This is a genomic window from Pedobacter jaeyakensis, assembly GCF_054461315.1.
On the sequence record NZ_CM136921.1, the window covers coordinates 2,881,735 to 3,804,480 of the forward strand.

The following is a 922,746-nucleotide window of genomic DNA, read 5'->3' on the forward strand; positions in this document are numbered from 1 at the left end:
ATGTGAATGGTGATGGGTCTATTTGTGTGCATACCCTTCATAGTCCCAATATTGGACAAAAGCTTTTGCTGGATTTTGCTTCATTAAAAGAATGGATGCAGCGATATTTGATCGATAACCAAACGGATGTGCATTATGAACATGTTGTCGTACCTGTAAAAAAGGCACTCGGTATGAATCAGGTGATGTTGTTTACTGACTTGGACTGTAAGCTAAAGAAAGGTGATTTTGGCGAGATTTCATTCTCTCATTTGGATGAAGGAACGGTATGCGATGAGCCTATTGCGACAAATATCCTGCAATCAATAACATTAGGCAAACAAGAGTTTAAGTGTAGTTGGAGTGCAGGGTATAAAGCTTTGGATCAGTACCAAGGCCTATATGTAGTTTTAGATAAGCCCCCAGTCATTAATGGAAGGTTCATGGTCGATGATTGGGATGATCTCAATGGTGTGCTACCGCAGAATTTCGTTGATTTCCTGGATTTTACGGAACGTGCACTTCAAAAAAAAAATTATGGCAAGATCACTATCCTGCTGGGATATCCGATTAAAAACAACCTTTTGCACTGGCAATTAATCAGTATAGAGAAGAGTGACTTTCCGGTATTCATTGACAAAGTTTCCGGGGCAAGAACGCTACATATTGCAAGATTGAAGAAGCAGCCTATCTTATGGGGCGAAACCAGGAATTGCAGTTATGCATATTTCTTTGGCAGGGGTGCGTTTTGTGAACGTTTGACGAAATCTAAAATTCTGATTATTGGTGTAGGCGCAGTTGGGAGCATGGTCGCTCAAACTTTGTGCAGAAGCGGGTGTTTGCGTATTGACCTTATAGATTATGATGCTAAGGAACCTGAAAATGTCTGCCGGTCAGAATATCAGTTCTTAACAGGTGTTAATGATAAAGTTAATGAACTGCGGAGGCAGCTTCAAAATATTTCTCCGTTTATTGAGACTTCCGGTAACTCCATGATTACAGATGGTGCTAAAATATTTTGGAGTGATTCTAATGCCAAACAGGTATTTCAGGAATACTTTAATGGCTATAATATTATTTTCGACTGTTCCGCTGATAATGACCTTGCTTATCTGATCAACCAGTTTGAACTTCAATCAGAAGTCATTAATTTGTCTATAACAAACCATGCGCAAGAGCTTGTTTGTGCGGTAAATCCAAATCTTTATCTTGTTTTGATCCATGTTTTTGGTATGCTGGAAAAGGAAAATGATCAGGATTTATATAACCCTACGGGGTGTTGGAGCCCAACTTTTAAAGCCGGATATAACGATATTGCCGTATTGGTACAACATGCACTTAAACAGATTAATCGCCGGTATATGCAGCAGCAAGCTCAGCGAAGCTTTTATCTGTCGGCGAATACAGCGGGGGATTTTACTATCAAAACCACGATTTTATGAAATTCATTTGTAAAGAGCTGGGTCTGGTCATCGAGATTCAGGCAGAATTAATGGAGCGGATATCTGAAGCCGGACGACTCCATTATCCCAATGAATACGGAGGTTTGCTTACAGGTCATTATTCAGAAGATAATCAGACCGTTTATTTAAATGATACCGTGCTACCAAAGAAATTCAAAGCTTCTCCTGTTAGCTTTGAAAGAGCATCTGATGGTATGTCGAATATATTGGAGGAGTATTTTCGGCAGGAACCACCACAGGTTTACGTAGGGGAATGGCATACACATCCCAACGGCTCGCCAACGCCCAGTATGACCGATGTAAGAGCGTTTGAAACTATTGTCAAGCACCCTGATGTCAATATTAAAAACCCGGTGATGCTTATTTTGGGTTTGACCCGCGATGTAATAAAAGTTGGATTCTATGTATTTTTTAACCAAAAACTTTATAAGTATGAAACAGTTTAAACTTTTTATCGTAGCAATACTGCTCATGTATATGGGAACTGCCTATGCGCAAAAAGGTAAGCCTGATCCGCAAATAGAAAAACTTAAAGCAGATGTTGCCAGTATTAAGGACTACAAGGATAACATCGACAGTTATTCAAAAGCTGTCATTCAAAAGATAGAAAACAAAGCTGATGAAAAGGTACAAACTAAATTGGATGAACTTAAAACAGCAGAATATGGCCTGTTTATTTTAGTCGCTTTAGGCATACCTACCGCTCTTTACACGCTCTATGAGTTGATTTGGGGCTTAAAGAAGAAGACCAGCAAATTGATAATGGAAAAAATAGGGGTGATTGTTGAGAAGAACCGGGAAGATATATTACGTGTTGTTGAAACGGAAATGTTTGATAATCGGATTCGTAAGACGAAGCAGCTTTTGATCATTGGCACAGACGCAGAATCAAACCAAGGTCTGATTACATTTCTTGAAAGGATGAAATTTAACAATGTCATTGCCAGAGTAGAAGGACGGGATGAAAACATGCCCGATCACGATCTTATTATCTTTAATACGCCTGAAGGTGAATTAGATCAAAATATTATCAGCAGTTTCCTTGAAGATGCTGACGAAAGTGACACTTACTTTGTAGCTTACTCTCGTGCAAGGTTGGAACCTCATGCAAGGCTAACCTTTGCCAGTTCACAGATTACCTTATATCACAATATTTTACAGGCATTAAAATTCATGGAAATTTCAAGGGCTTTAAATGATTAATATTTTTTGAGGCTTTCTCAAGTTTTAATATCTGTAGAAGCGTTTCATGCCGGATGCCCTGGATAATAAATTCGGGGCATCTGCTTTTTAACTATAGCCCGTTTCTTGTTATCCTGCAACTATGAAATGGCTGTCTGTGCAGGAAAATCTTTTAGTTCAATACTATTCTATTTTTTTCCGTTTATACCGTTGCCTGCGGCACGCGCTATCCGTTCCAAGTCCTCGCCGCTGATAAAAGCGGCTCCGGGCTTTTTACTGCTATCGCTAACGGGGCTATGTTGTAAATACCGATTCATCCATTCGCCGCTACGCTTGCACCATTACTTCACCCGTATTTACCGCCGTGCCGCAGGAGCATTGCCATGCACCTGCGCTTTTGCAAGATGAATCAAAATGCCATACTATAAGATGGGATATGCTGCTAAGCTTTTAAAAAAAGGGGCAAAAAAGGAAAGCGAAGCTAATGGCAGTTAGCATTCACGCAACCATAATGGCTGCCGCCACCTTTCGGGATTTAGGTTGCTCCGGTTGCCGCCTGCCATGCTTCTGCTACTGTATTTTTTGTCCTTTTTTCTATGGAAAAAAGCTTTGTTGAGGCCGGGACAAGGAGGAAAAGTTAACGGATTTTTAACTTTTTATTCTTCTATTATGAAAGCGCAAATGCAGAATTCCCTTTTAACTTTCTCTTAATCGATATTATTAAGTCCGCTACAGCATTAGATTTAGGAGTTCGATAAATTTCTCTGTCGAACTGAAGTTGTTACTATATAGACAGAAGATAATTCTAAGCTCATCAGCTACATCAGCATTAATATACAACTCGTCAAGCTTAGAAGCCCTTTTTCGACTTTATTGAATAGTTTTTTAATCTCAATCCTCACAAGTGGCTGAGCGGAAATACGTACCATTTTAGCTTCTAAACGGCGTATTCTATCCTCACAGTTGGTTTTTATCGCTCTATCGTCGGATGGATCAATATTAATACTTAAAAGTAATTCTCCAGCTTTGCGTACCAAAAATATAGCAATTCCAAGACTTTTTTGCTTCTTCTCTATCCATTTTGATGCCATTTAGTAAGAATTTCAATAGCATTAAAGCTTTTGACATCTTCCTTTTTTCCACCCTACCTGCCTGATTTGTTATTACACCTTTCAGGATCACACTCAAGCCTGCTGGTTATCTCTGCCCTTTTTCCGCCAACAGTTATCTTAAATAGACTGACACATGGTCGCACAATAGTTTTCTGCTTTTTAAGATAAAAAGCAGGCTAAATTAGTTTTCGTATAAAATGATTAAGGTTAAAAAATAGCCCCGCAGTCTGAAAACATTAAGATGTTGGATGGTAGAAAGTCTTGTTAAACAGTTGGTTAAAAATAATTCGATGAGTTTTTTTATTGCAAAATTACTCGCCGAATCAAACACTTAAATATGAAAATCGGTGAGTAATCTAATTTTTCCGCTACAAAAAAAAAGCTTGCAATCATTTGATTTGCAAGCTTTTACTTAGTTTTTGTACTATCTTCTGTGATCCCGCTGGGATTCGAACCCAGGACCACTACATTAAAAGTGTAATGCTCTACCAGCTGAGCTACGGAATCAAAGTTCTTTGTGGAACTTTACTCTAAGCGTTTCCGTTTAAAGTGGTGCAAATATAGAAGTACATTAATTAATCTGCAAATTATAATGCTACAAATCACTTACCGTACTGATTCTTAGCCTAATTAATTATCCTTAACCGATAAAATTGAGCAATAATTGGTTCAATTCGTCTTTATGAGTGATGAATAGGCCATGCGGACCGCCCTCTATTCTATAATAGGCAGCGTTCGGCAATTGTAGAGAAGTGAGCTCACTTGTCGCACCGATCGGTACGGTTTTGTCATCATCTCCATGCACAATCATCACCGGGATCATGATGGTACTCAAGTCTGTCCTGAAATCAGTTTCTGAGAAAGAACGCACACATTGTGCTGTTGCACGCGGACTAGCTACTATAGCTAAATTCCACATCCACTGCTGAATTTCGTCGCTCACAGGTTTGTTCAATACGCCTTCGCTAAAGAAGCCTTTACCAAATTCTTTTAAGAAAGCTGGTCTGTCTTTATGGATGTTCGCCACAATGCCGTCAAACACTTCTCGCGGCACGCCTTCTTCATGGTCTTCTGTTTGTACCAGTAGGGGCACTACAGAGCTTACCAATACTGCTTTGGTAACTCTTGAAGAACCATACCTGCCTAAATACCTAACCACTTCGCCACCGCCCATAGAGAATCCTACCAGTGTTACATCTGTTAGGTTTAACGTCAACAGTATTTCATGAAGATCATCCGCAAGGGTATCATAATCGTAATTGTCCCATGGCTTATCTGATTGTCCGAAACCACGTCTGTCATAAGATATACAGCGATAACCGGCGCCAACCAACGCATTTACCTGGTATTCCCACATTTCGTGAGATACTGGCCAACCGTGAATTAGGACTACTGGTTTTCCGCGACCTATGTCTTCGAAATAGATATTAACTGAATTGACGTTTTCGGGGTTCTTTTTAATGTATGGCATAATTAGGTTCTTGTTTTTAATGTTTTTATAACAGTTTAGAAGGCCCTTTTGTTTAAATTCCAGAGCAAGACTTTACTATCCTGTTTTATATCCCCATATTTGGGAATCAATAAATTATTAAGTAAGATACATTAAAGAATACATCATGAACAAAGCAATTTTTTTAGATAGGGACGGGGTATTGAACCATGAAATCTACGATTACATTACCAGATTCGAAGATTTTGAAGTTTTGGAATACCAGATCCCACCTTTAAAGAAGCTTTACGATGAAGGTTATTTGCTCATTGTGATTACCAATCAGGGTGGTATTGCTTTAAAGCGCTATACGGAAGAGGAGCTGGCAAAAATGCACAAACTGTTATTTGAGAAATTTGAAGCGCAAGGTGCAGTAATTACTCATGCTTATTACTGTCCGCACCATCCAACGGTTACCGGCGATTGTGCTTGTCGCAAGCCTAAATCTGGTATGTTACTGGAAGCCATTGCGACTTACAACATTGACCCGGCTTTATCTGTCATGATTGGCGATAAGCCCCGTGATGTTGAAGCAGCGAACGGAGCAGGAGTGAAGGGGATTGAGATTGTTCCTGATGAAGCGATAGATTACGATTTCGTAAAAAGTGTGCTGGAAGGCACTGAAATGAAAACCTACTCAGCAGCTGTTCTAAAATTGGTTGAAGACACCAAATAGGAATAGCCACAGATAGTTGTAGGTCTATAACAAAAAAGCCTCGCTGAATAAATCAGCGAGGCTTTTTATATAAAAACAAATGATTAAGCTACAGAAGCAGCTGCCTTTTTGTGATCTGCAAGGAATGTTGCCAAACCGCTATCTGTTAATGGGTGTTTTAACAAACCTAAAATTGCCGACAATGGTCCGGTCATTACATCAGCACCTAATTTTGCACAAGCAATGATATGTAATGGTCCGCGGATAGAAGCTGCCAGGATTTGAGTAGGGTAGCCGTAGTTGTCAAATATCAAACGGATATCTTCAACAAGGGTTAAACCTTCAGTACCTATGTCATCTAAACGACCTAAAAATGGAGATACATAAGTAGCACCCGCTTTTGCAGCCAATAATGCCTGTCCTGCGCTAAATATCAACGTACAATTTGTTTTAATACCTTTCGAAGAAAAATACTTGATGGCTTTGATACCATCTTTGATCATTGGAACCTTAACAACGATCTTCGGGTCTAAGGCAGCAAGTGCTTCGCCTTCTTTAACCATCTCATCAAAAGTTACAGCGATAACTTCTGCGCTCACATTGTCATCAACGATATCACATATCGCTTTGTAATGTGCTGCTACTTTCTCTTCGCCGCTAATGCCTTCTTTGGCCATTAAACTTGGGTTAGTGGTTACACCGTCTAGTATACCAAGGTCTTGAGCCTCTTTAATCTGGTCCAGGTTAGCGGTATCAATGAAAAATTTCATGCTAATTAAATTTAAGTTTTGGTGATTATTGGGGTTACAATCTGCCTGCTAAATAATGATCTACTAAGCAAAGCAAATTAGATAGGGCTAAATTAAGGAATTAGTATGGAAGTGATGAAGAATTTTTTGGAATATCTGTTTGGTGAAAACCATTTTTACTATAGGAAAGTAAAAATGGGCAAGCACCTCTTATCGCATCGCTACAACTTTCTACCCTTGCTTCGTTCCCGACCTGGGGGAGTTCAAAAGGAGCTGATCGTAAAAGACTTGCCCGGCGCAAATGTAGCAATACAATTGAATCTACAAAAACAATAAATACAATTTTTTAGGAAATAAAAGCGTTTGTTAGGTAAGTGATTGATTGTTAGATTAATCTTCGTAAATTTAAATATCATACAGAAAGGAGCGAGGTTTAATTTGTGCTAGTCCGATAAATCAACATTACCCAAAACGCGTTAAAAGCGCTGTTTAGCTAAAATAATTCTAAATAACAACAATCTCATATTCGTAATATATAATCTCTTAAATTACGAATGTGTTAATTATGTACGCTCTTATTTGAAAACTAGTGCATAATTTTTAAAAAAGATGCCAATATTATAATACGTTAATTTTTTTTTATAACTTAGTGTCAGTAATACACTATACCGAATCACTAACTAAACGAGACTTATGGAACCAAACCAAGATAACCAGGGGTTATACGACCAGCGTTTTGAGCACGACGCATGCGGTATCGGATTTGTTGCCCACATCAAAGGCAGAAAGTCACAACAAATCATTTCCGATGCAATAACCATTCTTGAAAATCTTGATCACCGCGGAGCATGCGGAGCTGAAATCAATACTGGCGATGGTGCCGGTATCATGATCCAGATCCCTCATGAATTCCTGTATGACGAATGCCTTAAAATTGGCTTCAGCTTAAACGAATCTGGAGATTATGGCGTCGGCATGCTTTTTTTACCGAAAGATGTGAGAGCAAGAGAAGAGTGCAGGGAGATCATCTACCGTGCAGCAGAAAAACTAAACCTGGAAGTATTAGGCTTTAGAAAAGTGTTGACCAACACCGATGGTATTGGCGACATGGCTTTATCTGTAGAGCCAGAAATGGAGCAAGTATTTATTGCCCGACCAAATAATATCCCGGCAGGAGCAGATTTTGAGCGTAAACTTTATGTATTCAAAAACTACTTGCTTAAAACGATCAACAATACGGTTAAAGGAATCAACCACGAATTTTACATTGCTTCTTTTTCTTCCCGTACTATTGTATATAAAGGTCAGCTTACCTCATTGCAGGTGCGTACCTACTTTACCGAGCTTAGCGACAAGCGCGTGGTTTCTGCTTTTGGCTTGATCCACTCGCGTTTTGCTACCAATACTTTTCCTTCATGGCGACTGGCGCAGCCTTTCCGCTACATTGCACACAATGGCGAGATCAACACTTTGCAAGGAAACCTAAATTGGTTCCGTGCCAGTGTTAAATCTTTTGCCTCGGCTTATTTTACTCAGGAAGAATTAAATATACTGCTTCCGGTTATTGACGAGACCAACTCTGATTCTGGTTGTTTGGATAACGTGGTAGAGTTGTTACTTCATTCTGGCCGTTCTTTACCTCACGTGTTAATGATGCTAATCCCTGAAGCATGGGATGGTAACGAGGACATGGACGAGTTGAAGAGCGCTTTCTATAAATTCCATGCGACCTTGATGGAGCCATGGGATGGACCGGCAGCTGTTTCTTTTACAGATGGTAATTTGATTGGTGCTACGTTAGACCGCAACGGTTTACGCCCTCAGCGTTATGCCATTACCTCTGATGATATCGTCATCATGGCTTCTGAAGCTGGTGCAGTAGCATTGGACCAAAGCAAGATTATCGAAAAAGGCCGTTTAACACCTGGTAAAATGTTCGTGGTGGACATGGAGCAGGGCCGCATCATTTCTGATACGGAAATTAAACAACAAGTTTGTGGCAGTAAGCCATACGCAGAGTGGATCAACAAGTACCAGATCAAACTGGAAGAATTGCCTGAGCCACGCGTGGTATTTAGCGGATTATCTGAAGAGTCGATCTTCCGTTATCAGCAGGTTTTTGGTTACAGCAGGGAAGATATCGATCTATTGCTTAAGCCTATGGCTGTTGAAGGTAAAGAGGCTATTGGTTCCATGGGAACGGATATTCCTTTAGCTGTGCTTTCTCAAAAGCCTCAGCACTTATCTTCTTATTTTAAACAATTGTTTGCACAGGTAACCAATCCGCCTATCGACCCAATCAGGGAAAAAGTGGTGATGAGCCTTGCAGGTTTTATGGGTGCCAATGGTAACCTTTTGGAGGAAACCGCCATGCAGTGTCACTGTGTAGGCATTAAGCACCCGATATTGACCAATACGGAGTTAGAAAAACTAAGAAGTATTGATACTGGAGTATTCCAATCAAAAACTTTGCAGACCTACTTCCGTGCGGATGGTAAAGCTGGTTCTATGGCGAAGGGTATCGAGCGTTTATGCCGCTACGCTGTTGATGCTGTTGAAGATGGTTTCCAGGTAATTATCCTTTCTGATCGTGCCTTAGATTCTGAACATGCGGCAATTCCTTCTTTATTGGCGGTATCTGCAGTGCACCATCACTTAATCCGTAAAGGTTATCGTGGTGCGGTAGGTATTGTTGTGGAAGCTGGTGATGTTTGGGAAGTACACCATTTTGCAACCTTAATTGGTTTTGGTGCTACCGCGGTTAATCCTTATTTAGCATTGGAAACCATTAGAGGTTTTGAAGCTGAATCTGGCGTTAAGGTTGAAAAATTGTTCAACAATTACATCTATTCTATCAACGGTGGTTTGTTGAAGATCTTCTCTAAAATGGGAATTTCTACCTTACAATCTTACCATGGTGCGCAGATCTTTGAGATCTTGGGTATCAATAAATCGGTGGTCGACAAATACTTTACCGGTGCAGTATCGAGAATTGGTGGTTTAGGTTTGGATGAAATTGCCCGTGAGACCCTGATCAAGCACAACAGGATCTTCAAATTGGCTACCCGTCCGGATACGATTTTGCCTACTGGTGGTAAATACCAATGGAAACGTAAAGGTGAGCAACATTTGTTTAACCCGCAAACCATTCACTTGTTGCAAAATGCAACCCGTAAAAATGATTACAACACTTACAAACAATACGCTAAACTGGTAAATGAGCAAACTTTACAAGCTTACACCATCCGCGGATTGTTTGAATTTAAATACAACCGTCCCGCTGTGCCGATTGAGGAAGTTGAACCAATTGAAAACATCCTGAAGCGTTTTGCAACGGGAGCCATGTCTTTCGGTTCCATCTCTCATGAAGCTCACTCCACCTTGGCCATTGCCATGAACCGCATTGGCGGCCGAAGCAATACAGGCGAAGGTGGTGAAGATGAATTGCGCTATGAAGTATTGCCTAACGGCGATTCCATGCGTTCTTCTATTAAACAGATTGCTTCTGCACGTTTTGGGGTGACTAGTTATTACTTAACCAATGCCGATGAACTGCAGATAAAAATGGCCCAGGGTGCTAAACCTGGTGAAGGGGGACAACTTCCTGGTCATAAAGTAGATGAATGGATTGCGAAGGTTCGTCACGCTACGCCGGGTGTAGGTTTGATTTCTCCTCCGCCACACCACGATATTTATTCTATTGAGGATTTAGCGCAGCTGATCTTCGATTTAAAGAATGCCAATCGTGCGGCAAGGATTAACGTAAAACTGGTTTCTAAAGCTGGTGTAGGTACTATTGCTGCCGGTGTTGCTAAAGCGCATGCTGATGTGATTTTGGTTTCTGGTTTTGATGGTGGTACTGGAGCATCTCCTTTAACTTCTATACAGCATGCTGGTTTACCTTGGGAACTTGGTTTAGCTGAAGCACACCAAACATTGGTTAAAAACAGGTTGAGAAGCAGGGTAGTGTTACAAACTGACGGACAGCTTAAAACTGGTAAAGACATTGCCATCGCTACACTTTTAGGTGCAGAGGAATGGGGTGTTGCTACGGCTGCCTTAGTTACTGCCGGCTGTATCATGATGCGTAAGTGTCATTTAAATACTTGTCCGGTTGGTGTGGCTACTCAAGATCCTAACCTGCGTAAATTGTTTACTGGTGAGGCTGATCATGTGGTTAACTTATTCTATTTCTTAGCACAAGAGTTAAGGGAAACAATGGCCGAACTTGGTTTCAGAACTATTCATGAAATGGTCGGTCAATCTGATGCGCTTGGTGTTCGCGCCGTAGCAGAAGAGGATTGGAAACAAAAAGACCTGGATCTGTCTGCTATTTTATTTAAAGCGCCAGACAATGGTTTAAGCTTGTATCAAACTGAAGAACAGGATCATGGTTTGTCTGAGATACTTGATCATGAGTTGGTTAAAGCTGCTGCTCCTGCATTGGCCACTAAAGAGCCGATCTACGCTGAGTTTGAAGTGAAAAATACCAACCGTGCCATTGGAACCATGTTGTCTAACGAGGTTTCTAAAATCTATAAGGGACAAGGACTTCCGGCTGATACCATCAACTTTAAGTTTAAAGGTTCTGCCGGACAAAGTTTTGGTGCATTTGCAACAAAAGGAATCTCTTTGCAACTGGAAGGTGAAGCAAACGATTATGTAGGTAAAGGTTTATCCGGAGCCCGCTTATCTATCTATCCTTTTAGTAACGTAAAATATGTTCCTGAGCAAAATATCATTATAGGTAACGTTGCCTTGTATGGTGCTACAAGTGGTGAGCTGTATGTGCGCGGACAAGCCGGCGAGCGTTTCGCTGTGCGTAACTCTGGTGCTACTGCTGTTGTGGAAGGTTTAGGTGATCACGGTTGCGAGTACATGACCGGTGGTGAAGTACTGGTTATTGGTGGCACCGGCTTTAACTTTGCCGCAGGTATGAGTGGTGGTATTGCATGGGTGTACGATTCTAAAGGTGATTTTGCCAGCAAATGTAATAAGGAGATGGTTGATCTTGATCCGCTTGATGAGCAAGATGAATTGAGAATTAACCACTTGTTGAAAATGCATGTTAAGTTGACTGATAGTAACTTAGCTAAGTTCTTGTTAAGTGATTGGGCAACTCAATCGGCACATTTCATTAAAGTATTCCCTAAAGAATACAAAGCAGTATTATTAAGCAAAGCAAACCAACTAACTATATCTTAAGCAATGGGAAAAGTAACTGGATTTTTAGAATATGAAAGAACGGCTCCTTTAAAAGAAGATGCAAAAGGGCGTTTACAACATTATAACGAGTTCGTAAAGAACTTTGAAATTGAACAGGTGAATAAGGAAGCGGCCAGGTGTATGGACTGCGGTGTTCCTTTCTGTCAATCGGGCTGTCCGCTTGGCAACGTAATTCCTGAATTTAATGATGCCGTATACAAAGCGGATTGGCACCTGGCATCAACTATTTTATTGAGCACCAATAACTTTCCTGAATTTACAGGAAGGATTTGTCCAGCTCCTTGTGAGTCGGCCTGCGTATTGGGTATCAACAAATCACCTGTATCTATCGAGGAAATTGAGAAACACATTATCGAAATCGCATTCGATAAGGGTTATATCAAAGCAGAGCAGCCATTGATCCGTACTGGTAAAAAGGTAGCGGTAATTGGCTCTGGTCCTGCAGGTATGGCGGCCGCTGCTCAATTGAATAAAGCTGGCCACGAAGTTGTAGTTTACGAGCGTGACGATACGCCAGGTGGATTGTTGAACTACGGCATTCCTGATTTTAAATTACAGAAAGACGTAGTTAGAAGACGTATCGCTTTGATGGAAAAAGAAGGCGTGGTGTTCAAGTGTAACTCCAATGTGGGTACTAACGTGGAACTGAATACTTTGTTAAGAGAGTATCAGTCCATCGTTTTGGCTGGTGGTTCTACCATTCCGCGTGATCTTCCTGCTCCGGGCAGAGATGCCAAAGGGGTACATTTTGCCATGGACTTCCTGAAGCAACAGAACAAGCGTGTACGTAATTTTGATATTGGTGGAGAAGCGATCACAGCAACCGGTAAAGATGTAATCGTTATTGGTGGTGGTGATACGGGTTCTGACTGTGTTGGAACTTCTAACCGCCATGGTGCGAAATCTGTAATGCAGTTTGAGATCATGCCAATGCCTGCATCTGCCAGAACACCTAACATGCCTTGGCCAACTTATCCAATGGTGCTTAAAGTTACCTCTTCTCATGAGGAAGGCTGCGAGCGTGGATGGGGTATCAATACTAAAGAATTCCTTAAGGATGAGAACGGTAACTTAAAGGCGGTTAAAGTGGTAGATGTGGAGTGGGAGATTGATCCTTCTGGCCGACCAGTTAGCTTTAAAGAGATAGCAGGTACAGAAAGGGATCTTCCTTGCCAGCTGGTACTGTTGGCTATGGGTTTCTTGCATCCTCAAAAAGAAGGTTTGTTAGAGAAACTTGGTGTAGAGCTTGACGCACGCGGAAACGTGAAAGCAGATGAGGGTAAGTACCAAACCAATATTGCAAAGATCTTTGCTGCAGGTGACATGCGCCGTGGGCAATCTTTAGTAGTATGGGCAATATCTGAAGGTCGCGAGGCCGCTCGTAAAGTAGATCAGTATTTGATGGGACACAGTAGTCTACCTTCTAAAGACGGTATTCCTTATGCATAAATAAAAGACGAGTTCCTTCGTTATTAGAGCGGGTGCCAATGTGAGTTGAGCACCCGTTTTTTGTTCTTATTTCTCGGTGGGATTTTTCTTTTTCATCAGCAACATTTCAATCGTCTTCTGCAGTCTATTTGTCCGCGTCGCTTCTTGTTTTGCAGTTAAGATCCAAAGCACATATTCTTTTTTATGAGAATAGGCAAGAGTTTCAAAAAAGCAGCAGCTGCCGGATGTTGCAAGAATAATTTTGCCAGATCAGCAGGAGGGGTGACCACCTTGTTTTCCACATCAATAAAATCCGCATAGGCATTGGTTTTAATTTCCGTATTTCCTACGCCTGAACGTTTAACGTCGTTTATGGCTTTGATTCTTAATCCCGACCAGATGTCACTTATTGAAGCAGACCCGCATGGCGTCAATTGAAACTCCTCAAGCTCGCTCCATTTTTCCATCTTTAGGTCGGTAGGTATTCCTGATGCTTTTTTAGGATACGCAATCCAAACAATCTTATCAGTCATGACCAATGAAGACCAGGTTAGTAATACCTCTTTCAGCTCCAAACTATTTTTAACAAAAATTAAGAGCCCATTAAAGTTCCCCTGATCGTTCACAAAAGTTAAATCGGCAGTATCTCCCAAAATGGAAGCGCCTTGCTCAGGTGCGTTCACCATAAGCACTTTAAAACCAGGTTTGAAGTACAGCTTTTTTAATAAAGCATTTTCTTGATTGTAAATAAAGGTCTGGATCATGATTCTTGATTATAACCTCAATTTAGCGAAGAAATCCCACAAAACAATACCTGCGGATATGGTAATATTAAAGGAATGTTTGGTGCCAAACTGTGGAATTTCGATGCATTCATCTATTTCTTTCATGACCTCCTCATCCACACCATTTACCTCATTGCCAAAAATCAAAGCGTACTTTTTTTCCTGAGCAGGTATAAAAGTGTTCAGCATGGTACTGCCTGATGCTTGCTCAATAGCAATAATTTGATAGCCTTCCGCTCTCAAAGCTTTTACAGCATTTAGGGTTGTATCAAAGTGTTGCCAGGCAACAGATTGAGTAGCGCCTAACGCGGTTTTCTCTATTTCCCGGTGAGGTGGCTGGGCAGTAATGCCGCAGAGCGCTAACTTCTCAATTGAAAACCCATCTGAAGTCCGGAAAATAGAACCAATATTGTGCATACTGCGCACATTGTCCAGCACCACAACGACCGGAAGTTTTTCCTGCGCTTTGAACTCTTCAACAGAGACTCTATTAAGCTGATCTAGTTTAAGTTTTTCCAAGGGCAAAGTTTTTTTATTAGCATCTTCATCCTGAAATAAATTCAGGATGAAGATGAAGACTCAGCTTAGCGCTATATAGCGCTTGCGCCGTTTCCTATTTCACTGATGTATATCGCTGCCGGATACCCAATACGCTCTACATAATAATCGGTAAGTTGCTTAGAAAAATCTTCTTCTTTCCCTTTCTTCAGCAATGCGATAGCGCAACCTCCAAAACCGGCACCAGTCATACGTGCACCAATCACATGATCGTAATCCCTGCAAAAATCTACTACGGTATCCAGCTCTGTTCCTGTTACCTCATAAAGGTCTTTAAGTGATTGATGCGAGGCATACATTAATCTACCGAATTCTTCCAGTTCTCCGCTATTTAATGCCTTGGCAGCCAGATTAACACGGTCGTTCTCCTTAATTACATGTGTAGCACGTTTCAATACAGTTTCATCTTTGATCAGGTGACTGTGCAAGGCAAATTTTTCATAGGTCAATTCACAAAGATTATTCAGTTTGATTTCTGTATTTAGGTCGGCCAATGCTTCCTGACATTCAGTTACCCTTTCGTTGTATTTAGATTCTGCCAGTTTACGCGGCTTATTGGTATTGATGATGGCCAGGTTGTAATCGCCCAAATCACAATCAACAATCTTATATTTTAAAGTATCACAGTTTAAAACAATTGCTTTGTTTGTTTCACCAAAAGCCACTGCAAACTGGTCCATTATGCCGCAGTTTACACCAATAAATTCGTTTTCAACTTTTTGTGCCAATAATGGAAGTTGAATTTTTTCCAGACCGAGGTTGAAATAATCATTTAATGCGTAGGCCATGATCACTTCAATAGAAGCAGAAGATGACAATCCAGAGCCGATAGGTACGTTACCATAAAACAACATATCTAACCCAGTAGCAATGTCGTGATCTTTCAACAGTTCATTGAAAACACCTAAGGGATAATTAAACCATTCAGACCCAGTTTTTGTGTATTGTTTTTTAAGCTCGATAGCAGTCTCTTCAGGAAAATTCAAACTTTTAAACCGCAATACCTTATCGCTATTGGGCGCCAAAACCAGCCAAGTTCCCATAGTAACCGCACATGGCATCACCAAACCCCCATTGTAATCGATATGTTCACCTATTAAATTTACACGTCCTGGAGTAAAGTAATGAGCAGTTGCTTCGTGATGGTATGTCTCTAAGAATTTTTGGGTTAATTCCGCTTTCATTGTAATTTTTTAAATTAATGTTTTAGTTTTAATAAAGTATTGATAGTATTGCCATCGCTACCGAATCGGTCTCTAATATACAACTATGAACCGAATCGAGTAATTGCAATCCATAATTTATAGCATAAAGTATGAAGACTCACTTAGTAAGAACCGGTAAAATCATTGATGGCAAAGAGGTTTTAGGAATAGAACTCACTAACACTAAGGGCACTTACGTAAAAATATATAATTACGGCGCTATTGTTAGCAAATTTGTGGTAACCAACGCACATGGTGCTAAGCAAGATATCGTTTTAGGCTTTGACGATTTCGATCAATACGTTAGCGAAGATTATTTAGCCAACTATCCTTATTTAGGTGCCATTATTGGACGCTACGCGAATAGGGTAAAAGGCGGAAACTTTCAAATTGATGGTAAAAACTATAACCTTTCTCTTTCTGCAGATGGAAATTCCCTGCATGGTGGCAAGGTGGGGTTTGACAAGAGGGTGTGGGATGTTTTGTCGACCATCGACCCAAGTGTTACCCTTCAATATATTAGTCCGGCAGGCGAGGAAGGGTATCCTGGCAATTTAACCTTACAGGTAACTTATAAGTTATCCGATGAAGACGAGTTGATCATCGACATTAAAGCTTCAACTGATGAGGCTACAGCTGTAAATCTAACGCATCATGGCTATTTTAATTTGTCGGCAAACTTAGGTTCTATAGCCGACTATATTCAGCATATCCCGGCAAGTAAATATTTGGAACAGGATGATACGTACACTGTTACAGGCAGGGAACTTCCTGTAGAGGGAACTATTTATGATTTCCTCGCGCCGAAGCCCATCGGGCAGGATTGGGATCCACAGGAAGGATACGACCAAACATTCGTATTGGACAAACAGTATGGAGAACTAACATTGGCATCGGAAACCACAGCTGCATCGAGTGGCTTAAAGCTGTCTGTTTATACTACTGAGCCGGTAACGCATTTTTATACGGCAAAATACACTGATGTTAAAAACGGTAAAGGCGGGGCTCACTATCAGCCTTTTGAATCCTTTTGTATAGAAACCCAGCACCATCCAAATGCAATAAATGTTCCTGAGTTTCCTTCAACAGTTTTGAGGCCAGGCGAGACCTATCATCAAACCACTATTTATAAAATAGAACAAGTTAAGTAAGGTTTGAATTTTAATCCATTAGAGCCGCTTCGGTAGTTCTTGCATACGCCTGGCATACAAAGAACACTGTTTTTGGACAAAAATCGGCCTTTAAGGGCTATGTTCTGGGTGAATACACCGAGCCGACACCGACCAAACACCGAGCAAACAGCCAGAAAAGACAGATTTTTCTTAGGGCCATATGCAAGGTGTCTAGTCTGGTATAGCTATTTCTCTAGATGCTGTAAAACAGGGAGCGTTAAGCTAATCGTACAACGATCATCTTCACAGTTTTCAAAATGGAATTTAACACTACCTTCATATAATTGATGATAGCTGTTGCCATACTCTTCCAGATCAGCCAAAAGTAGGGGATTGGCGCGTAAGCCATAATCCATTTCCAGCGTAATTTCAGCATCATCAATTAACAAGATCATATTCAGTGCAACCGGTTTGTTAGATGCTGCCTTGCAAAAGGGTTCTACCACGTTGACGATGGCAAGAGGTGCAATGCTCTTATTTTCAACATCGCCTTGCACGTCTAAGTGAATGTTAAGATTGGTTTGATGGTTATTCAACTCAATAAAATGAATGAAGCTCTGTAAAGCTTCAAGCTCTTCTTTCAGCGATGCGGAATGTTTCCTCTTGCTGTAGAGCCTGTAACGTAGCAGGTCTGAAAAGGTTAAGATAGATTCTGGTGTATTGCTATCTTGGTTTGTGGCTGCGATTTTTAGCTGGGAGAGCGAGCGCATCAGGAAATCAGGACTAATATTGGTTTTTAACATATCTAGTTTTACCTGTTCTATTTCCTGTTTCTCTTTTTCCATCTCCACGTTGGTGTGGCTCTCTTCGTTCTTTTCCATAAAGAATAGCATCATAGAAAAGATCATGAAGTTTAGTAAGTAATTGGCCAGGTTGCTGGTATATGCCGCCATGAAACTTAAGTTTGCATGTTGATTAGTACTCAGGTGAACGAAATATTTATTAAAATATACATCAACAGCGGGTATGAACAGGTATGCAGCAAAGACTATAATCCAGAACTGCAGGTTTTTGTTCCGCTTAAAATAGTAGGGGATGATGTACAGGCAATAGATGTAAAAAAATGTGGCAATTAGAAGGTTGTCTAAAATGAAATGATTAAAGAGAACAGAAGGTGTGATTTTAACTTCTAACCGAAACAAAGTACCTACGCACAACACCCAGATCCAATAGCCAACATGAGCCACCCAGCGGTACTTGGTAAAATATACCCAGCGGTTTTTCTTGTTGATTTCTAGCTCTACTATGTTGGACATTTTGTGATTCGTAATTTTTGTTTGGTGTTATTTTTAAATATTGATGGATAGATCTATCTCAAACCTGTCTTTCAGATTATTAATGTGCAGCTGATGGCGCAGTGGATAAAGAATTTCCAATCTGCGACGCACGTTCCTTAAACCTATTCCACCTTTATATTCAGAAATTGCTTGCCCCACCATGTTAAAGGGTTTGCTGTTCTGAAGTTTAAAATGCATCAAATCGTCGCTAACATCTACATCGAGGTTTATCCATGATTTGCCAAAGCTTGCTTTTGTTCCATGCTTAAAGGCATTTTCCAAAAAATTGATCAACAGTAAAGGGGCAATGTACTTGTTTTTAATATCACCATTAACGTTGACGGTTACCGTGCAGCGATCATCCTTATGACGTAACTTTTCTAAAGCAATGTAGCTGTCGGTAAAGGTAAATTCATTTTCCAGCGGTACAAGTTCGGCCTTACATTCGTAAAGCATGTAATGAAGTAAAGATTCCAATCGCTCGATAATGATCTGCGTTTGATCGGACTTTTTCAAGCTCAGTGCGTAGATATTATTGAGCGTGTTAAAAAGAAAATGTGGATTGACCTGTGACTTGAGAAAGCTGGCTTCTAAAGCAATTTTTTGAGTTTTATATTGCTCCAGTTGTCTAAGGCCCTTCTGCTGGTCGTAGATATCTACAAAATAATAAAACGCAATAAATATGGAAAAAAATACGAGATAGTTGGAATAGTGTCTGTTGGCTATCCCAAGAAAAGAGTTGTCTACATTAATAGGTTGGAAAGGGGCGCTTTTGTAAATTAAACAGAACAACGATACTTGTACCAAATACCAAAATAACAGGACACCGAAAAAGCTAAACCAATAAATATATCGTTGCGGTTGCTTGTATAGTGGCACTACAATAAACAAAAAAGAATAACACGCCAACACATACATGCTGAATTTGGTAATAAATATGCCTTCTAATACAAACTTCGGATATGACTTAACTTCAAAGAAGCCGGAAAGGTAATGGCTAAAAAAATAGGCTAAAAATGCACAAAGCCAAAACAGCACATGAAGTACCCAGCGGTAATTTTTAAACGTAGTAGAGGCTTGTTGTTTGAGTGCTAAGTTTGCCATTTGTGGTTATGGCAAATTTATTTGTTTAGTTTGAGATAAGCTAAAGATTTAACGACTTTAACAAATTAAAGCATTTTTGAAACCGACATCCAAATGATGCGGATGCTGGAAATGATCACAATTGCCGCTACGCCAATGAACATCTTCTTGATTGGAAGTCTGCCAACTAATTTGGCTGCAATCGGCGCTGCCAAAACACCGCCAGCTATAAGGCCAAGGATAGATTGCCAGTGACTGACGCCCAAAATAAAGAAGAAGGTTACTGCACTGGCCATGGTTACAAAAAACTCAGTCAGGCTTACAGAGCCAATCACATATTTTGGCGTGCGACCTTTAGCGATTAGTGTAGAGGTAACTAATGGCCCCCAACCTCCGCCTCCAAACGAATCTAAGAAACCGCCTGCACCGGCAAGCCAACCTGCGCGTTTGACTTTTTGTGACTTTTGCTTTTCTTTAAACGCATTTAAAAGGATTCTGATACCCAGCAACAACGTATAAAATGATATTACCGGTCTGATCCATTTAGAAAAAGCCTCGCCGGCGTAGGCAAGCAAGATCGCACCTGCAATTGCACCTAAAACACCTGGAATAAGTAAAGTCTTGAATAATTTTTTGTTGACGTTGCCAAAACGATAGTGGCTAAATCCTGAGGCTCCGCTAGAAAACATTTCTGCGGTATGGATACTTCCTGATATTACGGCGGGATTTAGGCCTCCTGAGAGTAAAAGGGTGGTGGATATTACTCCGTATCCCATACCCAGAGCTCCGTCAACCAACTGTGCAACGAATCCAACAAGCAACATCCAAAAGAACTTGTCGTCCAATTGTGTGTAAAAATCCTTACTAAGGGAAACCAGCAGATCGTAGGAAAGATACGTGTATGCTGCAATGCCCAAAAATAGCCCTGTGAGTATGACCAGGCAATAATAGGCAACCTTTTTCCATTTGCGTTCTTGCACGTTATTAATGATCGCAGTGTTGCTCTGGTTTTCTTGGGGAGTCATAAAATGTTGAATTTATAGCCTAATAAGACGTATATAATAATGTCTATGGATTTAGTAGGCAATATTAACTCAACTTTGTGAATAAATGAAATTATATTTCCAAAAAGATGTAAATAACTAATTACACAACCACATGTGATGCAGCTAGCAATTTGGTTTTGTACTGAAACCGGAAGAATAGGAGGAATGAAGCCGCCAGCAAGCCAAAGGTGAGTCCATACCAAATTCCGTTAACACCAAGGTTTAGGGTTATTCCTAACAAATAGGCCAGAGGTATTCCAATGATCCAGTAGGCAATAAAGGTAATAATGGTGGGTATGTTTACATCACCAATACCGCGTAAAATACCGAGACCAACCACTTGGGTACCATCAAAAAGCTGGAAAAATCCAGCAATGATGAGTAATTGGGCTGCGATATCTATAACAGCTTTATCCTCTGTATAAATATATGGCAGGAACGTATTTGCGAAAGTAAAAAAGACGGCAGTAACACTCATAAATACAATGGTGACATGATAGCTTGCTATTGCAGATCTCCTGAGATCAAGTAGATTGCTTTTTCCCAGGTTGTTACCGGTTTTGATTGTAGCCGCCGAGGCGATTCCGCTGGCCATCATGTAGGTGATAGCTGCCAGATTAATGGCTACTTGATGCGCAGCTTGCTCAACTGCTCCAATAGTACCAATAAGAATTGCTGCGCCACTAAAGGCACTGATCTCAAACGAATACTGCATAGCCACGGGCGCCCCAATTTTTATGATCTGCATTGCCCTGACCTTATCTATAAATGTTATTTTAAAGCTTTGGATGTATTTTTTAAAGTGGACAGATCTCATCACGTAAGTAAACATCACGATAGCCATAAGTGTCCTGTCTATCAGTGTACTCAAGCCCACGCCCTTAACGCCCATTGCAGGTATACCGAACATGCCTCTGACAAAAATTACCCCCAGGATCACGTTAATTACATTTCCCCAAATGGATATGTACATTGCCTGTTTTGTAAAACCGAGCCCTTCGGCAAATTGCTTAAAGGTTTGGAAAATGAGCAGTGGTATGATGGAGAAAGCCAGATAGGCAAGATATGGTTTTGCATAGGCCACTACCTCTGGTGATTGCCCGATATGGTCTATGACAAACAAAGAGCCGATATGCACCAACAGGTAGAGTATGATTGAAGTTCCGAAGTTGATAATTAGGCTGTTAGATAGCAACTTACCGCATTCATAGTAATTGCTGCTGCCATTTTCACGGGCAATCAGCGGCGTTAATCCGTAGGATATGCCAATGCCCATAACCAATATGAGCATAAACACACTGTTAACGAGAGAAACAGCGGCCAGTTGTATCGTCCCGGCAAAATGGCCAACGATTACGCTATCTGCAAGGTGCACCAACGTGTGCCCAAGCTGCGATACCACAATTGGTAATGCCAGATGGAGGTTATCCTTGTAGTATGGTTTATACTTGGTGTAAAAGCTGCTCAACATTGAGGCAAAAGTCGGGTTTTTAGCCTTAATTTTCTTACGCAGTAATGTAATATTCCTCTTTCTCTGAGGTAACAGGCTTTAAAACGCCTCCTAATATCAAATTGACAATTATTTTCTGAGCCTGTCGGTAAGAGCTTCGGGTAAGCTTGCTAAACTCCTTTAAAGTAATTCGCCCCTCCAGCTTCAGGTATTCAAAAAGCTTTTTTTCCTGGTCGGTATATCTGATTAGTGTTCCGTCAGATTTCGCGCTCTTTTTGATCACGTCTACAATAATTTTGCTGGCCAGTATACTTTTGTCGTTGACCCGGTAGTACACCCACCATTTTTTGTGCTCATCGAGCGCATAATGCGGTTTGGTATCACTTGAGGCAATTTTTACCACCAGAACCAACTTATCATCTACATATACTTCTTCAAATTCAGGTTCCAGCGCAGGCTTACAAAACTGATGCGCAGCTTTGGTGATCATGTAACGTTCTTCATCTTCTGATTTTACACCTTTAACACTACCGTCGTCAGCTACACCGATAAGTAATTGTCCGCCTTTGTTATTGGCAAATGCAACCAGGCTCTTTGCAATCTTCTCATTGCTGGTGATCGTTTTTTTAAAATCCAGTGTAGTTCCCTCGCCCTGTAATATTAGTCTCTTGATGTTCATTTGCGTGTTCCTTTAGCAATTAATAAGCAATACGAGGCGCTTCGCCCTGGTGTAAATTCCTGATGTAAACTTCATTCATTACTGTGGCACAGATTTCACCGGCTGGGTTTGTAATTTCCATTGGATACGCTTTAACGAATTTACCTGAAGTGTTTAACGATTCAATGGCTTCATTTAACATATCATCCGTAACAATAACTGTAAAAAAAAGATCACTACGTCCAGGTTTCAGGTATTGTATGGATGCGCTTTTAAGCCAAACACGGACTTTAAACCCCTCGCGTTGAAGCAGCTGATCAAATAATAAGGCATAAAATGGATCTGTTGCAGCATAAATGGTCCCGCCAAAAATGGATTTATTGTAATTTGTATTGAATAGACTCTTATTGATCTTAACATCTACCCCACGAAATCCTTTGTGGAACCTTTTTACCCAAATTCGCTGAAAGAAAAGTGGAGGATACAAGCACAATCCCCATTTGAGGGTATTTTCGGAGACAATCATGATGTTTAAATATCTGAAAGTTTATTGAACATTGAAATGATGTGAATAAATATTGTTTAACAATGGCAAAGCAGAAATTTATGAAGGCTTTTAAAACTTTTATATCTTATTGATGTTGACCTATTTATAAAAACAAAACAATTGATTATGAGAAAACTAGTTTTAAGTCTTGCTTTTGCAGGTTCTTTAATGATAGCCGCAACAGCATGCAATTCGACAAAAAATGTTTCTGAAAATTCGGACAGCACTATGAAGGATTCCACAGTGATGCCGGTTGATACTACTGTGAAAGACACGACGAAAATGCCGGTTATGCCTCCTGATACTACGGTTAAGCCAATGTAATATCGGTTTACTTACTGGAAAAGCGTAAGCAGATAACAATTCAATTTTGATTGTTATAGCTTACGCTTTTTTTGTATTTTCAGCAGCCAAATTAAAACGTATGAGTGCTGTTGAAACAACTACCAATAAAAAAATTTTCTTTTTGATCCTTGTAGCTTCTCTAGGCTATTTTGTTGATATATACGACCTGCTGTTGTTTCTGATTATTAAGAACAAGAGCTTGGCGGCGTTGGGCGTACCTGCCGATAAGATTACCGAAACCGGCTTAAGTTTGATGAACTGGCAGATGGCTGGTCTTTTAATAGGAGGTATTTTCTGGGGTATTTTGGGTGATAAGAAAGGTCGCCTTTCCGTACTCTTCGGGTCTATCATTATGTACTCTATTGCCAACATTGCAAATGGTTTTGTAACTACGATACCCATGTATGCGGCTTTCCGGTTTATTGCAGGCATCGGATTGGCCGGAGAATTGGGAGCCGGTATAACGCTGGTGAGCGAAAGTATGAGTAAAGAAAAACGTGGTTATGGTACCATGATGGTTGCAGGTATTGGATTGATGGGAGCAGTAGGCGCCTATATTGTTGGCGATTTATTTGAATGGCGCACCGCATTTTTTGTTGGAGGCGGACTAGGCATTGTACTTTTGTTGTTGCGTTTTGGAGTTTTTGAATCGGGCATGTTTGAGAAAATGTCGAAAAAGGATGTGGCAAAGGGCAATTTCTTGATGTTGTTTACCAGCAGAAGACGCTTCTTCAAATACCTGAATTGTATTCTCATTGCAGTGCCATTATGGTATGTTGTAGGAATATTGGTTGGAATTGCACCTGTTTTTGGTAAAGCTTTAGGAGCTGTGGATGTACTGGATAACGGGAAAGGTGTCATGTTTACCTACATCGGAATATCATTAGGTGATTTTGCTAGTGGGGCCTTAAGTCAGCTGTTCAAGACCCGAAAGAAAGTGGTATTTGTGTCGATTACATTAACCTTCGCTGCCATGTTATTTTATTTGTTACATACCGGCTGGACTGCCAATCAGTTTTATGTTTTATGCCTGTTCTTTGGATTATTTACCGGCTATTGGGTTGTTTTTGTGACCATGTCGGCCGAGCATTTCGGAACGAATTTAAGGGCGACGGTTACGACGAGTGTGCCGAATATGGTGAGAGGTTCGTTAATATTGGTGACCCTCTTATTCCAGTTTTTAACCAGCAAATTTGGCGTAATCAATTCAGGATTGATACTCGCAGTGGGCACAGTAGCCATAGCGTACATCGCCTTGTACAACCTTGATGAAACCTATGGGAAAGACTTGAACTACACGGAGGAATAATGTCAAAAAAATGTACTATCTCCTTTATTAAGAATGATTACCTCCCGTAAAACTTAACTTTGAGTTCATTTAACTGTTATGGAATTTAAAGATCAGGTGGTAGCTGCGTACCAGGCAATTCAGGATGAAATTTGTGAAGGGATGGTACTTACAGATGGAAAGGGAAAGTTTGAGGAGGAGCAGTGGACAAGGGAAGGCGGTGGCGGCGGCAGAACACGTATTATGCAGAACGGTGATGTAATTGAAAAGGGCGGTGTTAATTTCTCTGCCGTGCACGGAAAGCTACCCGAGGCAGTCAAAAAAGCATTCAAGGTAGACAGTGATGATTTTTTTGCAACTGGTGTTTCTATTGTGATGCATCCGAAAAATCCATTTGTGCCGATTATTCATATGAATATCAGGTATTTTGAGATGGATGAGCAAACACGCTGGTTTGGGGGCGGGATTGATCTTACACCTCATTATGTGGTAGATACTGACGTGAGGTACTTTCACCACCTGCTAAAGCAAACTTGTGATGAGTTTGATGGCTCATTTTATGCTAAGTTTAAACAACAGGCAGACGATTATTTTTTTATAAAACACAGGAATGAAACCAGGGGAGTTGGCGGCATTTTTTATGATCGTTTGAAACCTGAAAGTACCGGACTTTCCTTTGAGCAGATCCTTGATTTCTCTGTGGCAGTTGGCAATACGTTCTTACCCGCGTATACAGAATTGATTGATCGTAATCGTGATCTGGATTATGATTCCGAACACCAGGAATGGCAATATTTACGCCGAAGCAGGTATGCTGAATTTAACCTGGTTTATGATTCGGGCACCAAATTTGGCCTGGAGACAAACGGCAGGATTGAATCCATTTTAATGAGTTTACCTCCAATGGCCAAGTGGATTTATAACCATCAGCCACTTCCTGGAACACCCGAATTTGATACCTTGAGCAAGCTTAAAACGGGCATAGATTGGGCTTAATTTTTTTCCACATTGAAGTCTATATGGGAGTTTTTTAGTAGCTTCGCAAGGTTATAGTAAAACCAAATTTAAACGTTCTTAGGGAACATTAATATTTATGGCTGAAGATTTAGAAAATCAAGAAAACGACAAAATAATTAGAATTGATATTGATGAGCAAATGAAATCCGCCTACATCGATTACTCGATGTCGGTTATCGTATCCAGGGCTTTGCCTGACGTACGGGATGGATTAAAACCGGTACACAGACGTGTACTTTATGGTATGCTTGATCTTGGGTTGAACAATAATAAACCTTATAAAAAATCTGCCCGTATCGTAGGGGAGGTGTTGGGTAAATATCACCCGCATGGTGATGCTTCAGTATACAACACAATGGTGAGGATGGCCCAGGAGTGGAGCCTTCGTTACTTAATGGTTGAAGGACAAGGAAACTTTGGCTCTATTGATGGTGACTCTCCGGCAGCAATGCGTTACACGGAAGCACGTTTTCAAAAGATTGCAGAAGACATGCTGGCGGATATCAATAAGGATACTGTTGATTTCCAATTGAACTTTGATGATTCGTTACAAGAGCCAACTGTCTTGCCTTCAAAAGTTCCTAACTTATTGATCAATGGATCCTCTGGAATTGCTGTTGGTATGGCTACTAATATGCCGCCGCACAACATCACTGAGGTAATTAACGCGACCATCGCATTCATCGAAAACAGTGAGGTTACCATTCCTGAACTCATGAAACACATTAAAGCACCTGATTTTCCGACAGGAGCTATAATATACGGCTATACTGGTGTACAGGAAGCTTTTGAAACTGGAAGGGGCCGTATTGTTATGCGTGCCAAAGCAGAAATAGAGACTCATAAGGACCGCGAAACGATCATTGTAACAGAAATTCCTTATCAGGTAAATAAAGCCATGATGATTGAGCGTACAGCTGAATTGGTTGGTGAGAAAAAACTGGAAGGTATTTCGAATATTAAGGACGAATCAAATAAAGACGGAATACGCATCGTTTATGAGATTAAAAGAGATGCAAATGCATCAATCGTACTGAATAATCTTTTTAAACAGACTGCATTACAAACTTCATTTAGTGTAAACAACATTGCTCTTGTAAAGGGTAGGCCGCAAATGCTTAACCTTAAGGATCTGATCCATTATTTTGTGGAGCACAGGCATGAAGTGGTGGTCCGCCGTACAAAGTTTGAACTTGCAGAAGCTAAGAAAAGAGCTCATATTCTTGAAGGACTATTAATTGCACTCGATCATATTGAGGAAGTAATTAAGTTGATTCGTGCATCTGAGAGTCCGGAAGAAGCCAGAACAGGCTTGATGGAGAAATTTGGCTTGAGCGATATCCAGGCAAGAGCAATTTTGGATATGACGCTTCGCAGGTTAACCGGACTGGAGCGTGATAAGATTAAGGACGAGTATGCGGAATTGATGAAAACCATAGCGTATTTACAATCAATTCTTGATGATGAAGGTTTGCGTATGCAAATCATCAAAGATGAGTTGACTGAGATGCGTGAGAAATATGGTGATGAACGCCGTACGCAAATCGTTCACTCGGCTGAAGATATGAGTATGGAAGACTTTATTGAGGATGAAGATGTGGTCATCACCATTTCTCATGAAGGTTATATCAAACGTACTCCTGCTACAGAATACCGTACCCAGGGTCGTGGAGGAAAAGGTTCTAAGGGTAGTGATTCCAGAAATGAAGATTTTATTGAGCATTTACTGATTGCTTCAAATCATAATTACATGCTTTTCTTCACAGAGGCAGGGCGTTGCTTCTGGTTAAGGGTTTACGAGATTCCGGAAGGTTCAAGATTAAGTAAGGGAAGAGCGATCCAGAACATCATCAACATTCCTAAGGAAGAAAAGATTAAGGCATTCATTAAGGTGAAGAACTTAAAGGATCAGGAATATCTGGAGAACAACTTTATTATTATGTGTACCAAGAAGGGCACAATTAAGAAGACCTCTCTTGAAGCGTATTCTAGACCACGTGTGAATGGTATCAATGCCATCAATATCAATGAAGGAGATCAGCTAATTGAGGCAAGTTTGACTACCGGATCAAGTGAAATTGTAATGGCATTGCGCTCTGGAAGAGCCATCCGTTTCAACGAATCTACAGTTAGACCAATGGGAAGAACTGCTACAGGAGTAAGAGGAGTGACCCTTGCTCATGAAAAAGATGAGGTAGTTGGCATGATTGCTGTAGAGGATTCATCAGCAACTGTACTGGTAGTTTCAGAAAAAGGTTACGGTAAACGTACTGATATAGATGATTATCGCGTTACTAACAGAGGCGGTAAAGGTGTTAAGACCATTAACATTACTGAAAAGACCGGTGATTTGGTTGCCATTAAGAACGTCACAGATGCTGATGATTTAATGATCATTAACAAGTCGGGAATAGTCATCCGGATTGTAGTAAGTGAGTTGAGAGTAATGGGAAGAGCTACTCAGGGAGTTAGGCTGATTAATTTGAAAGGCAATGACGAAATTGCTTCAGTTGCTAAAATTGAGCATGAGGATGAAGAAGTAGTGGAAGAAGTAGCTGAAGGAACTGAAAATGTGAAAGCTGTTAACGCTGAAGGTCAAGAAGGAACCGAGAATAATGACGACCAGGAGGGAACAGCCGATGCTGAGGATACAGAAGGAGAAAACAACGAACAAATATAACTGTAGAACAAATTAGAACTAAAATGAAAAAAATACTTTTAAGTATGTTATTTGCAGGTACAGCGATGCTCGCAAATGCGCAACAAACTGAAGTGGATGCTGCTAAAGAGAAATGGATTGAGTATGCCAAAACACAAAATGTTGTGGAAGTAGACACCAAAGCGCTTGGTGCTTTAGCCAGCAAAATAAAAGTTTCTGGTGAAAAGAAAAAAGAAGAAGCACCAAAGCCAAAAGCCTCACTTGCTGAGCAATTGGTTATTTTAAATGCGGGACTTGCCCATACCGACTTAGCTTTGGTTCATCCTAAGACTAAAGATAAACCTGATGTTTGGGGATGGCGTGCACTAATTTCGTCCAGAATTTGTCTGATCGATACGGTATTAGCTAATTCTATGGCTCAAGAAAAGATTGCTAATGAGGCAATTGCAAAAGCAACAGCATTAGACACAAAGAAAACGCAAACTCAAAATATTACAGATGCGCAATCTTATATTGACAACGCGGTTGCCAACAGAGGAATGATTGCTTTCCAAAAGAAAGACTACGCTACTGCTTACGAAGCTTTTAACCAGATGGTTATCAAAAATCCTAAGGATACAGCTACCTATTTTAATGCCGGTTTAAGCGCTATGCTTGCGCATAAATATCAAGAAGCTTATGATAGTTATAAGAAAGCTTTGGAAGTTGGTTACAAAGATACCTATCCTGTTTATAGTCAGTTAGTCGCAATTACTTCTACTGGTTTGAAAGACAGCGTAAAATATTTAGATGTTCTCAATGAAGCATCTGCAAAATTTCCTGATAGTTCTTTCTTCGTTAGTCGCATCACAGATTATTACATGAAAAAAGGAGATATCGTGAAGTCTCAGGAAATGCTTAATAAGCTTATTTCTCAGGATCCTAAAAACGCTATTTATCCTTACTTGCTTGGTGATACTTACTTCAAACAAGCTCTTGTTGCACAAGAGAAGAGAAATGCCATTGACCAAAAGAACAAGAAAGCTTATGATGACATGACTGCTAAGATGATGGGCTACATCGATCAAGCTTTGCCATTTTATAAAAAGGCACTTGAATTGGATCCAAAGTATGCTGATGCTGTCGACAAACTGAAATCTATCTACGGATTTAAGAGCGATACACCGAACTATGAAAAAATGAGTAAATTGTTGATTAGCTTGGAAGGCAAGTAAATCTGACACATTAGAAAGAGGGATTATTTGATAATCCCTCTTTTTTTTTAAATTTGTTATATGAAGAGATTATCCCTGTTTAGCATTATAGTTCTTTTAGCTTTAAGTTCTAATTCTGCCTTTTCTCAGAAAAGTCAGCTTCAGATTGCACGTAATAGTATAGGTAAATTACAGGCAGCCATCAGTAATAAGAAAGACGAAAAAACCCAAATGGGAATTTTAGGAGAGGGGGTAAGGGCGGCAGAGGCGGCACAGAATGATAAGAAAACAAAAAGATGGCCGGAAACCTGGGCTATCAAAGCCTATTTGAGTTCTTATATATCTATTCTTGATGCTGATGAGGGCAATTCTGACAAATATTTTGGTTTGGCAGTAGATGCAATCGATTCTGCACGAAGGCTTGACAAGTTCCAGGCGAATGCCCGGTTGATTGAAGCTTCCATCTATAACATAAATATTAAGAAACAGAACAAGGCAAATAACGCCTTCAAAAACAATGACTTCACTACATCATTCAATCTATTAAAAGAAGTTAGCGATTTCTTTCCTAAAGATACAGCACTAGCAATCAATACTGCACTTTCAGCTCAAAATATCAGGGCATTTGATAGCGCACTTATTTATTTCAAGAGAGCTAAAGATAATGGTGTTAAAGACCCGGCGATTTTTCAAACGCTTTCCAGGTTATATACTTCAAAGTTTGAGCACGAACAAGCTTTAAAAACCTTAGAAGAAGGAATTGCTTTAAATCCGTATAACACGAACCTAACTAACGATTATATTAATCTACTGTTAGACAATGAAAAATACAGTGAAGCCATCAGGGTAATTGAACAAAATTTGAAAGTCAATACCGGTAACAAACTATTGTATTTCTTGTACGGTTATTTGCACCAGAAGGCCAATACATATTCTACTGCAGAGCTTGCTTATACAAAGGCGTTGGGTATCGATGAAAATTATTTTGATGCGTTGTACCAATTGGGATTGGCTTACGTTGATTCTGCTAATGAATCTTTGAAATTGAAAACGCCAGATGGTAATCAGAAGTTTGCATCATTTATAAACCGCGCTGAAGTTACTTTGCTTCAGGCACACGAGATCAATCAGAATGATAAGTCGACGGTACAGTTGCTTATTGACATCTATACAAGAAAAAACAAACTCGATAAGGTGCAGGAGTTAAAGTCCAAACTAGAAGAGTTCTAACTAATGGGGCAGTGTAAGCTGCCCTTTTCTTTTCATTTACTAGTTAACATAATATTAATTATAGGACACTACTAAATTATCAAAATTACTAATATAACTAATTTACTTACACCGAATAATCTTTATTTAAAAATCATAAAGATAGTTATGCTAAATTTGTGATCATGTTTCATCGCCCTATAAGAAGTGTTCAGGATTTCTTACTCAGCACATATTTCGCTGACGGGTTACGCATTACTTTTGGTGTTCTTTGCCCGTCATTGATCTTGGCTCAGTTCGGATTTCTACAGTATGGAATGACGCTTTCATTGGGTGCACTTTGTGCAAGCGTAGTTGATTCTCCCGGTCCAATTGTACATCGTCGGAATGCGATGTTAATTACCACGGCGTTGATTACTATCATTTCGATTTTAGTGGGTATCACCAACAATAATGTTTATTTCATCGGAATACTGCTGGTTTTGTTCAGTTTTGCCTTTTCCATGTTTTTTGTTTACGGACTTCGTGCCGCATCAATAGGAACTGCTTCGTTACTGATTATGGTATTGAGTATTGATGACATCAGGCCGTGGAATGAGGTTTTGCTGTATGCCGGGCTAGTTTTTACAGGCAGTATTTGGTACACATTATTAAGCTACGTTTTTTATCGCCTTCGACCATTTCGTTTAGTGCAGCAAACACTAAGTGACTCGATATTTGAAATAAGTGTTTTTCTACGGGCGAAAGCGAAATTCTATCATCAGAATACCGATTACGATAAAAATTACGCGGAACTCCTCCAGCTTCAAGTCCTCGTACACGAAAAGCAAGATGCGGTAAGGGAAATTTTATTCAGAACCAGGGAAATTGTTCGTGAATCTACACCGGAAGGCCGTTTTTTGCTACTGGTATTTGTGGATATGGTTGATCTTTTTGAACAAGTTATGTCTACTTATTTCAATTATAAGCAGTTACATGAGCAATTTGACCAGTCGGGAATACTGTCGCATTATGAAATAGTGATCATCAGAATTGCCGATGAACTAGAGGAGATTTCTTTTGCCTTGAAAACGGGGCGTACCCCTATCCTACCTGTAAGTTTGACTGGAGATGTAGCGAAGTTAAAAGCTGAAATTCTTGAGCTGGAAAAAGGTAACAATGGTAATTACAGCACTCTTGGTATCATAGCACTAAAAAACATTGAGGTAAATATTGAGAATATCCTATCAAGGATCAAGACTGTAAACGGTTATTTTAACGAATCTGAAAAGAAGAACTTAATTCCTCGTAAAATTGATGTGGATCGCTTCGTAACACGTCAAAGTTTAGATCCGTCAGAGTTTTTTGAAAACCTCACCTTTGGCTCCTCAATTTTTAGGCACTCGCTACGGGTAGCTATTGTGATGCTGATAGGCTTTTTGGTGTCAAAGTCTCTCGCATTTTCCCATAGCTACTGGATACTATTGACAATACTCGTGATTTCAAAACCTGGTTTCAGTTTAACTAAGCAGAGAAATTATCAGCGACTGATAGGCACCGTCGTGGGTGCCTTGATTGGAATGGGTATTTTGATGTATATTCATGATAAACACGTGCTCTTTGTAATTCTCTTGATCTGTATGGTAGGTTGCTACAGTTTTCAACGTAAGAATTACGTAGTCAGTGTTTTATTTATGACTCCATATATTCTGGTACTTTTCGATTTCTTAGGGATGGGGGGATTGTCCGTTGCAAAAGAACGTATTTACGATACCCTGATCGGGTCAGGCATCGCACTAGTTGCCAGTTATTCCCTTTTTCCCAGTTGGGAATATGAAAAACTCAAGGAAGGTATGATAGATATATTAAAGGCCAATCTCAAATATTTTGAAGAGGTTACACTTTTTTATACAGGAGAAATCAACGACCTGACCAATTACAAGGTGGCCAGGAAAGAAGTTTACGTGATGACCGCCAATCTGGCATCACTATTTCAAAGAATGTTTTCTGAGCCAAAAAGCAAACAGATCATGATTAAGGAGTTGCATCAGTTTACCGCATTAAATCATTTGCTTTCTTCCTATATCGCCACGCTGTCGTTGTATAGCAAGGATCATTCTTTTACATTTAGTAAATTTGAAGAATTGAAACCTATAGTTCAAAATACGACCTATCTACTTACACTAGCCTCAGAAAATTTGTTAAAAAACAACAGCGAACCAAGTAATGTACCGCTCGTTAATGCCAGGTTAAATGAGGCCGATCAACCATTGGGTGAAATGGAAATATCTCAGCAATTTGAGCTTATTCAAAAAGTGGCTTACGATATCTATAAGCTTTCCGAAAAAGTTACTTTTTAGAGCTATACCTCTGCTTCTTGGTTGATCAACGTGTTTGCCGGTCTGCCATTCTTGAAGGCATCACGCGTTTTCAAGCCAAGCAATTCGAACATCGCCATATCATCAACAAACGCCGGATTTGGTGTAGTCAACAATTTATCACCGGCAAATATAGAGCTTGCACCAGCCATAAAACAAAAAGCCTGCTCTAAAGTACTCATCTCATTTCTTCCGGCAGAAAGACGAACGACAGAATTTGGCATTACAATTCTCGCTGTAGCGATCATTCTTACCATATCCCAAATTGGAACTCTAGGCTGATCTTCCAGCGGAGTACCCTTAACAGGAACCAATGCATTCACCGGAACAGATTCAGGATGAACCTCCATGTTCGCCAATGTCTGTAACATAGCCACGCGGTCTTCCGTAGTTTCACCAAGGCCGATAATTCCGCCGCTACAAACTGTCAGTTTTGCTTTACGAACATTCTTTATCGTATTTAAACGATCATCGTAGGTACGGGTGGAGATAATGCGCTTGTAGTCTTCCTCAGACGTGTCAATATTGTGGTTGTAAGCGTATAAACCAGCATCTGCCAATCGCTGTGCCTGATTTTCAGTAAGCATACCTAATGTACAACATACTTCCATGTCCATATCATTTACCGCTTTGACCATCTCAATAACGCGGTCAAAATCCCGGTTATCCCTTACCTCTCTCCATGCAGCGCCCATACACAAACGAGAGGCACCTCCCTCCTTCGCTTTAACTGCAGCACTTACTACCTGGCCCAATTGCATAAGAGGTTGTACTTGTAAATCAGTATGATAACGGGCGGCTTGCGGACAATAAGAGCAATCTTCAGCGCAACCACCTGTTTTTATGGAGATTAGTGAACTAACCTGGACTTCATTATAATCTTTATTTTCTCTATGTATACTCGCCGCTTCGTAGACAAGGTCGAGAAATGGCTTATGGTAGATACTTGAAATTTCTTCTTTGGTCCAGTTGTGTTTAGTTAGTTGCATATGTAAAAGTTTAAAGTAAAAGTTTGCTGGCTAAGCCCAATAAAAGCAAAAATCCGAAAACGTCTGTAAATGTTGTAATAATTATTGAAGAAGCAATGGCCGGATCTATTCCTACTCGCTTTAAAATTAGAGGAATTCCGGAACCAGTTACGCCTGCGATTAGCAAATTGCCTGTCATAGACAGAAATATAACAAGTCCTAACATCGGACTTGAGTCAAAAAAGTACGCAAAAATAAATACGATTGCACCTGTAACCGCACCATTGATCGTGCCTACTGTAAATTCTTTAAGAATAGTCCTGTATGCTTGATTGTCGGTTAGGTCGTTAAGCGAAATCCTTCTAACAGTTACTGCCAATGCCTGTGTTGCGGCATTACCACCCATCCCGGCTATAATAACCATGTATGCAGATAGCAACGGGAAAAGTTTTATGGTAGGATCGAAATGACGAATAACAGCAGATGCAAGAAATGCAGTTCCTAAATTCACGATCAACCAGGGCAATCTCGACTTAACAGCCTCTATCCAGTTACCGCTCAATTCCTCATCCTCTGAAACCCCAGATATCTTCAAAATATCTTCCGTGTTCTCGTCTTCAAGTACATCGATGACATCATCAAAAGTAACCCTTCCAAGGAGCTTATGATCTTTATCTAAAACAGGTATACTGGTAATGTTATATTGAGAAATCAATCTGGCCACTTCCTCCTGGTCAGTATCCGGGTAAACCCAGGCAACCTCAGCTTTAACCAGCTCAGTAATTTCTGCGTTCCCCTTTGCTTTGATGATGTCTTTTAAAGAAACAATTCCTTGAAAGACGTTTTGATCATCAATTACAAAAATGGTGTAAAACTCTTCTATTTCCTCGCTCTGGCGAATGATCTCGTCTATTGCATCTTTTTTTGTCAGCTTCAGATTAATCCTGATGAACTCGGTGTTCATCAATCCACCGGCCGTTTCTTCGTCGTAGCTTAACAGGTTACGGATGCTGCTGGCATCATCCTCATTCAGGTCTTCCAGGATTTCCTGTTGTTCCTGCTCGTCCAACTGAGAGATGATATCAGTAGCATCATCATAATCCAGCTCTTCTACAATCTCCGTACGCTTGTCGGGATGAAGCTGCAATAAGAGTTCTTCCGGGTGAGACTCTTCGTGCATTTCTGAGATCACTTCAGAAGCTAACTCAATAGAGAGTAAATTTATGATCCTTTGCCTGTCGTCAGGCGGTATGCTCTCAAAAAGTATCGCAATTTCAGATGCATGATACTCCCCAAGAATAACCTGAAGTTGCTCATCATCACCACTTAAGGCTTGCTTTATCTTAGAAACATCTGTTTTGTCTAGATCAAAGGATTGCATACAACGCTAAAGGTAAGAATAATCGTACCTATTTAAACCATCCTTTGCGCCAGAAATATATGATTTGTGCCACTGCAATGCCGCCCATAACGATCATCGTGTATAAATAGCCATGTGGACTATACAGTTCAGGCATGTTTTGGGGAAGTATTTTTCCCGTTACCGGATCTTCCCTTGAAAAATTCATTCCATAGATTCCGGCAATAAATGTAAGTGGAATAAAAATAGATGAAATGATGGTCAATACTTTCATAATTTCATTCATCCTGTTGCTGATCACTGAAAGGTACATATCTATATTACTTATAGCTATTTCCTTTAAGGATTCTACAATATCAATAATTTGTATACAGTGGTCATAAGCATCTTTGATATACATTTTAGTCTGTTCGCTAATCAGCGGACTATCCGATCGTAAAATATCGTTAAGTTTATCTCGTTCAGGCCAGACTACCCTCCTAATGCTTATTAAATGACGTTTAATGACCTGTGTATCGTACATAATGGTTTTATCCGGCCTGTCAAACAGCCTGTCCTCAATGGCATCGAGATCTTCTCCCCACTGCTGTAAAATTGTGAAATAAGTATCCACAATGATATCCATAAGCGCATACATCAAATAACTGGATCCGGCTGTACGGATGTTGCCCTTGCCTGCTTTAAGCCGGCTTCGTACGGGTTCCAGGCAATCTTCATATCCTTCCTGAAAGGTGATAATTGTATTTTTGGTCAGGATAAACGACACCTGTGCGTTATCCAAATCCCTGCTTTTATCGAAATCAAGCATCCGGCTGATGGCAAAAACATACCCTTCGTACTCTTCCAGTTTTGGTCGCTGATAGGTGCGCGTAATGTCTTCCAGTACCAATTTATTGATGTTAAAATCTACGTTTAGCGATTCAAACAACTCAGCCGATCCAAAGCCTTTGATCTCTATCCAAAAGGTGTATGATTGATCTGTAATAATTGCTTTCGCCTTTTTGATATGATCAACATCTATAATATCGTAGCTATCTGCACTGTAGCGATATATCTTGATGACCGGCTTGAGGGCGTGCTCATCGATGTACACCAAACCCGGACTGGAACCAGCCTCTGGTAGCGCATACCGCTTCTGATGTTTGCGTTTTTTTGTATTAGCCATTTAAAGGAAAGATCTTGACTGCGGACCCTGATTAAATAACAAGTCTGCCATACTAAGGTTTGGAATAAAACCATGCCTATCATCGAACACTTGGAAATATGGCTTTGCGTCACTTACATCCGCACGGTTTCTGACAGTCATTTTAGTTCTTAAATCAACCATAGGAGCAGGATTTTTAAAATACTCGTCAGAAAACTTAAATTCGGCCGTTTTCTTTAGCTGTTTAAACAGCCAGGCCAAAATATCCAGATTAAGATCTAACAGATAGGTATAGTTTTGGTTATAGAACTGAGCAAATTCATCTTCATAATATTCAAAATATGCGGAATTTCTATAGCAACTCTCCAGGCTTTTCCAATGCAGACGTTGCCAATTAAACTCATTACTTATTTTTACGTCTTTTATAACTGTGTGGACATTAGCCCCCTTAACAACTGGCACGATAAGGTCGAGAATCCCATTGGGAGAATAAACGGAGGCTCGATTTCTATAAGTCTGTTTCGGGAAATGCTCATATTGCTCCAGAACAAAATTGAAATCAACTTCCTTTAGCTTAGAAAAATAACTCACAGGCGGGATATAAAAAATTGGGAATATAGCTGAACTTTCCATCTGATAAATTATGTTTGCATTCTCAACCCGCAAAATAATGATAAAAAAAAGCATTTCTTATATAGGAATTTCTTTTTTAAACCTTTTGTCCAGATTGCCGCTCTCCTTTCTACATGCAATTGCCTGGGTAGGTTATTTTCTACTGTATTATGTTTTGCGTTATCGCCGGAAGGTGGTTAATGATAATTTAAAGAATTCATTTCCTGGAAAATCAGTAGCAGAGATCAAATCGATAGAGAAAAAATATTTCAAATACCTTGCTGACTTAATCTTTGAAGTGGTGAAACTCTCCAGTATTTCCAACGAAGAACTGTTGAAAAGGGTAAAGTTTAACAATTTAGAGCTTGTTGAAAACTACATAAACCGCGGTGAAAGCATTTTAGCCTGTACAGGCCATTATGGAAACTGGGAATTGGGGATGCTTGCATTGGGAATCAGAATCCCTGCGACAGCATATGTTATTTACAAACCTTTGTCAAGCCCTATTTTTGATGCCTGGTTTTACCGCATCCGCACCAGGACTGCCAACTTGTTTATACCCATGCGGCAAACGCTCAGATCAGTTGCAGCCACCAGGAACCAAACCACTATGTTCTGCTTCGCAGGAGATCAAACTCCAGTCAAAGATGAAGCCAGGGTTTGGATCGATTTTCTTCACCAGCCAACCGCTGTGCTCACTGGTATTGAGAAAATAGCCATGCAAACCAACAGACCGGTAATATATTTTAATATGCAGCTGGTTAAACGTGGTTATTACGAAGTAGACTGCTATCTTATGGCCGAAAAACCAAGGGAACTTGAGGAATGGGAACTAACGAAACGAAATTTCAGTAAGCTGGAACAAATAATTAACGAGGAACCAGCATATTGGCTTTGGAGTCATAAGCGGTGGAAACATAAACCAGAAAATACATAATGAGTGCACCGAGTGTAGCGGTAGTGATTTTGAATTGGAACGGAAGGTCGCTGCTTGAGCAGTTTCTTCCTAGTGTTTCACTTTCTGTATATGAAAATTTACAATTGATAGTGGGCGACAATGCTTCTACGGATGGATCGGTAGATTTTATCAAAACCCATTATCCGGCAATTACCATTATTGAAAACGATCAGAATTATGGTTTTGCTGAAGGTTACCGCAGGATCCTCGAGAAAGTTGAAGCAGACTACTATGTGCTGCTAAACTCAGATGTAGAAGTTCCAAGAAACTGGATATCACCGGTAATCAAACAAATGGAACTTGATCCGCAAATTGCTGCAGCACAACCCAAAATAAAGTGGCAAAAGCAAAAAGATGCTTTTGAATATGCAGGTGCAGCAGGCGGTTACCTGGACCTGCATGGCTATCCCTTTTGCAGGGGCCGGATCTTTGATACGGTTGAAAATGACCATGGTCAGTATGACGATGCCATGGAGATATTCTGGGCTAGCGGTGCTGCTCTTTTTATTAAAGCTGAAAGGTGGAGAGAAACAGGTGGCTTAGATCCGGACTTCTTCGCCCACATGGAAGAAATAGACCTTTGCTGGCGGTTAAAAAATCTTGGTTATAAAATAGTATACTGTCCGGATGCCGAAGTTTATCATCTTGGCGGCGGCACATTGAGTTCTAATAATCCTTATAAGACCTATTTAAATTTCAGGAACAATTTGATCATCCTACAGAAAAACCTTCCCTTACAGGACGCTTATTTCAGAATTTTTGTACGGTTCTTTATGGACTTCATTGCCTGGCTGCATTTCATTGCAGAAGGCAAAATAGATTTCGCAATGGCGATAACTAAAGCCCACGTTTATTTTTTCAAACATTTTTGGCACAATGCCAATAAGAGGGCTAAACAACAAATACCTTATTTAAAACATAAGGGTGTGTTTTCTTCCAGTATAGTTTATGCGTATTTTATCAGCAAGATCAAGTACTTTAGCAACCTTAAGAACCTGTAGTTTGCAATAAGCTCTCTATTGCTAAACGGTAACCATCCATGCCAAAGCCCGTTAATACACCTTTGCAGTTTTTTCCGGTTAAGGAAACATGCCTGAATTCTTCTCTTGCGTATATATTTGAAATGTGAACTTCAATCACTGGAGTTTTAATTGCGGCAATTGCATCTGCAATTGCTACAGACGTGTGGGTATAGCCACCAGCATTGATGACAATGCCGTCATACTCAAATCCAACTTCATGGAGCTTGTTAATCAGCTCACCTTCAACATTACTCTGAAAGTATTCAATATCGAGGATAGCATACATACTACGCAAAGTACCCAGATACGCTTCGAAGCTTTGATTTCCATAGATGCCAGGCTCGCGTAAGCCGAGAAGGTTCAGGTTTGGTCCGTTAATAATTTGTATCTTCATCAACTCAAACTTAGAGTTAAAATATTAAAGTAGAAAATTTTTTGTGTGATCGATAAGAGCTATATTAAATCATTTAGGGTATATCTAAAACTGGAACGTTCCCTTTCTGCTAATTCCGTTACTGCGTACCTCGGCGACATCAATAAATTTGAACAATATTTGGCTGCAGCAAACCCAACAAGAAAGATTCAGGAAATCGATGTTTCGGACCTCAAATCTTTCATTACCTGGATCAATGAATTGGGCATGTTGCCAGTAACACAAGCCCGGGTAATATCAGGATTAAAATCTTTTTTTGGATTTCTATTATTGGAAAACCTGATCACTGTTGATCCAACCGCGCAGTTGGAATCTCCACGATTATCCCGAAAACTTCCGGACACCTTAAATATATATGAAATCGATTCTTTAATAGCAGCGATTGATGCATCCAGACCTGAGGGTATGCGTGCTAAGGCGCTGCTAGAAGTACTATATGGATGCGGGTTAAGGGTTACGGAACTGATCACTTTAAAAATCTCAGATATTTCCTGGCAAAATGAGTTTATCAAAGTAGTTGGAAAGGGCAATAAAGAACGACTCGTGCCAATTGGCAGCAGCGCGCTACATTTTATTAAAATTTACCTGGAAGAGGTAAGGGTTCACATTGTGATTAAAAAAGGTTACGAAGATTTTCTTTTTTTAAACAGGTCTGGCAGCGGCTTGTCTAGAATTACGGTATTCAAAATGATTAAAGAACTCGCGCTCAAAGCGGGAATAAAAAAAAGCATTAGTCCACATACTTTCCGCCATTCTTTTGCTACCCACCTGATTGAAGGCGGGGCAGATTTGCGCGCGGTACAGGAAATGCTCGGCCATTCTAGCATTACCACAACTGAAATCTACACACACATAGACCGCGATTACCTAAAAAGTGTAATTAAAGATTTTCACCCTAGAAGCTAGGCCAACTGACAGCAAATCATACGATCGGCGCCCTGCATATCTTTTCTTAATACGATGTTTTTAAATAGTTTACGGTTTAACATATCAACAGTTTGTATACCAAATGCACTGTTTATTTCAAAGAAAAGGAGCCCGTTAGGCTTCAATGCTGAAAGTGCGTAAGTGGCAATGGCCTCATAGAACTCAAGTGGGTTTTCATCATCAACAAATAATGCGAGGTGCGGCTCATGTGCTAAAACATTTTGGTGCATATCTGATTGCTCACGCACGGTTATATAGGGTGGATTGCTCACAATGATATCAAACTGTTCCTTGCTACTGAACCCCCGGATGTCGGCACTAATGAAATTGATGTGAACATGATTAGTTTCGGCATTAGCAATCGCAATTTCAAGGGCGCTTTCAGATACATCTAGGGCAGATACAACACTTTCCGGTAAGTTTTTTTTTAAAGATATTGCGATGCAACCGCTCCCTGTACCAATATCAAGTATTCGTGTCTGAGTTGGTTGTGTTTGCTTATCCTTCTGTAAAGAAATAATCCAGTCTACCAGTTCCTCCGTTTCAGGTCTTGGAATTAAAACTGAAGCATCTACTTTAAATTTAAGTTGGTAAAAGTCGGCTTCCCCAATTACATATTGCAAGGGAATATTCAATTTAAGCTGATTTACCATTTGCTGGAAAACGGCTACCTGTTCTGCAGGAATCTCCTCAACAGATCTGGAATAAGCTTCTGCCCTTTTCCATCCGCTGATGTGCTCGACAACGATATAAAAGATAAAAACAACTTCAGATTCAGGATAAACACCGTTTAGCTCTTCTTTGAAATGACTGAGTAAGTCCTTTAAATTCATGGTAAACAAAAGTAAGCAAATCAAACAATATACCTACTTTTGCTATGATGACGGACGAGCAATATATGCAACGGTGCCTTGAATTGGCCCAAATGGGTATGGCAAGTGTGAGCCCCAACCCAATGGTAGGATGTGTTATTGTACATGAAGATATAATTATAGGTGAAGGCTTTCACGCCCGTTTCGGAGAAGCACACGCAGAAGTTAATGCCATAAATGATGTAATCGCAAATTACGGAGCAAAAGCTGAGGATTTGCTATCAGCCGCCACAGTTTATGTAAGTCTTGAACCCTGTGCCCATTTTGGTAAAACTCCTCCCTGTGCCGATTTACTGGTTAAGCACCGCGTCAAGAAAGTAGTAATAGGCAATAAAGATCCTTTTTCTGATGTAAACGGAAAAGGAATATTAAAGTTAAAAGAGGCAGGTATAACAGTAGTTACAGGGGTACTGGAAGCTAATTGTACCCTGTTAAACAGAAGGTTTTTCACTAGAATATTAAAGCAGCGTCCTTATATTATATTGAAGTGGGCCGAAACAGCAAATGGTTATTTTGCACCAAAAAATACTGTTCAACAATGGATCAGCGGACCGCTCGCAAAAAAAATGGTGCACAAGTGGCGTACAGAGGAAGATGCCATAGTTGTTGGAAAACGTACAGCGCTGGCAGATGATCCAAGCCTAACGGCCAGAGAATGGTCTGGAAGAAACCCAATAAGGATATTAATTGATCAAAAGCTGCATGTACCAACCACATCCAATATCTTCAACTCAGCTGCAAAAACTATTGTATTTAATGAAGTTAAAACGGTGGTTACAGGAAATGTTCACTACATACAAATGGAAGATATGCAATACTATCTGCCACAAAAAATTGCCTTTCAATTGTATTTAATGGATATTCAATCGATCATCATTGAGGGGGGGGCAAATTTGCTCAAACAATTCATCGATGCAGGTTTATGGGATGAGGCAAGGGTATTTACATCTGCTAATTCCTGGGAGGAAGGATTAGTCTCACCGAGGCTCCATGGACAACTTAATGATGAATTGAGTGTAGGTAAGGATACTTTACGCATTTACGAAAACCATATCTAGCATGTTATTTTTAATCATCAGTATTATATGTAGCGTTACGGTATCCGTGATGTTAAAACTAGCAAAAAGATATAAAATAAATATTCTGGAAGCAGTAACCTGGAACTACCTGTTTGCAGTGATACTGGGTTTGTTATTTTTTAAACCTAAGGTAAACGAGCTCATTAGCTTAAAGCCTGAACCAATATATCTGGCTCTCGGCATATTACTTCCTCTGGTATTCTGGTTTCTCGCAGCCTCTGTAAAGAACATTGGAATTGTTAAGACTGATATTGCCCAGCGCCTGTCATTGGTCATTTCCCTTATCGCTGCCTATCTCATTTTTGGTGACCAATTCACGGTGATGAAAATATCAGGACTTTTCATTGGCTTCTTGTCGATCGTATTGGTCTTAAATAAACAGGCAAACAGTCAAAAAAGTAAGGGCAACTGGCTGTATCCCCTAGCGGTCTTCGTAGGATTTGGATTAATAGATATATCGTTCAAAATGGTTGCCCAATTGAAAGCCATACCTTACACCAGTTCACTTATTTACATATTTGTACTTGCATTTATAGTTTCATTATTTTCCATCCTCTACTCCTATTTCATTCACCATAAAAAGCCACAGTTCATCAATGTCATTTGCGGTTGCATCCTGGGCTTTTTTAATTTCTTTAATATACTGTTCTACCTGAAAGCGCATCAGACCATGGCAGATCACCCCTCTACCGTGTTCGCATCCATGAACCTAGGTGTGATCGTTACCGGATGCCTTGCCGGTGTACTCATTTTTAAAGAAAAACTTAGTCCTTTAAATATTGCCGGATTATTATTGGCAATTACGGCCATATCGTTGATAACCATTGCTCAGGTGTATGCTCTTTGATGATACCTATAAAACACTAACATCTGCTGCCGAGGGTTTATTTAAAGATAAGGGCAGTAAATTTATTGGCTACGCCTACCCCATCTTGGCTGAAGCAGAGGTAAAGGAATTGGTTGCTGCATTGCGTACTGAACATGCTAAGGCCAGGCATTTTTGTTGGGCATATCGATTAACTGCCGACAGAAGTATTTTTCGTATTCAGGATGATGGAGAACCTTCCGGTACCGCGGGGCGGCCAATACTAAATGCAATGCTTTCTGCGGACATCACCAACACACTAATTGTTGTTGTACGTTATTTCGGTGGTACGTTACTGGGTGTACCAGGTTTAATCAATGCATATAAGACTGCCGCAGTGGATGCCATTGCAAATGGAGACATCGTCACTAAAACCATCGACGATGTTTACGAAATTCATTTTAGCTATACAGCAATGAATGATGTGATGCGCATTATTAAAGACGAACAACCAAAACTCATCGCACAACATTTCGATAACGACTGCACCATTAAGCTGGCCACAAGACAATCGAATCTGAATATTCTTTTATCTAAACTGGGTAAAATTGATGGCCTAAAGCTGAAGTACCTGTTTACCGATCAATAAAAATTTAATAGGTTTGTTAAAACCAAATTGATATGGAGCAATACCTTTCAGAAGCCGACTTAATCATAAATCCTGACGGTAGCATCTACCATCTTAATTTGTTGCCGGAAGATGTAGCCGAAACCATCATTACTGTTGGCGATCCAGATCGGGTGACCGATGTTTCCAAATATTTTGACCGCATTGAGGTAAAAAAAGGCCGGAGAGAATTTATTACCCACACCGGTTACCTGGGCAAAAAGCGGATCACCGTTATTTCCACAGGCATTGGAACAGATAATATTGATATTGTATTTAATGAATTAGATGCGCTTGCGAATATTGATTTCGGCAAAAGGTTAATTAAACCACAGTTAACCTCCTTGAACATCATTAGGATTGGAACTTCCGGAGCGATACAGAAAGACATTCCCATGGGAACTATTTTAGCTTCTTCTTACGGACTGGGTCTGGACGCCTTGATGAGATACTATGTCCAAAACCCCAGCACAATAGAAACAGGGCTTCTGTCCGACTTTAATATTCATACTACTGGTTTAAGGAATATTGAACCTTATTTAACTGCTGCAGATCCGTATTTGCTACAGCAATTGGGTGCAGGCCTTGCCACCGGTATCACTGTTACGGCTCCTGGGTTTTATGCCCCCCAGGGTAGAAAAGTGCGCGCAGAAAATAGCATACCTGAATTGATCTCTATTTTGAACACCTTCAAATCAGGTAATGAACGGGTAACCAATCTGGAAATGGAAACTGCAGGTATTTATGCAATGGCCAGGATACTGGGACACAAAGCTTTGTCTGTTAATGCCATATTGGCTAGCCGTGTTACTTCAGAATTTTCTAATGAACCAGGTAAAATAGTGGATAAGGCAATCAAAACCATTCTGGAACGTTTGGAAAGTATTTAAACACACATTATCCAAACAAAAAGAATCCAATCTCTGTTCAATTTACAATATAAATATAAGCGATATGTTCAATTCCATAAAAGACAAACTAACATTATCATTTGTAAACACCATACTTAATTCTTACGAAACCGGGGAACTGGACACCGGCAAAAGAATCGTTTCCAGCATAGCTGGCGTTTACCTGCTACAAAAAGCAATACAAGATATACCGGAGCATCCATTCAAAGCTGTACAAAAATTTGCACTGAGTGGTTTATTGCTTTATGCGGCTGCCAGTGGATTAAATAAAAAGATCATCAAGAAACCAAAGGAATTGTCTGATGTAAGAAAAAATCAGATACAAGGTAACGATCCCGACCTTGTACCTGCTTTTGTCTAATATTTTGTGTGCTTATTTCAGCTTAGGCTTAGCAGCCATATAGAACGTTAGTTTTCCACCGCCAGTAATATCAGCATGCTTGATGGTTTGCGTATTTAAAAGCTTACCATTAAGCAATACTTTAGCCACGTATACATTTTTGTCACTCTGGTTAATAGCCTCAACCGTAAACGTTTTGCCGTTCTCCAAAGTTAGGACGGCATTCTTCACAGCCGGACTACCCAAAGAATATTCATCGGAGCCAGGAGCTACTGGATAGAAACCTAGTGTCGAGAACATATACCAGGCACTCATCTGTCCACAGTCATCATTCCCTCCCAAACCATCTGGAGTTGGCTTGTATTGCATTTTCAGAATCATCCTGACGCGCTGCTGAGTTTTCCATGGCTGACCAATCCAATTGTATAAATAAGCCACATGATGCGCAGGTTCATTACCATGCACATACCCACCAATAATACCCTCACGTGTGATGTCTTCAGTTTCTGCAAAGAACTCATCCGGAAGGTGCATGGTAAATAACGAATCCAGTCTTAAACCAACTTTCTTAGGGCCGCCCATTTTAGCAATCAGACCATTGGGATCCTGCGGTACAAAAAAACTGTAGTTCCAGGTGTTTCCCTCGATGAAGCCTTGATCGTGCGTACTCAAAGCGTCAAACTTCACTTTAAATGAACCGTCCGCCAGGCGAGGTCTCATAAATCCTGTCTTCGCATCAAAAACATTTGCCCAGTTACCAGATCTTTTAATAAAGGTGTCGTAGACATCATTTCTGCCTAATTTTTTAGCAAGCTGTGCAATACACCAATCATCATACGCATACTCCAGCACATTGGAAACTGATGTTCCGCTGCGCTCTGCAGGGATATACCCCAAATCTATATAATCTCCTATTCCTTCATAATTGCGGTGGTTAGCGGTAACAATACAAGCTTCTAACGCTGCATTCGCATCACCAGTGTACACACCTTTTATAATTGCATCCGTCAATACAGAGACGCTGTGGTAACCACTCATACACCAATTGTCGTTCGCATAATGCGACCAAATTGGCAACATTTTCAATGCACTTTGGTCGTAATGCGCCATCATTGATTTTACCATATCATTATTTCTGGAAGGCTGCATGATGTTAAAAAATGGGTGCAGCGCCCGATAGGTATCCCATAGCGAAAAAGTGGTATAATTGGTAGATCCTGAAGTCTTATGAATGCCCTGGTCTAATCCTTTGTATTCACCATTTACATCGTTATAAGTAGTTGGGTTTATAAATGCATGATACATTGCCGTGTAGAAGTTGATTTTATCGTCTTCTGAGCAATCAACCTTAATCTTTTCCAATTCCTTTTCCCATTCTGCCTGGGCTTGTTGTTTCACCTGATCAAAATCCCAGCTCTGAACTTCGGCACGCATGTTTTCAAGCGCATTCTCCTGACTCACCGGAGAGATCGCCATCTTGATTTTGATCTTTTCATTCGCTTCTGTATTAAAATCGAAGTACATGCGGAGGTTCTTTCCTGCTATTTCCGGGAAGTTTTTAGTTTGGTCAAATTTCCTCCAGAAACCTTTATATGGCTGTACACCATCGTAGTTTTTTTGTCCGTAATTTTTAAAAGCTTTGGAGAACGACATGGCGAAATAAACGGTGCGCGTACGTGCCCAGCCATTCGTTTGCCTGTATCCGGTAATCAACGTATCATTTACCACCCTAACATAAGTCCAAACGTTCTTGCCATCATAATTGTAAATACCAGACATGAGGTCGAGGATAATATGCGATTGGTCAGATTTAGGAAAAGTATATTGATGCATCCCTACCCTTTTGGTAGCCGTAAGTTCAGCAAGTATTCCGTTGTCGTCCAATTTAACTCTATAGTAACCAGCTTCTGCAGTCTCGTTAGCGTGAGAAAAAGCAGAGCGAAATCCAGATTTAGGATCACTGGCCGTTCCCGGGTTCATTTGCAAGGACCCTTGGGTAGGCATCACCAGGAAGTCGCCAAGATCAGAGTGGCCGGTTCCGCTAAAGTGTGTGTGACTGAAACCGACTATCGTCTTACCTTCATATTTATAACCTGCACAGTAATTGTACACATCCCCATTATATTTTCCACCTACCTCATATGGAATGGTATCCGTTTCCGGACTCAATTGTACTGCTCCAAAAGGTACGGTTGCACCCGGGAAGGTGTGACCCATTTTCTGGGTACCAATAATTGGCTTAACATACTTAACTAAACTCTTTTGAGCATGAACTGCCAGTCCAGGCAATAAAAGGCAATACAATAAGATCTTCTTCATTCTAAAATTTATACAGTTAACGAGGTCTCTAAGGTAAAAAATATTGCATAGACTTTTACAAGCATTTGACTACCAGATGCCATTCTCTTCGCAATTTCTGCTACTTTTGCAACTTATATATAATCACCGGGCTTTGAACCCGCGGCAGTATTAAATAATATGAGTAAAAAAGGTAGAATCCTGGTAGCCATGAGTGGCGGTGTTGACAGTTCAGTAGCAGCAGTAATGTTACACGAACAAGGTTATGAAGTGATTGGTTTAACCATGAAGACCTGGGATTATGCCACCTCAGGCAGCAGTAGTAAAGAAACCGGATGCTGCAGTTTAGACAGTATAAACGATGCGCGCACGTTGGCTGTCAACTATGGCTTCCCGCACTACATCCTTGATATAAGAGATGAATTCGGTGATTTTGTAATTGATAATTTTGTTGACGAATATCTTGCAGGCCGTACGCCCAATCCTTGTGTGTTATGTAACACCCACATCAAATGGGAAGCATTATTAAAAAGGGCCAATAAGTTAGATTGTGAATTTATTGCTACAGGGCATTATGCCAATATCAGGGTTCAGGATAGTGGCAGGTATGTCATCTCGAAAGGAAAAGACGAAAATAAAGATCAATCTTATGTGCTTTGGGGTGTATCCCAGGAAAATCTTGCACGTACCCAATTCCCGCTAGGTTCTTTTGCCAAATCCGAAATCAGGCAAATGGCTTTGGATATGGGTCAGGAAGAATTGGCAAAGAAAAGCGAAAGCTATGAAATATGCTTTGTTCCAGATAACGACTACCGGGCCTTCCTTAAACACAAAGTTGAGGATTTGGAAGAACGTGTTGCCGGTGGAAATTTTGTATTGAGCAATGGAATGATCGTTGGTCAGCACAAAGGCTATCCTTTCTATACCATCGGGCAACGTAAAGGGCTTGGTATTGCATTTGGCGAACCAATGTTTGTGTTACAGATTATGCCAGAAAGCAATACTGTTGTTTTAGGCAGGGCTGATGAATTGGAGCGTCGCGAAGCAATGGTTAGAAACATTAACCTGGTAAAATACGCTGATATTAACGAACCGATGGACAACGTGATTACCAAGATCAGGTACAAAGATGCGGGCATGTTAAGCACAATTGTTCAAGAGAAAGACAGAATGAGGGTAGTATTTGACCATGCGGTATCTGCAGTTGCCCCTGGTCAATCGGCCGTTTTCTACGAAGGAAATGACTTATTAGGTGGTGGTTTTCTTTGTTAACACCCTAGGTATCTAAATGATTTGAAATAAGGTAAGGCGCTGCAGTTTTAAGGCGCTTTCCTTTATACCTTTCAAAATAGTAGTCTATACGTCCAAGATTTATTCCTGCAAATCCAACCTGATTTATGGTGGTGATTTTTCCGGCAAGATTTTGAACATCCTCAGGCTCCTTCATAAATGTATGGGTATGACCGCCAATAATCAGATCGATATTCCTGTTGTTTTTAGCCAATATCTTATCGCAAATCCTATTTGTCTCATAAGTATAACCAATGTGCGAAAGACAAATCACCAGATCGCACTTTAACTCATTTCTTAACAAATCGGCCATTTCATTTGCCTTTTGTACTGGGTCTAAAAATATTGTTGCTCCGTAGTTTTTCGCATCTACGATTCCATCAAGTTGAATACCTATACCGAAAATTCCGATTTTAATCCCTTGTTTTTTAAATATCTGGTAAGGAAGCGTGGATTTTGCCAGTATAGTATCTGAGAAATCATAATTACTGCAAAGAATCGGGAATTTAGCATGTAGAAGTTGTTTATGAAAGCCCTCCAGACCATTGTCGAAATCGTGATTTCCCATAGTTGCAGCGTCGTAACCCATTGCAGTCATCAGTTTCATTTCCAACTCGCCACCGAACTTATTAAAATATGGCGTCCCTTGAAATATATCCCCTGCATCCAGTAACAACACATGCTGTTCCTTCTGGCGAATGGATGAAATTAATGCGGCCCTTCTTGCAGTACCGCCCAAACCCTGATTGGTGGAACCATCCATTGGGAAAGGCTCTATCCTACTGTGTACGTCGTTGGTGTGTAAAATAGTCAGCTTAACGGTATCGCCGGCAGCTATGGCATCTAAACTGGCAAAACCTAATGCAAGTGTGCCGGCTGCTACACTTGTGTTTCTTAAAAACCCACGGCGACTAATTTTTTGTAATTCTTCCATCTAATTTTGGATTGATCGTTTTACCCTGTGCTTCCTGCTCTTTCACATAATTAACCAAAGCATCCCTAACCTTGAGCCCTAGTTTTTTTTTATCAATAGGCTGCTTAAAGCTTTGAAACTTATCGCCGCCTCCGGCGATATAATCGGTAGTCATCACCCTATAGGATTTAGCGGGATCAAATTTCTTCCCAGCAATCCATACATTTTCAGGTTTGCCATTTACAATCGTCATTTTTAACCCTGCAACAGGCTCACCATTGTTAATGGCAATAAAATCTAAAAGGCCCTGCACATCTTTGCCACTTAAGGTAAACACCAGAAACTCGTTCTCGAACGGCATGGTTTCAAATATGTTGGACATAGTGATGTCTCCGGCTGGTATATCAACCCGGATACCTCCTTTTGTGGAAGGCATAGCAAAATCTATCGCAGGATCAATTTTCAGGGCTTGTTGCATGCTGGCATCTGCGAAGAAATTACTGATTAAACTTTCAGGATTCTTATCGTTCTCCTTCTTTGACATCAACACCGCAGAGTGCCCTAATACCTGACTCATTTCTGCTTCCATTTTTGCCTTATAAGGAAGATAAGTCCTAATAATTGAACTGTCGACAGCTAAAGTATTATTAATGTTATACTCCGCTCTGCTGGCCTTGGCTATTTTATAGCTAGATGCGCATCCGGTAGCCAGTAACAGGTAACATGCGAAGGATGATGCTTTAAATAATCTGGAATAGGCCATGTAACACTGTGGTATATAAATCTGTTACAAAGAATGCAAATGGATATTAAAAAAAAGAGAAACCCTGGTTAAGGATTTCTCTTTTTATAGCAATTGATAATATTGTTACAAATTTTTGGTAATGTCTTCGCTCAGCGGTTTAACTGGAGAACGGAAACGATGAACCAATTGTCCTTTTTCATTGATTAAAAATTTCTCAAAGTTCCAACCAATATCACCCTTAAAATCTGGGTTCTCAGCAGAAGTCAAATAAGCAAATAATGGATTAATATCGCTGCCTTTCACGCTCACTTTTTCACTTAGAAGGAATGTTACATTATATTTACCAGTACAGAATTCTTTAATCTCTGCATTGGTAGCTAATTCCTGGTTATTAAAATTTGCAGCAGGAAAACCAATTAACACTACGTTTTTACCGTATTGCTTGTGTAGCTTTTCTAAATCTTCATATTGAGGAGTATAACCACATTTAGATGCGGTGTTAACAATTAAGATCTTTTTACCCTTAAACTTAGAAAGTTTAATCTCTTTACCGTCAATGGTTTTAAAAGAGTAGTCGTAAACGCTTTTAGCCGGAGGCGTAAAAAACAGGCTCAGTAGAATCAATAGTGTATTCATAGTTTTTCTTTTTATGTATGTACGAAGTTAACTACAAAAAGTATTACTTGCTAGCTGTATCATAATTGCTATGTAAAAAGATTGTCCAGTTTACTTCCCTACTTTCTCCCCTACTTCTCCCAATAAAAGTACCTTAAACGAGACTTATCTGGGATAGATCTAGAAAAAAGCTTCCACAAGCGGGAGCCTTGGTCATTGCAAAGACCTAAGGTGCATCGCATTAAGTACAATTTTATGCCATTATAATTGACCTGAAAATTAGGTGTTTTGAAAAATAATTCGTATTAAATTAATGATTGATTTTGATTTTAGCCTTATTTATAGCTTTATTTGCAGAAAAACGTTCTGAATGGCGAAGAATTTACTGATAGTTGAGTCACCCGCAAAGGCAAAAACAATAGAAGGGTATTTGGGAAAAGATTTCCTTGTTAAATCTAGTTACGGACACATCCGCGACTTGGTTAAAGGAGATATGGGGATCGATATCGCTAATAATTTCAGTCAGACATACGAAGTTCCTGCCGATAAAAAGCAGGTTGTTGCTGAATTAAAAAAACTAGCCAAGGATGCAGAAATGGTTTGGCTCGCATCAGATGAGGACCGTGAGGGAGAAGCCATTAGCTGGCACCTGTACGAAACATTAGGACTCAAAGAAGCTAAAACTAAAAGAATTGTTTTTCACGAGATTACCAAGCCTGCCATCTTAAAGGCAATTGATCAGCCACGCACTATAGATTATAATTTGGTACATGCCCAGCAAGCAAGGCGTGTGTTAGACCGTTTAGTAGGATTTGAACTATCTCCTGTTTTATGGAAGAAAATCAAACCCTCACTATCCGCAGGACGTGTACAGTCTGTTGCTGTGCGTCTTATAGTAGATCGTGAGCGTGAGGTAAATAAGTTCAACGCAGTTGCTGCATTTAAAATAACCGCTCAATTCTTAACCGGAAAAGGAAAGGAATTGGTCAAAGCAGAACTTCCACATCGTTTCGATAAAGAAGCTGACGCAGAAAAATTTCTTCAGGATTGTATCAGTGCTGGCTTTAATGTGAGCTCACTTGAAACAAAACCTGCAAAAAGGAACCCTGCTGCACCTTTTACGACTTCCACGCTTCAACAAGAAGCTTCCAGGAAGTTGGGTTATTCTGTTTCCAGAACGATGCAGATTGCTCAGCGTTTGTATGAAAGTGGTAGAATTACCTACATGAGAACTGATTCTGTTAACCTATCTGAAACAGCATTACAGGCAGCAGCAGCAGAGATTAAATCGGCCTGGGGAGAAAAATACCATCACTTAAGAATTTATAAAACTAAGTCGGCAGGTGCACAGGAAGCTCACGAAGCCATTAGACCAACCTATTTTAACCATCATACCGTACCGGGCGACAGTTCGGAGCAACGCCTTTATGATTTGATATGGAAACGGGCGATCGCTTCTCAAATGAGCGAAGCTTTATTTGAAAAAACCACTGCACAGATTGGCATCAGTACCCGAAAAGAGAATTTGATAGCAGAAGGTGAAGTACTAAAATTTGATGGGTTCTTAAAGGTGTACCTGGAATCGAGTGATGATGAGGACATCGAAGATGCGGATGGCAACAGTATGCTTCCTCCTTTGGCTAAAGGTCAGGAATTATTCATCAGGGAAATGAGTGCTACGGAGCGTTTTTCAAGACCTCCTGCAAGATATACTGAGGCCAGTTTGGTCAAAAAGCTTGAGGAACTGGGAATTGGAAGGCCGTCTACTTATGCGCCAACAATTTCAACCATCCAAAACCGCGGATATGTTGTTAAAGAAGAACGCGATGGCAGACAACGCGCTTTCACTTCAATAGTGTTGGCGAATGGTCAAGTTACCAAACAAGTAAAAACAGAGATTACTGGTGCAGAGAAAGGAAAATTGTTTCCAACCGATATCGGTGAAGTAGTGAACGATTTCCTGGTTGAGCATTTCAAGGGAATTGTTGATTTCAATTTTACGGCAAACGTAGAAAAGGAATTTGATGAGATCGCACAAGGCTTACAGGAATGGACAAAAATGCTCCACTCCTTCTACACTCCTTTTCATATTGAAGTTGAGAGTACTTTGGAAAACGCAGATCGTGCCAATGGTGAACGTTTGCTGGGTATAGATCCTGTTTCAGGCAAAAATGTCTATGTAAAAGTTGGTCGTTATGGCCCGCTTGTACAGATTGGGGAACTGAGTGACGACGAGAATGATAAGCCAAGGTATGCTAGTTTAGCAAAGTCGCAAACTGTTGCTACCGTGTCATTAGAAGACGCATTGGAGCAGTTTAAATTGCCATTCCAATTGGATGATTACGAAGGAAAAGAAGTTTCAGTAGGTGTTGGTCGGTTTGGACCATATGTAAAATGGGGCGATGCCTATATCTCTGTTCCAAAAAACGAAGACCCTTTAACCATAAACAGAGAGAGAGCAATTGAAATCATTTCAGAAAAAATCACTGCGGATGCACCAATTGCACATTATAAAGAGCTTGGCGTAACCAAAGGTACAGGCAGGTTTGGTCCATTCATAAAATGGAATGACCTATTTATAAATGTTCCTAAAGCCTACAATTTCGACAATCTGAAGCAGAGTGATATTGAAGAGCTGATTGAGAAGAAACTTGAAAAAGAAGCGAACCGTTTTATTCAAATTTGGGAAAGCGAAAAAATTGCTATTGAGAACGGCAGATGGGGACCCTTTATCAGATTTGGTAAGGAGATGTTAAAACTCCGTAAAAATCCGGCAAGCAATGACAAATATACACCCGAAGAATTGGCTTCACTTAGTCTGGACGATGTTAAAAAGCTGATTGTAGAACAAATTCCGGCTGCTTTTGAGCCTAAGAAGAAGAAAGCTCCTGTTAAAAAAGCAGTGACTGCAGCTAAGAAAGCTCCAGCGAAAAAGAAAGTTGCGGCTAAAAAGTAAGCGCTTATGAAGAAAGACCTTCCTGATAATATTGTAGAGGATGTTGCAATTGCAGTTGTGTTGATTAACGAAACGCCGGAAGTAAAAAACTGGACAGTATATGTGGTCAACTTCAAAGAAACGCAAATTGATAATGTATTAATCAGTTCTAAAGGCTATGGCGAAAAAGACGGAAAAATGGTAAAAACTTCCATTTTACGCCATTTTGTGGGTGATGTGAAGTCGCACGAATTTGCTGGTGTAGAAGCTATTGACACTGAGGTATTTGGCCTGACCAATGAGTATTGGCTCAGTTATTACATCGATGGCGTTATATTCGATAAGAAATTTATCTTCCTGCCTGAGAGTATTGTTGATGAGAACCTCATCAGGATACCATTTATCAATAAGCCTGGAGTGATGATAAAATAAACCTTGCACTCTCGTGCTTTTTTCCTAATTTTCATACGCATCTTATTGTTATAAATTACGTATGGAATCCCCAAAAACCCCCTCTCCTCAAAAAAACAAAACCGCATTAATTTTTGGTGCACTTGTTCTCGCACTGGCCGTGGCTGCTTTTTTTATTTTAATGAAACCAAAGAAGACTGCTGGTTACAATCAGCAGTATGCCAAATATATTGAAGCCTTTACCTCTGGCACAGTCTCTAAAAAAAGTTATATAAGAATACATCTGGCAGCTCAGGCCAAAACCCTATCAGCTGTTGGTATACCTGATAACCGCGACCTATTTAGTTTTTCTCCTTCTTTAAGCGGTAAGTCCTATTGGATTGATGCACAAACGGTTGAATTCAGGCCAGATCATGATATGGAGTCTGATCAAAATTATGAGGCTACTTTTCATCTTGATAAAGTAACCACTGTAGAAGACGGATTAGAAAAGTTCGACTTCGAATTTAAAGTGATCAAACCAGGAATCCATTTATCGCAAAATGGACTAGTGTCACAAAATAGCACCTCTTTTGATTATATGAAATTGAGTGGTGAACTGAGCACTGCTGATGAGGAAGATCCAAAATTATTGGAGAAAACCCTTTCTGCAGATTTTTCACAAAAACTGAAGATCAAGTGGCAGCATGATCCGACAAATAAAGTTTCTACGTTCGTAATAGATAGTATCAAAAAAACGAAGTCGGATAACAAACTCACATTGAAATGGACAGGCACCGAACTTGGGGCTGACGACAAAGGTGAAATAGAAATCACCGTTCCGGCTTTGGATGTTTTTCGTGTTTTGGATGTAAAAGCAATTCAGGATAATGAAGATTATGTTTTGGTACAGTTTTCTGAGCCGGTAAGTGTTTCTCAAGATCTTACTGGTATGATTACAGTGGGTTCACTGTCGGATTTGAGGTACACAATCGACAGGAGTCAGGTTAAGGTGTATTCAGCAGAAACTTTGGAAGGAAACTACGCAGTTACTGCAAGTGCGGGTATTGAAAATTTGCGTACTAAAAAGATGGAGGCCGGTATAACAGCAAATGTGATGTTTGAAAAGAAGTTGCCGTCAGTAACAATAGCAGGAAGTGGAACGATACTGCCTAATTCTGGTAAACTTGTACTTCCCTTTGAAGCAGTTAATTTAAAAGCTGTTGATGTTACCGTTGTGAAGATTTATGAGGACAATATCCCCCAATTCTTTCAATCAAACGGTTATAAAGATGGAAATGAACTTCGCCGAGTGGCGAAGCCGGTGGTAGAGAAAACAATTAGATTGGATGAGGACAAAGCTTTAAACCTGCATAAGAAGAATCGTTTTACCCTGGACCTGGACAAGTTACTGAAAACAGAACTAGGTGCGATGTACAGGATCACCATTGGTTTCCGTAGATCATATAACATTTACAAGTGTGCTGATGACAGCAATGAAAAAGGACAGGTTGCCAATCAGAGTGCTGTTGATGAAGAAGAATATGAGCGTTATGGGGAAAAAATAGATGAGGATGATGATTTCTGGAATAGATACAACAGCTATTATTCAGGAGGTTACAGATGGGAAGACCGGGACAATCCATGTACTCCATCCTATTATACCAGTGAAAGATGGGCCAACCGGAATGTCATGGTTTCCAATATAGGCTTGATCGCTAAACGAGGAAATGACAACAGTATGCTCATTGTGGCTACCGACTTACTTACCGCAAAGCCGATGAGCAGCATTACTGTTGATCTGTTAGACTACCAGAGACAATTAATTAGTCAGGTAGTAACTGATGCCGATGGTATGGTTAAAATAGATCTGAAAAGAAGACCATTTTTGCTTATTGCCAAAAATGGTAAAGAACGTGGTTATCTGAAATTGGACGATGGAGGTTCTCTTCCACTCAGCAGGTTTGATGTGGGTGGAGACGTGGTTCAGAATGGATTAAAAGGCTTTATCTATGGCGAGCGTGGTGTATGGCGCCCAGGTGATTCCTTGTTCCTTTCCTTTATTTTGGAAGACCGGCTAAAAAAATTACCTGATGCCTACCCGGTAACATTTGAACTTTATAACCCTCAGGGACAACTCATTAAAAGAAATATCATTGCGAATCCATTGAATGGCTTTTATGCCTTCAAAACAAAGACTGAGGTCAATTCTCCAACAGGCAATTGGACAGCTAAGGTTAAGGCTGGTGGCTCTGTCTTTACTAAGACAATAAAAATAGAAACCATTATGCCCAACCGGCTGAAAATTAACTTCGACATCGGTAATGCCAGTTATCTGGGATTGGGTGCAAATTCATTTGCTACGGTTACTGCCAATTGGTTATTTGGTGCTCCTGGTAAAAACTTAAATGCCAAAGTTGATGTGAACCTCAATACCATGAAAACTACGTTTAAAGGTTTCGAAGCTTATGAGTTTGATAATCCCACAGTAGTATTCGAGTCGCAACTTAAGAATATTTTTGAAGGCAAACTTGATGAAACTGGTAAAGCGAAGGTAAGTACCAATTTGAACGACAACAATTCGGCACCGGGCATGCTGAAAGCTAACTTTACCACCAGGGTATTTGAAGCCGGCGGTAACTTTAGCATCGATAATTTTAGCGTTCCATACCATGTTTATTCCGATTATCTTGGAATTAAAACACCCGATGGTGAACGATTAAGCGGGATGTTGCTTACTGGAAAAGACCACCAGGTTGACTTGGTAAATGTAAATCGCGATGGCAAATTGTTAAACGGAAACCGTACCGTTGAGGTTGAATTGTACAAAGTTCAATGGCGATGGTGGTGGGAACAAGACAATGAAAATTCTTTTGCCAACTTTACACAGAACTCATATAACAAATTGATTAGTAAGGTTCAGGTAAACCTAATAAATGGTAAAGGTAAATGGAACTTAAGGATAGATGAACCGGAATGGGGTCGTTATTTAATCCTGGTAAGGGGCTTAAACGGAGGACATGTTACCGGTAAATCTGTCTATATCGATTGGCCAGGTTGGGCACAACGTGAGTTGGGGTCCAATCCGACTGAGGCCTCGATGCTGTCGTTTACTTCTGATAAGAAGAGCTACAAAGTTGGTGAAGATGTAATCTTAACTATTCCCTCAGGTAAGGGCGGGAAAGCACTCATATCCATTGAGAATGGCAGCAAGGTAGTCAAAACATTTTGGACGGATACAAAACCCGGACAAACGCAGTTCAAGTTCAAGGCGGAGCCTGAAATGACACCAAATATATTTGCTAATGTTACTTTACTGCAGCCGCATGCACAAACAGTCAATGATCTGCCAATTAGAATGTATGGAGCTATCCCTATTCTTGTGGAAGATCCGGAAACCATCTTAAAGCCCGTTATAGGCATTGCAGATCAAATCAGGCCCGAAACTGAGACAAGTTTATCTGTCGCTGAGCAGAATGGTAAAGCCATGACTTATTCGGTCGCTTTGGTAGATGAAGGTTTGCTTGACCTGACAAGATTTAAAACTCCTGATCCTCATTCCGTTTTTTATGCACGTGAGGGTTTAGGTGTAAAAACATGGGATTTGTTTGACAACGTTCTTGGAGCTTGGGGTGGTAACTTGGAACGGATTTTAAGCATTGGTGGTGATGGGTCCATCAACAGGAACCTGAGTCCTGCCAAGGCCAACAGATTTGTGCCAGTGGTTAAATATTTGGGTCCATTTGCATTAGCAAAGGGTGAAAAAAGAGTACATAAATTTAAGCTTCCGCAATACATTGGTGCGGTGCGGGCGATGGTTGTTGCCGGGCAAGATGGCGCCTACGGATTTGCAGAAAAATCTGTACAGGTTAAAAAACCGCTCATGCTTTTAGCAACACTGCCAAGGGTTATTGGACCTGGTGAGACCTTTACGCTCCCAGTTACCATTTTCTCAACCATTGCCGGTGTAAACAATGTTGCGGTCCAACTACAAGCAAAGAATCTTCAGGTAATTGGGTCGTCTAAACAAAGCCTACAATATAAGGTGCCAGGAGAACAGTTGGCTTATTTCCAGATCAAAGCACCTGACTTGGCCGGTGTTGGAAGAATACAGGTTACTGCACAAAGTGGATCTGAAAAGGCGATTTATAATGCAGAAATTGACATCAGAAATCCAAATCCGTTTATAACTAATGTGATATCAGCTGCATTGCAACCCGGAAAAAGCTGGTCAGCAAAATATGCGCCTATCGGTATGGCAGGCACCAACTCCGGTACTTTGGAATTATCAACCATCCCTCCTATTAATTTAAAGAAAAGGTTGAGCTATTTGATTCAGTACCCGCATGGATGTGTGGAGCAAACCACCTCATCTGTATTTCCGCAATTGTTTTTAGGTCAGATAGCGCTGTTAAGTGAGCAAGATAAAGCCTTAACGGAAGGAAATATCAAATCAGGAATTAACAAATTGAAAGGATTCCAAACTCCGGATGGTGGATTAAGTTATTGGCCTGGTGAGGGGAAATCGGACGATTGGGGTTCTAGTTATGCAGGACATTTTCTTATTGAGGCTCAGAGCGCGGGATATACCCTACCTGTAGGAATGATCAACGAATTGCTGGGATATTTGAAACGCAAGGCGAGTTCATGGGCGCCAAATTCGGATAATTTCTACGGTGGAGATCTTGCACAGGCTTATCGCTTATATGTATTGGCTTTAGCCAAAAAGCCAGATATAGCGGCGATGAACAGATTAAGAGGTTTCCAATATTTGTCAACAACAGCAAAATGGCGTTTGGCAATAGCTTATCAGCTTGCCGGGCAGAACAATGCAGCGCTTGGCTTGATAAAAGGACTACCTCTTGCAGTAAAACCTTACGATCAGTTAGGGGGAACATATGGATCTTCACTAAGGGACGAAGCTATGATTTTGGAAGCATTAGTACTATTGGGTAAAAATGAAGCTGCATTCCAGCAAATGCAATTGGTAGCTGCCAGTTTAGGAAAAGACAGTTGGTACAGTACTCAAACAACAGCTTATAGCATTCTTGCGATTGCCAAATATTGCGGGAAAGGAAATGCAGCCTCAGGATTAAAATACAAGTATGTTATTGATGGTAAATCTGGAAGCAATAATACTAAGCAATTTGTAAGTAGTACACCGTTATCATTTAAAGGTGGTGTATCGGTACAAAATACAAGTAACCGTATATTGTTTGCAAGGTTAATCTTACAGGGACAGCCAGTTGCCGGACAAAATAACTTGTTGCCAGACAACACCAATGCATTGGTGATGGGCGTTAGCTACAAACTGCTTAACGGCAAAGAGATAGATCCTTCCACATTGAAACAGGGACTAGATTTTTATGCAGAGGTGACCATTAAAAATCCCGGAAAGATGGGTTATTACGAACAAATGGCGCTTACCCAAATATTTCCGTCTGGCTGGGAAATTATCAACACCAGGATAAATGACAATGAGAACGCTTTGGCCTCATCTCCATATACTTACAGAAATGTTAGGGATGATAGGGTACTCACCTATTTCAACCTCAGAGAGAATGAAACCGTGGTATACAAGGTGTTATTGAATGCGGCCTACATCGGTAGATATTATTTATCTAACGTGCAATGCGAAGCCATGTATAACAACAACATCAGTGCTACGAAGCCAGGTAAATGGGTACAGGTTATTAAATAGTTTAAAGCCTTGGCCATACGTTGATGATAGGGAATCGAATGAAGCCTAGGGGGAGTCGGATAAAGGTTGGAGAAATGTTGTTCCTAACAGATCTGATTTGTTTGGTATTATTTATCTGGTTTTTGTTTATACTCCCAGGGAAGTTGTTTGATACGCCCGTATCTTTTGTTTTGGAGTCCTCAGACGGACAATTGTTGAGCGCCTCAATTGCTAATGATGGTCAGTGGCGCTTTCCGTCGGCAGTACTTGTACCGGAGAAGTTCAAAAGCTGCATTATCGCATTTGAAGATCAGCGGTTTTATAGACACCCTGGGGTAGATGTTTTTGCATTAGCCAGGGCCATCAGACAGAATATAAAAGCCGGACATGTGGTAAGTGGAGGCAGCACCTTAAGTATGCAGGTGATGCGTCTATCGCGCCAGCAAAAGAGAACGATGTGGCAAAAAATAACTGAAGCTATACTTTCAATACGTCTTGAGCTTAGTTATTCAAAAGAAGAAATTCTAAAATTTTACGCAGAAAACGCACCCTTCGGAAGTAATGTGGTAGGTATTGAGGCTGCGGCCTGGCGGTATTACGGGCGAGGCGCCGAAAGTCTTTCCTGGGGCGAGATGGCAACATTGGCCGTGCTCCCAAATAGCCCATCTTTGGTACGTCCAGGTAAAAATTCTGCATTGCTGATCAGGAAAAGAAACGATTTGTTGGATAGATTGGCAGCATTGAAAATCATTGATGTTGCTACTGCAAATCTTTCTAAGTTAGAGCCCATCCCCGGTCAACCCTTGCCCCTGCCACAATACGCCCCTCATTTGCTTAATCGGTTCAAGAGCGAATTCGCTTCCAAGAAGGCTATAAATGAAAAAGTGTCTCCGAGAATAACTACCACCTTGAATTTTGATTTGCAGTTAACCGTAAATTCATTACTGAAAAGATACAATAACCGCTACCGATCCAATGGTGTAAATAACATCGCAGCATTGGTTCTGGATGTGGAAACAGGACAGGTGCTGAGTTATAATGGTAACATCTATCAACCAGAAAATAAGGAACTGGAAAGTCATGTTGATATGATCAGAGCGCCAAGAAGTCCGGGTAGTACTTTAAAGCCTTTGTTGTACGCCAGTATGATGAGTGATGGATTTTTGCTTCCTAAAACGCTTGTCCCTGACATTCCCACACAAATAGGCGGCTATGCTCCTCAGAATTACGACTTAGGCTACGACGGTGCCATCCCCGCAGATCGTGCCTTGAGCAGGTCATTAAATATCCCGGCAGTTAAAATGCTACAGTCTTATAAGTACCAGCGGTTTTATGATAAATTAAAAACCTTTGGCTTTACTACACTCAATAAACCCGCAGATCATTATGGTTTATCGCTGATACTAGGTGGTAGTGAAGTCACCATGTGGGATTTAGCCGCTGCCTATTTGGGCATGGCAAGAACATTAAAGCATTTTAACAATTATGGGGGCAAATATAATCCTCATGATTATGACAATCCGGAATACATAATGATGAACCGTGATAAGCGTTTTGATCAGTACGAGTATCAGTCGACTTCAATAGTAGATCACGCTTCCATTTGGAATACGTTTAACGCAATGGAGGAATTAATGAGGCCTGGCGAAGAAGGATTATGGGAGCAGTTTTCTTCCTCACAAAGGATAGCATGGAAAACAGGAACGAGCTTCGGGTTTAGAGATGCCTGGGCAATTGGATTGAATTCTAAATACTTGGTTTGCATTTGGGCGGGCAATGCAGATGGAGAAGGACGGCCAAGTTTAACAGGTATCGATGTTGCAGCACCTGTCATGTTTGATGTTTTTAGGCAGTTGCCTGGAGGGGCATGGTTTAAAACACCCCTCAATAAGTTGGAAAAAATGGTGATCTGTAAGCAAAGCGGGTACAAAGCAGGGGAATTTTGCACAGAGAAGCTTGTCCAATTAGGCTCAACTGCTGGTTACAAAACGATATTGTGCCCTTATCATAAATTAATTCACCTTGACCGAACAGGGACTTTACAGGTGACTGATCAATGTGAATCTGTTGGAGATATGGTACACAAACCATGGTTTATACTACCTCCTGCAATGGAATATTATTATAAAATAAAGAATAGTGATTATAAACCACTTCCCCCCTTTAAACAAGGCTGCTTAACCAGCGAAGGAACCGGGGTAATGGAAATGATCTATCCTAAGAACAATGCGGCTGTTTATATCCCAATTGAGTTTGACGGCAGCAGAGGTAAAGTAATTTTAAATGCTAGCCATAGAGATAACAATGCGAAGATTTTCTGGCACCTTGATAATGAATACATTGCGACCACTCAAAATTACCATCAACTTGCGGTTAGTCCGCCTCCGGGCAGGCATTTACTAACCCTTGTCGATGAACATGGAGAAAGGTTATCATTGGTATTTACAGTGATCAATAAATAGCTTACTCGGTCGCTATTAACTTACGCTCAATCCCACCAAGTACAATGAGGTATTGTGCAATTAAATAGCTTATTGCCACGTAGATCGTTGCGTGATCTATCTTCACAAAAAAATGATTTACAGCCAGCGTAGCGTCTGATAGTATAAATAAAAGTGCAGCTGCCAGGATAAGCTTAAAACTTATTTTATTTACCCGAAGGTTTCTAAAGATAGCCATCAGCACCATAAAACTAACAATCAGCGTAAACAATAGCACAGGTATTCTCATGTTGCCGAGATGTGGCCTCAGGAAAAAGAAAAAGCTGGTGCTAAATAGCGCGCAAACAAAAAGCGCTATCCTGGCAGTTTTCTTATCGAGCTCCGGGGCAGATCTAAAATCTAAATAAAAAGCACTGGTATACCACAGGTGGCAGAGCAGAAGCCCCACAAAGCCATAAGAAGAATAATGGCTATCTTTTGAGCTAAGTATCATAAAAACATCACCAATGATCGACAGAAATAAGCCGATTGCCAGTCGTTTATGAAACCTACCTTTTAATTTAGTTTCCACAACAAAAAAAGCAATTAACAAAACCATTAGGAACAGCTGAATGGTCCGCATAACTAACTCGACATGATAATATGCGCCGAATAAATAGGCGACGAGCACAATCAAGCACAGCAAAGTAAAGGTGAGGTGTCTCTTAAGCATTGGGGAAATTTAAAAATAAAAAGGCATTAGCCCAAGCTTAGCTTAGGTCAATGCCTTTGTATATCTCAAATAGTAAGTATAAAATGAAAAACTGGAAAGCTAGTACTAGTAGCTTTTCTCAGTGCGGTTGTTGCGTTTAAATCCGCCGCCACCACCAGCTCCACCTGTGTTAGGCTTCTCTTGTGCTTCCGCTACTTTAATTCTGTTACCATTGTAATCACCGCCATTCATGCGTTTGATCGCTTCTTTTGCCTCTTCATCAACCGGCATTTCCACAAAACCAAAACCACGACTTTGACCAGTCTCACGATCTTTGATAATTCTAAGTGATTTTACTTGACCGAAATCACCAAATACGGCTGTTAATTCATCTTCCCCTACTTCTAAAGGAAGGCCTGTAATAAATATCTTCATTAATGTTTAAAAATTTCCACAAAGTTAAGCATTTTTTGCTTAAAAACCAATGTTAGTGTCAGTTATAAGTATTATTATCACCTTCTATAACAGACGCAAAACGCTTATGTTTAAACAATTTTTAAGGTTATTTAAAAACTGCTATATTCGCGGCATCAACCAAATCTTATAAATGAAACGATTATTCTACCTCTGTGCTTTTGTAGCTTTTGCATTTGTAGCTTGTAACGGAAATAAATCTGGTAACAATAAAGGATTTTTTGCGAGTAATTCAGGAGCTGATACGGTAAGATTAGATGCTGTTAAAAATAGGGATATGCTGATTATCTTGAGTATCCTGCCTGACTCGATTACTAAAACACTGGATTGGACCAGGGCGGATCGTTATAAATTAAGACAGCAATTGGATTCTCAGTCATATTATATTGACAGTGCGCACATATTTTCAAATCTTAAGAAATTTGAAAACAATCAGATCGCTTTTGACACAGATAGTGGTGATTTCACGATGACTGCCTATCAAATTAGTGATGGGCACTACCTGATACTTTGTAAAGATGACATAGACGGCAAACAATACCTAACTTCACATGAGGTCTATAAAAATACTTCCGCCGTGATGGATCTGGATTTAAGTGTTGGTAAATACAAATACATATTCCTGAAAGATGCAAGCAGTGCAACTTGCTTAGGCATGTTCTATGAGAAAAATCCTGAATTTGATTACGATATCACAGATCCGTCGATCTTAAAAATAAAATTGAAGAACTATTCACAAACAGATTCTAAAGATTGTCTTAAAGGAAATGAGCTTACTTTGAAATTTAATCAGCGTAACTATCCTTTTGATATTATTGGAATAAAGTGGTTAGAGTAACTCAATCTGCTCATCCTTTAGATTAGTTCCCGACAACTTTTTGGTAAGCGACTGAACGCTGAGGTAATACAACTTATTAGCTGCCTCAACATAGCTTAATCCCCTATCCCTAATGTTTGAAATACAATTACGAGATTCATCTGTCAAACCGGTTTTAGGCTGATACGTGAGGTAACAGCCCATACTGTTAGGAGAACTCAACCCTGGCCTTTCTCCGATGAACATAATGGAAAGCTGTGCACCTAAAAGCTCTCCGATTGGATCTCCTATGGCAACCCTACCCTGTTCTACAATACAAACTGGTGCAATCGTTAGTTTAGCCTGTTTATACAAATCAGCTATTAGCTTTAATACCGGAACAAAATGCTGTTGTACGGCCGGGGCAGACAAGCCATCTGCTACAGAAATTAGCACATCATAATTCCTGGGATAAGATTCTAGCTCCTCTATGCTTTTATTAGAGAGCTTACGACCGTAGTCCGGTCTTTTTAAATAAGTTTCTCGATCCAATGCCGCACTTTGAAGATCTATTGCTTCTAAACCCAATAATTCAATTTCAGATCTTAACGAACCTACATCCAGGGATGAATATACAGCGTCCCTTGCAAACGCATGTGCAAGTTTAAAATCAAGCGCTTCATTTAAATTTACGCTGTGTCCGGATCTGCCAAGCGCAATTCTTGCTTCTGTATATTCCTTATTTAGAATTGCCATTGTTCATTGAATTTATTTAACATGATATGGTTTTCTCTCTCAGAAATAGCGTTGTTGCGATCAAATATACCATGAGCAACCAACCAGCTCTCAAATTCCGGAGCCGGTCGCAAGCCCAGCACTTTTCTTAGATAAAGGGCATCATGAAAAGAAGTAGACTGATAATTTAACATGATATCGTCTGCTCCGGGAATACCCATTATGAAATTGCACCCGGCAACCCCAAGTAAGGTCAACAGGTTATCCATATCGTCTTCATCTGCTTCCGCATGGTTGGTATAACAAACGTCTACACCCATTGGAATCCCAAGCATCTTAGCGCAAAAATGATCTTCCAGTGCAGCTCTGATGATTTGCTTGCCATCAAAAAGGTATTCAGGTCCAATAAAACCGACCACAGAATTCACCAAAAAAGGATCAAACTTCCTGGCTACAGCATAGCAGCGGGCTTCACAGGTTTGCTGATCTATACCATGGTGGGCATTAGCAGAGAGTTCGCTGCCTTGTCCGGTTTCAAAGTACATCACCTGGTTGCCAACTGTCCCCCTTTTTAGCGATTTGGTTGCATCATGAGCTTCGGCCAATAAGACCAGGTTTACACCAAAACTTGTGTTTGCCTTTTCTGTACCGGCGATAGATTGAAAGCATAAGTCTACGGGCGCGTTTTTATTAACTAGGCGCAGTGTTGTGGTTATGTGGGTTAACACACAACTTTGTGTAGGGATTTGGAATTGTTCCCTTAAGCGGTCTATCAATAATAACAGCTTTAAAGTGGCAGTTTCATTATCTGTAGCAGGATTAATACCAATCATCGCATCACCACTGGCTAACAACAGCCCATCCACAATGCTTGCTGCGATACCCTTCGGATCGTCTATGGGGTGGTTTGGCTGTAATCTGGTGGAGAAATGACCTTTCAACCCAACTGTAGTCCTGAACCTCGTAACCACTTCAATTTTTTTAGACACCGTAATTAAGTCCTGGTTCCTCATCAGTTTGGAAACAGCGGCTGCCATTTCCGGCGTTATGCCCTTGGCAATACCTGATAAAACATTTCCGGTTGTTTCGTTTAATAATAGCCAATCTCGAAACTGTCCGACCGTAAAATGAGAAATCGCGTGGAATGCTTGATGGTCATGGTCATCTATGATCAATCGACTTACCTCATCCTCCTCATAAGGGACGAGCAGCTCCTCCAAAAATCTCTTTAATGGCACATCGGCCAGCGTAATTTGAGCCGCAACTCTTTCTTCGTAAGTGTCAGCGCTTAATCCGGCAAGGGCATCCCCTGTCCGAAATGGGGATGCTTTGGCCAGCAGTACTTTCAGATTTAAAAAGCTGTATGTTTTGCCGCGAATGGTATGCTGATATGGCATCTTATTCCTGATTAATATTAATGGATTGCTTATGTTTACCCAGCGTTATAAAAATGATTAAGCTTACCGCTAAACCAGCGAAGAAGACGAGGCTGATGTTAAAGTTGTAATACATGATGGCGGCCATGCAAACAAATGAAATGACCAGTGCAATTGCCGGAAATACCGGATAAAATGGTGCTTTAAAGGGCCGGTCCAGCGCTGGTTCTTTTGTCCTAAGGATAAACAAGCTGATCATGCTGATCATGTACATAACTACGGCGCCCAGCACGGAGAGGATAATGACCTGACTGGTGGTTCCTGTATATAATGCGATGAAGCTCACAACACCGCTAGCGCAAATTGCAACATGTGGGGTTTTAAAACGCTTGCTCACAAATGACAATTGAGCAGGTAGGTAACCACTCCTTGCCATGGCGAATAACTGTCTCGATGATGCCAAAATGGTTCCGTGGAATGAAGCAATCAGACCAAACAATCCAATACTCGCGAAGATCTTCGTCACATTACTGGATTTACCCAATACAATGGCGATGGCCTCCGGCAATGGATAGTCTAACTTACTGAGAATTCTCCAATCTGTAATGCCTCCTGAAAGTATCATCACGCCAAAGGCCAAAAACACCAAGGTTGCCAGACTGGATATATACCCTTTTGGAATGTTCTTTTTAGGGTCCTTGACTTCTTCGGCTACCATTGCCACCCCTTCAATGGCAAGGTAGAACCAAACTGCAAAAGGTAATGCAGCAAATACCCCACTCCAGCCAAATGGCATGGGATTGCTCAAATAATTGGCGTATTTAAAATGCGGACCTATTATCCCCATAAAAATCAATAATTCTGCAACTGCAAGAATTGTAATAAACACGGAAAAGGCTGCAGATTCTTTCACGCCTAATATGTTGATCAAAATGAATGCGACATTGAAGATCATAGCAGAACTAATCACCCCAATTGCCGGGTATAAAAAATGCAGATAGCTTCCCAGTGCAAATCCGATAGCAGGTGTTGCAAAAAGGAAATCTACAAGAGTGGCGTATCCGGCAATGATACCGCCATATGGACCAATGGCACGATGGGCATAGGCGAAAGCACCTCCAGCATTTGGAATTGAGGTGGTTAATTCAGTAAAACTAAAAATAAACGTTACAAAAAGAATGGTAATGATTACTGTTGCGATTAAAAAACCAATAGTTCCAGATACTGCCCAGCCAAAATTCCACCCGAAATACTCTCCTGATATTACTAATCCAACGGCGATAGCCCAAATATGAACCGGATTTAAAACTTTTCTTAATTTCTGCGTTTGAGATTGTTCCAATTTCCCGTTGTTTGATGTAAATAATGTACAATATAAGGCTTTTAAAGCTATAGCTTAATCATTGACAATATATTCTTACCTTGTTTTCAGAAAAAATATATTTATTCTCAATGAAATCAAGAAGAAAGTTTTTATATCAAGGTATATCGGGAATTGCCGCCGCAACTTTTCTAAATTCTACCGACGTTTTAGCCGGAGTGTCCATAAATGGTATGGAAAGTCCTAAGGATACCTTCAAATTAGGACTGGCAGGTTATAGTTTTGTAAATTTTAAACTGGATGAAGCCTTAGTAATGATGAAGAAAGTTGATGCACATTATTTATGCATCAAAGACTTCCATTTGCCACTCAACTCTACTGTTGATCAAATCGCTGCCTTTCATGCCCAATTAAAGGAGAGCAATGTAACCGGGTATGCTGTTGGCCCTATTTACACCAAAACCAAGAAGGAAATTGATAATGCATTTGATTACGCCAAACGCGTTGGTGTGGATTTGATTATCGGCATCCCTCTACATGCAGATCTAACCTACGTGGATCAAAAAGTAAAAGAGACCAATATTCGCTACGCGATACACAATCACGGACCGGAAGATGAGCTCTATCCTACCGCAGAAAGCATTTACAATTTGATCAGCAAATTAGATAGCCGTGTAGGCATTTGTTTTGACATTGGTCACGACACCCGCGCCGGCAAAAATCCGGTAGAAGATCTTAAAAAATTTAACAGTCGCATATTTGATATGCACTTGAAAAATGTAACAGCTGCCGTTAAATCAGGTACCACTTGCGAATTGGATCGTGGCGTTATAGATATTCCAGCGTTGGTTAAAATGATGAGAAAAGTTAAGTACAGTGGCGTTTGCGCCCTGGAATACGAAAAGGACATGAAAGATCCATTAGCAGGTATAGCAGAATCTGTTGGCTATTTTAGAGGCGTGACGGCTGTAAAGAGTTAATCAATTTTTCAAAAAGTATATTGTCAATTTTCCTAACTTTAACGCTTATCCAAACCATAACAAAAACACACACACATGAACTTGACACGATTACTATTAACCTTTTCTGTAATCTTTTGCCTATCGCCAGCTTTATTGGCGCAAAAGCAGATGGAACTGAAATCGCCTGATGGCAAGATTAAAGTAAAATTGAATTTAGCGGATAAGATCTACTATTCCGTATTTTATGACACCGATGAACTTTTGCAGAAGAACAGCCTATCATTGATGTTAAAGAATAATGCGCTTGGAATAAATCCGAAGTTGGCCAGTAGTAAATTCAGTCAGGGTAACAATATCCTTAAACCCTACCTCCCTGTCAAGTTTTCGGCTGTAAAAAACAGCTATAATTCCTTATTGCTAAACTTCAAAGGCAATTATGCAGTAGAATTTAGAGCCTTTAATGAAGGAATTGCCTATCGCTTTGTTACAAAAATGAAGGATAGCGTGGAGGTGATGAATGAAGAAGTGAACCTTAATTTTCCGTCTGATTATACTTTACATCTACAACAGCCAGGTGGCTTTAAGACTTCTTACGAAGAGAATTACAGCACGGTGAATTCGGCCGACTGGACGGCAGACAAAAAGATGTCCGAGCTTCCTGTACTTATCGATACGAAAAAACAATACAAAATCCTGATCAGTGAATCTGATCTGTCAGATTACCCATGCTTATTCCTTAAAGGAACAGGAAGCGGCATTACAGCAACCTTCCCTAAAGTGCCACTTGCTTTTGGCGAGGATGGTGACAGGAGTCAGAAGTTTTTGAAAGTGGCTGACTATATCGCTAAAACATCTGGAACACGTAATTTCCCATGGCGTTATTTTATGATCAGCACTGAAGATAAGCAGTTGTTGGAAAATACCCTAACCTATAAACTGGCCTCGCCAAGCGTGCTTAAAGATGTAAGTTGGGTTAAACCAGGTCAGGCCAGCTGGGAATGGTGGAATGATGCATCTCCATACGGGCCCGATGTTAATTTCGAATCAGGATATAACCTGGACACTTATAAATATTACATTGATTTTGCCGCCAAATTTGGCCTAAAATACATCGTGATGGATGAAGGATGGGCAAATGACACGAGGGACCCGTACACACCTAACCCAAAGGTTGATCTTCATGAACTGATTAAATACGGTAAAGAAAAAAATGTAGGGATCATTTTATGGCTGACTTGGCTTACCGTACATAACCACATGGATCTTTTCAAAACATTTAGCGAATGGGGAATCAAAGGCGTTAAAATTGATTTTATGGACCGTAGTGATCAATGGATGGTTAATTACTATGAAAACGTAGCAAAAGAGGCTGCAAAATATAAGGTGTTTGTTGATTTCCATGGAGCATTTAAACCAGCCGGTTTAGAATATAAATATCCAAATCTGGTATCCTACGAAGGTGTACGTGGTTTGGAGCAAATGGGCGGAACCAAACCTGACAACAGTTTGTTTCTACCTTTCATGAGAAATGCTGTGGGCCCAATGGACTATACTCCTGGTGCGATGCTGAGTATGCAACCGGATGTTTATAGTGCAGAAAGACCTAATGCGGCAAGTATCGGAACACGGGCATATCAGATGGCTTTGTTTGTAGTTTTTGAGAGCCCGGTACAAATGCTTGCAGATAATCCAACATTGTATTACAGAAACCTGGACTGCACAGAATTTATTACCTCTGTTCCTACCACCTGGGATGAAACAAAGGCCCTAGCCGCAAAAGTAGGCGAAGTTGCTGTAGTCGCTAAGCGTAAAGGTGAAAAGTGGTTTATCGGAGGGATAGCTAATGGGAAGGAAAAAGAGCGGGTAGTATCGTTGGATTTCAGTTTCCTGGAAAAAGGAAAAACATATACCATGACCTATTTTGAAGATGGAATTAATGCTGGAAGACAGGCTATGGATTACAGGAAAAAAACCAGACAAGTGACATCCGCAGATAAGTTCGATATCAAAATGGTCCGTAATGGCGGCTTTGCTGCAGTAATTAATTAATTAATAAAGCAATACCAGATTTTATAAAGGCTCCATAATGGGGCCTTTATAGATTGCATTCCGGCCATCCCTTTATCCAGGTAATGGGCCTCATCAAAAGCTTTGGAGCTCCCCCCTCTGCAGCTGCGTACCCATGGAAAATCAGGTAGTCCTCCTTATCAAAAGAACATACCGCATTATGACCTACCCCATACCATTCTTTATTTCCCTCAAGAACCAGCGTTCCACCACCAGCCTTCATGTCAACCCCATTTTTATCTAAATACGGCCCGTGCAATGCCTTCGATCGTCCAACGATCATTTTGTAAGTGCTTTGCATTCCTCGGCAACAATAATCTATTGAAGCAAATAGATAAAAATAGCTTCCTTTTTTAAATATAAAAGGGGCTTCAATGGGATTGGTTTTGGCATTGTCCTTTTCCCTGCTAGCTAGTAAAACTGGTGCTTCCAGAGGGTTTTTCAGATGCAGTCTGTCGGCCGATAACGGCAATAACTGCAAGCCATCCCAAAACGATCCAAAGGCTAGATAGGGCTTTCCGGCACTATCAGTTATTAAATTTGGATCAATTGCGTTCCAATTTGTAACTCCAGGGGTAGATTCTACGACTTTTCCATGGTCTGTCCACCGGTACATCTCATCGCTTGTGTTTAAAGTAGGATTTGTAGCTACGCCTATGGCAGACTTATTACTCCCAAATGTAGAAACAGAATAGTACAGATAATATAAGCCATTATAGTAGGAAATATCAGGAGCCCAGATGTATCCTTTAAAACCTGGAACGGCAGTTATTGCCCATGGTGGTGCTTTATCGAATATCGGCTTCTCCACCTTCCAGTTTATCCTGTCCGTAGACGATCTTACATTTATCCCGTTCCCGGTATAGAACAGGTAATATGTTTTGTCCTGTTTAATCATTACGGGATCATGAGCACCAATATTGGATTTCAAGTCCTGTCCACCAGCATTAAATGAAATTAAAGCAGAGATCAGTAAAAATGTCGATAGCTTATTTACCATATCTTTCTTTAGTTATTTCTATAGTTCTCCATCAATAAAATATGGGGGAGTAAAACCTCGAATATCGTAAATGAAATGGACTTGCCACCCTTAAACCTTGAAATGATGGTCTGAAAATGAACAAAATGCACGAGCAGTTAATACTAAATATTGGATACATTGTTGCTTTGTTATCAAATTCCTATTTGAAATGACTGAAATTAGTAAATTACACACTCAGGAGCTAATCGACATTAAACACAATTTCGAAAAGAGTGAGAGAAGGTTTAAAGCACTAATACACAGTGGATACGATCTCACTTCGATATTGGACAAAAATGGAAATTATCTATTTGTTAGTGAAAGTGTAGTTCACCTTCTTGGCAGAAATCCGTGTCAAATGCTGGGGGAATGCTCGCTTGATTTTATTCATCCAGACGACAAAACAAGGGTGCAAAGTGAAATGCAAAAACTGCAATCTGCCAAACGGGTTACCATTAAACCATTTAGATTTCTAAATGGCAAAAATGAATGGAGATGGTTGTGCACAACCGCAACAAACATGCTGGATGACCCGGCAATCGAGGGAATAATTACCAACTCGCGGGACGTAACCGAAACGATATTAATCAATAACAAGCAGAAAAAGAGTCTGAACAAAATTCGCCAGCAGAATAAGAAACTAATGGAAATTGCAAGAATTCAATCGCATGACGTACGATCTTCGCTTGCGAAGATTATGGGACTTGTTGAGTTGATAAAATTAGAGAAGCTAACACCTGAGCAACATGAGCTATGTAGATTGCTTTCCAATTCCACAAACGAACTTGACAAGACTATTAGAGACATTATCAGCACTACCCAACTTTAAAACCTGTTGAGGCTATTGTTCTTTTTCAAATAAGAGGAAATGCTGGATAGGCAAAAACTGACCATTCTGTATCAGCTTAAAACCATTTGCAGCCAACTCCTTTTGCACCTGCTTTACGGTCATTTTATGCTCTTCTTTGATATTTACTTCTGGGTCTTCACCTTTGTATTCAATTAGCAAAAGCTTTCCACCCGGCTTTAAGGATTTTTTAATAGACTGTAAAACCTCCTGTGGATACAAAAGTTCATGATACACATCAACCATTAGTGCCAAATCTACCATGCCTTCCGGCAAATTGGTTGACTTGTCACTTCCTTTGACAACAACAACATTGCCAATAGATTTTTCAACAGCTTTTTTCTTTAAGTATACTAGAGCATCATCCTGTATTTCAACTGCATAAACTTTTCCTTTTGGAACTTTTTCCGCAATTCTGAAACTGTAAAATCCTGAACCTGCACCAATATCGGCAACTATACTATTTTGCAACAAAGGGAGTTTCGCGATAGTTAGATTTGTATTTTCTTCCTTAGACCTGGTATTACGCTCCAACCAGTCTACACCTGCAAAATCCATCAATTGTGCAATCTCACGGCCCATGTATACCTTTCCGGTTCCATTAGCACTCGGAGCTTTAGTAGTGTAAGGGCTAGTTTGCTTTTGGGCGTTACAAAGACCAGCAACAAAAATCAGGATAATCAGATATTTAAGACTGTTCATAATGTTGACATAAAGGTGAGTTACAATACTATCGACAACAAACCAAAAAAGGTTTAAACTGTTATTGAAATATACTAAAAATAATATACGATGATCAATCCAGAAGACAAAAAAGAAGAAGTAAAAGGTTCAGAAAATAAAACTGACGAAAAAAAAACATCAACCAATAGCAATTACGATGAACATATGACAATAGATGAAGAAGGAAATGAAGTTGGTCCTGATGATCAAATCTGACAATTAATGCCAAAAAAAAGCGCCGTCAATGTCCATTTATTGTTACTTTCGTTCCACAACACTGAGGTTGTATTTGATTTCCGAAATTGACAGTCGGAATAAATTTGAATTAAAAACAATTATAACAGATGAAAAAAATATATCTGGGTGATGCTGGTGTAAAAGTATCGCCAGCCGTTTATGGATTTTACAGATGGGACGAGGCTTATACTGAAAATGATTTAAAGCAAATTGTTAGTCTTTGCCTTGAGTTGGGTATCAATACTTTTGAACATAGTAATAGTTACGGTTCTTACCAATTGGAAGCATTATTCGGCAAACTGATGGCCGACAAAGTATTTAAAAGAGAAGATGTTGTCTTATTTACAAAGTGTGGTTTGAAAGTCCCTGGACCTCACAATAAAGACATCAGAACGAAATATTACGATACTTCTGCCGCTCACATCTTATCAAGCGTTGATCAATCACTTAAAAGTCTTAAAACAGATTACGTTGATGTTTTTCTTTTGGACAGACTTGATCCTATATCTAACCTTGAAGAAACTGCGCTAACGTTAGATAAATTAAAAGAGACAGGTAAGATTAAGAATATCGGTGTTTCTAATTTCTCGGTGTTCCAGCACCAATTACTAGCCTCCTACTTAACCAAACCAATAGTTACCAATCACATAGAATTAAACTTGCTGAATACCCAGGCGTTGGACAACGGTCAGTTGGATTATATCAAACAACGTTATATGCGTCCCTTGGCTTACGCCCCATTGGCCGAAGGCAGAATTGCAATAGGAACTGATAAACATGCAGTTGCCGTACGCAAAAAGCTGGAAGAGCTTAGTGTAAAATACAACGCAGATATTGAATCTCTCGCGGTAGCCTGGTTGGTTAAATTGGGCGCACTTCCTTTGTTGGGTACTCGGAATGAGCAACGGATTAGAAATGCTGCAAATGCATTCTCAGTTGATCTTGATCATCAAGACTGGTACGAGCTCTACAATTCATCAACTGAAGCGTAGTTTGTGTCTGCCAGGATTTATTTTATCAGTGGTTTAGGTGCTGATAGTCGTGCTTTCCGGAAATTAGTATTACCAAAACGTTATGAAGTAATACACTTGAACTGGATTGAACCCGAGAAAAATGAGTCACTAGAGTCGTACGCTAACCGTTTGTCAAAAGGTATTGACCAGTCTGTTCCCTTCTATTTGGTTGGTTTGTCGTTTGGTGGTATGATTGCTACAGAAATCACAAAGCAGTTAAAACCCCTACATACTTTTTTAATTTCCAGTACACCGATATATAGAGAACTGCCTTGGTATTATAAATTTGCAGGGCAGCTTCGTCTACAAAAGTTAGTTCCGTTTTCTGCCATCAAAACTACAAATGGTCTTGGTTTAAAATTCATGGGTGCTAAAACACAGGATGAATTGAAACTTCTAAAACAACTGATTGTAGATAGTGATCCAAAGTTTATCAAATGGGCCTTAAACTGTATTTTAGAATGGCGAAATTTAGAACGCCCAGCAAATGTGACGCATATTCATGGCAATGCAGACACCGTTCTACCAATTAAGTATAATAAACCCGATATTGTAATAAATGGTGGTGGCCATTTTATGGTCTACGCAAATGGGGATGAAATAACCGAAATAATTTCGAGCTATCTTTCCTAATGATTTTAAATCTGTTAAAAAAACCAAACTTTCCAATGAAAAAAACCTTATTAATTGTTTTTGCAATAATAATTGCCGGTCAGGCATTTGCGCAGCGTCAGGTTATAGATAGTTCAACAGATGGAAAATATATCAAAGTGAACAATGCTAAATTGTGGGTCGTAACAGTTGGTACAGGAGATCCTGTATTCTTTATTGCCGGTGGTCCGGGTGGTGCGCATCCAGGTTTAAGGAGTTTTGATCCTCTGGCAGATAGCGGACATCAGTTGATTTTTTTTGATGGCTTTGGTCGCGGTAAATCAGATACCGCTAAAGTTGTTTCTGAATATTCATTACAAAGGGATATAGATGATTTGGAAGGTTTACGAGTTGCCATGAAACTTCAGAAAATCTCTATTTTGGGTCACTCTTACGGCGGATTAGTTGCACAGGGCTATGCTATTAAATATCCCCAAAATGTGAGTCACCTGATTCTGGCCAATACCTTTCACAGCTACGTCATGTGGCAGGAAAATGATGACAATTCCAATCATGAGATTAAAACCAATTACCCTGAAGTATGGGCTGATCTGATGAAACTAAGGGAAAAAGGGGCAGTTTCCAGTGACGCAGCGCATCAGGATATATACGGAAGAGTTCCTTATGGCTTTTTATATGCCTACAATCCCGACAAATTTGTTTCCAGAGGTAGAAAGCCTTACCCGAATAGTTTTAACAGTAAACTTTATTATCAAATGGTAGGTCGTGATGGCGATTTTTATGTTGGCAGTGATATTGGAACCTTCGATTTTAGGACACAGCTTAAGGATTTAAAAATGCCTATATTAATTGTTGGCGGACGATATGACAGGGTAGCTACACCATGGATGATGGTTAAGTATAAAGAATATTGCCCTCAGGCACAATTTGTTATGTTCGAAAAATCTGGTCACAACCCTCAAGTGGAAGAACCGGAAGCAGAATTCGAATTGATCAACTCCTTTTTAGCGAGATAATTACAATTACAACTTAATAAAGCGGAGTATTCCCCTTAAAAGTGGAATCAACCACCACGAAGCACTCGGGCAGTGTTGCTGGTAACGCCCTATAAATCCCGCACAACATCAGGGTATCCCCTCTGTTTGGTTCAGGTTATCTTCAGGTCTTCTTCAGGTTATGTTCAGGTTATGTTCAGGTTTTAGTGAACCAAACCTGTAGAGAACCTGAACAGAAGGTGTAGATAACCTGAGTCAAGTACAGTAGTTATACGGGAGGTTGACGGGCCTTCTACAGGCATGCCCAGAAGCCAAACCTGTTGCAACTCGAAGCTTTCCAGCGACACCTTGTCATCTACCCTGAAAATTATAAAAATATCCATCTTTAAAGATCTGAAAAGTGATCTAGATATGCTTTGCACATTTTTTCCCAGCTAAAGCGGTTGCTGGTGTAGTTAATAATGTCTTGAGGTAGCAGTTGCTGAGATTCTTGATTACCTTCAGCAAGCAGATGGAGGTGCCGGATCCAACTGGATATGTGCCCGGGTGGCATTAATATCCCATTCTTACCATGATTTATCGCATCGGTGATGCCACCACTTGCAGCAGCTAAAACGAGCGTACCCTGCAAAGCGGCTTCAACGCATACCAAACCAAAACCCTCCATGTCTCCTGCTACTTCAATGTTAGGCATCAAAAAAGCCACAGCTGATTTGAGTATGGCATTTATTTGATCAACGGGTAATTTACCTAGTCTAACCACATTCCTTCGGTCAGCTTTTATGATTAATTTTTCTAAGTCCGCTTCGTCGCTAGGCGCACCAAGAAATAAATCGATTCTTTTCTTTACGAACGGAGGCAATAGATAGTTCAGCCGATTAACGACAGCATTGTTTTTTTTGATAGGTCCAATGATTAATAAGATGTAATTTTTGTCGATCACCGGCATCACGTTTTTAACAAACCAGGAAAAGCCCTTACGTTTAACAGGGCGGCCCATTGCTATCAATAACTTCTTTCCAGTTATATTGAGTTGATATTGGTCTAGCAGGAAATTAGCCACACTAAAGTTGTTGAGCGTATTGCCTTGATTATTAGATACGCCATTATTTACCACTACTATTTTCTGGCTATCAATGCCCCGCTCCACACAGGCATTTGCGGTTGCCCTGCTTACCGCAAATAGGAGATCAAAATTGTTAAATTTTGGAATGATAATTTTCTGGTAGATAATCCCTGGAAAAACAACATCCAAGCCATGCAAGGTCATGGTTTTTTTTAAGTGTGGGTAACCGAAATGAAATAGACTGAAGGCAGCGATTAATCCGTCGTTAAAATGAATAATTGATATTTTAGGATTTTCCTTTATTGCAGCTCTAATTCTTCTCCCGAGTAGCGTAAAAAACGTCACTCTGCTTTCCTGATTGTCGTAGAGGATATGGTGGACTTTAGTCAGCGTCTTCATACCATTTATCAACTCATAACTTTGCTTTTCCATCCCTCCTGTTGCTGGGGGATATTTATGGCTAACAAATAAGATCTCCATATTAGATTTGCAGAATGGCTTTACGCTTATGGAACACCAAAAAATACACGGCAACTCCAAAGGCCACCCAAACTATCTGCCTGGCTCGCCTTAGGATAGATGCGGTAATCCAAATTTCCGCACCAGGAATGCCTATGGTGAGCAGCATTACCTTATTACCATATTCCTCCACTCCCAATTGCCCGGGAATAAATGCCCCGGCGGCCTTGAAAAAAATCACGCCCATATCTACGATCAAAGCCTGGATTATGCTAACCTTAATACCCAGAAATTTTAAGATAAAGTAAAACTCAAATGAACCAAATAACCAATGGAGCAATGCGAAAATACTAGAGATGAGCAACATCTGCTTGTTTTCTTTTAGAATATCGGGTAAGTCTTTTAACAGCAGGCTGAGTTTTGAACGTAAAGTTTTCCATTTTAAACTAATTAGCGGCAACAATCCAGACGCTGATGAATTGCTGTCAGGACTATTTAGGAATAGCGGGTTTTGAAGCCATAGTAACAACAATGCAAAAATAAAAATGAGTAATTGGGTTACAATAAGCAGCAATCTTGATAAGAATACAGAAAAGACCACACTTTTTCTGGACACTCCATAATCTGCCAGCATGATTCCTTTCACCGCATCACCACCAATGATACTTGCCGGATTAAATAAACTTACAGTCTCACCAATATGTCTGATTAGAAAAAGTCTCCAGATGGGTACTTTTGCAAAGTCACTGCCCATGGTGTATTTCCAGCTCATGGTGGCGAAAAGATAGGCGGTAAAAGTGATTAGCAATAAAAAGGCAAATTTATAGCCAACTCTGCCAATAGCATCCATCACTTTATGCAGATCAGTTGCCCGCACAAATGCAAATAGCGAAAGGACGATACAGACTGTTAGTACAACAATGATTACTTTTTTCATTTATTGGCCGATTCCGGGTGACATTGCAATGCCCGTACTTAGTTTTTCCAAATCCTTGAAATAGAAATCAGCCAGTTGGCTCCAACTTAATTGTTTACTATAGTGCAAACCACGGTCTATGAACCGGTTTCTTAAAAGGTCGTTGGAAAGCAACTCTGAAATTCTATTGAAGTAATCTTCCTCATCAAAAGGATCACATTTGAAGCCGTTTTCGCCTTGCTGAATAAAATCTGCAGAACCACCACCATCGGCTATAACACATGGTAAGCCAGATGCCATTGCTTCTAACACCACATTCCCGTAAGTTTCTGAAACTGAAGTAAACAAGAACAGGCTTGAACTTGCATATAAGACTGATAGTGTTTCATGACTTACCTTGCCTGTGAATATTGCATTCTTCATTCTATCCTTGCAAGCTTTGATGCCAATTCCATCTCCCGCAATCATAAAATTTACTTGTAAATCAGAATGTTCTATTCGATCGTAAATTCTGAAAAGCGTTTCAATATTCTTTTCCCAAACCAGCCTGCTGGCGAATATGATTGTAGGGTTGGTATTGCCTGTTAGTTTTTCAATCAATTTAGTATCTCGGTGGTCGGGAGAAAAAAGATGATTATCAACACCTCTCTTCCAGATGGTTATGCGTTGATGCTCGACACCCATTTCCTGGAGTGATGCGCTTATGCTTTCCGCAGGCACATATAACCTGTCGCAATGGTTATAAAATGCTTTTTGTGTTCCTGCAATGGTTTGCTTTACCCTACCGATTAAAAAGGGAGCGTGTTTAAAATAATAATCGATGTAAGAGATAAAATGGGTATGATAAATGGAAATGACGGGAAGGTTTCTTGTGTTTGCATATTTAAGTGCGAAAGCGCCGAGTAGAGATGGTGTTGCGATATGAATTACTTCTGGGTCAAAATCTTTAATTCTCCTCTTTAAACGCTTCTTGGCTAGCACGGGCAAGGCCATGGTATAATTCGTATTTAAAGGAAGGTTAATTACAGGTACCTTAAAAGTTGGAAATCCCATAATGTACTCCGGCCCCACACCACAGATAAAAAGAAAGTCAAACTTCGTTTTATCAATTCTGGTAATTAACTGGAACATCGTACGAGAAGCTCCATCAAAATCGGCAGTTAGAATTTCGGCAAAAAAGGCTACTTTGATTCTTTTCATGAATGGTTAAACTAATTCTTTTCAATGTTTAAATTCAAATTTAACCTACAATGGAGCGCATATCCGACACCAATCGATCATTTAATATAACGTTAACGATTTCTTGTTCTAGCTGGAATTAAGCGATAAATCAGGAATTATAACCACCAATTTTTCATAACAATTTGGTAATGTTAAAAAAACGTTAAGCCAACACTATTTGAGGTTATTTGGTCAACCAGATGAAACACGTCTGTGGGATTTTCTAAAAACATCTATGTTGTTGTCACTCTGTACTGTTATCCCCTTTTTTGGCGAGGTCGGCTTGAGTACCCCTTTGCTTATTGTATTCGCTGTTTGTATTCTGGCAGTAATTGGATTTGAATTTGTTAATGGTTTTCACGACACTGCAAACGCCGTAGCCACTGTCATTTATACCAAAGCGCTAAAACCAGCCATTGCCATACCATGGTCGGGGGTGTGGAATTTCCTGGGTGTATTTACTGGTGGTATTGCTGTTGCAATGGGTATCTTAAAGCTTGTGCCGCTCGATGCAATGATGACTTTACCTATCGGCATCGGGGCTTGCTTTGTATTGGCTGTTCTTCTAGCTTCTATTGCGTGGAACCTGGGTACCTGGTATTTGGGTATACCCTGTTCCAGTTCTCATACTATGATTGGTTCTATGATCGGTGCAGGACTAGCTTTTACCTGGTATTATGGCGGAGCGGGTGTAAATTGGGGCAAGGCAGAAGAAATCGGCCTTTCACTTATACTGTCTCCAGTTATCGGGTTCGGCCTGGCAATGCTCCTGATGTATTTTTTGAAACATGTAGTTAAATATCATGCGTTATTTCACATTCCGCATGGTGAGAACGATAGACCACCGCTGTTGATCAGGGCTTTGTTGATCACCACCTGCACACTGGTTAGCTTTTTTCATGGAAGTAATGATGGACAAAAGGGCGTAGGTTTATTAATGTTGATCTTGATCGCATTTCTGCCAGCTAAATTTGCAGTCAACCATACCATCTCCAATCAAAAGATTCTTGAAGAACTGAATCGCGCCGAACTTGTCGTAAACGGTAGATCAAATAGCCCTGCACATCTTAAAATAATAAGTTTCAAAAACGCGGTGGACGCTACAAAGTCGCATTTGCTAAAGAAAAGCGAAACGAATAAAACAGCTACCTTTAAACTTAGAAAAGAGCTGGAAGGATTGGTGGTGTTGATTAAAGACATCAAGTCTGATGATTCTTTGAATTTTAATAAAGATGAAAAAGTTGTTTTAACTGAAGTTACCCAAGAACTTTCCAAGGTGGTGGAGTTCGCTCCTATCTGGGTAATTGCTTTGATTTCGATTTCCTTAGGATTGGGGACAATGATTGGATGGAAAAGAATAGCCGTAACTATAGGTGAAAAGATAGGTAATGAACACTTAAATTATGCGCAAGGCGCAACTTCTGAAATTGTAGCCGCATCAACTATTGGCTTAAGTACCATATTGGGGCTTCCAGTAAGTACAACGCATGTATTATCCAGTGGTATTGCTGGTGCAATGGTTGCATCAGGAGGCAAGAAGAATCTTAACAATGGAACTTTAAAAAGCATAGGTTTAGCCTGGGTGCTAACGCTGCCGGTATCCATCACATTGGCGGCAATATTGTTTGTATTTTTTCATCTATTTATATAACCACAGTAAGCAAATCTCATTCGATCCTTATATTAAAGAAAATGAAACAGATCCTAGTAGCAACAGATTTTTCAAACAGTGCGGGAAATGCCATGTCTTATGCGCTTGCCCTGGCCAGAACGCTTAACATGGAAGTTGTAGCCATTCATGCCATACACCCTACTGAAGGCATAAACAATAGCACTTATAATGCAATTTTTATTGAGGAGTATTACGCAAAGAAAAGGGAGGCTTTAGCTGAATGGGCAGCAAAAATCAGCTACAAAGGAAATTACTCGGATATTAAGGTGACTACCATTTGCGATGTTGGATTCTTAAAGGCTGTGGTTTCAAACTACATTAAAGAACATCAGGTTGAGCTTTTGGTCATGGGCATTACCGGGTCAACCGGAATTACTGGTATAGTTGGAAGCAATGCCAGTATGATGGTTACCAAAATGCGTATTCCGACCCTTATTGTACCTTTAGAGAGCAATTTTCCAAGTTTCCCCATCATCACCCTCGCCACAGATTATGAAACCACACTTTCGGCAAAGGATGTTAATGCGTTGAAAGAGATGCTCAAAGGTGCTGTCTCTCAAAAAATGCAAGTACTTTATGTTGCGGAAAAGTCTGATAAAAGCCATATCCAAACAGGAGAAAAAGCAATCAGAGACTTGTTTCCAAATACTGGAATTGATTTCAATTATATAAACGATAATAGTGCTCCTAATGGCATTATGGATTTTATACGTTCAAACCATACCGATATTCTTTGCCTGGTAAAACATCACCACAATATTATATACAGGATGTTCACCACAAGTACGGTTAACCAAGTGATGAACAAGTCGGTGAAAGCAATATTGGTATTGCATGAATAATGGGCTTAAACACTTACTGAAATACGCTTTCCTGGTCTTCCTTTTTCTAGTTAATACGATATCAATAAGCTACGGACAAAAGGACGATGATACTGCGATAGAAAAATTAATAAAGAGTAATCCAAATAGCGCATTCATCCAAATAAAAGGTAAACTTGACGAGGCGATACGGACTAATGATCATCTTTTATCAGCAAAGCATTACCAATATTTAGGCCAACTGTTCTATTATCAGGCCGCCTACTCTCAAGCCATAAACTACTATTATAAGGCAAACGAGATCTATAAAAATAGCGGAAACACGGCTAATCTTGCTAATAACCTTAATAAGATTGGTGAATCCTATTACTATGGAAAACAATATGCTGCGGCATTGAGGACGTTTCAGGATGCTTTAAAAATCTATACCAAACTGGGCGATCACAATGGCATAGCCAGCTCCTATGGATTGATCGGTCAAACTTACGAGAAAAATGGTAAGTACCTTACTTCTATGAAGTTACAAAGAATGGCGCTTGCGGAATACCATAAAGCCGGCGACAAGACAGGGCTGGCAAAGATCTACGAAAATATGGGTAGTATTTATGAAGATAAGCTGCCTATGGATTCTGCATTGAAATATTATCGATTGGCCCTCGCATTAAACAGAAAAGACGGTAATGATGCTGCCCAAACAGAAATCGTAAACAACATCGGTGATGTTTACCGTAAAACGGGGAAATTTAGTGAAGCGCTTGGTTTCACCAGGACAGCAAAAGCGATGGCGACTAAAATGAATGATCAGTATCAGTTGAGCGCGGCATATCGAGACCTGTCTAAAAATTTCGACTTGATGAAGCAGTATGACAGCGCCTATCATTACAGCGAATTAGGAAGAAATATCTTTTTGAAAATCTTTACGGAAGACAATAATAAGCAACTTGCTATCCTGCAGACCTTATTTGAAATACAGCAAAAGGATGATGCTATTGTTAGGTTTGAAAATGAAAAGACCGCCAATCACTACATTATTGCTGCTACCATCCTCATCATCATCTTACTCATCTCATTAACATTAGTCACCATAAGCAAGCAGCGTTTAAAACTGCTAAACGAAAAAAAATTAAACGAGCAGAACCAATCGCTTTATGAAAGTCAGAAAAGTGCGATAAAGGCCGAGCTGGAATTAAAAAGTAAGGAGCTGACCAGCAACACGCTTCATGTAATCCAGAGTAATCAATTTTTAGATGAATTAAAGGTAGAAATGCTCAGTATACTACAGGATGATAAAAGGGACCAGAAAAAGCAAATACAGCAAATTGTCCATAAGATTAATCAAAATATAACCCACGATAGTCACTGGAAAGAATTTTCAACCATTTTCGAACAGATTCACCAAACTTTTTTTGACAATTTGAAGGCACATTCCAACGATTTAACAGCAAACGATATTCGTCTTGTTGCGCTGATTAAGATGAACCTGAGCTCTAAAGATATGGCAACACTTTTCGGAATTTCTCAGGACAGTTTAAGAGTAGCCAGATATCGATTACGAAAGAAACTGGACATACCGCAAGGTGATAACCTCAGCACATTTATCCAAGCCTTATAGCCACGCAGAAAATCCATTAATAATACCTTAACATAACGCTAACGGAATGGTAATGTCGTTTTTTGTTATCAATAAATTACTGTAAATGAGTTATTTAATCAAATAATGTTAACGCTGTAGCTGGTTTGTATACACGCAACGTAACGCTGTATACATTTTGTTTACGCGCCAAAATAGGCAGATTGTTTCGCCCAATGCACCTTTGTGAGACAATAAAAAACAAACCCAATTAAACAAACTCTTTAAAAGATGAAATTAATTTTACAAGTTCTTTTTTGCTTATTTATCACTGCATCAACTGCGAGTGCGGCAAGCTTAAAAGGTTATGTTTATGACCAAAATACAGGCGAAGCTTTGGTTGGCGCTACGGTATCCCTTGGCACTTCTGGTAATTCCGTTCTTACAGGCTTAGATGGTTCCTTTGAATTTAAACATCCTACAAAAGGTAAGTATGAACTAACGGTATCCTATGTTGCTTACAAAAGTTTTTCAAAACAAATTGATGTTTTGGATGAGGACAATCCATCACTAAAAGTATACCTATCTCATTCTGGTACTACTGACCTCAGTGAAGTTGTGATTGCTAGCAAAGGGGATGGTTCTTCTGAAAAAACCGCAAGAAGGATTGAACAACAATCGCCGCAACTGATGAACGTGGTGTCTGGAAGAGCTATTGAAACCTCGCCTGACCTTACCGTGGCTAATGTGATCCAACGTGTTTCTGGTGTTTCTGTAGAGAGAAGCAGCAACGGCGACGGGCAGTATGCTATTTTAAGAGGAATGGATAAACGCTATAACTATACCTTGGTAAATGGCGTTAAAATTCCAAGTCCGGATAGCAAGTACAGATATGTCCCATTGGATATATTTCCTGCCGAACTTTTAGACAGGTTAGAAGTATATAAAAGTCTAACTCCAAACATGGAAGCTGATGCAGTTGGGGGTGTGGTAAACATGGTCATGAAAGATGCCCCTTCTACATTACAGGTAAATGCTAATCTGGCGACAGGTTACAGTCAGCTATTCTTCGACAGAAATTTTCAAAGCTTCAAATCAGCTTACATCAATTACCTTTCGCCGTACGAGATAAACGGAAGAACTTATCAGGCAACTCCCTCAGATTTTCCAAAAGGAACAGTTGACTATAAATTCTCTAAACCTTCTCCAAATATTGTTGGGGGCCTTTCAATTGGCCAACGCTTTTTAAATAACAAACTAGGCATATTACTAGCAGGAAGCTATCAGGAAACTTACAGGGGAAGTAATAGTACGTTTTTCTCGTCTTCAGTAGTTGACGCAACAAATAAGTTCGCCACTATAACCAGCGTTGCTGACAGAAAATATTCAGAGCAACAAAACCGCTTCGGACTGCATGCCAAATTAGATTTTCTAATCAGTCCAGATCATAAAATTAGTCTCTACAATGTTTATAGTAATTTGAAAAGCATTCAAACTCGAGATGCTGTATCTACAGATTTTTCTACAGGTTATGCTCCTACTCTAGGTAATGCGGAACTAAGCTATTCTACAAGATCCAGGCTAACGGAACAACAAATCTATAGCAGTACATTACATGGAGATCATGGTTTAATCCCGGAAAAATTAAAACTGCAATGGTCTGCCGTATATTCATCAGCATTAAATGATGTGCCAGACAATACCACGATATCGTTAAGTGGAAAACGTCAAAATTTCGTAGATCGCAGAACGGTTGTCAAAACAAACGGAACAAGTCGCAGGTGGGAACGCAATACTGATGAAGACATCGTCGGCTACCTGGATTTGACTTATTCTATAGCACTTAAAAACAGTAAATTAGATATTACAGCGGGTGGATTATACCGAGACAAACAGCGCAGCAGTTTTTACAACAATTATACGCTAACCCCGGCGAATACTGCTGCACTGTATGGAACTGATTTCCAAAACTACACAGATATCGTCTGGATTGTGCAAAACCCCGGTGGTGGCGTAAACAACTCGTTGACCTACGATGCTTCAGAGAAAATTGCTGCTGGATATGGTATGTTCAAATACGTTAACGGTAAGATCGAAGCAACCGGCGGATTACGTATTGAAGATACGGATCAAGGCTATAATATGTTGTTCCCAGCTGGAGAAACTCGTCCATCTGGCAATCAGAAATATACTGACTACCTGCCAAGTTTAAATCTAAAGTATGAACTTTCTGCTCATCAGCACATTAGGGCGTCATACTTCCGCTCAGTCAATCGCCCCGGTTTCTATGAATTGGTACCAGGCGGTGCTGTACAGGAAGAATACAAAGAACGTGGCAACCCGGATCTTAAACGGGCAATCGCCGATAACTTCGATGTACGTTATGAGCTTTTCCCAAAAGGATCAGACCAATTGATGGCAGGTGTATTTTATAAGAAGATTGAAAACCCAATAGAATATATATACCAGGCTGATGCTGTGCGGGGCCAAGACACCTACTACACGCCGGGCAACTTTGGAAATGCCACTAACTACGGACTTGAAATTGACTACATCAAATTCATTAACAGCTTTGGTATAAAGGCAAACTACACCTACACACACTCTAGAATTACGACACCTAAGGATTCCAGAATATTGGATGCAAGCGGAAACCCACAAAAAATATCAGTAGAACAAACGAGGCCATTATTTGGTCAGTCTGAACAAATCGGTAACTTATCCTTATTGTATAAAAATTCTGCTTACGGCCTTGATGTACAATTAGCAGGTTCATACACTGGTCCACGGATCAATACCGTTTCCCAGTTCGTAGACAATGATCTTTGGCAAAAAGGGTTTGTGCAAATGGATGCATCCGCAGAGAAAAAAGTTGGGAAGCGTTTTAGTGTCTTCGCAAAAGCCGGGAATTTACTGAATACTCCCGCAAAACTATTTATTAAAGGAAGCAATCCAGCCAACACCAGCATCTCGGGTCAGTCTGTAACCGGAAACGAAACTTTGATTCGCACCGATTACTATAAACAGACTTATTTATTGGGCTTACGCTATAAAATTTAATATCTAACTATCAAATAACATGAAAACAAGACATATTTTAATCACAGCATCATTGATGCTATTCACTGTAGCAGGTTGTAAAAAAGCCAATAGCTACGTAGATCTATTTGAAGGCAGCGGTACCGTAACGGGAGAAGTATCGGGCGTTTGGCAAAAAGGAAGTACACAGTTGATAAAGGGCGACATCATTATTCCAGCTGGAAAAACGCTTACTATAGAAGAAGGCGTAACGGTGATCATGGATACGTTAGCCAAGCCAGAGATTATCGTAAAGGGCAATCTCTATTCGCAAGGTACCGCAGAATTTCCAGTCAAATTTACCGTATCAGAATCTTTAAGAACTGCCGCGCACAAATTCGGAAAGCTTTGGGGCGGCATACTCGCTGCACCATCGTGTATGGAGTTATTGCTAGACCATACCATTATTGAGTATGGTGGCTCTACTACTTCAGACGCATCTACCTCTGTTAAACAAGGCCTTTATAAAGCAGTAAGTGGAGAAAACCTACCTGGGTTATGGTTTGCCAACATTAATGGGAAGTTAGTTGTAACCAATAGCATTTTCCGCAACATGCAGGAAGACTGTACTTATATAGAGGGTGGAAAGATTATTTTCAACGACAATAAGTTCTATACAACCGGACTTACCGGTGGCGAAGCAATCAATTTGAAGTCGGGATGTCTGGCTGATGTTTCCAATAATTTAATTTACAGTACCAACACGAATGCACTTAAACTTTCTAACTCGGGCGACAAGACTCCGCAAGCTTATATTATTGTTTACAATAATACTATGGTGAATACCGGCTGGAGAAGACCAACGGCTAAAGGTGGCTCAATTTGGGTTGAGGCCGGCGTGCGTGCTGACGTATTCAATAATCTTTTTGCCAACACACGCTTTGGCATCAAAAGAGATACAAAAAAGCCAGAAGATGCACGCTCTCAGTTTAGCAATAACTTATATTATGGTTATGATCAAACAACCGTAAATCAATTCCAGGCAACCAGCGAAATCATCGCTGGGACAAATGATATCAAGGGAAATACTGCTGGGGCAAACGATCCCAGGTTTGTAAATTATCCTGTAGCTACCCCAGTAAATAATTCGGATTTCAATACCACCTGGGATTTTCATTTAATGGCAGGTTCCCCTGCGCTGAACGCCGGTAAAGTTAACTTTACCCGTCACCATGCTGCGGGACTTACTTTAAACGGAATACTTTATAAATCTCCAGAACCAGCTACCTCAATAGGTGCTTTTGGATTAAACCAATAACAACATGATTGAAAGAAACATCACCATTATATTTTCGGCCGTTTTATTATTGAGTAATGCCTGTAGTCCGAATAAAACAGCCGAGGAACTGGCCGTTAAACCTTTGTATACTACGGATACGGTTCAGTTTGATTCAGATGATCCGGCAATTTGGGTAAATCCAAATAATCCCGCCTTATCCCTGGTTATAGGCACAGATAAAGATGAAAATGGAGCATTATATGTATTTGATCTCAAAGGAAAGTCAGTCGCGGATAAAACAGTCAAGGGCTTGAAAAGACCAAACAACGTTGATATTGCTTATGGACTAATGCTGGGTGGTAACAAAACCGACATTGCCGTAACTACTGAACGGATGACCCATAAACTTAGGATATTTTCATTACCTGATATGAAGCCTGTTGATAATGGTGGCATTCCTGTATTTGAAGGCGAGACTGCAGTTATGCACCGCGACTTAATGGGTATTGCTATGTATACTGATCCAAAGGGTGATATTTATGCAATCGTAGGCAGAAAGACCGGCACCAGTGGCTCCTATTTATGGCAGTATCTGCTTGAAGACAATGGGAATGGTCAGATAAAGGCAACTTTAAAGCGCAAGTTTGGAAATTACAGTGGAAAAAAAGAAATAGAATCTATTGCAGTTGATAATGAGCTGGGATACATTTATTACTCAGATGAGCAATTCGGGGTGCGTAAATATTATGCAGATCCAAATAAAGGGAATCAGGAACTAGCTGTATTTGCAAAAGAAGGTTTTACAGAAGATCATGAAGGAATAAGCATCTACAAAACGACAGATACCACAGGCTATATCCTTGTTTCAGATCAAAGCGCAAATCAATTTAAAGTTTACAGCAGAGAAGGAGTTAAAAACAAGAATGACCACCAGCTGATCACTTCTATAAAAACATCAACCAATCAAAGTGACGGTTCTGATATTTACTCAAAACCATTAAATGATGATTTTAAGCATGGACTATTTGTAGCAATGAGTGATAACAAAACATTTCAATTTTACCGTTGGGAAGACCTGGCTGGTAAAATACTTAAAGTAAACTAATAACAGTTTTACTTATAACAGGTGGTCAGCAGTAGCTGGCCACCTTTTTCAGTTTAAGGAGTATTAAATGATGGTTAAATAGCTAAAAAGCCATAACTTTATGACATAACCAAGTCTAAAAATGAGTTCAAGAAAAGTAATCGTAATCCTCTTCATTGCAGGGATCATCTCATCATCAGTAATTGCGCAGGTTAAATTAAAGCCTTTCAAAAAAGACGAACGGGTAGTATTTGCCGGCAATAGCATCACGGAAGCTGGATTATACGGGTCTTATATCTGGTTATATTACATGACGCACTTTCCCGATCGGAGGATTGAAGTAATGAATGCTGGTGTGGGCGGCGACGTAGCAGAGCAAATTTATGCAAGGTTAGACGGAGATATCCTCAAAAAGAAACCTACAGTATTAGCCGTAACATTTGGGATGAACGATAGTAAGTATTTTGAATACTTAGATAAAAAGAACCCGGTTACAGACCAAAAAAGAGCCGAGATTGTAAAAGTTGCACATGATAGTTACCTTAAGATTGAGCAGCGATTGAAAGCACTTCCAAGCATAACAAAGATTTTGATGGCCTCCTCCCCTTACGATGAGACTGCCAAAATGGAGGGAAATGTATTTTTAGGAAAAAGTAAAACGATGCAGAACATCGTAGACTTCCAGCTCAATTCAGCTAAACAGAACAATTGGGGTTTTGTGGATTTCTTCCATCCTATGACGGAAATTAACAAAAGGGAACAGCAAGCCAATCCGGCTTACACCAATACGGGTACTGACAGGATTCATCCAGGAAGTGCAGGTCACTTTATTATGGCCTACTTATTTTTAAAAAGTCAGGGTTTGGAAAATAGTAAAATTGCAGATGTTAGCATTGATGCAGTAAGGAAGAGGGTAATTAAATCTGATAATGCAACCATTAGTAATTTGCAAGGTTTGCCAAAAGGAATTAGTTTTAATTATCTGGCGAAGTCACTACCCTACCCAATTGACACCGTGCCTCGTGTTTGGATGAACTTTCAGGTACAGACTGAAGCATTAAGTGTCATCCCTTTCGTTAATGAATTTGATCAGGAGTTACTTACAGTTAGTGGATTAAAAGGAAAGAATTATAAGGTTACCATTGGCGGTAAAGTGATTGGAAATTGGACCGCAACCGATTTGGCAAAAGGCATCAATCTGGCTACCATAAAATCTACTCCACAATATATTCAGGCGCTGAAAGTGATGACCTTAAATAATAACCGTAGAGAAATTGAGAGCAAGTTTAGAAATTATTATTGGGTTGAATACGATTTTTTGAAGGACAAAGGTTTGCTCTTTGCAAGAAATCAAGTGGCTTTGGACACCATTCAGGCAAATGTACCTAAGAATGGTTGGTTAAATGTGAAGAAGAACGATTATCAGGAGATTGTTAAGGATGAAGCAGGTGTTCAAAGAAAAATGACAGATCTGGTAGATGAGATTTACAAAATAAATAAGCCTTTAGACCTTAAAATAGTTATTGAGGAAATTTAGAAATGGCGTTTGCATTTTGCTTTTCAAGCAACGAAATGCAAACGCCATGATTGTTAATTACTTGTTATACACATCAACCGCTCGCTCTAGCTTTTTGATACCAGTAAAATAGCTCAGAAGACCTCCACCTGCCAAACCAGTTCCAATACCTAATAGCACAAAGCTTACGGTAAAGTTCTTGCTTTTTGAGGTGGTGAAAGTGTGGCCAAATGGAGTGGTCGTAGTTTCAGTTCCTTTAGGATCAGCCATAAATGATATAAGACCTGCAACTATTGCCGCCCCGCCTGCAGCGTATAACATGGTGCTGGTTTGTTGGCTTTTGCGATAACCTTTTAGTAAATCCATACTTGCTGCGTTATCGGTCATATCCTCCCTTAAGTTTCTGTAGTTTACTCGTCGTAAATCTCCAGTCCCTTTGTTGTAAAAGATTCTTGAGGCAATGGTTGGTTGTCTGTTTTCCCCGTAGCTGTATCTTCTGTCATACTGATAGGGATCGAGCTCGACTTCCGAGTAGAGGTTAATTTTACCTTCTGTAACGCGCTCAGCAAAAGCTGAAATACCAGCAAAGTTCAGATTTCGGGTGTTCGCAAAGAATCCGTCCTTATTGTTAAAGAATTTTACTTTGTCCGTTGGAGTCTTCCGGGAATCTGCCCTTAACTGCCACCCTCCGGATAAATCTGGCCGCATGGTGACCTTGTTGGCATAAATTACAGAGTCTGAATTCAGGTACAAGAAGTCTTTTGAGGTGTCCATTTGGGCACGGGCGTTCAGGCCATAGCAAGCCATCACCGCGATGATTAATTTTTTCATATCGATTTACATTTGTGTGTAATCAATACTACAAAAATGCCATCATCAAATGCAATTGTAAACGATAAAATACATTGAAAATGCAAATAAATATCATTGGCGCATCTCCGGTACATCTTTAGATAAATGTTATATTTATCCCTTCTGAATTTAATACCTATGACCAGCAACAAACAATCAAATGAACAATTTCTTTCAGGTGGTGGGGAAATGGGCGAACTTATCCGTTCTATGGATTGGTCCAAAACCCCACTCGGCCCAATTGAGTCATGGCCGCAAAGTTTACGAACGTCTGTAAGTTTATGTTTGTCTTCCACATTTCCTATCCTTATAGCCTGGGGAGAAGATACTATTCAGCTCTACAACGATAGTTACAGACCGATTTGTGGTGCTAAACACCCGGAATCTATGGGTATGAATTTTAGAATTTGCTGGGAAACTGCACTGGAAGTTGTTGGTGATGCATTTACCCGTGGTCAGCAGGGAGAAGGTACATACATCAAAGACCAAAGGATGTTTCTGGATAGGTTTGGATACTTAGAAGAAGCATTTATGACATTTTCTTTTGCACCCATAAGAGATGAAAGTGGTGGTGTTGGCGGTATCTTTCATCCAATTACGGAAACAACAGAGAAGATACTCAGTGGACGCCGCACTCAAGCAATCAAAGATATTGCTGCGGCGATCGGCAAAGCCAAATCTACAGAGGAAATGGCTACATTAACCAGTGAAAAGTATGTTGAATTTGCTGCTGATTTGCCATTCTGTTTGATATATAGACACAATAATGCAGACGGCAATGCTACTTTACTTGGTGCAACGGGACTTCCTGAAGGTTCTGAAATTACGCCTAAGACACTGAACTATGAAGAAAACTCAGTTGGCTGGCCGTTGTATGAAGTATTAAATACAAATCAACCATTTATAGTTGACGACCTGCAAGCTCGCTTTGGAGATTTTTCCTGTGCACCTTACGAAGAGCCGCCACGTAAAGCCATTGTTCTCCCCTTGAAGATATCCGGACAGGAACAGTTGTTCGGATATATCGTTGCAGGAGTAAGTTCAAGAAGGGCATTAGACAATGATTACTTAAATTTTTACGAACAACTCTCTGCTACCTATCACACTGCTGTTTCTAACATATACGCTTACGAACAGGAACAAAAACGGGCAGAAGCCTTGGCAGAGATTGATAGGTCTAAAACAACTTTCTTTAGTAATGTTAGCCACGAGTTTAGAACTCCTCTAACCCTTATGCTGGGGAACTTAGAGGAGTTATTGAGTAAAGATAATTTAAGCTTTGATCATAAACCAGCTATTGATGCGACACACCGAAATGCGCAAAGATTATTAAAATTAGTGAATAATCTGTTAGACTACAGTCGTGTAGAGGCTGGCCGTGTTCAAGCGATCTACCAACAAATAGATCTATCAGAATTTACGGCAGATTTAGCCAGCTCATTTAGATCACTCATAGAAAAAGCGGGCATGGAGTTGGTTGTAGATTGCGAAACGATCCATCATGATGTGTATGCAGATCATCAAATGTGGGAGAAGATTGTGCTTAACCTGATATCAAACGCCTTTAAATATACTTTATCCGGGACAATTACCGTCAGCTTAAAGCAATTGGATAATGAAGTGCTTTTAAGTGTAGCAGATACAGGTGTTGGTATTCCAAAGAAAGAATTACCAAACATGTTTGACCGATTTCACAGGGTGGAAAATAACGCTGGCCGAACACATGAAGGATCCGGCATCGGTCTTTCTCTGGTAAAGGAATTGGTTTTATTGCATTCTGGTACAATTTCCGTTGAAAGCATTGAAGGATCAGGAAGTACATTTTTCGTCAAAATCCCTATAGGAAAAGATCATCTGCCTGAAGCTCAATTGAGTAAGATACACGCTAAGAAAGAATCACCGTCATTACTTGGCGCTTTTTTAAATGAAGCAAGCAATCTTTTAACAGATTCTGACGAGCACCTTTCACCAGAAGGACAACCTTTTTCAATGCCAGATGAACAATTTCACGAGGAATCTCAAACATTGTCTTCTATACTCGTTGTTGATGACAATGCAGATATGAGGGATTATCTGAAACGCCTGCTAGCGCCTCACTTTTTGATTACAACCGCAGTGAATGGTCGCGACGCCTTAGATAAAATATCCTTGATACGGCCTGATGTAATTTTAAGTGATGTGATGATGCCGGTAATGGATGGCAAAGAAATGCTAAAATACATCCGGAGTAATCCGAAATTGGTAAGCGTACCTGTTATTTTCCTATCAGCGCGTGCCGGTGAGGAAGCAAAAATAGACGGGTTGGAATCTGGTGCTGACGATTATTTGGTGAAACCATTTTCAGCCGTCGAATTGTTGACGAAACTAAAAGCACAAATAAAAATCAGCAACTCCCGTAAGGAGTTGGAAAAAGTTTCTACCACCCTGGCACTTGCTATGGAGGCAGCAGGTATGGGTACATGGACCTTAACTATCGCTACGGGTGAATTGAACATATCTGAAAGATCAAGAATTATACATGGAATTGCTGGTGAAGAATACCTGGATTATTTTAAAACATCCACATTAATTGAAGAACCTTACAGGAAAATTGTGCTTGATGCGATACAATACGCTGTTGATCATCATACCACATTTGATGAAGATTACCGCATTCAACCGGCGGATGGAAGCAAACCAAAGTGGTTAAATACCCGTGGTCAGGCTGAATATGGAGAGTCTGGAGAAGCGGTAAAGGTAATTGGGACAATTTTAGACATCACAGAAACGAAGGAAGATGAGGAAAGAAAAAATGATTTCATCGGCATGGTTAGTCACGAATTGAAAACACCGCTAACCTCGCTCAATGGTTTCACCCAAATCCTCCAAAACAGAGCGAAAAAGAACAATGACCAATTCACTTTTGATATGTTGGAACGCGTTGTTCAGCAAGTAAAGAAAATGAGTGGTCTAATTAATGGTTTCTTAAATCTTTCCAGACTGGAGTCCGGTAAAATACACCTGAATAAAAAGGAATTTATACTCAATGAGCTGGTGGAGGAAGTAACGGCAGAGTCTCAATTTGGAACAGAGACACACGAAATATCATATGATGAGTGCGATGCTGAAATCAGAGTTTATGCAGATAGAGATAAAATAAGTTCCGTGATTTCTAACTTGATTAGCAATGCAGTCAAATATTCGCCGAAAGGTAAACATGTGACAATTAATTGCAAAATAGTAGCGGATAAGGTTCAGGTTAGTGTAAGTGATGAAGGAATGGGAATTAAACAGCATGATGCAGAAAAGTTATTTGAACGATTTTACAGAGTTGATAACCATTATACGACACATATTTCCGGATTTGGTATAGGCCTCTACTTATGTTCTGAAATTATTACAAGACATGAAGGCAGGATCTGGGTAGAAAGTGAGCTTGGCGTAGGATCGACTTTCTATTTTGAACTTCCGCAAGCATAATCCCGATAAGAATTGTGAAAATAGGAGCTAAAACTGAAAAGCAAGTTACTTTAACGTTCAGAGAACGGATCAACGCCTTAAAGAATTTACCTGAGTTTTTTAAGCTGGTTTGGCAAACCAGCAAATGGATGACCATTGCAAATGGTATTTTACGAATTTTCAAATCTGCAATACCACTTGTTATCTTATATGTAGGCAAACTCATCATCGATGAAGTCATTACGCTGAGCCATCATCCGGGGCAAGAATCAACGGTTTATCTATGGCAACTTGTGGCATTAGAATTCGGCCTCGCTATATTGTCAGATACTTTAAGTCGCGGAATTGCGCTAATGGATGGTCTTCTTGGCGACCTATTCTCAAACCATACTTCAGTCAAGATCATGAAGCATGCAGCCACGCTGGACCTTGATCAATTTGAAGATGCCGTCTTTTACGACAAATTGGAAAGAGCAAGGCAGCAAACACTTGGTAGGACTATCCTGCTCTCTCAAGTACTTAGCCAAATTCAAGACCTGATCACCATGGGTTTTCTAGCTGCTGGATTAATGGTTTTTAACCCCTGGCTGATCTTGTTACTATTGATTGCAATTGTTCCAGCATTTCTGGGTGAGTCTCATTTTAATGATAGAAGCTATGCATTGTCAAGAAAGCAAACTCCAGAACGAAGAGAGTTGGACTACGTACGTTTTTTAGGTGCTAGCGATGAAACCGCTAAAGAGGTGAAAATATTTGAGCTATCGGACTTTATAGTAGACCGTTACAAGGTTTTATCTTCTAAATTCTACCGTGATAACCAAAAGTTGGCCTTGCAACGGGCCTCTTGGGGAACTTTTTTTGCGGTTTTGGGCAGTGCTGGTTATTATGGCGCCTATGTTTTTATTATCGTTAAGGCCATAAATGGTAGTATTTCCATTGGCGATTTAACATTTCTGGCGGCTTCATTCAGACAAATGCGCAGCTTGTTGGAAGGTGTGCTCACGAGGTTCACAGTGGTTTCACAAGGGGCTATTTACCTTCAGGATTTCTTTGATTTCTTTAAGATACATGCTAAAATTAAACAAGTCCAATCTCCGCATCCATTTCCAAATCCTATAAAGACAGGATTCACTTTTAAAGATGTGGGTTTTCAGTATGTAAATTCAGAAAGGTGGGCAAATCGCCACCTCAATTTCACACTTGCCCCTGGGGAAAAGCTGGCATTAGTGGGTGAAAACGGTGCCGGAAAAACAACATTGGTTAAATTACTAGCTCGCTTATATGATCCGACGGAAGGTCAGATTTTGCTAGATGGTATTGATTTGAAAGAATATGATCTTGCAGAACTGAGAATGCATGTTGGCGTTATATTTCAGGACTACTTGCGCTACCAGATGACGTTTGCCCAGAACATCGCGGTAGGCAATATTAAAGAAAAAGAAAATAGAAGCTTAATTACTAAGGCGGCACAACTGAGCATGGCCGATCTACTAGCTGATAAATTACCGGACAAATATGACCAAATGTTGGGTAAGAGATTTGCGGATGGTGTTGAACTTTCAGGCGGAGAATGGCAAAAAGTTGCGCTTGCAAGGGCTTACATGAAGGATGCGCAGCTGCTTATTCTTGATGAACCGACCTCTGCATTGGATGCGCGCGCGGAATATGAAGTTTTTAAAAGATTTGCTGATTTAACAAAAGGCAGATCAGCTGTGCTCATCTCCCATCGCTTTTCAACTGTAAGAATGGCCGACCGCATTTTGGTATTGGAGAAAGGCGAATTGGTGGAGATTGGAACACACGAGGAACTCCTGAACAAAAAAGGCAGATACGCGGAACTGTTCGATCTACAGGCAATGGGTTACCGCTAGAAAATCACTTATCGCTCCATTTAACGCAGTTTAGACAGGTATGACGTAAATATGTCGTAAACAAGTCGTAATTCAATATTAATCCCCATATTACCTTTGCTATGTACAAAAAACGTTCAAACATGAAAAATACCGACTTAGCAAAACGCATCAAAGAATTAAGAGCTCGTAAAGGTATGAGCCAGGAAGAACTAGCAGAAAAGTCTCAACTGAGTCTTAGAACAGTTCAAAGAATTGAGGGTGGCGAAACGGAACCACGGGGTGATACCCTACAAAGATTGGCGGAAGCATTAGGCATCACGCCAGATGAATTGATAGACTGGACTGAAACCGAAGATAAAGGTTTTATTACCTTATTAAACTTATCGGCCCTTAGTTTTATCGCTTTTCCAATCTTAGGAATTGTTGTTCCATTGGCGCTATGGATGTTTAAAAAAGATAAGATTAAGAATGTTAACGAGACTGGAAAGAAGCTACTCAACTTTCAAATCTCCTGGTGCATCATTATCTCGTTGTTTTACCTGCTGCCCATCCTTTCGATGTTCTTTCCTTCCGCTGCCTCTGCTTTATTTGGGTGGCTTAAGTTTTCGAATATTGGAGAATTTGGATTGCTTGTAATTTCATTTCCTGCACTGTATTTAATCAATCTCCTTGTAGTGATTACTAATACCATAAGAAGCTACCAGAATAAGAAAGTATACTATCAACCAGCCGTTCCCTTTTTGAGATAAGAAATCTTTGCAATTAAACATTTTCTTGACTTGTCTGTTACACGAGTTGATCGTACCTTCATTTTATTAAACTTTAACCTATTATGAGTACTGAAAAAGCCATTCTCGCAGGCGGTTGCTTTTGGGGAGTAGAAGAATTAATTCGCCATCAGCCAGGAATTACATCAACAGTAGTTGGTTATACCGGAGGCGATGTTCCTAATGCAACATATAGAAACCACGGAACCCATGCCGAAGGCATAGAAATAACATTCAATCCAGAGGAAATTTCCTATAGGAAATTGTTGGAATACTTTTTCCAGATCCATGATCCAACCACCCGTAACAGGCAAGGAAACGATATTGGTACCTCCTATCGTTCTGCCATTTTTTATCTGGATGAAACTCAGAAAGAAACAGCAGAAAAGCTGATTGAAGAAATGGAAGCATCTGGTGTGTGGCCTGGAAAGATTGTCACTGAAATTGTTCCTGCAGGTGATTTTTGGAATGCTGAAAAAGAACATCAGGATTATTTGCAAAAGAACCCTTACGGATATACTTGCCACTTTGAAAGACCAGACTGGAAATTGAGCTAAGATTGTGCAAAGGCTATTGCTACTCTTGTTCTTTTTACCCATGCTGTCATCTGCCCAAAAGGCTTATGAGATGGTGTCTTATTCTGGGAAATTGAATGGGATAATCATAAAACTAAACTTAGCAGATGGCTACATTGGTGCTTCAGAGATTAAGATTAAAGACACAAAAACTGGTAAACCAGTAGTATATATTCCGGAATCAGGGACAGTCGGCGACAGTCGGCAATTAAAATTCAGCCCTTTAGGTACTACAAAAAGTGCCTCAAACGGCTATTTTATTTTAGAGAAAGTCGAGGACGTTTATGACGAATTGCCTGGCACTATTTCAGCTGATTATTATAAAGCGGGTAAAAGGAACCAGATTAAGTTTTATAAAGTTAAGTAATCCGTATGGCTATTAGTTTTTAAACTACAAGTAGATATTAGGTTTCAACATCTGCAATTGGCTTGGCAGTAAGTTAACTTTCCCATTTCACTAATACCATCCATTCTTTCCATTTGCCATCTATCTTATAATAAAAAGCGAGTGAGCCCTCCCCACAACGATTACCGCAATAATATCCATACTCAAAAACGCAAAGCGAATTATTCCTTAAGAATATTGGTTTACAAATCGTGTACGTTTGACTTCGGGTATTTTTTTGGGCATACTTGATCCTATTTTCATTTCTAACAAGCCTGCTGTTCCAGTTAATCGTGTCAAATAACTTCAAACACGCGTTCACTTTTTGCTTTTCCTGAGCTGTAAGCACTATAAAATTGTAACTCTCCTTACGTTTACGTCTATAAGATGCGCCAAGATCAGCAATTGTATCTTGACTAAAGATCTTGTTGTGAAATTCTTTTGTATTGGAGCTACTTTTACTTAAGTAATAATATTTGCTGTCATCCTCTGCCTCTCTTCCTTTGAAGAAATCTACGAGGAATTCAGCCTCCAACTTATTGGGTCTAATGGTTTTTAATATTGTAGATTTGACTTGTGTCTTTTTGGTGATAGTTTTATGGCTACAAGAAATTATAGATAAGACCATAAACAGTAACATTAAGTAAGTTTTCATTATTTCAATAATAGTCAACTTGCTGAATATAGCAATACTATCATTATCTTAGTTCAATGTTATTTAGAAAAACGCTACTCTACTTCGCTTTCTTTACATTATTCCTGGCGGGATGTAAGAAACCAAATCCTATCGTATTGGCCGGAATGCAATTCCAGCTTTTGAAAGTGGCATTTGACAATGTCAAATATAAGGAGACCACATGCCAATTCTATACTGATAGAGTAGAGATTTTCAGTTTTACGGACGCCAGAAAATGGTATGCTAATGTCATTATAGGAAACTACCAAATTAAAAGCAGAAAAATCAAAATGCCCTTCGGAGAATTTGATATTGCTCGTGCTAAAGACGGTTACTACCTTTCTAGAAAAGGTGGCTTAAAATACAAGCTTTTAGAACAAGGTGGCCCAAGAGCAACACCATATTAATAAACTAACTAGATGGCCAATAATTAAAAAATATCAAATGTCACAAATAAGCAAACTCAAACCAATCAAGACAATACACTTAGCATTTTGCGCTGCTGTGCTAACATTTGCTGCTGTAACAGCATTGACTGTTAAAAACAAAATTTATTTCGATGCATCACTAGATCAGAATAATGGACTTTACCCCTTATTCCCAATTCTGGCAATTGTATTTACTGTTATTGGATTATTCTTGTTCAATAGGCAAATCTCAGCAATAGACAATTCCGAAACATTCGACAGCAAATTCGTAAAGTACCAGACCGCATTTTTAGTGCGTTGCGCATTCCTTGAAGGCGCTGCTTTAATGAATATAGTTGGCTTCCTACTTACCGGTAACACAATATTTTCTTTAGCAGCGGCTATCCCATTTGCATTTTTAGTAAGGTTAAGACCAACAAAAGATAATGTCATTGAGCAGCTAAACCTGCAATATCCGGATACCGAAATAGACTAGGTTTACTTCAAGATGTTAATTTGCATTCTTTTTTAACCATTCAAGTCTTCTCTGGTCTGGCAAGTGCTTTACTTTGAAGCCTTCAAATTTAGCATTAAAGCCAGTGCCATCCGGACTGGCGGCCATTAACCCTACCATAACTGGAATATTATCTTGCAGATGCGCGTTCCGAAGCATCACATAAGTTTTGTCATCAAAGGAATAGAAGATTTCCACTGCGTCAAGTCGCCTAACTGCTTTTAGCCAAACAAATGACGGCGTTTTATCTAGAGGAGTTACACTCCAATCGCTGGTTTTATGCGTCACCACTGCGCTGATGTTATATTTACCGTCAACAAATTCAATTCCTGCTTTTATATAATTTTCATGATCGACGCGAAGCATCAAACCCATTTGATCAAAGCGGGCTTTATACGCTCCTATTATCTTAACCTTCACCTCAAATTCTCCACAATAGGTAGCATAGTAAAAAGGTGCATCATCAACCGTAAAACCATAATGAGAAATTCTCCAATAGTCACTTTGGGGTGTAACAAACATATTTAGTGCACCATTACTTATATCCCATTTCTCAGGTTCATTAAACCACTGCATCCTTTCCAAACTCTGAGCGTATCCAAATTGGAAATCCAATATTACCATCACAATTAAAATAAATTTCTTCATCTGTTTTCTAAACTAATAACCATGCTATATTTATAGGAACAAATGTATAATACTGTAAATGGGCAGTCAATACTGAAAAATAACCATATCTAAATGAATATTGCACATTCGCTAAACCAGACTTTACTAAACCAAGTGTTTACAGAGGACCAGGAAAAACCTTTATCACTTTCTCACTTTCAATATATCGCATTTATGTATGCGCAAATAGAAAGTTCTATAGCGGTTTTGAGCGACATGAGCACCAATAAGAGTTATTTATACAATGGTGCGGTGGCGAAAAAGCTAGCATTATCAGAAACCGATGCTAGATCAGAAATTGACTCCATTTGGGAAGATGAAATTCTCAATAGAATCCATCCTGACGATCTGGTAAATAAACACCTCATGGAATTACAATTTTTTAACTTCATTAAGGGTATTCCAGTTTCACAACGTGCAAACTATCATGTTAAAAGTATTATACGAATGCTGGATAAGAGTGGCGAATACATTTACATCAAACACAGAATGTTCTACATGGGTAGTTTACCAAATGGCAGCCTTTGGTTAGCGCTTTGCCTATATAACTTACCGGATGAAGAAAATACAATCCAAAAACCAGACCGTATCATTCTAAATTCCGCTACAGGCGAAATAATCAAAGCAAATGATGAAAAGACAAACAACATCTTGTCGCTCAGAGAAAAAGAAATCTTAAAATTGATAAGGAAAGGTAAAATGAGTAAAGAGATTGCCGCTGCATTTTCCATCAGTATCAATACCGTAAACCGCCATCGGCAGAACATATTGGGGAAACTGATGGTAAATAATTCACATGAAGCATGCCGCATTGCAGAATTACTGGCTCTTATTTAAACCTCTACTTATTTGCAGCTGCTATTTTCTTTCTTGCACTTCCAAAAGCTCCTTTCATGTCACTTCCTTCAAAACTAATGCTGTAACCAGCAGTTGCGTCTGAAGTATAAAATGATACTTTCGCTTTACCCTCTGCGTCAGTCATAATGTTCGGTTCCCAGAAAATCGTTGAACGATAATCTTCCTGTCCCTTATCTGTGCTGGCAACCGTATACTTCGGTGTGTAAAATTGCTGCTGAGACATTACCGGTAATGGCCTGTAATAGACCACATCATTATGAAGAGGTACATACCAGCCTTTTCCATTCGCGGTCGTGATCTCGATCTTAGCAAATTCCCATTCCTTGTATCCCGCAACCCCGTCAACAGTTTGTGCTGTAAATTTCTTACTGTAAATAATTTCAATTCCCTTGAAGGTGGCCATATTATATTGCGCAATAGCATCTTTTAAGTCGTCAACACTCCAATCTTTGTCCACGCTAAGCTGTAAAGGGCGGCCGTCAATATTGATATCTCCGTCTAGCAGTAAGTATTTACCAATTCTGATTGTCGGACTACCCGCTCTAATTTTATTTTCATAATCATAGATTACCTTGAAACCAGGTACTTTCAACTTGAGGAGTTGATAGAGGTTAGCAGCTCCAGATTCCTTTATATCAGCAGCATCGAACGCTAAATCAGACTTGCCCGGGCCATACGGATTTTGCGAGCCTTGTATAATCTTGGTCGCTTTAATACTTACTTCATCCAGTTGTAATCCATCTCCTACATAGCCCTCTTCTATTGCATTTTGTGCTGCTCTATTCGAATAATTCTTTAGCTGCGTACTGTCGCTGTTAACGTACCATGGCATTACTACGTTAGGTAATCCCCTTGGAAGTTTAGGTGCACGGAAACGGTCAACTGTAATCTCCCCAGTAGTCATTGTTTTGCCTTTTGCAGTTCTGGCCTGGATAAAGAAAGAACCTGTATCAATTTGAGGAAGATCTTTAAAAACATACCTTCCTGTAGTATCCGTAAAGGTCGTTTTAAGAAAGCTAGGCTTTTGAGAGGATATCAATACAGGCGCATTAGCTACTGGCTTATCCAGCAGGCTCTTTACAAGTCCGGTAATCCGATAACCATCCTCGACAGCGTACGGGATCTTTTTTGGAAATTTAAATACTGTCTTCCAGTCATAATCTGTCCAACCCTGAGTTAGCATTAGGTTATCCAGGTCAGCGGTAACGTTTTTACCGGTACCCAGATAATAAATAGGCGATTCAATAGTGCCTTTCAAGTCAGATTTCAATAATAAAGAAACAGCGATAGCATTGTTTCCTGCAGTGTCTGCTTTAACCTGGCTGTTATCAGTTACCGACAAAGAAAAGCTACCTTTCACTGGCGAACCGGTTCTATCTTTAACCAGGATGTTTACCTCAACAGGCTCGCGTTTTCCATACGAAGGCTTAGAAGTGGTTAGTGAAATATCCAGTTTCTCTTTATGGTTTATAAAAATAACACGTTCAATTACCGGTTGCGTACCCTTTAATAAAGTAAAGTGAGTCATTCCTGTTGGGAAAGTAGCTTTGGGTATGTTTAAGGTCGTGGCTTCCTGCTTCATCTTTGCAGAGTAATAAACCTTTCCCCGGGTAGTTCCGATCAAATAATAGGTACTATCCTTCACAAATCCTTCTTTAGTATTTGCAAGTTTTAAGGTGATAAATGCGCTCTCCTCAAGATTCTGAATCGTCATGGCTACCCCCTCTTTAGCTGCTTTTGGCAGTTGATAGGGCTTTTTTGACCCCGCCGGATTGGTAATCATAGCAGTATAGCTTTCGCCAGCTTCTGGCGTAAATTCAAATGAGCCCATACCGTTATGGGTAGCCGAAAAACTGCCGACAGCCTTTTCAGACCTATTAAAAATACTTCCTTCTACAAACACGCCCTTGCCATCTTCAGCAATGGCTTTGAATCCAATTACTGAACGTAAACCGGCCACCAGTTTGCCTCCCTCCGGCATAAACTGCAGATCAATCTTCTGTGTGCGATGAATCGTTAACGGTATTTGTAAGATTTGGTTCTTATCAGCTGGATGTAAACTCCTCACCTGAACCCGGATATTCCGGCCATTTGCACGCTGTTTCAACGTCCTGGTGAATTTAAGTGTGCCGTCAGATCCTGTTTGCAGTTTCTCTTTAGACAAGAAATTATCCCCCTCAAACAGTTGAACCTCCACATCTCGCAGGGCAACCGGACTCTTATCCATTCTCAACAGATTGAGGTTTACTTTCAATTCATCACTACTTGCAGTGCTGTCAATCTCCGCGGTAGATTTAACCAACCACCGGTCTCCACGCGGAACTCCAAGATAAAAGCGCTGACTAAAAAAACGATCTTCTGCAAAATTCTGCATCCAATTCGTATATGCCCTTAATGTATATCCACCCTCTTTGAAAATCTTTCCGGAAAGCGGAATCTGGGCCATTGCAACTCCATTCTTAATGGGCACACTAATTCTTCGTACCACTTCAGCACTATCGTTATTTAACTCTACCAATAACACTCCGCTAACTTTGGTGGCCGCTAAGCCTGGCCCACTTACCACATAACCTTTAAACCAAAGCGTATCGCCCACATTATAAGCTGTTTTATCTAAATGCAAGTAGGCCCTTTCTTCTGGTAGCTTGATACCCAAACTGTCCAATTTCAATGTTGCTAGACTCTTTTCGACCTTTGCAAATTCAGTTTGTTGAGTTTGCGGACCAGCCTCTACTTTGTACCTAAATACCTGTCTCCCTAAATCTCCATCCGCATTAATGCCTTCTACAACTACTTTGTAATTGCCAGGTCCATCCCCATTAAAATAGTTTAAGGTTGCCTTGCCGGTACTGCCAGTTTTAACATTGGCGTTCCAATATATGGTAGAACGAAGGTCTGGAATTGCGGCTACATTGCCCGGACCATCATACTTAGGCGAATAGAAGTCACGTACCTTATTAAAGCCTTTCGGACTCAAATTAACCACATTAGGGTTGTAAGATTTTTTAACGTAACCACTTTTGGTAACAATCAGTAAAGATGGATTGCCACCTAACATATTGATCAATGCCATATTGGTCCGAACCACATCAATCTTCCCTATGTCTGATGGATCAATCTGGTTATTGTCGAAAATATCACTAATTTCTTGCGGCTGCAATTTGCGACCGTCAAGATAAACGTCCATGGGTTTGTTTCTGCTGAAGGGATAATTTTGCACCTCTTCAGAAGCCTGAAACACCACTCCTTGCAACATCCCCTGCAAACAAAGACCTAAGGTTGCACAGCCGGCTGCATTTTTAAACATAAAGGTTTGATCGGCACTTCCCTCAGGTACTTTAAACATACCTTGCGTGGTGTACTGCTGACTAGCCCTTTTCTTAGCAGAAATATTTACTTCCATTAGTCGCTGGGTTCTGCCCATTCCACCCATTTTAACCAATAACTCATCTTGTTTCTTTAAATTCGCCACATAGGCTAACATAGAAGTCTGGAATACAACTGAATCAGAAGCCTTGGAAACGCGCTTCTTCAAGCCTACCTTGTCTACGGGGTCTAAAACGACCTCCAACTTATTGCTATTTTTGACGGTAGTGGCCTGAACTGTTAGTTTAATACTATCCGTAAGTACCATATTATCGAAACTAAACCTACCTGCTGAATCAGAAACAGCATCCATCATAATTCCAGACTTTAAGGAATATAGCTTTACTTTAGCACCTGGAAAAACTTTGTTGTTCAATGATTTAACCACACCAGATATGGAGGTACCCAATTGCTCAGCTTTAAACCTAGGTACGTTGGGTGTTGAACTAGTAATCTCTTTCCAGGTAAACCTGCGATAGCCCTGAGTCATCATCAAATCATCAAGTGCCTTGTTTACAACTTCTGTATTTGCGGTAAAGTAGTAATTAGGTTTTTCAATGAAACCCTTCAAATCTGATGTCAGCAATAGGTTAGAGAAAATCGTGCTCTCATCCGCATCATCAACTGGAACTTTACTTTCGTCAACTACGGAAATAGAAAAACTTCCTGAAGCAGCCTCGCCATTCTTGTTCCTGGCATTCAACTGGAGTTCAATTTTTTCCTTGCTTTTATAGGTTTGTTTTGGTGATGAAACCTCGATCTTCAATAAGTCTTTATTCTTTATAAAAGCAATCCGCTCATTTAGGGGTTCACCATTCTCGGCAAATAAGGTGAATTGAGCAATACCCATAGGGAATTCATTTTTCTTCAACCAAATAGATGTTCTTAAGCTGTTGATCGGCACGCTCATGGTAAATATCGACTCGCCGGCACTCTGCACAACCAAACTCACTGGAGTTGGATTTTGCTTAATCTCTTTCAACTTTGTATCTGATACATTAATCCGCACTAAAACACTATCGCCAGCCGGTTGAAATACTGCTAAAGCATAACCCTCGTCCACCGCTTTGGGCAGGGCGATAGTTGTTTCCTTTCCGTCAGGGGTGGCCACTTTTGCAGTATAGGTATGCGCTGCTTCCGGCCTTAACGTAAACTCACCAATTCCAGCATGCTCACTGGCAAAATCAATAACAGTTGTATTATTTTCATCCACCACAGTTCCCTTAATGGCAGCTCCGTAACCGGTTGGTGCCAGCGCTTTGAAAGCGACTTTTGTGATCACCCCATTGATAAGACTTCCGCCTTCAGGGAAAAATTGAATATCGTATCCTTGAGCTCCGTTCTTTTCAGCAGAGGCTGATGGTTTGGCTGACTTTCCTCCACTATTTGTATTTCCAGAACTAGCGCCCGGTTCGTAGGTCGAGCTACCCACCATAAACGTATGGTCGTAGAAATAATCCTCACCAGCGTTTCGCATCCACTGTGTGTAAGCCCGAATGCGATAATTACCTTCATGCCATTCATCTTCAAGTGCAAAATCACCCATCGCTGTACCAGCAGATACTGGCAACTTCAAAGTCCTCAAAATGGAATCCTTTTCGTTGATCAAGTCTACATATAAGGCACCGCTAAGCGCAGAAAGTTGATGGCGACTACCAACAGTAACATAGGCTTTAAACCAAACCGTGTCGCCGAGTGCGTAATAAGGCTTATCCATATGTAAATAAACTTTCTCAACCGGGTTTGTCTTAGCCCAAGTGGCCAAGGAGTTGATCAGGCGGTCTAAGGAATCTTCCTTTGGTATAAACGCAAGAAGTGCAATAATTGGAAGGGCAAAAATGGAACGGAGGGGTCGTTTAAGTTTCAAGCTAAATAAATTTGTTGTTCTAAGTAAAGGCAATTTACCACTTACAAATGGGGACAAGCAAGAAAAATATTTATCTTAGCTCATGAAATATGACCTACCAAACGCTCAAGCGGAAATACTTCCAAACATTCTAAAGCTGACCTCTGTGGAGGAAATTGGATTAGCAGAGTTTGATGGTTTTTAAAAACAGAAATAATACTGTCGGAACGACTTACAAACAAAACAAAACAAAATTTAATATAAAGTACATTCTCGAAATACATAAATTATCTTTAAAACATCTTTATACATTCGCTGGTAAACTTCGTGAAGTTAATATTTCAAAAGGAGGTTTCCCATTTCCATCGGCCAAGTTTCTTCCACAATCTATGCTCTTGTTTGAAGAAGAATTGCTAACGCGATTACCTAATAAATATGCAAATAAGGAACAGCTTGTAAATGACATAGCTATGGTTCATGGGGAACTACTTTTCATACATCCTTTCAGAGAGGGCAACGGTCGTACAGCACGAATTTTAGCTAATTTAATGGCAAGAAAACAAGGTTATGATTCCTTATATTTGAAAAGATAAATGAAAGCAATTTCGATATTTATGTTAATGCAATACAAAAATCAGCCGAAAAAGATTATCAACCTATGATAGAGTTTATTACTTCTATTTTTCCAAACTAAGAGTAATTTTTTTTAATGCGGAAGCCGCGGCAGCTTCGGATATGTCAATACCTTCAATTCTAAAGGATGCCACCATAGACTTAAGAATCTTTTCTCTTAATGAGGCTTTATCTTTCCCTAAGTCCTTAGATTTCTTGTTCATACCACAAAAATATAGAAATTATTGCACAAATACTAGGCCGAGTGATTTTGAGAAGAAAGAACAGGCTTAACTGATATCTTATCAATAGTAAGAACTATTCAGATTGCTATTCTTCTTTTCTGCAGCCTCAATAGGTGCATAATCGGAAAGAATCAATGCCTCGCCCTTTTTAATGCACACATCATGTTCAAAATGAACCGACGGACTTCCGTCGGCAGTTCTAATTGCCCAACCATCATTATCAAGAAATACATCTTTTTTACCAAGGTTGATCATGGGTTCAATCGCGACAACTAAATTCTGATTCAACTTCATGCCCGCGCCTTTTCTACCGTAATTTGGCACCTGCGGATCCTCATGCATATCTCTTCCCAAACCATGCCCTACCAAATCTCTTACTACCCCAAACCCTTGTTTCTCATTATGGTTTTGAATGGCATAACCGATATCTCCAATACGTTTTCCCACCACAGCTTCTTTAATTCCCAGAAAGAGGGATTCTTTCGCTGTTTTTACCAGGTTTAGAATTTCTGGAGAAGTCTCTCCAATGATAAATGTATAAGCATGATCGCCATGGAAACCGTTCTTAATGGTTCCAACATCTACAGAGATGATATCTCCGTCAACCAACTCTGATTTGGATGGCAAGCCATGTACCACAACATCGTTCAAAGAAGTAATAATGTGGAAAGGGAAATTATTATAATTATAAAAAGAAGGTATAGCGCCGTTGTCTGTTATAAACTCATTGGCCAATTTATCTATTGCTAATGTAGTCATACCAGGTTTCAATACTTTAGCTACCTCTGCCAAAGTTTGGCTTACCAATAGCGCACTGATGCGCATCAGCTCTACCTCTTCGTTTGTTTTATACAAAATCATTACTGCAAATTTAACAAAAGAAGTCTTAGGTTCATAAAATTGAAAATAACTTCTTCAAGCACTGTTTCCAACAAATTTCTTGAATGTTGTCTTAACTAAATTTTTGATTAAATATAATCATACAACAACCCTGAAAGTCAAATTTAACCTCGGCCGCATTGGCTTAACAGATTTTGCTATTCTGTGGTCTCATTGCGATTGCAAACTTCCCTTCATTAAAAGTAGCGATCCATGTTCTAATAGTACCGAATACCGCTCCTGATGATTGTCCTTTTTTCTAATCTCGAATGGCCTTACTTGTCCGAAACTTATTGAAGCTATTGTCGGGTTTTCACCTAAAGCCCTTTCATTGTCACTGTGCCAGGCAACTGAATCATTACCATCACGGTAATAATTCAACAAAACACTGTTAAACTCTACTCCTGCCAGTGGCTCAAGCAAATCCTTAATATACAAGAGTTCAGGGGTCCAATCATTTGGAGCAGATTTTCTCAAAGACGTGTAATCCATTGTTTCCGCATTGGCATACCATGCGGTTAGTCTAGGTGTAATCACCTGTTTATCATACATGCTTACCACTTTTTGCTGCCAGGGTGCCTGGGCTACCAATCTATCCATTAACTGATAACCTAGTGGTTCTTTTATAATTTCAGGACGGTAGTCGAGCACCTCAACCGGAAGCCCCCTGCTTTGCCCTTTTGGTGCAAATAATGTCAACTGTTCCATTTCAAAAACTTATGTCACAATTTACTAATATTATTAGTAATCACCAAATAACTGAAAGATTATTCAGACAATAATAACTCTTTGAAAATTTTATTACCTTAGGACTTTAAGATCATGAATGGCCCAAGACAATACTGACATCACCCGTTTCAATGAACTCATTGAAGCTTCCCCTAGTGCAACGGCCATTTACCATACTCGTGATATCGTTATAGGTGCAGCCAATAGCCAAATGCTTACTTTTTTAGGTAAAGATTCTTCCATAATCGGCATGCGGCTAATAGAAGCCGTTCCTGAATTAAAGGATCAACCATTTTTAGGACTTTTGCAACAAGTCTATGATACGGGAAAAACGCATCACAGTCAGCAAGATGCGGCTCAGATATGGGTCGACGGAAAACTACAAACCTTTTATTTCAATTATACATACAAAGCGATATTAGATGCCGCAGGAAAAACTGAGGCAATCATTCATAGTGCGATAAACGTAACGGACCTTGTCAATGCCAAATTAGCGATGAAAGATGCCCAGGAACGATTATCCCTCGCGCTGGAATCTGCCGAGATTGGAACTTGGGATCTTAATCCTATATCTGAAAAGGTATACTGGGATGCTCGCTGCAAGGAGCTTTTTGGATTTGAGGGCGAGGATCGAATTTCTTATGCCCAAGTATTGGATTGCATACATCCGCAAGATGCAGTGAAGGTTGCCGAGGCCGTTAAGCAGGCAATTGATCCGCTGAATAAAAGTACCTATGATATTCGTTACCGAACTGTGGGCAGCAATTCAGGAAAAGTACGCTGGGTGCATTGCAAAGGCCGTGCATATTTTAATGAGGAGCAAATCGCCTACCGGTTTGCAGGTACAGCCCGCGATATCACTGAAGATGCAAAGATCAGATTAAGTGAGCAACGACTGCTCGCACTGGTCAATTACAATGCTGACCACATGTCTATCGCAGATATGCAGGGCAACCTGATCTATATGAACAGAGCAGCCAGACTGCTTTTAGGCGTACCTAAAGAAGTTGATATTACGTTATATTCGGCGAAGGATTTCTACACCCCTGATGAGCTGCAGCGTGTACAGCATACCATCATTCCAAACATAGATAGCCGGGCCGGATGGACAGGTATCATTCATCTTAAGCGTTACCAATCAGATGAGCAGATTCCCTGTCAGGTCAATTATATTTTAATCAAAGATCCCATCACGGGTGAGATTATCGGTCGCGGCGCCACAGCAAGGGACCTTCGACCTGAAATGAAGGCTAAATCTGAACTTCAGCGATTGGCCACTATTGTTGACATTAGCGAAGATTTTTGCAACTATACTGATCTTGAAGGCAATACGATCTACATCAACCGCTCTGGCAGAAAGCTGATCGGTGTAGACGATACAAATATGGCCACTGCCAACATATTCGCGTACCACTCGCCATCTTCATCAACAAAGATCGCTACAGAGATCATGAGGCATCTGCTAAAAGAGGAACAATGGTCTGGCGCTCTGGAACTGAAGAACTTGCAGACAGGAGAGATCATTCCCATCCACAAGCAATTGTTCATTATCCGGGATGAGCTGACCCGACTGCCAATTGCCATCGCTGGTATTGCAAGAGACCTTAGGGCAGAAATCAATGCCAAACGGGCAATGGCCGAAAAGAATGAGGAACTATACCAGTCCATAAAGGAAATGGAATTTTTAGCGGATACTGTACCAGCTGTTGTGTGGACGGCAACTCCTGATGGAATGCTCGATTACATCAATCAACGCTGGTACGAGTGTAGTGACGTGGCTATAGCAGACTCATTGGGTACAAAATGGGCGTCAACGATGCATCCGGATGACGTACCAAACACATTAAAATTATGGCAGAGAAGCATTAATACTGGCGTACCCTACCAAACAGAATTCAGGCTTAAGGACAAAAAGGGTCTCTACCGTTGGTGGCTCGTGAGGGCCTTGGCGCTTACAGATCAAAACGGTCACATTACCAAATGGTATGGAACAAATACTGACATTACCCAACAAAAGGAATTGGAAAAACAAAAAGACAATTTCCTTGGGGTTGCCAGTCATGAGCTAAAAACTCCTGTTACCAGCATTAAAGCTTATGCGCAAGTGCTGGAAATGACACTTAAGCGGTCAGGCGATTTGAAAAATGCTGCCTTAATGACCAAGATGGATAAGCAGATCAACAGGTTAACTTCGTTGATTGGCGATCTGTTAGATGTCACGAAAATTAATTCTGGTCGACTGCAATTGGCTAACGAGCCATTTGATTTCAACCAGCTGGTTGAAGAGATTACGGATGACATGCAACTTACCGCAGAACGGCACCAAATCAAAAAGGAATTGAGCTTTAAAGGAACAGTAACTGGCGATAGAGAACGCATCTGCCAGGTCATCGTTAATCTGCTTTCTAACGCCATCAAGTATTCTCCTGATGCCAATCAGATCATTGTGTACACAGAAGATCATGGTGCAGAAGTACAGCTTTGCGTACAGGACTTTGGAATAGGGCTCACCCGCGATAAACAGGATCATGTGTTTGAACAATTCTACCGCGTATCCGGAACTAAAGAACACACCTTTCCTGGTCTCGGACTAGGTCTTTACATCTCTTCTGAGATTGTAAATCAACTTGGCGGGCGAATTTGGGTAAATTCGATAGCGGGTAAGGGCTCTACTTTTTGCTTTTCTATTCCGGTAAACCAACCAACAATTTAACTTTATATGTCACACCCTAAGCATCGAGATTACCAGTAAGATAAGAATGAGTAAAAAAATATTAATCGCTGACGACGATGAAGCAATAGTTGACGCAACTACCATCATGTTAGAAGCGATGGGATACAATGTGATCCATACCATGTACGGGAACGAGGTTCCAAATAAAATGATTGAACAGCCAGACCTGTTGTTGCTGGACATCTGGATGTCTGGAATAGATGGAAGGGATATTTGTAAGGCTTTAAAATCAGATCCTAAAACCAGAAGTATTCCTGTATTGATGATTTCTGCGAGCAGGCAAATCATGCAGTCTGCTCTGGAATGCGGAGCAGACGACTTCCTGGCCAAACCTTTTGAAATGACAGATCTGCTCGATAAAATCGATAAGCTGATACAGCATTAAATGACCCTGGCCTAAAAATCAGATCTTAGTCCTGATGCAATGTTAAACTATTGCCATCCAGATCATAGAAGGTAGCAAATCTGCCCCAGGCGGTTTGATCAATTGGATCGACTTTGACGCCCTTTTGTTTCAGCTCTTCTGACTCTTTCTCAATATCGTCAGATTTTAACACCAAACCATGAAAAAATCCTGGTTGTAACTTAGCAAACCAATTAACCAAGGTAATTGATGTGGTTTGACCAGGCAAGCCCAGTTGAATCCAGTCGCCGGCATCACCCATAGGCGCTTCAACTATAATCTCAAAACCGATCTTTAAGTAAAATGCTTTTGCAGCCTGTTGATCGCTAACAGGAATCGAAACTACTTCAATTGCTTTCATATATCTAAAATACTGATTTACAAAATGAATTGCAACACGATTCCTGTGACGCTCTGTGATATAATTGCTGCTACCGCTTCAGCGTTTTCCAGATGTATTCTCCAACCTGTCTTCCCTGTATCGCGCCCTGATCTACGCTGTTCTTGAAATGAATACCTCCGTAATACCTACTAATTGAGGTTTCATTCGAAGCTTGTAAGAAGGAAGTAAAATGGCGCTGTATGCCAATATACCTCAGGTCACTCGTATCCATGTACTCAAAATTATCGCCAAAAAGATGGGTTAGCATCACTGCCGCCGATCCACTTATTGCACTATGCCCACTTGGGTATTCTGGAAATGGTGGGGTCTGTAATAACGATACCCAATTTGGATCTATCTTTTCATTGATTACTGTAATGGGCCGGATGTATTCCGTTTTATATTTAGCCTGCCAGCAACTAATGAATGCATCATACAACGCGATGGATGTTAGGGCATAGGCTTGGGCCGATCTTACCGCGTCTGATTTAGTTTTTTTACAGGCAATAGCTGTTATGCCAATCCAGTGTCCACCAGGTGTTATTTTCTTATTGGCAAACATGGTATGCCCTTTATGTTGAATAACGAAAGGATTATCATCCCAAAAGGCAGCAATTTGTAGCTGGTCTGGCGTTAGTATTTTACTTTGCTCGTAAACAGCCATCGCCTGTTTAAAGTATTCACTTTTTTTGTCCTCACTAAAAGCTGGCGGCGCTGGAAGTGGAAAATCGTCGGAAGTCTTCAGCACAAATAACTGCTGTGTACCCCAGCAAAATTCGACGCCTTCCAGGTAATCTGGGGGTGTTGGTCGCCATTTACCATTGTCGTTGCTTCCTAAAAACCTCACTTTACCCCTACTTTTTGCATAACCATCATTGTCAGCACGAGCCAATATTGCTTTACCAATCTGTTCCCCAAAAGCCATAGAACGTAAAAAAGTGCTGTCGTCAAGGTTGGATTGATACATGGCAATCACCTTGTTTTCATATTTTTTTAGCGTATCTACGGAGAATGTAACCTTGTGTGCAACTGTAAAGAATGCTTTTGATGCAGCAAGTGTGTAATTATATTTCTTCCCTTTTTGCGGCTTGGGCATTGTTTTAAAACCTGCCATCTGCGCTGCAATTGATCGATATTTGTCATTCTCAAAGCGTATCGCTTCAAAGGCTGCCAGCGAGGTGTAACCGTAAATGCGACTGGCCACTGGCGGACTAAACGCGTCGTAGATGATCAGCTGCGTCAGGTGATCCACGTTTTCGTGCAGCACTTCGGCATCGGCCATCATTTTTATTTTATCCTTCTTGCTGCAGCCGGCAACACAAAAGACCGCAAGAGCAACTGTCAAAAGTTTAAGGTATTTGATATCAGAATTGCCCATCAATATGCTATTTGTCTAGTGAGGTGATCCAGCTGGCAATCATACGGGCATCTTTTGCAGACACCTGCGGCATGGAGGGCATCGGTGTAGAATACTCCGGCCAATGCTCAGGCTTAGGGTTCTTAATCAATTCCAAAATCTGTTCAATGCTATACTTGCGTTTTGCAATGTCCTTAAAGGCGGGACCAACTTGTTTAACATCAGGATTATGGCAGGAGGAACAGGTATTTTTAACCAGCAAGGCCTTTACTTCGGCATAGGTTGGTGCTTTGCTGGCAACAGTACTTACCGGTTTAACAACGGTCGATTTTCCGGCCTTAACGGGGATCGTCTTCGAATTTTTGATGCTCACATCTTTTAAGTTCAGTTTGTCTCCTTCGGGAATATTATTTAATGTATAATAGGCAGTTGGATGCACCAAATTGAAGTAATTCTCCTGTTCACGCACACCTTCCAGGGTAATCGTATGGATGAAATTTTTGCGTAAATTACTAATGACAATGCGTGCCTTTAAACCATCCGCTGATACTTTGACTCCTGTGATGTTGCATTTTAAGTTGCCAACGGGCGGACTCCCATATACCGCCTGATATTTATAGGTATAACTTTCTACTGAATAGGATCCTATATCCTCGGCAGACTTTTTATCTACAGGTTTGGTAAATTCTATTTCAAAACCGTCCGGCATCGCCCTAACAGCGCGCATCTCAAATGGCATATGGTTGTTCCATACCAGTCGTTGTAAACCCATTGTTGCCTCACCGGCCGAGCCCCAGCCCCTATTGGTTTCGCCTGCGACTAACGATCCATCCGGCAACCAGGCCAAGCGGACAATGCCTGATTGAAAGCCACTCCTAAACGCCCATGAAGCGCCCTGGTACTCGCCATTTACTTTTTCCAGGAAAACCCTGTCTACCATACTCTGACCCTGATCGCCAACCAAAAGCTGACCAGCAAACGGACCAAATACTCCTTCTGGTATCTTTACAATCTCTGAATTGGATATCCCCAAAATACCATGTGGCAACCAAACAGCAGGTAATTGTAATTCTGGTATCTCTTTTTTCGCATCTGCTAGCGTGCGGTATTTCTCGTCAACAATGTTTTGAGGTTTAAAGGGCTCTCCACTTTTATCAAACTCTATACGAGGTTTATTATTGGCGAAAAATTTTTCAGATGTTAAACTCAAAGGAGAATTAGGTAAGTTAGTCCACACCAGGCTTGCCGGATGTCCCATAAAACCACCTTTTTTTACAGGCATGATGCTGCCAGACCCTACCCAGTCGCCCTGGTTGTCGCTATACCAAAGTTCGCCGTCTATCATACTAATTCCACATGGTGATCTAAAACCAGCCGCCCATGGGGTTACTACCCCTTTATCGGTGATGTTAAGTGCCCAACCACGGTAAGGTACCATGCTTTTCGGATGCCACCAGTCGGGCGGAAAACCCAAGTTAAGCGTTACAAAGAATGAACCGTCAGGCGCTAGTTTAGGTCCAAAGCTGTATTCGTGGTAGTTACCAGACAAAGGCCAGGCGTAGATGGTTTCAAATACATCGGCCATGCCATCCATATCCGTGTCAACCAGCTTCGTTAATTCTCCACGTTGTACCACATATAATGCGCCGTCCTTATATGCAGCGCCCAAAACTTCATGCAATCCTGCAGCAAACTTGCGGAAGTAGGGCTGCTGACTGCTTGGGTTCTCTACCATATAGATGTCGCCGCGACGGGTAGTCACCGCCAACACCCCATTCGGTAGTACGCATAACCCACCAACTTCAAGAATGGCTCCTTCAGGTGCGGGCATCCTCATGATCTTAAAAAAGTCGTCCTCTTTTGGAGATTCGGCCTGAGCCATAGCTTGTTTTGTCTGAAGCATTAACAAGCCTGCAGCCAGTATAAAAAGGAATATATGCTGTTTCATTTGTCTAAATAGTGATCTCATACCGGTTCTTATAGAATAATAGAATAGGTTAAATTTTGCTGAATAGGGACAATTAGTTCCTGTGTACTTCCTTGTGTGCGAACAACAGGTTTTTCATTCCCCTCAGCGGGTAAACTAATGTAATAACTATCATCTATACAATACATTCCACTTTTAATCATTTCAATATTTTTCCCGATAGCCAGTCGTACAAATGCATTTGGTATGGCAGTTTCCAGGGCAATCGTTCTTTTAATTCCCTGGCCTTCTGGTAATACAGTGCTGGCATCATTTACCAATGTACCATAAATTAAGTATTTAAAAGCAGGTCGCTTCTCCTTATCCAACTTGTAGCCTTTAGGTTTGAAACCTGTACTAGTGGTATCAGTAACCCAAGCTGCATCTGCACTGGTCAACTTGCTGATCGAAGGGACCGGTTTCCCAAAATATTCTACAGACCCTGCTGGTTTTGATGAGCCGTCGCCGCGTTCATGCCACATCGGTGTTGCATCCAAAAAATCCCCGCGCCATAACTGAACAATCATGCCATTGTCTAAATCATAGGTATAGTGCAGTTGTTCCGGACTTCCCACACCAACCGCATGAACCACTCGGATATTACCCGGTAAATCTGTGAAACTCCTGAGGATGGTATTTTCCCGGGCGTTGATCATGATCTTATCAACGGCGTCAAGGGTGCTTACATTCGCATCGCTTAATAAATATTCACGGACACCGGGGCCAGATACCGTTAATCCTAAAGCGGCTTTCGCCCAGTCTACGTTCTTTGTATAAAATAGCTCAAAAGGAAGCTCACCTGCCGGAAGCACCGCGGACCCTTCTCCCTTAAATTCCTTGGTATCAACTGCTTTAATGCCATTTACTTTTAATGAACTTTTACCTCCGGGAACGTTTAGTTTAAAGTGATATTCGCCTGGCTCGGCAATATGTATGGAGCCAGTATATCTTAAAACAAATTCATTATTCAGCTTAACTTCGTTGGAAGTCAGGACTTGCGGACTACCCTGTGCTTCTGGTTTTAAAGCCTTGTAGTCTGGCTCTTCTGCATAGTTTCCTTTATACACCGCATACTTTAATTGAGACACCGTAGGATGCGGTTTATCGAAGTTTGTATAGCTTATATTCCTAAATGCTATAGCGCCATGGTCTCCTTGTAGTCTAAGAGGTCCGACGGCAACTTCTCTATTGTCAATAGCTCCTCTTGTTGGTCCGGATAGTTCTACGTTTTCCTGTATCAAAATACCATTTAGCCAAACATACAGCATTTTAGCATTTGCTGTTTTCATGCCCTTATCATCAAAACGCGGAGCCTGGAAGGAGATTTTGATGTGCTGCCAAAGGCCAGGTGCCCTGCTTACATTTTGACGTGGCGCATGGCCTTCATAGCCTTTTTCTCCCTCTGGCTTGCTGTCGTCCCAACGTTCATAAATCCCGCCATTGTCGCTTGCATTTGGTTTTTCTGCTCCCCAGCTGTCAAATAACTGTACCTCATACCTTCCTTGTAAATAGATTCCGGAATTGGTACCTCTGGCCATCATATAATCCATTTCTAAATCGATATCTCCATGCTGCAGTGTGAAGTAAAGGTCGCTTCCAGGCTTGCCCTTATCCATCTGATTCACCAAAATTCCCTTACCTTTTGTTAAGGTAAAGTTATTAAGTTGCTTTAAATCAGCATGTATATTTCCTGCTATTGTCCAATTTTTGGAGACATTGGTAAAGGCTTGTAAATCATCCAACGCTACATGGCTCTTTAAAGCTTGCGCGGTAGAATGCTCCATTCCGACTAAACTGACCATCATAAGGGCAAGGCAAAACCGGGTATTAACTCTTCTTTTCATTTGTTGTTCGTTTGGCTATTTATTTTAAACTGCGTTTTTTACCCGCATTATTGGTAACCGTGATGCTTTTAATTTGGTCGTCATCAGTGATAAACCTGGCCGACTGCGATAAAAACGATGCGCCGTAATAGAATTCTTGTCTTGTTGATTTACCGTTTTTATATGCTAGAACAGCGTATGCGTCATCAGGCTGTACAGCTATGGTCTTCGTGGTATCTTTTTTCTTAAATACCTTTAAGAAGTCCTTGTGCTGACTGGCAGCAATCATCACCTCTCCCTTACTATTTCGCAGCTTAACCAAAGCCTTTCCATTTCCAGGGATGTAAATTCCGCTTTGCAGGATACTCAAAGGTTTAAATCCACCCTTACCATCACCTTTCAATATCAAGCCATTTAATGCATCATACCTACCTATAGCAGCATCAGTTCCATAATCGTTACCATTTATCAATACGTCAAGATTGCCATCGCCATCGAAGTCGCCCACCTCCATTCCATTAATTACAGATAGCTGGGCCTGTATAGGTAGCGGGATCAAAGTAAACTTACCATTTCCATCATTGCGCATGTAGCAGGACTGTAATAGATTGGCTTTTAACCTCAATGCGTCCTTTCGCTGTTCCGCACTAAGTACTTCATCCAGGGTTGCTTTTGCATATGATTTGTAATTGGTAAATTTCTTCTTCATGCTGATCATCTGCTTAGCCATATCATCCCGGCCAGCAACTGGAAACTCTTTTAGCACGCCATGTTCATCTTTCAAGAAATAGGAAGGAACTGCGCTGTAACCACTTTTGTCGAAGTTTTTGGCAGTGATGTACACTGGATATTCCTCGCTTGCTTTCATCAGGCTATTTTGACCCAAGTTACCTACAATGTAGTCGGTGCGGCCAGTATGGCGGAAATCACCGGCGACGATAGATGTCCACCAGCCCAACTTACCAGCTATGCCGGTATTCGCAGTCGTGTTCAAAAACTTTCCATGGTTATTTTTTAGAATGGTAATTGGCATCCATTCTCCAGCCATGACCAAATCAGGCCAGCCATCGTTGTCGTAATCGGTAAACAAGGCATCACATACCAAGCCTATATTCTTTAACGCAGGGGCTACTTGTGAAGTAACATCGGTAAACTTAGCAATGCCGTCGTGACTATCATTGCGTAACAGGATACTTGATACGGGCTCCGGGTATTCCCATGGCTTTACCCTACCAGAGATAAATAGATCAAGCTTGCCGTCTTTATTGAAATCAGTTGCCCTTACACATAGTTTACTGGTTAAGTTTGTAGGAATAGCGGCAATATCCAGCTTAAAGTTTCCTTTACCGTCGTTAATGTAAAGTCTGTCCTGGTATTCCGGGCCATTTGCAGCGGCCTCATAGCCACCACTGGCAGCATACAAATCCAGGTTGCCGTCGCCATTGGCATCAAAAAGCAGGATGCCTGCATCTTTAAAATAGGGCGATCCCAGCTTAGCCATTGTAAACAGGTCTTTCTGGATAAATCTGCCGTTGGCCTGCTGAAAAAATACCTGTGTAGGATTGTAGGCGTTACCACCTACTACCATATCGTCTAAACCATTGTGGTCGATGTCGCCAACTGCAATTGCCGGACTGTATTCAGATAGCTTGTGGGGCATCAGTTTCTGCACATTAAAGTCAACAAAGCTGGCGTCTTTACTGGCGTAATGCAGGTTTAAAGAATCTGTAATCTCCTTAAATAAGCCATTAGGGTTGTAACGCGGCATTGGTACTAAACTGCCTTTAGCATCCTTTATGTTTAATTGGAGTGTTTGATTTGTCGATACGTTAGTTAGTCTTTGCTTTCTGCCGTTTGGCCAGGTTACTAAAACCGAATCAACAGTTTTCGTCTTTCCCAATCCGAAATGGGTAATCCCATCCATGGAAGACAGGTATCCCCGGTATGGGTTATTTTCAAAGACTTGCTGCTTATCATGATCATAGTAGATGTTCACAATTGCACCAAGTCCCTTTATATTCCGTTGATCTCCTGTAAAACTAACCTTCAGGTAATGTGTGTTTTCAATTGTTTTTTGATCATCCCTGGAAGTGTTTCTGTAGACTAACGCCTCATCGTTGATATTATTGATGACCATATCCAAGGCACCGTCGTTGTCCAAATCGGCATAAACAGCCCCATTAGAAAAAGTTGGTAATTGTAATCCCCATTCGGTGCTCACATCTTTAAAAGTGAGGTCGCCATTGTTCAGGTAACCATAGTTATGCAGCTTTATTTCAGGGATTTGCTTAATTACCGTCTCCTTTGCAGTTACGGCGAAAGCTTCCTGACGATAGGTCATGAAATCACGATCAGACACGTCACGCGGGAAACCATTGGTAATCACCATATCTCGATAGCCATCGTTATTAAAATCTGCGACTACAGGCGTCCAACTCCAGTCTGTTTGCGCAACTCCGCTTAAAAAGCCGATCTCACTAAATGCGGGAGCTCCTATTTCACCCTGCTGACCAACTCTCGGACCTTGATTCAGTTGTAAAGTATTGCGTACATACTGGTACTGATAGCCGTACTGATCAAAGTTCTGGAAGGTTTGGTAACTATTCGGGCCCAACATCATCTTTTTACGGTAGTTGTCTTCCGGATTCATGTCCAGCTCAACCACATCGGCAAGGCCGTCGTTGTTAATATCAACAACGTCCTGCCCCATGGCATTATATGATGTGTGTTTGAAATATTCTTTCGACCGGTTGGTAAAAGTTCCGTTTTGGTTATTGATGTACAGCAAGTTATCTCCAGAAAAATCGTTTGAGATGTAAATGTCTTTCCATCCGTCATTGTTAAAATCTACAGTAGTGGCCGCGTGTCCAAATCCATCTAACGTTAAGCCCGCTTCTTTGGTCACATTTACGAAATGAGCATGCTTCAGTTTGTCATCCCAATCGTTTCGGTACAGCTGGCCAAGACTATGGTTGTCATTATAGTTTACGGTTCCAAAAAGATTAGGGTTATAGCTGGCGGAAGCACTATTCACCGTTAGGTACATATCAAGGTCGCCATCATTGTCGTAGTCAAAGAAACTCGCCATGGTAGATTGGAAACCGGCTTCTAAACCATACTCGACAGCCATATCTTTAAAATGAGGCTGACCAGCTTTGTCGTTCCCCTGGTTAACGTACAGCAAATTGAGGCGTTTCACCTTATCATTGTAAATCGTGTTGCAAACGTAGAGATCCAGCAAACCATCGTTGTTGATGTCAACCACCGCAACTCCCCTGGCCCATCTGCCCGCACCATTCACACCAGCTGCCTCAGTCACGTCTGTAAACTCAAAATTTCCTTTGTTAAGATAAAGCTTACTGGACACCATGTTGCCGGTAAAATACAGGTCAGTTAAGCCATCCCCGTTGAAATCACCAACACCTACACCACCACCGTTGTAGATATTCACCAGGTCGAGTGGGTTTATCGTATCAGACTCCGTGATCAGGTTGTTAAAATGTATACCAGAATGAGCAGAGGATATTTGCTCAAAGAGTGTCTCCCTTTTACAGGAAACACTCAATAGCACAAATAAACCAAGTAGTATAAAAGGAGTTTTAGTCATGTATAAATCTAACTAACATCGGTTAGTAACCAAAATTCGGTGTCAGGTTAGGATTCAATCCAATCTCGTACTGAGGGATAGGATATAATTCGTGACCGGCTGGTATCGTGATGTCGTAGACCTCTTTGACAAACGCGGTGGCAACCCCTGCTCTGCGTAAATTATAGAACGTTGAATACTCGCCAGTTAGCTCGTGTCTGTATTCATGGTATACCATTTGCAAAGGATCTGTAATCACTTTGCCCTCACTCATAAACACTGCTGGCGCAGTACCACCAAAGGCCCTGTCGCGAAGTATTTTCAAAGTCGCCAAAGCACCTGCGTTATTGCCTGTCCTTGCCTGGCATTCTGCTTTACTCAACAGTACTTCACCATAACGCAGCAGGATTTGATTCTGTGCACCAAAAATATTTGAGTTACCAGAGTTTCCTTCCAGTGTTGGATCGCGCCACATTTTCTCGCAATAGTATCCGCTTCTTGGAATCGCATTATCTGTACCTATCCATGGACGGGCCACAGTACCACAAGTATTAATGATCAGGCCATCTGTACCTGTATATTTAGCTTTAACAGCAGGGTCTGTACTTGCAAAACCAGCAATAACCAGCGGGTAAGACTTAATTCCTCCCCTCGCAATAATAGCCGGACTAGGATTAATATCTCCCGGGCCAATAATTGTTGCTGCTTTACGAAGGTCACCTGCCTGGAAACCATCATACAAGATTTTGTTGCCATAATCGTAACCAAAGTTGGACACCTCCTCTGGCATACCAAAAGAACCTATCCACGCCACTTCATTACCAGCTCCCCAACTTTGAGTGCCCGCAGGTATAAACTGAACTTCAAATATCGATTCGGCATTGTTCTCTTTGTCATATTCATGGATATCGATGAATTTTGGCAATAATGTGTACTTACCATCCAGCTGGTTAAAACTCACTAAAGCCTCCGCATATTTTTTAAGCCACATTTGTGATGCACCTAAATAGGCTAAGGCTGCCCCTTTTGTAGCGCGACCGATTTCAGTTGCCTGATAATCTTCTTTCCACGGCAGCAAACCAGCAGCAGTGGTTAAATCAGACACTACTTGTGTAAATACCTCATCCTGACTGCTTCTAGGCTTCAAACCATCATTTGCGCCGTTTGACAATTCCAAAGGAACCCCACCAAAGCTGGCAGCCAGGTAATAGTAGGTCATGCCTCTTAAAAAATAAACCTCACCAGTAAGGCGATTGGCCAATGCTTCGTTAAGCACACCCTTTTCTTTCATTGTTTTTAAGATCTCGATAGCAGAGTTTGCCCGGGCAATACCGATATAGGCACGTTGCCAAAACACCTGGATTCCGCCAAAGGTACTTGGTATCGCATAGGTATTATAAAACCTGTCGTTACCCCAGTTAAAGAAATCGTGCGATTGGAAATTGGCATAATACCAAAGTGATTTCTTTAACAGATCTGCATTTTGGTAGGTATCGTAAATCGCATTTACCAGGGCAATCCCGTCAGCAGGCTTATTAAACAAGGCTTGCGCTGTTGGATTGGACGAATCTGTTTGATTCAAGAAACCCTTTTTGCAACTGAAGGGAGTCAATACAAGCAGTCCAACTGCCAGTATATATAAATATTTTATGTTTTTCATTATTCGTATCTATTACTTAATCTGGTCTAAAATGTAAAATTGAAACCCAACGTGTAGAACCTGGACGAAGGATAAGTACCTACATCTATACCCGATGCTGTAGGGTTGCTGGCAGAACTGTTGTTGTTATTCGGGTCTGTCCCTGTTGGCTGTCCAATTTCCGGATCAAGACCTGTATACTTCGTAATGGTAAATAGGTTTTGTGCGGCGATGTAGATTCTAACCCTATTTAAAGTTAGTTTTTTAGCTAGCTCAGCTGGAACGGTATAACCCAATGTAATGTTACGTAAACGCAGGTAGCTGCCATTTTCAACGTAAACGCTCGAAGCTACGTTGTTGGCACTTACATCATCGTTATAATTAACCCTTGCATAGCGGTTAGATGGGTTGGTTGGCGACCAATGGTTGTTGTAGTAATCAACGCTTACGTTTTGGATACCTACAAAGCCGGGCGCCTGGAAGCTCTCTAGATTACGTGCCTGGTAATTAAAGATTTTGTTGCCATAACTTCCATAAAAGAAGGCATTGAAATCAAATCCTTTATAAGTCAGGTCAAAGTTTACGCCACCGTAAAACTTAGGGATCGGACTACCCAAACTGGTACGGTCATCTGCTGTAATCTGTCCGTCGCCGTTGATGTCTTTGAACTTACGATCACCAGGTTGCGTTGGTTGAGCCGCATTTCCCTGATAGCTGCCATCCGGTGCTTTCGCATTTAGCGCATCTATCTCCGCCTGGTTTTGGAATATGCCCAAACTTTGGTAACCGTAGAACTCACCAACAGGCTGTCCGATGTTTGTCTGACTAAATTGTTGCCATCCATTTGCCGGAGTTGTCAGGTTAACCAGGTTACCGATGAATTTGGTATTCTTGGTAATGCTTAACAATTCGTTCTTCACGGTGGTCAGGTTAAAACCTACGCCATAAGTAAAATCATTGACTGTGTGCTTGTAATTTAAGGATAGCTCAACACCCTGATTTCTGATACTCCCTGCATTTTGTGCAGATTGGGTAACACCAGATTGTGAAGATGTTGGAATCTGTAATAAGAAATCTTTAGAGTCCTTCCTGTAATAATCCAGCGTTAAAGTAAGGTCGCCGCTCAAAAATGCCGCGTCAACACCGATATCCGTTTGTCTGGATGTTTCCCATGTTAAGCCCTGGTTATCCAGGTTAACATAGGCCAAACCATTCTGGTAAGTTCCACCAAAAGGATACCCTACGTTGCTGCCAGATGTAGCCGGACCGCCAGAACTGTACCTTGCCAAATACTGGAATGGCCTGATCCCTGCCTGATTACCTACTTCACCATAACTGGCCCTAAACTTCAAATCAGAAATAAACTTCACGTTTTGCAGGAAAGGTTCTTGTTTTGCTCTCCATGCTACTGACCCTGAAGGGAACACACCATATTGGTTACCTTCATAAAACTTAGAGGAACCATCACGTCTCACTGTTGCGGTAAAAAGGTATTTCTCGTTAAACTTATAATTCAACCTTGCAAATTGCGAGGCTAGTGTAAAGGTTTGCTGGTTTCCAAAAACTACCAAATTCTGTACTTGAGACAAATCCCTAATGGCATCACTAATTAAGTTATTACCATTACCACCTACCTGACGGAAGTTATTCTCCTGCTGAGAAATACCACCTACAAAGTCGATTGCGTGTGCTCCAAAAGTTTTTGAATAAGAAATGGTGTTCTCCCAAAGCCATTCATAGGTATTGTTCGCGCTTTGCGAATAGGTATTTAAAATATTCGGACTAGCTACACCATATTGGTCTAGAGAACGTGTATCTGAAGGCGTGAAAAAGTATCCTGAATAATCTGAGGTATTGATACCAAAGTTTGTTTTGATTTTCAACCCATCATACAAAGTAGCTTCCAATGAAGTGGTCCCTAAAAAGTAATTTGTATAATTCTTAGCATCCTGGGTTTCAATTGTGTAAAGTGGATTATTCCAGCTTCTGGTATATGTATTAACCGGATCATAAAATCCATAGTTGCCATTGGCATCTTTAGCCTGATTGGTCAGTTTGTTACCGCCAATAGTTGGGATCAGTTCACTTAAAGTGGCCAATGCACCGGTACCGAAAGGATTGTTGGCATTTTGTCTGGAATATTTAGCACTCGAAGAAGATTTCAACCATTTCGTGGCGTTGTAATCGATGTTCATGCCTAAGTTCATTCTTTTAAAGTAGGAACCCAAAACCACTCCCTTTTGGTCAAAGTAACCCGCAGAAAATGCCGACTGTACCTTATCGCTACCACCGCGAACAGCGATGTTATAATTCTGTCTCAGACCAGTACGGTAAACCTCATCCTGCCAGTTTACATTCTGCAAGGCAGATGGATTGGCCCATTCAGGCAAGCGGTCGAAACCAGGTGTCTGATTGGCTAACGTAGCCCATTGTTGCGCATTCAGTACATTATATTTTTTAGGTTCTGTTTGTACAGAACTATAGGCGTCCAGTGCAACTTCCACACTGCCTTCCTTACCTTTTTTGGTGGTAATGATCACCACACCATTTGATGCACGTACACCATAGATGGCAGTAGCAGATGCATCCTTTAATATATCCATTGAAGCAATATCATTGGGGTTGATGTTGTTAAGGCCGCCAGTTATCGGATAACCATCCACTACATATAAAGGATCATTGCTACCCAAACTACCCACACCACGAATTAAAACAGTAACACCGCTTCCAGGTGCACCATCATTGTTAGTTACCTGTACACCTGAAGAACGACCTTGTAAAGCCTGATCTAGTCCGGTAACTGGCACTTTGGCCACTTGTTCAGCCGTAACTGAGCTTACAGAACCCGTAACATCTTTACGTTTCGAGGTACCGTAACCCAAAACTACTACTTCATTTAGTGAACTTACTGTGGCAGACATCATTACTTCATAAGTGCTTTCAGCACCAATTGCCAATTCTTTTGTTTGGTAGCCAACAATACTGACAACCAGGGTTGCATTTGCAGGCACGGCCAGTTTGAATTTGCCGTTAGGATCAGATACTACACCTGTTTTGGTGCCTTTAATAACAACCGTGGCACCCGGTAGTGGCCCGTCGGCAGATGTAATAGTTCCGTTGATTTGCTTTGTTTGTGCATATCCGGATGTGCTTATCATGAAGGATAGGCTGACCAGGATCAATACCACAAAGTTCTTAATGGATAGATTTCTCATCATAGTTCATATTAGTTTAATTGGTTAGATAAATCTGGCCGACGATGTGCACCAGCCGATTTAATTAAAATAAAATTACAGTGCTGCGTTTAGATGGGATAACACAAATGTTAACGTTTATGCAACAAATGTTAACCTACGTTAAATCTCTAATTTTCAGACGTTTATTTTTCTAAACTCATTAATATATTCCGAAGGGAGCTGCCCATACTCTTCTTTGAATACCTTAGCAAAATAGGTAGGGTTATTAAAACCAACCTCATAAGCGATATTAGAAATACTCAGCTGGCTCTTCTGCAACAGCTGCACAGCTCTTTTCAAACGTACCGTACGGATGCAATCTACCGGAGTCTTTCCGGTCAAAGTCAGCAACTTTTTATACAATGAAACCCGGCTCAGGTTTAGCAGTTTGCTCAGCTCCTCAACAGAAAAATTCACTTCGGTAATGTTCTGTTCTATCAGTTCAAAAGCATTCTTCAGGAACTTTTCATCTTCAGAAACAATATGGATGTCCTCCGCCCGCACTTCAATTTGTTTTTGATAGGTAGTTTTCAGCGTTTGCTGCATTTGTAAAGCGTTGTGGATCTTGGACAGGAGTATCTCAAAATTAAAAGGCTTTAGCACATAGTCATTAGCACCACTGGCGGCACCTGCCAGCTGGTCCTCTTCCGTCGTGAGCGCAGTCAGTAAGATCACAGGAATGGTGGCCGTACGTGGGTCGGCCTTTATTTTCCTGCACAACTCAATGCCATTCATTTCAGGCATACTGATGTCACTTACAATAAGTTTAGGATGCATAGACAGTGCCTTTTGCCATCCGTCTTTACCGTTAACCGCCTCTATAATATGGAAGCTGTTTTTCAAATTGTCTTTTAAATAAAACCTTAAGTCATCGTTATCCTCTATCAACAGGATAGTCGCCTTTTTACTTGTCCCCGGCAATTTAGGTGTTGCCTTTGCAGGAATTTGAGTAGCTACTTTCGGTTCCTCAACAGCAGCAATGCTTGGTTCAATTACATCACAAGGCGGTTCAACAGGTAGCGTTACGGTAAAGCAGCTACCATAGTTGGGTTCACTTTCCAGATCAATGGAGCCACCATGCATTTTCACAAATTCTTTGGTGATGGACAGGCCTATACCGCTGCCCTGATTCAACAGGCTCTCCGGCATGTCATCCTGAAAAAAGCGATCAAATACCTTAGACTGATTTTCTGCGGCAATGCCGATCCCGGTATCAATAACCTTTATCTCCAGATGATTTTTGTCTTCAAGATTCGCTGCATGCAGTAAATTAACGATCACCGTAATTTGCCCGCCAGAAGGTGTGAACTTGAAAGCATTAGAAAGGAGGTTAAATAAGATCCGCTCTATTTTATCGTGGTCAAACTTGGTCACATAGCCATCGGCATCACTCTCCATCAAAAATTCTATTTGCTTTTGCTGGGCAATGTCCATAAAAGACGCAGAAACCTCCTTAATAAACTTGATGATATCGCCTTGCTTTCTATTGATCTTTAACTCATTGTATTCCATTTTCCTGAAATCAAGCAACTGATTAACCAGGTTCAGCAAACGTTTACCATTGGTTTTAATGGTCACAAGCTGTTTATACTGATCAGGATTATTGATGGATTTAATCAGGTTATCAATAGGTAGTAAGATTAAGGAAAGTGGGGTTCGAAATTCGTGACTCACATTGGTAAAAAACTTAATTTTCATCAAATCCAGTTGATGCATTCTGCGGGCTTCCGCCCGCTCCTCGGCAATTTTACGCTCCACTTCCAAACTCGCCTGCGTACTTTCAAATTCATGCTTAAGCTTACGGATGCCGCGGTGGCGAATGTAAAGCAAACCACATATGAACAAAATTGCATAGCTTACATAAGCTAAGGGCGACTTAAAAAACGGTGGCAACACCGTAATGTTCATGGAAATTTCGCCCTTCTGAATTTGGTTAGGATCCTTTATTCGCACTTTAAAGGTATAATCCCCACCATCAAGGTTGGTATAGGTAGCCTTCCGCTCATTGCCTGCCACAGTGATCCAGGCATTGTCGAAACCTTCCAGTTTGTATTCCAGCTTAGTTTTGTCCGGGTTAAAATAATCACAAGCAGCAAACTCAATGTCAAACACATTCTGGTCATGCTGCAGGGTAATCTCTTTGGTTTCAGAAAAAGCTTTGGTCAAAATGCCCTTGCCATTTGTGCTGTCGCCAGCAACAACACTTTTGTTAAAAAGTTTGAGATCTGTAAACTGCAGGTTTGGTTTGGGTTTGAAGATATTTAGGGTCTGCGGATCAAAAAGGTTAAAACCGTTGAGCCCACCAAACACCAACTCACCACTTCTTAAACGTTTGGCAGAATACAAATTAAAGGCCCTGCCTTGTAGTCCGTCCAGTTCGTTGTAATTATTGATATCTACTTTGTACTTCCCATTTACCTCGGTCAACAAAATACTTGAAAGTCCATTGGTGGTACTTACCCACATCCGGCCGGAGAAATCTTCAACGATATTGGAAACATTGTTTGCTGGCAGGTTCACCCCTTCCTCTATATTCAGGAACTTGTTGGTTCTGGTATTTAATATGCTCAATCCATCTTTAGTTCCGATCCATATTAGCCCTTTGCGATCTTCAGTAATGGTATTAACATCATTCCCAACAAGGCTATTTGGATTTTTAGGATCTGACAGATAACTCCTAACCTTTCCGTTTTTAAGAATTACATCAACTCCCCTGTCTCTGCCAATCCATTTATTTTGCTGCCTGTCTTCATAGATATAGGAAGTATATTCAGACTTACCCGGGTTTTTAGGATGTCTAAAGCCATTGATGCCGGGATCGAATACGTTCAAACCTCCTGAAAATGTACCTACCCATAACTCGCCCCGAACATCTTCTATAATGGTATATACCCGATCGTCTGTCAAGCTGTTCGGATCATTTTTATTGTGGCGGTAATGTGTAAAGGTCTTCCCATCATAGCAATCTAAACCACCAAAATAGGTGGCGATCCAGAGTTTCTTTTGCTTATCGATAAACAAGCGAACAATAATGTCACTGGCAAGACTGTTTGGATTATTAGGATCGTGCTTATACTGCGTATACGTATTGGTAGCCCTATTGAAATAGATGAGTCCACCGCCGTTGGTGCCAATCCATAAGTTTCTTTTTTCATCCTCTTCAAAAGTATTCACATCTTCGAAGGGCAAACTTTTGGGGTTGGTAGTCAGCTGCTTATAAAGAGGAAACTGCATAATCCCCCTGTGGTAGTAATTTACGCCCTGTTTAAAAGTACCAGCCCAAATGATTCCGGTATTGTCTTTATACAAGTAGAGGCTATTTCCACTTAACGATTTGGCATCATCAGCCCTGCTCAAAATATACGATACTTGATTGGTAGCCGGATCAATCACGTTAATCCCACCATGATCAGAACCCACCCAAATCTTATCATCATCAGTTTGTATGATGCTGGTGATGACATTGGAATTCAGCTTTCCAGTTGGGGTATCCTTACTATAGTGAACTAGCGTATTTGATCGTGTTTTATAGCAATATACCCCAATAGGCCCTTCATCAGAACAAACCCATAGGTTTTGCTTATTATCCATGATCATGATAAAATTCCTGGGCTTGTTGTAAAGGGATTTAGCGAGCCCATCATAACGGCTAATAATTTGATTAGCTTTTGTATCCAGCTGCTCTATCGTGCCGTCACTATAAATAAGCCATACAGAACCGGGTTGGGAGGTCACTATATCAATGACCTGGTTGGAGTGTAACACGGCTACGGATTTTTTTGCAGCGCTATAAAAAACGGTCCTTTTACTTTTAGGATTATACCGGTAGAGTCCCTTTTTATCAGTTGCAAACCAGAACTCACCCTGACGATCCTTCTTTACCCTGGTAATGGGGCTGGTTGGAATGTTAAAGTGAGCAAGCGCTGCCGGGATATCATTGGAAAAACGCTCAACTATTGGGTCGTAAATGCTAATATTGCTGTGTGTAAAAACCCATAACTTATCCCCGGGGCCTTCAGCTACACTCATTACATGGTTTTCTGCCAAGGAATTTGGGTCTTTGGCATCACGTTTAAATACTTTAAACTTATTGCCGTCATAACGATTTAAGCCAGATGTAGTACCAAACCACATAAAGCCCTTTTTGTCTTTATAAACACAATTGACCTGGTTATCGGAAAGACCGTTCGTTATATCTAAATGAGAAAATTGATAGTTCGTGTTGTTCTGTGCAAAAAGGTATGTCGGAATGGAATAAACCCAAATACATAACAGATATATTTTAAGACGCATAATTTATACTTGGTTAACCGACAACCGCACAGCAGAGTTGACGGCTGACTAAAGATAGGATAATATGCGAATACTACCTAAATGCGCGTCTATAAAATTTACTTCAATAGCGTCACTTTGTACTGGGTCATATCGCAACCACCAAAATCAACATCCCCTACCATGGGATCCCAATAACAAGTCTTGGACAGGTTTCCTTTTCTTGTCATATGGCTTTTTGCGTTTTAAAAGTTCAAGAACTTCTTTTATTGATGGTTCCATATTTCTCAGCATACCTGAGTAGTGCTGTGTTGACGTAACCGTGCTAATCGTTTCCCGGTTCTTGCCGGTTTCATAAAAGCGTTCCTGCGATTTGATCAAATAGCGATTGGTTCTATTATAGCTGATTGATCTATCGACTGTTTGTCTGCTCTCGATATTTAAATAAGAATCAATTGAGCTAATTTTAGCCCCATTGTAATGGATTTTCTTAGTAAACCGGGTTTCCTCAGAAGAGCTCGCATTCACCGAGTCCAGCTTATTCGACTTGTTGTAATAATACTGGCATACCCAGGTATCCTGCACATCAGCCTGACTGCGTTGAGTGACAACCTTGGCCTGGCGGATGCGTTTATTTGATTGAGGGTAAAATTCCAATAGCGGCAGCACATTTGAAATAGGATAATCGCCTATAGCATCTGATAAAAGAAATAATAAGGCGGTAATTTGTCCACGAGACTCCACTTGCCGCTTAACCAGTTTATAATAGTCAGGAAATAACGTGTAGTTATCATTATTGTTAATTCGGAGCGTTTGTGTTTTATCTAAAAACGCGATGCGTAGGCTATCTTTCATTTGCTGACCAGGAACTAACGGTTTACAAACTAAAAACAATCCATTATTTGATAGCTGAAGATAATAAGTCATGGCTTCAGAAACCACGCCACTTCTAATTTTATACACCGAAAGTCGTTCATTTGCTTTGTCCATGCAGTACAGCAGTTGACTGGTATCTACGTCTCCGGCGCTGCGCTCTATTCGGTTGATCACTAAAGCGGAATAGGAATCCTTAGCCTGCGAAAAGCAAATAAAACTGAGAAAAACAAAATAAAACAGAAAGCAGGTTTTTATCATGGCGTATCTAAGAAAAGATCTACACCCATATAGACCTTTTTAGGATTGTCGACGAGCATCTTCAATTGACCTTGATACAAAACGATTTTGCCAATTGCGGTTATGCTCGTGTCCAATGGGGATTTAACCTGGGTGTTCAATTTTCTGCGAAATCTTTGATCATCAAGTAATTGCTTCCTTGCTTCGCCAGTTACAACAATGGTCAAAGGTTTTTCCTTGGCAATCACTTTTCTGGATATCAGTAAAGATTTGCCATCATCGACAGTTCTATGCGTTGAGTAATTAACCGACACCAACTTACCAATATACCTTGCAGCATCCTCCACCTTGATTGGGGTAACTTTCAAAGCGGATTGTACTAACTGTGCATCAACCGGATTATTGAAAGCTATACAAATAGAAAGGAAACATGCTATTGAAAATGATTGCATCAATGTAGGGTTAGTAATTATTACATAATTACACCAAAATAATTTAATCAACTTGTATTTATTTACTTACATTTTCCAATTTCTCGTACTTATAAACCAACACTTTGGCACTAGCCCTGTAGATACTATCTTGTTGTTTATCCTTGCGATACTCGGTCAAAACAACAAAGTCTGAGTTTAGAAAGACTGCGGTATGATCTGTTCCAATCTTTCCTTCTCTGTTGTAGAACATCGCTGGGCCTTCCTTATCAACGGGCGCTCTGTACAATTCCCTTTTCCATTTATATAAATTAGTATCATCTTTACTAAATTCTTGTTTTTTACAGCCAATTGCTATAACCAATAAAAATGCGAGTAAAATGTTTTTTTTCATTGTCGGAGTTCGTTTACTGAAAAGACAAAAAAAATACGAGATCAACAAATTTCTCCTCGTTATTTAACATTTATTAACTGATCAAAATAACGCTGACTGGATCTTAAGTAAAGAAGAGAAATCTTCTTCACTCCGTATTCTTTTCGATAAGTTGCTCCATACTCCTATTAAAAGCAAAGAGTTGAGTATCCAAACTTGCAAAAAACTCCAGATCAGCATTTTCAATCTCAATGAGTCCCTTCTGCAATACAACAGCTCCGGAAGAAGTAAGTTCAATTGCCTTTGCCCTTGTATCTGTTTCGTGTTCTTTACGGGTAATGAAACCTTTATCTTCTAAAGTACGCAAAACCTTTGACACCATCATCCTATCAGCATTACTCTGGTTGGCAATGTCAATTTGGGTTACTGACTTACTTTTCTTAGACAGCCAGCCTAATGCAGCCAGTAATACAAATTGTGTTTGCGTTAAGTCCAGCGGGTCCAAAACCTTTTTTTGCTTTCGCTGCCATAACATGGTGACTTGTCCGAGCAGATAACCTGGGCTATCTGCCGGACTTTTAAAATGAAATTCTATTTCTTTAGGCATGATGCATTGATGTTAATCCTTATTTACAGTTGTTGGCTCAAAAAGTGTGATCACGTAACCATCCGGATCTTTGATCATCAATGTTTTGCCGAAAGGGGTATTGTTTATTGTTCCTAAAATCACCACTCCTTTTTCAGACAATTTGGTTTGCAGTGTTTCAATTTTTTCATCAACTGCAAACCAAATTGACGCACCAACCCCCAGTTCTTTACCGTCTAAATCTCCAATAGGTGTTCTAATTGCGAAACTTGCTTCACCTTTGTTGTACTTAAAAATGCAAGCATGTGCGTTTGACATTTCAGACAACTCGAAGCCCAACTTATCTGTGTAAAAGCCTTTTGATACTTCTAAATCCCTAACTTGAAGAGACGCAAAATCTAATTTTCTCATGATAACTATTTATGTTGTCGCAAATATAGTATACACGACAACATAAACCTAATTTATATTTACGAACTTTAATGTAAGTAAGTTGAGCAACCATTAATTTGATGAATAAATGAACGTAAAAGAAGAAATTGAGAATTACCTTCTGAGTTATGATGAACCTAAACGTACTGAGATGCAAACGTTGCATACCCTCCTACTCAATGCACTACCAAATGCCAAGCTCTGGTTTGATGATGGAAAAGATGCTGAAGGAAAAGTGCTCACCAATCCAACAATTGGCTACGGGCAGTACACTATAAAATATGCTAACGTTAAAACAAAGGAGTTTTTTCAAATTGGTTTGAGTGGTAACAAGACTGGAATCTCTGTTTACGTTATGGGGCTTAAAGACAAAAAATACTTAGTCGAAACTTATGGAAATGAGATTGGCAAAGCTAATGTAACGGGGTATTGCATTAAATTCAATAAGCTTAAAGACATCGATACGAATGTACTAACGGAGGCAGTAATATCTGGCGCTGAATTAACAAAGGAAGATTAATTATTTCTTTATGTCTGGCGGTGGTGCTATCCTTACTTCTATCGGACTCTTATCAATATACTCTTGCGTGGTGTGAATAAATATGGAGTTTCTCATCGGCACATAACCCATATAAGCCTTAGTTTCTTCATTAGTAATCATCCTTACATATGCTATGTCCTTTGCCGGCACTGCGCTTAGCGATTTGAAATCAATGGGGAAATTATTTAAATATAACTGATCATCAACAGATGCTATTTGCGTTTTTTTGTACTGATCAATCATGGTAAATAACTTCTGGCGATCAAGGGCATACTTATTTTGGTTGTAATTTTTTGTATAGATGTAATAACATCCGGATTTAAAATTCGTGCCATACATCCTCACAATTCTGGCAGAATCAACAAGATTAACAGTTTTTATTATTGCGGTATCTAGGCCGTTATAAACCAACTGAGGATTGTAGTAATAATCGTCAATTGCTATCATCTCTTTAGGCGGGTTGCGAAAATCCTTTCTATATGCCAAGATGTTATCAATCAAATCCCGCTTTGTTTTTTTATCATTCTCAAGTCCGGCTTTAGTCATCAAAACGACAGTACCAAGCTTCTTTTGGTCGAATGGTCTAGAAACACTGGCAGGGTAAATGAAGATGCTCAGAATACTGTCTTTATTTAGGTATTTGCTCCACTGGTCTAATGGCAAATCCTTATGATATACATTCAATTGTACTTTACTTGTATCAATATTTTGAAGAAGCTTAAATGCGTCTTTGAATTGCGCTTCATCATAACCATTTATGTCGAGGTTAGTTTTATTGAATACTAAAAGCTTTCGCTTATATTTTGGACCAAACACAGCCTGAGTTAAGTTTTCAGGTAAAATAAGATAAGGCATGGTATCAAGAGGTAACTTCGCCACGCGTCTATTATTTTTCAGCAGCTTACCGCTAACCATTACTGCAGCGCCTTTAGAAGAGCTGGTGTCGGAAAAACTAATAGGAATGTTGTATATAAACTTAGCTTTCTTACCTTTTATTGTGGCGGGTATCCATTTAGGACTCTGCGTTACAACACGAACTGCTTGCAGATTAGTATACCTGTCCAGCTTTTTTAATATTTTAACGTTAGTCACATTGCCAACGGTATCAATAACAAATTTTAAATGAACCTTGCCCTGCAATCCATTTAATCTTGAAGCTACCGGATACTTAACATGAGTCTTTAAATACTCGTAGAATAAGTTTATGCCTCCCGGAAAATCTGCCGGTATCGTGTCTTTCTTTGCCGTATCAGACTTTATTAGTTTATCCGATACCTGAAAAGCTAAAGGGCTTTTTGCAAAAGCTGCAGTAATAAAAAAAATTGAAAAGAGAACTGTTAATTTGAAATTCATTTGGCGTTTTTATAAGCCTAAACCTACAAAAATCTTTCGTAGAATTGGTTAAATGATCCTAATCCTTTAACTATCCTACATTTTCTGCCAGACCAACCAAAATACCCTCTACCCCTCTGATATAACATAACCTATAAACGTTTTCATAATTCATTACCTCGCCCACAAGCTCAGCACCTTGTTTAAGTAGCCTTTCTACAAGTTCGTCCAAATGCTCAACGTTGAACATCACACGCAGATAACCCAATGAATTTACTGGCGCAGTGCGGTGATCGGATATAACCTCTGGAGTAAGAAAACTCGAGAGTTCAAGGCGGCTATGTCCGTCGGGAGTGACCATCATGGCAATTTCTACAGATTGATTTCCCAGTCCGGTAACCCGTCCGGCCCATTCTCCTTCAACCATACCCCTGCCTTCCAATGTCAGGCCAACTTCAGTGAAGAATGCAATTGCGTTATCAAGCGATGCTACAACGATGCCCACATTGTGCATTTGCTTTACTGTGCTTTTTTTCATAATCATTATAAGTGGTATGCGTGTAATAATTATACAATATAAATATTTTACTGTTACACTTAAACTTCGCATTCATATTGGGGTTTGCAGTCCGAGATACTCGAGACTCTTTTCTTTACGTAAACGGCAAACCCATACCATATACGGAGTGCAGGAAAGTAATCGCTAACCTTCGTAAGCAGACTATTGGGGGCATAAGTTTCATCTCCTCTGCTGTGCCTGATATTTATTGGGGTCAAAATGCCAGGAATGGATTAGTGAAAATTTGGACACATAAGCATTAATTGTTAAGAGCCTTTTAGGCTTTTTCGGTAACCTTTGCATACGCCCGGCATACAAAGAACACTGTTTTTGGTCTATATTCTGTGTTTACTGGCTGTATTGTTTGTGAATACACAGAGCCGACACAGACCAAAGACAGAGCAAACAGCCAGAAAAGACAGTTTTTTATAAACGCCATATCGAAGAACCCTAAATGCGGCGTAAAACCAATACCAATGGATCAGCTCTTTTTTAATGTGATATGAGGAGCATAGCTTTCCCCTATCGGAAGCTCAATCGTATCTAGCTGTACCTTTTTTTGCTGGATTGATCTAATCTTAGCGGAATTTATGATGTAGCTTCTATGGATTCGTATAAATTGTTTCTGCGGAAGTAGATCTATTACCTTTTTCAGGGTCATCAGGGTTAAAACAGGTTTTGCTTGCCCGCAATGTATTTTCACATAGTCGCTCATGCTTTCTATGTACTCAATATCGCGCAATAAAACTTTAACCAGCCGGTATTCAGAATGTACATAGATCACCTGCTCATCAGCTTCTGCCAAAGGCTGTTCAATAAATTTTTTATAGGCTATTGCTTTTTTAACGGCATTGGAGAAACTATCAAATTCAATGGGCTTTAACAGGTAGTCCACTGCCTCCAGTTGAAATCCTTCATAAGCAAACTCCCGATAGGCTGTAGTGAAAATAATGAGCGGTTTTTGGAGAAGCGCCCTTGCCAAATCGATACCAGAAATATCGGGCATGTTTACATCCAGGAATAGTAAATCAACAGGATATTTGTTCAGGTATTCAATACCGGATATTGCATCCTCAAATGTTTCAACAAGCTGCAGCTGAGGAATGCGGTTTACATAATTCCTGATCAGATCAAGGGCAAGTGGTTCGTCGTCAATCGCTACACATTTAAGCGCCATAAAACATTGTTAACTACTTCCCAATATATCATTTTGATTTTAAAATCAAAAGAACTTTGAAGAAGCCGTCCTTAACATCAATGTCCAAGGTATGGGAATCAGGATAAAGGTGATTTAACCGTTTTTTGGTGTTCTCAATGCCTATCCCAAACCGCGCTTGTTGTTGTTTATGCTCAAACAGTTGGTTCTCAGTGCTGAAGATAATTTTCTCCTGCAGGATTTCAATTCCAATGCGTATGGTGGCTTCCAGGTGATTGCTCAGTCCGAACTTGAACGCATTTTCTATAAAGGTCATCATCAATAGCGGTGTAATGCGATGATTTCCCGGATCACCTGTCACCACGTAGTCCAGTGTGACTTTCTTACCCAAACGGAGTTTTTGCAATGCGATGAAATTGTCGATACACGCGATCTCATCCTGAAGGGGTACAAAATCTGCTGCCGATTCATCGGTTACATACCGCATGATGTTGGAAAGTTTCATCACACTTTCTGCTGCTTTTTCGCTACCAGTTATGCATAGCGTGTAAATGTTGTTGAGCGTATTGAACAAAAAGTGAGGGTTGATCTGAGCTTTGAGAAATGCAAGTTCTGCATTCGCTTTTTCAGCTTCTGCAACAATAGCTCGTTTTTCAAATAATTGGGACTGCCTGATCGATTGAAGTGCTGAGCCAAGACCAATGATCATCACGAAAATAAAAATACTGGTGATGTCAAAATGACGCCCCTCATTTCGCATTGCACTGCCGGGATCATCACCCTCAAAACCTGGTTCTGCCCTGGGAATTGGCGGCGGCATTTGATAACCTTGACCGGATGGTAATGGTGGTGGCGGGCGATGCATCGTCATCTCAGGCCGCGGACCTGAATCAGGTCGGCTTAATTTCATCAAGGCATCAAAGGGCCTTATAAAGAAAACGATGATCAGCATCAGCGCCAGCGACAGCCAATAATTGAGGTATTTTTTTTTAAGGAAATATTGAGGGATCAGCCAGCTGGTATGAAAATAAAAAATCAACATATAAACCACACAGAACTGCAAGTAAGGCAGCAGTGCAGATGAGGGGAAGTTGATCAGGGGCTGACCTTGGGTCATGAAAAGAAGTGGCGTGGCAATAAACAGCAGCCAGGCAGCTGAATGGATCAATACTTGCGATGCCTTAACACGAATCATGATCAAATATAAGGTAATTCGATGGTTAGTATAGTGGCATTGTTACTCAGTGCCTCTATTTCTGCTTCGGAGATATTCCACACTGCAAGCGCGTCTTTAGCATGTAACAACGTTCCTTGAACTTCAAATGCACCTGATATTATAAAACAGAAAATCCCTGAATCAAGTAATGGACAAACTGCCTCCTGCCTGCCCTGGAACTGACCCATACTTAGTTTAAAAGGCAATTCAAATAGAGGGAGAATGTTATTAAGCAGATTCCTCGATTGGTCGAGCTCGAAACTGATGACCTCCCTAAACGGTGGTGTTTTAACATCCGCTTTTATTCTGAAAAGAAGGAAATTGATTTCATGTTCGTCGAATGGGTTTTGCAGTGTTAATTTGAAGGCAGAAGTGCTGCATGTCAATACCGTTTGCCCGGCGTCTGCCTCCAAATCAATCTGCGCGCTATCATCACTATAAATCAATGCACCTGTAACCGGGACAATAACTACACAGGTGTTTGCGGGTACCTCAAAGCTGCAAACGGATGAGGCCGCAAGAACATGGTCTGTAAATAAATCCAGGCCAAAGAAAGTATCATTTTCCGACTGCAAAAAGCTGGAACCCTGTAGCTCCTGCAGAAAGATGCGTGATGACAAGTTTTCCATCTTTACGAAGCATTAATAGTCATTGCCAGTGCAAAACCATCTGCTAAACTACCCGTTACCGTAGCCACTTCTATTTTCAGCATATCGTCGCTAAAGACATTGTCATTTGCATTGGTGGTATAGCCTGACATCCCTTTTTTGTACCCGTTAACAAGCGAAACGGCTGAGCCAGATCCCTCAGGAAATGCAATTTGGGTAATCTTTATAGAGTTGCCGGATGTGCTGTAAACATGCACATGAATGTGGGTAGCCCTTCCAGAATACCAGCCCGGGAAAATAGTAGTAAAATTAACAACGCCTTTATCATCAGTAACTTGCCTGCCTCTAAGAAAATGTACAGACTGATAATTGGTCGCTTGCATGCCGCTGCCTCCATATTCAGAATAATTTCCTTCTGCATCACAATGCCATATGTCTACTATTGCGCCTGCCAGGGGCGAGCAATTGCTATTGATGGTTAGCTTAGCGGTCATCTTGTATCCACTCTTGCCATCCGTAATGTCGGTTCGGGAATACGAGGCAGGAACTTTAGTCGGAAAAGGACCCTCTGTTTCTGTAGGGGCAACCGTACAGCTGGTATTGCTGGTGCCCGTATTGGTCACAGTACCTGTTCCAGATGGATCGTCAACGGGAGTTGCCGTAGATTTTTTGCAGGCTTCCATTACTGAAGGACCTGCGATGGCGCCTATGATTAGGCTTTTCAAGAATCTTTTTCTTTCCATAACTGATACATTTTAAAATTATCCATTACTAATGTTTTCATTAGCATAATTAAAGATGCCGACCAAATGCTCAGTATGTATTGATGTATCGGTAAATAGGTTAATTCTGCCGATGAAGAATAGCAGCATGCTGTTTTTCCTACATCACGTATTGATAAGTTGTTGAAATGAAAAGTTGGGATCACGCATCATTACTTCGTTCTTGCTTGATTCCAGTTGCGCTTCCCTGGCATAAAAAAACATTTGTTGTTCATAATCATCGATCGCGCGTTCAATGCTTTCAAATTTGCCGCTCGTGAGGTTTTCGGACAAAATTAAAGTGTCTATTAGCCCGATGTTTACCCCTTGTCCGGCAAAAGGCGGCATTAAATGGGCAGCGTCACCAATCAAGGTGATGGGTAATGGCCTGCTCGTTTTCCAAGATTTATCCAACGGAAACATTCTTACTGGCAACCCTACAAAAAATGTAGTTGAACGAATGAGCTGTTTATATTCTTCACTCCAGTTTGAAAGCCTGGATAAAAGAAATTCAATACTATTTTCTACATGCTGAAAATCAAATCCTTTTGCGTTGTCCAATTCTATTGGCTTTTCAAAAATGACACCGTAAGATAGTGCGCCGTTGTTGAAAGGATTAGCTACCAAAAGGTTGCCCTCGTGTGCGGTCATTAACCTATTGCCATTACAGAGGTTAAAAAAATCCGGACAGTTGATTTCTGGCTGATAGCTATCTCCCTGAATAATAAAAGTACCAGTCTCTTTCACTTCAGTATCAGCAACAAACTTTCTTGCCTTAGACATTCCGCCATTGGCGATGATTACCAGGTCGGCGGTAGCACTAGATTTACCTTCAAAGTCTAAAGCCCATTTTCCGTTTTTGATACTGATGTCAGTTAATTTACTGTCCCACAACACGGTATCGTTTTTTAAACTGTCCAGCAGCATTTTTCTTAAAGCGTTCCTGTTTATTTCCGGATTGTCAAACTGATTTTCAGACGTGGGATTTCTGGTAGCCAAGATGTTTCCTTTTTCGTCGGCAAAATGTATTCCCATGGGCAAAGCCAGGTCGTAATAAGTTTGAAGCAAGCCGGCCTTTTTCATGGCTTCCTGTCCAGAACCTTTATGTAAGTCGAGCGTTCCACCCCAAATTCTTGCTTCTGGATCCGTATCCCGCTCGTATACGGTGATGTCTATTCCTTTTTGCTGAAGCAAACGTGCCATGGTCAGCCCAACTGGTCCTGCACCAATAACTGCGACTTTCTTATTTTGTAGCAACATAGTTCATTCAAATTATGCTGTAAAATTATTGCTTATCCCCGACCGAAAATTGTAAAAATCGGCTGTTTTCATTTTTGTAAAGTTCTTTCGGCGACACACCTGAATGCTTTCTGATTTCTTTAATGAAATGCGACTGGTCGTAAAAATTGAGTTGCGGAAATAGTTGACCTTCCTTGATTTGAGAAAGTGAAGCCTGGAAACGAAGAATATTGCAATAGGCTTTTAAGGAAAGTCCAAATTGTTGGTTGAAGTACTGATTCATTTGCCTTGCGCTCCAGAACAGTTTTTCGGAAAGTTCTTTAACACTCATTTCGCCGTTGCTTTCAAAGATTAACTTAAACAGTTTGATCTTTCGTTCATCAATTTCTATTGGCAGAAGAGACTGAGTTTTTTCCGATATCTTTTTACAGAAAGCATCAAAATCGTTCAAATCTTCAACACTGAAACCCCAAAAATCATCTTTTAAAACCTTCTCTTTATCTAAAATATCGGCAATTGGATGGTTGAAGATGTATTCAATCGCAATGGGATTAAAACTCACTGAAAAAAACTTTGAGATACTTTGTACGGGTAAAAGTTTAGGCTTTGTTTCTAAACCAAAAAGGGAGATATGAAATTCATTGTCTGCGGTTTTGTAAAACGTCAAATCAACCCTTCCGTTCGGGAAAATCACTCCCTGATTTACATTCGAAAGATCTTTTACTGCCGAAAAACAATAAATATAATCTGAAAGCGATTTATCAGGTTCTGCGAGTTTATGTTCAGCTGCACTCATCGTTGTTGTTTCTTTCCTTTCGACGTATAATATGGCATTTCTAATTGAACTTATTCCTATCTTCATTGATCAAACCAAATATCACCTTGAAAATACTATTATAATCAAGCATTCCTGCATATATGAAGCGCTTCGCCCTCCTCTCTCTTTTGTTTTCTATAGGCTTCCTGTTAATTTGTTGTCCTAATACATCTGCACAAGAATACAAGGTACTCTACGATAAGTACATTCGAAAAAAAGAAACTGATTTTACACTGCCGGCAAAATTCAAAGAAGAGCAGGACGCTTTTAGCTATCAGCATGTGTCAATTCATTCAGAACAAGTAGAAAAGTTAAAACAACTCATCAAAGACCACCATCAGGGAAAAGTGAAAACTGTGTTTTTAATACCACAAGATACTACAGATTTGGTGAAAGTCTTTGAACTATTAAGCCAGTTCCCGAATCTGGAAATGCTCAATTTTACTGAAGAGAGTTATCCAAACCCGCCCAGAAAAACATATCATTTGCCAGATGAATTGCTTAAACTCCGAAATCTAAAATTCATATCAATAAAGGCTTCAGAGTACCTTGATCCGGAAGATACTTTCAAGAAATTAAAAGGTTTACCGAAACTAATTGGAGTAGATTTAACAGGATATACTGCTGATTTTCCGACAAAGATTTCTCTTCCAAACCAAATTAAAATTGTAAAACTATTTACTCCACAGCTGCTCCAGCTAGATACGAGAAACTCTACATGGCGTATGGCCAAGATTGAAGCAGGATATAAAGAATTTATTCGTGATGGCACTGCGCTTAATAAATTAGCATCATTGAATACGCTGGAATTACTCGATTTCCAAGGGTATGTACAAGGTGAAGATGCATTTAAAAAATTTGATAATTTAACATCGCTAAGTCTTTCAGCGACAATGGCGCCTGGCAGTAGGTTGCTTAAATCATTAATTCCATTGAAGGGACTTAAATCGCTGAAGCTCTATCAAAATTACGACACTTCACAATGTATGACTGACCTCGGTCAATTTAAAAATCTCGACTCACTATTTCTTCAGGGAAGTCTTCGGTTCATAAAACATCCAGAAGAACTGATGAGCATTGCAAAGCTCACAAAGCTTCGCAAGCTATACATAGAAAACTGTATAGTCTCTGCCTGGCCTGATTTTTTTAAGCCACTTACAAAGTTGGAGGAAGTTTACATTAGATCAACTACTGGCAGTTATTACGAATATATAAAATCAGCGAGGCTTCCACTTGGTCTATATGAGCTTTCGCAACTACGAAAACTGACTATTTCGAGCTCAATCTCAGAAATACCTTCATTAAACAAGTTAACAAAGCTCCAATATTTAAAATTAAGATCAAACACGCTGACGACTTTGCCTGAAGATTTGGGCTTGCTAGAAAACCTGCAAAGTTTAATCTTAGACAACAATCAACTAACAAATGTACAATCACCAACTTGGGTAAAACTCAAAAACCTAACGCATCTTGATCTCAGTTCAAACAAAATAACAGCTTTTCCTCAAGGCGTCCAGCACCTTCAACGACTTGAATTTTTAAACCTGGCCAAGAACAAAATCACAGACTTTCCGGAACTGGACGATATTAAATATCAGTTAAAGGTATTGGCCATTAATATTAACCTAATTAAAGCTTTGCCTACAAACTTCGGTAACTATCAATTGCTAACAAATTTATCGGCAGGATTCAACAAGCTTGCTAAACTACCAGACGGGTTGGGGAATTTAGCCTTTCTGAAACACCTGGATTTAGAAAATAACTTCATTAAAGAACTGCCGCCAGGTTTAGCCAATAATACAATTTTGAGAGATCTTAATCTGAAAAACAATACGGAAATGGATGGAAATAACATCAACAAGGTCGTTTTCAGCAAACCGAAAAAGCCATTTCTGGAAGCCAATTTATCTAATATAGGATTGAAGTCATTACCAGCTAATGTACCATGGGAACAAACTCAGATTATATTAGACTTGAGTAACAATCAACTGACCACACTACCCATTGAAATGAGTAGAATGAAATGGTTCAACATAAAGCTAAGAAATAACCCTTTAACTATCGATACCGGATTTATTGAAAAAGAAATTAATAGTAATGCAGATGCCAAAATCTTATTTCAGGAGTTTGGCTACCAAGTGCCCTGGTTAAAAGTTTCCGATAAAGAAATGGCCGTCGCACTAAGCAAAACGGTCGGATCTATATCCAGATCAGGGTCTTTTGATAAAGCCGTGGCTTATGCAGAAAAAGCCAAAGTACTCAATCAACAGCTTTACAAGGAAAACGTTTATTGGCTTGGCATTGGCAGGGCCCGTTTTGAAACAAAAGACTTTCAGGGTGCCATTGACGACTTGAATAATTTCATGATTGCGGAACCCCGAAGAATGCGAGGTGGTTCAATAGCAAGAGAAACAGAAGCGCTGATTGCCTCTTCTTACCGGGCATTAGGACAAGAGGTAAAAGCTGCTGATACTCATGCAATATTTGGCAGCAAATGGGAAAACAGAGAAAGTTCTCTGAATGCAGCTTTAAGTTACATGGAACTGGGCGAATTGGCTTTGAGTAAGCGATATATTGACAGTGCGGTAGTGCAGTACCGGAGAGAATTTGAGCGTTTTCCGACTATAGATTTAGCGAACTACGCAGAGATCCTTTTGATGGCCGATAAGCCAGACACAGCGATAAAAATTATTAGGTTATTTAAAGAAAGTAAGCCCAGGTATTCAGACAAAAAATACCTAGACTACCTGGAAACAGCCGCATTGATCATGATTAATCCTGCTGATTTTGAGAAACTTAAGAGAGATTATATTACCAAGATTGCGCAAACTGGCAAGATGACAACCTGGGATTACACTAATTTTAATCGGTACTTAAAATATTCGAGGCGATCTGAAAAGGAAAAACAGCAGCTTCATGAATTAGAATTACTAAACAACTAGAATCCAAAGCACAAGTTAAACTGAACATAACTTGATATTAGACCAGTCAGCTCCATTTATAGGGTAATGCAACATTTTTTTTTGGTTGATGTCTTTTAGATAAACCAATCAAAAATTAGTATGAACTCCCCCTTTTACAAAACCACCGCATTAAGTTGTCTTTTGCTTTTCAGCATAATTTATCAAAGTTCTGCACAGGCTATTTCCGGCAGAATCATAGAAACAGGAGGCAGTGGAATTGAAAATGCAACCATAACCGTATTAAACGCGGCAGACTCAACTGCGGTGAAATATGAGGTAAGTAACAAAGATGGCTATTTCGAGCTCAGTAATTTAAAAAGCGGAGTATTTACCGTCAAAGTTTCATCCATGGGCTATAATAGCCAGTTGTTAAACAATATTACATTTAACGGCTCTTCAGTTAAATTAAACGATATCATTCTCAGCAAGCAATCAACAGCGCTCAAGGAAGTCACGATTGCAAGTAAAGGTCCAGTTTTAGAACGAAAGGTAGATCGATGGATATTTAACTTGAACAACAGTATAGTTGCAAATGGTTCTTCCCTCTTTGAGGCTATGCAGGTGGCACCTTTTTTAAAGGTTTCCGATAATGGCGTTTCTATGGTGGGTAAAGGAGGTATGGGCGTAATGATCAATGAAAAAATAGTCTACTTAAGTGGAGCAGAATTAACCAACTACCTAAAAACCCTCAGATCAGAAAATGTAGAAAAAATTGAGATCATTACCAATCCACCATCAAAATATGAGGCACAAGGGAATGGGGGACTAATTAACATTGTCTTAAAGAAAAATGAATCTTTGGGCTGGCGCGGTTCATTGAGTGCCACATATCGGCAAGGTGTCTACGACTCCTACAACAACAATCTGGCGCTGTTCTTTCGCTCAAAAAAAATTAACGGTTCGTTTACTTTTGGCCAATCACGATTTCACAACATCATGAACAATGCGCTCAATATGGTTGGGAATAGTAGTCAAATACTTAGTGACGAGGAGCGCATATCAATTACACCTGGTTTGCAGGCAGGGTTAAGCATCGATTATGAGTTAAACAAACACAACAACATTGGTTTTATTTATAATATTTCACAAAGTAAAGAAAGAGATGATTTTGTAAATCGTTATAGCTACGGCAAAAGCAATGCTGTTGATTCAGTTTTGAACACTAATGGCGAAATATTCAGGCCTATATTTTCACAGACCATCAATTTATATCACGATTTAAAGATTGATTCGGCTGGAAAGAAATTAAGCAGTTCTGTCAATTTTTTCACGAACAGGCCTGAAGTGAGCAATAATTTTGTTTCAGCATCTGAAAGCACCTATGCAGCAGTTCGCAATAACAACGCTTCAAAATACAACATCTTCTCTATTCAGTCAGATCTAACACTACCATATAAATGGGCTAAAATAGAAACAGGAGTCAAGTTCGCCAATTTTGATAACACTGCAGCCGTGCAGTACTTTAATTTTTTGAACCAGGACTACTTGTTGGATAAGACACGCAGCAACGAATACAATTACACCGAAAAAATCCTGGCTTCCTATTTCAGTTTGTCATCTGAACTTTCAAAGAAACTGACATTCAAGGCGGGATTGCGTTACGAATACACGATGACTGACGGTTATTCGCCTACGTTAGACCAACGCAATAAGCGAGACTATGGATCATTATTTCCAACGGCATATATTGTTTACAAGGCCAATGCAAACCATACGCTGTCTGCTAATTATTCGAGGCGGATTAACCGACCGGGTTTAAGTTCTTTAAATCCATTCGCCTATTACACAAACATTTATACATATTTTACCGGGAACCCATTGCTCCTACCTTCGTACAGTAACAATTTCGAACTTAACTACCTGTATAAAAGCTTGATTTCATTCACTGTATTTAAGCAACGTGCAAGTGATGTAAATTCAGCACTGACAACTATTCAGGGACCGTTAGTGGTTTCAAGCGGAGGAAACTTTATAACAAGGGATAACGTAGGCACCTATCTTTCCATAAACCGTACCTTTTTTAATTGGTGGGAAAATAGCAGTTCAGCCTCTTTTTATTATTCATCTTCAAAATCCAAAATAGCGGCTATTTCAGCTCAGAACGGAACCTCTACATCGTTTAGTGTCAATAACAATTTCAAGGTAACCAGACTGTTAAACTTCTATCTTAACTATAGTCAAAACCTTCCCTCAACCAGCGGAAATACTTACACTTACACTCAACGTGATTTCAGGGTGGGTGCCAGATTAAAGTTGCTTAGGGATAAGTTGATCATCAACCCCTCCTACTTTCTGGGGAGTGTTAACAAATATGAAGCACGCTTTAATGAATTTGTACAGACGGAAAGAACCGATTATCATTATCAAACATTCGGTCTTGGCGTAACCTACTTATTCGGGAGGTCAAAGGTTTCCGGAAATAATAAGAATATATCTTTTGATGAGAAAGGAAGGGCTCAAAGGTAGTTTGAGTCTGGTTCAACGTAACTTACTTTAGTAACAGGCAAGTTTTCCCATGAATATAGGTTGTATAACCTAGGTCACATTAATTCAAAACTTATTTATACATTTAAGCCACCTGACAAGTGGCTTTTTTATGATTGCAATATAAAATGTTTGCATTATTTCATTTTGGCTTCGAAATTTTAAAAATAGCGCTTCAGTCGTCTATATATTCTCTAATCATCATATCGTTGCTAGTAATTCTAGGTAGAATAACAGTAATCAAGAGACTTATGAAGATTAAATTCAAAAGGATATTTTTCACAATAGCAGGCTTGATGCTTGTATTTTCATTTACCTATTATGGAGACCATGGACTTGGTGATGAAGCGAACCTTCCATTAGGCAACGGTAGAACAATGAATAGTAGTGATGGGAATGCCTATTTTTACCTACTACCTGAAACACAAGTCAGCATCGATAGTTTTTTGGTTCGCAACGAACATTTATGCTTTGTTTCAGAGGACGGTTTTTATGACTATCACTTAGAGTCGGGTAAATGGGAAAAGTATAATAGTAGAAAAGAATATGACGCCTTTTCGTCGGCTCACAACTTACCACAGGTCAACGAATTCAAAACCTTCTATCCACAATACAATACATACTGGAATGGATGGCGATTCTGGCTTCTTCCTTAAAATAAAATTGGGACAGTGTGGAATCTCTACAGAAGGAATAGATAATACTTATCTTTATAAAAAGATTTTTGGTCATGACTTTTCCTTTCTCAGTGCGCTATCATAGACAGTTAAGAACAATTGTCACTAGTGATAATCAAGCGGCAATTTTGAATTATATAAGGAAATGCATACTTACTGACCATGCAGACAATGTTGTTGTTGGAGATTAAAAAGTAACTTACAAAGGATCAACGTCTTTTTGGAATACTTCCAAATTTAGAGGTGTGGACGACGGAATCTTTACCTTGATAAACAAAGGAGATACCTGGTGGCTAAATTATCAAATCAATATGGCTCAACTTTTTATTGTCACAAGTATCATGTCAATCGCAGTCACTGTATTCATGCTAGTGGATGGTGGACCGAGGTGGATAGGTATATTCGCGTTTCTATGGCTTTGTGGCATGAATTGGATTGTAAACTTGGTAAGACACGAGGCAGTCGCTACTAATATCGCTTATGGCATTGATGAATTGATTTGTGGCAAATTAGTAGTTCCAGAAAAAGAAGATAAAATGACAGGTAAGCTTAAACATTGGATGTAATGTCATTAATTAAACTTAACTGTCTTTATTAGCTGGCCGTTCTTGGCGTAAATAAAAGCTGTTCTACCAACTTCATATCCCGTTGACGTTACAATGTATGGGACACAAATGAAAGAATCATCTGGTAGCAAGAGCCACATGGCATCCCCCTTCTTAACACTTATGCCAGCAAGTGAGCCTATTTCTATAATAGTTACTTGCTGAGGTGTTATGAATGCAACTGGGCTGTAGAGACGTTTTAAATTTTCTAAAATCCAAAAACTTGTGTCATCGTTATCATATAATTCTTTTACATGTATAAATGCACCTTGATGTGAATTTTGCCTCAGGTATTTAAACAAATAGTTATTACTGCGGTAAAGATTAATAATTCTGGCTTCCAAAAGCTCAAGAGCAGGCAATGCTTTATCCAAATGCTTTAAGCTCTGGCCACCGAGGCTTATTCTAGAAGGCAACTTTGAAGAAGCCAACGTTAGTGTCCAGCCTCTGTTGCTTTTATTAGCTTGTTTTACCTGAAGTGAGCTGCCTGTTTTTTTGAAGTACAATGGATAATCCCTCTTTAGGTTTTCCATATTGAAATGTGTTGCATATTTCCGCCAATAAAATGTTAACATCGATATGCTGTAAAGAAACGTTTTGGCCTGTTTGTCAAATTGCTTGTCGTCAGCCAATTCTGCAAACAACCTACTGATTTCAGGATTATAGACTGGTTTACCATTAACATCCCAAGGTAAATTGTAATAATTTCCGGATAATGCTTGAATAGACTTTGTATGACCATCTTTAGTGGTGACTCTTATAAAAGTTAAGGCTCTGTCGTCATATCCTTCTGGATGTAGCAGACTTCCTTCTAAACTTTCCGGCAATACCTTTGAAAACTTTTTCAAAAATTTAGTTTTTTGCTTTTGATCAAGTTCTAAGAATTCACTTTTATTAATAGAATCGAAAGCAAGCTCCATTTCTGCGTTGTTGAGTTTAAATTGCTCAATATGAATTTCGGTGTCGGTTGCAGCCATGAAACTCAATAGCTCGTTAATCTTTTCAGCGCCTACATTTGAGAAAAATACCTTTCCAGAGGGCCGTAAAATCTTGTTGCTCACCCAAATTCCATTTTCATTGGTAATCTCATATTTATGATAGTCCCTTGGATCACCCAATCCTCCTGGAGTTTTAATTAACTCTATTTTTAGCACGTCATTTAGCGCAATACGCTGTTGGGCCGATAGCCTAAAAGCACATATAGTTAACAGGAAAAATAATAGAATGAGGCGTAAGTTGAGCATATACTTGGTTAATAGTTGAAGTTACGCTAGTTATTTGGTTAGCGTCAAATTGATTTTATGATAACTACTATCTCTATAGCAAGCATACAGTAACCTTCCAAATAAGCATTAACTCATAGGAAAATCTGGCTAGTTATCTAGCCCACCTTTGTGATACCTATACCATACCTTTACCCCACCCAAGGGGTATGGTAAAGGTATCATAAAGGTATGGTAGAGGTATCGTGAAGGTATCATAGATCAAGCAGCAAACATTTAACTTATAGGAAAGTGATATTACTGAATCTTTTTAGACCGAGAGCCTTTGCTTCTTTTTCTGTGGCAGCCATTACGTACAGGCAGACCATCTCCTGCCCTGCGATATGCTCTATGAAATAATTTCCGGCCAAGGCATTTTCTTCGCCCTGTAGGGTATTAGCAATGTAATATTCAAGCACGCTGCCATCTGCTGTATTGATCTCCAAATAATAGCAATCCTGAGTGGGGTATTTTACATATGCTGGGTTTACGGTGATTTCAATAATATCGGGTTGTTGATGGGTTTTAAACCTGCCAGCATAGGCTTCTGCCTCTGCCCTGCTGTCGAATGCAGCATCCAGCAGTTCAATAGCATTAAGGTTCTTTTGTGAGACCAGGTAAATGGTGTAATTTTTCATAGTTGATCGTCTTTATCGGTAATAATGAGGTGCATTACTTCGTTTCGCATTTCCAGCCTGGCCACATATTCTGGGAATTCCAGATTGAGGTTTTGATGCATGGTAACATAAAAGTTGTCAACCTGCTCTGCAGGTACAATGAGCTGATAGCAACGCAATTCCCATAGCTTCTTAGGTTCCCGCACATCCAGTATAATCTGATCTTCGCAGATTTGCTTGCCCATACACAGGGCGATGGCGTACAGCTGCACGATAGGCAAGTTTCTCACGGTAATCATTTTACCTTTGGCGAATACGTCGTTGCTGATTTTTATCCCTGGCTTATAACCAGTCTTATATCCACAGAAACCATACTTAAATAGTTTCATAGCTTGCTCAGCCTTAGGGCTATGCTTGTCTTGACCGTATGCAAAGTTTAGACAAAGCGTTGCCATTACGAATGTTAGTTTCGTTTTTTTCATCGTAGTTCCTATTGAATTTTAATTGTGATGAAGCTGCCTGACGGCGGTTTCATTATCGTTTTTTATGAATAGTTTGTTAAGTTGTTGTTTTGTTTCTTTATGCTAAGTCGTACTAAGGCGCTTTGTCATCCAGAACGCAATGAAGGATCTCCTACCCGATCAATCCGGCGGGCATAGTATCAAAGAAAAAAGTACTACAATTCGTATCTCCATATTTTAATATTCTGTTGCATTCACATAATGAGATTGCTCCAACGGTGCCCGTTTTGCAATGACGGGTGCTTAGCGTAATGCCCGTTCGCAATGACAGGCTGATCAAGTATGGAATCTTTAAAGGAAGGTTGGTTTTCGCAATCAACAAATCGAAAAACCATTAAAACGCAAAAAGCGCGGAACCCCACTTACCGCTCAAGAGGTCCTAGGAGACCGTGCAACGAATAAGCGGAGTCCGCACTTTTTGCAAAGTACGAACACCTTTCACTTATCCTCTCGTTGCTTTTGAAATTCCTAGGTTCCTTGAGCGAGATTCTTAAGTGCTAAATGCTCCAATATTTTGGAGGAAGAAGCAAATTTATAATATTAGCTTGTTACATATCAATTTTGTTTAGGCAAACTTATGTAGAATCCACGAATTCGACCAAGCTTTTACGAAAATTATTATTTTGGAATTTCTGTCAAAATATTGAATATCAAATAGATATATTGGATAGGTCGAATACGAAATTGATCCAAATTATTTATTTATCACTATAATGAAATCGACATTGGACTATTGCGCACTGCTGGTCTTTTCCTTTAGTTCCAGATACTTGGTAAACAAGGCGATGCTCACCTGTAATACGTCTGGACCAAAAGCCTTTTAAACTATGCTTCAAAGCTTCAGGTTTACCCAGGCCATGGAAAGGAGTTCTTTTTATTTCCTTTAACAGCTCTCTAATCTTGTTTGCAGCTTCTTCATCATTATCTATCCAATATTCGAAATCTTCCAAGGCTTCAGGTGTAAAAACGAAATACATGCCTATACTTTAGCTGGAACTTCGTCTTCTAGCGTAAACAATTTAGTATTGCCTTGATTTAGATGTTCGATAGACTGTTCGAGACGTTTACGATTGGCATCTGTGGACATTAAATGTGCAGTTTCAGTAAGCGCATTATATTCTTTAATAGAAATTACCACAACAGCATCATCCTCATTATTATTTCGTGGAATAATTAGAAAATCTTCTGTTTCACTAACTTGATCAAAATATGTTTTCATATTCGTCCTCAGAGAAGAAATAGTCACCGCTTTCATAATTACAGGTTAAGTACATTCAAATGTACGTTATATTGTACATAATTAAAAAATTAATTTTAGTAATTGCACGATAGTGTCAGTATCTATCTTAAGTTTTTGCATTTTGCTATACTTTGACTTCCTATAAAACGCTAAAAAAATAGGCGCAGAAACACATCATAAGCCGCTGTATTTCAGCACATTTAATACAAATAAATCGAAAATTTCAATTGGAAATGTCAACTATTTTTCCGATATTGTATATATAATTTTACGAGCTTTTGATAAGCCACAATTATAAAACAGATCGGGTTAACCGAACAATTTGTGGACATTCCAAACATCTTTTGCCTTCGCTATTGAGCTGAAAACAATAGGCTAGTGTTCTGGTTTAATTCCCTAATTTTTTTCGAACAATTTGATTTCTGCCCGCTGTGATAGCAGGTAGAGGACGCTCTTTGACGTATTAAAAACCCCGGCGGGGTAATCAATTGATGCACCTTTAGCACTCGTGTAGCACTGAAAGCGACTTTAAAGGTATTTTGGTGCGGAAAAGGAGGTGTTTACCGCACCAAGATACCTAGTATCCTGCACTAAGCTCGCTAGAAGTTCTGTATTTGCTTAGCTTGCGGCAGATATCAAACTAACACTATTTTTCGCTTGAATATCTTTCAATGAACCATTTTAACGCCGGACTTGAATTTTCTTTTTTATATGCCATCACTACTTCGGTTGAGATTGGGATATCAGCTAGTGGAAAGAACGACAGGTTTAATCCGCTATATTGCTTTTCTAATGACGATGGAAGAATGGAAACACCTAACCCCGCCTCTACCAACTGTAAAATAGAGTGAACGTTGTTGGCCTCATGCTGAATGTCTGGCTTGAAGCCCATCCTGCTGCAAATCTCTATCAACTTATTGTAGTAATCAGGAGCGTAATCTTTATTGAAAAAGATAAAAGGACTTTTTTTGATAAATTCCACCAGGTTATCTCTGTTTTCAATGGATTGGTCGTCCGGTACAACTACAGTGAAAGGATCAAAGAATAAAAATTTTAACTGCAATTTCTCACTCTTTATTGGCGCCCGTAAAATTCCTACGTCCAGTTTCCCAGATTCTAAGGCTTCAATTTGTTTTACTGTCGGAACCTCGTATAAGCTAGTCTTAACATATGGAAAAACCTGCTTCATTGCTTTTAAAACCTCGCCAAGTTGTCGCTCATAAACAGAACTGATGTACCCAATTTTCAATTCACCACTGTCGCCCAGGTGTATTTGTCGGACTGTGACTTTACTTTCCTCCAACCTGCTAAAAATGGCATCCACCTCATCTCTAAAATACAAGCCGGCATGGGTTAGCGTTACCCGTTTATTTTCACGATTAAATAGTTTTGCACCAAGCTCATCTTCCAGTTCTTTGATTTGCCTGCTAAGCGGTGGTTGTGAAATGAATAGTGCAGCGGCAGCCTTTCTGAAATGCAGATGCGTGGCCACTGCCCTGAAGTATAAAAGATGTCTTATTTCCATATTGATACTCTACAACTATCATTACTTGACAAAATTGATATTTTTCAAATATCATGAATAGCCCTAATTTTATCAAATCAAATTAATTATATATGAAATCAGCGTATTCATCAAAATCAAGTGTAGAAGAGATCAGAGCCAGGTTTGACCAGGACGTAGAACGTTTTTCTGTATTAAGTACAGGGCAGCAGACCACTATGGATGCAGCCTATTGTTTGGAAACGGTAACCGAGGCTGTGGCCAGGTTGACACCTAAAGCAAAGAGTTTGCTGGACCTGGGTTGCGGAGCTGGTAATTATACCTTGAAAATGCTGGAAAAGATACCTGGGCTGGACTGTACACTTATAGATTTGAGTCATCCAATGCTGGAAAGGGCAAAGCAAAGGGTAAGCGCTGCTACTATAGGTAAGGTTGAGGTGATCCAATCTGACATCCGGGACATTGACTTGCCGGAAAATGCTTTTTGTATAGCAGTTGCAGGTGCTACGCTTCATCACTTAAGGGATGATGATGAATGGGAATTGGTTTTTACAAAAATCTATCGCTCGCTGAAGAAAGGCGCGAGTTTTTGGATATGCGATCTTATTACTCACGACCTCCCCCAGATCCAAGAACTTTTTGAGCAGATATATGGCGACTACTTAACTGACATAGGTGGAAAGGAATTTCAACAGAAAGTTTTCGACTATATCGAAAAAGAAGATACACCAAGGTCGTTAGGGTTTCAAATGGATTTATTGAAAAAAGTCGGGTTCAGCCATGTGGAGGTTTTGCATAAGAATGCGTGTTTTGCGGCTTTCGGAGGTATTCGATAAGGCTGGCATATGCCTGTATACTAACTAGCACCTGCTAAGTACCTTAAAAGGTGCTACAGACGTGTCTGACACGTACCAAAGACCTGTCGAACACCTGTATCATACCTAACGGAGACCTAGAAATATTAGGGCCATATTAACCGGTTCCAACCGCTGAACAGCGGCTTATTCCTGATTAGGGTTTACAGGTATGGTGGTTTTCCATTGTTTAAGCTAATGTAAAAACATTCTGAAATATTGCTGAGCTGATTGCCATACGTTCGTTTAATTCTTTTAATTATATTGCATTATGAGAGTTCGGACTAGGCAATTTCCAAAGATTAGAGATTACATTTTTTTATATGCCTTTGCTATGGATATCCTGTGCAGGATAATTTTTATGCTAATTTCCTACACTCTCATTACCAATGTGTCTTTGATTGTAATTTCATCTTACATTTCAATGATAGTTATCGGTTATATCATAGGCAGGTTTGCAAATCGAAGGAAAGTGATTCTCTGTGTTTTATCGCTTGCAGTTTTTAACGGAATAATATTGGCTTTTCAACTTGTTGTATTCAGATTTTCCGGTCTAGATAGAACTGACGGATTTTTGTTGTCAGGACTGTTCATTGCTTGCCTCTCTGCATTAGTTAGTTCAGTTATTTTTTATGGTCTTGGTGGTTTGGTTGGTTATATGGTGAAAAAAAGAGTAAAGAATGTAGAAGTTCTTTAGGTATCTTTCATTATAGTTGCATATGAAACATTTAATGCTCGCACTTTTAGTATTAACAGGCTTTACAGTTAAAGGCCAAATAACAACAACGACTGTCACCAACGCAGATGGGACCAAATCGCCAAGCTTTAGTATGGCCTTAGGCAAGCCCAAAACAACTATTAATTCGCAATCCAGCTATACCTATCCCAATGGGATGCAGCCCGAGCCGTTCATTGCGAAACCAGGTGCTAACAAGAAAACCTATATTTTATTGGCAAATGAGTCGGACGCTAGTGTTGCTAAATTTGAAATAGACATCTACTCTGGCAACAAGACCTTATCAAAGGGCACATTAGCTGTGCGCATATCAGCAACTAGCTTTACTCCGAAATTACTGGGAAATGGAGAATATAAATTCAGCGACAAAAGCCCGGCAGAGCGTTTGAAATATGAATTTTCTGGTACTGTTATGCTTGGTGAAAAGGAAGTGCCTATCTCAGGCGGCTGGTTTTTGGTTGAAAGAACTGGAAAGACTATAAAGTTGAAATATGATTTGATACTTGGCAACGGTGTTAAGACTGTTGGAGAGTACAATATGGAATACCAAACGGAGGATCGCAGCAGCCTAGCGCAAGTTAAATAAATTTTACTTCATCAAGGAGATGGATCCTGATAGGCGCTTATGGTCAAAATCGTTAAGCTCAATTACATAGTAATAGGTACCAACTGGAAGGGGTTTACCATCATGAGTGCCATCCCAGGGTTTTGAATATGACTGGCTTTTGAATACTGGCTGGCCTTTACGGTCGACAATAGTAACTATACTTTGTTTGTAAGAGTCTAAGCCAGGAATCACTAAAACATCATTAATACCATCACCGTTTGGTGTGAAAGCATTGGGTACGCTTAGACCAAAGCGAACATTGATGACCACATCATCACTAACTATAAAACAACCATTCGGCGCTCTAACTGTAAGTCGGTACGTGATAGTTTCTACAGGGCTCGCCATTGGATTGGGTATAGCAGGGTTGTCAAGATATAATGCCGGTGTCCAACTGTAGGTCGCTCCTTCTACATTTGCTACTTGTGCATTGAGCTGAACTTTCTCGCCATTCCTAATTTCCTTATCTACACCGGCGTTTACTGTTGGCTTGTTTACTACATTTACTCTTACTTGTAGCGCAGTAACACAGTTGCCATTAAAAATAGTAACGGTATAGTTTGTGGTTGCGGTGGGTTTTGCTATTGGCGATGCAACATCTGCCGCAGATAGCGTGGTAGCTGGCGACCACACATACCGAATGCCACCGGTAGCGTTAAGTGTTACACCCTCGCCTACGCAAACCGTCTTTTCTGTAGAAACTGACGGCACAGGAACAGAGAGCACGGTAACCTTTACGGTATTACTCGGTATCGCTATACTGCAGGGAAGGTTGGTAATTAGTCGGCGGAAGTAAGTGGTGACATTAACTGCAGGCGGATCGTAGTCTATTCGTGTGGCACCGTTAATATTTACAAAATTTACATTATCTGCCGACTGCTGCCATTGGTAATCAACATCGCCAACGGCTTGCAGTATTGTGCCGCGAATTAAGGTAACATCACCAACGTTGCAAAAACTAAGTTCGGCCGGTTCGGTAATTGTATTTGGTGATGGAGTTGTTGAAAGTATAATGGGAATTACATTACTTACGTTGGGCACCGCACATTCAGACGTAACCAGCCTACGGCGGTAATAGGTTGTGGCAGTTGGAACCGGCGGATCAAAGTCTTTTGATGCCGCATCTGTAATATCTGTGAAGGTTTTATTGTCTAGTGACTGCTGCCATTGATAGGTATAGTTATCGCCAACAGGTATACTACCGGTGATAAGTGCCGGATCTTCGCCAAGGCAAAAGGTGGTTACAGTTGGTGCCGTTGCCGTATTGTTGGTAATTGGATCTTCTATAGTAGGCGAGTAACGTACGATAAACATATCGTTGTATTTTGCTATAGGGTTATTAATGTTGGATGCAGTAAGGCTATTGATCCCGCATCCAGTGCCGTTAAAATTTACCGTTGACGCAAACATGCCTGTTAAAAATATTTTGTCGCTACTGTTTACATACATATCCTGTACTCCAACTAGAGGTAAATTTTTAGAATTGTCAATCTTAATTATATTAGGACCAAAGCCAAAACTGGGTATGCTGAATGACCATTGGTATTTGCCACTGTCATCGTATTTAATCATAAACAGGTCGACAGTTTCATTGGTCTTGAGTTGCGCTACAGCTGCAGATGGATCAACATCCACTGTTCCGTAAAAATTTCCGGTAAGATATAAACTGTTATCTGCCCCTATTGCTATACCTGAATTCATCATCATGGCGCCTTCACCACCAATACTGGTATGGTACAACAAGTTTCCATCCGAAGCATATTTAGCAATAAATATATCTTGAGAACTGTGTGTAGTTAGTATCGGAGGAACTCCAAAATCTATTGTATTAGAAGACGAGCCACTGATATAAATGTTATCCAGACCATCTAAAGTAAGCTTGAGGTTGTTGTTGGTCGCATTAACTTTAAAAGTCTTGGCCCACTGTAAAATACCTGCGGTAGAATATTTAGCTACAAATACAGTATTGTCTGCAGTAATGTTTACTGGCGAACCTAGTGGATTGTAGTCGACCGTGCCATCGGTGTAACCTGCAACTATGATGTTCTGATCTTTATCGACCAGCGCTTCCAATGCATAGTTACTGAAGTTGCCAGTTGGACAACCGAGGTTGAATTTCCAGAGCACATTGCCACTGGGGTCAAACTTCACTACCAAACCATCAGTAAATCCTTTGGCAGTAATTATACCGCCAACATCTGGCGATCCACCAAAACTAAAAGCAGCTATCAAATTTCCGGCATTATCGCTGGTCACCTTATACCCTGTCTGAACATCTGAACGAGGATGAAGTCTTTCAGGATCAACCGGTATATTTCTAGTGCCGCTTTGTATCAGTTTCTCCCATAACAGGTTGCCATTATTGTTGAGATGCATGACTAGAGCGTCCACATACCAATTTCCGTTTAAGGGTTGGTAAGTAGATGACCGCTCGCCTATAATGGTAATATTTCCATTACGGTCTACATCAAGTCCATACGCGTACCCATCATATGGCTTTACCCAAACAAGGGCACCAACTGCGCTGTATTTTGCGATAAAGCTGGTATTAGTTTGCCAAATTTTATACTCGGCTGCAGAAGGATCGAAATCAAGTTTATTGTATTGATTAAAGAAACCACCGGTAACATAAGTATTGCCCTGAGGATCAACTTTAATATGACTCGGAGTGACATTCGCATCCTCGCCACCAATAGCAAACAACATATCTGGTGCTACAGGTACTTTAAGCTTCTTTTGGCCATGCCCGTGTATAGGGATAGCTAGAATGAGAGCGATAACGTAAATTAATATTTGGTTGCGCATGAGGTTGTTAACCTTGAAGTTAACAAGAATATTTGAGATTTGAAGTATGTTTTGAAGTTAGAGTTTAGCTAGTCCTGAATATTCTATTCGACTATCTTAGCACGGTTGTTATCAAAAATTTATTGTCATCACTTAAATTGGCATTCATTTTTGCTTAGCGGTTAGCAAAAGACTTAAAGATTTCATCCGCTTAAGTCCATCTAACTGACTAACCATACTCTTATTCTTAACTAATTGATATATTTTCAGTCTGTCCGTTTTCGATGGCTTAAAGCTATTGGAACTTCTTAAGTGCACTTTTGATCATCAGATTTGAGAAAAAGTTTGTGTCGTGCACGCTGCTACTTACCACATTAAAAGCAGTATTATATCATACTACTTTACGGCGACGGAGTGTCGATTGCCTTACCAAACGTAGAGATCCTAGAAAAAATGAATTGATATGGGTGGTTTTAATGAGTCATTATATGGCCGCTATAAAGTGCTTCAGGAGTACTATCTTTCTTCAACCTGAATGATAAATCAATCGTTCGTGGGTCTATATACTATCAATACGGCAAAGCGAAGGATGAATTGAAGAGCGCATTTAGCAACACGAAAAATGGGTAACGGTCGCAAGAAGCCTCAAAGGCTGGATACTTATCTTTTAAGTAACTTTTAATAAAATTTAATGACTACGATTAAATCATCGTAGTCATTAAAACTATTTATTAAGCAGCAATTACCTTCAGTATATCCGCAGTAGATATCTCCTCTAAACTTTCACTCAACTCAGATTCGAAATCAATGACGGATGTTTTATTATTTACGATCCACTTTTTGACTTCGTCTTTGTGCGGAATTCCTTTGGCTTTCAAGTATGCATCATAATCCTTTTTTCTAACACCCTTGCCATTTTCTTTGGCATCAATTAAAAATTCATACTCGCTATTGTGCTTTACAAAATTTCTGAAACCATACCTTAAAAATCTATTATACGAACTTATCATACTAGTATCACTTGATGCAATAGATTTCGGGATAAATATAATAGGCGCTCCGTCAAAGACTGGTAATTCGTATTTACTATTCTGCCATTCTAGCTTTGTTGCATCAAAAATACTTTTCACTTTTACTTTCTCAGTTGGAATATTATGTTTTGCACATTGTTCCTGAGTAAAATGGATTAATTGAAGTTTTATTATACTAACAATAATATCAGAAATTCTATCCGGCCCAACTTGATCAACACCAAAGAAGAGCGTATTGTATGTAAATTGACCTGTTTTCAACGCTTCAACTAAAAATTCGGTGTTTTGATAAATTAGACCTTGAAGAACTTGCCCAACAGAATTTCCGTGTGGTTCATTTGTTGAGTAACCTAATCTTGTCGCATTACACTCATGCAGCCCTTTTAGAAGTAATTTACTCTCATTCTTTTTTCTGAATACAATGCTTTTAAAAAATCCATCTAAAAAGGCTTCTAAAGAGACTTCCATTTTATTCGTTAAGGGACTTCTGAACTTTGAGATTTTGTTGTAATCAACAAATATCAAATTGTCCTCCTCTAATTTTACGTCTACAAAGTCGACGTCAGCTTGCGATAAACCTAGTTTATCCAAGCCGAAATTACTAATAATTGTTTTTTTCATCTTGTAAAAATTTTCAGTTCCTCGTTCAATAATGTTTATATCAACAGGGATTCTGTAGTCTAAGACAAACTATATGCCATTTATAGAAACAGTTTGTTAAATAAACATTGTGATTTTACATAATTATTCCTAATTTTGCAGTACCGTAATTTTTTTGTTAAATGGACTTTAAAACAGCGCTTGCCCAGATATTAGGAAAAAATATCAAGGAGTTGAGACAGAATCTTGATATGAATCAGGATGACTTAGCTGAAAGAATTGGCTTGACAAGGACATCAATTTCGAATATTGAAGCTGGAAGACAGCTTGCTCCATTAGATTTAATGTATAAATTATTCCACGAATTGGGAACAGAATTGCACTTTATTCTTCCCAGCTATAATGATTTGAGTTCGCAAATTCAAAATTCTGAGAGCACTTTAGATAAACTTAAAACAAAAAATGTCTCCGACAGTTCTATTGAAGCAGTAAAAAATATAATATCGAAATATAAATAGAAAATCGTGAATTATATCGAGGAAAAAGCAGAGAGGCTACTATTGGACTTGCAGATGTTTACTTTGCCAATTGAGCCAGAACAATGTGCAAAAAGACTAAATGTTAATGTTCATTCGTCTCAATTAGATGATGATATATCTGGAATTTTTGTAGCAGAGGATGATGTGTACTATATAATTTATAATGAATTTGAAAATATCCAACGAAGACGATTTACAATTGCACATGAACTCGGCCATTTTTTGTTGCATAAGAATTCAAAGCTATTTGTAGATCGAAAGCAAAATGCTCTATATAGAAATTCTAATTCTTCTACCGGCGAAAGCATAAAAGAGAGAGAAGCTAACGCGTTCGCTGCAGCACTTTTAATGCCTAAATCCTATATTGAAGACGAATTGGCCAAACTTTCTATCGATGACGATATTATAGAAAAGCTCGCAAATAACTTTAACGTCAGTAAAATGGCAATGAGTTTTAGATTATCAAATCTTGGCTACGAGTTTTGGTAATCCGTTTTGGGTTATTATAGCTTGTTCTGTTGATATCTAACCAACAGCCAGCTTACCACTTTCTTTCCAAATGTACGCCGGCATCGGTTCTTCTAATTTCCATTCGATATTCATTGGCTTCTCGCCCGTTGAACTCATGAAGTTAGCCTTGCCTAAAAACACATAGCCCATGGTATTTCCGTACTCATCGTCATTTTGCTCGCGTACAAATAGCAATATATGTTTACCAGTCTGATCCTGCTGAATGTAAGCCTTGCCAGAAGGATTATTAGGAGAAGCAGCATTTTGTGATTGCCAGTGAAATAACACCTCGTTTATAGCGTAGTCATCATATAAAGTTGTTGGAGAGTATTCCTTTTCAGATTTCTTAAGGGTGAATAGCAAAGCTTCCGAATTTAGTGAGTGATTTCTTATTACGCCTTCTCTATTGGACGATTTCTTATCAAACCTATGTTGCCTCATTGCTACAAGTATTTGATCACGCGTATAACGCCCGTGCAACTTTAATGGAAAAGCGTAGGGCAATTCAATGTCTTGCTCAATGAAATCGATCTCGTTTATCTTGATTTCTAAGATTTCCTTGAGTTCAGACAACATGATTGGATTCTTCTTTAAAGAAGTTATACTTGCGTTTAGATCCTTAAATCCTGCAGTTGGCCCAGTAGATTGCTGAACGTCATAGTGGAGCATTAAGCTTAACAAAGCTTTCTCCTGCTCATCTGTGTTTACATTGAAACCGCTGTATATTAAATTTATTATGAATTTAAAGTAACTAATGGAACTGCTTTGGAGGATTCGCTTAATACCGCTAGTTAATTGCTTTTCACCAGGTTCATTAAATTCTGCAATCACTTCCGCATCTGCGCATAACCTTTTCCAGCTACCTTTTTTTAGAATTAATGGCAGTGCAATGCCATAAAATGACATGAAGTTTTGTAAGGTTAATTCTGAAGCGCTGTTATGTGTAAAGTTTCTGATTTTGGTTAGCAGTTGATTCCTATTGAACGAAGTGGCTTCTTTTATATTTTTCAATATGATTTCCTTAGCTTTCCTTTCTAGGAAAATAGAACAACCAAGTGGCAGATGTGGAAAGTCATCCTCAATCTCTTTAATCATAGAGGTGTGTGTTTTTCCGACTAATGCTCTGAACTTATGTTCAAAGTCGTATTCTGGCCTAGAGTTTCCAACAAAATCCAGCACAGTTAAACAGTCTTTACCATCAGCTAACCTCAAACCCCTACCCAATTGCTGCAAGAAGATGGTTAAACTCTCTGTCGGCCGGAGAAACAGCACAGTATCAATCTCTGGAATGTCAATACCTTCATTGAAAATATCTACAACAAATAAATAATTGATCTCCTTATTGCGAAAACGTTGTTTGACGCTATCTCTGTTGTCTCTTGCATTTTCACTTGTCAGATAATCTGCTTGAATGCCAGCTAAGAGAAACTTTTCAGCCATATATTTTGCGTGATCTGTGCTTACGCAAAATCCTATCGCAATGACATCATTGATATCTGTTAGATACGTTTCACAGTTTGAAATGATTTCTCCAACTCTCCTATCATCTTTAGTGTATATCTTAGTTAGCTCTTTGCTTTCATATCTCCCATTCTTCCAGGCTACGTCTTTTAAATCAACGGAATCTGAAATGGCGAAGTATTGGAATGGTGTTAATAGTTTCCGATTTAGGGCTTCTGGTAGTCTGATTTCTGCCGCGATGACATTACAGAAATCTTTTAGGATATTTTCGCCATCCATACGCTCTGGAGTAGCGGTTAATCCTAATAAAATAGATGGACTAAATATGTCAAGCACCGATCTGTAGGAACTTGCGGCAATGTGGTGCACCTCATCTATAATGATATAATCATAGAAATCTGCCGATAACTTTAATTCAGCTTTTCTACTGTTCAGCGTTTGCACAGACGCAAATACATAATCGTATTGAGTTAGTTCTGAACCATCAACCCAGAGCTCACCGAAATTACCGTCTTTTAAAATATGCCTAAAGGTTTCCTGCGCTTGAGCCAGTATTTCTTTCTTGTGCGCTACAAATAGCAAACGGGCACGAGGATTAGCATCTTTAAATCGTTTGTAATCAAATGCAGATATAACCGTTTTTCCTGTTCCCGTTGCTGCTACGATCAAATTTCTATACCTACCGCGCAGTTGTCTTTCTGAATTTAGCTTTTCTAATAGTTCTTGCTGGTAAGGAAACGGCTTTAGATCAAAGAAAGTTAGGATGGTATTTCTATCGGTAGTGTTTTGTTGCCTAATTGCACGTTGCAATTTCTCTTTGTCCCTTCCAGGTTGATAGTATTCAAATTCGTTATCTTCCCAGTAGGTATCAAACGTTTTCTTAAACTTATCTATAATGTGTCCAACTTCTTTAGTAGTGACTTTTAAATTCCACTCCAGTCCGTTGGTTAGGGCTGACCTTGATACATTAGAAGAGCCGATATAACCTGTATCAAACGTGCTGTTTCTAAGAAAAAGATAAGCCTTGGCATGTAAGCGTTCATGCTCAGTATTGTAAGATACCTTAACCTCCGTGTTTTTTAATCCAGCTAAAAACTCCACTGCTTTTAGTTCAGTAGCGCCCATGTAAGTGGTGGTAATAATTCTGAGTTTCTTACCACTATTGGTGAACTGTTCCAGCTCTTCTTTAAATATCCTTATGCCTGAGAACTTAATAAATGATACCAACCAACAAATTTCGTCGGCAGATAGGATTTCCTTTTTGATTTCGCTTTCTAAGGATATCCCAACATTACTGCCTGTAAATAGTTCACTTTGGCTCAGCCTCGTATAAGGCATGATTTCTTTTAAGCGCTTATTCAAATCTGGGTAAGGAGAATCAAGCTTGTTAATAACCGCTTCAAGTATCTTTCCTTCGTTATGAATTAAATTATTTGTAAGCACTACCTCAGGCAGTTCTTTTATAAGCAACTGAATGATCTTATTTGACAGCTCTATTTTTTTTTCAATACTGTCGTCTTTTTCCTTAACAAACTTCAAGGCATTCTTTATGGTTTCAGCAAGATACTGGCTTAAATAACGAGAAGCTTCTGCTTTATCTAAGGCAACGGTTTTAAAAAAAAATTCATCGGCATTGAGTTCATCTAGCCTGCTTGCGATGATTTTGGTAATAAGTTGCTCGTAGATTCCTTGTTCAAATGGCATTTATAGAGGTTAATTAGTAAACTAGTGTAATATATTGCTTTTTTTCCTTTCAAGGAGTAATTCCAAAACCTCCTGTTGGCTGTTCCAAAGTTCTCCTTCAAATAAATATCCTGAATCATCTTCTTGCATTTCTATCAAGGCAAAATCGTCTTGATCTAAATCAATCTCTGTCAGCTTCCCTTTCAGATAAGTTGCCTGGCCGAAAATTTCCATTCCAGATTCTTCGTATTCATGGGTAAATCCAACTTGGAAATAATCAGCAATCAATTTAACATCTTGAATGTTTGGCGCCCATTTGGTTTCATAATAGAGATTTTCATCTTCCCATCTTATTTCAAAGAAATAATTCTCAGGGTCAATAATGAAATCAGGATTTTGTCCACAGCGTTCTGACTGTTCTCTTTCGGAAAGCGTTGTAAATAAGCTTTTTATTTTATCTAATTGTACGGGTTCACCAATGAACTGTACGATATTCATACACCAATTTGCCATGTGATTGAATTAAGCACCATTTATTATGTCTGTAACATTTAATTCTGCGGTGCAAAACTCTTCACTGGTGTGTTTGCCATATCCCTTATAATAAGCAGCATTTTTATGTAGAAGAATCAGCTGCTCTCCATCAAGTCTATTTTCAGGAATAGTAAGTCTTTCTATCTCGTTTTCATCAGTTACGATATAGCACCAATCTTCTTCTCGCGGGAGAAAACTTGCAACTTTAGATTTTGGTGGATAGAGAAAAAATCCCTCTGGCGCATCCCAAAAGGATACATTGAAAAAATCATTTATTTCTGTGAGAGGTTCTAAAAGCTTTACCCTTTTGGCCATATCAGTTTTCCATTCTTCAGTAATATGAACTATGGCGAAATCGCAGGTATCCCATTCACTGGTGGTGTAAGCTTTAACTAAAATGTAGGGTGTCGGTTTATCAGATTTTTTCATAGTAGCAACTGGTGTTTTTTTCTCCAGTGAGACCAAATTCATTAATCCTGGCGACATAGTCCAAGTTTTAGATCAACAATTTTGAAAAAAGCCTATAAATGCTAAAAGAATTGAATCATATTTCAAAAGAAATTGAATTACAGCAATTTAGTGTAACTTACATGTAAAACCTAACCAAACATACATGAAGAAATTACTCCTGATTTTAATAGCATCACTAAGTATACTATTAAATCCATCGCATGCAAGTACCATCCCAGTAAAACTGCCTATTGTCCACAAAGAAGAAACGATTGTTTACATCACCAAAACAGGCACGAAGTATCACCTTGGCGACTGTAGCTACTTAAGACAAAGCAAAATCAAAATTACTTTGAAGGAAGCAAAAGCAGATGGTTACACTGCATGCAGTAGATGTAAACCATAGTATATTCAACTCCCTTAAATATTTTGAAGATAAATGCATAGTTTTATGACATCACCATAAAACTATGCATTTTCGCTCACTTCCTTTTAACTCTTCATTACCAATAAACCTATTAGCTTCCAGCTTTAATTCAACAGTGACTTCATATAAATTTTACTGGTTGATTTCCCTTATTGAAGAAGTAGAGAAAGGAAATTATCATATAAATAAGCACAGTCTTTTTGCTGGTATGATTGCAAATGCTTGGTATACTATAAATTACTTTAACGTTAGTTTTGGGAAGCAGGATCAGTTACAGCGTGCGATCAAACAATTGATTATTGCTGAAAACCTATGCATTGATTCAAAGAAACATGTTATTGTAGATGTACTAAAGTCAAGTAATAATTTGATCACTTCTAGGCTTTTACGCCACTTTGACGGCGAAGTGCCATATCGTTTTCTTAGTCCTTGGTTTCCGGCGGTTAAGGGTAATAAGAAAAGCATTTACAGTTTATCTCAGTCTTTCTTAAATGATTCGCTATACTCGGTAAATGAAACTGAAGTTGTCATAAATCCTAAATGGATAGATTATTTGGCACAAAATAGTGGGATCCTAAAAGCATTCTGTTACTGGCATTTGAGCTTATACTTGCAGAAGCATAACCCTAACGTTCCGGATATCCCAAATAAGCTAATCAGACCGCCATTACGTAATGCGTTAACCAAGCAACGTAAGGATTTTTGGGACGTGGTGATCCATTATACTGGGCCTATAAATTGCATCTACACTCAAAGCCCATTGGATATTGGAAACTATGCTGTAGAGCATTTTGTACCTTACGCTTTTGTTTCTCATGATCTACTATGGAATCTCATCCCTGCTGACAAAAGCTTCAATAGCATTAAATGCGATAAGCTTCCTCCTATTGATCGTTATTTTGACTCATACTTTGACATGCAACACTTGGGACTAAAAACTATCCTCAATCAAGACGTAAGTAAAAATACGGCAAAACTCCTGCAGGACTATCTAACCCTAATTCCAGATATTAATATCTTAAGCAGTTTGGATGATGACGTCCTGAAATCGAGATTTAAAGATAATATTCAACCTTTAATAACCATTGCCAGTAACAACGGATTTGAGTTCATGAGTTAGGTTCAGATTTTTCGTGTCTAATGTATCCCCCTTAGCAATCTATCCCACCTGATTTTATGAAGGAATGACGCATCCTTATCCCAACTCATCCAGATAAAAAGCGCTTTACCTACCACGTGATCTTCGGGTAGGAAACCCCAGTAACGTGAATCAATGGAATTGTGTCGGTTATCCCCCATCATCCAATAATAGTTCATTTTGAAGGTATAGCTGGTGGCAAGCTGATCATTGATGTACCAGCCGTCTAATTTCTTTTCTACTTTATTACCCTCATAGGTTCTTATTGCCCGGTAATATAATGGCATGGTATTGCTGTCTAGTTGAACCGTCCAACCCTTCGCCGGAACTTTAACTGGCCCGAAGTTATCTACATTCCATTTCCTGTTGGTGTCTAGTGGAAAAAGATCGCCATCATCTACCGTGCTTGCTTTCACATCAAGTGTAACAGACTTTATAAAATCTAATGACTTGACTTTCGCCATCATCTCTGCAGTGGCCATTACGACGTAAGTATCCGGGCTTTGCTGTTGCATCTCGCTCACGTTGAATCCAAGCTTAGTGAATACTTCGAAGTTAATATTAGTTGTTTTAAACTTGATTTGGTAAGGCATCTGCCCAGTGTTTGCAAGTGGTTCTACTCTACCGTTAATGCTAATCAGACCGTTCTTCATGCTCACTACATCCCCCGAAATCCCGATACATCTTTTAATGATATTTTCTCTTTTATCTACTGGTCTGCTGGTGATGGTGTATTGATCATGAATTGATTTCCAGCCATATTGCCTTATTAAAGTGTAATAACTGGGTTCTTGGTTTTCCAGTGCAACAGTATCGCCAACTGGCAAGTTAAATACGACGATGTCATTCCGTTTGATGTCTGCAAGTCCTGGCAGCCGACGGTACTTTAATTGAATGCCATCCCAGTATGCTTTTGTGCCGATAATGGGCATGGTATGGTGTGCAAATGGAAAGGCTACTGGTGTGATTGGTACACGGGCGCCATAGTTGACCTTGCTTACAAAAAGATAGTCGCCAACTAAAAGGGATTTCTCCATGGAACCGCTCGGGATAGTGTAAGCCTCTATAAAGAATACCCTGATTAGTGTTGCTGCAACAACAGCAAAGATGATGGCATCAAACCATTCTTTCTTTTTGCTCTTCTTTTTTTGCGCATTATCCTTCTTCGGGAATAACTTCCAGCCGGCCATATTGGTATAATTTAGTCGGATTTTAGATAATGCTGGGGCTGGTTTGTTACAATTGGGGCAAGGCACGGGTAAATTTCCTATATTTCAAAAACATTTAATCTCTTCTATGAATTATCACTTTTCTAAAACTCTTAAAGGAGTGATAGCTCTAGCGCTCTTAGACGTCCTAATGATTTGGATCTGGGCGAAAAGCGAGAACCTTGGTCCCGGATCGGCAATGGTTATCTATTTGGTAGTTCCCTTTGTGTTTATTATAAACCTTGTTATTGGGGGTCTTTTGTTTTTTATAAAAAAACCGTACAGCGCAATGTTTTTTATTAATTGTATTGTGGGTTCGATAATCACCTACTGGATTTTCACCTCGGAATTGAGTAATCAATCGAAAATGCGTTACGGTACATGGACATTTAACTTACAGGATACAGTTTACAGAATCGATAAGTCGAACGAATACAATGAGTTTAGTATGTCATACTCTAATGGTGGTGGAACGTCCACGGAATTTATGACTGGCCATTACGCAAAAAGGAACGATACACTTCAATTAAAAGCAGATTCAATAACGATGTACATACATGATCTTAAGTTATATAATTTTAGGAAGTCAAGGTTTCCAATTAAATTAAAGATTGATCAATAAACCTTTGTCTTATCGTTCTTATGGATTAATCCTTAACACGGTCTTACCCTCTACCGAGATTGCTGATCCTTCGATCAGCATAACAGACGCAGGTTGTTGCTGGTTTAAAAGCGCGAATCTGCTTCCGTAGTTGGATTCAAAATCTGCATCAATATCAAAACTGGTTACAGGATAATGTTCCCATCTGGGATGCCTAACTTCATACTCATTGGTTTTAACAGCGTTACACCTGGCATATCCCCAATAGTGCTCGGTGATGAATTCGATTTCGCTCCCTTCTGTTATTTGTTGGGCTTGTTTATCTGCAATCATATTGATGTGCTGCCATTTGCCTTTACATTTCCAGGAATAGGATACTTCACGTGTGGTATCTGTTTCTGTCCAGCTATGTTTCATCGGAGTAGCCACATAGTTTTCATTGTAAATAGTATTGGCTATAAAAGTTAACGCAACTTTTGGAACTATCTCTTTGATAAACACCGCTCCTCTTTTCCAAACTCCCTTATCGTTATAACGAACGTAAAATCGAAGGTTAACTTCTTCAAAATTGGAATGAAATGGCACACGAACACCCAATAGCTTAGTGTTCTTAAATAGGAAACCGATTAGGCTGACATAACAGTTTCCGTTCCAGAGATCTAGTTCTGTGCCCGCCGGAACATAGGGCTCCAATACTTGTGGGTCTACAATGTAGTTGGCAAATGCCAGTTTTCTCCATTCGGCTGTTAAAAAGCTCATAATGTAAGATTACGGATAAATAATTTGGAAATTTGGTTGGATTGGATTGATTAGCTTATATTTTCAAACTTGTTATTACCTTTAAATATGTTAGAATTAAACGACGCTAGATGGGCTACATTTAATGGCGGTTACAGACAGCCTTTTGATGCCTCCATCCTACTTAAGGAGTTAGAGAAAATAAATGACAAAGGCGAATTAGAACCAATTATAGATGAACTCTGGGAAGAATTATATCATCAAGGTGATGTTGATTTGGCTAGTTACTACGCAGTTCCGCATTTGATTCGAATAGCCGCCTCAAAAACCTTTGCCATTGAAGATATAGTAAGTCTAATCACTTCGATAGATATAGCTAGGCATTCTGCAAACCCACCGCTCCCTAATGATTTAGGGAATGAATACACTTCTGCAATTTTAACTTTGAAAAACCTCGGGTTGGCGTTATTAGACGAAAACTGGAATTTGCAAACTGCTACAGTGTCTCTTTCGGCGATAGCACTTGCAAAGGGTCAGATTGAAATCGCGAAAGCGATCATCAATCTATCAGACCCTTCTACTCTTCAGGAGTTCAATGAGGGTTTCTAAACAATCGCATGAAAGGATGGGCTTGATGCTTGTATTAAGTAAAATATTTATAAAGGTATGAATGAGAGAGATTTTTCAGACCATTACAGTCCTTTGCTGCACCTGATCGCCTGAGAAAATACCATCCATAATTGTAAATCCACCCACTTGAATTTGAGCTTTATTTTGGTTCATAAAAACAAAGATGATAAATTACATTTCTTGTTTTATTACTTTTAGTCTCCTAAATAATCCCCACTATGAAAGTATTTGTTGAAACAGATCGCATCTTAATGCGTGAACTGGTAAGAGAAGATGTGGACGCCTTTTTTGAAATGGATGCTGATCCGGAGGTGCACACTTATCTTGCGAAAAGTCCGATTACATCAAAGCAGGAAGCTCTTGATATGATCGATTTCATTAGGCAGCAGTACCTGGATTTTGGCATTGGTAGATGGGCCATCGTAGATAAAGATACGACTGAGTTTGTTGGCTGGGGAGGAATGAAATATAGGACCGACACGACAAACGGGCACACTGGATATTATGAAGTAGGTTATCGTTTGCTGCGAAAGCAATGGGGCAAAGGTTATGCGACAGAGTCTGCAAAGGCTTCGCTAAGGTATGCGTTTGAAGTGCTTAATTTGGATAAGGTGTATGCAATGGCTCATGTTGACAACGCAGCGTCTAGAAATGCGTTGCAAAAAAGTGGATTGAAGATTACCAACCAGTTTGAATATGAGGGTATTCTTTGCGACTGGTTTGAAATATCTAAGCAAGATTGGGAAGGTATGTAATGCAATTCCTGATTGCAGAACTCTTTAGTTTATAAATCCCGCCCTACAAACTTGCCCTTGCCCAATAGAAAGTCAACTGCCTTTTGGATGTTGCGTTGAATGCTTTCTTCAGATTTTAGGTGACTGATATATCTGATGATCTCATTTTTGAGCGATGGTGTTAATGAATCAAACACTTCTTTGGCTTTCAGGTTTTCTGCTATGGCCTTCAGTAAATCGGGATGTGCGATGATGGTTCTGTCGGCTTTATCGAATACTATGCTCAGCTCGATCATCTCTCCAATTCTTTTCGGTGAGTTCGCCAGCATTTTGGTATTGATGTATAATCTCCATGCACCTTTATACTTCATCAATGTTTGCTTGTAGGGTTTATCGTTAACCTTACCCTTAATAGGTATCGGACTTTTACTCCTCCCCGCTTGCTGAAATAATTTTACCAGGATTTCCTCAGGAACGAAAACAAAAGGATTGATGCCAATGGTTCCTATTGGGGCTTTAAACGAAGTTTCGTTTTCAGAGGCTTTAGTCATTCTCCAGTGTAATGTTACGTTGATCTTTTTTTAGCTTTTCATTTAAAATAAGTGTAATCACACCAGTTCCAATAAGTTTATCACCCTCTTTAAACTGGAAAGTCATGCCTTCAGACAGCTCAATGATACGTGATTCTAATTTTCTACCACCGGCAATGTGAAGAAGAAAGTTGATCCTCTACCCTGTTCACTTTCGACCCATATTTTACCGCCATGGTCGGTTACAATTTTTGAGGTAACGTATAATCCCATCCCTAAGCCGGCATGTGTTTTAAGTACATCTTCTGTGCGGTAAAACTTATCAAAAATTGCTTGTAGGTTTTCGTTGGAGATCCCCATACCTTGATCTGAAATCGCGATAGATACAAAGCCTTGTGATACATGAGCAGTTGATACATGGATTTTAGTTTCCTTTTCTGAATATTTTGCAGCGTTACCAAACAGATTTGAGAAGACTTGTTCTAACCGAATTTCGTCAATGTGAACATGCACATCTTCTGCCAATTCATTGATCAGTTCGTGATGGGGTAAAATCTGTTGCATCACACTGATCTGATTCAGCAAAAAACCATTCAGTTTTACCGTATTGAGATTATATTGCAGGTTGCCATTTTCAATTTTTGAAATGTCCATCAACTGCTGTACGAGTTCCAATAGCTTGTTAGACTGTAAATCAATTTTCCCCAAAAGTGTACGCAGCTGTTCAGAAATTGGCTCCTTGGTGGACTTAGCCATTTGTGTGTAGGCCTTAAGTACCGTCATCGGTGTTTTGATCTCATGACTTGCAACGGAAAGGAATTCTGTTTTTTTCTCGTCGATTAGTTTTGATTGCCTCAGTTCTTCTTCCTGGGCATCAGCTATGCGATTAAGGGTAACGTTTCTTTTTTTGATCTCCTCGTAAGCATTCAACGGCTCTTCTGTATCAAAGTAACGTCTAAGCTCATTGATTTTACCTGGCTCAAGTTTTAGCGACCTGGGTAGGCCAATCTTCATGCTGATTTTGTTGGCATCCTTTTCTTCGCTCAAATCAAACTCCGGAACTAATTTCTGAGCGTAATAAAACCCCGCATCTGAGTTTGTAAAATGAATATTTTTGTCAAACGTTATCGATGCGCACAAGCCATACCTGGTTTTATGCTGATCTACACCAATTTCCAGTAAGCCTTGATCGGTATGTTCAATGACTGTCCGGCAAATTTCTGAAACTGCTGTTGCAAACGTGGTTTGTGTGGATAGTGTGAGGCCCAATTTTTCAGCGACCTTCATGGATCGCTTGTGGGAAAGTACAAGGTCCATCTCATTTTCCAAAGAAATTGTCAATAGAATGCTCATATTACCTTAGCGATTACGACAGACATATCATCAGTTTTTCTAGCATGGTCTTTATAGATTGCCGCAGCAAGGATGGTGAGGTCATATTTATACATCATTGGATACCTTGCCAGGTCTATCCTGGTTTTGATTCCATCAGAGCAAAGTACTGCCTGATTAAATTCATCAACAGAAAATTGCTGATCATTCAATGTGTTGGGGATGTTATGGCCAACGATGCCGTTGTACGACATGTGGTTTTTAAGGTTTACAGGGCCATACATCCTTAAAGCAATGTTGCCAACGCCGACGGACGTCCAGGTTTTTGTTTCATATTCATAACCGAGAATATTAATAACTGCACCCCGGGTTTTTTTAATGGCGCTGTGTATAAATCTTATGGTTTCTGAGGGACTGTATCCAGGAAATACTTTAAACGCGGCGGCGGCTTCGTTAACTGCAAGGTTAGCTTCTGGTCCGTGTCCAAGCCCGTCGGCCAGCATCATTTTAATATACTTATCTGTTTTTTTGAAGGTAAATCCATCGCCACTAGTGGTTTCTCCAGGCTTATAGACAACTATTGGATGCATGATCATCGTGTTTTTTACTGTGGCTTTTTGCGGCTCACTGTATATTCTGCTCAGCACAATAGTGCCCCAACCGATTTGAGAATAGACTTCAAAGGTGTCTGACAACCGCTTCATGCTCCCCAAGCCGTGGCCTAGCGTGTTGCTGGTTGACATTCCATCTTGCATCATCTTTGCTGGGTTCATCATACCTGGTCCGTTGTCTATACTGATGAGCTCGATGTATGGAGAACCGCCATTTGCGAATACGCCTAGCAATATCTCTCCATCATCACTATATTTAAAGATGTTCGAAGTCATTTCTGCAACCACGAGATCGATCTTATTCAGTTTATCTTCTTTAATGCCAGCCTCAACTGCTTTTCGATGTATCTCCTTTTTGATCAGCGAAAAGTAACTCCTATCATCTGCAGTGAAGCTAATATGTGTTGCATCAACCATTTGCCCACTTTAAAATTGTTACCACCGTTCCTTCTCCTACTTTGCTTTTAATATTAAATTCGTTGACAAGTCTTTTGGTTCCAGGTAAACCGAGACCTAGACTTCGGCCGGTGGAAAAACCATCTCTCATTGCTGCATCTATATCAGGTATACCCGGGCCGTTATCTGAAAAGGTTAGCCGTACACCGTTGATGCGGCCACTGGAGACAACTTCTATAATGCAAACGCCACCATCGGCGTACCGCATCATATTACGCACCAATTCGCTGGCAGCAGTAAGTAAACGCGTTTGATTGACCAAACCCATTTTTATTTTTACGGCTACCTCTTTTACACGGTTTCTCAAAAATACAACATCCGTTTCTTTGAGCACCTGTATGGTGTCTTTACTAAGAGATAAGGTCATCATCTTCTGACTCTACTTCTTCGTTATCTTCATCAAGATCAATCATAGACCGAAGCAGGTTCATGCCTTTTTCCATATCTAATGCAGTATGCACGCCTTTTAGTGGCAAACCGAGTTCAATTAGGGTAATGGCTACAGCAGGCTGCATACCCACCACTACTGTTTCTGCATCCAGGATTTTCGACATGCTTGCAATGTTTCCAATGATGCGACCCATAAAAGAATCGACTATAGATACCGCAGAAATATCGATTAATACTCCCTTTGCGCTGGTTTTGTTAACCATTTGTACGAGGTCGGCTTCCAAATTAAGTGCTAGTCGATCATAAAGATCAACCTGTATACTTACCAACAGGAAGGAACCCATCCTGAGAATAGGAATTTTATCCATTAAGTTGAAAATTAAGATTTATTACCTACACCAATTTTTTTAACTTCTAACCTCATTATCTTAAAAGAATAGGCAAGCGCACTAGCCAATGTAGCTTTGGTAATGATATTTGAAAGGTCTATTCCAAGATGCACCACAGTTTGTGCAATTTCTGGACGTATACCGCTAATGATACACTCAGCACCCATTAAACGGGTTGCACTAACTGTTTTAATTAAATGCTGTGCAACTAGAGAATCTACCGCCGGAACACCAGAAATATCAAGAATAGCAATACTGGAACCAGTTTCTACAATTTCTTGTAACAGGTTTTCCATTACCACCTGTGTACGGGCACTATCAAGTGTACCGATGATTGGTAGCGCAAGAATGCCTTCCCAAACACGGATTACAGGCGTAGAGATTTCAGTAATTTCATCAGTTTGGCGTAAGATCACTTCCTCGCGCCCTTTTATAAAGGTTTCAAAAGTAACCACGCTTAGGCTATCCATTAGCTTGTTTACCTTTTGGCTTTCTTTAAATAAGGTTAGCGGATCATTCGAGATTTCCTGTTGAAGCACGTCAAGAATGGCTTCTTTAAGAGAGAATACAAAGTTTCCTGTTTCGCGCGGACTAAAGCCCTGACGCGCACGGGTGATGGCGATGCCACCCAGTATTTCGATTACCGGACTCCATTCGTCTGAATCCAGGTTGGTAAAGTTTTCGCCTGAAAGATTGCCAACAAGTGCGGTAATCAATTCTTCTGACTGACTCCTTAATTCTTCGTTACTGATCAGGTCTTCACGTAAACCTTCATCAGAGAGCTGATTTTTCATCCAAAGCTCAAGGATGTTTTTTTTCTTTTTCTGTAGCAATGTATGCGTATTTAGTGACATGGTTGAAGAATACAGGTTAAACGTTAAGCCATAAGATCCAAGCTTGGCAAGTTGAATTGATTAAATTATGGAGAAAGGTAGAAAATAAGATTTAATTAATAAAATAATATTCTTTTGTGAAGAACGAAATGTGCTTTTCACGTATTTATTTCACTTAAAGTGCACTTAAAACGTGTTTATTAAAGTTTAAAAGGGCACATTAGACCTTTAAGTTTATTCTTCATTCAAGAGTATTGATGTCATTTTTTCTGGATTATCCAGAAAGCCTTTATACAGTTGATAGATATCAGTCTGTTTGTAGTTAACTTGGTGTATGCCGTCTTGCGTCATCTGAAAAATGGTAGCATCTGGATAGGCCAAAACGATTGGCGAATGTGTGGCAATAACAAATTGTGTGCGTTGGTTAACCAAAGTATGGATTCGCGATAGCATCGCCATTTGGCGGGTAATTGACAATGCAGATTCTGGCTCATCAAGAATGTATAAACCTGAGCCACCAAAGCGGTTCATAAACAATGCCCAGAATGATTCGCCGTGTGATTGCTCATGCAATGATTTACCCCCGTAGGAATTGATTATTTTGGAACCGGCCATGGGATCTTTATCCAGTTCTTCTATTTCTGACGCGACATTATAGAAGCTCTCGCCACGCAAAAAGAAGCCATCTTTAATCCGGTGTATGCCCTTGCTAATTCTTAAGTAGTTATGTAAAACAGAATGCGTGGCCTGTGTATTTAAATTGAAGTTTTTGCTTCCTCCTTCTGCATTAAAACCTAAACCTACCGCTAAAGCTTCCAGCAAGGTTGACTTACCCATGCCGTTCTCACCAATTAAGTAAGTGACTTTAGGATGGAAGACTAGTTTATTGAAATTTTTGATGCAGGGTATATTAAAAGGATATTCTAAAGGATTGGTACCCTCTGAATCCAGTTGAACTGTATTGATGTATCCGTAAAAGTCGTTCATTATAGGGTTAGATGAAAGCGTTGGCATCACAAGATATGACAAATTTATTTACTTTTGATTTGTACAGCTCACAACAATGGCTAATCAGGGAAACGAAATACTTATTGACTATAGAATCAGAATAAACAGGGTTTTCAAGTATATAGACGAAAATTTGGATGCTGACATCTCTTTGGCAAATGTTTCGGAAATCGCTTATTTCTCCCCATTTCATTTCCATAGGATCTTCAAATTAATAACAGGAGAAGCGCTGGGTGAATATGTTACGCGACGGAGGATAGAGCGAGCCGCATCGGATCTTTTACACAAGAATGTTCCGCTAAGCGATATTTTTGTTAAGTACGGCTTCAGCAACAATTCTTCTTTTACCAGAACATTTAAAAATTTTTATGGGGTAAGCCCCACTGACTTCAGAAAGCAAAATCCAAACAAGTTTAGCAAGATAAGCCAACTGAGTAGCAAGATTGGTCAAACCTATCCTGACACGGATCAATACATTTGCATCATTGATAACCTTAAAAATTGGATAGAAATGAATGCAAAAATAGAAGTTAGAAACGTGCAAGAAATGAAGTTAGCATGCGTGCCCTGTATTGGTCACCATAACTTACAGCACTCCTACCAAAAACTGCTGCTCTGGGCCACTCCACTCGACTTACTGACTGAGCAGACGAAAATGGTTACTGTGTATCACGATAGCTTTAAGATAACACAGCCAGAACAGGTGCGTATGGATGCTTGCATGCTTTTAAATCAAGTCGTTAAGCCGTCGGGCGAAGTTCAACTGGATACAATTGCCAGCGGGAAGTTTATAGTAGGTAGTTTCGAAATAGGTTTGCAGGATTTTGAAAAATCTTGGACTGGTTTGTTTCTTTGGATGAACGAGAACGGGTACAAAAAAGCGGATAGAAATCCTTTTGAGGTGTATCATAATGATTTCAATAAGCATCCTGAGAAGAAAGCGATAGTTGATTTTTATATACCGGTTGTGTAAAACGTTGATAATATTGCAGATACTTTTAACAATGGTATCGATTGCGTGGATTTCTTATGCCTGGGTGTAACCATAATGGCATAAAGTTGCTAATATAGCATGTCCCTAATCATATATGATGAAGAAGTTATCTACGCTCCTATTTCTTATTCTGTTTTTATTTCAGTCGCCTGCATTTAGTCAGCGGATGCCGCAACTTGGGATTGCTGCTTCATTAGAGAATGACGCGGTTCTTTATCAATCTGGTTTTCGGTTAATTGGGGTATCTGTTGGCAACCTGCTTTCGCCGAGGCTAAGCCATCAGCAATTTCTGCAGAAGGCCGCATCTGTAAAGAGCGCGAAATGTAAGGTTTACATGTGTAATAGTTTTTTTCCCGGAGAACTTAAAATTGCTGGCGATCAAGTGAATGAGCAGAAAGTGCTAAACTATGCAGATACGGTTTTTAGCAGGGCAGCTAAGGCAGGTATTCCTGCAATTGTATTGGGTAGTGGTTCTTCCAGAAGATTACCTGAGGGATATGATGTAAAAAAAGCAACAAATGATTTTATCCTATTGGCAAAGAAATTGGCGGTTTTAGCTAATAAACGCAACATTAAGATATTTTTGGAGGCCCTGAACAGTACCGAAACTAATTTCATCAATACTTTAAAGGATGCCGCTTATATCGTCAAGACTGTCAATCACCCTAATTTCAGGCTCAACGCCGACATCTATCATATGTTGAAGGAAAATGAATCTCCGCAAAGTATCATAGATGCTGGAGGAGTAATTGAGTATTGTGAAATTGCAGAGAAAGCTGAAAGGACTTATCCAGGCTTTAAAGGAGACGATTTTGTTCCCTATCTTAAAGCGTTAAAGAAAATAAAGTACAAAGGTTACATCTTTATTGAAGGTCGCTGGAAAGATTTAAAAGTTGAAGCGCCATTGGCTAAGGCTTATATGAAAAAGCAGTTGGAGCTGGCTTATCAATAGTTTAATGGTGCGGTTACGATTCAAAATGGTAACTTACAATCGAATTAATCTCCCCATAAATGAAAGCATTTATCTTCCTATTCCTACCTTGGATTTTTATAAGTAGTTGTCAAAATTATAAGTCTTATACCGTTGAAGGAAAAAAAGTCTTTTATCACGACTTTGACGACGGAGGCGGCAAACTGAAGTTTATAGTGACAATTGCAGATTATAAAACATTTAAAGATTTCGGTGGACACTATGGGTTGGATAAAAACCACGTTTACCATCGTGGAGCAATATTGCTTGCCGCCGACCCTTCTACATTTGAAGCATTGGATGATATTTTTGCAAGAGACAAAAGTCATGTCTTCTTTGGAGAGAAGCTCATCTACGGTGCTGATCCGCAAACGTTTCAACTAATAGCAAACAGTTTATATACAAAGGATAAAAATGATTACTACATATTCGAGTCGCAAGTACATGTAAGTGACAAAGCGAGCTTTTTTATGTTCAATAATTCAAGATCATTTGGATGGGCAAAAGACAAAAATTACTATTACATAAAAGAAAAAAAATATCCCTTATCTGATTACGAGAGTTTTACCCCGATAGGAGAAGATTACGCAAAAGACAAGTTTCAAGTATATTATCAGGGTTCAGTTGTTAGAGGAGCTGATCCTGCTACATTTCTAGTAGCTCGAAATGGTACTGCACAAGATAAACATGGCGAATACAGGGATGGACTTAGACTTAAAGATATCTCGCCACGTTAATGTAGACAATAATTATCTATTAACGGGTGCTGTTATGGAAATCCCATAGGTTTTGCATCTAACTAGGATAAGCACTACATTAGATTGCAAACGCCCTAACCAAATATCTGTATGATAAAACCTTACCTCATTGTGCTCTGCCTTGCGCTGGGAGCGCTCCACACATTTGGTCAATCCCAAACTTTTCAAATTGAAAACATTACCAAGCCTGTTAAACCCCTTCCAACTGTTCCTTCAAAAGACCTTTTTAAGGGCATAGATAAAGACTTTGTAAAGTTTTCAGTTTCGGAACCTATTCTTGATTACGGTACTCACCCAGTAATTATGGGCTACTTAAGAGCTTACCAGTATCATTAATAGGAAGAGTAAGTAATTTATTATGAAAGTTAGATTCGTTCTCGCACTATGTATTCTAATATCTACGTTTGCTAATGCCCAAAAATTATTTTCGGACACCTCAGTGTTTGTAGGGCCACCAAGAATGCCACCTGATTATTGGTATGACACCACTTTTGTTCGCACTTTACGTGAAGTTAAGCTAAAATTTAATCCCCCTGCTGGATTTACATCAGTCGGTATTTCCAAAGCAGATGGGGGAAAGTTTTTCAACACCAGAGGCCGATATGTCGCTACGTTTTGGAAGGTCATAATGAGCAAGGATAGCAATACAGCAATTGGATTATTGCTTGTTGCACCTAGTGCGCCTTTCTATGGACGAGTGCTCGATTTAATTGATAACGTTAAGGCTCCTTTCGGTGTTTTAGCAGACAGGAATCAGCCTTTCAGGGAGTTAGGTAAAACGGAACTAGCTAAATCAGGGGCAACTTATGGCGTAGAATTCATGACAATAAATGCAAAACCTTTTATGAAAAAGTTTAATCATCACAGATTCGTTTTTCTCGCATCTGAGAATTTCGATGTCTTCATGGTATATTTTTCAACCACACCTAAACTGATTGACTTTTATCGAATGTACAATCCGGATATTATTGAGAGACTATAGGATTAGGAAAATCATCCTTATATTGTAACCACCTAATATAAATTATGAAATCTACATTGATCCTACTTTCAGCATGTCTCGTTTTAATGCTTGGCAGCTTTATTATAAAACAAGATGGTACTCCTTTAGATGGAACCTGGGAACTTAAGGATTTTAATTACGGTGGTGATAAGGGTTCTAATCCTAGTCCACGAAACGTAAAAATGTTCGAGAATGGAAAGTTTGGCTTCTATCTGCTTTATCCAGAAGGAACTAAAAAAACTATTGATGGAACTTACAAGGTTCTCGACTCTAATTATTATACTGAAACCATAGTTGCAGCAGTAAACAAACCGATGATCGGCAAGACTTATAAAATCAAGTATCAAATTGCAGACACATTATTAATCATGAGTGGCACGTTTGATGGCCCAGGTGGTGTGGTTAGTTACTCTGAAACTTGGGTAAAGGTTAATCCGAAGATTGTCGCATCTCTGGGTAATTCTTTAAATGTTAATTAAGACATTGAAGAAGGAATATTTTAACTTATTTGTAAGTTGTATAACTGAAATATAAGTTATAAATTTATGACAGTTGTTTATTCATAATGAGATTATAGCTGTTACCTTTCTATGTGCGTAATACCCTGGCATTAAAGCTATTATTGATTAAAGAAAGAAATGTATCAGAGAGATTATATTTTAGTTGAACTACAGAAGTTTGCAAGGATGATGGCCAGATTGATGGGCTTGAAAGAGGCAGGTAAATTGGAAGAATTTGATTTGGAAGTGGAAAGTATCCTTCAAACAGAATACGATAGTGATTTGGATGATATACTAGCACTTGACGAAGATGCTTTCAATAGTTTTTTGCAGAATAAAAATTTCAGTGCTGAAAAATTGAACGCCTTAAGCCAGATTTTATATGTGTACGCACAGCCATTTGATACTGATGACGTGACGCCCCTACTCCTAAAAAAGATCTTGATAATATTTGATTTATTAGCCGAACGGCATCATTACACTTCGTTTGAGAATACAGAGAAAAGCAATGCCATACTTCGGTATTTGGCCTTAACTTAAGGCGATAGTAGAATTAATCGATTGTGAGCTATTCCATATTAAGCGGAATATTGGATATGTGGTTACAAAATCATATCTAATCAAACTATTATGGGTAAATATAGTTGCCACTGATACGGCCGTCATAGATACATAGTGGTATTTATTGTTGTGTTCGGTTATTTAATCAGTTCAAAATTTACATTTTTATATCAGATCAAGTACTTATGCTGTTTTTTTTAACATTCTATAATTTCTTTTTTATTGCTCTTTTTTCTGTCAAATAGCATATCTGCACAGCAAGTTTTGATCAAGGGTACTGTTATGGATACGGTAACCGACCAAAGTCTAGATAACTGCGACTGTAGAAATAATGGTATTTAGTCGGCACGTAAGGTAGTTATACTCAAATTTGTTAAATCAAAATATGGAATCAGGCATTCATCTTCATCATAGTTAAAACTAAACTCTACTATCATGGCCGAATTAAGTATTGCCTCAAACAGAAAAGCGACTCCTAAAGTTGACTTAACTGCAATGGTTGACCTAGCATTTTTGCTGATCACCTTTTTTATGCTGACCACATCCCTGTCTAAACCGATCGCAATGGATATTGCCAAACCAGATGAGAGTGAGGATGCATGGACGGAATTGCCTGCGTCAAGGACGATGACTATCCTTTTAGGTGCCAATAATCAAATTGCCTGGTACATGGGTGTTGATGGAAAAAGCGAACCTTCGGTTACTACGTTTAGTGGAATACAAAAATTTATATTGGAGAACAAGAACAAAGTTAGCCTGGCGAATGGCAATAATCCCAGAAAATCTTTAGTAGTGATAATTAAACCTACAAAGGCCTCGAGTTACAAGAACTTTGTCGACATCATGGATGAACTGAACATCGCTAAATTGACTTCCGCCCCGGCAATTGATGACGATCATTTTAGTAATGAAGAGCGCAATTTTCTAAGGGAACATCATATGATTAGGTAAATCATCAAATGATTGGCTAATTTTTTATTATCTTGACAGAATAATTAACCAAATAACGCTTTCATATAACGATCTCTTCTCTTTCAAGTTCGAAGATAGTGCGAACGTTCAATTAAACACCGCGTTTTGTCATTCAGAGCGCAGCGAACAATCTAGTCCTCCAGGTATTCTTCATTAAGGAATTTCCAATCCTTATTTTCCAATGATACCAAAGCATTTTTTTTCGCACGCGACCAACCTTTTATTTCTTTTTCACGCTGAATGGCTTGATCTATGTATTGATGATTCTCAAAATAAACGAGAAAATGACACCTGTATTTCTTAGTAAAAGCAGAATCGCGAGTGCCATTTTTATGTTCTTGCAGCCTTGCGGACAGGTTGTTTGTTACACCAGTGTATAAAACAGTCTTGTTAGCATTTGTTAAAATATAAACTGAGTAGTGATGGTCACGCATGATTCGTTGTTGTTAAATGAAAAAGAGATTCTTCGCTACGCTCTGAATTACAAAAGTAAATTAATTTGATCAATTGACTTTGTTAGAAACTAAAAGAGATTCTTCGCTGCGCTCTGAATGACAAAGGTTAGTTGAATGACAAAAGTTAGTTGATGACAAAAGTTAGTTGAATGACAAAAGTTAGTTGAATGACAAAAGTGAATTAATTTGATTAATTGGCATTTGTTAGAAACTTAAAGAGATTCTTCGCTGCGCTCTGAATGACAAAGGTTAGTTGAATGACAAAAGTTAGTTGAATGGCGAAGGTGAATTAATTTGATTAATTGGCATTTGTTAGAAACTAAAAGAGATTCTTCGCTGTGCTCTGAATGACAAAGGTTAGTTAAATGACAAAGGTTAATTAAATGACAAAGGTTAGTCGAATGGCAAAAGTTAGTTGAATGACAAAAGTGACAAAGCTAAATTAGATGATAGTGCTAAAGCCTAATCAATAAAGCTTAATCAATAAAGCCTTCGACTTTTAGGATTTTGCGGACGTTTTCCAATTCATTTTGGAGTACGTTAATGATAACAATGCCGTTCTTACCCTCAATTCCATAAATTGTTGTAGCATCTGCGTCTTTCAAAACTTCAATAGAAGTGATTGTTCCTTGGGGAAGAACAGATAGAAAGTTACGTTCTTTTGGTTCTATCGACATACCAACTAGCTTGATTGTTTTTTCGCCGTCTTTTATGATGTATAAAGGTAATTTATTTTCGTTGTTAACTTTTATGCCGAAAACTGTGCTCGGTACAGCGCTTGCCACGTATGGCTTTATACCGTAATATTCGACGATTTGTTTTGCACTTAACTCCATTTCCTGATCAGTCAACGGACGGTCGTACAACATGAACCTGGCCATTTCTCCCACAAACGATTCTCTTCCTGGATGTTCTACGGCATCTCGCTCCTGTCCTATCGCCATGCGTGAAGGATTCACATTTTTACTTACCGGAAATGGACTGGTGGCAATGGCTTTTGCACCCTCATTAAGGTATAGGGAAAGGGTTACAGTATCTGTTCCTTTCCCCATTCTGCCCATAATTAAATAGTATTGATCTTGTTTTACAATCTCTTTTGAGGTAACGTAAGGGTTATTTTGATCCCAGCGACCGAATGTTATGGCATTTCTACTGCTCATCCAAAAACTATTGTCATCGTTAAATCCGCCCCAGAAACCTTCGTTGTTCGGCTTGTTACGTAAGTTGCCGAAAAAGCAATTTACATTTGGCAACTCTCCTGATTGTTTTCCAGCCTTTAGTACTGCGAACCAGGTGTAACCGCCACCCATAGTCAGGTGATCGAACGCATCTTCATCCATATTAACCAGTTCCTGCTTATTGAAAACAAGCGTATTGTGACCATTTAGTTCTGCAACCTTTGTTGTTAATTTTGGTCGCCCTGATCCTGGTACTTTTCTTCCCTCGTCGCGTTTGGAAAAGTCCTTCACCACAAATGATTTGACCTGGTTTTTCCACTGCTCTACTTTATCTCCATCTGCCACAACTACGCCTTTATCGGCATTCAAATCTACAATTAGTCTATCGCGACTGATTTTTTGAGCATATACAGAACTGATAGATGCGGTTAACAGGATGGAAAAGAGGAGCTTCATCATATTTGGTTTTATGTACCAATATAAGGAAAATTTTTGCCATACCAAGCTAAGGCGAGCGCGATGTCCTGTTGCACCAAATTATGTCCTGTGGTCAGGTTGATTGCTTCTACATTAAATCCTCCTGTTAGTAAGGATTTCACATAATTTTCAGTGCTTGAAGGATCAACGGTTGGATCCAAGCTACCATTGCTCATGAAAACGGGTACTTTGTTAGCTGCCGTGAAACTTCCGAGTTCTTTAAATGGCTGCATTGGTCTGAACAAGATCGCACCAGCAAGGGCATTTGGATGTTTTACCAGCATCGCCCCTGCGATATTGGCACCGTTTGAATAGCCAAGCGCAACAATCTTTTTAGCGTTAAAGCCTTCTTTTATTGCCGTATCCTGTAAAAAAGCAAGCAACTCGTCAGTCCTAAAGGCGATATCCTGTTCATCGAATATTCCCATACCCAAGCGCTTAAAAAATCTTGGCATTCCATGCTCTGAAACGTTGCCCCTAACACTTAATAAGTTTAGGTTATCGCCAAAACTTTCACCCAATGAGATCAAGTCGTGCTCGTTACCTCCGGTTCCGTGCAAAAGTAAAAGAGTATTGGCTTCGGGATTTCCCGAAGCTTTGTATATGTATTTTAACGGTTGATAATTCATGATGTCTCCTTAATTTAATTTTACCAATCTGGCTTCTATTTCTGCACGCTGACTTTCATATTGTGCTGGAAGTTTTAAGTGCTGGCCTAATTCTTCTAATGGTTCGTCTACCGTAAAGCCTGGGTTTTCTGTTGCAATTTCAAACAATACACCCCCTGGTTCTCTGAAATAAAGTGAATGGAAATAGTTGCGGTCGATTTGAGGCGTGATGCTCAACCCAAGCTTCACGATCTTTTCCCTGAACTCCATTAAGATCTCATCGTTCTTAACCCTGAAAGCTACATGATGCACAGTTCCATTAGCATTGAAACCTCTGTTTTCTGTTGGAATTTCCACAATGTCAATTATCGAAGCTTCATTTACAGCATCTGTTGTATAACGGAATCTGTTAGCTTCTGTGGCAGTCAATTTATAGCCAAACACGCTGGTTAATATAAAGGCTGTAGCAGTTTTATCTTTCAATGTCAAGGTTACATGGTGGAAACCTCTTGTTCCTGTCGCCGCAGTTACTTCTGCAGTTTCCCATGGTTTGCGACTATCGTTCTCTACCTCTGTAAGCTCCAGCTTCAATCCATCTGGATCAAGAAAGGTTAGGTATTTCTGTCCGAATTTTTCTGCCGGTTTGTTATATATAACATTGTTGTCTTCAAATCTTTTGATCCAAAAGTCTATACTTCCTTTTGGGATGGAGTAACCAATTTCTGTAGCCATGCCAGATCCTTTTCTGCCTTGTTGTATTTCATTTCCCCATGGAAAGAAGGTTAAAATGGTACCGGCGCTACCTGTTTCGTCGCCAAAGTAAAAATGGTAAGTATGAGGGTCATCAAAATTTACAGTTTTCTTTAAGAATCGTAATCCCAATACCCTGGTGTAAAAGTCAAAATTGCGTTTGGCGTCTCCTGCTATTGCAGTGATGTGGTGAATGCCTAAAATTCTATTTTCCATGATCTTTTGTTTTTGATACCTCAAAGATATGGCTGCACAAAACCCTGCGCATTGAACTAGGACAAGAAAGAATTAGCTTACCTTTTTTCGATGATCATCCGTTTACGCACTTTACTTAGGAATTCTGGAGTCATGCCCAAATACGATGCAATATAATGTTGCGCCACACGCTGAGGGATACTGGGGTAGTGATCCAGGAAGTCCAGGTACTTTTGTTCTGCAGTTTTTGCGATGCTAAAGAACAACCTGTTCTGCATGGCAGCCACATTGCGCTCAACCAAAATGCGATAAAAACGCTCAAACCTGGGCAATTTGACAAGCAATTCTTCTTTACTGCGCGGGCTAAGGTATAAAAGTTCACAATCTTCCAACGTTTCTATGAACAGGTTACCTGGTTTCTGATCTGCAAAGCTGGCAATATCACTTATCCACCCATTTTCTATACCGAATTGAATAATGACTTCATTGCCATTATCGTCAATATAATATTTACGCAAACATCCCTTTACGATGAAAGCTTCGAAGTTGCATACCTCGCCTGCCCGCAATAGAAACGTTTTTTTAGCATATGCTTTATGCTTTAGCAGTTTATTAAATTCATTGAGTTCATCAGTACCGAAGCTGACATACCGGGTTACATTTTTATTGATTTCTGTGAACATGTAGGGGAATTGTGCTTTTCAATTTAAAATGAATATAGCGTTTTATATAGAAATACTGCTTTTATTGCTCAATCCAATTGCTATATTAGTGATCAAAACTATTCTCATGAATTTCATTATCCAATTGCTCGTTAATGCCGGAATCCTTTTAAGTATGACTTATTTACTACCCACCGTTCGCATCAAAAATTATACTACTGCGATTTGGGTTGCGCTTGTTATTGGCTTGCTGAATGCAACTGTTGGTTTTCTAATTAGACTTCCCTTAAATATTGTAACGTTGGGCTTGCTTTCCTTTTTGATTCATTTGGCCGTGACGTCACTAATGATAAAGTTAGCCGATATTTTATTTTCAGATTTTGAAGTAAAAGGTTTCGCCCCGGCGGTGATCATAGCTCTTGTTATGGCGATTGTAGGAAGCTTGATTACAGTCTTTTAATACACATTTTTTTTGTCGATATTGTGTGTTACCAAACCAACACACCATGACCTCTACACCCCTAGCTCCGAAACACAGGATTGAATCTATTGATATTTTAAGAGGATTAGTCATGCTCATCATGGCAATTGATCACACCAGGGATTTTTTGCATTTGGGACATCCAAACCCTACCGACTTAACTTCAACCAATCCTATTCTATTCTTTACACGATTCATCACGCACTTTTGTGCACCCACTTTTGTCTTTTTAAGCGGCATCTCGGCTTATTTGGCCAGCACCAGGCGTACCAAAGCTGAAATGAGTATTTTTTTATTGAAGCGGGGAATTTGGCTTATGGTGGTTGAAGTTGTTTTGATAACACTTGCCATCACGATTGACCCCGGTTATCATTTCATCATTTTACAAGTGATATGGGCTATTGGCGGTTCTATGATTTTGCTGGCACTTTTAATTTGGCTTAAGCCAAACATTATTGGCATTATAGGTTTAGTGATATTTTTTACCCACAACATACCTGATATAGTGAACATCGCGCCTATTGCAGATACTATGGCCTGGAAATTTTTGGTATCGGCAAATACCGCGAATTCATTATTTCCGATATCGGCCGACCGAGAGCTCTTTGTGTTATACGCACTGCTGCCCTGGGCCTCCGTGATGTTCATTGGATTCTGGTTTGGTTCGTTTTATCAGAAATCTTATCCTACAACACAACGAAGGAGCATATTGCTAATTTCTGGCCTATTTCTTCTTACACTATTCGGTTTGTTAAGGGCTTTCAACATTTATGGGGATCCAGCACCCTGGGCTACGCAAAAGACTTCAACATTGTCATTGATTTCCTTCCTAAATGTTTCCAAATATCCTCCTTCATTACTGTATTCAAGTATAACACTTGGAGTAGCTCTAATTTTTCTCTCACAGGTCGAAAATGTTACAAGTCAATTTTCCAAAGTCTTAAAAGTTTATGGAAGTGTTCCATTCTTTTACTACCTGTGCCATTGGTATATTTTAATGCCAACTACTATTGTCACATTTTTTGCACAAGGATTTAAAACGAGTGATGCGAAAGAATTTGATGGAATGCCTCCTACTTTCGGATTTCCGCTTTGGGGAGTATATTTAACATGGATTGCAGTTATTGTTTTACTTTACCTGCCTTGCCGCTGGTACGGGAAATACAAAAAAACACATAACCATTGGTGGCTGAGTTATATTTAATCTAAAATATTCACTTCAATGACCTCAGCAGCATCTTTTAGCAACCTGCGGGAGTCTTTCGACAGGTTAATTAGAAATACCATTTTACCCTCTTTTTGGTAACGCTGGGTTAATTTGTGCAATGCATCCAGTCCGGACATGTCTGCTACCCTGCTCTCCTTAAAATCGATGATTACCCTATTGGGATCTGCGTCAACCTCAAATTTCTCATGGAAGGCGGTAACTGATCCAAAAAATAGCGGACCGAATATTTCATACCTTTTAGCACCTGTTTCATCTATATATTTTTTGGCTCTAATTCTTTTTGCACTTTCCCATGCAAACACGAGTGCAGAAATAATGACGCCAATTAATACAGCAAGGGCCAGGTTGTGAAGTAAGATGGTAATGACTGCAACAGTGATGCCGACAAAAATATCTTGCCTCGGCATTTTATTAATGATCCTGAAACTGGCCCACTCAAAAGTGCCTATGGCTACCATAATCATTACTCCTGTTAAAGCTGCCATTGGTACGCGACCAATTATTGGTGCGCCAAATAATATGATCACCAAAATGGTTAGCGATGCGACAATTCCGGAAAGCCTCGCTCTTGCTCCTGCGGATAGGTTGACAAATGTTTGCGCAATCATCGGACATCCCCCCATACCAAAGAAAAATCCGTTTAAAATGTTTGCAGCACCCTGCGCCACGCATTCCCGATTCCCATTTCCACGGCTTGAGGTGATTTCATCAACCAGGTTTAAGGTTAGCAAGCCTTCTGTAAGACCAACGCAAGCCATAATCAATCCGTAAGGAAAAATAACTTTAAATGCCTCAAAACTGAAGGGAATATTGGGTATGTGAAAGGGAGGAAAACCCCCGCTCACCGAAGCAATATCTGCCACTGTTTTGGTATGAATGCCGAAGCCCAGCACTAACATATAGACAACCACAATGGCAACCAGTGAAGGCGGAACAGCTTTACTGATTTTTGGAAAGAACAGGACGATGGATATGGTGAGCGCGACTAGTCCCCCCATAATCATTAATGGTGTTCCAGTTAACCATGTTTCTTTGCCGGCGGTAATTGTTTTAAATTGCTCCAATTGAGCCATAAATATCACAACGGCAAGACCGTTCACGAAGCCGTACATTACAGGCTGTGGAACCAGCCTGATAAATTTACCAAGTTTGAAGAGGCCAATCGCAATTTGAATAATTCCCGCCATCGCCACTGCAGCAAAAACATATTCTAAGCCATGGCTTTTCATTAAGGCGATAAGCACAATCACTACGGCGCCTGCTCCTCCGGAGATTAACCCAGGCCTGCCTCCAAATACAGACGTAACCAGTCCCATAATAAAAGCTGCGTATAACCCCGTAAGCGGCGGAAAACCAGCTAGAATAGCAAATGACAATGACTCCGGCATCATAGTCATCGCGACGGTTAAACCTGCCAGAATTTCGGTCTTATAATAAACTTTTTTAGAAAAATCAAACAGGTTGAGGCTATAAGGCATTTTTTGGGTTTAAGCGAACAAATCTAAATATTTAAAAACAACTTTTAAGGAGTGGTGTTGTACTAGCAAAACTTACCATTATGAAAAACACAACAGTATTAAACGACCTAATAGAAATTAACAATGACCGCGTTGCAGGATTTGAGAAGGCAATAGCTGACATTAATGATGAAAATGTTGACTTAAAAGCGATTTTTCAACAGTATAGCGCGCAGAGTCGCAAATTTGCACAAGAGTTGACTGCAATCGTTGCAGGTGCAGGTGAAGAAACAGAAACAGGAAACAGCATTGCCGGTACACTACATAGAGCTTGGATTGATGTGAAAGCTTTATTTGGTGGTAGCGATCGCGAAGGCATTTTAAATGAAGCTGAGCGTGGAGAAGATGCAATAAAAGCAGCTTATAAATTAGCTTTGGAAAAAGGTGAGCTAAGCGGAGAAGCAATGGAGACTGTAAGCAGCCAATCTGAAGATATTAAAGCAGCTCATGATGCGATAAAAGCGTTACGTGATGCAGCAAAAATTTTGAACTAGTAACACATTTCATCTACCTATTGAAAAGCCGCCTTGAAGCGGCTTTTCTTGCATAATTTAGTTCCCGTTACTGAGACTTTACCCGGCGACCTTCAGCTTCTGAACTGCTTGAGCGCTCTCTTGCAGCTTTAATGTCGTTACTTCCGAAACGGTAAGAGCAGGTTAAGCGAAATACCTGGCTCTCCCAACGTTCGTTTACTACATATTGCTGTGAAGCCAATGCACTGGTTATCCTGCTCTTTTGCAATTTAAACGCGTCATTAGCTGCGAATTTAACATCCAGCTTCTTGTTCATAAATGATTTCTTAACGCCGAGATCTATGCCATACTGAGGATCAATTATGATGGTTCCATAGATTTGCCTGGACTGGTAATATCCACCTATTTCTATATTCAGCGTTGAATTAATCGAAATAGTTTGATTGGTATTGAAATTTAATGCAACTCTGCCACTTTCGTAGGCAGCACCTAAAAGATCCGGTGTTTTGAATTTGTTATAATAGGTAGTTAGGTTGTTACTGGTACCCCACCACTTGGTTATCTTTATGGGATAGCTGATGTTAATGTTGTAGGAATCCTGGGTTGCCAAATTTTGATTAGAAATGAAAATTGTTTTCTTAACCGTATCCGTAAGCAAAACATCTGATATCACATCAGTGGTGTGACTGTAACCCATGGTTATGTTTAGCGTTTTCTTAAATCCATAAGAAAGCTCAAACGAATTAGTGTACTGCGGCTTTAAAAATGGGTTTCCAAAACGGTAGGTATACAGATCCACATAGTTTATGAATGGATTTAAGGAACCGTAATCAGGCCTGTCGATTCTCCTGCTGTAAGAGATACCCATATCGTGATCTTTGGACAGATCCTGCTTAATAAATACACTGGGAAATAGGTCTAAATAATGCCTGTTTACTACTTTTTGCTCCGTAATGGAATTCCCTTTTGAGTTGGTTTGTTCAGCACGAATGCCAAGCTGTATAGAAGTGTTCTTATATTTCTTGGCCAGGTTGGCATAAGCAGCATTTATGTTTTCATCATAAAGAAAATGGTTGCTTCGCCTCGGGTCGTTGTTCCAGACGTTGCTTTCAAAATTTTCAAACATGAAGTTGTTGTCTGTCCCCACAATGCTGGCCTTCAATCCAAACTCCAACTTTGTTTCTTTATTGATTGGATAAGTATAGTCTGCCTTTGCAGCTTGAATTGTTGTCTTATTAGGCGTAGCATTTCTGAAATAATAATCGGGCTTTAATTGCTGACCAGCAGCGTTGTAATACCTGTTGTTGAAATCATTATTATCTCTTCCTGAATACTGTGAAAAATCGATGTCGGCAGAAATCTCCTGACCCAACGTATCAATTGTTCCTTTGTAGTTTAAGTTGTAGACCATACTGTTGTAACGGTAATTGCTGGGGTTATTTGCCACTACTGAGGAATCCGTTTTACCAGGAGTATCACCAATCAGGGTAAGCACGTCGGCAGTGCTGTTCCCATTACTGTTCGTTCCATTAAAGGCGAACCCAATGGTGTTCCTATCGTTAATAAAATAATCTATACCGGCCTTGTAATTGGCATTGGTTCTGGTTCTTATACTTCCATTGGTTTGATCAAAGTAAGTTTTGTTGGCAGCAGTGTTATTTACCCTGACAATATCTGTGCTGCCAAATCTTTTGCTCTTTCCCAAATCGGCATTGCCGTAAACATTAAACTTCTTTTCTCGGTGATTTAAGGTTATTCCTCCGTTTCCTTTATAGTATCTTCCGTATCCAGCACCTGCAGTTAAAGATCCGTTTGTGCCGTAGTTTCTGTTCTTTTTAAGTTTGATATTTATAATTCCCGAATTGCCGGAAGCATCGTATTTAGCAGATGGGTTGGTGATGAGCTCTATACTTTGAATGGCACTGCCCTCTGTTGAGCGCAGTAAATTGGCCAACTGCTCTGATGATAGATAGGTAGGTTTTCCATCTAGCATTACGTTTACACCTTGTTTGCCACGTAGACTGATGTTACCATCTTTATCTACCGTTACTCCGGGAGATTTTTGAAGAATTTCCAACGCACTGTTACCAGTAGCTAGCGCGCTGTTTTCCACATTGATTACCGTTTTATCAACCTGGCGCTCCACTAATGGCTTTTGCTTAACGATTTCTACACCCTTTAACAACTGTGCATCAGGCAATAGCTGGACATCTCCTGCCTGATGAATTTTATTTGGTGTCCCGTATTGATAAGGACCTCTGTACACTTTTTTATACCCCACTACGTAGAAAGCAAGCAGGTAATTCCCAGTGTTGATGTTTGAAAATGTAAATACACCGTCATCAGCACTCATTGTGCCTCTTACCACAGTGGAATCTTTAGCGTTTAATAAACTAACAGTGGCGTAAGGAAATGACTTTTTAGCTTCATCTAGCACTCTTCCTGTCAGTTTTCCATTAAGATCGCTTGTTTGTGCATTCAGTTTCAATGATAAAAGATTGAAAACTGCTAACATACCTCCCAAGGTAAAAATACGGGCGTAATTATTCTGGTTCATGATAGTATGACGGCCGCAATTGGGTAAACGTTGCAAAGCTACTTTGGGTTTTATACCAGCTTGGCTTCAATTACGACAAACGCCAAATTACAATCGACAAACTTTAACGCCCTGAAGTATTATTTGGCAGGCTTGACTTTCCTTCTCGTAAATCTTTTCAACTGTCCCATGTGTTCTGTTGGAACATTATCACCAAGCAGTTTACCCCAGGGCTTTAATCCATCTATCCTATCGAATATAATTTTAAGCACAGCGATAAAAGGTATGGAAAGGAACATACCTGGCACACCCCATAATGCAGCCCCAAGTAAAACGATAACAATTGAGATTAACGCATTAATCTGTACTTTGGAGGATACAATTCTTGGAACCAGAATATTATTATCGACAAATTGGATGACCGCATAAGCCAAAATGACAAGGAGTTGAGTTGTAAAGCCATCTGTAGTAACGGTGGCCATTAATACCGGTAACGCAATAGCTATGATGCCACCAATGTAAGGTAACAGATTTAAAATGGCGCCAATAACTCCAATTAGTATGGCATTTTGCACGCCCAGCGCCAATAAAGCGGCGGAGTTCATTACCGCTATTATTGATGTTTCTATTAATAGACCAACAATGTAACTTTGAATTGCGGCTTTAGTTTCCGTTAATATCTCTGCGACTTTGCTTTGATTCTCTTCTGAAAATACCTCATAGAGAAAATTGAGAATCAATGTTTTATATAGCATCATTAAAAAAACATACACCGGGATCAGGAAAACAATGCTGAGGATACCAAGTATACCGCTTAACGTTTGACCGATCATTCCCTTGCTGCTATTGGCGGCCTCGTTAACCATTTGCTTTTGTTTGGTAGCAGAAAGACCAAATGACTTTTGAAGCCAAATCTGTATATCGTGGATCAATTGGCCAAACTTTGTTTTGATCGCGTCCAGATCGTCAAAGAAATGGACCACCTGAGTAGATAAGAAATAAAATACGCCGGTAAGAATGGCGATTGCAATTAGCATGGATATAATAATAGCTACAACCTTTGGCATCTTACGCTCCAGTTTACTGGATAAAGGATTTAGCAGCGTAGCAATTAAGCAGGCGAATGCCAGCGGAACCAGTATGTCTTTTAGGACATAGAGTATAAATACAGAGGCTACCAATCCCAATAATATTACCGGAACTTTCATGTAGAAAGGATATTCTTTAAGCATGGCTATAGTTTAAGGGGTGTAATTTTACCCTGGTGTTTATTTCAGGGAGGTATATTCAATTCACATACCAGTTTTAGAGAAATATCAAGATGCTTTTATTTAAATTGACTGCAAAAATTATTTACCATGATTATCATTGCCATCCTGATTGTTTTAATTGCTGGTATCTACTTCGTATTCCGGACGAAAAAACCTGTTTTACAATTTCAACCTGTCCAAATTGAGGAGTTATTAGCCGAGCATATAGATTACTATAACCGCCTTAGTCAACCAAGCCAACAACTTTTCAAGCAGAAAGTTGATAAATTTCTATCTTCCGTTGGCATTGAAGGAGTAGGTTTTGACCTTAATGATACTGATCGGATCATGGTAGCAGCCAGTGCGGTCATTCCAATTTTTGGTTTTGAAGGCTGGACTTACCGCAACATTACCAATGTGCTTCTATACCCAGATACTTTTGACCATGATTTTCAATTTGAAGGTTCTGGACGCAATATCGAAGGAATGGTGGGCAGCGGATATATGAATGGGCAGATGATTTTGTCTCGTAGCGCGTTGCAAAAAGGATTCTCCAAAAACTCAGGCAAGAAAAATACCGGGATTCATGAGTTTGTTCATTTAATTGATGGCGCAGACGGCGCGATGGATGGTATACCTGAAGGCTTTCTCAAGCATGAATATACCGAGCCATGGATTAAAATGATGCACCAGGAAATCAATAAGATTGAGAGAGGACACTCGGATATTAATCCCTATGCCATTACCAACGAAGCTGAATTCTTTGCTGTAACATCCGAATATTTTTTCGAAAAGCCTGAACAGTTCAAGAACCACCACCCCGAACTTTACGAGATGCTAATTCGCGCTTTTGCGCAAGACCCGATAAAGGAGGAATCCTAATGGTTATGTTTTCTCTTCATTTCGTGATCTGCCGAATAAGGCCCGGAGCCAGTTACCCAGAACATGATCAGCAACAGCAGCACAACTAAAGACAGCCAGAGCTCTGAATTGAGCATGCTGAAACCACGGGAAATGTTAACAAAGAATACCGCTACTAAAAGAATTGGAATTTGCATTACTGCTGCAAAACGAGTGAGTAACCCGATCGCAATTAAAATGCCGCCAACCAGATGCACAAAACCAACGATGTGGATGGCAATACTGGCCATCATGCCTGAGAAACCGAAAACATTGTTTTGCAACAATAGATCCTGAAGACCCTGCGTATTGCTAACAATGGCAATTCCCTTACAAAAAATTAAGATACCCAAGCCGATACGAATAATGTCCAGCGCTTTTGCGGTATGTAAATCCCCCCAGCGCTCAATTTTCTGAATTACTGTCATAGCAAATCCTCCTGTTTATATTTTGGTATATTAAATATATGTATAATATACTGAAAATCAAAGAGTAATAAGTGATCATCAAACAAATGATAAATCGGAAACTATGCCGAAATTTCGTTAGCTTTATAAACTATCCTACGGAAGTCATTTCAGAAGACCACCTGATTTCCCAAGACTTCAAATTTTATCTAAGCGTAAAGCAGCATATCCCGATGGACAACGATGATTCTAGTGAACTGATCATTGCAAACAAAGCAATTGATTTTCAGAATAAAGAAAGAGAACTTCGTGCGGCAGAGCTCATTGTAGCCAATAAAGAACTGATCTTTCAAAATAAAGAAAAGGAAAACCGTGCAAGTGAGCTGATCATTGCCAACAAAGAGTTGGCTTTTCAAAATGAAGAAAAGGAGAAGCGTGCCCAGGAACTGGTTATCGCAAATGAGGAACTCGCTTTCCAGAACAAAGAAAAAGAACTGCGGGCCGCAGAACTGATAGTAGCAAACAAAGAGCTTGTTTATCAAAACAAAGAGAAAGAAAAACGCGCCAAGGAATTGATAACGGCAAATAAGGAATTAAAAAAGGCAGAAGACAATGTTCGTAAACTTAATGATGAACTGGAGCAAAAAGTAATTGAACGAACAGCCCAATTGGAGTCAGTAAATAAAGAACTGGAGTCTTTTTCCTACTCCGTTTCGCATGATTTGCGGGCCCCTATCCGGGCAATTGACGGTTATACTAAAATTATCATTGAAGATTACGGCGAATTGTTTGATCTTGACGGGATAAAGATTCTTAAGTCGATCATTAACAATTCAAAGAAAATGGGTCAGCTTATTGATGACCTTCTCGCTTTTTCAAAGCTCGGTAGAAAACAAGTAAGTTTTTCAGAAATTGACATGATGAAGCTAGTCAGTTCTGTGCGGGAAGAACTCTTGTTTGGTGAGGGTGAAAATGTACCTGAGTTTAAAATCGCAACACTACTTCCAGCAAAAGGAGATCAGGCATTAATAAAACAGGTATGGATTAATTTGATAGCTAATGCCGTCAAATATTCAAAATACAAACAGCATACAACCATAGAAATCGATTCGTTTAACAAAGGGAATCAAACCGTCTATTTTGTGAAAGACCAAGGTGCCGGATTTGACATGGCATACTATGATAAGCTCTTTGGAGTTTTTCAGCGTCTGCACTCACAAGCCGAATTTGAAGGCACCGGAATCGGTTTGGCAATTGTTCAAAAAATAGTAAGTCGCCATCATGGAAAGGTATGGGCTGAATCTATATTAACCGAAGGGACTTGCTTTTATTTTAGCTTACCTAGCACAAGTAAATTATAAAATGATATACGACAACATAGAAATACTTTTCGTTGAAGATAGCTTTGATGATGCGATGTTAACGATTAGAGCACTTAAGAAGAGTGGCTTTACCAATAAATTGCATCATGCGACTGACGGCGCGGATGCTTTAGACTTTATGTACTGCCAGGGGGTATATAGCGAAAGAGATATTAATGTTCATCCCAAATTAATTTTGCTTGATCTGAAAATGCCAAAAGTTTCAGGACTCCAGGTATTGGAGAAGCTAAAAGCAAATCCCGAAATGCGATCTATCCCAATAGTGATGCTAACTTCTTCTAATGAGGGGCCGGATATTGAGCAGTGTTACGCCCTGGGCGCAAATAGCTATATCGTAAAACCGGTTGACAGTGATAATTTTTTCAATGCCATAAAAGAAATTGGCTTATACTGGATGGTATTAAGTCAGTCTGGCAATTAATTTTCATTACCTCCAGCCTATGATACCCAATCTAAGGATCCTTATTCTTGAGGATAATGAAACCGATGCTGATTTACTCAATCGCGAGTTAAAAAAGTCTGGTTTAACATATACTTCAAAAGTTATTCAAACCCTTGAAGAATACCAGAAATCATTAATCGATTTTTCGCCAAATCTAATCTTGTCCGACTACTCCATGCCATCATTTGATGCAGCAACGGCATTTCGCATTAAGCAGGGATCCTACTCACATGTTCCATTCATAATAGTTTCTGGAACTATTGGGGAAGAAAATGCGGTAGAATTAATAAAGGATGGGGTTACTGATTACGTTTCAAAACAAAAGCTCTTTACGCTTACGAACAAGATTACCAGAGCTTTAAAGGATGTTGAGTATATGAAAGAACGATTAGCAATTGCTGCTGAATTGAAAGGCAAACAGGAACAACTTCAAAAAGCAAATGAGAAACTTCTTGCAGAAAAAGAAAAGGTTAGAGTAGTAAATCTGGAACTTTCTTTATTTAATAAGGAGTTAGAGCAGCGGGTAAACCGCAGGACAAAAGCGTTGGCGGAAAGTGAAAGTATGTTTAGAACCACAATGGAAACCATTCCTCAAATTGCCTGGACAAATACAGTGAAGGGTAAGGTCATGTTTTACAACCAGCGATGGTATGATTACACTGGTCTTATTGAAGACAAATATGGTTTGAGAAACTATAGCGCAGTAATACACATTGACGACCGAAGAACGTATGCTACTCATTTCAGGGGCATTCTAAACACTCGCAATGGTGGCGAATTTCAGATTCGTGCTAAGCGTGCGGATGGGATTTACAGATGGCACCTGATTCGCATTATGCCCGTTTTAGATGATGAGGAGGTGAAGCTGTGGGTGGGCACGGCAACTGATATTGAAGACCTTAAACAACTGCAACAACATAAGGATGATTTCATCAGCATAGCTAGTCACGAGCTTAAAACCCCAATAACAAGCTTAAAAGCATCATTGCAATTGTTGGACAGGATAAAACATAAACCTGCATCAGAAATGTTGTCTGTATTGATTAACCAGGCCAATAGAAATTTGGGTAAAGTAAATGCATTAATTGAGGACCTGCTAAATGCAAGTCTGGCAAACGAGGGACATCTTCAAATCCATAGAAAGCCCGTGAACATCGGAATTTTAATTGCGCAATGTTGCGAACAGGTGCGTACTGAAGCTATTTATTTGATTGTTACTCAAGGCAATGGAAACTTCGAAGTATTTGCGGATGCTGTAAGGATTGAGCAAATTATTGTGAATTTTGTAAATAATGCTATTAAATACGCACCGCTATCTACTGAAATTTTGATCACGATAGCCGTTACAGGAGAAGATTTAAAGATATCAGTAACGGATAAAGGACCAGGTGTTGACCAAAAGAAGCTAGCCAGTTTGTTTGACAGATATTACCGGGTAGACAATAGCGAAACCACATACAATGGCCTTGGTTTGGGCTTGTATATAAGCTCAGAAATTATCAAAAAACATAAAGGACAAATTGGCGTTGATAGCCAACTTGGGATAGGAAGTACCTTCTGGTTTACCATACCAATTGCAGAATAAGAAAGAAAACAGCTTTCTATCAGACCATTGAAGGTTATTTTAGGTTTACAAAAACCAAAGAAGCATCGCTTTGCGTAAATGCTGACATACCTAAGAAAAACTAAAATGAAAAAAATTATTCTATCAGTTGTTGCCGTAGTAGCTATGGCATGTTCAACTCAAGTGCAGGCTCAAAAAAATCCAATGGTTGGCGGTGCTGCTATGTATGCAACCAAAGATATTGTTGACAATGCCGTTAATTCTAAAGATCACACTACACTTGTTGCTGCAGTAAAAGCAGCTGGCTTAGTAGAAACACTAAAAGGCGCTGGTCCGTTTACCGTGTTTGCTCCTACTAACGCTGCGTTTGATAAGCTTCCGGCAGGAACTGTTGGTACTTTGGTTAAACCTGAAAACAAGGCTATGCTGACCAAAATTTTAACCTACCATGTTGTTGCTGGTAAAATGGACTCTAAGAGCATTGCAAAAGCAATTAAAGCTGGTGGCGGAAAAGCTGAACTAACCACTGTAGAAGGCGGAAAGCTCTGGGCTTGGATGGAAGGTAAAAAACTTGTCCTTAAAGATGAAAAAGGCGGAATGAGTACCGTGACCATTGCAGATGTAATGCAGAAAAATGGTGTTATCCACGTTGTGGATACGGTATTAATGCCAAAATAAGTATACTACCTATGAAAACTAAACCGCAGACAAGCAATTGTTTGCGGTTTTTTTTACGCTAATTTTTGTCAATCATCCTACTAATTCCAATTAAAATTGAGCTTAAGACTAAAAATAAAACTGTTACCCCAACAGAATTGATCATAACCTGTCCGTATCCAAATTTGCTAACATCTATAAATGGATATGGATAGTAGCCTGAAATTGCACCTCTAATTAAACAATAAAATAAATAAAGTAACGGGAATATTGCCCAAGGCAAGAGACTACTCCATTTGATCTTTGTTTTAGGTACAAAAATAACCCAGTAGAACAAATAGGTTAATGGACTTACTGTATGTAAGATAAAGTCGGCAACGATAAACCAGCCCTCCAATTTAAATATGCCCTTTAGCAATACAGCATAGATCAACCCTACAACAATTATATAAACGGCCAAGGCTGTCTGAACCGATGGCTTATTAAAAAACCTTCCCCATATAGTATTTGGTGCAAGAGAAATGGAGGTTAATGATATCGCCAATACCAGGTTAGTCTGTATCGTAAAGTAACTAATAATTTGGGTTAAGGATCCTGCAAAAGACCTACCCTCGTCTAGGTACAATCCTGTAGAAATATAGAATTGAAGAATAAGTGCAAACCATAGCATTAGCGCGTTTAGCAACGTATAGGTAAACCTGATCTGGTGTTTCATAAAATTGAATTAGCCTCGCTGTTTCAATGCCGCTTTTACTTTTTTGAGATTAGTATAATTGACAATCAATAGGGCCAGGAAAACAACAGGTGAAATGGTGAATACATTAAATCCTCTCTTTAGCGTAATAAAAATGCCAGCAGCTACCATTAAAATCACGCTTACTCCTATAACCGTTACTGAAGTTGACAGTACTTTTTCATACTTCTTTAATTCTTCAGATGTCATCTGGTCGAGGTTTTCTTGTGTCATATTTTTAGTTTGGTTTGCCCAATTTAGATAAACAAGTTTAGAACAACAAGAAAACCTAAACTTAGTATCTGTCTGTATATATTAATAATTGACTACCTTACACAACATGAAGAATACAGCATTTGCAATAGTTGGTCATAACGTTGGTTTAGCAGAGATTATTCTTATCCTTTTGGGCGTCTTTGTTGTGTTTTTAATCGTCAGGAATATTGGTTTGCGGCATAAACCTAAAAGCTAAAGGGTTTACAATACTCCTATCGCCGACAAATAATTTTTACAAACTGGAATATCAGCCTCAGCCCAATCCAGATCTAACAAGTCTTTTGGTTTTAACCATTGGTAAGCAGCATGCTCTTTCAATTGAATTGTGTCGTCAATAATTTCGCAAACAAATGGGATCAGATTAATATCCAAGTTGGGATAAGAATGAATATGAGCTGGCATTTCAGATTGGATCCGAATTTCAATATTCAATTCTTCCAGAATTTCTCTTTTTAAACTTTGTTGAGGATTTTCTCCAGGTTCTATCTTACCTCCTGGAAATTCTATCTTAAGTGGCATGCTCATTTCGGCACTACGCTGAGCGACGAGCACCTCTCCTTCCGTATTTACAATTATAGCACAGGTTACATGAATCATAAAGCAGATGTAAATTAGTAGTAAAGACCTTTGATAGGATTTAAATATATCATTTAATGATCCAATTGTATAATAAAGTTGCATGTTAAATGGCAAATTAAATGCTTCGAATTTGATTTGTATACATTAAATCGCTAACTATGTACATACATATGAGGACGATGAAAATATTGTTTTTCTTAATGCTGGTACAAGTTGCCGTTTTTGGTCAGAAAAAGCAGCCAATTGATTACGTTGACCCATTTATAGGGACATCAAACTCTAGATGGATGTTGTTTCCAGGAGCGACTATGCCAAATGGTATGGTTAAATTAAGTCCTGATAATCAGGGAAATGTTTGGCAGGGCGGTTATGAATATTCTGTTGGAAGTATACATGGCTTTAGCCACCTTCACGGCTGGACAATGGCTGGATTGCTTACCATGCCTACAAATGGTGACCTTGCGCTGAAGCCAGGAAACCCGATGACCCATTTAAAGGTGCTGGTGCCGGTTATCATTCCAGATACAGACAGCAGGATCAACATGCATCACCTGGTTATTACTCTGTTGTATTGCTCGACTCAAAAATAAAAGCTGAACTGACAACCACGGAAAGAACTGGGGTACAAAGATATACATTTCCAGCAGATAGCTCAAACCGTATCATGATCCAATTAGACATACCTGCTGAATATGGTTATGAAATTAAGGATGCCAAGATTACAAAGGTCAGCAATACAGAAATACAAGGTTATGCTAAATCTTATTCCGCAGGTTTTAATGAATACACGCTGTATTTTGTAATGCAGTTTAACAAACCATTTAGAGATTTTCGTGGCTACCGATTAGAAACTGAAATAGCCACTGACCAGCCTATAACCGGATCCAAATCGCTTGGAGCCTACGTTACCTACCCTACTTCCAAAAAAGAAACACTATTAATTAGAACTGGAATTTCCTTTGTGGGGATCGAGCAGGCAAAATTGAACTTACAAACAGAACTTAAGGACTTCGACTGGGATTTTGACGCCTTGGTAAAACACAATCGCCAGGTTTGGAATAGTATATTGAATACCATAACCATTAAGGGTGATTCTGAAATAGAAAAGGTAAAGTTTTACACTAACTTTTACCGTTGTTTTACTGGCAAAATGACAATGAGTGATGCCAATGGAAAATATGTAGATGCTAACGAAACCATTCAACAGCTAAGCGGCAATCGAAAAGCTATGATTGGCGGAGATGCCTATTGGAATACGTATTGGAATTTAAATTTATTATGGACAATTACAGCTCCTGAAACCGTTGAGCAACTTGTGGATACCCAGCTGGAAATGTATGAGAAAACTGGATGGCTATCTAAAGGACCTGCTGGCATCGAATATTCTGGAATTATGGAAGGATCTCACGAAATGGCGTTGATGACCAGTGCTTATTTGAAAGGTATCGTAAAGCAGGATGCTGCACTCGCGCTAAAAGCTATGAAAAAGAATGTTGAGGTGGAACCTATGCAAGCTGGTGGCGGATATCCCGGAAATCCTCAAGTTAGTGTGTATGCTGATAAGGGTTTCGTACCCGTAGAAAAAGGCGCAGCATCCAAGACCCTGGACTATGCATTTGATGATTGGTGTGTGGCTCAGATGGCTGGCTTGGTGCATGATAATGCTGACTATAACTTCTTTTTAAAGCGTTCTGAAAACTGGAAAAATGCTTTCGATCCTAAAAGCGGTTATGTTGTACCAAAGAAAACAGATGATTCTTTTATTGACAACTTCGACTTGTTCTCTGTAAATCATTTTGTTGAGGGTAATTCCTGGCAATATTCTTATTATGTACCTCATAATATCCCTGGTCTGGTAGCATTTATTGGTAAAGACAAATTTCTTAAACGTTTAGAAACAGGCTTTAAGCAATCTGAACAGCACCAGTTTGCAGCACACGCGCTCGATCGCACTATGGGTCAGTCTGCACCGTATTATATTAACCATGGAAATGAGGTGAATATGCAAGCCGCTTACCTTTTCAATTATGCAGGCAAACCGTCTTTAACCCAATATTATACCCGTAAATTATTGGATACATTTTATGATGCATCTCCATATATTGGCTGGAATGGCGATGAGGACGAAGGACAAATGGGCGCCTGGTTTGTAATGAGCGCGCTCGGTTTGTTTGAAATGAATGGGGGCACATCTCCAGATTTGAGAATTGATTTGACCAGTCCACTTTTTACCAGCGCTACTATTAGGTTGAATAAGTCTTACTTTTCTGGAACGGAATTTAAAATAATTGCGCTCAACAGTTCTGCAAAGAATATTTATATCCAGCAAGCTAAACTGAACGGCAAAATACTTACCGATCTTTTTATTAGTTTTAAAGACATTGTAAAAGGAGGTAAATTGGAATTGCTAATGGGGCCTAATGCAAAATAGGTTAACTCAATTCGTAAAATTTGCTATCGGTGCTATTTCCTAAAAAGAAACCGAGTTTAGTTGGTTTGCTTTTTACTTGAGCTTTTAGTCTGGCCAGTAGTATCTTAAAATTTTTCATTGCTTCATCCAAATCCTGATCATCAGGAACATTGATGAAAATGTGATTCCGATCACTGGCAATCAACCATCCTTGCAATTTCTGCTTCAATAGAAGATCCAACCATTCGTCTTTATAGGATGCCATATTGTGTCAATTATTTACATCTTGATTTTAAAGCCTCAGCATAATCCGCAGGAATTGGTCGCCCTCCCACTTTCATACATTCATTAAAGTATCGCTTTGCGTTAACACAATCTTGGTTTAGAAAATAGCAAACCGATAACTTAAACAACGTATTATCATATAATGGATCAATTGCGTAAGATTCTTGCAATATCATTATTGCCTTTAATAAATCACTTTGATCCTTCTTGCTGTAGAAGTTAGTCAGATATATCGACGCCTTGTCAGTAATCAGATGCACACTTCTGGGATCAATCTTTAAGCCTTCTTCCAGCATTACCATTGACTTTTTGATATCTTTAAAACTGAAATACACTGCAGAAAAACCCCAAAAAACATCAGCATTAGTAGAATCCAACAGCCAGGCCTGATTAAACCGATACATTGCGGTTCTTAAATCTCCTTTGTATAAATAATTAAAACCAATTTTTATTAGTCCATCTGATGCCTTGTGCCTGGATCCATCTTGAGCCGTATAGCTATCAATAAGTTGTTGATCTGCCTTCTTTTGCTCCGAAGTCTTAATGCCATTGCCATATTTTGGATTCAACCTGATTTCAGTTTGCGCCTCTTTTTGCCATTGTTCGTAAGAAAGCCGCTCTCCTTTCTCAGATTTCGCAGTTGGATTTTGTGAATTTCGACAAGAAGCGAATAACACACAAAGCGATAGTAAGAATATTAATTTTTTCAACATGCCTATTTTACTCCCATACGAACTGCTTTTCTTAGCACACCATCATCAGTATCAGCACCATAATCCCAATACATTGCGCCCAGCATACCCTTTTTTAACAAATAATCGCATTTAATGGCTATTGATTCTGGTGTTTCGTAGCTAAGAACAAATTCGCCTTTCTCATTTTCCCAGTATGGCGCTTTAGCTTCTTCATCCCATTGCTGCTTAAAGCCTGTAAGTTTTACGATATCACGATAGTCAATGTAACCGGCAACGCCATTTCTTCCATGTCCATAAAAAGGAATACCCAGCACCAATTTATTTATCGGCATACCTGCAGCTACATGCGCAACAACAGCTTCATCAACACTTAGCCCATCGGTGGCTTTAGACTTATAAAGACCTGCGTGGTGATAAGGCGGATTAGCCATATCATAGGCCATGATATTTACAAAATCCACTATTGGGTTAATGGCTTTAAAATCTATGTATTTGGCATCCGCAGAAGATGCCAGAGTAAGTAATTTTTTCTTGCCAATGCTATTTCTTATCTCCTGCATCATTAAGGTATAGTTTTTTGTGTCCTCTAGAGAGGATGATATTTTAGCGGCATTACTGGAAGGATATTCCCAGTCGATGTCAATGCCATCTAAATTAAAACTGGTAACTATCCGCTGACAATCGGCTGCAAATTTCTTCCTGTTATCATCTTTGGCTGCCATTTCACTAAACCTGCCGCTACCCCATCCGCCAATAGAAATCATCACTTTCAATTTTGGAAATTGCTTTTTAAGCTCAACTATGCTTCTCAATCTACTTTCGTTATCAATACGAACCCCATCAAACGTCTCATTGACATGACCAAAAGCGTAGTTGATATTTGTTACAAAAGTTGGGTCGGGTATCACGGTTGTCCACGAGGTAACATAGGCAACAATAATCTTTTTCTGGGCCTGGAGTTGGTTAAATGTAACTAGGAAGATGAGCGTTAAAACAGTTCTGAAAACTTTCATGCCTTAAATATATTCATTTATGCCGATTAATAGCTTAAGGAAGACTCCCGTTGGGCCGCCTCAAACTTAAACACTCTGATAACAGAATCTAATTGCTTGTCAAACTGCGTATGAACAACCGGCGCCCGGAAATCATTACCCGGTTCGATATAAAGATCTGCAGATCCAGATTGGATTGACTTCTTTACCGAAATTCGGTTTATCTTATATGCTGAAGAAACAATTAATTTGACATTTGCTGCGGGTATCGACTTGTAGCCAAATTCTTCTGACTGAACCATACATTTTAGGGAGCTAGTTTCTGGTTTAATGCTAAAAATGTTGATCAATTCAGGCCAGGAATATAGTTTTCTATTTTTGATCAGGGTGATTTGAACTGCACCATATTTACCATTTTCTGCAAATTGTTTAAATGCTTGACTTGGAGACAAAACAACTACGCTTTCAAAATCTTCCCTATTAAGTAGCAATAAAGAAAGTGCATCAACTTTTTTATTATTTATATAGAGTGCAGGCCGATGATCAATAGTATCTACTCGATTGTGATTTGGTTTTTGTGCTTTTATGTTAATAGCACAGGCCATGATAGAAATGATGGTCAGGAATCTTTTCATCTTCTGTTTTTATTTCTTCTAACCTCATCGAAACCCTCATTATTGATAGCCCGCAAAAGGGGGATCATAATATCTTCGTTTTTGTACTCTGGCCATCCAATTCTAAAAGGTATTTCGATATCAACAAAGAACTGTTTTTTTGAATTCCAACCACGAATACTAACACCACTTATGTAACTTGTTGACAATACCAATTTTTCTTTGTCTTCAATATTAGGGTAACTAGAAATCCCAACCTCATAATCCATCGCAGCAATATCAAACTTGTATAGGCTCAGCAATTCTTTATATGACACAATTCCCGATACATCTTTCATAAATACGATATGTACAGAGTCTGCAGTTCCGGGATCAATTTTGAATTTTCTACGCGCTTCTAAATTCGTATAGCTTTTTACAGAATCTATGGATGATGGCAACAAGCAGTAAAGTGATGGGCCCGTAATTTCACGTTTGTTTAAATAAAACTTGTGGGCGGTTTGTCCAAATAACAATGCAGGAATTAGGATTAAAAAAGTTAAGAGCGCAACAATCCTCATTTGACATATAATTTGGTAACACCAATATAACGATGTTTTTATTAATTCTATCAACTTTTCAGCCAGGTCAAATGCTGTATTCCTGAAGGGTTAAAGCGGCATATTTTTAACACCATTCTGATGTATAAATACGCTATTTAAATAATTTACTGATTTTCAATAAATTAATTGTACATTTGTGAATAATTAATTAATAATACAATGCAACAAGGAACAGTAAAATTTTTCAATGAGACAAAAGGTTTTGGATTTATCGTACCATCTAATGGAGACGCTGAAATCTTTGTACACTCTTCAGGCCTAATTGATAGCATTCGTGAAAACGATTCAGTTAGCTATGACGTTGAGCAAGGTAAAAAAGGCTTAAACGCTATTAATGTTAAGATCAGTTAATTAAACTCATTTTATAAGTTAATAAAAAGCATCCTCAAAAGGGATGCTTTTTCTGTAAGCGGTAATTTTATGAAAGTATTTTTAAAATGGGCATTTGCATTCATAATGATGCTGGCCGGAATCAATCATTTTATAAATCCAGCATTTTACCAAGCATTTATACCTGATTGGATGCCGCTCCTATTAGTAAATTATGTAATTGGTTTTGTAGAATTTGTAATTGGTCTTGGATTGTTACTACCGAAGTTTAATAGTAAAGCTGCTACACTTCTCTTTTTACTGATGATCTTTTTTCTACCGTTTCATGTAATTGACGCCTTTCGAGAACATCCTGCAATCGGCTCTCATTTATTGGCTTATATCCGTTTACCAATACAGTTCTTATTAATTTGGTGGGCATGGTTTCTTACCCGCAGAAACTTTTAACGCATTTGACTGTTATCTTTCTGTAATTCAAACAACATGAATAGAATAATAGCTTTAGTAATGATCGTCCTAGGAATAATTATGCTGGTTTGGACAGGTTTCACCTACACGCAAAAAGAAAAACTGGTTGATGCCGGACCTATTCAAATATCTGCTGATAAAGAGAAAAGCGTGAATTGGCCGCCTTACGTTGGTGGTGTAATACTCATTGCAGGAGTTGTCATACTCACTACATCTAAAAAAAGTTAGCTTGTATTTGGTCGACAGCCCGTGCGTACTGCGAAATCTCAAAAAACCTGGTTAAAAAGGCTAGCTGAAATAACATGCATAAAAACTCATGCTACGGACAAGGATTTGACGAAAAAGTGAATCTTCCTCTCTCGAAATTTATTGGTTTATCTTTGACAAAGGATGATTTTCCTAGAAAAGTCTCAATCTGACCAACACCCATAAATAACTTATCGTCTTTTTTTAGAAAAGCCAACGGATTCTTATAAAATGTTTTATTAAGAGATCCAATTTGAAATGTATAATCTACAAATAAGGTGTCTCCCTTGAATTTACCCGACAATTTTCCATTACTATCTCCCTTTTCCAAATAATTGATCAATAATGATCCAGTTATTTTACCATCTTTAGCAGTGATTAAACTCAGTTTAGCAGTATCTACACCATCTACTGCGGTGTAGCAAAGCATGTTTGCAGAATCCAATGTTGTAGCTGAAATATCGGTCTTAGGCTTTTCAGTTGAATTACATCCAAATAGCGCTGTAAAAATTACGGCCAACAAATACGGTGTTATAGTTTTCATGTTTATAGTTTTAATAATGATGTGATTTACCAGCCAATTCCATAATCTTCTCCATGATTACTTGAGCCACCCCATAAAGTATTGTGCTTCCAATCGAAATAAATTGCATTGATTGGACCACTGGTGCGATCATCAAAGCTCAATATATATCCCATTTTTTTCAATTCTTCTCTAACATTTTCTTTGGTACCATCCTGAAGCAATATTTGCCCGGGCTTAGGCGCCCGATCTGCCGTTTTAGTACCTCCTAATGATAACCAAAGTTGATTGGTATTAAAGTTTGGAGCCTCAGTAGCCTGCTGCACATTCATACCAAATTCGGTCATATTTAAGAAGAACTGCAATAAATTTTGATCTTGCGTATCGCCTCCCTGTACTGCAGAGGATACGAAAGGTTTTCCATCTTTCAATGCTAAAGAAGGAGATAAAGTAACCCTTGGTCTTTTACCTGGAGCAACTACGTTAAATGGATTTAGTGCAGAATCGAGCACAAAACTCTGCATTCGCTGACTCATTCCTATCCCGGTATTTCCGGCAATACAGGCCGGCAACCAGCCTCCACTAGGCGTAATAGATACCACCCAGCCTTCTTTATCTGCGGCCTCTACTGAGGTAGTGCCTCTCCATAGCATGTCATGATAATCCTCTGGTTTAGTGGTATTTCCCAAATCGTGCTTAGGCGCAAAATTACGCTTGGTAGTGTCCATCTCAAATCCTCTGCTTTTCAAAAGGTTAATATAAGGATTCGTTTTCCCTTCGAAAGGATAAGGATTACCCGGACCTATTGCAGGGTTATTTTGATTATAGTTGATTAACTGGGCTCTTTGCTTTGCATATCCCTTACTCAAAAGACCTTTAATTGGTTCGGCCGGGCTCACATAAGGATCTCCGTAATAAAAATCTCTGTCGGCAAAAGCAAGATTCATTGCCTGGTAAACGGTATGGATATATTTAGAACTATTGTATCCCATCGCTTTGAGGTCAAAATTTTCCAAAATATTTAGTGCCTGCAACATTACTGGTCCCTGTGTCCACTGCTGCATTTTATATACATCTATCCCTTTATAATTTACGGTAAGCGGCTCCTCCTCTTTTGGTTTCCAGTTTGCCAGATCCTGCATTGTAATCAGGCCACCCTGCTCTTTACATCCTCTAACAAACTCTTCTGCTATATCCCCTTTATAAAACCGGTCATAAGCTGCCATCAATGCATCCTTTCTATTTTTGCCTTGTTTTAGTGCTTTACGTTCCGCGTCAACCATTTTGGTTAACGTGGCCAAAAGATCTTTTTGAATAAACAACTCACCTGCTTCTGGAGCTTCCCTTGTTTCTCCTGGATGTGTTAAAAATACTTTCTTGCTATATGGCCATTGCTTGATGAGCACTTTTTGTCGCTCTATTGTATTGGCCGCTTGTGCTTCTATTGGGTAACCTGCCGCCATCTCCATGGCTGGTGCTAAAACTTGTTCAAGACTCATGGTTCCGTAATTGATCAGCATATAAATGATGCCACCAGGTGTACCTGGTGTTGTTGCCGCAAGTGGACCATATTCTGGAGGGAAGTTGTATCCCTTTTCCTTAAAAAACTGAGCTGTGGCTCCTGTAGGTGCAACGCCCATCGCATTAATTGCAGTTACCCTTTTTGTTTTCGGATTGTAAATCAACACTTGCGTTTCTCCACCCCAACTTAGCGTATCCCACATGGTACACGTAGCTGCCAGCATTGCGCATGCAGCGTCAACGGCATTACCTCCCTTTTGAAATATCATCGCTCCTGCAGTAGCTGCTAATGGTTTTCCAGTAATTGCCATCCAATTACTGCCATGAAGGACAGGTTTTTGAGTTTGTTGCGCAGAAACTTTAGAAATAAATAAGAAAAGAATAATAAAAAGGGATAAATGTTTCATCTCATGATAGCTAAGCAACTAATTTAGCTAAAAAAATCCCATAAAAAACCCTCAACAGGATAGAATCCTGTTGAGGGTATAAGAATGTTATTGAAGTTACAATCTAAATGAAACTCCTATGTTTACAGAGTAGTCTGCAAAAGCAGCATCACCGTTTACAAAAGTAGCTCGGGTAACAGAATTTTGCTTATCTGTAACACTTTGTGTACGTTTTCTGTAAACTGCAGTTGGAACAGATGCGTATAGATTAACTTTACCCAATTGATAAGTCAAACTTGGCTCTACAGAGACAACATATCCTGGTCTGCGGAAATCACCGCTGCCACCAATAACGTCATAAACAGGAATTCCTTCCATACGTGCGCCAGCTGAGAAAACAAACTTATCAACCGCATAGTTCGCACCTAGACGTGCCATAAACTGATCTGGCACACTGCTAATCGCCTCATTAGCCAATGAAGCACTAACCAACTCTCTATAAGTTCTTACGCCATTATTCTGACGTGGGTTACTCAGATAGAAGGCATTTCCGTACAACCCAAAATGTCTGGCAACGGCAACGAAACCATTTAATTCTAAAGTTAAGCCTGTGCCACCATCACCCAATTGAATCGATTGATCTACCGTACGCAATTCAGGTGCTCCTCCTGGGCCAACATTTTGCCAGTAATCTTTGTATTCATAGTCCCCAGTTGCAAATTTAATACCCAAACCTACCTGAAGATTTGCACCAGGGCTGGTTGCAGGATTAAACAACCAACGATAAGCTGCAATGCGAATATCACCCAGGCCGAAGGAATGTGTACTTCCTCTTTTGTCGCTTAAGTTTGGTGGAGCATTATGCTCATATTTGGATGATCTTGCGTTTGAAATAACAGGCACATCTACCATGGCCGACCAACGGTCGTTAAACACCCTGATTAAAGTCAGATCTGTTGCAAACTGGTGATTGATCACCTCATTTCCGTTTTTAATTCTTTCCTTTTGGTAAACATCACCTTTGTAATGCTTGTTAGACATAAAGTAACGGGTATTGGCATTAAATACCCAACTTCCGCCTTCCATACTGGCGCTGTCCGGGTGACCAGTAAGACTACAGATACCGCCTGTACTTCTAATGGCAACGCAGCCCTGAGAGTATACTTTGGCTGACAGTAAGGTAATTAAAATAATGGTAAAGATTTTTTTCATGCTTTTTGCTTGTTTGTTATATTTGATTTGGTTAATTACTATTTTAAATTGAATTGATAGGCTTTCATCTTATCTTGATTAATGCCGATTAACAAGGTATTGTTTAACTGGATTACACTTCTCACATCGCCCCTAATCTTTAATCCAGATTGCTGCTGATTTACATAACTGAATCCACCTTTTCCATTTCCTTTAAGTAGAATTCCGTGATTGGCATCGTATTTCCCGAAACGTAGGCGCGACTGGTTAATGTTACCGCAAAGTAATAAGTCCTTTTTACCGTCACCATCATAATCAAATGGTGTAATGGTAAAAACTGGCGAAAACTGAGCCTCAATTGGCAACGGTTTCTCTATAAATTTTCCATCTTTTCCACTTTCGAAATAGGCAGTCTTTAAATAATTTGCTTTAAGTATTTTTGCATCCTTAAGCTCTTCCGGAGTAAAAATATCTTTCATTTCAGCATTGGCATAGCTACCATAATCCGGAAACTTCGGGCGCATAGAACTGATTTGATCTAACATCTCATCTCTGGTCACATATGGATAACTTTTGCCCATCAGGTAGAAACACATAATAGGATCCACTGCTCCATTGTCATCAAAATCCTTATAATAAAGTTCAGCAGGTTCACTATTGCTCACCTTACATTGGCTGTTTAAACCCAGGTTGCCCACAATCAAATCCGGTTTACCATCGCCATTCATGTCCTCAACCTTCAATTTATTCCAAAAGCCGCTGTAAGATTTGTCAAAATAATTTGTTGTTTGGTTTTTAAGCTTTCCTCCCTGGTTAATGTAAACAGCAATAGGCATCCACTCCCCAACAACAATTAAATCCTGCTTCTTATCTCCGTTCAAGTCTAGCCATGCTGCATCAGTAACCATTCCTAAAGTCTTCAGTTCTGGAGCGATTGTAGCCAGTTGATCTTTGAAATTACCTTTACCATCATTTATCAGCAAATAGCTTTGAGGTGCTTCCGGGTACCTGGAAGGAATAACACGCCCGCCAACAAATAAATCAGGATGGCCATCGCCGTTAAAATCGCCCACCCTTGCACAACTCTTACTGGAATGCATCAGAGGAAGTGCGGCCAAAGCTTTAGCAAAATTGCCTTTGCCATCATTTAAATATAAGCGATCCTGCAAAAGCGGATCATCTACTTTATAGTCATTATATCCGCCACTTACTACATACAAGTCCGGAAATCCGTCACCATTCGCATCAAAAAAAATCGCATCGGTATCTTCACTGGCTTTGTCTGTTTCAAAAGCCTTTGAGCTGCCCAAAAATTTTCCATTTTTCTGTTGGATAAAGATGGATCCAGCTGCGTTGACATCACTGCCTACAAAAACATCTTCCAATCCATCACCATTAACATCAGCCTTTGCCATGCAAGGTCCGGAAAAGGAAAGTGCATTCACAAGCAATGTTTGTCGCTTAAAATCATTTATATTATTTGCCTTCTGAGCATAAGCCACCGGCGATGTAATTTCCTTAAATAGTGCAGGTTTAAGCTTTGGTGCCACAAAGTTATCAACGGCGTCTTTCTCTTTTAAATAAAGCGTAAGGTCTGACTGTACATTTTTTAGCACTTGTTGTTTTCCACTTAACCAAACCACCCGTACAGAATCCAGCTTTGCAACTTTACCTAGTCCAAAGTGAAGCATTGACGATACTGTAGAGAGATATCCCTTAGCCGGCATCTGGTCAAGCCATTGAATTTTATTGCCATAGTAGACAGTCAGCTTAGCTCCAAGCCCGTCGGTATTCTGCTTTGATCCTTTAAGTTTAACTTTCAAATAATGACTTCCCGGAGATCCCTGATTTTGGTATACAAAAGCAGCTTTATTTAAATTATTAACCACCAGGTCGAGATCACCATCATTATCGAGATCGGAATATACAGCGCCGCTGCTGTTCGATGGCGTATCAAAGCCCCAGTTGCTTGTCTTTTTAGCGAAAGTGAGGTTACCGTTATTTTTGTACATGTAGTTTTTCACATCAGAAGATGGAAGTTTACTAAGCATCTCCATAATGTGCTTTGGTTCCACGTCTCCGTTAATGCTTTTGAAATAATTCTCATTGTACTTTACGACGTCCATATTGGTGAAGTCATGCAGGTAACCATTTGTTACAAATAGATCTTTCCAGCCATCATTGTCAAAATCAGCAAAAAGTGGCGCCCAGCTCCAGTCGGTATTAGATATTCCTGCTAGTTGCCCAATTTCACTAAAACTCCCATTTCCGTTATTGATATGAAGCATATTGCGCATGTATTGGTAGTAGAGTCCGTTCCTAAGATTCAGGTAAAAGAATTCATAATTATCGAATCCCTGCAATAGTTTCTGGCGTTTATTATCTTCAGGAATCATATCTAATGTATAGATATCTGGCAAACCATCATTGTTCACATCTGAAATATTGTTCCCCATAGAATACATCGAGATGTGATCCAAATTATTGCTCAATTGGTCTGTGAATGTGCCATTCTTATTGTTGATATACAGATGATCCTGGATAGAATAGTCATTTGAGATGTACATATCTGGCCAGCCGTCATTATTTACATCGGAAATAGAAGCACTCAGTCCATATGATAATACAGAATTATTTAATCCTGCTTTTACGGTCACTTCTGTGAAATGCTTTCCATCATTCCTATAAAGTTTTGATCCCGATTGCATATCTGGCTTTTTCCTTAATTCTTGTATGGTGATGTCATCAAGGTTTGTTAAAACTTTGATGTTTTCGTTTACAAGGAGCATATCCAAATCACCGTCACGATCATAATCGAAAAAGTACGACTGCGTGCTATACGCCGGATCGGCAAGTCCATATGCTTCAGCCTCATCCTTGAATGTCGGCATCCCTTCAGCGTTTAATCCCTGGTTGATAAATAGCTGATTTTTTCTTAGTTCAGGTTCATAATCTCCAGAATAACAAATGTAGATGTCTAGTTTTCCATCGCCATTCACATCTGCCATGTTTACTCCATTTTTCCAGGTGCCTGGTCTGCCCGCAACACCTGCCAGTTCGGTAATGTCTATAAAATGCATGTCGCCCTGATTAAAATAAAGCTTATTCCCGGTCATGTTTCCCGAAAGATAAACTTCATCCAGTCCGTCTCCATTCAAGTCTCCAACCGCAACTCCGCTACCGTTATAAAATGCCGGGTAGTTAAAGACATTATGTTCAAAAGTTTCTGTAATGTTATTGCTGAAAAATATATTGGTCCTGGTAGAATCCAACAGTTGAAAGAGCGGCTTTTCGACAACCTCATCTGCTATTTTCCCAGATCTGTTACAACCTGATAATAAAAACAGGGCCGCTATAAACACGTAAATATTTTTCATTAGAATTGGCGTTGGCTATTTGGTTGGCTAAAATCGGGAGCGTAATCTGCTATATAACAGTTAAATTATTGAAGTACGCTATTGGAAAGAAGAAAGTTCATACAAATTGGTTTGACGAGTTTATTTGGTAATTGAGGCCAATTTATAAATTTTATCTTACAGGTAAAACAAAAGTTGGAGTTTCTGTAACAAAAATGTTCAATTTGCCATTTTTCAAAGACACCAGCTCTTCAGACATATGATCTAATCCTGCTGTAGGCTTATAAATTTTCACCAATTTAACTCCTGGAAGTGATAAAACGTAATTGACCGTACTCCCGTCTTCGGTAGGTTTAGTTAGGATATAAGCTCGCTTTCCGTTCAACCTATATTCATCTACTATAACCTCGCTACCCCCTGTTGCATGAAATGAATAATCACCCATCAGTTTAGCTGTTTGATAGAGGTAATCACCTGCTGGCTTTCTGGTTTTATTGGCATTTAATAATCCGGATGATGAAAACTTACCTGGATTGGCCAGATCGAAATCATAGGTTTGATAAAAGAATACCCTGGATATGCCATTTCGTAAATTGAGCAACGCAGTCCTTAAAATCCAATCGGCTTGTGTTAGTAAGCCACTTTTGTTACCAATGGGCACAGCCTTTAGCGGACTACCTATATTTACATCATAACCTGTTTCACTCAAAAATACAGGCATGTTCCCGGCGTAATTTTTAGACATGCTAACAAACTCTTTAGCTAATCTTTTAGCGCTAGATAATTCTGGCGCCTTACCTTTATCACCTTCCCCGCCGGTTGGAGAACTGTCATCACCCGTATAATAATGATAATTGATCACATCCCAGCAAATATCTACAGCACCATCTTTCTTCAAACCCCTATTTTCCCTGCACCAGGCGATCATTTCCTTTACATATTCCACACTTGGCTTAGCCAGTCCACCCATTACTACCACCATACTGGGATCGGCGTTTTTTACGCCCACACCCGGACCCATAGTATTCTTATTGCCATCATAAAATGCAGAAAGATTGGCAGCGAAATTCTTTGCAGACGAGTAGGCTTTAGGCCCTTTCCACCATTTATCTCGCTCATTGTCACATTCCATATACTTTATTAAACCCATGCCACGTTTAACCACATTTACAGGATCTCCACCCCATCTCGGGCGTTCATCAACTTTTAAAAGTGATAGGTCCACTTTGGCATTATCTCCATAGCGTGCGGCGTATTGAAACGCAACTTTAGCTTGTTCAATATAAGATTTCGGATCTGAAAAATCCTTCCCATATTTTACAGGGACATTGTCGGCATCCTGCATATCTACTGGGTAGGTTTGTTGCATCCACTTCGGTATGGTTTTAAGACAAGCCATCACCATAATACCTGATGCTTTGCAACTTTCGTAAAATGCGTCGTAGTTCCAACCCCCACTTTTTGTAGGGTTAAAACTATACTTGCCTTCTTCCTGCTCTAACTTTTCCCAATCCATATAGTGCCTTATAGATGAGAAAGTTTTCATGGCATTTAGTTCATTTTGATTTACCACCAAACCATTTTTGTCGTCTAAAAAGTCCCATTCAAAAGCATTGACCCCAAAGGCGTCCTTTAATTTTACAGCTTTTTTGGTATCAGCTTTTTGAGCAAAAGCAGGCATGAATAAAATTTGAATTAAGATAAGCGCTTTTAATATCTTCATGATTTGGTTGCCGGGTCATTGCAAATCAAATATATAAAGTTCAATTCAAGAAATAGTCATTTTTTTAAGCTCAACGGTGTTCCAATAAACTTTTAGCTAATTATTTTGTTATGTTATCAAACGGTACAAATATAATATGGAACAATTCAGACTGGAAGTAGCAATGGACGGACAAGGTTATTTTTTCGATATCCATGCCCTTGGCAACAATAAATATGACATTTACAAAGAAGAAGAAAAGGTAGGAACTATATACCTTGATGGACAGGATCATGAACATTGTGAAAGCGTTGATTGTCAGATAGACTTGCCACTAATGAATTCCATCAGAGAAGGCATTTTACTTCATGAAGATGTCAATTACTAAAAAGGTTGTTATCGTCGGCGGCGGCTTCGCCGGATTAAACCTGGCTAAAAAACTAGCCAATAATCAGCATTTTAATGTTACCCTGGTAGATAAGAACAATTATCACTTCTTCCCTCCGCTTTTGTACCAGGTTTCTACCGCTTTTATAGAGGCATCCAATATCAGTTATCCATTTAGAAGGATGTTTCAGGGCAAAAAAAATCTGAGTTTTTACATGGGGGCATTAACTCAGGTCAATCCGAAATCAAATACCATAGATACAGAGAATGGCTCGTTGCATTACGATTATCTTGTCCTGGCTATGGGAACTGAAACCAATTTCTTCGGACTGGAAAACGTAAAGGCAAAAGCGCTACCCATGAAAAGTATTGACGATGCCCTGCACATGCGCAACCACGTTTTATTAAGACTGGAAGAAGCAGTACGTGCAACCAATATCAGGGATAAAGAAAGACTAGGCAATGTTGTCATTGCCGGAGGAGGCCCAACTGGAGTCGAAATCGCAGGTATGTTGGCAGAAATGGGCTCGAACATCGTAGTCAAAGATTATCCCACAGCAAAACATGCTCAGGGAAAGATTTATCTGGTAGGTTCTGGCGATACCCTCCTCGGACCGATGAGTAAAAAGTCTCAGGACGAGGCCTATAAAGTGCTTAATAAATTAGGCGTTAATATCCGACTAGATACTTTGGTAAAAGATTATGTAGACGACAAAGTAATCCTCGGTAGCGGTGAAATCATCAATAGTTCTACCCTCATCTGGGCTACCGGCGTAATTGCCAGGGCTGTTCCCGGTTTACCCCCAGAGGTCATCACTCGTGGCAGAAGAATAATGGTTAACGAATTCAACCAGGTTAATGGCTATGAGCATATTTTTGCCATTGGCGATCAATGCGTGCAAACTACAGATCAGCAATTCCCAAATGGACATCCTCAACTGGCACAGGTCGCTATACAGCAAGGGAAACTTCTTGCCAAAAACCTGATCAAAATCGCTGCTGGACAAGCGCCTATACCATTTAAATACAATGATAAGGGCAGTATGGCCATTATAGCTAAGTTTAAAGCGGTCGTTGATCTACCCCGAGGATTCTTTAAAGGTTTCTTCGCATGGCTGGTATGGTTGTTTATCCACATCATCCCAATTGCCGGCTTTAGGAACAAAGCAAAACTCGCCTTCAACTGGTTTTGGAGCTTTGTAACCAATGATCCAACCTTGCGGTTGATCATCAGGCCTGATAAGCAAGACAAGGATTAATTATTCAATAAACCAAAGTATTATCCGGCTGTTTTGATCACCAAGACCCAGTCCTTTCCAGGATGCTGACCTGGTGTATTGAAAGTCATATCCTTTAGCTTAGTCGCTAGCACCTGCTTTGTAAACTCACCAGAACGGGTATTAAACCACTTGCTATTAATCTGATCACCCTTAATATTAACCATATTGATATGTAACGCTTTACCTGTGGGAGTATAAATAAAAGCATAATGTCCGTCGGCGGCCCTGGTAGCTACACAATATTCAGCAGTTTTCGGATTCTCACCAATAATCAGCGATTGATCTGGAATCCTGTCCAAAAAAGATTCGGATAACATTAGTTTCTTTACATAACCCATTTGCGTCGCCCCTGGCAAATCCATAGCCTCCTGCCAGGTATGTTGCGGGGCATTCACAGGTTCTCTTTTAGCTGTATAAAATTGCCAAATCGCATGGCAACCATAGGTATGACCCATTGCTCCCGAAAAAACCTGCCAGTAAGCCAATTTTCTGATATCATCAGCAGTAGAGAATCCATTCTTTTTCCAATCAAAACATACTGGATGGTCCTCATATAAAGGTTCTCCATCAATCGTAGGCTTAACGGGTTGTAAATTATAATCATAGGTAATCTTATCGTAATTCGTTCCATCCTTACAATGCCCGGTCTGCATCATGTTAAAATCTAGCCATTTGTCGTTCTGAAACCAGGTAGATGAACCTCCATTCTCCTTAGGTTGCGGATGATAAGTCATCAATGCCCTATCATATCCTCCAGCTCCTTCTGCAATACCATTTCCCATTGCCCTCCAAACCTCTACGTCTTTTACATCTCTGGGATTCCTGTCTCCACCCAATATCCAGATAATGTTCTTTTGATTCTTGTACCTTCTGCCTAAAAATTTACCATAGGTAGACGCATTCTGAGGGTTAAAGATTTCTGGTCCCATACCCCAACTGCTTTTAAACAACTTATCGCCCCATGTTGGCAGCAATCCAATGTACAAACCCTTAGTTTCTGCCAATTTGATGAAAGCGTCTATGTCTTTAAAAAAGTCTTCATTCAACTTAGAGAGGTCATGGTCCCGCATAGGGGTATGCCCCATCATATTGGGTTCATCAATCCCGTTCAATTCTGCAAGAATCACCGCCTGTAAAACCGTAAAGCCTTTTTTTCTCCTGTTATCCATATAAGCGCCGGCTTCTTTCAACGTTAGCCGGTGGAACAACTCCCATGCCGTGTCACCTAAATAGAAAAATGGCTTTCCGTTTTCATAGACCAGGAATCGGTGGTTGTCCGACACGCTTAACGACTGCATTTTAACAGGGCTATCCTGTGCCTTCAAGGAGAATTGCAGCAAGACGAACAACACTGCAAACAAGAACCATTTCAATTTCATAATATATTTGGCTAATAACTTATTCTAAAATAGAAATAAAACCAAGAACCTGTAATAATAAAAACATTTAGTAGTCTGATGTGTTAGATAGAAAACTTAAGAAAAATAACATGGGACTAATAAAGACAGCATTGATTGGAGCCGCAGTTTACGGTGCAATCAAATATATCACCAAGAAAGATGAATTAACTGGAAAATCTATTGTAGATGATTTAAAAGATAAAGCACCTGAATGGGTAGATAAAGCGAAAGGTTATAAAGCCGAAATGGAAAACAGGTACAACAACTTTGCAGCTGAATTTCCGGAATAATTCAATCTTACAACAAGTTGAGAAATTAAATAGGATGCATCTAGAGCATCCTTTTTAATTTCTCGCTAATCAGCTTCCGGACATTACCTGATCCAATAACATTTCCAAACCGGCCTCTTCTAATACAATACGTTGCGCACCCTTATCGGTTGATTTCCACTTGATCAACCTAATCATTCCATCAGAAATCTCTATTCCCGTAATATCGCCATCACTGAAACAACAACAACCACTGTTGAAATAGGTATTCTTAGAATTGTCTATCCGGGGTGATTTTTCTCCACTTACTTTACCGGCAAGCAACTCCGCTTCCAGCTTCTGGATACTATCCTTATCACCAGATTTCCTCGCCTCATCCAACTGTAAAAATACCCTTTCCAAATGCGTTAAAGAATTAAAAACCGGCTGGTGGGTGTGGCCTGTAATCAAAGCGAGGTTAGATTGTTTAGCCGTCCAACTGTACATAATGGCATTGTGGGCAGATTTTAACTGGTTATCAAACGCAGGTGTATTTGGATTGATACGCAAATAAGACTGAAACGGTGCCCAAACATTAGAAACAAACCACTTACTAAACCAATTTCCGTCGCTTTGCAAGTCGCCCTGGTGGCCATGCGTTAAAAAAATAGACAATAAAGTATCTTTTACTTTATACCTAAAAATCGCCCCTTCATATATCGGCATCCGTTCTCCATAAATCCGCTTAATCTGAAACCAGGCAAGCGGGTCATTATCCCAATATAGATCATGGTTGCCAAACAACTTAATAAATGCTTTACGCTTAAGAAACTGCTTTTCAGCCTCAAAAGTAGCCTTATTTACTTTTAAAACCGTCAGCAACTGATTCTTCCAGAGCTCCTCACTATCACCCAGGTTACAGTACATAAATGCTTCTGAGTTGTAATAATTCAGGGCAGCCAGGTAATTCTTTTCCGACAAGGCGAAATCATCCGAATGGTTTCTTGAACCCTTATGCTGATCTGAAAAAACAATCACCTTCGAGCTTTTGTCCAGATCCAATATCACTCCCCGCTTCCCGGGTTCCTGCTGTATCTTATTATACAATGCGGTAAGCGCTTCCTGCACCCGGTTGGCGTCTGGTCTGGAACTGTATTTATTCGCAAGGCGAATAACCCAATCGGCTAATAATCTTTGGAGTAATTTACGCATCTGATAATCTACAGGGCAATATAAAGAATATGGAGTTAAAGCATCATATCAATAAGCACACTGCCACTCATATACGTCATAATCAGCACAACCAGGGCACCAAAAACTGTTAACAATAGTGGATGCTGATAATCACCAATTATCCGCGTTTTATAGGCCGAAAATAATATTGCAGCAAGCGTTATCGGTAAAATAAACCCGTTTACAACACCTGCCATAATCAACAAGCTCACTGGTTTTCCGACCAGAATGAAAGTAATGGTCGATACCACTATAAATCCAATAATGTACTTATTCTCATTTTTAGCTATTGATGTACTAAACGATTTTATAAAAGATACAGAGGTATAGGCAGAGCCGATCACAGAAGTGATTGCTGCAGCAAACATCACCAAACCAAATAATTTATAACCGATGTTACCAGCAGCTAACTGAAAAACAGAAGCCGTAGGATTACCGGCGTCGATAATTAAGCCCTTAGCTACTACTCCTAAAGACGCCAGAAAAAGAAATATCCTAACCAGCGATGCAATAGAAATTCCCATCACTGCACTCTTCGTAACCTCTTGCAATGATGATTTACCCCTTATACCTGCGTCAAGTAAACGGTGACCGCCAGAAAAAGTAATGTAACCACCTACCGTTCCTCCAACTAAGGTTACTATAGTTTTTAAATCAATTTTTAAAGGAATAACCGTTCGAAGCGCAGCTTCGCCAAATGGTGGAGAGGAACTAAATGCGATGTAAATTATGGCAATCACCATCACAAAGCCCAATACCTGGGCAAACCTATCCATGGCCTTACCCGCCTCTTTAATCAAAAATATGGCAATAGCCAAAAATGCCGATAGTATGGCACCATTCTTTACTGATATGCCCAGCAATGCATTTAGACCCAAACCCGCACCAGCGATGTTACCAATATTAAAGGCTAAGCCTCCCAATACGATCAGTATAGAAATAAAACTGCCCAAACCTGGTAGCAACCTGTTGGCAATATCTTGTGCCCTCATTTCAGAAACCGCAATTACACGCCAAATATTCAATTGAACGGCCATATCAATCAACACAGAAGTGAGGATAACAAAACCAAAGCTTGCGCCTAAAGATTGGGTAAAAACTGTGGTTTGGGTTAAAAAACCCGGACCAATTGCCGATGTTGCCATTAAGAAAGCAGCTCCTGCTAATGCACTTTTATTGTTTATTTTCATCCTAATGAAATTCCCTCATTTTTAAATGCTGCTGAAATTAATTGAGCGAACTCCAATGCATGCGGCCCATCTCCATGGATACAAATGGTATCTGCTTTAATGGCCACAACTGCTCCGTTTTGGGCCAACACCAAACCTTGCTTAACCATCTTAATCACCTGATCAATAGCCAACTTGTCATCCGTAATTAATGCATTAGGTTTACTCCTGGGAGTTAGGGTTCCATCATGCCGATAGGTCCTGTCGGCAAACACCTCATTGGCCGTTACCAGCCCGATAGCCTCAGCAGCGCTGATCATTTCACTATTGGATAAGCCGTACAAAATCAATTCAGGATTCACCTTATAAACCGCCTCGGCGATGGCCTCAGCCAAGTCCTTCCTCACAGCCGCCATATTGTACAGTGCGCCATGTGGCTTCACATGATGTAATCTACCGCCTTCGGCGGAAACAAAAGCATTCAAAGCGCCTATCTGGTAAACAACCAGATCATACGCTTCCTGCGCCGAGATTGCCATTTCCCGTCTGCCAAAACCTTGCAGATCAGGCAAACCGGGATGCGCACCAATCAACAAACCATGCCGCATTGCTTTCTTTACAGTATCCCTCATTACCGATGGGTCGCCTGCATGAAATCCACAGGCAATATTTACAGAAGAAACATAAGGCATAATGGCCTCGTCATTGCCCACAGTATAAGCACCAAAACGCTCCCCCATATCGCAATTCAAATCTGCGCGGTAAATGTTATCCATGTTTTAAACTTAAAGTTTGTTTCAATTGCTTAATCAGCTCTTCTCTGCGTACCAATAGGTTTTGCGCATTTTCCAGTGTGCTCAGTTCAAAAACTAATTCATCGCCCGGTTTTTTCTGTGCCAGCAAAGTCAGGTCTACTCCTATTACCTGCGCCATTATCGGGTAACCACCCGTGGTCTGATGGTCGGCCATTAACACAATCGGGTTCCCATCTGGCGGTACCTGAACCGTCCCAAAGGTCACTGCGGTGCTGAGCAGTTCCAGTTTATCTTTAAGCACTAGCTTTGCGCCCTCCAATCGGTAACCCATCCTATCGGCTTGGTTGCTCAACTTAAATTTCAACAAACTACCTAAAGGCTTAAACCAATCAAAATGCGGACCTTCAATTATCCTTATGACGTTATTATCTATTGAGGGATAGAATTTTAAATCGGCCGACCAGCCGAATTTCTTTATGCCGGTTTTTAAGTTATTTCTAAACGGAATGGCATCTCCTGTACGCAAAGCGCGACCATCCCATCCGCCAAATCCTGCTTTTATATAAGTAGAATTGCTCCCCAAAACCTCAATCAACTCAAAACCACCCTGTACCATTACATAAGCCCTGCAACCGCTAATTGGCTTACCGAAACTCAGTATACTCCCCTTATTAACCAGGAACGGCTTCCATAAAGGCGCCGCCATATCGTCTACCTTTGCACTCAAATCCGCGCCGGTAATCGCTATAATTTGATCCTGTTCAAATAGCATACTGCCCCCTAAAAGGGTCAGCTCAATTCCTGCTTCGCCTTCAGCATTGCCCACCAGTAAATTTCCAATACGCAGGGCGAGGGTATCCATCGCACCGCTCACAATTACCCCATCTTTTTGGTAGCCAGTCCTGCCCAAATCCTGTATCGTACTCAGTAAACCCGGTTTTAAAATTTTAATACCCATCAGGTTCTCCTTTCCAGGTTAGGTATTCGTATTCAGAGATAGCTTTAAACCGAACCACATCTCCTGCCTTCAGCAATGAAGGTTGTGTATTATCCAAATCAAAAAAATCTATAGGGCTCCTACCAATAATTTGCCAACCGCCAGGCGTCTCTATCGGATAAACGCCCGTCTGAGTTCCGGCTATTCCGACAGATCCAGCAGGTATAAATGCTTGCGGGGTTGGTTTTCTAGGAGTTCCTAAGCGTAAATCCAAGCCGCCCAGGTACGGAAAACCCGGTGCAAAGCCAATCATGTAAACCAAGTACTCGCCCTTGGTGTGTATAGAAACGACTTCTTCACATGTCAGTCCAGCATTACTGGCCACAAAATCTAAATCCTCGCCATAAACACCACCGTAAACTACAGGAATCTCTATCGCACGCTTTTCAGCGAGCTCAGGCGGCTCCGCTGTAATATCGACCAGCATTTCCTGTACCATGTCCAACAGCTCGGCGTATTGCACCACCCATGGCTGGTAATAAATCGTTATCGTGGTATACGCTGGTACATATTCAACAAATCCCTCAAAAGTATACTCGTCAAGCCAGGCACAAATGGAGCAAATCTGTTCATTAACTTTAGGATCAATGGCATCATCAAACTGAATAACAATCGCAGAATCCCCCAAAGGATAGTGTTTAACACGGTTCATACCGTGAATATAAACACTAAAAGTCGAATTTCACCCTGGCTCTTACACCCCACTCAGAAACATGTGGATTATTTAGGTAAGTAAACCTTTTAACCATGTCTACACGCAGTATTTTAAAGATATTTCCAACACCCACGCTGCCCTCAATGTACGGACCGCCATTTAAAGAATTGGTGATCGGCACACCACTGTCGTTCCTCACAAACTGCATTGCTGAACTGTTTAGTGCAGGGTTATTTTCATCCCTCAAACCACCATAAAGCGCTTTGAACGACATCACCTCGCGTAGCTTCAACTTACTAAGCAATGGAACTTTATTGAAAAAGAAGCCATTAAAATTCTGATCTATGTTGATGCTGGCGTACCTGTCACTCACAAACTCTAAAAAGTTCATCAAGTTATAAGAATTCAACTGGTAAGCATAAGTTTGGTTAGCCCTGTGTATATCCAACAAAGGAAAAGGCACTTTACCAACAATATAAGATCCCTCTAAAGTCACATCAGTATAACCCAACTGCGATAAATACAAACGCTTATCAATACTTGCCAGGAAATTATGGTAGTTATACTCACCACCGGCAATACCTTTTATACCAGCAGTATACCTAAAGTTATACGTTGGATACTTGTCAATAATTGGAGTACGATAAACCTTACCCTGGTAAAACTTCTCATGCGGCGCATACCTGAAAGAAACCGTTACTTCCGATGTGCTGATGCTGTTGTTCTTGTTAAAAGGCGTGTTATTCAAACCATTAAAATAAAGAGATCCTGCCGGAGTCTGATCCCACTTACGCAAACCTACACTGTATGAGAAATGATTCTCAAATTCCTTCATGTAGTCAACACGATAAAAGTCGTTGTACAGCATCATGTTGTTTTCTCCTCTTTTAAAAGACAACAAGAAATTGTCTTCCTGCACAAATTGCAATTCCTGACCAGGTATTTTGGTATCTCTCTGGAAACTTGCCCGTACATAACTCTGCGGAAAAGCATAGATCGATTTATTATTTAATGAATAGGTGGCGCTTAAAAAGTACTTCCATTTCTGGTCAGTAAATCCATAAGCACCATAGGTTTCAAAATAATAGCGCTTGCTCAATGCTGGGGTTGTCCTGCCACCTAATCTCAGCCTAAAACCTTCTATATTATTAAAGCTGTAAAAAGTGTTAACCGGACCAACCTCAAACGGGCCAAAGTCCTTGTAACCGGCAAACAGTATCGTCACCGCATCTAAAGTTCTTTTGAAAGATGGAATACTTTGCAGTGTATCCAAATTAGAGTATACACGTGCATTAACCGCATTCAGTGTTTCAGGGCGGTTTGTTATCCAATACTGTTCAGATTTCTTCATCGCATCGGCAGCAAATACAAGCGGTGTAGTACCGGTGTATACAGAATCTGCCTGGCGCTCATTTATTCTATAATCCTTAAAATTAATCGTACGTTCACCAGTAAAACCAGCACCGCTATTCTTGCTAATCCCAAAGTCTACAATCAAATTACTTTTGCTTAGGTGATAACGTTTATCAGTGCTCTGCTCAAAATCAAGCTTAGCCTCCAAAGCCCTAACAAAATTCAGGTTAATGTTTTTATTAACAGAAAGATAAGCATTCTGCACCGCATAATTACCATCAAGCGTTACGTACAGTTTACCTTCAAATAGTAAATCCGCTTTAGTCCTCGGCGTAAAAGAAAGCTCAACCAACTGCGTATTATTTTGCGTCTTGATGGTATCAGTAACAAAGTATTTGTAATAGTTAGGTGCATTATCTGCAATCGGACTTAACAACTGGTTACTCACCACAGAAATATTGTTATCGTAAATATCAATGTCCTGATACATCCTTTCAAAATAGGTGCTCAAGCCTTTATTATCTATAAAACGCTCGTCAAAATTTACCTGTTTATCCGCAAGCACAACCGTCTTCATCTTCTCAGGATTCTTCCTGTAAAAGTTGTCAGATAGCTTTTCCTGCTGGAAAACCGGCAATACATTCTTACCACCTATTTTAGTAGAGTCCTGTTCCTGGAAAAGAAACTGGTAGTTGCGGAAAATACGACGGTTCTTAAACTTATCAGACAGGTTACTCATCGAGAACAACATGCGCTCATATTTCTTATAAGCAACATAATCATAAGCCTCAACCCTGTTTTTCGCTTTATTATCAATTACTTTTCTAATCAGCGCAACTGCAGGATTTTCTTTATTGCTATACTTGGGTTTCTTTCCGGCATTAATTACCACCTCGTCCATTTGCATGGCTTCGCTTTGGAGTTTAACGTCCAAAATCTGGTTCTGCCCGGCCTGAAAAACCTTGGTGACCGTTTTGTAACCAACATAGCTAAACTTAAGTTCTGTATAGGCACCGCTAAACGCGATTTTATATTTACCGTCTAGATCTGTTTTGCCACCCTGACCGCTGCCCGTAATCATAAAGGAAACGTAAGGAAGTGTTTCTTTGGTAACCGCATCGGTAACAGTGCCAGACAAAACGGTTTGCTGAGCAAACAAAGGAGAAACAAATAGGAAAGAAAGTACTAGAGAGAGAAAAGTTAATTTTATATATGATTTCATTCGTACTGCGATTTTGGGGGTATTCGTTATTAAACGCAGCAAAGTTAATACTCAACTTTTGAATTTTGTAGTTAAAAAGTCAGGTTGAAGGGTAAAGACTGATGTTATGACAAACAAATGAAAATCAAGCCTAAATATCCCAGCCCATTAGCTCAAACATGCGCTTAAACTCATCCTGTATACCAGCCTTTATTAATATGTCAGCTCCGTTTACCGGATGTTTAAATGACAGTTCAGAGGCATGAAGCAGCATGGTCGTCATCTCCCATTGCTCCAGAAAAAACTTGTTCTGCTTATTACAGCCATGTTTCCTGTCGCCAATAATTGGGTAAAATATATGAGCAAAATGTTTACGCAGCTGGTGCATCCTTCCAGTGGTCGGCGTAGCCTCCACCAGAGAATACCTGGATGTGGCATGCTTGCCAAAGGGAACATCCAATTCTGCTCTTTTTAGGGTTACAAAGGCAGTAAATGCTTCTTGTATCGTGCCGTTTTCTTTGGCTAGTGGATAATCAATATCCAGGCTGTCTGGAGCGTGACCTCTTAAAATTGCGAGGTATTTCTTTTTAACCTCAGCATTTTGAAATTGCTGCTGCATCGCAATCTCCACTTCTTTTTCAAAAGCAAACAACAGCAAGCCGCCTGTTTTCCGGTCAATCCGATGAACCGGACTCACATGCCTGCCCACCTGGTCCCTCAATAGTTGTAACGCAAATTCTTTGGCATCTGTCGCAATGGAAGAACGGTGCACCAGCAATCCATGGGGTTTATTTATCGCGATCAGATGTTCATCCTGATATACAATTTCAAGCATGGCGCAAAGGTACTAAACCCCCGCCCATTTCAAAACCAAGGTCTCTTCGGCAGTAACCAATACCGAACCTCTCTGCGCAAAAGAAGCAATATCAACTCCGCCGCGTGAAGAAAACAATGCACCAATCAATCTAAAACCAGACGCTTCCATTTCCAATCTAACATCTGCACCAGATTTATTTACCAAAATCGTAATAAAACTGTCCGCATTTTTCAAAACCTTCATCAACATGCCAGGTCGTCTTTGCGCAAACCTAATCGGCAAGCCCTCCAGCACATCAAACAATTCAGCGCTTAGTAATTTGCATAAACCAGAATAATAAGTGATCCGGCCACCCAAACCCACTAAAGCGGGCATCCATAACACAGAACCAGCTCCATAGTTGTTCCGGCAAGCCAACACCTCATCCTTATTACGGGCCACAGCAACAGCCGTATCCAATTTTAAAATCCCCTTCCACAAATGCGCGTCTATACTTAATAACGGATCTGTAAAACCGACGGTAAACACATTATCTACCATCTTATATTCCTTTATCACTGCCCCAAAACACTCCCTCAATGGAAAATCTTTGCCTTGTATTAAATAAGCGTTCTCATCGTAATAGGCAGTCAACCCGTCAACAATGAGCTTTCCACCTTTATAAACAAACTCTCCCAACAACTTCCAATACCTGGAAGGAATACTGACCTGATGGGCAAGCACAATCGCCTTACCTTTATAACTCTCTAAAGTAAAGTCATATTCACGGATCTCCTTAAAAGCGGCATGCACACCCATTTCAGATAAAGCCTCAAAATATGCGAGCGCAGATTTCATCGCACCACCTATAGACCTGCCTTCAAAAGAAGCGCCTTTAATTTGTAGCAATTTTTCAATCCAAAGTGATTCGCGCGTGTACAACACACTAATCCCCGAATCAAAAACCTGAGCATTGTCAAACAATGGTTCATCTAAAGAGATAGCCTTACCCACCGAAGCAGCCATCAACAACCTGTCGGTCGGTTGATCCAGGAAGTCCAGCATCGCCCATTCACCCGCTTCGAACCCTGATCTCCTGGGATTTAAACACCAAAACATGCCGCCTTTACTGCCGGAACCAATATTGATCCACAACCACTGGGCAATCTCTGCAGGAGTCGGACAAAGCGGTGTCTTACCGCTATAAGTATTGTTTCCACCCTGCAATTCAGTCATAAACCATTCTAGTTCGCCGGCGCCAGAGCGTAAAATCTCGGCATTGGCAGACATCCCCACCGCATACTGTTCCCTATTAAAATAATCAAAATGCCAGCTTGCATGTGCAGAGCCACCCAGACTCGTTAAAAACTTCCTCCAGGCCGTAAAATCATATTCTGCAACATGCTTAAAAATATCATGATTGTTTACATGGATTGGCCTAACCGAATCATACTTTCTGATCTCCTCTGTCAACCACCTCAAAAACCAAGTGTTGTAATGCAATAAAAAGCGCTCTTCAGAAAGCTCAAATGTTGTAAACCCATTGCTGGAATAATCCGGAGCATTTAAATTCGCCTTCCATAAATCGAATTGTTTGGCCGACAACTCATCTTTAGGCACCGCACCTAAACCCGGTTCATTTATCGGCACCCAGCCATATAATGAAGTAAAGCCACTAAAGTGCTCCACTAAATGTTTAATATAATTCGCTACTGAGGCTAGGTGTTCATCATCCCTGCAAAACTTAAAGCCTCCCACATCATCAAAACTGGTCTCCGGGAACAAGTTCGCATAAATCATCACCCCATGTTTCTCGGCCGATTTAAAGGCCAGATCAAACAAGCTAAAATCCCAAACATCGTCCCTATGCATGTAGCTTTCAAACATTCTAATGCGTGTAAGCCCCATACCCATGCGGTTCATCGTCTCAAACCAGCCGTCAATTTCCGCTTCGGTTTGTCCGGGTTCTATGAAAATCTCAGCGCCTATATAGATCATTTCAACAGTTTATCAAGATAGGCATAGGTCATAGGATGATAGTTGGGCCTAGCCAATTTGTAGATCTCCAAAGCCTTCTTCCTACCTTCTTTAGTTTTTAGCAATTCCTTATAAAGCGGTATAATGTGCCACATCCTGCCGTTCTCGATCAAATATTCTCGTATGCGCTTATCCGCAACGCCGTAATTATTTTTAATGGCCATGGTATACCAGATCAACTGGATATCCGTATTGTTCGATGCGGTAAAATTGAACGTGAGGTCTAAATAATCCATCTGATCAAACGTCAACTTCTCAGGTAACCTGCTTAAAAAGTAGCGTTTCTCATTGGTGGTCACCACGTTCTCCCGCAATATATTCGGGTTATACATCGGGTTATTCTTCCAAACCCTAATCATCGCATTGATCTCGTTAAATTTACCGCCGTCTTTCCAAAGTTCCTTGCCATAAGCGATATTGGCTGGAATACCCGGACCATAAACCCAATCTTTCACCATGATTTTTTTTTCCAGTTCCACATTGCCCTTAATCAGGCTTTTATTCAAATAATCCACAAATGTCTCTGTAGTTACCGATGTAAAAGCATGTCCGTCAAACCATCCCCTCAAGAATTTATCAAACACTGACCTGCCAACTGCCTGTTCAATCGTGCGTAAAAAGAAATAACCCTTTTCATAGGCGATATCATTAGTCGCATCATCTGGGTTTCTTCCCTTGTAATCAGTCTTCAAATAGGTATCCTTTGCATTGCCGCGCATGTCAGTCACCGCCGCAGAAAGCGCCTGTCTGGCAAATTCCTCCTGCATTTCAGCTTCCGTTTTACCATACAATTCCTCATCAATCCGGCGCTCAAAATAATTGGTAAAGCCTTCATTAAGCCAGAAATCATTCCAGGTAGCATTGGTAACCAGGTTACCACTCCAGCTATGTGCCAATTCGTGACAAATAATGCTTACTAAAGATCTGTCTCCCGCAATAATAGTCGGGGTAATAAAGTTCAAATTGGGGTTTTCCATACCACCAAAAGGGAAACTAGGCGGTAAAATCAATAGATCATACCTTCCCCAGCGGTAAGGACCATACAATTTTTCAGCAGCGGTAACCATCTTACCCATATCAGCAAACTCGTAAGTCGCTTTATCTAATACAGAAGGCTCAGCATATATACCGGTCCTACTATCCACACTTTTAAAGGCAATATCACCAACAGCTAATGCGAGAAGATACGACGGAATGGGATGCGTTTGCTTAAAATCATACACACCAGTAGCATTCTTCCCCTGCGGATTCTCGGCGCTCATCAAAGCCAGCAATTCTTTTGGAACCGTAACATGCGCACTGTACGTAAAACGAATACCCGGACTATCCTGACAAGGGATCCAGCTCCTCGCGGCAATACTTTCAGATTGTGTAAATAAATAAGGATGCTTTTTACCAGCAGTTTGTTGTGGATTAAGCCATTGCAATGCCGCCGCTCCTTTGTTAGTCGAATAATAAATGTTAACAATCTGCGTATTGTCATCAATTGCCACCCTTAGCGGACTGCCCAGTATTTTATCAGCACTACCCAGCTTAAACGATGTTTCCTTTTCGTCCTTACCTAACGTGACCTTGGTAATGTTTAACAGATTATCATCAAAAATAATCTCTTCAACTTTAGCTTTATTGTCAATTTGCCATATGGCTTTGCCGGATATCTGCTCCTTTTCAAAATCAACATTAATATCCAGATCGAGATGCTTTACGACTGCGTGATTGGGTTCCGCATAAGAATGGGGATCAGCAAGCTGCACAACCCTTTTATCTTTGTCTTTACAAGCAGTAAAAGCCAGCACCGCTAGCATTACCATCAATTTACGTTTTAGCATGCGCTAAAATAAAAAGAAATACCTTATGATTGCGCTACAAATCCCTTACTAAATAAGCTTCGTTGATGCAACTCGCCAAAGCATATTTTACTTAACCTTGTTAAATACAAAGAGATCTTTATATACCCACTTGCCATTTTCTTCTGTGCCTCTGGCAATTACAAATTGAGTTGGGGAACGCTTCTCGTAAAGGATCCTTAAGCCTCCACCCTCTTTTTGGAAAATGGCTTTGTCTTTAGCTGCTTCCAAAAACAAGTATCTGTCTTGTTTATCTTTTTCTTCCTGACCAATTAATCCAGGTTTGAAATGCTTTACCATGGAGACTAAGCCATTTTCAGTTTGCTCATAGGCTAATATTTCGTATAAATCGGCATTGGTGCCGTGCATCATCCGCATAAAGCCCAACATGTTCTCGCCGGATGGAGGCATCCAAAAACCTTCAATGGTCTGCCCGTCGGGCATGGTAGCTTTCCAGTTGCCCTGGATAAAACTAACATCAGCAATACTACCTTTGGATTGCGCAGCTAGCTTCGTGGAGAGGCCAATAACCATCAGAAATAAAAGTAAAGTGCAGGTATGTTTCATAAAACTTAAGAATTTGGTTTCTTAAATATAAGAATTACCTGCAAATACTATTTAATATTACCAAAATGAACCTTCTCCGTAATTCCATTTGGATCATTGAGCAATTGGAAGGTAGTTGAAGGGCCAAGGTTAACCGGCAGTTTCCATTCGCGCAGTGCCCACACGATTTCCCTATTTGGCGTGACTTCAACTGCTTGTACAGGCTCATTATCGGTTTGCACTTTACCATCCCATTGGTTAAACCAGTTATTAATTAAAGTATTGCCATTTGGCAGGCGCATGGCGATTTGAGGATTCGTCAGTTTGTAATCTTTTACATTGTCTAACAGGTATCCCCAAACTACTTCTCCATTCCTGTTAAGCTCCTTAACAAAACGTTGATTACTGGCAACCAGTAAATTACCAGATGGCAACTGATGCGCAGACCATACGCTTGGTACATCTATTGACAATAGGATCTTTCCATCCAGATCGTACTCATTAACCTTTCCCAAATCCATGTGCGCAATAAGTAAAGTACCTTCTTTGGTTAAACGGGCATGACGGATTTGTCCATGGGTACCGCTCTTGAAAGGAATTGCAAATTCTTTAATTACTTTATTGGTTTTGATGTTCATCACAAAAACCTTTGCAGGGTTGCCATTTTGAACAAAAACAACGTGTTCATTACCGATTGGCTGTGCGGTATGGGTTTCAAAACCATCCGGCGCATCGTATTTCCAAAGTACCTTTTTATCTTTGTTGATCAGCGTTACGCCAAACTGGTGCGCAAAAAGGATATTTCCATTCTTAAGCAACACGGCATCACTAATCTCTCCCTTGCCAACGGTATCAATGTAAGACCAGGTGATTTTCCCATCCTTAATGATATACATATTGCGGGCTTTTGACTCACCTGCATAAAAGAAATCAAATTGCTTCAAACCTTTGCCTGGAAGATTTTTTGGGGCATTTGGAGAAGTTTGGGCAAATGATGGAATTGATAAACCAGCGAGAATAATTAGTAATGGGCATTGGTTTTTAAGTCTGGCAAGAGTAGCTCTGAGTTTCATAATGATAATTATTTAGTGATTTTAAATAATCCACCTTCTGAGTTACCCGGACCAGTGTCTGGATTGGTTACCATATAGATCTCGCCGGCAGGGTCTTCTCCAAACCCGGTAACTTTTAGCCCTTCTGGAATGTTAGACAAAGTGATCTTACCCCTTTGCCAAGCCGTGCCTACCTTTTGAAGGTACCACATCGGGCCTGTCCAGTCGGCAAAAACATATTTTCCTTTCAATAAAGAAATGGTTTTCCCATTGTATACATAACCACCCGTTACAGAAACACCTTCGCGATGCGGGTATTCTAAGATCGGCATAATGATGCCTTTAACGTCACAGCCGGTAGCAGGGTTATAGCAATGCGTTCCTTCGGTTATACGCCAGCCGTGGTTACCACCCTTTTTTACAATGTTTACCTCTTCCCATAGATCCTGACCCACTTCGCCAGCAAATAGTTGCCCTGACAGTTTATCGAAAGAAAAACGGTACGGGTTGCGGAAACCGTAGGCAAAAATCTCTGGTTTGATGTTTGGCTGACCAACGAATGGATTATCTGCCGGAACCTTGTAAGGTTCTGAAGTATTGATGTCAACGCGCAGGATCTTACCTAGCCATGTGCTCATGTTTTGTCCGTTGCCGGCTTCACCATGCTTATCACCCTGACCACCGCCATCTCCGTAAGAGATGTACAGGTAACCGTCTTTTCCAAACTGTACGCAGCCACCGTTGTGATTGCCTTCAGGTTCATTTAAAGAAAGAATTAACTTTTCGGTAGCCAGATCTACAAGACCCGAAGCATCAACTGTAAACTCTGATACTACGCCTTTATGATCAAAACCAGGAGACGGTGCGCTATAATACACGTAAAACTTTTTGTTGGTTTTAAATTGAGGATGCAGGGCGATGCCCAGCAATCCGCGTTCTTCATAACCTTTGTTAAGTCTTGGAAGTTTGCTGCTCAAATCAAGCACGGCTATTTCGCTAAGTTTCCCATTTTTTATCGAGCGTACCTTTCCCGTTTGCTCGGTTACCCAAATCTCTCCGGGGGCAGGGAAGGCAACTGCTGTTGGAGCTAACAGTCCACCTGTAATCTTTTGAACCTTTAGGGTTATCAGAGGTGGCTCTGCGGCAAAGGTGCTTGGCATCAGGGTGGCAAGGCTAAGCGTTAAAAATAATTTTTTCATGATGTATTTTTTTGTGTTGTTAAGGTCTGTTTTGTTTATTCTACTGATGATGATCATTTATTTTATTTATCAGCAATGCGCCAGGTTCTGCTTTTATTACTTGATTGTACAACCAACATTACTTTCCAAAATCAAACCATAGGGTTCCTGTAATTGGTGTACTTAGTCTAACTTTCTGGCTTTGTGGCCCCATTTGCTTTGCCGCTTGAAACTTGGTACCAATGGCGCTAATGTTTTGTAAAAAGCCAATGCTGCCCTCTGGAAAAGGCGGCTCAACATTATTGTTATCCAGTGCTGCCTTTTCCCTTGCTGGTTTAAGCATTTGGAAATAGGTATTCGGGTTCTCTGAATAAACTGTAAATGGTGATTCTTTGGTTTCTATGGTGACCCAGTTGATTTCTGAATGGTAGCCTTTGAACTCTGGATAAATCCAGGTTTCACCAGTGATGGTATTATTATAATCTTTATGGAATACGCCGAACTGCTGTCCACGTAACCTGTTTTGCCAAACGCGATAAGGGCCTCTGCCCAGCCATTTCATACCAGTAATTTTTTCTTCAGGATAATTGAAGGAAATACCGGTAAAATCAGCCTCTCCTTGTTGTGAATACACATATGCTAAAGTAACAGGCAAACCAGGCGAGATGACCCACATTACTCCCAAGTTACCGTCGCCTTCATAATCCGCTTCGATCATAATTTTATCGCCTCCAACAGAATGTTTAAAACTTTTAAGACTGGTTTTCACACCGGCCAGCACTGGCCCTCCTGACAAAGAAATAGTACCACTTTTTTTAACTACTTTTTGGATATAACCTGTTGATTGATCAAAATAATAACTGATTCCATCGCATTTAACAATAAGCGTTTGCCCTTCTTCTGTTACCACAGGTGCTGCAGCATTTTTATCCTCAGGCAATGCATTCAGTATTTTCTTTGTCAGTACAGCCGCAGAGGTAAGCTCCCAACTCCAGGTAAAGATCTCTTTTTTATCTGGCCCATAAGCGGTTAAGTATAATGCCTCATTTGCTTTCCAGGTTGCAGGCAAAGCCAGATCAAGAAATCCTTTTTCACCAGGTTTTAGGTTTGGTGCAACTACTGAGCCTGTAGCTTTTACGATTGCTGCAGTACTTTTCGACGTTGCTAAAGGGAAATCCACCAGCTTCCACTTAAAAGTACACTGGTTTAAATTGGTGAAGGAATACCTATTCTCCACCGGTATTTTACCATTGAAGGTTTTATCGACAGGTTGCGGGTTGATGTAAACGGGCGACCAGATCTCTTTTATCGTAAAAAAGCTGCCTTCCTTCTCTCTGTGCGGACCAACAATCCCGTCAGGAGCATGATTTCCATCAGTATCATAGCTATTATTTTTATCTGTCCGGATAACAGCTTCATCAGAAAATGCCCAGATGAAACCACCTGCGCCATGTGGATGCTTTTGCATTTCCGACCAGAAGTCGTCCAAACCTGCACCTGCACCGCCATCGTATAGGCCGTGCATAAATTCCGTGGAGAAAAATACCTCCTGCCCAGTTGCTACGGTTTTAACAATACCATTGTAGTCTGGATAATGTTTTGTATCAGTACCATTAAACTTTTCCCATGGATGAATCACAGTACGTTTTTGAGGATCATACAAACCATAATCGTTATCCAGCTCTCTGTTGAAGCCACCTTCGTTACCGTTATCCCAAAAGATGATCGATGGATGATTTACATCTCTTACTACCAACTCTTTAACCAATTTGCGACCAACCTCAGTATCGTAATAGGCCTGCCAACCGGTTAGCTCATCCAAAACATAAAGACCTAATGAATCACAAACCTCCAAAAAATCCTGATCTGGCGGATAATGCGACATCCGTACCGCGTTCATATTCATTTCTTTCATCAGGTTAACGTCCAGTAATTGAACGGTATGACTCAATGTTCTTCCGGTTTCAGGCCAGAAACTATGCCTATCGCAACCCTTTAATATAATCCTGCTTCCGTTAACGTACAAACCATCGTTGATATGAAGATCCACTGTACGGAAACCGAACTTTTGCTTGGCGCGATGTAATACCTGCTGTTTGCTTTTAATGCTCACCACCACTTGGTAGCGATTAGGGAATTCTGCACTCCAAAGTGCAGGTTTTACAAAACCAGCTTTTAGGGTAGTATGGTCTGCAGTTGCATCTGCCTTAACGGCAAATGGTTTACCTACGTTTTGCCCGTTTAGCTTTTGCACTTGCGCTTCAATCGTTTCGTTGCCTTTTAAATTTAAGGTAAAGACATCCATTTCAAAAGAACCATCTGCTTTTGCATTGATGGCCATCCTATCTACGAATACCGCTGGTACAATCTCCAGGTACACTGGTCTGAATATACCGCCAAATACCCAAAAATCACTCTTGCGCTCTGCCCGGTTTATAGAAGCATTTGCCGATGTTTTATCTACCGTAACTTCTAATAAATTCTTGCCTGAAGGTTTGATCAGGCTGGTAATGTCATATTTGAAACGGTAAAAACTACCTTGATGGATTGGTCCGGCCAGTTGACCATTGATCATCACCTTTGTATCTGTCATTGAACCTTCAAATACAATGTAGACCTTTTTGCCTTTCCAGTTTTCGGTTAGAAATTCATGTTTATATTGTCCTTGCTCGTTGGCCTTGTTGTTATCGTGACCATAATTATAGGCTCCAAAGCCTTGAAGTTCCCAATTAGAGGGAACAGGTATCTTAGTCCATTCCCCACTTTTTCTTCCGGAACTGCAATAAAAATCCCATAACACTGTATGATCTTTGTCTGTACCTGAAAGGTATTTCACTACTGTACCCTGTGAGAAGGCATTTAGGCAAAAAACTAAAAGCAATAGCTGGAGGAAAATTCGTTTCATAAGGTTTAACTGGATTAGGATTTGGCGGTTCAATAAGGAACAAGATTAATTAGTAGCGGCGTACAAAAAAAATATAGCTATGATTAAAACTACGCAATCGTTACCGAAAATAAGCCATTTGTAATAACTATCGAATTTAGTTATAATTGTCTATGTACCGAGCCGCCACCATCAAACAAATAGCTGAGGCACTTTCCGTTTCCATATCAACGGTGTCCAGAGCTTTGAGCGACAGTCACGAAGTTAGTGAGGAAACAAAGAGGATAGTTCGCGAATACGCTAAGAAAATCAACTACCACTCCAACCCTATTGCAGTAAGTTTAAAAAAAGGAAGAAGCAATTCTATAGGCGTATTGCTATCTGATGTAGCCAGCAGCTTTTTCTCTCAGGTGATCAATGGCGTTGAATCAATTGCCTATGAGAAGGGTTACCATGTTATTATTACGCAAAGTCATGATGCGTACGACAGGGAAGTTACCAATATGGGTCACCTGGCCAGCCGTTCTGTTGATGGGATCTTGGTATCTATGTCTTCTCAAACGACAGATTACAAACACATCACCAGTCTGCATGAACGGGGTTTGCCCATTGTATTTTTCGACAGAATATTGGAGGAGATTGAAACATTTAAAGTTACGACGGATAACTTTAAATCGGCTTTTGAAGCAACAGAATTATTGATTTCGAAGGGTTACCGGAATATTGGCCATTTGACCAACGCACCCCAATTATCAATTACAATAGAGCGATTGGAAGGATATAAAGCCGCCCTGATAAAACATCAAATTCCATTTAATGAGCAACTGGTTAAATATTGTAACCATGGTGGTAGAAATCCTGAGGAGATTGAAACGGTAATTAGCGAATTATTAGATCCCAAGCTGAAAGCAGATGCCTTGCTGATCACCAGCGACCGGATAAGTACTTCCGCGCTGCGTGAGCTTAAACGTTTAGGCAAAGCCGATCAATTGACGATTATTGGGTTTTCTAACTCGGATGTAATTGATTTGTTATCGCCGGGTATTTCATTTATCCGCCAACGCGCCTTTGAAATGGGGCAAATTGCCGCAGGGATGTTGATTAAATTGATTGAAAGCAAATATCCGGTGTACGAATTTGAAACCAGACTACTGGAAGGAGAATTGCACTGGAAAGGAAAAGAGAAAGTTTAACTTTTTAATTAATTACATTCGTAATGTATATACCTTTCTTCTCAAAATGGAAGTAATATGAAAAAAGAGCCAAAGAACATAGTTAAAGAACCATCCGAATCCTATATCAATAATTTAACCGATGAGGAGCGTCTTAGAAGAGATGTTTTTCGTTCTGATATGGATAAGCTTAGACTTTTTACCGAGATGCTTCGTACAAATAAAATTCTAAAAAAAGCGGTAATAACCCATAAATAGTTAATATGGATGTCTCTGACGAAGCACTGATAAAATTTTGGGCATCTTTAAATAGCCATAATGTAAAATACATAATGGTTGGAGGGTTTGCAACCAGATTTCACGGTTTTAACAGAAACACAGACGATCTCGACATTTGGTTGTATGATACTCTGGAAAATAGGCGAAATTTTAGGGCCGCTTTTAAGCAGCTTGGATACGGTGATTTCGCGACGTTCGAAACAATGGAATTCGTACCTGGCTGGACCAGTTTCCATATTGACCAAGGCATCGAGCTTGATATCATGACAACGATGAAAGGTTTAGAAAATCTATCTTTTTTAGACTGCCTCGAACTTGCATCAATCGCAAACCTAGAAGGTGTTGAAGTTCCTTTTTTACACATTAATCAACTGATAATGAACAAAAAAGCAGTTGACCGCCCTAAAGATCAAATTGATGTACTTGAATTGGAGAGAATAAGAGCACTTAGAAATAAAAATATTTGAACATAAATATTATGTATCAGCGTTTACGCAGGTACAGCTATTGTGAGCTAAAACTCTTCGATTTTTACTTTGCGGTAGAATACTTCTGCACCTTCAGATTGCAGCAGGATTCTACCGCTTGTTAGCGTTAGGTATTCTCCTTCGTTTACCAAAGTTCCATTTACAAAAAACTTAAAGCGGCCTTTCTTAAAAATTACTTCAACGGTATTCCATTCGCCATGCGTACGTTCAGCATCTCTAATTTTAGCCATGTGCGAATAGTCTTTCGGTTCCATTTGAATTCCATCAACAAAGGCTGTTACGCTGTCGACTAACCATAAATCGCCTACATCACCTTCTTGTATCTGGCATTCTGCGCATCGTGGCCAGATTTTGTTGGTCGACAAGTCTACACTAAAGCATACTCCTGCATCACGCTTATCTTTTTCTCTAGGGGGGAACTTCTTTTCTCCCCATTTAAATTCAAGGGACAAATGAAAATCGCCGTAAGTTTTATTGGTAACGATGTAACCGAAATCTTGCCCGCTAACGTGAATTGCTTCATCTTTTACCGTAAATACATTTTGAAGGTCTTTATTTACGCCCTGACTTTTCAGGTATTTACTCCATCCCTCTAAATTTTTGCCATTAAATATGGGATGCATGTTGGGAGTTTGGGCATTTGCAAGAAAGCAAGGAAACAAACAAAATATTAAGATTAGGTTTTTCATAGTAGTTATTTTGTAACGATATCTATAGTGCCACCATTTTTAAATAGGTCGTGAGACACAAAGTAACCTTTATTCTCTTTACCATTTACCTTAATTGAAGTTATTGCCCTGCCCTTTCCAGGTTTGGTAATGGTAATGGTCTTGCCCGTACTGGTTTTCCATTTTACTTCATCAAATAATGGTGCGGTTACCAGGTATTCAGGATCTGTTGCAGAAAATGTGTACAAGCCTAATGAACTGAACACGTACCAGGCCGACATCTCTCCTGCATCATCCATACCGGAAAGGGCCAGGCCTTCCGGACCAATTCCATAAAGGTTATTTAAGATGTTATCGAGTATTTTTTGGGTCTTTTCTGGTTTGCCTATAAAGGTATAGGCAAAAGGTGCTTCGTGGTCTGGCTGGTTGCCCTGACAGTATTGGCCGATCATAGTTTCAACATTCCGTGCGATATATTTGGGATTCCACGGCAGGGTAAACAAAGAGTCTAGTTTGGATTCAAAACCCTTCGGACCGCCATATAATTTGATCAAACCTGGCATATCATGGGGAGCAAAAAATGATACCTGCCAAGCATTGGCTTCCCGGTACATGTACTCATAATAAGGATATTGAGGATTGAAAGGTTTAATCCAGTCGCCGTTCTCCAATCTCCCTCTCATAAATCTGGTAGATGGATCAAACATATTCCTATAGTTTTGAGACCTGGCCATCAATATGCGGTAATTTGCAGTATCGCCAAGTTTCTTAGCAATTTGAGCAAGAGAATAATCGTCGTACGAGTATTCCAATGTTTTAGACACCCCTGCCCTTGCTTTGGTTTCTACATGAGGATTGGCAATATCAGGATCAGATATAAAGCCTTTTTTGATGTATTCATCTACAAACGGTCTCGCGCCGGGTGTTACATTCGCATTTTTCAGTAAGATTTCATAGGTACCTTTGATGTCGAAATTATCAATACCCCTCAGGTATGCTCCTGCTATATAAGACGCTCCATGATCTCCATGGAAAAATGTAGGGATAAAACCAGTTTTATCACCCACGTCTTTCATTGATTTAATGACATCTAGGGTAACATTTGGCGTGATTAATCCTAACAGGACATCTTTATTCCGATAGGTATCCCAAAGCGAAGGCTCTGTATAGTAGTTGAAATCTGCTTTTACTACGTTCCTTTTCGCATCTGTAAATTCTCCGTTCACATCACTTCTTAACGCAGGCCATAAAAATGAACGGTAAAGGCAAGAATAAAGCATACCTTTTTGTTTAGCAGTACCGCCTTTTACCTGTATGGAAGAGAGGAGATTTTCCCAGGTTTGGTTAGCTGCTGCACGGATGTCTTCAAAGGTTTTACTACCAATCTCGGTTTCGAGATTGAGTTTAGCATTTTCTACACTAACAAACGAGATTCCTATTTTTACTTCAACAGGGTTGCTGCCGCTGTTTGATAAATGCAACATGGCATAACCATCTTTCGAGCCTTCATCATTGATTTCCAGCTGTTCTACTGGCGTATTGAGGATGGCATAGAAATAAATCTTACCACCCGCTTGCTGATAACCCTTTACTACGTTTGGTCCTTCTTGTTCTATTTTCCAGCCATTTACCCGGTTATTGGCTTTTGCCAGATCAAACAGAATTTGTCTGTCTGCAGGATTTCTAAATTCATATTTGTGATAACCGCATCTCAATGTTGAAGTTAGACTAACATTTACCTGATAATCATCCAGATAAACCTGATAAAATCCTGGAGAAGCACTTTCTTTTTTATGGGAGAAACGGGAACCAAATCTACTGCCTTTGTTTAATACTGGCGCAGCTCCCGCCAAAGCCGAAACCGGTAAAAGTGGAATGTTACACAGGTTCCAGTGACCTTTATTGGTATGGGTAAAACCTAAAATTGCATTATCTTCATATTCATAACCTGCGCCAGAGCCATATTCAGTCATAGGACTTAACTGAACCATTGCGTTGGGCAACGAGCTTCCCGGAAAGGTTAAACCTGCCCATGAACGCCAATCCTTCGGAAGTTCGTAGCCCAAAATTTTCGGATCTGTAAGCGGGTAAGTGCCAACAAAAGTGTTCACATATTGTGTATAACCTTTATTGATTTGCGATTTTACATTGGGTGCAATAAGCAGCAACAGTAATGCTACAAGAAGTGCTTTAGTTTGTTTATTCATTTTCAGGTTATTGGTGTGGTTCCTCAAATATATAAAATCTTCGGTTTTAGGTTATTGAAATAGCTCAGGTTATTTCCTATTAAATAAAAAAGCTTTAAGAGTTATCTAGATGAATTAGATAAACCTTAAAGCTTTTTATATTCGCTGTAGATTTAAGCGAACGTATGTTGACTTGGTTATACGTTTTGAATTTTTCCCTCTATAGAATCGTCAAGTGTTTTACCAATTGCAGCCCCTACCAGCATTTTAACCCCAGCCACAAAATTGCCATGTTTATTATCCCAATAGTATCCATCAGACGGTGTGATTTTGACTAAGGCTATTCTTGGATCATCTTCTCCTTCGGTAAACCAAGTTTTCATTAAAGGACTCCACAGCTCTTTAACTTTTGCTTTATCGTCTACTAGCTCTGCATCTGCAGTGAAATACAGGAAATCCGAATGCTTTGAAGCCTGGAAGTATAATTTAACCCTTGAATCAAGGCCGATCTCCTCATGAGTGTGGCTGTCGTTTGCAATGACAATCCATAAATTCCCCTCATCGTCTACTTGTTGAATACTCATTGGTCGTACGCCATTGGATGGTCCCGTTGCGGCCTCAGTGCAAAAAAAACAAGTATCTGTTTGCGAAATGATTTCCTTAATCTTTTCCAGGGCTTCTGTACTTACTAAGTTTTCCCTGTTATGCTCCGGTTGATTTTTGTTAATGCTATCCATAAGTTTAGGTGTTTGTTATTTTATCTTTTCTTAACAGTCTGGTGTAAAAAAAGTTCTGCAAATTATGTCTATTCTCGGCACAGCCTTTGTTAGTTATTAGCTGTTAAGCAATTAACAATTCATCTACCTATGAATTACTATTATGGAAAAGAAAAGCATCTACATTGTAGAGGATAATAAGGATATTGGATTTATACTCCAATATTTTTTGAACGACGAGGGATTTGACGTAGAACTGTTCGAGACAGTTGCTTCATTTCATTCCAGGTTACAGAGCAAAGCACCAGATTTATTTTTACTGGACGTAATGCTTCCTGATGGAGACGGTCTAGAGATATGCTCTGAAATTAAACATCATGATTCATTGAAACAAAAACCCGTACTAATCATGTCGGCCCATTTGCCTTCAGAATTTGTAAAGAGAGAATCCTGTGCGGATAGTTTTATTGCTAAACCATTTGATCTTTTTGTAATATTGAACAGAGTTAATCAGCTATTGCCTGCGGCTTAGTTTTTAACCTGCTAATTTTTTTACAGAAATATACTGATATTTAGCTTGATGCTACAGAATATCTTAGAACATTACAACATTAACGGTGCCAATTGTCAAATCCAGGCATTTGGCAGCGGACTGATTAATCACACCTGGAAAGTTACCGTCGAAAATAAGGTTTATATCTTACAGCGTATCAATACTACGGTCTTTAAAACGCCAGAAAACATTGATTATAACCTTAGCAAACTAAAAGCATTTTTTCAACTTGAGCATCCCTCCTATCTGTTTGCCGGGCCATTGGAAACCGATACAGGTAAAACAATGGTTCAGGCTGATGACGAATACTACCGCCTGCAGCCATTTATAATGGGCTCTCATACAGTAGATGCTGTTCAATCGCCATTGGAGGCATATGAAGCAGCTAAACAATTTGGTAAGTTTAGTAGATTGCTAAATGACTTTGATGCTGCAAGTTTAACTCACACCCTACCAGACTTCCACAATCTAACCCTTCGCGTTGCGCAATTTAAAGAGGCTTTGGCAAATGCAGATGACGAGCTGAAAGCGACTGCTGCATCAGAAATTGTATGGGCCGAGCAATATATGGATATCGCTGAGCAATTTGAGAAACTCGTAAAAGACAAAACCATTCCTTTAAGGGTGATACATCACGACACCAAAATAAGCAATATATTATTTAATGATAACCATAAAGGTCTGTGCGTTATCGATTTAGATACTGTAATGCCAGGTTACTTTATTAGTGATGTGGGTGACATGATGCGCACATACCTTTGTGCAGCAACTGAAGAGGAACAAGACTTGTCAAAAATTGTAATTCGGGAAGCAGTATTCAAGGAGATATATCGCGGCTACATGGAGGAAATGGGAACTACACTTGGGGCTGCAGAAAAATCACTGTTTGCCTATAGCGGCAAGTTCATGATCTTTATGCAGGCTCTGAGATTTTTAACAGATTTCCTAAACGGCGATACCTATTATCCTACAAAATATGAGGGACATAATCTTAAACGCAGTCGCAACCAGCTGACATTGCTAAATCAATACATCGCATTTGAGAAAGATTTCCTAAGAAATAACGACTAAAATCCGCTGTCGTCCAATGCAAAAGTGTTCTTCCTGTCTTTCCATTTTCCTTTAGTAAAATCAGGAAACTTCTGAGGCATATTGCCTTCTTTTAACGACTTGGTGGAAAGTGGGGTGATTACACTCATGGTCACAGAATCATACACATCTATTGGAGTTTGCTTTTTCTCCTTGACAGCCTGTACAAAGCCATTAAATACAAACCAATCCATGCCCCCGTGTCCGGCGCTCACCGCCTCAGCTGCATGTTTTTTCCAAAGCGGATGGTCATACTTGTCCAGCCACGACTGTGCCGAGTCCCATACGTCGTCCGTTTTAGCTTGTTTCTCTATATAAATAGATTTATTCACATCCATCCATATTCCATTGGTTCCTTGCACGCGAAAGCCTAATGAATATGGTCTGGGTAAGTGGGTATCGTGACTTAACATAACAGTCTCTCCGTTGGCGCAGTTGATCAACGTAGTGGTGACATCACCATTTCTGAAATTGATCTTAGCTGTCGGGTTGCCGGGAGATAATTCCTCAACATAAGCGGCTAACCCTCTGGCTTTAGAACTGAAAGAGACCAGGTTGGTAAAACGGTTACCTCTATTGATATTTGCATACTGCATGATAGGACCTACTCCATGTGTTGGATAAAGATCACCATCCTGATCGATGTTAAACTGAGTTCTCCATTGCGCTTCACTCAGCGCTTTAGGTCCAAATTCAACACCTTGACCGTAAAAAGATTTACCATCATTAAACAACACGCCCCGCAGGTTGTGCTGATATCCACCCTCGAAATGTACCAGTTCACCAAAAAGATTTTGTCTGACCATATTGAGCACTGCCATGACATCCCTTCGGTAGCACACATTTTCAAGGGTCATGTAAGGTATCCCAGTTTTTTCCGAAGTATTTACGATATCCCAATGATCCTCTACCGTTAAACCTGCAATAACTTCACATCCTACATATTTACCTGCATTCATGGCATAGATTGCCTGATCTTTGTGAAATTGCCATGGGGTAGAGATAATTACAGCATCAATATCTTTTCTATCAAGAAGCTTTTTATAGGCATCCAGACCACCCGTATATTCTACCGCTGCCGGCTTCCCCTTTTTAGCAATAAATTCCCTGCATATTTTTAACGAGCTTTCCTGAATATCGCAAATGGCAACAACCTCAACATCTTCCCTTAAAGTACCTTCAGAAATATGGCTCATACCTCTGGCACCAACACCGATATATCCTAAACGAATTTTGTCTTTTGCTGATGCAAACAGGCTACCGCCTGGTAAGATGGAGAATCCGGCCGTGGCCACAGCGCTGTTTTTGAGGAAATTTCTGCGTTCCATAAGTCTTCAAGTTGTGTCTAAGTGTCAATGGTTATTGTTGATTATCCAATAATACCGATTTACACAAAGAATTACAACAAAAAACCTTAGACTTCCAGATCTTCATAATGTTTTTTCAAATATCTCCTAATGGCGAAATTAGCCACCCATTTTTCCATGTATTTGGTCTTAGTCATAAAGACAACAATAGCCATAAGTAGAAAAAACAAAGCTGCAATACCAAAACCGGTAATATAACTGTGCCATAATGCGGAGAAATAAAAGGCCAGCGTAACTGCTGCAGAAATGAAAGCAATAATGATAAAGAAAATGACGGTGGTATTGGTAATGACGTCAGCAATCAACCGGGCGCCCTTTTCTATAACTTTTAGCTGATAGTATTCAATTTTTAGGTTTAGGAAAACTTTGGCTTCTTCCCAAACTTCTTTGATTGTTTTAGTAGACTTATTTTGCATAACAATAATTAAGGCGAATAATACGTCTATAACTGTTCGCCTTAACTATTGTTTCTATAAATCGATAATAGAGTGTTAAAGTCCTATGGCCTTTACTATTGCGATAATGTCTTCATGACCATATTGTGCCTCAGCTACACTAAAAGTTTGTAATGCTGTTTTAGCAAGCGGGGTTAAAATACTGAGGTCATTAGCCAATTTTAAGTCTTTTACAGTATTACTTAATGTAAAAGCGGGTGCGAATGTATTATTTAAAACAGCATCGCCCTTGATTTTAACAAACGGACTACCCAGTGCGCCATTATTAAACACCTGAAGAAGATCAGACTGGTCAATTCCAACATTTTTTGCAGTTACCAACGCTTCGGCAAGTGCTTGTGCTTGAATGGCCAAAAAAGTATTTACAATTAACTTGGCTTTATTACCTGCACCGGTATCGCCAAAATGAATGGCCATTTTACCAAGCGCTTCAAAAATTGGTTTTGCTTTTTCAAATGCCTGGACCTCACCTCCGGCCAGGATGATCAGCGATGATTCATTTGCTTGCTTAACGCTCCCGGAAACCGGCGCATCAATATACTGGTTGCCCTGCTCTCTGCAAGCTATAGCCATTTGCTGACTAACGTCAGCAGAAACGGTACTCATATTGATGATCAACTTTCCAGTTACTTTAGCAGAGAGGATCCCATTTACACCGTTAAATATTTCTTTCGTAGCCCTATCATCTGTTACCATAAGGATTAATACCTCGACTTTGTCAACCAGATGCGCGGGATGTTCGGCAACCTCTGCCCCCTCCTCAGCGAATAAGTCAGCCTTAGACCGGTTCCTGTTGTAAACTGTTACCTGGTAACCCGCTTTCATTAAAGCCTTACACATGGGTGTTCCTATGGTACCCAATCCGATGAAGCCTATTTTGTTCAAAATCATATAATTACTTAGTTGCTATAATTACCATAAACTCCCGTTCAATTTCAGTTGTGGCATTCACCTTTACCTGTTCAGCGTAGGCCTGTACCTCAGTAACGGAAAAGCCTGCCATTTCAAGGAGCGCTTTTGCCTGACTAACATTATATAATGTAAAACCAAACTGTGTAAAAGGGAGTTTCTCCATGAACTCCCGTTCAGCGAAAGACAGGTATAATTGCGCGCCTGGCTTTAATACCCGGTAAATCTCCCTGGCATAAGCTTGGGGATCATTCCAAAAATATATAGTGTTTACGGTAAATACTTTATTGAAAAAGTCATCTGCAAAAGGTATGGTTTCTCCGTCTGTAAGTGAGAAAGTTACGTTACCAGATTGAGAAAGGGAAGCATTAATCTTCGAAGCTTCTTCTACCATTAAATCTGAAACATCAATACCATAATAATCCAGATTACCGATTTCAGTAAACAACAAACTCACATGGCGCCCTCCTGCCGGACCTATTTCCAATATAGACTCATACTGCTTCAAATCCATAACAGCAATGGTTTGAAGTATCATATTGCCATTATTATCGGCCATGTTTTGGGAGGTAACAAGTCCCATTTCTCCAATAGGCCTGCTTAGCTGACTGGCAATTTCTTTAAGACTTTCTATATTTAGTTCTTCAGACATCTTACTGCGTTTATTTCTTTCGGAATAGCAGTAAAGGTATAAAAAAGGCTTATCCTACCAAAAAGGTAGATAAGTTGAGCTGAGGGCTTGTCCGCCTTCATGTATGATCACCGCTGAACACATTTTATTTTTATCTATTTCGAAAGTGATACCGGTTTTACTGTCATAAATCTCATTACCTATCTCTTTACCCGGCTTTATTTTGACTAAAGCATATGTCTCAGAAAGATCCTTCAAAGAAGATGAAATTCCTAATCCCTGTACTGTTTTATAGCCAGGTGATGTTACGCGAATCTGTTTAATCCTGGCCGGAGGATTATCTCCGGTATCCCTTACGGTGTATATAGCGGTGGCGTAAGATTTAGGGTTGTGGTCTTTGTACCATATGGCTACGGCCTTTTGCATCGCCGCATCCCCTGCATCTGCAGTTCCATAAATTTTGAATAATTCGGCGGCATCCTGGTCAATTTTAATCAGCCCCGCAGATTTCCCTGGAATCAATAAGGAATCGGATTTGACTGATGGAGTTTTTGAAATACTTGCGCTAGTTGTATCCATGTGAATTGAATCAGCAACCAACGAATCTGAGCCGGATGTATTTTCCTTTTTTTCGCTGGTACACGACGTGATTATCAGGGTAAGCAGCATTAAGAAAAGCAATTTGAATTCTTTCATAACCATTTATTTGTTGGTTTAAAGAACGGATTGATCAGCAAAATGTTTGCTTTGTAAAAAATTAAAGATATTTAGTTTATACTTAAATACGGCATAGACTTTGATTTGCACCAAATATGAAACCTGCATTTAAATGTCTACGCTATCTGGAAAATGGTACATTGAGTATCCTTGAAATAAAACGCACAGATTTATCCTCAGACGCGGAGGTAAATGACGTATATAAATGGCTACAGGTAGATAAGTTTTCCTTTCGCGTTTCGCAACTATCTGTTGGTTTTGTTGATTCATCTGGCTATGTAGAAGAACGCTTTTTTGACACGGGCTACCTTAAATTTAACCCAGAGCAAGGCACCTTCATTGAAAAATTCAACTCCGCACAACATAGTCTTAGAAACCATAGTGGAAACGACTTGCCTGTAGAAATGCAGGGTGCTATTGAAGCCTACTTAAATTAATCGGCTTTCTTCTTCGTTCCTTTCTTTGGAACACAATTTGGCACTGTTTTACCATCTTTCTTTTTAGTACCAACCTGCTCATAGTTTTTCCAGCAAGGGTCATTATCTTCTTTCTTCTTAGCCATGTTGTAACGTTTAGGTCTATAGTAAACTTTTAGCTGGCTATTTTGTTTTAAAGTTATGAAAACACCTCCAAAAGACAATCCTGTGCGCAAAGATGAAAATCTCACTGCAGAAAAAGATGAATTTCAAACTGACGAAGCTATAGCAGCGAAGGATACTGAAATTCAGCCAAAAAACGCAGTTTCACCTAGCGATGTTCCTGCGGATGACGCCATCGATGAAGTTAAGGATAATTCCGAAACAGGTTTAAATACTGAAGATAAAGACGAGATTTTTTGAAAATGCTATTTCCCTCTGGCAGAGAATTGCTGATGCAAATCCTGAATCTCCCTCAGTGCTTCCGCAATGCCAAAGCGCTGGCGTTTCAGCAAATTGAGGTGATCTGAATGAGTATCATGGTCAATGATGCATTGGTCAAACTTTTCGATAGCGGCGAGCTCACCTGTTTCAATTGCGCCAAGAATTGCCACATCTTCCTTGTTGCTTAATGCTTGCTTTATGTCTATCCAAGCTCTATGCAGCGCGCCAATCACTCCACCGGTTTGATCCCCTCCATCACCTCCGTGTTTAGCAATGTGATCTAGAAGATCCTGTGCATAGGCTGCGCGTTGAGCGGAATATTTCAGGAATACACCTTGAAGCTCTATACTATCAGTGGCCTCCGACGCAGATTCATACCCCTCTTTACCATCATTTACAATGTTAACAAGGCCTTGTAAGTCGCCGATAATCTCGCTATTATTTTCCATTGATATCATGTCTTAGTAATATAAGTAACCTTACAACTTGACAAAGGTTTTAACTTGCTTCAAAAAGCTACGTAACATATCACGATAGCAATGCAGAATTAATTGATCAACCCCTTAATAAGCGCGTAGCGGATTAAGGTAGCGGTATTTCTTGAAGCAGTTTTATCAATTAAATTTTGCCGGTGGCCCTCTACCGTTCTTTTACTTAAAAATAGTTTCTCGGAAATTTCTGAATTGGTAAGTCCTTCACCTATCAGTTGGAGTACTTCCATCTCCCGGTCCGTAAAAAGCGTAGGATAATCTGTTTCATCGATTGTCGACTGCGGGCTTAAGGCTAGCTTAACTAATAACTTTGAGGAAAACTCAGTACACATATACTTCCCGCTTTTCTGTACATGATTTAGTGCGAACACCAATTCCTGTTTACCTACACTTTTCAATAAATAACCACATATACCAGCTTCAAAAAGTGCCGCAATCAGCTTTAAATTGGCATTTGAAGAGAGCATAACAACCTTTACTTTATTGTTCAAATCCAAAATCTTTTGGATGATATTGGGCAGTTCCTGTTGATTCAGATCTAAATCTAATAAGATTATATCTGCGTTTATGTGATTTCTTATCGCAAAGCTAAGTTCATTAACATCAGAAGCCTCGTCAATAACAGCAATATTACCACTGGATTCCAGCAACAATTTAATTCCGTCTCTAACCAGGGTCTGGTCAATTGCGAGCAAAACGTTTAACATAAATACTTATTTAGTTTATGATAATTAGATATTGCTTAAACAAAACAAATATATATTGGTTTTCGGGTTTAAAAGAATTAATCTTTATTATTTTGAGCGTATTCTGAAGGGCTAACTCCAAACTGTTTTGTGAAAGACCTTCCGAATTGTGCCTGAGAACTAAAACCAGTTTGACTGGCTATCTGCTGAATTTTCAAATCGGAATTCAACAGCAACTCAGCAGCTTTTTTTAAACGGGTGATGTTAATCAATTCATTAGGTGTAAGGTTGGAAATAGCTTTAATTTTTCTATAAAAGGTGGCCCTGCTCATATTTAAGCGTTCAGCCAGAAGATCAACGTCCAAATTGGTATTCGCCAAATTTTGATGAATATAATCATTCAGCGTATTTAACAACGCCTGATCCGGTTTGGATTGTGCAATGGTTATAAGGTGTGTAAACGAATCCACCCTGGCCTGGTAAACCTCCCTCTCCTTTTGGTTTTCCAATGCCTCCATCTTCTTCTTATTTTTCAGTCTAGCACGGTGGTTTAAGAAAACAATCCCCCAATAAAATCCTGCAAGAGTTAGAATTATGTAGAATAAATATGCCCAAATACTTAACCAAAATGGAGGGCTAATGACAATTATTAATTTTGCTGGTTTATCATTCCAGATACCACTACTGTTAGAACCTTTTACCAGAAAGGTATAAGTACCTGGAGATAACTTCGTATAGAAAACTTTTCTGTTTCTTTTTAGGTAAGTATAGTCTTTGTCTAATCCTTCTAGCTTATAAGCATATTCTGCTGTTTCAAATCCAGTGTAAACAAGCGCTGCGAAGTCAATGCTGAAAGTAGATTGATCGTAAGCCAGCTGAATCTTATCGGTATATGTAATAGATCGTTTAAGCAGATTACTACCTATCATGACTTCCTGATTGAAAACTTGGAAACCAGTAATGAATACTTTAGGTACCACCCGGTTTGTAGTAAACTGTGATGGATTAAAAGCAATCATTCCGTTTACGCTTCCAAAGTAAAGCTTACCAATCTTGTCTTTGAATGAGGAGTTGTAGTTAAACTGATCACTAAGTAATCCACTAGCCTTGGTATAAACCTTAATCATTTTGCTTTTTGGATTAAACATGGCCAGGCCTTTTGAAGTGCTCAGCCATAAATTATCCGCATTATCTTGTTCTACGCGGTAAAATACATTACTGGGAAAGCCATCTTTAGCTCCAAAGCGCTGAAAGGCATTAGCTTTAGGGTCAAACCTGTTGAGGCCATTTTCTGTAGTTACCCATAAAGTATTGTTCTTATCAATAAATAAAGAGTTTACAAAATTATCACTAAGGCTATTTTCCCTTTCTTTGGCATATTGAAATCGACCTTTTTTACCAGTACTTGGATTTACAAAGAAGAGACCATTACTTATTGTTCCTGCCCACAGTGTACCTTGTTTATCTTCTACTATTGTCATGTAATGGTAGTTCGACGGAAATCCATCAAATACACTGAAATATTTACTAGACTTATTGTACTTATAGACACCATAAGAACTACCGAGATAGATTTCCTTGTTTCTTGTTTGGTAGATAGATTCAATAAAATTGCTCTTAAGGTCATGGTCTTCCTCTCCTTTATCGTAATGTCGCAGTACTTTTCCAGTATTGACATCCATTACATCTAGGCCCTGTTCGTATGTGCCAATCCATAATTCATTTCCCGTGGCAAGCAATCCATGTGTGTTTGTGTGTGCGATGCTGGTTCTTGTTCCATCAGGTAAGAACTTTGTCACTGTTTTATTGATCTTATTTAATCCTACATCCTCTGTGCCTACCCACAAGTTACCATACTGATCTGATGTGATTTCACGAACCGCATTTCCACTAATCGGATAGACGTCGCTCTTTGGAAAATACTTTTCAAATGCACTGAAGGGTTTAGGGTAATAATTGACACCGCCAAAGTAGGTCCCTGCCCAGATTCCTCCCTCTTTGTCTTTCGCCAGCGTGTATACAGCATTGTCTGATAAGGCGTAAGGATTACCGGGATTTTTCCTCAGTTGCTGGTAGCCACCTGTTTTAATGTTATACACGAATATTCCAGATTCTGTAGCTATCCAATATAGATCACCGCCGTAATGGATGAAATTCTTAGCAAAAACAGCAGTGCGGTCTGTATTATAGGTAAGGACATCCTTATAAGTAAATGTGGAAAGGTCAAATATTTTAACGCCCTGATGCGAAGTCCCTATCAAAATAGAATGTGCATTTGTGGCATAGATTTTATCAATCCAGCGGGAGGTTACGGCTGAAGAATGCTCGAACACATTATAACTAACGAAAGCATCCTTTTGCGAATTATACATTTTAAGCAGGCCGTCATTGGTACTTAACCACAAAGTTCCATCTTCTAAAAACAACACAGATGAAACATTAAAATTTTGTTTATCAGTATATAAACTGACTTTACCTGACTTTTTACTGTATTTAAATAATTTGGATTCTGCGATGAAACAAATATGATCATCACGATCAGACCTGAGTGATGAAATGTATTTGCCCTTGGTGGCCGGCACAATACAGAAACGCTCCAGTGTATCGTTGTAGTGAAATAAACCTTTGGATGTACCTATCCACAGTTGCTGTTCCTTATCTTCTAAAATGGAAAGTGTAACATTACTTCCTATACTGTTGGAATCGGCTGGGTCATTTCTAAAGATTTTGAAATTATATCCATCAAATCTATTCAGTCCGTCTTTTGAGGCAAACCACATAAATCCCTTTGAATCCTGTGTGATGTCAAAGACAGAATTATAGGATAAGCCTTGCTCAACCTGATAATGCCTGAAATCGTAGGTTTGCGCTACAAGTTTGTTAGCGACATTGAACAGGAGCAACAAAATTATAAAGTATTTTTTCAAGTTGCTTGGAAGAGGATTTATATCAAATTTGGTTTGCGGCCTCCAAATTAAAGAATTTAAAGGCAATTTGAGACAAATTGATAAATGTTTGAGCCGATTTGTTAAAAGTTTATGCCTTCTTTTGAGTCATCAGTTGCAGCTAAAATTGCAACCAACACACATTAATAACCAAATACAATATTATGAAGTTAGCATCCTACATTATTGGATTATGCCTGGCTCAAACGTTAGTTCAGACGTTGCCGGCAAATGCGCAAGCGCAAACATGGAAACCTGTTGGAGGAAAAATCTCCACACCATGGGCGGAAAAGTTAAACCCTACAAGTCCGCTCTCAGAGTATCCAAGGCCTCAACTCGTTCGTAAAAACAACTGGAAAAACCTGAACGGGTTATGGGATTATGCGATTACGACTAAGGAGGAAGCCGCACCAAAAGCTTACCAGGGGAAAATTTTGGTTCCTTTTGCTGTGGAGTCTTCACTATCAGGAGTGGGTAAAACAATCGACAAAAACAACCTACTTTGGTATAAAACTAGTTTCACTATCCCTTCAAGTATGAAAAATACGGTTTTACTGCATTTTGGAGCGGTAGACTGGAGAACTGAATTGTGGTTAAATGGCAAAAAGGTTGGAAGTCACGAAGGGGGATTTGACCCTTTTAGCTTCGACATTACCCCCTTCATTAAAAAAGGTGGTAAACAAGAATTGGTTATTAGCGTTTGGGATCCGACAGATGAAGGACCTCAACCAAGAGGTAAGCAGGTAAAAAATCCGGAAGGCATCTGGTACACACCTGTAAGTGGCATTTGGCAAACAGTTTGGTTGGAAGGAGTTTCAAAAACGTTCATAGCTTCTACTAAACAAACGCCTGACATAGATAGCAAAACCATCTCGTTATCAGCGGATATAACTGGTGCACAAACAGGTGACATGTTAAGGATAACAGCATACGACGGCGCTAACAAAGTTGGAGAAGCACAAGTCGCGGCTACTGAAACTGCACGCTTAAACGTACCAAACCCGAAATTATGGTCGCCGAATACGCCATTCCTGTATGACTTAAAAATTGCAGTGATTAGAAATGGTAAACCTGTAGATGAAGCTAGCAGCTATTTCGCGATGCGTAAGTCTTCTATGGGGCCTGACAACAACGGTGTGCAAAGGATGTTGTTAAATAATGAATTTGTATTCCAATATGGTCCGCTAGACCAGGGATGGTGGCCAGATGGATTGTATACAGCGCCAACCACTGAGGCATTGGTGTTCGATATCATTAAGACTAAAGAAATGGGTTTTAACATGATTCGTAAGCACATAAAAGTCGAACCTGCACTTTGGTACTACAACTGCGATAAACTTGGAATATTGGTGTGGCAAGATATGCCAAGTGGCGATCTTGGAAACCAATGGGAACCAAATCTAGGACAGATGGGCGGCACAGACAAAAACCGCACAGCTGAATCTGAAGCCATCTATAAAAAAGAATGGAACAGGATTATGGACCATTTGCATAACTTCCCTTCTATTGTGGTATGGACACCATTCAATGAAGCATGGGGACAGTTCAAAACTAAAGAAATTGCAGAGTGGACAAAAGAAAAAGACCCTTCCAGACTGGTGAACAGCGCAAGCGGTGGTAACCACGTAATTACAGGAGACATAGTAGATTTACACCATTACCCTAACCCTGCAATGCCAAGACCAGATCTTTTTGGTCCAACACACGTAGTTGTTTTGGGCGAATTTGGAGGCTTGGGATTACCTGTACCGGAACATACCTGGTTAAAGGATAAGAACTGGGGTTACCAAACCTTCAAAAATGCAGATGAGTTGTTCGATAAATATGCATCCTTTATGACTACTATGGAAGGGTTAATTAAAAAGGGCTTATCTGCAGCGGTTTATACCCAAACAACTGATGTAGAAAATGAGACCAATGGCTTTATGACTTACGATCGAAAAGTGATTAAAGTACCCGTAGAAAAACTAAAGAGCGTCTCTGATAAATTGTACAACAAGTCCTTAGTAACACTTCAATAAAGTTGCAATTACTATGTACGGCAGGAAAAATTTAGTGCTGGCCTCTGCAATCCTATTAACCGGATTGCAGAGCTTGAGCACACAGGCGCAATTAGTAAAGGCTGAAGCTGTTGAGAATACCTCAAATAGCCCGACAAATAGTTATTATGTTAGCAACAAGACACCCCTCCTTAAAAACCATTTCATTAAGTTACCCATCGGCAGTATACAACCTGGAGGCTGGCTGCGGAATGTTTTGGTTTTGCAGAAGGATGGTTTGACGGGTAACTTAGGTGAAATTAGCATTTGGCTGTCGAAAACAGACAATGCCTGGCTTAATAAAGAAGGCATAGGAAAACATGGCTGGGAAGAACTTCCCTACTGGTTAAAGGGCTATGCAAATATCGGCTACATGCTAAAGGATCCGAAAATGCTTTCAGAAACGAAATTCTGGATTGATGCAGTATTAAAAAATCAACGAGATAATGGCGATTTCGGCCCATTTGTAGAGAAGGGAAAAGGTAAAAGAGACTTATGGACGAACATGCCGATGCTTTGGTGTCTTCAATCATATTATGAATACAGCAAAGACGCGAGGGTTTTACCATTGATGACCAAATACTTCAAATGGCAACTGACTATTCCGGATGATCAACTTTTAGAGGATTATTGGGAAAACAGTCGCGGTGGCGACAATATCACGAGCATCTACTGGTTGTACAACCGCACTGGTGACCAATTCCTTTTAGACCTTGCAACCAAAATAGATAAAAATACCGCTAACTGGAGACAAGCAACCAATCTGCCCAACTGGCATAATGTTAACATCGCACAATGCTTTAGGGAGCCAGCAACTTATTATTTGCAAAGTCATAATGATGCAGACTTAAAAGCTAGCTACAACAACCAGAAGTTGATTAGAAGCATTTACGGGCAAGTTCCGGGCGGTATGTTTGGCGGAGATGAAAACTCCAGAAAAGGATATGATGACCCTAGACAAGCTGTAGAGACCTGCGGACTGGTAGAACAGATGACCTCCGATCAGATGATGCTGGGAATTACCGGCGATACGTATTGGGCAGAAAACTGCGAAGATGTGGCATTTAATACTTTCTCTGCAGCCTTCACTCCAGATTATAAAGCACTAAGGTATCTTACGGCACCAAATATGGTGATCAGCGATGCTAAAAACCACAACCCTGGCATAGATAATTCAGGACCGTTTTTGATGATGAACCCATTTAGTAGTCGCTGCTGCCAACACAACCATGCCGCTGGCTGGGTATATTACGCAGAAAACTTATGGATGGCTACACCAGACAATGGTATAGCGGCACAGCTTTATGCAGAAGCTTCTGTAAAAGCTAAGGTAGGCAATGGTATTGAGGTAACACTTAATGAAACTACTAAATACCCATTTGAAGATCAAGTTAATATAGAAGTTAGCACACCGAAAGCTGTAAACTTTCCTTTATACCTTAGGGTGCCCGCATGGTGTAACAATCCAGTAGTAAGGGTGAACAATAAGATGATTGCGGTAGATGCAAAAGCTGGCGGCTACATCAAATTGACCAATACCTGGAAAAATGGTGATAAAGTAAGCCTGCAATTACCTATGGAACTTAAACTTAGAGAATGGGAGAAGAACAAGAACAGTGTAAGCGTAAATTACGGGCCACTTACGTATTCTTTAAAAATCGATGAAGACTACATTCAAAAAGACAGTAAAGAAACTGCTATTGGTGATTCTCAATGGCAGCCGGGTGCAGATCCTAAGAAGTGGCCTTCGTTTGAGATTCATCCCAAATCTGCCTGGAACTACGGATTATTGGTTAATAAGAAGAATCTGGCTACCTCTTTTAGGATTGTTAAAAAGCCATGGCCTAAGGACAATAATCCTTTTACAAACGGAAATGCGCCTATCGAGCTGGAAGCAAAGGGCAAGCTGATTCCAGAATGGAAAATCGACAAGTATGGTCTTGTTGATGTACTGCCGGTAAGTCCTATCAATAATGAGGAAAAAGAAACTGCCTTAACGCTCGTTCCAATGGGCGGGGCAAGATTAAGAATCTCTGCTTTTCCTGTGGTAAAATAAAGATTTAAAACATATTTGTAAAAGGCTGGTATATAGTATACCGGCCTTTTATTTTTTCATACATTTGGCCAATTATTTTTTCAAGCAAAATGGGTCATCATAAACACGTTCAAAAATTAAGTGCAGCGGGGTTATTAATCAGTTTAGGGATTATTTACGGCGATATAGGTACCTCTCCTCTTTATGTTTTCAAAGCCATAATAGGCGATAGATTAATCACCCAAGACCTTATATTGGGCGGCCTTTCCTGCATTTTCTGGACCCTAACGTTGCAAACCACTCTTAAGTATGTGGTTATCACGCTACAAGCAGACAATAAAGGTGAAGGTGGGATATTCTCATTATACTCTCTTGTAAAGAGAAAGGCCAAGTGGCTGATCATTCCGGCGATGGTTGGAGGGGCAGCCCTCCTTGCCGATGGAATCATGACCCCGGCAGTAACAGTTTCAGCAGCTATAGAAGGTTTGGGCCTCATTTATTCAGACCTGCCTACTGTACCCATTGTACTGGCTATCCTAATATTTCTATTTGTACTGCAACAATTTGGAACCTCTTTGGTAGGTAAAGCATTTGGGCCGATCATGTGGATTTGGTTTACAATGATTGCGTTACTGGGGCTGTCCTACGTGATGGAATTACCAGAAATATTAAAATCAATTAACCCCTATTACGCCTATCATATTCTAAGCACCAATCCTGAAGCATTTCTGATTATAGGCGCGGTATTCCTTTGTACTACAGGAGCTGAAGCCTTGTATTCAGACCTGGGGCATTGCGGCCGCGCAAATATCCGCACCAGTTGGGTATATGTAAAAATATGTCTGATCCTGAATTACATGGGTCAGGGAGTTTGGTTATGGAAATTACAAGGAACAAAATTGGGCGACGTTAATCCATTTTACCACCTGATGCCAGATTGGTTCCTTATTTACGGAATCCTGATTGCTACGGTAGCGGCCACAATTGCTAGTCAGGCCTTAATTTCAGGTTCATTCACACTTATTGCTGAAGCAGTACGGCTTAACCTTTGGCCAAAAGTAAAAATCAACTATCCAAGTGAGCAAAAAGGACAACTGTACGTACCCTCAATGAACTGGATCCTGCTCGCAGGTTGTATCCTGGTCGTATTAATCTTCCAGAAATCGGTTAATATGGAGGCAGCTTATGGCCTATCTATTACTGTTGCCATGTTGATGACCACTATATTGGTTTCAGTATTTCTAATGCGCAAAAAAGTGCCAATCTACCTTGTAGGTATATTTTTAGTAATATATGGTGTAATCGAACTGACGTTCCTGGCCGGTAACGCCGCCAAAATACTTCATGGTGGCTGGTTTACACTTATTTTGGGTGTGTCCTTGTTTGCTGTGATGTGGACATGGTATAATGGACGCAGAATCAGGAACCGTTATATGAAATTTGTAGATATTGAAGAGTTTTTCCCTATACTTAAAAATATAAGTGCGGATGAGTCTATACCTAAGTACGCATCCAATTTAGTTTATCTAACCAGTGCTAATTTTAATACAGAAATAGAATCCTCTGTTATCTACTCCATCATACAGAAACATCCTAAACGCGCAGACGTCTATTGGGTTTTACACGTAGATGTTACAGACGAACCCTATACGATGGAATATGAAGTTGACCAAATGATCCAGGACAAGCTGATCAGGATCGATTTCCGCCTTGGATTCCGTGTTGAACAACGCATCAACGTATTATTTAGAAAAGTTGTCGAAGAATTGGTGGCAAGTGGCGAATTTGACATCACCAGTAAATACAAATCTCTTGAAGCACAGAAAATACCTGGCGATTTCCGCTTTGTGGTCATTGAGAAGATTATATCCAATTCAAATAGCTTGAGGTTTATCGAGCGATTAACCATGTCTTGCCATAGAATTCTTAAAATGTTAAGCATATCAGAACGCAGAGGTTTCGGTTTAGATTCGAGTTTCGTAACGATAGAACAGGTTCCGCTTATTGTTGACATTCCGGAACCAATTCGCTTAATAAGAATAAAATAACATTTAAGACAAAATTATGGGCATTATACAACCAACTATATACTGTTTTGGGGAAGTACTTTGGGATATTTTCCCACAAGGTGCTCGAGCAGGTGGCGCTCCTTTTAATGTTTCTTACCACCTGATGCGAATGGGTGTCAATTCGAAAATGATAAGCCGAATTGGTAGTGATAGTTTGGGGGAAGAGTTATTGGCTAAGCTGGTTAATTGGGGTATTTCCACCCGTGACATTCAGACTGACCTTACTTATCCAACAGGGACTGTTATCGCTACTATCGACGAGCACAATGAGGCCCATTACGATATCGTGAAGCCAGTCGCCTGGGATTTCATTGAGATGAATAACGACTACAGGCAGAACGTCGCTACAGCCGATGCCTTAGTATTTGGCAGCCTGGCCTGCAGGAATGAGGTATCGAAAAACACGTTGTTTGAGTTGATAGAACTGGCGAAAATCAAAGTATTCGATATCAATATCCGAATGCCCTACTTCTCTGTAGCGCTTGCGAAGGAATTGTTTGCAAAGGCAAATATTGTGAAAATGAACAAGGCCGAAATGAAAATCATCCTGGAGGCCCTTGATAAAGAATATACAAGCGAGGATGATGGTGTGCATTTCATACAAGATACCTTCAAAACCGAAGAAATTGTTATTTCTAAAGGCAGTAAGGGAGCATTGTACTATGATCAGTACAAAAGATATGACTTCCCGGCAATTCAGGTTACTGTGAAAGATACGGTGGGAAGCGGTGATTCTTTCCTGGCAGGATTTCTTTCGAAAAGAATTGCCGGACACAGTGCACCTGACGCAATGCAACAGGCAATCGCATTAGGCGCATTTATTACGTCACAAGAAGGCGCTTGTCCTGATTACACTGTACAAGATTTCAAGAATTTCCAATCGGCAAACGTGTAATTTATGAAAGTTAGATTTGGCACTTCCCTCCTTTCCTGGATTACACCCTTGTGGACCCCCGAAGGTGGACGCTATGCGATTGAAAAATCAGCAGCCGCAGGATTTGACCTACTGGAAATATTGCTCCCTAACACTATGGATTTTGATGCTGCGACAGTTAAAGGCCAGCTTAGGAAGAATGGTCTCGACGTAGTATGTTCTTTAAACTTACCTAAAGCAGCACACATTCCTTTTCATCCAAAAGAGGCTTTAATATTAATAAATAAAGCACTGGATTGTACAGCCGCATTAGACACCGATTCCCTAAGTGGAGTTTTGCACTCAGCAATTGGCGTTTTTACTGGCCAGCCTGTAACTGATCAGGAAAAGGAAACGATTGTTAACGTACTGGGAGAAGCGGCGGTTTATGCAAGTCGACTGGGCATAACCATTGGTATAGAACCTATCAACAGATACGAAAGTTACGTATGTAATACGGCTGCAAATGTATTAGAGTTAATCCATAAAATAGATATGGCCAATCTGGCGGTTCATTTGGATACCTTTCATATGAATATCGAAGAACGCAATTTTCATGCTCCAGTGATACTAGCTGGTGCATTGCTGAAGCACGTACATATCACGGAGAGCAATCGCGGTATGCCTGGTGAAGGCACTGTAAATTGGATGGAGTTATTTAATGCGCTGAATGCGATCAATTTTAACGGAAACCTTGTTTTAGAAAACTTTTCTTCTTCAATTCCTGGAATGCAGCAGGCGGTTTCTTTATGGCAGCAATCGCCGCACCACTCTGATGATCTCGCAATTGGAAGTCTGAAGTTCCTTAAAGATCAGGTAAGTCTGTTTAATTAGGGCAATTTTATCTTTGAATAATACAACAATTAGACTTATCCAAGTCCCGATTGCCTTCAGTAAAACTCCGGCATTTTACAATTTCAACTGAGGCATAACCAAAAAATGATGCAAAAAAAAAGTCCGTTCCGAATTGGAACAGACTCATAAATGGTGACCTCGCAGGGATTCGAACCCTGGACCCACTGATTAAGAGTCAGTTGCTCTACCAACTGAGCTACGAAGTCATTTTATCAGTGTAAAAATAAAACCCTGCAATCCTTAGTCTTACAGGGTTCTGGTGATCCCGCTGGGATTCGAACCCAGGACCACTACATTAAAAGTGTAATGCTCTACCAGCTGAGCTACGGAATCATTCTCTTTTTGAAGAGGGTGCAAAGATAGAATTTTATACTTATTATACTAAATATATTTTAAAATTTATTTACCACTTGCTTTGTCCAGGCAATCCTGCAATTTCGCGGCAAACTTTTTATCATTAGGGGACATAAATATAGTGTTATGCTCACCTGGAATGCTATGCACATTAATACCTTTAAGTGCATATGGCTTCCAGCCCATAAACTCAAAGTCGTCCAGATGGAAAGTCTTAGTTTCTGCTCTGAATAATTCAATTGAAATAGGGTAAGGAACGATTCGATAGTGCTTTGATGCAATATTATTTGCTTTATCTACTTTAAAAGAATGATCTATAGTACTACCCTGCCCGCTTTGCTTTTTGAAAAGCATAGCAAGGTGATATTGCATTTTTTTCTTTAAAGTCGCAGCTCTATTATTTATAGTACTCTTAAAACCTTCTTTGAAAGCTACGGTATGCCAAATCTTTCTGAAAAAATATAATCCTTTATTTATATACTTAATTACCGCGGGATCGTAATGTGGCGTCCGGTAGGCATAAGTATCAAACATGGCTAACATAATTACCTTAAAATTTTGTGCTTCAAGCTGTTTTGCCATCTCAAATGCCACAATACCACCAAAAGAATAACCTGCCAAAGCGTAAGGTCCGCTAGGATTTCTCGCCCTTATTTCGGAAATATAGTGTGCTGCAATAGCTTCGATTCTGTCTAACGGTTCGTCAATTCCATTTAAACCTCTAGCCTGCAGGCCATATACAGGTTGTTCTGGATCCATATGTGTAGCCAGCGTATTGAACAATAACACATTTAATCCAGCACCATGTACAATGTAAATCGGTACTTTAGTTCCTTTAGGCTTAATCGGCACTAAAGAATCCCAGGTAACGGATTTACCGTCCAGGTAGAGCGACAATGCCAATCGCTCAATAGTAGAATGTTCAAAGAGAATGGCCAATGGTAAACGCTTGCCCGTTTCTGCTTCAATCATTGTCATTACTTTGACCGCGGTTAATGAATGTCCCCCAAGTTCGAAAAAGTTGTCGTAGATACTTATCTTGTCTAGCTCAAGTACTTCCGACCAAATATCTGAAATCATTTGTTCAACATCAGTCCTGGGTGCGACAAAAGAAGATTGAACGTCTGCTAAGCGAAGATTAATAGCTAATAGCGCATTCTTGTCTATCTTGCCATTCTGTGTTAAAGGCATCTTTTTAATCTCCGCAAAAGCATCAGGAATCATATAATCTGGCAAATGCCTGCGTAGACGCTCCCTCCAAAGGCCATGCCTTTCAGATGAAGACAATTCAGTGTCTATGTCATTTAACACAACATAGGCAATTAATTTATTTCCGTTCTTATCGGCGCGCGCTAGCACTACACTGCTTTTAACACCATCCAGTTTGGAAAGTTGATACTCGACTTCACCAGCTTCAATCCTGAAGCCTCTTATTTTAAGTTGTGCATCAATACGAGAGAGATATAAAAATTCACCATTTTCCGTATATTTTCCGATATCCCCTGTCCGGTACATTTTTCCAGAGCCGGAAGCAGAGAAAGTATTGTCTAAGAACTTTTCCTTATTGAGTTCGGGAAGGTTAATGTATCCTTCAGCAATGCCATCGCCTGCAATATAAATTTCACCTGCCACACCAGCGGCTACCGGTTTCTGGTATCTATCCAAAATGTATATGCTCGTATTGGCTATTGGTTTTCCGATACTAATAACTGATGTATCTGTAGTAATCTCTTTAATGGTAGACCAAACAGTAGTTTCTGTCGGCCCATAAACATTCCAAAGTCTTCTTGCTCTTTGCAATATCTGTTGCGCCAAATCCAGCGGCAACTCTTCTCCACCGCAAATTGCTCTAATGTTTTCAACATTCCAGCCAGATTCCAGCAATATTCTCCAGGTATTTGGAGTGGCCTGCATTATCGTGATCTTTTTTCTCCTGATGATATCTAAGAGCAGCCTTCCATCTCTTGCAGCTTCCGTACTTGCCAACACTACGCTCGCGCCGCAAACTAATGGTAAAAATAGTTCTAGAACAGAAATATCAAAGCTTACGGTTGTCACCGCCAGTAGCCTGTCGGTAGCTTCCATGCCAAAATCGGGTTGCATACTTAAGAGTAAATTCACTACGCTACAGTTCGCAATCTTAACTCCTTTAGGGGTACCCGTAGATCCTGAGGTATACAGAATATAGAGCAAGTCTTTACCTGAGGCATTAACCTCAATGGATTTTGAGGTAAAGGCATAATCGACCAGTTCGGACTTGATATCTTCGAGCGATAACTTACTACCTGAAAAATCAACTTCACCGCTAAACAAATCAGACGTGACTAACACGACTGCACCCGAGTCAGATAGCATATGAGTTTTTCTGCTTGCCGGAAAGCTCGGATCAATTGGCAAGTAAACTGCGCCTGCCCTCATTACAGCTAATATAACAAATAGCAAATCTGAGGATCTTTCCAATGCAATACCAACAACTTGACCTGGTTTAAGACCATGCTTAATGAAGATGCAAGCCACCCTATTTGCCTTTTCCATCAATTCAGCATAAGTATATTGTTCTTCTTCAAATTCCAAGGCGATATGCTGTGGATATTGGTTTGCTGTCTGCTGTATAAGTGAGTAGAGCGAAAGTTCTTTCGGATAGGCTTTTGCCGTATCATTAATTTCCTCGAGTTTAGCCAGGAACTGCTCCGAATGTAACGTAGGAATGTCAATGATTTTGGTATCAGGCTTAGTAATGATTTGTTTAAGCAAATCATCAAATTCCTGCATCATTCCTGCGATGGTGGATGTTTTAAAAAGCTGTATATTATAAGACCATTCGAAAACCAAACCGTCTTTATGATCGCTTATGTTTAAAAAGATCTCAAAAGTTTCGTAGGCTCTTGGGTTGCTGATATAAGTATGCGTTAAGCCTTCAAAAGCTACCGCTTCATCCATTCCAAGCTCCACATTAAATATTACCGGAACTAATGGCAAACGGGATGCATCCCTTGGTATGTTCAACTGTTTAAGCAGCTTGCCAAAGGTATATTGCTGATGGTCGTAGGCCTCAAGCATTTCAGAGCTGCGCCTTACTAAATAATTTTCAAACGACTCTCCCGGGTCAACTTTACTGCCTATCGCCAATAAATTTACGCAATGGCCTATCAATCCATAGGTACCTGCTGCCACTTGTCCTGCGGTTGGTAAGCCAAAAATCACTTCTTCATTTCCGGTCATTCTATGCAGAAATACTTCAAAAGCTGCAATTAATGTACCTACAAAGCTAACCCCTAATCTTCTTGCCAAATCAGTTATTGCATCTTTGACCCCAACTTCGATAACGAAATCCGCACGTTTACTGTTGTAAGTCCGCAATGCAGGTCTTGGATTATCCGTAGGCAGATCCATTACCGGGGTATTTTCTCTAAATTGGTTTAGCCAAAAGCGTTCATTCTCTTTGTATTTAGCGGTATGTTCAAATCTATTCTCATCTAAAGCATAATCGCTAAACGCAGGAACCACAGTAAGTGGAACAGACTCACCAGTTAGAAAGGCATTGTAAAACGTTCCAAGATTCTGCATCAATACCCCAATAGACCAGCCATCGCATATGATATGATGCACGGTGACTACCAGCAGGTGTTCATCAACAGCCAGCTCAAATAATGCAAACCTAAACAATGGGCCACTTTCCAAATCAAATGCCGTATGCGCTGATTCAAAAAGATAATGCTCTACAATCCGATCACGGTGTGAAGCGTCGACCTGAGCTAATTCGTCTCTGTAAATTTCGACTGGAACAACAGATTTGATGATGATTTGCTCACCATCAGCGCTAAAAACTGTCCTTAGGGCCTCATGCTTATCGCAGACTGCCTGTATAGCTTTAGACAAAGCCTGATCGCTTAACTTACCATTTAGGCGTAAAGAAAAAGAATCATTATAGGCACAACTCGCCTCAGGGCCGCCAATTAGGCAAGAAGTCCATATTTCCAGTTGAGATTCCGTTGCCGGAACTACGGTACTACCCCTCTTATCTATACTGAGAAATCCTGCCTCAAGCAACTCATCAACACTTTCTTCAAAGGCGTTTACAATTGCAGAGGTATCTTCAATAGTATGTGCAGCGGTGATAAAACAAGGAAAACCATCAATAATATGAATTCCCTTCAACCTCATTAAAGTAAACAAAAGTTCGCTGTAGGGGATTTCTTCTGTAAACTTCAGCCGCCAAAGGGAACCAAAACCAACCACCACAAGGGGCACCCTTTTTTCAAGACAAATGGCATTCATCCTATCGGTCATTTGTTCTGTATGTAGCGTCAGATCGCGCTGTAGCGACGGCCCTTTCTCCTTCAGATAATTTAAAGAGGCTTTAGCAGCAGCCAATGCCAACGGATGCCTTACAAAAGTACCAGCAAAATAGGTTACCCCTATCTCTGGCACAGATTGATCACCATATTGCCAATGTCCTCCATCAAGCGCGTCCATATAGTAGCTTTGGCCAGCAATTATCCCTATAGAAAGACCACCGCCAATCACTTTTCCATACGTTGCCAAATCGGCCTTAATGTTAAACAGCGCCTGGGCACCTCCCGGATGCATCCTAAACCCGGTAATCACCTCATCAAATACCAGAGCAATTTTAGCATCAATTGTTATTTCCCGCAATTCCTTTAAAAAAGTCACCGGCCTAAACTCCGGTCGTCTGCTTTGAACAGGTTCTACCAAAACAGCGGCAATTTCGTTTGCGCGCTCTGTTATAATTTTTAGTGATTCTTCAGTTCCGTAATCCAGGATCAGCATGTTTTGAACAGCTTCCGGCATTATTCCAGAAGCAGCAGGTATGGTTCTTAAAGATTTTGTACCCCTTACAATCACCTCATCAATAATCCCGTGATAGGACCCGCTGAAGGCAACAATGAGCGATTTTCCGGTGATGCTTCTCGCAATACGCATTGCACCGAGCACCGCCTCAGAGCCTGTATTGCACAAAGCCACCCGCTCAAAACCCGTAAACTCACTAAGCAATTTACATACCTCACCAGCGAGCTCATGCTGCGGACCAATCTCATAACCTTTCTCAATTTGCTGATGTAGTGCCTCCTTAATGAAATCAGGCTGATAGCCCAGCATATTGGAACCGAAACCATTTAGTGCGTCAATATATTCGTTACCGTCTATATCATAAAGTCTGCTCCCTTTGGATCGTTCAACAATAATTGGGTAAACAAGCTCTTTAGTTAGCGGCCGAAAGCCACTTACCACCCGGGGATCTGCCATATACAACCTGTCCTGTTGGGTTTTTAATTTGCTCAATTGCGTACGATCTGTATAACTTTTAATCAAGCCTTCTATAAAAGATTGCTGCTTAGCAGTGAGAACGGATATTTTCTTTTCAATCCTGGCGGTAGCACCAAAAGGCTTGCTACTTTCTGCCAATTCTTCTGAAGTCAAATCCGGTAAGGGCGACTTAAAAACTGTCAGTCCATCGGTAGATTTAGCTGCACCGCTTTTCTGAAGCAATTCAGTAAGTAAGGTAATCGTATTGTATTCAGAGAATAGCTTTCTAAAAGTTACCTCCACATGGAAGCTATTCTTAAGCCTACTCGCAATCTGGGTTAAAATCAAAGAATCAAAACCGGCCTCAGCAAAGGTTGTGGATGGAGATAAGGCAGAGATATCAATTCCAGAAGCATCCTCAAATACTTTAACCAATTGCGCCCTTAAACTATTTTCTTCATCAGCTACATCAGCGAAAGCCGTAGGGGTATTAGACACTTTAACCTCACCATGCGACTGCGGAATACCAGGCTCCAGCCAATATTGCTTATGGTCAAAAGCATAGCTGTTCAAAGTTAGTTTAGGTCGCCTGATATTGCTATAAAACGCCTTCCAGTTTAGATCAACCCCGTTTAGCCATAACTGTCCGCTAGCTGTAAGCAAACTTGGGTATTCTGCCATCTTCTCAGTAGCCTCAATACCGCCAACCACTCCGGCATGTTTACCCTTTGCCTGCTGTAAAACAAGCGTGGAAAGTGTGCGACCCGGACCAACCTCCAAAAAAACCCGACCAGCTGTAGTAGTCAACAAATCTATTGCTTCGGCAAAGCGGACGGTGTTTCTCAAATGAGCAGCCCAATAAAAGGGATCGACCGCATCCTCTTCACTCATCCAAGTTCCATTCACGGTAGATACGAGTGGCGTTTTTGGAACGCTATAAGCAATTTCTTTCGCTATTTCCGCAAAGCGGTCCACTATTGGATCCATCATTGAAGAATGAAAAGCATGACTGGTTTGCAATAAACCAGATGCCACTTGCTGCTGTTCCAGCGATGCCGCAAAATCCGCAATCAACTGCTTATCACCTGCCACAACACACAACCTATCGCTGTTTACAGCTGCTATATCCAAACCCTTAGGTAATAACTGCTTAAGATCTACAACACCCATTCTTACGGCAAGCATGCTGCCTTCAGGTAAGGTATTGATTAAGGCAGCCCTGCTTGTAATAAGTTTCAATGCATCAGACAGGCTAAAGACCCCGGCCAAGTGCGCAGCCACGAATTCACCAATACTATGCCCAACAAACACGGCGGGCAATACGCCCCAGCTCATCCATAAACGGGCAAGGCTGTAAGAAGTAACAAACATAGCTACCTGTGTCCCTGTCCTAATTTGCTGCTGCAATTCTGAGAAAGAACAATTCAATAATGCTAAACATTCATTTACAGCCTCGCGGTACACCAGCTCACTTGTGTAAAGAGCAGATCCCATTTCCGGGTATTGAGAGCCCTGACCGGGAAACATAAAAACCAAAGCATCAGGCTGTTCAAGCAAAGTGTTTGAATTGCTACCATTAGTCGTAAAACCCTCCAAAGCCTGCTGCAAATCCTCCCTATCCTCTGCTACTACAAAACACCTGTGTTTAAGTTCAATGCGGTTAACATTCAGATTATAAGCAATATCAATTAAACTAGCCTCACTATTACTTTCAGTAAATTGCTGTAGCCTTTTTCTATTGCTTTGTAAGCTGAACTCGCTCGCTGCTGATAAACAAAACAACCTGTGCAAATCAGGCTCAAATACCTTAAAATCCTCCTCTTGGTACTCTTCCAGTACTGTATGCAAATTTGTGCCGCCAACGCCAAAAGAACTAACTCCAGCACGTCTTGCAACACTATTTTCCCAATCGCGCAGCCTGGTATTTACATAAAAAGGACTAGTTGCAAAGTCTATGTTGGGGTTTGGCTTTTTGTAGAACAACGAAGCCGGTATTTTTTTGAAATGGAGTGCAAGGGTGGCCTTTATAAAGCCCGCTACACCCGCTGCAGCCACCAAATGGCCCATGTTACTTTTAATAGAACCAATGGCACAGAATTGTGTGGTTGGCTGCTTTCCAAAAGCAAGCTTTAATCCCTCAATCTCGATGGGATCTCCCAACGGTGTTGCTGTGCCATGTGCCTCTACATAACCAATTGATGATGCTTCAAAGCCAGCATCTGCTAACGCCATAGCAATAGCACCAGCCTGCCCAACTGCACTGGGCGCGGTAAAACTACCCTTATCACCACCGTCATTATTGAGGCCAATGCCTTTTAGCACCACATAAATCACGTCACCATCCAGCTTAGCCTGCTTCAGGCTTTTCAAAACAACAACACCAGCACCATCACTAAAGACTGTTCCGGTTGCATTTTCATCAAAAGGCCTGCAATGACCGTCGGCACTGAACATGGCGCCATCCTCATATAAATGACCGCTCTTAATGGGCGAAGTAATGGATACCCCACCAGCAAGCGCAACATCACAGTACCCATTTCTAATACTTTCAGCAGCCTGCGCAATGGCGAGCAATGAAGTGGCCGAAGCTGCATTTACGCTAACGGCCGGCCCATTTAAGTTGAGTTCAAAAGCCACCCTTGTAGCAAGATAATCCTTCTCATTAAGCGTGGAGACCAGAAAACTACCGACATTGGCAATCAAATCCGGGTTAGTCAGCACATTATTTGTGTAATAACTATTGTTACCGCTACCTGCAAAAACTCCTACAACACCTGGGTAAATGCCAGGGTGGTGACCGCTTGTTTCCAGTGCTTCCCAGGCAATCTCGAGAAAAACCCTGTGCTGAGGATCCATCAATGCAGCCAGTTTAGGATTGATGTTAAAAAAGGAAGCATCAAAACCCTCAGCATCCGCTAAAATACCTCTTGCTTTAACATAATTATCTCGGTTTTTTATGCCCTCCTGAATACTTGGATCAAGCTCCTGATCTGCAAAAAAAGAAACCGATTCCTCTCCTCTAGATAGCAAATCCCAAAGCTCATTCAAATTCTCTGCCCCTGGGAAACGCATCGCCATACCCACAACAGCAATATCCTTATCAGAAGGCTTCCTGTCAAGCAGCACCGGGTCAAAATCAACCTCCAGTTCATTATTGTCCAGGTATGATGCCACAGCAGCCACAGTTTGGTGCTGATAGAGCTTGGCAACAGGAATAAAAAACCCATACCTAAGTTTCATCTGTGCGGCAGATTTGATCACCAGCAAGGAATTGCCGCCAAGATCAAAAAAATTATCATTCCTACCTATTTTATCCAGCTCCAGCAATTCGCCCCAGAGCGAGGCAATCTTATGCTCGGTCTCGCCAACGGAGGCACTGAACAACACAGGCAGGTCTGGTCTTGCGTTTCCAGGCTTAGGCAAATTGTTCCTATCCACCTTACCGTTGCTTGTTAAGGCGAAGCGCTCCACCTGCACAAATGCTGCAGGTATCATAAATTCAGGTAAAACTTTGGCAATTTCCTTTCTCAACTGAAGGATATCCATATAACCATCAGCAGGAACGATATAAGCAATTAACCGCTTCTCGTCGGCAACATCTGGCTCGGCGATAACTACAGACTGCTTAACCACATCAAAACTATTGAGACAAACCTCTATTTCACCCAATTCAACCCTGTTGCCCCGTATTTTTACTTGTGTATCCTTACGGCCAATATAATGTATATTCCCATCAGGCAATCGCTTACAAATATCTCCGCTCCTGTAAATTCTTTTCTCAATGCCATATTTATTAATCCAATTCAAAAAAACCGAATCGGTAAGCTTTGGTGCATTTAAATAGCCTGTAGCTAGATTAATTCCACTAATGCAGAGCTCCCCTTCCGCACCGTCTACTACTTCGTTAAGTGTATCATCTAAAATAACAAGCTCAACATTGTCGATTGGCTTCCCAATAGGTGGTAGCAGTGGCCAATTTGCAGGTGCGCCAATTAACTTAAATCCGCTGGTAAAAACCGATGCTTCTGTGGGACCATAAAGGTTATAAAAAGTACAATTGGGCAGGGCCGAAAAGAATTTTACCAACTGCGGAGTTATTTTCAATTGCTCACCAGCGGTAATTATTTCTTTTAAAGATTTTGGATAAAAATTAGTTGAAACAGCAGCAGATGTAATATATTGCAACGCTACAAAGGGCAAGCTTAATCTGGCTATATTTTGTTCGTCAATATATTTCAGGAGCGAATCAGGATCCAGCCTGATCTCTTCATCAATCAACACCAGCGTGCCTCCAGTACAAAGGGTACAAAAAATCTCCATGACAGAAACATCAAATTCCAAAGGAGAAAACTGTAGGGTCTTATCACCAGTAACTAGATATGGAGATAACTGCTTGTGCCAGGAAATTAAGTTTACGATACTTTGGTGAGCAATACATACCCCTTTGGGTTTTCCGGTAGATCCAGAAGTGTACAGCACATATGCCAAATCAACACTAGTAGCGTCAATATTTCCCAAATTATCAATGTTAGTCCCCAGAATATCACTTTCTTCCGGGATAAGCACATTTGGAACCAAAGCTTCAAAAACAACCTTAAACTTCTCAGTACAGATGCAGAGCGAAATACCGCTATCGCTAACAATCTCTTTCAATCTTGCTTCCGGGAAATGTGGATTAAGTGGTACATACGCCTTTCCGGCTTTTAAAACTGCTAAAAGCGAAACAATAGTATCAATGGATCTTGAAGAACTTACACCAATAAATTGCGAGTCAGGAGCCGATTCCAGAATTCGTATAGCAAGTTGATTAGCCCTTAGATTTAGGTCGGAATAAGCAAATACAGCACCACCAACCTGAACAGCTGCTGTGTTCGGAATTTTAATGGCCTGTTGTTCAAATAAATGGTGTATTAACATTTAGTGATCGCCTCGCTCTTCTAATAAGTATCGTTTAGATAATTCTAATTTGTTTATTATGGGAACAATAATATAAAAATCTTATTCCAATTGCGAATAGATTTGTCATAAAAAGATAAAGTAGGTAAACTATTCAATTGGGTTTCAGACGAGGTTGAGCACTATGCTTTTTTAATTGTAACTTCGCCCCTTTCGATACAACAATCATGGCAGTTTTACATAACAAAGAACAAAAACTAGAAGCAGTGTTAAGCAAGCTTCCTAAAAAGTATACCGACAAGCAGTTTGTTGAGACGTTTATCCAACTGTTTTCTAAAGATTGGGGGAAGATAAAATCTACCTATATTAAACAATCGCAAGATAAAGAGCCTGGTACAGTTATTAACATGCCTAAACCAGATATTTATCTAAAAAATATTCTTGATAATTACCTCACCAACCGTACAAACCCAGCACCAGTTAAAGAGCAACCTGTTGTGGAGAAAGTGACTGCATCTGTAACAGCAAGTGTTGAAGAACCAAAAGCGCTGAAAAAAGTTGCTGAAACCAAAGTAGTCGACAAAAAGCCGATTAAAGAAAAAACGGTCAAGACTCCAAAAGAAGCGCCCTTAGCTGAAGTAAAAGTAACAAAAGCAAAGCTAGTAAAAGAGAAAGTTGCCAAAGAAGAGCCAGTTACGAAAGAAAAGGTTGTTAAAACCAGGGCAGTTAAAGAGAAAGCCGACAAAGTAACAAAACAAAAACTTTAACCCAACACCCTTTTGTTCCAGGGGCCAGTAATGGCTAATGTTAATCCCGGCGATTGTATATTAATAAACAGCGTATTTCCAGATGGCGAAAACACTGGCCCAGCAAATTCTGATTCACGGTAACCAATGTTCTTTGCAATTACATAAGTTTTACCTTGTGGCGTGATGCCTATAATCCTTGGATCTTCTTTGTCTTCGCAGATAATCACATCGCCCCATGGCGCTATGGTAAGGTTATCACAGTTTTGAAAAGTATCCACATCATTAGGTTCTAAGAATAGCTCAATTTTTCCAGGTGCATCAGTTTCATTCGGCTGACCTTCATGCTTACTCGGCGTATATTTAAATATCTGGCCTTTACCATTGTGACCACCATCAGTGCAGGCAAAGAACAGCTCCTCTTTTCCGTACCAGATGCCCTCTCCTCTTGAGAATTTGGCAGCGCCTAATTGATACCCTCTTAATCTTAAGTCCCCATCAGGTGCCTCTACATGATCCAAATCAATCCACTCTACGTCAAAAGATTTTTTCTCTGGAAATTTGTTAGTAGTTAAACTCGCATAGTTACGTGTATCTGCACTTTGCCACTCCTTCACTTTAAGACATTGTAGTTTACCGCCTTTATGCAAATCGCCATAGGCATTTGGAAGATATCGGTAAAACAAGCTGTCTCCTTCGTCTTCGGTCTGATAAACAATACCTGATTTAGGTTGTACAGTTACAGCTTCATGAGTAAATCTACCCATTGCTTTTATGGGGTGAGGATCTATCATACCGATTTTATCGGTAGCAGGAATCTCAAAGTTAAAGCCATGGTCTTTTTCTAAACCACTGCCCTCATTACCTATAGTAAGTACACTTTCTTCGCAGGTAATCCATGATTTCCAAGGCGTTATTCCGCCCGCGCAATTCCTGACTGTGCCTATCAGGCTGAGATACTGTGATTCTACTTTTTGAGTTTTCTCATTGTAAACCAAGGTAGTTGTACCGCCCACACAGGTATCAATACCTTTACCAAAATCGTAGATTTTACGTTTGTCTATTTTATGGATTAGCTTATTTTTTTCACCAAATGGTCCGTGAACATCAGCACCAGGAGTATTTTCATGATTTCTTATCAGGATTGTCTTGCCGCCTTGATGAGCAAAAGATCCCATCCCATCATACATACCAGGCATCAACAGCCCATCGTTCATTAAATCGCCTTTACGAGAGATCACTTTCGCTACAAAGCCTTTTGGAAGACTTAATACATCGCCAGTGCGGTATGCCAGCGGACCAAATCCTACATCTGCACCGGAAAGTGAAAGCAAATCTACAGCAGCATTTGCAGCATAATTGTTTAGCGCAATAAAGCCCAAACTAACCAAGCCTGTGTTCTTAATAAAACTTCTTCTTGAGGAATCCATACTGATGTAAAACTAAAGTTGGGATATTAAGTCATAGTTAACGAGAAGTAAACTTGTTGTATTTAAAAAGCCGTGTACCCCAATAAAGGAACACACGGCTTATAAGAAAGGCATAGCTGCATTTATGTTTAGCGATGCTGAGATAAATTTGGCATGACGTAATTATTTCAACAATTCTGCAACTTGTGCTAATGTAAGGTTCTCTCCAACTACAACACCTTTCTCATTTAAAAGAAATGTCGCTGGAATAGCACGAATTTTCCAGGCATTGGAAGTTTTTCCATTATCAAGGAAACTAGGCCATGGGAGGTTTTCTTCAGTCTCTGCCTTCTGCCAGTCCGCCTCCTTTTTATCAATAGACACACTAACGATTTGCAAGCCTTTATCTTTCAGTTCACTATATGCTTTCTTTAAGCCAGGAATGGATTTTCTGCAAGGAACACACCATGATGCCCAAAAATCCACCAACACATATTTGTGACCTTTGATTAATGAAGCTAAATCGTTTGCGGCGGCATTATTCGCCTTCATATCCAATAACGGAGCTGCTTTACCTTTAAATCCTTCTGGATTAAGCACATCATTTAGCAATTTACCATAATAAGTAGCCTGCGCTTCTTTGGTAAATTTGGCATACATTGGCTTATTGGCATCAGTAAAGTAGCTATAAAGGTCTAGCATAAGCAGTGGACCCCAGTATGTATCCTTATTATCAAAGATCATCTTATTGAAAATAGAATCAACACTTACAAAGAATGCCTTATCATCAGCTGCCAATCTTTTCCATGCGTCAGATTTCATAATGGCTGATACTTCCGCAGTATCTTTTCTAGCAGCGGCATCAGCTCTCTTTTGGGCTACATCTCTATGTTTTAACGCGTTGGAAGCGTGAATGGAATCCAACATAGCTCTTGGAGCTTTTTTGGTGAGATATAAGGCTTGCAAATTGCTCCCTTTAACTTGCATCTCGCTCAGTTCAAATCCTTTGTTAGTGCCTCGTTCTACAGATTTTGCTTTGCCTGTTAAGGTTACTTTGCCGGGATCCAGCATAATAGAATACAGTCCATAGGCATCAGCAAATGTGATGTAAAACAAGCGCGGACCATCTAAAGTTCCTGTAAAAGTAAATGTTCCTCCATTTACAACAGCTTCGGCAACTGCCTCATCGTTGTTGTGGGTAGCGCCAGGAATTAATTTTAGTTTAGTTCCTTCGGGTAAACCTTCAATCTTAGCAATTAATGTAAATGGTTTAGCTGCTGCTGATACACTAGCAGTCAAGGAACAGAGGACCAACAAAAAGGCTACTGCTTTAATTCTTATATTTTTCATCTATTTCGATTTAAAAAGGGTGGTTAATTTTTTTTCCAGTGCATCCCCTCTTAGATCCTTGGCGATAATTTTACCGTCAGCATCTACTAAGAAATTCATGGGTATAGACCTAATACCATATTCTAATGCAAGGTCACTTTTCCAGCCTTTCAAATCTGAGGCATGTAACCATGTTAATTTATCAGCTTCAATGGCTTTAGACCAGTTGTCTTTCTTATCATCAAGTGAAATCCCAATAATCTCAAAGCCCTGATCATGATATTTACTATATGCCATAACCAAATTAGGATTCTCTTTTCTACACGGCCCACACCAGGATGCCCAGAAATCTACTAGTACCACCTTGCCCTTTAAGGAAGCCAGCGAAAGTGGCTTGCCATCGCGATCTGGTAAAGTAAAAGCCGGCTTAACGCCCAAACCTGTTTTAGAAGCAATTCGTAGTGCCTCTCCCAATTCTTTACCATAAGTTGAGTTTTTAGCTGCCGGCGCTAACGCAGCGTAAGTACTCTTTGCTTTTTCTGGATTAGGATAATTAATAAATCGATCAATAATGATAAACGCAGTAATTGGTGATTCCGGATGTCTTTTAACCAGTGATTCTACCGAATCCACCAATCGCTTATTCAGCTTTTCAAACTCGGCATCAACATAAGTGCGGTCGCCCGCCGCGCCTAACTTGGTCACGCTATCCAGCTTCTTATAAAGTGTACCTGCAGTTGCAGTTATTTTACCCCATCCAGTGAACCATTCCCTCCAAACGGGCAATAGTTTTGCGCCTGTAACTTTGGTTTCGCTCAATTTATCTACGCTACCTGTGATTACTGCTTTATCGCCTTTATCTAAAGGCAGGGCCATAAACTTGTTCTTGCCAAAGCGCAAGTTATAAACAGCAGCGCCTGGTGTAGTGCCTTTAAATTGAAAGGCGCCATCTTTAGCGACTACGGAATCTGTTGTACTTCGGTCCTTATTGTTGAAGGTAAGGAATACCTTTTCGTTTCCCAATCCATCTAGCTTACCGCTCACCTGGAAAGGGCCTTCTGTTTGGGCATTAGCCACTCCAGCGAAAATTGCCGGAGTGATTAAGGCTAATAGCACATTTTTAAACAAGAGGGATTTTAATGATTTCAGTTTCATGAATAATTTTGTTTTTAGTATTTGTAAGCCATATCTACCACCTTACCGAAACCGGTAAATTGCTTGGTATAAGAACCAATAGCACCAGTTTGACTCAATGCAAAATAGTATAGCTTGCCTTCTGTTCCGTTCCAGGTAGCCACTACCAAGCGGGCTAGTTTAACCGTAGCTTTATCGTTGAGGTTGAACTTGGCAAATTTGATTGCAGTAACCTGCTCATTAGCCGGGAATGCATAAGTCTCTACAACTGAGTTAGAACTGATCTCGTATCTTGACAATACGTTTGAGTTGCTATAATAAATGTGTCCAGTATTGGTAGATCCTGCGGCAGCGGTAAAGTTTAGCATGCCCGGAGCATTCATGGTTGCTTTGCTTACCGAAAGGTTTGGTGTTGCAGTACTGGTATTTACGGTTTTAAAACGCAACAGGTAAAGTTGATTTGCATCGTCTTTCATTACCGCATTATAGTTGTGCACCACATCTGAAGAATCCTGAAAAATCTCTGTTAAGCCCACATTGTTCATATCAAAAGCGGTTGAGTTAACCGTATTTGCAAATGGGGTTAAAGATCCAGCTGCAGGTGTAGGACTATACGCAACGATTGAATAAAATCTTTTTGAGGTATTGTCGTATACTAAACCTGCTACATTTGGTCCACCTGCTGAAAATGGTGCTAACGAATAGTTGGTATTTCCAGCTGGAGTCAATGCGATATCTCCCCATCTTTTAACCCCTGGAAAACCACCAACTAGATTTGAGTGAGCTTTTCCATTATTGATCATGATGCTGATGTTAGCCAGTTTTGAAGCACCGGCTGTAGTACTTAACCAGTTTAGCGACTGTGGTTTGATAACCGCTGGGGCTTGATAAAACAATGAAGCAATGTCAAACTTCTTTGCCATAGTTAAGTAATTGTATTCTTGACTACCGTTATCCGCAAGGATATATAGCCGCTTTCCTGGAGCCGAGATATCTTCGGTGATGGAAAATGGTGTAAGTTCCAGCTTTTTTGGTCCTGTTATTGGAGCTGTCGGATTACGTGAAGTGTAAAAGTTATGCTCTACAGTGCTATCTGGATAGATAAAAGATAAATCTCCTTTACCGGCTTTATCTTCCAACACCAACCAGCCATTACCATATTTATTACCAATAACGATGTTATAGTTAAGGTAGTAAGTAACACCTGATTCCTTATCTTTTACCTGAAACCGCAATACATACGGTTCACCAAGAATGTATTGATCTGGAGATATTGGCAATTTAAGTTCATAATCATTCGCGATAATACTTCTAGGAGCCGCAAGGCTGATGTTACCGTTGCTGCTATATTGTAGCCAGGAATACTCTAAGTCTTTACCTTGCAAGCTTTGCGTTAGTGTTGGTTTAAGGGTAAGTATGTCTCCCTGGTAAACGGTAATTACAGTTGCTGCCTTAATATCTGTAACACCGATCTGATTGATTTCGGTGAGTCCGTTATTGCTGTGGTCTTTGTAGCAGCTGCTAAAGCATATGATTGCAACCAATGCCATTGTTTTAAAAATGGGATTATATGTTAGTTTCATTTTATCTGTTTTAAATAATTAAGCCTGAAGAATTAAGGAAAGAATACTTCTGCACCGTTCTCGTCTATGAGCGGCCCAAATTGCTGGTTGTATTCTAAAAGTGCAACTCGTGCTCTTTGTGCCAGGAATCTGGAATCGCCGGGAAATGGTGCTGAGGTCCAGTTTGTTCTTCCGGTAACTGTTAGCAGGAACCTGAATTTTACTTGGGTGTATGATCCAAAGTAAGGTGCCCAGCTGTTGTCCCAAATCGCAGGCTTAGTCAAAATATCAGATATAGTTAGCTTAAAACGTAGTTTACTTGGAAAGCCAAGCTTAAAGTCTTCATTTTCCTTGATGTCGAATATGGCAATTACGGTACTGTCTTTTAACCCGGCCTTGCGGTAAAGGTAAATAGGAACAATGGCCGCAAATTCATTTGCTTTGACTACAGCTTTCCCAATTTTGTAGTGATACCCGGGTTTTGCTGTTGCTCCTGCCCTTGGAACCAAGTTAATTACCCTGTCCTTACTGGAAGCCTTGCCGATGATCCTGAACCGCATCAATACGGAATCGCTAACAACAGTTGTTGGCGTTGTTGCAAATGAATATTCTGCACTGTCTGGCAACGACTCTACATAGATACTCGCCGGCTGATCGAATAATAATTCTTTGTCTTTTGCGCAAGAAACAAAGATCAATACTGCTGCAAGCACCAGTAAAGCATTTTTTATAATTAGTTTCATAGTAATTACCATTTTAATTAATTTCCAGATGTTCCAAACTCCAATTCCGCATTTGGTAACGGGAAGGTGTATTGTGCTTTAGTCATAGGGCTAACTAAACCGCTAGGAATAGTAGTAAGGCCTTTCCGTTTGTAGTAAAACCAAACTTGTCCCTCAGCATAAAAATCTTTTCTGTATTCCAATTGTATTTCTGCATCCAGCAAAGCTGGTGTGGCAGGTGCGGGTGATAAGGCTGGGATTAGTCTTGCAACTCTTACCACGTTCAGGTAATCTGTACCCTGTGCAGTTGTTGCGGCACACTCTGCAGCAATATAATACATCTCTGAAAGTTTGATTACTGGGACAATACGCTGCTTAACATTATTATTGTTATCACTCCAGTATTTCTTGGAGTAAATAATTGTAGTAGTAAGTTCGCTCCATAAGCTTTTAGATGCTATCGGAGACCTGATATCGGTACCGTAATTAGGTAACGAAGTTTGATACATGGTATTCAGCGTAGCTTTTAAAGACGATAGGTCGTTAGGATCACCCGTTGCAGTAAATGATTTGAAGAAGTCATCAGCATAAGTTTTAAGTGCTGAAACATATATAGAAAAAATGTGTTCTGAACTGAAAGTAAGATCAGACGTGGAGGCATTCGCGTCAACAATGAGCGTACTTTGATTTATAAAACTAAATTTATTGCTATTGATCACTTCCAAAGCATATTTTAATGCATTTACTTTATCACCCTTGTACATGTACAACCTAGCTAGTGTTGCTTTTACAGCCCAGTAGTTTAAGTGATTTTGGCGATACAGCATGAATAAATCTGAAGATGTGTTTGTCTGATTATTGGCAATCTGATCTATCGTTTGATCTACTGAAAGTAATTGCTCTGCTGCCTTTAAATCTGCCTCACAAGCATCGAGCGCAGCGCCTAGAGTAAGTCTGGCATTTGCTTTAACTGAAAAGTCTTTCATATAAGTAATAGATGAAGCACCCGCATTGGCACCACCATTATAGCTATCCGAGAACATGCGTATCAGATCAAAATGCAGGAAACCGCGCATTCCAATGGCTTCTCCTTTAATAATGCTTTTAGTTGTCTCATCCAGAACGCCATTATCCACATTTTTCAACACATAATTGGCTTGGGCTATTGTAGCATAACTATTGGCAAACATTGGGTCAATTACCGCCTGAACCAGAGGATCTGTGTAGTTATAACGAGATTCTTTATACATTAAAGAGAGTGTATTAGATTTATTCTCATAACGCTGGGCCAGAATATCCAGTAAGCCAAAAGTTAAGTTATTGCCGTAACTTTCCGGCTTAGCAGCAGTTTGGTAAATTCCAAATAGCGCGTCAGTAAAGCCCTGTTTTGATTTAAATTGATCAGTCTCTGTTATTTGAGTTTTCGGTTTTACATCAAGCCATTTGTTGCATGATGTTAACAAAAGCATACAAATAAGGAATGTAAGCAGAAATTGTGTAGTTGTTTTTATATCTTTTAATTTCATGTTCTATATCAATTAAAAAGCAGTTTGTAATTGGAATGTGAAGCTGCGCGCATAAGGATAGTCTATACCACGCTCTCTTTTTATGCTTGACGCCCTGAATATATCGCTGCTAAATATCGTTACCTTGGTGTTTTGCAAACCGATGGTTTTATTCAGCTTATCAGAAAAGCGATAATAGATCGAAGCACTTTCGCCAGCTATGAAATTATTCTTTTGAATAAATCTGGAAGTAGAATAGGTTACAAACGGACTAGTAACGCCAGCATAGTTGACAATTGCCCTGTAGTAAGATAAATCACCCGGGTTTTGCCAACGCGATGTTGCAACCCGACTATCAACATTATACTGCGCTACGTTAACGTTTTCAACCCTGTCTACCAATGTTTGGTTATAGGTATCCCCACCAAAGTTAAAGCGCACGTAAATATTCAGCCCAATTCCCTTGATTTCCATATTGGTTCCAAAAGTCCCTGAAAGGGTTGGTGTTGCATCACCTATAATAACTTGATCTGCTGGGTTATAAGTTGTGGTGATGCTGCCGTCTCTTGCTTGGAACAATTCATTACCTGAGGAAGGATCAATCCCTAAAGATTTTACTCCCCAAATTACATTGACAGATTGACCTTCTGCATATCTAGGGAGTGGAACGCTGGAAGCAGTAGTGTTAGCTCTGTTGTTAAGTGCCTGAATTGTAGATGAGATTTTCTCGATTTTATTACTTACATGGAATACATTGGCAAAAATTGACCAGTTATTCCTGTTTGCAGGTTTTGCAATTAAATTGTAACGCCCATAAAGCTCATACCCTTTGTTAACCACATCTCCCATGTTGTCATAATAACCAGGGAAACCCGATGATGGTGCGCTGGAGATAAACGCGATACTCCCTTTAGTGCGTTCATTGAAATAATTGGCCGTTAAACTAAATCTATCGAAAATGCTAATGTCAATACCAATGTTGTTCTTCAAAGTCTTTTGCCATGCCAATGTTTCGTTACCAAATCCTAATAGATAGGAAGGGATTACGCCACGGTATTCTCGGTCGGTATAATATTGACTGGTGGTAATTCCTTTGTAACTCTCAAAACTTTCAGAGCCCGTGGTACCTACGGTATAACGAAGTTTTAACTCCTGTATATTATCGTTATTTTTAAAGAATTCCTCATTATGAATGTTCCAGCCTGCACCTGCCGACCAAAACGGAGCAAAACGTTTTTGAGTTCCAAATAATGACGAGCCATCTAAACGGAATGTTCCATCAAATAGAAAGCGGTTATCATAAGAATAAGACATACTAGCTAGTGTACCTAAAGATCTGGTATGACTTTCTGAACCTGTTGGTTTAGCATTTACACCGTAACTGTTTCCAAGAATGAACTGATCTAGATTTGGGTTTGGAAAACCAACTACTTTGACGGATTGCAAATCATATTGATTTTCCTTAACATTCAAAGTACCCGAGAATGTGAAGGCATGCTTATCGATGTTTTTATTGGCCTCAGCGGTTAAGAAACCTTCAGTTTGCTGATAATTGCCGTTTACCTGGGTATAAGATCCTTTTTCAAACGTAGTTACATTTGCAAAAGAGCTATGCTGGGCTGGTAAAAAAATATCCGATTGATCATCTCTTTTGCTATAAGATAGACGGGCTGTTAAACGCAGCCATTCTAAAGCCTGATACCTGGTCTCAAAGTTATTAGTGATATTGCTATATTTTGTTTTATCAGTAATATTTAAAGAAGCATTATACAGCGGATTTAGTGGTCTGCCAATATATCCATTTAAGTTATCATAGTAATCCGAAGATGTTATTCTTAATCCTGTTTGAGGATCTCTAACATCTTCCAGATATACCTTGAGATTGCCGTCTGCATCAGTAGGCGACCAGTAAGGATTTAACCTGGTGTATTGTTTGAATGATCCGTAAGGTGAATTATTTGCTTTATTAAAGTTCAATGTAAGATCGTTCCTGAACTGAAATTTTTTAAGTCTGTAAGACAAAAATGAATTACCTGTTGTCGTAGTCCGGTCTGAACCCTTCATCGCACCAGTATTTTGGTCGTACGTTAGGTTCAAGCCATAAGTTACAGATTCTGCACCCCCATCAACGTTGATGTTATGTTTCTGACCTATGCCGGTACGAAGTGGCTTACTGATCCAATCTGTATTGACACCAGATGCAACAGCTTGTGCCCTGGATTGTCTAATCAAGTCAAGGCCATTTTGAGAGGTATTAAAAGGATTAACGAACACGTTAGACCTATCTTCTAATTCAAACTTCTCGCGCGCGTTTAACAGACTGTAGCCAGTAAGATCTGGGGCTTCGATACTCACACTTGCATTGTAGGCAACTCGTAATTTACCTTCTACTGGCCTAAGCTGTTCAACTACTATTACACCATTAGCGCCTCTTGAACCATACATTGCTGTTGCACCTGCATCTTTAAGGATGGTTATGCTAGCAATGCGGTTCATATCCAGATCGTTGATACGTTGAAGTGTTGTTTCAAAACCATCTAATATAAACAGTGGTGCATTTGGGGTAGGTTGATAGTTAAACGTATTGGTACCACCTGCCTGCCTAATGTCTACTAATGTATTGCCTCCACGTAAAACGACATCAGGTAGAATATTAGGGTTAGATCCTATGTTTAGGTTTTCAGGAATTTGAAAAGATGGATCAAGCGATTTTAACGCGGTAAGTACATTGCTGTTAGACACTTTACTTAACTCTTCTGCATTGAATGTTCTGGCAGCACCAGTAAAAGTGGACTTGTTCTGATTAACAATACCTGTTACTACAACTCCTTTTAACGATTGAGGTGCTTCTTGCAGCCTGATCTCTAAAACTTTCGAAGTTGCTGTTACCTCTTGAGTTTCATAACCGATGTAACTAACCAACAATACTGCACCAAGCGGAGCTGAAATGCGGAAATTACCTCTGGAATCTGTTAGAACAATATTCTTTCTGTTGTCCTTGAGCACAACGGTAGCGCTTGGGATACGCTCTTTTGTTTTACCATCAAACACGGTTCCGGTAATAACGGTATCTGCCATAGAAACCAGATTGATACCTGCATTAAGGATAGGTTGCTTTTTAGAAACCAAATTATTCCTGGTGATCAGGATTCTATCATCTATTTGCTTAAATGACAATGAAGTTCCTGTTAGCAGGTCTTTCATCAATCGTTCCACACTAATAGATCGCTCGTTAAGGGTTAAACTGTTGATATCCCTGATATCAGCCGTCCTGTAAAGAAAACGAAATGGTGTGGTGCTTTCTATCTTCTTTATTGCGCTGGCAAGGTCTTCGTTATCTAATTTGATGTTTACATTAACATTGGCCATCCCCTGCCCGCTGGCATTTGAGGCTAACACCATTTGTAGAGACATTGAGATTACGAAGCAGATAAGTAGAGTTATACGCATACAGTAAATTAATGTGGTGTGGTATTTCCGGAAAATAGAATCCCCGTTTCTTGCTGCATCTGCAGAAAAATTCATATTTTAGTTTTTTATGTGATTACTAAACTGTTTACTTGGAATTACATGATGGGTTAGCCATTCTAAATGGCGTAGTCCCGGGTAAGGAAGATTACTTAATACTCGCAATATTAATTAATCGCCTTACCTTTTTTTATGTTGAATTTTTCTGGTTGGAGTAGAGTTTCTTCATGTGAATTATTGGTTTAAAGGTTGAATTGATATGATTTTATTCTTGTGATCTATGGTATAACTGGCTTCTATGAAGTAGCAAATACTTTTAATAAATGATTCTGCGGATTCATTAGGACGCATGGAATAATGGAAGGCAGACCTACCCAACTCCACATCTTTTATTAAAATTTTGTAGCCAAATTGCTCTTCGAGACGGGGCCTGGCATCTGTAAGTGAAACATCATCAAATTCCAAATCTTGCTTATTCCACGACAACTCTTTTGCAGCATCTATAGTACCACGATTAACTACCTCGTCACGTTCACCTGAAATGACCTGCATATTCTTCTTTAGATAGGTCATCCAGTGTGATTTACGATTCATTACTTCCACCATACCTCTTATTACATTAACTGTGATTTTCCTGGTTCCCGCAATTGCTGTGATGTCAAAAGCGGTACCCATTACTGTGGTTCTGACATTCCCAGAATAGATGATAAATGGTTTATTTGGATTATGAGCAACGTCAAAGAAAGCCTTCCCATCTAACTCTACTTCACGGTTATACTTTTGATTAAATGTTGATAATAGCGTAAGCGTACTGCCCTTTGCCAAGATAACTATCGTACCATCAGGCAACTTTTGCATGCTGTTTCCAACAGTAGAAGTGTAGCGCATGGTCTCTGCTTTAACTTGGGTTTTGGTCGAGCTTACAGTCTGGCTCTTGGTTACTATAGGTTGTTTGCTAACCTGCATTTTGTATACAAAAAGTAGCGCCACCAAAATTGCAGCTGCTGCACTCCATTTGTAGATGCCATAATTTTTTTGAACTGGCGGATTAATAGCTTGCCAGGCCTGCTCCTTAGCAACCTGGATGCGCTGAGGGGAAGGGCGGTCTTGGTTACCTTTTAATTCTGATAGGTACCAGGCCTCTACAATTGCTTTTTCTTCTTCGCTGCAATTGCCAACCGTATACTTTTCAAAAAGATGATCTGGAAGCGTTTTTTTCATTCGTTTATAAATTGTTTAATAGATAGCAATAAGATTTACCCATTTGCACCCTTAAAGCAAGCTGCTTTAAAATGATGTCGGTTAAGAAATGATTTGGTAGTAGATAAAAATGAAAATAATTAAAACAATTTAGAAATCATGTAAAATAAGCTTAAAAACAGCGAATAATAGTTTGTAAACTTTGGCTTAAGTAACTTTATCGCATTGCTTATTTGTTTTTTTACCGTCTTATCAGAAATATTTAAGACATCTGCAATTTGTTTATGAGAAAGATCAGACGTTCTACTCAATTCAAATACCTCACGCATCTTTTCTGGCAAATTTTTTATCTCTTTTTCGATTTCTCTTGCGATTTCTTTCTCTAAAAGCGCACGATCGGTCGTAACACTATGATCTGTGATGAAATTATTTAGAGATTCCGCATAATCAGTACGTACCTTTTGCCTACTGATTAAATCAAATACTTTATATCTAACAGCGGTATACAAGTAATTGGAAAGGCCGGTATGCAATTGTAGTTCGGCACGTTTGTTTAAGAATGAAATGAATACCTCCTGAACAATGTCCTTTGCTTCATCTTCATCCTTAATTACCTTACATGCAGACACATAGAGCAATTGCCAGTATCTTTCATAAATAGATTTAAAAGCAGAATGATCTCCGTTTTTAAACGCAGAAAAAAGTTCATTATCACTAACGGATAGATTTTCGATCATCAATACTAAGAAGCCCCTTCTTCCTCCAATTAAACATTATTGCACGAGCGCGTTAAGTATTTTCTAATTGTAATCCTAAATTACAAATTTATTGCTCCTTTATCAAATTATTGGTAGCAGTACTTACGTTCCCGTGGCAAATATAGTAAAGACTACTAATTTAGTAGTATTTATTTGAAATTGTATTTATAGAAAATTATATCATGGTCATTTCATGACTTTTATTTTTTTGTTCGGGAAGAGTAATTTCATGACGGGAAATAACCAATTCTGGATTTATAACAAACCCGGCTGTAATACAAGAAAGTTAGCCCCATAAAAGTTCACATTATTGATATGTAAAATACCATATAACTACTATATAAGTATTATTTATAGATATGTTATCATTATGATTGACATATCCTTGCGTTATCTAATAGGATATTTCAAAGATATATTAAGTATATTTCAATGATATGTCAAGGATAATGCAACCTACTATTTATATAATAATTTTTTAATAATTACTTAGTTGACATATTGGTCTCTTACTCTTGACAAATTCATTTTTTTCCATTCTCACCGGTCAGCCTGTTCCAACTTGAAATCGAAACTATATAACTTCTCATCTCTAGTTAAAATTGTCTTAAAAACACCTTTTTTTTGTCGCACGTAACCCTAATAATTATTTGCTGCATTGATTACTTTTGAATTATGAGAAAGGTATCATTTTGTATTAACATTAGTCTGGATGGTTATTGCGATCACACCCTGGGCGATCCAAGTGAGGAACTAATGGAGTATTTCGCGGCCACGATGGATGATGTGGATTTGCTGTTTTATGGTCGAGTGATGTATCAGCTGATGTTTCCCTATTGGGCCGATGTTGCAAAAGAACGTTCCGGTTCTGCCGCCGAGATCCATTTTGCGGAAAGACTGGTGGCTATCGATAAGGTTGTGGTCAGTCGAACGCTAGAGAACGTTGAGGGAAATACAACTATTATTCGCAGCGATCCCGCTGCTGAAATTTTGAGGCTGAAACAGCAGACTGGTAAAACGATTTCGGTGGATACCATAAGTATGTTGCCGGAATTGATGGCAGCAGACCTGATTGATGAATTCCATCTGGTTTTGCACCCGGTTATAGCTGGCAATGGAAGACATTTATTAGACTCAGGCAGTCTCTCAAATATTTTTAAGTTGACTCTTGTAGAAACAAAAACTTTCAAAAATGGCTGCGTAGCACTTCACTACCAAAAAAGAGACTACCAGGCATAGTCGTATTTGCCAGGCACAACTGTACGGCCAGTAGTACTAAATATTTCATTTTTTAGAGTTTAGCATTTAACTTTTCAAGCGCGGCATACTCCTCGTTGTCTTCACTATCATATGATTTTATCGACTTCTGATAGGCAGCAAGGGCACCTCTTTATTTCCGGTGGAGCTCAAAGGCTTTAGGAAGTTAGCTCTTACCTGAGCTTTAGGATCCGAAGATAATCAATTCCCGATATCCTATCCAACTCCACCAAACCAGAGTTTATTAATTAGGGGGTAGTTTGCTGAGTAGAAATATGTCAGTAATGTGTAATAATTGCACACTTTTGTTGAAATTCCCACATGAACATTAGGTATCGTGATTTCGGTCAATTGACACCTTTGCTTCATTTTTGTTCATTAATGATTCCAGACCTGAAATTTTCTGCTTCCAGAAATTATCGTAATAGTCCAACCATTCTCTGAGTCCCGCAAAACCCTCTTGGCTCAATAAGCAGAACCGTTCTCGCCCCCTTTCTTCTATGGCAATAAAACCAGAACCTTCCAAAATCTTAATATGTTTGGAAACCGCGGGTCTGCTCATCTGGAAATTGCCTGCAATCGCATTGATCGTAAGGCTTTCCCTAGAAAGCAGTGCAAGCATCTGTCTCCTTGAGGGATCGGAGATTACCTGAAAAACATCCAATCCTTGCGCGCTCATGACTGTTCCCCCATTTTCCTTTCCAAACGCTTCGCGATTTTGAGCCATCCTCTGCCCATAACGATATAGGGAAGGTAGTTGCGAAGACCTTTGAACCCAGAATGCACCAGTGTAAGTTCAGTTCCCGTTCCCATCGGCACTAAAGTCCAGGTAACAACCGAGTTTAGTTTTACATCGTCGCCGTCCCCTCCCCGCCATGAATACTTGAGCATTTTCTGTGGTTTGAATTCTAGCACCTGACAGTAAATCCTGCCGTCAAAGCTGAACTTTTTGATTGGTTTTGCTCCAAAGATAAACTTGTGCCCAACTTCCAGTTTAAAGTCGGTCGGTAATAGCCATTGTGCAAGAAGCTCCGAATCTGTTAAATATTCCCAGACTGTTGCCGGAGGATAGTTGAAATACCATTGATGTTTAATGCATTTTTCCATAATAGGTAACCTTAAAGTTACGCGAATATAATAAGTAACTTTGAAGTTACCTAACTAAAGTTCTCTTGTTATAAACGCTGGTTATAATTAGTTCAAAAATATTTGCGTAACCAAATGGTTTCCTATAAATTTGTAACCAAATGGTATCATATATATGGAATTAAGACGTGACATTTTCCAAGCAATTGCAGATCCAACCAGACGAGAAATCATCGGTCTGCTCAGCGAACAGTCGATGAACCTGAACGCTGTTGCGGGACACTTTGATACCAGTAGGCCGGCCATTTCCAAGCACATCAGGATCCTAACGGAATGTGGGCTTTTGACCATCAGTCAGCAAGGCAGGGAGCGCTACTGCACCACCAACGTCCAAAAGCTGAAGGAAGTGGACAATTGGATTTCTCAATACCGCAAGTTCTGGAATCACAAACTTGATGCGCTGGGTGAGTTCCTTGAGAAAGAATCAGACATAGAAAATCAAAAACAATAGATATGCAAGCACAACCACTAATTGTAGAAAGGAGTTATCATGCTCCAATCGAAAAGGTCTGGAAAGCGATCAGCGACAAGAATCAGATGAAACACTGGTACTTCCAACTGGAAGAATTCAGGGCGGAAAAAGGGTTTACCTTCGAATTTTCTGGAGGTGATGATAAGGAACAATACCTGCACAGATGCGTGGTGTTGGAAGCGGATCCGCCCAACAAACTCAGTTACAGTTGGACTTACCCGGATCACAATAATGGCTATTCTGTTGTGACTTGGGAATTATTTGATAAGGGCGATGGTAATACCCTGCTCAGGCTCACGCATGAGGGACTAGAAAGCTTTCCAAAAGACAGCCCAAATTTTGCAGTCGCAAGCTTTACCCAAGGCTGGAACTTTATCCTTGGCGAATCACTGAAAAAGTACCTGGATTAATCAATATGCCTAGCAGGGTTGACTGCCCTGCTAGCTTTTTGTACAAATTTTCCGGAGTCTAGAATACCGAAAGATCAAAGAAGAAAATAGTTTGGTCATTGCACGTTTAGAGATGCGCCTAAACGAAGTAAACGTGCAGAAGTCGACGCATGTAAACATCAAAATGCTCACTTAAATGGCAGTGAACGCACTTTGTGAACTGGGTAAGCTATAGGATATATCGAGTGTAGAGGCTAAAAGATACCTAGTAGGCATTTTGTTTCCAGAGAAAATCAGCTATTCTTGGGAGTACAGTCGAACCACAAATCTCAACACGATTGCAGCCATAACCTACCTGAAAAACAAGGAATTACAAAGACAAAAAAAAGGGGAAAAATCTTAAATTTAAGACTTTTCCCCAGCTATGGGTGGAATATGGGGCTCGAACCCACGACCCTCGGTACCACAAACCGATGCTCTAACCAACTGAGCTAAAACCACCATGTGTTTTTCAACGCTACAAAAGTACGATTAAAAACATTTTATTCAAATATTTTTAAAGTTTCAGTCCGTATTTCTTTTAATGCTTTAAATCCCAGCATTTTGAATTTCACATCAGCCATTAATCCAAGTTCAAAAATTGCTTTTATGGCTTAAAAACATAGATTTGCTGTACTTATGATCGAAATCTATACCGACGGAGCAGCAAGTGGAAACCCCGGACCAGGCGGATATGGTGTTATTTTACGCTCTGGGCAGCACTATAAAGAACTTAGCGCCGGATTTAGAATGACGACCAACAACCGTATGGAACTGTTGGCAGTAATTGTCGGCCTTAATGCGATAAAAAGTCCAGGGCAAGATGTTACCATCTTTTCAGATTCTAAGTACGTGATAGATTCTGTTGAAAAAAGATGGGTATTTGGATGGGTAAAGACTAACTTTAAAGGAAAAAAGAACCGCGATTTATGGACGCAATTTTTAAACGCATATAAGCAACATCAGGTAAAATTTGTTTGGGTAAAAGGGCATAACAATCATCCTGAAAATGAACGCTGTGATGAGCTCGCTGTTGCCGCATCAAAGAACCGATCGGCGCAGACTATCGATGCGGAATTTGAAAAAGAAAAGGACAAACCTTCTCTTTTGTAAAATCGGATAAAAAATATTTAAGCTTATTCCGCCCTCCAGTTAAAGTTCGGGGCGATTTCTCAAATACTTATTAAAAAAAATAAAATGAACAGAACATTCTGCAATTCAGTACGTTAGATTAGTGTACCAATTCCCCAAACTATGGAACAATTCAGAATTGAAGTTGCAGACTTCACAGGACTCGGACAAATCTTCGACATCAGGACCGAAGATAATGAGCATTATCAAATTTACAACGACCGGCAGGAACGTATGGCAACTATCGAGATTGATCGAAATGAACCGCAGTATTTCAGACAAAATCTCAATTGCAGACTAGCGCTTCCTATTCTGGATTCTATCAAGGAAAGCATACTCCTTCACGAGGAAGTGGAAGCCAATTGATCTACTCTTTTTTCTTTACCGGATATAATAACCTTAGGGCATTAAAGACCGCCTGATGTGTGACGGTGGCGTGGTCTTCTGCCGGTAAATAATCAAAATAAACTTTCACATTTCTATTCGCCGTCTGCAGTTTCTCTGCAAGCAGGTTTGCATCTACTTCCATAACGTGAGGTATTTTACTTGGACCTAGCCCCTCCTTTCCTACTCCTATATAAATTCCTGTTTTTTGTTTGAAATCTGCTCTCAAAAAGGCTGACGACTGATTTAGTAATGAACCGTCGTCCCACCATAAACTTGGGCTTAAAATAATATACCTGTTAAACAGATTCGGCTTTTTAAGCAGCAGTTCAGTTACGAATAGACCAGCAAGTGACTGCCCAATGATTGTCTTACTGTCATTTACTCTAAAATTCTTTGAGATATAAGGTTGTAGTTCACTTTCAATGAAATCCATAAACTTATCAGAATGACCTGCAGTTGGGTATCGCTTTTGATCGTCTGCCAACTTTGTTGGATAGGTAAAATCCCGTTTGCGGTCAACATTAGCGATGCCAACAATTATTGATTTAGGTACGCGATCTATCCAGGAGAAATTGTTAAACTGGTAAAGGCCAACTATATGTATAAAATCTTCGTCTGCAGAGCCATCCAATAAATAAACAACTGGATATCTCGTTGTATCAGCTTTATTATAACCTTCGGGAACATAAATATTCAGGATTCGCTTTTCACCAAGTCTTACTGATTGAATTTCGTCTATTTGCCCGAGAATAAAGGGTTTAGAACTTTGTGAGTAGCCAATGTAGACAATAAAATTGAGCAGGAACAGGGTAATTATACATCTCATGCGCCAAATCTAGTGATTGCAATCAGAAATAATTAGTATGTTTATACATAGTATCTATTAATCGACCAATATATAATAACATGTACGTACATAATTTTAGAGCTTTTCATAGAGGATTAAACAGTCTAATGATTGCAGGAGTCATTCTACTTTTATCTTGCAGCGTCCAAAAGGAGTCTGTTTTAAAATATGTTGATCCTAACATAGGAACTGCACACAGTCGTTGGTTTTTTTATACACCGGCAGCCCTTCCGCATGGAATGGCTAAACTGGCTCCTTCTACTAATGGTCATTACGGCAACCCATCTGGATGGGAAGCCGTTGGTTACGATACCCGGCACAACTCTATTGAAGGTTTTGTACATTTTCATGAATGGCAGATCGGTGGAATTTCTATCATGCCTACCGCCGGTCCATTAAAAGTCAGACCAGGTACGCTAGAAGCTCCCCGAAGTGGGTACCGGTCTAACTTCGACCGTAAAAACGAAGTGGCAGAGCCGGGCTATTACAGGACTATTTTGGATGATTACGGAATTAAAGCAGAGCTAACAGCAACGGAGCGTGTTGGTTTCCATAAGTATACATTCCCTAAAAATGAAACTTCGCGGATAATCCTGGATATTGGAAACAAGCAGGGAGAGAGCGCGGAAGTGACTAATGCCTCTATAAAAATGACGGATGATACGCATTTCGAGGGCTATGTAACCACTTACCCGAAGTATATACAACAATATGATGCTAAAGGAAAAATAGCAATGTATTTTTATGGAGAACTCAGCAAGAAGCCACAAAGTATTGGATCTTTTGACGCCGTAGAAGCACATGCCAATTCAAGCTATGCGAATGGAAAGGGCGCTGGTTTGTATTTGGAATACAATACGACTGCTCAGGAAGTGATTGAAATTAAAGTGGGGTTGTCGTATACTGCTATAGCTAACGCAAAGATAAATCTGGAAACGGAAGCTGGCGACTTAACGTTTCAGCAAGCGAAGGACAAAGCACAGCAGATTTGGCAGCGGGAACTGACCAAAATCTATGTACAGGATACCAGCAAGGTTAACAAAGTAAAGTTCTATACTGGCCTGTACCATGCTTTACTCGGTCGCGGAATTGCGAGTGATGTAAATGGTTATTTCCCTAAATACGGTGCAGACTCTATCGGCAGACTACCACTAAAGGCAAACGGAAAACCCAATTATAATTTCTATAATACAGATGCCATCTGGGGCGCTTTCTGGAATTTAACCCAACTTTGGGCACTATCCTACCCCAACCGTTATAAGGATTTTGTGCAAACGCATTTGGAGGTTTACAAGAACAGGGGCTGGTTTGGCGACGGGATTTCCAATGGTCAGTTTACTTCGGGCGTTGGTACTAACTTTGTCGGTTTAGCAATTGCTGGCGCTTATAATGCTGGAATTAAAGACTATGATATAAGCCTTGCCTATAAAGCAATAAAGGAGAATGAATTGAATGGTTTAAACCGGCCAGTAGGTTCGGGAAAACTGGATGTCGAAATTTTCAACAAAAAAGGCTATGTTCCGTTTTTAGACCAAAATATCACTGATGAGACAGGTTCTCAATTTGCAGCCTCTCATACCATGGAGTACAGTTATAGCGCATTCGCAGCGGCACAAATGGCAAAATCTTTGGGAAAGACTGCTGATTATCAAGACTTCATTAGCAAGTCAAATGGCTGGAAACTGTTACTTAACCCCGCAAATAAACTGATTCAGCCCAGATATGCAGATGGCTCCTTTATAGGCAATTTTGATCCGCTCCAGCCATGGCGTGGTTTCCAGGAGGGGAATGCAATCCAGTATACGTTTTATGTTCCGCAAAATCCTGCCGGATTGATTGCTGCGATTGGCAAGGAAGAGTTTAACAGTCGCCTGGATCATATTTTTACTATAGCACAGAAAAACGGTTTTGGCGGTGGTAAAGAGATTGATGCTTTTGCAGGTATTAAATCGAACTACAATCATGGCAATCAGCCCAACCTTCATGTAAGTTGGTTATTCAATTTCTCTGGTAAGCCCTGGTTAACACAGAAGTGGGTAAGGGCAATTTGTGATGAGTTTTATGGCACGGAAAGTATCCATGGTTACGGATATGGACAGGATGAAGATCAGGGCCAATTGGGTTCCTGGTACGTAATGGCGTCTATGGGACTGTTTGATGTAAAGGGGTTGACCGACCTCCGCCCAATTATTGAACTGGGCAGTCCGGTTTTCCAAAGCATAAACATCAAACTTGGGAATGGAAATAGCTTGAGCATAGTTACCAAAAATAATTCCGCAACTAATATTTATGTCCAATCAGCCAAATTCAACGGCGTTGAATTGAGCAATTGCTGGATGTATCGTGACGAACTGATGAAGGGTGGAAAACTGGAATACGTAATGGGGGCGACGCCAAATACAAATTGGGGAGTACAAACGCCTCCCCCTTCTGCCCAATAATTATTTCTTCTCTTTCCAGAAGGTTTCAATTTCTTCCAGTGACTTCCCTTTGGTCTCCGGCAGGAGTTTGTACACCGTAATAAATGCGATAAAGCAGAAGAAACCGAATACCCAGAAAGTAGCTGCGGTACCGGCTTCTTTCAATAGTATTGGCGTAACCTGTCCCATTATGGTATCTGCTACCCACATGACCATAATGCTGACCCCCATAGCCTTACCTCTAATTTTGGTAGGAAAAATCTCTGAGGCCACTACAAACTTAAGCGGGCCAATGGAAAAAGCAAAACAAGCCAGGAAAAGCGTCATGCTGATGATTAGAAATACACTAGTGGTTAGACCCAGGTAGAACAGTAATCCGGTTGCTGCTAAGCTTACTGTTGCGCCTATTGTTCCTGCGATGTAAAGTGGTCTTCTACCCCAATCATCAACTTTCCAGATCGCGATAAAGGTGAACACCAAATTGGCGATTCCAAATATGACTTGCCCCAGAAAGGAATTGCTCAATGCTATCCCTGCATCATTCAATATTGAAGGACCAAAATAGATAATGGCATTAATACCACTTAACTGGGAGAAGAGCGGCAACAGGATGCCCAGCAGCAATGCTTTTCTTAGCGTAGGACTAAACAATTCTTTGTAAGTTCCAGTTTCATCGCTTTCTTCTATGTTTCCCGAAGTTGCAGGTTGCTCCTTTCCGTTGTCGATCCTGTTTAGGATATCAAGCCCTTCTACTCTAAATCCTTTTCTAAGCAACCAACGAGGACTTTCAGGCACAAAAAACAGTCCTAGTAAGAAAAGCACTGCCAGAATTGTTCCTATGCTAAACATGCCTCGCCAAACTTCAGTTACGAATATCAAATCGGTAAGGGAACTAGTTGCACTGGCCATGTTCAATTCTGAATGACTTAGCAACAGGGAGTTGGTGATGTAAGCCAGTAATATACCCACAGTTATGGCTAGCTGATAGCAGGTAACTAACCTGCCCCTGACATTAGCCGGTGCGATTTCTGACAAGTATAAGGGCACCACTATAGAAGCTATCCCAACACCTACTCCGCCAATCAATCTGGCTACGATCAGGAGATCTAAAGAATGTACCAATGCGCATCCAATGGCCGAAATTAAAAACAGTAAGGCAGAAAGGAAAAGCAATTTCTTACGACCAAGCCTGTCGCTCAAATCGCCGGAAAAGGCAACCCCAACGATACAGCCAACTAGTGCGGAGGATACGAACCAGCCTTCTTGTAAGGCGGTTAAATCAAATTGTTTGCGCACAAAAGGCAATACACCTGAAATTACGGCCATATCAAAACCAAAGAGCAAACCGCCCAGTGACGCAACCACCGTAATGAGTGCCAGGTAAAATTTATAAGATGTGTTCATTTTATATTTGGTTAGTTTTTTTGTTTTAGTCGAGATTGATTTCTGGCTTAATAAATGATTGAATCACTTTAGCTCGGTCTTTTCCGTTATTGGTTAGTTTATAACGCTTTGCCGCAGCGGGGATAACAAAGGTCTCTGCATATGCAAATTGTTGTGACGGGTATCCTTCTACATGTACAGTTACAGAAGTGCCTTCTACAAGCATTAAAACATGGCAAGACTCCACTGTATGGAGTTCCACATCCGTATCAAATTCTACGCGACAAACATCATAAAAATGATCTCTATGAGTTGCCAAATGGATCAGCTGCCAGTCGCCCCCTTCGTTGATCACTTCAGGATGTGCCACATGTTCCTTCTCTACCAAATCGCCTTTTCGCTCAAACCTCAAATTGTTAAAGGCATGTGCAATGTTTATAGGCCTCGGGTTTCCATTAAGATCCAACGACAACCAGTCGTACATTTTAAAAGTAAAAATATAGGGTGTCGCACTGATTTCCAGCACCATGTTATTTACCCCTGAACTGTGTACAGTGCCGTTAGGGATCAGGAATAAATCGTGTTTGTGCGACGGGAATGCCTGTACAAATTTTTCAACATCAATCGCTTTATTTTCTAATTGGCTTTCTTCTAACTCCTTACGGAATTGAACCGGATTTATATTTTCCTGGAAACCCAGATACACCTTCGCACCGGGCTGACAATCCAATATATAATAGGTCTCGTCTTGCGTGATGGCTTCTCCAAAATGCTCACTGATGTATTGCTTTGAAGGGTGACATTGTATAGACAGGTTACCGCCATCAAAAGTATCCAGAAAATCGAACCTAATTGGAAAATAAGGACCGAAAGCATCAGCATATTTACCAATTACTTCATGGTATTGATATAGCATTAAAAAATCAAAGGAAACTTCCAATAAGTGCTTGTCGCTTTCAAAGACAATCCCGTTCTCTGGAGTAATGAGTTCGAACGACCAGGCGTAATTAACTTCTTCTGCGTTTAATCCGCTTATATTTGATTTCATCCACTGTCCGCCCCAGGAGCCTTTTTCAAACCAGGGTCTTACGCGGAATACGGAATGTGCCATATCTTTCAGGCCTTTTATAAGATCTGTTTTATACATCCAATTGAGGGAAGGCGACTGTTGTGCATCTGCGATAACTTCGATCTTTGGCAGCAATTGATTCCTGTGCTGATCCAACATCACCCAGTCTACAAAATAAAACCGCTTATACATCGCCGTTGGCGATTCTTTCTCTGATTTACCCAAGTTAAGCACTGCACCGGCGCGCATCCGGTATTGAATCTCGTTTTTAGGGATGTCAAAATATGCCACCGGGCAATCCCAGTTCAATAAACCAGCGCCAACTCCTATAACGATATTTAGCTGGTACTCGCTATCCGGCTGTAATTGCAGAAAATCTGTGCGAAACAACTCTGAAAGATTTAGCGTAGTTTTCCTACCCCACACATCCGCTGGCTCATTTAGAAACGGTGATGCCAATTGATCAATTTCTTTTTCTGCTATCAGATAATCGGTAGTGAAATGCCAGTTGGCTATCAAACCTCTTTCCGCCAGTTCAAGCTGGATCTGCTGATAAATCTCTTCAAAGAAAACACCCCCGTAACCATCGATAAGTACGTATTGATGGGTTACGATCCAGTCGCACATTGACGAATAGCCACTAAAGATTTTCCCATCACCCAGTGGGTGGTATGGAAATGGATTATAAGTAAACTGATCTGTGTTGGTTAAGGATAATTTAGTTGGTAAAAGTGGCTGGGAACTTTCTCTCCAGGACGTATTATTTATGGGATCGATCATGAACAAATTGAAAATCTTATAGTCAAATATAATCAATATGTATTAACATATGCAATACAAAAAGAAACATATTGTACAGACATACTTTTGATGGAAAAATATTCATTTTTGCTATATTGCATCCTAAAAACAGGCTGACCGCAACATTAATCCCATGAAAATCGCACTTAATCCAAAAAGCTCGGTACCACTGCATATGCAGGCAGAAGAGTTGTTGCGCAAAATGATAAAAGACCCATTGTATCAAAATGGAAAGTTGCTGCCTAATGAAATCGACCTGGCAAATGAGCTTAACATTTCACGCACCACCTTGCGCCAGGCCCTGAATAAACTGGTTTACGAAGGTTTGCTGATCAGAAAAAAGGGCGTTGGCACTAAAGTGGCAGATACCATGATCAGCTCCAAATCTGCCAACTGGCTCAGCTTTTCTCAAGAGATGAAAGCAAGGGGTATTCCCATCAAGAACTTCGAACTGCATGTGAGCTGGGTTTATCCTGAAGAGAAGATTGCCGGATTTTTTAATATTGCCACAGATCAGAAAATATTGAAGCTTGAGCGGCTTCGGGGTCGTGTTGAAGGTCCTTTCGTGTACTTTGTATCCTACTTTCATCCACGCACGGGTTTAACCGGAGAAGAAGATTTTAAACGGCCCCTGTACGATATATTAGAGATGGATTATCATGTGATCACGGAACTCTCTAAAGAAGAGATCAGCGCAAAATCTGCCGATAAATTTATCGCTTCAAAACTGGAAACTGAGGTGGGCAGCCCTATTCTATTCCGTAAACGATACGTGTACGACCAGGCGGACAGACCTATTGAATACAATCTTGGTTATTACAAAGCCGATAGCTTTATATATTCTGTAGAAAGCCGTAGAAGTTAATCAATACCCCACTGCGTGTTTGGCTTCGGCCCCATTTGTAGTACCAATTTACCTCCCTTTAACAATTCTGACGCAGGAAACTTGAAGGAATTGAGGACTTTGCCATTAAGGGTTGCGCTTTGCACGTACTTATTGTAACGGGATGCATTTGGCGCTTCAATAACGAAAGACTTACCTCTCCCATATTGTTCACCCAGATCAATGGCCACTTTGGAATAAAGCGGGCTACCGATCTCATAAATAGGATCAGCACTACAGCCTCCATCAGTTTGAAACAATCCTATTGCTGCCATTACAAACCAGGCGCTCATTTGGCCCTGATCTTCATCGCCCAGGTAAGCGTTTGCCAAATCGTATCCATAATAACGATCTACAATGGCCCTGCTCCAGCGCTGCGTTAACCATGGCTTTTTAACCCAGTTGAAAAGGAATGCGAAATGCATGCTTTGTTGGTTTCCTTGTATGACAGGATAATCCCAATATTGATCACCGGGTGCATTGTACCTAAGCCTGTCGCTTTCCCCAAAACCCCAGGAAAGTCTTTCAATAAAACGGTCAACACCAATTGCTTTTGCTAGCCCAGGCACATCTTGTGGAACAAAATAGGTTAGCTGCCAGGCATTCCCTTCCACGTAATGTTCATTAGCGCCCGACTTAAATGGATCAAAGTTAGGATACCAGCTTCCATCAGATTTCTTCAGCACCGCATAACCTGATTTTTCATCTATTACATTTCTCCAATAGTTAGCTCGCAATGCAAATTCATCTTCTTTTTCTTTCTTGCCGAGCGACTTAGCGAATTGTGATACTGTCCAATCATCATATGCGTACTCTAGTGTATTGGAAAACCTCCCCTTATCATAAGGCACATATTTATATTTTAGATACGCCTCCAGATCACGGTTTCCTGCAAAACCTAAACCTACTTTTTGAGCAGGAGTCGTCTGCATTTTATTTACAGCTGTAAACGCCTTTTGGGCGTCAAAATCTCGAATGCCCATTTGATAGGCACCAACAATTAACGGAATTTCATGTTCTGCCACCATCACAGGAACATAGTTCATCCCTGCCGGCCCTTTAGCCAACCAGCCATTGGCATCGTACATAGCCAATTGTGATTTTACCCATCTGGATGACCACTCTGGTGTTACCAGATTCCAGAACTGGTTTAAGTTCCAAAATGTATTCCAAAAGGCATCACAGCCGAGGGCCAAGGCATTTGGGTCTTTTAGCTTTTGAATCTTTTGCGTAGCATCTACCCAGCTTCCATCCAGATCACTCCAGGTATTCCTGCTGGCCAGCCCGCGGTACATATTGGTATAAAATCTTACCTTTTCCCGTCTGTCGTTAGTGGTGATTGCTACTCTTCCGATCAACTTATTCCAGGTATTGCGCTGTCCCTCCCGCACTTTGTTAAAGTTCCAGCCGTAGGGCTTACTCACTTCTTCCGACAAGTTCTGAGATGCATTTTGAATGCTGACTAATGAGATTCCGGTACGCATCTGTACTACAGGATTTGTGCGGGTATCGAATTCTACATAGGCACCCGCATCTTTAACTTCTCCTGTTTCTAATAGATCTTTACCGCTTACTTTATCATTTATCCAGGTTCCAAATTTTCTGATGGGCTGATCAAATTCAATTACAAAATGGATGGTATAGTCCTGGTTGACATCACCCGACCACGCATTTGGGGTAAACTGCCTGCTAAAACCTTCTATACGGCGGTCGCTTACCTTTTTCAGCGTCACGTTTTTCAATGCATATGTATACTCGGCCGGAATCTGCAGATCGATCATTACCCTGGAATCAGTCGCCCTTGGATAGGTGTATCTTTGAAAACCACATCGTGTTGTTGCAGTCAATTCTGCTTTTACGTTGTAAGTCTTCAAGTCTACTTTGTAATATCCCAAGGGGGCTTCTTCGGTCGCTTTGTCTACCTCTGACCGGTATCCATCCCCTTTAATCCTTTCATCTCCCCCTTTAATTTTTAAAGGCCCGTTAACCGGCAGCATTCCCAATCCAGCCATCGTCCATTCGTGAATATGACTGAAAACACCAACACTTTCGAACGTTGGATCATAACCTGCCTGCCATCCAGGGTTCTGGTTATCCGGGCTTAACTTAACCATGCTAAATGGCATCCAGGGACCAGGGGCAATCATCCATCTGGAATGTGCGGTACCCATTTTAGTATCCACGTAATCTGCCGGGGTAAAAAGTTGCTGGGGAGCTCGTTTTACCCTTCCCTTTTCTACCGGTTGCCCGTTGCTAAATATTTCATACGTACTTTCACGCGGCGATATCACTGTTGCCATCGGAACTTCAAATTGGTATCTTGCACTATCCAGCTGTGTTTTAAATACCAGCGCACCATCAATTTTGACAGTCAACACAGGTTTACCTTTAAGGTGCTGTACATCAACCAGTAAAGGTTGAATTCGCTTCCCAGCATCATTGATTTCATAAGAAGCCGATTTCACTTCCCTAATAAACAAATTAGAATGATGAGTTAAAATTGTTGTTGCCGGACCTAGAAGTTTCACCTGGTCAAACACAAGCCAGGATCCATCGAGCGTGGTCATGCGCACTTCATTACCACCTTTCCTTAGTAGGCTTGCGGCTACAGGCAATTCCCATATCAATTCTTTGGCACCAGATAGATCACCTGTTACTGTATTGTCCATCCCGTGCTTATCGAGTTGTTTTACAAAGCTCTTTCCGTTAATGGAAACCTTGAATAAAGGTGGTGTGATGGACTGGTAACCGACCAGATCGATGACTAATTTGTAAGTTCCAGGAGCTGGATTATTCTGAAATCCAAATAGAATGTTTGCGTTATGGGTCCGCAATCCAGATGTTGGCCCTGTACCTCCCCAACCGTCATCGGGTCCTGGCAATACATAAGGGAAATCGATCTCTGGTTTAGAAAATCCTATTAGGAAGAAGCGGTCTTCCCAACCAAAATCTTGATCCAGAAACTTGGCATAGCCTGAAGGGGCAAGTGCCATTCCATCACTTCTATTGTCTGCTTTTCCTATTTCCCAGATGATTTTGTCCTGGGCATAAGTTTTGGTAGCGATGAAGCAAAAGAATGCCAGCAATACCGGTAAACACAATTTTAATTTTATATTCAGCATCGGTATAAGTTACTAAAAAACTTTATCGATTCCCAATCTCAATAACCGCAAGATCATGCATTTTACCGTCAGTTATAGAAAATTTGACCAGCGTTTTTACCCTATGCCAGCCTGAATTACCTGCAGCGCCGGGATTTATGTGCAGACATGATATTTTTTTATCGAACATCACTTTTAGTATATGGGAATGTCCGGTAATAAATAATTTTGGTGGGTTGTTATAAATTTCAGGCCTTACCTGTTGGGTATATTTTCCTGGATAACCACCAATATGGGTAATCCAAACGTCAAGTCCCTCGATAGTAAATCTTAGATGCTCTGGGAATTCCGTTCGTATTTCCTGCCCATCTATGTTACCATAAACACCCCTGAGTGGTTTAAAAGCAGCTAATGGTTCTGCCACCCCGCCTCCAAAATCACCGGCATGCCATATCTCATCACAATCGGCAAAGTGCTTAAAAACTGCATCATCCAAAAAACCATGAGTGTCTGAGATCAAACCTATTTTAACCATAGTACAAACTTAGGAAATTAAAGGCCTGTATCCAGTGTAAATCTAAGACCTAAAGGACTAACCCCACTATGGTCGAGATATGTACATTGCTTAATTTTGATTCTGTAAAAAGAATATGCTAAAAAGCTAAGAAGAAATTGCTAAGCAGAGCTTTATATTTCTTTGTGTGAATACCCTGATCTTGGTAGATGTAAAACTGTTCCTGGGTTAGCCCTTCTTTACTCCTGCCAAAACAAATAATCTTTCTAATCACAGGCTTGTGGATATCGGAACAAATACTAATTTCCCGCTGTAGGAATAAATTATAGTGACCTGACCTATCGATTGTAAAATCGGCCTGTTTAACTGGCAAGATCAACCACAATAATCCGCCAGTTGTTAGCAGATTTGCGCTTTTTAACAAGATAGTTTCAAAAAAAGACAGCTCGGTATGGCGTGCCCTACTCTTTCTGTCTTCCGTATTTTTCAGATCGTTAACAAAAAAAGGCGGGTTAGAAATAATAAGATCGTATTTATGTTCTGTAGTAAAATCTTCAAGCGCGGTATAGTGGGCAGTTAATCGATCTGAAAATGTTGAGGCATAAAAATTCTTGTTGGCCGTTACCGAAGCCTGTTCATCAATTTCCACAGCATCGATCAAGGCACCTGGGAAGCGCTGTGCCAACATCATCGCAATAACACCCGTGCCTGTTCCAATATCTAAAATATGTTTAGCATGATGATGGCTGGCAAAAGCTCCTAAAAGCACTCCATCCGTATTGATCTTCATGGCACAGCCACTTTGGTCTACATCAAACTGCTTAAATTTAAAAACATTGCCCATATAGTATCGGATTAGGGCAAAGTTAAAAAACCACAGAGATAATGTAAGGTATCCTCGGCGTTTTAAATTTTTAAAGCTAAATTTGCATCTTCAAAAAATAAGCATGATTTATTTCTTTTCAAGCCCATCCAAAACAGTTTTCGCTTTACAAATAGAACGAGAACTAAGTTCTACAGATATTACTAAACTAGAATGGCTGTTTGGCGGCGCAAAACTTCAGCAGGAAGCAACCCTTAGCGCTTTTTTTGTAGGACCGCGTGCAGCAATGATCACTCCATGGAGTACCAACGCAGTGGAAATTACCCAAAATATGGATATACAGGGCGTAGTTCGCATTGAAGAATTCCATGAGGTACAAGAAGATAATTCAGATTATGATCCCATGCTTTCGCAAAAATATGCGGAACTAAACCAAAGCATTTATACCATCAATATACAGCCGGAGCCTATACTTCAAATCACAGACGTTGCTGCTTACAACAAACAGGAAGGTTTATCATTGAGTGATGAAGAGGTTCAATACCTGAACGATTTGGCTGAAAGAATTGGCAGACCACTTACAGACTCTGAAGTATTCGGCTTTTCTCAAGTTAATTCTGAGCATTGTCGTCACAAAATTTTTAACGGTAAATTTGTGATTGACGGTGTTGAGCAACCAAGCTCATTGTTTAAGTTGATCAGGAAAACTTCTGAAACGCACCCTAACGATATCGTTTCTGCCTACAAAGATAATGTGGCCTTTATTAAAGGGCCAACTGTACAGCAGTTTGCACCAAAACGCGCCGATGTGCCAGATTATTACACATTAAGTGATTTCGAATCCGTTATTTCCATAAAAGCCGAAACCCATAATTTCCCTACTACTGTTGAGCCATTTAATGGTGCTGCAACGGGTTCAGGCGGTGAGATTAGAGATAGGCTTGCCGGCGGACAAGGTTCTTTGCCATTAGCAGGAACAGCAGTTTATATGACTGCTTTATCCAGATTGGAGGAAAATCGCCCCTGGGAAAAAGGCGTTGAAGAAAGACAATGGTTATATCAGACTCCAATGGACATCCTGATTAAGGCATCCAACGGAGCTACCGATTTCGGCAATAAGTTCGGTCAGCCTCTGATTACAGGTTCAGTGCTGACTTTTGAACATGAGGAAGATTCAAGAAGATTGGGTTTTGATAAGGTAATTATGCTTGCAGGTGGCGTAGGTTACGGAAAGGCCAGCCAGGCGCAAAAGAAAAAACCTGCAGAGGGGGACAAAATCGTTATCCTCGGTGGCGAAAACTATAGAATAGGTATGGGCGGTGCGGCAGTGTCATCTGCCGATACTGGTGAGATGAGCAGCGGTATTGAACTAAATGCCGTACAGCGTTCAAACCCAGAAATGCAGAAAAGAGCTGCTAACGCAGTTCGAGGAATGGTGGAGAGCGAACACAATAGTATCATCTCTATTCATGACCATGGTGCGGGTGGTCACCTGAATTGCCTCTCTGAACTGGTTGAAGATACCGGTGGAAAGATTGATTTAGACAAACTCCCTGTCGGAGACCCTACCCTATCATCTAAAGAAATCATTGGCAACGAATCTCAGGAGCGCATGGGATTGGTGATTGGACAAAATGATATTGAAACCTTGCAAAAGATTGCTGACCGTGAGCGTTCGCCAATGTACACAGTGGGTACAGTGAGCGGCGATCACCGTTTTACATTTGAATCTGCTTCCACTGGAGTTAAACCCATGGACCTGGAATTGAAAGATATGTTCGGCAGTTCTCCAAAAGTGGTCATGGAAGATAAAGCATTGGATAGGAAATACCGACCAGTGAACTATGATGCAGCAAGATTAAACGAGTACTTAGAACAGGTATTGCAATTAGAGGCAGTAGCTTCTAAAGACTGGTTAACCAATAAGGTAGACCGTTGTGTGGGTGGCCGTGTAGCCAAACAGCAATGTGTTGGCCCATTACAATTGCCTTTAAACAATTGCGGCGTAATGGCATTGGATTTCCAGGGTAAAGAAGGAATTGCCACCTCTATTGGCCATGCCCCAGTATCAGCATTGATTGATCCTGCAGCGGGAAGCAGAATTGCGATTGCGGAATCTCTATCGAATATTGTATGGGCACCACTTAAAGATGGTTTAAAAAGTGTTTCATTATCTGCAAACTGGATGTGGGCTTGTAAGAATGAAGGCGAAGATGCCAGGTTATACGATGCCGTAAAAGCCTGCTCTGATTTTGCAATCGATTTAGGTATAAACATCCCTACCGGAAAGGATTCTCTTTCTATGAAGCAGAAATATAAGGATGGTGAGGTAATTGCTCCCGGTACGGTGATCATCTCTGCAGCAGGTAATTGTGATGATATTACCAAGGTTGTGGAGCCTGTTTTGCAAAAAGATGGTGGGGCAATCTATTACGTTAACCTGTCTAACGACAGCTACAAATTAGGCGGATCATCTTTCGCTCAAATCCTAAACAAAGTGGGTAATGAAACTCCTGATGTGAAAGACGCGGATCAATTAAAAACTGCATTTAATGTATTGCAGCAATTGATTAAAGAAGACAAAATACAAGCTGGACATGATATTGGCAGTGGTGGATTAATCACCACGCTTTTGGAAATGTGTTTTGCCGATCGCGATCTGGGTGCAAACCTAAACCTCGACATTTTAAAAGAGGCCGATCTGATTAAACTATTGTTCTCAGAAAACATTGGTGTCGTTTTTCAGGCGGATGAAGCTGTAGAACAAACGTTTAAAGACAATAACATTTCTATATATAAATTAGGTACGGTTACTGCAGATGCAAAGTTAACTGCGGTACATGCGGATACGGCTTATGTATTTGACGTTGATCATCTACGCGATGTGTGGTTTAAAACTTCTTACCTACTCGACACCAAACAAAGTGGTCCAGTTAAAGCTAAGGAACGTTACGAAAACTATAAAAACACCCCGTTAAAATACAACTTCCCATCGCAGTTTGATGGAAAGAAGCCTGTGATAGATAATAGTAAACCGCGACCGAAAGCTGCGATCATCCGTGAAAAAGGCAGCAACTCTGAAAGAGAGTTGGCAAATGCCATGTACCTTGCAGGTTTTGATGTAAAAGATGTGCACATGACCGACCTCATCTCTGGTCGTGAAACTTTGGAAGATATTAAATTCATTGGTGCTGTTGGTGGTTTCTCTAACTCAGATGTCTTAGGATCTGCAAAGGGATGGGCCGGTGCATTCTTATACAATGAAAAAGCACGGGTAGCTTTGGAGAATTTCTTTGCGCGCCCGGATACGCTTTCCGTAGGTGTATGTAATGGCTGCCAGTTATTTGTAGAGCTTGGCTTGATCAATAAAGATCATGTTGAGAAACCAAAAATGCTGCACAATGAAAGTCACAAACACGAAAGTATATTCACTTCGTTAACCATTAAAGAAAATAATTCTATCATGCTTTCTACACTAGCAGGAAGCACGCTGGGTGTTTGGGTATCGCATGGTGAGGGACGCTTCCAATTGCCTTATACAGAAGATCAATACAGCATCGTTGCTAAATATGCCTATGAGAGTTATCCCGCCAGTCCGAATGGTTCAGACTATAATACTGCAATGCTTTGTGATTCAAGCGGCCGCCATTTAGTCATGATGCCACACATTGAGCGATCCTTGTTCCAATGGCATTGGGCTAATTATCCGGCAGGTCGCAAAGACGAAGTATCGCCTTGGATGGAGGCATTCGTTAATGCCAGAGAATGGGTAGAAAAACACTAAGATGAAACTGACGCTCCTCAATTTACTGATATTTTTAAGCTCAATTATCAACCCTACTATTGAGAGTGACAAAGCAAGGTGGAAACCTTATTATGTAGATACCAATCCGGCTACAGGTGTAACTGATTGGCATCTCCCTTTCGATGTGAGCAACCGCAAGGATATTAAACAACTTAAGGTGATCAGTATTTTTGGAGATCATAGAGACAGCTACTAAAACTTATATCTCCTACTCCCTAACCTCCCTAAGCAAATCCTGCGCTTGCCTAAGCGCATGATTGTAATGCCCCAATACCTTTTTTGCGATGATAAAAATTACAAATGCACAGCCTGGCAATGCAAACAGCCAAAAGGTAGTATAAAGGGTTAAATCTTTATTCGCGAATAACTTAAAGCAAGTCGGCAAAAAAACAAACATGAAAATAGCACTAACTACAGCGGCGAGCTTCTGAAGTTGCTGGAAACGAATGCGTTTTACTGCAAAGTTCTCCAAAGTTTTACTGTAACTGGATACTCCAATATCTATTGTTTGAATACCCCTTAGACTTAAGTAAGATATAAATGGCATCAGCAGCAATAATAAGAATGATAGGACACCCATTATTTGCAGACACAAGGTATCAAGTCGAGCGAAAAACACCAGTACAACCACCGCTCCTATCAGGCAAATACTACCTCCAATAAATTCAGGATAAACAATCCTGTTGACTTTGTTTTTGTAATTTCTAGTTGTCATTTGTTGAATCAATTTAGTGGTTAACAATTCCTGTTTCTCTAATTTTTTACCAAGCAGTTCCCAGTTGGCTTTAAGTTCTTCCAATTCCATAACTATAGTCTTTTGGCAATCTGTTGTTTTAGCTTGTCCTTAATTCTGGATATCCTGGTTCCTACGTTACTTGCAGAAATCCCAATAACAACAGCAATTTCTTCATAACTCTTTCCTTCCAGGTAAAGCATAATGATACCTTTCTCCATTAAGTTGAGTGCTTTAATATGATCTTGCATCAATTTGAAGCGTTCTTCTGTTTCTGTATCTTCTATATCCGGAAATTCCAGACATTCCTCCCTAACCGGCTCTATAGGCACACGTCGTTTACTTTTTTTAAGAAAAACAATGGCCGTGTTTAGCGCAACGCGATACATCCAGGTAGTTAATGCAGACTTATTATTAAAGGAATCAAAGGATTTCCAAAGTTGATAGATGATTTCCTGCACCAGATCATCCCTGTCATCCTTGGAATCGGTGTAAAAGGAAGCCACCTTATAAACCAGTGCTTCGTTCTCTTTAACCGTTTTTATGAAAATATCTTTGTTTGCCAAGATTCTATCTGCTACTGTTTCCTTATTAGTATAAGGTATTAAGGAAAAGTCACAAATGAAAACAAAAAATCAGCCGGCCGTGTTAGTTATTTTGGTGCCTTGCCGATTGCAATCACGTACATTAAACCTTCACCATGACTGCATAAAACTCCAGCAATTCCTTTTTTAATTTAAAGTGACTTTTATAGACCACATAGTAAAAGTCGTTTATGGCGTGAAATAGCAAATCAACCTCTTTATCGAAATACATATCATAGCCAAAATACTTCCAGTCATTAGATAAATACTCGTCAAACCGGGCACGCATTTCTGAATCGATCAATTCAGAATAAATGCTTTCCGCCAGCATTTGCTTTAGTTGGTCTTTAAATGGTTCCTCTAATTTTTTTACCCCAACCAGCTTGTCCTTAATCTGGGCGAAAGGAGTAGAGGTCTGCATAAAATAGGTAGCGTTCACCAAGTTTACATAGGCATCTTGCTGGGCAGTCATCCTTTCAGAAAATTCTTTGTAGTGAATTGATTTCAATTTAAACTCCTCCTGTTTTCCTGTCCTTATAGCAGCAGCTAAGAAAAATTGAAATATCTCTTCGTCTTTTTTGTCGAGCGACTCACTACACTTTGCAATTTCTCCTTCCAAAAAATTAATTAGCTGATCTGTATCTCCTGGTGTATACTTAACACCATCATAATCAAACGTCTTAATTTCTATTAAACCTTCTTTTATTTGTTCTAAGGTAACCTTGTCTGACTGGGCTGTTTGGAGTGTGCTTATAACAGCCAGGCTCTCTTCACCAAACAAGGCATCGAATGTATGCACCTCCCCTGCCTTTGAATCAGCCAAGTTTGCTACAGCGAATTTGACATATGGGTTTCTTTCTGCAAAATAACCCTTAAATATTGTTGGATAAGAATTTGATGTTTCGATAGTTAAATAATCATCGATGAAATCTTTTGTTCCTGCGACAATCGGCTCTGCCTCATAGCTAACTGCCTCAAACATCTGACTGGTTATTAACTCTTGAATTTGATCTTTGTCAGAGAGCAAATCTATAGCTATGCCCTCCTGTTCGCCTTTTAAAGGTAAATTTAATGCCAGAAGGCGTCTCACACGTTCATCAGTACTTGGATGTGAAGACCATTGATCATCTAACACCAGCTTTGTCTTATTGAACTTTTTATACACTTCTGTAGTTATGTTCGGCAGTCCGCCCTCAACCGGTAAGCCCTCGGCTTTTGCCAAATGATTAAGGATGAAATACTGCTGTGGATAAAAATTATTGGTTTTCTGAAGATCCGTGATTTTTCCACCATAATAATCCAATACGGTAGATAGTGACTGGCTTGCTAAACCCATACGCAGGAGCGAGTTGGCCAGCGGAGCCGAACCGGTTACACTGGCAGCAACAGCATCCGCATGAAATTCCATCTCACGGGATAGGGCCATATAATTCAGGTTTAAAACCCGGTAAACCTTCATTAGCACATACTGAATCCCCTGTACAACAAGCAACGCGCCTTTAGAAAAAATGATAAAATATGAACTGGCGCTAGACCAGCGGTTCAACATACTGCTATATCCATCATTGTCGTACAACATATTATAAATCACTTTATTTACATTGTAGACATAACTGCCAACTTTCATGCTGCGTTGGGAGAAGTGACCGAACTCATGCGCCAGAATGGCTTTGAGCTCAATAACTGAAACGGTATTCATCAGTCCTATTCCAATTTGTAAATTTTTGCGCACGGGAAAAAACATACTCCAAAAATTAGAATCGTAGAATACTGCTGCATTAACTTCAGAACTTAAGTAAACTTTTTTGGGAAATTGGGTCTGGACTTCGGCAACAAGCTCGCGAATTAATTTGAATAGCTCCGGCTGCTGTTGTTCTTTAATTTCCAGCAAATGACTCCTATCCATTTTTTTTGCACTGCTGAAAACGAACTTGATCAAAAAATAGAAAATTAGAAATCCCATTCCAAGAAAGCCGATAGCGACCATGACCGTAATAGACATCGCTTTTAACATGACAATCGTGTAAGCGATTAGGCCACAAAGTGCGATGACACCTAACCCTAGAATGATCATCACCACATATGTTGCCAGAAATAGAACGATAGACAAGACGGATTTTACCGCCATTCTTCTGAAATTTTCAGAGACTTTGAGAGCGTTTGCCTGCATAAAAAAAGATTTATCCTAAAATAGGAAAAATCTTTTTTTATGCAAACCAGCGATTACGATACGATTGGCGTTTTACAAACTAAAGCTAAATGTAATTGGCATATTGAATCTGACCCTCACCGGCTTACCATTTTGTTTACCAGGGTTCCACCTTGGTGATTTTTTAATTACGCGAGTGGCTTCCTCATCCATACCAAAGCCAACGCCTCTTATTACTTGAACATTTGAAATGGAACCATCACGTTCTACCACAAAGCTCACGAACACTTTACCACCTTTAGCCTGGTCAACAGCCATTTCCGGATAACGTAAGTTTTTTGAAACATACTTGTACCAGGCTTTCATACCACCTTCAAATTCCGGGAAAGCATCTATTCCAACTGCATCGTAGATTTCATCGCCTGTACCGTTCCCATCAGTTGTACCAGAACCAACCGCAGATCCACTGCCATGACCTCCAGTAGTAGCCAAAGCGAATTCACTTGCCATGCCGTCTTGAACAATCGGACCAACCACTGCTTTTTCTACTTCTTTAATAAATGGTATATCTACCTGGGGTGCATCTTCTACTGGCACTGGGTGATTTGGCATTTTAATCATCTTTACCTTTTGCTTAATCTGTTGTGCAGCCGAAGGCTTTATTTCTTCTTTTAGGGGCTTAGGTGCTTCAGGGGGTCTAATGTCGCTAATATCAACAATCCTCCGTTCATCCGGCAGCGAATTCGCTGTAACAACAACGCTCTTTGTGAAAAGGGAGTAAATTTTAGGAGCAGCAAACAGCAAAATAAATAAAGATGCACCGATGAATAAAGCACGGTTGGTATTGCCTGCAGATTCTGTTCTCAGCGCATATGCACCATAGGATTGGTTCCTGTTCTTGAATACAAGGTTAAGCCACTCAGCCCTGTACAGATTTGATGAAGTGTTTAGCATGGTTTATAAGTGTTAGTTTGATGATATGATGAAACTAACACTCCAATTCCATAAGCATTTTAACGATATATTTCCGGCTGTATATCAATTGCAGACGGCGGAGAATTTACTAAAGCCGCACCCCATGCTTTATTTGGTCGATCACCCATTTTAAATTCTATTACTCCTCCAGCCAGCAATTCCTTATGCGTAAACCATGGTTTCGATAGTGGTTTTCCATTCAAAGTCGCACTTTGGATATAAACATTCTCCTTAGAATTGTTTATTGCGTTAATTAAAAAGGTTTTTCCATTGGGAAGATGAATACTCATTTTATTAAATACCGGACTTCCAATATTATATACTGGTATACCCGGTGTAACCGGAAAAAAGCCCATCATCGAAAACACTACAAATGCGGACATCCCGCCTCCATCTTCATCTCCGGGAATGCCAAATAAGTTATCTGTATACCAGGTATCTAATAACATCCTGATGCGCTTCTGAGTTTTCCATGGAGAACCCGTATAGTTGTATAGGTAGGGAATGTGAAAACTAGGTTCGTTACCCATCACAAACTGTCCAACCAGTCCAGAAGCATCAGGCTGTGTTTTCCAAAAGTTAAATTTAGCGGCACCTAGATCTTCGCGAAATAACTGGTCTAATTTTTCTTCTGCTTTTTTTTCTCCCCCCATCAAATGGATTAATCCTTTAAGATCATGTTTTACAGTCCAATTATAGGTATAAGCGTTATTCTCTGTGAAAAATTCCCGACCGGCAGCCTTCGGATCCATATCTTCTATCCAATTGCCATTCTTGTCCTTTGCCCACATAAAACCCTTATCTGCCCTGTAAACGTTCTTATAGTTTTGTGCCCTTTTTAAAAATAAATTCTGGTCTCCATAATTCCCGGTAACTTGCGCTAAATGAGCCAAACTCCAGTCGCTGAAGCTATTTTCAAGCGTAACTGAAACAGATTGCCGTTTTTCCCAAACGTTCTCTACCTGAGGTACAGTTTCTACTTCGCCGTAAGGTAGGCCTGGCATATAGCCGTTTTTGTTGTAGAAAGAGTCGAGTACAGTGGCGGGACCGTTGTTCCATGGCAATAAAGTTCCTTCCAGAGAATTCTTTTTCAGTCCTTCATAAGCTATTTTTAGTTCTGGAACATTTATCCCCTTCCAATACGCATCCAAGATCCAGGAAGCTGCATGGTTACCGGTCATCGCCGGCCAGTCGCCAAAAATAGTAGCGAACGACGGTACCCATCCTCCCTGCTTATACATTTCTATATAGGAATTGATCTTTTCTCCCTCCTTCATCGGATTCAAGATCATATGTAGGGGTTCCAGAGCGATATAGGTATCCCAAATCCAATTGTCTACAAAGAAAGGTTTATCGCTTTTATGAATATGGTGATCATAAGCGCTGTAGTATTGTCCGTATTCATTAATGTCGACCATACGCTCATAGCTCCGGTATAGCGAAGTATAAAACACACGCTTTTGTGCTGTGGTACCACCCTCTACATTAATTTGCGACATCACTTTAGTCCATTCTGCATATGCCTTTGCTTTCAGGCCGTTAAAATCCCATGCGGGAATTTCGTTAAGTAAGTTTTGCTTAGCCTGCTCAATGCTGATGTAAGAAATTCCGTACTTAAATCCTAGCTCTTTACCCGTTTTGACCAACAGTTGTTTTTTATCTGCGGCATTTTGATAAGTTGGGTCGAAGAGATCGGTATTCGCTTCTGCATAAAAATAGGCTTTCATTCCTCTAAAGATTTCAGTGCCAGTTAGTATCCGCTTACCGGTTAAGGCAATATCACCCCCTTCATTAAAAATGCCCATCCTCAAATAATGAGACTGATTATCCTGAAATTTGATCTTAAAATATCCGCTTTTTTCAGAAGGGCTAAATTCTATGATGGTATTTTCTTCTCCCAATTCAGATTTATAATAATATGGTGTTAAAACTTCATGATTATAAACTGATTTGCGTGTCCAGATGGAATTATCTGCTTTTCCGCTTACCGGCATAAACTGAAAAAGAGAAACAATGCGATGAGAAGCTACCGTTAAAGGGAAAAAACTGATTTGATCATCAATTGCATCTTTTCGAACAGGAAAAACACGAATTAACTGATTGGGAAGCTGTACAGTTGGACGAGTGGGTTCTAATATAAGCCCTACACCACCTATAGACGGATCAACAAAACGCAAGTTTGATTTTTCAGTTTGAGAAAAAACGTCTGTTAAGGCAATTAAAACGATAAAAAATGAGCTTAACAGCTTTTTTTTCACAGCAGATTAGTTAGGTCAATATTTGGTTTTATAAACGTATAAAAAACTACTTGTATACACAAGATACAATCTCAGTTTTTTTTCGCCTGATAATTTGTTAACCCGTGATTGTCTAAATAATGTTTAAATCTCAAAAAATTACTAACAAATAATAAAAAAACCTTTGAATATATATTCACATTCGTATTTTTACGGTCAATTCACTAGAAAAACTGAAATAAAAACTTTATTTTCAAAACAATATCAAACAAATAAATGAAAAGCTTAAGGACAATTGCATTAAAAGAGGCGCAATCAAGAATTAATCCAGAGGTTAAAGCCCCGGCGGCTAAAATTTCGGAATTTTTTGGCGTTAATGTTTTTGATAAGAAAAAAATGAAAGATTTCTTATCAAAGGAGGTTTATAATAAACTCATTTCAGCGATCGATAACGGTGAATTGATTAACCAGGAGGATGCTAACCACATCGCTACAGCTATTAAAAGCTGGGCAATGGGCAAAGGTGCAACGCACTACACGCACTGGTTTCAACCACTTACTGGTACAACCGCTGAAAAACATGATTCATTTTTTGAGCCAAGCAGCGATGGTCCGATTGAGATATTTGCAGGAAGCGCTTTAGTACAACAAGAACCTGATGCATCAAGTTTCCCTAACGGTGGTATCCGTAATACTTTCGAGGCACGTGGTTACACTGCATGGGATCCTTCTTCTCCAGCTTTCATTATGGAAAGCGCAGCTGGAAAAACTTTATGTATTCCTACTGTATTTGTTTCTTACACTGGTGAGGCATTAGATTACAAAGCTCCTTTATTGAAAGCGTTAAATGCAATGGATAAAGCAGCTGTTGATGTTTGTCAATATTTTGATAAAAGCATCACTAAAGTAAATGCTTCTCTAGGTATTGAGCAAGAATATTTCTTAGTAGATCTTGCTTTGTACAATGCTCGCCCAGATTTAGTTTTAACCGGCCGTACTTTATTTGGACACATGTCTGCTAAAGGTCAGCAATTAGAAGATCACTATTTCGGTTCTATTCCTGAGCGTGTTTTCACTTTCATGGTCGATTTCGAAAACGAAGCTTTGAAATTGGGCATTCCTTTGAAAACCAGACACAATGAGGTTGCTCCAATGCAATTTGAGTGTGCTCCTATCTATGAAGAAATCAACTTAGCTATCGATCATAACCAATTGTTAATGGATTTGATGGAGAAAGTTGCTTTAAGGCATAAATTTAAAGTGCTATTGCACGAAAAACCTTATGCAGGCATCAACGGTTCTGGTAAACACAACAACTGGTCATTAATTACTGATACTGGTAAAAACCTTTTGGCTCCAGGCAAAACGCCTAAAAACAACTTGATGTTCCTTGCATTCTTCGTGAACACAGTTAAAGCTGTTCATGAGCATGCAGATCTATTGAGAGCGTCAATCGCTTCTGTGAGCAACGATCACCGTCTAGGTGCTAACGAAGCGCCACCTGCAATCATCTCTATCTTCCTTGGTCAGCAATTGAATGAGGTACTTGACGAGATTGAGCACTCACGCATCAGCAAAAAAGTTAAAGAAGACAATGCTTTGTGGTTAGGTATCCCTAAGATCCCACAAATCTTATTAGACAATACAGATCGTAACCGTACTTCTCCGTTTGCTTTTACAGGTAACAAGTTTGAGCTAAGAGCTGTGGGTTCTTCTGCTAACTCTTCTGCTCCAATGACAGTGCTAAACGCTATCGTTGCTGATCAATTGGTTAAGTTTAAAGTTGACGTTGATAAACTGATTAAAAAAGGTGAGAAAAAAGATGTTGCCTTATTAACAGTGATCAAAAAATACATCAAAGAATCTAAAGACATCCGTTTTGAAGGAAATGGTTATAGCCAGGAATGGGCTGATGAAGCTGAAAAACGCGGCTTAAACAACATCAAAACTACTCCAATTGCTTTGGATGCTTATGTTAGCGAAAAATCTACTGAGCTATTTGCTAAAACTAACTTGTTCAGCAAACGCGAAGCCCATGCCCGTCATGAAATTTTATTAGAGAACTATTACAAAAAACTTCAAATTGAAGCAAGGGTAATGGGAGAAATGACTAACAGTATGATCATTCCTGCGGTTATCGCTTACCAAAATTCTTTAATCGAAAATGCAAAGGGACTTAAGGATCTTGGTTTAGGTGGTGATGCTTTGGAAACCCCTCTTGCGATCATCGGTAAAATCTCTGAGCACTTGAAGATCGTTAAAAACAGCATCGACACTATGCTGGAAGCACGTAAGGTGACTAACAACATCGAAGATACTCGCGAAAAAGCAATCAGCTATGATGAGCAAGTTAAATCTTACTTCGATACTATCCGTTATCACACTGATAAACTGGAGCAAATCGTTGACGACAGTGTTTGGCCTCTGCCTAAGTTCAGAGAATTGTTATTCTTAAAATAAACCGACCACCTAAATAGTAACTATTTTTTAGTTTTATAACCTCTGCTGTAATGGCAGGGGTTATTTTTTTATATTTGCAGCACATGAGTGATAACAGGTATAACCAGCGTGGGGTTTCTGCATCTAAGGAAGATGTACACCAGGCTATTAAGAACATCGACAAAGGTATATTTCCACAAGCTTTCTGTAAGATCATCCCGGATATGCTGGGTGGCGATGATGCATTTTGCAACATCATGCATGCAGATGGCGCAGGAACTAAATCTTCATTAGCCTACGTCTACTGGAAGGAAACGGGCGATATTTCGGTATGGAAAGGGATAGCTCAGGATGCCATCATCATGAACATAGATGATTTGATCTGTGTTGGTGCAACTGAGAACATCTTGTTGTCTTCTACGATTGGGCGTAACAAAAATCTCATTCCGGGTGAAGTGATTGCTGCTATTATTAATGGTACGGAAGAAATTCTTGAAGAATTGCGTTCTCAAGGTATTTCTATCTACTCAACCGGTGGTGAAACTGCTGACGTGGGCGATTTGGTACGTACCATCATTGTTGATTCAACTGTCACATGCAGGATGAAACGCGACGAGGTAATTAGCAATCATACCATTCAGTCAGGCGATGTGATAGTCGGTTTGTCATCAAGCGGACAGGCGACTTATGAAACAGAATACAATGGCGGTATGGGTTCTAATGGACTAACCTCTGCCAGGCACGATGTGTTTAACAAGTCGGTAGCCAAAGCTTTCCCAGAAAGTTTCGATCCGGCAGTACCATTTGATCTGGTGTTCTCTGGAGGTAAGGGGCTAACAGATCCTATTGAGATTGATGATAAAGGCAATACTGTAACTGCAGGTAAATTAGTTTTGTCTCCAACGCGTACTTACGCACCAGTTATTAAGAAAATATTAGCAGGTTTTAGAAGCCAAATACACGGCATTGTCCATTGCAGTGGTGGTGCACAAACCAAAGTACTTCATTTTATTAATGACGATGTACATGTCATTAAGGATAACCTGTTCCCTATCCCTCCACTATTCAAACTGATCCAGGAACAGTCTGGTACAGATTGGAAAGAAATGTATAAGGTTTTCAATATGGGTCACCGTATGGAATTGTATGTTCCTGCTGAAATTGCAGATTCTATAATTGAAATATCAAAGAGCTTTAATATTGATGCACAGGTTATTGGCAGGGTTGAAAGCTCCGATAAGAAACAGGTTACGATCAACAGCGAGTTTGGCGAGTTCGTTTATAGTTAAATTTGTTTGCTAGGGAAATTCAATATCTGTTTCGGGCTGCATCTTTTGTCGCTGAAAAAGCTCCAAAAGCGCTAAGGCCCTTATCTAGATATCGAATTTCCTGGATGCAAAAAATATATAAGGTGACTGGTATTTCACCAAAATTATTTAATCTTTTGTTTCAGAGCTTTAGCTATCGCTTCTTTAACCAAAGGCTCCATAATGGCATAACCTTCTTTAGTTGGATGGATACCATCGTTCGCCAAATTCTTTGGCAAACCATTTCTTTCATCTTTCATGGCGGTATGGTAATCGAGGTATGTTAGCTTATGTGCATCAGCATATTCCTTTATCCATTTATTTAAAGCAATTACCTTATTTGCAGGTTCCATTCCAGGCTTCCATGGGAAATCGAATGCAGGAAGTACTGACGACAATACAACTCTAATCTTGTTGGCTACAGCTATCTCCGCCATAGCAGCAATGTTATCTTCTATCATTTCAAGCGTTGAAGGACCAGTATTGCCGGCAATGTCATTAATACCGCAAAGCATCACGACAACTTTAGGTTTAAGCGCAACTACATCCTGATGAAAGCGAATCAGCATTTGTGGAGTTGTTTGTCCGCTAATGCCTCTGCCTACATAGTGGTTTGAGGTAAAGAACTCTGGTGATGAATTTCTCCACCCCTCCGTGATTGAGTTTCCCATAAATACAACTCTGGTCTCATTCGGCGCTGGGGCAGCCAATTCAGCATTTTCCTTTTGATAGCGTTTTAAGTTAGCCCAGTCCTGAGCATTTACAAATTGAGCAGAAAATAATAGTGTGGCTCCTAACAGCCATTTATTAGAAATAAGTTTCATATGATGATTACCTAGTGATGTTTTACTTTGTAGTATTTGTATCCGAAAAGGAAGATAATGAAATAACAGATAATTGGAAGGTAATAAGCCTGTGCAACACTGTAGTGATCGGCAACAAGCCCCATGATAAACGGGAAGAACGCACCACCAACAACGCCCATTGAAATAAATGAGGCAGCTTGTTGAGTATGTTTACCTAAATTTTTAAGTCCAAGACTGAAAATTGTTGGAAACATAATGCTAAAGAAGAAATTAATCATTAATAACGCAATGAATGAAACCATTCCGAAGCCCTGAGCTACGATAATACACATAATGATATTTCCAAAAGCAAATGTAGCCAGTAATTTATTTGGAGCAATGTAACGCATTATAAACGTCCCTATGATCCTACCAGCCAACATCATGCCCATAAAGAAAAAGCCCATGTAATAAGACGCTTTCGAAGATTCTAATCCGATAATTTCGTGTGAATAGTTGATAAAGAAAGCCCAGGTACCAGCTTGAGCGGCTACATTAAAAAACTGAGCTAATACCGCCCACCTAAAATGTTTATGACTGAACAAACCTCTTTCTGGAGCGACATCTATATTAACTGCAGCTGCATCTGCAGCGTTCACAGCATGAGGATCTGTAGTTTCAGGTACTTTCACAAATGAGAAAGATATTGCCACTACTAAAATGATCGTTCCAATTACTGCATAAAGCACCTTTACGGAAGTTAAATCAGTACTGCCCTCAACATTATTGCTTAATAGAAAATACCCCCCTATAATAGGCCCAAGCATAGTTCCAACTGCATTAAATGTCTGGGCAAAATTGATTCTCAAATCACTTGTCCGCTGATCCCCCAACGAAGCAACAAAAGGATGTGCAACAGTTTCTAGAGTAGATAAGCCACATCCTACGATGAACAGCGCTCCGCCAAAGAATGGAAATGAAGAAGCATTTGCGGCAGGTATAAACAGAAAGGCGCCAGCTGCAAATAATGAAAGGCCAAGTAGTACCCCCTTTTTGTAACCAAATCTTTTCATAAACAATCCTGCAGGTATTCCCATTATACCGTATGCGCCAAATGTGGCAAATTGTACAAACCCAGACTGAAACTTTGAAAGACTCATAGTTTGCTGAAAGTGCTTATTTAGCACATCTGCCATCGTAATGGCAATTCCCCAGAACATAAAAAGGGAGGTTACAAAAATAATGGTGACAAGGAATTTCTTGTCAGTAAAGGCAGGCTTGCTCGTTAAATCAGTCATGTTATTCGGTTATATTTAGTTTTATAAGCTAAATATATAAGTTTGTCCCGGCTTTGTATCAAAATCATAAAGTAATGTTTCTTTTACACCGGTAGGTTTCAGTTTTGCTTTGTCAGAAATCAATGGTTTTGGGGTCTCATTTACTGAGTAAAACGAATTAGCATTCTCACCTTTAGCTTCAGTTAACTTACCTTTTAACGGGCTTGCTACTCTTATTCTGCACTTACCGCCTAGTAAGGATTTGATCACCACCTTAGCTACTTTCCCATTTTCCCAGCTTAAGTTTACAATTTCAAAACCGCCCCTGGCTCTAAGTCCGGTTACACTTCCTTTCCCCCAAACATCGGGCAAAGCCGGCAACAAATGGATATTTCCATCATAGCTTTGCATCAGCATCTCCGCAATTCCTGCGGTACATCCAAAGTTACCGTCAATCTGAAACGGCGGATGTGCATCAAACAAATTTGGATAGGTACCGCCAGATTCTGAACGGTTGCTCGCTGGGCTCAATTGATCCGTAAGTAGTTTATAAGCATGGTTTCCATCCAGGAACCTCGCCCAAAGGTTTACCTTCCAGCCCATTGACCAGCCTGTTGATACATCACCTCTATACAATAATGAAGTACGTGCTGCATCAAACAACTCTGGAGTACGATAAGGAGAAATCTCTCCTGCCGGAAATACACCAAATAAATGAGATACATGCCTATGCTTATCGCCAGGATTGTCTAAATCTTGGAGCCACTCCTGTAGCTGACTATACTGACCAATCTGCATTGGTGGTAATCGTTTTCTCAAAGCCTTTAAATGCTCCGCGAAATCTTTGTCTTTACCTAATATTTCTGAGGCACGGATTACGTTAGAGAACAACTCAAAAAGAATCTGGTTGTCCATCGTTGTACCAGCCTGGATCGATTTCCCCTGCGCTGCTGCCGGAGCATTCTCTGGCGAATTGGATGGTGACACTACCAACCATTTGTGTGTAGGTTCTTCCACCAGGAAATCACTGTAAAATTGAGCTGATCCTTTTATCGCATCATAAACCGATGCTAAATAAGCTTTGTCGCCACTGTACAAATATTTGTCCCATAGATGCCTGCTCAACCAAGCTCCTCCCATTGGCCACATACCAGAATAAACTCCATCTACTTCACCGGTTATCCGCCACAAATCAGTGTTATGATGAGCTACCCAGCCTTTTGAACCATACATCACCCTGGCAGTTTCCTGTCCTGTTAAGGAAAGTTCTTTAACCATTTTTACCAATGGCTCATGCAGCTCCGTTAAATTGGTAGTTTCCGCCGGCCAGTAGTTCATCTCGGTATTGATATTAATGGTGTACTTGCTGCCCCATGGCGGACTCATCTTATCATTCCAGATACCTTGTAAGTTAGCCGGCTGGCCACCTGGCTGTGAAGACGAAATGAGCAAATATCTGCCAAATTGAAAATACAAAGCAGCTAACTGTGGGTCTCCCCCTTTGGCAAAGTTTGCCAATCGTACGTCCGTTGGTTCTTTTATCGCATCTGTTACACCCAAGTCCAGTTTAACCCGTTTAAAATACTTTTGGTAAGCCGTGATATGGCTCTTCCTAAGCATTTCATAGGATTTATAGGCCACATTAGTTAAATAGTCAGCAGCCCTTTTATTTTCATCACCACTGATATCTTTGTAGCTGTTAAAATTTGTGGCAATAGAAACTAGCAAGGTTACAGAATTAGCCCTGAACACCTGAATCGAATCCTTAAGCGCAACGACCTTACCTCCCTCTGCTTGTACTTTTACAATGGAATTGAATTTAACAGTTCCTTTTACCCCGTCCTTATCACCAGAGATGCCATTTAGCAACAGCTCATTGCCATTCCTGGTAGTTACAGTAGATTTTTGAGAGCTTTCCATACCTGCACTAAAAGTCAGCATACCAGGTTTGCTGGCCGTAAGCTTGATAGCTATCACCTGATCTGCTAAAGATGCAAAGAGTTCCCTGGTGTAAGTCACCCCATCCACCTCATAGCTAGTTTTGGTTACCGCACGTTCTATATCCAACTCACGGTAATATGTGGAAAATCGATCGTGACCAGGAAATACCAGCTTAAGGTTACCCAAAAGCTGGTAATTCATGCCATTAATTCTTGATTCCATCCCAGCAGCAGCCAACTTACTGGCTTCGTCATAGTTGTTTTCAAAGATCAATTTCCTAATCTCTGGAAGCGCGGCCAAAGCCTTAGGGTTGTCGTTGCGGTTTGGTCCGCCCGACCATATCGTCGCCTCGTTCAGTTTAATTAACTCACTAGCGGGATTGCCATAAACCATTGCGGCAATTCTGCCGTTACCAATCGGGAGAGCAGCTTCCCAAACCTTTTCTGCAGGCTTATTGTACCAGAGTTTTAAATCGGTATACTGCGCAAAGCCTGTTAAAAAACAAAGTGAGAGAACAAATACAGCGAGGGATTTTTTCATTTTCTAGATATATCTGTTGATCAAATTCTCCAGGTACTCTTGTCTTCCGCTAATTACGGCTGGCTCACCCTTTTCAATCGCATAGTCACGAAGATCTTCTAATGAAAGTTTTCCTGCACTGAACTCCGCTCCTTTATCTGTGTCAAACGACGCATAGCGATCGGTTCGGATCTTTTTATATTCAGATTTCTCTAATATCTCGCTTGCAATAATCAATGCCCTGGCAAACAAATCCATACCACCAACGTGCGCATAAAACAAATCAGCAGGGTCTGTAGAGTTTCTACGGATCTTCGCATCGAAGTTTATACCACCTCCTTGTAAACCACCGGCTTCTAAAATGATTAACATAGACTCCACCAGTTCGTTGATGTTATTTGGGAACTGATCTGTATCCCATCCATTCTGGTAATCGCCACGGTTGGCATCAATTGAACCAAGCAAACCGGCATCTGCGGCAACTTGCAATTCGTGCTGGAAGGTGTGTCCGGCTAAAGTAGCATGGTTTACTTCCAGGTTCAATTTAAAATCGTCTGTTAAGTCATATTTTTGTAGGAAGCCCAACACCGTAGCCGCATCATAATCGTATTGATGCTTAGTTGGCTCGCATGGTTTAGGTTCAATAAAGAAAGTTCCTTTAAATCCATTTCTACGGGCATAGTCTTTGGAAGCGTGTAAGAACTTAGCAAAGTTGTCTTGCTCGCGTTTCATATTGGTATTTAAAAGCGACATATAGCCTTCTCTTCCACCCCAGAACACGTAATTTTCTCCGCCCAATGCAATTGTAGCATCCAAAGCAGCTTTAACTTGCGCAGCACCATGAGCCAATACATGGAAATCAGGGTTGGTAGCTGCACCATTCATGTATCTTGGATTAGAGAACAAGTTTGCCGTTCCCCAAAGTAACTTAACCCCTGTTTGCGCTTGTTTCTCTTTAGCATAATCCACCAAAGCTTGTAACCTGCGGTCGTTTTCTTTAATATCAAGGCCATAATCGACTACATCCAGATCATGGAAGCAATAATATGGAAGGTTCATTTTTGTTAAAAACTCAAATGCGGCATCCATCTTGTCCTTTGCACGTGCAACAGGCTCTGTCTTAACATCCCATGGGAAGTTGTGCGTTGGCGCGCCAAATGGATCTGCACCATTACCGCAGAACGAATGCCAGTAAGCTCCGGCAAAGCGAAGGTGGTCTTTTAACGTTTTGCCTGCTATAACCCTCTCCGGATCGTAGTACCTAAACGCTAGCGGATTATCGCTGCCCGGTCCTTCATATTTTACTTGTTCAATTCCTTTAAAAAATTCGTTCTCAAAATTAAGTGCTGACATATTAAAATAATTTATTTGTGTTTCTAACTAGTTTACTATTGTTAATTGTTGAATAAGGAGCTGCTTCCAGTCCTGATATGGTGCTTCTAAACTGGTACCTGATGGTTCAACTACCCTAAGCGGCTTTTTGAGGCTAAATGCTTCACCGGCAGATTGATATATCCCTGCCCCAATACCTGCGCCAATGGCTGCTCCAAAGCTGCCGTCATTTTCATAAAGTTCTACAGGTACCCCTGTTATGTTTACAAATGATTGGGTAAAAACTTCGCTCAAGAACAGGTTTGATTGTCCTGCCCTGATGACAGCAGGTACCATTCCATTCTCTCTCAAAATATCTAATCCGTAACGGAACGAGAAGGCTATGCCTTCTTGTACAGCACGGAAAATATGTGCGCTGGAATGCAAATTGAGGTCGATATTACGCAAATGCGCTCCCGCTATCTTATTGTTAAGCATCCGCTCCGCACCATTTCCGAAAGGCAATACCCGCAGCCCATTACTACCAGGTTCAACTCCGGCAGCTGCGTTATTCATCTCAGGATAACTCAGATCGGTACCAGCCAGGTTTTTTGTCCACCTGTTCATACTGCCTGTTCCATTGATACACAGTAATACACCCAGGCGTTGTTTTTCAATGCTGTGGTTTACGTGTGCAAAAGTATTTACCCGCGATTGCTTATCGCACAGCAATTGATCTGTTACGCCATAGATCACCCCAGATGTTCCTGCTGTTGCAGCCACTTCTCCGGGCTCTGTTACATTTAATGAAAGTGCATTATTGGGCTGGTCTCCTGCTTTATAGGAAACCGGTATCCCTTCCTTCAAGCCAATCTGCTCGGCAACAGCTTTACTTAAATAGCCATGTGCAGCAAAAACAGGGTTAACTTGCGGGATTAAAGAATCGTCAAAGCCATAATGATTCATCACATCTTTTGATATTTCATTTTCCTTGAAATCCCAAAAAATACCTTCAGACAAGGCTGAAATACTGGTGGTCACTTCCCCGGTCAGCTTAAAAGCGATATAATCGCCCGGCAGCATGATCTTTTTGATCTTTGCATACAGTTCAGGCTGATTGGCCTTTACCCATGCCAATTTTGAGGCGGTAAAGTTTCCAGGTGAATTAAGCAGGTGCGCTAAAGCGCGATCTGAACCTATTGCAGCCATAGCTTTATCTCCAATTTCTACAGCGCGACTATCGCACCAGATGATGCTATTCCTCAGACTTTCGCCTTGCTCATCAATACATACCAATCCGTGCATCTGGTATGCAATACCAATGGCAGCTATATCTGCCGGATTGTATTTAATTTTCTGATTACAACCAATAATGGCTTTTTGTACGTGCTCCCACCACATATTGGGATCTTGTTCGGCCCAACCATGTTGAGGGCTCAGAATTTCAGATTCTGTATCGGGATATTGGGCTGTTGCCAGGATACTGCTGTTTGCAGCATCCACAACAGAAACTTTAATAGACGATGTACCTACATCAATTCCTAGTAGCAGCATTTATATTTAGTTAGTTGTTACGCAGTTGCCAGTTTACTTTTTCTTGATCTCATGTAAACTACCAGTCCGCCGAAAGCAAATATCAGTATAATCGGCAATATTAAGGTAACTTGAAGTACTTCCGGACCGGCAAGATTTTTAGCGGCGTCTAGCGCAGAAGCTTCCGGGCTTCTACCGGCGGCGGCAGTATAAGCACCTAAATCAGCTCCAGACGGCAAATGTTTCACAATTAACCCATCGTAATAGCTCCCCATAAAAATGGTAAATACCGATACTGCAAACATACCCGCACCGCCCAATAAGTTTAAACCAAGGGCTCCAGACTGTGGAATGTTCTCTGCAACAAATCCAATCATTGTAGGCCAGAAATAACATACCCCAATACCAAATACTACAGCTGCAAAAAAGATAGAGTTACCGGTAAACGTACTCAACATGTACAACCCGGCTGCAGAGAATATCGCAGAAAAAAGCAACACTCCTGCGGGAGCCAGTTTCTTAACGATAGGCTTGGCAAAAGCACGTCCCAATACCTGCATACCCGCCGTAAGGGTAACCAATAATATGGCATTTTCTGTTACATTTTTAAGCAGCAAGCTAATCCACTGACCGGTAAATAATTCTGTAATACCAGTCATGAACATACACAGCACCATAAAAAGAAACAAAGGTGAAAGCGCTGCTTTATACATATCTGTGCTTGTATAACCTGATGATACCCTTTCAGTAACTGGAAATTCCAATTTAGAAAATAGAAATCCATAAATAAGTGTTGGGATCAGCATGGTGGCAACTTGTATCTGCCAACCTATCCCAAGGTGCACTAAAAGGGTTACCAGCAATGTTCCTATAACGATTCCGCCAGGAAACCAAAGGTGAAAATAATTCAACCGTGTAGTTTTATCTTCTGGATACAATGTTGCAACAAGGGGGTTACACGCTGCTTCTACGGTACCATTTGCAATACCGATCAACAAAGTGGAGAAAAACAAAGTCCAGTATCCTTGTGCAAATATGGTTAAGGCAATACCTGCAAGATGAAATACAAAAGCCATTACTAAAAGGCGCTTCATGCCAATAATGTCTACAATAAAGCCCCCTACAATAACTGCTAATGGAAATCCCCAAAATGCTGTCGCGGTAATGGTTCCTAATTGAGAGGCATTCAGTTGAAAGTCGATCCCAAGCTGACCCATCATACCGGCACGGATACCGAAGGACAGGGAGGTTACTAATAGTGCCAGGCAACTGGCCCAGAATAATTTTGATGTTTGAATGTTTGACATATATTTGGTTATGTTGGTTACGATGTAACGGTTTTTAAATATGTAATTATTTTTTCAAAGCGTCAAGCTCCTTTATTGTCCAGGGCTTGCTTCGCTCGCCAATCAAAGCTCTAACTTTCTTTACATCCGCCGGTTTAATTAGCGATCCTTTATTGCCTATGTCGCTTCTGATATAGCTTAGTACAGAAGCAATATAATCATCCGTATTAAAGCCCATAGCTGGCATTACATCCGGATAGTCTTTACCATCAACCGGACCAGAAAGACCATGCAGTAATATTCTAATCAATTTCTCCGGGTCGCCATTCACATCCTTCGCGCCTGAAAGAATTGGGGCCGGCATACCTTTACCACCACTAATTACCCCTTTTCCTTCTGCACCATGGCAGGTAGCGCAAAGCTGCCTAAAGATAACAGCGCCATCCATCACCAATTTCTGGTCGGCCTCTGCCAGTTTCTTATTCTGTAATTCTCTTGCTATGCGTTCACTAATTTGATGCTGATATTTCTTTTGGGAGGCTACCATGGCCAAATCTCCTGGATGTGCGGCTACTAGGGCATCTTTTATCTTGTTAGACTTATCAGACTCATTAAACCGCAATGTGAGCGCCAGCTGGTAACGCACATCAGCATTTTCATCATTCTTAAGAAATTCGAGTGCATCAACCAATTGAGCATCACCTTTTCTAACAGCTTCTTCACAAATCCAAACCGCAGTTTTTCTGACTTCAGCATCTTTGTCTTTCAAAGCACCAAGTAGCGTTTGCCTATCCAGCGCTTCCAGGCCATTTAAAGTCCATAAGGCATGGATCCTGGCCAGCTGAGATGCTGAAGTTGTAGCCACTTTTGTTAACGCAGGTGCGATGCTCTTATCACCCCTTATTACCAAAACCTTTTGGGCATTATCCCGCCACCATCCGTTTGGATGTGCCAGGTATTGTACCAGCTGCGCACTCGGTAGGCTCAGCATCCTTGGTAAGGTCTTATCGGGTTTAATCCCATCATAGACCACACGGTATATACGTCCGCGACTGGTGTTTTTATCTAAGCCTCTACTGGTAATTTTTGGGCGAAGAAAGCTTCCTGGCTTTGTCCATTCACTTTCCTGTATGATCCCTCTGTACATATCTACAATGTATAAACACCCATCAGGACCAGTAGTACTATTAACAGGACGGAAATTCATGTCAGTAGAAGCAATAAATTCCTCCTTATCATATGCATTTTTAAGCGTGACCTTTCCGTTGGTATTGGTCACTTTGGCACGTCTGATTAACCGGCCAACCGGCTCGCAAATGAACAAGTCGCCACTCATGTCTGCGGGTAAGGAATTTCCTCTAAATATAGATTGTCCTGTACAGGCTGTAAAGTGATTCAACGTACTATCTTGACGAAGCCTGCCCACACCTCCTTGTACATCTGGTGTAGAAATTAATGGCCATACTGCCTGGAAATCATTGTCATATTGATCACCAAAATCTAAACTGCCATAGTAAGGGTTTTGCTGAAAATTGAAGGCTGGTGACTCGCCTCCGGCGGAAGAAAAATACAGCCTTCCATAATTATCATTAGCCAACCCCCATTGTCCGCCCGGACCTTCATGCAAATATTCTGCTTTAAGCATGCCGTTGTCGTACTTATAACGCATGTTTTCCACGGTCACATATATTTTGTTATCCAGGTTCCAAACCAGCCCGCTCCTTTGGTGTTCCAGGTTGTTGTGGTTTTCGCTCTCATTACTAAAAACTTTCTTCTTCTCATCGGCCTTGCCGTCGCCGTTTGCGTCTCTATAACTATAAATACTGTTGTCGTAAGTTTCGGCAACCAACAGTCGATCATCCAGCGTCATGATCATTCTAGGCAAAAGCAGGCTGTCGATAAATACAACTGATTTGTCCATTTTGCCATCGCCATTGGTATCTTCCAATCGCTTAATCGTGCACACCCGTTTGCCTTCTCCGGTACCATTTGCATCCTGCATGTAAGTGTTCATTTCGGCTACAAAAAGTCGCCCATTTCCGTCCCACGCTATTGCTACCGGCTCATGGATCATGGGTTCACTTGCTACAAGCTCCAGGTGATAGCCTTTTTGCAGATGTATAGTTTTCATGCTTTCCTGCGGACTTAGGTAAGCGGGAGAAGGATTAAGGTTGACAATGATCTTTCCATCAGCATCGCGCTTCAATGCTGTTTGTGTAACCTTGCAGGTAATAGCCAGCAAGGACATTCCTACTAAGCAGATGATTAGTTTACCCTTCATAAATCAATTGGTGTACAGGTTACATTTAGTTGACATGAAGGTATACATATATCCGGCTAATCAGATATATGTATACTCAACTATACTAGCATTTTATTCAGCTATTTTAGCCCCCACTTCTTGTTAGGAAGCGGCCCCATTTCCAGCTCCAGCTTACCACCAGCTACAAGCTGATCATGTGTAAACCAGGGGGTATCTAATGGCTGACCATTAAATTTAGCACTTTGTATGTATTTGTTAATCACCGAACATTTGTTGGCAATCATGGAGAATTGCTTACCGTTTGGAAGGTCGATCGTTACCTTTTCAAAAACCGGACTACCAATGGTGTATACCGGAGTTCCAGGTGTAACAGGATAAAAGCCCATTGAAGAGAACACCACAAAGGCCGACATACCGCCACCGTCTTCATCTCCTGGAATTCCAAAAACATTGTCTTTATACCAGGTATCCAATAAGAACCGGATTTTCTTTTGTGTTTTCCATGGTGACGAAGTAAAGTTAAACAAGTAAGGAATGTGGAAGCTAGGCTCATTACCCATTGAAAATTGTCCGTTTATACCTGTAAAATCAGGAAACTTAGCCCAAAGCTCGTATTTGCTCCTGCCAAGTCCCTCTCGGAACAGCTGATCCAATTTAGCCTCAAAGCTAGGTACACCACCAAACAAATTGATCAAACCCTTAACATCGTGCTGAACCTGCCATAGGTAAGTCCACCCATTGTTTTCATCATAAAAATCTCTGCCGCCCATACCACCATCAAACTTAGGATCTATGTTAATCCAGTTTCCATCTTTGTCTTTAGGCAAAAACATTTGCGTTTTGGGCTCCCAAAGGTTCTTGTAGTTATTTGCACGCGCAGAGAACTTAGCGAAATCGCCGTTATTGTTCAGCTCTTTAGCAAACTGACCAAGCGCCCAATCGTCATAACTATGGCCCAAAGTGATGGCTACAGCCTGGCGTTTTTCAAAACCATGCACCGTAGTATTCGTTTCCTTCTCTCCTATTTTCAAAGCAGGGAAATAACCTTTTTCATAATAGAAATCCTCCAGTTCAGTCTTAGGTCCATTTTTCCACGGTAACATTGTAGCTTGAGTTGCATTTTTATACATTCCTTCATAGGCAGCTTTCACGTCGTAATTACGGATTCCCTTGCGGTAGCCATCCAGGAAGGTAATGGTAGAATGGAAACCATTCATACAAGGATTATCGCCATACAACAATGGGAAGGTTGGGACCCATCCGCTCTGCTTGTACATCTCCACATAGGAATTCAGCATATCGCCTTCCATAGCAGGATTTAAAATGGTTCTTAGGGGGTGATGTGCCAAATAAGTATCCCATACCCAATCATCCACAAAGAACGGCCTGTTGGTCGTATGGATCTTTTTATCATAGCCGCTGTAATATTGACCATCTTCTGTAATGTCTACCATACGCTCGTAGCAACGGTAAAGGGCAGTATAAAATGATCTTTTTTGCGCCTCTGTGCCTCCAACAGCCCCAATTTGATTGATCACTTTAGCCCATGCTGCTTCTCCAATTTTGATTTGCTGATCAAAAGTGACCGACTTCAATTCATTGTTATAGTTCTTTTTAGCCTGTTCTACACTAACAAATGATAAAGCATACCTAAATTCTATAGTATTCGGCGCTTTACTATCAAAGCTAACCAATAACTTATCACCGTCTTTTTGGGAAGTAGCGCTTTCATTAAAGGTACCATACATAAACACCTTAACACCATCCCAGGTCTCTACACCAGTTATTTCTTTATCAGAAGCAAATTTATATTCGCTAAAACCACCATTATAGCGGTCCAATATCAGCGCCTTTGTACTTCCCGCAGGATAATCAAACTTAAAGATCCCTGCCTTTTTACCCGGAGTAAATTCTACCTTAATATCATTATCAACCAGATAAGTGGAGTAATACCAAGGACGGTTAACCTCAAGATCATGATCGTAGGTCATGCGTTTCTGGTCAGTTGCACTTAGCGCAGGCTTTATGGAAAATACCTGTCCGTTACGGTGAGAAACCACTGTTAATGGAAAGCTGCTGATCTGATCATCAATATAATCAGCACGTTGAGGCGTCATTCTGATGACCTGGTTTGGTAATTGAATAGTTGGCCTTGTGGGTTCCAGTATGGCACCAACATTTCCGATGCGCGGATCTACATATTTCAAATTACCTTCTCCTGGAAATTGCAGCTGTCCGAAAACAAATGCAGAGGGCAAGCAAGCCATTAGCAATACCAAAATGGCCTTGTAAGATTTTGATAGTATATTCATATAAAGTAAAAGTAACGATTTAACCTTTTTTAGCAAGCCACAAAAGGCTTGAAATTATAAACTTGTTTTGTTGATTGTTATCGAAGGTGTGCGACAACTCCTTATTATAGGGTGCATGTTCATAGTCCATATCATTATGTCCCATGTTTACATAAATCATCTTGTATTTTTTATTGGTCCATGCTACAGGGTAGTATCCGCTATGCCAAATTTCATATGCTTTAGGGCCCGTGCCTAAAGGAAAACTTGTGGTATCAAGAGATAATAAAATCTTAATGTTGGGGTTTTTGCGCAAGTCGTTCTCCCAACGGTACCATTCGTTCGGTGCCGACTTAAACGTAACTGGATTGTTCTTAGTAGCGGGGTGCGCTTTATCTTCCACCCTAAGCACAGCTGAAGTAGGACGCCAGGTATTACTGCCATACCCGCCAGAGCCAAGAAACTCCTGGTGGTACCAGTCCCAATTTTGCGGATACGCCGATGGTGTTAAAGCAAACGCGGCGAAATGGAAACCCATCCAAGCCCCTCCTTTTTTCATATAATCTTCAAAAGCTTGTCGCTGTTCCGGCTTCTCCGGCCTGGTATCTAAAAACAATACCACTTGGTACTTCTCCAAAAATGCAGTGTTTAAGTTATCCCAATTACTCGTAGAGTCGTAAGCGAAATTATATTTAAGACCCATTTTTGGAAACCACTTATTTGCTTCATGTACATAGCTAACATGCGCCTGATCATTCTTACCAGTGTAAAAAGCGATCACATTAAACTTGGGTAGTTTCCCTTGTGCCCTTGATAAAGTACTAAAATAAGTAAGAGCCAGAAACAATAAGGCACACTTAAGCATTAAAGGAGAGTTGAGTTTCATTTGGTTATCTAGTATGGAATGAAGATACAATTATTTATATGGAAAGTAGATTCTGGTGTTTATTAAAACCGATTGTTAATCTCCCCAGGCGGTGATAATTACTTGCCTTTGTCCACCTCTATTGCGGTGTTCGCAAAAGTAGATACCCTGCCATGTTCCAAAAGCTAAGCGGCCGTTCCTAATTGGAATTGTAACTGAAGTGCTCAATAAGGATGCTTTCAGATGTGCTGGCATATCGTCAGATCCTTCATAATCATGTGTATAGTCAGGGTCGTCCTCTGGGGCAATTTTATTGAAATAGGTCTCAAAATCACGGCGCACAGTGGGATCCGCATTTTCGTTTATGGTCAGGGAAGCAGAAGTATGTTGAATAAAAACCTGACATATACCTATTTTAATCGTTCTGATTTCCGGCATCGCCTGCTCTACCTCCTCGGTAATGAGGTGAAATCCCCTTCTCCGTTCTCTTAAGGTGATACTTTGCTGATATATTTTCATCTTCAATTATTTAGTCGTACATTAAATTAACTAACCAGTTAAATTAACAACAAATTATAAACTAAAATGAAGAATATTATTGCATTTTTTCTTTTGCTAGGTATGTCGGTGTTTAATATAAGCGCACAGTCTACAGTTGTTTCAGGCGCCTGGAAGCTTGATGCGGGTGAAGACACGCACCACTTATTTTTTCAGGATGGATTTTGCTTCTATACGCTTCAACATGGCCAAAACTTTTCCATGAGCCAGGGTGGATTATACGAAGTGTCTGGCGGAAACATTAAGGTAAAAATCCTTTTCAACAGTTCCGACTCGACCAAAGTTGGCGAAATGATGGTCCTTCCTTTCAGCTTATCAGGGAATCAGTTATCGCTGCAAGTAGAAAATGACCATGCAACCTTCTACCGAGTGGATAATGGCAAATCACCTCTGGCAGGTGTCTGGCGGATAACCGGCAGAATGGGAGCGGATGGAAAATTGGCCGACCTTCATTTGACAGGTAGTAGACAAACCTATAAAATGCTTACCGGAACCAAATTCCAGTGGGTAGCCATAGATCCTGACAAGAAACAATTTTTCGGAACCGGAGGTGGCTCATATACCTTTAAAGACGGTAAATATGTGGAAAGTATTGAATTTTTCTCCAGGGATAACAGTCGCGTAGGCGCTAATCTGACATTTGACGGTAAGCTGGAAAACGGCAGCTGGCACCATAGCGGACTGAGTAGCAAGGGCGACAAAATTCATGAAGTTTGGAACAAGGTTAACTAAGTTTCAAGCTTGTACCTATCTGCTAAACTTTAATTTGTAAACACCTGCTGTAAGCTGATACTGCTTGAAATTACCCTGATTGGCAACACTTTTTACACCTGCAGTCATTCCCTCCACTTTACCTGCTTCTGTTAAAGGTATCTGTAACGTTGCATTGGTATTTGCTGGAACCGTAATTTCATAATATAATGTTCCATTCTCTCTTTTCCAATAAGATTTAATGAGTCCAGCAGGCGCATGACTAGTTGCTCTAGCCCAAGTCATTTGATCGGGTTTAAGCATCGGCGGCCGTAGTATGAAGTGCTGCATTCCCGCTTTAGCGCTATCTTTTTTGATTCCGGCCAGACCGTCTAAATACCATGCACCAGGATATAAATAGGAGCTGTGCAACAGGGAGTGTCCCGGCAAATCTTTCTCCCACATTTCCCAAATTGTAGTTGCACCGTTTTCCTTCATATAGCCCCAGCCTGGATACGTAGTTTGTGACGTCATGGAGTAGATGAGGTCATCGCGACCAGCATCTCTTAATACTTTGAACAGCATCGCTCCTCCTGTAATCCCCACGTTGATATGGCCTTTTCTATTCACCAAAATTTCTGTTTCCAGTCGCTCCATAACCAATGGCCTTAAACTGCCTGGCATCACATCACCTAGTAAAGCAGCAGCAAGGCTTCCCATAGATTTATCAGAATAACTGCGGTCATCTGCATTATAAAACTTTGCATGGATTGCAGCACTAGTTGCTACAGCTTGATTTTCCCATGCTAAGGCTTCTTTAGTTTTACCCAGTACCCGGGCGATTTTTGCAGCCGTCCGATAATTAAAAACCATATAGCAATTGTTAAGAAATACAGTTTGCGGCTTGTTATTGTTCATACCTTCCGCCGTTGCACCTGGCCACAACCAATCACCCAGAAAATCCCAATCGCCACCAAAACGCATCAACATATTGTCTTTAGACTGGCTTTTCAAAAACAATAACCAATCGCTTATTAGTTCAAAATTCTTTTTTAATATTCTTTGGTCACCCTCCTGCTGGTACACAAACCACGGCAGCGAAACAACAATTCCACCCCATGCCGGGCCACCCCCACCCATATATGTTGGGGCAGTATGTGGCAGAATACCTTGGTGTAATGGCCGACCACTTTGAATTCCTTTATGTGCCCAAGCAGTGTCATACATGTTACCCACTATCGACTCTGACCCTTTAACGTCGCGCCAATCTTCCATCCATTTGGTATAAAAGGCGCCCATTTTATAGTTCTGCATCCCTGTTTCGCAGGTAGCGTGTGCATCACCCCCATAACCTAAGCGTTCGCGCTGCGGACAATCCACAATATATCCTCCAATAGAAAGATTCTGAAAGGTCCATTTAATAGTGTTATACATCCAGTTCTGTAAGGAATCTGAACATTCAAATGTAGTTGCGTCATTGTAATTCGTCCTAACCATCCATCCCTTAATATCAGAAAGCAGTGGCTTTTTCTTTAAACCTCTTATGGTAATCCAGCGACCAGAGCTGTAATTGAAATGGTTTTTAAATGTACCCTTCCCAGTTTTGCCTATAATATAGGCACTATGTAGATTGAAGGTCATATCATCCTGCGCGCGTTCTGAATATTGAAAATCAATTCTGTCGCCAGGATTTCCTGCAAGTTCCACACTTGTCCAACCAGCGAAGTTCACACCCATATCTACACGGAAACTGCCGTCGCCTCTGGCAACAATTTCGATTGGTTTCAATTCATCAAATAACTTATTGGACTCTACTTGCTGGGCAGATAATACTAATTTTGGATTATAAACAACGGCCTGTTTCCAATCCAACTCATCGCAATTAATTGAATTCCAATCCTCGTAAGCTTTGTTTCCATCATAAAGCTCTCCACCCATTCTGCCGAAATCCCAGGAGCCCAACAGCTTGTTTGGACTCTCATGAGTAAGCCATGATTGATCTGTTTTGATCAATTTTTTCCCGATTTTTGCCTGAGCAATAACTATTGGTGTATTCGGCCTGCTTTTTTCAATATATGGACCAAAAATGGACCAGGATGTGCCTAGCCAAATTGCGATAACATTCTTTCCTGGTCTCAGGAGTTTTGCAATGGGATAGGCAATGTAACGTGCCCGCTTGGAATGATCAGATACTGCTGGAGACAACACATCATCGTTTACTTTTACCCCGTTTACAAAGAGTTCATGATAACCAACGGAGGCAACAAACATAGTTGCATTTGCTGGTTTTGCATGGAGTGTAAATGTTTTGCGCAGCCATGGGTCCCATATATTGCAATCAGACTGCTTAGGGTCATAAATCTGAGCTGTACCAATCCATTTGGCCTGCCAATCGGTCGACTTCAGTAATCCGCTGCTCCAAAATGCCGGCTCACTCCATTTGGAGATAACGCCTTTTTCATCTTTTACCCTTACTTTCCAGTGATACGTTCGGTCAGACTCCAACGCTTTGCCCTTATAAGAAATTAATTGCATCTGATCGGAATTTATCCATCCCGAGTTCCAAACATCACCCTTGTGCGCCATTAGATCTAAAGCGCTGCTACTCACAATAACTTGATAGGCCTTCTGGGCCTGCCCGTATTTTTTTTCATCCCTGGCTTTAAGTGTCCAGCTAAATCTTGGGTGCAATTCATCCAGTCCTAACGGATTTTCCATGTACTCACATCGCAAGAATTCGGGACTTAAGCTAGCTGTCTGAGCACCTGTGCGCGCAAAAATGAAAGAAAACAGCAATATCAATAGGTACAGAAATTTGCATGGACGGAAACTTGGTGTCATATTATCGGTTTATGATTGGTTAATCTAAGCTATGAAATTCAAAGTAAAAACCGTAAAAGCTCCAATATTAAGCAACTAAAAGATTCGTTAGTTGAAGAAAAATAATTAACTTGAAACATGATTAGCCTGCGCTCTATATGGTTAGTATTTTTATTACCCCTGGTTACACGAGCCCAAGGGCCAAGTATAACGTACCCCATTCCACGCAATGCTTATCTCATTAACGGAACGATCGCTTCGCTTACGCCCGTTAACATCGGCACCGCTGTACCGTTAATACCCTATGGAGATGTAACAACGCTTGCTGGCTCAACACTGGGGTATAAGGATGGTATAAAAAACACAGCAAAATTTAATGAACCTACAGGTGTGGCTTGCGATGCCGCGGGTAATGTGTACATAGCAGATAGCTTTAACCACAACATCAGGAAAATCACTCCAAATGGAATAGTAACCACCGTTGCAGGGACGGGTGTTTTAGGCATGCTTAACGGACCGGCGGCAATAGCGAGTTTTAACAAGCCATTTGGTTTACTGGTGAATGATAATGGGGACATCTTTGTCGCCGATTCTGAAAACCATCAAATAAGAAAAATCAGCAATGGCGTAGTCAATTTATATTCCGGGAGTTCAACTGGCGTCAAGAACATAAGTGACGGTAGCGGTGGATTTGAACGCTTTAATTTCCCAGAAGGTCTTGTATTTGATCCCGAAGGAAATCTATATGTTGCTGATGCAGAAAACTTTTCAGTCAGAAAAATTAGTCCTGCTCAAGTTGTGTCTACTTTTGCAGGAGTAAGTGGTGTACTGGGTAAAGTTAATGGTACAGGTAATGCCGCACGTTTCGATAAACCTGTTGCCATTGCCAGGGACATAAGAAATGGAAATTTTTATGTAGCGGATTACCTGAATAATCTGGTCCGGATGATCACACCTGCGGGCGTAGTGAGCACTTATGCTGGTACGGGAGAACGTGCCAGCGAAAATGGACCACGTCTATCTGCTAGCTTTGATCACCCAACCGGTTTAACAATTGACATTTTAGGAAATGTGTACGTATCTGATGATAAGGATATGATCAGAAGAATCTCAGCAGTAACAGGTCTGGTGTCTACAGTTGCAGGTTCAGGTGAGCAAGGATCCCAGGATGGACTGCGTTGGGATGCCAGTTTCTTTCATCCAATCGGACTGGCGTTCGATGGCGAGTTCAACCTTTATGTGGTAGATCAGCACAACAACAGGATCAGAAAAATTACACTAGGTGGTGGCTTTTCAATAGACAAGAGACTTCCAGCGGGCCTCAACTTTGATCCCAGGACAGGCACGATAAATGGGATACCAACCATCTATTCTCCAGAAACGGATTACGTAGTAACCGCTTATAATGATTTTGGCGAAAGCAGCACGATCATCACCATAAGTGTCACAGATCCGGCGATGACCTTTCCTCCAATTCCTGAAAAGACAACCTGCGATATCGACTTTGACCCAATGGCTACTGCATTTATACCCATAACCTACACCAGTAGCAATTTGGAAGTGGCGACTATTGTAAATGGTAAGATACACATCGTTGGCCCCGGAACATCCCTAATTACGGCAACGAACGGGATTAATACGCTGACTCAGTCCCTGATTGTCGCACCACCAAGTATGATAACAGTTAACATTTCAACTTCTCAAAGTGCCGCTGTTTGTTCAGGCATACCAATAACATTAACAGCAAGTGTGTCTGCAAATGTCCAATCAAATGCAATTTACCAATGGTTTGTGAACGGCATGGCCAACGGAACGAACAGCAATAAATTTACAAGTTCGAGCTTTAAGAATGGCGACGAGATTTTTTGTACGGTTAGTGATGGCGCATGCTATAGGAGCCTAACCGCAACTTCCAACAAACAAACTGCACTGATTCTTGATGATGCCATTTGCCAGGCTGTAATACCCGGATCTTTCTCCCCAAATGGAGATGGAATTAATGATTACTGGAACATTCCTATGCTTAGTGGATACCCAAACTGCATGGTAAATATTTATAATCGTTTTGGGACAAATGTATTCCAATCTGTAGGTTACTTAAGTCCATGGAACGGACAATTTGAAGGTAAGCATCTTCCGGTCGGCGTATATTATTTCGCAATTGATTTAAAAAAGGGAGGCAGGGTAATTTCGGGCGCTGTAAATATTATTAAATAAAATTTCTAGCTTTAGTGCATGAAATTTAGGGTGATTACTGCTTTTTTAATGCTAATGGCTGCGTGCCAAGGCTGCCAAAATGAGGACAAGGGTACGGAACAGGCAAATACAACTCCTGCACCAGCAGAAATACAAAACATTGAATTTAAGCTTCAAGGCACTTTCCCTCATGACACCTTATCCTTTACTGAGGGATTTTTTGTGCATAATGGGCAGTTTTTGGAAAGCACAGGTTCACCGAGCGACAGACCAAAGGCTAAGTCACAGATAGGTGTTCTTAATACTAAAACCGGCAAATTAGATGTAAAAGCAGAACTGGATAAATCTATCTACTTCGGAGAGGGTATTGTAATTGTAAAAGATAAATTATACCAGTTAACCTATAAAAATCAGCAGGGTTTTATATATGATGCCAAGACCTTTAAAAAACTGGGCGACTTCAGGTATTCAAACCCGGAAGGATGGGGCTTAACAACAGACGGCACCAGTATTATTATGAGTGACGGTAGCAGCAGCCTTACCTATTTGGATCCTGAAACGCTAAAGCCTACAAAAACTCTTACTGTTAAAAAGTATGGCGAGCCCATCAACATGATCAATGAACTGGAGTACATCGACGGTTATATTTTTGCGAACATTTGGTTAACCAACTATGTGGTGAAGATTGACCCGTCGACCGGTGATATTGTAGGTAACATGGACCTGACTCCAATTGTGAATGTAGAAAGAGCAGACAACCCAAGAGCCATGGAAATGAACGGAATTGCTTATGATGGCGCTACTAAAGAAGTATATTTCACCGGCAAAATGTGGTCAAAAGTGTATGAGTTGAAATTCTAGACAGCTTGTCTTTTAAAGGCCAATGGTTTTACACCTCTTGTACCCGGGTTTTTAATGTGAAACAAATTGCCAGACTGAGGATATTGTGCCAATTGAAGAGCATTTAAGTTTTCTGATGCGGTGGTTACGACCAGTTGATCTAAATGTTCTCCGACAAAGCAGCAATTGGTAACCTGAAGTGCGGGAATAGCAATCGTGCTGATAAGCCTGCCGGTTTCTGGATTCCAGCGACTAACAGCCCCGCCGCCATGCAAAGCTACCCATAACATACCTTCCTCATCGATAGCCATACCATCAGGAATTCCCATTTCTTCTGGTATCACGATGGCAACATTTGCGCTTCCGAGTGTTCCATTTGTTAGGTTGTAGTCAAAGCATTTTACCACACCGGCAAGTGTGTCGATAAAATACATTTTGGTGTTATCTTCAGACCAAACCAATCCGTTAGGAATCGTCAATCCAGTTAACATTTTTTTAACTTTTAGGTTCTCCTCTATTTTATACAGACTACCGCAGCCTTCAGCACAATGGGTGTCCATAACGCCAACCCAAAGCCGCCCATAAGCATCACAGTGCCCATCATTGCACCTTCGATCGGCCAAATCCTTTTCGAGTGGCACGATAACAGTTGTCAGGTGGCTCTCCAGGTTAAAACTCACGATGCCACCCTGAGTCCCCAGTATTAATTCCTCAGTATTTCCCTCAACAATTAGAGAAACGCGCATGCCCAAATTCCAAACGTTAACTTTATTAGTACTTAAAACGACCTCTTGAAGTAAACCGGCTTCGATGTCCACCCAAAATATACTTTCCCTTCCCTGATGCCAAAAAGGAGACTCACCAAGGATGTTCTGCGAGCTGACCAATGTTGTTACAGTAGGATTCATCAAAATGGGGAAAGACTAACTGAGCTCCAACCACCATCAACTACTAAGGTTTGTCCGGTTATTTGATTTGCTTGTGGCGATACTAAAAATAAAACTGCATTGGCAACATCATCAACAGTGCCGGCCCTGCCCATTGGGGTTATCCTTGCCCAGGTGCTCTTATAATCTTCATCTTCAAGGGTACGTTCTGTAAGCGTGGCGCCGGGTGCAACTGTATTTACTGTTATACCGTACTCCGAAAGTTCGATAACCAGGTTTTTAGCCAACATCTGCAAACCAGCCTTAGTCATGGCGTAAGCCGCAAGGTCTTTATGGGCTTGCTGACCGGTTACCGACGACATGAACAAAATGCTTCCGCCAGAAGATTGTTTAATCATCTGTCTTGCCCCGCGCTGCGCCAGGAAAAAGCTGCCCTGCAAATTAACATTCATAACAGTTTGAAAAGCCTCGGTTTCGTAAGTCAGGAAATCTCCAAAAAGGGTAATGCCGGCATTCGCAACAACGATATCTAGCTTTCCAAAAGCAGAGACCGCTTCATCAATCAAACTTTCTATTACGGCTATACTTCCCGCATCGCCTGCCACCGCCCTAACCTTTTCAGGATAGCTCAAATTAATATTTCCGGCAGCCTCATTTATTAGGTTTTCATCGCTATCATTAATAACTACCTGTGCCCCATTTTTAGCAAGTTGTAAGGCAATTTGATAGCCTATTCCTTTTCCCGCCCCAGTAACAATGGCAACTTTGTTCTGAAAATTATTTTGCTCCATATATTTTATTGCATCAGTGTGAATCCTTTACTACTTCACTCCCGGAACTGCCTCTTAAAAACCCAAAATCAGCACCTAAATGCGCTTGTTCTACATGCATTTGGTAAAGGTGCGTGTAGCCTCTATGCACAATTTCTTCCTTTGCCGACCACCTTAATTTTCTTTCAGCTATTTCTTCGTTGGAAAGTTCCAGGTGGATCGTACCTTTATTTACATCCAATGAAATCATGTCCCCATTTTGTACTATCGCGAGTGTACCGCCAACAGCCGCCTCTGGAGATACATGTAAAACCACAGTTCCGTAACCAGTACCACTCATCCTACCGTCCGAAATACGCACCATATCTCTAATACCTTGATCAAGTAATTTCTTAGGTATGGACATATTGCCAACTTCGGGCATACCAGGATAACCTCTCGGTCCAACATTCTTTAGCACCAGGATATCCCCTTCTTCAACTTCAAGATCTGGATCGTCGATTTTAAGTTTATAATCCTCAATATTTTCAAACACAACTGCTTTTCCTGTGTGTTTTAATAAAGATTTAGTAGCAGCCGAAGGCTTAATGACCGCACCATTCTCACAAAGATTTCCTTTTACCACTGCAATGCCTGCAGTTTCATTGAACGGCTTATCTAAAGAACTGATTACCTCAGGATTATAACAATCACAATACTGATAATTATTTGCAATTGACTTACCTGTCACTGTAATTGTATCATGATGCAAATGCTTTTGAAGCGCTTTCATTAAAGCGGGAAGGCCTCCTGCATAATAGAAATCCTCCATAAAGTATTTTCCTGATGGCTGCAGGTTTGCCATGAGTGGTACCCCTCTGCCTGAAGTATTAAAATCATCAATAGTTAATTCAACACCAATTCTAGCGGCAATGGCCAACAGATGGATGATAAAATTAGTAGACCCACCTATAGCCGCATTTACTGTTATGGCATTGTCAAATGCAGCTCTTGTGAGTATATCTGACGGCTTTAAACCCTCCTTAACCATATCAACGATTCGATTTCCGGAAAAATGGGCGAGGGCTTTTCTCCTGGAGTCTGATGCCGGAATGGCTGCATTTTCAGGTAGTGACATGCCCAATGCTTCTACCATGCAGGCCATTGTGGAGGCCGTTCCCATAACTGCACAATGCCCGCGGCTTCTTGCCAGACAAGATTCTGCTACGTATAGTTCTTCATCGCTCATTAAGCCTGAACGATTGTCTTCGAAGAAATTCCAGATATCTGATGTCCCAATATCCTTGCCTCGGTACTTCCCGGTTAACATTGGGCCACCAGATACCACAATCGTGGGAATATTCACACTACAGGCACCCATCAGTAACGCTGGAGTTGTTTTATCACATCCACAGAGCAGCACCACACCATCTAAAGGATTTGCTCTGATGGACTCCTCCACATCCATACTAACCAAATTGCGGTAAAGCATGGCAGTGGGTTTCATGAGTGTCTCACCTAAAGACATCACGGGAAATTCTACAGGAAAACCACCTGCCTCGTAGATACCATGTTTCACCGACTCGGCAATTTCCCGGAAATGAGCATTACAAGGTGTTAGTTCAGACCAGGTATTACAAATACCTATAACAGGCTTGCCTTGTAACTGATGCGCAGGAATACCTTGATTTTTCATCCAGGCACGGTAAATGAAACCGTCTTTTCCTTTCTTACCAAACCATCCCTGACTTCGTAGTAGTTCCTTGTCCATGCTTATACTTGGTTTATGGGCCTAATTTAAGAATATATGTTAAAACTTTACCCCGAACGCAAAAGTACCCGTGAACATCTTCGTATCCAGATCACTTCCATGCTGTGTACCGCTGAATACAGAACGCAACAGGTAGCTTAGCCTCAAATCCAAAAAAGGAATAACCTTTGTTGCCCCAAGCCCCAGACCGCTAACCTGGAAGCCTGCCAAAACACTATTATTTGAAGATCTTACATTTGTTAGCGATGTATTTTCATTGCTGGCTCTATAGCCATCTCCATCTAATCCTTTTGCATACTTCAATTTTGATTTACCATGTATAGCAATCGAGGGAGCAAGACCCGCATATGCAGTCAACTTCACATGACCACGGGGATAGAAATGATAATTAGCTGTAACCGGAACTTCCAGGTAATCTATATTATAATTAAAGAAATTGTACGACTGTTTTTCGTAGCCGTTCTCATCTGTTTCGTAAGCATAGTTATTTTCTTCAGAATACGCCATACCGCGTGAATTGAATAGTAGCTCTGCTCCGAGCGAAAAGGACCTCCTGACAGAGAAATCTGCAGTGACTCCTCCCATGCCCGATGCCCTGCCAGAAGGCTTAAAATACATGAATTTGGGATCGGTAGTTCCCTTGAAGGGATAAACATCATTCGTAAAAACAGAGAAGTTTGCGCCAATTTTAACCCCTAACCGGATCTGTTTTTCTTGTGCCTGCACGAACAGGCATGGCAGCACGATTGCAGCCATCATGATTAATTTTTTCATTTAAGTTTATATTTAGTTTCATTGTGTGTGGTATAAATATAATTAAAAAAGAAAATCATTTCTCGCAGTTATGCAAATCTTTTATGTCTCGTTTTTGTTATATAACTACTGATGAAATCCAAATCTGCCTCCAAGAAATCTATTTATAGCGCACTGATCGCCAACTTATTAATTGCAATTACAAAATTCATTGCTGGTGCACTTAGCAGCAGCGCGGCTATGATATCTGAGGGGATACATTCTCTTGTCGATACCGTGAATCAATTGCTATTGTTGTTTGGAATTCACCAAAGTAAAAAACCGGCAGACGCGGCTAGACCATTTGGTTATGGTAAAGAATTGTATTTCTGGTCCTTTATAGTTTCTATACTCATCTTCGGGTTAGGGGGCGGACTCTCGATATATCAAGGAATAACACATATAATTCATCCGGATGAACTTAGGGATCCCACGTGGAATTATGTTGTACTCGGTCTATCAGTTATTTTTGAAGGTTCCTCACTTTATATTGCCTGGAAAGAGTTTAATGAAACAAGACAGGGAGATAGCTGGTGGAGGTCGATCATTCAAAGTAAAAACCCTGCCAGTTTTTTAGTGCTATTTGAAGATGGCGGGGCGGTTCTTGGTTTAATTATTGTCGCAATTTGCTTATTCATTGGGCATCATTTCAACCTGCCATATATGGATGGACTTGCCTCTTTGCTGGTTGGTTTACTGTTGGTTGCCATCTCGATGATCCTAGCCAGGGAAAGCCGAAGTCTATTGATGGGCGAAGGGATAGCAACGGAAACACAGCAGAAAATTATTTCCCTGGCACAACATGACGAAACCGTAATTCAGGCAAGACACATCTTGTCCACGTACCAGTCGCCCGAGGAAGTTGTCCTCATGCTGATCATCGCTTTTAAAGACGATCTCGATACGGAAGATATTAATAAAGCTATCATTAGAATCAGGAGAAGTATCAAAGCTGCCTTTCCACTGGTAAGTTTTATCATCATCCAGCCTGAAGCTGTCAAAGCCTGATCAGGAATTCTGTTTTCTTCTCATCGTTTGTTCTAAGTGAAAACGCAAATCCATGGTTGAGCAAAATTTCCCTTACTAGTGTAAGCCCAATTCCCTGTCCGTCTTTCTTGGTACTAAAAAATGGGCTGAACAGTTTTTCGCTCAGCTCTGCATTGATACCTTTCCCATTGTCTTCTATAATGAGGGTATGCAAAGCTGGGTTTATTTTAAATACAACAATACCTTCAGATTCAATTGCCTCTATTGCATTCTTGACAAGATTGATCAGTACTTGTTCAATTTGCAATAGGTCCGCCATAATAAAAAAATCCGCTGGCAGTTCAAAACGAAATTCAACACGGTGTTGCCGGGCCTGTAAATCCATTAAAGCAGCCACGGAATGTACTAACGAAACCAGATTGACCTGATTTTTATTGACAGGCGAGAGCTTAACCAAATCGGCAAAATTCCTCATAAAGAGGTTCAGGTTTTGATTTCGGTCAACAGCTACCTGTATCGCATTTCGTAAAGAGTCTCTAGTTGGAGATTGCCATAACTCGTTCGTGGAAAGTGCGAGATTCAAAATAGAATTTACTGGTCCAACCGTATTGTTCACTTCATGAGCCATCATTCTGATTACTTTACCATAGGCATTCTTCTCTGCCTCAAATAATTCATCAGTTACTTCTTCAATCATTACAAAAACCCTGGCAAACCCACGGTCTATGAAGTTAGACTTCTGCACCTTGAAAGTATTAATTGCCCCAAGCTTTATTGTTTTAGATTCCCCTATCTTTAACTGACTAAGTTCTTTTAAAAAAACAGTAGGGCTTCCACCCAGCATTTCTTCAGCCTTCGGATTAATCTGCCGGACCTCGTTGTCATAATCGAGGATGATAATTCCGGTTGGAGAAGTCTGTATTAACTTTTCCAGGAAAAAGTGCTGCGCCTCCTGTTTGGTTCGTTCCTCACGCAGTGCGTCCATCATTTGATTGTAGACCAGAATCAATTCATCCATTTCGCTTTTACCAGTAGGCAAAAATTTAACATTAAAATCACGGTCCTTTATGGAATTTATTCCTTCTTTAAGGTAATTTAATGGTTGGATCAACTGGCGGTACAGGCTAATGGAGACGACTACCGAAGCGATGATCAGTATTTCAGAAATGATAAAATAGATCTTATTTTGTTTTAGGATCAAGTAGCTAAGGCCTAAAAATGCAAGATGAAGCAATGTAATGAAAAGAATATACTTTGTTTTTAGCTTCATGGTACTTGATCGTCAGCATCATGAAACGGAATTTGGTACTTCTCTAAACGGCGATACAATGAATTTCTTGTTATACCGAGTGATGCTGCCGCTTTCGATATTTTATTTTGATGAAAACTCATGGCACGTTTCACCATTTCTATTTCCATTTGTTCTAAAGTTAAACTGCCAACTCCGGGAAATTTATTACCATGTCTGCCCGGAGCAGATATTTCCAATTGTGCTTTGAAGTCGTCAATTCCGAGTTCATTGTTCTTACTCACTAAGATTGATCGTTCAACCAAATTTTTCAACTGTCTGATATTTCCGGGCAGCTCCAATTGTTTCAGCCATTTCATGGCTGCAGAAGATACCGTCAAATAAGGCCGGTTATAAATTTCCTTTAGATTGCCAATAAAAAAATCAACCAGCAAAGGGATATCATCCGGTCGGTCCCGCAGCGCGGGTAAGTGAACGGTGATCAGATTAATACGATAAAGTAAATCCTCCCTAAATGTATTCGCTCCAACCATTTCTAAAAGATTTTTATTGGTTGCACAAACTACGCGGACATCTATTACTTTACTTTTACTACTACCTAAAACTTCATAGGTACGGTCTTGCAGTACACGCAACAATTTAACCTGACTGCCGGCTTCCAGTTCACCGATTTCGTCAAGAAAGATGGTTCCTTTGGTTGCCATTTCAAAACGGCCTGTCCGGTCAAACCTGGCATCTGTAAATGCCCCCCTAACATGACCAAAAAGTTCACTTTCAAATAAAGATGAGGAAATACCGCCGAGATTTACTTTCACAAAAGGCTTATTGCGCCGTAAACTGTTTTCATGGATGGCTTCTGCAATTAACTCTTTCCCGGTACCACTTTCTCCTAAAATTAAAACTGATGCGTCTGTGGCAGCCACCTGTCCAATGGTTTCAAGAATTTGAAGCATGACCGGATCTTCAGCAATAATATTTTTAAAATTATATTGCCTATCCAACTGTTTACGCGTAGTCTGCCTTGTTTTAGGCGTATGCAACTCCAGTAAGGTATTTACAGATTGTAACACATGCTCATTATTCCAGGGCTTATTGATGAAATCATTGGCGCCTAATTTCATACCTTGAATTGCAAGCTCCAGACTAGCCCAACCTGTGATCAATATGACGGGTAACCTGGAATTCAGACTACGGACTTTTTTCAGCAGTTCCATTCCTTCCAATCCAGAGGTATCTATGGAGAAGTTAAGGTCGAGCAAGATCAATTGCGGAAGCTGCTGTTCAATGATGCTCAATGCATCATCCGCATTATCCGCCATTAGCACTTTATTCCCCGCATTTTCTAGCAACAAGGATAAGGAAGTTCTAACTGCTATGTCGTCATCTACAATAAGGATCATATACAAAGTTAATATAGTTATTAGTCTTCATGTAATGCAATTGCGGGATGTATAGCTGCCGCTTGTTTGCCTGGATAAAGGGAGCACAGTATCACCAGAATATAAATAAAGGAAATAGAAAGCAAAAGCGCGATCATGTATACAGTTGCCGAAATATCAAATACATTGAGCAGTGGAAATTGAATGGCAAAAAATGAGCCCACTCCCAGAGATAGCGTGGCTAAAAGTACGGATTCTGTGATTAGCTGACCAGAAATAGAGCCACCACTTGCCCCAATGGCACGTCTAAGACCAATTTCGCCGCGTCGTTGACTAATATTATACCACAGTACGCCAAATAAGCCCAAAGCGACATTAATGATCAAAAAGCCCGCAATAATGCTGCAAATGATAACAGGTATAATCGTATCGCTGTTTTTTGATTTCCTCATCTCGCTAAGATGGGTAATCTCTATATTTGAGTTGGGAATAGCCCGGGATAATAATTTGGATAGTTTACTTTCAAAAGCTGCATTTGCTGCTTTTGATACCCTAACCAACATAATTCCATTCCACTCAAAAGATGCCGAATCAAGCTTTTTGTACATGCCCAAACCTGACGGCCAGAAGTCTCCACTTGTTTTAATGTCCTCCACCACGCCTATAACCGTTGCCTTGTTTTTATCTTCATCACCGCCCACCGCTTTTCCCAGTGCAGATTCACTACCAAAAATAGCTTCTTTCAACGATCTGTTGATTACCATTACATTCTTCTTCAATATGCCATCTTCCTTTTCGAACCAGCGCCCTTCAACCAAATTGGCCGATAACACTTTGCTGTAATCTTCATCTGTTTGGTAAAAGTTAATCTGGTTGTACTTTTTCCCCTTGTAGTCAAACCCTGATGTAGAATTACTATTGGAATACGGAAAGTTAGCACTTGAAAAAGTAAGTTCCTCAATTTCAGGCAATGCCAGCAATGTTGTTTTCACCTGGCTGTAGTATGTGGTCAACGTGTCTTTGTTTTTAGTTTTAAGGGGATTATTATAGGAAATGGACCAAACCTGTTCATGCTCAAATCCGGATGGTTTGATATAGTTCATATAATAAAATACAAGCATGGAGAATACTGCGAAAATCACAAGAAAGGAGATGAGTATTTCCGATAGGAACAGGATATTATATCTCCTTTTGTTCCATATTAATTTAAATAAGTGTCTAAACATGATCATGTCTTGTTATATATGGTATAAATTGAACTATCTCACCTTTAATGCGGCAACAACATTTAGCCTTGACATCCTCCAGGCGGGGTAAACTCCAGACAAGAGACCAAACAGGATACACACCAGCAAACCGAGGCCAAGTACAGTAAAATTAAGTGATAGATGAAAATCCGGGGTAAATTCTGACTGATTGAAAAGATAAATTACAATCAGGGATAAAATAACTCCAATTATTCCTCCAAGCAGGGTGAGAATAATATTTTCGACAAGAAACTGATACACGAGTGTTTTTGATGACGCTCCAAACGCTTTACGTACTCCTATTTCTGAAGACCTCTCCATAATCCGTGTGATGTTGATATTGACCAGGTTGATGGTTGGCAATAAAAGAAACAAAAACATCAGAAAGCTCAAAATAACTGTCATTTTACCAAATCCAACTGCATCGTCATTCCCAAAAAATCTCCGTGCCAGGTCCTCCCACAACGTATCTGCATGGGCGTATAACTTGTCATAATCCTTTTCAGTAGGAATTTTGTTGATCATTTTTTGATATTCAGCTCGCATCGCAGGCATATCCTCCTGCGTTTTGGCCAATAAAACGAAACCAAAATTGCCCATCAGGCCAGTATCCTGGTAACCCGTTTTAGATACGGTATAGGGCAGGTAAAGATCCCCGAAGAAATTGCGGTTGGTTCGTGGCACAGATTTTACAACTCCGTTAACGCGATAATTTACATTATCAACTTCAATATATTTACCTATGACGTTAGTTTGATCACCAAAAAATGCTTTCCTGGTTCTTTCTGAAATGACCGCAACCCTTTCTGCCGCATCGATTTGTTGCTTGGTATATGGCTTTCCCGACAAGAAGTCGTAAGACGTAATAGACCAATAAAGATCATTGGTATACTTCACTTCCAATCCGATTTTCTTATTGTTCACGTAAGCATTGGTATTGGTCCCATACGTAAAAAAAGCAATCTTCTCAGGTTTCTTAAGTGTACTTACATATCGGTTGATAAAATTGTAGGATGCGGAATTGCTATTAATCCAGCCGGCCTTGGTATTTTTCAAAGTGACCCGCTGCACATAGAGTGATCTTTCACGATTATAATCGGGGTATGTAGGACTCATTACATTTTCAACCAGTGCGGTAGCCGTCATCACAATTGTTAAAGTGAAACTGATCCCAAAAAGGCTGATAAAAGTGAAGAACTTTCTCCGCCTCAATACTGCAATCGCTATTTTAAAATAATTTTTAAGCATAGTTTGATCTGTTAGGTGATATTTTAAAGCAATTATTGCACTTGTGACCCATCGAACATGCGTACTAACCGGTGTGTTTTATGGGCCATATTTTCATCATGCGTAACCATAATTATTGTGGTGCCATCATTCTTATTGAGATTGATGAGGATATCCATGATTTCATTACCCATGGCGCTGTCTAAATTACCAGTGGGCTCGTCTGCCAAAATAATTTGCGGTCTGCCAACGATGGCTCTTGCAATGGCCACACGTTGACGCTGACCGCCACTGAGCTGCGTTGGGAAATGTTTTAACCGATTGCTCAGTCCTACTTTCTCGAGGGCTTCAGTAGCGAGTTCTCTACGCTCCCTAGCCGTCGAATTCCGGTAAAGCAACGGCAACTCTACGTTATCCAATACCTGAAGGTCATTGATGAGATGATAACTTTGGAAGATAAACCCCAATTTTTGATTCCTGAAATTTGCCATCTGCCGGTCGCTAAACCTCGAAGTATCTTGATTATCAATTGTAATACTCCCTTTAGAAGGTTCATCCAGTAAGCCCATAATATTCAGCAGGGTACTTTTTCCGCAGCCGGACGGTCCCATAATAGAAAGAAATTCTCCCCTTGCAATATCAATACTTACGCCATTGATGGCTAGTGTCTCTACGGTGTCTGTTCGGTACACCTTTTCAATATTCTCTAAACGTATCATAAGTGTCTTTGTTTATTTATAATTTATTTTTTCGTTCTTTTCAAAATCATAGAGTGATAAATATCGGAGTTGGTAATACGCACCCCAAAAATCCCTGAGCGCAGTTATAAAATCTCGCTTCGCCCGGTCATTTTCCTGGAATGCGATACTGAGGTCTGTAATCCCTAAATTTCCAAGTACGTACCGCTCGCTGGCAATTTGATATTTTTCAGAAGCTATCTTATCTGCCTGCACAGTTAAATCCATCTGCTCCTGCATCATCTCAAACAACGTAACCTGTGTAACTATTTCCTGTTCAAAGGTTTTTTTATCCTGCTCCACTTCGTAAATGGTTAGTTGCTGATTAGCTTCTGCTGTTTTACTGCGCGATTTGGAACGTCCCCAATCCAGAACAGGAATGGAAAGTTGGACTTCAACGGATTGCTGACTTTTCGGTGAGCGATAAACATCAAATATCCGGTTTGCGAAATTTGAAAAACCAAGGTTAGCACGTAATGTCGCCACCAAACCATTTTCGCCCTTTGCCTTAACTACATCGCGCTTTGCCTGAGCGAGTCGGCGAGCAAAACTGATGGCATCAGATCTATTTTCAAAAGCCTGGGCCAACACCTTATCAGTCGATATCTTGATGTCTCCTACAGCTTCTGGTACAAGTAGAATAATCTTATCATCACCCACAATACCTGCATAGCTTTTTAAGTTCAATCCCGCTATCTCAACGTCTCTTTTAGCTGTGCCAACTGACTTTTGTGCATTTAGACGTTCCAACTGCAATTGCAAAATTTCATTTTTGGCAATCTTACCCAATTCGAACTTGGTATTGGCAATATTTAAGATTTTGTCCGTATTTGCGAAATTCGTTTCTGCCAGATTTAAGTTCACTTGGGCGAGCAGTAAATCAAAAAAGTAATTGCTCACATTGATAGCGATCTGTTCCTGCGATTCTATGTAGGCTTGCTTGCTTTCTTTAAATTTTAGAGGTTCAATTTTTTTGTCCCACTTTAGTGCGTTGTATTGCAATAGTGGTTGGGTATAACCAATGCCGTAAGGAGTTCCGTTGTAGAGTACAGTATTCCTGTCGAAGTCGCTAAAACGCTGTAACTCTGTTGTTCCATATATTGTGCCCCCGGTAGCAGCAATGCTTTGTTTGAAGTCGAGCGTAAGCGACGAATTGTCATTCCTCACAGGCTGAAAAAGTACGGTACCGTTTGGTTGAAGCACTTGCGCATAAGTTTTATTGTATCCTGGCAAAATGCCGCTCAGCGCCAACTGAGGCTGGTAATTTGATTTGAAAGTTCGCCATTCCCAATATTTGGTTTCCCTTATTGTAACAGCCTGTTTCGCTGCAATCGAATTGGCTTTTGCTTGTTCCACCACTTCCTTTAAGCTGAGTTTTATAGTATCAGCAACTAAGCTAGTCGTTGCATATCCTCTGTAGGCCAGGAAAATTAATCCGATTAAAAAACTGCATTTCATTCTCATTGCCTTATTTATTAATCGTTATTTCCTTTGCATACTCAAACTTGCTCATATCCGAGGTGATGACTTCCTCGCCCGGTTCCACGCCGCTTAATATCTCAATGAAATCAAAACTATTGAGGCCAACTTTCACATTTCGCTTTACCGCTTTACCGTCCTTTAACACAAATAAATCCTGGCTTTCAGAGCCGTTAAAAGCAGGTCCATTTGGAATTCGAATCATTTTGCTCCTGCTGGCGGTAATAAGGAAGACGTCGACTTTCATATTTGGGCGCAGTAGCTTATTGTTCTTTTCGTCCAGCTGTACGTCAAAGGAAACAATCGAATTGTTTACAGTGGGTGAAATATTGACTATCGCGCCTCGGAGCTGGGTTTCATTAATCCGGATAATTACCGGCATTCCGTTACGCAATTTTTCCGACTGGTTATCGGCTATGCTGCCTGCAACCTTATAGCTACTTAAATTTGCAATGCGTGCCAGCGATTCTCCCTCCTTAATGCTGGCTCCTATATTTTTATTTACCCAGGTCACCACTCCATCTCTGGTAGCTTTCACATTTGCCAAATCCAACTTTCTCCTGAGGGCAAGTTGGTCGTTCTTTTGTATGGCCAATGCAATTTCAGCTTCCCTTATTTCAATTTTCATGGTTTGCTGTTTGCTTTTTATCTCATTTTCCAACTGCTGCTTCTCCAGGTCAGCTACCTTTAAATTCAATTCTGCCTGCTCAATGTCTTCTCTGGTACCACCTCCTGCTTTGTAAAGCCTTTGCGCACTTGCAACAGCATCTTTAAAATTTCCAATACGCAGTTGTTTAATGCTGTTATTTGATTTGATGTCGTAAAAACTCTTCTCCAGGTCCAGTTTTAATTTTCGTATTTCGTTTTCTTTTGATTCAATTTGAAACCCCAGCTTCTCAAAATCAGTTTGTGAAGAAGATTTGTCCAACGTTAATATGGATTGCCCGGCCTTTACTTTAGTGCCGGCATCCAGTAATACCTCGCGTACGGCTGCACTAATCGGGCTGGTTAGTATTTCTTCAAATTCAGGCAATACTTCTCCAGTTGCATTTACGGTGTTCTCGATACTTCCTCTTTCTGCCAAGGCAGTTGTAATTTGGCTTTTATTCAAAGAAGGTTTGATATAAGCCCGCAACATATAGATAGCGATTGAAAGAATTATCACAGAAATCAATATGATTAACATTGTCTTCCTTTTTCGCTTTTCATTTACTTCTACTGCAATTTGCTTGTCCATTGATCTGAATTTGCCTAGTGATTTGCAATGGTGATGCCAACAGCAAGTATCTGTAAAACAGATTATTAAGAAATTATAAAAATTAATAAATGCCCGATATCGAACATTTTGTTTGGTATCGGGCAATGCTCCAATAGCGAAGTAGTTTAATCTGATTGAGAAAACCAATTAATTAATCCAAGTCATATATTAAATAAATCAAAACAAGAGGTCGTATATATGGTTTATCAAACATTACAATAAGCCGATCCTTTTTAATGAAACAACTTTTGCCTTTAACATTTGTTCTCTCCTTACTCTTTTCGTGTAATTCGTTTGAATTTAGCCCTGAACAGACCTTCGATAATAATTCTCCTAAAAACCTTAATGCTGCTGGCCTCGCTAAAATGCACAGCAACGTTCCAAAAGATGATACGATAAGATTTGTGGTAACTGGCGATACCCAGCGGTCTCATGATGAAGTAGAAATCATGGTCAGAAAAATAAACACCATCACAAATACTGATTTCGTGATCATTGCAGGCGATTTGTCTGAGTTTGGGGTATTACAAGAAATGGAATGGGTTGCTAAGGAATTTAAAAAGCTAAATGCACCTTACCTCGCCGTAATTGGCAACCATGATCTAGTTGCTAAAGGAAGCGAAGTATTTAAAAGAATGTATGGAGACCTGAACTATACATTTGTTTACAGGGGAATCAAGTTTATTGCTCATGATACAAACGGCAGGGAATACAGCTTTAATGGCACTGTGCCAGATATTGGATGGCTTACGAAAGAACTGCAGCCACAAGCAGGTGTTACCGGTTTTATTGGCATTTCTCATGTCCCTCCAAATTCATTGGACTTCGATAAAAAACTGGAAACACCCTACCAAACTCTTTTTGCAAAAACCCCTGGATTTCTAGCTTCTTTCCATGCACACACCCATACGTATTCAACGTTTGGATATGATGGCTCCGCCGTTCCTTTTATTGTCACCGCAACGCCTGCCAACAGTGAATTTCTACTGGTTAAAATCATCAACAACAAATTAAATTATGAACGAATTCGTCTTTAAACCGTTAATGGTATTGCTGCTGTTAAGTTTGGGACTTAAAAGTTCGGCTCAAAAATTTCTTATTCCTGATGAAGCCATTGTACAATACGCGGGTAGCATTGGCTATTTAAGCGTGGGTGCCGGATACGATATTTTTGGAAATAAACAAGGAAACATTAATTTAAATTATGGCTTTGTTCCTCGATCAAAAGGTGGGTCTCTTCATATGCTAACCGCTAAATTTGCATATAAGCCATTTGTTATTCGAATTAAGGACTGGGCAAAAATATATCCATTTAATCCCGGAGTGTTCATTACCTATACTTTCAACAAAAATCTGAGTTTTAATTTCCCAACCGATAATTATCCTAAAGGCTATTATTATTGGTCGGAAGCAGCAAGGCCTCACCTATCTTTCAGCAATGAATTTGAATTGAACCGGGGAAAATTGCTTCAAAAGACCGGACTAAAGCAAGTAAGTATCTATTCAGAGTTCAATACAAACGATTTCTATCTTGTTAATTATTTTCAAAATACCACTGCCCTGTCTTTAACAGATATCTTCAAATTGGGTATAGGCTTGCGCATAAAGTTTTAGTAGTTGCTCCAATAGGTAATTATACCTACTATTATTAGCAACAATCCTTATTGTACAGGATTGGGTTTCATCGGATTTTTGATAAAAAAATTCAGACCATGAAATTACAACTATCAAAAATTTTCAAACCGCTGATGATGCTCCTGGTCGTTAGCGCCTCCTTTCAATCCTGTAAAAAAAACAGCAGCGAAGAAATTAAACCTGAGATCCCGCAGATCAGTAGTATCCAACCAAAAAATCCGGCCCCTGGCGATGTGGTTACTATTACTGGTACAGGGTTTGGCACCGCATTAGCGGACGTTAAAGTAACAATTGGCTCAACCGCCATTACGGTAAGCTCTGTAACCGCAACTGAGATTAAGTTTACAGTGCCTACTACGATCACCGCAGGCGATCTTTCTGTATTAATCAAAGATGTGGCCGCAGCTATTAAAGATCCACAGGGAGCAACCATCACCCCGAAACCGGTGACTTCAACTATACCCACATTTACAGCCATGTCGCCCGCAAGTGGAAAAAGTGGCGATGTAATTACCTTAACGGGTACAAATTTTAGCACCAGAATTAGCGATAACAAAGTATTCTTTGCAACCACAACAGGGGGTACCGTTGTTTTAGCTACTATTAAAACGGCTACCGCCACCACGATGACAGTTGAAGTTCCTGCAAGCGCCATCACAGGCGGCGTAACAATCAGCGTAAACAGTGTAAATGCTGTAGCGGCAACTGGCTTTAATACAACTTTCACCGTGATTTCCAACAGCAATGGCACCGGTACCAGCACTGTAGATTACATTGATGCCAAATCTGGAGCCCTAAAATTTAGTAAGATAACTTCCGCAACATCAGATATTGGTGCAATGCACCTGGATAAGGCAAAGAACTGGATTTACTTTTCAGATTATACCTTATTAAAATACAATAACACCAGTCGCGTTTTCAAAGTTGATCCTGCTGGAGGCGTAGCACCGGTATTGCTAACAGACGATCCAAGAATTAGTATGGTAACACACATTACATCAGATGCTTCTGGCAACATTTTCGTACTGAAATACGAATCCGGGCTTAATTATTCCATATACAAGATCACCCCTGATGGTGCAACAATTACTGAAATTGCTAAAAACTTTGAATTGTTTGCAGGCAGAACTCATTTCTTTATAGATGCCAATAATCAAATCCACCTTAGGCCTTTCTTAAAATTTAAAATGGATGGAACAAAAATCACATCCGGACCAATTAATATTAACGGACTGCAAAAAGATAATGGAGCATACTTTGCCGGCAACTTCGCATACTTCAGCCAAGACCCAGACAATGGTCAAAATGCCAGTACATGCAGGTTTATCAAATACAATTTAAGTGATGATACGTTTGTGCCTACCGACTTCACTTTGAAATCTCTATACGGTACAGATGATCCTGAAGTATTTAAAGAAAATAGAAACATCCCTTTCCTAAAATATTGCCTGGATGCTGACGAGAACTTCTATTCTATCATGGAGAAGTCTTATGTCTCAGGTTCGATTGGTAAAACGTGGATGATTAGGAAAACAAAGAATGGAAGTGCTTCATCCACAGCTTTAGGTAGCTTTGTGATCAAGTTCCCTGCAATTGATCTAAACGACTATAGCACGGCATTGGAATTTGTGAGCGATTCCAGGGGTAACCTCTTCTTTAAAGCGAATAGCAAAGACATCATCAGAATAGTCCAATAATTCACAATAGCGCTTCTTTAAATAGGCCGGGTAATTTTATCCGGCCTTATTTTATCGCTAAAGGCGTAATGCGTTTTAAAATAAGCGACAATATAGCTGCGTAAACTACATAGGCAACAAAAATGAAGTAACCTGGTTGCAATGAGGTATTGTTTTGTGTAACCGTTGAAAGCAATTCTTCTTTAATATTCAAGTTAGATAGTTGGCTTTTTAGTATGCCATTTAAACCGATATAGGTCATTCCTATGCCAACAACCATCACATCAGCCATATCCCATTTTCCTAAATCAAATGCCAGGTATCTGATCACTTTATTCTCAGCAAATTTATCCTTGCCCCAAATATGTATACCCTTACCAATCATCCTTAAAATAGGCAAAACAATTACGAAAAGCATAATCAATACACCTACCAAAACGGAATCTGGCTTAGACTGCTCCAGCAGTGATGCTATGATACCCAAAATACTTTTGCTTTGAAAAAATAGTACTTGATTATTAAAGGCAAGCTTCTCCCCGAGCAGGATAAAATTAAGCGATTGCAGACGTGCATCAACCTCTATAATAGTTGCGCTAACACCCACTGCCAATAAAACAAACGCAAACAGCAGTGAAAAGATAAAAATTGGCGTATGCAGCTTAACCAATTTTTTCATCAATAACCAAAGGCACAATGCAAGCATCACGCAACCTAACATCGCATAGGTACACTGGTAGGTAAGTTTGCCAATCTCTTTAAGCTGGGAATTGACAGTCTTCTCGAACGCGTCAACACTTGATACCTTATATTTCTTATAAATATGCTCAGTTACAGTGGCACTCGCCAGTTCAGTATTGTCATAAGTCTCATTTTCCAGTTGGTCCATTTTACTGTTTGCAATGCTTTTCAACCGCTTAATACTCTTCTGACTACTTAACTTTGTGACTATTGTACGGGCAAATGAAGGAACCTGTGCATGAATCTCGTCCGTATCCACAAAAGTTTTAAATGCTAACTTCTTAAGTTTGCCACCAATACCCTTTTGAGGTTTATTAATTTCTGCTACTGCTTTATCAACAAGACCATTTAATTGCTTTTCTACTTTCGCCTGAAGTGCGTTCTTTTGTTCAGCGGTAACCTTGAAATCATTCACTTTGCCGTCTAATACGCTTGAAATTTTCTCACGCCATTGATCAACAGAAAATACACCAAAGGTAATGCTGTTCGCTACGCTGTAATCTTCCTTAATCTGCTCTTGCTTTGCAGAAAGTACATACACCTGATAACCAAAATACCCTTCTGCACAGAGTAATATCGTCAGCCCGACAATGAGCAAAATGGCGGGTATTAATTTTCTAGTGAGCATCATGCGGCGTAATAAATTTTAAAATGGTAGATAGAATAAGTCCGTATAATACAAAACTGATGAATATAATATATCCCGGTTGCAGTGCCGTATTGTTTGTGGTAATCACCGTGAGAAAATCAGTCTTGATATTTAGTCCCCTTAACTGACTTTCCAGCAAGCCATTCAGGCCGATGTAGACCATCAATATGGCAATCACAATAACATCAGCCATGCTCCATTTGCCAGATTGAAATGCAAAATATTTGATCACTTTATTTTCAGCAATTTTCTTTTTACTAAGCAGGTGAATACCTGTGGAACTGAGTTTCATGATTGGGAACAAAATACTAAAGATCAAGATCAGTACACCGACAAGAACGGAATCAATTGCAGATTGCGATATTAAAACAGTAACTACATCCAGTATGCTTTTGCTTTGAAAAAACAGCACCTGGTTTTCAAAGATCACATGCTCTCCCAATAATACAAAATCCAGAGATTTGATACGTGCATCCACCTCTATCATTGAAGCCGTTAAACCAACCGCAAGGAGGATAAAAGCAAAAGCAAGCGACATAATAAAAAGCGTAGCATGCAGCTCTACCCGCTTTCTTAAAACCCACCAAAGCACTAAAACGACGACAACACAACCCAGCATCGCAAAAGAGTAGTTGTAGGTATCTGTTTTAATATTTGCAAGGGAGGACAACATTTTCTGATTGAGCTGATCAAGGGAAGACACACGGTATTTTTTGTAAACCTTATTTGTTGCAGCAAGCGTTACGGCCAGAGTGCTGTCAACATATTTGGTATGCTCAAGGGCATCAAATTTTGACATTGCCATTTTACTCATTTGCTTTTTATTGGCATCGTTATCCACTTTGGCCATTATCGTAGTGGCAAATCCAGGCACCTGTGCTTTTATCTTATCTTTATTTACAAAAGTTTTAATCGCAAACTTCTGTATTTTTCCGCTAATTGTTTTTTTAGGTTTATTGAGTATAGCCTCTGCTTTGTCGATAAGGGCCATTATCACCTCCTCCACTTCAGCCCTCAATTGCTTTTTTTGCTTTGGCGTCATCTCAAAATCGCGTACCTGGTGTTTCACAATACCAGAAACTTTATCTCGCCACTGCTCTACGGAGAAAAGTCCGAATGTGATGTTGTTGATGTTAGAATAGTCGTGCTTAATCTCTTCCTGTTGATCAGAAAGTTTATAAAGCTGATACCCAAAATATCCTTCAGCTACTAATAGAAAGGCAAGGCCCAATATTAGGAGGAGTTTTGGTAAAATTACTTTTTTATCAGGTGTTTTTCTTTGTTGCGTAGTCAAGTTCTTTGGTTTACATAGCAGATGGATTTAGTTCAAACACAGATAATGAGTTAGTTGTTTGCTCTCTCACGACTTTTATTTCTTGGGTCCTGGCTTATCAAAACTAAACGGAACTTGTTTACGGAGCATTTTACCCGCATACCCTGTGAGGTAGAGGTAATAATCTGATGGAATATCTTCTTCAAATTTTACAAATGTGCTGGCACCAACGGGCGGATTTTTAGAGATCTTAAAAATGGCTGTACCCTCATCTACCTCATCAAACATCGCCACATAGAGCATTTCTACGCCATTTTTGATTCCCGTAGCGAGCTGTTTCCAAAAGAAAGCACCGCTGTTGCGTGGAATTTGGTTCGTAGGAGATTTCGGATTCATGTTATGCCAACTGAAACCTGGAAAGACTACGCCCACATAGTCTACTTTATTTTCTTTGCACCAGGCGATATCGCCACGCTGGACTTCCGCGTAGCGGTTATATGCAATTTCATTGGCATATCTACCTACAGTCCAGGGATGTACAATATCGACTTTCTTAATCAGCTCGTGCAATGCCGGATCTTTCATCGTATCGTTACCAAATTCCCTCCAATAGGTCGGTACACCAAGCATGACCGAACATCTTCCGTAAACCGGATCATTCTGGAGAAAATCCACCATCTTAGCCACATCTTTAAGGGTATATTTACGGTTGTCATTAAAGCCAACACCCCAAAGTACCACTAAAGGTTTGCCATTGTGGTATAGATAAGGTTGGTTGTTACCGCCACTAGTAATTTTAAGGCTATCTACCAGGTTTTTCCAGTCGTCAATTAGTTCCGGGACATCCACACTATCTCTGCAGCCCGAAAGATCATACATCACTGATATTGCCCGCCCATACTTTTGAGCTGAGATCATGGCATTGCTAAGCACTTTATTGAAATGATTGCGACCAGATCTGCCCCTGATTTCTGACACGAAACGCTGCATGAAAACACCATCAACTCCGTATTCTTTCATCCAACGGAAATGAATATCCACGGTAGAGGCATCATGCGCGCTCTGCAGATAGGCCGGACTTCCATCTGCTAGCATAAATGGTGTTTTATAAACCACTGGATATTCTTTGGTTTCTGCCCACAAATCAACATTGGTACTACCCGGCTCAAATTTACCTTTTGAAGTGTAGTGGTACCATCCACGCCCTGCACCATCATCCGGCGCGTTATGCCAGCCCTGGTATCCGGCCATAATTAATCCCTTATAGGATTTAAACTTCGATGTTGTGCTGTGTCTAATTTGTGCCAAGGCACTCAAGCTACAAATGCACGTAAGCGCAAATAAGGTAAAAATCAATTTTTGGTATAGTTTCATTTTTTTACGGGAATAGGTGTGTGTGTCCGTATTTTTATTCAAATGAAACAATAAATATTAAATAAAGCTTAATAAATAACTAATGCATTAATTTTGTAATGAATAACTTGGTTACAGCATAAATTTTACAGAGATGCCAGAATTGATATTGATGTGCGTGCTTATGATCCCTCAGATCGTTGCTGGGGTTTTAGCCAAGAGTATGGGCAAAAGTTTCTGGTTCTGGTTTTTTATTTCCTTCCTGATGCCGATTATTTCCTTGGTGGTATTACTCTTCCTGGACAAGAAAGGTAACTTCGACGAACGAAAAGGTTTTGAACTGGCGCCACATTTAAAAGACCGGCATAGTTAGTACAATTGCCTTCGTTTTGATAGGCTTCGATAGTTTTGGCATATGCCTGGTATAGAAAAAAGTGCGGTTTCTGGGTAAAATCGGTCTTTAAGGGGTGTGTTCTCGGTGAATACACCGAGCCAAGAGCCAGTAAAGAGCCAGCAAACAGCCAGAAAACACCGGTTTTTCTTAAAGCCATATAAAAGAATCCTGAGAGCAGTTCCGAAGGATCTATGACTAGAGATTCGTTGATACACCAAACCTTAAGTACGAATATTTATCCCGATAGTATATGTTGTATGGATCTTCTCCATAATATCCGGCAGCTGCCATCAAAAATGCTCTATGCATAAAGGGAAAGCTGTAGTGGTAAGATATTTCAGTATTAAGGCGTTTCTTAATAGCAGCAATCTTATATTCTTCCATCTTATTTATGGCATAATTAAGTTCTCCATTTAATCGCCAGTTCTCTCTTTCTTGTTGGTATTTTCGAAAGGAAATATTATAAATGAGCCGCGTAAATCCATAATCATTTTCTAATGCCTTTTCATAATTAAACCACCTGTGCCACTCTAGCCCTGCTTGATGATTTAGAGTATATTTCTCTGTCTGTCTGACTTTTATGGCCTTACCGAAATGATAAGATGCTACTAAATAATTAGTACTGAAATTACCTGTAGCAGTATTGATACTTCCGTCTGGATTTATAGCATCACCATCTTGTCCGTTGGAATGATGGGTAAAACTCAACGTACTGTATTTATAATTATCGATATTTTGATTGAGCTTTACATAAAAAATTCCACCAATTTTTAAGCTGGGTGTTCTAACGCCTGCCGACCGCTGATCTAAAACCTTCACCGTAAAATCTGGAACAAGCGCAAAAAAAACTGGCAATCTGGGACTAGCCAATAAAAAGTAACTGGTTGTTAAACGTCCATTGAGTATAAATTTATTAGGACTACCGAGTTCTCCTTTTGGTGAGGTGTATGAAAAATCTTTGTTCGCCTTGTATAGAGTTAAGTAGCTTGAGGATGTTTGTATCGTATCGCTTTGCGCCAATGCACAAAAACTTGTTAATGTAAAAATTGTGACAATAATGGGTTTACTGATCATTAAAAGGTAGCTTTAGGTTAACAACATCAATATACGTAATTAACAAAGGTTGGGTATATTGCCCACCATATTGAAATTAAAGAGCGAGTACATCATGAAATTATCTATTTTATTAAAATCAACATTGCTTTCTTTCCTATTACTGACTTTTGTGAGCGAAGCCTTTTCGCAACAAATTAATGTAGCTACCTATAACATCAGGTATAAAAATGGAGGCGACAAGCGCGATGGTAATGGTTGGGATTTGAGAGAACCTGTTATTGCCGCAATGGTTAAGTTTCATGATTTTGATATTTTTGGCAGTCAGGAAGTGCTGCATGAGCAACTGGTAGATCTACTCGACAGCTTGTCCGATTATGCTTACATTGGTGTTGGAAGAAACGATGGTAAAGAGGCAGGAGAATATGCTCCGATATTTTATAAGAAAGAAAAGTTTAAGTTATTAAAAACCGGAAATTTCTGGTTGTCTGAAAAAACGGAAAAACCCAATAGAGGCTGGGATGCAGCGTTACCACGTATTTGTAGCTGGGGTCAGTTTGAAGAAATAAGCAGCGGGGTAAAGTTTTTCTTCTTTAATACGCACTTTGACCACGTTGGGGTTGTTGCCAGAAGAGAAAGTTCTAAGTTGATTTTACAAAAGATCAAAGACCTGGCCGGGGATGAGCCAACTATCCTAACTGGTGATTTTAATGTGGATCAGAATAATGAGATATTCGGAATTTTAAACGGATCAGTATTGAAGGATGCTTATGTTTCTACTGCTTTCAGATATGCCGTAAATGGAACATTTAACCATTTTGACGCCAATGCGAAGACCGACAGCAGAATTGACCATATTTTTCTGTCACCGTGTGTTGAAGTAAAGCGTTACGGAGTCTTAACAGATAGCTACAGGAGCCCGGCTGCTAAGAAAGCTAATGTAAAAACCAATGGAAATTTTCCTAAAGAGTTGAAGCTGGAAGAGTATGAGGCAAGACTACCTTCAGATCATTTCCCGGTTATGATTGTTATCGACCTAAAAAAATGCAAATGAAGCAATTAAACTTAACCTTCTTGTTTTTGCTATTGGCATTATCTATAAGGGCACAAAGCAGTTTTGTACGTTTAGTGACCAGTAAGGGCAATATTACCCTCATGCTTTACGATGCGACACCGAAACATAAGGCTATGTTTTTAAAAGCGGTTAAAAAGGGTACTTATAAAAATGCACTTTTTAACAGGGTGATTAAAAATTTTGTAAGTCAGGCCGGTGAGTTGGATGAGCCAATCCTTGCCCGCGAAAAACTTCATCCCGAAGTAACGCCAAAACGTTTGAGTGCGGAATTAGATACCAATTTTATTCATAAGAAAGGTGCGTTGGGTGCCGGTAGAGACGATAACCCCGATAAGGGCTCCTACTTCAACCAGATTTACCTGGTTGCCGGAAAAGTGCAAACCGATGCCATGCTGGATGCAGCGGAAAAACGTGCCGGCATAAAAATATCTGCTGCACACCGTGCGGTATATAAGACTTTTGGCGGCACTCCGCACCTGGACATGAATTACACTATTTTTGGCGAAATTGTGGAAGGACTTGATGTTGCGGATGAGATCAATAAGGTGGCAACAAATAAGGATGATGTTCCATTGAACCCAATTTCTTTCCAGCCCGTTATACTTTCTAAGAAAGAATCTAGTGACTTGAGAGCAAGGCTAAAGTTGTAGCGCCTAAGCCATGCCAGGGAGTTTTAACCCAGAGCCTTTTAAGTTTTCAATTAATTTCTCCTGAAAGTCCATCTTGCTATCCACAAAACCATGCGAGTTTAACCAAACATTGACTGCAACTTTGTAGCCATCTGGCTCTATGCTTAGAATTCCAATACGGTGTTCCGGACTCTTAAGTATTTCTTTACTTTCAGCTATAGTGAGTTCAACTTGTTTTTTTACTGCGTTGTAATCGATAGCGTTACCGAATTTAAGTTCGAGATCCAACCGCCTGCTTCCTATGGTGCTAATATTGATGATCACCTCGTTGGAGAGCTTACCATTTGGTATCACTACGGTTCTATTGTCAAAGGTGGTGACGATGGTGTAAAAAAGTTCTATTGAAGTTACCGTGCCCTCCTGCCCTTGGGCAATTATATTATCTCCAACAGAGAAAGGCTTTAAAAAAAGAATGATTACACCGCTTGCAAAATTTTGAAGGGTTCCAGATAGTGCCAAACCAGCAGCAACAGTAATACCTCCAACAATGGCCCCAAAAATAGTCATTTGGATATCCATAATAGAAAATACGGCGAGAATAAGCAATATCCTTAATGCCGTAATTACCAAGCTCAGTAAAAATGGCTTTAAGGATGGATCTATACCTTTTTTATGCATGCCATTATTAAGCGCCTTGGAGAGTAGCTTAATCAGCCACATGCCGATAATCAGTACAATAGCCCCTAATAATACACTAGGTCCTGTTTTAACAATCCAAGCAATTACATCCTTTTTAAAATCCTGAAAATTTAAATTTAATGCAACCATAGAAAAATAACAACCCAAGCTTCAGATTGTTTAATTAATAGCTGCTAGAATGCTATATTTGGGCGGCATTCATCCTGAATCGCTCCTCCCGAATGGACCAACAACTCGAATTATATAAGAAAGCAGCTGAACTGGCGAATATTGGAATTTGGAAGCTTAATATTAAAAATAATGAGCTCTTCTGGGATTTTATCACAAAAAAAATATTCGAAACTCCTGATAATTACGAGCCATTGTTGCATGAAGTGCTTTCACTTTATATAGAATCTACGGAAACCGGTCATATTGGAGATGAAATTCAAAAAACCATCTTGACAGGTAAGACTTTATCAAGTCAGTTTCAGATCAAAACTTTCAAAGGAAACGTAAGGTGGGTTGAAATTAACTCTGAAGCTGTTTATGAAAATGAAGAATGCCTACGGTTGGTTGGCACAATTCAAGACATCACCGCGAAAAAGAAACTGATGGAGGATATGGAGCTTAATCACTACAAATTCCTCACGGCTTTTGATCATGCGCCAATTGGGATGGCACTGGTATCGCTCGAAGGGAAATGGATGAAAGTGAACAACAGCATATGTAGGATGCTTGGCTATGAGAGGAATGAACTTATGGCACTTACTTTTCAGGAACTTACCCATCCTGAAGATTTGCAAACTGATCTTGAGCATGTTCAGAGCCTACTCAATAGAAAGGCCTCTACATACGCTATGCAAAAACGCTATTTTCATAAAAATGGACAGGTAGTTTGGAGTTCACTGACCGTTGCCATTGTATGGAATGCGGATGACACGCCACTCTATTTTATCTCACAGATACAGGATATAACTGATACGGTAAAGCATACTGAGCGACTCAAAAAGGAAAGGCAGCGACTTAAAAATGTAATTGAAACCACGCGAATTGGAACTTGGGAATGGAATTTTACGTTGAATAAGGTTACCAACGATGACCGGTGTTTCGCTATGTTGGGTTACGCGAACAACGAATTAGAAATGACAAAGGTAGACGTAGTCTATGCTCAAGTACACCCGGATGATGTAGCCCACGTTAATGAAAGGCTTGAGGAGTGTTTATCGCAACGCGCAGACTATTACCAATGTGAATACAGAATGCGCCATAAAGACGGAAGTTGGGTATGGATTGAAAGCCATGGGAAGGTGATTAAGTGGTCAATCGACAAGAAACCTCTAGTGATGTTAGGGACGCGAGAAGATATTTCCAGGCGAAAGCAGATTGAGGAAGTACAGCAGAAAACGATGAATATCATTAGTGATCAAAATAAGCGCCTAATCAATTTTGCTCACATCGTATCTCACAATCTTCGTTCCCACGCTGGAAATTTCCAAATGTTATTGGAGTTACTGCATCAAGAGCAAGATGAAAAAGAAAAAGCACACATGCTCGGACTGCTTACCCGCAACGCCGATAATTTATCTGAAACCATTGCGAACCTTAACGAAGTGGTAAGCTTCCAATTAAACGATAAAAAGCAGACCAAGTCCATTAATATTTACAAACAGATCAACAAAACCCTAACTGGAATACAAGCCCTTGTAGAAAAAGAAAAAGCTACATTTAATATCTTAGTTGATAAAGGATTGAATATCAATTTTAATCCGGCATACCTTGAAAGCATACTGCTGAATTTCTTTACCAATGCAATTAAATATAAGCATCCTGAAAGGCGACCGGAGATTTTGATCAAGGGTTTTTTAGAAAGTGACAAAATTATATTAGAGATTACGGATAACGGATTGGGCATAGATTTGAAGCAGCATGGCAAAAAGCTATTTGGTATGTATAAGACTTTTCATGAACACGCTGATTCCAGAGGCATTGGGTTGTTTATTACCAAAAATCAAGTAGAGTCTTTGGGCGGGACTATTGCTGTGGAAAGCAAAGTTAATCTTGGAACCACATTCAGACTTTCCTTATTGAATTAGCATTTTTAAGCTTAAAAACCTATCTTGCTTCAATTTAGGAGGTTTGTTTATGAAAATGAAATGTTTTACCAGCGTTTTTTGCGTAATAGTCATGTCTGCCACAGCGCTACTTGCACAAGACACAGGCACAGGAAAATCTGAACTTTTTGTTCAAGATCAACTTAAATTGGTATCGGCTGAATTTAGCTTTACCGAGGGCTGCTCTGCCGACAAGGTAGGCAATGTATTCTTTACCGACCAGCCCAACGACAAGCTCTGGAAATATGGTACAGATGGTAAATTAAGTTTAGTATTGGATAAAACAGGCCGCGCTAATGGGACTTTCTTCGACAAAAAAGGCAACTTGATTTTGTGCGCAGATGAAAAAGGAGAATTATGGTCGCTAGATAAGACCGGCAAAGCCAAAGTGATAGCGAAAGACTTTGAGGGAAAACAACTGAATGGTCCGAACGATGTATGGATAGATCCTGCAGGTAATTTATTTTTCACTGACCCCTATTACCAGCGTGACTATTGGACCCGTAAAAAGCCCGACTTAGGAACACAAAGCGTATATAAAGTTAAGAGGGGAAGTTCCAAGGTTGTCCTGGCAGCAGCAGAGGGATTAAACCAGCCCAACGGTATCTGCGGATCTCCAGATGGAAAGCTACTGTATGTTGCTGACGCTGGGGCAGGTAAGATATATCGTTATAACATCGATAAAAATGGAGCTTTAACTGGTAAAATGCTTTTTATCAACAGAGGCTCTGACGGAATGACCCTCGATGAGCAAGGAAATCTTTACTTAACTGGTAACGGAATTACAATCTATAATTCAGAGGGTAAGGAAATTGGTGAGATTAAGATCCCAGGCACTTCCAATGTCTGTTTTGGTGGAAAAGATAAAAAAACACTTTTTGTTACTGCCAGAAACTCAATTTACACCATACCCATGACCGTTAAGGGTGTTGAGTAAAGAAATGTAGTTTTACATCGTTGGGTTTTGCTTGTAAATAATCCATTGTTGTAAAGGCTTATCCATCTTCTTTGCAAGGATGATAGCAGAGTTTGTGCTACCCTCTTCGTCCAATGGCGTGATAAATAACTCGGTACCTTTTAGACGTATGAGATAAGTGTCTTTTTTTACATTGATGAATTCATATTGCTGATTTGGATCAGCAGCGACCAATGGCTGTTCTTCCAGAGTGACGCTAACCTCTGCTTTAGCAGCAGGTTGAAAAGTCTTTTTGGTGAATAGATTTTCAAGCTGGTAAGCATTACCGCCTGCAGACTGGAAATCCCAGGTCATGCATTTCCAATTCTGAGGACCGTAAGCTACTAATGGAGTTCCGTTTTTCCCATTAGCATCTTTTATTCTTAAAAGCATCCCAGTTTTTACATTTTTAATTGCATATGTGCCTTTGATTTCCTGGGCAATTGTAACAGCGTTATCAAATACCAACCCAACGGTTAGTAAGAAAAGCAAAGCTATCTGTTTCATATTTAAGAAGTTTGAATATAAATGTACTTATTCAAAGAACCCCAAGTCTAAAATTGTTTCAAAAAGTTTCTTTTTTTTCTAAACAAATAATTGTTGAAAATCGTTTTACATGTAATCAATCCCTATTATTATGAAAAGTGCCCCCCACAATTTAGAAAATAACCGTTTAGTTGATGTATCTGAACAACACGAATTGAAATATTGGTCAGAGAAATTGGGTGTAAGACCAGAGGTTATCAAAACTGCTGTAAGAGCGTCGAGAAGCAATGCCATAGAAAGCATCGTAGGCTACCTTAAAACCTATAAGTTAGCTTAAGCGATTTGACGGGCGTTTTTACGTTTCCAATAAATCAAGTACTGCAGCGCCAAAAAAGCTACTGCTGCTGTGCCGTACAGAACGGCGGGTATCATGGCAATGACGTCCTGATAGGCCCATCCTGCAAACAAAGCCCCCATCCCTATTCCAGCTTCTAGTGCAATATACATCGTAGCTACCGCTTTTCCACGGTGCTCAGGGTCGCTCAAATCTATTGTCCATGCATTTAGGGCTGGAGACAATATGCCAGTGGCAATCCCATAAACGACAGCACCACTGAAAAGACCGATCTGACTACCGCTGTTACCTATCATTAGCAGGGAAATACAAAGTATGATAAGCCCGGCGATAGCAACGTTTAAGCGACCATGCCTATCAGATATCTTACCGGCTATAAACCGTATTAGCAAGGATGCAATTGTAAATATCATAAAGAAAATTCCCTTATTGGTGATGCCCAGATGGTCTCCCCAATCGGGTATTAGTGTCAAAATTGCCCCGTACCCAACGTAAGACAATAACGTAACAATTGCTGCTGGCAAAACCCTAACCGCAATGATATCTGTTCTAGATATCTTTAAGGCAGACAAAGAAAATTTTTGCTTGTTTTTCAATGTCTCCTTCATATTCATCAAAATCATGATGGACATCAAAGCGAAAACCGAAGAGCAATAGAACAAAACATTAATTGAATAGCTACTACTTATATAACTCCCAATTGCAGGACCGATAGCCATACCCGTACTAAAGCATAACCCATGGATACCTAAGGCTTCTCCCCAGCGTTCTCTCGGTACAATATCGGCAACATAGGCAGAGGTTGCAGTTGGCTTGAAACCCGTTGAAAATCCATGCAAAAGTCTTAAGAATAAGAAACCTGAAACACTGGTCAATATTGGATACAGAAATCCGCAAACGAAACAAACTATGGAACCTATTGCCATGATAGGTACCCGGCCAATGGTATCGGTTAATTTTCCACTGAACGGTCTGGATATCCCGGCCGTTAAAGTAAACAAAGCAATAATTAACCCTTTATATTCTGCACCCCCCAATTTACTCAGATAGGTTGGCAAATCTGGAATAAGCATGTTAAAGCTGGCAGAGAACAGCAAGGAACTTAAACACAAAAGAGCAAAAGAAAGGTTTAATATGGGATCTTTTGGGGCGGTATCTGTCATTTACCCAGCAAAAGTAAGAAATTAATTAATCTTGCCGTTAGCCGCTGCCGGGTTTTGTTTAAGCCAAATCCTGTATAGCTCAAAAAATGTTGGCGCATCCAGTAATTCTATGTTTGGATTTTTTTGTTTGAGCTGCGCCATGACTTCCACATACCAGCTTGGGCTTTTAAGAATATTACGAAACCAATGAAACTGGAGATTTCTTTTGCTCACTCTATCTATAATTGCGTCTGCCGCTTCTTTAGGATCACCTTGGTTGATGTCTGCATCAGCCCGCAATACAGGCATATTTCCATGCAGGAGTGTTAGCGGGGTTTTTTGAGGAATAATCCCATTTGGACTAAATTTCGCATAGGCATCAAGCCCATTCTGATTTAAGCCAGGAGCTAGCCCATCTATTACAAATCCCGTAATGGTAATATCCCAGCGTTTATAATAAGGCATGTTATGGGTGGCCCAATCATCTACTGCATCCGGAAGTCCTGAAATAGGTCGTGGCGATTGCAACATACCTGGCATCAGGTAACCTGCTCCATTATCTGCAGATGCGAAATAATCATTGCTGGAAGCACTGCTGCGAATATAATCTAGAGCCATGGGTACACGCTCTTCCAAAACCGGACTGATGCTCCACATTAAAGGAAGTTTACCACGATCCTTACTGTCCCATAGGAAAGGTGTCATTTGCGACACCCATGAGGAAGCATCGTAATCTCCTACATAAAAGATCATAAACTGCCTGCCTTTAAAATCCACCTTGCCATCATCAGTTAAATATCCACGTGCTTTAAGATCCGTTGTGGTGACCCGTGTTTGAGGGTACTTTTCTTTTAAAGGAAAATGCTGCCAGAAAGATGCATTGGCAAGCGCACCGTAACCGATCGCATCTGCATCTTTAAACGCATTATATGCACTAATAATACGGGAATACTCCCATTCCGTTGGCACATCATCATGCTTGCCCCCTGCGTGTTGCGTATATTTAAATGCCCAGGGAGGAAACCCGCCTAAATAAGCAAAGCCCAGGCATTTTCTCTTTTTGTAAGCCTCTAGTAGTATTTCCTTTAAGGTATTGTTGTCAGTACCTATCTTTTGGGATAGATCATCTGTCGCAGCTTCATCAGCCCAGGGACTTAGGTCAAAAAAGAAGCCCTTTTTACTGATGAAAAAATCATGGTTAGTCAACGTATGGTGGTTACGGCCGGCCGCAAATGGCTTTTTTAGCCAGTCCTGATCTATATAATATGCGCCGTATCCGGTATTTACTTTATTCGTTTTGATATACTTTTCAAGAAACCATAGGTAAGCATCATTTTTTGCGGAACCGGAAGAAGTCCGTTTGGTTCCCGGTATTAATCCGTTTCCCTTAAAAAGTACAGAGCCGTCTTTATTAACCAGCCATGATTTAACTGGGAGTTTTGGTCCGCCAAGTATCAACCTGGAATAGAGACTATTCGCTGCAGTATCGTAGCGAATCGCCACCAGGTTTTCTACTCCTGAGACAGAAGATGCCACGTTACTGGTAGCTGCTACATTCGGATCATAAACAACGGCACCATTAATTTCAGATTTAAAAGCACTAACAAGGCTAACAATGTCAGTGTATACAATTGTATCTGCTCCATGCAGCCATTTTCCCGGCCTTCGGTACATATTCCACCAGTATCTGTCAATATTAATATCTCCATTTGCTACAAAAAAAGTATATAGCCTCGGCGAGTCGCGATTGACAATTCCTTGCAATGAAGAAACCAGATGCACGTCTTCCCAAGAGGTTTTAAGGTTTTGCTGATCATTAAAATCTGATGTTAGCGTATAGCTTAAATCAAAGAGGCGTATTTGCTTAACATTTTGAGAAAAGGATGTATAACTTGCGAGAACCAGCGTTACAACTATAAGTCTTGTATATACATGTTTCATTTAGCTGCAAGATAATAATATTTTATTGATGTATATTTAGATCCAAATGATTAAGACATCTTTAACCATTATAGCTATACTTTTGAGCTTATCTGTTGTTGCACAGACACAGCAATCTGCAGCTAAAAGCCTTCTTTCCTCATCCGGAGCAGATTCCTGGCTGGCCACGGATGCATTGGGCAGAAAAATAAACCCGGATCTTTATCCTGCTCTCCGGCCCGACAAATTTGTAGGCATTTTCTACTTTGTGTGGCAAGGCGCACATGGCTATGATCAACATAGAGGCGGAGCCCCGGATGGCGGGATCATGGCTAAAACACCGCAAGATACGGTTAGTCCGTACGATATTACCAAACTGTTAAAAGCGAATCCGCTGGCGCCCAACTATGGCCCTGTAAATGCTTTCCATCATTGGGGAGAACCCTATTTTGGATATTACCTGGCTGATGACGAATGGGTCATCAGGAAACACGCTCAGATGTTATCAGATGCTGGCGTTGATGTAATTATATTGGATGCAACAAATGCCGCTATTTATTTACCCCAGGTAACCAAGATTGCCAGTGTTTACAGCAAATTAAGGGCAGCGGGGATAAGTACTCCATCTATTGCATTTATTGTGAACAGCATACCAAAGCAAACTGTAGATAACTTGTATAAGGAAATTTATAGTAAAGGTTTATTTAAGGATTTGTGGTTTACCTGGAAAGGAAAGCCGTTATTGCTTTGTCCACCAGAAGCCTTAGATACGGAAACCGCCCCTTTCTTTTCTTCGAGACAATCTTGGGCCTGGAGCAAAGGACAGAAATGGTTTGAGGATGGACATGACAAATGGCCATGGCTAGATCATTATCCTCAGGCTTATGGCTGGCATGAAAGTAAAGACAAACCCGAACAGGTCACTGGTTCGATTGCACAGCATCCGATGTCAAACATCGGTCGCAGTTTTCATAACGGCAAAGAGCCATTAGTGCCATCTACCGAGAAAGGTCTGTATTTTGAAGAGCAATGGAAGCAGGCATTGGAAGTTGACCCCGAATTTGTGTTTGTTACCGGATGGAATGAATGGGTGGCGATGCGCTTCGATGATGGGGCGTCCCGCAACTTCTTAGGTAAAAAGATAAAGAAGGGTGAAACCTATTTTGTAGATCTTTATAATGCTGAGTTTAGTCGTGATGCAGAACCCGAAAACGGACAGACGAAAGATAATTATTATTATCAGCTGGTAGATAACATTAGAAAATTCAAAGGCGTCAGAAAACCTGCATCAGCAGACTTGGATATGCATACTATTTCTATAGATGGGAAATTTGCCGACTGGAACGTTGTTAAAGGGGTATATCAAGACGATGAAGGAGACACATTTCATAGAATGCATTCTGGTTGGGGAAGAATAAAAGAATATGTAAATAATAGCGGCAGAAACGACATCATTGAATGCAGGGTTGCATCTGATCAGCGTAATGTCTATTTCTATGTTAAAACAAAGGATAAGCTGAGTGACCTCAAAGACATTGATTGGATGCAGCTATACCTCGGAATTTTCGGTTCAAAAAAAGAGAGTTGGCAGGATTTCCAGTACCTGATAAACCAGAAAGTCCTTGGCACTGGTACAACCACGCTAAGCACTTTTATTAAAGGTTCATTTGTAAAACAAAAAGGATTGATCAGCTATAAAGCTGTGGGTAATGAAATGGAATTGCGTATCCCTTTAAAGCAGCTTGGTATAACGAATCCCCAACATTTTGAATTGCAATTTAAATGGACTGACAATGCAGGATTAGCTAGAAATGATCCTATGCAATGGATGGTCCAGGGTGATGCGGCACCCAATGCACGGTTCAAATACAGGTACTCAAGAAATTAGCAACTACTTATAAGTAGCTGCTAATTTTAAAGCATTGTAAGCATTTACGACGCCACCAGATACACATAGATCAGTAAATGGAACTAGTTTACCATCAGTACTACCTGGAAGTATCACGTTGTGTGTAACCTTTGTTACCGACTTCATTAAAATCTCTTTTACTTGTGCGGCGGTTAGTTTTGGGTAATATTCCCTAACCAATGATGCTACACCTGCTACTACCGGAGAAGCCATACTGGTACCATCATGGTTCTCGTATTTAGAACCTGGAGTTGTAGAGTTAATAGCTACACCTGGTGCGAAAAGATCCACCATTTTAGCACCGTAATTGCTGAAACTTGCTGGCAATGCTTCAGTATCCTTAAAGCTGGATGCACCAACTTCAATCCAGTTGCTTTTGGCATCACCCCCATTTAGATAAAGTGCTGTTGGGAAATTATGACCTAAGTCATTATTAGCACCTTCGTTACCTGCGGCATGTACAATCAAAACATCTTTGCTGATTGCATATTTAACAGCTTTGTCTACCGCATCTTTATTGGGTGAATAGCCTTTACCAAAGCTCATATTCAGTACTTTAGCTCCATTATTCACGGCGTAGTAGATGGCATTAGCAATATCCTTATCACGTTCATCGCCTGTTGGCACTGCCCTAACAGGCATGATCAAGGTATTGTCTGCAATACCCATTATACCAATAGTATTAGTCCTGTCGGCAGCAATAATACCAGCTACGTGCGTACCATGATCACAATCAAAAGCATCCACTGTTGCATTTCCATAGTTCCTTTGATCGATGTTTTTAGGATCATCTCCTACTGTATCTCTTGAATTATAGTCTTTGTTGTAATTGTACTTTAATTCATCTTCGACGTGCTTTAAATCACCATTGATACCTTTTACAACTTCGGCCACGCTAGGCAATTCAGCAAGAATCTGGAGCACAATTTTCTGCACCTGCTGTTCAGGCATAGTTGCAGGCTTATAATTAGCAAATGTTGCACTATCAGGCGCAGTTGTACCTATAGACTTTAGCATTCCGTCAAGCACTTGCTTGAAGCCCAACATGTTATCACGAAGCTGGGTAGACCTTGCAATTTTTTGATCAAGCGTATCTTTTAATGGAGAGTTTGGATTCTCTTTTACAAGCCTGGTCAGTTCCAGATTATCATAAGTTACACTGCCTTTTGCTGAACCCAGAAAATTCCAGCCATTAACATCGTCGGCATAGCCGTTTTTATCATCGTCGATTCCATTACCTGCTTTTTCTTTTTTATTAATCCAAGCTATCTTTTTGAGGTCTTCATGCTTGAAATCCATACCGGCATCTATAACACCGACAATCACTGGTTTTGATTTCTTTCCTTTCAGGAGTTCAGCGTATGCCTTTTCAGTACTGATTCCAAAAATACTGTCCGTTTTAAGGTCTTTATGCAACCAGCCAGGTTGCTGCGCCGAAGCGTTTAGAACTAAGAATAATAAGAGCGCTATTAAACTGTTGATCTTCTTCATAAAATTATAAATGTTTATCGCAAGACGCTGAATCTATACCATATGCTATCTAATTATGGTAACGCTGCCGCTAAATGGACTACAACTATTTGTCAACTTTATAATATAGTAATAGACACCTGCTGGCAATTCAGCACCCTTGCTTCTGCCGTCAAATGTACTTGTATTATCGGAATTCTCATATACGGTGGAACCATAACGGTTAAATACTTTAACAACCGCAGATTTGTACAACTCCAAGCCCTTTACAACCCAATTGTCATTTGTTCCATCTCCATTAGGCGTAAACGAAGATGGAATTTTTAGCGCAGCCTCACCTACGCTAACTTTAAATTCTGTTTGACTGCTTTCGCAATTGCCATTGGCAGTTGCAGCATAGAATGTTGTATTTTCCTTAATATTAAGCATGAAGTTTTTGCTTTTGCTTTCTTTAATGAGGTTGCCGCTTGCATCATAAAGTTTGTACAAAGGTGCATCTACATCAAAATTTATCGATATCTCCGTTGGAGAACAAATGAACTTATTGCCGATTGACGGCGTAGGTAGGGAAAGATCAACTTCAGGTATGTAATAGTCAAAGATTTCGTCGCATGTCGAGTTCCTAACCTGCAGATGATAATTTCCTGAGGGTGCGTTACGAAGATCTACATCTGTAGAAACCTGCTGACCGGAGTCATTAGTCCACCGATACCGAATTCCAGATCCAGGAACCGTAATACCGGTAATACTTCCAATATTTAAGCCACAATTGTCTGGTTTAATTACTGCTTGCGTTAACAGTTGAATCGGCGGATTACCAGCCTTAATGTGAAAAGGCCCGATTGTACTGCTGCATCCAAAATCGTTAAAAAGTACCAAATCATAAAAGCCTTCCTTCACGTTTATAAGATCTAGTGTAGTGGCGACGACTTTACCAGTCACATCCAGCCACTGGTAACTGGTTGCATTGGTAATTACACCAGTAATACTCCCGTTGGGTTGCGCACAATCTGCAGTTTTACTTACAGCAGAAACCGTACTTGATGTAATTGGGTTTTTAAGCAAAATGGTGACCTCTGAAGATATAGACTCGCATGCCTCCGCAGACTGCCTGGCGGACAGTCGATATTTTCCAGGACCTAGGTTGTAGATATCTAAGGTAGTACCAACAAGCTCACCTTTATCGTTTGTCCAACGGTAATTAACCGGACCCGGCTCTGAAAGTCCTACCGCAAAACCTGTTATTGATCCGTCATTTACAGTACAGGAGGAATTGCTTACGACTTTATTTCCTTCATCAATATTTGGGCGTTGTGGTGAGGCAAGAATGGTAATTGGGGCTCTATTTGACTTTCTGCCATCGGCGTCAGTAAGTGTTAGGTAATATTTTCCCACCTTCAGAACTGCATAATCGGTTCCTGGTATTACATTGCCTGCTTCGTTCTCCCAAAGGTAGTTAACAATCTGTACCTCAGAAAAGTTATCAGCATGAACATTTTTTGAGGTTTCACCGCAGGCAAGCGTCAATGTTTGCGTAGCCGCAATGGGATCTATCGCTTCAAGCTCATCGGCATAGCTATTGAGGCTGATCAACAAGCTGATTGACAGAATAGTAAGAAGCCTCAGAATCATTTATTTGGTTTATCGCTTTGAAAAACAATATACACAAATATTATAGCTAAGACTTGTAAAAATTACAATTAAGCACCTTCGCGACTTCGGATCATTTTAAAGAAATCTTCTTTGTAGGTCTCTCCTACCGGAATGGTTTGATCTTCGATATAGATTGTATTTCCATCAACCATTTTTATCTTGTCTACCGCAATAATGTAGGATTTGTGTACTCGATAAAAAGGTGGTTGAGGAAGTTGGGTTTCCAACTCTCTCAAAGACTGATAAGTAATGATCCTTTTACCTGGTGTATATATTGATATATAATTTTTTAGGCCCTCAACATACAGAATATCGTCGAAATTTACCTTTAAGAATTTATTCTTACTCTCTCCTTTTATAAACATAAAATTACTGGATGCCGTTGTTGCAGAAACTTCTGTTTTTACAGGTTCTGGAACAGGCTGGGGAGTTTGCGGTGGATCAATAAGCAACTGCGCTTTTTGAATGGATTTGTAAAACCGCTCAAAAGAAACAGGTTTTAACAGGTAGTCAATTACATCATGCTCAAAACCTTCCAGGGCGTATTCCGGATAAGCTGTAGTAAGGATAACTTTACATTTTGAGCCACATATTTTTAGAAACTGTATACCTGTTAGTTCTGGCATTTGTATATCCAGAAATACCAAATCCACTTTACCTTCCTGCACCCAGCCAAGGGCTTCAAATGCATTTGTAGTGGTACCCACGAGTTCCAGAAAAGGAATACGACGGATGTAGGTTGCAATAATTTCTGAGGCGTAAGCCTCATCATCAACAGCTATACAACGGATCATTTATATCGTTTTAATGATTGCGAATTTACAATTTTATAGTTAGAACCGTTTTATAGGCATCTTCATTTTTCGTGATATCCAACACATGTTTACTCGGATAAATTAGGTCCAGTCTCCTATGAATATTGACAAGACCTATTCCACTTGACCGGTCCTTTTGATGGTTATTGATCTGATTGGATACCTCGAAATACAGTTCTTTATTGTGAACAGCAACGACAATTTGAACAGGGTACTGCGAATTGTTAACAACTCCATGTTTGAACGCATTCTCAATAAAAGGTATAAGCAATAACGACGCGATGCGATGTTGTTCATTTACACCTTCAGTTTTAAACTCGACAAAGAAGTTTGGCGTAAAACGCATTCTGAAAAGCTCAACATAGCTCTCCAGGTATTCAATTTCTTTTACCAAACTAACTTTGCCATCAGGATTATCGGTAAGTGTATACCTCATTAAATCTGATAGGCGCATCACTGCAGATGATAACTGGTCTGACACGGGAATGGCAAGCGCGTAGATATAATTTAGGGTATTGTATAAGAAGTGAGGATTAATCTGCGATTTTAGAAACGATAACTCCGCCTTCATGGCTTCTGCTTTCAATTGCTTATTGTCGCGCTCAGTTTTAAAGGCATGCTGAGTACTCCAGATGGCCGCAGAAACTACAATATATTTTGTTCCGTAATATATATTGTCCTTAATATAATGTGAAATAGTCGTCTCGGGATCATAATTTCTCATGCCCAGGAAGTGAGGAAACAACACTTCTTCAATAAAATACCTTAACCCAATAAATACTGCCATTGCAACCAAAATTCCTGCAATCAATTGCGGAAACTTATATCTGTTAAGAAACCGTGGATATACCCAAAGAAAACACACATAGAACTCTACAATCTGAACGAAGCTAATGGAATATCCAAAATAGGCATTCTCGTCGTAGTGACCTTCTATTATCGTTCCCAGGAAAAAATAGCCGAGAAATAAAATCCAACAAATAATATGGATCACAATTAGCTTTTTATTATTCATTCCATAAAACTAAGAAAATGATGCTGACCCTTAGAATTTCTTATCCCAACGCTTCAAATTATCATCCCAACCTTGCATTATGGATGACGAACCTAACTTTAATATGAATTTACCATTGGGATAATATCCACGGGGTTTGGGATCATATTATTTTACCGGGCGTCAGCTATTTGCAAATTTGAATCATCAAACTAAGCAAATTGTTATGAACTCATTTAAAAAAGCATTAATCTTCCTGACGGCCTCAATACTAATCACTATATCTGCTGCAGGACAGGTAGATACCACTAAAACTACTCAATTGAAAGAAGTGGAAATTTTCAATAAAGTCCCTGAAATTAAAGAAAAAGCAGACCGTACTATAGTTGACGTTGAACGGATGAATACCGCTGGCGATAACGCGCTTGATGTATTGAAACGTGCTCCAGGAGTTCATCTTGATAAAGACGAGAATATCGTACTTAAGGGGAAAGTTGGCGTAACGGTGATGATAGATGGTAAAATGAGTTATATTACAGGTACCCAGTTGACTAACTATTTAAAATCTACCCCTGCATCGGCAATAAGTAAAATTGAGCTGATGTCTAACCCACCTTCTTCTTTTGATGCGGCGGGTACCGCAGGAATCATTAACATAAAACTAAAAAGAAATAAAATGCAGGGAGTGAACGGAAATGCAACTGCTACGGGCACTTATGGCAGGTACGAAAAAGGAACTGCAGGCTTAAATCTGAATTACAATGTGGGCAAGTTAAGTACTTATGCCCGTTTAAACGTAGGGCATTTCAACTCTTACAACAGACTTGTACTTAACAGGACTATCGGAAATACGCAATATAACCAAGTTAATTTATGGAGACCAATTACTGAAAGTAAATGGTTTACTACCGGTGCAGATTATTTTATGAACGATAAACACACTATTGGGGTGATGATAAAAGGTGACGACTCTCCTTATACCACCAATACGGTGAGTAATTCCATTAGTTATAACAACTTTAGTGATGTGACAGGAAAAGTAAATGTGACCAATCCACAAACTAATGGAGCCGGTAATTATGCATACAACTTAAATTATCGTTTTAAAATTGACACTAATGAAAGGGAACTTGGCTTTGATGCAGATTATGTCACGTATCAGAATTCGAGAAATGAGACCTACACCAATACTTATGCGAATGCTAATGGAACGCCAATTGGCCAACCAGTTTTACTGCGCAATAATGGTAGCGGAGATGTCAACATCTATGCGCTTAAACTTGATTATGTACACCCGATCAGTAAAACCTTTAAAGCGGAGGCAGGTTTAAAAACCAGTTGGGTAAGAACTGAAAACGACGTAAGATTTGATTCCTTAAAAAATGAAGGATGGGTAAATGCAGCCAATCGAACCAATAGGTTTTTATATACTGAACACATTAACGCAGGGTACATCTCTTTGAGTAAAAACTTTACAAATCTTGACCTTAAAGCAGGTTTAAGGGCTGAACAAACCATTGGCAACGGAACGTCTTCTGCAACTAATGTGATTATCGACCGTAGTTACGTTCAACTTTTCCCTAGTTTGTTTGCGGCATGGAAAATTGACACGGTCAATTTGATCAATGCAAAATATTCCAGAAGAATCAACAGACCATCCTACACCAGTTTAAATCCCTTTGCTTTCTACACTGATCCTTATACTGCACTACAGGGTAATCCGTTATTGATGCCTTCGTTTTCTAACAACATAGAATTGACCTATTCTTATAAAGATTTCAGGATTTTGAGTTTCAATTACTCCCGCACCAATAATCAGATATTTGAAGTGATCACACAGAATGACGTGACCAAAGAAAGCATCAGTACGCCAAAAAACCTGAACCAGTCAACTAACCTGTACATAGCAACAGGAAGCCCTTTCGATATTTTCAAATGGTGGAACACCAACAATGAGCTTGCAGTTGTATACGACATTGTAAAAACTCCAGTACAGGGGAGCCTATATAATATTGATAAGTTGAGCTGGTCTTTAAGTTCAGATAATACATTTACCCTGCCGAATAATTACCAAATGTCCTTGACCGGCACATACAGCTCTCCAGCGGTAAGTGGATTATTCAGAACGTTAGCCTATTACCAGGTAGACATATCTGCCCGTAAAACTTTTATGAAAAAAATGGCGACAGTTTCTTTAAAATTGAACGACATTTTTGACACTGGTAAATTTAGAAGTGTTTTAAAATACAATAACGTAAACACCTATTGGCAAAATGAATGGGAAAGCAGAAAAATCTCCCTAAGTCTAAGTTACAAATTTGGAAACCTGAAAATCAAAACCGCAAGGACCAGAAAAACCGGCACTGCGGAAGAACAAGGCCGGGTTTCAAACTAGGATTTAGATTTGGGCATTAAGAGCTTGATAAGATGCCCCCCTATTTTAGCACCTGTTTTACTGGAAATCAAGCCTACGAGAGTTTTGGTGATTAGGCCAGAGCCTTTAAAGACAGTCTTATTAAGCAGCAATGGAAGTGCGAAAGAAACAATTTTACCTGACAGCATATCATTGCTGTTGGGCTTTTTAATGGCAATTGGCAATTTCTTTCGCGGCTTGGGACCCAATATGTTACTGAATGAAAAACCAGTTGCTATTGCCCTGGCATCAGACAGGATATGATGACCATGAAGTTGTGCTTCTGACTTTAGCGCTAACTGCTTCTCCTTCAAATCCTTTAATCCATTAAAATTATATTTGTTTTTCATCCAAACATTTTTTTTTACCTTCAACAAAAATTTAGAATATGGAACATCACCAATCTGCCCAAGGACTCCAAACGTTAATTATTTTATTGTGCGTTGTAGCTGTTGTTATTTGCACTGCATTTTATCTTTCGTTTATTAGAAAGAGTAAAAACTCAGGACATTAATCTGGGTTATTAATTTCCAGTATTTCAATCTGGGCACCTAATTCATTAACAAGCTGCTGACTAAGATCGTCTTTGGTTTTCCAATGTCGTTCTGCACCTGTTGTTTCTGAATAAATATGACCTGACCGTTCCCCATTAATATAAATGATGTAATCACCTGTTTTAGGCACCTCTACCCTTATGGCATTTGGTTCACCATCAATTTCGACCGTAAATTCGTAGGGATTTAGGTCTTTTTCTTGCGTATTATCCATATTTTTTGCTCCTTGTACTTTACAAACAAAGGGTTTATAGTTATTGTTTGAGTGAGAAAAATTATCCACATTGATATGGATGCATTCTATGCATCAGTTGAACAGCGTGATTTTCCGGAATACCGCAATAAACCTATAGTAGTTGGTGGTTCACCAGAGGGCCGGGGTGTGGTTGCTACAGCAAGTTACGAAGCACGAAAATTTGGAATTAAATCTGCGATGTCTTCCCGTCAGGCCTATCAGCTTTGTCCCTATGCAATTTTTGTAAGACCACGCTTCGATGCATACAAAGCTGTTTCTATACAGATCAGAGAAATATTTAGTCGTTATACAGATTTAATCGAACCACTATCGCTAGACGAAGCTTTTCTGGATGTTACCGAAGATAAAATGAACATCGGCTCTGCATTGGAAATAGCTAAACAAATAAAACAAGCGATTAAAGATGAGTTAAACTTAACCGCTTCTGCGGGTGTATCCTCTAATAAGTTTGTTGCCAAAATTGCCTCAGATATGAATAAACCTGATGGCCTTACCTTTGTTGGTCCCTCTAAAATACAGGCCTTTATGGAGAATTTACCTGTAGAGCGCTTTTTTGGCGTAGGAAAAGTCACGGCAAAAAAAATGAAGAGCATGCATTTACACACTGGTGCAGATCTAAAGAAACTGAGCGAACAGGAATTAATCAATTGTTTTGGCAAATCAGGCAGTTTTTATTTTAGAATTGTTAGGGGTATCGACGAGCGGCCTGTCAGGTCTTCCAGGGAGGCCAAATCACTAGCTGCAGAAGATACATTTACCCATGATCTCGTAAATATTGAGGAAATGCATACAGAGTTAGGAAGGTTGGCAGACAAAGTTTCCGTAAGACTTGAGAAACATCAACTGAAAGGAAGAACAATTACGCTAAAGCTAAAATTTAGTGACTTCAAGCAGGTCACCAGAAATTCATCTTCTCCAAATTCTATAGCTGATTACACCACTATTTTCGAAACTGCTAAACTTCTGTTAGAACATATTGATTTGGAAGGAAAAACAGTTCGGCTACTTGGCATTTCAATGTCAAACTTTGGTGAACAAATGATCCCGAGAAGTCCGGATAATCCCTATCAGCTTACACTATTTGAAGATTAAAACAACTGTGTGTTTTCGCAGTTGACTAGAACTCTCCATCTGGTTATGTTTGTAATAAGTTTTTAATACTTGTTAAGATTATCTATTCTAAATAATTACCTAACGCTCTTAAATTATTTGTTACGCTCTTTATGAAAAACTAGCAGAAGCCGTCTACCTACGACTTCTGCTTTTTTTTGCTAAGGAATCAATACAATTTTCTTCATATTTACCGGGGCCCAGTTATTAGTTTCGGCAGATAACTTAATCGTATATAATCCTGCCTTACTAAAAGTAAACTTACCCAGCGTGACCTTTACATAATCGTTGTAGCCGGCTGTTTTTGGAATTGCTTTTGTGATCACCTGATCTCCTGAACTTAATTTTACCACTGAAGTGGCTGATGATGTTCCTACATAGGTTTCCAATGTATAAGTTCCGGGAACTTTAACATTAAACTGCCAAATGGCCGAAGATCTTGCATCTGTCCAAAAACCAATATTTTGCTCTTCTCCCCCTTCTGGACGCATGATTTCGGCGCCGCCTGGTGCGGAAAATTCTGCCAAACCAGGGTAAAGTACAATGCTGCCATCAGCCTCTGGACCTTGTATAAATGGAGTTACCACTGGCTTCCCTTTGACAATGATTTTAATAACGGTAGCAGTTTCATCAGGTGCATTTTGAGGCACGTTGATTATTACATTTCCATCCTCTTTTTTAAATACTAAGGACTTTCTATCTGCCAGTAACTGTGCCGAGGTTAGCGAATTGCTAAGTCCAGGAAGCAATAATTTACCGTCTTTTGGCCAATTAAACACATGCAGGTATAATATTGAGTTTCCATTTGTGGTTGGCTTTTCCGTTACTTTCCCCCAAGGTATTACTTTGAACGGCCCAGGTACTGTTCCGTAAATAGATTCACTATTTACTTTCATCCATTTTCCGATGTCTGCAAGGCGCTGAACAATTGGAGCAGGAAATTTTCCAGTTGGTTCCGGACCCACATTTAGCAAATAGTTACCGCCTTTTGACGAAGCTTCTATTAGGTTACGGATCAATTGTTTGCTTGATTTCCAATTGTGATCATCGGTTTTATAGCCCCAGGTATCATTCATGGTCATACAGGTTTCCCAAAGGCCTTTTATGCCAGTTGCAGGAATGTATTGTTCTGGCGTAAATAAGTCTCCTTTGATATCGCCACCCAACCTGTCGTTCGTTATAATCTGTGGCTGTAATTTTAAGAGCGGTAAAAATTTGGCTGCCCGTTCCTTTGTCATGCCAGTAGGAACATCCCACCATAATTCAGCTACGTCTCCATAATTGGTTAATATTTCACGCACTTGCGGAACGGCAACTTTATCAATATATTCGTCCATGCTTCCTTCCTGATCCTTATCCCAGTGTCCCCTTGCAGCTGCGCCTCCTTTATTTCCCCAATCGTTGGCCTGTGAATAGTAAAAGCCTAATTTCATACCTAATTTTCTGCAAGCTTCAGCTAAAGGTTTAATTAAGTCCTTGCCGTAGGGGGTGGCTTTTACCACGCTCCAATCAGAGGCTTTCGTATCGAAAAGTGCAAATCCATCATGATGCTTAGTGGTGATCACGATGTATTTCATTCCAGCATCTTTAGCCATTTTTACCCAAGCTTCGGGGTCATATTGTGTTGGATTAAACTGCTTTGCATATTCTTTATAGGTTGCTACTGGAATGCTTGCATCGTGCATGATCCATTCGCCCAAACCCGGCATATCTTTACCATTGTATTTCCCAGCCGGAATTGTGTATACACCCCAGTGGATAAACATACCAAAACGGGCTTTCTCCCACCATGCAGTTCTGGAAGTTTCTACTATTGCAGGAATTGGAGATTTGAATCCGGCGGTGTCTTTTAGATGATTGGCATGTAGCGAACCAGTGACTACAACGCTCATTAGCCCAAGTGTAAGAGCCTTAAGTGACGATCTATTGATATTCATAACGGGTTTTACTTGATTGTTATCTCAAAGATAGCCGACCATGAAAGCGTTTAATGAAGAATATTGTTAAATCATTCAGTCATTTTGGCTAAATGACTGAATGAGATCATTTCATACTTAAATTATTTTTTAGCAAATGCGTCAAGACCGCTTTGAAGATATTGCACATATTCCGCCACATCAAATGTTGCACCTACGGGTTTAACCAAAGGCTCCAAATCCTGGCTAGTCAACACATAAAATGGCTGAGAATTGGTATTGTATCTACTTGCCTGGAAGTCGCCATTCCACCACCCTAAATCATCGGTTTTATGTCTAAGGATCTTTGAATTGTGGATTTTGCTTTCTGGCATCTTGATACTCCGCTCGTCTACATACAATTGGATTAGCACGTATTTTTTGATCAAATTTGCCACCTCAGGTTTTATCCATACATTATCTTCCATCCTTCGGCAGTTGACGCAAGCCCAGCCTGTGAAGTCCAACATTACGGGTTTATTTACTTTTTTGGCGTAGGCAAGACCTTCTTCCAGTTCAAAGAATGGCGTAAAACCGATAGGGTTTTTGAAATGAGAACCGTACTTAACCGAATCAGGGAAACTTTGATCCTTTAATGATACTTCAGAACTACTCCCTGAAAGAATGAAATCCTGGGTATTCATAGGAGGTGCCAGACCGCTCAAAACACTAACAGGCGCGCCCCACAATCCCGGGATCATGTAAACTGAAAATGCAAAAGAAAAAATTGCCAGAAAAAGCCTTGGAACAGAAATATAAGGTAAGTCGCTGTCGTGAGAAAACTTCAACTTACCCAAAAGGTATAGGCCCATGAGGCAAAAGATCACAATCCATAAGACTAAAAAAACCTCACGGTCAAACCATTCCCAATGCCAAACAAGATCTGCAGCCGATAAAAATTTTAGTGCAAATGCAAGCTCAAGGAATCCCAGGCAAACTTTTACACTATTTAACCAACCGCCGGATTTTGGCATAGAACTGAGGAAGCCTGGAAATATTGCCGATAATGTGAAAGGTAGTGCCAATGCCAATGCAAAGCCAAACATACCCACTGCAGGGCCTAGGTATGTGCCTTTGGAACTGGCCTCTACCAATAAAGTACCTATAATTGGTCCGGTACATGAAAAAGAGACCAATGCAAGAGATGCAGCCATAAAAAATATCCCGCCCAAGCCTTTGCTAGTGTCAGCCTTTTGGTCAATCTTGTTTACAAATGAACTTGGAAGGGTTATTTCAAATGCTCCAAAAAATGATATTGCGAAAGTAACCAGCACAAGGAAAAAGAAGAAATTAAAGATGCCGCTTGAGCTGAATGCATTGAGTCCGGCAGAGCCGAATAGAATAGTAATTAATAATCCAAAGGCAACATAGATCACAATAATGGATAATCCGTAAATCAACGCCTGCCCAATGCCCTTTTGTTTACTACCCGCTCTTTTTGTGAAATAGCTAATGGTTAACGGAACCATTGGGAAGATACACGGCATTACAAATGCAAGAAACCCTCCTATCAGTCCGGCGATGAATGTTTGCCATAATGTTTTCTGAGCCTCTTTAGTAGGACTTATGGCCTTTGAAGCCACCTTTGCAGCACCCACAGAATCGGTAATGGATTTGGCAGCAACAGTAGCTTTAACAGCGGTATCAGCGACAGTGGTATCTGGAACTATCTCTGTAAATTCAAGATCAGAAACCGCAGTATCTGTGGTCTGAGCATGTATCGAGACTAAACTAAAAAAAAAGAGTACTCCTACCAGGAGCACTCTTAAAGTAATTTTATAATAATTAGAATTCATTTACAATTAGCTAACAGGAATAGAAAATTCGATAGTTTCTGGCGGCAGACATTGATGATCGTCGCAAACCATGAATTCAACGCTTCCTTTAACCACTGTTTTGGATGGTCCAAGTTTAACTTTTTGTTGGAACGTAACTGTTTTTTCAAAATAGCTTACGTTCATATCAAAAGTTTTCTCAAACTTAACAATTGGCTTTGGCTCTATAGTCTTGCCTACCAGCGTGTAAGCCTTTGCAGGTGCAAAAGTAAACGTAGTTTTGATAGGTCCACCTTCACCAACGTTTTGAGAATAGATGTGCCATCCCTGCTCAATCGTCGCCCTAATTAAAAGGGTTGCCTCTGTTTTAGAAGTTCTTTTTGCTACGTAACCCCATTTAACAGGCTTGAGAATCTGCCCGCTCACCGAAAGGCTAAATAGCACTGCAAAAGCCATTAAAAACAAGTTTTTCATATTTCGTCCTTTTTATGTGTTACCAAAACTAACGATATTCAGGTGAATATAGTTTCTTTTACCTCCACAATTTGACACAGACGCCTTTAAAATTACTTACAGTTTATAATTAGGGATTACGCACCCCCTCCTAATGACCGGTAAAGACGAACAGTTGCCGACAAACGTGCTGTTTTGAGCGTGGCCAACTCTAATTCGCTTTGCAGATAATTGCTTTGTGCGGTGATTACTTCCAAATAGGTTGCCATTCCATTTCTAAATAAAAGATTGGAATTTTTCACCGCTTGCTGTAGAGTGGCTACCCGTTTTTGAGAAATGTCGTATTGCTGTTTCAATTTTTCAATTTTCACCAGTTCGTCAGATACTTCGCCTACGGCATTTAATACCGACTGCCTGAATTCCAAAACCACTTTCTCGCGGTCTATTTTAGCCAGTTCATAATCTGTTTTCAATTGCTTACGCTGAAATATAGGTTGTGTAATTCCACCTCCAACAACACCAAACAATGAAGCCGGGAGGTTAAACCAGTTGCTCGCTTTTAGAGAGTTTAAACCACCACTTGCAGTAATACTTAAAGTAGGATACAAACTCGCTTTTGCAATTCCCACCTTTGCATTGGCAATGTTAAGAGATAGCTCAGCAGCTTTCACATCAGGTCGGCTGCTCAGCAAAGCAGTGGGGAAACCTGAAGGCAGATTGGATGGGATGGTCGACCTTTCCAAACTAGCCGTTCTGGCAATTGCAGAAGGAAGTTGACCAGTCAAGATGCGCAGTGCATTTTCCTGAACTGTAACGGCCTGTTCCAATTGAGGGATTAATTGGGCAGCAACCAGTTGTTGGGCCTCTGCCTGTTGTATAGCCAATGAAGTTACCTGTCCGGCATCAAACTGCATACGAATGATCCTTAAGGTACTATCGTTCAATGCCAGGTTCTTTTTGGCCACTGCCATTTGCGCATCCATCATAAGCAATTGGTAAAAACCTTGAGCTACATCGGCTACGATTCTTGTTTGTAAAGCTTTGCGGGCCTCAGTAGTTTGTAAATAAGTTGCTAGGGCAGCTTGTTTACGACTCCTGATTTTGCCCCAAATATCGGCTTCCCAACTTAATCCCAGACTGGCATTATAGTCTTCGATATGAGTGATACCAAACTGGCTGGCGCTTAGACCATTTAGTCCATTATCAGACGGTCTGTTCGAACTTGCAGTTACCTGTAAATTAAGAACCGGCAGGTTGCCCAAACGGGATTGGCTGAACAATACCTCCGAGGCTTCAATATTCTTTAGCGCCAGTTGCAGATCGTAATTTCTGACCAAAGCAGTATCGATCAGTTTCTGTATTTCCGGCTCCAAAATAAACTCTTTAATGGGCAGGGAAGCTATGCTTGTTGAATCACTAGTTACAGCATTCCTGTACGCCACAGGTGTAGCATTAGCAGGGATTGGAATGTCTTTTGAGATTTTACATCCTTGCGCAATAAGCGCAAGGAATAGGAAGATATAGCTATAATTAGGCGTTTTCATATTCAAGTTCTTTAACGTGATTAAAATTTTGACCAACAGCACGAGGGGTGCCGCTAAGTTTTTCCTGGAGGTGTTGGAAAATGATGAAGAGTACGGGAATAACAAACAATCCCAGTAGTACTCCTGATACCATTCCACCCGCTGCACCGATACTGATGGAGTGGTTACCCTGCGCAGAAGGGCCAGTTGCAATACTCATAGGAAACAATCCAAATACAAAGGCCAATGAGGTCATGATAATGGGACGAATTCTTAATCTAGCGGCTTCAATACCCGCTTCTACTAGTCCCATTCCAGCCTTTCGTTTCTGTACAGCGAATTCCACGATAAGGATCGCATTTTTAGCAAGCAATCCTATAAGCATGATGAGGGCGACCTGTACGTAAATATTGTTTTCTATACCGGTTAAACCTAACACCACAAATACACCAAAAATACCTGTTGGAATAGAAAGTATTACTGCTAGCGGCAATATATAACTCTCATACTGTGCTGATAGTAAAAAGTATACAAACACCAAGCACAGGAGAAATACTACTGTTGATTGACCACCAGACGAAAGTTCTTCGCGTGTTTGGCCAGAAAACTCATAGGCAAAGCCTGATGGCAGTTGCTCTGCGGCAGTTTCCTGTATGGCCCTGATGGCATCGCCGGAGCTATAACCAGGCTTAGGAATCGCATTGATCTGTATAGAATTGAACAAGTTGTAACGTGATACGGTTTCTGATCCGTAGATTCTGGTCAGTTTCACTAAGGTGTTAATAGGAACCATTTCACCAGCTTTATTCTTTACAAATACCCTGTCGATAGATGAGGGATCAGTCCTGTCGGCAACATCTGCCTGTACAATCACTCTGTAATACTTGCCGAAACGGTTAAAGTCTGAAGCCTGAGCGCTACCAAAATAGGCCTGCATGGTTTGCAGGATGTCCTTAACATTCACACCCAGTTGGTTTGCTTTGTCATCGTTTACTTCTAACTGTAGTTGTGGGTAGTCGGCTTTAAAAGTTGTAAAAGCAAAGGCAATTTCTTTTTTCTGCATTAACTTGCCAATAAACTCGTTCGCTACACCACTGAATTTTTCAAGTTTGCCACCTGTTTTGTCCTGAAGCACCAAATCAAGCGCCTCAACGTTACTGAATCCGGGAACAGTTGGAAAACTAAATACAAAGAAGGTACCGCCAGTGATAGCCGCCAGTTTACCACGCATGATGTTTTGGATTTCATTGATATCCTTAACATCGCCTCGGTCCTTGTTAGGTTTAAGCAATACGAAGAAGACCGCAGAAGAGGGACTATTGGAATTGGTTAACAAGTTAAACCCAGAAATAGCGGTAACAAATCTTGCCGCAGGCAATTCCCTAACTGATTCTTCAGCTTCTCTTAGAATTTTGGTTGTTCCGTCTAATGAGGTTCCTGAGGGTGTTGACATGGATACCGCAATAAATCCCTGATCTTCTGTGGGTATGAAACCAGATTTGGTATTGATCACCATAAAGATAGTGGCAACAACAATGACAACTAATCCCGAAATGGCCACCCACTTTTTCTTAATAAGGAATTTTACACCATCAATATATCGTCCAGTGACTACACCAAATGCGCTGTTAAAGCCAGTATAGAACTTTTGTACAAACCCGGTTTTAACAACAGCTCCATGTTCATCGACATGGGAACTCTTTAAAAAAAGCGCAGCTAGCGCAGGACTTAAAGTTAGCGCGTTAACTGCTGATATTACAATTGCTATAGACATAGTAAAAGCAAATTGTCTATAGAAAATACCTGTTGAACCGGTCATGAAACCGACTGGTAAAAATACCGCCGCCATCACTAAGGTGATCGATATAATCGCCCCTGTAATTTCATGCATGGCTTTCTTTGTGGCAGTTTTGGGACTCATTCCCGGATGGTGCTCCAGTTTAGCGTGCACCGCCTCGACCACTACAATGGCATCATCGACCACAATACCGATAGCCAATACCAGCGCAAATAGGGTTAGCAAGTTAATAGAAAAACCAAAAAGGCTCATAAAGAAAAAGGTGCCCATAAGTGCGACCGGAACCGCAATGGCAGGAATTAAAGTAGAACGGAAATCTTGAAGGAAGATGAACACCACAATAAAGACTAAGATAAACGCCTCAATGAGTGTATGTTCTACTTGGCTAATGGACTCATCAAGCGCAGTTTTTGTCCGGTAAAACTGATTATATTTAATACCGGCAGGAAAATCCTTTGCTGCTTTATCCATCAGTTTGTCTACTGCAATTTGTATTTCGTTGGCATTTGAACCCGCCAATTGAATTAATCCGATACCAATTCCATCTTTACCATTTAAGTGGGTTGCACTTGTATAGGAATATGCACCCAGCTCAACACGGGCAACATCTTTTAAATGCAATACTGAACCATCTGCATTGGCACGAATGGCAATGTTTTCGTATTCTTCCGGTTTAGTGAGCTTGCCTTTGTATTTAATAACGTATTCAAATACTTCCTTGCTTGTTTCGCCCAATTTTCCCGGTGCAGCCTCCAGGTTTTTGTCCTGTATGGCAGCCATCACTTCGGCAGGCGTAATTTTATAATCTGCCATTTGTGTTGGATTAAGCCAAACACGCATGGAATAGTCTTTTACCCCACCAAATATAACAGCAGAGCCTATACCCGGAATCCGCTTGATTTCTGGGATGATGTTGATCTGTGCATAATTTGCAACAAATGTCTGGTCATATTTTTCAGGATCCTCTGTATAAATGCCGATGGCTCCGATTAAACTGTTTTGTTGCTTTGTTGTAGTAATGCCTTGTTGTACCACTTCGGCGGGCAATTGACTGGTGGCTTGGGCAACACGGTTTTGGACGTTTACCGCTGCTTGATTAGGATCGGTTCCCTGTTTGAAATACACGGTGATGGCTAAAGTACCATCATTACTAGCAGTTGAGCTCATGTAGCTCATGTTTTCCACGCCATTGATGGACTCCTCAAGTGAAGGAGCTACAGAACGCAATACTGTTTCCGCATTTGCGCCTGGATAAACAGCTGCTACCAGTACTGCAGGGGGAGCGATATCCGGAAATTGCTGTAGTGGCAACTTGTTGAGGCCCAGAGCACCGAGTATGACGAGTAAAATGGAAATAACGGTGGCCAGTACGGGCCTTTGTATAAATATTTTGAACATTATAGTAGTTATTTTTTTGAAATTAATTGAGCAACCTTTTCAGCTGGTTTTTCAGGTTTGATGACTTGGCCTTCCTGAAGGCGATCTATACCACTGAGTACGATCTGGTCACCTATTTTAATACCATCCTTAACCAGGTAATTTGTCCCGCTTTTGGCAAGTATGGTGATTGGCACTTTTTTAACTTTGTTGCTGTCTGCCAAAGTAAATACAAAGATTTTATCTTGCATTTCAATAGTAGCTGATTGTGGCACTGAGAGGGCATTTGTATGCTCCACGCCCATACGGATCTTTCCAGTATTTCCAGAGCGCAATAAACCTTGTCTGTTAGGAAAAGTTGCTCTCAGAGAGATAGAACCTGTTTGTTTATCAAACTGCCCGTCTACCATGTCTATTTTTCCTTGTTGCGCATAAACTGTTTGATCAGCAAGTACTAGCGATACATCAGGTATATTTTTCATCCGATCTGAAATTGATTTACCAGTATACCTTTCATTGAAACTGATGAAGTCATCCTCTCCTAACGAAAAATAGACATGCACTTCGTGTGCATCGGAAAGTAAAGTAAGCGGGGCGGCATCTGCGGCACTTACCAAACTTCCTTGCTTTTTCGGTAACCTACCAACATACCCATTTACCGGTGCCTTAATTAATGTGTATCCGAGGTTAATATTTGCGGTGGCTACCCCAGCCTTAGCTTGTTCAACATTTGCCTGTGCAACCTCAGCGGCAGCTTTTGCACTTTTAAGCTGAAATTCAGACACCACCTTATTGGCCACAAGCGGCGTCAGCTTCTCCACCTCCAATTGGGCATTGGTTACGGCTGCTTTTGCAGATTGCAAGGAAGCTTTAGCATTGTTTAACGCTTCCCTAAAAGGAAGTTCGTTGATTTTGAAAAGCGGCTGTCCTTTTTGAACCAAGGCACCTTCATTTACAAAGATCTTTTCTAGCGCTCCCGAAACCTGAGGACGAATCTCTAAATCTACTGCTCCTTCTATTGATGCGGGATACTCAATAAATGTGGTTTCCGAACTTTTAGCAATGGAAATAACCGGAAGTGATTGTATAACAGGTGCTGCTACCTGCATTTTCTCGCCGCCAGTGCAACCGTGGAGGGAAAGCGAAATAAATAAAATAAAAAATATCTTAACGTTAATAGATCGTTTAACAACGTTAAGTAAATGTGAGTAAGGAAGGTTATATTTCATGATAATTGTATTTTAAAATTTGTTTGTGATTAATTGTGAGTGAATAGTGACTAAGAAAAATTGTATTGCTAACATGCTGTAAGTCATTTAACAGCGTTAAGTAGAATTTGTAAAAAAAAGGGTTCTCTCTAACCCATTAGTTAATCATTGATATTTTTAATTATTCCCTTTATTGCGTCTTGTAAAATATGTTGATTCATCTCCTGTCCCCTACCTTTATTAACCAAATTGATCGAGATCAATCCGTGGATGATCGACCAGAAAGTGTAATACTTTCTACATATAAATTCTTCATTTGAATTTTCGGGTGTAACCAGTTTTTCAATAACATCCCAAAACTGGTCATCTGCTATCTCTGCCTCCGGCATGGACTTTTTTAGTTCACAACAGTTCATGTCTACACCATACATTAAACGGTAAAGTTCTTTGTTTTCAAATGCGAAATTCCAATAAGCAATCCACATTGCTTCCAGTTGTTTTTCAGGTACCGTCTCCGTATTCATGGCTTCGCGCACATCGCGGCCTAAAATCACATAGCCTTTCCTCGTTAATTCTAACAAAATACCTTCCTTGTTGGCAAAGTACTCATATATTATAGGAGCGGTGTATTCAATCTTGTCCGCAATTTTGCGCATACTTAGGGATTGCCAACCTTCATCTTTTACAATATCAAGGGCAGCATCCAAGATATTAATCCTGGTCTCATCCTTCAATCTCGCAATGCGTTCCTTACTTCCCATAATAATTATGATAGGCGTAAATAATTTAACACCGTTAAGCAAATGTAGAAACACCTTACATAAAATCTATCATATATTTGTCAAATACTAAAAACTGATGGAAAAGCTTAGTTTTACGAGACAAATGGAATAAAAATGCAAGTAGAATAATCGGGCATGAGCAAAAACGTAACTCTTAAAGATATTGCAAAGGCATTGGACTTATCTATTTCCACTATCTCAAAAGCACTAAACGATAGCTATGAGATTAGCTCGGATACTAAAAATATAGTTTTGGCTTATGCAAAATCCCAGCGCTATTCTCCAAATCGAATGGCTAAAGGTCTGAAAGAAGGTAAAAGCAGGTCAATTGGCGTTGTTGTTTGCTCATTAGATAATAACTTCGTTTCACAAATGCTTGATGGGATTGACAAATACAGCACTGAAAAAGCTTACCAAATCATTATCATGCAAAGCAAGGAATCTCATGAACAGGAAATTGCCTGCTTATCCCTCCTTTACGCTGGAGGTGTAGATGGCATTCTTATCTCACCCGCGTACCAAGGCGTTGATTTAAGTTATCTGAATTCACTTCAAGAGAGTGGTTTGCCGGTGGTTTTGTTTGACAGGTTGAGCGATCAGATTGAAACACATAAGGTAGGTGCCGACAACTTTAAAGGAGCTTATGAAGCAACAACCCATTTAATAGAAGCGGGTTATAAAAAAATAGCGCATTTAAATACAAATACAACTTTGAGCATTACTACAGAGCGCTTAAACGGCTACAAAAAAGCACTCTTAGACAATGGAATTGAATTTAGATCTGAACTAGTGAAGTTTTGCGACTATGCAGATACCACTACACTGACAAATGACCTTGAAGATTCCATAACATATTCATGAACCTGGAAGAAAGACCGGATGCCATATTTACTGCTACTGATCAAATAACAACAAGATGTTTAGCTATTTTAAATAAATTTAACTACAAAATCCCAGAACAAGTTGCTATCATCGGTTTCACAAATACAGACCTCGCCGAGGCTTTAAATCCATCACTCAGTACTGTGCATCAACCCGCATTTGAAATTGGTGTGCAAGCCGCGCAGAAACTTATTTCATTAATTGAAAGCAGATATAAAGTGACAGAATTTGAGACTATAGTATTAGACACAGTTTTAATGGTTAGAGATTCTACCCGAAATCGTTTGCGTGGTTAATTAGAGAGAAATTTCTTAGGTTAAAGATAATACCTGTATAATTGCAACATTGTTTCTAACCAACTATGCAAAAGAATCTTGATGTATTGGTATTTGGCGAGTTGCTGGTCAGGCTTAGTTCGTCTGGTGAGTTTCTAAAAGGTGAAGAAGATCGCATTTCCATTTTCCCGGGTGGATCTGAAGCGAACGTTGCGGCCTCTCTTGTGCAAAATAAGTTACCTGTTACTTATTTGACTGCTCATCCAGAAAACGCATTAGCAGGTGCCGCATTGGAACGCCTAAATTCTTTAGGGGTGAATACTTCCAGATCTATCATTTCAGGCACCCGTTTGGGTTTATATTTTCTTTTATCTCCGAACGGCCTTACTAATGGAGAGGTCGTATACGATAGAAAATACTCATCGTTTAGTATGTTAGCACCTGGTCAAATTAACTGGGACGAAAAAATGAAGGGACACTCCTGGTTTCACTGGTCTGCGTTAACCCCTTCTTTAAATTTTAATACCTACCTGGTAATTGCTGAAGCATTGGATGCTGCAACCCGGCACGGATTGAAAATATCTGTAGATCTGAATTATAGAAGCAGGCTTTGGGATTATGGCCACGCTCCAATTGAACTCATGCCCAAACTCGTAAAGCACTGTCACGTTATTATGGGAAACATCTGGGCAGCCAATAAAATGCTTGGTACCCCGGTAAATGAAAATCTAAATCGTGATACTAGTCCGGAGATTTATTTTAAGGAATCTATTAAAAGTTCAAAGGATATTTTTGCAAATTTTCCAGTTTGTAAGCATGTCGCCAACACGTTCAGGTTCATGGACAACAGTTCACACAATTTATTCTACGGCACTTATCATACAAGAGATAACGACTACTGTTCAGCTATTTTAGAGACCAACAAAGTAGTGGATAGAATTGGAAGTGGCGATGCCTTTATGGCTGGACTACTCAATGGCATTTTAACAGATTTAGACGGACAACAAATTGTTGAAATGGCAACCAATGCAGGTTATAACAAGCTTTTCATCAAAGGAGACTTTGGAGATGGCAATTTTAGCGGATAAAAATGAAAAAAAATACGTTACAGTACATCACGCAATATCCAGTAATTCCCGTCTATTATAACGACGATGTAGAGGTATGCTTAGAGGTTTTGAAGAGCTGCTATAATGGAGGAATTCGTGTTTTTGAGTTTACAGATCGCGGTGCGAATGCAATGGCAAATTTTAAGGTGATGCTCAGTTACAGGGACAAAAATTTACCAGAACTTATTTTGGGTATTGGAACCATAAAAACAGTTGAAAAAGCAGAACAATATATAAATCTTAAAGCCGACTTTCTTGTTAGTCCTGTTGTAAAAAAAGAACTTGCCGCAATTGCAGCAGCGCATGACATTTTCTGGATACCAGGCTGTATGACTCCAACGGAGATAAGTGCAGCAGAAGAACTTAATGCAAAATTGATAAAGCTATTCCCGGGGGATTTATTAGGTGCAAACTTTTTAAAGGCAATTAAACCATTGTTCCCAACACTTAAGTTTATGCCAACGGGTGGTGTGAGTCTGGAGGAAGAAAATGTGAGAAATTGGCTTAGTGCTGGCGTATCCGCCCTGGGGTTAGGTTCGAAGCTCTTCGATAAACCTGTTAATGCTGTTGGATATGATTGGCTTTCAAGCAGGTGCAGTAAAATGTTGGAGTTGGTTAAAAGTTTCGAATATTAATTCCTGCCATTTTCCTTATCGTACAATTCTATAATCTTACTTTGAAGCCTAATCACCGTGGCCTCCAGCTCGCTTATTTTATTTGTAAGACCGCTTATGATATCTGTATGTCCCCCTAACTCGTCTTCCCCAACCTCAAATAACTGCCTGAAGGACAATCCATGTATACCAGCAATTTGATTAATCCTGCTAAAGTTTGGGTCGGTAATATTGGTTTCAAGCTTCGAATAAGCGGGGATAGAAATTTCCAATAAATCAGCCATCGCTTTCTGAGTTACGCCCTTTCTTTGTCTCAAAATTTTAAATTTCTCTCCTAAAGTTTTCATAAACACTAATTAAGTTACCAAACAATGAAAACAAAATTAACGATTATTAAACTAAATAACTAGAAACAACCCAAATGTTCCTTAAGATTATTTTTTATTTTGTCTCAGGATAAACACCAGGAGCATTAAGGCCACTGACAGGCCCGATAACCCAGGAAATAGAATGAAGATATACAGAACACCACAAACCAAGATGAGCGCAAGAATAAACAAAATTCCTTTTAGGGGAGATTCCATTTTGAAGGCCGCTATTATCGCAAATACGAAAAATACTGCCGCTATGGTATATAAAAACATATGCAAAGATGCACTTTAAATGTTAAGTTAATGTTAAGTCATCCATAGGCTAAGAATTCAAGAAAGTTTAAAGTTGCAGTTTCAAAATATCTGCATTATTCCCATCGATGCGATAGTGAAAACTTTGATCTATTACAACTTTACTTCCAGTAAAAAGCGATGTAGCAGTATACTGTTTATCGGTAAGTCCTAGTCTACCTAAAGGAATTTCGTAATCCATCCCATCTTTTGAGAAATTAAATAATGCCAGGTATAAATATTTCCCAGCTCGCTTTAAGAAAATTGAACCTGACCTTGTGCCCGTATTGCCGTCAAGAGGTATAAACGCTTTTCCATCACGAGCAATTTCCAATAAATCCATATTCTGTAAAAGACTCTTAGACCTTTCTGTCCACGGTCCATTAGTAGAAAAATCATCACCTGTAATCAATGTTCCGGTGATTAAAGCTGAAGCAAGTCTAGCGTTATTTGAACCTTCGCTTTCGTTATCAAATACAACATGATCAGCGTCAATAAAGTTATATACATTGGTTTGCCACCAGCCATAGTTAACACTATTTAAAGTGTATTCTGTATCCTTAACAGTTTTCCAGGCATCGCAGGCTATTCTTCTTACATGTGCATATCTCCCTGTAGCTAAACTCGGTGAAATGGCTGCGTATATCAGCATTTTATTATCTAGTCTTTTAACTAAATACTCCATTCCAACCCGATATGCTTGCATACCAGTTTTAACAGATGGATCGAAGAAACTGCTTGATTCTGCTGTTGCATGTCCTAAAAAGTCGATTTTAATCATTTTAAAACCGCAAGCATTTAATTTATCGATGATATAATCTATGCGTCTTAAAGTACCGGGGTGAGTAGGATCGAGAGCCCTGGCTCCGTCAAAATCATGATAGCCATCTTTTACTTTAGTCCACATTTCAGAGAACTTATAGTTGCTCCCCTCTGCTTCCCTATCATTTTTCGATTTAAAACCCCAATCTGTAAAAGGGGCCCAATATACACCTGGCTGCAGTCCTTTACTTTTGCAATGATCTGCAAACTCCTTCAGCTTGCTGAAATCGCCGCGCATCCCTCCGGTAAAATTATCCCAAAATGAATCCAGATCAATGTAGGCGGTTTGACCACTTCTAAACTTGGGAAGCGCTGTGGCAAAATAATCTACGACCTTAATGGCTTTTTCGTAACTCAGCTTCTCTTGTATCACACCCCAGCTGTTCCAACCGAATGGAACTGGTTTAGTCCAATTGAATACATATGGTGGTTCTTGTAACCTGTTTGCCTTACCATATTCCGATAATCCTTTTCTCCAATCGGCGAAATACCCCACAAATACTTTAGGGGATTTAACCATATTACCGGAGACGGACCCGTGACCAATCTTGTCTCTGGTAACATCCTGATCCACGTATCCTCCAAACACATCCAATTCTTCTAGCTGATCCATTTTACCATGAGTTTTGACACCTGTTTTCCAAACCGTGTGTTCGAGGGAACCGACAATCAAACCTTTGCGACTATCATTATCATAGATCGCACCAACCTCCGAACTGGTATTATCAGTTTCGTTAGCTGTAGATTTTGCATCATAGCGAATGAAAGTGTCATTATCAAATGGCACAAACAACACCCGGTTATCGCCTTTGGCGTAAAGATTTACTTTTTTGGAATAAACCGGACTCATCTTATTACTAGAGAGGTTAGCACCTTTTAATATGACCTCTGAAAAGAAATAATCTCTATCTCCATATGTATAAAACACCTGTTCCATGGTGGGCATACCTGCTTTAGTAAGTACCACGGTATACTTTTTACCTTGCCCGAATTGGTCATTAATAGCTATTTTATTAATCTTTAGCGATGTATAATTTGTACTCTTCAAAAACTCGCCACCATTTAGAACCTTGCTTAAAGCAGAAGAAATTATGGTCTGAGATCCAATTTTAACATCGTAAGTCCCTAAAGAAGTGTAGTAAATTATGGAAGAGGATTTCCCAAAAGGAATAACATACGAATTTAACCTTTTGATTGTCGCATTGGCACAGGCTTGCTGTGCTAAAACAAAGCAGGTGATCAGGATTACATTCCAGGCTACAACTCGAATCTTATACATATATTTCACTTTAACTAACTCCAAAAGTAGAGGTAAATTTAAGCGTATAATTCTGTGTTACTGCCATTACATTATGTAATATTAACAGTTTCTTATAGATCCGTAATCAGCTTGTATTTTGGCACCAGTATTTTCATCACTAGCCAGGCTACAAGATAGGCCAGGGCACAGATGGTAAACATAATGGTATAACCAGTTTCAATAGTTCCAAGTGCTTTGTATTTATCAAATAATGCACCACCTAATTTAGTGATGAAAACACCCCCCAAACCTCCTACCATTCCTCCTATACCAACTACGGAACCTATAGCTTTTTTTGGGAACATATCTGATACGGTAGTAAAAAGATTGGCAGACCAAGCCTGATGTGCGGACGCACCAATTCCAATCAAAACAACAGGAATCCAAAATGTTATGTGTCCTAAAGGCTGTGCGGCGAGAACCACAAGTGGAAAAAATGCGATCATCAACATTGCTTTCATGCGCCCATCGTAGGGCGCATATCCTTTGTTAATGAAATACATGGGAAACCATCCACCCCCAACGCTGCCAAACATCGTCATACTGTACAATACTGCAAGTGGTAACATTACTTGGGTATCCACCATTCCATACTGATCTTTTAAATAGGCGGGTAGCCAAAACAAGAAAAACCACCATACTCCGTCTGTCATAAATTTGCCGACCACAAATGCCCAGGTTTGTCTGTAACCCAATAACGCAAACCAAGATATCTTTGCATCAGCAGATACCGGCTCCTTAATTGCTACAAAGCCCTCAATTTGCTCGTCATTAATGTACTCCAGCTCTTCTGCCGACATTCTCTTTTGCTCTTCTGGCTTATCATAATATTTAAACCAAAATATCAACCATAGAAATCCTATGCCTCCAATTAGCAAAAAAGCAGCTTCCCAACCCCACTGCTTTGCGATAAAAGGCACCGTAAGTGGTGCTAGTACCGCACCAACGTTTGTTCCTGAGTTGAAAATACCGGTAGCGAATGACCTTTCTTTTTTTGGAAAATACTCGGCCGTTGCTTTAATTGCTGCTGGAAAATTGCCTGCCTCGCCAAATCCAAGTATTGCTCTTGAAAACATAAATCCTGCAATTGAGATCGATATTGAAGCAATACCGGCAAATCCTAACGCTGTTGCAATCCCCTGTCCTATTGGGATAGCTAAAGCATGTACAATGGCTCCAATGGACCATATAATAATTGCCCAGGCATATCCTTTATTAGTGCCGAGCTTGTCTACTATACGACCTGCAAAAAGCATGGATATTGCATAAGTAAATTGAAAAACAGAAGCGATGTTTGCGTAGTCACTATTACTCCAGCCAAAAATATCCTCCAAATGAGGCTTAAGAAGACTTAAAACCTGTCTGTCTAAATAATTAACAGTAGTAGCAAAAAACAGCAGTGCACAGATAGTCCACCTGTATCTGGTAACTTTTTTCCCGTTCATTATATTTGGTTTGGTGTGTTATTATTATTTTAGGTTGCTCATCGCAGCAACAATTCCATGCTCATTAATATAGTGATAATTTTTTTCAACTTGTGCTAAAAACTCTGGATGCAAGGCTAAATTATAACTCCAAAATACATTGTCATTTAATACGTTTCCAGGATATTCAGAAACATCGGATTTTCTATAAAAATATTCGGCCTGATCATCAGTTATGGCATAATCATGCCCATTATAGCTTCCGAAATATAATTCGCCTTGTTTTTTAGATACCTTCATAAAAGTCAAATAGGCGGAAAAACCAAAAGCAATTCGTTCAGGCACAGCATCAAAAAGCTTAAAATACTGGATCAGTACCGGTAAAATTCTGATCTTTAGTTTCATGCTGTACTGAAAAGTAATGCTCAGCCACTGATGCTCAATAAAGGGATTGGCAAATCTATCTAAAACTGCTTTCGAGAACTTATAAGACTCTTCTAAAGCAACATCATAAGGAATTGCCGGAACGATTTCCGAATGCATCACTTGATCAATATAATTTCTAATCTGCATATTGTTCATTGCTTCAGAAACAGTAGGTATTCCTGAAAGAAAGGCTATACCACATGCCAAGGTGTGTGTTCCGTTTAACAGCCTCACTTTAAGTTCCCGGTATATTTCTATGTCAGGCTTTATGACAACTCCATCGTCTGCGCTTTCCAGATTGACAATACTCGCCGCACGTTCATCCCCCTCGATCGCCCACAAGCGATAAGGCTCGGCCATAATTAGCAACTCATCCTGATAGCCTAAATCATGCGAGAGTTCCGATCTGGTCCGCTCATCTGGTTTACCTGGAATGATTCTGTCTACCAGCGAATCGCAAAAGATCGCGTAATTCGTGAGCCATTCGGAGAACTCAGCTTCTAGACTATTGTAAGCAATCAATTCCTCTACAATTGACTTTAGTTTCTTACCATTATTTGGAATAAGTTCTGTTGCGATGATGACAATAGCAGCACTTTCGTCTTTTAGGGCCTGATACCTGCTGTATAAGACTGCCAATAATTTTGCAGGATAAGAAACCGGCGGACCTCCGTGTATTGATTCATGAAGTAGAACAATACCCACTTCAGTAGTGTTAGAAACGATAATCTGCAGTGAGGCTAGTTTTGCCAAATTCAATACCTCATTCCATTGGTTATTGGTAGATAAAACCCGGCTAATAGAAGAATTAATAATGTTTTCGCTTACCTCTTTACCATCGCTCAGTCCTCTTACACATATGGTAAAAAGCCCATCTTGTTTTTCAAAATCAGCCAAATCGCCCTTGCTGGTAGATTTTACTACCACAATCCGGCCGTTAAATATTCCAAGTTTATTGGCTTTGTCTATGAAGTAGTCGGGAAGTCCCCTCAAAAGAACGCCAGTACCAAATTGCAGTACTTTTTCAGGAAGATCAGAAATAGCGGGAGAAGTAAGTTCGTTAACGGCAGTATTAACGCTACTGAGTGTTTGTTTTGATAAAATCATTTAATAAATTCATACAGTGCTTAAACAAGTCTACATAAATAATATATAGATTAAATGCATTGTATTGATTTTATTTACGCAATCGTTATCGTGCAGGTCAACCGAATAGGTCACTGCTCAAATACCGGTCACCACGGTCGCAAGCAATAAAAACAATTAAACCGGACTCCAATTCCTCCGCCAATTTCAAAGCACAGCATAGTGCCCCGCCTGTGCTCATGCCAGCAAATATACCTTCTTTTTTTGCTAGCTTTCTGGCCATAGCCGTCGCATCCTGTTGCGAAACATCCATTACCCTATCCACACGGCTCGCATCAAATATTTTAGGTAAGTAAGCAACCGGCCACCTCCTGATTCCTGGAATTGATGATTCTTCTGTAGGCTGACAACCAACAATTTGTACATCCTGATTTTGTTCTTTTAAAAACATCGAATTTCCCATAATGCTTCCGGTAGTTCCCATAGCACTTACAAAATGAGTGATCTTACCCTCAGTATCCCTCCATATCTCAGGCCCTGTTGTTTTGTAATGCGCCAAATAATTATCAGCATTTGCAAACTGATTTAATAAGTAATAACCATCAGAAACTCCTTTCTCTTCTGCATAATCCCTACAAGCCTCGATGTTGTCTAACAAAGTTACTTTAGCGCCGTAAGCTTCCATGGTAAGCGTGCGTTCTCTTGTGGAATTTGATGGCATCACCAACTCTATCTCCAGATCATACATACTGGCAATCATGGCAAGTGCAATACCAGTGTTCCCACTAGTGGCTTCAATCAGTTTAGTTCCTTGTTTAATATCACCACGCTCAATAGCACTTCTAATCATATTAAGGGCTGCCCGATCTTTCACGCTACCACCTGGATTATTGCCTTCCAGTTTTGCATAAATTTTAACAGCCGGATTATGATGCATACGCGTTACCTCTACCAGGGGCGTGTTGCCTACAAAGTCAATGATGCTACCCATACTAAATTGTATTTTTTGTTTCTACTACTTTAACTGTTGACTGATGATAAACTGTTGAATTGGCAGGAACGCTTTTAGTTAACCAAACATTACCCCCTATTACACAAGACTCGCCAATAGTGGTATCACCGCCAAGTATTGTAGCACCTGAATAAATGATCACGTGATTCTCAATTGTAGGATGCCGTTTCGTATTTGCTTTGTTCTTGTCAACGCTTAATGCTCCCAGTGTAACTCCCTGGTACAATTTTACATGATTTCCGATAACAGCGGTTTCACCTATGACAATTCCGGTTCCATGATCTATAAACAAATGTTCCCCAATTTTTGCCGCCGGATGAATATCTATCCCCGTCACAGAATGTCCATGCTCTGTAAGTATCCTTGGAATTATTGGTATGTCTGCATTCAATAAAGCATGTGCTATGCGATACAAAGCAATTGCCAGGAAACCAGGATAGCTCCTGATCACCTCAAATTCACTTTTCGCGGCCGGATCGCCATTCAATATAGCACTAATGTCCGTATTCATTTTTCGATACAGTTCAGGCAACTTAGCAAAAAAAGCCTCAGCAATGGCATCATTGTCACAATCTTCACATACTTTGGTGGCATTTAGTATGCGCACTAATTCTTTTTGCTGTTTTTGAAACAAGCGTTTAATTTCATTTACAGAGTAGTCTGGGGTGGTTAACCGCTCAGGATAAAGCAGATTTAGCAGGTTCATGGCCCATTCCGAGATTTCAAAATTAGAAGGAACGGCTTCTATCAGACTCTGTTTATGGTGTAAATGATAGTAAAAATCCTCATTCATATGATTAGTAGTATTAAAATCAATGGGTTAGTGTTATACAATTAGGGCAGCAAAACCATCTGTTTATAAAGCTTAACGAGCGTTTCATCGGGATTAAAACAATACCCGGGATGAACCCTTGAGGTTTGTATTGTTGTACTTCTTACCGCCGTTAACCATCTAAATCTGGATGGCACATCAAGTAAAGCGATGGGACCTCCTCGTTTATCTCCGGTACAAATGAATTCGATAGCCTCGAGGTGTGGTTTTAGCTCTAACTCATCAAATAACCCGTTAAAAGAAGAAAGCCTCCTTTGATCCAATTGATAAAAAATCTTCAAAAACTTTTGTTTCGAACAATATAGTATTACACCAATATTTACAAATTCATCACGCTCTACCTGAGGCACCCAGCGGATTACCGCATACTCATACAATTGCTGTCCTTGCATTATTGGCCTCATTAATAAAAGTGTGAGAATTTGCGATACGAAGCAATAGAAAATTTACATAAATGGCACGCATTTCTTCTGCGGTCTCAGTGGAAGAATCATTTACAAGGAAGTCATCTGGTACCAATGCTACAATTGAACTGATCACTTCTTTGGAAAGCAGCGATTTGAATTCCTCATCAACGTCCGCTAATAACGATGCCTGAGGTAGTAAAACGTGATCTTTTATCAGTGTAAATGGCTTAACAGCCTGTTCTTCCCAATTACCCAAATTGTGATGAAAATACAAACATGCACCATGGTCTATTAACCATAATTCTTTATGCCATATTAACATATTGGTATTACGAGGAGTACGATCCATGTTTGTCAGCAAGCAATCCAACCAAACGATCTGGGAAGCCAGCTTTGGATCTATTTTCACAACCGCCGGATCATGAGTAATAGAACCTGATAAGTAATGAAGACCTAAGTTGAGTCCCACACTTGCCTTCAATAAATCCTGGATTTCCTCGTCAGGCTCAGTTCTGCCAAACGCCTCATCAAGGTTGACATAGACAATTTCAGGTACCCTAAAACCTAATATACGTGCCAGTTCCCCTCCTATTATTTCTGCAATAAGTGCTTTTGTCCCCTGCCCTGCGCCTTTAAACTTAACCACATACAGAAATTCGTCATCAGCCTCTGCTATTGCGGGCATTGATCCACCCTCCCTAAGTGGGGATACATATCTGATAACATGAACAGATCTTAAACTAGCCGGGACTTGCTTCATGGCCTGAAATTAGACCAAAAAAATGATAAACAGGTAATGAATAAAAAATATGACTGCAAATTAATAGAACAAAGCTAAATCTACACTTGTGTTTTTAAGAGCCTTTTGTAGATGATCAGATTCATTAAAATGAGTGCCATCCCATAAAATATGTCTTCGACTGGTATAGTCAGCAATCTAATACCTATAATCTCCTCACTATTGTACCACACTACCGGAGCTTCAAGGCCGGTTCCCGTTAATAAACCGTTGACGATAAAAAATGGCAGGAGCAGCACGAGATAGATCAAATAAAACTTGCCCAGCCAAACCACCTTTATTACATATTTTGCTAAGACTAACAAGCTTGCTAAAGTAATAAAGGTAACCATCGGGTATATGTGACGGTGATTTATTGCACCGAGCGCTGTAAATATCAATATCAGTGAAATGGTCAATAAATTTTCTTTTGGAGGGCGTAAACCTTCAGTAAAAAGCAAATCCAAACAATGGTAAGTAAATACACATGAATAAGGGATGCAAAGAAAAAATAACACCTCTTCAACCGGTAAATTTGAAATGTTAACTCCAATAAGGTAATCAGGATTGAAACCCCATACTGATATGCTGGTAAAGTAGATGTCCCAAGCAATAAACAGTAAACCTGTAATCACAACAGCTGGAAAAAAAGCCTTCCAGGTTTTATAGAAATTAAGCTTCGGGTGGAAGGAAAATACAAAAGGAACTATGATTGTAAAGAAATCAATTAAGAGGTAAGTGTACTTCATAGTTATCGCTTACCCTTAATCTCCAAAAAGTATTTAAAGGGAACCCATAACATCCCAAAACATTCTCCGTGATCTTTGGTAAGGTGCTTATGGTGCATTTTATGTGCCCGTCTTATCGCTTTAAAATACCAGTGATCAGAATTCCTAAAAACTTTAAATCTTTGGTGGATGAAAATGTCGTGCACAAAAAAGTAAGCAGCACCATATAAGGTAATTCCTATTCCAATGCATAGGGCTACGTAATTGTTATAGAATGATCCGAGGGCTAGACAAACTATACCTGGTATCGCAAATATCAGAAAAAACGAATCATTGAATTCTAAGAAGCCTTCAGTATCCTTTTTATGATGGTCCTTATGTAAAACCCACAAAAGACCGTGCATTAAATATTTATGTGTTAACCAGGCTACTCCCTCCATACCGATGAAGGTGCCTGTGACTATTAAAAAATTCATTAAAAAGGTCATAGCTAAAATAGTTTTGAATAAGCTTGTTCAACTTGGTTGAAACAAATCTTCAACCAATCCGTATACAATTCAGGGTGGACCGCAATTTCTTTTGAAAGATCAGCCAAAGTAATGTATCTATAGCCAGCAACCTCTTCCTCATTAATTTTTGGCAGATCATCGCAGATACCAAAAAATACATGATCCAGTTCATGCTCCGCAATTCCATCATTTAAATCAGCTTTATAGGTAAAGTTAAAGACGTATTCCAGTTTACAACTCATACCCATTTCTTCTCTTAACCTTCTATTGGCCGCTGCGAGGTTATCCTCCCCCAAGCGTGGATGACTGCAGCAGGTATTCGTCCACTTCCCTCCTGAATGATATTTATCAAAAGCACGCTGTTGTAATAAAAGCTCACCTTTATTGTTAAAGATAAATACAGAGAACGCCCGGTGAAGCTTACCCAAAACATGTGCCTCAATTTTATCCATCGTTCCAAGAATATTATCTTCAACATCAACGAGTATTACTTTTTCAATTGTCATTTTAATTTTTTCAATTCTGTAGTTGTGAGTTTTGCCGACCCAATCATATAGGTAACAATTCTCTCTTTTAATTTTTGATCTTTTAAATCGTTTAAACCATTCAGCAATATCATTTTATCTGTTTCTATCTCGTTGTTGTATCCCAGAAATCCAGGAAGATTACTCTGAATAGAAAATCGTAAAAACCGCTGTTCCAGATTACCTGGATCAAGTTTAATAGATTGTTCGATAAGCGACCTGCCTTTATAAAACCTAGCCAGCTTATTAAACGGATTAAATGTATGTTTAGCCTGCATCATTTCTGCAACACCTTTATAGCAAACTAGAAGTGGACTAGAACTAATATCAATGTCCTTAAGAACTCTTGAAAACTTTTTTGCAGCGTTTTTGTCGTCTGCCGACTTATAAAAAAGGATTCTCAATTCCTCCGCTTGTGGTTCGTCAAAGTTAAATGACGTCATCGCAAACATCGATATCAAGACCAGCAGTTTCATATGGCATTCATTTTATAACGCAGTACTGAGTCGAACATTAAGCTAAACTTGTGGCGATTGGAAATTCTGATGCGCTCATTCATTACCTTTTCAGCCGTACATTTCTTAATCTTATTAAATAACTCTTTGTAATAGATATATGCAAGATAGACACCATTTCCGGAAGTCGACGGCAATCTTTTAATCCCCTCAAAACCATCTTTGAAATCCTGTTCTATGTCTTGCTCTATTAACACTTTTTCTGCATTAGTGAATTTAGAAAGGTCTAAATTAGGAAAATAATTACGACTCAGAACTTGATAATCAGCTTTTACATCCCTCAAAAAGTTTATCTTCTGAAATGCAGAGCCGAGTTTCATGGCCGAATACTTTAACCGTTCATAATCATCATTATTTCCGTCGGTAAATACCCTTAAGCACATTAATCCAACAACTTGCGCAGATCCGAGTATATACTCATTAAATTTTTCCGGCGTATAAATGGTTTCCCTCAGATCCATTTTCATGCTCTGCAAAAATAACTCAATCAATTCAAGATCGATTCCGTAATCATTAACTACCTGTTGGAAAGAATTTAACACAGGGTTCAAGCTAATCCCGTGATCGATCGCTTCCAGGCAATCTGCTCTAAACTTTTTAAGCAAATATTCCTTATCATAGTCATGAAAACTGTCTACAATTTCATCCGCCAGCCTCACAAAACCATAAATGGCATAAATTGGATCACGTAATTTTTTATTTAGGAAATATATACCTAACGAGAAACTGGTACTGTAACTTTTTGTAGTCAACTTACTGCAATCCGCAGATAGCTTGTCAAATAGCTCTTTCATAAATTAATCGTTTAAATAGTTTATCATTTGTAATGCAGAAACATTTCCGGAGATTATCGATGGAGGAACTCCCGGACCGGGAACGGTTAGCTGACCTGCGTAAAACATCCCATGGATTTTTTTATTCTTTATCGACGGTTTAAGATTTGCAGTTTGCATCAGCGTATTGGCCAAGCCATATGCATTGCCTTTAAATGAATTGTAATCGGTTATGAAGTCCTTAACACAATAGCTCCTGTTATAGTTGATTTCTTTTCGTATGTCATTTCCTGTAAAGGCTTCCAATCTATCCATAATAACATCAAAGTACTGAAGTCGAAGTGCTTCGGAATCAGTAAGGTCAGTTGCAATCGGCATTAGGATAAAAAGGTTTTCATGTCCCTCAGGTGCCATACCACCTTCTGTTTTAGAAGGACAGCAAACATAGAACAATGGGTTAGAGGGCCATTTTGGCGATTCATAGATTTCTAAAGCATGCTGATCTAAGTCAGCGTCAAAAAATAAACTGTGGTGCTTAAGTCTGCTCACTCTTGTTTTAACACCCAAATAAAAAATTAAACAGGAGGGCGCCAGGACTCGGGAGTCCCAGTATTTCTGAGAATAGTTGCGGAACGGCTTATCTAACAGCTTTTGTTCTACATGTTGGTAGTCGGCAGCAGCAATCAAACCGCTATAAACTTTCTTATGCTTGGTCGAGATTACTTCTATTAGCTTATTGTCAATTTCTTTAATCCCTTCAACTGAAGTGCCAGTATAAAAATTTACGCCTTGCTGCTCAGCTATTAACTTCATAGCATCCACAACTTTACCAAAGCCACCTTTTGGATACCATGTTCCCAATTTTAACCCTGCATAATTCATCAAACTATATAATGCAGGCGTATCTTTTGGCATAGCACCGAGAAATAAAACAGGGAATTCCATAAGCGCGATTAGTTTAGGGTTTTTAAAAAACTTACGTACATGCTTACTGAACGATGTGAATACCTGTAATTTAAATACACCCTTTACGAGATCCATATCCAGAAACTCTTTTAGACTCAATCCTGGCTTGTAAACCAATTTTTCGATCCCCACCTGATATTTAAATTCAGCTTCCATCATAAAATCTTTCAATCGTGCGGAACTTCCTTCTTCAATGGATTCAAACAGTTTGCAGAGCGATTCAAAATCTGCTGGAACATCCAGTACATCATCGCTTCCGAATACGACTGAGAACCCTGGATCCAATAATTCCAACTCATAAAAATCTGAGACTTGATAACCAAAATCGCTAAAAAACTTTTCAAAAACATCAGGCATCCAATACCAGCTAGGTCCCATATCAAAGACATAGCCATTATCAGTGATATGTTGTCTTGCTCTTCCTCCAACTTCTGTATTCTTTTCATAAACATCCACCACAAAGCCCTGCTTAGCTAAGTAACAAGCACTGCTCAGACCGGCAAATCCCGCACCTATAACTGCTACGTTTTTATTAGATTTAGCTACCATGTGATATTCTTTTGATTTCGTTTTCTAAATCGGATATTCCCGTGTAGCAGTCTACATTTGATAAAAGCGCATTCTCATCAATTGCTTTAAGATTTCCAGCTACATGCACTTTTTGTTTTTCAAAAATCCTTCCCAGCTCACCCAAATATGATTCCGCTTGTGCTGAGGGTCGACTTCTTACCATAAATACCAATACATGATCGATGTGATTGCATCTAATTACGTCGTAAGCAGACTCCAAAGGAACCTTCGCGCCAAGATAAATAACTTTCTGACCTGATGCCTTTAACAAGTAATTGGCAAATAACAATCCTATTTCATGATCTTCATCTTCAGGAAGAAATAGCAGCCATGTAGATTCCGGTTTGGATACCGTGTCAATTTCGCTGATTGACCGATAAAGGCGCTGCCTGATCAAGCTTGATAAAAAATGTTCACGCGCAGGACAAATATTGTCCTTGCGCCACATCAGGCCCAGTCTAACGAGCATTGGATAAATTACATTCAAATAAGAAGTTTTTAGATTATGCCTGATAATGCAATGACTAAGCAATTCTTCAAACTGTTGACCGTCATAATTCAAACCGTAACTCAAAAGCCGAGAAATATAATATTCATAGTCCGCATCATTAGATGCCGTCTGTTCAATCTCTTGTTGCAGTAAAGAATTCATATCACCTTCTGATAAAGCACACACTTGAGATATTTTCAAACCCGACTGACTCAGGCTTACAATGTTTAATAATTTTCGAAGCTGATCGTCACCATACAACCTGGTGTTCCCAGCGGACCTCATTGGTTCAAGTGCATTATATCTTCTTTCCCAGATTCTGATGGTATGCGAACTTACACCAGTTAACTGCTCAAGATCTGAAATAGAATAGGTCATTATTGTCTAAATAATATGAATTATATCTAGACAAACATATTAAAGATTATGATGTTTTCCTATTATTCCTAAAATTGTTACCGTATGCCTGAAGGACCATCAATACTAATTTTGAAAGAAAAACTTCAATCTCATCATTTAGAAGGAGATACAATCGAATCTGCTAGCGGTAATGCTGATATTGAAATGGATAAAATTATCCACAAAAAGATTCTGAGATTTAAAACCTGGGGAAAACACTTTCTAATTTGTTGTGATGGTATCACAATTCGAATTCATTTGATGATGTTCGGTACTTACCTAATTAATGAACGTAAAAGTACGCCGCTAAAGCTTCGACTTACTTTTGATGATGTGGAATTGAATTTCTATACATGCATCGTTAAACTAATCGAGGGAGATTTAAATAAGGTATACGACTGGAGTGCCGACATCATGTCGGAAAAATGGAATACTGTTGCCGCCCTGAAAAAAATCCGTATGAAGCCAAAAAGTTTAGTTTGTGATATCTTGCTGGATCAGGAGATTTTCTCTGGTGTTGGAAATATTATAAAGAATGAGGCCTTATACAGAACTGGAATTCATCCATTGTCAGAAATTGCTTCAATTCCTCCTAGAAAACTTAAAAGCTTGATTGAAGATACTCGGACGTACAGTTTTGATTTTTTAAAATGGAAAAAAGAAAATACGTTAAGCAAGCATTGGAAAATTTACTCTAAAAAGATTTGTCCCCTTGGCCATGAAGTTGATAAAATCAACGAAGGCAAAAATAAGCGATCATCATTTGTGTGCCCGAAATGCCAAAAGCTTTACAGCTAGTATAAAACCTTATTATCAGTCATGAAAACCCTGGTGCTTTCGGTGTATTCGCCACCATTGGCATCTTTATATTTCAGATTAACATAAAATGCACGGTATCCAGATTCAGGGAACCCTTCCAGTGCTTCAACTTTTGCCTGATGACTAATGCCCAGACTTTCTGATGTCCATTTGTCATTCCTGAAGTCCATGTCTGGAGAATCTGAATGCCACACAACCACATCAACCAATTTATCTGCGGTAGCCTGTATTGTGAGCTTAACGCCTTTGCTGCTAACTGTTGATGTCCAGTTACAAACCGGATAGGGACTTTTTTTCAATGTATAACCAAAAAACGCGCTGAGCGTTGTTAAAGCCTCTGTCCCATCACCAAGACTATGCCCAACATTAGGTATATATTTGATTAGATTTTGACCAGGTATGCTGTCGTAATAATTCTTAATATTATCTATTGGCCAGTATTCATCGTTGGTACCCATTATTATCATTTTAGGCATCGTTAGCATCTTTTTATAAGAATATGGATCAATCATTGTCGTAAGCGCATTGCTAGTCTCGGTACCCATTTCCTGAACCAATCCGAGTTTAACATAATCTTCAATTTGAATACTATAATCCTTCCAAACCTTAATTTGGTATTTCATGCTTACTGGCATGTTTAACATATCTATCACCATTGGCGCAATTGCTGTTACCCTCTTGTCTACCGCGCCGGTTAACCAAGTTGTCCAGCCTCTTTTCGATGCACCAGAAACTACGAATCTTCTAATTGTCTTACTCAATTTTTGTCTACTAAATTCCTGAACGGCAGACATTGCGCTTGTGGCAGATTTTACCATCGGAAACAACAATGGCCAGCTATAATCTCCATCATTCTTAAAGTTATGCAGCGTGTAAGAAATTAATGCATCTTCTGTTAAACCACTATATAAAGGTTGATTTGGCGTCTGTCTCAGAACGGCAACCACAGCCTTATTCTGCCTTGCTAACAATCCCATTCCAAATATTTCCCGATTATTACGGTCTGTCCAATTTGGTACTCCTTCTTTTCCAACGCTACCACCAGTAATAAACAATAAAGCCCCATCGTACTTAAACCCCTTTGGTACCAGAATTGTAAGTTGGTGTGTCCAGGTACTTTCTCTCCATTTTTGGGAAGTCAACAATAGTGTATAAATGCTCACATCTTCTACGGTAAATGAATCCTTAACTGACCATTTATAGGTTCTATCACCATTATCTATATAGCGTTTTAAGGCCGTTGCTGGTGTAATAGCAGTTTGCGCTAGTCCGACAAAACCAAAAAACAAGAAACTTAAGTTAACTGCAGATTTAAGGAGAATTGATTTCATATTATTAAGGTATTCTTTTGGTAACCTTAAACATAAGATATTTTATGATAAAACAAATCCTGATTTGTAGATGCAGAAATGATGTTTTAAAAAAGGCAGTCTTTACTGATAAAGACTGCCCACACGCAACATTTGGTTAAAAAAGGATTTTTATAAGATATAAAATACTGATGATGCCTTTTGAGTAGCGCCAAGCTTTTCTTCTTGTTTGAAATTTTCTTTCAACATCTGCCTGATGTCGCGCTCAATAGTTTGGGCGATAGTGCTCGTCGGCGTATCTGTAGGCTTATTTTCAAAAGGGTCCTGCAGGTGAATGGCCATTTTCTCGATTAGCAGAAATGAAGATGCAATCGCAATTACCAATGGAACTTCGACAATACCAAAAAACTCAATTAATCCAAATGGCAGTAGCAGGATAAACAGAACAAGAGAGAGATGAATGTAGATTGAATATGTAGCAGGAAAAATGGTATTCTTAATCCGTTCGCAGCCCCCCATTTCGTTGGAAAACCGAGTCAAAGTCCTATCCAGCTCTACTTGCTGATATTCATTGATCCAACCAAGTTTATAGGCAGTCCTGATATCTTCTCCCTGTAGTTCTAAAATCGCCATCGGTACGTTGGTGTAAGCGCTAATCGTTACCAGGTCTTCAGAAGACAAGAAGCGTTCCAAGCCGTAAAGAGGATCCTGTCCGCGTAAATGTCTACCCAGACTGTAACACCATGCAATTTGTCGCTTTGCCATCCGTTGGCATAATTTATAAGCATTTTCGTCCTCATAGGGCGTGGTTACGAAGGTAAGAAGTTGCCTCGTTAACGTTCTTGAATCGTTTACTATTGCACCCCATAATGTTCGCGCTTCCCACCATCGGTCATAAGCCTGATTAGATTTAAAGGCGAGTAAGAGAGATATGACAGTACCCAAGATTGTAGGTACTGCAATTGGTATTGATATTCTGGTAAAATGAAAACTGTTATACATGATGGCTATGAGCACTGCATAGGTAGTAACAAAAGCGATTTCCTTCCAGATCTTTCCAAAAATATAGGAAACAGGTATATTATTTCGTAAAAGCATAATTATAAGTTTAAACAGCTACTAATTCTTGTTCATTAATCTTTTTGTTTTCTGAGCCTTCTAAAACTTTCGAAACTGACTTCTGCACCCTTATAACGGGTAAACCACTTCGCTCAATAAGAAGCGCTGTATCAAGACTTGATTTGTTAATCTTCCCAGGAGCATAGTTTGGTTGTTCAAGTACAGAATTGATCTCGTACTCTTCCAGGAAATTTCTGAACATACTTAGGGTGCTACCGTATAAGAAATCAATCTTGATCTTTACATTTGGAAATGTCCTTTTGATTTCAGTACATCCATTGTAAAATTCATCACTTACTATCTCAAATTCTCTGCTTCTTCTTGCCAGCATGAGCAAGTCTGAAATAGAATCTGATAATTTAAAAACGTGTACAAAATAGAAGCTGAGTTCTTCATTTTTAAGTTGTTCACAAACTGCCGGAATACAAGTTAGACTGGCTGGTTTAAAATCTGTGGGTATTAAAATGTTTTTCATGGTGATAGTGATTAGTTAATTATTCAATTGACTAATGCAATACTACCTTTGGAGTATTAGAATGGCATAAGGAACTTATTAGAATTTAATTAGAATTTATTGGAAGTATGATTTGAATCTCAGTTCCTAAATTCTCCTCAGATCGGATTCCGATACTGCCCTTGTGTAGCCGGATAATGTTTAGTGTTAATGGCAAACCAATTCCATAGCCCTTAAAATCTCCAGTATTGGATGCTCTGAAAAAAGGTTCAAATATATGTTGTTGTTCTTCAGCAGGTATTCCAATACCAATATCTTTTACTGAAATCAATATTCGGCCGTTTTCAACACTTATGCTAATAGTAACGGCGCTATTATTGGAATATTTACAGGCATTAAGAATAATGTTGCTTACGGCAAGCTGCAAAAGGTTAATATTTCCGCTGGTATATAAAAGCTTTTCATCTGCGGGCATTGAGGAAAAATTAATATCTAATATGCTCTCCGGTTCGATTTTCTTTACAGCATCTGCCACATTGATAACTAGTTCATCTATTCTGATCACTTCCCAACTCTGCTTTTGCCCATCGAATCCACTCTGAGCCAATCCAAGAAGGCTACTCAGAATATTTATCAACTTTTCTGCTTCTGAAAGAATTGTTTTTACAGAACTTGCTGCTTCAACGCTCAATCCCTTATTATTTGCCAGTAATTCAGACTCGCTCGTTATAATCGTTAACGGTGTTCTTAATTCATGAGAGGCGTTGCTAATAAAATTATTTTGCGTTTCAAAGGCGGTCTCTAAACGTGTTAACATGTTGTTAAAGGTAAGCACCAATTCAGCAAGCTCGTCTTTACTATCCAGTTCAGCCAGACGTGAATGAAGATTATTGGCCGATATATTCTTAACACTTTTAATGATGGACTGCACAGGTCTTATCAGATAAGACGAAAAAATTTTTGCTGTCACATAGGTCATCAGCATAGAAATTAAGAATATAACCAACAGGAAACGTTTTAACTGCTCCAGTTCCTTGAAACCATAAGGATCTTCTGCACTAACTATTACCATATAATTACCTTGCTTAACTTTAAAAAAAGATCCAGCATAAAACTGGTTATCTTCATTGTACCTGGCTTTACCCTTATTAATAATTTCGTTGTAGAATGAATCATTAAGCTGCAGAGGTTTGATAAACCTGTTTCCCTGATTAACTTTAATTACATATTCCCGTTCGTTTGCCAGTTTTTCCAAATATTGAATCCTAACTTCCTCATACGCTTTTGATCTTTCGTCAGGATGCACTTGGATTTCGGCAGCCAAATTGACCCTTGCCTCAAGCCTTTTAAAAAAATCTTCGAAAGTAAAGTCAGATATAAAATAAAATATAGACGCATTAAGCAGGATCAATCCCACAGTTGCAATCATAAAGAAAAGTAAGGTAATCTTAGTCTGTATCTTCATTACCAGTTGCCTTAAATAGGTATCCCATACCAAAAACGGTATGGATGAGTCTCGGTAAACCAGGAAGGTCAATCTTTTTCCTAAGGTAATTGACGTAAACATCTACCACGTTAGTCCCCATATTAAAATCAATGTCCCAAACGTGTTCCAGTATCTGAATTCGCGACAAAACCCGGTTTTGATTGCTTACGAAATAAGCTAAAAGTCGGTATTCTGTAGCAGTCAGTTGGACAGGCCTTTGATTTAAACGAACTGTTTTTGAAACTAAATCAACCTCCAATGCACCAACTACAACTAAGTTTTTTGGAATGGCATTACCTTTACTCCTCCTAATCAAAGTTCTGATTCTAGCTTCCAGTTCAGCAAATTTGAAGGGTTTCGCAAGATAATCATCTGCACCACTATCTAAACCTGTTACTACGTTTTCCGTACTCGATAATGCAGTAAGCATCAATATTGGAATAATTTGATCTGTCTTTCTAATCTCCTTACAAATTTGAATACCACTTAACCCAGGCAGCATTAGATCCAGAATGATCAAATCAAATTCATGTTGAACAGCCATTTGCAAACCAGTAACCCCATCAACAGCCGCGCTTACCTCTATACCAGATTCCGCTAGTCCCCTAATTATTACCGACACCAGACCAGGCTCATCCTCTACCAATAGTACTTTCATTTAAAATATCGAGCTTGAGCTAAAAAATTAGAATTTGTAAGGTGATATCGTTTGCAACGCTAATATAAAGTAAAATGTTTGTTCAAAAATTCTGCAATAGAATTTAAATAGATTTCAGGCACTTCACTACAATTCTTGTTTTCGAGGGGATGCTGTCCAGAATTGTATTTTTCTATAAACACACCGCTAGAGGGGTCATATTTTAGATAACCCAAATCAAAATACCTTTCTACAATGTCGCCATGATGATCAATCGACCCAAAATTCATTTGCTTAACAGTCAACGTTAATTTGTTCAGAAGAAGCCAAACAAATTTCTCTTGATGTTTAATTTCCAAAATGCAAAGTGAGGAATTATCCAGAAAACAAAGACATTCAAATTCAGCAGTCATATCTTATCAATAAAATCGAGGACAAGATTACAATATTCAAGCCATTTCCAGTATATCCGCAGGCATAAAATTTTATAGATTATTTTATGGCGGGCATTAGCTTTTCACATACTGTACAATTGCCATCACTTTAGGAGTGACTAGGTTAAAGTGATGAACAGAATTTAGAGGGATTTCCATAAAATCTCCGGGAATCATGATACGTGCCTCTCCCTCGATAGCGCAAATACACTCTCCTTCCAACAATAATAAACTTTCGTATTCATCATCATGAGTTTCTTCCAAAATATCTTTTGATGTAATCACTAGCAGTTGCGTCACACGGTGGTCTTTACGCAGAACCTTGATTGCACTACCGCTATCATCTGGCTCCATATCGCTATATTTACTAATTACCGACAGCCAATTGGTATAATCAGAAAATTTATCAATCAAGGGAAGATCGGTTAATCTCATGTTCTTTTCTTTCTGCAGGTTATGGAGTGCCCCCATAATTCTACTTTTCACACCTTTCCCGGGAGTTTTTACCTGCGAAGACGCATAGGCTTCAAGGGCCATATAGATAAGCTCAAGTTCCTCACCAAGCTCCATATGGACAGCCAGCATCTCGTCTACCTCTCGCTTCTCTTGTTCAGTTAACAAGTTGAGCGCATAGAGTTCCAGAATGCCACTTTCAATATATTCTCTTAGGTTCACGATGTGTTTTGAATAGAGCGATTTAACAAACTAATATACAGTATATTTCACCTGCATTCCAATAGTTTTATAAAGAAAATAAGACCGAATTAATATATCAAAAAACCAAAAACAGCCCTCTAAAAGAAGGCTGTTCTCAAAAATTCGAATTGATAAGGTTACTCAACTACAAGAATACCCTTCATCATCGTGTAATGACCAGGGAAAGAACAGATATAAGTATAAGTTCCCTTTTCAGTAATGGTAAAAGTAATGGTATCTTCCTCTCCTCCACCTACTAATTTAGTGTGTGCAATGATTGAGCCTTCTTCTGATTTAGGAATGTATTGAGTATCCTTTGCCTGAAGTGCCTTTGATGCAAAAGCATCAACATCGGTACCCGGTTTTAAAACCACAACATTATGCCCCATCGCTGTTATTGGAAATTTACCGGTATGCTTTAAGGTCAATTTAATAGGTTGTCCTGCAACTGCTTTAAGCTCAGATAAATTGTACTTCATCTGATCGTTTGCCTCCAGCGTTAGTACAGTTTCTTTGGCGGCTTCCGGTACAACAATAGAGGAATCTACAACTTTTACAGTACTAGAATCCGCTACTGATGCATCCACCTTCTTCTCACTGTTGCATGCAGTAATGGTAGCTGCCCCGAATAACAAAAAAGAAAGAAATTTAATTGATGTTTTCATGTGTTTAGTTTAATTTTATGTTAATAAATACGATAGATATTACTGGCTAAATGTAACCAAAATTAAGTTTAAGCAGGCAAAAACTGTTGTATAAATGATTTTTTAGATATCATGTGCAAGTATGGATAATCACCAGACAGCTGTCTGCGTAATTTAATCTGATAAAGAAAATGCCCGCCCAGATCTACAAAAATCGGAGCTTTTGATTTTAGCCATACCCTATGGGGCTTTTTCCAGCAAAATGAATAATACGAACTCGAAAATGCTACATGCCTTATTTCTGGATGATGAAAATTCAATACTTGCGGCTTTATGATACCAGCCATCACTTCTATTTTCCTGATCATCGAGAGGTGATCAGTGTGCCTAAACTCATAATCAGCCAGGTTTGGATCATCTACATCAGGCAGATGCTTAAGGATACGGAAGCCCCCAAACTTTTTACCATTAAGTACCCAAATTAAGTTGGAATAATAAGCTTCTCTACTCAAAAGCTCAGCAGCAGTAATTGGCGAATTTTGAAATTCTATGGTGGTCCCGCAATGGGTATAAACATCTGCTCTATGCAATTCCCCAGTGAGAGAATTGGTGGTGCAGACCTCCCGAAAATCTTTTGGAAATGCCAGCTTCCAATCCTTGTGCCAGGCCGTTTCTCCAATAAAACGCGCAATTTTAGGCTCCATTTTCTTAAAAAAGATTAATTTCTTTAACAAAATTAAAGTAAATTTTAAAATCCAAACAAAATATTGCTAATAAAATTAGCGTATTAGTTCAGCAGAATAGCAACCTTTTTAACTGCTTCTACGTAAACGATTTATAAAACAATGTGGAGAAACAAGGGGTTTACTCTTAACCGGAATAATAACTATTTAAGGCCTAAGATTTGCCATGTATTTAATCTAACCGAATTATAATGAGCTCACAACCAAATAGCAAAAGATCGATCATTTCTTCACCAGGAAATGTTCCTTCTGATGTGGAAAAAGAGCTTATTGAACAATTACGGATTAGAGACCAAAAAGCACTTTCTAAATTATATAAACTTTATGCTCCGGCATTAAAGGGTGTAATTAACCGAATCGTGTCAAATGAAGAGCTAACAGAAGATTTGTTACAGGAGACTTTCGTGAAAATCTGGAACTCGTTCCATCAGTACAAGGACGCTAAGGGGCGTTTATTTACCTGGTTGTCTACCGTGGCTCGGAATGTCGCATTGGATCAGCTAAGACGCAAAAGTCATATCAATAACAATAAGAATGTAGATATTGGGGAGACATATGATGAGGTGGATGTACTCCGAGCGAGTTCTTACAATACTGATACTATTGGTATTCGCGGCTTAATGAGAATGCTTAATCCTTTACATAGAGTTGTTTTAAATATGGTATATTTTGAAGGCTATACCCATACGGAAGTGGCAGAAGCCTTAAGTCTCCCACTTGGAACAGTAAAAAGCAGGGTTAGGTTTGGACTGATTGAAATGAAGAAGCTGTTTTAAGTGCTTAAAGTTTAGATTTAAGATTTAGAATACTCCCCTTCCAAAGAATATATCCTGATTCAGCACATAATTTATATACTACTTCTTCAATTATCGAAGGAACATCATTCACAATTTTCCAGCGTACTGCATAGCTTGAACTGTAACTTAGCCAAACGACCAGATCTTCACAGTCTTGCTCATACTCCAAGCGGTCTTTGAGAACCGCAGCCATTTCCCGAGCTAAGCGATTCAGCCTATCATCCATAACCTTTTTCAGAGGTAAGGCAACACCTGGTTGCGGTTCGTTTATTGCCAGTACGGTAATTGTTAGCCTAGTTGCCATTATACTACAAATATTAGCAAAATGCTTTGTTGCACCAAGTTTTACAAGACATATTATTGTAATAAAGACAGTATATGCTGAATATGAGGGAGATGATTTTCAATTTGCAACTTGCTAAAACTAAATATCTATTTTAAAATTACAATTGCTATCTTAGTCCTATCGTTTTCCCCTATTAAGAACGACATCATCGTTTCCCGGAATTCGCCAGGAAAACCTGGTAATTCCGTCTTAAGGGAGATCGACTGGGAGCAAAATTTTAAAACTTAGCAATTTAATCGATACCAGTGGAAATCAGGGAATATATAGAGAGTGGCATCTTGGAGACCTATCTTTTAGGAAGTGCCACCAAAGACGAAGCCAGGGAATTGGAGCGGCTAAAATTTAAATATCCCGAAATACAAAATGAACTCCACAAACTGGAAATGGAAATGGAAAATCTTGCTCAGCAAATGGCTATCACCCCTCCTCCTACTGCCTGGCTAAAAATTGAAGATCATATTGTTAATGACTTAATTAAACGGAACAATGCGTCAAACCCTACCATTCAGGTACATGCTAGAACAAAGGAGAAAAGCTATTCTTCACCTTCTCAAAATAATTTTATAGAAGTTGAAGGCGCATCCAGTCATATGCGCATTCATAAATCATGGAGATGGGTTTTGGCAGCTGTATTTGTACTGGGAAAAATCTTCCTTGCTTTTGCAATTTATTATTTCCTGGAAAATAGACAGATCAAACAGGAATTGAATGAGCTTAAGCTTGAAAACCACAGAAAGTAAATATTAAATCTGTTATGGTTTCATTAAAATCTCTCAGCCACCATTACTCAGGTAGCCATAAGCTCAATTTTGCTGATTGGCAAATTGAAGAAGGCTCTAAATGGTTGCTTCTTGGTGCATCAGGTAGCGGAAAAACAACGCTTCTACATATTTTAACTGGTATTTTAAAACCTACGCAAGGCGAAGTAAACATAGCTGGAACTGCTATTCATACCTTGTCGCCTAAACATTTGGATCAATTCAGAGGGCGTCATATTGGCATCGTTTTTCAACGCCCGCACCTCATCAAAAGCCTGACTATACTCGATAACCTGTTAATGGCGCAAAGCTTCGCAGGACTTAATCGAGATACCACACGTGCAATCACAGTTCTGAAATCGCTCGGACTTGGAGGCAAATCCGACTCATACCCTAAAGAGTTAAGTCAGGGCCAGTTACAACGTGTGTCCATCGCGAGGGCTGTTATCAATAAGCCGTCACTATTAATCGCCGATGAGCCAACCTCTAGCTTAGATGACAACAATGCAAGGGCAGTGTTGAACCTTTTACTTGAACAATCTGAATCAAACAAAGCAACGCTAATTATCGCTACGCACGATAAAAGAGTAAAGGATGCATTTTCAAATACTTACGAATTGTTATGAGTCCATTCAAGATTAGCTGGAAAAGTGTTTGGTCTAAACCCCTTTCGTCCGCATTAAATATCCTCCTTATAAGTTTTGGAACCGCCATACTAACTATTTTGTTGCTGGCCTCTACGCAGATCAGCAACAAATTAGAGAACAACTCGAAGGATATAGATTTAGTTGTAGGAGCTAAAGGAAGTCCACTCCAACTCATTTTAAGTAGTATTTATTATATCGATTTCCCGACCGGTAACATTCCGTTGAAAGAAGCAATGGAACTGGCACATAGTCCCTTTGTTAAAAGAGCAGTCCCACTAGCCCTTGGCGACAACTATAACGGAACTCGCATTGTAGGGACAGATAGTAACTTCGTTAGCGTTTACAAACTGACCGTTGGGTCTGGAAAATTTTGGAATCAAGATTTCCAGACAACTATAGGTAGTAATGTCGCAAAAATCCAAAATCTTAAAGTTGGTGATAAGTTTTACGGCGCCCATGGTTTATCTGGGAGTACGGATGTACATAGAGACCATCAATATGTCGTTACCGGAATACTCACTTCTCAAGATAACGTTACGGACAACCTAATTCTTACAAATGTGGCAAGTGTATGGAAAATGCACGGTGATGACCATGGAGATGCTGATGAAAAAGAACTTACCTCCCTATTAATCCAATACCGCTCCCCTATGTCTGTTGTCATGTTTCCAAGACTGGTCAACGGCTCTACCAATATGCAAGCCGCAGCACCTGCTCAAGAAAGCACAAGACTTTTTTCACTAATTGGAGTGGGCATAGACACACTGCAGTGGTTTGCTATTCTTATAATGATCATTGCCACCATAAGTGTATTCGTAAATCTCTACAACTCGCTAAAAGAAAGAAGCTATGATTTGGCCATCATGAGAATACTTGGTGCATCAAAATTTAAACTTTTCAGAATAGTCATCATCGAAGGTGTCTTATTAACCGTAATTGGAACGATCATTGGTCTCTTTCTAGGCCATCTTGTAATGGAAACGATTGGTGCATTTCAAGAAAGTACTCAGGCGCGGCTAACCGGGATTATTTTTCTAAACAGTGAATGCTGGCTGATCGCATCTGGAATGATCATTGGCATCATTGCTTCACTGATTCCTGCCTTACAAGCCTACCGCACAGACATTTCTAAAATCCTCGCCAAAAACAATTAGGAGAGTTCCTTGTTAATTTTTTATTATCGAAACATATAGGGGATTATATAATTTGATAAGTCAATTTTTCCATGCAGGCTGCTCGAAAGGCAGCCTGTTTTTATAATAATTGTAAAATCTTAGCTAATAAGCTAAAAAGGCACGGATTTTGGACACATTGAATTATCTATGAAAACAAAGCTAATATCCGAAAAATTGCCCCATTTGGTGGACTACGCACTCGCCATTGCAGTGCATAACGTACCTGGTATGGCTGAGGCCGACAGCGACACAAAACAACTTTATCAAAAGCTTGCGAAGGAAATGTTGCTTTCCGAATTAAAAATCACCCAGATGAATGCTACAAGGCAGTTCAGAAACCTTTGTAAGATTTCCGACGGCATGTTTCACAAACGTGCAAAACGCTAAAATTTAGCCAGATGCAATAGCTTACATTCTTCCCAGTACTTCCTTTTTCTTATTGTCAAACTCTTCCTGTGTCAATATCTTTTCATCCAGAAGGAGTTTTAATTTTTGCAGATAAACAATAGGATCTGTTGATGTGCTAAAGGAAACCAGTTCGTCTTTTTTGTTTTCCAATTCCCTAGCCATTTCCATTCCGAACCCCAGTTGTAAACCAGCCCCCGCTAATCCACCCTCATTGCGGGCAGCATCTCTCAGCGCCCTAAGCTTTTCTAATTCCAAATAGCTCAACCCGCCTTCAGCCGCAGCACGGCTTTCTGCAGTAATGTCTGCTATCTTCCCAATCCGCTCCTGTGTTTGCTTGTCAAAATTCGTTCCTTGTATTTTAAAGTCCTTCAATTCCAATCCTAAGATCATAAATTCAGCATTCAATTTCTCTCTTAGGCTGGAAGAAATAGCATCCAGCTGGGCATCTATTTCAATGTACGACAACTTTAACTGCGCTAAGAGAGAAGTGAGCGCCTGCGGTAAGCGTGACATCAGCAGGTCTTTTGAATCTCCAACCGTATATACATCACGAGAACCAACGACATCTCTAAAAAACGATAATGGATCAGCAATGCACATAGTGTAATTGCCATACATTCCCAATTCTACAGGTAAATTATAGGTTGCATCCATATATTTTACGGGCGAAGCTGTACCCCAGGCCTGGTTTACAATTGCTGCTTTTCTATAAAAATAGATATGTGCTTTGTGTTCGCTCTCAAAAGATTGCATGTATTTCGAAAGCGTAGTTAGGAACGGAATATTATCTGTTTCAATGCCATATATCCCCTCTTCACTCAATATTCCAGTAACCTTACCCTCGTATACTAAAATACAACCTTGACCCGGTGAAACAGTTAGCTTACTATCATCCTTGATCTCCGATGTAGGTACTGGAAATTTATACAGCAACACCTCCGGTTGCTGATCTTCCCACTCAATAACGGTTTTTAATTGCTTTCTAAAAAAATCTCCTAGTCCCATATATTATTAATTTTTAAAACTGTTTATAGCAGTGCCATCTAGGTCAAACAAGTCAAGATCCTGACCAATAAATCCATAATAACCATTCTTATAGCGATATAATTTTCTCACTTCATCACCATGCTTCAATGGCGTCGTCCAAATCACTTCTCCGGTTTTCCTATCTAACCGCTGCAGCTTGTAAGGAGCCGAATTACTAGCATTGACACGCATGCTTATAATCAAGGTAGCCTGGTCCTCGTAAACGACTCTTGGCTCATAGTATTTTCTTCCCGGAGTTAAATCCTTGTAACTAACGATTCGTCTTACTTCTTTTAAGTCAGGAATAACCAGACATACCCGGTAACCTTCACCCATGACGTAACTTTTTGTCCAGATAAAAAAGCTTTGGAACGTTTTAGGACCACCACCATTATCCATATATTTTATTTTCAGCAATTGAAGTTTGTAATTGGAGTACTCATTTTTACTTTGAGTGAAATGGTGATAAGTCAATTCCTTAGCCCCTGGTAAAAGAGAAGAAAAACCTGTCGATGCGCGTTCATATGCATCAGCAGTATAGGTTTTATTAATCAGGGGAAAATAGTAGATGACCTCATCTTCGTTGGTTACTAACCTAAGCCCATCGCCATCCTCAGTAAATTGAACTGAAGAAAGCCCATCCTGAGCTTTAGCGATACCTGAAAAGAGCTGTTTATTTACCAGTTGTAACTCCAAGCCTTCTGCATCAAATTCGTAAATTTCTGGAGAAATAATTAAATAAGTACGATTATTTGAAAAAGTGCGCAGGTCACTTCTTTGAATAAGACTTTTAGTTGGATCGAGTTTTATTTCTTTAAGCAACTTCTTTTCAAACGGATCATAAATAACTAAAAAATTGGTCGCCGTGCTGGGTCCATTTTTTTCGTTATAATAGATTCTGGATTCCATATTTATAATTATCGGCTTTTGGGTAACAGGCTGTATCACATAATGAGTACTGAGATGATTACTAGAATATTCCTCTTTTTTATCTTTAACCGATATGGTATCAGCGACAGCAGTTACGGTTTGATCGCTTCTATGTAGGTGTTTATAAATAACAACTAAGAACAGCGTCAAGCCCATGATAACAATCAAAAGACTTACTATAACACGTGTCATTGTGGGCGAATATTACCTTTAAAATCCATCATTACTAAACTATCGGAACGGGTAAGTGATACATAACCAGATTTATATGGAATGAGTTCCCTCAAAATTTCATTACCTAGCGATTTCGTCCAAACAGGTTCACCTGTTTGCGTATTTACTTGTTGTATTCTATAACCGCTTTTTGGGTTTGCATCCGCCTTGAACTGAATGATCAGATTTGGTCCATTTCCATAAAGTATTTCAGGCGAAAAGTAATACCGTCCGGGGGTTATGTCTTTCCATTCCAGCACTCTACTCCTTTGCTTTAAATACCGACCAATCAAAACTTTTGTATATGGATCACGCTCTGTAAAAATGCCCGACCCGCCATAATCCTTCCCCCAGGAAACATTGTCCAGCAAGTCTTTTGGGCCAGCCCCATTGTCTTTGTATAGCACTTTCAGCAGCTGTTGCTTCTCCTGAGGGTAATCATTGCTTTTCCCGGTAAATATATAAATCGTCTTTTCTTTGGCTCCAGGAAGTAAGGTATTAAATCCGGATTGTGCTTCATAGAATTCATCTTCCGTATATAATTTCTTAACCAGTGGGTATAAATAAAATTTCTTACCATCATTGGTCATGATAATGATGCCATCACCGTAGTCTTCATATACAAAGGCTGCGGTTGCCACACCTACCTGCAGTTCTTTATAACCGGCAAAAAAAGTTTTACTTACAGCGGTTACCTTGCCCTTAGTAAGCTCAGCAAGATAAATTTCGTTATCAATAATTAGATAAGTGTTTCCATCTGAAAACTGCTTCGTATTCAGTTGAAACCCAGAATAATCAGTCTCTATAAGACTTTGCTCTGCAAATCTCTTGTTGGAAACCACATCATAAAAGCCCAAATAATACCCTTCTTTACTCTTGTCTTTTTCTGCATCATACCTTCTGTTTTCCACCTTCAGTGCTATAGGTTTATCCAGTGTGGGCTGTGCCACTAAGTAAGTTCTGGTCACGATGAAATCAAATGCTTGTTCAGGCTTCTTCGTTTCCGTCACATTGTATCTACTGGTTACAGCGTCTTTTCTAAACACAACATTCCACAAAATGAACACAAATACCATCACGAAAACAACTGCGAACAGTACGACAATAACCTTAAGTTTCTGCGGTGTAATTGGCGCCACGACGGCGTCACTTTTGTAATTGTAATTATGATTGTAATTGACAGTAACATCATCATTGTCAAGATAGTACTCCGTTTGACAGTTACTGCAGCGGTATATATCTGGCTTAATTTCTGTTTTTGCTGTACTTCCGCATTGCGGACATTTGATTGCTTTAATTTCTTTCGCCATGAGCGTTGATTAGGGAGATTATCACTTAAATGCAATTATTATACCATTAAGACTGAACAAATATCTTTAGGGAACATTAATGCATACTAGTTTAGTAGATTTAATTTAACTTTGCAGTGCAAAGAGATTGAGTTAAAAAACTAATCCTTCTAATATGAAAAGCAACTACATTTTTAATCGTTTAAACTTCTCAATAATCCTTTTATCACTCCTCCTCCCAGCTCAATTATATGCCCAAACGTTTGCACCCGAGGGAGTCTGGCGTGGCATATTCCATAATACATCGGGTGTTGACATCCCATTTAATTTTGAACTGAAGGGTAAAACTGCCGCCAGTTCTACCTTATTCCTACTTAATGGAGAAGAAAAATTCGAAGTAGGCAAATTGGTACAAAAAGCTGATTCACTATTTATTCCATTTGATCAGTTTGATAACGAATTGGCATTGAAAATAGGTGATAGACGATTATCAGGTTTCTTAAGAAAAAAAGACGGAAGCGGGAAACCCACTCCAGTTGAGGCATTTTTTGGACAAAGCTATCGCTTTGTTGATAATGGCATCAGCCCAGCCGCAGATATATCTGGAAAATATGACGTGGTTGTCAAAGCAAAAACTGGAACTGAAGATCGGCAAATTGGTCTTTTCAAACAAAAAGGGAGCAAACTTTACGCAACATTTATGAGCACGACTGGCGACTCCCGTTATCTTGAGGGTGTGGTGCAAGGGAATAATTTTTATTTGTCGTCATTTATAGGAAGTGGTATTGCTTACTATACGGGTAGCTTTGATAAAACCGGGGCGCTCAGGGGTACGGCGGGCAGTCAATCTTTTACAGCATTAAAAAATGATGCAGCTGCACTGCCGGATCCATATAAGCTTACGTATTTAAAAGAAGGATACCACACATTCGATTTTTCTTTACCTAATCTTGAAGGCAAGAAGGTATCACTAAATGATCCCAAATACAAAAATAAAGTCGTAATTGTAACCATCACCGGTACCTGGTGCCCAAATTGCATGGACGAAACGAAATTCCTGGCACCCTGGTACCAAAAGAACAAAACCAGAGGTGTCGAAGCAATTGCTGTACATTTTGAGCGCAAGCTGGATCCCACCTATCTTAAAAATGCAATTGGCAATTACAAGAAACGTTACGGAGTAGCATATGATGAAGTGATCGGCGGGGATGTCGCTAAAAATTCTGTAGCTGAAACATTTCCAGCTCTAAATACTTTTGTGTCTTTCCCAACTATCTTATTTATCGATAAAAACGGGAACGTGGCAAAAATATATACAGGTTTCACCGGTCCCGCTACCGGGGCTTACTACACTAAATTTGTGAAAGAATTTAATGAAGAAGTTGATATACTATTGAAATAACGCCTGGCATATAACTAGCATTTACTAAGATGGTACAAAGGCGATATTGAATCGGTATGAGGACAGCGTCTAATGTATGGTATGTTTATCTTTTTTGCTAATACGACAAATGATCCTTATATTTGGTAAAAATGTCGGACATGACTGTTTTAAATAAAAAATTAAGCCCAATTGCCAGCCTGGTCTATCTCCTCGGAGGTACTGATTTGGTTCAGGAAAAAATACGTTCTGCCTTTGACCTGATAACCCTTAGCAATAAAGGAATAAAAAAAGCTTCTCTGGAAGCGCTGATCGGTCACATGGGTATGACAAAAAAAAGCTTTGCAGAAGATATTTTGCATTTGTCAGTAAAAACTTTGGAACGCAAAAAAGACGATGATCTGCTAGACAAATACACCTCCAGTCATGTCATTGAAGTAGCAAAAGTTGTTGAACATGCTTACGAAGTTTTTGAAACGGAAGAACGTGTACAAAAATGGCTGAACACATCTAACAGGGCATTAAATCAAATGAAACCCTTGCAACTTTTTAATATGCCTACCGGTCTCGCATTAGTAAATCAAGTACTTGGAAGAATTGAGGAAGGGATTTATTCCTAGTGTTTGTTTACCGTATTGCAAAAAGCAAGAAACGAACATCAGATTTATCTGGAAACGGTGCTTTTAAAGAGGGAGGTCGCTGGAACAACCCTGGGACTTATATGCTATATACCAGCGAAAACAGCTCACTTGCCTACCTTGAAAACTTAGTTCATTTTGAGGCCGAAAATACCCCACCGCATCTTTACATCATGACGATTGAGATTGCAGACAATAATAAGTTGATATATCAATTGCCTAAGTCTGCATATCCACCAGATTGGCAGGAAATAGGGAATTTGGAGAATAAAAATATTGGAGATGCACTAATGAACAAATCACAATATTTGGGAATAAAAGTAAAATCTGCAGTAAATACCGCAGAACACAACATCCTGCTTAATCCACTGTTTCCAGGTTATCATGATTTGGTAAAAGTAGTATCCGTTGAACGACTCCATATTGATGCTCGGCTGGTAAAATAATTTCCAATCTGCATTTGCATGTCATTGTTTTTCTGCATTTTTGGATTAACCAATTTAGCTGGAGATCTCCGGCTTACGGAAAAATAATGGTCTGGAACAGTAATATCATAGCACAACTAGAGTGGTCTGGAGAAATCAGTAACCGCGAACAAAAGCAATTGGTAGCAGATAAAATAGCAACAAAAGCAAAACATGGGCAGGTGATAAGTGCCGGCTCGGGGTCTACATCTTATCTAGCCTTACTGGCCATTGCAGCCAGGATAAAAAAAGAGCACCTTGATGTGAAATTTATTCCGACGTCTATAGAAATAGCTATGACTTGCACCTCACTCGGTTTGCAGCTCACCACGCTAATGGAAAATAAACCAGATTGGCTGTTCGACGGGGCAGATGAGGTAAGTCCGGAAAATTATCTTATTAAAGGTAGAGGGGGTGCGATGTTCAAGGAAAAGCTTTTGATGAATTCTTGTGATGAGAATTACATCATCGTTGATCCTACTAAAGTGGTGAAAAAACTCGGTTCAAAGTTCCCTGTACCAATCGAAGTTTTCCCACAGTCTATTACCTACGTGGAAAAGCAATTGCAGAAACTTGGTGTAAAAAACTTAAGTCTCAGGCCGGCAAAGGGAAAAGATGGACCCGTCATTTCAGAAAATGGGAATCTGATCTTTGATGCCTGGTTTGAAAATATCGGACCCGATCTGGAGATTCAAATTAAGTCTATTACCGGGGTAATCGAAAGCGGCCTGTTTCAACGGCAGCAATTCGAAATTCTGATGTAAAAAAAGTCCCCGTATTGCTACGGAGACTTAAATTTATACATTTAGTAATTATTGATTTGAAATATCTATAATCACTGTACGATTATAAAAGCGTTCTTCTGGCAGTCCATTGTTAAATGGAGCATGATCAAGAGACTCACCAAACCCAATTGTTTGGATTTTAACATTTGTTTTACCGGCCTTTGCCAATGCAGATTCTATAATCTGCTGCGCTTCCTTAGCACGTTCAACAGACAGTTTCGCATTGTATGGCTCAGCTCCAATCACATCGGTATGTCCATGAATTAACACTGTTGATCCCTCTGCTATGAGTGGTACTACAACATCTGTCAGAAATTTTTCATATGTGGCAACCGTAGTTGCTTTGTTAAAGTTAAACAAAATACTATAGCGACTACCGGTTTCAACTATCTCTGGTTGTGCCTGCAAATGCAATGTGCTTTCCTTCTTTATCATTCCACCCGCTTTAGTAGTACCTGTCATCACAACCTTATAATCGGCGAATTGGTTATTACCAAGCACACTTGCTCCAGTTACGCTTTCCTGATTGGCATGAAACGGCCCTAAATGCTTTACAGCTCCATTCTGATCTGATAAATCTATAGTATATGAAGTCAAAAGCTGTGTCGCTTCAGGCACATTAAATAAGATACGGCTGTCCATAGGGTCTGATTGCACCGTGTTGATTTGAACCGGATTCATCATACCACCTCCAACTTCCAGCATCAAAGCTTTGGAACCACTCTGTATATCAACCCTTCTATCTCCCTCTCTTAAAAGTTCCAACTCTTTCTTTCCCCCTGGCTGTTCAGACGGGTTAATTGGTTTAGAACGTCCATTGGTTGCAATTCGAGCCCCATCAATCCCATACATTCCGGTAATGTAATTTTTTATCGCATTGGCGAAAGTTTTACCTTCTTCCGGGTTATTCCTTGATGCACCGCTCAGCACTATTTTTATGTCGGCATCCTTTCTCATCCTGTCGCCTACAATATTAAGGATATTGTAATATACATTCATCTGCCTTACAGAACGGCCTGTCATATCTGACGTTGCCAAATTTTGTAACTGCGTTTCACTAAAATCTCTCGCCTGTTCTTTAGACAACATCATATAACGTGAGGGTATCAACGCACTGCCCTGATCAAAAAAGACATAATTTAGCAATGGAAGTGTCTCACTCACGTGGTGACTCACCAATTTAGCTTTGGGTGCTCTTACTGTGAAGGTCACATCAACAACAGGAATTGGTGGTATTGCGGGTGCTTCAACAACAATAGCTTTTTTTCCTTTTCCCAGTTTCAGCGCTATTCCTACCCTAAGGGTAGAGACTGACCAGCTTTCAATTGACCTTACATCTTGTCCAAAATAGGGATGATAGGATGCAAATGGAGAAATCACAAATTTAGTTGTACTTGAGGGACCAGATACCGGGATATCATATCCCATACCAACCTGACCTGAAATAAGTGTCTTTCGCAGCTGAGAAAGATCACCCTCCTTGTCAGTTTGTTTTAATTGGGTATACGAAAAATCCTTCTGTAAATTCATCGCAATACGAGGACCAGCAAACAAGTAGAATCCTCCGCCACGGAACTAAACCTAAGCGCAGGTTCAATGGTTAGATAACTCAATTTGGTAGACAAAGTTGCCGGGCAATTACATGGCGCAATTACGTCATTAAATTTACCACCCTTACCATCATAACCGAGATTTAGTGTACCACCCCAAATGTTACCCGGCCTGTATTCTATCAAAAAAGAACCGTAGGGACGCACACCTTTTCCTTTGTGAAACGCTGTTGGAACAATTAGACCATCATTAAGTCTTTGGGTTGTACCAGTGTAACGACTAATATTTGCTGCTCCTGATATACCAAACCACCAGGTTGGCTGGCTGGTTTGGGCTATTAAGGTTACATGAGCCCCAAGTATGAGCAAACTGAAGATAATCAGGACTTTTATATTTTTAAATATTGCTAACATTTCTTAAATTTTAAATAAGCTAAATAATTAATTAGGGACAACCACAGTGGTGGCATTCATAGTAACAGCTGTTTGGGCAAGTAATCTGCCGTTAACCTTACTTCCAGCCTTTAATGAGATCAATGTCTTGCTTAAGATGATCCCGCTAAAATCCGTATTTGTGCCTAAAGTTGCTTGACCGGTCACTACGAAGAAGACATTCTTAGCCTGGGCGCCGCCCTGTAGGTGAATAATTGCATCATCGTTAATGGTCAAATCCTGGGCAATTTGGAAAACCCATGTATCATTTGGCCCTCCTGTTAAGGTTACACCAGCGTTAGTAATCAATACACCAGTAGCCCATTTATACAAACCTGCCGGCAATACTCTTCCACTGATGTCACCATTGTATAAGCCAACTATTGGCGCTGGGGTTATCAGGTTATTTGCCGTAGTAAAGGCAGTTTCCATATCGCTTACGGCTGTTGACATTTTAGTTGGCGTTGGCGCTGCATAGTCAGCGGCATAAACCTTACCCACAACAATTGGGGTATGTGAAGACTGGAGATTGGCATCCATGATCAGTCCAAAACCTGTCATTGCAGTTGCTGCAGCAGGACTCACCCCAATATCGCCTGTTATAGAAGTAACGCCAATTGTAGTTATACTAGCTTTACTCAATATCGCAAAAGTGCCGGCAGTACCAAGGTTAATTGGGCCGGGGCCAATACCAACAGAACTGATCAAGATAAAATTAGCGGTTATGACTTTGTTTGAATTCATAACAACCGTCAGTGGACTGGTGGAACCTGAGGCATCGCCTGTCCAGCCGGTAAACACATAACCTGCACTTGGAACAGCAGTCAGTGTGACAGAAGTACCATGATTGTAAGTAGCCTGATCGGGCGTCCTTAATACAGACCCATTTACAGCTAACGTAGCTAATGTGTAGGTATTCAATATAAAATTAGCCACAAACGTCCTGTTAGCGCTTAGTACGAATGTGTAAGCAGGACTTGTTGACACAACTAGGCCAGTCACTTTATCCGTCCAGTTCACAAAAGTATAGCCTGTGCTTCTTGCGGACGTGATGGTTACTGAAGTACCTGATGCATATGCCCCTTCTCCATCGGTAGTACCGCCTGCAGCAGGACTGGATGAAAGAATTACCGAAAACTGAGTGGCTGGAACAGCTCTAAAATTGGCAACCAACGTTCTGTTACTGGCAACAACGATTTGAAAACTTGAACTGGTAGAAGCAACTGTCCCATTTTCAGTCCAATTAACAAACGTAAAACCTGGGTTGGCAACTGCTGTAATAGCTATTGTTGTACCAGTTACATATGAACCAGAACCAGTGGTAATACCACCTGCTACTGGTGCAGAAGATAAATTAACAGCAAAACTACCGACAGGAATAGCGGTAAAATTGGCGACTAATGCCCTGTTACCTGCCATAATAAATAAGTAATTTGGACTTGTAGACACCACCTTACCACTTTCAGTCCAGGAAGTGAATGTAAAGCCCGCATTAGGAACAGCCGATACTGCAACGGATGAACCTTGTGCTGATGTCCCGGCACCGGTGGTAGTACCGCCTGCAATTGGAAGGCTTGTTATGGTTACTTGCGGTATGGCGGTAAAAGACCAGCTATAGTCCGCAACCATGGCAGATTGGAATCTGTCTTTCGCGCCTGTGGTTATTGTACCTGAATAGACTGCAAAAGGAGTTAAAGCGACAGCCGGCTTAAATGTAAATACTTTGGGATCCACTGTTGTTGCCCATTTACCGGAGATAACAGTAGTCCCCTGTTTAAGGGAAAATGTTTGGGCATTAATACTGTTGGAATCCATCTCAGTATTAAAGGTTACGGAGATGACCTTGTCAAGGGCCACATCCACAGCTTTGTCCATTGGGTCAGTTGAAACCACAACAGGACAAACACCTGTCAATTCACCCTCATAGTCATCCTTCTTACACGCACCGAGCAATACAGACAACAGTACGGTAAAACAAAGTAATGAGGCCAGCAGCCTGGTAATTTCTTTTTTCATTTTAAATGGTTTATTTTATGTGTGAGAAGAGTGTCTTCCCCTTTTCCAGAGATATTCCGGCTTTAAGTAATTCAAGGTAGTCAAAGCAAATGCCGATAATTTTCATCTCATTTATCATAATTTGAAAATTACTATCAATAACGTAACAATAATTAATTACTTTATAGGGTTGAGCCTATACAATAATTAATTATCGTGATTATTAATTATTTGACACCAGCTAGCTTCAATTGAGTGCTTGTCAATAATCACAATGAATAACCAACTAAAATTTAACTGATCTTTATAAAGGACGAATTATTATTTTCATTCAAAATAAGGATTATGCTTTTTAGATATTTATCTTCTTAGGTTGTTTACGAACGTAACGACTCAGTTAATTACTGGTTATGGAATGAATAGGCACCAAATCAGAATAATTCAAATATTCTCCAATGAGCTTTATCGACTTTTAGCAGAAAGATGATACCTTTAGGCTCAAATTTTTAGAATTTTATTTTTATGGCAAAAGCATCCGAAATCAAAGTAGGCAATATATTACGATTCAATAATGAACTGGTAAATGTTACCGAGATATTACACCGCACTCCTGGTAAAGGTGGCGCGTTTTACCTTGGTAAATTCCGCAATATCAAAACTGGAAAAATTGTTGAGGCAAGGCTGGGAACCGACGAGCAGGTAGAAATTTGCCGCGTAGAGACCAATGACTACCAGTATCTATATGAAGAAGGTGATTATTTTGTGGTGATGGATAATGTATCGTTTGAGCAATTTAATGTTCCTAAGGCTTTATTTGGCCCTTCTGCAAAGTTCCTTAAAGAAGGTATGGATGTCATTGTTTCTGTTGAAAGTGATGAACCAATTATGGCTCAGGCACCTAACTTTGTAGAACTGGAAATCACCTATGCAGAGCCAGCGGTAAAAGGTGATACTTCATCAGGTGCGCTGAAAACCGTAAGCACAGAGAATGGCATTGAACTAAAAGTTCCGCTTTTCGTAAACCAGGGTGATAAAATAAAAGTCGATACCCGGACTGGTGAGTACGTTGAGCGAGTAAAATAAAAATGGTAGTTTTATTGTGCAACAGTAAATCCATTGGAAAAGAAATACACTCTTAAAATAAGCCGCTACAGTTTGAGCGGCGCATTATTGGAAACTTATCCGAATGCACGCGTGGCCGCTGAGGCGTTAAATACCAGTCAGCAGTACCTTACTGCCGCCGCAAACCCGGATAAAAACCCACACACAGCTAAAGGTTACATTTGGCGAAGAGGAAACCAACCACAGCTTGATATGGTGCCATTTGAAAAAACAAAATGGCACCTGCGCTGTCCCCTTGCTAAAGACAGGAAAACTGTTGGACAGTACGATCTTGATGGAAACCTGGTTGCTTCATATTTAAATACTAAGGAAGCAGGTAAGGCCGTGGGTGTACATTACCAGGGTATTCGAAAAGTAACAAACGGCCGCGGATTAACCTATGGCGGGTTCATCTGGAGCAAAACGGTAAAAAAAAAGATATCCGTAGATCCTCGTATTAAACTTATAAAGTCGGGCATTTCCCAATACGATTTAAATGGGAGATGGATACAGTCCTATAAGACTGGTTTGCAGGCTCAAAAAGTAACAGGAATTGGACATGACAGTATATCTCTTGCCATCAAAGGAGAAACTACCATTACTGCCGGCGGATTTCTGTGGCGAAAAGGACAGAACCTAAGAATAAACATCAGCGAACTTAGGAGCAATCCATTATTCCCAAGATCTCGTCTTGCAACCCATATTAAGACTAAAAGAAAGAACAACTTGTCTAAAAAGTCTGGAGAAGAAATATAAATTTCAGTTATGCAAGAAAAAAAAATCACCACACTATTTACCGATATCGGCGGCGTATTGTTAACCAACGGCTGGGATCGTACTGCAAGAGCCGAAGCAGCACAACTATTTGGCCTTGACTTGAGAGAAGTGGAAGAACGGCATCACTTGACATTTGATACTTACGAAGTAGGTAAGATCACTCTGGATGAATATCTGGACAGACTTGTGTTTTACGAAGAGCGCCATTTCTCAAAGGATGATTTTAAAAATTTTATGGTTAGTAAATCTCTGGCTTACCCGGAAATGATTAAACTAATATCCGACCTAAAACATAAATACAAATTGAAAGTTGCAGTAATCAGCAATGAGGGCAGAGAACTGAATGAATACAGAATCAATACATTTAAGTTAAATGAATTTATTGATTTCTTTATCTCGTCCAGCTTTGTACACTTTAGAAAACCCGATGCAGATATCTTTAAAGTAGCGATCGATATCTCACAGAGTGATATTTCCACCAGCGTTTATATAGACGACCGGATGCTCTTTGTACAAATTGCCGAAAGCCTAGGCCTTACAGGTATCGTTCATACGAGCTACGAAGATACCAAGGCACGGCTAGTAGCATTAGGGCTAGTACAATAAACTAAAACTTATTTATCTAAGGCTGAAACTGGTAAACGTAGCAGACTGCTGGGATGTGCCTAACACGGTTACACCCACTCGTAGTGCCCTATCCCATGGGGGCAGGAAACTTCCGTCGACAGGCTCCGAATTGATTAGGCTAAATGCATTGTTTCCAACCGCATAGTAGAAACTAAATAAACTGTTTCTCTCTGTCCTCAATTTTAGTTTCAATGGAAAATGTCCAGAAGTACTTTTATCTGGCAAAGCAATACTTTTTAGGATGGTAGTCTCGCCATTTTTCACCTGCTTTAAATTGATTTTCCCATCCTTTACCGCAGCGAAAATAATACTTTTATCATCTCCTATGATCGCGATACCGGCTTCCGCACTAGTTTTAGAAATCACAGTTTCCGCAGTATAATTTGCATTGTACACCGGCTGACCGATATAAGCTCCGGAAGGATCAGGTAACGCAGATATCTGGAGTGAATTTCCTGTAAGTTGCTTCTTAAAATTTTTAAATATGCTCCACTGCCAATCAAGTTTAAGATATTTGCCGGAGAAATCATCTGATTTTGTAATTCTTTTCGCAACGTTTTTGCTATCATTCTGTTTGAAATTGATCCAGCCGTCTTTTGTAAATTCAAACTCTATAAGCAATCCTTGTCTTCCTGCATACACACTTTCTTCAGTACTGTATCCATGGTACAGAAAATAATTTTTACCATCCTTTTTAACAGCAGTACCGTGTCCTGGACAAGTCCAATTGCCTGTACTGGCCAGCACAGGATTGTTATTATATTTTTCCCAGGGTCCAAGAAGGTTCTTACTTCTGGCTATTCCTGTTCCATAATTACATTTAATTCCACAGCAACCGGCAGCAGCATATATCGCATAATAATACTCGCCATTTTTTATCATGGATACACCTTCAACCAATCCGTTCTCCCAAGGTTGATCACCTCTAAAAAGCTCCTTTTTTTCTCCGATTAAGGCAGTCCTGTCTTCCTTCATTTCCATCGCCCAAATTGGCGTTGGTTTTTGAACACTGTTTCCATCTTCCTTCCAGATCATGTAAAGTTTACCGTCTTTATCTCGCATTGGAAATGCATCTATGGAACCCGCCGACTGGCACATCAAAGGGCCAAGATCTGTATACGTACCATCTGGTTTATCTGCAACCGCAGCACCTATACATAGGTTACCATCTTTTTTATGTGCAGTGTAGTAGATATAGACCTTACCATTGTCGTACGTAATCTCAGGTGCCCACATATAAAAGTCTGCCCATTGCGGCAATGTCTTAAACACAACACTCTTTTTAGTCCAATTCTTCAAATCTTTAGAATGATAAATAGGAAAAGCAGGCATCCAATTCGACGTAGTTGCAGCTGCCCAGTAATCCTCACCAATTTTAACAACAGATGGATCTGGATGATCGCCTGGTAGTACTAATTCCTGAGCATAAGAAATTCTGCACATTAGCATTAAAAAGAAAACGATGGCTAGCCTTGAATATTTCATTTATCGATATTTAAATTGGGTTGTTAAAAATGGTCAATTTAATAAAAACCCTTAAATAGAGCACTAAATTTTATCAGAATATAGGAATTCACAAATCCATAGCATTAATTTTCCCTAAATTTAGCTATGCAAAGATTACATTCAACACCCCTCCTTACGCTGTTATTCCTATTCAGTATTTCCAATATCGTTTATGCACAACGTAAAACAATTGATCCGGGAGAAATTTGGCCGGACCAGAATGGAAACCATATCCAGGCACATGGTGGTGGTATTATAAAAATTAAATCTACATATTATTGGTATGGTGAAGAACGCCGGAAAGGACTAGACCCTAACTTACGCTATGTAAGTTGCTACGCTTCAAAAGACTTGATGAACTGGAAATTTCAAAAAGACGTAGTACAAATGGCTGATCCAGAAAACCTTGGAAAGAGCTGGGTCTTGGAAAGGCCAAAAGTTTACTACCTAAACAAAAGAAATATGTGATGTATTTTCATTTGGACAACAAAGCTTATGCTTACGCCCGGGTTGGAATAGCAGTGAGCGATAGCGCAAATGGAAATTTCAAGTATGTGAAGAGTTTTCGTCCACTTGGACGCCCCAGTCGCGATATTGGACAGTTCATAGATGATGATGGCACTCCTTATCTCATCTTTGAGGATCGCGAACTTGGATTCCACATTGTAAAACTCTCAGATGATTTGATGAGTGTGGAAAAGGAAATGTGTTTAATAAACGCACCTTTGGAAGGGGGTGCCGTTGTTCATTATAATGGACTTTATTATGCAATCGGCTCTGCCTTGACGGGTTGGGGACCAAATCCAAATAAATATGCGACATCAAAGTCACTAGAAGGTCCGTGGACCGAGTTTAAGGATATTGCGCCACCAGAAACCAAAACATATCAATCACAATCTACCATGATGCTAAAGGTGACCGGAACCAAATCAACCACAATAATTTTCATGGCTGATCAATGGCGTCCTGCAAGCCAATGGGATTCCAGGTATCTTTGGATGCCTTTAGAAATTGGAGATGGTAAACTCTGGCTACCAAAACCGAAACCTTGGGCACTGAATGTAAAAAAGGGAACATATACAATTCAGGATGGATTAAAATAAAAATCCCTGTTTAGCCGGGATTTTTATTTTCAATATCTGAATTATTTTTTTGAGATTTTGTAAAGTTTGCCGTTGTCGGTTCCGGCATAGATTGCACCATCCTTACCAATCGCCATACAACGCCAACGCTCGTTTTTATCAGCAAGCAAACGCTCTTCGCCAACAACCTTATTGTTTTTTATCACCAAACGAATAATGTGTTGACCACTCAATGCGCCTACAAAAATGTTATTTTTCCATTCGGCAATATTACCAGTATAAAACAATAAACAACCTGGAGAGATTACCGGATCCCAATAGTACACAGGCTGTACGGTTCCCTCCTTTTGTTGAATACCGTCATAGACTTTTTCACCGCTGTACTCAATGCCATAGGTAACATAAGGCCAGCCATAATTGGCACCTGATTTAATCAGGTTCAACTCATCACCACCACGAGGACCGAACTCAGCCTCCCAAAGGTTACCAGTAGCCGGGTCAATTGTCAAACCATCGGGATTACGGAATCCATATGCATAGATTTCTGGTTTAACATCTGCTTTGCCAAGAAAAGGATTATTGGAAACAGGTTTACCGTCTTTGGTAATGTGAATAATTTTACCCGTTGTAGCATTAAGGTCTTGTGCTTTCTCACGGATTTCCTTCGCTGAGCGGTCGCCAGAACTTACAAAAATATTTCCTTGCTTATCGAATACCAATCGAGAGCCAAACTGCCCCGCTCCTTTAAATCTTGGTGCGGCTTCAAAAATGACTGTTATATTTTCAAGTTTTGTTTCATCTGCAGAAAGCTTTCCTTTCGCAACAGCAAGTGCAGCACCACCATTACCTGGTTGGGCGTAGGTCCAGTAAACCATTCGGTTCTTGGTAAAATCAGGATCAATGTTAACATCCAGTAAACCACCTTGTCCTTCAAACTGCACCTCAGGGAACCCGGTAATGGTTTTTACAATCTTACCATCGGTAGTAAGAATTTGCATCGTCCCTGGCTTTCCACTGATCAGCAAACGACCATCTGGTAAAGCATGCATACCCCATGGGCCCTTTAGTTCTGTATTAATAACAGATGCCACGTAAGAAGTGGCTGATTTTACACTACCGATGCGGGTTTGACCAGCAAATGCAGGCTTATAATCGCTGTTGGCTTTATTTTTTTCTACCGGTGGTCCTGACTGTGCAATAGTTGCTGTACTCACAGACAAAAAGGTTAGACTTAATAATAATGGTTTGCAAATTTTATAATACATATCAATTGTGGGTTTATATCAAACAAAATACAACAATACAGACTTTATGTTTGATTACCACATTCTTTTTACAAAGTCACATTATTTAGGATTAATTACCAGTCCATTTTTCTCACGAATGAGCTAAAAAAGGTGATCAGGACGGACGACAATGTAATCTTCATTCAATGACCCAGCCACATTTTTAAAACTTGTTGGCGTTACTCCTTTCCATGGTTGCGCCTGTATGATCAAGAACCGTGGTGATATTTTATTCCAGCCAATGGAAGCCCGCGCAATATGATCCTTCATCGCCTGTTCAGTTGTACAATAGTTACAGGTCAGCGCCATTCCTGGTAAGCTATTGTTATAAATCGTGAGACCGCCACCGATGTTCTGAGTTGTTACACCGAGCAAGGATTTTGCCTGACCGGCATAGATTTTCCCGGAAGTTGGAGTTAGGAACACAGATTAATCTGAAAATCACTTCTTATCGTCCAATATATTAATTAATTAACACTAAATGGTTACATAATTGTTGTTCGATAAAACATCAATAAATATGAATAAGCAATTCATTCTCATCTTTTTAATGTTGACCAGTATAACTGACTGGACCTATGCACAGGAAAACTTGAAAATAGCTTGGCCGGCTGAATACAAATGGAAAATAGCCTCCAACCAAAAAAGCGGAAACACGCGCATGGTTGAACTAGTGCCGGGAAATGAAAACATGAACAATTGGTCAATCATTGGCACTATGGTTTCCATGATGGGTTCTACCGCCATTTCTGTAGAGAAAGCTATGGATATGACCTATAATCAAACGCTCAAGAATGCGCCGAGAGCCAAACTCACAGTGATTGAGAAGGGTATTAAATCGGGATTTCCATGGATATTGTTTCGAGTAGAGTCGCCAAACTTTAAGAACAGTGTTATTCCGGAATCTCAGCTTTACTATATCATTAGAGGCAAAAGTGCGTTATATTCCAATTTCGTGGCTTTGAGGAAACCCGCATTGGGTGTCTTGTTTGTGGAAAAATGGAGCAAAGTTTTTAAAAATAGCGCGCTGGTTATTAATTAAAAACTCGTTTACCCCCAATACTACTTCACTCTTTCAATTATATAACCTAAACTTGCGCGCTTAGTATTCACATCCCCATCATCTATCCATTGAGACTGTATGTAGAACTTACCATGATCTTTAATCAAGGTAAATTCTGGTTTCATGGCTTTACCTCTGGTATAGCCTGATAAGTTCTTAACATGACTTAATAAAAGTCTCGAGCCATTTACTTTTGCAGATAATTCATCCTCAAATGCCATTTGAAACCCTTCACCTTTGGCCGTGATCTTATTGTTGGTGATGTTGATCTCCAAAGCCCAACCGGCGTTTTGCCCTGCAATATCCCCATAACTAAAATATGTTGAATACTTACCCAACCAAGTTGCTGGAACTGCTGTATGCGAAGATTGGGCAGCTACTACTTTCTGAGTGATATTTTGGCTTACCGCTCTCTGCGGAAAGCTGCTAAACATGATCAAATTTCCTGTGATAATTAAAATTAGCCTTCTCATGTCAGATACAACAAATGAAATTAAAAAAGGATTTGATAAGTTTATTTGCCGATGCAGAATATAGGCTATTTTGAAAATCCACAACGCGAGTTGAATTCGACTCCGTGCTTAGCCTCCAGAAACGATCCCATAATGTGTAGCATGTATTCCGCCTGGGATTTCTTTGTTATATTTTAAATTTATCTTGTAGCCATCTCCGTATATCTAGTAATATAAAGAATTGATTTGTATCTACTAACTTAAAATCACCGATTTGCAGCTTATCCCACAGTCTTCTAATTTGAGCCCTGCTTGCTTTTTTAAAATCAAACATACTTACCATATATATATACTCTTCTACTCCATTTAGATCATCATCTTTATAAACTACTTTTTTAAATGACCGCATATCGTATTTCAAAAGATCAAAATTACCCAGTTCTGCATGTATCATTATATATAAAAGCCGACAAAGACGATAAGTTTGTGTGTCACTAGATTTGTTATACCTGCTTACAGCAAATGCTATATATTTCAATGATTGCTTGTACCTATTCATTCTAAAGGCTGATAGTCCACCATAAAATAACACTTTCAAATGCGCTATGTTACCAAGTGAAAATTTAGACTTGTAGATATCTGGCTCGAAACCTTTCAACTCGGCTAAAGCTTGTTCAAATTGTAGTCTGCTAATGGAAATCTCCAAACTGTAGAACAAATTTGTCTGGGAGCACAACTTAATAAAATGATCAGGATATGATGATTTTGACAGAACTGCCAGCTTATCTATGAAATAATTCATCTCATCATATTGACTGGCCTTGGCAAATGCATCTAGAATGCCTGTTAGGGTGGAAAGATAATCATAAGGCGGAAAATCCCATCTCAAAGCATTTCCTTCCATGAGTTCATGTAATTCCCTAAATGTTTGTAATGCAGACGAGAATTTACCTTTTTCCATAAAAAAATAAGCCTGAAAAAGGAGGTGTAATTTTCTAGAATTGAAGAGGTGTTGGGTACCCCTAGTGACAATTCCAAGTTCAGTCAGGGCTAAATCATCAAAATTAAATACCTTTAATTTCGTCGCATCAGTCTGACCCTGCATAGCCAGCCTATGGCTCAGTAACTCATATAAGGAAAAATGTTCATTTAGCAGGGATAGATTTCTTAGACTCGACTGTGCCTGAAATTGCTTCTCTACTAATTTTTGCTCATTCATTTCTGGATAGGCTTTGAAATTATGCTGGTTTAACTCTGTTCGTATCGCTTGAAAATAGATCATGAAGTCTTGCTGTTCCAGAGCTTGCTTTTGCAGATTTTTTAACTCTTTTTTGGCTGAATAGTGCATAGAACGCTCGGTATATAAATTTGCTTTTAGCAAACTGAAGTATCTGGCGTATCCCGGATCTTGATCAATACGTTGCAACACGAGCATATCTGTTAACAGTTTGGTTAGGTATGCTGCTGCGTTATCCAAAGAAGAACCAGGAAAACTTGAAATCAGCTTCTTTTTAAGTTCAGAAAACGACAGGGTACTGAAGGTCTCAATCATTTCAAACAGCTTCCCATATTGTTTGCCAACCCTTCGAGTCATAAGTTGCTTCTTAAAGGCCATCTTTTCTGAAATAGAAAGCGTACTAATTAATTTCACCAAATCATCTTTAATCATTTTCCGGAATTTATAAATATTAACACACTATAACACACTAATTATCAGCTATAAAATGTTAAATGTAAATAAATTATTGTTGAGCCTATTCATGGTTTTCCATCAAAAATGTGAAATAGTCAAATAGTTTAAACTTATTTTTGATCTGTACCAAATATAGCCTATGAAACCTAATATAATTATAGTCGGTAGTATGAATATGGACATGGTGGTTAGGACAAACCATATCCCAAAGCCAGGCGAAACGATAATGGGTACCGATTTCCTCATGAATCCTGGGGGAAAAGGAGCTAACCAGGCAGTAGCAGTGGCACGTTTGTCAGGCAAAGCCAAATTTATTGGAAAAATTGGAAACGATCTTTTCGGAAGGCAAGCTGCTCAGCTATTTCGGGAAGAGGGAGTTGATACCACTGGACTGCATTCAGACCCTAGTTTACCGTCTGGAATTGCTTTAATAACAGTTGATAAGCATGGGGAGAATAGCATCGTTGTAGCTCCGGGGGCCAATTCGAGTCTAGAGATTACCGAAGTAGAGGAACAAATCAATGATACGCCCGAAGCGCAGGTAATGCTTGTCCAACTGGAGATACCATTAACAACAGTGGCCCACGCAATCAGTGTATCAAAAGCCAGAGGTTTAAAGATTATACTCAATCCAGCACCGGCTCAAACCTTAAGTGATGAGTTTCTAGGCAACATTGACATCATCACACCGAATGAAACCGAGGCAGAATTACTTACAGGAGTGAAAGTTGTAGATATGGATAGTGCGAAAGAGGCAGCCCGGTCTCTGGGCAGAAAAGGAATAACCACAGTTATCATTACTCTGGGACAAAGGGGTGCGCTACTTTATCAAGACGAAAAATTTCACCACATACACACTCCAAAAACAAATGCCCTAGATACTACAGCTGCCGGAGATGTGTTCAATGGTGCCCTGGCTGTTGCCATAACCGAGGGGAAGGAAATGCCTGCTGCAGTAGAATTTGCATGCCGGGCTGCATCCATTTCTGTTACCAGATTAGGCGCCCAAAGTTCCATACCGTATAGAAACGAGTTATTACTAAATAATTTATAGCAAATGTTTATCATAGAAAGTTACACCCTTGCAGTGGTATTTTGTTTTATTACCATGCTATGTTGGGGCTCCTGGGCAAATACACAGAAACTTGTGGAAGGCAAATGGAGATTTGAGTTGTTCTACTGGGACTATGTAATTGGCATAGTAATTCTTTCGCTCCTATCTGCATTTACCCTGGGAAGCCACGGAACAGAAGGTCGGCCATTCCTGCAAGATCTTCAGCAAGCTGAATTCAACAATTTGGCAAGTGCCTTTTGTGGAGGGATCGTATTCAACCTGGCGAACATATTACTTACAGCGGCTATCGCAGGAGCTGGCATGGCGGTTGCCTTTCCAATTGGTATTGGACTTGCACTGATTATTGGAGTTATTTTAAATTATCTGTTAGCAAACAAAGGGGATGTCAATTTATTATTTTTGGGCGTATTGTTGATCGCAACTGCAATTATTTTAAATGGTTTGGCATACAACGCGCATAAAAATAAGAAACCGAATGCCTCGGTAAAAAAGTGGATTGTGGTTGCAATCATCTCAGGAATCTTGATGTCTTCATTCTATCCGTTCATCGCTGTGAGCATGGATCTCCAAAATTTTCAAAACCCTGCATTGGGCAAAATGACGCCTTATACAGCTTTTGTCATTTTTGCTTTTGGAATATTTGGAAGCAACCTGATATTTAATACCATATTGATCAAAAAACCAATAGCGGGTTCTCCTCTAAAATATGGCGATTATTTCGCTGGAAAATCTTACTTTCATTTTACTGGCATACTCGGAGGGGTTATATGGGGTATTGGAAATCTCCTTAACCTGATTGCTGCTGGGAAAGCTGGCCCCGCAGTGTCGTATGGATTGGGACAAGGTGCAACACTTGTGGCGGCCCTTTGGGGTATTGCTATTTGGAGAGAGTTTAGAGGGAGCAATTCAAAAGTTAATTCGCTGATTTTTGCGATGTTTATATGCTTTATTTTGGGCATAGGGACGATAATAATAGCGGGAAAAAGCTAATAGATACTATCAAATAATGAGAAAATATATCAGTAAACTTAGCCTAATCATATCCATTACAATTCTGGTCCCGATCATAGGCGCAACCAATATTACCATAGAAAGCAAAACTTTAAAGCTTAGCAAGGCCGTACTCAAGGACAAGATAAAAGGTGGTTGGGCGGGGCAAACCATTGGTGTAAGCTTTGGTAGTTACACAGAGTTTAAGTACAATGGAACTTATATTCAGGACAATCAAACCATACCTTATGAAGAAGGATATGTTAGAAAATTGATGGAAGAATGGCCAGATTTGTTCGACGATATTTATATGGACCTCACATTTGTTGATGTCATAGAAAAACAGGGCTTAAATGCTCCTGTCGATACCTTTGCAAATGCATTTGCAAAGGCATCATACAGTTTATGGCATGCCAATCAGGCCGCAAGATACAATATCCTGAACGGCATCAACGCTCCTGAAAGTGGACACTGGTTGAAAAACCCCCATTCCGATGACATAGATTATCAGATTGAGGCAGATTTTGCAGGTTTAATGAGTCCTGGTATGCCAAACACAGCCAGTAAAATTAGTGATAAGGTCGGCCATATTATGAATTACGGTGACGGATGGTATGGAGGAGTATTCATTGGAGCAATGTATAGCATAGCTTTTACTAGCAACGATGTCAATTTAGTTGTAGAACAGGCACTAAAAACAATTCCTAGAAACTCGCTTTTTTATAAGTGCATAGCAGATGTGATTGGATGGCATAAGCAATTTCCATCAGATTGGAAACAAACATGGTTTGAAATACAGAAGAAATATGCCGCAGAAAATGGTTGTCCAGAGGGTATATTTACCCCCCTAAACATTGATGCAAAAGTAAATGCCACTTATGTTGTTATGGGGCTTTTATATGGCAATGGGGATTTTACAAAAACTCTTGAAATAGCAACAAGAACCGGGCAGGATTCAGACTGTAATCCATCTTCAGCAGCAGGTGTTCTGGGAACGATGCTAGGATATGAAAAAATACCAGACTATTGGAAGAAGGGTTTAAAAAATTGTGAGGACCTGAACTTTAAGTATACCTCTATGTCATTAAATAAAGTATACGATATTGGCTATCAACACGCTCTGGAAATGATTCGTGCCAATGGAGGGAAAGTTCTACCTGATCAGATTGAAATAGCGCTCCAAACTCCCGCAACTGTAAGGTTTGAGCAAGGATTTAATAATGTGCATCCAATTCTCAAAACAGTTTTGAATAAAAACATGGGTGTAACTTATGATTTTGAATTCGAAGGCACAGGATTCGTCTTGCGTGGAAGCAATGATAAACATGATCCAATGGCACCAGATTACAGTTTTATTACAAAGGTATACGTAGACGGAAAACTTCATGAAACTGCTATCTTATCCTCTTCCTTCAAAACACGCAGACCTGAATTAACTTGGAAATACCAGCTACCTGAAGGGAAGCATCGTGTCAAACTGGAAGTTACAAATCCTGATTCTGGTTATCATCTCAGACTATGGGATTGCATCATTTATGGAAATAGAGTGATAAATGGCCTAGATGCCCATTCTAGCAAATAGATGACATTTATTTATTAAAAATCGAATAGGAACATTTAATCAAATAATTTGTTCATCATTTGAATACACGGTAAGGAGCAAAAGCGTAAACGGTAAAGAATAGCGTCTATGTATATGGTGATCGAAAGAGCCAAAACTTGAGATGATAATTACGGATCGTTATGTAAAATACAATCATGCGGCAACTAGAAATGCTAAGAGGAATTGGTTCTATTTTGTACTTTTATTTGCCAATGCAGAACTTACTAAATATATTCTCTAACAAATCGTCCGTTGTTACTTGTCCCGTGATCAGACCTAAATAATGTAGTGCTTGTTTAATATCCATTGCTAAAAAATCAGATGTGACCGGATTGTTCAATCCATTGACAACATTATCCAATGCTCCCCTTGTTTTTTGAAGCGCTTCGACATGCCTGATATTCGTTACCATGGTGTGATTATCTGATAACCTATCGCCTACCGCAGTTTCATAAAGTAGTTGTTTTAACTCTTCTATTTGCTGATTTGCTTTTGCAGAGATGGCTATAAATTTAATATCATCAGATAATTTAAGTTCTTTAAATTTATCGTTGTAAGACAAATCTATTTTATTGGCAATAGCTAAAAAAGGAACGCCGGGTCTGTAAAGTTTAGCAATATCCTCTCTTATTTCTGTAATGGATAGGTTGATGACGTCAAACATGTATAGCAACACTGCCGACTGGTCGATCTTTTGCATCGTCTTCTCCACCCCTATCGCCTCGATAGTATCTGTTGCTTCTCTAATACCCGCAGTATCTATTAATCTAAAATTGATACCGTTAATATTTAATACCTCTTCAATAGTATCACGTGTGGTACCTGCTATTTCACTAACAATAGCGCGGTCGTCATTTAGCAATGCATTTAACAAGGTGGATTTTCCAGCGTTTGGTCGTCCTGCAATAACGGTATTTATTCCAACCTTAATTACATTTCCCAATTCAAAAGAACGGATCAATTTGTTTATAACCAGATTAATCTTATTGATAAGGTCCTGCAGCTGATCCCGATTGGCAAACTCCACATCCTCTTCAGCAAAATCCAGTTCCAGCTCAATCATCGAAGCAAAATGAATCAGTTGTTCTCTCAGTACATTAAGCTCTGTGCTGAACCCACCTCTTAACTGGTTCATAGCCACTTGATGAGCCGCAGCAGAATCTGAAGAGATGAGATCTGAAACTGCTTCCGCCTGTGATAAATCTAAGGACCCGTTCAAAAATGCTCTTAAGGTAAATTCGCCCGGCTTAGCAGCAGTAGCTCCTTTTTTTATCAGCAAAGTGATAATCTTTTGGATGATATAGTTTGATCCGTGACAAGATATTTCAACCACATTCTCTTTAGTGTAAGATTTCGGTGAAACAAATAAACTAACCAGAACTTCGTCAATAACCTGCCCCTCATCCTTAATCAATCCAAAGTGAATCGTATGCGAGTCTTGATCTAGCAAATTCTTCCCGATGAATACAGAATTGGTGATTGATATGGCTTCTTTCCCTGATAATCTGATCACCCCAATTGCCCCAATTCCTGGAGGTGTAGAAAGCGCAACAATCGTGTCGTTAGAAATCATAAGTAAGCCGTTGACTGGTTAAAACGCAAAACTAGACAAACATTTGATACCTTGTAGTGTTTAAACTTCGAAAAGCAAACAAATTACTAATGAAAGACATGCCGCTAACCGTAAAACGGTCTATCGAATTACTTGGATTGGTGCTGGTAACAGCTATACTGGTAATTGGTAACGACATTATAATGCCAGTTATCATGGCATTCTTTATCAGCATCTTATTGCTACCCATTTTTAGGTTCTTTATCAGGATTAAGTTTCCTGAAGTTGCAGCTATAGTAATTCCTATCCTGGTGTTAGCAATTTTTTTGGGGCTGATTGTGTGGTTTTTTTCAGCGCAGATCGGATTACTTGTAGATGATTTCCCTCAAATAAAAAAGAATGTAGGAATCCATCTGAATGCTTTAAGCAACTGGATTGGAGAAATCAGTAATTTCTCTACCAAAGAACAGGTTAAATTTATCAACGATAAAAGCAATGATCTTCTAGGCATGGCTGGGAAAGCAGCTGGCGGTGCGGCTGTCACGTTAAGTTCTATTTTCGTATTCGTAGGTCTCCTGCCGATTTACATCTACCTGATGTTATTTTACAAAGATATATTGCTGCGCTTTATATTTATGTGGTTTCATACCGATCATCACCCACGTGTCAAAGAGGCCATTTATGAAACTGAAGCCATCATTAAAAATTACCTTCTGGGATTATTAATCCAGGTTACTTATATGACCATTTTATTGGGAGGATTACTATTTTTCCTGGACATTAAGCATGCGCTCTTAATTGGGGTTATTTTTGCAGTGCTTAACTTAATACCGTATGTGGGAGCGCTTATAGGAAATATCATTGGTGTACTACTTACGCTTACTTCTTCTACAGAGCTTTGGCCGGTATTGACCGTATTAATTGTCATCGCAGTTGTTCAATTTTTAGACAATAACATCTTGATGCCAAGAATAGTAGGCTCTAAAGTTAAGATCAATGCACTATTTGCCATCCTTGGTGTAATTATTGGAGGAAGTATTGCTGGTGTTTCAGGCATGTTTTTATCCATGCCAATCATTGCTGTTCTTAAAGTAATTTTCGACCGAACAGACACCTTCAAACAGTGGGGCGTATTGCTGGGAGACGAGCGCCCAACAAGAAGCCCAATGAGTTTCCCTGTATTCAGAAAGAAGAAACTTATAGCCACAAAACCTGGTGTAGAAAAAACAAAAGAAAAGGACTAATTACATCCTTTCAGGCACTGTTATACCCAGTATCTTCATTCCTGATTTAATCACATTGGCAGTAACCTGGCTCAAGTTTAATCGTAATTGTTTGATTTCCTGATCCTCCTCCTTCACAATAGGCGGAACTTCGTGGTAAAACTTATTAAACAATTTGGCCACCTCATATAGATAATTAGCTAGCGTAGCCGGGCTATAACCCTGGGCTGCCGCTTCTATTTCTACCGGGTATTTAGACAGTAAAATAATAAGCTCAGATTCTGTACCTGTTAATGCAGAAATATTATTCGCATTAGCCGGCTGGTATGCTGCTTTATTTAAAAGGGATTTGATACGTGCGTGTGTGTATTGGATAAAAGGCCCTGTGTTGCCTTGAAAATCGATAGATTCTGAAGGATCAAACAGCAGACGCTTTTTTGGTTCCACTTTCAATAAAAAGTATTTTAACGCCCCCATTCCAATCTGATAATAAAGCGCCTCCTTTTCCTCTTCAGAGAAATTGTTCACCTTACCAAGGGCTTCTGTTTTTTGTCTAGCCGTAGCCACCATTTCCGCTATAAGATCATCGGCATCGACAACGGTACCTTCTCTTGACTTCATTTTTCCACTCGGCAAATCAACCATACCATAAGAAAGGTGATGTAATCCCTTAGCCCATGTTTTACCTAATTTCTCCAATATAAGAAAGAGTACTTTGAAGTGGTAATCCTGTTCATTACCTACTACATAAAGCGATTCGTCCATATGAAAATCATCGTACTTCATTTGGGCAGTGCCCAAATCCTGGGTAATATATACCGAAGTTCCGTCAGCACGCAGCACCAGCTTTTGGTCTAATCCATCTGTAGTCAAATCAATCCATACAGAACCATCCTCTTTCGTAAAGAAAACGCCCTTTTCCAAACCTTCATCAACGGTACCCTTTCCTAGTAAATAGGTATTGCTCTCGTAGTAGTATTTGTCGAAATCAACTCCAAGGTTTCTGTAAGTTACATCAAAACCCTGGTAAACCCAGCCATTCATCTTCTCCCATAGAGCAATCACTTGAGCATCTCCCGCCTCCCAGGCCTGCAGCATACTTTGCGCTTCTCTAATTAAAGGAGCATTCTTTTTTGCATCTTCTTCAGTTTGACCTTCTTGTTTTAATGCATCGATCTCCTTTTTATATTCTTTATCGAATATAACATAGTATTTACCTACCAAATGATCGCCTTTTAGGCAAGCACTTTCTGGGGTTTCGTTATTGCCCCATTTTTGCCAGGCTAGCATAGATTTACAAATATGTATGCCACGATCATTCACTAAGTTTACTTTGTAGACTTCATAACCGTTGGCCTTAAGAAGTTCGGCGACAGAGTATCCAAGCAAGTTGTTCCTAACGTGACCAAGATGAAGCGGCTTATTGGTATTTGGTGATGAATATTCTACCATCACCTTCTTACCGTTAGGCTTAAATGTCCCAAATGCTTTGTCCAGCAATTCATTGTTAAACAAATTGATCCAAAAGGAATCAGCAATGCTTAGATTTAAAAATCCTTTTACAACATTGTAGGTGTTAACTTCTTCTACATGCTCAACCAGGTAGTCTCCAAGATCGGTAGCCGTCGCTTCCGGAGATTTCTTGGAATATTTAACAATTGGAAATACAACTATAGTTAATTGACCTTCAAACTCTTTCCTGGTATCTTGTATATTGATAACACCCTCGGCTACATCCTCATTATAAAGCTGTTTAATCCCGTTAAGGGCTGCTGTAATCAAAAAATTCATGGCCAAAAATAACCAAATTAGCCATAAGGAGCGAATATTATGTTCTAAAAAATGGATAGCTTTGCATCTGAAGAATCAATATGAAGGAGCATACGCAGAACTTTAAAGTAAACGTTAACACCGAAATAGGCAGACTTAGAAAGCTCCTGATCCACAGTCCGGATAGCGGCTTGGGAAAGGTAGTCCCCTCTAAAGCCCAGGACTGGCTTTTTGAAGATATTGTTCATCTGGACACGATCCGTAAAGATGAGTATGATTATTACATCAAACTGCTGATGTACTTTCTGGATCCAGAAAAGATTAAAGGAAAGCTAGCAGCGATAGACGCTGAAACGGCAAACCGCGCCTTCTTTAAACCGAATCATCCAGACTTTCACAACTCAGCAGCTGTTATTGAAATTCAAAACCTTCTGGCAGATATACTGGCAGATTCATCTACCCGAAAAAAACTAGTTGCAGCCGTTTGTGCAATTGAGGGATGCACCTATAAGCTACAGTTGGAACTGGTTGATACAGATCCTGTAGCATTAGCCAGGATCTTTATTTCGGGAAGTTTGGAAAATGATGCGATGATATTTCCCCCGATCCCCAACCTCATTTTTACAAGGGACGTAGGCATCACAATTAATGAATATATTCTATTAAATAAACCGGCTAAAAAAGCAAGAAGCAGAGAAACCCTACTCATGCGGTATATATTCTTCAATCACCCGATCTTTGAAAATTACCGTCAGAACATTTTAGAGATTCCTGATCCTGTGCAACACTTTCTTCGCCCGGGAGAGGAAGACGATCGAAGAACAACACTTGAAGGCGGCGACGTAATGATGGTGAGCCCTAATCACGTTTTGATTGGCTGCAGCGAGCGTACGTCCGCCTATGGCGCCAATGAAGCAATTAAGCTGCTGTTTGAAAATAATGTCGTAGAGAAAGTTACGGTAGTTAAAGTTCCCAATAAAAGGGATTTCATGCACATTGACACTGTTTTTACGCAGGTGAAGAGAAATGTTTGGACGCTCCTGAGTTCTATTTCAAAGTATCAGCCAGTCAATCTGGTCGAACCAATTAATTTTTTGGTGGAACCAGACAAAAAAGAAATTACTGAGATTATTCAGTTCAATAAAATTTCTCCTGAAAGCCCAAGAAATTTTGAAAGCATTGAGGCTTTGCTAGATGATATTAGTCGCACGGATCTCAAGAGCACTGTACCAACCAAGTTTATTTACAGCGGCAATGGCTCCTTCCCATATGATGCACGTGAACAGTGGACCGACTCTTGCAATTTGCTTGCGCTAAAGGAGGGGGTTGTGTTGGGTTATGACCGTAATGATAAAACTATTGAGGCATTTAAAAGTCACGGGTTTAATGTGCTTAACGTAAAGGATTTGCTTGCAGATTTAGAGGCAGGAAAAGTAAGTGCAGATGAACTCATAGATACACTTGTCTTAATGCCTTCAGCAGAACTATCAAGGGCACGCGGAGGTTTTCATTGCATGAGTTTACCTATATTAAGAGACGATATATCCTGATGCAAGCCACCAATATATTATTGATGATTCGGCCCGTTAACTTCAAATTTAATGAGCAAACCGCTGAAAACAACAAATTTCAAAAGCCATCTAACAGAATTGATACACAGCAAGAAGCATTAAAGGAGTTTGATAATTTCGTCGCTGTACTCCGTAAAAATGATATCGAGGTGATGGTAATTGAGGATACCAATACGCCAGAAACGCCGGATTCTATTTTTCCAAACAATTGGATTTCATTTCATGAGTCTGGAAAAGTGATACTTTACCCAATGTTTTCAGAAAACAGGCGACAAGAAAGAAAACCAGCAATCTTAAAAACTGTAAAAGAAAAGTTTGAGGTGAAGCAATTGATCGATTTATCTCACTATGAACAACAGGACGAATTTTTGGAAGGAACAGGAAGTATGGTGTTGGACAGGGTTCATAAAATTGCTTATGCCTGCATATCTTCAAGAACCCATGAAACGGTCATGAATGATTACAGCAATCAAACTGGCTACAAAATCGTTTCTTTCTATGCAGTGGATAATTCAGGCTATCCCATCTACCACACCAACGTGATGATGTGCGTTGCAAAAGATTATGCGGTGGTTTGTTTAAATGCGATACCAGATGAGATGGAACGCACTTTTTTGGAAAAAACACTTCAAGATACAGGAAAGGAAATCATAGACATCAGCATCGACCAGATGAACCATTTCGCCGGCAACATGCTACAGGTAAAAAACAAAGCAGGAGATTCATTGTTAATCCTTTCTGAACAAGCTTACCTTTCGCTTTCAAAAGAACAAATCGACAAGCTGGAGGGCTACAATCCCCTGGTATATGCTCCACTTTATACCATTGAAGAAAACGGTGGTGGGAGTGCCAGATGCATGCTTGCTGAAATACACTTGCCGAAGCGGTAACTTTGGACATTTCTTTAACAATAAAAGTTATTCATTAAAGATCAATTCTCAATTTAAAATTACATTTTTGCAAAAATTATTTTTACTGTAAATGCAAAGCTACTCCGAATTTCTTGATCTTAGTGTTGGTTTCCCTCAAGAAGGTTACAGCGTTATAGACGACGAATTATACTTTCAGGATCTCAACTTGATGGAAATGATCGAAACCTACGGAACTCCGTTACGTTTCACTTATCTCCCAATGATCAGTAAGAAGATTCAGCAGGCAAAACTGCTTTTCCAAACTGCTATCATTAAAAACAATTATAGAGGTGATTATAAGTATTGCTACTGTACCAAAAGCTCTCACTTTAAGCACATTGTAGAAGAAGCACTTAAAAACGGCATCCACCTGGAGACTTCATCTGCCTTCGATATGCCGATGATTGAAGCCCTGGAGAAAAAAGGTGCCCTAACAAAAGACATCACCGTAATTTGTAACGGTTTTAAAACCTATCAATACAAACAGTATATTATTGATATGCTGCATGATGGATACAAAAACATCATCCCGGTTCTCGACAATAAAGAAGAGTTCAATTTATTTGATGATGAAGTAGAAATGGATACGCCTTGTAACCTGGGCATCCGCATCGCTGCTGAAGAGCAACCTGATTCTCAGTTTTACACATCCAGACTTGGTGTTAGAATGGAAGATGTCATAGATTTTTACAACAATAAAATATCTACCAACCCTAACTTCAGGGTTAAGTTGTTACATTTTTTCATTAACTCAGGTATTACTGATTCTCCTTACTACTGGAATGAGCTGGAAAAATATGTAACCCTTTATTGCAAGTTCAAAAAGATCAATCCAGAATTAGACACACTCGATATTGGCGGTGGAATGCCATTCAAAGACTCACTGGTGTTCGATTTTGATTACGAATATATGGTTAACGAAATTGTTAAACGTATAAAGGAAATCTGCGCAGAACACGATGTGGTTGAGCCAGATATCATTACCGAATTTGGAAAATACACAGTAGCTGAAGCCTCTGGCATATTGTATAAGGTATTGGGTCGTAAACAACAAAATGACCGTGAAAAGTGGTTAATGCTTGATGGATCTTTCATCACCAACCTGCCAGATGTTTGGGCGTTGAACCAAAAATATATCCTGCTTCCGGTAAACAACTGGGATGCCGAGTATGAAAGAGTGAATCTTGGAGGTATCACTTGCGATGGTCAGGATTACTATAACCAGGAAGCGCACATGAACAGTGTATTTATGCCTAAGACCAGAAAAGTGCAGTATCTTGGCTTTTTCAATACCGGAGCTTATCAGGAAGTATTGAGTGGGTATGGGGGCATACACCATTGCTTGCTACCTAGTCCAAAACATGTGATCATTCGACGTAACCGCGATGAAACTTTCAACTTTGAAGTGTTTGGTGAAGAACAAAATAGCAAGCAGGTATTAAAAATCCTAGGCTACACCTAGGCTGTTAGTTCGCCGATATCTTACCATTTTCCAGCTTGAGTTTTACTGAAAAAATTAAGTCGGGGTCTAAACGTTTTGCTGTTTCTTCTATGACGGCAGCAGTTCTTTGAACTTTTGCATAAAAGATGATTTTGCCTCCCTGTATTACTTTTATCTTTTTATCTAAATTGGCCAATTGATCATTTAAGTAAATGTAAAGCACCTTATTTTGATTTTTTTCAATATTGATCACGTTGTTGTTCATATTTACAACGGACTCCAGATAGGGCACAGCTGTTTGCTCAGGTACGCCTAACCAATAAAACATCGGGTGGATTCTATCATCCTGATGCCATGCCACTGTAGCAGGCAATGGATTTCTTTTAAAAGATGCCAGCCATGGAATGGCTACAGTATCTTTTCTGCTCATCCAATGCGGCATGCCGGCATAAATATGTACATCGTGCACATAATTTTCAGGGTATCGCTGCTGTAAACTGTCCAATTTACTTTTCCAAACCGCAGCCAATTCATTTCTTTGATAAGCAGCATCTGCACCACCCATATAAATAGCAAATGGAACATTCCTCAGGCTCAATGCTGAGGCATCTCCTGGGTGACCTGCCATCATTGCTGCTGCAGCCCAATAATCAGCCATACGTGGCGCTAATTGAAATAGGCCATCGCCCCCTGCAGAATAGCCAAGTAAATAAATTCTGTTGGGATTTACTTCTACATTCAGTATTGCTGCTTTGATCAAGTATGCAAACATTTCGTCTATGTGGTTTTCGTGCCAAAGATTCCAGGTGTTTGTAGGAGCCCTTGGAACAATGTAAACTCCCTCTTTAGGGGTGTACAAGCCAATTTGATTTTTCCATTGCTGATCGTTGGCTGCTGGCGACGTATTTCCACCACCGTGAAGAGATATATACAAGCTCCTGCCTTCTTTGGGAGCATCGCCGATAATGCGGTATTCAAATTTCATTTGATACTCCCCATATTTAATAGCCTTTTGTTCCCAGGCTGCCTTTGTTTTGGATCGCTGTAAACCAACTTGCATCAATAACGCAGCCTTTGCTTTTCTAACTGCATCAGCTTTACTCAGTTTTTGTGCTGAAGCTTCACTGTTGATGTTCAACAGGCATAATAACAGAAAAAAATATTTATTCATGTAAACCCGGTTTGAAGGGCAATTTAAGAAATTAGCATAAAAAAAGGGCACGCCTTGCGGCGTACCCTCAACCTTAAAACCAAAACTCTAACTTACTATGAAACTTTAATTTCTTTTTCTTGCGCTTTAGCAACATCCTTACCAATGGTGATATTTAAAATACCATTCACATATTCTGCACTAATTTTTTCAGCATCAACACTTTCTGGTAATACAAACGACCTCGCGAATGAGAAATAATCAAACTCTTTCCTGGTGTAGTCCTTTTTTTCGTCAGTATCATTTACTTTTTTCTCCGCCCAAACTGATAATGTATCTTTCTTCAAATTGATCTGAAAGTCTTCTTTATTCAAGCCTGGCGCAGCCAATTCAATCTTGTAATCTGCTCCAGTTTCTAAAATGTTCACTCCCGGAACTTTATTAATGGTTAAATTTTTATTTAACGCCTCACTAAACAATGAGTCAAATACGTTGTTAAAGTAAGGTGCTGTGTTCCTGGTCCTGTTGTTAAATTTTACTAATGTCATCGTTATAATCTCCTATTTTTATTTTTAAGTTTTATACTAACCACTTATTCAACTCTTGTACCAACGCATATATTTATGATATTTAAGACATTTTGGCGCAACAAATCTAAATCATCAGACAGAAAGGCAGATATTATTAACCAATTCGACAGTTTTCAGTTCAAAACCACAATAGAGACGAGGTTTGCTGATTTCGATATGATGGGTCATGTGAATAATGCAGTTTACTTTACTTACATGGAAATTGCTCGTACAAAATATTGGACTTCAGCTATAAAATGGGATTGGAAACGAACTGGTGTAATCATCGCGAAGGCCTCTTTGGACTATATTCAACCTGTATTACTGGAAGACAAAATTCATATGTATGTAAGAACATCCAGAATTGGCACCAGTAGTTTTGATTTGGAATATCTGTTAGTAAAAATGAAAGACGGAAAAGAGGTAATTTGCAGTAAGGGAAAAACAGTTTGTGTTGCGTTCGACTACCAAACTAAAAGTTCAACCCCTATCCCTGACAGCGAAAAAAATAAAATGCTGGTTTTTGAGCAACTCTCCCGAAACTAAAAGATCTTTCCCGGATTTAGAATACCATTAGGATCGAACACTTTTTTTATACCACGCATCAAATTTAAGCTGACCTCAGTGTATTTTATAGGCATAAATTCCTTCTGAACCAATCCTATTCCGTGCTCACCAGATATGGTTCCGCCAAGTGAAGTGGTGAGCTCAAATATTTCCACAATTCCATCCTTCAGCTTATTTTTCCAATCCTCATCACTCATCCCTGCTTTGATGATATTGATATGCAGATTCCCATCACCCGCATGCCCGTAACAAACACTTTCGAAGCCATACCTGGAACCAATCTCTTTAATACCATTAATCAGCTTCGGTAATGTAGCCCTCGGCACTACGGTATCCTCTTCCTTATAAACAGAATTGGATTTTACAGATTCCGCCATGGTTCTACGCATTCTCCATAATTCTTCTTTTTGCGTAGCCGTATCTGCAAACAAGACATCAACACATCCATACTGCTCTAGAACGGCATTAACTTTTTCGCAATCAGCAAAAATGGTATTCATGTCATCCCCATCAAACTCTATCATCAGGAAGGCATTAATATTGTCTTTCAGATCGAACTTAATGTCATCAAATTTGATGACCCACTCCAATCCTTTTCTCTCCATAAATTCTAGTGCCGAAGGAGTTACACCAGCCCTGAAGATAGCCGAAACTGCAGCACAAGCAGCCTCATTTTCTAGAAATGAGCCCAACATCAATACCGTATGTTGTGGTTTAGGAATAAGCTTGGTCACAATCTTGGTAACTACACCCAGTGTTCCTTCAGAACCAATCATCAATTGGGTTATATTATAACCAGACGCATATTTTAAAGTGTTGGCACCAGTCCAGATCACCTCACCAGTCGGAAGCACAAGCTCCAGGTTCAAAATATACTCCCGGATTGTCCCATATTTGACTACCCTTGGTCCGCCCGATCCATGAGCTACATTTCCGCCTATAAAACAAGAACCTTTACTCGAGGGATCTACCGGATAGAGTAGTCCATGTGTGGCAACAGCATTGATGAATTCTTCAGTGATAACCCCAGGTTCGACTGCAGCCTGTAAATTCTCAATATCGATGTTAATGATCGATTTGAATTTCTCCATCGATAGTAAAACACCACCATAAATAGGCAATGCTGCCCCGCTTAAACCCGTTCCACCACCTCTAGGTGTCACTGGAACGTTGTGGGCATTACAAACCTTTAGCAAAGCAGAAACTTCGGCTGTATTCGAAGGCTTAACGACAACTTCCGGAGGAAATTTCAAATCTTCCGTCTCGTCATGCCCATAGTTAATCAGCGATTCTTCATCGGTAAAAACGTTACCTTCGCCTACAGCAGCCTTTATTTCATCTAATATATTTGTATCTATTATGTTGAATTTCATTGAGTATTGTAAAATGTCCTTACTTTATTTTGTATAGGTTAGCTGAACGAAAGAATGTCCGATTTCTCCTGGCATAGGCGGATTCAGCTTTTTAATGCTCACTTGTGCATTGGTAATAAAATGATAGCTGGACACCACCCTTTTTAAAATACCACTCACTACGGTTTCCAACATTTTCCGTGTGATGGCCATTTCTTCTAAAATAATCTGATTTATAACTTCATAATTTACTGTGGAAGCAATGTTTTCGGTATCAGCATGAGAAGGGAACGAAACTTGAACATCAACTAAAAAATAAATTCCAGTGAGCTGTTCTTCCGGATAAAAGCCATGAAAAGCGTAACATTTTACATCTCTTAATGCAACCGTTTGTAAGTACTGTGGGGTATTACTCATTTAAATCTCTTAAATCATTACCTTTGAAAACTGCAGATATTTCCAGATCAAATATAGCATAACGTATGAATAAATCGATGAGGAAAGACCTTTATGAGGCGCCCGATTATTATCAAATGGATGAATTGCTGACTGACGAGCATAAGCTAATTAGGAGCACAACAAGGGATTGGGTAAAACAAGAGGTTAGTCCGATCATAGAAGAGTATGCACAACGGGCAGAGTTTCCAAAACACTTGATCAAAGGGCTTGGAGAGATCGGCGCATTTGGACCTACAATTCCAGTAGAATATGGTGGTGCTGGACTAGATTATACCTCCTATGGTATCATCATGCAAGAAATCGAACGTGGCGATTCTGGCATTAGGTCTACAGCTTCTGTACAAGGCTCTTTAGTGATGTATCCAATTTATACTTACGGTTCTGAAACGCAAAGAAAAAAGTACCTGCCGAAATTGGCTACAGGTGAACTCATGGGTTGCTTTGGCTTAACAGAGCCTGATCATGGGTCCAATCCCGGCGGCATGGTGACTAACATCAAAGATGCTGGAACTCATTACCTGTTGAATGGTAATAAAATGTGGATTTCCAATGCTCCATTTGCTGATATCGCTGTAGTTTGGGCAAAGGATGAAAGTGGAAAAATTAGAGGCCTCATAGTAGAAAGAGGCATGAAAGGATTTACGACTCCCGAAACTCACGGTAAGTGGAGCCTAAGGGCTTCTGCAACAGGGGAACTGGTTTTTGACAACGTGGAAATACCTAAAGAGAATGTTTTTCCGGAGATTAGTGGATTAAAAGGGCCTTTAGGTTGTCTGAATCAGGCACGTTATGGGATCGCCTGGGGTGCACTGGGAGCTGCAATGGATTGCTATGACACCGCTTTAAGGTACGCCAAAGAACGAATTCAATTTGGTAAACCGATAGCAGGTTTCCAGTTACAACAAAAGAAATTAGCAGAGATGATTACTGAAATCACCAAGGGTCAGTTACTGGTGTGGCGATTGGGTATGTTAAAATCTGAAAACCGAGCATCTGCCGAACAGATCTCAATGGCGAAGAGGAACAGTGTTGAAATCGCTCTTGACATTGCCAGAAATGCCCGACAAATGCTCGGTGGTATGGGAATCACTGGAGAATATTCTATAATGCGGCACATGATGAACTTAGAATCAGTAGTTACCTATGAAGGCACTCATGATATACATCTCCTCATTACTGGAATGGACATCACTGGGCTCAATGCATTTAAATAAGAAACATGAAAACATTTAAAAAATATTATTACTTACCAGCTTCTACTGAAGAGGTTTATTTGGCACTTACAAAAGCTCAAAGCATCCAGCTATGGACCGGTGCGGATGTAGAATTCGAAGAAATAGAAGGATCGGAATTTTCATTTTGGGATGGTGACATTACGGGGAAAAACCTGGAATTGGAATTCGGTAAAAAAATCGTGCAACAATGGTATTTTGGTGAAGAAAACGAGCCTTCAATCGTTACGATAAAACTTCATGAAGATAAAAAAGGCACCTCACTTGAATTTGTACAAACAAACATTCCTGAGGCCGATTATGAAGAATTTACCTCAGGACTGAATGAATATTATTTAGGCGGATTGGCCGATTTTTTTGAAGATTAAAGGAAGTTATTCAGAATAAACCGAACGTATTTCATTCCTGAGGTTATAATGCGATGCCATCACTTCACCGTAGGCACCAGTGCTGCGCAGTGCAATAAGATCTCCACGCAAGGTTTCTGGTAGCTCAATCTCTTTTCCAAAACAGTCCGTACTTTCGCATATCGGCCCAACTACGTCATATTTTACACTAGCTGTGGTTTCTAATTTTGAAAGGTTTTGAATCTTATGATAGGCCTGGTACAACGCCGGCCTCATCAACTCAGTCATACCAGCATCGAGGATAATGAAATTCTTTTTCTTGCCGTTTTTCACATACAGAACTTTACTGATCAGTGAAGAACACTGGCCAACTAACGCCCTTCCTAATTCAAAATGCACTTCCTGATTTGGGCGTTTTTCTAAAAAATCATTAAAGATTTTAAAGTACGACTCAAAATCAGGAATTTGGTGATCAGGATTGTGATAGTCGATTCCAAGTCCGCCACCAACATTCAATACCTTCACCATAAACCCCTTATCTTCAAACCAAGCTGCAAATTCATTCACCCTTACACAAAGGTTCTTGTACACGTCCAGATTGGTAATTTGTGATCCGATATGAAAATGAATTCCAATAAACTCAAGATTTTCACACTTTTTTAATGTCTCAGCACACAATGGTAAATCCCAGGAATTGATACCAAATTTATTTTCATCAAGGCCGGTGGTAATATTGTGATGTGTGTGGGCATCTACATTAGGGTTGATACGTATGGCTACCTTTGTTCTTTTTCCTTTAATGCCAGCCAGTTCATTAATCACCTCCAATTCTTGTATAGACTCAACATTAAAGCAGAAAATATCAAGATCCAACGCTCCGTTTATTTCCTTATCAGATTTCCCGACGCCGGCAAATACAATCTTTCCTTTGTCGAAACCCAATTCGATCGCCTTACTCACCTCTCCCCCGCTTACACAATCGGCACCAAAACCAGCATCCTTTATTTTTCGAAGCACACCAGCATTGAAATTGGCCTTCATGGCATAGTGAACATGAAAATTATATACATTTGCAGCTTCAGCACAATTGGTTAAGGTTTCCTGAAGCAACGCCAGATCATAATAATAAAATGGAGTTTCAGATTGAGCAAGCTGGTCTATATTTTTATTGGAAAACATCATGTTAAGGTATCTTGTAATAATTTGTATTATCGTGTTAAGCGCCATTTATTTTGGCAATTTTGTTGATTACAGGAACAATAGGATCAGCAAAAATGAATATGATAAACGAGTTAAGCTGTTTATCATATTGGTTATAATGGTAATCTTTATTGTTTTTTGGCTAAGAAAAAAGTAACACTACTCAAATAACCTGTTGTGCAGGCTCTTCAGTGCTTCAGTTTTATCTTCGGTATTGATCAGCAATGAAATATTATAGCTACTACCACCGTAAGAAATCATCCTAACCGGGATATGTTTTATAGCATCAAGAACTCTAGCGGCATAACCATGCTTTTCCGCACTAAAATCACCTACCACGCAAACGATCGACTGATCTTTATCTACTTCTACACTACCAAAAGCATGTAACTCTTCGATGATCTTATCTAAATTATCTAAATAATCGATTGTAACAGATACCGCCACCTCTGAGGTAGTAATCATATCGATTGGGGTCTTATACCGCTCAAATATTTCGAAGACTTTCCTAAGAAACCCATAAGCAAGAAGCATTCTGCTGGAATGAATTTTAATGGCTGTGATTCCATCTTTAGCTGCAATAGACTTAATCTTTCCGCGTTCGCTTTCTGCAGAAATCAGCGTTCCTGCAGCCTGTGGTTCCATTGTATTGAGCAGTCGAACTGGTATCTTATACTTTTGTGCCGGGAAAACAGACTGTGGGTGCAATATTTTTGCACCAAAATATGCGAGTTCTGCTGCTTCATCAAATGAAAGTTGCGCAATTGGCCGGGTATTTTTCACAATCCTTGGGTCATTGTTGTGCATACCATCAATATCTGTCCAGATCTGCACTTCTTCAGCAAGTATAGCCGCGCCTAATAAAGAAGCGGTATAATCACTTCCTCCGCGCCTTAAATTGTCTACTTCTCCGAAACTGTTCCTGCAAATAAAGCCTTGTGTAATGAAAAGATTATTTCCTTTATGTTGTGCTAAAATAGGAGTCAGCTTTTCAGTGGTGAAAGGAACATCAGGCTCATTGTCCTCATCTATCTTCATAAAATCAAGTGCCGGTAGCAGAACTGATAGCACACCTATTGATTTTAAGTATATATGGTATAACGTTGTGGAAAGCAATTCTCCCTGAGCAAGAACAACCTTCTCTTCCACAGGAGTGAATAAATCGTTAGTCAGCGAAGTGAGAAAATTAAAATGGTAGTCGACTACATCTTTTCCCTGGGAACGAAATTCGCCATCTGTCAGTAATTCTATTACAAATTCATTGTAATTATCATGTAATGCGTTAATAAGCGTTAACGCAGTCTGCTTATCTTCCTTTAAAAGTTTGGCTGAAATTTCTACTAAACTATTGGTAGTACCAGACACTGCTGATAACACCACAATCTGTTCTTCTGATGGATCTATAATATCCAGCAATTTTTTCATCCGCTCAGGGCTTCCTACAGAAGTGCCTCCAAACTTTAATATTTTCATCGTTTAATCTTTAGTTTTTAGTGATCTTTTTAGTCTCTAATTGTTAATATACTTATATTAGGCCGTGAAATTAACTAAAATTTGTTTCATAAGTATAAATTAAAATACACAGGATTATATGCAATTAGAACCAGCTACCTTAACCACCATTAACGAATGGCTTAATGGAAATTATGACCAGAAAACCAAATCAGAAATCCAGTCTCTTTTGGATAGTGAATCTTATACTGAACTTACAGATTCATTCTACAGGAGTCTTGAATTTGGAACCGGCGGCTTAAGAGGTATCATGGGTGCCGGATCTAACCGTATCAACAAATACACAATTGGTACAGCAACCCAGGGACTTTCCAATTACCTGCTAAAAAAATATCCTGGTGAAAAGATTAAAGTAGCGATTGCACACGATAGCAGGAATAACTCTGATCTTTTCGCTGGCATCACTGCAGATGTTTTTTCTGCAAATGGCATATATGTTTATTTCTTCAGCGCACTTAGACCAACTCCTGAACTTTCTTTTGCTATCCGCGAATTGGGCTGCAAGAGCGGTGTAATGCTTACAGCTTCTCACAACCCTAAAGAATACAATGGGTATAAAGCCTACGGAGCTGATGGCGGACAGTTCACTTCTCCAGACGACACCATGGTGATGGACGAGGTTGCCAATATCAAAAGTATAGATGAGGTAAAATTTGACAGGGTCGAAGCAAATGTTGAATTAATCGCGGAAACCATTGATCAGCTTTATTTAGATAAAATAACGGCATTATCCGTTTCACCTGAGGCAATAGCGCGACAAACCGATCTTAAAATTGTTTACTCTCCTATCCATGGAACTGGAATCACACTTGTGCCTAAAGCATTAGCACAGTTCGGTTTTAGTAATTTAACTTTAGTTGAAGAACAAAGTACGCCAGACGGCAACTTTCCGACTGTAGTTTATCCAAATCCTGAAGAGAAAGAAGCATTAACACTTGCATTGAAAAAAGCTCAGGATATTGACGCAGACCTTGTATTGGCCACAGATCCTGATGCTGACCGGGTAGGTATTGCTGTTAAAAATACAGATGGAGAATTTGTACTCCTTAATGGAAATCAGACGGGAAGTTTACTCATAAATTACCTCTTAACTGCTTGGGAAGAGAAAGGAAAGCTAGATGGCAACCAATACATCGTTAAAACCATTGTAACGACAAACCTCATAGAAACGATCGCAAAAGCTAAAAATGTAACATACTACAATACCTTAACTGGTTTTAAATGGATCGGTCAATTGATGACGAGCCTGGAAGGTAAAAAGACATTCATTGGTGGTGGTGAAGAAAGCTATGGTTATCTCATCGGCGAATTGGTTAGGGATAAGGACGCAATTGTTTCCTGTGCTTTCATTGCAGAGATGACTGCATTTTATAAAGATAAAGGAAGTAGCCTTTACGATGCATTATTAGATATGTATGTGGACTATGGTTTCTATAAAGAGGAACTAGTTTCTATCACCAAAAAAGGTAAAACCGGTGCTGAAGAAATCAAGGCGATGATGGAAAAATTCCGTAACAACCCACCTGCAACCTTGGGCGGTTCTAAAGTGGCAACGCTTAAAGATTACGAATTAGGATTTGAAACAGATTTGATCTCCGGAGAAAAAAAGAAACTGGAACTTCCTGTTTCTGATGTACTTCAGTTTATTACTGAAGATGGAAGTATTGTTTCCGCAAGACCATCTGGCACTGAGCCAAAGATAAAGTTCTATTGCAGTGTGAATACACCTTTAGCATCTAAAGCAGCGTTCACAGAAACAAATGCCAAACTAACAGAAAAAATTAAAAGCATTATGAGTGATCTGGAGGTTTAATCCCCAGATCATCTCTCTATAAAATTAGGTTGTAAAACCACTCTTGATCTCAGCATCTCGGTGGTTTTTACCTTATTCTTTGCAAGTTCCTGCAACACGATTTCAATTATTCGCTCCGCGATTTCTTCTACCGGCTGATCAACGACACTTATCGGCGGTGTATGAAATTTGAATACATCATGGTCATCATAAGAAATCAGCGTAAAATTATCATCCAAGTTCTTACCTAATTCTTTTAGGGCAGTAAGTCCATTGATTGCCAAATAGTTTGTCGAAAAAATAACTGAATCTATTTCAGGATTGCTGATAAAAAGGTTCTTTAACTTCTCTACAGTTACGTCCGAAGTGTTCCCGTACTTGATCTCTTCATAGATAGCTTTGTTAAATGGAATATGATGGTCGGTCAGCGCTTTTTCATAACCCAAAAACCGATTGTCCATTTCATCAACATGAAGTCCAACAGTTACAAATGCAATGTTCTTCTTTCCATGATCAATCAGGTATTTGGTAGCCAGGAATGTCCCGTTAAAACTGTCTACTACCACGTAATTAACATCTTTAAGTCGCAGGTTTCTGTCGAATAACACGACTGGGATTCCCTCAGCTTGCAAACGTGCAATGTCATCTTCAATACCTGGTACAGGAGCAATAATGTAAGCATCTACCTGCCTTGACCTAAACATCTCAATCAGCTCCTTAGCTTTCTTTACATCATTTTCAGTACTGGAATAACTAATCTTGTATCCCTTCTTATAAGCTTTATCCTCAATTTTCCGGGCAATGCCTGCAAAGAATGGATTGGATATGTCTTCTACAATTAACCCTATTGTTTTTGTATCGCCAGTTCGTAAACTTCGGGCAATTTGATTGGGCTTAAAACCCAGCTCTTTAATAATCGCTTCAACCCGTTCAATAACGGCAGCACTAATTCGCATTTGAGGTGCTTTGCCATTGAGGATAAATGATACCGTGGTAATCGAAACCTTTGCTTTTTCAGCAATGTCTTTTATGGATGCAGGCTTCATCTAATTTGTCCCTCTCCCTTAACTATCCATTTCTCAGTAACCAGCTTCTCCAATGCAAAGGGTCCTCTAGCGTGAAGTTTTTGAGTGGAAATTCCTATTTCAGCACCCAGACCAAACACCTCTCCATCAGTAAACCGTGTAGAAGCGTTTAAATAAACAGCAGCAGCATCAACTTGATTCAAGAATAAATCTGCTTTATCCATGTCCATCGTTAAAATCGCTTCAGAGTGTTTTGATGAGAATTGAGCGATATGTTCCAATGCTTCATCAATTCCGTTAACTATTTTGATTGAACACTTAAAGTCAAGAAATTCTCTTCCATAATCTTCAGCTGCCGCTTTATTTAACCAAGGGTATTCTTGACCAGATAAAAATTTAAATGCAGTAGCATCTGCAAAGATTTCCACTTTATATTCTTGAAGTAAAGGCGATAAAATCCGTAAAAACGCCGAAGCCACTTCGCTATCCACCAAAACAGTATCCAGAGCGTTGCAAACGGATGGACGAGATACTTTTGCATTTAAAACAATCTTAGCTGCTGCTTCCAGGTCTGAGCTTTTTTCCACATAACTATGGCATACTCCTGCTCCTGTTTCAATAACCGGTACTGTGGCATTTTTACGGACATATTCTATCAGCTGATTTGAGCCCCTCGGGATAATGACATCTATGTATTTCTCCGCAGTGAGGATATCAATAATATGTTTTCTATCGGCAGGCAATTGTTGTACAATATTCCTGTCCAACCCATGCCCCTCTAATACATCCTGGATTACAGACACCATAATTACATTAGTATTCAAAGCATCCTGTCCGCCTCTAAGTAGGGCAACATTGCCGGATCTTAAGCACAATGAAGTGACATCTAATGTTACATTTGGTCTTGATTCATAGATGACCGCCACTACCCCAATTGGTACTGTTATCTTTTTAATATGCAATCCGTTGGGAATCGTAGTTTCTGATAAAACAAGGTTAGTCGGGTCGGCGAGTTCGGCAACCGCATGAAGACTTTTGCATAGATTATCTACGCGTTCCGGATTAAGCATCAGTCTATCACGCTTTGGATCCTGAGCATCCATTTTAAGTAAATCCTTATGATTTTCAGCTAGTATTCTATCGGTATGTTCAGCAATTGCGTTAGCCAAATCATTAATAAGGTTCTTCTTACCCAGGTCATTTAAACTCGAAATGGACTGCTGGGCCTTTTTCGCATTAATCAGTTGTTGTAAAATTTCGTCCATCTGCAAGTATTATAAAACGACTATATCATTGGCATTGGCAATTTCCAGGTTATGCTGTTTAGCATCTTTGCTCACTTCAGAAGATGGTATTTTGGATTTCGCAACTGCAACTATGTTCCCTTCTTCATCAATCAGCTCAAATATCTCCGAAGCATTGAATGAGGCTTCAACCGACTTGACACCCACTGCCAGCAGGCTTTTTCTTTTGCGTATCGCTTCGCAAGCGCCCTGGTCAATCATCAGTCTGCCGGTTACCAAGCTACCACTGCCCAACCATTTGTTCCGGGCTGATATAGAACAGTCCTTTGGCATACAAACAGTGCCCGCTTTTCCTGCTACAGCATTTAAAATTCCATCAACCACCCTGGCGCCAAAAATGACTACTTTAATGCCCATTGTTGCTGCTAGATTAGCAAAGGTAAGCTTAGAAGTCATCCCACCTAAGCCTACATCAGAGGTATTCCTTGTAGCTAAAGAGAAAACATCATTATTAATCAGATCAATTTGTGGGATAACCGCGCCATTTTTATCCAGAACACCGGGAACGGAAGTGCCCAGCAGAATCAACGAGGCACCAAAACCAACTCCAAGCAAAGTTGCGAGCTCATCATTATCGGAAAACTTCAGTTCCAAATCACTTACTACATCATTTTCGTTGGCGATGGGGATAATCCCATTTTTCCAAAGTTCTTCGTAGGTTTCTTTTAGTTGTAAAAACTGCTTCCTGTTAGAGAAATGCTGCCGCTCGCATAAGCTTTGAGCAATGGCTATATTATAGGGAGAGAAATGCCTGGAATAGGTTCCAAGCAACAAAGGGTTACCAATTGAAGCTGCAGCCTTTCGCTCACTTATCTTACCTTTATAATTCTTAATATATTTTTTACCCGCTGCTACCGCGCCGGAAGACACAAGTATAATATGATAAGCTGGGGCAAGTTGGGAAACCTGCTTGGTAATATCCGCGATAATTACTTCATCAATTTCACCATTTGTTGTTATAGAAGCAGACCCTAGTTTTAGGATTAATATTGGTTTGGTCATTAACTTTGGTATTCACTATTGTATCACCAAAATTACGCAAAAAATAAATCCCGCACCCTATTTTGTTTTATCCCTATTTCGGTTAAGTTTAATTTTGATCTTACCATCTTCACCATCTGTAGCCAATAGATGAAGAACTATTCCCTTCATTCTCCGTTCTTTAATCTCCTGTTTATCCGTTATTTCTTCATCCTTTTTCGGATTTCTTAAGGGTACATCCACTGCGATATTCGTTCCGGTAGTCATGGAATAAACGCCTGCAACATCCATGTTTAATACACTGGTATTAATTTGCATGGGGTTGATCGTGATCTTAGGTCCCCTGATGTCAAATTTACCGTTCAAGTTATTAAAGGTAATATTGTCAAGATCACGAAATGGGAACGCGAACTTTCCAACACTTTTAACCGGATCGAAGTTTAACAATGCGCCTTGCTTTAAGTCAAACGCAATACCTCCAAAAAGGGAATTTGAAACCAATTTCCCCTGATTGCTAATGTTACCACTTAAATTAGCCTTGGCAAATAAATAGCCTTTCAGGTTTTTGGAAGTCAGGGAAGTAAGTCCGAAATCATCAAAAGCATAAAAAAAATGTTTGATGTCAACATTCGCTATCGCGGTATTCACTGCAAATTTATTCACCGAACCTTGCTGACTAACAGTTCCATTTAATTTGAGTGAGCCTCCACCATGTTTAACACTCACGTTCCTGATCGCGATTCCCCTTTCTGTGAGCAATAAATCCGCCTTCGCATCAGTTGCCAAAAATTTATTGTAGTAAACCTTGTCTACCGCAAGGTGCATATCAACCTGACTTTTTTCAAATACCATATTGAGATCGTCAGAAAAATTAACACTTTTAGGCTTTGCCTTTCTGCTGATTTGCCTCGACCCTAAAAAACCAAAGAATTCACCCAAATGTAACTGCGGACTTCTAATTGTCCATGTTAGTAAAATTTTCTCCGGAGCTGTATAATACAGATTTAGAAAATTGAGTACCACACCGTCCATGTATACAATGCTTTTACCGCTTTGCAAACGGATATTCTTGATGAAAAGATCATTATCTGTAAAGTTTAGCGAAATATTGGTTTTCGTGAATTTTAATTTTCTTGGCACATAATTTACATCTGCATCCTTAATATCTATAATCCCGGTCACAAATGGCCTTGCTAACTTAAAGTCAACAATATCAGCACGGTAAGCCAATTTTACATTTGCCTTACCATTAGTAAACCGAAGCAAGTCGTCCCCCAATACATTGTTTAAATTGGCGATATCGAAGTTAGACCTAAATACACCTGTAGCGATGGGCTTGTCGAGATTATTGATAGAGGCCGTATCTATAGAAAAGGGAATTTTCTCGTAGGCTCCTTTAAATCCGAATAATTTAACTGCAGAATTTTGGTCAGTATGCCCTTTACCCTTTTCATAATTGTTGGTAAAAATACCAGTAAAGTTGCAATCCTTTACTACGCCACCCGGTGTGGTCAGCACGTTGTCCTTCACCAAAGCCTTAACGTTAATTTCCGGATCTCCCCCAGGGCCCATGTTCCCGGCAATGGTGCAGGTAACATCTATTGGCGCATCCAGATTAAACATATCCAATCTCGACCTAATGTTTGGCGCAAGCAAGGCAGAGGCGTTGCGCCACTTAATCTGATTTGCCTGAATTTGTATAGAAAAGTCAGTGTTTTCTTTAGAAAGGTCAAACTTAGCGCCTATCACAAAAGGATCAGTACCAATATTTAATTTGTTTGGGCTAACCGCTATAATACCAGACTTGTCACTATAACTAATTTTGAATGGACCATTCAGTATTTTGTCCTTGATAAAGCTTCCTCTTTTTGAATTAAAAGCGAGACTTTTAACTAACATATTAAGTTTAACATCTGCTTTCCAGTCCGACCAGGAATAATCTATATCTCCTTTAAGGTCATTGATTACAAACTCAAAAAGCTTATTACCCTTTTTATTATCCAATACAAATGCAACGTTATTCAATGAGAATTTTCTGATTTCAGCTGGGGACTCTGAATCTTTATCCTGCTCTTTGGATTCCTTTTTTTTGCTTTTTAAAATAGCGGTATTACTATAGCCATTGCTATCAGTATATATATAAATCACCGCATTATTGATTCCAATTTTTTGGATTTCAACCGTACCTGTAAGCAAGGCCAGCGTATTCACAGATACATCAAGGTCCTTTGCGTCCAGTAGAGAATGATGGTGCACACTCCATAAACTATCCCGCAAAATCACATCATTTAATTTCAAAGAAACACCAGGAAAACCTTTCAGGAAAGTAGGATCCATGCTACCTATAGTCAACTTCCCCTTAAGATTTTTATTGAGTTCTGAAGTTACCGAAACCAAAAGCTTCTTCTTATTCGCGTTGACATAAATAGCAGCGGCAACAAAAATGAGAAGGATTAACCCTGTAAGGATTCCAAATATTTTGAGTGTTATTTTAGACCAGCGTGGCATTGTTATGGTTTATGTTGAAAACTTATCGTGCATATCCTTCAATAGGTATGCCAATAAAGCAATCTAACTAACTTACAGCCAACATATCAGATAAATCTTAACCTTAAACGGTCTGAAGTTTTAAAGTAGCGCTCGTCTCGTTTCTAATTTGTTGTGTCAACGAATCGTCTTTACTTAAACATTGCCCGTACGATGGGATCATTTCTTTAAGTTTTTCCTGCCATTCCTGAGTATTAATCCGGTTTGCAAAGCAACGTTCCATCAGTGTGATCATGATAGAAACGGCTGTTGAAGCTCCAGGCGAAGCTCCTAATAATGCAGCGATACTTCCATCAGCAGCTGTTACGACCTCTGTACCAAACTCTAATATTCCCCCTTGCTTCTCGTCCTTCTTGATTACCTGAACTCTTTGTCCGGCAGTTTCCAACTCCCAATCTTCCATTTTAGCAGAAGGAAGATATTCGCGCAAGGCCTGCAAACGGTCTTCTGGCGACTGGCGCACCTGGTCAATTAAATATTTGGTTAGCTGTAAGTTGTCCAGGCCGGCAGCGATCATAGGCCTGATGTTGTTCACCTTAATAGACAGTGGCAAATCCAGCAAAGAACCATGCTTTAGGAACCTGGTTGAAAACCCAGCGTACGGTCCAAACAGCAATGCCCTTTTTCCATCAATCATTCTGGTATCCAAATGAGGAACCGACATTGGTGGAGCGCCAACTGAGGCTTTCCCATATACTTTAGCGTTGTGTTTTTCAATCACTTCGGGGTTAACGCACTTCAGCCATTGTCCGCTAACTGGAAATCCACCAAAGCCCTTACCTTCTGGAATGTTTGATTTTTCCAGCAAGGGAAGTGATCCACCACCTGCACCAATAAAGACAAACTTAGCTTTCACTACGCGCTTATCTCCAGTGGACTCATTCTTTACTTTTACCTCCCATAAACCGTCTTTCTGTTTAAGTTTCCTTACTTCGTGATCAAAGTGAAGATTCACAGTCGAAGATTTTTTTAATTGATTGAACATCATCCTGGTTAATGAACCGAAGTTCACATCAGTTCCTAATGCCATTCTTGTTGCAGCAACCTTTTCTTTAGGATCACGATCAGCCATCACTAAAGGCATCCACTCTTCCAATTGTTTTGGATCCTCAGAGTAGGCCATTTCCTTAAACAAGACACACTTCGTTAAACTTTTAAACCGGGTATTTAAAAACTTAACGTTATCCTTACCCCAAACAAAACTCATATGCGGAATGCTCTTGATGAATGTTTCGGGTTGATCAACCAGTCCTTTCTTTACCAAAAATGACCAGAACTGCTTTGATACTTCAAATGATTCTGCTATCGAAATCGCTTTCTTAGCATCTACCGTTCCATTAGGACCTTCTGGCGTATAATTCAATTCACAAAAAGCCGAGTGACCAGTGCCCGCATTATTCCAGGCATCAGAACTTTCAGCAGCTGCTACATCTAGTCGTTCAAAGATTTCAATGGTCAAATCTGGTTGCAGTTCCTTTAGTAGCACACCCAAGGTTGCGCTCATAATACCTGCCCCTATCAATACTACATCAACATTTTTATCTGACTTACTATACTTCCCGGTCATTTCTGAAATTTTGTGCAAAAGTACGAAAACAGTCTAAATTTTTCAGCTAACAACCAAGTCTAATTTCTTTATATTCGGGTTTTTTAACACATTTATTGCAAATTCCATATTAAATCCAAAAATCAATGGACAATTCTAGATTTCCGCAAATTGAATCCTTAAAAAAGATCAGAACTTTTACCCTAAATACGATTGATGGGTTAAGTCCAGAGCAATTCAATAAAATTCCTGAATGCTATAACAATAACATCATTTGGAATGTCGCACACATGGTGGCCGCCGAACAGGGAGTTTGTTATCTCCGTGCTGGATTGCCAACGGTTATTCCAGAACACTTCTATGCAGCTTTTAAACCTGGTAGTAAGCCCGAAGGCCACCTTGATGAAATACAGATCCTAGAAATTAAAAATTTGTTATTGAGCTCATTAGTGAGACTAGAAGCTGATTTGCTGGACAATAAATTCGAAAGTTATACATCCTGGGCCACAAGATATGGAGTTGAGATGAACAACATTAATGATGCACTCAATTTTCTTCCGTTTCATGAAGGTATGCACCTCGGGTACATCATGGCCTTGAAGCGACTTGTTTAAGTACACGCTGACAGCGTAAACTACTTGAACTTTCCTTTTACCTGAAGCAGATTAAAGTACTTCGTCAGGTTTAGTCCCATAGATTTTTCAAAGGAAGCTTTCAAGTCGGCCGGCTGTGGATGTTTGTTTTTCCAGGTATCAAAATATAATTTAAAGGCCTTGTCCATTTTCTCCGTTCCCACCTGACTTTCCAGCAAATAAAGCCAAAGAGCTGTTTTAATGTAAGAAACTAAGCCATATTCTTCTGAAGTAGCAAATTTATCAGACGGCGTTTCTATAGCAGCCTCCATGGGAATTTCTATAATTGAACCATAAATGCGAGCAAGAAACTCGTTCGCCGGCAGTGCCTGTACTTCTACAGGAATATGGTCTCCAAAGGCAGAATTATACCGATATTTCTCCGCCATATAACGAAATTCAAAATAAGAATTAAGACCTTCATCCTGCCAGGTATGTTCTCTTTCATTACTGCCAAGCATACTCATAAACCAATTGTGACCTACTTCATGGGTAATCACTTCATCAAGTGTCTGGATTTTTGCATCCGGACTGGTAATTAATGTGATCGTTGGATACTCCATACCTCCACTATCATTATTCTTCGGTCCTTCTACAACTTGCACTACCGGGTATTCATATTCACCAATCCAGCCGCTGTATTTTCTTACCGCGTCCTTTGTATAATCGATGCTGTTATTCCAAAGCGTACCTTTTTTATAGTGATAATAATTAAAGGCATCAATAACTTTTCCAGATGCCAGCTTAAGTGTATCATATTGTATCACAAATCCTTTATCCGCAAACCATGCAAAATCAGGAACGTTATCAATTTTATAAGTCAGCGTTTTGGTACCATTCTTATCTTTTGGAACATACATACTGGGTACAGCATTTCTATTGGCTACATTTTTAGCGCCAATGGTTTTGTATTGCGCTAGTTCTGAAGCGGTTTGTAGCGTTCCTGTTGCACCAACCACGTAGGCGCTTGGCACAGTGATGTCAACTTTATAGGAAGCATATTCACTATAAAATTCTCCCATATCCAGATAAGGAAACTCATGCCAGCCATCTTTGTCAAATACCGCCGGTTTTGGATACCATTGGCAAGCCATAAACTCTCCGTCTGCAAAACCAGATCTCGAAAAGTAAGAGGGCAACTTAACTTTGAAATCTGTGCTAATGGTTACCGAATCGCCAGGCTTTAATGCCTCCGGAAGATTAACCTTAATGATATCGATATATTGAGGATTTGGATGCGCCTCAGTCGTCGTAACCTTGCCACCAACTTTAAAGTTTAGTCCGCTAATATTCCCGTACTCGACTTTACCTAGCTTTTCTCTCCTGGAGGTATCATTTAATATCTGTTGAAAAAGAGCGGTCGACTTTTGCTTATAGGCATTGGGCCAAATGTGAAACCAAATGAAATTTAAAGTGGAAGGCGAGTTATTTTTATAAACGATCTGTTCGTTTCCTTCCAGTGTCTTATTCTTGTCGTCCAGCTTCACCGCAATATCGTAACTCAGTTTCTGTTGCCAGTAACCCTCTTGTGCGTAAACAGAAATACCTGTAATAATTATTAAAAAGCAAGTTAATTTAGTGCGAAGTCCCATTCTCATAGTGTCTTGAATTCAACCATATAAAACTTAATGGATATGGTTTTGTTTTACAAACATAATCACTAATAACAAAAAATAACATGAAAAAGTATTGGGTATTTACACTATTAATTATGGCTACAGTCATTGGAGCCTGCAAAAACACCGGTGAAACACAAGTTGCCAGCGCTAAACTGTCCTCAACTGCTGATAGCAAGGAAATTGGCGAAGCTAAATTTTTTGCACTGGAAAACGGAATGATTAAAATGGATTTGGAAATTAATTTTCCTGCAAAGGCCGATAGCAGTGTTGCGGTACATTTCCACGAGCATGGCGACTGTGGCAATATGGGCGAAAATGCACATGGCCACTGGAACCCTACCAAAGAAGCACACGGAAAATGGGGATCTGCAGCCTACCATTCTGGCGATATCGGAAACATTCAGCTTGATAGTAAAGGTCACGGAAGCATTTCTGTAACAACTGATAGATGGAGTATTGCCGACGGAGATGTAAAAAATATCATTGGCAGAGGGATTATTGTGCACGGTGGCATCGATGATTATACGACTCAGCCAACAGGTAACTCCGGACCGAGGGTAGGCTGTGGTGTGATTGTTAAATAAAGAATTAACTAAAACTTTTCCAAAAAGGACTTGTTCTTGATATACATCAAAGCTAATTATTATGGAAAATACAAGCGTAAACAAAGAAATCTTAAACGACTTAATTCAAATCAACAATGACAGAGTTGTTGGTTATCAAAAAGCAATTGAAGAACTACAGGCAGAAGACAGTGATCTAAAATCACTATTTGTAGAAATGATTGGCCAGAGCCATACGCACAAAGCTGCATTGGCTCAAGAAGTTCAAGTATTAGGAGCAGATGCTGAAACAAGCACGACTACATCAGGAAAGATCTACAGAGCCTGGATGGACGTAAAAGCTGTATTCACTGGTCACGATAGAGAAACAATATTAAATAACTGTGAATTTGGAGAAGATGCCGCACAGAAAGCTTATAAAATGGCATTAGAGACCGAAGGATTGTCTGCTGACTTGAGGTCACTAATTACAGACCAGAAGGCTGATCTAAGAACTTCACATGATCAAATCAAGTCACTGAGAGATCAGGTGGCGCAATAATAAAAAACCTCAACTTGAAAGAAGCCCGGCTAAACCCGGGCTTCTTTTGTTAACAGCCAATTGTAGGCTTTTTATCAAATAAATCCAGCCCTGATAATAACTGATCTAATATTTCGTAAATTGTGTAAACATAAATGAATTCGTCATGAAAGCCAACCTCATAAAACTGTTCTTCGTTATCACTCTGTTCAGTGTAGCCTCCTGTAGCAACACCAAATTATTAACTTCTTACGCTGCACCAGAGGGCAAAATCAAAAAAAACAACAAAATATTGGTGATTGCGATGATGAGCGATAAAGACAAAAAGTTACGGGAGAATATGGAAAACATTATGGTGCAAACCCTTCGAGCTCAAGGGATAGATGCGGGATCTTCAATTGCGCAATATGGTGTCGACGCATTTAAAAACATGGACGAGAAAACGACACTTCAGAAATTAAAAGAACAGAATTTCGATGGAACCTTCACCATTGCCTTACTCAAAAAAACAAAAGAGTCGGATTACCGTCCCGGATATATAAGTTATGGACCAAACCCTTATCGCTTTTGGGGATATTATCACAACATGTATTCGATGATTTACAGGCCAGGATATTATACTGATAAAAACCAGTTTGTCTTAGAGGGAACAGTGTATAATTTAGGTTCAGACAAGTTGCTTTATTCTGCACAAACCAAAACGATCAACCCAGATAGTCCTTATCAATTGGCCAGCACTTTTACCAAGACCTTATTGAGCGACATGGCCAAAAACGGTGTATTCAGCAATTAAGAGACAATATCTTCTCGATAGCCGTACTTTTTTGAAAGAAAAAGGCATTCTGTAGAAGAAAGGATTCCATCTGAAGAAGTAGAGGCAAACAAGCTGGATGCTGCAGCACATACGCCCAAACTAAGGCATTTTTCAATAGGCTGCTCGTCATGTACTCCCAATAGTACACCTGCAGCGAATGCATCACCTGCTCCAACGGCGCCCATCACCATTTCATTCGGCACGTTTACGCTCGGCTGGTAAGCGAATTTTCCTGCTTTACTCACTGCAATCACACCAGTTGGAAAGTGTACAATCACCCATTGATTAACGCCTTTTTCTAAAATCAACTCTGCAGCCTCCCTGCACTTTTCCATTATGACAATACCATTTACACAAGTATGAATTCCTGCAATCATCCCTGCCTCAAATTCATTTACAAATAGATAATCAATGTATGGCAATGCAGGAGGAATCAACAAACTAAACCGGTCCGAATGTTCACTTACTACATCAACTGAGGTAATGAACCCCGCTTCCCTTGCGCGTTTGAGTACCCTGCCGGCACGTGTCAAGCCATTGGGTTCCAGAGTGTCTAATTTATCAAGCAACAACAAATATCCCAAATGAAAAACTTTCGCGTTGGAAATGGAGAAGTCAAAGTGATCAATATCAAGTAATGCATTTGCTCCTCTTTGATGAAAAAAAGTTCGCTTACCGGTTGATTTAACAGTCATCACATCTGTATATGAAGTATATGCAGATAGTATCTTCCTAATTTGCGTAGTATCGATCCCTAATTCTGTACACTCATTAATGATATAATCACCACGTTCGTCGTCTCCTACCAATCCCAATCCGCTAAGCGGAAATTCTGCCTTCAGTTTTACCAGTCCCTTTAAAATATTATAGGCTGAGCCGCCATTACTGATACATTCAGAATAAATACTCACCAATTTTTCTTCTTCTGGAAACGCATCAATAATCTTTACCTGATCAATGATCCAATTTCCACCCACCAGTATCCCATCTCTCATCACTTAATCCTCGCTAAGTAATTTCACAATAAGGAGCTCATCTTCAATAATTTCAGTATAACGCCCAACTTGCTTATTGGAGAAAAAATTATCGTTTACGTCGTCGTTTGCGGTTGATACTTCACCAATAATACACTCTGGAGATTGTGAATAGAATTCATGCCAGATCCCTGGCTCAATCGTCACCCTGTTCCCTGCCTGTAATGTAATCTTCTCACCAGAGGTGATCAGGCAATTTTGACCGTTAATTTTCACATTAAACCTTCCCTTCGTCTTTTTCACTTCCGGGTCAAATGCCCATAGTTGTACAATCAGCACGCCAGTGCGGCATATGATATCTTCCTTTTTTTTCTGATGGGTGTGAATCGGGGTAACCTGGTTCTTTGTAGCATACATCACTTTTTCACAATATTCGTCCTCCTCTGCCAGATTTACCAAAACCAAACCGCAGCTGGTAAACCTTCCCAGTCCAAAATCTGTTACGTCCCATCTTGGGTTGGGTGGCAGTGTCCAGCTGTTCTTTTTGAAGAAGCTGCTCGCATCCCCTATCGCTTTGTTAATTTCAGACCTTTTCATACGCTTTCAATTTGGTTATAATGTATTTCTTCAACGGTATTGTGTGTCTGAGACATTAAGGCGGCAGCAAATACCGCGTGACTATCAACGGCCTCCTGAGGGGTCACACATCCAAATTTACCAGCTAACTTACCCTCACGCTCAGCAAAATATGCAGCAAGCATTTGCATAAAACAGTCGGCAAACCCTGGTTCAAATATCCCTCCCGTAACTGTTGGAAACACGACTCCCTTGAATCCAAGATCCGTTCTTTGCCATAGCTGCTCCCCTTCATTAATTCTGAAAGTCCACAATGTCTTAGTATCCTTTGTACTGTACTTAACGCCACCCTCAGTTCCCATGATTTCGATAAACCAGGTATTGGTCTCTCCTGGGGCAATTCTTTTCATCTCCAACGTCATCGGTACTTCCTTGCCTTCAATTCGCGTGAGCGTACTCAATGTGGCATTATTCCAGGTATCGCAAAGCGCGATGCCTCCTTTTCCATCCGGACGTTCGGTAATGATTTTTTGCAACTGTGCATAGACCGAATGGGGCTTCCAGCCCATCCTTAGTGGAATATGCAATACATGCATTCCCAAATCCCCCATAACGCCAATTTCCCCGCAAAATCTATTTTGTCTTTTCCAGTTTATGGGCTTTGAACGGTCCAAATCACTGGAATGCAAAAAACCAGCCTTTACCTCAATAACCTCTCCCAGTTTTCCTGAATTTACTTCAGCCATTAGCCTTTGCGGACCAGGTAAAAATGGCATTTCCGAACTACACCTCACAAATCTTCCTAATTTCAGCGCAGCCACCCTAATCTCTTCCGCAGCTTCAAAATCAATACCAAATGGCTTTTCTGCCAATAAATCTTTACCTGCCTCCAACACTTCAATATAGTAATCTTTATGCAAATTATGCGGCAGAGCAACATACACCACATCAATAGCAGGATCAGCTAAAAGTTCTTTATAATCAGTCGTCAACAAAGTAACAGTAGGTACATTTCTATACCAATCCAGTACCCGCTCATTTAGATCACATACCGCCCTTAATTCAACAGTCACAGGGAAATCGTTCAAGGCAAACCAGCGACCAAAAGCACTCGCAGCTTCTTTGCCCATAAGTCCACCACCTATGATGCCCACATTCAATGTATTCATGATTTATATTTGGTATAACTTTTCTACTAAACTAGATAAACTTCAGCGCATCGTCAACACCTGCGCCTTCGTGCACAATTGCCATCAATGCCTTCGTCATGCCCGCAGGATTATGGTGCTGGATAACATTTCTTCCATAAACAATACCTTTCACACCTTGCTGCATCAATCCGAAAGTTCTCTCCAGTATCTCCCGGTCTTCCGCTTTCCCACCGCCCCTAACTAATACTGGAACATTACCGGCAATTTCAACAATACGATGGTAATCGTTCACATCGTTGGTTGGATCGGCCTTTATAATGTCTGCACCAAGTTCTACACCTTGCCTTACCAGTGGAATGATCTTATTTGGGTTGCCATCAACCATATATCCACCCGCAGTGCTGTTTAACTGAAAAACCAATGGTTCAATCATTAATGGCATGCTGTATCTGTCGCACAAAGGCTTTATTTTTAAAATATTCTGAATACACTGATCCATCACTTCCGGCTCATCGGGTATGCTAAACAAATTAACAACCACGCAGGTAGCGTCCAGTCGCACGGCCTGTTCTACTGGCTGCTCAATCATCCTGCTAAATAATTTTACAGGCAGCTCCTTACCATATACGTTTGCAACATCTGTGCGTAAAACTAATGATGGTTTTTCCCGTCCAGGAATCGATTGCAAATATTGGGCTTGACCAACAGTAAGTTGAATGGCATCTGGAGCGGCATCTACTAAAGTTTTAACCGCATGTTCTATATTTTCTATCCCACTAAGAAATGGGTATTCATTAAAAAAACCATGGTCGATCGCAACGTCAAAACAATTACCAGAGCGACTATTAAAGAGCCTGTTTAACTTATAAGATTTCATGATCAAATATAGAAGATCACACTTGTATACACAAGTCTAAAACTCCAGAAATATTTTATATTTGTTTGCCTGTATAAATAAACCCTCATGCTCAGAAAAGAAACCATTCCCATTTATAAGAAAGTAATAGACGACCTAAAAACAGCCATTGATAACGGAACTTATAAAAAAGGAGCGCTCCTTCCCTCTGAGAATGATTTGTGTAAAACTTATAGCACCACCCGTGTAACCATCAGGCAGGCCTTATCTGGTCTCATCAATATGGGCTATATCATCAGAAAACACGGGAAAGGAAGCATCGTTAGCGAGCCAAAAAAGGGGCTGGGTATTTTGTCCTTTGCCGGGGTTACCGCGGGGGTTGGAGATTATAACCTAAACACCCTTATTCTCCAGCCACAGGTTAAACAGAACTGGCCATTAGATTTTTTTTACGAGTTGAATCCGGTTGAGTTGGACAAAGGCTGCATCTTTTTCAGCAGACTAAGGCAAATTGAGCGCATACCCGTTCTATACGAAGAAACTTACATGACCGACATCAATCTGCCCAGGTTTACCTCCAAAAAACTGGAAAATGTTTCACTGTTTAAAACCATAAAAGACCATTACCAAATCGACATCGTAAACGGTGAACAAAAAATATGGGCAATTAACGGCGATAAAAATATCAGTAAGCTGCTTAATATTAAAGTAACCGCTCCAATAATCCACATGAAGCGCAGATTGCAAACCAATATTAAAGACCTCAATATCTATTCATCTATATATTGTAACACCCAGGAGTACTTCTTACAGGATTTTTTCTGATATTTTTGATACTTTTGCGGCAATGATGTTAAAAAAACTGCTATTCTCCCTGCTGCTTACTTTGACGTTTGCCACAGCCGCCTTTGCACAAAGCAGCAGCGTTGAATTAAAGAAGAAAAAGCAACAGCTTGAGCGAGAGATCCAGCAACTGCAGAAAAATGCGAATAAAGCAGCAAGCAATAAAAAGCTTACTCAAAAGCAGATCAATGATCTAAATGCTAAAATAGGCCTTATGCAGGAAAAGATCGAAGTGATCAATGCCGAAGTAAGGAATCTCGATAGTCAGATCCATCAAAATAAGAATACGGTCAGCACGCTGCAGGGGCAGTTGGGCGAGCTCAAAAAGGAGTACGCCAGTATGATCCGCTTTGCTCAAAAGAACCAAAATGCCTACACCAAAATGATGTTCGTATTTGCAGCAAGAGATTTCCACCAAGCCTACATGCGAATGAAATACCTGCAGCAATTTGGTACATATAGGAAAAAGCAGGCTGGCTTTATTGAAGGAAAAGAAAAAGACCTGAAGTATAAAATTGTTGTCCTGGATAAAAACCTGAAAGAAAAAAGCAGTTTGATGCAGGAACAACAGTCTGAAAAAAGCAAACTGGGACAAAGTAAAGAAGAGCAAGCAAAAGCACTGAATAAATTTACCGCCCAGGAAAAACAGTACCAGGCAGGGATTGCAGAGCGAAGAAAAAAACAAACTGCATTAGATCGTGAGATCCGTGCGGCGATTTTGCGTGACATTGCCATCGCAAAAAAGAAAGCTGAAGAAGCTGCACGGGCAGAACTTGCTCGTAAGAAAGCTGCAGAAGAAAAAGCAAGGTTGGCCCAAGCAAAAATACGGGCTGCAGAGATCGCCAAAGCCAAAGCAGCCAACAAACCTGTCCCGCCACCGGTTCCTGCCCCTGAAGCAAGTCCGGAGCCAGAGAAACCTAAGTCCAGTGCTACCTACCTCAACTCTACACCAGTACTAACTAAACTGTCCTCCGATTTTGAACGCAACAGAGGTGCTCTTCCCAGACCAGTTAGTGGTCGCATCACAGAGGGTTTTGGAAAGCACAATGAAGGACAGGCTATTTACTACAATGATGGAATCAATATTGAACCTGAAGAGAACGCTTCTGTTCATGCTGTATTTGATGGTGTAGTCAGATCAGTAAGAAGTCCTTACGGGAAATACTACATCTTGATAAATCACGGAGCTTATTACACCGTTTATCATAACCTAAAATCAGTAAGCGTATCAGTTGGAGATAAAGTAAGTACAAATCAGGTGATCGGCGTGGTCGCCAATTCTGAAGGGAAACCACACTTACAGTTCCAGATCTGGAAAGGGGAAAAAGCTCAAAATCCTGAAGGATGGATCAGATAACTAGCTGATGTCGAACTGGGATCTGAAACCAAAACTCAGATCCTTCATCTTCTTTACTGTCTACCCCTATCGTTCCACCATGTCGCTTTATGATCTCTGAGGAGATATATAATCCCAAACCGAGCCCGGAGAACATTAACGAAGACTCCTCCACTCTGAAAAACCGGTCAAAAACATATTCCGCTTTATCCGCAGGGATACCAATTCCAAAATCACGCACAGAAACCCTGATATTCTTGCCCTCCAACATTTCTGCCTTTATGATCACCTCATTGGCATCAGGTGCATATTTTATAGCGTTAGATAAGAAGTTACAGATCACCTGTTCAATGCGATGCCTGTCGGCTTCGATTACTTCATTTTCCACAGCATCGATCACAAAATTATAACTATTGTCGTCTCCTCTAATGTCATCAATGCATTCCAATACCAACTCATGGATATTAAACGAGCTGATGTTAAAGCGCATTTTACCAGCTTGTATCTTAGTTACGTCCAAAAGATCATCAACAAGAGTGGTTAGCTTTCCAATCTGTCTATTTGCCTTATCCAGATATCCCCGCATATTAAGATCCGCGTGCTTATTTGCCAGCCGCAGTGCGATCTGAAGGAATCCCTTAATACTGGTAATTGGAGTCTTCAACTCATGACTGGCGATACTCATGAACTCGTCCTTCTTCTGCATCAATTCCCGGGTAGCCTTCTGTGCGCTTACCAAATCACTCACGTCAAATCCAAAGAATGCAATTCCGTCTACTTCACCCTCATCTGTGTAAACAGGCGTAAAAATAAAATCGAACCAATAATCTTTAATCACATGAGAGGCTTCATCCAAACGCTGAACTAAAAACTCTTTAGCAACGAAAGTCTCCCCCGTTCTCATCACATCAGCTTCAATCTCCAGCATCTTAGAACCTGCCAATTGCGGGTTAATCTCCAGACTGGTTTTGCCGATATACGCTCCTTCACCATTGAACTCCAGGAAGCTGTTATTTACAAATTCATACCTCAGCTCCGGACCCCTTCTAATTGAGATAATTGCAGGGGCGTTTTTAAAAATACTGTAAAACTCATCCTGCTGTTTGGTTACCATTTGCTGTAGCGCATTCCGCTTCTCTTCAACATTTTTCTGTTCAGTAATATCAATCATCGATCCTACCATCCTGTAGGGCGTGTCTAAATCATCTCTCAAAATGCTTCCCCTATCCAGAATAACAGCGTAGTTTCCATTTGCTTTCATCAACCGGTACTCGTCGGTCCAATGATCCTTCTTTCCATTTATGGCGCCATATACGCCATCCCTAACCCGTAGCTTATCATCAGGATGCACTTTATCAAACCAAAAATTGATATTAGTATCGCGCTCGTGCTGATCGTACCCAAACATTTTTTTGAAGTTGTCGCTACGCCACATCGTGTTGTTAACCAGGCTCCAATCCCAAATTGTATCATTCGTTGCTTCAGATACCAATTTGAATCTTTCTTCACTTTCAGAAAGTCGCTGAGTACGCTCAACAACCTTTTTCTCAAGTTCCTGATTGAGCTGTTTCAAGGTCTCCCTCGCAGAAATCAGTTCGTTGTAATTCTTCTTAAGCTTTCGTTCTGATGCTTTTTGTTCGGTAATATTTGTTAAAGTTGCAGCAAAGCCGTCAGACATCTTTACTGCCACAATTTGATACCACTGTTCACCAGTCAACTGAAACTCTGTCTCCAGCACGGAACCCTTTTCCACAACATTGATGTATTTAGAAAATAGATTCCCGTTCGCCAGTTCAGGCAGCTGTTTCACCATAAGCGAGTTGCTCAATTCTTCCTCCGATTTCCTCAGAAATTCCCTGGTCTTGTCATTAAAAGCGATGCATTTGAAGTCCACAATAAAATGATCCTGGTTTCTGACGGCAACAAAGGCCATTACAGCATTCATGCTGGCATTAAAAACACCACTTATTATATTGTTAAGTTCTGTGATTAAGGATATATCCACAAAAGTGATCACTACACCGTCTGTCTTCTTATCCTTTCTGACGTAAGGCATGATGCGCATCAAACTTCGTTTACCATTCTTCAGCTGAACTTCCTTTTCAACAACATGGCCGCTGAGCAATACAGATTTAATATCTTGAGTTAAGTGATCAGCTTTAATATTATTGGAAATATGGGCTATAGATCTGCCCACATCGGCACCAATCAAATTTACCATACTTACTGCAGCAGGATTAAATTTTCTAATGAACAAGTTGGAATCAAGAAATACCTGACCAATATCAGTACTTCTAAAATAGTTATCCAAATCGTCGTTCGTCTCCCCTAACTCCTTGATCTTAACTTGGTGTTCTGTGTTTAATGTGTGTAATTCTTCATTCAGCGACTGAAGTTCTTCATTACTGGATTGAAGTTCCTCATTTGCAGATAACAATTCCTCATTACTGGATTGGAGTTCTTCATTGGTGGTTTCCATCTCTTCAACCGCTAACTGCAAATTACTGCGGGTTTCATTCAGCTCTGCTTCCAATTCAAACACATACTCATTTTGCTGGTCATCAGTTAAGGATGACATCACCATATCGTCCTTATCATGCAAAAGTTCTGTAACACGTTCTCCAAACAGGATCATGGTATAACCAGTTTCTGTATCCGGAGGTTGCACAGAGATATTTACAAAAACGTCTTCTAAATCATGTTTTATCCTGACTTTTTTTAACTGAGTCTTTTTATGCTCTTTCCAGGCTTTCCTAATTGCCGTATTCAATATTATGGAAATATCCCTTGGAACCATTTTTAACAAATTGAGTTCTATCTTCAATTCAGGCAGAGAAAGAAATTGTCGATAGTTACCTATTGCCTCTTGTATAATGTAGCTTTTGTCTATAAATACACCTACAAATCCAAGTTCCTCAATAATAAACTTATTGAAACTTTTTTCAATTCCACTCAAAGTTGATTCGGCAATCAGGCTTCTTTTCGCACTTTTCTCCGAAACCTTCCTGCTTCCTGTATTGTAGGTATGGTAATTCGAATAATTAATTACGCCTGTTTTCTGATATATTTTCCATTTACTACTAATCTCCGTTAATCCCTCCTTTAAAGAAGAAACCGTTTCAGAAGATCCCAGGAAAAGATACCCGCCCTTATTTAATGAGAAATGAAATGTAGAAAGCACCTTCTCCTGCAATACGCTGTTCATGTAGATCAACATATTTCTGCAGGTCACTAAATCGTTTTTAATGAAAGGAGGAGATTTTATCACGTCATGTTTAGCGAAAACCACTTGCTTCCTAATCGTGGGGATCAGGCTGTAATACTTACCTTCCTTAACAAAATATCTTTTAAAAAGCGCTTTCGGAACGTCTACTTCAATTGAATCAGGATATTGGTTTCGGCCGGCTATCTCAATGCTTTTTTCATCAATATCCGTGGCAAATATTTTAACATCTAATTTTCGCTGTGCCAACCTTAGACACTCATTCACCAAAATAGCAATGGTATAAGCTTCCTGTCCGGTACTGCAAGCACATACCCAGATCTTCAGAACTTCTCCATCTTTCTTTTGATCAATAAGATCAGGGAGAATCTTTGCAGCCAGGATGTCATAGGCGGCACTGTCCCTAAAAAATTTGGTTACACCTATTAAAAAATCTTGTGCCAATATCTTTACTTCAGCTTCATTGCCTTGTAAAAACGCCACATAGTCTTCTAATTTTTTTAAGTTATTTTCATTCATTCGCCTACCAATCCTTCTTATGATCGTAGGTGTTTTGTAGAGGTTGAAGTCATTACCGCTTTGATTGTGGACCAACTTAAATATTTCGTCCAACATGGCTTCATCTATCTTTCCGTTATTAAGCACTTTAACGGGCTCTTCATTAACATAATTAAAAAGCTCCTTGTGCATTTTTTCCGGCGCCACAATAAAATCAGCATTACCTGATGCAATCGCGCTATTGGGCATACCATCAAATTTCGCCGTTTGTGGATCCTGCACTATGACCATCCCGCCATACTCTTTGATAGACTGGATTCCCTTGGTTCCGTCCGTACCTGTGCCCGAAAGTATAACTGCAATGGCCTTCTCCTTTTTATCACTTGCCAGCGTATGTAAAAAAGTATCAATCGCCGTATTCGGGGCTTTTATGAGTGATTTATCTGCAAGCTTCAACTTACCTCTGCTTACAGTCATCAATTTATTATTGGGAATAATATATACACAATCCTGCTGTATACTCATGTCGTTTGCAGCCTCAAAAACTTTCATATGTGTATGCTTCGCAACAAGCTCTACCAAAAGACTTTTATAATCGGACGACAAATGTTGTATCACCACAAAAGAGAAGCTTGAACTAGTAGGCATATGGTCAAAAAACTCATGTATTGCCTCCAAACCGCCGGCAGAAGCGCCAATTGCAACAATATATTTATCAAATCTCCTGGAGTTTGCCATTAACTATACAATTGCCTGGTTCTAAATTCAAATAAAAAAGCCCTCAAAGATTCAGCAAGTTCAATCTCCATTTCCTTCCAGGGCTCCGAATGGTGATCTACCTCTTCTTTCCATAACGCAAATGAATTTCTAGGATGATAAGATTTGCCATCTTTTTCAAAATTGATGGCTTGATTCGGATTACCACCCCAGTTGATGGTTTCTGCTATTTCCGGCCTGAAACAAATAATATAATCGCCTTTGTAATTGTCTATCGGTAGTACCAGTATCCCACTACCAATCTCAGCATAAACAAGGGCATCATCATATTCCTCAGCTAAATTGTTGGTGGCATAAATCCCGCTGATGTTTCTTCCTTCCAGCCACAACATTAAATTTTCCAATTGGTTCTTATCTGGAACATTTCCTTTCACTTCTGTTTTTCCTCTTAACACAATTGCAGCACCAGTGGCACCAAATAAGTGTAAGAGGTCTGTGTCTTCACTTTCCAATAATCCTTTGGTAATGTCTTCTTTAGCATAAATTTGATCCACCAGTTGTGTGCGCTGATGCTGCAACCTGGAAGAAAACTCATAATCTGCTTTGTTCAAAATCAGGGAAATGCGACTGGATATCACTTCGGAAAGCCACTCAAAAACCGAACATATTTCGTAATCAAGGTATTTCTCAGTGAGGTGGTGACAAGATATTAATCCCCACAACTGTTCATTCCTAATCACCCGAATGGACATAGAGGCCAGAATATTCATATTCTTCATGTACTCCAGGTGCACCCCTACAACTCCCCTTAGGTTACAGGCAGACAAATCTGTAAAGCTATTGGTAACTGGGTTAATGATCGGATACAATGGTGAGGCCTTATAATTCCTGTTTGGAATAAGTCGGTAAGGATTTTTTAAATACAAATTCCTGGCCTGTTTCGGTACGTCGGAGGCTGGAAAAGTCTGACCAAGATAAGCTTCTAAACGTTCATCTTTATCTTCAGCGATGACAGCGCCGTTCCAATTTTCATCAAACTTGTACATCAGCACACCATCAAACCCAGATATCTTTCTAAGCTCGTTTACAGTGAGTTCGCAAACTTCTGATATTGTCTCCGCATGTGCGATGGCAGCGGAGACTTGCTTTACTTCCTGAAATACTTCGATAAAACTCCTTGCTTTTTGCTCATCCAACTCTTCGAGCTCCAGAATCAGGTATTCAGGTTGAACATGCAACAAACCGTAGAAAATGGCTGCACCATCTTTTAGGGTAATATTTAAAGGAACTTTTTCAGATAATTTTTTTCTGGTAAGCTGAGTTAACTGCTTTGAGCTCTCTGTACTAATTAGCGTACTAAAGTCAATTCCAATCAAATCCTGAACCTTAACTTGCGTAAAGTCTTCTGTATTTTCACTGGCCTGAATTATATTTAAGGTGCTAGTATCCAGCACCAGTAGATAGCCATAATCCTGTATTGAGTTAATAAAATTTATGGGTAAACTTCCACAAAATTCCGAATCGTACTTTTTCTTGTCAAGCATTCTATAGGGTCGATGGTCTAAATATAATCAGGTTCGTTTGAAAATCAAATAACGTTCCAAAGTATCTCCTTTATATTGTAAAGAACTTATTATACAATTTGTTGTTATAAGAGTAAAATTAAAGTTATGGAAAGCAACGGTCAAAACGAATCTAAAGCACATAAAGAAACTGGTTACACTCCGGGAGAATCCAAATTTGCAGACGGAAAAGATACCAATCTCAATACGGAAACGAAAGTTCCTAACGGAGCGAATAATCAGGAGGAAGAAAACAAATCCGGTACATCGGAAGGTGATGCCGATTATGAAAATCCTAATGACGACCCAGCTTAAGAATTTATTTCTATTTTTGCGGCTTTAACTAAAGCATGTCAGCAGAAATAGAAAAGATACAGCTAAGTTTAACGCCCATAAAACAAAAAATCGTTAACCATAAGGTCTACAAGGTCATTAATTCTATTGATGATCTTCGGATTTTTATGCGATACCATGTCTACGCGGTCTGGGATTTCATGTCATTGTTAAAATCGCTGCAAATCAATCTCACCTGCACATCATTACCTTGGTTCCCTGTTGGTTCTGGTTCAACAAGAGCTTTGATCAATGAAATTGTAGCAGGCGAAGAGTCAGATGTCGATTACTCTGGAGATAAGAAAAGTCATTTTGAAATGTATCTTGACGCAATGCAGCAATGCGGGGCAGATACCAGCGAGATCACAAACTTTATTTCAGCATTAAAATCTGGCAAATCTCTCAACGAAGCCTATTTAGATGCAGGCACGCCACAAGAAGCAAGGGATTTTGTAAACTTTACTTTTGATGTGATACACAGTGGCAAATCACATAATCAAGCCGCAATCTTCACATTTGGAAGAGAAGATTTGATCCCAAATATGTTTCATAGTATTGTAACCGATCTTAATCAAAAATTCCCTGATCAAATCTCGCTGTTCAAATATTATCTGGACAGGCATATTGAAGTCGATGGTGATCACCATAGCTATTTAGCGTTAGCAATGACCGCTGAACTATGTAAGAATGAAAGCGACTGGCTAGACGCAGAATCATCAAGTAAAGAGTCGTTAAAACAACGAATCAATCTGTGGAACGGTGTTTTTAACGAAATCGAAAAAAGCCGCTAATCTTTAGGTTCCCAGAGCTCGATCACGTTGCCTTCCGGATCGAGGATATGAAGAAACTTTCCATAGTCGTATTCAGAAATCTCATCAATGATGGTCACATTTTCCTTTTTTAATTCTTCAAGCAACCCCACAAGATTCTCCACACGGTAATTGATCATAAAAGGCTTGATAGAAGGATTAAAATATTTCGTATCCTGCGGAAAAGTACACCAGGAAGTTGAACCCGTTTTGGTAGCGTCATCAGCTTCCTTCCATTCAAAAGTTGCACCATAATCGCTGGTTGGCAAGCCAAGGTTTTTGGCGTACCACTCATTCATCTCTTTCGGATTGTCGCTTTTAAAGAATACACCTCCAATGCCAGTTACTTTTTTCATATTTAAACTTTCCAAATCTGCTTATCTTGCTAAGATAAAAAAAACTTTGTAAGGTTTCCCCGCTTTATCCGACAAACGCTTTATGAAAAACATTAGCGATTATGAAGTATTTCAATGAAAGATAACCTCAGCCAAATCCATCTAAACAAATACACAGCCTCGCCATTAAATTGGGTGGCCAACTATTCCGACTATCTTTTCCGTTATGCAATCACCAGGTTGAATGATGAGGAACAAGCCCGCGACCTGGTCCAGGAAACCTTTCTCGCAGCACTGGAAAAACTAGATCAGTTCAGAGGTGCGAGCTCCGAAAAAACTTGGTTAACAGCTATACTAAAAAATAAGATCATAGATATTTACCGTAAAAAATCGTCGGGACTCACAAAAAACGCAGGAACAGAAAACACAGCATATGACCAGGAAGCATTTTTTGATCCTGCAGATGGGCACTGGAATACTGAGCACAGACCGAAAGAATTTGGCATTGTAGAGGAAGACCATCTTGTTAGTAAAGAGTTCCAGCAAATCCTACAAAAATGTATGCAAAAACTACCTTCACTATGGTTGGCAGTATTTAGCATGAAACATATTGACGAAGAAGCAACCGAGTTTATTTGTACCGAGCTCAAAGTAACTCCAGCTAATTTCTGGGTAATCATTCACCGTACGAAAGTGAGTCTTAGGTCTTGCCTTCAAAAAAACTGGCTTTAATGGGACCAATAAAAAAAATAGCATACAATTGCAGGAAAGCAACCTTTCTTATTGAAAAAAAGCAGATCAGCAATATCACTTTAAAAGAACAGATCGAGTTGAAAATACATTTGGCTGGGTGTTCTATTTGCAAGATATTCCAGCAACAAAGTATGCTGATCAACAAAATGGTAGGTAAACATTTTGCGGATCAGCATAAGGATATTAATTTAGACACGGCTTTTAAAGATCAATTACAGCAAAAGATCGACGACCGGCTGCAGAAAAATTAGATTATACGGCTGCTAAAGCTCTGCCAATAAATCCTTTACAGAGGCGCGCTTCTGGTAATTCTTATCGAAGTGAACAAATTTTATTTTACCAGAGGGGCTAATAATATAGGTAGCCGGAACAGGCAGGGTATGTCGACTATTGCCATTGTTTGCCTCCAGGTCAATACCATAGGTTTTGTATTTGGCAAAAGTATCATCATCCATTCTAAAATCCACACCATAAGCCTTCATGATCTTGTCGTCTGTATCCTGTAGCATAGAAAAAGAAGCATTTGTCTTCTTGATTGTAGTGCCAATGTTTTCTTTTGTTTCAGGTGTGATACCAATCACATAAGCATTTTTGCCAGTCAGCAGGTGTAAGGAATCCTGAAGTTCTTTAATGTGCTTGTTACAATATGGGCACCATTGCCCACGGTAAAAGAAAAGCACTACTGATTTTTTAGAATTGAGGACTTTCTTCAAATCAACGGTTTTACCATTCTGATCTGTGCCGCTAAACAGCGGAGCTTGCTGTCCCGCTTTTAATCCTGTTTGGGCATTTACGCAAAGTTGAAAGATTACAAGCGTAAGCACTGTTAGTAGTGTTTTTTTCATGATTTGGAGTTTTAAAAAGGGCAATGCCTTAGCATTGCCACTTTAAATTTACATTTTCTTTTTGGTCATTTTACTTTTAGACATCTTGCTGTCAGCCATTTTCCCTTTCGCCATTTTGTCCTTCGCCATCTTACTGTGCTTAGCAGAATCCATTTTCATTTTATCCATCTTATCCATTTTCCCTTTGTCTTGAAAAGGAGTGGCCTGTACAGATAATGATAGGCAAGAAACGATTAACGCTGAAAATAACGCTTTAACCACTAGTGATCTTAAATTTTGGTTTTTCATGTTTTTGTTTTTAAAGTTTAACCCTTTGTCGAACCAAATCAACATACCTTACAAAAAAAATAAAGTATTTTTATGTAAGGCTTTACGTACGTATACGACTAAGCAGGTAAATATTTCTCATGATTAAGAAAACCTCGTTAACTATACTAGCTGCCTGGATCATACTAGTAGCTTTCACATTAGAGGAAAAGTCGCCTTCTATGAAATCTGCTATTGAAAATGGTTTCGCCGTAGTCGAGCTATTCACTTCGGAGGGTTGTTCCAGTTGCCCTCCTGCCGACGCGCTTATTGCAAAAGTTGGCCAAGAAATGAAAGGCCAACAAGTTTATATACTCGCCTACCATGTTGATTATTGGAACAGGCTAGGTTGGAAAGACCAGTTCAGTAGTCCGGAAAATTCAAAAAGACAAAATCATTATGCAGATTGGTTGAATCTAAAAACAATATACACGCCCCAAATTGTAGTTAATGGGACTACAGAATTTGTAGGATCAAGTGAGCGCGAGTTACGCAGTGCGATTAACCTTGGTCTTCATCAGGATGTTATTAATACCATTACATTAGGAAATCCAAAATTAGCAAACAGTAAGGTTGCCGTAGCATATCAAATAACCGGTGATACAAAAGGTCTGGAATTGGTCCTGGCGAACATTCAGCCGAAGGCGTCAAGCGAGGTTTCCAGAGGCGAGAATGCAGGGCATACCCTAACACATGTCCAAATTGTAAATATCTTCCAGTTATTTCCTTTAAATGGAAAAACTACAGGAACGGCAGAGACGAATATGGCCAACAACAAAACAAACCCGGGAGAACTTATTGCCTTTTTACAGGAGACGAAAACCGGCAAAATAAGGGCCGCATCAAGAACATCAATTTTATGAAGGCAATCAAAGAAAAACATTCTTTAGCAATGCGATGGACACACTGGGTAAACTTCCCGGTATTGGCTATAATGATATGGAGCGGTTTATTCATTTATTGGGCAAACGATGCCTACGGAATAACAATTTTCGGAAAAACAATCTTCCAGTTTTTCCCAGAATGGTTTTACAACTATTTTCATCTTAAGAAGCGCCTGGCAGAGGGTATGGCTTTCCATTTCTTCTTTATGTGGTTCTTTTTCATTAACGGATTCCTCTATGTAGCCTATACTATGTTTTCAGGGGCATGGAAAGAATTGCTGCCCAAAACAAACTCCTTTAAAGAAGCCTGGCAGGTACTCCTACACGATCTTCACATTCGAAAAACAATCCCACCTCAAAAAAAATACAATGCCGCACAGCGAATTGCCTATACTGCCATAATCATAATGGGCTTCGGCTCAGTACTTACCGGTCTGGCAATATATAAACCCGTCCAGTTTTACTGGATTTGCTGGCTTTCTGGTGGATACCATGTAGCACGCATCATCCATTTTGCCTTAACAATCGGCTATGTGTTATTTTTTATGATCCATGTGGTACAGGTAATCCTTGCAGGATGGAATAATTTCAGGTCTGTGGTTTCAGGATTTGAGGTTACAAATGATGAAGCCTCATTTGTAAATAAAACAAAGCAAGATGAAGAATCCCATTCTTAAAAAGGTTAGAAAACCCCTAACTGTTGATCAGCAAATAAAAAGGAGGACATTTATCTCCTTCGGCGCATTTTTCGCCTTGGGGACAGGTGCGTTTGTTGGTTGGAAATGGTTGTACAATTCGCCAGAAGAAATTGCTGACATTACTGGAGGCACACGGGGCCCTCTTAGAAGAGCACTCAATAAAAGCGAGTTGTTTTTCAGGAATTTTTTCAGCAACAAGCACTTAGTCAAGACCTATCCAATATCCGAAGCAGCAACCGATGTTCGCGTAAACAGCACCATTGGAATCGACGACGACGGTTTCAACCCAGATAAATGGCAACTGAAAGTTAAAAACGCTGATGGAAGCACATTAAAGATTAGCATCGACGAAATCAAGTCCATGCCCAAAACAGAACTGGTGTTTGATTTTAAATGCGTTGAGGGTTGGGATCAAATTCAGCACTGGGCAGGCGTAAAACTGATTGACTTTCTAGACCATTACCATATGGAAGAGAACGTCAAAAAGAAATATATGGGTTTAGAAACCCCAAATGGCGAGTATTATGTAGGCCTGGAAATGGAAAGCGCTGTCCACCCCCAAACCATATTAGCCTATGAAATGAATGGCAAACCTTTGTTGCTAGAACATGGCGCCCCTTTAAGGCTCATTATCCCGGTAAAATATGGCATCAAAAATTTAAAAAGAATTGGAACCATATCTTTCAGCAACACCAGACCAAAAGACTATTGGGCAGAGCAAGGTTATGATTACTATTCCGGCTTGTAAGAATCAATTTGCTTGCTTATTTCTACAGTTAAGATAGCTTACAACGATGTTAAATAATTGTCTACTGATATTCAAAATCTCCATTTCTTTACAAAGCTAATTATAAACTTGATTTTGAATGTTGGAAGAAAATAATAACGTAATGACAGGTGTAGAAATTCCTTCCGTAATCTTCGGCACGAGCAGTCTCGGAAACCTATATAAAGACACTGGAATAGAGAATAAGAAAGAGATTATCCGTGAATGTATTCTCAATACTTCGGGAAAAGCCGTATTTGATACTGCAGGAAAATACGGTGCTGGCTTAGCAATGGAAACACTTGGTTATTGCCTTGAGGCCTTGAACATAGATCCAGATCAAGTTATTATTTGTAATAAACTTGGCTGGTTCCAAACTGAGCTGCTTACAGAGCAACCAACATTTGAGCCAGGCGTATGGGTAAACCTAAAAAATGATGCCGTACAAAAAATAAGCTATGAAGGGATTTTAGCCTGCTTTGAGCAGGGAAATCAGCTCTTAGGTAAATATCATGCACAGATGGTTTCCGTACACGATCCTGATGAGTACCTTCTGGCTGCGGAAGATCCTGCAGAAAGAGAAAAGCGATACAATGACATCCTAGATGCGTACAAAGCTTTACTCGAACTAAAAGATCAAGGAAAAGTAAAATCAGTAGGAATTGGCTCAAAAGACTGGAAAGTAATTCAAAGGATTTGTTCTGACGTAAAGCTGGATTGGGTCATGATTGCCAATTGCCTAACCGTTCATGATCATCCTCAGAATTTGATCGACTTTATTGGCGAATTGCACAATAAGGGTATATTAGTAATCAATTCAGCAGTTTTTAACGGCGGATTTCTGATAGGCAGTGATCATTATAACTATAAGAAGGTAAATAAGAACAGTACTTGGGGAAGCAATCTTTATATTTGGCGTTACCGTTTTTATGCCATCTGCAAAAAGTTTAATATTGACCCTGCTCAGGCATGTTTTGACTTTGGATTTAACATACCAGGGGTAGCCGCAGTGGCTTTAAATACGACAAGACCTGAAAAAGTAAAAACTAACATCAACATGGTTAATCAATCTGTGCCTCACAAATTCTGGGAAGCAATGTACGATGCTAAACTGATCCATTTACCGATCAGCTTTTGATCTCCTGATTATTATCATAGATAAACCAAATTTGCTTACATTTGGCTTGGAATGAAGTATCTGATCCTCATATTTAGCGTTTATCTTGCCATGCTCACTGTATTGCCATGTCAGGATGAGTTGTATATTTCGAGAAAATCAGCACAAATCTCTTCTATCACCAAGCCTTTGAAAGGTAATCAGCAACATGGCCAGGAACTGTGTCCTCCATTTTGTAGTTGTGCATGTTGTTCTGTCTCTAGAGATTTTATTGCTCATGCTGAACAATGCATCGTGATCAGCTATATGGAAAGCACTTTCTCTAAATACAGAGTCCCAGCCATTTCTGATACGTTCATGGAGATCTATCAACCCCCTCGGCTAGTTTAATACGTAACCCTATTCAAATTTTACCGGCAATTTTTCAGTCGGCAATCTTGTACGTATTAATTCTATAATCAATGTTTGATAAAATCATATCGTTCTCCATTAAGAACAAAATCACTATTGGACTGGCAACTTTAGCGCTGGTTCTGGTCGGAATCTATTCTGCTTACCATTTGCCCATTGATGCGCAGCCAGACATCACCAATAACCAGGTTCAAATTATTACACAGGCGCCTAGCCTGGGTGCACAGGAGATTGAACAGTTCATAACCGCACCGATAGAACTTGCCATGGCCAATATCTCAGGAATTACAGAGAAAAGATCCATTTCCAGATCGGGCATCTCTGTAATTACTATCGTGTTCCATGACAATGTCGATATTTATTGGGCCCGTACGCAGGTAAATGCGCAATTAAAAGAAGCTGAAAACTCAATTCCTAAAGATTTGGGCGAGCCGATGCTGGCTCCAATTACAACCGGACTTGGCGAAATCTATCAATACGTTCTCCACGCCAAAAAGGGCTATGAAAACAAATATACAGCAACCGACTTACGAACTTTACAAGACTGGCTGGTAAGAACGCAACTTGCCGGCACTATCGGTGTAGCAGAAGTAAGTGGCTGGGGTGGCTTTGTCAAACAATACGAAATTGCGCTTGACAACGACAAGCTAAATTCTTTGGGACTTACCATCCCTGAAATTTTCCAGGCACTGGAAAAGAACAATGAAAATACCGGGGGATCCTATATTGAGCAGCAACAAAATGCCTACTTCATTAGGGGTTTAGGCCAGGTCCGGAATTTGGAAGACATTAGGAAAATTGTGGTTAAAAATTACAATGGCTCTCCTATCCTAATTCGCGATGTAGCCACTGTTCAGTACGGCAGTGCCACAAGATATGGCGCAGTAACCCGTAATGGCGAAGGTGAAGTCGTAGCCGGAGTAACACTGATGCTAAAGGGTGAAAACTTTAGTGAAGTGATCAAAAATGTTAAAGCACGAATGGTGCAGATTCAAAAGTCCTTGCCCGAAGGAGTGGTCATAGAACCCTTCATAGATCGAACAGAATTGGTCGGCAGGGCAATCGGTACCGTCCGGAAAAACCTGATGGAAGGTGCACTCATTGTAGTACTGGTATTGGTGCTGTTGCTTGGAAACTGGCGTGCCGGGCTGGTTGTAGCTTCTGTTATACCGCTTTCCATGCTTTTCGCATTCTCCATGATGAAACTGTTCGATGTTTCCGGCAACCTGATGAGTCTCGGCGCAATTGATTTCGGACTTATTGTAGACGGTGCAGTAATTATAGTTGAAGCCATCATTTTTAGGCTTACAGAAAATAATCTCTTCCCAGGTGTCAAACAATTAAGTAAACAACAGATGGACGATGCGGTATATGAAGCATCTTCAAAAATCAGGAGTAGTGCTGCTTTTGGAGAAATCATCATATTAATTGTATACCTCCCACTCTTGGCGCTTGTAGGGATTGAAGGAAAAATGTTCAAACCTATGGCCCAAACCGTAGTATTTGCTATCATCGGTGCTTTCATCCTTTCATTAACCTACGTTCCAATGGCTAGTGCATTATTCCTTTCAAAAAGCACGCTTCACAAAAGGACGGTATCAGACAGTATAATTGGGTTTTGCCAAAAAATTTATCACCGTGCATTAGTTGCGGTACTCAAGGTAAAGAAACTCGTTGTACTCATCGTTGTAGCAATGTTTGCACTCTCCATTTGGGTCGCAACAAATTTGGGTGGGGAATTTATTCCAACACTGGAAGAGGGCGACCTTACTGTCGAAATATCAATGATGCAGGGTACCTCGCTAACAGAAGTTGTTAAAATATTCGGCAAAGCCGAAAAGCTGCTTAAAGATAAATTTCCCGAAATAAAACAAGCGGTAACGCGTATCGGAAGTTCTGAAATCCCAACTGACCCCATGCCGATGGAAAAAGGCGACATGATGCTCTCTATGAAACCCAAGTCTGAGTGGACTTCAGCAAAAACGAGAGAAGAACTGATGGAAATGATGGAGGAAGAACTGGCAATTATCCCTGGAATCAGTGTGGAATTATCTCAACCCATGCAAATGCGCTTTAATGAACTCATGACTGGAATCAGACAGGATGTTGCCATCAAAATATATGGAAGTGATCTTGATATACTGGCAGTACAGGCTAAAAAAGTAGCGAAACTCATTGCTCCTATTGAAGGCGTCAATGAACCATACATTGAAAAAGTAAACGGACTGTCTCAAATACAGGTAGCTTACAATAGGGATAGAATGGCGCAATATGGCTTAAATATTCAGGATGCAAACCTGATTCTAAAAACTGCGTTCGCTGGTCAGGTAGCAGGGGTCGTTTTCGAGGGAGAAAAACGGTTTGATATGGTGGTAAGGTTAAACAGAGATTTGAGAGAAAACATTTCCGGTGTGGAAAACTTGCTGTTGCCGCTTTCCTCTGGCAATAAAGTACCGCTCAATCAAGTAGCAACCGTCGAGTTTAAAGACGCTCCGGCGCAGATCTCCAGAGAGGACGGCAACAGGAGGATCTACGTGGGTTTTAACGTTCGGGGAAGGGATGTAGAAAGGACTGTAAAAGAAATTCAGGCAAAACTAGATAAAGAATTTAAACTACCAAGTGGTTACTATATGACTTATGGGGGTCAGTTTCAAAACCTGCAAGCTGCAAAAGAACGTCTATCTGTAGCCGTTCCGGCTGCACTTATTTTAATCCTGATATTACTTTATGTCACCTTTAGATCAGTAAAGGATAGCCTGTTGATTTTTACTGCTGTTCCCCTGGCATCGATAGGTGGGATTGCCGCACTAGTCCTAAGAGGAATGCCATTTAGTATCTCTGCCGGGGTTGGCTTTATTGCACTGTTTGGTGTTGCTGTCCTTAATGGAATTGTACTAATTGGATATTTTAACCAGCTTAGAGAGGAAGGATTGGACGATATATATGAGCGTGTCATCAAAGGCACAAAAAATAGATTAAGGCCAGTATTGATGACGGCAGCTGTGGCCTCGCTTGGCTTTTTGCCAATGGCTTTGTCAGCCAGCGCCGGTGCTGAAGTACAAAGGCCGCTTGCCACGGTTGTAATTGGAGGTTTGTTGAGTGCAACCCTACTTACTCTATTCGTGCTTCCTTGTCTGTATCTATTGTTTAATGCAAAAGAAAAAGTTAAAATAATCTCCTCAAAATCAGCAATCACAATTCTGGTTCTGGGATTTTTGTGCTTTGCCAATTCCGGAAGCGTTCATGCACAGGAGCAAACGCCAATTACTTTAGCTACTGCAGTAGATATGGCCTTGAAAAACAACCTTCAGATTCGATCTTCAAAGTTGGCTATTGAACAAGCCAGAGTCCTTCAAAAATCTGGAACAGCAATTCCAAAGACCGAACTTTTACTTACACAAGATCCAACAAGTGGTGGTAATATGGACAACTCTCTTGGAATTACACAAAATATCGCTTGGCCAGGCCTGTACAAAAACAATAATAAATTGTTAGTTCAGCAAACAGTTCTGGCAGAAAAAACAAATTTATCAACGCAGGCAGATGTAATTCGAAATGTCAGAAATGCGTGGTTTATTTATCTTCTCAATAGGGAAACCATGAGGGTTCTTCGTAATCAGGATAGTATTTACGGCACTTTCTTAAAGAAAGCTGAGCTGCGCTTTAAGACAGGAGAAACCTCGAAGTTGGAGGTGATTAGTGCTTCGGCAAAATTCCAGGAAGTTCAGGCATTAAAAATCAAAGCACTGGCTGAACTTAACAATAGTGAGGCTGCTTTAAAACAATTGTTAAATTTTAAAGGCCCGCTAGTTGTTGGAGAAAGCAGTCTTTCCTTGAATTTAGATGTCCAAAATGACAACAACAACCTATCTGGCAATACACAGGCTATTATCGAACTACAGAATGTAAAAGTTGCAGGTGCAAGAGTCTCCGTCGAAAAATCCAAATCACTACCCGAATTTTCTCTGGGCTATAGTCAGCAATTGCTCATTTCAGGATTTAACCCAGCAAATATCTCCCGGACTTACGCTCCCGGAACCCGCGTTGCAGGTTTCCAATTGGGCATTGCTTTTCCGTTATTTAATGGAGCAGGCAGGGCAAGAATAAAGGCAGAAGAGCTATCGGTGGCCATTGCAAAATCGAACCTGGAAAGTGTACAATCTCAAATTGAACTTGCTTATCAACAAGAGCTGCAACATTATTCCACATATAAAACACTGGCCGACTATTATCTAAATTCCGGACTTAAGCTTGCCGAGGAGCAATCCAGGATTGCGCAAGTTTCTTTCAATCTCGGTGAAATAGGATACATCGAATATATCCAGCATATTTCAGGAGCGGTTGAGACTAAACTGGCTTATCTTGAAACCCTGAGTCAACTCAATCAATCGGCTATTCAATTACAATACCTCAAAGGAAATTAATCATGAACACATTTAATATAAAATCTTTAACATTATTATTTCTTATCCCACTGAGTATGCTAACATCATGTTCAGACGATAAGCCTACTAAAGCAAAAACCGACGAAGCTAAGGAATCAGAAATTGAGGGCAGCATCAAATTAACGTCCGCACAAATGAATACCGTCGGCATAGAAATCGGTAGTATAGAAAGCCGCAACCTGGATGAAGTTGTCAAAGCAAATGGCCAGTTGGAGGTACCCCCTCAAAACAAAGCTGATGTAAGTATTTTATCCGGGGGTATCATCACGCAGATTGACGTACTGGAAGGACAACAGGTTAGAAAGGGGCAAATTTTGGCAATTATCAATAATCAGGACCTGATCAAAATACAGCAGGAATACTTATCGGCCAAAAATGCATTTACCTACGTACAAGCCGAATACGAGCGACAAAAACAGTTGCAAGAGGCAGGCGCAGGAACGGGAAAATTCTTTCAATCTGCCCAGGCTACCTATTACTCAGACCAATCTAAATTAGTTGCATATGAAAGTCAACTTAAGCAGCTGGGCGTTTCGCCAGGTAGTATTGCAAAAGGAAAAATCATTTCAAAATTTCCTGTCATTTCCCCTATTAACGGTACGGTGGGGCAGATCAGCGCCAATCTAGGTGCATTTGTCCAGCCTGGAACATCTATTATGGAAGTGGTAGACAATTCTAAAATTCATTGTGACCTTACTGTTTTTGAAAAAGACCTAATGGCTGTAAAAATTGGGCAGAAGGTAAGTTTTCAATTAACTAATCAAGGAAACCAAGTGATTAGTGGACGAATAAATGGCATCAATAAGTCTTTTCAAAATGAAACAAAAGGCGTCATTGTACACGCTGTAATTGATAACGCAGCGAGTAAAAACTTGATACCAGGAATGTACGTAACGGCATTAATCAGTACCGGAAGCAAGATGATGCCTTCTCTGCCAGTTGAGGCTATTGTAAGTGCTGAGGGCAAACAGTATATTTTTGCTGTGTCAGGAGAAAACAAAAATGGAGCTGATAACGAATTCCATTTTACAAAAGTAGAAGTAAGAACCGGAATTTCTGAACAAGGTTTTATACAGGTAACTCCTTTAAACGAGCTGGCTAAAACCACAAAGGTGGTTACTAAAGGTGCATTTTACCTGCAATCAAAAAGCACTGGCGGTGAGGAGGAAGAATAACGCTTTAAGAGAAATAGCAGTCGCCGGCCTAATTTATTAGGACCGGCGACTGCTGTATTTTTTTTACCAGAACTTCACGTATAGCGCAGCAATGATCAATAGGGTAACTACAATCAAAACCAATGTAGAGTTACTCACCTTAAACATTCCCTTATCCAGCTCGAATGCTTTAGGATTAATTTTAGGACCAGCTAAACTCATCAAAATCATGATGATCATCGTGAATCCGAACGACAAGCCCATACAGATGTGAAAAGGAATTTCAAATCCACCAGCTCCATTTGGATATGCTGTATAAAGGAAAGTATCATTACCCAGAATGCCCGGTGCAAGCTCATTGAAAAACACTGAAAATAGGAAACCAGCTAGCACACCCGCAATAGCAGCGCTTCCTGTAGTCCTTTTCCAGAACATACCTAGTATAAACATGGCAAACACACCCGGACTGATAAACCCGGTATATTTTTGGATAAACGTGAATCCACCAGCCCCACCTATTCCAAGCAAGTCATTCCATGTAAAGAGGACCGCTAAGATCATCCCTACAAATACAGTGGCCCTTCCTACAAAAACCAGGTCTTTTTGATCTGTGCCCTTCTTAAAGTACTTAGAATATACATCAAGTGTAAAAATCGTTGAGATACTGTTTACTTTACCAGCAAGCGAAGCAACAATTGCTGCCGTTAGCGCTGCAACAGAGAGTCCCTTTAATCCAACTGGCAAAAAGGTCAACACCGCAGAATACGCACCGTCTTTTCCTCCTATCAATTGAGGCAAATGTCCGCTTTTGTACAATACAAATGCGGCAATACCCGGAAGCATGACAATTAATGGCATCAGCAGCTTTAGGAAACCGGCGAACAAAATACCTGTTCTCGCAGTTTGCAAATCCGCTCCCAAAGCACGCTGGGTAATGTATTGGTTACAGCCCCAGTAGTTTAGATTGATGATCCAGATACCGGCAACATAGGATGCCAATCCGGGAAAGGTAAGATACTTACTGATTTCGTTCTGTGTAGAATTCGCCGTCGGTTTTGGAATGATCATTTTAAAATGTTCCGGAGCCTGCTCCATCAACACGTTAAAACCGGCAATCGCATTGCTGCCTACTCCAAATTTCTGACCCACCACCGTTAGTGCAATGTAGGTGGTAACCAATCCTCCGAATATCAACACCGCAACCTGGATTACATCCGTATAAGCCACAACTTTCATTCCACCCAATGAGATGAAAAGTGCAAAAACTGCCAATCCAATCATGATTATGTGTAAGTAACCGCCACCTGTTAACCCGTTAATGGCAACTGCACCCAGGTATAATATGGAAGTTAGGTTGACGAACACATATAAAAACAGCCAGAATATCGCCATAATTAGCGCTACGGATTCATTATACCTGGTTTTTAAAAACTGGGGCATGGTATAAATCTTATTCTTAAGGTAAACCGGTATAAACCATACTGCTACGATGATCAGCGCAATTGCGGCAATCCATTCATATGCGGCAACCGCTATTCCCAAAAAGAAACCTTCACCACTCATTCCAATAAACTGCTCTGCAGAAATATTAGAAGCAATAAGTGATGCTCCAATTGCCCACCAGGTCAATGTTCCTTCGGCAAGGAAAAAAGCCTTGGCATCGTGCTCGCCCTTTTCCCTTTTTCGGTAGACATAATATCCGTACCCGGAAACGACTAAAAAATAGATAATAAAAACTACGTAATCCGTAGTAACTAAGCTGTTGTTCATACTGCGTTTATATATTTGGTTAGCTATTTATAGAACACCTCATTCCAGTGAAGTTCATTCCTAAATTGGTTCAAATTTGTTTCTGGTCCAATGTTTACATATTCTAATCCCGCAATATTTGCGAAATCGAGAAGATGGGCAGTCGTCAAATTCTGACTGTAAGCCGTATGGTGAGCTCCACCTGCATAAATCCATGCTGCACATGCTGTTTTCATATCAGGGAGGGTTTTCCATAAAACTCTGGCAACTGGCAAGTTAGGCAATTCCTCTTGAACTTCCACAGCTTCTACTTCATTTACCAATAAACGGAACCTATTTCCCATATCTATCAATGAAGCATTTAGAGCGGCCCCACCAGCTACATTGAATACCAGCCTGGCAGGATCTGATTTACCGCCAATACCCAAAGGATGAACCTCTAAACTTGGTTTGCCTTTTGCTAACGATGAATCTACTTCCAGCATATGCGATCCTAATACCATAGGGTTTTCCGGATTGAAGTGATAAGTATAATCTTCCATGAACGCATTTCCACCAGCCAATCCCGCTCCCATCACTTTACATGCCCTAACTAGCGCGGTGGTTTTCCAGTCACCCTCTCCGGCAAATCCATAACCCGACTCCATTAATCGCTGAGCAGCAATGCCCGGAAGTTGAATCATGCCATGTAAGTCTTCAAAAGTGTCCGTAAATCCTTTAAAATTTCCGTCCTCTAAAAACTTCCTCAAACCCAATTCAATCTTGGCCGCTTCATAAACTGAGGAACGCTTTGAACCACCTTCCAATAAATCTGCAGACATGGTGTAGCACTCTTCATATTCCTTAAGCAAGTCGTTAATAGCTTCTTCTGAAATGCCATCAATAACTTTAACTAAATCTCCTATACCATAGGTGTTTACAGAGAACCCAAACTTAAGTTCTGCTTCTACTTTATCACCCTCAGTTACGGCAACATAGCGCATGTTATCACCAAATCTGGCAAATTTAGCACCTTGCCAGTCGTACCATCCGGCCGCGGCTCTTGTCCAGGTATCGATTTGCTCAAGAACTTCTTCATCCTGCCAGTGTCCAACTACAACTTTACGGTCTTTTCTCATTCGCGACACCATAAAACCGAATTCACGGTCGCCATGTGCACTTTGGTTCAAATTCATAAAGTCCATGTCAATCGTGTTCCACGGAATATCCCTGTTAAATTGGGTATGCAAGTGCAGTAATGGCTTTTGTAAAATATTTAAGCCCCTGATCCACATTTTTGCAGGCGAGAAAGTATGCATCCAGGTAATTATACCGATACATTTAGCAGCCACGTTTGAAGCCTGTAAAGTTTCAAATATCTCTTCTGAGCTTTTAACAATCGGCTTGTAAATAACCTTTACCGGTATTTGCCTTGCCTCACTTAACGATTGTGCGACCTCTTGTGCATGTTCTGCAACTTTCTTCAACGTTTCTTCACCATACAGATCCTGACTACCTGTAATGAACCAAACTTCTAATTCTTTTAAATCTATCATGTTATTGTATCCTTAAATTTATAAATATTATTGACCGTAATAACTATCTGGTCCGTGTTTACGTTCGAAATGCTTTTTAATCAATGCATCTTTGAGCTTTGGTGCCTCAGGGTTAATTTGCCTCGTTAGCAAAGCCATTTGAGCTACTGCTTCTAATACAGCACTGTTGTAAACCGCCTTATGCGCCGTTTTTCCCCAGGTAAAGGGTGCATGGTTACCCACCAGAATCATTTCCACCTCCTGATAACTTAAGCCCAATTGATTAAAGTGATTAATAATTTGGAAACCCGTCTCGTACTCGTAGTTTCCGGCAATCATTTCATCAGCCATTGGCGGCGCGCACGGAATATCCACCGTGAGGTGGTCTGCGTGCGTTGTTCCGAAAATAGGTATATCAGTTTGTGCCTGTGCCCATGCAGTGGCGTAGGTAGAATGGGTGTGTACAATCCCGGAAATGTCTTCCCAATGTTTATAGAGCACTGCGTGTGTTTTGGTATCAGATGAAGGTCTTAAATCTCCATCAATAGTATTTCCATCAAAATCAACGATTACCATATTATCCGGACTTAAGTCCTCATATGGAACCCCGCTTGGTTTTATCGCAAATACACGCTGATCTCTGTCTGCCGAGCTCACATTCCCAAAAGTGAACAGCACCAATCCCAATTTAGGAAGTTGCATATTGGCCACATAGGCCTCTTCTCTTATTTTCTGAAACTTATCCATGGTTCACATTCGTCTCTAAATAATCTCCCATTGCTTTGTATTGTGCAAATCGCTTCCTGTAGTATTCTGTATTCGCCGGATTTGGATAGTATTCCGTATCGAATCCACTTCCCATACCCACCATCGCATCTTCTATAGTCGGGTATATTTCTGCTACTACAGCAGCAAACATAGCCGCACCAAGTGCACAGGTGTGTTTAAACTGATGAATTCTAATAGGCATATTTAATACGTCCGACATCATTTGCATCACAAAAGGCGACTTCTTTGCTACTCCTCCAATACCAATAATTCCTTTAACTGGTATGCCTTCACTATTGAAACGGTCTACAATATTTTTAGCCCCAAAACAGGTAGCTTCAGCAAGCGCTTTGAACATTTTAGGTGCATCGGTACCTAAATCCAGGTTATAAATTGCGCCTTTTAAACCTTGGTTGGCATCGGGTGTCCTTCTCCCGTTCAACCAGTCGATGGCCATCTCATCCTCATCAATATTTGGTAACATGGCTGCTTGTTCGCTCAACACTGGGATTATCTTTTCCAACATCTCGTCTTCCAATGCCGCCACTAATGAAGGATCTATTAAAGCTGAATCAGCTAGTAAATTTTTAATAGGCCATGCCAAAATACTTTTAAACCAAGCATATACATCTCCGAAGGCTGATTGCCCAGCTTCTAAACCAGCCATTCCAGGAATCACAGAACCGTTTACTTGCCCGCATATACCTTTGATGAGTTTGCCATCTATGTCTTCAGTAGGTGCAACTAAAATATCGCAGGTTGAAGTGCCCATCACTTTACTGAGGTGATATGGTTCTATTTGTCCGCCAACGGCACCCATGTGCGCATCAAAAGCACCTACACCCACAACTACAGTTTGATCAAGTCCAAGTCTTTCCGCCCATTCTGCACTTAAATGTCCAGCCGCTTGGTCTGATGTGTAACTATCGTCAAATAACCTTTCTCTAAATCCATCCAGAAGCGGATCAAGCGAAGCGAAAAAATCATTTGGAGGTAAGCCGCCAAATTCCTCTGCCCACAGGGCTTTGTGCCCGGCAGCGCAGCGACTCCTTTTCATTTCCTTGGCCGACGTACCACCAGTTAGTAAGAAAGGAATCCAGTCACAATGCTCCACCCATGAATAACATGCAGCCCTTACTTGCTCATCAACCCTAAGTGTACGTAGAAGTTTCGCCCAAAACCATTCAGATGAATAAATACTACCAACATACTTCAGGTAATTGGTCTCAAACTTTAGGGCATGTTCGTTAATTTGCGCTGCTTCTTTAATTCCTGTATGGTCTTTCCATAGCACAAACATGGCATTCGGATTCTCTTCAAAATCTGGAAGAAGTGCCAAAGGTATACCCTGTTCATTCACAGCCACTGGGGTTGATCCAGTGGTATCAACAGAAATCCCTTTGATCAAACCAGCGATTTCTTTACCGCCCGCTTTTTCAATACAGTCTTTGATCGTAATTTCCAGACCCTCGATATAATCAAGAGGATGTTGCCTGAACTGATTAGCAGATGGGTTGCAATATTGCCCCTTTTGCCATCTTGAATAATAATGCACTGAAGAAGAAACCTCTTGTCCGGTGCTGGCATCAACGATCACTGATCTAACAGAATCCGATCCATAATCGATGCCAATTACATATTTGGTTGTATTCATAACTTTAATAAACGTCTAATTAACGTTTAATATTTATGATTTAAGAATTTCTTTGAAAATATTTTTAAAATTAACTACTCATGTTCTCGGGATTCGGCATGAAATTCAGGAAAGAGTGGAATTTTTCCTTATATTTAACGTGATCCAGCTGGAAGTAAAAAGCGCCTCTTTTAGAACCAGACTTATCTTTTTCGTCCAATTTGACCAATAATCCGGTCGAACTCAACTTCCTGATAAAGTTCCTGTTGTCTATTTCTGTATGATAGACTTGCTCATACAAACTTTGCAGTTGTGGTATGGTGAACTTTGCCGGTAACAGTTCGAATAAAACAGGATGAAGCGCGGCCTTATACCTCAATTTGCTTTTAGCGTCTTCCACCATCTGGTCATGATCAAAAATCAAATGGGGAGCTTCACTTAGCAAAAACCATTCTGCATGATACCTGTCGTTGATCTGCGTTTCGTACTGGTGTATATCTATTAAAGCAAAGTAGGCTACAGAAACTGTTCGTTCCATTGGATCTCTATCCGGAAGCCCATAGGTTTTAAATTGCTCCAGATAAACCTCACTTAATCCGGTCAGCTCCAATAGTATACGCGATGCTGCTCCGTCAACATCTTCGCTTGCACCAACAAACCCGCCCATCAAACTCCATTGATCAGTAGCCGGTTCAAAACTTCTTTTGATCAGCAGAATTTTTAGGTCATTTCCGTCAAAGCCGAAAATTATACAGTCTACTGCGAGCAATACGTGCGACTGCTGAGAATATTTAGCCATCCTTATTAAAATAGATTCTGTTCGTTGATCGCCAAATATAGCTTTGATTTATTTCAAATAGGAAAAGAACTTAAAAATAATAAACGTCAACTTGACAATTAATATTTATTTACTACTTTAGCACTCATGAAATTGAAGATAACCTATCTCCTATCACTAGTACTTATGTCTCTTTCGCCGGCGATTGCTCAAACGAAAGCCATTAAGGGCAATCCGGTAATCACAGATAAATATACTGCAGATCCAGCTGCTGTTGTAATTGGGGACAGTGTCTATTTATATGTCGGTCATGATCAGGCTGCAGCAAATGCAACATTTTATGCCATGGACGAGTGGTTGGTGTATTCTTCGGCAAATATGGTCGACTGGACTGCACATCCGTCTCCTTTAAATCCAAAAGCATTCTCCTGGTCTAAGGGTGATGCATGGGCGTCTCAAGTGATAGAGAGAAACGGCAAATTTTACTGGTATGTTGCAGTAGAACATCAAAAGGGCGGTAAAGCCATCGGAGTAGCGGTATCAGACTCTCCACTCGGACCGTTTAAAGATGCGATAGGCAAGGCATTGATAACTAACGACATGACCACGGAAGTAAAAATCAGCTGGGATGACATTGATCCTACTGTGATTATAGATGACGATGGTCAGGCTTACCTTTTTTGGGGTAACAGTGCCTGCTATTACGCGAAACTATCTAAATCAATGACAGAATTTGATGGAGAAATCAAAGTAGTTAAAGGATTACCTAACTTTACTGAAGCTCCATGGATACACAAACGTAAAGGCTGGTATTATTTATCCTATGCGGTAGAATTTCCTGAAAAAATCGCCTATTCTATGAGTAGAAGTATAAACGGCCCCTGGGTCTATAAGGGTATCCTAAATGAACTGGCAGGTAACTCAAATACCAACCATCAATCGATCATCTCATTTAAGGGAAAAGATTATTTCATCTATCACAACGGAGGTAAAGATGTTGGCGGAGGGAGTTTCAGAAGATCCGTGTGTATCGACCGTTTGTATTACAATGGAGATGGCAGCATCAAAAGAATAATTATGACTACTGAAGGTTTAAAAAAATAAAGATGAAAATTAATAAAATAGCCACCGCCATATTGTTATGCTGTTTAGCATTAACCATCCATGCACAATCAAACAAAGACATCATTGTAAAAACAGATGTGGATGTTGCAGATATTCAACCTACAATGTGGGGTGTTTTCTTTGAGGATATTAATTTCGGCGCCGATGGGGGCATCTATGCTGAAATGATAAAAAACAGGTCTTTCGAATTCCCTAAACCATTAACCGGCTGGGCAACCAAAGGGAAGAAAATGTCTGGAGGCGATTTGCTGGTGATTAACAGACAGCAAAACAATCCATCAAACCCAAGATTTTTGAGGGTAAATGTTAACAATACTGTAAAGGGAGAAGCCGGTATCACAAATGAAGGTTTCCGCGGCATGGGGATCAAAAAAGGACTTTCTTACGATTTTTCTATGTTGTACAACCAGGCTAGCCCTGGTTTAACCATGCACCTAGAGCTGTGGGACGAAAAAGATCAAGTAATTGGATCAACTACATTAGTACCCAAAGAAAACGGGGAGAAATGGTCTAAACAAGCCGTAAAGTTCAAAGCAACCGGCGATGCTCAAAAAGGAAAATTCACCATTTGGTTTGAAGGAAAAGGTCGCATTGATATGGATATGATCTCCCTTTTTCCAGAAGACACCTGGAAAGGCAGGCCAGGAGGCATGCGGGCAGACATGATCCAAATGCTGGCCGACATGAAGCCCGGTTTTATCCGGTTTCCTGGTGGTTGTATTGTAGAAGGTATTGATCTTGCAAACCGCTACCAATGGAAAAACACCATAGGACCAGTGGAAGACAGGCAATTGATCATGAACCGCTGGAACACAGAATTCCCTTTCAGGAATGCACCAGATTATTTCCAAACCTTTGGATTGGGATTTTTTGAATACTTCCAATTGTGTGAAGATATCGGTGCCGCGGCCCTACCTATCCTGAATTGCGGAATGGCCTGTCAGTTCAATACCGCAGAAGTGGTGCCCCTGGATCAACTGGATCCGTACATACAAGATGCGCTAGACCTGATTGAATTTGCCAATGGCGATGAATCCAGTGTCTGGGGTAAAAAAAGAGCGGAAATGGGCCATCCCAAACCATTTAATTTAAAACATCTGGGTGTTGGAAACGAAAATTGGGGACCACAATATATAGAGAGAGCGAAGCTATTCCAACAAGCGCTTAAAGCGAAACATCCGGAAATCAAATTGATCTTCAGTTCAGGAACAGATCCCGATAGTGAAGGATTCCGCTACCTCGACAAATCGTTAAGAGCTAACAAGGCAGATATCATCGATGAACATTACTACCGTGACCCATCATGGTTTTTAACCAACGCCAACCGTTATGACAATTATGACCGTAACGGATCAAAAGTGTTTGCTGGGGAATATGCTGCTCATGTGAAAGGAAATACCACTTGGGGCAGTAAAAATGTATGGGAAGCAGCTTTGGCTGAAGCCGCGTTTATGACTGGTTTAGAACGTAATGCAGCCGTAGTCAACATGGCTTCTTATGCACCCTTATTTGCAAATGCAGATGCCTGGCAATGGTCTCCAGATTTGATTTGGGTAGATAATTTAAAAACATTTGGCACACCCAATTACTATGTACAAAAGCTTTTCTCATTGAATAAAGGTACGCAGGTACTTTCGGCATTGAGCGATCAAAAAGTTATTGCAGGTGAAGAGCACCTTTACGTGTCTGCAGTTAAAGATGCCAATGCAAAAACGATCATCATTAAACTGGTTAACACTGGCGATGCTGCCATTACCAAAAACATCACCTACGACGGATCAAGAAAACTGAGCAGTCAACTAAAGGTGACTACGATTAAAGGTAGCTTAACAGACCAAAATAGCTTTACTGATCCCGGCTTGGTTAAACCTGCAGAAAGTACAACCAAACTAAAATCCAAAAAGCTGAAAATCGATCTTGCGCCGCATTCCTTCACCATGCTCACCGTAACCTACTCGAAATGAGAAATTATCAATTAAAAGCAACCATCTTGTGTGCTGCACTTGCACTTCAGTCAATTACTGTCAGCGCACAGGCACAAAAATATTCGGCCTATTTGTTTGCCTATTTTACTGGCAACGATAAAGCAGAAGAGTCGATCCGTTTCGCAATCAGCAAAGACGGCTTCTCCTACAAAGCCCTAAATAATAACGAGCCAATCATCAGTTCTGCAGCAATCAGCTCAACAGGCGGTGTCCGCGATCCGCATATTTTAAGGGGAGCAGATGGCAAAAGCTTTTATATGGTGGTTACCGACATGGTTTCAGCAAATGGCTGGAACTCCAATAGGGCTATGGTATTGTTGAAATCGACCGACCTGCTGAATTGGAAATCAAGTATTGTCAATATACAAAAACGTTATGGCGGAAATGAAGACTTAAACCGGGTATGGGCACCGCAAACGATTTACGATCAAAAAGCTGGTAAATACATGGTTTACTGGTCGATGCAGCATGGAAACGGTCCGGATATTATTTACTGGGCTTATGCCAACAAAGACTTTACCGACCTGGAAACGGAACCCAAACAGCTCTTCGTACATCCGGAAGGTCATGCCTGCATTGATGGCGATATCATTTACGACAACGGAAAATACCACTTATTTTTCAAAACAGAGGGTAAAAATCTGGGCATTAGGGTAGCCGTTTCAGACCAGGTAAACGAGGGCTATGTGCTGCAACCAGGCAGCGTACAGCAAACCACCGATCCGGTAGAAGGTTCAGGAGTTTTTAAATTGAATGATGGCACAGGTTACGTCCTGATGTACGATTTGTATACGAAAGGAAAATATCAGTTCACTTTCAGTAAAGACCTTAAAAATTTCAAAGTGGTGGACAATGCGATCAGGATGAATTTCCACCCGAGACATGGCACTGTAATGCCAATCACCAGCAAAGAAGCGGCAACTCTAGAAAAGAAATGGCCTAGCACAGACCTGAACCCGGTGCTGGATGGCTACTACGCAGACCCGGAAATTATCTATTCCAATAAAACTAAAAAGTACCACATTTATCCTACAAGCGATGGATTTAATGGCTGGTCTGGTACTTATTTCAAGACCTTTTCTTCGCCGGATCTGGCAAACTGGAAAGATGAAGGTGTTATTATTGACTTGCCAAAAGATGTAAAATGGGCCAACAGAAATGCGTGGGCACCTACCATTGCTGAGAAAAAAGTGAATGGAGTTTATAAATACTATTACTATTTCACTGCTGCCCAAAAAATTGGTGTTGCGGTAGCTAACGATCCCTCAGGCCCTTTCAAAGATAGCGGTAAGCCTCTCATTGCAGGGCATCCGAAACAAATTAAAGACGGTCAGGAAATTGACCCGGATGTATTTACCGACCCTAAAACCAACAAAAGTTATTTGTATTGGGGAAATGGCTATATGGCAGTAGCGCCGCTCAACGACGATATGGTCTCCATAGACACCACTGCGATAAAAATCATTACCCCAGACCGCAGTTACAGAGAGGGAACAGAAGTATTTTACCGCAAGGGAAAATATTATTTCCTATGGTCGGAGAATGATACCCGCGACGCCAACTACGGTGTCCGTTACGGAACCTCAGACTCCCCTACCGGAAAAATCACTGTCCCGGAAAACAACCAGGTGCTCACCAAAAATGAGAAACTGGAGATTTACGCAACGGGGCACAATTCTGTTATACAGGTTCCCGGTAAAGACGAATGGTACATCGTATACCACAGGTTTAACCGTCCAAATGGCATTAAAATGGGAGAATCTGCTGGGTTTAATCGAGAAGTTTGCATTGACAAATTAACTTTTGATAAAGATGGAAATATCCAGCCAGTAGTACCGACCTTGAAAGGGGTTAGAATTACAAACAAAGGAGCAGCTAATAAATAAAAGGTGGTTTGAGCAACTAAACTGGAATTTTCAGATAGAGCGGTTCCAATTATCACTATTTCTCCTAATGATAAAAAGGCAGCATTTCTTTTAACTGATGAATATGCCTTTGTGTATGCACATCAATAAAACTGAGCAACTCCAGTCGCGTCAATAGCCCGATCCTTGGCATTTCGAAATCGAGGCAAGTTTTAGAGAGGTCATTATTGGCAGAAAAAGCAACCAGCTCATCGGTTATTTCCTGAAGTGATCTAATTAAGTCGGCTTTATCAATATGGTCAGTACGTGGAAGAATAAAGTCCGGAGAGTTCATTTTAGTAGAGAAATCAAGCATTACTTCCGTAAGCATCTTTACATGCTGATCAATAGGTCTGCTGGTCTCTGCTACATTGCCTTTTAAAGTTTCAATGGCCGAGTAAGATTTCAATAAGTGATCACCCAATTGCCCCGGCGTCCAGCTGTCATCAAATGGAACCTGGTTAATCTGCTGCTCATCAAGCCCAGACAATAAGCTGATTAAAGAACTGAAATACTGTTTTAAATCTGATGTGAGTTTCTCATTCATGGCATTTGATTTTATACCATAAAGTTAACCGTTAACATCAGGATGATGTGGTGGTAAATGCGACAAATTCAGGTTGTAATTAGGACATAAATCATAGCCCCTAGACTTATTGGAACTTCTTGTTTAAGACAACAACGATTGCGAATGACCCACCTTTATCTAACTACCTATTTTGCTCACTTAGCCAATGAAACTGCCTGTCGGCCAGTTGAAAATGGTGTTTTAGTAGTTTCAATTCCACGTGCAGGCTGTCTTTGCCTTTAAGGCCTGCCAGTATAATCGTGTTGGTATCAGGTCTTGAAAAACTAAATTCCATGATATACGTTGGATCGTCATAGAACTTTTTGAAACCCAAAACGTGCTTTGTACTGTCTAAACTGTACCTAAAATATCCGCGCTTATACCTTTGTCTGAAAATTGTATCGGCCGATGCTACGCTTCCCAGACCATCTTCAAAAATCACGTTCCGCCAGCGCAAAGTATCTGTAACAGCCGATGGTTCTTCCTTGCCGTTTATACGATAGCTGGTAACAGCATATATCCCATTTTTGACAGGCTGCTGCTGTTTTGTATCATTGGAGCCAAACCTACTGTACGAATTGTAAAATGGGATTGCCAACACGATAATGATGAATACGCATTTTGAAACTATTCTGGCTATACGCATCCATTTTTTAGCGTATTTGAAATGATAAAGAGCGCTGGCAGGTGCTGCCCTGTTCAAAATAAAAAAGTCTATCAACCGGCCGCTTTCGTTAGCAAGTAAAAACAGGCAGGTAAACGCCATTTGCATAGAAAAAATTTTTACAGGGATATCATAACACAGGTTAAGCATCATCACATTGATGAACACACCAGTAGCTACCAAAGCGCCCAAAGAGACGGTACGCCGGTAGAGAAGTAACAATGCGGCAAATATTTCCATGGCACCGGAAAAGAACTGGTACGGGGCCGAATACCCGATAAAAAGCCAGGAAAAACGCATGGGCAGCAAATCGCCAAGCGGTGTCGCAAGCTGGTGGAGATTTGGAAACACCATTTGCAGGCCAAAAACCTTAATAATGCCATATGACAATGAAATCATGATGACAAAATAACGCGCAAACAAAACCAGCCAATAATTTAGATGGGTATAATTTGGCCTTTTCCTGTCCAGGATAGACCAGATAATTGCACCCAAAATACCCACCGACAAGTAGGTCCACAGCCTTGCCCAACCCATTGAGGTGTCTCCACTTCCATTTTCCGGCACGAGTACCGGACGTACATGAAAAAATACAGTATTGGCCCACGTTACTAACCAGTCTGTTAATTGACCGTAGTATTGCGTTACCGTGGTTATCAAAGGCAGACTGTCTAACCAGGTTAATGGAGCAATTTGTAAGGTTAGATAAATAAAGCAGAAGCGAAATAGTATTTTTCTCCAAAGCGGCCAGGCAATAGTTTCAGAAGGTTGCATATCGTTTGTTTCAGCAGCAGGTCAAATCGATTCACAATTTAAAAATTTAAATTAACAATGCATAGCTGTGACTGTACTACTTGATAATTAATACCTGAAGTTCAATAGAAGCAGGTAAGCCACGTTAGAGTTATCAATATTAACATATAAATTACCATATAACTACTATATAAGTATTATTTATTGATATGTTATCATTATGATTGACGTATCCTTGCATTATCTAATTAGATAATGCAAGGATATGTTAACTATATTTCAATGATATGTCAAGGATAATGCAACCTACTATTTATATAATAATTTTTTAATAGTTACTTAGTTGGTATATTAGTCTGTTACTCTTGACAAATTCATTTCTTTCCTTTAGCTTTGTTTCTCAATTAATTTATTATGGGTATTTTAACAAATGGCCCTCATGGTGCAATAACCGGCAGGGTAGATAATTTAGTGTACTACGTACTCAATGGTAAAAACGTAGTTAGAAAGATCGGGAAGAGTTATAAGGAGCCTACCCTGCCACAACTTCGTGCAAGGGAAATCACCAAGCTCTCCTCAGAATTCTTTAGCCGCATGCTGGATTTTATCAACGTTGGTTTTGGTATAACGGCCCTGGGAACCGATAAAAACGCATTCAATCTTGCCGTTAAGGAAAATAGACCTCAAATGTTCAAAGGTGAATATCCCAATTTGGAAATAGATTACTCCAGGTTGGTGGTCAGCAGTGGCTTTTTAAAACCTGGTGAAGAATTGAGTTCATCCGCATCTGCTGAAGGTATTTCATTCAACTGGAAAACGGATCCGAAGATGCCATGGGCAGAATCTACTGATCAGGTGATGTTGCTTGCCTATTTCCCTGAGCAGGACAAAGTAGTTTATAAGCTTTTCGGAAACAGCCGTATTGTAGGTAATGATAGTTTGGCATTGAAGCCCAGTTTGTTAGGCAAATACGCAGAAACTTATGTTTGTTTCATATCGGCCGACAGGAAGCAGATTTCCGATAGTATCTATACAGGAAGTGTGAACCAGCCGGTTGTTGAAGAGGCCCAGAAAACACCAGCCGCTGATGATCATTTGCAAACAGAGGTAGCTGGGAATGATGAACCTGCAATTCAGGCAATGAGCAGCAAACAAAAAGCAGCGGCAGCAGCCACAGCAGCCGAAACTAATCAGCAATCACCGTCATATCAGCACATCAAAGGTAAAAGAAAGCCAGTATATAGCCGACAGACGCCTCATGGTGACATCCAGAAAGCACCACCAAAAGATGATCAACAAAAAGCACCACCAATTGATGGCCAGCAGGTAGCAGGAACGAATCAGGCACCAGGAGCAGATACCGGAACTTAGTTATTGAATTTTAGGATTTAGTTATGGGAATTTTAGAAACAGGGATATTAGGGGGCTTCAGTAAAAAGGCAGGGTCTGTAAATGGACGTAAGCACATGGGTCAGGATTTAATTACCGGGTTATACCGCATAACCGGAAAGGTAAAGAAAGGTACGCCAAAGCGGCTAGTTGCCCGCAATAAGTTTGCCCAGCTCAATGTCTTTTTGAACAGTGCGGCTTCGCTGGTGAACATTGGATTTAAAAAATCTAAACATGGCACACCGGTAAATACCGCGTATAGCTTTAATTACGAGCATGCTTTTGCAGTAGCAGATGAAGTGGTGAAGCTGGATTTTTCCAAACTGTTGATCAGTCGCGGAAATGTGGAAGAATTGGAAGGCTTAGAAATGGTATCAGAAAATGGGCACATCAACATGAGCTGGCTTGCGCAACCGCAATCACGTTTATGTCAGTATACCGATAAAATACACTTCCTGTTTTACAGGGATCTAAAAAAAGGTGATGCCACTTGCTTGCAGGGCATTTGCGAACGTGGCGATTTATCGGTCAGTTTAGATATGAAGCATGTTGCCGGTAAAACAGGGCATTGTTACCTCAGCTTTTCCTCTGCAGATGGAAAGTTGCAGGGAGATAGCATTTATTTAGGGACGATGAAGGTGGCGAAAAGCTAAACATCCTTTTGGATCAATATTCATTCATATGAAGGGCTAAACCTCCATATGAATGAAAATCAATATTGATTAAATACTCAATTTCTTTCTGATATCAGCAGGTATTGCTTTTTTGTGCAACAGAAATGCAGTTGTTTTATATTTTACAAAACTCTTGGTCACGTACAAATACCCTTTATAATCGTTGCTAGCACCCCAGGAGTTTTTTACGATGTAGAATTCTTTACCGGTTTGATCTTTGGCTAGACCAGTAATTTGCATACCATGATCATCGGTAGTTTCATAATCATCAAATGCTGCCTGGCGGAGTTCAGCAGTAATCACTTTTTCTGGTTTCGGTCCATTAAACATGGTTTTCTTCTCTTCTGCAGACATGCTATCAAAATCTTTTGACGGTACGTAAGCCACCCCATTTTTCCAGCTAAAACCTTTTTCACTTACATCAGTAGCCCATGCTACGCTATACCCACCTTTTAATGCATTGTCAATAATTTTAGTGATGTCATCCATAGGTACATTGTAAACCTGATCAAATGACCAGTTATCTGGCACCATTAAAACTGCCTTTTGGTAATATGGAGAGGTGTTGAATGAGGAAAGCTCAACATAATCTGCAGGATTGATACCCACAACCTCTTTAGCAAACGTTTTAGGGGTGTACTCTTTACCATTATAACTGAATTTTTCTGGAACCTTACCCATACAAGAATCAATTGTTGCAATGTATTTGGCTTTCCAGTTTGGATCAAAGTTACCTGAAATTGCATTTTTTAAGATCTTTTCAGTTAGCTGGTTCATGCGTTCAGAAGAACCCGGACTACCATAATCGTTGCCGCTATAAGCCTCTTGTGGCAGTGCCCCATATTTTGCAAACATGTTGGTTACGTCATGACATGCGCCACCATCGCCTAAAGTCAATGCGCCGTGCATGCGTACATAATTAATACCTTTTTCAATGTAGGCATTACGGGCTGTAAACAGGTCGGCCAAGTCAACCGGCTTCTTGCCCATACGGATCATTTCCGATTCCAGGAAAGAGTTGGTGCTGTAGCTCCAGCATGTACCTGCTGATTGCTGGTTTTTTACTGAAGTAGCTTCGGTATTGAGAATGGGTGTGAAAATAAAGCTGTTGGCGCTATTCTCACTTTGGTTGTTTTTTAATGAGTTTACAAGGTTGTCTTGAGCAAATGCAACGGTAGTTCCCAGCAGCAACCCCGAAGCAAGCCAAAACGATTTCATTGAAGTCTTAGTCATTCGTATTCAAATAAGTTAGTTGATGTTTTTTTACTAATGCAAACTTAATTATAATATCGCTAACTCTGTTAATTTGACCAGGAATACAATTTGATAATCTATCTGCTGGAAACGCAGCATCCACATCTACAATTGAAGGTACACTGTTGGCTTTGCTGCGATATTTTTGTGACCAATAAATGCCTGTACAATAAGGCTTTAAGGGTATGTATTTTCAACCGTAATTTTGGTCAGTATAAGGCTCATACCAGTTCAGAGATGTTGGAGGCTTTCCAAAAGTACTACAAATTTAAACAACAGGTCCTGGCAGTTGTTTACCAGATAAAATTCTCCCACGCTGTTATGGATAAGACATTTTACACATTAGGAATTGGTGCTTCTGCCGGTGGCCAGCTGGCTTTGTCAGAATTTTTTGATCATTTAGCTCCTGATATCAAAATTGCAATTGTAGTGGTGACACACCTGATGCGTGAAAGACGTAGTATACTTGATAAAATACTGGCTAAACATACGACAGTTCCAATTAAACGTGTAGACAATGACATGCAACTAGAGCCGGGTTGTATATATATTTTACCGGAAAACACCACTATGATCGTTGAAGATGGTTGGCTCAAGGTACATACCCGAGATCAGCAAATTGAAAATAAATCGGTGGACATTTTTTTCGAATCAATGGCCAACGATTTCAAAGAAAAAGCAATTGGAATTATTTTGTCTGGAGGAGGGAAAGACGGCCTGAAGGGTGCACTTAGAATTAGAGAAACCGGGGGGCTTGTATTCGTTCAGGACCTGCAAACAGCAACCGTAACTGGAATGCCAAGTTCTATTATCGACTTTGACCACCCTACTGCTATTTTAAATCCATCAGAGTTGGCCGGCCGTATTAACCAGTATATATAATCCTATTTAAGTAGTCATCCTACAACTTGGTTTCGTTTAGTAAAGGGCTGGCACTAGCATTTACCTGGTAAGTTACAATCTTATCATCCTGGTCAACTTCCACTATTCTGTAACCCTTATAGGACGTACCCCAATTTCCACCTATATGGGCATCAAAAAAATGTGGGAGTTTACCTGTGTAAAATACAGAATCAAGACTGTGATCATGACCGTGAAAAACAGCTTTCACATTTGGATAACTGTGTAAAAGGTTCACAGTTTCAGGACAGTCGACAAAAGGACTTTCAGGTACCCAAAAATGTGGCGGAATATGCAGCACGACAAATACTGTTTTGAGGCCAGTCAACTTATCCAACTCCCTTTTCAGAAAAACCTTGTCGGGACATATGTACTTTCCCTTTGTATTGGAGGTATTGGCCAATACAAAACCTACCTCATTTTTAATGAACGAAAAGTTATCTTCATAACCAAATACACGTTTCCAGATTGCTGTATCAGCCAAATCATGATTTCCAGGGAGTGCGAAGAATGGTACTTTCAACTTATCGTAATGCTCTTTTTTAACCACCTCCAGCAGTTCTGGGCGGTCGTGCACCAAGTCGCCGTTTACAATAACGAAATCCAGTGGATTACGATCATGAGCTTCATTTAGCCACATCACGATATTATCATGATCCTTTTTAAATTCTGTTCCGGGTTGACCATAATGACCATCTGATATGATGGCAAAACGCAAACGGCTTTTTACTTTGGCATTTGAAATTTGCAGCTTTTCTGCGGCCAATAATGAAACCGCCGGTAAGCTACTAAGCACCAGGCCTGCAACACTGCCTCTTATAAATGATCGTCTGTTTGCCATAACATGTAAAAATAATTAAAAAAAGCTCCAACATTTGTCAGAGCTCTTATTATCAACTAAACCGAAATCTATAAATACTAACCAAATATTTATAGCGCAAAAGTAAAATGGCATTGTTAAATCTAGGTTAATCAAACATGAAGCTTAGCAAATATTCATAATGTCAAAACAAGACCCGGTCTACACTGTTATATGACCGATGAAAATGAAAAACATAAACACGGAAATCCCAAAAACTCAAATCATTCCTTCAGTAACAGATCAACTCAGAGATCAGAACATTACCATTCCAACTTCTACAATAAATGAGGTTGAGCCAAACAATCAACTTCGCACTACCAATCAACTTCGCACTACAGTAACGAAAAAAATATCCAGACCTAACTATTTACTGCGGTTGCTATAAAAGCATCAGTTTATCTGTAGATAAATCTTAACAAACCTGAGGGAAGATTTTCATACATTAGTATTGTTTAATTACAATAACCAAATTGATCTTTTGTATGAAACTTATCTCTAGGCTTGTGGTTTTGATGGGCCTTTGCTCCCTGAAAATGCAGGCTCAAGAATTTGACAGAAATGGTATTTCCAGAGAAAGACTTGGTAAATATTTAAAACGGGCTGTGACGATGGCCGAATTTCTGTCGGTAGATCCCTATGCCAATGACGGGCCATACCCGTACAAAAAGGATGATATGCGTCTTATACACAATATCGGGGCTAAATTTATTGGCCGTGCAATTTATCGGTGGGGCAAAGAATCAGACTTGGGCAACCCGGATTTTATAAATCATGCAGCGAACTTAATTGAGGAAGTACATAAAGATGATCCTGAAGTTGTTTTTCAGGCTGCAGTATTTGAATGCATTACTACAGAGGTAAATCGATTGGCAGTACCAGACTGGGCTTTCCTGGCACTTGACCTACCGGTAGAAAAACGTAATTTCCGCTATGACGATATGCTGAACGCAAAAGGAAAGATGGTTCGGCACTGGGGAAACAATAGCTCTGTTCCTGACATCACCCGGCCCGAAGCCCAACTTTGGCTGATGTATCTATGTGGAACTTACATGAACCTCGGCTGTGAAGCCTTACACCTTGGACAGGTTTCACTAATGGGAATGGAAGATCCGGAACTTAGAGTTTGGGATGCATTTATCCAAAAAGTGAGAAAATATGCCAGTACGCACACCGCACATCATTGGGTCTTGCTAGACGCACACACGCCAAAGGGTGGTATGGTAGTGGATGGCAAAAGCCTCCTGGATTTCAACTCATTTCCGCTAAGGATAAAAGAGGTTCCTGAGCAACCGATGGATGGTATTCTAGAAGTAGGTTACCTGGATGCAATTTTCAGGAGGAGCATGGGCTGTACGACACCAAGTGGCTGGAAATGCGAACAACTTCCATATTTGGTTGAATTTGATAATTTTGGAATCAGTGAAAAACCAGGCGTAGCGAATATGGCTTCTCATTTCATTTGGGGCTATGATGAAATCAGTTGGCTATACCTGCTTCCCGAGAAAAAGAGAAATGACTGGGTTGCCTATGCACGTGAATGGGTTGCGGCACACGATCTGACAGGATGGCTTCAAATGCCGGTCTCAAGAATTATCACACTGGGTGATGGTAGTTCCAGGAATCGGTTCAGAGCTAATAAACGCTCCAAAGAATGCCCGGATGGATTAAATTTAGAACAAACGATTAAAAAGATCTGGAATAACTAGCACAAGGCTAAATAACAGTAAAAAGGCCAGAGCAAGCTCCGGCCTAATTAATTATTACTTACCTAAATTTCACCTGAGGACATCCACCCTCTAGATAAAAAGTCTTACTTATGGTAGGCATCTAGCCCACTTTTTAGATATGCAGCATAGGCTGCAGCATCGAATATTGCTCCCTGTGGTTTAACCAGTGGTTTTAGATCATGTCCAGCCAGTACATTGAATGGTTGAGAATTGGTATTGTAATTTGTGGCCTGGAAGTCGCCATTCCACCAACCCAAATCATCTGTACTATGTCTCAATATTGCTGAATAATGAACTTTCTCTTTTGGCATTTTAATTTTGCGCTCATCAACATATAATTGAATCAATACATAGTCTTTAATAAGCTGATGTACCTCTGGTTTGATCCATATATTGTCTTCCATTTTCCGACAATTAACACAGGCCCAACCGGTAAAATCGATCATAATCGGTTTATTGACTTTTTTTGCATAGGCTAAGCCTTCTTCTAAATCAAAGAAAGGTGTTAGCCCAACAGGCTTTTTAAATACGTCATCGTATTTCACTTTCGTTGGAAAGCTGCTGTCTGTTGCTGAGGTTGAAGAACCGCCAGCCGTCAAAATAAAATCCTGTGTATTCATGGGTGGGGCAAGACCGCTCAACACGCTAACCGGTGCACCCCATAAACCTGGAATCATGTAAACAGCAAACGATAACGAAAGGATGGCTAGAAACAAGCGTGGCACCGATATGTAAGGCAAATCACTGTCATGAGAGAACTTGAGCTTGCCGAGCAGGTAGAATCCCATAAGCAGGAAAATGATAATCCACAATACCAGGAATACTTCCCTGTCAAACCACTCCCAGTGCCATACTAAGTCGGCCGCAGAAAGGAATTTCAAGGCAAAAGCCAGTTCCAGAAAACCCAGACATACCTTTACGCTATTTAACCATCCACCCGACTTAGGCATGCTGTTTAAAAATCCCGGAAACACTGCCGAAAGGGTAAAAGGCAATGCTAAAGCCAATGCGAAGCCAAACATACCAATTGCAGGAGCGAGTAATTCCCCTTTTGAACTTGCTTGTACCAGCAAGGTCCCAATAATAGGTCCGGTACATGAAAATGAAACCAGTGCGAGTGAGGCAGCCATAAAAAAGATACCGCCTATACCTTTACTGTTGTCTGCCTTAGTATCAATTTTATTAACGAATGAACTTGGCAAAGTAATTTCAAAGGCACCAAAAAATGAAACCGCAAAAACTACCAGCACAATAAAAAAGAACAAATTAAACAGGCCGCTGGAGCTGAGGGCATTTAAACCGGCAGATCCAAAAAGCACAGTGATCAGCAATCCGAAAGCCACATAGATCACGATAATTGCCAGTCCGTAAAATAATGCCTGACCAATTCCTTTGCCCTTGCTACCTCCCCTTTTGGTAAAATAGCTGATGGTTAAGGGAACCATTGGAAAAATACATGGCATCAGGAAAGCCAAAAAACCACCTACCAGTCCGGCTATAAATGTTTCCCAAAGAGTTTTATCTTTTTCCTGACCAGCAGATTTTGGGTCTGCCGAACTAACGGCATCAGTTTGCTGAGTGGTCTTTACTGTATCAACAGTCACCGCAGGGCTTACTGCATTACTATCGCTAGGTATTGCAGTACTGTCAACAAGATCAGTAAAGACCAAATCAGCGGTCGAGACAGAATCTTCTGTTTGAGCAAAGGCATCTGTTTGAATGCTGATGAGCATCCCAAGTGCCATGCAAAAACTAATTATAATAAGTTTGAATTGCTTAAAAGACATTTGACAACTACTTAACAGCAACACTAAAAGCAACTTCTTCAGGTGGCAAACACTGGTGGTCATCACAAGTCATAAACTCGAGTGTGCCTTTAACTACTGCAGTTTTACCAGTTAATTTTATCTTCTGGCTAAAAACTACGGTTTTCTCAAAATAGGCCACATCCATATCAAATGTCTTTTCAAATTTTGTAATCGGTTTTGGCTCAACCGTTGTTCCAACCAAAGTATATGCACTGGATTTATCAAACTTGATGGTGGTCTTAATCGGGCCACCTTCCTTTACGGTTTGAGAGTAGACGTGCCAGCCGTTGTCTATCGTAGCCTTAATATATACAGTTGCCTCAGTTGCGCTTGTTTTTTTGAAAGCATATGCCCAAGTCACTGGTTTCAATATTTGACTTTTTGCCGAAGTAGCAGCAAAAAGCATAAATAGTACTACTGTTAAGTTTTTCATTTGTTTTGGTTGTTAATCGTTTAGTAATTTTAGTAAAGTTATAGTTCCTGAATATTCATATCAATGATACCCCTATAAATCCATTTATTTTTCGGATAATGATTAATATATTAAGTGTTTTTCTTAAAATTATCAATAAAATTAGCTTTAACTGATATTTTTATAGTTAGTGTCATCTCATCTGCATAACAATCTAAATTTTATAAACCGCTCTTAGAAACCCATAGCATTCAGCGGTGATGATGGTGATACCCAGCGACAATACAAACCAGGCAAAGCAGGCTTTCAATCTCGCTACATTAATCCTGCTGGAAATTAGTCCTCCTGATATACTTCCTCCCAGGGCAATAAGGGTAATCATACTCAGGAAACTCCAATTGATATCGATTCGGCTTAGGTCGTTAGCGAAACCCGACAAGGAGTTTAATGCAACCACCGCAAGCGAGGTTCCTACAGCCTTTTTCATGTCAATCCCTAAAAGCAGGGTCATTACCGGAATGATGAGAAATCCTCCGCCAGCGCCCAGAAATCCAGTTACACAACCCACTAAAAGCGCGTAAGATACCATCTTAATCATTTTCCCAGATTGACCCTCGGCAACTATTTGTGAATCTGAAGTTTTGTTAACCATGCAAACTGCTGCAACAATCATTAACAATCCGAATAGCAGCATTGACAATAGGTCATAACTTACATCTGCATGTCCGATCATCCCCAGATGCCTTGGAATAAGCGGAATGATAAAATGACGAACAGTCAACACCGCAGCCATAGAGGTTATTCCGAATGCCAGAGCCGAACCAAGCAATACATCTCCTTTATGAAATTTACCTGCAGCAGAAAACATACTGGTTGCACCGACGACAAATAAAGAATACGAACTTGCGATTAGGGGCGGCATATGAAAAAGAAATACCAGAACGGGCACCATCAAAATACTTCCGCCAGCACCGATAAGGCCAAGAGAAATACCGATTAAGGCACAAGCTACAAATCCAACGATAACCATTGTTGAATGCTTTTATAATGCTGAAACACCTTTTTTGAGGAAAATTGAGGCTGCAACATCAACAGCCCTTTCTATATCAGCCTTTGTATTGTGCTTACTAAATGAAAAACGTATTGTAGCACAAACACCGTTCTTGTTCAAGGCTTTCATCACATGTGAACCAGCATCATCTCCGCTACTGCAAGCACTTCCTCCTGAGACACATATTCCCTTCATATCGAAAAAGGTAACCAGAAAATCATTTTGATCACTTTCAGGAAAACAGACGCTTAAAACAGTGTATAAAGAATTTTCGGGATTATTGAAGGAGATACCGGGGATGGCTGCTGTTAATTGCTCCCTCATGTAATTATTTAGCTCTTTAATATACGCACTATCTCTTTCAAACCCCTCAGTAGCGATCTCCAATGCTTTACCGAAGCCTACAATTCCGTAGACATTCTCTGTACCTGCACGAACATTACGTTCTTGTCCGCCACCAAAAATCAATGGATATGCTTTTATCTCTTCGCTAATGTATAGCAAACCTGTTCCTTTAGGCCCGTGGAATTTGTGCCCTGCAGCCGAAACAAAATGCACCCCCGCCTCGATTAAATTAATTGGGTAGTGACCAATGGTTTGAACGCAGTCTGAATGGAATAAAGCTTTATAAACACGGCAAAGCTTTCCAACTCTGGAGATATCCAGCAAACTGCCAATTTCATTGTTGGCGTGCATTAGCGTAACGAGGCACTTTTTACCACCATTACTAAAAAGAACTAATTGTTGTTCCAAATCCTCATAATCTACCTCACCGGTTTCGGTTAGCTTTACATATGAGAATGAAATACCAGATACCTTACTGTAGTGTTCCACTGTATGAAGTACGGCATGATGTTCTATGGCCGAGGTGATGATATGCGTACAACCTAAATGGTTTACTGCCGCTGCGATTGCAGTATTGTTGCTTTCAGTGCCTCCGCTTGTGAAAAACAAAGTACCAGGTTTAACGCCAAGAATTTTGCCTATGCTTCTTCGGGAAGCTTCTATAGCCGTACGAACATGGCGGCCGACCGAATATGTAGAAGAGGGGTTACCAAAATGCTGCTGCATATATGGCAACATGGTATTCAAAACTTCGCTGTCGAGAGCAGTAGTGGCTGCGTTATCTAAGTAAACTGGTTGTTCCATTTGATGGTAATATTTCCATCAAAAGTCTGTAGAAATAAAAAAAATAACAACCAAATCTAATATATCCGTAAATTATATGGAATACAACAAACTAATTAACCATAAATTCGGTTGCGAGGCAGTTTCAGACCATCTTACCAAAAAAATAGTAAGTAGCAAAAGCGTTCGGCAATAACTACCGCATTTGTTGGGTATCCTCACCCCCATTTATCATGTCAGAGACTATCCCTTTATTTAAGCTGCGTTCTGCCAGAATTACGCCAACAATATGAATGACGATAAACGCCAATATTGGATACATAATGAACCCATGAACTTCTTTAATGGTATGTGCAAAGTTTCTGGAAAGCCCCAATTCATCTTCAAATGTAAGGCTAAGGCCAGTTACAACCATCAAGGCAAACAAAACATAAAACGCAAGATACAATCCTTTCACAATGAAATCATGAAGAGCAGATTCAACGACACGACTACTACTCCGGTAATTAGCCCAGGCTAATTTAAGCTTACTGAAAAACTGATCATTTTTTGGCTGAAAAAATCCCATTAAGATCCTGATGAAAAAGAGCCCTGCCAGCGCATATCCAAAATAAATATGGATACCCCAAACCTTATCTTCTAACCCATGAGCCACACCTCTTGCCTGTTCGTTAGTAACACTAGCACCGGCATCTTGCAATTCTTGCTGCACGTAAGCTGTATTGTCCCGAACGTCCAATAAAGTTGAATTGAGTAGAACGGTTAACAGTGATCCTGTTATGATCATTACATTTAACCAATGCCAGAGGCGCAAGAATTTTGGATATTTCATCGTATGTAAAGTAAATAAATGTTAAACAAGCAGCCGTATTTCCGGGAGCTTTTTCTATTCTGTTACAATATCCACCTAAATCCTGAAGAAATTATGAAGGGGTCAGTTTATGGCCTTAAATATTTGTATTAGGATTGATCTTAGCCTCTTTAAGCAAACCTGGCTTTAAAAAGGAAACATAGAATGATGAGCCAGAGATACCATCGCTCTCTAACCAGATTTTGCCCCGATGGCGTTCAACGATTTTTTTGACAATGCTGAGTCCAACGCCTGTACCTTCAAAATCATGTACATTGCTGGACCTGCTAAAGAGCTCAAAGATTTTTCCATGCTCATCCGGATGCACGCCAATTCCGTTATCGGTAATTGTGTATTGAACAGCGTCAGCAGTTTCTATGCTGCTAATCTCCACATGTGGCTGATCCGCTTTTTTAGAATATTTCACAGCATTGCCTATCAAATTGGAAAATACCTGCATAATCATCGTCTTATCTCCGTAGATATCATGACAGCTTTTTACCTGTATAATTCCCTGGTTTGATCCCAAAAGTTCCTGGTTAATTTCCTGAATAAGCTCTTTCATGTTGACCTGTTCATATACAGCTCGTTGCTGACCTGCACGGGAGTAACTGAGTATATCACCAATCATAAAATGCATTTTCTCAGCGCTAGACATGATCCTCGAAACCATTAGCTTGCCTGAATCATTAATGGCATTATTTCTTTCTAACAGTTGCGCGTAGCTTTTTATAGAGGTAAGCGGATTTTTAAGGTCGTGAGATAAGGTAAGGCTAAATGCATCCAATTCGTCATATGCCTCTTTAAGCCTATTGTTCAGCAATCGCAATTCATTCGCTTTTCGACTAATTGCGGATACTACTTTTTCGCCCACAAGTTTTGCTGCCTGGACTTCTTCATTTTTCCATTGAATACTGCAGTTACTGATGTCTTGCGTCCAGTTGGCAAATGAAGTTCTGGGATGAATGGTACTTAATCCATCTGCACCTATTGTAGCGACTTTGGTTGGATCTCCTGCCCAGGTCATGGTGCTCAACACTTCAGGTCTGAACCAAATCAGTACTTCTTTGAGCTCATGAGAAAAGATGCAGGCCAGGATTCCACTAACCAATTTCTTATGTGGTTCAGCCGCCGGAAAATCACGAGTTAAGCAATTGGTTTCGTAATAACCATCTCGTGTATGAGAAGTTATCCAGTCAATAAGCTGCATGCAAAACGGCTCATCGGGAACGCTTCCTAAACTGTATAATCTCTGATCATAATAAAGTATAGCTCCGGATGCTTCAACTGCTTCCAGCAAGAAAACCTGCTCATCAAACAACGCATCTGGAATGTCAGTAGCGTTGAGCAGGTTGACTCCAATAATGTCTATTAGGGATTTATACTTATTCGTTTTCTTCTGATCTTCTTGCAGTTGTCTATAGCTTAATGCCGATGAAAACACCTGACCAATTAGTTTTGCAGAATTTCTTGCTTTATAGCTGATAAAACGGGTACTGTAACTGTGACAGGCAATTAATCCCCAAAGCTCTCCATGATAAAGCAAAGAGATACTAAAGCTAGATGCCACGCCCATATTTTTTAAGTACTGAATGTGGATCGGCGAAACCGCACGCATTGAAATGTGGGTCATGTCAAAACTGGAAGCTTCATTTTCCTTTAGTCCGGCGATGGAAGAAGGTTCACTATAAACATCTGCTATTTGCCTGGTTAGGTTGATTTTGTAAAGCTCCCTTGCCTGTTTCGGTATATCTGATGCAGGATAATGTAATCCCATCCAAGATTCCAAATCCTCTTCTTTTGCCTCCGCAACTACTTCACCATGTCCATCCTGATGAAATTTATAAATCATTACCCTATCGTAGGCGATGACCTTTTTGATTTGTATAGCAGATCTCAACAGCAATTTAGAGAGGTTATCCTCTGCCAGCATTTCTGAAAGTGCAACACCAAGAATAGCGGATGTATTGGCGTTTGATTCATCCATTTCAGGTTCAAATTCCAGCACGAACAGGTCAGCCGTTTTTGAAATCAATAACGTAAAAGGTTGATCGTTAACAAGTATATTGTATTGACTTTCCGCGTCAGCATTAGATTGCGAAATGTAAAGCGATAATAACGTAGACAAATAAACGCTGCTACTTTTATCTGAAAGAATATCGTCTAGTTTACTAATTGGCTTGGCCAGCAACTCAGTAGCAGTAGAACCCAAAAATAAAGAAATGTTTTCGCTGCAATAGATAATTTTGTGAGCTTTATCAACCGCAACCATAAATCCGTAAGACTGTATTTTACCAGGAATACGGATCGGCTCTACATCACAATTGGTTAAATCGGTATTAGTCATAAATTGGAAAACATTTTAAAATTAGCGTATAAAAATAACAATCTTTTCAAAGGACAACTGTTTATTCCTATATGTTGTTTAAATAATACCGAAGATACATAAACACATTGACCTTAGGCGACATCTTGCTTTTTGTAGTTCGTAATAAAAACACCTAATATAATCAGTACAGTAGCTATGAGGATATCAGCAGTGATGGTCTCATGCAAAATGAGCCAGCCCAGAAACAGCGCAATTACGGTATTAAAGTAAGAAAGTATAGAAACCTCTGTAGCTGTTACCTTTTTTAGCGCATAGTGATAGCAAAAATATCCAACTACAGAGCCGAACACAGCAAGATAAACCACAGCAAGCAAGCTTGGCGTACTCCATGTAGCTACCCTAGTATCACCGGAAAAAATAAAGGCTAGCACAAGCTGCGCGAAGGTTGAAAAGAGAAACTGGTAAAAAAGATCCAGGAAAATATTACTGGACTTGTAAGAGTACTTTTTAGTGTAAATGGTACCAGCTGCCCAGCCGCTAATTGCAAAACACAAACATATGATTCCGTTGCGGTAATGCGGATTCATGAGATCGGCCAAGCCATCCTTAAAGATGAAGGCCACACCGGAAAACCCCAATATCACCCCTACAAAGCCTTTAATTGATGGCCGTTGCAACCCAATGAGTACACTTACTATAAATACGATGATGGGGTTGAGCGCGTTTAGCAGAGAAGTCAATCCGCTGGGGATACTTTGTTCTGCAACTGTTGTCATCCCGTTAGCAATCACAATCATTAAAACAGAAACAAAGATTTGCCTGCGCAGATGAGCCCAACCATTCCATTTCAACTCCTTTTTATAGAGCAAAACGATGAGTAAGATCAAGGAGGCAATTGCTTGCCTGATGGCAGTAACAAACCAGGGTGGTATAGTCTCTACTGCTATCCTGATACCAAGATAGGTAGTCCCCCATACGACGGCCACACCAAACAGCGAAAGGATAAGCCTTACGTCTGGCTTTTTCTTCATATAATTTGATTGACTTTGAGAATCTGCTCCATCTCCTGCTGTAATTTTAGCGCCTCTTCTCTAGCGCGTACTGCAAAGTCTTCTCCTTTGGACGCATAGATAATACCTCTTGAAGAATTGATGAGCAAACCGCAGTCATTATTTAAGCCGAATTGGCATACATCAGTTAAGCTACCCCCCTGCGCACCTACACCAGGAACAAGTAAGAAGTGGTTCGGCACCAGTTTACGAATATTTTGAAACTCGGAGGCAATCGTAGCTCCAACTACGTACATCAATTGTTCGCTATCCGCCCATTGAGATGACACCCGAATGACCTCTTCATAAAGCTTTCCGGTTTTGCTTTCTGCAAGCTGGAAATCGCGGTGACCGATATTAGAGGTTAGCGCAAGTAATATCACCCATTTGTCTTTATGATTTAAAAATGGACCTACAGAGTCTTCACCCATGTACGGGGCTACTGTAATGGCATCGAAACCCATTCCCGACTGTGCTTCATCAAAGAATGCACGCGCATACATCGCCGAAGTATTTCCTATGTCGCCCCTTTTTGCATCGGCAATCGTAAAGATATTTGTAGGTATATATTTCCATGTTTCAATTAAAGTTTCCCAACCTTTAAGGCCCATGGCCTCAAAAAAAGCAGTGTTGGGCTTATAAGCTACGCATAGGTCCTTTGTAGCATCAATAATCTGCTTATTGAATTCCAAAACAGGGTTTTCATACTTTAATAAGTGCTTTGGAATGTTTTCCAGGACCGGATCCAAACCTATACACAGGAAAGATCGCTTTTCTTTTATCTGATCAATTAACGCACTTTTATTCATTGCAAACACTAATAATTTTCGCAAAGATGCCAATTTTGGTATAAAAATTGCCAGTGATTGTTAACTTTTAATCAGGAATCTTTTAAACAATTTTACTTTTTTCTTGGAGATTAGTTTACAAATACATACAATTGCAACATAATTCCTTAAAAGTTTATCTGATCATTCCAGAAAATATTCGTAAAATCTTGTTATCCAACTATTTTTATAGCCGATTTTTCTTGCTTTGAATGATAAATATTTTTTAAAAAATTCTCAACACCGAATATTATATAATGTTTAACAAAACAGAATTAAATGAAAAGCTCACAGCAGAACTGCGTGAGATCGCAAAATCACAGGGTATTTTAAACGCAGACGAATTAAGAAAGGCCGAATTGGTTGAAATTATAGCGCAGATTACAGAACAAGAAGCTGTTGCGGAACCTGTTGAAGCGGCTGAAATTGAAAAACCATCCAAACTAAAGGCCGTTAAAGATAGTACTGCGGAAAAGTCTACCAGAAAAAGGATAAGAATTCCAAAAGAGGAAGAAGTGGCACCTACTCCAGGCACCATTAAGCCTTTTAACCGCGCTTCTTTGTTCGATGCAGCTCCTGCCTTTGAAGACCGGAACACGGCCCCTGCATATATTGAAGCAAAACCTGAAACTGCTATAGTTGCCCCAGCCACCACAGAATTAACGGAAGCTCCGGAAACTGAAACTGTTGTTGCTGCTCCTGCAGGCACACCAGTAGCATTCGACAATAAAAAGAACAGACTTCCAAGAGAGGATAATCGCCCGCAGAAAGGGAATGTAAGTAATGTTCCTCAGAAGCAAAATGAGAACAGTTATTCCAATCTTGATTTCGACAATACCATTACCAATGAAGGTGTTTTGGAGATTATGCCTGATGGATATGGGTTTTTAAGATCTGCGGATTACAATTATTTGTCTTCCCCTGATGATATTTATGTATCCCAATCTCAAATTAAGTTATTTGGATTAAAAACCGGTGATACCGTAAAAGGCAGTATCCGGCCACCTAAAGAAGGCGAGAAATATTTTCCATTGGTAAGGGTTGAAACCATTAACGGCAGGTTACCTGCTGAAGTGCGTGACCGCGTTCCGTTTGATTACCTTACCCCTCTTTTTCCAACAGAGCGACTAAATTTATTTACGGAGACCAACAATTATTCTACTCGTATAATTGATTTGTTTACACCAATTGGTAAAGGACAGCGTGGATTGATTGTTGCACAGCCTAAAACAGGTAAAACTAATTTACTGAAAGAGGTTGCAAATGCGATTGCTAAAAACCATCCTGAGGTTTACCTGATCATTTTACTAATTGACGAGCGCCCTGAAGAGGTGACAGATATGGCGAGAAGTGTTAGAGCAGAAGTTATTGCTTCTACATTTGACGAGCCAGCAGACCGACATGTTAAAATTGCCAATATTGTTTTAGAGAAGGCAAAACGCCTTGTGGAATGTGGACATGATGTGGTAATCTTATTAGATTCCATCACCAGACTAGCAAGAGCTTACAATACTACAGCTCCTGCATCAGGAAAAATCTTATCTGGTGGTGTGGATGCAAATGCCCTACATAAACCTAAACGTTTCTTTGGTGCCGCCCGTAACATTGAAAAAGGAGGTTCACTGACGATTTTGGCTACGGCATTAACTGATACCGGTTCTAAAATGGATGAAGTAATCTTTGAAGAATTTAAGGGTACTGGTAATATGGAACTTCAGCTGGATCGCAAATTATCTAACAAACGTATCTTCCCTGCGATTGACATTACTGCATCAAGTACTAGGAGAGATGATTTGTTACATGACAGAGATACGTTACAACGTGTCTGGATCTTACGTAACCATCTAGCGGATATGAACTCACAAGAAGCGATGGAATTTGTTCAATCGCAGATCAAAGGAACCAAATCTAATGAGGAGTTCTTGATATCAATGAATAGTTAATACATGATAAAAAAGCATATTCCTAATGCAATTACCTGTGCAAATCTGTTTTCAGGTTGCATAGGAATAGTTTTTGCATTTAGAGGGTCATTGGAGATAGCAGCATATTTTGTGCTGCTATCTGCTTTATTCGATTTCTTTGACGGTTTAGCTGCGAGGGCACTTCAAGTTAAATCTACCATCGGTAAAGAGTTGGATTCGTTGGCCGATATGGTAAGCTTTGGTTTTCTACCAGGGGTAGTGCTGTTCAAATTGCTTGGCAATAGTGACTATTCAAGTGAATACCTCCCATATTTAGGTTTTATCATCACCGTATTCTCTGCACTTAGGCTAGCTAAGTTCAATGTAGATACCCGACAAACTGAAGATTTTATTGGTTTAAATACGCCAATGAATACATTGCTTATTGTATCCCTTCCTTTTATCCATAAGGATTATCCGGAAGTTATTGGCTCGACTATTTTCCTTGTAGGATTAATTGCGTTGCTGAGTTGGCTGTTGGTAAGTGAAATCAGAATTTTCTCACTAAAATTGAGTGACCTTGGATGGCAGAAGAATAAATTCAAATACCTTTTCCTCATTGCCTCAGTATTGCTGGCCATCTTTCTAAAATTCGTTGCTGTACCTTTTATACTTGTACTTTATATTTCTTCCTCAATTGTGCATTTCAGGAAAATAAAGGCTTAAAGTAGCTTTTGCAAGTCGGCTTTTGCCTTGTCCAACTGCTGATACAAAATTGTTGTGAACTGATTGACTTCATTAAAATCTGCCAACAATTGATTCACATTCATTTTTTCACGGGCACTCTGCTCCATTTCCTGCATGTGCTCTTTTGCATCTTCTCTCCCAACATAGGTGAAGGTTGGTTTAATTTTGTGCGCGCTTGCGGCTGCTTTATCCCATTCTTCATTTACAATAGCACTTTCGAGTTCTGCCATATACAATGGCGTTTGAGATTTAAAAAGGTCGATCATCTCAATAATGAACTCGGGGCTATCGCCAGACATCTCTTTCAAATAAGAAAGATCAAGTGGTTCATCATTTTTGCTTACGTTAATCATTAAAACAAACTTAGATAAAATTGTTTTTATATGCAATCCAGAGCAGTTATTTAAATTTTTGATACCTCCAGTTGATCCGTTAGTTCTGCCAATAGCGTTGACACTGATTTTTGCGCAATGGGATGTACAAATTCGGGCGCGATTTCATTCAATGGTTCAAGTACAAACCGTCTTTTCGCCATTTCAGGATGAGGTATTATAAGCTCACTACTATTAATAAATAGATCATCATAAAATATAATATCTATATCAATTAGCCTGGCACCCCATTTATCTAATCTAATCCGCCCCAAATGCTCTTCAATTGCCATTGCTTGCCGCAGAACTGATAATGGAGTTAGCGATGTATTGATCCCCAATGCGATGTTGAGGAATGCGGGCTGATCTGTATTTCCCCATGCAGCAGTTTCATAATAGGAAGAGCGGGAAAACACCTTGCCGATACGGAGTTCAATCTGCCGGACAGCTTCAGTTAGCAATTTCTTTCTGTTTCCCAAATTGCTCCCTAGTAACAAATAAACATTTCCTTTATCCAATATCATATAAAAGCCTATGGCTATTTCTTTACCTTTACAAAAATAAATATTTAACCTACCAATGAGAGAATTTTTTAAGTACGTTTTCGCCACAGTTATAGGCTTCGTTATTTCAACATTTTTGCTGTTTCTTCTCTTTTGTGGCATTATCGCCATTTTGATATCTTCTGTTGAAAATGACCAAAGTGTTCCTGTAAGCGACAACACTGTCCTTTTCCTTAATCTAGATCAGGCTATTGTAGAACGCACGGCTGACGACACGTTCTCTAACTTGGCCATACTTGGTGGCAATGGTGAGAAGAATATCGGTTTTAACGATCTAATCAAAGCACTTAAATTTGCGAAGACCGACGACCACATCAAATGCGTTTATATCAACGTTAGTTCGCCAAATACTGGCTTTGCCACTATGAAGGAGGTTAGGGATGCGCTTTTAGATTTTAAAACAAGTGGTAAAAAAGTAATCGCTTACAGTGAGGTTTATACCCAAGGCGCTTATTATCTGGCATCAGCGGCCGACAAGATCTACCTTAATCCAGAAGGGGCGCTGGAATTTAAAGGTCTTAGTTCAAAAGTAATGTTTTTTAAAGGTGCCCTGGACAAATTAGGTATCGAGGCACAGATCATTAGGGTAGGAAACTATAAAAGCGCAGTTGAACCTTTTTTTACTGACAAGATGAGCGACGCAAACCGTGAACAGGTAACGGCTTATCTTAGCGGATTGTATCAAACATTTTTACAGGGAATCTCAAAAAGCAGGAGCATTAGCACCACTGCATTACATGAGTTAGCTGATGATTATAAAATACAACAACCAAAAGATGCATTGCAATACAAGTTGGTAGATGGCTTAAAATACAAGGATGAAATTTTAGATGAGTTAAAGGTACTGAGCAATAAGAAAAAGAAAAACAACTTGACTACTATTACTATAAATGAGTATGCAAAAAATGTTGCAAATGAAAAGGATAAAAGTTCGGAAGATAAAATTGCAATAGTCTTCGCAAATGGGGATATAATGGGTGGCGAAGGTTCTGACGATCAAATTGGTTCTGAGCGCATCTCCAGAGCAATCAGAAAAGCTCGCACTGACTCTACTGTTAAAGCAATAGTGCTGAGGGTAAATTCTCCTGGCGGTAGTGCATTAGCATCTGACGTGATTTGGAGGGAAATCGTGCTTTCTAAAAAAATCAAACCTGTTATAGCATCCTTCGGTGATGTTGCCGCCTCTGGTGGTTACTATATCGGCTGTGCCGCGGATTCTATATTCGTGCAACCAAATACCATTACCGGTTCTATCGGTGTTTTCGGCGTGATTCCAAATTTCCAGAAATTATATAATGAGAAGCTGGGCATCACATTCGATGGCGTTAAAACAGGAAAATATGCAGACATAATGAGCACAGACAGGGCGCTGACTGCCGGTGAAAGGCTAATCATACAAAATGACGTAAACAGAGTTTATGATGGTTTTATAACACGAGTTGCAGATGGACGCAAACGCTCAAAAGCTTACATTGATAGCATAGCAGGCGGTCGTGTTTGGGTAGGTACTGATGCGGTCAGGATTGGACTTGCGGACAGAATAGGAAATTTTGATGATGCCATAGTTGCCGCGGCAAGGAAAGCAAAGTTAACAGATTATAAAGTACTGGAGTTTCCAGAAAAGATGAATCCGTTGAAATCATTTATTGAAAACACAACAGATAAGATTAAAATGCGTTACGCGAAACAAGAATTGGGTGCACATTTTCACCTATATGAACAGATAAAATCGGCCATTGCTAAGTCGGGCGTGCAGACAAGAATGCCATTTGAGATCAAAGTTCAATAACGATGTAGTTGCTTGTAAATGCAACATTAAAAAAGATTGACTGTAATACAGCAGGTTAACTACTTCGCTTAAAAATAATTTGCGTTGCGTTTTGACATTTGAAAACATTAGCTATCTTTGCAGTCCTAAACAACTCCTAACTGCGGAAGTGGCGTAATTGGTAGCCGCACCAGACTTAGGATCTGGCGCTTCACGGCGTGGGGGTTCGAGTCCCTTCTTCCGCACACAAAAATTCCCCCGCAAAACGGGGGAATTTTTATATAAAGACGATTATAAAAATATTGATTCAGAACAATGAACATTACACAGGAAAAAATTAACGATTTAAACGCAGTTGTAAAAATTAAAATAGCCCCTGAAGACTATACTGAAAAAGTTGAGAAATCTATAAAAGAACAAGCAAAGAAAGCTAACCTGCCTGGTTTTCGTAAAGGAATGGTACCTGCAGCGCATATCAAAAAAATGTACGGCAGAAGCATCCTGGTTGAAGAGATCAATAATTTACTGAGTGAAACATTAAATAAACACTTAACCGACAGTAAAATTGACATTCTTGGTCAGCCATTGCCTGTTATGGATGATTCAAAAGAGTTTAAATGGGATAATACTGATGAGTTTGAGTTTGACTACGAAGTTGGTCTGGCTCCAGCAATAGACGTTAACATCACATCCAAAGACAAATTCACTGAATATAAAGTTAAAGCTGACGAAGAAACGCTGGCCTCAAGGATCAAAAACATCCGCAGAAGCTATGGCAAAATGACAAACCCTGAAGTTTCGGCAGAAGATGATGTCCTTTATGCCGATTTAGCACAACTTTCTCCTGATGGTTCAGTTTTTGAAGGAGGTATCACTGCAACCGGTTCTATTCGTTTAGATCAGGTGACGGACAAAAAGATTTTAAAATCTTTAGTTGGTTTGAAAAAGGATGACGTTGTTGAATTGGATGTTCAAAAAGCTTTCGATAAAAACGAAGTTGTCATTGCAAAGCTTTTAAACATCGGTGAAGAAGATGCGAAAGACTTGCAATCAAAGTTCCAGGTAACTATTAAAAATGTTAACCGTTTGGAAGAGTCGGATTTAAACCAAGAGTTCTTTGATAAATTATTTGGTGAAGGTACAGTTACTGATGAAGCTGGTTTTACAGAAAAAATCACTGAAGAGGTTGAAAGCATGTTCCAGCAAGATGCAGATCGTAAACTACAAAACGACATCTACACACAGCTGATTGAAGGTGTCAAAATTGAGCTTCCTGATGCATTTTTACGTAAATGGCTAAAAGCAACTAATGAGAAACTCACTGACGCTGAGCTAGCTGAAGGATATGATGACTTTGCTAAAAACTTGAAGTGGACTTTAATTGAGAACAAACTTATCAAGGAAAATAACATCGAAATTAAGTACGAAGATGTTTTCCAGACAGCAAAGCAACGTTTAGATGCTCAGTTCAGAATGTACAGCCCTGCTCCTATGCCTGAGGATCAACTGGCTCAGTACACTACAACTTTTTTAAAAGAAAAAGACAATGCCAACCGTATATTTGATGAAGTGAAGGCGATTAAGGTTTTCGAATACATCAAATCAGTAGCAACTTTAGACCAAAAAGACATACCTTATAACAAGTTTATTGAGTTGAAATAAGCGCTGAGAAAACAGCATAATTTTATAAAATAACGGTGAGGCGGCTTTTAAAAAGGCCGCCTTACTTATATAAAATAAACAAATTTTACAATACCACAATAAATTGCCAACTTAGTTTAACTATTTTGGTGATTAACGAAAACAGAATAACTAGATAATTTATTATTATGAATATAGATAAAGACGAATTTAGAAAATACGCAGTTAAACATCACCGCATTAATGGTTTGAATGTTGATCGCTACATCGGTGCGACCAATAATTCACCAAAAAGCATGACTCCATACATTATTGAAGAACGTCAATTAAACGTTGCACAGATGGACGTTTTCTCAAGGCTAATGATGGATAGAATCATTTTCCTTGGAGATGCTATTTATGATGGTAACGCAAATATAATTCAGGCCCAACTACTATTCCTGCAATCAACTGATAACAATAGAGACATTCAGATTTATATCAACTCTCCTGGTGGGTCTGTATATGCAGGATTAGGTATTTATGATACTATGCAATACATTGGCCCGGATGTGGCTACAATTTGTACAGGGATGGCCGCCTCAATGGGTGCGGTATTACTGGTTGCGGGCGCTAAAGGGAAACGTGCAGCATTGCCACATTCTAGAGTGATGATACACCAACCTTCTGGAGGCGCTCAAGGTGTTGCTTCGGACATGGAAATCAACTTGAGAGAAATGCTAAAACTAAAGAAAGAACTTTATGATATTATTTCCAATCATTCAGGACAAAGCTATGAGTGGGTGGAGAAAGCATCTGATCGTGACTACTGGATGAAGGCTGATGAGGCAAAGGAATTTGGGATGATTGACGAAGTATTGAGTGCTGGTAAGAAAGATTAATAATGGCTAAACAAAACAAAGAATCCCGTTGCTCTTTTTGCGGCTCAGGTAAGCAAGATACTCTTATGCTTATTGAGGGCTTAGATGCGTACATTTGTGATAAATGTGTAACGCAGGCCAATCAGCTGCTAGTGCAGGAGCTTGGTAGCAAAAAATCAAAGGGTCTGGACACATCTGTAACCCTGCTAAAACCACATGAGATCAAAGCGCATATTGATCAATATGTAATTGGTCAGGATGATGCTAAAAAAGTTTTATCAGTGGCAGTGTACAACCATTACAAAAGGCTAAGCCAAAAGGTGGATAAAGCGGACGAAGTTGAGATAGAAAAATCTAACATCATGTTGGTTGGGGAAACTGGTACCGGCAAAACTTTGCTTGCAAAGACGATTGCCAAAATACTTCATGTTCCTTTCTGCATATGCGATGCTACAGTGCTGACTGAAGCCGGATATGTTGGTGAAGATGTGGAAAGTATTCTAACGCGCTTGCTTCAGGCGGCTGATTATGATGTGGCTTCGGCTGAGCGTGGCATTGTTTATATTGACGAAGTGGATAAAGTTGCACGAAAAAGTGACAATCCATCCATTACAAGGGATGTTTCAGGTGAAGGTGTTCAACAGGCTTTATTGAAAATACTTGAAGGTACTGTGGTAAATGTTCCTCCTCAGGGTGGGCGTAAACATCCGGATCAGAAAATGATTCCGGTAAATACAAACAATATCTTGTTCATTTGCGGAGGCGCCTTTGACGGTATTGAACGTAAAATTGCGAATAGGTTGCGCACACAGGCAGTGGGCTACAAAGTGAAAAAGGATGATGTGGACCTTGACCTTAAAAACTTATATAAATACATTACACCACAAGATCTCAAATCTTTTGGATTGATACCGGAGCTAATTGGCAGGGTACCTGTTTTGACTCACCTTAATCCATTAGACAAAGCTGCACTGAGAAATATCCTGACGGAACCTAAAAATTCTCTGTTTAGACAATATGTAAAGCTTTTTGAATATGAAAATGTAGAACTGGTATTTGATGATGAAGTATTAGACTTCATTGTGGATAAAGCAATGGAATACAAGCTTGGAGCAAGAGGATTAAGATCGATTTGCGAAGCGATTATGCTGGACGCTATGTTTGATATACCATCAGACCCTAGTATAAAGGAACTTCACATCTCACTGGATTATGCGGTGGAGAAATTTGAGAAAGCAGATTTTAAAAAACTAAAGGCTGCTTAAAAGATTTGATCCCCGGTTGTTCACCGGGGATTTTTTTTAACTTGTAATTACGGTTCAGTTTGTGCAAACCGTCATCTCGAACGAATGTGAAAGATCTCTGTTTGCATTTTCGGAGAACCGCTTTACATTAAGAAATTAACCGTTCTCTTCGAAGACTGCATCCACTTAAGCTTCGCAACAGTGGTGCTGAGGTCTTTTCTGAGAAGGTCATTTTCTTATTTCCAAGCTAGTACAGATAACAGCTTATAAAAACAGAATATTAATTAAATTATAAATATATGAATGAAGAAAAAGACGTAAAGAAAGATGAACAGATTGTAGCTAAAGCAAAAAAGGTAAAGGAAGTGAATTCGGCTATTAAGCCTGGGTTAAAATCTAAAGCAGACATTGTTAAAAATTGGTTACCGAGATATACAGGCAGACCGTTAGACCAGTTTGGCGAATATATTTTACTAACCAACTTTAGTAAGTATTTACAAATGTTCTCAGAATGGAACGACAACGCGCCTATAATGGGTTTAGATAAGCCGATGCAAAGCGTATCCGCAAATGGGATTACCATTATCAACTTTGGTATGGGAAGTCCGCTAGCAGCCACAATGATGGATCTTTTAACTGCCATCACGCCGAAAGCTGTGTTGTTTTTAGGCAAATGCGGAGGTTTGAAAAAGAAAAACCAATTGGGAGATTTGATTTTACCTATTGCGGCGATAAGGGGCGAAGGAACGTCGAACGACTATCTTCCTGCCGAAGTCCCCGCCCTACCATCCTTTGCCTTACAGAAAGCGATTTCTACTACAATACGCGACCATTCCCGTGACTATTGGACTGGAACCTGTTATACGACAAACCGCAGGGTTTGGGAGCATGACAAGAATTTCAAGAAGTACTTAAAGAGCTTAAGGGCGATGGCTGTTGATATGGAAACTGCTACGGTATTTACTACCGGATTTGCCAATAAGATACCGACAGGTGCATTATTGCTTGTCTCAGATCAGCCGATGATTCCAGAAGGTGTGAAAACAGCAGAAAGTGATAGTACAGTAACAAACACCTATGTGGAAACACATTTGCGTATCGGAATTGACTCTTTGAAACAATTAATAAACAATGGATTAACGGTGAAGCACTTACAGTTTTAGTCCTCGTCAGGACTTTTTGGATAGTCAAAATCTATTAAAGTTCCTGAATCACTACCAATTTCCTGCCAGTCATCTGTAGGAAATTCCAGTAAAACAACGCCGCAAGTGGGTATATTATAGATATTCGCATTACTCAGGTAATTAGCGAAATCTGTAAACCCTGGGTTGTGCCCAAATATCACTACACTTTGATAGGCGTTATCTAAATTATTTACCACCTCTAGCAGACTAGGTATATCCGCCTCATAGATGTTTTCATTTTGGGTAATTGGATGTGTAGTTCTATACCAAATTTGCTCAAAATGACGTGCGGTTGTGATCGCTCGTAAAGCCGGACTGCTTACCATTAGCTGGGGCACCAGTCCTTTCTGTAAAATTCTTTTCGCCATTTCTGGCGCATCCCTATGTCCACGTGGATTAAGTGGTCTATCGAAATCCTGAAGATGGGCATTACCCCATTCAGATTTACCATGCCTGACTAAAAGAAGATGCTTCATTGGGATACAAAATTAAGAATTTACGAAATTAACAATTGGGCCCGACGGAATGTTTTTCATGCATTTAAAATGGCCAAGCGGACAATTTTCTAATCCAAATTTGGAGCAAGGTCTGCATTCCAGGTCAATTTCTGCCATTAACGAATTGGTTATCTGGTAAGGATAAACTCCGAGCAAATCGGCAGTGGTTCCTCCCCATATGGAAACAAGCGGCCGGTTAAACGCTTCTGAAATGTGTGTTAGTCCGGTATCAAACCCTATTACTTTACTGGCTTTTGATACAAGGAATACCGATTGATCCAAGTTAATTTGTCCGCATGCGTTGTGCACCCGCTCTCCTATGGCCTCCCGGATGATTGCGGCATTTTCCATCACATCCTTACCCCCAAGTAAGATTACAGGTGCATTGATTCCGCTGCAAATCTCTATAATCTGTTCATTAGGCAGGCGTTTGGTAAAATGAGTTGCACCAATAATAAAAGCAACATAATCTTTCTGGTGTGAAACAGGCAACAATTCACTCAGCTGATACGGCTTTGAAATAAAATAGTCAATGGGTTTATAGTCATTTTCTACTCCCAGGAAGGTTACCGTATCCAGGTACCGGTCTACTAGATGCTTTGGAGATACGAATTTTTTAGATTTAAACCTAAGCGCCAGCCACTTATTGATTCTGTCTTTTTTATAGGTGGATGATGGCAAGCGCAACATTGATTTGATGATAAATGTGCGCAGGTTGTTGTGCAGGTCAATAACCAAATCAAATTGCTCCAATTTGATTTCCTGAATGGTATCTTTCAGTTTAGGCTGTAGGAGATGAAGTTTTGCTAAGTAAGGATTGTGATCGTAGATGTACTTAAATTCTTTTTTAGTTAAGAAATGAATTTCTGCATTCGGAAACTTTTGCTTCAGACACCTCACCACTGGTGTAGTATAGATGATATCACCCATTGAACTGAACCTAATTACCAGAATTTTTGAAGGTGTTTTCAATATTGTCCCCTTAGCTTTTTCTTATCTTTTCAATGATGGAGGTGGATGAGTAGCCAGGCAAAAAGCCAAGCACTTTAACTTCTCCACCTTTTTCTAAAACCTGCTTTGCACCAACAATTGTTTCGATGGTGTAATCACCTCCTTTTACCAGTACGTCGGGCTCTACAATCCTAATGAGCTCTGCAGGTGTTCCCTCATCAAATAATACTACTGCATCAATGAAAAACATGGATGCCAATAACTGTGCTCTGCTAAATTCATCATTGATAGGTCTATTCTCTCCTTTCAGCTCCTTCACTGAGCGATCTGTATTTAACCCTACTATCAGTACATCTCCGTAACTTGCAGCTTCACTAAGATAAGACAGATGACCAGGATGGATGATATCAAAACAGCCATTGGTAAAAACCACTTTTTTGCCTTCATCTTCCCATCTTTTCTTTACCAGTTCCAAATCCTGATTTGAAAGTATTTTATGAGCTAAATCCGCTCCTGGATTCTTTTTCATGACTAGAATAATTGATCTACTGCTTTACAAAATATATGACCAATTAAAATGTGCATTTCCTGAATACTTGCGGTGTTGGTTTCCGGAACGACAATGTTCAAATCGCACAGTTCATTCATTAATCCACCGTCTCTTCCAGACAGGCCAATTGTTTTACAACCTATGGCTTTTGCCGAATGCAGTGCATTGATGATGTTCGGACTGCTTCCACTGGTTGATATGGCAATAAAAAGATCTTGCTGTTGCGCAAATGCCTCCAGTTGCCTGGCAAATACCCTGTCGTAACCATAATCGTTACTAATTGCAGTTAAAGCCGACGTATCTACTGTCAGTGCAATTGCCGGTAATGCTTTTCGCTCTTTGACAAACCTTCCTGTAAGTTCGGCAGCAATGTGCTGGGCATCGGCTGCACTTCCACCATTTCCAGCCAGCAGCACTTTTGCACCTGATGCTACTACCGCTGTCAGAATTTCGCAACCCTGCTCAATCTGCGGAACAAGGGTTGCAATAACTTTATCCAATGTTTGCTGGTGATATTTTAGTTCTTCTAATACCATAAGGCATTAATTATTTTTTAAGGATGAAATAATTTCCGCAGTAGTCGTAGTGGCGCTTCCTAAATGCTTGATCACTATTGCAGCAGCATAATTGGAAATAACCGCGGCCTCTTCCATGGAAAAACCCAAAGATAAGCAGTAGGCGATAGTAGCAATAACGGTATCCCCTGCTCCGGTAACATCAAAAACTTCAGTTGCTACAACAGGGAAAACACGACAATCTGCTTTGGTAATGATGGCGATACCCGCTTCAGAAAGGGTAACGATCAGGTAATTCGCATTTGTTGCCTCCAGTATGATGTGAGCTGCCTTTACCAAGTCAGCTTCATCACTTATACGCGCTGTTTTAGATGCCTCTAAGAGTTCTTTCCTATTTGGTTTAATGAGATAGGCACCACTATATTTAGCGTAATCCAGGCCTTTGGGGTCAACGATAATTCGCTTGTTCAGCTTCTTGCCCAGATCGATAATTTTTAGGGTTAAGTTATTCGTTAGCAATCCTTTATTATAGTCTGAAAGTATCACGATGTCACAATTGCCAATCTCTTCTTTAAGCATGCTAAAGAATATTTCCTCTAGTTCTGCAGAAATATCATGGATATGCTCTTTATCGATCCTAACTATCTGGTGCGTACCTGCAATAATTCGGGTTTTAACAGTAGTTACCCTACTGTCATCTTTAATGATTAAAGATGTGTTAATGTCTTTTTCTGCTAAGGCAGTAATAATGTCAGATCCGAATGGATCCGTACCTATTACACCTGCTAAAGTAACTTTCGCACCAAGTGATATGAGGTTGCTGGCAACATTTGCCGCGCCACCAATTATTTTAGATTCCTTTTTAACATTTACAACTGGCACCGGTGCTTCAGGAGAAAGCCTGTCGGCCGAGCCAAAAATATAATGATCCAGCATAATGTCTCCAATTACCAAAACATTTGGAGCAGGATTATTGTGCACATGATCATAAAGTTTTTCGGATAGCATATTCAGGTATTAAACACCAAATGTAGGTATAATGACTTTTATATATTACAATTTAGCTAATCTATCCTTAAAGAAACTGGCAATCTGATCTAAAGAAAAAGCGTTTAAACACTGGCTGGCTTGCAGCCCACCTTTCCTGGCGGTTAGTATTCCATATCTCATGTCATGAAAACCTTCCGTCCGGTGCGCATCCGGGTTTATTGAAAATAATACTCCTTTTTCTAAAGCATAGCGGTGCCATCTCCAATCGAGATCGAGTCGCAAAGGATTTGCGTTAATTTCGATCACCACTCCATTTGCGGCGCAAGCATCTATTACTTTCTTAAAATCAACTGGGTAGCCTTTTCTACTTAGCAATAACCTGCCTGTTGGATGTCCTAATATAGTGGTATATGGGTTTTCAATTGCTGTGATCAATCGACTTGTGGCTTTCTCTTCAGTCATTTTTAAAATGCTGTGAACCGATGCTACCACAAAATCGAAGGTTTTAAGGATTTCATCGGGATAATCCAGTGCTCCATCATATAAAATGTCACTCTCGATTCCTTTGAAGATTTTAAAGGGTGCCATTTTGAGGTTTAGCGCGTCAATTTCTTTATGTTGCGCGTAGATGCGTTGTTCATTAAGCCCGTTTGCATAAAAGGCCGACTTAGAATGGTCACACATTCCCAAATAACTCAGCTGCAAATGGTCCCTGCAATATAAGGCCATTTCCTCCAGGGTATTTACGCCATCGCTCCAGGTAGAGTGGTTGTGTAAACTGCCTTTTAAATCGCCATATTCTATAAGGATTGGAAGTTTTCCACTTTTTGCCAATTCAACCTCTCCAAGACCTTCCCGCAGCTCAGGCAATACAAAAGTTAGCCCAGCCTTATCATAAATTGCTTCTTCACTTTCATAAGTTCCTTCTCCAGCGAGTGTAAGTACCTTATTTACATGATCAGGGTTACCTGTCAATTTAAACCAATTGATGTAAAATTCATTACGAGTAACCAGATAGAGCTTCACTTTTAAGCCAAAAGGTGTTAGGGCAACCAAAGTATGCTCATTAAAGGTTTCGAAAACCAATGGTTCGAAATTGCTTATTGCAGATACGATCAAATCAATATTTTCAACACCTAAAACCAAATCAATCTCTTCAATTATTTCCAGACAACGTCTGTAATCGCCAGCAATGCCTAGCAAGGGTTCTCCCGAAAATTGATTTAACCATATTGACAGATCTTCAAATAGTTTATTAACCAAGGGTTCGGCTTGGGCGTAAAGAAATTTGCCATGGGCGGCCATTTTAAATTCTATTACCTTTCTGATTTCATCCTGTGTTTTCAAACCAAAACCCTTTGCCTCTATTAGCCGGTTTTCGTTGCAGGCATAATAAAGCTCGCCAACGCTTTCAATATTCAGATCCTTCCAGATCACGTAGATTTTTTTCGGGCCAATACCTTTAATACCGAGCATTTCAACAATACCCGCTGGCGTATCATTCAAGATTTGTTCCAGCTCCTCCATTGTGCCTGTCTGCAACAGTTCCCACACTTTTGCAGATATACTTTTGCCCAAGCCGTCTATTTGTGCAATTTCTTCAAGATTTTTATCTCGTATTGGAAAAGGAAGCTTATCAACTTTGAATGCAGCATTAGCTACCGACTTAATTTTGAATGGATTATGGTTATGCAGCTCCATTAACTGCGACAATAACCTAAGGGTACGTGCGATGGCTTTGTTTTCCATAGGATGCTAAAATAACAAAAAAGGCAATCATTTCTGATTGCCTTCATATATATGATGGAGTTAGTTATTTTCCTTCGTTGTGCATGCCATCAAAATTGAACTTATGCTTTCTACCGCGGTAGTCGCAATCTCCAAATGTATGTTTAGGTTTTAAGATGACATAAAGGCCCAAACCAATAAACAACAATGGTAAGCCAACATGACCAAATGAAAATGGAATAATGCTCTTCATCAGAAACACTGAACCAACAATCACCATCGCTATCCAGCCACCTGGTTTAAAATTTCTGTTATAACCAATCAACAGACCCATTGCTATCAAAAATGTTTTCCAGCTCAATAACCAAAATGGAACGAAGAGTCCGAGGTTTCTGGCGATGAATATAACACCAATAGCTATGAACAATACACCTATGTTAAAATTGCGGTTTGATTTTTTGTTTAGAGTTTCCATGACTTTTTTTCTTCAAAACTATGGTCTAAACACACGCACATCAACGCTTATATGGCATAGCACGCGTTCCTATCGGTAAACGGCAAATATTTGTCGGCCAATTTTTTTCCGCTTAAATCACCGATATTTTTTTCTGGAATTCGAAGAAGTATTGCACTGCCTTTACCAATCGGCTGCCATACCAGGAAAACATCTCTCCATCAACCAAAACAACCTTACTCTCAGGAAGGAACTTTTGTATTTCTTCCAGATGCTGTTTTTTAAAAGGATAAGGCTCTGAAGACAAGAATATCAAATCTGGCTCAAGCAACACCAGATCCTCTAACTTAGATTCCGGATACCTGCTTTGCTTAAATACGTTGTTTAAACCATTAACGGTTAACAGGTGATCTATAAAAGTATCTTTTCCGACAAATAAGTAGGGATCTTTCCAAATTAAGTATGCAACTGTTTTATTGATTCCGTACTGCGCTGCGAGTGTTTGCAAATCTGTAAAGCCCGCATTGATTAAATGATTCAAATAGGAGGCTTCAGGCTCCCGATCTACTAGAGCACCTACTTTAGCAATCATGGCCATAGCGCCGTCCAGATCATTCACATCACTTATCCATACCGGGAATTCCCGCATCAACTCTTCTATATCATTTTGCTGGTTCTCTTCCTTATTACCAATGATTAAGTCAGGCTGTAAACTCCTAATCAATTCGATATTGAGTTTCTTAGTTCCTCCAACTTTTACACAACGTGCAAACTTTTCTATTGGATGTATGCAAAACTTTGTTAACCCAACAATTTCCTTGTCCATCCCCAACTCAAACAGCAGTTCAGTTTGCGAAGGAACTAAGGAAATTATTCTCTTTGGCGGGTAACTGATACTAATGCTATTTCCTAACTGATCTGTAAAACTGCGTTGCATAGTACAAAGATACGCGGTGTGCTTTATATGTGGCTATTCATATTTTAATGCATCAACAGGGTTATTTACTGCCGCTTTTCTGGCCTGTATGCTTACAGTAAGGATAGCAACGACCAATGAAAGCATCGTGGCTACAAAGAATGGCGCAGCAGGCAAATCAATTCTATAAGCAAATCCATCCAGCCACTTCTTGGTCAAAATGAAAGCAATAGGCCAGCTAATTAAATTTGCAGCTATTACCAGATAAAGGAAAGACCGATTAAGCATATTGACAATCTGTATGTTTGAAGCACCGAGGATTTTGCGGATTGCTATCTCTTTTGTTCTACGTTTAGCGACAAAAGTAGATAAAGCAAACAATCCCAATAATGAAAGCAAAACGGATATGGTGCTAAATACCACACCAAGTTGCATGATGCGTTTTGTAGACTTTAACGACTCTTGAAAGGTATCCTCAACAGCAGAATACTTCATCGGAAATTCCGGATACAACTTTTTCCATTCCCTTTCAATTGATTTTACTATATCTTTATAGTTATCACTGTCGAACCGGACCAGCATATTATTGGTGAAACCCACGCCACCTAAATTTGTAATTTTATAAACAGTTGGCAAAACAGCCTTATCAAATCCCTCATTATGATAATCTTTGATTACCCCAACTATTTGAAATTTATATTTATCATCATCTGATTTTACTTCGTAGTGTTTACCCACCAGATTCTTACCCATCAAATCTGCCGCTGCCTGGTTTAACACAACTGAATTTATAGTGTCCTGTTTGTATTCTTTAGAAAATATCCTGCCACTTACGACCTGTACTCCCAGTGCGTTCAACGCTTCCATACTTACAGTGACCGAGTTAATATCAAACTTTTCATTGTTGTAAATAATCTCTTGGGGCATGTTGAACGTATTGCCCAAAATCTGGGTTGTAGTGGCAACATACTTAACTCCAGGTATACGCTTTACGCTTTTCCCAAAAGGATCTTCGCGGTTATAGTTTGTTGAAATATTAATGAGTTTGTCTCTTCTAAAACCCAGATCTTTATTAGCCACATAACTGGTTTGTAAATGCATTACCCCAATACCAATAATGAATGTTACCGCTATAATAAATTGTGCAATTACCAGCCCGTTTCTCAAAGCAATTCCTTTAAAGCCACTTTCATAATTTCCTTTTAAAACCTTTACCGGATCATAGCTGGATAAAACCCATGCAGGATAAAAGCCTGCCAAAAGAGTGATCAGAATGAATAATCCAAGCAATTGCAGTAAAATACCAACCAGCTGCTCACTGCGCCAAAAGCTCAATTGCACATCAAAGTAAGTACAAAAGGAAGGAAGCAGCACTTCTACAAGGACAACACTGACAAATAGCGCAATAAGACTTTGTATCCCGGACTCTAACAAGAACTGCACAATGAGTTCCTTTTTATAAACGCCCAGTACCTTCTTTACACCTACTTCCTTAGCCCTTTGTACAGACTGTGCAGTGGCCAGGTTTACAAAATTGATAATAGATATCAGCAACAAGAAAATAGAAATGGCTATAACCGGCCTAATCTGATCAAACCAGCTGGAAGTAAACGGTGGATTGGAATGTACGTCTTGTAAAGCTATTGCTTTAAGACCGGGCTTTTTATCGTTTTTATAAAATTCATCATAAGTAATTTTCCTTGCCTTGAATGACGCCTTTTTAAAATCTACGTATACTTTCTGCAGCAACTTATTGGTAGCCAAACTGTCAATTGGTCCGCTGGCGAGCGCGTATACGTGCGAAAAATGTGATTCTTCTATGTTTTCACTGTCCTTATCCAAGTCACCGGTTCTGATGATGGCATTAAACTCAACACTTTCCGGAGATTTAGGATCTGCGACCACACCAGTAACGGTAAGGAGTGTACCTTTGTCAGTGCGCCACATTAGCACTTTAACCTGTTTACCAAGTACTTTATCAGTACCAAAAAGCTTTACGGCCAAACTATGCTTTAATACAATTGACTTAGGAGCATTTAGAGAACTAAGCCTATCGCCTTGTGTAAATTCATAAGGGAAAACCTTAAAGAACAGGGAATCTGCGTTTTTGATGTTCTTTACCATCACCGGATCCGCATTCTCTATTTTGACAGAAAAGCCATCACCCCAGCTCTGGTCAACCTTTGTTACCGCAGTAAATTGCGGAATCTTGCTTCTTACCAGACTAGCCGTCCTTGTATCGTTTATTTCCTGCCAGTGCTGTTTATTATCAGGTGAAGAGAAGTCATGCCGTTCTCTAATCTGGTAAACATTTTTCAGCGCAGGACTCCACTTATCGAAGTTTAGCTCATGATTTACGAAAAGAAGTAAGAGTACGAATGCAGTTAAACCAATGGCTAGCCCGCCAATATTAATAACGGCATAGACCTTATTTTTGAGGAGGTTTCTAAATGCGATTTTTAAGTTGAGTCTAAACATATCTTACTGTTTCACAGAAATATCTTCTTTTATTACCCCATCCAGTAAATGCAAAATTCGGCTGCCATAGCCAGCGTTGACTTCAGAGTGCGTAACCTGGATAATGGTGATCCCTTCTTCTTCGTTGAGCTTTTTAAACAGCTCCATAATTTGCAGCGCTTGTGCCGATTGCAAATTGCCGGTTGGCTCATCAGCCAGGATTATAGACGGTTGTGCAGCCAGAGCCCTTGCAATGCCAACCAACTGCTGCTGACCGCCGGATAATTGATTGGGGAAAAGATCCTTTTTACCTACCATATTGAAACGATCCAGCATATCTGCAACGCGACTTTTACGCTCAGACCCTCCTATTTTCTTATACATCAAGGGTGCCTCAATATTCTCGGCAACTGTCATCTCATCAATCAGATGGTATGCCTGGAACACAAACCCGATATGATTTCTATATAGTTCAATACGTTTGCGTTCGTTTAATGAAGTTACGTCCTCACCTAAAAACTCATACTTTCCGTAGGTAGGTTCTTCCAACATGCCAATAATATTTAGCAAAGTTGATTTGCCGGCACCTGAAGGCCCCATTATAGATACAAATTCTCCCTGGTTAATGGTGGTACTAACATGCCTGAGCACGTAACTTTTTACTCCTTTATTGGAGTAATATTTCTCAATTTCTTTTAGCGCTATCATTATGTTGTCGTTTGAAAGTTTTACTCGTATTTTAAAGCATCTATAGGATTGGTTTTAGCTGCTCTGTAAGAGCGAAGACTTACCGTAATTAAAGTAATAATTACAGATAAGGTCATTGCTAATACAAATGGCCAGATATTTAGCGGAGCACGATATTCAAAGCTTGCAAGCCATTTAGAAACAAAGATGTAAGTGATTGGCCAGGCAACTAAATTGGCAATTAATACCATCCAGAGAAATGATTTATTGAGCATGCCAACCAACTCTGCTGTTGTTGCCCCTAACACTTTTCTAATTGCAATTTCCCGTGTTCTTTGTGTGGCTACAAAGGAAATCAGTCCGAATAGTCCGATAAAGGAAATAAAGATAACTACACCTGAAAACACCTTAAATAAAACGCCCATTACCATTTCCGTTTCGTAATAATTTTTGATATTCTCTTCCATAAACTCTGATTGGTAGACATAATCAGGATATAACTTATTCCACTCATGTTCAATCATCTTCATCGTGCCGATCATTTGCGAAGATTCCATTTTCACGGCCAACTGTCTATACTTGGATTTGGAAGAGAATACTGCAATGGGTGATATTTTATCGCGCAGAGATGAATTGTTAAAATCTTTTATTACACCTACAACTGACCCAGGTTGTCCGTTTAAACTCATTATCTTTCCGATAGCATCCTGTGGCTTTAATACATTTAACTTCTTTAATAGCGTTTCGTTTACAACATATTCTTTGACGGTATCGCTTTTAGACAACTGTTTACCAGCAATAATCGATAATCCGAATGTTTTAAAATAGTCCTCATCAGCCGCCTTAATATTTACTTGAAAATCTGCATCCTTACTGTTATCGTAACTAAAACTTGTTTCGTTATTATTTAAGGAAGATGGAGGTGTAAAGCAGTAGCTGGCACTTTTAATGTTGTTATTTTTTAAAAGTATATCCTTAAAAGTATTGAACTTAAGCAAACTAATGCTGTCGGATGGCATGTTTACCATTGCGATACTGGTGCTGTCGAAACCAAGGGATTTACCTCGTACGTAGTTCATCTGGTTCATGACCACGAACGTGCCGATAATTAAGATGGCGGTGATTGAAAATTGTACGACTACTAATGATTTTCTAAGTCCAACACCGCCTGCATTTGCAGAACTGATTTTGTTTTTGATCGCCAAAGCCGGACTAAAACCAGACATCACCAAAGCCGGATATAGTCCGGCTAAAAAGCTCACTACAAGAATCAGCCCCGCCATAAAAACGTAGATCTCTGCATGTCCAAAAAGACTAAAACTTATCCCTTCGCCAAAGAGAGATTCCATACCCGGTAGAGAGAGTTCGGTAATGACACATGCAAACATCAGTGCGACGACAGTAATTAAAGCTGTTTCGCTCAGAAACTGCCAAATTAGTTGTTTCCTCATACTACCCATTACCTTACGGACGCCCACTTCTTTAGACCTGCTAATGGCTTGTGCAGTTGCCAGGTTAATAAAATTAATGCAGGCTGTTAGTAATAAGAAGATACCAATCACAAACAATCCAATAATCTCTGATCGTGGCATCACTTTTCCTGCAAAATTCCCAAACCGTTCGTCGTAATGTATTTCTTTCAGAGGCTGGAAGATGTGACTTTCTTTGCCTGGTCCTTTTTCTACATAATACTTCTTAATGAATGCAGCAAGGGGACCGTCCAGACTTGAAATGGAAATTCCCTTTTTTAACAGCACATAGCACTCTTGTCGCGATGATACGCTGCCCCAGGAACCTATAGGATCTTCGCGATCACTTTTATAAGAAGCCACTAGTTTAAACGCAAAACTTGTATTTTCCGGTTGGTCCTCAAAAACACCAGTTACCCTAAAGTCATCTTTGTTATTAAAACGCAGACTTTTGCCGACAGCATCCTGCCAATTACCAAAATAGATCTCTGCCGTTTTTCTGGACAAAGTAATTGTGTATGGTTCTTTTAAGGCCTTATCAGGTGTTCCTGCAAGCCATTTCAGTTTTAATATCTCGAATAATTCTGGCTCTGCATAAAATAATGCCTCACTTTTCTTTACCTCAGCTTTTGTCCCATCACCCAGGTATCTTACAATACCCCCGGTTTTGCGTACGCCCGCAACCTTCTCAAATTGTGCGAAATCTTGCCTCATAGCGGGCACCAATGGTCTGGGTACACCCTGGGAGTAAAACTCGCCATCAACATATTTCCAGGAAGACACTACCCTGTAAATACGGTCGCTGTTCTCATACCCTTTATCGTAACCAAACTGATAATTCAAAAAGATAAAAATTAGCAGGCATCCTGCCAAACCTACCGACAAGCCCAATATATTGATCAGCGTGTACCCCTTGTATTTCCAAAGGTTTCTAAGTGCTATTTTTATATTTAACCTAAACATAATCAGTTATTTTATAGTTATAAATCATTCATATTTTAATGCGTTAACAGCATTGCTGGTCGCCGCTTTGTAAGACCTTAGGCTCACTGTTAAAAGTGTGATGACCATAGATATGCACATGGCCAATACAAAAGGCCAAACTGTAATTTCTATGCGGTAAGCAAAACCTGCAAGCCATTTGGAAACAAATAAATAAGCAAGGGGCCAGGCTAGAAGATTGGCAATAAATACCATTTGTAGAAAGGAGTTATTTAACATGTTTACCAATTGGAAGGTAGTAGCACCAAGGATTTTACGAATGGCCACTTCCCGTGTTTTTTGTGCGGCAACAAAAGATATCAAACCAAAAAGACCAATAAAAGATATGAAGATTATGATCCCTGCAAAAACCCTGAAAAGTGTACCCATTATATGCTCCCCCTGGTAATAACTATTGATCTCCTCATCAACAAAGGTCATTTCGTATACACCATTGGGAAACGTTGCATTCCACAGTCTCTGAACTTCCTTCATGCTTGTGGCAAGTTGTTTGGGATCAATTTTCAATGCTGCCGAATAATATTCCTGTTTTCCTTGAAAAATAGCAATCCCAGAAATCTCTTCTTTTAGTGATTTATCGTTATAATCTTTAACCACTCCAACTACAGGTAATAAATTTCCTGAAGCATCCAGCACCTTACCTAATGCTTGCTCCGGATTAGAAATGTGCATTTTCTTTAAAAAGGTTTCATTGACGATACAACCATTAGCAGTGTCACTTTTCTGAAAAATCTTACCTGCAATAAGCTTTAAATTAAATACCTTAAAAAAATCTGCATCGGCCCTTGAAGTTCTTACTTCAAAATCATGATTCTTAACGTTATTGAAGGTAAAATCTGTAGAGTTTACATCTTCTGAAAGAGGAGAAGTTTGACAATAACTTAATCCCAGTACACCAGGTATTTGTAATGCTCTTTCTTTAAAAATTGACAATTTAGTTTTGGCTAAACTATCGCCAGGAATATCAATCATAGCCAGGGCATTGGTATTGAAACCCAAAGGCTTTTTGCGCATATATTCCATTTGACGCATAATTACCAATGTGCCGATAATGAGAATAATGGTTATTGAAAATTGAACTACCACCAGTACCTTTCTTAAACTCAAACCATTGTTATCCAAACTCACCTTATTTTTAATAGCCAATACAGGATTAAAGCCAGAGATAATTAATGCGGGATAAAAACCAGCAAGGAAAGAGACCAGCAAAACGAGAAGCCCCATAAAAACAAATACGATAGGATGACTGAATAAGCTTAAGCTTATCTTGCCATCTAATAGATTAGTCAAAAAAGGTAAAGCCAGCTCGGTCAGCACGCAGGCAATTACCAATGCCATGATGCTCAACGCAAAAGTTTCCGTTAGGAACTGAAAAATTAATTGGCTGCGCTCTCCACCGATTACCTTTCTAACTCCAACCTCCTTTGAACGGTTTACTGCTTGTGCTGTGCTCAGGTTAATAAAGTTAATACAAGCTGTTAGTATTAAAAACAGGCCGATAATTCCCAAGCCATATATTTCCCTCTTGCCGATGGTGTTTTCCGAAAAATTATCGTACCGCTCGCTAAAATGAATATCCCTTAATGATTGAAAAGCATTAACCTGATTTCCGGACACGTGGTTTTCCCGATAATGTCTTTGGTTAAAAGCAGCAAGTGACTTGTCAAGATCTGCGACTTTCAGCCCTGCTTTTAACAATATATAGCAAGAAGCACTGGAATTCACAGCGTCCCAATTTACTTGATTTTTATTTCTATAATTCTCATAACTGATTACAATTTGAAGTGGAAAACTGCTGTTTTGAGGCATATTTTTAAATATTCCCGTTATCTTTAAAGACTTATTACTACCAGATGCGATGCTTCTTCCGATCGCCTTTTGAGCATTTCCAAAAAACTGAACAGCCTTAGCTTCAGACAAGGCAACAGTATTTGGCTCTCTTAATGCGATTCCTTTTTTGCCATATCGCCAGTCAACACTGATAATGTCGAAAAAGTCGGGTTCTGCATAGTAGACAGCCTCCTTGTTTTTAAAAACCTCCCTGCCTGCCTCGTCATTTACATGAACAATAGCACCCCTTTTTACTACAGCACCCACTTTTTCCAGTCCTGCAAATTCTGCTCTTGCAGCTGCCGGAAAAGGAGCTGGAACACCGGAAGAATAATCATCGAATGCATTGTACTTCCAGTTTGTAACCACCCTAAATATCCTGTCCTCATTCTTGTAGCCCTCGTCAAAACTCAACTGGTACCTTACGAAAATAAAGATGAGGATGCAACTAGCCATACCTATGGAAAGGCCCAAAACGTTGATCAATGTGTAGCCCTTGTAATTCCAAAGGTTTCGCAAAGCGATTTTAAGGTTAAGTTTAAACATGTTGTTTATATTTTAAGCTACTCATATTTTAAAGCTGATACCGGGCTTGCCTTTACTGCATCGGATGCCTGCATACTTACCGTAATAATTGTAACAATTGCAGTAAATACGCCACTAATCAAAAATGGAAGCACTGGCATCTCTACACGATAGGCAAAAGTTGACAGCCAACTTTTAGTAATTATATATGCTATCGGCCAGGAGATCAAATTGGCGATGATCACTACCCTGAAAAATGAAATGTTTAGTAATTTCATAATCTGTAAGTCGCTTGCCCCCAAAATTTTCCGTACTGCGATTTCCTTTTTTCTATTATTGGTTATGAACTTAGCGAAGGCAAATAACCCTAAAAGAGCAATAAAAATGGTAAGCCCTGCAGCAAAGAAAAAGACTGATTGCAGTTGCTCCTGCTTGTAGAAAAGCTTCCCGTATAGTTCGTTTAAAAAATAATACCTGAAGTTTTCGCCATCAAGCTTGTTGATCTCATACCATTGATCTTTTAGAGCCGCCAGGGCCGAAGTCATCTTTGCCTGGTCAATTTTAACCATAATCTGAGTCTTCATATTCCCGCATTTATTTTTCAAAGCATATAAAGTGGGAGCTACAGGTACCTCAAAGCCTTGCACCTTAAAATCTTTTACCACGCCAACAATTTGATATTCCGTATCACAACCCCTGATCATCTTTCCAATTGGATTGGTTAACCCGTATTTAGCTACAGCGGCTTCATTCAGTATAACCGAGTTGGCAGTATCTGCTTTAAAGTTTTCAGAGAAAAGACGACCTTGAACTGGCTTGATATCAAGTGTTTCAAAATAATCAAAATCCACATCGAGAAACTCAATGGATGCCTCTTTGCCATTTGCAGTATATCCATTTGAACCATTTTTTGAACCATCAGGAATATTATTTGCAACAGTTACCGACCGTACGCCAGGTATTTTCATAATTTTTTCTCGCACAGGAGCAAAAATCTTTGGATCAGTAAATAATGTTATATTTTTAATATAAACTACCTGATTTGTATTAAAGCCCGTATCCTGCGTACGCATGTACTTAAGCTGGGCACTGATGACAAGCAGACCAATAATAAAGATAACAGCTACGCTAAATTGTACCACTAAAAGTGCATTCCGAAGCCAGTAAGTATTTCTACTCGTTTGAAAATTCCCTTTCAGTACCAGGGCTGGTTTAAAGCCGGAAAGAACTATTGAAGGGTAGACGCCAGCTATTATTGTAATCGCCAGAAGTATTAAAGGAAGCTGATAGATGAGCGCTTGTGAACTACTTCCAATACTTAACGGAACATCAAACAAGTTATTAAAATATGGTAGCGCTACCTCAGCTATTGTTAAGCCTAGGAGAGTAGCTATAATGCATTGTATCAATATCTCTATTAAAAACTGTATCGCCAATTGATACCGAAATACGCCCAGCACTTTCTTAATTCCTACCTCCTTGGCTCTCTTGGTAGCTTGTGCAATACTTAAATTGGTAAAATTGATACACGCTATGACCAATATGAGCATCGCTAAAACAGACAAAGCAATTAAAATCTTGAAGTTCGCATCGCTGCCGCCTTTTGGCCGCAAATGCAAATTCTTGAGCGGATCCAAGAAGATTTTTGTTTGCTTAAAATAAGCAGCATTAGCGTCAGCTCCGCTTTTAAGTAATTCCTTTCGATACAGGGCATCAATTTTCTTTTCCAAAACGGAAATGTCTGCACCGGGAACCACCTGAATATATGTGTTATAATTGTTGTATCCGTAACCCTGATCATCACCAAGATTCTTACGGACAAATAATCCATCAAAGGTGACATTAGAATGTCTCTCCCCCTCCACTATTCCACGTAACTCGGCAGTTTGACCGCCGGCCTTACTTCCAAAAGCGACTTGTTCAGGAGATTTATCTTTCTTATTAAGAAACAATGTTTTGTATAGTTCCTTTTTTAGGTAAAAAAGCCCAGTAAGTTCGCTTCGTGGCTCAACAAGTCCCCCTTCAGGTTCAATATTAAACATTTTTGCCGCCGCACTATCCATTCCCAAATAGTTGGAAAGAAATATTGTCGCATTCTTGCTGCTCACCGGAAACTCAAAGCTTCCTTTAAGTATCTTGCCTACAGATTCTACTTCTGGAAAGTTATCCTTTATTGCTTTAGCCAAAGGAGGAGAAGTGTAATCGGAATTTCTCTCTGGCATGCTCCTGCCTACCAAATAAATATTATCGTAGTTCGGATTATCTTTATCAAAACCGGTCTCATACGTCACATACATCATTACCAAAATAAAAGAACCCAAGGCAATAGCTAATCCACCAACGTTGATAGCAGTAATGCCCAGATTTTTCCAAAGGTTTCGCAGCGCGATTTTGAGATTTAGTTTAAACATGTTCTATTCGTATTTTAAGGCATCAACAGGATTCGCTTTGGCAACTTTAAGCGTCTGAAAACTCACGGTGAGGATGGCAATCACTACCGATACAATTAAGGCAATTATGAACGGCCAGGCGGTTAAATTTATCTTAAAGTCGTACTTCCCAAGCCATTTGGTCACGATGATAAACGCAATTGGGATAGCGATGATATTGGAGACGATCACTAATTTTATAAAATCTCTATTCAATAAAATCAGGATACTTTTAAGGTCAGCTCCCAGAACTTTGCGTATACTAATTTCTTTGCTTCTCTGTTCTGCCATATACAATGCCAGCCCCAGTAACCCAAGACAGGAGATAAAAATGGCGAAGCCACCAAAAACATTAGACAGCACGCTTAGCAATCTCTCATTTTTTAATTTTTCCTGCATTCCCGCAGTTATAAAACTGATCTTTGCAGGATAAGCTGGATTAATTTGCTGGGAGATCTTGGTTATCGCCTGCACTGACGAGCTTAACGACCGATTTGGATTTAATCGAAGTAGAAGTATAGCGCTCGACTTTATGCTGTAATAAAAAATCATTGGTTCAACAGCTTTGCCAGGCTGCTCATTAAAGTAATCGCCAATTACGCCCACAATTTTTAAAGGCTGGTTATCGCCCCAGTGTATAATTGTGCCTACGGGATTCTTCAGGCTCATCAGCTTCACAGCGGTTGCATTCAATAAAACAGAATTATTTGTATCAGCGGGAAATTTTGAAGAGAAGTCCCTACCTGCCAATATTTTAGCGCCAATTGTTTTCGTGTAGTCAAATCCTGTGCTCCGATAGTTAATAATTGAATGATCATCTGCTGCCTTGCCGGGCCAGCTGATATCTCCGGTAATCGAACCTCCATCGGTGAAATTTCCTGCAAATTCTGAGGCAGAAGTAACCACACCATCCTTAATCAAATTGCTTTTAAAAAGTTCCAGCTTGGAAGAATTTTTCAGTTCGCCCTCCAAATCTAGCTGAACCATATTGTTCTGATCGAATCCCATTGGCTTATCCTTAAGGAATTGGATTTGCCGATACACCACTATAGCTGAGATGATCATACAAACGGAGAGACTAAATTGAACTATAACAAGTAATCTTCTAATACTAAGCGAACCAGAGCTGCCTTTAAAACCTTTCAGCACTTTTATTGGAATAAAGGAAGATAAATAGAACGCAGGATAACTGCCTGCCAATAATCCTGTCGTTAAAGCAAGTCCCACCAACAAGCCCCAGAATAAATAAGATCTATAATCAATCAGAATATTTATACCGAGAAGATTATTAAAATACGGAAGAGACACCTCCAATAAAGCAAAAGCGACCAACATCGCTAAAATAGAAAGCAGGACTGATTCTAAAATAAACTGCCTCATTAAGGAACTTCTGCCAGAACCCAAAGCCTTCCTCACACCAACTTCCCTGGCACGCTTTTCAGATCTGGCAGTAGATAGGTTCATGTAGTTGATACAAGCAATAAGCAATACACACAGCGCCAGAAACCCAAACAATTTTACTTGATCTATTCTGCCTCCAACAAGTTTCCCGTTTTTAAACTCATTGTACAAATGGGTTTTAGAAATAGGAAACAAAAACGGCTCATACACGTAAGATTTTACAGTAGGATCTTTTGCAACGATAAAATTCTTCAGCTTTGCATTGATGTCGCTAAGTGCAACGTGATCATTCAATTCAAAGATGGTCTGGCAATCTATACTTCCCCATCCTGCATTATCCATACCCGGATTTATTTGCTCAAAAAAGCTCCATGGCTGTAAGACTTCAAACTGGATACTTTGGTTTTTAGGTAAATCTGCTATTACACCTGAAATCTTTAACTCTTTAAGATTATCCCATCTGAGTGTTTGCCCAACTACATTTTCTGTTCCAAATAATTTCTTTGCGGTAGAAACCGTCAAAATCATTGATCCCGGTTCATCCAGTGCAGTTACAGGATTGCCGTATAAAAAGTTATAATTCAATATCTGTATAAAAGACTTGTCTACATAAGCAGATGTCAATTTAAACTTGCTTTCATTGTGACTGAACAGCTTAGCACCATGGTACATTGATATGCGTGTCGCATTTTTTACCCCAGGTATTTCACGAAGCACGGCATCTGCAAGCTTATAAGGTACCGCTCCTGTTGTAGCCAATTCTCCATTGAATTTTAGATTTAATTTCGCAAAATAAATCTTCTCCAGGTTTTTATACTGCTTATCATAACTCCATTCGTAGTTTACGTAAAGCATCAGCATTAAACAACATGCCAAACCAATGGCCAGACCGCCAACATTAATTAATGTAAAACCCTTATTCTTCCAAAGGTTTCGCAACGCGATTTTAAGGTTAAGTTTAAACATAATCTACTCGTATTTCAAGGCATCAACAGGATTCGCTTTGGCAACTTTTATCGATTGTATGCTCACCGTTAAAATCGCGATCAGTAATGAAAGGCTAATGGCAATAATAAATGGAAATGCAGAAATAGATATTCTGTATTCATAAGCTGAGAGCCATTTATTGATGGCGATATAAGCCATCGGAAACGCAATTAGGTTGGCAATGGCTACCAGCTTGATAAAATCCTTGTTTAACAGCGTAAGAATATTCGCCGTGCTCGCACCCAAAACTTTCCTGATGCTGATCTCCTTTTTTCGTTGCTCTGCCATAAAAAGTGCTAAGCCAAGCAAACCTAAACAGGAAATAAAGATGGCAAAACCACCAAACCAATTTGACAACGTGCCCAATAGTTTCTCATTTTGGAATTTTAACTCGAAAGATTCATCAACAAATTTTCTGCTCACCGGATAATCTGGTTCCAATTCTTTTACCAGCAAATCTATTTTTCCCAGAGAGGAACTGATGTTTTGATTTGGGTTTAAGCGAACAATCATCACAGATGGGCCATCTTTGTAACTAGGATAGAATATCATTGGCGCAACATGTTGATAAGCACTTTCCACAACAAAGTCTTTAACTACCGCAACATTGGTAAGCTTTGTATCGCCCCAGGTGATTATAGCACCAATTGGATTTTTTAGCCGCATCATTTTCACAGCAGCTTCATTAAGCATTACAGCATTACTATCGTTGTGGAATTTAGTAGAGAACTCTCTTCCGCTGATTAACTCAGTTCCTATTGTCTTAATAAAATCGCTTCCTATACCCCTATTATTAAACAATATAGATTCACCTCGGTTTTTACCCTCCCAAGACACATTTGTGGTGTTATTTCCATCTTCCGTAATGTCTTTACTGAAAAAAGTTACGCCTGTCGCTGCTCCTGATTTCAGTATCTGGGTTTTAAGCAAATCCTGCTTGCTTTCATTACGCATTTTGCCCTGAATCTCGATTTGAACCAGATTCGATTTATCATATCCGATAGGTTTGTTCTGCACATATTGAAGCTGCTGATAGATAACTGAAGTGCAAACAATCAAACATGCAGCAAAAACAAATTGTACAACCACCAAAACTTTTCGAACAGATATCGACGAATCTGATTTGATTTTTAAACCCTTCAATACAGCAATAGGCTCGAAAGAAGATAAGTAAAGTGCCGGGTAACTTCCGGCAATCAGACCAGTAAAAATCATCAATCCAATAAGCATGCCCCAGAATTTTAAACTGGCATATTCAAATTGCAAATCAATATTTAACAGATGATTAAAGTACGGCAAACTAACCTCTACCAGAATAAAGGCTAAAACGGTAGAAACGAATGTGATAAATATTGACTCAATAAAAAACTGACCTATTAACGATTTACGTGTAGAGCCAATTGCCTTACGTATTCCTACCTCTTTTGCCCTACGCTCAGAGCGGGCGGTTGATAGGTTCATGAAGTTTACGCACGCAATCAGCAGGATACAGAAGGCAAGCAATAAAAATATCTTGAGCTGTTCTATTTTACCTCCAACAGATTTTCCATTTTCAAAATCGTTAAACAAATGCCATTTGGTCAGTGGATGTAACAAAGCTTCCGCAGTGTTTCCCTTATCATTTCTTTTATAGATTCCTTTCATGGAAGCATTTGCCTCGCTAAAGAAACTATTGTCTTTTAACTGAACAATAGTAAGGCACATGTTATTACCCCAGTTAACACCACGTACCCAAGATTCTCTCTGTTCAAACAGTGCCCAGGGTATTAAATATTCAAACTGTATACTGCTGTTAGCAGGTACGTCCTCAATCACTGCCTCAACCTTCAATATATCCTGATTATCAAGCTTTACAAGTTTATTTATCGGATCTTCATTTCCAAATAGTCGCTTGGCAAAAGACCTGGTAAGAATGATGGTATTAACGCCTTTCATAACTTGATCTGGATTACCACTTAGGAATTTATAGTCCAATATCTTTGCAAAAAACCTATCTGCAAAAACAGCTCTTCCAGTAATTCTTTTATCACCATTAGTAATTAGCTTCGAATTAGGATAAGTAGAGTGTGATGCATATTTAACACCTGGCTCTTTTGCTGCTACCTCTTCTGCCATTGCATTTGGTGTCCAGGCCCAGCTAAACGTCTTACCATTAGCAACGGAGTTTTGATAAACAACATAAGTTTTATCACTATCCGTAAACTGCTTATCATAACTCCATTCGTAGGCTACATACAACAACAACATCATGCAACTGGCCAAGCCAATAGCCAGTCCGCCAACATTGATCAAGGTAAATCCTTTATTTCTCCAAAGGTTTCGCAAAGCGATTTTGAGGTTTAGTTTAAACATGTATTAGTATATTATAATATTGTTATTCATACTTTAAGGCATCAACAGGATTGGAAATGGCGGCTTTGTAAGCCTGAAAACTCACCGTCAAAAATGCGATAGCAGTTGTACCAGATATTGCTGTAACTATAATCCACCAAGAAATTGTAGTTCGGAATTCGAAATTCCCCAACCATTTGTTCATCACATAGCAGGCGATAGGAACGCCAATTATTATTGCCACTAAAATCATCTTCATAAACGACACAGATAGTAATTGCATAATACTTGCCACCGATGCTCCAAGAACTTTACGTACCCCAAATTCTTTAGTACGCTGCTCTGCACTATATGCGGCCAACCCGAACAGCCCTAAACAGGATATGAATATGGCTAGTCCGCCAAAAAGGTTTGATAATATTCCAAGAACCTTTTCTCCTTGCAGCTTCTTAGCATACAAATCGTTAACAAACTTCAAATCAACTGGATAGTTGGGATTTAATTGTTTGGTTACTTGTGTAATCAATTCAACGTTTTTTGCTAAACTGTTATCCGGATTCATTCGCATCGTAATCTGACCACCCCAACCTTTATTAAAAGCAACTACCATAGGTTTATCAGTAAAGTATGGAGAACCCCAAACAAAATCTTTAAATACCCCTACTACGTTGAAGTCATTTCCATGATATTTAACTTTTGTGCCGACAGGATTTTTAAGTCCCATTACTTTCACGGCCTTGCTGCTCAGCATAAGCGATGCAGAGTCTGAAGCGAAGGACCTTGAGAAGTCACGACCGGATACCATTTGAATTCCATTTGTTTTGGTGAAATCATAGGTAGTGGCAATTTGATTAAAAATTACCTGTTTATCTGCCTCGCTCATTCCTGGCCATTCAAAATTCCAAAAACTTGAGCCGGCATTTGAGAGACTTCCAGATGACTGGCACAAGGCTGTAACCGCGCCCGACTTTAATAGTTCTGATTTAAAAGTATCAAACTTTCGCCCCAACTCTCCATCCTGGGGCATTTCTGCCAATAGGTTTAAGTCGTACCCAACAGGCTTATCTCTAATAAACTTAACCTGTCTGTAAATCACGAGGGTAGCAATGATCAAAACAATTGCAAAGCTAAATTGTCCCACAACCAATATTTGCCTTAAGCTAACAGGAATCGCTTTTGTCCGTATTGTTCTTTTTTTAAGGGTCTGTATAGGGTTAAATGAGGAAAGATATAATGCAGGGTAGCTTCCTGCTAGTAATCCCGTTAACAGAATCACACTTGTAATGCCAAGCAAATAATTAGTACTGTAATGGTCTACGTTAAGTTTTATACCCAGCAGATTGTTGAATGTAGGGAGCAAGATTTCAACCGATATAACTGCAGCTAATACACTGATTACAGTCAGTAAAATCGATTCTATAAGAAATTGGGCAATTAAGGAAGCCCTGCTTGCACCTATAGTTTTTTTAATCCCTACCTCTTTAGCTCGCCGCTCAGATTTGGCCGTAGCCATGTTCATGAAGTTAATGCAAGCAATGAAAAGTATACCTATGGCAAGGGCAATAAATAAATAGATGCGCTCAATATCACCTCCAACGCTCTTTCCATTTTCAAATTTCCCAAACAGGTGTCTGTCTGACAGTTTGTATATAAATGTTTCCTCAGTTGAATTGGCGGAGTTCAGTTTTATAATTCCTTTGACCTTGGAATTGATGAGGGGGATGTTTGCTCCCTCATTTAGGCGGACTACAGTTTGCCAATTGTAATTGCCCCAGTCGGGCTTTTTAACCCAGTCTGACAATGTTTCAAATAACGACCAGGGCATCAAAAAATCAAAAGTGTTTGAGGTATTTGCCGGCAAGTCCTTAATAATACCTGTAACCCTTAGATCTGTTTCATTGTTATAGCGAATTGATTTATTAAGCGCATCGCCGTCTTTAAATAATAGCTTTGCCATGGTTTGGGTCAAGACTACTGAATTTGGTGCATTTAGAGCAGTTTGTGGGTTGCCTGTTATAAATTCATACTCAAATATGTTAAGGAGATCAGGATCGGCAAATTTTGACTCTTTTTTAAAACTGTTTTGTCCATTTGCAATTAATTGTTGCCCATTATTGCTAATGCGGCTTATGAATTTAACATCTGGTATCTCTTGTTTAATAACCTGTGCAATTGCATTGCTCGTTGCGTCTCCAGTTGCTTGAACGTTACCTTTTGCATCTATAAAATTAGTCATTACCTGATAAACATTTTCTGACCGTTTAAATTGCTTATCAAAACTCCATTCGTAGGAGATATAAAGCAATAATAAAAGACACGAAGTAAGCCCAATTGCTAAACCTACAACATTAATTATTGATGAGGTTTTATGCTTCCAGAGATTTCGCAAAGCGATTTTGAGGTTCAATTTAAACATTAGTGATCTTTTTAAATCAGTTCTTCAGTTCTTCCTTTATTCACTTTTTCTGAGATGACATGGCCGTCTTTCAGGTTGATGATCCTGTTAGAAAAACTCGCATCATGGGAAGAGTGGGTAACCATCACTATGGTAGTGCCAGTCTCATTCAATTCGCAAAGCAATTCCATAACTTCGTTACCATGAGAACTGTCCAGATTACCTGTAGGCTCATCTGCCAAAACCAACTTTGGCTTAGTTACCAAAGCTCTGGCAACGGCTACGCGTTGCTGCTGACCCCCAGATAGCTGCTGTGGAAAATGTCCGCTCCTGTTAACGATGTTCATTCTTTCGATGATTTCGTTAACCAAACGCTTACGCTCCACAGAAGGCACTTTATTATAAATCAATGGAAGTTCAATATTCTCGAACACCGTTAATTCATCAATCAAATTGAAATTTTGGAATACAAAACCCATATTCTGCTTCCTGAAATTTGCGCGTTGCCTGTCGTTGAGCCCAAGTAATTCTGTTTCTAAAAACTTGTAAGTTCCACTTTCGGGTTTATCCAAAAGTCCCATCACATTCAACAAAGTAGATTTCCCGCAGCCCGAAGGACCCATGATGGACACAAATTCTCCTTGTTTTACATGCATATTAATACCATTTAATGCGGTAGTCTCTATTTCCTCTGTTTTGTAGACTTTCTGCAGATTCTCAATTCTTATCATTGTTATTTTTTTAGCCTAGTTGTTAACTTCAATTATATCATATTGGGTAAACTGATCATATGATGAAGTAATTACCTCTTCACCTTTTTGTAACCCATCTAAAATTTCATAGTATAAATAGTTTTTGCGCCCAATTTTTACATTTCGTTTTGTAGCCTTGCCATTCTTAAGCACAAAAACCCATGAGCCGCCAGTGCTTTGAAAAAACTGACCCTGACTAATCAGAAGTGATTTGCTGTTGTCAGAAAGCGTCAACTTCACTTGCATCGACAGTCCTCTTCGCAATTCATCCGGAGACTTACCCTCAAACGTCAACTCAATTTGAAATTGTCCCGCTGTAACTTCCGGTATCACTTTCTTAACGGTAAGCTTGTAGGTTTTCCCGTTAAACTCACAATTAGCGGTCTGTCCTTCTTTTACCCTGTTAATGTAGTATTCGTCTACGCCTGCTTGTAGCTTATAACCTTGCAAGACATCAATCTTACCCAGCATTTCATTGGCATTATAAGATTTACCGATGATCGGATCATAAGAAGAAAGTCTCCCAGCAACTGGTGCCTTTATGGTCATGTTTTCAATATTCTGCCTTATGGTTTCTAAACTTTCATTCATCCGGCCAATAGAAAAGTCGATCTGCTGCAATTGCATAATCCTACTCTGGTTTTCCTGCTTTACCGCTTGCTTCAAAATCTTTTTTCTGTCCTGATAATATTCATAATCCTGACTTGAAGCACTAAACTCTTGCAGCGTAATTACTTTTTTTGAATATAGGGTGCTGTCCACTTTAAACTTCCTTGTTGCAGTTCTCAAGCTGTTCTCAATTTCCATCATATCCTGGCTCATCACTCGTTGATTTTGCTCGAGGTCCAAACGCAATTTACGCAACTGGTTAATTTGCTCTGTAATACTGGTCTCACTGGAAGTATAACTGGAGAGGGCATTCGGATTGGCAACCCGCAACAGCGGAGTACCTTTTACCACACTGGCTCCATTTTCAGTAAAGATCTCTGCAACGGTACCCCCTTCCGGTGAACTGATGATGACCGAAGTTAGCGGTACCACGCTTGCGTTTAACAATACCACATCTTCAAAATCTCCATAGGCTACTTTACTCACTGTAATTTTATCAGGATCTGCTTTATAAACTTTATTTAGAGACAATTTGTACCCGTAGGCTACAAGTGCAATAAATATCACACTGCCAACAATGATCAGTATTGTTCTTTTATTAAATCTCTTACGTTCAATTTTCTTATCCATTAAGTGTATCAATTACATTTTCGCTTATGCCAACGTTGTGCCAACGCAAATAATAATTTTAAAGCGCTGTTAGTCAATGATATAAATTGAATAATAAATTTAACATGTTCATAATCGGACAGTTCCTGTACATCACCGAACACTTTTATTATTTTTGGTTATGATAGATGCAACTGTATTGGTTATTGACGATGATGAGGACATTTTGCTAAGCGCCAAACTGTTTTTGAAACAGCATTTTGAACAGGTGCTAACCTGCACATCGCCTAAGGAGATTAATGTATTATTAAGTCATAATGAGATTGATATCATTCTCCTTGACATGAATTACCAAAAAGGGGTCAGCGATGGGCGTGAAGGCCTCTACTGGCTTAACCATATCTTATCTATCGACAAAGACTATGTAGTGATTCTGATGACTGCTTATGGTAATGTAGAACTTGCCGTACAGGCCATTAAAAAAGGTGCAACGGATTTTATCCTCAAACCCTGGGAAAATGAAAAATTGTTTGCAACGCTATCTTCTGCATCGCGGTTAAGGCAATCCAACAAAAAGGTTAAGAAGCTGGAAAAGATCCATTCTTCGTTACAAAAGGACATCAATAGGCAATTTGAAAACATCATTGGTACTTCTGAGCCTATAAAACACCTGCAAAACGTAATTGTAAAAGTTGGTCCAACGGATGCAAACGTGCTGATTCTCGGCGAGAATGGCACAGGAAAACAAGTATTCGCTTACGAACTTCACAAACTGTCGCCCCGCCGCAACCAAATCTTTATGCATGTGGATTTGGGCTCTTTAAATGAAAATCTATTTGAAAGTGAGTTATTTGGATATGCAAAGGGTGCTTTTACCGACGCAAAAGAAGATAAGCCAGGCCGGTTTGAGATCGCCGAAGGTGGCACTATTTTCCTCGATGAGATCGGTAACCTCTCAATGGGTTTACAATCGAAATTACTCAGCGTTATACAAAACAGGACTATAACCAGATTGGGCGAAAGTAAAGAAAGAAAAATCAATGTACGTTTGATCACTGCAACCAATATGCCTTTAAATGAAATGGTTGCCAAAGGAACCTTTAGGCAGGACTTACTTTTCCGCATCAACACAGTTGAATTGCTGTTGCCTAATTTAACACAGCGTGGCGAAGACATTATCCAATTGGCAGATCATTTCTTAAATACCTTCAGCAATAAATACCACAAAAACTTTTTGGCAATTAATAGTAAAGCCAAAGAAATGCTGCTCAATTATTACTGGCCTGGTAATATCAGGGAATTGCAGCATGTCATAGAAAGGGCAGTTATCATGTCGGACGGTACAGAAATTACACCTGGCGATTTGCAATTGAGTCCGCAAAAATTCAGCAATGCTTCCCCTGCGCTCCAGGACAACATGGGCTTGGAAGAAATGGAGAAGATGATGGTACAAAAGGCCATTGACAAGCACAAAGGCAATATCTCCAGAGCCGCGGCAGAACTAGGACTAACACGCGCTGCACTTTACAGGCGCATTGAAAAATTTGACCTGTAATGTTCTATAACCGCTTCACATATCGCTTGCTATTTAGACTACTGGTCATTAATCTATTGGCCATCTTGCTCTATTACCTGATAGTGCATACCAACTTGCCTTTCACCATATCGGGAGTTGCCGTGGTATTTTTAAGCGCGTTAGTAAGTCTTTACAATTACATCAATGAGATTAGGGAAGATATTAAACGTTTTATTCTGGCTGTTAAAACAAGAGACAGCACACTAAACTTTCGGAATAAAGTAACCAGCGGGAGCTTTCCTGAATTGTATGAATCCTTCAACGATATTATACAGGTTCACAAAGACATACAGCTAGAGAAGGACTCCATGTTCCTGCTCATCAAAACCATACTGGAGCAGGTTCCCGTTGGCGTAGTTGTCATTAAAGAAGGAGGTGCAGCAGAAGATGACGCAAAAGAAATTGTGTTGATTAACCAGGCGGCAGTAGGCGTCTTAAATGTACCAGCATATAAATACTGGCACAGATTGGTAGACCACCTACCTCAATTTGCACATGAAATAGCAGCTATACGCCAGGGCGGTAAAAAATTTATTGAAATCAAAATACAGGACAAGCTAATACAGCTTTCTACAGAGGTCATCCCCCTAAACCTGTATCAAACGAATTATACCATCATTTCCTTTCAGAACATTAAAGACGAGATAGAGCAAAAAGAATCAGAAGCCTGGAACCGCCTTATCGGCGTTATTTCTCACGAAATTCTAAACTCTATTACCCCCATCAGCTCTCTATCAGACACGGTGAACAGCATGATCAGCAATAAAACCACATTGACTGCTGAAGATTTGGACGACCTTAAGCCCGCCATTCAAACCATTAAAAGAAGATCAGAAGGATTACTGGATTTTGTTAAAGACTATAGATTAATTGCTGAGTTGCCAACGCCGGTTTTAGAATACCATACTATTGGCGAATTGCTGGTACATATCAAAACCCTGATGCAACCATTTGCGCAAGGCAGAAACATCATGATGCGGGTAGATCAAACCTCTTCTAAAATTAGCATTCCAATAGATTTAAAATTAGTTGAACAGGCGCTCATTAACCTGGTGACCAATAGTATTTATGCCTTGGAAGATGTAGAAAATCCCGCCATAGAGATTAGCTACCGGCTAGACACCAATAAACTACATATTGAAGTAACAGACAATGGAAAGGGCATTGAGCCCGAATTATTAGAAAAGATATTTGTACCTTTCTTTACCACCCGGAAAAACGGCTCAGGTATCGGACTAACCATCACCAGAAACATCATGAAAATGCACCATGGCAATTTAGAGGTTACTTCCATACCATTTGAACGTACCACATTTGCATTGGTTTTTAAATACAATTAGCCGTTTCCTGATAAGCTATTGATCAAAAGAAAAGCCCCGAACAATAGTTCAACTATCATCCGGGGCCTCTAAAAAACACACCCACTTAAGGTGCTACAGTTATGTTTTAAACAACTGTGCCGTCCGGTATAATGGCACCTTTCTTTACCACTACAATTCCATCCTTAACCGTATACAGTCCAAAATCACCATCTTCCAAATGATTACCGCCAATAATCGTCACATCATTACCGATGCGACTATTCTTATCAACAATAGCGTTAGATATCTTGCACCTGTCACCTATGCCGATCATAGGCTTTCCTCCCTCAATATCCTCTTTAATCTCTTCTAAAGTCTGGTATTTGTCGCTTCCCATAATGTAGCAACTCTGGATATGGGTACCCACACCAATGCGAGATCTAATACCAATTACCGCATGTTTGATACTTTCCGCCTGCAGAATACAACCTTCAGCAATAATCGTTTTATCTAAAGTAGTTCCCAATATCTTGGAAGGAGGCAACATCCTCGCACGTGTAAAGATGCTATGGTTATGATCAAACAAATTGAACTTAGGAATATCGTCAGTTAAGCCTAAATTGGCCTCAAAGAACGAGGAAATATTACCGATATCTGTCCAGTAACCCTCATATTGGAAACTCAATACATCATAAGTTCTGAGCATTCTTGGAATAATCTCCTTCCCAAAATCCTTTTCATCTGCATTCTCAGCAAAGATTTTGATCAATAAATCCCTGTTGAAAATATAAATACCCATTGACGCCAGGTAATCGCGGCCCTCAGCATGCATTTCAGGGCCGGTATCTGATGCCCAGTCTTCTAAACCAGTTTTCGGTTTTTCAATAAACGAGGTAATGATGTTCTGTTCATTCGCTTTCAAAATTCCAAATTCAGGAGCATCTTTAGCATTTACAGGAATAGTAGCCAGAGTAATCTGAACTCCACTTTCTATATGTGCATTAACCATTTCATTGAAGTCCATTTGGTATAATTGATCTCCAGATAAGATCAGTACATATTCAAATTCATGGTTCAGTAAATGGTGCATAGTTTGCCTAACGGCATCTGCAGTTCCCTGGAACCATGTCGGGTTATCAGGGGTTTGCTCAGCAGCTAAAATATCTACAAAAGCTGAACTAAAATGACTAAAATGATAAGTATTCTTAATGTGCTTGTTGAGTGATGCCGAGTTGAACTGGGTCAATACGAACATACGATGTATGCCTGAATTAAGACAGTTGGAAATTGGAATGTCCACAAGGCGATATTTTCCCGCAATAGGAACCGCTGGCTTTGATCTTGTTTGTGTAAGCGGGGCTAACCTGGAGCCCTGGCCCCCGCCAAGGATTACACCTAATACTTTTTCAGTCATACTTTATTTCTCGTTTATATTTGGTACAGATTAATATATTCTTGTGCCGCTCTATCCCAGGAATGATCGATGTGCATCATAAACTTACGGATTTCTTTTATTTTTCTTTTATCATTATACAATTCCATCGCACGTCCAATCGCATGTCCAACATCCCATGCACTTGTTTGATCATGACATACACCAAATCCCCCATCGCCAATATCCACTACAGTATCTTTTAACCCCCCTATCCTTCTCACAATTGGTATCGTACCATATCGCAATGCATACATTTGATTAAGCCCGCAAGGCTCAACTCTACTTGGCATTAACAAGAAGTCTGCACCTGCATAAATCTGGTGTGATAACTGCTCGTTGTAGCCAATGTAAGCATTGTAATTTCCCGGAAAGGCGTCCTTTAAGTGAGAAAGCCTCGCTTCAACATGCGGATCTCCGGAACCCAAAACCAGTATATTTATTTCCCCTTTGTGCTGCCACAAAGCATTGTTAAAAATCTCAGGCAAAAGGTCTGCTCCCTTTTCGCCCACCAGTCTACCAATAAACGTAAACAAGGGCTTGTTTGCATCCAGGTTAAAAACATTGCATAGCGCCTCTTTGTTTGCTTTTTTTCCATTATCAACTGTTCTTGCGGAAAATTGCTTTTCCAGCATCGGATCTGCTGCCGGATTCCAAACTTCGTTGTCTATCCCATTGAGTATACCAACTGATTTGCCGCGCTCCTGAGCAAACAAAGATTCTAAACCAGCAGCATTATAGCTAATCTCTTCTAAATAACTTGGGGATACGGTTGTAACCCTCCATGCACATTTTATTGCTGATGCCAATGGATTAATGGCACCCTTCCAATCCAGCTGCCCTGATTTCCAAAGATCAAAAGGCGGCAGATAATTCAACTTATCCCATCCAAATTGTCCCTGGTATTGTGCATTATGTATAGTTAAAATGGTAGGAACCTGATTTAAGTGCATGTATTTATTACAATGCGCAGTCATAAACGGAACCAAACCAGTATGATGATCGTGACAGTGTATTACATCCGGCTTATGTTCCCATTGTGCTATCCAATCCAGTACGCCTATTTGATAAGCTAAAAAACGTTCCGTATCATCAGCATAACCATAAACATTTGGTCTGTCTGTATATCCCGCAATGTGGACAAGGAACAAATCGTAACCTAACTTATTCGTTTTCTCTCGAAATATCCTTACAGAAAAATGCTGAAAACCTAATTTACCCCAGCCATCATAAACAACTTCAAACTCATTCTCTCTAAAAAATTTTGTCTCGTAGGCAGGCATAACCACTTTAGCCACATGTCCTAACTTATTCTGATATTTTGGTAAAGCACCAACAACGTCCCCCAGTCCGCCAACTTTGGCGATAGGGTAACATTCTGCACTCAGATGTATTATTTCCATATTTGAGATCCCCGCTTATAAACCCAGCGAAATTTCTCTCAAATTAAGTATAACTGCATACAATGCAAATAAAAAGGAAAGAATTAAAATACTTTAATCTGCAACCGCTCTGAACATCAACGCAGCCACTGTTAAATTGGTTCTGCCGTCAATCAATATGGCAGCGCCATTGGCCTTATTTTCTGTATAAAAATCAAATGCAAGCTGGTCAGCAGTTTTTACTATCACCCTACCAATGTCATTTAGCTTAAAATCATAAGCATCTTGCTTCTCCAGGGTATTGATGTCAACCTTATAAACAATCTCGCGAATTTTACATTTTGTAATCTTACTATTGTGCTGCAGTAAATAAGTTATGCTTTCGTCGAGCGGTCTTGCGTCCATCCAGCAAAGATCTGCTTCAATAAGCTGCGAACTTTGAGGCAAATGATCAGAATTAACCAGCACATCACCCCTGCTAATGTCTATATTATCTTTTAAATGCAGGGTTACCGACTGACCAGCGTAAGCAATCTCAGGTTGTTGATCGAAGATTTCTATTCGCTCTATCACTGAACTATTGCCTGAAGGGAGTACAGTTACTTTATCATTAACATTAAATGCACCACTTAAAACTCGACCAGCATAACCACGGTAATCATGAAGCTCATCAGTTTGTGGTCTTACTACCCATTGCACCGGCATACGGGCAAGGTTGTACGAAGGTCCGACTTCTACATCCACTGTTTCCAGGAAGTGCAGTAAACTTGTTCCCTGGTACCATTGCATATTTTCGGATTCGTTAACTACGTTATCACCTTTTAGCGCACTAACCGGGATAAAAGTAACCTCCTTTAAGCCTAAATCAGCGGCCAGCGTTTTATACTGACTAACAATGGAGTCGTAAACAGTTTCACTATATCCAACCATATCCATTTTGTTTAAACACACCACGACATATTCAATACCCAACAAGGAAACCAGGTAAGAATGCCTGATGGTTTGTTCAACCACACCATTACGGGAATCGATTAAAATGATAGCCAATTTTGCCGTGGAAGCACCGGTAACCATGTTCCTGGTGTATTGGATATGCCCCGGGGTATCAGCAATAATAAACTTACGTTTCTCAGTTTGAAAGTACTTGTAAGCTACATCAATGGTAATCCCCTGCTCGCGCTCGGCACGCAAACCATCCGTTAAAATGGCAAGGTCAATAGAGCCATCGTCATTTTTCCTATTGGATTGCTGTAAGGCTTCCAGCTGATCTGCTAAAATAGAATCTGTATCATATAACAACCTGCCAATTAATGTGCTCTTGCCATCATCAACGCTACCGGCTGTAAAAAACTTTAATATATTCATTAGAAATATCCTCCCTTTTTGCGGTCTTCCATTGCAGCTTCAGATACTTTATCGTCCATGCGGGCACCACGTTCACTAATTTTTGAAGCACTAATCTCTTCGATGATGTCATCCAGCAAATCAGCATCCGACTCTACCGCAGCAGTGCAGCTCATATCGCCTACCGTACGGAACCTTACTTTTTTGTGCTCAACAATATCGTCCTCATCCATATTTAAGAATGGAGAAGCAGCCATTAACTGACCGTTTCTGGTAATCACGTCCCTGTTGTGCGCAAAATAGATAGATGGCAATGCGATGTTCTCTCTTTTAATATAGTTCCAAACATCCAGCTCAGTCCAATTGCTGATTGGGAATACCCTAACGTTTTCTCCTTTATGGATCTTCCCGTTGTAAATATTCCAAAGCTCAGGCCGTTGGCGTTTAGGATCCCACTGCCCGAATTCATCTCTTACAGAAAAGATACGCTCCTTAGCCCTTGCCTTCTCTTCGTCTCTACGGGCACCACCAATACAGGCATCAAAGCCATGCAGGGCGATGGTATCCAATAAAGTAACTGTCTGCAAGGCATTTCTGCTTGCACTTTTGCCCTTTTGCTCCACTACTTTACCCTGGTCGATAGAATCCTGTACGCTGCCAACAATCAGTTTCTCGCCGATGCGTGCTACCATCTCATCCCGGTAGGTAATGGTTTCTTCGAAATTGTGACCAGTATCAATATGTACCAGTGGAAAAGGGAATTTGCCCGGTCTAAATGCCTTTTCGGCCAGTCTGACCAAGGTAATGGAATCTTTACCGCCAGAAAACAGCAATGCCGGCTTTTCAAACTGCCCTGCCACTTCACGCAAAATGTGAATGGCCTCAGCCTCTAACTCGTCTAAATAATCTAAATTATACTTACTCATTTGTTTTGTTGCAATTACGTTGTGGCATGTAAGCCGCATTCTTTTTTAGACTGATCTTCCCACCACCATCTGCCTGCTCTAAAGTCTTCTCCTTCTCTAACTGCCCTTGTACATGGCGCACAGCCAATACTTGGGAAACCTTTATCATGTAATGTATTGTATACTATGTTATTTGCTTTTATGTAGGCCTTAACATCATCCAGCGACCAGTAAAATATGGGGTGATACTTTAAGATTTGGTTGGCTTCATCCCATTCCAAATTGCTCATATCATGCCTGTTTACCGATTGCTCAGACCTGATGCCAGTTACCCATAACTGGTTGCCAGTAATGGCGCGCTTTAATGGTTCCAGCTTACGAATATAACAACACTGTTTGCGGTTATCTACCGATTCGTAAAAACTGTTAGGACCTTTGGCAGTTACCATGTCTTCCAGCAAATCTGCTTTTGGATGATAAGCAACGATTGGCTTTTTATAGATTTCCAGCGTACGGTTCCATACATAATAGGTTTCTGGAAACAACCTGCCGGTTTCTAAAGTGAAAACCTTAATGGGGATGTCATTCGCAAAAATCATGTGCGTGATAACCTGATCTTCCCAGCCAAAGCTGGTAGAAAAAACAATCTTACCGGCATGCTCATTGGCGAAATACCTTAAAGCATCTACAGGATCCAAATCTCTAATCCGCGCTGCTATTGCTGCAATTTGCTCCTTCATGTTATACCAATTTGAGGATAAAGTTAATGATGCTGCGCAGACTTACCAAAATAACAATCACACCTACAGAGAGCATGATGGCTTTTGCAGAGATTTTGTTGGAAACCCTTGCTGCTATTGGTGATGCCAAAGCACTGCCAATAACTAGACCGCCTACAGCTTCCCAGTGTTTACCGTTCAGCATCGTGATAAATGTTAATGAACTCATTAAGGCAATAAAGAACCTGGTGATTTTTACGGTACCTAATGAGAAGCGTGGGCTCCGGCCTCCGGCGATAAGGCTGGATAATACAATTGAGCCCCAGCCACCTCCGCCTACGGCGTCTATAAACCCACCAAATGCGCCAAGTAGTGAGATCTTTTTGATTTTTGACTTTCTGGCGCCCTTGGCTTTTATTTTTAAAGCTTTTGATAGAATTACACCGCCCAAAATAAGCGTGTATAACGAAACAAAAGGCTTGGTATAATTACTATAATGTTCTAATGATGAAAGCAAGTAAGCACCAGTTACAGCACCCAATATTCCGGGTATCAATAGGAGCTTGAATAGCTTCCAATTCACGTTACCAAATCGGTAATGCATCCATCCGGCTATTCCATTGCTCAATATCTCTGAAAGGTGAACTCCCATACTGGCCGAAGCCGGCGGCACTCCCATGGCTAGAGAAAAAGATGTTGAGGTTACACCGTACGACATGCCGATTGCACCATCAATCATAGAGAAAACAAAACCACCCAGCAAGAACCAGTAAAACAGAGGATTAATATTGCTAACGTACACTTGAAACTCTGGCTCTTTATGCCAGAATACGGTTACTACGATGATAAATGAAAAGACAATTGCCAGCCAGATCAACCATTTGATATTAGGTCTGGAAACTTTTTTCTCTTCTTTAACCTCAACAAGTGATGAAGTCACTTCGTTCAAACGCTTTACTTTGGCTGCAAAATCTCCATCCAGCGTATTTCTTAAGGCTTGCATGTGCTGTAATGTGTCGTTCAGCTCAGCCGGCAAACTGTCGTTCAGTACCTCTTTTAATCTTTTGGCAATAGTTGGTGATTTCCCATTTGTTGAAATTGCGATCTTCAGATCACCTTTTTTAACAACAGACCCCAAATAGAAGTCGCACAAATCTGGCTTGTCTGCAAAGTTAGCCAGCAGGTTGCGTTCAGTAGCTATTGCCCTGATCTGATCATTTAGCTCTGCATTATTAGTAGCCGCAACAATCAGATCTGCACCATCTAAATCTGTTGATTCAAACGCCTTCTTTACTACTGTAACGCCTTCATAATCATCTGCCAATATCTGAAGTTCTGGCAAGATGGCTATCCCGATAACCGTTATTTTGGCCTGCGGACTGTTAGCTAGCATTGCCGATAACTTCTCTAATCCTACAGGACCTGCACCAACAAGCACAGTATTAATGGTATTTAGCTTTATGAAGACAGGAAATAATTGGTTGCCCTCCATAAATACTACAACTCTTCTTTTAATGCCGCGTAAAAATCACGGATAGGTTGGTAAGATGGGTGCAAGGAAACTACTTGTCCGAATATCAATATCGCAGGGGCCTGTATACCTTTTTCGGCTACCAACTCTACTATGGTATCCACTACGCCAATAGCTAGCTTTTCGTTTTCTGTAGAGCCACTTTGGATGGCTGCAACAGGTAGCAAACCTTTACCCTCGTTCTGGAACAACTTCACAATTTCCTTAAGCTTACCCAATCCCATTAACACCACTACAGTGGCTTTAGACTGCGCTGCTTCGTAAAGATCGTTAGAAATCTTACCAGAAGATGTAGTCCCAGTTACTACCCAGAAGCTTTCACTTAAGCCGCGGTGTGTTACTGGTATTTGTTGTAAACCGGGCACTGAAATAGAGCTGGATAAACCTGGCACAACGGAAACAGGAATACTGTAACCTGCTGCAAAATCAAGTTCTTCGTATCCCCTGCCGAAAACAAATGGGTCGCCGCCTTTTAACCTAACTACATGACCAAAGTTAAGGGCATAATCAACCATCAATTTATTGATGGCATCCTGACCGAAAGAGTGCTCTCCAGATCTTTTGCCTACATAAACCTTAATGGCATCAGGATTGGCATAATCCAGCACACCTTCATTTACAAGGGCATCATATAAAACCACATCGGCTGTCTTAAGCGCATTAGCACCTTTCATGGTAATCAAATCAGGATCACCAGGACCGGCACCTACCAATGTAATTCTTGGTTCTTTTTTATTGATATGTTGAGTAATCATTATTTATTCTCCTCTTATCTACTATAATGTAATTGGCACTATAATGATTTCTTTGTTTTAATCTGTGCTATAAAATCCTTCACTTGCGCTAAATAACTGGTTGCAAAGGCTTCAGTTGGCTCGTTTTTGTTAATTTGAAGTACAAGCTCATTAAAAGTTCCAGGTATATTGATTTCTCCTGTTTCAATGTAATGGGTATCAAATTCCCTGATTACACCAATTTGAGTGCTGCTGCTTACGCCTTTGTCTAATAACATCGCTTTAGCACTACTTACAAAAACAGCATAGGTATGGTAGATGGCGTCAGACCAGGCTCCGGCTGCATACGAAGCTTCTGCCCATTCCAGTTTCTCAAAACCTTCTAAAAGTAACGTGGCTACTAAATCAATTACTACACCAGCACATTCACCTACGCCAATTGCAGTAACAAAAGTTTCTTCATGCCCCCAATCCACATATTCTTCATCCTTCAAATTGGTTAAATCAGCCAAAGGTTTCAACAACTGGTAGAAATAATCCTTACCCTGTCTGTCGTAATACGCATGGAAGCTTTCTTTTTCTTCGGCTATGCCCGCATAGTCGTTCAACAAAGTTCTTAGCACATCGGTAGCACGTTTAGAAGGCGCTTTGATTACCCGCTCTGCTACACGACCTTCTCCATTACCAACAGTACCGCCACCAAGCATAACTTGCACAGCCGGAACTACTTTACCATTTGCTTTTACAGAACTACCATGGAAACCAATATGAGCCAATCCGTGTTGTCCGCATGAATTCATACATCCGCTAATCTTGATCTTCAAATCTTTATCGTAGATCAATTCAGGATATTCTTCGTAAATCACATCTTCTAAAGCAACTGAAAGCGACATGCTGTTGGATATACCCAGGTTACAAGTATCCGTACCCGGACATGTGGTTACATCTGCAATACTATCAAAACCCGGTACAGCAAAGCCAAGCGGCTTAAGCGCGGAATATAATGAAGGTAAAGCATCCTCTCTAACAAACTTCAACAACAAGCCCTGGTTTTGGGTAATCCTGATCTCATCTGCGACGTATGGACTAATTGCAGCAACAAACTCCCTTGCCAGGTCTGTCTTGATATCGCCTTTAGATACCTTGATGTAAACACCAAAGAAACCTTCCTGCTTTTGCGCGACCGCATTAGTTGCCCTCCAATGTTTATAATCTGAGGAGTTGATCAACTCTTCAGAAATCGCATAATTTGCAGGCTCTGGTAATTTAGGCTGAGGAACAGTATCCCTGTCAATTTTAAAAGACTTTGATTTATTAGCAATGCGCTCTTCTTCTACCAAACGCAATACTTCATCCAATCCCAATTTTTGAACTAAATACTTTAAGCGCGCTTTATTTCTGTTGGTTCTTTCGCCGTAGCGGTCGAAAACCCTTAATAAAGATTCAGCGTAAGGAATAATCTGATCTTCGTGCAGAAAATCAAATATTGGCGATGCCAAAAACGGTTGTGCACCTAACCCTCCTGCCATCATTACCTTAAAACCACGTTCGCCATGCTCATTGATTTTTGGAATGAAACCAAGATCATGGATATAGCTATAAGCAGTGTCACGTTCGTCAGAAGAAAACGAGAACTTGATCTTTCTGCCCATTTCCTGACAAATCGGATTTCTTAGGAAATAGGTGAAAAAGGCATGGGCATAAGGAGAAACATCAAATACTTCATTTGGATTGATCCCGGAATCAGGAGATGAGGTCACGTTTCTTACCGTATTACCACAAGCTTCTCTTAAGGTAATATCGTCACGCTCCAATTCTTCCCAAAGTTGTGGAGTCCGGTCTAAACTCACATAGTGAATCTGGATATCTTGCCTCGTAGTTAGGTGCAGGTTGCCGCTTCCATATTCATCGGAAACATCAGCAATACGCAATAGTTGTTTAAAGGTAACTTTACCAAAAGGAAGCTTGATACGTACCATTTGTACACCAGGTTGTCTTTGACCATATACCCCTCGGGCTAGCCTAAGACTTCTAAATTTCTCTTCATGGATTTTTCCTTCACGAAACTCTCTGATCTTTTTCTCAAGATCTATGATATCTTTTTCGACAATAGGATTCTCTAACTCTGTTCTAAAGCTCTGCATCTAAGTTCGGTCTTGTTTATTTAAGTTATAGTAGCCTGGCGACTAAAATAACCCTTAGTTTTGTTTTTGAACCAATTCAATATTAGAAATACATACAACAGGTATGTTTGCTTCTGATACTGTGGATAATTGGTTCCATAAAGCAAATATATAAAGTATATAGGTTTGGTAGTACAAATATTACTGAATTTTATTCACAAATGTGATTTGACGGACAATTATTAGCTTTTTACATTAATGTTACTGAAAATACCTATTTTTGAAACGGGTCGTTACTTTACCCGCTTATCATTCTATGCTTAGACAAAACTTACAACAAAAACTACTTCAAAAGCTTTCTCCTCAGCAAATACAGTTTATAAAGCTGCTGCAAGTGCCCACTGTTGCATTAGATACACGTATCAAAGAAGAATTAGAGGAAAATCCTGCTCTGGAAGACCCAAGCTTGATGATCGCCGAAGAGCCTAAGAGTGAGTATGATGATTTAAATGATAGTCCGGACGATTTCGATTCAAGCTCTAAAGAAGAGAATACGGATGAGTTCAATGTTGATGATTATTTGCAGGATGATAGCGCAAATGATTATAGTACTTCCTATAATAATAGCGACGATGATGAAGAAAAAAAGGAAACTCCGATAGCTATTGAGAGTACATTTTTTGAAAGTTTACAGGAGCAATTGGACCTGGTGCCATTATCAGACCACGATTTCATTATTGGCAAACAAATAATTGGGAGTTTAGACGATGATGGTTACTTGCGCAGGCCAATAACCTCCATGATCGATGATCTTGCGTTTTCTCAGAACGTAATGGTAGAGGAAGAGGATGTTTTGGAAATGCTTAAAGTCATTCAAAGTTTTGATCCTCCGGGAATAGCCGCCAGGGATCTTCAGGAGTGCCTCACATTGCAATTAAAGCGCAAAGATCCGAATAACCTGATCATATTAAAGGCGATAGAGATTGTTGAGCATCACCTTGATGAATTTACACGCAAGCATTACGATAAGCTGGAGAAAGCTTTAGGCTTGAACAGTGAAGATCTGAAAGAAATCATTGCTGAAATATTGAGGTTAAATCCTAAGCCAGGCGATTCTAACCAAGTTACTACAAAACAGTTACAGATTATTCCTGATTTCCACGTTTCTAACAATGACGGAATTTTAATATTAACTCTTAATTCTAAGAATGCACCGGAGTTAAGGGTAAGCCGCTCCTATATCGATATGTTTGATCATTATGATAAGGCTGCTCAAAAAGACAAAAAAATGAAAGAAGCCGTTCAGTTTGTTAAGCAAAAACTGGATTCGGCAAAATGGTTTATTGATGCCATCAAACAACGTCAGCAAACATTGCTAAAAACCATGAACGCCATTATGCAGTATCAGTATGAGTACCTGCTAACTGGCGATGAACGGAAAATGAGACCCATGATTTTAAAGGATATAGCCGATAAGATTGATATGGATATCTCTACAGTATCCAGAGTAGCAAACTCCAAATATGTCCAAACGGAATTTGGAACTTTCCTTCTCAAATCTTTCTTCTCTGAGGCAATTCAAACTGAAAGTGGCGAAGAGGTTTCTAACAAAGAAGTCAAGAAAATATTAGAAGATTGCATTGGCAATGAAGACAAACGCAAGCCTTTAGCTGATGAGAAGCTTACGGAAATCTTGAAAGACAGAGGCTATAATATTGCGAGACGTACCGTTGCAAAGTACAGGGAGCAGATGAATATCCCGGTCGCCCGTTTGCGTAAAGAGCTTTAGTTACAGGGAATTCCAATTACCACATCCTCATGTTGCTCATTACCTGATATACGTTGTTAAGCTGTATGCCAAGAACAATTTCATGGCTGCCATTGCTCACTGTATTTAATTGCGAGGTAATAAAATCATAGGAGTACGTAATGTTAAAAGTCTTGTTGATGTTAACCCCGGCAAACGCAGAAAAGGAATCATTTCTTCGATAACTGCCACCCACCCAGAACCGGTCTTTAAAAGCCGCTTTTAAATTGGCATCAATGGATAAAGGTGTCGGACTAACCTTTTTAACCATTATTGAAGGTGTTAGTGCAATGTCTTCTGCTACAAAAAAACGATAGCCAGTAGTAACAAACAGATGCGGTACTTCCTTACCTGCAGTATAATTTGGATCGCTGGTGAAACTCAGTTTTTGTGGCAGGATTTGCTGAACTGATGCTCCTGCAAAGAAGTTAGCACCGTATAGCCATACGCCCAGACCTAAATCAGGCTTAATTTGACTTACTATTGTATTTTGTATCGCGGGATCATTCTGATTTTCGAATTCTAAGGCATTTACATCCAAGCCAATCCTTGAAATGCCGGCCGCCACTCCTACAGAGAAATTTAAGGAATTGTTAACTTGTAGATGATAGGCATAAGTAAGACTTGCATCAAGTCTGGAAAGCGGACCCACATCATCAAGTACCGCCACTACACCAACTCCATGATGCGAGGGAGAGGAAGTATAGTTTTGCATGTAGTTCCTGCTCATCGGATCATCCCCTTTGTCTGGTAAAGAGAGGGCATTTCGCCATAGATATTGATCACCCAGAACCATATTTGCAGAAAAAAACGTCGTCTGAGGAGCATTTTGTATGCCTGCCCATTGCTTACGATAACCAAATTTAAGGTCTGTATAGTTTTCCATTCCACTTAATGCTGGGTTAAGCAGATAGTTATTGAATATATACTGCGTATACTGAGGTCGCTGTTGCGCACACAGATCTACTGAAATCAGTAGAAAAAATGAAAATATATATGCTCGTACTCTCAATTTATCTGATAATGGTTAGCGAACCGGTAACATTTTTCGTTCCTATATTTGGATTGATAATATAGTAATAAGTTCCGACAGGTAAAGCTTCATTATTGAAATTTCCGTCAAAAGGCTTAGTGTATCCTGTACTCGAGTAAACTTTAGCACCATACCTATTAAAGATGTCCACCGATACATTTGGGTAAGAATCTATGTATTTGATCCCCCAGGTATCATTAACCCCATCTCCGTTAGGACTAAAAGCACTAGCAGGCTCCACTACCCTCAGAATTTTTAATCGTATCTTTTGCGATACAAAGCAACCTTGGTTAGTGGTTACAGTTAAGGTGTACTCCCTGTCATCATCGCCTTGCATAATTGGATTAAGAATATTAGGATTGCTCAGCCCGGTTGCGGGAGACCATTTATAGGTTAATCCATTACCAGTCGCCGTTGCAGTGACCTGCTTTTGGCCACCTATAAGGATAAATATCTCGTTAGCTGTGGTTAACGTAGGTGAAGGATAGACGGTAATGGTCTGGGTAATGCTGGCATCACAGGCATTTGCCGCAGCGTAGGTATAGGTAATGTTATGAATACCTATTCCAGCAACCAAAGGATCAAACAACCCTGACGGGCTTACCCCCGTGCCAGAAAAACTACCAGAACCGGCGACGCCCAAAGTTTCTCGTGCCTGGGTAATCTGCACACTACCGGCAGTTAAGCAAGCTGGGGGCATTGGATCAAAAACAAGTGTGGCAGATGGTTTAACGGTGATGGTATGGCTGATTTCCTGGAAGCATTCTGTTCCGGAAAATGCAATCATCCTTACGGTAAAAGTTTTATTTACAGGGCTGCTAAAAGCAGGGTATCTATAGTTGTAATTCTTGCCAACAGTTGGGTTATCGTCGACTATAGATTGTACTGTTGGATTATTTACTGCATCCATGTAAAAAACGACTTTAGTAACCTTACCGATATTTACCACAGAGGTATTTGTAAGCACAATATCTTTGTTACTGCAAAGGTTGGTTTGATCAGCTACGGTAAACGATGCAGCAACGTCAGATCCGTTTAAGGTAAATTCCTTACTAATGGTTACACTACATCCATTTGCATTTGTTGCGGTAAGTGAAACATTGTAATTACCTGCAGCAGTATATTTATGGGAACCATCCTTAATTGTAGAAGTATTATTCGCCAGAGTTGAACTTGGATCGTTAAAATTCCAAACGTAGGTAAGCCCGCTGGTTCCGCCATCAGCATCGACGGTTAAGTTTCTGAAAACTGCGAAAGGATCTTTTATACAGGCGTCAGGCAACTCAAAATCTACGACAGGGAGTTTATTGATGATGACCTCCTTGGTGACGGGCAAGCTTTTACATCCTGCTGATGATTCAACAATTAGTTTAACCTTGTATGTGCCGTCAGCTTTAAACTTGTGATTGGGATTTTGTAATATTGAAGTAGTTCCATCTCCGAAATCCCAATTCCACTTGACAATGCTGCCCGCTTCGATAGTGCTTTGATCAGCAAATAAAAGATCGGTATTGACACATCCAGTGGCGCTCACCTGAAATTGAGTTGTCATTTTAGGCTTAACGGTAATTTCTTGGGTGATGATATCTGACATACAACCATCTTCCAGTCCGGCGGAGAATTTAACCACGAATTTTCCCGACTTGCTGTAAATGTGTATGGGGTTTTGTTCCGTTGACGTACTATCGTCGCCAAAATCCCAAAACCACTTATCTACTGGTTTATTGGTGATATGCGAATCACTACTATTATCCGTAAAAGTAATCTCTGTATCTGGACATGGTGTAGGATCCACTAGCATTTTTGCTGTGGGTATTGGTGTCACTTCAAAAGTGAAGTTATAAGGCACGTCGCTTCCAAGACAATTAACGTCATTAGGTTTCTTCGCAGTAACCACCATAGTATGCTGACCGAGCTCTGGAAAGGTCTTTTGCACATCGTAGATATAAACATAATTCGGCCCATCAGCAGTCTGGATTACAGTAGGCTCCGGTGTGTATTCAATATCTCCGGTATCGTCCAGATTCCATTTAATGGATGTAGCTCTATACGTGAGCACAATCTTAAAATTAGACTTTTGGCCTATACAGGCATTTGGTGCGTCTATGTTGGTTACGGTATTGCTCACAAGCAGATAGTTGTTCGCAGCCAGATTTGTGCCCGCAGAATACGCGTAAGACTCGAAACTCCCGAAGCCGTAGGCGATTGCATTAAAGCCATCACTGGCCGTTAAAGTTGAGCTGGTATCTGTTATTTGAATTTGTCGGTAGGAATACTCTTCGTTTAAAGGCATTACAGCCCAACTACTCCCATCTGACGGTTGTTGACCGTTGATCCTAAAACTATTACGGGCAGATGTTTTCATAAAAACATTGATAAATCTGCTGTTTATATTTTGGGCTCTAGAAGAAAATAAAGTGACTGATTTAATATTGAATTCAATGGGATTAAGCAGAACCATCTCTGGGTCTCCTTCCAAACTACTCCCTGTTGCACTGCTGCAAACTTGTGTTAAAGAGTATTCAGCGACGCTAATGTTTTTGTTGGAAGAAATAAATGACGGCCCATTAAGAATGAACTGATTTTCGGTTTTAGGGTAATAGTCACCTTTGCGAAGCGTTGCAACTGCATTTCCGTTTACCCTAACCTCAGTGTTGTCCTCTCCTGCTACAACTCTGAATAAATAGTTCCGATCCTTGAATGGAACAATCCCATAGGTTTTACCCCAACTTGAAGGTGGGTAAAGTTGCTGATAAAGAGGGTCTCTTGACAGCTGATTATTAGCTGCGCCCTGGCACCCAATAGCTACAGCAGTTGAACCAGAAAACGCAGCAAATTTCTTGGTACAAGCATCTGGAGAAGTAGGATCTACCTCAACAAAAGTACCAGTAATGTCCTGAGTGCCGCCAGGTAAGTATTCGTATACGTCACCGGCATTTGGAAGGGCAATATCAATAACCTCGCTACTATTGGCCACATGAAGCTTCAATTTAGTATTCGGCTCGACCGCCACCAAGGCCAGGAAATTTTTATTGGTTCCAGTTTGATTAATGGTTTGAGTAAAATTCATAGAATAGTACTCTTGACCTAATGATTCAATAGGTAGAATCAATGAAGCTGCTGAGCGTTGCCCTGCAAAGATGTGCGCATATACCGCTATTTTTGGCTTACCGGCGGGAACAGTTATATGAATACCTAATCCCCTGAGTAGCCGATTACCTCCCATTTCAGAGATGTAAGCGTCTCTACGAGGTACATCGAAAGAAACTGGCGTATTGGCTGGTATAACTGGAGTTTTTTTTCCATCGGTCCGCTCAACAGGTGTACCTCTACAGGTCACATAAACCTCCGTTCCAAATTTCGAAGTAATGTATATCCTAATTTTCGCTAAATTTCTAACGGAATCTGCAGCAGCTCCTGCAGGGTCATGCGTGGGAAAAACCGCCCAAAAATCTCTCCCCTCATTAGAAATGCTCTGTGCCTTTGATTGATTTACAAACGCACAAATAAAAACCAATAAGAAAGCCAGCCCACATTTCTTCATATTTGTAATTAATATACGAAAAATGTTAGTTAGGAGGATCTTGCCTCAAGAGATATTCTAGTTGTTTATTAGCTAAAAGGAGTCGTTCAGTAAGTTCCCGGTTTTCTTTTCTCAAGGCATAAATTTCATACGCCTTCTGGATATTAATCCTGAGATCCTCATCCATCCAGGGCTTCTGTATGTATTTGTAAACCTGCCCTTTATTAATGGCATCGATAACTGCCTTGATATCCGCATACCCAGTCAATAGTATTCGAATCGGCTCCGGAAAATCGGGGATGATGGATTCCAGAAATTCTATGCCAGTGGTCACCGGCATTCTCTGATCGGTTATGATGACTTGTATGTCTTCTGTCTCCAGAATTTTTCTACCTTCAATAGCAGATTCAGCTACGAAAACATTAAATATTCTTCTAAACCCAGCCTTGAAAGAATTCAGGTTGTGAACTTCATCATCTACGTATAAAACATTTATCGATGCTTCAGAACTCATATGTGTTTAGTGTATTTTATAAATATATTGCTTTTCTTAGATCAAAAGAATTTTTTTAACCTCGAAAGCTAATTATAAGTAATTTCATGAATAAATTTGACAAAAGGATTGTTTTAGGAAATTAATTTTTGTCTGAACATGAATTCCAACTGTTCATTTACCAGGGCAAGCTGTTGCAGCAAACGTTTGTTCTCTCTACGTAATGAAAAAATTTCAAAAGCTTTTTCAAGGCTTTGTCGTAAATCTTCATCCTCCCATGGCTTGGTAATGTAGAGGTAAACCTGACCTTTATTTATTGCATCAATTACCGCATTTATATCTGCGTAACCTGTGAGCAAGATGCGGATGGGGTCAGGATAATCCGGAATGATTGACTGAAAAAACTCAACACCAGTCATGCCCGGCATACGCTGATCTGAAACAATAATATGAAATGTTTCTGTCTTTAATAATTCGATCGCTTCTTTTGCAGATTCGGCGGTAAACACATTAAATATTCTTCTAAAAGAAGCTTTAAAAGCGACAAGGTTATGTACCTCATCATCCACATACAAGATGTTTATCAATTGCTTATCCATAGAAAAATCATATTATGCGAAATTGGCTAAATCCCTACGATTACACTAATTTATTTGGTAAATATAGCTATTTTTGTAATAAATGTAATCAAACCTTATTGATAATTAACTAGCAAACACATGTTGATACTTGATAATCAGACACCAGAAGATCACCTTTCTACCGAACCCTCATTCTTTAGAATTTACCTGGAAGATGATAAAAAGAGACTTGAAGAATTATTAAAAGAAAAACCTCATATTAAGATTCATGACCAGTTGTCTACCCAGCTGGACGACTTAATAAAATCCAAGCATCCAAAGAGAAAACCTGAACCTCAAGAGCTTGAAAAACTTAAAGCAGAACACATTGGAAACTTGTCTATGCAAGAGTATGGCGTATGGGCTTATTTTCCATGGTCTGACAGGTTAGTACACATCCTTGATGAAGAGGAATATATTGAGGTTAGAACCAATAGAAATGTTTATAAAATTACCAGGGAAGAACGGAACCTTTTAGGTAAGAAAAAGATTGGCGTCGTTGGCCTATCTGTGGGCCAATCGGTGGCCGTTACCATGGCAATGGAAAGAGGCTTCGGTGAAATCAGACTTGCAGATTTCGACTTGCTTGAACTTACAAATATTAACCGTATTCGAACAGGTGTTCAAAACCTGGGTTTATCCAAAGTTATCATCGTTGCAAGGGAAATCAAAGAAATTGATCCTTATCTGAAAGTAGTTTGCTTTACAGATGGCTTGACAGAAGAAAACATGGATCGTTTTTTCTCTGGAGGTGGCAACCTGGATGTGGTAATCGATGAATGTGACGGAATTGATATTAAGATACTATTAAGGCATAAAGCAAAATCACTTCATATTCCTGTGGTTATGGATATGAATGACCGGGGCACAATGGATATAGAACGCTTTGATCTTGAACCCGACCGTCCGATTTTACATGGCATGATTGATCACCTTGACCATTCTAAGGCTAAGAACATGACCACTAATGAAGAGAAAATCCCTTACATGTTGGCTATTATTGGTGTCGAAACACTGTCAAACCGTTTGCAAGCATCGATGTGCGAAGTTGGACAAACCATAACTACCTGGCCTCAGCTCGCTTCAGGGGTTGCGCTCGGGGGTGCATTATGTGCAGACGTTACCAGGAGGATTTTCCTTGATCAATACCACGAATCCGGGCGTTACTGGGTGGATATGGAAGAGTTGATTGGAGATAAAGCCCCTAAAGCTACGGCTAATCAATATGACGCAGTAGATTTGAAAGCCGAAACGCTTACTCAAAAAGAAATGCAGGAAGCGATACAGCAACTTAACACAGAGACCTTATCACTTGAGAATGCGCAAATTGAACAATTGGTCTCTGCAGCAGTTTTAGCACCCTCTGCGGGTAATAACCAGCCATGGATCTGGTATTCTGATAATGGCAAACTCTATTTGTTCCATGATGAACAAGAATCCATTTCTTGGGGAGATTTTGACCAAATAACATCAAATATTTCTTTTGGTGCGGCAATTGAGAACCTCAAAATAGCATCAGGAAAGTTAGGGTTAAGCGTAGCTCCTGTTCTATTTCCGAACCAAAACAACAAGCGTTTAGTAGCTGCTTTTTCATTTTCTAAAACTGAAAACCCCTACCGCCCTGATCTTGCGGGAGGCATGTCACTCAGGTTGACTAACAGAAAAAAAGGAAACGGGCAAAAGATACAGCAAAGCGTCTATAGAGAACTACAGGAGAGCGTACGGTCGGTAGGATCAGCCAGCCTGGAGATTATCGACGACATAGATCAAGTTAAAAAGGTCGCAGACATTGTTTCTGCTGTCGAGCGGATCCGCTTTTTGTACCCTCAAGGACATCACGACTTTTATACCAAAGAGTTGCGGTGGACCGAAAAGGATGTCCTTGAAACCAAAACCGGTCTCGACGTGCGAAGCATGGAGCTTTCTGAATCAGACAGGGCTGGTTTGATTGTCGCCAAAAATAAGGAAGTGATTAACCTACTTAACGAATGGGGCGGCGGCGCAGCTTTCGAAAAATTATCTAAAGGTGCAATTGTGACTTCTGCGGGTATCGGATTGATTACTATGCCAGAGTATGATGCCGATAACTTTGTTAATGGCGGGCAAGCCGTACAAAACGTATGGCTTGATGCAAATTTAAAAGGAATTGCCTTTCACCCTATCTCTGCACCGCTATTTTTGTTCGCCAGGCTAAACCACAGCAACGGCGAGGGCTTAACGGATCAGATGTTAGAAGAATTAAACAGTTTACAGAACGAATTATTAGAAGTATTTCCGATATTGAAAGACAGACAGGGTATCTTTATTTTCCGTTTATCTTACGCTGATGAAGCATCTGTAAGATCCTTTAGGAAACCACTTGAAGATGTCCTAAAGTTTAACTAACATATGATAACATTCAGGGCTTTCAAAGCCACTCACGATCCTGAAACCTGCGAAAAATACATCAAAGGCCACGTCAGTGTGCTTCAGGATTATGGCATTACAAACATTACATCTAACAATAATCTGTGGATGTTTATGGATTGTGTTTATGGAGTAGTCGCGGAAGATGAGAATGGTGAACTGGTAGGGGGCATCAGGGTGCAGATTGCTGATGGGGTTAATCAGTTGCCTGTGGAAAAAGCTGTAGGTTACATGGATCCTTCATTGTACGAGATTGTAAAACATTACATCCCTGAAGGGGTTGGCGAGTTATGCGGCCTGTGGAATGCCAAGAGTGTAGCGGGAATGGGAATAAGCATTTTGTTAACTCGGGCAGGAATTTCCATAACCAACCAGCTTACCTGTAAAACCCTTCTGGGAATATGTGCAGGTTATACACTGAAAATGTTCAACCAGGTAGGTTTCGTTGTTGACAATACCCTGGGCAAAGGCGGGGAATTTGTATATCCTAATGAAAATTATATTGCCTGGGTATTGGGTATTTTGAATGCGAAAGCTCTTGAAACGGCTCATGATTATGATCGTGAACGTATGATCAGTCTCAGAAGTAATCCCATACAATTATTTACTGAACCCTCAAAAGATGGTACTGTCGATATTAATTATAATTTAGTGATTCCACCACAAGCGACAACATCATGACAATAAAAAAATGGGTGTTATTTGGATTGCTTTTTATAAGCTGCCTATCACATGCTTTTGCAAATGAAATCATTGTAAACACCAATGGCCCGCGAATTAGCATCGGAGGCGATCTATCTTATTTTATTGATAAGACAAAGGATCTTACCATAGATGACATTGTGAAAGAGACCGGCTTTATTAAAAGCAATAGTCAGGTACCAAACTTCGGTGTCGTTAAAGATGCTGTTTGGCTGCGGTTCACTGTGGTGAATAATAGCGACGATAGTCATCTCAATCTGCAGATAGACCAGCCGGTACTGGATAGAATATCCTTGTATTCCAAACTTGAAAACAACACCTATCATGTTACTAATCTGGGTGAGGCTTTCCCTTTTCATGAGAGAATTTATAACAAGGACCCATCGTTTATTTTTAAGCTCAACATACCTGTAGGAAGCAAAGCCACTTATTATGTGAAGGTTGTAAGCACAGACAACATTCAGCTTCCTATGTTTATAGGGAATGAAAAGGTTATACTGGAAGCCTCTCAAAATAAATTCCTCGTATCTGGGCTTTACATCGGCATCATGCTTTCCATGCTGCTATATAACATATTTATTTACTTTACAGTTAGAGATAAAAGCTATCTATACTACGTAGCATATATTATAGCAGTAATTCTCATCCAGATCAGCATTCAGGGGTTTACATTCCAATTTCTCTGGCCAAATAACAGCACGCTTGCCCTCTACAGTCCCTTTACGCTCACTATATTGGTGGGTATAACGGGCCTGCAGTTTGAACGTGTATTTCTAAGAACAAAAGAATTCCTGCCCAAAGTTGATCGGTTTTCTATTTTCTTCATCTTATTCTATCTATCTGGATTTGTACTTGCACTTTTTGGCGAGTTTGCGCTTTCTTTCAGACTCATAGAAGTTGCAGCCTCCGTTACTTCCATGTATATGTTCTCAATGGCTGTGATGATTAGTAAGAAAGGTTATCGTCCGGCAACATTCTTTTTAGTGGCCTGGTCGGTTTTCCTGGTAGGTATCATTATCTATACGCTGAAAGACTTTGGCGTACTTCCATATAATGATTTAACTTACTACACTATGCCTTTTGGATCTGCACTGGAAGTGACATTGCTATCTTTCGCTCTTGCCGACAAGATCAATGTATTTAAAAAGGAAAAGGAACAATCTCAGGCTGAAGCGCTAAAAGCAATTACAGAAAATGAGCGCTTAGTACGTGAACAAAACGTTGTTTTGGAAATTAAAGTTAAAGAGCGCACCGAAGAGTTAGAATTAGCTAACGACACTTTGAATACTACTCTGAGCGATTTGAAAGAAGCGCAAAGTCAGCTGGTAGACTCAGAGAAAATGGCCGGATTAGGTCAGCTCACCGCAGGTATTGCCCATGAAATTAACAACCCTATCAACTTTGTAACTTCAAACATTAAACCGCTCGAGCTGGACATACTTGATCTGGATACTGTGATCAATATGTATGAGAAGCTGGATATGAATCAGGAAATTGAGCCTCAGATTGCTAAGATTGAATCATTTAAACGCCAGATTGATATTGTCTTTGTAAGAGAGGAAATTAAATCGCTTTTATCGGGTATTGGAGAAGGTGCAAGAAGAACTGCAGAAATTATTAGAAGTCTAAAAAACTTCAGTCGTCTTGATGAGAATGATACTAAACCGGTTGATTTGAACGAAGGCCTTGCTTCTACCCTTGTACTGGTCAAAAACACTTTCCCAGACCATTTAACGGTCGTAAAAGACTTTGGCGAAATACCAAACGTAGAATGTTTGCCAGGCAAGATAAACCAGGTGTTCATGAACTTAATTACGAATGCGGTGCATGCAATTAAATCTAAAGATCCAAAGGATGAGGAAGGTTTATTGACTATCAGAACCTGGCAGGATGGTGAAAATGTTAAAGTCAGCATCAAGGATTCAGGAACTGGAATGCCTGATGAAGTAAAACAGCGCATTTTTGAGCCATTTTATACCACCAAAGATGTTGGAGAAGGAACCGGCCTCGGATTGTCGATAGTGTTTAGAATAATCGAGAACCATCACGGAAATATAGATGTTGTAACAAAAATAAATCATGGTACAGAATTTATTATTACATTGCCTATAAACTCCAAATAAACACCTTTAATATGGATGCAACAACGGTAAGGGTTCTGTATATTGACGATGAAGAGAACAATCTCCATTCCTTTAAAGCCGGATTTAGGCGACAGTATGAGATTTATACAGCCAATTCTGCAGTTGAGGGATTGAAAATTTTAGAAAACGTTTCTGTACATGTGATCATTGCCGATCAAAAAATGCCACAGATAACTGGTGTTGAGTTTTTTAAAAGTATTGCCACTACATTTCCGGACCCGGTCCGTATCTTACTAACTGGTTATACAGATATAGAAGCGCTCGCTGATGCAATTAACCATGGAGATATTTACCGATACATCACTAAACCATGGAACGACCTGGAATTGCACAACTCTATAAAAAACGCTTACGATGCTTACAAATCTAAAATAGATCTCAAAAACAAGATCGCTGAACTGGAAAAAACAAATGATGAGCTCAACCGCTTTATATATAGCATATCCCATGAATTACGGGCACCACTAGTCTCTGCAATGGGAATAGTTAACCTGGTAAAGATGGAAGGGTTATATGAATCCAGTGGAGAATATTGGCCACTCATAGAAACATGTTCCAATAAACTGGACTACTATGTTCAAAAAACCCTTCAATATTACAAAAATAATAAAACGCAATCTGAGCATACACAAATTGATTTTAAAGCCCTAATACCTGAACTTATTGATGTTTACTCCTACACTGATAAAGAAACCTGTTTTCATACCGACATTAATCAGGACATACCATTTTACGGGGATGCGTTTAGGATTGAAGTAATTCTAGGGAACCTGATCTCCAATGCTATAAAATATCAAAAAGAAGACGAACAAAATAAAAAGGTAGAAATACAAGTTAACGTGATGCCCAATGAGGCCGAAATAACCATTAGCGACAATGGTATGGGTATTTTAAATGAGCATCTGGAAAAAATATTTACCCAGTTCTTTAAAATAAAAACCAATCATGGTAGTGGATTAGGGCTGTTCATTGTTAAAGAAGCATTGACAAAAATTGACGGCAAAATATCTGTAAGTTCAAATAGTTCGGAAGGAACAACATTTAAAATAGCGATTCCAAATGTTAAATAAGCAGAGAAAAGTGTTGTTAATTGACGACAATGAAGTTGATTTAAAAATCAACTCTAAAATCATTACTATATCTAAACTGTTTGATGAGATCGTACTCTGCCAATCCGGAGAAGAAGGACTAGCCTACCTAACCAAGTATTTGGACGATCCCGAGCAACTCCCTGATTTTATTCTTTTGGATATTCAAATGCCTGAAATGGATGGCTTTGAGTTCCTGGAATTGTTTAGGAAATTATCAAAAACAGTAACTGAAAAATGTCTGGTTGCAATGCTTTCTTCTACATTGGATTTTGGAGATATTAAAAAAGCAGAAGCCAACCCATATGTAATTAAGCTTTTAAAGAAGCCCTTGTTCCCTAAAGAACTGGAAGAGCTTCTAAAAAAGTATTTTGTGCTTTAAACCCTGATTGCAAATAACTCTTCCTTTCTGATCCAGATAGTACTATCTATGCTGTTAGATTTGTGTTTTAACCAATACGCTGCATTTAATTAATTGGGCGTTATCAAAACTTCTTTTGTGCTTAGCGGCGTTCCGAAATTAGGTGAACCATCCTTATTCCAGGTGAACCGTTGTGCCCTTGGAGACCTGTAATTTCCACAACCTAGTCCCGGTCTGTCATTAGCGTGATATAAGATCCAATCTTCCTTTCCATCTGCAGATTTAAAAAATGAATTGTGACCCGGTGCGTAAACGCCGTTTTCAACCGATTTAGCAAATGCCGGCTTCTTGCTTTTAATCCATGCTTTTGGATCAAGCACATCACCAGTTCCATTAAATGTTAGCATTCCTAACGTATAAGAATCTGTCCAGCAACCGCTGGCAGAATAAATAAGAAATAACTTTGATTTGTGCATCAATATTTGAGGCCCTTCGTTTACGCTCACATGCGGATCGTTATAAGAACCATCTTTCTCCCAGGCATAAGCAGGTGACGACAACAAATGCCGCTCACTGGATATTGTCCAAGGGTTAGACATTCGGGCTATATAAATGTTTTGCTGGCCGTTAGCGTCGCCTTCCCAGCCCGACCAAAGCATGTAAAGCTGCTTCTTGTACTCGAAAACGGTGCCATCGATCGCCCATTTATCTGTTTTATCGCAAACCTTACCTTTAAATTCCCAATTTCCTTTCATCGGATCGGCAGAAGCGTTTTCTACCACATACATACGGTGGTTGTTGTTGCTACCATTGTCGGCCGCAAAATACATATACCACTTTTTATTGAGAAAATGGAGCTCTGGCGCCCATATTTCTCTGGAATACGTCGTATTTGCGGGTGGTCTCCATACTACTTTTCGCTCTGCTGTTTTAAGGTCTATCAGGTTTTTCGTTTTCCAGATCTCCAGCCTGTTACCCGTACTTTGGGTATAATAATAATACCCATCCTTATAAATGTTCCAGGGATCTGCGCCTGAAGGCAAAAGCGGATTATTAAAAGTCTTAACATTGGGTTCTTGTGCAACCTGCTTCTCAATACCAGCGCTAGATACAATAAGTGCTAAGAAAGACAAGTACAATAAATAAATACGTTTCATAATTTCATTTGATTCTTTAAAGTACCTAAAAATTTGCGGGATTAAGGGCAAGAACAGCGGCTATTTTGAATTCTTCTAAATATCAATTAGTTATTACTTAGAATATACAATAAACCCCAACAATATTTATATTTATACAAACAACTCAGTAGATGAACTATAAAAAAACCATTACGCTATCGATATTAGGTACAACAGTAGTGTTGTTAAGTGCGTTCATGCCCCAACAGCAAGCTCCTACGATGCCACAAAAGCAGCAAGAACACAAATTCACTAACTTAAAAGTGTTACCAAAAAACATCAGCAAAGATGATTTGGATAAGGTAATGGATGGATTTAAAGCTGGTTTGGGTGTAAAGTGTAATTTTTGCCATGCTCCAATGAAAGACAATCCGAAGAGAATGGATTTCGCAAGTGATGAAAAGAAAGAGAAAGTGACCGCAAGGGAAATGATGCGCATGACTGCAAAAATCAACAAAAAATATTTTCACAACATGAAATCTGAAGATGGCAAATTAATCGCGATCTCCTGCATCAGCTGCCATAATGGAAAGACTGAACCCGCAGGGATTAAGATTTAAGTGAATTGGCTAAGGCTGTTCATTAAAAAGATCAACTGATTTAAGCCTATTCTATAGCAACAAATAACAGAAAAAGCCGTCTTTCTAAAAAGAAAGACGGCTTTTTAAGCAGTGGGCCATGATGGGCTCGAACCATCGACCAAAAGATTATGAGTCTTCTACTCTAACCAGCTGAGCTAATGGCCCTGAAAAATCAATTAGATTTTGCGAGTGCAATGTTACATATTTGTATTCAATTATGGAAACAGTTTCAGCACAAAAAATAAAAAACATTATTTTCGATTATGGCAATGTTATCTTCGAAATAGACTTTAAGAAGGCGCAAACCGCACTTGCACAATTAGGTATCCCTAATATTGAATCCTTTTTTGGCCACAAAGGTCACGATGAATTATTTTCAAAATTGGAGATCGGATCCATCAGCCCAGCCGAATTCAGAACGGGTATCAGGAAAGCAGCAAGCAACGAATCATTAAGTGATGAGCAAATTGATGCAGCCTGGAACAGTATTTTTGTAGGCGTGCCGCCAAGCGCACATGACACTTTATTAGAAGCTAAAGCGAAGTACCGTACATTTTTGTTAAGTAATACCAATGAAATTCACTACAACTTCTTTACAGACTATCTGCTAAAAGAATATCAGTTAAAAGGTAATGAAGACTTATTTGAAAAGGTTTACTACTCTCAACAGATGCTGATGAGAAAGCCAAACGTGGAAATTTTCCAAAAGGTAATCGACGAAAATAACCTAAACCCGGAGGAGACATTGTTTATAGATGACAGTCCGCAGCACTTAGTCGGCGCTGCCAAAGTAGGTCTGCATACTTTGTTAATGGACAGAAATCCTAAAGAATTAAGAAACGTTCTGGTCGAGAATGGACTGCTATAATGAAGACGTTTCGAGATGGCTAGAAAATCCAGCGCCAACGCACTGGATTTTCTAAACGCGCCTGCGTTGCTTCTCTTTAATGATCAGGCCAAGCTCCCTATTCGTTTGTCCAGAAATCGACGTATTCTCTTGTGCACGTCTAAATAAATATGGCATTACAGCTTTGATTGGTCCATAAGGCACGTATTTGGCCACATTATATCCAGCGTCAGATAAGTTGAAACTCAAGTTATCGCTCATGCCCAACAATTGGGCAAAATATACATGAGGGTGATCATGTGGAATACCATTTTCGTCAAGCAGCTCTGCCAACAACTTGCTACTTTTCTCATTGTGCGTACCACATACTATTGCTACTTCACCAATGTTTTTCAAGCAATACCTTAAAGAAGCGTCGTAGTCATCATCAGAAGCCTGTTTTGTAGGTTGTATCGGCGAAGGATAACCCATCTCCTCTGCACGTTTACGCTCTTTTTCCATATACGCGCCCCTTACCATCTTCACCCCTAAAATGAAACCTTCAGCTTTAGCAATCAGGTGGTCAGACTTCATATCGGCCAACTTGTCGTGTCTATATAGCTGATAGGTGTTGTAAACGATGATGCCTTCTTTATTAAACTTTCGCATCATATCCAGGGCAAGCTGATCTATGGTGTCTTGAATCCAGGTTTCTTCTGCATCAATCATGATGGGTACTTTTTGCTCATAAGCCCTTCTGCAAATCGCTTCACAACGTCTCTTAACCTTCTCAAATTCTTCTTGCTCTGCAGCGGTCAATTCCTTTTTTGCATCCAGCTTTTCAAATAAACCAAATCTACCTATCCCGGTTATCTTAAATACCGTAATAGGAATCCTTTTATCGCCAGCCGCACGTTCAACCGTCCGGATGATCTCAGCCGCCGTATAATCAAAAACGTCCTCCTCTTCTTCACCCTCTACTGAATAATCTAATATCGTCCCCACTTTTCCCGCGTCCAACTGTGCAATCGTATGCTCGCACTCACCTATCGTTTCCCCTCCGCAAAAATGTTTAAAAATGGTAGCCTTAATAATCCCTTTAATTGGCAAGCCTATGTTTAGGAAGAAATTTGTTACTGGGGGACCAACCTTTACCAGAAAGTTGCTGCCAATCATTTTAAACAACCAGTAGGCTGCATTCAATTCTCCGTTAGTTTTACTTTTGAAAGCGATTTCAGTATTATCAAAATTGAGTTCTTTGTTAGGAGATACCTTCATTAATGCCAGTTTTTTTTGCAAAAATATACAATCCCCCTGTTATCCATGGTACAACACTTTATAATTAATTGTAAGTTTGCCTTAAGATGATAGAATTTAAACTAGAAGGTGAATTTATACCTCTTATTCAGCTGCTCAAGGCCACTGGAACCGTACAAAGCGGCGGGGAAGCGCAAACTGTTGTGGAAGACGGGCTCGTTAAATATAATGGAACTGTAGATTATCGTAAAAGACTAAAAGTTCGTGTTGGCGATGTGATTGATTTTATGGGGCAAAAAATAACTGTTATCTAATGAAAAACCTGGATAGTGCGGGACACATCATTTATTTTGAATCTGGCCTAGCAGCCCTCGCTGAAGTGATCAATTCCAATAAATATAGCAAGGTATTCGTCTTTGTAGACAGAAACACTGCAGAGCTTTGCCTTCCACTGTTCCAGCAAATGCTGGATGATTATACAACTTTCGATTTAATTGAAACCGATCCGGGAGAAGAAAACAAAAACATTGATTTCTGCATAGGAATCTGGAAGACCTTATTAGATTTTGAGGCTGACAGAAAGTGTTTGATGATAAATCTGGGAGGTGGCGTAATTACAGATATGGGTGGTTTTGTGGCTTCAACTTATAAGAGGGGTATAGATTTCATCAACATCCCTACTACCCTGTTATCGCAAGTAGACGCTTCTGTTGGCGGTAAAACAGGAATTGATATCGATAATGTTAAAAACATGGTGGGAACGTTTACCCTGCCTAAATCGGTATTTATTGAAACAGCTTTTTTAAAATCATTATCTGAAAGGGAATTGCTTTCTGGCTTTGCCGAAATGATAAAGCATGGACTAATTGCTGATAAGTCCTATTACGAAAACTTAAAATCGGTAGATTATAAACAAATTGACGCACAGTCTATTTATCGCTCCGTTGAGATCAAAAACGAAGTAGTTACTGAGGATCCTCATGAAAGAGGTCTAAGAAAAATATTAAACTATGGGCACACTATAGGTCATGCCGTAGAAACTTATTCATTAATAAACGATGAGAAACCGTTAAATCATGGAGAAGCCATAGCCATAGGTATGGTTTGCGAAGCATATTTATCTCAAACCAACAATAGTCTGTTGGAGACCGAATTACAAGACATCACCCAATATTTTTTAAGTTTATATCCAGCTTACAGAATTAAAGAAACAAGCTTTCCGCAATTACTGGAATTTATGCAAAGCGATAAAAAGAATGAAGACGGGCAAATTATGTTCTCCTTATTGAACAATATCGGATCATGCGCCTACAATTGCAGGGTTAGTGAAAAGGATATACTGGCAAGTTTAGATTATTACAACACCCAGGCGGCAAAGTTCTAACAGCATCCGGACAGGCTTCGTTAAACCCCTCTTCAATCCCTGTCAAACTTCCGGGGAAACCCTGTACTTGCTTCAGGTTACCTACACCTTAGCTACAGGTTATGTTCAGGTTAGCGTCAGGTAAATCTGAACATAACCTGAACATAACCTGAAGAAGACCTGAACATAACCTGAACCAAACCCGGAAGTTCCCCAAGGTTTGTACAGCATTTACACTGGCCTACTCGCAGTGATGCCCTACTCCTTATGGGCTAATGCCCTTACTTAAAGTTTTGTGTTGAAAGAGATGCCGGAGCTGTGTTGGAACGCCAGAAGCATAACCCAAATATCAATTAAATATTTTTTTAAATTAGCTATTGACAAATTAAATTTTGTTAGTACATTTGGAAAAACGAAAAAAGAAAACTTTGAAGAACGTTACAACATATTGGACTGGTTACTTTTACTACTTTAGTAAGAGCCGGGGCTAGTATGTAACATCATCAACTAAGATAAATGTATACGAAAGTCCCGGCCTAAAGCCGGGACTTTTTTCGTTTAAAGCATTAATAAAATGAAAAAAGAATTACGAGTAGCGATCCAGGGTATCAAAGCATCATTTCATGAAGAAGCGGCTTTTAAGTTTTTCGGCAATGAAATTCATACTGTGGAATGCAACTCCTTCAAGCAAACTTGCGAGAAGCTACAAAATCAGGAAGCAGATTTTGTGGTAATGGCAATAGAAAATTCTATAGCTGGTAGTTTACTTCCAAATTACACGTTGATCCGTGAATACAATTTTGCAGTGGTTGGCGAGGTTTACCTGCCTATACAGCTGCATTTGATGGCCCTGCCAGGCGTAAAGTTTGAAGACATTCGCTTTGCAACCTCACATCCTATCGCTTTGCGCCAGTGCATTGATTTTTTTGATGCCTTTCCGCAGATCCAGGTAATCGAAGGTAGTGATACAGCTGCTTGCGCGAAAAAAATCAGGGATGAACAGTTGACGGATACTGTAGCCATCGCCAATACGCTTGCTGCAGAATTGTATGGCCTAAACATCATTGAAAGACGCATTGAGTCCAATAAAAAGAACTACACGCGTTTCTTGATTCTTAAACGTGAAAAAACAGAGGAATTAACCATGATCAATAAATCGTCAATCGTATTCCAGGTGGGCAATCATGTAGGGGCGCTTTCTAAAGTCCTCAACATCTTTGCTGAACAGCAAGTAAACTTAACAAAAATACAAAGTATGCCTGTGCTGGGTAAAAGGAATGAATACTACTTTTATGTAGACTTAGATTGGAGCAATACCGAAGGTTATGATAAAGCAGTGCGACAAGCGCTAAAATATACAGTGAATTTTAACATCATGGGCGAATATCAAAAAAACGATACCGTTTAAACCAATTGGCCCTTTAAAAAAATATTAACAAGACAAACCCCAAAACAATGAAATTACAATTAAACATTCAGCCATTAAACACTTGGCTAAACATCAACAATGAACCTTTAATCATCTCAGGACCATGCAGTGCAGAAACTGAAGAGCAATTGTTAACTACTGCTCATCTATTAGCAGCTACAGGTAAAGTATCTGTATTGAGAGCTGGTATCTGGAAACCACGTACCCGTCCGGGAGAGTTTGAAGGTATTGGAAGTATTGGCCTTGAATGGTTGAAAAGAGCGAAAGCGGAAACCGGATTGCCAACTGCTGTTGAGGTTGCCAATGCAAAACATGTTGAAGAAGCTCTAGCTGCTGGTGTTGATATCCTTTGGATCGGTGCACGTTCTACAGTAAACCCTTTTACTGTTCAGGAAATTGCTGATGCTTTGAAAGGTGTTGACATACCTGTATTGGTTAAAAACCCGGTAAACCCTGATTTGCAATTGTGGATTGGTGCTTTAGAGCGTATCAATGGTGCAGGTATTACAAAGTTAGGTGCTATACACCGTGGCTTCTCTTCATTTGAGAAAAGCTCTTTCCGTAACGAACCAATGTGGGAACTTGCTATTCAATTGAAAACTTTATGCCCTGAATTGCCAATCATTAACGATCCAAGTCATATTTGCGGAAATCGTGAATTGATTCCTTACATCGCTCAAAAAGCGCTTGATTTGGACATGCAAGGTCTAATGATCGAATCTCATGTTGATCCTTCTGTAGCCTGGACTGATGCAAAACAACAAGTAACTCCTGCAGCGCTTTCTGATTTAGCTGATCGTTTAACTGTACGTGAGCCTGAAACTTCTAACCCTGCAATTACTGATCAACTGGCCGACTTACGTAAGCAAATCGACAAAATTGATGATGTTTTGCTTCAAAAATTAGGTGAGCGTATGGCTATCGTTGGTAAAATTGGTGAGTTTAAACGTGATAACCAGGTAACTATCCTTCAGGTTAATCGTTGGGATGCCATCATACAAAAAGGTTCTGCCTTCGCTAAAGCATTAAAGCTTGATTTAAACTTTACTGAGAAGTTTTTAGAATTAGTGCACGGTGAATCTATCCGTAAGCAAACTGAAATTATGAATGCTGGTAAGGCAGAACAAGGAATTGCTGCTGAAGCGCATGCAGATGCAGTTAAACCATAAATCTGAAAGCTTACAATAATTATGAAGAATGCACTTGTTTCCTTTAAGGGCAGCAAAGAAATTAATGCAGAGATTGTCCTTACAGGTTCAAAAAGTGAATGCAACCGGGCGCTAATTATCAGTGCTTTAAGTAAAAATTCAGTGAAACTCGACAACTTGTCGGACGCTGCTGATACCGTGACTTTAAACCGGATATTGACTGAGATCTCGCCGAACAGCCCACATCAGCAAACCGTTGATGTGGGACCAGCGGGAACAGCTATGCGTTTTTTAACGGCATATCTTTCTGCGCAGCCAGGTACGTTTTTACTGACAGGATCTGAAAGGATGAAACAGCGTCCTATCGGTATTTTAGCAGAAGCGCTTAAAGCGATTGGTGCAGACCTATCCTATGCAGAAAACGAAGGCTTTCCTCCTTTATTGATTAACGGACCTTTAAGACAGCAGTCAAACACGGTTAGAATTAAGGGCGATGTAAGCAGTCAGTATATCTCTGCTTTGTTAATGATTGCCCCAACCTTGGAGCAAGGACTTACTCTTGAAATTGTTGGCGACCTAACCTCCATTCCCTATGTGACCATGACTTTGGACATGCTTGCTGAAGCTGGTATCAAACATGAATGGAATGGAAACAGCATAACCATTGCGGCACAAGATTTCAATAATGCTGTATTGGCTGTGGAACCAGATTGGAGTGCCGCTTCTTATTGGTACAGCATCGCTGCTTTAGCAAATTCGGCCAAGATAGCTTTGCCTTATTTAAAGGAGAAAAGCCTGCAGGGTGATAGCAGAATTAGAGAGATCATGGTTTCTTTTGGTGTGCAAACTTTGAAAACCGATAAGGGAATTGCTCTACAAAATATTGAAAAAAACTTTATTGATGGAGTAATGAATCTGAAGGATTGCCCGGATTTAGCACAAACGATTGTTGTTTGCGCTGCAGCACTGGGCAAAAACTTAAGCTTTACAGGCCTGGAGACTTTGAAAATTAAAGAAACTGATCGCATAATGGCTCTGCAAAATGAGCTGTCTAAGATTGGTGTCTTGTTAATAGAGAAGAACCAGGTTTATACACTAAACTGCAGCTCACTTCAATTTCCAGATCATGTTTCTTTCAAAACATATGATGATCATAGGATGGCGATGGCTTTTGCCCCGCTTGCACTGTTGATTAACGAAGTAGAGTTGGAAGATATGGATGTGGTGGAAAAATCTTACCCTGATTTCTGGAAAGACTTGCAAAAAGCGGGATTTACAGTTACAGAACATTAAAATATTATTATGGCAGGTAACTCATTTGGACAATTGTTCCGCATCAGCACGTTTGGAGAATCTCATGGTTTGGCCATTGGGGTTATTTTAGATGGCTGCCCGGCCCAATTACCTATAGATCTGGTATTTATCCAGTCGGAATTAGACAAACGTAAACCCGGACAGTCTAAAATTACTACTCAACGTAAGGAAAGCGATACCGTGCAAATCTTGTCGGGCGTTTTTGAGGGTAAGGCTACCGGTACTCCCATTGCCATGCTGATCCCTAATGAAGACCAGCGAAGTAAAGACTATAGTCACAATACCGATGTTTATCGTCCGTCTCATGCCGATTACACTTACGATGCTAAGTATGGCATCAGGGATCACAGAGGTGGCGGTCGCTCTTCTGCGCGGGAAACAGCTGCACGCGTTGCGGCTGGAGCAATTGCAAAACTGTTGTTGAAACATCATGGTATCGAAGTTTTTGCGCATGTATCTTCTGTTGGGAAAATACAAGCGCCTAACTTAGCCAATGATACGATAGACAACTTACTAACGATACGCGAAGAAAACATCGTTCGTTGTGCTGATCCTGCGACTGCTAACCAAATGATCGATTTCATCGACGGTGTTAGAAAAGACGGCGATACGGTTGGTGGAAAAATCAATTGTATCATTAGAAATTGCCCTGTAGGATTAGGAGAACCTGTTTTTGATAAGCTTCATGCTGATCTGGGCAAAGCCATGTTGAGCATTAATGCGGTACATGGTTTTGAATATGGGTCTGGCTTTGACGGCAGCGAAATGAGAGGCTCGGAACATAACGACATCTTTTTAACAGGCGACGGTCAGCCGAAAACCCTTACCAATTTTTCTGGCGGCATTCAGGGAGGCATATCTAATGGCATGGAAATCAATTTCACAGTTGCATTTAAACCAGTTGCCACGATTATGCACAATCAGCAAACTATTAATTCAGCTGGTGAAGCAGCGGAGATAAAAGGTAAAGGCAGGCATGATCCATGCGTAGTGCCAAGAGCGGTTGTTATTGTGGAGGCAATGGCCGCGCTGGTATTGGCAGATCATTTATTAAGAAACAAAACGAGCAAGCTTTAATTGCTTGCTCGTTTTGTTTCTTAAAATATTGAAGGGTATTTAGCTGCATTGTGGTCATGCATCATTTTATAAACTGCTTCTACAACATCATCAACAGAAGGCTTACTGAAATAATCACCATCAGAACCGTAAGGTGGCCTGTGCGCTTTTGCAGTTAAGGTTCTTGGCTGACCATCCAAATGGTAATAACCATTCTGATTTTCCAGTATGTGCTGCATAATAAATGCCGCACCGCCCCCAGGCACATCCTCATCAACTACTAATAATTTATTTGTTTTCTTTAGTGAAGTAGCACAGATTTGGCCGTTATCAAACGGCAGTAAGGTTTGAGGATCAATAATCTCTACTGAAATGCCGAAATTAGCCAACTCTTCTGCAGCCTCTTCTACAATCCTTAAAGTTGATCCGTAAGATACCACTGTGATGTCTGTTCCTGCTCTGATTACTTCGGCTTGTCCTAATGGGACGATGTATTCGCCAACGTTTTCCGGAAGCTTTTCCTTTAAGCGATAGCCATTTAAGCATTCTATTAATAATGCCGGCTCATCTGATCTGAATAAAGTGTTGTATATACCAGCCGCTTGAGTCATGTTACGTGGCACGCAAATATGAAGACCCCTTAAAGAACCCAGTATCATGGAAATAGGAGAACCGGAGTGCCATACGCCTTCTAAGCGGTGACCGCGGGTCCTGATGATCAATGGGGCTTTTTGTCCGGCTTTGGTCCGGTAAGACAAGCTTGCCAGATCGTCACTTAACACGTTGAGTGTATATAGCAAATAATCCACATATTGAATTTCAGCAATAGGTTTTAGTCCACGTAATGCTAAACCAATACCCTGGCCGATGATTGTCATTTCTCTAATTCCGGTATCGCTGATCCTGAGGTCGCCAAACTTGGCCTGCAACCCAGCAAAACCTTGATTAACATCACCAATGGCACCAAGATCTTCACCGAATGCAACTAACCTCAAGTCTCTCTTAAAATTGGCTTCAAAACAGGCATTTAAGATTTCCCTGCCATCAACCATTTTACTTTGATCATTATATTCCGGAGCAAGAGGCTCCAGTAAAAGCGGACTTTCTACGCCGTCTGTAAATAATTTGGAGTTGTAACGCTCCTCATTCAATTCATTTTGCGCTTTGTACCATTTTAAAAGCTCGTTCCTTTCAGGTGTTTCCTGGCTAGCAGTTAAACGCAACGCTTTTCTCACAGAGGAAGTTACCTCTCTTCTCAATGCATCAGGCGTAGCAGCCAATTTAGCAGCAATCTTGGAAACTTCTGCATCGCCGTTGGCGATACCATTAATCATATTGATGGCCTGCTCCTTTTCTTCCTGTATACTTTCTAAAAATTCGTTCCAGGCTTCACGTTGTGTTTCCCTGACAAATGTTTTAGCGGTTTCTTCCAGTTCAGTAAGTTCTTCTTCAGTTGCAATTGCAGATTCTAAGATCCATTTGCGCATTTGCACGATACAATCGTATTCTTTTTCCCACGCTAAGCGCTCACTATCTTTGTACCTTTCATGAGAACCAGACGTGGAGTGACCAAGGGGCTGAGTAACTTCTGTTACGTGAATCATTACCGGAACATGTTCCGTACGGCAAACTTCTATTGCGTATTGATACATCTCGCAAAGGGCTGGGTAATCCCATCCTCTCACCTTAAATATCTCATAGCCTGCAGCATGCTCATCTCTCTGAAAGCCTTTCAGAATTTCAGAGATATCTTCTTTAGTCGTTTGGTATTTTGCTGGAACGGATATTCCGTAAGCATCGTCCCATATAGAAATCGCCATCGGGATTTGTAATACTCCCGCAGCATTTATTGCTTCAAAAAAAACACCTTCGGCTGTTGATGCGTTGCCGATGGTACCAAATGCAACTTCATTGCCTGAAACAGAAAAATTGGTCAGGTAATCCAGTTCTCTATTTTGCCTGTACAATTTGGATGCGTACGCCAAGCCAACCAGGCGTGCCATTTGTCCACCTGTTGGTGAAATATCTGACGAACAGTTTTTGATTTGTGTAAGGTCTTTGAAACTTCCGTCCTCATTAATAGATCGGGTAGCAAAATGACAGTTCATCTGTCTGCCACCCGAAGAAGGATCTGCTTCCAAACTAGGATTTGCGTAAAGTTGAGCAAAGAATTCCTTTAACGTACAGATACCGGTAGCAAAAGCAAATGTCTGATCCCGGTAATAACCTGAACGCCAATCTCCCTTCTTAAATGCCTTCGCCATTGCGATCTGAGGAATTTCCTTACCATCACCAAAAATACCAAACTTCGCCTTTCCCGTTAATACCTCTTTGCGACCTAATATACTAGCCTGCCTGCTTTCAAAGGCAATTTTATAGTCGTTGATCACAATTGTTTTGAAATCATCAAAACTTAACTCAGAAGCATCTATTGGGTTAGTTGTAAATTTACTATTTGGCGTCATAAGCAAATCGGTTATGTAGCAAAGATACACAAAATCTAAAGTATGACTTAAATGTGGGGTGGAATTTATATGTTGGAATACTTTTTGATTTGTCACATAAAACATTAAATTTGTTTTAAAACTTGCTCACATGAAAAAGATCATTCTATTATTTACACTTATTTTAGGCTTTGGTGTTGCTGTAAATGCACAAACAGCTGCGGATTTTAAGTTCGACAAGGAGTCATATGACTTCGGAGATATCCTTATGACTAAACCAGCTACTGTTGAATTTAAGTTTAAGAACATCGGTGATGCTCCTTTAATCATTACAAATGTAACTGCGCCATGCGGATGTACAGTTCCACAGTGGACTAAAACACCTGTAAAAAAAGGTGAAACCGGCGTAATTACTGTTACTTATACTCCAAACCCAACACAGCCATTACCGTTTAGCAAAAACGTTACAATTACTTCAAATGCTGCAATCAATCCTAAAGTTCTTTATATTAAGGGAAAATCTGTTGCAACACTGCCTACGGCGACTAAGTAATATTTTTAAAGATATTTTAATAAAAAACCTCGTTAGTCAACGAGGTTTTTTATTTTTGCGGCATGCCGAAGATTTCAGACAAAGGGGTTCAAATGCCCGCATCTCCTATTAGGAAACTTACCCCATTTGCTGACAAAGCAAAGCAGGAAGGAAAGAAAGTTTATCACCTAAATATTGGTCAGCCAGACATTGCTACACCAGAAGGTATGCTAAATGCAATCAAAGACATTGACTTTGATGTTTGGGCTTATACACCATCAGAAGGTACGTTAAGTTATCGCACTAAGCTAGCTGAGTACTATAACAAACTGGGTTATGGCATCACTCCTGCTGATATATTAGTAACTGTTGGTGGTTCTGAAGCCATCACCATCGCCATGCAAACCTGTGTTAACGAAGGAGACGAAATTATTATTCCGGAACCGTTTTATGCCAATTATAATGGCTTCGCCTGCATGAGCAACGTAGTAGTGAAACCAATCTTATCCTATATTGAGACAGGATTTGCTTTGCCTCCTATTGCAGAATTTGAAAAGTTAATTACGGAGAAGACGAAAGCGATCATTATCTGTAATCCCAACAACCCCACTGGCTATTTGTATTCAAAAGAAGAATTGGAAGCGTTGAAAGCATTATGCCTTAAATACGATTTATTCCTTTTTTCTGATGAAGCTTACAGGGAGTTCTGCTACGATGGCAGGGAATTTATATCGCCCATGCACCTAGATGGTCTGGAAGAAAATGTAGTGATCATGGATACGGTTTCTAAGCGCTATAGCGCCTGTGGAGCACGCCTGGGTTGCTTAATCACTAAAAATAAAGAAGTTATACAATCAGGACTGAAGTTTGCGCAAGCAAGATTGAGTCCGGGTATGGTAGAGCAAATAGCCGGAACTGCGGCAGTTGACACACCTGACAGTTATTTTGAAGCGGTAAACAAAGAGTATACCCTACGCAGAGATACGCTTGTAAAACGCCTGAATGCTATTGAAGGCGTATTTTGTCCCAATCCAGGTGGAGCATTCTATGTAGTGGCTAAATTCCCTATCGATGATGCAGATAAATTCTGTCAGTGGATGCTGGAAAGCTTCAGTAAAGATGGAGAAACGGTCATGATGGCACCCGCTACAGGATTTTATTCTTCTCCTGGATCAGGAAAAAATGAAGTTCGAATGGCGTATGTGTTAAATACTGAGGATCTTAACAAGGCAATGGACTGCCTTGACGTTGCATTGCAGCAATATCCTGGTAGAACTGTGGCATAATTTTAGTAGTTTTGCAGTGTTAATGGTTGGAAAGGATTAGTTAGCCACACACCATTGACACGTTACCGGGGCCGTTTTGGATTTGACAGGGCGGAGGTACGTATGTTAGCATGCAGTGCGTTGTACGGAGAGCACTTAAAAGTGAACGTTCACACTTTGATTGGCGAAAATAACTACGCCTTAGCTGCTTAATTTAGAATTAAATAGCTTTTGTCCCTCTGGTTGCCGCGTTTTTAGGCCAGAATCTGGGGCATCGAAATAATGACGCTGGCAATTGTAAGGTACGGTACAGTTGCGAGATAAAGTACCTAAGGTGAAAGGTAAGGTCGGTTTCCAGCCCGCCATAACCCGAAAATCAATTGGAAAATAAGCATGTAGAAGGCATAATTTGCCACGCAACTGGACAAGGGTTCGAACCCCTTCGGCTCCACACAAGGCCTCTAATTATTTAGAGGCCTTTTTTATGAGGTTTTAAATTTTTTTCAAAGCAAGCTCTTCCATCCAGCCAACATTGCCATTAGGCAATTCTATCTTTACCCATTCGCTACGGCTATCCGTAATCCTCACTTTAGTTCCCTCGTGAACAATAAACAACGTTTTTTGCTTTTCGTTGGGTGCGCTTTTTACATTGACCACGCCATTGAATACAATCGCTTCTTTGTGCTGTTCAAAATAGTTGTCCTGTGCACTTGCAATACCAAGACAAATTAATCCAACTAGGATCAGTGTTAGGCCAGAATAAAATGATGTCCGTTTAACAGCCAATTGCAGTGAAAAAAGATAGACGATCATCAGCGCAAATCCTAGAAGAAAAAACATCACTCCCAATGCAGACCACAACTGTAAACTAAACGATGTGATAAAACCAATCCACCATTTCTTGAGAAAAAATTCTGGTACTGCTTCTATCTTATCTGTTATTTTAAGATTGGCCAAACGCAGGTTCATTTGAATGTCTTCATCGCCAGGCGCTAATTTATACGCCTTTTCGTAGTTCAGAATCGCAGGGGCGAAATTGTTCAATTTGTAATTGGCATTTCCCAAATTATAATAAACCTCTTTTGAATTGAAGCCAGAATCTAACAATTGCTGATAGCGCTTTAAGGCAAGCTCATACTGCCCTTTCGTATAAGCAGTATTTGCATCATTAAAAATAGCAGCGGAATTTTCGCTGGCTGCACAAACAAATGGCAGCAATAATAGCAGGATAAATAATTTACGCATTTTCAATGTCATTAATAATACGCTTAGATTTTTCAAATACTTCTTGCTCTGATAGGTTAGTTACCGGCGCATACCTGGCCATTTCACACCACTCCAGTGTTTCATGAAGCTGATCAATGATGGATTGTTCAATATTTCTTTGCTGAAGCTGAGCGGTAATGTTATCCCGATTGAGATCCGCCGCTTCAATATTAAATTTATCGCTTAAATAGCCATACATACCTTTATATACTGCTTCGTAAAAATTCTTTTTATCACCAGATAGTAACTCGCGTTGCGCATTGGCCATATGTTTTGATGCTACTTTACCGGCATTCCTGTTTCTCAACTTTACAACATCCTTATTGCTTTCTCTGTACCAATTGCGGTAGAACATAGCGCCGGTAAAGGACAAAGGACCCAGAAATAACAGTAAGTAAAAGAGGCCAGATCCATAAAACCCACCCTCTTCTGTATGTAGAGCTGCCTCAGACGTTTTAATAAAGCGTATGTCTTTATCCAATTCTTTTACTTCCTCCTGCGCGCCCGTAAATGCGGTTACATTAGACCCACCAACTCCTTTTGCAACTTTAAGGGCAAAATCAGCTGTAGTCAAACTCACATATTTTCCAGTGGCAGGGTTAAAATAAGAGAATTTCAATGGTGGAATTGTATAATTACCTTCATGCCTTGGTATCAACAAGAAATTATATTCCCTGCTTCCTGACGCGCCACTCAAGCTTTCAGTAATGTTGTCTGTTATCTTTGGATCGTACTTTTCTATGTTGGCAGCAACAGTAATCTGAGGTGCTTTAAGCAATTTGAGGTTTCCTGTTCCAGATACTTTAATATTATAATTGATCGCCTCATCAGCGCGTACTGAAGATTTATCTACTGTTGCATTAATTGAAAAGTTTCCTACTGCGCCCTGGAAGTCGGCAGGTTTACCAGTCTCCGGCAAGGGCTTCACATTGATGGTTATCGGCGAACTTTTCACTTTGTATTTTACATCCTGTACTGAACCACCAAAAAACTGATCGATTGGATCGTTTGATGGAACAGTTTGCCTGACTACAAATGTCATGGCAAGTGGATCCAATGCTAATCGTCCAAATCGCTCGGGATATAAAAGGATCTTTTTGAGAACCGCCACATTATACCTGGCTCCATTGTATATTTCAGTAGTCCATTCTATATTTTGGGTATTCACTTTGATCTCCTGGCTCCAAAATCCATTGAAGTCCGGAAGCTTATCCAATCCATTGTCTACAATGTCAATATTGGTGTACAACTTATAGGTTACGGCCAATTGCTCACCCTGGAAAACATTTGTTTTGTCTGTGGCTGCACGGATAAAAAGCCTTTTTGAGATATCTGTAGAATTACCTGTTGGGTTAGCGTTGCTGCCAGACCCACTATTCCCGCCGTTTCCACGGGCTGCTGCACTACCTTTAACGACTTTAATTCTAATTGGGTTCGACTTGTATTGCTTACCATCAACCATAACTGTTGCAGCACCAATAGTATATTCGCCCTCCTGTGCCGCCACAAGGTCATAGCTCAAAGCCATACTAACTGAGCTATTCCCGTTAATTGACGTCATGCTGGATGATTGATTTGGTCCACCCGCTACTTGTAAACCACTAAATGATGGCGGAGTAAACCGCTGCATCTGCCCATTAACCGTAAAACTCACTTCAAAAAGCTCACCTACTGCAACTTGTGTTTTACTTGCTGATGCCGTAAATTGTACATCTGCCGCCATTACCGATCGGGAGCATAACAACAACAGCAACAATACTAATTTCTTCATTTTCATTCTAGATCAAACCTACCAATCTTTAACGATTCGTCCTTTAGCGCCCTTGGCCTTTTTATTTTTTAATTTATCCTGGGTATTTTTCTCTTGCTGGTTCAGCGCATCGAGCATCCGCTCAGCATCTTCTTTAGAAAGCTGATCTGGCTGCGGCTGATCTTGCTTATTTGTATCCTTGTCCTGCTTATTTTTATCCTGATTCTGCTTATCCTTGTCCTTATTTGGATCCTTATTGTCTTTGTTATCTTTATTCTGTTGGTCTTTATTTTTATCCTTATTCTCTTTATTTTTGTCGTTTTTATTCTTATCGTTCTTCTTTTGCTGTTGCTGTTTTTTTAGCATCTCCTGCGCGTAAGCCAGGTTATACCGGGTCTCGTCATCCTTAGGATTATTCATCAACGCCTTTTTATAAGCCTCTATACTTTCTTCCAGCTTTTTTGATTCTAACAAGGTATTGCCCAGGTTATGATAGGCTTGTGCTTTAACAGCTTTATTATTAGAAGTGGTGGCAAGGTCTGTAAATTTCTGAGCAGCATTGTCAAACTTTTTCTGTTTGTACAAAGCATCTCCAAGATTAAAATTACCCTGAACAGATTGCTGCGATTTATCTACCGATTTTCGGTAGCTTTCTTCAGCCTCCGCATACTTCTTTTGCTGATACAGTTGATTGCCCTTATGAATATCACGCTTCTCCTTTTGTGCAAACAGCAAACTTCCGGGTAACAACATTAAAATGACTATAACTATCCGCCTCATATATCCCTAACTTCAAATAAATTTAATGAACTCAATTTTACGTTCTTTCTGTTGGATATGAAGAATTCTACAACCAGCAAAATCAACGCAATGCCTAAAAAGAACTGGAATCTATCCTCATAATTTTTGAATACTTTGCTGTCATAAGTCTTCTTCTGCATCTTATTCACCTGATCCATAACAATACCTAAGCCGCTGTTTGCGTTGGATGCCCTCACATACACACCACCACCCGCGGCGGCAACTTCCTTACACATTTCCTCATTCAACTTACTAACTACGGTTTGTCCGCTTTCATCTTTACGGAAACCGACCGGGTTACCGTTTCTGTAGATTGGCATTGGCGCTCCTTCTGGTGTTCCCAGCCCAATCACATGTATGGCAACATCTTTTGAATTAGCATCTTTAGCAGCCGCCACGGCATCATCTTCATGATTCTCACCATCAGTCATCAGTACCATAGCTTTAGTTGTTCCGTTAACCAGGCTAAATGATTTCATTCCCATTTCAATTGCAGCCCCTATTGCGGTACCCTGCGTTGGAACGATGTCTGTATTGATGTTGTTCAAAAATAGTTTTGCGGCAGAATAATCGGTAGTGATCGGCAATTGCACATACGCCTCTCCTGCAAAAATGATGATTCCCACCCTGTCGTTATGCAGGTTATCTATCATTTGCGAGATGGCTCTCTTGGCATTTTCCAGGCGGCTTGGCGCCAAGTCTCCTGCCAACATACTATTGGATACATCCAGCAGAATCATCAAATCGGAACCACTCTTTTTCCCCTCTTCGATTTTAGTACCAATCTGGGGATTGGCTACTGCTAATATCATGGCTGTAAAAGCAATGAGATAGAGTAAGAACTTTATTCCAGGCCTGCGCAAGGACACTTCAGGTATCATCATCCTCACCGTCTTCTGGTCTCCTAATGCTTTTAAAGCTCTTCTTTTCCACCTTCTAATGATCAGAAAGACAATAATCATCAACGGAACTAAAGCCAATGCCCAAAGGAATTGTATGTTTTCAAAACGCAACATCGTATTAAGTTAAGGCTCCTTTAAATAGTGTATTTCTCAATGCAAACTCCAGTAAAAGCAAAACCAGCGCAATCAAGGCAAATGGTAAAAAACGCTCTGTCTTTTTATGGTACTGGGTAACAGCAATCTTTGCCTTCTCGAGTTTATCAATTTGCTGGTAAATCTCTTTCAGCTTCTCGTTATTTGTTGCCCTAAAGTATTTTCCACCGGTTATTTTTGCAATATTAGCAAGCGTCGGCTCATCAATAGTGACAGGAACTTGCTGGTACTGGATTCCTTGCGGCGTTTTTACCGGATATGGCGCATATCCCTTTGTTCCTACGCCCACCGTGTACACTCTAACATTCATTTTCTTAGCAATATCTGCCGCAGTAATTGGTGGTATGGAGCCAGTGGTATTTGATCCGTCGGTCAATAAAATTACCACTTTGCTTTTGGCTTCACTGTCCTTCAACCGGTTTACAGCTGTTGCCAGTCCCATTCCAATTGCCGTACCGTCATCTATCATCCCATTATTTACATCTTTAAACAGGTTGATGAGTACATCATGGTCAATTGTTAAAGGGCATTGGGTAAAACTCTCGCCGCTAAAAACCACCAAACCTATCCTGTCATCAGGCCGGTCTTTAATAAAGTCCATGGCGATGTTTTTCCCTGCTTCCAGCCTGTTGGGTTTTAAATCTTCGGAAAGCATACTTCCAGATATATCTGTGGCGATTACAATATCAATTCCCTCTGTTGTTGAGTTTTCCCAACTTAATGCCGATTGTGGTCTTGCAAAAGCGACAATGATAAACAGCAGAGCCAGAGAACGTAAAAAGATCCCGTAGTGACGGAATGTGCCATAAGCCGATTTAACTTTAGTAAAGCCGGTAATGGTCGACATCCTTAGGGTACCCTGCAATACCCTATTTTTCCAAACGTACCAGCCAATGGTTACCGGTAACAGCAACAACAACCAGAAAAAACCTGGATTCGCAAATTCTATTCCTTTAATTAAGCCCATCGTTGTGTTGCACTTGATTTTCAGGTTGATTAACAATTATAGATTTTTTAACAAAAAGCATAGCGCTTTCCATAGAAGCTTCATTGTCTGCAGCAACTGGCTTCTGTTTCGCAAATTTCACCAGGTCTGCCAGCAAGAGCACCTCTCTTAGTTTTACTTTATTTTCTTCAGTAACATCTAGTTTCATCAAACTGGTAAAAATTTCATCTGATGTTTGTTCCATAGCGGGTATGCCATATCTTTTCTCCAGATATTCCCTAACAATGTCGGTCAGTTCACTATAGTATAATTTCACTTCTTCTTGCTGCCATAACCTCTTATCTCTTAACTCTTCCAGCTTTTTTATAGCAGTTACATGAGGGGGCACTAAAGGCTTAACTTCCTGTATAACGGGCTGTTTCTTTCTTCGCTTATGATAATAGAACCACAGACCGATCAACAAAATAGCCAGAAAGAAGCCCAGTAAAATCAATGCGCCGTTATCCTTCAACCAATCTATAAAACCGTATTTAACGGTCATAGGTTGCTTGATGTCGTATACACCTTTTGTGGTGTCGACCTTAACTTCCTCTACCTGCAAGGGTAATGGGTCAGTTAACAATTCTCCGTCCGGCCCTATAAATTTAAAAGCAGGAACGGTTAAGACGCCAGCATCGAATGCGGTGATGGTGTAGGTGCGACTGATCTTCCACCTTCCAGATTCCTCTTTAAGGGTGTCCAGCTTGCCAATCTCTACAATCTGTATTTTTGAGGAGATGGTATCAGAAAGTGCAGGAAAAGTAATTTTTCCATTTGCAGGCAAGCTTGCACTTAAACGTAATGTGGTTTGTCCACCCAATAAAATGTCTGATTTATCCAACCGTGCACCTACTGTAGTGCTCTGTGAAAATCCCTTTATACTCAATGCAACCAGTGTTAATAGCAAACACCAGCTTTTAAATTGTCTCATATCTACTATCGCTTTGCTCCCCTTTTTTTAAACAACGTCATTAATGGCTTAATATAAGATTGATGAGTTCCAATTTTTGTAAAATCAACCCCTGATCTTTTAAACAGGTCTTCCAATCTTCCATTACGTTCCAGGGCAGCTTTTTTAAATTGAAACCGCACCTCTTTATTACTGGTATTGATCCATTCCACTTGCCCGGTTTCTTCATCCTTAACTGGAATTAGTCCCAGGTCAGGAAATTCCTCTTCATGAAGGTCGAACAACCTTAAGGCAACCAGATCATGTTTTCTATTTGCAATCTTCAGTTCATTTTCAAAAGAGCTGCTCATAAAATCAGAGATCAGGAAAGAAGTGCATCTCTTTTTAATTGCACCCGTAAAGTAGCGCAAGGCTTCAGCAACATTTGTACCCTTATGTTGGGGCTTAAAATCTATTAGCTCCCTGATGATCATTAAAATGTGACTTCTACCCTTTTTCGGAGGGATAAATTTCTCTACCTGGTCGCTAAAAAACAGCACACCGACTTTATCGTTATTCTGTATCGCTGAAAACGCAAGAACAGCACAGATCTCTGTCGCCAATTCCTGCTTCTGCTGCGTCTGGGTTCCGAAATTCTTTGACCCGCTCACGTCAACAAGCAGCATCACTGTCATTTCCCGCTCCTCATCAAACACCTTCACGTATGGGTGATTAAATCGTGCAGTAACATTCCAGTCTATTGTCCTGATCTCATCGCCAACCTGATATTCACGCACCTCGCTAAAAGCCATACCCCTACCTTTAAAGGCTGATTGGTACTCGCCAGAAAAGATCTGGTTACTCAAACCGCGACTTTTAATCTCGATCTTTCTAACCTTCTTTAAGAGATCCTTTGTATCCATAGTTTATGGTACTTCAACAGCGTTTAATATCCCGGTGATGATATTTTCAGAAGTTACATTTTCAGCTTCAGCCTCATAAGTAAGACCAACACGGTGCCTTAGTACGTCGTGACAAACCGCACGAACATCTTCTGGAATGACGTATCCTCGTCTTTTTATAAATGCATAGGCTTTAGCGGCTAAAGCCAGGTTAATACTTGCGCGGGGTGATGCACCGAAACTGATCAGGTTCTTATAATCTGCCAGCTTATACTGTTCAGGAAAACGGGTCGCAAATACGATATCGATAATATATTGTTCGATCTTCTCGTCCATGTAAACTTCCCGCACCACCTTTCTTGCCTTAACGATATCATCGGGATGTAATACCTTATTGGGCTTAGGCATACCCTGAGGCGCAATATTTGCCCTCATAATCCTTTTCTCATCCTCTTTTTGAGGATAACCGATAACTACCTTTAGCATAAACCGATCTACTTGTGCTTCAGGTAAAGGATAAGTTCCCTCCTGCTCAATTGGGTTTTGAGTGGCCAATACTAAAAAAGGCGTAGGCAATGGAAAAGTGTTGTCTCCGATAGTAACCTGACGTTCCTGCATCGCTTCCAATAAAGCACTCTGCACCTTAGCGGGGGCACGGTTTATCTCATCAGCAAGTATAAAGTTAGAGAAGAGTGGGCCTTTTCTTACTACAAACTCTTCTTTCTTTTGATTGTAGATCATTGTACCCAGCAAATCTGCTGGTAAAAGATCAGGAGTAAATTGTATGCGGCTAAACCCGGCATCAATACACTTTGATAACGTATTAATTGCCAACGTCTTTGCTAAACCTGGTACCCCTTCCAGTAAAATGTGCCCATCGGCCAACAGGCCAATCATCAGGCGCTCTACCATATAGCGCTGCCCAACTATAACTTTGTCCATCTCACTAAAAAGGAGATCAATAAACGCACTCTCCTTCTGTATCATCTCGTTCAAAGCACGGATATCAGTTCCGTAAGTGGAACTCCCTGTAATTGTATTTGATTCTTCCATTTAGACCGAATTTTTTCGCTGCGAAAATTAGACAAACCTTAGCCTTCATGCAAGTATTAACTGATTTGTTTTCTGTTAAAAATTGTTAAATCCATTGGCAGAAACAGGCTTGACATATCTATCCTAACGCACAAAAATTAGTGAGGCGCATTTAACATATCTTAACAATTGGGCATTAAACCTTAGCGCCCGTTTTCACTCTATTCAATAAAAACATACAAAAACGACCATGAGAAAATTAATCTTAACAGCCACATTATTCATTGCAATGGGTACTATGGCATTCGCACAAACAACACAAGATAAAAAACAACACAAAACTCCTGAAGAAAGGGCACAGATTGCAACAGATAAGATGGACAAGAAACTGTCTTTATCTGCTGATCAGAAATCAAAGATCTACGCAATCAACCTGGATGGGATGAAGAAGTTAAAGGATGCTCATGTAAAAGGAGAGAAAAGAGATCCAGCTAAAATGAAAGCGGCTATGGATGAAAGGGACAACAAAATCAACAACATTTTGAACGACAAACAACGTATAACTTTCAAGGAGCTTAAAGAAAAAAGGAAAGAGGGAATGAAAAACCATGGTGGCAAACACAAGAAAGCCGACTCGGTGAATAAAGCTTAGGCCAAACGATTTAGGGATGAGGATTGGTTTAGGGCGGCAAGTAATTACCTGTCGCCCTATTTTTTTAAGTTTGATACTAAAAGGCAATTACTATATTTGCCCAAAACACCAATTATGCTTGCTCATCACGTTTTATTCTGGCTTAAAACCGATACCACAGATCAACAGAAAATAGAATTCAAAGGAGGTCTGGAATCTTTACAAGGCATCGAGTCAATTCAGACGCTCCACATCGGAACGCCGGCTGCTATCGATCGTGCAGTAGTAGATACCACTTATACTTATTCTCTGACTGTATTTTTCGAAAATATGGCTGGTCACGACAGTTACCAGGTTCACCCTTTGCACCTTGCTTTCCTTGACCAATTCAGGGTGCTTTTTGATAAAGTAGTGATATACGACGCCGATTAAGTTCTTTAAGGTACTACAACAACACCAATATGGCTGCTGTTTCTACTGCCATAGAACGGTTCAGTACGTATGGAGAATATTAACTTATAATCACCTGGAATCTCAGGTGCACGAATGCGAAAATCCAGATAAACTGCTTCTTTTGCGGGTATTTGAATTTTTTTGGCAATGTAGTGCACCGGTTTGAGAGCTGCAACCAGCTTTCCTAGTTGCTTATATCCGTATTCTATATAACATTTGTATTGCTGACCCTCGTTGTCGAACGAAATCATTTTATTATAGGGGTTACTTATCTTCACCTTCACAGTCCTTTCACTTCCGGCAACCCATTCTGGCTCCATACTAACGGGACTGATATCTACTTTTTGATATAACCTGACACCCTTTAACCGGCGACCATAGAAGATGCCTTTATCAGTTTCAATTGTATCCTGACGCTTGTTTCCTTCACTGTGCTGCAATACATAATAAACCCTTTTATTTCTCAGGCTGTCTTCCAACGGCCAGATATCGTACTGATTTTTACGGTAGTTTCGAGAATCATATGCAAATCCTGATGTGGTATTGTTATAATAATTATACTTAGATGGCAACTGGAAAGAATCCAGGAAAATGACTGGGGAATTTCCTGCCTTCGCGTGAACTGATTTTGCCCAGCGTTCTGTACCAAAGTAATCGCCGATAAAGTTGATTCGCTCCAAAAACGGAATAGGTACGATTAAAGCGAGTCTAACTACTATAATTAGCACAATATTGCCAATAAACAGCCTGTCCAACCACTTTGGCAATGGCCTTCCTGCTAAATTTAAATACGCCAATGAAGCCATGCAAATCAACCCAGGTAATGGCCAATGTGCTTCCACCCTGCCTTTGAACGTGCTGATAAAAAAGAAGATGAAGATTCCAAAAAAATTGAAAACCAGCGCCCTGGTAAATAGATCAGACGATTTATGAATAGCCGCAGACCGGTAAAGATACCATCCAACAAGTGGACCAGCCAGCGCCAGTTGTGCGAGGACATACTGATAAGTGAATTCAAATTGATACGCATCCGCAGAGCGATCAATAATATGATAATAAAAAGATGGATAGTGATTTTGCACCTGCCACCAGATATGCGGCAAAAATGCAATAAGCGCAATGGCAATAATTACCCAGAATGAAGGTCTTTTAAATAATTTGAGGTTGGATATAACCGTAAAGAAAAGGATGAGTATGGCGTGGTACTTACTGTACAGCATGCAAGCAATAATAACAGCCAGAATAGCTGCCCACTTATAATTATCCCTCTCTGTATATTTTCGGTAAGCATAAAAAAAGAGTACTGTAAACAGCAATAAAGGTGAATCTGGCGTAGTGATAAATCCATACATATGGAATACAACTACAGAAGAAATAACCATGATGAACATCCTGATGTCCCTGACTTCTGCACTGAGGAGCTTCCACAGCACAAAAATGGATGTGGCAGTGGAAACTACTGTCATGAACCGCAAACTTAGCGCATTATGAGCAAAGCTGTCCCCAATTTTAATGAAGACAGCTACCATTGGTGGATGATCAAAATATCCCCAGTCTAAAAACCGAGAATACATCCAATAATACGCTTCATCGGGATGGAGGTCCATAAACCCAGCCTGTACCAAGTTCATCAGTACCCAAATAGCCAGGAAAATGATCAGTATCCTATCTGAGTCTTGTTTACTTTGCTGCACCATCTACCCTGTAAATGTATAGAGATAATTGGCGAAAAAGTTCCATATTGAAACCAGCACTATTGCGCAAGCCTTTGCCAAATAGAAATTCCATTTTAGTTTATCATTTAAGAAATAGATCAATCCATTACTCAGCGCCAACCCAAATAAAGAGACAACAAAGAATTTTCCAAACTGTACCACCGCATTTGGATCATGATTATTAAAAGTCCACAGCCTGTTCAATGTATAATTTGTTGCAGTAGCCACCACAAATCCCAGAGAACTGGAAACATACTTGTGAATTTTCAACTTCTCCTTAAAGAAATAAGTAATACCAAAATCGACGATCAAACCTGAAAAACCCACCAGCCCGAACTTTAAGAACTTAAGAAAGAACGCTTTATTATACTCAATAGTGGCCAATGGAAGCATAGAATTACTTTTTAGCAAAAATAACACATTAATAACACAACTTCGTTTCCTTTCGCTATTTTTGCTGGTAAACGGACCAAATTGCTCAATCTTTTACGCTACAAGACTCCCTCAAAATACCTCGCTGATTTCAGGGAGACTTACAGTCATGTTAACATTAGGCAAATAAAGATTTTAAGTACAGGATTCTTTATTCTTTCTGCATCTATCCGCATACTAGCTCACTTCAACCATGAGGAGATCATAAAAATTCCCAATATCATGGAATATAATTTGAGCAACATGTTCCAGCTTATTGGATCTTCTGTTTTCATTATATTAAGTTCGGTGATTTTAGAGCGTAAAAAAACTGGACCGATAACCAGAAATCTGATTACACTTTGCTTCACGCTTTTTGTTTTAAGCAGCACATTCTTTGTCAGCTATGTCTATTCCATGCACAATGCTAAAAATACCTTAGCTGTATTTTTAATAGGAATCTTTATTGTGAGCACTTTTTTTGCACTTGAATTGAAGTACATCTTAGCGCTGACGGTATATATCATGATACTGTTCTTTTTAGGGACAATGATACCTGCACTAACCCCGGCGCAGAAACTTTTTAATTTTATCGCTTCCGTAGTGCTGTCTTTTTCATTGTATGTTTCTGCACGATATAGCTACTTCTTTAAATCTCAGCATTTTGTACAGCTGCGACAACTTGAAGAAAAGAACGAAGAAGTACAAGAGCTCAATCGCCAAAAGGGCGAAATATTAGGCTTCGTGGCGCACGATTTGCGCAATCCATTGAATAATATTGAGGCATTAAGCCGAATTCTGCTAGAAGAGGAAGACAGCAATGATAAAACAGAGGTAAAGCTCATCCTAAGCTCCGCAAAACAGGCTAAAGATATCATCAACGACCTAATTGAGGTTATCCAGGTAGAAAAGGCACCCGTTGAGCTGCAACCTGTGGACCTGGTTAATTACATCAACAACATCTGCCTGATCTGGCAGGCCAACGCTGCAGAGAATAGAAAGATCAATTTTATTACCCATGAGGCGAAATTGTTATCTCCTTTAAATCCTTCTAAGTTCAGCCGCGTTATTGATAACCTGATTGGAAACGGACTCAAATTCTCTGATAATGATACACCTATAGATGTTGAGCTCTCTAAAAAAGATTCTTGGTGCCAAATAAAGGTGAAAGATTACGGAATTGGGATTCCTGAACACCTCAAAAACATGTTGTTCGATCAGTTCTCTAAAGCCGGTAGGTCTGGCTTGAAAGGCGAAAAGTCTATTGGGCTGGGCTTACACATTTCTAAAGACATCGTGGAACAGCATGGCGGCACTTTAACCATAGAAACTGAAGAAAATAAAGGATCTACATTTATCATTTCCATGCCACTGGCCAGCTAGTACTCTTCAACGGCTGCTGTGGCAAACAAATTTGGGGCGAAATTAACAAGGAACAGTTCTTTCTTAGCTCGGGTAACACCGGTGTATAACCAACGCAGAAAATCAAGATCAATCATCTCTTCGGTCAGATAACCCTGGTCTACAAATACCGCATCCCACTGACCGCCTTGCGCCTTATGGCAGGTTACGGCATATGCAAACTTAATTTGCAGGGCATTGTAGTATGGATCCTCTTTTATAGCAGCAAACCGCTCCTTCTTATTGCTAATGTGCTCATAATCTATATTGAGCTGCTCAAAAAGTTTATTACTGTCTTCAAATGAAAGACTAGGTGTCTCGCCGGTCAGCGTGTCCAACATCACTTTGCAGGTGATGTTTCCGGCTTCGGGGAAATCAATAAATTCCATATTCACTTCACAAAACCGAAACCCAAAACGCTCCTCTACGCGCCTTACCCTCGTAACTTTAGCCATATCTCCATTGGCGATAAATGCTGCAGACTCATTTTCTGGTAACCAAAAATAATTATTCTTTACAACCATCACCTGGTCGCCGCCAGTAAGTTCTTCATCTCTGTAAAGCAACCTTGCGCGGATTTGCTGGTTGTAAACATTGGCCGATTTGTTTGATCTGCATACCACCAGTGTATTTTCAATATCAAATTTACGATAGGCATACTCCAATCCTTCAACCAACTTCAGCCCGGTCATCCTAAAAATATCCTTATAGGATTTCGTTAAGAATTTAGGAAGGGGAACTTCATCTTCCTCCTGTTGTTGGCTATTGATGATCTCTCGCAACATGGTGGCATTGGCAAGGATGCCAGATTTTTTTTCCTGCCTCACCACTTGAGTCAGTTCTACCTCTGTAACCTGCAATCCAAATTTATCGCCAAGCAGCGAAGCATTTAGGGCCGGACTGTCTACACTACCAACAGGTGGCAGCTGTGCGGTGTCGCCAACAAAAATAATCCCGCAGTTCTTACCGTTGTAAGCAAATTCCATCAAGTCTTTTAAAAACGAAGAACCTGATTTGGTATTCCATTCATCAGCAATCATCGATGCTTCATCTACAATAAATAGTGTGTATTCGGCAAGATTAGGCGCCAGCAAAAAAGACATTTCTGTAGATACTGCCGTCTTTTTCCTATAAATCTTTTTATGAATGGTCAATGCTTTTCTGCCTGTATAGTTACTCATCACCTTGGCAGCCCTGCCAGTTGGCGCCAATAAAATACTGCGATAACCAAATTTTGGAAGTGCTTTAACCAATGCACCAACTGAAGTTGTTTTCCCCGTTCCTGCATAACCCCGCAAAATGAAACATTGCCGGTCTAAAGGGCGGGATAGGAACACAGCCATTTCCCTGCAAAACAGCAACTGCTCTGATGTAGGGTTGAATTGATAGGATTGTGCAATCAGCAAAGCTTTGTCCATTTATCAAATATGCGATGGTGTGGTTATAGAAAAAAGGATTATTTTTGTGAATATGAACAGCAAAAATAGCATATTATTAGTAGATCCTGAATTTGACCCGGCTACAGCTAGCGGCTGTTCGCTTTTAATAAAGGTTACTGCAGACAATTACTCCTACGCGATTTTAGACAAATCGGATTCAAAACTAAAAGCATTATATGATCAGCAGGAAAGTAAAAATCCAATTGACGACCTGGCGCAGCGACTAAAAAGTGACAACTATTTATCCATTGCATTTCAAGATGTAAAGGCCTCTGTTTATACACAAAACACTGTTGCTATTCCTGAGGAGCTCTTTGAGGAACAAAATCTGGATCAATATGCCAAGTTCTTCACCACCACACAATCTGAAAAACTGCACTCGCAGAAATTGGACAGCTTTGGCTTCACCTCCATTTTCAACCTGGAAAACAAGGCTGAAAATATACTGGCTGAATCTTTTCAAGGATGCAAGATTTTTGATCATTCTGCACCTTTACTTTCTTTGGTAAAAAATCAGCAGGTACGCATCTTGTTACTGGACTTTACAGTCGGTTTCTTTAATGCCACCTACACTGTTGAGGAAAAACTCCAATTCCAACATAGCTTTGAAATCAGCAACGATGATGAATTTAATTACTATTTATTACTGATGATTAAGCAGTTGAGCATAGATAGCAAATCAACCAATGTAATGGTTAGTGGCATTATTCACGACCACGACAAGCGCTTTGAGATTTTAAGTAAATACTTCAATCAAGTTGAATTTAATATTCCCCACCCTGGAGATTTAAACATAGACTTATTGGAAGATATGCCCAATCACTACTATAGCACGCTCCTGGCGGTAGACCTATGCGGATAATCGGAGGCAGGTTAAAAGGCATACGTTTCAATGCCCCGGAAAGCCTTCCAGTTAGGCCAACAACAGACATGGCGAAAGAAGCTTTGTTTAACATTCTCTTTAATACCTACGATTTCGACAGTTGCTCTGTACTCGATTTATTCTGCGGTACGGGGAATATCAGCTTTGAATTTGCCTCAAGGGGAATAAAGGAAGTTACTGCTGTAGACAAGCACTCCGGATGTATCTTTTGGGTAAAATCAGTGATAGAAAAATACCAGCTGAACGAAATTGATGTGGAAAAGGCAGATGTTTTTAAGTTTCTGGAAAAGCCGGCCCAACAGTATCAGATTATATTTGCTGATCCTCCTTATAACCTACCTACCATTCCACTCATTCCGCAATTGGTGATGAATAACAACTTCCTGGCTGATAATGGTGTGTTGATTGTAGAACATCCATCTCTGCTAAAATTAAATGCCCTACCAGGTTTTACAGAAACCAGGAGGTATGGAAATTCCTCATTTAGCTTTTTTGAACCTATTAAACTATAAGGCATGAAAACAGCACTTTTCCCTGGCTCATTTGATCCGATCACCATTGCGCATGTAGATATTTTAAAACGTGCTTTGCCATTATTCGACCGCATTATTATAGGCATCGGCTTAAATAGTGCAAAACAGGGATTTCTAAGTGCTGATCAACGCAAAAACGTTGTTAGTGCTGTATTTGCCGAATATGAACAAGTTGAAGTTCAGCTGTATGAGGGCTTAACAGTGGATTTTTGCAGGAAAATAGGTGCGCAATTTATGGTTCGAGGTGTTCGCTCGGTTGGAGATTTCGAGTACGAAAAAGCGATTGCTCAGATTAACCAGACCTTGATGCCAGAAATGGAAACAATTATTCTGCTCAGCAAGCCGGAATATTCAGCAATTAGTTCTACAATAGTTAGAGATATATTGAGATACGGTGGTGATGTCAGTGCATTCTTACCCGTTCAGGCTTTACCTTTTCTATAACAACTTTCCGGCTTCCAGTACTTGAACGATTGAAGGGAATGTATTTTTTAATACAGGCTTTAACTCTTGATCAGATAGCCAGACTGCTTTAGTAATCCCTTCTTCTTTTTGGGGAATCAGCTTAGGCTCACCCTTAACCGTCATCTTGTACCAATTTGTTTTCTTTAATACCAGCTTACTTCCAAGCACGTAAACATGGTAAGTCTTGCAAAGTTTTTTACCATTTGTGATGATTTTCACCCCACATTCTTCTTCTACTTCGCGCAAACCTGCATCTTTCATCTTCTCTCCCTTTTCTACCTTACCCTTTGGTAAATCCCATTTTTTGTTCCGATAAATAAACAGGTAATTGCCTTTGGCATTTTCTACAAGTCCGCCCGCCGCCTTTATCAGTTCGCAGCTTTTCTTAATTTTTCTAAAAAGGCGTTCCGGTTCTGGATCTACCAGGATGTAATCCATTGGTGTTCCTTTAACCAGGTTCTTGTAAAACGAAGGCAGGTTAAAGTTTGCTTTATCCAGCTGCTGTATCTTCTTAAGCTGCTTGGGAATGCTATCGGATATAAATAGGGTGTTCTCGTTAATGTAGATCCTGTAGTTTTTCATAATATTGACACTCAAATATATCTATTTTCCATTACGGTGGACAACCAGATCAAAAAAAACATCCCGGTATTTTTACCGCTACTCAATTGACACCTAAAAAGTGAAGCTTCCTGTTGTAGTTGTTGGATTGTTTAGGCTTACACAACCGTTCAATTGGCTTTTATTTGGTTAAAGACACAAACTAAAGGTACTGGAAGCCAACAGCTTGCACTAAGATCATAGGGACTGCAAACAATTCAGTTATCAACATCGCATCGTCGTTAACATAAATTCTGTATTTTTGGAACATGTATAATAAAAGTGATATTGAATTAAAGGTAGCTGAATTTTTATTACAAATTAAGGCCGTAAAATTACAACCCAACAATCCATTTACATGGGCGTCGGGTTGGAAATCCCCTATTTATTGTGACAATAGAGTCACACTTTCTCACCCCTCAGTAAGAACATACATTAGACAAAAGTTAACGCAATTGATCCAGGAAGAGTTTGGTTCTGTAGATCTTATTGCGGGCGTAGCAACTGCAGGGATTCCTCAGGGCGCATTGGTTGCCCAGGAGTTGGGATTACCGTTTGCTTACGTAAGGGCAAAAGCTAAAGAACATGGTACCGGAAGTCTAATTGAAGGTGAAATATTTGAAGGGCAACGCGTTGTTGTCATTGAAGATTTAATTTCGACTGGAAAAAGTAGCCTACAAGCCGTTGATGCTTTAAGAAATGCGGGATTATCTGTTGCAGGTCTTGTTGCCATTTTCACCTATGGATTTGACCAGGCGGATGAGAATTTTAAAGCAGCGAAATGCAGATATGCAACACTTTCCAACTACAATACATTAATCGAATACGCCGCTGAACATAGTTTTATAGCGCAAAATGATGTAGACTTGCTCACAAAATGGCGCAGAAACCCATCTGAATGGGGAAAAGAATTAGAACAATTAACCTAAAAACCTAATGACAGTTATAGAAAGCACTACAGTAATTAACAAACCTGTAGCAGAAGTTTATGCATTTTTGGCAGACCTGAACAACCACCAGCAATTAATGCCGGAAAATATTTATAACTGGTCGTCTACTACAGATGAAGCAAGCTTTACCATTCAGAACATGGCCAAATTAGCCATCAAAATTTCTGAACGCATAGAGAACAAAGAACTGATTGCTATCCCTACTGAAAAGCCACCTTTCGATATTGAATTGAAATGGAACGTAGATGCCAATGGTGATCAATCAACTACAGCTAAACTCACCATCTCGGCAGATTTAAATATGATGATGAAGATGCTCGCAGTAAAGCCTTTGCAAGGCTTAGCTGACCATCAAACTGAAAAACTTAAAGAGGTATTGTCATAATACCTCTTTTTTAATGCATTAACTTCATCGGTGCATTCCCAAATAACATCACAATGCGGGGGAGTGTTGAATTACCGACAATTTTTCAGATTAAATCACTACTCATCAGACATTTAATCAGTAATTAGAAACTGAGTGAGACATAATTTCCGATCTGGTGAATTGCCCACCTATGGCACTCGCTTTGTTATTCCCCTGGTATGAATTTTAACAATTTTACCATCAAAGCCCAGGAAGCAATTCAGCAGGCTTCCGCAATAGCCCAAGGCAACCAGCAACAGGCTATTGAAACGGCACATCTGCTTAAAGGATTGCTGACTGTTGATGAAAATGTTGTTTCTTACGTGCTTAAGAAACTCAATGTAAATCTGAGTGCGCTGAACAATAATCTGGATACGCAGATAGAGAAATTCCCTAAAGTGTCTGGCAGTAGCCCATATTTAACTTCTGGGAGCAATTCTGCGCTGCAAAAAGCACAGACCTATCTCAAAGAATTCAAAGATGAGTTCGTGTCTGTCGAGCACTTGCTACTAGGAATCTTATCTGTTAACGACAATACCGCTAACTTATTAAAAGATCAGGGTGTAAATGAAAAAGACTTAAAAACCGCCATTCTGTCGCTTAGGGGAGACAGCAGGGTGACGGATCAAAATGCAGAAGCGACCTACAACGCATTGAATAAATACGCCCGCAATTTAAACGAGTACGCAGAATCTGGTAAACTAGATCCGGTGATCGGTCGTGATGACGAGATTAGGCGGGTTATCCAGATCCTTTCCAGGAGAACTAAAAATAACCCGATACTGATCGGTGAACCTGGTGTAGGTAAAACTGCTATCGCCGAAGGGATTGCTTTCAGGATCATCAAAGGTGACGTACCTACTAACCTGAAAACTAAGACGGTTTACTCATTAGATATGGGAGCGCTGATTGCTGGTGCAAAATATAAAGGCGAATTTGAAGAACGCCTAAAGGCAGTGGTTAAAGAAGTAACCCAGAGCGATGGAGATATCATTCTATTCATAGACGAAATACATACCCTTGTTGGTGCCGGTGGAGGCGACGGAGCTATGGACGCGGCAAACATTTTAAAGCCTGCCTTAGCCAGAGGAGAACTTCGTGCTATTGGTGCAACTACACTTGATGAATACCAGAAATACCTGGAAAAAGACAAAGCATTGGAGCGTCGTTTCCAAAAAGTGATGGTGGATGAGCCTGATACACAAGATGCAATTTCAATTTTGCGCGGACTGAAAGAAAGGTATGAAACCCACCATAAAGTGAGGATTAAAGATGAAGCCATCATTGCTGCTGTGGAACTTTCTCAACGCTATATTGCCGATCGTTTCCTTCCAGATAAGGCTATTGATCTAATGGATGAGGCGGCCTCTAAGTTGAGGCTGGAGATGGATTCCGTGCCTGAAAAGGTAGATGAGCTGAATCGCAAAATCATGCAGCTGGAAATTGAGCGCGAAGCCATTAAACGTGAAAACGATACCAAGAAAGTAAAGTCCCTTGGTGAGGAAATCGCCAATATCTCTGCAGAACGTGATGAGATCAAAGCCAAATGGCAAGGCGAAAAGGATCTGGTGGACAACATCAACAATGAACTGGAGCAGATTGAAAACTACAAACTTGAAGCCGATCAGGCCGAGCGTGCAGGTGATTATGGTAAGGTAGCAGAGATCCGTTACGGAAAGATCAAAGAAGCCCAGGATAAAGCAGAAAAGCTAAAAGCAGAATTGGCTAACCAGCAAAGTGAAAGCAGAATGCTGAAAGAAGAAGTCACTGCGGATGATATCGCAGGGGTTGTTGGCCGCTGGACAGGTATTCCTGTTACTAAACTGATCTCCAGTGAGCGCGAAAAGTTGCTGAACCTGGAAAATGAACTTCACAAACGTGTGGCTGGTCAGCATGAGGCAATTGAAGCCATATCAGACGCCATCAGGCGTTCAAGAGCTGGATTGCAGGACAAACGTAAGCCAATTGGTTCATTCATTTTTTTGGGTACTACAGGTGTTGGTAAAACAGAATTGGCAAAAGCATTAGCAGAGTTCCTGTTCAATGATGAAAATGCTATGACCAGGATTGACATGAGCGAATACCAGGAAAGGCATGCCGTATCCAGACTAATTGGTGCGCCTCCGGGCTACGTTGGCTATGATGAAGGCGGGCAACTTACAGAAGCAGTTAGGCGTAAACCTTATTCTGTGGTCCTCCTCGATGAGATTGAGAAAGCCCATCCTGATGTGTTTAACATTTTATTGCAGGTATTGGACGACGGCCGTTTAACTGATAATAAAGGCCGGGTGGTTAATTTCAAAAATACCATCATTATCATGACCTCAAATATTGGTTCTCATTTGATTCAGGATAACTTTAAGGCTCTAAGTGATGAAAACCGCGATGAAGTTGTTGCAAAGACGAAGACGGAATTGTTTGAGTTGCTCAAACAAACGATAAGACCAGAGTTCTTGAACAGGATTGATGAACTGATCATGTTTACCCCGCTTAATCGCAGTGAAATCAGAAACATTGTAGACCTGCAGTTTAAAAATGTACAGGATGCCCTGGCAGAAATGAGTGTGGAAATTGAAGCTTCTGTGGAAGCGCTGGACTGGCTCGCAGAACTCGGTTATGATCCGCAATTTGGCGCAAGACCTTTAAAACGGGTGATCCAGAAAAAGATCCTTAACGAATTATCTAAACAGATTCTTGCCGGAACCGTAGACAAAGACAGTAAAATCAAACTAGATATGTTCGATCATCAGTTCGTGTTTCTAAACAAAAAAGAAGCTGAAGTAAAATAACGCAGTAAATTTCATTCTGCAATAGTGTAACGAAGCAATCTCCTAATTATTAGTGAGGTTGCTTCGTCGTTTTACGGAAATCTCTAAAAATAGTATTACGATCTTATAATTATTTAAACAGATTTGATCTGTTCGGTTAATTCTGTTTAACCGGACGGTAAATTTGCACTAAATTGCAAAGCCACTGCAGAACATTTATATGAATAAATTGTTATAACCTGCAAGACACTAATTTTTTATGAAAATCGCTTACATATCTTCTTATCCGCCACGCGAATGTGGTATTGCAACATTTAATCATAACTTACTAAGAGCCATTGGCTTTGACAAAAACGCAGTTTCCGAAGACAGCTTTGTAGTTGCCATGAACGATGCTGAGAACCTGAACGAGTATGAATATCCAAAAGAGGTAAAATACATCATCCGTCAGGAAAACCAAAAGGATTATATTAGAGCGGCCGACTACATCAACACCAGTTTAGCAGATGCTTGTATTCTGGAACATGAATACGGGATTTATGGCGGCGAAAGTGGTGTTTATATCCTTCCTTTAATTGCCAGGTTACAAAAGCCTTTAATTACCATCTTTCATACTATTTTGAAAGATCCAAATCACATGCAGTTAACCGTATTGAGGGAAATTGCTAAATATTCTTCAAGAATTGTAGTGATGAGTCACCGTGCTGTTGGCTTTTTAACCAGCATCTATGGCATCCCCTATCATAAAATACAACTTATAGAGCACGGCGTACCTCATTTAGAACCCAAAGCCGATAATCCTGTAAAAAACTCACTTGCCTTCAAAGGTAAGAAAGTATTGTTCACTTTTGGATTGATCAGCAGGAACAAAGGGCTGGAAACTGTCATCGAAGCATTACCAAAAATAGTGGAGAATAATCCCGACGTGATGTATGTGATATTAGGTACTACTCACCCTGGCGTGATTCGTAATTCCGGAGAGGAATATAGAGATAGCTTAAAACGCCTGGCCAAAACCCTGAATGTAGAAAACAACCTCACCTTTATTAACAAGTTCGTATCTGAAGAAGAGCTGCACGATTACCTTACCGCCTGCGATATGTACATTACGCCTTACTTAAATGAGGCTCAAATTACCAGTGGAACACTTTCTTATGCTGTTGGCGCTGGCGCAGCAGTAATCTCCACACCATACTGGCATGCTCAGGAGTTATTATCAGACCATAGAGGTCGGTTATTTGATTTTAAGGATGCCAACGGTTTGGCAGATATCGTTAATGAACTTTTTGACGATGAAGAAAAACTAAGAGAGCTTAAAGAAAATGCTTTTGAATATGGTTTGCACTTACGCTGGCCAAGTACCGGGGAAGTATTCGTTGATGTACTGAATGAGGCGGTAGACAAATACCTTTCTGAAAAGGAAACCGGAGGTAAACCGATTATCGATCCTGATATCATGCCTGCCTTCAATTTGGCACACATTAAAAGGCTTACTGATGATACGGGTATCGTACAACATGCCAAATACGGCATCCCTAACTTAAAAGAGGGTTACTGTGTGGATGACAATGCACGCGCATTGTTCTTAACCATCATGGCCTACCAACAGAATAAGAGCAAGGTAGCACTTGAGTTACTGCCTATCTACTTGAGTTACATTCAATACATGCAATGCGATGATGGTAATTTCCGTAACTTCTTAAGCTTTAGAAGAGAGTATTTAGATGAAGTAGGTACAGAAGATTCTTTCGGTCGTACCATTTGGTCTCTGGGTTACCTTATCAACAACGCACCGAACAATTCTTACCGAGAGTTTGCAAAGGAATTATTTCTAAAATCAGTTCCTCACTTTAAAGACCTTAAACACCTTAGGGGATTGGGGAATACTATAATTGGTTTAACTCATTTTATCAAAGCGCATCCTAGTGATGAGCACATCAAAGACCAGTTGGATAAATTGGCAGAGCCTTTAAAAGCGGCTTACCGCAAAAATAAAATCGGGCACTGGCACTGGTTTGAAGAGAAAATGACTTATGACAATGCCATTCTTCCGCTTGCATTAATGAGCTATTACGAGATCAGTAAGGATCAGGAATCTTATGATATCGCTTTTGAAAGTATGGAATACCTTACTCAGAAAACGCTGATCAACGGTTACTTAAACCCCGTTGGAAACGACGGCTGGCTATTCAGAGATGGCCCAGAAATGGCGATCTATGATCAACAAGCGATTGAAACCATGGCCATGGTATTGATGTATTTCAAAGCCTACCAGATCACACACGATAAACTGTACATCAAACAGATGTATACATCTTATCAATGGTTCTTAGGTGAAAATATACTACGCATACCGTTGTTTGATCATGAAACTAAAGGTTGCGCAGATGGCTTGCAAACTCATGGCCTAAACAGGAACCAGGGTGCAGAAAGTACATTGGCTTATTGGATATCGCATGTGGCTGTATTGAAAGCAATGGAGTTTGAATATGAATTTATACAAAGCAGTGATTTAATCGCTGTTCAAAAACAAACTGTTTAATCTTAATGAAAATAGCTGTCCTTGCTCCTGTAGCCTGGAGAACGCCGCCCAGGCATTATGGTCCATGGGAGCAAATGGCATCAAATTTAACTGAAGGACTGGTAGCAAAAGGTGTCGACGTGACACTCTTTGCTACTGGCGATTCCGTAACGGCTGGCAAACTTGATGCAGTAATTGCCCGAGGTTATGAAGAAGATAAAACTGCGGACGCCAAAGTGGTAGAATGCCTCCACATCAGCAACTTGATGGAGAAAGCCGGAGAATTTGATCTCATCCACAATCATTATGATTTCCTCCCTCTGAGCTATTCAAAGCTCATTAACACGCCTTTAATTACTACTATTCATGGCTTCTCATCAGAGAAGATATTACGGGTTTACCAAAAGTATAATGCTGTTGGTCACTTTGTTTCCATTAGCAATGCCAACCGCCATCCCTCACTTAACTACTTAGCAACGGTTTACAACGGACTAAAAACTGAAGAGTTCAGCTATAACACCGATCCTGATGATTACCTGCTCTTTTTTGGCAGAATTCATCCTGATAAGGGTACTGCCGAAGCTGTTCAAATCGCGAAGAAAACAAATCGAAAGTTAATCATTGCAGGTATCGTGCAACACTCAGAGTACTTTAGGGATAAAGTAGAGCCCTATTTGAATGATGATATCGTATTTATTGGTGCTGCCGGTCCGGAGAAAAGAAACGACCTGCTTCGTAACGCTACTGCCCTCCTGCACCCAATCAGCTTTGAAGAGCCTTTTGGATTGAGCGTAGCCGAGGCCATGCTTTGCGGCACACCTGTTATTGCTTTCAACCTGGGCTCCATGCCAGAGTTGATCAAAGACGGACAAACCGGCTTCCTCGTAAACGATGTTGATGGCGCAGTTGCAGCGGTTAATAAATTAGCTGAGATCGATAGATTAAACTGCAGAGAATGGGCTATGGCCAACTTCTCCCAACAAAAAATGGTAGAGGACTACTTGAGCCTCTACCATCATATTTTGTAATCGCGGCGCGATTACAGGATGCTATCCGAGGTTTTCAGTTTCTCCAAAAGGACATCGATACTAACACCTGCAAAGGATGAACAATAATCTGATAGTCCGTAAGGGATAATCAGCTCCCCATTGTGGATGATGGATCCGCACGAATAAAGTACATTAGGCACATATCCTTCACGCTCATCATTGTTTGGAATCACCAATGGTTCTTGTAACCTTCCAATCTCTATAGAGGGGTCATTTAGATCAAATAAACTGGCACCAAGGCAATAACGCCTCATCGGACCCACACCGTGTGTAATCACCAACCAACCGTCTTTTGTTTCGATAGGTGAACCGCAGTTACCAATCTGTATAAATTCCCACGGGAATTTCGGTGTTTGTAGTTTTACCGGGTTATCCCAAACAGTTAGTTTATCTGAATACATCAGGTAATTGTTACAGCCATCTATACGAGACATCATGGCATACTTTCCATTGATCTTTCTAGGGAATAATGCAAGGTTCTTATTTTGTGCGCCTACACCGTGTAGTGGACTAATCTTAAAATCATAAAAGTCTGTTGTTTGCAGCAATTTAGGCATAATCATCGCGCCATCAAAAGCGGTGTAAGTAGCATAGTAGACAATCGAACCATCGTCTTTAACAAACTTTACAAAGCGGGCGTCTTCTATTCCCTTACGCTCAAATTCTGATATCGGGAAAATAACACGGTCTGAAATATCTGTATCCCTCGAAAAACTAATTTCATGGTAGGTATCAGACAACCAGAGTATTTTATCGTACTCCAGCTTCCTCATGTCATCCATCTGAAGGTTTTTAGAATCTAGAATGATTTTTCTTAAAGTAGAATAATCAAACTTGTCTTCTAATTTCAGGCCTACTTCGTCTAGCACCTCTAATTCAATCTTGGAATCAGCACCTTTTTTAAGGAATAGCTTCTTGTTATAAACGGCATTTTTAATTACTTCCGCTTCATCTATATAGTTACCGGCCGGAATAACGGTGATGTCATTATTTCTGTCGATCAGTGCTCTTCTAAATACAACGGATGAAATATGCCCTTCTCCTACTGCCCTAAAACTGATGATCACACGTTTCTCCCCTTCTACCAGGTCAGACTGATCGGGGTCTTCCACAATCGATGGATTAAAGAATGCGGCTGATTCTATGGAATATTCATGTGTAAAATAAGAACCGATCAATAACCTGTGGTATTTTTCAAGATCTTCATAATCAAAACCAGCCTCTTCTATGCTTGCCTTAATTTTCTTACAATGACGGGTAAGAATTTTAGTAATGTTTCGGTGTCTCTTGGAATACTCCTGCAGCAGTGGTGATATAATGCCAAATACTTCAATGTCCGTAAGGCTCATCACATGCTTAATCACATCTAATGCGCGCTCTGCTCCATTAAAAAAAAATCGTGCTATTACCCTCTTCGGATCAGGATATACTTTAACTGGTTTTCGTTCTATCAATAATCTCATGGCTTTATAACGTTTAATTGGAGTAGAAAGATTTATTAATTTATTCTTTTTTGGTGATTATTTTTTCCGCTCCAGTTCTCTGTCCATTTCCAGCATGTCTACCTGGTCTGGTGTTTCAAAATCTCCAATCAAATACTTATTAAAATGATCTGCCAGCTTCCAGAAGGCATATTCGGTTAGGTCGCCAAATCCGTGTCGCTGTCCCGGCAATATAACAAATTCGAATCTTTTACCCTCTTTCATTAATGCATTTGCCAACCTAATTGTATTCGCCGGATGCACATTGTTGTCAATATCGCCCGTCATGATCATCAAATGTCCTTTCAGGTTCTTAGCAATTTGCGGGTTTTTATCAATATCGTAGGTAAATGTTGTATCGCCCTTGGCAGAAACAATCTCTTTAACGCCATGGTGCTTCTCGCTCCACCACCTGTTGTAAATACTATTGTCGTGATTTCCGGCTTTGGAAACTGCTACTTTGAAAAAATCCGGATAGACCAGCATGGCGGCGGTCGACATAAACCCGCCTCCGGAGTGACCGGTTATTCCTACTTTGCTGGCATCTATATATTTATATCTATCTGCCAATTGTTCTATTGCTGCTTTTTTATCTGCAAGTCCGTAATCTCTCAAATTACCATATCCAAAGGTATGGTACCATTTAGACCTGGCGGGATTTCCTCCTCTGTTACCTACAGAGATCACGATGTAACCCAATTGCGCAAGGCGATCTGTGTTGTCCATGCTTTTGGTAAACGACTTATTTACCGCCTCCGTCTGCGGACCAGGGTAAACATATTCTATAATAGGATATTTTTTATTCGGGTCGAAATCAAACGGCTTATACATTACGCCATAAATATCGGTGATACCGTCATCCGCCTTTACCTTAAACGGTTCTGGAAATTTATAACCACTAGCCATTAACAAACTCAAATCAGTAGTTTCCAGGTTCATCACCACCCGGCCATTATTGTCCATTAGAACAGATTTTGGTGCTGTATTCACCCTTGAATAATTGTCTACAAAGAATTTGGCTTCATCATTCATATTTACTGCATGATCGAAATCACCGGCATCCAATAGCTTTAAGCCTGTTCCGTCAAATTTGATGCTGTACAGATGGTAATAATAAGGATCTTCTTTTCCTTCCCTGCCGTTTGCCGTAAAGTACAACACCCTGTTTTTCTCATCAATGTTTACAATGTTTTCGGTGTGGAACGGACCTTTGGTAATCTGGTTTTTCAACTTTCCGTTACCATCATACAAGTAAAAATGGCCCCAGCCATCTCTTTCCGACCAGTGGATAATTTCTTTACCATCATTAATTAGGCCCGGCCTGTTAATTTCTACATAGGTATTAAAGCGCTCATCAATCAGCGGGGTAACTTTCTCCGTGCTGATGTCTATGGAACAGAAATCTATTCTTTTTAAATCTCTGCTGGTGCGCGAAAAGTAAAACCTGTTATTATTACCCAACCATAATGAAGGCCTAAATTCATTGTCACGGTCCTTATTTAAAGAAGGTGCCGACCAAACAGAAACAGATTGATCCTTAAAGGCAGATACGTTTAGTTTTTTGAATGTTTTCGCTGCAAAGTTGAACAATAAAAGTTCATCAATTGGCGATTCCTTTTCACCGGGCATTTGATACTTATAGGTTTCCAGGGTTGGTCTGCCCGCTGCCGTATTGTTGATCACCCAAAGGTCTTTTACTTTTCTGGAGTCTGTACGGTCCAGCACGAAATATTTTGAATTTGGCGACCACATCACGAAAGCCCTGCGTCGCTTTTTGTTATTCTTTAGCTCATCCTCATTGGATTCCCCGTCTCCATCACTTCCATAAGCATAGAATTTAACGCCATCTTTAGTAAGCTGATGTTCTACAATAGTACTGTCATCTTCATTCTTAACGGCTTTTCTGTAGTTCTCTTTGTCCATCCAGTAGAGGTTGTAATTTCTGCTGAAGATGATGGCAGAAGAATCCGGCGCTACAGATCCCCAGGAAGGCTTAGCTTTAGGTTTGGTAAAATTGGGTACTTCCGTTAGTTTTTGTGTAGCGATGGTATACGTAAAATTATATACTTTCTTTTGCATAGAATCAGCAGCCTTCTTGTCTTTACGGTCCTTCTTCAACTCATCTACGGTACTGTTTACTTCAAAGGTCAGGCTTTTCTCATCTGCCGCAAACTTCAAATTAAGCAATGGCAGGTGCTGTGCATCAAAAGGATCACGGATAATGGTGGTAATCTCCGCGGCCAGTTTCGCATTGTCAAAAATCTTCTTTTTGCTTTTAGTCACCGGATCAACCAAATACCATTCTTTACCATTCGGCGTTTCATACTCATACCAAAAGCGATTGCTTAATTTCAGCCAATGTGGATCAACTGCAGTAGAGTAAACCATTTTTCGCACCTTTGCAGGAGAAAACCTGGACGCCAATTGGTAGTTTGCTTTAGGTGCCGCACTAACCGCTTCTGTAAGTGTAAAGGTTTTAACCTGAGAAATGGCGCTATAAGCGAGGCAAAAATTCATTAAAAATAAAAAGTACAGTTTCTTCATATCGTTTAGCTAATTGAAACGCTAAAATATTGATTAAAAATAAGCCTCACTTGTATTTAATTGTAATAAAAGTGATAGTTCCAGCAGTAATTAATCAGTTGATTTTATAGTTTTGCATCAAACATTCTATAAATGAAGCGACACCTGTTATCCTTATTTACTGCAGCGGTTATTTTAACAACCGGATGCCAGTCTAAGTCAGAAGCCAACAATACTTCTGCAAATCCTAACGACTCTACAGCAACCACTGCTGAAGCAACTGATGGAAGCAATCAAGTTCCACCCTCAGGCAAGATCGACATCAATAAAATAAAAGTGGCGGATGCCAAGACCATCCTGGCCAGAAAACAGGTGCCTATTCTTTGCTATCACCAAATCAGGAACTGGAAACCCACTGATGGTAAAGTAGGTAAAGATTACATTGTAGAAGTTCAAAATTTTAAAGATCAGGTTAAAATGCTGGCCGATAGTGGTTACCACTCCATCTTGCCAGATCAATTGTATGCCTATTTGAATACAGGAGCGCCACTTCCAAGCAAGCCCATTATGTTTACATTTGATGATACAGACATGGATCAGTTTACCATCGCTGCACCTACCTTAAAGAAATATGGCTTCAAAGCTGTGTATTTCATCATGACCGTGTCCATCGGCAGAAAAGGCAAATTTGTAGACTATATGAGTAAAGAGCAGATCAAGGCGCTATCTGATGCAGGAAACGTTATCGGTAGTCACACTTACGATCATAAGAACTTTAAAAAATACGCAGGTAAAGACTGGGAAGAGCAACTGGACAAACCAACTAAGAAATTAGAAGAAATCACTGGTAAAAAGATGACAGAATTTGCTTATCCATTCGGATTGTGGAATGCCGAAGGTATCCCTCAATTAAAGAAAAGAGGCTTCAAAATGGCTTTTGCCCTTTCTACAAAACGTGATGAAAGGGAGCCTCTGTTTACCATCAGAAGAATCATTGCAAGCGGTTATTGGAGTCCAAAAACCCTAAGCAACAGCATTAAGAACAGCTTTTAACGGCTGTTCTTAAACTACTTCTTGTATCAAATAGGTCTTACCGTTAAAGTCGAAACCATCTCCCTTTGCTTTCTCCAGCAGCAATTTCCCTATCGGGGATGCAGGCGAGATCGCAAAGATGGTTTTATCATCCACATGCAGTTGTCCCGCGCTAACGCTGATGTAGAAAGAACCCTGGTTGGTCAGCACCAAACTGCCATGCGTAACCTTTGCCGATTGTAACGACACATCAACAGATTGCAGCACCCTCAAATTATCCTGGGCATCAATTAATAAACGCTTATTCCTGTCAATATCCTGCTGCATCATCTCCCTGCTCGTTTCATACTTATCGCCGGCACTACTTTTCGTATCGTCGTTACTCGCCTCGCGGGCTTGTGCCAGGGCGGTTTCTGCAGTTTGAATGCGCTGCTCCATAAAGCTCCGGCACAATTGGTAAAGCGTTTCCTTAATATTTTGCATATTCTAAAATTCTATCCATTTGGTTTTACTTTCAATAGAAGTGCGTGCAGCTTCACGTGGCTTTTCGTTATGGTATCCCATATAAAAGAGGCCAAAGCATTTCTCTTGCTCCTCTAAGTTAAGATAATCCTTCAAATCTGCAATCATTCCCGGCGAACTCCAATAAGCTCCTACGCTTAATGCCTCAGCAGTAAGGGCCATATTTTGCACAGCACATGCCAACGCCGCTATTTCTTCCCACTCCGGCAATTTTTCCGGACTCAATTTCGCGTTCAGTGTAATGATACAACTGGCCTGTGCCGCCTTCTCCGTAATGCTGTCGTATTTTTTGGCCAGAAACTGATGCTCTGGAGTCGTCTCCTTATACAACCTCGCCAATTCCTTTCCCAGGTTTTCCTTTCCCTCATTCCTAAAAACAATAAACCTCCAGGGCTGTGTCAATTTGTGCGTAGGCGCGTAATTGGCGCTTTCCAGAATTTGCTTAATTACCTCCACAGGAATCTGCTCGCCGGTATAGCTAATTGGAAAGATACTTCTTCTGCGCTTTATAATAGAACTGATGATTTCAATCTCTGTTTTCATGTTCATTTTATCTGTATACCAACAAAAATATAATTTAACGTGATGCGCAATGTTTGCTCAAAGTCTTTTTTACAACCCTTGCACGAGCAAAAAAAGCTATGCTTTCCGTCGCCTCCAAATGGTGTATCGTTTGCAGCAATTCTTCTTTAATCCACGAGAAGCGGAAGCTGAGGTTAGCCAGACTTTGCATACAATGCACTTTGGTTGCCACAAGCACATTGTTATCAATTAGCCAGGTAAACAAAACCTCAATAACTGGCTCTAAATTTATCTTGCTTAAAGGCTCTTTATAACAGCTATTTACGCGCTTATCTGTAAGGATAGAAATCATCTTACTGTAATGGCGCATTGACGATTGATTTTTCTGTCTTGGCAGGAGCTCGAATAGCAAACCAATATGATCAGCAAACGCAGAGGGTTCGTTTACCATTAAATATTCCAGCATCCATGCGGCTCTAAATGCAACTTCTTTCTTTTTATGAAAGGTCAACTCAAAGAGATTACGGATATCCACTTCACGGCTATCCAGTATACGGGTTAAATTTGCTACCATCTGAAAATGCATGGGCAGCGACAGTGCAATTAGAAGTTCTTCTTTATCCACAATTACTAAAATAAAAAATATAAAACTAAAAAATGCCAGCTTAATCAATTTGTAAATAATGCCTACCTTTGCGGCTTATTCAACAATATGATTTCAGTATCCAATCTATCCCTCCGTTACGGAAAACGCACCTTATTTGAAGATGTAAACTTAAAGTTTACCCAGGGCAATTGCTATGGTGTAATTGGCGCAAATGGTGCCGGCAAGTCTACCTTTTTAAAAATCTTATCTGGTGAAGTTAACCAGACCACCGGAAGTGTAGCCTTTACCCCTGGTGAGCGCATGGCGGTTTTAAAACAAAATCACTATGAATTTGATGAATTTTCTGTAATTGAAACCGTAATGATGGGCCACAAAGAGCTGTACGACATCATGAAGGAAAAGGACGCCATCTATCTTAAGGAAGATTTTTCTGATAAAGACGGAGAGCGTGCAGGTGAACTTGAGAACAGGTTTGCAGAAATGGACGGTTGGAACATGGAAAGCAACGCGGCAACCATGTTGAGCAACCTGGGCATTAAAGAAGAGCACCATTATAAACAACTTAAAGAACTGGATGGTAATCAAAAAGTTCGTGTCCTTTTGGCACAAGCGCTTTTCGGTAACCCCGATATCTTGCTGCTGGATGAGCCTACCAATGATTTGGACATCGATACCATTGCCTGGCTGGAAAACTTCCTGGCAGATTACCAAAGCATCGTTTTGGTGGTATCTCACGATAGGCACTTCCTGGATGCAGTTTGCACCCACATTGTAGATATCGATTTCGCTAAAATGAACATCTACTCTGGTAACTATACCTTCTGGTACGAATCCAGCCAATTGGCATTGAAACAACGGAGCGACCAGAACAAGAAATTAGAAGAAAAGGTAAAAGAGCTTCAGGAATTTATCCAACGTTTCAGCGCCAATGCTTCTAAATCTAAACAGGCAACGTCACGTAAAAAAGCGCTCGATAAAATTGACATCTCAGAGATTAAGGCGTCAAGCAGAAAGTATCCTGCCATCTTATTCAATAACCTGGGCAGGGAAGCTGGTGATCAAATCCTGCAAGTAGAGAACTTATCTTACACCTTAAATGGTGAAGTCATGTTCAAAAATGTCAGCTTCATGGTCAACAAAGGCGATAAAATCACGGTACTTTCTCCAAACAGCCTGGCCACCACAGCCTTTTACAACATCTTGACAGGCAGGGAAAAGAACTACACCGGCGAATTCAAATTTGGTGTTACCATTAACATCGCGGATATCCCGAATGACAACTCTCAATATTTTGAAGGAAAAGATGAGAACTTGGTCGACTGGCTAAGGGAATATTCAGGTACCGACCAGGATGAGCAATTTGTAAGAAGTTTCTTAGGTAGGATGCTATTCTCTGGTGAAGAGGTGCTAAAAAATGTAAAAGTACTTTCCGGTGGAGAGAAAATGAGGTGCATGTTCTCGCAAATGATGCTTAGACATGCGAACTTATTGCTGCTAGACGAGCCAACGAATCACCTGGATCTGGAGTCAATTACCGCGCTCAACAACGGATTGAAAGATTTTAAAGGAACGGCTTTGTTTACTTCACGAGATCACGCACTTACGGAATCAGTAGCTACACGTGTGATCGAGCTGACAGCAAACGGTGCTATCGATAAAATGATGACGTACGATGAGTACATTAAAACTGAAGATTTCGCCAGGTTAAGAAGCCATAAATAATTTAAGATGAAGAAACTACTTTTTGCATTACTGTTGTTAGCCGGCTTCGCCGCTAAAGCGCAGCACAATCCAGATGATCAGATCATTTCAGATAACTGGGATGTGATCGGAAGTGTAGATTTCAAAATTGTTAAGGATACAGAAATGTATGCGGTTTATAACAACAACATTAAAAAGTTTGCCAATAAGCCTTTCGAGCTGGAGGGCTATATCGTACCGATAAAAGATGGGATGAAACAAACCAAATTCATGTTATCTACCCTACCCATCAACCAGTGTTTCTATTGCGGAAAAAATGGCGTACCGATTATGGTGATGGTCGAGATGACTGAGCCCATCAAATTCACCTATCAAACAGTTAAAGTAAAGGGCACGCTTAAATTGAATGCTGGGAATGCGATGGACAATCCGCCCATTTCATTGGCTGCTGCCGTACTAAACTAAATACTAAAAACCCAATCTTATTTTTCTGCTCGATTTAGAAATAAATCCGCATTTCGAAAAATAAGATTGGGTTTTTTAAAAGTCAAACGCCAACTAGTGACCAGAATGCCCGTCAGCTCCATGAGCATGACCATGGCTTAACTCTTCTGGTGTAGCCTCACGTACCGCAAGTATCTCACCAGCAAAGATTAGGTTTTTACCGGCCATTGGATGGTTCAAATCTACAGAAACGGTGTCCTCATGTATAGCAGTAACACCTGCTCTGAAATGGTTTCCCTGATTGTCTTGCAAAGGAATCACATCACCTACCGCAGGCAGATCCACATCTTTAAACATGTCTTTTGGTAAATCAGCATAAGCACCTGGATCTAATTCTCCATAACCATCTGCTGCAGTTAATTCGAAGCTATATGGATCGCCAACCTGCAAACCAGCCAAATGCTCTTCAAACTTTGGCAACATCATTCCTGTGCCATATAAAAATGTCAATGCATTTTCCTGATCAGCTTTCTCTACAAAAACTTGTTGTCCTTCTTCATTAGTCGTATGCAATTCGTACGTTAATGACACTACTGTATTGGGTTTAATACTCATTGTGATGTTATTTAGTTATCAACTGTAATGCTTCATCAACCGTACTTACGGGCAACTGGCACGCTTTATTTCGGCAAATATAGATTTTTGTTTCAAAGCTTTGCTTATCTTTTAACAATGGAAGCTCAGAATTTGTTCCTGCTAAAAAAACTTTGTTCGGAATGTAATGGTGATTGAAGGCCTTCTTAATTTCCAACAACCCCTCCCCTGTTATCGCGATCTCATTCATGCCAAATACCTCGTTTAACAACTGTATACCCCAATTGGAATAGGCGGAGCCATAGGTTTTAATTTGAGGGAAAACGGCCGCCAGCATCGCAGCAGCTTTATCTAAAAACAATTGATCGTCAAACAATAAACCCAGTTTGTGCAGGTTTTGGGCCATCACAGAATTGGCAGCTGGAATCACATTGTCCATAATCTCGTGCTTTCTGGCAATAAGCGCTTCACTTTTTATAGAGGTGTAGAACAACATCGGACTATGGCTATCCATAAAATTCTCCAGCACATAATCTGTTAGTCTCCTTGCAGCACTCAACCAGCGCTCCTTAAAATCCGTCTCATACAAGGCAAGCAATGCCTCAATAAACAGGGCATAATCGTCCAAAAACCCATTGATGCTCACTTTGCCACTCTTATAATTTCTATACAATCCACCATCCTCGGTCTGCAATTCGGCCAGGATAAAATCAGCCGCCTTTTGGGCCAGCAAATAGTAGTGATCATTGTTAAACACCTGCGCCGCATCCGCCAGACCTTTAATGGCAATGCCATTCCATGCCGTCAAACACTTATCATCCAAACCTGGCCTTACTCTCTTACTTCTAACTTTAAGCAAGGCGGCCTTGGCCTTTCTTATTTTATCCTGAAGCTCCAGTATCGTCAGCCCTTTAACCTCGGCATACTCCTCCTCAGAAAATTTGGTCAACAGAATGTTCGTCTGTTCCTCTTCCCAGTTGCCTGCTTCGGTAACATGGAAATAATCGTGCAGCACTTCAGCGTCTTCTCCAAGCACAGCATCAAATTCCAATTGGTCCCACACATAGAATTTACCTTCAACACCCTCACTATCTGCATCAAGCGCAGCGTAGAACAATCCTTGTTCTGATAACATTTCCCGTTCCAGCCAGGCTACCGTCTCTTCCACAACTTCTTTAAATCGCGGCGACCTTGAATATTGATAGGCCTCTGCATAAAGACCAATTAACTGCCCGTTATCATAAAGCATCTTTTCAAAGTGAGGCACATGCCAGTTGCCGTCCACAGAATACCTGGCAAATCCGCCGCCAACATGGTCATATATGCCGCCCATTGCCATCTTTTCTAAGGTAAGCAGCGTTGATACATGCGTGGCATCATCTTCCATAAGCCTGCTGTACCGCAGCATAAACTTCCAGTTGTTGGGCAAAGGAAATTTTGGCGCCCTGTTATACCCACCTTCCGCCATATCAAACAACCTTTTCCAGGGCTCTGTTATCGCTGTCAAATCTGCTCCGCTGTAAGCCTGGGGCTCCAAAGCCACCAATACCTTTTCAGAGTTGTTGATGCCATCGGTTAGTCGGTCTGCATATTGGAATGCTTTTTCCGGTTCTGTAGCCCAAAGGTTTGATACGCTCAACAGGACATTGATCCAATCGTCCTTTCTAAAATAGGTACCTCCGTAAATTGGCCGCTGGTCTGGCAAACATATACAGTTCAATGGCCAGCCGCCACTGCCTGTCATCAACTGGATGGCCATCATATAGATCTGGTCTATATCTGGTCGCTCCTCCCTGTCCACTTTTATGCAGATGAAATGTTGGTTCATCACCTCCGCAACTTCATGGCGTTCAAAGCTTTCACGTTCCATCACATGGCACCAGTGACAAGCTGAATAGCCGATACTCACCAAAATCAGCTTGTTTTCCCGTTTCGCCAATTCCAATGCCTCTTCTCCCCATTCAAACCAATTTACCGGGTTATGGGCGTGCTGTAATAAATATGGGGATGATGCCTTGATCAGGCGATTAGGTTCTGAATTCATATTTTAAAGGTAGAAAGATAACTTGTATTTTTACGGAACAAGCCTTATGCCATGAAAATCTCCCACATCGAAATTTACCGCTTCAGTATTCCAACAGAGCCCTTTGTTATCGCTACCGGAACAATGTATTTTGCTCAAAATGTTTTAGTTAGGATCTATACTGATCAGGGCATCCATGGCGTAGGCGAATGTTCTGCCTTTCCTATGATTGTTGGCGAAAACCAGGAAACTTGCATAGTTATGGCAAAAGAATTTGCGCGTATCTTAATTGGTAAAGATCCTTTGGACATCCCGTCCAGGATGGACGACCTCCTTGGTTATGCCGCGCACAATGGAACGATAAAAAGCGCGTTCGACATGGCGCTGTTTGATATTGCGGCCAGGAACGAGAACTTGCCACTCTACGCATTCCTCGGTGGGACTAAAAGAAGTATCATAACCGACATCACCATTGGCATCAACACCCCAGAAAAGATGGCGGAGGCGGCAATTGCATTGAAAGCCAAAGGCTGCAGCATTATCAAGATAAAATTGGGTAAAGAGGTACATGAGGATATAGAACGCGTCAAACAGATTAGGGCAGCTGTTGGTGAGAAGATCAAATTGCGACTGGATGCCAACCAGGGCTGGTCGTTCGACGAGGCATTATATGCCCTTGGCGCCATTGCTCCCTATGATATTGAGTTTTGCGAACAACCCATGCGCACCTGGTACGACGACAAATTGCCTGAGCTTCATGCCAACTCTCCAATAAAGATCATGGCCGATGAAAGTTGTTACAACCACCATGATGCCCGGAAATTAATCAATAGCCAGTCATGCTCCTATATCAACATCAAGTTCTCTAAATCCGGCGGGATATTGGAAGCCCAGAAAATTCATGAAACTGCCCTCCAGGCAGGCATCAAATGTATGATGGGCGGCATGCTGGAAACCAGGATCGCCATCAGCGCCAGCATGCATTTCGCGCTGGCCAGTCCCAATATCGTATTCTTCGACATGGATTCGCCCCTATTAGGCCACCTTATCGATCCGGTTATTGGTGGCATTACCTATCATAATTACACGATTGAAGTTCCGGATACACCGGGCATAGGGGCCGATGCAGATCCGGCATTCCTGGAAGGTTGCGAAAAATGGATAATTAATTAGTCAGTCGGGCTATTTGATCAGCATCCTGCTAAAGGCCAGACTATCGCCATTAAAAGAATTAAAATCAACTACATGATTGATGCCGCTCACCTTCGCCTGATCAGAATGCTGCCAGAAATGCCAGTTCACGCTCGATGCTACCTTTAACTTGGGCTGATTGTAATGTGCAATCCAAAGCGGGTACTCGTCAAAGTGGCCCTGCAGGTAGTCCTTGTAGAACGATAATCCAGTATAAATAATTGGCTTCACGCCAGTTTTCTTCTCCACAAAGGTTAAAAATGCAGAAAGCTGCACACGCATCTTAGATGCCGGTATCCCATTCAATTCCTCAATATCACATACCGGCGGTAAGTCCCCAGCCTCAAATTTTACAGTCTGCAGAAAAAACTTCGCCTGCCATTCGCCAGACTTCTTTGGCAACAGGTAATGATAGGCCCCGCAAATAATCCCGGCCTTGGGCGCCTCCCTCCAATTGCGCTGAAAATAGGGATCAACATTGAAAAGCCCCTCGGTTGCCTTGATAAAAGCAAACTGGATCTTCACATCGTCCTCCTCCATCAACTTAACCTGCTTCCAATCTATTTTACCTTGATAATAGGACACATCAATACCATGGATCTGGTTTCCCTTAGGTATCCGGATGTTAAAACTCCTGTAGCTGCGATAATTTGGATCCTCTCCCCAGTCTTTCACCCAGCGCCAGGTAGAACTGAATCCTTTAATGATATAACCGTAATAAAAGGGCGAAAAAAGAACCAACAACAGACCTACGATAACGAACTTCCATTCCCTGGATAAGCCTTTACCTTTTTTTGTCACCCGCTTACGGGGAACCGGTTTTTTCTTTGGAAAAGCAGCAGGTTTGGGGATGGTCGACTTACGTTTAGGGGCTGGCATGTTAGCTGCAAAAGTACAATAACACGTTTAAAATAAAAACACCAATGTTCCTGATCGCATCCGCAGCAATTTATCATAGCTGCGAGGAGAGAAGGAATATTGGTGTTTTTATAAACTAAGGATAAAACTATCCTTTACTCAATTCCGCAAAATACTTATGAAATAAAGGAAGCGTTTCAATCCCTTTGTAATAATTATAAATGTCGTATTTCTCATTTGGCGAGTGCAACGCATCACTATCCAATCCAAAACCGAACAATACAGATTTGATGCCCAATGCACTTTCAAACAACGCTACAATAGGAATACTGCCCCCGCCCCTGGTTGGGATTGGTGCTTTACCAAAAGAATCAACAATAGCCTTTTCCGCAGCACGGTAAGCAGTGCTGTCCGTAGGCGTAACCACCGGTTCACCACCATGATGTGCCGTAACCTTAACTTTAACGGTAGCTGGCGCGATGCTTTCAAAATGCTTGGTAAATATATCAGCAATCTCTTCAGAGCTTTGGTTGGGTACCAAACGCATAGAGATTTTTGCATTCGCTTTGGAAGGAAGTACGGTCTTCGCACCTTCACCAATGTAACCGCTCCAGATGCCGTTCACTTCAAGTGTAGGCCTGGTACCCGTGCGTTCAAGCGTAGAATAACCTTTCTCTCCCCATTCTGAGGCGATATCCAAATCAGTTTTATACTCATCCAAATCAAACGGGGCAGAATTCAATGCCTTCTTCTCCTCATCTGTCAATTCAATCACCTTATCGTAAAATGCCGGGATCGTAATGTGGTTGTGCTCATCATGTAATGAAGCAATCATCTTACAAAGAATGGTAGCCGGGTTAGCAACAGCACCGCCATATACACCAGAGTGCAAATCGCGGTTAGGGCCAACAACTTCTACTTCCATATAAGCCAAACCTCTCAAACCGGTCTCAATAGAAGGGTTTTCCATACTGATCATTGAAGTATCAGAAATTAATACCACATCAGCCTTTAAACGGTCAACATTGGCGTTCACAAAAATCCCCAGGTTTGCAGATCCAACTTCCTCCTCACCCTCTATCATAAACTTCACGTTACAAGCCAGGGTATTGGTTTTCATCATCAATTCAAATGCCTTAACATGCATATAAAACTGACCTTTATCATCACATGCACCGCGGGCATAGATTTTACCGTCCCTCACGGTTGGCTCAAACGGCGGTGTTTTCCACAGTTCCAATGGATCAGCAGGTTGCACATCATAGTGCCCATAGATCAAAACAGTTGGTAAACTAGGGTCAACTATCTTTTCACCATAAACAATCGGGTAACCGGCAGTTTCACAGATCTCTACCTTATCGGCACCTGCTTCCTTTAACTTACTGGCCACATAATCCGCGGTTTTAAGAACGTCATCTTTGTATTTAGGATCCGCGCTTACCGATGGGAAACGCAACAACTCAAACAGCTCCTCTAAAAAACGCTGTTTATTTTCTTCTACATATTTTTTGATCTCTTGCATGGCAAATGAATTTAGGCAAATATAGTTATTTCGTAAAAAGCACGGTACAATCTCCGGGAATAACATACTCAAGATGGCCACCAGCTGCCGGTCTAGCTTTTAATGGCTTCCGCTGCCCTTTTACAGTAACCTCAACTGCCGGGATCTTCTTCCTTCCGGTTTTCACCAGCAGCATTCTGCATTCCAATCGCCCATCACCCAATACCTTAAATTTAATTTGTTTCCCGCTTTGTATTTCGAATCCAGAAGTCGGGTAATCCACATAAATCATGAAATCCTCACCCGGCACTTCCAGGTAATGTCGTGGCAAGATCCCAAAGGCATTTCCCGCGCCGTATACTTCCTGACCAACAGTCCCGGATTTCAACCAGCCATCTTGCAGATCCTCCAATGCAATCCATAATTTAGGGTCTACCTCACCTATCTTCGGCGTTACCTCCAACATCTCATCGGGCAACATGGTAGGATAATAGTACACTGCCCGGTTTACCACGTACCTGATAAATTCGGCGAGCAAGAGCTTAACGGATGGCAAAAGGTCTACTCCTTCGGCATGCTTCAAATAGTCGTGTAACGCGCAAAACACCTCCTGCTCTTCATAAGCCGCAGTATAAGGAGCGTCGTTCAATGGGTAAAGAGAAAAGAATTTAGGGAAATTTTTACCATAGCCATAATTACAATCCCACAACTGTGTGTTTCTAAATATTCCGGCCAAACAGCCATAACTCAAATCCAGATACAACTCATTTTTGGTCAGCTTATATAGCCTAAGTAAGGCGCCCGCAGCAAAAGCAGTGTTGTTGGCTTGGTAAAATAGCTCAAACCCATATCCAACTAATGCCTTAGCTGCTTTTTCAGCCTCGTTCAGATAACGTTTGTCTTTAGTCAGCTCCCATGCCTGCAACATCACATGGGCATAAATGCCGGCCACATCCTTCTCACCGCCTTTGCCTTCCGCAGTTTCCGCTTTTACTACTTCAAGCGTGTCCATTTTGTAAAATACAGGCCATTGGTACTTAAAGTGATGGGCTACTTTTATCGCAAACTCCAGAGAGTTCATAAAGAGTTCTTTAGCAACTTTATCGCCTTTTAAAGCCAGTCGGGATAGATTTAACAGGGGGTGATGGAGATACCAGGAATCCATTACCTTAGGTACTTTTTGCTCTTCCTCCCCTTTCAATTTCCCCTCCGCAGCAGGCAGCCAGCGCATAATGGTGCCCAGTTTATTATCGTAAAAAGCAGGCAAGCCTTCTTTAATGGTCTTCATCACCTTCAGTTCTTTTTTACTCCACTCTACATAGTCCAGTAAGGGTAGTAATACCGCCAGCTGCACCATAATCTCCGGTGGTGTCTCATAATCACTCACGTAAGCGTTGAAGTATTTGTGGCCGGCTACTTGCGACCAGCATCCGGGGCTTTCTATCAGGTCCTTCAAGCCCTTATCCAGTATCTCCGGCCAGGGCTGGTAACTGGTAGCTGGTTTCGGTAACAACAAGTAAAGCCTCGCCAGCATGTTCAAATACTGCCTGGCCACATCGGCCTCCGCCTCTGGTATCTCCTCAGTAAAGCACACCAGGGCATCGCTAATGGTCACCTCTTTTCCTGCCAGCAATGGCTTTTTGGTGATGGGTAATGAAAAACCAAGTTCCGGCCATTCTCCGCCGACTGAATCTCCCAGGGATGCTTCCGTTTCATCACAGTACTCAGAAATAGCGGTCAGGTTTTGCAAATAAAATATCGATGCCGATCGTGGCCTGGTTTGCGTTAAATAGATAAATCCTGTCCGCGTTCCAAACTGACTCGCATGGATTTTCCCTGCCGTATCCTCTTCCTCACCTGTTTTTGATACAAATAAAATATCCTTAGGCCAATAAGGAATCATCAAATCGCGAAGGGGTAACAGTATTGTCGTATACCGCAGTACCGGCATTTCCTGGGCTTCGTCTACAGCAATTTTCACTGTTTGCGTACCATAAGCGGTCTCCAATTCCAGTTCCATTCCATAAGCGGTTTCCCTAGCGTTGGCGACCTTCGGTTGCAGCGGACTATACGCACAGCGAAAACAGGAAGTTCCACCATTTGGTAGGTCTACCTTCACCCAGATGCCATCGTTTGCAGCAATGATGTAGAATTGAAACTTGCCAGAAGTTAGGCGCTTTAAAGGTTTATCGGCTGCAACAAGATCACTACTTGCCAAAACAGCCCATGGGGACAATGCATTCATACAAGTGTATTTAGTAAGTGTATATCGCTTTCAACTGCTCCGCTAACAAGAACATTCCTAATTTGTTTTTGTTAACAGATAAAATCCATCGTTACTATGAAAGATCTTGCCAAACGTTTCCCACAAAATCCATTGCTCCTCCCTAAGGATATTAAAGCCAGTGCTGAAGGTCTGCAAGTCATCTGCTTGCTCAACCCCGGTGTTTTTACCTTTAAGGATAAAATCTGGTTGTTGGTTCGCGTGGCCGAAAGCGTAAAACAAGTAGAAGGCTGGGCATTCATACCGGCTTTAAATGATGAGGGTAAACTGGAGATCATTGAGGTGCCCTTGAACGACCCTGATTTAATCGCAACTGATGCCAGGGTATTCAATTACCAGGGACTGGATTACCTCACCACCGTCTCTCATCTGCGTTTATTGAGCAGCACAGATGGAATTAATTTTAAAGAGGAAGAAGGCTATCCTGGAATTTTTGGAAAAGGAAAACTGGAGCGCTACGGAATTGAGGACTGCCGGGTTAGCTTTTTGGAAGGACTGTATCACCTCACCTACACTGCGGTATCTGATAGTGGAGTAGGCGTTGGTTTACAGACCACGGCCGACTGGCAGCATTTTGAACGTATGGGTATGATCTTGCCGCCCCACAACAAAGACGTGGCAATTTTTACAGAAAAAATCAATAACAAGTATTACGCCCTGCACCGGCCAAGCAGTAAAGATATAGGTGGCAATTACATCTGGCTTGCAGAATCGCCAGATGGGTTACACTGGGGAAATCATCAATGTATCCTAAAATCCAGGGCGGGAATGTGGGACAGCGCACGCGTTGGCGGTGGTGCCGCTCCTATCAAGACTCCACATGGTTGGCTGGAAATCTACCACGGGGCAACAGCAGAACACCGGTATTGTTTAGGAGCATTCCTGATGGATTTGAATGACCCTTCTATAGTATTAGCCAGAAGCATAGATCCAATTATGGTACCAACAGAGAATTACGAACTCAGTGGTTTTTTTGGTTTCGTTGTATTCACAAATGGGCACCTGGTTGATGGCGATCAGTTGACCATTTATTATGGCGCAGCCGATGAGTTTGTTTGCGGGGCAACGTTTTCAATTGCTGAAATTTTGGATTCACTACTTTCCCCTGCCTCAATTAACCGGTAAGTTAACGTAGCAAAAACAGCAAACACCACATGTGCCGGAATGCGCTGCAGGTAAAAATTGGTGTAATCAAGGGAAGGTGGCAAGGGATGAATTTTAAAAGTGGCTTTCCAGATCAGTAAGCCAACAATTCCGCTGGCCAATCCCAGCAGCAGACCGTTTCGCAGGTTGTGTTTTATTTTTCCCGTCTCCCACAGTTCTACAAATACGGCAGCAAATACAAAACCCATGGCGTAATGCGCACCCCAACCGGCAATTACCTTCGACCGCTTGGAAAGAAACGGCGCCAGTCGCCCAATCATCGTGGCCAAATGTTCCGGCTCCCTGTAGTTTTCAGTACCGATTAGGGTCATCAAAGCGCTACCCGCAGTCATAAAAGTGGTACCACCTATACCGGTTATTAGTGTTTTCTCAGCTTGGTTCATCTTTCTCATACAGATCACTTTCTGTACGCATAACAACAAGAATTCCAACTAGTTTTACAGGATTTACGGTTTGAAGGAGATTCTTCAAGAAATTACCTAGATATACATTTTAGGTTTCCTACTTATTATTTAATTCTTGTCGAACTTTAGCAACGTACGCTACCGAGACTTCTGCAATTCGGGCAGCTTGTTCATCAGAAAAACCAAGTTCTAGAATTAAGTTTTCTACCACTGCCTGACTTTTCTTGGCTTCTCCTTTGCGATAAAAAATGTCGTTTTCTTCTTTAAAAAATGTAGTTACAGATTGCATAGCTTTTTCAAATTGATGTTCAACGTTGGTTCGCAATTGCACAAATATACGCAATTGCTTAAAATATTTATTTCTTGTTAGATTACTTTCAGTAGCATTAATTTCGTCTATTATACTCTGGATCACGACAGACGGGGGATCATCCCCCATATCAGCTAGTATTCCCAACATCCTTACTTCAGGATTTTTTGTTTTGAGGAAGAGCTTGTGGCTGACTTTCGAAATTCGGATCAGCTCGTAATTATATTTCAGGTTAGGAGTCTCAATCTTCGAGGTCATTGTCGGTTTGATTTCTTTTAGAAATATAACAAACTGCTTCACGGGAATTTTGTACCTACGCATTAGCATGATACTATACTCAGCCATTCGATAAACCATGTCATTTTCATTTTGTACCTGAAATTCAACGTGAAGGATGTAAATGTTTCCCTTGCTATCCGTTATCTTTTTTAAGGCATCTGGTTCTCGTTCTTTAGTATGCTGGATGTCATCGGGTATTTCCTCACTTTCGATAACGTCAAGACAGAGCAGTTCTTTTATGATAACTGGCAGTGTTTGCTCTAGGTTTTCCTTTATGATCTTGTCATATTGGTTAGTTTGTTTTTTGTTGTTGTATCGGTCTGGCATTAATCAAGCTAATAAAATAAAGTACCCACCAATTGGGGTGCGGAAGTTCTCACTGTTTACCTGAATTTTCCACAAGTAACGCATCGATACAGACTCCGATAAGTTAAATCTTTAGTGGCTCAAACTTAGTAAAAAACAACCATAAAGATTATAAATTATCTTAAAATTAATATATTGATAATTAAACTAGAGAAATAAAATATTATTCAAGAATTTGATAACTTTTTAAATCAAAAAGCCCGGGAGATATTTACTATCCCCCGGGCTTTTGATGTCAATGAGTAATCCTAAAATCCGTATCTCAAACCGAATTGAAATTGGTAAGGGTTTCCAGATGGAACCACAATACCTGCGTTATTCACCCGATAGTTAAAGCTCTTAGTGGCTGAATCGTAGTTTGGAACTGCCGGGATGAGCGGAGTAGTAGCTGTTGCCTTTACTTCTGCTTTACCATTCAGGGCATATAGCGCCTGCGATCCTAAACTTTCATTCACACCCCACTTCTTGTTAAGCAAGTTGGCAAAGTTGAAAATATCTCCAGAAAACTCAAGAGTATGCGTTTTATAAAGCTTCACTTTCTTAGCTACTCTAAGGTCAACAATCCCGAAAAATTTGTTGATACCGCCATTACGCTCTGCAATCTGTCCGGAGTATTTAATGATGTAATCTTTTAAACTCTGACTAGCTGCAGGATTATCAAGGATGGTCTGCAATCCGGTACGTACATTTTGTGGTACGTTGGTATTGTTCCTGTCAAAGATATAAGCCAGGTCGTTAGTCGCTACAAAGTCGCCATTGTTATTGGTTCCTGATAGCAAGCTGTAACGGGTACCACCAATTCCAGAATAACGCACACCAATGGTCACGCCATAGAATGAAGGTAAAGTACCATAGATAACCACTTTATTTCTGAACTGGTTATCAGAATAGGTCATGTTACTCAAATTTCTTGGGTCGTCTTTTACGGGTAATGATAAGGTTGCAGAGTTAGCTACGTTACCGTTAAAGGAAGTGTTATCTCTTGCATCATTCAAGGTATAACTTGCAAAAATCTGCCCGTCTTTGAAATAGTTCCAGGTTGCATCCAATACTACCGCAAACTGGTTCACTTTTCCTTTACTGTTCAGTTCCAGTACCCTGCCGAAGTTGTTGCTGATGCGGCCTGTTTTCCAATCCGGACTACCGTTACTTGGCATCACAGGAACAAACACACCACGGTTGTCTTCGTTCGGCAGCGTAAAATATGGTGTTGCAGCCATATTGCGGTCTACATACATATAGTTATTGCGACCAAGCGACGCATATCCTGTAATACCAACCTTTAGTCTGTCGGTCAGGAACTTACTGTAAGAGATATTCGCTTTATACACTACCGGTATCTTTGCATCTTTAGCATAAGTATTGATGGTAGGCAATTGAGCAGCGGTTACCGTTGGCGCTTCTACCGTACCATTCCTGTAACCCGGGAAATTCGGTGTTGGTACTGCAGCACCAAACACGTCAACCGTAGCCAAATGTTTACCGTCAAAAGTTAAGTTGTTTATGGTAACATAATTGTTTACATCAGATCCAAATATACCTGCTCCAAAACGTAAAAAATCTGTCCTGTTCTCATTAATGTCCCAGTCAAACTGTATTCTTGGTTGCACCAGGAACTGCTTCAAACTATAATCTGTCCTTACATTCAGTTCGGTCAGCAATTGCTGGTTCAATGGTGATTTTGGATAAGCACTGTAATCCAAACGCAAACCGCCAACAAAGTCTAAGCCCCTGGCCAGTTTGGTTTGCATTTGTCCATATACCGCCGCATTCCAGATGTTCGAATAAACGTTCAAATCAGCTACAAGCGGTACTTCGCGGTAATACCTGTTGGGCACCAAATTGTTAAAGTTCGTTAGAGAATTGGCTGTTGTAGAGTTGGTGTACTCAAACCTGCCGTTTACCTCACTACCGTATAAAGATTTGGCCCTCGTGTACATGATGTCTGCACCGAAGGTGAAATTGATCTTATCCGTATTGTAATACAAGTTATCAACCAATTGGAAAACATTGTTGGTGAAACCTTCTTGTCCAAAACGGTGACCGCCAATCTGAATGGCAGTAGCAGCGGCAGAACCGTCTGACAGTACAGATTGTACGTTACCAACAACCGCTCTTGGTATGGCAAACCCAAGCTGATCGTTTTGCGTACTCGCCTGGAAGGTATACAAATGCTGCACCTTCAACTCATTGGTCAATTTACTGCTCACTGTAGAACGTAAGGTAGCCAATAAGCTATTGTCCACGTTTTTATCTGTTCCATAACTCTCATACAAGTTCACCGCAGTATTGTCGGCCAAACCTAGTGGATTTCTGTCATTGGTATAGTTATCACGAACGGTCAATAGGTTCTTACTATCAATCTGCCAGTCTAAACGGGCAAAAGCAGCATCACTTCCACGCTTTTTCGGGAAGCTTCCGTACTGGTCGGCGCTGGATACTCCATATTTTGCCCTGGCGATGCTCACGAACTTGTTCAGCGTATCTGGACTCAACCTAAACCTCAACTCATCTGCCAAACCTTTGATGTCTGCAATGATCAGCGGGCGTGAGTCTTTTTGGTGATCCAAACCAACAAAATAGTGCAATTTGTCTTTAATGATCGGACCGCCCAATGTGAAACCGTACTGATAGGTAGAGAAATCATTATCACGTTTAATACCCCTGATGTCGTACGGACTGGCCAGCCAGTTTGCTCTTCCATACATAAAAGCGCTACCGGTAACTGTGTTGGTACCAGATTTGGTTACTGCAGTTACAGAACCACCACCAGATCTGCCAAAGGTCACATCATATTGGTTGGTCACTACCTTAAATTCCCGTACCGCCTCAATAGAGATGGAATAAGGTGCACCGCTCCTGCTGGTGGTACTACCAGATGAAGTTGGGTTCTTTGCATTCATACCGTCGATGGTATAATTGGTAGAAGAGGCCAGCTGACCAGCAATACCGCTACCGCGACTCAATGGCGATAGGTCCATCAAGTTGGTAAAGTTACGACCGTTTACCGGAAGCTGGTTCATGGTCTTGGCACTGATCTCTGTAGAAGCACCAAAGTTTTTAACTTTATTCTTCAGGCCTGAAGCATTCACTTCAACACCCTCTAAATTTTGAGAGGCTTCCTGCATTTCAACGTTTACTTTAACCAAATCACCAAAATTCAGCATAAAGCCGCTCCTGGTTTGGTCGCCGTAACCCATAAAGCCCACCTTTACGGTGTATGGTCCGCCCAATGGAAGTTCCTTAAATAAATACCCCCCTTTAGAGTCGGTAGAAGTTCTGGTCGTGAAACCTGTAGAAGTGTTCTTTACCTCCACAGAGGCTCCCGGAATGGGCTTCTTAGTGGCGTCGGAAACAATGCCGACAATAGATGCCTGCGTAGTCTGTGCCTGCAAAGGATTGTTTACAAAGCAGCACAACAGCACGATTGCGAATAGTAGATTTTTTAACATAGTTGTGGATTGAATTTATACTGCGAAGGTGTCGTTCTCGTATTAACTGAAATCCATTTATGCGTTAAGAAACTATTGTTTAAACTGAAATTTCTTGACCATATGTTAAGAAAATATGTAGGATCTGCTGGGGGTATTTGCCTTAAATTTAATACTGCTTTAACTTTCAGCACAAACCGGGTTAAGTACTTTGTACCATGAAAAAGAAAGTCTTACTCAGCCTAATTACTGGCGTAATCGCATTAAATAACGTTTACGCACAAAAACAAATCGATATCCAGGGCCACCGCGGCGGCATGGCGCTCATGCCGGAGAATACCATCGCTTCCATGATCAACGGCGTAAAGCTAGGTGTTAAAACACTTGAACTCGATGTTGTGATCTCGGGCGATGGTAAAGTTGTCGTTTCCCACGATGCCTATATGTCTTCAGATTTCATGCGCAAGCCGGATGGTACAGACATCAGCAAAGAAGAGGAACGCGGATTATACCTTTATAAAATGACCTACGATAGCATTAGTCGCTACGATGCCGGCAGCAAACCACATCCGCGCTTCCCTGCACAGGCCAAAATGAAAACCCGCAAGCCGTTGTTAAGCGAATTGATCGACAGTGTAGAGGCCTATGTCAAAGCCAATAAATTGAAGCCAGTCTATTATAATATTGAAACCAAAATTGCTCCTGCCGGTGATGGCATCTATAACCCTACCCCTGATGTTTTCGTAAAAGCAGTGATGGAGGTCATCAACAGCAAATCCATTAAAAACAGGTTAACCATACAATCCTTTGATGTCAGAACACTTCAGATCTTGCACAAGTCCGAGCCTAAAATTAAACTGGCGCTCCTGGCATTCGGAAAGGCCGATGAAAGAACCAATATGAAAGGCGGTTTGGATTACGACCTGGAGAAACTCGGTTTCGTACCAGACATCTACAGCCCGTATTACCTTTCGGTAGATTCAGCTATGGTCAATAAGGTACATCTAGCTAAAATGCAGATCCTGCCTTGGACAGTAGATGAAGAGAAAGACATGATTGCACTCGTAAATATGGGTGTTGATGGCATCATCACCAACAGTCCGGATAAGCTGGTGAAATTATACGGCAGCTACCAAACCAGCAAAAAGTAATTCCTTTGAGATATGCTCCGGAAGCTGGTTTTATCGACTTAAAACCGGCTTCCCCCGGCAGCGCCAACCAGTTGGAAACCATCCAGGCACATCAAAATTTGCATATCCACTTCCAGTACATCCGCAATCTCCATTAATCGGATCACGGTAATGTTTCCATATCCAAGTTCCAGCTTACTGTAAGCGTTTTGAGATATATTTAGTTTCATGGCCAGGTAATCCTGTGTGTAGTTTTTAAAAATTCTTACTTTTCTAATGTTGCCTGCAACGGTCTTGGTTTTTGAATCTAACAATGACTTCATAGGGTAATTTGGTTGATATTCCTGGGGGCTATACGTTTTTTTTCTTGCTCAAGTAATCTAAAAAACATTCGATCCCTTAAAATGTTTTTCTCTAAAAGTGTTTAATAACAAACCTATTATGGAACAGAGAGAATTAAGCAAAAAGGAGCAAGCGCTCATTAATGGTGGGAGTGCAAATTTCATCACCAGTACCGCAGTCAATATCGGAACCGATAGTTTGGTATCATTAACCTACTCCTATAAATCGGGCGATAAAGAAGGCACCTACACCCTGGAAGCAGGGAAAGATATCGACATCAACCTTGGTGCAAATCTTAATAACGACGCTCAATAAATGGTGTCAACTCAGCATTAACTGCCGGAAACATGAGTAACTACGAGAAAATTTTTCCGGCAGCTTTTATATCACAAACTACGGAATACCATTTTCATAAATACAATCCATATACACTGGTTATTTACAGGTGTGTACTGGGCATCGTGTTGGTAAGCCTTTTTGCCATGTTCTTCATTAAGGTCAATATCAATGTTAAAAGTGCCGGTGTGATCAAATCGCAATCAGAACACAACGAGATCAAGTCGCTGGTCTCAGCCCGCGTAGATTCTGTTTTTGTTAAAGAAAACATGCAGGTTAAAAAAGGGCAGGTATTGGTAAAATTAAAAGCTGATGCCATCAACCAGCAGGATGCGGTGGCCAGAACCCAGCAAAGCGAGTTTAAACTCCAGCTGGAAGATCTGGAAATTCTTGTAGCCATTGCCAGGAACAAGAACTGGAAAAACCGGCCAGAGTTGAAGTCTGCCCTATATGGTCAGCAGTATGTAGTGTTCCTGCAACGCATTCGCGACCTCTCTTCTTCTGCCGAAGCGACCTCAAGAAATTACAATCGCTATAAGTATTTGTACGACAATAAAGCGGTTTCGGCTGCCGAGTTCGATGTCGCCCTACTCGGCTATCGCAATGCGCAAAGCGCGCTGCAACTTGTTTATGATGAACAGGGCAGCAAATGGCAGTCTGAACTGGTCGCCTTAAAAAGCCAGGTACGTGGCCTGCAGTCGGAAGGAGAATCGGTTAAGGAAGAGAAAGACTTCTATACCATTCGGGCGCCCATTAGCGGTACCATCCAAAGCCTTAAGGGTATTCAGCCGGGAAGCTTACTGGCCGCTAACGAAAATATCGCAGAGATTTCTCCTGATGGCGGCCTGATTGCTGAAGCCTATGTGTTGCCTAAAGATATCGGTTTGGTACATGTAGGCACGCATGCCAACTTTCAGGTAGATGCCTACAATTACAACCAATGGGGTATGCTGGAAGGTAAAGTGCTCTCCGTATCCAATGATATTTTTGTGGTCGAGGGTCAGCAGCCTTACTTCAAAGTACGCTGTAAACTGAATGCCGCCGGACTAAAATTAAAAAATGGCTATGTGGGCTACCTGAAGAAAGGAATGGGTTTGCAGGCCAATTTCTACGTCACCCGCAGAACCTTGTTTCAACTCTTGTATGATAAGGCTGATGATTGGTTAAACCCGGGTAGAATCCCAGCTAAAGAAAGCGAATGATCAGATGGCGAAAATAGACAAAATACTAGACTGGATAGGCCATCTGGGCGATAGGTGGAACAAAGCTATCGCCCAGAAGCAGCAACTGAAGCGGATCAAGATCCGGCAGCATGACATCATGGACTGCGGGGCGGCCTGTTTGGCCTCTATCTGTGCCTATTTCAAGCTGGACATGCCCATTGCCGTCATCAGGCAATATGCCTCAACCGATACCAAGGGCACCAACGTGCTTGGCTTAATCGAAGCTTCTGAAAAATTAGGACTTTCCGCTAAAGGGGTGAAGGGTGATTTCGACAACCTGAAGGACATTCCCGTACCCACCATCGCGCATGTGATCGTCAGGGAACAGCTGCAGCATTATGTAGTGATCTATGGTTATACAGATGAATTCATCAAAATTATGGATCCGGGTGATGGGGAGCTCCACGAAATGCCCCACGAGGAATTTAAGAAAATATGGACCGGGGTATTGGTCCTCGTCGCCCCTGCAGAAAACTTCGTAGAGGGAGATAAAAAATTCACTGTAGAAAGCCGCTTTCTGTTCCTACTCCGACCGCACCGCGCCATGCTGCTGCAAGTGCTGTTGGGCGCCATTGTCTACACCATCCTCGGCCTTTCCACTTCCATATTCCTGCAGAAAATCATAGACCATGTCTTGCCGGATGCCAACCGCAACCTGCTCAACCTGATGGGAACAATTATGGTGGCAATTATTGTCATACAGATTTTCATCAACCATTCGCGAACGCTAATCACCATTAAGACCGGTCAGCAAATTGATACCCGCCTTATCCTGGGATATTACAAGCATTTGTTAAGACTTCCACAAAAATTCTTCGACAGCATGCGTGTGGGTGAGATCATTTCCAGGATCAACGATGCGGTAAAAATCAGGTCTTTCATTAACGAGGTGCTGGTTACTTTTGCAGTAAACATCTTTATCCTCATCTTCTCTTTTGCCCTAATGTTTACCTATTACTGGAAACTGGCACTGATCATGCTCCTCATCGTTCCTTTGTTCGCAGTCATCTACTACTTCTCCAATAAAGTGAACAAGAAAACGCAGCGCAAGCTGATGGAAAATGCAGCCGATCTGCAAACACAGCTGGTAGAATCTGTCAATTCCATCCCAACCATTAAAAGGTTCGGACTGGAAGATTTTGCCAACTTTAAAACAGAAACCAGGTTCATTAACATGCTGCAAACGGTGTTTCAATCTGCAAACAACTCCTTGTGGATTGGCAATGCCAGCACTTTCGTCAGCAGCACGTTCACCATTATCCTGTTATGGGCAGGTTCTGTCTTCGTGCTGGATAAGATCATTACCGCGGGTGAGTTACTTTCCTTCTATTCCATTATCGGTTACTTTATGTCTCCCGTAGCTAGCCTCATTGGCATGAACAAAACCCTGCAGGATGCGCGGATTGCAGCAGATCGTCTGTTTGAAATTATGGATCTGGACCAGGAAGCGGTGGAGAACAAGAGCGACCTCACGCCAGACATGTTAGGCAACATACAGTTTAGAGATGTTCATTTCCGGTACGGCACCAGGGTGTCTGTTTTTGAAGGGTTGAACCTGGAAATCAAAAAAGGAGAAATTACCGCCATCGTTGGCGAAAGCGGCTCCGGGAAAACCACGCTGCTCTCCCTCATGCAAAACCTGTATACATTGGAATCGGGTTCTGTTTACATCGGCAGTTACGACATCCAGTACATCACCAACCAAAGTCTCCGGAAAATCGTTGGTGTTGTTCCCCAGGATGTCCACTTGTTTGCCGGTAATGTGATCGAAAATATTGCTATCGGCGATTTTGAACCAGATATGAAACGTGTGGTGCAAATCTGTACCGAGCTGGAAATTATTGATTTCATTGAGCGGCTCCCGGCAGGTTTCAATACCTTCCTCGGAGAAAACGGCACCAATTTGTCTGGTGGTCAGCGGCAACGCATTGCCATCGCACGCGCGCTTTACCGGGATCCTGAGATTTTAATATTGGACGAGGCGACCTCCTCGCTCGATTCAGAATCAGAGGCACATGTACAAAATGCAATTAATTTACTGCGCGACCAGCAAAAAACCATCATCATCATCGCCCACCGTTTAAGTACCATCATGAATGCCGATAAAATTGCAGTGTTACAAACCGGAAAGCTCATTGAGGAAGGAAAACACAGTGAATTGCTGGAAAAAGGCGGGCAGTATGCCAATATGTGGAACAAACAATTTCCCTCCGCAGAAAAGCTGGAAAAAAATGCGGCAACCGCTAAAAAGAAAACTAAATTTGTAAGAGCAGCAAGTAGCCCGCTCAAAGCAAAACAAATTGTAAATAAAGACGTTAAGTAAATAAGGTATCATCAAATTGTTGTGATCATGAAAAAGTCAGCAGGTTTATTGTCGGTAGTGTTGTTAAGTAGTGCATACGCCATGGCACAGGATGCAGATTCCCTCAACCGCACACAGCGCAGGGGAACAATCCGGGAAACGGTAGTCGCCAGGGCTGCGGTATTAAAAAGTCCGGGCTTGCCTGCAAATCGCGATTATACCAAACCTGTGGTCAGCAGCTCTCTAAACACAAACGCTGTCAACCCTTCTGTAAACAGGCCTGTGGTACAAATGAACCGCAACTTCAATTATGCATCAGGCACCTACAACCAGGGCAGTTACCAGGGCCAGATCACTCCTGCCGGTGCAGCGCCTGTTACTCCAAATGCATTTAGTTTACCTTCAATTGTAGGGCCAACACCAACGGTAGCTCCGGTTAACCTGCCAGTGGTAACACCGATAGTTTCGCCTATTGTAACGCCGATCGTCAATCCAATTGTGCCGGTCATCACGCCAATAGTAAACCCTATTGTGCCCATCATTACCCCGGTAACCAATCCGCTAACCCCGGTCATTACACCTATTGTTACGCCATTGGCACCCATTACAAATCCGGTAGTTAAGCCCTTGTTACCCATCATCAATCCGCTTTTACCCGGATTTCCGAGGAAGTAGTGAATTAGTTGGCAAAGGAAATCTTGTTTCCTAAATAGTAGTCTATCAATTTACTTTTAAAGATCAGGTCGTATTTCGATTGGATTACGCTAAACTCAGCTACATTCCTATCGGTCAGCGCAATGTTTACGTCCAGGCTATTCACCAAACCTACCGTATACCGCTGTTGCATTACTTTGAAGGCATTCACCGCTGAGGTATAGGTTACCTGGGCAGAATTGTATTTCTTAATCGCTGCCTGCATGTTCCAAACCGCTTCGGCAACAACCTTCTTGATGTTATCTTTTGCCAACAACTCTGTCGTCATCGCATTTTGGTATTCAATCTTTGCCTTGGTCAGGTTAATGCGTGAAACCATACCATTTAAGATAGGTACGTTTAAGGTCAGACCTATCGCCTGACTAAAATTTCTGTTGATCTGGTTGCCAAAGGAGATGCGCTGCGTATTGTAAGTTGGTGCTACTACCAATTGGTTAGTCCCGTCCACCACGCCAATGGGTTGGTATCCTGCAATATCTGGCAAAAAGTTTCTTTGGTTATTGGAATAACTGGTATTAAGGTTACCCAGTAAAGACAGCGTTGGCGACAGCCGGCCCCTGGCCACATCCACCCCTTTCTCATAAGCTTTCCTGTTGTTGATGGCCAATAACACATCCGGAAATGATTTTAGGGATTTATCATAAACCTCCGATTCCGTATAATTGGTATTCAGATTAGTTAGTTCCGATTGTCCGGGTTCCATTACCGCAAAAGGCAACGAGGGGTTACGCTGCATCAGCTGCGATAAAAACAGGTACGACCTGTCCATTTCAATTTGCGCATTGGTCACATTGAGCTCTGCACCCGCCACCTGAGATTTTGCTTGCGACAAATCTGCCAGCGTTTTCTGCTTTATTTTAAAGAAGCTTTCTTCCTTTGTCAGCTGTTCCTTCGCCAGCTCAAGTTGTTGTTGAGAGGCGGTAAGCAAATCACGGTTAATCAATACCTGTAAATAGGTAGAGAGCACAGAAAGGGTCAGGTCATTTCTCACCTTTTTGGTATTGTTCTTATCCGCCTCCAAAATAAATTTGTTCTGTTTGATGAGGTTTAACTTTTGAAATCCCTGGAACAAAGTCACATCTGCCAGCAAGCTACCTTGTGCAGAAATCACGGCCCTGTCTACAAACTGGTAAGTAGTTGGGTCCAGACTGCGCCCATTTAAAGAATATCCGGTGGCGTTAGCATTTAAAGTTGGCAATAAAGTAGCCTTGGCCAGTCGCACATTTTGATAACTCAATTGCTCACTGTATTCTGCCTGCTTAATCTGCAGGTTATTCTTTAACATACTGTCTATGGCCTGGCTCAGGCTAATGGTTTCCTGTGCATGGGCTTGGCCAAAAAAGATGAGGAAAGTAGAAGGGAGCAAAAATTTCTTTAACAACAGCGTAGATACTTTTTTCATATCAGTATTTAGATTAACAACCAAACGAATTTTAAAAACAGACAAATGCCCCATAAGTTTTAAAGGACCGGGCAAATTTTGAAGTATAAAAAAAGGGCAACTGATAGCTGCCCTCTTTTTATAAACTAAATAGAATTAAGAAGTTAACTTCTTAGAAATTGCACCAAGATCTGCATTGATGCCGTTACCTACTGAAGTAGATGAAGAGCTAGACTCATCACCATCCTGGCTGCTTGAAGAAGTCGACAACAAGTTTCCGATTCCTACTGATCCGGCCAGGCCGCTATCACTTGATGAATCGTTCCCTCCTAAAAGGCCACCGCCGTTAGTTTCTCTTAATTCTTTCTCTGTCAGTTCATTGTTTTGTTTTTCGGTATTCATGGTAGTATGTATTTAATAATGCCTACTCTGTTTAAGGTTTTCAGCTTTCCCTATTTGTGATTCATATAAACAGTTACAAACCCAAGGCCAAGAAATGCCAAAAACAACCAAGCAGAATACTTTATTCCGAGTGGTTTTTCATTACTTCAATTTAATCCCATTGGTTGTATAAAACGTTCTATAACAATCATATACCATAAAATTTACCAAAGATAAATACCAAATAAAGGACAGTAAAAAACGAGGTGTAAGACGGCGATATTAATAAAGGAATGAGCAGTAGGAACAAGAAAAAAGGGCTGATCATTTTTCAATGACCAGCCCCTCTTATTTTTAGAAATTTGCTGCGAATTAGCTTCGCAAGCTGTTGAACACTCCGCCCAAGTCTAAATTAATCCCGTTTCCGATTGAGGTTGATGAAGAGCTTTCCTCATCACCATCTTTCGAATAAGATTGAGTTGACAATAGGTTTCCGATTCCAACATTTCCCAGTAACCCACCGTTAGACGATGAATCGCTGTTGTCAAATAAACCACCTCCGTTAATAGCGTTTAATTCTTCTTGATTTAATTCTTGAAGTTTCATAACATTTTCTTCTTTAGTGTTTGCCTACTCTAAAAGGTTTTCGGCGTGCCCTGTTAACTAAACTGAATTGCTTAGTTGCTATAATAGGTACAGAGATAATGCCAAAAAAGGGCCAAAATACAGCAAGTTAACAACGGGTAGCGCTAAGTTATTCGCCCGGGTTGTGCGAAAATGAAAACCGCCCAATAAGAACAAAAATCCCCCAATCTGCGGGATTGTCAAACATCCGTTCACGACTTATTTTTGTGTTAAAATACGAACATGAGAAAAGTCTTCATCGGATTCTTGCTCTTAACCATGGTCATCATTGCCTGCAAAAAGAATCCAGTGACCAAACAGCCGGAAATTCAGCCAACTAAAGGAAAGGTTTTTGGAATCATAAGCCCGGTAAATTCGGCGGCGCAGCTTACGCTGATCAATTCGCAAAACGTACAGGCGGATGCTTACACGGTAAAGCCAGACGATAAAGGCTATTTCATCTTTCCTGAAGTTACCGAAGGTCATTATATCATTTCCATCACCCAAACAACTGGCTATATAAAACCACGTGATACTACTTTTCTAATGCCAAAAAGCGGAAACATAGATTTAGGTAACCTTAAATTACAACCCACTGTTACTGTAGTTGAACCCGTTAAACCCAATCCTGTGGATGAAGGTAAGGTAAACATTACCGGGAAATTTTACCCCGCTGATGCCGCTATAGTGGCTTACCTGGATGGGAAACTTGGGCATTACTATGCAGAACCCGACCGCACCACCGGCTTGTACAACTTTAAGAACGTTCCTGAGGGCGAGTATGAACTCAGCTACATAGCCACTGCAGGTTACGTTGCACCGGTAAAACGGAGCATCAGCATTGCAAAAAATGTAAACACAGATTTAGGTATTCTTACTTTTGCACCTAACCAGCGTGTGTCTCAATTGTCGTTCAAGCTTTCCAACACCGATCTCGCATTCGACACCTACCTCAACAACTTCTATAAAAATACCGGCATCAGCGTATCCTATGTTGGCTCAAAACTGCAAATAACTGGCAGTTCCTCCTCTGGAAGCTATCAATCCATCACTGGCATCCGCACTAAAAGGCTAACCATCAAGCTTGATGGCGTTACTGGTCCGGGCACCTATATATGCCAGGGAACGGAAAGTTCCGAAATCCTGTATACCGACAAGGCAACCGCTGGATTAACCTACTCCATTGATGTGGGCAGTGATAAAGAATCAGCTAAAGTCATCATAACAGCGTTCGACCCTGCTGCCAAAACCATCAGTGGTACATTTTCAGGAACCTTAAGATCAAAGACCGGCACAAAAACAACCACTCAGGAACTCAGCACCGGCATTTTCAACATCAAATATTAATCTCCTTCCCGTCCTTTGTCATCGCTTCTCCTCTTTGTCATTGCTCTCCTCTTTGTCATTGCGAGGAGGCACGACGCGGCAACCGAGCCCTTCGCGAGCTCAGCGAAGCTAATCTCCTTCTCCTCTTTGTCATTGCTCCTCCTCTTCGTCATTGCTTCTCTCTTTGTCATTGCTCCCCCTCTTTGTCATTGCGAGGAGGCACGACGCGGCAACCGAGCCCTTCGCGAGCTCAGCGAAGCTAATCTCATTTCTGATTCTGCACCCTTTCTAACCCCCCCTAAACAACGGCCAACAACAAAACAACCCCAACCCGATGTGCACAAAACTGCCTAAAATAGCCCCAAACTTGACATAATAGGCTAACTATGTCTTAATTAAAAACAATTTAGGCAAAATTTGTATTCACCATATCGTAAGTAGAGTTAACAATCACATAACGGGAATGACTATGCAAAGTAATAACTGGTATGAATAAGTTAGATTCCAGTACAGTATTTGATCTTGAATATTTTTTCCAAATAACGCCCGACCTGGTATGCATTGCCGGGTTCGATGGCTATTTCAAAAAAATCAATCCAGCGGTGTCAAAAACACTGGGGTATTCAGACGCGGAATTGTTTGCTGTACCTATTGCCAGTTTTATTCACCCAGACGACCATGCAACTACCGCCTCCAAAAGAACAGCCTTAATCAATGGAGAAGCCTTGCTAAATTTCGAAAACCGGTACTTAACTAAAGATGGAAATACGGTATGGCTCTGCTGGACTTCAGTTCCGGTGATGCATGACGAGGTGGTGTTTGCCATTGCAAAAGACATCAGCTATAAAAAACAACTGGAAGAATACGAGCGGGTTTCATCAATACTCGAAATGATCAATGATGACCACGTTAAAAGATTTAAGCCATCTCCAAAGCCATACTCAGCTTCTGCAATCAAGTATACCATTAAGAACGATGATTCACCATCCAATGCCAATCAATTGTGGCTAAACAGTTTTGAGGGCATTGTGCGTAAACATGCCGGTCAGCCTAATCTCAACCTGGCATTCATCAGCAATGAGCTGGCGGTCAGTCAGCGTCAGCTGTTCAGGCAGGTAGAAGGAATCTTAGGCATTACACCAAACAAGCTGGTACGGATCATCAGGTTGCAACTGGCCTGGGAGGCCATTGCCTCAGGTAAATACCGTACTATAAAAGAAATATCCAACATTGCCGGTTACAGTTCTCGCACACACTTTAGCAAACTCTTTACAGAAGTTTACGGAATCAACGTTACAGAGCTCCTTTGAAAACAAAAATTTAAACAAAACCGAACCCTAAAATTTAACCAACCTAAAAAACGATTATAAATGCCCAAACGGATATTGATTATTGATGATGACGAAGATATACTGACGATTTTTGACTTGATATTTGGTGAGGAAGGTTATGAAACCATATTGTACCGCACCGGAACCACAATAGATGAGATCAAGATCTTGCATCCCGACCTGATTTTGCTCGATGTCCGCATTTCGGGATACGCAAAGAGCGGCGATGAGATCTGCGCAGAAATAAAAGCCGCAACAGAACTGGCAGAAATTCCTGTGCTTTTAGTGTCAGCAGAAATAGATGTGAATTTACGTGCGGATGATTGCGGAGCGAATGGCTATATTAGCAAACCGTTTGACATCAATAACCTGTTGGCAAGAGTCAAGAGCTACATGTCTTAATACGCTTAATATATTTATGGCCAAAGAAAGTTCTCAAAACCACCGGTCCTGGAAAAAAATTAACCTGGGATCAGAAAAATTAAAATTATTCTTTATCAAACATTTGGATCGGATCTATGGAGCAAAACTCCATCTCGTTTCCAAATTGCCAAATCTGGCAAACGAGGTGGAATTCACTGATTTAAAGAATGCGATAGAAGAAACCGTAGCAGATGTAGAAAAGCAAATTGCCAGGATGGAACTGATCTATTCCTTGCTGGATGCAGAAGTTTCGAGAGGCAGTATCCATGGCCTTACGGGGCTGATACAAGACGCCTATGAAGCCATTGCCGAACAACATGGCGAACCGGAACTACGAGACCTTTCCATCATTTTCTACCTGCAAAATATTGAAAGTGTAGAGATGGCCTCCTTCCAGATCCTGCAAATGGCAGCAGTACGGTTAAAAAACAAACACATCAACCAATTGCTCAAGGAGAACTATGAAGAAGCAAAGGCCGACCGCACCCTGCTCCTTCTCATCTCTTCCAAATACATCACCAACTAATCTCACCACGATCGTTGCCTATCATCCCCATCCGCAGCAGCTAATAATTCTTCTGCATGTTGATTAACATAGTTCATGAACCCATCCAAATGATCGAATACTTCTGGTACTTCATTACTATGGGTAATAAAAGCACCATTTACTTTTGTAATGCCATTGACCACCATAAACTCCAGCATCGTCCCATTCACTAGAAAATCCAAATCGAAACTTAGGTAAGCTTTACCATTACGGTAGTTTTGCCACAAATAGTCAATCGTGATCTGATCTAAATCTTTTACAGTTTTGAGCGTAAAGGTTTTGAGTAACTCTTCTCTTTTTAGATACATCACAATTTGTGTACTCGATTCTTCTATATCTGTTAAATATCCATGAAGAGAAACATCATCTCCCCAAAAAACAGTGACGTTATTTCGATTTGGGAATGTGTTATTGATTTCATTCATGAAGTCATAGTAACCTTGTAGATTTTCTTTTTTGTTGTTGGTATTCATTTTGTACTTTAATTTGTATTTTTCAATCCAAACTCCATTTCCAATTCAACGCCACTCAAAGAAACGTCCTGAAGTTTAGTATAGTTAGGTGCCTATTTCGATACACAATTACCATCTTCTGAAACCTTTTCCATAATTAGTTAATAGTGGCGTCCCCCCTTTTTTATTCCTCAGAGACAATGATACAACTCATTTTCTCTTTTCCATTAACAAGGTCGAGACCGTGTTTGTGCAGAACCTCCATTACTTGGGACAAATCAGATGGATCACCATCGAAAACCATATCAATGTTATAAACTATTCCTGTTTTGTCTCTTACAACTGGAATTTCATCATATGATATTCCTAAATGTTTATATGCTCCTGTAATCCTGCTAAATTTTAAAAATTCATTAAAAGGTAAATTTTTAATAATTGTGCCAGGTCGGTCAGGCAAAAGTTGCGTTAATCTTTTTCCTCCCTTTGTCTTAAGTCTTTCTGCTTTTTTTTGATCTGAGACCACGAGATTAATAACATCAACATCCCGACTCTCTATACGAGATTTAAATCCTAAATAACGATCCAAGTCATCTTTTAATTGGTTTTTGATTTGTGTAGGAGATGCCCGGTTTTTCAATAGCGTGCTTTGATAAGCCAGAAGATCCGAATTAACAAAATTTACGGCTTTTGCTTGCACTGTTTCTACAATGACCTTTGAACTGATTTTTCCATATAAAGAATCGTTAAAGAACCAAATTGGCTCTCCTGTGAACGCAATCCTATAAAGCTCAGCTAGATTAAAGCCGATGGCTTCAAAACCATTTTTATCGCTAGGCTCGACTAAGCCAGACAAATGATATTGTGGCATATTTTCTGTCCATCGTGTTAATAATGAACGTCCAATAAAAGCTGTATCGATTCCTCCATTACTTTTTCTTCCATTAGTTAGTAAAGGAAGAGCATAATCGTATTTTTTAGGTGGGATTTCATGTCGAGAATAACGTGGGAGGTAATCCGGCGAATGGCCAGCTATTATTTCTGCCAGGGTGGTAGAGTCTATCTGGCCTGCCTTGGCTACTAATGTGCCTTCCGGGTTGATAACAAATATTGCTGGAAGTCCCCAAATATCATATTTGGTTAATGCAACCGTGTCATATGCATTTGTGAATTTCAGATTTTGTCTTTTGGCTCGGTCTGAGAAAAGTTTCTTGATATAAACTTCTTCTTTAATTAGTCCTCTATTATTATTTTCATACATACCGACCATTAAAATTTTTGCTTTCCCTTTGAAAGATTGATCGAGCTGATTTATTTTTGGAAAACTGGCTATGCAGCCACTACAAGACCTACTCCAAAAGTCAATTACTAACCATTTCCCTCTGAAATCACTAATTTTGAGAGTTCTTTCTGGATAATTTACCAAATCTGTAAATGTATGATCTTCAAGTTTTTCGCCAATTTGTGGATAAAGTATTCCACCCTGTTGGGCCATTGATTTAATCTCCAATATGCTAATGAAGATTAGCATGAAAATTTTTAGTTTCATAATAACATATTTAAATTCCTTTTTAGACGAACGAAATAGGAAGAACGGCTATAGTTGAGTATAAAACTTTTCTACAGCCGACCTATCTTAAAATTACTAATATCCAGTATTTTGTCTGAGATTTGGGGCTTTCAGTATCTCTGAATACGGTATTGGCCAAAGCTGTTTGTCTTTGTTCCAACCCCCCCCTTTTAACGTAGTTATTGGAGGCATGACAACATTAACATTCTTAGTGCGTTTTAGGTCAAACCAACGATGTCCTTGTTCAGTAAAGAATTCTGCGTTTCGTTCATGCATTACAGCTGCCATCAATTCATTAGGCGTACTTGCGGAGGATTTATCCAGCCCAGCGCGATTTCTGATCACATTTATATCCTGCGCAGCGCCCGTGAGGTTTCCAAGGATAATCCGAGCTTCCGCACGGATTAAGTATTGTTCTGCAAGTCTAAAAATAACCGAATATTCTGTAAAGTTGGAACCAAATTGCACCTTGTATTTATAAGGATAATGGTAATCTACATTTGGCGTAGGTTCAGTATCGGTATAAGTTCCTATCCAACTTGTCTTTCTTTTATCGGCTGTTTCAAATGCGTTAAACAGCTGGTCACTAATTGTGTATTTCCCTTCTAACGTTGGAACAGTTGTTGGAATATAATTTAAGCCTTCTTCTGTATTGAAATCGCTTCTGTCTACTGGCATAATTTGCCATATAGCCTCCTTGCTGTCTTTGAGAAAAACCTTGTCTAAGGGTTCAAGAAGATATTTACCGTTAGAAATTAATGTTGTTGCAAGCTCCTCTGCACTTTTGTTATCTCCAGTGTACAAATACACTTTCGCCAATAACGCAGTCGCTACATCTTTGTTTGGTCGTATTCGGTCATTTGCTGGACTTAATCCGTCTTGACCAACATTAATTTCATTTAAATTATCCTGGGCAAATTTTAGGTCATTTATGATTTGTTGGTAAACATCTTGCACAGGTTTGCGTGCCATGGATGCATTGTTTGAGTAATCTGTACTAAGTACAATGGGTACATCTCCATACAGGTTAACAAGATTGAAATACCAATATGCTCTAATAAATGAAGCCTCACCTAAAAGTTGTTTTTTTAGATTAGCAGAAAGTTGAGCAGATTTCGTTACGCCTTCATAAACAGCATTTGCTGCATATATAACACTATATGTCCCTGACCAAAATTCGTTAGTTTTACTACTTCGTGGATCTATAGCGTTGATGTATATATCATCTGTTATACTTGAATTGTTTTTCAGTTCATCTGCGGAAATCCCTGTAAGATAAGACAGCGAGTAAGGCGTAGTCACAGTAGAAGAAGACATCTGTCCGTAGATTGTTAATACTGCTGAATTTGCAGTTTCATTCGTGCTGAAAATAGTTTCAGGGACTTCAACATTTTTAGGCGGATCTACTTTTAAAAAATCCTTGCATCCTGTGAAAAGTAAGCAAGAACATATTGATATGATTGAAATAATTTTCATGTGATAATAGATTTAATGCTACAAAGAGATTTGAAGGCCAGCTGTAATTGACCTTAGCGTGGGTAAACTGATATAATTTCCTAACGAAGTAGTTTCAGGATCAAGACCATCAAATTTTGTAAAAGTTAGCAAATTTTGTCCTTGGGCATAAATTCTTACATTCTTCAGTTTAATTTGACGTATCCAGGTCTCAGGTAACTGCCATGATAACGATACATTTTTAAGACGGACAAAAGAGGCATCCCGAATTGTGCCATCACTTCCTGTAAAATTGTTGAATGCAGTCGCAGTAGCTCCTGAACCACCTGCATATTTTTGATACTTGGCCATATCACCAGCCTTTTGCCATCTGTCTAAAAACTCTGCGGGCATATTCGATCCATCAAGCGCATATCTTCCTACAGCAATTCCTCCCACAAAATCTCTTCCTGTTTGTTTTACAAATTGGAAGAATACGTCAAGGGTTAGACCGTGAAGAGTAAAAGTATTATTCATTCCACCATAGAATTTTTGACCTACAAAAACCGGATATTTGTCTAGTTCCGAGGTCGCAGTTCCGTTCTTGTCGAGATCCTCAAACGTATAAAGACCTGTAGTTTCATCTATTCCTTTATACTTATAAAGTAATGAAACGCTTAATGGGTATCCGATCCGGTAGTAATTTGCATAGTAAGAGTTTTCCAGATTATCATACTTTATCAATTTGTTTTTTGGTATAGTTAGATTTGCCGAGGTTGACCAAGAAAAATTTTTCTTCGAAATATTATTTGTTGAAATAGTAAACTCTGCGCCACTGTTTTGTATTACAGCGGGAAGGTTGGCAATGATGGAATTAAAGCCGGTGAACGAAGGCAAACCAAAACCCACCAATTGATTGTCCGTTCTGTTGCGGTAAATGCTGGAATTTAATCTAATATTGTTTTGCAAAAATCCAAGTTCCAGAGCCGCTTCTATTTTGTTAATCGTCTCCCAGTGATAGTAGGGATTACCTATTGTTGCAGGATATATCCCGGAAGTTCCGTAGTACCCATTTGGGGAAGTATAAGCACTTAGATAGCTATAGTCTGAAATCTGATCATTTCCTGTCTTTCCAATGCTCCCACGGACTTTACCAAAACTTAGGAATGGCAAATTATTCAATAGCCACTTCTCTTTGCTGAAAATCCAGGCAACACCAATTGCTCCAAAATTCCCAAATTGTTCGCCTGGTCCAAACCGTGAACTACCATCCCTACGTCCAGTTAAGTTTAATACATACTTCTCATCATAATTATAACCTATGCGTGCTAGAAAGGCGGTATATCTATAATCAGAGTTATTGTTTAATCCTGAAGAAAATGTCGCAGCCGCGACATTTTCTATGAGTATGTCACTTGAAAATCCATATGCCGAGTGTAGAAATCCTTTCTGCTGACTGGATTGGAATGTTGTTCCTAGAAGTGCATCGATATGATGTTTGCCAAAGGTCTTCTTGTAGTTTAGCTGTGGCTCAGTTATCCAAGATCGTACGTCATTAACTGCTAGAGTTAACCTCCTGTATTCAGATGCTGGTGATGATGACGGTATGTATGATGTAAATGGTCTGTAGTTATTCTCATTTAATCGAAGAGAATTGTATCCAATATTTGCTTTAAAATCTAATCCATCAAGAATTGTGTATCTAGCAGTAATATTTCCAATAATATTTTCTGCAATCGAATTCGCTCTGCGTTTCAATATACCTAGCGGATTGTTAAATCTATTATTTTGCCAGTTTAAATTTCCATTCGCATCGTAAAGATCTGGTGCATTAGGTGCCTGAAATATATACCTGGTCAAATCTGCTGTTGGAGCAGCATTATTATTATTTGAATAATTTATGGCAGTAGTGACTTGTAGTTTTTTGTTCTCTGAGTTGTGAGTGATGCTCGCATTTGCTGAGCCTATTTTATTCTCAAATTCTCCAGGAAAAACAGTTGTTTCCTTCCGGTAAGATAGGCCAACCAAATATTGAAGTGAATTATTACCTCCCGTTATTGATGCCGAAGCGTTTGTAATCCTGGCTGTGCCACTTATTAGTAGTTTCTGCCAATCCGTGTATTTATTTATGTTATTATCAGCTGCCCATCCGCCATTAACATCATTTTCAAAGGCAGCTGGATTTCGTTTGTCATTTTTGAGACCTTCCAATCTCATTTCCAAATACTCCTGACTATTCATTAAATCAAGGAATTTTGTCACTTTGCTTGCTCCCGAATATACGCTAACATTGAGGTTTGTTTTACCAACTGACCCGCGCTTAGTAGTTATTAATACGACACCGTTTGCTCCTCGTGATCCATAGATTGCGGTTGCATCAGCATCGCGGAGTACGTCAATACTTTCTATGTCCTCCGGCCTGATGCTGTTGAAAGGGCTTAGCTGGCTAAGATAGGTTGCATTTTCAGTCTGTGATAAGGAGGCTGAGTTAAATGGGATTCCATCAACAATATACAAGGGTTCACTTGCGCCATCTCGAAGGCTGTTACGCCCTCTAATATTAATATTAAGCGGGGAACCCGTTACTCCCGATGTTTGAGTAATGTAGATACCTGGCAATCTGCCTTGAAGTGCTACCAGCGGGTTGCTGATGGGTTGTTTACTAATAATATCGGAAGTTACTCTGCCTACACTTCCAGTATTGAGCTCTTCTTTTTGAGTATAATATCCTTTATTGACTACTACAATTTCTTTAAGTTCTCTATTTATTTGCTTTAATACAATCATTGGAACGATTCCATCATGATATTTAATTTCAGTACTCTCGTATCCGACCAGAGTTATTATCAGTGTACCATCGGATGGGACATTTTTTAAAACAAAATTGCCAGCGGCATTTGACATTGTCCCTCTGTTAGTACCTTTTAATAGAATAGTGGCTAGTTCAAGAGGTTTACTGTCTTGATCTAGGACTGAGCCTTCTATATCTTGCAATCGCTGAGTTTCGCTTTGTTTCTCCGCAGTCTTTACCCCAATTAGAATGATATTATCTGCTATCTTATAATAAAAAGGTTGATTAAAAAAAATCGACTGTAAAGCTGTTTCAAGAGGCGCAGAATTTATGTTTATTGATACTGGATTAGGTTTTTGAATATTTTCCGATGGCAGGGAATAACCATAGCCGGTTTGCTGACGAATAGAATGCAGCACATCCGACAATCGTGCATTTTTAAAAGAGAGCGACACCTGCTGGCCTTTGGCGGCTGAAGCCATTTGAACGCTGATGATGGTAAGGAATGCAATAATAAACTTCATAACAATCCACTTATAGATTTTGGTCTTTGTAGCATAGCTATCCTTCGGAAAATAGCATAGCTTACCCCCGTAATGAATTAAATTCATAATTTTGTGTTTGGTTGGTTCTTAAATATTTACTACTTCTGGCAAGATTTGGTAATTAGAACTGGCTTAGCCGGGTTCTGAGTTGCAGTCAGAATCCGGTTTTTTAGAAGATTGCTAGTCTATATACCTTTTGGTTAATGGTGTATTGATTCTATTTTCCCGAAATTTTAAGCCTCCTTTCATCTGTTAGCGTGATTTTAATGCCGTTACTAAATAGCACCGCATCTGCAAATTTGGCTAGGGTAAGTTTTTTCGGATACTCCCCAGATATCTTCAGATCAGAAATGTTGCTAAAATCTGCGTCTACATTGTACCAACGGGATAGCTGATGCAATACGTCAGAGGCGGGTGTATTATCAAAATAGAAATACCCGTCCTTCCAGGATATCGCAGCGGAAGTATTCACTTGACTTACTTTAAAGCTTCCGTTTGCTAATAACAGCGCTTGTTGATCCGGCTTCAATAATTGTTTGAGGGAGGATTGTTGTGAAGATTTGAGTTCCACACTGCCTTCGGCAAGTGTAGTTTTAACAGTTTCGTTGGGGTAGGCACTTATATTAAAATGTGTACCCAATACTTCTACTTCCTGGGTGGCTGTCGCCACGATGAAAGGATGCGCTTTGTCTTTTGCAACCTGGAAATATCCTTCACCGGTCAGCTCTACCCTGCGTTCTTTTAATCCCGTAAAATTGGCAGGGTATGCTAAGCTAGACGCGGCATTTAAACTAACCAGTGTCCCATCCGGCAAACGCACATCGTATGTTTCTCCTTTGGCAGTCGTTAGGGTGTTCATGTTATTGTTCTCTACACCTTTGTCTTTAATCTCGTAGATCAGCTTTCCTTCTGCTGTCTTAGTAATGCTTACTCCAGACTGCTCAGCAAGCTTGCCATTGGTAGCATCAGTTAATTTTATAGTCTTGCCATTGGCTAAAGTCAGGGTCGCCCCTTGCCTGCCCGGAGCAATGTCATTTTGATACGCTACGGCGTCCTGATTCTGGTTTAGCTTGTCGCTATCGTTGTATTTAAAAAAGTAAACGCCAAATGCTAAGGCGGTAACCGCCGCAGCGATTGCTGCTACTCTTGGCCAAAGTTTAATTGTTGTTGTTCTTGTCTGTGTTGCTGGATTATCTATTTGGTGTTTAGAAATTGCGGCCCACATTTGGTCGCTCACATCCACCAATTGCTCGTCGGTAAAATGATGTGCGTTGCCTTGCTTTAACTGCAAAATCCACAGTCTGGCCATTTCCAGCTCCTGCTCTGTTGCTGTTCCTGCTTCTACGCGTTCTAAAACTTCTTTAATGTTCCTCTTCATTTCACCAAAGCTCTGTTTTTGCCTTCATTAAATACAAGGCGTGCAAACCCCGCAGAATAATTACTCCAAATCAAAAAAAAGTTAAAATAATGTTAATTGGTTTATTAAGATACTGATTATCAATCAGAATAATTACTTACTAAGAATGCAAAACATACAGGATATAGATCACAATGCCCAGTTTATTCCTCAAATGTTTCAAACTTCTTTGCAGGTGCACATTCACGGTATGTTCTGAAATGCGCAGTTCCGCAGCAATCTCTTTGGCATTGAGCTGTTGTATATGCTTTAGCTCGTAGACTTCACGCATCCTTGGTGGCATGGCCTCAATCTCTTTCTGGATCATGGCAGCAATTTCTTTCTCGCGAATCAGGTAATCGCTTTCTGCAGAGTCGACATCGATATGGAAATCTCCCTGGGAAATGTATTTTCTTATGATCTTCTGGTGCCTAAAAATATCCAGGATCTTATTGATCACTGATTTGTATAAATAGCTGGAAAGTGAGGTATGCAGGGCAAGCTTCTCCCGGTTGTTCAATATCCAGACAAAAACATCCTGAACCACATCCATCGCCTCCCCCTCATCTTCCAGTTTCTTAACCGCAAACAAAAACAGCAGCTTATCATAACGGATATAGATTTCCTTAAACGCAGCATCATCCCCCTCCCGGAATAACTCGGCAAGCTCAGTATCACTAAATTTTTCGTAATCTAACATCAGCTTAAATTCTACTGCTAATTATTATGAAATCCCTGAAAGCAAATATGAATTACTTATTTGTAAAAGCCCAACTCTTGAAAAAATAAATTTTAAGCAATTGAAAATTGCGTAAAATTTTTGAGCACTTCGTGCTGGATTTATTTCCGCATCTTGGATCTGGATGCTCAAACGGTTAGACTTACCACGTACTTAGCAATATGAACGTTGTCATTCCGAGGTATCGAGGAATCTCATGTTAACATTCAAAAAAGAATTGTCAGAAAGCTGGAAATCTTTTATGCTGTAACCAAGATAACTTTATAGTGGTAAAGCGTCTTTTAACACCGTTGATGATTAAAACGGAATTGATCGGCATTTAACAATAGGTACGTTTTTATTATTGTCGTTACAATCACGCGATACAAAAGCTTAATAAAGGGATAAGGGCTAAGTAAGTATGCAGTCGAAGCGTTCGTAAATGTGCAGATTCTACACAATCGAACTCCTTGAGCTAATTTCAACACAATTAACTTACCCATCCGCCTAAGTAGAAAAATATGTTATTGTGCAGAATTCCAATAAGTTTTAGTAATTTTCATGTACACAATAATCGTTAACATTTTTAATATCAAATATAAATGCTCTTATCAACCGTTGTTGTGCAAGTAATTTTGGCGATACTGCTATTTTTCGCTATTAACTGGGTGGGAAAACATTCGGTATCGATCGGCTATGTCGAAATCACGATCTTCAGCCAGCATGAAGACAACCCTGCTTTTAATTTTTTGATCCGTGTATTAAGCCCGCAGGTTTATCTTATAGTGGTTTCGAGTATATTTTACGGATTAAAGCTGGATCAGCTTGTGATCAATATTTATCTGGTAAGCATCTATTATGTGATCTTCCGGTTTCTAGCCGGGCTAGTTATGGGCAGACTTCTGCTATTGAACTGGCCTAAACAGCTTCTTTATTGGGTTGCGATAATCAGTATTTCATACTTGTTGTACGAAAACCTGATTAAAAATAAGAAGTCCATATTACCAGATTTTAGTTCAGTTTCAAATGAGCTCTGGATCATTATTATGGTGTTTTTCTATCAGCTTGTCAACAAACTTGATTTTAGTACACCTAATGCAGCCAAAAGAAAGGGAAATTATATCCACAAAAAGTACCTGACATTAAAAAAGAAATACGGAGGTTTGATCGGCCCGCTCACTGAAAACAAGGCGTTGGAGGTCTTAACTTACGCGATCCTAATATATGAAGATTTCAACAGACCTCTGATCGTTCGTTGGATCGAATATTTAGTGTTTTTTGTAACAGGCAGATCACACACACTGGGAATTATGCAGATAAGAACCAACCACTATATTGGAGACCGACAGAGCGTTGACCTCGGAGTAAGAAAAATCACCATGAAATACACTCAACTGAAGAATTCGGAGCTCTGGCGAGGTTTTGAGAACGAGGATCAAGTAGCTAGAGAACTCGTCAGAGATTTTAATGGCGGGGATAGTTACTGGTATGAGGTTTGGAATTTGACGGAGATCATTAAGGAAAAATTTTACAAGGGTGATACGGATAAATTGCTGACAGTGATCAAAGAAATTGGGGTTACGGATATTGTACGGGATTAACCTAAATTGCTTAAAAGTTCAATATCGTTGAATATATAAATTTTGGTTCTTGAGTAAGTCGATGAATATTAATATTAGCTGAGAAAGCGATATAAATGCTGTTTTAAGGTGGATTATCACAACATCACGTGCTAACTGTCTTACAATAGAATATGGTAGAAAGATAAGGTACGCCCATATTTATTTTGCTTCGCAGGATTTCCAAATTGAACAACTCTTCAATTGACTCGCTCTTTCCCTGCCCATCTTGCTGAATTGATTGCAGCATCTCGAGCATCCCCCGGCTACACCAAGAAAGATATCAACTCGGTCAGATGACACCATATCTTAGCCACAAAGGTAAAATTAGGAAACGTTCTTAAAATCACTCTACTTCAACACAATGCAGATATAGATAGAAATGGTTCATATTCTGTTAATTACAAGAAGTTCAATATATTTGATTTACCAACAAACTAAATTATGCCCAACCACCATCAAAGAGAAATCTTCAGACTAGCAGCAGTATTGTATGCGGAAAACAACTACGAGGTAAACCCTTCAACAATTCAAAGAAAAATCATCGAGTCAGTTTTCTTAGACAATAGTAACGCCGAAATTACAGTTCATCAGATTATTGAGTTGATCGAAAAGGATTATAACTTCATATTCGACTTTGAAGAGGTTCTTGAAATTGTCAGTAAAAATGAAACAACTCATTTTCTCATAGGTCCGCGTTACGCCACTGATTTGTTAGTGAGTCTTACGCCAAAAAGAATACAAGCAATCAATTCCAAGTTAACCACCAACAATATTGATTATTTTATCCAAGAGTTTTTAGAGGTACATAAAGAGCTTAATGGTTCACTAGATGGCAAGTCGATCATCTACAAATTTCTGTATGAGATCTTTAATAATAACATATCCAGTTTTTCGAAACTAATTGACTATAAAAAAGATCTCGACGGCGCAATAAATGTGGATGAATCATTTAATGTCGTGGAAAAAACAATTATTAACGCCTTTCTTCAATGGGATAACAATGGAAAAAATAAGGCTATTTTTGATATTTCTAGCTATGCTTTGGAATATTGCATGATTACAAACAAAGAATCTAACCAAACATTTCATCTCAAAAGCCTGAAAAACAAAGATTTTTACTTAGATACTAATGTCTTATTCCGAGCAATAGGTATAAATGGAGAAAATAGACAAGCAAGAACCAAAACCTTTTTAGATAAGTTCAACGAGGCAGGTGAAAAACTTTATATATCAAAGTTTACCGAACAGGAATATAAATCGACATTAAAATATTATTGCGAACAGATTTCTAGAAAATCATATTCAAAAGTAGATCCGAGAGTATATTCTCGGTTTCAAAAGAATTCTGACTTTTTTCATTTTTATCACAAGTGGCGTGTGAATAGGACAAATGATAGTATAAAACTTTTTGAAGCACATCTTCTTGCTGAATATGAAGGTTTGAAAGCAAGGTTTAAAATAGAAGAAGAATATAATGTGGGATTTAATGAAAAAGATGAGGACATAATAAAACGAATAAACGAGCTTGCAACAGATATATTTTCCTTTAAAAACAAAGAAAATAGTTATTTCAACCGATTTGAAACCGCGGAAACTGACGCAAAAAATATTCTATTAATTAAGGAAAAAAGAAATGGAAAATTTCGTAACATTTTTGAAACAAAATTTTACTTCATATCTTCCGACCAAGGCTTAAGAAGATGGGATTTCCAAAGAAAAGACTCTACTCCAGCAGTATTATTGCCGTCACAATGGATGAGTATTCTACTTAGATATGTAAACCGGTCAAGCGACGATTTTAAAAGCTTTGTCAGCTTCCTAAACTTATCACAAAATGAAGCACATATCAGTAGCGAAAATTTACAGCTCATTTTAATTGGGATTGGAGAGATAACTCAAGATGTAGAAAGGCAGTCAGCGATAGTGGAAACAATGATCCAAAACAAATTTAAAGGAATAATTGATCAAGCGTATACTGAAGAAGAAATTATTGAACACGCGAAAAGCTTCGCAAAAACAGAGCTCGACATGCATCTCGATTTGGCGATTATTGATAAACAAAATCTAGAATTAAGCTTGCAGACACATATTTCTGGTGCGAAAGCGGCAATTCATGAACAACACGAGAAACAAGAGAGAGAAAGACTGAAGGCAAAAGATTTAGAAACACAAAATCTCCACCTAAAAAAGACGCTTGTAAAGGAATTTGTCTCAGCGCAAATACTTGATTGGAAAATAAAAGGAGCTCTGGCAGGAATTGCTATTCTGTTTATATTACTTTTTTACCTTCTTTTATTTTGTTGTAAATCTGACTCCTGGAATTTTTCTTCACAGGTTGCAAACTGGATCAATTTGCTTCCTGCAGAATCTACAGAGAAATCTGTAGCATATTCTGTTTACATTTTGCCTGCAGGTGCGCTAATCTTCTTAGTAAACGTGTTTCATAAACGTATTATATCCAAAGAAGAGGAAGTAAATAAGAGAGCCAAATTGGAACAGGCAGCCTTTCAAAAGTATAGTCAATAGAGCCGAATAAAAATTAAATCGACAGAACTCGTTAATACCTTTAATCTTGAATTATGCAATAAGTATTAATTGCTATTATTAAATAAATAATTAGTTTTGTATGCATCTAATAATAGAATATCGTTGAATACATATCTAAAAAAAGCATCACTTCAAGGTTATCGAACAATTCGAAACGTCGAAGTTGAGTTTGCTCCCGCATTGAACATCATAATTGGTAAGAATGGAAGCGGGAAGACAAATTTTATGTCATTTTTGTATAATAGCCTTAATTTAGAATATTCTGGCTTAACTGGTTTTAGAAGTATATTAGAATTTAACGGCAAATCTCAATATTCTTTGACAGCGACTAGGAGCTTAGAAAATTTAAAACCAGAGGATCTAATCAAAAAAAATCTTGATGATAAGGTTGATATTTCAGTAAGAAAAGTTCATGATACGTTCGAAACTAAGGTGGAAGATCAGTCTCAAATCAATGAATTTTTGAAACCAATTGGCACATTTGAAATCGCTAATTTTATACGGCACGGCATCGATGCCAATAATTTTAATGTTACAATATCATCACCACTAGCTTTTGACATCGATATTAGCAATTTAACTTCACTCAACAGCGCAGAACTTTTTTTAAATTACTCTAAAACCAGAGGATCGTCTTCCTTCACTTCAGCACTTTTTTTAAATCTTCTGATCTCAGTGATACTAGAGAAAGATTTACAGGATAAAGATTTACAAAAGCATTTCACTGAAAAAGTCTGCACAGTTTTTGAACTAATTTGCAATACTTTGAATCGGTACATAAATAAATACTTACCAATAGAATCAGTACGATTAAATCCTGCTTTCAAGGTCTACACTGACGATGAAAAAAAACTTATTAAATTTCAAGGACTAATTTTCGACTTTAAATTCGGAGGAGATTGGCTACCTTTTTCAAGTTTATCCGATGGAACAAAAAGACTATTCTATCTTTTCGCTGAAATCATGATTGCGCCAACCTATTCATCCATTAGGTCTACGAGTATCCCATCTAACAGAATTTTGCTTGTAGAAGAACCTGAACTTGGCATACATCCGCATCAATTTCATGAAATTATGAGCTTCTTAAAAGAGGTTTCTTTAGAGAATCAGGTAATTATAACAACACATTCGCCACAATCTCTAAATATAGTAACCGAAAATGACTTGCAGACAATAATAATCTCCTCGTATAATCAAGAAGAGGGATCAACATTCAAAAAGTTAACTAGTGACCAAATCTCGAAGGCAAAAATATACATGGAAGATATGTATCTCAGTGACTACTGGGTTTATTCTGATTTAGAGGAGTAAAACATGAAAATAGGATTGGTGGGAGAATCTCCGCATGATACTGCGAGCATTATAAATCTTTTTAGTAAAGTATATGAAAATTTACAATTTGTAAATTTGATAAATAATATTCGAGGTTCTCAGTTAGATCAACTGCAACCTACAAAGCGATTACTTCGTCTTGAATACCAAGTTCAGAAGCCAGATCTTGTAATATTTATTCGCGATCTTGACGGATTATCAAATGATCAGTCAAAAATTGAATTAAGGAAAAATTATTATAATGAATTTAAAACTGTGGTAGATAGAAAGTCAATTTTCATGCTTAATATTTATGAGATAGAAGCGTTAATTTTGTGCGATTTGTCAGCCTTTAATACCCACTACGAATGCTCTTGCGTAAATTCAGTAGACCCTCATACTGTCGAAAACCCTAAAGAATATTTAAAGGTTTTAAATAAAGAATATGTGGAAGTAGACAATGCTGAAATATTTTCCAAAATAAACCATTATAAATTAATCGAAAACTCATCCTATTATAGAAAATTCATTCAAAGATTTGAAAAGCTAGTGAATTGATATTATTTTCTCAATCTCGCATTTCTCGTTAGCATGGTTTTTTTGGAATAGTGATAATCCATTCTAATCGTCCACCATCTGGGCAGTCCGTTTTTACTGAATACGGATAGGAGTAGCTGCTGTGCATCTGCAGTTATGCTATAGTGATTGATTAAATAAAAGGTGGAGGGTTAAGAGTTCCGCTTATTCCCTTTTTGTGCCCGAACCAGATTGGTCCGGAGCGGATAGCTTTGTAGAGCAAATTTGTTTCAATTATCTTAGTGGGCCAGATGGTACTTGCTCCATTGAATTTAACTGACGAATGATTAAGTTTACGGTATGGATAATCTGTTGATCGGAGTTGACAATGAGGAATTTTACAGCGGCGAGGAAAAAATACTTTTCTTGGGAAATATCAAGACACTAAACCTTTTCATTGGCGCCAACAATACGAGGAAAAGCCGTTTGTTGCGTTCTATTGCCAGGCTTGACCAAAAACAGATTTTATCATCCCAAGTCAATCTCGAACAGCTAAAGCAAGATACCTACAAGATCCTAAAATCCTTGGAGGATGCATTTGACCAGTTTCCGAAAGTTTCGCTTATCCGCTATCGTAGCTCCAGGGACAATGTTGTTCCGGATAAACGTTTCTCCTATCTGCGGATGTATTTTGATGCCACCAGTTCACCTGACGTAAACTTTAATCAACTGAAAAATTTGCTGGAGCAAATCTTCAAGGAATATCAGGCCTATATCAATCAGGAAATGGCGATTTCGCTTCAAGACCGGACTCTCCGATTTTACGACATCGTGGACTTACTGGACTACGTTTACGAACTGGCGGCTGGAGGGGTCGACATTACGGCTATCACCAATAATGGCCGCTTGGAGGAAGGGAATGCGAATTCGATCAGTTTCTCTATTCCTGACAGGGACGAATTCAACAAGATTGCAAACCTGCAGTTCAAATCTAAAATCATCGCTGACCTGAAGGAATTGCTCGGCAGGTACCTGACCCTTAAAACACAAATTCTTAAACCCAAATGCATTTATATCCCAGTCCTTCGTTCTTCCCGGAATTTGTTAAATGCAAACAGAACCATTAACGAGGAAAACCTCTTTCGGAGTACCGTCAACTACCAGTATTTCGGCGCTCATAAGGCTCCCGGGCACATAACCGTACATACCGGACAGGATCACTATGAACTGATTGATAAAGCTAAACGGGGTAAGACGCACAAACGGAGAGATTTCGATGAATTTGAGGCTTTTATTGGTCGCTCCTTCTTCCAGTCAAAAGACATCGAAATCATTGCTTATAATGATGACGGCGAAAGGGACATCATTGTGAACTTGCCTGGTGAGCGACCGGATGTTGCCATACATGATCTCGGTGATGGTGTCCAGGCGATCATCAACATCTTTTTCCCGATTTTTACAGCGGCCGAATGTTCCTGGATTTTTATTGATGAACCCGAACTGAATATGCATCCAGGATTTCAGAACCTGATGATCCGGACACTTGCTGAAAACAGTTTCCTGAAGCAAAAGAATCTGCGTTATTTCATCAATTCGCACTCCAACCATATCCTCTCAGAGATGTTGCTGGGCAATAAATCGCAGTCTGAGATATTTGTTTTCCATCGCAGGGACGAGTACAGCAGTACAGTCCGATCTTTTGAGGGTTTTGAGAATGCGACACTTGATTTGTTGGGTGTACTGAATACTTCTACACTAATCAGTAATTGCTCTATTTGGGTAGAAGGTATCACCGACCGGATTTACCTCAGGGCTTACCTGACCGCATTTTTAAAAGACCGCACAGACTTCCTTCCCATCGAAGGGCTCAACTATTCTTTCATTGAATACGGTGGCAAAAATATCGTTCATTACTTATTTGAAGATACGATGCAACCGGGATTGGGAACTGACCCGATTAATGCCTGGTTCATCAACTCCAGGATCTTTCTACTTGCTGACACCGATAAAGGTAAGGAAAAGCTACATGAAGAGAGAGAGGCTAGACAAACTCAGAGGTTTGTATATGAGCAAACCAGGTTGACGGAGATCGAAAATATCGTACCGAATGCTGTGCTATCGTCGTATTTGACTGACAAACTCGGTATCCCCCATGCTCTTAGTTTGGAGGTGATGAAAAATAAGAAGGAATACATTGGTCTTGGCAAATATTTACAGGGGCGTTTTGACAAACTGGGTATCCAGCGAAAAATTTCTACACCCAGTGGAACCTTAAAAAATGACTATAAAAGTAGCCTGGCTGAATATGTTTTAATGCAGGTTCAGAAAGGATCATTGACCTGGCGGGAACTTAGACAGCAGGACGACATCAAAAGAATAACGCATAGACTATTTGATTTTATTGCTCTGTCCAATCAACGTTCCGATGTGATCTCACCGGTCTAATGAACATCATTACGAATAACTCAATAATATTCTCGGATCAATGCCGCGGTCAGTGGTGCCTTCCGCTTTTTAGCCTTCTATCCACTATAATTTGGATAAAAATCACCTGGGCGTCAAACATAAGCACAATACTGTTTTAACAATCTGCGGTGATTTAAAATTAAGATTAAATACATCTGCTAAGGCGGGTTGCAGATCAAAAATCAAAAAGGGGTTGAGGTGGGCCATCAAGTTGGCTGACATTGATGAGCATTGTAAAACAGTGGTTAAGTTTAAGAGTAAAGTTGAGGGATATTTTTACCTAAGCTATAATCAATTTTGAGAAAGTGTTGAACTATAAAATTTAAGTAAACTGGAAATACCAATACAGATAAAAAAAAGCAACCGGCCAACTTAATATGATTTCAACATCCAGGATTATATTAAATATTCCAAATTGATAATAATATTGCTGAGAAATTTTATTGCAAAGTTTTTATTTTATATTTTGGAAATCAAACGACTACATCTGATATGCATTCTCAAAACCCTCTCGCAGACCTGAATAATCTATTGAATAATTTCTCCGTACAATCGCGAATTGCGCATGAAAATAAAGACGACGGATTTATAGAACTTGCAGAACCTTTTTTGATGAACCTGTTGAACATTACCCTCTCTGCAGAGTTCGTGCCTGCTACTTCGACTCTTCGAAACAAGTTAGGAGTGAGCCTAATTGATAAGCGTAAAAGATTTGGGTTGTGTATCGTCTGGGGGCCAAATATTGCCGAAGTGAAGGAAACTTTTGTAGAGCTCGTCGGTAGCCGTTTCGAAAGATCGATCGAACAGGTATTTACCTTCGTTCTCACAAAGAAAGACCCATCCGGCTATTCCCAAGTTGTTTTCAATAGGCTTAAAGGTAGCAAAGTGAAGTTTGAGGAAAAACAGCACATCATTGATACCACGGATATCTATAGGCTTCTGAAGGGAAGGCAATCATCGGCAATAGGAAGGGCAATAGGTATACTGCGTAAAGGATTTGCAACTATCCGTTACACACCTGATTTTAGTGAGGAGGACTATAAGCAATTTCAAAGGTCTTATTTTTCAGCATGTTCTAGAAATTTTGGAAACATTAACTTTTTTGGCCTTTCGGTAAGTAGGGTTCAGACAGAAGAAATTGAATTGAATAAAATTTACGTCAAGCCCAAGTTTTGGGTTCTTGAGCAAACGGTTAGTAAGACTACTATCAACAACCATCAATCGCTCATGGATATTCCAGTTTCAGGTACTCGCAAAGCATTTTCACAACTTTTTTCAATTGATAAACATTTGGTGCTCTTAGGTAAGCCAGGTGCCGGGAAATCTTTGTTAATAAAATATGCAATTTCTAGTATCGTGAACAAATGGGAAAGTGAGTTCGAAGCACAATCCATCTACGGACATTTGCCCTTTGTTATTGAGCTGCATAAATACAATGAGTTCAGAAAGTCCAAGGAGCTAGGCTTACGGGAATATCTCGTTCATTTGCTCGAACTACAGTATCAGACCAGTATAACGAAAAATAACCTAAACACCATCTTCTCTAACTTTCCGACGATATGCTTTTTTGACGGCCTCGATGAGATATTAAATATTCAGGAACGAACCCAAGTCCGCAACGATATCGAGATATTTTTGGGACATTATCGTAGAGGCCGATCCATAGTAACAAGCAGGTACGAATCTTACAGGGAAGTTGGTATGGATAAGCGATATCGACTAGCTGAAGTTTTGGATTTTGAAGATATACAGCTAAAAGATTATGTCAGGAAATGGTACGGCATAAATGAAAGGGACATATCAATGAGAACCTCACAGATCGATTCCTTTATGAAGGAGGTTGCATCTGTCGAGCCGGAACTGAGATTTAATCCCTTATTGTTAGCACTTATTCTTATCATTTACAGAAATAATAAAAATAGAATACCGACTACCCGTTACGAGATATTTGCCGGATGCACGAGCACTATGGTCTTTACCAGAGATAAAGTCCTAAAAAAGCTTTTTCCCAGAGTAAATGAAGCCGATGTTATGGCTGTATTCTCAGAATTAGCCTATTGGCAATTTGAAAACGAAAGGCGACAAACAATTTTTGACCACCAGGATGTCCAATATCAAATCAGATCTATACTTTCCCGTAATAAGAGTGTACCTGTTGATAAGCTGGACAAAGCAACCACGTTATTTACTTATTTTGCAAATTTAAGATCTATCTATATCGAAAACAGATTCAGCCACAAGACATTTTTGGAATATTTTACTGCCTCGATGGCATATAAATTGTGTTGTGGAAATATTTCAGAAAACTCAACACAAAATTATTCAACCGATTATGATAACATCAAAAAGAAATACACCGATTTTTTTGCGAAGAGACTATCGTCCTCCTATTGGACTGTCGTTCTAGAAGTACTTATCTGCAAAATAGATATAGAGCAACGTCTTGTTCCAGTTTGGGAAATCATCAACGAACTACTAGAAAAAGAAACGAAGGACGCGGTAGTGTTTTTCTTGCCAGTTATCAAGTTCTTCAAAAATGTCGATGCAAGATCATTGATCGAGCTTCTTAAAACAGCAATCGATTTTTGTTTGAAAAGAGATGAGTCTGTTTTCGCGCTGTTGATATTCACATATCATACAAAACCTTTAAGGGCGTATTTCCTTGATGCTCTATCCATGCTCATGGAGGACCAGTCCATAGCTTTGTCCGATAAGATCATATTTCTTTATGAATTTGCCCTCGCTGCTGACGATCTCAGCCTGTCAAAGCTCCTTAGCACATCGGGAATTTCCTACGAAGATGAATATCCCCGCGTGTTGATTGATTATGTCCAATTGATAAAGGACATAGATCATTTGTCTTCAATAATAAGTCTCAAGAGCTTAAATGAGACAAGACATTTACTTAAAGAGGAGTTCAAATCCGTATACAAGAGGAAGATCTTTTTTGGACATGAGAGATTTAATTACATCGTCAGCTTTTTTACTCGCAGAGACCTTGTCGACTGGGAGTCTGCGTATCTACTACTTGTCAATAAAGGGGTAGAAATTGGTTTGTTAACCAGTGCAGCCGAATCGATAACCATGCTTGATTATTCCTCAGGTGATATTGAACACCTTATCAGGAAAACAAAAATCCAGGGATTCAAAGAATTCCTAAGGGTGCTAAAGAAAAGAAGCAAACCCGATCCTGAAAAACAACAGCTTTCCAAGTTCTTCCGGCCAAAAAGAAAATAATTATTACTTATTAAACTTCCTGAATGCGCTAATAGTCTGAAATATAAAATAGGAAATCACAATCCTATCCAAGTAGTCCAGGAAAATCGTCAGTCCGCTAAAGCTCCTTGCCAGGTAAACATCACTTAGTCTTCTTACCGGGTTCAATAATGACCAATACGCACCATTATTTAACCAAAGAACCTCTATATTTTTCTTTAGTTCTTCAAAGCTACTTGCCGGGCACATGCAAAACTGCCCAGACTGTGCTAGTGTTATTGTGATAAAAAAGAGTATGTTCAGCAATAAAAGTATAATAACCGGCTTCACCCAATTATTTCCGTAATCATTTGATTGATTAAGGTACATCATCAATTTATTACCTAGCGTTTTTCTATCAAGTTCATATTGTTGTAGCTCTTTATTGAATATTTTCATTTCCAGCCCCTGGAAAATTAGCGCCTGGACGGAATCTCCTTGCTTTGTCGCCGCGTATTTCAGTTGTCTAAAAACTTCCTTATTTGCCCTAGCGGTTGCTAAGGACTGCAGATCAACCCCTTTGACCAATTTGATAGAGGAATCTGACAGTACGATTCCAGCATCATTTTGATCCTGATTTAAGCTTTCCGGATCAAACCACTTGACATCACTAAACGTCATTTCTGTCAATTGGCTATGCCAAATATTAAATGCCCTGTAGGTTTTGAAATCGACATTTAAAAGGAAAGTCGCTCCAAGTATTGTCTTATTGATGGAGAATTTTGACCCAGTTGGCGAAAGTGGCCGAAGATCTGAAAAGTACAGCTTTCCAAGATTTGTGAAGTGGTTGAGTACCGCACAGGTTATTCTGCAATTCCGAAAGCTGATATTTCCAGTAACGTTTGTTCCCTGCAATTCCATTGAATTGATATTGCAACCATTGATAGTAATGTTCCCTTTCATTAGGGCGGAGCACTTGATCTTAAGCTTTTTTAGATTTGCCTGATTGTTCGCAGGCTCATTTCCCAGAATTTCAAATCCACCCTGAAAGTCACAGTTATCGATGTAAATCGCTTCGATTACAGCGTCTATTTCATTTGCGTCATCCCTGGTAGTTACCGTGACGGATTTCTGGAAACTCGTGCCTGCAAATGTGTAACCATGTTTTGATGTACAGGCCTTGATTTTTAGTTCATCCTCGAAGCTGCCATCGTTTGTAACGATGCTTTCCACATTACAGGCCCAGAACTGTTGATCACGGGAAACCTCTGACTGCATAAATGTAAACCCACCACCCCGACAATCAAAGTACCTACCTTGCCCTGTAACCTTGGATTTTTCAATCCTAAATCCCAAAGTTGATCGGAAGTAGCCCAAATCCATGCTGCCGATTTCTGATTTCTCTAAATGGAAACCATGCATATTGCATTGGTGTATTTCGATTTTGTTGATCGCCGGACATCCGTCAAATTTAACCGAACGCTCTGTGCTGCATCCATTAAAGAAAACATCCTTGATTTCCGGACAGTCTTTAAAAACCACATTGTTGTTATCTTCGTTGAATCCATTGTCAATTCCTGAAGATTTTATATTGTTAAATCCGATTTTTTTGCTAAAACTGCATTCAATGAACCTAACTCCCAGTTTTACATCCGCATCATCAAAAAACACATTTGAGGGGAATTCGCAGTTCCTGAAAATAAGGCCGTTACATTTAAAATTTGACGCATTTATTTTTATTTCAGGTAGCAAGATGAGGTCGGAAAATTCCGCAAAATTTCCGGAAATCTTATCATAAAATTCTGCATCGATGTGGTTGGCGTGAATAGGTGTTTTTGCGTTCATTTTGAGAGGGCGGATTTAGATTTTTTCCAGCTCTAATTTCGCAAAAATAATTGCAAAACAAGCATTAGATAAAATGCTGACAACTTTAGTTATTAAATAAATGAGGTGGAAATCAGCTTACAAGTGATGCATTAATTCAGTGTAGCATAGAAAAATGTGGTTTTAAAACCCATTTACAGCTTCTCTGAGGTTGCTGTGAGTATTGGGTACCTGTTGTCAGAGAAACAGCACCAAAACAGCGTTAATGCCACGCAGCATCAGAGAACGGAATTCAATTTTGCCCTAAGTACAATCCGCCACCTCCTTGGAATATATGGCAAAGATTCGCGGAGACAAGTACTTCGTTAGTATGTGGCGGAGGCAGGCTTAGCTAGACCGGAGGTCTTAATCGTAAGTGACAATCCCCGAAATTAAATGTTCTTGTTCGTTAGTCTGCTCGTTAATAATACTTCCGTTAATCTTCACAGCATAGTGCTGCTGCAATGACTTAAATGTTTCCTTTTCGAAACGTGGAGTTAAGATTAATGTATTGCTGGAAAATTTGCAACCTTTAAGGGTTTGGGAGAGCCTGACCTTAAGTTTGCTATCGTCACGTTCGGAAACTATTTCACCAAAGAGGTTACCTCCTTTCCAGTCAGTCGGTTCAGAAACTACAATTCTTACAAAACTTTTCATCTTTAATGGTGATTAAATCGCTCCGGGCTTGCAATAGTTCATAATTATGAAACGCTCATGTAACATGAACAACAAATATACATGAACATTTTATACCAGAGCCAGCATTAGAACCAATCCAATTGATAGGCTGAATTAACCACTTATTTAAATTTCTTTATACTTTTAGTACCTTTACATTATGTCATTAGCTCGCGCGAAATCTCAATTGAATCTCAGTGCATTAGCAAAAATGGTTTCTAATGCCGGTTTACAGCGCATGATGTTTTCTGACGATTTTAAAATTCAGATTAAGCACCTCAAGCAATTGCTCCGTAAAAATGGTATTGAGGTAGAAAAAAAGACTCAAGTTTCAGAATTGATAGACATTTCTTACGAACATTTATTGATTCACTATCGTCATGAATATCTATATAAAGTAGCGCTATTGAACAGCTACGTAATGAACAATCATTGTCTGTCCGACACCATACTTTTAAACGAATTTAAAATAGGTAACTCAAAGGCAGACACCATTCTGGTGAATGGAACAAACAAGGTATTCGAAATCAAGACTGAATTGGATAGCCCTGAACGACTTTGCACCCAGATCAATGATTATTATAAGGCATTCTCAGAAGTTTACCTGGTGATACATCATTCAGAAGTTGGCAAGTACATTCCATGTATTGATCATCATGTTGGAATTATGGTGTTGTCCAGAGATAATACCATCGAGCCATTTAAAGCCGCACAGGTTTACAATGATCAATTGGATATTGTGGCCATGATGAAAGCCCTGCGTAAGGACGAATATTTACATTTAGTGTACAGTATAACTGGTGAAATCCCTAAGACCACTCCAATACAGTTGTTTAAAGCATGTGTTCATGTACTTTCTAGATATTCGGTTCTAGACGTGCAGGCTAAATTTCTGAAGATCATTAAAGACAGAATCAATTTGAGCACCAATGAGTTGGCGATGAAACCTGATCTTCCTGCAGCGCTTCGCCTTTCTTGCTATTACTATAATCTGAACCAGAATGATTATCTTAGCATAGTTGACAAACTCGCATACCAGATATAAATTAACATCATGTATTTACCGTATCTCAGAGGTAAACAGTATGAATTGCTTGCATTACGTGAGCTTTGTACGTTGCCATTAGACAATTCCAGGATTTCCCCTATCATTGAGCCTATAAAAAAGGACTTAAAAAGTGTAGAAACGGCGCTTATTGCGCTCAATCGTATCGGCATTGTGATGCAATTGATCGTAAATCCGGAACATGGGGAATTAAAAGGAAATGGCGAAAAGGTCATTGATTTCATTGATAAGGCACACGCAATGGGACTACATAACGTAGTTGCTACCTATCTGATTGCCAGTGAGCGGGACTTTTTATTCTTTCAATCTACTGCGACAGCACGCGGCTATTTAACTTCGGGTTACTCGCTGGTTCATCTGAATCAGATAAGTAGTGTGGCTGCACTTAAGACATTGGTTAATGCTACTGCCATCAGGTTTAACGTAATTCATGTTAACCACCAGATGTCATTAAAGCGCGGCTTCACCAGTGGTGGATTGACTTTACTAAGTGACCCCTTTAATAAACAGAAGAAAAACTCGGATTACTTACAGGTGCAAAGTGAGTTTTTTTCAAACGATTATATGTATTTTGCTGGTGAAGGCTTTCACGCTTTTTCGGATTACCTGACAATTGGCGCAGACTATGCAGAAGGAGGAATGCTTCCTTATGCGGTAGCAATCCATCTCACCTATAAAGACAAAAATTCCGGCGAGATCTGGATTAAGCATTTCACTTCCGTTACAAACGATGATTATAGTGATACGCCAGGAAAATTCGGTGAAGCTTTAGATAAGCTCATCACATTTATCGACGCGGAAGGTTTACATACAATTGCTTGCGAGCAATTCCGTGACTACCATTCCAGGGGTGCATTCCCAGGCTTAGGTGTGGTGAAAAAGCTTTCCATCATGCATCATATCGAACTTATTCAAGGTTTAATTTAGCTTATCATGTTTTGTTGTAAGAACTGCTTTTCCGATCCAGGATTGCAAAAGCGGATTGAGTCGATATCCACGAAACAAGGAAACTGTAATTTTTGTGAATCCAAAGATGTTACGGTGATTAACTGTACTGATCTGAGTACTGCATTTGAGCAACTTTTTGATATGTACTCGCCTAACCCGGATGCTGCAAAATCTCTCGGCCACGACAGGCCTGTGCTGGTGCATGAACACCTGATCGAATACTGGCCTAAATTATTTAACACCTCCAAACTTTCTGCAAACAACATCATGCAACTGGTCAATCAAATCGGACGTGGTTGGGCTAACTATAGTGACGAATTCTTCGAAACACCGAAAGAATTTGGAACGCTACTTGATTCGCTTTCAGGAGGCGGGGAAGACCTTCAATTACAATGGGATATGTTTTCCGACGAAATCAAAACCCGCAATCGGTTTTTTATTGGTGACAAAATAGATACCGAGCGTCTGGAAAGCGTATTTGAACGTTTGGTAGTCTACTATCCTTCGGATACATTTTTTTTCCGAGCGCGTATATCTGATCAACAACTTCCAGCAAATGAATTGGGCAAACCTCCAAAAAACCATACTTCACCCGGAAGAGCTAACCCAATCGGAATACCTTATCTCTACATTTCAGATAGCAAGGAGACGACGCTTTATGAGACTCGGGTCGCGCTTCATGAGGGAATAACAGTTGGCAAATTCGTTACCACTGAAACAATAAATGTGGTATCCTTGAAAAATATTGCAGATCACGGACCATTTGAGATATTGGATCGTGGATTTGATCTAGAAGAGTTCATTTTAGTAAGACCATACCTGATGCGTCTGGAGCAAGAGCTTTCACGTCCTGTTAGGAAGATGGATGTCAATTTAGATTATCTGCCGACACAATACCTTTGTGAATTTATTAAATCTTTGGGGTTTGATGGTGTTGAGTACAAAAGCGCAATGAATTCAAAAGGTTATAACCTGGCCATTTTTAAGGATGGGAAGCTACAATGTATTGATTCGATTTTCCATCATGTTACAAATTTAACCTACGAGTGGGAACCGAAATAAACCAATCATTATCTATCAACTGTCGGTCTTTTTAAGTTGATGGAAGCCCATTGTTTTCAAAATATCGATGTCACAAAAATGAATCAGGAAACTGCAAATTACATTGTTACCTATTATGCTTTCCTTTATAATGAGAGCGAAAAGCTTGCTATTGAACATGAAATTGTTATGATGTCACTCCAAACACCTGAAGACATTGAGAATTATAAAAGGCTTTACCCAGAGGGCCATTTGTCAGATGATGACGACGTTCTTGAACTCGTTGGACTAAGCATTGATGCCTTTAACTACAAAGTTGCCGAGAGAATGTTATATGAGCATGAAGATAAAATATATCTTAATTCCTGTGAGAAATGCCATTCGCTTGCGAGAACCCCTTTGGCAAAACAATGTCGACACTGCGGCTACGATTGGCATTGATTACTTAAGAAATACCATACACTGGTATTTTTAATACATTCGTAAATAAGCTCATTCAAATGCAACCCATCCCATCTACCGCTCAGGTCTTAGCCTACAAAATACTGAACAGAGTTACTGATAAGGTATGGATTGATTGGGCTTATGAAATGTTAATTGCTGGATACGATACAGAGCATCTTTTAATTTTGGCAGGGATGAGTATGCCTTTAGAGCACTTTGAAATGCAGAAGCTAACCAGCAAAGTGTTTAGTGAACTCGACTTAGATTATTCGGATACAGATCGCGTGCTAACGAAGTATGCATCCTACCTCGCAAGCGAATCTTTAAATAATGATTTAGCTCCCATGATAGTCCTCAGTGAATTAAAGAATATTTACCTTGAGTTGGATCATTGTAAGCCTTTGCAGGATTTCTACCTGCTTTTCTACGCAAAGGTAGATTTATTAGACAGTGAGGATCAGTGGTATATCAATGGTGTTGACAGATCAAACATTGACGCAACTATAGCCAATTTCTTTAAAGAGTGGGTAACTTAGCTGTGTATTGTAACTCTTTTAGACAACTTTTTGGACATGCAGACACCTAAAGCACTTGAAAATGCAGGGTAAAACTACTTGCTGCTGGTTATTCATATAACGTTTGAGGAATTCTTTTAACAGTCAGTAATACTTTGAAAGTTCGAGTTAGTGCACCGACAGTAAAGAACGAACTTAAAACCCTTACAAAGAGTTTCTGCATTTCCGAGCTGGAGGTTATAAAAAGTCAGTTCACCTCCATGGTAGAAGCATCATCTGCAGTTAAAGACTTTATGAAGGATAAGCATCTAATCTATAGTTTAATTTACGATTATGGTATGGGGGGGTATTTTAATTTGCGAAGAGGTGGAAAGCCAAATCACATGGAATCGTGAGTTTTAATACCATGATATAATTCAACCCCACTCCCCTATCTCTATAGCTTTATTTCTCCTAACCAATGCCAGTTCAACCGCCTCTTCCTCAGATGTGGCAAATAGGTAGATCCCAATCGTCTCGCCATGCACTGAACTGGTATTAAACTCTAATGTTTCTGCTATGGCCATTTTCGCGCTGGCTATTTTATTGCTGATCATCACCTCCACCGGAAGATCCTTTTCTCTTTTCAACTCAATGTAATAGCAATTACTGGTCTTGTCGCTATGGTATTCCGGGTTCACCTCGCAAACGAATATCTCTGCTTCATTATCTTTATACCTGTTCAAATAGGCTTTTGCCCCCTCCTGTGTATCAAATGCGGCATCAACGTATTCTAGTGGATTATCTCTTTGTTCTGCGATTAAGTAGATGTATCTCTTTTTCATAGTAGGTGTTGTATTAAAGTTTATCTTCTTTTTCAGTAATGACCAGGTAATTGACGTTGTTGCGCATCTCCATCTTTGCTGCATATTCAGGGAACTCTAAATCCAAGTTCTGGTGCATGATCACATAGAAATTATCAAGTTGATGATAAGGTATAATGAGTTGGTAACAGCGCAGCTCCTGCAGCTTCTTAGGCTCGCGCACATCCAGGATGATGTTGTCCTCAGAAATTTGCTTGCCGCAGTTTAAGGCAATGGCATAAAGCTGGCTTACCGGCAAGTTCCTAACGGTAATGGTCTTCCCTTTGCCAAAAGCATCAGGCGAGATCTTGATGCCCGGCTTATAGCCGGTTTTGTATCCGCAGAAACCAAACTTAAACACACTAAAGGTATTGTCGATTTTGCATTTTTGTTTCTCCTGGCTGTAGGCAAAATTTAAGCAAAGCGTGGCCAGCACGAAGGTTAATTTCGTTTTCTTCATTTCAGTTTTTTATGAATTATTTAGTGGGTATTGGTTAGTGTTTGTGTTCCAGAATCAGAACTAAGAAGGGATTAAACGCGAAAAGCGCGGAACCCTACATTACCGAGCCAGAGGTCCTGAGAGACCGTGCAACGATAAGCAGAGCCCACGCGCTTGGCACGGGGCACTTTTCACTTATCCTCTTGTTGCTGTTGAAATTCTCAGGTTCCTGGCTCAAGATTCTTAGTGCTAAATGCTCTAATATTTTAGAGATTTTGCAAATGTATAATTTTAGCTATCTATCTATATCCTAACTTTTAGTTTTACCATAATTGAATTTGAGCCAAGAAAAAACGGGGGAAAAAATCTTTTGCAAGACCCAAACTCCCCCGCCTAAATTAACGCTCTCATCACAATATTATGCATTCCTAATCACCTAACACAAATATTTTTTGAAAATGAAAAAGATTGTAATAAAATTGAGGTTTGGCCAAATATGATTTGGTTAATTCGAGATCTCACTTAAATTTATTCAGGAATTTATCTGTCTTAATCCAACTCAATAGGATCTAAAGCATCCTCCATCGCAATGTATAGCTTCTGTATATTCTTCCTCATATAATCCCTTATAGCAGTTACATTATCCAATATTTCCGGAACGTTATCAAGATAGGCTAAACCTTCGCCCTTGATCACGGTGTTTCCATTTTCAACTCTAAACTTTAAGAATCCACCATCGGGACTAAAATCCAGGCTCAAGGTTAAAAAGCCTTTTCCGGCCCGAAAATGACTCCACAGCTGGTCTACAGTAATCGTATTGACATCAAAAGCCGATTTGATATCAAATGCTTGTAAGAATTCTTCGGGTTCAAATTCAACAGCTAAACACATCGTTCCCTGCTTTTCCCATACCCATGAACTTACGGTGATTACATCTGCCCAATTGACGATCACCTGATGTGGGTTATGGTATAAATAGGCCATCTTTTTTAGTTCTGTCAATAAGTTATCAGTCATGGATTCGTTCTGTTGTTTCATGTAATTCTGTTGTTAGTTTCTTAAATAATAATGTTTAAAGTTCAAGTCATTCCGCTGTATCGATATCTATTGATTGATTTGCGATTTTCGTTAGCAAAGTTGAGTATTGACTGTATTTGTTAAAAGACATCGCTGGCAATCTGAAAATTTTATCAATAGTGTGTTTCTCTACAAAATATTGTTTTGATTGTCTAGAATATTTGATCTCAATACGATATTCTATGGTGGTCATTTAGTTCCTTCTTTTCATAATTCTCTTTTTCTGAAAGCTGCCGTAGGTAGGAAGGACTGCTATTAAATTGTGGGAGACAAAAAAGAAGTAAAATAATTAAGACTCCAGTAGGGGCTTTTTTATTATCTTGTCAACAAGCATCCTTATTCATTTAGCAATAACTGACGCTCCGATGAAATTTATCGTTGGCAGCTAAATAAATAATATGGATCGCAGAGATTTTATTAAGTCGGGAGCCACGATTATCGGCTTCCTTGCAGCAGGAGTTTTTATTCCCGGTAGTCAAATGGTTTTGGCAGCACACAAACCAGGCTTTACTAAAAATGGTGACATTTCTCAACTCCAGCTATTGCCGAAAAGCAATTGGTGGAATATGCCTGTAAATGAATTACCTCTTGATAAGCGTAGCGCAACTTTCACCGAAGGGTATTCCGATGAATTAGGAAACGTAGCTAAAATGAAAGTCGAGCTAACCATTCCCTACAACGTAGTAGAAAATTTGAAGCCAACTGTGGTTGCCGTTACAGATCCAGGTTATCCAATTCCCGAAAGCCCGGCAAAGTTCCCAATCTTAAATGGCATGGCTATCCAAAATGAAGGGATACTAGGCGAAGAAGATCATCACCTCATCATCGTCGATAAAGGCACGAACATGCTTTACGAGCTTTATAATCCCATAAAAAAAGCAGATGGAACTTATTCACATTCTGGTGCCGCAATCTTCAATCTAAAATCCAACAAACTCCGCAGGTGCGGTGCAACTTCTGCTGATGCTGGGGGCTTACCAATTTTACCTGGATTGGTGCGATACGATGAGCTGTTCATTAAAAAGGAAATTAACCACGCTCTGCGAATGACATTAAATGGAAGTGATGGCACTTCAAGATATCCTGCCAATCATGTTACTGAAAATTGGGGAGAGAAGAAATTGCCTTTAGGCGCAAGACTTCGCTTGAAAGATAGTGTGGAAATACATCCTGGCTACCCTGAACCAATACAGGTGCTCATGCGATGCTTGAAAAAATACGGGGCAATCTTTGCTGATAACAGTGCTGTAAGTTTCGCCTTCACTGGTGTAGATGACCAGGCATTTTACAAGCACAAAGACTTACACATCAGTTCCAGGGCATTCGGTTTTGGGCCTTATGACAATCATGAAAATGGTTATTTATATGGGTCAGATTTAGAGTTAGTAGATATGGATTTAAGCGCAAACCTTTGCAAAGAAGTTTGTGTTTGACGATACCACTGCCAGCCGCTTTCTCACACCCATTAAAAGGCTGCATTGTGCGTCATTACGAAAACCTTTTTTGCCAGACATTGTTGTTAGTTAAGGCTTTATCTATTTATCGAAATTGAAGGCCAAAGTACATTTATTCACCTAAACGCCAAATTATGGGTATTAAGACAGGACCTAAAAAGATTGCCGATTCTACCGGAAAACCGGACAAACGGCAGCACGACAACAAGGAAACACCTAAAAATGTTCCCTCACTCAAACCACATAAGCACAAGAAAGGTGACTAAAACCAATATTGTGCGGGTGAAGTTTGCCCAATATTGTTTCAATGCACCAGAAGTTGCAGGGATCGCAACAATACCACTTTAGGTATCAGCCAGAGAAGGGCAAACAGGTGTCTGTTTGCCCTTCTTAATGCTTTGGACTTCGAACGCCTGCTTTTAATTCGTATTCTTTGACCAACGCCTCCGCCGGAATGTGCAGCAATTCGCTGAACTTGCGGATCATGGTCAGCGAAAGCGATTGCTTATAGCTCAGTACTTTGCTGACCGTTCCTTTGTCGCCATAGGCTTTAGCCAGGTCAGCAGCTTTGTACCCGAAATCTTCCATCCTGATCTTGATCATCTCTACCGGATCAACATCTGGAAGTTCAGAATTTTTATTCTCGTACTCAGAAATAAGGTGCGCCAGGAGCATCTTCTCTTTGTGTTCAGGCGATCCTTTTAATGAACTTTTTATTTCCTCGTATCTTGCAGTTGCTTGATCATACTCCTGCTCAGTCTCAATCAAAAACCAGTTTAGGTTTTGCATAGTAATCTATAGTATTGACTTTGTTACGGACAAATTTATATTGTTTCCGCATCTATGTCATCGTATTCAGAGTGGGTTCCTACAAACCTAATCTCAATAATCCCGTCGTCATAATCCACCTCGACGATTAGGCGGTATTTGTTCCCGACGATCTTAAATCTTGCCCTGTCATTTTTAATGATCTTGGCCTTCGGGAAATCTTTCAGAACGTCTGTACTCTGTTTCCAGTCTGCCTTTTTCGCAACTATTTTCCAAACGCTTAAGCTTTTAGCTGAATCTGCGTGTTTCTTTGCAAACGCATCCAGTTTCTTTAGATAACTACAGGATTAGTCATATTTCAAGTAGCAGCAGATTTTCCTTCAAAAATCATTAAACTAAAAATATTAGTAATTATTTGCTAAAACACCAATATTTTTAGCATAGCTTTGTAGTACCTAGATTTTTTACTTATGAAAGAACTCATGCTATTTGAGAGGGGTACCGCTACTACCCTTATCCCCTTATATGGGGAAGCCATACACGCAGGCTTTGAAAGCCCTGCAGCTGATTATGAAGAAGAGAAAATTGACCTCAATGCCTACGTTTCCAAATATCCCGCAGCTACATTTTTTGCCCGCGTAACTGGCGAGTGCATGATTGGCTCAGGAATTTTTCCGGATGACTTATTGGTGGTCGACCGCTCCCTAACCCCCAACTCGGGTGATATCGTGGTTGGTGTGATCGACAATGAATTTATCCTCCGCTCCTATTACACCGATAACGGCAAGGAGTACTTAATGCCGGACAACCGTTATTTCAAGCCCATCGAGCGAAACGAAAGCACCCAGTTCGAAATTTGGGGTGTGGTACCGCATAGTGTGCTCGACCAGCGCCGTCGCAATAATGCTAGAATGAACAGGTTCGCACAAAGGCTAAGGGAGTGATGCGTTATGTTAGCCTTAATCGATTCCAATAACTTTTATGTAAGCGCAGAGCGGGTATTCCAGCCAGAGCTTCGCGAAAAGGCGGGTTGCGTACTGTCTAACAATGATGGCTGCGCCATATCCAGAAGTAATGAAGCGAAGGAAGAGCTGGGTATCAGGATGGGTACGCCCTTCTTCATGATACGCGATCACCACCAGAAGGGTTCGCTATGGTGGCGGTCTTCGAACTACACGCTCTACCAGGACATGATGCGGCGCATCACCCAAATCGTACGGGATACCTTCCCTGAACAGGAGATCTATTCCATCGACGAGTGCTTTTGCGACCTCAGTACGTTTACGCATCACAATTTGGAACAAGTGGCCATCGATCTGCGCCGGAAAATCCTGCAATACACCGGTGTGCCGGTTTGTATCGGCATCGGTGCCACTAAAACCCTGGCCAAAATAGCCAATAAGCTCGCCAAAAAAGAACACAAAGAGACCGGCGTTTTTTACATGGCTACGCTTGCACAGATTGAGTATGCACTGAAGCAAACGGAAGTGGATGATGTTTGGGGAATAGGTCCGCGCTACGGCATCAAGCTCATCAAAGCTGGCGTACATACCGCCTTCGATTTTGTGAACCTGCCTGAGGATTATGTGCTTAAACTCATGACCATCCAGGGTCGCCGTACCTACCGCGAACTGAAAGGTGAACGCTGCATTCCTATGGAATTCGAACGACCGCTAAAGGAAGGCATTTCCACTGCCCGTTCTTTCAACTGCATGATCACGGAGCTTCCGCCTATGGAAGAGGCACTATCCTGTTATGTCGCCAATGCGGCAAGAAAGCTACGGGAACAGAAATCGGTATGCGGCAAGTTCATGGTCTATGCCCAAACCAGCCAGTTTGTGATAGAGCACGACCGCTATACCAAAGACATCGTCATAAGGCTCGCACGACCAACCAGCGATACTGGCACGCTCATCAAGGAAGCCATCAAAGCTTTACGCAGGATTTATATCAAAGGCTATCGCTACCAAAAGGTAGGTGTGGAACTGCGCGACCTCCGTCCGGAATCGCAAGTGCAGTCGGACATGTTTGGTGCTGCAACTGAAAGCAAACAAGGCAAGCTGCAGAAAGCTATGGCGGTCATCGACCGCATTAACGATTCACATGGCCGCAACACCATTATACATGGCGCAATGGGTTTTGAAAAGAAATGGGCCATGCGGCAGGAATTCCTCTCACGCAAATTCACCACAAGAATTGAAGACATCATTGTAGTTAAAGCGATCTAGATATGAAAGTGTACAAAGAACCCGTAGAACTAAGTCAGTACGACAAAATGAGAGGTGATTTCAAATTGTTATGGCCGGTTGTTAGAGAAGCATTTGACAAAAAAGTATGGTTATATCATAAGGAAAATCAGCAATGGTTTACTCCTGAAGAGTTTTTAATCCAATTTAAAAACAAGCAGATGAGCAATTACGAAGTTAAGGCCTTGCTGCAAAATATGATAATCCGTGATCCGCGTACCGGCAATGCCGCATACCACAAAGCTGTAGAAAAAAGGATTGAATTGTTCCATAAAGAAATGAATGAACTGCGCCAAAAGGGAGAGGCATTTTTGGAAAAGGTGGTGGACTATTATCAGCAAAAAAGAGAAAAGTAATGAATAAGAAAAGGAAAACGCCGGTTTTCTCGGCAATTGTACTCAGGGTACTGGAAATGCGATTTCAAGAAATTGTCAGGGTTAAACTGATCACGGAAACCGCCTTTGAACTTACATTAAAAGGCAGAACAGATACCGAAAGCTTCACTGTTCAATTAGACAACTATTTAACACACCTGGTCTCTGAATTTGGGGAAGAAGAACTCTCCTACTCCTTCAGGATATTTCAAAGCGCAAAGCTCCGTACGGAACTAACTTATAACAACACAAACAACATCAACGAACTAACTGTTAACCTATACCAAAACCAGCATTATGGAAATTATGGAGAATCTAGCCCAGCAAATTAAATCGGAGTTCCCGATTGAAAGAATAGAAGTAAGTTACGCAAATACAATTTTCGTGATTTACTTCGAACAAAATGTGACTGATATCCCAGCTCATTTGAAAGCGATAAATGCAATAATAAAAGATTTCATAGCAGAACACGGCGATCCAAAAGCTGAGTATGAATTTACTTTCTACAGAGATCGCGAACTTCTTGATATCCTGTATTTCAATAATGAAGACCCAGCACATTACATCACTATGGATCTTTTCGGTAAAACGCAGCAGTTAAGAGTACAGGATGTTTTGGGCATGGAAGGACAATACACTGTTTTTAATGAGGATTTTGAAAGAATTGGAAGTATTGCCGTTGTTGTTCCCACTAATCATTTACCGCTTGCTGAACCTGATGCTCCACAAGGGCAGGATGATGATGATAGGCACTTATATTCCGATAATATCTACCCGGACTTCAGCAACCCAACAATATGGACTGCTGAACCTGCAGAACTAAAGCCCTACCTAAATGAAATTCTGGAAAAGGTCTTAGAAGACATCAATAGCAAAACTGAGGTAATGGAAATCAATATGGATGATCCGGAGGAAATATCTTTTTGGGCAGATCAATTTGAGCTAAGCGAGAACGACCTAAAGAAAACGGTACTTGCAGCGGGAAAATCAATTGACGATATTACCGCTTATTTACAAAAATAGCCTATGCCTGAATTACCTAAAACTGATGTTTTAGGCGGTCGAAAAACTTATTACACAGAAGAACAGGAACTTTTTAAATTACCATAGCTGATGTGCGCACGTTATACCCTTACCGCTGAAGAAAAGGAACTGATTAAGCAGGGTAATTATACCCTGCGGGGACCGTATTCGCCAGATTCAAATATCGCCATTACTGATGTGGGTTTTGTGGTGACAACAGAAGAACCCGATGTAGTGCAACGCATGTTTTGGGGTATTGTTCCCGCAGATGCGGAATCCAATGTGCCAACCTTCGCTTCCTTCAACATTCGAAGTGAAGACGTGCTATCAACCTACAACTTTGCAAAGTTGCTGAAGGAGGGAAAAGTCTGTATCATTTTTGCCGATGGATTTTATGAGGCAGAAGAGGTTGCGGAAGACGACAAAAGGCCATGGCGATTTATTACAGAGCGTAAGATATTCGCATTTTTAGGCTTATGGTCGGAACGGATCGATCCAATAAGCGGCGAGATTCATAGGACTTACGGCATCTTCACTTGTAAAGCAAACAAAGTTGTTGGTCAGATACACCCGTACGACCGGATGCCTGTGATATTGTCGAAAGCCGATGAAGATTTTGTATTGCATAAAAAGCCAACTATCGAGCAGTTGTTAGCGCTTTGTGTACCCTACCCGGACAGTAAGATGAACCGCTATCGCGTCAGCAAAAAAGCGCTAGCGGTTTCTACTAAAGCAAAACCGAATAAGGGAAAAGATTTAATAGACGAAGTGCCTGACGAGCCGCGTCAAACGAACCTTTTTGGTGCAGAAGAAATCCCGGCAAAACCAAAAGAAAGAAAGTTTAAGAACACGGCTAAACCAAAACTACCCAAAAAAGAAAATGGTGGTGGTAATTTGGACATGTTTAACTCTTTATAAGCGGACTAAGCATGCCCTAATTCTATGGAATCATTGAGTTCGAATTCACTGTCTCGCCATATAATTTCAGGAATATTGGTACCTATCCTAGCGTTCATTTCCTTTATCACATAATTCGCCAGTACAGGAGTGTCGTATTCATCATGTTGATGTACCATAAAATACACCTTCTCGAGTCCCAAATTAAGCCAAACCTTGATACGGTCTATCCAGGCATCCACCCTTGCGAAATCAGATGCCCTCGCTACTCTGCCGTTACCCACGAAACGAACAAAAAGTTCAGGTGTGGTGAGCTCCATATGAACAAGGTCTCTGCGGCCACTTGAATCCGTGATCACTAATCCAACACTATGATCCGTTAACATTTTTAACACTCGTGCTCGCAACTCTTGATCACAAAACCACTCCTTATTTCGCAACTCAGTATAAAATGTGTAGCCATTTGGCAGTAGCGTAACAAAATTTTCAAGATCATCGAAACCCTCGGACCCAAAGTTGTCACCCAGCTGAAAGAAAATCGGTCCTAGCATGGTTCCGAACTCCCTGATCGATTCCAAAAATATGGGCATTAGCTTATCGTCACTTAATCTGGAGATGTGCGAAATGTCTCTTGATACCTTCGGTAAAACTAAAAAATTGGTATTGCCAGATTCCTCCAAATTCCGACGCCATTTTTGAATGAAGTACTTTGAAGGCATGGAATAGAATGCCGAATTAAATTCTAATGAGTCAAAATGCCGGGCGTATTCAGTGAGAAAGTCCGTTTGTTGTGTTCCAGTCGGAAATAGTTTGCCCACCCATTCCTTTCTTCCAAACCTGCCACACCCAACACGAATTTCGGGGTTAACAACCTTTTCTCTATTCGCCAAGGTGATGGCAGTTTGCGATCCATCTGGGGGCAGTGTGAAATCTACATTCTTGATCTCGTGATCAGCAACTTTTCCAAAATCCATATTTATCTCTTTTAACGCTCAATGGCGCAATCCGGCCAAACTGTTGCAAGGTATGCATCTTTATTATATAATTTATATTTATGATCTTCCTGCCCAGTTATTATAAGCGGACTAAGCATGCCCTTATCCCATGGAATCATTGAGTTCGAATTCACTGTCTCGCCATATAATTTCAGGAATATTGGTACCTATCCTAGCGTTCATTTCCTTTATCACATAATTCGCCAGTACAGGAGTGTCGTTTTCTTCATGTTGATGTACCATAAAATACACCTTCTCGAGTCCCAAATTAAGCCAAACCTTGATGCGGTCTATCCAGGCATCCACCCTAGCGAAATCAGATGCCCTCGCTACTCTGCCATTACCCACGAAACGAACAAAAAGTTCAGGTGTGGTGAGCTCCATATGAACAACGTCTCTGCGGCCACTTGAATCCGTTATCACTAATCCAACACCATTCTCCGACAGTATTTTTAACATCCTTGCTCGCAACACTTGATCACAAAACCATTCCTTACTTCGCAACTCAGTATAAAATGTATAACCATTTGGAAGTAGCGTAATAAAATTTTCAAGATCATCGAAACCCTTGGGCCCAAAGTTGTCACCCAGCTGAAGGAAAATTGGTCCTAGCATAGGTCCGAACTCCCTGATCGACTCCAAAAATATGGGCATTACATCACCATTTGTTAATCTGGTGATGTGTGAAATTACCCTTGATACCTTAGGTAAAACTAAAAAATTGGTATTGCCAGATTCCTCGAACTTCCGACGCCATTTTTGAACGTAATGCTTCGTAGGAATCGAATAGAACGCGGCATTTAATTCTATTGAATTGAAATGCCGGGCATATTCAGTTATAAAATTCGATTCTTTCGTTCTAATCGGATAAAGTTTGCCCAACCATTCCTTACTTCCCCACCTAGCACAACCAACGCGAATTTCGGGGTTAGCAACCTTTTCTCTATTCGCCAAGGTGATGGCAGTCTGCGATCCATCTGGGGGCAGTGTGAAATCTACATTCTTGATCTCGTGATCAGCAACTTTTCCAAAATCCATAGTTATCTTTCGTAACGTTCAATGGCTTCGCCAATTTTAATGACGGTTTCTTCAGGAAGCTCGTCGCTGGAATACCAGCAAACTCCTTTTTCTACGCAATCCGGCCAAACTGTTGCCAGGTATGCACCATCATTATATATTTTATACTTATGATCTTCCTGCTCAGTGATTTGAGGCTCAACGTTCAATTGATCAGGCATTCCGTCGATGCTGACATGAATTTTAAATGGTTCCATAGCTATTTAGGTATTGTAGGGAGTTAGCCTAGCACATAAAGATAACGGAATCTCAAGAATTTTGTTCTTCTTATCCCGCAAATGTGAATTAAAGTTCAAATAAGGGGTTCCAGAGTATGGCTTTAAAATTTTGTACCTGGTCATCAATAATAACGATTCCCTCCGCTTCCAACAACTCTTGCATTTGATTAGGGGTCTCGTAATGGTGTTTACCGGTAAGCAATCCATTCCTGTTGATTACCCGATGTGCCGGCACTTTTAACCTGGGATCATGCGCATGCAGCATAGCGGTGCCAACAAGGCGAGAAGAACGTGCCATTCCAAGTGCCCTGGCTATTGCACCATATGTCGTAACACGGCCTTTGGGCACTAGCCTAACGATGTCATAAACCTGATTGTAAAAATCGGATTCCAATGGTTATATGCCAGAAAGATGGTTTTTAACTGCCGCTCTCGAGCTGCCAACAGCTTTTATTGCAGCTTTGATTTCTGCAGCACTTACACCAAACTCTTTTGCAGCATAAGACACTTCACTACTGTCGTTAGCATCAATCTTGCTGTCATCTCTACCGTCTTGCTTGATTTTATTGTCTGTCATAATAGTAAAATAAGTTTAATAGTTAACAGCGAAATTATTAAAGTGTTTTTTGCACAGGCATGCAATAATGGTAGATGAGCGCAAGGGTCTCTTGCGAAACTGATAATTTACGGCCTTGAGATTCACACCTTGTTATTTCACCAAAATTTAAACTTTAAATTGTCCTGGATATTAAAAAATAACTACTGAGGGACTCTCAGGATAAATTTTATGACCATTAGCAGGAATCGCACTCAATATTTTATTTGCATTTGTTATGACTTTAATCTGAAATCCTGTTTTCCCTGTCCGCAAACGTGCATGGGAGTCTAACGCAAAAAACTTAAGTCGAATAAATGAGGCAACTAAACTATCGTTTTGCTTTATATTGTCTGCAACATTTTTTTGAATATCATTTAATGACAATGTGAGCCGAATAAGTTTCATTTGAAGAGGCTCCAATACAAGAGGGAAAGGATCTTTAATTTTGAATAATCCACCCCATGTCTTATTTTCATCTTTAATATTATTAACGCATTGATAACTGGGAACTAAAGAAATCGCCTGCCTGTTACCTGAATTGATGTAAGCAATGGTTATTAATAATGAGTCACTTCCGCTAGGATTGTTGGCAGCAATAATATCACAGTCCATTATTCGTCCTTGCAAGCTATCCGACACTCGGACTGCATTATAGTAGAAATTACAAACCGAGAGCATTAGGGCCAAGAAAGATACCGTTAAGGCTGCAACATCTTTTGTCGTGAAGGATTTCCAAAGTGATTTATTCGTTGACGATTCCGGCGCAGGCTGGCTTGACCCCATATGATTTAATTAGTGAATGCGAGTTTACGAATTTACTTAAGAATAACTTAAAAAGATAGGAGATTTTAGGTTTAAATTTCAAAATCCAACACAAAGCTTTGCGTTTCTTAAAAAATAGTTAACTTAAAGCCATTGAAGGCATTCCTAATGAGTAGTGCAATAACAACGCAAAACTTACACAGAATATACTTACGAGCGTAATCCTTAACGGTCCTTGGTAGCATGGAACAATCTCGACTTTCTCGCAACTTATTCATAACTTTAATCGTTAACCATAGAATGAAAACATTTTACTCAATACTTTACTGCGCTATCCGCCCTAACTTGGACGAAAAGGTGAGTATTGGTTTTTTTATGGGAAATGAGCAAAATTGCAGATTCGAATATTCTGCAGAAAAACTCGCGGTAATAAAAGAACTTTTTTCCGAAAGTGCCTACAGCAGCATTAAGCTTCATCTTCGCTCGCTCACCAAACTTTCACAGGAATGCCAGAATGATGAAATGCACGCGTATATGGGTCATAGACTTTTAAGAGAAGAATATTTCAACTATCTCTCCAAATACGCACAGAATTTAATTGTCTATTCTGAACCATCGAGGATTGATCTGGATTTAACCGAACCAATCTTTAAAAAATTGTTCGAAAAATTTATTTTCAGCTTTCCACAATCAGTAGAACATACGATTAAGCCGATTGATCAGGCTAGGAAAACTCTTTCAAAATCGATAGCCGAATTTGTTAATTTTGATATCGAGTTGAAAAAGGATGTAGTCCCAGGCCTTTTGGTGCCAGCGAAAATTTGGTTTATTGGAAAGAACGAAGTACAGGTGACCGGGGAGTCAAAGGACTTCAATGGAGTCGCGCATTTTATCCAGCAGCAAATCAATGCCCATATGTTTCTTATCGACAAAATTAGAGAGACTAAGGACGGCAAGAACGGCCACTTCTTTTTTATTGGTGACGAACCATCTAAGGAACTGAAGGAAAACCATAAGCTATGGAAAGCTGTAAAAGAGTCTAAAATATTGGACCTAGTTCCATCATGTGAGATAGAAAAGGTTGAAAAGTATATGTTTGATCATGGTGTGGAACCGCTGTTTAAAGGACGCAATTAATAGGCTCTAAACAGTACGAGTTGTTTGAACAGTTAACAACTTACAATATACCAAAGCTAATTAGTTTTAAAATTGACATGAATATCACGAAGCTTGAGTGATTCTGAGTCTAATTTGGACGTATCCCAATACCTTACCCTATCCTGTTACTGGTAATTTTTATATTTGATCAGCAACATTAAAAAAGAATGGAATTTATGTGTCTGACATGTCCATCAAAGAAGCTAGGGCATTCTCGATCAGGGTACTCTTCCGATCAAAAAGGACATTAACTATCATCTCGGTTATAATAGAATCTGAAGATTTGTCTTTTTAATTGCTTTTGCTTTCATTTATAATTTGCTTCAATGACAAGCGACAGCAGGACAAGACAGACCATCCTTTCATATATTTTGGAAAGGCCAATACCTTGAAAAGGTTTATCACTGATTTCCATGGCGAGCCTGCTATGGGAATTCTTCCATACCTTCAGCTGAGTTTGACTGAACTAGCCGATAGTTCCATTGAGATGAGAGGTGAAAGCATTTCTAGCTTCACGGATTTCATCTATGTTGCGATATTATGATCATAAGTGTTGATGTCGCTCCATTTGTGCTTTTCTGGGCAATTTCAGCCAATCGCAACTCTCTTGGCTTGTGGTGGTTCAATCGATAGAGGATCACGCCCGTCGCGGCAAGCAAAATCTTTAAGATAATATTCCAAACACCTTTCATAGGGGAGTAGTCATATCACCAGTTCTGTAAAAATGTTCAGGTAGTTGTAAAAAGAGGTCCGAGTAGTTAATTCTTCTAAATTAACAAAACGATAGCTAATGCGCAATATGGTTCATTAGGTTTCGTAAAAGTTAATCCAAAATTTAATTGAATAAGTCACCATAGGAAGGTCCTTTAAAAGATTTCTTATGCGATAAAGAAAGTGGAACCCATGTTGATAAACATCATCTCAAGTTCTTTTAAAACTTAAAAAACCCGGAGAAAGAGGTAAAAAAATATTTTTATACTTTAACTGTCAGTGTTTTACAATTAATAGCTATATTAGTTCATCTAAATAGACTCTTATGAAATTTTTCCTCTCCATTGCACTCATCGTGCTATGTGGCCAATTTACATTGGGCCAAACAGTGACTTTCAACAAAAGTGCATATGCAACAGGTGAAAACATCAAAGCGGTAGTAACAGGCGAGCTTTTGGGAATAGAAAGCGACATCAAAAAAAGCTCCTATTCAGCGAGCGCTGGAAACCTTGATCTTGGCAGCGCCCAAACCCCCGGATTTAGCCGGTTAGACTTCAAATTCAAGAACGATATTACCAGAAGCTATCTTCTTGGCATACTCCCGCCTGCAACTCCATCAACAGACTCCTATGTACTGGAAGTTAGCAGTCCCGTCGAATCGGTTCAGGGAAATACAGTTATGAAAATGTTCGATTACTTCCGTATCGAAAAAAACAACCTTTTAGATGTAAGTCAACGTTCAGTCAAAAAATTCGGGACAGAGAATGCGGTTGGACTCATCCTCAACACCAGCTTCTGTATCACCACCATCTCCGGGCAACCTGCGGTCTTTGCAATATGCAAATCGCTATCAGTATCCAATCTCAAAAAACTCGGACTTGAACTCATGAAAGGATACCTGCTAGACATGAAGACGAAGCAGTACATTTCAGAAAAAGAATACAATAACCTTATTGCTGCATTTTCCCTAGGACAGATTGGCGCCATAGTGAATAGTAACTGTAGCCTTTTATTTAAATCACTCAAGGCACTTTCGGACAATCCTGATCTAAAGATCGCAATTGGCTATTTTGAACAGCAATGCAAGACAACTATAGTTATCCTGGATAAAGTCAAACTCCCATAACCTTCCGACATGCCCCTATTGGGCAAAAACCTGATTGCTTTTTTAAAGCACCCTGAAGACAATGAAAAAGAACTTAAACCTGCTCATCGCATTTTTAACACTATCCTCTCAACTGATGGCGCAAATCGCCAAGACAGGAAGACTGGAAAACGGACTGATCTTTTACTCGCCAATGGACGATAGCAACTCGCCAACGGTAACGCTAAAAAGAATATCCCTTTCACTGGACGAAAAAAAGCCACCGATATTCTTAACCGGTAATTTAAATTATCCGGAAGACAAAGGACTTATCGTCGGCAGCACAGCACAGTCATTTCTCAGCCTGCTCGATTTTGCAGAAGACAAGGAGAAACGTACTCTGGTATTCTGGTTCAAGATAGACGAAACCAATCCAGACTCTACACAGGTAAATGAAAAATTCAGAAATCTGGAATGCTATTTCTCGTCAGATAAATCCCTATCCATCCATACCGCAGAAAGCAATGGAAAACCCTCCCTGATACTGGAAAAACGCATTGATTCTACCAAGGTAGAAAAAACAAGTCTGTCCACAATGGAAATTGGCAAATGGTATATGCTTTCTGTGCCACTCAGCTATGATGATAAGAACTATCAGATCAAGCTATTTTCTGCAAAAGGCACAACCTTTTCAGAAGATCGCCTTAAAAACTTGGATATTTTTGCCACCTCACTTAAAGCTCTACCGGCCATTCCCCAGATTTTTTTAAACTTAAGCTCAGCCAAGGGCTCTTCTATCTGTATTAACGACCTCAGATTCTATGACCGCATTCTAGAAGAACTTGACTACTGGCGTCTTTCTACCTTCACCACAGACAATTATTTAGAGATAGCCAAATATGAACTGGCCTATACAAACAAAAAATTGGCCGATGAATATTTCATCGCCAATAAGCCTGAACTGGCCAAGCACAGATATACAAAAGCTTGGGAAATGTTCGAAGGCAACCCATCGAAAAAGATCATACTGGAAAATCTTAAGGAAATAAACCCCATGTATGAAACATACTTTAAGCTCTTAGAAAAAGATATCCAGTACCGGCAGTCCCTTATCCAGCAAGGATACTCCTTCTGGGGACAAGATTTCTCCAACAAACCATTATTCCCCGTCAATGAACTCAAAAACTTTAAAAAAACCTATGAGAATTTTCAGGCAGTATACAGCAATATCGAAAAATCCCTCGATAAGATAGACCTACTGAACGAACAGCAGATGAAAGAAAACATCTCCAAGCTAACAAAAACATATGAGGCCGATATAGCCGCCACACAGACGTTAGAAAAAAACTATAAAATAGATTTTTATCAGGATCAGGAAAACTCTATAACAGGCAGGCTCTCCGCAATCAGCTTTAGAAACAAACAGATAGAAAATGAAGTAAAAAGCAAAAATAAACAACTTGATGCTAATGAAGCCAAAATGACCAGCGCAGTCACTTCTATGATTACCCAATCTGTAATTGGAGTTCCCTTAGACCCCGGCAAGAGTGTTGGCAGTAACTTAAAAGCCCTGGGAACGACATTGATCAGCACAAACCCAGAGCTGAGGAATTCACTTTTGGGAAGTCAGAACGACCTTGTAAACTTAGCCAATGTATCCCTGGACTACTACAACAAGTCTAAACAGGCACTAAAGGCAGTAGAAGATGTGGCGAACGGAGACCTCTCTACAGAGAACCTGCTTTCTATTGGTAACACAATGGCTGATCTGGAAATCATCCCCCAGAGCGACTGGAAAAACCTGCAAGATAAGTACCAGCAGGTAAGAGGCAATATCGCCCAAGTCAAAAATCTGGAAAACGATGCCAAGAAATTAATTCAGCTGGCAAATTTTGCAAATAACCCAAACCTGGACAACATCTCGCAGTTTATGGAATGGGCATCCAACACAGACTATTTTCCCGAAGGCAAGAAGTATAGTGGATTGTATACACAGGTTAGCGAAAACTTAAGGAGGAAAAAATATGATTCTTTTTTTGAGCTTGGCGGAAACCTCTTGCTAAAATCCGAGGCTGCATCTGAACTTAAGGAGAACATCACCACTTTAAGAACAAAATATTACCAGATGAAGCCTATTGTTTCGATAATCGAGCGAATAGAGAAGGATTCCGTAAAGGCAATTACCGCCTCCCTCGCAGAGGTATTACTTAATAAAAACTTCTGGCCAGAGATCAAAGACTTTAAGATCCAACGTTTTTTAATGACAGCAATCAGCAACTGCCTTGCCGTTTCCCAGAATATGGAAACCAGAAGAAAACTGATGGATGCACTGCTAAAAAAAACTCCCGATATCTGTCTCAACTTCATTCCCCCAAAAGCCAAAGATGATATCAAGCTGCTTCACGAAATCCAAGATGACAATGCACTTATTACCCAACTTAAAAAAGCAACTATCACGATAGACGCAGAGCAAAAGTTTATGAGCATCAAATCTGGGACAATCGAACTTTTCAGTATCCGAAGAGATTCCATCCTAGTTGGAGATAAAACGTTTGTATTCGTTTTTAATGGGCTACAGTCACGCAGCTTTGACCACTTAACTATACTAAACAACCTATTTAGCGAACAATCTTTAAGAGAGGGCATCTTTGAAAGCATGGGCGCAGCAGAATGGTACAGCTTCCTTGGACCCAAAAATATCTCCGACCCAGAACTTATCTATGACCGGGTCTTTAAAAACCTCAAAGATAAAGGCGCACAGAACGTCATCAACGCTATAAAATCCGATGGTTTTCAGGCTTACGTAGGCGCCAATGTATTCCAATCCTACCAAGAAGATAAAGCAATACCCAAAGAAATACCACCACTTGACCCAGAAGAGTTCTACAGCAAAGAAAACAGCAGCGATGCAAGTGGCGCAGCAGCCAGGGCCGCAGCCGCAAGCGCCATCGACATGGCCTTCCCGGGATACGGAACAGTAGCAAACAAAGCATTAGAAATCGCCGGCAATATCCTTGACAGCTACGATTTGATCGATCAGCTCAAAGACCTCTACAACGAACAGAAAGCACTCCAGAAAGAACTCGTTGAACAGCTGGAAAAACTAAAGGCTAACAGCTTTAACCAAAAGCTCGCTTACTTTGAAAAAGATATAGCCGAGCTGAACCTAGAATTGGCAAAAAAACAAAAAGACGAATTCTCTAAAATGCAGTTTGAGATGATTGCCGACAACCAAATCGAAAAACGAAACAAACTGGGCTATCAACTGCCCATATTTTATTATTATGCTGAACGACTGCGTTATTATTACAACAGGCTATTCCGCGCAAGCACATTCTGGTATGGAGAAAAAAACACTCTGGCAGATATCATAGAAGCCGATCAGTCAAACATCCGACTGGCCCTTGACCAATCCATCAACCTATATAAATGGATTAGACAACCAGATATTTCCAGTATGAGGCAAGATGTAGATAAACTCGAGAGTTACTGGAATACCCAGTACACCCTGATCACTGAACCCGAGACCGAGGAAAAGATAAAGTTTGGAAGTTTTGATATCCTCTCCCATAGTTTTACCATAGATAAAAACAGCACACCAATAGCGGAAAACTGGGATAAGTTTATCAAATGGCGGCATCGCGTAAAAGACAAAAACGAAACGAAAGATTTCGAATTCAATTTGGATATGGAAAGTTATATGAGGGAAAATGTTGCTAATTACGATAAAGCAGATATGGAACCGAAAGTCATCGATGTAGCTATTGCAGCGATAAACAACAAAAACGGACTCATCAACTCACCTGCATCCAACTTGGAAGTATTCCATCCAGGAATTACCATAAAAAAAGATGGTAGTATCGTTGTTTTAGAAGAGCGCAAAAGCGATGTCATTGCATCCAAACTCGAACTTAGGACCGACCAGACCTTAAGCATATCTGAAGTTCCAAAAAGTCTGCACGAAAGGTGGGAACCAAACAACTATAAGCCGAAAACATTCGAAGGTTATGATCTCAACAGCAAATGGAAGATTAGGGTAAAACCCAATCCCGCCGCAGTAAATATTGAAAACATAATACTGCAGCTATCTTATCAGTACCGCGACCGTGATGCAAAGGATAAGACAAGTTCATTCTCCTCGTATCGCATACATATTGAACATAACAATGGCCTAAAACAGGATTTCCGAATGGACCTCAGCCTAGAAAAATATCACTCTATGATGGAAAGTTTTCAAAAAGCACTTGAGACTAAAAAAATAACAAAAGGAAAAATTGAACTAATCGTTAACCCTAACAAAACAACAGATGTGCTCATCAATTAGACTTCTTATCCTGACCATCTTATTGCTACCAAGGTTCTCCTTCTGTCAGACTCAGGAAGGCATAGTGAACTATCTGGCAGCAAGCCCCACCCCTGTATTGCTTACCGGATCTCTCAAACCCAGTATCACACTGGGCGACGTTGTAATCATCAAACTATCCGGAACAGTAAACCTTAGACCCTACGAAGTAGAAAAGAAAAAAGGTGGCTTCCTTGGCATAGGAGCCAAAAGATATAAAGAAAGGCACAACAATGAACTTGAGGCGGATAAATTTACAACTGTAGTTTCGATTCCGGGGACCAAACTTACAAGTGACTACGGACTCGAGCGTACATTTACTTTCGATGATAGTCAGTTGAACGCTGGGACAGACGAATCATTGGAAACAAAAAAGGAGTTCGCAATATCCGCATTCATCAAAGAGGCTGGAAAAAATCCACACTTGGGCTGGTCGCAACTAAAACTGACAGTAGATATAGAAACCAAAGGACGTATAGATTATTTAATCAAGCTTCTAAGGAAAGAAAGGCCCCAATCATTCGCCACCATCTTACCTTATTTAGAGCTGGGAAACGTACTTCGCCAACATCCCAACGAATTGGCCACTGCACTAGTAACTTTTTACAAGAATGACCAACCTGATGTACTAGCCAGAATCAGTCAGGACCTGTATGAATACCTACTGATCAAATCACCCAACAACACAGCCATCCGGTCTTCGCTAGCCCTTACCTATGCAGAAAGCCTACAGTTCCGCATAGCACTTACGGAAGCCAAGAAAGTAATCTCCCAACTGCAGGACAAACCAGAGCAGCAACTTGAAAAGTCGGATATGGCCGCACTCGCCACCTCCTACCAAGTACTTGCTCAAGTTACGACTGAAAAACAGCTCAGCACCCAAAGCAATTCCCAACTTATAGCTGCGCGTTATTACGGAATTTCAGCTGGATACCTTCAGAAAATCGCAGATAAAAACGGCTACATAACTACCAGGATAAGGCAAGTAAAATGCCTTCAGGCGGTAAGCACACCCGAGGCATTGCTCGAAGCGACAGAGATACTGGAAAATTATTTGGGCTTTTAATCTGCCAAAGGCAAAAAGATATCTAGGCCTGTAGACTGTAATACCCAAGTATTCCATCCAGATTGGAAGTGAAAACATTCTTAGCTGCACCGATTTCTCGCATATCGTGTGTATTTCAGTAAAGATGGCCGCTTCGTTTCGGTCCAAAATGGCCGCCTGAGCATTGGCAAAAGAGATTCATTCCTGGGGCAGATTGCAGCATAAATATAAACAATTCCAGACTTAGCTATTTTTCTTCTGCCAGATCTCCCTTTCGGCCAAACTAAAGCTTAAAGCATGTGGCTTTTTCGATCATCAAAAATAAGCCGTTTTAAAGCACCAAAAATTCAGAGCAGTATTGTTGTTCAGTTCAAGGGGAGAACGGCTGCCACAGCAGCTAAAATGTAGCCAAATGAAAATCGAATGATTATTCATAGATGTAAAAAATAGGCCTTCAGCGCTCAGAAACGCCACTTTCTAGCGAAATTACCTGACCAGTTTAAACCGAAAAGTGACGTCAGATTAATTGCGAAACAGCCACATTTTTTTGCTGAAATTCCCAACCGGATGCCATATCTATAGGAATATTATACCGAAAGAGATGAAATTAATTACATTCCAGGTAAACATACCCTTTCGGATATAATTAATCGAATACTAATAAATTTATACCCGATAGGGTGCAAATATGTAAATTAGTATAGATCTTGTACCCTTTAGGGTATTAATATGAAATCAATCGCCACATTCATTAAAAATTCCAGGAAAAAGCATGGGCTAACCCAAGAAGAACTCGCATTCAAGGCTGGTGTTGGACTTCGCTTCCTGCGCGAACTGGAAAGAGGCAAAACAACCGTACGGCTAGACAAAGTGAACATCGTGCTGAACATGTTTGGAAAAGAACTTGGGGTAACAGATAAACAGCCAGAAAATGACCAATGAAGAAAAGGTACTATACAGCAACCAACTTGCCGTATACTTGGAAAAAACATATACCTAAAAACCGAACGCAGGGACGATATAGATAGAATTTACAAAGTTTACATTTTTATTTACAATACAGATTCGTCAAGTTGAAAGGTGTCAAAGTAGATTCGCTTAACTAATTTTAATAGATATGAAAAAGAAAAGTGTTTTCTACAGTTTAGCAATCCTCCTGGTGGCAATTGGTGTAACAGTGCTGGCCAGGCAAATTAATGTACCTCATCAGGCTAGCTTCGCTGGCGAATGGAAATCAAAAGAATCGATAAGTATGGGCGGAAATATTGTCTGCACATATAACGAAGGTGACCGTATGCTGTCTAACACAATGAAGATAACAGAGCAAGATAATTCTGTTACTATAGAAGTGCCCAACTCTTCTGCAGATTCAGTCCTGACTACGAATTTGGAGAAGCTAACGTTTGACGGGAAAGTAAGCAAAATTAATCATGGTAAAGGTAGAGGAAAAACGTTTACCGGAAAATTGTCACCCGATGGCAAAACGATTACCATTAAATCAGTTGTACGCCTAATGGTTGCCACGCCCTATAAAGTAAACGAGCTAAAACCATTAATCGTAAATGTAACTGAGGTCTGGAATTTGAGCAATGATGGCAAATCCATTATTGTCCTTGCCGATGCAAAAGTTGATGGCGATCGCCGTTCCTGGAAAACCGTTTTCTATAAAGTAGGATAGCAAAGGATTGAAATGAACGCGACAGTATTTTGGTAATAAAACAGCCCCCCAGTTATCCCGGGAGGCTGACAAATAAACCAAACTAAAATGACTCTAGTATTCCATTAGCGCTAATCCTTGACCCCAGGTAGTCACAGGTTTAGCTAAAGCATAAAACGTAGCATTTTTCCAATAGCCATGATTACTGATGGTGGTATTACCAAGCAAGTAAACATCGCCATTAGTAGAAACTCTTAAACCTTTTGAATAAGCGCTATAGGACGGTGTTGAAGAAGTGCCAGAATATGGAGCTGATATTAAATGTGTAATTGGTGCACCGCTGTTTTTCCATACAAACACATTATTGTCATAACCTGAAGAAGTGGTTCTACCGTTAACTGAAAGATATACATCAGAACCCTGAGTTGCAATGCTAGGAGCGCTCGGATAGCTATCTGGTCCTCCTGTAAAGCTGGTATAAAATGCTCCATTTTTATAGACTGCAAGTGTTGCTGTGGCATAACTACCATTGATGCATGTCATGTAAACATCCGAACCGGCAGCAGCCGCAGAGACGCCACTTCCAGTACTGGAACCCAAGGTGTATTCTACGCCATTTTTGAGGTAAATGCTAGCAGGCGAGGTTTGGCCAACAATATTGGACCTTGTTCCAGCTACGTAAACATCAGTACCTGCGATCACCAAGTCAGTGGCTGAGGTATTGTAAGTTGAATTACCTATCTCAGAAACCAAACCATTTACCCATAACACCATTCTTGACTGGTAGTATCCAGAGGAGTGCGTGTAAGTAGCTGTGCCGGCTACATAGACGTTTGATCCTGAGATCGCAATGGCTTGCCCAACAGCGTACATTGCGCCCGATGGTTTAGTTAATGTGGTCATTACACCATTTTTCCAATACTTAGTGATAAAGGTAGTAGATGAGGGAGATATATATTCAGTTGCAAGAACGTAAAGATCAGTGCCCGAAGTTTCAATGTCTCTAAAAGAGTGCTCTTGAGTGTTTGATGTTAATACTGTAGGGCTGTTGGTGTTTGCCCAATATTGAACTACTGTTTTATTAACGCCGTTATAATTGTAATAACCACCAGTGTAAACATCAACGGTTGTTAAAATTGATGAAGTAGATGATTTATCTGACCTTTCAATTTTAGAAAAGTTGGACTGCGTTTCTTTTTTACAGGCAATAGCCATCACTGCAATGGCGAATACGCCAAAGCCTTTAATTAAATTAGTTTTCATTTTTTTAAATTGAGGAATTTATAAATTTTGTTAGGGGGGAATGGTCCACAATTATGGACTTCTAGTGAAATTGTTCATGAGAGAAGAGGCTATTTATATTTGGTTATTTGTTTTTATGGAGAATGCAAAAAACCAGTCGTGTCTGGAAGATCGTCGCATTAAAGATAAGGATGCACCATAGTTGAGCGTTTAATAATTGGTTAACCACAAGTTAGTTAAAGTATTTGAAAATCCAAATTTATTTTGATTATCGTGTAAAATTGGGGTTAATATTTCTATAATCGGGTAAAAAATAGGACCAACTAAACTTCGACCAATTAAAAACCTTACCCCTTCTTTTCAAAAAAACCGTGCAGTTTATTTTTCTGGCGTTTGCTCACATAGATCTTTTTTCCAGCCGGCTCTTTCATGATGGCATAGGCGGCACCATCCGGTGAATCTTCAGCCCTGAGTATATTATCAAGCCTGATGATGGAACTCGTTCCGAAGATTTGGTATTCCGATGGAGTTAGCGACTCAAAAATCCTTCTCATCGATCTTCCATCGCAGATTACTTCCAATCCACTTTTGCGCTGACAAACCTTTATTTCATCTTTATTGGTGATGAAAAGGATGGTATCATCATCCGTGACAGTTGGCTCAAGAATGCCTGATTCGGGAGTTTGTAATTCCGGAACAGTTTCCTCAGCTATCACTTCCTCCGCAATTGCTTGTTCAATCGGTAATTCCTTCTTTTTAAAAGACCCCATTCTAACCGCGATATACCAGAATATATAGTACACATTTACCCCGGCCAGTAGCATTCCATCTGTTAGGCCATATCGCTCAAACCATCCGTTCTCCCACATCGATGTACCTGCTGGATATTGAAATTTAGAAGCATATAGAAATGCCGACAAAAAAGGAAGTAACCAGCTAATTAGAAATTGTAAGGTCAGTCGCACCAGCGCATTTTTTTCCCACGTGATTTTCTTATCTAACCAAAGGTAAGACTGACGGATTAACGAGATCAGGACAAATGCAAAAATTGCCGTCGTCCACCCAACTTTCCAAAATTGAGGATTGTCTGTTAGCTTCTTGATGGAACCCCATCTGCCGATTCCCGCAACGACATATCCCCCAATTAGAGAGAATACGAACCGCACTTTTATGTCTGAATATTTTACTTGTTCAAGAGGTGTTGAGCGCTCATCTACTTTCATGTTTTTCTGTTTAATTATAAATATTTTAAAATGGGGATTAAAATTAATTAGAATAAACAAAACCTATGATGCCGACACGACACTTTTAGTAAATAAAAACAATATTTTTCATGTAGGTCAATTGAATCATGCCATTTTACACATTTTGAGCAGGATTTAAATGCCCAAAAAAAGTGTGCACTTTTTCTCTGAAAGTGTAAACTTCCTATAAAGGGACGAAAAAAGTTAAATCCAAATGTTAGTGCTCTGCAGAAAGATTACACTTTTTTCAAAAGATGTCAATTTCTTTTCAAAAAAGTGCAGACTTTCCAGATTTTACCGCCTAAATGCTTCCAGAACGCGATTTACCCGCATAAGTTTGCGTCGTCAATATGACACAGCAACTTATAGCAAACGAAATGAACACTAGCAAAATTCAGGTAAAATCCGTTCGGGTGCGACTTAAAAAGCTCCTGTATGGCAGGCAAAAAAATACGAGTATGATGCCACTTTCAAAGGAGTTTGATAGGACTCGAGAAGGTGTCGGACACCTATGGAACCCGAATGTAACTCTAACGAAAGCCTTATATGTTAAATAGCCATATAAGAGGTACATAAAAATAGGAAGCAAGAACATTTAAAGTTTTAAAACAAATTATTAATCAATTAAAAGACAAATAGCATGGCAAAATTAAGATCAGGGATCTTCGGTCCCATTTCAGGAAAATTAGGAAACCTTGTTGGAGGTGTTTGGAAAGGCATCCCCTACATTAAAGAAAATAAACCCAGGGAAAACAAAAGAGAGCGATCGCCGGCCCGCTTGGCAAATGAAGAAAAATTCAGGTTCGTGAACAACTGGCTGGTTCCCTTCCACCCCTTTATTTCCGTAGGCTACCTCAACATGGCCGCAAGCCAAACCACCGTATCCGCAGCATTTTCCCAGGTCTACAATACGGTGTTTAGCGGCACTTTTCCGAACCTGGTTATCGACCATTCAAAAATGATGATCTCCTTAGGTAAGTTACCAATGGTTTTGGAACCCGCAGTAACTTTTGTTACGCCCGACATCATCTCTGTTACCTGGAAGAAAAACACGAGAAAAGGAACCAAATACAATGACCAGATTATGGTGGTGCTGTACGACAGGGATCAGCAAATTGCTGATGGTTTTGTGGGTGGTGTAAACCGAAGCGCAGAAGCATGCAGCTACAAATTTAACGACTACCTGATTGGTAAACCCCTGGACATATACATCGGTATCGCCTCCTTTAACAGATCAGCAATTTCCAACAGCCAGTATTTAGGCCGACTTAACCCCTAACAATCATGAAACACAATGCGTTATCCGTAGCTCTCGACGGTGTATTAACTAATGATGATGAACAGTATGCAGACTTCAGTACAATTGAAAATAGTGTGACCTTGCCAGCGTTGAACAAGCTCATCGAAAAGTTAAGAATGCAAAAAGTTATGATCATGAAGGTGCTTTCGAATGCCGATGCTCCCATAGCTTTAGCGGAATTTATATCCAAAACTCTTGATGATTTGTGCAAAATGAAGCGCTGTAGTTACCATAAGTTCAATTACATAGCTCATCTGATGAATAACGTTATGGAGCTCTTCAAATCACAGGAACCCGGAATTTTCGAATCGCTCATCAATTTGCTTTATTCCATGAACTACAATTCTGTAGACTTCATCGCCTATTATCAGGAAAAAATAAAGCAGGAAATGAATGCCCTTAGCGAGGGACAAGAACAAATTTGCAGGCTGCATCTCTATCTATCCCAGTTTAAAAAAGCACCATACCGCAAAAAGAAAATCCAGTTTGATCCCAACAGAAGATCAACAGCCCAACTGATGTACGCATTTGTAGAAGGGGAAATTTGCCAGCGGGAAAGGCAGGCAGAGCAAGCTGGAGTCATACCAACAGGATATAAAATACAAAGCCTGTTGAATGTGGATTGTTTGGCTTACCTGTTCAGGTTGATGGTTGAGGGAAAAATAATTGAGGCTGGTGTAAAAACAGAGTTGACCCGCTTTCTAGCAAATATTTTCGTGACCCCGGGTACAGCTGCCAATGGCATATCTCCTGATAATTTCTACCGAAAATGGCGCGACCCCATTTATACCAATGCAATGATGACAAAGGCCGCATTAAACAGAATGATCAAAATTATAGACTCCCAATTTTAACAAATGAAAACAGCAAATAGCTTACAAGTAAACTTGAATTACATCGACCTGATCAACCATTTCTGGAAGCTGAATATGGAGCATCCATTTACCGCAAATGAAATTGCCGTGTATTTTGCACTGCTCAGTAAATGGAATGACCTGCATAGAAAGCCTCATTTTAATATAGGTACCCAGACCCTGGCGGCCATTGCCGGGGTTTCTGTAAGCACTGTTCAACGCGCAAAAAGGGTATTGCAATGTGTTAAACTGATCAGCTTTAGTGCTGGTGATGGTAGAAGAAAAAACACCACATATATCGTGTTATTTCCAGCAAAAGGTAGTCAGAAAGGTGGTCACACAGACTACCTTTCTCCTAATAAAGATGGTCAGAAAGATGGTCACACAGATTACCTTTCAACCAAAAAAGAGCAAAAAAAGGTGGTCACACAGACCCACTACATATCTAAAGATATAGAGGAAAGGGATAGTTTACTAGAGAGAGAAGAGGAACATAGTTCGCCTCTTTATTCTTCAATGGCCGACGTCAAATTCATTTGTTTGAACCAAAGCACCCAGTGGCAGGAAAGCATGATGAAACGGTTTGGCATCACCCAGTACCTCGAAATGAAAAATTGGATTGAAAAATTCTTTGACGAAATGGAAGCGCAAGGCCAGGATAAACGGAATTTAACTGACACCACTTCCCATTGCTTTAGGTGGATCAAAATCCAGCTAGCAAAAGATTCGCTCAAAAAAGAAGCGCCTTTGTCGAGGGAACCAATAGCAGAAAAAGGTGTGGATGCGGCGTTGGAATGGGCAAAAGTAGAGCGGAGGAAATATGCATAAGGAGGTTAATGCAACGATTATGGCTTATTCCGAAGCTGAGCAACAGGCGCAGCAAGTTGGGCAGCAGCAATTGGTGTTTCCAGTGCTGACATCAGCCGACAATCCCCTTAAAGTGCCTTCAATCAGAAACCATGCTGACGATGAGATCTTTGCGGTGATCTTAATGGCGCTGGCCACCTCTTATACAGATCTGGGATGGAAACAACCAGCAGAAAAAGACCGGCATTATGTAGCCAATAAACTGGCCGACAGCATACCGGCTAAGTTTCCATCGATCAGGCTTCACGAAATACCGCAAGCTTTCGCAACAGGCATCCGTGGTAAATACGGTCCGTTTATGGGTTTGGGTGTTGTGACCTTTGAAAACTTCATTGAAGCGCATTTGACATCAGAAACCCGTGAGCAATTTGCTAAAGAAGTTTTGATGCTGCCAGATACTAAAGAACCGGACATGGATACCAAATTCAATACCGCAAAATACAATGCGCTAAAGGCTTACTACGACAAAAAGAGCGGTCAAGACATTTCCATCGTTGCATTGGTGGTTTACAATTTCCTGGATGAGTTGAAGTTGATCCCTTATTCTGCCAAAGACAAATGGGACTTTGTGGACCAGGCAAAAGCATTCTTGGTTAAGGAGTTTACCTATCAGCTAACCACAGCGCGCTTTAAACAGGATAAAGAGCAATTGAAACGCAAAATAGCCGGGGTAATTAATGGTTATTCAGTTAACCTGATCATCAACACTTCCAAACGGATAGCCTTGTGTGCATTTTTTGAGGAGTTGGAATTGGAGAATGCGAACCTTTATGAATTAATTGAAAGCAGGAAAGAACTCTTTTATTTACAGGTAAATTGAGATCGCCATGCGAAAGATACGGTCTTATTCAAGGCACAGCGAATAGCAGCAGCGTGTAGCGACGAATTAAGTCGCCCGAAAGATTTCAAGCTGGTGTGTTACCACACTTGCTTTACAAAACTGCTCACGAAATTCAGCTGTACTGGCAAAGCTCAATTGTGAGATCGTCCTGGACTCCCAGCTGATCACAAATGAATCAACCTCAAACGGCCATGGTGAAACAATCAGACCGTTACCGGAAGCATGCATTTCATATGCCCCGCCATCCGGCCCATTACTGATCTCAATTTTTCTCCCTTCGGGCTGTACCAGTCCCTGACAGATGAGCAGCGAAAACGCATCACAAAACTCAACCAATTCGTAGGCCTGATCTACCTCTTGCTTGCGAATGCCTGCTGCCTTGAGCCAATTGCCCTCCCTTTTTTTCAGACCACTAATAAAGGTCTTTGCCCTTGGATCCTGGCCATGTACAAACTGGATGTGCCGGGAAATCAGTAAAGCGATATAAGCGCTTTTGGTCTCTGCCATGCCGATCAGGCGTTCCCCATAATCCAGCTTAAAATCAGTTTGCTTAAAATTCGCCGGCCCGCCGGCCTCATTTAATAAATCCTGGTTCTCCCATTCGTTATAAACATCATCATGCTCGGCTGCAGCAATCAGCGTTTCTACCCATCTCCCGGGCTGCCGGTCATTTCTCCAATGTGCGCAAATCTGGGCCGCAAGCAGGCCATGTGAGCGTTGGGAAATTATCTGCCATCCCGATTCTGTATAATTGACAATCATTTTATTTTCTATGTTCCTGTGGAACACGTTTCAGGTAAACTTGTTTCAACGCGGGTCATTTAAAATTGTATGTCCGTTTAGTAGACGTTTCCGTACCCCTTGTAAAAAATTACCAATATCACGTCGACCGGCTAAGTTAATCTACGAGTTCTAATAGCGGGCACCCATTCCTGATGCTCACATCGGGAGCATTTTGACGGAAAACTGATCTCATCCACCTTGCCGCAATAGGTGCAGGCATAGTGATTTTTCTTTGAGATATTTTGGGTCTTTTTGTTATATTCTTTGGGCAATACGGGCAAACCATGTTTGACATCCTGGTCGTCGAAATAAAAAAAGCTCACCTGTCCGTTGGTTTCCAGAATCGCAGTCTTAACCTGGCCCAGGTGTTCGATGTTTTGGAGGCGCATTTCTGCGAAAAACTCATCTCTTGCAAAATTGTGATCTGTCCTTTCCTGCATCACAAATTCACCCTCTTCAATAATGTATATTGGGTCGCCTTCGAGTATACCTTCGATTTTCTCATTTTTCGAGGCGAAATAAGTGAGTACACGGTAGAAGCTTAAAATTACTGCAAATACCGTTAGCGCAGGTAGAATGGCTATGTCTTGGTTAAACATTGGGTCGCCGGCGGCTGACCCAAGAGCAATAATTATGGCAACCTCGAAAATACTCAGTTGCCTTGCACCTTTTTTTCCGGACATGCGCAAGATCAGTAGGATAAAGCTAAACATCAGCAAGGTGCGCACAAGGATTTCAAGGGCGTATTGCCAACTAAAATCACTGATAAAAATGGTGTGCCAGTCGAAATTTTGCATGCTGAAAATGTCCACGCGGGATGGAATTATACCTGTGGCATTTAGCTAACTTCATAAGTAACAAATTGTTTTACAGCTACTGATAATCCTACGACTATACGCTCAAACTTGGTGCTGGTTGTTGCCCTTGAAATCAGGTCATAAATAGAAATGTGCTGTTTAGCCGGAATTGCTATGCCGTTTTCACTAATTGTATAAAGTCAATGCGCTTTCATTTAAAAATGGGGATATGGAAGTAACTTGCAAGCGTAAATGATCTTGTTAATATTATCAATGCCGGCAGGAAACATGGTTTTCTAAACTGCGTACTGGGCGCAACTCATACTAAAGCTGATTTCCGTTAGGCAGCTATACGCTCGTTCGAACTTTTTTCAATTTTCTATTTCCTCCTTTATACCCAATTAAACCTCGATTTCGAGGTTTTTTCGTTAGGGAGCATGCTCCCCTCTGCTCTGCCACAGGGTGCTAATAATTCTTCTCTTTGTATCGTAATGTTTGACGGGCATTGATGGTTTACACCCGGGAAGGTAAGCCGATATGTTGAAGCTCAACATTACGAATTAACAGATTTATAAATTTTTAATCCTTAGAAAAAATGGGAATTATTAGAGGTGGAATCCTGGGCGGATTCCGAAACAAAGCAGGTTCAGTAATCGGTTCTTACTGGCGCCGATTAGACATCATCAAAGGTTTGCCACGGATTAGCGGCAAAGCGCCTACTCAAAAGCAAATTGATCAAAGGATCAAATTCGGATTGGTTACCGGTTTCTGCAGCTGGATGGGCGATTTGATTGATGCGGGCTATAAAGGCCTGAGTGAGATTGAAACGCCGATGAATTTGGCCGTATCCTATCACCTGAAAGAAGCGGTGCTGGGCGTGTCACCCAACTTTACGCTCGACTATACCAAAGTAGCGTTTAGTCAGGGTAAATTGAACTTGCCACGAAACCTGGCCGCAGTGAGCACGAGTGCAGCGGAACTGGATTTCTCCTGGTTGAACTATGGTAATGAAGGTAAGTTCCAGGACGATTCCGATCGAATATCGATCCTGGTATTTCACCCGGCTTCATACGAGTTCGTGATTGTGAAAAACATTGCAGCTCGTTCTGCAGAGGCCTATACCTTGAGTTTGCCGGTAGAATTTAGCGGGGATCCTGTTCATGTTTACGTAGCATTTAATTCTACAATTACGCCTGAACTGGTTTCAAAAACCAAATACTTAGGCTTGATCACCGTCATGTAATCAATTAACTGAGGGTGCCGCGTTCGCGGCCCCTCTTTTTTACCACCAAAACCTAGACAATGAAAACACTATATAATACAATAGCTCAGTCCAGGTATTGGGCATTCATCAAATTCTCCTCGTTTACCATAAGCCTTTGGCTGCTGTTGCATAACATCCCGTGGGCCAATTTTAGTATCGATCCAACTGCAGGTTACATCGATCCAACCATTTGGATGCTCATTTTAATTTCGCTTTTGTGCGTTCCAATCTTAGTTGGAATTTCAGCACTGCTGCTTACGCAGCTCTGGAAATTGATTGGCCTACCTGCACCAACAAATATCGTTTCACAATTTAATGCATTACCATCATGGCAAAAATTGAAATTCTTGTTTGCTTCCTATGCCTTGCTGCTACTAGCAGGAATAGGATGCCTCATCGCGATATGTTAACGACTCCAGCCATGTACGAGTACCCGGAAAGCAGGCAAATGAACCGCATCTTAATGGGAGATCATTTTTATGGGAAAAGTCGTGAGTTTAACCGCAGGGTGGTTTATAAAAAACTGATCCCCATTGCCGAGGCCGAGCTTTGGGTAAGGGAGGCCACAGGCCACAATGACGGACAGCGGGTTGAAGACTATTTAGCCGCTGTAGATTTAAAGAAAGGCCAACCCTACTGCGCAGCTTTTATTTCCTGGGTTTTCCAGCAAGCGGGATATGCTGCGCCAAGAACGGGCTGGTCGCCAAACCTATTTCCAACATCCAAATTGGTTAAAGCCGCTGAACCAGGGAATGTATTTGGGATCTATTTCCCTGCCCTAAAGCGGATTGCACATTGTGGTTTGGTGACCGGCGTTCAGGGCGACTGGGTAAAAACCATCGAGGGAAATACAGATGGGTCTGGCGGTCGAGAAGGCGATGGTGTTTACCGTAGGTTGCGCCACAAAAGGGCAATTAAAGCCTATGCGGATTGGAAACAAACTTCCACCAACCAATTTGCCCGCAGCAAAAAGAAAGGAGGCAGATCATGAACAGGGCTTTTATATGGTTCTGTTTGGGCCTTGTCTATTATCTGCTATTAATTAACGGCTGTGGTTTTATGAAAAAAACGACTAAAGAGCTAGGCAAGGAGACGCAAACTGTTACAGCTACTGCTGATATCACTCAGCTAGATTTGACCAAAGCCACTAAAGAAACAAATGAATACTACTACAGAACTGACGGCACCTTGTACGGCCACAAGAATATTAAAGAGCAGGTCGATCAGGCTGGTTTTGGTAGTGCTAAATTGGAAAGCGCCATTACTGCTAAAAAGGAAGTGACGTTAAAAGAGAGCAGGCCGAGTAAAACAGTGATTTGGGTTGGAGTCATTGTGTTCACCATAGTTCTTCTGGTGATAATTCTGTTCTATTTATTGAAGTAGTATAATTTTCGACTGAAATGAAAACTATAATTTTGGCGTCTGGAAAATGCCTTTAGATCAGGGAAGCCATTGCTTTAACAGTTCCATCTTTTTGAAAAATTCCTTTATCTTTGAGTAACAAAAGGAAATACATAAAATTTTTTGATGTTGCCGCTTTAGGCAATTTAAACCCACAGGAAATGAATGCGTATCAACAAAGTTTAAAAGTACAGCGGGACAATTACAGTGTAAGGCAAGCAGCTGTTAAAGAGGGCCTTGAAAAAGGCATCAAACAAGGAATCAAACAGGGAATCAAACAGGGTGAACATAATATTATGCTTAAAGCGGCCCGCAAGATGAAAAACGATGGTGAGCCAATTGATAAAATAATAAGGTACACTGAGCTTTCCAGAGCAGAAATAGAGAAATTATAAAATGAAACGGCCGACTGGAAAATTCGTTTATTATGGTTTATAAATCAGGGACATAAACAAAAGGGAAGTACTGCTTATGTGCCCAGGGGCCGCCCAGGTAATACCAGAGATCCAGGCCTAAAGCCTGAACCTCAAAAGAGGAAAAATCAGCCGATAGCCTATTGAGTAATTCCCGCGCTATCTCCGGGCTCGTTTTATTTTGAACAGTAACATGCCCCCTAAAACCCTGCTTGTCTTGTGCGCTAAGCTGTTCCAAGAATTGTCTACTTAACGCTGAGCGAAGCGAAAGGAGTTCTGCTCCCTCCAGCCGAAAAGCCACGCCTGAGCCAAGATTAAATAGTCCGCTAACCTTAATGCCAAATGGAGCAACAGACAGACCTAAAAGGAGTTCGACAGTTTGTGCGGTATCAGGCAGCTTGTGAAATAAGGTCAAATGTGCGTTCAGGAAATTGCGCTCAGCCGGAAAATGTTCCAGACGAAGCGCATCAAAATAGGCTTGTGAAGCTTCATCCATCCGCACCGTTAAAATCAGTACTTTTTCTTCGTCGGTTAACATCTCATCAAATGTCTTTTGTCCTAATCCATTTCCTCCAAAACCTATCCTCCTTCAGTCGCGAAGGCAACCTTTGATGGTTCTTTAAGCAATTGTGATATAACGGCTTTAACAATTTTACTTCTCGTTTGCGACGATTGCTTGGGATTTACGATATAGATCAATAGAACTTCTACCCAGTTGTTTTCGTGAATCCTGAAATTTACAAAAGGAAACTCCCCGATCTCAAAGTCCTCTACCAGGACTTCAGAAATTTGGTCTCTCATAGCGGGTATATTTTCCTTGGTTTTGGCATCTAATTGACCCAAACAGGCTTTACGTACTGTTTGTTCTACCCATTCGAGGTCGCTATTGAAGGTGATGTAAAAAGAGACTTCGTTCCAAACTAATGGTAGCTTTTGCCAGGAATAATTGTAGACTTGATTTTGAAATATTAAACTGTTAGGGAACCTGATTAACCTGCCGCTAGGCAAATCGCTACTCATCAGATTTCCAGCGAATTCCCACAGGGTGGTATCTAAAAAATTGATTTCCACTACATCGCCGTTAAAGCTTCCTACCTGAATACGGTCGCCAACTTTAAAAGGACCACGCATGATGATATAAAACCACCCTATTAATGAAGCAATTGGCGTTTGTAGGGCAAAACCAAGTAATAAGGAGATCAGCCCCAGGGAAACTGCGGCCGTATACCAATTCGCATTTAAGAAAGAGATAAATATAAAGATGATAACGACATAGGAAATTAAGCGAGTAACTTGAATTAAGTTGTAAAGTAAGCCCTTATCAAGAGGGGCCCTGGAAATCTGAGTTTGAATAAATCTGGAAACAATTAGAATAGCAAAACTGCAGGCGCCGGCGAAGAGCAGGTGTTCAAATAATTCGCGATAAGTGCCTGTAAAATCAAATATCTTTAATTGCACAACGAAAGTTAATACGATACAAGTCACCGCACCGATAATGTACATTCCGATCTTGGAATTTTTAATGCCCTCATTGTGCAACTTTTTAATCGTTGCTTTTTGCTCGGGTGTAGCTTCCTGAACTTTAACTTCCATTTTGCTATATTACCCTATTTTATACGAAAAAAACAAATTTAGAGTTTCGAAATCCTTCCAAAAATAGTCGTTATACAGAACAGTTTTTCTAAATAAACTCCCAATACCTGGTGACGTTTACTTATTGATTTTCCAAAGCTTCAGGATCATCTTTTTCGTTGCTTAAATATTCATCCCAGTTCCGAAAGACATACTTTATTCCATCCTTTTTCACTTTTCTCAGCGCTCCATTCACATAAATTCTTAAATACTGATCGTTGTTGCCAACAGGCTCCGCATCAAAATCAAAAGCCGCAACATCATATTCAGGGATTAGCTTTCTGGCCACGGTTTTCTCCGGCATGTCCAGCGTGTAATAGGATAGATCTTCATTGAGCACAATCTGGCCAAATAGCGTTCCGTCTTCATTATAAATTCTAAGTGCATCGTTAATATCCAATTGGAAGGAGATCACGCCTGCCCCTCTTTTTTTGCTTTCTGTGAAAGTCGCAAACACACCCGGTTTCTGGTAAAGCAGCTCACCGGGGGCTGCCTTGTAAGTTTTTAGTGTATCCAACCTTTTAGTATTCAATGGCTTATTTCCCGACTGCACTAAGATGGTATCGTTTTCTGTGATGTGATCTTTATCATTGTAAACAATGCTATGGAACGACATCTTTTTAGGATTTTCTTTTACACGTTTAAAGGTTATCGCAGCCAGTAAATTATCCGAATGTCCTTCCAGGCGCCGGTTTTCGTTCTCTCGTGCTGATTCGTACAAGTGGTCGTTATAATCAACAAACATTTTCTTTTTATAGAACAGCAAGGTCAACTCTTGAATGTCAGGGAACTTGCCTGCCGGGAAGCTGGCCATGGCGAAACTGTCCAATTCGGTAAGTATTTGTTTATCTGTCAAATCCCCATAATTAGCAACCTGGTAGTACTGCGTGACATCGATAGTATTGAAAAAATTCGTATCCAGCCCACCATTTAGATACTTATGGTTGAACTCCTCATTAATAGGCTCAATAGCCAGGTCGATTTGTTGGCGACAACTATACATGACAATCAGTAGTGAAAATACTACTGAAATTTGAGTGAGTTTTTTGTGCAATTTCATGTCTAAAGCATTCCATATCAAATGTAATGCCGATCATGATCAAAGTAAATTAGATCCTGCTGACCTTAACGCTCGACATCATCAGATCATCCTGTTCAAATTTCTTCATGAGCGAAGCTTTCAGTTTTTTCCAAAAATCCAGCTCAACATTTTCAGCCATGACTTCATACACCAGGATCTTTTCTTTGACGGTCGGCCCTTCATCCTGGTTCCCAAAACCATTAGCTATGCTGCGACTGTATACGGTCAGTCCGCCGAACTTATCAGTAAGCTGCTGGTGGAGCTGGGTAAAATGGCGTTTTGGAAAACGCTTGCCCTCAACATCGTAAACTGGGACCTGTAATTGGATAAGTGTTTCCTGTGATTCTTTTACTGCACCCTGCCCGATCAACTTGAATGCCTCGTCAGCACCCAGTCGAGCCAAAACTTTAAATGTTTTCCCAGCCTGCTCATTGTAATTTTCGAAGAAACTTTCGATCTGGTTCAACATTCCTTCCGGAAGGTCTTCCAAATGGTTGACCCCGGCATACTGAACAGATACAAGAGGCACCAACAGGAAACGGTCATTGCGCATCTGCTTCCCGTTACGCTCTTTCTGGCTCGCCTTCAGTGCGCCAATCACCCGGCAGTCTGCGGCACAGCCGGTAAACGTGTCCAGCTCAGAAATAACGACAACATCCAGAGGGTCGCCATCTTCCCCGACGGTACCAGGAATATAACCAAAGTCGAAAGGGAATATCATCCCAACGGGCATAACTTTATTCAGCTTGAAACAGCCCAGCGCAGGGTCAAAATCAAACTTTTGTCCATTTCCCTTTGGTGTTTCAATAATTACGGTAACATATTCCATAGTTCAGCAGCAACTCATTAGACCAACAGCGCTTTACAAAAAATGTTTTCTGATTTAATTATACCGCGACCTACAGGTAGGAACCTAAACTTTTTATGTGGTATTTGCTGATCAGCAAAACCTTAGCACAGCGAAGGTGTTAATGTTGTAAAACACATTTATATGCTGAAAAGATCAACCGACTGCCTGACCATGTTTTTGCCGCAAGCGCTTAGAGAGACATTGAAATTGGAAAAAGCGTTCATCTGTACGGTTGACAAAACGAAATAGTATGTGGGTTTTATGGGCAGTATTGGCTGCAATATCAGCCGCGTTAGTAATTGTTTTAACTAAAGCAGGTTTAAAAAATGTGGATTCCAGCCTGGCCTTTGCGATACAGGCCGTTCTGATTTTCATCATCGCCTGGTCTGTAGTCGCATTTCAGGGTAATTTTAGCGAATGGAAAGGAATAGAGAAAAATGCATGGATCTTTTTGCTGTCGGCCGGAGTCTGCACATCACTTTCCACTTTATTTTCCTATAAAGCATTATCCCTTGGACCCGCTTCCTATGTAGCCACCATTGAAAGAACTTCTCTGGTGATCGCGATCGTACTCTCTATCATATTCCTGAAGGAAAAGCTCACCTGGCAAATCGTAGTGGGAGGAGCCGTGATGATTGCAGGAGCGGTACTCATCGCGTTATCGGATACAGCTAAATGAAAATTGTTCGTTCATCAATATGTTATACCGGAATCAGTTGAGTACTAGCCGGTAGGCCCAAGATAAGAACCGATTTTACCCAATACCTGATCTATGTCAAAGGGCTTGGCTATGAATTCGTTTGCGAGGCATAGCGACCTGTCGTGCATGTGCCAGTCTGCCGACATCATTAAAATCGGAAGTTTAAATTCAGAGGTTGCCTTAAGTTCCGCACATAAATCTATGCCATTGCCATCAGGGAGCCTTACGTCCATCAATAGCATATCCGGCATGGCAACTTGGAGCGCTTCTTTAAAGGAGGAAACAGTTTCGTAAACTTTAACACGGTAACCGCGGTCGAACAACACATAGTTTAAAATAAATCCGATATCCTTATCGTCTTCCAGTACGTAAATCTCTTTTCCCATAATTAATTGGCCTCTTGCTAGTTGTTAACCCCTTTGTAGAAAACTTTGTTTTAACAAAAACGAGTTTGCCGGCTTTTTTCTTGCTTCATGATTTTTGAATTACCCCCGGAAGGTCAGGCAATAGCAAAGTTTCAAGAAGTATCCAGAACCTTTATAGTTCATCGGTGTTAGCTACGTAAACAATTATCATGATCGAAAATAAAAATCCTAAATCCGCTTTACCCAACGATGGCCTGCCAAGTGCAGAGGAAACAGCTGAGGAGCTAAAGGGCAGCGATGCAGATGTTGACCGCAGTGTAGGATTTGACGCTCAACCTGGCGCAGAAGAAACGAAAGAGCAACTAAAAGACACCGACGCGGATTCAGCTGATTAATAGAAGTCTGCCGAATGACATGAAAGCATTTCGAGGCATATTCAAGAAAGTTACCGGACTATCAACTCAATGCTTCGTCCCTACCGGCATCTTAAATATAAATTTGGTTGCAGTTTGATCTGAATGTACGGAAATATGTCCTCCACTGGCGCGGGCAATTTCTGAAGAGATGTAAAGACCGAGACCCAAACCTTCACTTTTTTGATCCGAGTTGGCACGGGAAAATGGCTCAAAAAGAGTTGGTATCATCGATTGAGGGATAGGCGTGCCGGTGTTCTCAATACTGAGCTCAAAACCATCAGTTGAACTTGCGTTTACAACTACGGGATCTGCTTTGTTTCCATGGCTTAGCGCGTTACTCAGCAGATTGGAAAAGAGCTGGGCGATGCGCTTCCCATCGCAATAAAGCGTCTCAGGTAGCTGAAATTTTGTTACAATATCCCTATTCGGCCAAATCATCCTAAGTTCATCAATAACGTGTTCGAGCACCCCTTTAATGTCCACCTCCTGTTCGTTCAGCACAATTCCAGAACCAAGACGGCCCCTGGCGAAATCCATCATATTTTCAATAAGCCCCGTCATCCGGTGCGAGGAGTTCAGCAAGATTTCGGCAAAACGTTGAATATTCGCTTCATCCTGTTTACCGCGCTTCAGCAGCTGGCCAACATTCCTTACCGCACCCACTGGATTACGAAGATCATGTCCCAGGATCGCAATAAACTGTTCCCTGAGTTCCGCTATTTGCTTTTCCTCTGCCAGGCTTTTTTGCGTTACGCCAAGTTCTTCCAACTGGTCCAAATGCAGGGAAATGAGATCTGCATAAAGTTCAAACATGCCAATTACTGCTGGATTCTTAAGTTTGGCCGGCTTAGGATCGATTGCACAAAGCGTCCCAAAAAAGCTGCCGTCCCGTTTGATGATCGGCATGGAGATATAACTTTGAAAACCATACATCAGGGGCGTGTGATGCTCCCTAAACTCTGGATCTTCCTTAACATGATCGATAACGACGGCGCGTTTAGAATGGCTGATCTCATTACATATTGTTGTAGTCAGCTCCAGTTCACTTCCGGGAAGTAAACCAAATTCAATATGATCCAACACTGCACAGGTAACCCACCTGTCTTCTGTAACCCTCGCAACCGCAGCAAAACCCATTTCTGTTGTTCGGCAGATAACATCAAGAATGGTTGATATGGCATCAATAGACTGGATGGCGCGGATATCGTTGGCAATATTTGAAGGAAGATTATTCAAATCAGTAGAGGTTTATGGCAAAGATGCGATAATTACAGCTATTTTTACATCTTGACCATCACAAATATATCCGCTTTAAGTTTACTAATTTTAAATTCGTTATATTAATACTTCAAACAATCTCCCATTATGGCAACCATTAATCCTATATTCAGAATTTTTGATTACGACAAAGCCATTGAATTCTATATTACCTGGCTTGGATTTGAAATTGATTGGGAACACAGACCTCATGATTCACCAATATACCTGCAAATATCACTGGACAACATCATATTACATTTGACCGAGCACCATGGTGATTGTACTCCAGGCGCACGGGCGTTCATTGACAACTTCGAGAACCTAAAAGCATATCACTCCGTCTTACTCGAAAAAGCCTATAAGTTTAACCGCCCGGGCCTTGAAAACGTGCCCTGGAATCCCGAAGTTTGGTCTATGGAAGTGATTGACCCGTTTGGTAACAGGCTATCTTTTAATGGACAAAAGTCATAATTCATTTTGAATTTGATGCGGTGCCACTGCACTTTTTACTGCAATATTTTACGGACTCCCAGTTCTTTTCCCATTTTTTGCGCCAGCTGAATGGGCGCTGGCAAACCGGACATACCTTAACAGGCAAATTTTCTTTCTTAACGCCTTTCATCTCCCTTATCCGAAACAGGAGAAGGCACAACCGCAACCCTTTCCACTTCTATTTTTTTCCAGGTTTCCTGCCATCCGCTATTACCCGGCACTGGATCGGCCTTCAGCATTAACAGCTTTTTATCTTTGCTAAATGAATAATAGATATGAGCTGTCTTGCCACTTGCTGGCGTCATGAAACCTTCGGTGTCTTTTGCGATCATCTCCCAGTATTCCGACTTACTTTTAATCACATACTCACCATGATGGGTTCTCAAAACCTTATCGCCAACGGTTTGGGTATTATAAAACTCCCCTTTATCATTAAAATACTTTTGAAAACTATATCCTGCATCTGCCGGTATACCGGTAAGTTCCCACGCCCCAACAAATGGATTTTCCTGGGCGTGCAAGTTAAAATAGCTGAACAGGAAAACCAGCAGGAAACTAAATAGCGTTTTGATCATCTCAATAAATAGATTTAACACCTAATATACAAAAACCAGTTGATATGTATCTGCAAATTAACGTGGTGTTTAGCAAATGATGTTATTCCTTTTTTAGGATCAAATTAATAGCCCTGTTCCACTTTTGATATATATCAATAGGTTTTGGATAGTCCGGAATGTCAAATTCCCAGGGAATCAATACTTCAATGTCATTTCTCTTTGAAAGTTCAGGTATCCACTTTCGAATGTACTCCTGGGCTTTGTATTTATTAGATTGATGGACCGGGTTAGTGTACCATATTTCAAATGTCTGCATATGCCAGTTCATCCAGTTTGAGCTCACATCATAGTCGATCAATTTAGCTTCAAAATAAGCCGCTCCCCATGTCCAGTCTATCTTTAAATCATGTGTAAAATAGCTTGCACAATTGACCCTACCCCGGTTACTCATGTATCCTGTTTGATTCAATTGCCGCATGTGAGCGTCTATGAAAGGAATTCCAGTGCAGCCCGAGCACCATTTCTCAAACTTAAGGGGATCGTTTTCCCAAGTTATTTGTTTGTTCTTATACCCTTTGGTCTTGAATATCGAAGTCCCCAACCGCATCCCCTTAAATGTAAAATAATCCCGCCAAACCAGTTCGAAAACCAGCCACCAGGTACTCTGGTTTTTCTTGACTTTTGATTCATAGTCTACTACCGTCTCATAAATTTCCCGGGCGGAGATACAACCCAATGCCAGGTAGGGCGAAAATTTTGAACTGTAGTCCAGTCCATCTGATTTATTTCTGCTCCACCTGTAACCGGTAAGCAACTCGGATTTAAACGTATAATATTGCAGCCTTTCCAATGCCGCAGTTTCGCCACCCGCAACCAATGGTTTTGATTTTTTATATTCTTCTTCGCTAAATCCATAAAGTTTGTAAGAAGGAAACCTTTTGGTTTTTACATTCCCAACAGCATTCAATTTGGATGGCGGGTTGAATGTTTTCCGCGGCTTGGCTTCACGCCCGGCGGGAATTCTGTAAGCTTTGCTGGTTAGCGGGATTTTGGCAATCTCAAAAGGGATATCATCTTTATGATAGAGCGTTTTGCCCCAGAAAAAATGGAACGCTACGGACGGCAGGGCATGCATTACAGTTTCAATCAAATTCAATTCGTAAGGCGCATATTCTTCTTCTGCGTAAACGTCTGTAATCCCATATTCGTCAACCAGCTCGGGTAAAGTAACCCTCGCTGATTTGTCGCCGACTACTAAATGTCCCCCCAAAAATTCCAGATTTTCTCTCAAATTGAGTACAGATTGATGCAGGAATTTAAATCGAACAGCATCTTTTTTTCGAAAGCCAAGCGCTGATTTTTCATAATCGGTTTGTTCAATACAATAGCAAAACACTAATTCATCACATTCTTCGTGAGCCCTGATCAAAGCCTCATTGTCGTGCAGTCTCAAATCATTCTTAAACCAAACCAGACCCCGTCTCTTCATTTCGATATTGTGTTAATCATCCGTATTTATTTTTCCATCGTTTCTTTTCTGCCGCATAATCTGGCTCAGCTTCGGCTTTCTTCCATACCTTATAAAATACACTTGCCGCTTCAGCTTTTTGCGAATCTCCTGTGCCACGTTCCAGTTCATGATAGTCATTTTCCTTATCGTACTTTCTTCCCCCCTATAATTCGCATAACGCCTGGCCCGGGTATAACCCATCTGCAGGTATTTTCTCGCCAAATCCGCCCCAACAAATTCTCTGTCTTTTAGGTAAGTTTTAAACAGATTGTAAATTGCTGAACTGCTTTCTTCGGCAATTTCTGGGGTCTTGAACCTCCAATGTGGACCAATCTCGGATTTATAGGGCTCACAGATGAGCACGCCTTGCTCACCTTTGCCTACACGGTACAACTCCGGATGTTTCCTGTAATCTATATCTGCCTTCCAGCCATAGGCTGTCTGATCAAAATCAAGATAGGAAGGTTTTTTACTGTTTGCCATTGTATAATAATTGGATAACAGATTTTAGGGCCATAGGTTTGATTCGAATAAGCGGAACTTTAACGCGGGATTATTGTTAGTATCAAACGTATGAAAATAGCAACCTACAATATCAATGGAGTCAATGGACGACTGCAAAACCTAATCCGCTGGCTGGATGAAGCGCAGCCAGATGTTGTTTGTATACAAGAACTCAAGTGCGAAACCAGCCGTTTCCCGGAAGCTGCAATCAATGATGCAGGGTACCAAGCGATCTGGAAAGGAGAAAAAAGCTGGAACGGCGTAGCGATACTTTCGAAAGAGGAAATCAAACCGCTCAGAACTGACCTGCCCGGAACGGATGAAAGCTTTACCCATAGCAGGTATATTGAAGGATTTACATTTGGAATGGTGATAGGATGCATCTACCTGCCCAATGGCAATCCTTATCCAGGACCGAAATTTGATTATAAACTGCGCTGGTTTGACCGGTTGATGGATCATGGAAAGACCCTGCTTAAAACCGAGCTCCCAGTAATGCTCGTTGGCGATTACAACGTCATGCCCACAGAACTTGATACCTACAAACCTGAAAAGTATGTCAACAATGCACTGTTCCGTAAAGAGATCAGGGCAGCATATAAGAAACTAGTGGATCAGGGCTGGACTGATGCCGTTAGAGAACTCCATCCCGGGGAAGAGATCTATACCTTTTGGGATTACATGCGCAAAGCATACGATAGAAATGCCGGCTTGAGGCTGGATCATTTTCTGTTGAGCCCGGAACTCGCCCTGAAGCTTAAAAAAGCCGAAGTAGACAAACATGTTCGCGGCTGGGAAAAGTCAAGCGATCATGCCCCTGTCTGGATAGAACTAAGAAAAGTTTAAAATTTAAAATGCTTCTCCAAGATTGAGCAATATGGCACTATATCCCTTGCTCACGCCGTAGTCAATCCCAATATTGGTATTGGTGAGCTTATTGAATTTGACGCGCAACCCTGTACCTACTGCAGGTTTCCAGGAAGTAAAAAGGGAGCCCGTTCCGCTGACGGTATTCACATTGGCAAACACCACAAAGCCAAGAAGTCCGTTGTCGGTAATATCTCGCCTGTACTCACTTTCAGCGTAAAACAAGCTTTTTCCCCGGTACCTGTTCTGGTCAATTCCTCTGGCAGACCTATTATAGGGATCCCATCCGGTACTTGGGAGGTCGAGATATGGGGTTTTATTGTTCAACACTGTCCAGAAATAAGACCAGAGGGCTAGTGTATTCTGCTGCCTTCTTTTTGCCGGGTTCATCCGGATGTATTTACGCACATCCAGGTATACGGAACTCCAATTGTTGTTGCTGCCTAAAAAAGTAGGATTGACCCGGTACACAAAATTTCCATACATTCCGGGTAAAGGGTTGATCGCACTGCTCCGGCTATCGTAAACCATGTTCAAACTAATACCTGATGAGAAGGAGTTTTTTCCGGTTCCGTATTGATATCCTGAATATTGCTCCAGGTTTTGCATCTGATCATCTATACCCATGTTAAAGCGGTAATCCATATTGTACCCAAGACCAGCATATAAATAGGGTTTGATCCGTTTCAACGCACTTTGATAGAGCCGGATGTATTTGTAACTCAGCAAGGTTCTCTCCTCTTCCGATTTGGAATCTCCCAAACCCCAGGTATATTGGGGATAGACGAGAAAACGTGTATCACCCTGGATTAGCCAGGAATTGTCTGCGAGCCAGATGTTTGTCCGGATCGGTAACCCAAAACGTTTTCCAAGGTTCCAGTAGGGCGTAAAGGTCGCCGTAGACAGGTTTGTAGTCTTTTTAGGACCAAGATACATCGAAGCTGAAGTACTGGTGATCAGTGCATTTCCGGTTCCTCCCGGGGCTGTACCTCCAATGGGCAGGATGGAAAAATAAACTTTCTTGTCCTTTTCCTCACGGATCTTTCCGGGGCTTATGCGAAATAGCATTTTACCGATATCAATGAGGTCGGTTTGCCTGGCCGTATCCTGACTCTTCTTCGTCTGAATGATGGCATCCCCTGCATTTTGGCCGAAAGAGGAGAAAGAAGAAAAGAGGAGCACGTTGACCATGCACATTTTCAGAATAAATTTAATTTGCATAGCAATCGATTATGAATTGTGAATGGCAATAAGTCTGCCAGAAGTGCCGTGCAGGAAGATTATTGATCTACCTAAAATTCCTGCCCCCATGGAAGGCCTCTTTTGATACGTCTTCCCTTACCTGAGACCTTTTATCCTGTGCCGGATAAGGTGCAGTTTTTTCATCTGCCCTGGATAAGGTAAGCAATGGCAGATCTTCTGTTTCTCTTTGCACCAGTTTACCCAACATTTTGGTTAGGTCAAAACATTTACTCACTACCACATGCACCACTTGCCCTTCTCTCTGCAGCCTCCCCTCCACCATTAATAACCTGGAATGCAAGATCTCCTTCCTATAAGTTTCAAATAGTTTCTCAAATACCACTAAATTGCTATAGCCTGTTTCATCTTCAATAGTAATAAAACATACCCCACCCGCTGTGCCCGGTCGCTGCCGAACCAACACCAGTCCTGCTACTTTTACCAGCTGGCCATTCGTAGAATCGTTGTTAATATGATGACAAGAGCGAATATGCAGTAGTTGTAGTTGTTCTCTGATAAAACTTACCGGATGAGCTTTTAGCGATAAACCCAGCGTTGCATAATCCTGCACCACATGTTCTCCCTTAGTCATCAATGGCAATTCTACCTGTGTTTCCAAAACGCTTTCTGAAGGCTGACCTTTAAACAATTCCTCAGGCATATCCTGCAAGGCAGATATCTCCCATAAGGCCTTACGTCTGTCCAGCCCCATAGACCGAAAGGCATCTGCATCAGCCATTCGCTCCAGCGTTGCTACAGAAATTCCTGCATCTCTCAGTGCCGTGATGCTTTTAAAGCCATCTCCCCTGCAATCCATTAAGATTTGCATCTCTTCTTCCCTTAGTCCCTTAATTTGCCTAAATCCTAAACGAATGGAAAAGTACTTGCCAGATTTTTCTTCCAATCGGTTATCCCAATTGGAGTAATTGACATCCACTTCACGCACTTGCACGGTATGCTTCTGTGCATCTATGACAATTTGTGCGGGTTGATAAAATCCCATGGGCATACTGTTCAATAATGCGGTGGCAAATACTTCCGGATAGTAATGCTTTAGCCAGCAGGATACGTAGACGAGCAAGGCAAAACTGGCGGCGTGACTTTCCGGAAAACCATAGCTTCCAAATCCTTCCAATTGTTTAAAGATCTTTTTAGCAAACTCCAGCTTATAACCTTTCGCCAGCATTCCATTAATCAGCTTCTCTTCCCACTGGTTTACCATTCCTTTAAATTTAAAGGTAGCCATGCTTCTTCTCAACCCATCTGCCTCTGCTGGGGTAAAGCCCGCAGCAACTATTGCAATCTTCATCGCCTGTTCCTGGAACAAAGGTACACCTAACGTCCGCTCTAAAATCTCTTTCAGCTCTTTTGAGGGATATTCAATAGGCTCTTCTCCATTTCTCCTCCTTAAATACGGATGCACCATGTCTCCTTGTATAGGGCCAGGTCGCACAATCGCCACTTCAATAACCAGGTCATAAAATTTACGGGGTTTTAGTCTGGGCAGCATGGACATTTGTGCCCGGCTTTCGATCTGGAACACACCTAGTGTATCTGCCAAACAGATCATATCATATACATCGGGATCATCTTCAGGAATATTGGCCAAAGTAAAATGCATACCGTAATGATCCCGGCACAAATCAAAAGCCTTTCTGATGCAAGTGAGCATGCCCAATGCCAGCACATCTACCTTTAAAAATCCCAGCGCATCGATATCGTCTTTGTTCCATTCTATATTGGTGCGGTCTTCCATTCTCGCATTAATGATCGGGCATAAATCGGTTAGCTTTCCTTGTGTTACCACAAATCCTCCCGTATGTTGACCCAATTGCCTCGGAAAACCCATCATTTGTCCAGTCAGTTCCAGCGTCTTTTTCAAATGTGGGTCGTTAGGGTTTAAGCCCGACTCGGTTAGCCTGTTGCCTTCAAACCATTCATCGGTATATTGCCATAATGATCCCGATAAACGGTTAATGGTATCTACCGATAGCCCCATCGCCTTCCCTACATCCCTGATCGCTCCTTTTTGGTGCTGCTGAGTTACGGTGGCAACTATAGCCGCCCGGTCACGACCATATTTGTTATAGATATACTGCATTATTTCCTCTCTACGTTCATGCTCAAAATCCACATCAATATCGGGTGGTTCGTTCCTGGCTGGCGAAATGAAGCGTTCGAAAAGCATATCAAACTTCATGGGGTTTACCGAGGTAATGCCCAGACAAAAGCATATCACAGAATTAGCTGCTGATCCCCTGCCCTGGCACAGGATATTCCTGCTCCTCGCCTCCCGGACAAAATCTTCCACAAAGAGAAAGTAATTGGCATAGTCCATCTTCTTCACAAACTCCAGCTCATACAATACCATGTTCACTACCTTTTCGGGGATTACTTCGCCGTAAAAATCATGCGCCCCTTTCCAGGTCAGGTATTCGAGTTCTTCCAAAGGCGGCCGACCACTTTGATTGATTTCTTCAGGATAGACATATTTCAACTCGTCTAACGAAAAAGTGCAGGCTTCAGAAATCTTTAAGGTGTTAGCGATAGCCTCAGGGTATTTGCGAAACAAGCGATGCATCTCTTCTACAGGTTTGAGGTACCTCTCCGAATTTTGGTGTAAAAGAAAACCAGCATTATGTATTGTGCATTTCTCCCGCACGCAAGTCAATATATCCTGAAGTTCCCGCCTTGAAGGATCATGGTAATGTACATCATTGGTAGCCACAACAGGTATATTAAACTTATCAGACAGCTGAGAGATCCTAAATATCCTTTTATCATCATTACCCATATAAGTTCTGCTCGCTGCCAGGTACAAATTTGAACCGAGCGCTTCTTTGTATTGGGCAACTGCTGATATAAAGTCAGCATCAAACTGAAACTTGCGGTCGAGCGCATTGGGACAAACAATATTAAAAATGATTCCTTTTGCATGTTCGTAGACATCAGACCTTGAAATGTGGCAACTCCCTTTCTCTGCCCTTAAATTTCCTTTAGTCAGCAATGCAGATAGCCTGCCATAAGCTTCCCTATCGGTTGGATAGGCCAATAAACTTGGCCCATCTAGTAAATCCAGTCGGCATGCCGGGATCAGTTGTATGTCTTTTTCTCTTGCCGCGGCATGCGCACGGACAATGCCGGCCAAAGTATTGCGGTCGGTAACTGCTAATTTTTTATACCCAAATGCTGCAGCCTGGTTGACCAGCTCCATGGCATGCGAAGCTCCGCGCAGGAAACTGAAATTGGAGGTGACTTGTAACTCGCTGTATTCCATACCCATCTTTCTCTTTAGGCAAAAAAGCCATGTAAAAACCACTGATACTTTTGCTCGCCGGTGTAATGACCGGAGCGGAACAACCAGTAGCGCCTGCCCTCATCATCCTCAACCTGGTAATAGTCGCGATGCTCCCCCTGGTCCAGCCACCATTCCCTTTCAATCCGCTCCGGACCATCAGCCTTAACAACTCTATGCTGGATGCCATTATAGATAAAGAACTTAGGCGGATGATCCGGAATCAATGCCATTACCTCTATTGGATCTGGCCTGTTTAAGAGTTCTGTTGGCCGGGGCTTGTCTACACGCCAATTGGTAATTGCTTTTTGGGTAACAGAAACCGCACGCTCCTGTGAACGCTCCGGCCAATAATGTTTGGCAGGCAGATAGCGACGTATTACCGCTGTGCCGATCTTCCCGGCAACACGGTCCAGCAAGCGGATTACACTTTCATTATCCAGTCCGCGCTTAGCAGCCCACATTTCTTCTTGCGGTACTTCGACATCATCTACCTTGGTGGCATCCAGTACAAAAAGCTCAATGCCCAGGCCCGGCCGAATCTGATCTATTTTTAACTGGAAGAGTTTGAACAGGTGACTTACGCTGTAAGTTGCAGCACTGGTACCAACGGTAACCTGCACGATCTTTCCATCTACTCGGTAACCGGTTAGGACGCCAGAACGCAATCCTTTGCCTTCTTCCATCATCTGCTTACACAATGCTTCCAGCATATTGGTAATGGCAATTTCAATGGCTGTTCGGGTCCTTACAGACTCTAAACAAGTGAGCCGCTGTTGGAATGGCACTGGAACTTGCAAAGGCTTCAAAACCTCCTCTTCTGTGCCTATGGCTTGTGCTAATCTGAGTAAAAAATCTTCGCCGAACCTGCGTCTGAGTACCGAACGCGGCATATTGATAAAACTCCTAATCTGGTAAAAGCCCAGTTTCTGTAATTTGGCAAGTACCAATGGCTCCAGGCGCAAGGCTTCCGGAACCAGCGGTAACAAAGCGTCTATCTGTTTTCCAGGTGCAATAAGTGGCGTAATTGTTCCAAACCTGGCTATTGCCCATGCTGCGCCCGGAGTATCCGCAATAGCGACCCGTACCGTATAGCCTTTGCTTTTTAGTCGGGAAACGATCTCTTTCAAGTATCCTTTTTCTCCACCCCAAAGATGGGTGCATCCGCTTACATCCAGCATGAGTCCATCCATCGCAAATTCATCAATGGAAACAATGGGCGAATAGCGTACGCACCATTCCCCCAGGCCTTTTAGCAGTTTTGCCGATCTACCTGCTTTATCATCCAGCACTTCCAATCCGATGCAAATCGCTTTTGCATCCGCAGCTTTCATCCCTACTTCTACTGGAACGGCAGCTGCCAGAGGACTCACTGCTGTAACGATCATCCGACCATGATCAGGTGCGGCAAAAACAAAAGGCACGGCTGTTAATTCTGGTCGGCGGATCAGCTGCCAGTCGGCCAATAACTGCCGGAACCACATGGAAACATAACGCTTTTGCATGATACTTATCCGATCTGGCGAAACTCTTCCACATTCCAATTTTGTGATACTTGAACTTCTTTAAATCCATCCCCTGCCCATTCCATCACCCAACTGCCCGGATTTCCATTGCGCACTTTAAGCAGTTCTATATTCCATCTTGGGAAACCCAAACCTGGCAAACCATCTTCTGTTTCACTAGCCACCGGCTTAATTTGCCAGCGCGCAGTAGCCACAGTGCTGGCCATTTTCCGGGCATCCTTTCTTAAAATAAATCCGGTAACCCCGCTTTCTTCAACCGCCAGTTGTAGTCTGCGGGACTCAACTAAACTGAGCGTATTTAATTCTGCTACTACCGCTGCAAGGCCATCGCATTTCAATGCCTCTTCCGTAATCCACAGCGCATCTTTTTCAGTTTTCACATCCATAAAGATGATGCGCTCTGTTTCTACATTAAAATTCTTTAGCGAAGCAGGAAATACCCTTCGGGAAGTACTGACCCAGACGCAAGCAGCACCATCTTCCATCAAGATTGCCAAAAGCCCGGCAATAAAGCCATCACTAGCTGCCGATTGTTCAGGAAGTATGGTGATAAATTCATGAATGGCATTTCTGGGAAAGACTCCGTTGGGAAAAGCGTCTTCAATACCACCCAAGCCCATGCGTGAAGATTTTGAGGAAGACTTAGGGCTAAAGCCCTGCCACTGCAAAATATCTTGCTGTAATTGAGTTACTAATTCGCTTTTGGTAGTCATAGGTCGCACAATTATTATACTATTATTATTAGTATTTTTATTGTATAACAAATATAAAACTATTTTTGTTAGTAAATATGATGATGTGGAAAAGCAATACCTAACTATTAAGCCATTACCGGATTTGGTTGGATCTCCAACTTGGCAAATTGTTGTACTTCTATACTGGGGAAGCCAAAATCGGCAACTACTTTTCCCTGGATCAGGTAGCAACCTGTTCCCCTAAATGGATAGACCGGCGTGGTGGCGGAAAAATGCGTAGTGTCAAAAAAATCACCATTGCAGTCCAGAAAGGTTCCAAACCACATTTTTTTATTGTTCTTGGTTCTAACTGTCTTTTCGCAGACATAGAGCCCTACCATCCGCACCGTCCTTCCAATTTGGCTTGGTAAATCCTTCGTAGCCGCATCACCCCTATAACTGGTTTTGAGCAGTTCAAACATCGACAGGCTTAGCGGATATCCCAGCAATTCGAGTTCATGATACGCATCTTCCAGTTTTGTATTGACCAGCTCCGGAAGTACAAACTTTTTAGGCTCCACATGGAAAAGTTCAGCATTGTTATTGGGTTTACCTTTCTGTCCGAGTAGCGAGTGGACTTCCCAAAGCAGCACTTTTTTGCTCTTGCCGGTAAAACGCAATGCCCCGCATCGGATCAGAATTACCACCTGCTCCAGGCCGATCTCCAGCCGCTTTACAAAATCTTCCAGATCCCGATACTCCCCGTTTTGTTTACGCTCGGCGGGTATAGCTTCCATAAGCCGCCCCTCCAGGCCCTGGATCCCCACAAAACCCAGGTAGACTTCATCTCCAAAAATAGAAACCACTGAAGTGCTCTTGTTAACGCAAGGCAAATGAACTGCCGCCCCTGCGCGTTTCAATTCATGCACATACAGCCAGCGGGTATAGAACCCACCATAATTGTTTAACACGCCGACCATGAACTCTTTGGGATAATAAGTCTTCAGGTACAAGCTTTGGTAACTCTCTACAGCAAAACTAGCCGAATGAGCCTTGGAAAAACTGTAACCTGCAAAGCTGGATACTTGCCGCCATATTTCTTGGGTAATGGCTTCGGGCCTGCCCAACACTTTTGCACCTTCATGAAATTTCTCTACCAGTCGGTCAAACTCCACCCGCGAGCGGTACTTACCACTCATGCCTCTTCTCAGTATATCTGCATCTGTTCCGTCCATGCCTCCATAGTGGATACAAACCTTGATCACATCCTCCTGGTAAACCATCACCCCAAATGTTTCCTTCATTTGTTCTTCCATAACCGGATGCAAGTAGACGACCTGCTCAGGTTGATGGTAGTTCCGGATATAGGTTTTCATCATCCCTGATTGGGCAACGCCCGGACGGATGATGGAGCTCGCGGCGACCAAAGTCAGGTAGTTATCACAGGTCAGCTTGATCAGCAATTGCCGCATCGCCGGCGATTCAATGTAAAAACAGCCAATGGTGTCCCCTATCCTTAATCTGGCATTCAAGTTTGGGTCTTTCATGAACTCCTTAACCTGGTTGATGTCGATCCGCTTCTGCTGATTTTGCTCTACTAGTTTGACCGCCTCTTTAATGTGGCCGATCCCACGCTGGGAAAGGATGTCATATTTGTCATAACCTATTTCTTCAGCCTCATACATATCCCACTGCACTGTAGGCATCCCTTTTGGAGGCAGATCCAAAGCTGTATAATATGTGATCGGCTCCTCTGAAATCAGCACACCCCCAGCATGAATACTGCGCTGGTTGGGCATATCCGACATCAATTCATAGATCATCATGATTTTTTTAAAGGTCTCGTTATCACGGTTCAAAACTGTGCGACTGGCATCAGTAAACCCATCGATCTCCGATTTGGGTAAACCCATCACTTTACCTATCTCCCGGATAATGGACCGGTCTTTAAAGGTCGACATGGTGCCCAGCAAAGCCGTATGTTCCCGGCCATAACGTTTAAAAATGTAATCCTGTACATCCTCCCTTTCATCCCAGCTGTAATCGAGGTCAAAATCGGGCGGACTGGTCCGCTCTGCGTTTAAAAACCGTTCAAAGTAAAGATCAAGCTCTATAGGGTCCACATCGGTGATCCCCAAGCAATAGGCCACGATGCTGTTTGCCCCGGACCCCCTGCCGACATGGTAATAACCCCGGCGCATGGAATACTGAACGATGTCGTTCGTAATCAGGAAATAGGCGCAAAAATCCAGCTCGAATATCACCTTCAGCTCCTTTTTCAGTCGCTTTAATGCCTCTCTGTTCTTTACACCATAACGGTATAGAAGTCCTTCCATAGCCAATTTATCCAGCAAAGCCTTATCATCCTTTTTATTGCCCGTAAAACTCTTCCTATTCAATTTGATTTTTCCATCCGGATAGTCCATCTGACAACTATCCATTAACCGGCATGTGTTATCCAGCACATAGGCATATTTGGCAAACTTCATCTCCAACTCCCCAGGTTTCAGAAAAAGGTCGGTTTCTTTGCACTTATCATCCTTCTCAACCATAGTGATTAGGGTATTCAGGTCAATCCCTCTTAAATATTCATGCAGGCGGTAGCCGATCTTACCGGATACGAATACAGGCTGTAATGCCAGCATCTTTTCGGGCTGAGAAACCGTTCGATTATAGAGCTGATGCAACTCATCGAACCGAATCCCAATGTATTCATTGGATTTCAATGGCGCTTTATGGCCAAAAGGAAATATAATAACAGCGTTTAAAAATTCAGGTGGTTCTTCAGGTAATGCCTTTTCTGAAAGGTGATGCAGCGTCAAAAAATCATTCAGCTCTTTCATCCCCTCCTTATTTCTGGCAACGCCGATATACAGGAGCTTTTTATCCCTTCTGTATTCCATACCGCCGATGGGTTTGATCCCCTGCTTACGACATTCGCGCATAAACTCCATGACACCAGTGGAATTGTTAATGTCAGTAATCGCCATCTGGGTGATGCCACGAGCTTTAGCCTCCTCGACCAGCGTTTTGACCGACATGGTGCCGTATCGAAGGCTATATTGAGAATGGACGTTTAGATACATATGGCTAAAATTTTATATCCATCACCGCAGCACGGGTTACAGCTTCCTGACCAAATCGTTTACGGATCCTATCCAATGCCTGCACCAAACTGTATTGTTCCTGGGATTCGCTGTACATGTCGATCTGTTCGAATCCACTCACCAGGTTGCTCAGGCGCACGCCAACGAGCCTGAGCAACATCCTGCGGTTGTACATCTTTTTAAAAAGTTCCTTCGCAGTAGCAATCAACACGGTATCCAGCGAAGTGTAGGGAATAGCCATCTGCTTGCTCTCCGTTTCAAAATTGGCATAACGGATGGTCACCGTTACACAGGCACATAGTTTCTGTTTTTCCCTAAGCTGAAATGCAATATCCATCACCTGGGCCACCAATAGGTTATTGATCATTTCGATATCTATGGAATCTGCATGAAAGGTGCATTGGGTGCCAATGGACTTCTGCTCTGAATATGGGATAACGGGACTGTTATCGATTCCCCTGGCTTTTTGAAGCAAGGAAATCCCGGATTTACCCAGCAGAAAACTCATCTGTTCGGGATGGATTTGCGATAGGGTGAAGATTTTTTTGATACCCATATCGCTCAGTTTGATGAACGTCTTCTCGCCCAGGCCTGGTATTTTGCGGATGGACAAGGGGTTTAAAAAAGGCTGCACTTCTGGCTGGGCAACATTCAGTTCTCCGTTGGGCTTGCATTCATTGGTAGCCATTTTAGAAACGGTCTTGTTGACCGACAATCCGAAAGAAATTGGCAAGCCAGTTTCTCTGGTCACCAGCGCCCGGAGCTCGTGTGCGAATTTATGTGTAGAATGGAAACGGTCCATCCCTGTCATATCGATATAATGCTCGTCAATACTTGCCTTTTCGATGAGCGGTACACGGTCTTTGAGGATTGCTGTGATTTCATGGGAGGCTTTGGAATATTCATCCATGCTGCCGCGAATAAATACCGCATGCGGACAAAGTTGTTTCGCCATACGGGAGGACATCGCAGCATGCACACCAAACTTACGCGCCTCATAACTGCAGGAAGTTACTACGCCCCGATCTGATGTTCCACCAATAATAACGGGCTTTCCGACCAAACTTGGGTCTTTCTTTACTTCTACAGAAACAAAGAAGGCATCCTGATCCATATGGATGATCTGTTTCTCTGCTGGCATGATGATAATTTAGGTTACAGCTACAAAGCTAGTTGAAAGCAATGCTAAAATCCAAATTATTTACTAATTAAATTAGTATAAACATAAACGTTTCAGGACTAAAAACTAAATTAGTTAGTTTTTAGTCCTATCATTTGCAGAACCGATCCACTTACAAAAGGGTATGAAAACCTATAGTCAAAAGTGATTATTTAAATAAAAGCTGAGAGAATCGGTACAAGCTACTTTTCCATATTTTGAAATCGTGCTGTCCTGGTTCTATAAAGTAAACATGAGGAACCCCTTTCTGCTCCAGGTAATCATGAGTTGCCTTACTGATGTTTAAAAGCCCGTCACTAGCTCCACAAGAGATCCAAAGTAGTTTTAAATCCTTTTTTAGCTGATCAGCATCGGGAATTAAAAGCTCCGGCTTTTTAGTGTTAGGTGCCGCAGAGAACGCACCAACCCAGGCAAACGTGTTCAGATTCCCTAACCCAAAGTTTAATGATTGTCCACCACCCATGGATAGCCCCGCAATAGCCCGGTTCTTTCTGTCCTTAAGTACCGGATATTTGCTTTCCACATATGGGATGAGGTCGCCCAGCAAATCTTGCTCAAAGGCAGCAAAAGCAGCTACCTTGTCTGCCGCCATGACATTTCCAATCGGCCGGTCGTCTTTCATAGCACGGCCATTTGGCATAACAACAATCATGGGCTGTACTTTCTTTAATGCATATAGGTTATCCAATATCACTTGCGGACTGCCGCCGCGAAGCCATTCCAGTTCATCTCCGCCAATACCATGCAGCAGGTATAACACCGGATATTTTTTTTGACTTGAATATCCTGGGGGCGTATAAACAAGTGCGCGACGGTTAACTCCTGTAATTTTAGAGGCATAAGTGATGGTATCAACCCTGCCATGGGCAATACCATCTTTTGGCATATCAAAGCTGGCCGGAAGCGCACCACTTTCCTGACCATATCCTGTTGCGGCACTCAAAAACAGCAGGATGCCAGTTGCAAAAATTTTAAAGGCTAATATCGTTTTCATAATTTCTTTTATGGGATGAATTGAATAGTACTCAGACTGATCTGACCGGCTTGTCCCGCCGGAAACTTAATAAATAGGTCATGCTGACCGCTTACTTTTTTTAACTTAGCACGAATGCTTTGCCATTTACCTACAGTAGATTGGAAAGGAATTTTGGCAATCAGCTTACCAGTCTGTAGATCATCCACCCAAAGCTCCAGCATACCAGAAAATTTGGAAGAAGCCAATAGCTGCACGGTTAATGGCGATTGCTGGCCAAACTCCACTCCTGATAACATTAACCAGCCTCCTTTTGAGCTGGTATTGGTAACAACTTTACCTTTATCGCCATTCATCGAAGTAACACCAAAATAGTTGCTATATCCAGCCAATGTCAAGGCCGAACTTCCATCCTTACAGATAAAGAAATCAAAATCTGCAGGTTTTCCTTCGGCAAAAAGACCAACACTCGTACCTACCCATGAGTTAAAATTGGGTTGCGCTTTATCCAATTCATCGGAACTGAGTGGAGCACCAAGGGACTTCCAGGTCTTCCCATCATTGCTGAAAAATCCGCTGAGCAGGTGTTCTTCCCTAACGAGTTTCAACCAAACCACCCCTCCAGAAGTGTTTTCCACGATTCGCATTCCATTTCCAACTTTAAAGTTGATCTTTCTGCCATCGTTAAAGCCTGAATAAAGTTTGGCAACTACTTGTCGGTTGCCGCTCGTTAAATAGATACCTGCACCGGCATCCTTACTATTGGCATCAAAATCTACTTTGGTGACCGCCGTGTAAAAATGATCCGTTTCTTTTTGTACCAGATGCGTAAGGCCAGTGTCTGGCGATAATCTCACCCAGCCTTTTCGTTGGCTCAGTGTATATTGGCCTGCTGCAGCCTTGTTTAAAAAATGCCAGCACAAGTCAAGTTGATCCGTGTCAAAATAATCTGTTTTTACGCTACGCCAGGAGATTCCGGACTTCGGCAAATTAGGTTTAATTATGGGCGCAGTAGTAGGTGCCATTCCCCATGGCCGGTCTCCTTCCCAAATAACCGGGTATAAGGCGGTCTGCCTGCCCATTCCCGACCAGTCGTTGTTATCGTATTTTTCGTAACTCTGCCCTATCGTCCACCAGGTCCCGTCTGATAACATGATTGGCGCCGCAATGTGATTTGGGCTACGAAATCCGACTTTAGCATCAGTGATGGGTTTGAAGAAATTTCCTAAGCGTTCCCATTTCGTAGAATCGCTAGTTAGGGCTGTAGCACGAAGCACATATTGTCCCCCTGAAACATCCCCTGCCGGAAAATAATAGTAATAACCGTTACGCTTGCACATAACCGGGCCCTCAGCCCAGCTGTACTGAAGCTTAGCATTTATCCAGTCGAGGTTAATGACCTGCCCGGTGAGTTGTCCGTCCTTTCCAAGTTCCTGCAAGCGGTTAACTTTTTGTCCGTTTTTTATAACCATATAGGGCTTACCATCATCATCAACAAAGATGGAATTGTCGTAACCCAAATTACCGGTTTGGGGATTGGACTTCACCTGAACAGGTTTGGACCACGGACCTTTAGGCGAATCTGCTTTACTGAACCATTGCCCTCCGGCAGAAAAATAGATCCAATATGATCCATAAAAATAAGTGATCGCCCCTTGCCATATACCTGCTGAAGGCTTATCGCTTACCCACCCGGCATTTTCCTTGGTTAGTACTCTGGAAATCAACTCCCAGTGGACTAAATCTTTGGAATGATAAATGGGCATATAAGGATTAAAGTGAAAAGTGGAACCACAGTGGTAAAAATCATCACCCACCTTAAGTAATGTGGGATCAGGATGATCACCCGGCAAAACAGGGTTTACATAAGTTCGAACGCTATTGTAAAAATCAGCGGAATCTGCAGTTTTTGATTGTCCATCACTTTGCCTGGAACTAAACAGGAATAAGAAGGCGAGTGCTGAAATTCGGAAAATAAAGCGAGTCATAGGTTATGGTTGTTTACTAGGGTTGTCAATTTTTGGAGAAAGCCTGAAGAAATCAAAATCAGTATAACCACCTGCCTGTTGCGTGGCATAGTTGAACAATGCAAAGCGATAGCCCATAAAATGCGGTAGGGTATATTCCATATGCAGGGTTGGGCCAATGGCCATCCAGTTGCTTCCATCTAAGCTGTAGTAGAATTTCGCTTCATCTGTTCTGTCTTGAAAATCAGCGTCTGCGCGTAGATATACCTGATTCTGAGAGACCGGTATCATAGTTGATTCTCCCCCAGAGCCAATAATTTCTGTGCAAATAAACTTAGCGCCATTGATCATCTTTACGCCAACCCAACCATATTTTTTCTGTAATAAACCCAGGCCAGCTATATCCCCATCTTTCATTCCCTTCACATCAAGCATAGTGATTGCTGAAGATTGGGGGCCAAACGTGCGCTGACTTAGCGTATTGCGGGCCTCAAGCAGATTGCCGGAGAGCTGACCGGTACTGAGCCTCAAAAATCCTGCACGCTTGCTGACCGACCACAACTGGTTATCCGGGTTATGGTTCCACTGCCAAACTAACGGAAGCTTTGCCGCACCGGGCTTTCTGGAAAATTCATCTGAAGCGACAATTCCCGGAATCGGCCCCCTGGACGCGGGGAGATCCAACTCATCGGGCACCTTATGGTCGACACCGATTACCGGCCAGTTGTCTTTCCAGTTCACCGGCACCAGATATGGGATGCGACCAACAGCGCCAAAATCGCGGAAAAGATAAGCATACCAGGAACCCTGAGTTGTTTGAATGAGACCACCCTGTGCCACGCCTTTATCTTGCAAAGCGATTTGACCTTCGTATGGACCTGTAAGCTGATCGGCACGGTGAACAAGCACGGTACGCATACCACCGCGTGGCCAGGAAATATTGAACAGGTAATATTTACCATTGACTTTAAAGAGCTGTGAGCCCTCGGCGGGCAGACCACCATTAGATCCAGATACAAGACTTGCATTTTCTATTAGGACATGAGGCTTTGCATCAGCTTGTATCCCAGATAGGTCCGACTTGAGTTCCACCATCATCAAACGACCACCACCATAAATCATATATACTTTACCGTCATCATCGAAGAAGAGCGAATGGTCGTGCAGTGCCGGACTGAACGAATTGGTTTTCCATGGGCCTTTCTCTATGCTTTTGGTGCTAAAAATGTAAGTTTTGCCTGTTGTGGAGGAAAATGTAGATACGTAGAACGTACCCTTATGGTAGCGCAGGCTGCTGGCCCAAGAGCCACTTCCATAAGCATTTTTTCCCGCTTTAAGATTGAGCGCATCCTCCTCGCCTAAACGATCGTAAGCATAACTCACCAGCTCCCAATTAACCAAATCCCTGGATTTCATGATTGGAAGGCCGGGGCTTAAATGCATGGTGGTGCTGCTCATATAATAGGTTTGCCCTACCCGGATTATGGAAATATCGGGAACGTCTGCATAAACAATTGGGTTATGCGCCTTTTGAGCCTTAACGAATTGAGGAAGAGCTATTACAGCAACTAGTAATAGGATGGTAGGCACGAAGAAACTCCTCACCCACTTGCTATCAGGATTCATATTGGTTATTTTTTGTCCGCACTAATGTAGCAAACAAATATTAATCGTCAAACAAACGTTTATTATTTAGAGCTTATTTGCGAACCAAAAAATTGTAAGTTCCGGAGCCCAGTTCGAATACTAATTTTCCATTTCTGCTACCCTTATAACTCAAACCTTTATGGTTGCCGATCTTTAGTCCACCCTCTGTAACCTTATTCAGGGAGCTTGCCGGCAACAACAAAGTTGCAGAAGCATTGGCTGGAATTTGAAAACGATAAGTAGTGAAGTTGGAGGCGACTTTCCATTCACTCACCACTTTACCATACATAGAATCATAAGATCCTTTAGCATAGGTCATTTCTCCTGTAGGATCAATAATCGGCTCCAGAACAATGTTTTTAAACCCGGCAGCACCGCGCTCTATACCGAGCGACTGATTGATCATCCATGCACCTACGGCTCCAAAAGAATAGTGATTGAAAGAATTCATGCTGTTATTGGTTCCAAAACCATCTTCCTTGGTGTAGGAATTTAGTCGCTCCCATATTGTTGTGGCTCCGTTTTTCACGGAATAAAGCCATGAGGGATATGAAGTTTGCTGCAGCAAACGATAAGCTTCTGCGGGGTAGCCATTATTGGATAAGGCTTTACTAACGGCTGCTGTTCCTATAAAGCCGGTCATTAGAGAATAAGCCGGTCTTACTTTGCTGTCTTCATCCATATTCTCCCGGGCAACAGCATCTGCCAGGTTCCTGGATGCTTTGGCTATATATTTTTGATCGATGATTCCAAAAGCTAAGGGAACTGCATAAGAGGCCTGGGTATCACTGAACCCTCCCGGCTGCGGAAGTTTCTCACTGGCGATGCGGTAACCCCAGGAAAACCGGTGTCCGCTATGGAGGGTTTTACCTGTTTCAGCGTCAATATGGGTATCGTTAAAATGCTTTTTACGGACCAGGTACTGTTTCCTGAAATCAGCCGAATCATCATTCATATGCAGGATATGCGCGACTTGAGCCATGATCTCCAGATCATAAGCATAGTAAGCATCCCATAAGATGGTATCGTCACTCTTATAATTCTCCGGGCTCAGCCAATCACCCAAAGGTCCCTCATCTATCATTCCTGTTTTGGGGTCTATTCTGGTTTTAAGAAACGCTAAGTATCGCTTCATAGCTCCGTAATGTTCCAGAAGTAATGCTTCATCTCCGTACTGCTGATAGGCTTCCCATGCGACAACAATTCCTGCACTGCCCCAAAGCACTCCACCGAATGCATCCGTTACCGGAGCCGTATCTGTAAAACGACCATTAAGGTATTGTAAATCTCGCATCGCAAGCATATGTCTTTTCAAAAAAACATTCACATCAGATAAATACGTGGCAGTTTTAGAAAACACACTGATGTCTCCACTCCAGCCCATCCGCTCATTACGGGCTGGCGTATCTGTAGGAATCAACAGAAAGTTTCCCATCATAGACCATATGATATTCTGCCACAACCTATTCACCAATGGATTTGATGTTTCATAGCCCGCGGTGATGTGATCTATGGAACTAAGCACCTTCACCGTGATTTGCGTTAAGGGCAAGACCTTTTTCAGACCCGTGATTTCGATATACCTAAAACCGTGAAATGTAAAACGAGGCTGCATCACATCACCAGCCCCTTTGCAATAATAGATGTCCCTCACCATTGCTGCGCGCATATTTTCCAGCATGACCATTCCCTTATTTGAGCTGTACTGTGGCAGATCAGGATATTTAATCTCCGCGTACCGAAACGTAATCTGGTCGCCCTTAGCTACATCATTAAGTTTGACCTCTGGGAACCCAACCATGTTTTGACCCATATCATAAACAAATACACCTGGTCTTACCTCTTGTACAGCAATGGGTTTTATTTCCTTAACTACTTTAGCAGTCACTCCAGGCATACCAACCAGCTGCAAGTTGGAGAAGTCGAGCCCAACCTGCTCCTGTTGGGTGCCTGAATTGGCTGCTGCAAACGCCGTTCCCTGCAATTCAACAACTTTTGCTTTTTCCCAATTTGTATCCCTAAACCCAGCTTTGTTCCAACCTTCAATACTTGCTTCTTTTGTTGCATCATACACCTCACCCTGAAAAAAACTTCCGTAAGAAATAGGTCCATCGTTATAGTATTTCCATTTACCGGGATCTGTAATTACCAGCTGTTCTGTCCCATCCTGATAGGTAATTACGAGTTTAGCCAAAAGTGACTGACGGTCTCCAAAGAAATTCCAGTGGTTTCCTGAATAGGTGATATTTCCACTCCACCAGCCTTCGCTTAGCAAGGCGCCCAGGGCATTTGCACCACCTTGAATAATGGATTTGGTTACATCGTAGGTTTGATACAGATGTGTTTTGTTGTACTGCGTGAGACCCGGATTAAAATAATCCTCGCCTACACGCTTTCCATTTAAGTACAGCTCATAAATTCCCCGCGCTGTAGCATAGATCCTGGCTTTTGTAATGGTTTTAGTTGAGGTAGAAAATTCGGTCCTGAGCATCGGACTGGAGTTACGTGTTGGGTCTGCAAGCACCTGTACAGATCTTTGCAGGGCGTCAATCGCGTATGATCCATTGCTAATTTGGAATTGCTGGCCAAGAGCTTTTGCAAAAATTCCGTGATATGGGTTATCATTCAAGTTTTCACTGAACAAGACATTAGATGGAAACCTGTTGTTGCTGACCGTAACATTTGAAAAATAAGCCTTTTGTCCCTTGTCCAAAGCAAAACCAATATCGCCAACAATTGGATATGCGGTGTAATCTCCACCCCAGCCTATTGGATTTATATTGATGCTTGAAGCATTACCATTACCATCAACGGGAATTCTATGTTTGGAATCCACTGCGTCCAACCAAAAATCAAATACCCCAAAAATAGAACTTGCGAAAATCTGGTGTTTATTATACTTGTTGTCCTGGTTAATCAAGCTCAACGGGATATCAATGATTCTAAAAGGCTTATCTTGCCGATCGTCTTTACTGTAGCCAACACGATAGATGTTCAATTTTGCCTTCCCACTCTCACTCCCGTTCAGGTTACTTATATCCAGTTCCAGCTTAACGTATAATGCATTTTTCGCACTAGAAAGGCCATTAGCATTCATATTTGGATCCATAAGCCGACTATCGTTTGCGCCAAAGACAAATGCGGCTTTAACAGCACCCGAACTTTGGTCCAATTGTATTCCGTAATTGAATTTAAATACTGTGAAATAGTGTGCATAGAAAACCAGATCCTCATCTCCCCCGCCAATCCAGTTTGCACCACTCCAGGCGGATAATTTTGGATCAGCATTCATCAGTCCGGTCTCAAACCACGAGTTTGCCATGGCAAGTTTGCCGTTCTGGTTCCAGACCTTTAATTTCCATGTGTAACGAGTTGCTGGGTTGAGTGCCAGCCCATTGTAACGGATACCTATTGAGGCATTACTACTGATTTTTTTAGAATCCCAGACAAGGCGACCGCCTTCATCTGTTACGCTAATCTGGTAGCCTGTTTGGATTTGAGATCTTAGATGAGGGGCAGCGCTCATTTGCCAGCTAAAGACCGGCTTGGTTACATCCATTCCCAACGGAGTGCTCTGGTAATCCGTCTTTAATTCCTTAACCTCGAATTGGGCATAGCTGAACAAACTAAAGCAGATCAAAAGACCTGTAATGAAGAATAATCTTGCTGAGAAAACACGCATTTGTAGTTGTAAATGATAGTTAGCCTTAGCAGCCATTGTTTGCTGCCTGAACGTAAATGTAATACAAATGACGCTATTTCGCACCAGTTTTAAACCGAACTCCAGAATCGAAGGCTTCCAAAATTTTAAGAGTTTTATATATTTGTTGTTTTATATTCATTCTACCAATTTAATTAAAGCTATGCGTACACATTCTAAAGAAACTCAAAGTAGTTTAAATCCCGAAACGGCTCTGCAGATACTGAAAGAGGGCAACGAAAGATTTGTGAATAACTTAAAAGCCAATAGAAACCTTCTACAACAGGTTAATGAAACTTCGGCCGGTCAATTTCCTTTCGCTACAATTTTAAGTTGTATTGACAGCCGAACTTCGGCAGAACTCATTTTTGATCAAGGGCTTGGCGATGTATTTAGTATACGTATTGCCGGAAATGTTTTGAATGAGGATATTTTGGGCAGCATGGAATTTGCGACAAAGGTAGTTGGAACCAAAATTATTGTGGTACTTGGGCACACCAAATGCGGAGCCATTGTTGGCGCTTGTAATCATGTAGAATTGGGAAACCTGACTACGCTGCTGAATAAGATACAGCCTGCAATTGTACATGAAAAAAGCGTTACAGAGAACAGGACTGGTACAAATGAGGAGTTTGTGAATAAGGTTACCGACATCCATGTTAATTTAACAATAGACAGGATTAGACGGGAAAGCCCTATAGTGGCCGAATTGGAACAACAGGGAAGCATAAAAATAATAGGTGGAAACTATGATGTGGAAACCGGCTTAGTGACTTTTTTTGATTAACGAACAAACGTTACATTGGGGAATTCAATAGTTGAAAGCGGTTTAAGCCGGGTTGGCGGTAAAAGAAAAACGGGGGAAAAAGTCTTTGAAAAGACCCAAACTCCCCCGTCTAAATTAACGCTCTCGGGACAAATGTAGATAATATTGATAATCGAATCCAAATACTAATTGCTAATTGTAAAGATTCTACTTAACCCAATTTATCATTAAAAATATTTGATAAAATGGGTTATTTAGATGTGTGCTTTAGAATCAGGCATTGTTTAGGCTTGATCCTCCTCGTCTACTTCAGCGTCCAGGTCTTCCTCCACATCTTCTTGGTCTGGCACCTCAACGTCTTCTTCGAGCAAAGAAACTTCTTCGTCAGCAAAACTTCCTTCCTCTTCCGCAAATTCAGCATCTTCCTGACCTTCGACCTTCTCATCTATAGGTGCGCGGCCAACCTGAAACTGTTCCGGGTTGATAATTTCTGGCTCTTCCATTTGGTTCTCTTGATTTTCCATGTTCATAATTTCTAATTAATAAATTAATAATAGTAGTTGCTAAACTTATAAGCAGCTCATCGTAATTATGTTTGCATTAAAACAATAACAAGTATAAATGCAGATTAGCCGGGTATTTCTTACCTGGAAAACATGATAGGCAGTTTAAACATTTCTGTCTTTGTGCTGTTGTAAAAGAAACTTAATAACATTACCCTTGGCACATTTAGAAGTAGAACGTAAACCAAAAAGGCCCAGTTGGCTATGGATATTAATAGTAGTGTTGCTTGTACTGCTTGCAGGAACGGTATTAAAACAATGCGTATTTAACGACACAACCCCAAGTACTGACCGGGCACCGGCAGATTCTGTGGTAAATTCACAATAAATCATGATGGGAAAAGATAAATATACACGCTTGCAGCCACTATCTGAAAGCGACTTTCAAATAGCGGAGGGCCAACCCAACCTGATTGGCTGGGAAGTTAAAAACGAACAAGGTACATTTATAGGTGAAGTAGCAGAATTGCTTTTCGATCCGGAAACGAATGCGGTGCGCTACTTAATTGTAGACCTGACCGACAACGGTATGAACCTGGATGATAAAAAAGTGATGATTCCGCTTGGTATAGCGCACTTACACGACAGTGACGACGAGGTTACACTGCCAGGTTTGCATGTGGATCAGTACCAGTTACTGCCGGAATATGGCGATGAGGAACTAAGTCAGGAATTGGAAATCCGCATTCGATCTATTATCGGGAGTCCAGCCGCATTGCGACTAGAGGATACCATTGAAGAGCTAGATGAACAGAAATTTTATGACCATCATCACTTTGACAGGGGTCGATTCTATCAACGTGGTGGTCCAAATCATACTGCTGGCATTGATCCTGCACAAAGAACTGAACAGCGGGAGGTGATACACGAACTGGTCAGAAGATCAAGACACGAAAAGGCATCCGACGATCAGCTTGAAGATTTTCCTGGCCATAGTTAATCTGATTTTTTATCTAAGTTCCCTTGCCTTTTTCAGTACAGTCAGCCTGAAGTAACTCACATATTTGCCGCTCCAAGGTGCTACTAACCTGAAAAATCTGTAGTTTTGTGACCTTAGAAATTTTATATTCTAGACGACAACAGATCTCTAACAGAACAACAAGGACGGATTTTGGATTATTTAGCAGGTTTAAACCCCCAACAACGCGCAGCAGTAGAAAACACACAGGGACCATCAATGATAGTTGCTGGTGCCGGTTCTGGTAAAACTCGTGTAATTACTTATAGGGTTGCTCATTTAATTGAAAAAGGGATAGATCCTTTTAATATACTGGTACTTACTTTTACCAATAAGGCCTCAAAAGACATGCGCGAGCGTATCATGAAGGTGGTTGGGGCAGAAGCAAAAAACATCTGGATGGGCACCTTCCACTCGGTTTTCGCCAAAATACTACGTGTTGAAGCTGAGAAGATTGGTTACCCGTCTAATTTTACGATATACGATACAGATGACAGCAAAAGTTTGCTGCGGTCTATTTTAAGAGAAATGCAACTGGACGATAAGTTATATAATGCCAATTTCGTCTACAACAGGATTTCGTCGGCCAAAAACAACCTGATCTCCTACTCTGAATATCTGGAAAGTGCCGAAATACAATCTGAGGACATCAGCAACAAGCGGCCATTGCTTGGTTCCATCTACGAAACATATACCAAAAGGTGCTTTAAAGCCGGGGCAATGGACTTTGACGATTTACTCTTCAAAACCAATGTGCTGCTTAAAACGCATCCGGATGTACTTAATAAATACCAGCAAAAGTTTAAATACCTGATGGTGGATGAATATCAGGATACTAACTTTTCGCAATATACCATTGTTAAGAAGCTGGCCGCAGCCTACCAAAACATTTGCGTGGTAGGTGATGATGCACAAAGTATCTATGCTTTTAGAGGAGCAAACATTCAGAATATCTTAAATTTTGAACGCGATTACCCTGATTTGCAAGTATATAAGCTGGAGCAAAATTATCGTTCTACTCAAAATATAGTTGAGGTTGCCAATAGCATTATCGCCAATAACAAAAACCAATTGGAGAAAAACGTATTTTCTGACAATGAGGTGGGCGACAGGATAAAAGTCCAACGTGCTTTTACGGATAATGAAGAAGGTAAACTAGTAGCTGAAGCGATCGTACAGGAGCGCACTTCTAAAGGATATAACTACAACGACTTCGCAATTTTGTACCGTACCAACGCGCAGTCCAGAGCTATGGAGGAAGCTTTACGGAAGCTGAATGTGCCTTATAAAATATATGGTGGCTTGTCTTTCTATCAGCGTAAAGAGATTAAAGACTTGATCGCCTATTTCCGGTTAACTTTTAACCCGGCAGATGAAGAGGCCATAAAAAGGGTGATCAACTATCCGCGCAGGGGCCTCGGTGATACTACTGTTGAAAAGATCATTGTTGCTGCCGATAAGCACAACATCACCATGTGGGAAGTAATTTGTGCCCCTCAGCAATACATTGAAGGCAGAATTGCCAATCAGCTGAATGATTTTTCTATGTTGATCAGAAGCTTTGCTGCTGAATCTAAAAAACTGGACGCCTACGAAACCGCCCTTTATATTGCACAACATTCTGGAATATTAAAGGAACTGCATACTGACGACAGTATTGAAGGCCGTAGCAGGTATGAAAACATACAGGAACTGTTAAATGGTATTAAAGAATTTGCGGAACGCGAGGATATTGAAGACCGTAGTTTGGCTATTTTTATGCAGGATATTGCCTTGTTGACCAACGATGACAGGCAGGATGATAAGGACAGGGATACTGTCTCATTGATGACCATACATTCGGCCAAGGGACTGGAATTTAAAAATGTATTTATAGTAGGTTTGGAAGAAAATCTCTTCCCTTCGCAGATGAGTTTAAACTCAAGAACTGATCTGGAAGAGGAAAGGAGGCTATTTTATGTAGCAATAACACGGGCAGAAAAAAAGTTGACCATCACCTATGCAACATCCAGATACCGCTGGGGTACCCTAACCAACTGCGAACCCAGCAGATTTATTAACGAAATTAATGCCCGCTACCTGGAGCTGGAAATAGTAAAACCTGCCAAGAGTGTACTGGGCGACAATAGTTTTGACACGGAACGAAGGAGCTGGACCCAACAGCGTGAAACGCCTGCGCCTGCAGCAGCACGCACACCGGTACAGCGACCTAAAACAACGTCTATTTTACCTAAGGCCCACGTGCCTACGCCTGGTTTTACTGCCGATGCGGCCAATGCCTTTCAAAATGGTATGGATGTTGAACATGAAAAGTTTGGCTTCGGTAAAATTGTAAACCTGGAAGGTGCGCTTCCTGATGTGAAAGCAACTGTATTTTTCCAGGGTTTAGGCAACAAGCAGTTGTTATTAAAATTTGCTAAATTGCGAATTGTTAGATAAAAGATAAACGAGTACATTCATAGAAATAATTGTAGATGAATTTTGAATATAATACCACAAGAAACGACCTGATTCTTGCCGAATACGGACGTAATGTACAGAACATGGTGAAGTACATTATTGAATTACCGGATCTTGAAGAACGTAATAAATATGCACAAGCTGTAATTGACCTAATGGGTTTCTTAAACCCTCATTTAAGGGACGTTGCAGATTTTAAACATAAACTTTGGGATCACCTTCACATCATTTCCGGGTATAAAATTGAAGTGGACTCTCCCTATCCAAAACCTACTCCTGAAGCTGCCGCTATTAGGCCGCAACATATTGGTTACCCGCAACAACGCATCAAGTACAAGCATTACGGCAAAACTGTAGAAGTAATGATTGAGAAAGCCAAAGCGGTAGACGAGCCTGAGCGCAGGGCTGCAATGGTACAGGGTATAGCCAATTTCATGAAAATGGCTTATGTTACCTGGAATAAAGACACTGTAGCTGATGAAACCATCATTAAAAATTTGCGTGAGCTTTCCAATGGAGAGCTGGTATTGGATGAGAATGTCAATTTAGCCAAGGTTGAGTTTAAACCAGCGGCAATTAGACCGGAAAAAAGCAACCGCGGAAGGAACAACGGCGGAAAAGGTCGCCAGAACAACAGTAATAATCGCCCACAGCAGCGCAACAATAACCCAAAGCAAAGGCACTAATTTTACCAATTTAATAACCAGATACTTATTTATCATATGAATGCATTTGAAATAATTGGTGGAAAGAAGCTAAAAGGAGAAATTCATCCCCAGGGGGCAAAGAATGAGGCCTTGCAGATTATAGCCGCTGTTTTATTAACAGACCAGAAAATCACCATCAGTAACATTCCTGACATTAAGGATGTTAACAAACTGATTGAGCTATTGGGCGATATGGGTGTGCATATAGAACGCCTTTCAAAAGACACTTATACCTTCGAAGCTAAAAACATAGATCTTAAATTCTTCTTATCTGATGCTTTTAAAGCCAAAGGGGGCGGACTAAGGGGTTCAATTATGATTGTCGGCCCGTTATTGGGTCGTTTTGGTACTGCCGCGATCCCTAAACCGGGTGGGGATAAGATTGGAAGGAGAAGATTAGACACACATTTTATCGGCTTTGAAAAGCTGGGTGCCAAGTTTGTGTACGACAATAAAAAAGAGTTTTTTAATGTAGATGCCACCAACTTAAAAGGTGCATATATCTTAATGGATGAAGCCTCGGTAACGGGTACAGCTAATATAGTTATGGCAGCCGTTCTTGCCAAAGGGACTACTACCATTTACAATGCAGCTTGCGAGCCTTACTTACAGCAATTGTGTAAAATGCTGAACAGAATGGGTGCTAAAATTACCGGAGTAGGTTCTAATTTATTACATATTGAAGGGGTGGAAAAATTAGGTGGCACCGAACACCGCATGCTGCCTGATATGATTGAAATTGGTTCTTTCATCGGCCTTGCCGCAATGACAGAATCTGAAATCACCATCAAAAATGTTTGCTATTCTGAACTTGGAGTGATTCCCGATGTATTCAGAAAGCTAGGTATTAAATTTGAGCTGAAAGGTGACGACATTTATATCCCTTCGCAAAAGCATTATGTAATTGAATCATTTATAGATGGCTCTATGTTAACCATTGCAGATTCTCCATGGCCAGGCTTTACTCCGGATTTGTTAAGTATTGTTTTAGTTGTAGCCACACAGGCGAAGGGTAATGTATTGATTCACCAAAAAATGTTTGAGAGCAGGTTATTTTTTGTAGACAAGCTAATTGACATGGGTGCTCAGATTATCCTTTGTGATCCGCATAGGGCTACGGTAAATGGAATTGATAAGCAGTACAAACTTAGGGGAATTAGCATGACCTCTCCTGATATTCGTGCCGGGGTATCTCTTTTGATTGCGGCTTTATCTGCCGAAGGTAAATCTACTATATTTAATATAGAGCAGATTGAGAGGGGTTATCAGGATATAGACATCAGACTTAGGGCATTAGGAGCCCAGATTAAACGGGTTGAAGCCTCTGCTCCCAGCCATTAATCCAGTTATTATCAATAAAAAAATCCCGGCACTTGCCGGGATTTTTTAGTTAGCCCATATTTTATGCTGATATGGCATTGATGATGTCATATTGTGTGATGATCGCTATTTTTCCATGCTCATCCTCCACAAGTACCGCGCTGTTTTCTTTATTTATTAAGCTCGAAATCCTGTCTATCGATGTATTCAAATCTACAAATGGGAAAGTGGCCGACATAATTTCCTGAACTTTTGCGGACTTCAAGGAAGGATTTTCCATTAGTGCTTTAAGGATATCACTTTCCGCAAGTTTACCTACAACCATTTCTTTTTGAGTAACAGGTATTTGTGAAATGTTAAGCATATGCATGGTATTAATGGCTTCTAAAAGCGTCTTTTCGCAATCTATGGTTACAATTTCAGTTTTGTCTTTCTTCGCGATAATGGTTTTAGCAGTAAGTTTCTCATCCTTTAGGAAACCGCGCTCCCTTAGCCAATCTTCGTTGTACATCTTGCCCATGTAACGGCTGCCATGGTCATGAAATATGACGACAACCACGTCCTCTGGTTTCAACTTGTCTTTTAGCTGCAGTAACCCCGCGATTGCGGAGCCGGCTGAGTTGCCCACAAAAATTCCTTCTTTACGGGCAATATCCCTGGTCATCAGGGCCGCATCCTTATCGGTAACTTTCTCAAACAGGTCTATAATATCGAAGTCGACGTTTTTTGGAAGGAAGTCTTCGCCAATGCCCTCTGTGATGTAAGGATAGATTTCGTTCTTATCGAGTATGCCGGTTTCTTTGTATTTCTTGAAAACTGAGCCGTAGGTATCAATCCCCCAAACTTTAATATTTGGATTTTGCTCTTTCAGGTATTTTCCAGTACCGGAAATAGTACCACCAGTACCTACTCCTACTACCAAATGGGTTATTTTTCCTTCAGTTTGCGCCCAGATTTCGGGACCTGTTTGCTCGTAGTGTGCCTGAGAATTGGCTAAATTATCATATTGATTAGGTTTCCAGGAGTTTGGTACTTCCCGTTCTAATCTTGATGATACGGAATAGTAAGAACGCGGATCCTCAGGCTCCACATTAGTGGGGCAAACAATCACTTCTGCACCAAAGGCACGAAGCGCGTCAACTTTCTCTTTGGATTGCTTATCGGTAGTCGTGAAAATACATTTGTAGCCCTTTACAATTGCCGCCATTGCCAATCCCATTCCTGTATTTCCAGATGTTCCCTCTATGATAGTTCCCCCTGGTTTTAACTTCCCGGACCGTTCTGCATCTTCAATCATTTTTATTGCCATCCGGTCTTTTATCGAATTGCCCGGATTTGTAGTTTCAATCTTCGCCAGCACTGTTGCTGATATTTCCTTGGTAATGGTATTAAGTCTTACCAAGGGCGTATTGCCGATTGTTTCTAAAATATTATTGTACCACATGATGCAAAAATAGGTAATACGAATCACTATTTTATTTTCAATAACATAATCAAAATATAATATTAAATCACCTCCTTTTGACAAATATTATTTTATTCTACTGGATTTATAGACTATAAAACAGATATATATAACGGTAAGGTTAGAACTATATTAATTGAGCTTGTAGACTTTGCCTGGCAACGATACGAGAATGCCTTGCATTTCCAGATTGAGGAGGTGCATAGCGAGTTTACTTTGGGGCATGGCAGTTTTAATAGCAAGCTCATCTATGCGGGCGGATGAAAGCTTCAATAAATCTATAATATGGTGTTCTTCTTCGCTAAGTCCGATTGGCAATTGAATTTGAGCAGTACTTGTATTGCCTTTATGATCTGTAGTATCCCATCCCAGGTAATAAACAAGGTCCTTAGCGTGATTGATTAGCGCCGCCCTGTTGGTTTTAATCAGGAAATTACAACCCTCAGAGAATTCGTCGGTCGTTCTACCCGGAAATGCATATACATCGCGATTGTAAGAATTTGCGATGTCTGCAGTAATCAGTGCGCCGCCTTTTAGCGTAGCTTCGACTACAATTGTGGCATCTGCGAGACCTGCAATAATCCGGTTTCTTTTCGGAAAATTCTCTCTGTCTGGATTGGTAGATAACGGAAACTCGGTAATTAATCCTCCGTTCAACACCATTTTTTTAGCAACGTTTTGGTGCAATTGCGGATAAATTCGATCCAGACCGTGCGCCAAAACCCCTGCAGTGGGAATGTTGAAATTTAAGCTCTCTTTATGAGCAGCGATGTCAATGCCATAGGCTAGTCCGCTAATAATCAAAACATCATGCGCTGAGAGCACCTCAGCGAGCTGCTGACATAAATACCTGCCATAGCTGGTTGCCTTTCTTGTACCCACTACACTGACGATCCTATGGTGGTTTAAATCAGCATTACCCTTGTAATAAAGTAAAATTGGAGCATCTGCACATTCCATCAACCTTCTTGGATAATTATTCTCTCCAAAAAAGAGTACGGCTATATCATGCTTGCTGGAGAAGTTCAACTGCTCCTCGGCTAGTCGGAGCGCATCGCTATTTAAGATTTCTGTGGCGGTGACCTCTCCTATTCCCGGGACTTCTAGTAATTGCTTTCGGTTTGCTTTAAAAACTTCTTCTGCCGAACCAAAATGTCCCAATAGATTTTTAGCCGTAACGTGACCTACGGAATTAATAAGTGTTAAAGCTACTTTGTGGATTATACTCATGGTACAAACCTCTGTTTCCTGAATTTAAAAAGCCAAGAAATTAATTTTATTACCCTGACATTCAATACAATAAAATAAAACTATTAAAATAGTTAGCAAACTATAAAAATAGTAGTAACTTTAATTAACGTTATTAAATCAGGTATGAGAGAACTTACAAAAGCGGAGGAGCAGGTAATGCTCATTTTATGGGAAATGAAAGAAGGTTTAGTTAAAGAGGTGATTGACAAGATGTTGCCGCCAAAGCCCGCTTACAACACAGTTTCGACAGTTATACGTGTCTTAGAGGGAAAAGGATTTATTGATCATAAGGCCATTGGCAATACCCACGTCTATTTCCCGCTGATTACGGAAGAGCAGTATAAACACTTTGCATTTGATAAAGTGATGAACAATTATTTTGAAAACTCCTATCAGAGCTTGGTTTCTTTCCTGGTACAGGAGAAAAACATGGACATGGAGGAGCTGGACGAGCTAATAAAACTGGCTGAAAAACTTAAAAACAAGAAGTGATGAACTGGTTGTATTATTTATTGGAAGCCAATTTGTATTTGGCAGTCTTCTATGGCTTTTACTTGCTGCTGCTACAGCGGGAGACCTTCTATCAATTGAACAGGTATTACCTGGTGATTACATCAGTACTGGCTTTTTTATTACCTTTGTTACAAATAGGGTATCTGCACAGCTTAGTTAATCCTGTTGTACATCAGGATCAGGTTAGTATTATATACACCGGTGAAATGCTGCCGGTTACTGTGCCTGTACCCACGCTAACGACCGGAGACATCCTTTTCTTTTCCTACCTGCTTATTGCAGGATTTTTACTGATCCGGCTGCTCGGCAGTTTTTACCGAATTATTAGGATGGCTGCTAAAGCAAACAAAATCCGAAAAGATAATGTGGTTTATATACATTTTAAGGATTCAGATGTTGCTTTCTCTTTTTTTAATTTCCTGTTTATCAACCCTGAAACAGAAAAGCAACATATTATTGTTCAACACGAACTGGTCCATATCCAGCAAAAGCATAGCATTGATATCCTCTTTTTTGAAATGCTGCTCATTTTAAACTGGTTTAATCCAATATGTTGGTTCATGAAGAAGGACATTAAGATTATCCATGAATATATCGCCGATGAGTCGACCATCAACCGGGGTTTAGCAAAACACGACTATGCCATGTTCCTTATTCACAATTCATTTGGGTCATTCCCCAATCCTCTTGCAAGTCAAATGTTCAATAAATCCATATTAAAAAAAAGAATCAATATGTTAAACAAAACCAAATCGGCAGGACGGGCCAGGCTCCGGCTCCTGTACGTTTTCCCAATTATGGGTGGAATGCTTTGCACTTCAACCCTGGCGTTTACAAAAGACTATGCCGTTATCGACCTTTATTCAAAGAAGGCAGAAATGGAGACAACAGCTGTAAATCAGGAGCGTAAACAAGTGCCAACACAGGAGATAAAACAGGATAAGAAAAAGGTCTATCCAATCGAAAGTATGAATGACGGCTCAGTAAATGGTACACGGCCGGTTAAACTGGTAGTTATTAATGGAAAAGTTTCAACCGCGAGAAATTTCGTTTCTGTTCAAGACTATGATGAGGTAAAAGAGCTTAGCAGCGCTGAGGGCACAGCAAAATATGGAAAGCGCGCATCAAAGGGAGCTTTAGAATTTACTGGAAAAAACGCGAAGATTTCCATTAAATTTCCGCCGCCTATTGTGAAAGTGGTTAAATTTCCGCCCCCTATCCCTCCCAAGAATGCGCGCAAGTTGCCAACCCCAGGTAAGCCACCATTAGCTCCTAAGTTGGAAACCGTTAAATTTCCTCCGCCAATAGTTAAACCAATAGAGAAAATAGAAGACCATCCCGACGTTAAAGGTAATGACTTCCAGTCGATCACTGATATTGGCCCACATCCACTCTACATCAACAATGGACAAATTACCGTAGTAAATCCTGGGGAAGGTAAATCAGTAACTTTCAAAGCAAAATCGGTTAAAGTAACCCCAAAAAATAATACAGCTGCAATTGCGAAGTACGGGGATTCTGCAAGAGATGGTGTTTTTGAACTTGAGGGCGGTGAATTTTTCACTAAAGACGCCACCACTAAAAAACTACCTCCACCACCAACAATAGAGCCAGATCCAAGAAAACAGAATTAATTATATTACTACTGCGGAATGTAGACGACATATTTAGTCTCAAAAAACTCTTCTTTAAAGTAAGCTGACAGCGGATATAGTTCCGCTTTCAGTCGTGATTCAGCAATCTCTTCCGCCAAGTCTCCCCCTTTTAAATATAGGATCCCGTTTGGTATTGCATTTTTCGAATCCTTGTTAAACTTGCCCTTAATCCAAGGATAAAAGTCAATCAGCCTTGTAACTGCTCTTGAAACAATAAAATCGTATTTCTCAGCAACTTGTTCTGCCCTAAGGTGACTTGCTTTTACATTCTTTAACTCCAATGCTTCAGCAACTTCCTTCACCACTTTAATCTTTTTCCCAATGGAATCCACCAAATGAAAATTGGTTTGGGGGAATAAAATTGCTAGCGGAATACCAGGAAATCCGCCACCTGTGCCTACGTCAAGGATGCTTTCACCGGGTTTGAATGTGCAAAACTTGGCTATTCCAAGAGAATGTAAAATGTGGCGCTCATACAATTCATCAATATCTTTTCTGGAAATTACATTGATTTGAGCATTCCAGAAGCTATACAATTCATATAATTGGTCAAACTGACTAATTTGGAGATCAGATAAATCTTTAAAATATTCCTGAATTATTGTCGACTTTATTTCCACTGTACTTTTTTAACAAATATAGACACTAGTGCATTAAACACTAAAAAAATGAATAAGAGAATATCTAGCAAAGGAAACCACCAGCGTAAACCACTGTAACTTAACTTTTTTAGAAGCTTAGGATATATAAATGCCCTGATTATGATACTTATCAACAAGACACCAAACGCCAGGTATCTGGCCGGATCAAAAAACAGCAATGCGATAAAAAACAGGTAAAATAAGAATTGAACAGCGATTTGAAAAGACAAGATCACTTTGTGTTTACGTTTATATAGCTTACCTGCGCCGAAATGACGTTTCTTTTGTTTTAAATAGGCTCCAAAAGAGGTATTTGGGTTAGTCCACACATGGGTATCAGGGTGTACTTGTATCTCCGTGTTCTGCTTGTGGGCATGGGCATTGACAAAAAGATCATCATCGCCAGAAGGGATGTGCATATGCGCTGCAAATCCCTTATTTTTAAAAAAGAGGGATTTTTTATAGGCCATATTTCTGCCTACTCCCATGTATGGCATTCCTTTAAGCGCAAATGAAAGATAATTGACTGCCGTAAAGAAAGTTTCATATCTGATTAAGGCATTTAGAATTCCTTTTCTTTTTAAATATGGAGAATATCCTAAAAGAATCTCTGTATTTTCATCCTCGGGCTGTTGCATGCCAAGCAACCATTGTGATGAATTTGGTGCACAATCTGCATCAGTAAAAACCAGCCAGTCATGAGTGGCAGCCTTTATGCCCATGGTAACAGCAAACTTCTTACCCGCAATAAACTTCTGTCCGTCAGCAATGTTTACGATTTTTAGCTGTTTATATTCCCTGGCAAAAGCTTCTAATAGTTCATCCGTTCCATCCCAAGATCTGTCATTAACTACAATAACTTCATAATCAGGATAATTCTGAGTTAAGATCAGGGGAAGGTATTCTGTTAGATTTGCGGCTTCGTTTCTGGCGCAGATGATTACACTCAGCGGTTTTCGGGCTTCGCTTGAAACTGGCAACACAGCTAAGTTTGCAAGCTTAAGATGAATAAAAAGACTATAATACACCTGCATCAGGAAGCAAAAACCCAATCCAGCCAACAGGCTTATTTCAATTAACGTTAACTCCACGATGATTTTTAAACTAGCCGCCAAATTTCCGATTTTTAATCTGCAATCGGGTCTCTTTGTTGATAAAAAATTTAGAGCTTAAATAGCTGGTTTTTTGCTACTTTTGGCAGATTTTAGTGGAACCCGATATATGAATTTTAGTTTAGAGGCAAAAGATATACATTCGAAAGCCAGAGCCGGTACTGTAACAACAGACCATGGAGAGATACAAACTCCTATCTTTATGCCAGTTGGCACAGCAGGAACAGTGAAAGCCGTTCATCAGCGCGAGCTTAAAGAGGATATCGACGCAAAGATCATACTTGGGAATACCTATCATCTTTACCTCAGACCAGGACTGCCAATTATAGAACAGGCAGGTGGTTTGCATAAATTTATAGGTTGGGATCGGCCAATTCTTACGGATAGCGGTGGTTATCAAGTATATTCACTAAGTAAGGTTAGAAAAATAAAAGAAGAAGGGGTTACTTTTAGATCTCATATTGATGGTTCTAAACACCTTTTCACTCCTGAATACGCAATGGATATTCAGCGCACTATAGGCGCCGACATCATTATGGCCTTTGATGAATGCACTCCCTATCCATGCGACTATAATTACGCCGCCGCGTCTATTAACATGACGCACAGGTGGTTAAAACGTTGCTGTTCCAGATTTGATTCTACAGTACCTAAATACGGCTTTAACCAAACGCTTTTTCCAATTGTACAAGGATCCGTATATAAAGACCTTCGGGTTAAGTCGGCCGAATTTATCGCATCAATGGGTCGCGAAGGCAATGCGATTGGCGGGCTATCCGTGGGTGAGCCTGCAGAAGAGATGTACGGTATGACAGAAATTGTATGCAACATACTTCCTGAGGAGAAGCCGCGTTATCTTATGGGTGTTGGCACTCCTATTAATATTCTGGAAAACATCGCCCTGGGTGTAGACATGTTTGATTGTGTAATGCCAACCAGAAATGCAAGAAATGGCATGCTTTTTACTAAAAATGGCATCATCAATATCGGGAACAAAAAATGGGAGAATGATTTTAGCCCGATTGATGAAGATAGCGACTTATACGCAGATAAAGTGTATTCAAAAGCTTATTTAAGGCACCTGATGCACTCAAAAGAGATGCTTGGAGCACAAATTGCAACGCTTCACAATTTACACTTTTACCTCTGGCTGGTTAAAGAGGCAAGAAAAAAGATCATCAGCGGAGAATTCTATGCCTGGAAAAACAAGATGGTAACTATATTAGGCAATAAATTGTAAATGAGCTTTTTAAAAGACAGGGTAAAAATCATCGACTGGTATATCATCAGTAAGTATCTGGGTACATTTTTGTACACCCTAACCCTGTTCATTATTATCATTATCATCTTTGACCTTTCCGAAAAGCTTGATGATTTCTTGACCGCAAACCTAACTTTCTGGCAGGTACTTAGTCTTTATTACGCTGGTTCCATCCCCTTCTACGTTAACATGTTGTCGCCCCTCATCAATTTTATTGCTGTTATTTTTTTCACAGCGAAGATGGCAGACCAGACGGAAATCGTACCTATTTTAAGTGGGGGTGTTAGTTTTAACAGATTTCTTCAGCCCTATTTTATATCAGCCTTTATCATTTTCGCATTTAATCTCGCCTCAAATCTTTACATACTTCCGTATACAAACCGCTTAAAAAACAGCTTTGAGAACACCTATGTAAAGAAAAATGATCCATCTACCAAGATCAATATCCACATGAGGTTAGACGAAAATACCTATATCTACATGGATAATTACGACAACAAGACCAAGATAGGTACTAAATTCAACCTGGATAACTTTAAGGGAGATGTGATGACAAAGAAAGTTGTTGCAGAAAAGATCTCTTACGACTCTGTTAAACGGGTTTGGAAGCTGGATAATTACTCCACCAGATACATTAATGGATTAAAGGAGAAACTGGTATCAGGACCCTATGGATCTGTCAAAGATACAGTATTGGATATGAGACCGGATGATTTTTCGGCCTACGATAATATTTTTGAGAACCTCAGTAACAAAGAATTATCAGAAAAAATACGAAAAGAGAAAATCAGAGGCACGGGCGTTGAAAACGACTTGCTATTTGAACGGTATAAGCGATGGTTAAGCCCGCTTTCAGCATTTGTACTCACCTTAATAGGTGTTGCACTATCATCTAGAAAAGTACGCGGAGGAGTGGGCCTACCACTAGGTATTGGCATCCTGCTTAGCTTCGGATATATTGTTTTAGGCCAATTTGCAAAAATGTTTTCCTTAAAAGGCGGTATATCTCCGCTATTCTCTGTATTAGCACCAACTATCATCTTCGGACTACTGGGCTATTACCTGCTTAGAAAGGCTCCAAAGTAATGGGGAAGTCTACATTAACGAAAGATTTGCTCATATTGCATTTTACGGTATTTATATGGGGTTTTACGGGGATTCTTGGCAACCTGATATCCATCACTGCAGTACAACTGGTTTGGTATCGGGTTATGATTGCCAGCGTATCCTTGTTCATATACTTCATCGCCTCACGCACGAGCCTTAAGGTAACCAGAAAACAGTTTTTTCAGTTCTTTTTTACCGGAAGTATCGTGGCCATACATTGGATTTTATTCTTTCATGCCATCAAGGTTTCTACCGTTTCAGTTACGCTGGTTTGCCTTTCCTCTTTCACTTTGTTCACTGCGTTACTTGAACCTTTAATAAAAAAACAGGCTATTTTAGTTCCTGATGTAGTGATAGGATTAGTCATTATCCTTGGGATTTATTTGATATTTAAATTCGAGTCTCAATATACTGAAGGCATAATATTGGGTCTTTCGTCTGCCGTAGCTTCAAGTCTTTTTTCGACTATCAATTCCACTTTTGTACAAAAAAGCGATCCAAAAATCATCGGATTTTATGAACTCACCGGGGCATTTTTCTGGGTAAGCATTTACCGTTTGGTCACCGGAGATCTCTTAAAAGAAGGGTTTAATTTGAGTAGCTCGGACTGGGCTTATCTGATTATTCTGGGCACCATTTGTACCGCACTTGCTTACGTTGCAGGGGTAACTGTGATGCGGAGTTTATCTGCTTTTAGGGTAGCGCTGATCACCAATTTAGAACCAGTTTATGGCATCCTTTTAGCCTTCCTTTTCTTTGGAACAAGGGAGACTATGTCGCTTGGCTTTTACAGTGGCGCGGCACTAATTATCGGCTCAGTCTTTCTATACCCAATCTACAAAAAGCACAAAAATTTGCAGTAATTATCATATCCTCCTACCTAGGTAGGGGAGCTAAATACCTAGCAAATCGGACAGGTTATTAGATCTAATTTTCCCGCAAATCCGTATACATTTCGGTGTGTTAATTGAATCATACAAGGATAATTTCTTTTGTTATATTAGAGGAATTAGTGTACATTAAACCTGTATTCGAGCCGAGTAAATTTACATTAACACTTGGCGAACATTACGGATTTTTGGCGTTAATTAACACCCTATATACCACAATAATTCAACCTTTATTGATTACCTTATAATCAAGATATTCAGATTATTACAAGTTATTAAATAAAGCATAGATTAATTAAAAAGACAAATTAAATTCAACAAAAAACTAATAAATTTAGCAAACAGATATATAGCGCATGAAAATATCAAATAAATTACTAATTATCAGAATATTAAACATATTAATATTAAGCTATATATCACCTAATGCTTCTGCCCAAATTTTTAACAGTGAACAGAACCCACTTAGTGTAAAGTGGCGACAAATTAACGCCTCTGGTTTCAAGATCATCTATCCGCAAGAGTTAGAGAAAGAAGCCCAACGTATGGCAAACACTTTGATTTATATTTACCCTCATGTTGGCGCCAGTTTAGGCAGAACAAAAACCCAGATCCCGATAGTGCTTCAAAATCGTGGAGTTATTGCAAATGGTTTTGTTCAACTTGCCCCAAAAAAGTCAGAATTTTTTACCACTCCCCCACAGCAATTTGACAGTCAGGATTGGCTAAATAATCTTGCTGTTCATGAGCTGAGGCACGTGGCACAATTCGATAAACTGACAGGAGGCAAGGCTCACCCTTTTCCTGAAGATGTATACTTCGCCTGGTTCGGTGTGAGTATCCCACTTTGGGCTTTTGAAGGTGATGCGGTTACCATTGAAACGGCGCTAACAAAAGCAGGCAGAGGCAAGCAACCATCATGGATTATGCCCTACCGAACAAACCTTCTGGAAGGGGAAAAATTCTCCTACAGCAAAGTCAACTTTGGTTCTCAAAAAGACATCACACCAGGTTATTATCAGCTTGGGTATCTCATGACTTCAAATATGAAAACAGAATTTGGAAAAGGCATAATAGATAGCATCCTTGGCGACATTAGAAAACGACCGGTTCGACTTTATCCCTTTTCCAACAGCGTCAAAAAATTTACAGGAATCGGGACAAAAAAATGGTTTAACAAAACAACCAAATTGCTTACCGATTCTTGGGGCAGCCAGAATGAGGAAACCAAATCTGAGGACTACACCTCGCTCAACAAAACTTCCAAGTATGCAACAAATTATTTTATGCCTGTCAGACTTCCGGACGGGAGGATTCTTGCGTTAAAACAAAGCAAAGCAGAAACAGCTTACTTCGTTACAATCGACAACCAGAAGAATGAATCCAGGCTATTTGGAATCGCATACCAGGAACAGCCATGGTTCAGCTTTTCGAGCAACAAGATTGCCTGGGATGAGATAAGATATGACCCGCGATATCGGCAAAGAAGCTACAGCGTAATTTGTACTTACGATTTTGACAAGAAAAAAGTTAACACCATCACCCATAAAAGCAGGATCTTCTCCCCTTCCCTATCCCCGGATGGAAAAAAGATCGTAGCTGTTATGATTGATCTTAGCAATAAATCAAACCTGGTAGTCCTGGATGCAAAAACCGGCAAACTATTGCAATCTATAAATAATCCTCAAAATTTGATACTGCAAAGTCCTTCGTTCGACAAGACAGGAAAGCTAATCACTTACCTGGGTGTTAGTGAGCAAGGTAAAGCACTTTGGATAACCGATGGGGGTTCAAGAAACGAGAAATTGCTTGGTGAGTCGCAGCAGCAGCTTGGCAGACCAACATTTACATCGCGAGGCATCGCTTTTAACGCGCATTACAGCGGGATAGACAACATCTATGAGCTCGACACTGCTTCAAATAAAATGAGCGCTCTGAGCGCCGCAAAATACGGCGCATTTAATCCCTCCATTTTGGATAGCACCATGCTGTTTAACAATTATCAGGTGGACGGTTATAAAATCGCTCAAGCTGCTACCTATTCGAAGGAGATAGCGAGCAACCATTTTGTCAATTTTAATGACACAACGCGTAGCCAGGAAAATAGTCCAGATGTATTTACCAATGTCCCTAATATCAGCTACAATTCTAAACCTTACCATTCACTCGGGAATCTTTTCAACGTTCATAGTATCATCCCTACCATCGAAAACGAATATCGAGGCGGACTACAATTAGTATCAAATAACCTGTTAAATACGTTCGACTATTTTGCGGGAGTAGATTACCTACGCGACCTAAACAGAGTAGAATACAATACTGGCTTTACTTTTAAAGCCCTCTATCCAATTTTGACCACCACATTTAGAAATCGCCCCCGAAGAACTTTCTACACGCAGAATAAGGTGACAAAACAGGGTGACTGGAGAGAAAACAACGTGCAGTTACAAGCCTCGGTTCCTTTAAGTTTTAATTCTCTAAATGATTACTATAATTTCTCAGTGAATGCGGTTACAAGCTATACACAGCGCTATATGGCAGAAAATCTTCCATCCACATTTATCAAAACATTAAATTTCCCTATGCAGTATAGTATGGCGTTTAGCCATACCAAAAGACAGGCTGATCGTGATATTGCTCCAAAATGGGCGCAGGTGGTTCGGCTAACTTACCTTCATCAACCTTTCGACAATAAACTTATTGGCGGTCTTTTTGCAGCAGAGGGTTATTTATATTTCCCAGGTCTTGCTAAGAACCACTCCTTTCTGGCCAATTTTAACTGGCAGAATTCCTGGGGCGTTCGAAGGTTTGATCAGGAGATCAACACAGTATATGGATACAACAATATTTTAGCTAAGAGCAAATTAAAAAACACCCTTCTTTTCAACTATCGCTTTCCAATTGCCTTCCCTGATGCAGAATTGGGTCCTATAGCCTATATCAAGAATCTAAGGGCAAGCCTGTTTTGTCACTATGAAAACATAGGCACAGAAACAAATTTAGCAGAACCTAAAACATATGGCTTCGAATTGCGTAGTAATATGAACCTGTTGCGTTATCAGCCTGACGTTGAGTTAGGAGGCAGGTGTGTTTTCGTAAATAAAGCATATAACCAAAACCCAATATTTGAATTAATACTTAATTACACGTTTTAAACGATAAACAAATGTCAGCAAAAACCATTTCTATTATTGCAATAACAGCAATCATCATTATATTTTTAATGCTCAACACCGACGCCGTAGAATTTAACTTTATTTTTGTTAAAGCAGAGGTTTCTAAATTGGTGATTGTGGGTGTATGCAGCTTTTTAGGCTTCATCATTGGCTATTGGGCAGCGAAACCTAAAACTACCGTTAGTAGTTATGACAACAACGGTCCGCAAGATTACCCTGCAGACCGCCAAAATAAAAGTCGTAATGAGGAACTTAGCGATGAAGATCGCGATTACATTAGCTAAGTGCTTGGTTAATATCGGCAAGAATATCGTCGATATGCTCCAATCCTATAGACAGCCTTATTGTTCCTTGCTCAATCCCAACTTCCAAACGCTGTTCTTCAGTTAACTTTGAGTGGGTACTAGTTGCTGGATGGGTTGCTATAGATCTTGTATCGCCCAAGTTCGCAGATATGGAGAACATCTTTAATTTATCCATGAACTTGCCTGCAGCTTCAACACCACCATGGATAACCATTGTTACAATACCTCCACCCTGTTTCATTTGCTTTTTAGCAATTTCATATTGAGGATGTGATTGTAAAAAAGGATACATAACACGTTTCACGCTTTGTTGAGCTTCTAAAAACGTCGCTACTTTCAAAGCATTTTCACAATGTCTGTCCATTCTTACAGCCAGTGTTTCTAGGCTTTTGGAAAGTAACCAGGCATTGAATGGCGACATTGCGGGCCCGCTGTGTCTGGCGAAACCTTCAATTTCTTTGATCAACTTATTAGAACCAAGAATGATCCCTCCAAGAGTACGGCCCTGCCCGTCAATGAATTTGGTAGCAGAATGTATGGAAATATCTGCGCCTAATTTAATCGGCTGTTGAAGGTATGGTGTTGCAAAACAGTTGTCTACCACCACCATTATTCCATGCTTTTTAGCAAGGCTACACAACCACTCCAAGTCAATAATATCTATTCCGGGATTGGAAGGTGTTTCCACAAAGATAATTTTTGTATTAGGCTGAATTCCATCTTCCCATTGACCTGGTTTATCTAAATCAGCATAAGTATAACTAATACCCCACTTAGGAAAAATATTGTTTAGAAGCTGATGTGTAGAACCAAATACAGAACGTGAAGAAAGTACATGATCGCCAGATTGCAAAAAAGCTGCGAAAGTAGTAAATATGGCAGCCATCCCGCTAGCGGTTGCCCATCCATTCTCAGCACCCTCTAAAATTGCCATTTTGTTAATTAGCTCGTCCGTATTTGGATTTGCATAGCGACTATATACATTACCTTCCTTTTCGTTAGCAAATAAAGCCCGCATTTCTTCTGCATCGTCAAACTTGTAGCTCGAGGTTAGATAAAGCGGAACGGAATGTTCCTTAAATTGGGTTCTTTCAGTTTGAAGGCGAATGGCCAGAGTTTCAAAATTATCTTCTTGCATGTTTATCTACTGATATTTGGATAGTCGTTATCGTTGTGGAAACCTATGCAGGTTGTTCCTGATGTATTTCGTAAGTGAAGTTCAAAGTAGCAGAACGGCCCAAAATATTGGACACAGAACAGTACTTATCAAAAGTAAGCGCAAGTGCCCGCTCTACTTTTTGCAAATTTAAATCGCCGTATAAATTAAAGTGAATATCTATAACATCAAAAATGGGCGGCATTTCCTCATCTTTTCTGGTCGCTTTTATCGCAATTCGGATATCATTCAGCGGTTCTTTTTGCTTTGTCAGTACATTTACCATATCTATCCCACTGCATCCTCCCAGCCCTATAAGCAACATCTCCATTGGTCTGAAACCCTTACCTTCGCCTCCAATCGCTTCTTTCGCATCTAGCTCCACTTTAAAGCCACCTGAGTTTTCTGCTTCGAAATTGAATTTACCGCTTTTTCGTACTAAATTTATTTCCATGTTTAAATGATCATTAATGTCCAAATGCTAATGCGTTAAGGCCTTAAACATTATAAAATACCAAATTGCCATTTTCTAGTGAAGGCAATTTTACCGGGTTTTCAAATATGGCAAAAACTGAAGAACCACTACCACTCATCAATGCAAAAATTGCCCCGGCATGATAAAGTGCCTCCTTTACAGTTGCAATTTTTGGGTATTTACGAAACACCGAGGGTTCGAAATCGTTAAAAATATGATTCTTCCAGTCTTGCAGGGGCAAATGTATTAATTCTTCAAGTGAAGTTGAAGGAACTATTGGTTTAATTCCAGCATAGGCGTCAGCTGTAGAAACATGAATATTTGGTTTGACAAGAACAAAGTAATAATCTGAAAGGTTCAACTCCAATTTATTAAACTGATCGCCTTTGCCATAGGCAAAAACAGGCTTATTATTGATAAAAAAAGCACAATCTGCACCTAAAGGCCTTACATAATCTTCCATCCGCCCAGCTGTTAGTCCCAGCTTATACTTATCATTTAGCAGTTTTACCAAAAAAGCAGCATCAGCAGATCCACCACCGAGTCCGGCGCCAACAGGGATGTTTTTAAGTAGCGTGATCTTCTGCGGTGGAATTTCAAAGTCTTTAGCAACGGCGTTATAGGCCTTTAGGCATAAATTATCAGCTGCATTGCCTGGCACCTCAATACCCATAATTGCGCAGTGAGTATAAACTGCATCTGTGATCTCAACTACATCGTTGATTTTAATCGGATAAAATACAGTTTCCAAATTGTGAAAGCCATCAGCTCTCTTTTCTGTAACAAATAATCCGAGATTTATTTTAGCATTTGCAAACGCAAGCATGTAATGGCAATTATTGAAAGACAAACTTACAAAAAACGATACATTTCATTGAAGACTTCTTACAGTCGTACTGCTGATGGCAGATAGCCAAATGTAATTAAGTCATCAAATTCTTTAACTGGCTTGGTATTACCAGCATCGATTAATATAGACCTGGTTGATATATCTAGCACATTTCGGTAATCGTGATCTGTAATAATAATTCCTTTATTAGCAGAGTATCTTTTAATAGTGTCTTTTATTACGTCAATATATATCGGTGCTATGCCATTAAATGGTTCGTCAAAGAGCAAATACTTAGATCCAGAGTTTAGCAGCATCATAATTTCCAATATCCGTAACTCCCCTCCAGAAAGCTGACTGCTTTTCTTGTTCAATAAAGGCTGAAGGAAATCATCTTCGACCATCCTGGCAGTTCCTTTCTTATCGCAAAAGCAGGATATCAGCGTCTTGGCTTTTAAATAATTTGGTAAAAAGTGATCCTGAGGTAAGTATCCAATTAATCCCTTATTTTTATATAACGTATCAGCAGGTTGTCCTTCTATGGTTACATATTTATAATCTGCTGGCACTGAACCGAAAATAATCTTCAACAGTGTAGATTTGCCCGAACCATTTCTGCCCAGCAAACCAACAATCTCACCTGGAAGGCATTGTAAATAAACATCGTTTAAAATCTGTCGCCCATTAAAGTGTTTCCTAACACTATCAACATGTAACCCCTTCATAGTAGACAAAGGATCAGACCGCCAAGAAAGCTAAATAAAACTGTTCCTGACCAAAGCAATAGTTTCCCAAGCCCCAAATTATAATAAAAGTAATACTCGTTTGGGTTCTTCAAATCGTAAGTAAAATAATGAAACGCTGGTGTTAAAAAAATAAAAGAAATTCCGCAGCCTTTAAACGCTTCAGTGTAGCCAAATACAAGTACAGAAAGCATCGTAGATACAATTAAAGAAGGAATAACCAGCTTTTGGTAAAACAACCAAAAGCCATTTAATAAACGCATGGCAATTAATTTGATCACAATATATAATTTAAAACCTATTTTAGTATCTAAATTATACTGAGCAATGAACCTATTTGTTAAATCTCTTGCCGCGCTAACGTTTAGTTTTAGTTTGATAACTGCTTGCACTGTTTATGGCAATGAAATCCAAAAGGTGGAGATTAAAAAAACGGCTACAGGCTATTCTTTCCTCATCAATGGCAGTCAATACTTTGTCAAGGGTGCGGGTGGAACTTCAAATCTAGAAGAATTAAAGGCTGCCGGTGGCAACTCAATCAGAACATGGAGTGCCGACAATGCTGATTTGGTGTTAACTAAAGCAGCCCAATTGGGATTAACAGTGACAATGGGATTAAATGTTGCCCGCGAACGTCATGGATTTAACTATGACGACGAGGTTGCGGTAAAAAAACAATTGGACCAATTACGCAAGCAGGTTGCACAATTCAAAAATTATCCGGCACTATTGGCCTGGGGGATTGGAAATGAACTAAACCTGGATTACAAAAATCCAAAGGTTTGGAATGCGGTTAATGACATCGCGAAAATGATTCACGAGGTAGATCCTAATCATCCTGCAACAACGATGCTGGCCGGCATCAACCAGAGTGAAATTGATCATCTTAAACAGAGATGTCCTGATCTTGACTTTATTTCTGTACAGGTTTATGGTGGATTGGCTGAAGTTCCTGGCCAACTTAAAGCCAAAGGTTGGAACGGCCCTTATTTGGTAACTGAATGGGGACCAACTGGTCACTGGGAATGCCCAAAAACTTCATGGGGTGCGCCAATCGAAGAAACCAGCACTGAAAAAGCAATGGTTTATAAAAGCCGATATGAGGCTTCTATTTTGAAAGACAAAAATTGCCTTGGCTGTTATGTTTTCCTATGGGGACAAAAACAAGAGCGAACACCAACCTGGTATGGGCTTTTTACCGAGAAAGGTGAAACATCAGCAGTTGTGGACGTAATGCACTATGAATGGAGCGGAAAGTGGCCGGAGAATAGAGCTCCAAATATCACCTCACTTACAATTGATGGTAAAAAGGCTAAAAATTCCATTTACCTGAATCCGGAAGAAAAATATTTAGTGGCCATTGCTGTCTCGGATCCCGACAATGATAAATTGACTGTTAGATGGGAATTATTGCCCGAAGCAACAGATTTAGGTCAGGGTGGAGATCGCGAAAGTCGGCCTGCAGAAATACCAAACATGGTAAATGCAACATCGCTAACAAACGCCCTGCTAAATGTGCCCACTAAATTAGGTCCATATAGATTGTTTGTTTATGTGAGCGATGGAAACAACCATGTTGCAACAGCCAATATTCCATTTATGGTGCATTAGCAAACAGCGTGCTTTTGGATAAAGCACGCTGCTAAATTATTGCATTCTTTGCTTAGCTGTGATGCACCAGATCAGTTCATCAACAAACTTCCGTGCACGCTTATCGGTTCCTTCCTTATCCACCGCATTACCATGCTCATCGTAATTGTTTTGTACTACAGGAACAGGAAACATCGCCGGTACTACCCATGCACCAATTTTCCATAAAGAAAACACCAGAGAAGTCATGACCTGAGTTCCACCAAAAGGTCCGGCAGAAACCGTCGCAAGCGCTATCGGTTTCTTCTGCCAATCTTTATAAAGCAGGTCTATAACATTTTTCAAACTAGCTGGATAGCCTCCATTGTATTCTGGCGTAACCACTATAATCCCATCAGCACTGCTTATTCGCTTTTGAAAATCCAAAATAGCTGCCGAAGGATCAGGCATAAACTGTAGTCGTTCTTCAAATAGCGGAAAATCATACGCAGCTAAATCTACCACATCTATTGTGGCTAGATTATTCTCGGTAACGTAATTTTTAAAATATAAAGCCACTCTGTGGCTGTTTCTGCCCTGACGAACGCTGGCAGAAAGCACTACAATATGCATATATCAATAGGATTTAAATTTAATTGCCTGCAGGATACCACTCACGCAGTCTCACTTCAATATTCTTATTGCCAGTATTAACTAGTGTTTTAAAAATTTTAACATCCTGTCCACGGTAATGATAAGGATAAACAACTTTAGGCTTGAATGCAAGTACACCTGCCGCAGCTCCATTAACGTCCATGGTGTAGGGCAAATTCATACAAACAAAGGCAAAGTCAATATTTTTCAAACCACGCATTTCCGGCGTATCTGCAGTATCTCCGGAAATGTAAACTCTTTTTCCACCGATGGTTAAAATATAGCCGTTTCCTCTCCCCTTAGTATGATAACTCGCATTTTCAGCGCCAGGAAGGTTATACATTGGAATAGCAGTGATCGTTACTGAAGCAAATTTAGTAACACCTCCGTTAGCTAGGACTACAACATTCTTTTTATCGATTGAAACAGGCAGCTTATCTAACACAGCCTGAGGAACAATCAGTGTTGTTTTGGTAGTATTAACGGCTTCCAGTGTAGCAGGATCAAAATGATCGCCATGGATATCAGTAATTAAAATCAAATCAGGCGAAGCGAGTCCTTTGAATGCTTCCGCGCCGCCAGTAGGATCTACATACATAGTTTTCTTTTGATAAGTTAAAACCAGTGTAGCGTGCGTAATTGGATGAATTGACAGTTCACCACCTTTTACTTTCTCAAGATCAGGGGCAATTCTCTGTGCATCGCTAGTCAATATTCCGGTAGAGAACAGTAAAATAAGTGCAAGCTTAAGTTTCATAATAGATTAATTTTTTAGCATTTAAAAGTACCCTTATTAACGCGTATTTGCAATGATTGTTTGATGTAGGGTCATTGTCACAAGAACATAATAATAATTTATAATTGGAATGATTGTTCCATTATCATTATACATTTGTGGAACGATTATTCCAATAAACAAAAATAATACAATAACAATGAAAAAGTTAGAAAATAAAGTAGCAGTAGTAACAGGAGCATCTAAAGGAATAGGTGCAGGTATAGCAAAAAAAATGGCTTCTTCGGGAGCTTCTGTAGTAGTTAACTATTCTTCATCTAAAACTGATGCAGATAAAGTGGTACAAGAAATTATCGACAATGGCGGTAAAGCAATCGCTATACAAGGCAATGTGTCTCAAAAGGATGATGTCACTCGCCTTTTTCAAGAAACCTCTAATGCTTTCGGCGCAGTAGATATCTTGGTTAACAATGCGGGTGTCTATAAATTTGGCGGTATTGAAGAAATCAATGAAGAAGATTTTCACAGCCAGTTTAACACTAATGTTTTGGGCTTGTTGCTAAGTACTCAGGGAGCCTTAAAAAACTTTAATCCCGAAGGTGGAAGCATTATTAATATTGGATCTGTAGTGAGCAGCATCTCACCTGTCGGCAGTTCAATTTACACAGCAACTAAAGGCGCTGTCGACTCGATCACTCATGTATTGTCTAAAGAGCTCGGCCCTAAAAATATAAGGGTAAATTCCATCAATCCAGGTATGGTGGAAACTGAAGGCACTCACACCGCTGGGTTTATTGGCAGTGATTTCGCGGCAGAAGCGGTGCGAACTACTCCACTAGGACGTATTGGTCAGCCAGAAGATATTGCCTTGGTTGCCTTATTCCTTGCTTCAGAAGATTCACGCTGGTTAACTGGCGAAACTTTGCTGGCAGGTGGCGGAGTGCGCTAATTAAAATAACTTAAATAAATTGAATAGCTTTGCTTTAACTAGCAAAGCTATTTGTGTTATGGCAAGAACGAAGGATTTTGATGAAGATGAAGTGCTAAAAAAAGCAGTGGATCTCTTTTGGTTAAAAGGATACAATGCCACGTCTATGCAAGATTTGGTTGATGGTCTGGGAATCAGCCGATCTAGCCTGTACGATACTTATGGTGATAAGCATACGCTTTTCATCAAAGCACTGGAGAGTTATCAAAGCACAAATTCTGGCCGCATTTGCAGTATCATCAATGCGGACAAGCCTGTTAAGGTTGTAATTCAAAGACTGCTTGAAATGATAACTGGCGAATTATTAAGTGATGATTCGCATAAAGGTTGCTTCATGGTCAATGCCGAAGTAGAAGTGGCTCCCCACGACCAGAAAGTCAGCCAACTTATTTGCGAGAATGACCAGCAACTTGAAGATGCCTTTTATTTAATCATTAAAAAAGGCCAGGATAATGGTGAAATCAAAAATACCCAGGATGCACGTGCATTGGCCCGTTTCACTTTCAATACTGTAAAAGGAATTCGCGTAACCGCTAAATCTACGACCGATAAGGCTGTATTTACCGACATCATCAATATGACACTTTCTATACTGGAATAATTTCACATCAACGTATACAAGCACATTCCTTAATATTAACTAAAAGTGAACATCTGTATCAAAAACTTAACATCAGATAACTGCTTTCATTTCTAAATGTTATTATCTTTAAAACCATATGTATTGGTACGAAGAAGAGGTACAACAATTAGAAAAAGCACATTTGATCGATAAGACTGATCCTGGTATCATTTTTTATGGCAGCTCTTCTATAAGATTATGGAATAATCTAAAAGGTGATTTTGCAGAGCGAAAAGTAACCAACCTGGGTTTTGGCGGGTCAACACTGGCTGCTTGTGTATGGTTCTTTAACCGCATCATGGCCGATTACCACCCCCAGGCAATAGTGATTTACGCTGGGGATAACGATCTGGGAGATGGCAGAAACCCAGAAGAGATCTTTATCTTTTTCCAACAGCTGATAACGCTTGTTGAAAAGAAATTCGGAAATCTGCCCTGTTATTTCATATCCTTAAAACCGAGTCAGTCCAGATGGCACATGGCCGATCAATTCAGGTATACCAATAACCTCATAAACAGCGAGATCATTAAAATCAATGATAACTGGACGTTTATCGATGTGTTCAAAAGGATGCTGGATAGAAATGGAAATCCAGATCCAATATTTTATGATCATGATGGACTTCATTTAAGTGAACATGGATATCGGTTATGGACAGAGATCATAAAGGAAAAAATTGCTAAATCATTACCATTAATTAATCCCTAAGTAATATCCCAAGACTATATTTCGGCAAATATTAATCAGATGAACAGGGAATACCACAAGTGGTTCAGCAATAATCTTCAGCGAGACATGGAATTGTTAATATTCGGCCACGGCGGTCGCGCCGTACTGTTCTTCCCTACCAGGATGGCTAGATTTTACGATTACGAGAACTGGGGAATAATCAATTCTCTTAAATCCAAAATCGATAACGGAGAGTTGCAATTGTTTTGTGTAGACAGTATAGACCGGGAGAGCTTCTACAACCATGATGTTTTTCCATCCGTGCGTATAGAAAGGCATCTGCAATACGAACAGTATCTACTTCAGGAGGTTATTCCCTTGATAAAGCAAAAGAATCACTACAATTTCATTCAAACTTCTGGCTGCAGCATGGGTGCCTATCACGCGATAAACCTGGCAATGAAATATCCATGGATATTCAAAAAGGCTGTTGGAATTAGCGGAAGATATGACCTCACTGATACTCCCGGAACATTTCAAGACCTTTTAAGCGGCTTTCATAACGAAAATGTATACTTCAATATGCCCACGCAATACCTCGCAAATCTATCAGACAATAGGGTTCTGGAGGCGGTAAAACAAATGAAAATAATTCTCGCCGTAGGCGAAACAGATCCTTTTCTTAATAATAACCAATACATCAGCGAACTGTTGTGGACCAAAGGCATCAGCAATGAGTTTCACACCTGGCAAAGCGATGCCCACCGCCCCTATTTCTGGCGACAAATGGCACCTCTCTATATTTAATTATTAAAATTATTTGCGTAGCCAAATAACTACACATATATTTGTAGTCAAGTAACTACGTAATGAATTTAAGAAGAGATGTTTTTCAAGCTATCGCCGATCCCACAAGGAGAGCCATATTACTTTTGGTTGCTTCGCAGGCGATGACAGCTGGCGCTATCGCGGCAAATTTTGATACTGCAAGACCAACAGTTTCAAAACATTTGCAAATCCTAACTGAGTGTGAACTATTGAATCAAGAGCAATCCGGAAGGGAGGTTAGCTATCGCCTTAATGCAACAAAAATGAAAGATGTTGCCGACTTTATTGAGCCTTTCCGCAATATGTGGGAAGATCGATTCAATACACTGGAATCCATTATGAAAGACTATAAAAGCAAATAGCATGGAACAAAAGACCAAGATTGCAGCTGAGAATGGTAAACAAGATCTAACCATAACCAGAGAATTTGACTTACCATTGGAGCTTCTATTTAAGGCATATGTAGAACCTGAAATTGTAGCGCAGTGGATGAATACCAAGGTTCTAAAGTTGGAAAGTAAAAAACATGGAGGTTACCAATTCGAGACAACTGATCCAATGGGCAACAAACACGGCTTCAATGGTGTAATACACGAGTTTACAGAGAATCGAAAAATCACACGCACCTTCGAGATGGAAAATACTGATTTCCCTGTTTGGATAGAGTATTTAGAATTTGAAAAGCTGACTGATCAAACCAGCAAACTCACCATGCATGTAGTTCATAAGTCTGCTACTATAAGAGATCAAATCCTAAAACTACCTTTCGCTCAGGGTATCAACTGGGCACATAACAGACTTCAGGAAATATTAAATAACCGAATATGACAAAGGCTAAAAAAATTATTTATTGGATTGCAACGCTTTGGCTAGCACTAGGTATGACATCAACCGGAATTGTGCAAATTATGCACCTGAAAGAAGAAGCAGAAAAAATAATACATCTTGGCTATCCGCTATACTTCCTTAGTTTAATTGGTGTGTGGAAGATTTTGGGCGTAATTGCAATACTAATACCAAAGTTTCCTCTTATAAAAGAATGGGCTTATGCAGGTTTCTTTTTCACGATGACAGGCGCTGCATTTTCTCATATCACCGTGCACAATCCAATAACGGAGATTGCACCTTCGCTCCTACTATTAACCTTAACTTTAGTATCTTGGTATTACCGACCTGTGGATAGAAAGTTAACTTCCATTAATTAATTACAAAATAAACACGATGTATAAAGATTTGATTGATGCATTAAAGAGCCGCTTTGAAGCAAACATGAACAGGCATAAAGGGATGGAATGGACGAAAATACAGACGAAACTAGAAAGAAACCCAGCAAAGCTACGCTCACTTGATGAAATGGAAATCTCAGGTGGTGAACCTGATGTAGTGGATTATGACAGTAAAACTGACGAGTACATTTTTTTCGATTGCGCCGCCGAGAGCCCAAAAGGTCGTCGCAGCCTCTGTTACGATCGCAAGGCCTTGGATTCCAGAAAAGAGCACAAACCCAAAGACAGCGTAATAGATATGGCCGCCAGTATCGGCGCTGAATTATTAGACGAAACCCAATATCGATATCTACAGCAGTTCGGTAAGTTTGATACCAAGACCTCAAGTTGGATAAAAACACCCGAAGAGATTAGAAAACTGGGTGGTGCTATCTTTGCCGACTACCGCTACGGTACCATTTTCGTTTACCACAATGGTGCTGAATCTTATTATGCCGGAAGAGCTTTCCGTACCGCATTGAGAGTGTAATCTTTCTATACTTCAAAATTATATCTAACCAGTATAACGGCATTTGGTATTAATAAAAAGTACTACATTTATAAAAAATCTAATTAGACTCTTATGAAAAAGACGCTCATTTTATCACTTGTTATCACTTGTTTTAGTATAGTATCTTACGCACAAGATAACGGCACCTACCGCATCGCATTACAAAAAATGTTAAAAGCCTCAGGTGCAGAAAACACTTACAAAAGCGTGGTTGGCCAGATGATCACCATGTTTAAACAGCAACAAACTGAAGTACCTGAAGTATTCTGGAATGAATTTCAAGCAGAGGCTGAAAAAAACTCTTTTGACGACATTCTCACTTTACTAGTACCAGTGTATCAAAAGCACCTAACAGAGACAGAATTAAATACCATGGCTGCATTTTATGAGACCCCGGTAGGCAAGAAGTTTGCATTGGTTACGCCAATTCTCACTGTCGAATCCATGCAAGCTGGTCAGCAATGGGGGAAAAATATGGGCGAGACAGTGATTAAAAGACTTCAAGAAAAGGGCTACCTTAAGCAGTAAGCCGTTTAGAATTGGTTAATAGAGAAAATGTTAACGCCAACCATGGCTCCACTTCAATTATCAGAAATACACATCTACCCCATCAAATCTTTGGGTGGTATAAGTCTTACAGAAGCCCACATTGAAGATCGAGGCCTGCAGTACGACAGGCGATGGATGCTTATTGATGAAAACAACACGTTTATAACCCAAAGAAAACACTTTAGCCTCGCATTATTAAAAGTAGAAATTGCTGATTCCATCCTCACCATAACTCACAAAAACAACTCTTCTCAAACCATATCTTTTTCTGTAGATGAAATTACCGGACCTCCAACCAATGTTCACATATGGGATGATACTGCTAGTGGCACTGAGGTGAACAGTGAGGTAAGTGAATGGTTCTCTAATTTTCTCCAAATCAACGTACGATTGATTAAGATGACGGGAGAAGAAAAACGACTGGTCGACCCAAGATATGCTTCAAACCATGAAATAGTTAGCTTTGCCGACGGCTATCCTCATCTTATTGTCGGTCAATCTTCTCTTGACTCCCTAAATGAGAAACTGGAAGTTCCAATTCTTATGGATCGTTTTCGACCTAACTTTGTCTTTAAAGGAGGTTCCCCGCACATTGAAGACAGCTTTAAGGATTTTACTATAGGCAATATCCCATTTTCTGCAGTAAAGCCGTGTGCCAGATGCGTATTAACTACCATAAATCAGCAAACTGGTGCTAAGGGACCAGAACCATTAAAAACTTTAGCCGGTTATCGCACATTCAATAAAAAAGTCTTATTCGGACAAAACTTAATACATCGAGAGCTTGGAACAGTGCATATTGGCGATGAACTAAGGATGAAGCAATGATTCCCGATTGATTGCTTACCTTCGCCAGAACAAAAAACGATATGAATTTAGAAGCGCGATTAAGAGAAAGAAGTGGCAATAAATGCGAGTTAAGCGGATCAGAAGAACTTCTTACTGTCTATGAAGTCCAACCTCAAACAACTGCTAACACAGATAACTGCATTATAATTAGCAATACCTGTCTTGCTCAGATCGAAAAAAGAGAAGAGCTTGACAAAAACTTCTGGCGTTGTCTAACGTCGAGCATGTGGAGCGAAGTTCCTGCTGTACAAGTAGTATCCTGGAGAATGTTGAACAGATTAAGTACCGAAGATTGGGCAATGGACAGCCTTGATATGTTGTACCTTGATGATGAAACTCTTGCATGGGCCAAATCTGGTTTAGAAGATGAAACCGAAACCATTGCTGAATTTCACAAGGATGCCAATGGCAATCTATTGGAAGCCGGTGATAGCGTTGTACTCACAAAAACGCTGGATGTTAAAGGATCTTCTCTAAGCGCTAGACTAGGTACTGTAGTAAAAAACATCCGTTTGGTTGAGGACAATACCGATCAAATAGAAGGAAAAATTGAAGGGCAAACCATAGTAATCCTTACTAAATACGTAAGAAAACAAAGTAACTAGAACTGCTTTGGCTTCTTGCCTATCGCAGCCAATTCAGCAATCTCATTTATTCGATTTTGTCTGGTCTCAGGTCTTTTAGCCAACACAATCCATTGTAACATTCCTTTTCTAATAGATTTACTCAAACCTGTAAAATATGTCTTTGCTCCTGCTGCTTCCATAAGTGCCATTTCTAAATCCGATGGCACCAACAGTTCTTCAACCTCATCCAATATAGTCCAGGAACCATTTCCTTTAGCTGTTTCAATAGTCGCAAACCCAGCTTCTTTCATCAGTCCACTTTCAATCAATTGCTCTACTTTAGCTTTATTAATCTTAGACCAAGTGCCAGTAGCCTTCCGTTTACTGAAAAACTGATGAACGGTTTCTTCGTCAATCTTTATTTTCTTACTGTCAATCCAGCCATAACAAAGTGCAGCATCCACTGCTTCACTCCAGGAAATGGTAGGCCTACCAGAAGCTTTTCTATAAAGAACAAGCCATACCGATGTCTTTGAGCTATGGTTTTTTTCCAACCATTTATCCCATGCGCTAACCGTCTCTGGATAAAATACATCGCATTCCACTATCATTTTTTGTTATATTTAATTAGTAAACCAGCATAAAAAAGATGCTGCATAATTAAATATATGTCAAACTTGCAAAGAATAATAAAAAAATTAATTAGTACGGTCACCGTGGCGATAGCCTTTACTTTATGCTGCGGAAATAATGTTAATGCACAGGAAACTGTTGCCGGTTGGGTCAAGTATGATAAAAACCCAGTATTGGGTGGCGATTTTGGGACTATATTCGATATCACCGTGCTCCGTGAAAGCAAGGGATATAATATGTGGAGTTCTTGGCGTCCTAAAAAAAGCGTTGCACTATCCACAAGCGCAGATGGATTTACATGGACAGATCCAGTACCCGTTCTCAGTCCTAATCCAGAAAACAAATGGGAGTCAGACCTAAACCGCCCATGTGTTATCAAAAAAGGCAATATTTACCACATGTGGTATACCGGTCAGGCCGATGGAAAATCCTGGATTGGTTATGCAACAAGTTCTGACGGAAAGACCTGGAAACGGATGAGCAAAACACCCGTGCTCTCTTCAGAATCAGACTGGGAGAAAACTTCAGTGATGTGCCCTAGTGTAATCTGGGATCAAAAAGCTGGCATCTATAAAATGTGGTATTCAGGCGGAGAGCAATATGAACCAGACGCCATCGGCTACGCAACTAGCACAGATGGCGTCAACTGGAAAAAAGATTCCACAAATCCGGTCTTTCGAAACGATCCATACAATAAATGGGAGCAGGCAAAAGTGACCGCTTGCCAGGTGATAAAGGAAAATAACCATTACTTGATGTTTTATATTGGCTTCCGAGATGTTGATTATGCGCAAATCGGTATTGCCAGATCGGCTGATGGGATACACCATTGGGAAAGACATCCTCAAAATCCAATCATCAGACCAGGCAATGGATGGGATTCCAGTGCAGTTTACAAGCCTTACGCTATTTATGATGGTAAACAATGGCTGCTATGGTACAATGGAAGAAAAGACGGCAAGGAACAAATTGGGGTGGTGTTACATAAAGGCAAAGACCTTGGATTCAATAAATAAGATCGAATAAAACACATGTCCAAATATCTTTTATTATTTACGATACTTCTCTTTTCCCACCGTGCTCTACAAGCGCAACAGGTATTAAAGGCAAATAACTATAAACACTATGTAGACGCCTTCAATCAGGGAGATGACGAGCTTTACAAGAATTTTATTAGTAATCAAGACAGCTGGGAGTTCTTATCACAGAATATCCCTTTACTAGATTGCCCAGATAAAGACCTGGAAAGAACTTATTACTTCAGGTGGTGGACTTATAGAAAACACATCAAAAAAACACCTGAAGGATATGTCATTACGGAATTTCTGCCTGATGTACCCTGGTCAGGAAAGTACAATACCATCAGTTGCCCAGCCGCTTTACATTTCTACGAAGGCCGCTGGTTACGTAATCCAACCTACCTAAACGATTATGCAAAGTTCTGGTTTAAGGGGGGCGGTAATCCACGGCTTTACAGCTTTTGGGCTGCAGATGCCATCTACAATCAATTCCTGGTAAGTGGCAACCCTAAAACTATTAACCTATTGCTGCCTGAGCTGATCTCCAACTATGCAGGCTGGGAAAAAGATAAACTGGATGCAAATGGTTTATTCTGGCAAGTAGATGACAGGGATGGAATGGAAGTTTCTGTATGCGGTAGCGGATACCGACCAACCATCAACTCCTATATGTACGGCGACGCGGTAGCAATTAGCAAAATTGCAAGTCTATCAGGAAATGCGAGTCTGTCAAAGACATACCAGCAAAAAGCCATAGACATCAAAAGTAATTTACAGAAGCAACTTTGGGACAATCAGGCTAACTTTTTTAAGGTATTACCCAAAGAATCCAACGCTTCACTTTGCGATGCCAGGGAAATACTTGGATATACGCCCTGGTATTTTAACTTGCCCGATGCGGGGTATTCCGGCGCATGGCAATTCCTTACAGACACTGCCCATTTTAAAGCTCCATATGGCCCCACTAGCGTAGAACGAAGTCATGCAGGCTTTAAACTCGCTTATGAAGGTCATGAGTGCCAATGGAACGGACCAAGTTGGCCGTATTCTACCTCCATCACGCTAACAGCTATGGCCAATTTGCTCAATAACTACACTCAGCAGGTGGTTACAAATACCGACTACTATAACTTACTCAAAACATATGCAGTTAGTCAGCAGCTTAAAGACAACAACGGGAAACTAATACCCTGGATTGATGAAAACCTGAACCCACTTAATGGCGACTGGATTTCACGCACACGATTAAAGAGTTGGTCCAACGGAACCTGGGCAAAAGATAAAGGAGGTGTAGAGCGTGGAAAAGACTATAACCACTCCACTTTTTGCAACCTCATCATTTCAGGGCTAATTGGATTACGCCCGTCAACAGGAAACCAATTGGAGATCAATCCACTCTTACCCGCAGGTAAATGGGATTATTTTTGTCTGGATAAAGTATTGTACCACGGAAAAGAGATCACTATTTTGTACGACAAGTTTGGAACTAAGTATAAGAAAGGAAAAGGGTTTATGGTTTGGATAAACGGGCAAAAGAGAGCTTACTACAATAAACTTAAAAAAGTGGAAGTTAACTTATAACCTACACCACCCACTCGTTCGGCGATTTGCCAAACCTTTTTTTAAAAGAATGCGAAAAATGAGAAAGGCTCTCAAATCCTAAATCAAGATAAATGGCCGATGGCTTTTGATGCTTATGCCCTATCAAATGGCTTGCTTCAGTAAGACGCCTTTCCTGCAACCAGTGTCGGGGTGCCATACCAAAAGCTTTTTGAAAATCACGCTTAAAACTTGCCAAACTCCTGCCGGTTAGCTGCGCAAACTTCTCTAAAGGTACATTGAAATGATAGTTACTGAGCATGAATTTTTCCAGATCTATCTTATGAGGTTCTGAAAAATCGAATATAAAGTTACGCAGCGAAGGCATGGCAAGCAATAACAGTTTCACGCCTTCTTTCACCTTCAATATGCCCAGAGCATCAGTCATCGTCGCTCCAGAACTTCGGGCATAAGGTACAATGGATTGAAAATATCCCTGCAAGAATTCATTGGTAGGAATTAAGATATTCGGCGGGCCAATATATTTACCATCCGCTTCCAGCTTTTCTTCCAAAGCGATCTTGCGTAACAAGTCTTCCTGCAGGGAGATTACAATTGTTTCATAGTTACCACCAGGCACTGGTGTTTTATTAAGGGTTCCCAACTGGTCTTTACCAATCAGCAGCATTTCTCCTCCTGTCATCGAAATACTCTGCACTGAGGTTTCCAAAGTAAATTGTCCTGCAACCTGCAATACTAAGGTATGGTGATTCCAGAAACAAACTTTCTCCTTCCGTTCCGTTGACAGATAGGAATAGAAAATTACACCTGGAAGGATCTCTGCTGGACTGGTCATTAGCGTTGTAAATAAGTACCGCCTTTTATAGCGCCTATTGCAAAAGTAGTGTTTAAGATATTCATTTCTTCTGGCGTAAACACAATATCCATTGCTGTAATATTTTCCGGTAAACGTGATCTACGGCTCATGCTTACAAGTGGCATAATTTGATCTCCTTGTTCTTTCACCCAGGCGATGGCAATCTGTGTTGGCGAATAGCCCTTACTGCTGGCCAGTTTCTTTAGGACTTCTACTTTTTCCAGATTATTAACTAAGTTTTCGCCTTGAAAACGAGAGAAATGAGTACGGTAGTCGTTTTCCGAAAGCGGTGCTTTCATCTCACCGGTGAGTAAGCCTTCTGCAGTGTTAGCGAAAGCTACTACAGCAATGCCTAAATCCTTTGCAGTTGGCAATAAATCGCTTTCTATTTGACGATCAGCCAGAGAATAGCCGATCTCCAATGCACTGATTGGGTAAGTTTCATTAGCCTTACGAAGCTGCTCAGCAGTAATTTCCGACACCCCAATGTGACGCACCTTACCTTCCTGAACAAGCTCGGCCACCGTTCCTATGATGTCTTCTACTGGCACACTGTTATCCATTCGGCTAGGCTGGTAAAGGTCGATGGTCTCAATACCCAAACGAGTAAGCGAATAATTTATAAAATTTTTAATTGCAATGGGTCTAAGGTCCAATCCCAACCAATGACCGTTATGAAATATGGCACCAAACTTAACACTAATAAAGGCATCGTCTCGCCTGTCTTTAATGGCTTTGCCGATGAGCATTTCGTTATGTCCAGCGCCATAAAAATCGCCGGTATTTAAAAAATTAATCCCACCATCTAAAGCTTGGTGTATTGTGGCGATACTTTCTGTCTCGTCGGGTGTAGAACCGCCCCAGATGGACGACATCCTCATACAACCTAAACCAAGTTTTGATACAAGGGGACCATTTTGACCCAATTGAATTTTTGTGCTGTTCTTCATAGTACAAATATCAAGTTAAGTCAGTCGTACGAGTTGCTTCTAAAGCTCAAATATTTTGTCTGTATGGCTCATTTGAAATTAGCATGACTTGAATAAATATTAACTTTATATAAGCCAATCCCTTATATAAGCCTATACCTTTTAAATTGAGAGACTAATATCAACACTATGACAACGAGCATTGACTTGACTGTAACAGAAAAAGAGGATTTAGACGCCTTTTTTAAATTCCAATTGAATAAAGAGGCACGCCACTTAGCAGCCTTCACCAATAAAGATTCGAACGATAAAACTGCATACATCGAAAGGTATTCCAAATACTTAAGTGAACCATCAATACACATGCGGACTATTAAAGTTGACAACACAATTGTGGGCAGCATCTCAAAATTTATGATTGGAGACGAAGCAGAATTAACCTATTGGATTGACAGACAGTCATGGGGACAGGGAATTGGAACCGCAGCGCTAAAAGACTTTTTAGAAATAGAAAATACCAGACCTATTTATGGACGCGTTGCGTTTGATAATTATGGCTCACAAAGAGTACTGGAGAAATGTGGTTTTATTAGAATAGCAACAGACAAAGGATTCGCAAATGAGCGGCAAGTAGAAGTTGAAGAGTTTATTTATAAGTTGGAGAAATAGTTCAGGTACCTACTTATATTTCCAATGCCGAGTCTTCCCTTCAGCAATCCACTCTATTGCCGTTTCCAAACGTTTCAACTTAGTAGCTTCTGTTTTAGCCTCCTCTAACCAAACCACGTATTCTTTCTTTTGCGAAGCACTAAATTTTTCAAAATAAGCCTTTGCATTAGGTTCCTGTTCTAATTGATCAGTAAGATAATTTGGTATTATCAAAGCAGAAGGATCCACTTTGGCTTTTACCTTCTCTACTTTAACACCTTCCTTGTTCAATAAAATCGCTTCCTGAATGTATTCAATTAAAATCTCGTCTGAAGGTAAATCTGACAATTGGGTAATCTGACCAAAACTACCTGCTGTTTCATCCTTTAGCTTTAATACTTTATATGGATCAGACATTAAACCAGCTTTCCAAAAGCCAAAACCTAAGTGATTTTTAAAAGCCGCCATTTGACAAACAGGACCTTGATAATCAAAAAATGGACAGCTCCATTTCATTGTCTCTTTCATTTCCGGAAAAGCGCGATGTATCAAATCACGCAAATGATTCATAATCGGTTTCGCAAAATCAGCACTCTTCGCGATGTATGCGTCTACCCGTTCGTCGTAAACTTGTTCCATACTGCAATATAAATATTCTTAATTGAAGTTAGAATACTCTTGGACAGACAACAATAGCCAAATTATAACAGGCCGTTGATCATCCCTTTAACTTTATCAGTTCCAGGAAAGGCCGTAAACTTATTGATCAGTAAACCGTCTTTGTTGTACAATAGATAGGATGGAATAGCTTCGAAGCCAAACTGGCTCATCACATATTCCCACTGTTTATCTGTTAAATAATAATGTTCACTTCCTATTCCTTTAATTTTCTCTTCCCATAGCTTTCTCGGCGAAGATCTATTTGTCAAATACGCAAAAGCAACACCCTTGGCATGGAACTCATCTTTTGTACTTCTGAACTCCTTAATTGCATCCAGGCAGGGACTGCACCATGTTGCCCAAAGATCAATAAGAATAACTTTTCCCTTATTTTTATCGAGAATCGTTTCAATAACTTTATCATCCGAAATTGCGGAAATGTCATTGATAACGGCAGGTGATTTGAACTTGTCTGAAGCGGCAACCTGTTGATTTTTTCGCAGAAGTATCTTAGCTACTTCTCCTTTTTTCCAGTACTGTGCTATATTCTCTTTTTGTTTTTCGCTCAATGGTCTTTGCTCTTCATTTAGCTGTCTGCCATAGGCATTAGCCGCCAAAATATCGTAGTATTGGCCATCTTTGAAACCCACCAGATCGGATAAAATAGCTTTCGCTTTGGCTAACCAAGAAGGAATGTTGCTTTCTTTTATCTCAGGAATGGCCAGTATTTCATTTTGAAGAATCGTTTTTTGGAACTCCCAGAATGAGGAACAAATCAGATATTGCGGATCATTCAAATTAAAATCTTTCAAAAAACTATAATAGGATCTGTCAATCTTTTGCACATCAGGCTTATTCGTTATGTCCCTGGTGGTATTTCTATAATTCATGATCATAGATTGCTCGTAATCAAATACATGCACATTATATATCCACAGGCGGAAATCTTTAGACAAGATCTCCTTAAATTCTTTTGATATTAAAGTATCCTTATTTAAAATTTCTAATCTCCAGGATACATTAGCTTTTGCCTGATTCAGAAAATCATTTGGGTCTTTGTTATAAAGAGGCTTAGGGGCACTACTTGGCTTTAGCTCAATCATTTCCCCAATAACATCAAATCCCCGAGTCATATCATCTCTACGCAAGCCAGTAGGCGTCACCTTAATGTTTCCGAAATCCAAATTCGAAGTATAAGAGATGTCTACATTCGTAACACCTCCTGTTCTTAATTTAATATAAAGAGATTTATACGGCTTTACACTTGTGTATAAGCCGATCAAAGAGATATCCGTTTCCACATCAACATCAACAGAAAATTTCCCAGATTGATCCGTAAGCGCCTTATATTGAACAACCTCGCCAGTGATCGGATGGGGAACAAAAACATTTACGCTAATCCCCTCATTACCTAAGCTTTTCGGACCGGAAATGTTTCCTGTTATCTTGGCCGAACCCGCTTTTATACTGGGTAGATCTATTACATTCCCTGCAAAAGATTTGCATAAAAACAAAAGGCTGAATATGCAAATAAGTGGCAACTGTATTATTTTAGTCATGTTGATTTTGTTTTGTAACATTGATGAGCGCATTTCAAATTGTTCCTACTTCGCAGCATTCATTTCCTCCACAAGCTTTTCAAACAGCCTCTTATCACTGCTGTAAGGCCTTGGGGCATATAAGGTTTTTACATTGTGGTCCTTATCTAAAAAGATATATCTTGGTATTCCTTCAAGTCCAATAAATGCAGTTAAGGGATTTTTATTTCCTGTGCTAAAACGGAATTGATTTTCAGTTACCTTATCTTGCTCACTCGCTTTTTTCCAGGCCAATTCGTCAACATCGGTGGAAAGGTAAACAATAGGAATGTTATTATCGGCAAGAAATTTTTTGATATCTGAGGAAGTTTCAATATCGCTACGACATGGCCCGCACCAGCTAGCCCAAAGATCAAAATACACCGCCTTTCCCTTGTATGCATTTAGTAATTGAAGAAGATTGAGCGAACTTACTCTATTATAAATGGTTACAGTCGTTTCAAGTACATTTCGAGGAAGAGGCTTTCCGATAACAAAATACCTCATCTCGCTGTCCTTCAGATATGCCAGGTAACTAGAATCCAATCTCTCAGCATACAGCTCACGAAATATTTTCCGAAGCATAGCACTATCCCTCACAGCCCCTTTACGAGCATACGCTCCAGTCAATGAGGCTAAGGCAAATACCCTTGCCTTTCCACGTAAACTAGACTGAATCTGCTGATAAACAAATTCGATTGGCTTTTCATGATTGGTTTGAACATTTGCGATGTATTTAAAATAAATAGCATCACGATATTCAGGTAATCGGAGAAAAATGTCTTTATTAAAATGATTTTTATCGGCCTGTAGATAATAGCCTGGCGGAATTATCTCCGAGCTTTTTATGCTAGCGGTATAATATAAAGATCTAACATATTGGTAATTCAGTCTACCTAACCCTCCTAGTGCAACGTGTTTATCTACCATATGTTTAGCCAAGTACATTTTAATCGAATCATCACTGTTTTTTTTCCATTGATCCAACTGTGTCTTAAATTCCGCTAAATTTTTATAACGCATGCGCGATGCCTTATCAATCTCCACTGATACCAACACATCAAAATTATACCTGGCAGCTTCTTTACCGTAAAACTCAAGTTGCTGCTTCGCGTCTTTGCCAACAATTTTAAAAGTAACCGAATCCCCAGGTCGCATGTTGATATACCAATTCTTAAAAAATGCGCCGAAAATAACCAATTCTGGCCTTTTGAGTTCGAAGGCTAAAGAAAACTCCCCAGTTTCATTCCTTTGCGAAGCCAAATAGGTAATTGATCTATCATTTAAAAAAGTATTTAATGATCTCACGCTTATGCTATTATCCTTCATATCCACTGAAGTACCTGAAATTTTAACAGTACTGCCAATGGCAGCATTCGTTTGCGAGCAAAACCCGCACGCAGATAAAAAAATTAGTAGGTATTGCTTAAAGAGAGTCTTCATGAGCGAGAGTTTATATTGGGTTAATTCACTAATATACTGAAATTGTAACAATGCCCTGATTTAGTACAATGATTAGCATCTCTCATGGTTTAATCAAGATTTGAATATCGGTGATGAAATAATCAAAGTTTCAGATCAAAGATAAATTACGCCACCTGTAATTAAGCCGAAACTAACGGACGATGAAATCTAGAATGAAAAACATCCTCTGGATTTCTCCCTCTAACACTCGTAACTATTTCTCCCATGATCCTTGAATTTTATGCTACAGATACCTTTTGGGGCTCACTCTAACTGGGCCATTAAAACTTTTAATGCTATAATGATCTAACTAAATATAACATTATATTCAGACCTAAAATTATGCGCACAAATAACCAACAATTCCACTATTTGAAATGAAGAAAAAAGGTTGCTTAATAACAGTGTCGGTTATCGCTCTACTTGCTGCTTTATTCATTTATGGACTATCCATTGCGTTTGAACCGGAATACGACAAGGCAGAAATAAAACAAAATATTGGTGGATTACTGATATGTAATTCTGTTTATAATGCAGATCATCATTCTTGGCGGTATCATGTATCATACCAATATAAAATAGGTAACGATAGCCTTGTTAATATTGGAAGTGGAGCTTATTATGGTAGAGAATGGAACAAGGATGAACAATTAACAAAATACAAAAAATGGCTAATTTTGAAAACGGGCGGTTGGATAGGTACAGAGAAAGTTATACTAGGAAACATTAAAACAAAGCGATGGCAGGAGTATGAATTTACGCCAGAAAGTATCGAAAAGAACAGTCTATGGCGAAATTCAAAAACCCGATCTCTTTTAAACTGGTGCTGTTCAGAAACATTTGTAGAAAAAATAAGTGATGGGCAAATTGTGGTAAATTATAAGTTTCGAACAAGTGAGACGCAAACAGATCTTTATGGTCAACGAAAAATTTATTACACAATTAACGAATTGACAGGTCAACCAATAATGACAAAAATTAAATAGGTTACAACTAAACACCTACTTGGAAATACTAGAAATTCAACCCTGCATATTTTAATGCAGCTTTTAGTTCACGGGTAAAGCTGGTTGCCGTAGTCTTGTTCGATACGGGGTATGATCTGTACCTCACTAAACCTTTTCTATCCAAGATATAAAACTGTCCAATTGAACCAGCACTGTAGGTGTCTGACGTAATAAAGTAGCAATGGCCGGAATTACGCGGATCATAGTGATATTTGTCCACTAAGACTGGAAACTGATAACCCTCCTTATTTACAAACTCAGTTATCGCCTGAATTCGGGTTTGGGTTCGTGCCACCTCATCGGCGTCGTATGCAGGTGTCCGATCAATTCCGACCATTACAATGTCTTTCCGGTTTTTCAATTCATTGTAAACCTTATTTAACTCCTTATTCCACATCAGATTGATTGGCCAGTTGTATTTCGAACTAAAGAAATACAGTACAATTGTTTTTCCCTTATGTTCCGACAGCTTAAAACGCTTCCCATCTAAGCCATCCAGTTCAAAATCTATACTTTTCAAATTCAATTTACTATAATCGGGCAATTTATAAGCAAGATTGACGCTGTCAGTAAGATGCCGAAAATGCTGCTCATATTTTGCCTGATCCGGCTCCAATTTGGAGAAAGCCAAATGGTGCACAGCTTTAATTTGATCCGATATGATATCTGCTTTGAGGCAACTGTCTGATACCGAAAAAGCACGTCTGTAATCTTCAGTCTCCAATAGGTACTTCAGGTAACTTTCATTAATCAGAACACCGGATGATTCAATAAACCTCGCCTCTTCAGCTTTTTGAAGCGCTGCCGTCAGGTCGCCCTTTGCATAAAGTACCTGCGCATACAAATCTAATACCGAAGACTTTACATATTTGAGATTCTTATCGTTTGGCGGATAGGGTGTATCTGTATACAATTGCATTTGAAAACCATATAAAGTCAATGCTTTGCTAACAAACGAAACAGCAGTATCCAAACTTGTTTTTTTAGATAACAACCGATTGGCGGCATCCATGTAAGCCTGTTTTAACGCATATTTAGACCTTATTTTTCCTATATATGCAGCAGCTTTTTCCAATTCACCTTTGTTCAGCTCCACCCTGCTCCGCTGGCTATAAATTTGATCCAGTCCATTCAAGGCAAAAGCAGAGCGGAATTTCAGCTCTATCTCGGCTAGTTTTTTTTCGTATAACGCTCCTGACTTCTCCAGATCATTCCTTGCATCGGCGAAAGCCACGTCGCCCTGTGGGAATTTAGCCAACAACTGAGCCTTGAATGCCTCTTTGTCACTCAGCCAGGAAAAACGTTGGATCAGATCATATAGCGGAGTTAGAAATCGGTCATTCTTTGCAATTTGAATAGAGTCAGCCCAAGTCTTATAAATTTCTCTTACGACTAGGCTGTCGGGCTCCCAAGAACCACTTCCATAATAAGCAATCAGGTATTTGCCCCGCAGTTCCGGATGGAGATTAAATTCCCTTCGGTAGAGCACCCTAGCCTTAGCCATCTGAAAATTACTGTTGTAGTCGAGTCCTTTGTAATTTACCGCAGCAGCGGCCAAGGCCCCAGGCAAAGGCTTTCCCTCTTTATAGACCAGATAAATTAGAGATTCATTAACATCCCTCAAATCATTTCCCGGCTTTATACTAAAGGAAAGAGTAGAATCCGGAATCGTAAAACTTCCCTCAAATCCCTTTGTGGTCTTCCATGTTTTTAAGGTCTGCCATGGTCCCTTGTCAAAATATACGGTAAACTTAGGCATTAGCTTTCCAGCAAATTGACCGGTATAAATAAATTTCACCAGTGATCCAGCCTCCGGTAGCGCAGGAGTCAGTTTCAAGATACTATCATTACCGGAGACGTATTGGCGAATCTCAGACTGTAATGAATCCTGAGATGTACTACCAGTCCTGTATTGACCATAAGCCGCTATCTGCAAGAGAAAACTAAAAATGAAAAAGATAATTTTAATAGAGCGCATTTTTTGAATATTGATGATGAATTAAAGTCGAATTAGCGTCAGTTGTTCCATCAATTAACTGTCCATTACTAAATATACAAAATTGTAACATAACTTAGCTAACCATCATCTCCTTACTAAACTCTAACAACCCGATAACCTTACCAATAAGCAACTCAACCTCCCACTCTTCAATCATAAAATCTGTTCGATATCTAGCATTAGAATAACTCTTAACTAATTTATCAAAAGCAACCAGATCAGCTGTTTCTCCCGAAACAAACAATCTGTAAGGCACCTCAGCAAAACATCTGCACATCATCAACAACCTGTGAAGATTATGAATATCACACCTATAATCCATATGTAATTTTATTAGCGCTATACAACATTGCTCTACAGTTTGATGCAGCATAAAAGCACTAACATTGTATTTCTTATTCTCAAAACATTCAGTAGCGCCGTGTAAAAAACCTTCAGCTCTAGAAATACCTTCCTGAAATAGTGAATGAGATTTACCTGGCTTAGAAATACGCTCAAAAGAAACTTCCAGTGGTATGATAACTATAAACTGTTTATTATACAGCAACTTACCAGTACTGCAAACATTAACAAAGAATTTATAACCATCATTAATAGACTTTTCTATACCCTCCTTACTATGGGCAATGATCGTGATCTTTCCGAATTCATAATGTGCGTTAACAAAATCCTGAATAGCATTTTCGATTCTAGATTTGCTGTCCATGACCAACAATAGCCAATAATCGCAATACCTGTTGTCATGCCGATCACCGAAACATCCTTCCACCTTCCTTGATGTTTCATCCTTATGGAAACAATAGATCTGCAAGGGATCATATTTTTCAACCAACTTTTGTAGGAGATAATTGATATCCCTCACTTGAACACGCGCTTGTATTGTTTGCTCCATATTATCAATCAATTATCAGAATTGATATTACAATTAAGCTTTAGAAGGAAGAACTGATATGATTGCAATGCGAAGAGAAAACCAGCATAATGCAAAAACGTGGGTACCTACCTAAACGCTCCGGCGAGGTACTGGTATACCAACGACAACGAATAGATAGGCCCACGTTTTTACACGGGGCACTAATTCACCTATCCCTTTGTGTCGTTTTAAATTACCAGTTTTCGCCGAACAAAGCTCTTGGTGCTAAATGCTTCAATATTTTTGAAGATCTCGCAAAATTATAATATTAACTCTTTACATATATATTTTTAAAATTTATCTGTTATTGCTAAGCGCTGAAAGGAAGATTAAATCAATCTACCAACTAACCCCAATGCAAAACTCATTTGATTTTATTTAAGAAGCCAAGTTTTAGAGAAAATATTTTAAAATAAATTTACACTACTACATTTCACATTTCATTACGACGCCAAAATACCCATTATCTCAATTCAAATTGATATCAGGAAAAGCATAATGAAGATTATCCACAAAAAGCTGATTAAGCTTATAGATCAATTTCTGGTAATCAATCTTGTTGATGGAAAGTGTAGATTGATAAACTATTCTGGGGAAATCCTTATCGTCAAAAGATCGGAAGCAGTACCTAACATAGGTTTGGCCTCCTTCCACAATCTCCTCATTAGCATGTAGCGTGAACTTTCTATTGAAAGATACGGTTTGATAAGGTGTAGTAAAGAAACCATAATAGTGCTGGTGACTAATAGATTGCAAATTAATGATCAGGCGCTCTTCCCCGTATAGATTCCATAAGGTATACTTGATCACAAATACCTCCGCGAACAAAAGGATAATTGACGCCCCAACTGGGTTTGTTCTATTACAAAATTTAACCAAAACTGGGTTTGTTCTGTTACAAAATTCAGCCAAAACTGGGTTTGTTTTGTTACAAAGCTCCGCAGTTAGGTATGCCCAACATTTCCTTCGCGGCACTTGCCTACCAGTCTATGTCGAATGGTTTATCCAACAAAAATCATAGACTATTATTTGCAAGCTTGCTTAAGCGCAAATAAAAAAAATACATCAAAAAACTTCTTTTAGCCGTCGTCACAACGGGCAGATAAAAACAAATTCATAGCTCTTACGAAGCTTAAAGGGAGCTTGGTGCGGGTTACTAGGTAACTTGGTGCGGTTAAGGTACCCTTTTCCGCACCAAAGTGGCTGTAAAGTGGCTTTCAGTGCTACAATAGTGCTAGCGTCGAGAAAATTTGTTAGGAGCTAAGTATGTGATAATCCAGGCAACAATAGCAACAACTACTAAATCGTAAAACAAATCCACAACAAGTAAAGAGATGCCCATGCCAGACCCAGTTAACCCTTCAAAAGTCCTTTTCTGCAAATAAGGGAAAGGGAAGCCTACTTCAACAAATGAAAAATGATTCCATAGAAACGGCAATATAGACAACACCGCAAATGAGAGAACGAAAATCAAGAAGTATTTCATAATACTAAACTAGCTATTTTGGTAATCATTCGTAAATTTGCAACCACAATCTCAATACGATCAATGTAAAATAGCATTTTCTTTCAGACTAAGTAAGATGGATAACTACAACACAGTTATTCAATTAACTCATCTTTAAAGAATGATAAATGCTTTATTTACAAAATATATCGTACACCCATCCCAATAAAGGCCTGTTGTTTGAGCATATCAACCTAACAGTTAACAATCAAGAAAAAATTGCACTAATCGGCAACAATGGTTCCGGCAAATCTACTTTGCTTAAGATCATTGCAAGATATCTATCCCCTCTTGATGGAGAATTGAGCCTAGCTGCTGAACCCTATTATGTACCGCAAATTTTTGGTCAATTTAATCACCTTACTGTCGCACAAGCCTTAAAGGTTGAAAATAAAATCGAGGCTTTAACGCAAATCCTCAATGGGAATGTAACGGAAGAGAATTACGCGATACTGAACGACGACTGGACTATTGAGGAACGCTGCACCCATGCCCTAAATCACTGGCATCTAAAAGAACTTAACCTTTCGCAGAAGATGGAAACCCTAAGTGGTGGACAAAAAGCGAGGGTTCTACTCGCAGGAATTTATATTCATCGTCCCGAATTGGTTTTACTTGATGAGCCAAGTAATCATTTGGATGAGGCTGGCAGGCAATTATTATGTAGTTTTATCCAGTCTACTAAAAGTACGCTGATTATTGTGAGTCACGATAGGGAATTATTGAACCTATTAGATAAGATTTGCGAGCTTGGCAACACCGGAATAAGCGTTTATGGCGGCAATTATGATTTTTACACCGAGCAGAAGGAAATTGAACATAACTCCCTCAATCAAGATGTAATCAGCAAAGAAAAAGCCCTTCGAAAGGCCAAAGAAAAGGAAAAAGAAACGTTGGAGCGACAACAAAAATTAGATAGTCGCGGAAAAGGCAAACAGCTAGAAGCAGGTGTTTCCCGCATCATGATGAACACATTGCGCAACAAGGCTGAGAACAGTACCTCAAAAATGAAGGGGATGCATGCGGAGAAAATTGATGGTATTGCCAATGATTTACGTGAACTGCGTTCGGCCTTGCCAGATATTGATCAAATGAAATTTGGCTTCAATAATTCGGCAGCACACAAAGGCAAAATATTATTCAAAGCCACAGAGATTGATTTCACTTACGATGGTCATCCGCTTTGGATAGATAAGCTGTCTTTTCAAATTGCCAGTGGCGATAGACTTGCCCTAAAAGGCGCAAATGGCTCAGGAAAAACAACATTAATCAACATCATATTAGGTAATTTAACACCAACTATTGGTACAATATACACAGCCAAAAGCAAAGCTGTATACATTGATCAGGATTATTCTTTAATCAACAATGAACTTAAGGTATATGAAATGGCTCAACAATTTAATATTGATGCATTAAAGGAACATGAAGTAAAAATCAAGCTCAATCGATTCTTGTTTACCAAAGATGATTGGGATAAATATTGCGGGATGTTAAGCGGCGGAGAGAGAATGCGACTATTGCTTTGCTGCTTAACAATGAGTAGGCAATCGCCCAATATCATTATATTGGACGAGCCTACTAACAATTTAGACCTTCAAAATATCGCTATTTTAACATCCGCTGTAAACGAATACCAGGGCACATTGGTTGTCGTATCGCACGACACTTACTTTTTAGAACAGATCAACATCAATCGTTCACTGACGCTGGTTTAACATCCTTTCTAAGAATAAGCGAAGCAATTATTGACACTAAAATACCGACAGGCACTATTTCGGCATAAGTCATCATTGCATTGTAAAATGGGTTTTTGTATTGGTCAAGGAATTCCTTCATACCAGCCATTTGTTGCTCTACTTCGGCGGCACTAGTTCCCTTTGCAAGCATTTCAGCTTTAGAGGAGGCCATAAGCTTGTCTCCGAAATCTGGAATAAAGAAATAGTAATTAATTAACCACGCTGCCGTGTAAACAGTTGAGGCGATCAAAGCAATCAGCAACGCAATTTTCAGCGACTTTCCAAAACTGATTGTCCCACCATTATACTCATCCCGATAGCTTTTTACACCTACAAAAATAAGCGAGAAGGCCAGGAACATGGCAGCATAGCCATAAACCACTCGCATGTTATAGGATACGCTTTCACCAATTGTTGGCTCTCCTACTGCCCACCATAAGCAGCTGATTACTCCTGCAATTAAGCCGCATACAAAAATTGTCTTTTTCATTTGTTTCTAGTTTTAAATATGCCTCAAAACTGTAAAATTCATGGTCATCCGCGTTCACCCTTTCGGGTGATTTTATAAATAAAGCACCAATGGTGCGCTTACTAAGGAATTAAATGGAGTCGCTTCGCTTTTTCTACCGCCTGTGTGCGGCGTTCTACTTCTAGTTTCAAGAACAGATTATTGGAATGGGTTTTTATGGTATTCAGAGATACAAACAAGCTATCCGCGATTTCCTTATTACTCCTGCCCTGGGCCATCAGTTGTAGAACTTCTAATTCGCGACTGCTAATCCGCAACTTGCTCAGTTCTGCTTCGTTTAGCCGAAATATTGGATCTGAAGTAATCGTTTTCTCGATTACGATCGTATTTACTTTTGGCTTTACCAACTTTAAAGCAAGCCATACCCCTAGTCCTGTAAAGATTAGGGCAATACCCCCGGCATATATTTCCAGTGAATGGTTCATGATAGCGAAGCGCCATTCCAGCCATTTTAGTAAAAATAGTAGCAATGCGAGGGATAGTCCGTACAGAATATTTTGCTTGTTTCTTCTTAGTATCGCAAGGGGCATTGTTAAATTCTCATCTTAATGATTTGTTTAATGCAAATTAGCTGTTTATAAATTATGATTGAAATTCCTTTATATTTATAATGGCTTTAATGCGCTAAATATGAACGTGAAGATCAATAGTGGAAGTATTCCTTCGAATACCTCGGAGTAGTTTTTATGATGTTATTTTGCTATTTAGTGAATGAAACCCTATTAAACTAGATTACAAGTACTTAAACAAGGGAAATTTTCTACCTGTGCTCTCATTGTAATATCTACCCCATATTTTATTTTGAAGATACAATGCAGATCCCTCTAGATAATAAAAGTATAAATGGAATGGCAACATGTCGGCAAGATAATAAAAACCATGCGCTCTTCTTTCAACAAGCCTTTACAAGCAAATAAGCAAGATTTTGGGTTAAAAACAGCCTTTAAATGGGTTTCAAACGGACTAGCCCGTTGTAGACCCGTTACCAACCCGTTACAGACCCGTTAAGAACCCGTTAAATTTATGACCTCAACCTAAGCACTTCCAGCTTTTTCCTCTTCTTTTCGCTCAAATTGATGACCTAGTCACTGATATATATTTACCAACTGCTTAGTAGCTTTATCTCAAAATTTCTATATTTTTGCATTGAAATGTATTGGTAACATTCATTAAAGATCATGACAACTTTAACTATTCAAATATCTGATAAGGACAGAGACTTATTCGAAAGGCTTGCGAAAAGACTGAACGTTAAGATTCTTAAAGTAATTGAGGAAAAAATCCAACCCAATGCGACTACAAAAAAGGCAATATCTGATGCCAGAGCAGGGAAGGCTAAAAAAATTGACAATCTTGATTCTTTCTTCAAAGCGCTTTAGTGTACACTTTAAGCTTTACCAATAGATTTGAAAAGGACTTAAAGTTAATCAAGAAACGGTCCTTACAAGACCTTAATCTAATCCATGATTTTTTAAGGAAAGAATTAATTATAAAAGGTGCGGAAGGTCTCCCCTCAAAATTTCGGGCACATAAATTATCGGGAAATTACAAAGACAATTGGGAATGCCACATAAAAGGCGATTTATTGATAATATGGCTCGAAGTAACTTTGGAGAATGAAATTATCTTAGTTAGGGCCGGCAGTCACTCAGATCTATTTTAAAGAAACTGAGAAAGAAAATGCTTTTTAAATCTGGCTTAAGAGATATGCTGGCTTTCTTTCATATCCTTGGTTACCAAGTGCCGCCAAGCTAAATTGCAACCGCAAATGCCTATGACAAAGAAGCCCCACTCCATTCCTGTTAACAATTTTGAAGGTGAATTCCATAGTGGTATTTCAGTTGAAAAAATGAATCTCAGGGATTTGCCGGATTTTACCGGTGAGGAACAAGCGGAAAGACACGACCGCCACTCCTTTCATTTCTTGCAAGCAGGCACGATTACCATGGAAATTGATTTTCAGCAACACGAGATCAATTCTCCTTCGATCATCTACATGCACCCAAACCAGGTTCACCGTATTGTGGCATTTGAGAACGTTACGGTTAGCAGCTGCGCAATCAATAATGAAAACTTGAATCCTGAATATCTGCTTTTACTGGAAGAACTAACGCCTGCACCACCAATTGCATTAAATGATGAAATATTTCCCATTTTGTCTGAATCCGTGGCAATGGTCTTAAAGTTTGCAGAACGGCGACAGGACAGGCTATATCACGCAATGTTAAAAGACAGTGCTAACGCATTTATAGCCTTAACGATCTCGCAATTACTTGAGCAATCCAACGCTGTCGATAAGCCCTCTCGGTTTGATAAGATTACTAAAGATTTTAATCGGCTATTGGAAAAGAACTACGCCATAGAAAAGCGTCCTTCGGCATACGCTGAAAAACTAAATATATCTACCGCATACCTCAATGAGTGCATTAAAACTGTAACTGGTTATTCTGTCTCGCATCACATTCAACAGCGGGTTATTTTAGAAGCGAAACGTCTTTTATACCATTCTGATAAATCCGTAAAAGAAATTGCGAATCAATTGGGGTTTGATGACTACCCCTATTTCTCACGCTTATTTTCTCGCATTGTAGGTATACCTGCCATGGCGTTTAGAAAAAACCACGAATAGTCCAATATTTACAGTCTTTTGCCATTGTGTGGATTGGTACTGCTCCGCACCTTTGAACAATCAATTAAGACTATTCAAATGGAACAAAATAAAAGTGTACTAATATCAGGAGCGAGTTTTGCGGGACTGACAACCGCATATTGGCTAAGCAAAGCAGGTTATAAAGTTACTGTTGTAGAAATTGCAAATCATCTTAAGATGGGTGGTTCTGCTGTTGATATAAAAGACACAACCGTTGACATCGTAAAGCGGATGGGGCTTTTTGAACAGATTAAAGCAAACCGATTGAATGTGGAACTTTGGGAGTTTAAAAATGCCGACGATGTTACAGAAAGTTCAATGTTATTAAGGCAGCCGGGAGAAGACTTACCTGACGATGAATTTGAAATTGAAAGGGATACCTTACTAAATCTGTTATTTGATAGTATTAAAAGCAATGTCGATTTTATGTTTGGTAATACAGTCACCGGCTTAAAGGAAATGGCAGGCGCTATTGAAGTTACTTTTAAAAATGGAGTGCAATTAAACTACGATCTGGTATTTGGGTGTGATGGCATACACTCCGCAATAAGAAAACTTTGGTTTGGTCATGAATCTGACTACAGTCATTACCTTGGACAATACTTTTTCATCACCATAGTAGATAAGTTATTGATCAATCAAAATACATTGCAGCTTTACGGTGTGCCCAACAAGGGCGTAATGCTTAATGCGTACAAGAATAAAACTGACATTGTGCTCACTTTCCGGTCTGAAGAGGAAATTTCGTACGACTATCGTGATAAAGCGCAGCAGCTGCAAATTATATTAGAACAGTTTGCGGGACAAAGTTGGCGAATTCCAGAATTGCTGGGAGAAGTGCAGCGTTCAACAAACTTTTATTTTGATAAATTCTGCCAGATAAAAATGCCTTCATGGACTAAAGCTAGAGTTGCATTAGTGGGTGATGCTGGATATTGTGCTTCACCAGGCGCAGGTATGGGTGGCTCATTGGCAATTATTGGCGCAACTGCATTAACAGATGCCCTTGAAAAACACAACGGCGATTTTGAACTCGCTTTTAGAGATTATAACAATGAACTTCGCCCATTTATAGACGAAGTTCAATCTCAAGCTGTAAATATGTTAGAACACCTGCTTCCTAGAACTGAAGAAGAAATCCAAAGAAGAAACAAGGAAGGGTTTAATTTTTAAGTTCAACTATCCCTTACTTACCGTCATAAAACTTGCCGGCATTTCAGCCGCTGTAAGCATCAAATTGTGAAGCTCATAGTTTTTTATGAAAGGCTTAATCAACTCTGAGCCCGGACCAAATGCCGCAAGTTCTACATAATCACCCGTATGGTTCATTCCAGCCCATTGTACATCAGTATACTTGCCCAATATTTTACCGTATTCATAAAATGGAAGATTTGATTCATTGTAGAGTTGGCCAGGTACAATTTCCTTAAAATGGGTCATCAAACTACTAACATCTTCATTTGACAGTTCTATTCCCTGATGCTCATTAATAAAGGACCTAACTTTTTGCGGCGCGAATGATTGGTCTATTTTTGAAAGTAGCCAGGTATTGCTCTGCCGAAAGCGTTGCAGACTATCGAACTTTCCTTGGTCGCCGTTAAATATACCCGGGTTGGAATTACCATGGTCGGTGGTAATGATCACCAAAGTTTCTCCATCTTTTTTCGCAAATTCAATTGCCTTACCAACCGCGTCATCAAAGGCCAGTTGATCAAAGACAAGTCCCGGCAGGTCATTGGAATGTGCAGCCCAATCTACCTTTCCTCCCTCTACCTGCAACACAAAGCCTTTCGGACTATCTTTTAATAGGCTAATTGCTTTTTCTGTCATTTCTGCTAATGATGGCACAGATTTTAATAATTCTGGATCGTGCTGACGGTCTAATTCATATGGAAGACCATCATCGGCGAAAAGTCCAAGTACGGGTTTAGCGCCGTTTAATGCCATCATCTCCGTCCGGTTTTCTGCTACGGAATAACCTTGCGTCAGGTATTTAGGGATAATTGTTCCATCTTTCCGTTTTGAATTAAAATATTTGCTCCCGCCTCCCATCATCACATCGAATTTTAAGGAGAGGTACATATCGGCAATTGTAGCTTGGCCATCGCGACTGTTCAGGTTAACACAAAAACCTGCCGGAGTTGCGTGGGTTATAGGAACAGTGGTTACACAACCTACTTTTTTCCCATGGTCCTTAAACTTCTGTAAAATCGGCCTGGGCATTTCTCCGTTCATACCTACATTGAGTGATCCGTTTCCAACACGTATGCCTCCACCCCATGCAGAACTGGCAGCTGCTGAATCTGTTACCAACGAATTTGCAGACGCAGTATCCATCAGTGCCCGGTTTACCAGCCCATCCCGGTATAACGAGATCCAATTACTGCTGTGCCCTAAGGCCCTGTTGCTGTAAACATCTGCGATGTTTAGGGTGCCGGTGCTCATCCCATCGCTTACGAGCATAATGATGTTTTTGGCACGCTTCCCTACACCTGTTGGCCTCGCTATTACGTTTCCGGTATTAATAAAGGGTAATGACAAACCTGCCATTACCCCACCTTTTAATAAAGATCTTCTATTCATAATGTTTGATTCCGTACGGCCTAATATCCCGGGTTCTGCACTAAATAACCTGGCAAGTTTGAAGCCCCGTCTATCGCAGTTTGAGGAATAGGGAAGAGTCTTTTTCGTACATCCGTATTCTTTTTCTCTGTCCATAATCCTTCATACTTTCCGAAACGGATCATATCTGTACGTCTAACCATTTCCCAATAAAACTCAAACCCTCTTTCTCTAAATAAAAGATCGAGCGTAATGTTTGCAAGTGGAGCCGCAGGTGTTGTTGATGTTCTGGCTGCTCTAACGGTGTTTACGTCAGCTAAAGCAGATGCATCGCCTTTTCTAAGTTTGGCTTCAGCACGCATTAAGTAAATATCAGCCAGGCGCAGGATAATGATATCATGCTCTCCAAAATTTCTACCGCTCACTGAAGTCTTACTGAATTCATATTTCGAAACCCGATAACCTGTATTGTAATTGCTTCCGGCAACGGTGTAATCAACATTTTCCGTGAAATCAACCGGCAAAGTAGGCTTACTACGGGTATCGTAAAAAAGCTTATCTACCTGCATCTTTCCATCCGGACATTTTAAAAACACCCCATTACGTCTGATCAAGCCATACTGTTGTCCACGTAAAATCCCACGGTTAATGTTAAAGCTGGCAGCATCCACGCAAGCTGTGGCAGATGGCAGATTTTGCTTGAAGAAACGCGGGTCTGCAATGGCCGGATCTATCGAGCCATTCGCTTCAACCCAGGTTCTGTAGAAATCTGAAGTGATAGCCGGTCCATCTGTTCCGTTTGCTCCCGTATATGCAGGCAAAGGAAATTGATCGCCAGAGATGGAGAAGTAACCTAAACGGTTATGCCCATTTAAATCAGCGCGCTGGTCTACCACAAAAATCAGTTCCTTATTTGTATGGTTATTGTCGTTAAACAATGAGAAATAATCTGGCGATAGATTATACTGACCAGAACCAATTATTTTATTACAATACTCAATCGCTTTATCTAAATCATTGTTGGCAAATGTAACAGTCGGACTATATATATTTCTGTAAACGGCTGCATTCATGTATAATCTGGCAAGCAAGCCCCAAACCGCCCCTTTAGTAATTCTACCCGGCCCAGTAGTTGTCTCTACAATGGGCTCTATAGCCAGTAATTCAGATTTGATGTATTCTACAGCCGCATCACCCCTTAGGATCTTGGAAGTTTCGCTAGCATCATCTTTCACAAATACCAGCCCATAAAGGTCTAACAGTAGCATATTATAGTAAGCTCTCATACCTTTTGCCTCAGCAGCAAAGAGTTTAGCACTAGGATCAGGATTGGTCGGAAGTGCGTTAATTGCTGTCACACTTCTCGATATTCCAATAAGTATGTTATTCCAGGTGTTCCTTACATTCACGTCTGTACTGATATTCTCATGCTGATGCAATTGTAGATAAATACCATTGTCTCCCCAATCAGTTCCGCCGCGGAAAGGGAGGATCGCCTCGTCTGTAGAAATCTCTTGCAGGGCAAAATAGTTAGTATGGATAAAGATGTCTTCCAATTTAGCATATACAGGCGCGATGATTCCTTCAGCCTGTTGTTTATCAGTTAGCCCTGCAACAGAAGATTCGTCCAGTACTTTTTCTTCCAGTTTAGAACAACTGTAGGTTGCTGTTAAGGCTACAAAAGTGAGTAGCAGCATCAATATTTTGTTTTTCATAATTATGACTTAAAACGTATTACAATGAGAAGTTTAGACCAAAAATTACAGTTCTCGCTTTCGGATAGCTTAAGAAATCAATACCGTAAGACGACACACCGTTTATAGCTCTGTCGGCATTTACCTCAGGATCATAACCTGTATAATCAGTAACAACAAAGAGATTCTGACCTGTTACCGATAAACGGATGTTTGAGAACCATTTATTGATTCCTAAATCCTTGGTATTGAAAGTATAGCCCAACGAAGCGTTATTAAGCCTTAAAAAAGCTCCGCTTTTTAGATATCTGGTAGTTACCGGCGTAGCGTTATTTAATGACTCACTAGGATCTGAAATCGCTTCAAATGTGGTATTCGTATTTTTAGCCAATCTTAACTTAGAGAAGCTGACGTTCTGCGTGTAATCATAGATTTTGTTGCCCGCTACCCCGTTAAAATTCACACTCAAATCGAAGCCTTTCAAAGCAACACTTCCGTAAAAACCATAAATGGTGTTTGGTATTGCTGTGCCGGCAGATATTCTGTCTTTATCAGTAATAAGTCCATCGCCATCTAAATCACGGTACACACTCATACCTGCTGCATCTAAACCGGTAAATTCCTTTAAGAAAAATGTACCCACCGGCTGGTCATTGATATATCCGTTGATGGTTGATGAAGTAATACCAGCGCCCGAAACCGATCCAGCCGGTATAACCGAATAGGGTGAGTGTTTAACCTTATTTTTCAAATAAGTTAAATTACCGCCAATGTTATAAGTGATGCCGTTATCTACCGTATGTTTATAATCTAATTCGAATTCTATTCCTTTATTGGAGATGGTCATGTCTTTTACGTTCGACCAAACTTCTGCTGCCGGCTGAACCGGATCTGCCGGAATTACCTGCAATAGGATATTATCCGAAACTTTATTAAACACATCTACCGTTCCTGTCAGCGCTCCTTTAAACAAGCCAAAATCTAAACCAATGTCTGTTTGTTTTGAGGTTTCCCATTGAATGTCAGGGTTAGCCAATCGGGAGTAAGTTGTTCCAGCTGGATAGGTTCCGGTTGGGTACAGCGGATAACTGGCTGAAGCAATAGAGGTAAATAATGCTTGGGTAATTTTAGGTGGAATTTCCTGGTTACCCGTAATTCCATAGCCTCCTCTAAGTTTTAAAGTACTGAATATAGAATTCTTCATGAAGTCTTCTTCGGCAATGTTCCAACCTAGAGAGAATGAAGGGAAATAGCCGTATCTGTTGTTGGCGCCAAATTTAGAGGAACCATCTGCCCTGAAATTAGCAGTAAACAAATACTTGTTATTGTATTGATAAGTTACCCTTCCGAAGAATGATTGCAACTCGTTGATAAAGGCAAATCCTCCGGGGCGGTTGTTAGCTAATGTCAAATCCTGTCCAACACCAGGGTTATAGATTGGGTCTATTCCACCAACCAGAAATCTGTTGATACTGTTGTTTCTTTGCTGCACAAAGATTTTCTGATAGGAATGCCCCGCCAATGCAGATATGTTGTGCACCGAATTGCTCCAGTTGTAGGTAAGATAGTTTTCAATCAGCGTATTTCTATTTGTATTGTAGAACGTCTCTAATCTTCCATCCCGAAAAGGAACTGCATTAGGCAAGTTTACCACATCTCTTGTGGCTGTAGAATTGTCGACACCAACATTCATCTTAAAAATAAGTCCTTCAATTATTCTAAAAGAAGGAGAAATATTACCCAATACGCGGTTGGTAGTGGTAATTTCTTTATCCAGATCAAAATACAAGTATGGATTGTTGATATTCTGATAGACAGCAGTATTTCCTTTATCGTCCTTTGCCGGATAAGTAGGGTTATTAACGAGTGCATCGCCGATTATACTGGTGATTGGTGGACGCTGTTGTTTCGTATTGTTAGCACTTAGATTAAGGTCTATCACTAGTCTATCCTCTAAATATTTCTGGGTCGCATTGAATCTTCCTGAATACCTGTCCAAATCATTTTTCTTAATGATTCCTTGTTGCTTTTGAACACCCAGTGATGAGAAATAGGCCAGCTTATCTGATCCGCCACTCATGTTTAAGTTATAATCTTGAGTTTTAGCAGTTCGGGTGATTTCCTTCTGCCAGTCGGTAGCACCGCCTTTATCATCAAGAACTCCCCCTGCCTTCGGCACTTCGGTACGGAACTGATCTGCCGTTAAAACCGGTATTGCTCTCGCTAGTGAAGAAACACCATAGCTTGCCACTACACCAAGAGTAGACACTCCTGCTTTACCTTTTTTTGTTGTCACAAGGATAACTCCATTTGCTCCTCTTGAACCATAAATGGCAGTTGCAGATGCATCCTTTAGCACATCAATTGATTCGATGTCTTGCGGGTTGATAAAGTTCAATGGATCACCTCCACCTGTACTTGAATTGTCCAACGGCAAACCATCTACTACAAATAACGGCGAACTGCCAGATCTTACTCCCCCGGGTCCTCTCACGTTGATACCGGTAATACCTCCCGGCTCACCGCTTGCAGAGGTAACATTAACTCCAGATACTTTCCCCTGCAACAGCTGTTGTGGTGTATTGATGATACCCTGATTAAAGTCGTCACTTTTTAAAGACTTTACAGATCCGGTTACATCCCTCTTTTTTTGGGATCCGTATCCAACTACTACAACCTGAGATAAATTAGAGGCGCTGGCTACTAATCTTACCTCGATTCGGGTTTTATTGCCAACTAAAATTTCCTGAGTCTCGTACCCTACATATTTGACCAGGAGAATTGCGTTGTCATTAGGTACACTGATGGTAAAAGTTCCGTTTCCATCCGTGATCGCCGACTGGGAGCCGCCTTTTACCGTAACACCTGCGCCGGGCAGTGGCTTTCCGTCTTCGGCATCCAAAATGGCTCCGGTAATCGTTTTTTGCTTAACAACTTTCGTTGTAGAACTTACTGCAAAGGTTTGCATTGGGCTGAAGGCACAACAGCAGAGCACTAAGGCTACGGAAAATAGTTTTAAACAGTTTCTAAAATAATAAATGTAGATTTTACTCATATTGTTCGGGATTTGTTTGGTAGTAATATTCGTCGCAAATACGTATACTTATATTAATACCATGTTATTCGAGCGACACCTATGTGTTAATTATGAGATTATATGTAAGGTTATCCGTAATTCTGTTACCTATTAGCCATGATAACAGAACTCAATAGCTAGAAATCGTATGGAAGAAAGTGCATTTCTACAACTCATTTCACAAAATCAGGGAATTATTCACAAGATTTGCAGGCTTTATAAGGATACACTGGAAGACCAGCAGGATCTTTTTCAGGAAATTGTATTCCAGCTATGGCGGGCCATTGATAATTTTAGAAATGAAGCGAAGCCCAGCACCTTTATTTATAGAGCTGCACTGAATACAGCAATTTCTTCTTTTACCAGAGATAGAACCCGAGAAATGGTGGCCTTTACAGATCAATTACCAGAAACTCCCGAAGTTCCGCAGGATGTTAATTTGGTTGCCAGAATGGACAGTCTTTTGAAAGCTATTAAAAAGTTAGAAGAAGCAGATCGAGCAATCATGGCACTCCTACTGGAAGACTTGAGCTACCGGGAAATCGGCGATATCATTGGTGCAACCGAAAATAATGTAGCGGTAAAGATTAGCCGCATAAAAAATAAATTAAGAACCCTTTTAAACTTATAATGATGGAACTATCTGAAATGAAAAGCTTATGGAAAGCCGTGCCCATTGAAAGCACGCAAATTGATGAAATTGTAAAAATGATCAATGAGAAAAGTCATCCAGTTCTACAGAAGATTAAAAGACAATTGGTATTCGAGATGCTGGCCTGGACGGTAGTTATCGTACTGTACCATAGCGCTTTTGATGGAAACAAGCGCCCTGCTTTTATAAACCTCGCTTTTGTTATCGGGTTTATGCAAGCCATCGCCTACAACCTAAGCAGTTATTTTGCGACCAGAAATCTTGTACATGGAAAAAACTTGACTTCTTCTATGAAAGATTACATAAAGAAACTGAAGAAATTGCAATGGACAGCGATCTGCTCAAGAATAGTTTTGATGGGAGGAATATTAATGTTTTTTTGCTACAACCTGGACATGACTATTAAAAGGATGATCTCCTTAGGCTGCATCGTCGCAATGTTTGTTTTTTTCCTGGTAATGCTTTATCTGACCTGGACCAAAAGAATTAGCAAACTTACAGGGATAATTACCTCATTAAGTTCGACTAGTTAAACGATCTTCTAAACTCGAGAGGAGACAACTTGGTTTTGGTTTTGAAAAGCTTGCTAAAGGATTGCGGATGTTCAAAGCCTAATTCGTAAGCAACTTCAGCCACGGACAAATTAGTAGTAGACAACCTTTCTTTTGCTTTTTCAATCAACTTCTGATGAATATGCTGTTGTGCGTTCTGGCCGGTAAGCGACCGAAGCATATCACTAAGGTAACTTGGTGACATGTTTAGCCGTTCTGATAGATGCTGTACGGTCGGAATTCCATTTGTAAGCGCTGATGCACCTGTAAAATATGCATCCAACTCCTCCTCTAGTTTTTGAAGTAAATCGTTGTTTATAGCCTTTCGTGTTATGAATTGCCTTTTGTAAAAACGGTTAGCGTAATTAAGGAACAGTTCTATTTGAGAAATCACCACATCCTGACTAAAATCATCAATTCGGCTGGCCAATTCCCTTTCAATCATTCGAAAAATATCAAGCATTGTTGACTTTTCTTCCTCTGAAAGATGAAGGGTTTCATGCGTAGAATAAGAGAAGAATCCATAATGCTTGATGTTTTTAGCAAGAGTATATCCCAAAAAGAAATCAGGATGGATGAGCAAAGTATAGGCAGAACACACACTTTCATCATTATCATTACGCCCGATTACTTGTCCGGGAGCAGCAAATAATAATCCACCCTCATCAAAATCATAATACCCCTGTCCATACTTCAACCTACCCCCAAGTTGTGGTTTGTAGGAGATTTTATAAAAGCCCAATACATGATTCTCTTCGGGAAAAGATTCGATTTGCGAATGCGGTCCATTTATGATACTGATCAAAGGATGTTTAGGTGTAGGTAAACCAAATGCTTTGTGTGCATCTGTTAGTGAGGCGATTTTCAAGAGACTTTTTTCTTCCTTCTTCATAGCTTGATAAAAATGATAACCGACAGGTTAAATATCGGTTATCATCACTGGTAAATGAAATTTGTTTGTTAGCGCAGTGTCTATTTATATTTATCCCTGCGCAGCGTTAGAGACCTCAGCCCATTCTTCCCACGTTGCCAAACGCTTACTGTAGGCATCTTTTACCCAAGGCAAGCATTGACTTCCCAAAAAGAATCTCAATGGTGGATTTTCAGTATCCACAATTTTAAAGATGGCTTCTGCTGTAGCATTCGGGTCTCCCCTCTCCATTGATCTCAAGCTTTCAAAAAATGTTTCTTTAAAAGCAGTGTAGACCTCCAGTCCGTGAGAGAACTTTAGCGATTCCTGACTACCAAATTCTGTTGCGTACGCACCTGGTTCAATAATGGTTACTTTAATTCCGAAAGCTTTAACTTCTTCAGCAAGACTTTCATGAATTGCCTCAAATGCCCATTTAGATGATGAATAATAGCCTATTACTGGTAGCGTTACATGCCCCAGGTTACTGGATGTCCCCAGAATATGCCCATAGCCTTGTGCTCTTAAAATTGGCAAAACGGCCTGAATAATGGCAACGGGCCCGAGTACATTGGTTTCATAAAGCGCACGAATTTCATCCGCGCTAGATTCTTCAATAGTACCCACTAGGGAATATCCAGCATTATTAAGCACGATATCCAGCTTACCAAAATGTTCGTGGGCCGCTGTTACTGCTGATTTCACTTGATCTGCGTTTGTAACATCCAGTTCTAGTGTTAGAACATTTTCGCCATATTTTTCTTTGAGGGTAGCAATACTTTCTAATTTACGTGCAGTAGCAGCAACTTTATCGCCCCGTTCCAGTGCGGCTTCAGTCCACACTTTTCCAAATCCGCGCGAAGCGCCGGTAATGAACCAAACTTTTGGATGATCATTTTTCTTATGTACCATAATTTCTATGTTTAAATTTATGGTACAAAAGTGATGATAGAGGCCATATAGCTCGTAGTCTAATTGAGGGAATGTGTAGCCAAAATGAAGATCGCTTGTTAGTTTTCTGCTACATTGGTGCTTTAGGGGCAAAATTTATCTAAATTGCGCCAATCAGCTATGGAAAAGGAAATAAAAAATGACGACCTTAAGATTGAATTAAGGAAACTTACAAAAGACGACTACCTGGGATTGAAAACTTCTATGATTGAAGCCTATTCTGAATGGGAAGGTGCCTCGTCATGGGGTGAAGCCCACATCACCCAACTTGTAGAAATTTTCCCGGAAGGCCAGATTTGTATTTTAGTCAACGGCGCTATAGCAGGTTGTGCACTCTCTCTTATTGTAGACTATGATAAATTCGGCGACAATCATACCTACGCACAAATAACAGGCAACTATAGTTTCTCCACCCATGATGATGATGGTGACGTGTTATACGGTATCGATTTCTTCGTGCACCCGGATTACAGGGGAATGAGAATTGGCCGGAGACTTTACGACGCCCGTAAGGAAATATGTGAGCGCCATAACTTAAGGGCGATTATTGCCGGAGGGCGGATTCCAAAATATAAAGATTATTCTGATCAGCTTACACCAAAGGCCTACCTTGAAAAGGTAAAAGGCAAGGAAATTCACGACCCAACTTTGTCATTTCAGCTAGCAAATGACTTCCACGTTAGGAAAATACTTAAGGGCTATTTGCCAGGTGATACGCAGTCGCTGGAATTTGCTTCCTTATTAGAATGGAATAATATCTATTATAATGAAGAGGCTGCACATATTAATTCAAAGAAATCGATTATAAGATTAGGGCTTGTGCAATGGCAAATGCGTCCTTTCCCAAATATGGAGTCTCTTTGTGAGCAGATTGAGTTTTTTGTGGATGTGGTGAGTGACTATCAGAGTGACTTTATTTTATTTCCTGAGCTATTCAACGCCCCGCTTATGACTGCCTACAACCACCTTAGTGGAGCAGAAGCGATGCGGAAAATTGCTGAAAGCACAATACCGTTGAGAGATAAATTCATTGAATACGCCATTAGTTATAACATTAATATCATTACTGGCAGCATGCCCTACCTTGAAAACGGCATATTGCAAAACGTAGGTTATTTATGCCGCAGGGATGGATCTTATGAAATGTTTCGTAAAATTCATTTGACACCAGCAGAGAAAAGTGCATGGGGAATGGTTGGCGGCGATGAAATTACTACCTATGATACCGACTGTGGCAAAATTGGAATATTGATTTGCTATGACGTAGAATTCCCTGAACTGCCAAGACTTTTAGCAGACCAAGGTATGCAGATTCTCTTTGTACCGTTCATGACTGATACTCAAAATGGATATACTCGTGTTAGGAGCTGTGCACAGGCAAGGGCCATAGAAAATGAATGTTACGTAGCCATAGCCGGCAGTGTAGGTAATTTACCAAAAGTGCACAATATGGATATTCAATATGCACAGTCGGCAGTTTTCACGCCTTCTGATTTCTCTTTTCCAAGCAACGGTATTAAAGCAGAGGCTACACCAAATACAGAGACTACTTTGATCGCAGATGTAGATGTAGATTTGCTTAAGGAACTACATAGCTTCGGGGCAGTAAGAAATCTGAAAGACAGGAGAACAGATATCTACAAAATTGTGAACAAGAGTAAAAAATAGATTACGAGGTGATTAAATGGCTTCTTTCAACTGCTGCCGACACACGAATTCTCTTGCTTTAACAACATCGCCTATGATAATAATAGCCGGGTTACTTAGCCCCTCTCTGAAGGCGGTGTACTGCAAATCTTTCACATCGCATACTGCTTGCTTTTGATGGGGCAAGGTTGCATGTTGAATAATTGCCGCAGGGATGTGACCAAGACCTTCAGCGATATAGGCATTAGAAATCTCATTCATCTTCTTCATACCCATATAGATAACTACTGTTGCGGCGCTTTTCATTGCATGTTTTAAATCTTCAGACAAGCTGCCATCTCGTTTAGTACCAGTAATGATCCATACACTTTCGCTAATACCTCTATGTGTTAATGGAATATCAGCAAAACCTGCACCTTGCATACTACTAATTCCAGGAATGTACTGTGAAGTTATACCTTGAGACTCTGCATACAACAATTCTTCAAATCCTCTTCCAAAAATAAAGGGATCTCCACCTTTTAGACGAACTACAAATTCATATTGCATTGCATATTCGACAATTTGCTCATTGATTTGCTCTTGAGGCGTGCAACAAGCATAAGGTTGCTTACCCACATAGACCATTTTACAGTTTATTGGTGCAAAATCCAGCAATTGCTGATTACTTAGGTTGTCATATAGTATAACATTAGCTTTTTTTAACACATTGTAAGCTTTTAACGTTATCAATTCTGGGTCTCCTGGCCCAGCACCTATTAAATATAGCATAACTCTCCTTTTTTACTGGTAAATAATTTATTTAATCTATTATTTCACTGTAAAAGTGCATAATTTTTATGTTAAAAAATAAATTAATATGATTTAAATCATATTTAGATACAATTAATCAAATATTAATCTATATTTGACTATCAATAATCATATTTTAATTAAATAACATTGAAATAATAAGATTATGAAGAAAATTATTGGTGTTAAATCACAAAACATCAATTTTAAATAGACTTTTAGTTAAATAAATCGTGATTACATCAAAAATTATGAAAACACCACACATAATTGTTATTGGAAATGGCATGGTTGGTTATAAGTTTTGCGAAAAGCTGACAACTAAGTCTTCATCCTTCAATTTAACGGTTTTTGGAGAAGAAGCCAGGCGGGCGTACGACAGGGTTCACCTTAGCGAATACTTTAATGGTAAAACTGCAGAAGACCTTTCACTCTCAACTTCAACTTGGTACCAGGAAAATGGCATTACCCTACATCTTAACAAATCCATTGTAAAAATAGACAGAATTGCAAAATGCGTATTTGATAGTAACGGAAACAGTTACCATTACGATTTCCTAATTTTTGCAACAGGATCCGCAGCCTTCGTGCCCACTATTGAAGGAATCGATAAAGAAGGTGTGTTTGTTTATCGCACTATAGAAGACCTGGATTTGATTAGCGATTATTCAAAGAAAGCTAAAAGCGCGGCAGTTATTGGTGGCGGACTTTTAGGCCTAGAGGCAGCGAAGGCCTTAATAGATCTGGGCATTGCCAAAACCAGCATTATTGAATTCGCTCCGCGACTAATGCCAAGACAAATCGATGCTGCAGCAAGTGCCCTTTTAAAAAACAAACTGGCTGATCTTGGTCTCGATATTCTAGTTAATAAAAATACAACTGCCATTAACGGCGAGCGTTCCATTACCTCTGTAAATTTTGATGACGGTTCTCAAGTGGCAATTGATATGTTGGTTATCTCTGCAGGCATAAAACCAAGAGACGAGTTGGCCAGAGCTAGTGGTATTGAAGTGGGTCCGAGGGGTGGCATTGTAGTAGATAAAAACATGCAAACCAGCGACCCAAATGTCTTTGCCATTGGAGAGTGTGCTTTGTATGACGGCATGATATACGGACTTGTTGCCCCTGGCTATGAGATGGCTGAGATAGTTGCAGCAAACTTATGCGGCGGCAGCAAAATATTTAACGGCTTCGATATGAGTACAAAGCTCAAGCTGATAGGAATAGATGTGGCCAGCTTTGGTGATCATTTTATCAATGAACCCGACTGCAGAACAATAATTTTTGAGGATAAGCATAAAGGAATATATAAAAGAATAAACATTAGTAACGACGGGCAGTACCTTTTAGGAGGTATTTTAATTGGAGATGCAACAGCCTACAACCTGCTGTTGCAAACCTCCAGTAACCGCATAACATTACCTGAAAACCCTGAAGACCTGATCATGGGCAGTCGCGGCGGCAATGATGGCTCAAGCTCGGCCGGGATAGCTGGCCTACCTGATTCTGCATTAATTTGTAGTTGTGAAGGCATTAGCAAAGGTGATATCTGCAATGCGGTATCCGAGGGAAATTGTGAGAATCTTGATGATGTTAAAAAGTGTACTAAAGCGGGAACAGGATGCGGTGGTTGTGTCCCAATGGTGAAAGATTTAATAACCTATACTTTAAAATCTCAGGGCAAGTACATCAAAAATGTGATCTGCGAGCACTTTAATTACAGCAGACAGGAGCTGTTTGACCTCATCCACATTCATGAAATCAAAAGCTATGATGCGGTATTAACTGAGCTTGGCCATGGCGATGGTTGCGAAGTTTGTAAACCCCTGGTTTCATCATTATTAGCAAGTTTATGGAATGAGATGATCCTTAAAAAAGGGAATGATGTGGCTCAGGATAGCAACGATCGCTTTTTAGCAAATATTCAAAAAGGTGGTTCCTATTCTGTAGTGCCAAGAGTACCGGGAGGAGAAATCACACCTGACAAGTTGATTGTAATCGGCTCAGTTGCTAAAAAATACAACCTTTATACAAAAATAACGGGCGGACAGCGAATCGATATGTTCGGCGCCCACTTAAATGACCTGCCAGTTATTTGGGAAGAACTGATCGCGGCCGGCTTTGAAAGCGGTCATGCCTATAGTAAAGGCTTGCGGACTGTTAAAAGTTGTGTAGGCAGTACCTGGTGTCGATTTGGCCTGCACGACAGCGTAAGTTTCGCCATTAGAATAGAGGAGCGTTACAGGGGAATCCGGTCTCCACATAAATTTAAGTCGGCAGTAAGCGGTTGCATTCGAGAATGTGCCGAGGCACAAAGCAAAGACTTTGGAATTATCGCTACAGAAAAAGGCTGGAACTTATATGTATGTGGTAATGGAGGTAGCAAACCACAACATGCACTATTATTGGCTACCGATCTGGATAGCGATACCTGCATAAAATATATAGACCGGTTCCTGATGTTCTATATCCGAACCGCGGATCCCCTAACCAGGACCGCCACCTGGCTAAACAAAATGGAGGGAGGAATTGACTACCTGCGTAACGTAGTGATCAACGATAGCTTAGGTATGGCTGGGCAATGGGAAATCGAGATCAATAACCTGATCAGTTCTTATAAATGTGAATGGAAAGAAGCTGTGGAAAACCCTGCTATAAGGAAGAGATTCTCCCACTTCGTTAATGCACCTGAAGAGAAGGATCCATCCATTGAATTTGTAGAGATGCGCGGGCAAAAACGTACGGCCGAATGGAAAACAATCTAACTCCATATATGATGAAAGAAACAACAAATAACTGGTTAGCCGCATGTCGCATAGAGGATGCAGTAGAAAACGGAGGGGTTTGCGTTAAGCACGGGGATGATCAAATTGCCCTATTTTACTTTACCAGGCGAGATGAATGGTTTGCCACTCAAAATGAGTGCCCGCACCGTAAGCAAATGGCTTTAAGCAGAGGGATTATTGGTTCCACTACAGAAGAACCTAAGGTAGCTTGTCCATTCCACAAGAAAACATTTTCCTTAAGTACCGGGGAATGTTTAAGCGGTGATGAGTGTGCCATCAAAACTTATCCTGTGAAAATTGAAAATGGAACTGTATACATCGGTACCCAGCCCAAATAGTAAAAACCACCTAAACCAAATCACAACATCATGAAAAGAAAGTATGTAGTCTTAATCACCTGCCTTGCACTAACCATGCACTTTAGTACAGCGGAATCACAAACAAAAGCCGTCCTATTTGAAGGCACTATCGTTACCGGTTATGTAGATCATGGCGGCTATCTCAATTGTACAGGACCAAGTATAAAGATGATCAAAAAGCCGTATACCTTATTTCTAGGGTTATTGCCCAGCTTAAAAATTAAAGAAGATCAAGTTGCTGCCGGGGCAACAAGGAATTCCATCCTAACACCTTTTCTAGGTTTCGGCTTTACAGCTGCATTTCATCACCTGGCAGTCCAGTTGCCAGCGTATTACACCAACAAAACAGCGGCTAAGGATGGCAAATGGAAAATGGGTATTGGTTTAGGATATAAATTTTAACTATGGCACTGACAGTAATAACAAAACCTCTAGAAAAGTTAAATCTCTTTTCACTAAAAGGGGTACAAATGAAGACCTTCCATATTACATGGCTCACTTTCTTTTTCTGCTTTTTTGCTTGGTTTGGTATGGCTCCTTTGATGAAGATAGCCCGCGAGCAGTTACACCTTACTAAAGACCAGGTAGGCAACATTCAGATCGCTTCTGTATCGGCAACTATTGTGGCCCGTTTGCTGATTGGAAGATTGATTGACCGCTTCGGCCCGAAGATAATTTACACCTGGTTATTGGTGCTTTGCGCAATTCCTGTGCTCCTTATAGGAACCAGTCAGTCATACACTTCATTTCTGTTGTTTAGATTGGCAATTGGAGTAATAGGCGCATCATTTGTGATCACCCAATTCCATACTTCAATCATGTTTGCACCCACAATTAAAGGCACTGCAAACGCAACTGCCGGAGGTTTCGGAAATGCAGGTGGTGGCGCTGCAAATTTCTTTATGCCGATGATTGCATCTGCCTTCACTGCTTTGGGACTTTGTACTGCAGCTGATAGCTGGCGATATGCCATGATATTTCCAGGGTTAATGCTGCTCATTTGCGCTTATTTATACCACAGATATACTCAGGACAGTCCGGAAGGAGACTTTAAAAACAGGCCAGTGGCAGCAATCTCAAAGGCAAATACCTTTCTAATCGCGGCAAAAGATTATCGAACCTGGATTCTGACAATTGCTTATGCGGCCTGCTTTGGCGTAGAAATAACAGTAGATAACTTTGCTCCAATATTCTTTACAGATTCATTTGGAGCGACTATAGCTGTAGCGGGAATGGTTGCAGGGATATTTGGCTGGATCAACGTTTTCGCAAGGCCATTGGGAGGGATTGTTGCCGATAAGATTGGAAAAACTTGGGGCTTTGATGGCAAGACACTCCTATTATCGGTCCTACTGCTAATTGAAGGTATTGGCCTCATTTGGTTTGCCAATTCTGGCAATGTGGGCATGGCCATCTTGATGATGTTTGTTTTTGGTTTAAGCCTTAAAATGGCCAACGGCGCTACTTATAGTTTGGTGCCATTTATTAACCCTGCAGCTGTAGGCAGCGTTGCAGGCATTGTTGGAGCGGGCGGTAATATCGGCGCTATGCTTATTGCATTTATGTTTAAAGTCAAGGCCATGCCAATCAGCAAAGCGCTAGTTGAAAACGGCAGCACCATTCATAAAGATTTAATAGACTATACCGGTGCTTTCGCATTGCTCGGTTATATTATCCTTGGCATCGCGGTAGCCGTATTCATTTTTAGAACGGTAACTGCCCAACAACAATCCAAAGTTGCTTTCAAACTTACCTAGTTAAGCTAATTTTGCATATACAAAATAACATATCGCCAACTAATACCACAACCTGCTGCTATTGCGGCGTGGGTTGTGGTATTGTAGTAACCAAAGATGTACACGGTCGTGTAATGGTAGAAGGCGACAAAAGTCATCCTGTTAACAAAGGGATGTTATGCAGCAAAGGACTAAACCTACACTACACCGTTAATGACAAAAGTGACCGCTTACTGTATCCGGAAATGCGCTTTAACAAAAGCATGCCCTTGCAGAGAGTAAGTTGGGATACTGCACTGGACAGGATTGCAGCGGTTTTTAAGACATTTATTAAAAAGTATGGCCCGGACAGTGTTGCTTTTTATGCCAGCGGACAATGTTTAACGGAAGAATATTACGTAGTAAACAAATTGATAAAGGGCTTTATAGGCAGTAATAATATAGATACCAATAGTCGCCTTTGTATGAGCAGTGCTGTGATGGGTTACAAAATGAGTTTGGGTGAAGACTGTGTTCCAGTTAGTTATGACGACCTGGAACTTGCCGATTGCATTTTTGTAGCAGGTGCCAATCCGGCTTGGTGCCACCCTATTCTATGGAGAAGAATTGAGGCCGCTAAGCAAAGTAATCCAGATCTTAAGATCATTGTAAGTGATCCAAGGAAAACCCAGTCCTGCGCCATTGCAGATGTTCACTTACAAATCAATCCTGGTACTGACATTACGCTTCATCATGCAATAGGCAGGTGTTTGATTGAAGGCGGCAGTATCGACAACAAATTTATCGAAAACCACACTAATGGATACGAGGCATATCGTGAGACTGTATTTCAAACTTCCATTGAGCAAGCTGCATTAATTTGTGGCACTGAATCAGCCACAATCCGTTTGGCTGCATCATTTATAGGAAAAGCTAAAGGCTTCATCACCATGTGGACGATGGGACTTAACCAGAGTGTAATTGGCACCAATAAAAACTTGTCACTTATTAACCTTAACCTGATAACCGGCCATATTGGTAAAGCAGGTAGTGGCCCATTCTCACTAACTGGTCAACCCAATGCCATGGGTGGAAGAGAGGTTGGCGGATTGAGCAACCTATTGCCCGCACACCGAAACCTGGCCAACGAAAACCATAGAAATGAAGTAGAACAATTTTGGAGGGTACCCTTAGGAACTATACAACCGCAACCAGGGCTAACCGCCACGGAAATGTTTGATGAGCTGCAAACGGGAAAGCTAAAAGCCATTTGGATACTTTGTACAAATCCGCTGATTAGTTTGCCAGACGTGCGTAAAGCAGAGGCAGGTTTAAAAAACGCGAAATTCGTTGTGGTACAAGATATTAGTAATACGGTTGAGACTTTAAAATACGCAGATGTGGTATTACCAGCAGCTGCCTGGGCAGAAAAAGAGGGAACAATGACCAATGCCGGCAGGTACATCTCCTATTTAAATAAGATTACCGAGGCGCCAGGCGAAGCACTTCCAGACGCAGAGATCATTTGCCGCTTTGCTAGAAAGATGGGATACCAAGGCTTCGATTTTGCTGGTCCGACTGAGATTTATGACGAGCACGCGGCACTGACTGCCGGAACAAATATTGACATTAGCGGACTAAATTATTCCATTTTAAAAGAGCAACGTGCAATCCAATGGCCATACCCTAAAAATAGTATAGGAGCAGGCACGGCAAGATTGTTTGAAGATAAGCAATTTTTTACCACAAATAAAAAAGCAATCATCCATAGCTTCGATGATCAAAATCAATCTGAAAAACTGAGTTCGGCACATCCATTAATTTTAACGACCGGACGCATTAGAGACCAGTGGCACACGAGAAGTAAAACAGGTAAGGTAAATAAACTCAATCAGCACATTTGTGAATCGTTTGTAGAAATCAATCCCGTCGACGCCTTAATCAGGAATATCAAAGACAATGAACTTGTTGAGGTCTTTAATATACGGGGAAAGGTGCGCGTAAAAGCAAAACTTTCTATAGACATTAAACAAGGAGTGATTTTTATGCCTATGCACTGGGGTAAAATACTAAACTCTGACCTAATCAGGGTAAATAACTTGACCAACAATCTGGTTGACCCGTTAAGTAAGGAGCCCGACTTCAAGTTCACAGCCGTGCAGGTTGCGTTATTTAAGAAGCCAAAACAAAAGATTATCATTATCGGTGCTGGTGCCGGTGCATGTGGCTTTGTAAAAAGCCATAGGGCGCTGAATATTGACGATGAGATTGAGATATTTAGCAAAGAGAACTTACCGTTTTATAACAGGGTATTGTTACCAGATTATATCATAGGCACTTTGCCTTGGCAGCAATTGATCAAAATGAGCGATGATGAAGAATCTGATTATCGCGTGAGATTACACCGTGGAACGAGCATTGACAAAATAGACAAAGGCAATAAGCGTGTAACGGATAGTAATGGGCTAACTCATCAATATGATATATTAATAATTGCAACGGGAAGCAGGGCATTTGTCCTTAAGGATATGCCTAAGCTCAATGGTATATTTACTATGAGGAGCAAAACGGATGCAGACAACTTCAAGCTTTATCGTAGTGGTAAAAGTGGAAAAGTGGTGATAATAGGTGGTGGATTACTGGGCATTGAGCTAGCCGCCGCCCTGGCAGACACTGGAGTTAAAGTTGCGATTATACAGCGAATTTCCAGGCTAATGGGCCGCCAGCTAGATACAATAGGAAGTCAGTTACTTCATGAAGAGTTGTCGGAAAAAGCGATAGAAATATTTTACAATGATGAAGTAGACAGGGTACTAGGCGAAAAGCACATTACCGGCATTTGCTTAAAAAGCGGGCTGGTTATTGAATGTGAATCCCTGGTAATTGCCATTGGAACAGTACCAAACATTGAACTAGCTAAAGAAGCAGGGATTGATTGCAAAAGAGGTGTGGTTGTAAATGAATACCTTAGAACTAGTGAGTCTGACATATACGCCATTGGCGAAATTGCAGAGTTTAAAGAAGCTTTATATGGCATCACTGCTGCTGCCGAGCAGCAGGCTGCAGTGGTATCCCGATATTTATGCGGCGACATTTCAGGATATTATAACGGAAGCTTACTCATGAATATTTTGAAAATGGAAGGATTGGATCTGTGTTCCTTAGGAATGGCGGAGGTTCCCAAGAATGATCCAACTTATGAAGAGATCGTATTTATAGATAAAGCAAAACGGTATTATAAAAAATGTATTGTCCACAACGATAAGTTGGTAGGCGCAATTTTGATCGGCGATAAAAGTGATTTCTTAGAGTTTCGCAACCTAATTGAAAACAAGATGGAGTTGAGCGAAAAAAGGCTTCAATTGTTGAGGAGTGGTAAGGTTGCGGAACCTCCAATTGGTAAAATTGTTTGTAGTTGCAACAATATTGGAGAAGGAAACCTGATCAATAAGATAAAGGATGGTTGCAAAGATCATCTGCAATTGTGCCAGCTTACCGGAGCAGGTATGGGCTGTGGCAGTTGCCGCTCTGAAGTTAAAGCCATCCTGGACACACTCGTATTAGCGCCGAAACAAGAAGTACTTGAAACATCATAACCATTAGATTTTAACACATGAGAAGAAACCTGACACCATCGGAATTCAGAACAATTAAAGGAATTGAATATTTTGATTTTGAGGAAGATTTTATTGAAGAAAATGTACGTTGTATCCCGATGATCGTACGTTTTAAACTGGATGCTGCAGGAATAAAATTGAAATTGAATGAATGGAGCAAGTTTAGTTCAGCAGACCGTATTGCCCTTGCCTTAAAACCTGCGGCAACTCCTTCAGAGGTTAAAGATTACTATAGTTTTCTAATCCATCTCATCGAAAGCGCAACAAAAGGAAAAGCTACGCCAATGGCGGTTGAGGGGAATCCTGCATGGGGTAATTTACAGGAAATCCCACAATTACTTTGTCAGCTTTCTGAAGAATATAACATGGAAATCACTATCCATCAATGGAAGCGATTAACCAATTTGCAACGCTTTGCCCTATTAAAACTATGCAGGCCCGGGCACGAAAATAAAAACTTTCCTAAAGCACTATTGGAGTTTGGCTTGATACAAAATTAGCATGGACCAAACTATTTCCATCAACTTTTCGGGCGGGATCATTTCTCCGGGAGCCCTGCACAATATCCTCATTGCAACAAGTAAAGCCGGGATAAACTATGTACGCTTCGGACTTCGGCAACAATTGCTGGTGGATGGACCTTTATATCGTACAGCCGTTTTGATAGCTGAGCTGGATGCCATTGGTGTTCATTATGAAATAGACAAAAACGAATTCCCAAACATCATCAGCTCCTACCCTGCAGAAGAAATATTCCCTTCCAATACCTGGTTAACTGAAGGTGTTTACAAAGACATATTGGATGCAATTGATTTCAGACCTTCTGTTAAAGTGAATATCTGCAATGCCAACCAAAGTTTTACCCCAATCCTTACCGGTAATATCAATTGGATTGCATCTCCCGAATCGGAACATTACTGGCATTTAATTATACGTTTCCCAAAAACCAACATAACTTACGAGTGGGATCAGCTATGCTACACCAATTCTATACCACACGTAACCGCACAAATTGAAAGCATCATAAAAGGAAACCCAAACGCATTTATTGACAATAGAACAGCCAGCGGAATTACCCTTTTTTCTTTAATAAATATGGATGATTTGATATTCAAGTCGGCAGAGAAACCAATCACCCTACCCTCCTTTAATTTACCTTATTATGAGGGCTTAAACCGGTATGACAACAAATATTGGCTAGGTATTTACCGGAGAGACGAGTTATTTAACGTGGCTTTTTTAAAAAAGATTTGCTTGCTCTGTTTAGAAACAAAATTGGGTCAACTCTGCTGCACATCCTGGAAAACAATTATTATTAAAGGGATTATCGAGACTGATAAAGGGCTATGGAACAATTTACTGGAAGAATTCCAGGTAAATATGCGCCACGCCGCTAACGAACTCAACTTCCAGGTGGAGGACCATTGTGCGGAAGGACTTGCCCTGAAAAACTATTTAGTTAAGCATTTGGGTAACGATGACACACGTACATTCGGGATCTGCTTTGGCATTAAAACCCGGAGAAAGAGTGAAGTTTACAGCAGTATTCTAATTCGGCGCCGATATCTGATCAACTTATTTAATATGAGGTTATTTGCCGTTTATGATATCCTTTGCGCGAAAGATTTCAATCCAAATGAGCGAACTGGAGAAGTTTTTAGCACCGGTAATCCAAAGTTTATGTTACCAGAGCAATTGCGGCGAGCAGTATTAAAACATTACCACTACAAAGCAGGAGCGAATAAACCTAGGGCAATCACGAGCGCAGATTTGGACAAGACTTTGCATGAAACTACTCAGCATTTATATCAATGTCCAGACTGCCTGAGTATTTATCAAGAAAACCATTATCAGGACTTGCCAGAAAATGATTCCTGCTTTATTTGTGAAACGGAGAAAGTCTGTTTCATCCAATTAGATAGTGAACCAATACTTACCTCATAAACCATTCATTTCGTCCGGTTCGTTGAAATTGGTAAAGTATTTTTGCTTTTCTTCTGACAATGGGATTTGAAGTACGTTTAATTGACTTAACACATACTTCATGCTATTCTTTAAATTTGGGTTTTGTAGGTATAGCCCATTTATTCGCGATAAGCCACTATTAGAATAGATGCCGCAAAGCGGCTCCAAATTATCATGATGTGTAAAAACATAGGCCTCATAACCTGGCTGCTGCGCGTAAGAATTGAGTAGCTCGCCGATCAATCCTAAGTTCATTAGCACCAGATCACAAGCTATCACCAACAAATCCTTTTCTGGATTTTTCATGTGGCATGTCAGTATACCCAACAACGGACCTTTCACGGTTAACTGATCACGGTCTTTCAATAGGATATCCTCAGCAAAAAGATTGGAATATTTAATATACTGATCAGAATTAACTGAAATGATGACCTGATCCAATGCTAAACTCAGTTTCTTCCTGGCAATTTCTACCCATGTTTGATCACCTTTAAGCAAGAGACCCTTGTCGGCACCCATTCTTAGACTTCTGCCACCGCTAAGAACCAGCCCAATCATTTGTTACTAAGCAAGATTAAACCTTGTTCATCAATAATAGAGATCATTTTTCCTTTGATAGCTATCAAATTCTCTGCGATAACTTCATTCATGGTCCTGAACACTGTTTCGTAAGTCGCACCGGTAAAAGCTGCCAGATCCTGCCTGCTTAAGTCCACATCAATGCAACCCTCCTCATTTACACCGAACTGATCTTTTAAACCTAGCAAGGCAACCGCAAATCTGGCTTTAACTGACATTAATGCTAAATTTCTCATTTTTTTCTCTGAGGAATTGAGCTCATCAGCGTAAAACATTAGCAAACCGTAAGCAAAATCATGATTCACCTTAATGGTAGATAGAAAAAACTCCATATCAACAAAGCATAAAGAAGTATTCTCCAAGGCTGTTGCCGAAATAGGATAAATTGCATCCTTACTACTCAGTCCTCTATGCCCAAAAATAGCCCCATTATTGGCAAATCTTAAAATCAGCTCCTTATCTCCCCATTTCTTATGAACCTTTACATTGCCCTGAGTTACAAAGTAGACACCCGTAACTGGGTCTCCTTCATTAATGATAACCTCCCCTTTCTTTGCAATGAAATTTTTCTTGCGGGAATCAATAGCAGTGTGCCACTCTGGAAGCGTTAGCTGGCACATAAAGCAAGTCTTCAGATCGCAACTGCTATTCTTCTTCATTTTAAGTTATATCTCTTTCAACAAAAATAGAATTTAATCTATTAGCAATTATATAATGCAAGTTTTGCAGTGTCATTATTTTTGTTTTACAAACCCTTAACCCTATTCTGCTCATCTGTCAACCCATTTCTATCTCTTTGTCCAACATGTCTCAATATCCAAGTCTAATCCATCGATGGAAACATCCTGTTGTAATATGACGCCTGATTTGTCTGTAATGAACATATACGGCGCAATGTAATTACTCAGGTTAGCAGCGTTTGGAGATTTAGTACCTACAAGATCCGAATACTGAGGCCAGATCAATTTATCATCTTTAACCACCGTTCTCCACCACTTTTCTTTCTCATCAAAAGATACCCCAATAAATTCTACGTTGGTGTCTTTATACTTTTGATAGAGCTCAATTAGTTTGATATTGTTTTTCCTGGAATCCGGCTCATAAGATAACCAGCAAATAAACACATTTACTTTTTTCAATATCTTGGGATCAAATGGCTTTCCCAGAAGATCTTTCCCTGCAATAGGAGCCATTTTAGCACCCTTTTCAAGATGCAAGACCCGGTTGAGTTCTTTACTCACTTCCTTATACTTGTCATTTTTCTTTAACTCAGGATCAAGTCCCTCAACTATATTAAGATAATCCTTGCTTTTATGTCCTTCCAACCCGCGCTCTTCGATCAGCAGCAGGGTAAAATATGATTTGGGATGCCTTTTGGCAAACGCTGCAGTGATGTCAACATAACCATTTTCCCTTTTCTCACGCCAAAGATCTAGCCTTGCGGTTTGCTTGGTTACAGTTTCTGAAGTAGAGTTATTAAAATCTTCCATCGCTTTATCAACACTGTCAATCAGGTCCCTGGTCATGTGTTGTGCCAGCTTATAGTATTCTATAATTTCCTCGCTCTCCTTTGAACTTGAGCTGATAACAGGATATTGCTCGCTCTGTCTACTGTCAAAGTAAAGGTCCTGAGTACTATTGTCTAAGTAAATCCAAAATGATTTATCGCCGTCAGCACTCAACACGAGTTTCCCATATCCTTTGTTATCAAATTTAACTTCCAGCACAGGGTCCTTTTTAAGACTCTTCACCACAAGGGGTTTAGTTGAGTTCGGGGTTGGAAAAACACTGATAACAGTATTGTAATCATACCCCTTAGTGGTAGTATTCAGCGTGGTCTTATTGCCACAGGAGGTCAGCAACAGCAAAAAGACTAAACCAATGCTGAGTTGAGAAACGTTATTTTTCATATTTAGGGCGTTAGTTTGAATTGCATTTAAAAAGCAAAGCGTTTAAATAAAGTTAATGTTTCTGAGGGCTTAAACAATATGAATTTTATATCGACAAATCTTTTCTGATATTAGGGTCAAACTATTGGCTTTTAAATGCGCTGTCAAACAAAAATGATATGGTACTACACTCCTCCTATCAGCAGAAATTAGGGCATTGGCCAAAGATGAAATTCTTTAGTAGATACGGGATTGCCTTATTTTTTGCCATATTGTTATCTGCAAGTTGCATACAAAATACCAAACAAAACCATGATGGTTTACTAGAGGAGAAATACTCAGCTTACCGCAAAGGCGACACCGCTTTTCTTGTCCTTCATCATTCCAAATCAGTATTTAAAGGTGTCTTGATGATCAATTACCAGAGCACCTACAAAGATTCCGGTGATGTTCGTGGATTTATTAAAGGCGACACCTTAATAGGGGATTTCAGCTATAAACATTATGGGCAACCAACATGGTACCGTGATCCCATCAGACTCTTAAAAAAAGGAAACAAACTGATCATGGGCAAGGGCCTACCCAGGTTAACTGTGGGCATTCCTAATTTCAATCCTGCAGTTCCAGTTGATTACAATGAAAATACCCAATTGGTATTTATCAAAAAGTAAGTCTCCTTTCAAAAAAAAAACCCGCAGTAAAAGGCTGCGGGGTTAAAGCAACAGGAATTTAATTATTTAAAGAGTGTTGCGACTAGTTACTATTGTAACCGCTAAAGCTTGCTCGAGTTATTCTTTTGCTTTCAATGCTGCATCAATACGGTCTGAAAGGTCTTCTAAATGATATTTAGTATGTCCATTCGCGCTTGTAGCAGAAGTTTTGATGATAGCATTTAAGGCTTTTAGTTCTCCTTTAACAACAGACGTAACGTCATTAGTTCCCGCAGTCGCCACTGGTACACTGACAATTGCAATTAACCTGGCCACATAATTTTTCTGCAGATTACGACGGTATACATCAATCTCTGTGTTGGCTTTTAGCTCTGAAAAGATCGAGGCATTTAAGTCAGCAATCAGATCGGTGATTTTATAAGCTGATGGCCCATCTACTGCTTCAGCAGTAATTAGTTTATTGAGCGTAGCAGTACTAAGGATTTTGCCCAATACAGGAACTTGTAGTAGCGTAGCGATATAGGTTGGGTCCTGACCTATATCATCAAGAATGGTTTTATCAAATAACCAGGTCGGGGTGGTAAAAAGCTGCTTATCGAAAAATGCCATTGCTTCTTTTTGCTTTGCCGATGAGTTTCGCTGGTAGATTGTACCCACTTGTTCTACAGTCTTCGGTGTTTCTAAAACCCCTCCGATGTTTTTGGCTACGTGCCCCATATACCTGCCCATCTGGCCAACCATTTGTCCGTATATAGTTTTCAGGTTGTCATAACCCTCATTTTCTTCTTTAGTCCATTCCGGAAGTTTAGCCAATATGCGCTTCAGATTCTTGATGCCATATTCGCTGGAGATCATGGCATTATCTCCAAGATCTTCGCTTTGCGACCTCGGATCATCAGGATTGGTTTCAGTTCCAAACCAAAGACGGTTGTTTTTTAACTTTTCCACCGTTAACTTGTTCAGTACGGGAACTTCGGAATTTGCCGTTTTTCCATCCAGAATTTTATATCCCCACTCTATTGCCCAAAGGTCATAATCACCTATTCTTGGGTAAATGCCTTTTGGTTTGATATTATCTTCTGGTTGTGCCACATAGTTAAAACGTGCATAATCCATGATTGATGGGGTATGACCATTGGCTTCTACAAACGCCTTGTCTCTTAACTTTTCTGAAGGCACGGTAGAACTTGAACCGAAATTATGGCGCAAACCCAAAGTGTGACCTACTTCATGTGAGGATACAAAACGGATCAGATCGCCCATTAACTCCGGACTAAACTTCATCTTTTGTGCCCTTGGATCAATTGCTGCTGCTTGTATCATATACCAATCGTGCACTAGTTTCATTACGTTATGATACCAGTTGATGTGGCTTTCCATAATCTCACCACTGCGCGGATCAGCGATACTCGGACCGCTGGCATTTGAAATCTCCGAAGGTTTGTAAACAATGGCAGAGTGCCTGGAATCATCTAAGCTCCAAGTAGAATCTTCTTTAGACGTAGGCGCCATTTTAGCCATAATGGCATTTTTAAAACCTGCTTTTTCAAAAGCTTTCTGCCAGTCGTTAACGCCCGCCATCAAATATGGAACCCACTCTTTAGGCGTAGCCGGATCGATATAGAATATGATCGGATTAACGGGTTCAACTAATTCTCCTCTTTTGTATTTAGCGATGTCTGCATTTTTTGGCTCCAGTCTCCAGCGCTTAACCATCTCTACTTCTTTAACACCCTGCGGGTTGGAATCGAAATCTGTAAAACCGGTAGTGAAATAACCTACTCTTGGATCAAAATACCTTGGTTTCATAGGTACTTTAGGTAAAATCACCAATGAAGCATTCAGTTCAACCGTAGCAAATCCTGACGGTGCTCCGCCGCCTAATCCTGCTGGAGCAAAGGGCGATGGTGGTGCGGCAGTAAGGAGATATGTTTTTACCACATTGATCTCCACATTTGTAGGAAAACTCTTAACACCCAATATATAGCTCCTGTCTGCCTGTTGCGCACCTAAACGAAGTCCGGTTTTTGCAGCAGGAGAACCAAAGTAAAAAATGTCATTGTCGCTATTGATGTAATCGGTCATATCGATCACACTGCCTTTTTTATCTGCAGAAAAAGCAGCGATATTGAATGCAGCAGCAATGGCCTGAATGTTTGAGCGTTGCAGGTTTTGGTACATGGCCGTTGTGCTATCAGGACCATAAGTTCTATAAGAGATCTTACGCATGAAAATCCTGTTTGATGGGCCTTTTTCAAAACGAATTACAGTACTTCCAATCTGGTCGCCGGCATAGCCTGATGCAGAACGAACTTCAGCACCGGCTCTCGAAATACGGCTTACAATCAAAATATCACGGCCTAAAATAGAATCCGCAATCTCAAAGAAGTATTTATCGTCCAGCTTGTGCGTGGTGATCATCCCCTTACGGGTAATCGCTTTATCCGTAATTACCTGATTGTAGGGCTTAGGTTGTGCTTTGGCAGCTCCCGGAAGTACAATACCGGCAGTTTTTTTTGTCGTATCAGCTGGAGTTACAGCCGGGGTGGTCGGTTTACTTTGAGCGCTGGCAATATCAGCGCTAGCTATACCCAATAGGGCTAGCATTAAAAATTTTTTCATGAAAAAGAGCGTGACTATTTGATGTGGCTTGCGATCATTTTGTTTACATCCGGACCTCTAAGGTCTTTTGCAATTACCTTTCCATCTGGATCAATCAACACGTTTTGGGGGATGGCTGTGATCCCAAAGCGCACCGCAATTTCGGTTTTGAAACCTTTTACATCGCTCACCTGGATCCAGGGAAGTTTATCCTGGTCAACCGCCCTCATCCAGGCCGCTTTTGTTTCATCCAGTGAAACACCAACGATTTCAAAGTTTTTATCCTTCAATTCCTTGTAAGCCTTCAGCATGAAAGGGTTTTCTGCACGGCAAGGTACACACCAGCTTGCCCAAAAATCTACCAATACATATTTGCCTTTTAATGAGGAAAGTTTAAATTCAATTCCATTTTTATCTGGAAGGGTAAAATCGATGGTTTTTCCAATTGCAAACTGTTTTGCCTTATTGTACTTATCAGTTATTTTTTTACCGGTAAAACTGGTAAGCAGTCTTGGCGTAAGGGCTGTATAAATCGGATCAAATTTAACTACGTCGATTACCATCATCCTATTACCCAACACCAAATCGGCAGTGACATAAGAATCAGGGTGACTAGCGATAAAATTATCCAATGTCGACTCCATCTTCGCCATAACCGGTTTTGCATCTACAGCGATTTGTTTAAGCTCAACAGAATCTTTTGCTGCTTTTGCTTTATAATAGCGGGCAACTATTTTCTGATATTGTTCCTGCACAGGATCCATCTGGACATGATACTCCAGGTTTTCCTTTTGAACATTGGTTCCTGTAACAGCCGATGTAGAAATGCTGTCTTTTCCGGAAACCATAGTATTGCCTTTCTCTAAATAGAATTCTTTAAAGTCGGCCGCTCTTCTCTTTTTAGTCGTGTCTCTGGCGACTGGTTTAAGTTCCAGGTAAGACCTGTTTCCAAAAGCTGTAGTACCGGTGATTTTGAATTTACCGTTTATTACCAGGGCACTGTCTTTTGCCGACTTACCTTCTACATTAGTATACGATAGCAACACCATCTTTCCCGGCCCTGCTTGAGGAAGTGTACCGGTTATTGTGAATTTGTCCTGGGCCATGCAAATACTGTTTGCAGCGCACAACAGTATGACCAGACTTGCTTTTATATTGAATTTCATTTTTCAAGATTATTTGATGTAAGTTTTCAATTGTTCCAATAGGTTTTCGCCTCTTAGGTTTTTAGCGATGATCATACCTTTAGGATCGATTAATATGTTTTGCGGCACAGAGTTAATGCCGTACATTAACGCCACTTCGTTTTTCCATCCCTTCAAGTCACTAATGTGGATCCATGGCATACCATCCTTTTTTACGGCACCTTCCCACATAGCTTTTCCTCCGGGATAATCAAGTGATACACTCACGATTTCAAAATTTTTGTCTTTCAGCGCGGTATAGGCTTTCACAACATTCGGATTTTCTGCGCGACAAGGAATACACCAGCTTGCCCAAAAATCGATCAATACATATTTGCCTCTTAAAGTTGAGAGTGTGAATGGTTTGCCATCCAGGTCATTTTGCGTAAAATCAGTCACCTTTGATCCAGCCTGACGGCGTTTGCCCACTTCTAATTTCTCAATAGTGCGTTTACCTAGTGGTGAAGCTTTCAAGCTGGCGGAAAAGCGATTGAACAAAGGCTCTACTTTTGCAGATTCAAACTTGCTATCAAGCACATACATGTTGTAGGTATATAAACCCATATAAGTATTGACATGCTTCTCAACAAACTTCACATGCAGGTCTTTAATAGCCACAACGAGTTTACCGATACTATCAGAAGCTTTTTTTCTATCTTCCAGAGAGTTGATATAAGCACCATCTTTAGATTTTGCGCCGGTAACGTTTTGCAGTTTCATGATGTTTGTGATCAGCGGACTAACTGCTGCCTGCTCCTCCTCGTATTCCCGATGGGCAACTGATCCGGTGATTACGGAATTTTGAACAGAATCTTTGCCTACAATGGAGATTTTCGAGTTCTCTAGGAAAAAACCCTGGCTATCTCTTGAGTTACCACCCTGAGGGGTTCCGGCACGTTTAACGACTACCATGACCTGCTGTGGTTCGGGCACACTCCCAGTAAACTTGAACTGACCGTTCTTAATTTCGGTGGAGTCAGTTTCTTTCCAGGCACCTTCTTGTATGGTTACAAGAAAGGCTTTAGCAGGCATTTTTAAACCCGGTAGCTTTCCGGATATGGTAAAGCTTTTTTGCGCTGCTGCCATAAACGGCAGTAGCAGCATGCATAAAAATAAGTTTTTCATATTTTCGTTTTAAACCATCATGGATTACAAAATCCATGATGGTTGTTAAATTAGTTCAATAATAGAATACCGCCTACAAAACCAATGTTATAGGTGATTGTTGCTGATGCTATGTACGGATTTGCAGCCAAAATGGTGAAACGTAAGTATCTGGCTGTAGTTGCTGAAGGAAAATTTATAGTGTGCATCCTTGCAGCATTACTCACATTAATTGTATGAGTTCCCTTGTCTGTCCAGGTTACATTATCCGAACTGGTTTCTACTTTAGCGGAAGTGGTTAAGCCTCCCATAGCAGCAGTTATACCTGTTGGAAAGAAGTAATCCAAGCCAGTAAAGGTTAGACTTCTGCCATAATCAATAGTTAAAAACTGTGGCAGCGGTATAGTATTTGAACTTGCCCAAAAAGTTGTACCTGTAGTTGCATCCACAGCCCTACTTGCTACGTTAGTTCCAAATGTGGAAGAGGCAGTAGCTGTAACAGTAAACCCTGTATGACTCACATAACGTGGTTCTTTCGTATTAAAAACATAATAGATTACTTTACGTGTCTTGGGATCCTGTGATACGCCGTCAACAGATGCAATCGTTAACGGAAGTACATAAGTGGTGAACGGCTGCAGTGTGGTCTGAAAACTAAGATTTAATACAGCCGTCTCTGAAACGCTAGACCCAGCAGCTATGGCTACCGTTGGCTTATAATAAAGATAACTTTTTGTAGGAAGCAAAAGGGCTGCACTACCATACTTCAACTTGTAATCGGCTATTTTAGTTGTGTCGGTCGCAAAGGTTACGTAATGAACATCCGGCGAGGTATTGCCTTGAAGTGTCGCTTTCATTTCCACGCTAACTACCGATACGTTTCTGATGTCAAAATCCCTCACCACTACGTCTGATGAAGCTGGCACATCAAAAGTTACACTACCTTCTGGCAAGGATTCTCGGCTGGTTTCATCTTTTTTGCAAGCCATAAACAATAGCACTACCGTGCATATTGTCAATAAATTTAATTTGTATGTCTTCATCTCTTAATTGTTATGGATTTTGGGGCATATCTGGGTTAAAGGCAGTTACTTGTATGGGTATTTGAAGCGTGTATCTAGAACTGTGTGGCTCAAGCGTAGCAATTTGTGTTCCCTGCGCATTGGTGCGGCTTACAATCGGCATCCTGTTCTCCATGTCAAATCTTCGCATATCAAACCAGCGCAAAGTATGAAAAGGCAATTCACGCCTTCTTTCTGCTAGTACTTCATTAAATACCGCTTCTTGACTCGTTGAAGTAAAATCCCTGCTTGCAAGCGGAGTTCCCGTATACCTGTTCCTTCGCACCTGATTCAGGTGGCTGAGTGCATTAGTGAGGCCTGTTGGACTTGTGCCGCGCGCAGCACACTCGGCTGCAATTAAGTGCATTTCCTGCACTGTTGTCCCAGAGTTAGTTAGTTGGAAGGTTGGTGTAACTGCAGCTGCGTAAAAGGCAGTCACGCCTCTTGCTGTACTGGTCCAGCTTGAATATAAAAGTGTCCTTCTTGCGTCGTTGCTGGCAAATGAACTTTTTAAATCTAATGCTATCGGAATACCGGCAGCAGCATATCCTTTTCCATAAATCGCGTCTGGGTGAGAAACTACATTCAAAGTAGCGGGAAATGAAGCAGGAGTGGTGTAATCGATCATTGTTGCACGGGTATTCGCCAGAGCCAGTTCAGCATAGCGCAGCGCATCACTATATTCCCTTCTGTACAAGTAAACCCGTGCCAATACGCTGTAAGCAGCAGCCTTAGAGCCACGAAACCTTGCGCCGCTATTGTCATCAGGAAGGTTCGGGATGGCGGCATTGATATCCTCGATAATATGTAGATAAATTTCAGCAGATGTAGCTCTAGGTGGAGCTTTTTGGCTTACGTTATCTGACGTAACAAAAGGTACAGCCAAATCGGTTTCTGCAGATGCAGAGTTGTACGGCTTGGCATATTCATTCACTAAATAAAAATAAGAGAATGCACGGCCAAGTAATGCTTCGGCTTTTAGACTGTTCTTTTGCGACACAGTACCTCCCTGGGCATCGTCAATACCTAATAGCACAGTATTGTATAAACTGATTCGTTGAAAATGGTCGGCCCATAGGTAAGCAGGTGCCGTTACATCACTGGTCAATTGTGGTTGCCATGTGTAAGCGAAGTCAGGAACAGTAATTGGCGGAGTATTTACGCTTAAGTAATCCATATTGTCCGTCATGTAATCCAAATAAGGAGTTGTCAATTCTGTTGTGAATACAACTGCGTTTAACCAAAGATCAAAGTCATTTGTTGTTTTCAGCAACTGCTTGCCCTTTGGTTCAACATCCAGATATTTATCGCAACTGCTAAAAAGCATAGTGCAAAAAATTAATTGGGCGGCTATATATTTAAATTTTTTCATTCGTGTAAATTCTAAAAGTTAGTGAATAAACCTAGCGTATATGTAGGTGTTAAATATGATTTTGCATAGCTCCCAGATGCCATACTAAAATTATAGCGGTTAAACCCAACAGAATACAAGTTTGAAGCCTGAGCTTTGATCTCAAAGTTCTTGAAACCCGCTTTTTTAATGATACCGATGTCATTCAATCGGTACGAAACCGTTAGGTCACCTAGCGTCATGTAATCACCATGAACTACATAGTTACTGTTATAACGGTAAGCCAATCCTGGCGCGAAGCTATTCAGATCGGTTAAGTTTGGAATATCTGTGTTCGCTTCATCACCTGGGACCCTCCAAAAGTTATTTGACCCCAGTAAAGGTCTGTTGTCTGCTGGCGTAGGTCGTGGAACTCTAACTTTAAAACCACCATAATAATTAATCATGGCGAAGAAATAAAAGTTGCCAACGTCAACCCGGTTACTAAGTCCACCATTAATTGTTGGAATCGTTGTTCCCGAATACTGAACCAATCCTGAATTCTTATCTGACATTGCAGTAACTAAAGGCGTTCCGGTAGAACTGGTGTTAACCACGAATGGTGTTCCATTTTGATCATATATAATTGGATGACCCTCGTTATTCAGTCCACGTGTATCATAAGAGAACATCGCGCCCACTGGATAACCACTTACATATCCCAGTACATCAAGAATCTGTGGATCATAACGTCCTGTCCTATTTACATCAAGTACTTTGCTAGTATTTCTTGCTATCACAATACCTGTATTCCAGTTGAATTTGCTGGTAGACCACCAATCCGCGTTCAAACTAAACTCCAGACCGTTATTCTTGATGGTGGCATAATTGATTAAGGCAGAGCTGGCGCCAAGGGTTGGGTCAATCGCTGAATTACCCATCACATCGGTGGTTTTTTTATTGTAATATTCAAAACTACCTCTGATACTCTTGAAAATACTATAGTCCATTCCCAAGTTTAAGTTTTGAGTCTGTTCCCAACGAAGACCAGTATTGGCATTGGAGAATAATACAAGTGAGGGAAGTGTAGGTGTATTGGAAACATTATTCTGGGCCTGAGCGATTACTTGTGGAAGTGAAAGTTTTGCAACATTTCCGTTAAATCCATAGGCGGCACGCAATTTTAATTGGTGAATCCAGTTCAAATCGCTAATGAAACCCTCATTTTGAATATTCCAGGCAGCCCCCAGGGACCATAGCGGCTTGTACTTGTATTTTGGATCACTACCAAATAGGTTCGACTGGTCTATACGAATACTTCCCGATAAGGAATAGGTATCCTTAAAGGAATAAACAACATTAGAAAAAGCCGATAAAAACCGGTCGTCATTATAGGTCTGGTTAAAAAAATTGGTCAATGCCCCAAGAGTATTAGATGTAACTAACGTACCTCTAACCGACGCCAAACCGTTAATTATAGAAGCATAATCAACTGGCTGCTGCAGCAAACTCTGATCGTTATAACCAAAATAAGATGCTAAATTACTCTTATTCACAACGCGGCGTAATTCAGTTCCTGCTATACCGTTGAGAGAATGATTACCGATTCTCTTATTATAATTTAATTGTGCCCTTGTAGTATAACCGGTTGAAGTTGTATTCTGCTGACGCAAGAAATCCCCGTCGGGAATATTCCTCTTAAACACCAATGCAGGATTAGCTGGCGTTGGCGTTACCGTGTAATTATTAACCCATGAGTTTACTTCATTAGAACCTTGACCAGCTAGGTGCCTTAACTCTGAACGGGATGTTTCATACACACCGCCAAACAATAGATTAAACCCTTTTCCAATCTCGTAGTTAAAATTGGCTATAGTCTTGTTGTTTAAAGTACGTGTTGTATTGCTTACTTTATTCGCTTCTATAAGCGGATAATAGTTTTGGTCTAACAGGCCTTGTGATAGCAGTACATTGTTATAAACCGGTGCATAACTTTGTGAAATCACGGCGGCAGGTTTACCATTCACATCCTCATAGCGTTCATAACCTGCGTAAGAAGCAGGGCCAGGTATAGGCGCACCATTAACTCTGTTGCCCTGGAACTCTGTGGTTAGCTCCAAGCTTAGCTTTTTTGCAAGTTTAAGCGTAGTGCGACCAGTCAACTGAAACTTATTATTGTCATTCAGGATAGAATTATTACGGTTTCCGGTATAATTTGCGGTAATATAATACAGCGCGCTCGGTACCCCACCCGAGACATTTAGGGTGTTTGTTTGTGTAATTGCCGTCCTTTGGAATAAGCGACTGTAATCGTCAAGATTGTCATAGCTAGCCAGTTCTGCAAAAGAGGTTTCAGCCTGTGCCTGTGTAATAATTCCAGCAGCAAGTTGGGCCTGTATATAATATGGGATGCTGCGCCTAATGTTACCCCCCAAAGATCCTGGCGCGTATAAAGCAGTCCAACTGGACGGAGTAACAATTAGCGCCTGCCTTTCACGAATGTAACTGGCATTGATGCCCGACGCATTTGGATCCCAGCGATAACGGCTATAATTTTCCTCTGGCGTTAGACCCAGAGTGGTACGGAAATTGAACTGTGCAGCACCCGGCTTAGCCTGTTTTCTTTCGATAACAATTACACCGTTAGACGCCCTGACCCCATAAACGGTAGCGGCGGCTGCATCTTTCAGAATAGTAACAGAAGCAATCTCATTTGGATCAATCATGTCAAGTGTTAATTCTGTTGGATAACCATCCACTACAATTAACGGACTTTGATTGGCCGACATGGTAGAAATACCACGAATATTGAACAAAGGTCTGGTAGTTTCACCAAGGCCAGGAGTGGTACTGGTAAATGGAACGCTGTTGTTAATCATCAACCCAGGTAACCTATTAATTAATCCATCCAGGAAATTAGTGCTGATGCGCGACTCATATGCCTTAGTACCAATTTGTGAAACCGCACCTGTGCTTTGCTCTGGTTTAATACGCTGATAACCTGTATTTACGGTTACAGCAACTTCTTGCAATTTCCCTACGCCTATAGACATGCGGATTACACCCAAATCTTTGACAGATTTAACCTCAATTTCATTATAACCTACATAACTAATAACCAATGTGGCGCCTTCCTCAACATTCTGCAAAGAGAATGTACCCTCCGCACCCGTCCTGGTAAAAGTTTTCTGACCTTTAACCATTACATTAGCACCAACCAGCGGTGCACCGGTTAAAGAATCTACTACTTTACCAGACACATCAATTGCAAGCAGACGATCAACAAATTTTTCAAACAGAGTTTTAGGCTTTGCTTTTAATGTCACCGTACTGTTGTTAATTTCGTAGGTAATCGGCTGATTCTCAAAAATCTGGTCTAACACCTTCGCCAATTCTACATTCTCGACATTAATATTTACAAATTTTGCTTTGTCTAATAATTCACCGGCCACTACAAAATCATAACCGCTTTGTTTCTTGAGTTCCTTAATAACACCTTCCAAGCGAGCGTTGGTTTTAGTCAAACTGATTTTCTGAGCATAGCCAGATGCACTGACCTGCATAATGGTAGCAATTAAAATAACGGTGGTTAATCGCATTATCAGCCAAATTTTATGGATAATACCCTCTGGCATACCCTGTTTAATATCTTGTTTTCTAAACATTTCATTTTGTTTGCGACAAAATCTTAGCGGCCAAATGAGAGACCGTCAACATTGCTTTACTGAGCAATATTGTCTAAGTTTGTTTGTCTGGTTTGTTACAGCATGCCTTTTGCCTCGAAAACTAGGGCATCTGCGGTTTAAGTTGATAATTCATTATCGAAGCCAGAATATACCATGTCCCGACTCCAATCGGGATTTGGTGTTTTTTCACCTGACTCCAGTTTCAATTAAGCCTTAGCTTTTCTGTCGTAGTGTTTTTTCCATTTGTTGAATTAGGTTAAAGAATCGGTTAGTTGTGTTGATCATATTACTTTACTTGTTACTTCACTTAGCTACAAAAATGGTTCTCCCCTCAATTTTAAAATGAACGTTTCCAGTTGCTTCAAGAGGGATCAATGCTTTTGATACGTTTTCAAAACGAGATACGGAACCCCAAAAAGTACCAGAAGGAATTTCTCCTTCGTAAACTACTTTTAGATTATACCAGCGTGCTATCATACGCATGATTTCTTCAATAGGCACTCTATCGAAAATAAACTTATTATTCTTCCATGCTATCGCCAGCTCCGTATCCACCTTGATCTGGTTAATCTGGCCATTGGAATTTACCGCTTGAATACCAGGCACCAGAATACTTTCCATTCCATTATCAGTCAACTTTACACTACCCTCCAGCAGCGTCGTCCTGAATACCTTTTCATCGTGATAAGCATTCACATTAAAATGCGTACCTAATACCTCCACCTGCTGGTTACCCGAACTCACTATAAATGGATGGACTTTATCTTTAGCTATTTCAAAATATCCCTCTCCTGTTAGCGCAACTTTTCGCTTCCCTTTTTCAAGCAATGATGCTTTATAGGTTAAGCTGGATGCCGAATTAAGCCAAACATTAGAGCCGTCGGGAAGGATCACTTCATAAGTTTCACCATTTGCTGTGCTAAGCGTGTTCATCCCCTCGTCATCAGCTGTTCCAATGATCTTATAAATCAGCTTACCGTTTGCTGTTTTACTGATGCTAACACCCGCTTCTTTTGCTAGCTCTCCATTTGCACCGGTAGTCAGGTTAATTTTTTTGCCATTAGCTAACGTTAAAGTAGCACCCTTAACTCCTGGGTTCACATCACTTGAATATTGGATCTCATTAATGTTTTCTCCGCCTGCTTTTCGGCCATTAAACCATAGGCCTGCCGAAATGATGAGGGTACTAATTGCAGCCGCTACTCCTATCTTAGTCCACAAATTAATACGCTTATTTCTAACTGGCTTCGATCGAATCCCGCTTTCTACTTTTTCGAACAAAGCTGCGCTATCCACCTGATGGTAGCTCCTCAATTTTTTATCTAGTTCTTGCTCGTTCAAATACGTTTCGTAACGTTCTTGATTACTAGCGCTTGAATTCAACCAACCATCCAGTTCCGCCTGTTCTTTATCGCTAATTGCCCCATTAATCTTAGCGGCAATCAAACGGGCTACATAAAATTCCTTTTCGAGCATTTTTTTAATATCATTTGAAAAATAAAGCACATTATCTTCTTCCTCTACGGTAGTTATTTATATAGAAATCCCATATCAAGGAAAACAACCAACAAAAACTAAACTTTTTTTTATAGATAAGATAATAACGGTAATCGAGAGCAGCCGAAAATCAAAAATAGATCCAAATCCTCAGCAATCATTTGGAACTTATAGATGCCTGTCAATAAAAAAAAGGAAAGCCAGCTGTAACGTGCCTGATAAACCTTTTTTCAAAAACTGGGCCCTGAGCATTTCAATTGCTCTGGTTTTATGATTCCGTACGGTCTGTACACTTAAATTGAGTAAAAGCGCAATTTCATCGGTCTTTTTCCCTTCAAAGTATAGGAGTTTAAATACATCTCTGCATTTTTCCGGAAGACCCTCAATTTCTCCTGCAAGAATATCAACAATTTCAGTATCAATTATTTCGTATAAGATTTCTTCACTGTTCTCATCCAATTGCTTGTAGTAAAGATCCTGGGCAGCGGTCTTACGTTTTAAATCCCTTAAGTACTTTAAACAATTATTTCTGCAGCTGATATACAAGAAAGCCTTTAGTTTTTCTGGATGGTCAAAATTCTCTCTGCGTTCCCAAAGTTTAACAAAGCATTCTGCAACGATATCCTCCGCCTGGGGAATGTCCTGAACTAATTTACCAGCAAAATAACATAGTGAATGGTGATGGAGCTTAAAAAAATGAGCCAGCGCGTCCTCATTGCCGGCAGACAATTCGTTGACCCAGTTCGTCTCTTTCTCCATTAACATTCCCGATGGTTTAGTTTCCGCGAATAAATGTAAAAAAAAACGCACATAAAGCACGCAATATTCTAATTATGTATGGCTAAAAGCAGAACATGGAATTCCGATGTTGAACGTTGCCTATTCATAATCCCAAAGTAATAATTGACATCACCCTTCATTCTTGCCATTCATTCCCCATACTTTTGTTCTATATGAAAGTTGATATCTGGTCTGACGTACGCTGTCCATTCTGTTATATTGGAAAACGTAAATTTGAAGCTGCCCTTGCGCAATACGAACACAAGGACAATGTTGAAATTGAATGGCATAGCTTTGAGCTTGACCCCAATGCTGAAACCCTGCCAGACCTAAACGCAGTTGATTATCTGGCAAACAGGTATGGCCGTCCGCGCGAATGGGCAGAAGAAATGCATCAAAATGTAACTGATACAGCTGCCGAAGTAGGCTTGCAATTTAACCTCGAAAAATCTGTAGTTGCCAATTCCTTTGATGCCCACCGTCTAATCCAACTCGCAAAAACTGAGGGGCGCGGAGATGAAATTGAAGAGCAACTTTTTAAAGCCTATTTTACCAATGGTGCAGATATCAGTGATCACAATACCTTGGTAGAAATTGCCACTGCTGCTGGCTTGGACAAATTCACCGTAGAAACTATGTTGAAGAGTAAAGACTTTACAGATGAGGTTCGTTATGATGAGCAAACTGCACACTCCATCGGCGTTAAAGGCGTGCCTTTTTTTGTCTTTAACCAAAAACTGGCCGTATCTGGTGCTCAACCTCCAGAAACATTTTTAGCAGCACTGAAGCAGGCTGCTGAAGCTTGATGATAAAAGTAGCTAGTTAGACTAGCTAAGTAATCGATTCGTTTTATCGCAAGCAACCTCACTTTTTCCTACAATTGCCGTAACTTTGCTGGTATGAAAACACCGCCGCTCAATCTTCAGGAAGTCATCAGCAGTATCGTATCTGAACTTTACGCAACAGAAAAGAAGTACCTGAAAGCTTATGAGCAATTGGCTGATGCAGCACACACCGACGAGCTTCGTGCTGCCCTCTCGCCTGCGGGCACAGAAATAGAGAATCACATTACCCGCCTAAGTCATATCCTCGACCTGCTCAAATTGAAGCCTTCACGCATCAGTTCCGAAATTGATGAAGAACTGCTAAAAATGGCAAAGGAAGTATCGGGCTTTAAAAAACAGCATTCCATAATTAAAGACATACAACTGTTGCAATGCGCAAAGATGATTATCCATGTGAAAATCAGTGCCTACGAGTCGCTGCACTTTATGGCCAGCACCCGTAAAATGGAAGCTGCAGCAATGTTATTGGAACAATCCCTAAACGATAACAAAAACACAGCGGCATACCTTTGCCAAATAGAACAAAACATCCTATATCCACAAGCCGCTAAAGCAGAATAACCCAAAACTAAATGGAATATGCCGTGTTAAGTAACTGAATTTAACAATGCTTACCATGACCAATACAACAGAAGTAACCATTCACGCTGCTCGCCTCGGTGAGACAGAAGTGCTACAGGAACTGATCAACCAAAAAGCCGACATTAATGTACGTGATGAAAAGGGTTACACTCCCTTAATCATAGCCTGTTATAACAATAAGTATAAAGCTGCAGAGTTACTATTGGCAAATGGCGCCGAAGTAAACGCTATGGACCTGGGTGGTAACACCGCATTAATGGGCGTTGCTTTTAAAGGCTATGCAGACATTGCACAATTGTTGATTAGCAACGGTGCCGATTTAAACTTGCAGCATGGCAATGGAGGTACGGCTTTAATGTTTGCTGCGATGTTTGGCAGACAGGATGTATTGAAATTGCTGTTGGAAAAGGGTGCCGACAAAGCCATTCTAGATAAAAGAGGACTCTCCGTATATGACCTAGCTGCACAGCAGGGAAATTTAGAAGCACTGGAGCTGCTAGAGGCTTAAAACAAGATATAACAAGTATAGAAAAAGCCTGTAGATTAAAAATTTACAGGCTTTCTTAATTTATATAAAGTAAAGAACTTTTTAGGCTGGTACTTTTCTTGGCTTTTCACGATCCCAGAACCTGTGGCCTGCGATCGCTTTAATAAATTCTGATGCAAGCTTTTTGGCATCTTTGTGTATGACCACACCCGCTTCTGTCTCTTCAATATAAGTTGCGCTAATAACCAGCGAAGCATCATCATCCGCAGCTATCGCTTTGCAATGCTTGTATGCTTCATTTAAAAAGTGAATAGCATTAGCTTCAGCCTGTATGGCGGTAACACTTGCTTTTCCACCCGGAACGTATACCGCATCAAACAATACCGAGGCCGCTGTCAAGAAACTTTGATCTACAGGAACCTTAACTTTCCCCGCAGTGGTGATGCTACCAAGTCGCGGCGCAATGATTTCTGTAACTGCCCCATCTGCTTCTAATGCCGCTTTCACTGCGTTTAACGAATCATCATTCACACCGTCGGCTGCTAAAATAGCAACCTTCCTGCTTTTGATTGTATCTTTTATCGTATTGGCCATGCTCAACGCAGCTGAACTTTTTAAGGTGCTTTCAACTACAGTAGACTGGTAATCCTCTTGCTTCCCATCTGCGGGAACACTGCCATTTACAGGAAAGGCAGGGCTTTTAGGCAGTTCGATACCCAATCCAAATGCAACTTTTGAAGCAAGTGTTGCATCTATCTGGCTCAAAATTCCGAGCGTCCGTTCACGTATGGCTATAGTTTTAACCTTGCCTAACTCAAAGGTTAATGCGTCGATAATGTGGTTTTTTTCTGGCTCAGATTGGCTATTGAAAAACAAGGTTGCCTGGCTAAAATGGTCAAAGAAACTTTTGCTCCTTGCCCTTACTTTCCTAGCATCGATACGTTCTGAATAACTGGTAAACCCACCGTCTGCCTCTTTAACCTGAGCAGGATCATTATTACCTAACGAATTAGGATTATAACTGGTTTTTCCTCTATTGATCGTTTGCCTCATGTGCCCATCGCGCTGGTTATTGTGTACTGGCACAACCGGGCGATTAATAGGGATCTCATGGAAATTTGACCCTCCAAGTCTTAGCAATTGCGTATCTGTATATGAAAACAACCTACCCTGCATCAGTGGATCATTGGTGAAATCAATTCCCGGCACAATATGGCCTACATGAAAAGCCACTTGTTCCGTTTCGGCGAAAAAATTATCTGGGTTTCTATTCAAGGTCATTTTCCCAATACGCTGTACAGGCACCAATTCCTCTGGAATCAGTTTAGTTGGATCCAGAAGGTCAAATTCAAATTTAAATTCATCGGCTTCAGGAACGATTTGCACACCCAACTCCCATTCAGGAAATGCACCAGATTCGATAGCATCCCAAAGGTCCCTTCTGTGAAAATCAGGGTCCTTGCCAGAAATATTTTGCGCTTCATCCCAGGCTACTGAGTGAACGCCCAAAAGTGGTTTCCAATGAAACTTGACAAAACACGCTTCACCGGCTGCATTGACCAACCTGAAGGTATGAACTCCAAAGCCTTCCATCATTCTTAAACTACGGGGCAAAGCCCTATCGCTCATCGCCCACATCACCATGTGTGCAGATTCTGGCATTAGTGAAATAAAATCCCAGAAGGTATCATGAGCAGATGCTGCCTGCGGAATCTCATTATCTGGCTCTGGCTTAACGGCATGGATCAAATCTGGAAATTTAAGCGCGTCTTGGATAAAAAACACAGGCATATTATTGCCTACCAGATCGAAATTTCCCTCTTGTGTATAAAACTTAACAGCGAAGCCCCTTACATCTCTTGCCAGATCAGAAGATCCTCGTGATCCTGCGACGGTGGAAAACCTGACGAACACTGGCGTTTCAATTTCGGTATCGTTCAGGAACTGAGCTTTAGTTACTGCCGATTGGGATTTATATAGTTTAAAAACTCCATGAGCACCTGATCCACGTGCATGTACGATACGTTCTGGGATTCGCTCATGGTCAAAATGTGTGATCTTTTCCCGAAGTATAAAATCTTCCAGTAAAGTTGCGCCACGCTCTCCAGCTTTTAACGAATTCTGATCATCATTGATTTTTAAACCGTGATTTGTAGTCATTAATTCATCAGTGGCATCAGCCGTGTGCGGCATCAGCTTTTCTGTTTTACCGTTTTCAGGTTGTGGTACCAGTTTTTTATCGATGACTGCTTCCGTACCAGTTTTGGGAGGCGAATTTTTTTTGCTCATGTTCTTGTGTTTAGTCTGTTTTATCGCACTGACAACACCTCAATTTTCTGTTTGTTTCAATATAATTCAATTAAAAATCATATTTCTTACTGAATTATTAATTTCATTAAACGTAAAATAATTAACTTAGCAGTAGGCTATTACAGGGCTTTAGCTGTCACATTGGTTGGGTATTGAATTTGAACAGATTCGGAATGACCCCACCATGAGCCCACGGTGACCCCACCATGAGTCCACGTTTTTCTTATAAAAGCGTGGACTCACTATGGTTTTATAGCCGGGTAACTGTAGGATCAAGCAAAACCAGGCCCGAGCAGTGCCAGAAGAAGACTAAACTAATTATTAAATAAAAAATGGCAATATTCGACGGAAAACACCTTAAAGGATTAACGGGTAATGTAATCAGTAGAAAAGGAAAAAATGGCAAAACAATTGTACAAAGCGTACCTGAGTATGTTAAACAAACGGAAGGGTCTAAACAGGCTGCAAGCGTATTTGGTAATGCCAGTGCATTGAGCAAATCGTGGCGGTTAGAATTAAACGATGTAAATTTTGACCTGAACGATGGCGGGATGGTCAATAGGTTAACTACTGCCAACCGAGCTATCCTTGAGCATTGTCATAATAAGGCTAATAAAACATATTCTTTTGATGACAGTAGTTTCAATAACATCAAGGGTTTTGAGTTTAACATCAATTCCCTACTTTCCAATAACTTCTGGGTAACTCCAGTTATTACGCATGAGGATACCATATTAAAGGTTAGCATCCCCCACTTTGATGTTCCTGAACAACTGAAATTTCCTTTGCGCACGAACTACTGCGAAATTTTCATCACTATTTGCTATGTGGTTCTTGAACAAGGATTAACCAAACAGAATGAAGTTCATAGCTTTTCTGTAACTGACGAACAGCAAACTGTAGAAGCACAGGAATTCAATTTTTCAGCACCTGACGGATGTCTATGTGTAGTTGCTATGGGTTTGAGGTTTGCCCGTCGGTACAACAACATTCAAACAATTTACAACACAAAAGACTTTAGTCCAGCGGCCATAATTGGTCAGACGCTTACACCAGGTACTTTTATAGATCCGCCGGCACGTGTAGAAAACGGCAGGTTTTACGGCAAGGAATGGAGCAAAATAGATAAACTCAATTTATAATTCCTTACTTTTGTTTTCCGTAAAAACCCTGTTATAGATGAAACAATATTTAGATTTAATGCAGCATGTGCTGGATGAGGGTGCGCAAAAGCACGACCGAACCGGGACTGGAACAATCAGTGTTTTTGGCTATCAAATGCGTTTTAACCTGCAAGATGGTTTTCCTATGGTAACCACTAAAAAGCTGCACCTTAAGTCTATCATTCATGAGTTGATCTGGTTTTTGAGTGGCGACACCAACATTAAATATCTTAAGGATAATGGTGTAAGGATTTGGGACGAGTGGGCAGATGAAGACGGAAACCTGGGGCCGGTTTATGGCTCACAGTGGCGGTCATGGCCTAAACCTGATGGTGGCCATATTGATCAGATCACTAACATCATAAATACTATAAAGAACAACCCGGATTCCAGGAGGATAATTGTTTCGGCATGGAATGTGGCAGAAATTGAAAACATGGCCCTTCCACCATGCCATGCTTTTTTTCAGTTCTATGTGGCTGATGGAAAGCTTAGCTGCCAGTTATACCAACGCAGTGCAGACATTTTTCTGGGCGTACCTTTCAATATTGCATCTTATGCTTTGCTAACCATGATGGTTGCACAGGTATGTGGTTTACAGTACGGAGATTTTGTACATACGCTTGGCGATGCACACCTTTATAATAACCATATTGAACAAGCGAAGCTGCAATTGAGTCGCGAGCCAAAGAAATTACCTGTTATGCACATCAACCCTGACGTTAAAGATATCTTTGATTTCAAATTTGAAGATTTTACATTGAGCGACTATGAACCGCATCCACACATTAAAGGAGTAGTTGCTGTATGATCGTAACTGCAGTTGTGGCCATTGCGGAAAACAATGCCATAGGAAAAGACAATGAGTTGCTTTGGTACCTACCCAATGACCTGAAACACTTCAAAGAAATAACAAAAGGGCATACCATTATAATGGGCCGTAAAACTTTTGATTCTATCAAAAAACCTTTGCCACACAGGCGCAATATCGTAATCACCAGAGATCCTGATCTGAAGATTGCAGGTGCAGAGGTAGTTAATTCTGTTGAAGGAGCACTAAAATTAGCAGAAGGTGATGGAGAGGTATTCATAGTTGGAGGTGCTGAAATCTACAAAATGGCGATGCCGGTGACCGATAAAATTTACCTGACTACAGTGCACAAGCGCTTTGAAGATGCCGATGCTTACTTTCCTGAAATTGATGGAAATTTATGGAAGGAAACCGCTTCAGAAACCCACCTGCCGGACGAAAAGCACAACATCAGCTTTACGTTTTCTACGCTTGAGCGTAAATAACTTAGCACCTATAATAAAAAATTGAATAGGTGGTCTATTAATTAAAAAAATAATTAGATTTGCCGACTTGTTAAAAAAAGATATAGCTGAAATAGACTAATAATTACAAACAAAAAATGCAGGGTAAAGGTTTTATTAAATTTATGGCAATACTATTAGGTATTGTCTGTGTGTATTCTCTCTCATTCAACTTTGTTACTTCAAAGGTTGAAAATGACGCAAAAGCGTACGCCAAAGGTGATCCTCTTAAAGAGAAAGCTTATTTGGATTCAATGGCAACTGTTAAAGTTTATCCTGTTTTCGGGTTTGACTATCAGTTCTGCAAAGAAAAAGAAATTAACCTTGGGCTAGACCTTAAAGGTGGTATGAACGTAACGATGGAGATATCGTTATCAGAATTGGTTAAATCTTTAGCCAACAACACTGATGATGTAAACTTTAATCAGGCGTTATCAACCGCACAAACTCAGCTAAACGCAGGTGGTAAAGACTATATCAATTTATTTGTAAATGCTTTTGAAAAGCTTTCTCCAAATGTGAAACTGGCAGATTTCTTTTCTAATCAAGATAATGCGAGTGTTTTGAAGCCTGATGCTACTAATGCTGAAGTAAAAAGCTATTTGTCTAAAGAAGCTACCAGCGCAATTGATCGTTCATTTATCATCATCAGAAGCCGTATTGATGGTTTCGGTGTAGTAAGTCCGAACATGCAAAAACAAGAAGGTACCAACCGTATCCTTATTGAGATGCCGGGTGTACAAGATAAAGAGCGTGTTTACAAATTACTTCAAGGTTCTGCAGAACTTCAGTTCTGGAAAGTTTACGAGAGTCAGGAAGTATATCCAATTTTCGAAAACATCAATAAAACCCTTGCTGCTACTTTAAAAGCTACTGATACTACTAAGGCTGTAGCTGATACCTCTGCTGCTACAGGAAGTAAATTAGCTGGCTTATCTAAAAATAAGAATACTAAAGATACTGCTGCATTAAGAAGCGATGCACTGGCAAAAAATCCATTGTTTGCAGTACTAAATATCCCTACTTACCAAGGAGAGAACGGTCAGCAGCAATTGCGTCCGGGTGCTGTTGTAGGTTGGGTAGCTCAAAAAGATACTGCTAAAGTAAATGCATTCTTTAAAAGACCTGAGATTGCCGGTATCATTCCACAGAGTATGAAATTCATGTGGAGTGTTAAACCAGCAGATCTTGGTGTACCTGCAACTGGTGGTGCTGCTAAAATATTTGAATTATATGCTATTAAAGTAACGTCTACTGACGGTAAGCCTGATTTAGGTGGTGATGCAATCGCTGATGCCCGTGCTGATTTTCAGCAAGGTAACAAGCCTGAGGTTACGATGAGGATGACTGGCGAAGGTGCTGCGAAATGGAAAAAGATTACTGCGGAGGCTGCTGCTGATGCTAATAATAAAAAAGCCATTGCAATTGTATTGGATAACACCGTATACTCAGCTCCTACTGTTCAGGATGAAATCTCTGGAGGTAACTCTTCAATTACTGGTAATTTCACAGTTAACGATACACAAGATTTAGCCAACATCTTAAAGGCTGGTAAACTACCTGCTCCTGCACGTATTGCCGGTAGCTATGTAGTTGGTCCGACTTTAGGTGCACAAGCTATCCATGATGGTCTGATCTCTTTCGTAATTGCCTTTGTTGTGATCCTGATCTTTATGGCTTTATATTACCATAAAGCAGGTTGGGTTGCCAACTTTGCCTTATTATTAAACTTGTTCTTTATCATAGGTACCTTAATCTCACTGGGTGCGGTATTGACACTTCCTGGTATTGCGGGTATTGTCTTGACCATCGGCTTATCGGTGGATGCGAACATCCTGATCTTTGAGCGTATCCGTGAGGAACTTGCCCAAGGAAAAAATACTGCGGTAGCTGTTAAAGAAGGCTTTAAACATGCAATGCCTTCTATCATTGATAGTAACGTTACCTTATTCATCTTAGGTGCAATTCTTTACGTTTTTGGTAGCGGCCCGGTTCAAGGTTTCGCAACTACCTTATGTATTGGTATCCTTTCTTCTCTTTTTGCTGCTGTGGCAATTTCAAGGGTAATATTTGATTCGATGCTGGAACGTAAATCTGAAATCACTTTTGATAACAGCGTAACCCGTAATGCATTTAAAAACGTTGCCTTCAACTTTGTTGGTCGCCGTAAAATATACTACATCATCTCTACTGTAATCATCGTTCTTGGTGTGGTCTTCTATTTCAAAAATGGCGGATTAAATCTTGGGGTTGACTTCAAAGGTGGTAGAACTTACCTTGTTCACTTTGATAAAGGTGTAAATACAGAGGATCTTAAATCACAGTTAAACCCTGTGTTCGGTAATGAAACTCCTGAGGTTAAAACTGCAGGTGAGGATAGCCAGGTTAAGATCACGACTACGTTCCACATTGAAGATCAAAACACGACAACTGATAAATTGGTTGAAGATGCGTTGAGAAAAGGCTTGGATCCAACGGGTAATAAATATGAAATTGTAAGCTCACAAAAAGTAACGCCTATCATCGCAAGTGATATCGTTAACGGTGCATTCTATGCGGTATTGATCTCGTGCTTATTCATGTTTATCTACATCGTAGTTAGGTTTAAGAAATGGCAATATGGTCTGGGTGCGGTTATCGCATTGTTCCATGATGTTTTAATGGTGTTGTCATTCTATACCATACTTGATGGTGTGATGCCATTCTCATTAGAAATTGGTCAAGATTTTATCGCAGCGATTTTAACGGTAATGGGTTATACCATGACTGAAACAGTTGTTGTGTTCGACAGGATTCGTGAGCGTTTAAAAGAAGCTGGTAAAGAAGATTTGCATGGCGAGGAGCGTAACACATTGATCAACTTCGCGCTGAACAGTACTTTAAGTCGTACCATCTTGACTTCATTAACCGTATTCTTCGTACTATTGGTGATCTTCATCTTTGGTGGAGACAGCATCCGCGGATTTATCTTCGCATTGCTAATTGGTCGTATCATCGGTACTTACTCATCACTTTGTATCTCTACCCCTATCGTTATCGATTTAGGTGGTAAAGAAACAAAGTAAGTAACAAAAGAAATATAGATTTTTAAAAGGCACCCAAACCGGGTGCCTTTTTTTTGTTATTTTGTGCACCATGGATCCGATCAAACTAATTGAATGCCCGCGTGATGCCATGCAGGGTATTCATCATTTTATTGATACAGACTTAAAGGCAAAGTACATCAACCTTTTGCTAAAGGTTGGTTTTGACACCATAGACTTCGGTAGCTTTGTTTCTGAAAAAGCCATCCCCCAATTACGGGATACCAAAGAGGTCTTAAATAAACTAGATTTAGACGGCAGCAACTCAAAGCTACTGGCTATTGTGGCGAATATAAGAGGTGCTGAAGCTGCTATATTGCATGAAGAGATTACTTACCTGGGTTTTCCTTTTTCTATATCTGAGACCTTCCAGCAGCGCAATACCAATTCAAGCATTGAAGAATCTATGGAAACCGTAAAAAGAATGCTGGAGCTTTGTGACATCACTGGGAAGCATGCTGTGATTTACTTGTCTATGGGGTTTGGAAATCCATATGGTGATCCATGGAATGAAGATATTATCTCTCATTGGGCGAAGGAATTGGTTAATGCGGGTGCTGGCATTCTTGCGCTTTCTGATACCACTGGCGTTTCTACACCAGAAAAGATCAAACAGATTTTGCCCTCATTGATTGAGGATTTCCCGACAACTGAGATTGGCGTCCATCTTCATAGCACACCTAACGCGCGATTGGAAAAGATTGAGGCCGCCTACGAAGTGGGCTGCAGGCGATTCGATAGTGCGTTAAAAGGTTTTGGGGGCTGTCCAATGGCAGCCGATGAACTTACTGGTAACATGGCAACCGAGGATCTGATTGCATTTCTGGAAGGCAAGGGAGAGGTCCTGAATTTGAATATGGAAAAATGGCAGGAGGCGGTACAGTTATCCAACTCGATATTCTCCTAAGCTGAGACATGAAGTTGGCCGACTAGGCCTTCTTGACCATTTTGAAATGTTGGATTCCGGCTTCCTCAAATTGATCACCTTCAGCTGCAAACCCAAACTTTGCGTACAAGCCCATGGCGTCTAATTGCGCATTTAAATAGATGTAGTGTGCATCTTCTGGCAAATCTGCCAGCGCGGCGGCAACTAGTGCCTGTCCAACTCTTTTCCCTCTATGCCCTGACAAGACAGCAAAACGTTCCAATTTATACCCCTTGTCTGTTTTGCGCCATCTGCATGCACCCACAGGTTGGTGGTCTAAAGTCGCGAGAAAGTGTGTGGATTCTTCTTCATTTTCCCATTCCAGTTCGGGCGGACAGTTTTGCTCCTCAACGAAAACGATCTTCCTTATGGAAAATGCTTGTTCCAACTCTTCCTTAGTAGTAATCTTTATGACTTGTAATGGTTCCATAGTTTTAAAGCAACAAAAAAAGCGCCACAATAAGTTAGTTGCCCGCCAGGATGACGGGTGCAACAAAAAATAGGCGTTACAAGATAAATTCCTGTAACGCCTATATTATTTAAAAGGGCTGCGCTTATATTTTATCGCTGGCGTCTTTACAGTTAAGATCTTCAAATGCTTGCTTTAAGCGGGCAACAAATTGCTCTTCGCCTTTACGCAACCATACGCGTGGATCGTAATATTTTTTGTTTGGTTTATCGTCACCATCAGGGTTACCAATTTGTGCCTGAAGGTAACCTTCATTTGCTTTATAGTAGTCTAAGATACCTTCCCAGAATGCCCATTGCATATCGGTATCGATGTTCATTTTAATAGCTCCGTAAGAGATCGCCTCTCTGATTTCTTCTTGTGAAGAACCTGAACCACCATGGAATACAAAGTTAATAGGTTTCTCAGCAGTTAAGCCCAATTTCTCTTTGATGTAGTCTTGAGAATTTTTAAGGATTACTGGTTGCAACTTAACGTTACCTGGTTTGTAAACACCGTGAACATTACCAAATGCCGCAGCAACAGTAAATTTATCACTGATTTTACTTAGTTCTTCGTAAGCGTAAGCAACTTCAGATGGTTGAGTGTACAATTTAGAACTGTCCACATCGCTGTTGTCTACACCATCTTCCTCACCGCCTGTAACACCAAGCTCGATTTCGATAGTCATACCCAACTTCGCCATGCGCTCAAAATACTTAGTGCAGATTTCCATGTTTTCTTCGATAGACTCTTCAGAAAGGTCTAACATATGCGAAGAGAACAAAGGTTTGCCTGTTTCAGCAAAGAATTGCTCACCGTGGTCTAATAAACCATCTATCCAAGGTAATAATTTCTTCGCTGCGTGATCTGTGTGCAGGATAACTGCAACGCCATAGTGCTCAGCCAATAAATGTACATGCTTAGCTGCAGAAACCGCACCTAGAACACATGCCTTAAGGTTGTCGTTGTTTAGGGTTTTACCGGCGTAAAATTGTGCACCGCCGTTTGATAACTGAATAATTACAGGTGAATTTACTGCTTTAGCAGTTTCCATTACCGCATTAATGGTATTTGTTCCTGTTACGTTTACCGCAGGTAGTGCAAACTGGTGTTTTTTAGCCTGTTCAAATAATTCCTGAACGGCATCTCCGTAAATTACGCCTTTATAGCCTTTTAAACTCATCTTTAATATTTTAATGTGCGCCGAAGTTATTGAAAATAATCGCTTTGCACAAGTCTGCCCAGCACTATTTTACATATTGAACAATGCCGATAGAAACTGCGCAACTGGAAACGCATAGTATTGATTTTTTTCGTTTCTTTGTACTCGCATTTTTCAGGAAATAACATGGCTTGGTTTAAGAGAGAAAAAAAGGTATCAGTACAACTACCGAAGAAAAGAAGGAGGCTCCGGACGGTTTATGGAACAAGTGCCCAAATTGTAAGAAAGCACTCCATACTACAGATCTGCTGGAGAATAAATATGTTTGTCAGTATTGCAATTATCATTTAAGGGTTGGAAGCAAAGAATACTTTCAGGTACTTTTTGACAACAATGAGTTTACAGAACTATTCGGCAACCTAACTTCGGGAGACCCGCTTCAGTTTACAGATACTAAGCCTTATGCCGACCGTTTGGTAGAGAGCATGAACAAAACAGGCTTAAAGGATGCGATTAGAGCTGGCGTGGGTAAGATTGAAGGTCAGGACCTGGTTATCGCTTGTATGGACTTCAATTTTATTGGTGGCTCTATGGGCTCAGTAGTTGGCGAAAAGATTGCACGTTCCATTGATTATTCTATAAAACATAAGATACCATTTCTGATGATCTCCAAATCTGGTGGTGCAAGGATGATGGAGGCAGCATTTTCATTAATGCAGATGGCTAAAACATCGGCCAAACTTGCGTTATTGAGTCAGGCTAAAATCCCATACATTTCTTTATTAACAGATCCTACTACCGGTGGAGTAACTGCATCTTATGCGATGCTGGGCGATATAAACATTGCTGAGCCAGGCGCTTTAATCGGTTTTGCCGGTCCGCGGGTTATTAAAGAAACGATAAAAAAAGATTTACCTAAAGGTTTCCAAACTGCAGAATTTGTACTGGAACACGGTTTCCTGGACTTTATCGTTGACCGCAGGGAGATGAAACACAAGCTGGCTTCTTTCCTCAAAATGGTGCATAACTAGTCAATTTAAGGTACTAAAGGGTAAGGCAACTTGGCCTTTAGTTCAATGAGTGTGAGTTCCTTTACTTCTCCACTATCATCATTAGGGAATAACAGGCAATATAAGATATTATGGGTTGGTGGGTCTACCACGATCTTGTAACAGTAATCTGGCTTGATTACTTTGTGACCGGGTTTCAAAAGCTTATCACTATATATCGCTCCTGCAATAACAAAAATGGGTTGCTGTTGCGACAGTTCTCTAACTTTTGTTTCCCACTGTTTCCAAATACCACGGTTAAGCTTGATGGTTTGAGGTACACAGTTGTAATAACAAAAGGTTTCCTGATCTAACTCACAATCATAGGCAAAATCCTCTGCATTGGCCAAATGGCCTTTGTCATACCCAGTACCAGAATAATCTGAATCACCTGCAGTCTTCTCGTCACATTTCTTAAAGCTAAAACCTGCCCGATCACAGTCTCCCCCGCCTTTGGATAGCGTGTACGTAACATAAAGTGGGTTTTTAACCTGGTAAGAATAATAGGATTTATAGGCCGTCATCTTGATCACCTTATCTACCTGCTGTGCTAATGCCGAGCAGTAAATAAGGGTAAACAGAATAATGTTTAGGAGCAGTTTGTTTGTTTTCACTCTCGTAAACATACACATTAGCTACCTAAGAATGGTCTTAGTTTATAAAAATCTCGTCTACAAACATTACCGCAGGACTTCCTTTTCCCGGGTGCCATTCAGGGAGCTTTTTAGTGGTTTTTGCCACCAGCTTGATGCAAGAAAGCGTTTGCGGTTTAAATTGAACTTCAATAGTAACAATAAGGGGCTGATCGCCCAACTTCGCAGGTAAAGGACGATTGGTTCCGAGCAGTTTCAGGTGCTTTGGATCTTTACCGCCCCATACTTCAACCACCTGCGGCAATAAGGTATTATTTGCCAAATGGCGTATGGCATTGAGCCCTACAGATTGTACCAGCACTGGCTGTTTGAAAAGCATCAGGGTTTCCATATTGTTTTTGATATAGCCCGCCCAACGGCCCTGAAAAATATCAACCGTACCAAACTGCCCGTCTATCAATGCTGGAGCCCTTCCTCCATTGAGGTTTTCCTCCGGCAGCAATATATTGGTTATGCTATCTGGCTTAAAAGCACTTTTATAGAGTGGAAACTCAATAAGGTCGCTACTGATCCAGCCTTTTTTAAAACTACGTGTTTTGAGTACGGTATTGCTGCTGATGGGAATTGGATTTTTGTAAAGCATCGCTTTTAAACTATCAGGTTCCGAGCCATCTAATGTATACCTGATCTCCACTCCTTTTATGGCATGTTTCAATTCCAAGTTAAAAGGTTGTTTGAATAAACTGGATTCTACATTAAGCTTAGCTGGGTTGAGTTTCGCCGAAAACTGTCCTGTGCCATTAAATCCTGCGACAATTTCTATTTCGTTGTATTGCTTTTGGAGCTGTTTAATTTCTTTCGCACTTAATTTGGTTTCCCATAGACTAAGGTGTGTAATATCGCTCTTTGCCAGCAACTCGTTAACTAGTTTGTAGGTTACCTTGGTACCAGAAAGGGATAAGGCACGGAGATGTTCCAGATCGTTGAGGTATTTTAATCCGCTGCCGTTTATTTTGGTAAAGTTGAGAATCAGCTTGCGCAAATTTTTAAACTCGCTGATTTGCTTAAGGTCATTATCAACTACAGGCATACCACTCAAATTCATGGCAGTAACCTGCTTGCGGATTGGGTCTAATTCTTTTAGTACTCTCGACTTAAAACTGCTTTTATTAAATATGGTTACGGTTAAAGCAGGAGAATTTTTAGCTAAAGGCCATATTACCCGGTAATTGTTGCTCAACGTTTTGATATCGTCCTCACTGGCGGCACTGAAGTCGAATTCTTCCTCTTCATCTATTGGTCTTCTTACTGGGGTAAGGTATGCGGCCGACAAAATTCTTAATGAATCGGTATCAGCAAGATCCAATACCTTTTTCTTCATCTCTGCATTTTGCTGCACCCATAGTTTAAGAATCGCCGTTTCCTCATCCGTAAGCTGTGCTTCATCTTTAGGTGGCATATGCTTCTTTTCATCCATAGGAAGATGAATGCGTTGTAGCAAAAGGCTAATTTGTGCATTTCCAGGAACATAGAGCGGTCCCGTTTTGCCTCCTTTAATTATAGATTGTGCATCTGCCAGGATCAATCCACCCTTTGCTTTTTCAAGATTGTGACAGTTGAGGCATTTTTGAGAAAAAATAGGCAGGATGACATCCTCAAATACCCTGGCTTGCGCTATCGGGACTTTGGGGACGATAGTAGGCTTGCTTACCGGTTCGAGAACAAAGTTGTTGCCATGAGTTAATGTTGCCCCATAGTGTCCCGTTGCAATTAAAACTAACGTCAGTAATACAGCTCCGCCTCTTGCCGCAGCAGTCTTATACCAGGTGGCATTCCTGTACCAGTAAATCAATGAGCCAAGAAAAACAACACTGACCCCCGACCACTTGTGCCAATTTAACAAAGAACCACCATACGCCGGTTCTTTTGACAAGAACAAGCCCATAACTACAGTTATGGCAGCAAACAGTGTGGCAGTTAGTAACAGACCCGAGGTAAAGCTTTGATAGAGATTTTCTTTAGCATACACGGCTTTGAATCTGAAGAACTCCAGCACCATAGCCAGCATGAGAAGTACTATTGGAAAATGCAGTAACATGGGATGCATTCTACCAATAGGCATTAACCATTGTGGAATAATGACTTTGTGCCCTGCTACTAGTAAGAATACAATGAAAACATTTGCAACCAGCAGCAGATTCTCCGCAAAACCTTTAAGGGTCAATTTCATAGATCGCTATACGCGTGTAAATTTATAAGGATAGACCTTACCAGAAGCCCACTGCGCTACGTATAGATTCTCATCGTCATCTACGCAAACATCATGTGGATTGGCGAAGATCTTATCGGCTTGTATCATCGGTTGCAAAACGCCGTCTTTATATACAGGTGCTGTGCCTCCAATATTAGACACCACTTTATTGTTTTTATCCAGGATGGTAACAAAGCCTGTATTCTCATGATTAAGATCAGGAGAGCGCAGTACAGCAGCATACAGGTGATCCTTGTGAATAACAGGTCTGCAAACGCATGCGCCCGGTAAGGCAATTACTTCCAGCAAGTTACCTTGCATATCAAATCGTTTGAAGCAATTGCGGGTACGGTCGGTAACCAGCAAAGTTGGTTTTCCCTTTCGCTTATCAATACAAACGCCGTGAGCATTATCAAGATTCTTAGTTTCGTTGCCCCTACCACCAAAATGACTAATCAATTTACCATCTGCACCGTAATGAAACACATGCTGTTGACCGTAGCCATCGGCAATAAAAAAGCTGCCATCTTCTGCAACAGCAGTTTCCGTAGGGACAAACTCGTCTATCTTTTTGTAAAGACCGGTTTCCATCGGGCAATCTATAGTCATGATCACCTTACCATCTAAGGTAGTTTTGTAGACCTGATGGCGGTTGGTATCAGTAATAAAAAGATATTCTTTACCATTCTCTTTAGCCAAGGTCAAGCCATGTGCGCCCGGGAAGTCATGACCCCAGGATTCGAGTAGCTTACCAGATTTGTTGTAGATGAGAACATTGTTCTTTTTTTCATTAGTCAATAATATAATTCGGCCTTTGCTATCCTGTACCATTTCATGGCAATCATTTACAGGATTAATGGCCGGGTTGAGTTGACCCCACTTGGCATCCATACTGTATTGCATTTTATTATGGCCATACACTGGGCCTTTTGGTTTGGCCAGCATATCCTTAGCGATAAAAAAGCTTGCCGAAACTACAGTAGCGTGTTTGATAAAAGTTCTTCTTTCCATTTTATGCAATAATATCGTTTATTACTTTACCAGATACATCAGTTAATCTGTACCTGCGTCCCAGGTGTTTAAAAATTAATTTCTCATGGTTCAACCCTAGCTGGTGCAATACCGTAGCCTGAAAATCATGCACATGTACCGGGTCTTTGATCACATTATAACCAAATTCATCGGTTTCACCATAAACCCCAGGTTTAATACCACCTCCAGCCATCCAGATACTGAAACAGCGAGGATGGTGGTCGCGCCCGTAGTTTTCTCTAGTCATTGTTCCCTGACTGTAATTGGTGCGCCCAAACTCGCCACCCCAAATGACTAGGGTTTCGTCGAGCAAGCCACGTTGCTTTAAATCAGTGATGAGCGCAGCGGAAGCCTGATCAACATCTTTGGCTTGACCCGCCATCTCGTTAGGTAAATTGCCATGCTGATCCCAACCTTGATGGTAAAGTTGTACAAAGCGAACTCCGTTTTCACTTAGCTTACGTGCCAGCAAACAATTGGCGGCAAAAGTTCCGGGTACCAGGCAGTCTGCCCCGTACATTTTGATGATGTCATCTGGCTCTTTAGAAACATCTGTAATTTCCGGAACGGCAGTTTGCATTCGGTATGCCATTTCATATTGCTGCACTTTGGCATTGATCTCGGGATCACCGAATTCTTTGTAGGACATAGAATTCATTTCTGCCAGTTTATCCAACATCTTCCTTCGCTCAAAGCGATTTAGTCCATCAGGATCTTTTAGGTATAATACAGGATCTTCTCCGGCGCTGAACTGTACACCCTGATGTGTGGAATCAAGGAAACCGTTAGTCCACAGTTTTGAGTAGACACCCTGACCGTTCCCTTTGCCGCGTGATAGCAAGACGGTAAATGCAGGTAAGTTTTTATTCTCGCTACCGAGGCCATAACTGAGCCAAGCGCCCATGCTTGGCCGGTTGCCTTGTTGTGCTCCGGTTTGAAAAAAGGTTAATGCCGGGTCATGATTTATTGCTTCGGTATGCATGGAGCGGATGATACAGATATCGTCCACTACCTTTGCAGTATGCGGAAACAGATCACTTATCCATGCTCTGGATTCTCCATATTGTTTAAAATCGTAAAATGATCCTACTAAGGGGAATGAGGCTTGGTTGGCAGTCATTCCGGTCAGTCGCTGTCCTGCCCTTATAGATGCAGGGAGCTCCTGCCCCATCATTTCGCGAAGCTTTGGCTTATAATCGAAGCTCTCCAGTTGTGATGGTGCACCATTCTGAAAAAGATAGATCACACGTTTGGCCTTCGGTGCAAAGTCGGGTATTCCCGGAGGTAAACCCGCCTCATCCATAGCCCCCGTAAATAAGTCGGGAATGAGCAAAGATCCTAGCGCAATGCTACCGAGACCTAAGCTTAGCTTAGACAAAAAGCGACGTCGGTTAAAGTTTAAACCATGTTCTAAAAAATCCTTTTCCATAGTTATGATCTTGTAATGGTTTCTTCCAAATTGTATATGGCTGTTACCACTTCCATCATGGCAGCCAAATTACTCTTGCTCACTTTGTCATTTACCGGATATTCACCAACGGCAATTACTTTTGAGGCACTAGCTTGATTCTTTGCATATACTTTTAGCTGATCTGCATAATATGCGCTTAGTACTTGCTTTTCTTGGGTGCTGGGTTTGCGACAAACAATTAGCCGGAAAGCCTTGGTAAGCATGGCGTCAGTTGAGTTCTTTTCTTCCAATAAATTTCCTGCGAGTACGCGAGCAGCTTCTAAAACGGTAGGATCGTTCAGCATTACCAGCGCCTGCAGGGGCGTGTTGGTTTTATTCCTTCTCACCTCGCATTGATCTCTATTACTTGCATCAAATATCCCCATGTTAGGTGGCGGCACTGTACGCTTGATAAAGTTATACATCCCTCTGCGATAAAGGCTAGAACCATGATCCTGGATGTAAGTAGCGAGCTGACCACGACCGGATGTTGCGCTCTCCCATAAACCCGGTGGTTGGTAAGCTTTAACACTAGGACCTCCGATGGTTTTATCAAGCAGGCCACTACTAGCCAACACGATGTCTTTCACTATCTCTGCAGGCATACGGTAACGGGTAGACCTGGCCATGAAAATGTTTTCTGGGTCGGCTTTGAGTTTTTCGGGCGTAACAATGGCCGACTGCCTATAGGTGGCAGAGGTTACAATCTGTTTGACAAGACGTTTGATATCCCAATTGTGGTTCATGAAGTCGACCGCAAGCCAGTCCAGCAATTCTGGGTGGCTTGGCAATTCGCCCTGCATTCCAAAATCGCCGGAGGTTTTTACGATGCCCCGGCCAAAGATCTCTTGCCAGACCTGGTTGACAAAAACCCTTGCTGTAAGTGGATTTTGTTTGTCAAACAACCATTTACTTAAACCAAGCCTATTTTTGGGATATTTATCGCTGAAACTTAGAAGCGATTTGGGGGTGCCTGCCGTAACCTCATCCCCATGGGCATCGTAACCACCCCTTTTCAGAATGTAAGTCTTCCTTAACGTATCCTGATCGCCCATTACGGATACAATCAGTTTATTGGTATCCTGCTTATTGACGAAACTTAGGATATTTTTAACATCGTCATTGCTGATGACCATTAACGGCTTTTTTGCATAGGTTTCCGGTCCGCCAACCGTGCTTTCAATCCCTACTTCTTTGACATTATTAAAAAAGGCAAAAACCTGATAATATTCCTTTTGAGAAAAAGGGTCATATTTATGATCGTGACAATGAGCACACTCTAAAGTAACTCCAATAATCGCTTTACCGAATGTATTGGTACGATCGGTAACGTATTCCACGCGATATTCCTCATCAACAACTCCCCCCTCCTCTGTGATCTTGTGATTTCTGTTAAAACCGGTAGCCAATAATTGCTCTTTCGTGGAATTCGGCATCAAATCGCCGGCTAGCTGCCAACTGATAAACTGATCGTAATGCATATTCTCGTTGAAGGCATGGATCACCCAATCTCGCCAAGGCCATTGTGAACGATAATTGTCATCCTGATAGCCATGTGAATCTGCAAAGCGAGCAATATCCAGCCAGTGGAGCGCCATCTTTTCTCCGTAGGCAGGACTTTTCAGTAATTGATCGACCATGTTAGCGTAAGCTTTGTTGCTATTATCAGCAAGAAACTGATCCATCATGGAAATAGTTGGTGGCAGTCCGGTCAGGTCGAAACTTAAGCGCTTTAGCAACCGTTCTTTATCTGCTTCTTTATTGGGTTCCAGGTGTTTCTCTTCCAGCCGTTTAAGAATAAAATAATCGATTTCGTTCTTCGCCCAAGCCGGGTTTTGCACTTTTGGAATTGCTGGTGATTTAGGAGGTACAAAGGCCCAGTGCTTCTCATATTTAGCCCCTTGTTTAATCCACTTTTCCAGGAGTGCAATCTCGTAAGCGGTCAATTTGAGGTTTGAAGATTTAGGGGGCATCATGACTGCAGAATCTTTAGAAGAGATTCTAAGAAAAACTTCAGATGCGTTGGGCTTGAAGGGTACTAGCGCATGAGCCGAGGGGTTATCCTTTAAAGCTTTAAAGGCTTCATCAGGAAGATCCAATCGTAAACCTGCTTCTCGTTTATTGGCATCAGGCCCGTGGCAGGTAAAACATTTATCGGAAAGTATTGGTCTGACGTGGAAATTATAGCTGATGCTATCGGGCAGTTCTTCATCTGCACTTTGCGGGGATGGCGAGGTACTGCAGGATTGTATGACATATACAATAACTAGCAACGCCAGCATTAAATAAATAAGCCTCCGGTTCATACAGTAATTATTTGGTTTCTTGTGTAGACAAGTTACCCTGTCTTTTATAAATTTAGGATAAAGACTTTTAAATCGCAACCTAATTGTAAGATAAATGTTAGGACAAAAAAAAGCCCCTTTATTTGATGGAAAGGGGCTTCACGAGATTGGCCGACCGGCTAAAAAGCTACAACCTTATTTTTCTGTAGATAAAGAATAAGGGAAATCAGCTTCATTAGTGCCTCTGCCTTTATTTGGTGAAGCGATCATGTTATAATCAAGCTTGGCACCTTTTAATAATTCTGAATGACTTAACCAGTTTTGAGTGCGGATTTTGCCATTGAACTTCAATATGTCTACGTAGCGGTTGGTATCACTATTATCAGGAGCGTTGATCTCTACTACTTTACCGTTTTCAAGAGTTAGCGTAACCTTTTTGAATAATGGTGCACCCAACACATACTGATCAGTTGCAGGAGTTACCGGATAAAATCCTAATGCAGAGAAAACATACCAGGCAGAAGTTTGGCCATTATCCTCATCACCGCAATAGCCGTCAGGTGTTGCTTTATACATTCTGTTCATCGTTTCACGTACCCAATATTGCGTTTTCCATGGAGCACCACCGTAATTGTACAAGTAGATCATGTGCTGAATAGGTTGGTTACCATGGGCATACTGACCCATGTTTGCAATTTGCATTTCACGGATCTCATGAATAACACCACCATAGTAGCTGTCATCAAAGATTGGTGGCAAAGAAAATACAGAGTCGAGTTTCTGGACGAATTTATCTTTACCGCCCATTAGCTTGGACAAACCGGCGATGTCCTGAAACACCGACCATGAGTAATGCCAGCTATTACCTTCAGTAAAGGCATCACCCCATTTAAATGGATTGAAAGGTGATTGGAACTTACCATCTTCGTTCTTACCGCGCATTAAGCCGCTGGCAGGATCAAAAAGATTTTTATAGTTCATAGCACGTTTCTTGAAAATATCGATCTCAGAAGCAGGTTTTCCTAAAGCTTTACCCAATTGATAAATGGCAAAGTCATCATAAGAATATTCTAACGTTCTGGCCGCATTTTCATTAATCTTTACATCGTAAGGTACATAGCCTAATTTATTGTAATATTTAACACCAGTACGACCTGTTCCTTCTGGCCCTTCATTGTCAGCACCGTTCTTAAGCGCAGCCCATAAGGTATTGATATCGTAATCTCTCATACCTTTGATATAGGCATCAGACACAACAGAAGCAGAGTTATTACCTACCATAATGTTAGAGTAACCAGGACTTGACCATTCAGGTAGAAAACCACCTTCTTTGAAATCGTTAGCCAAACCTTCCTGCATCTCCTTATTAATGGATGGATACATCAAGTTTAAGAATGGATAAAGTGCCCTGAAGGTATCCCAAAATCCAGTACCAGCGAACATATAGCCTGGCAGTACTTTACCATTGTATGGACTCCAGTGCATGATCTTGTTATTGGCATCAATTTCATAAAGTTTGTTCGGGAAGAATAAGGTACGGTATAAGCTGGAGTAGAAAGTACGCATCTGATCTATAGTACCACCTTCTACACTAACTCTGCTTAAGGTTTTGTTCCATACGGCCTTTGCTTTGTTCTTGGTATCATTGAAGCTATCAGAACCCACTTCTCTTTTTAAAGAGATTTCTGCTTGCTCAATACTGATAAAAGAAGAAGCAACCTTCATGGTAATCTGCTCTCCTTTTTCTGTTTTAAACCCAACAATGGCCCCGGAGTGATCAGAGGTAAATTCCAATTCGCCCTTGGCAAGGTCGGCACCTTTCCATCCTTCTGCTGAAGTAAACGGTTTATCAAAATAAATTACAAAGTAGTTCTTGAAGTTTTCTGGTGTCTTATGAGCATGTCTGGTGCTATAGCCAACAATTTTACGCTCTGAAGGAATGATCTTGATGTAAGATCCTTTATCGAAAGCATCGATCACCACGAAAGACTCTTCTGCCTTAGGGAATGTAAAGCGGAATTGGGCTGCTCGTTCTGTTGGTGTGATTTCAGTTGTCAAATCCGCATCAGCTAAATAAACACTATAATAATAAGGTTTAACAATTTCAGCCTTGTGAGAAAACCAACTTGCCCTATCGTCCTGCATCCATCTTTTCTTGCCAGTTACCGGCATGATTGAAAACTGTCCGTAGTCGTTCATCCATGGCGACGGCTGGTGGGTTTGTTTAAAACCCCTAATCTTGTCGGCATCGTAAGTATATGCCCATCCATCGCCCATTTTGCCGGTTTGAGGAGTCCAGAAGTTCATACCCCATGGTACGGCAATTGAAGGATAAGTATTACCGTTAGAAAGGGACGGCTTGCTGGCTGTTCCCATCAAAGGATTAATCCACTCAACAGGGTCTGTGATTTTACCCACCAGTTGCGCGGATGCACTAAAGGATGCAACTACAGCTGCAACAGTTAATAATTTTTTAATCATGTTATTAGAGTTCATTTTATTTATCAGCGGACAGAGAGCCGAAAGGACTTCTGCAGGTTTGGTTAGGTTTGGTTAAATCTGTAAAACGTTTTAGCACACTACAAATAAAAACATTAAAAAATAAAATACGGAAACAATATAGCTTTAATTATAGAAAAACAAAAAAACACAGCCCTATTTCATGACTGTGTTTACTTTGATCTGTTAAGATCAGCTATAGCTCGCTTCCTGGCATAACACCTGGCTCATGACTGGCGCCCAGGGGCTTATTTTTTCGGTCTGGTTTGTTAGTTAATGAAGACCTGCTGAAGTCGGTTACTGATGAACTTTCTCCGCTGGTTTCATTTTCTTTTTGGTGATCCGTTTCCGGTAACACTACTTTCTTTTTCTCGTCGTTATTTGAAGTTTCCATAATAGGTAATTTAATAATATGAATGATCTTCTAAATAACACTTGGATCTAATTTTTGTTTAGCAGTTTAGGCAGTTACGTTTTGTTCAACGATTTGTTTTACTTGTTCTACAACGAAATCAATTTCTTCCCTGGTATTGTATTTACTGAAGGAAAACCTTACTGAGGGCCGATTTGGATCTGCGCCTATAGCAGTTAAAACATGAGAGCCGATGTTAGAACCAGAAGAGCAGGCACTGCCACCTGAAGCAGAAATGCCGTTAATATCAAGATTAAACAACAGCATATCGGCCATGTCCATTGCCGGGAACGATACGTTTAAAATAGTATATAAACTTTTATCAGCGTCTGTTTCTCCATTAAAAAACAAGTCGGGCACTTCATTAGATAGCCTGTCTTTCATATAATCCTTTAGCGATTGTATGGAATTTTGATGTTCTTCCATTTCTGAGTAGGCAATCTCCAGCGCTTTAGCCAAGCCTACTATTCCATAAACATTCTCGGTACCCCCGCGCATGTTCCGTTCCTGTGCGCCTCCTAAAATTAATGGGTTTATTTTGACAGTGTGATTTACAAATAGAAAACCCACACCTTTAGGTCCATGCAACTTATGCGCAGCACACACCATAAAATGTGCCTTAAGTTTACGCACATCATGCCTATAATGCCCCATGGTTTGGACGGTATCACAATGATAGATAGCATTGTATTTTTCGCAAATATCTCCCACACGCTCCATATCTGTGAGCGTACCGAGTTCATTATTGGCCTGCATTAAGGATACAAAAGAACGTTCATTGCACTGTAATAGCGTTTCCAAGTGTGCCAGATCTACATTCCCCTTTTCATCGACATTAACAAAGCTCAATTTATCAATTACCCCGTCTTTAAGTAGCGTATTTAATGTGTGCTCTACAGCGTGGTGTTCTATTTTTGAGGTAATTGCATGTTTGATATTGAAGGCGGCAATACCGCACCGTATGGCAGTATTATCAGCTTCTGTGCCACCTGAAGTAAAAAAAACTTCGGCCGGTGTTGCATTAAGCAAACCTGAAACTGTCTTCCTTGCCTTTTCAATTAGTGTTCTAACTTCTCTGCCTTGCGCGTGTATTGAAGAAGGATTGCCATAATAGGTGGTCATTACATCAACCATTTCGGCGATAACTGCAGCATCTAAAGGTGTAGTTGCTGCATTATCTAAATAGATCCTTTTCATATTAACTCAGCTTTAATATTTCCTTGATGTCTGATATGATCTTCTTAGCCAGTCCTTCAGCAACAGTTTCACTTTCGGCTTCGCTATAGATGCGGATAATGGGCTCTGTGTTGGACTTTCGCAGATGAACCCATTCTTTATCAAACTCTATCTTTAAACCGTCAATTGTACTGGTAGGTTGATTTTTATATTTTTCTTGAACTTTCACCAGTAAGGCATCAATATCCATCTCTGGTGTTAGCGTGATTTTATTCTTGGAAATATAGTATTCAGGGTAACTCTTACGTAATAGTGAGATCTGTTTTCCAAATTTTGCTAAATGGGTTAAGAACAAGGCGATGCCAACCAGGGCATCCCGACCGTAGTGTAATTCAGGATAAATAACACCACCGTTGCCTTCTCCACCGATAATGGCACTGGTCTCTTTCATTTTATTGACAACGTTGACTTCGCCCACTGCAGCCGCATTGTAAATACCGCCGGATTTTTCCGTTACATCTCTCAAAGCTCTTGTTGAAGACAGGTTGGAAACAGAATTGCCTGGGGTATTTTTTAATATGTAGTCGGCAACGGCAACCAGCGTGTACTCTTCACCAAACATGGAACCATCTTCACAAACAAAACACAACCTGTCAACATCCGGATCAACAACGATCCCTAAGTCGGCATTCTTACTTTGCACCACTTTAGCTATTTCCGTTAAATTCTCAGGAAGCGGCTCCGGGTTATGCGGGAATTGGCCGTTAGGTTCACAATACAATTCATGAACGGTTTCTACACCAAGTGCCTTTAAAAGTGCGGGTACAAATATACCACCACTTGAATTGACACAATCTATAGCAATCTTAAAATTGGCCTTTTTAATGGCTTCTACGTCGACAAGCGGAAGGGCGAGTATCACATCAATATGCTTTTGCAGGTAGGTATCGTTGTGGGTAACTTTTCCTAGATAATCCACCTCTGCAAAGTCAAACTCTGCTTTCTCAGCAATATCCAAAACGGCCTTGCCATCTGCATCACTAATAAATTCGCCTTCCGCATTGAGTAATTTGAGGGCATTCCATTGTTTTGGATTGTGACTTGCAGTCAATATAATACCTCCGCCCGCTTGTTCCATTGGCACAGCAATCTCCACGGTTGGTGTTGTGGATAGTCCCAAATCAATTACCTCTATGCCTAGACCCTGGAGCGTACCGGTAACGAGATTATTAACCATATCACCTGATATCCTGGCGTCTCTGCCTAAAACTATTTTTCTGTTATTGGTTTTGCTGATCACCCAGAAACCGTAGGCTGCTGTAAATTTTACAATGTCGATTGGTGTTAAACCATTGCCGGCAATACCACCAATTGTTCCCCTTATACCGGAGATGGATTTTATTAGAGTCAATTTCTTCAGTTTTTTTCAAAATTAGGAAAAAAACAACAATTGCAGTGATTATAACATAAGCAGGTACTAAATCATGTCTATTGCATTACAAATGCTATATTTGTCTGTTTTTAAAATTATCACAATAGGCCTCTATGCAGCGTAAATGGTTTCAATACTGGTTTAACTCTCCTTTTTACCATATACTTTACAGCCAGCGTAACGACGAGGAGGCTGAATACCTTATAGATAATCTGTCCGCCTATCTTAAACCTGAAGCTGATGCACGTATTCTTGACATCGCATGTGGAAGAGGTCGGCACGCCATTTATCTGAACAAAAAAGGCTACGATGTAACTGGAATAGATCTTTCTGAACAAAGTATTAAATACGCACAACAGTTTGAGCAAAGGAATCTTCATTTTTTTGTTCACGATATGCGCAAACTGGCTTTCATCAATTATTTTGACATCGCCTTAAATATGTTCACTAGTTTTGGCTATTTTGACACGGAAAAAGATCATGTTAATGCACTTAAATCTTTCAGGAAAGGTTTGAAAGCCGATGGCACACTTGTAATAGATTATTTTAACACACAAAAAATTCTAAAAAACTTAACCAACCAGGAAACAAAAATCATGGAAGGCATTGAGTTTCACTTGCACAAATTTGTGTCTGAAGGCAAGATCATTAAGCACATTAACTTTGAGCATAAGGGCAAAACCTATGCTTTCGAAGAACGGGTACAAGCTTTCAATTTAAGTGATTTTGAGCGGATGTTTGAAAAAGCCGGACTAAAAATCAGTACTATATTTGGGAGCTACGGACTGGAAGCATTTGACGAAGGTAAATCTGACAGATTAATTTTAGTATGTCATAAAGCATGATAGAAAGCTTGCATCAATTTGATGTGGATCTCTTTCTGAGTATTCATCGAGGCTTGTCCAATCCTTTTTTTGATTGGCTATTACCTTTGATGCGCAACAGGTATTTCTGGGCACCACTTTATCTTTTTATTGTTATTTTCTGTGTTAAAGCGTATAAAAAAAAGGGCTGGTACATCATTGGCATGCTTCTGTTCACTTTTGCCATGGGCGATCTGCTAGCATCAAGGCTCATTAAAAATACGGTAATGCGTATTAGACCCTGTAATGAAATTACATTGACCAATGATATTATACATCGCGTTGAATGTGGCAGTGGCTACAGTTTTCCTTCTGCACATGCTACCAATCATTTTGCCATCGCTGTTTTCTTAATCTTTGTTTTCTATGACAAATGGAAAGCAATTTTACCTTTAGCTTTGGGATGGGCTTTTATTATCTCGTTTTCGCAGATCTATGTAGGTGTACACTACCCTATAGATGTGATTGCAGGAACGATATTGGGTACACTAATCGGATTTTGTACCTCAAGGCTTTATAAAACATTAGTATCAAAATTATAATGGAGATCTGGAAATTACTTATTCTTTTTCTATGCGCCTTTTTAGGCGGATTAACTATATTTCTGGTAAAGAGCGACAAATCACAATTGCTGAAACTAATTCTCTCCTTTAGTGGCGCCTATTTATTCGCAATAACTGTATTGCATCTGATACCAGATGCCTATCATGGTGGTGAGCACGAAGAAATTGGGATTTTTATCTTAATAGGTTTTCTGCTCCAAGTTTTCCTTGAACAGTTTTCTGAAGGGGTTGAACATGGGCATATACATAAACATCATGATACTAGTGCATTTCCATGGGGAATAATGATCAGTTTATGCCTGCACGCATTTCTTGAAGGGATGCCACTCGCTAAAGATCAACATAATGCATTAATTTATGGGATTGCACTCCATCATATACCTGCAGCATTTGCCCTTGCCAGTATCTTGATGCAGAATCATTTCAGTCGAACAAAGATCGTAATTTTTGTAGGTGTTTTCGCCCTAATGGCTCCGCTTGGCTTTTACGTAAGCGATGGATTAAGTAATGGCACAATTGGAGGAATAGAAAATTACTTTAACCGCATCATGGGTATAGTGATTGGTATATTCCTACACATCTCCACTACTATCTTATTTGAATCAAGCGTGGAGCACAAAGTAAGTCGGAAGAAAATGATGGCTGTATTATGTGGTATTGCTGTCGCGCTATTGGGTTACTTTAGCTCTGGACACAGTCACTAAGCACCCTAGCCACGTAATTTGTCTAACAATCTATTTAGCTGAGCAGCTTCTGTGAGTGTAAGTGCAGAGGCAATAATATCTGAGAAGTTCACTTCCTTATCCATGTCATCAAGCAAAGTCATACCCTTTTCGCTTATAACGACATCTACGGCACGCTTATCTAACGCGTTTCCGGCTTTTATAATCAGCTCTTTCTGTACCAGCCGGTCAACAATTCTAGAAGCGTCACACATCTTATCCAACATTTGAGATTTTAAGAAGCTTACTGTGGCAGGTTTAGGAAACTCATTTCGCAATATCCTTAACATATTGTATTGTTGAGTGGTGATATCAAAAGGAACTACGGCCTGTTTAACCTTATCGCTACACCAGTTATAAGTAAAGAATATATTTACAATAGCTTTTTGGTGTACATCCATATTTAGGTTCTTGATCTTTATTTGCTTCTCTCTTTAGGTGCTTTAACTTTACCGTAACCCCATGGACAGTGCTTGCATTTGTTTTTACAGCAATACCCCCTTTTCAGATGATAAACCTCTGTAAAAACCATAAATCCATTTTCGTTAAAGTAATAGTCTACCCCTTCTATCATCAGTTAAGCAATTTAACTACCAAACTTTTATCATAGTGCGATTTAAGTGCGAATCCATTTCCATGATTGGTCCATACTTGTATCGGTTTAACTTGCTCTATGGTGTAAAGAATATCATTCCAATCAGCATGGTCTGATATGTATAATTGTATTCCATTTCCACTTTGACGATGTTTCCAGCCTGTTGCGAAGACCCTGACTACATTAATAGCTTTGAAATAACTGTTAAATACCATTGGAGGAACCATATAGATAAGATTAGTGGTATTATTTTTCATAATCTTCCTATCATAAATCTCATACTTCCCCACATCTATCCCTTGTTGTTCATATATTTTCACAAAAGGTATCATGCTAAAGTGTACAAGTATCCTTTTTTGCGGACAATACTTAGTTATCAAATATAGGAGACGCTGGCATTTGCCTAAGGCATATGCTCCCAGCATGATGTTACTTTCTGTAGAATTTAGTTTAAGTATTTCTTCTTCAGCAGTTGGATGATTAGTTTCAGGATCTGCAAAAGTAGTTTCCGTGATGAGTACATCTGCATAGGTAAATTCAATAGGCTCACAAGTAGGATCTGCTTGTAGCTTATAATCGCCTGTATACAAATATTTCGTTCCCCGATATTCCATAAGCACCATTGCAGACCCCAGAATATGTCCGGCTGGAATAAAACTAATTTTTACACCATTCAGGTCAAATTCCTGGTGGTAGGTTAGAACATTAAACTGATTCCCTGCATTTTTTCGGTATCTGTGTCGCATGAACATTGCCGTCGCTTCTGTACAAACTACATTTTGATGGCCGCCAATGGCATGATCTCCGTGGGCATGAGAAATAACTGCATTGGATGTAGGTTCTTTTGGATCGAGGTAAAAATTGCCATAGCTACAAAACAGCCCAGTTTTGTTAATGACTATAAAATCTTCTAAAATCATTAGTTGTTTTTAAGAAATTGCTGATGGAGGTCCATCACTTGTGTAATGAGAGAATGTGTCTCCTCATTATTAACAATATAATCTGCCATAGCAACTTTCTGATCGTCTGAGAACTGCTTATTCATACGTGCCTGGACCTGTTCGGAGCTAACTTGATCACGTTCCATAACCCTCTGTAGCTTTGCTTGATGCGGAGCAATGACGACAATATTCTTATCGCACATTTTGTAGGAACCGCTTTCAAACAACAGTGCTGCTTCTTTTAAAGTGTAAGGTACATCGGCGGGTAAGTTACCAGACCAGGCATCAAATGCTCTGAATACTGCCGGGTGTACTATAGCATTTAGCTTTTCTAATTGCTTTGCATCACTAAATACGATACTTGCTATGTGCTTGCTATTAAGCATCCCGTTTTCGAAATAACTTTCTTCTCCAAAAGTACTTTTCAATTCGCTTATTAGAATTTCATCACTGACCATAATATCCTTGGCTACCAGATCAGCATAAAATACAGGAACACCAAGTGTCTCAAAGATTCTACAAATCGTTGTTTTTCCACTACCGATTCCACCTGTAATTCCAATCTTTAACATTTATTTTTCGATTATAAAATCAACTTTCGAAGGTACAACACTGATTATTTTACAGAAATCGGGAAAGCGCAGAACATTTATCCTCAGTTGATTGTGATTATTGATCTTCCATTCATTAAGATCGACTGTTGCATCAATAAACGTCTCATTGATCTGCTGGTACTTCGATAATGCTACGAGAAAAGTTACATGTACTTTCTTTGGATATAGCTTGACATCGTAATACTCCTTATTGTTGACGATCTTGATCGGCACCTCCATTGTTTTTTCCGTAAATTCATCTACAGGAATCTTAACCTCTGCACTTGTAGGGAAAATACTGACGTTCTTCATTCTATTTCTTGCAATTCCTATCCTTGAAACGCTGGTGTTGTGTATATTAGTCAGTACCAATGTATCGGTTGGCCATTCCTTAATAGTTCTGAGTTTATCTTCTGGACCCGATAACGTAATATATTCCGGAATGATTTCTATATCATCAGCTATACCATATTGCTTTTCGAAAGTAACGCTTGATACAAGTTTAACTGGAACCCTTTTAACTGTGCGCTGTGTAAAATCAAAATACAGTGTATCCGGTTTAACCGATATGATATTCTGAGACGTTTCGAGTTGACTGTTCACCTGGCGAAGCTGTTCGGCAAACAAAATATAGTTGCGGGTATTTAATTTTTCAAGATTAATAGCAATCGATTGTGGCTTAACTCTTAACCGGGCAAATAGCAATTGCCAGCCGGTACCTTCAACCTGTAGATCTACTGTATCTGACTGAAGTGGGTGAAACGCTCGCTTCTGAGGAAAATTCTTGTAGAAAAGTACTGTTTTAGAGGTATAAACATACTTTTTATTCAATGCCATAAACAACCAAGCACTCATAGCCAATAACAAACAAGTTATCAGTACAAGAAAACGCTTTCTCTCTATTTTGGTGAGCTTGATCAGGGGCATGGCTGTAAAGTACTCAAAAATACTAAAACAAAAAAGCCGCTCCAAATAATGAAGCGGCTCAAGACTTTTATTGAAAAATTAGGACTTTGCGATGTCTATTTTTGGTGCAGCTGCCTTGGTCGCATCAAGCGAAATAGCAGATTTATCAAAGCGAATTTTTGTTCCACCTTCTACCTCAATTAGAAAAGTAGCATCGTTCATATCAACAATTCTACCGTGGATTCCTGCAGTTGTTACGATTTTATCGCCCTTTTTTAGTTCCTCTACTAACTTCTTATGGTCTTTTGCTTTTTTCATCTGTGGTCTGATCATAAAAAAGTAGAACACGATCATGATCAAGACCATTGGCACAAGCGTACTGAGCATATTTCCGCCACCTGCAGCTTGCAAAATTATTGTTGATAACATATTTTATATTTATAGTTTAATTATTCTTTAATCTCTCCTACCATGGAAATCTGCACCGGGCTATTCACAGCATTTGAGGAAACAGTAATAGGCTTGGTTATTGGCCCTACTGGCTTACCCGCACTATTAAATACAACTTTAATCTCACCCGATTCTCCTGGTTTAATTGGCTTTTTAGGGATTTCCGGAACGGTACATCCACAAGTAGAAAGCGCATCCTTGATGATCAAAGGCTCCTTGCCAGTATTCGTAAATTTAAACGCATAAGTAACAATCTCACCCTTTTTAATAGCCCCAAAATTATGTACGTCTTCTGTAAAAGTCAGTGTAGAACCATTTGGATTTTGTACAGGTGTAAATGTACCAACAGCAGTGGTTTTGTCTACAATAGCAGTTGTTGCCTCAGCAGGCTTTTTTTTGTTTTGGCAAGATGCAAACGCTAATACAGCAAATGCCAGTAAAAAGGTTTTTTTCATATTTATTCTTCTATAAGTCCGCGACCAATTTTTTTAATGTTATTATTTCTTTTGAGGTCTCCCATTATTTTATCTAAGATACCGTTAATAAAGGAATTACTTTTCGGTGTACTGTAATCTTTTGATAGATCAAGATACTCATTGATAGTTACCTTCACCGGAATTGAAGGAAAATTAAGCAACTCGCAGATCGCCATTTTCATCAGTATGGTGTCCATAAGTGCTATACGTTCCGACTCCCAATTTTTTGTACGTTCTGCAATGTATGTATGGTACTCTTTGTCATTCTTCAATGTATAAAGAAACAAGTCTTCCACAAACTTACTGTCCTCAGTCCAGTCCTGACTGATAGGTGTTAGCTTATTAGCAGCTGGGTCCTCAGATATAAAGTTTTTGATGGTCTTAGCCACCATACCTTGCATTACTTCTTTATCAACAGACCAATTGATAAACTTATCTTCAAACGCCTGTATTATACTGTGGCTTTTAAGGATGATCTTTCTGAATATGAACTTTATGATTGTTTTAGATTCCTCCAGGCTATTGTTTTCGTCTGCAAGATATGCCAGGTATTCTGGGGTTACCTTTAGGGTATTAAAAATAGTCCTTACAAATTCAGGATCCGCCATCCAGTTCATCTTGTACTTATGTATTGCGGAAACAAACTCGGGGTTTGCTTTAAGTACAACAGCAAACTTGTTGTGCAAGAGTTTCAAATTTGGATTAAGATCCTCCGCAGTTGGAAGATGCTTGTTTGCGCGTTCTTCTGCGTCAACCCCTGTGTATTCTGTAACTTCAACTAAAAGAGAGAGCATCCATATATACATTTCGTATACGTTGTCAATACTCACCATCAACGCCTTTTTTGCGGATGTAAGATCTCTTTTGTCGGTCATATGCCAAGCAAAAATATTTTGCAGAGCTTTAATTCTTAAGTGCCTTCTATTTAACATGAATGTAAGAACGAGTGGTAAATTACCTGATTATTTAAAATGATGATTTGATTTTTTTAATGTCTATTATTCTTTGTTCTGCAATTCTGTTGGCTGCAAGTACCGTTGGGATATTCTCCTTTTTGGACATCTTGATCACGTCTCGTGTTGCATTGTAGATATTCTCTGTTAGCTGAATGGTACGTTTTTTTCCATAGCCAGTTAGCTCAGAGTAACAGCTGATCAAACCTCCAGCATTGATCAGGTAATCAGGCGCAAACAATATTCCTTTATCCAAAAGTAACTGTCCATGCACCTGCTCGTCTGCAAGCTGATTGTTCGCTGAACCCGCGATGATCGCGAAATTCATTTTATTAATTGTTTTGTCATTTAATGTAGCACCTAAAGCGCATGGTGCATAAATATCTGCATTCAAAGCAAAAATCTTATCAGCCGTAATTGGTTTTGCTTTGTAGGTACGGGCAACATGCTGGAGTCGTTCCTCATTAATATCGCTGATGTAAACTTCTACGTTTTCTGCTCTCAGCAATTCTACAAGATGCTCTCCCACATTACCGATCCCTTGAACTACAACTGATCTTCCAGCCAGCATATCAGTACCAAATACCTCTTTAACGCAAGCTTTTATACCGAGAAACACACCCTTTGCTGTAGTTGGCGCTGGGTTGCCAGCTCCTCCTAAGGACTCTGGAACACCTGTTACATGAGTAGTTTCCATGCGAATATACTCCATATCCCTGGTGTTCGTACCCACGTCTTCAGCTGTAATAAATTCTCCGTTAAGGTTTTTTATAAAGCGGCCATAACTCCTCATCATGGCTTCAGATTTCCCCTTTCTGGAATCGCCAATAATAACTGCATTTCCACCACCAAGGTTTAAGCCTGTAATCGCTGCCTTGTAGGTCATTGCCCTTGATAATCTAAGCACATCTTCTAATGCTTCGGCCTCAGTAGCATAGGTCCACATCCTTGTACCACCTAATGCAGGTCCTAATGTAGTGTCGTGAATAGCGATAATTGCTCTTAAACCGGTGTCCGGGTCGTTACAGTAAACCACCTTTTTATGCCCTGAGGCACCAATTTGATCTAAAACTGAATTCGAAATAGAACTATTATCAGACATAAGATTGTTTGTTATCGGATATGGGGCAAAACTACTCAAAAAAACATTATTTACATTGCAATAACCAAAGTCTTTAAAAAATTTCTGTTTGATTTGGCTAACTTTACCTTGTCATGAAACACCTCCGTTTTTTAAACAAATACTTTTACAAATATAAGTGGTGGGTAATCCCAGGTGTTTTCTTTGTTATCATCTCTAACATATTTGGTGTAATACCTGCACAGGTGATTGGCCATGCATTTAATCTCATCACAGAAAACATAAGCATATATGCGCTGTTTAGCGGTTTTGAGCGCAGGGAAATCATTTACGATATATTCAGCTATAGCTTACTTTATTTTGGGACCATGGTCCTTGTGCTCTATTTGTTGCGGGGACTATTCCTTTTTTTTATGCGGCAAACCATCATTCTGATGTCGAGACATATTGAATTCGACATGAAAAATGAAATCTATGCGCATTACCAAAAATTAAGTTTAGGTTTTTACCGGAGAAACAACACAGGAGACCTCATGAACAGAGCTACGGAAGATGTTAACCGTGTGCGTATGTATGTAGGACCTGCAATCATGTATACCATTAACACAGCGGTGCTTTTCCTGCTTGTTATCTATGCCATGTTTTCAGTCAATGTTACTCTGGCCATATTTTGCTTACTACCACTTCCTGTTCTTGTTGTGATCATCTACTATGTAAATACCATGATCAATCGCAAAAGCGAGCAAATTCAGGAACAGCTTTCCAGATTGTCCAGCTTCGTACAGGAACGCTTTTCTGGGATTAGGGTCATTAAATCATACGTACGTGAAGACCATACAAAAGCGATTTTCGCAGAGGAAAGCGATAGCTATAAAAGAAATGCAATGGGTCTTGTTAAAGTTCAGGCTATGTTCTATCCTACTATGCTATTATTGGTTGGACTGAGTACTATCCTGACCATTTATGTTGGTGGCAAACAGGTAATCAGCGGCTCAATAACTCCTGGCAATATTGCAGAGTTTATTGTGTATGTAAATCAGCTTACCTTTCCTGTTTCAATGCTCGGATGGGTTACCACACTTATCCAAAGAGCATCAGCATCCCAAAAAAGGATTAACGAATTTTTGGGATTACCCTCAGATATCGTGTCAAAAAATGATGAAAAAACTGTACTTAAGGGTGATATCACATTTGAAGACGTCAGCTTTACCTATCCAGATACAGGTATAAAAGCCCTTCAGGGTGTGAGTTTTACAATTGAGAAAGGTCAGTTTGTCGCAATTATTGGCAGAACGGGATCCGGTAAATCCACCTTGGCTAACCTTCTTATGCGTATGTATGATATAGATAGTGGGCGAATTGTTATTGACGGCAAGTCTATATTAGACGTAAATCTGGAGAGCTATCGTAGCCAAATTGGCTTTGTGCCTCAGGAAGTATTCCTATTTTCAGACACCATCAGAAACAACATCGCATTTGGTTTGGATACGGTAACAGACGAAGCCATTGAAAATGCAGCTAAAAATGCAGCGGTATACTCAAATATTATAGATTTTGACCTCAAATTTGAAACCATGCTCGGTGAACGTGGTATAACTTTATCTGGCGGACAAAAACAGCGGGTCTCTATAGCACGTGCGTTGATTAAATCGCCAGGTCTGTTGATCTTCGACGACTGCCTCTCCGCAGTAGACACCCGAACCGAAGAAGAAATACTCAATAATCTTAGCACGCTGATGCAAGGTAAGACCAGCATACTAATTGCGCATCGAATCTCTACAATTAAGAATGCAGACAAAATTCTGGTACTTGATGAGGGGCGGGTTATCGAACAGGGAACCCATTCTGATTTGCTAAAGATGAATGGTGCATACGCGGAAATGTATCAAAATCAATTACTGGAAGAAGAAAGCCATTCTGTGTAATTCTATTTTGAACTTTGATAATTATTACTTTATATTTACCAGAACCAAAAACCAAGAGCTAAAGCAACCATGGGAGAATTTGATAACAAAGAGAGAGAAGAGGTTTTTTCAAAGAAAGTAAGGGCAGGCAAAAGAACTTATTTTTTCGATGTAAAAGCTACAAGATCAGGAGATTATTACTTAACGTTAACGGAAAGTAAAAAGAGACTCGAAGATGGCGTTTTTGTAAAACATAAGATCTTTTTGTACAAAGAAGACTTTGAAAAGTTTGCAGAAGGCCTAAACGAAACCGTAGAATACATTAAAAACCACCAAGAGGTTGTTGAAAAACGCTACGAATATTCAGAAAACCATGAGGTAGTGTCTTCGAGAGCACAAAACGACGACTTTTCATTTTAAAAAATTTGTCACTAGACTGACATTGCATAAAAAAGCCTCATTTGATAATGGGGCTTTTTAGTATAAAAGGCTTTTGTGCCTAATAAACCGCTATTTTATGAGTACGTAGCAGATAAGGATCCACTCCTTGTTTTCCTGCTAACTTAAAGCTGATTACTTTTGATTTTTGGAAAGGCATATGGCAATCAATACAATTTGTTTTTACCATTGCACTCGCAAGCGTCTTTTCACTGTGTTTAGGGGTTGCATGACAGCTCATGCACTTTTTAGAATAAGCAGTCAGTCCATTAGCTTTGGCATCATGAACACTGTGGCAACTGTTGCAACTAAGGGAATTACTTTTGACGTAACACTGGCTGGCAGATAACATCTGATTTTGTTGCCCATGTACGTCAGGGTCAGATTCAGACATTGAATTTTTGTCCAGATACTGATCAAGATCATCTCCAGGCTTAAATCCAAAAGTAGATTTAAGCACCGGTCTGTTACTACCCGAATGGCAAACTGAACAGGCATCGACTTTCTGCTTCCTGGTTATAGATTGGTACAGCGTGATAAATTTGGCTGCCTTTTCATTTGGATTACTGATGTGAAACTCAACATGTTTGCCAGCCGGACCATGACAGCGTTCACAATTGATGCCATATACTAAAGAGGTTTTAACCAAATGTTGTGACATGATCAGTTCTCCTGTCTTCTCCACCTTTTCATCTACATAAGAAGCATGGCATTGAAGGCACCTGGAACTGATGTTACGGGAAAAATAAATACGCTTATCGGCATACCCAGGACTATTCGCCCAACTTTTTATTCCACTAAAATAAGTTAATTGCATTTGCTGCAAGTTGTCCTTTTTCCATGACCCGTAAGTTATAGCATTCTTGCCAGACCCAATAGCAACGTCAAACTTACGGTCAAATAATTTTTCTCCATCAGCATACACTGCCTGGAAAAGGCCGGTGTCTCGCTGCTCCACTTTGATTTTAAGATGCTCATCAAAATTATAGTCAGTAGACAAAGCACTATCCCCCTGAAAAAGCGAATGACCTGAAACTACCCTTGAAGTATTGTAATGAACGTTAGATAAATAGTCATCGTAAATATTCTTATGGCATTGCACGCAAGTTTTAGTGCCAGCAATGGTACTATCGGATGCTAAAGCTACTCCACCAGTCTTCTTACCCGTATCCATGCACTGTGAGAATAGAATTACAAGTCCCGCTATAGCGGTAAATATCAGCAACAGGCGCTTACTTCCTTTCATCAGTCATTGGTTTCTTTATTCGGTAGTCCGAATATAGAAAAAACAGGCTTAGAAGAAACTTCCGTCGCCCCTTCTTCTAATCTCTCTTCCGTTGCCCGGCTGCTTACCAGACCATCTTTGTAACCTCATGCTCAAGCGCAACATGAAATATCTGCTCAAAGCATTCGACTTTGTATCTGTGTATCCACCATCAGTACTCTGATCTCGGTTGATGTAGTTATTTTGATTAAATACGTCAAAAACTTGTAATCCAATTTTTCCTCGTCTTTCAAACAGTTCCTTTTCATAATACATATTCAGTACAAAAGGATTATTGTTCACGTTAGCGCTAATACCAGAGATGAAATTTTTACTAGCATTATAGCCAATGAGGTGAGTTTGCCACAGATAAATGCGTCCGTCCACGTTAAGGGCTAATGTATTCACTTCGTTGTCTGAAAAAACTGTGTTCATTTGTTTGGTATGGTTATAGGATACATTTGGATTAATCTCAAACCATTCTGTAGGATTTATTCTTGGACCTATTCGTTCAAAAAGAGTAAGGTTTCTAGAAAGATTCTTTACCCCATTATAAATTGACACCCCATTATCAATGGTAGCCCTACCCGCAAATGTTAAATTATATTTCCTGTTGGCCAGCTGTTTACTTATGGAATAGTTTCCATTTACCCGGTAAACTCCATCAGCATTTTCAAAACGTGTTTCCGTAATTTGTTGTACTCCGGGTCCGGTATAACTAGGATCTCTAATAAGTGTAGTGTTCCTTACTACTGCATTCTGAGTAAAGCTGGTATTAATATTCACGCTGTAGTTCAGCTTAGCATTCGCAATGTAATTGTTGTAGTCAGTCCTAATCGTATGGACAAATGTAGCACGTAAGTTAGGGTTACCAATGATTGGATTTTGAGGATTAGAAACATCCCTAACCGGCTGAATCTGATCAAATGTAGGTTCGTTAGCATTGCCCGAATAATTCAATGAAACACGGTGTTGCCTTGACCACAGGTATTCAAATCTTGCGATTGGAATAAGATTGAAACTTTCTCTGTTAATTTTTGTACCAAGACTAACTTTAGTACCTGATAGCAGGGCTGGCACTCCAGTAACACCAGTTGAAAAGCGAACTTTAGAATTGCCGCTTAAGCCATATCTAAAATTTAAGGCAACGCGGCCTTGTGTGAAGGAATATTTAAAGATGTTACTTAGCGAATCAATAATAGATGAAATGCCGCCACTTGTCACATTTCTCGTCGTCGCACTATTGTCGTAACCATTATAATTAAGCTGCGCATTAAATTCCAACTGCGTATTTACCGACAGTGGCTCGACATAAGTGAAACTGCTCCGATAATTGCTTCTCAAATTATTTCGAGCAACAATTCGATTTACTAAGGAGTCTTTCAGCACATCATCAGCTGCATTATTCAAGTATAAAATTCTCTGCAGCTGATCCTGCTCAGCTTCATAGTCATTTGAATTTAAATCAACCTGGAAAGATAGATTTCGTCTTTTGTTAACCGGGAATATGTGCTGATAAAAAATAGATCCGCCAAATTCTGGTGTCTTATTTTTGCTTTTGTTATTTGTAGTTTGATCTTGATTTCCTATTCCACTTCTTTGAAGTGTTAACGATTGGTTAATGTTTGCAGTTGAATTATAACGAAATGTGGGAATCACTCTCAAGAAGTTTAATGAATCTATATTGGCTTCAACTTCCAATTTAAAATTGTGAGTCCTATTGTCATTATTACCATTTCTGGTGATCGCTCTATTAATGGGTACTCTATTTCCCAAACTGTCAACTGCAAATGATAAAGATGTGATATCACTTATGGAATTGACATCGTTCCCGGTAATGCCATAATTAAAGTTATACTCGATTTTTTCGCCAAGCTTATCTCTTACACTTACAGAGCCATTTCCAGATTTGGTTGTTCCACCGGAGGCACCACCTCCTCCATCTCCACCATTTACTCCATTAACCGTATTCTTAAAATTACCATTTAAACCTATGGTCTGGTTTCCGTTAATCCTTGTAGCAAATATCCCGGCATCATAGCGGTCATTACTTCCTGCTGCCGCATTAATGTTGGCCATATTTCCAACCGATTTATCAGTACGTGTCGTGATGTTGAGCACCTTTGAAGGGTCTCCGTCTTTAATACCGGTTCTCGCTGCCTGATCTCCATAATCGTCAACAATCTGTATCTTGTCTACAATTTCTGCAGGCAGATTTTTTATCGCATTTGCTATGTCTCCTCCAATAAAATCTTTGCCATTCACCTTTGCTTTGGTAACAGTTTGGCCCTGGTGCGTCAAAGAGCCATCCGTACCCACTTCCATGCCCTCCATTTTCTTTAGGAGCTCATCAACAGTCGCATTCTTCCTAACTACATAATCGCTGGCTTTATACTCTACAGTGTCTGTCTTATAAGTTATGGAAGGTGTTCCATTGATTACTACAGTATTTAAAGTATTGCTTTCATCTTTCAACACAATAGGATCCATTACGATTCTGGGCGTTGTATCATTTTGCTTAAAGCGCATTGGCGGAGTGCTTCTGTATCCGATACTTTGGACTACAATGGTGTAAACTGCGGATTTAACGTTCTTAAAAACAAAAATACCGTCATTGTTCGTGCTTGTTTTTAAGGTATCCTTATCGGATGTAAGACTTACCGTTGCGCCTATAACGCCAAGATCGGTACTGTCTTTAACAATACCACTGATCTCGCGTGTAGGCAATGGTGGGGGGGGATTTTGATTATTGGCTGGATTTTGGGCAAAAAGACCAGAAGAGCAGCTTACTAATAACATCAGAATAGCAACTGATCTTAGTGTCCGGTAGAAATTATGCATTTGTGTGTTTTGCTTATTTATATGAGAATGCGTCAATTATTTTTTTGTCAATGTGTATTTACCCCAAAAGTCAGTTGGGCTAATTAGCGCCTGGAAATCCATACCCCCTCTTGGTCCGCCACCACCACCGCCGAAACCACCGCCTCCGCCACCGCCACGATTACCGCCTCCGCCAAAATTACCACCACCACCGCCATCACCACCGCGGTTAAAGTCCATTCCTGGAATTTGTAAACCATTCAACTTAACATTATAAGCAAATTCTTTAGCACCTTCTACACTTAAGCCCAACTGCTCTAGTGGAATGGAAGCCTCGTAAAAGAAAACGTTGTCTTTATCAATACTGGCCGCAGCCTTAATTCCTTGATCGTTGTATATCGACACCAAAGTATCCGTTGTTTTTTTGAACCCTTTTATCTTAATCTCTTTTACCTGTGCCAGCTGAGTTTTTTGCCTTGCAACCATCATCGAGTCCCTTTGCTTTTGAGTTGGCGGAGTACCGCCTCCGCCAAAACCGTCAGGTCCACCCATCATAATTCTCCTCTGCCCACCTTGTCCACCTGCACCGCCTCTAAACTGAGCACGGTTAATTAATGGATAGGTTAGCGACATACTTTCTTTCTCCTTCTTTTTACCATCCGGATTTACAGAAAATGTAATGCCACCAGCCATAATCTTGGTATTGTTGGCAACATCTGTAGATTTTACAACCAGGTATAGATTCTTGTCATCGTTACTGATCAGATAAGAAATACTGGTGCGCTTGTTAACAGAGAATGCTGATTCAGCCCATTCATTATTTTTACCATCAGCTTTAGTTAACTGGGGTGCATAGATACTTACTTCTTGCAATTCTGTAACTTTCTGCGCCTGAGCTTGTAAAGTAAAACCTGACAAAGCTACCAGCCCTAAGATGTTGTTGAGGAGTCTTGTTTTCATAATATTAATAAATCCCAATTTCGTTTTGTTGTGGTTATGACTCTATAACGAGCCTTAGGTTTAATTGTTAAAAACAGGTTTAACAATTAAAAGAATGCGAAGTAAATACAAATTTTAATCTTTTAGATCTTATCAATTTAATTTGTTACAGTAAAACCATAAGCTTGACGCTAAGATATGGCACCTAATCGCCAGAAATGGGCGTTTTTTGAGATTTGCAGATCCAAATACTTGCCTTAGCGGAGAAAAAAAGTGTTTATACTTTCTATTAACCAGCGGACATTGCTGGTTCTTGACTCGAAAATGTTACAATAATTAATGGTCAGTCTCGCAGGTTTTAATGTGTGCACTTCGCACAACAATGGAATTGATCTCTTCAGAAACATTTGTAGTTAGTACCATGTGTTGATCCCTGTTGATCCTGTCCTCAATTGCGCCCAGGGTTTCGTGATCAATGGTTTTATTCATAATCCGTATGGGTTCATCAAGCGACTCTGCTTTAATCTCCAGGTCATACAACCCAGATATTCTTGTTTTGCAGATGATTAATTGAACTTCATGGTTTTTAGCAATCTCTTTAAGACCAGCAAATGCATGTAAAACTTGATCTGTGTGGGTTGCCTTAAAACCGAAGACAATCTCAAACTTGTCACCGTTAGACTCGTCACCAGTTTCTAAAAATATTTCGCTTACGTCTGATAATGCAGCTTCAATTATTAACCTATCCATAATAACCAAATTGTTTTGCTGTATATAAGGAATAAGTATCCAGATTGTTTGATATATCTGAAATATTAACCGTGACTATCCTTAACCTTTGGCTTATGCTGAAATATGTAGATCAAATAAAACAGCGCTGGCAGGATAAAAACACTCCCAATAAGTAAGGCATATGCCAAAGTAGAGATCGTTTTTGCCTGTCCCTGATGGGTTAGAAGTGATAAATTTTCTCCATTATTAAGAAGCACAATGTCTGGGAAATGGATATAAGTTGCTGCGAATAAAATCATCGTTACTTGAAAACCTGCTAGCAACCTCAACAAAATCGGTTTGTTTTTATTTAGCATATAGAACATGATCACTAAAGAAATACTTGCGGCCACAATGGCTAATACCCCAGGAAGGTCGCCAAATATCCAGTACAATAAGGGAACATGATCAACATGAGCTGCCCAAAAAACAAGTGCACCACTACACATCACTGCGAAAATAGTACGCTTGGCTTTGCGAATAAAATGTAGACGATCACCACCAGGTGACGTTTGTCCAATAATAAAAATCGTAGCCAGGTAGCCGCAAATACTTACTGTAAATACACCTACGGAAACAGAAAACCAGTTTAACCAGCTGTAAACATATGCGGACAGGAAATCGGCCGATTGTAAATCTATTCTCCCAGATACTGAACTTGCAGCAATGATCCCGAGAAAAAATGGAGTAATCAGACTGGAATAGATGAATATCGGTGTGTATACCTTTTGCATTTCATCCTTTACTGCATCATAATTTCTGAATACAAAAGCCGTACCCCTTGCAATAATACCAAGTAACATACAAACCAGAGGGATGTGCAGGTAAATGGAAATAGTCGTGTAGATTTTAGGGAATCCAACAAAAAGAATTACAATAGCAATGATCAACCACATATGGTTAGCCTCCCAAATAGGCCCAATTGCGTTGTACATCGTCTTTTTGGTTTTAGGTCTGTTTACTTTTGAAGTGAAAAGTTCTATAATACCAGCACCAAAATCCGCACCGCCGAGTAAGATATATAGCAAAATTGAGGTCCATAAGAACACAATTACAACATAGATCATGAGCGCAGGTATTTAATTTGACGATATAACAATATGGTAACGATTATGGCAAGCGAGAAATAGACGGCTGTAAAAAGATAAAAGGAATAGGCAATCCCTGGCATTGGAGTTACAGCGTCTGCAGTGCGAAGTACGCCATGTATAATCCAGGGTTGTCGTCCAACTTCTGTAACTGTCCACCCGGCTTCCAGTGCTATAAAACCAAGTGGCGTGGCGATCACAAAAAACTTCATTAACCATTTCGATTCCAGCCAGCCGCTTTTCTTAAATAAAGCCAGAAAGTAAAGAACAGAAAGCCCCACCATGGCCATACCGATAGCAACCATGATTTGAAATGCATAGTGTGTAACAGCAACCGGAGGTTGGTCTTTCTTAGGGATACGGTCTAAACCTACAACTTCCTTATTGAAATCACCCTTGGCCATAAAACTCAATACTCCTGGCAACTTAATCGCATAGTCTACCTTTTTATTTAAGGTATCTGGAATTCCTCCGATTATCAAGGAAGCATTCTTTTCTGTATGAAAGTGTGCTTCCATAGCTGCCAGTTTAGCTGGTTGTCTGTGTGCAACATCCTTTGCAGAGATATCTCCGCTCAATGGCTGCAAACAGGCGGCAACTGTACCAAATATTGCTGCTATTTTAAAGGCCTTTTTGTGAAATATAATATTTTTCCCCCTTAAGATCATCAGCGCGTGAACACCCGCCACAGCGAAGCCAGTAGAGACGAAAGCAGCTATCGACATGTGTAGGGCCTGTGAAAACCAGGCGTCATTGAACATCGCTTTGATAGGGTCTATATTGATGTAATTACCATCAACAAAATCGAATCCTGCGGGACTATTCATCCACGAATTTGCTGCTACTACCAAGATACCCGAGAGCAAACCGCTTATGCCAACAATAACTCCCGTTACCCAGTGAAACCACCTGTTAAGCTTATCCCACCCATATAGGTAAAATCCCAATGCAATGGCCTCTATAAAAAAAGCGGTCCCTTCAAGTGAAAATGGCATCCCAAATATTGGCCCAGCATGTTCCATAAACTTTGGCCATAGCAATCCAAGTTCAAATGAAAGTACAGTTCCAGAAACCGCTCCCGTGGCAAAAAAGATAGCTACTCCCCGGCTCCAAGCTTTTGTAACATCCTTATAGACTGCTTTCTTTGTTCGGAGCCAGTAAAAATGGGCAACCGACATAAAAAAAGGCATCACCATTCCTATGCAGGCAAATATAATGTGGAAGCCAAGAGAAAAAGCCATTTGAAGGCGCGCGGCTAAGAAATCGTCCATGCTGTCATCTTAAAATATTTTGTACTAAAAGACTCCCCAAAAATACGTCATGGTCTCCATTAAAACGCGAACAGCACTGTAGAATAATGTCAAAAATTAATAAAAACATTTGGCTTTTTATTTTCAATCCACAGAGTATTGCATCATCAAATAGGATAAAATATGAAATCAATAAAAAAAATGGCTTACGTAATATCAATTTTCTTATTATCGTCCCTTGCCTGCAAAAAAATCAAAACCCAGGTAAGCGAACCTGAACCAATGGTCACAGTCGAACCGGAAAATAAACCCAACGAACCTACAAAGAAAACATTTGTTCCAGTTAAGTTTGAATCCGCAACACTAACCCTAGATATTAAATATCAGGAGAACACAACGTTTATCAGCGAAATAAGTATCTCATCAGGTATAAAATATACTGTGGCTTATGCCAATGACCTACCGAAACGAATGGAAAGATTTTTAAATGGTGTAAGAAATTATGCTGTTGATTATTTGGTCACAAATGGCACCGTTACAAGGGTTAATCAGTTTGATGTTCTTACGTCACGTTACCAACCTTTGGATAAGTATCAGTTGGAATATAACACAGATGGAAAGATTAGTGTAATTAAAACCTACGCAGTAACCAATGCATTGGCCAAGACGACAAATCTCCTGTACGGTGCAGAAGGTAATTTGATTAGCTATAGCGTAGAGATACCCGACAAAACCAGTTTCACTTGCAACTACGATTCAAATCCAGGAATCTTTGGCGCGGTCAAATCAGCACAGCTTTTGGAAATGGAACTTCCATACTATTTTCTAACTTTCGGACCACACAATCTCACGAAAATGAGCGGTGGGACAAAAGCAGAAAATCGCGAATATACCTATACTTACAACAAAGATAGTTATCCATCAGAATTGATCCTGAAAACTGAAAGTGGCACCCAAACTTTCAAAATCACCTATATGGAAATCAAGTAGCTTCAATTGTGCAATAACTGCTCTGCCTTAAACAAATTGTCTGCAGTCTGAATTATTTTTGCTTTGAGCTTAGGATTATAATGAGGGTTTCTGCTGAGGAAGCTTCTCACAATATCCGCGGCTTCCTTGCTCTGATAGCTTCCTAAAGTAGATTGCAGCCAATTTTGAGGAAAGAATATGTCTCCTGTTGTCTGGATCTCGTTTAGCATTTCCAAACTCCTGGAAAGGTATTTTATGGAGCTGCTTTGCCTCAAGGGATGGTGTAAATAACTAAGTGCTGCCCCAACATTAGCTTCCTTCTCTCTATTTGACTTCCTCGATAAGCTTTCAAAGAACTCATCTCTTACTTTTACATCGGGGGACAGCGATGGCATGATAAATTCAAAGCGCTTTATTCTGTCGTCATTAGTAATTCGGCGCAATTGCTTATCGAGAACTTCAGTATCACGGTCATCCCTAAGCGCAAGAGAGAATGCAATTGAGGTGTAATCATCTTCGGTAAGCTTTATTCCTGTTGGTGCCTGTTGTTCGTTCCATATCTTATATAGCCGTTCCCTGGCGGAAGCCGACATATAAACATCTTGATAGGTTTTAAACAATATTTTTCTGTTGTTACTTTGTTCGGCTATTCCAATACTGCTCCACAAAGCAGATTCCAGTATCGGTGCAAAGGCAATACGGTCTTGCTCTTTTGTAAATATCCAATAAATATTACTAATATATCCGGTAATTAACTTCAGGTTTAGTTCTTCCTTCTCTTTAGAAAGGCCTTCAACAAATAGTTTCAATGCTTGGGCAGGTTCTATTGATCTACCGGCAAGCATGTTTTCATATATAGAAATATAGGCAGCTGCTCGACTTACCGGTTTGTCCACCTGATAGATTCCTTTGAACATGGCGGTATCTAATGGCCACACTCCGTAACCTTGTCCGGATGAATTGAAAACAACAAATGAAGGAACATCTAAACCTTGAGCTGCAGTCAGATCAATTTTAGGAGCATTCAAATTGACGCTTAGTTCCTTGCTTGATCCTGGATAATAAAGCGTAAGCTCGAACAATTGCGGCCAAATCCGGGATTTGCCATATTCGGTTTTCTGGTGAATTGTCAATTTGCTAATCTTTCCATTCTTACTTTCAAGGGAGTAGTCAATCAAAGGTCTTCCAGGTTCGTTAACCCACACTTTGTTCCATTTCTGAAGATCCTGAGGGGTATATTCATCAAGGATTCCAATAAGGTCAGGCCATGAAGCGTTTCCATTTCTGAATTTAGTGAGGTAAGCCTGCACACCTTCCTGGAATTTATCTTTGCCCATTAACCTTTCCAACTGGCGCATCATAATTGGCGCCTTATGATAAATAATGTTGCCGTACATAGTGCCGGCATCCTTTAAATTATCCAGTTGTTGCCTTATCGGGTTTGAGCCTGTCGTCCGGTCCACACCGTAGGCCAGCGGAAAATGATCCACTAAAAATTTAAGGTCAAACACGTCTTTACCAGTTATGAACTCGGTGCTCTTATCTGCCATAAAGTTGGCAAAAACTTCCTTCATCCACACATCTGTAAACCAGTTCATGGTTACCATATCGCCAAACCACATGTGCGCCGTTTCGTGCGCAATTACGTTGTTTCGAGCATTCACTTGATCTTTAGTGGCTCCTCCATCTAAAAACAAAGCCGAAGCCTTATATTGAATATTGCCTACGTGCTCCATTCCTCCAAACTGAAAATCCGGTATAGCCACAAAACCAAACTTTTGAAATGGGTAAGGAATACCTGTCCAGTTTTCCAGGTATTTAAGTGCATTGTCATGCAACCTAAAAATCTCCTGTAAACTACTGTTTATTTTTGCGGTATCTGTTTCCCGGTAAAGAAAGTCAGACTTATAACTACCGGTCTTGCCTTGTGCCAGATCAAACTTTCCGGCGGCAAAAGCGAAAAGATAAGTACTTATCGTGTCCGACTCCAGGTAGCGGTATGTATTGCGGTCGCCATCTGTAGTTTTATTTTTAAGCTTTGCGTTGGCGATGGCTTTCCAGTCTGACGGTATATCCAGATTTAACGTATAAGTAGCTTTAAGATCTGGCTGGTCAAAGCAAGGAAACACTGTTCTTGCCCTATCGGGAACAAACAAAGTATAGAGGTAGTCTGCATTTCTGTTCAAAGCCCCATCTCCTGCAATAAAGTCAAGCTTGATGCTGTTACTACCCTTAGTCAATGCTTCTGCAGGTATAATTAGATGTTCATCGGTATGCTGTATGGGGATCACTTTCGCGTTTACCTCTACGCGTTGCAATTTCTTGCCCAGTTCTTTAAAATCCAGCTGAAGTGGATATTTTACACTATTCAATTGAAAAGTAAGTATTTCAGAAGCATTGATTGCTTCTGCTTTATTTCGAGGAATATGAAAAAAAAGGTTATAACTGATATGGCTAAGCACTGATTTGCGATATATCGCTAACTTTCTGGAGACGCCTGTCTCCAACTGTGGGTTCCCTAATTTCTTTGAACCGGCACAGGATAACAGGCACATTCCCATTAAGAGGACAACTGTACTACCAATATATTTCTTTTTCATAAAACTTTGAATCAAAAGCGAGAATAACACCACCAGCAAACATCCAATCAGGTTTAACCACAAGTAAGCAATTTGATCAGACTGTCCTATGGCAATTACAGTGGCTTCCGCCAGTAATGCTGCAATAAAAACGGCTCTGCCGTTTACTTGCTTAACGTAGAATGCCACCAGGAATACGCCTAAAATGGTGCCGTATATATAAGACCCCAGTATATTGACTGCTTCCAGCAAGTTACCAATTCTGCTGGCATAGAGTGCCATTACAATACAAACTATCCCCCAAAAAACGGTGGCTAATCTTGATGCCTGTAAATATTGATCATCACTTCCATCCTTTTTAATCAAGCGCTTATAAATATCTATGACGGTTGTAGATGCCAGAGAATTTAGCGCGCTCGCTGTAGAGCCCATAGAAGCCAGAAATATAATAGCAATTAACAATCCTACTAACCCGCGAGGGAGATACTTAGTTACAAAGCTTAAAAATATGTAGTTGTTGTCTTTCGTGTTGGCCTGTGCATCATTTTTCACCATCAATTGAATAACCTTTTTTTTGATAGATTTATCTAAAGTATCCGCCACTTGTAAAACCTTCCGCTGAGCGTCAACAGTGACTTGGTCACGTGCTTCCAGTGCTTTGTTCATTACTTCTATAGCAGCCTGTTTGGAAACGAAAGCCTGATCATATTCTGCCTTAATCACATTTAGCTCGCCTGCGTAACGGCTTTTCTCCAGTTTGTTCAATTCAAAGCTATTAAAGAAAATAGGTGGCTTGTTATATTGATAAAAAGTAAACACCAATACACCAATGAGCAAAATTAGAAATTGCATAGGGATTTTAACCAATCCATTCATCAGTAAACCCATCCTGCTTTCGCTAACTGAAGCGCCTGATAAATACCTGCCAACCTGGCTTTGATCTGTACCAAAATAAGATAGCTGCAAAAAGAATCCACCCAATAGGCCACTCCACACAGAATACTGGTTATTTAAATCAAATTTAAAATCTATAGCATTCGTTCGGCCCATCTTACCTGCAATACTGATTGCTTTGACAAAGCCAACATCTTTAGGCAATAGATGTACCACCATAATTCCCGCGGCGAACAGTCCGCAAAAGATAATGCTCATTTGCAACATCTGGGTATAAGAAACTGCCTTTGTACCACCATAAACCGTATAAAAAACGACTAAACCACCTATAAAAAGCGTTGTATACGTAGTGTTAATATCTAAAATAGTTGATAAAATAATAGAAGGCGCATAGATGGTAATACCTGTCGACAAGCCTCTTTGAATCAAAAAAAGGAAAGCGGTTAATGCCCTTGTCTTAAGGTCAAAACGTTGCTCCAGATACTCATAGGCAGTATAAACCTTCAAACGGTGAAATATGGGAACGAAAGTGATACACAATACTATCATTGCCAATGGCAATCCCAGGTAAAATTGTACAAAGCTCATGCCCGATGAATAAGCCAAACCAGGGGCAGATAAAAAAGTAATAGCGCTCGCTTGCGTAGCCATCACCGAAAGGCATACATGATACCAGGGTAAAGATTGGTTGCCTAACAAATACCCTTGTATATTATGCGCACCTCTACTTTTGTAAATGCCGTATACAACAATAACAACTAAAGTTAGAATCAGAACAGTCCAGTCTAAATTACTCATCCGAAATACCTGGTAAAAGCATAGAAGATCACAATCAGGAACACCAGCCAAGCTGCAAGCCAGCAGTAAAAATTCTTATAATTTGGCTCCTCCATCGGGGGCTATTTCTTTATTGAAAGCAAATTAACAAATAAGCGGTAAGCTCCGGGTACTCCCGCAGGCAATTGCCTAAAGAATGACAGGCCCGTGTAAACATACCTCCCTTTGCCGTAGTTTGCAACCAACAATGATCCGTTATTCGCCGCCTCACCAGTATCATTGATACTGATTATGGGGCTATAATGCTGATCAATATCCGTTACGAAATACAACCCACGTTCCTGTATCCAGTCCTCAAAATCTTTATCCGTTATTTTATTGGGATAATTCAATACCACACTGTTCGGCACAAGCAGAGTCACTTTTGCATCTTCTTCTGTAACGCGGTCGCGACCTACATGGAATGGATACGGACCTAAATCATCTATTCGCAGTGGTGAATTCACATTATATTGCACCAATAATACCCCACCATTTTCAACATATTTCATGAGTTTCGGCTGCATGCTCCTGATCTGATCGTTCACATTATATAGCCTAACACCGGTAACGATAGCATCGAAACCGGAAAGATCAGTATTGATCACCTGATTTTCCGTCAACCCCGTTACCTCATAGCCAATTTGCTTCAGAGATTCAGGGATTAAATCACCAGCCCCAGCGATATAACCAATCTTGCGCCCGGCTATCTTTAAGTCTATCTTAGCCAACCTTGCTTCAGCTGAAGGAAATAATGTTTGAACCGGAATGTGTTCATAATTTATAACTTTCAATCCATGGCTATAAGTTTGACCATCAATTGTAGCATTCACCACCAATTTGCCGCCCGCGCTGTTGCCCGCAGGAGTAACCATAAAGTTCAAGATTTGCTCATCGCCTTTCTTAAGAAGATTAAATTCTGTGCTTGTGGGCGACAGCTTCCAACCCATTGGTAATGTTGCAGAAAGCTTGCCTTTTGCATTATCTTTAAAACTCTTAAGATAAATTGTGATTGACTTTGGTTCTTCACCAGTAAAAATGAAAGCCTTTTCAGACAACGTTGCAGTAACGGGTGGCGCAATCACAAGTGGTTGATAAACTTCTCCTTTTACCTGATCTGTATACTTATACACTACAGGCATTCTCTTTTCAATTACCTGATCGCCTATCTTTATTTTGAAAAGTACCGAGAGTCCCATTGGATTTTCGGCGAGTCCAATCTTACTTAAAGAATCCACAACATAGTTCCCAATTGGATGCGCTTTTTCCAGCCAATAAGGTTGTGTTAGTGTTTTTGTACCCTTGAGTTTTATTTCCTTTGATAAAAATTGATTCGGAGCTAAAGAAACAGAAGTGCCAGAAGTTTCTTCCTCCAATGAAACAGGCAAGAGAAAATCGGATTTTACCCTGGATATGGCCTGCATTCGAACACCAACTTGTTCATTTAAAGCGTAAAATGGGTTAATCGCAGCAGCCTCCAGCCAAATACCGGCACAAGAAAGGATCAAATTATCCAAAAGCTCCTGTTTAAAAGGCTTACCTGCTACAAGTTGCTTTAACTTCAACAACTTAATAACAGATTTTGAGGGATCTGAAGCTTGGTATTCGGCATTTATCTCATTCAACAATTGCTGCGCATCCGCACTTTTGGGATTTCTAGCTAATGTAAAATCAACGCCTTCAAATAAATCTTTGTTTGCTTTCTCACCAGCAACAGGTGTAAAAAATTCTATCCCGGACCCACGTTGTCTGGCGGATCCAAACCCCTGACTCCTGTGATTACTTCTGCTCTCCGCAGCAATTTCCCCATAGCTCTTGCCTAAAAGCGGATTGAACAGTCCCACATCAATCTTTAGCTGATCATCTGCCGTTGTATTATTGCCTCCGAAATTAAAAGTATTCCATACAATCCTTTTGGCCTGCCATGGCTTTACAAAAGCCAGCTGTTCGGGATATTGCTTTGGATCGGCAGCGGCAGTAAAAGCTTCTCTGGCCAATATAGCGGAACCAGAATGGTGTCCATGTCCTGCTCTTGAATCTTCCGGGAAACGAGTGATGATCACATCAGGGCGAAACTTTCGGATCACCCAAACTACATCAGCCAATATCTTTGACTTATCCCATATTTTAAATGCTTCCTCTGGATTTTTTGAAAAGCCGAAATCGTTAGCCCTGGTAAAAAATTGTTCCGCGCCATCAGTCCTTCTGGCAGCAAGTAGTTCCTGTGTCCTTATTAAACCAAGTAATTCAGCTTGTTCGTTGCCAATAAGGTTCTGTCCACCATCGCCTCTGGTCATAGATAAATAGCCGGTTCGCACCTTCATTTCCTTAGCCAGATACGCCAACAAGCGTGTATTTTCATCGTCAGGATGGGCTGCTACAAAAAGCACACTTCCTGTAACGTTTAGAGCTTCCAACCCCTGCTTTATTTCGGCAGCATTTAATTGCTGCATATTTTGCGCCTTTAATATAGGTGCCAAAAACAAGAGAAAAAGAAGACTATATAATTTGGTGGTCATAGGCGATTGTTAATTTTCGAAAATAACCAAAAAACGGCAATCTGCTATTTATTTAAAAAGCAATTTCAGTAACAATCGTGCAAATATACTACCCTTTTTATAGGAGAATTTTACTGCTAACCTCTTTATCGATAGTTATAAAACCTGGATACTTCACCAGCGTACTGCCTACTTTAATACTTGGTCTGATTTTAAGTGTCAATATTCCTTTTTTTTCAGCACCACCGTTCTTACCTCCCTTAATAAATTCGCTGATCTCTCCCATTACTTTGCTGTTGGATACAAAAGGATAGAGATTCACATCCATATTAACAGGAACGACTACAGACTGCCCTGCCAGAACATTTACTGCCTGGTTAACTACACCCTCTGCAAGCTGCGCATTGTTGATTAATATCTTATATTCAAATTCGTTGATAGAAGCATCATCTCCAGTAGGGTTCTTTATTTCCAGATTGAGCTTGGTTTTCAAAGGCACATCCTTTCTGAGTAGTCCAAATGCCAATCCGGGTAAACTGGCCAAATTGATCTCCTGGTTTTCCAATAACTTTTTAACGTTGGTTCCGCCAATGAAGATCTCTTCGGCAGAAGTTATTCTATATGTACATTTTTCCAGTGCTTTGATCTGCTGTGCTTGTCTGTTTATACCACAGCCGGAAAAGGCAATAACCAATAGGGAAAACAAAATTAATCTTTTCATAAAAGCTATAACGCAATAAGTGTGCTAAAGATATAAATTACCTTCTGCGCTTGCTGTTATTACGACTGATAAAGAAATCAAGACTGTATTTTCCTGCTCCAATAAGTAAAATCAAGAAATAAGCCAGGAGGTAATGCAAAGCCAGTTCTTTTTTCTCAAAAGGATCATTACCATGTGCAACCAATACAGCTACCAGCATGGTAACAATCAATGGAACTACGGCCAAACGCGTTGCCAGGCCTAATATCAAAAAGATAGAACAGAAAAATTCTGCAAATATGGCCAGATACATTGATGCAGTTTGTCCGATACCAAAGGGATCCATAAACTGAATTTCACCACCAGCTAGCACACCTTGTAGTTTACCGTACCCATGTACCATCATAAATGCACCTATTGCTACACGAAATATCAGCAATCCAAAGTTTAAACTGCCGTGATTAAAATTGGTGTTAAAAATTTGCTTCATAAAGAGATTCCTAGTTAATAAGTATAGTCAGATTTAGTAAACATAATAAATTATTAATTTATTTTATAATAAGGCCTTTTATGAAGCCAGAAATGGCATCTTGAAGTATCATTTTCTTGTGTTCTGCAGGCTTACCTTCTTTCTGTATCATTTCGATCGACACCAGGCCATGTAGAATAGATAAATAAGTATGATATTTTAGGAAAAAATCAACTTTCTTATTTTCACTTGCGGCGATGGCTTCTTTTATAGCGCACATCATCACCATTGTCATGTTTTTCATCTCAATGATGGAATTAATCTGTTCGCAGGCAGGGATTCCCAAACCAAACATCAGCTGATAATATTCCTTATTTTCAAACGCAAAATCCCAATAACTACTTGCAATAGCTTCTAATTGCAACGCCGGATCACTGTGCTGATCTTTTGCTGTTTGCAATTGTTCTGCCAATTTTTGAAAGCCTTCTTTGGCAAACTCCAGTAAAATAGCCTCCTTATTTTCGAAATGACTATATATTACGGGCACACTGTATTCAATCGCATCAGCAATTTTCCTAATCGACAGCGACTGCCAGCCATCTGTAAGTACTTGCAGCCAGGCGGCCTCTAGTATACTTGCCCTAAATTCTTCTTTTTGTCTGATCTTTCTCTCTGCAATTCCCATATCATTCCTAATAAGTTAACACTGTTAGCAAATGTAACAGTTTGAGACTTAATATCAATCCAGAATAGAATTTCTGACGAACTGACCACAAAAGCTAATGCAACAGGCAGTAGTGCAACTCTTCTAAAGACCCAAAACCTTTAGAAATTCTTCACGGTAATTGCTGCCAATTGGAATTTCTGTTTTACCTATAAAAACCCGGTTTCCCTCGATATGGCTAATCTTTGATTTGTTAATAATAAATGAACGGTGCACGCGCAGAAAGAGCGGTCGTGGCAACAGTTCTTCAAAGGTCGAAAAGACCATTTTCGGCAGCAATACCGCATCTCTTGTATTAATTTTCGTGTAGTTCCCGTTCGCCTCTCCATATAGAAGTTCATCGTAACTAACCTTAAATATCTTTCCTTCCGTCTTGATAAATAAGTAATCGTCTTCCCTTTTCTGCTCTTCAGCAGCATCGGGAATGAGAGGCTTATCCAATCGCTCCATTGCTCTGTCCAATGCCATAACAAACCTTTGTAAAGAGAAAGGTTTTAGCAAATAATCACAAGCAGCAAGTTCAAATGCATCCAATGCATATTCCCGGTAAGCTGTGGTAAATATAACCTGAGGAGCATGCTTCAATGTCTTTAAAAACTCAATACCGTCCATCACGGGCATATTGATATCTAAAAACAAAATATCTACCTGTTGCCGCTGCAACACCAATTTTGCTTCGAGCGCATTGCCACAAGATGCAACGATCTGTAGGTATGGAAAGTGATCGCAGTAACTTTTAATGATGTCTCTGGCTATGGGCTCATCATCAACTATAAGGCAATTGATCAACTTCATATCACTTCAATTTAAGCTGTAACATAACAAGATAAGAATTATTATCTTTCGTGATGGTTAGCTCATGCTCATTCGGATAAAGTAATTCCAGACGTTTCGTTACGTTTGGCAAACCAAATCCACTGCTTTTATTCATGGTGTGTTGTCCAGCGCCCTCACTTCCCGTAGAATTTTTTATGGAAAATAAAATAGACTTAGCCCACAATTTCATAGTTACTTCTATAAATATCTTATCGTCAGCAGTGTTCTTTCCATGTTTGAAGGCATTCTCTAAAAACACGATCAGTAACATTGGAGCAATCCTCAAGTCAGGATTTGTAATCACTTCAATATTGGTAGAGAGCACCAGTCGTTCCCCAATCCTTATCCTTTCAAATTCCATATAGTTGTTGATATATGCAAGCTCATCTTTCAACGGCACATAGGTGTCGCCTGCATCATAAACCGAGTAACGGAGTAACGCTGAAAGCTTTAAGAGCAATGGAGGAATCCGCTCATGCTGTGTAATGGACAACCCGTAAAGATTATTGAGGGTATTAAATAGGAAATGCGGACTTAGTTGCGATTGTAGCAAACTTAACTCACTTTTACTATGAGTGGCAGCGTTTTCCGCGGCCTTCAATTGGTTTTTATTTACGGTATGAATAATTTTCATGAGTATTCCCATAGTAACGCTAATGAACATCACCGGCAACCAGAAGAGCAATAAATTAATATAGGCCCGCCCATTTAGCGGAAAATCCACATGCAGGAACAAGCAAATCGTGCAAAAAACTAAAATTACCGACAAGACCACCACTACGTTTCTGGGCAGCACCAACAGCTCTTTTGTCCAGCTCAGCACAGCGAACCTTCCTCCAAATATGCCGAAAACAAAGAATGCCGTTGCCGCAGCGGCTACCGATTCGTCTTCATGGATACGAATGGAATTTACATAGGAATTAAATGCTGGATATATGGCTATAGAAGACAATAACGCAATTGCGATATAAAGCCTTCGCCCGAAAAATGTATCTGTTGAGGTTTCTGAAAAGTATTTCATGTTGTTTTAAACATTTGTTAACTGCTACAAAAATGCATGCACAAAATCAGTTGCCGAAATAGCGGTGACGAACAGTACCAATTCAATGATGAAAACCTAACCAACACATTTTTGATTTTCATCACCAGAAATTTATTGTCTGTCAGCCAACAACTAAGTTACAACATAATTTTTCGCTTGGGAGATCGCTCAATTCAATATTTGTATTATGAAATATCTGATACTTGCATCCCTATTCTTAAGTAGTCTGGCCAGCGCACAGACTCCACCCAAACCAGCAACTAATCTGGCAGACACGACTAAGCAGCCTCCAAAAGACATTAACCTAAAAGAGGTAAACATTAAAACAAGGCGACCGCTCCTACAAATGGACATTGATAAAACCATTGTTAACGTATCGTCAATGATTAGTGCCGCCAGCAGCAATACCTTGGAGGTTCTTGAGAAGACTCCTGGAATTACAGTTAGCCCTTCGGGCGAAATCAGTCTCAATGGAAGAAGCGGGGTTATGGTACTTATAGATGGAAGGCCAAACTATTTGTCGGCCGCCGACCTGGCCAATTACCTTAAATCACTCCCGGGCTCTTCACTAGATAAAATTGAGTTAATGGATAATCCACCAGCTAAATATGATGCGACAGGAAATGCAGTCATCAATATCCGCTTAAAGCGCAACAGGGAAAGTGGAACTACTGGCAGTATTTCTTCCGGGTATTCGCAAGGCGAATATGCGCGCACTAACAATTCCCTCAACTTGAACTACAACTACAAAAAAATTAATCTGTTTACGAACTTGGGTTATAGCGACGAAAAGAACTTCTCACGTGACGATTTCGACCGTAGGTTTTTTAACAGTTCGGCGCAGCCGAATGGCACAGTAAATCTAACCAACGATCAATCTAACAACAACGGGGGACTAAACGCCAACTTCGGGCTGGACTACGCTGCAACCAAAAAATCAACCTATAACCTATCCCTTAACCTGAGCAACACCAAACGCGATGGTGACTTCAACTACCAAAGCAAAAGTTACGATCTGGCCGGAGTGCTGCAGGAAGTTGGGACTGGCAATACCATCAGCCGCGAAGACAGAACCAACCTAAGCGCCGGTTTAAGTGCAGTTCACAAACTAAATTCCGCTGGTAGGGAATTATCCGCAGACCTTAATTATCTCAATTACCAAATCGATGGCAGACAGGATCTTGCCTCCTTCCTTTACCAAAACCCTTCCAGCATTGCCATTTATTCCGCTAAGGCAGATTATACCCATCCATTAAAGAATCAAGCAAGACTAGAGGCAGGATTGAAAACAAGTTTTGTAAGTAATGATAACGACAACCGGTATTACCAGATCAGCGGAATGAGCCAGGACTTAGACAATAGTCGATCAAACCACTTTAAATACCGCGAAAACATCAATGCAGCATATATGACTTATCAAAAATCTTGGTCACAATTTGGCTTTCAATTCGGCCTAAGGGCAGAACATACTGCATTTACCGGCACACAGCTGGGAAATACGCCAGCACAAGGAAGTAGCTTTAGCAGAAGTTATACCAATCTGTTCCCCAATCTGATGCTGAACTACAAACTGGACAAAGAAAACAAGAACACCGTTGGTTTAATGTTGGTAAGGCGACTGAACCGACCAAATTACCAATCGCTTAACCCATTCCTATTTTATAAAGATCAATATACTTACACCTCTGGAAATCCGGAACTAGGACCGCAATTTCAAAACAGAATTGAACTGAAATATCAGCATAAGCAATTACTAAATATTGGCTTGAGCTACAACAGGTTCAGCAATGTCATCTTTCAGACTACAGAAGCGGTTGGCGATATCTTTACCATGATGCCTAAAAATATTGCATTAGGGCAAATGATCTTACTCAATCTTGGGGTTTCTGCCGCTCCTACCAATTGGTGGGCTGTAAATTATACCGGAAGAGTCTCACACATGAAATTAAACGGAAAGGTGTATACGGAAACCATCGACTTCAGTACGAATGTTTTACGCTTGGAGCTAAACAACAGCTTTACCTTTGGCAATAAGTGGAGCTCGGAGTTGAATGGGTATTATGCCAGCAGCGACTTAAATGGGCAATTGTATACAGGGGCCATGTATAGGGTGAATGCGGGTATCCAGAAAAAATTAATGAAAGATAAAGCAAGCATCAGGCTGTCGGCAGATGACATTTTCCACACTTGGGTATACCACTACGAATCGCTTTCACTAAAACAAGCAAAATATTTTCAAACCAGCGGATCAGACACGCAACGCATCGGTATTTCCTTCAGTTACCGTTTCGGTAATGAGTTATTTTCCAGAAAAAACAAGCACTATAATGGCGCTTCTGATGACGAAAAAGGGAGGCTCTAGCTCAGCCTTTTGCCATGAATCAGTTTCTGCATGGCATCATCAAAAGACCCCGCCCTGATTACTTCACCAGAATTCACAAAAAAAATCTCATCTGCATTCTGGATGGTATTTAAACGGTGAGCGATGATCACCAGAGTGGTACTTTGTCCTAATTTTTCTAATATGCGGCCCAATAACTGTTCAGTAATGGTGTCAATGTTTGCGGTGGCTTCATCCAGGATCAGCAATTCAGGTTTCCTTAAAAAAGCACGCATAAAAGCAATTAGTTGCTTTTGACCCAAACTCATACTGCTGCCACCAGTGGTCACCTCAGTTTCCAGCCCTTTATCAAATACGTTAAGAAGTTCAGTTAACCCCGCATCCAAAAACACCTTCAAAAGTCCATCAGTATCCATATTTTGATACTCCGAATTTCCATACAAAATATTATCCTTGACGGTACCGGTAAACAACAAAGGCTCCTGTAGAATAAAACCAATTTTAGCAGTGCGCTCTGCATGATTAAAAGAGCGAATGTCCTTGCCATTTAAAAGTACGTTGCCTTTAATGGGATCATACAGCCTTGCCATAAGCGAAGCTGTAGTGGTTTTGCCCCCACCGGTTGGCCCCACAAAGGCGTACATTTTACCGGATTCCAGCTTTAAATTGACATTAGACAATACCTCCTTACCACCCGGGTAACCAAAATATACCTCCTTAAATTCCAAAACAGGTGCGGAGTCTAAAACTTCAACCGCTCCTGTTTCTACCACTTCAAGGTCATTATCCAAACCCAGTAGATGGGAAATCCTGTCCCAAGAGGCAAGCGCAGTCTGAAAGCTTGTCCACAGCGTTGCCAATTGCCTTATTGGGTTGTAAAAGTTCGTGACGTATGCAATGTAACTAATTAACAAGCCAATGCTTAGCCCGCTATTTCGTATCAGATAAACTCCATAAATCAAAACCAGGAGTTGTGCAATATTAGAGAATAGACTAAAGACTGGCATAAAAACAGTGTTAGCAACTCCGGCGCCAGTGGCGGTCTTATAGTTTTGTTGATTTGCAGTATCGAACCGCTTTCTAAAGTAATCTCTTCTGTTAAAAGCAACTACCACTTTAAAATTATCCAAACTCTCCTGGATCTCTGCGCTCAGCATACCTACGCTTTTCAAGTTGGCGGCATTCTTTTTCCTTACCCATGGAGAAAGCCTATTTACAAACAACCAAATGCAGGCCGCAGGCAAAATTGCCACTAGTCCAAGTTGAAAATTGATGATTAGCATGAAAGCCCCTGCGGCAACCAACATAAAAAAGCTACTCAGAAACTGTAGCAATGCTTGCGAAAAAAACTGGTTTAGCCGGTCCGTATCTGTATTTACCCTAGAAATTAAATCACCTGCCTTATTTTGATTAAAAAATGCAACCGGTAACTGCTGGATTTTGTGAAAGACAGCGTTCCTCAATCCAAACACAATCCGCTGCGCAGCACCCCCAACAAGGCTGGTCTGGAAATAACTCCCGCCAAAAACTAATCCGTAAATGCAAAGCAAAATGGCAGAAAACAATAATACGCCATGATACTGCTTAGTTTGTATATAATGATCTATCGTATAACCAATTAAAAGTGGACCAGAGAGGTTTAATGCGGTATTCACCAGCATAATAGCCAAGGCAATAGCCAGGTTTCTTTTTTCTGCGGTGGCTACATTTAGCAGGTTACGGATTTCCCCAAACACCGGCTTTTTAACCTGTCCGTCTTTTTCTATGTTCAGGTTATAGTTCATAATTACTGGTACTTTGTTGAGAATTATAAATTTGTACGTACTCCTGGCTGCGCTTCATTAATTCCTGATGAGTTCCCTTATCCAGCACCTCCCCCTGCATCATTAAAATAATCTGATCATAATCTTCCACCGCAGCAATTTTTTGGGTAACAGAGATCAACGTGATTAGCGGGTAGTTATGTGAAATGTTATCCAGTATCTTACGCTCCGTCTGCTGATCTACCCTGGCTGTAAAATCATCCAGCAACAACACCTTAGGGTTTATGGCAAGCGCACGGGCAAGCATTATCCTTTGTTTTTGTCCGCCCGAAAGGCTTAGTCCTCTTTCAGAAACAATCGTTTCCAAACCTTCCGGAAATGATGCAATCAACTCTTTAAGCGCTGCAGTTTCAATAGCTCTATTTAACTGCTCAGAAGTTACCTGCTCACTAAAGGCAATATTTTCCCTTATACTCATATTAAACAGCACACTATCTTGAAAAACAAACGCTAGTTGTCGATAGAAAGCTTCACTTTTGAAATCGGCAATTAGCTCACCATCATACCTGATCTCACCACTATCCGCATTGGTCATTCCCGCCAAAAGCTGCATTAACTGAGTTTTTCCCGCAACCGTAGGGCCTACTATAGCTACCTTGGCACCTGCCGTAACCTTGAAACTAATGTCCTTTAACACCTGCTTACCAGAATAGCTCAGGTTAATTTGATCCACTTCAATCGCTCCGCTTAGTTTCTGTTCCCCAGTTCCCAAATCCAAACTGTCTTCTGCTTCAAGTACTTTGCTAACCCGCCCAAAAGAAACACTTGCCTGAACAATCACATTACTCATAAATCCAATGATGATGATCGGGAAGATCAGCATCGCCAAATAACTATTAAAGGCTGCAAGGTCACCAATAGACATTCTATCGGAAATCACCAAATGTCCGCCATAAGCCAAAATCACCAAAGCCGCAATACTGGCAGTAAAGGTTATAATCGGTATCAACCAGGCAAATAACCTTAAGATGGCAAGCCCTAAGTCTCTTCCCTTAATGCTAGCTTCCATAAATTTATCGTACTCCAATGCCTGGGAATTGACCACCCGAACCAGGAAAGCTCCTACAATATTTTCATTAATTACCTTATTTAACTTATCGATAACCTCCCTGCTTTTTTTGTAATGAACCCTTACCTTTCTAAGTACCAGGTAAAAACTTACACCTATGGTTGAGGTAATGCAAATCACAATTAGACCCAGCTCCCAATCGATACTAAACAACAAAATTGCGGCGCCAATAATGATGACCAGGGAAGAAACCATTGATACTATGGCTTGAGAGATAAAGGCTTTTATGGCATCGATATCTGAAGTAAGGTTAGTAAGCAGCTTTGCCGGACTCTCACGCTCGATAAATGCAGTATTTTGCCGTGATATTTTCGAGGCGAGTTCAGTGCGCAGGTTTAAAGCCACTTTCTCTGAGGCATGAATTTGAATCAAACTTTGAAAATAGCCCAATACAAAGACAGAGGCTGTTATGATCGAGAAATGCCAAATGGCGTTCTCGATTGAATAATGTTGATGTGCGATGCCGTCTATTATCCCTCCAATAATTTTTGGCAACAGTAAACTTAAAGCATTCCCACCAAGTGCAAGTAACAACAATAAACTAATGATGGGCCAGTAAGGCTTCAGCAATTTTAACATAATGCGAAGGTATTAATAATGGATTAATTGTTGGTAGGACACCCTATCAAGCCCAAATCCCTCATTTATAATCAGCCAAAAACTGTAAATAACAAAAAAGGAGTGTGTTCTGTATTTGAACACACTCCTTTTCATTGGAATCAACGTAGTCTTACATTTTTGTTGAATCAGTTTTCATGGTGTCCATCTTAGAACTATCCATAGCCATTGAATCGGTAGACATAGAGTCGGTTGACATCATTGTAGAATCTGTCATTGTTGAATCTGTTCCTTCAGCTTTTTTCTCGGAACTACAAGCAGCAACTGATAAAGAAATCGCCATGGCTAAAAAGCCGAATTTAAATGCATTTTTCATTAGAATTTAGTTAGGTTTTAAGTTTTGTTCACAAGTTAATACCCTAAAAGTAAAAAGGTAACCTACTTTATTTTAAAAGAAAAAAGCCCTGACATCCATCATGGCTTTTAAATTATCAACTAAACCGAGTATAAATACTAACCAAATATTTACGTTGCAAAGCTAAACGCGACTTGTTAACTATTTGTTACATCTTGGTTATGGAATCGCGTTTACAGGAATTTATATTTGGTACGTTAATTGTGTTCTTCAAATCGTACAAAATCCCCCTATAGTACTTATGAAAAACGCCACATTAGACATTCAGATTTGCGACCACCAGTCCACACTAGAAGTGTTCGCCAGAAAGTTTACGCTTGACATTGAAGATGCCAACGACCTTGTTCAGGAAACCATGATCAAAGCTTTACGCTATGCAGAAATGTATAAGGAAGGCACCAATATGAAAGCCTGGCTCTATACGATTATGAAGAACACCTTTATAAACAGTTATAGAAGAATTTCTAAAAAGAATAGCATTATGGACACGTCAGAAGAGTTGTCCTATGCGCAGCTAAAATCCAGCGCATCTAATAATCTAAGTGAAAGTAAATTCACTTTAGAGGATATCAATAAAGCCATTACTAAACTTCAGCCCGAATATTCCGTTCCTTTTCTCAAATATTTTGAAGGTTATAAATACCATGAAATAGCTGAAGAATTGAACATTCCCATTGGAACAGTTAAAACGAGAATACACCTGGCCCGCCAAATATTAAAAAGCAGCTTAAAAATGTATGCCTCAGAGTTTGTAAAAACCGTAGCTTACGCCTAATATTTTATCAGTTTCAGAAACTGAGAATCTCCAATTGATTAAAATCCGTATTTTGCTGAACCAATGCAGCAAAAAAGCGAACATTTTTACAATTCTTTACCAGCCAGCGAAATTTCATTAGCCGAAATGTTTCTAAATCCAAAGGATTTTAGAGATGTTCCGGCAGACTGGCATGTGATCATTACCGACATTAAGGGTTCTACAAATGCAGTAAAGAACGGGTTGCATGAGACAGTAAACCTCATTGCTACCGGAAGTATTGTTGCAGTCCTTAATCTTGCCTATAAGGCCAATGTGATCGTACCTTTTTTCTTTGGTGGTGATGGCGCTACTTTTCTGGTTCCCCCGTCCATTTTGGATCCGGCCATGTTAGCCCTCCAACAATACAAGATAAATACATTAGAGAACTTTAATCTGGATTTACGCTCTGGAACTGTCCCTGTAACTAATATTTATAACCTGGGTTACCAAATCTTACTGAACAAGGCTAAAGTAACTGATGTCCTTTCCATTCCGGTTTTACTTGGTGATGGCCTTGGTTATGCGGAAAAGATAATCAAAGGGAAGGATTATCTTTTCGCGCCACCATCAACGGATAGTACGACTGACCCTGACCTTACCGGAATGCAGTGCAGATGGGACAAGATTAGTCCGCCGGATAACAGCAACGAAATAGTAACTATGCTGATTGTGACAAGGAAAGGAATTAGCCAACCTTCAACATTCAGAAAAATTTTTCTAAAAATGGACAGCATTTATGGCCCTCCGCAACGCAGACAACCTATTTCTGTTTCCAAGTTGAAGTTTAATACGTCTTTTGGCAAGCTAAGCGTTGAAATGAAAGCGCGGGAAGGTCATTTTAGTTTACTCGACTTTTTGCGTACCTGGTTGATTAATTTGTATGGCTACATCTATTTCAGAACCAAGAGTGGGATCAATTATTTGAATAAGCTAGTAGAGATGTCTGATACGCTAGTTATAGACGGCCGTATAAATACCGTGATTTCCGGGACAGATTCGCAACGGTTAAAGCTTCAGCACTTTTTAGACCAGTTGGAGAAGGAAGGATTGATTTGGTATGGGCTCTACGTTAGCACTGATGCTGTAATGTCTTGCTATGTGCGAGACCTGGCAGATGATCATATCCATTTTGTTGATGGTGCCGAAGGTGGATACACAAAATCTGCCGAGATGCTAAAGAAAAAAATAGCTAGCAGTGAAAACGGCCAAGAAAAAAAGATCCTGAACAATACAGTTAAAGTATCGTTCAGGATCTAAAGCGTTTTAAAAGTAATGGTGCTGCTGTATAATATATATAACAGGTTAAGCTAGCTTAACTTTTACTGCGTTCAATCCTTTTTTGCCTTCTTGAACTTCGTAAACTACTTGATCATTTTCACGAATTTCATCGATAAGACCTGACACGTGAACAAAAATCTCGTTGCCATTGTCTTCTTTAATAAACCCAAATCCTTTTTCAGAGTTAAAAAATTTTACTGTACCGTTTTTCATAATAATTTTTAGTGTTTCCTATTAATTTCTAAAAATATCAAAAATAACCAAATTACCAAATACCCTAAATGATTCTTTGTATTCTGACATCATTTATCACTGAACAAAATTGAAGCCAGATTGTTAAAACATATTATTATAAATTTAACCAGCACTGTATGAACAATACCATTAACCACACTGCAACAAAAGTGATAAGTAATATTAGGAAGATCAGGCATTTTAAAAACTACTCACAAGATTATATTGCAGCTAAATTGAACATTTCTCAAAACGCATACAGCAAGATAGAATTGGGCTACAGTAAAATTTCTCTAGAGAGGTTTTTTCAGATTGCAGATGTACTGGAAGTGGAAGAATCTCAATTAATAAGCCTTGACATGGTAACCTTAACGAGATAGTTATTCTATGATGAAATGTATACTAATCAATCGGAAGCGTAAACCAGAAAGTGCTTCCCTTACCCACTTCAGTAGTTACTCCAATTTCTCCACCATGGCGGGCCACGATATCTGCACTAATGTACAATCCTAACCCCAAACCTGATACCTGATTACCTTCATCATCAACACGATAATACCTGTCAAATAGATGAGAAATTTTTTGAGGGGCAATACCAGGTCCGCTGTCTTTTACAGAAACTTTGGCCATATTGCTTACCCGCTCTACGATGAGATAGATATTTCTGGAATTTGGCGCATATTTCACTGCATTGTTTACCAGGTTTACAATTACCTGATCAACCCGGTGCTCATCCGCGAAAACTTGAAGCGCTTCGTCACCCTCAAATATCAATTCATGATTGCCCCCAACCCTAACATGATTACAACAATCGTTTAATACCTCAGATAAGGTAAAGGTAGTTTTGGTAAGCTTGATCTGTCCTTCATTCAGGCGGCTAACATTTAAGAGGTCTTCTATTAACGTACTGATCTTCTCCATACTCCTTGTAGATTGCTCAATTAACCTTGGCAACATAGTAGAGGAAGGCCTTTCTTTCATTCTTTCCAAAAGTTGCAAAGATGCTTTGAGACTCGTGATAGGGGTTTTCAATTCATGCGAAGCAATGGATATAAAATCATCTTTTTGCTGTTGTAAACGTTTAAATTCTGTGATATCCAATAAAGTACCTAATAACCGCACGGGGTTGCCCATATCGTCAAAATATACATTTGCCTGGACCCGCATCCAATGTATTGTACCATCTTTGTGCAGAAGGCGGGCTTCGTAAAACATCTTACCGGTTTTACGCGCAGCTATGTGTGCTTCTGCACTCAAATGACGGTCGTCCGGATGTATAATATTCAGAAACTCCTCCCTGCTCACAGGACGGTCCGTACCAAATATGGCATTGAAACGATCGGAAGTAACCATTTCGTTATTGGAGTAATCATGATCAAAAGTTCCGATCTCGGCAGCTTCAACAGCTAATCTGATACGCTCTTCCACATCTGCTATGCTTTGTCTGGCATTAACTTTATCCGACACATCTATGGCAACTACCATCACCGCGGTAACCAGACCTTTTGCGTCGGTAACCGGTTCGTAAACAAAATCTACATATACATTTTCTGGCGTGCCATTCCTATAAAGCACTAATTGATGCTCTTTAGCCACAAAAGCGATACCCGTTTCAATGACTTTCTGCATTACAGGTGCATAACTTTCAGCCGCTTCAGCTACCGCATCCCAGATAGTTCTATTTTCTAGATCAGCTCTCTTACGCCCTACCAGCTCTAGATAACCATCGTTCACCTCCTGGATCATCAGATCAGATGCACGAATAACGCATATTCCTACCGGCGCTTGTTTGATAAGGCTTCTAAAGCGCTCCTCACTCGCTGCCAGGTCTTCATTTGATGCCGATAATTCCTCTAGTGTAGCGGCTTGCTCCTCATTAAGTGCACTAAATTCTTCGTTTAAGGCTTGATATCTTTCATTGCTTTCCTGGAGCGCCTTAACACGCTCAACAACGCGCTCCTCCAAAACACTATTAAGCTGAGAAAGAGTCTCCTGCGTATGCTGAAGTTCCTCGTTGGTCGCAACCAGCTCTTCATTTGCAGCGGCAAGTTCTTCGTTTAATACCTGCTCTCTCCTCAACGCTTCCTGTTTTTCAAACGCTTGCGTTAGTGCCTCGCGGTTCAAAACCCTTTCAGTAACATCGGTTGCAGTATGCAAAATGCAAATGGTGTTGCCGTCCTGGGCTTTAATTGCCCGATACTCAAAATCAAAATAAAAAGTTTGCAAAACACCATCGACAACAAGATCAGCGGGAGTATCACTTCCGGATATGGTGAGGCCTTCGTTCCAAACCCGCTTAAACATTTCAATGAATGGCTGACCTTTCAACTCAGGCAGCGCGTCTTCAAGCGATTTGCCAATTACATCATTTCTGTCTTTACCCCAAATCGCCAGCATAGCATCATTTGCTGTTTGAATGATTGCAACTTCGGAAATATGAATTGCTGTAGCGGTTTTGGTAAGGTTAAAAACTTCTAATAGTTGCCCTGCATTAAGCAGTTGTGCTGAATTGGCCATCGAACATATTTAAAGCTTTAAAGTTAACGTTTTCCTACCTGAAATCAATGAGAATGCATGCTTTCAGGATGTTTTTGAATAAAGTTTAAAACATTAAGTTTTTGGCATTGTTCATTAGACACATACCCAGAAAAACATGAGCAACGTATTAAAAACAAGGATTGTAGACGGACTAAATGATTTAAGCTTTAGCCCTACAGGAAAAGAGAACATAGACCAGGGCGAACGTGCACTTTCAGTAGTTGCCGGCTCCTATTTATTGTACAAAGGATTAAAAAATATGATAAGCCACCCATTTCTTGGCTTACAAGGAGCAGCTGCAGGAGGCTATCTGATCTATCGTGGTGCTACAGGCGTTTGCCCAATTTACCAAAAACTCGGTAAGGACACGACAGACCCGCAGGCCATCAATATTACGGAAGACTTTGTAGTAGCTGCACCTAGAGATAAAGTTTATGCATTTTGGAGAGAACTTTCCAACCTTCCCAAATTTATGAAACACTTAAAAAGTGTTTATGAAATTAGTGGAACAGAATCCCATTGGGTTGCCAACACCCCTGGGAATTTAATTGAACTTGACTGGAATGCTGAGATTACCAGAGAAGATGAAGGCAGTTATTTAGGTTGGCAGTCAATTGAAGACTCCATGATAGAAAATGCCGGTAAGGTGGAATTTAAAGATACACTTAATGGCACTGGTACAGAAATTCATATCGAGATAGACTATTTTCCACCTGCGGGAAGCGTAGGCAGAGGCATAGTTTCCCTATTTAACGGTGTGTTTGAGAAAATGATACGTGAGGATATCATCAGCTTTAAAGCGTATGCAGAAGCAGCTGACTTTAGGGCATATGCTGGCTTGACTGACTACCGGGAATAATTGCTATTCATGTAGTGTTCCAAATCACTTCTGTTTTGAAGCGCATCACCCATGGTATTATTAAAATACACATAGACGGTTTTACGGTCTAACAGCCAGCCTTTTATATAACCTGCGTATTCTTGTAAAACCTCATCAGAATAATGGCCCCGGTAATTTCCATCGGGGCCATGAAATCTTAAATATACAAAGGGCATATTGATGTCGGTAAATGGGGTACTGGCGGGCGATTTATCGTGTACAACCATGCCCATTGCATACTTTTCTAAAAGTTCATAGCTATCCTCATGGTAAAGAGAAGGATGCCTAAATTCGATTGCAGTATTCCACTCCATTTGCTCATCATTCATCCGGATTTGCTGGAAGAGCATTTCAAGTTTAGGAAGATCTGTGATGCGTATACTTGGAGGAAATTGCACTAATAAGCAGCCTTTTTTCCGACCCGCGCCAGCGATTACCTGCATATATTTACGCAGCGTTTCAGGATCAAAGGCAAGTCCCTTATTGTGGGTGATGTCTTTGTATAACTTAAAAGTAAATCGAAACTGATCGGGCACCTCATTGCTCCATTTGTACACAGTTGAGGCAAGTGGAATTTTATAAAAAGAGCTGTTGATCTCAATAGAATTCATCAGAGAGCTATAATAAGCCAGCCTACTCTTATCTTTAAAATCCTCCGGATAATGTAGTTTATTGGGAACGGGAAGCAGTAATCCGCTTGTACCGGAATAGAAAGTAATGTTGTCTGGATTATTCATAGCATGAAGCAAATCATCCAGACAACACTTTAAAAACCTATAAGTTTTTTTTGAACTTACAGGCTTATGCTGTAGCTAATTTAGCTATGTTTCTATATGGAAAAGAAGTGAAAATATGCCTGCGTGCAAATCTTCCTGGTGAATCTGCATTTACCAGCTTTACATAGATTTGTTTTGGAACTCCAAAATATTCGTAAGCACTGCCATCAAGAAAATGTACCGTAAGTACTAGTCCAGCCCAGTTGTAATCTGCTATTCCGCAAGTGGCAGTAGTTTGATCGTATTCTTCCTTAGACAAAGCCAGCGTTTCCGGTGCAATGCTTACCAGGAAATGATAGGCTTCAATGATTTCTTTACTTTTTATTTCTGCCTCAATCTTTGCCTCTTCACTATCCTGAAACTTATCAGGATGCCAATCCTTCATCAAATTCCTGTAAATGGTTTTCAATTCTTTTAACTCGGCATCCTTTTGTACACCTAGCAACTTCCTGTAATCTATTATCTTCTTCATAAAATTTGCGCAAAGATAAGCCAAATTTTAATTGGATCACATTAATTTTCAATTAATTAGCTAAACGAGCTGTAAACTAGATGTCTGGGGTATGGTATACCTGCACCGCAGATAGCAATGGACTTGCATTTGAAGCCAATATGTTAATCCTGATTTGCGAAGTATTTACATCCGGAAAAGCAATTATTCTTTTGTGCCCAATTGTAGTTTGTTTATCGAGTAGTACAAATGCCTTTCCATTCCAGTATTCCACTGAGAATGATTTTATACGTTGTCCCAATGCAATATATTCTTGCAGCACAACGCGATTTATTGTATTTCTGGCGCCCAGATTGATTGTTATACTTGCCGTGTTAATACCATCAGCTGTTGCCCAATACGTACTTGATCTACCATCTGTGAGGTTGCCTGCATTGTAATTTCGTCCGCGGCTATTCGTGGCTATGACCTTTTTGCCTTGAGCTAAATCAGTCTTATATGCTGCGTCCAAATATCTCCTAAATTCCATTAATCGTGTCGAATCCGCAGGATGAATTAAGCCCTCCCGATCTACCGGTACGTTTAAAAGCAAATTGCCATTGCGGCCGACAGAGGTTTCGTAAATAGACACCAATTGCTTCAATGTTTTTACTTTATCATTCGTAGCCGCACTCCAAAACCATCCCGGTCTGATGGAAACATCAACCTCGGCAGGTAGCCAGTGCGTACCATTCTCATTACCCTCATTTAAGGATTTAGTAGGTGGTGCCTCTGCACCAACGCCAAAACCCTCGGTATTTAAAGTAGACCAATTGGTTGCTCCAACAATGCCATTTTCATTCCCCATCCATCTGGTTCCGGGGCCAATATCACTAAAGATGATCGCTTGTGGATTGTATTTGTAAACGATACTGTTAAACAACTTAAAATCATAGTCCTGTTTTTTCTCACCTTCGCCCTTGGCACCGTCAAACCATTGTTCGAATATAGGTCCGTAGTTGGTATGAACTTCAGTAAGCATATTTGCAAAAACCTGGTTATATTCTGGAGTACCGTATTTTGGGTGATTCCGATCCCATGGAGAAAGGTAAACACCAAACTTTACTCCATATGCTTTGCAAGCTGCGGAGAGTTCTTTTAACACATCCCCTTTGCCATTTTTCCAGGCGCTTTCACGCACAGTATGTGTACTGTATTTACTTGGGTACAAGCAAAACCCATCATGATGCTTTGCAGTAATGATGATCCCTTTCATGCCGGCAGCTTTTGCTATGCGCACCCATTGCCTGGCATCTAACTTAGTGGGATTAAAAACCTTTGGATCTTCATCACCATGGCCCCATTCTTTATCAGTAAATGTATTTGGCCCGAAGTGGATGAACATATAAGTCTCCATCTCCTGCCAATCCAACTGATATTTAGTCGGAAGAGCGCCGTAGGGAGCTGGGGCTTTTTGTGCAAAACTCATGCTATAAAGCATGATGAACAGGGTTGTTAAGCGGGTTCTTTTGAACATCAGATTTATTTTAAACTCCAATTTA

Annotated in this window: 802 protein-coding genes, 6 tRNA genes, 2 other RNA genes and 3 pseudogenes (1 of these 813 only partly in view); 344 read left to right on the plus strand and 469 right to left on the minus strand. The window is 40.3% G+C overall.

Annotation, left to right across the window (positions count from 1 at the left end; all coding sequences use genetic code 11):
- The 3 genes in view from ACXZ1K_RS12900 to ACXZ1K_RS12910 are tightly spaced (each overlapping or abutting the next) and all read left to right on the plus strand, a layout consistent with a single transcriptional unit that may run on beyond the window.
- Positions 1-1,421: the 3' portion of a ThiF family adenylyltransferase gene (locus ACXZ1K_RS12900; protein WP_458970077.1), read on the plus strand. The gene continues 226 nt to the left of window position 1, outside the view; the window shows 1,421 of its 1,647 coding nt (coding positions 227-1,647); its start codon lies off the left edge, out of view; its stop codon occupies positions 1,419-1,421.
- Complete coding sequence (locus ACXZ1K_RS12905) at positions 1,418-1,888, plus strand: Mov34/MPN/PAD-1 family protein (RefSeq protein ID WP_458970078.1); 471 nt, start codon at positions 1,418-1,420, stop codon at positions 1,886-1,888. Before ACXZ1K_RS12900 ends, ACXZ1K_RS12905 begins: the two co-directional genes overlap by 4 nt.
- A complete protein-coding gene (locus tag ACXZ1K_RS12910; protein WP_458970079.1) occupies positions 1,875-2,645 on the plus strand; it encodes an NARF domain-containing protein in 771 nt (256 codons plus the stop codon). Before ACXZ1K_RS12905 ends, ACXZ1K_RS12910 begins: the two co-directional genes overlap by 14 nt.
- Positions 2,646-3,442: 797 nt before the next feature.
- Here ACXZ1K_RS12910 and ACXZ1K_RS12915 read toward each other — a convergent pair.
- The 3 genes from ACXZ1K_RS12915 to ACXZ1K_RS12925 all read right to left on the minus strand — a co-directional run bounded on the left by ACXZ1K_RS12915 (position 3,443) and on the right by ACXZ1K_RS12925 (position 5,207).
- Positions 3,443-3,715, minus strand: a complete 273-nt coding sequence (locus ACXZ1K_RS12915) for a hypothetical protein (RefSeq protein ID WP_458970080.1) — start codon at positions 3,713-3,715, stop codon at positions 3,443-3,445.
- 455 nt (positions 3,716-4,170) lie between these two features.
- Positions 4,171-4,243: transfer RNA gene (locus ACXZ1K_RS12920), tRNA-Lys, on the minus strand.
- Positions 4,244-4,376: 133 nt separating this feature from the next.
- The gene (locus ACXZ1K_RS12925) at positions 4,377-5,207 is read right to left on the minus strand and encodes an alpha/beta fold hydrolase (protein ID WP_458970081.1); all 831 of its coding nucleotides are present in this window, start codon (positions 5,205-5,207) and stop codon (positions 4,377-4,379) included.
- A gap of 145 nt (positions 5,208-5,352) precedes the next feature.
- Here ACXZ1K_RS12925 and ACXZ1K_RS12930 point away from each other — a divergent pair, with 145 nt between their 5' ends.
- Positions 5,353-5,901: a D-glycero-alpha-D-manno-heptose-1,7-bisphosphate 7-phosphatase gene (locus ACXZ1K_RS12930; protein ID WP_458970082.1), complete on the plus strand. Its 549-nt coding sequence runs from the start codon at positions 5,353-5,355 to the stop codon at positions 5,899-5,901.
- Between the two features lie 83 nt (positions 5,902-5,984).
- Here ACXZ1K_RS12930 and fsa read toward each other — a convergent pair whose 3' ends face one another.
- Entirely contained in the window at positions 5,985-6,650 is a 666-nt protein-coding gene (fsa, locus tag ACXZ1K_RS12935; protein ID WP_458970083.1) for a fructose-6-phosphate aldolase, read from the minus strand.
- Between the two features lie 173 nt (positions 6,651-6,823).
- Positions 6,824-6,923: signal recognition particle sRNA small type (ffs, locus tag ACXZ1K_RS12940), an RNA gene on the minus strand.
- 399 nt (positions 6,924-7,322) lie between these two features.
- On the opposite strand from ffs, the gene gltB reads away from it, so the two are divergent.
- Positions 7,323-11,834 (plus strand): glutamate synthase large subunit, encoded by a 4,512-nt coding sequence (gene gltB, locus ACXZ1K_RS12945; protein WP_458970084.1) that lies wholly within the window; start codon positions 7,323-7,325, stop codon positions 11,832-11,834.
- Positions 11,835-11,837: 3 nt separating this feature from the next.
- On the plus strand, positions 11,838-13,304 hold the full coding sequence (locus ACXZ1K_RS12950) for a glutamate synthase subunit beta (RefSeq protein WP_458970085.1): 1,467 nt from the start codon (positions 11,838-11,840) through the stop codon (positions 13,302-13,304).
- Between the two features lie 66 nt (positions 13,305-13,370).
- Here ACXZ1K_RS12950 and ACXZ1K_RS12955 read toward each other — a convergent pair whose 3' ends face one another.
- The 4 genes from ACXZ1K_RS12955 to ACXZ1K_RS12970 all read right to left on the minus strand — a co-directional run bounded on the left by ACXZ1K_RS12955 (position 13,371) and on the right by ACXZ1K_RS12970 (position 15,810).
- Positions 13,371-13,475 (minus strand): YdeI/OmpD-associated family protein, encoded by a 105-nt coding sequence (locus ACXZ1K_RS12955; protein ID WP_458970086.1) that lies wholly within the window; start codon positions 13,473-13,475, stop codon positions 13,371-13,373.
- Entirely contained in the window at positions 13,460-14,047 is a 588-nt protein-coding gene (locus tag ACXZ1K_RS12960) for a hypothetical protein (RefSeq protein WP_458970087.1), read from the minus strand. The genes ACXZ1K_RS12955 and ACXZ1K_RS12960 overlap by 16 nt, the downstream gene beginning before the upstream one ends.
- Before the next feature lie 9 nt (positions 14,048-14,056).
- Positions 14,057-14,587, minus strand: coding sequence for an RNA methyltransferase (locus ACXZ1K_RS12965; RefSeq protein ID WP_458970088.1), 531 nt, complete (start codon positions 14,585-14,587; stop codon positions 14,057-14,059).
- Between the two features lie 71 nt (positions 14,588-14,658).
- Positions 14,659-15,810 carry a galactokinase gene (locus tag ACXZ1K_RS12970; RefSeq protein WP_458970089.1) on the minus strand — a complete coding sequence of 384 codons (1,152 nt, stop codon included), beginning with the start codon at positions 15,808-15,810 and terminating at the stop codon, positions 14,659-14,661.
- 131 nt (positions 15,811-15,941) lie between these two features.
- Between ACXZ1K_RS12970 and ACXZ1K_RS12975 the strand changes: the two genes are divergently transcribed.
- Positions 15,942-16,982, plus strand: a complete 1,041-nt coding sequence (locus ACXZ1K_RS12975; RefSeq protein WP_458970090.1) for an aldose epimerase family protein — start codon at positions 15,942-15,944, stop codon at positions 16,980-16,982.
- A 206-nt stretch (positions 16,983-17,188) separates the two neighbouring features.
- Here the strand turns inward: ACXZ1K_RS12975 and ACXZ1K_RS12980 are convergent, their stop codons facing one another.
- The 6 genes from ACXZ1K_RS12980 to ACXZ1K_RS13005 all read right to left on the minus strand — a co-directional run bounded on the left by ACXZ1K_RS12980 (position 17,189) and on the right by ACXZ1K_RS13005 (position 23,043).
- On the minus strand, positions 17,189-18,259 hold the full coding sequence (locus ACXZ1K_RS12980; protein ID WP_458970091.1) for a histidine kinase: 1,071 nt from the start codon (positions 18,257-18,259) through the stop codon (positions 17,189-17,191).
- Positions 18,260-18,292: 33 nt separating this feature from the next.
- Entirely contained in the window at positions 18,293-19,384 is a 1,092-nt protein-coding gene (locus tag ACXZ1K_RS12985) for a sensor histidine kinase (protein ID WP_458970092.1), read from the minus strand.
- Between the two features lie 65 nt (positions 19,385-19,449).
- Positions 19,450-20,388, minus strand: a complete 939-nt coding sequence (locus ACXZ1K_RS12990; protein ID WP_458970093.1) for a sulfite exporter TauE/SafE family protein — start codon at positions 20,386-20,388, stop codon at positions 19,450-19,452.
- 121 nt (positions 20,389-20,509) lie between these two features.
- Positions 20,510-21,880, minus strand: a complete 1,371-nt coding sequence (locus ACXZ1K_RS12995; RefSeq protein WP_458970094.1) for an MATE family efflux transporter — start codon at positions 21,878-21,880, stop codon at positions 20,510-20,512.
- 34 nt (positions 21,881-21,914) lie between these two features.
- Entirely contained in the window at positions 21,915-22,538 is a 624-nt protein-coding gene (locus tag ACXZ1K_RS13000) for an AlbA family DNA-binding domain-containing protein (protein ID WP_458970095.1), read from the minus strand.
- A 19-nt stretch (positions 22,539-22,557) separates the two neighbouring features.
- The gene (locus ACXZ1K_RS13005; RefSeq protein ID WP_458970096.1) at positions 22,558-23,043 is read right to left on the minus strand and encodes a DUF4442 domain-containing protein; all 486 of its coding nucleotides are present in this window, start codon (positions 23,041-23,043) and stop codon (positions 22,558-22,560) included.
- Positions 23,044-23,190: 147 nt separating this feature from the next.
- Here ACXZ1K_RS13005 and ACXZ1K_RS13010 point away from each other — a divergent pair, with 147 nt between their 5' ends.
- From ACXZ1K_RS13010 to ACXZ1K_RS13040, 7 genes are all read left to right on the plus strand, one after another.
- A complete protein-coding gene (locus tag ACXZ1K_RS13010; RefSeq protein ID WP_458970097.1) occupies positions 23,191-23,388 on the plus strand; it encodes a coproporphyrinogen III oxidase in 198 nt (65 codons plus the stop codon).
- A gap of 100 nt (positions 23,389-23,488) precedes the next feature.
- Entirely contained in the window at positions 23,489-24,718 is a 1,230-nt protein-coding gene (locus ACXZ1K_RS13015) for an MFS transporter (RefSeq protein ID WP_458970098.1), read from the plus strand.
- Positions 24,719-24,796: 78 nt separating this feature from the next.
- Positions 24,797-25,693, plus strand: a complete 897-nt coding sequence (hemF, locus tag ACXZ1K_RS13020) for an oxygen-dependent coproporphyrinogen oxidase (protein WP_458970099.1) — start codon at positions 24,797-24,799, stop codon at positions 25,691-25,693.
- Positions 25,694-25,790: 97 nt separating this feature from the next.
- Positions 25,791-28,394, plus strand: coding sequence for a DNA gyrase subunit A (gene gyrA / locus ACXZ1K_RS13025; protein ID WP_458970100.1), 2,604 nt, complete (start codon positions 25,791-25,793; stop codon positions 28,392-28,394).
- 23 nt (positions 28,395-28,417) lie between these two features.
- A complete protein-coding gene (locus tag ACXZ1K_RS13030; RefSeq protein ID WP_458970101.1) occupies positions 28,418-29,587 on the plus strand; it encodes a tetratricopeptide repeat protein in 1,170 nt (389 codons plus the stop codon).
- 60 nt (positions 29,588-29,647) lie between these two features.
- On the plus strand, positions 29,648-30,796 hold the full coding sequence (locus ACXZ1K_RS13035) for a tetratricopeptide repeat protein (protein WP_458970102.1): 1,149 nt from the start codon (positions 29,648-29,650) through the stop codon (positions 30,794-30,796).
- Between the two features lie 164 nt (positions 30,797-30,960).
- Positions 30,961-33,114, plus strand: a complete 2,154-nt coding sequence (locus ACXZ1K_RS13040) for an FUSC family protein (protein WP_458970103.1) — start codon at positions 30,961-30,963, stop codon at positions 33,112-33,114.
- Positions 33,115-33,116: 2 nt separating this feature from the next.
- Here the strand turns inward: ACXZ1K_RS13040 and bioB are convergent, their stop codons facing one another.
- From bioB to ACXZ1K_RS13060, 4 genes are read right to left on the minus strand one after another with little or no spacing between them, the layout of a single operon-like run.
- Positions 33,117-34,121: a biotin synthase BioB gene (gene bioB, locus ACXZ1K_RS13045; protein ID WP_458970104.1), complete on the minus strand. Its 1,005-nt coding sequence runs from the start codon at positions 34,119-34,121 to the stop codon at positions 33,117-33,119.
- Positions 34,122-34,131: 10 nt separating this feature from the next.
- Positions 34,132-35,481: a magnesium transporter gene (gene mgtE / locus ACXZ1K_RS13050; protein ID WP_458970105.1), complete on the minus strand. Its 1,350-nt coding sequence runs from the start codon at positions 35,479-35,481 to the stop codon at positions 34,132-34,134.
- 28 nt (positions 35,482-35,509) lie between these two features.
- Positions 35,510-36,625 (minus strand): magnesium/cobalt transporter CorA, encoded by a 1,116-nt coding sequence (gene corA / locus ACXZ1K_RS13055; RefSeq protein ID WP_458970106.1) that lies wholly within the window; start codon positions 36,623-36,625, stop codon positions 35,510-35,512.
- On the minus strand, positions 36,626-37,237 hold the full coding sequence (locus ACXZ1K_RS13060; RefSeq protein WP_458970107.1) for a WbqC family protein: 612 nt from the start codon (positions 37,235-37,237) through the stop codon (positions 36,626-36,628).
- 37 nt (positions 37,238-37,274) lie between these two features.
- On the opposite strand from ACXZ1K_RS13060, the gene ACXZ1K_RS13065 reads away from it, so the two are divergent.
- Together ACXZ1K_RS13065 and ACXZ1K_RS13070 are read left to right on the plus strand one after the other, a co-directional pair.
- Positions 37,275-38,153 carry a lysophospholipid acyltransferase family protein gene (locus ACXZ1K_RS13065; RefSeq protein ID WP_458970108.1) on the plus strand — a complete coding sequence of 293 codons (879 nt, stop codon included), beginning with the start codon at positions 37,275-37,277 and terminating at the stop codon, positions 38,151-38,153.
- Positions 38,153-39,175, plus strand: coding sequence for a glycosyltransferase family 2 protein (locus ACXZ1K_RS13070; RefSeq protein ID WP_458970109.1), 1,023 nt, complete (start codon positions 38,153-38,155; stop codon positions 39,173-39,175). The genes ACXZ1K_RS13065 and ACXZ1K_RS13070 overlap by 1 nt, the downstream gene beginning before the upstream one ends.
- On the opposite strand, the gene aroQ is transcribed toward ACXZ1K_RS13070, so the two are convergent.
- Positions 39,162-39,590, minus strand: a complete 429-nt coding sequence (gene aroQ, locus ACXZ1K_RS13075; protein WP_458970110.1) for a type II 3-dehydroquinate dehydratase — start codon at positions 39,588-39,590, stop codon at positions 39,162-39,164. The two genes, ACXZ1K_RS13070 and aroQ, sit on opposite strands and share 14 nt — an antisense overlap.
- A 45-nt stretch (positions 39,591-39,635) precedes the next feature.
- Between aroQ and xerD the strand changes: the two genes are divergently transcribed.
- On the plus strand, positions 39,636-40,535 hold the full coding sequence (xerD, locus tag ACXZ1K_RS13080) for a site-specific tyrosine recombinase XerD (RefSeq protein ID WP_458970111.1): 900 nt from the start codon (positions 39,636-39,638) through the stop codon (positions 40,533-40,535).
- Here xerD and prmC read toward each other — a convergent pair.
- Positions 40,532-41,389 (minus strand): peptide chain release factor N(5)-glutamine methyltransferase, encoded by an 858-nt coding sequence (prmC, locus tag ACXZ1K_RS13085; RefSeq protein WP_458970112.1) that lies wholly within the window; start codon positions 41,387-41,389, stop codon positions 40,532-40,534. The genes xerD and prmC overlap by 4 nt on opposite strands.
- Before the next feature lie 44 nt (positions 41,390-41,433).
- On the opposite strand from prmC, the gene ribD reads away from it, so the two are divergent.
- The 5 genes from ribD to ACXZ1K_RS13110 all read left to right on the plus strand — a co-directional run bounded on the left by ribD (position 41,434) and on the right by ACXZ1K_RS13110 (position 45,251).
- Positions 41,434-42,486: a bifunctional diaminohydroxyphosphoribosylaminopyrimidine deaminase/5-amino-6-(5-phosphoribosylamino)uracil reductase RibD gene (gene ribD / locus ACXZ1K_RS13090; RefSeq protein ID WP_458970113.1), complete on the plus strand. Its 1,053-nt coding sequence runs from the start codon at positions 41,434-41,436 to the stop codon at positions 42,484-42,486.
- Position 42,487: 1 nt separating this feature from the next.
- Positions 42,488-43,354, plus strand: a complete 867-nt coding sequence (locus ACXZ1K_RS13095; protein ID WP_458970114.1) for an EamA family transporter — start codon at positions 42,488-42,490, stop codon at positions 43,352-43,354.
- Positions 43,344-43,961, plus strand: a complete 618-nt coding sequence (locus tag ACXZ1K_RS13100; protein WP_458970115.1) for an IMPACT family protein — start codon at positions 43,344-43,346, stop codon at positions 43,959-43,961. Before ACXZ1K_RS13095 ends, ACXZ1K_RS13100 begins: the two co-directional genes overlap by 11 nt.
- A 32-nt stretch (positions 43,962-43,993) precedes the next feature.
- Positions 43,994-44,869 (plus strand): nucleoside phosphorylase, encoded by an 876-nt coding sequence (locus ACXZ1K_RS13105; protein WP_458970116.1) that lies wholly within the window; start codon positions 43,994-43,996, stop codon positions 44,867-44,869.
- 64 nt (positions 44,870-44,933) lie between these two features.
- On the plus strand, positions 44,934-45,251 hold the full coding sequence (locus tag ACXZ1K_RS13110; RefSeq protein ID WP_458970117.1) for a hypothetical protein: 318 nt from the start codon (positions 44,934-44,936) through the stop codon (positions 45,249-45,251).
- Between the two features lie 12 nt (positions 45,252-45,263).
- Here ACXZ1K_RS13110 and ACXZ1K_RS13115 read toward each other — a convergent pair whose 3' ends face one another.
- Positions 45,264-47,549: a GH92 family glycosyl hydrolase gene (locus ACXZ1K_RS13115; protein ID WP_458970118.1), complete on the minus strand. Its 2,286-nt coding sequence runs from the start codon at positions 47,547-47,549 to the stop codon at positions 45,264-45,266.
- A gap of 159 nt (positions 47,550-47,708) precedes the next feature.
- On the opposite strand from ACXZ1K_RS13115, the gene mnmA reads away from it, so the two are divergent.
- Positions 47,709-48,800: a tRNA 2-thiouridine(34) synthase MnmA gene (gene mnmA, locus ACXZ1K_RS13120; protein ID WP_458970119.1), complete on the plus strand. Its 1,092-nt coding sequence runs from the start codon at positions 47,709-47,711 to the stop codon at positions 48,798-48,800.
- Positions 48,801-48,804: 4 nt separating this feature from the next.
- On the opposite strand, the gene ACXZ1K_RS13125 is transcribed toward mnmA, so the two are convergent.
- The 3 genes from ACXZ1K_RS13125 to ACXZ1K_RS13135 form a co-directional block, all read right to left on the minus strand.
- Positions 48,805-49,752, minus strand: a complete 948-nt coding sequence (locus ACXZ1K_RS13125) for a bifunctional metallophosphatase/5'-nucleotidase (RefSeq protein WP_458970120.1) — start codon at positions 49,750-49,752, stop codon at positions 48,805-48,807.
- Entirely contained in the window at positions 49,730-50,494 is a 765-nt protein-coding gene (locus tag ACXZ1K_RS13130) for a 5'-nucleotidase C-terminal domain-containing protein (RefSeq protein WP_458970121.1), read from the minus strand. Before ACXZ1K_RS13130 ends, ACXZ1K_RS13125 begins: the two co-directional genes overlap by 23 nt.
- 105 nt (positions 50,495-50,599) lie before the next feature.
- Positions 50,600-51,112: a glutathione peroxidase gene (locus ACXZ1K_RS13135; RefSeq protein WP_458970122.1), complete on the minus strand. Its 513-nt coding sequence runs from the start codon at positions 51,110-51,112 to the stop codon at positions 50,600-50,602.
- 349 nt (positions 51,113-51,461) lie between these two features.
- On the opposite strand from ACXZ1K_RS13135, the gene topA reads away from it, so the two are divergent.
- The 4 genes from topA (at position 51,462) to pbpC (ending at position 62,558) form a co-directional block, all read left to right on the plus strand.
- Positions 51,462-54,047, plus strand: a complete 2,586-nt coding sequence (gene topA, locus ACXZ1K_RS13140; RefSeq protein ID WP_458970123.1) for a type I DNA topoisomerase — start codon at positions 51,462-51,464, stop codon at positions 54,045-54,047.
- A 6-nt stretch (positions 54,048-54,053) separates the two neighbouring features.
- On the plus strand, positions 54,054-54,458 hold the full coding sequence (locus tag ACXZ1K_RS13145; RefSeq protein WP_458970124.1) for a hypothetical protein: 405 nt from the start codon (positions 54,054-54,056) through the stop codon (positions 54,456-54,458).
- Positions 54,459-54,519: 61 nt separating this feature from the next.
- On the plus strand, positions 54,520-60,117 hold the full coding sequence (locus ACXZ1K_RS13150; RefSeq protein WP_458970125.1) for an alpha-2-macroglobulin family protein: 5,598 nt from the start codon (positions 54,520-54,522) through the stop codon (positions 60,115-60,117).
- A 74-nt stretch (positions 60,118-60,191) separates the two neighbouring features.
- Entirely contained in the window at positions 60,192-62,558 is a 2,367-nt protein-coding gene (gene pbpC / locus ACXZ1K_RS13155) for a penicillin-binding protein 1C (protein ID WP_458970126.1), read from the plus strand.
- Position 62,559: 1 nt separating this feature from the next.
- Here pbpC and ACXZ1K_RS13160 read toward each other — a convergent pair whose 3' ends face one another.
- Positions 62,560-63,249, minus strand: a complete 690-nt coding sequence (locus ACXZ1K_RS13160) for a lysoplasmalogenase (protein WP_458970127.1) — start codon at positions 63,247-63,249, stop codon at positions 62,560-62,562.
- Between the two features lie 105 nt (positions 63,250-63,354).
- Positions 63,355-63,663, minus strand: coding sequence for an RNA recognition motif domain-containing protein (locus ACXZ1K_RS13165; protein ID WP_133574708.1), 309 nt, complete (start codon positions 63,661-63,663; stop codon positions 63,355-63,357).
- Between the two features lie 172 nt (positions 63,664-63,835).
- On the opposite strand from ACXZ1K_RS13165, the gene ACXZ1K_RS13170 reads away from it, so the two are divergent.
- Complete coding sequence (locus ACXZ1K_RS13170) at positions 63,836-64,540, plus strand: hypothetical protein (protein WP_458970128.1); 705 nt, start codon at positions 63,836-63,838, stop codon at positions 64,538-64,540.
- On the opposite strand, the gene eutC is transcribed toward ACXZ1K_RS13170, so the two are convergent.
- The 3 genes from eutC to eat are packed head-to-tail and all read right to left on the minus strand — an operon-like array spanning position 64,532 to position 67,951.
- Positions 64,532-65,254, minus strand: coding sequence for an ethanolamine ammonia-lyase subunit EutC (eutC, locus tag ACXZ1K_RS13175; protein WP_458970129.1), 723 nt, complete (start codon positions 65,252-65,254; stop codon positions 64,532-64,534). The two genes, ACXZ1K_RS13170 and eutC, sit on opposite strands and share 9 nt — an antisense overlap.
- Positions 65,242-66,630 carry an ethanolamine ammonia-lyase subunit EutB gene (locus ACXZ1K_RS13180; protein ID WP_458970130.1) on the minus strand — a complete coding sequence of 463 codons (1,389 nt, stop codon included), beginning with the start codon at positions 66,628-66,630 and terminating at the stop codon, positions 65,242-65,244. Before ACXZ1K_RS13180 ends, eutC begins: the two co-directional genes overlap by 13 nt.
- Position 66,631: 1 nt before the next feature.
- Positions 66,632-67,951, minus strand: a complete 1,320-nt coding sequence (gene eat / locus ACXZ1K_RS13185) for an ethanolamine permease (RefSeq protein WP_458970131.1) — start codon at positions 67,949-67,951, stop codon at positions 66,632-66,634.
- A 110-nt stretch (positions 67,952-68,061) separates the two neighbouring features.
- Here eat and ACXZ1K_RS13190 point away from each other — a divergent pair, with 110 nt between their 5' ends.
- Positions 68,062-68,910, plus strand: a complete 849-nt coding sequence (locus ACXZ1K_RS13190) for a sugar phosphate isomerase/epimerase family protein (protein WP_458970132.1) — start codon at positions 68,062-68,064, stop codon at positions 68,908-68,910.
- A 75-nt stretch (positions 68,911-68,985) separates the two neighbouring features.
- Complete coding sequence (locus ACXZ1K_RS13195) at positions 68,986-70,941, plus strand: glycoside hydrolase family 97 protein (RefSeq protein ID WP_458970133.1); 1,956 nt, start codon at positions 68,986-68,988, stop codon at positions 70,939-70,941.
- A gap of 46 nt (positions 70,942-70,987) precedes the next feature.
- Here ACXZ1K_RS13195 and ACXZ1K_RS13200 read toward each other — a convergent pair whose 3' ends face one another.
- Positions 70,988-71,959 carry a family 43 glycosylhydrolase gene (locus tag ACXZ1K_RS13200; protein WP_458970134.1) on the minus strand — a complete coding sequence of 324 codons (972 nt, stop codon included), beginning with the start codon at positions 71,957-71,959 and terminating at the stop codon, positions 70,988-70,990.
- A gap of 190 nt (positions 71,960-72,149) precedes the next feature.
- Between ACXZ1K_RS13200 and ACXZ1K_RS13205 the strand changes: the two genes are divergently transcribed.
- The gene (locus ACXZ1K_RS13205) at positions 72,150-72,809 is read left to right on the plus strand and encodes a PAS domain S-box protein (protein ID WP_458970135.1); all 660 of its coding nucleotides are present in this window, start codon (positions 72,150-72,152) and stop codon (positions 72,807-72,809) included.
- A 12-nt stretch (positions 72,810-72,821) separates the two neighbouring features.
- Here the strand turns inward: ACXZ1K_RS13205 and ACXZ1K_RS13210 are convergent, their stop codons facing one another.
- Positions 72,822-73,529 carry a class I SAM-dependent methyltransferase gene (locus ACXZ1K_RS13210; protein ID WP_458970136.1) on the minus strand — a complete coding sequence of 236 codons (708 nt, stop codon included), beginning with the start codon at positions 73,527-73,529 and terminating at the stop codon, positions 72,822-72,824.
- 90 nt (positions 73,530-73,619) lie between these two features.
- Between ACXZ1K_RS13210 and ACXZ1K_RS13215 the strand changes: the two genes are divergently transcribed.
- From ACXZ1K_RS13215 to ACXZ1K_RS13230, 4 genes are all read left to right on the plus strand, one after another.
- Complete coding sequence (locus tag ACXZ1K_RS13215) at positions 73,620-73,766, plus strand: hypothetical protein (RefSeq protein WP_458970137.1); 147 nt, start codon at positions 73,620-73,622, stop codon at positions 73,764-73,766.
- 128 nt (positions 73,767-73,894) lie between these two features.
- A complete protein-coding gene (locus tag ACXZ1K_RS13220) occupies positions 73,895-74,779 on the plus strand; it encodes an aldo/keto reductase (protein WP_458970138.1) in 885 nt (294 codons plus the stop codon).
- Positions 74,780-74,782: 3 nt separating this feature from the next.
- On the plus strand, positions 74,783-75,433 hold the full coding sequence (locus ACXZ1K_RS13225; RefSeq protein WP_458970139.1) for an alpha/beta fold hydrolase: 651 nt from the start codon (positions 74,783-74,785) through the stop codon (positions 75,431-75,433).
- A 35-nt stretch (positions 75,434-75,468) separates the two neighbouring features.
- Positions 75,469-76,428, plus strand: a complete 960-nt coding sequence (locus ACXZ1K_RS13230; protein WP_458970140.1) for an alpha/beta fold hydrolase — start codon at positions 75,469-75,471, stop codon at positions 76,426-76,428.
- 182 nt (positions 76,429-76,610) lie between these two features.
- Here ACXZ1K_RS13230 and ACXZ1K_RS13235 read toward each other — a convergent pair whose 3' ends face one another.
- The 4 genes from ACXZ1K_RS13235 to ACXZ1K_RS13250 are packed head-to-tail and all read right to left on the minus strand — an operon-like array spanning position 76,611 to position 80,048.
- Positions 76,611-76,790 (minus strand): hypothetical protein, encoded by a 180-nt coding sequence (locus ACXZ1K_RS13235; RefSeq protein WP_458970141.1) that lies wholly within the window; start codon positions 76,788-76,790, stop codon positions 76,611-76,613.
- Positions 76,791-76,792: 2 nt separating this feature from the next.
- Positions 76,793-77,953 (minus strand): glycosyltransferase family 4 protein, encoded by a 1,161-nt coding sequence (locus tag ACXZ1K_RS13240; RefSeq protein WP_458970142.1) that lies wholly within the window; start codon positions 77,951-77,953, stop codon positions 76,793-76,795.
- Between the two features lies 1 nt (position 77,954).
- On the minus strand, positions 77,955-78,869 hold the full coding sequence (locus ACXZ1K_RS13245; RefSeq protein WP_458970143.1) for a lysylphosphatidylglycerol synthase domain-containing protein: 915 nt from the start codon (positions 78,867-78,869) through the stop codon (positions 77,955-77,957).
- Positions 78,870-80,048: a glycosyltransferase family 4 protein gene (locus ACXZ1K_RS13250; RefSeq protein WP_458970144.1), complete on the minus strand. Its 1,179-nt coding sequence runs from the start codon at positions 80,046-80,048 to the stop codon at positions 78,870-78,872.
- Between the two features lie 256 nt (positions 80,049-80,304).
- On the opposite strand from ACXZ1K_RS13250, the gene ACXZ1K_RS13255 reads away from it, so the two are divergent.
- The 7 genes from ACXZ1K_RS13255 (at position 80,305) to ACXZ1K_RS13285 (ending at position 91,050) form a co-directional block, all read left to right on the plus strand.
- Complete coding sequence (locus ACXZ1K_RS13255) at positions 80,305-81,720, plus strand: inorganic phosphate transporter (RefSeq protein ID WP_458970145.1); 1,416 nt, start codon at positions 80,305-80,307, stop codon at positions 81,718-81,720.
- Between the two features lie 41 nt (positions 81,721-81,761).
- The gene (locus tag ACXZ1K_RS13260; protein WP_458970146.1) at positions 81,762-82,583 is read left to right on the plus strand and encodes a universal stress protein; all 822 of its coding nucleotides are present in this window, start codon (positions 81,762-81,764) and stop codon (positions 82,581-82,583) included.
- On the plus strand, positions 82,576-84,174 hold the full coding sequence (locus ACXZ1K_RS13265; protein ID WP_458970147.1) for a tetratricopeptide repeat protein: 1,599 nt from the start codon (positions 82,576-82,578) through the stop codon (positions 84,172-84,174). The genes ACXZ1K_RS13260 and ACXZ1K_RS13265 overlap by 8 nt, the downstream gene beginning before the upstream one ends.
- Positions 84,175-84,423: 249 nt before the next feature.
- A complete protein-coding gene (locus ACXZ1K_RS13270; protein WP_458970148.1) occupies positions 84,424-87,192 on the plus strand; it encodes a TonB-dependent receptor in 2,769 nt (922 codons plus the stop codon).
- 19 nt (positions 87,193-87,211) lie between these two features.
- Positions 87,212-88,468 (plus strand): right-handed parallel beta-helix repeat-containing protein, encoded by a 1,257-nt coding sequence (locus ACXZ1K_RS13275; RefSeq protein ID WP_458970149.1) that lies wholly within the window; start codon positions 87,212-87,214, stop codon positions 88,466-88,468.
- A gap of 4 nt (positions 88,469-88,472) precedes the next feature.
- Entirely contained in the window at positions 88,473-89,534 is a 1,062-nt protein-coding gene (locus ACXZ1K_RS13280) for a phytase (RefSeq protein ID WP_458970150.1), read from the plus strand.
- A gap of 121 nt (positions 89,535-89,655) precedes the next feature.
- A complete protein-coding gene (locus tag ACXZ1K_RS13285) occupies positions 89,656-91,050 on the plus strand; it encodes an SGNH/GDSL hydrolase family protein (RefSeq protein ID WP_458970151.1) in 1,395 nt (464 codons plus the stop codon).
- A 57-nt stretch (positions 91,051-91,107) separates the two neighbouring features.
- Here the strand turns inward: ACXZ1K_RS13285 and ACXZ1K_RS13290 are convergent, their stop codons facing one another.
- Complete coding sequence (locus tag ACXZ1K_RS13290) at positions 91,108-91,860, minus strand: hypothetical protein (RefSeq protein WP_458970152.1); 753 nt, start codon at positions 91,858-91,860, stop codon at positions 91,108-91,110.
- Positions 91,861-92,019: 159 nt separating this feature from the next.
- On the opposite strand from ACXZ1K_RS13290, the gene ACXZ1K_RS13295 reads away from it, so the two are divergent.
- The 5 genes from ACXZ1K_RS13295 (at position 92,020) to ACXZ1K_RS13315 (ending at position 98,881) form a co-directional block, all read left to right on the plus strand.
- Positions 92,020-95,340, plus strand: coding sequence for an ATP-binding protein (locus ACXZ1K_RS13295; protein WP_458970153.1), 3,321 nt, complete (start codon positions 92,020-92,022; stop codon positions 95,338-95,340).
- A 14-nt stretch (positions 95,341-95,354) separates the two neighbouring features.
- Complete coding sequence (locus tag ACXZ1K_RS13300; protein ID WP_458970154.1) at positions 95,355-97,190, plus strand: ABC transporter ATP-binding protein; 1,836 nt, start codon at positions 95,355-95,357, stop codon at positions 97,188-97,190.
- A 122-nt stretch (positions 97,191-97,312) separates the two neighbouring features.
- Positions 97,313-97,921, plus strand: a complete 609-nt coding sequence (locus ACXZ1K_RS13305; RefSeq protein WP_458970155.1) for a DUF4870 domain-containing protein — start codon at positions 97,313-97,315, stop codon at positions 97,919-97,921.
- 83 nt (positions 97,922-98,004) lie between these two features.
- Entirely contained in the window at positions 98,005-98,496 is a 492-nt protein-coding gene (gene msrA, locus ACXZ1K_RS13310) for a peptide-methionine (S)-S-oxide reductase MsrA (protein WP_458970156.1), read from the plus strand.
- A gap of 40 nt (positions 98,497-98,536) precedes the next feature.
- The gene (locus ACXZ1K_RS13315; protein WP_458970157.1) at positions 98,537-98,881 is read left to right on the plus strand and encodes a hypothetical protein; all 345 of its coding nucleotides are present in this window, start codon (positions 98,537-98,539) and stop codon (positions 98,879-98,881) included.
- Between the two features lie 73 nt (positions 98,882-98,954).
- Here the strand turns inward: ACXZ1K_RS13315 and ACXZ1K_RS13320 are convergent, their stop codons facing one another.
- Positions 98,955-99,554 carry a hypothetical protein gene (locus tag ACXZ1K_RS13320; RefSeq protein WP_458970158.1) on the minus strand — a complete coding sequence of 200 codons (600 nt, stop codon included), beginning with the start codon at positions 99,552-99,554 and terminating at the stop codon, positions 98,955-98,957.
- Between the two features lie 56 nt (positions 99,555-99,610).
- On the opposite strand from ACXZ1K_RS13320, the gene ACXZ1K_RS13325 reads away from it, so the two are divergent.
- Together ACXZ1K_RS13325 and ACXZ1K_RS13330 are read left to right on the plus strand one after the other, a co-directional pair.
- The gene (locus ACXZ1K_RS13325) at positions 99,611-99,982 is read left to right on the plus strand and encodes a hypothetical protein (RefSeq protein ID WP_458970159.1); all 372 of its coding nucleotides are present in this window, start codon (positions 99,611-99,613) and stop codon (positions 99,980-99,982) included.
- A 37-nt stretch (positions 99,983-100,019) separates the two neighbouring features.
- The gene (locus ACXZ1K_RS13330; RefSeq protein WP_458970160.1) at positions 100,020-100,478 is read left to right on the plus strand and encodes a hypothetical protein; all 459 of its coding nucleotides are present in this window, start codon (positions 100,020-100,022) and stop codon (positions 100,476-100,478) included.
- A 15-nt stretch (positions 100,479-100,493) separates the two neighbouring features.
- On the opposite strand, the gene ACXZ1K_RS13335 is transcribed toward ACXZ1K_RS13330, so the two are convergent.
- A complete protein-coding gene (locus tag ACXZ1K_RS13335) occupies positions 100,494-101,144 on the minus strand; it encodes a DUF1349 domain-containing protein (RefSeq protein WP_458970161.1) in 651 nt (216 codons plus the stop codon).
- A 93-nt stretch (positions 101,145-101,237) separates the two neighbouring features.
- On the opposite strand from ACXZ1K_RS13335, the gene ACXZ1K_RS13340 reads away from it, so the two are divergent.
- On the plus strand, positions 101,238-102,002 hold the full coding sequence (locus ACXZ1K_RS13340; protein WP_458970162.1) for a response regulator transcription factor: 765 nt from the start codon (positions 101,238-101,240) through the stop codon (positions 102,000-102,002).
- Positions 102,003-102,006: 4 nt separating this feature from the next.
- Here the strand turns inward: ACXZ1K_RS13340 and ACXZ1K_RS13345 are convergent, their stop codons facing one another.
- The gene (locus ACXZ1K_RS13345) at positions 102,007-107,256 is read right to left on the minus strand and encodes a carboxypeptidase-like regulatory domain-containing protein (RefSeq protein ID WP_458970163.1); all 5,250 of its coding nucleotides are present in this window, start codon (positions 107,254-107,256) and stop codon (positions 102,007-102,009) included.
- A 173-nt stretch (positions 107,257-107,429) separates the two neighbouring features.
- Between ACXZ1K_RS13345 and ACXZ1K_RS13350 the strand changes: the two genes are divergently transcribed.
- Entirely contained in the window at positions 107,430-107,828 is a 399-nt protein-coding gene (locus ACXZ1K_RS13350; protein WP_458970164.1) for a Fic/DOC family protein, read from the plus strand.
- Between the two features lie 84 nt (positions 107,829-107,912).
- Here ACXZ1K_RS13350 and ACXZ1K_RS13355 read toward each other — a convergent pair whose 3' ends face one another.
- The 3 genes from ACXZ1K_RS13355 to ACXZ1K_RS13365 form a co-directional block, all read right to left on the minus strand.
- Positions 107,913-108,071, minus strand: coding sequence for a hypothetical protein (locus ACXZ1K_RS13355; RefSeq protein WP_458970165.1), 159 nt, complete (start codon positions 108,069-108,071; stop codon positions 107,913-107,915).
- A gap of 81 nt (positions 108,072-108,152) precedes the next feature.
- Positions 108,153-108,953, minus strand: a complete 801-nt coding sequence (gene map / locus ACXZ1K_RS13360) for a type I methionyl aminopeptidase (RefSeq protein WP_458970166.1) — start codon at positions 108,951-108,953, stop codon at positions 108,153-108,155.
- Positions 108,954-109,142: 189 nt separating this feature from the next.
- Positions 109,143-109,679, minus strand: a complete 537-nt coding sequence (locus ACXZ1K_RS13365; RefSeq protein ID WP_458970167.1) for an alpha-ketoglutarate-dependent dioxygenase AlkB family protein — start codon at positions 109,677-109,679, stop codon at positions 109,143-109,145.
- A gap of 118 nt (positions 109,680-109,797) precedes the next feature.
- Here ACXZ1K_RS13365 and ACXZ1K_RS13370 point away from each other — a divergent pair, with 118 nt between their 5' ends.
- Positions 109,798-112,413 (plus strand): PAS domain S-box protein, encoded by a 2,616-nt coding sequence (locus ACXZ1K_RS13370; protein ID WP_458970168.1) that lies wholly within the window; start codon positions 109,798-109,800, stop codon positions 112,411-112,413.
- Between the two features lie 46 nt (positions 112,414-112,459).
- The gene (locus tag ACXZ1K_RS13375) at positions 112,460-112,819 is read left to right on the plus strand and encodes a response regulator (RefSeq protein WP_458970169.1); all 360 of its coding nucleotides are present in this window, start codon (positions 112,460-112,462) and stop codon (positions 112,817-112,819) included.
- Between the two features lie 25 nt (positions 112,820-112,844).
- On the opposite strand, the gene ACXZ1K_RS13380 is transcribed toward ACXZ1K_RS13375, so the two are convergent.
- The 13 genes from ACXZ1K_RS13380 to ACXZ1K_RS13440 all read right to left on the minus strand — a co-directional run bounded on the left by ACXZ1K_RS13380 (position 112,845) and on the right by ACXZ1K_RS13440 (position 134,012).
- Positions 112,845-113,198, minus strand: coding sequence for a VOC family protein (locus ACXZ1K_RS13380; RefSeq protein ID WP_458970170.1), 354 nt, complete (start codon positions 113,196-113,198; stop codon positions 112,845-112,847).
- A gap of 70 nt (positions 113,199-113,268) precedes the next feature.
- Positions 113,269-114,597, minus strand: coding sequence for a vanadium-dependent haloperoxidase (locus tag ACXZ1K_RS13385; RefSeq protein ID WP_458970171.1), 1,329 nt, complete (start codon positions 114,595-114,597; stop codon positions 113,269-113,271).
- Positions 114,598-114,604: 7 nt separating this feature from the next.
- The gene (locus tag ACXZ1K_RS13390) at positions 114,605-116,524 is read right to left on the minus strand and encodes a c-type cytochrome (RefSeq protein WP_458970172.1); all 1,920 of its coding nucleotides are present in this window, start codon (positions 116,522-116,524) and stop codon (positions 114,605-114,607) included.
- Between the two features lie 29 nt (positions 116,525-116,553).
- Positions 116,554-118,386 carry a family 16 glycoside hydrolase gene (locus tag ACXZ1K_RS13395; protein WP_458970173.1) on the minus strand — a complete coding sequence of 611 codons (1,833 nt, stop codon included), beginning with the start codon at positions 118,384-118,386 and terminating at the stop codon, positions 116,554-116,556.
- A gap of 19 nt (positions 118,387-118,405) precedes the next feature.
- Entirely contained in the window at positions 118,406-121,972 is a 3,567-nt protein-coding gene (locus ACXZ1K_RS13400; protein ID WP_458970174.1) for a VCBS repeat-containing protein, read from the minus strand.
- 22 nt (positions 121,973-121,994) lie between these two features.
- Complete coding sequence (locus ACXZ1K_RS13405) at positions 121,995-123,611, minus strand: RagB/SusD family nutrient uptake outer membrane protein (RefSeq protein WP_458970175.1); 1,617 nt, start codon at positions 123,609-123,611, stop codon at positions 121,995-121,997.
- Between the two features lie 26 nt (positions 123,612-123,637).
- Positions 123,638-126,808: a SusC/RagA family TonB-linked outer membrane protein gene (locus ACXZ1K_RS13410; protein WP_458970176.1), complete on the minus strand. Its 3,171-nt coding sequence runs from the start codon at positions 126,806-126,808 to the stop codon at positions 123,638-123,640.
- Between the two features lie 153 nt (positions 126,809-126,961).
- On the minus strand, positions 126,962-131,119 hold the full coding sequence (locus tag ACXZ1K_RS13415) for a hybrid sensor histidine kinase/response regulator transcription factor (protein WP_458970177.1): 4,158 nt from the start codon (positions 131,117-131,119) through the stop codon (positions 126,962-126,964).
- A 147-nt stretch (positions 131,120-131,266) separates the two neighbouring features.
- Complete coding sequence (locus ACXZ1K_RS13420; RefSeq protein WP_458970178.1) at positions 131,267-132,148, minus strand: hypothetical protein; 882 nt, start codon at positions 132,146-132,148, stop codon at positions 131,267-131,269.
- Positions 132,149-132,228: 80 nt separating this feature from the next.
- Positions 132,229-132,663: a hypothetical protein gene (locus tag ACXZ1K_RS13425; RefSeq protein ID WP_458970179.1), complete on the minus strand. Its 435-nt coding sequence runs from the start codon at positions 132,661-132,663 to the stop codon at positions 132,229-132,231.
- 58 nt (positions 132,664-132,721) lie between these two features.
- On the minus strand, positions 132,722-133,036 hold the full coding sequence (locus ACXZ1K_RS13430) for a hypothetical protein (RefSeq protein WP_458970180.1): 315 nt from the start codon (positions 133,034-133,036) through the stop codon (positions 132,722-132,724).
- 127 nt (positions 133,037-133,163) lie between these two features.
- Complete coding sequence (locus tag ACXZ1K_RS13435) at positions 133,164-133,622, minus strand: MarR family winged helix-turn-helix transcriptional regulator (RefSeq protein WP_458970181.1); 459 nt, start codon at positions 133,620-133,622, stop codon at positions 133,164-133,166.
- A gap of 12 nt (positions 133,623-133,634) precedes the next feature.
- On the minus strand, positions 133,635-134,012 hold the full coding sequence (locus ACXZ1K_RS13440) for a VOC family protein (RefSeq protein WP_458970182.1): 378 nt from the start codon (positions 134,010-134,012) through the stop codon (positions 133,635-133,637).
- 109 nt (positions 134,013-134,121) lie between these two features.
- Here ACXZ1K_RS13440 and ACXZ1K_RS13445 point away from each other — a divergent pair, with 109 nt between their 5' ends.
- A complete protein-coding gene (locus ACXZ1K_RS13445) occupies positions 134,122-134,553 on the plus strand; it encodes a DUF1801 domain-containing protein (RefSeq protein WP_458970183.1) in 432 nt (143 codons plus the stop codon).
- Here the strand turns inward: ACXZ1K_RS13445 and ACXZ1K_RS13450 are convergent, their stop codons facing one another.
- The 8 genes from ACXZ1K_RS13450 to ACXZ1K_RS13485 form a co-directional block, all read right to left on the minus strand.
- Entirely contained in the window at positions 134,554-135,927 is a 1,374-nt protein-coding gene (locus ACXZ1K_RS13450; RefSeq protein ID WP_458970184.1) for an energy transducer TonB, read from the minus strand.
- A gap of 70 nt (positions 135,928-135,997) precedes the next feature.
- Positions 135,998-136,444 carry a VOC family protein gene (locus ACXZ1K_RS13455; protein ID WP_458970185.1) on the minus strand — a complete coding sequence of 149 codons (447 nt, stop codon included), beginning with the start codon at positions 136,442-136,444 and terminating at the stop codon, positions 135,998-136,000.
- Positions 136,445-136,946: 502 nt separating this feature from the next.
- Complete coding sequence (locus ACXZ1K_RS13460) at positions 136,947-137,642, minus strand: LytR/AlgR family response regulator transcription factor (RefSeq protein WP_458970186.1); 696 nt, start codon at positions 137,640-137,642, stop codon at positions 136,947-136,949.
- A gap of 28 nt (positions 137,643-137,670) precedes the next feature.
- Positions 137,671-138,816, minus strand: a complete 1,146-nt coding sequence (locus tag ACXZ1K_RS13465; protein WP_458970187.1) for a sensor histidine kinase — start codon at positions 138,814-138,816, stop codon at positions 137,671-137,673.
- 2 nt (positions 138,817-138,818) lie between these two features.
- Positions 138,819-139,466 carry a pirin family protein gene (locus tag ACXZ1K_RS13470; RefSeq protein WP_458970188.1) on the minus strand — a complete coding sequence of 216 codons (648 nt, stop codon included), beginning with the start codon at positions 139,464-139,466 and terminating at the stop codon, positions 138,819-138,821.
- A gap of 2 nt (positions 139,467-139,468) precedes the next feature.
- On the minus strand, positions 139,469-140,188 hold the full coding sequence (locus ACXZ1K_RS13475; protein ID WP_458970189.1) for a dioxygenase family protein: 720 nt from the start codon (positions 140,186-140,188) through the stop codon (positions 139,469-139,471).
- Between the two features lie 144 nt (positions 140,189-140,332).
- Positions 140,333-141,466 carry an FAD-dependent oxidoreductase gene (locus ACXZ1K_RS13480; RefSeq protein WP_458970190.1) on the minus strand — a complete coding sequence of 378 codons (1,134 nt, stop codon included), beginning with the start codon at positions 141,464-141,466 and terminating at the stop codon, positions 140,333-140,335.
- A 25-nt stretch (positions 141,467-141,491) separates the two neighbouring features.
- On the minus strand, positions 141,492-142,307 hold the full coding sequence (locus ACXZ1K_RS13485) for a DUF6597 domain-containing transcriptional factor (RefSeq protein ID WP_458970191.1): 816 nt from the start codon (positions 142,305-142,307) through the stop codon (positions 141,492-141,494).
- 56 nt (positions 142,308-142,363) lie between these two features.
- Here ACXZ1K_RS13485 and ACXZ1K_RS13490 point away from each other — a divergent pair, with 56 nt between their 5' ends.
- From ACXZ1K_RS13490 to ACXZ1K_RS13505, 4 genes are all read left to right on the plus strand, one after another.
- Entirely contained in the window at positions 142,364-145,204 is a 2,841-nt protein-coding gene (locus ACXZ1K_RS13490; protein ID WP_458970192.1) for a leucine-rich repeat domain-containing protein, read from the plus strand.
- Between the two features lie 120 nt (positions 145,205-145,324).
- Positions 145,325-147,691 carry a TonB-dependent receptor domain-containing protein gene (locus tag ACXZ1K_RS13495; RefSeq protein WP_458970193.1) on the plus strand — a complete coding sequence of 789 codons (2,367 nt, stop codon included), beginning with the start codon at positions 145,325-145,327 and terminating at the stop codon, positions 147,689-147,691.
- Between the two features lie 269 nt (positions 147,692-147,960).
- Positions 147,961-148,365, plus strand: a complete 405-nt coding sequence (locus ACXZ1K_RS13500) for a hypothetical protein (RefSeq protein WP_458970194.1) — start codon at positions 147,961-147,963, stop codon at positions 148,363-148,365.
- Between the two features lie 266 nt (positions 148,366-148,631).
- Positions 148,632-148,952: a hypothetical protein gene (locus ACXZ1K_RS13505; RefSeq protein ID WP_458970195.1), complete on the plus strand. Its 321-nt coding sequence runs from the start codon at positions 148,632-148,634 to the stop codon at positions 148,950-148,952.
- A 5-nt stretch (positions 148,953-148,957) separates the two neighbouring features.
- Here the strand turns inward: ACXZ1K_RS13505 and ACXZ1K_RS13510 are convergent, their stop codons facing one another.
- The 6 genes from ACXZ1K_RS13510 to ACXZ1K_RS13535 form a co-directional block, all read right to left on the minus strand.
- Positions 148,958-150,235, minus strand: coding sequence for a hypothetical protein (locus ACXZ1K_RS13510; RefSeq protein ID WP_458970196.1), 1,278 nt, complete (start codon positions 150,233-150,235; stop codon positions 148,958-148,960).
- Positions 150,236-150,495: 260 nt separating this feature from the next.
- Positions 150,496-150,891, minus strand: coding sequence for a hypothetical protein (locus ACXZ1K_RS13515; protein WP_458970197.1), 396 nt, complete (start codon positions 150,889-150,891; stop codon positions 150,496-150,498).
- Positions 150,888-151,352 (minus strand): hypothetical protein, encoded by a 465-nt coding sequence (locus ACXZ1K_RS13520; RefSeq protein ID WP_458970198.1) that lies wholly within the window; start codon positions 151,350-151,352, stop codon positions 150,888-150,890. Before ACXZ1K_RS13520 ends, ACXZ1K_RS13515 begins: the two co-directional genes overlap by 4 nt.
- A 737-nt stretch (positions 151,353-152,089) precedes the next feature.
- Complete coding sequence (locus ACXZ1K_RS13525; protein WP_458970199.1) at positions 152,090-152,368, minus strand: Txe/YoeB family addiction module toxin; 279 nt, start codon at positions 152,366-152,368, stop codon at positions 152,090-152,092.
- A gap of 2 nt (positions 152,369-152,370) precedes the next feature.
- Positions 152,371-152,646: a type II toxin-antitoxin system Phd/YefM family antitoxin gene (locus ACXZ1K_RS13530; RefSeq protein WP_458970200.1), complete on the minus strand. Its 276-nt coding sequence runs from the start codon at positions 152,644-152,646 to the stop codon at positions 152,371-152,373.
- A 631-nt stretch (positions 152,647-153,277) separates the two neighbouring features.
- Positions 153,278-154,156, minus strand: a complete 879-nt coding sequence (locus tag ACXZ1K_RS13535; RefSeq protein ID WP_458970201.1) for a LysR family transcriptional regulator — start codon at positions 154,154-154,156, stop codon at positions 153,278-153,280.
- A gap of 92 nt (positions 154,157-154,248) precedes the next feature.
- On the opposite strand from ACXZ1K_RS13535, the gene ACXZ1K_RS13540 reads away from it, so the two are divergent.
- Positions 154,249-154,971, plus strand: coding sequence for a class I SAM-dependent methyltransferase (locus ACXZ1K_RS13540; RefSeq protein ID WP_458970202.1), 723 nt, complete (start codon positions 154,249-154,251; stop codon positions 154,969-154,971).
- A gap of 737 nt (positions 154,972-155,708) precedes the next feature.
- The gene (locus tag ACXZ1K_RS13545) at positions 155,709-156,311 is read left to right on the plus strand and encodes a hypothetical protein (RefSeq protein WP_458970203.1); all 603 of its coding nucleotides are present in this window, start codon (positions 155,709-155,711) and stop codon (positions 156,309-156,311) included.
- A 3-nt stretch (positions 156,312-156,314) separates the two neighbouring features.
- Here ACXZ1K_RS13545 and ACXZ1K_RS13550 read toward each other — a convergent pair whose 3' ends face one another.
- On the minus strand, positions 156,315-159,137 hold the full coding sequence (locus tag ACXZ1K_RS13550) for a gliding motility-associated C-terminal domain-containing protein (RefSeq protein ID WP_458970204.1): 2,823 nt from the start codon (positions 159,135-159,137) through the stop codon (positions 156,315-156,317).
- Between the two features lie 710 nt (positions 159,138-159,847).
- Positions 159,848-160,768: a hypothetical protein gene (locus tag ACXZ1K_RS13555; RefSeq protein ID WP_458970205.1), complete on the minus strand. Its 921-nt coding sequence runs from the start codon at positions 160,766-160,768 to the stop codon at positions 159,848-159,850.
- 161 nt (positions 160,769-160,929) lie between these two features.
- Between ACXZ1K_RS13555 and ACXZ1K_RS13560 the strand changes: the two genes are divergently transcribed.
- Together ACXZ1K_RS13560 and ACXZ1K_RS13565 are read left to right on the plus strand one after the other, a co-directional pair.
- Positions 160,930-161,265, plus strand: a complete 336-nt coding sequence (locus tag ACXZ1K_RS13560; protein WP_458970206.1) for a helix-turn-helix transcriptional regulator — start codon at positions 160,930-160,932, stop codon at positions 161,263-161,265.
- A gap of 6 nt (positions 161,266-161,271) precedes the next feature.
- On the plus strand, positions 161,272-161,775 hold the full coding sequence (locus tag ACXZ1K_RS13565) for an ImmA/IrrE family metallo-endopeptidase (RefSeq protein ID WP_458970207.1): 504 nt from the start codon (positions 161,272-161,274) through the stop codon (positions 161,773-161,775).
- A 36-nt stretch (positions 161,776-161,811) separates the two neighbouring features.
- Here the strand turns inward: ACXZ1K_RS13565 and ACXZ1K_RS13570 are convergent, their stop codons facing one another.
- The 3 genes from ACXZ1K_RS13570 to ACXZ1K_RS13580 are packed head-to-tail and all read right to left on the minus strand — an operon-like array spanning position 161,812 to position 165,960.
- A complete protein-coding gene (locus tag ACXZ1K_RS13570) occupies positions 161,812-164,961 on the minus strand; it encodes a DEAD/DEAH box helicase (protein WP_458970208.1) in 3,150 nt (1,049 codons plus the stop codon).
- Positions 164,962-164,982: 21 nt separating this feature from the next.
- Positions 164,983-165,438 (minus strand): DUF1281 family ferredoxin-like fold protein, encoded by a 456-nt coding sequence (locus ACXZ1K_RS13575; protein WP_458970209.1) that lies wholly within the window; start codon positions 165,436-165,438, stop codon positions 164,983-164,985.
- A gap of 24 nt (positions 165,439-165,462) precedes the next feature.
- Entirely contained in the window at positions 165,463-165,960 is a 498-nt protein-coding gene (locus ACXZ1K_RS13580; protein ID WP_458970210.1) for a hypothetical protein, read from the minus strand.
- Between the two features lie 127 nt (positions 165,961-166,087).
- On the opposite strand from ACXZ1K_RS13580, the gene ACXZ1K_RS13585 reads away from it, so the two are divergent.
- Both ACXZ1K_RS13585 and ACXZ1K_RS13590 read left to right on the plus strand, forming a co-directional pair.
- Positions 166,088-166,330 carry a hypothetical protein gene (locus tag ACXZ1K_RS13585; RefSeq protein WP_458970211.1) on the plus strand — a complete coding sequence of 81 codons (243 nt, stop codon included), beginning with the start codon at positions 166,088-166,090 and terminating at the stop codon, positions 166,328-166,330.
- A 136-nt stretch (positions 166,331-166,466) separates the two neighbouring features.
- Positions 166,467-167,471 carry an HNH endonuclease domain-containing protein gene (locus ACXZ1K_RS13590; RefSeq protein WP_458970212.1) on the plus strand — a complete coding sequence of 335 codons (1,005 nt, stop codon included), beginning with the start codon at positions 166,467-166,469 and terminating at the stop codon, positions 167,469-167,471.
- A 17-nt stretch (positions 167,472-167,488) separates the two neighbouring features.
- Here ACXZ1K_RS13590 and lepB read toward each other — a convergent pair whose 3' ends face one another.
- Complete coding sequence (gene lepB / locus ACXZ1K_RS13595; protein ID WP_458970213.1) at positions 167,489-168,679, minus strand: signal peptidase I; 1,191 nt, start codon at positions 168,677-168,679, stop codon at positions 167,489-167,491.
- A gap of 307 nt (positions 168,680-168,986) precedes the next feature.
- Between lepB and ACXZ1K_RS13600 the strand changes: the two genes are divergently transcribed.
- Complete coding sequence (locus tag ACXZ1K_RS13600) at positions 168,987-169,319, plus strand: hypothetical protein (protein ID WP_458970214.1); 333 nt, start codon at positions 168,987-168,989, stop codon at positions 169,317-169,319.
- 18 nt (positions 169,320-169,337) lie between these two features.
- Here ACXZ1K_RS13600 and ACXZ1K_RS13605 read toward each other — a convergent pair whose 3' ends face one another.
- Positions 169,338-170,057 (minus strand): YqjF family protein, encoded by a 720-nt coding sequence (locus tag ACXZ1K_RS13605; RefSeq protein ID WP_458970215.1) that lies wholly within the window; start codon positions 170,055-170,057, stop codon positions 169,338-169,340.
- 87 nt (positions 170,058-170,144) lie between these two features.
- Here ACXZ1K_RS13605 and ACXZ1K_RS13610 point away from each other — a divergent pair, with 87 nt between their 5' ends.
- Positions 170,145-170,645 carry a hypothetical protein gene (locus ACXZ1K_RS13610; RefSeq protein ID WP_458970216.1) on the plus strand — a complete coding sequence of 167 codons (501 nt, stop codon included), beginning with the start codon at positions 170,145-170,147 and terminating at the stop codon, positions 170,643-170,645.
- A 239-nt stretch (positions 170,646-170,884) separates the two neighbouring features.
- Positions 170,885-171,421 carry a GNAT family N-acetyltransferase gene (locus ACXZ1K_RS13615; RefSeq protein WP_458970217.1) on the plus strand — a complete coding sequence of 179 codons (537 nt, stop codon included), beginning with the start codon at positions 170,885-170,887 and terminating at the stop codon, positions 171,419-171,421.
- Between the two features lie 29 nt (positions 171,422-171,450).
- On the opposite strand, the gene ACXZ1K_RS13620 is transcribed toward ACXZ1K_RS13615, so the two are convergent.
- The 7 genes from ACXZ1K_RS13620 to ACXZ1K_RS13650 form a co-directional block, all read right to left on the minus strand.
- On the minus strand, positions 171,451-171,951 hold the full coding sequence (locus ACXZ1K_RS13620) for a YdeI/OmpD-associated family protein (protein ID WP_458970218.1): 501 nt from the start codon (positions 171,949-171,951) through the stop codon (positions 171,451-171,453).
- A 135-nt stretch (positions 171,952-172,086) separates the two neighbouring features.
- On the minus strand, positions 172,087-173,283 hold the full coding sequence (locus ACXZ1K_RS13625) for a sensor histidine kinase (RefSeq protein WP_458970219.1): 1,197 nt from the start codon (positions 173,281-173,283) through the stop codon (positions 172,087-172,089).
- Positions 173,280-174,290: an ATP-binding protein gene (locus ACXZ1K_RS13630; RefSeq protein WP_458970220.1), complete on the minus strand. Its 1,011-nt coding sequence runs from the start codon at positions 174,288-174,290 to the stop codon at positions 173,280-173,282. The genes ACXZ1K_RS13625 and ACXZ1K_RS13630 overlap by 4 nt, the downstream gene beginning before the upstream one ends.
- A complete protein-coding gene (locus ACXZ1K_RS13635; protein ID WP_458970221.1) occupies positions 174,283-174,699 on the minus strand; it encodes an anti-sigma regulatory factor in 417 nt (138 codons plus the stop codon). The genes ACXZ1K_RS13630 and ACXZ1K_RS13635 overlap by 8 nt, the downstream gene beginning before the upstream one ends.
- Positions 174,680-175,087, minus strand: coding sequence for an STAS domain-containing protein (locus tag ACXZ1K_RS13640; protein WP_458970222.1), 408 nt, complete (start codon positions 175,085-175,087; stop codon positions 174,680-174,682). Before ACXZ1K_RS13640 ends, ACXZ1K_RS13635 begins: the two co-directional genes overlap by 20 nt.
- A gap of 11 nt (positions 175,088-175,098) precedes the next feature.
- Positions 175,099-175,962 (minus strand): STAS domain-containing protein, encoded by an 864-nt coding sequence (locus tag ACXZ1K_RS13645; RefSeq protein ID WP_458970223.1) that lies wholly within the window; start codon positions 175,960-175,962, stop codon positions 175,099-175,101.
- Positions 175,963-176,175: 213 nt separating this feature from the next.
- The gene (locus tag ACXZ1K_RS13650) at positions 176,176-176,928 is read right to left on the minus strand and encodes an AAA family ATPase (RefSeq protein WP_458970224.1); all 753 of its coding nucleotides are present in this window, start codon (positions 176,926-176,928) and stop codon (positions 176,176-176,178) included.
- Between the two features lie 76 nt (positions 176,929-177,004).
- On the opposite strand from ACXZ1K_RS13650, the gene ACXZ1K_RS13655 reads away from it, so the two are divergent.
- From ACXZ1K_RS13655 to ACXZ1K_RS13690, 8 genes are all read left to right on the plus strand, one after another.
- Complete coding sequence (locus ACXZ1K_RS13655; RefSeq protein ID WP_458970225.1) at positions 177,005-177,922, plus strand: AraC family transcriptional regulator; 918 nt, start codon at positions 177,005-177,007, stop codon at positions 177,920-177,922.
- Between the two features lie 115 nt (positions 177,923-178,037).
- Positions 178,038-178,895 carry a sugar phosphate isomerase/epimerase family protein gene (locus ACXZ1K_RS13660; protein WP_458970226.1) on the plus strand — a complete coding sequence of 286 codons (858 nt, stop codon included), beginning with the start codon at positions 178,038-178,040 and terminating at the stop codon, positions 178,893-178,895.
- Between the two features lie 59 nt (positions 178,896-178,954).
- Positions 178,955-179,650: a DKNYY domain-containing protein gene (locus ACXZ1K_RS13665; RefSeq protein WP_458970227.1), complete on the plus strand. Its 696-nt coding sequence runs from the start codon at positions 178,955-178,957 to the stop codon at positions 179,648-179,650.
- A gap of 111 nt (positions 179,651-179,761) precedes the next feature.
- The gene (locus ACXZ1K_RS13670; RefSeq protein ID WP_458970228.1) at positions 179,762-180,007 is read left to right on the plus strand and encodes a hypothetical protein; all 246 of its coding nucleotides are present in this window, start codon (positions 179,762-179,764) and stop codon (positions 180,005-180,007) included.
- A 124-nt stretch (positions 180,008-180,131) separates the two neighbouring features.
- On the plus strand, positions 180,132-180,653 hold the full coding sequence (locus ACXZ1K_RS13675) for a hypothetical protein (RefSeq protein WP_458970229.1): 522 nt from the start codon (positions 180,132-180,134) through the stop codon (positions 180,651-180,653).
- Between the two features lie 44 nt (positions 180,654-180,697).
- Complete coding sequence (locus tag ACXZ1K_RS13680) at positions 180,698-181,153, plus strand: hypothetical protein (protein WP_458970230.1); 456 nt, start codon at positions 180,698-180,700, stop codon at positions 181,151-181,153.
- Between the two features lie 159 nt (positions 181,154-181,312).
- The gene (locus tag ACXZ1K_RS13685; RefSeq protein WP_458970231.1) at positions 181,313-181,714 is read left to right on the plus strand and encodes a hypothetical protein; all 402 of its coding nucleotides are present in this window, start codon (positions 181,313-181,315) and stop codon (positions 181,712-181,714) included.
- 456 nt (positions 181,715-182,170) lie between these two features.
- A complete protein-coding gene (locus tag ACXZ1K_RS13690) occupies positions 182,171-182,686 on the plus strand; it encodes an ExbD/TolR family protein (protein ID WP_458970232.1) in 516 nt (171 codons plus the stop codon).
- A 152-nt stretch (positions 182,687-182,838) separates the two neighbouring features.
- On the opposite strand, the gene ACXZ1K_RS13695 is transcribed toward ACXZ1K_RS13690, so the two are convergent.
- The 5 genes from ACXZ1K_RS13695 to ACXZ1K_RS13715 form a co-directional block, all read right to left on the minus strand.
- Entirely contained in the window at positions 182,839-183,141 is a 303-nt protein-coding gene (locus ACXZ1K_RS13695) for a GIY-YIG nuclease family protein (RefSeq protein WP_458970233.1), read from the minus strand.
- A 497-nt stretch (positions 183,142-183,638) separates the two neighbouring features.
- Entirely contained in the window at positions 183,639-184,799 is a 1,161-nt protein-coding gene (locus ACXZ1K_RS13700) for a LamG-like jellyroll fold domain-containing protein (RefSeq protein WP_458970234.1), read from the minus strand.
- An 8-nt stretch (positions 184,800-184,807) separates the two neighbouring features.
- Positions 184,808-185,446 carry an alpha/beta hydrolase gene (locus tag ACXZ1K_RS13705; RefSeq protein WP_458970235.1) on the minus strand — a complete coding sequence of 213 codons (639 nt, stop codon included), beginning with the start codon at positions 185,444-185,446 and terminating at the stop codon, positions 184,808-184,810.
- 9 nt (positions 185,447-185,455) lie between these two features.
- Positions 185,456-186,391, minus strand: coding sequence for a ring-cleaving dioxygenase (locus ACXZ1K_RS13710; protein WP_458970236.1), 936 nt, complete (start codon positions 186,389-186,391; stop codon positions 185,456-185,458).
- A 77-nt stretch (positions 186,392-186,468) separates the two neighbouring features.
- On the minus strand, positions 186,469-187,053 hold the full coding sequence (locus ACXZ1K_RS13715; protein ID WP_458970237.1) for a Crp/Fnr family transcriptional regulator: 585 nt from the start codon (positions 187,051-187,053) through the stop codon (positions 186,469-186,471).
- 106 nt (positions 187,054-187,159) lie between these two features.
- Here ACXZ1K_RS13715 and ACXZ1K_RS13720 point away from each other — a divergent pair, with 106 nt between their 5' ends.
- The gene (locus ACXZ1K_RS13720) at positions 187,160-187,492 is read left to right on the plus strand and encodes a phage holin family protein (protein WP_458970238.1); all 333 of its coding nucleotides are present in this window, start codon (positions 187,160-187,162) and stop codon (positions 187,490-187,492) included.
- A gap of 46 nt (positions 187,493-187,538) precedes the next feature.
- Positions 187,539-188,717 (plus strand): DUF1624 domain-containing protein, encoded by a 1,179-nt coding sequence (locus tag ACXZ1K_RS13725; protein WP_458970239.1) that lies wholly within the window; start codon positions 187,539-187,541, stop codon positions 188,715-188,717.
- Here the strand turns inward: ACXZ1K_RS13725 and ACXZ1K_RS13730 are convergent.
- Positions 188,714-190,219, minus strand: a complete 1,506-nt coding sequence (locus ACXZ1K_RS13730) for a SulP family inorganic anion transporter (RefSeq protein WP_458970240.1) — start codon at positions 190,217-190,219, stop codon at positions 188,714-188,716. The genes ACXZ1K_RS13725 and ACXZ1K_RS13730 overlap by 4 nt on opposite strands.
- 80 nt (positions 190,220-190,299) lie before the next feature.
- Between ACXZ1K_RS13730 and ACXZ1K_RS13735 the strand changes: the two genes are divergently transcribed.
- Positions 190,300-190,752 carry a ferritin-like domain-containing protein gene (locus ACXZ1K_RS13735; protein WP_458970241.1) on the plus strand — a complete coding sequence of 151 codons (453 nt, stop codon included), beginning with the start codon at positions 190,300-190,302 and terminating at the stop codon, positions 190,750-190,752.
- Positions 190,753-190,819: 67 nt separating this feature from the next.
- Here ACXZ1K_RS13735 and ACXZ1K_RS13740 read toward each other — a convergent pair whose 3' ends face one another.
- Together ACXZ1K_RS13740 and ACXZ1K_RS13745 are read right to left on the minus strand one after the other, a co-directional pair.
- Positions 190,820-193,288, minus strand: a complete 2,469-nt coding sequence (locus ACXZ1K_RS13740; RefSeq protein WP_458970242.1) for an outer membrane beta-barrel protein — start codon at positions 193,286-193,288, stop codon at positions 190,820-190,822.
- 119 nt (positions 193,289-193,407) lie between these two features.
- Entirely contained in the window at positions 193,408-194,499 is a 1,092-nt protein-coding gene (locus tag ACXZ1K_RS13745) for an AI-2E family transporter (protein WP_458970243.1), read from the minus strand.
- Between the two features lie 126 nt (positions 194,500-194,625).
- Between ACXZ1K_RS13745 and ACXZ1K_RS13750 the strand changes: the two genes are divergently transcribed.
- The gene (locus ACXZ1K_RS13750) at positions 194,626-195,399 is read left to right on the plus strand and encodes a M90 family metallopeptidase (protein ID WP_458970244.1); all 774 of its coding nucleotides are present in this window, start codon (positions 194,626-194,628) and stop codon (positions 195,397-195,399) included.
- Here ACXZ1K_RS13750 and ACXZ1K_RS13755 read toward each other — a convergent pair.
- Positions 195,396-195,845, minus strand: coding sequence for a DoxX family protein (locus tag ACXZ1K_RS13755; protein ID WP_458970245.1), 450 nt, complete (start codon positions 195,843-195,845; stop codon positions 195,396-195,398). The two genes, ACXZ1K_RS13750 and ACXZ1K_RS13755, sit on opposite strands and share 4 nt — an antisense overlap.
- A gap of 86 nt (positions 195,846-195,931) precedes the next feature.
- Between ACXZ1K_RS13755 and ACXZ1K_RS13760 the strand changes: the two genes are divergently transcribed.
- The 4 genes from ACXZ1K_RS13760 to ACXZ1K_RS13775 all read left to right on the plus strand — a co-directional run bounded on the left by ACXZ1K_RS13760 (position 195,932) and on the right by ACXZ1K_RS13775 (position 199,890).
- A complete protein-coding gene (locus ACXZ1K_RS13760; protein ID WP_458970246.1) occupies positions 195,932-197,185 on the plus strand; it encodes a sensor histidine kinase in 1,254 nt (417 codons plus the stop codon).
- A 1-nt stretch (position 197,186) separates the two neighbouring features.
- A complete protein-coding gene (locus tag ACXZ1K_RS13765; protein WP_458970247.1) occupies positions 197,187-197,627 on the plus strand; it encodes a response regulator in 441 nt (146 codons plus the stop codon).
- A gap of 19 nt (positions 197,628-197,646) precedes the next feature.
- Positions 197,647-199,233, plus strand: coding sequence for a sensor histidine kinase (locus ACXZ1K_RS13770; protein WP_458970248.1), 1,587 nt, complete (start codon positions 197,647-197,649; stop codon positions 199,231-199,233).
- 105 nt (positions 199,234-199,338) lie between these two features.
- Positions 199,339-199,890 carry a fasciclin domain-containing protein gene (locus tag ACXZ1K_RS13775; RefSeq protein ID WP_458970249.1) on the plus strand — a complete coding sequence of 184 codons (552 nt, stop codon included), beginning with the start codon at positions 199,339-199,341 and terminating at the stop codon, positions 199,888-199,890.
- 58 nt (positions 199,891-199,948) lie between these two features.
- Here the strand turns inward: ACXZ1K_RS13775 and ACXZ1K_RS13780 are convergent, their stop codons facing one another.
- From ACXZ1K_RS13780 to ACXZ1K_RS13790, 3 genes are all read right to left on the minus strand, one after another.
- Positions 199,949-200,584: a Pr6Pr family membrane protein gene (locus tag ACXZ1K_RS13780; protein ID WP_458970250.1), complete on the minus strand. Its 636-nt coding sequence runs from the start codon at positions 200,582-200,584 to the stop codon at positions 199,949-199,951.
- 9 nt (positions 200,585-200,593) lie between these two features.
- Positions 200,594-200,836, minus strand: coding sequence for a hypothetical protein (locus ACXZ1K_RS13785; RefSeq protein ID WP_458970251.1), 243 nt, complete (start codon positions 200,834-200,836; stop codon positions 200,594-200,596).
- A 243-nt stretch (positions 200,837-201,079) separates the two neighbouring features.
- Positions 201,080-201,475, minus strand: coding sequence for a (deoxy)nucleoside triphosphate pyrophosphohydrolase (locus ACXZ1K_RS13790; protein WP_458970252.1), 396 nt, complete (start codon positions 201,473-201,475; stop codon positions 201,080-201,082).
- Positions 201,476-201,657: 182 nt separating this feature from the next.
- Between ACXZ1K_RS13790 and ACXZ1K_RS13795 the strand changes: the two genes are divergently transcribed.
- Both ACXZ1K_RS13795 and ACXZ1K_RS13800 read left to right on the plus strand, forming a co-directional pair.
- Positions 201,658-202,047 (plus strand): hypothetical protein, encoded by a 390-nt coding sequence (locus ACXZ1K_RS13795; protein ID WP_458973255.1) that lies wholly within the window; start codon positions 201,658-201,660, stop codon positions 202,045-202,047.
- A pseudogene (locus ACXZ1K_RS13800) lies at positions 202,020-203,888 on the plus strand (GH92 family glycosyl hydrolase); the annotation flags it as partial. The gene ACXZ1K_RS13795 and the pseudogene ACXZ1K_RS13800, both read left to right, overlap by 28 nt.
- A 1-nt stretch (position 203,889) precedes the next feature.
- On the opposite strand, the gene ACXZ1K_RS13805 reads toward ACXZ1K_RS13800, so the two are convergent.
- From ACXZ1K_RS13805 to ACXZ1K_RS13825, 5 genes are read right to left on the minus strand one after another with little or no spacing between them, the layout of a single operon-like run.
- Positions 203,890-204,132, minus strand: a complete 243-nt coding sequence (locus ACXZ1K_RS13805; RefSeq protein ID WP_458970253.1) for a hypothetical protein — start codon at positions 204,130-204,132, stop codon at positions 203,890-203,892.
- 10 nt (positions 204,133-204,142) lie between these two features.
- On the minus strand, positions 204,143-204,865 hold the full coding sequence (locus ACXZ1K_RS13810; RefSeq protein ID WP_458970254.1) for a tetratricopeptide repeat protein: 723 nt from the start codon (positions 204,863-204,865) through the stop codon (positions 204,143-204,145).
- A 2-nt stretch (positions 204,866-204,867) separates the two neighbouring features.
- Positions 204,868-205,860: a glycoside hydrolase family 18 protein gene (locus ACXZ1K_RS13815; RefSeq protein WP_458970255.1), complete on the minus strand. Its 993-nt coding sequence runs from the start codon at positions 205,858-205,860 to the stop codon at positions 204,868-204,870.
- 26 nt (positions 205,861-205,886) lie between these two features.
- The gene (locus ACXZ1K_RS13820) at positions 205,887-206,474 is read right to left on the minus strand and encodes a hypothetical protein (RefSeq protein ID WP_458970256.1); all 588 of its coding nucleotides are present in this window, start codon (positions 206,472-206,474) and stop codon (positions 205,887-205,889) included.
- Positions 206,471-207,013 (minus strand): hypothetical protein, encoded by a 543-nt coding sequence (locus ACXZ1K_RS13825; protein WP_458970257.1) that lies wholly within the window; start codon positions 207,011-207,013, stop codon positions 206,471-206,473. Before ACXZ1K_RS13825 ends, ACXZ1K_RS13820 begins: the two co-directional genes overlap by 4 nt.
- Before the next feature lie 201 nt (positions 207,014-207,214).
- Between ACXZ1K_RS13825 and ACXZ1K_RS13830 the strand changes: the two genes are divergently transcribed.
- The 3 genes from ACXZ1K_RS13830 (at position 207,215) to ACXZ1K_RS13840 (ending at position 208,081) form a co-directional block, all read left to right on the plus strand.
- Complete coding sequence (locus ACXZ1K_RS13830) at positions 207,215-207,406, plus strand: cold-shock protein (RefSeq protein WP_457289572.1); 192 nt, start codon at positions 207,215-207,217, stop codon at positions 207,404-207,406.
- 69 nt (positions 207,407-207,475) lie between these two features.
- Positions 207,476-207,832, plus strand: a complete 357-nt coding sequence (locus tag ACXZ1K_RS13835) for a DoxX family protein (RefSeq protein ID WP_458970258.1) — start codon at positions 207,476-207,478, stop codon at positions 207,830-207,832.
- Positions 207,833-207,868: 36 nt separating this feature from the next.
- Positions 207,869-208,081 (plus strand): hypothetical protein, encoded by a 213-nt coding sequence (locus tag ACXZ1K_RS13840; protein WP_458970259.1) that lies wholly within the window; start codon positions 207,869-207,871, stop codon positions 208,079-208,081.
- A 91-nt stretch (positions 208,082-208,172) separates the two neighbouring features.
- Here ACXZ1K_RS13840 and ACXZ1K_RS13845 read toward each other — a convergent pair whose 3' ends face one another.
- From ACXZ1K_RS13845 to ACXZ1K_RS13865, 5 genes are all read right to left on the minus strand, one after another.
- Positions 208,173-208,643 (minus strand): hypothetical protein, encoded by a 471-nt coding sequence (locus tag ACXZ1K_RS13845; RefSeq protein WP_458970260.1) that lies wholly within the window; start codon positions 208,641-208,643, stop codon positions 208,173-208,175.
- 26 nt (positions 208,644-208,669) lie between these two features.
- Complete coding sequence (locus ACXZ1K_RS13850; protein WP_458970261.1) at positions 208,670-210,550, minus strand: gamma-glutamyltransferase family protein; 1,881 nt, start codon at positions 210,548-210,550, stop codon at positions 208,670-208,672.
- Between the two features lie 96 nt (positions 210,551-210,646).
- The gene (locus ACXZ1K_RS13855) at positions 210,647-211,741 is read right to left on the minus strand and encodes a hypothetical protein (RefSeq protein WP_458970262.1); all 1,095 of its coding nucleotides are present in this window, start codon (positions 211,739-211,741) and stop codon (positions 210,647-210,649) included.
- A 38-nt stretch (positions 211,742-211,779) separates the two neighbouring features.
- Positions 211,780-215,097, minus strand: a complete 3,318-nt coding sequence (locus ACXZ1K_RS13860) for a VCBS repeat-containing protein (protein WP_458970263.1) — start codon at positions 215,095-215,097, stop codon at positions 211,780-211,782.
- 151 nt (positions 215,098-215,248) lie between these two features.
- On the minus strand, positions 215,249-216,799 hold the full coding sequence (locus ACXZ1K_RS13865) for a hypothetical protein (RefSeq protein ID WP_458970264.1): 1,551 nt from the start codon (positions 216,797-216,799) through the stop codon (positions 215,249-215,251).
- Between the two features lie 136 nt (positions 216,800-216,935).
- On the opposite strand from ACXZ1K_RS13865, the gene ACXZ1K_RS13870 reads away from it, so the two are divergent.
- A complete protein-coding gene (locus ACXZ1K_RS13870; RefSeq protein WP_458970265.1) occupies positions 216,936-217,166 on the plus strand; it encodes a hypothetical protein in 231 nt (76 codons plus the stop codon).
- Positions 217,153-218,424: an NAD(P)/FAD-dependent oxidoreductase gene (locus ACXZ1K_RS13875; protein WP_458970266.1), complete on the plus strand. Its 1,272-nt coding sequence runs from the start codon at positions 217,153-217,155 to the stop codon at positions 218,422-218,424. Before ACXZ1K_RS13870 ends, ACXZ1K_RS13875 begins: the two co-directional genes overlap by 14 nt.
- 20 nt (positions 218,425-218,444) lie before the next feature.
- Here ACXZ1K_RS13875 and ACXZ1K_RS13880 read toward each other — a convergent pair whose 3' ends face one another.
- Entirely contained in the window at positions 218,445-219,824 is a 1,380-nt protein-coding gene (locus tag ACXZ1K_RS13880) for a glycoside hydrolase family 140 protein (protein WP_458970267.1), read from the minus strand.
- 110 nt (positions 219,825-219,934) lie between these two features.
- On the opposite strand from ACXZ1K_RS13880, the gene ACXZ1K_RS13885 reads away from it, so the two are divergent.
- Positions 219,935-220,135 carry a YtxH domain-containing protein gene (locus tag ACXZ1K_RS13885; RefSeq protein WP_458970268.1) on the plus strand — a complete coding sequence of 67 codons (201 nt, stop codon included), beginning with the start codon at positions 219,935-219,937 and terminating at the stop codon, positions 220,133-220,135.
- 69 nt (positions 220,136-220,204) lie between these two features.
- Here the strand turns inward: ACXZ1K_RS13885 and ACXZ1K_RS13890 are convergent, their stop codons facing one another.
- The 13 genes from ACXZ1K_RS13890 to ACXZ1K_RS13950 all read right to left on the minus strand — a co-directional run bounded on the left by ACXZ1K_RS13890 (position 220,205) and on the right by ACXZ1K_RS13950 (position 237,817).
- Complete coding sequence (locus ACXZ1K_RS13890) at positions 220,205-221,305, minus strand: metallophosphoesterase (protein WP_458970269.1); 1,101 nt, start codon at positions 221,303-221,305, stop codon at positions 220,205-220,207.
- A 35-nt stretch (positions 221,306-221,340) separates the two neighbouring features.
- Positions 221,341-222,516, minus strand: a complete 1,176-nt coding sequence (locus ACXZ1K_RS13895) for an NRAMP family divalent metal transporter (RefSeq protein WP_458970270.1) — start codon at positions 222,514-222,516, stop codon at positions 221,341-221,343.
- Positions 222,513-223,271 carry a 5-oxoprolinase subunit PxpA gene (locus ACXZ1K_RS13900; RefSeq protein WP_458970271.1) on the minus strand — a complete coding sequence of 253 codons (759 nt, stop codon included), beginning with the start codon at positions 223,269-223,271 and terminating at the stop codon, positions 222,513-222,515. The genes ACXZ1K_RS13895 and ACXZ1K_RS13900 overlap by 4 nt, the downstream gene beginning before the upstream one ends.
- The gene (locus ACXZ1K_RS13905) at positions 223,264-224,208 is read right to left on the minus strand and encodes a 5-oxoprolinase subunit C family protein (RefSeq protein WP_458970272.1); all 945 of its coding nucleotides are present in this window, start codon (positions 224,206-224,208) and stop codon (positions 223,264-223,266) included. The genes ACXZ1K_RS13900 and ACXZ1K_RS13905 overlap by 8 nt, the downstream gene beginning before the upstream one ends.
- Entirely contained in the window at positions 224,198-224,899 is a 702-nt protein-coding gene (gene pxpB / locus ACXZ1K_RS13910; protein ID WP_458970273.1) for a 5-oxoprolinase subunit PxpB, read from the minus strand. Before pxpB ends, ACXZ1K_RS13905 begins: the two co-directional genes overlap by 11 nt.
- Before the next feature lie 16 nt (positions 224,900-224,915).
- Complete coding sequence (locus ACXZ1K_RS13915; protein ID WP_458970274.1) at positions 224,916-227,477, minus strand: DUF5686 and carboxypeptidase-like regulatory domain-containing protein; 2,562 nt, start codon at positions 227,475-227,477, stop codon at positions 224,916-224,918.
- Between the two features lie 130 nt (positions 227,478-227,607).
- Entirely contained in the window at positions 227,608-228,291 is a 684-nt protein-coding gene (locus tag ACXZ1K_RS13920; RefSeq protein WP_458970275.1) for a pseudouridine synthase, read from the minus strand.
- Positions 228,292-228,303: 12 nt separating this feature from the next.
- Complete coding sequence (locus tag ACXZ1K_RS13925; RefSeq protein ID WP_458970276.1) at positions 228,304-230,250, minus strand: beta-galactosidase trimerization domain-containing protein; 1,947 nt, start codon at positions 230,248-230,250, stop codon at positions 228,304-228,306.
- Positions 230,247-232,118: a M1 family metallopeptidase gene (locus tag ACXZ1K_RS13930; protein ID WP_458970277.1), complete on the minus strand. Its 1,872-nt coding sequence runs from the start codon at positions 232,116-232,118 to the stop codon at positions 230,247-230,249. Before ACXZ1K_RS13930 ends, ACXZ1K_RS13925 begins: the two co-directional genes overlap by 4 nt.
- Positions 232,119-232,205: 87 nt before the next feature.
- Entirely contained in the window at positions 232,206-232,703 is a 498-nt protein-coding gene (locus ACXZ1K_RS13935) for a DUF6265 family protein (protein WP_458970278.1), read from the minus strand.
- Positions 232,704-232,750: 47 nt separating this feature from the next.
- Positions 232,751-233,755, minus strand: coding sequence for a beta-propeller domain-containing protein (locus tag ACXZ1K_RS13940; RefSeq protein ID WP_458970279.1), 1,005 nt, complete (start codon positions 233,753-233,755; stop codon positions 232,751-232,753).
- Between the two features lie 8 nt (positions 233,756-233,763).
- Positions 233,764-234,933, minus strand: coding sequence for a PQQ-dependent sugar dehydrogenase (locus tag ACXZ1K_RS13945; RefSeq protein WP_458970280.1), 1,170 nt, complete (start codon positions 234,931-234,933; stop codon positions 233,764-233,766).
- A 118-nt stretch (positions 234,934-235,051) separates the two neighbouring features.
- Positions 235,052-237,817: a glycoside hydrolase family 2 protein gene (locus ACXZ1K_RS13950; protein WP_458970281.1), complete on the minus strand. Its 2,766-nt coding sequence runs from the start codon at positions 237,815-237,817 to the stop codon at positions 235,052-235,054.
- 152 nt (positions 237,818-237,969) lie between these two features.
- On the opposite strand from ACXZ1K_RS13950, the gene ACXZ1K_RS13955 reads away from it, so the two are divergent.
- From ACXZ1K_RS13955 to ACXZ1K_RS13965, 3 genes are read left to right on the plus strand one after another with little or no spacing between them, the layout of a single operon-like run.
- Complete coding sequence (locus ACXZ1K_RS13955; protein ID WP_458970282.1) at positions 237,970-238,989, plus strand: LacI family DNA-binding transcriptional regulator; 1,020 nt, start codon at positions 237,970-237,972, stop codon at positions 238,987-238,989.
- A gap of 57 nt (positions 238,990-239,046) precedes the next feature.
- Entirely contained in the window at positions 239,047-239,226 is a 180-nt protein-coding gene (locus tag ACXZ1K_RS13960) for a hypothetical protein (RefSeq protein ID WP_458970283.1), read from the plus strand.
- 5 nt (positions 239,227-239,231) lie between these two features.
- Positions 239,232-239,714 (plus strand): hypothetical protein, encoded by a 483-nt coding sequence (locus tag ACXZ1K_RS13965; protein WP_458970284.1) that lies wholly within the window; start codon positions 239,232-239,234, stop codon positions 239,712-239,714.
- A gap of 47 nt (positions 239,715-239,761) precedes the next feature.
- On the opposite strand, the gene ACXZ1K_RS13970 is transcribed toward ACXZ1K_RS13965, so the two are convergent.
- From ACXZ1K_RS13970 to ACXZ1K_RS13980, 3 genes are all read right to left on the minus strand, one after another.
- Complete coding sequence (locus tag ACXZ1K_RS13970) at positions 239,762-240,358, minus strand: 3-keto-disaccharide hydrolase (protein WP_458970285.1); 597 nt, start codon at positions 240,356-240,358, stop codon at positions 239,762-239,764.
- Positions 240,359-240,429: 71 nt separating this feature from the next.
- On the minus strand, positions 240,430-242,610 hold the full coding sequence (locus tag ACXZ1K_RS13975) for a GH92 family glycosyl hydrolase (RefSeq protein WP_458970286.1): 2,181 nt from the start codon (positions 242,608-242,610) through the stop codon (positions 240,430-240,432).
- Positions 242,611-242,786: 176 nt separating this feature from the next.
- On the minus strand, positions 242,787-243,326 hold the full coding sequence (locus tag ACXZ1K_RS13980) for a pyridoxamine 5'-phosphate oxidase family protein (RefSeq protein ID WP_458970287.1): 540 nt from the start codon (positions 243,324-243,326) through the stop codon (positions 242,787-242,789).
- Positions 243,327-243,468: 142 nt separating this feature from the next.
- On the opposite strand from ACXZ1K_RS13980, the gene ACXZ1K_RS13985 reads away from it, so the two are divergent.
- Both ACXZ1K_RS13985 and ACXZ1K_RS13990 read left to right on the plus strand, forming a co-directional pair.
- The gene (locus ACXZ1K_RS13985) at positions 243,469-243,837 is read left to right on the plus strand and encodes a response regulator transcription factor (RefSeq protein ID WP_458970288.1); all 369 of its coding nucleotides are present in this window, start codon (positions 243,469-243,471) and stop codon (positions 243,835-243,837) included.
- A 48-nt stretch (positions 243,838-243,885) separates the two neighbouring features.
- Positions 243,886-244,929, plus strand: a complete 1,044-nt coding sequence (locus tag ACXZ1K_RS13990) for a phosphotransferase enzyme family protein (RefSeq protein ID WP_458970289.1) — start codon at positions 243,886-243,888, stop codon at positions 244,927-244,929.
- On the opposite strand, the gene ACXZ1K_RS13995 is transcribed toward ACXZ1K_RS13990, so the two are convergent.
- The 5 genes from ACXZ1K_RS13995 to ACXZ1K_RS14015 form a co-directional block, all read right to left on the minus strand.
- The gene (locus tag ACXZ1K_RS13995; protein ID WP_458970290.1) at positions 244,926-246,275 is read right to left on the minus strand and encodes a Gfo/Idh/MocA family protein; all 1,350 of its coding nucleotides are present in this window, start codon (positions 246,273-246,275) and stop codon (positions 244,926-244,928) included. The two genes, ACXZ1K_RS13990 and ACXZ1K_RS13995, sit on opposite strands and share 4 nt — an antisense overlap.
- An 86-nt stretch (positions 246,276-246,361) precedes the next feature.
- Positions 246,362-246,730 (minus strand): phage holin family protein, encoded by a 369-nt coding sequence (locus ACXZ1K_RS14000; protein ID WP_458970291.1) that lies wholly within the window; start codon positions 246,728-246,730, stop codon positions 246,362-246,364.
- 75 nt (positions 246,731-246,805) lie between these two features.
- Positions 246,806-247,660, minus strand: a complete 855-nt coding sequence (locus tag ACXZ1K_RS14005; RefSeq protein WP_458970292.1) for an NAD(P)-dependent oxidoreductase — start codon at positions 247,658-247,660, stop codon at positions 246,806-246,808.
- Positions 247,661-247,664: 4 nt separating this feature from the next.
- Positions 247,665-248,330 carry a class I SAM-dependent methyltransferase gene (locus ACXZ1K_RS14010; protein WP_458970293.1) on the minus strand — a complete coding sequence of 222 codons (666 nt, stop codon included), beginning with the start codon at positions 248,328-248,330 and terminating at the stop codon, positions 247,665-247,667.
- Between the two features lie 54 nt (positions 248,331-248,384).
- Positions 248,385-249,005 (minus strand): hypothetical protein, encoded by a 621-nt coding sequence (locus ACXZ1K_RS14015; protein WP_458970294.1) that lies wholly within the window; start codon positions 249,003-249,005, stop codon positions 248,385-248,387.
- Between the two features lie 116 nt (positions 249,006-249,121).
- Here ACXZ1K_RS14015 and ACXZ1K_RS14020 point away from each other — a divergent pair, with 116 nt between their 5' ends.
- Positions 249,122-249,463: a hypothetical protein gene (locus ACXZ1K_RS14020; RefSeq protein ID WP_458970295.1), complete on the plus strand. Its 342-nt coding sequence runs from the start codon at positions 249,122-249,124 to the stop codon at positions 249,461-249,463.
- On the opposite strand, the gene ACXZ1K_RS14025 is transcribed toward ACXZ1K_RS14020, so the two are convergent.
- Entirely contained in the window at positions 249,460-249,588 is a 129-nt protein-coding gene (locus ACXZ1K_RS14025; protein ID WP_458970296.1) for a hypothetical protein, read from the minus strand. The genes ACXZ1K_RS14020 and ACXZ1K_RS14025 overlap by 4 nt on opposite strands.
- A 55-nt stretch (positions 249,589-249,643) precedes the next feature.
- On the opposite strand from ACXZ1K_RS14025, the gene ACXZ1K_RS14030 reads away from it, so the two are divergent.
- On the plus strand, positions 249,644-249,865 hold the full coding sequence (locus ACXZ1K_RS14030) for a hypothetical protein (protein ID WP_458970297.1): 222 nt from the start codon (positions 249,644-249,646) through the stop codon (positions 249,863-249,865).
- A gap of 5 nt (positions 249,866-249,870) precedes the next feature.
- On the opposite strand, the gene ACXZ1K_RS14035 is transcribed toward ACXZ1K_RS14030, so the two are convergent.
- The 3 genes from ACXZ1K_RS14035 to ACXZ1K_RS14045 all read right to left on the minus strand — a co-directional run bounded on the left by ACXZ1K_RS14035 (position 249,871) and on the right by ACXZ1K_RS14045 (position 253,990).
- Positions 249,871-250,335: a PA2169 family four-helix-bundle protein gene (locus ACXZ1K_RS14035; protein WP_458970298.1), complete on the minus strand. Its 465-nt coding sequence runs from the start codon at positions 250,333-250,335 to the stop codon at positions 249,871-249,873.
- A gap of 98 nt (positions 250,336-250,433) precedes the next feature.
- On the minus strand, positions 250,434-251,084 hold the full coding sequence (locus tag ACXZ1K_RS14040) for a LuxR C-terminal-related transcriptional regulator (RefSeq protein WP_458970299.1): 651 nt from the start codon (positions 251,082-251,084) through the stop codon (positions 250,434-250,436).
- A 77-nt stretch (positions 251,085-251,161) separates the two neighbouring features.
- Entirely contained in the window at positions 251,162-253,990 is a 2,829-nt protein-coding gene (locus ACXZ1K_RS14045) for a ligand-binding sensor domain-containing protein (RefSeq protein ID WP_458970300.1), read from the minus strand.
- Positions 253,991-254,172: 182 nt separating this feature from the next.
- Between ACXZ1K_RS14045 and ACXZ1K_RS14050 the strand changes: the two genes are divergently transcribed.
- The 5 genes from ACXZ1K_RS14050 to ACXZ1K_RS14070 all read left to right on the plus strand — a co-directional run bounded on the left by ACXZ1K_RS14050 (position 254,173) and on the right by ACXZ1K_RS14070 (position 261,898).
- Positions 254,173-256,029 carry a glycoside hydrolase family 2 protein gene (locus tag ACXZ1K_RS14050; protein ID WP_458970301.1) on the plus strand — a complete coding sequence of 619 codons (1,857 nt, stop codon included), beginning with the start codon at positions 254,173-254,175 and terminating at the stop codon, positions 256,027-256,029.
- A gap of 13 nt (positions 256,030-256,042) precedes the next feature.
- Positions 256,043-258,103 carry a beta-L-arabinofuranosidase domain-containing protein gene (locus ACXZ1K_RS14055; RefSeq protein ID WP_458970302.1) on the plus strand — a complete coding sequence of 687 codons (2,061 nt, stop codon included), beginning with the start codon at positions 256,043-256,045 and terminating at the stop codon, positions 258,101-258,103.
- Positions 258,104-258,192: 89 nt separating this feature from the next.
- Positions 258,193-260,130 carry a KUP/HAK/KT family potassium transporter gene (locus ACXZ1K_RS14060; RefSeq protein WP_458970303.1) on the plus strand — a complete coding sequence of 646 codons (1,938 nt, stop codon included), beginning with the start codon at positions 258,193-258,195 and terminating at the stop codon, positions 260,128-260,130.
- 16 nt (positions 260,131-260,146) lie between these two features.
- Entirely contained in the window at positions 260,147-261,046 is a 900-nt protein-coding gene (locus ACXZ1K_RS14065) for a carbohydrate kinase family protein (protein ID WP_458970304.1), read from the plus strand.
- Between the two features lie 3 nt (positions 261,047-261,049).
- Positions 261,050-261,898 (plus strand): sugar phosphate isomerase/epimerase family protein, encoded by an 849-nt coding sequence (locus tag ACXZ1K_RS14070; protein ID WP_458970305.1) that lies wholly within the window; start codon positions 261,050-261,052, stop codon positions 261,896-261,898.
- Between the two features lie 151 nt (positions 261,899-262,049).
- Here ACXZ1K_RS14070 and ACXZ1K_RS14075 read toward each other — a convergent pair.
- The 3 genes from ACXZ1K_RS14075 to ACXZ1K_RS14085 form a co-directional block, all read right to left on the minus strand.
- Positions 262,050-262,125, minus strand: a tRNA-Lys gene (locus ACXZ1K_RS14075).
- Positions 262,126-262,176: 51 nt separating this feature from the next.
- Positions 262,177-262,252 (minus strand) — tRNA-Lys (locus ACXZ1K_RS14080).
- A gap of 66 nt (positions 262,253-262,318) precedes the next feature.
- Positions 262,319-272,458 (minus strand): amino acid adenylation domain-containing protein, encoded by a 10,140-nt coding sequence (locus ACXZ1K_RS14085; protein WP_458970306.1) that lies wholly within the window; start codon positions 272,456-272,458, stop codon positions 262,319-262,321.
- A 206-nt stretch (positions 272,459-272,664) separates the two neighbouring features.
- Here ACXZ1K_RS14085 and ACXZ1K_RS14090 point away from each other — a divergent pair, with 206 nt between their 5' ends.
- Entirely contained in the window at positions 272,665-273,204 is a 540-nt protein-coding gene (locus ACXZ1K_RS14090) for a hypothetical protein (RefSeq protein WP_458970307.1), read from the plus strand.
- On the opposite strand, the gene ACXZ1K_RS14095 is transcribed toward ACXZ1K_RS14090, so the two are convergent.
- From ACXZ1K_RS14095 to ACXZ1K_RS14135, 9 genes are all read right to left on the minus strand, one after another.
- Complete coding sequence (locus tag ACXZ1K_RS14095) at positions 273,201-274,613, minus strand: alkaline phosphatase PhoX (protein WP_458970308.1); 1,413 nt, start codon at positions 274,611-274,613, stop codon at positions 273,201-273,203. The genes ACXZ1K_RS14090 and ACXZ1K_RS14095 overlap by 4 nt on opposite strands.
- 162 nt (positions 274,614-274,775) lie before the next feature.
- Positions 274,776-275,942, minus strand: a complete 1,167-nt coding sequence (locus tag ACXZ1K_RS14100; protein WP_458970309.1) for a redoxin domain-containing protein — start codon at positions 275,940-275,942, stop codon at positions 274,776-274,778.
- On the minus strand, positions 275,943-277,076 hold the full coding sequence (locus tag ACXZ1K_RS14105; RefSeq protein WP_458970310.1) for a redoxin domain-containing protein: 1,134 nt from the start codon (positions 277,074-277,076) through the stop codon (positions 275,943-275,945).
- Between the two features lie 14 nt (positions 277,077-277,090).
- Positions 277,091-278,638: a PKD-like family lipoprotein gene (locus ACXZ1K_RS14110; RefSeq protein ID WP_458970311.1), complete on the minus strand. Its 1,548-nt coding sequence runs from the start codon at positions 278,636-278,638 to the stop codon at positions 277,091-277,093.
- 32 nt (positions 278,639-278,670) lie between these two features.
- Positions 278,671-279,360 carry a DUF4843 domain-containing protein gene (locus ACXZ1K_RS14115; protein ID WP_458970312.1) on the minus strand — a complete coding sequence of 230 codons (690 nt, stop codon included), beginning with the start codon at positions 279,358-279,360 and terminating at the stop codon, positions 278,671-278,673.
- A 17-nt stretch (positions 279,361-279,377) separates the two neighbouring features.
- Positions 279,378-280,865: a RagB/SusD family nutrient uptake outer membrane protein gene (locus ACXZ1K_RS14120; protein ID WP_458970313.1), complete on the minus strand. Its 1,488-nt coding sequence runs from the start codon at positions 280,863-280,865 to the stop codon at positions 279,378-279,380.
- Positions 280,866-280,877: 12 nt separating this feature from the next.
- On the minus strand, positions 280,878-284,369 hold the full coding sequence (locus tag ACXZ1K_RS14125; protein ID WP_458970314.1) for a SusC/RagA family TonB-linked outer membrane protein: 3,492 nt from the start codon (positions 284,367-284,369) through the stop codon (positions 280,878-280,880).
- Between the two features lie 177 nt (positions 284,370-284,546).
- Positions 284,547-285,533, minus strand: a complete 987-nt coding sequence (locus ACXZ1K_RS14130) for a FecR family protein (RefSeq protein ID WP_458970315.1) — start codon at positions 285,531-285,533, stop codon at positions 284,547-284,549.
- A 119-nt stretch (positions 285,534-285,652) separates the two neighbouring features.
- Positions 285,653-286,249, minus strand: a complete 597-nt coding sequence (locus ACXZ1K_RS14135) for an RNA polymerase sigma factor (RefSeq protein ID WP_458970316.1) — start codon at positions 286,247-286,249, stop codon at positions 285,653-285,655.
- 696 nt (positions 286,250-286,945) lie between these two features.
- Between ACXZ1K_RS14135 and ACXZ1K_RS14140 the strand changes: the two genes are divergently transcribed.
- Positions 286,946-287,509 (plus strand): dihydrofolate reductase family protein, encoded by a 564-nt coding sequence (locus ACXZ1K_RS14140; RefSeq protein ID WP_458970317.1) that lies wholly within the window; start codon positions 286,946-286,948, stop codon positions 287,507-287,509.
- Between the two features lie 346 nt (positions 287,510-287,855).
- Here ACXZ1K_RS14140 and ACXZ1K_RS14145 read toward each other — a convergent pair whose 3' ends face one another.
- Entirely contained in the window at positions 287,856-288,206 is a 351-nt protein-coding gene (locus ACXZ1K_RS14145) for an ArsR/SmtB family transcription factor (RefSeq protein ID WP_458970318.1), read from the minus strand.
- Positions 288,203-288,634: an SRPBCC family protein gene (locus ACXZ1K_RS14150; protein ID WP_458970319.1), complete on the minus strand. Its 432-nt coding sequence runs from the start codon at positions 288,632-288,634 to the stop codon at positions 288,203-288,205. Before ACXZ1K_RS14150 ends, ACXZ1K_RS14145 begins: the two co-directional genes overlap by 4 nt.
- A 154-nt stretch (positions 288,635-288,788) precedes the next feature.
- Here ACXZ1K_RS14150 and ACXZ1K_RS14155 point away from each other — a divergent pair, with 154 nt between their 5' ends.
- Together ACXZ1K_RS14155 and ACXZ1K_RS14160 are read left to right on the plus strand one after the other, a co-directional pair.
- Positions 288,789-289,124, plus strand: a complete 336-nt coding sequence (locus ACXZ1K_RS14155) for an ArsR/SmtB family transcription factor (RefSeq protein WP_458970320.1) — start codon at positions 288,789-288,791, stop codon at positions 289,122-289,124.
- Positions 289,125-289,126: 2 nt separating this feature from the next.
- Complete coding sequence (locus tag ACXZ1K_RS14160) at positions 289,127-289,555, plus strand: SRPBCC family protein (RefSeq protein ID WP_458970321.1); 429 nt, start codon at positions 289,127-289,129, stop codon at positions 289,553-289,555.
- A gap of 405 nt (positions 289,556-289,960) precedes the next feature.
- Here the strand turns inward: ACXZ1K_RS14160 and ACXZ1K_RS14165 are convergent.
- Positions 289,961-290,036: transfer RNA gene (locus ACXZ1K_RS14165), tRNA-His, on the minus strand.
- Between the two features lie 176 nt (positions 290,037-290,212).
- On the opposite strand from ACXZ1K_RS14165, the gene rnhA reads away from it, so the two are divergent.
- Entirely contained in the window at positions 290,213-290,686 is a 474-nt protein-coding gene (rnhA, locus tag ACXZ1K_RS14170) for a ribonuclease HI (RefSeq protein ID WP_458970322.1), read from the plus strand.
- Positions 290,687-290,827: 141 nt separating this feature from the next.
- Complete coding sequence (locus ACXZ1K_RS14175) at positions 290,828-291,070, plus strand: hypothetical protein (protein ID WP_458970323.1); 243 nt, start codon at positions 290,828-290,830, stop codon at positions 291,068-291,070.
- A gap of 1 nt (position 291,071) precedes the next feature.
- On the opposite strand, the gene ACXZ1K_RS14180 is transcribed toward ACXZ1K_RS14175, so the two are convergent.
- Positions 291,072-291,917, minus strand: a complete 846-nt coding sequence (locus ACXZ1K_RS14180) for an alpha/beta hydrolase (protein WP_458970324.1) — start codon at positions 291,915-291,917, stop codon at positions 291,072-291,074.
- 128 nt (positions 291,918-292,045) lie between these two features.
- Between ACXZ1K_RS14180 and ACXZ1K_RS14185 the strand changes: the two genes are divergently transcribed.
- Positions 292,046-294,379 (plus strand): GH92 family glycosyl hydrolase, encoded by a 2,334-nt coding sequence (locus tag ACXZ1K_RS14185; RefSeq protein WP_458970325.1) that lies wholly within the window; start codon positions 292,046-292,048, stop codon positions 294,377-294,379.
- Here ACXZ1K_RS14185 and ACXZ1K_RS14190 read toward each other — a convergent pair whose 3' ends face one another.
- Entirely contained in the window at positions 294,380-295,762 is a 1,383-nt protein-coding gene (locus ACXZ1K_RS14190) for a sugar porter family MFS transporter (RefSeq protein WP_458970326.1), read from the minus strand.
- Positions 295,763-295,787: 25 nt separating this feature from the next.
- Positions 295,788-297,590 carry a class I mannose-6-phosphate isomerase gene (locus ACXZ1K_RS14195; protein ID WP_458970327.1) on the minus strand — a complete coding sequence of 601 codons (1,803 nt, stop codon included), beginning with the start codon at positions 297,588-297,590 and terminating at the stop codon, positions 295,788-295,790.
- 154 nt (positions 297,591-297,744) lie between these two features.
- Between ACXZ1K_RS14195 and ACXZ1K_RS14200 the strand changes: the two genes are divergently transcribed.
- Positions 297,745-298,476: a GntR family transcriptional regulator gene (locus ACXZ1K_RS14200; RefSeq protein ID WP_458970328.1), complete on the plus strand. Its 732-nt coding sequence runs from the start codon at positions 297,745-297,747 to the stop codon at positions 298,474-298,476.
- Here ACXZ1K_RS14200 and ACXZ1K_RS14205 read toward each other — a convergent pair.
- From ACXZ1K_RS14205 to ACXZ1K_RS14215, 3 genes are all read right to left on the minus strand, one after another.
- On the minus strand, positions 298,473-301,616 hold the full coding sequence (locus tag ACXZ1K_RS14205) for a GH92 family glycosyl hydrolase (protein ID WP_458970329.1): 3,144 nt from the start codon (positions 301,614-301,616) through the stop codon (positions 298,473-298,475). The genes ACXZ1K_RS14200 and ACXZ1K_RS14205 overlap by 4 nt on opposite strands.
- A 22-nt stretch (positions 301,617-301,638) precedes the next feature.
- On the minus strand, positions 301,639-302,130 hold the full coding sequence (locus ACXZ1K_RS14210) for a metallophosphoesterase family protein (protein WP_458970330.1): 492 nt from the start codon (positions 302,128-302,130) through the stop codon (positions 301,639-301,641).
- Positions 302,131-302,248: 118 nt separating this feature from the next.
- Positions 302,249-302,953, minus strand: a complete 705-nt coding sequence (locus ACXZ1K_RS14215) for a tRNA1(Val) (adenine(37)-N6)-methyltransferase (RefSeq protein WP_458970331.1) — start codon at positions 302,951-302,953, stop codon at positions 302,249-302,251.
- A gap of 103 nt (positions 302,954-303,056) precedes the next feature.
- On the opposite strand from ACXZ1K_RS14215, the gene purL reads away from it, so the two are divergent.
- Together purL and ACXZ1K_RS14225 are read left to right on the plus strand one after the other, a co-directional pair.
- Entirely contained in the window at positions 303,057-306,716 is a 3,660-nt protein-coding gene (gene purL / locus ACXZ1K_RS14220) for a phosphoribosylformylglycinamidine synthase (protein ID WP_458970332.1), read from the plus strand.
- 1 nt (position 306,717) lies between these two features.
- Positions 306,718-306,933: a hypothetical protein gene (locus tag ACXZ1K_RS14225; protein WP_458970333.1), complete on the plus strand. Its 216-nt coding sequence runs from the start codon at positions 306,718-306,720 to the stop codon at positions 306,931-306,933.
- A gap of 12 nt (positions 306,934-306,945) precedes the next feature.
- Here ACXZ1K_RS14225 and ACXZ1K_RS14230 read toward each other — a convergent pair whose 3' ends face one another.
- From ACXZ1K_RS14230 to ACXZ1K_RS14250, 5 genes are all read right to left on the minus strand, one after another.
- A complete protein-coding gene (locus ACXZ1K_RS14230; protein WP_458970334.1) occupies positions 306,946-307,542 on the minus strand; it encodes a hypothetical protein in 597 nt (198 codons plus the stop codon).
- 2 nt (positions 307,543-307,544) lie between these two features.
- Complete coding sequence (locus ACXZ1K_RS14235) at positions 307,545-308,036, minus strand: RNA polymerase sigma factor (protein WP_458970335.1); 492 nt, start codon at positions 308,034-308,036, stop codon at positions 307,545-307,547.
- Between the two features lie 121 nt (positions 308,037-308,157).
- A complete protein-coding gene (locus ACXZ1K_RS14240) occupies positions 308,158-310,224 on the minus strand; it encodes a M48 family metalloprotease (protein ID WP_458970336.1) in 2,067 nt (688 codons plus the stop codon).
- Between the two features lie 72 nt (positions 310,225-310,296).
- Positions 310,297-311,157 (minus strand): energy transducer TonB, encoded by an 861-nt coding sequence (locus tag ACXZ1K_RS14245; protein WP_458970337.1) that lies wholly within the window; start codon positions 311,155-311,157, stop codon positions 310,297-310,299.
- Positions 311,158-311,216: 59 nt separating this feature from the next.
- The gene (locus tag ACXZ1K_RS14250) at positions 311,217-313,436 is read right to left on the minus strand and encodes a GH92 family glycosyl hydrolase (RefSeq protein ID WP_458970338.1); all 2,220 of its coding nucleotides are present in this window, start codon (positions 313,434-313,436) and stop codon (positions 311,217-311,219) included.
- Positions 313,437-313,691: 255 nt separating this feature from the next.
- Between ACXZ1K_RS14250 and ACXZ1K_RS14255 the strand changes: the two genes are divergently transcribed.
- On the plus strand, positions 313,692-315,875 hold the full coding sequence (locus tag ACXZ1K_RS14255; protein ID WP_458970339.1) for a glutamine synthetase III family protein: 2,184 nt from the start codon (positions 313,692-313,694) through the stop codon (positions 315,873-315,875).
- Positions 315,876-315,958: 83 nt separating this feature from the next.
- Entirely contained in the window at positions 315,959-317,143 is a 1,185-nt protein-coding gene (locus ACXZ1K_RS14260) for an AIR synthase related protein (RefSeq protein WP_458973256.1), read from the plus strand.
- A 143-nt stretch (positions 317,144-317,286) separates the two neighbouring features.
- Here ACXZ1K_RS14260 and ACXZ1K_RS14265 read toward each other — a convergent pair whose 3' ends face one another.
- From ACXZ1K_RS14265 to ACXZ1K_RS14310, 10 genes are all read right to left on the minus strand, one after another.
- Positions 317,287-317,985, minus strand: a complete 699-nt coding sequence (locus ACXZ1K_RS14265) for an SGNH/GDSL hydrolase family protein (protein ID WP_458970340.1) — start codon at positions 317,983-317,985, stop codon at positions 317,287-317,289.
- 11 nt (positions 317,986-317,996) lie between these two features.
- The gene (fucP, locus tag ACXZ1K_RS14270; RefSeq protein ID WP_458970341.1) at positions 317,997-319,244 is read right to left on the minus strand and encodes an L-fucose:H+ symporter permease; all 1,248 of its coding nucleotides are present in this window, start codon (positions 319,242-319,244) and stop codon (positions 317,997-317,999) included.
- A gap of 21 nt (positions 319,245-319,265) precedes the next feature.
- The gene (locus tag ACXZ1K_RS14275; protein WP_458970342.1) at positions 319,266-321,704 is read right to left on the minus strand and encodes a glycoside hydrolase family 95 protein; all 2,439 of its coding nucleotides are present in this window, start codon (positions 321,702-321,704) and stop codon (positions 319,266-319,268) included.
- A 3-nt stretch (positions 321,705-321,707) separates the two neighbouring features.
- Positions 321,708-323,036, minus strand: coding sequence for a xylose isomerase (xylA, locus tag ACXZ1K_RS14280; protein WP_458970343.1), 1,329 nt, complete (start codon positions 323,034-323,036; stop codon positions 321,708-321,710).
- Between the two features lie 27 nt (positions 323,037-323,063).
- A complete protein-coding gene (locus tag ACXZ1K_RS14285; protein ID WP_458970344.1) occupies positions 323,064-324,548 on the minus strand; it encodes a xylulokinase in 1,485 nt (494 codons plus the stop codon).
- A 17-nt stretch (positions 324,549-324,565) separates the two neighbouring features.
- Entirely contained in the window at positions 324,566-325,834 is a 1,269-nt protein-coding gene (locus tag ACXZ1K_RS14290) for an MFS transporter (protein ID WP_458970345.1), read from the minus strand.
- A 46-nt stretch (positions 325,835-325,880) separates the two neighbouring features.
- Positions 325,881-328,094, minus strand: coding sequence for a DUF7133 domain-containing protein (locus tag ACXZ1K_RS14295; protein WP_458970346.1), 2,214 nt, complete (start codon positions 328,092-328,094; stop codon positions 325,881-325,883).
- A gap of 101 nt (positions 328,095-328,195) precedes the next feature.
- Positions 328,196-330,388, minus strand: coding sequence for a GH92 family glycosyl hydrolase (locus ACXZ1K_RS14300; RefSeq protein WP_458970347.1), 2,193 nt, complete (start codon positions 330,386-330,388; stop codon positions 328,196-328,198).
- A gap of 19 nt (positions 330,389-330,407) precedes the next feature.
- Entirely contained in the window at positions 330,408-331,253 is an 846-nt protein-coding gene (locus tag ACXZ1K_RS14305) for a ThuA domain-containing protein (protein ID WP_458970348.1), read from the minus strand.
- Between the two features lie 75 nt (positions 331,254-331,328).
- Positions 331,329-331,751, minus strand: a complete 423-nt coding sequence (locus ACXZ1K_RS14310) for a secondary thiamine-phosphate synthase enzyme YjbQ (RefSeq protein WP_458970349.1) — start codon at positions 331,749-331,751, stop codon at positions 331,329-331,331.
- A 66-nt stretch (positions 331,752-331,817) separates the two neighbouring features.
- Between ACXZ1K_RS14310 and ACXZ1K_RS14315 the strand changes: the two genes are divergently transcribed.
- The gene (locus ACXZ1K_RS14315; RefSeq protein WP_458970350.1) at positions 331,818-332,522 is read left to right on the plus strand and encodes a hypothetical protein; all 705 of its coding nucleotides are present in this window, start codon (positions 331,818-331,820) and stop codon (positions 332,520-332,522) included.
- A 15-nt stretch (positions 332,523-332,537) separates the two neighbouring features.
- Here the strand turns inward: ACXZ1K_RS14315 and ACXZ1K_RS14320 are convergent, their stop codons facing one another.
- Positions 332,538-335,321 (minus strand): family 78 glycoside hydrolase catalytic domain, encoded by a 2,784-nt coding sequence (locus ACXZ1K_RS14320; protein WP_458970351.1) that lies wholly within the window; start codon positions 335,319-335,321, stop codon positions 332,538-332,540.
- 117 nt (positions 335,322-335,438) lie between these two features.
- Here ACXZ1K_RS14320 and ACXZ1K_RS14325 point away from each other — a divergent pair, with 117 nt between their 5' ends.
- Both ACXZ1K_RS14325 and ACXZ1K_RS14330 read left to right on the plus strand, forming a co-directional pair.
- A complete protein-coding gene (locus ACXZ1K_RS14325; protein WP_458970352.1) occupies positions 335,439-337,517 on the plus strand; it encodes a T9SS type B sorting domain-containing protein in 2,079 nt (692 codons plus the stop codon).
- A 54-nt stretch (positions 337,518-337,571) separates the two neighbouring features.
- On the plus strand, positions 337,572-338,357 hold the full coding sequence (locus ACXZ1K_RS14330) for a glutaminyl-peptide cyclotransferase (protein ID WP_458970353.1): 786 nt from the start codon (positions 337,572-337,574) through the stop codon (positions 338,355-338,357).
- On the opposite strand, the gene ACXZ1K_RS14335 is transcribed toward ACXZ1K_RS14330, so the two are convergent.
- From ACXZ1K_RS14335 to ACXZ1K_RS14350, 4 genes are read right to left on the minus strand one after another with little or no spacing between them, the layout of a single operon-like run.
- The gene (locus ACXZ1K_RS14335; protein ID WP_458970354.1) at positions 338,354-339,244 is read right to left on the minus strand and encodes an SMP-30/gluconolactonase/LRE family protein; all 891 of its coding nucleotides are present in this window, start codon (positions 339,242-339,244) and stop codon (positions 338,354-338,356) included. The two genes, ACXZ1K_RS14330 and ACXZ1K_RS14335, sit on opposite strands and share 4 nt — an antisense overlap.
- The gene (locus ACXZ1K_RS14340) at positions 339,244-340,014 is read right to left on the minus strand and encodes an SDR family NAD(P)-dependent oxidoreductase (RefSeq protein ID WP_458970355.1); all 771 of its coding nucleotides are present in this window, start codon (positions 340,012-340,014) and stop codon (positions 339,244-339,246) included. The genes ACXZ1K_RS14335 and ACXZ1K_RS14340 overlap by 1 nt, the downstream gene beginning before the upstream one ends.
- 13 nt (positions 340,015-340,027) lie before the next feature.
- Positions 340,028-341,743 (minus strand): IlvD/Edd family dehydratase, encoded by a 1,716-nt coding sequence (locus ACXZ1K_RS14345; RefSeq protein ID WP_458970356.1) that lies wholly within the window; start codon positions 341,741-341,743, stop codon positions 340,028-340,030.
- A 39-nt stretch (positions 341,744-341,782) separates the two neighbouring features.
- On the minus strand, positions 341,783-342,517 hold the full coding sequence (locus tag ACXZ1K_RS14350) for a porin family protein (RefSeq protein WP_458970357.1): 735 nt from the start codon (positions 342,515-342,517) through the stop codon (positions 341,783-341,785).
- A gap of 111 nt (positions 342,518-342,628) precedes the next feature.
- On the opposite strand from ACXZ1K_RS14350, the gene ACXZ1K_RS14355 reads away from it, so the two are divergent.
- A complete protein-coding gene (locus ACXZ1K_RS14355; protein WP_458970358.1) occupies positions 342,629-343,543 on the plus strand; it encodes a cation diffusion facilitator family transporter in 915 nt (304 codons plus the stop codon).
- On the opposite strand, the gene ACXZ1K_RS14360 is transcribed toward ACXZ1K_RS14355, so the two are convergent.
- Genes ACXZ1K_RS14360 through ACXZ1K_RS14390 form a run of 7 tightly spaced genes read right to left on the minus strand, consistent with a single transcriptional unit; the run spans position 343,533 to position 352,077 of the window.
- Positions 343,533-344,792: a sensor histidine kinase gene (locus tag ACXZ1K_RS14360; protein ID WP_458970359.1), complete on the minus strand. Its 1,260-nt coding sequence runs from the start codon at positions 344,790-344,792 to the stop codon at positions 343,533-343,535. The two genes, ACXZ1K_RS14355 and ACXZ1K_RS14360, sit on opposite strands and share 11 nt — an antisense overlap.
- On the minus strand, positions 344,789-346,171 hold the full coding sequence (locus ACXZ1K_RS14365; RefSeq protein ID WP_458970360.1) for a sigma-54-dependent transcriptional regulator: 1,383 nt from the start codon (positions 346,169-346,171) through the stop codon (positions 344,789-344,791). The genes ACXZ1K_RS14360 and ACXZ1K_RS14365 overlap by 4 nt, the downstream gene beginning before the upstream one ends.
- 20 nt (positions 346,172-346,191) lie before the next feature.
- Positions 346,192-347,382: an ABC transporter permease gene (locus tag ACXZ1K_RS14370; protein ID WP_458970361.1), complete on the minus strand. Its 1,191-nt coding sequence runs from the start codon at positions 347,380-347,382 to the stop codon at positions 346,192-346,194.
- A 27-nt stretch (positions 347,383-347,409) separates the two neighbouring features.
- On the minus strand, positions 347,410-348,645 hold the full coding sequence (locus ACXZ1K_RS14375; RefSeq protein ID WP_458970362.1) for an ABC transporter permease: 1,236 nt from the start codon (positions 348,643-348,645) through the stop codon (positions 347,410-347,412).
- Between the two features lie 32 nt (positions 348,646-348,677).
- Complete coding sequence (locus ACXZ1K_RS14380) at positions 348,678-349,343, minus strand: ABC transporter ATP-binding protein (protein ID WP_458970363.1); 666 nt, start codon at positions 349,341-349,343, stop codon at positions 348,678-348,680.
- Positions 349,344-349,355: 12 nt separating this feature from the next.
- Entirely contained in the window at positions 349,356-350,819 is a 1,464-nt protein-coding gene (locus ACXZ1K_RS14385; RefSeq protein ID WP_458970364.1) for a TolC family protein, read from the minus strand.
- A 10-nt stretch (positions 350,820-350,829) separates the two neighbouring features.
- Positions 350,830-352,077: an efflux RND transporter periplasmic adaptor subunit gene (locus ACXZ1K_RS14390; protein WP_458970365.1), complete on the minus strand. Its 1,248-nt coding sequence runs from the start codon at positions 352,075-352,077 to the stop codon at positions 350,830-350,832.
- 257 nt (positions 352,078-352,334) lie between these two features.
- Here ACXZ1K_RS14390 and ACXZ1K_RS14395 point away from each other — a divergent pair, with 257 nt between their 5' ends.
- From ACXZ1K_RS14395 to ACXZ1K_RS14405, 3 genes are all read left to right on the plus strand, one after another.
- On the plus strand, positions 352,335-353,135 hold the full coding sequence (locus tag ACXZ1K_RS14395) for a metallophosphoesterase family protein (RefSeq protein WP_458970366.1): 801 nt from the start codon (positions 352,335-352,337) through the stop codon (positions 353,133-353,135).
- The gene (locus ACXZ1K_RS14400) at positions 353,116-353,712 is read left to right on the plus strand and encodes a hypothetical protein (protein WP_458970367.1); all 597 of its coding nucleotides are present in this window, start codon (positions 353,116-353,118) and stop codon (positions 353,710-353,712) included. Before ACXZ1K_RS14395 ends, ACXZ1K_RS14400 begins: the two co-directional genes overlap by 20 nt.
- A gap of 98 nt (positions 353,713-353,810) precedes the next feature.
- Positions 353,811-355,430, plus strand: coding sequence for an IPT/TIG domain-containing protein (locus tag ACXZ1K_RS14405; RefSeq protein ID WP_458970368.1), 1,620 nt, complete (start codon positions 353,811-353,813; stop codon positions 355,428-355,430).
- 46 nt (positions 355,431-355,476) lie between these two features.
- On the opposite strand, the gene ACXZ1K_RS14410 is transcribed toward ACXZ1K_RS14405, so the two are convergent.
- The 3 genes from ACXZ1K_RS14410 to ACXZ1K_RS14420 all read right to left on the minus strand — a co-directional run bounded on the left by ACXZ1K_RS14410 (position 355,477) and on the right by ACXZ1K_RS14420 (position 359,320).
- Positions 355,477-356,778, minus strand: coding sequence for a paraquat-inducible protein A (locus ACXZ1K_RS14410; RefSeq protein WP_458970369.1), 1,302 nt, complete (start codon positions 356,776-356,778; stop codon positions 355,477-355,479).
- Positions 356,765-358,090, minus strand: coding sequence for a paraquat-inducible protein A (locus ACXZ1K_RS14415; protein ID WP_458970370.1), 1,326 nt, complete (start codon positions 358,088-358,090; stop codon positions 356,765-356,767). The genes ACXZ1K_RS14410 and ACXZ1K_RS14415 overlap by 14 nt, the downstream gene beginning before the upstream one ends.
- Before the next feature lie 75 nt (positions 358,091-358,165).
- A complete protein-coding gene (locus ACXZ1K_RS14420) occupies positions 358,166-359,320 on the minus strand; it encodes a glycoside hydrolase family 71/99-like protein (RefSeq protein ID WP_458970371.1) in 1,155 nt (384 codons plus the stop codon).
- 256 nt (positions 359,321-359,576) lie between these two features.
- On the opposite strand from ACXZ1K_RS14420, the gene ACXZ1K_RS14425 reads away from it, so the two are divergent.
- On the plus strand, positions 359,577-359,795 hold the full coding sequence (locus ACXZ1K_RS14425; protein WP_458970372.1) for a hypothetical protein: 219 nt from the start codon (positions 359,577-359,579) through the stop codon (positions 359,793-359,795).
- Between the two features lie 216 nt (positions 359,796-360,011).
- Here the strand turns inward: ACXZ1K_RS14425 and ACXZ1K_RS14430 are convergent, their stop codons facing one another.
- Positions 360,012-360,890 (minus strand): hypothetical protein, encoded by an 879-nt coding sequence (locus tag ACXZ1K_RS14430; protein ID WP_458970373.1) that lies wholly within the window; start codon positions 360,888-360,890, stop codon positions 360,012-360,014.
- 94 nt (positions 360,891-360,984) lie between these two features.
- Here ACXZ1K_RS14430 and ACXZ1K_RS14435 point away from each other — a divergent pair, with 94 nt between their 5' ends.
- Together ACXZ1K_RS14435 and ACXZ1K_RS14440 are read left to right on the plus strand one after the other, a co-directional pair.
- A complete protein-coding gene (locus ACXZ1K_RS14435) occupies positions 360,985-361,923 on the plus strand; it encodes an endonuclease/exonuclease/phosphatase family protein (protein ID WP_458970374.1) in 939 nt (312 codons plus the stop codon).
- Positions 361,920-362,594, plus strand: coding sequence for a peptidylprolyl isomerase (locus tag ACXZ1K_RS14440; protein WP_458970375.1), 675 nt, complete (start codon positions 361,920-361,922; stop codon positions 362,592-362,594). Before ACXZ1K_RS14435 ends, ACXZ1K_RS14440 begins: the two co-directional genes overlap by 4 nt.
- 3 nt (positions 362,595-362,597) lie before the next feature.
- Here ACXZ1K_RS14440 and ACXZ1K_RS14445 read toward each other — a convergent pair whose 3' ends face one another.
- Positions 362,598-363,401, minus strand: coding sequence for a mechanosensitive ion channel family protein (locus ACXZ1K_RS14445; protein WP_458970376.1), 804 nt, complete (start codon positions 363,399-363,401; stop codon positions 362,598-362,600).
- A gap of 92 nt (positions 363,402-363,493) precedes the next feature.
- Between ACXZ1K_RS14445 and ACXZ1K_RS14450 the strand changes: the two genes are divergently transcribed.
- Both ACXZ1K_RS14450 and ACXZ1K_RS14455 read left to right on the plus strand, forming a co-directional pair.
- On the plus strand, positions 363,494-365,347 hold the full coding sequence (locus ACXZ1K_RS14450) for a PAS domain-containing sensor histidine kinase (protein ID WP_458970377.1): 1,854 nt from the start codon (positions 363,494-363,496) through the stop codon (positions 365,345-365,347).
- Between the two features lie 49 nt (positions 365,348-365,396).
- Positions 365,397-366,302, plus strand: coding sequence for an SMP-30/gluconolactonase/LRE family protein (locus ACXZ1K_RS14455; protein WP_458970378.1), 906 nt, complete (start codon positions 365,397-365,399; stop codon positions 366,300-366,302).
- Between the two features lie 12 nt (positions 366,303-366,314).
- On the opposite strand, the gene ACXZ1K_RS14460 is transcribed toward ACXZ1K_RS14455, so the two are convergent.
- The gene (locus ACXZ1K_RS14460; protein WP_458970379.1) at positions 366,315-366,827 is read right to left on the minus strand and encodes an RICIN domain-containing protein; all 513 of its coding nucleotides are present in this window, start codon (positions 366,825-366,827) and stop codon (positions 366,315-366,317) included.
- Positions 366,828-366,957: 130 nt separating this feature from the next.
- On the opposite strand from ACXZ1K_RS14460, the gene ACXZ1K_RS14465 reads away from it, so the two are divergent.
- Positions 366,958-367,143 (plus strand): DUF3606 domain-containing protein, encoded by a 186-nt coding sequence (locus ACXZ1K_RS14465; protein ID WP_458970380.1) that lies wholly within the window; start codon positions 366,958-366,960, stop codon positions 367,141-367,143.
- Here ACXZ1K_RS14465 and ACXZ1K_RS14470 read toward each other — a convergent pair.
- Complete coding sequence (locus ACXZ1K_RS14470) at positions 367,140-368,324, minus strand: MFS transporter (RefSeq protein ID WP_458970381.1); 1,185 nt, start codon at positions 368,322-368,324, stop codon at positions 367,140-367,142. The two genes, ACXZ1K_RS14465 and ACXZ1K_RS14470, sit on opposite strands and share 4 nt — an antisense overlap.
- Positions 368,325-368,345: 21 nt before the next feature.
- Positions 368,346-370,244, minus strand: coding sequence for a GxGYxYP domain-containing protein (locus tag ACXZ1K_RS14475; RefSeq protein ID WP_458970382.1), 1,899 nt, complete (start codon positions 370,242-370,244; stop codon positions 368,346-368,348).
- A 46-nt stretch (positions 370,245-370,290) separates the two neighbouring features.
- Here ACXZ1K_RS14475 and ACXZ1K_RS14480 point away from each other — a divergent pair, with 46 nt between their 5' ends.
- Positions 370,291-372,111, plus strand: a complete 1,821-nt coding sequence (locus tag ACXZ1K_RS14480) for a glycoside hydrolase family 71/99 protein (RefSeq protein ID WP_458970383.1) — start codon at positions 370,291-370,293, stop codon at positions 372,109-372,111.
- Between the two features lie 3 nt (positions 372,112-372,114).
- Here the strand turns inward: ACXZ1K_RS14480 and ACXZ1K_RS14485 are convergent, their stop codons facing one another.
- The 4 genes from ACXZ1K_RS14485 to ACXZ1K_RS14500 all read right to left on the minus strand — a co-directional run bounded on the left by ACXZ1K_RS14485 (position 372,115) and on the right by ACXZ1K_RS14500 (position 377,085).
- On the minus strand, positions 372,115-373,623 hold the full coding sequence (locus tag ACXZ1K_RS14485; protein WP_458970384.1) for a S8 family peptidase: 1,509 nt from the start codon (positions 373,621-373,623) through the stop codon (positions 372,115-372,117).
- A gap of 45 nt (positions 373,624-373,668) precedes the next feature.
- Positions 373,669-375,234 (minus strand): gliding motility-associated C-terminal domain-containing protein, encoded by a 1,566-nt coding sequence (locus ACXZ1K_RS14490; RefSeq protein WP_458970385.1) that lies wholly within the window; start codon positions 375,232-375,234, stop codon positions 373,669-373,671.
- A 68-nt stretch (positions 375,235-375,302) separates the two neighbouring features.
- Positions 375,303-376,049: a LytR/AlgR family response regulator transcription factor gene (locus ACXZ1K_RS14495; RefSeq protein ID WP_458970386.1), complete on the minus strand. Its 747-nt coding sequence runs from the start codon at positions 376,047-376,049 to the stop codon at positions 375,303-375,305.
- Between the two features lie 25 nt (positions 376,050-376,074).
- Entirely contained in the window at positions 376,075-377,085 is a 1,011-nt protein-coding gene (locus tag ACXZ1K_RS14500) for a sensor histidine kinase (protein WP_458970387.1), read from the minus strand.
- A gap of 205 nt (positions 377,086-377,290) precedes the next feature.
- Between ACXZ1K_RS14500 and ACXZ1K_RS14505 the strand changes: the two genes are divergently transcribed.
- A complete protein-coding gene (locus ACXZ1K_RS14505) occupies positions 377,291-379,459 on the plus strand; it encodes an outer membrane beta-barrel protein (protein ID WP_458970388.1) in 2,169 nt (722 codons plus the stop codon).
- On the opposite strand, the gene ACXZ1K_RS14510 is transcribed toward ACXZ1K_RS14505, so the two are convergent.
- On the minus strand, positions 379,456-379,827 hold the full coding sequence (locus ACXZ1K_RS14510) for a hypothetical protein (protein ID WP_458970389.1): 372 nt from the start codon (positions 379,825-379,827) through the stop codon (positions 379,456-379,458). The genes ACXZ1K_RS14505 and ACXZ1K_RS14510 overlap by 4 nt on opposite strands.
- Before the next feature lie 160 nt (positions 379,828-379,987).
- On the minus strand, positions 379,988-380,245 hold the full coding sequence (locus ACXZ1K_RS14515) for a hypothetical protein (RefSeq protein ID WP_458970390.1): 258 nt from the start codon (positions 380,243-380,245) through the stop codon (positions 379,988-379,990).
- 51 nt (positions 380,246-380,296) lie between these two features.
- Here ACXZ1K_RS14515 and dinB (ACXZ1K_RS14520) point away from each other — a divergent pair, with 51 nt between their 5' ends.
- Positions 380,297-381,379, plus strand: coding sequence for a DNA polymerase IV (gene dinB, locus ACXZ1K_RS14520; protein ID WP_458970391.1), 1,083 nt, complete (start codon positions 380,297-380,299; stop codon positions 381,377-381,379).
- A 179-nt stretch (positions 381,380-381,558) separates the two neighbouring features.
- Here dinB (ACXZ1K_RS14520) and ACXZ1K_RS14525 read toward each other — a convergent pair whose 3' ends face one another.
- The 7 genes from ACXZ1K_RS14525 to ACXZ1K_RS14555 all read right to left on the minus strand — a co-directional run bounded on the left by ACXZ1K_RS14525 (position 381,559) and on the right by ACXZ1K_RS14555 (position 392,247).
- The gene (locus ACXZ1K_RS14525; RefSeq protein ID WP_458970392.1) at positions 381,559-383,334 is read right to left on the minus strand and encodes an alpha-L-fucosidase; all 1,776 of its coding nucleotides are present in this window, start codon (positions 383,332-383,334) and stop codon (positions 381,559-381,561) included.
- 122 nt (positions 383,335-383,456) lie between these two features.
- On the minus strand, positions 383,457-385,148 hold the full coding sequence (locus ACXZ1K_RS14530) for a protein-disulfide reductase DsbD family protein (RefSeq protein ID WP_458970393.1): 1,692 nt from the start codon (positions 385,146-385,148) through the stop codon (positions 383,457-383,459).
- A gap of 6 nt (positions 385,149-385,154) precedes the next feature.
- Positions 385,155-385,601, minus strand: a complete 447-nt coding sequence (locus ACXZ1K_RS14535; protein WP_458970394.1) for a protein-disulfide reductase DsbD N-terminal domain-containing protein — start codon at positions 385,599-385,601, stop codon at positions 385,155-385,157.
- A 116-nt stretch (positions 385,602-385,717) separates the two neighbouring features.
- Positions 385,718-387,124, minus strand: coding sequence for a TolC family protein (locus ACXZ1K_RS14540; protein WP_458970395.1), 1,407 nt, complete (start codon positions 387,122-387,124; stop codon positions 385,718-385,720).
- Positions 387,111-390,299, minus strand: a complete 3,189-nt coding sequence (locus ACXZ1K_RS14545; RefSeq protein ID WP_458970396.1) for an efflux RND transporter permease subunit — start codon at positions 390,297-390,299, stop codon at positions 387,111-387,113. Before ACXZ1K_RS14545 ends, ACXZ1K_RS14540 begins: the two co-directional genes overlap by 14 nt.
- 8 nt (positions 390,300-390,307) lie before the next feature.
- Positions 390,308-391,507: an efflux RND transporter periplasmic adaptor subunit gene (locus ACXZ1K_RS14550; protein ID WP_458970397.1), complete on the minus strand. Its 1,200-nt coding sequence runs from the start codon at positions 391,505-391,507 to the stop codon at positions 390,308-390,310.
- 140 nt (positions 391,508-391,647) lie between these two features.
- A complete protein-coding gene (locus ACXZ1K_RS14555; RefSeq protein WP_458970398.1) occupies positions 391,648-392,247 on the minus strand; it encodes a TetR/AcrR family transcriptional regulator in 600 nt (199 codons plus the stop codon).
- Positions 392,248-392,403: 156 nt separating this feature from the next.
- Here ACXZ1K_RS14555 and ACXZ1K_RS14560 point away from each other — a divergent pair, with 156 nt between their 5' ends.
- The 4 genes from ACXZ1K_RS14560 (at position 392,404) to ACXZ1K_RS14575 (ending at position 395,169) form a co-directional block, all read left to right on the plus strand.
- On the plus strand, positions 392,404-393,129 hold the full coding sequence (locus tag ACXZ1K_RS14560; protein WP_458970399.1) for a LacI family DNA-binding transcriptional regulator: 726 nt from the start codon (positions 392,404-392,406) through the stop codon (positions 393,127-393,129).
- Entirely contained in the window at positions 393,126-393,446 is a 321-nt protein-coding gene (locus ACXZ1K_RS14565) for a substrate-binding domain-containing protein (protein ID WP_458970400.1), read from the plus strand. Before ACXZ1K_RS14560 ends, ACXZ1K_RS14565 begins: the two co-directional genes overlap by 4 nt.
- A 65-nt stretch (positions 393,447-393,511) precedes the next feature.
- Positions 393,512-394,513: a PfkB family carbohydrate kinase gene (locus ACXZ1K_RS14570; protein ID WP_458970401.1), complete on the plus strand. Its 1,002-nt coding sequence runs from the start codon at positions 393,512-393,514 to the stop codon at positions 394,511-394,513.
- Positions 394,514-394,515: 2 nt separating this feature from the next.
- A complete protein-coding gene (locus tag ACXZ1K_RS14575; protein WP_458970402.1) occupies positions 394,516-395,169 on the plus strand; it encodes a beta/alpha barrel domain-containing protein in 654 nt (217 codons plus the stop codon).
- On the opposite strand, the gene ACXZ1K_RS14580 is transcribed toward ACXZ1K_RS14575, so the two are convergent.
- On the minus strand, positions 395,166-395,495 hold the full coding sequence (locus ACXZ1K_RS14580) for a helix-turn-helix domain-containing protein (RefSeq protein ID WP_458970403.1): 330 nt from the start codon (positions 395,493-395,495) through the stop codon (positions 395,166-395,168). The two genes, ACXZ1K_RS14575 and ACXZ1K_RS14580, sit on opposite strands and share 4 nt — an antisense overlap.
- A 163-nt stretch (positions 395,496-395,658) precedes the next feature.
- Here ACXZ1K_RS14580 and ACXZ1K_RS14585 point away from each other — a divergent pair, with 163 nt between their 5' ends.
- Entirely contained in the window at positions 395,659-395,811 is a 153-nt protein-coding gene (locus tag ACXZ1K_RS14585) for a hypothetical protein (protein ID WP_458970404.1), read from the plus strand.
- A gap of 48 nt (positions 395,812-395,859) precedes the next feature.
- Here the strand turns inward: ACXZ1K_RS14585 and ACXZ1K_RS14590 are convergent, their stop codons facing one another.
- The 14 genes from ACXZ1K_RS14590 to ACXZ1K_RS14655 form a co-directional block, all read right to left on the minus strand.
- The gene (locus ACXZ1K_RS14590) at positions 395,860-397,911 is read right to left on the minus strand and encodes an alpha-amylase family protein (protein WP_458970405.1); all 2,052 of its coding nucleotides are present in this window, start codon (positions 397,909-397,911) and stop codon (positions 395,860-395,862) included.
- Between the two features lie 92 nt (positions 397,912-398,003).
- Complete coding sequence (locus ACXZ1K_RS14595) at positions 398,004-399,377, minus strand: MFS transporter (protein WP_458970406.1); 1,374 nt, start codon at positions 399,375-399,377, stop codon at positions 398,004-398,006.
- A gap of 24 nt (positions 399,378-399,401) precedes the next feature.
- Positions 399,402-400,889 carry a tagaturonate reductase gene (locus ACXZ1K_RS14600; RefSeq protein ID WP_458970407.1) on the minus strand — a complete coding sequence of 496 codons (1,488 nt, stop codon included), beginning with the start codon at positions 400,887-400,889 and terminating at the stop codon, positions 399,402-399,404.
- A gap of 97 nt (positions 400,890-400,986) precedes the next feature.
- Positions 400,987-401,859: a cysteine synthase CysM gene (gene cysM / locus ACXZ1K_RS14605; protein ID WP_458970408.1), complete on the minus strand. Its 873-nt coding sequence runs from the start codon at positions 401,857-401,859 to the stop codon at positions 400,987-400,989.
- A gap of 1 nt (position 401,860) precedes the next feature.
- On the minus strand, positions 401,861-402,673 hold the full coding sequence (epsC, locus tag ACXZ1K_RS14610; RefSeq protein ID WP_458970409.1) for a serine O-acetyltransferase EpsC: 813 nt from the start codon (positions 402,671-402,673) through the stop codon (positions 401,861-401,863).
- Between the two features lie 41 nt (positions 402,674-402,714).
- Positions 402,715-403,116, minus strand: coding sequence for a DUF3037 domain-containing protein (locus ACXZ1K_RS14615; RefSeq protein WP_458970410.1), 402 nt, complete (start codon positions 403,114-403,116; stop codon positions 402,715-402,717).
- Complete coding sequence (locus ACXZ1K_RS14620) at positions 403,082-403,879, minus strand: HipA family kinase (protein ID WP_458970411.1); 798 nt, start codon at positions 403,877-403,879, stop codon at positions 403,082-403,084. Before ACXZ1K_RS14620 ends, ACXZ1K_RS14615 begins: the two co-directional genes overlap by 35 nt.
- An 80-nt stretch (positions 403,880-403,959) precedes the next feature.
- Positions 403,960-404,646 (minus strand): lycopene cyclase domain-containing protein, encoded by a 687-nt coding sequence (locus ACXZ1K_RS14625; RefSeq protein WP_458970412.1) that lies wholly within the window; start codon positions 404,644-404,646, stop codon positions 403,960-403,962.
- 2 nt (positions 404,647-404,648) lie between these two features.
- Positions 404,649-405,101 carry a sterol desaturase family protein gene (locus ACXZ1K_RS14630; RefSeq protein WP_458970413.1) on the minus strand — a complete coding sequence of 151 codons (453 nt, stop codon included), beginning with the start codon at positions 405,099-405,101 and terminating at the stop codon, positions 404,649-404,651.
- Between the two features lie 14 nt (positions 405,102-405,115).
- Entirely contained in the window at positions 405,116-405,640 is a 525-nt protein-coding gene (gene idi, locus ACXZ1K_RS14635) for an isopentenyl-diphosphate Delta-isomerase (RefSeq protein WP_458970414.1), read from the minus strand.
- Entirely contained in the window at positions 405,637-406,134 is a 498-nt protein-coding gene (locus ACXZ1K_RS14640) for a hypothetical protein (RefSeq protein WP_458970415.1), read from the minus strand. Before ACXZ1K_RS14640 ends, idi begins: the two co-directional genes overlap by 4 nt.
- Complete coding sequence (locus ACXZ1K_RS14645; RefSeq protein ID WP_458970416.1) at positions 406,131-406,967, minus strand: phytoene/squalene synthase family protein; 837 nt, start codon at positions 406,965-406,967, stop codon at positions 406,131-406,133. The genes ACXZ1K_RS14640 and ACXZ1K_RS14645 overlap by 4 nt, the downstream gene beginning before the upstream one ends.
- Positions 406,968-406,970: 3 nt before the next feature.
- Positions 406,971-408,461, minus strand: a complete 1,491-nt coding sequence (locus ACXZ1K_RS14650; protein WP_458970417.1) for a phytoene desaturase family protein — start codon at positions 408,459-408,461, stop codon at positions 406,971-406,973.
- On the minus strand, positions 408,451-409,350 hold the full coding sequence (locus tag ACXZ1K_RS14655; RefSeq protein WP_458970418.1) for a MerR family transcriptional regulator: 900 nt from the start codon (positions 409,348-409,350) through the stop codon (positions 408,451-408,453). The genes ACXZ1K_RS14650 and ACXZ1K_RS14655 overlap by 11 nt, the downstream gene beginning before the upstream one ends.
- An 84-nt stretch (positions 409,351-409,434) precedes the next feature.
- Between ACXZ1K_RS14655 and ACXZ1K_RS14660 the strand changes: the two genes are divergently transcribed.
- Complete coding sequence (locus ACXZ1K_RS14660; RefSeq protein WP_458970419.1) at positions 409,435-410,169, plus strand: DNA-formamidopyrimidine glycosylase family protein; 735 nt, start codon at positions 409,435-409,437, stop codon at positions 410,167-410,169.
- On the opposite strand, the gene ACXZ1K_RS14665 is transcribed toward ACXZ1K_RS14660, so the two are convergent.
- From ACXZ1K_RS14665 to ACXZ1K_RS14705, 9 genes are all read right to left on the minus strand, one after another.
- The gene (locus ACXZ1K_RS14665; protein ID WP_458970420.1) at positions 410,166-411,521 is read right to left on the minus strand and encodes a PhoPQ-activated pathogenicity-related family protein; all 1,356 of its coding nucleotides are present in this window, start codon (positions 411,519-411,521) and stop codon (positions 410,166-410,168) included. The two genes, ACXZ1K_RS14660 and ACXZ1K_RS14665, sit on opposite strands and share 4 nt — an antisense overlap.
- Positions 411,522-411,671: 150 nt before the next feature.
- Entirely contained in the window at positions 411,672-412,598 is a 927-nt protein-coding gene (locus ACXZ1K_RS14670) for a bestrophin family protein (RefSeq protein ID WP_458970421.1), read from the minus strand.
- 10 nt (positions 412,599-412,608) lie between these two features.
- The gene (locus tag ACXZ1K_RS14675) at positions 412,609-413,094 is read right to left on the minus strand and encodes a hypothetical protein (RefSeq protein WP_458970422.1); all 486 of its coding nucleotides are present in this window, start codon (positions 413,092-413,094) and stop codon (positions 412,609-412,611) included.
- 85 nt (positions 413,095-413,179) lie between these two features.
- Complete coding sequence (locus ACXZ1K_RS14680; RefSeq protein ID WP_458970423.1) at positions 413,180-414,538, minus strand: HAMP domain-containing sensor histidine kinase; 1,359 nt, start codon at positions 414,536-414,538, stop codon at positions 413,180-413,182.
- Complete coding sequence (locus ACXZ1K_RS14685; protein ID WP_458970424.1) at positions 414,522-415,217, minus strand: response regulator transcription factor; 696 nt, start codon at positions 415,215-415,217, stop codon at positions 414,522-414,524. The genes ACXZ1K_RS14680 and ACXZ1K_RS14685 overlap by 17 nt, the downstream gene beginning before the upstream one ends.
- A 59-nt stretch (positions 415,218-415,276) precedes the next feature.
- Positions 415,277-415,609: a hypothetical protein gene (locus ACXZ1K_RS14690; RefSeq protein ID WP_458970425.1), complete on the minus strand. Its 333-nt coding sequence runs from the start codon at positions 415,607-415,609 to the stop codon at positions 415,277-415,279.
- A gap of 96 nt (positions 415,610-415,705) precedes the next feature.
- Complete coding sequence (locus ACXZ1K_RS14695; RefSeq protein WP_458970426.1) at positions 415,706-416,305, minus strand: cupin domain-containing protein; 600 nt, start codon at positions 416,303-416,305, stop codon at positions 415,706-415,708.
- 158 nt (positions 416,306-416,463) lie between these two features.
- Positions 416,464-416,991, minus strand: a complete 528-nt coding sequence (azu, locus tag ACXZ1K_RS14700; protein ID WP_458970427.1) for an azurin — start codon at positions 416,989-416,991, stop codon at positions 416,464-416,466.
- A gap of 68 nt (positions 416,992-417,059) precedes the next feature.
- The gene (locus ACXZ1K_RS14705) at positions 417,060-417,674 is read right to left on the minus strand and encodes a competence protein CoiA family protein (RefSeq protein WP_458970428.1); all 615 of its coding nucleotides are present in this window, start codon (positions 417,672-417,674) and stop codon (positions 417,060-417,062) included.
- 230 nt (positions 417,675-417,904) lie between these two features.
- On the opposite strand from ACXZ1K_RS14705, the gene ACXZ1K_RS14710 reads away from it, so the two are divergent.
- On the plus strand, positions 417,905-418,489 hold the full coding sequence (locus ACXZ1K_RS14710; protein ID WP_458970429.1) for an RNA polymerase sigma factor: 585 nt from the start codon (positions 417,905-417,907) through the stop codon (positions 418,487-418,489).
- 4 nt (positions 418,490-418,493) lie between these two features.
- Here the strand turns inward: ACXZ1K_RS14710 and ACXZ1K_RS14715 are convergent, their stop codons facing one another.
- Positions 418,494-418,814 (minus strand): hypothetical protein, encoded by a 321-nt coding sequence (locus ACXZ1K_RS14715; RefSeq protein ID WP_458970430.1) that lies wholly within the window; start codon positions 418,812-418,814, stop codon positions 418,494-418,496.
- A gap of 287 nt (positions 418,815-419,101) precedes the next feature.
- Between ACXZ1K_RS14715 and ACXZ1K_RS14720 the strand changes: the two genes are divergently transcribed.
- The 4 genes from ACXZ1K_RS14720 (at position 419,102) to ACXZ1K_RS14735 (ending at position 421,823) form a co-directional block, all read left to right on the plus strand.
- Entirely contained in the window at positions 419,102-419,596 is a 495-nt protein-coding gene (locus ACXZ1K_RS14720) for a hypothetical protein (protein WP_458970431.1), read from the plus strand.
- A 14-nt stretch (positions 419,597-419,610) separates the two neighbouring features.
- A complete protein-coding gene (locus ACXZ1K_RS14725; protein WP_458970432.1) occupies positions 419,611-420,240 on the plus strand; it encodes an ABC transporter ATP-binding protein in 630 nt (209 codons plus the stop codon).
- Positions 420,237-421,415: an ABC transporter permease gene (locus ACXZ1K_RS14730; protein WP_458970433.1), complete on the plus strand. Its 1,179-nt coding sequence runs from the start codon at positions 420,237-420,239 to the stop codon at positions 421,413-421,415. Before ACXZ1K_RS14725 ends, ACXZ1K_RS14730 begins: the two co-directional genes overlap by 4 nt.
- 168 nt (positions 421,416-421,583) lie before the next feature.
- Positions 421,584-421,823 carry a hypothetical protein gene (locus tag ACXZ1K_RS14735; protein ID WP_458970434.1) on the plus strand — a complete coding sequence of 80 codons (240 nt, stop codon included), beginning with the start codon at positions 421,584-421,586 and terminating at the stop codon, positions 421,821-421,823.
- A gap of 21 nt (positions 421,824-421,844) precedes the next feature.
- On the opposite strand, the gene ACXZ1K_RS14740 is transcribed toward ACXZ1K_RS14735, so the two are convergent.
- From ACXZ1K_RS14740 to ACXZ1K_RS14750, 3 genes are read right to left on the minus strand one after another with little or no spacing between them, the layout of a single operon-like run.
- Entirely contained in the window at positions 421,845-422,849 is a 1,005-nt protein-coding gene (locus ACXZ1K_RS14740) for an SPFH domain-containing protein (protein ID WP_458970435.1), read from the minus strand.
- Between the two features lie 6 nt (positions 422,850-422,855).
- Positions 422,856-423,992, minus strand: coding sequence for a hypothetical protein (locus ACXZ1K_RS14745; protein ID WP_458970436.1), 1,137 nt, complete (start codon positions 423,990-423,992; stop codon positions 422,856-422,858).
- Positions 423,989-425,323, minus strand: a complete 1,335-nt coding sequence (locus tag ACXZ1K_RS14750) for a hypothetical protein (RefSeq protein ID WP_458970437.1) — start codon at positions 425,321-425,323, stop codon at positions 423,989-423,991. The genes ACXZ1K_RS14745 and ACXZ1K_RS14750 overlap by 4 nt, the downstream gene beginning before the upstream one ends.
- Before the next feature lie 154 nt (positions 425,324-425,477).
- Here ACXZ1K_RS14750 and ACXZ1K_RS14755 point away from each other — a divergent pair, with 154 nt between their 5' ends.
- The 4 genes from ACXZ1K_RS14755 (at position 425,478) to rpiA (ending at position 428,549) form a co-directional block, all read left to right on the plus strand.
- Complete coding sequence (locus ACXZ1K_RS14755) at positions 425,478-426,704, plus strand: peroxiredoxin family protein (RefSeq protein ID WP_458970438.1); 1,227 nt, start codon at positions 425,478-425,480, stop codon at positions 426,702-426,704.
- A gap of 140 nt (positions 426,705-426,844) precedes the next feature.
- Positions 426,845-427,303 carry a type II RES/Xre toxin-antitoxin system antitoxin gene (gene parS, locus ACXZ1K_RS14760; protein WP_458970439.1) on the plus strand — a complete coding sequence of 153 codons (459 nt, stop codon included), beginning with the start codon at positions 426,845-426,847 and terminating at the stop codon, positions 427,301-427,303.
- On the plus strand, positions 427,303-427,767 hold the full coding sequence (locus tag ACXZ1K_RS14765) for an RES family NAD+ phosphorylase (RefSeq protein WP_458970440.1): 465 nt from the start codon (positions 427,303-427,305) through the stop codon (positions 427,765-427,767). Before parS ends, ACXZ1K_RS14765 begins: the two co-directional genes overlap by 1 nt.
- An 86-nt stretch (positions 427,768-427,853) precedes the next feature.
- Positions 427,854-428,549, plus strand: a complete 696-nt coding sequence (gene rpiA, locus ACXZ1K_RS14770) for a ribose 5-phosphate isomerase A (protein WP_458970441.1) — start codon at positions 427,854-427,856, stop codon at positions 428,547-428,549.
- 48 nt (positions 428,550-428,597) lie between these two features.
- On the opposite strand, the gene ACXZ1K_RS14775 is transcribed toward rpiA, so the two are convergent.
- Genes ACXZ1K_RS14775 through ACXZ1K_RS14785 form a run of 3 tightly spaced genes read right to left on the minus strand, consistent with a single transcriptional unit; the run spans position 428,598 to position 432,568 of the window.
- Positions 428,598-430,100: an OmpA family protein gene (locus ACXZ1K_RS14775; RefSeq protein ID WP_458970442.1), complete on the minus strand. Its 1,503-nt coding sequence runs from the start codon at positions 430,098-430,100 to the stop codon at positions 428,598-428,600.
- Positions 430,097-430,534, minus strand: a complete 438-nt coding sequence (locus tag ACXZ1K_RS14780) for a pepsin/retropepsin-like aspartic protease family protein (RefSeq protein ID WP_458970443.1) — start codon at positions 430,532-430,534, stop codon at positions 430,097-430,099. Before ACXZ1K_RS14780 ends, ACXZ1K_RS14775 begins: the two co-directional genes overlap by 4 nt.
- A 27-nt stretch (positions 430,535-430,561) precedes the next feature.
- Complete coding sequence (locus ACXZ1K_RS14785; RefSeq protein WP_458970444.1) at positions 430,562-432,568, minus strand: ice-binding family protein; 2,007 nt, start codon at positions 432,566-432,568, stop codon at positions 430,562-430,564.
- Positions 432,569-433,069: 501 nt separating this feature from the next.
- Between ACXZ1K_RS14785 and efp the strand changes: the two genes are divergently transcribed.
- Genes efp through ACXZ1K_RS14800 form a run of 3 tightly spaced genes read left to right on the plus strand, consistent with a single transcriptional unit; the run spans position 433,070 to position 435,031 of the window.
- Entirely contained in the window at positions 433,070-433,630 is a 561-nt protein-coding gene (gene efp, locus ACXZ1K_RS14790) for an elongation factor P (protein WP_458970445.1), read from the plus strand.
- Positions 433,631-433,663: 33 nt separating this feature from the next.
- Complete coding sequence (locus ACXZ1K_RS14795; RefSeq protein ID WP_458970446.1) at positions 433,664-434,404, plus strand: NUMOD1 domain-containing DNA-binding protein; 741 nt, start codon at positions 433,664-433,666, stop codon at positions 434,402-434,404.
- A gap of 9 nt (positions 434,405-434,413) precedes the next feature.
- Entirely contained in the window at positions 434,414-435,031 is a 618-nt protein-coding gene (locus ACXZ1K_RS14800; RefSeq protein WP_458970447.1) for an HAD hydrolase-like protein, read from the plus strand.
- A gap of 12 nt (positions 435,032-435,043) precedes the next feature.
- On the opposite strand, the gene ACXZ1K_RS14805 is transcribed toward ACXZ1K_RS14800, so the two are convergent.
- Positions 435,044-436,537 carry a glycoside hydrolase family 43 protein gene (locus ACXZ1K_RS14805; RefSeq protein ID WP_458970448.1) on the minus strand — a complete coding sequence of 498 codons (1,494 nt, stop codon included), beginning with the start codon at positions 436,535-436,537 and terminating at the stop codon, positions 435,044-435,046.
- Between the two features lie 126 nt (positions 436,538-436,663).
- Between ACXZ1K_RS14805 and ACXZ1K_RS14810 the strand changes: the two genes are divergently transcribed.
- Together ACXZ1K_RS14810 and ACXZ1K_RS14815 are read left to right on the plus strand one after the other, a co-directional pair.
- Positions 436,664-437,026, plus strand: a complete 363-nt coding sequence (locus ACXZ1K_RS14810) for a hypothetical protein (RefSeq protein WP_458970449.1) — start codon at positions 436,664-436,666, stop codon at positions 437,024-437,026.
- Positions 437,026-437,661 (plus strand): family 43 glycosylhydrolase, encoded by a 636-nt coding sequence (locus ACXZ1K_RS14815; protein ID WP_458970450.1) that lies wholly within the window; start codon positions 437,026-437,028, stop codon positions 437,659-437,661. Before ACXZ1K_RS14810 ends, ACXZ1K_RS14815 begins: the two co-directional genes overlap by 1 nt.
- A gap of 41 nt (positions 437,662-437,702) precedes the next feature.
- On the opposite strand, the gene ACXZ1K_RS14820 is transcribed toward ACXZ1K_RS14815, so the two are convergent.
- Entirely contained in the window at positions 437,703-438,854 is a 1,152-nt protein-coding gene (locus ACXZ1K_RS14820; protein WP_458970451.1) for a PQQ-dependent sugar dehydrogenase, read from the minus strand.
- Positions 438,855-439,028: 174 nt separating this feature from the next.
- Complete coding sequence (locus ACXZ1K_RS14825) at positions 439,029-439,352, minus strand: hypothetical protein (protein WP_458970452.1); 324 nt, start codon at positions 439,350-439,352, stop codon at positions 439,029-439,031.
- Positions 439,353-439,446: 94 nt separating this feature from the next.
- Between ACXZ1K_RS14825 and ACXZ1K_RS14830 the strand changes: the two genes are divergently transcribed.
- Positions 439,447-439,968, plus strand: coding sequence for a hypothetical protein (locus tag ACXZ1K_RS14830; protein ID WP_458970453.1), 522 nt, complete (start codon positions 439,447-439,449; stop codon positions 439,966-439,968).
- Between the two features lie 20 nt (positions 439,969-439,988).
- Here ACXZ1K_RS14830 and ACXZ1K_RS14835 read toward each other — a convergent pair whose 3' ends face one another.
- Together ACXZ1K_RS14835 and ACXZ1K_RS14840 are read right to left on the minus strand one after the other, a co-directional pair.
- The gene (locus tag ACXZ1K_RS14835; protein ID WP_458970454.1) at positions 439,989-440,462 is read right to left on the minus strand and encodes a hypothetical protein; all 474 of its coding nucleotides are present in this window, start codon (positions 440,460-440,462) and stop codon (positions 439,989-439,991) included.
- 166 nt (positions 440,463-440,628) lie between these two features.
- The gene (locus ACXZ1K_RS14840) at positions 440,629-442,110 is read right to left on the minus strand and encodes a hypothetical protein (protein ID WP_458970455.1); all 1,482 of its coding nucleotides are present in this window, start codon (positions 442,108-442,110) and stop codon (positions 440,629-440,631) included.
- A gap of 163 nt (positions 442,111-442,273) precedes the next feature.
- On the opposite strand from ACXZ1K_RS14840, the gene rbsK reads away from it, so the two are divergent.
- From rbsK to ACXZ1K_RS14855, 3 genes are read left to right on the plus strand one after another with little or no spacing between them, the layout of a single operon-like run.
- Entirely contained in the window at positions 442,274-443,188 is a 915-nt protein-coding gene (rbsK, locus tag ACXZ1K_RS14845; RefSeq protein WP_458970456.1) for a ribokinase, read from the plus strand.
- 3 nt (positions 443,189-443,191) lie between these two features.
- A complete protein-coding gene (locus ACXZ1K_RS14850; protein ID WP_458970457.1) occupies positions 443,192-444,199 on the plus strand; it encodes a GRP family sugar transporter in 1,008 nt (335 codons plus the stop codon).
- Positions 444,200-444,215: 16 nt separating this feature from the next.
- Entirely contained in the window at positions 444,216-445,781 is a 1,566-nt protein-coding gene (locus ACXZ1K_RS14855; RefSeq protein WP_458970458.1) for an ADP-ribosylglycohydrolase family protein, read from the plus strand.
- A 223-nt stretch (positions 445,782-446,004) separates the two neighbouring features.
- Here ACXZ1K_RS14855 and mnmE read toward each other — a convergent pair whose 3' ends face one another.
- Positions 446,005-447,375 (minus strand): tRNA uridine-5-carboxymethylaminomethyl(34) synthesis GTPase MnmE, encoded by a 1,371-nt coding sequence (gene mnmE / locus ACXZ1K_RS14860; RefSeq protein ID WP_458970459.1) that lies wholly within the window; start codon positions 447,373-447,375, stop codon positions 446,005-446,007.
- A gap of 89 nt (positions 447,376-447,464) precedes the next feature.
- Between mnmE and ACXZ1K_RS14865 the strand changes: the two genes are divergently transcribed.
- Entirely contained in the window at positions 447,465-448,598 is a 1,134-nt protein-coding gene (locus tag ACXZ1K_RS14865) for an AI-2E family transporter (protein ID WP_458970460.1), read from the plus strand.
- On the opposite strand, the gene argS is transcribed toward ACXZ1K_RS14865, so the two are convergent.
- Positions 448,599-450,368 (minus strand): arginine--tRNA ligase, encoded by a 1,770-nt coding sequence (argS, locus tag ACXZ1K_RS14870; protein ID WP_458970461.1) that lies wholly within the window; start codon positions 450,366-450,368, stop codon positions 448,599-448,601.
- 80 nt (positions 450,369-450,448) lie between these two features.
- Here argS and ACXZ1K_RS14875 point away from each other — a divergent pair, with 80 nt between their 5' ends.
- From ACXZ1K_RS14875 to ACXZ1K_RS14885, 3 genes are all read left to right on the plus strand, one after another.
- Positions 450,449-451,897 (plus strand): arginine deiminase family protein, encoded by a 1,449-nt coding sequence (locus ACXZ1K_RS14875; RefSeq protein WP_458970462.1) that lies wholly within the window; start codon positions 450,449-450,451, stop codon positions 451,895-451,897.
- A complete protein-coding gene (ctlX, locus tag ACXZ1K_RS14880) occupies positions 451,897-452,808 on the plus strand; it encodes a citrulline utilization hydrolase CtlX (RefSeq protein WP_458970463.1) in 912 nt (303 codons plus the stop codon). The genes ACXZ1K_RS14875 and ctlX overlap by 1 nt, the downstream gene beginning before the upstream one ends.
- 91 nt (positions 452,809-452,899) lie before the next feature.
- Positions 452,900-454,291 carry an arginine decarboxylase gene (locus ACXZ1K_RS14885; protein ID WP_458970464.1) on the plus strand — a complete coding sequence of 464 codons (1,392 nt, stop codon included), beginning with the start codon at positions 452,900-452,902 and terminating at the stop codon, positions 454,289-454,291.
- Between the two features lie 4 nt (positions 454,292-454,295).
- On the opposite strand, the gene ACXZ1K_RS14890 is transcribed toward ACXZ1K_RS14885, so the two are convergent.
- Both ACXZ1K_RS14890 and ACXZ1K_RS14895 read right to left on the minus strand, forming a co-directional pair.
- Positions 454,296-455,441 (minus strand): hypothetical protein, encoded by a 1,146-nt coding sequence (locus tag ACXZ1K_RS14890; RefSeq protein ID WP_458970465.1) that lies wholly within the window; start codon positions 455,439-455,441, stop codon positions 454,296-454,298.
- 95 nt (positions 455,442-455,536) lie between these two features.
- On the minus strand, positions 455,537-455,968 hold the full coding sequence (locus ACXZ1K_RS14895) for an Hsp20/alpha crystallin family protein (RefSeq protein WP_458970466.1): 432 nt from the start codon (positions 455,966-455,968) through the stop codon (positions 455,537-455,539).
- A gap of 75 nt (positions 455,969-456,043) precedes the next feature.
- Here ACXZ1K_RS14895 and ACXZ1K_RS14900 point away from each other — a divergent pair, with 75 nt between their 5' ends.
- Entirely contained in the window at positions 456,044-456,535 is a 492-nt protein-coding gene (locus ACXZ1K_RS14900; RefSeq protein ID WP_458970467.1) for an acyl-CoA thioesterase, read from the plus strand.
- Here ACXZ1K_RS14900 and ACXZ1K_RS14905 read toward each other — a convergent pair.
- Entirely contained in the window at positions 456,532-457,929 is a 1,398-nt protein-coding gene (locus ACXZ1K_RS14905; protein WP_458970468.1) for an FAD-binding oxidoreductase, read from the minus strand. The two genes, ACXZ1K_RS14900 and ACXZ1K_RS14905, sit on opposite strands and share 4 nt — an antisense overlap.
- Positions 457,930-457,953: 24 nt before the next feature.
- Positions 457,954-458,325 carry a dihydroneopterin aldolase gene (locus ACXZ1K_RS14910; RefSeq protein WP_458970469.1) on the minus strand — a complete coding sequence of 124 codons (372 nt, stop codon included), beginning with the start codon at positions 458,323-458,325 and terminating at the stop codon, positions 457,954-457,956.
- Positions 458,326-458,390: 65 nt separating this feature from the next.
- Between ACXZ1K_RS14910 and ACXZ1K_RS14915 the strand changes: the two genes are divergently transcribed.
- Positions 458,391-459,581, plus strand: a complete 1,191-nt coding sequence (locus ACXZ1K_RS14915) for an acyl-CoA dehydrogenase family protein (protein ID WP_458970470.1) — start codon at positions 458,391-458,393, stop codon at positions 459,579-459,581.
- 5 nt (positions 459,582-459,586) lie between these two features.
- Entirely contained in the window at positions 459,587-459,967 is a 381-nt protein-coding gene (locus tag ACXZ1K_RS14920) for an SRPBCC domain-containing protein (RefSeq protein WP_458970471.1), read from the plus strand.
- Positions 459,968-459,973: 6 nt separating this feature from the next.
- Here ACXZ1K_RS14920 and lysA read toward each other — a convergent pair whose 3' ends face one another.
- Both lysA and ACXZ1K_RS14930 read right to left on the minus strand, forming a co-directional pair.
- A complete protein-coding gene (lysA, locus tag ACXZ1K_RS14925; protein WP_458973257.1) occupies positions 459,974-461,125 on the minus strand; it encodes a diaminopimelate decarboxylase in 1,152 nt (383 codons plus the stop codon).
- 180 nt (positions 461,126-461,305) lie between these two features.
- Positions 461,306-462,619 (minus strand): aspartate kinase, encoded by a 1,314-nt coding sequence (locus ACXZ1K_RS14930; RefSeq protein WP_458970472.1) that lies wholly within the window; start codon positions 462,617-462,619, stop codon positions 461,306-461,308.
- Between the two features lie 118 nt (positions 462,620-462,737).
- On the opposite strand from ACXZ1K_RS14930, the gene ACXZ1K_RS14935 reads away from it, so the two are divergent.
- Positions 462,738-464,471, plus strand: coding sequence for a phospho-sugar mutase (locus tag ACXZ1K_RS14935; RefSeq protein ID WP_458970473.1), 1,734 nt, complete (start codon positions 462,738-462,740; stop codon positions 464,469-464,471).
- A gap of 8 nt (positions 464,472-464,479) precedes the next feature.
- Here ACXZ1K_RS14935 and ACXZ1K_RS14940 read toward each other — a convergent pair whose 3' ends face one another.
- The 5 genes from ACXZ1K_RS14940 to ACXZ1K_RS14960 form a co-directional block, all read right to left on the minus strand.
- The gene (locus ACXZ1K_RS14940; protein ID WP_458970474.1) at positions 464,480-465,496 is read right to left on the minus strand and encodes a LacI family DNA-binding transcriptional regulator; all 1,017 of its coding nucleotides are present in this window, start codon (positions 465,494-465,496) and stop codon (positions 464,480-464,482) included.
- Positions 465,493-466,740: a glutamate-5-semialdehyde dehydrogenase gene (locus ACXZ1K_RS14945; RefSeq protein ID WP_458970475.1), complete on the minus strand. Its 1,248-nt coding sequence runs from the start codon at positions 466,738-466,740 to the stop codon at positions 465,493-465,495. The genes ACXZ1K_RS14940 and ACXZ1K_RS14945 overlap by 4 nt, the downstream gene beginning before the upstream one ends.
- Before the next feature lie 9 nt (positions 466,741-466,749).
- Positions 466,750-467,781: a glutamate 5-kinase gene (gene proB, locus ACXZ1K_RS14950; protein WP_458970476.1), complete on the minus strand. Its 1,032-nt coding sequence runs from the start codon at positions 467,779-467,781 to the stop codon at positions 466,750-466,752.
- 57 nt (positions 467,782-467,838) lie between these two features.
- On the minus strand, positions 467,839-470,268 hold the full coding sequence (locus ACXZ1K_RS14955; RefSeq protein WP_458970477.1) for an AsmA family protein: 2,430 nt from the start codon (positions 470,266-470,268) through the stop codon (positions 467,839-467,841).
- A 103-nt stretch (positions 470,269-470,371) separates the two neighbouring features.
- Positions 470,372-471,892 (minus strand): malate:quinone oxidoreductase, encoded by a 1,521-nt coding sequence (locus ACXZ1K_RS14960; RefSeq protein WP_458970478.1) that lies wholly within the window; start codon positions 471,890-471,892, stop codon positions 470,372-470,374.
- 107 nt (positions 471,893-471,999) lie between these two features.
- Between ACXZ1K_RS14960 and ACXZ1K_RS14965 the strand changes: the two genes are divergently transcribed.
- A complete protein-coding gene (locus ACXZ1K_RS14965) occupies positions 472,000-472,467 on the plus strand; it encodes a DinB family protein (protein ID WP_458970479.1) in 468 nt (155 codons plus the stop codon).
- 20 nt (positions 472,468-472,487) lie between these two features.
- Here the strand turns inward: ACXZ1K_RS14965 and ACXZ1K_RS14970 are convergent, their stop codons facing one another.
- Positions 472,488-474,077 (minus strand): M1 family metallopeptidase, encoded by a 1,590-nt coding sequence (locus ACXZ1K_RS14970; RefSeq protein WP_458970480.1) that lies wholly within the window; start codon positions 474,075-474,077, stop codon positions 472,488-472,490.
- A gap of 86 nt (positions 474,078-474,163) precedes the next feature.
- Between ACXZ1K_RS14970 and ACXZ1K_RS14975 the strand changes: the two genes are divergently transcribed.
- From ACXZ1K_RS14975 to ACXZ1K_RS14985, 3 genes are all read left to right on the plus strand, one after another.
- Positions 474,164-474,688, plus strand: coding sequence for a superoxide dismutase family protein (locus ACXZ1K_RS14975; protein WP_458970481.1), 525 nt, complete (start codon positions 474,164-474,166; stop codon positions 474,686-474,688).
- Positions 474,689-474,749: 61 nt separating this feature from the next.
- Positions 474,750-475,208 (plus strand): ferritin-like domain-containing protein, encoded by a 459-nt coding sequence (locus tag ACXZ1K_RS14980; protein ID WP_458970482.1) that lies wholly within the window; start codon positions 474,750-474,752, stop codon positions 475,206-475,208.
- 145 nt (positions 475,209-475,353) lie between these two features.
- The gene (locus tag ACXZ1K_RS14985; RefSeq protein ID WP_458970483.1) at positions 475,354-475,980 is read left to right on the plus strand and encodes a hypothetical protein; all 627 of its coding nucleotides are present in this window, start codon (positions 475,354-475,356) and stop codon (positions 475,978-475,980) included.
- On the opposite strand, the gene ACXZ1K_RS14990 is transcribed toward ACXZ1K_RS14985, so the two are convergent.
- Genes ACXZ1K_RS14990 through ACXZ1K_RS15005 form a run of 4 tightly spaced genes read right to left on the minus strand, consistent with a single transcriptional unit; the run spans position 475,977 to position 479,579 of the window.
- Positions 475,977-476,996: a carbohydrate kinase family protein gene (locus ACXZ1K_RS14990; protein WP_458970484.1), complete on the minus strand. Its 1,020-nt coding sequence runs from the start codon at positions 476,994-476,996 to the stop codon at positions 475,977-475,979. The two genes, ACXZ1K_RS14985 and ACXZ1K_RS14990, sit on opposite strands and share 4 nt — an antisense overlap.
- Positions 476,997-476,999: 3 nt before the next feature.
- Positions 477,000-477,572: a D-lyxose/D-mannose family sugar isomerase gene (locus ACXZ1K_RS14995; RefSeq protein ID WP_458970485.1), complete on the minus strand. Its 573-nt coding sequence runs from the start codon at positions 477,570-477,572 to the stop codon at positions 477,000-477,002.
- Entirely contained in the window at positions 477,569-478,720 is a 1,152-nt protein-coding gene (locus tag ACXZ1K_RS15000; RefSeq protein WP_458970486.1) for a Gfo/Idh/MocA family protein, read from the minus strand. Before ACXZ1K_RS15000 ends, ACXZ1K_RS14995 begins: the two co-directional genes overlap by 4 nt.
- A 31-nt stretch (positions 478,721-478,751) precedes the next feature.
- The gene (locus ACXZ1K_RS15005; RefSeq protein WP_458970487.1) at positions 478,752-479,579 is read right to left on the minus strand and encodes a class I fructose-bisphosphate aldolase; all 828 of its coding nucleotides are present in this window, start codon (positions 479,577-479,579) and stop codon (positions 478,752-478,754) included.
- 87 nt (positions 479,580-479,666) lie between these two features.
- On the opposite strand from ACXZ1K_RS15005, the gene ACXZ1K_RS15010 reads away from it, so the two are divergent.
- Together ACXZ1K_RS15010 and ACXZ1K_RS15015 are read left to right on the plus strand one after the other, a co-directional pair.
- On the plus strand, positions 479,667-480,383 hold the full coding sequence (locus ACXZ1K_RS15010; protein WP_458970488.1) for a GntR family transcriptional regulator: 717 nt from the start codon (positions 479,667-479,669) through the stop codon (positions 480,381-480,383).
- A gap of 22 nt (positions 480,384-480,405) precedes the next feature.
- Positions 480,406-481,758: a murein hydrolase activator EnvC family protein gene (locus tag ACXZ1K_RS15015; RefSeq protein ID WP_458970489.1), complete on the plus strand. Its 1,353-nt coding sequence runs from the start codon at positions 480,406-480,408 to the stop codon at positions 481,756-481,758.
- On the opposite strand, the gene ACXZ1K_RS15020 is transcribed toward ACXZ1K_RS15015, so the two are convergent.
- Entirely contained in the window at positions 481,751-486,196 is a 4,446-nt protein-coding gene (locus tag ACXZ1K_RS15020; RefSeq protein WP_458970490.1) for a chemotaxis protein CheB, read from the minus strand. The genes ACXZ1K_RS15015 and ACXZ1K_RS15020 overlap by 8 nt on opposite strands.
- Complete coding sequence (locus ACXZ1K_RS15025; RefSeq protein WP_458970491.1) at positions 486,196-487,719, minus strand: GAF domain-containing protein; 1,524 nt, start codon at positions 487,717-487,719, stop codon at positions 486,196-486,198. The genes ACXZ1K_RS15020 and ACXZ1K_RS15025 overlap by 1 nt, the downstream gene beginning before the upstream one ends.
- A 126-nt stretch (positions 487,720-487,845) precedes the next feature.
- Here ACXZ1K_RS15025 and ACXZ1K_RS15030 point away from each other — a divergent pair, with 126 nt between their 5' ends.
- Both ACXZ1K_RS15030 and ACXZ1K_RS15035 read left to right on the plus strand, forming a co-directional pair.
- Entirely contained in the window at positions 487,846-488,052 is a 207-nt protein-coding gene (locus ACXZ1K_RS15030) for a hypothetical protein (RefSeq protein WP_458970492.1), read from the plus strand.
- Between the two features lie 35 nt (positions 488,053-488,087).
- Positions 488,088-488,861: a DUF3050 domain-containing protein gene (locus tag ACXZ1K_RS15035; protein ID WP_458970493.1), complete on the plus strand. Its 774-nt coding sequence runs from the start codon at positions 488,088-488,090 to the stop codon at positions 488,859-488,861.
- Here ACXZ1K_RS15035 and ACXZ1K_RS15040 read toward each other — a convergent pair.
- Positions 488,858-489,235: a VOC family protein gene (locus ACXZ1K_RS15040; protein ID WP_458970494.1), complete on the minus strand. Its 378-nt coding sequence runs from the start codon at positions 489,233-489,235 to the stop codon at positions 488,858-488,860. The genes ACXZ1K_RS15035 and ACXZ1K_RS15040 overlap by 4 nt on opposite strands.
- A 114-nt stretch (positions 489,236-489,349) precedes the next feature.
- Between ACXZ1K_RS15040 and ACXZ1K_RS15045 the strand changes: the two genes are divergently transcribed.
- Positions 489,350-489,946 carry a sigma-70 family RNA polymerase sigma factor gene (locus ACXZ1K_RS15045; RefSeq protein WP_458970495.1) on the plus strand — a complete coding sequence of 199 codons (597 nt, stop codon included), beginning with the start codon at positions 489,350-489,352 and terminating at the stop codon, positions 489,944-489,946.
- Positions 489,946-490,218 carry a hypothetical protein gene (locus ACXZ1K_RS15050; protein ID WP_458970496.1) on the plus strand — a complete coding sequence of 91 codons (273 nt, stop codon included), beginning with the start codon at positions 489,946-489,948 and terminating at the stop codon, positions 490,216-490,218. Before ACXZ1K_RS15045 ends, ACXZ1K_RS15050 begins: the two co-directional genes overlap by 1 nt.
- 12 nt (positions 490,219-490,230) lie before the next feature.
- Here ACXZ1K_RS15050 and ACXZ1K_RS15055 read toward each other — a convergent pair whose 3' ends face one another.
- Together ACXZ1K_RS15055 and ACXZ1K_RS15060 are read right to left on the minus strand one after the other, a co-directional pair.
- Positions 490,231-490,812 (minus strand): peroxiredoxin-like family protein, encoded by a 582-nt coding sequence (locus tag ACXZ1K_RS15055; RefSeq protein ID WP_458970497.1) that lies wholly within the window; start codon positions 490,810-490,812, stop codon positions 490,231-490,233.
- Positions 490,813-490,860: 48 nt separating this feature from the next.
- Positions 490,861-491,100 carry a hypothetical protein gene (locus tag ACXZ1K_RS15060; RefSeq protein WP_458970498.1) on the minus strand — a complete coding sequence of 80 codons (240 nt, stop codon included), beginning with the start codon at positions 491,098-491,100 and terminating at the stop codon, positions 490,861-490,863.
- Between the two features lie 119 nt (positions 491,101-491,219).
- Between ACXZ1K_RS15060 and ACXZ1K_RS15065 the strand changes: the two genes are divergently transcribed.
- From ACXZ1K_RS15065 to ACXZ1K_RS15095, 7 genes are all read left to right on the plus strand, one after another.
- A complete protein-coding gene (locus tag ACXZ1K_RS15065; RefSeq protein WP_458970499.1) occupies positions 491,220-491,981 on the plus strand; it encodes a DUF1223 domain-containing protein in 762 nt (253 codons plus the stop codon).
- The gene (locus tag ACXZ1K_RS15070; protein ID WP_458970500.1) at positions 491,978-492,679 is read left to right on the plus strand and encodes a cytochrome b/b6 domain-containing protein; all 702 of its coding nucleotides are present in this window, start codon (positions 491,978-491,980) and stop codon (positions 492,677-492,679) included. The genes ACXZ1K_RS15065 and ACXZ1K_RS15070 overlap by 4 nt, the downstream gene beginning before the upstream one ends.
- Positions 492,660-493,448 (plus strand): molybdopterin-dependent oxidoreductase, encoded by a 789-nt coding sequence (locus ACXZ1K_RS15075; RefSeq protein WP_458970501.1) that lies wholly within the window; start codon positions 492,660-492,662, stop codon positions 493,446-493,448. Before ACXZ1K_RS15070 ends, ACXZ1K_RS15075 begins: the two co-directional genes overlap by 20 nt.
- A gap of 118 nt (positions 493,449-493,566) precedes the next feature.
- Positions 493,567-494,604, plus strand: coding sequence for an aldo/keto reductase (locus ACXZ1K_RS15080; RefSeq protein ID WP_458970502.1), 1,038 nt, complete (start codon positions 493,567-493,569; stop codon positions 494,602-494,604).
- A gap of 90 nt (positions 494,605-494,694) precedes the next feature.
- The gene (locus ACXZ1K_RS15085; protein ID WP_458973258.1) at positions 494,695-494,973 is read left to right on the plus strand and encodes a DUF6660 family protein; all 279 of its coding nucleotides are present in this window, start codon (positions 494,695-494,697) and stop codon (positions 494,971-494,973) included.
- Positions 494,974-495,044: 71 nt separating this feature from the next.
- Positions 495,045-499,418, plus strand: coding sequence for a CusA/CzcA family heavy metal efflux RND transporter (locus ACXZ1K_RS15090; protein WP_458970503.1), 4,374 nt, complete (start codon positions 495,045-495,047; stop codon positions 499,416-499,418).
- Positions 499,419-499,474: 56 nt separating this feature from the next.
- Positions 499,475-500,614, plus strand: a complete 1,140-nt coding sequence (locus ACXZ1K_RS15095) for an efflux RND transporter periplasmic adaptor subunit (protein WP_458970504.1) — start codon at positions 499,475-499,477, stop codon at positions 500,612-500,614.
- Positions 500,615-500,677: 63 nt separating this feature from the next.
- Here the strand turns inward: ACXZ1K_RS15095 and ACXZ1K_RS15100 are convergent, their stop codons facing one another.
- The 5 genes from ACXZ1K_RS15100 to ACXZ1K_RS15120 form a co-directional block, all read right to left on the minus strand.
- Complete coding sequence (locus ACXZ1K_RS15100; protein WP_458970505.1) at positions 500,678-502,363, minus strand: sodium/sugar symporter; 1,686 nt, start codon at positions 502,361-502,363, stop codon at positions 500,678-500,680.
- A gap of 23 nt (positions 502,364-502,386) precedes the next feature.
- Positions 502,387-503,877 (minus strand): L-arabinose isomerase, encoded by a 1,491-nt coding sequence (gene araA, locus ACXZ1K_RS15105; RefSeq protein WP_458970506.1) that lies wholly within the window; start codon positions 503,875-503,877, stop codon positions 502,387-502,389.
- 27 nt (positions 503,878-503,904) lie between these two features.
- Complete coding sequence (locus tag ACXZ1K_RS15110) at positions 503,905-504,603, minus strand: L-ribulose-5-phosphate 4-epimerase (protein ID WP_458970507.1); 699 nt, start codon at positions 504,601-504,603, stop codon at positions 503,905-503,907.
- A complete protein-coding gene (locus ACXZ1K_RS15115) occupies positions 504,596-506,278 on the minus strand; it encodes a ribulokinase (RefSeq protein ID WP_458970508.1) in 1,683 nt (560 codons plus the stop codon). The genes ACXZ1K_RS15110 and ACXZ1K_RS15115 overlap by 8 nt, the downstream gene beginning before the upstream one ends.
- A 70-nt stretch (positions 506,279-506,348) precedes the next feature.
- On the minus strand, positions 506,349-507,056 hold the full coding sequence (locus ACXZ1K_RS15120; RefSeq protein WP_458970509.1) for an NUDIX hydrolase: 708 nt from the start codon (positions 507,054-507,056) through the stop codon (positions 506,349-506,351).
- 126 nt (positions 507,057-507,182) lie between these two features.
- Here ACXZ1K_RS15120 and ACXZ1K_RS15125 point away from each other — a divergent pair, with 126 nt between their 5' ends.
- The 3 genes from ACXZ1K_RS15125 to ACXZ1K_RS15135 are packed head-to-tail and all read left to right on the plus strand — an operon-like array spanning position 507,183 to position 512,031.
- Positions 507,183-508,139 (plus strand): glycoside hydrolase family 43 protein, encoded by a 957-nt coding sequence (locus ACXZ1K_RS15125; protein WP_458970510.1) that lies wholly within the window; start codon positions 507,183-507,185, stop codon positions 508,137-508,139.
- A 2-nt stretch (positions 508,140-508,141) separates the two neighbouring features.
- Positions 508,142-510,124: an alpha-L-arabinofuranosidase C-terminal domain-containing protein gene (locus ACXZ1K_RS15130; protein WP_458970511.1), complete on the plus strand. Its 1,983-nt coding sequence runs from the start codon at positions 508,142-508,144 to the stop codon at positions 510,122-510,124.
- On the plus strand, positions 510,121-512,031 hold the full coding sequence (locus ACXZ1K_RS15135; RefSeq protein ID WP_458970512.1) for a family 43 glycosylhydrolase: 1,911 nt from the start codon (positions 510,121-510,123) through the stop codon (positions 512,029-512,031). The genes ACXZ1K_RS15130 and ACXZ1K_RS15135 overlap by 4 nt, the downstream gene beginning before the upstream one ends.
- 64 nt (positions 512,032-512,095) lie before the next feature.
- Here ACXZ1K_RS15135 and ACXZ1K_RS15140 read toward each other — a convergent pair whose 3' ends face one another.
- Together ACXZ1K_RS15140 and ACXZ1K_RS15145 are read right to left on the minus strand one after the other, a co-directional pair.
- On the minus strand, positions 512,096-512,596 hold the full coding sequence (locus ACXZ1K_RS15140) for a DinB family protein (protein WP_458970513.1): 501 nt from the start codon (positions 512,594-512,596) through the stop codon (positions 512,096-512,098).
- Between the two features lie 163 nt (positions 512,597-512,759).
- Complete coding sequence (locus ACXZ1K_RS15145) at positions 512,760-514,055, minus strand: hypothetical protein (RefSeq protein WP_458970514.1); 1,296 nt, start codon at positions 514,053-514,055, stop codon at positions 512,760-512,762.
- A 393-nt stretch (positions 514,056-514,448) separates the two neighbouring features.
- Here ACXZ1K_RS15145 and ACXZ1K_RS15150 point away from each other — a divergent pair, with 393 nt between their 5' ends.
- Both ACXZ1K_RS15150 and ACXZ1K_RS15155 read left to right on the plus strand, forming a co-directional pair.
- Positions 514,449-515,405, plus strand: a complete 957-nt coding sequence (locus ACXZ1K_RS15150; protein WP_458970515.1) for a DUF6266 family protein — start codon at positions 514,449-514,451, stop codon at positions 515,403-515,405.
- Positions 515,406-515,428: 23 nt separating this feature from the next.
- The gene (locus tag ACXZ1K_RS15155) at positions 515,429-516,076 is read left to right on the plus strand and encodes a DUF6266 family protein (protein WP_458970516.1); all 648 of its coding nucleotides are present in this window, start codon (positions 515,429-515,431) and stop codon (positions 516,074-516,076) included.
- 69 nt (positions 516,077-516,145) lie between these two features.
- On the opposite strand, the gene ACXZ1K_RS15160 is transcribed toward ACXZ1K_RS15155, so the two are convergent.
- Positions 516,146-517,330 carry a C1 family peptidase gene (locus tag ACXZ1K_RS15160; RefSeq protein WP_458970517.1) on the minus strand — a complete coding sequence of 395 codons (1,185 nt, stop codon included), beginning with the start codon at positions 517,328-517,330 and terminating at the stop codon, positions 516,146-516,148.
- A 168-nt stretch (positions 517,331-517,498) separates the two neighbouring features.
- On the opposite strand from ACXZ1K_RS15160, the gene ACXZ1K_RS15165 reads away from it, so the two are divergent.
- Positions 517,499-518,233, plus strand: a complete 735-nt coding sequence (locus ACXZ1K_RS15165; RefSeq protein WP_458970518.1) for a chemotaxis protein CheB — start codon at positions 517,499-517,501, stop codon at positions 518,231-518,233.
- Positions 518,234-518,252: 19 nt separating this feature from the next.
- Here the strand turns inward: ACXZ1K_RS15165 and ACXZ1K_RS15170 are convergent, their stop codons facing one another.
- Positions 518,253-519,092 carry a metallophosphoesterase family protein gene (locus tag ACXZ1K_RS15170; protein ID WP_458970519.1) on the minus strand — a complete coding sequence of 280 codons (840 nt, stop codon included), beginning with the start codon at positions 519,090-519,092 and terminating at the stop codon, positions 518,253-518,255.
- A 205-nt stretch (positions 519,093-519,297) separates the two neighbouring features.
- On the opposite strand from ACXZ1K_RS15170, the gene ACXZ1K_RS15175 reads away from it, so the two are divergent.
- On the plus strand, positions 519,298-519,498 hold the full coding sequence (locus ACXZ1K_RS15175; RefSeq protein WP_458970520.1) for a hypothetical protein: 201 nt from the start codon (positions 519,298-519,300) through the stop codon (positions 519,496-519,498).
- Between the two features lie 97 nt (positions 519,499-519,595).
- Positions 519,596-520,819, plus strand: a complete 1,224-nt coding sequence (locus ACXZ1K_RS15180; protein WP_458970521.1) for a hypothetical protein — start codon at positions 519,596-519,598, stop codon at positions 520,817-520,819.
- Positions 520,820-520,923: 104 nt separating this feature from the next.
- Here ACXZ1K_RS15180 and ACXZ1K_RS15185 read toward each other — a convergent pair whose 3' ends face one another.
- From ACXZ1K_RS15185 to pyrF, 8 genes are all read right to left on the minus strand, one after another.
- Positions 520,924-522,585: a protein-disulfide reductase DsbD family protein gene (locus ACXZ1K_RS15185; RefSeq protein WP_458970522.1), complete on the minus strand. Its 1,662-nt coding sequence runs from the start codon at positions 522,583-522,585 to the stop codon at positions 520,924-520,926.
- A gap of 49 nt (positions 522,586-522,634) precedes the next feature.
- The gene (locus tag ACXZ1K_RS15190) at positions 522,635-523,081 is read right to left on the minus strand and encodes a protein-disulfide reductase DsbD domain-containing protein (protein ID WP_458970523.1); all 447 of its coding nucleotides are present in this window, start codon (positions 523,079-523,081) and stop codon (positions 522,635-522,637) included.
- A gap of 193 nt (positions 523,082-523,274) precedes the next feature.
- Positions 523,275-524,090, minus strand: a complete 816-nt coding sequence (locus ACXZ1K_RS15195) for a sulfite exporter TauE/SafE family protein (protein WP_458970524.1) — start codon at positions 524,088-524,090, stop codon at positions 523,275-523,277.
- Between the two features lie 12 nt (positions 524,091-524,102).
- A complete protein-coding gene (locus ACXZ1K_RS15200; protein ID WP_458970525.1) occupies positions 524,103-525,260 on the minus strand; it encodes a cysteine desulfurase family protein in 1,158 nt (385 codons plus the stop codon).
- Positions 525,261-525,435: 175 nt separating this feature from the next.
- The gene (locus ACXZ1K_RS15205) at positions 525,436-526,071 is read right to left on the minus strand and encodes a cytochrome b/b6 domain-containing protein (protein WP_458970526.1); all 636 of its coding nucleotides are present in this window, start codon (positions 526,069-526,071) and stop codon (positions 525,436-525,438) included.
- Between the two features lie 115 nt (positions 526,072-526,186).
- Complete coding sequence (locus tag ACXZ1K_RS15210) at positions 526,187-528,436, minus strand: ATP-binding protein (RefSeq protein WP_458970527.1); 2,250 nt, start codon at positions 528,434-528,436, stop codon at positions 526,187-526,189.
- A 113-nt stretch (positions 528,437-528,549) separates the two neighbouring features.
- Complete coding sequence (locus ACXZ1K_RS15215; RefSeq protein WP_458970528.1) at positions 528,550-529,449, minus strand: DMT family transporter; 900 nt, start codon at positions 529,447-529,449, stop codon at positions 528,550-528,552.
- Entirely contained in the window at positions 529,446-530,276 is an 831-nt protein-coding gene (gene pyrF / locus ACXZ1K_RS15220) for an orotidine-5'-phosphate decarboxylase (RefSeq protein WP_458970529.1), read from the minus strand. Before pyrF ends, ACXZ1K_RS15215 begins: the two co-directional genes overlap by 4 nt.
- A gap of 275 nt (positions 530,277-530,551) precedes the next feature.
- Here pyrF and rho point away from each other — a divergent pair, with 275 nt between their 5' ends.
- Together rho and pssA are read left to right on the plus strand one after the other, a co-directional pair.
- The gene (rho, locus tag ACXZ1K_RS15225; RefSeq protein ID WP_458970530.1) at positions 530,552-532,237 is read left to right on the plus strand and encodes a transcription termination factor Rho; all 1,686 of its coding nucleotides are present in this window, start codon (positions 530,552-530,554) and stop codon (positions 532,235-532,237) included.
- Positions 532,238-532,240: 3 nt separating this feature from the next.
- Positions 532,241-532,924, plus strand: coding sequence for a CDP-diacylglycerol--serine O-phosphatidyltransferase (gene pssA, locus ACXZ1K_RS15230; protein WP_458970531.1), 684 nt, complete (start codon positions 532,241-532,243; stop codon positions 532,922-532,924).
- On the opposite strand, the gene ACXZ1K_RS15235 is transcribed toward pssA, so the two are convergent.
- Complete coding sequence (locus ACXZ1K_RS15235) at positions 532,921-533,298, minus strand: Hpt domain-containing protein (protein WP_458970532.1); 378 nt, start codon at positions 533,296-533,298, stop codon at positions 532,921-532,923. The two genes, pssA and ACXZ1K_RS15235, sit on opposite strands and share 4 nt — an antisense overlap.
- Before the next feature lie 50 nt (positions 533,299-533,348).
- Positions 533,349-533,840: a 2-amino-4-hydroxy-6-hydroxymethyldihydropteridine diphosphokinase gene (gene folK / locus ACXZ1K_RS15240; protein ID WP_458970533.1), complete on the minus strand. Its 492-nt coding sequence runs from the start codon at positions 533,838-533,840 to the stop codon at positions 533,349-533,351.
- Positions 533,841-533,895: 55 nt separating this feature from the next.
- Between folK and sppA the strand changes: the two genes are divergently transcribed.
- The 6 genes from sppA to ACXZ1K_RS15270 all read left to right on the plus strand — a co-directional run bounded on the left by sppA (position 533,896) and on the right by ACXZ1K_RS15270 (position 540,555).
- Positions 533,896-535,668, plus strand: coding sequence for a signal peptide peptidase SppA (sppA, locus tag ACXZ1K_RS15245; protein ID WP_458970534.1), 1,773 nt, complete (start codon positions 533,896-533,898; stop codon positions 535,666-535,668).
- Positions 535,669-535,810: 142 nt separating this feature from the next.
- Positions 535,811-535,892 (plus strand) — tRNA-Leu (locus tag ACXZ1K_RS15250).
- A 70-nt stretch (positions 535,893-535,962) separates the two neighbouring features.
- Positions 535,963-537,309 (plus strand): trigger factor, encoded by a 1,347-nt coding sequence (gene tig, locus ACXZ1K_RS15255; RefSeq protein WP_458970535.1) that lies wholly within the window; start codon positions 535,963-535,965, stop codon positions 537,307-537,309.
- 167 nt (positions 537,310-537,476) lie between these two features.
- On the plus strand, positions 537,477-538,169 hold the full coding sequence (clpP, locus tag ACXZ1K_RS15260) for an ATP-dependent Clp endopeptidase proteolytic subunit ClpP (protein ID WP_458970536.1): 693 nt from the start codon (positions 537,477-537,479) through the stop codon (positions 538,167-538,169).
- 2 nt (positions 538,170-538,171) lie between these two features.
- A complete protein-coding gene (clpX, locus tag ACXZ1K_RS15265) occupies positions 538,172-539,413 on the plus strand; it encodes an ATP-dependent Clp protease ATP-binding subunit ClpX (RefSeq protein ID WP_458970537.1) in 1,242 nt (413 codons plus the stop codon).
- Between the two features lie 278 nt (positions 539,414-539,691).
- Complete coding sequence (locus ACXZ1K_RS15270) at positions 539,692-540,555, plus strand: AMP nucleosidase (protein WP_458970538.1); 864 nt, start codon at positions 539,692-539,694, stop codon at positions 540,553-540,555.
- Here ACXZ1K_RS15270 and ACXZ1K_RS15275 read toward each other — a convergent pair.
- From ACXZ1K_RS15275 to ACXZ1K_RS15360, 18 genes are all read right to left on the minus strand, one after another.
- Positions 540,552-541,052, minus strand: coding sequence for a SixA phosphatase family protein (locus tag ACXZ1K_RS15275; RefSeq protein ID WP_458970539.1), 501 nt, complete (start codon positions 541,050-541,052; stop codon positions 540,552-540,554). The two genes, ACXZ1K_RS15270 and ACXZ1K_RS15275, sit on opposite strands and share 4 nt — an antisense overlap.
- Before the next feature lie 12 nt (positions 541,053-541,064).
- Positions 541,065-542,003 (minus strand): glycosyltransferase family 9 protein, encoded by a 939-nt coding sequence (locus ACXZ1K_RS15280; protein ID WP_458970540.1) that lies wholly within the window; start codon positions 542,001-542,003, stop codon positions 541,065-541,067.
- A 52-nt stretch (positions 542,004-542,055) separates the two neighbouring features.
- The gene (rfaE2, locus tag ACXZ1K_RS15285; protein WP_458970541.1) at positions 542,056-542,553 is read right to left on the minus strand and encodes a D-glycero-beta-D-manno-heptose 1-phosphate adenylyltransferase; all 498 of its coding nucleotides are present in this window, start codon (positions 542,551-542,553) and stop codon (positions 542,056-542,058) included.
- Positions 542,554-542,555: 2 nt separating this feature from the next.
- The gene (locus tag ACXZ1K_RS15290; protein WP_458970542.1) at positions 542,556-543,110 is read right to left on the minus strand and encodes a D-sedoheptulose 7-phosphate isomerase; all 555 of its coding nucleotides are present in this window, start codon (positions 543,108-543,110) and stop codon (positions 542,556-542,558) included.
- Between the two features lie 6 nt (positions 543,111-543,116).
- Positions 543,117-544,097 (minus strand): D-glycero-beta-D-manno-heptose-7-phosphate kinase, encoded by a 981-nt coding sequence (gene rfaE1, locus ACXZ1K_RS15295; RefSeq protein ID WP_458970543.1) that lies wholly within the window; start codon positions 544,095-544,097, stop codon positions 543,117-543,119.
- Positions 544,098-544,142: 45 nt separating this feature from the next.
- A complete protein-coding gene (locus ACXZ1K_RS15300; protein WP_458970544.1) occupies positions 544,143-545,828 on the minus strand; it encodes a helix-hairpin-helix domain-containing protein in 1,686 nt (561 codons plus the stop codon).
- 64 nt (positions 545,829-545,892) lie between these two features.
- Positions 545,893-546,282: a LiaF transmembrane domain-containing protein gene (locus ACXZ1K_RS15305; RefSeq protein WP_458970545.1), complete on the minus strand. Its 390-nt coding sequence runs from the start codon at positions 546,280-546,282 to the stop codon at positions 545,893-545,895.
- A 112-nt stretch (positions 546,283-546,394) separates the two neighbouring features.
- Complete coding sequence (locus tag ACXZ1K_RS15310; protein WP_458970546.1) at positions 546,395-547,198, minus strand: helical backbone metal receptor; 804 nt, start codon at positions 547,196-547,198, stop codon at positions 546,395-546,397.
- A 33-nt stretch (positions 547,199-547,231) separates the two neighbouring features.
- Positions 547,232-549,655: an ABC transporter permease gene (locus ACXZ1K_RS15315; protein ID WP_458970547.1), complete on the minus strand. Its 2,424-nt coding sequence runs from the start codon at positions 549,653-549,655 to the stop codon at positions 547,232-547,234.
- Positions 549,656-549,658: 3 nt separating this feature from the next.
- Positions 549,659-550,342: an ABC transporter ATP-binding protein gene (locus ACXZ1K_RS15320; protein ID WP_458970548.1), complete on the minus strand. Its 684-nt coding sequence runs from the start codon at positions 550,340-550,342 to the stop codon at positions 549,659-549,661.
- Between the two features lie 20 nt (positions 550,343-550,362).
- Complete coding sequence (locus ACXZ1K_RS15325; protein WP_458970549.1) at positions 550,363-552,753, minus strand: ABC transporter permease; 2,391 nt, start codon at positions 552,751-552,753, stop codon at positions 550,363-550,365.
- Between the two features lie 24 nt (positions 552,754-552,777).
- Positions 552,778-555,168: an ABC transporter permease gene (locus tag ACXZ1K_RS15330; protein ID WP_458970550.1), complete on the minus strand. Its 2,391-nt coding sequence runs from the start codon at positions 555,166-555,168 to the stop codon at positions 552,778-552,780.
- A 17-nt stretch (positions 555,169-555,185) separates the two neighbouring features.
- Complete coding sequence (locus ACXZ1K_RS15335; protein ID WP_458970551.1) at positions 555,186-557,558, minus strand: ABC transporter permease; 2,373 nt, start codon at positions 557,556-557,558, stop codon at positions 555,186-555,188.
- 3 nt (positions 557,559-557,561) lie between these two features.
- Positions 557,562-559,943, minus strand: a complete 2,382-nt coding sequence (locus tag ACXZ1K_RS15340; protein ID WP_458970552.1) for an ABC transporter permease — start codon at positions 559,941-559,943, stop codon at positions 557,562-557,564.
- Between the two features lie 3 nt (positions 559,944-559,946).
- Positions 559,947-562,316, minus strand: a complete 2,370-nt coding sequence (locus ACXZ1K_RS15345) for an ABC transporter permease (protein WP_458970553.1) — start codon at positions 562,314-562,316, stop codon at positions 559,947-559,949.
- A 22-nt stretch (positions 562,317-562,338) separates the two neighbouring features.
- Complete coding sequence (locus ACXZ1K_RS15350) at positions 562,339-564,711, minus strand: ABC transporter permease (RefSeq protein WP_458970554.1); 2,373 nt, start codon at positions 564,709-564,711, stop codon at positions 562,339-562,341.
- Positions 564,712-564,722: 11 nt separating this feature from the next.
- The gene (locus ACXZ1K_RS15355) at positions 564,723-565,421 is read right to left on the minus strand and encodes an ABC transporter ATP-binding protein (protein ID WP_458970555.1); all 699 of its coding nucleotides are present in this window, start codon (positions 565,419-565,421) and stop codon (positions 564,723-564,725) included.
- 15 nt (positions 565,422-565,436) lie between these two features.
- Positions 565,437-566,681, minus strand: a complete 1,245-nt coding sequence (locus ACXZ1K_RS15360) for an efflux RND transporter periplasmic adaptor subunit (protein ID WP_458970556.1) — start codon at positions 566,679-566,681, stop codon at positions 565,437-565,439.
- Between the two features lie 160 nt (positions 566,682-566,841).
- On the opposite strand from ACXZ1K_RS15360, the gene ACXZ1K_RS15365 reads away from it, so the two are divergent.
- Both ACXZ1K_RS15365 and ACXZ1K_RS15370 read left to right on the plus strand, forming a co-directional pair.
- A complete protein-coding gene (locus tag ACXZ1K_RS15365; RefSeq protein ID WP_458970557.1) occupies positions 566,842-568,215 on the plus strand; it encodes a sigma-54-dependent transcriptional regulator in 1,374 nt (457 codons plus the stop codon).
- Positions 568,215-569,576, plus strand: coding sequence for a sensor histidine kinase (locus tag ACXZ1K_RS15370; RefSeq protein WP_458970558.1), 1,362 nt, complete (start codon positions 568,215-568,217; stop codon positions 569,574-569,576). Before ACXZ1K_RS15365 ends, ACXZ1K_RS15370 begins: the two co-directional genes overlap by 1 nt.
- 106 nt (positions 569,577-569,682) lie before the next feature.
- On the opposite strand, the gene ACXZ1K_RS15375 is transcribed toward ACXZ1K_RS15370, so the two are convergent.
- The 8 genes from ACXZ1K_RS15375 to ACXZ1K_RS15410 all read right to left on the minus strand — a co-directional run bounded on the left by ACXZ1K_RS15375 (position 569,683) and on the right by ACXZ1K_RS15410 (position 579,728).
- A complete protein-coding gene (locus tag ACXZ1K_RS15375; RefSeq protein ID WP_458970559.1) occupies positions 569,683-570,951 on the minus strand; it encodes a glucose-1-phosphate adenylyltransferase in 1,269 nt (422 codons plus the stop codon).
- Positions 570,952-570,965: 14 nt separating this feature from the next.
- The gene (locus ACXZ1K_RS15380) at positions 570,966-572,372 is read right to left on the minus strand and encodes a glycogen synthase (RefSeq protein ID WP_458970560.1); all 1,407 of its coding nucleotides are present in this window, start codon (positions 572,370-572,372) and stop codon (positions 570,966-570,968) included.
- A gap of 93 nt (positions 572,373-572,465) precedes the next feature.
- A complete protein-coding gene (locus ACXZ1K_RS15385) occupies positions 572,466-573,716 on the minus strand; it encodes a sulfate adenylyltransferase subunit 1 (RefSeq protein WP_458970561.1) in 1,251 nt (416 codons plus the stop codon).
- Positions 573,716-574,621, minus strand: coding sequence for a sulfate adenylyltransferase subunit CysD (gene cysD, locus ACXZ1K_RS15390; protein WP_458970562.1), 906 nt, complete (start codon positions 574,619-574,621; stop codon positions 573,716-573,718). Before cysD ends, ACXZ1K_RS15385 begins: the two co-directional genes overlap by 1 nt.
- Before the next feature lie 14 nt (positions 574,622-574,635).
- Positions 574,636-575,340 carry a phosphoadenylyl-sulfate reductase gene (locus ACXZ1K_RS15395; protein WP_458970563.1) on the minus strand — a complete coding sequence of 235 codons (705 nt, stop codon included), beginning with the start codon at positions 575,338-575,340 and terminating at the stop codon, positions 574,636-574,638.
- A gap of 1 nt (position 575,341) precedes the next feature.
- Positions 575,342-576,811, minus strand: a complete 1,470-nt coding sequence (locus ACXZ1K_RS15400; protein ID WP_458970564.1) for a TSUP family transporter — start codon at positions 576,809-576,811, stop codon at positions 575,342-575,344.
- A gap of 5 nt (positions 576,812-576,816) precedes the next feature.
- A complete protein-coding gene (cobA, locus tag ACXZ1K_RS15405; RefSeq protein WP_458970565.1) occupies positions 576,817-577,605 on the minus strand; it encodes a uroporphyrinogen-III C-methyltransferase in 789 nt (262 codons plus the stop codon).
- 38 nt (positions 577,606-577,643) lie between these two features.
- Positions 577,644-579,728, minus strand: coding sequence for a nitrite reductase (locus tag ACXZ1K_RS15410; RefSeq protein WP_458970566.1), 2,085 nt, complete (start codon positions 579,726-579,728; stop codon positions 577,644-577,646).
- A 295-nt stretch (positions 579,729-580,023) separates the two neighbouring features.
- On the opposite strand from ACXZ1K_RS15410, the gene rpoN reads away from it, so the two are divergent.
- On the plus strand, positions 580,024-581,496 hold the full coding sequence (rpoN, locus tag ACXZ1K_RS15415) for an RNA polymerase factor sigma-54 (protein WP_458970567.1): 1,473 nt from the start codon (positions 580,024-580,026) through the stop codon (positions 581,494-581,496).
- 16 nt (positions 581,497-581,512) lie between these two features.
- On the opposite strand, the gene ACXZ1K_RS15420 is transcribed toward rpoN, so the two are convergent.
- The 4 genes from ACXZ1K_RS15420 to ACXZ1K_RS15435 form a co-directional block, all read right to left on the minus strand.
- The gene (locus ACXZ1K_RS15420; RefSeq protein ID WP_458970568.1) at positions 581,513-582,526 is read right to left on the minus strand and encodes a PorP/SprF family type IX secretion system membrane protein; all 1,014 of its coding nucleotides are present in this window, start codon (positions 582,524-582,526) and stop codon (positions 581,513-581,515) included.
- Between the two features lies 1 nt (position 582,527).
- Positions 582,528-586,091, minus strand: coding sequence for a PKD domain-containing protein (locus ACXZ1K_RS15425; protein ID WP_458970569.1), 3,564 nt, complete (start codon positions 586,089-586,091; stop codon positions 582,528-582,530).
- 25 nt (positions 586,092-586,116) lie between these two features.
- On the minus strand, positions 586,117-586,584 hold the full coding sequence (locus ACXZ1K_RS15430; protein WP_458970570.1) for a response regulator: 468 nt from the start codon (positions 586,582-586,584) through the stop codon (positions 586,117-586,119).
- A gap of 113 nt (positions 586,585-586,697) precedes the next feature.
- A complete protein-coding gene (locus ACXZ1K_RS15435; protein ID WP_458970571.1) occupies positions 586,698-587,162 on the minus strand; it encodes a response regulator in 465 nt (154 codons plus the stop codon).
- A 120-nt stretch (positions 587,163-587,282) separates the two neighbouring features.
- On the opposite strand from ACXZ1K_RS15435, the gene ACXZ1K_RS15440 reads away from it, so the two are divergent.
- The 5 genes from ACXZ1K_RS15440 to ACXZ1K_RS15460 are packed head-to-tail and all read left to right on the plus strand — an operon-like array spanning position 587,283 to position 593,905.
- On the plus strand, positions 587,283-589,568 hold the full coding sequence (locus tag ACXZ1K_RS15440) for an Rv1355c family protein (RefSeq protein WP_458970572.1): 2,286 nt from the start codon (positions 587,283-587,285) through the stop codon (positions 589,566-589,568).
- A gap of 3 nt (positions 589,569-589,571) precedes the next feature.
- Positions 589,572-590,270, plus strand: a complete 699-nt coding sequence (locus tag ACXZ1K_RS15445) for a hypothetical protein (RefSeq protein ID WP_458970573.1) — start codon at positions 589,572-589,574, stop codon at positions 590,268-590,270.
- Entirely contained in the window at positions 590,267-592,414 is a 2,148-nt protein-coding gene (locus ACXZ1K_RS15450) for a sensor histidine kinase (protein ID WP_458970574.1), read from the plus strand. The genes ACXZ1K_RS15445 and ACXZ1K_RS15450 overlap by 4 nt, the downstream gene beginning before the upstream one ends.
- A gap of 11 nt (positions 592,415-592,425) precedes the next feature.
- Positions 592,426-593,505 (plus strand): hybrid sensor histidine kinase/response regulator, encoded by a 1,080-nt coding sequence (locus ACXZ1K_RS15455; RefSeq protein WP_458970575.1) that lies wholly within the window; start codon positions 592,426-592,428, stop codon positions 593,503-593,505.
- Positions 593,495-593,905: a response regulator gene (locus tag ACXZ1K_RS15460; protein ID WP_458970576.1), complete on the plus strand. Its 411-nt coding sequence runs from the start codon at positions 593,495-593,497 to the stop codon at positions 593,903-593,905. Before ACXZ1K_RS15455 ends, ACXZ1K_RS15460 begins: the two co-directional genes overlap by 11 nt.
- Before the next feature lie 89 nt (positions 593,906-593,994).
- On the opposite strand, the gene ACXZ1K_RS15465 is transcribed toward ACXZ1K_RS15460, so the two are convergent.
- The gene (locus ACXZ1K_RS15465) at positions 593,995-595,041 is read right to left on the minus strand and encodes a glycoside hydrolase family 43 protein (protein WP_458970577.1); all 1,047 of its coding nucleotides are present in this window, start codon (positions 595,039-595,041) and stop codon (positions 593,995-593,997) included.
- 152 nt (positions 595,042-595,193) lie between these two features.
- On the opposite strand from ACXZ1K_RS15465, the gene ACXZ1K_RS15470 reads away from it, so the two are divergent.
- Positions 595,194-595,622, plus strand: a complete 429-nt coding sequence (locus ACXZ1K_RS15470) for a c-type cytochrome (protein WP_458970578.1) — start codon at positions 595,194-595,196, stop codon at positions 595,620-595,622.
- 112 nt (positions 595,623-595,734) lie between these two features.
- Here the strand turns inward: ACXZ1K_RS15470 and ACXZ1K_RS15475 are convergent.
- A tRNA-Ile gene (locus ACXZ1K_RS15475) sits at positions 595,735-595,808 on the minus strand.
- 52 nt (positions 595,809-595,860) lie between these two features.
- Between ACXZ1K_RS15475 and ACXZ1K_RS15480 the strand changes: the two genes are divergently transcribed.
- Positions 595,861-596,511: an HAD family hydrolase gene (locus ACXZ1K_RS15480; protein ID WP_458970579.1), complete on the plus strand. Its 651-nt coding sequence runs from the start codon at positions 595,861-595,863 to the stop codon at positions 596,509-596,511.
- A gap of 51 nt (positions 596,512-596,562) precedes the next feature.
- Here ACXZ1K_RS15480 and ACXZ1K_RS15485 read toward each other — a convergent pair whose 3' ends face one another.
- On the minus strand, positions 596,563-597,747 hold the full coding sequence (locus tag ACXZ1K_RS15485; protein WP_458970580.1) for a proline dehydrogenase family protein: 1,185 nt from the start codon (positions 597,745-597,747) through the stop codon (positions 596,563-596,565).
- A gap of 86 nt (positions 597,748-597,833) precedes the next feature.
- Here ACXZ1K_RS15485 and ACXZ1K_RS15490 point away from each other — a divergent pair, with 86 nt between their 5' ends.
- From ACXZ1K_RS15490 to aroC, 6 genes are all read left to right on the plus strand, one after another.
- The gene (locus ACXZ1K_RS15490; RefSeq protein ID WP_458970581.1) at positions 597,834-598,040 is read left to right on the plus strand and encodes an RNA-binding S4 domain-containing protein; all 207 of its coding nucleotides are present in this window, start codon (positions 597,834-597,836) and stop codon (positions 598,038-598,040) included.
- Positions 598,040-599,110 carry a 3-dehydroquinate synthase gene (aroB, locus tag ACXZ1K_RS15495; protein WP_458970582.1) on the plus strand — a complete coding sequence of 357 codons (1,071 nt, stop codon included), beginning with the start codon at positions 598,040-598,042 and terminating at the stop codon, positions 599,108-599,110. The genes ACXZ1K_RS15490 and aroB overlap by 1 nt, the downstream gene beginning before the upstream one ends.
- Positions 599,111-599,663: 553 nt before the next feature.
- Complete coding sequence (locus ACXZ1K_RS15500; protein ID WP_458970583.1) at positions 599,664-600,497, plus strand: prephenate dehydratase; 834 nt, start codon at positions 599,664-599,666, stop codon at positions 600,495-600,497.
- Between the two features lie 47 nt (positions 600,498-600,544).
- Positions 600,545-601,687 (plus strand): chorismate mutase, encoded by a 1,143-nt coding sequence (locus tag ACXZ1K_RS15505; RefSeq protein ID WP_458970584.1) that lies wholly within the window; start codon positions 600,545-600,547, stop codon positions 601,685-601,687.
- 21 nt (positions 601,688-601,708) lie between these two features.
- Positions 601,709-602,959 (plus strand): 3-phosphoshikimate 1-carboxyvinyltransferase, encoded by a 1,251-nt coding sequence (gene aroA, locus ACXZ1K_RS15510; protein WP_458970585.1) that lies wholly within the window; start codon positions 601,709-601,711, stop codon positions 602,957-602,959.
- 9 nt (positions 602,960-602,968) lie between these two features.
- Positions 602,969-604,057 (plus strand): chorismate synthase, encoded by a 1,089-nt coding sequence (gene aroC, locus ACXZ1K_RS15515; RefSeq protein ID WP_458970586.1) that lies wholly within the window; start codon positions 602,969-602,971, stop codon positions 604,055-604,057.
- Between the two features lie 20 nt (positions 604,058-604,077).
- On the opposite strand, the gene ACXZ1K_RS15520 is transcribed toward aroC, so the two are convergent.
- Positions 604,078-606,501 (minus strand): alpha-ketoacid dehydrogenase subunit alpha/beta, encoded by a 2,424-nt coding sequence (locus ACXZ1K_RS15520; protein ID WP_458970587.1) that lies wholly within the window; start codon positions 606,499-606,501, stop codon positions 604,078-604,080.
- Positions 606,502-606,631: 130 nt separating this feature from the next.
- Here ACXZ1K_RS15520 and ACXZ1K_RS15525 point away from each other — a divergent pair, with 130 nt between their 5' ends.
- The 3 genes from ACXZ1K_RS15525 to ssrA all read left to right on the plus strand — a co-directional run bounded on the left by ACXZ1K_RS15525 (position 606,632) and on the right by ssrA (position 608,731).
- Positions 606,632-607,033: a DUF1573 domain-containing protein gene (locus ACXZ1K_RS15525; protein ID WP_458970588.1), complete on the plus strand. Its 402-nt coding sequence runs from the start codon at positions 606,632-606,634 to the stop codon at positions 607,031-607,033.
- A gap of 62 nt (positions 607,034-607,095) precedes the next feature.
- Complete coding sequence (locus ACXZ1K_RS15530) at positions 607,096-608,298, plus strand: pyridoxal phosphate-dependent aminotransferase (RefSeq protein WP_458970589.1); 1,203 nt, start codon at positions 607,096-607,098, stop codon at positions 608,296-608,298.
- Between the two features lie 67 nt (positions 608,299-608,365).
- Positions 608,366-608,731: a transfer-messenger RNA gene (ssrA, locus tag ACXZ1K_RS15535) on the plus strand.
- Between the two features lie 38 nt (positions 608,732-608,769).
- On the opposite strand, the gene ACXZ1K_RS15540 is transcribed toward ssrA, so the two are convergent.
- Genes ACXZ1K_RS15540 through ACXZ1K_RS15575 form a run of 8 tightly spaced genes read right to left on the minus strand, consistent with a single transcriptional unit; the run spans position 608,770 to position 616,978 of the window.
- Positions 608,770-609,522, minus strand: coding sequence for a tetratricopeptide repeat protein (locus ACXZ1K_RS15540; RefSeq protein ID WP_458970590.1), 753 nt, complete (start codon positions 609,520-609,522; stop codon positions 608,770-608,772).
- Positions 609,515-611,314, minus strand: coding sequence for a BatD family protein (locus ACXZ1K_RS15545; protein WP_458970591.1), 1,800 nt, complete (start codon positions 611,312-611,314; stop codon positions 609,515-609,517). The genes ACXZ1K_RS15540 and ACXZ1K_RS15545 overlap by 8 nt, the downstream gene beginning before the upstream one ends.
- Before the next feature lie 18 nt (positions 611,315-611,332).
- A complete protein-coding gene (locus ACXZ1K_RS15550; RefSeq protein ID WP_458970592.1) occupies positions 611,333-612,046 on the minus strand; it encodes a tetratricopeptide repeat protein in 714 nt (237 codons plus the stop codon).
- A gap of 23 nt (positions 612,047-612,069) precedes the next feature.
- Complete coding sequence (locus tag ACXZ1K_RS15555) at positions 612,070-613,110, minus strand: vWA domain-containing protein (protein ID WP_458970593.1); 1,041 nt, start codon at positions 613,108-613,110, stop codon at positions 612,070-612,072.
- A 4-nt stretch (positions 613,111-613,114) separates the two neighbouring features.
- Positions 613,115-614,116 (minus strand): vWA domain-containing protein, encoded by a 1,002-nt coding sequence (locus ACXZ1K_RS15560; RefSeq protein WP_458970594.1) that lies wholly within the window; start codon positions 614,114-614,116, stop codon positions 613,115-613,117.
- Positions 614,103-615,065, minus strand: coding sequence for a hypothetical protein (locus tag ACXZ1K_RS15565; RefSeq protein ID WP_458970595.1), 963 nt, complete (start codon positions 615,063-615,065; stop codon positions 614,103-614,105). The genes ACXZ1K_RS15560 and ACXZ1K_RS15565 overlap by 14 nt, the downstream gene beginning before the upstream one ends.
- A 5-nt stretch (positions 615,066-615,070) precedes the next feature.
- Positions 615,071-615,946: a DUF58 domain-containing protein gene (locus ACXZ1K_RS15570; RefSeq protein ID WP_458970596.1), complete on the minus strand. Its 876-nt coding sequence runs from the start codon at positions 615,944-615,946 to the stop codon at positions 615,071-615,073.
- 3 nt (positions 615,947-615,949) lie between these two features.
- Positions 615,950-616,978, minus strand: a complete 1,029-nt coding sequence (locus tag ACXZ1K_RS15575; RefSeq protein ID WP_458970597.1) for an AAA family ATPase — start codon at positions 616,976-616,978, stop codon at positions 615,950-615,952.
- 229 nt (positions 616,979-617,207) lie between these two features.
- Between ACXZ1K_RS15575 and ACXZ1K_RS15580 the strand changes: the two genes are divergently transcribed.
- Together ACXZ1K_RS15580 and ACXZ1K_RS15585 are read left to right on the plus strand one after the other, a co-directional pair.
- Entirely contained in the window at positions 617,208-617,609 is a 402-nt protein-coding gene (locus tag ACXZ1K_RS15580) for a hypothetical protein (protein ID WP_458970598.1), read from the plus strand.
- A 114-nt stretch (positions 617,610-617,723) separates the two neighbouring features.
- Positions 617,724-618,020 carry a Dabb family protein gene (locus ACXZ1K_RS15585; protein WP_458970599.1) on the plus strand — a complete coding sequence of 99 codons (297 nt, stop codon included), beginning with the start codon at positions 617,724-617,726 and terminating at the stop codon, positions 618,018-618,020.
- 5 nt (positions 618,021-618,025) lie between these two features.
- On the opposite strand, the gene ACXZ1K_RS15590 is transcribed toward ACXZ1K_RS15585, so the two are convergent.
- Positions 618,026-619,738: an ArnT family glycosyltransferase gene (locus ACXZ1K_RS15590; protein WP_458970600.1), complete on the minus strand. Its 1,713-nt coding sequence runs from the start codon at positions 619,736-619,738 to the stop codon at positions 618,026-618,028.
- Entirely contained in the window at positions 619,739-620,149 is a 411-nt protein-coding gene (locus ACXZ1K_RS15595) for a GtrA family protein (RefSeq protein ID WP_458970601.1), read from the minus strand. It abuts the gene before it with no gap.
- Between the two features lie 81 nt (positions 620,150-620,230).
- On the opposite strand from ACXZ1K_RS15595, the gene ACXZ1K_RS15600 reads away from it, so the two are divergent.
- Positions 620,231-621,550: an ATP-binding protein gene (locus ACXZ1K_RS15600; RefSeq protein ID WP_458970602.1), complete on the plus strand. Its 1,320-nt coding sequence runs from the start codon at positions 620,231-620,233 to the stop codon at positions 621,548-621,550.
- Here the strand turns inward: ACXZ1K_RS15600 and ACXZ1K_RS15605 are convergent.
- On the minus strand, positions 621,547-622,986 hold the full coding sequence (locus ACXZ1K_RS15605) for an ATP-dependent DNA helicase (protein ID WP_458970603.1): 1,440 nt from the start codon (positions 622,984-622,986) through the stop codon (positions 621,547-621,549). The two genes, ACXZ1K_RS15600 and ACXZ1K_RS15605, sit on opposite strands and share 4 nt — an antisense overlap.
- A gap of 52 nt (positions 622,987-623,038) precedes the next feature.
- On the opposite strand from ACXZ1K_RS15605, the gene ACXZ1K_RS15610 reads away from it, so the two are divergent.
- Genes ACXZ1K_RS15610 through coaD form a run of 3 tightly spaced genes read left to right on the plus strand, consistent with a single transcriptional unit; the run spans position 623,039 to position 624,867 of the window.
- Positions 623,039-623,869, plus strand: coding sequence for a DUF3822 family protein (locus ACXZ1K_RS15610; protein ID WP_458970604.1), 831 nt, complete (start codon positions 623,039-623,041; stop codon positions 623,867-623,869).
- A complete protein-coding gene (locus ACXZ1K_RS15615; RefSeq protein ID WP_458970605.1) occupies positions 623,860-624,402 on the plus strand; it encodes an RsmD family RNA methyltransferase in 543 nt (180 codons plus the stop codon). Before ACXZ1K_RS15610 ends, ACXZ1K_RS15615 begins: the two co-directional genes overlap by 10 nt.
- 3 nt (positions 624,403-624,405) lie before the next feature.
- The gene (gene coaD / locus ACXZ1K_RS15620) at positions 624,406-624,867 is read left to right on the plus strand and encodes a pantetheine-phosphate adenylyltransferase (RefSeq protein ID WP_458970606.1); all 462 of its coding nucleotides are present in this window, start codon (positions 624,406-624,408) and stop codon (positions 624,865-624,867) included.
- On the opposite strand, the gene ACXZ1K_RS15625 is transcribed toward coaD, so the two are convergent.
- Positions 624,862-625,470 (minus strand): NUDIX hydrolase, encoded by a 609-nt coding sequence (locus ACXZ1K_RS15625; protein ID WP_458970607.1) that lies wholly within the window; start codon positions 625,468-625,470, stop codon positions 624,862-624,864. The genes coaD and ACXZ1K_RS15625 overlap by 6 nt on opposite strands.
- A 287-nt stretch (positions 625,471-625,757) precedes the next feature.
- Between ACXZ1K_RS15625 and pyrE the strand changes: the two genes are divergently transcribed.
- The 5 genes from pyrE to ACXZ1K_RS15650 all read left to right on the plus strand — a co-directional run bounded on the left by pyrE (position 625,758) and on the right by ACXZ1K_RS15650 (position 633,161).
- Positions 625,758-626,417 (plus strand): orotate phosphoribosyltransferase, encoded by a 660-nt coding sequence (gene pyrE / locus ACXZ1K_RS15630; RefSeq protein WP_458970608.1) that lies wholly within the window; start codon positions 625,758-625,760, stop codon positions 626,415-626,417.
- Positions 626,418-626,424: 7 nt separating this feature from the next.
- Positions 626,425-626,823, plus strand: coding sequence for an SRPBCC family protein (locus ACXZ1K_RS15635; protein ID WP_458970609.1), 399 nt, complete (start codon positions 626,425-626,427; stop codon positions 626,821-626,823).
- 200 nt (positions 626,824-627,023) lie between these two features.
- Positions 627,024-629,633, plus strand: a complete 2,610-nt coding sequence (clpB, locus tag ACXZ1K_RS15640; protein WP_458970610.1) for an ATP-dependent chaperone ClpB — start codon at positions 627,024-627,026, stop codon at positions 629,631-629,633.
- A gap of 238 nt (positions 629,634-629,871) precedes the next feature.
- A complete protein-coding gene (locus ACXZ1K_RS15645; RefSeq protein ID WP_458970611.1) occupies positions 629,872-632,154 on the plus strand; it encodes a glycosyltransferase in 2,283 nt (760 codons plus the stop codon).
- A 5-nt stretch (positions 632,155-632,159) separates the two neighbouring features.
- On the plus strand, positions 632,160-633,161 hold the full coding sequence (locus tag ACXZ1K_RS15650; protein WP_458970612.1) for a glycosyltransferase family 4 protein: 1,002 nt from the start codon (positions 632,160-632,162) through the stop codon (positions 633,159-633,161).
- An 11-nt stretch (positions 633,162-633,172) separates the two neighbouring features.
- Here the strand turns inward: ACXZ1K_RS15650 and ACXZ1K_RS15655 are convergent, their stop codons facing one another.
- Positions 633,173-634,645 carry a glycoside hydrolase family 130 protein gene (locus ACXZ1K_RS15655; RefSeq protein ID WP_458970613.1) on the minus strand — a complete coding sequence of 491 codons (1,473 nt, stop codon included), beginning with the start codon at positions 634,643-634,645 and terminating at the stop codon, positions 633,173-633,175.
- A 57-nt stretch (positions 634,646-634,702) separates the two neighbouring features.
- Positions 634,703-637,207, minus strand: coding sequence for a S9 family peptidase (locus ACXZ1K_RS15660; RefSeq protein WP_458970614.1), 2,505 nt, complete (start codon positions 637,205-637,207; stop codon positions 634,703-634,705).
- Positions 637,208-637,339: 132 nt separating this feature from the next.
- Between ACXZ1K_RS15660 and ACXZ1K_RS15665 the strand changes: the two genes are divergently transcribed.
- Entirely contained in the window at positions 637,340-638,239 is a 900-nt protein-coding gene (locus ACXZ1K_RS15665; protein ID WP_458970615.1) for a polysaccharide deacetylase family protein, read from the plus strand.
- 9 nt (positions 638,240-638,248) lie between these two features.
- Here the strand turns inward: ACXZ1K_RS15665 and ACXZ1K_RS15670 are convergent, their stop codons facing one another.
- The 3 genes from ACXZ1K_RS15670 to ACXZ1K_RS15680 are packed head-to-tail and all read right to left on the minus strand — an operon-like array spanning position 638,249 to position 639,887.
- Positions 638,249-638,701: a 3-oxoacyl-ACP synthase gene (locus tag ACXZ1K_RS15670; RefSeq protein ID WP_458970616.1), complete on the minus strand. Its 453-nt coding sequence runs from the start codon at positions 638,699-638,701 to the stop codon at positions 638,249-638,251.
- A 3-nt stretch (positions 638,702-638,704) separates the two neighbouring features.
- A complete protein-coding gene (locus tag ACXZ1K_RS15675) occupies positions 638,705-639,283 on the minus strand; it encodes a nitroreductase family protein (RefSeq protein ID WP_458970617.1) in 579 nt (192 codons plus the stop codon).
- Positions 639,284-639,317: 34 nt separating this feature from the next.
- On the minus strand, positions 639,318-639,887 hold the full coding sequence (locus ACXZ1K_RS15680) for a hypothetical protein (protein ID WP_458970618.1): 570 nt from the start codon (positions 639,885-639,887) through the stop codon (positions 639,318-639,320).
- Between the two features lie 87 nt (positions 639,888-639,974).
- Here ACXZ1K_RS15680 and ACXZ1K_RS15685 point away from each other — a divergent pair, with 87 nt between their 5' ends.
- Positions 639,975-641,591, plus strand: coding sequence for an ABC-F family ATP-binding cassette domain-containing protein (locus tag ACXZ1K_RS15685; protein ID WP_458970619.1), 1,617 nt, complete (start codon positions 639,975-639,977; stop codon positions 641,589-641,591).
- A 6-nt stretch (positions 641,592-641,597) separates the two neighbouring features.
- Complete coding sequence (locus ACXZ1K_RS15690; protein WP_458970620.1) at positions 641,598-642,035, plus strand: hypothetical protein; 438 nt, start codon at positions 641,598-641,600, stop codon at positions 642,033-642,035.
- Positions 642,036-642,128: 93 nt separating this feature from the next.
- Here ACXZ1K_RS15690 and ACXZ1K_RS15695 read toward each other — a convergent pair whose 3' ends face one another.
- Positions 642,129-642,629, minus strand: coding sequence for an FKBP-type peptidyl-prolyl cis-trans isomerase (locus ACXZ1K_RS15695; RefSeq protein ID WP_458970621.1), 501 nt, complete (start codon positions 642,627-642,629; stop codon positions 642,129-642,131).
- Positions 642,630-642,636: 7 nt separating this feature from the next.
- The gene (locus tag ACXZ1K_RS15700; RefSeq protein WP_458970622.1) at positions 642,637-644,652 is read right to left on the minus strand and encodes a thioredoxin domain-containing protein; all 2,016 of its coding nucleotides are present in this window, start codon (positions 644,650-644,652) and stop codon (positions 642,637-642,639) included.
- Between the two features lie 51 nt (positions 644,653-644,703).
- Between ACXZ1K_RS15700 and ACXZ1K_RS15705 the strand changes: the two genes are divergently transcribed.
- Positions 644,704-645,804, plus strand: a complete 1,101-nt coding sequence (locus tag ACXZ1K_RS15705) for a mandelate racemase/muconate lactonizing enzyme family protein (RefSeq protein WP_458970623.1) — start codon at positions 644,704-644,706, stop codon at positions 645,802-645,804.
- A gap of 9 nt (positions 645,805-645,813) precedes the next feature.
- Here ACXZ1K_RS15705 and ACXZ1K_RS15710 read toward each other — a convergent pair whose 3' ends face one another.
- From ACXZ1K_RS15710 to ACXZ1K_RS15720, 3 genes are all read right to left on the minus strand, one after another.
- Complete coding sequence (locus ACXZ1K_RS15710) at positions 645,814-646,701, minus strand: glycoside hydrolase family 25 protein (protein WP_458970624.1); 888 nt, start codon at positions 646,699-646,701, stop codon at positions 645,814-645,816.
- Positions 646,702-646,828: 127 nt separating this feature from the next.
- Complete coding sequence (locus ACXZ1K_RS15715; RefSeq protein WP_458970625.1) at positions 646,829-648,202, minus strand: dipeptidase; 1,374 nt, start codon at positions 648,200-648,202, stop codon at positions 646,829-646,831.
- 25 nt (positions 648,203-648,227) lie between these two features.
- A complete protein-coding gene (locus tag ACXZ1K_RS15720; protein WP_458970626.1) occupies positions 648,228-650,426 on the minus strand; it encodes a hypothetical protein in 2,199 nt (732 codons plus the stop codon).
- 96 nt (positions 650,427-650,522) lie between these two features.
- On the opposite strand from ACXZ1K_RS15720, the gene ACXZ1K_RS15725 reads away from it, so the two are divergent.
- Positions 650,523-651,590, plus strand: coding sequence for a glycoside hydrolase family 130 protein (locus tag ACXZ1K_RS15725; RefSeq protein ID WP_458970627.1), 1,068 nt, complete (start codon positions 650,523-650,525; stop codon positions 651,588-651,590).
- Here the strand turns inward: ACXZ1K_RS15725 and ACXZ1K_RS15730 are convergent.
- From ACXZ1K_RS15730 to ACXZ1K_RS15740, 3 genes are all read right to left on the minus strand, one after another.
- Positions 651,497-652,021 carry a hypothetical protein gene (locus ACXZ1K_RS15730; RefSeq protein ID WP_458970628.1) on the minus strand — a complete coding sequence of 175 codons (525 nt, stop codon included), beginning with the start codon at positions 652,019-652,021 and terminating at the stop codon, positions 651,497-651,499. The two genes, ACXZ1K_RS15725 and ACXZ1K_RS15730, sit on opposite strands and share 94 nt — an antisense overlap.
- A gap of 109 nt (positions 652,022-652,130) precedes the next feature.
- On the minus strand, positions 652,131-652,949 hold the full coding sequence (locus tag ACXZ1K_RS15735) for an RpnC/YadD family protein (RefSeq protein ID WP_458970629.1): 819 nt from the start codon (positions 652,947-652,949) through the stop codon (positions 652,131-652,133).
- A 287-nt stretch (positions 652,950-653,236) separates the two neighbouring features.
- Positions 653,237-656,440: a TonB-dependent receptor gene (locus ACXZ1K_RS15740; RefSeq protein ID WP_458970630.1), complete on the minus strand. Its 3,204-nt coding sequence runs from the start codon at positions 656,438-656,440 to the stop codon at positions 653,237-653,239.
- A gap of 197 nt (positions 656,441-656,637) precedes the next feature.
- Here ACXZ1K_RS15740 and ACXZ1K_RS15745 point away from each other — a divergent pair, with 197 nt between their 5' ends.
- Entirely contained in the window at positions 656,638-657,570 is a 933-nt protein-coding gene (locus ACXZ1K_RS15745) for a glycerophosphodiester phosphodiesterase family protein (protein WP_458970631.1), read from the plus strand.
- A gap of 38 nt (positions 657,571-657,608) precedes the next feature.
- Here the strand turns inward: ACXZ1K_RS15745 and ACXZ1K_RS15750 are convergent, their stop codons facing one another.
- Positions 657,609-657,872 (minus strand): helix-turn-helix domain-containing protein, encoded by a 264-nt coding sequence (locus ACXZ1K_RS15750; protein ID WP_458970632.1) that lies wholly within the window; start codon positions 657,870-657,872, stop codon positions 657,609-657,611.
- A gap of 118 nt (positions 657,873-657,990) precedes the next feature.
- Here ACXZ1K_RS15750 and ACXZ1K_RS15755 point away from each other — a divergent pair, with 118 nt between their 5' ends.
- From ACXZ1K_RS15755 to ACXZ1K_RS15770, 4 genes are read left to right on the plus strand one after another with little or no spacing between them, the layout of a single operon-like run.
- Positions 657,991-658,206 (plus strand): hypothetical protein, encoded by a 216-nt coding sequence (locus tag ACXZ1K_RS15755; protein WP_458970633.1) that lies wholly within the window; start codon positions 657,991-657,993, stop codon positions 658,204-658,206.
- 32 nt (positions 658,207-658,238) lie between these two features.
- Positions 658,239-659,429 (plus strand): HlyD family secretion protein, encoded by a 1,191-nt coding sequence (locus ACXZ1K_RS15760; protein ID WP_458970634.1) that lies wholly within the window; start codon positions 658,239-658,241, stop codon positions 659,427-659,429.
- Positions 659,430-659,433: 4 nt separating this feature from the next.
- The gene (locus ACXZ1K_RS15765) at positions 659,434-661,773 is read left to right on the plus strand and encodes a peptidase domain-containing ABC transporter (protein WP_458970635.1); all 2,340 of its coding nucleotides are present in this window, start codon (positions 659,434-659,436) and stop codon (positions 661,771-661,773) included.
- Between the two features lie 27 nt (positions 661,774-661,800).
- The gene (locus tag ACXZ1K_RS15770; protein ID WP_458970636.1) at positions 661,801-662,427 is read left to right on the plus strand and encodes a hypothetical protein; all 627 of its coding nucleotides are present in this window, start codon (positions 661,801-661,803) and stop codon (positions 662,425-662,427) included.
- Positions 662,428-662,431: 4 nt separating this feature from the next.
- Here ACXZ1K_RS15770 and ACXZ1K_RS15775 read toward each other — a convergent pair whose 3' ends face one another.
- From ACXZ1K_RS15775 to ACXZ1K_RS15785, 3 genes are all read right to left on the minus strand, one after another.
- On the minus strand, positions 662,432-663,868 hold the full coding sequence (locus tag ACXZ1K_RS15775) for a TolC family protein (protein ID WP_458970637.1): 1,437 nt from the start codon (positions 663,866-663,868) through the stop codon (positions 662,432-662,434).
- A 135-nt stretch (positions 663,869-664,003) separates the two neighbouring features.
- Positions 664,004-664,249 carry a hypothetical protein gene (locus ACXZ1K_RS15780; RefSeq protein WP_458970638.1) on the minus strand — a complete coding sequence of 82 codons (246 nt, stop codon included), beginning with the start codon at positions 664,247-664,249 and terminating at the stop codon, positions 664,004-664,006.
- Between the two features lie 351 nt (positions 664,250-664,600).
- Positions 664,601-664,834 carry a hypothetical protein gene (locus ACXZ1K_RS15785; RefSeq protein ID WP_458970639.1) on the minus strand — a complete coding sequence of 78 codons (234 nt, stop codon included), beginning with the start codon at positions 664,832-664,834 and terminating at the stop codon, positions 664,601-664,603.
- 261 nt (positions 664,835-665,095) lie between these two features.
- Between ACXZ1K_RS15785 and ACXZ1K_RS15790 the strand changes: the two genes are divergently transcribed.
- A complete protein-coding gene (locus ACXZ1K_RS15790) occupies positions 665,096-666,199 on the plus strand; it encodes a DUF6252 domain-containing protein (protein ID WP_458970640.1) in 1,104 nt (367 codons plus the stop codon).
- On the opposite strand, the gene ACXZ1K_RS15795 is transcribed toward ACXZ1K_RS15790, so the two are convergent.
- The gene (locus ACXZ1K_RS15795; RefSeq protein WP_458970641.1) at positions 666,196-666,369 is read right to left on the minus strand and encodes a hypothetical protein; all 174 of its coding nucleotides are present in this window, start codon (positions 666,367-666,369) and stop codon (positions 666,196-666,198) included. The genes ACXZ1K_RS15790 and ACXZ1K_RS15795 overlap by 4 nt on opposite strands.
- 297 nt (positions 666,370-666,666) lie before the next feature.
- Here ACXZ1K_RS15795 and ACXZ1K_RS15800 point away from each other — a divergent pair, with 297 nt between their 5' ends.
- Genes ACXZ1K_RS15800 through ACXZ1K_RS15810 form a run of 3 tightly spaced genes read left to right on the plus strand, consistent with a single transcriptional unit; the run spans position 666,667 to position 668,458 of the window.
- Positions 666,667-667,488 (plus strand): helix-turn-helix domain-containing protein, encoded by an 822-nt coding sequence (locus ACXZ1K_RS15800; RefSeq protein ID WP_458970642.1) that lies wholly within the window; start codon positions 666,667-666,669, stop codon positions 667,486-667,488.
- A 60-nt stretch (positions 667,489-667,548) separates the two neighbouring features.
- Positions 667,549-667,911: a response regulator gene (locus ACXZ1K_RS15805; RefSeq protein ID WP_458970643.1), complete on the plus strand. Its 363-nt coding sequence runs from the start codon at positions 667,549-667,551 to the stop codon at positions 667,909-667,911.
- Between the two features lie 16 nt (positions 667,912-667,927).
- Positions 667,928-668,458, plus strand: a complete 531-nt coding sequence (locus ACXZ1K_RS15810; RefSeq protein WP_458970644.1) for a DUF892 family protein — start codon at positions 667,928-667,930, stop codon at positions 668,456-668,458.
- Between the two features lie 2 nt (positions 668,459-668,460).
- Here the strand turns inward: ACXZ1K_RS15810 and ACXZ1K_RS15815 are convergent, their stop codons facing one another.
- The 6 genes from ACXZ1K_RS15815 to ACXZ1K_RS15840 form a co-directional block, all read right to left on the minus strand.
- On the minus strand, positions 668,461-668,952 hold the full coding sequence (locus tag ACXZ1K_RS15815) for a hypothetical protein (protein WP_458970645.1): 492 nt from the start codon (positions 668,950-668,952) through the stop codon (positions 668,461-668,463).
- A gap of 163 nt (positions 668,953-669,115) precedes the next feature.
- Positions 669,116-670,477, minus strand: coding sequence for a TlpA family protein disulfide reductase (locus ACXZ1K_RS15820; RefSeq protein ID WP_458970646.1), 1,362 nt, complete (start codon positions 670,475-670,477; stop codon positions 669,116-669,118).
- 96 nt (positions 670,478-670,573) lie between these two features.
- Entirely contained in the window at positions 670,574-671,974 is a 1,401-nt protein-coding gene (locus tag ACXZ1K_RS15825) for a RagB/SusD family nutrient uptake outer membrane protein (RefSeq protein ID WP_458970647.1), read from the minus strand.
- An 18-nt stretch (positions 671,975-671,992) separates the two neighbouring features.
- Entirely contained in the window at positions 671,993-675,334 is a 3,342-nt protein-coding gene (locus ACXZ1K_RS15830; RefSeq protein WP_458970648.1) for a SusC/RagA family TonB-linked outer membrane protein, read from the minus strand.
- Between the two features lie 151 nt (positions 675,335-675,485).
- A complete protein-coding gene (locus ACXZ1K_RS15835) occupies positions 675,486-676,646 on the minus strand; it encodes a FecR family protein (RefSeq protein WP_458970649.1) in 1,161 nt (386 codons plus the stop codon).
- 139 nt (positions 676,647-676,785) lie between these two features.
- Positions 676,786-677,364 (minus strand): RNA polymerase sigma factor, encoded by a 579-nt coding sequence (locus ACXZ1K_RS15840; RefSeq protein WP_458970650.1) that lies wholly within the window; start codon positions 677,362-677,364, stop codon positions 676,786-676,788.
- A 620-nt stretch (positions 677,365-677,984) separates the two neighbouring features.
- Here ACXZ1K_RS15840 and ACXZ1K_RS15845 point away from each other — a divergent pair.
- From ACXZ1K_RS15845 to ACXZ1K_RS15870, 6 genes are all read left to right on the plus strand, one after another.
- A complete protein-coding gene (locus ACXZ1K_RS15845; protein WP_458970651.1) occupies positions 677,985-678,983 on the plus strand; it encodes a hypothetical protein in 999 nt (332 codons plus the stop codon).
- Between the two features lie 462 nt (positions 678,984-679,445).
- Entirely contained in the window at positions 679,446-681,530 is a 2,085-nt protein-coding gene (locus ACXZ1K_RS15850; protein WP_458970652.1) for a hypothetical protein, read from the plus strand.
- Positions 681,531-681,653: 123 nt separating this feature from the next.
- Complete coding sequence (locus tag ACXZ1K_RS15855) at positions 681,654-682,862, plus strand: AAA family ATPase (RefSeq protein ID WP_458970653.1); 1,209 nt, start codon at positions 681,654-681,656, stop codon at positions 682,860-682,862.
- Between the two features lie 3 nt (positions 682,863-682,865).
- Positions 682,866-683,420, plus strand: coding sequence for a hypothetical protein (locus tag ACXZ1K_RS15860; RefSeq protein ID WP_458970654.1), 555 nt, complete (start codon positions 682,866-682,868; stop codon positions 683,418-683,420).
- A 318-nt stretch (positions 683,421-683,738) separates the two neighbouring features.
- The gene (locus ACXZ1K_RS15865; RefSeq protein WP_458970655.1) at positions 683,739-685,823 is read left to right on the plus strand and encodes an AAA family ATPase; all 2,085 of its coding nucleotides are present in this window, start codon (positions 683,739-683,741) and stop codon (positions 685,821-685,823) included.
- 513 nt (positions 685,824-686,336) lie between these two features.
- Positions 686,337-689,081 carry an NACHT domain-containing protein gene (locus tag ACXZ1K_RS15870; protein WP_458970656.1) on the plus strand — a complete coding sequence of 915 codons (2,745 nt, stop codon included), beginning with the start codon at positions 686,337-686,339 and terminating at the stop codon, positions 689,079-689,081.
- Between the two features lie 3 nt (positions 689,082-689,084).
- On the opposite strand, the gene ACXZ1K_RS15875 is transcribed toward ACXZ1K_RS15870, so the two are convergent.
- Both ACXZ1K_RS15875 and ACXZ1K_RS15880 read right to left on the minus strand, forming a co-directional pair.
- The gene (locus ACXZ1K_RS15875; RefSeq protein ID WP_458970657.1) at positions 689,085-690,884 is read right to left on the minus strand and encodes a hypothetical protein; all 1,800 of its coding nucleotides are present in this window, start codon (positions 690,882-690,884) and stop codon (positions 689,085-689,087) included.
- 384 nt (positions 690,885-691,268) lie between these two features.
- Complete coding sequence (locus ACXZ1K_RS15880; protein WP_458970658.1) at positions 691,269-691,559, minus strand: hypothetical protein; 291 nt, start codon at positions 691,557-691,559, stop codon at positions 691,269-691,271.
- Positions 691,560-691,740: 181 nt separating this feature from the next.
- Here ACXZ1K_RS15880 and ACXZ1K_RS15885 point away from each other — a divergent pair, with 181 nt between their 5' ends.
- The 6 genes from ACXZ1K_RS15885 (at position 691,741) to ACXZ1K_RS15910 (ending at position 695,989) form a co-directional block, all read left to right on the plus strand.
- Positions 691,741-692,625 (plus strand): sce7726 family protein, encoded by an 885-nt coding sequence (locus ACXZ1K_RS15885; protein WP_458970659.1) that lies wholly within the window; start codon positions 691,741-691,743, stop codon positions 692,623-692,625.
- Between the two features lie 9 nt (positions 692,626-692,634).
- On the plus strand, positions 692,635-693,573 hold the full coding sequence (locus ACXZ1K_RS15890; RefSeq protein WP_458970660.1) for a sce7725 family protein: 939 nt from the start codon (positions 692,635-692,637) through the stop codon (positions 693,571-693,573).
- A gap of 114 nt (positions 693,574-693,687) precedes the next feature.
- Entirely contained in the window at positions 693,688-694,656 is a 969-nt protein-coding gene (locus ACXZ1K_RS15895; protein WP_458970661.1) for an RES family NAD+ phosphorylase, read from the plus strand.
- 39 nt (positions 694,657-694,695) lie between these two features.
- The gene (locus tag ACXZ1K_RS15900) at positions 694,696-695,076 is read left to right on the plus strand and encodes a hypothetical protein (RefSeq protein ID WP_458970662.1); all 381 of its coding nucleotides are present in this window, start codon (positions 694,696-694,698) and stop codon (positions 695,074-695,076) included.
- 59 nt (positions 695,077-695,135) lie between these two features.
- Positions 695,136-695,615 (plus strand): hypothetical protein, encoded by a 480-nt coding sequence (locus ACXZ1K_RS15905; RefSeq protein ID WP_458970663.1) that lies wholly within the window; start codon positions 695,136-695,138, stop codon positions 695,613-695,615.
- A 134-nt stretch (positions 695,616-695,749) separates the two neighbouring features.
- Positions 695,750-695,989 (plus strand): hypothetical protein, encoded by a 240-nt coding sequence (locus tag ACXZ1K_RS15910; protein ID WP_458970664.1) that lies wholly within the window; start codon positions 695,750-695,752, stop codon positions 695,987-695,989.
- 21 nt (positions 695,990-696,010) lie between these two features.
- On the opposite strand, the gene ACXZ1K_RS15915 is transcribed toward ACXZ1K_RS15910, so the two are convergent.
- The 3 genes from ACXZ1K_RS15915 to ACXZ1K_RS15925 form a co-directional block, all read right to left on the minus strand.
- A complete protein-coding gene (locus tag ACXZ1K_RS15915; RefSeq protein ID WP_458970665.1) occupies positions 696,011-696,418 on the minus strand; it encodes a hypothetical protein in 408 nt (135 codons plus the stop codon).
- Between the two features lie 13 nt (positions 696,419-696,431).
- Complete coding sequence (locus ACXZ1K_RS15920; RefSeq protein WP_458970666.1) at positions 696,432-696,896, minus strand: hypothetical protein; 465 nt, start codon at positions 696,894-696,896, stop codon at positions 696,432-696,434.
- Positions 696,897-697,424: 528 nt separating this feature from the next.
- Positions 697,425-697,913 (minus strand): hypothetical protein, encoded by a 489-nt coding sequence (locus ACXZ1K_RS15925; protein ID WP_458970667.1) that lies wholly within the window; start codon positions 697,911-697,913, stop codon positions 697,425-697,427.
- A gap of 437 nt (positions 697,914-698,350) precedes the next feature.
- Between ACXZ1K_RS15925 and ACXZ1K_RS15930 the strand changes: the two genes are divergently transcribed.
- Both ACXZ1K_RS15930 and ACXZ1K_RS15935 read left to right on the plus strand, forming a co-directional pair.
- Positions 698,351-699,385: a hypothetical protein gene (locus tag ACXZ1K_RS15930; RefSeq protein WP_458970668.1), complete on the plus strand. Its 1,035-nt coding sequence runs from the start codon at positions 698,351-698,353 to the stop codon at positions 699,383-699,385.
- A gap of 155 nt (positions 699,386-699,540) precedes the next feature.
- Positions 699,541-699,672, plus strand: a complete 132-nt coding sequence (locus tag ACXZ1K_RS15935) for a hypothetical protein (protein ID WP_458970669.1) — start codon at positions 699,541-699,543, stop codon at positions 699,670-699,672.
- 124 nt (positions 699,673-699,796) lie between these two features.
- Here ACXZ1K_RS15935 and ACXZ1K_RS15940 read toward each other — a convergent pair whose 3' ends face one another.
- Positions 699,797-700,195, minus strand: a complete 399-nt coding sequence (locus ACXZ1K_RS15940; RefSeq protein ID WP_458970670.1) for a helix-turn-helix domain-containing protein — start codon at positions 700,193-700,195, stop codon at positions 699,797-699,799.
- 35 nt (positions 700,196-700,230) lie between these two features.
- Positions 700,231-700,500, minus strand: coding sequence for a type II toxin-antitoxin system HigB family toxin (locus tag ACXZ1K_RS15945; protein ID WP_458973259.1), 270 nt, complete (start codon positions 700,498-700,500; stop codon positions 700,231-700,233).
- 156 nt (positions 700,501-700,656) lie between these two features.
- Here ACXZ1K_RS15945 and ACXZ1K_RS15950 point away from each other — a divergent pair, with 156 nt between their 5' ends.
- The 6 genes from ACXZ1K_RS15950 (at position 700,657) to ACXZ1K_RS15975 (ending at position 704,735) form a co-directional block, all read left to right on the plus strand.
- A complete protein-coding gene (locus ACXZ1K_RS15950; RefSeq protein WP_458970671.1) occupies positions 700,657-701,118 on the plus strand; it encodes a LexA family protein in 462 nt (153 codons plus the stop codon).
- Positions 701,119-701,124: 6 nt separating this feature from the next.
- Complete coding sequence (locus tag ACXZ1K_RS15955) at positions 701,125-702,402, plus strand: Y-family DNA polymerase (RefSeq protein WP_458970672.1); 1,278 nt, start codon at positions 701,125-701,127, stop codon at positions 702,400-702,402.
- A gap of 2 nt (positions 702,403-702,404) precedes the next feature.
- Entirely contained in the window at positions 702,405-702,776 is a 372-nt protein-coding gene (locus tag ACXZ1K_RS15960) for a hypothetical protein (protein ID WP_458970673.1), read from the plus strand.
- Entirely contained in the window at positions 702,776-703,126 is a 351-nt protein-coding gene (locus ACXZ1K_RS15965) for a hypothetical protein (protein WP_458970674.1), read from the plus strand. The genes ACXZ1K_RS15960 and ACXZ1K_RS15965 overlap by 1 nt, the downstream gene beginning before the upstream one ends.
- Positions 703,101-703,817, plus strand: coding sequence for a DUF3606 domain-containing protein (locus tag ACXZ1K_RS15970; protein ID WP_458970675.1), 717 nt, complete (start codon positions 703,101-703,103; stop codon positions 703,815-703,817). The genes ACXZ1K_RS15965 and ACXZ1K_RS15970 overlap by 26 nt, the downstream gene beginning before the upstream one ends.
- A 90-nt stretch (positions 703,818-703,907) precedes the next feature.
- Positions 703,908-704,735: an SOS response-associated peptidase gene (locus ACXZ1K_RS15975; RefSeq protein WP_458970676.1), complete on the plus strand. Its 828-nt coding sequence runs from the start codon at positions 703,908-703,910 to the stop codon at positions 704,733-704,735.
- Positions 704,736-704,740: 5 nt separating this feature from the next.
- Here ACXZ1K_RS15975 and ACXZ1K_RS15980 read toward each other — a convergent pair whose 3' ends face one another.
- The 6 genes from ACXZ1K_RS15980 to ACXZ1K_RS16005 form a co-directional block, all read right to left on the minus strand.
- Positions 704,741-705,688, minus strand: coding sequence for a DUF72 domain-containing protein (locus tag ACXZ1K_RS15980; protein WP_458970677.1), 948 nt, complete (start codon positions 705,686-705,688; stop codon positions 704,741-704,743).
- Positions 705,689-705,811: 123 nt separating this feature from the next.
- The gene (locus ACXZ1K_RS15985) at positions 705,812-706,747 is read right to left on the minus strand and encodes a DUF72 domain-containing protein (protein WP_458970678.1); all 936 of its coding nucleotides are present in this window, start codon (positions 706,745-706,747) and stop codon (positions 705,812-705,814) included.
- Between the two features lie 2 nt (positions 706,748-706,749).
- Positions 706,750-706,983 carry a hypothetical protein gene (locus tag ACXZ1K_RS15990; protein ID WP_458970679.1) on the minus strand — a complete coding sequence of 78 codons (234 nt, stop codon included), beginning with the start codon at positions 706,981-706,983 and terminating at the stop codon, positions 706,750-706,752.
- A gap of 88 nt (positions 706,984-707,071) precedes the next feature.
- Positions 707,072-707,398: an MGMT family protein gene (locus tag ACXZ1K_RS15995; RefSeq protein ID WP_458970680.1), complete on the minus strand. Its 327-nt coding sequence runs from the start codon at positions 707,396-707,398 to the stop codon at positions 707,072-707,074.
- 3 nt (positions 707,399-707,401) lie between these two features.
- Entirely contained in the window at positions 707,402-707,581 is a 180-nt protein-coding gene (locus ACXZ1K_RS16000) for a DUF3606 domain-containing protein (RefSeq protein ID WP_458970681.1), read from the minus strand.
- Between the two features lie 171 nt (positions 707,582-707,752).
- Positions 707,753-708,385 (minus strand): hypothetical protein, encoded by a 633-nt coding sequence (locus ACXZ1K_RS16005; protein ID WP_458970682.1) that lies wholly within the window; start codon positions 708,383-708,385, stop codon positions 707,753-707,755.
- Between the two features lie 279 nt (positions 708,386-708,664).
- Between ACXZ1K_RS16005 and ACXZ1K_RS16010 the strand changes: the two genes are divergently transcribed.
- From ACXZ1K_RS16010 to ACXZ1K_RS16040, 7 genes are all read left to right on the plus strand, one after another.
- The gene (locus ACXZ1K_RS16010) at positions 708,665-709,501 is read left to right on the plus strand and encodes a hypothetical protein (protein WP_458970683.1); all 837 of its coding nucleotides are present in this window, start codon (positions 708,665-708,667) and stop codon (positions 709,499-709,501) included.
- A 322-nt stretch (positions 709,502-709,823) separates the two neighbouring features.
- Positions 709,824-710,066 carry a hypothetical protein gene (locus tag ACXZ1K_RS16015; RefSeq protein ID WP_458970684.1) on the plus strand — a complete coding sequence of 81 codons (243 nt, stop codon included), beginning with the start codon at positions 709,824-709,826 and terminating at the stop codon, positions 710,064-710,066.
- A gap of 492 nt (positions 710,067-710,558) precedes the next feature.
- Positions 710,559-711,359, plus strand: coding sequence for a hypothetical protein (locus ACXZ1K_RS16020; protein WP_458970685.1), 801 nt, complete (start codon positions 710,559-710,561; stop codon positions 711,357-711,359).
- Between the two features lie 61 nt (positions 711,360-711,420).
- A complete protein-coding gene (locus ACXZ1K_RS16025; RefSeq protein WP_458970686.1) occupies positions 711,421-715,641 on the plus strand; it encodes a hypothetical protein in 4,221 nt (1,406 codons plus the stop codon).
- On the plus strand, positions 715,625-716,725 hold the full coding sequence (locus ACXZ1K_RS16030) for a hypothetical protein (protein WP_458970687.1): 1,101 nt from the start codon (positions 715,625-715,627) through the stop codon (positions 716,723-716,725). The genes ACXZ1K_RS16025 and ACXZ1K_RS16030 overlap by 17 nt, the downstream gene beginning before the upstream one ends.
- A 708-nt stretch (positions 716,726-717,433) precedes the next feature.
- A complete protein-coding gene (locus ACXZ1K_RS16035) occupies positions 717,434-717,646 on the plus strand; it encodes a helix-turn-helix transcriptional regulator (RefSeq protein ID WP_458970688.1) in 213 nt (70 codons plus the stop codon).
- A gap of 175 nt (positions 717,647-717,821) precedes the next feature.
- Positions 717,822-718,382 carry a hypothetical protein gene (locus ACXZ1K_RS16040; protein ID WP_458970689.1) on the plus strand — a complete coding sequence of 187 codons (561 nt, stop codon included), beginning with the start codon at positions 717,822-717,824 and terminating at the stop codon, positions 718,380-718,382.
- 93 nt (positions 718,383-718,475) lie between these two features.
- On the opposite strand, the gene ACXZ1K_RS16045 is transcribed toward ACXZ1K_RS16040, so the two are convergent.
- Complete coding sequence (locus tag ACXZ1K_RS16045; protein WP_458970690.1) at positions 718,476-719,624, minus strand: hypothetical protein; 1,149 nt, start codon at positions 719,622-719,624, stop codon at positions 718,476-718,478.
- Positions 719,625-719,950: 326 nt separating this feature from the next.
- Positions 719,951-720,826, minus strand: coding sequence for a hypothetical protein (locus ACXZ1K_RS16050; RefSeq protein ID WP_458970691.1), 876 nt, complete (start codon positions 720,824-720,826; stop codon positions 719,951-719,953).
- Between the two features lie 661 nt (positions 720,827-721,487).
- Between ACXZ1K_RS16050 and ACXZ1K_RS16055 the strand changes: the two genes are divergently transcribed.
- Genes ACXZ1K_RS16055 through ACXZ1K_RS16070 form a run of 4 tightly spaced genes read left to right on the plus strand, consistent with a single transcriptional unit; the run spans position 721,488 to position 724,688 of the window.
- Positions 721,488-722,126, plus strand: a complete 639-nt coding sequence (locus ACXZ1K_RS16055) for a DUF6266 family protein (RefSeq protein ID WP_458970692.1) — start codon at positions 721,488-721,490, stop codon at positions 722,124-722,126.
- 5 nt (positions 722,127-722,131) lie between these two features.
- Complete coding sequence (locus ACXZ1K_RS16060) at positions 722,132-723,001, plus strand: hypothetical protein (protein WP_458970693.1); 870 nt, start codon at positions 722,132-722,134, stop codon at positions 722,999-723,001.
- Positions 723,002-723,004: 3 nt separating this feature from the next.
- Positions 723,005-723,829 (plus strand): DUF7833 domain-containing protein, encoded by an 825-nt coding sequence (locus ACXZ1K_RS16065; protein ID WP_458970694.1) that lies wholly within the window; start codon positions 723,005-723,007, stop codon positions 723,827-723,829.
- Positions 723,822-724,688, plus strand: coding sequence for a hypothetical protein (locus ACXZ1K_RS16070; protein WP_458970695.1), 867 nt, complete (start codon positions 723,822-723,824; stop codon positions 724,686-724,688). Before ACXZ1K_RS16065 ends, ACXZ1K_RS16070 begins: the two co-directional genes overlap by 8 nt.
- 66 nt (positions 724,689-724,754) lie before the next feature.
- Here ACXZ1K_RS16070 and ACXZ1K_RS16075 read toward each other — a convergent pair whose 3' ends face one another.
- Both ACXZ1K_RS16075 and ACXZ1K_RS16080 read right to left on the minus strand, forming a co-directional pair.
- Complete coding sequence (locus ACXZ1K_RS16075) at positions 724,755-725,471, minus strand: DUF3891 family protein (protein ID WP_458970696.1); 717 nt, start codon at positions 725,469-725,471, stop codon at positions 724,755-724,757.
- Positions 725,472-725,602: 131 nt separating this feature from the next.
- A complete protein-coding gene (locus ACXZ1K_RS16080) occupies positions 725,603-726,304 on the minus strand; it encodes a DUF421 domain-containing protein (protein ID WP_458970697.1) in 702 nt (233 codons plus the stop codon).
- 580 nt (positions 726,305-726,884) lie between these two features.
- Between ACXZ1K_RS16080 and ACXZ1K_RS16085 the strand changes: the two genes are divergently transcribed.
- From ACXZ1K_RS16085 to ACXZ1K_RS16105, 5 genes are all read left to right on the plus strand, one after another.
- Complete coding sequence (locus ACXZ1K_RS16085; RefSeq protein WP_458970698.1) at positions 726,885-727,532, plus strand: DUF6266 family protein; 648 nt, start codon at positions 726,885-726,887, stop codon at positions 727,530-727,532.
- 59 nt (positions 727,533-727,591) lie between these two features.
- Positions 727,592-727,963, plus strand: a complete 372-nt coding sequence (locus ACXZ1K_RS16090; protein ID WP_458970699.1) for a hypothetical protein — start codon at positions 727,592-727,594, stop codon at positions 727,961-727,963.
- Positions 727,957-728,544 carry a C40 family peptidase gene (locus ACXZ1K_RS16095; protein WP_458970700.1) on the plus strand — a complete coding sequence of 196 codons (588 nt, stop codon included), beginning with the start codon at positions 727,957-727,959 and terminating at the stop codon, positions 728,542-728,544. The genes ACXZ1K_RS16090 and ACXZ1K_RS16095 overlap by 7 nt, the downstream gene beginning before the upstream one ends.
- Before the next feature lie 68 nt (positions 728,545-728,612).
- Positions 728,613-728,936: a hypothetical protein gene (locus ACXZ1K_RS16100; protein WP_458970701.1), complete on the plus strand. Its 324-nt coding sequence runs from the start codon at positions 728,613-728,615 to the stop codon at positions 728,934-728,936.
- A 179-nt stretch (positions 728,937-729,115) separates the two neighbouring features.
- A complete protein-coding gene (locus ACXZ1K_RS16105) occupies positions 729,116-729,349 on the plus strand; it encodes a hypothetical protein (RefSeq protein WP_458970702.1) in 234 nt (77 codons plus the stop codon).
- 37 nt (positions 729,350-729,386) lie between these two features.
- On the opposite strand, the gene ACXZ1K_RS16110 is transcribed toward ACXZ1K_RS16105, so the two are convergent.
- The 4 genes from ACXZ1K_RS16110 to ACXZ1K_RS16125 all read right to left on the minus strand — a co-directional run bounded on the left by ACXZ1K_RS16110 (position 729,387) and on the right by ACXZ1K_RS16125 (position 732,909).
- Entirely contained in the window at positions 729,387-729,863 is a 477-nt protein-coding gene (locus ACXZ1K_RS16110) for a 2'-5' RNA ligase family protein (protein ID WP_458970703.1), read from the minus strand.
- An 83-nt stretch (positions 729,864-729,946) separates the two neighbouring features.
- Positions 729,947-730,960: a mechanosensitive ion channel family protein gene (locus tag ACXZ1K_RS16115; RefSeq protein ID WP_458970704.1), complete on the minus strand. Its 1,014-nt coding sequence runs from the start codon at positions 730,958-730,960 to the stop codon at positions 729,947-729,949.
- 121 nt (positions 730,961-731,081) lie between these two features.
- Positions 731,082-732,059, minus strand: coding sequence for a hypothetical protein (locus ACXZ1K_RS16120; protein ID WP_458970705.1), 978 nt, complete (start codon positions 732,057-732,059; stop codon positions 731,082-731,084).
- A 49-nt stretch (positions 732,060-732,108) separates the two neighbouring features.
- The gene (locus ACXZ1K_RS16125) at positions 732,109-732,909 is read right to left on the minus strand and encodes an inorganic diphosphatase (RefSeq protein WP_458970706.1); all 801 of its coding nucleotides are present in this window, start codon (positions 732,907-732,909) and stop codon (positions 732,109-732,111) included.
- A 271-nt stretch (positions 732,910-733,180) separates the two neighbouring features.
- On the opposite strand from ACXZ1K_RS16125, the gene ACXZ1K_RS16130 reads away from it, so the two are divergent.
- Positions 733,181-733,609 carry an EamA family transporter gene (locus ACXZ1K_RS16130; RefSeq protein ID WP_458970707.1) on the plus strand — a complete coding sequence of 143 codons (429 nt, stop codon included), beginning with the start codon at positions 733,181-733,183 and terminating at the stop codon, positions 733,607-733,609.
- A gap of 44 nt (positions 733,610-733,653) precedes the next feature.
- Here ACXZ1K_RS16130 and ACXZ1K_RS16135 read toward each other — a convergent pair whose 3' ends face one another.
- Positions 733,654-734,016, minus strand: coding sequence for a response regulator transcription factor (locus tag ACXZ1K_RS16135; protein ID WP_458970708.1), 363 nt, complete (start codon positions 734,014-734,016; stop codon positions 733,654-733,656).
- A gap of 188 nt (positions 734,017-734,204) precedes the next feature.
- On the opposite strand from ACXZ1K_RS16135, the gene ACXZ1K_RS16140 reads away from it, so the two are divergent.
- On the plus strand, positions 734,205-734,390 hold the full coding sequence (locus ACXZ1K_RS16140) for a hypothetical protein (protein ID WP_458970709.1): 186 nt from the start codon (positions 734,205-734,207) through the stop codon (positions 734,388-734,390).
- A gap of 66 nt (positions 734,391-734,456) precedes the next feature.
- On the opposite strand, the gene ACXZ1K_RS16145 is transcribed toward ACXZ1K_RS16140, so the two are convergent.
- Positions 734,457-735,647, minus strand: a complete 1,191-nt coding sequence (locus ACXZ1K_RS16145; protein WP_458970710.1) for a GAF domain-containing sensor histidine kinase — start codon at positions 735,645-735,647, stop codon at positions 734,457-734,459.
- Positions 735,648-735,776: 129 nt separating this feature from the next.
- Here ACXZ1K_RS16145 and ACXZ1K_RS16150 point away from each other — a divergent pair, with 129 nt between their 5' ends.
- Positions 735,777-736,142 carry a glyoxalase superfamily protein gene (locus ACXZ1K_RS16150; protein ID WP_458970711.1) on the plus strand — a complete coding sequence of 122 codons (366 nt, stop codon included), beginning with the start codon at positions 735,777-735,779 and terminating at the stop codon, positions 736,140-736,142.
- Position 736,143: 1 nt separating this feature from the next.
- On the opposite strand, the gene ACXZ1K_RS16155 is transcribed toward ACXZ1K_RS16150, so the two are convergent.
- The 4 genes from ACXZ1K_RS16155 to ACXZ1K_RS16170 form a co-directional block, all read right to left on the minus strand.
- Positions 736,144-736,293, minus strand: coding sequence for a DUF2256 domain-containing protein (locus ACXZ1K_RS16155; protein WP_458970712.1), 150 nt, complete (start codon positions 736,291-736,293; stop codon positions 736,144-736,146).
- On the minus strand, positions 736,280-736,738 hold the full coding sequence (locus ACXZ1K_RS16160; RefSeq protein ID WP_458970713.1) for a DUF4488 domain-containing protein: 459 nt from the start codon (positions 736,736-736,738) through the stop codon (positions 736,280-736,282). The genes ACXZ1K_RS16155 and ACXZ1K_RS16160 overlap by 14 nt, the downstream gene beginning before the upstream one ends.
- A gap of 82 nt (positions 736,739-736,820) precedes the next feature.
- Complete coding sequence (locus ACXZ1K_RS16165; protein WP_458970714.1) at positions 736,821-738,209, minus strand: DASH family cryptochrome; 1,389 nt, start codon at positions 738,207-738,209, stop codon at positions 736,821-736,823.
- A 12-nt stretch (positions 738,210-738,221) separates the two neighbouring features.
- On the minus strand, positions 738,222-738,713 hold the full coding sequence (locus ACXZ1K_RS16170) for a DUF4385 family protein (RefSeq protein WP_458970715.1): 492 nt from the start codon (positions 738,711-738,713) through the stop codon (positions 738,222-738,224).
- Positions 738,714-738,803: 90 nt separating this feature from the next.
- On the opposite strand from ACXZ1K_RS16170, the gene xth reads away from it, so the two are divergent.
- Positions 738,804-739,580: an exodeoxyribonuclease III gene (gene xth / locus ACXZ1K_RS16175; protein ID WP_458970716.1), complete on the plus strand. Its 777-nt coding sequence runs from the start codon at positions 738,804-738,806 to the stop codon at positions 739,578-739,580.
- Positions 739,581-739,583: 3 nt separating this feature from the next.
- Here xth and ACXZ1K_RS16180 read toward each other — a convergent pair whose 3' ends face one another.
- From ACXZ1K_RS16180 to ACXZ1K_RS16225, 10 genes are all read right to left on the minus strand, one after another.
- Positions 739,584-740,822, minus strand: a complete 1,239-nt coding sequence (locus ACXZ1K_RS16180; RefSeq protein ID WP_458970717.1) for a hypothetical protein — start codon at positions 740,820-740,822, stop codon at positions 739,584-739,586.
- 67 nt (positions 740,823-740,889) lie between these two features.
- The gene (locus tag ACXZ1K_RS16185) at positions 740,890-744,120 is read right to left on the minus strand and encodes an error-prone DNA polymerase (RefSeq protein WP_458970718.1); all 3,231 of its coding nucleotides are present in this window, start codon (positions 744,118-744,120) and stop codon (positions 740,890-740,892) included.
- A gap of 14 nt (positions 744,121-744,134) precedes the next feature.
- Positions 744,135-745,643, minus strand: coding sequence for a Y-family DNA polymerase (locus ACXZ1K_RS16190; RefSeq protein WP_458970719.1), 1,509 nt, complete (start codon positions 745,641-745,643; stop codon positions 744,135-744,137).
- A 5-nt stretch (positions 745,644-745,648) separates the two neighbouring features.
- Positions 745,649-746,377 (minus strand): ImuA family protein, encoded by a 729-nt coding sequence (locus ACXZ1K_RS16195; protein ID WP_458970720.1) that lies wholly within the window; start codon positions 746,375-746,377, stop codon positions 745,649-745,651.
- A gap of 107 nt (positions 746,378-746,484) precedes the next feature.
- The gene (locus ACXZ1K_RS16200) at positions 746,485-749,424 is read right to left on the minus strand and encodes a DNA polymerase III subunit alpha (protein ID WP_458970721.1); all 2,940 of its coding nucleotides are present in this window, start codon (positions 749,422-749,424) and stop codon (positions 746,485-746,487) included.
- 4 nt (positions 749,425-749,428) lie between these two features.
- Positions 749,429-750,586: a DNA polymerase IV gene (dinB, locus tag ACXZ1K_RS16205; protein ID WP_458970722.1), complete on the minus strand. Its 1,158-nt coding sequence runs from the start codon at positions 750,584-750,586 to the stop codon at positions 749,429-749,431.
- A gap of 187 nt (positions 750,587-750,773) precedes the next feature.
- Positions 750,774-751,619, minus strand: a complete 846-nt coding sequence (locus ACXZ1K_RS16210; protein ID WP_458970723.1) for an alpha/beta hydrolase — start codon at positions 751,617-751,619, stop codon at positions 750,774-750,776.
- A gap of 8 nt (positions 751,620-751,627) precedes the next feature.
- Positions 751,628-753,586 (minus strand): family 43 glycosylhydrolase, encoded by a 1,959-nt coding sequence (locus ACXZ1K_RS16215; RefSeq protein WP_458970724.1) that lies wholly within the window; start codon positions 753,584-753,586, stop codon positions 751,628-751,630.
- A 3-nt stretch (positions 753,587-753,589) separates the two neighbouring features.
- On the minus strand, positions 753,590-755,191 hold the full coding sequence (locus ACXZ1K_RS16220; RefSeq protein WP_458970725.1) for a glycoside hydrolase family 43 protein: 1,602 nt from the start codon (positions 755,189-755,191) through the stop codon (positions 753,590-753,592).
- Between the two features lie 73 nt (positions 755,192-755,264).
- The gene (locus ACXZ1K_RS16225) at positions 755,265-758,930 is read right to left on the minus strand and encodes a family 78 glycoside hydrolase catalytic domain (protein WP_458970726.1); all 3,666 of its coding nucleotides are present in this window, start codon (positions 758,928-758,930) and stop codon (positions 755,265-755,267) included.
- A gap of 145 nt (positions 758,931-759,075) precedes the next feature.
- Here ACXZ1K_RS16225 and ACXZ1K_RS16230 point away from each other — a divergent pair, with 145 nt between their 5' ends.
- On the plus strand, positions 759,076-759,699 hold the full coding sequence (locus ACXZ1K_RS16230) for a carbonic anhydrase family protein (RefSeq protein WP_458970727.1): 624 nt from the start codon (positions 759,076-759,078) through the stop codon (positions 759,697-759,699).
- A 263-nt stretch (positions 759,700-759,962) separates the two neighbouring features.
- Here the strand turns inward: ACXZ1K_RS16230 and ACXZ1K_RS16235 are convergent, their stop codons facing one another.
- Entirely contained in the window at positions 759,963-760,202 is a 240-nt protein-coding gene (locus tag ACXZ1K_RS16235) for a hypothetical protein (RefSeq protein WP_458970728.1), read from the minus strand.
- A 370-nt stretch (positions 760,203-760,572) separates the two neighbouring features.
- Here ACXZ1K_RS16235 and ACXZ1K_RS16240 point away from each other — a divergent pair, with 370 nt between their 5' ends.
- The 4 genes from ACXZ1K_RS16240 (at position 760,573) to murA (ending at position 765,707) form a co-directional block, all read left to right on the plus strand.
- On the plus strand, positions 760,573-761,181 hold the full coding sequence (locus tag ACXZ1K_RS16240) for a PRC-barrel domain-containing protein (RefSeq protein ID WP_458970729.1): 609 nt from the start codon (positions 760,573-760,575) through the stop codon (positions 761,179-761,181).
- Between the two features lie 171 nt (positions 761,182-761,352).
- Positions 761,353-763,638 (plus strand): ATP-dependent helicase, encoded by a 2,286-nt coding sequence (locus tag ACXZ1K_RS16245; RefSeq protein ID WP_458970730.1) that lies wholly within the window; start codon positions 761,353-761,355, stop codon positions 763,636-763,638.
- Between the two features lie 35 nt (positions 763,639-763,673).
- Positions 763,674-764,345 carry a DUF4290 domain-containing protein gene (locus tag ACXZ1K_RS16250; RefSeq protein WP_458970731.1) on the plus strand — a complete coding sequence of 224 codons (672 nt, stop codon included), beginning with the start codon at positions 763,674-763,676 and terminating at the stop codon, positions 764,343-764,345.
- Positions 764,346-764,381: 36 nt separating this feature from the next.
- Complete coding sequence (murA, locus tag ACXZ1K_RS16255) at positions 764,382-765,707, plus strand: UDP-N-acetylglucosamine 1-carboxyvinyltransferase (protein ID WP_458970732.1); 1,326 nt, start codon at positions 764,382-764,384, stop codon at positions 765,705-765,707.
- Between the two features lie 61 nt (positions 765,708-765,768).
- Here the strand turns inward: murA and ACXZ1K_RS16260 are convergent, their stop codons facing one another.
- Both ACXZ1K_RS16260 and dprA read right to left on the minus strand, forming a co-directional pair.
- Complete coding sequence (locus ACXZ1K_RS16260; RefSeq protein ID WP_458970733.1) at positions 765,769-767,130, minus strand: pyridoxal-phosphate dependent enzyme; 1,362 nt, start codon at positions 767,128-767,130, stop codon at positions 765,769-765,771.
- Positions 767,131-767,283: 153 nt separating this feature from the next.
- Positions 767,284-768,381, minus strand: coding sequence for a DNA-processing protein DprA (gene dprA / locus ACXZ1K_RS16265; protein WP_458970734.1), 1,098 nt, complete (start codon positions 768,379-768,381; stop codon positions 767,284-767,286).
- Between the two features lie 144 nt (positions 768,382-768,525).
- On the opposite strand from dprA, the gene ACXZ1K_RS16270 reads away from it, so the two are divergent.
- Both ACXZ1K_RS16270 and ACXZ1K_RS16275 read left to right on the plus strand, forming a co-directional pair.
- Positions 768,526-768,894, plus strand: coding sequence for a BlaI/MecI/CopY family transcriptional regulator (locus ACXZ1K_RS16270; protein WP_458970735.1), 369 nt, complete (start codon positions 768,526-768,528; stop codon positions 768,892-768,894).
- Positions 768,894-770,549 carry a M56 family metallopeptidase gene (locus ACXZ1K_RS16275; protein ID WP_458970736.1) on the plus strand — a complete coding sequence of 552 codons (1,656 nt, stop codon included), beginning with the start codon at positions 768,894-768,896 and terminating at the stop codon, positions 770,547-770,549. Before ACXZ1K_RS16270 ends, ACXZ1K_RS16275 begins: the two co-directional genes overlap by 1 nt.
- An 8-nt stretch (positions 770,550-770,557) precedes the next feature.
- Here the strand turns inward: ACXZ1K_RS16275 and rsmG are convergent, their stop codons facing one another.
- Positions 770,558-771,190: a 16S rRNA (guanine(527)-N(7))-methyltransferase RsmG gene (rsmG, locus tag ACXZ1K_RS16280; protein WP_458970737.1), complete on the minus strand. Its 633-nt coding sequence runs from the start codon at positions 771,188-771,190 to the stop codon at positions 770,558-770,560.
- The gene (locus ACXZ1K_RS16285) at positions 771,181-772,302 is read right to left on the minus strand and encodes a glycosyltransferase (protein WP_458970738.1); all 1,122 of its coding nucleotides are present in this window, start codon (positions 772,300-772,302) and stop codon (positions 771,181-771,183) included. The genes rsmG and ACXZ1K_RS16285 overlap by 10 nt, the downstream gene beginning before the upstream one ends.
- Before the next feature lie 130 nt (positions 772,303-772,432).
- Here ACXZ1K_RS16285 and tgt point away from each other — a divergent pair, with 130 nt between their 5' ends.
- The 5 genes from tgt to ACXZ1K_RS16310 all read left to right on the plus strand — a co-directional run bounded on the left by tgt (position 772,433) and on the right by ACXZ1K_RS16310 (position 779,041).
- On the plus strand, positions 772,433-773,563 hold the full coding sequence (gene tgt, locus ACXZ1K_RS16290) for a tRNA guanosine(34) transglycosylase Tgt (protein ID WP_458970739.1): 1,131 nt from the start codon (positions 772,433-772,435) through the stop codon (positions 773,561-773,563).
- The gene (locus ACXZ1K_RS16295; protein ID WP_458970740.1) at positions 773,564-774,670 is read left to right on the plus strand and encodes an LptF/LptG family permease; all 1,107 of its coding nucleotides are present in this window, start codon (positions 773,564-773,566) and stop codon (positions 774,668-774,670) included.
- The gene (locus ACXZ1K_RS16300; RefSeq protein ID WP_458970741.1) at positions 774,670-775,554 is read left to right on the plus strand and encodes a DMT family transporter; all 885 of its coding nucleotides are present in this window, start codon (positions 774,670-774,672) and stop codon (positions 775,552-775,554) included. Before ACXZ1K_RS16295 ends, ACXZ1K_RS16300 begins: the two co-directional genes overlap by 1 nt.
- 383 nt (positions 775,555-775,937) lie before the next feature.
- Positions 775,938-778,736 (plus strand): TolB family protein, encoded by a 2,799-nt coding sequence (locus ACXZ1K_RS16305; RefSeq protein WP_458970742.1) that lies wholly within the window; start codon positions 775,938-775,940, stop codon positions 778,734-778,736.
- An 11-nt stretch (positions 778,737-778,747) separates the two neighbouring features.
- The gene (locus tag ACXZ1K_RS16310) at positions 778,748-779,041 is read left to right on the plus strand and encodes a LapA family protein (RefSeq protein WP_458970743.1); all 294 of its coding nucleotides are present in this window, start codon (positions 778,748-778,750) and stop codon (positions 779,039-779,041) included.
- Here ACXZ1K_RS16310 and ACXZ1K_RS16315 read toward each other — a convergent pair.
- The 5 genes from ACXZ1K_RS16315 to ACXZ1K_RS16335 are packed head-to-tail and all read right to left on the minus strand — an operon-like array spanning position 779,034 to position 782,546.
- Positions 779,034-780,200: an O-succinylhomoserine sulfhydrylase gene (locus ACXZ1K_RS16315; protein WP_458970744.1), complete on the minus strand. Its 1,167-nt coding sequence runs from the start codon at positions 780,198-780,200 to the stop codon at positions 779,034-779,036. The genes ACXZ1K_RS16310 and ACXZ1K_RS16315 overlap by 8 nt on opposite strands.
- A 43-nt stretch (positions 780,201-780,243) precedes the next feature.
- A complete protein-coding gene (locus ACXZ1K_RS16320) occupies positions 780,244-780,672 on the minus strand; it encodes an OsmC family protein (RefSeq protein WP_458970745.1) in 429 nt (142 codons plus the stop codon).
- A gap of 43 nt (positions 780,673-780,715) precedes the next feature.
- On the minus strand, positions 780,716-781,519 hold the full coding sequence (ispE, locus tag ACXZ1K_RS16325; RefSeq protein ID WP_458970746.1) for a 4-(cytidine 5'-diphospho)-2-C-methyl-D-erythritol kinase: 804 nt from the start codon (positions 781,517-781,519) through the stop codon (positions 780,716-780,718).
- 59 nt (positions 781,520-781,578) lie between these two features.
- Entirely contained in the window at positions 781,579-782,247 is a 669-nt protein-coding gene (locus tag ACXZ1K_RS16330) for an ATP-binding cassette domain-containing protein (RefSeq protein ID WP_458970747.1), read from the minus strand.
- Positions 782,244-782,546 carry a hypothetical protein gene (locus ACXZ1K_RS16335; protein ID WP_458970748.1) on the minus strand — a complete coding sequence of 101 codons (303 nt, stop codon included), beginning with the start codon at positions 782,544-782,546 and terminating at the stop codon, positions 782,244-782,246. Before ACXZ1K_RS16335 ends, ACXZ1K_RS16330 begins: the two co-directional genes overlap by 4 nt.
- Positions 782,547-782,592: 46 nt before the next feature.
- Between ACXZ1K_RS16335 and ACXZ1K_RS16340 the strand changes: the two genes are divergently transcribed.
- Positions 782,593-783,876 (plus strand): glycoside hydrolase family 2 TIM barrel-domain containing protein, encoded by a 1,284-nt coding sequence (locus tag ACXZ1K_RS16340; RefSeq protein WP_458970749.1) that lies wholly within the window; start codon positions 782,593-782,595, stop codon positions 783,874-783,876.
- Positions 783,877-783,912: 36 nt separating this feature from the next.
- Here the strand turns inward: ACXZ1K_RS16340 and ACXZ1K_RS16345 are convergent, their stop codons facing one another.
- Together ACXZ1K_RS16345 and ACXZ1K_RS16350 are read right to left on the minus strand one after the other, a co-directional pair.
- Complete coding sequence (locus tag ACXZ1K_RS16345; protein WP_458970750.1) at positions 783,913-784,467, minus strand: NADPH-dependent FMN reductase; 555 nt, start codon at positions 784,465-784,467, stop codon at positions 783,913-783,915.
- A gap of 19 nt (positions 784,468-784,486) precedes the next feature.
- Entirely contained in the window at positions 784,487-785,245 is a 759-nt protein-coding gene (locus tag ACXZ1K_RS16350) for an MBL fold metallo-hydrolase (protein WP_458970751.1), read from the minus strand.
- 178 nt (positions 785,246-785,423) lie between these two features.
- Between ACXZ1K_RS16350 and ACXZ1K_RS16355 the strand changes: the two genes are divergently transcribed.
- The 11 genes from ACXZ1K_RS16355 to ACXZ1K_RS16405 all read left to right on the plus strand — a co-directional run bounded on the left by ACXZ1K_RS16355 (position 785,424) and on the right by ACXZ1K_RS16405 (position 792,111).
- Positions 785,424-786,173 (plus strand): SDR family NAD(P)-dependent oxidoreductase, encoded by a 750-nt coding sequence (locus tag ACXZ1K_RS16355; protein ID WP_458970752.1) that lies wholly within the window; start codon positions 785,424-785,426, stop codon positions 786,171-786,173.
- 58 nt (positions 786,174-786,231) lie between these two features.
- Complete coding sequence (locus ACXZ1K_RS16360; protein WP_458970753.1) at positions 786,232-786,813, plus strand: TetR/AcrR family transcriptional regulator; 582 nt, start codon at positions 786,232-786,234, stop codon at positions 786,811-786,813.
- 118 nt (positions 786,814-786,931) lie between these two features.
- Positions 786,932-787,543, plus strand: a complete 612-nt coding sequence (locus tag ACXZ1K_RS16365) for a GDSL-type esterase/lipase family protein (RefSeq protein WP_458970754.1) — start codon at positions 786,932-786,934, stop codon at positions 787,541-787,543.
- Between the two features lie 39 nt (positions 787,544-787,582).
- Positions 787,583-788,311 (plus strand): esterase family protein, encoded by a 729-nt coding sequence (locus ACXZ1K_RS16370; protein ID WP_458970755.1) that lies wholly within the window; start codon positions 787,583-787,585, stop codon positions 788,309-788,311.
- A 62-nt stretch (positions 788,312-788,373) separates the two neighbouring features.
- Positions 788,374-788,694, plus strand: a complete 321-nt coding sequence (locus tag ACXZ1K_RS16375) for an ArsR/SmtB family transcription factor (RefSeq protein WP_458970756.1) — start codon at positions 788,374-788,376, stop codon at positions 788,692-788,694.
- Between the two features lies 1 nt (position 788,695).
- Positions 788,696-789,160 (plus strand): SRPBCC family protein, encoded by a 465-nt coding sequence (locus tag ACXZ1K_RS16380; protein WP_458970757.1) that lies wholly within the window; start codon positions 788,696-788,698, stop codon positions 789,158-789,160.
- Complete coding sequence (locus ACXZ1K_RS16385) at positions 789,157-789,537, plus strand: DoxX family protein (protein ID WP_458970758.1); 381 nt, start codon at positions 789,157-789,159, stop codon at positions 789,535-789,537. Before ACXZ1K_RS16380 ends, ACXZ1K_RS16385 begins: the two co-directional genes overlap by 4 nt.
- A gap of 16 nt (positions 789,538-789,553) precedes the next feature.
- Positions 789,554-790,087, plus strand: a complete 534-nt coding sequence (locus ACXZ1K_RS16390; RefSeq protein ID WP_458970759.1) for a DUF4256 domain-containing protein — start codon at positions 789,554-789,556, stop codon at positions 790,085-790,087.
- 93 nt (positions 790,088-790,180) lie between these two features.
- Entirely contained in the window at positions 790,181-790,636 is a 456-nt protein-coding gene (locus ACXZ1K_RS16395; protein WP_458970760.1) for a DUF2059 domain-containing protein, read from the plus strand.
- 42 nt (positions 790,637-790,678) lie between these two features.
- Complete coding sequence (locus ACXZ1K_RS16400; RefSeq protein WP_458970761.1) at positions 790,679-791,485, plus strand: MOSC domain-containing protein; 807 nt, start codon at positions 790,679-790,681, stop codon at positions 791,483-791,485.
- 41 nt (positions 791,486-791,526) lie between these two features.
- The gene (locus ACXZ1K_RS16405) at positions 791,527-792,111 is read left to right on the plus strand and encodes a PhnA domain-containing protein (protein ID WP_458970762.1); all 585 of its coding nucleotides are present in this window, start codon (positions 791,527-791,529) and stop codon (positions 792,109-792,111) included.
- Here ACXZ1K_RS16405 and ACXZ1K_RS16410 read toward each other — a convergent pair.
- Complete coding sequence (locus ACXZ1K_RS16410) at positions 792,108-792,683, minus strand: YdeI/OmpD-associated family protein (protein WP_458970763.1); 576 nt, start codon at positions 792,681-792,683, stop codon at positions 792,108-792,110. The two genes, ACXZ1K_RS16405 and ACXZ1K_RS16410, sit on opposite strands and share 4 nt — an antisense overlap.
- Positions 792,684-792,740: 57 nt before the next feature.
- Between ACXZ1K_RS16410 and ACXZ1K_RS16415 the strand changes: the two genes are divergently transcribed.
- On the plus strand, positions 792,741-793,721 hold the full coding sequence (locus ACXZ1K_RS16415; protein WP_458970764.1) for a glycoside hydrolase family protein: 981 nt from the start codon (positions 792,741-792,743) through the stop codon (positions 793,719-793,721).
- Positions 793,722-793,736: 15 nt separating this feature from the next.
- Positions 793,737-795,305, plus strand: coding sequence for an MGH1-like glycoside hydrolase domain-containing protein (locus tag ACXZ1K_RS16420; RefSeq protein ID WP_458970765.1), 1,569 nt, complete (start codon positions 793,737-793,739; stop codon positions 795,303-795,305).
- 1 nt (position 795,306) lies between these two features.
- Here ACXZ1K_RS16420 and ACXZ1K_RS16425 read toward each other — a convergent pair whose 3' ends face one another.
- Together ACXZ1K_RS16425 and ACXZ1K_RS16430 are read right to left on the minus strand one after the other, a co-directional pair.
- The gene (locus tag ACXZ1K_RS16425) at positions 795,307-796,119 is read right to left on the minus strand and encodes a helix-turn-helix domain-containing protein (RefSeq protein ID WP_458970766.1); all 813 of its coding nucleotides are present in this window, start codon (positions 796,117-796,119) and stop codon (positions 795,307-795,309) included.
- A complete protein-coding gene (locus tag ACXZ1K_RS16430) occupies positions 796,119-797,090 on the minus strand; it encodes an aldo/keto reductase (protein WP_458970767.1) in 972 nt (323 codons plus the stop codon). The genes ACXZ1K_RS16425 and ACXZ1K_RS16430 overlap by 1 nt, the downstream gene beginning before the upstream one ends.
- Before the next feature lie 168 nt (positions 797,091-797,258).
- On the opposite strand from ACXZ1K_RS16430, the gene ACXZ1K_RS16435 reads away from it, so the two are divergent.
- Positions 797,259-797,738 carry a GNAT family N-acetyltransferase gene (locus ACXZ1K_RS16435; RefSeq protein ID WP_458970768.1) on the plus strand — a complete coding sequence of 160 codons (480 nt, stop codon included), beginning with the start codon at positions 797,259-797,261 and terminating at the stop codon, positions 797,736-797,738.
- A gap of 9 nt (positions 797,739-797,747) precedes the next feature.
- On the opposite strand, the gene ACXZ1K_RS16440 is transcribed toward ACXZ1K_RS16435, so the two are convergent.
- The 3 genes from ACXZ1K_RS16440 to ACXZ1K_RS16450 form a co-directional block, all read right to left on the minus strand.
- Entirely contained in the window at positions 797,748-798,356 is a 609-nt protein-coding gene (locus tag ACXZ1K_RS16440; protein ID WP_458970769.1) for a YdeI/OmpD-associated family protein, read from the minus strand.
- Positions 798,357-798,418: 62 nt separating this feature from the next.
- Positions 798,419-799,936: a TlpA family protein disulfide reductase gene (locus tag ACXZ1K_RS16445; protein WP_458970770.1), complete on the minus strand. Its 1,518-nt coding sequence runs from the start codon at positions 799,934-799,936 to the stop codon at positions 798,419-798,421.
- Between the two features lie 45 nt (positions 799,937-799,981).
- The gene (locus ACXZ1K_RS16450) at positions 799,982-801,397 is read right to left on the minus strand and encodes a TlpA family protein disulfide reductase (RefSeq protein WP_458970771.1); all 1,416 of its coding nucleotides are present in this window, start codon (positions 801,395-801,397) and stop codon (positions 799,982-799,984) included.
- Between the two features lie 398 nt (positions 801,398-801,795).
- On the opposite strand from ACXZ1K_RS16450, the gene ACXZ1K_RS16455 reads away from it, so the two are divergent.
- A complete protein-coding gene (locus ACXZ1K_RS16455) occupies positions 801,796-802,404 on the plus strand; it encodes a hypothetical protein (protein WP_458970772.1) in 609 nt (202 codons plus the stop codon).
- 28 nt (positions 802,405-802,432) lie between these two features.
- On the opposite strand, the gene ACXZ1K_RS16460 is transcribed toward ACXZ1K_RS16455, so the two are convergent.
- The 3 genes from ACXZ1K_RS16460 to ACXZ1K_RS16470 form a co-directional block, all read right to left on the minus strand.
- Positions 802,433-804,403 (minus strand): peroxiredoxin family protein, encoded by a 1,971-nt coding sequence (locus ACXZ1K_RS16460; RefSeq protein WP_458970773.1) that lies wholly within the window; start codon positions 804,401-804,403, stop codon positions 802,433-802,435.
- A 94-nt stretch (positions 804,404-804,497) separates the two neighbouring features.
- On the minus strand, positions 804,498-805,316 hold the full coding sequence (locus ACXZ1K_RS16465) for a HEPN domain-containing protein (protein ID WP_458970774.1): 819 nt from the start codon (positions 805,314-805,316) through the stop codon (positions 804,498-804,500).
- 489 nt (positions 805,317-805,805) lie between these two features.
- On the minus strand, positions 805,806-806,249 hold the full coding sequence (locus ACXZ1K_RS16470) for a hypothetical protein (protein WP_458970775.1): 444 nt from the start codon (positions 806,247-806,249) through the stop codon (positions 805,806-805,808).
- A gap of 723 nt (positions 806,250-806,972) precedes the next feature.
- Between ACXZ1K_RS16470 and abc-f the strand changes: the two genes are divergently transcribed.
- The gene (gene abc-f / locus ACXZ1K_RS16475; protein ID WP_458970776.1) at positions 806,973-808,562 is read left to right on the plus strand and encodes a ribosomal protection-like ABC-F family protein; all 1,590 of its coding nucleotides are present in this window, start codon (positions 806,973-806,975) and stop codon (positions 808,560-808,562) included.
- Here the strand turns inward: abc-f and ACXZ1K_RS16480 are convergent.
- Both ACXZ1K_RS16480 and ACXZ1K_RS16485 read right to left on the minus strand, forming a co-directional pair.
- Positions 808,537-809,073: a DUF4199 domain-containing protein gene (locus tag ACXZ1K_RS16480; RefSeq protein ID WP_458970777.1), complete on the minus strand. Its 537-nt coding sequence runs from the start codon at positions 809,071-809,073 to the stop codon at positions 808,537-808,539. The two genes, abc-f and ACXZ1K_RS16480, sit on opposite strands and share 26 nt — an antisense overlap.
- A gap of 101 nt (positions 809,074-809,174) precedes the next feature.
- Entirely contained in the window at positions 809,175-809,642 is a 468-nt protein-coding gene (locus tag ACXZ1K_RS16485; protein WP_458970778.1) for a helix-turn-helix transcriptional regulator, read from the minus strand.
- A 648-nt stretch (positions 809,643-810,290) separates the two neighbouring features.
- Between ACXZ1K_RS16485 and ACXZ1K_RS16490 the strand changes: the two genes are divergently transcribed.
- The 4 genes from ACXZ1K_RS16490 (at position 810,291) to ACXZ1K_RS16505 (ending at position 812,935) form a co-directional block, all read left to right on the plus strand.
- Complete coding sequence (locus ACXZ1K_RS16490; protein WP_458970779.1) at positions 810,291-810,491, plus strand: hypothetical protein; 201 nt, start codon at positions 810,291-810,293, stop codon at positions 810,489-810,491.
- Positions 810,491-810,775, plus strand: coding sequence for a type II toxin-antitoxin system RelE/ParE family toxin (locus ACXZ1K_RS16495; RefSeq protein WP_458970780.1), 285 nt, complete (start codon positions 810,491-810,493; stop codon positions 810,773-810,775). The genes ACXZ1K_RS16490 and ACXZ1K_RS16495 overlap by 1 nt, the downstream gene beginning before the upstream one ends.
- A gap of 111 nt (positions 810,776-810,886) precedes the next feature.
- Positions 810,887-811,741 carry a helix-turn-helix domain-containing protein gene (locus ACXZ1K_RS16500; RefSeq protein ID WP_458970781.1) on the plus strand — a complete coding sequence of 285 codons (855 nt, stop codon included), beginning with the start codon at positions 810,887-810,889 and terminating at the stop codon, positions 811,739-811,741.
- A 78-nt stretch (positions 811,742-811,819) separates the two neighbouring features.
- The gene (locus ACXZ1K_RS16505; RefSeq protein WP_458970782.1) at positions 811,820-812,935 is read left to right on the plus strand and encodes an FAD-dependent monooxygenase; all 1,116 of its coding nucleotides are present in this window, start codon (positions 811,820-811,822) and stop codon (positions 812,933-812,935) included.
- A 6-nt stretch (positions 812,936-812,941) separates the two neighbouring features.
- On the opposite strand, the gene ACXZ1K_RS16510 is transcribed toward ACXZ1K_RS16505, so the two are convergent.
- Genes ACXZ1K_RS16510 through ACXZ1K_RS16520 form a run of 3 tightly spaced genes read right to left on the minus strand, consistent with a single transcriptional unit; the run spans position 812,942 to position 819,073 of the window.
- A complete protein-coding gene (locus tag ACXZ1K_RS16510; RefSeq protein ID WP_458970783.1) occupies positions 812,942-814,345 on the minus strand; it encodes an alkaline phosphatase in 1,404 nt (467 codons plus the stop codon).
- Positions 814,346-814,365: 20 nt separating this feature from the next.
- On the minus strand, positions 814,366-816,039 hold the full coding sequence (locus ACXZ1K_RS16515; RefSeq protein ID WP_458970784.1) for a RagB/SusD family nutrient uptake outer membrane protein: 1,674 nt from the start codon (positions 816,037-816,039) through the stop codon (positions 814,366-814,368).
- A 19-nt stretch (positions 816,040-816,058) separates the two neighbouring features.
- Positions 816,059-819,073 (minus strand): SusC/RagA family TonB-linked outer membrane protein, encoded by a 3,015-nt coding sequence (locus ACXZ1K_RS16520; protein WP_458970785.1) that lies wholly within the window; start codon positions 819,071-819,073, stop codon positions 816,059-816,061.
- A gap of 169 nt (positions 819,074-819,242) precedes the next feature.
- On the opposite strand from ACXZ1K_RS16520, the gene ACXZ1K_RS16525 reads away from it, so the two are divergent.
- On the plus strand, positions 819,243-819,725 hold the full coding sequence (locus ACXZ1K_RS16525) for an RNA polymerase sigma factor (RefSeq protein WP_458970786.1): 483 nt from the start codon (positions 819,243-819,245) through the stop codon (positions 819,723-819,725).
- Entirely contained in the window at positions 819,725-820,279 is a 555-nt protein-coding gene (locus ACXZ1K_RS16530; protein WP_458970787.1) for a hypothetical protein, read from the plus strand. The genes ACXZ1K_RS16525 and ACXZ1K_RS16530 overlap by 1 nt, the downstream gene beginning before the upstream one ends.
- On the opposite strand, the gene ACXZ1K_RS16535 is transcribed toward ACXZ1K_RS16530, so the two are convergent.
- Together ACXZ1K_RS16535 and ACXZ1K_RS16540 are read right to left on the minus strand one after the other, a co-directional pair.
- Complete coding sequence (locus tag ACXZ1K_RS16535) at positions 820,272-821,189, minus strand: helix-turn-helix domain-containing protein (protein WP_458970788.1); 918 nt, start codon at positions 821,187-821,189, stop codon at positions 820,272-820,274. The two genes, ACXZ1K_RS16530 and ACXZ1K_RS16535, sit on opposite strands and share 8 nt — an antisense overlap.
- A 90-nt stretch (positions 821,190-821,279) precedes the next feature.
- On the minus strand, positions 821,280-822,119 hold the full coding sequence (locus ACXZ1K_RS16540; protein WP_458970789.1) for an SDR family NAD(P)-dependent oxidoreductase: 840 nt from the start codon (positions 822,117-822,119) through the stop codon (positions 821,280-821,282).
- A 159-nt stretch (positions 822,120-822,278) separates the two neighbouring features.
- On the opposite strand from ACXZ1K_RS16540, the gene ACXZ1K_RS16545 reads away from it, so the two are divergent.
- Complete coding sequence (locus ACXZ1K_RS16545; protein WP_458970790.1) at positions 822,279-823,826, plus strand: GNAT family N-acetyltransferase; 1,548 nt, start codon at positions 822,279-822,281, stop codon at positions 823,824-823,826.
- Between the two features lie 12 nt (positions 823,827-823,838).
- On the opposite strand, the gene cobA (ACXZ1K_RS16550) is transcribed toward ACXZ1K_RS16545, so the two are convergent.
- Entirely contained in the window at positions 823,839-824,576 is a 738-nt protein-coding gene (gene cobA / locus ACXZ1K_RS16550; protein WP_458970791.1) for a uroporphyrinogen-III C-methyltransferase, read from the minus strand.
- Between the two features lie 272 nt (positions 824,577-824,848).
- Here cobA (ACXZ1K_RS16550) and nirB point away from each other — a divergent pair, with 272 nt between their 5' ends.
- The 7 genes from nirB (at position 824,849) to ACXZ1K_RS16585 (ending at position 835,018) form a co-directional block, all read left to right on the plus strand.
- The gene (nirB, locus tag ACXZ1K_RS16555) at positions 824,849-827,362 is read left to right on the plus strand and encodes a nitrite reductase large subunit NirB (RefSeq protein WP_458970792.1); all 2,514 of its coding nucleotides are present in this window, start codon (positions 824,849-824,851) and stop codon (positions 827,360-827,362) included.
- Positions 827,347-827,721: a nitrite reductase small subunit NirD gene (nirD, locus tag ACXZ1K_RS16560; RefSeq protein ID WP_458970793.1), complete on the plus strand. Its 375-nt coding sequence runs from the start codon at positions 827,347-827,349 to the stop codon at positions 827,719-827,721. Before nirB ends, nirD begins: the two co-directional genes overlap by 16 nt.
- A 30-nt stretch (positions 827,722-827,751) precedes the next feature.
- Positions 827,752-828,144 carry a hypothetical protein gene (locus ACXZ1K_RS16565; RefSeq protein ID WP_458970794.1) on the plus strand — a complete coding sequence of 131 codons (393 nt, stop codon included), beginning with the start codon at positions 827,752-827,754 and terminating at the stop codon, positions 828,142-828,144.
- 68 nt (positions 828,145-828,212) lie between these two features.
- Positions 828,213-829,499, plus strand: a complete 1,287-nt coding sequence (locus ACXZ1K_RS16570) for an MFS transporter (protein ID WP_458970795.1) — start codon at positions 828,213-828,215, stop codon at positions 829,497-829,499.
- A gap of 11 nt (positions 829,500-829,510) precedes the next feature.
- On the plus strand, positions 829,511-833,053 hold the full coding sequence (locus ACXZ1K_RS16575; RefSeq protein WP_458970796.1) for a molybdopterin-dependent oxidoreductase: 3,543 nt from the start codon (positions 829,511-829,513) through the stop codon (positions 833,051-833,053).
- Between the two features lie 17 nt (positions 833,054-833,070).
- A complete protein-coding gene (locus ACXZ1K_RS16580; protein ID WP_458970797.1) occupies positions 833,071-833,574 on the plus strand; it encodes a nitrate reductase associated protein in 504 nt (167 codons plus the stop codon).
- Between the two features lies 1 nt (position 833,575).
- Positions 833,576-835,018: a rubredoxin gene (locus ACXZ1K_RS16585; protein ID WP_458970798.1), complete on the plus strand. Its 1,443-nt coding sequence runs from the start codon at positions 833,576-833,578 to the stop codon at positions 835,016-835,018.
- Here the strand turns inward: ACXZ1K_RS16585 and mobA are convergent.
- The 3 genes from mobA to ACXZ1K_RS16600 all read right to left on the minus strand — a co-directional run bounded on the left by mobA (position 835,013) and on the right by ACXZ1K_RS16600 (position 837,528).
- Positions 835,013-835,597, minus strand: a complete 585-nt coding sequence (gene mobA, locus ACXZ1K_RS16590) for a molybdenum cofactor guanylyltransferase (protein WP_458970799.1) — start codon at positions 835,595-835,597, stop codon at positions 835,013-835,015. The genes ACXZ1K_RS16585 and mobA overlap by 6 nt on opposite strands.
- A complete protein-coding gene (locus ACXZ1K_RS16595) occupies positions 835,594-836,277 on the minus strand; it encodes a Crp/Fnr family transcriptional regulator (RefSeq protein ID WP_458970800.1) in 684 nt (227 codons plus the stop codon). The genes mobA and ACXZ1K_RS16595 overlap by 4 nt, the downstream gene beginning before the upstream one ends.
- Positions 836,278-836,406: 129 nt before the next feature.
- Positions 836,407-837,528, minus strand: a complete 1,122-nt coding sequence (locus ACXZ1K_RS16600; RefSeq protein ID WP_458970801.1) for a TlpA family protein disulfide reductase — start codon at positions 837,526-837,528, stop codon at positions 836,407-836,409.
- A 158-nt stretch (positions 837,529-837,686) separates the two neighbouring features.
- On the opposite strand from ACXZ1K_RS16600, the gene ACXZ1K_RS16605 reads away from it, so the two are divergent.
- Complete coding sequence (locus ACXZ1K_RS16605) at positions 837,687-838,178, plus strand: hypothetical protein (RefSeq protein ID WP_458970802.1); 492 nt, start codon at positions 837,687-837,689, stop codon at positions 838,176-838,178.
- A gap of 117 nt (positions 838,179-838,295) precedes the next feature.
- Here ACXZ1K_RS16605 and ACXZ1K_RS16610 read toward each other — a convergent pair whose 3' ends face one another.
- The 8 genes from ACXZ1K_RS16610 to ACXZ1K_RS16645 form a co-directional block, all read right to left on the minus strand.
- Positions 838,296-840,800 carry a zinc-dependent metalloprotease gene (locus tag ACXZ1K_RS16610; protein ID WP_458970803.1) on the minus strand — a complete coding sequence of 835 codons (2,505 nt, stop codon included), beginning with the start codon at positions 840,798-840,800 and terminating at the stop codon, positions 838,296-838,298.
- A 14-nt stretch (positions 840,801-840,814) separates the two neighbouring features.
- Entirely contained in the window at positions 840,815-841,945 is a 1,131-nt protein-coding gene (locus ACXZ1K_RS16615) for a thioredoxin-like domain-containing protein (protein WP_458970804.1), read from the minus strand.
- A 9-nt stretch (positions 841,946-841,954) separates the two neighbouring features.
- Positions 841,955-843,088 (minus strand): thioredoxin-like domain-containing protein, encoded by a 1,134-nt coding sequence (locus ACXZ1K_RS16620; protein ID WP_458970805.1) that lies wholly within the window; start codon positions 843,086-843,088, stop codon positions 841,955-841,957.
- A gap of 50 nt (positions 843,089-843,138) precedes the next feature.
- Positions 843,139-844,110, minus strand: a complete 972-nt coding sequence (locus ACXZ1K_RS16625) for a discoidin domain-containing protein (RefSeq protein WP_458970806.1) — start codon at positions 844,108-844,110, stop codon at positions 843,139-843,141.
- 10 nt (positions 844,111-844,120) lie between these two features.
- Complete coding sequence (locus tag ACXZ1K_RS16630; RefSeq protein ID WP_458970807.1) at positions 844,121-845,500, minus strand: RagB/SusD family nutrient uptake outer membrane protein; 1,380 nt, start codon at positions 845,498-845,500, stop codon at positions 844,121-844,123.
- An 11-nt stretch (positions 845,501-845,511) separates the two neighbouring features.
- Positions 845,512-849,123, minus strand: a complete 3,612-nt coding sequence (locus ACXZ1K_RS16635) for a SusC/RagA family TonB-linked outer membrane protein (RefSeq protein WP_458970808.1) — start codon at positions 849,121-849,123, stop codon at positions 845,512-845,514.
- Between the two features lie 324 nt (positions 849,124-849,447).
- Complete coding sequence (locus ACXZ1K_RS16640; protein WP_458970809.1) at positions 849,448-850,620, minus strand: FecR family protein; 1,173 nt, start codon at positions 850,618-850,620, stop codon at positions 849,448-849,450.
- A gap of 189 nt (positions 850,621-850,809) precedes the next feature.
- Entirely contained in the window at positions 850,810-851,400 is a 591-nt protein-coding gene (locus ACXZ1K_RS16645) for an RNA polymerase sigma factor (protein WP_458970810.1), read from the minus strand.
- A 194-nt stretch (positions 851,401-851,594) separates the two neighbouring features.
- Here ACXZ1K_RS16645 and ACXZ1K_RS16650 point away from each other — a divergent pair, with 194 nt between their 5' ends.
- From ACXZ1K_RS16650 to ACXZ1K_RS16660, 3 genes are all read left to right on the plus strand, one after another.
- Entirely contained in the window at positions 851,595-852,227 is a 633-nt protein-coding gene (locus tag ACXZ1K_RS16650; RefSeq protein WP_458970811.1) for a DsbA family oxidoreductase, read from the plus strand.
- 93 nt (positions 852,228-852,320) lie between these two features.
- On the plus strand, positions 852,321-852,827 hold the full coding sequence (locus tag ACXZ1K_RS16655) for a YciE/YciF ferroxidase family protein (RefSeq protein WP_458970812.1): 507 nt from the start codon (positions 852,321-852,323) through the stop codon (positions 852,825-852,827).
- Positions 852,828-852,882: 55 nt separating this feature from the next.
- Positions 852,883-853,356 (plus strand): ankyrin repeat domain-containing protein, encoded by a 474-nt coding sequence (locus tag ACXZ1K_RS16660; protein ID WP_458970813.1) that lies wholly within the window; start codon positions 852,883-852,885, stop codon positions 853,354-853,356.
- Between the two features lie 81 nt (positions 853,357-853,437).
- Here ACXZ1K_RS16660 and katE read toward each other — a convergent pair whose 3' ends face one another.
- A complete protein-coding gene (gene katE, locus ACXZ1K_RS16665; protein WP_458970814.1) occupies positions 853,438-855,624 on the minus strand; it encodes a catalase HPII in 2,187 nt (728 codons plus the stop codon).
- Between the two features lie 353 nt (positions 855,625-855,977).
- Between katE and ACXZ1K_RS16670 the strand changes: the two genes are divergently transcribed.
- From ACXZ1K_RS16670 to ACXZ1K_RS16690, 5 genes are all read left to right on the plus strand, one after another.
- Positions 855,978-856,787: a hypothetical protein gene (locus ACXZ1K_RS16670; protein WP_458970815.1), complete on the plus strand. Its 810-nt coding sequence runs from the start codon at positions 855,978-855,980 to the stop codon at positions 856,785-856,787.
- Positions 856,788-856,824: 37 nt separating this feature from the next.
- On the plus strand, positions 856,825-857,619 hold the full coding sequence (locus ACXZ1K_RS16675) for a thymidylate synthase (protein WP_458970816.1): 795 nt from the start codon (positions 856,825-856,827) through the stop codon (positions 857,617-857,619).
- Positions 857,616-858,104, plus strand: a complete 489-nt coding sequence (locus tag ACXZ1K_RS16680; protein WP_458970817.1) for a dihydrofolate reductase — start codon at positions 857,616-857,618, stop codon at positions 858,102-858,104. Before ACXZ1K_RS16675 ends, ACXZ1K_RS16680 begins: the two co-directional genes overlap by 4 nt.
- A 116-nt stretch (positions 858,105-858,220) precedes the next feature.
- Entirely contained in the window at positions 858,221-861,187 is a 2,967-nt protein-coding gene (secDF, locus tag ACXZ1K_RS16685; protein WP_458970818.1) for a protein translocase subunit SecDF, read from the plus strand.
- A 70-nt stretch (positions 861,188-861,257) separates the two neighbouring features.
- Positions 861,258-862,112 carry a hydroxymethylglutaryl-CoA lyase gene (locus ACXZ1K_RS16690; protein WP_458970819.1) on the plus strand — a complete coding sequence of 285 codons (855 nt, stop codon included), beginning with the start codon at positions 861,258-861,260 and terminating at the stop codon, positions 862,110-862,112.
- Between the two features lie 22 nt (positions 862,113-862,134).
- On the opposite strand, the gene ACXZ1K_RS16695 is transcribed toward ACXZ1K_RS16690, so the two are convergent.
- Positions 862,135-862,560 carry a GNAT family N-acetyltransferase gene (locus ACXZ1K_RS16695; RefSeq protein WP_458970820.1) on the minus strand — a complete coding sequence of 142 codons (426 nt, stop codon included), beginning with the start codon at positions 862,558-862,560 and terminating at the stop codon, positions 862,135-862,137.
- A 124-nt stretch (positions 862,561-862,684) separates the two neighbouring features.
- On the minus strand, positions 862,685-863,764 hold the full coding sequence (gene fbaA / locus ACXZ1K_RS16700; protein WP_458970821.1) for a class II fructose-bisphosphate aldolase: 1,080 nt from the start codon (positions 863,762-863,764) through the stop codon (positions 862,685-862,687).
- 165 nt (positions 863,765-863,929) lie between these two features.
- Here fbaA and accD point away from each other — a divergent pair.
- A pseudogene (gene accD, locus ACXZ1K_RS16705) lies at positions 863,930-864,774 on the plus strand (acetyl-CoA carboxylase, carboxyltransferase subunit beta).
- A gap of 5 nt (positions 864,775-864,779) precedes the next feature.
- Here accD and ACXZ1K_RS16710 read toward each other — a convergent pair.
- The 9 genes from ACXZ1K_RS16710 to glmM form a co-directional block, all read right to left on the minus strand.
- Entirely contained in the window at positions 864,780-865,406 is a 627-nt protein-coding gene (locus ACXZ1K_RS16710) for a DNA/RNA non-specific endonuclease (RefSeq protein ID WP_458970822.1), read from the minus strand.
- Between the two features lie 37 nt (positions 865,407-865,443).
- Complete coding sequence (locus ACXZ1K_RS16715; protein WP_458970823.1) at positions 865,444-867,615, minus strand: c-type cytochrome domain-containing protein; 2,172 nt, start codon at positions 867,613-867,615, stop codon at positions 865,444-865,446.
- 6 nt (positions 867,616-867,621) lie between these two features.
- Positions 867,622-868,647 carry an NHL repeat-containing protein gene (locus ACXZ1K_RS16720; protein WP_458970824.1) on the minus strand — a complete coding sequence of 342 codons (1,026 nt, stop codon included), beginning with the start codon at positions 868,645-868,647 and terminating at the stop codon, positions 867,622-867,624.
- 1 nt (position 868,648) lies between these two features.
- Positions 868,649-870,097 carry a DUF1501 domain-containing protein gene (locus tag ACXZ1K_RS16725; protein ID WP_458970825.1) on the minus strand — a complete coding sequence of 483 codons (1,449 nt, stop codon included), beginning with the start codon at positions 870,095-870,097 and terminating at the stop codon, positions 868,649-868,651.
- Positions 870,098-870,099: 2 nt separating this feature from the next.
- Positions 870,100-872,424: a PSD1 and planctomycete cytochrome C domain-containing protein gene (locus ACXZ1K_RS16730; protein WP_458970826.1), complete on the minus strand. Its 2,325-nt coding sequence runs from the start codon at positions 872,422-872,424 to the stop codon at positions 870,100-870,102.
- Between the two features lie 174 nt (positions 872,425-872,598).
- Complete coding sequence (locus ACXZ1K_RS16735; protein ID WP_458970827.1) at positions 872,599-874,884, minus strand: GH92 family glycosyl hydrolase; 2,286 nt, start codon at positions 874,882-874,884, stop codon at positions 872,599-872,601.
- Between the two features lie 214 nt (positions 874,885-875,098).
- On the minus strand, positions 875,099-875,296 hold the full coding sequence (locus tag ACXZ1K_RS16740; protein WP_458970828.1) for a hypothetical protein: 198 nt from the start codon (positions 875,294-875,296) through the stop codon (positions 875,099-875,101).
- Positions 875,297-875,362: 66 nt separating this feature from the next.
- Positions 875,363-876,511 (minus strand): cysteine desulfurase family protein, encoded by a 1,149-nt coding sequence (locus ACXZ1K_RS16745; protein WP_458970829.1) that lies wholly within the window; start codon positions 876,509-876,511, stop codon positions 875,363-875,365.
- A gap of 1 nt (position 876,512) precedes the next feature.
- Positions 876,513-877,901, minus strand: a complete 1,389-nt coding sequence (glmM, locus tag ACXZ1K_RS16750) for a phosphoglucosamine mutase (RefSeq protein ID WP_458970830.1) — start codon at positions 877,899-877,901, stop codon at positions 876,513-876,515.
- 134 nt (positions 877,902-878,035) lie between these two features.
- On the opposite strand from glmM, the gene ACXZ1K_RS16755 reads away from it, so the two are divergent.
- The 3 genes from ACXZ1K_RS16755 to ACXZ1K_RS16765 are packed head-to-tail and all read left to right on the plus strand — an operon-like array spanning position 878,036 to position 880,052.
- Positions 878,036-878,767 carry a class I SAM-dependent methyltransferase gene (locus tag ACXZ1K_RS16755; protein ID WP_458970831.1) on the plus strand — a complete coding sequence of 244 codons (732 nt, stop codon included), beginning with the start codon at positions 878,036-878,038 and terminating at the stop codon, positions 878,765-878,767.
- The gene (locus ACXZ1K_RS16760) at positions 878,764-879,327 is read left to right on the plus strand and encodes a phosphatase PAP2 family protein (RefSeq protein ID WP_458970832.1); all 564 of its coding nucleotides are present in this window, start codon (positions 878,764-878,766) and stop codon (positions 879,325-879,327) included. Before ACXZ1K_RS16755 ends, ACXZ1K_RS16760 begins: the two co-directional genes overlap by 4 nt.
- The gene (locus ACXZ1K_RS16765; protein ID WP_458970833.1) at positions 879,327-880,052 is read left to right on the plus strand and encodes a ZIP family metal transporter; all 726 of its coding nucleotides are present in this window, start codon (positions 879,327-879,329) and stop codon (positions 880,050-880,052) included. Before ACXZ1K_RS16760 ends, ACXZ1K_RS16765 begins: the two co-directional genes overlap by 1 nt.
- Positions 880,053-880,057: 5 nt before the next feature.
- Here ACXZ1K_RS16765 and ACXZ1K_RS16770 read toward each other — a convergent pair whose 3' ends face one another.
- The 9 genes from ACXZ1K_RS16770 to ACXZ1K_RS16810 all read right to left on the minus strand — a co-directional run bounded on the left by ACXZ1K_RS16770 (position 880,058) and on the right by ACXZ1K_RS16810 (position 886,086).
- The gene (locus tag ACXZ1K_RS16770; RefSeq protein WP_458970834.1) at positions 880,058-880,471 is read right to left on the minus strand and encodes a MarR family winged helix-turn-helix transcriptional regulator; all 414 of its coding nucleotides are present in this window, start codon (positions 880,469-880,471) and stop codon (positions 880,058-880,060) included.
- Positions 880,472-880,488: 17 nt separating this feature from the next.
- A complete protein-coding gene (locus ACXZ1K_RS16775; protein ID WP_458970835.1) occupies positions 880,489-880,644 on the minus strand; it encodes a DUF5522 domain-containing protein in 156 nt (51 codons plus the stop codon).
- Positions 880,644-881,585: an exonuclease gene (locus tag ACXZ1K_RS16780; protein WP_458970836.1), complete on the minus strand. Its 942-nt coding sequence runs from the start codon at positions 881,583-881,585 to the stop codon at positions 880,644-880,646. The genes ACXZ1K_RS16775 and ACXZ1K_RS16780 overlap by 1 nt, the downstream gene beginning before the upstream one ends.
- The gene (coaE, locus tag ACXZ1K_RS16785; RefSeq protein WP_458970837.1) at positions 881,585-882,178 is read right to left on the minus strand and encodes a dephospho-CoA kinase; all 594 of its coding nucleotides are present in this window, start codon (positions 882,176-882,178) and stop codon (positions 881,585-881,587) included. Before coaE ends, ACXZ1K_RS16780 begins: the two co-directional genes overlap by 1 nt.
- Complete coding sequence (locus tag ACXZ1K_RS16790) at positions 882,179-883,036, minus strand: YbbR-like domain-containing protein (RefSeq protein WP_458970838.1); 858 nt, start codon at positions 883,034-883,036, stop codon at positions 882,179-882,181.
- Positions 883,037-883,204: 168 nt separating this feature from the next.
- Positions 883,205-883,534, minus strand: coding sequence for a preprotein translocase subunit YajC (gene yajC, locus ACXZ1K_RS16795; protein WP_458970839.1), 330 nt, complete (start codon positions 883,532-883,534; stop codon positions 883,205-883,207).
- A 20-nt stretch (positions 883,535-883,554) separates the two neighbouring features.
- Positions 883,555-884,010, minus strand: coding sequence for a DUF1573 domain-containing protein (locus ACXZ1K_RS16800; protein ID WP_458970840.1), 456 nt, complete (start codon positions 884,008-884,010; stop codon positions 883,555-883,557).
- A gap of 2 nt (positions 884,011-884,012) precedes the next feature.
- Positions 884,013-884,963, minus strand: a complete 951-nt coding sequence (nusB, locus tag ACXZ1K_RS16805) for a transcription antitermination factor NusB (RefSeq protein ID WP_458970841.1) — start codon at positions 884,961-884,963, stop codon at positions 884,013-884,015.
- Between the two features lie 34 nt (positions 884,964-884,997).
- Positions 884,998-886,086: a Glu/Leu/Phe/Val family dehydrogenase gene (locus ACXZ1K_RS16810; RefSeq protein ID WP_458970842.1), complete on the minus strand. Its 1,089-nt coding sequence runs from the start codon at positions 886,084-886,086 to the stop codon at positions 884,998-885,000.
- 113 nt (positions 886,087-886,199) lie between these two features.
- On the opposite strand from ACXZ1K_RS16810, the gene ACXZ1K_RS16815 reads away from it, so the two are divergent.
- On the plus strand, positions 886,200-887,990 hold the full coding sequence (locus tag ACXZ1K_RS16815; protein ID WP_458970843.1) for an ABC transporter ATP-binding protein: 1,791 nt from the start codon (positions 886,200-886,202) through the stop codon (positions 887,988-887,990).
- Between the two features lie 69 nt (positions 887,991-888,059).
- Positions 888,060-888,389, plus strand: a complete 330-nt coding sequence (locus ACXZ1K_RS16820) for a DUF3276 family protein (protein WP_458970844.1) — start codon at positions 888,060-888,062, stop codon at positions 888,387-888,389.
- Positions 888,390-888,468: 79 nt separating this feature from the next.
- Here the strand turns inward: ACXZ1K_RS16820 and ACXZ1K_RS16825 are convergent, their stop codons facing one another.
- The 6 genes from ACXZ1K_RS16825 to ACXZ1K_RS16850 form a co-directional block, all read right to left on the minus strand.
- Entirely contained in the window at positions 888,469-889,653 is a 1,185-nt protein-coding gene (locus tag ACXZ1K_RS16825; RefSeq protein ID WP_458970845.1) for a multiheme c-type cytochrome, read from the minus strand.
- Positions 889,654-889,701: 48 nt separating this feature from the next.
- Positions 889,702-892,470: an outer membrane beta-barrel protein gene (locus ACXZ1K_RS16830; protein WP_458970846.1), complete on the minus strand. Its 2,769-nt coding sequence runs from the start codon at positions 892,468-892,470 to the stop codon at positions 889,702-889,704.
- A gap of 78 nt (positions 892,471-892,548) precedes the next feature.
- Positions 892,549-893,451: a hypothetical protein gene (locus ACXZ1K_RS16835; protein ID WP_458970847.1), complete on the minus strand. Its 903-nt coding sequence runs from the start codon at positions 893,449-893,451 to the stop codon at positions 892,549-892,551.
- Positions 893,452-893,766: 315 nt separating this feature from the next.
- Positions 893,767-894,180 (minus strand): hypothetical protein, encoded by a 414-nt coding sequence (locus ACXZ1K_RS16840; protein ID WP_458970848.1) that lies wholly within the window; start codon positions 894,178-894,180, stop codon positions 893,767-893,769.
- A gap of 65 nt (positions 894,181-894,245) precedes the next feature.
- A complete protein-coding gene (locus ACXZ1K_RS16845) occupies positions 894,246-895,268 on the minus strand; it encodes a cytochrome d ubiquinol oxidase subunit II (protein WP_458970849.1) in 1,023 nt (340 codons plus the stop codon).
- Positions 895,265-896,560, minus strand: a complete 1,296-nt coding sequence (locus tag ACXZ1K_RS16850; RefSeq protein ID WP_458970850.1) for a cytochrome ubiquinol oxidase subunit I — start codon at positions 896,558-896,560, stop codon at positions 895,265-895,267. The genes ACXZ1K_RS16845 and ACXZ1K_RS16850 overlap by 4 nt, the downstream gene beginning before the upstream one ends.
- Positions 896,561-896,722: 162 nt before the next feature.
- Here ACXZ1K_RS16850 and ACXZ1K_RS16855 point away from each other — a divergent pair, with 162 nt between their 5' ends.
- The gene (locus ACXZ1K_RS16855; protein WP_458970851.1) at positions 896,723-897,529 is read left to right on the plus strand and encodes a hypothetical protein; all 807 of its coding nucleotides are present in this window, start codon (positions 896,723-896,725) and stop codon (positions 897,527-897,529) included.
- A 2-nt stretch (positions 897,530-897,531) separates the two neighbouring features.
- Here ACXZ1K_RS16855 and ACXZ1K_RS16860 read toward each other — a convergent pair whose 3' ends face one another.
- The 8 genes and pseudogenes from ACXZ1K_RS16860 to ACXZ1K_RS16895 form a co-directional block, all read right to left on the minus strand.
- Complete coding sequence (locus tag ACXZ1K_RS16860; protein ID WP_458973260.1) at positions 897,532-900,108, minus strand: M1 family aminopeptidase; 2,577 nt, start codon at positions 900,106-900,108, stop codon at positions 897,532-897,534.
- Positions 900,097-901,779 (minus strand): annotated as a pseudogene (locus ACXZ1K_RS16865) (sodium:solute symporter family protein); the annotation flags it as partial. The pseudogene ACXZ1K_RS16865 and the gene ACXZ1K_RS16860, both read right to left, overlap by 12 nt.
- A 101-nt stretch (positions 901,780-901,880) precedes the next feature.
- Positions 901,881-904,316 carry a PIG-L family deacetylase gene (locus ACXZ1K_RS16870; RefSeq protein WP_458970852.1) on the minus strand — a complete coding sequence of 812 codons (2,436 nt, stop codon included), beginning with the start codon at positions 904,314-904,316 and terminating at the stop codon, positions 901,881-901,883.
- Between the two features lie 97 nt (positions 904,317-904,413).
- The gene (locus tag ACXZ1K_RS16875) at positions 904,414-905,016 is read right to left on the minus strand and encodes a hypothetical protein (RefSeq protein ID WP_458970853.1); all 603 of its coding nucleotides are present in this window, start codon (positions 905,014-905,016) and stop codon (positions 904,414-904,416) included.
- 37 nt (positions 905,017-905,053) lie between these two features.
- Positions 905,054-905,485, minus strand: coding sequence for a DoxX family protein (locus ACXZ1K_RS16880; RefSeq protein WP_458970854.1), 432 nt, complete (start codon positions 905,483-905,485; stop codon positions 905,054-905,056).
- A 58-nt stretch (positions 905,486-905,543) separates the two neighbouring features.
- On the minus strand, positions 905,544-906,149 hold the full coding sequence (locus ACXZ1K_RS16885) for a TetR/AcrR family transcriptional regulator (RefSeq protein ID WP_458970855.1): 606 nt from the start codon (positions 906,147-906,149) through the stop codon (positions 905,544-905,546).
- A gap of 123 nt (positions 906,150-906,272) precedes the next feature.
- Positions 906,273-906,983: a LytR/AlgR family response regulator transcription factor gene (locus ACXZ1K_RS16890; RefSeq protein WP_458970856.1), complete on the minus strand. Its 711-nt coding sequence runs from the start codon at positions 906,981-906,983 to the stop codon at positions 906,273-906,275.
- Between the two features lies 1 nt (position 906,984).
- Positions 906,985-908,025 carry a sensor histidine kinase gene (locus tag ACXZ1K_RS16895; RefSeq protein WP_458970857.1) on the minus strand — a complete coding sequence of 347 codons (1,041 nt, stop codon included), beginning with the start codon at positions 908,023-908,025 and terminating at the stop codon, positions 906,985-906,987.
- A 208-nt stretch (positions 908,026-908,233) separates the two neighbouring features.
- On the opposite strand from ACXZ1K_RS16895, the gene ACXZ1K_RS16900 reads away from it, so the two are divergent.
- Entirely contained in the window at positions 908,234-910,408 is a 2,175-nt protein-coding gene (locus ACXZ1K_RS16900; protein ID WP_458970858.1) for a TonB-dependent receptor domain-containing protein, read from the plus strand.
- Here ACXZ1K_RS16900 and ACXZ1K_RS16905 read toward each other — a convergent pair.
- The 3 genes from ACXZ1K_RS16905 to ACXZ1K_RS16915 all read right to left on the minus strand — a co-directional run bounded on the left by ACXZ1K_RS16905 (position 910,405) and on the right by ACXZ1K_RS16915 (position 914,213).
- Complete coding sequence (locus ACXZ1K_RS16905) at positions 910,405-912,171, minus strand: ABC transporter ATP-binding protein (protein WP_458970859.1); 1,767 nt, start codon at positions 912,169-912,171, stop codon at positions 910,405-910,407. The genes ACXZ1K_RS16900 and ACXZ1K_RS16905 overlap by 4 nt on opposite strands.
- A complete protein-coding gene (locus ACXZ1K_RS16910) occupies positions 912,161-913,858 on the minus strand; it encodes an ABC transporter ATP-binding protein (protein WP_458970860.1) in 1,698 nt (565 codons plus the stop codon). The genes ACXZ1K_RS16905 and ACXZ1K_RS16910 overlap by 11 nt, the downstream gene beginning before the upstream one ends.
- 151 nt (positions 913,859-914,009) lie before the next feature.
- Positions 914,010-914,213 carry a hypothetical protein gene (locus tag ACXZ1K_RS16915; protein WP_458970861.1) on the minus strand — a complete coding sequence of 68 codons (204 nt, stop codon included), beginning with the start codon at positions 914,211-914,213 and terminating at the stop codon, positions 914,010-914,012.
- 280 nt (positions 914,214-914,493) lie between these two features.
- On the opposite strand from ACXZ1K_RS16915, the gene ACXZ1K_RS16920 reads away from it, so the two are divergent.
- Together ACXZ1K_RS16920 and ACXZ1K_RS16925 are read left to right on the plus strand one after the other, a co-directional pair.
- Positions 914,494-915,027, plus strand: coding sequence for a sigma-70 family RNA polymerase sigma factor (locus ACXZ1K_RS16920; protein WP_458970862.1), 534 nt, complete (start codon positions 914,494-914,496; stop codon positions 915,025-915,027).
- Positions 915,028-915,090: 63 nt separating this feature from the next.
- The gene (locus ACXZ1K_RS16925; protein ID WP_458970863.1) at positions 915,091-916,305 is read left to right on the plus strand and encodes a DUF3095 domain-containing protein; all 1,215 of its coding nucleotides are present in this window, start codon (positions 915,091-915,093) and stop codon (positions 916,303-916,305) included.
- 45 nt (positions 916,306-916,350) lie between these two features.
- Here ACXZ1K_RS16925 and ACXZ1K_RS16930 read toward each other — a convergent pair whose 3' ends face one another.
- Positions 916,351-916,539, minus strand: coding sequence for a cold-shock protein (locus ACXZ1K_RS16930; protein ID WP_458970864.1), 189 nt, complete (start codon positions 916,537-916,539; stop codon positions 916,351-916,353).
- A gap of 158 nt (positions 916,540-916,697) precedes the next feature.
- On the opposite strand from ACXZ1K_RS16930, the gene ACXZ1K_RS16935 reads away from it, so the two are divergent.
- Complete coding sequence (locus tag ACXZ1K_RS16935) at positions 916,698-916,940, plus strand: helix-turn-helix domain-containing protein (RefSeq protein WP_458970865.1); 243 nt, start codon at positions 916,698-916,700, stop codon at positions 916,938-916,940.
- 22 nt (positions 916,941-916,962) lie between these two features.
- Here ACXZ1K_RS16935 and ACXZ1K_RS16940 read toward each other — a convergent pair whose 3' ends face one another.
- Positions 916,963-919,077 (minus strand): PAS domain-containing sensor histidine kinase, encoded by a 2,115-nt coding sequence (locus tag ACXZ1K_RS16940; RefSeq protein ID WP_458970866.1) that lies wholly within the window; start codon positions 919,075-919,077, stop codon positions 916,963-916,965.
- 136 nt (positions 919,078-919,213) lie between these two features.
- Between ACXZ1K_RS16940 and ACXZ1K_RS16945 the strand changes: the two genes are divergently transcribed.
- Positions 919,214-919,957 carry an SRPBCC family protein gene (locus ACXZ1K_RS16945; RefSeq protein WP_458970867.1) on the plus strand — a complete coding sequence of 248 codons (744 nt, stop codon included), beginning with the start codon at positions 919,214-919,216 and terminating at the stop codon, positions 919,955-919,957.
- Here ACXZ1K_RS16945 and ACXZ1K_RS16950 read toward each other — a convergent pair.
- The 3 genes from ACXZ1K_RS16950 to ACXZ1K_RS16960 all read right to left on the minus strand — a co-directional run bounded on the left by ACXZ1K_RS16950 (position 919,945) and on the right by ACXZ1K_RS16960 (position 922,721).
- Positions 919,945-920,715: a DUF72 domain-containing protein gene (locus ACXZ1K_RS16950; protein ID WP_458970868.1), complete on the minus strand. Its 771-nt coding sequence runs from the start codon at positions 920,713-920,715 to the stop codon at positions 919,945-919,947. The two genes, ACXZ1K_RS16945 and ACXZ1K_RS16950, sit on opposite strands and share 13 nt — an antisense overlap.
- Before the next feature lie 64 nt (positions 920,716-920,779).
- Complete coding sequence (locus ACXZ1K_RS16955) at positions 920,780-921,226, minus strand: KTSC domain-containing protein (protein ID WP_458970869.1); 447 nt, start codon at positions 921,224-921,226, stop codon at positions 920,780-920,782.
- A 76-nt stretch (positions 921,227-921,302) separates the two neighbouring features.
- Complete coding sequence (locus tag ACXZ1K_RS16960) at positions 921,303-922,721, minus strand: alpha-L-fucosidase (protein WP_458970870.1); 1,419 nt, start codon at positions 922,719-922,721, stop codon at positions 921,303-921,305.
- Positions 922,722-922,746: the final 25 nt, after the last annotated feature.

Excerpts from the sequence above, each read along its gene's own strand:
- ACXZ1K_RS13000 (WP_458970095.1), bottom strand. The coding sequence starts at position 22,538 with ATGAACATCAAGAGACTAATATTACAGGGCGAGGGAACTACACTGGAT.
- ACXZ1K_RS15765 (WP_458970635.1), top strand. The coding sequence starts at position 659,434 with ATGGCGAAAATAGACAAAATACTAGACTGGATAGGCCATCTGGGCGAT.
- xylA (WP_458970343.1), bottom strand. The coding sequence starts at position 323,036 with ATGTCAGCACTTAATTTTGAGAACGAATTTTTTAAAGGAATTGAACAA.
- mnmA (WP_458970119.1), top strand. The coding sequence starts at position 47,709 with ATGAGTAAAAAAGGTAGAATCCTGGTAGCCATGAGTGGCGGTGTTGAC.
- ACXZ1K_RS14435 (WP_458970374.1), top strand. The coding sequence starts at position 360,985 with ATGAAATTATCTATTTTATTAAAATCAACATTGCTTTCTTTCCTATTA.
- ACXZ1K_RS16780 (WP_458970836.1), bottom strand. The coding sequence starts at position 881,585 with ATGATTTTAGAAGATTTTATAGTCATTAACAAAACTGGGCTGTTTTGT.
- ACXZ1K_RS13325 (WP_458970159.1), top strand. The coding sequence starts at position 99,611 with ATGTTATTTAGAAAAACGCTACTCTACTTCGCTTTCTTTACATTATTC.
- ACXZ1K_RS13600 (WP_458970214.1), top strand. The coding sequence starts at position 168,987 with ATGTTTTTTATTAATTGTATTGTGGGTTCGATAATCACCTACTGGATT.
- ACXZ1K_RS13825 (WP_458970257.1), bottom strand. The coding sequence starts at position 207,013 with ATGAGGATTGTTGCGCTCTTAACTTTTTTAATCCTAATTCCTGCATTG.
- ACXZ1K_RS16410 (WP_458970763.1), bottom strand. The coding sequence starts at position 792,683 with ATGATAGTGGAATGCGATGTATTTTATCCAGAGACGGTTAGCGCATGG.
- ACXZ1K_RS16545 (WP_458970790.1), top strand. The coding sequence starts at position 822,279 with ATGGAAAAGGAAATAAAAAATGACGACCTTAAGATTGAATTAAGGAAA.
- ACXZ1K_RS15675 (WP_458970617.1), bottom strand. The coding sequence starts at position 639,283 with ATGAAAACAGAGATTGAAATCATCAGTTCTATTATAAAGCGCAGAAGA.
- ACXZ1K_RS13840 (WP_458970259.1), top strand. The coding sequence starts at position 207,869 with ATGAATAGAATAATAGCTTTAGTAATGATCGTCCTAGGAATAATTATG.
- ACXZ1K_RS16165 (WP_458970714.1), bottom strand. The coding sequence starts at position 738,209 with ATGAAGAGACGGGGTCTGGTTTGGTTTAAGAATGATTTGAGACTGCAC.
- lysA (WP_458973257.1), bottom strand. The coding sequence starts at position 461,125 with ATGTTTTCCAATAAAAATATAGACCAGCTTGCTCAATCTGAAACTCCA.
- ACXZ1K_RS15635 (WP_458970609.1), top strand. The coding sequence starts at position 626,425 with ATGACAGTTATAGAAAGCACTACAGTAATTAACAAACCTGTAGCAGAA.
- ACXZ1K_RS15140 (WP_458970513.1), bottom strand. The coding sequence starts at position 512,596 with ATGAATGAGAAACTCACATCAGATTTAAAACAGTATTTCAGTTCTTTA.
- ACXZ1K_RS15070 (WP_458970500.1), top strand. The coding sequence starts at position 491,978 with ATGAAGGCAATCAAAGAAAAACATTCTTTAGCAATGCGATGGACACAC.
- ACXZ1K_RS13935 (WP_458970278.1), bottom strand. The coding sequence starts at position 232,703 with ATGAAACATACCTGCACTTTACTTTTATTTCTGATGGTTATTGGCCTC.
- efp (WP_458970445.1), top strand. The coding sequence starts at position 433,070 with ATGGCAAAAGCATCCGAAATCAAAGTAGGCAATATATTACGATTCAAT.
- ACXZ1K_RS13445 (WP_458970183.1), top strand. The coding sequence starts at position 134,122 with ATGAACGTAAAAGAAGAAATTGAGAATTACCTTCTGAGTTATGATGAA.
- ACXZ1K_RS13205 (WP_458970135.1), top strand. The coding sequence starts at position 72,150 with ATGACTGAAATTAGTAAATTACACACTCAGGAGCTAATCGACATTAAA.
- ACXZ1K_RS15950 (WP_458970671.1), top strand. The coding sequence starts at position 700,657 with ATGCTATTTGAGAGGGGTACCGCTACTACCCTTATCCCCTTATATGGG.
- ACXZ1K_RS15360 (WP_458970556.1), bottom strand. The coding sequence starts at position 566,681 with ATGGATAAGAAAATTGAACGTAAGAGATTTAATAAAAGAACAATACTG.
- ACXZ1K_RS13485 (WP_458970191.1), bottom strand. The coding sequence starts at position 142,307 with ATGAAGATAGGAATAAGTTCAATTAGAAATGCCATATTATACGTCGAA.
- ACXZ1K_RS13875 (WP_458970266.1), top strand. The coding sequence starts at position 217,153 with ATGTCAATTACTAAAAAGGTTGTTATCGTCGGCGGCGGCTTCGCCGGA.
- aroC (WP_458970586.1), top strand. The coding sequence starts at position 602,969 with ATGGCAGGTAACTCATTTGGACAATTGTTCCGCATCAGCACGTTTGGA.
- ACXZ1K_RS16675 (WP_458970816.1), top strand. The coding sequence starts at position 856,825 with ATGAAACAATATTTAGATTTAATGCAGCATGTGCTGGATGAGGGTGCG.
- ACXZ1K_RS13040 (WP_458970103.1), top strand. The coding sequence starts at position 30,961 with ATGTTTCATCGCCCTATAAGAAGTGTTCAGGATTTCTTACTCAGCACA.
- ACXZ1K_RS15780 (WP_458970638.1), bottom strand. The coding sequence starts at position 664,249 with ATGAATACCGAAAAACAAAACAATGAACTGACAGAGAAAGAATTAAGA.
- ACXZ1K_RS15425 (WP_458970569.1), bottom strand. The coding sequence starts at position 586,091 with ATGAAGAAATGTGGGCTGGCTTTCTTATTGGTTTTTATTTGTGCGTTT.
- ACXZ1K_RS13520 (WP_458970198.1), bottom strand. The coding sequence starts at position 151,352 with ATGAAAAAAACGAAACTAACATTCGTAATGGCAACGCTTTGTCTAAAC.
- ACXZ1K_RS13755 (WP_458970245.1), bottom strand. The coding sequence starts at position 195,845 with ATGACAGTAATTCAGAAAATTGAGCGCTGGGGGGATTTACATACCGCA.
- ACXZ1K_RS15030 (WP_458970492.1), top strand. The coding sequence starts at position 487,846 with ATGGAAAGCAACGGTCAAAACGAATCTAAAGCACATAAAGAAACTGGT.
- ACXZ1K_RS15175 (WP_458970520.1), top strand. The coding sequence starts at position 519,298 with ATGAAAAACATAAACACGGAAATCCCAAAAACTCAAATCATTCCTTCA.
- ACXZ1K_RS16655 (WP_458970812.1), top strand. The coding sequence starts at position 852,321 with ATGAAAACACCGCCGCTCAATCTTCAGGAAGTCATCAGCAGTATCGTA.
- ACXZ1K_RS15270 (WP_458970538.1), top strand. The coding sequence starts at position 539,692 with ATGAATGAAGAAAAAGACGTAAAGAAAGATGAACAGATTGTAGCTAAA.
- ACXZ1K_RS14180 (WP_458970324.1), bottom strand. The coding sequence starts at position 291,917 with ATGAGATGTATAATTACCCTGTTCCTGCTCAATTTTATTGTCTACATT.
- ACXZ1K_RS14060 (WP_458970303.1), top strand. The coding sequence starts at position 258,193 with ATGGGTCATCATAAACACGTTCAAAAATTAAGTGCAGCGGGGTTATTA.
- ACXZ1K_RS14450 (WP_458970377.1), top strand. The coding sequence starts at position 363,494 with ATGGACCAACAACTCGAATTATATAAGAAAGCAGCTGAACTGGCGAAT.
- ACXZ1K_RS16365 (WP_458970754.1), top strand. The coding sequence starts at position 786,932 with ATGTATTGGTACGAAGAAGAGGTACAACAATTAGAAAAAGCACATTTG.
- ACXZ1K_RS14175 (WP_458970323.1), top strand. The coding sequence starts at position 290,828 with ATGGAACAATTCAGAATTGAAGTTGCAGACTTCACAGGACTCGGACAA.
- ACXZ1K_RS13465 (WP_458970187.1), bottom strand. The coding sequence starts at position 138,816 with ATGATTCGTGTTAAGGCATCGCAAGTATTGATCCATTCAGCTGCCTGG.
- ACXZ1K_RS14915 (WP_458970470.1), top strand. The coding sequence starts at position 458,391 with ATGAATAAATCGATGAGGAAAGACCTTTATGAGGCGCCCGATTATTAT.
- ACXZ1K_RS15530 (WP_458970589.1), top strand. The coding sequence starts at position 607,096 with ATGCCGAAGATTTCAGACAAAGGGGTTCAAATGCCCGCATCTCCTATT.
- ACXZ1K_RS13655 (WP_458970225.1), top strand. The coding sequence starts at position 177,005 with ATGGCTAATCAGGGAAACGAAATACTTATTGACTATAGAATCAGAATA.
- ACXZ1K_RS15280 (WP_458970540.1), bottom strand. The coding sequence starts at position 542,003 with ATGGGTGATATCATCTATACTACACCAGTGGTGAGGTGTCTGAAGCAA.
- rpoN (WP_458970567.1), top strand. The coding sequence starts at position 580,024 with ATGCTTAGACAAAACTTACAACAAAAACTACTTCAAAAGCTTTCTCCT.
- ACXZ1K_RS16425 (WP_458970766.1), bottom strand. The coding sequence starts at position 796,119 with ATGACCAGTCCAGCAGAGATCCTTCCAGGTGTAATTTTCTATTCCTAT.
- ACXZ1K_RS16870 (WP_458970852.1), bottom strand. The coding sequence starts at position 904,316 with ATGACCACCAAATTATATAGTCTTCTTTTTCTCTTGTTTTTGGCACCT.
- ACXZ1K_RS15480 (WP_458970579.1), top strand. The coding sequence starts at position 595,861 with ATGGAAACAGTTTCAGCACAAAAAATAAAAAACATTATTTTCGATTAT.
- ACXZ1K_RS13645 (WP_458970223.1), bottom strand. The coding sequence starts at position 175,962 with ATGTCACTAAATACGCATACATTGCTACAGAAAAAGAAAAAAAACATC.
- ACXZ1K_RS13460 (WP_458970186.1), bottom strand. The coding sequence starts at position 137,642 with ATGGCGCTTAAATGTGTAGCGATTGACGACGAACCACTTGCCCTTGAT.
- ACXZ1K_RS16850 (WP_458970850.1), bottom strand. The coding sequence starts at position 896,560 with ATGGACGATTTCTTAGCCGCGCGCCTTCAAATGGCTTTTTCTCTTGGC.
- ACXZ1K_RS16910 (WP_458970860.1), bottom strand. The coding sequence starts at position 913,858 with ATGTTAAAATTGCTGAAGCCTTACTGGCCCATCATTAGTTTATTGTTG.
- nusB (WP_458970841.1), bottom strand. The coding sequence starts at position 884,963 with ATGTTAAATAGAAGGCACTTAAGAATTAAAGCTCTGCAAAATATTTTT.
- ACXZ1K_RS13435 (WP_458970181.1), bottom strand. The coding sequence starts at position 133,622 with ATGCCTAAAGAAATAGAATTTCATTTTAAAAGTCCGGCAGATAGCCCA.
- ACXZ1K_RS15550 (WP_458970592.1), bottom strand. The coding sequence starts at position 612,046 with ATGTTGTTACCCGGAAGTTTGCTGTTTGCACAAAAGGAGAAGCGTGAT.
- ACXZ1K_RS13190 (WP_458970132.1), top strand. The coding sequence starts at position 68,062 with ATGAAATCAAGAAGAAAGTTTTTATATCAAGGTATATCGGGAATTGCC.
- ACXZ1K_RS16065 (WP_458970694.1), top strand. The coding sequence starts at position 723,005 with ATGAAAACAGCAAATAGCTTACAAGTAAACTTGAATTACATCGACCTG.
- ACXZ1K_RS13390 (WP_458970172.1), bottom strand. The coding sequence starts at position 116,524 with ATGAAACAGCATATATTCCTTTTTATACTGGCTGCAGGCTTGTTAATG.
- ACXZ1K_RS14245 (WP_458970337.1), bottom strand. The coding sequence starts at position 311,157 with ATGCTAAACACTTCATCAAATCTGTACAGGGCTGAGTGGCTTAACCTT.
- ACXZ1K_RS13725 (WP_458970239.1), top strand. The coding sequence starts at position 187,539 with ATGACCTCTACACCCCTAGCTCCGAAACACAGGATTGAATCTATTGAT.
- ACXZ1K_RS14895 (WP_458970466.1), bottom strand. The coding sequence starts at position 455,968 with ATGACATTAGTAAAATTTAACAACAGGACCAGGAACACAGCACCTTAC.
- argS (WP_458970461.1), bottom strand. The coding sequence starts at position 450,368 with ATGAATTTTTTGATTACAGCAGCCCTTAACGGGATTAAACAGCTTTAT.
- ACXZ1K_RS15460 (WP_458970576.1), top strand. The coding sequence starts at position 593,495 with ATGTTAAATAAGCAGAGAAAAGTGTTGTTAATTGACGACAATGAAGTT.
- ACXZ1K_RS13650 (WP_458970224.1), bottom strand. The coding sequence starts at position 176,928 with ATGAACGACTTTTACGGATACATCAATACAGTTCAACTGGATTCAGAG.
- ACXZ1K_RS16500 (WP_458970781.1), top strand. The coding sequence starts at position 810,887 with ATGACAAAGAAGCCCCACTCCATTCCTGTTAACAATTTTGAAGGTGAA.
- ACXZ1K_RS16190 (WP_458970719.1), bottom strand. The coding sequence starts at position 745,643 with ATGCAAAAGCGTTATGTTTCCATGTGGTTCCGGCAGTTATTGGCCGAC.
- ACXZ1K_RS13535 (WP_458970201.1), bottom strand. The coding sequence starts at position 154,156 with ATGGAAATAAGACATCTTTTATACTTCAGGGCAGTGGCCACGCATCTG.
- ACXZ1K_RS16530 (WP_458970787.1), top strand. The coding sequence starts at position 819,725 with ATGATGGAACTATCTGAAATGAAAAGCTTATGGAAAGCCGTGCCCATT.
- ACXZ1K_RS13350 (WP_458970164.1), top strand. The coding sequence starts at position 107,430 with ATGGTTTTTAAAAACAGAAATAATACTGTCGGAACGACTTACAAACAA.
- ACXZ1K_RS16460 (WP_458970773.1), bottom strand. The coding sequence starts at position 804,403 with ATGCGCTCTATTAAAATTATCTTTTTCATTTTTAGTTTTCTCTTGCAG.
- ACXZ1K_RS16035 (WP_458970688.1), top strand. The coding sequence starts at position 717,434 with ATGAAATCAATCGCCACATTCATTAAAAATTCCAGGAAAAAGCATGGG.
- ACXZ1K_RS15015 (WP_458970489.1), top strand. The coding sequence starts at position 480,406 with ATGATGTTAAAAAAACTGCTATTCTCCCTGCTGCTTACTTTGACGTTT.
- hemF (WP_458970099.1), top strand. The coding sequence starts at position 24,797 with ATGGAATTTAAAGATCAGGTGGTAGCTGCGTACCAGGCAATTCAGGAT.
- ACXZ1K_RS13610 (WP_458970216.1), top strand. The coding sequence starts at position 170,145 with ATGTTAGAATTAAACGACGCTAGATGGGCTACATTTAATGGCGGTTAC.
- ACXZ1K_RS13515 (WP_458970197.1), bottom strand. The coding sequence starts at position 150,891 with ATGAAAAATTACACCATTTACCTGGTCTCACAAAAGAACCTTAATGCT.
- ACXZ1K_RS16645 (WP_458970810.1), bottom strand. The coding sequence starts at position 851,400 with ATGGAGAAAGAGACGAACTGGGTCAACGAATTGTCTGCCGGCAATGAG.
- ACXZ1K_RS15880 (WP_458970658.1), bottom strand. The coding sequence starts at position 691,559 with ATGAAAAGTTTTGTAAGAATTGTAGTTTCTGAACCGACTGACTGGAAA.
- ACXZ1K_RS15465 (WP_458970577.1), bottom strand. The coding sequence starts at position 595,041 with ATGAAACGTATTTATTTATTGTACTTGTCTTTCTTAGCACTTATTGTA.
- ACXZ1K_RS14195 (WP_458970327.1), bottom strand. The coding sequence starts at position 297,590 with ATGATCGATCCCATAAATAATACGTCCTGGAGAGAAAGTTCCCAGCCA.
- ACXZ1K_RS16320 (WP_458970745.1), bottom strand. The coding sequence starts at position 780,672 with ATGGAAATAAATTTAGTACGAAAAAGCGGTAAATTCAATTTCGAAGCA.
- ACXZ1K_RS13200 (WP_458970134.1), bottom strand. The coding sequence starts at position 71,959 with ATGGTAAATAAGCTATCGACATTTTTACTGATCTCTGCTTTAATTTCA.
- ACXZ1K_RS13930 (WP_458970277.1), bottom strand. The coding sequence starts at position 232,118 with ATGCTAAAACGTAAATTGATGGTAATGCTAGCGGTGCTGGCTTTTACT.
- ACXZ1K_RS16535 (WP_458970788.1), bottom strand. The coding sequence starts at position 821,189 with ATGAAGAAGGAAGAAAAAAGTCTCTTGAAAATCGCCTCACTAACAGAT.
- ACXZ1K_RS13335 (WP_458970161.1), bottom strand. The coding sequence starts at position 101,144 with ATGAAGAAATTTATTTTAATTGTGATGGTAATATTGGATTTCCAATTT.
- ACXZ1K_RS15470 (WP_458970578.1), top strand. The coding sequence starts at position 595,194 with ATGAACTATAAAAAAACCATTACGCTATCGATATTAGGTACAACAGTA.
- ACXZ1K_RS16955 (WP_458970869.1), bottom strand. The coding sequence starts at position 921,226 with ATGAAGAAGATAATAGATTACAGGAAGTTGCTAGGTGTACAAAAGGAT.
- ACXZ1K_RS14830 (WP_458970453.1), top strand. The coding sequence starts at position 439,447 with ATGAATAAGCAATTCATTCTCATCTTTTTAATGTTGACCAGTATAACT.
- ACXZ1K_RS15200 (WP_458970525.1), bottom strand. The coding sequence starts at position 525,260 with ATGGAACAACCAGTTTACTTAGATAACGCAGCCACTACTGCTCTCGAC.
- ACXZ1K_RS16025 (WP_458970686.1), top strand. The coding sequence starts at position 711,421 with ATGAAAAAGAACTTAAACCTGCTCATCGCATTTTTAACACTATCCTCT.
- ACXZ1K_RS15080 (WP_458970502.1), top strand. The coding sequence starts at position 493,567 with ATGTTGGAAGAAAATAATAACGTAATGACAGGTGTAGAAATTCCTTCC.
- aroB (WP_458970582.1), top strand. The coding sequence starts at position 598,040 with ATGAAAAACCTGGATAGTGCGGGACACATCATTTATTTTGAATCTGGC.
- ACXZ1K_RS13405 (WP_458970175.1), bottom strand. The coding sequence starts at position 123,611 with ATGAAAAACATAAAATATTTATATATACTGGCAGTTGGACTGCTTGTA.
- ACXZ1K_RS15835 (WP_458970649.1), bottom strand. The coding sequence starts at position 676,646 with ATGAAGAGGAACATTAAAGAAGTTTTAGAACGCGTAGAAGCAGGAACA.
- ACXZ1K_RS14540 (WP_458970395.1), bottom strand. The coding sequence starts at position 387,124 with ATGAAAACGCCTAATTATAGCTATATCTTCCTATTCCTTGCGCTTATT.
- ACXZ1K_RS14620 (WP_458970411.1), bottom strand. The coding sequence starts at position 403,879 with ATGAAGCAAGTCCCGGCTAGTTTAAGATCTGTTCATGTTATCAGATAT.
- ACXZ1K_RS15300 (WP_458970544.1), bottom strand. The coding sequence starts at position 545,828 with ATGGAAAACAAAGCCATCGCACGTACCCTTAGGTTATTGTCGCAGTTA.
- ACXZ1K_RS14910 (WP_458970469.1), bottom strand. The coding sequence starts at position 458,325 with ATGAGTAATACCCCACAGTACTTACAAACGGTTGCATTAAGAGATGTA.
- ACXZ1K_RS13510 (WP_458970196.1), bottom strand. The coding sequence starts at position 150,235 with ATGCTCAACTTACGCCTCATTCTATTATTTTTCCTGTTAACTATATGT.
- ACXZ1K_RS13760 (WP_458970246.1), top strand. The coding sequence starts at position 195,932 with ATGATAAATCGGAAACTATGCCGAAATTTCGTTAGCTTTATAAACTAT.
- ACXZ1K_RS15655 (WP_458970613.1), bottom strand. The coding sequence starts at position 634,645 with ATGAGATTATTGATAGAACGAAAACCAGTTAAAGTATATCCTGATCCG.
- ACXZ1K_RS14745 (WP_458970436.1), bottom strand. The coding sequence starts at position 423,992 with ATGACACGTGTTATAGTAAGTCTTTTGATTGTTATCATGGGCTTGACG.
- ACXZ1K_RS15130 (WP_458970511.1), top strand. The coding sequence starts at position 508,142 with ATGAAAATTAATAAAATAGCCACCGCCATATTGTTATGCTGTTTAGCA.
- ACXZ1K_RS13770 (WP_458970248.1), top strand. The coding sequence starts at position 197,647 with ATGATACCCAATCTAAGGATCCTTATTCTTGAGGATAATGAAACCGAT.
- ACXZ1K_RS15755 (WP_458970633.1), top strand. The coding sequence starts at position 657,991 with ATGGAACAGAGAGAATTAAGCAAAAAGGAGCAAGCGCTCATTAATGGT.
- ACXZ1K_RS14815 (WP_458970450.1), top strand. The coding sequence starts at position 437,026 with ATGTATTTTCATTTGGACAACAAAGCTTATGCTTACGCCCGGGTTGGA.
- ACXZ1K_RS13015 (WP_458970098.1), top strand. The coding sequence starts at position 23,489 with ATGAGTGCTGTTGAAACAACTACCAATAAAAAAATTTTCTTTTTGATC.
- ACXZ1K_RS14215 (WP_458970331.1), bottom strand. The coding sequence starts at position 302,953 with ATGGGCAATGTTTTTAAATTTAAGCAGTTTGATGTAGACCAAAGTGGC.
- ACXZ1K_RS14095 (WP_458970308.1), bottom strand. The coding sequence starts at position 274,613 with ATGGATTCCTCAAGAAGAAGTTTTATTAAGAACACAGGCTTGGTTAGT.
- ACXZ1K_RS13475 (WP_458970189.1), bottom strand. The coding sequence starts at position 140,188 with ATGGAAAGAAAAAGATTCTTGAAAAGCCTAATCATAGGCGCCATCGCA.
- ACXZ1K_RS15355 (WP_458970555.1), bottom strand. The coding sequence starts at position 565,421 with ATGATAAGAATTGAGAATCTGCAGAAAGTCTACAAAACAGAGGAAATA.
- ACXZ1K_RS13525 (WP_458970199.1), bottom strand. The coding sequence starts at position 152,368 with ATGTATTTCGTTTTTACACCTGAAGCCTTGGAAGATTTCGAATATTGG.
- ACXZ1K_RS13315 (WP_458970157.1), top strand. The coding sequence starts at position 98,537 with ATGCTGTCATCTGCCCAAAAGGCTTATGAGATGGTGTCTTATTCTGGG.
- ACXZ1K_RS14140 (WP_458970317.1), top strand. The coding sequence starts at position 286,946 with ATGAGAAAGGTATCATTTTGTATTAACATTAGTCTGGATGGTTATTGC.
- ACXZ1K_RS13775 (WP_458970249.1), top strand. The coding sequence starts at position 199,339 with ATGAAAAAAATTATTCTATCAGTTGTTGCCGTAGTAGCTATGGCATGT.
- ACXZ1K_RS14675 (WP_458970422.1), bottom strand. The coding sequence starts at position 413,094 with ATGAAAAACATTTTAATACCCACAGATTTTAAACCAGCCAGTCTAACT.
- ACXZ1K_RS12925 (WP_458970081.1), bottom strand. The coding sequence starts at position 5,207 with ATGCCATACATTAAAAAGAACCCCGAAAACGTCAATTCAGTTAATATC.
- ACXZ1K_RS16030 (WP_458970687.1), top strand. The coding sequence starts at position 715,625 with ATGTGCTCATCAATTAGACTTCTTATCCTGACCATCTTATTGCTACCA.
- fbaA (WP_458970821.1), bottom strand. The coding sequence starts at position 863,764 with ATGAGTTTAAAAGGCTATAAAGGCGTAATTTACGGAGATGCCGTTCAG.
- ACXZ1K_RS16950 (WP_458970868.1), bottom strand. The coding sequence starts at position 920,715 with ATGAATAATCCAGACAACATTACTTTCTATTCCGGTACAAGCGGATTA.
- ACXZ1K_RS16825 (WP_458970845.1), bottom strand. The coding sequence starts at position 889,653 with ATGAAAGGAAGTAAGCGCCTGTTGCTGATATTTACCGCTATAGCGGGA.
- ACXZ1K_RS16925 (WP_458970863.1), top strand. The coding sequence starts at position 915,091 with ATGCAGCAAAAAAGCGAACATTTTTACAATTCTTTACCAGCCAGCGAA.
- ACXZ1K_RS14780 (WP_458970443.1), bottom strand. The coding sequence starts at position 430,534 with ATGTTAGCAATATTTAAAAATATAAAAGTCCTGATTATCTTCAGTTTG.
- ACXZ1K_RS13865 (WP_458970264.1), bottom strand. The coding sequence starts at position 216,799 with ATGAAGATATTAAAAGCGCTTATCTTAATTCAAATTTTATTCATGCCT.
- ACXZ1K_RS15955 (WP_458970672.1), top strand. The coding sequence starts at position 701,125 with ATGTTAGCCTTAATCGATTCCAATAACTTTTATGTAAGCGCAGAGCGG.
- ACXZ1K_RS14575 (WP_458970402.1), top strand. The coding sequence starts at position 394,516 with ATGAAAAAAAATACGTTACAGTACATCACGCAATATCCAGTAATTCCC.
- ACXZ1K_RS15215 (WP_458970528.1), bottom strand. The coding sequence starts at position 529,449 with ATGAAGAAAAAGCCAGACGTAAGGCTTATCCTTTCGCTGTTTGGTGTG.
- rho (WP_458970530.1), top strand. The coding sequence starts at position 530,552 with ATGTTTAACAAAACAGAATTAAATGAAAAGCTCACAGCAGAACTGCGT.
- ACXZ1K_RS13215 (WP_458970137.1), top strand. The coding sequence starts at position 73,620 with ATGATCAATCCAGAAGACAAAAAAGAAGAAGTAAAAGGTTCAGAAAAT.
- fucP (WP_458970341.1), bottom strand. The coding sequence starts at position 319,244 with ATGACTGATTTAACGAGCAAGCCTGCCTTTACTGACAAGAAATTCCTT.
- gltB (WP_458970084.1), top strand. The coding sequence starts at position 7,323 with ATGGAACCAAACCAAGATAACCAGGGGTTATACGACCAGCGTTTTGAG.
- ACXZ1K_RS16275 (WP_458970736.1), top strand. The coding sequence starts at position 768,894 with ATGAACTGGTTGTATTATTTATTGGAAGCCAATTTGTATTTGGCAGTC.
- ACXZ1K_RS15430 (WP_458970570.1), bottom strand. The coding sequence starts at position 586,584 with ATGAGTTCTGAAGCATCGATAAATGTTTTATACGTAGATGATGAAGTT.
- ACXZ1K_RS13240 (WP_458970142.1), bottom strand. The coding sequence starts at position 77,953 with ATGGAGATCTTATTTGTTAGCCATAAATATCCCCCAGCAACAGGAGGG.
- ACXZ1K_RS15790 (WP_458970640.1), top strand. The coding sequence starts at position 665,096 with ATGAGAAAAGTCTTCATCGGATTCTTGCTCTTAACCATGGTCATCATT.
- idi (WP_458970414.1), bottom strand. The coding sequence starts at position 405,640 with ATGACAATTGAAAAAGTAATACTCGTTGATGTTGAAGATAATATTCTT.
- ACXZ1K_RS15040 (WP_458970494.1), bottom strand. The coding sequence starts at position 489,235 with ATGAAAAAAGTAACTGGCATTGGAGGTGTATTCTTTAAAAGCGACAAT.
- ACXZ1K_RS13320 (WP_458970158.1), bottom strand. The coding sequence starts at position 99,554 with ATGAAAACTTACTTAATGTTACTGTTTATGGTCTTATCTATAATTTCT.
- secDF (WP_458970818.1), top strand. The coding sequence starts at position 858,221 with ATGCAGGGTAAAGGTTTTATTAAATTTATGGCAATACTATTAGGTATT.
- ACXZ1K_RS14535 (WP_458970394.1), bottom strand. The coding sequence starts at position 385,601 with ATGAAAAACTTGTTTTTAATGGCTTTTGCAGTGCTATTTAGCCTTTCG.
- ACXZ1K_RS15845 (WP_458970651.1), top strand. The coding sequence starts at position 677,985 with ATGCTCTTATCAACCGTTGTTGTGCAAGTAATTTTGGCGATACTGCTA.
- ACXZ1K_RS16150 (WP_458970711.1), top strand. The coding sequence starts at position 735,777 with ATGGCAACCATTAATCCTATATTCAGAATTTTTGATTACGACAAAGCC.
- ACXZ1K_RS16840 (WP_458970848.1), bottom strand. The coding sequence starts at position 894,180 with ATGGATAGGTTAATAATTGAAGCTGCATTATCAGACGTAAGCGAAATA.
- ACXZ1K_RS15060 (WP_458970498.1), bottom strand. The coding sequence starts at position 491,100 with ATGAAAAACCAAAATTTAAGATCACTAGTGGTTAAAGCGTTATTTTCA.
- ACXZ1K_RS13705 (WP_458970235.1), bottom strand. The coding sequence starts at position 185,446 with ATGAATTATCAACCGTTAAAATACATATACAAAGCTTCGGGAAATCCC.
- ACXZ1K_RS16215 (WP_458970724.1), bottom strand. The coding sequence starts at position 753,586 with ATGACTCGCTTTATTTTCCGAATTTCAGCACTCGCCTTCTTATTCCTG.
- ACXZ1K_RS14560 (WP_458970399.1), top strand. The coding sequence starts at position 392,404 with ATGAGCAAAAACGTAACTCTTAAAGATATTGCAAAGGCATTGGACTTA.
- ACXZ1K_RS15085 (WP_458973258.1), top strand. The coding sequence starts at position 494,695 with ATGCTCACTGTATTGCCATGTCAGGATGAGTTGTATATTTCGAGAAAA.
- ACXZ1K_RS14110 (WP_458970311.1), bottom strand. The coding sequence starts at position 278,638 with ATGAAACTAACATATAATCCCATTTTTAAAACAATGGCATTGGTTGCA.
- eutC (WP_458970129.1), bottom strand. The coding sequence starts at position 65,254 with ATGGCAATTCTAAATAAGGAATATACAGAAGCAAGAATTGCGCTTGGC.
- ACXZ1K_RS13100 (WP_458970115.1), top strand. The coding sequence starts at position 43,344 with ATGCTCTTTGATGATACCTATAAAACACTAACATCTGCTGCCGAGGGT.
- ACXZ1K_RS14005 (WP_458970292.1), bottom strand. The coding sequence starts at position 247,660 with ATGATTTTGAACAAAATAGGCTTCATCGGATTGGGTACCATAGGAACA.
- ACXZ1K_RS15875 (WP_458970657.1), bottom strand. The coding sequence starts at position 690,884 with ATGAACGCAAAAACACCTATTCACGCCAACCACATCGATGCAGAATTT.
- ACXZ1K_RS14410 (WP_458970369.1), bottom strand. The coding sequence starts at position 356,778 with ATGATGCTCACTAGAAAATTAATACCCGCCATTTTGCTCATTGTCGGG.
- ACXZ1K_RS13010 (WP_458970097.1), top strand. The coding sequence starts at position 23,191 with ATGAGAAAACTAGTTTTAAGTCTTGCTTTTGCAGGTTCTTTAATGATA.
- ACXZ1K_RS16305 (WP_458970742.1), top strand. The coding sequence starts at position 775,938 with ATGAAAATATCAAATAAATTACTAATTATCAGAATATTAAACATATTA.
- prmC (WP_458970112.1), bottom strand. The coding sequence starts at position 41,389 with ATGAATTTAAAGGACTTACTCAGTCATTTCAAAGAAGAGCTAAACGGT.
- ACXZ1K_RS15315 (WP_458970547.1), bottom strand. The coding sequence starts at position 549,655 with ATGTTTAGACTCAACTTAAAAATCGCATTTAGAAACCTCCTCAAAAAT.
- ACXZ1K_RS15325 (WP_458970549.1), bottom strand. The coding sequence starts at position 552,753 with ATGTTTAGGTTAAATATAAAAATAGCACTTAGAAACCTTTGGAAATAC.
- ACXZ1K_RS14430 (WP_458970373.1), bottom strand. The coding sequence starts at position 360,890 with ATGATCAGTAAACCCATTATTGTCACAATTTTTACATTAACAAGTTTT.
- ACXZ1K_RS15205 (WP_458970526.1), bottom strand. The coding sequence starts at position 526,071 with ATGAAATATCCAAAATTCTTGCGCCTCTGGCATTGGTTAAATGTAATG.
- ACXZ1K_RS14935 (WP_458970473.1), top strand. The coding sequence starts at position 462,738 with ATGCAATTAGAACCAGCTACCTTAACCACCATTAACGAATGGCTTAAT.
- ACXZ1K_RS13455 (WP_458970185.1), bottom strand. The coding sequence starts at position 136,444 with ATGAAAAAAAGCACAGTAAAGCAAATGCACAATGTGGGCATCGTTGTA.
- ACXZ1K_RS16380 (WP_458970757.1), top strand. The coding sequence starts at position 788,696 with ATGGAACAAAAGACCAAGATTGCAGCTGAGAATGGTAAACAAGATCTA.
- ACXZ1K_RS15770 (WP_458970636.1), top strand. The coding sequence starts at position 661,801 with ATGAAAAAGTCAGCAGGTTTATTGTCGGTAGTGTTGTTAAGTAGTGCA.
- ACXZ1K_RS13670 (WP_458970228.1), top strand. The coding sequence starts at position 179,762 with ATGATAAAACCTTACCTCATTGTGCTCTGCCTTGCGCTGGGAGCGCTC.
- ACXZ1K_RS16090 (WP_458970699.1), top strand. The coding sequence starts at position 727,592 with ATGAAAACACTATATAATACAATAGCTCAGTCCAGGTATTGGGCATTC.
- ACXZ1K_RS16295 (WP_458970740.1), top strand. The coding sequence starts at position 773,564 with ATGAGCTTTTTAAAAGACAGGGTAAAAATCATCGACTGGTATATCATC.
- ACXZ1K_RS14240 (WP_458970336.1), bottom strand. The coding sequence starts at position 310,224 with ATGCAGGCAAACGCTCTCAAAGTCTCTGAAAATTTCAGAAGAATGGCG.
- ACXZ1K_RS15750 (WP_458970632.1), bottom strand. The coding sequence starts at position 657,872 with ATGAAGTCATTGTTAGATTCAAAAACCAAGACCGTTGCAGGCAACATT.
- ACXZ1K_RS14625 (WP_458970412.1), bottom strand. The coding sequence starts at position 404,646 with ATGAAGTACACTTACCTCTTAATTGATTTCTTTACAATCATAGTTCCT.
- ACXZ1K_RS15410 (WP_458970566.1), bottom strand. The coding sequence starts at position 579,728 with ATGCAGAGCTTTAGAACAGAGTTAGAGAATCCTATTGTCGAAAAAGAT.
- ACXZ1K_RS16505 (WP_458970782.1), top strand. The coding sequence starts at position 811,820 with ATGGAACAAAATAAAAGTGTACTAATATCAGGAGCGAGTTTTGCGGGA.
- ACXZ1K_RS15395 (WP_458970563.1), bottom strand. The coding sequence starts at position 575,340 with ATGAAGGAGCAAATTGCAGCAATAGCAGCGCGGATTAGAGATTTGGAT.
- ACXZ1K_RS14810 (WP_458970449.1), top strand. The coding sequence starts at position 436,664 with ATGCAAAGATTACATTCAACACCCCTCCTTACGCTGTTATTCCTATTC.
- pbpC (WP_458970126.1), top strand. The coding sequence starts at position 60,192 with ATGTTGTTCCTAACAGATCTGATTTGTTTGGTATTATTTATCTGGTTT.
- ACXZ1K_RS13035 (WP_458970102.1), top strand. The coding sequence starts at position 29,648 with ATGAAGAGATTATCCCTGTTTAGCATTATAGTTCTTTTAGCTTTAAGT.
- ACXZ1K_RS13255 (WP_458970145.1), top strand. The coding sequence starts at position 80,305 with ATGTTGTTGTCACTCTGTACTGTTATCCCCTTTTTTGGCGAGGTCGGC.
- ACXZ1K_RS15385 (WP_458970561.1), bottom strand. The coding sequence starts at position 573,716 with ATGAATATATTAAAGTTTTTTACAGCCGGTAGCGTTGATGATGGCAAG.
- ACXZ1K_RS15100 (WP_458970505.1), bottom strand. The coding sequence starts at position 502,363 with ATGAACAACAGCTTAGTTACTACGGATTACGTAGTTTTTATTATCTAT.
- yajC (WP_458970839.1), bottom strand. The coding sequence starts at position 883,534 with ATGTTATCAACAATAATTTTGCAAGCTGCAGGTGGCGGAAATATGCTC.
- ACXZ1K_RS16820 (WP_458970844.1), top strand. The coding sequence starts at position 888,060 with ATGGGAGAATTTGATAACAAAGAGAGAGAAGAGGTTTTTTCAAAGAAA.
- ACXZ1K_RS16045 (WP_458970690.1), bottom strand. The coding sequence starts at position 719,624 with ATGAAAACTAATTTAATTAAAGGCTTTGGCGTATTCGCCATTGCAGTG.
- ACXZ1K_RS15135 (WP_458970512.1), top strand. The coding sequence starts at position 510,121 with ATGAGAAATTATCAATTAAAAGCAACCATCTTGTGTGCTGCACTTGCA.
- ACXZ1K_RS16580 (WP_458970797.1), top strand. The coding sequence starts at position 833,071 with ATGAGAAGAAACCTGACACCATCGGAATTCAGAACAATTAAAGGAATT.
- ACXZ1K_RS16200 (WP_458970721.1), bottom strand. The coding sequence starts at position 749,424 with ATGTATCTAAACGTCCATTCTCAATATAGCCTTCGATACGGCACCATG.
- ACXZ1K_RS15570 (WP_458970596.1), bottom strand. The coding sequence starts at position 615,946 with ATGGATACAAAGGATCTCTTAAAGAAGGTTAGAAAGATCGAGATTAAA.
- ACXZ1K_RS13530 (WP_458970200.1), bottom strand. The coding sequence starts at position 152,646 with ATGAAAGCGGTGACTATTTCTTCTCTGAGGACGAATATGAAAACATAT.
- ACXZ1K_RS14145 (WP_458970318.1), bottom strand. The coding sequence starts at position 288,206 with ATGAGCGCGCAAGGATTGGATGTTTTTCAGGTAATCTCCGATCCCTCA.
- ACXZ1K_RS13370 (WP_458970168.1), top strand. The coding sequence starts at position 109,798 with ATGGCCCAAGACAATACTGACATCACCCGTTTCAATGAACTCATTGAA.
- ACXZ1K_RS13665 (WP_458970227.1), top strand. The coding sequence starts at position 178,955 with ATGAAAGCATTTATCTTCCTATTCCTACCTTGGATTTTTATAAGTAGT.
- ACXZ1K_RS16465 (WP_458970774.1), bottom strand. The coding sequence starts at position 805,316 with ATGGAGCAAACAATACAAGCGCGTGTTCAAGTGAGGGATATCAATTAT.
- ACXZ1K_RS16890 (WP_458970856.1), bottom strand. The coding sequence starts at position 906,983 with ATGAAGTTGATCAATTGCCTTATAGTTGATGATGAGCCCATAGCCAGA.
- ACXZ1K_RS14715 (WP_458970430.1), bottom strand. The coding sequence starts at position 418,814 with ATGGCAACTAGGCTAACAATTACCGTACTGGCAATAAACGAACCGCAA.
- ACXZ1K_RS14010 (WP_458970293.1), bottom strand. The coding sequence starts at position 248,330 with ATGTCTGAAGAACTAAATATAGAAAGTCTTAAAGAAATTGCCAGTCAG.
- ACXZ1K_RS16370 (WP_458970755.1), top strand. The coding sequence starts at position 787,583 with ATGAACAGGGAATACCACAAGTGGTTCAGCAATAATCTTCAGCGAGAC.
- ACXZ1K_RS16570 (WP_458970795.1), top strand. The coding sequence starts at position 828,213 with ATGAAGACCTTCCATATTACATGGCTCACTTTCTTTTTCTGCTTTTTT.
- murA (WP_458970732.1), top strand. The coding sequence starts at position 764,382 with ATGAATGCATTTGAAATAATTGGTGGAAAGAAGCTAAAAGGAGAAATT.
- ACXZ1K_RS14990 (WP_458970484.1), bottom strand. The coding sequence starts at position 476,996 with ATGAGAGATGGGATACTGGTGGGTGGAAATTGGATCATTGATCAGGTA.
- ACXZ1K_RS16810 (WP_458970842.1), bottom strand. The coding sequence starts at position 886,086 with ATGTCTGATAATAGTTCTATTTCGAATTCAGTTTTAGATCAAATTGGT.
- ACXZ1K_RS13425 (WP_458970179.1), bottom strand. The coding sequence starts at position 132,663 with ATGCAATCATTTTCAATAGCATGTTTCCTTTCTATTTGTATAGCTTTC.
- ACXZ1K_RS16105 (WP_458970702.1), top strand. The coding sequence starts at position 729,116 with ATGAATGCGTATCAACAAAGTTTAAAAGTACAGCGGGACAATTACAGT.
- ACXZ1K_RS14225 (WP_458970333.1), top strand. The coding sequence starts at position 306,718 with ATGAAACTGACGCTCCTCAATTTACTGATATTTTTAAGCTCAATTATC.
- ACXZ1K_RS16405 (WP_458970762.1), top strand. The coding sequence starts at position 791,527 with ATGAATTTAGAAGCGCGATTAAGAGAAAGAAGTGGCAATAAATGCGAG.
- ACXZ1K_RS14890 (WP_458970465.1), bottom strand. The coding sequence starts at position 455,441 with ATGAATAAATATTTTTTTCTGTTATTATGCCTGTTGAACATCAACAGT.
- ACXZ1K_RS15905 (WP_458970663.1), top strand. The coding sequence starts at position 695,136 with ATGCAACCCATCCCATCTACCGCTCAGGTCTTAGCCTACAAAATACTG.
- clpP (WP_458970536.1), top strand. The coding sequence starts at position 537,477 with ATGAATATAGATAAAGACGAATTTAGAAAATACGCAGTTAAACATCAC.
- ACXZ1K_RS14930 (WP_458970472.1), bottom strand. The coding sequence starts at position 462,619 with ATGAAAATATTAAAGTTTGGAGGCACTTCTGTAGGAAGCCCTGAGCGG.
- ACXZ1K_RS13660 (WP_458970226.1), top strand. The coding sequence starts at position 178,038 with ATGATGAAGAAGTTATCTACGCTCCTATTTCTTATTCTGTTTTTATTT.
- msrA (WP_458970156.1), top strand. The coding sequence starts at position 98,005 with ATGAGTACTGAAAAAGCCATTCTCGCAGGCGGTTGCTTTTGGGGAGTA.
- pssA (WP_458970531.1), top strand. The coding sequence starts at position 532,241 with ATGATAAAAAAGCATATTCCTAATGCAATTACCTGTGCAAATCTGTTT.
- ACXZ1K_RS16455 (WP_458970772.1), top strand. The coding sequence starts at position 801,796 with ATGAAGAAAAAAGGTTGCTTAATAACAGTGTCGGTTATCGCTCTACTT.
- ACXZ1K_RS16605 (WP_458970802.1), top strand. The coding sequence starts at position 837,687 with ATGGTACTACACTCCTCCTATCAGCAGAAATTAGGGCATTGGCCAAAG.
- ACXZ1K_RS16235 (WP_458970728.1), bottom strand. The coding sequence starts at position 760,202 with ATGGAAAATCAAGAGAACCAAATGGAAGAGCCAGAAATTATCAACCCG.
- ACXZ1K_RS15625 (WP_458970607.1), bottom strand. The coding sequence starts at position 625,470 with ATGAAAAACTACAGGATCTACATTAACGAGAACACCCTATTTATATCC.
- ACXZ1K_RS14290 (WP_458970345.1), bottom strand. The coding sequence starts at position 325,834 with ATGTCAAACATTCAAACATCAAAATTATTCTGGGCCAGTTGCCTGGCA.
- ACXZ1K_RS13265 (WP_458970147.1), top strand. The coding sequence starts at position 82,576 with ATGAATAATGGGCTTAAACACTTACTGAAATACGCTTTCCTGGTCTTC.
- tig (WP_458970535.1), top strand. The coding sequence starts at position 535,963 with ATGAACATTACACAGGAAAAAATTAACGATTTAAACGCAGTTGTAAAA.
- ACXZ1K_RS13340 (WP_458970162.1), top strand. The coding sequence starts at position 101,238 with ATGAATATTGCACATTCGCTAAACCAGACTTTACTAAACCAAGTGTTT.
- ACXZ1K_RS13490 (WP_458970192.1), top strand. The coding sequence starts at position 142,364 with ATGAAGCGCTTCGCCCTCCTCTCTCTTTTGTTTTCTATAGGCTTCCTG.
- ACXZ1K_RS13305 (WP_458970155.1), top strand. The coding sequence starts at position 97,313 with ATGAAAAATACCGACTTAGCAAAACGCATCAAAGAATTAAGAGCTCGT.
- ACXZ1K_RS15445 (WP_458970573.1), top strand. The coding sequence starts at position 589,572 with ATGATAACATTCAGGGCTTTCAAAGCCACTCACGATCCTGAAACCTGC.
- ACXZ1K_RS14545 (WP_458970396.1), bottom strand. The coding sequence starts at position 390,299 with ATGTTCAAAATATTTATACAAAGGCCCGTACTGGCCACCGTTATTTCC.
- ACXZ1K_RS16600 (WP_458970801.1), bottom strand. The coding sequence starts at position 837,528 with ATGAAAAATAACGTTTCTCAACTCAGCATTGGTTTAGTCTTTTTGCTG.
- ACXZ1K_RS16765 (WP_458970833.1), top strand. The coding sequence starts at position 879,327 with ATGGAGATCTGGAAATTACTTATTCTTTTTCTATGCGCCTTTTTAGGC.
- ACXZ1K_RS14510 (WP_458970389.1), bottom strand. The coding sequence starts at position 379,827 with ATGAAAAACAAATATAATTTTAATGGATTAAAGGATTTGAAGGAGAAG.
- ACXZ1K_RS15965 (WP_458970674.1), top strand. The coding sequence starts at position 702,776 with ATGAATAAGAAAAGGAAAACGCCGGTTTTCTCGGCAATTGTACTCAGG.
- ACXZ1K_RS14500 (WP_458970387.1), bottom strand. The coding sequence starts at position 377,085 with ATGAATAATAAAAAGCTAATTGTGATCCATATTATTTGTTGGATTTTA.
- ACXZ1K_RS13545 (WP_458970203.1), top strand. The coding sequence starts at position 155,709 with ATGAAACATTTAATGCTCGCACTTTTAGTATTAACAGGCTTTACAGTT.
- ACXZ1K_RS15695 (WP_458970621.1), bottom strand. The coding sequence starts at position 642,629 with ATGAGTATTAAACCCAATACAGTAGTGTCATTAACGTACGAATTGCAT.
- xth (WP_458970716.1), top strand. The coding sequence starts at position 738,804 with ATGAAAATAGCAACCTACAATATCAATGGAGTCAATGGACGACTGCAA.
- ACXZ1K_RS14665 (WP_458970420.1), bottom strand. The coding sequence starts at position 411,521 with ATGAAATCAATTCTCCTTAAATCTGCAGTTAACTTAAGTTTCTTGTTT.
- ACXZ1K_RS13995 (WP_458970290.1), bottom strand. The coding sequence starts at position 246,275 with ATGGAACGCAGAAATTTCCTCAAAAACAGCGCTGTGGCCACGGCCGGA.
- ACXZ1K_RS15885 (WP_458970659.1), top strand. The coding sequence starts at position 691,741 with ATGTCATTAGCTCGCGCGAAATCTCAATTGAATCTCAGTGCATTAGCA.
- sppA (WP_458970534.1), top strand. The coding sequence starts at position 533,896 with ATGAGAGAATTTTTTAAGTACGTTTTCGCCACAGTTATAGGCTTCGTT.
- ACXZ1K_RS15090 (WP_458970503.1), top strand. The coding sequence starts at position 495,045 with ATGTTTGATAAAATCATATCGTTCTCCATTAAGAACAAAATCACTATT.
- ACXZ1K_RS16480 (WP_458970777.1), bottom strand. The coding sequence starts at position 809,073 with ATGAAAAAGACAATTTTTGTATGCGGCTTAATTGCAGGAGTAATCAGC.
- ACXZ1K_RS15795 (WP_458970641.1), bottom strand. The coding sequence starts at position 666,369 with ATGACAAAGAGAGAAGCAATGACGAAGAGGAGGAGCAATGACAAAGAG.
- ACXZ1K_RS14475 (WP_458970382.1), bottom strand. The coding sequence starts at position 370,244 with ATGAAACATGTATATACAAGACTTATAGTTGTAACGCTGGTTCTCGCA.
- aroQ (WP_458970110.1), bottom strand. The coding sequence starts at position 39,590 with ATGAAGATACAAATTATTAACGGACCAAACCTGAACCTTCTCGGCTTA.
- ACXZ1K_RS15540 (WP_458970590.1), bottom strand. The coding sequence starts at position 609,522 with ATGCGTAAATTATTTATCCTGCTATTATTGCTGCCATTTGTTTGTGCA.
- ACXZ1K_RS16300 (WP_458970741.1), top strand. The coding sequence starts at position 774,670 with ATGGGGAAGTCTACATTAACGAAAGATTTGCTCATATTGCATTTTACG.
- ACXZ1K_RS13450 (WP_458970184.1), bottom strand. The coding sequence starts at position 135,927 with ATGAATTTCAAATTAACAGTTCTCTTTTCAATTTTTTTTATTACTGCA.
- topA (WP_458970123.1), top strand. The coding sequence starts at position 51,462 with ATGGCGAAGAATTTACTGATAGTTGAGTCACCCGCAAAGGCAAAAACA.
- ACXZ1K_RS16445 (WP_458970770.1), bottom strand. The coding sequence starts at position 799,936 with ATGACTAAAATAATACAGTTGCCACTTATTTGCATATTCAGCCTTTTG.
- ACXZ1K_RS14325 (WP_458970352.1), top strand. The coding sequence starts at position 335,439 with ATGATTAGCCTGCGCTCTATATGGTTAGTATTTTTATTACCCCTGGTT.
- ACXZ1K_RS14185 (WP_458970325.1), top strand. The coding sequence starts at position 292,046 with ATGATTGCAGGAGTCATTCTACTTTTATCTTGCAGCGTCCAAAAGGAG.
- rbsK (WP_458970456.1), top strand. The coding sequence starts at position 442,274 with ATGAAACCTAATATAATTATAGTCGGTAGTATGAATATGGACATGGTG.
- ACXZ1K_RS13960 (WP_458970283.1), top strand. The coding sequence starts at position 239,047 with ATGAAAAAAGAGCCAAAGAACATAGTTAAAGAACCATCCGAATCCTAT.
- ACXZ1K_RS16075 (WP_458970696.1), bottom strand. The coding sequence starts at position 725,471 with ATGATTGTCAATTATACAGAATCGGGATGGCAGATAATTTCCCAACGC.
- ACXZ1K_RS15985 (WP_458970678.1), bottom strand. The coding sequence starts at position 706,747 with ATGGATTTTGGAAAAGTTGCTGATCACGAGATCAAGAATGTAGATTTC.
- ACXZ1K_RS14855 (WP_458970458.1), top strand. The coding sequence starts at position 444,216 with ATGAGAAAATATATCAGTAAACTTAGCCTAATCATATCCATTACAATT.
- ACXZ1K_RS15800 (WP_458970642.1), top strand. The coding sequence starts at position 666,667 with ATGAATAAGTTAGATTCCAGTACAGTATTTGATCTTGAATATTTTTTC.
- lepB (WP_458970213.1), bottom strand. The coding sequence starts at position 168,679 with ATGGCCGGCTGGAAGTTATTCCCGAAGAAGGATAATGCGCAAAAAAAG.
- ACXZ1K_RS15370 (WP_458970558.1), top strand. The coding sequence starts at position 568,215 with ATGTTCTATAACCGCTTCACATATCGCTTGCTATTTAGACTACTGGTC.
- fsa (WP_458970083.1), bottom strand. The coding sequence starts at position 6,650 with ATGAAATTTTTCATTGATACCGCTAACCTGGACCAGATTAAAGAGGCT.
- ACXZ1K_RS14405 (WP_458970368.1), top strand. The coding sequence starts at position 353,811 with ATGAAATTACAACTATCAAAAATTTTCAAACCGCTGATGATGCTCCTG.
- ACXZ1K_RS16680 (WP_458970817.1), top strand. The coding sequence starts at position 857,616 with ATGATCGTAACTGCAGTTGTGGCCATTGCGGAAAACAATGCCATAGGA.
- ACXZ1K_RS13150 (WP_458970125.1), top strand. The coding sequence starts at position 54,520 with ATGGAATCCCCAAAAACCCCCTCTCCTCAAAAAAACAAAACCGCATTA.
- ACXZ1K_RS13470 (WP_458970188.1), bottom strand. The coding sequence starts at position 139,466 with ATGGAAAACTTGTCATCACGCATCTTTCTGCAGGAGCTACAGGGTTCC.
- mobA (WP_458970799.1), bottom strand. The coding sequence starts at position 835,597 with ATGATTGGGCTGGTTCTTAGCGGTGGCAGAAGTCTAAGAATGGGTGCC.
- ACXZ1K_RS16135 (WP_458970708.1), bottom strand. The coding sequence starts at position 734,016 with ATGGGAAAAGAGATTTACGTACTGGAAGACGATAAGGATATCGGATTT.
- ACXZ1K_RS16940 (WP_458970866.1), bottom strand. The coding sequence starts at position 919,077 with ATGGCCAATTCAGCACAACTGCTTAATGCAGGGCAACTATTAGAAGTT.
- ACXZ1K_RS16610 (WP_458970803.1), bottom strand. The coding sequence starts at position 840,800 with ATGAAAAAATTTTTAATGCTAGCCCTATTGGGTATAGCTAGCGCTGAT.
- ACXZ1K_RS14265 (WP_458970340.1), bottom strand. The coding sequence starts at position 317,985 with ATGAAACTTATTTCTAATAAATGGCTGTTAGGAGCCACACTATTATTT.
- ctlX (WP_458970463.1), top strand. The coding sequence starts at position 451,897 with ATGCAAGCCACCAATATATTATTGATGATTCGGCCCGTTAACTTCAAA.
- ACXZ1K_RS14600 (WP_458970407.1), bottom strand. The coding sequence starts at position 400,889 with ATGATTTTATCAAAACAAACACTCAGTAGCGTTAATACTGCCGTTAAC.
- ACXZ1K_RS16800 (WP_458970840.1), bottom strand. The coding sequence starts at position 884,010 with ATGAAAAAAACCTTTTTACTGGCATTTGCTGTATTAGCGTTTGCATCT.
- ACXZ1K_RS13165 (WP_133574708.1), bottom strand. The coding sequence starts at position 63,663 with ATGAAGATATTTATTACAGGCCTTCCTTTAGAAGTAGGGGAAGATGAA.
- ACXZ1K_RS15925 (WP_458970667.1), bottom strand. The coding sequence starts at position 697,913 with ATGAAACAACAGAACGAATCCATGACTGATAACTTATTGACAGAACTA.
- ACXZ1K_RS12995 (WP_458970094.1), bottom strand. The coding sequence starts at position 21,880 with ATGTTGAGCAGCTTTTACACCAAGTATAAACCATACTACAAGGATAAC.
- ACXZ1K_RS13125 (WP_458970120.1), bottom strand. The coding sequence starts at position 49,752 with ATGGAAGAATTACAAAAAATTAGTCGCCGTGGGTTTTTAAGAAACACA.
- ACXZ1K_RS14070 (WP_458970305.1), top strand. The coding sequence starts at position 261,050 with ATGAAAGTTAGATTTGGCACTTCCCTCCTTTCCTGGATTACACCCTTG.
- ACXZ1K_RS15775 (WP_458970637.1), bottom strand. The coding sequence starts at position 663,868 with ATGAAAAAAGTATCTACGCTGTTGTTAAAGAAATTTTTGCTCCCTTCT.
- ACXZ1K_RS16960 (WP_458970870.1), bottom strand. The coding sequence starts at position 922,721 with ATGTTCAAAAGAACCCGCTTAACAACCCTGTTCATCATGCTTTATAGC.
- ACXZ1K_RS13560 (WP_458970206.1), top strand. The coding sequence starts at position 160,930 with ATGGACTTTAAAACAGCGCTTGCCCAGATATTAGGAAAAAATATCAAG.
- ACXZ1K_RS14105 (WP_458970310.1), bottom strand. The coding sequence starts at position 277,076 with ATGAAACTGAAATCATTAAAATCCCTCTTGTTTAAAAATGTGCTATTA.
- ACXZ1K_RS13290 (WP_458970152.1), bottom strand. The coding sequence starts at position 91,860 with ATGAAAAAATTAATCATCGCGGTGATGGCTTGCTATGGCCTGAACGCC.
- ACXZ1K_RS13410 (WP_458970176.1), bottom strand. The coding sequence starts at position 126,808 with ATGATGAGAAATCTATCCATTAAGAACTTTGTGGTATTGATCCTGGTC.
- ACXZ1K_RS15435 (WP_458970571.1), bottom strand. The coding sequence starts at position 587,162 with ATGGATAAGCAATTGATAAACATCTTGTATGTGGATGATGAGGTACAT.
- ACXZ1K_RS13745 (WP_458970243.1), bottom strand. The coding sequence starts at position 194,499 with ATGCTTAAAGAATATCCTTTCTACATGAAAGTTCCGGTAATATTATTG.
- ACXZ1K_RS14350 (WP_458970357.1), bottom strand. The coding sequence starts at position 342,517 with ATGAAAAAATTAATCATGATGGCTGCAATCGTGCTGCCATGCCTGTTC.
- ACXZ1K_RS14400 (WP_458970367.1), top strand. The coding sequence starts at position 353,116 with ATGAACGAATTCGTCTTTAAACCGTTAATGGTATTGCTGCTGTTAAGT.
- ACXZ1K_RS16005 (WP_458970682.1), bottom strand. The coding sequence starts at position 708,385 with ATGGGGTCAAGCCAGCCTGCGCCGGAATCGTCAACGAATAAATCACTT.
- ACXZ1K_RS14305 (WP_458970348.1), bottom strand. The coding sequence starts at position 331,253 with ATGAAACTCAACTCTCCTTTAATGCTTAAGTGTGCCTTATTGTTTCTG.
- ACXZ1K_RS16170 (WP_458970715.1), bottom strand. The coding sequence starts at position 738,713 with ATGGCAAACAGTAAAAAACCTTCCTATCTTGATTTTGATCAGACAGCC.
- ACXZ1K_RS16210 (WP_458970723.1), bottom strand. The coding sequence starts at position 751,619 with ATGAAAACGATATTAGCCTTTAAAATTTTTGCAACTGGCATCCTGCTG.
- ACXZ1K_RS15930 (WP_458970668.1), top strand. The coding sequence starts at position 698,351 with ATGGATCGCAGAGATTTTATTAAGTCGGGAGCCACGATTATCGGCTTC.
- ACXZ1K_RS13580 (WP_458970210.1), bottom strand. The coding sequence starts at position 165,960 with ATGTCGCCAGGATTAATGAATTTGGTCTCACTGGAGAAAAAAACACCA.
- ACXZ1K_RS16510 (WP_458970783.1), bottom strand. The coding sequence starts at position 814,345 with ATGAATAGAAGATCTTTATTAAAAGGTGGGGTAATGGCAGGTTTGTCA.
- ACXZ1K_RS13500 (WP_458970194.1), top strand. The coding sequence starts at position 147,961 with ATGAAGATTAAATTCAAAAGGATATTTTTCACAATAGCAGGCTTGATG.
- pyrE (WP_458970608.1), top strand. The coding sequence starts at position 625,758 with ATGTATAATAAAAGTGATATTGAATTAAAGGTAGCTGAATTTTTATTA.
- ACXZ1K_RS14390 (WP_458970365.1), bottom strand. The coding sequence starts at position 352,077 with ATGGACAAGCAAATTGCAGTAGAAGTAAATGAAAAGCGAAAAAGGAAG.
- ACXZ1K_RS16430 (WP_458970767.1), bottom strand. The coding sequence starts at position 797,090 with ATGAAGAACAGCACAAAAATTCAATTGGGTCAAAATGGTCCCCTTGTA.
- ACXZ1K_RS15065 (WP_458970499.1), top strand. The coding sequence starts at position 491,220 with ATGATTAAGAAAACCTCGTTAACTATACTAGCTGCCTGGATCATACTA.
- ACXZ1K_RS16520 (WP_458970785.1), bottom strand. The coding sequence starts at position 819,073 with ATGAGTAAAATCTACATTTATTATTTTAGAAACTGTTTAAAACTATTT.
- ACXZ1K_RS15195 (WP_458970524.1), bottom strand. The coding sequence starts at position 524,090 with ATGGTTATCGTTGGATTTGTAGCTTGTGCCTTAATCGGTATTTCTCTT.
- ACXZ1K_RS15160 (WP_458970517.1), bottom strand. The coding sequence starts at position 517,330 with ATGACTAAGACTTCAATGAAATCGTTTTGGCTTGCTTCGGGGTTGCTG.
- ACXZ1K_RS14900 (WP_458970467.1), top strand. The coding sequence starts at position 456,044 with ATGATATTTAAGACATTTTGGCGCAACAAATCTAAATCATCAGACAGA.
- ACXZ1K_RS16715 (WP_458970823.1), bottom strand. The coding sequence starts at position 867,615 with ATGAAATTGACCCTTAAAGGTTTTGCGGAGAATCTGCTGCTGGTTGCA.
- ACXZ1K_RS13640 (WP_458970222.1), bottom strand. The coding sequence starts at position 175,087 with ATGGATAAAATTCCTATTCTCAGGATGGGTTCCTTCCTGTTGGTAAGT.
- ACXZ1K_RS15785 (WP_458970639.1), bottom strand. The coding sequence starts at position 664,834 with ATGAAACTTCAAGAATTAAATCAAGAAGAATTAAACGCTATTAACGGA.
- nirB (WP_458970792.1), top strand. The coding sequence starts at position 824,849 with ATGAAAACACCACACATAATTGTTATTGGAAATGGCATGGTTGGTTAT.
- ACXZ1K_RS15180 (WP_458970521.1), top strand. The coding sequence starts at position 519,596 with ATGAAACTTATCTCTAGGCTTGTGGTTTTGATGGGCCTTTGCTCCCTG.
- ACXZ1K_RS15760 (WP_458970634.1), top strand. The coding sequence starts at position 658,239 with ATGAGTAACTACGAGAAAATTTTTCCGGCAGCTTTTATATCACAAACT.
- ACXZ1K_RS16340 (WP_458970749.1), top strand. The coding sequence starts at position 782,593 with ATGAACCTATTTGTTAAATCTCTTGCCGCGCTAACGTTTAGTTTTAGT.
- ACXZ1K_RS14485 (WP_458970384.1), bottom strand. The coding sequence starts at position 373,623 with ATGAAGAAGATCAACAGTTTAATAGCGCTCTTATTATTCTTAGTTCTA.
- ACXZ1K_RS16905 (WP_458970859.1), bottom strand. The coding sequence starts at position 912,171 with ATGAACTATAACCTGAACATAGAAAAAGACGGACAGGTTAAAAAGCCG.
- mnmE (WP_458970459.1), bottom strand. The coding sequence starts at position 447,375 with ATGATTTCTAACGACACGATTGTTGCGCTTTCTACACCTCCAGGAATT.
- ACXZ1K_RS15920 (WP_458970666.1), bottom strand. The coding sequence starts at position 696,896 with ATGAAGAAAACGAAATTAACCTTCGTGCTGGCCACGCTTTGCTTAAAT.
- ACXZ1K_RS15185 (WP_458970522.1), bottom strand. The coding sequence starts at position 522,585 with ATGGCACTTGGGATGCTCATCAGCATTCAAACAGATGCCTTTGCTCAA.
- ACXZ1K_RS15575 (WP_458970597.1), bottom strand. The coding sequence starts at position 616,978 with ATGGAAGAATCAAATACAATTACAGGGAGTTCCACTTACGGAACTGAT.
- ACXZ1K_RS16945 (WP_458970867.1), top strand. The coding sequence starts at position 919,214 with ATGAGCAACGTATTAAAAACAAGGATTGTAGACGGACTAAATGATTTA.
- tgt (WP_458970739.1), top strand. The coding sequence starts at position 772,433 with ATGAATTTTAGTTTAGAGGCAAAAGATATACATTCGAAAGCCAGAGCC.
- ACXZ1K_RS13695 (WP_458970233.1), bottom strand. The coding sequence starts at position 183,141 with ATGCGTGACCATCACTACTCAGTTTATATTTTAACAAATGCTAACAAG.
- ACXZ1K_RS15075 (WP_458970501.1), top strand. The coding sequence starts at position 492,660 with ATGAAGAATCCCATTCTTAAAAAGGTTAGAAAACCCCTAACTGTTGAT.
- ACXZ1K_RS16125 (WP_458970706.1), bottom strand. The coding sequence starts at position 732,909 with ATGGAATATGTTACCGTAATTATTGAAACACCAAAGGGAAATGGACAA.
- ACXZ1K_RS13720 (WP_458970238.1), top strand. The coding sequence starts at position 187,160 with ATGAATTTCATTATCCAATTGCTCGTTAATGCCGGAATCCTTTTAAGT.
- ACXZ1K_RS13060 (WP_458970107.1), bottom strand. The coding sequence starts at position 37,237 with ATGGAAAGTTCAGCTATATTCCCAATTTTTTATATCCCGCCTGTGAGT.
- ACXZ1K_RS14490 (WP_458970385.1), bottom strand. The coding sequence starts at position 375,234 with ATGATTCTGAGGCTTCTTACTATTCTGTCAATCAGCTTGTTGATCAGC.
- ACXZ1K_RS14365 (WP_458970360.1), bottom strand. The coding sequence starts at position 346,171 with ATGATCCTTATTGTAGATGACGACATAGCAGTTAGAACTTCCTTATCC.
- ACXZ1K_RS14025 (WP_458970296.1), bottom strand. The coding sequence starts at position 249,588 with ATGGCTAAGAAGAAAGAAGATAATGACCCTTGCTGGAAAAACTATGAG.
- ACXZ1K_RS13680 (WP_458970230.1), top strand. The coding sequence starts at position 180,698 with ATGAAATCTACATTGATCCTACTTTCAGCATGTCTCGTTTTAATGCTT.
- ACXZ1K_RS14650 (WP_458970417.1), bottom strand. The coding sequence starts at position 408,461 with ATGGTAGCTAAATCTAATAAAAACGTAGCAGTTATAGGTGCGGGATTT.
- ACXZ1K_RS16540 (WP_458970789.1), bottom strand. The coding sequence starts at position 822,119 with ATGGTACATAAGAAAAATGATCATCCAAAAGTTTGGTTCATTACCGGC.
- ACXZ1K_RS14155 (WP_458970320.1), top strand. The coding sequence starts at position 288,789 with ATGGAATTAAGACGTGACATTTTCCAAGCAATTGCAGATCCAACCAGA.
- ACXZ1K_RS12910 (WP_458970079.1), top strand. The coding sequence starts at position 1,875 with ATGAAACAGTTTAAACTTTTTATCGTAGCAATACTGCTCATGTATATG.
- ACXZ1K_RS15810 (WP_458970644.1), top strand. The coding sequence starts at position 667,928 with ATGGCCAAAGAAAGTTCTCAAAACCACCGGTCCTGGAAAAAAATTAAC.
- ACXZ1K_RS13635 (WP_458970221.1), bottom strand. The coding sequence starts at position 174,699 with ATGATGACCTTATCTCTTAGTAAAGACACCATACAGGTGCTCAAAGAA.
- ACXZ1K_RS14685 (WP_458970424.1), bottom strand. The coding sequence starts at position 415,217 with ATGAAAGTACTATTGGTAGAGGATGAGCCTGGTCTGGTGTCGGTAATA.
- ACXZ1K_RS14085 (WP_458970306.1), bottom strand. The coding sequence starts at position 272,458 with ATGTTAATACACCATTTATTTGAACAACAGGCCATTAAAATTCCGAAC.
- ACXZ1K_RS14230 (WP_458970334.1), bottom strand. The coding sequence starts at position 307,542 with ATGGAATTGGAAGAACTTAAAGCCAACTGGGAACTGCTTGGTAAAAAA.
- ACXZ1K_RS14135 (WP_458970316.1), bottom strand. The coding sequence starts at position 286,249 with ATGATCGAAAATCTATCCGTTAGTGATAATGAACTTTTTTCTGCGTTT.
- coaD (WP_458970606.1), top strand. The coding sequence starts at position 624,406 with ATGAAAACAGCACTTTTCCCTGGCTCATTTGATCCGATCACCATTGCG.
- ACXZ1K_RS16400 (WP_458970761.1), top strand. The coding sequence starts at position 790,679 with ATGGCTCCACTTCAATTATCAGAAATACACATCTACCCCATCAAATCT.
- ACXZ1K_RS15935 (WP_458970669.1), top strand. The coding sequence starts at position 699,541 with ATGGGTATTAAGACAGGACCTAAAAAGATTGCCGATTCTACCGGAAAA.
- ACXZ1K_RS15670 (WP_458970616.1), bottom strand. The coding sequence starts at position 638,701 with ATGCAAAATATTAAGGAAACGCTTTACCAATTGTGCCGGAGCTTTATG.
- ACXZ1K_RS15700 (WP_458970622.1), bottom strand. The coding sequence starts at position 644,652 with ATGAATTCAGAACCTAATCGCCTGATCAAGGCATCATCCCCATATTTA.
- ACXZ1K_RS14615 (WP_458970410.1), bottom strand. The coding sequence starts at position 403,116 with ATGAGGCCAATAATGCAAGGACAGCAATTGTATGAGTATGCGGTAATC.
- abc-f (WP_458970776.1), top strand. The coding sequence starts at position 806,973 with ATGCTTTATTTACAAAATATATCGTACACCCATCCCAATAAAGGCCTG.
- ACXZ1K_RS16390 (WP_458970759.1), top strand. The coding sequence starts at position 789,554 with ATGTATAAAGATTTGATTGATGCATTAAAGAGCCGCTTTGAAGCAAAC.
- ACXZ1K_RS15380 (WP_458970560.1), bottom strand. The coding sequence starts at position 572,372 with ATGGAAATAATACATCTGAGTGCAGAATGTTACCCTATCGCCAAAGTT.
- ACXZ1K_RS14775 (WP_458970442.1), bottom strand. The coding sequence starts at position 430,100 with ATGAATTTACAGAAGGATTTTTCGTATACCCAATTAAAACAAACTGAC.
- ACXZ1K_RS15400 (WP_458970564.1), bottom strand. The coding sequence starts at position 576,811 with ATGGAGGGCAACCAATTATTTCCTGTCTTCATAAAGCTAAATACCATT.
- ACXZ1K_RS16260 (WP_458970733.1), bottom strand. The coding sequence starts at position 767,130 with ATGTGGTACAATAATATTTTAGAAACAATCGGCAATACGCCCTTGGTA.
- ACXZ1K_RS14595 (WP_458970406.1), bottom strand. The coding sequence starts at position 399,377 with ATGAACGGGAAAAAAGTTACCAGATACAGGTGGACTATCTGTGCACTG.
- ACXZ1K_RS16930 (WP_458970864.1), bottom strand. The coding sequence starts at position 916,539 with ATGAAAAACGGTACAGTAAAATTTTTTAACTCTGAAAAAGGATTTGGG.
- ACXZ1K_RS16880 (WP_458970854.1), bottom strand. The coding sequence starts at position 905,485 with ATGAAGCAAATTTTTAACACCAATTTTAATCACGGCAGTTTAAACTTT.
- cobA (WP_458970791.1), bottom strand. The coding sequence starts at position 824,576 with ATGCTATATTTAATAGGTGCTGGGCCAGGAGACCCAGAATTGATAACG.
- ACXZ1K_RS14875 (WP_458970462.1), top strand. The coding sequence starts at position 450,449 with ATGAAGGAGCATACGCAGAACTTTAAAGTAAACGTTAACACCGAAATA.
- ACXZ1K_RS16010 (WP_458970683.1), top strand. The coding sequence starts at position 708,665 with ATGAAAACATTTTACTCAATACTTTACTGCGCTATCCGCCCTAACTTG.
- ACXZ1K_RS13765 (WP_458970247.1), top strand. The coding sequence starts at position 197,187 with ATGATATACGACAACATAGAAATACTTTTCGTTGAAGATAGCTTTGAT.
- ACXZ1K_RS16730 (WP_458970826.1), bottom strand. The coding sequence starts at position 872,424 with ATGAACCGGAGGCTTATTTATTTAATGCTGGCGTTGCTAGTTATTGTA.
- ACXZ1K_RS13790 (WP_458970252.1), bottom strand. The coding sequence starts at position 201,475 with ATGATTCATGTAACCTGTGCTATAATTGTAAATACGGAAGGAGAGGTG.
- ACXZ1K_RS16315 (WP_458970744.1), bottom strand. The coding sequence starts at position 780,200 with ATGCAAGAAGATAATTTTGAAACTCTGGCCATTCGCCTTCAAACTGAA.
- ACXZ1K_RS13810 (WP_458970254.1), bottom strand. The coding sequence starts at position 204,865 with ATGTTGAAAAAATTAATATTCTTACTATCGCTTTGTGTGTTATTCGCT.
- ACXZ1K_RS14710 (WP_458970429.1), top strand. The coding sequence starts at position 417,905 with ATGAGCTCACAACCAAATAGCAAAAGATCGATCATTTCTTCACCAGGA.
- ACXZ1K_RS14660 (WP_458970419.1), top strand. The coding sequence starts at position 409,435 with ATGCCTGAAGGACCATCAATACTAATTTTGAAAGAAAAACTTCAATCT.
- ACXZ1K_RS15560 (WP_458970594.1), bottom strand. The coding sequence starts at position 614,116 with ATGGGCTTAATTAAAGGAATAGAATTTGCGAATCCAGGTTTTTTCTGG.
- ACXZ1K_RS14160 (WP_458970321.1), top strand. The coding sequence starts at position 289,127 with ATGCAAGCACAACCACTAATTGTAGAAAGGAGTTATCATGCTCCAATC.
- ACXZ1K_RS13990 (WP_458970289.1), top strand. The coding sequence starts at position 243,886 with ATGCTACAGAATATCTTAGAACATTACAACATTAACGGTGCCAATTGT.
- ACXZ1K_RS13480 (WP_458970190.1), bottom strand. The coding sequence starts at position 141,466 with ATGTTGCTACAAAATAAGAAAGTCGCAGTTATTGGTGCAGGACCAGTT.
- ACXZ1K_RS15025 (WP_458970491.1), bottom strand. The coding sequence starts at position 487,719 with ATGCTTGACAAGAAAAAGTACGATTCGGAATTTTGTGGAAGTTTACCC.
- ACXZ1K_RS14335 (WP_458970354.1), bottom strand. The coding sequence starts at position 339,244 with ATGAATCCTACTGTAACAACATTGGTCAGCTCGCAGAACATCCTTGGT.
- ACXZ1K_RS13815 (WP_458970255.1), bottom strand. The coding sequence starts at position 205,860 with ATGAAAGTTTTCAGAACTGTTTTAACGCTCATCTTCCTAGTTACATTT.
- ACXZ1K_RS16815 (WP_458970843.1), top strand. The coding sequence starts at position 886,200 with ATGAAACACCTCCGTTTTTTAAACAAATACTTTTACAAATATAAGTGG.
- purL (WP_458970332.1), top strand. The coding sequence starts at position 303,057 with ATGATTTATTTCTTTTCAAGCCCATCCAAAACAGTTTTCGCTTTACAA.
- ACXZ1K_RS14755 (WP_458970438.1), top strand. The coding sequence starts at position 425,478 with ATGAAAAGCAACTACATTTTTAATCGTTTAAACTTCTCAATAATCCTT.
- ACXZ1K_RS14630 (WP_458970413.1), bottom strand. The coding sequence starts at position 405,101 with ATGAATTTTTTAATAGTCACAGGCACCTTCATCGGTATGGAGGGAGTA.
- ACXZ1K_RS13540 (WP_458970202.1), top strand. The coding sequence starts at position 154,249 with ATGAAATCAGCGTATTCATCAAAATCAAGTGTAGAAGAGATCAGAGCC.
- ACXZ1K_RS16490 (WP_458970779.1), top strand. The coding sequence starts at position 810,291 with ATGACAACTTTAACTATTCAAATATCTGATAAGGACAGAGACTTATTC.
- ACXZ1K_RS14705 (WP_458970428.1), bottom strand. The coding sequence starts at position 417,674 with ATGGAGCCTAAAATTGCGCGTTTTATTGGAGAAACGGCCTGGCACAAG.
- ACXZ1K_RS16525 (WP_458970786.1), top strand. The coding sequence starts at position 819,243 with ATGGAAGAAAGTGCATTTCTACAACTCATTTCACAAAATCAGGGAATT.
- ACXZ1K_RS16585 (WP_458970798.1), top strand. The coding sequence starts at position 833,576 with ATGGACCAAACTATTTCCATCAACTTTTCGGGCGGGATCATTTCTCCG.
- cysD (WP_458970562.1), bottom strand. The coding sequence starts at position 574,621 with ATGAGTAAGTATAATTTAGATTATTTAGACGAGTTAGAGGCTGAGGCC.
- ACXZ1K_RS16845 (WP_458970849.1), bottom strand. The coding sequence starts at position 895,268 with ATGATCTATGTTGTAATTGTGTTCTTATGGACCTCAATTTTGCTATAT.
- ACXZ1K_RS15870 (WP_458970656.1), top strand. The coding sequence starts at position 686,337 with ATGCATTCTCAAAACCCTCTCGCAGACCTGAATAATCTATTGAATAAT.
- ACXZ1K_RS15715 (WP_458970625.1), bottom strand. The coding sequence starts at position 648,202 with ATGCAAGAGATCAAAAAATATGTAGAAGAAAATAAACAGCGTTTTTTA.
- ACXZ1K_RS16615 (WP_458970804.1), bottom strand. The coding sequence starts at position 841,945 with ATGAAATTCAATATAAAAGCAAGTCTGGTCATACTGTTGTGCGCTGCA.
- ACXZ1K_RS14645 (WP_458970416.1), bottom strand. The coding sequence starts at position 406,967 with ATGAAAGAGCTATTTGACAAGCTATCTGCGGATTGCAGTAAGTTGACT.
- ACXZ1K_RS13160 (WP_458970127.1), bottom strand. The coding sequence starts at position 63,249 with ATGCTTAAGAGACACCTCACCTTTACTTTGCTGTGCTTGATTGTGCTC.
- ACXZ1K_RS14555 (WP_458970398.1), bottom strand. The coding sequence starts at position 392,247 with ATGGGAAGTAAGGAACGCATTGCGAGATTGAAGGATGAGACCAGGATT.
- ACXZ1K_RS13740 (WP_458970242.1), bottom strand. The coding sequence starts at position 193,288 with ATGAACCAGAATAATTACGCCCGTATTTTTACCTTGGGAGGTATGTTA.
- cobA (WP_458970565.1), bottom strand. The coding sequence starts at position 577,605 with ATGATTACTCAACATATCAATAAAAAAGAACCAAGAATTACATTGGTA.
- ACXZ1K_RS15190 (WP_458970523.1), bottom strand. The coding sequence starts at position 523,081 with ATGAAAAACTTAACAGTAGTACTATTTATGCTTTTTGCTGCTACTTCG.
- ACXZ1K_RS16375 (WP_458970756.1), top strand. The coding sequence starts at position 788,374 with ATGAATTTAAGAAGAGATGTTTTTCAAGCTATCGCCGATCCCACAAGG.
- ACXZ1K_RS14125 (WP_458970314.1), bottom strand. The coding sequence starts at position 284,369 with ATGAATTTTTCTGCAGATGCAGCAAGAAACGGGGATTCTATTTTCCGG.
- ACXZ1K_RS16000 (WP_458970681.1), bottom strand. The coding sequence starts at position 707,581 with ATGACAGACAATAAAATCAAGCAAGACGGTAGAGATGACAGCAAGATT.
- ACXZ1K_RS13900 (WP_458970271.1), bottom strand. The coding sequence starts at position 223,271 with ATGGATAACATTTACCGCGCAGATTTGAATTGCGATATGGGGGAGCGT.
- ACXZ1K_RS15055 (WP_458970497.1), bottom strand. The coding sequence starts at position 490,812 with ATGAAAAAAACACTACTAACAGTGCTTACGCTTGTAATCTTTCAACTT.
- ACXZ1K_RS16385 (WP_458970758.1), top strand. The coding sequence starts at position 789,157 with ATGACAAAGGCTAAAAAAATTATTTATTGGATTGCAACGCTTTGGCTA.
- ACXZ1K_RS12950 (WP_458970085.1), top strand. The coding sequence starts at position 11,838 with ATGGGAAAAGTAACTGGATTTTTAGAATATGAAAGAACGGCTCCTTTA.
- ACXZ1K_RS15210 (WP_458970527.1), bottom strand. The coding sequence starts at position 528,436 with ATGACTAATACCGATTTAACCAATTGTGATGTAGAGCCGATCCGTATT.
- ACXZ1K_RS13690 (WP_458970232.1), top strand. The coding sequence starts at position 182,171 with ATGGCCGAATTAAGTATTGCCTCAAACAGAAAAGCGACTCCTAAAGTT.
- bioB (WP_458970104.1), bottom strand. The coding sequence starts at position 34,121 with ATGCAACTAACTAAACACAACTGGACCAAAGAAGAAATTTCAAGTATC.
- ACXZ1K_RS16360 (WP_458970753.1), top strand. The coding sequence starts at position 786,232 with ATGGCAAGAACGAAGGATTTTGATGAAGATGAAGTGCTAAAAAAAGCA.
- ACXZ1K_RS14210 (WP_458970330.1), bottom strand. The coding sequence starts at position 302,130 with ATGGTTAAAATAGGTTTGATCTCAGACACTCATGGTTTTTTGGATGAT.
- ACXZ1K_RS14920 (WP_458970471.1), top strand. The coding sequence starts at position 459,587 with ATGAAAACATTTAAAAAATATTATTACTTACCAGCTTCTACTGAAGAG.
- ACXZ1K_RS12970 (WP_458970089.1), bottom strand. The coding sequence starts at position 15,810 with ATGAAAGCGGAATTAACCCAAAAATTCTTAGAGACATACCATCACGAA.
- rfaE1 (WP_458970543.1), bottom strand. The coding sequence starts at position 544,097 with ATGCTATCCGAAAAACTTTATGATCATGTGCACAATAATCCTGCTCCA.
- ACXZ1K_RS15565 (WP_458970595.1), bottom strand. The coding sequence starts at position 615,065 with ATGAGACAATTTAAAAGCTGGTGTTTGCTATTAACACTGGTTGCATTG.
- ACXZ1K_RS15745 (WP_458970631.1), top strand. The coding sequence starts at position 656,638 with ATGAAAAAGAAAGTCTTACTCAGCCTAATTACTGGCGTAATCGCATTA.
- ACXZ1K_RS14150 (WP_458970319.1), bottom strand. The coding sequence starts at position 288,634 with ATGGAAAAATGCATTAAACATCAATGGTATTTCAACTATCCTCCGGCA.
- ACXZ1K_RS15455 (WP_458970575.1), top strand. The coding sequence starts at position 592,426 with ATGGATGCAACAACGGTAAGGGTTCTGTATATTGACGATGAAGAGAAC.
- ACXZ1K_RS13570 (WP_458970208.1), bottom strand. The coding sequence starts at position 164,961 with ATGCCATTTGAACAAGGAATCTACGAGCAACTTATTACCAAAATCATC.
- ACXZ1K_RS16415 (WP_458970764.1), top strand. The coding sequence starts at position 792,741 with ATGTCAAACTTGCAAAGAATAATAAAAAAATTAATTAGTACGGTCACC.
- ACXZ1K_RS14340 (WP_458970355.1), bottom strand. The coding sequence starts at position 340,014 with ATGGAGCAAAATAATTTTCAGAACAAAGTTGCCATTGTTACTGGGGCG.
- ACXZ1K_RS13550 (WP_458970204.1), bottom strand. The coding sequence starts at position 159,137 with ATGCGCAACCAAATATTAATTTACGTTATCGCTCTCATTCTAGCTATC.
- ACXZ1K_RS13295 (WP_458970153.1), top strand. The coding sequence starts at position 92,020 with ATGACCAGCAACAAACAATCAAATGAACAATTTCTTTCAGGTGGTGGG.
- ACXZ1K_RS16440 (WP_458970769.1), bottom strand. The coding sequence starts at position 798,356 with ATGGAACAAGTTTACGACGAACGGGTAGACGCATACATCGCGAAGAGT.
- ACXZ1K_RS13835 (WP_458970258.1), top strand. The coding sequence starts at position 207,476 with ATGAAAGTATTTTTAAAATGGGCATTTGCATTCATAATGATGCTGGCC.
- ACXZ1K_RS14955 (WP_458970477.1), bottom strand. The coding sequence starts at position 470,268 with ATGCCACGCTGGTCTAAAATAACACTCAAAATATTTGGAATCCTTACA.
- ACXZ1K_RS15605 (WP_458970603.1), bottom strand. The coding sequence starts at position 622,986 with ATGGACAAAGCTTTGCTGATTGCACAATCCTATCAATTCAACCCTACA.
- ACXZ1K_RS14905 (WP_458970468.1), bottom strand. The coding sequence starts at position 457,929 with ATGAAATTCAACATAATAGATACAAATATATTAGATGAAATAAAGGCT.
- ACXZ1K_RS16775 (WP_458970835.1), bottom strand. The coding sequence starts at position 880,644 with ATGATAGAAGGGGTAGACTATTACTTTAACGAAAATGGATTTATGGTT.
- ACXZ1K_RS15660 (WP_458970614.1), bottom strand. The coding sequence starts at position 637,207 with ATGAAGAAACTGTACTTTTTATTTTTAATGAATTTTTGCCTCGCTTAT.
- ACXZ1K_RS14395 (WP_458970366.1), top strand. The coding sequence starts at position 352,335 with ATGAAACAACTTTTGCCTTTAACATTTGTTCTCTCCTTACTCTTTTCG.
- ACXZ1K_RS15125 (WP_458970510.1), top strand. The coding sequence starts at position 507,183 with ATGAAATTGAAGATAACCTATCTCCTATCACTAGTACTTATGTCTCTT.
- ACXZ1K_RS13730 (WP_458970240.1), bottom strand. The coding sequence starts at position 190,219 with ATGCCTTATAGCCTCAACCTGTTTGATTTTTCTAAAAAAGTTTATTAT.
- ACXZ1K_RS13385 (WP_458970171.1), bottom strand. The coding sequence starts at position 114,597 with ATGGGCAATTCTGATATCAAATACCTTAAACTTTTGACAGTTGCTCTT.
- ACXZ1K_RS15365 (WP_458970557.1), top strand. The coding sequence starts at position 566,842 with ATGATAGATGCAACTGTATTGGTTATTGACGATGATGAGGACATTTTG.
- ACXZ1K_RS13970 (WP_458970285.1), bottom strand. The coding sequence starts at position 240,358 with ATGCATCCCATATTTAATGGCAAAAATTTAGAGGGATGGAGTAAATAC.
- ACXZ1K_RS14515 (WP_458970390.1), bottom strand. The coding sequence starts at position 380,245 with ATGGATAATACGCAAGAAAAAGACCTAAATCCCTACGAATTTACGGTC.
- ACXZ1K_RS16140 (WP_458970709.1), top strand. The coding sequence starts at position 734,205 with ATGATCGAAAATAAAAATCCTAAATCCGCTTTACCCAACGATGGCCTG.
- ACXZ1K_RS12985 (WP_458970092.1), bottom strand. The coding sequence starts at position 19,384 with ATGGCAAACTTAGCACTCAAACAACAAGCCTCTACTACGTTTAAAAAT.
- ACXZ1K_RS13210 (WP_458970136.1), bottom strand. The coding sequence starts at position 73,529 with ATGAACAGTCTTAAATATCTGATTATCCTGATTTTTGTTGCTGGTCTT.
- ACXZ1K_RS15305 (WP_458970545.1), bottom strand. The coding sequence starts at position 546,282 with ATGGAAACTCTAAACAAAAAATCAAACCGCAATTTTAACATAGGTGTA.
- ACXZ1K_RS13400 (WP_458970174.1), bottom strand. The coding sequence starts at position 121,972 with ATGACTAAAACTCCTTTTATACTACTTGGTTTATTTGTGCTATTGAGT.
- ACXZ1K_RS14785 (WP_458970444.1), bottom strand. The coding sequence starts at position 432,568 with ATGAAAAAAGAAATTACCAGGCTGCTGGCCTCATTACTTTGTTTTACC.
- ACXZ1K_RS13715 (WP_458970237.1), bottom strand. The coding sequence starts at position 187,053 with ATGTTCACAGAAATCAATAAAAATGTAACCCGGTATGTCAGCTTCGGT.
- rnhA (WP_458970322.1), top strand. The coding sequence starts at position 290,213 with ATGATCGAAATCTATACCGACGGAGCAGCAAGTGGAAACCCCGGACCA.
- ACXZ1K_RS14460 (WP_458970379.1), bottom strand. The coding sequence starts at position 366,827 with ATGAAACAGATAGCTTTGCTTTTCTTACTAACCGTTGGGTTGGTATTT.
- ACXZ1K_RS16115 (WP_458970704.1), bottom strand. The coding sequence starts at position 730,960 with ATGGAAGTTAAAGTTCAGGAAGCTACACCCGAGCAAAAAGCAACGATT.
- ACXZ1K_RS15890 (WP_458970660.1), top strand. The coding sequence starts at position 692,635 with ATGTATTTACCGTATCTCAGAGGTAAACAGTATGAATTGCTTGCATTA.
- ACXZ1K_RS14255 (WP_458970339.1), top strand. The coding sequence starts at position 313,692 with ATGAAAAGCTTAAGGACAATTGCATTAAAAGAGGCGCAATCAAGAATT.
- ACXZ1K_RS14885 (WP_458970464.1), top strand. The coding sequence starts at position 452,900 with ATGCAAAGCTACTCCGAATTTCTTGATCTTAGTGTTGGTTTCCCTCAA.
- pyrF (WP_458970529.1), bottom strand. The coding sequence starts at position 530,276 with ATGAATAAAAGTGCGTTAATTGATCAGATAAAAGAAAAGCGATCTTTC.
- ACXZ1K_RS12990 (WP_458970093.1), bottom strand. The coding sequence starts at position 20,388 with ATGACTCCCCAAGAAAACCAGAGCAACACTGCGATCATTAATAACGTG.
- ACXZ1K_RS14420 (WP_458970371.1), bottom strand. The coding sequence starts at position 359,320 with ATGGCCGGATACCAGGGCTGGCATAACGCGCCGGATGATGGTGCAGGG.
- ACXZ1K_RS15690 (WP_458970620.1), top strand. The coding sequence starts at position 641,598 with ATGAAGAAACTACTTTTTGCATTACTGTTGTTAGCCGGCTTCGCCGCT.
- ACXZ1K_RS14725 (WP_458970432.1), top strand. The coding sequence starts at position 419,611 with ATGGTTTCATTAAAATCTCTCAGCCACCATTACTCAGGTAGCCATAAG.
- ACXZ1K_RS13275 (WP_458970149.1), top strand. The coding sequence starts at position 87,212 with ATGAAAACAAGACATATTTTAATCACAGCATCATTGATGCTATTCACT.
- ACXZ1K_RS14465 (WP_458970380.1), top strand. The coding sequence starts at position 366,958 with ATGAAAAGTGCCCCCCACAATTTAGAAAATAACCGTTTAGTTGATGTA.
- ACXZ1K_RS16095 (WP_458970700.1), top strand. The coding sequence starts at position 727,957 with ATGTTAACGACTCCAGCCATGTACGAGTACCCGGAAAGCAGGCAAATG.
- ACXZ1K_RS13620 (WP_458970218.1), bottom strand. The coding sequence starts at position 171,951 with ATGACTAAAGCCTCTGAAAACGAAACTTCGTTTAAAGCCCCAATAGGA.
- ACXZ1K_RS13955 (WP_458970282.1), top strand. The coding sequence starts at position 237,970 with ATGTACCGAGCCGCCACCATCAAACAAATAGCTGAGGCACTTTCCGTT.
- ACXZ1K_RS15975 (WP_458970676.1), top strand. The coding sequence starts at position 703,908 with ATGTGCGCACGTTATACCCTTACCGCTGAAGAAAAGGAACTGATTAAG.
- ACXZ1K_RS15050 (WP_458970496.1), top strand. The coding sequence starts at position 489,946 with ATGGGACCAATAAAAAAAATAGCATACAATTGCAGGAAAGCAACCTTT.
- ACXZ1K_RS15490 (WP_458970581.1), top strand. The coding sequence starts at position 597,834 with ATGATAGAATTTAAACTAGAAGGTGAATTTATACCTCTTATTCAGCTG.
- ACXZ1K_RS13750 (WP_458970244.1), top strand. The coding sequence starts at position 194,626 with ATGATTATCATTGCCATCCTGATTGTTTTAATTGCTGGTATCTACTTC.
- ACXZ1K_RS13920 (WP_458970275.1), bottom strand. The coding sequence starts at position 228,291 with ATGCTTGAAATTGTATATCAGGATGAACATCTGATCGCGATAAATAAA.
- ACXZ1K_RS14300 (WP_458970347.1), bottom strand. The coding sequence starts at position 330,388 with ATGAATATACTATCAAAATCTTACAAGGCCATTTTGGTATTGCTAATG.
- ACXZ1K_RS16355 (WP_458970752.1), top strand. The coding sequence starts at position 785,424 with ATGAAAAAGTTAGAAAATAAAGTAGCAGTAGTAACAGGAGCATCTAAA.
- ACXZ1K_RS13925 (WP_458970276.1), bottom strand. The coding sequence starts at position 230,250 with ATGATCTATATAGGCGCTGAGATTTTCATAGAACCCGGACAAACCGAA.
- ACXZ1K_RS15585 (WP_458970599.1), top strand. The coding sequence starts at position 617,724 with ATGCTTGCTCATCACGTTTTATTCTGGCTTAAAACCGATACCACAGAT.
- ACXZ1K_RS16160 (WP_458970713.1), bottom strand. The coding sequence starts at position 736,738 with ATGATCAAAACGCTATTTAGTTTCCTGCTGGTTTTCCTGTTCAGCTAT.
- ACXZ1K_RS14865 (WP_458970460.1), top strand. The coding sequence starts at position 447,465 with ATGAAAGACATGCCGCTAACCGTAAAACGGTCTATCGAATTACTTGGA.
- ACXZ1K_RS13855 (WP_458970262.1), bottom strand. The coding sequence starts at position 211,741 with ATGAAAAAAATCTTTACCATTATTTTAATTACCTTACTGTCAGCCAAA.
- ACXZ1K_RS16830 (WP_458970846.1), bottom strand. The coding sequence starts at position 892,470 with ATGTTATTAGTAAGCTGCTCTTCTGGTCTTTTTGCCCAAAATCCAGCC.
- ACXZ1K_RS13170 (WP_458970128.1), top strand. The coding sequence starts at position 63,836 with ATGAAACGATTATTCTACCTCTGTGCTTTTGTAGCTTTTGCATTTGTA.
- ACXZ1K_RS16310 (WP_458970743.1), top strand. The coding sequence starts at position 778,748 with ATGTCAGCAAAAACCATTTCTATTATTGCAATAACAGCAATCATCATT.
- ACXZ1K_RS15275 (WP_458970539.1), bottom strand. The coding sequence starts at position 541,052 with ATGAAGCATCTTCTTTTAGTCAGGCATGGTAAATCTGAATGGGGTAAT.
- epsC (WP_458970409.1), bottom strand. The coding sequence starts at position 402,673 with ATGAATGAGGATTTTTACTATCATTTACACCATAAACAGAGTCTGATA.
- ACXZ1K_RS15710 (WP_458970624.1), bottom strand. The coding sequence starts at position 646,701 with ATGCCAGCCCCTAAACGTAAGTCGACCATCCCCAAACCTGCTGCTTTT.
- ACXZ1K_RS15500 (WP_458970583.1), top strand. The coding sequence starts at position 599,664 with ATGAAAAAAGAATTACGAGTAGCGATCCAGGGTATCAAAGCATCATTT.
- ACXZ1K_RS15865 (WP_458970655.1), top strand. The coding sequence starts at position 683,739 with ATGGATAATCTGTTGATCGGAGTTGACAATGAGGAATTTTACAGCGGC.
- ACXZ1K_RS15990 (WP_458970679.1), bottom strand. The coding sequence starts at position 706,983 with ATGGAACCATTTAAAATTCATGTCAGCATCGACGGAATGCCTGATCAA.
- ACXZ1K_RS13685 (WP_458970231.1), top strand. The coding sequence starts at position 181,313 with ATGTATCAGAGAGATTATATTTTAGTTGAACTACAGAAGTTTGCAAGG.
- ACXZ1K_RS12980 (WP_458970091.1), bottom strand. The coding sequence starts at position 18,259 with ATGTCCAACATAGTAGAGCTAGAAATCAACAAGAAAAACCGCTGGGTA.
- ACXZ1K_RS13915 (WP_458970274.1), bottom strand. The coding sequence starts at position 227,477 with ATGAAATCATATATAAAATTAACTTTTCTCTCTCTAGTACTTTCTTTC.
- proB (WP_458970476.1), bottom strand. The coding sequence starts at position 467,781 with ATGACCAAACCAATATTAATCCTAAAACTAGGGTCTGCTTCTATAACA.
- ACXZ1K_RS14355 (WP_458970358.1), top strand. The coding sequence starts at position 342,629 with ATGAAATCCAAATCTGCCTCCAAGAAATCTATTTATAGCGCACTGATC.
- ACXZ1K_RS13950 (WP_458970281.1), bottom strand. The coding sequence starts at position 237,817 with ATGAAACGAATTTTCCTCCAGCTATTGCTTTTAGTTTTTTGCCTAAAT.
- ACXZ1K_RS14065 (WP_458970304.1), top strand. The coding sequence starts at position 260,147 with ATGGGCATTATACAACCAACTATATACTGTTTTGGGGAAGTACTTTGG.
- ACXZ1K_RS15735 (WP_458970629.1), bottom strand. The coding sequence starts at position 652,949 with ATGCCAGACCGATACAACAACAAAAAACAAACTAACCAATATGACAAG.
- ACXZ1K_RS15730 (WP_458970628.1), bottom strand. The coding sequence starts at position 652,021 with ATGAGAAAGATGAACCAAGCTGAGAAAACACTAATAACCGGTATAGGT.
- ACXZ1K_RS15145 (WP_458970514.1), bottom strand. The coding sequence starts at position 514,055 with ATGCAACCTTCTGAAACTATTGCCTGGCCGCTTTGGAGAAAAATACTA.
- ACXZ1K_RS13890 (WP_458970269.1), bottom strand. The coding sequence starts at position 221,305 with ATGCGTAAATTACTCCAAAGATTATTAGCCGATTGGGTTATTCGCCTT.
- ACXZ1K_RS16640 (WP_458970809.1), bottom strand. The coding sequence starts at position 850,620 with ATGCTCGAAAAGGAATTTTATGTAGCCCGTTTGATTGCCGCTAAGATT.
- dinB (WP_458970722.1), bottom strand. The coding sequence starts at position 750,586 with ATGCCAGCAGAGAAACAGATCATCCATATGGATCAGGATGCCTTCTTT.
- ACXZ1K_RS13780 (WP_458970250.1), bottom strand. The coding sequence starts at position 200,584 with ATGAAACACCAGATCAGGTTTACCTATACGTTGCTAAACGCGCTAATG.
- ACXZ1K_RS14980 (WP_458970482.1), top strand. The coding sequence starts at position 474,750 with ATGGAAAATACAAGCGTAAACAAAGAAATCTTAAACGACTTAATTCAA.
- map (WP_458970166.1), bottom strand. The coding sequence starts at position 108,953 with ATGATTTTGTATAAAACAAACGAAGAGGTAGAGCTGATGCGCATCAGT.
- ACXZ1K_RS14030 (WP_458970297.1), top strand. The coding sequence starts at position 249,644 with ATGAAAACACCTCCAAAAGACAATCCTGTGCGCAAAGATGAAAATCTC.
- ACXZ1K_RS13965 (WP_458970284.1), top strand. The coding sequence starts at position 239,232 with ATGGATGTCTCTGACGAAGCACTGATAAAATTTTGGGCATCTTTAAAT.
- ACXZ1K_RS14320 (WP_458970351.1), bottom strand. The coding sequence starts at position 335,321 with ATGACACCAAGTTTCCGTCCATGCAAATTTCTGTACCTATTGATATTG.
- ACXZ1K_RS15645 (WP_458970611.1), top strand. The coding sequence starts at position 629,872 with ATGAAAATCGCTTACATATCTTCTTATCCGCCACGCGAATGTGGTATT.
- ACXZ1K_RS14840 (WP_458970455.1), bottom strand. The coding sequence starts at position 442,110 with ATGATTAAAGATGATTTGGTGAAATTAATTAGTACGCTTTCTATTTCA.
- folK (WP_458970533.1), bottom strand. The coding sequence starts at position 533,840 with ATGATATTGGATAAAGGAAATGTTTATTTGTTACTAGGGAGCAATTTG.
- ACXZ1K_RS15740 (WP_458970630.1), bottom strand. The coding sequence starts at position 656,440 with ATGTTAAAAAATCTACTATTCGCAATCGTGCTGTTGTGCTGCTTTGTA.
- parS (WP_458970439.1), top strand. The coding sequence starts at position 426,845 with ATGACTGTTTTAAATAAAAAATTAAGCCCAATTGCCAGCCTGGTCTAT.
- ACXZ1K_RS14370 (WP_458970361.1), bottom strand. The coding sequence starts at position 347,382 with ATGATCATGTTTAGACACTTATTTAAATTAATATGGAACAAAAGGAGA.
- ACXZ1K_RS14970 (WP_458970480.1), bottom strand. The coding sequence starts at position 474,077 with ATGGGACTTCGCACTAAATTAACTTGCTTTTTAATAATTATTACAGGT.
- ACXZ1K_RS13005 (WP_458970096.1), bottom strand. The coding sequence starts at position 23,043 with ATGATTGTCTCCGAAAATACCCTCAAATGGGGATTGTGCTTGTATCCT.
- ACXZ1K_RS15545 (WP_458970591.1), bottom strand. The coding sequence starts at position 611,314 with ATGAAGAAATTAGTATTGTTGCTGTTGTTGTTATGCTCCCGATCGGTA.
- ACXZ1K_RS16770 (WP_458970834.1), bottom strand. The coding sequence starts at position 880,471 with ATGGATGTACACCAAAAAGCTATTGTAAATATATTCTTTACTTATAAC.
- ACXZ1K_RS15960 (WP_458970673.1), top strand. The coding sequence starts at position 702,405 with ATGAAAGTGTACAAAGAACCCGTAGAACTAAGTCAGTACGACAAAATG.
- ACXZ1K_RS13115 (WP_458970118.1), bottom strand. The coding sequence starts at position 47,549 with ATGAAGAAGATCTTATTGTATTGCCTTTTATTGCCTGGACTGGCAGTT.
- ACXZ1K_RS13735 (WP_458970241.1), top strand. The coding sequence starts at position 190,300 with ATGAAAAACACAACAGTATTAAACGACCTAATAGAAATTAACAATGAC.
- ACXZ1K_RS16670 (WP_458970815.1), top strand. The coding sequence starts at position 855,978 with ATGGCAATATTCGACGGAAAACACCTTAAAGGATTAACGGGTAATGTA.
- ACXZ1K_RS13180 (WP_458970130.1), bottom strand. The coding sequence starts at position 66,630 with ATGCCATATCAGCATACCATTCGCGGCAAAACATACAGCTTTTTAAAT.
- ACXZ1K_RS14100 (WP_458970309.1), bottom strand. The coding sequence starts at position 275,942 with ATGAAAAATATAAGAATTAAAGCAGTAGCCTTTTTGTTGGTCCTCTGT.
- ACXZ1K_RS14040 (WP_458970299.1), bottom strand. The coding sequence starts at position 251,084 with ATGTTAAACGTTTTGCTCGCAATTGACCAGACCCTGGTTAGAGACGGA.
- ACXZ1K_RS16345 (WP_458970750.1), bottom strand. The coding sequence starts at position 784,467 with ATGCATATTGTAGTGCTTTCTGCCAGCGTTCGTCAGGGCAGAAACAGC.
- ACXZ1K_RS14205 (WP_458970329.1), bottom strand. The coding sequence starts at position 301,616 with ATGCTGAATATAAAATTAAAATTGTGTTTACCGGTATTGCTGGCATTC.
- mgtE (WP_458970105.1), bottom strand. The coding sequence starts at position 35,481 with ATGCAATCCTTTGATCTAGACAAAACAGATGTTTCTAAGATAAAGCAA.
- ispE (WP_458970746.1), bottom strand. The coding sequence starts at position 781,519 with ATGCTTGCGTTTGCAAATGCTAAAATAAATCTCGGATTATTTGTTACA.
- ACXZ1K_RS16565 (WP_458970794.1), top strand. The coding sequence starts at position 827,752 with ATGAAAAGAAAGTATGTAGTCTTAATCACCTGCCTTGCACTAACCATG.
- ACXZ1K_RS13845 (WP_458970260.1), bottom strand. The coding sequence starts at position 208,643 with ATGAAAACTATAACACCGTATTTGTTGGCCGTAATTTTTACAGCGCTA.
- ACXZ1K_RS13030 (WP_458970101.1), top strand. The coding sequence starts at position 28,418 with ATGAAAAAAATACTTTTAAGTATGTTATTTGCAGGTACAGCGATGCTC.
- ACXZ1K_RS13675 (WP_458970229.1), top strand. The coding sequence starts at position 180,132 with ATGCCACCTGATTATTGGTATGACACCACTTTTGTTCGCACTTTACGT.
- ACXZ1K_RS13615 (WP_458970217.1), top strand. The coding sequence starts at position 170,885 with ATGAAAGTATTTGTTGAAACAGATCGCATCTTAATGCGTGAACTGGTA.
- ACXZ1K_RS14275 (WP_458970342.1), bottom strand. The coding sequence starts at position 321,704 with ATGAAAAAATCCCTCGCTGTATTTGTTCTCTCACTTTGTTTTTTAACA.
- ACXZ1K_RS16070 (WP_458970695.1), top strand. The coding sequence starts at position 723,822 with ATGCATAAGGAGGTTAATGCAACGATTATGGCTTATTCCGAAGCTGAG.
- ACXZ1K_RS15940 (WP_458970670.1), bottom strand. The coding sequence starts at position 700,195 with ATGCAAAACCTAAACTGGTTTTTGATTGAGACTGAGCAGGAGTATGAT.
- ACXZ1K_RS13245 (WP_458970143.1), bottom strand. The coding sequence starts at position 78,869 with ATGAAAAAAGTAATCATTGTTGTACTAACAGTCTGTATCGTCCTTTCG.
- aroA (WP_458970585.1), top strand. The coding sequence starts at position 601,709 with ATGAAGAATGCACTTGTTTCCTTTAAGGGCAGCAAAGAAATTAATGCA.
- ACXZ1K_RS16185 (WP_458970718.1), bottom strand. The coding sequence starts at position 744,120 with ATGGAATACAGCGAGTTACAAGTCACCTCCAATTTCAGTTTCCTGCGC.
- ACXZ1K_RS14590 (WP_458970405.1), bottom strand. The coding sequence starts at position 397,911 with ATGTATAAGATTCGAGTTGTAGCCTGGAATGTAATCCTGATCACCTGC.
- corA (WP_458970106.1), bottom strand. The coding sequence starts at position 36,625 with ATGGCTAATACAAAAAAACGCAAACATCAGAAGCGGTATGCGCTACCA.
- ACXZ1K_RS16350 (WP_458970751.1), bottom strand. The coding sequence starts at position 785,245 with ATGAAACTTAAGCTTGCACTTATTTTACTGTTCTCTACCGGAATATTG.
- ACXZ1K_RS15830 (WP_458970648.1), bottom strand. The coding sequence starts at position 675,334 with ATGAATTTAATTCATTACGGGGGTAAGCTATGCTATTTTCCGAAGGAT.
- ACXZ1K_RS15035 (WP_458970493.1), top strand. The coding sequence starts at position 488,088 with ATGTCAGCAGAAATAGAAAAGATACAGCTAAGTTTAACGCCCATAAAA.
- ACXZ1K_RS13355 (WP_458970165.1), bottom strand. The coding sequence starts at position 108,071 with ATGAACAAGAAATCTAAGGACTTAGGGAAAGATAAAGCCTCATTAAGA.
- ACXZ1K_RS16660 (WP_458970813.1), top strand. The coding sequence starts at position 852,883 with ATGACCAATACAACAGAAGTAACCATTCACGCTGCTCGCCTCGGTGAG.
- ACXZ1K_RS16515 (WP_458970784.1), bottom strand. The coding sequence starts at position 816,039 with ATGAAAAACAAAATATTGATGCTGCTACTCACTTTTGTAGCCTTAACA.
- ACXZ1K_RS15900 (WP_458970662.1), top strand. The coding sequence starts at position 694,696 with ATGGAAGCCCATTGTTTTCAAAATATCGATGTCACAAAAATGAATCAG.
- ACXZ1K_RS15665 (WP_458970615.1), top strand. The coding sequence starts at position 637,340 with ATGAAGCGACACCTGTTATCCTTATTTACTGCAGCGGTTATTTTAACA.
- ACXZ1K_RS13940 (WP_458970279.1), bottom strand. The coding sequence starts at position 233,755 with ATGAAACTCAGAGCTACTCTTGCCAGACTTAAAAACCAATGCCCATTA.
- ACXZ1K_RS13430 (WP_458970180.1), bottom strand. The coding sequence starts at position 133,036 with ATGAAAAAAAACATTTTACTCGCATTTTTATTGGTTATAGCAATTGGC.
- ACXZ1K_RS15850 (WP_458970652.1), top strand. The coding sequence starts at position 679,446 with ATGCCCAACCACCATCAAAGAGAAATCTTCAGACTAGCAGCAGTATTG.
- ACXZ1K_RS15290 (WP_458970542.1), bottom strand. The coding sequence starts at position 543,110 with ATGGTATTAGAAGAACTAAAATATCACCAGCAAACATTGGATAAAGTT.
- ACXZ1K_RS15725 (WP_458970627.1), top strand. The coding sequence starts at position 650,523 with ATGAAAGATCTTGCCAAACGTTTCCCACAAAATCCATTGCTCCTCCCT.
- ACXZ1K_RS12905 (WP_458970078.1), top strand. The coding sequence starts at position 1,418 with ATGAAATTCATTTGTAAAGAGCTGGGTCTGGTCATCGAGATTCAGGCA.
- ACXZ1K_RS16650 (WP_458970811.1), top strand. The coding sequence starts at position 851,595 with ATGAAAGTTGATATCTGGTCTGACGTACGCTGTCCATTCTGTTATATT.
- ACXZ1K_RS13585 (WP_458970211.1), top strand. The coding sequence starts at position 166,088 with ATGAAGAAATTACTCCTGATTTTAATAGCATCACTAAGTATACTATTA.
- ACXZ1K_RS14975 (WP_458970481.1), top strand. The coding sequence starts at position 474,164 with ATGAAAAAGTATTGGGTATTTACACTATTAATTATGGCTACAGTCATT.
- ACXZ1K_RS14000 (WP_458970291.1), bottom strand. The coding sequence starts at position 246,730 with ATGCAAAATAAGTCTACTAAAACAATCAAAGAAGTTTGGGAAGAAGCC.
- ACXZ1K_RS14525 (WP_458970392.1), bottom strand. The coding sequence starts at position 383,334 with ATGAATATCAATAGATCGTCACTTAAGGCTCTTACACTTGGGCTAATG.
- ACXZ1K_RS15320 (WP_458970548.1), bottom strand. The coding sequence starts at position 550,342 with ATGATAGCGCTAAAAGAAATTGAGAAATATTACTCCAATAAAGGAGTA.
- ribD (WP_458970113.1), top strand. The coding sequence starts at position 41,434 with ATGATGACGGACGAGCAATATATGCAACGGTGCCTTGAATTGGCCCAA.
- ACXZ1K_RS13130 (WP_458970121.1), bottom strand. The coding sequence starts at position 50,494 with ATGGCCTATTCCAGATTATTTAAAGCATCATCCTTCGCATGTTACCTG.
- ACXZ1K_RS16240 (WP_458970729.1), top strand. The coding sequence starts at position 760,573 with ATGATGGGAAAAGATAAATATACACGCTTGCAGCCACTATCTGAAAGC.
- ACXZ1K_RS13975 (WP_458970286.1), bottom strand. The coding sequence starts at position 242,610 with ATGAATAAACAAACTAAAGCACTTCTTGTAGCATTACTGTTGCTGCTT.
- ACXZ1K_RS16020 (WP_458970685.1), top strand. The coding sequence starts at position 710,559 with ATGAAATTTTTCCTCTCCATTGCACTCATCGTGCTATGTGGCCAATTT.
- ACXZ1K_RS14315 (WP_458970350.1), top strand. The coding sequence starts at position 331,818 with ATGAAGAATATTATTGCATTTTTTCTTTTGCTAGGTATGTCGGTGTTT.
- ACXZ1K_RS15820 (WP_458970646.1), bottom strand. The coding sequence starts at position 670,477 with ATGAAACTAAAAATTTTCATGCTAATCTTCATTAGCATATTGGAGATT.
- clpB (WP_458970610.1), top strand. The coding sequence starts at position 627,024 with ATGAATTTTAACAATTTTACCATCAAAGCCCAGGAAGCAATTCAGCAG.
- ACXZ1K_RS15150 (WP_458970515.1), top strand. The coding sequence starts at position 514,449 with ATGGGTATTTTAACAAATGGCCCTCATGGTGCAATAACCGGCAGGGTA.
- ACXZ1K_RS13375 (WP_458970169.1), top strand. The coding sequence starts at position 112,460 with ATGAGTAAAAAAATATTAATCGCTGACGACGATGAAGCAATAGTTGAC.
- ACXZ1K_RS13700 (WP_458970234.1), bottom strand. The coding sequence starts at position 184,799 with ATGATGAAGCTCCTCTTTTCCATCCTGTTAACCGCATCTATCAGTTCT.
- ACXZ1K_RS14050 (WP_458970301.1), top strand. The coding sequence starts at position 254,173 with ATGAAGTTAGCATCCTACATTATTGGATTATGCCTGGCTCAAACGTTA.
- ACXZ1K_RS15310 (WP_458970546.1), bottom strand. The coding sequence starts at position 547,198 with ATGCAACGCAGTTTTACAGATCAGTTAGGAAATAGCATTAGTATCAGT.
- ACXZ1K_RS14640 (WP_458970415.1), bottom strand. The coding sequence starts at position 406,134 with ATGAAACTGCTGGTCTTGATATCGATGTTTGCGATGACGTCATTTAAC.
- ACXZ1K_RS15840 (WP_458970650.1), bottom strand. The coding sequence starts at position 677,364 with ATGTTAGATTACGAAAAATTTAGTGATACTGAGCTTGCCGAGTTATTC.
- ACXZ1K_RS14495 (WP_458970386.1), bottom strand. The coding sequence starts at position 376,049 with ATGATCCGTTGTATAGCTGTTGATGATGAGGCTTACGCCTCAGAAATT.
- ACXZ1K_RS13380 (WP_458970170.1), bottom strand. The coding sequence starts at position 113,198 with ATGAAAGCAATTGAAGTAGTTTCGATTCCTGTTAGCGATCAACAGGCT.
- ACXZ1K_RS12975 (WP_458970090.1), top strand. The coding sequence starts at position 15,942 with ATGAAGACTCACTTAGTAAGAACCGGTAAAATCATTGATGGCAAAGAG.
- ACXZ1K_RS16100 (WP_458970701.1), top strand. The coding sequence starts at position 728,613 with ATGAAAAAAACGACTAAAGAGCTAGGCAAGGAGACGCAAACTGTTACA.
- ACXZ1K_RS13280 (WP_458970150.1), top strand. The coding sequence starts at position 88,473 with ATGATTGAAAGAAACATCACCATTATATTTTCGGCCGTTTTATTATTG.
- ACXZ1K_RS13065 (WP_458970108.1), top strand. The coding sequence starts at position 37,275 with ATGATAAAAAAAAGCATTTCTTATATAGGAATTTCTTTTTTAAACCTT.
- ACXZ1K_RS16085 (WP_458970698.1), top strand. The coding sequence starts at position 726,885 with ATGGGAATTATTAGAGGTGGAATCCTGGGCGGATTCCGAAACAAAGCA.
- ACXZ1K_RS15020 (WP_458970490.1), bottom strand. The coding sequence starts at position 486,196 with ATGGCAAACTCCAGGAGATTTGATAAATATATTGTTGCAATTGGCGCT.
- ACXZ1K_RS15720 (WP_458970626.1), bottom strand. The coding sequence starts at position 650,426 with ATGAATGCATTGTCCCCATGGGCTGTTTTGGCAAGTAGTGATCTTGTT.
- ACXZ1K_RS13220 (WP_458970138.1), top strand. The coding sequence starts at position 73,895 with ATGAAAAAAATATATCTGGGTGATGCTGGTGTAAAAGTATCGCCAGCC.
- ACXZ1K_RS13710 (WP_458970236.1), bottom strand. The coding sequence starts at position 186,391 with ATGGAAAATAGAATTTTAGGCATTCACCACATCACTGCAATAGCAGGA.
- ACXZ1K_RS15155 (WP_458970516.1), top strand. The coding sequence starts at position 515,429 with ATGGGAATTTTAGAAACAGGGATATTAGGGGGCTTCAGTAAAAAGGCA.
- ACXZ1K_RS14585 (WP_458970404.1), top strand. The coding sequence starts at position 395,659 with ATGAAGATATACAGAACACCACAAACCAAGATGAGCGCAAGAATAAAC.
- ACXZ1K_RS13860 (WP_458970263.1), bottom strand. The coding sequence starts at position 215,097 with ATGAAAAATATTTACGTGTTTATAGCGGCCCTGTTTTTATTATCAGGT.
- ACXZ1K_RS13230 (WP_458970140.1), top strand. The coding sequence starts at position 75,469 with ATGAAAAAAACCTTATTAATTGTTTTTGCAATAATAATTGCCGGTCAG.
- ACXZ1K_RS14655 (WP_458970418.1), bottom strand. The coding sequence starts at position 409,350 with ATGACCTATTCTATTTCAGATCTTGAGCAGTTAACTGGTGTAAGTTCG.
- ACXZ1K_RS13260 (WP_458970146.1), top strand. The coding sequence starts at position 81,762 with ATGAAACAGATCCTAGTAGCAACAGATTTTTCAAACAGTGCGGGAAAT.
- ACXZ1K_RS14380 (WP_458970363.1), bottom strand. The coding sequence starts at position 349,343 with ATGATACGTTTAGAGAATATTGAAAAGGTGTACCGAACAGACACCGTA.
- ACXZ1K_RS14750 (WP_458970437.1), bottom strand. The coding sequence starts at position 425,323 with ATGGCGAAAGAAATTAAAGCAATCAAATGTCCGCAATGCGGAAGTACA.
- coaE (WP_458970837.1), bottom strand. The coding sequence starts at position 882,178 with ATGTTAAAGATTGGAATTACAGGTGGAATCGGTAGTGGAAAAACAACG.
- ACXZ1K_RS13785 (WP_458970251.1), bottom strand. The coding sequence starts at position 200,836 with ATGACACAAGAAAACCTCGACCAGATGACATCTGAAGAATTAAAGAAG.
- ACXZ1K_RS13285 (WP_458970151.1), top strand. The coding sequence starts at position 89,656 with ATGAGTTCAAGAAAAGTAATCGTAATCCTCTTCATTGCAGGGATCATC.
- ACXZ1K_RS14740 (WP_458970435.1), bottom strand. The coding sequence starts at position 422,849 with ATGGGACTAGGAGATTTTTTTAGAAAGCAATTAAAAACCGTTATTGAG.
- ACXZ1K_RS13980 (WP_458970287.1), bottom strand. The coding sequence starts at position 243,326 with ATGGATAGCATTAACAAAAATCAACCGGAGCATAACAGGGAAAACTTA.
- ACXZ1K_RS14310 (WP_458970349.1), bottom strand. The coding sequence starts at position 331,751 with ATGAAAATATATCAGCAAAGTATCACCTTAAGAGAACGGAGAAGGGGA.
- ACXZ1K_RS16595 (WP_458970800.1), bottom strand. The coding sequence starts at position 836,277 with ATGAAGAAGAATAGCAGTTGCGATCTGAAGACTTGCTTTATGTGCCAG.
- ACXZ1K_RS13235 (WP_458970141.1), bottom strand. The coding sequence starts at position 76,790 with ATGGATATTTTTATAATTTTCAGGGTAGATGACAAGGTGTCGCTGGAA.
- ACXZ1K_RS14440 (WP_458970375.1), top strand. The coding sequence starts at position 361,920 with ATGAAGCAATTAAACTTAACCTTCTTGTTTTTGCTATTGGCATTATCT.
- ACXZ1K_RS15170 (WP_458970519.1), bottom strand. The coding sequence starts at position 519,092 with ATGGCAAACAGACGATCATTTATAAGAGGCAGTGTTGCAGGCCTGGTG.
- azu (WP_458970427.1), bottom strand. The coding sequence starts at position 416,991 with ATGAAAACATCAATTAAATTTCTTTCTTTTTTGTTATTCGGGGCAGCT.
- ACXZ1K_RS16755 (WP_458970831.1), top strand. The coding sequence starts at position 878,036 with ATGCAGCGTAAATGGTTTCAATACTGGTTTAACTCTCCTTTTTACCAT.
- ACXZ1K_RS15505 (WP_458970584.1), top strand. The coding sequence starts at position 600,545 with ATGAAATTACAATTAAACATTCAGCCATTAAACACTTGGCTAAACATC.
- ACXZ1K_RS14505 (WP_458970388.1), top strand. The coding sequence starts at position 377,291 with ATGAACTCATTTAAAAAAGCATTAATCTTCCTGACGGCCTCAATACTA.
- ACXZ1K_RS16270 (WP_458970735.1), top strand. The coding sequence starts at position 768,526 with ATGAGAGAACTTACAAAAGCGGAGGAGCAGGTAATGCTCATTTTATGG.
- ACXZ1K_RS14015 (WP_458970294.1), bottom strand. The coding sequence starts at position 249,005 with ATGAAAGAATTCAAATTGCTTTTCTTAATGCTGCTTACCCTGATAATC.
- ACXZ1K_RS15115 (WP_458970508.1), bottom strand. The coding sequence starts at position 506,278 with ATGAATACAACCAAATATGTAATTGGCATCGATTATGGATCGGATTCT.
- ACXZ1K_RS16230 (WP_458970727.1), top strand. The coding sequence starts at position 759,076 with ATGCGTACACATTCTAAAGAAACTCAAAGTAGTTTAAATCCCGAAACG.
- ACXZ1K_RS14375 (WP_458970362.1), bottom strand. The coding sequence starts at position 348,645 with ATGCTTAAAAATTATTTTAAAATAGCGATTGCAGTATTGAGGCGGAGA.
- ACXZ1K_RS13270 (WP_458970148.1), top strand. The coding sequence starts at position 84,424 with ATGAAATTAATTTTACAAGTTCTTTTTTGCTTATTTATCACTGCATCA.
- ACXZ1K_RS13330 (WP_458970160.1), top strand. The coding sequence starts at position 100,020 with ATGTCACAAATAAGCAAACTCAAACCAATCAAGACAATACACTTAGCA.
- ACXZ1K_RS14090 (WP_458970307.1), top strand. The coding sequence starts at position 272,665 with ATGGCAGTTTTACATAACAAAGAACAAAAACTAGAAGCAGTGTTAAGC.
- ACXZ1K_RS16920 (WP_458970862.1), top strand. The coding sequence starts at position 914,494 with ATGAAAAACGCCACATTAGACATTCAGATTTGCGACCACCAGTCCACA.
- ACXZ1K_RS16855 (WP_458970851.1), top strand. The coding sequence starts at position 896,723 with ATGAAATCAATAAAAAAAATGGCTTACGTAATATCAATTTTCTTATTA.
- ACXZ1K_RS14735 (WP_458970434.1), top strand. The coding sequence starts at position 421,584 with ATGAAAACAAAGCTAATATCCGAAAAATTGCCCCATTTGGTGGACTAC.
- ACXZ1K_RS14965 (WP_458970479.1), top strand. The coding sequence starts at position 472,000 with ATGGACAATTCTAGATTTCCGCAAATTGAATCCTTAAAAAAGATCAGA.
- ACXZ1K_RS16130 (WP_458970707.1), top strand. The coding sequence starts at position 733,181 with ATGTGGGTTTTATGGGCAGTATTGGCTGCAATATCAGCCGCGTTAGTA.
- ACXZ1K_RS15525 (WP_458970588.1), top strand. The coding sequence starts at position 606,632 with ATGAAAAAGATCATTCTATTATTTACACTTATTTTAGGCTTTGGTGTT.
- ACXZ1K_RS14115 (WP_458970312.1), bottom strand. The coding sequence starts at position 279,360 with ATGAAACTAATTATAAAAAATGCTTTACTGGTGCTTGCAGCAGTATTG.
- ACXZ1K_RS15440 (WP_458970572.1), top strand. The coding sequence starts at position 587,283 with ATGTTGATACTTGATAATCAGACACCAGAAGATCACCTTTCTACCGAA.
- ACXZ1K_RS15485 (WP_458970580.1), bottom strand. The coding sequence starts at position 597,747 with ATGAAGGTATCTCCTAACAAAGAACTCAATTTTGATAATACTGAAATC.
- ACXZ1K_RS14730 (WP_458970433.1), top strand. The coding sequence starts at position 420,237 with ATGAGTCCATTCAAGATTAGCTGGAAAAGTGTTTGGTCTAAACCCCTT.
- ACXZ1K_RS16330 (WP_458970747.1), bottom strand. The coding sequence starts at position 782,247 with ATGAAGGGGTTACATGTTGATAGTGTTAGGAAACACTTTAATGGGCGA.
- ACXZ1K_RS15860 (WP_458970654.1), top strand. The coding sequence starts at position 682,866 with ATGAAAATAGGATTGGTGGGAGAATCTCCGCATGATACTGCGAGCATT.
- ACXZ1K_RS13805 (WP_458970253.1), bottom strand. The coding sequence starts at position 204,132 with ATGGCATCCTATAAAGACGAATGGTTGGATCTTCTATTGAAGCAGAAA.
- ACXZ1K_RS14035 (WP_458970298.1), bottom strand. The coding sequence starts at position 250,335 with ATGGAAAATAATAGCGAGATTATCGGCGACTTACAAGGCCTTGTTAAC.
- ACXZ1K_RS15915 (WP_458970665.1), bottom strand. The coding sequence starts at position 696,418 with ATGAAAAAGAGATACATCTACTTAATCGCAGAACAAAGAGATAATCCA.
- ACXZ1K_RS14200 (WP_458970328.1), top strand. The coding sequence starts at position 297,745 with ATGAAAATCGCACTTAATCCAAAAAGCTCGGTACCACTGCATATGCAG.
- ACXZ1K_RS14330 (WP_458970353.1), top strand. The coding sequence starts at position 337,572 with ATGGCTGCGTGCCAAGGCTGCCAAAATGAGGACAAGGGTACGGAACAG.
- ACXZ1K_RS15045 (WP_458970495.1), top strand. The coding sequence starts at position 489,350 with ATGAAAGATAACCTCAGCCAAATCCATCTAAACAAATACACAGCCTCG.
- clpX (WP_458970537.1), top strand. The coding sequence starts at position 538,172 with ATGGCTAAACAAAACAAAGAATCCCGTTGCTCTTTTTGCGGCTCAGGT.
- ACXZ1K_RS14680 (WP_458970423.1), bottom strand. The coding sequence starts at position 414,538 with ATGAAGATACAGACTAAGATTACCTTACTTTTCTTTATGATTGCAACT.
- ACXZ1K_RS13945 (WP_458970280.1), bottom strand. The coding sequence starts at position 234,933 with ATGAAAAAATTATTTTTAACGCTTAGCCTTGCCACCCTGATGCCAAGC.
- ACXZ1K_RS15120 (WP_458970509.1), bottom strand. The coding sequence starts at position 507,056 with ATGGCTAAATATTCTCAGCAGTCGCACGTATTGCTCGCAGTAGACTGT.
- ACXZ1K_RS16195 (WP_458970720.1), bottom strand. The coding sequence starts at position 746,377 with ATGACTACCAAAAGCGAATTAGTAACTCAATTACAGCAAGATATTTTG.
- ACXZ1K_RS14120 (WP_458970313.1), bottom strand. The coding sequence starts at position 280,865 with ATGAAATTAAAAGATATAAAAACAACTACACAATTTCTGCTTACATTC.
- ACXZ1K_RS16395 (WP_458970760.1), top strand. The coding sequence starts at position 790,181 with ATGAAAAAGACGCTCATTTTATCACTTGTTATCACTTGTTTTAGTATA.
- rpiA (WP_458970441.1), top strand. The coding sequence starts at position 427,854 with ATGGTCTGGAACAGTAATATCATAGCACAACTAGAGTGGTCTGGAGAA.
- ACXZ1K_RS15450 (WP_458970574.1), top strand. The coding sequence starts at position 590,267 with ATGACAATAAAAAAATGGGTGTTATTTGGATTGCTTTTTATAAGCTGC.
- ACXZ1K_RS16220 (WP_458970725.1), bottom strand. The coding sequence starts at position 755,191 with ATGAATCCTGATAGCAAGTGGGTGAGGAGTTTCTTCGTGCCTACCATC.
- ACXZ1K_RS14945 (WP_458970475.1), bottom strand. The coding sequence starts at position 466,740 with ATGGACGAAATTTTACAACAACTGATTAATGCGAAAAAGGCCCAGCAG.
- ACXZ1K_RS15110 (WP_458970507.1), bottom strand. The coding sequence starts at position 504,603 with ATGGATAAGTTTCAGAAAATAAGAGAAGAGGCCTATGTGGCCAATATG.
- cysM (WP_458970408.1), bottom strand. The coding sequence starts at position 401,859 with ATGGGTAGCATCATTGACTTTGTAGGCAACACGCCCCTGGTAGAGGTA.
- ACXZ1K_RS14835 (WP_458970454.1), bottom strand. The coding sequence starts at position 440,462 with ATGAGAAGGCTAATTTTAATTATCACAGGAAATTTGATCATGTTTAGC.
- ACXZ1K_RS14055 (WP_458970302.1), top strand. The coding sequence starts at position 256,043 with ATGTACGGCAGGAAAAATTTAGTGCTGGCCTCTGCAATCCTATTAACC.
- ACXZ1K_RS16720 (WP_458970824.1), bottom strand. The coding sequence starts at position 868,647 with ATGGAAAGAAGAACTTTTATCAAACACGCTACTGTAGTTTCGGCAAGC.
- ACXZ1K_RS14285 (WP_458970344.1), bottom strand. The coding sequence starts at position 324,548 with ATGCTGCTACTAGGAATTGATGTAGGTACATCGTCTATTAAAGTTTCT.
- ACXZ1K_RS12960 (WP_458970087.1), bottom strand. The coding sequence starts at position 14,047 with ATGATCCAGACCTTTATTTACAATCAAGAAAATGCTTTATTAAAAAAG.
- ACXZ1K_RS16060 (WP_458970693.1), top strand. The coding sequence starts at position 722,132 with ATGAAACACAATGCGTTATCCGTAGCTCTCGACGGTGTATTAACTAAT.
- ACXZ1K_RS13440 (WP_458970182.1), bottom strand. The coding sequence starts at position 134,012 with ATGAGAAAATTAGATTTTGCGTCTCTTCAAGTTAGGGATTTAGAAGTA.
- ACXZ1K_RS16050 (WP_458970691.1), bottom strand. The coding sequence starts at position 720,826 with ATGAAAGTAGATGAGCGCTCAACACCTCTTGAACAAGTAAAATATTCA.
- ACXZ1K_RS13885 (WP_458970268.1), top strand. The coding sequence starts at position 219,935 with ATGGGACTAATAAAGACAGCATTGATTGGAGCCGCAGTTTACGGTGCA.
- ACXZ1K_RS14455 (WP_458970378.1), top strand. The coding sequence starts at position 365,397 with ATGAAAATGAAATGTTTTACCAGCGTTTTTTGCGTAATAGTCATGTCT.
- ACXZ1K_RS16895 (WP_458970857.1), bottom strand. The coding sequence starts at position 908,025 with ATGAAATACTTTTCAGAAACCTCAACAGATACATTTTTCGGGCGAAGG.
- ACXZ1K_RS14565 (WP_458970400.1), top strand. The coding sequence starts at position 393,126 with ATGAACCTGGAAGAAAGACCGGATGCCATATTTACTGCTACTGATCAA.
- ACXZ1K_RS14345 (WP_458970356.1), bottom strand. The coding sequence starts at position 341,743 with ATGGACAAGGAACTACTACGAAGTCAGGGATGGTTTGGTAAGAAAGGA.
- dprA (WP_458970734.1), bottom strand. The coding sequence starts at position 768,381 with ATGAGTATAATCCACAAAGTAGCTTTAACACTTATTAATTCCGTAGGT.
- ACXZ1K_RS14570 (WP_458970401.1), top strand. The coding sequence starts at position 393,512 with ATGCAAAAGAATCTTGATGTATTGGTATTTGGCGAGTTGCTGGTCAGG.
- ACXZ1K_RS13850 (WP_458970261.1), bottom strand. The coding sequence starts at position 210,550 with ATGAAACATTTATCCCTTTTTATTATTCTTTTCTTATTTATTTCTAAA.
- ACXZ1K_RS13495 (WP_458970193.1), top strand. The coding sequence starts at position 145,325 with ATGAACTCCCCCTTTTACAAAACCACCGCATTAAGTTGTCTTTTGCTT.
- ACXZ1K_RS15970 (WP_458970675.1), top strand. The coding sequence starts at position 703,101 with ATGGAGAATCTAGCCCAGCAAATTAAATCGGAGTTCCCGATTGAAAGA.
- ACXZ1K_RS15010 (WP_458970488.1), top strand. The coding sequence starts at position 479,667 with ATGCTCAGAAAAGAAACCATTCCCATTTATAAGAAAGTAATAGACGAC.
- ACXZ1K_RS14425 (WP_458970372.1), top strand. The coding sequence starts at position 359,577 with ATGCCAGAATTGATATTGATGTGCGTGCTTATGATCCCTCAGATCGTT.
- ACXZ1K_RS14850 (WP_458970457.1), top strand. The coding sequence starts at position 443,192 with ATGTTTATCATAGAAAGTTACACCCTTGCAGTGGTATTTTGTTTTATT.
- ACXZ1K_RS13135 (WP_458970122.1), bottom strand. The coding sequence starts at position 51,112 with ATGAATACACTATTGATTCTACTGAGCCTGTTTTTTACGCCTCCGGCT.
- ACXZ1K_RS16620 (WP_458970805.1), bottom strand. The coding sequence starts at position 843,088 with ATGAAAAACTTATTTTTATGCATGCTGCTACTGCCGTTTATGGCAGCA.
- ACXZ1K_RS16630 (WP_458970807.1), bottom strand. The coding sequence starts at position 845,500 with ATGAAAAAATTTAAATATATAGCCGCCCAATTAATTTTTTGCACTATG.
- gyrA (WP_458970100.1), top strand. The coding sequence starts at position 25,791 with ATGGCTGAAGATTTAGAAAATCAAGAAAACGACAAAATAATTAGAATT.
- ACXZ1K_RS14805 (WP_458970448.1), bottom strand. The coding sequence starts at position 436,537 with ATGAAATATTCAAGGCTAGCCATCGTTTTCTTTTTAATGCTAATGTGC.
- ACXZ1K_RS15615 (WP_458970605.1), top strand. The coding sequence starts at position 623,860 with ATGCGGATAATCGGAGGCAGGTTAAAAGGCATACGTTTCAATGCCCCG.
- ACXZ1K_RS14445 (WP_458970376.1), bottom strand. The coding sequence starts at position 363,401 with ATGGTTGCATTAAATTTAAATTTTCAGGATTTTAAAAAGGATGTAATT.
- ACXZ1K_RS16900 (WP_458970858.1), top strand. The coding sequence starts at position 908,234 with ATGAAATATCTGATACTTGCATCCCTATTCTTAAGTAGTCTGGCCAGC.
- ACXZ1K_RS13395 (WP_458970173.1), bottom strand. The coding sequence starts at position 118,386 with ATGAAAAGAAGAGTTAATACCCGGTTTTGCCTTGCCCTTATGATGGTC.
- ACXZ1K_RS15375 (WP_458970559.1), bottom strand. The coding sequence starts at position 570,951 with ATGACTGAAAAAGTATTAGGTGTAATCCTTGGCGGGGGCCAGGGCTCC.
- ACXZ1K_RS14020 (WP_458970295.1), top strand. The coding sequence starts at position 249,122 with ATGAAACCTGCATTTAAATGTCTACGCTATCTGGAAAATGGTACATTG.
- ACXZ1K_RS14670 (WP_458970421.1), bottom strand. The coding sequence starts at position 412,598 with ATGCTTTTACGAAATAATATACCTGTTTCCTATATTTTTGGAAAGATC.
- ACXZ1K_RS13795 (WP_458973255.1), top strand. The coding sequence starts at position 201,658 with ATGCTGGTACAAGTTGCCGTTTTTGGTCAGAAAAAGCAGCCAATTGAT.
- ACXZ1K_RS13830 (WP_457289572.1), top strand. The coding sequence starts at position 207,215 with ATGCAACAAGGAACAGTAAAATTTTTCAATGAGACAAAAGGTTTTGGA.
- ACXZ1K_RS15095 (WP_458970504.1), top strand. The coding sequence starts at position 499,475 with ATGCTAACATCATGTTCAGACGATAAGCCTACTAAAGCAAAAACCGAC.
- pxpB (WP_458970273.1), bottom strand. The coding sequence starts at position 224,899 with ATGAACCGTGTTAAACACTATCCTTTGGGGGATTCTGCGATTGTTATT.
- ACXZ1K_RS16935 (WP_458970865.1), top strand. The coding sequence starts at position 916,698 with ATGAACAATACCATTAACCACACTGCAACAAAAGTGATAAGTAATATT.
- ACXZ1K_RS13415 (WP_458970177.1), bottom strand. The coding sequence starts at position 131,119 with ATGCGTCTTAAAATATATCTGTTATGTATTTGGGTTTATTCCATTCCG.
- ACXZ1K_RS13365 (WP_458970167.1), bottom strand. The coding sequence starts at position 109,679 with ATGGAACAGTTGACATTATTTGCACCAAAAGGGCAAAGCAGGGGGCTT.
- ACXZ1K_RS16225 (WP_458970726.1), bottom strand. The coding sequence starts at position 758,930 with ATGGCTGCTAAGGCTAACTATCATTTACAACTACAAATGCGTGTTTTC.
- ACXZ1K_RS15610 (WP_458970604.1), top strand. The coding sequence starts at position 623,039 with ATGAACAGCAAAAATAGCATATTATTAGTAGATCCTGAATTTGACCCG.
- ACXZ1K_RS16055 (WP_458970692.1), top strand. The coding sequence starts at position 721,488 with ATGGCAAAATTAAGATCAGGGATCTTCGGTCCCATTTCAGGAAAATTA.
- ACXZ1K_RS14360 (WP_458970359.1), bottom strand. The coding sequence starts at position 344,792 with ATGAAGCTAAAAACAAAGTATATTCTTTTCATTACATTGCTTCATCTT.
- ACXZ1K_RS13605 (WP_458970215.1), bottom strand. The coding sequence starts at position 170,057 with ATGAGCTTTTTAACAGCCGAATGGAGAAAACTGGCATTTGCCAACTAC.
- ACXZ1K_RS15345 (WP_458970553.1), bottom strand. The coding sequence starts at position 562,316 with ATGTTTAAACTAAACCTCAAAATCGCTTTGCGAAACCTTTGGAGAAAT.
- ACXZ1K_RS13555 (WP_458970205.1), bottom strand. The coding sequence starts at position 160,768 with ATGAAAAAAACAATTATTAGTAATTTCGGCTTGGATAAACTAGGTTTA.
- ACXZ1K_RS13895 (WP_458970270.1), bottom strand. The coding sequence starts at position 222,516 with ATGAAAATAAACAATAAAAGTGCATTAGCAGGAGCTGCTTTCTTAATG.
- ACXZ1K_RS16155 (WP_458970712.1), bottom strand. The coding sequence starts at position 736,293 with ATGAAAGGCGTTAAGAAAGAAAATTTGCCTGTTAAGGTATGTCCGGTT.
- ACXZ1K_RS14580 (WP_458970403.1), bottom strand. The coding sequence starts at position 395,495 with ATGAAAACTTTAGGAGAGAAATTTAAAATTTTGAGACAAAGAAAGGGC.
- ACXZ1K_RS16790 (WP_458970838.1), bottom strand. The coding sequence starts at position 883,036 with ATGGCATTGAATAAAAAGTATGTTTATACCTCTAAAACAGTACTTTTC.
- ACXZ1K_RS16735 (WP_458970827.1), bottom strand. The coding sequence starts at position 874,884 with ATGATTAAAAAATTATTAACTGTTGCAGCTGTAGTTGCATCCTTTAGT.
- ACXZ1K_RS13870 (WP_458970265.1), top strand. The coding sequence starts at position 216,936 with ATGGAACAATTCAGACTGGAAGTAGCAATGGACGGACAAGGTTATTTT.
- nirD (WP_458970793.1), top strand. The coding sequence starts at position 827,347 with ATGGAAAACAATCTAACTCCATATATGATGAAAGAAACAACAAATAAC.
- ACXZ1K_RS13070 (WP_458970109.1), top strand. The coding sequence starts at position 38,153 with ATGAGTGCACCGAGTGTAGCGGTAGTGATTTTGAATTGGAACGGAAGG.
- ACXZ1K_RS15980 (WP_458970677.1), bottom strand. The coding sequence starts at position 705,688 with ATGGATTTTGGAAAAGTTGCTGATCACGAGATCAAGAATGTAGATTTC.
- araA (WP_458970506.1), bottom strand. The coding sequence starts at position 503,877 with ATGATAGATTTAAAAGAATTAGAAGTTTGGTTCATTACAGGTAGTCAG.
- ACXZ1K_RS15555 (WP_458970593.1), bottom strand. The coding sequence starts at position 613,110 with ATGTTGCGTTTTGAAAACATACAATTCCTTTGGGCATTGGCTTTAGTT.
- ACXZ1K_RS14385 (WP_458970364.1), bottom strand. The coding sequence starts at position 350,819 with ATGAAATGCAGTTTTTTAATCGGATTAATTTTCCTGGCCTACAGAGGA.
- ACXZ1K_RS13195 (WP_458970133.1), top strand. The coding sequence starts at position 68,986 with ATGAACTTGACACGATTACTATTAACCTTTTCTGTAATCTTTTGCCTA.
- ACXZ1K_RS16915 (WP_458970861.1), bottom strand. The coding sequence starts at position 914,213 with ATGAAAAATGCATTTAAATTCGGCTTTTTAGCCATGGCGATTTCTTTA.
- ACXZ1K_RS13105 (WP_458970116.1), top strand. The coding sequence starts at position 43,994 with ATGGAGCAATACCTTTCAGAAGCCGACTTAATCATAAATCCTGACGGT.
- ACXZ1K_RS15815 (WP_458970645.1), bottom strand. The coding sequence starts at position 668,952 with ATGAATACCAACAACAAAAAAGAAAATCTACAAGGTTACTATGACTTC.
- ACXZ1K_RS14690 (WP_458970425.1), bottom strand. The coding sequence starts at position 415,609 with ATGACTGCTGAATTTGAATGTCTTTGTTTTCTGGATAATTCCTCACTT.
- ACXZ1K_RS15340 (WP_458970552.1), bottom strand. The coding sequence starts at position 559,943 with ATGTTTAAACTTAACCTTAAAATCGCGTTGCGAAACCTTTGGAAGAAT.
- ACXZ1K_RS14985 (WP_458970483.1), top strand. The coding sequence starts at position 475,354 with ATGAAAGCCAACCTCATAAAACTGTTCTTCGTTATCACTCTGTTCAGT.
- ACXZ1K_RS16835 (WP_458970847.1), bottom strand. The coding sequence starts at position 893,451 with ATGAAAACAAGACTCCTCAACAACATCTTAGGGCTGGTAGCTTTGTCA.
- ACXZ1K_RS15825 (WP_458970647.1), bottom strand. The coding sequence starts at position 671,974 with ATGAAAATTATTTCAATCATATCAATATGTTCTTGCTTACTTTTCACA.
- ACXZ1K_RS16635 (WP_458970808.1), bottom strand. The coding sequence starts at position 849,123 with ATGTTTAGAAAACAAGATATTAAACAGGGTATGCCAGAGGGTATTATC.
- ACXZ1K_RS16885 (WP_458970855.1), bottom strand. The coding sequence starts at position 906,149 with ATGGGAATTGCAGAGAGAAAGATCAGACAAAAAGAAGAATTTAGGGCA.
- ACXZ1K_RS13110 (WP_458970117.1), top strand. The coding sequence starts at position 44,934 with ATGTTCAATTCCATAAAAGACAAACTAACATTATCATTTGTAAACACC.
- ACXZ1K_RS14190 (WP_458970326.1), bottom strand. The coding sequence starts at position 295,762 with ATGAACACATCTTATAAATTTTACCTGGCACTCATTACGGTGGTTGCG.
- ACXZ1K_RS16625 (WP_458970806.1), bottom strand. The coding sequence starts at position 844,110 with ATGAAGACATACAAATTAAATTTATTGACAATATGCACGGTAGTGCTA.
- ACXZ1K_RS16250 (WP_458970731.1), top strand. The coding sequence starts at position 763,674 with ATGAATTTTGAATATAATACCACAAGAAACGACCTGATTCTTGCCGAA.
- ACXZ1K_RS13250 (WP_458970144.1), bottom strand. The coding sequence starts at position 80,048 with ATGAAAAGAATCAAAGTAGCCTTTTTTGCCGAAATTCTAACTGCCGAT.
- ACXZ1K_RS16695 (WP_458970820.1), bottom strand. The coding sequence starts at position 862,560 with ATGGAACCATTACAAGTCATAAAGATTACTACTAAGGAAGAGTTGGAA.
- ACXZ1K_RS16740 (WP_458970828.1), bottom strand. The coding sequence starts at position 875,296 with ATGGAAACTTCAAATAACGACGAGAAAAAGAAAGTAGTGTTACCGGAA.
- ACXZ1K_RS15595 (WP_458970601.1), bottom strand. The coding sequence starts at position 620,149 with ATGCTTCCATTGGCCACTATTGAGTATAATAAAGCGTTCTTTCTTAAG.
- ACXZ1K_RS16875 (WP_458970853.1), bottom strand. The coding sequence starts at position 905,016 with ATGAAAAGATTAATTTTGTTTTCCCTATTGGTTATTGCCTTTTCCGGC.
- ACXZ1K_RS14295 (WP_458970346.1), bottom strand. The coding sequence starts at position 328,094 with ATGAAGGGTAAACTAATCATCTGCTTAGTAGGAATGTCCTTGCTGGCT.
- ACXZ1K_RS15005 (WP_458970487.1), bottom strand. The coding sequence starts at position 479,579 with ATGAAATCTTATAAGTTAAACAGGCTCTTTAATAGTCGCTCTGGTAAT.
- ACXZ1K_RS15805 (WP_458970643.1), top strand. The coding sequence starts at position 667,549 with ATGCCCAAACGGATATTGATTATTGATGATGACGAAGATATACTGACG.
- ACXZ1K_RS15590 (WP_458970600.1), bottom strand. The coding sequence starts at position 619,738 with ATGGTGCAGCAAAGTAAACAAGACTCAGATAGGATACTGATCATTTTC.
- ACXZ1K_RS14130 (WP_458970315.1), bottom strand. The coding sequence starts at position 285,533 with ATGAAAAAAACGCTTCCAGATCATCTTTTTGAAAAGTATACGGTTGGC.
- ACXZ1K_RS15350 (WP_458970554.1), bottom strand. The coding sequence starts at position 564,711 with ATGTTTAAATTGAACCTCAAAATCGCTTTGCGAAATCTCTGGAAGCAT.
- ACXZ1K_RS13145 (WP_458970124.1), top strand. The coding sequence starts at position 54,054 with ATGAAGAAAGACCTTCCTGATAATATTGTAGAGGATGTTGCAATTGCA.
- ACXZ1K_RS16760 (WP_458970832.1), top strand. The coding sequence starts at position 878,764 with ATGATAGAAAGCTTGCATCAATTTGATGTGGATCTCTTTCTGAGTATT.
- ACXZ1K_RS16420 (WP_458970765.1), top strand. The coding sequence starts at position 793,737 with ATGTCCAAATATCTTTTATTATTTACGATACTTCTCTTTTCCCACCGT.
- ACXZ1K_RS14940 (WP_458970474.1), bottom strand. The coding sequence starts at position 465,496 with ATGAAGCCTGCATCCATAAAAGACATTGCTGAAAAAGCAAAGGTTTCG.
- ACXZ1K_RS15520 (WP_458970587.1), bottom strand. The coding sequence starts at position 606,501 with ATGACGCCAAATAGTAAATTTACAACTAACCCAATAGATGCTTCTGAG.
- ACXZ1K_RS16725 (WP_458970825.1), bottom strand. The coding sequence starts at position 870,097 with ATGGAAAAGGATTTTTTAGAACATGGTTTAAACTTTAACCGACGTCGC.
- rfaE2 (WP_458970541.1), bottom strand. The coding sequence starts at position 542,553 with ATGAAAAAGAATCCAGGAGCGGATTTAGCTCATAAAATACTTTCAAAT.
- katE (WP_458970814.1), bottom strand. The coding sequence starts at position 855,624 with ATGAGCAAAAAAAATTCGCCTCCCAAAACTGGTACGGAAGCAGTCATC.
- ACXZ1K_RS15000 (WP_458970486.1), bottom strand. The coding sequence starts at position 478,720 with ATGAATACATTGAATGTGGGCATCATAGGTGGTGGACTTATGGGCAAA.
- ACXZ1K_RS15335 (WP_458970551.1), bottom strand. The coding sequence starts at position 557,558 with ATGTTTAAACTAAATCTCAAAATCGCGCTGCGAAACCTTTGGAAAAAT.
- ACXZ1K_RS12930 (WP_458970082.1), top strand. The coding sequence starts at position 5,353 with ATGAACAAAGCAATTTTTTTAGATAGGGACGGGGTATTGAACCATGAA.
- ACXZ1K_RS15650 (WP_458970612.1), top strand. The coding sequence starts at position 632,160 with ATGAAAATAGCTGTCCTTGCTCCTGTAGCCTGGAGAACGCCGCCCAGG.
- ACXZ1K_RS15235 (WP_458970532.1), bottom strand. The coding sequence starts at position 533,298 with ATGATTAACGTAAGCAAAAATGATGAACCACTTGATCTTTCTTATTTG.
- ACXZ1K_RS14480 (WP_458970383.1), top strand. The coding sequence starts at position 370,291 with ATGATTAAGACATCTTTAACCATTATAGCTATACTTTTGAGCTTATCT.
- ACXZ1K_RS16690 (WP_458970819.1), top strand. The coding sequence starts at position 861,258 with ATGGATCCGATCAAACTAATTGAATGCCCGCGTGATGCCATGCAGGGT.
- ACXZ1K_RS14995 (WP_458970485.1), bottom strand. The coding sequence starts at position 477,572 with ATGAAAAGGTCTGAAATTAACAAAGCGATAGGGGATGCGAGCAGCTTC.
- ACXZ1K_RS16040 (WP_458970689.1), top strand. The coding sequence starts at position 717,822 with ATGAAAAAGAAAAGTGTTTTCTACAGTTTAGCAATCCTCCTGGTGGCA.
- ACXZ1K_RS12915 (WP_458970080.1), bottom strand. The coding sequence starts at position 3,715 with ATGGCATCAAAATGGATAGAGAAGAAGCAAAAAAGTCTTGGAATTGCT.
- ACXZ1K_RS14550 (WP_458970397.1), bottom strand. The coding sequence starts at position 391,507 with ATGAAATATAACCTTCCTTACTCACATTTACTTAACGTTGTTAAACGA.
- ACXZ1K_RS13625 (WP_458970219.1), bottom strand. The coding sequence starts at position 173,283 with ATGAGCATTCTATTGACAATTTCTTTGGAAAATGAGATGGACCTTGTA.
- ACXZ1K_RS13905 (WP_458970272.1), bottom strand. The coding sequence starts at position 224,208 with ATGGGTATTAAAATTTTAAAACCGGGTTTACTGAGTACGATACAGGAT.
- ACXZ1K_RS13880 (WP_458970267.1), bottom strand. The coding sequence starts at position 219,824 with ATGAAATTGAAATGGTTCTTGTTTGCAGTGTTGTTCGTCTTGCTGCAA.
- ACXZ1K_RS14260 (WP_458973256.1), top strand. The coding sequence starts at position 315,959 with ATGAGTGATAACAGGTATAACCAGCGTGGGGTTTCTGCATCTAAGGAA.
- ACXZ1K_RS13575 (WP_458970209.1), bottom strand. The coding sequence starts at position 165,438 with ATGAATATCGTACAGTTCATTGGTGAACCCGTACAATTAGATAAAATA.
- ACXZ1K_RS13985 (WP_458970288.1), top strand. The coding sequence starts at position 243,469 with ATGGAAAAGAAAAGCATCTACATTGTAGAGGATAATAAGGATATTGGA.
- ACXZ1K_RS16180 (WP_458970717.1), bottom strand. The coding sequence starts at position 740,822 with ATGCAAATTAAATTTATTCTGAAAATGTGCATGGTCAACGTGCTCCTC.
- ACXZ1K_RS16110 (WP_458970703.1), bottom strand. The coding sequence starts at position 729,863 with ATGGATGAAGCTTCACAAGCCTATTTTGATGCGCTTCGTCTGGAACAT.
- ACXZ1K_RS15580 (WP_458970598.1), top strand. The coding sequence starts at position 617,208 with ATGAGAAAATTAATCTTAACAGCCACATTATTCATTGCAATGGGTACT.
- ACXZ1K_RS16120 (WP_458970705.1), bottom strand. The coding sequence starts at position 732,059 with ATGAAATTGCACAAAAAACTCACTCAAATTTCAGTAGTATTTTCACTA.
- ACXZ1K_RS14530 (WP_458970393.1), bottom strand. The coding sequence starts at position 385,148 with ATGAATTCTAATTATTATAAAATTACTTTAAGAGTGCTCCTGGTAGGA.
- ACXZ1K_RS15685 (WP_458970619.1), top strand. The coding sequence starts at position 639,975 with ATGATTTCAGTATCCAATCTATCCCTCCGTTACGGAAAACGCACCTTA.
- ACXZ1K_RS16435 (WP_458970768.1), top strand. The coding sequence starts at position 797,259 with ATGACAACGAGCATTGACTTGACTGTAACAGAAAAAGAGGATTTAGAC.
- ACXZ1K_RS13095 (WP_458970114.1), top strand. The coding sequence starts at position 42,488 with ATGTTATTTTTAATCATCAGTATTATATGTAGCGTTACGGTATCCGTG.
- ACXZ1K_RS13820 (WP_458970256.1), bottom strand. The coding sequence starts at position 206,474 with ATGAAAAGATTCCTGACCATCATTTCTATCATGGCCTGTGCTATTAAC.
- ACXZ1K_RS16860 (WP_458973260.1), bottom strand. The coding sequence starts at position 900,108 with ATGAAAAAGAAATATATTGGTAGTACAGTTGTCCTCTTAATGGGAATG.
- ACXZ1K_RS15705 (WP_458970623.1), top strand. The coding sequence starts at position 644,704 with ATGAAAATCTCCCACATCGAAATTTACCGCTTCAGTATTCCAACAGAG.
- ACXZ1K_RS13630 (WP_458970220.1), bottom strand. The coding sequence starts at position 174,290 with ATGGTTGATGCAACACATATTAGCTTCACTGCAGATGATAGGAGTTAC.
- ACXZ1K_RS16450 (WP_458970771.1), bottom strand. The coding sequence starts at position 801,397 with ATGAAGACTCTCTTTAAGCAATACCTACTAATTTTTTTATCTGCGTGC.
- ACXZ1K_RS14800 (WP_458970447.1), top strand. The coding sequence starts at position 434,414 with ATGCAAGAAAAAAAAATCACCACACTATTTACCGATATCGGCGGCGTA.
- ACXZ1K_RS16485 (WP_458970778.1), bottom strand. The coding sequence starts at position 809,642 with ATGCCCCTTGCGATACTAAGAAGAAACAAGCAAAATATTCTGTACGGA.
- ACXZ1K_RS15330 (WP_458970550.1), bottom strand. The coding sequence starts at position 555,168 with ATGTTTAAACTTAACCTTAAAATCGCTTTGCGAAACCTTTGGAATTAC.
- ACXZ1K_RS14470 (WP_458970381.1), bottom strand. The coding sequence starts at position 368,324 with ATGACAGATACCGCCCCAAAAGATCCCATATTAAACCTTTCTTTTGCT.
- ACXZ1K_RS16745 (WP_458970829.1), bottom strand. The coding sequence starts at position 876,511 with ATGAAAAGGATCTATTTAGATAATGCAGCAACTACACCTTTAGATGCT.